The organism is Solwaraspora sp. WMMA2101, assembly GCF_049179175.1.
Taxonomy (GTDB): domain Bacteria; phylum Actinomycetota; class Actinomycetes; order Mycobacteriales; family Micromonosporaceae; genus Micromonospora_E.
Window position 1 is genome coordinate 5,551,122 of record NZ_JBMHMA010000006.1, and the last position, 922,746, is coordinate 6,473,867.

The following is a 922,746-nucleotide window of genomic DNA, read 5'->3' on the forward strand; positions in this document are numbered from 1 at the left end:
CACTGGGCCACCGAACGACCCTGGCTCGACGACCTCGCCGCCCACCTGCGTACCGACCTGGCGGTCGAGGCGACCGCATCCGACCTCGACACCGACCCGTGGACGCTGCACGTGCCGTCGGCCGGGCGCCCCGTCGTCGCGGCACACGCCGCCGCCACCCACCCATAAGGAGCACCGCCCGTGAAGGCAGACCCGCAAGCCCAGCGCCGCCTGCTCGACCTGCAGGCGATCGACACCGCGCTCGCCCAGCTCGCCCACCGCCGGCGGACCCTGCCCGAGCACGCCGAACTGGACGCCCTGGCCCGGGAACTGTCGGCCCTGGAGGACGAACGGGTCCGCGCCCAGGTCGCCGTCGACGACCTGGACCGTGACATCGCCCGCCTGGAACGCGACATCGAACAGGTCCGCAACCGCAAGGACAAGGACCAGGCCCGGCTCACCCTCGGCTCCGGCCCGGCCCGGGAACTGGAGGCACTGCAGCACGAGATGGCGTCGCTGACCCGCCGGCAGACCGAGCTGGAAGACGCCGAACTGGAGCTGATGGAGCAGCGGGAGACCGCCCAGGCGACCCTCGACGAGGTCACCGGCCGCCTCGACACCGCGCGGCAGCGGCGCGCCGACGTCGAACAGGCCCGGGAACGGGCCCTCGCCGAGATCGCCAGCGAGGAACAGTTCAAGACCTCGTCGCGGGCCCCGCTCGCCAACGACCTCCCCGCCGACCTGGTCACCCTCTACGACAAGATCCGCGAGAACTCCGGTGGGCTGGCCGCCGCCCTGCTGCGTGGCGGCCGCTGCGGCGGCTGCCGGATCGAGTTCTCCGCCACCGAACGGAGCCGGATCAAGTCCGCCGACCCCGCCGAGGTGGTCCGCTGCGAGGACTGCCGCCGGATCATGGTGCGGACCGCCGAGTCGGGCCTGTGAGCAGCGCGATGAAGGTCATCGTCGAGGCCGACGGCGGCGCCCGGGGCAATCCGGGACCCGCCGGGTACGGGGCCGTGGTGCTCGACGCCGGCAGCGGCGCGGTGCTCGCCGAACGGGGCGAGGCGATCGGTGTCGCCACCAACAACGTCGCCGAGTACCAGGGCCTGATCGCCGGGCTGCGCGCCGCCGCCGAACTCGGCGCGACCGCGGTCGACGTACGGATGGACTCGAAGCTGGTCGTCGAGCAGATGTGCGGCCGCTGGCAGATCAAGAACCCGGGGCTGCGTCCGCTCGCCGCGCAGGCCGCCACCCTGGTCCGCGAGTTCGACCTGGTCAGCTTCGGCTGGATTCCCCGGGAGAAGAACAAGCGGGCCGACGCGCTCGCCAACCAGGCGATGGACCGGGCCGCCGGGAAACCGACTCCGGCGACCGATGCTGGGCCGGTCCCGCCGGCCGCCGGTGCTGGTCCGGTCTTGGCGGCCGCCGACGCTGCTGGTCGGGTGTCGCCGGAGCCCGACGCCGCTCCGAAGTCGCCGGAGCTCGTCGGTGAGTCCATGTTCGACACCAGCGGCTCCGGCCCCACCCCGACCGCTTCCTGGGAGCCGCCGGCCACCGCCACCGCCACCCGGCTGATCCTGGTCCGCCACGGCGAGACCGGGCTGAACAAGCAGAGCCGCTACTCCGGGCGAGGCGACGTACCGCTGTCGGAGCAGGGCGTCGCGCAGGCCGCCGCCGCTGCCGCCCGGATCGCGGTGATCCGCTCCGCTGTCGACGTGATCGTCAGCTCGCCGCTGTCGCGCTGCGTCGCCACCGCCACGGCGATCGCCGCGCAGGTCGGCGACCCGCCGGTACGCCCCGACGACGACCTGATCGAATGCGACTTCGGCGAATGGGAGGGCCGCACCTTCGCCGAGGTCCGGGAACGCTGGCCGGCCGAGCTGACCGCGTGGCTGGGCTCCACCGCGCTGGCCCCGCCGGGCGGGGAGTCGTTCGTGCAGGTGACGGCGCGGGTACGTAAGGCGGTGCGGGGACTGCTCACCGCGTACCGGGGAAAGACCGTGGTGGTCGTTTCGCACGTCTCCCCGCTCAAGATCATGCTGCGGGACGCGCTGGGGGCCGGGGACGCGCTGCTGCACCGCCTCTACCTCGACCCAACCGGCATCTCGGTGATCGACACCTGGCCCGACGGCGGGGTAGCCGTGCGCACCGTCAACGACACCGCCCACCTCGCCGGCATCGCCACCCCCTGACCCCCTCTCTTTCCCGACGATCTTGCAGTTATCGCGAAGATTTTTCCGTTATGTCCTTCGATAACTGCAAGATCGTCGGGATCTTGGGCGGGTGCGGGTCACCATGATCCGCGGCGGCTAGGCTCCGACGGGTGGACATCGCCGAGCTGGCCCTGCTCGTCGGAGCAGGACTGGCGGCGGGCACCGTCAACGCGGCGGCCGGCGGCGGCTCGCTGATCACCTTCCCGGCGCTGATCGCGGTCGGGCTGCCCCCGGTCGCGGCGAACGTCACCAACGCGATCGCGGTCTGCCCCGGCTACGTCGCCAGCACCCTCGGCAGCCGCGACGACCTGCCGCGTCAGCGCAAGATCTGGCGCCTCGTGCCGACCGCCGTCGCCGGAGCGATCCTCGGCTGCGTCCTGCTGCTGGTCACCCCGCCCCGGGCCTTCGAGCTGATCGTGCCGTTCCTGGTGATCAGCGCGGCGGCGGTGCTCGGCTTCCAGAACCAGCTGCGGAGACTCGTCGGCGAACCCCACCACCTGCCGGCCGGGCTTGAGCAGTGGTCACTGCAGGCGATGACCTTCTTCTGCGCCGCGTACGGCGGATACTTCGGTGCGGCACTCGGGGTGATGCTGGTCGCCGGACTGGCCCTGGTGCTCGACGAAACCCTCAACGGTGTGGTCGCACTGAAGAACCTGCTCTCGGCGGCGGTCGGGGTCACCACCGTCGCCGTGTTCGCCATCTTCGGCCAGGTCGACTGGCTGGCAGCTGCCGTCGTCGCCCCCGCCACCATCGTCGGCGGATACGTCGGCGCGCGGGTGGTGCGCAAGCTTCCGCCGACCGTACTGCGCTTCGGCATCGTCATCTTCGGCGTCGGCATCGGTGTCCTGCTCCTGGCCCGCGCCCTACGCTGAGCCGCTGGCCCGTGCTCCGACGACGCCGGCCACCCACGATCATGGTCGGATGGCGCGAACGCTGGTGTATCTGGTCCGGCACGGCGAGCAGAGCAGCGACGGGACCGGGCCGGACCCTGGTCTGTCCGAGCTCGGTCGGCGGCAGGCGCGTCGACTCGGTGCCCGGTTGCGTGCGGTGCCGTTCGACGCTGTCCACCACGGACCGGCGGCGCGGGCAGCGCAGACCGCCGAGGAGCTCTCCGACTTCCTGCCGAAGGTCCCGGTGCACGAGTGCCGGTTCGCCGCCGACGTGACGCCGGTGCCGACACCCGGGCGTGCCGACCAGACGGTGCCACAGCGGTACGCCGATTTCCTCGACGCGGTCCCGGAACTGGAGCGCGACCCGGGCGCGGTGCGGGTCCAGGCAGCGGTGAACCGCTGGGGGCGGGTCGGTGACGTCGACCGGTACGAGTTGGTGGTGACGCACAACTTCGTGATCGGCTGGTTCGTCCGGCATGCGCTGGACGCGCCGTACTGGCGGTGGCTCGGGCTCAACCAGTTCAACTGCGGGTTGACCATCGTGCAGTGGCGTGCCGATGCTGCGCCGACTCTGGTGAGCTTCAACGACATCGGCCACCTGCCGCTGGACGAGCGCGGCCAGCCACCGGTGGAGCTGCTCAGCTGAGCAGCACCTGATTGTGGGCGAGCGTCGTGTGGTGGGTGAGTGTCGCGCCGTGGATCTAGAAGGATCTGGCCGGTATATCGACCACAATCCTTCTAGATCGCCGCTGGCCCAGGCCTCGGCCAGCCTGTCGTTCGGCGGTGATCGTGGGCTGCGTACGATTGGTCCTTGGACGGACGAGTCGACCGGGCGGCCGCGTCAGCGGGGGATACGTCCCCTGTTGCCGAGGAACGTCCGGACTCCACAGGGCAGGGTGGTTGTTAACGGCAACCCGGGGCGACCCGCGGGACAGTGCCACAGAAAACAGACCGCCGGGCGGTGAAACGCCAGGTAAGGGTGAAACGGTGGGGTAAGAGCCCACCAGCATCCCGGGTGACCGGGATGGCTCGGTAAACCCCACCCGGAGCAAGGCCAAAAGGGCCGGTGTCGCGAGACGCCGACCTGCGCAGGCGTTCGAGGGCTGCCCGCCCGAGCCTGCGGGTAGGCCGCTGGAGCCTGCCGGCGACGGTAGGCCGAGATGGATGGCCGCCCCCGCTGCGCGACCGGGCAACCGGCGCGTACGGGACAGAATCCGGCGTACAGGTCGACTCGTCCGTCCCACCCAAGTTCGGCATAGATCGCACCACATGCGCTTCGCCGGCTGCGTCAACAGGGCGGGGCATCGGCGTTCGTGCCAGAGCCCTATCGTCGGTGGGGTGTCCGACATCCTGCAGATCGGCTCCCTCGCCGTCCCCGTTGGTGCCCTCGTCGTCTACGCGGTCGGGTTCGTCGTCCTCTACTGGGTCATTCGCCTTGCTGTCCGGCACGCCATCCGAGACGCCGACCGGCGTCGGTCAGGCGACCGGCAGTAGCTCCGAGAGGCGGGTCGGTCGGCCGGGGCTGTTACCGAGTGGCTGGAACTGCTTGACGATCGACGTCGCCGCAGTTAATCTCCTTCATAGCTGAGCATCTATGTACTGTGTGTGATCTGTGCTCCGTCGAGGGCATCCGTCGGCCGGTGACCGGGCCGCCGTACCGACGGTTCACGGCTGTGTGCTCAGCGCGAACGGAACGGCATGCGGCCGACCGCTTCCGGCTGGCTTTCGGTGGCACAGGGCCGGGATCGCCAGCGCATCCGAACGGCATGGGCATTGCCGACGGATCTGTGTACCTCGGGAACAGTGTTCATCTGAGTCAGATTCCGCTGACTTCTGGCCGCTCCATCGCAGTAGAAACAGGAGGCACTTCGTGAAGAACGTTGGGACCAGCGTTTTCACAAGACGCCGTCCACCAGGTACGACGACCGTGCTTGGTGTGGCTGTCACCTTCGCCGCTGTCGGGGCACTCGCCGTGTCCGGCATGTCGGCTGCCGCTGTTCAGGCCCCGGCAGACGAACCAGCGGCATCAGTGTTGGCAAGTTGCGATGACCGGCTGTTCGGCTGGGCGTCAGTGTCGGCGAACGGTGTCGCCACGACGACCGGCGGCGGCAACGCCACCCCGCAGACGGTGACATCGCTTAGCGACCTTCGGCAGTACGCCAACGACTCGACTCCACGCGTGCTACGGATATCCGGTACGATCAGCACTGGGTCGTCGGCCGTGGAGGTCGGCAGCAACAAGACCCTGATCGGCGCAGACTCGAACGCGACGATCCGTGGTGGCATCAACATCAACGGCGGTAGCAACATCATCATCCGCAACTTGAACGTGCAGGGCGGCGGCCAGGGCAGCAGCCCGGCCGACACGATCGCCGCGCGTAACGCCCACCACCTATGGTTCGACCACCTGAACCTGTGGGACGCCAGCGACGGGTTGCTGGACCTCACCCGAGGCGTCGACTACATGACGGTGTCCTGGGTCAAGTTCTGGTACACCAACAGTTCCCACTCGCACAGGCTGGCCAGCCTGGTGGGTGGAGGCTCGACCCACGGCGACACCGACAGCGGAAAGCTGAACGCCACCTACCACCACAACTGGTTCGCTGATCTGGTTGACCAGCGTGGACCACGAATGCTGTTCGGCAAAGGCCACGTCTACAACAGCTACTACAATTCCCCCGGGAACGCGTACGCCATCGGCACCGGATCGTACGCCTCCGTACTCGTGGAGAACAACTACTTCAAGGACATACGGGACCCGCACCGGTTCCAGGACTCGAACCCCACGTACATCACCGCGCGGGGAAACGTCTACGACAACACCAGCGGTCGGCGTGACACAGGCGCCCAGGGTAGTGGCGTCACTCCGTTCACGAACCCGCCGTACAGCTATTCGCTCGACGCGGCAAACGACGTCCCCGGCATTGTCACCGCCTGCGCGGGCCCGAGACTGTCCGGGACGCCGCTGCCGCCCACCACAGCGCCGCCCACCACGGCACCACCGACGACGGCACCACCGACGACGGCGCCGCCGACGACGGCGCCGCCCACCACGCCACCAACGACGACCGCGCCACCAACCACAGGTGCCTGCAGCGCCTCTTACCAGACCGTCAGCTCGTGGCCCGGTGGCTTCCAGGGCGAGGTGGTCGTACGAGCAGGAAGCACAGCGATCAACGGCTGGACCGTCCGCTGGACCCTCGGCAGCGGGCAGACCATCAGTCAGCTATGGAACGGTAGCCTCAGCACCAGCGGTTCCAGCGTCACGGTACGCAATGTGGACTACAACGGCACGCTGCCGGCCGGTGGCACCGCGACCTTCGGGTTCCTCGGCTCCGGCTCACCGTCCTCGCCGTCTCTGACCTGTTCCAGCCCGTGAGATGCCGCTGGGCCAGGTGCCTTCGGCCCATGCCTCTGCCCGAGGCCCTGGCCCAGCAGCGCTCCGCCGGTCACGGACCGTTCGTCCGCGTCGCGTCAGGAGCCGTACGGGGCAGCAGGTGATCGAGTGCCGCGTTCGCGGAAGTACGCCGGACCCGCCGTCTCGAGGACGGCAACCGGGTCTGCTGAGGTCGAGCCGATCCGGACGGATGCCAGCTTCGATCAGTGCTGGTCAGTGCGGCATGAGGTGGCGGGTGAAGAACCGTACCGTGCTGTCCAGCTCGTGTTCCGGGAGCCGGTCGGCGTGCCGGCCCGGGTTGGCGTGCAGCGTCTTCTCGGTCGAGCCGAACGCGTCGAACAGGGCCAGGCTCTGCTCCCGGGGCACCCGTTCGTCGTCCCACTGGATCAGGAACTCGACCGGCACGGTGACGCGAGCCGCAGCTTCCAGCGTGGATGAGGCGGCGGCACCGCCGAGACCGAGGACCGCCGCCCGCACTCGCGGTTCGGTGGCGACGAACGGTACGCCGAGCCCGCAGCCCAGCGAGACTCCCCAGTAGCCGACCGGCCCGGCGTCGAGGTGGTCGAGGACGGCCTGCCACTCGGAAACGGTCTGCTCGGCGACCAGGGCGTGGAAGTCGGCGAGCAGCGCGGCCAGGTCGCTGCCGGAGCTGGCAGCGGCCTGGATCTCGGTGGCGATGCGCTGGTAGCGCTCGTCGGTCGGACGGTCGCCGTGGTTCGGAGCGTCCACGCAGACGGCCGCGAATCCGCTGGACACGAAACGGTGGGCGCGGTGCAGGACACCGGGAGCGGTCTTGTGCTGGCCGCCGCCGTGGCCGATGACGATCAGCGGCGGGCGGTCGGCGCCGCTGCCGGCTGAGGTCCAGAGCACAGCGAGTACGCCGTCGACGGCGAAGTGTTCTTCCTGGATGTTGTGCATGCGCGTACGCGCCTTTCGGGAGTCCCTGCGGGCGCTCCCTAGACCATGCGGGAGAGGGAGTCCCGACCTGTCACAGCGTTGATCGGACTCACCTCCTCGGGCAGCAGTCATGCACGGCGCAGCGATCGTACCGCAATCCACCCCGTCACCGGCGCTCCGCTTTCGGCCGAAGGCGTACCTGCACGTCAGCTCACGGCCTTCTTGACGAGGGCGGCGATGGTCTCTGCGGCCTGCTCGCTGAGCTGGGCGACGGCGAAGGACGTCGGCCACAGGCCGCTGTCGTCGGCGAGGTTGGCCGCAGCGGTGAAGCCGAAGGTGGAGTACGGCTCCTTGTCCGCGTGTCCGCTGCGGAAGAAGCACACGACCTTGCCCTTCCTCGCGTACGCCGGCTGGCCGTACCAGAGCTTCGGGGACAGGTCGGGGGCGTTGGTGGTGACGATGGCGTGGACCCGTTCGGCCAGTGCGCGGTCCGACGGTTCCATCTGAGCGATCTTCGACAGCATGTCGAGCTCCTCGGCGGCTGCCTTGCCACCACGACTGCGGGTCGTCTCCTTCTTGAGTTCTGCGGCGCGTTCCTTCATGGCGGCGCGCTCGCCCTCGGAGAAACCGTCAGTGCCTGCCCTGCTCATCGTGTCGCTCCTTGTCGTTGTCGGGTGTGACCGAGGGTCACGCTAGCCGCGCTGCGGCGGCTGGTGCTTCTCGCTTCCTGATCGGTACAGGCGGCCCGACGCCACGGGGCCCTGCCGGGCGGAAGCCGCCGTCAGCTGGACATTGAGGCGGTTAACCTCCGGTGGTGAGCTCCCCGCCGGACGATTACACAGCGACGTTGCCGCGCAAGCGGATGGGTGCGGCCGTGCTGCTGCGCGACCGTGACGGTCGGATCCTGCTCGTCGAGCCGACGTACAAGGACTACTGGGAACTACCAGGTGGCGTGGTGGAGGCCGACGAGTCGCCGTACGACGCGGCGGTCCGTGAGCTGGCCGAAGAACTCGGCCTGGCGGTCGCTCCCGGCCGGCTGCTGGTGGTCGACTGGGTGCCGCCTCGCGCCGGCCGCACCGAGGGAGTGATGTTCGTGTACGACGGCGGTGTCCTGGACGCATCGCAGACCGACGCGATCCGGCTGCCGCCGCAGGAGTTGCGCAGCTGGGCGTGGTCGACCCTGCCGCAGGCGCAGCAGCGGCTCTCGCCGCTGCTGGCCCGGCGGGCCGCCGCCGCTGTGGAAGCGGCGACGGACAGCGGGACTGTCTACCTTGAGGGCGGGAATCAGGTCGGGGGACCGTAGGGCGCGCGGAGCAACGTCGCGCAGCCCGATCGGTAGAGGCTGTCATGGACTACTCCTCACGGCGCAATCCGACACTCCGCAGGAGGTCCGCTACAGTCCTCGGCCACAGAGCCTCATCCGCGACCTGCTCGCCCCCGACACGCGGAACGCTCTGCCGGGCATCAGGGAAATCGCCACTCACGTCGGTGTGGTTCCCTGATAGGGCGGCGTCAGAGAGGCGATGGCCGCCACCGAGGGCCGAGCATTCCGACCCTCACGAACGATTTGTTGCTGAGGACATCGCTGTCATGCTGTCATGAAGGTGTCAGGAAACTTGCTCAAGTTGTGCCATTCACTTGTATTAATTAGACCCTTACCATCTGGGGTAAGGAATATCCTTCGTCAAGATTGAGGTGTGATGCGTAGGTTAAGTGTAGTTTCTGCTTTTACAATCATGTCGTTGCTCACCTTTCTGATTGCGCCAGCGCATGGCCAAGAGTTGAATCCTAGGGATCAATTTAGTCAGGAGATTAAGAATGATCAGTGCGCTGTCTCTGAGGATTTCAGAGAGGGGGCTTGGTTTTGCCCTTCTCCGGTTAGCTCTAGAGCGTTGAGGATGAAAGCGGAAGCTGGCAATGGTCTATCTGTTGCCAATGGGGTTTGTGCTGCGATTGGGTGCTGGTATATTGGTACCGCCACATATGCGTACTTTGTTGGAAGTGGATCATATGGGTATGGTGGAACGAAGCTCGGTGACACGGACTTCTATATCGAAGACCATTTGATAGGGGGCGGAAATACGCGATCAAGGCCGTTCAGATTCGAATCGACCCGCGCGGTTTACCGCGTTCTCGCAGAAGGTGAACGACTGTACTTCAGTTCGGCCCAGCCTCAGGGTGCTCCAGTAAGTGGAGGTACGTATAATCAGTGGGGATGGTCTGGACCGTATGCTGCGAATCAACTTGTCCAGTGCTTTGGTTCAGCTGGGTATACCGCGTATGAAGCTACTGTTGCCCATGGCGGTATTGTTCATCAGTACAACTGGTCCGATACACAGTACCCCGGCCGATACTACCTGTGGGTCAAAAGCCCTAAGTTCCATCGCCAGAGCAATGGTAACTATCGGTTCGACAGCACTCCGCAGATGGGGTTGAATTGGTATGCATCTGGCTGGAGTAGTTGATACGCTTGTCGTTGCTTCGGTCGTCATTGATCTGAATAATCGCGGCGTCCGTAATATCTACTCCGAGTGAAGGTGTCCAAGTGGCTTGACTTCTCGGTATATGTGTGAGATACCTGGTGCGTGGAGAAGAAGGTGCGAAGAGCGTTCGCTGACTATCTGCCGGAAGACCTGCGGGGGGTTGAGATTGATTCGGCGCTACCAGTTGGGCGACCACGTATTGGTCATGGAATCGTCTACGTCTATCCGCCGCAGCCGGGTAGCGAAGAAGTGGCCTGGCACGCAATGTGGTCGGATCAGTTTCTCGATCCTGACGGGACCGGCAACATCGTAGGGCAGTTGGCAATCGAAGGCGACAGGTTAGTGGTTATTGAATGGGCTCAATCACAACCGGCTGCCCAGAAGTTGGTCTTTTCGGTTGAAGATGGAGAATGGGTAGATTTGTAGAAACAGATTTTGCTGGGTCGCCACATATCGAGCCAGAATGTGGGGATTAGCGAGGTGGTCGAGCATGGCCTCCCAGCCGGATTTCGCTCGGTCTCCGGTGCCGGCCGGAGTATCGATGGGGCGGTACGGGTCCGAGATGTCCGGCGGCGAGCCGGGGCACACTGCGGCGTACAGGGCAGTGGCCATGGCTGGCGTTGGCGTGACCGCGCCGGATACCTGGCGCGGTCACGCATCCGCAACTCGGGCTGGTCTCACTCGCCCCGCAGCGACGTGGTGAAGGACGCCCAAGCGGTGGGGGAGAATGCGAGCACGGGGCCGGAACGGTCCTTGCTGTCCCGTACCGCGATGGCGGCTGCCAAGTTGTCGGCGACCTCAACGCAGTTCCCGTTGCCGCCGGAGCGGCTGCTCGTGCGCCACTCGGCCTTCTCCAGTTGCCAGTTCTTCATCGTCATCTTCCCTTCTCGTCCATGCGGTCGATGGACTTCTTGATCATCCTGACCGACCCTGCTGGGTCGACCGCTGCTGCGCGGAGGTACTCGAACAGCGAGCTGTAGCTGGCGATCTCAGACGGACTCTCCAGGAACATCGCGTTGACCCGGTTCTCGATGTAGACGAGCTCCGGATCATACGGGTCGGGGAAGTCCATCAGGGCGAACGCGCCGTGCATGCCAGCGTGGGCACCAACCTCGTACGGCAGCACCTGGAGGGTGATGTGGGGTTGCTTGGTCATGTCGGCGAGGTGGCGTAGCTGGCCGCGCATCACGTCGACCCCGCCGACCTGGCGATGGATCACGCCTTCGTCGATGATCGCCCAGAGCTTCAGCGGCGTGTCCTTGGTGATCGACTCCTGGCGTTTCATCCGAGCCTCGACGCGATGCGCCACGTCGGACTCGCTGCACTCGGGCAGCACTCCTGCGGTGACGGCTCGGGCGTACTCCTCGGTCTGCAGCAGGCCTGGCACGAACAGCGGCTCGTAGTTGCGGACGCTGCGGGCCTCGGCCTCGAAGCTGATGTAGGCGCTGTACTCGTCCGACAGGACTTCCTCGTACGCCTGGAGCCAGCCCAGCTGGTTCGAGTCCTTGAGCAGGTCCAGCAGCTCTGTGCGCTGTTGCCCGTCGCTGATGCCGTAGAGGTCGAGCAGGGCGAGGACGGTCCGCTTCTGCGGTCGCACCTTGCCGGTTTCGATCCGCCACAGGGTTGCGCTGTTCATGTGGGTCTTCTCGGCGGCGTCTTCGCGGGTGAGCCCTGCGTCGCTGCGCATCCCGCGCAGCTGGTATGCCAGGCGGCGCAGGCGAACAGTCGGCAGGTGCTTGCGCGCGGCCACGTCCATGCTCCCCTCACTCCCTCTCAGTGTGCGGGTCCCGTGTCGGCGGGACAACATCAGGGCATCCTCAAGACTCTTGAAAGCAAGTCTTGCATACGCGATTCATGCTGAGGCAGTATGACACTCGGTGGTCGCATCATGGAGTGTCGATCTACCGACCTGCAGCCAGTGCTCTGGAGATCCGAGCAGGGCTGGAGGGACGCACATCCCCACCCACCTGGGCGCCGGCCGGCGTCGCGGCAAGGAGGCCGGCCGGTGCCCCGACCTGAAGAGGGGGAAGGTCCTCGTGGAAATCGGTGCGCTGATCGGCGCGGTCCTGCTGGGATTCCTGGCTGGACTGTTCGCCTTCAAGGTGAAAGTCAGATGGTGTCCCTGGTGCGGCCGGACGACCTGGCCCGGACCGCCGCCACCGGAGGGAGAAGCACTGTGACCAGGTCATTCGGCCGGCACCGGCCGCCGGTGGTCAGCGTCAACGGCGAGACGTACGAGGGGGACGCCGCGCCGGTCCCGCTGACCGCCGAGCAGGTGGCCCGGGTGCGCTTCCGTACCCGCTGGCGGGGCCTCGACCCACGGCACGTCGCGGCGTACGTCGCCCAGGTCGCCGCCGAGCTACGCCGCCGCGACCAGAGCATCGCCCAACTCGTCGACGAGTTGTCGCTGCTCAAGTAGGCGCTGCGGGACTGGCAGAGCGATCAGGCTCGGCTGCCGTACGTCGGTGAACTCGACATCGACCCCGGCACCTGAGCCGGGTGACGTGCTGGCGATCGGGGCCGCCGCCAGCGTCCAGTTCGCCGGTGACCGGGGCTTCCGGTTCCGGGTCACCGCCGTCGACAAACGCTGGACCTACGCCGACTGGGTGTGGCTCACCGGCTACGTGCTCGACCGCGACGGCACAGCCGTCGACCGACGGGAGATCTTCGTGCAGCGGGACGGGCTGCGCCTACTCTACCGGCGGCAGCGGTGAGCGCCGGTCCGGGGCGACGACGGCCAGTCGTGTCGTCGCCCCGGATCGTTCAGTCGTCCTGGACCGTTCAGCGGGATCAGGGACTGGTGCAGGTCACTGTGGACGGCGTCGACGGCGATCCGGAGCCGAGGAAGCCGAAGGTCGCGGTGCCGGCGGCCGGCAGCGAGCCGTTGTACGACACGTTGCGTACCGTCACGGCGGAGCCGCTGGTGCTCAGCGTGCCGTTCCATATCTGGGTGATGCTCTGGCCGCTGCCGAGACTCCACCCGACGGTCCAGCCGTTGATCGCCGAGCTGCCGGCCCGGACGGTCACCTCACCCTGGAAACCACCCGGCCACGACCCGATGGTCTGGTAGGTGGCAGTGCAGGCACCCGACGGCGGGGCCGTCGTGGGTGGTGCAGTCGTCGGGGGAGCGGTGGTCGGTGGCGCCGTCGTCGGTGGCGCGGTCGTCGGCGGTGCGGTCGTCGGCGGTGCGGTGGTGGGGGACGGGGACGGCAGGCCCGGCGGGACGAGCGGGCAGGTGTTGCGGTACTGCAGCACCCCGGAGGAGTCCATCAGTGGGCAGAGGAACTGGGTGTACCGCAGGTCGTTGTCGAGGAAGATCTTGACCCAGGGGATCATCGTGCGCATCAGCAGCGTGTTCGGCCGGGTCGGGAAGCTGTGGTCCAGCCCGGCGGCCTCGATGTACGCACCTTCGGTCGTCGACGGCAGCCCGTTGTAGAGGTTGCTGACCGACGACGGGGTGGTGACCGTGTCGTATTGTCCGGAGTAGAGCAACGCCGGAACCTGCATGTTGGTCAGGTTCTGCGACGGGGAGAACGGCGTGAAGCCGACCGCGGCCTTCAGTGCTGGCCGCCGCAGCGCCGCGCTGAACGCGCCGCCGCCGCCCATCGAGTGACCCGCGACGGCGAGCCGGTTCGGGTCGACCCGGCTGCGCACCGAGCTCTGCCCGGTGAGGTAGTCCAGCGCGGCCAGCAGCTGGGTGCCCCGGGCGGTGTCGAAGTCGTTGCGGTCGTTGGTCTCGATGCCGATGACGACGAAGCCCTGCGAGGCGAGCCGGGGCCCCATCCAGGCGAGTTCGACGGAGAACAGCGCGGTGTACCCGGGGGAGATGGCGATCGCACCGAAGGTGCCCTGGCTGGTGTCGGTCGGGTAGTAGATCATGCCGCCGTTGAAGCCGTACCCCGGCGGGACGCTGACCTGCGCGGTGGCGAACGGTCCGTTCGGAGCGGCGACGCTCGCCGGGGTCGGGTCCGGACCCCGCTCGTACGGGTTGTCGGCGGCCACCGCCGCCGGGCTGGTCGCGACGATGCCGGCGGCCAGCCCGAGGACGGCCGCCGCTGCCGCGGCGAGCAGCGCGAACGGACGCCGCCGGGCCAGCCGCCGGCCGGTCGGTACCCGGCCGTCGGCAGGCGGTGGATGGGCGATGCCTTATCTGGACATCGGGTGTCTCCTTGACCGTGTGGGGTGCCATCGAAACGATAAACATCGATGTGAACGGTCACGTTACACAGCACGCGGGCTGGTCATCAATCGCCGATCGACTCCGGTCCAAAACAGACACTAGTCAGTACGAGGTCCTGCCGTCGAAAATCTGGCACAGAAATTTCTGCATCAGGACAGCCAGTTGCTCGCGGCCAGGGTGCCGAGCAGCCGCAGCGCTGAGGCGCTGCGATCATCCGCTGCGCGGTACACGATCAGCTGCTGACCAGGGGCTCCACGCACATCGAACGCGTGGTACGTCAACGTCAACTCACCGACCACACTGTGCCGGAACGTCTTCGCCTCATGGGTCTTGCCCCGTACGTCGTTGCGCTGCCACAGCCGGCGGAACTCCGCGCTGGCAGCGCCCACCTCCTCGACCAGGTCGTGGGCCCGCCGGCGGTGCGGGTCGTGACCGAGGGCGAGGCGCAGGTTCGCCACGCACGCCTCGGCGGAGCGGCGCCAGTCGACGAAGAAGGTCCGGCCGGCCCGGTCCAGGAACGTCATCCGCACCAAGTTGTCCGGCTCGGTGAAGTCGGCGTAGAACGCGTCGGCGAGCGCGTTGCCGGCCAACAGGTCGAGCCGACGGTCGACCACGATCGCCGGGGTGTCCGGCCAGGCGTCGAGCAGCTCCCGTAGACCTTGGTCTACCTGCGGGCGGGCCGGTGCCGGGTGTGACGTCGGCCAGCCGGAACAGGTGGTCGCGGGCGTCGGCGTCGAGATCGAGCGCCCTGGCCACGGCATCCAGCACCGACGCCGACGGGTGGCGTTCCCGGCCCTGCTCCAGTCGGGTGTAGTAGTCGACGCTCACCCCGGCCAGCACCGCGACCTCTTCGCGGCGCAGGCCGGCGACCCGCCTGGTGCCGCTGAAGGTCAACCCGACATCGCCCGGCGTGAGCCGGGCCCGTCGGGCCACCAGAAAGGCGCCGAGCGCGGTGGTGGGCATGCCACCCACGCTAACCAGCGCAAGCTCCGGCCATCCAGGGTGCACCACACCCTGGTTACGCCCGGCCTGGTTGGCCGTCGCACCGGCCCGCACGGTGGACAGGTCCCACCCTGCGACAAGGAGCGAACCATGACGTTGTTCAGCGGTGGCGCGGTCGTCACGATGGACCCGACGATCGGTGACCTTGCCTCCGGTGACGTGCTCATCAGCGGCGACCGGATCGTCGCCGTCGGCACGGACCTGCGGTCGCACCCGGAAGCGGCCGGCGCGACCGTCGTCGACACTACCGGCGGCATCGTCTGCCCCGGCTTCGTCGACACCCACCGGCACGCCTGGCAGGCGCAGCTGCGCCGCAGCATCCCCGACGTGGGCGACCTCGGCGAGTACGTGATGTCGACGCTGGCCGGCGTCGCACCCGCGTACACCCCGAACGACATGTACGTCGGCACCCGGCTCGCGGCGCTCACCGCCCTCGACGCCGGCATCACCACGATGCTCGACTTCTCGCACAACTCCCGCACTGCGGCTCACTCGGACGCGGCGGTGCAGGCGCTGGTCGACACCGGCATCCGGGGCGTGCACGCCTCGATGGGTCCACACTTCGGCGACTGGGACAAGCAGTGGCCCGCCGACCTGGTCCGGCTGCGGGAGAAGTTCCACGGCGCCAACGACGCTCTGGTGACCGTACGGCTGGCGGCGCTGGCCACCGACGAGATCGCCGGATCGGCGTTGGCGTACGGGCCGGAGCTGGCGGCACTTGCTCGCGATCTCGGCATCGGTGTCAGCATCGACGCCGTGTTCGGCGAATCCTCGTCGGCGGCGATCGAGAGCTGGGCGACCGCTGGTCTGCTTGGCCCGGACGTGACGCTGATCCACGCCACCGGGCTCACCGGGCGGGCCTGGCGGGCGATCGGCGACACCGGGACCACCGTGTCGCTGGCCCCGACGTCGGAGGCGCAGATCGGGCTGGAGACGGCGGTGCCGGCGATCGACGAGGCACTGGCCGTCGGCGTGCGACCCGGGCTCAGCATCGACGTCGAAGTGGCGCTGGCCAGCGACATGTTCACCCAGATGCGGGCGCTGCACGCGATCCAACGGATGCGCGCGGTGCACGCCGCGTACGGCACGGATCACCCCGTGGGGCAGCGGATCACCACCCGCGACGTGCTGGACTTCGCCACCGCGCAGGGCGCGCGGACCAACGGGCTCGGCGACGTCACCGGCTCGATCAGCCCCGGCAAGCAGGCGGACCTGCTGGTGGTCCGGGCCGACGACGTCAACACGATGCCGCTCAACGACGCGGTCGGCACGCTGGTGCTCGGCGCCGACGCCCGCAACATCGACACGGTCGTGGTCGGTGGCCGGGTCCGTAAGGCGGGCGGCCGGCTGGTCGACGTCGACGTCGACATCGACGAACTACGCCGTACGGTGACCGCCTCCCGCGACGCGATCCGCCGGAGGGTTGCCGGGTAGCGGCGACCTGAACTCGGTCTACCAGGCGACGACGCCCTGGGTGGACGGCTGGATCGAGCCGATCTGCACGTCGGCGATCGGCAACTCGCCGACTGCCTCTTCGCCGTCCAGGCCGACCGTCCGGGCGACCACCGTCGTGCTGTCACCGGGCGCGCCGACCCGTACCGTGGTCGCCACCGCGCAGTCGGTCGACGCTGGGTCGCAGGTGGCCCACTTGACGCCGGCGAACGCGGACTCGCCCGGATCCAGGTCGGTCGCCACCGGCGGCCCGGGCTGCTCAACCTGCTGCTGGGCGACGTCGACCGGGCTGCGGTCGGCGCGTTCGAAGGCCAGTGTCACCCAACCGTCGAGCTGACACGGTGCCGCTGAGTCGTTGGTCAGCGCCAGCATCGCCACCCCGGCCTTCTGGAAGATCACGTCGACGGCCAGGTCGGTGCTGGCGCAGGCGGCCGTACCGCCGTCACCCGGCGCGTCGGATCCGGTGCCGGACAAGTCGGCATCGGCGGTCGGCGCTGCGCTGGCGGTCGGTGACGTGTCGGTGGTCGGCTCCGCATCTGGCGCAGCGTCGCCGCAGGCGGCGAGGGTCAGCGCGGCGGGGATCAGACAGGCCACGGCGGCGGTACGGGCAACACGCATGGAGGGCTCATTCCTCTCGACAACGGGTGGCTGTCGGCGACAGTCACGTTGATCGGCATCGGACCGTACCGCCGGATGTGCCCCGCGACCATGTGCCAGAAACCGGTCACATGCCAGGAAAGCACCACGATGCCAGGTGTGCCAGGTCCTTCGCTCCGCCGGTGGACACCCGCTCCGGCGCGGGCCGATCGTCGACCGGCGCAGCGATGTCGCGGGCGATCCGGCGTACCCCGGTGGTGGCGTCCAACCGTGACGTCCACATCTGCCAGCGGTCCGACCCACGGCCGCGCAGCCGCCGGTCGGCCGTGGCGTCCACATCGGCGGCGGTCGGCTGGGCGGCGAACACCCCGTCGAGATACTCGACCAGGCCGTACCGTCGGCCGCCGCGATCGTCCACCCGATGGCAGTACGCCAGCACCCAGGCGTCCTCGCAGCAGCGTACGGCGTACAGGTCGCCGGCGCGGGCCTCGCCGCGCAGCGCCACCGGCAGCGGCGCCGACCGGGCACCACGCCGCGCCGACACTGAGGTCGGTGCCGGCGGCCGGTCGGCTGGCCGGGGCAGGTGCCCGAACAGCCGCCGCGCCAGCGACTCGGTCACCCCGTCGGCGGCCCGCCAGAACGACAGCGGCGCGTCCACCTCGACCCGGGCGTTCGGCCGCCGGTCCCGCTCACGGGCGGTGGTGAACGCGGTCAGCGTCCCCGGATGGTACGCCGTCTGCAGGACCCCGACGAAGGCGAGATCCTCCAACAGCGACCGGTACGTCCACTTGTCGGCACCGGGCAGCAGCCCGGCTGCCCGCAGCGCCTGCACCGTCCCGCCGGCCCTGGTCGTGGCCGGCAGCGAGCGGATCACGTCGAGGATGCCGTGCAGCACCCACACGTCGTACGGCTGCGGTGCCGGCAGCGGCGGGGTCGCCGACTCCAACGTCAGCAGGTAGCCGCACACGTCGCCGGGCAGCGGTGACCCGGACCGGGCCCGCTGCCACCAGGCGAGCGTGGTGTCGAGGGTCGTCTCGGCGGTCAGGAAGCAGACGTCGCAGCATCGGTCGCCGTTCGGACCCGGATGCGCCGGAATGGTGGTGCCGAGCGCCCACGCCGGCAGCACCGCCCGCCAGCTGCGCGACGCGCTGCCCAGCCCGGCGACGAAGGCGTCGGCGGCGACCCGTTCCGGTACGGCGGCAGCGAGCCGGCGCAGTCCGGTGACCGCGTCGTCGTGGCCGAACCGGCGGAACGTGTTGGGCGTCAGACCGTGTGCGCCGAGGGCGGCCAGCGCGTGCGCCGGGATCGTCGACGGTACGCGGTGGGCGTGGTGCCCGGCGTCGTCGACGTGGCTGTTGGCTGAGGCGTACACCCTGCTCAGCAGTCCCATGATCGCGTCGTCGTCCACGCGCCCCGAGGCTACCGCCGCCGCGCCACCGACTGGGCAGGTCCGCAGCCTGCCCGCCAGACGGGTATTGCGAATGATGAGTATTCCTCTGAGGAATGATTATTCCTCAGAGGTATGAGACTCAAGAACATACCTGCGGGCAGGACGGAGGGCACCGGCTCGCCGTCCCAGCCCGCCGCCCCAGCCAGGTCTGCCGACGGTGGCGGGACGGTCATCGCCGCCGGGGTCGGCGGCGGCCGCCGGGGTGCAGGGCGCGCAGCGCGTTGAGGATCACCGCGACGTCGATGCCTTCCTGGGTGAACGCGCCGGCCACCGGCGGCAGCAGGCCGAACGCGGCGACCACCATCGCCACCACGGCCAGGCCCATGCCGACGGCGGCGCTCTGCACGGCGATCCGCCGGGACCGGCGGGCGATGTCGACCGCGTCGGCCAGCCGGCCCAACTCGTCGACGGCGAGTACGGCGTCGGCGACTCCGGCCGCCGCGCTCGCCCCGGACCCGCCGACCGCCACTCCGACGTCGGCGGCGGCCAGCGCCGGTGCGTCGTTGACGCCGTCGCCGACCATCACGGTGACCGCGTGGGCGGACTCCTCGCGTACCCGGGTGGTCTTCTCCTGCGGCGAACAGCGTGCCACGACGTCGTCGACCCCGACCTGCGCGGCGACCTGCCGGGCGACCTCCGGCCGGTCGCCGGTGAGCATGACCAGCCGGGTGAAGCCGGCCTGCCGCAGCCGGGTGACCGTGGCGGCGGCGTCGGGCCGCACCGGGTCGCGCAGCAGGACCACCCCGGCGGGTACGTCGTCGACGGTGATCCACACCGTGGAGAGCCCGTCGGCTTCGGTCCGGTCCCGGACCGCGCCCGCCCAGTCCGGCAGCGGGTCGTCGGGCTGGCCGACCCGTACCGTCCGGCCGTCGACCCGACCCTGCACGCCCCGGCCGGGATCCTCGGTCACCTCGGTCGGGGCGACGAGCCGCAGGCCGCGTCCGCGTGCCGCCCGGACCACCGCGCCGGCCAGGACGTGCGGGGAGAGCTGCTCGACCGAGGCCGCCAGGCGCAGCAGTTCGGCCGGTTCACCGCCGTCGGGGCCGGTGACGACGTCGGCGGTCTCCGGCCGGCCGGTGGTCAACGTGCCGGTCTTGTCGACCAGCAGGGTACGGGCGTGGCCGAGCTGCTCCAGCGCGCCGCCGTCGCGGACCAGGACACCTCGGCGGGCGGCGCGCGACAGCCCGGCGACGACCGCGACCGGGGTGGCCAGCAGCAGCGGGCAGGGAGTGGCGACGACCAGCACCGCGACGGCGCGGACGAACTCGCCGGAGACGATCCAGCCGGCGCCGGCCAGCGCCAGGGTGAACGGGACGAAGGCAGCGGCGTACCGGTCGGCGAGGCGGACCGTGGCGGCCTTGCCGGCGCCGGCTTCGGCGGCCATCCGCACGATCCCGGCGTACGTGCTGGCCTGCGCCGTTTCGACGGCCCGCAGGCCGAACGCGGAGCCGGCGTTGACCACGCCGCTGGCGATCCGGTCCCCGGCGGCCCGGTGCACCGCCTGCGACTCGCCGGTCACCACCGATTCGTCGCAGGTGGCCGGATCCTCGGCGACGCCGTCGACCGGCACCACCTCGCCGGGGCCGACGACGAGCTGGTCGCCGGTGGCGACGTCGTCGACGTCGACGACGTCCACGGTGCCGTCGGCGGCCCGTCGGCGCGCGGTACGGGGTGCGTGCGCCACGAGCGCCTGCAGGTCCCGCTGGGCCCGCCGCCGCGCGTACGTCTCGAGGGTGTGTCCGGTGGCGAGCATCAGTGCCACCACCGCGCCGGCCAGTGGCTCGCCGGCCAGCAGCGCACCGATCAGCGCCAGTACGGCGATCACGTCGACGCCGACGCGTCGACGCCGTACCGACTGGACGGTCCAGCGCAGCGCGACCACCAGCGCGGCGAGCGTCGCCGCCGCCCAGGTGGCGTCGGCGACGGTACGGTGGCCGGTCAGCTGTACCAGCCCGCCGGCGAGCACCACGATGGTCAGTGCACCCAGCGGGATCCAGTCCCGCCAGCGGGCCCACCAGGAACCGCGCCCCGTCGGCCGGGACTCACACATCGCCACCTCGCACCGGGTCGGTCGTCGCCGTCATGGTGTCAACGACGCCCGGTGGTGTCGGGCAGCTGGGCGGGTGACCGGGGCCCCGTCCGGTCACCCGCCGCCTGAACGTATCCAGCCGACGCCACCGGTGGATGGTGGTGGCGCGGTCGTCGCCGCGACGTCGGATCGCGACGGTGGCACGGTTCGGCGGGTCGGCCGGTTACCGGGTGGAGCGCCTGGACCAGTACATCGCGGTGTCCTTCCCTGATCGTCGCGTACGGCCGGGACGGCCCGCGCGGACGCGACGGTGCGTGGGCGAGGACGTCCCTCTTGTACGGTGTCTGATCTGTTCTCCGTACAGGGTGCCCGGTTCCCGGCCGCTGTGGCCGTGATCTCGTTCATCTCCGTACATCGGCGTACATCGACTAACATCCGTTGTGGAGCGGGGGCCGTCAGGTCGCCGCCGTGACGTCGGGCCGGTGGAGGATCGTGCGAGTCGCGATGGTGCACGGTGTGGACACCCGACCACCGGACCGCCTGCTGCGTGACGCCGCCACTGCCCGTACCGTCGACGATCTTGCCGGCCTGCTGCGTGCCCTGCGGCGTCGGCACGCCCGCCGCGAAGGCCACCGGGTGTTGTCGTACCGGCTGCTGGCCGCCCGTGCCGGCTGGTCGCACACGGCCGTCGCCGAGTACCTCACCGGCAAGACGCTGCCGCCGACGGACCGCTTCGACGTCCTGGTCGGCCTGCTCGGCGCGAGCCCGATCGAGCGGGGTGCGTTGGCCAGCGCCCGGGACCGGGTCGACGAGCAGCGCCGGGGCGTCGAGGTGCCGCTGCCGGTCACGGTTGCGGCCGGTGCCGGCGCGGCCCCGCCGGCCGCCCCCGGCCCCGGCCCCGGCGGCGGTGACCCGGTGCCCCGGTCCGTGCCCCGGCAGTTGCCGCCGGCACTGGCCCGGTTCAGCGGTCGGCAGGCGGAGTTGACCCGGTTGACCGAGTTCGCCGACGCCACCGACGACGACCGGGGCGCCGGTGCGGTACGGGTGGTGGCGGTCAGCGGCACGGCGGGGGTGGGCAAGACCACCCTGGCCGTGCACTGGGCGCACCAGGTCGCGGACCGGTTCCCGGACGGCCAGCTCTACCTGAACCTGCGGGGGTTCGACCCGGACGGTGCGGTGACCGAGCCGGCGGCCGCGCTGCGGCTGCTGCTCGACGGGCTCGGGGTGCCACCGGCCCGGGTGCCGGCGCAGCTCGACGCCCAGACGGCGCTGCTGCGGACGACGCTGGCCGGGCGGCGGATGCTGATCGTGCTCGACAACGCGCGCGACAGCGGGCACGTGCGGATGCTGCTGCCCAGCGCGCCCCGGTGCCTGGTCGTGGTGACCAGCCGCAACCAGCTGACCGGGTTGGTGGCCGCGCACGGCGCGTTCCCGGTGACGCTGGACCTGCTCGACGGGTCGCAGGCGGCCGAACTGCTGCGGCACCGGGTCGGGGTGGCGCGCTGCGCCGCCGAACCGGACGCGGTCGACGAGATCGTGGCGCGGTGTGTCGGGCTGCCGCTGGCGTTGGCGGTCGTCGGCGCAAGGGCGGCGACCGCGCCGCAGATGCCGTTGGCGGCGCTCGCGGCCGAGCTGCGGACCGCTGGCGAACGTCTCGACGCGCTCGCCGCCGACGACCCGGAGCTCGGCGTACGGTCGGTCTTCTCCTGGTCGTACCAGGCGTTGAGCCCAGCGGCGGCGCAGCTGTTCCGACTGCTGGGCAACCATCCCGGTCCGACGATCTGCCTGCCGGCGGCGGCGAGCCTGGCCGGTAGGCCGGCGGTCGAGGTCCGGCGGGTGCTCGGTGAACTGGTCCGTTCGCACCTGCTCGACGAACTGGCCGACGGCCGGTACGGGCTGCACGACCTGTTGCGGGTGTACGCGGCCGAACAGGCCCGTCGGTCGGAGACCGCGGCGGACCGGGCGGCGGCGGTACGCCGACTGGTCGACCATTACACGCACAGCGCGTACCAGGCCGACCGGGCGCTGCAGTCGAACCCGGTGCCGTCGCCGCCGTCGTCGCCGGCGGTGTCCGGGGTCGGTGCCGAGCGGTTCGCCGACGCTGGCGCGGCGCTGGCCTGGTTCGCCGTCGAACAGCCGGTGCTGGTGGCGGTGTTCGACGTCGCGTTGGCGGCCGGACTGGACGCGGCGGCGGTGACGCTGTCCCAGGTGACCTACACCTTCCTGGACCGGCGGGGGCACTGGCGGGATCTGCTGGTCATGCAGCAGGCGGCGCTGGAGGTGGCGCGGCGGCTGGGGGACACGGCGGCGCAGGCGGCGGCGCACCGCAACATTGCCCGGGCGTACACCCGGACGAACTGTCACGCCGAGGCCGAGACCCATCTGCTGGCTGCGTTGACGGTGGAGCAGGGGCGCGGTGACCTGGCGCGGCAGGGACTCACCGAGATGGCCCTGGCCCTGCTGCGGGAGCGGCAGGAGCGCCACCGGGAGGCGTTGGCGCACGGGCGGACCGCGTGCGAGTTGTACGAGGCGGCCGGTGACCTGCGGGGGGCGGGCAAGGCGCTGAACGTGGTCGGCTGGCAGCACGCCCGGCTGGGCGAGTACGCCGAGACGCTCAGTTGGTGCGGTCGGGCGTTGGAGGTGCTGCAGGGGTTCGCCGACCGGCCGGGGCTGGCCAGCACCTGGCACAGCCTGGGGTACGCGTACCAGCATCTCGGGCATCCGGACGAGGCGGCCGCCTGCTACCAGGAGGCGCTGGCGTTGTTCCGGGGGCTGGGGGACCGGCACCTGGAGGCGCTGGTGCTGAGCAGCCTCGGGGAGATCGGCGCGCAGACCGGCGACGTGTCGGCCGCGCGGCGGTGGTGGTCGGCGGCGGTGGAGATCCTCGACGGCCTGCAGCATCCGGACGCGGAGCCGATCCGGGCGAGGTTGACGCGACTGCGGGGTTGACGGGGGGTTGACGGCGGTCGGCCCCGGTGCCACCATCAGGCCTCGATGTTTGCGCAAACATTACCGACGTGACCCGAGGTCGAACGCAATGGCAACCCCACCGACACCTCCCCGGACGGCCGCCGCCGCCGGTGGCGTCCGCCGCCGGCCCCGCCGGCGACGTCCCCTGGCCGGCTGGCAGTTCGTCGGTCCGTTCATGCTGGTCTTCGCGCTCGTGTTCATCGCGCCGATCGGCTACTCGATCTACCTGAGCCTGTACCGCCGGCAACTGATCGGCGGCAACTCCTTCGTCGGCCTGGACAACTACCAGCGGGCGCTGACCGACCCGCAGTTCTGGTCCGCGTTCGGCCGGGTCGGCCTCTTCCTCGTCGTCCAGGTGCCGATCATGCTGGCCATCGCGCTGCTCGTCGCGCTCGCCATCGACAGCGGCCGGCTGCACGGCAAGAGCTTCTTCCGGGTCTCGATCTTCCTGCCGTACGCCGTACCGGCCGTCGTCGCCACCCTGATGTGGGGCTTCATGTACGGCGACCGGTTCGGCCTGGTCGGCAACATCAACGACGCGTTCGGCACCGCGTTGCCCGACCCGCTGCGCCCCGACCTCGTCCTGATCGCCATCGGCAACATCGTCACCTGGGAGTTCGTCGGCTACAACATGGTGATCTTCTACTCGGCGCTGCGGGTCGTGCCGGCCACTCTCTATGAGGCCGCCGAGGTCGACGGCGCCAGTCAGCTGCGGGTCATCCGGTCGATCAAACTTCCGGCGATCCGGGGCGCCCTGGTCATCGCCACCATCTTCTCCATCATCGGCAGCTTCCAGCTGTTCAACGAACCGAGCATCCTGCAGCACCTGGCACCCAACGCGATCACCACCTACTTCACCCCCAACCTGTACGCCTACTCGCTGAGCTTCTCCGGCCAGCAGTACAACTACTCGGCCACCGTCGCGATCGTGATGGGCCTGATCACCATGGCCATCGCGTACGTCGTCCAGCTGCGCGGCATGCGGGAGGGACGCTGATGTCCGCCATCACCAGGGTGCGCCGGCCCGTCCGCAGTGTCACCCTGACCCTGCTCACCGGCATCGTGCTGGTGTACAGCCTGATCCCGCTGGCCTGGCTGCTGATCAACGCCACCAAGTCGCAGCAGGGCCTGTTCTCCTCGTTCGGGCTGTGGTTCGCCGACGACTTCGCCCTGTGGGACAACGTCGTCGACACGCTCACCTACGACGGCGGGATCTTTCTGCGCTGGCTGGGCAACACCATGCTGTACGTGGCCGCCGGCGCCGGCGGCGCGACCCTGCTCGCCACCCTCGGCGGGTACGGGCTGGCCAAGTTCGACTTCGTCGGCCGTAAGGCGGTCTTCGCGATCGTCATCGGCGCGGTCGCCGTACCCGGCACCGCGCTGGCCGTGCCGACGTTCCTGATGTTCAGTCAGCTCGGCCTGACCAACACCCCGTGGGCGGTGATCATTCCGTCGCTGATCACCCCGTTCGGTCTCTACCTGATGTGGACGTACGCGGCCGAGGCCATCCCGGACGAGCTGCTGGAGGCGGCCAGGATGGACGGGGCCGGCGAGTTCCGCACCCTGTTCCAGATCTGCCTGCCGATGCTGGCCCCCGGCATTGTCACCGTCGCGCTGTTCAGCATGGTCGCCACCTGGAACAACTACTTCCTGCCGCTGATCATGCTCAAGGACCCGGACTGGTACCCGCTGACGCTGGGCCTCAACGCCTGGAACGAACAGGCCGCCACCGCCGGTGGGCAGCCGGTGTTCCACCTCGTCATCACCGGGTCGCTACTGACCATCCTGCCGCTGTTGGCGGCGTTCCTGCTCCTGCAGCGCTACTGGCAGTCGGGTCTGGCCGCCGGCAGCGTCAAGGAGTGACCACCCTCCCATCACCTGTGAAAGGGACACTCATGAAAGGCACCACACTGCGGGCGGTCGCGGCCGCCGCAGCAGCAACCCTGGCCCTGGCCGGCTGCGGCTCCGGTGACGCCGACGAGGGCGACGGCGGCGACCAGGTCTCGGCCAGCGACGTCACCGCGGCCCTCGAAGCCGGCGGTGAGATCACCGTCTGGGCCTGGGAACCGACGCTGACCGAGGTCGTCACCGGTTTCGAGGCCAAGTACCCCAAGGTAAAGGTGAACCTGGTCAACGCCGGCACCGGCAACGACCAGTACACCGCGCTGCAGAACGCGATCGCCGCCGGTGACGGGTTGCCCGACGTCGCGCAGATCGAGTACTACGCGCTGCCGCAGTTCGCCCTCGCCGAGTCGGTCACCGACCTCACCGCGTACGGCGCCGACGGCCTTGCCGACACCTTCACCCCCGGGCCGTGGTCGTCGGTGAACACCGGCGGCGGCATCTTCGGCCTGCCGATGGACTCCGGCCCGATGGCGTTGTTCTACAACAAGGAGGTGTTCGACCGTCACGGCGTCGCCGTCCCCGCCACCTGGGACGAGTACGTCGACGCCGCCCGCAAGCTGCACCAGGCCGACCCGCAGGTCTACATCACCAACGACGTCGGTGACGCCGGCTTCACCACCAGCCTGATCTGGCAGTCCGGCGGCCAGCCGTTCCAGGTCGACGGCACGTCGGTGGGCATCGACTTCACCGACCCCGGCTCGGCCCGGTTCGCCGCCATCTGGCAGCAGCTGATCAGCGAGGACCTGCTCGCCCCGGTCAGCCCGTGGAGCGACCAGTGGTACCAGGGCCTGGCCAACGGCACCATCGCCAGCCTCGCCACCGGGGCCTGGATGCCGGCGAACCTGATCTCCGGCGTCGCCGACGGCTCCGGCAAATGGCAGGTCGCCCCGCTACCGCAGTGGGAGGCCGGTGGCACCGCCAGCGCGGAGAACGGCGGAAGCTCGCTGGCCATCCCGTCGGCGGCGACCAACAAGGCTCTCGCCTACGGCTTCATGGACTACGCCAACGCCGGTGACGGGGTGCAGATCCGGGTCGACGGCGGTGCCTTCCCGGCCACCACCGCGCAGCTGACCTCGCCGGAGTTCCTCGGCACCGAGTTCCCGTACTTCGGCGGGCAGAAGGCCAACGAGATCTTCGCCGAGTCGGCCGCCAACGTCGTCGAGGGCTGGTCCTACCTGCCGTTCCAGGTCTACGCCAACAGCGTGTTCAACGACACCGTCGGGCAGGCGTACGTGTCGGACACCCCGCTCGCCGAGGCGCTGACCGCCTGGCGTGACACCTGCGCCACGTACGGCACCGACCAGGGTTTCACCATCAGTTGATCCGTGCGGCCCGGCACCGCCGCGACGGCGGTGCCGGGCCTGCGGCGTTCCCACCCCGACCAACGAGGAGAAGTACGTGGCATTCGGCGTCGACTACCGCTGGCTGCGTTGGCCCGGCACCGGCGGCCCCCGGATCGGCTACGGCGCCGACTACAACCCGGAGCAGTGGCCCCGGCACGTGTGGGACGACGACGTCGCGGCGATGCGGGCCGCCGGCGTCAACATCGTCTCGCTGGCCATCTTCTCCTGGGCGCGGCTGCAGCCCGGCCCCGGCGAGTTCGACTTCGCCTGGCTCGACGACATCATGGACCTGCTGCACCGCAACGGCATCGCCGTCGACCTGGCCACCGCGACCGCGTCACCGCCGCCCTGGCTGACCGCCGCCCACCCGGAGATCCTGCCGGTCGACCGGCACGGCGCCACCGTCTGGCCGGGTGCCCGGCAACACTGGCGACCCACCTCACCGGTCTTCCGGACGTACGCGTTGGCGCTGGTCCGGGCCATCGCGCGGCGTTACCGCGACCATCCGGCGCTGACCGCCTGGCACGTCTCCAACGAACTCGGCTGCCACAACGTCTACGACTTCTCCGACGACGCCGCCGAGGCGTTCCGGGCGTGGCTGCGGGCCCGCTACGGCGACATCGACGCGCTCAACCACGCCTGGGGCACCGCCTTCTGGTCGCAGCGGTACACCGACTTCGCCCAGATCCTGCCGCCCCGGCAGGCCGCGTCGTACCCGAACCCGACCCAGCAGCTGGACTTCAAACGGTTCTCCTCCGACGCGCTGCGCGAGCACCTGCGCGCCGAACGCGACATCCTGCGGGCGGTCACCCCCGACGTGCCGGTCACCACCAACTTCATGGTGATGGGGGAGTCGTCCGGGATGAACTATGCCGACTGGGCGGGTGAGGTCGACTTCGTCGCCAACGACCACTACGTGCACCCCGGACCGCAGGCGCTCGACGAACTCTCCTTCTCCGCCAACCTGACCGGCAACCTGGCCGGCGGCCGTCCCTGGTTCCTGATGGAACACTCCACCAGCGCCGTCAACTGGCAGCCGGTCAACCTGGCCAAACGCGACGGTGAGCTGGCCCGCGACTCACTGACCCACGTCGCGCACGGCGCCGACGCGGTCTGCTTCTTCCAGTGGCGTCAGTCGGCGGCCGGTGCCGAGAAGTACCACTCGGCGATGCTGCCGCACGCCGGGCGCGACAGCGATCTGTTCCGGGCCGTGACCGCGCTCGGCCGTACGCTGTCCGACCTGTCCGGTGTCGCCGGCACGCCACGCACCCCGGCGCGGGCGGCGATCCTGTTCGACTGGGAGTCCTGGTGGGCCTGTGAGCAGGACTCCCACCCGACGTCGCGGCTGCGCTACAAACAGGAGGCGCTCGACTGGTACTCGGCGTTCCTCGCGCTCGGGATCCGGGTCGACGTGCTGCCGGCCGCCGCCGACTTCAGCGGCTACGACCTGGTGGTCGCCCCGATCCTGCACCTGATGCCGGCGGCGCTCGCCGAGCGGCTGCGCGGTTACGTCGACGCCGGGGGTCACCTGGTGACCACCTACTTCTCCGGCATCGTCGACGAGCACGACCACATCTGGCTCGGCGGCCACCCGGGGGCGCTGCGGGACCTGCTCGGTGTGCGGATCGAGGAGTTCGGTCCGCTGCCCGACGGTGAGCAGGTGCTGCTGGACACCGGCGCCTCCGCGACGCTGTGGACCGACCGGATCACGGTGACCGATCCGCAGGTCGAGGTGCTGGCGGCGTACCGCACCGGCGAGTACGCCGGCCGCCCGGCGATCACCCGCCGGCCGGTCGGGGCCGGCTCCGCCGGCTACGTCTCGACCCGGCTCGGTGCCGCCGGGCTGGTCGACGTCCTGGCCCGGTTCGCCGACGCCGCCGGGGTCGGCAGCGAACTGCCGGAGCACCTGCGGGGCCGGGTCGAGCTGGCCGTCCGGGGGGAGTACCGGTTCCTGATCAACCGCACCGACGAGCCGGTGGCGTTGACCGACCTGCCCGGCGAACCGGTGATCGGGCCGGCGGAGACGTTGCCGCCCCGGGCGGTCGCGGTACGGGCGGTGTCAGTGGCGCACTGACCGGGCGTGGGACCCGGTCAGCGCGCCGCCGGCACGGGTCGGGTGCGCCGCCGGCACGGGTCAGCGCGCCGCTGGTGGGGCGGCGGTGCTGGCCCGGACCACCAGATGGGTCGGCACCAACGTGGTGCCGGTCTGCGTGGTGCCGGTGCGGACCTGCAGCAGCGCCGCCTCGACGCAGTGCCGGCCGACCTCGGCGAAGTCCTGGTGGACGGTGGTCAGCGGCGGGATGAACGAGCCGGCTTCGGCGATGTCGTCGAAGCCGACCACACTGACGTCGCGCGGCACCACCCGGCCGCGCTCGTGCATCGCCCGCAGCACGCCGAGCGCCATCTGGTCGTTGGCGACGAAGACCGCCGTACAGTCCGGCTCGTCGGCCAGTTCCAGGCCGATGCGGTAACCGGTCCCGGCCGACCAGTCGCCCCGGCGCAGCGGCGGTACGTCCCGGCCGGCGTCGACCAGCGTGGCCCGCCAGGCGGCGGCACGGCGCTCGGCGGCGTACGACTCCGACGGGCCGGCGACGTGCCATACCGTACGGTGCCCGAGGTCGAGCAGGTGTCGGACGGCCTGCCGGGTGCCGTCGGCCTGGTTGGTGTCCACGACCCGGTAGCGCTGCCCGGCGTCGGAGTCGACGACCACGACGTGCACACCGGGCGGCAGCACGATGGTGCTGGCGTCGAGCAGGTGCACTTCCATGATCACGATGACGGCGTCGACCGCGAGCTCGCCCAACCGGGTGAAGGCGCCGAGGACCCGGTCCTGGGTGGGGGCGGCGACCGGGATCAGGGTGATCACGTACCCCTCGGCGGCGGCGTGGGTGGCGATCGCCTCGACGGTACGGCTGTTGCCGGTGGTGGAGAGCGTGAACGTGATGACGCCGATGGTGCGGAACTCGCCGTACTTGAGGGCGCGGGCGGCGCTGTTGGGCCGGTAACCGAGCTGGCGCATGGCGGCGATCACCTGCTCGCGGGTGCTGGCCACGACGCCCGGATGCCCGGTGGAGACCCGGGACACGGTCTGCGCGGAGACACCGGCCAGCCGGGCGACGTCCGCCATGGAGACCCGACGGCGTTGCACCCGGGGCCGGTCGTCACCGGCGGACCCGGCCGGTGGTTCGGTGTCGCCCCGTGACGGGTCGGGGCGGGAAGGGCTCATCGGATTCCTTCCGTTCCTTTCTCATTGGTCGTCGCCGGCGCCTGACGAACGATCGCCGTCGGCCGGTCGTGACGCCGGTGCCGGTAGTGGCGCTGACACTATCAGTGGAGACGATGTTTGCGTAAACATCCCTTCCTGTTCCAATACGTGCTGCCGGCACTGTGGCCGCGGGCCGGCAGTCGCGATGATTGCAGGATGCTGGCCACCCCCCACGCCCTGCTGCTCGACTTCGGTGGCGTCCTCGTCGACGCCCCGGCCCGATCCCCGCAGCCGACCGGACTCGCCGACCGACTACGGGAGCTGACCGGCGGCCGGATGACCGTCGAGGCCATCACCAGGTCGCTGACCGACGGGCGGCGCGCGTACGCCGCGTGGCGTGACCGGGTGGGCGAGCAGGACCGCCCACGGGAGTACGGCCACCGGCAGGTGTGGGAGGAGTTCCTCACCGTCGGCTGGCCGGCCGAAGCACGCGACGCCGTCCTGGATCAGGCGACCCCCTTGAGTTACCAGTGGACCCGGCGGCCGGACTGGGCGGTCCGCCCAGGGATCCGCGAGGCACTGGCCACCGCCGCAGAGGCTGGCCTGCCGCTGGCGATCGTCAGCAACACGCTGTGCGGTGCCGCGCACCGCGACTTCCTCGCCGAGGTCGGTCTCGGCGACCGGTTCGCCGTGCAGATCTACAGCGACGAAGCCGGGGTACGCAAGCCCAACCCGGAGGTCGCCTGGCTGGCGGCGCGGGCGATCGGCGTACCGGTCGAGCGCTGCTGGTTCGTCGGCGACAGCCCGGCCCGGGACGTTCCATGTGCCCGGCGCGCGGGGGCCGGTGCCGCCGTGCTGATGGTGTCGGAGCGCACCGCGCGGGAACGCGGGCTGCCCGACGGCGTACCGGACGTGACCGTCGAGGACGGACACGGCCTGCGCCGGCTGCTCGACCAGTCGAGGTGACCCGGCGAAGGGCCCGCCCGGTCCGGCGACGCGTGTCACCGGCGGTCGCCCCGGTGTGTCGTCGCGAATTGCAGTGCCCCCTGCTCGAGGTCGGCTGCAGCTGGCGGATGATCGGCGGAATCGCAACGAATCCCTTGTGTGGCAAGCATTATCCGTAGCATTGACCAGTGGTCATCGCGATTGAGCTGGGCTAATGCAATCGCTCTACCATGGAGGCATAGCACTTTTTTGGGCGAAACGGTGGCGCTTGGTTGATTTTCCGTGCACAGTGTTCTCATGAGCGACAGCGGACCTGATGGCGGGTACTTCTGGTGCCTGCGTCATCAGCGCGTGGAGTCCGGGGCGGATCTGTGTGCCGCCAAGTACCGGCTCGGTCCCTACGCCTCGAAGGCCGACGCTGAGCAGGCGCTGCAGCGGGTGTCGGAGCGCAACGAGGAGTGGGACGCCGAGAACGCCCGCTGGACTGGGGAGCAGGGCTAGGCCGGTCCGTCCCGATCGGGTCGGATCTGGAGACTCCGTTGTCTCCTAAGGAGACAAATCCACAGGAAGTCCGCAAGGAGGAGAAAGACATGGTTGTTGGCACCAAGGCCACGACCCGCCCCGCCACCCGGCGGGCGTCGAGCACCGGCACCTCGTCGAGAACGACGTCCGCGCGGTCGACCGGCACGGCCAAACGCACCACTGCGGCGCAGACCACGGCGACCGCGAAGAAAGCGACCGCGAAGAAAGCGACCGCGAAGAAGACAGCACCGAAGAAGACCACGGCGACCGTGAAGAAGACGGCGCCGAAGAAGACCACGGCGACCGCGAAGAAGACGGCGCCGAAGAAGACCACGGCGACCGCGAAGAAAGCGACCGTGAAGAAGACAGCGCCGACGAAGACCACGGCGACCGCGAAGAAGACGGCACCGAACAAGACCACGGCGACGAAGAGCGCGACCGCCCGCAAGACCGCTCCGGCGAAGAAGGCGACCGCCAGCGGCCCGACGACCAAGCGGGCCACCGCGAAGTCCACGACCGGCCGCAAGTCCACCGCGAAATCCGCCACGGCCAAGCGGTCGACGACCACGAAGGGCACGTCGACTCCGGCCAAGGGCACCACCGGCCGGGCCGGTAAGAAGGTCGCCGGGGCGGTGGCACGCACCGCCGGCCGGCTGCAGCAGGTCACCTCGCCGAAGAACGCCACCCCGGCGCAGCGGGGCACCGGCAAGAAGGCGGCGGCCAGCCGGACGACCGCGAAGAAGACCACCAGGAAGGCCGGTACGCAGACCGCCCGCAAGGCCGGTCGCTGACCGTCCCCGACCGCGTCACCATCGGTACGGGGCGCTGCCGTCGGGGCACCGCGGTAGCGCCGTACCACCGGTGGTGACGGCCTGCTAGGAATGGTCCGTGCCGCTCCCACGTCTGACCGCGCCCCGGATCGACTTCGGCGCGCTGCGCCGCGAGCTGGAACTGCCCACCGCGTTCCCGCCTGCGGCGCAGCGCGAGGCGGACGCGGCGGCGGCCCGCGTACCGTTGCCGGACACCGACCTGACCGACGTCCCGTTCGTCACCCTCGACCCGCCCGGGTCGCGTGACCTGGACCAGGCGATGTGCCTGGACCGCCGGCCCGGTGGCGGCTTCCGGATCCGGTACGCCATCGCCGACGTCACCCCGTTCGTCGCCGATGGCGGCCCGCTGCACGCCGAGACCTGGCGTCGTGGCCAGACCATCTACCTGCCCGACGGCACCATCCCACTGCACCCGGCCAGCCTGAGCGAAGGCGCCGCCAGCCTGCTGCCCGACGCCGTGCGGCCTGCCGTGGTGTGGACCCTCGACCTGGCCGCCGACGGTGATCTCGTGGCCGCCCGGCTGGAGCGGGCCCGGGTGCGCAGCCGGGCCCAGCTGGACTATCCGTCGGCGCATGCCGCGCTGGCCGCCGGTCGACTCGCCGACCTCGCCGCACCGATCGCGCTGTTGCCCGAGATCGGCGAACTGCTGACCGCGCGGGCGGTGGCCCGGGGCGCGGTGACCCTGCCGTTGCCCGATCAGGACGTCGAGTCCGACGGGGACGGCTGGCGCCTGGTCCTGCGACCACCCCTGCCGATCGAGGAACACAACGCGCAGATCTCGCTGCTGACCGGCATGGCCGCCGCCGGCATCATGCTGGAGGCCGGGACCGGACTGCTGCGTACCATGCCGGCACCGCAACCGGCGGCGGTGGCCCGGTTGCGAGCCGCCGCCCGCGCCCTCGGCGTCTGGTGGCCACCGGGCGCGGCCGTCGGTGACGTGACCGCCGGGGTCGACCCGGCCCAGCCACGCGGTGCCGCTTTCCTCGACCACGCCGCCGAGTTGCTGCGGGGCGCCCGGTACACGGCCTTCGCCGGTGAGCCGCCGGCCGAGACCGGCCACGGTGGCGTCGGGGCACCGTACGCGCACGTCACCGCGCCGCTGCGCCGGCTGGCTGACCGGTACGCCACCGAGGTGTGTCTGGCGGTGACCGCGGGACGGGAGGTTCCGACGGCGATCGTCGAGGCGTTGCCCCGGCTACCGGAGGTGATGGCCGGCACTGACCGGACCGCCGGGGCCGCCGCCCGCGCGGCGGTCGACCTGACCGAGGCGGTCCTGCTGCAGCACCGCCTCGGTGCCGAGTTCGACGTCGCGGTGCTGGACGCGGACCCGGGCAGCGCCACCCGCGCGCCGCGCGGCACCGTCGCCCTCGACGAACCGGCCGTCATCGCCCGGTGCGTCGGCGCACCGCCGGTGGGCGAGCGGGTCCGGGTCCGGCTGGTGACGGCCGACCCGGCGAGCCGGCAGGTGCTGTTCCGCTACCCGGCCGACGCACCCGCCGAGGGACCCGCCGGCGCACCCGCCGAGGGACCCGCCGGCGCACCCACCGAGGGACCCGCCGGCGCGCCGGCCGGCACCGCCTAGGCTACGCGCCGTCGCGATGCTGGTCAGCGTGGGTGGAACGCGTCACGGGAGCACCCACGACGTGCCCCGATGGGCAAGGATGGCCTGATGGGATACGACGCCAGCACACTGCCCGACGTCATGGGGCTGACGGTCGGCATCATCGGCGGCACCGGCGACCAGGGGCGCGGGTTGGCGTACCGGTTCGCCCGGGCCGGCCAGCGGGTGCGGATCGGCTCACGTGACGCGGCCCGCGCCGCCGCCGCCGCCACCGAGATCGCCGCCCTGCCCGGGGTGCCCGCCGACACCATCAGCGGGGGCGGCAACGACGAGGTCTGCGCCGACTCCGACGTGGTGATCATCGCGGTGCCCTGGGAAGGGCACGAGGCCACCCTCGTCGCGTTGCGCGAGCAGCTCGTCGGCAGGATCGTGGTCGACTGCGTGAACCCGCTCGGCTTCGACAAGCAGGGGCCGTACGCGCTGCCCGTCGAGCAGGGCAGCGCCGCGCAGCAGGCCGCCGCGTTGCTGCCGGACTCGCGGGTCTGCGCGGCGTTCCACCACGTCAGCGCACCGTTGCTGGCGGATCCGGCGATCGACCGGATCGACCTGGACGTGCTGATCTGCGCCGAGGACCGCGACGCCGTCGCGGTGGTGGCGGCGTTGGCCGCCCGGATTCCGGGGATGCGGGGCATCTACGCCGGCCGGCTGCGCAACGCCCACCAGATCGAGGCGTTCACCGCGAACCTGATCGCGATCAACCGACGGTACAAGACCCATTCCGGGGTACGGGTCACCGAGGTCTGAGACCGTGGCGGCGGGGCCGGCTCCCCGGCCCCGCCGCGACGGTCGGCGGTGGTCGGCGCGCCGTGCCCAAGCGGTCGGCGCACCGTGCCGCGACGGTCAGAAGGTGTGCTCGGCGGCGGGGAACCGGCCGCCTCGGACGTCGTCGGCGTACCTGCGGGTCGCGTCGGCCAGCACTCCGGCCAGGTCGGCGTAGGTCTTGACGAACCGCTGGGTCGGCCCGGAACGCATCCCCGCCATGTCCTGCCAGACCAGCACCTGCGCGTCGGTCTCCGGGCCGGCGCCGATGCCCACCGTCGGCACCGGCAGGTCGTGGGTGACCCGTTTGGCGACCTCGCCGGGGACCATCTCCAGCACCACGGCGAACGCGCCGGCCTCGGCCACCGCGTGCGCGTCGGCGACCACCTCGTCGGCGGCGTCGCCGCGCCCCTGTACCCGGTAGCCGCCGATGGTGTGTTCCCGCTGCGGGGTGAAGCCGATGTGCGCCATCACCGGGATACCGGCCCCGGTGAGCGCCGCGATCTGGTCGGCGACCCGCCGGCCGCCCTCGAGTTTGACCGCGCCGCAGCCGCCCTCCTTCATGAACCGCACTGCGGTCCGTAGCGCCTGGGTCGGCCCTTCCTCGTAGGAGCCGAAGGGCAGGTCGCCGACGACCAGCGCGCCCCGGGTTGCCCGGACCACGGCCCGGACCAGCGGCAGCAGTTCGTCGACGGTGACCGGCACGGTCGTCTCGTGGCCGAAGACGTTGTTCGCCGCGGAGTCGCCGACCAGCAACACCGGAATGCCGGCCTGGTCGAAGATCGCGGCGGTGTACTGGTCGTACGAGGTGAGCATGGCCCACCGCTCGCCGCGTTCCTTCGCGGCGATCAGGTCACGGGTGCGGACCCGGCGGCTGACCGGGCCGCCGTAGAGCGCGACCACCTCGGTGGGCTCGGCAGCCGGCAGCCCGGCACCTGGCGTCGATCGGGACATCGTCGTCTCCTCTCACCCTCGTGGCCGCGGTCGCGGTCCCCGGGGTACGCACCGATCGTGCCACCGCCCGCACCGACGCGGAGAGGCTTCAGTGCAGGAATTCACACCTCATCCGGGTGTCAGCCGTCACCGGGCTCACGCCACCGGTTGGTGATCGGCAGCCGGCGGTCCCGGCCGAACGCCTTGATGGAGATCTTGGCCCCGGGCGCGGACTGCCGGCGCTTGTACTCGGCCAGATCCACCAGCCGCAGCACCCGGTCCACCAGCTGCGGGTCGTGCCCGGCGGCGATCAGGTCGTCCCGGCCGGCGTCGCCGTCGATGTATCCGCTGAGCACCGCGTCGAGCACCGCGTAGTCGGGCAGCGAGTCGGTGTCGAGCTGCCCGGGGCGCAGCTCGGCGCTGGGCGGTTTGGCGATCGAGTTCTCCGGGACGGGTGGTTCCTCGCCGCGCCGGAGAGCGTCGTCGTTGCGCCACCGGGCCAGCCTCCACACCAGGGTCTTCCACACGTCCTTGATCGGGTTGAACCCGCCGACCGAGTCGCCGTACAAAGTGGAGTAGCCGACCGCGAGCTCGCTCTTGTTGCCGGTGGTCAGCACCAGGTGACCCTCCTGGTTGGACAGCGCCATCAGGATCACCCCGCGCACCCGGGCCTGCAGGTTCTCCACCGCCAGGCCGGACAGCGAGATGTTGGCCAGGAACGGGTCCACCATCGGCTGGATCGGCTCCACCCGGTAGTCCAGCCCGGTCCGCTTGGCCAGTTCGGCGGCGTCGGCGCGGGAATGCTCGGAGGAGAACTGGCTGGGCAGCGACACCCCGACGACCCGGTCCGCGCCGAGCGCGTCCACCGCGATCGTCGCCACCACCGCCGAGTCGATGCCGCCGGACAGCCCCAGTACCACCGAGGAGAAGCCGTTCTTGCGGACGTAGTCGCGCAGGCCCAGCACCAGCGCCGACCAGATCTCCGCCTCGGTCGGCAGCGGCGCGGCGATCCCACCACGGGCCGGGTTGCCGCCCGGGTCCGGCAGCGGGCCACCGATCGTCACCCGGTCGATGTCCATCCCGTCCTCGGCGGCGGCCTCCCCGGCGTCGGTCGTCGCGGTGGCGGCGTCGACGTCGCGCGCCGGGGCGTCGGCGGCCGGCAGGTCGAGGTCGTGCAGCAGCAGGTGCTCGACGAACTGGGGCGCACGGGCCAGCAGGGTGCCGTCCGCCGCGACGATCATCGAGTCGCCGTCGAAGACCAGTTCGTCCTGCCCGCCGACGAGATTGACGTACGCGACCGTTGCGCCGGCCTCGGCGGCGCGGCGACGTACCAGCGGCAGGCGGGCGTCGTCCTTGTCCAGCTCGTACGGTGATCCGTTGACCGTGACGACCAGGCCGACGCCGGCCCGCCGGGCGGCGGTGAACGGACCGCCGGCCTGCCACAGGTCCTCGCAGATGGTCAACGCCACGTCGACGCCGCCGACGCGGACGACGGTCAGCGCGGTGCCCGGCACGAAGTAGCGGTCCTCGTCGAAGACGCCGTAGTTGGGCAGGTGGTGCTTGAGGTAGGTGGCGACGACCGTACCGTGGTGCAGCACCGCGAGGGCGTTGCGCGGCCCGCGACCCGGGTCGGCCTCGGCGCTGATCGCCGCCGGTCCGTCGGCGTCGAGGTAGCCGACCAGCACCGGCACCTCGCCGAGGCCGTCGGCGGCCAGGTCGGCGGCGAGCCGCCCGATGGCGGTACGGGAGGCGGCGACGAACGACTCCCGGAACACGAGGTCCTCGACCGGGTAGCCGGTGAGCATCATCTCCGGGAAGACGACCAGTTGGCCGCCGGCCTCCACCGCCGTACGGGCGGTGTCGCGGACCAGCCGGGCGTTGCCCGACAGGTCGCCTACCGTCGGGTTGACCTGGGCGAGAGCGATGCGCAGCGTCGGCATGACGCTATCTTCCCCCACCGGTGCGGCAGTCAATCGCACCGGCGGCGGGCAGCGTCACCGGGGTCACGCCACCGCCGCAGGGGTCACCGGTGTACCGCAACGGTCACCCGGCGGTGTGCCGCAGCAGCGGGGCCGCCGGATCCACCTTGGCGGTGGCCCGGGTCAGCAGCGCGGCGGCGTCACCCGGTGCGACCGCGCCGACCGGGCCGAGGTGGCGCACGGTGGCGAGCAGGCCGTCGTCGTGGGCCAGCGCGAGGTAGCCGGTCTGCGGTCCGGGGCCGTCATCCGTACGGTCGGTGACGCTGATCAGCAGCGACCAGGCCGTGCCGACCGGCACCCGTTCCCGGCGGTGCACCCGGACCGTCACCGGGGTGCCGTCGTCGAGGTGGGCGGCGAAGCTGACGCAGCGGCTGGCGACGGTGTCCCAGTCGGCGGCGGCGGCGCCCGCCGCCACCGGATCCAGCAGGGTCAGCGACTGGCGCAGCGTCGCGCCGTCGGGGCCCTGGTACCGGGCCACCAGCTGATCAGTGGCGGGGCGGTCGCCGTCGGCCGCCGGCGACCAGGGGCGTTCGAAGAGCCGGCGGCAGCCGGTGTCGCCATCGTCGTCAGCGGTGGGGGTCGTGCCGCCCCCGCCATCGGTCGTGGTCGGGCCGGTCGCGGTGACGGGGCGGTAGCCGGTCGGCAGGTCGGCGGCGGCGAGCAGGACGGCACCGGGATCGGGCTGGGTGGCGACGACGCGCGACGGCGTGGTGACCGGATCGTCGCCGGGCGGTGCGGCAGGGGGTACGCCGACCATGGTGCCGACGGCCAGTCCGGCGGCGAGCCCGCCGCCGAGGGCGGAGCGGCTCATCGCGTAACGGGTCAGTGCCGACCAGTTGGTGACCGTACGGTGGTATCCCGGTACGCGGTGCGGCCGTTGCATTAATATCCCCTTTCGTGCCGATTGGGACTAACGCGCCGGAACGGTGTGGGTTGTGGGTCGGCCCCGGCACGTGCGTGACCGGAGTGGTCCCGTAACGTCGGCGTAACGAGGTCGGGAAAGACTGGGCTGCTCAGGTGGGAGCCGACAGCACCTGGTCCTGCGTTGGAGGGCACCAGCGCGGAGAATGGAACCGGTCCGGGCAGACCAGTGTCACGAGGGGTAGACGTGGACCGTCAGCAGGAGTTCGTGCTCCGTACTCTGGAAGAGCGCGACATCCGTTTCGTTCGGTTGTGGTTCACCGACGTGCTCGGCACGCTCAAGAGCGTCTCGGTCGCGCCGGCTGAGCTCGAGGCAGCATTCGAAGAAGGCATCGGCTTCGATGGCTCCGCCATCGAAGGTTTCGCCCGGGTCTTCGAGTCCGACATGGTCGCCATGCCGGATCCCACCACTTTTCAGGTGTTCCCCTTCGAGGGCGGCGTCAGTGGCGAGAGCGCCCGGATGTTCTGCGACATCCTGCTGCCCGACGGTACGCCGTCCTGGGCCGACCCCCGGCACGTGCTGCGCCGGGCCCTGTCGCGGGCGGCGGACAAGGGTTTCACCTTCTACACCCACCCCGAGATCGAGTTCTTCCTGCTGGAGAGCAGCCCGACCGACGGCTCCACCCCGGTACCGGTCGACTCCGGCGGCTACTTCGACCACACCACGCACGCGGTGGCCCGCGACTTCCGCCGCCAGGCGGTGCTGGCCCTCGAGCGGATCGGCATCTCGGTCGAGTACAGCCACCACGAGGTCGCCCCCGGCCAGCAGGAGATCGACCTGCGCTACGCCGACGCGCTGACCACCGCCGACAACATCATGACCTTCCGGCACGTGGTGAAGGAGGTCGCCCTGTCGCACGGCGTCGCGGCGACCTTCATGCCCAAGCCCTTCACCGACCAGCCCGGCAGCGGCATGCACACCCACCTGTCGCTGTTCGAGGGTGAGCGCAACGCCTTCCACGACGCCAGTGACCCGATGAAGATCTCCAAGGTCGCCAAGGCGTTCATCGCCGGCCTGCTGGTGCACGCCCCCGAGTACACCGCCGTCACCAACCAGTGGGTCAACTCCTACAAGCGGCTGTTCCCGCAGGCGCTGCCGGACCGGATCACCGAGTCCCCGGCGTACGTGTGCTGGGGGCACCTCAACCGCTCCGCCCTGGTGCGGGTGCCGGCGTACGGCAAACCGAACTCGGCCCGGGTCGAGGTCCGGTCGCTGGACTCGGCGACCAACCCGTACCTGGCCTTCGCGGTCATGCTCGGTGCCGGCCTGAAGGGCATCGAGGAGGGCTACGAGCTGCCGCCCGGCTCCGAGGACGACGTGTCGGCGCTGTCGGCGGCCGAGCGCAAGGCGATGGGGTACGAGTCGCTGCCGGAGAACCTCTCCGAGGCGATCGAGGTGATGTCCCGCTCGGAGCTGGTCGCCGAGGTGCTCGGCGAGCACGTCTTCGACTTCTTCCTGCGCAACAAGCGCTCCGAGTGGGAGCAGTACCGCCGCGAGGTCACCCCGTACGAGCGTCGACGCTACCTCGGGGCGCTCTGACCGTACGGCCGCCGGGCTGACGCCGGCCCCGCGCCAGGGCTGGCGCGGGGCCGCTATCGTCCCTCCCGACACTGCCGCCGCCCCGGCGGCGGAAGGGGAGGGACGTCGCGTGTGGGAGGACCTGCTCAGCGGAGCCTGGCAGAGCATCGTGTTCGGGGTGGTCGGCATCGCGCTGATGGCCGCCGGTTTCGTGGTGGTCGACTGGCTGACTCCTGGGAAACTGCGGGAGCTGATCTGGGTGCAGCGCAACGCCAACGCCGGACTGCTGCTGGCCGCCAACCAGCTCGGCGTGGCCGGGATCGTCTTCACCGCGATCCTCACCAGCTACCCGTCGTTCGTGAAGGGACTCGCCTCGACCATCCTGTTCGGGCTGATCGGTCTGGGCGTCATGGCGCTGGCCTTCGTCGTGCTGGACTGGCTGACCCCGGGCCGGCTCGGCGTGGTGATCTGCTCCGACGAACCGCACCCGGCCGCCCGGGTCAGCGCCGCCTCCCACCTCGGTGCAGCGCTGATCGTCTGCGCCTGCATCACCTGAGCTGAGCCGGCTGCCAGCGACGTCAGCTGAGCCGGCGGTGCGGTGCCGACGGCTCAGGCCGGCCGTACCGCCGGCTCGACCGTCAGCGTGCCGGCCACGGTGTCCAGCGTGGCCGGCACACCGAGGCCGACGGTGCGTGGTGTCTGTCCGTGCCCGAGTGGCAACCCGCCGAGCACCGGTACGCCGAGATCGCCCAGCCGTTCGCCCAGCACCTGCGCGACGTCGACCCCCTGCCGGTCGGCGCAGCCGGTGAACTGCCCGAGCGCGACCCCGGCCAGGCCGGCCAGCACGCCACTGCGGCGCAGCTGGGTCAGCATCCGGTCCACCCGGTACGGCGGCTCACCGATCTCCTCGACCAGCAGGATCGCGCCGGACAGGTCGGGCAGGTCCGCCGTGCCGACCGAGGTGGCCAGCAACGACAGGTTGCCGCCGAGCAACGTGCCGCTCGCCCGACCCGGTACGGCGACCGGTGCGCTCGCCTCCAGAGGCGAGCGGGCGACGACCGTCGGCGCGGCGCCCATCACCGCCGTTCGCAGCGACTCGGCGGACTCCGCCGGGCACCGCTGGTCGTCCCAGGCCACCACCGGGCCGTGCACGCCCGCCAGACGGGCCGTCCGCCACAGCGCCAGGTGCAGCGCGGTCACGTCGGAGTAGCCGCAGACGACCTTCGGATCCCGGCGTACCGCCGCCGGGTCGAGCCGGTCGGCGATCCGCTGGCTGCCGTAGCCGCCCCGGGTGCAGAAGACACCGCGCACCGCCGGATCGGCGAGCGCCTCGACGAGGTCGGCGGCCCGCTGCTCGTCGGTGCCGGCCAGGTAACCGTGGCGGCCCAGCGCGTGCCGGGCCAGCCGGGGCCGCAGCCCCCAACCGGCCAGGACCGCCATTCCCCGCTCGACCTGCTCCGCAGCCACCGGGCCGGCCGGCGCCACCACCCGGACCTCGTCACCGGGGCGCAGCGCCGGCGGGCGCAGCACCCCGCCCGTCGACAGCAGACCGGTCACCCGGTCAGGGTACGCGCCGGCGTCGGCGGGCGCGTACGAGTGGCGACCGGGGCGGCGCCGGGTACCACCTGCCGCCGTACCCGCCGCCGATTGGATAGCCTCGACCCGTGGGTAGCGCGCTGGTGATCGAGAACGACCCGACCGACGACCTGCGACGGCTGGGGGAGTGGCTCACCGAGGCCGGTCTGCCCGTCGAGGTGCACCGCCCGTACGCCGACGACCCGGTCCCCGCCGACCCGGCCGGGTACGCCGCCGTCGTGGTCCTGGGTGGTCGGCCCAGTGCGGTCGACCCCGGTCCGGACGCCGGCTGGCTGCCAGCGGTGGAGGGGCTGCTGCGCAAGGCCGTCCGCCAGCGGATCCCGACGTTGGCGATCGGGCTCGGTGCCCACCTGCTGGCCACCGCGCACGCCGGCACCGTCGAACGTAGCGCGGCCGGGCCGGAGATCGGGCCGGCCCTGGTCGGCAAGCGGGACGCCGCCGGCACCGACCCGCTGTTCCGGTACGTGCCACTCGCCCCCGACGTGCTGCAGTGGCACATCGACGAGATCACCGAGCTACCGCACGGCGCGGTGCTGCTGGCCGCCTCCACCCACTACCCGCACCAGGCGTTCCGCCTCGGCGACCGGGCCTGGGGGCTGCAGTTCCACATCGAATGCGACCGCGACATGATCAGCGCCTGGGCCGCCGGCTCCACCGTCCTGGCCGAGCTGCGGCTGCCCGCCGACGTCGTGGTGGACGCCTGCGTCGAGGTGCTCGGCGACATCGAGGACGTCTGGCAGCCGTTCGCCGCCCGGTTCGCCGCGCTCGCCCTCGGCCAGCTGCCGGGTGCCGACGTCCCCCGGACCCTGCCGCTGCTCGGCGGCCAGGGGCACCGATGAGCAGACCGACCAGCGCCGCCGGCAGACTCGCCCGGTACGGCTTCGACGTCACCGGCACCGGCACCGTGCGGGCCGACGACCTGCTCGGTCCGGACGGGCTGCGACTGTGGGACGCGACCGCCCAGCAGCCGGTGGACCCGCCGGCGGGTGAACTGCTCGCCGCGCTGTCGCGGGCCGCCGATCCGGACCTGGCGTTGCGGCAGCTGCACCGGCTCGTCGAGGCGGAGCAGCGGCACCGCGCCGACGACGCCGCTTCGCCCGTACTGGCCGCCCTGCACGCCGACGCCGGGCTGCGTCGGCGGCTGATCGCCGTGCTGGGGGCGTCGTCGAGCCTCGGTGACCATCTGGTCGCCAACCCGCAGCAGTGGCTGGAGCTGGCCACCGGCGGCAACGGCGTCGCCCCGTGCGCCGACGGCAGTCTCGACCTGGGGTCGGCATGGTTCGGCGAACCCACCGGCCCTCCGGCGATCGCCGGGCTGCGCCGGGCGTACCGGCTGGCCCTGCTGCGGATCGCCGCCGCCGACCTGACCGGCGGGCGTGGTCTGGAACAGACGATGGCCGCCCTCTCGGCGTTGGCCGACGCGACGCTCGGCGCCGCCTACGACATCGCCGTGGCCGAGCTGCCGGCCGGAACGCCGGTGCCGCGCCTGGCGGTGGTGGCGATGGGCAAGTGCGGCGGCGACGAGCTGAACTACGTCTCCGACGTGGACGTGATCTTCGTCGCCGCCGACGACGCCGACCTGACCGTGGCGACCACGCTGGCCACCCGGCTGATCCACATCTGCGGGCTGGTGGCCTGGCCGGTCGACGCCGCGCTGCGGCCCGAGGGCAACCGTGGGCCGCTGGTGCGGACCCTCACCAGTCACCTGGCGTACTACCAGCGGTGGGCCCGTACCTGGGAGTTCCAGGCGTTGCTCAAGGCGCGACCGGCGGCCGGGGACCGCGACCTCGCGCAGGAGTGGATCGGGCTGCTCGCGCCGCTGGTGTGGCACGCCGCCGAACGGCCCGAGGCGGTCGAGGACGTCCGGGCCATGCGGCGCAGGATCATCGACAACGTCCCACCCCGGGAGCTGGAACGGGAGATCAAACGCGGCCCCGGCGGCCTGCGCGACATCGAGTTCGCCGTCCAGCTGCTGCAGCTGGTGCACGGCCGGGTCGACGAGACGCTGCGTACCCCGGGCACCGTGCCGGCGCTGCGCGCCCTGGTCGCCGGCGGCTACGTCGGGCGGGCCGACGGGGAGGCGCTGCTGCGCGGCTACCGGTTCCTGCGCGGCGTCGAACACCGGCTGCAACTGCAAGGGCTACGGCGTACCCACACGGTGCCGGCGGACCCGGCCGCCCTACGGTGGCTGGCGCACGCCCTCGGCTACACCCCGACACCGGGGGCGTCCGCCGTCGAGGCGTTCCGGGCCGACTGGGTCAGCCACGCCACCGAGGTACGCCGGCTGCACGCCAAACTCCTGTACCGGCCGCTGCTGGAATCCGTCGCCCGGGTGCCGGCCGAGTCGCTGCGGATGACCCCGCAGGCGGCCCGCCGTCGCCTGGAGGTCCTCGGCTTCGCCGACCCGGCCGGGGCGCTGCGGCACCTGGAGGCGCTCACCGGCGGGGTCTCCCGGACCGCCGCGATCCAACGCACCCTGCTGCCGGTGCTGCTGCAGGAGTTCGCCGACGCCCCGGAACCCGACCGTGGCCTGCTCAGCTACCGCCAGGTCTCCGACAAACTCGGCAGCACCCCCTGGTACCTGCGGCTGCTGCGCGACGAAGGCCCGGTCGCCGGCCGGCTCGCCCGTACCCTCGGCCTGTCGCGGTACGTCGCCGACCTGCTCGCCCGCGAGCCGGAGGCGCTGCGGATGCTCGCCGTCGACGCCGAGTTGGCCCCGCAGAGCGCGGCGAAGCTCGCGGCGGGGTTCGCCGCCGTGGCCGCCCGACACCTCGGTACCGGCGGTGGGCAACCGGTTGACGGTGTGCCGGCCGTCCGCGCGGTGCGCGCCCTGCGCCGGCGGGAACTGCTCCGGCTGGCCTGTGCCGACGTACTGCGCAGCGCCGGGTCGTTGGCTCCGGACCGCGACGACGTGGGCCCGCTCGACATCGCCGCGATCGGTGCCGGGCTGTCGGCGGTCACCGACGGTACGCTCGCCGCCGCGCTGCAGGTGGCGACCGCGACCGTACCTCCGCCGGCCGGCCTGCGGTTCGCCGTCATCGGGATGGGCCGCCTCGGCGGGTACGAGATGAGCTACTCCTCCGACGCCGACGTGCTGTTCGTCTACGACCCGCCGGCCGGCCTGGCCGACGACAAGGCCAGCGCTGCGGCCCGCGCGGTCGCCGAGGAGCTGCGCCGGCTGCTCGGCATGCCCGCCCCCGACCCGCCGCTCGGCGTCGACGCCGATCTGCGTCCGGAGGGCCGCAACGGCCCGTTGGTGCGCAGCCTCGCCGCGTACGCGCAGTACTACGCCCGCTGGTCGAAGGTGTGGGAGGCACAGGCACTGCTGCGGGCCCGGTTCGTCTGCGGCGACACGTCGCTGGGCGCGGAGTTCCTCGCCGTCGCCGACCCGGTGCGCTATCCCGCTGGCGGGCTGAGCCGGGAGCAGATCGTGGAGATCCGCCGGATCAAGGCCCGGGTGGAGACCGAGCGGCTGCCCCGGGGTGCGGATCCCGCCACCCACACCAAACTGGGGCGCGGCGGGTTGGCCGACGTGGAGTGGGCGGTGCAGCTGACCCAGTTGCGCCACGCGCACGCGGTGCCGGCGCTGCGTGACACCCGTACCCTGGTCGCCCTGGCCGCCGCCCGCGAGGCCGGGCTGGTCGGCGCGGCCGACGCCGCCGCGCTACGGGCCGGCTGGACCCTCGCCGCCCGGGTCCGCGACGCCCTGATGCTGGTCCGGGGTCGGGCCAGCGACCAGCTGCCCCGGCACGGACCGGAGCTGGCCGGGGTGGTGCGGCTGCTCGGTGCCGCCGATGCCGGCCAGTTCCTCGACGGCTATCTGCGGACCGCCCGCCGCTGCCGGGCGGCGGCCGAACGGGTCCTTGGCGCCTGAGCGCGCCCCGGTCACCGGCGCGCGCTATCACCTCATCCGCTGGACGGGGCTGCTCGGCGCGCTCGGCTTGGCGTTGGCCGCCGTGCTCGGCGGGGCGTCGCCCGACCCGCCGGCCGCCGGCTGGGCGGTGTTCACCAGCGGTCGCGGAGTGCTCAGCGTGCTCGCCTGGGCCGCCGGCACCGCCGCGCTGGTCTGGGCGTGGTGGTCGGCCCGGCACGGGGTGCCGTCGGCGCGCTGGGCGCTGGTCACCGTCGGGCTGTGGGCGGTGCCGTTGCTGCTCGCTCCGCCGCTGGCCAGCCGGGACATCTACTCGTACGCCTGCCAGGGGTGGACGTACCACACCGGTGGGGATCCGTACGCCGGCGTCGCCGGGCAGGGCTGCCCCTGGCTCGACGCGGTCGCCCCGCTGTGGCGCGACACCCCGGCACCGTACGGTCCGGTATTCATCTGGCTGGCCGGACTCGCCGCCGCCGCAGGCGTGGGCCTGACCGGCACGGTGCTGATCCTGCGGGCGGCGGCCGTGGCCGGTCTGGCGCTGGTGGCGCTCACCCTGCCCGCGCTGGCTCGGCGCTGTGGTCTGCCGGGCGGGCGGGCGTTGTGGCTGACGCTGGGCTGCCCGGTGGTGCTGGTGCACCTGGTCTCCGGGGCGCACAACGACGCGTTGATGGTCGGTCTGCTGGTGGCCGGGCTGTGGCTGCTCGTCGCCCGGCCGGTACCACCGGACGCCGACGGTGACCGGCCCGCCGGCGGGGCGCTGGGGCGCGGTGCGGCGGCGCTGATGCCGGTGGCCGCCGGGGTGCTGCTGGGCCTCGCGGTGGCGGTGAAGGTGACCGCGCTGGTCGTGGTGCCGTTCGCGGTGGTGCTGGCGGTCAGCGGCGTGCGCCGCCCCGCCGCACTGGTGCGGGCCGGTGCGGCGGTGCTGTCCGGGGTCGTGGCGGCGGTCGTGGCGACGTCGCTGCTGGTCGGGTCGGGGTGGGGCTGGGTGGTCGGGCTGACCCGCAGCGGTGACTCTCGACAGTGGACATCTCCGCCGACCGCCGTCGGTCTGCTGATCGACTATCTTGCCCGTCCGGTCGGCGGCGCGCCGCAGGCGGTGGGCGTCGTACGGATGTCGGCGCTGGTGCTGCTCGCCGCGTTCCTGGTGGCCCTGTGGTGGTGGGTGTGGCGGGGCAGCGGACCGGTGGCCCGGTGGCGTGGTCCGGTCAGCCGTGTCCACGGACGGTATCTGCCGGTGGGTGACCGGGGGCAGGCGGTGTACGGGGCCGGAGTCGCGCTGGCCGCGACGGTGGTGGCCGCCCCGGTGTTCTACCCGTGGTATCTGGTGTGGCCGCTGGCGCTGCTCGCCGCCGCCGCGTACCGCACCCGGTGGTTCCTGCTGCCAGCGGCGGTGAGCTGTTTTCTGGTACTCCCCGACGGCTCCGGAGTCGCGGCGATGACCAAGGCCCCCGGTACGGTCGCGATGTGCGGGCTACTCGCCGTCCTTGTCGTCCGCACCGCCACCCGTTCCCCGACGATCTTGCGGTTATCGCGAAGATTTGTCGGGATTGTCCGTCGATAAGTGCAAGATCGTCGGGGAGGGGTCGCGGGGGAGGGGTGGCGGGGAAACGGCGGCGGGGCCGGGTGCGAGCGTCACGCTCGCACCCGGCCCCGCCGGCCGTTGCTGGGTGGATCAGCAGTCGTAGTACATGGCGAACTCGTGCGGGGTCGGCCGCAGGCGGACCGGGTCGACCTCGTTGGCGCGCTTCCAGTCGATCCAGGTGGAGATCAGGTCCGGCGTGAAGACGCCACCCTCCAGCAGGAAGTCGTGGTCGGCCTCCAGGGAGTCGAGCACGGCCGGCAGCGAGCCCGGCACCTGCTTGACGTCGCCCCACTCCTCCGGCGGCAGGTCGTACAGGTCCTTGTCGATCGGCGCCGGCGGCTCGATCTTGCTCTTGATGCCGTCCAGGCCGGCCATCAGCATGGCCGAGAACGCCAGGTAGACGTTGGCGGACGGGTCCGGCACGCGGAACTCGACCCGCTTGGCCTTGGCGTTGCTGCCGGTGACCGGGATCCGGGTGCAGGCGGAGCGGTTGCGCTGCGAGTACACCAGGTTGACCGGCGCCTCGAAGCCCGGCACCAGCCGACGGTACGAGTTGATCGTCGGGTTGGTGAAGGCCAGCAGCGACGGCGCGTGGTGCAGCAGACCGCCGATGTACCAGCGGGCGGTGTCCGACAGGCCGGCGTAGCCGGTCTCGTCGTAGAACAGCGGCTCACCGTTGAGCCAGAGGCTCTGGTGGGTGTGCATGCCCGAGCCGTTGTCGCCGAACAGCGGCTTCGGCATGAAGGTCGCGGTCTTGCCGGCGGCCCAGGCGGTGTTCTTCACGATGTACTTGAACAGCTGCAGCTGGTCACCGGCGTGCAGCAGGGTGGAGAACTTGTAGTTGATCTCGGCCTGACCGGCGGTGCCGACCTCGTGGTGCGAGCGCTCCACGGTGAAGCCGGTGTCGATCAGCTTGCGGACGATCTGGTCGCGCAGATCGGCGTAGTGGTCGACCGGCGGCACCGGGAAGTACCCACCCTTGTACGGGGTCTTGTAGCCGCGGTTGCCGCCCTCTTCCTCGCGGCCGGTGTTCCAGGCGCCCTCGATCGAGTCGATGTAGTAGTACGCCTGGTTCGCCGAGGTTTCGTGGCGGATCGAGTCGAAGATGTAGAACTCCGCCTCGGGGCCGAAGTAGGCGGTGTCGGCGATGCCGCTGGCCGCGAGGTACGACTCGGCCTTCTTCGCCACGTTGCGCGGGTCGCGGGAGTACGGCTCGCGGGTGAACGGGTCGTGGATGAAGAAGTTCAACGCCAGCGTCTTCTCGATCCGGAACGGGTCGATGAAGGCGGTGGCGACATCCGGCAGCAGCAGCATGTCCGACTCGTGGATCGCCTGGAAACCACGGATCGAAGACCCGTCGAAGGCGAGGCCGGTGGTGAAAAAGTCCTCGTCGACGGACTCGACCGGCAGATTGAAGTGCTGCATCACGCCGGGCAGGTCACAGAAGCGTACGTCGACGAATTTCACGCCCTCGTCTTTGAGGTACCGCAGTAGTTCCTCGGGATTGGCGAACACACGTCCTCCTGGCACGTCGCACTGATGGCTATGCTGGTCGCGACGCTATGGCCGTGGGGTTGCCCCACCATGTCTCTAATGTTTCCGCCGTGTTACGTCACGTGCGGAGCGTGATCCCGGCCAATCGTCCCCCGCAGGATACGGCAGATGGCCCCGACTACTCTGGCCGTTCGTGGGTATCGCGAGGGGGGACAGCGTGGCGGCAAGCGCAAACACGCCCGCCGGTGGGTCGGCCCGGGGTCCGGCTGCCGGCGACGGGCAGGTGCCCAGTCTGCTCCGGCGTACCGGGGCGCTGGTGATTGACTGGCTACTCTGTGTGCTCATCTCGGGACTCTTCGCCGACCCGGCCCGGTCCGGTTGGCCGCCCGTCGTGGTGCTGATCGCCGAGTACGGCATCTTCCTCGGCCTGTTCGCCCAGACGCCCGGAATGTGGCTGGCCCGGATCCGGTGCGTGTCCGACGCCGACGGCGGTCGGATCGGCGTACCCCGGGCTCTGCTACGCGGACTGCTACTCGCCCTGGTGGTCCCGCCGTTGATCATGGACGAGCGGCGGCGCGGCCTGCACGACCGCGCCGCCGGCTCCGTCGTCGTCACCGTCGCGGGCTGAGCCGGACCGGGCGCCCTGGTCCGCCGGTTGGCGGACCAGCACCCGGTCCTCGAAGCAGTACCACCAGTCCTCACCCGGCTCCAACGAGCGCATCAGCGGATGCCCGGTCTCGGCGAAGTGCGCCGTGCCGTGCTTGTTCACCGAATCGTCGCAGCAGCGGACCGCCCCACAGGTCAGGCACATCCGTAGCTGTACCCAGTCGTCGCCGGTCTCCGCGCAGTACGCACACTCGCGGGTGTCGGTCTCGGTCACCGCCACCCGGTCGAGGTGGCGGCAGGCGGTGCTCATCGTCTCCTCCCGCACGTACCGCCAGCGCGAGCGCAGCAGCCGGTCGGGGAACACCCGGGCCAGGTAGCGCGACTGCGCCGCCAGCAGCGGACTGAGCACCGCGAGCACCAGCACGTAGAGGGCGATGAACGGCCCGAGCCGGGCGTCCAGCCCGGCCGCCAGCGCCAGCGTGGCCAGGATCAGGGAGAACTCACCCCGGCCCAGTACGGTGAGCCCGACGTTGGCCGCGCCCCGGTGGTTGAACCCGAACAGTGCCGCCGTCACCAGCCCGGCCGTCACGTTCACGACCACCGTGATCAGTACGGCGACCGCCACCGGAACGGCCACCGCACCCAGCTCGCCGACGTCGATGCTCAGCCCGAACGCGACGAAGAAGACCGCGGCGAACAGGTCCCGTAGCGGCAGCGTCAGCCGCTCGACCCGCTCCCGTACGGTGGTCCGCGAAATGACCAGGCCGATCATCAGCGCGCCGATCGCGTCGGAGACCCCGACCTCGGCGGAGATCCCGGCGACCAGCAGCACCAGCCCGACGACCAGGATCACCAGGATCTCGTCCTCGTGGCTGCCGATCAGCCGGCCGATCAGCCGGGCCCCGAAACGGGCCACCGCGAACAACAGCAGCAGGTAGCCGAAGCTGACCGCGATGTCGACGACCAGCCCGGCGGCGGACCCCGACGGCGACAGCACCGGGGTGAGCAACGCCAGGTAGAAGGCGAGGAACAGGTCCTCGATGACGACGATGCCGAGGATCACCGGGGTCTCGGCGTTGGTCAGCCGGCGCAGCTCGATCAGCAGCTTGGTGGCGATCGCCGACGACGAGATGCCCAGCGCCCCGCCGATCACCAGGGCTTCGGCGGTGCCCCACCCCAGGGCGAAACCGAGCCCCAGGCCGGCACCGACGTTCATCCCGATGTAGCTGCCGGCGGCGATGAACAGCCGCCGGCCGCTGGCCAGGACCTGCTCGACGGGGAACTCGACACCCAGGCTGAACAGCAGCAGCACCAACCCGAGTGCGGCGAGCAGAGTCAGGTCCTCGGGATGCTCGATCAGCACCGGACCGGGCGTCGCGGGGCCGAGCAGGATCCCGGCGAGCATGAAGAAGGGGACGGTGGGCAGTCCGAGCCGGCGGCCACCCCGGGCGAGCAGCCCGGCGATGAGCACCAGGGCGCCCAGACCGATCAGGTCAGCGTGCATGAAGGTCCGGACTCACGCCTCGAAGAAGGTGCCGGCGAGCAACGCGCCGACCTTGCGGGCCTGCTCCTCGGTCAACTCCAGCACGGCCGTCGGCTCGTCCGAGCGGGAGGTGAAGACGTACAGGTCACGGGTGCCGTCGCGGCGGACGACCACCGACACCCGCTGACTGCTGGAACCGAGATCGACGTCGTAGCGCCGGCCGATACCCGGCAGCTCCTGCATGTGCACGCCCTGGCCCATCGGGATCCTCCCCTGATCAGGTGGTCAGCGCCCCCGGCTCTGCCGGAACGCCCCCTTGGGCGGGCGCATGTTCTTCGGAATGGCGCCCTTGGGCAGCTGCGGCCGGGCCGACAAGGCGGACAGCCGCTTGTCGAGCGCGTTGACGTCCCGGCCGGTGAGGTTGCGGGGCAGCCGGGCCAGCGTCATCCGCATCTTCCGGATGGACAACTCACCCTCGTCGGTGCCGATCACGTAGTCGTACAACGGGGCGCTGCCGATCACCTTCGCCAGCCGGCGCTTCTCCTGGCCGAGCAGGCCACGGACCCGCTGCGGGTTGCCCTCGGCGAGCAGGATCACCCCGGGACGGCCGATCACCAGGTGGACCATGTCCATCTGGGTGGTGGAGCTGACCGCCGGCGTCACCCGCCAGTCGCCCCGCATGTTCTCCAACAGCGAGGCAGCCGCACCCGGCTGCCCTTCGGCGACGTTCATCATCGCCGTGTTCGACCGCAGGTTGAGCACGATCAGCAGGGCGAGCAGGGCGAGCAGGATGCCGATCGGCAGCCACATCCAACCCCAGGCCAGCACCACCGGCACGGTGATCGCCAGCGGCAGCACGACGGCGGCCACCGCCAGCGGCATGAACCACTTGTCGCGCTTGGCGGTGAACGAGAACACCATGCCGATCTGCTTCAGCCGCTGGCCGAACGACACCTTCTCCTGGGGTTTCGCCATGCGAGGCAGTCTAGTTGCCGGACGCGAGTCGGTTCAGCCGGCGGTCGGCTGTGCCTCGCGTTGGCGCAACGCCTGTTGGTACAGCCGCCCCGCCCGGTACGACGAGCGCACCAGCGGGCCGCTCATCACCCCGGCGAAGCCGATCTGCTCGGCCTCGTCCCGCAGCTCGACGAACTCCTCCGGCTTGACCCACCGCACCACCGGGTGGTGGCGCGGGGTGGGGCGCAGGTACTGGGTGATGGTGATCAGCTCGCAGCCGGCGTCGTGCAGGTCCCGCAACGCCTGGGAGACCTCGTCGCGCTCCTCGCCGAGGCCGAGGATCAGGTTCGACTTGGTGACCAGGCCGGCGGCGCGGGCCCGGGTGAGCACGTCGAGGGACCGGTCGTAGCGGAAGCCGGGACGGATCCGTTTGAAGATCCGGGGCACCGTCTCGACGTTGTGGGCGAGCACCTGCGGCCGGGCGGCGAAAACCTCGTCGAGCTGCCGGTCGTCGCCGTTGAAGTCGGGGATCAGCAACTCGACGCCGCAGCCGGGCTGCAGGGCATGGATCTGTCGGACGGTCTCGGCGTACAGCCAGGCCCCGCCGTCGGGCAGGTCGTCGCGGGCGACCCCGGTCACCGTCGCGTACCGCAGCCCCATCGCCGCGACCGACTCGCCGACCCGGCGCGGCTCGTCGGCGTCGAACTCGGCGGGTTTACCGGTGTCGATCTGGCAGAAGTCGCAGCGGCGGGTGCACTGGTCGCCACCGATCAGGAAGGTGGCCTCGCGGTCCTCCCAACATTCGTAGATGTTGGGGCAGCCGGCCTCCTGACAGACGGTGTGCAGCCCTTCCCGCTGCACCAGCCCACGCAGCTGGGTGAACTCCGGCCCCATCGTCGCCTTGACCTTGATCCACGGTGGTTTCCGCTCGATCGGGGTCTCGGCGTTGCGGGCCTCCAGGCGCAGAAGACGTCGTCCCTCCGGAGCAATGGTCACCCTTGTCAGCCTACGCCGGCCGGGGTCGACCGGCGTGCGTGGGCGACCCCGCTCACGCCACCGTGGCGGTGAGCTCGCTCACCCGAGGGTCGGCAGGTGCCGCTCGACGACCGGCAGGACGTCGGCGACGGTGACCGGTCGACCCAGCTCGGCGGCGAGCGAGGTGACACCGACGTCGCGCAGGCCGCACGGCACGATCCGGTCGTACGCCGTGAGGTCCGGGTCGCAGTTGATGGCGAACCCGTGCTGGGTGACCCCCCGGGCGACCCGGATGCCGATCGCGGCGACCTTGCGGGCCGGACCGCGCTCGTCGGCGGGCACCCACACTCCACTGTGGTTCGGGCCGTCGAGTCGGGTGGCGGCGAGCCCGAACTCGGCACAGACGTCGATCAGCAGCTGCTCGACCCGGCGGACGTAGGCGACCACGTCGATCGGCTCGGGCAGCCGGACGATCGGGTAGCCGACCAGCTGACCGGGGCCGTGCCAGGTGATCTTGCCGCCCCGGTCGACGTCGACCACCGGGGTGCCGTCGACCGGGCGGTCCCACGGTTCGGTGCGCTTGCCGGCGGTGTACACGCTGGGGTGCTCCAGCAGCAGCACGGTGTCCGGCTCCTCGCCGGCCACCACTGCGGCGTGCAGCCGGCGCTGCTCCTGCCAGGCGGTGCCGTAGTCGACGACTCCGGCGCGGACACTTCGCAGACGGGACACGGTGCTGGTCACGTCGTCCAGCGTAGTGCGTTACCCGCCGGTCGCGCCGATCCGTGGCCCGGCTCACCAGACCGCCTTCGGCTCACCAGCCGCCGTCGGGTGCCGGCCAGAGCCAGACGTCGGCGACCCGCTGCGGCGGGCCGAGCAGTTCGGTGGTCGCGGTCAGCAGGGCGTCGGCGTCGACCGGGAACTTCGCCCCGTGCACCCGGTCGGCGAGCACCACCACCTCGGTGTTCCAGTAGCGCAGGTCGGCGCGGGCGGCGGCCCGGTCGGCGTCGGTGACCGGCGGCACCACGCCGGTGCGGGCGACCTCGTGCAGCAGCGCGTCGGTGGCGCGGGGGACCGGTCCGATCCGGCCCCGGCCGTCGGGTCCGCCGGGACCGAGGAAGAAGCCCGACGGGATGGCGAACTCACCCTGCCGATCGGCGAAGGCGTACGCCTGCCAGCGCTGCCCGTCGGGCAGCACGTCGAGGGTGAACGGGACCGGGGCGAGCACCCCACCGGGGCTGACGTGGTCGCGCCACTGGCCGCTGGTGATGAACTGCGGGATCGGCTCGCGTTCGACGGTGAGCAGGCTGACCGGCACCACCGGCAGCAGCGCCACGACGTACCCGGCGGTCCACAGCCGCCACCGGCGCGGGGTGCCCGCGCCCGCCGCCCGCCGCTGCCGGAGCAGGCTCAGCGCCAGGGCCAGCAGGATGCCGACGATCGGGGTGACGACCATCGCCAACCGGGCGGGCAGCGCGGCGTTGAACACCGGTGCGCCGGCCAACGGGGCGTACGGCAACGGGATGTCGGTGATCGTTCCGTCGATCTTCAAGCGGGGGCCGAGGGAGAGCAGGGCGAAGACGGCGGCGGTGCCGGCCAGGGCCCGCAGGGTGGCCCGGCGGCCGGGGTCGGCGGCCCGCCAGAGCAGCGCCAGGCAGGCGAGGGTCAACACCAGCAGCGGTACGCCGAAGAAGCTGTTCTCCTCGGTCTCGTTCGGGGCCAACGAGGTGCCCAGCCCGGCCACCCCGGCCAGCGACCGCTCCGGGAACGCCCCGTAGGCGAGGAGGTCCTCGCTGTGGATCCGGGCGTCGAAGCCGGTGCCGTGGAAGACCTGCGGCCCGAGGAAGTGCAGATACAGCGGGTACGCCAGCAGGCTGGTCGCCACCACGGCGGTGACCGCCAGGCCGCGCAGCAGCCGGGGGAGCGCGTCGCGGACCTCGGCGCTGCGGCTGCGGTCCAGCGCCCAGACACCGAGAAAGACTCCGCAGGCCAGGGCGGTGAAGAACAGGCCCTCGGCGGCGATGGAGAAGGCGGCGGCGACGCAGGCACCGAGGATCAGACCGTTGCGGGCCCAGCCGCCAGCGGCCAACGGTCGCGCCCCCGGGCGACCGCGCAGCGCGATCACCCGCCAGACGATGATCGGCACCAGCCAGCCCGCGGTCCAGTTGAGGTGGGCGTTGGCGTGCGACACCATCGCCGGGGCGAAGCCGCAGAACAGCCCACCGACGGCGGCGGCCAGCCGGGACGGCACGAACGGCGGACCGGTGTCGCCGGTGCCGGTGGCCTCAGCGCCGGTGGCCCCGGTGCCGTCGGGCCCGGTGCGCAGCCGCGACAGCAGCCAGTACCAGGCGACGGCGGTGCCGGCCAGGTTCAGGGTGAGGATCACCAGGAAGGTGGCCGGCGGCCCGATCAGGAACGTCAACGGGGCGAACAGCACCGCGTACACGGTGATCGAGGTGTTGACCGCGAGGTTGACCCCGTCCGGGGCGTTGAGCAGGTACGTGAACAGCGGGTTCTCGCCGTGGGTGAGCGCGTACGCGCCGTAGCCGAGTAGCCATTCGAACAGCGCCTGGTCGCTGGAGTTGACGGTGATCGCCCGGTCGTTCGGGTCGGCCCACAGGCCGCTGGTGACCCAGCCGGCCAGCGCCAGCGCGACCAGCACCACGGCCAGGTCGGCGCGTCGACCGGTCAGCCGGGGCAGCACCGGCCGGGCACGGCGGCCGGTCGCCGGCGGGTCGGACGCGGCGGTGTCGGGCAGCGGGGACGGGGCGGTCGGCACCGGCGGAGATTACCAATTTCGCCCGACACGCCCGTGCCGTACCTGGACTTGACGAAGTTATTGGAAATGACTTCCAATGTAAGCGTACCTGTTGAGATGTTTGGGAGACCTGCGGTGAAGATCTGTTTTGTCGGTAAGGGTGGCAGTGGCAAGACCACCCTCGCGGCGCTGTTCGCCCGCCACCTGGCGGCTACGGCGGTCGGGGTCGACGGCGGGCCGTCGCCGTTGCTGGCCATCGACGCCGACATCAACCAGCATCTCGCCGCCGCCCTCGGGGCCAGCGACGACGAGGCGGTGCTGCTGCCGGCGCTCGGCGACCACATGGCCGACATCAAGGAATACCTACGCGGGGACAATCCCCGGATCAGCTCGGCGGCCGCCATGGTCAAGACCACCCCGCCCGGACGCGGCTCCCGGCTGCTCACCGTGGTCGGGGCCAACCCGATCTACGACGCGCTGGTGCGCGAGGTCGCCGGCATCCGGCTGGCGGTCACCGGGCCGTTCGCCACCGACGACCTCGGGGTGGCCTGCTACCACTCCAAGGTCGGCGCGGTCGAACTGCTGCTCAACCACCTGGTCGACGGACCCGGCGAGTACGTGGTCGTGGACATGACCGCCGGTGCCGACTCCTTCGCCTCCGGGCTGTTCACCCGCTTCGACGCGACCTTCCTGGTCTGCGAACCGACCGTGCGCAGCGTCGGCGTCTACCGGCAGTACGTCGGCTACGCCCGCGACTACGGCGTGCGGGTGCACGTGGTCGGCAACAAGATCGACGACGAGTCGGACGTGGACTTCCTGCGCGAGCACGTCGGCGACGACCTGCTGACCTGGATCGGTCGGTCGGCGTTCGTCAAGGCGGCCGAACGCGGTCGGCACCAGCCGATCACCGCGATGGAGCCAACCAACCGTGACGCACTGGACACGATGCGTACGACCGTCGATGCTTGTGTGAAGGACTGGGCCAGCTACACCCGGCAGGCGGTGGAGTTCCACCTGCGCAACGCCACCGCCTGGGCCAACGACCGGGTCGGCGAGGACCTCGCCGGCCAGGTCGACCCGGAGTTCGTTCTCGGGCCAGACCTCCTGGTCCGCTGACCGCCTGCGTGAGGAGAAAGCATGTCCCTCGACGTACCCGCCGCTCTGCTGGAGCGGGCCGAAGCCGGCCAGATCGACGACGCCGAGTTCGTCGACTGCGTACGCCAGTCCCTGCCGTACGCCTGGTCGGTGGTGTCCGAGGTGGCCGCCCAGGCCCAGGGCACCACGGCCGAGTTCGCCGACCACGCGGTGCCGCCGCCCAGCGAGGCCGAACGTGGTCAGCTGCTGCGGGCCCTGGCCAGCGACGCGATCCGGGGCGGCCTGGAGCGGCACTTCGGCGTCAAACTGGCCTTCCAGAACTGCCACCGGGTCGCCGCCTTCAAGCTCTCCGCCGTCGGCGGCGAGACCTACCAGCGGTTCATCTCCCCGGTCGCGCAGATCCGCAACCAGTCACCCGAGCTGCGTGACTGCTGATCCGACCACCTCGCCGGTGGCCGGCGACCCGCGACCGCCCGCGGTGGACCTCTTCCTGCTGGCGGCCCACGGACTGCCGGCCACCGTCGGCTACGCCCGCGCCGCCGAGGCAGCCGGTCTCGGCGGCGTGTGGCTCGCCGAACACCACTTCCTGACCTACGGGCAGTGCCCGTCGGCGACCACCCTGGCCGGCTACCTGCTCGGCGCCACCAACCGGATCACGGTCGGCACCGCCGCCGCCGTACTGTCCAACCGGCACCCGGTCGCGCTGGCCGAGGAGGCGGCCCTGCTGGACACGGTCTCCGGCGGCCGGTTCCGGCTCGGTGTCGCCCGTGGCGGGCCCTGGGTCGACCTGGAGGTCTTCGGCACCGGGCTGGACCGCTACCAGCGGGGCTTCGAAACCTCCCTGGACCTGCTACGACGCTGGCTGTCCGGGGCGAGGACGGTCACCGCCGACGACGAGTTCTTCCGCTTCCGTACGGTGCCGGTGGTGCCCCGGCCGGCCCGGCCGGTCCCGATCTGGGTGGCCGCGACGTCACCGGCGACGGTCACCCTCGCCGCCGCCCGGGGGCTGCCCCTGCTGCTCGGCGTCCACGACGACGACACGGCCAAGGCCGCGCTGCTGGCCCGGTACGCCGACGTGGCCGCCGACCACGGCCACGACCCGGCGACGGTGCCGCACGCCTCGGTCCACCTGGTCGGGCTCGCCGACAACCGGGCGGCCGCGCTGCGTCAGCTGCGTCGGGAGCTGCCGCCGTGGCTGGCCACCACCCGGGAGTACGTGCGGATCGACGGCTCGCCGCCGACGCACCGCGACCTCGACGCCTACGTCGACCACCTGCTGCGGATCCACCCGATCGGCGACGCCGTCGACTGCGCGGCGACGCTGACCGCCAGCGCGGCGGCGACCGGCGTGCACCGGCAGTTGCTGATGGTCGAGGGCGTCGGGCCGGCCGCCACCGGCGAGCTGATCACCGCCATCGGCGACGACCTGCTGCCCGTACTGGCCGGCGGCCGATCAGTCGTCGTGCAGGGCGGCCTGTAGCGCCCCCGCCAGCTGCGGGTACCGGTAGGTGAAGCCCGCCCCGGTCAGCACCCCGGGCAGCACCCGGGTGCTGCGCAGCGCCTCGACCGCGAACTCGCCCAGCGCGATCTGCAGCGCGAACGCCGGGATCGGCATGATCGCCGGTCGGTGCACCGCCGCGCCGAGCGCGGTGCCGAACGCGGCGTTGGTCACCGGGTTCGGCCCGACCACGTTGACCGGTCCGGAGACGTCGTCACGCTCCAGCAGGAAGACGACCGCCGACAGCCAGTCCTGGATCGCGATCCACGGCACCCACTGCCGGCCACTACCCAGCTTCCCGCCGAGCCCGAGCCGGAACGGCAGCAACTGCGGCTTGAGTAGACCGCCGTCGCGGTGCAGCGGCAACCCGGTCCGCAGCCGCACCACCCGTACCCCGGCGTCCTCCGCCGGTCGGGTCGCCGCCTCCCAGACCCGGGCCACGTCGGACAGGAAACCCTCACCGGCCGGGGCGTCCTCCTCGACAGGCTGGTCGCCGGTGTCGCCGTACCAGCCGACAGCGGAGGAGTTCAGCAGCACCGCGGGCCGGTCGGTCGCCGGCAGCGCGGCGATGGCGGTGGCGAGCGTACCGGTGCTGTCCACCCGGCTGGACCGGATCAACGCCTTGTAGCTGTCGGTCCACCGCTTGTCGCCCACCCCGGCCCCGGCCAGGTTGACCACCGCTCGGACGCCGTCGAACGCCGCCGGGTCGAGCTGCCCCGACGACGGCGACCAGGTGACCTCCGCGGGGCCGCGCGCCGGCCGGCGTACCAGCTGGACGGTGTCGTGCCCGTCGGCACGCAGCCGGGCCGCGAGCCGGGTGCCGAGGAAGCCGGACGCGCCGGCCAAAAGGATGCGCATACCGACATCTTCGCCTACCGGGCCGGCGGCGGATGCGGGTAGGCGCGATCAGTCGCCGACCACCCCGCTTCCGACGTGGCCCGCAGCGGTACGGCGAGGCCCGCAGCGGTACGGCGGAGGGCGCCGGCCACACTGGCCGGCGCCCTCGCGCATGACGGTGGATCAGACGGTGCTCAGGACAGACCCAGCTCACCTTCGAACGCGCCGGACTCCAGCCGGTCCTTGACCGCCGTGAGGAAACGGGCGGCGTCCGCGCCGTCGACCAGCCGGTGGTCGTAGGACAGCGCCAGGAAGACCATCGACCGTGGTGCGATCACCTCACCGAGCTCCGGGTCGGTGACGACGGCGGCCCGCTTGACGACCGCCCCGGTGCCCAGGATCGCCGCCTGCGGCGACGGGACGATCGGGGTGTCGAACAGCGCGCCCCGGCTGCCGGTGTTGGTCAGGGTGAACGTCGCCCCGGACAGCTCGTCCGGGCCGATCTTGTTGGTCCGGGTCCGCTCGGCCACGTCGGCGATCCGCCGGGCCAGGCCACCGAGGTTGAGGTCCCCGGCGTCGCGGATCACCGGGACCAGCAGGCCACGGTCGGTGTCCACGGCGATACCCAGGTGCTCACCCTCCGGGTAGGTGATGGTGCCGGCCTGCATGTCGATCGAGGCGTTGACCACCGGGTAGGTGCGCAGGGCCTCCACCGCGGCGAGCGCGAAGAACGGCAGGAAGGACAGCTTCACGCCGTGCTTGGCCTGGAAGTCGGCCTTCACCTTGGCCCGCAGCCGGGCGATCTTGGTGACGTCGACCTCGACGACCGTGGTCAACTGGGCCGAGGTCTGCAGCGACTCGTACATCCGCTTGGCGATGACGGTCCGCGTGCGGGTCATCTTCTCGGTACGGCCACGCAGCGGGCTCGGTTCCGGCTTGGCCGCCGGCGCTGCGGCCGGCGCCGTCGGCTGTGCTGCGGCCGCCCGGGCCGCCTCGGCGGCGGCCAGCACGTCCTGTTTGCGGATCCGCCCACCGACGCCGGTGCCCCGTACGTCGGCCAGGTTCACGCCCTGCTCGGCGGCGAGCTTGCGCACCAGCGGGGTGACGTAACCGCCGCCGTCACCGTTGGCGCTGGCGTTCGCCGACTCGGCGGCGGGTGCCGGCGGGGTCTGCGGTGCCGGCGGGGCGGCGGTCTCGTTCGCCGGTGCCGGGCTGGCGTAGGAGGCACCTGCCTGGGCCGCCGGCTCGGGCGCGGCCTGGGCCGCTGGCGCGGCTGCCGGTGCCGGCTCGGGCGCGGACTGCGGCTGCGGTGCGGCGGGCGGCTGCTCGGCCGGCGCGGCGGGCGGCTGCTCGGCCGGCGCGGCGGCACCGGACGGGCTGCCGATCAGGGCGAGCTCGGCACCGACGTCGGCGGTGTCGTCCTCGGCCACCTTGATCTCCAGCAGGGTGCCGGCGACCGGGGAGGGGATCTCGGTGTCGACCTTGTCGGTGGAGACCTCCAGCAGCGGCTCGTCGACCTCCACCGGGTCGCCGACCTGCTTGAGCCAGCGGGTCACCGTACCTTCGGTGACGCTCTCACCCAGTGCCGGCATCTTGACCGGGGTGGCGTCGCCACCGCTGGCCGGTGCGGCGGGCGCCGACGCGGCCTGCGGCTCCGGCTGCGACGGCGCGGCCGGCGGTGCCGGCTCGGGCTCGGGCTCGGGCTCGGGCTCAGCCGCGGCCTGTGCGGCCGGCGCGGGCGCGCTCTGCCCGTCGCTCTCACCCTCCCCGGCGATGACCGCCAGTTCGCTGCCGACCTCGGCGGTCTCGTCCTCACTCACCACGATCCGGCTGAGCACACCGGCGGCGGGGGAGGGGATCTCGGTGTCGACCTTGTCGGTGGAGACCTCCAGCAGCGGCTCGTCGACCTCGACCCGGTCGCCTTCCTGCTTCAACCAGCGGGTGACGGTGCCCTCGGTGACGCTCTCGCCGAGCCGGGGCATGGTGACCGATACCGGCATATCTACAAGACTCCTCTAGTCAGGCGTGGGCGTGCAGCGGCTTGCCGGCCAGGGCCAGGTGGGCCTCGCCGAGAGCCTCGCCCTGGGTCGGGTGGGCGTGCACCAGTGGTGCGACGTCGGCCGGGTCGGCCTCCCAGTTGTAGATCAGCTGCGCCTCGCCGATCAGCTCGCCGACCCGGGCGCCCACCAGGTGCAGGCCGACGACAGGGCCGTCGACGACCCGGACCAGCTTGACGAAACCGGTGGTCTTGAGGATCTGGCTCTTGCCGTTGCCGCCGAGGTTGTAGTTGTACGTCTTGATCTTGTCAGCCCCGTACTGCTCCTTGGCCTTCGCCTCGGTCAGGCCGACCGACGCGAGCTCCGGGTCCGAGTAGGTGACCCGGGGAATGCCATTCTCGTCGATGACCGCCGGGTTGCGTCCGGCGATCTCCTCGGCGACGAAGATGCCCTGCTGGAACCCGCGGTGGGCGAGCTGCAGCCCTGGCACGATGTCACCGACGGCGTAGACGTTCGGCAGGTTGGTCCGCAGCCGCTCGTCGGTCGGCACGAAGCCACGGTCCATCTTCAGACCCTGCTGCTCGTACCCGAGGTCGGCCGTCACCGGGCCGCGACCGACCGCGACCAGCAGCAGCTCCGCCTCCAGGGTCTCGCCACCGGCGATGGTCACCCGGACCCCGGACTCGGTGCGTTCGACCTTCTCGAACGGCTTGCCGGTCTTGAAGGCGATGCCACGCTTGCGGAACGCCCGCTCCAGCGCCTTCGACGACTCCTCGTCCTCGGCCGCGACCAGCCGGGGGAGCGCCTCGACGATGGTCACGTCCACGCCGAAGGAGCGCCAGACGCTGGCGAACTCGACCCCGATCACCCCGCCGCCGAGCACGATCGCCGATGTCGGCACCCGGTCCAGCTCCAGGGCGTGCTCACTGGTGAGGATCCGCTCGCCGTCGACCTCGACGCCGGGCAGGGTACGGGAGTAGGAGCCGGTGGCCAGGATCACGTTGCGACCGGTGTACCGGGCCCCGTCGACCTCGACGGTGTCCGGCCCGACCAACCGGCCGGTGCCCGCCACGTAGGTGATCTTCGAAGACTTGATCATGCCCTGGAGGCCCTTGTACAGCCGCCCGACCACGCCGTCCTTGTAGCTGTTCACGCCGGCCATGTCGATGCCGACCAGGTCGGCCTTGACCCCGAACTGCTCCGACTCCCGCGCGGTGTCGGCCACCTCGGCGGCGTGCAGCAGCGCCTTCGTGGGAATGCAGCCACGGTGCAGGCAGGTGCCGCCGACCTTGTCCTTCTCGATCAGCGCTACGGACAGGTCGAGCTGTACGGCCCGCAGGGCCGCCGCGTAGCCGCCACTACCGCCGCCGAGGATGACCAGGTCGAAGGTCCCGCCGTTCGGCTCACTCACAGTTCACTCCCAGGTCGCGTCGCTGCACAGGAGGGCCGTCCCATTCGTCGTCCCATGGAACGGGCAGACTTTCCCCGGCCATCTTGTCACTTGTAGTGTCTGAACGCTCAACGAGGTGCCCAAGGACACGTGGCCGCAACGTAGGCTTGCCGTGTCGGTCGATGTGCACGATCGGTCGCCGACGGTGTCGCGGCACCTGACCCCGGGGCCGCACGACAGTTGGGGAGGCGATCACCGGTGGCGTGGTTCCGTCGGCGCAAGCAGTCGAGTCAGGCGCCGGGAGGACGGCCGGCGAACCGTGCCGACCTCGGCCATCTCGAGGAGTTCATCCGCAGCCGCCGGGGTGTGGAGGCGTTCATCGAGCCGCGTACCACGGTGACCGAGACGACCGTGATGCTCATCGCCCACGACGGCGAGTGGACCCGCCGCCGGGTCGACGGCCCCGAGGCCGCCCGCCGGTTCGCCCACAAGATGGCGATCCCGATCTACGACGTGGCGCTGGTCGGCTACCCGCAGCGGATGCGCGACTTCAACGAGCGGCGTAAACGCGCCGGGCGCGCCGACCGGGGTTGAGCGCGGCAGGCGGGGTTGAGCGCGGCAAGGCGCGGACCGACCCGCCGGTCCGCGCCCCGCCCGCCCTCAGCCGTTCGCCGCGATGTCCTCCACCACCTGCACCAGCGTCCGCACCGGTACACCGGTGCCACCCTTGCTCCAGTAACCGGTCGGCTCCCCGGAGTGGTACGCCGGCCCGGCCACGTCCAGGTGCGCCCAGGCCACCCCGTCGGTGACGAACTCCCGCAGGAACACCCCGCCCTGCAGCATGTGGCCGGCCCGGTCCATCGACGAGTTCACCTGGCAGATGTCGGCGACGTCCGACTCCATGCCCTTGCGGACGTCGTCGGGCAGCGGCATCGGCCACATCGGCTCACCGGTGACCTCACCGCCGGCCCGCACCCGCTCGCACAGCTCGGTGCTGCCCATCACCCCGGCGATCCGCTTGCCGAGCGCCACCACCTGACCGCCGGTCAGCGTCGACGTCTCCAGCAGGTAGTCGCAACCGTCGGCGCAGGCCCGGGCCATCGCGTCGGCGAGCACCATGCGGCCCTCGGCATCGGTGTTGAGCACCTCCACCCGCTTGCCGTCGAACATGGTGACCACGTCGCCGGGCCGGTACGCCGTACCCGAAGGCATGTTCTCCGCCATCGGCAGATAGGCGGTGACCGCGACCGAGGGCCGCAGCGCCGCGATCGCCAGCATCGCCGCACCGACCGCCGCCGCGCCGGCCATGTCCGACTTCATCTCCCACATGCCCTGGGCGGGTTTGATCGACACTCCACCGGTGTCGAAGGTGATGCCCTTGCCGACCAGCGCCACCCGGGGCGCGTCCGGCCCGGCACCGCCCGGCGGCGTGTAGGAGAGCACCACCAGCCGGGGCGCGGCGGCGGAACCACTACCGACGGCCAGGATGCCGCCGTACCCGCCGTCGGCCAGTGCCTGCTCGTCGAGGACCTCCACGGCGAGCCCGGCGGCGTCGGCCGCCGCCCGGACCGAATCGGCGAACTGCGGAGGCCGTAGCTCGTTGGGTGCGGCGTTGACCCAGTCCCGGCACGCGACCACGGCAGCCGTCACGGCCCTAGCCCGGGCCACCTCGGCCTGTGCCGCCGCGTCGCCGGCGTCCGTCACGTGCACCACCACCGACGCCACCGGGGCCCGCCTGCCCGGCTGCGGCCCCGTCTTGTAGCCGGCGAACCGGTAGCTGCCCAGCAGGGCACCCTCGGCGACCGCACGCAACGCCACCGGCCCGTCGGCGTCGTCGGGCACCGGCAGGGCCAGGGCCACCCGCGAGGTGCCGGCGAGCGCCCGGACCGCTGCCGCGGCCGCCCGCCGCAGCGTCTCGGCGGCCGGCGCCGCCCCGGCCGGCTCCGGACCGAGCCCGACCGCGACCAGTAGCGGCGGACCGACGGTGCCGAGCGTGGCGAGTTTGATCACTTCACCGGCCGCGCCGGTCGCCCCGAGCAGCGCGAGGGTCTGCGTCAGCCGGCCCTCGAAGGCGACGGCGATGCTCTCCGCCCCGGTCGCCAGCAGCAGGGCGGGGCCCGCCGCAGGATCGCCCTGGTCGGCGTCGGACCGGTCCTGACTGTGTACGCCGATGACGAGCGCGTCGACGGCCAGCTCGGCGGGATCGGTGTCGACCAGGTCCAGGGTGGTGGTGGATGATGTCACTCGGCGTCTCCGGCGGCAGGGCCGGCCGCTTTGTGAGCGGCCGGCGGGTCGGTCTCCGGCGCCACATGATCGCCGGACGGGGTGATGTCCCGCCGATGCTAACCACCGCCGGGGCCGCCGGTAAGTTGCGACCTATGACCGAGCTGACCTTGACTGGCGGCGGCACCCCGCGCCGGTCACCCCTGCATGACCGGCACGTCGCCCTCGGCGCGAAGTTCGCGGAGTTCGGCGGCTGGCAGATGCCACTGGAGTACGCCGGTGGTGGCGTGCTGCGGGAGCATGAGTCGGTCCGCGGCGCGGTCGGTCTGTTCGACGTGTCGCACCTCGGCAAGGCCCGGATCACCGGCCCGGACGCGGTCACCTTCGTCAACGCGTGCCTGAGCAACGACCTCGACCGGATCACGGCCGGGGCGGCCCAGTACACCCTCTGCTGCGACGAGGACACCGGCGGTGTCGTCGACGACATCATCGCCTACCGGTACGCCGACGACCACGTTTTCCTGATCCCCAACGCGGCGAACACCGCCACCGTGGTCGACCGGCTGCGGGCCGCCGCCCCCGGCGGGATCGCCGTCACCGACGAACACACCGACCACGCCGTTCTCGCGGTGCAGGGTCCAGCCAGTGCCGACCTGCTGGCCGGGCTGGGGTTGCCGACCGGGCACGCGTACATGAGTTTCGTCACCGGCCGGCTCGCCGGCGCCGAGGTGGTGGTCTGCCGGACCGGGTACACCGGTGAGCACGGCTACGAACTGGTGGTGCCGGTGGCGCAGGCCGGGCAGGTGTGGGACGCGGTACTGGCGGCCGACGCCCCGGTGCCGGTGCGTGCCTGCGGCCTGGCCGCCCGCGACACGCTGCGCACCGAGATGGGGTACGCCCTGCACGGCCAGGACCTGACCGTGGGGATCACCCCGGTCCAGGCGCGGCTGGGCTGGGCGGTCGGTTGGCGCAAGCCACAGTTCTGGGGCCGGGCGGCGCTGCTGGCGGAGAAGCAGGCCGGGCCGGCCCGGCTGCTGTGGGGCCTGCGCGCGACGCAGCGGGCGATCCCCCGGCCGGGAATGCCGGTGCTGCGCGACGACGTACCGATCGGTGAGGTGACCAGCGGCACGTTCTCCCCGACCGGCAAGGTCGGTATCGGGTTGGCGCTGCTGGACACGGCGGCGGTGAGCGCCGCCGGGGTCGAGGTCCAGGTCGACGTTCGTGGGCGGCGGGCACCGATGGAGGTGGTCACGCCGCCGTTCGTCACCTCGTCGGTACGCTGACCCGTCGCCCGTCAGGGTTGGGCCGGTCAGCGTCGGGCCGGTCAGCGTCGGCCGACGCCGCCGGTGCCGTCGCCGGAGTCCAGCACCGCCTCGGTCCAACCACCCTCGACCATCCGGGCGCCGTCGAGCAGCGCCCAGTCGACCACGTCGGCGGCGTCGACCTCGACCGGGCTGCCCACCCGTACCGACGGGTCGCTGACGGCGTCGACGGTGCTGGCGGCGACGATCCGACCAGGGCTGGGCCAGCCGGTGACGCCCGCCCAGACGTACTCGTGACCGTCGGCGGCGGCCAGCCCGTACTTGATCAGCAGCCGGCCCCCGGCGGGCAGGGCGTCGGCCAGGAACCGGGCGCGGATCTCGCCGAGCGAACGGCGGGCCGACGCGACCGCCCTGGCCATCGCGTCGCTGGGACGTGCGTAGTGGATCTCGGGCTGGCCGGCACCGAACAGCTCGCCGCAGATCCGGGCGAAGTAGGCTGCCGGGTCCTGCTCGTCGGCGTGCTGCGGCGGCCCGAGCGTGAGAAACGAGTCGGCGTCGGGATCGGTCGACGGATCCAGGGCGATCCGCAGCAGCGCCGAGCCCGCCGAATCGTGCCGGTCCTGGTTGCCGTACGCGACCGCGATGTCGTGTCCGGTCACCGGCAGGTGCACCGGCAACTGGACGAACGCCGGCGGCTCCGGCTCGCTGAGTGCCTCGGTCCAGATCCGCAGTAGCCGCCGGCCGACCCCGGTCATGATCGCGCCCCAGGCGCGGACGTACCGGGACGGCACCTGCTGCGCCTGCAACTCCAACAGACCGAACCGGCGCAACCCCTTGGTGGTGAACCAGAGTCCGCCCTCGTCCGGGGAGTAGGGGACCAGGACCCAGTCGACCAACCGGATCCGGCCGTCGGCGTCAGGCAGTGACCGCACCGCGTCCGCCGGGGTCAGAAACTGCAGGCCGAACAGGTCGATCAGGTCGACCTGGAGCGCGTCGGCCAGCGCTGCGGCGACCGCCCGCGCGCCCCACTCGTGCGCCGGCGGCCAGCCGGGCCGGAAACTGGCCTGCACCACGAGACACCGCTGTGCGTCGCGCAGCCGGGCCAGCTGCCCGCCGGTGGCACCGAACGCGGCCAGCAGCTCCGACGGCAGGTCGGGCAGCTCGTCGACGGCCCGGGACTGCACGCTCAGCAGCGGTCCGCCGAGCAGTTGCCGGGCGAGCTCGCCCACCGGTGGGGTCAGCCGGTCCCCGAGCCGGTCGAGGGCCGCCGGGGCCGGTGGTGCCGTCGCGCCCGGGGGCACCGGGACCAGGTAGGTGGCGGTGAGTGACTCCGGCACCGGGACCGGCAGCAACAGGTCGTCCGAGCTGGCCATCAACGCTCCCCGGGGTCGTACGTCGCTGGTGTGGTGCGGAACTGGACAGGTGAACGCTACTCCGCCGGGCCGCCGGCCACGGCCGGACTACCCACCGGTCACCATGCCCAGGTAGCCGACCGTGGTGGTGATCTCCACTCCGGCACCGAGCCCGTCACCGGTGATTCCGCCGAACCGGCGTACCAGGTGCCGCGTCAGCACCAGCCACACCAGCAGTGCCGCGAGTACCGCCAGCGGCCCCTGCCAGGGCCGGCCGGGTACGGCGAACGTGGCGACGGCCAGCACGAGCAGCGTCCCGGCCCCGACGGTCGGCCGTCCCTGGGTGCCGGCGACCAGCGCGCCGAGCCCGTCCGGCCGCGCCGCCGGCACCCCGTGCCGGCAGGCCCAGGTCACCGCGAGCCGGCCAGCCGCGACGGCGGTGGCGACGGTGGCCAGCACCGCCGGCCAGCCGCGGTCCACCGCGACGGCCGCGAGCACACCGGTCTGCGTCAGGAGCGTCACGACCAGCGCGACCACCCCGAAGGGGCCGATGTCCGGCCGGCGCATGATCTCCAACGCGCCGGCGGGTGGGCGGTGCGAGCCGAGCGCGTCGACCGTGTCGGCGAGTCCGTCCAGATGCAGGCCCCGGGTCGACGCGGCGGCGAGCCCGGTCACCACCGTGGCCGCGACCAGTGCCGGGAGCCCGGCGGCCGACAGCGCGACCAGGGCCAGCCCGAGACCTGCGCCCAGCCCGAGGCCGAGCACCGGCGCGACGGCCATCGCGACCGTGGCCGTCGGCCGGTCCACCGGTCCGGGCCGCATCGGCAACACGGTGAAGGTGGTCACAGCCAGCCGGACCCCGGCGGCCACCCGGTGCGGCACCCCGGCCGACCGGCCGTCGGTCACCGGGTCGGTACGCCGTCCGTCGGCCCCGGACCGGCCGGTTCCGGCTCCACGAACGGGGTGACCTCGAACGTGTCGTCGCCGCTGTCGCCATCCTCGTCGAGGTCGGCGTCGTCGTCACCGACCCCTGGATGCCCGCTGAGGTCACCGGCGAGGGTGAGCGCGTTGCGCAGTAGCGGCAGCGCGGCCAACGCTCCGGTGCCTTCGCCGAGATCGAGATGCAGGTCGACGACCGGGGTCAGCCCGAGAACGTCGGCGGCGTGCCGGACGGTCGGATGCCGGCCGTGGTCGGGCAGCAGACACCAGTGCCGCGCCTGACCGGCCAGGTCCCGGCTGACCAGCGCGGCGGCCACCCCGACCGGCCCGTCCAACAGGACCGGGATCCGGTGCGCGGTCGCGCCGAGCAGCAGCCCGGTGGCCAGGGCGATGTCGCCGCCGCCGTACTCGGCCAGCACGTCGTGGGCGCCCCGGGTGCCCCGGCGGGTGCGGTGCAGCGCGTCGCGGACCGCCGCGCACCGTGACATCCACGCGGCGTCGTCGATCCGGGCGCCGGGTCCGACGACCCGGCCCAGGACCGCCGCCGGTTCCGCCCCCGTCGTGGCGGCGAGCACGGCGGCGGCGGCACCGGCCGCGCCGGCACCGCAGGCGGCGAGCAGGATCGCCGACACTCCGGCGTCGGCGGCCTGCCGGGCCACGGTCCAGCCGGCGGTCAGCGCCGCCTCGACCTCGTCGGCGGTCAGCGCCGGGCCGGCCTCGATCGGACCGGCGACCGGCGCGTCCACCACCGTGACGTCGGCGCCGGCGGCGGCGGCCAGCCGGGCGAGTGCGCCGTCGCCGCTGCGGGCCTGGTCGGCGCGGCGGGCCGACTCCTGCGGGCTGTCACCGGCGGCGACCCCGCCGTCGTGGTCGCCGTGCACCAGCACCACGCGTACGGATTCCCACGGTCGGGGCGTCGGGGTGTCCTGGGTGGCGGCGGCGAAGCCGATCACCCGTGCCAGCCCGCCGAACCCGGCACCGGGCTGGTCCAGGGTGTCCAGGCGTTCGACAGCGGCGGTGCGGACCCGTTCGGCCGGCATCGGCAGCGTCATGCCCGGCGTGATCGGTGGCGGCGCGAGGGTGGCACGGGTGGCGGCGGGCTCGGCAGCGGCCGTGGCGGGCTCGGCTGGCCCGGGAGCGGCCGTGGCGGGCTCGGCTGGCCCGGCGACGACGGTGGCGGGCTCGGCGGGTGTGTCAGCGGGCCTCTCGACCGTCGCGGCGGGGACGGTCCCGGCAGGGACGACCCGCGCGGCCGACCGGATCCGCACCGGCTGGCCGGCGACGACCAGGACCACCGTGTCGCAGACCCCGGCCACCGCCTGGTTGGTCACCCCGAGCGCATCGGCGAAAGCCCGCCCCACCGGCGTCGCCGGCACCAACGCCAACCCGACCTCGGGGCTGACCAGCACCAGTCGCCCGGCGCTCGCCCGGACCGCAGCGGCCAGCTCGTCGATGGTGGCCCGATCGTCGGCCGGTTGATGTGCCGGGTCGAGCAACCCGGTGACCCAGCCGCCAAGGTCGTCGACGAGCAGTGTCTCGTCCGCCCGTGCCGCACCGATCACCTCGATCAGGCGGGCCGGGTGCCCGGCGACCTCGTCGGTGCTCCACCGCGACGGCCGGCGGTCCCGGTGCGCCTCGACCCGGGCGAGCCACTCGGGGTCGGCCGGGTCCACCGCACCGGTGGCCACGTACCGCACCGCCGGTGTGTCGGCGACCAGGGACTCGGCGTACCCGGACTTGCCGGACCGGATTCCACCGAGCACCAGCACGGACTTCCACCCGTCAACGGACATGCCCGTACCTTACGGCGCGCGCCCCTCACCGCGACCAGCCGGGCGGGTGGCGGCCGGGCGGTCACGGCGTGGGGCCACATCACCGGTACGGCCGCATGTCAGCGGTCGCGGCTAGGCTTACGGGCGTCCATCGCCGAGGGGAGCAGCGAGATGCCATGGAGTTGGCGGTACGAGGACGCGGACGGCCAGCCCGCGCAGGGACCTGCCGAGACGTTCGGCACCCAGGCCGACGCCGAGTCCTGGATCGGCCAGACCTGGCGGGAACTGGCGGCGGCGGGAGTCGCCTCCGTCGAGCTGCTGGAGGACGACCGGTCGGAGTACCGGATGAGCCTGCTGCCGGCCACCCAGTGACCTGACCCCGGGACTTCCTGCCCCGGTGGTCGACGTGGAGCGGGGCCGGGCCGGCCTGCTGGCCCGACCGGCCCCGCTCCACGTCACTGCCGTACCGTCACGGCCGACTGGCCGGGCTCACCGTCTTGCCCGGGTCCCGCTCGACGATCGGGTCCAGCACCTCGTCGATGGCCTTGAGTAGGCCGCTGTCCAGCTGGACGCCGCTGGCCTTGACGTTGTCCCGCACCTGCTCGGGGCGGGTCGCACCGATGATCGCCGACGAGACGTTCGGGTTCTGCAGCACCCAGGCGACGGCCAGCTGCGCCATCGTCAGGCCGGCCTGCTCGGCCAGCGGCTTGAGCCGCGCCACGGTGCTCAGCGTCTGGTCGGTCATGAACCGGGAGATGAACGTGGCACCGCCGGACTGGTCGGTGGCCCGGGAACCGGCCGGTGGCGGCTGCCCCGGCTGGTACTTGCCGGTCAGCACCCCCTGACCGAGCGGCGAGAAGACGATCTGCCCGAGGCCGAGCTCCTCGCTGGCCGGCACCACCTCCGCCTCGATCACCCGCCACAGCATCGAGTACTGCGGCTGGTTCGACACCAGCGGGATCTTCAGCTCGCGGGCCAGCGCGTGGCCCTGCCGGATCTGCGAGGCGTTCCACTCCGACACCCCGATGTAGTGCGCCTTGCCGGAGTGCACGACGTCGGCGAACGCCTCCATCGTCTCCTCCAACGGGGTGGCGTGGTCGAAGCGGTGCGCCTGGTAAAGGTCCACGTAGTCGGTCTGCAGCCGGCGCAGCGAGCCGTTGATCGACTCCATGATGTGCTTGCGGGACAGCCCCCGGTCGTTGGGGCCGGGGCCGGTCGGCCAGAAGACCTTGGTGAGGATCTCCAGGCCTTCGCGCCGCTCACCGCGCAGGGCCCGGCCGAGCACCTCCTCGGCCTTGGTGCCGGCGTACGTGTCCGCGGTGTCGAAGGTGGTGATGCCCACGTCCAGCGCGGCCCGTACGCAGGCGTGGGCGGCCTCTTCCTCCACCTGCGATCCGTGGGTGATCCAGTTTCCGTAGGAGATCTCGCTGACGAGCATGCCGGAGCGGCCTAGGTGTCGGAATTCCATGGCCCAACCCTAGTCGTCGGTTCGCGTTCCGGCTGCACGCTCTGCCTCGCGTACAGCGGTAAATCGATCTCGCGGTGCCGGCGGCGGACCGGTTGTCCGGTTACCGGGCGACGCACGTCACAGCACCGGTTTGGTGTCCGCCAACAGCCGGTCGATCTCGTCCATCACGGCCGTCCGGCTCGGATGCACCGGGTCGATGAGCGGCTCACCGCGCCGGTCCAACGCCCCCCACCGGCCGCTGGGCACCGCGACGAGGAACGCCACCGGATGGATCGCCATCGCCGGATGTACCGGCGGCACGATCACCCGTCCGGACCGGTCGACCACCCCCTTGCGCCCGCCGGCGTCGATGATCGCCAGGCCCTCGTCGGTGAATCCGTCGATGTACCGGCCGTCGGTCAAGGCGGTCGGGAATCCGCCGTACCGGGTGGGCAGCAGCAGCCGGCCGGTCTTGTCGACCGCGCCCCAGCCGCCCCGGCGGACCACCGCCACACCTCGACGGAACGGCCGCACGTCGTCGAACCCGGCCCCGATCACCACGGTGTTGTCCCGGTCGATCGCGATCCAGCTGCCGGTGCCGTCGGCGGTCACCCAGGCGAGCCCGTCGGAGTACGAGCCGACACTGATGTACCCGGCGGTCTGGGCGATCCGGACCGCTCCGGACTCGTCGATCAGCTCCCAGAACCGGGACTCGGGGCGGCGTACCCAGGCGACACCCTCGTGGAACGGCTGCACGTCGGCGAAGGCGGGGGCGATCACCAGCTGACCGTCGGCGTCGGCGTACCCCCAGCACTGGGCCTGGTCGCTGAAGGTCGGCCGGGGCGCCCGGTGCAGCTGGAGGATCTCGTCACGCTGGCGTGGATACGGCCCCCAGCCATTCTCGGCGACCTTGGCGAAGACCGCGTCCAACGCCAGTTCGGTGCGGGCGATGAGGTCCGGGTCCTCGACCTTGCGCAGCTCCAACGCCCGTTCGAAATGGTTGCACGCCTCCATGTAGCGGCCCTGGTCGTAGCAGGACCGGCCGGCGTGTTCGTGCATGGTGGCCCGCAACCGGTCGGGCAGTTCGGCCGAGTTGGCCTCCTCGAACAACCGGTCCGCCTCGGCGAAGTCGCCACGCCACTGCAGTACGTGCGCCAGCCGGGCCTGGGCGATCGCGATCCGCCGCAGTTCACCGGTGGCTTCCGCGTGGGCCAGCGCCAGCTTCGCGTCGGCCAGCGCCTTGCCGAGGTCGCCGAGGATGCGGGAGACCACCGCCCGCAGGCTCAGCAGCCGGGCCCGGGTGGCGTTGTCGGTCGCCGGGGCGATCTTCTCCGTCAGCCGGTCCCGGATCGCCCGCAGATCGTCGGGATTCTCCACCAGCTCCCGCAGGGTCTCGTGGTGGAATCGCCACCGGTACGCCGACAGCACCTGCTCCGGGTCGGCCGGGGCGGGTTCGGCCGGTGCCGGCGGGTCGGTGGGCGGTCGGGTCTGGTCGGTGGCATCGGCGGCGGCCGGTTCGTCCGGGCGCACCAGCGGTGCCAGCATGGTCGGCGCGCCGAGGGCGGTGGCGGCCCCGGCCGCCGTACCGGTGACCGGCAGGACCGTGTCCGGGCTCGCCGCCGGCGGCTCTCCCGGCGGTTGTTCGACCTCGACCTGTCGGTGTCCATCGACCGGCCGGTGTCCGTCGGCTCCGGCCGTGCCGGCGGCGTCGAGGTCGGCGTCGACCGGGTGTCGCGCCGGCTCGTGCCCGACCTGTTCGCGGTCGTCGGCGTCCGCGCCGCCATCCGCCGGTGCCCCCGACACCGGCACGGGCGGTGCCGGTTGCTCGGCCACGGGCGGTGCCGCCGACACCGGCGCGGGGGGTGCCGGGGACACGGGTACGGGTGCCTCGGCAGCGGGCGGGGCCGACGTCGGCGTGGCTGTCGGCGCGGTACGGCGTACCACCGCTGACGGTGGCACCTCGCGTTCCGGCTGGTCACGCACGATGTACGGCGGGGGAGCATGGCGGGGCTCGGGCTTGGCCCGTACGACGTAGGTGGCGTCCGCAGCCTGCTCCCGGCGTACCGGTCGGACCTGCGGATGCTCGCCGGTGGCCGTGCTGACCCGGAACTCCGGCGGCGGACCGGCCGGTGCGGAGACCGGGATGGGCAGCTGCTCCCCGGTCTGGTCCGGCGCCGTGGGCAGGGGGCGGGGCGGCGTCGTTCGGTGCGGCGGTGGCGGCGGTGTGGGGCGGCGTTCAGGACCGTCGACCCGCCCGGTCGGCGGGGCGGCCGCCCGTGCCGCCGGCGGCAGCTGATCGCGCGGCGGCACCGACGGTCGCTGCGGTGCGGTCTGGCGGGCGGGCGGTGGCGGGGTCGCCGGCATCGCCCGGTAGACCTCGGCCGACTGTGGGCGGGCCGGTTCAGGGCGCGCGGGCGGGCCGGCCGCCTCAGCGGGCCGGGTCGGCCACCAGGGTTGCTCGGCGCGGGGGTCCGGCTGGCTGCGGGTACGGTCGTCGCGCCGTGGGCTCTCCGCTGGACGTTCCCGTGGCCTTTCCCACTGCTGCGGCTGGCCGTCGGGGTGCGGCGGGCGCGCGGGCGGCTCGCGACCTGGCTGCGGCTCGGGGCGTCGGCCCGGCTCGGTGATCCGGCGGGCGGTGTACGGCTCCGCTGGCCCCCGTCGCTGCCCCTGGTCCGGCGGTGGTGCGCCACGGTCCGGCGGTGGTGCGCCACGGTCCGGCGGTGGTGCGCCACGGTACCGGTCCGGGGCCGGTCCGCGCTGATGGAAGACATCGTCGGGGTGCGGTCGCCGATGGAAGACGTCGTCGGAGTGCGGTCGCTGACGGAAAGCGTCGTCGGGGTGACGGCGGGTGGCTGGTTCCCGGCGTCGGTACTCCTCGGGCTGCTCCTCGGCACCCGGCCGACCACGGCCGGGGCCCGGCTGGTACACGGTCGCCCGGCCGACGCCGGCCGTCGGTGGTGGCGGCGGCGGGTCCTGGTCACGGCGCGGGCGGCGGCGCGACGACGGGTCGCCGGGGTAGCGCTGACCGGGCAGCGGAGCCCATTCGTTGGTGGGGTCGGTGACCCAGGTCGGCTCCTCGGGACGACGGTCCCGGGCCCGACGCATCGCCTCCCACCGGTCGTCGTCGTCCCAGGCGGCGACGGTCCGGTCCGCGCCGGCGCGATCAGCGTCGTCCGGGTTACCGTCGTCGTCCCAACGCCAGGACTGCCAGCGGCGGTCGAAGTAGCCTTCGGTCACGCCCGCACCCCGTCGAGAGCTGCGGTGGTCCGTACCGGTCGCCGGGCAGGCGGGAGCCCTGTGAACGGTTCACGTGGCTCGCTCACGGCGATGTCACCTCGTCGCAATACTCGCTCGGCAACCGTGGCAACCCGATTGAGTCCCCCGGCCCGGTGGCAGCATGGTTGCGGATGGAGGGTAGCCGCGCAGGCTCGGTCGACGCTACCGAACCGCCCGGACTGAATCGAAACAGTGTTCTCCGCTGTGGGATTTCCGGTCGTCGTCGGTCTACCGGTACTCCATGATCAGCACGGCGGAGGTTCCGGCCGTCATCGCCTGGTAGAGGTGTGGCTGGTCGGCGGTGAAGCTCACGTAGTCACCGACGTCGAGGTCGACCAGCTGGTCGACGGGGCCGGTACGCAGCCGTCCGGTCGCTACGACCAGATGCTCCACGCTGCCGGGCAGATGTGCGGTGGCGACCCTCGCGGTGCCGGGCTCGACACGGACCAGGTGCAGGTCACGTCGTACCGTGCCGGCCGCCGCCGAGAGCAGGGTGCTGACGAAGTCGGAGTGTTCGGAGCGTAGTCCTGGCCCGTCGCCGGCCCGGACGACCCGCACCGCCGGGCTGGGCGGCTCGATGAGCCGGCTGAACGGGATCCCGAGGGCGACCGCGAGCGACCAGACGGTCTCCACGCTGGGATTGCCACTGCCCGATTCGAGTTGCGACAGCGTCGACTTGGCGATGCCGGCCCGCCGGGCCAGTTCGGTCAGGGACAGACCGGCCCGGTCCCGTTCCCGGCGTACGGCGTGCGGGATCGCCGTCAGTGGGGAGGTCTCGGAGGACATGTACGCTCCATCGGTCGATAGCGTTCGGTTTGACGAACGGGTTGCGGTCTGTTCATCATCCCGAACATGAAGCCGGATCACTGAACGGTGGCGGGCCCGACCCGGCTCCGCGACATCGCCGCCGTGGCGGCTGCGGTGGGAGCCGTCGGAGCCTCGTTCGGCGCGATCGCCACCGCCGCCGGCCTGCCCGGCTGGCTGGCCGTGGCGATGTCGGTCCTGGTCTTCGCCGGCGGGGCGCAGTTCATGGCGGTCGGCCTGCTCGCCGCCGGCGCCCCAGTGGCGGCGGTCGCCGCCGGCCTGCTGCTCAACGCCAGGCACCTGCCGTTCGGTCTCGCGCTCGCCCCGGTCATCGGGGAGCGCTGGTGGCAGCGGCTGGTCGGCAGCCACCTGCTCACCGACGAGGCGGTCGCGTTCACGCTCGCCGAGCCCGACCCGGCCCGGCGACACCGCAGCTTCTGGCTGACCGCGCCAGCGATCTTTCTCTGTTGGAACGTCGGCACCGTACTCGGCGTCTGGCTCGGCACCACCGTCGCCGACCCGGCCGACCTGGGCCTGGATGCGGCATTCCCGGCCGGCCTGCTCGCCCTGCTGCTGCCGGCGCTGCGGGAACCGACCGTACGGCGGTGTGCGCTGGTCGGTGCCGGTGTCGCCGTACTCACCACCCCGGTGCTGCCCGCCGGCCTGCCGGTCCTGCTCGCCCTCGTCGGTCTGGTGACGCTCGCCCTACCCGGTCGCCGTCGCCGCCCGGCCCCACCGCAGGAGGTCCGATGACGGTGCTCGCCGTCGTGCTGGCGCTGGCCGTCGGCACGTACGCCTTCCGGGTGACCGGCGTCCTGCTGGCCGACCGGCTGACGCTGCCCGCCCCGCTGCGCCGGCTGCTGCCGATCGCGGCGGCGACCCTGCTGGCGGCGCTCGCCGCGACCGCCGCGCTGACCGAGTCCGCCGGATTCGCCGGTTACGCCCGCCCCGTCGGTGTGCTGGTCGGGGTGGTCCTGGCATGCCGACGCGCGCCGTTCATCCTGGTGGTGGTGGCTGCCGCCGCGACCACGGCGGTGCTGCGGCTGCTCGGCGTGCCGTGAGCCGGGCCGTGCCCGGCGGACCGGGTCGTCGTCAGATCTTGTCGCCGAGCTGCACCCGGGGCACCGGGGTGCGCATCCGGCGGAACGTCATCGCCCGCATGATGGCGTAGAAGTACAGGCCACCCATCCGCTCCGTCGACTTCGGGAACCGTTGCCGGACCAGCTTGCGGATCCGGCGGGAGATCAGCACCGAGTCGACGACGACGGCCAGCGCCAGGGTCACCCAGAGCAGGTTCGAGCCCAACTGCACCACCGGCGGCATGGTCGGTCCCGAACCGATCAGCACCAGCAGCGCGCCACCGAAGAACCAGGTGCCGACGGTACGGCGGGAATCGACCACGTCGCGGGCGAGTCCCCGTTCGGGGGCGCGGTCGCGGGGGCCACCCTCCCGCCGGAACTCCTCGGAGATCGCCGCCCGCCGGGCCCGCCGTTGCTCACGGGCCTCCTGCTTGGTCAGCGGCTTCGCGTCCCCGGCCGGCCGTCGGCCGGCGGCCGGACGCTTCGGGGTGACCACCCCGAGCTCCTTCTTGCTCGGCGTGTAGCCCCGGGGGCGGTCCGAGCCGGACTCCTCAGGCGTGGGGAGGTCGTCCTCCGGTCGGTCGGCTTCCACGACATCGGCGGCGGCTTTGCGGCGAAACAGCGACGGCACGCGTGAAGGGTAGCCAACCAGGGGCGTCAGCCGCACCTCGCACCCGTACGGCCGGCACCCTGCTCCGACGATCTTGCGCTTATCGAGAAGATTTGTCGTGAATGTCTCTCGATAAGCGCAAGATCGTTGGGGATTCAGGGGCGTTCGACGTGGGCGCCGAGATCGGCCAACTTCGCCTCGAAGTCCTCGTACCCGCGGTTGATCAGGTCGACGCCGTACACCCGCGAGGTGCCCTCGGCGGCGAGTGCGGCGATCAGATGGCTGAACCCGGCCCGCAGATCCGGGATGACCAGGTCCGCGGCGTGCAGCTTGCTCGGGCCGGCGATGACCGCCGAGTGCTTGAAGTTGCGCCGACCGAACCGGCACGGGGTACCGCCCAGGCACTCCCGGTAGACCTGGATCGTCGCGCCCATCGTGTTGAGCGCCTCGGTGTAGCCCAGCCGCTGCTCGTACACCGTCTCGTGGACGATCGACAGCCCCCGCGCCTGGGTCAGCGCGACGACCAGCGGCTGCTGCCAGTCGGTCATGAATCCGGGGTGCACGTCGGTCTCGAGGGCGACCGCCCGCAGCTCGTTGCCGGGGTGCCAGAAGCGGATGCCACCCTCCTGGCCGGTGCTGCCGACCCGGGGCGGCCGGGCGTCGGTGACCTCGTAGGCGCCGCCGACCGAGCGGAAGACGTTCAGGAAGGTCATCATGTCGGCCTGCTGGGCACCGAGCACGTTGACGTCGCCGCCGGTGGCCAGCGCCGCCGCCGCCCAGCTCGCCGCCTCGATCCGGTCCGGGATCGGCCGGTGCGAGTAGCCGCCGAGCCGGGGGACACCGTGGATCTCGATGACCCGGTCGGTGTGCACCTTGATGATCGCGCCCATCTTCTGCATGACGCAGATCAGGTCGATGATCTCCGGCTCGACGGCGGCGTTGCGCAGCTCGGTGACGCCGTCGGCGAGCACCGCGGTCAACAGCACCTGCTCGGTGGCGCCGACACTCGGGTACGGCAGCTCGAACTTGGTGCCGTGCAGCCCGTTCGGGGCGGTCAGGTGCAGCCCCTGCGGGGTCTTCTCGACGACCGCGCCGAACTCGCGCAGCGCCTGCATGTGGAAGTCGATCGGGCGCGGGCCGATGTGGCAGCCGCCGAGGTCCGGGATGAAGGCGTGGCCGAGCCGGTGCAGCAGCGGACCACAGAACAGGATCGGGATCCGGCTGGATCCGGCGTGCACGTTGATCTGGTCGAACGAGGCGCTCTCCACGTTTGCCGGGTCCAGCAGCAGTTCGCCGTCCTCGGCGCCGTCGCTGACCTTGACTCCGTGCAGTTCGAGCAGACCGCGCACGACCTCGACGTCGCGGATCCGCGGTACGTCGTACAGCCGGCTCGGCTCGTCACCGAGCAGGGCGGCCACCATCGCCTTGGAGACGAGATTCTTGGCACCTCGGACCCGGATCTGTCCGTGCAGCGGAGTGCCGCCATGCACGATCAGGACGTCGTCGGTCAACGAAACCTCCAGCGCGTCGATGCTGCCGTCGTATGGGGTGGAGCGGTTGCCCGGCGATGCGGGGAGAAATGTGTCCCGGCCGGCGGTGGGCGAAACCACGGGCATCGAAGATCCGCGTTGCCCGTTCGTCGCCTGGGGCAGCATAGCGCTCTGTGATGAGAGTGGGATCCCGCAAGCGCTGCGATTGGCACGAATTCGGGAACGACGGTACGTAAATGTAGGTTCTACATTACGTACGGTGACTGAATTGTGGTGTCGCGCATCCGATCAGGGCAGCGCCAACATCTGATCCAGGGCGACCCGGGCGAAGTGTGCCGTCCGCTCCTCGACCGTGATCTGGTTCGGCACCCGACCGGCGACGAGCTCTTCCAGTGCCCACACCAGGTGCGGCAGGTCGATCCGGTTCATCGTCGAGCAGTAGCAGACCGCCCGGTCCAGGAACATGATCTCCTTGTCCGGGTGGGCCAGCGCCAGCCGGCGGACCAGATTCAGCTCGGTGCCCACCGCCCACGCCGAACCGGCCGGTGCCGCCTCGATGGTCCGGATGATGTACTCCGTCGAGCCGACCTGATCGGCCGCGGTGACCACCTCGTAGCGGCACTCCGGGTGGACCAGCACGTTCACCCCGGGCACCCGCATCCGTACCTCGTCGACGCTGCTGCGGGTGAACCGACCGTGCACCGAGCAGTGCCCCCGCCACAGCACCATCTTCGCCTCGCGCAGCTGCTGCGCGGTCAGCCCACCGCCGGGCTTGTGCGGGTCGTAGAGCACACAGTCGTCGGCATCCAGGCCCATCTCCAGCACCGCCGTGTTGCGGCCCAGGTGCTGGTCCGGCAGGAACAGCACCCGCTGGCCACGCTCGAACGCCCAGGTCAGCGCCCGCTTGGCGTTGGACGAGGTGCAGACCACGCCGCCGTTGCGCCCGACGAACCCCTTGATGTCCGCCGAGGAGTTCATGTATGTCACCGGCACCGTCGAGGTCGCCGCACCCGCGTCGGCGAGCGCCTCCCAGGCGGTCTCCACCTGACCCAGCACCGCCATGTCCGCCATCGAACAGCCGGCGGCCAGGTCCGGCAGGACCACCCGCTGGGCGTCGCTGGTCAGGATGTCGGCGCTTTCGGCCATGAAGTGCACACCGCAGAACACGATGAACTCCGCCGACGGCCGGGCGGCGGCCTCCCGGGCCAGCTTGAACGAGTCGCCGGTCACGTCGGCGAACTGGATCACCTCGTCACGCTGGTAGTGGTGCCCGAGGACGAAGACCCGGTCACCCAGCGCCGCCTTGGCGGCGCTGGCCCGGGCGACCAGGCCCGGATCGCTCGGTGCCGGCAGGTCACCGGGACACTCCACGCCGCGCTCGGTCGCCGGATCGGCACCCCGGCCGAGCAGCAACAGGGCGGTCGCGGTGCTGGACGGCTCAACCCACGTCGAAGTCACGAGATCCATGCTCGCACAGGTCCGCCCGCCTGCGACCAGTCAGCGTGTGGCCTGCCACACTGCCAGACCATGCGGGTCCTGATCTGTCCGGACAAGTTCGCCGGCACCCTCACCGCTCCCGAGGTGGCGGCCGCCGTCGCCGCCGGCTGGCGGGACCGGGCACCTATCGACGAACTCGTGGAGCTGCCGCTGTCCGACGGGGGACCGGGCTTCGTCGACGCCCTGGCCGGGTCGACCGGCGGGCGGCGGGTCGCCGTACCCACCGTCGACCCGCTGGGCCGGCCGGTCGCCGGGGAGATCCTGCTGGTCGACGACCCGGCCGGGCGGACCGCGTACGTGGAGAGCGCCCAGGCGTGCGGCCTGCACCTGCTGACCCCGACCGAGCGTGACCCGAAACACACCACCTCGTACGGCCTCGGTGTGCTGGTGCTCGCGGCGGTCGAGCACGGGGCCCGCCGGATCGTCGTCGGGCTCGGTGGTTCGGCCACCAACGACGCCGGGGCCGGCATGCTCGCCGCGATCGGCGTCACCCCGCTGGACCCCGCCGGCTACGCCCTGCCGTACGGCGGTGCGGCGCTCGCCGCCGCCGAGTCCCTGGACGGCGTACCCCGGCTGCGGGGCGTCGAACTGGTCGCGGCGACCGACGTCGACAATCCGCTGACCGGGCTGCACGGGGCCAGCAACGTGTACGGGCCGCAGAAGGGCGCCGACCGGGCCGACGTACTGCTGCTCGACGCCGCGCTGGAACGCTTCGCCGGCGTCCTGGTCGCCGGCCTGCCCGGCTGCCCCCCGCAGCTGGCGGCGCTGCCCGGAGCCGGCGCCGCCGGTGGCCTCGGGGCCGCCCTGCTCGCCCTCGGCGGCCGCTGCGAATCCGGCATCGCGCTGGTCACCGGGCTGATCGGGCTGGACGCCGCGCTGGACGCGGCGGATCTGGTGGTCACCGGCGAAGGGTCGTTCGACCACCAGTCGCTGCGCGGCAAGGTGGTCGCGGGGGTGGCCGGTGCCGCCCGGGACCGGGGACTGCCCTGCGTGGTGCTGGCCGGCCAGGTTGCCACCGGCCGACGGGAGGCCGCCGCGGCCGGGGTCACCGAGACGTACGCCCTGGTCGACCACTTCGGGGGGGAGACGGGTGGCGGGCTGGAGCAGGCGCTGGCCCGCCCGGCCGAGGGGCTGCGCCGGATCGCCGCTCGGCTGGCCGGTCAGTGGAGCCGCTGACCGGCCGTCCGGTCATGAGGAGCGTGACACTGGTGGCTCGTCACGGACAGATTGTCGGTGCCGGATTGGGAATCGCCGCCGGGGCGGTTAGCGTTACCTGATACGGACGAATACGCACCGTCGCAGGGGAGACCAACTCGTGAGCACATCAGCCCAGTCCGAAACGGCCGAGACCGCCGCCTCGACCACCATCGTCCTCACCGACATGGCGGCCGAGAAGGTCAAGGCCCTGCTCGACCAGGAGGGCCGCGACGACCTGCGGCTGCGGGTCGCCGTCCAGCCGGGTGGCTGCTCGGGCCTGCGGTACCAGCTGTTCTTCGACGAGCGCTCGTTGGACGGGGACGTCGTCAGTGACTTCGGCGGCGTCGAGGTCGTGGTGGACCGGATGAGCGCCCCGTACCTTGCCGGCGCGAAGATCGACTTCGCCGACCGGATCGACGCCCAGGGCTTCACGATCGACAACCCGAACGCGCAGAACTCCTGCGCCTGCGGCGACTCCTTCCACTGATCCCGTCGGTCGCGTCACCGTCCGGGCCGGTCCGCCGGCACCGGACGGTCACGTGTGGGGAGATCGTGCTCAATTGAGACTGGTACGGGTTCTGATCGCCCCCGTGCCGGTAAGCTGGCCGACGCACGTTTTTCATACCCCCGACACACGAGGGCCCTCATGAAGATCGCCGTCACCGGCTCGATCGCCACCGACCACCTGATGCACTTCCCGGGCCGGTTCGCCGGTCAGCTGATCGCCGACCAGCTGGACAAGGTCTCCCTGTCGTTCCTCGTCGACGACCTCGTCGTCCGCCGGGGCGGGGTGGCGGCGAACATCTCCTTCGGGATGGCCCAGCTCGGCCTGCGGCCGGTCCTGCTCGGTGCGGTCGGTGCCGACTTCGCCGACTACCGCTCCTGGCTGGAACGCCACGGCGTCGACTGCGACTCGGTACACGTCAGCGAGTTGGCGCACACGGCCCGGTTCGTCTGCACCACCGACGACGACCTGTGCCAGATCGCCTCCTTCTACGCCGGCGCGATGAGCGAGGCCCGCAACATCGAGCTGGCTCCGGTCGCCGCCCGGGTCGGTGGGCTCGACCTGGTGCTGGTCAGCGCCAACGACCCGGCGGCGATGCTGCGCCACTCGGCCGAGTGCCGCGACCGGGGCTACCGGTTCGCCGCCGACCCGTCGCAGCAGCTGGCCCGGATGAGCGGCGAGGATGTCCGGCAGCTCATCGACGGAGCAGAATATCTGCTGACCAACGAGTACGAGCGGTCGCTGCTGGAGAGCAAGGTCGGCCTCAGCGGCGACCAGCTGCTCGACCTGGTGACGGTACGGGTCACCACGCTCGGCGCCGACGGGGTGGAGATCACCGGCCGGGGCATCGAGCGGATCCACGTACCGGTGGCCCGCGACGTCGTCGCCGACGACCCGACCGGTGTCGGTGACGGGTTCCGGGCCGGTTTCTTCGCCGCGCTCGGCTGGGGTCTCGGCCTGGAGCGGGCCGCGCAGGTCGGCTGCCTGGTCGCCGCGCTGGTGCTGGAGACCACCGGCCCGCAGGAGTACGACGTCAAGCCGGACATCTTCCTCAAGCGTCTCGCCGACTCCTACGGCGACGCCGCCGCCGAGGACGTCCGCCCCTTCCTGCCCGCCTGACGTACGTAGCAGCTCGGCCGTCGGCCCGTCGCGGGTCAGCGCCAAGATCAATGTGAGCGCCATGGGTCTCATCCACGCTGGTTGACACCCATAGCGCTCACATTGATCTTCAACCTGATCGGCCAGCTATCCCAGCCGGTTCAGCGCGGCGGTGAGGAAGGCGTCACGGCGGGCGTTGAGGGTCGCCGCCGACAGGTCGTCGCGGCCCTGGGCGTGGATCGTGGCGAGAGACAGCGCCAGATCGCTGGGCAGGTTCTGCGCTGCGACCGCGTCCCAGTAGGCGAGTGACTGCGGGCGTACGCCGGTGACGTCGGCCCAGCCGGCGAGAACCTGGTCTGCTGCGTTCCCGCCGAACATCAGCGCCGCGTCCAGCCGCAGCGCGGACAGGTCGATGCCGTTGTCGCCGACTCCGGCCATGTCCCAGTCGATCAGCCCGGCGACGGCGTCGCCGGTCCACATCAGGTTGCCCTGCCACAGGTCGCCGTGTACCAGTACCAGATCGCCGACCGGCACCGGGTGCCGCCGGATCCGCTCGTCGGCGTAGCGCAGCAGCGGGGTCGTACGGTCGGTGCCGGCGGCCCGCTCCCGGGCGAAGTCCCGCGCCGCGATCGGTCGGGTGCGTACCGGCAACTGCGGCGAAGGCTCGACGGCGATGGTGCGTAGGGCCCCTGCCACCGCGCCCATGGCCCGTAGCCGGGCGGCGGTCGGCTCGATCGGTATCGCACTACGACCAGGCACAACGGTCTGCAGGAGCGCGGCGCTCCCAGATCCTGTGTCGCCGGTGTCGTATCCGATGATCCTCGGTGCCGCTACGCCCTGTTCCTCAGCGAGCCGGAGTGCGGCGATCTCGGTGAACAGCCGGGCGGGACGCGCCGGGTCGACCGTCTTGAGCACCGCTTCGGTGGTACGGCCGCGCTGCGTGATCCGCAGCAGCCACGGATTGTCGCCTGCCCGCAGTCCGCGCACCACCCGGACAGTCGCGTCGCCGCCGATCATTCCAGCGACCCAGTCGAGCACAGCGTGATCGGGGACCGTCGCCATCACCGTCCTTTCAGGTCCCCGCAACCGCCCTTGGGGCCTGCTTACGCGGGCACTTCGGGCGTCGCGCAGGTCGGGGCGGTCGCTGTCGGGTCAGCCAACATGATCAGCAGCCAATCGAGTGACGAACGCGGTCCACTGGTCAGCGGAGAAGAGCAGCGTCGGCCCGGTGCGGTCCTTGCTGTCGCGGACCGCGACAGCGTCCGGCAGTACGGCGCACTCGACGCAGTCGCCGTTGTTGGCGCTGCGGCTGCTGGTGAACCAGCGGGCGGTGGTCAGGTCGGGGGTGGGCATGACAGCCTCCAGCGCTATGCCGCGTCGGCCAGCTCCCGGATCAGCGCGCGGGAATCGGCGGGCGAGAGAGCGGCCTGACGCAGGTTGTCCGCCACCATCGTATAAGTGCGGACACCGTCCGGGTCCTGGATGTACATGGCACCGTCGAGCAGTTCGGTGTAGGCGATCGGCCGGACCCGGTCGAAGTCCAGCACCACGAACTTGCCGAGCGGCGTAGCGGCATGCGGCCCGTCCTCGGGCCGGAGGATCTGGACGGTGACATGCGGCAGGCTGGCGAGGTCGGCCAGGTGCCGCAGTTGTGCGCGCCTGGTGTTGTCGCCGTTGACCCGCAACCGCAGCGCCGCCTCGCCGATCACCGCGTGCAGCGTCAGTGGCTCGTCGTCGGTGAGCCGGCGGGCTCTGGCCTGACGGAACGACACGAACCGTTCAGCGTGGTCGGGCCGGACGAACCCGGTGCCGAGGGTGAGCGCCTGGGCGTACTCCTCGGTCTGCAGCAGGCCGGGGAGCACCATCGACTCGAAGACGAACGCGCTGTCGGCCAGTCCTTCCAACCCGACGTAGGTCCGGAACCAGTCGGGCACGACGTTCGCCCAGGGAGCCCACCAGGTCTTGGCATCCGACCGGCCGGCCAGCGAGGTGAGCCGTTCGATCGTCGGCTGATCGGCGCCGCAGGTCCGCAGCACCTTGGCGATGTCGTCCGGGAACTGCTGGTAGCGGCCGGTCTCCATGTGCCCGAGCTTGGGTTTGCCGATCCCCGTCTCGGCGGACAGTTCACTCAGCGACATCGGCACGTCGCGCCGGTAGCGACTCAGCTCGGCGCCGATCAGCCAGCGCAGCGCCGAGGGGTCCATCCGTGTGCTCATCACTCCCGCCTTCCGCTAGCGATGCAGTCATCATTGCCTATTGCCAATCTCGAGGCAACTACTTACGCTAGACGTCTAGCCGCCGATGGAGGGGAGCGTGTAGTGGACGGGAACGAAGGGCCATGGTTGTCTGGGTTTGATGACGAGCAGCGCGGGCTGCTGGAAGACCTACACGGGGAGCCGCCGGCGCGCTTCGCTATCTGCGAGGAGACCGAGGGCAGCGAGGACAGTCGGGTGCTCGGATGGGGTCTGGCGTTTGACGACGAAGCCGTGGTCGTGCCCACCAACGGCGGTCTCCCCAATCCGTTCAGCGGCATCAAGGCAGCACTGCGGCTGTACGGGATGGTCCACCCCGTACAGCTGGTGTGGGTCGACCCGCCCGACGGTCGCCAGCTGACCTGAACCGCGGAGGTCAGGCCGGTCGCAGCACCGCGACCAGGAAATCGGAGTCGTCGCGGTACGGGCGCAGGTCCCAGGTCGCCAGCAGCAGATCCTCGACCAGATCGGCGGCGTGCATGTCGGCCAGGAAGTCGGTGACCGGGTAGCCCCGGTCGGTGCCGAACCCGACCACGATCCGGCCGCCGTCGCGCAGGTGCAGCCGCATCCGGCGCAGCACCTCCTGGCGGGTGTCCGGCGCCAGGAACGTCATGACGTTGCCGGCGCTGACGATCGCGTCGAAGCCGTCGGTGATGCCCTGTGCGGGCAGGTCCAGCTCGGCCAGGTCGCCGACCAGCCACCGCGGGCCGGGGTGGTCCTGCCGGGCGGCATCGATCAGCACCGGGTCCAGGTCGACGCCGACGACGTCGTGACCGGCGGCGGCCAGCGCCGCGCCGACCCGGCCGGGTCCGCAGCCGGCGTCCAGCACCCGCGCGGTACGCGGCAGCATCGCGTCGACCAGCCGTGCCTCACCGTCGAGGTCGACACCGTCGCGCGCCAGCGACCGGAACCGGTCGACGTACCACTGTGAGTGCCCTGGGTTGGACTCCAGCAGTTTGCTCCACCCGTTTTCTGCACTCACGCCCGCCATCCTCGCACGCATGACGCCGGCCCGGAGCAGCTGCCGCCGGTCCAGGCCAAGCGCGCCGATCCAAGGTCCAGCGCGCCGACCCGGGCCAGGCACGGATCCCAGCGGTATACCTGTGAGGAATAATTATTCCTCACAGGTATACCGACATGTCGCAGTAGGTGTCCCGGGCGTCGGTCGACCCGTGGCGTCGGCCAGTGAGTCCGGCGGAGGCCAATGGGTCCGGCGGAGGCCAATGGGTCCGGCGTTGGTCAGTGGGTGCGGCGGATGTCGAAGGCGGGGGAGCCGCCGACGGTCGAGGCGGCCACGAACTCCTGGCCGCGGATCCGGCACCAGGCCGGGATGTCCAGGGCGGCGGCCGGATCGTCGGCCAGCACCCGCACCACCGACCCGACCGGCAGCTGCGGCAGCCGCCGGGCCAGCGCGATCACCGGCAGCGGGCAGCGTTGACCGAGGCAGTCGATGGTCTCCACCGCCGCGTCACCTGAGGGCCGCAGCACCGCGTCGTCGTCGGTCACAGGCCGACCACTCCGGCCTCGGCCCGCAGGTCGGCCACCACCTGCGGCAGGTCGGCCAGGAACCGGTCCACGTCGGCCTCGGTGGTGTCGGAGTGCAGTGAGACCCGGACGTTGCCGTGCGACAGCACCCCCATCGCCTCCAGCACGTGCGACGGGCGCAGCGTCGACGCGGTACACGACGAACCGGAGGAGACGGCGTGCCCGCGCCGGTCCAGCGCGTGCAGCAGTGCCTCGCCGTCGACGTACAGGCAGGAGAAGGTGACCAGGTGCGGCAGCCGGTCGGTCGGGTCGCCGACCACCTCCACGTCCGGCACGGTCGCGGCGACCGTCGCGCGGATCCGGTCCACCAGCGCCGACAGTCGGGCGGCCTGCGCGTGGGCCTCGGCCGCCGCCGCGCGCAGGGCCGCCGCCGACGCCACCACCGCCGGCAGGTTCAGCACCCCGGGGGTACGGCCGGACTCGCGCTCGTCGGCCGGGTAGGGCGACTCCCAGCGGGTGCCCTTGCGGACCGCCAGCACCCCGACGCCCGGCAACCCGCCCCACTTGTGGGCGCTGGCCGACAGCACCGACCAGCCGTCGGGCACCGGCACCCGGCCCACCGACTGGGCTGCGTCGACGTACAACGGCACCCCGTGTGCGGCGCAGGCCCGCGCCGCCTCGGCGACCGGCTGAACGGTGCCGACCTCGTGGCTGGCGCTGATCAGGGCGGCGAACGCCACACCCGGCCGGGCCACCGCCGCCGACCACTCGGTCAGGTCGAGCCGGCCGAGCCGGTCCACCGGTACGGACACCGCCTCGCCGTCGGCGTCGGTGTGGCGCCGCGCGGCGTGCAGCACCGCCGAGTGTTCGATCGCCGAGTGCACCAGGGTCCGGCCGACCCGGCGCCGCCCGGCGAGACCGCCGAGTACGGCGGCGTGCGCGGCGACCGTACCGCTGGATGTGAACGAGATCTCGTCGGCGCGGACCCGCAGCGTCTCGGCGGTGGCCGCGCGGGCCGCGTCCAGCAGTTGACCTGCCCGGCGGGCCTGGGAGTAGAGCCGGGCCGGGTCGGCCCAGCCGTCGGCCAACGCCGCCGTCAGGGCCTCGCGGGCAACCGGGTGCAGCGGCGCGGCGGTCGCTGCGTCGAGATAGCTCACAGCCCTCGACGGTACGCCCCACCTCGACCACCGTCGGCAGTCGTGGCAGGTGACAATCAAGACCCCTCGCCGATCTCGGCGTGACTGGTCGAGTAATCTGCGACCGTCGGTGACGCCTTTGGTCGCTGATGTCGCCACACGTGCCCGGTGCTCGCGCGCCGGCGCGCAGGTGGCATCGGTGACGCCGTCAGGGAGGCAGGACCAGGTGGTCGCGAGGGATTCAGCAGCGCAGCGCACGGGCGTACGGCCCGACGCTGGTGATCGTGCGCGGGCCGGGCAGGGGCGCGGTCGGCGCAGCCGGCCGCAGCGGGTGGCCGGGCTGGGCCTCGGCGGTGCCGCACTGCTCACCCTGCTCACCGGCTGTGACGTCGGCGCGGCCTTCGACGGCTTCGGCTGGCCACAGGGCGGTATCACCCCGCAGGCCAACCAGATGTACGACCTGTGGATCGGGTCGGTCATCGCCGCGCTCGCCGTCGGTGTGTTCGTCTGGGGCCTGATCTTCTGGTGCATCATCCGCTACCGCAAGCGGGGCGACCAGCTGCCGGTGCAGACCCGGTTCAACATGCCGATGGAGTTCCTCTACACCATCGCCCCGATCCTGGTCGTGTCGGTGCTGTTCTACTACACGGCCGTGGTGCAGACCGACGTCGACCGGCTCAGCGAGGACCCGGACGTCACCGTCGAGGTCGTCGCCTTCAAGTGGAACTGGCAGTTCAACTATCGCGACGGGGTCGGCGAGGACGCCAATACGGTCGCGTCGACGGTCGGTTCGTCGGACATCATCCCGGTGCTGGTGGTCCCCTCCGAGCGGACCGTCCGGTTCGAGGAGACCAGCACCGACGTGATCCACTCGTTCTGGGTGCCGGAGCTGCTGTTCAAGCGGGACGTCTTCCCGGGCAGCATCCGCAACCAGTTCGAGGTGACCATCCAGCAGAACGGTGCCTACGTCGGCCGCTGCGCCGAGCTCTGCGGCACGTACCACTCGATGATGAACTTCGAACTGCGGGTGGTCAGCCCGGAGCAGTACGACCGGTTCCTCGACGAGAAGCAGGGTGGTGCCTCCACCCAGGATGCGCTGCGGGCGATCGGGGAGGAGCCGTACGCGGTCACCACCTTCCCGTTCGAGACCAAGCGGGACGCGCAGAACTTCGGCAACGCGAGCGCCCCCCAGGGCGCGGGGAACTGAGGAGCCGCAATGAAGACCGAGTGGCGGATCTTCGCCGTCGTCGCGGCGTTCCTGCTCGTCGTGTCCGGGGTCTACCCGGCCTGGACGTACGGGCAGTTGGGGCACGTCGAGTGGATCGGCACCGTGGCGCTGATCCTGTCGTTCCTGCTCTGCACGATGTGCGGCGGGTTCTTCTGGTTCGTGTCGCGCCGCATCGACCTGCGGCCCGAGGACCGGCCGGACGCCGAGGTCGCCGACGGTGCCGGTGAGGTCGGCTTCTTCAGCCCCGGCAGCTACTGGCCGTTCGGGGTGGCGCTGGCCGCCACGATCGCCGGGCTCGGCTTGGTCTTCTGGCAGTGGTGGCTGATCATCTTCGGTCTGGTGTCGGTGACGGCGGCAGCGGCCGGCCTGCTCTTCGAGTACTACACGGGCACCCGGCGTACCGCCGAGCACTGACACCGACACTGGTTCACCGGTCCCGGCGGCGACGCAGGGCGGCACCCCAGCGGGCGACGGTGACCAGCGCCGTACCGATGGCGAGGGAGAGCGCACCGATCAGCCCGAGGGCGGCGGCCGGCGCTCCGGTGACCGGAAGGTCCTGGCTGGCGGACATGTTTTCACCTCCTTCGAGGGGCGCGGTTCATGCGGTCGCGGGGGTGCCGATCCGCTCCGGTGAGGACCAGACACAGCGGTCGACGGTGGGTTGCCGTACCGCCTTGACCGCCGCGTGGACGAAGATCACCCGGTAGATCAGGTCGGCGACCATGATCAGCGGCAGCATGAGCAGCAGTTGCGGGTGGCGCAGCCGCCAGGCGACCAACGCCACCCAGATGCCCTGCCCGGCGGCGAGCAGCAGCAGGCCGGTGCCCAGGCCCGGTCCGGCGCTGGCCAGGACCCACAGCGTGACCGGGGCACCGAGCACGTACAGCGCCCAGTGCAGGATCAGCAGCACGTACGCGTAGTCGAAGGTGCTGACCCGCCGGCCCACCCGGTGACCGAGGATGCCCTGGAAGGTGCCCCAGAGCCACCGCAGGTTCTGCTTGTACCAGTCCCGTAGCGTGGTCGGGTCCTGCAGCAGCGCGGTGGCGCGGGGGGCGTAGACGACCCGGCCGAGCCCGCGACGGTGGGTCTCCAACACCCAGTACGTGTCGTCGACGATGTACGGCGGCTGCTGCGGCAGGACCCGGTCGAGCAGTTCCACCCGGTACAGGGAGTTGGAGCCGGAGATGCAGTTCATCACGTTGAAGTGGCTCTGGATCCGGCGCAGGAAGAGTTGATAGTTCCAGTAGCTGTAGGCCCGCTTGGCCAGCCACGGGTTCCACCGGTGCTCGCGTGGCCACCAGGTGACGTTGTGGCCGACCGCGATCGCGACCTGGTCGGTCATCGTCGCCAACGTCTCGGTGACGAAGTTCTCGGCGATGATCACGTCGTCGTCGAGGATCGCGACCGCCCGGAACCGCGTACCGAGCCGGAAGTGGCGGTAACCGGCGTGCAGCGCGGCCGGTTTGCCGACGTTCGTGGCCAGGTCGAGCACCTCGGCGCCGGCGTCGGCGGCCTGCCGGGCGGTGTCGTCGGTCGAGGCGTCGGAGACGACGAAGACCGGTGCCCCGGTACGGCGGGCGGCGGTGACCGCGGCGGCGATGGTACCGGCCCCGTTGCGGCAGGCGATCAGGACGGCGACCTGGTCGTGGCGTACCGGGCCGTAGCGGGGGTGGTCGGCGTCGGCGGTCCGGGCCCGGCGGCGGACCCGTTCGGGGCGGAGCAGGCCGTAGCCGAAGGCGACCAGCAGGGAAACGAGGAAGAGTGCGCCGAGGACGATCAGTGCGGTAAGGAAGATCCGCAGCATCGCTGACCTCAAGGGGGGAGGGAGCGGTGGACGCCGCGTCCTTGCGGTCAGCGACTACGCTACGTCACTGGATTGGTGGATAAAAGGGGCGTTACTGGGAATATCCACGTAACTTGCTGTGAAAATGTCGCTGGAGGCTCATCGGTCCCAGTGGTCCCGTGCGTGGTCAGTCCCCGCTGGCGTCGCGGGCGGCCCGGGCGACCTGCACCCAGCGGTCCAGCAACGCCGCTGCCGCCCCGTCGTCGATCGCCTTCGCGGCACGGTCCAGTTGGGCGCGCATCGTGGGCAGCAGCGTGTCGGCCGACGCCGCGCCGGTCTGTACGGCGTGCGCGGCGAGCGCGGCCGCCGCGTTGACCAGGACCGCGTCCCGGACCGGGCCGGTGTCGCCGGCGAGTAGCCGATGGGCCACCTCGGCGTTGAAGCGGACATCCCCGCCACGCAGGTCACCGGGGGCGCTGCGGGCCACCCCGAGGTCGTCGGCGGCATCCACGACCATCGCCTGCACCCGGCCGTCGGCGGCGAACCAGACCCGGGTCGGGGCGGCGGTGCTCAGCTCGTCGAGCCCGTCGTCGCCGCGCATCACCAGCGCGGTGTCGCCCCGGGCGGCGAACACCTCGGCCATCACCGGCGCCATCCGGGAGTCGAAGCAACCGATCGCACCGGACCTCGGCCGGGCCGGGTTGCTCAGCGGACCGAGGAAGTTGAACACGGTGGGCACACCGATCTCCCGCCGGGTCACGCCGGTGTGGCGCATCCCCGGGTGGAACCGGGCGGCGAAGCAGAACGCGATGCCGGCCTCGGCGACACACCGGGCGACCCCCTCGGGGCCCAGATCCAGTGGGATGCCGAAGTGCTCCAGCAGGTCGGCGGCGCCACAGGAGGAGGAGGCGGCCCGGTTACCGTGCTTGACCACCCGGGCGCCGGCGGCCGCCACCACGAGCGCGGCCATCGTGGAGATGTTCACCGTGTGTGCCCGGTCGCCGCCGGTGCCGACCACGTCAACCGCGTCGGCGCGCAGCGCGTCCGGCAGGCCGACCGGTACGGCGTTGGCGAGCATCGCCTCCACCAGCCCGACCAGTTCCGCCGGGGTCTCGCCCTTGGCGCGCAACGCGACGGCGAACCCGGCGATCTGGGCGGGGGTGGCGGAGCCCGCCATGATCTCGCCCATCGCCCAGTTGGTGTCGGCGGTGGCGAGTTGCTCGCCCGTGATCAGGGTGTGGAGCAGGTTCGGCCAGGACCGGTCACCCATGGGGGCCTCCCAGGTGCGATGGGGGTGGGTGGTGCGGCTCAGGCGGCCGGCAGCTTGCCGGCCCGCCGGCGGAGCAGGCCAGCGACGGTCTGCCCGGTGGTCACCGGGTCGAGCGGGTGCATCAGGGTGCCGTCGACCTCGGCGAAGGCGGCCAGCCAGCGGTCGGCGGCCCGGGCGATCACCACGCAGGTCGGCGGGGAGTCGGCGCGGTCGTCCTTGATCTGTCGGGCGATGCCGAGCCCGCCACCGGGGGTGGCCTCGCCGTCGAGCAGCAGCAGGTCGATCTCGTACTCGTCGACCAGCCGGATGCATTCGGCGTAGTTGGCGGCGTCGACGAACTCGACGGTCAGGTCGCTGGCGGGTCGGGTGCCGACGGCCAGGCGCATCCGGTCCCGCACCTGCGGGTCGTCGCTGTAGAGCAGGACGGTGTGCACGCGTTCGGTCATCTTCTCGCTCGACTCCCACCTCGTAGCTGCGCGCCGATCGTACCGCCCGGCACCGTCGCGGTCGGTACCGGTGGCCGGCCCGGCGGCCACCGTCGTCACTCGCTGGCGACCGTCTCCGGGGCCTGCGGCACTGCCCGGCCTTCGAGGTCACGGCTGAGTCGGGCCTCCTGGCGGTCGAGGTCGCGGTCGACGCGCCGGGCCTCCCGCTCGGACTGGCGCATCCACTGCACGACGAGCACGGCGAGCATGGTGACGCTGACGAACTCGCCACCGGCCCACAGGACGCCGCCGGCCACCTTCTGGTCCGCCCAGGGGTCGGCCCAGGTCAGGCCGAGGGACGGGTACCAGTCGCCGCCGAACAGGGTGGTGCTCTGCATGACGGTCAGTCCGAGCACGGTGTGGAACGGTACGGAGAGCACCATCAGCAGCGCCCGGGCCGGGTACGGCCAGCGGCCGGGTAGCGGGTCGAGCCCGACCAGCGGCCAGAAGAACAGGCAGCCGGTCATGATGAAGTGGGCGTGGACGAACTCGTGGGCGAGGGTGCTCTCCAGGGTCAACCGGTACAGATCAGTGAAATACAGCACAAACGGGTTGATGACGAACAGGCCGAACGCGACCAGCGGGAACGTGACCACCCGTACGTACCGGCTGTGCAGGACGGCGAGCAGCCGCCGTCGGGGTGCGCCGGTGAGCGTCCGTAGCGCCAGGGTGACCGGTGCGCCGAGGGCCAGGAAGATCGGCGCGATCATCGACAGCACCATGTGCTGGACCATGTGCACGGACAGCAGGGTGGTGTCGTACGCGCCCAGCCCACTGACCGTGACCGCCGCGATACCGCCCAGACCCGGGCCGATGAACAGCACGGTCCGCGACACCGGCCAGCGGTCCCCGCGCAGCCGCAGCCGGTGGACGCCGTAGAGGTACAGCCCGGCGGCGACCACGAGCCCGAGCGCCAGCCAGTTGTTCAACTGGACCTCGGTGAACAACGCGGAGACGGTGAACGGCTCCACGGCGACGATCAGCTCGGCCTCTGCCACGCCGTCGAGGCTATGTCAACGCAGCCGGTCGGCTTCATCCGGCCCGCTACCGGGTCGGGTTTGCCACCCCGCCGATCGTGGGCGCTGACCGGCAGCAATAATGACCGCGTGACTGCGGCCCCAGCGATTGACAAGAGCCGGATCCACTCGCTGACCCGACCGAACATGGTCAGCGTCGGGACGATCGTGTGGCTCTCCAGCGAACTCATGTTCTTCGCGGCGTTGTTCGCGATGTACTTCTCCATCCGCGCGGCGGACTACAGCATGTGGGAGAAGCACACCGTCTCGTTGAACATCCCGTACGCGACGGTGTTCACCGCGATCCTGGTGGCGTCCTCGGTCACCTGCCAGATCGGGGTGTTCGCGGCGGAGCGGGGTGACGTGCACGCGCTGCGCCGCTGGTTCACCATCACCTTCGTGATGGGCCTGATCTTCCTGCTGGGGCAGATCAACGAGTACCGCGAGCTGGTCCACCACGGCATCAAGATCAACGGCGACGGGTACGGCTCGGTGTTCTACCTCACCACCGGCTTCCACGGGCTGCACGTGGCCGGCGGGCTGGTCGCCTTCCTGATCTACATGATCCGCTCCACGATGGGCCGCTTCACCCCGGCGCAGGCCACCTCCGCGATCGTCGTGTCCTACTACTGGCACTTCGTCGACGTGGTCTGGATCGGCCTCTACCTCATGATCTACTGGCTGCAATGATCGACTTGCGGTCACGCTCCGTGCTGACGCCGTGTCGCAACCTTCAGACAGGTCGCAAAACCGTTAAGGACTACAGGCCATGACATCTGACACCCCCGCCGACCGGCGAGCCGACCGCTCCCGCGGTCTCCTCGCGCGGCTGCGCAGCGGGCGGGCCACGCCACGCGGCCGGGGCCGCCGCCGGGTGGGCACCGCGGTCCGGTTGCTCGTCGCGCTGTTCCTGGCCGGCGGTGTGTACACCGTGTTCGCGCCGGGCCTGCAGGCGCAGGACACCCCGCAGTTGTCCCGGGCCGCCGAGGACGGCAAGGCGCTGTTCGACCAGAGCTGCATCTCCTGCCACGGCCGCAACGCCCAGGGCGTCGAGGGGCGCGGACCCAGCCTGATCGGGGTCGGCTCGGCGTCGGTGGAGTTCCAGGTGGGCTCGGGCCGGATGCCGATGGCCCGCCAGGAGGCCCAGGCCGAGCGCAAGTCGGTGGTCTACACCGAGGAGGAGATCCGCCAGCTCGGCCAGTACATCCAGGAGCTGGGCGGCGGGCCGCAGTTGCCCGACGGCGAGATGCTGCGCAACGGCGGTGACATCGCCGTCGGCGGCCAGCTCTACCGGATCAACTGCTCCTCGTGTCACGCCTTCAGCGGCGGCGGCGGCGCCCTGTCGTCGGGCAAGTACGCCCCCAGCCTCGCCCCGTCGACCGACCGGCAGATCTACGCCGCGATGCTGACCGGCCCGCAGAACATGCCGGTCTTCGGCGACAACCAGCTGACCCCGGAGCAGAAGCGCGACATCATCGCCTTCGTCCAGGACGGGCTCAAGGCCGACCAGGACCCGGGTGGCCTGGCCACCCTCGGCCGGTACGGCCCGGTGACCGAGGGCATCGCCGTCTTCCTGGTCGGCATCACCGCGTTGGTCTTCGCGAGCCTGTGGATTGCGGGGAAGTCATGAGCATCGAGACCAGCACCGCGCACCGTGCGCAGCCCGAGCCGGTGAGCCTGGACGACCCTCGGCTGACCTCGTTCGACGTGCTCCGTGAGGGTGCCCGTCGCGACGACATCGAGATCGTGCACTACGAGCCGCCGTTCCCGGTGCCCGGCACCAGGGCGGAACGTCGGATCAGCCGCTTCGTCGCCGCGTTGTTCCTGTTCGCCGGGCTCGCCTCGACCGGCTTCCTGGTGGTCTACATCTGGTGGCCCTGGGAGTACGAGCTCGGCACCGGGATGAGCAAGTACTACACCCCGCTGCTCGGCATCAGCCTCGGGTTGACCCTGCTCGCCATCGGTGTCGGCATCCTCACCTGGGGCAAGAAGCTGCTGCCGCACGAGGTCGCGATCCAGGACCGCCACGACGGCCCGTCCAGCGCCGAGGATCGCAAGATCACCGGCAGCACGCTGACCTACATGGCCGACGAGCTCGGCGTGAAGCGTCGGCCGCTGCTCGGGGTGTCGTTGCTGGCCGGCCTGGCACCGGTCGCCGCAGTCGCAGCCGCGCCGCTGGTCGGCGGTCTGATCCGCAACCCGCACGAGAACAACCAGATGGCCACCACCGGGTGGGCGCCGGTCGAGACCGCCGGCGGCGGGACCGAACTGGTCCGGCTGACCCGGGAGGACGGCTCGCCGATCCGGCCCGAGGACGTCAGCGCCGGCGGCCAGATGACCGTCTTCCCCGGCATCCCCGGCGGGCACACCAACCGGTACGCCGACTCGCCGACCCTGCTGATCCACCTGCGGGCCGACGACGCGCAGACCGCCCGGGACAACAACGAGGCCGAGGGCAAGTCCGACTACATGTGGGGCAACTACCTCGCGTACTCGAAGATCTGCACCCACGCCGGTTGCCCGGCGAGCCTGTACGAGCAGCAGACCAACCGGCTGCTCTGCCCGTGCCACCAGTCGCAGTTCCTGATCACCGACAACGCCAAGCCGATCTTCGGACCGGCCAGTCGTCGGCTGCCGCAGCTGCCCATCACGGTCGACGACGAGGGCTTCTTCGTCGCCACCTCCGACTACACCGAGATCGTCGGGCCCGACTTCTGGGAGCGGCCATGAAACGCCGTAAGTTCGATGCCCGGGCGCTGCCCGGCAAGGCCGCCGGGCAGATCGACGACCGGTTCCAGGCGGCCACTCCGCTACGCAAGCTGCTGAACAAGGTCTTCCCGGACCACTGGTCGTTCCTGCTCGGTGAGATCGCGCTCTTCTCGTTCGTGGTCGTCCTGTTGACCGGCGTCTACCTGACCTTCTTCTTCGACCCGTCGATGGAGGAGGTCATCTACGACGGCAGCTACGCGCCGCTGCGTGGGGCGCACATGTCGGCCGCGTACGCCTCGACGCTGGACATCTCGTTCGACGTCCGGGGCGGTCTGATCATGCGGCAGATGCACCACTGGGGTGCGCTGCTGTTCATGGCCTCGATCGTGGTCCACATGCTGCGGGTCTTCTTCACCGGCGCGTTCCGCAAGCCGCGTGAGGCCAACTGGATCGTCGGCTCGCTGCTGTTCTGGGTCGGCTTCCTCGCCGGGTTCACCGGCTACTCGCTGCCCGACGACGGGCTGTCCGGCACCGGCCTGCGGATCGCCTCGGCGATCATGCTCTCCATCCCGGTGATCGGCTCCTGGGTGACCTCGTCGATCTTCGGTGGCGAGTTCCCCGGGACGATCATCATCAGCCGGTTCTACATCGCCCACGTGCTGCTCATCCCGGGCCTGCTGGTGGCGTTGATCAGCGTCCATCTCGGCCTGGTCTTCAAGCAGAAGCACACCCAGTGGCCCGGGCCGGGGCGGACCAACACCAACGTGGTGGGCGAGCGGATGTTCCCCCGCTACGCCATCAAGCAGGGCGGCTTCTTCATGATCGTCTTCGGGGTGGTCGCCCTGATGGCGGGTGTGTTCCAGATCAACCCGGTCTGGCTGTTCGGACCCTACGAGGCCGCCGTCGTGTCGGCGGCGAGCCAGCCCGACTGGTACGTCATGTTCCTCGACGGCAGCACCCGACTGATGCCGGCCTGGGAACTGACCATCCCGATCGGTGACGGGTACGTCATCCCGCCGCTGTTCTGGCCGACCGTGGTGCTCCCCGGCATCCTGGTCATGTTCTCCCTGGCGTACCCGTTCCTCGAAGCGCGCTACACCAAGGACAAGGCCAGCCACAACCTGCTGCAGCGGCCCCGGGACGTTCCGGCCCGGACCGCTGTCGGCGCCATGGCCGTCACCTTCTTCATCGTGCTGACCATCTCCGGCGGCAACGACGTCTTCGCCGACAAGTTCTACGTCAGCCTCAACGCGATGACCTGGGCCGGCCGGATCGGGTTGATCCTGCTGCCACCGCTGGCCTACTACGTCACCTACCGGATCTGCCTCGGTCTGCAGCAGCACGACCGGGAGGTCCTGGCGCACGGCGTGGAGACCGGCATCATCCGGCGGCTGCCGGACGGCCGGTTCGTCGAGGTGCACCAGCCGCTCGGCCCGACCGACGAGCACGGCCACGGCAAGCTGGACTACGTCGGCTGGGTGGTGCCGAAGAAGATGAACCGGCTCGGGGCACTCGGCCCGGCGGTCAAGGGCTTCTTCTTCCCGATCGAGAAGCCGGTGCAGGCGGCACCTCCGCCGCACGTGCCGCTCGACCCGGCCGAGGAGCCGGCTGGCGTCACCGCCGCCGCTCAGGACGACCGGGAAGAGATCAGCAGCGGCAGCCGCTGATCGATCGGGCCGACAGTACGACCCGCTACGCCCGCCGGATCAGTTTCCGGCGGGCGTAGCCCGTCACCGGGGCAGCCCGTCGGTGAACGCGGCGATCCGCCGGGCCAGCGGCACCGGGCTACGTACCCAGGTGAAGTGGTCCATCCGGCGACCCGTCTCGGCTGCCGTGACGTGTTCCCGCCGGACCGGGGCCGCGTCGAGGAACCCACAGAGGTGGTCGAGGGTCTGCGGCGGAGTGTGCCAGTCGTCCTCGATGCTCACCGCGAGCACCGGGGTCCGCATCTGCCGCAGTGCCGGTGCCGGGTCGACTCCGTCGATGTGCGGCAGCCGGCCGACGCGGGCGGTGTAGGCCCAGTCCCGGATCACTCCGCGGGCCTGCCGGCCGCCGAAGCCCCAGCCGGGCCAGACCCCCAGCAGTTCGGTGGCGAGCGCCACGGTCTGGGTCATCGGCAGCACCCCGTACCCGGTCCGGCCGGGGTAGACCCGCCAGTACGGCAGCCCGACCGCGACCAGCGCGACGCCGTCGACGGTGACGCCGTCGGTGAGCGCGGTGTGCAGCAGCGCGGCCTGACCGCCGAGGGAGTGGCCGAGCAGCACGCGGGTCCGGCCGTCGAGCCGGGACTTCAGCGACTCGAGGACCGCGCCGACGTCGGCGACGAGATCGGCGTACCGGTACCGGGAGGCGCGGCTGGCCGGCGGGGTGCTCGACCCGGTGCCGCGCAGGTCGACGACGACCACCGCGAGTCCGGCTTCCCGCAGCGCGCCCGCCAGTGGCCGGTAGTAGCGGGCCGGCACTCCCATGGCCGGGCAGATCACCACGGCCGGTGCGTCGGGCCGCCCGTCCGGCTCGGGGTAGAGGTGCAGGCCGAGGCGGTCGCTGCCGCGATCGAGATGGTCCTGCTGGTACGCGAGCGCCGGGCCGGATTCCGTCACCCGACCAGCGTACGAGAATATGTTACCGACGGGTAGGTCTGGGGGTGGTCAGGCGGTGGCCGCTGGCCGGCCCGGGGGGCGGGTCAGTCCGCGTCGGCCAGCCCGATCGCGAACGCCGACTCCAGGTCGTGCTGGGAGTAGGCCCGGAACGCCAGATGCGACTCGGTGTTCAGCACCCCGGGCACCTTGGAGATCCGACCGGCGATCACCTCGGCGACCTGGTCGAACTCGCGCACCCGCACGATGGCGATCAGGTCGACGTGCCCGGCCACCGAGTAGACCTCGCTCACCCCGGGCAGGTCAGCGAGCGTCTCGGCGACCTCGGGGATGGCATCCGTTGCGCAGTCGATCAGCACGATCGCGGTGATCACCGGGTCCTCCGTCCCTCAGCGGGCGACACCCGCCCTGCCGCTGATGCTAGTCGCCCACCCACCGGCCGGTCCCGAGCGGCGTCCCGCGCCCGGGCCGCACCGGGGGTCCGTACCGTTGTGCCGGCCGGGGCTGGGTCAGCCGGCGGGGACGGTCAGGTCGGCACCGAGCCGGATGACGTCGGTCAACTGTTCGTCGGCGGCCACCTGCGCGTCCGGCCACACGACCGACCGTACCGCCGAGCCGTGGACCATGGCGCCCGCGCCGATCACCGCCCGGTCCACCACGCCGGTGACCGTCGCCGTCGGATCGACCAAGCTGGCGCCCCCGGCCGCGTGCAGGTTGGCCGCCAGGTAGTCGCGCGGCGTCCCGGTGTCCAGGTACGTCCCCTCGAAGGTGACCACCTCCAGTTCGCCGGCCGCCTCCGCCGGCCGCCACACGGTGCGGACCAGGTTGCCGAACTCGGCGGACAACCGGCTGACGTACCGCCAGGGCAGCAGGGAGAAGCCGGCGAACCGGTGACCGGCGAACCCGCCTGTCTCGGTGGGATCGGTCAGCCGTTGACCGAGCAGCCGTACCGTGTCGCCGGCCCAGCCGTCGAGCAGCGCCGCGATGTCCGCTCCGGGCGGCGCGTCCGGACGGGCGAGGTACCCGTCGGCGTTGCCGACCAGGACGCCGCGGCCGTCGATCCAGCTCCGGAGCCGGCCGACGCCGCCGGAGGTGCCCAGCGGCGAACCGGGTTCGACGGACAGGTGGGCGCGGTCGCCGACGTGCGCCACGACCTGTTCGCCGAGGTAGCAGGCGTTCACCGCGACCCGGGCCGGGCCGACGAAACCGAGCGCCCCGACCCGCCGCAGTGCCCGGTCCAACAGCGGTACGTTACCGACCGGGCACAACGCCTTCGGTCGGACCGTGGTCAGCGGTCGCAGTCGCTGGCCCTCGCCAGCGGCCAGGATGAGCGCGCAGACCTGGCCCGGGTCGACCGCCGGCGACCCGGTCACCGCGACTCCGGGTCCACGGCCGGCTCGGCGAGCGGCCCCATGCCGTAGTAGGCCAACAGCCGGGCGGTCGCCGGGCTGAGCCGGGGCAGCGCGTCGAGCCGGTACCAGGCGGCCTCGTAGACCTCGGCGCCGTCGACGACGAGCTCGGTTTGCGACGCCGGCACGGCGACCTCGAAGACGACGTCCACCCATCCCTTGGCGTGCACCACCGCGTTCGGTGACGCCGGGCGCAGCTGCTGCGCCGGCAGTTCGATACCGGTCTCCTCGGCGAGCTCCCGGGCCGCGCCGACGATCGGCTCCTCCCGGCGACGCAGCAGACCGGCGGGCAGCGACCAGCTGCGCCCCGGTGGCTGGCGCAGCAGCAGCAGACGGCCCGCCCCGTGACCGGTCGCCTCGGAGTCGGTAACCAGGGTCACCGCGCCGACTATGTACTTGGGTACGGCCATCCGTACCAGGCGCCGACGGACCGGGTGCGGCAGGCGGTAGAACACGCCGTACAGCAGTGCGCGCGCGGGCGATCGACGGGTGATCATACGGACCAGGCTAGAGGTAGCCGGTAGCCGCCGCCGGGTCAGGTCAGCTCGGTTTGTCGACCATCTCGATCAGCTGGTCGACCACCGCCTCCGGCGCGATGCTCCGGTCCACGACGGCGACCAGCAGGGTCTCCATGTCCGGATAGTTCAGCCGCTCGGCGAGCTGGCGCAGCGGCTTGTCGTTGGACAGGGCCCGGTCGTGTTTGCGCAGGATCAGGCTTACCGTGGCGCGACCGAGCCGGACCTTGTCGGCGATGCTGATGCCCGGCTCGGAGTGCTCGGCGAACCACCGGTTGATCTGCATCTGGGCCTGCGGCGACTTGACGAAGCCCAGCCATTCCCGGCGTGGGCCGGGCGGGTCCGGCCGGGGCCCGGCCGTCGGGTCGTCGGTCTCGGTGAAGATCTCGACGACGTCACCGTCGGTCAGTTCCGAGGCGAGCGGTGCCAGTCGACCGTTGATCCGTACGGCGAGACAGTGCGCGCCCTTCGCCGGGTCCAACTCGTACGCCAGGTCCACCGGGGTCGACCCGGCCGGCAGCACGATCGGGCGGCCCTCGGCGAACACCTGGATCTGCGCGTCGACCAGATCGCAGCGTAACGAGTGGACGAACTGGTCGGCGTCGGTGGTCTTTTGTGACCAGTCCAGCGCCCGGCGCAGCCAGGCCAGTTCGTCGGCGCGGGTCGCGGCGCTGCTGCGGCCCGGGGTAGGGAAGTGGTACGGGGCGGCGATGCCGAACTCGGCGGAGCGGTGCATCGTCTCGGTCCGGATCAGCACCTCCACCGGGCGGTCGCCGGGGCCGATGACGGTGGTGTGCAGCGACCGGTAGAGGTTGTTCTTGGGGGAGGCGATGAAGTCCTTGAACCTGCCCGGCACCGGCCGCCACCGGCAGTGGACCGCGCCGAGGGCGGCGTAGCAGTCGGTGTCCGGGCCGGTCACCACGACCTCGATGCGGGGCAGGTCGAACGGTGCCTGGTGGCCGCCGGAGACGGTGTCCTTCCAGATCGAGTAGCGGTGCCGTGGGCGCGGGTCGACCTTCGCGGTCACCTTCTCCTGGCGCAGCGCCACCCGGGCCTGCCGGCAGACCTCGTCGAGGTACTCGGCCCAGCCCGGCCGGTTGGCCAGGTGTTCCTCGATGCGCTGGTACGCCTCCGGCTCGAGGTGGAACAGGACGATGTCGTCGAGTTCGCGTTTGAGCTTCTGGATACCGAGCCGGTCACACAGCGGCACCAGCACGTCCAGGGTGGCCTTGGCGATCCGGGCCCGGGAGGCAGGGGAGCGCACCCCCAGGGTCCGCATGTTGTGCAGCCGGTCGGCGAGCTTGATGACCAGGACCCGGACGTCCTTGGCCGCCGCGATGATCATCTTGCGGATGGTCTCGGCTTCGGCGGCCTTGCCGTAGAACGCCTTGTCGAACTTGGTGACCCCGTCGACCAGGTGGGCGACCTCGTCGCCGAAGTCCGCGGCGAGAGTGGGCAGGTCGTACGTGGTGTCCTCGACCGTGTCGTGCAGCAGGGCGGCGACCAGCGTGGTGGTGTCCATGCCCAGGCCGGCGCAGATCTCGGCGACCGCCAGTGGGTGCGTGATGTAGGGCTCGCCGCTCTTGCGGTACTGCCCGGCGTGCATGCTGTCGGCGATCTGGTAGCCGCGGCGCAGCACGGCCGCCTCGGCCGAGGGGTGGATCGACCGGTGGATGCGGATCAGCTCGGCGACCGGGTCAGGGGCGCCGGGTGACCAGGACAGCCAGGCGCGCAGTCGGGCCGACAGCGGTGTCGCGGTGGGCAGGAAACGTCCGATGGCGGCGCCGGGACCGGCGTCGACGTCCACGCGGAGACACCTCCTCACCCACCGCCCCCGGCCGGTCGCCCGGCCCGGGGCCGCACGCCACGAATCGGGCGTTGGCTGACAGGACTGCACTTCTCTAACAGCCTAAGCGAGCGGGCGTCGTACTATCGGCTACTTGCGGGTGGGCGATCGGTCGAGTCTTTGACCCGTCCGTCAACCGCCGGCTGCCGTGCCGTCAACCGCTGCCTGTCGTCCGCGCGGCCTCCTCGGCCTTGACCAGCAACTGGTGGAACCGGCCGGCACCGCGTACCGGCGAGGCCCACCCGCCGGTGACGCTGACCAGCCGGGTCTGCGGTGGTTCCAACCAGGACAGAATCCGTTCGGACTCCTCGGCGCTGGCCCGGGGGGTCGGCCCGTGCCCGGGTGGGACGGTCTCCGCGGTCGCCCGCAGCAGGTCGATGGTGTGCCGTGGGTGCTGCCGGGGTGGCGAGACTCCGGCAGCGGCGAGCCGGCCGTGCCGCACGATCGCCAGCTCCCAGCCACCGTCGGCGGCCCGTCGGGCCGCGACCAGCTCCGCGATCACGCTCAGCGCGGTCAACCGCTGCATCCGCAGGGTGGCCCGCAGCAGCGCGGTGAGTCGGCTACGGACCACCGCCGCCTCCTCGTACCGCTGCGCCGCCGAAAGGCCGTCGATCCGGGCGAGCAGGGTGTCCACCAGCGCCTGCGGGTCGGCGGTGATCGCCGCCCGCAGCGGATCGACGGCGGCCTCGGCGTACCCGTCCGGGTCGATCCGGTGCTCGCAGGGGGCCGGACAGCGGCCCAGCTCGGCCAGGGCGCAGGCCGGGAAACGGGTCCGGGTGGACAGCCGGTGGGTGCACTGGCGCAGCGGCAGCGCGTCGTGGATGCCGGCCGCCGCCAGCTCCGCCGCCCGCCGGGACGCGAACGGCCCGAGCGCGGTGTCCTGCGGCGACGTCGACCGTACGGTGGACAGCCGGGGGTAGGGCTCGTCGGTCAGCTTGAGCCAGACCGCCCGCTCCGGATACTTCGACCGACGGTTGTACGGCGGTGCGTGCGCCGCGATCAGCCGTAGCTCGCGGACCTCCGCCTCCAGCCGGTGCGCGCACTCGACCGCCTCCACCCGGGTCGCCGCCGCCAGCATCTCCGACATCCGGGCGCGCCGCTCGGCGGCGGTGAAGTAGCTGCGGACCCGGGTGGCGATGTCGCCGGAGGTGCCGACGTAGAGCGGCCGGTCGTCGGCGGCCCGGAAGATGTAGACACCGGGGCCGCGGGGCAGGCCGTCGGCGAGGTGCCGCTTGCGGCGCTGCACCTCGCTGACGGCCCGGCTGAACTCGACCGCGTCGCCGATCGTCGTCACCTGGTGGCCGCCGAGTCGGGCGATGAGTCCGTGCAGCACGTCGACGGTGGCACGGGCGTCGGCGAGGGCCCGGTGGGTGGGCTGGTGGGTGGCGCGGAAGTACCCGGCCAGGGTGCCGAGTTTGCGGTTGGGCACCTCGTCGCGGCTGAGTACCCGCCGGGCCAGCGCGGCGGTGTCCAGCACGGTCGGCGCCGGCCAGCGGTACCCGTGCCGGGCGCAGGCGGCCTTGAGGAACCCGACGTCGTACGGCGCGTTGTGCGCCACCAGCACGGCGTCGGCGAGGAACTCCAACAGGCTCGGCAGCACCTGCTCGATCGGCGGCGCGGGGACGAGCATCGCCTGGGTGATGCCGGTCAGCACGGTGATGAACGGGGGGATCGGCTGGCCGGGGTTGACCAGGGTGGCGAAGACCCCGAGCTCCTCGCCACCACGGACCTTGACCGCGCCGACCTCGGTGATCCCGCCGCCGTCCGGTGCGCCGCCGGTGGTCTCCAGGTCGAGCACCACGAACGTGGTGTCCCGCAGCGGTACCGCGTGCCGGTCACCCAGCAGGGCGTCCAGGGTGCCCTGGGTGTAACCGGGACGGGAAACGGGTTCGGGGGTCACCACGGCGCACACCGTAGGACGCGGGTACGACACACCGGCCCCATCCGTACCGTTGGTAACGATCCGATCGACCCAGAGAGATCATTCTTCCTGTCGGGCACGCGACGGGCCACCGGTGGGAGACTGGGGTGCATGGCCGCACCGGATCCGACCGACGCTCGTCCCGAGGGGGCGGCGCCGACGACCGGCGCCCAGAACTCGCCCACCACCGCAGCCTCGGACGGCGCCGTACCGCCTCCTGAGCCGGTCCTGCCGGAAGGGGTACGGAACCGGATCGTGGCCTTCGCCGCCGCCGCGTTGCCGGAGATCCCGGCCGACGAGCTGCCACCTCCGCTGCGCAAGGTCGCCAAGTTCGCGCCGCACCGGCGGGCCCGCTTCGGCGCGGGCCTGATCGCCGCCCAGCTCACCAACGATCCGTCGTTTCGCCAACGGGCCGCCGCCCGGGCCCTGGCCGACGCCGGTGAGCTCGGTGAGGCCATCGCCGCCGGGGTCACCCCGGGGGCGGCCGACCCGGTCGAGGTCGCGGCGCTGGCCTACCTGATGCGGCCCGCCGGCTGGCGGGACCTGGTCTCGGCGGCCGGAGCGGCGGTACGGGCGGAGGCCGACAGCGCCGCCGTGGCCGCGGCGATCCGCGAGGCCGAGGCGCGGGCCAACCGGGCCGAACACGACCGGACCGTCGCCCGGGTCGAGGCGGACAAGCTCCGCGACGAACTGGCCCGGGTACGCGAGGAGCTCGGCCAGCTACGCGAGGAGTCCCGGCTGCTGGCCCGCGCGTTACGGGAGAGTCAGACACAGCAGCGGCGGGCCACCGAACTGCTCGCCACCGAACGAGGCCGGGCGGCGCGCGCCGCCGCCGACCACGACGCCGAGCTGCGCCGGCTGCGGGCCAAGCTCGCCGACGCGGAGCTGTCGGCGGGCTCCGCCCGCCAGCTCGCCAAGGAGAACCGGGCGGTCGACGACGCCCGGCTGTGGCTGCTGCTGGAGACCATCGGCCAGGCCGCGCAGGGGCTGCGCCGGGAGCTGGCTCTCGATCCGGCCGACAAGCTGCCGGCGGACTACGTGGCGGACACCTTCACCGACCGGCCGGCGGCCGCCACGACCACCCGCGCCCGGGACACCGACGACCCGGCCCGCCTCGACGACCTGCTCGCGCTGCCCCGGGCGCACCTGATCGTCGACGGTTACAACGTGACCAAACGCGGGTTCGGTGAGATGCCGCTGGAGCAGCAGCGTAAGCGCCTGATCACCGGCCTGGGGGGGATCGCCGCCCAGACCGGTGACGAGGTGACCGTGGTCTTCGACGGCGCGGAGCGGATGCACGGACTGCCGCCGGCACCACGCGGGGTGCGGGTGCTGTTCTCCCGCAAGGGCGAGACCGCCGACGAGCTGATCCGTCGGCTGGTCCGGGCCGAACCGTCGGGGCGGGCGATCGTGGTGGTCTCCTCCGACCGGGAGGTGGCCGACGGGGTCCGCCGGCACGGTGCGTACCCGATGGGGGCCGACTCCCTGCTGCGCCGGCTGGCCCGCTCCTGACCGGAGCTGGTGGCCGACGCGTCGGTCAGCCCATCGTCTTCTGTCCGTCGATCGCCTCGCGGATGATGTCGGCGTGCCCGACGTGCTGCGCGGTCTCGGCGATCAGGTGCAGCACCACCCGCCGGACCGACCAGCTCGCCCCGGGCTCGAACCAGGGCGCCTGCGGCAGCGGATGCGCGGTGTCCAGGTCGGGCAGTTCGGCGATCAGCCCGTCGGTGTGCGCGGCGACGGCGGCGTACCGGTCGAGCAGACCGGCGAGGGTCTCGTCGGGCCGCATCCGGTGCTGGTCGAGCCAGTCGACCTGGTGACGTTCCATTTCGACCGCACCGCCGACGGCGAAGCCCATCCAGCTCCGCTCGGTGGCGGCGAGATGTTTGACGATGCCGCCGATGGTCAGCTCGCTGACCGTGCTGCGGGTCGCGGCGGCCGCGTCGTCGAGACCGTTGGTGGTGAACCGCACGAACGCCCGGTGCGCGCGGATCGTGGCGAGCAGATCGGCCCGTTCACCGGTGGGCGTGCTGGACATGGGAGCTCCTGTCCGACTGGATGGACGACGGCCGATCCGGCCGTACCGGCACAGGCTACGAGGGGGACCGACAACGTCGGCCGGGAAATGTCGTACCCGCTGCCTATCGTCGATGTCACTGGCGGTGGTCGGGTCACTGCGGTGGTCGGGTCGGCAGGTCGGCCTGACAGTTGGCGATCCGTGGCACGGGGGCCGGCCACCGCTGCCGACCGTCCACGTCCGTCGACACGAGAGGTCAACGATGATCATCGACTGCGGCAGCTGCACGGTGGCCCGTGGCGCAGCCTGTGACGGCTGCCTGGTCAGCGCACTGCTCGACACACCGGACGAGCTGGGTGCCCTCGACGCCGGCGAGCGCTACGCGATCGAGGCGCTGGCCCGCGCCGGTTTCGACGTCGAGGTGCTGGCCGTGGCGCCGAGGTCGGCCCGCGGCCGTCAGCAGCGGCCACGGCGGCGAAGACGGGCCGCCTGAGTGCGTCGCCACCGGCACCGCGACCCGCACGGCCTAGGATGACCGGCAAGCGGCTGCCGGGAGGTTGTGGACATGTCCCCTCGTTCCTGGGCGCTGCTCGCCTTCGTCCTGCTGCTGGTGGCCATCGCGGTGACCGCGGCGGTGCTGGTGCCCTGGCAGCAGCCGTCGGTGCCCCGGTCCGAGCAGTTGGCCGCGCTGCGGGACCTGCCCGCCGACCAGGTCGAGCGGGGCCGGGCGTTCCGTGCGGCCCTGCGTCACCCGCGCTACGCGGCACTGGTGACCGGCCTCGTCGTCGCGCTGCTGCTGGGGCTCACCCCGATCGGCGCCCGACTGGTCGAGCTCGCCGGCCGGCCCTTCGGCGGCCACTGGGTGGCCCAGGCACTGCTGGGCGGGCTGGCGGTGGTGCTGCTCGCCGACCTGCTGACCCTGCCGTTCGCCGCCTGGCGGCACCGGATCCTCACCGAGTACGGCCTCGCCACGCAGGGCTGGTCCGGCTGGGCCGTCGACCTGGTCAAGTCGTACGTCGTCGGCGCGGTGATCGCGGCCGTCGCGCTACTGGGCTTCTACACGATCACCCGGCTCGCGCCGCGCTGGTGGTGGGCGTTCGCCGCCGCCGGTGCCGCCGGGCTGGTGGTGCTCATGTCGTTCATCCTGCCGGTGCTGGTCGAACCGGTGTTCAACAAGTTCACCCCGATGCCGCCCGGCCCGTTGCGGGTCGAGCTGCTGGCTTTGGCCGAGCGCGACGGCGTACCGGTCCGGGACGTGCTGGTGGCCGACGCGTCCCGGCGGACCCGGGCGGTCAACGCCTACGTCTCCGGGTTCGGGCCGACCCGGCGGATCGTCGTCTACGACACCCTGCTGCGGGAGGCACCGCCGGTGGAGGTCGCGGCCGTGGTGGCGCACGAACTCGGCCACGCCAAGGACCGCGACGTGCTCACCGGCACCACACTCGGTGCCCTCGGCGCGGCCACGGCGGTGGTCGGGATCTATCTGCTGGGCGGCGTCGGCCCGCTGGTGCGGGCCGCCGGCGCGGCCAGCATCGCCGAGCCGCGTGCGGTCGCGTTGCTGCTGGCCCTGGTCACGGTCGCCGGACTGGTGGCCACACCCGCGCAGGCGCTGGTGTCGCGCCGCATCGAGCAGCGGGCCGACGCCCACGCATTGACGCTGCACGGCGATCCGGCGGCGTACGAGGCGGTGCACCGTCGGCTGTCGGCGGTCAACCTGGCGGATCCGGATCCGCCGCGTTGGGAGTACCTCTACTCGGCCACTCACCCGTCCACGGTGCAGCGGATGGCGGCAGCACGGGCGGCCGCCGCCGACGGGGCGGGCGGATGAACCGGGTCCTGCTGGTCACCAACGATTTCCCGCCCCGACCGGGCGGCATCCAGTCGTTCGTGCACAACCTGGCGTTGCGTCAGCCGGCGTCCAGTGTGGTCGTCTACGCGTCCAGTCACGCCGGGGCTGCCGAATTCGACGCCGAGCAGCCGTTCGAGGTGGTCCGCAATCCGACCGGCATGCTGCTGCCCACTCCGGCGGTGGCCTGGGAGACCGCCGCGCTGGCCCGGGCCCGGGGCTGTGACACCGTCTGGTTCGGCGCGGCGGCGCCGCTCGGGCTGCTCGGCGAGGGTCTGCGCCGACGCGGCGGGATCCACCGGGTGGTGGCTCTGACCCACGGTCACGAGGTGGGCTGGGCCGCGTTGCCCGGGGCCAGGTCCATGCTGCGCCGGATCGCCCGGGCCGCCGATGTGGTGACCTATCTGGGGGAGTACACCAGGGTCCGGCTCGACCGTGCGGTGGGCGGGCTGACCGAGCTGCGTCGGCTCGCGCCCGGCGTGGACACCGACGCCTACCATCCGGGGGTCGACGGTACGCCGGTGCGCCGCCGCCACCGGCTGTCGGACCGGCCGGTGGTCGTCTGCGTGTCCCGGCTCGTACCCCGCAAAGGGCAGGACGCCCTGATCCGGGCCTGGCCGTCGGTGCGCAGCCGGGTGCCGGGTGCGGCACTGCTGGTGGTCGGTGGTGGCCCGGACCGGGCCCGGCTGACGCGACTCGCCGCGCGGGCCGGGGTCGGCGACAACGTGGTCTTCACCGGCGCGGTGCCCTGGGCGGACCTGCCCGCCCACTACGCCGCCGGGGACGTCTACGCGATGCCGTGCCGCACCCGTCGGGGCGGCCTCGACGTGGAAGGGCTCGGCATCGTCTACCTGGAAGGGTCGGCCACCGGGCTGCCGGTGGTGGCCGGCGATTCCGGCGGTGCGCCGGACGCGGTCCGCGACGGCGAGACCGGGTACGTGGTGGACGGCCGCGATCCCGCCCAGCTCGCCGACCGGCTCACCGAGCTGCTGCGCGACCGGGACCTCGCCCGTCGGATGGGTGCCGCCGGCCGGGCCTGGGTGGAGCGTGAATGGCGCTGGGACACCCAGGCCGATCGGTTGGCCTCGCTCCTGGCCGGCTGACCGCGCCGCCCAGCCCCGGCCTCAGCCGAGCAGGTCGGTGATCCCGGTCGGCGGGCCGGGCCGGCCGAAGTGCCAGCCCTGCCCGGCGTCGCAGCCGATCGCCCGCAGACGTTCCGCCTGCCCGGCGGTCTCCACGCCCTCGGCGGTGACGGTCAGCTGCAGAGTGTGTGCCAGACGAACCAGGGTGAGCAGGATGCTCTCGTCGGTCTGGTTGCTGCTGGAGGGTACCCGTAGCCCTTCGACGAACTTGCCGGCCAGTTTCAGCTCCTGCACCGGCAGCGACCGCAGGTACGACAGGTTGGAGTACCCGGTGCCGAAGTCGTCGATGGCGATGCGGACTCCCAGGGAGGCCAGCTCCCGCAGGGTCCGTACCGGACCGTCGGCGGTGCTCATCAACGTGCTTTCGGTGATCTCCAACTGCAGTCGATCGGCGGGCAGCCGGGTGTCGGCCAGTACCGAGGTGACGTACTGCACCAGGTGCGGGTCGTTGACCTGCCGGACCGCCAGGTTGACGCTGACGAACGGGGCACCGGGGCTGTGATCCAGCCATCGGCGGGCCTCCCGGCAGGCCTGTGCCAGGACCCACGCGCCGAGTCGGATGATCAGCCCGGAGTCCTCGGCCAGCGCGATGAACTGGTCCGGCCCGAGCACTCCGAGCTCCGGGTGCCGCCAGCGGACCAGCGCTTCCACGCCGAGCAGCGCGCCGCCGGTCAGCGAGACCAGCGGCTGGTAGTCGAGGAAGAACTCGCCCCGGTCCAGGGCCGCCGGCATGGCCGCGGACAGGGCGTACCTGGCGAGTTGTTGCTCGTTTCGGACCGGGTCGAACAGCGCCCACCGACCCTTGCCGGCCGACTTGGCCCAGTGCAGCGTCACGTCTGCGGCGCGCATCACCTCGCTCGGGGTGGTGCCGGCCACTGGTCGCTCGACGATGCCGATGCTCGCGGTCACCCGCAACTCGTGCCCCTCGACGACGACCGGCTGGTTGATCGCGGCCAACGCCGCGTCGGCGACCTTGAGGGCGTCGTCGGTGCAGGTGGTGTCGGCCACCAGGATGACGAACTCGTCGCCGCCGATCCGCGCGACCAGATGGTCGCCGACGCCGCGGCGCAGCCGGTCGGCGACCGACGTCAGCAGCAGGTCGCCGATGTGGTGCCCGAGGGTGTCGTTGACGACCTTGAAGCCGTCCAGGTCGACGAAGCACACCCCGAGCCGGCGCGTCGCCGCGCCCGGCGCGGCGAAGACGGCGTCCAGCCGCTGGGTGAACAGGCTGCGGTTGGGCAGGTCGGTGAGCGGGTCGTGGGTGGCGCGGTGCCGGTAGCGGGCCTCGCTGTCGCGCAGTGCCGTCTCGGCCTGTGCCCGGGCGACCAGGGCAGCTCGGCGGATCGTCTCCTGCTCGTCGAGGGTGCGGTCGCGTAGCGCCCGGGCGTACCCGGTGGTGACGGCCCCGAGCAGCCGTGCCATCCGGTCGCGGCCGTCGGGGTGGTCGACGTCGAGGTCCCGCAGCAGCCGCAGGTCGAGCACCTCGACGGTACGACCGAGCCCTTCCGCCGAGGCGATGTGGGCGGCGACCAGTTCGACCCCGACCTGGTGACCGGGCCGGACGCTGAACGGCTCGGCGCGCAGTGCGGCCATGAGACGGCGGGTCAGACCGGCGAGGAACTCCTCCAGCTGCGCCTGCGTCATCGGCAGGTAACTGGTCCCCGTCACCGCCTTGGCCCAGGCACGGGCCACGGCGGTGACACCCGGCGGATCCGGCTGTTCAGCCACTGAGCCGGCCCACCCCGCCCATGAAGACGGCGCGCTCGGCGTCCTCGGCGGCGTCCGGCGTCTCCGGCCGCCACTGCGGCACCCACACGACACCGGGTTCGACCAGGTCGAATCCGGCGAACAGGCCGGTCAACGCTGCCCGGGAGCGGACGTTGAGCGGGTTGTCGGTGCGTCGGTAGATCTGGTCGGCCTCGCGTCGCTCGGCGTCGCTGCGGCCGTCGTCACTGGCCTGGGACAGGACCAGGTAGCTGCCGGGGGCGAGCGCGTCGCGCACTGTGTGCAGGATGCCGGCGGGGTCGTCGGAGTCCGGCACGAAGTGCAGTACGGCGACGACCATCACCGCGATCGGCTGGTCGAAGTCGAGCAGCTTGCGCACCTGTGGATCGTGCAGGATCCGTTCCGGGTTGCGCAGGTCCTCCTGCAGGATGGTGGTCTGATCGTTGCCGGCGAGGATTTCTCGACTGTGGGCGACCGCGATCGGGTCGACGTCGACGTAGGCCACCCGCGACTCGGGCGCCAGTCGCTGCGCGATCTCGTGGACGTTGCCGACGGTCGGGATCCCCGATCCGATGTCGAGGAACTGGCGGATGCCGGCGTCGACGAGGAACTGCACGGCCCGCCGGAGGAAGGCGCGGTTGGCCTGGGCCATCAGCGGCGCGTCCGGAACGGCGGCGATCATCGCCTGGGCGGCGGCCCGGTCGACGGCGAAATTGTGCGAACCACCGAGGTAGTAGTCGTACATCCGGGCGACGCTCGGTCGCTCGACGTCGATGTCCTCCGATACCCAGTGCGGGCGATCCATTTCTGCCCCTTTGTCCCTTGATCGGCGTTTGATGCCTGGCTGGCAGCGGTAGTAATTCTGCCCGCTGGATGCCGCGGTATCCAGACCGCCCGAACTGGGACGATCGTTGCTCGACCAAGTGCCCCTGGTGACGTGGGCCGGCCCACCCGTCGCCGGCACCACGTGACCGGGGTCAGAACTTCGGCGCGTCCGGGGCCTCCAACAGGCCCAGCCGCAGCGCGGTCATCAGCGCCTGGGCACGGTTGGCCGCCCCGAGCTTTTCGTACAGCTTGGAGATGTGCGTCTTCGCCGTCGACTCGCTGACGAACAGCTGCTTGGCGATGCCGGCGACGCTCATTCCGTCGGCGAGCAGCCGGAGCACCTGGCCCTCGCGGGGCGACAGTTGCGGACCCGACGGGGCGAGCCGGCGTTTCATCGCCTCGGCCAGGTCGGCGGCGGTGAACGCGCTGGGGGAGGAGGCCGCGTGCCGTGCCGCCGCGACGACCTCGTCCGCGGGCGCGGTCTTCGGCACGAACGCACTGGCACCTGCCTCCAGTGCCCCGAACAGCTGGTCGTCACCGGCGTACATGGTGAGCACCACGATGCCCATCGTGGAACTCGACTTGCGCAGCGCCCGTGTCGCTTCGAGTCCGCTGCCGTCCGGCAGTCGCAAATCCATGATCACGACATCGGGCTGGAGCGCGCCGGCCTGGCGCACGCCCTCCGCTGCCGTCGCGGCCTCACCGACGACCTCGAACTGCCGGTCCCGCTCGAATGCGTGCCGCAGGCCCTTGCGGATGAGGTCGTGATCATCGACAAGCAGGACCTTGGTCCGGGTGGTCGGTGTGGGGCTGGTGGTCATGCTCTGGCTACTCCCCTTCTGATGCTGTCACGCTATCGCGCACGCTATCGCGCCGGGGCGAGGTTCCGAGCACCACCGCCACGGTCGTTCCGCTCGGGTGTCGTGGCCTGATCTCCAACCGGCCCCGGATACGTTCCGCTCTCTCCGCCATGATCGCAAGACCGTAGCGGCCATCCGGACGCTGGTCAGCGATCCCCTGACCGTCATCCGACACTTCTATTTGCGCATAGGGGGGGTCTATGTCACAGGTGACCCAGAGATTCGCCGCGCCAGCGTGCTTGCGCGCATTGGTAATCGCCTCCTGGGCGATCCGCAGCAGTTCCGCCTCGGTCGCCGCCGGCAGCCGGGCGCCGGACTCGTCGAGCGACAGATGCACCCGTAGCCGGCCGGACGAGCCGACGGTGCGGGCGTACTCGGCGATCGCGGCGGCCAACCCGCCGTGCCGGTCGACCTCGCTGCGCAGCTCGAACAGGCTCAGCCGTAGTTCGGTGATCACCCGGGTGACCTCGCCGCGCAGCGTCCGCAGGTCATCGGCCGTCTCGTCGGCCCCGTCCGGCAGCGTGGCCAGCGCGTTGTCGATGCCGTAGCCGACCATGACCAGCTCCTGGGCGACCCCGTCGTGGATCTCCCGGGCCAGCCGCTGCCGCTCCTCGTTGGTGGCCAGCGAGCGGACCTCGTCGAACAGCAGGGCCGCCTCCAGCCGCAGCGCCGCCGGCCGGGTCAGTGCGGTGATCCGGGCCACCACCGGGGGCGGGTAGGCGTTGGCGCTGTCCGTCTCCAGGATCACCAGGCCGACCGTCCGCACCCCGGCCACCAGCGGGACCACCAGCGCCGAGACGTCCCCACCCGGGTGCGACCGGGCCTGCGAGCGGGCCGCCGTCTGCGGCAACTGGCTGGCCCAGGCGTCGGCGATGGCGGAGTCGGCGTCCAGCGTCGTCTCCCAGTCCACCCGCTCCAGCCCGGCCTGGGCCAGGACCACCAGCCGGCCGCCGCCACTGCCGGACAACACGGCGGTACGCCCGGTCGGCGCCACCGTGCGCAGCTCCTCGATCAGGTGCTCGGAGATGCTGCCCGGGTCGAGGGTGGCACCGGGCAGTTGGCGGGCGACGCTGCGCAGCTGGGTGAGCAGCCGGGTGGCCTCGGCGTACGGTGCCGGCTTGGTGTCACCGCGCGCCTGCATCACCTGTTGCAGGGTGCCGGCGGCCAGGATGCCGAGGCTGGCCAAGATCAACCACTGTGTGCTGACCGCCACGTAGCCCAGCTGGGTGATCTGCCGCTCACCGTCGATCACGGTGAACAGCCCGCAGACGGCCAGCGTGCCGGCGGCCACGGCGAGCAGCCCGGCGGCCTGGCGGGTCCGCCGCTGCAGCACTGCCACGGTCAACGGCACCGACAGGTACGGCAGCATCGCCGACGCGCCCAGCCCGGCACCGATCGCGCCACGGGCGTTCGCCGCCGCAGCCACCTCGCTGGTGGCCAGCCCGACGACGATCACCTCGGCGACCCGGCCGACCGGGGCGACGATCGGGTGCCGGGGTGCCACGACGGCCGGGACGCCGGCGACCGCCAACAACGCGACCCACCACAATTCGGCGGGATCCCGGGTGGTGATCAGAGTCAGTACCGCGACGAGCGCGAGCATGACCAGGCGGGCCACCACCGCGAGTGGATGCGGGCGGGGCACGTCGGACGTCGGTGCGGACACGTGACGGATGGTAGTCAGCTCCCGTAGATCTCGGTGATCGCGGCGTCGTGGTTGGTCAGCACGACGGCCCGTTTCACCTTCAGCGACGGGGTCAGCTCGCCGGTGGACTCGGTGAAGTCCTGGCTCAGGATGCGGAACTGTCGGATGGACTCGGCGGCGGAGACGGCCCGGTTGGCGTCGTCGACGGCCTGCTGGATCTCGGCCCGCAGCGCGGGGTCGTCGCACAGCTGCGCCACGGTACGCCCGGCCGGGTGGCCGTTGCGTTCCAGCCAACCCGGCCAGGCCTCCTCGTCGATGGTGATCAGCGCGGCGATGAACGGCCTGCGGTCACCGATCGCCACGCACTGACTGACCAGGGGGTGGGCCCGCACCCGGTCCTCCAGGACGGCGGGTGCGACGTTCTTGCCGCCGGCGGTGACGATCAGCTCCTTCTTGCGGCCGGTGATGCGCAGGAACCCGTCGCCGTCGAGTCCGCCGAGGTCGCCGCTGCGGAACCAGCCGTCCTCGGTGAGCACCTCGGCGGTCTGCTCCGGGTTGTTCCAGTAGCCCTGGAACACCAGGTCGCCGGAGATCAGCACCTCGCCGTCGTCGGCGATGCGCACACTCACCCCGGGCAGCGGCCGGCCCACCGTGCCGATCCGGATCGCGTGCTGCAGGTTCACCGAGACCGCCGGGGAGGTCTCGGTGAGGCCGTACCCCTCGTAGACGGTGACCCCGACGCCGCGGAAGAAGTGCGCCAGCCGGGTGCCCAGCGGCGCGCCACCGGAGATCGCGGTGCGGCACCGCCCGCCGAGGGCGGCCCGCAGCTTGCGGTAGACCAACCGGTCGAACAGGGCGTGCTGGGCCCGCAGCGCGAGCCCCGGCCCACCCGGGGCGTCCAGGGCCTCGCTGTAGGCGACCGCCACCCGGTCGGCCCGGTCGAAGATGGCTCCCTTGCCGTCGCCGTGGGCACGCTGCTTGGCGGCGTTGTAGACCTTCTCGAACACCCGTGGTACGGACAGTACGAAGGTGGGTCGGACCTGGGCCAGATCGGCGACCAGGTTCTTCGGGTCGGCGGCGTGGGTCATCGTGGCCCGGGCGTGCACCGCGCCGATCTGGATCAACCGGGCGAAGGAGTGGGCCAGCGGCAGGAACAGCAGGGTCGAGGCGCCCTCGTGGAACAGGTTCGGCAGACCGGGGATCGCGTTGGCGATGTCGGCGTACATGTTGCGGTGGGTCAGGACGCAACCCTTCGGCCGCCCGGTGGTCCCGCTGGTGTAGATGATCGTCGCGACGTCGCCGGCGTGCCGGGCCCGTCGACGCTGGTCGACCTGGGCGGCGTCGACCGTCGCGCCGCGCGCGACGATCTCGTCCACGCCGCCGGTGTCCAGTTGCCAGACCTCGCGCAGGGCGGGCAGCTGGTCGCGGACCGAGGCGAGGGTGATCGCGTGCGCGTTGGTCTCCAGTACGCAGGCCACCGCGCCGGAGTCGGCCAGGATCCAGGCGACCTGCTCGGCGCTGGACGTCTCGTAGATCGGTACGGTGACCGCCCCGATCGACCAGATCGCGTAGTCGGTCAGGGTCCACTCGTACCGGGTCTTGCTCATCAGCCCGACCCGGTCACCCGGCTGCACGCCGGCCCCGATCAGGCCGCAGGCCAGGGCGACCACCTCGTCGCGGAACTGTCGGCAGGTCACGTCGACGTACCCGGTCGGCCCGGGTCGGGTGAACTGCACCGCGTCCGGGGCCTGCTCGGCGTTGTCCCAGACCGGGTCGGTCAGGGTGGCGGCTTCACCGACGGTGACGACCGGTGGTACGGAGAACTCGCGCACCTGCACTCCCTTGCGCTGGGGGACTCGGGTGGGGCCGGACCTGCGGGCGCGGCGTCCGGCTACCCGCAACCTACCGGGCCGGCGGCCGACCTGCGCCGGCTGCCTGTCGCGTACCTCGCCGGCTGTCGTTGCCGGCCGCCGGCTTGATCTTGGCCCGGCACCGGGTAGCCTGCCCCACATGGCGGAGTCCTCCACCAAGTCGATCGTGATCACCGCGCCCGCGTCCCGGGTCACGGCGGTGATCTGCGACTTCGCGCGGTACCCGGAATGGACCGAGGCGCTGGAGCGGGTCGAGGTGCGCCAGGAGTACGAGGACGGCTACGCCCACGAGGTCTTCTTCGTGCTCGACGCCGGGGTGCTCGCCGACGAGTACACGTTGATCTACGAGTACGCCGAGGACATCTCCCGGATCGAATGGCGGTTGGCGCAGCCGTCGCGGATGCAGCGCCGCCAGGACGGCTCGTACGAGATCGAGGACAATGGTGACGGCACTACGACGGTGACCTACACCCTGGAGGTCGACCTCTCCGTCGGCATGCTGGGCATGTTCCGCCGCAAGGCCGAAAAGATGATCATGGACGCGGCGTTGACGCAGCTCAAGCGCCGGGTGGAGCAGCTCGGCGCGGCGGAAGCCGGGTAGGGGGCGGCAGATGGCGGGACCGGATCCCGGCTCGGCGCGCGCCGAGGCGGAACGCCTGGTGGCGACAGCCCTGGCGATGGCGCAACTGGCGGCACGTGGGCAGCGCCACGGCGCCGCCGGGCTCGGCATGCTCCGGGACCTGTTCGGCGGGGCCACCGGCCCGCTGGCCACCGGTGAGCCGGCCTGCTGCGTCTGCCCGATCTGCCGGGCGGTCAGCGCGTTGCGCGACCCGAGTCCGGAGCTGGCCGAGCGGCTCGCCACCGGCGCCGGTGACTTCGCCGCCGGGGTGGCCAGCCTGCTGCGCGCCTTCGCCCCCGCCCCGGAGCAGACCGCACCCGACCCGGAGCAGACCGCACCCGACCCGGAGCAGACCGCCCCCGACCCGGGCAGGGCTGCTCCCGACGCGCCCAAGGCCGGGACCGACGCCGGTCCGCAGCCGGGTCCGACCGCGCCGGCCGGCGTCGATCCGCAGGTCAGGAACACCCGTGGCGGCGCGCACGATCCCCCGTCCGGGCGGACGACCTCGGACGACGAGGTGTGGCGCCGGGCCACCCGCACCGGGAATGATTCGGACTCAGCGGGTGATCGGGACGTCTGGTCAGCCGCAACGAACGCCCCCGTCGACGTCGCCGGGGCGGACACACCACCGGTCGAGCGCCGCGGCGGCGGTGCCGACGTGGCGGCCCGGGACCCGCGCGCCGACGCGGCCGACGGGGACGGGTCGGGCCCCGCCGCGCCGGAGCACGGACTGCCGGGATAGGCCCACACCGACCACGGCCACCCGGGCCGGCCCCACCGGGCCGGCCGGGGCGCCGCGTCGACGGACCCGACCGGGTGCGACAACCGGCGCGCGAGGAACACAGCAGAGGGGAGCGGCAGCGGTGACGCTGACCATCGGAGTCGACATCGGCGGGACCAAGGTCGCCGGCGGCGTCGTCGATCCGGACGGTGAGGTCGTGGCGCAGACCCGGCACGACACACCGGCCGAGGACGTGGCCAAGACGCGGGACGTGATCGTCGAGGTGGTGCTGGAGCTGGCCGCGACGCACCCGGTCACCGCCGTCGGGATCGGTGCCGCCGGCTGGATCGACGCGCTGCGCTCCACGGTCCTGTTCGCCCCGAACATCGCCTGGCGCAACGAACCGCTGCGCGAGTACGTCAGCGCGGCGGTCGACCTGCCGGTCACCGTCGAGAACGACGCCAACGTCGCCGCCTGGGCCGAGTTCCGGTACGGCGCCGCCCGGCACGCCACCGACTCGATGGTCATGTTCACCGTCGGCACCGGCATCGGCGGCGGCATCGTCTACGGCGGCGAGCTGATCCGGGGCGCCCACGGCATCGCCGCCGAGCTGGGCCACATGCTCGCCGTACCCGACGGCCACCTGTGCGGCTGCGGGCGGCACGGCTGCATCGAGCAGTACGCCAGCGGCAACGCCCTGGTCCGGTTCGCCCGGGCCGGGGCCCGCCAGGAACCGGACCGGGCCGGCGCGCTGCTCGCCCTGGCCGGCGGCGACGCCGAAGCGGTGACCGGACCGATGGTGACGGCGGCGGCCCGCTCCGGCGACCCGGTCTCCTGCGAGGCGTTCGCCCAGATCGGCCGGTGGCTCGGCATCGGACTGGCCGACCTGGCGCAGATCCTCGACCCGGAGGTCATGGTCATCGGCGGTGGCGTGGTGGACGCCGGCGACCTGCTGCTCGGCCCGGCCCAGCGGGCGTACACCGAAGCCCTGGCCCAGCGGGTCCGGATCCCGGTCGCCGAGGTGCGGGCGGCCGAACTGGGCAACACGGCCGGTGTGGTGGGGGCCGCCGACCTGGCCCGCCGGTTGTGAGCGACGAGCTGCGGCTGCGGGTGTTGACGTACAACATCCACGGCCAACGTGACGACCGGGCCGCGCTGACCGACGTGGTCCGGTCGGTCGCACCCGACGTGGCGATCCTGCAGGAGGCACCACGGCGCCTGCGCTGGCGCGCCCGGAGCGCGGCGCTTGCCGACTCGTTCGCGATGGTGGTCGGTGCCGGTGGCCTGCCGGGGATGGGCAACCTGCTGCTGACCAGCCTGCGGGTCCGGGTGCTGGACAGCTGGACGGTGCGGTTCCCGCTGACCCCCGGCCGGCATCTGCGCGCGGCGGTGTTCGCCCGCTGCGCCGTCGGCCCGGTGCGGTTCGTGGTCGTCGGCTCCCACCTGTCCACCGATCCCGCCGAACGCCCCGGGCAGGCCCGCCTGCTGCGGCAGGCCTGCGCCGACGTCGACGACCCGATCATCCTGGGTCTGGACGTCAACGACACCCCACCGGCGGCCGGGGCGGACTCGCCGGTATGGCGCGAGGTCGCGGCCGGGTTGACCGACGCGGCGGCGATCGCCGGCGCCGGCGACGTCTGCACCTTCCCGTGCGCCGGACCCCGGCGGCGGATCGACGCGATCTTCGTCGACCCCCGGATCCGGGTCGCCGCCGCGACGGTGGTCGACACCCCGGCGGCCCGCCGGGCCAGCGACCATTTCCCGGTTGTCGCCGATCTGGTACTCACCGGACCGGGGACGGGGCTGGACAAGCGGGGCGGCTAACCGGCAGGATTTCGCAGCCGTACGAAGGAGACTGCCGGTGCCTGATTCCGCTGACCGCGCCCACCCCGTCGCCGGTGCCGCCGACTGGCGCGACGACCGTTCGATCTCCGAGCAGAGCGAGAACGTCTGTGTGATCGGCGCCGGCGCCAGCGGGCTGTGCGCGGTGAAGAATCTGCGGGAACTGGGGTTCGGGGTCGACTGCTACGAGCGGGAAACCGGCGTCGGCGGTGCGTGGAACTGGCGCCACGACCGCAGCCCGGTGTACGCCAGCACCCATTTGATCTCGTCAAAGCCGTTCAGCCAGTACCCCGACTTCCCGATGCCGGACGACTGGCCGGACTATCCGCACCACAGCCAGCTGCTGCACTACCTGCAGCGCTACACCGACCATTTCGACCTGCGCCGACACATCTGGTTCGGCACCGAGGTGGTCCGCATCACCCCGGCCGAGGGCGACCGGTGGGACGTGACCACCCGCAGCACCGGTGGCAGCGGCGCCAGCCGCACCCAGCGGTACGCGGCGGTGGTCGTCGCCAACGGGCACAACTGGGCCCCGCACGAACCCACCTACGATGGACTGTCCGACTTCACTGGTCAGGTGATCCACGCCGCGGCCTACCACGACGCCGCGCAACTGCGCGGCCGCCGGGTGCTGGTGGTCGGCGGCGGCAACACCGGTTGCGACATCGCGGTGGAGGCCGGCCAGCAGGGAGCGCGGTGCTGGCACTCCACCCGGCGCGGCTACTGGTACCTGCCCAAGTACGTCTCCGGCCGACCACTCGACCAACTGCACGCCCGGCTGTCGGCGCTGCCGCTACCGCGCTGGCTGCGGCAGTGGATCCGCCAACGGGTGCTGCGGCTGTCCGTGGGGGACCTGACCCGCTTCGGGTTGCCCGCACCGGACCACCAGGTCCTCGCCACCCATCCGATCGTCAACAGTCAGCTGGTGCACCACATCGGGCACGGCAGCGTCGCGCCGGTGCCGGACGTGGCCAGATTCCGCCGCCACACCGTCGAACTCGCCGACGGCAGTGAGATCGACCCCGACCTGGTCGTGCTCGCCACCGGCTACCGGCCGCGGTTCGACTTCCTCGACCCGGGGCTGCTCGGCGCCGGTCCGGACGGGCGGCCCCGGCTGCACCTGCACCTGTTCGCGCCCGAGCGGCCGACCCTGTCGGTGGTCGGCCTGCCGCAGCCGGACATCGGGATCTTCCCGCTGGTCCACTGGCAGACCGTACTGTTCGCCCGCTGGCTGCGGGCCCGGACGGCGGATCCGGCGGGTGCCGCCGCGCTGACCCAGCGGCTGTCGGCCGCCGGCGGCCGCGACTGGCACGACGTGGCGGTGCGCGACGACTCACCCCGGCACTGGTTCGAGGTCGGCCACCGCAGCTACCTGGGTGCCCTGCAATCGTCCCTGGACAGTCTGGAGGTGTCGGTCCGGTGAGCCCGCGTCCGCAGACCACCCGCATCCTGCGTACCCGGGAATGGGCCGACCCGGTCCCGGGTGTCCGCCGTGAGGTGCTGCACGGCGAAGTGCTGCGCGACGAGGGCCGGCCACCGCTGCTGTTCGTTCCCGGGTTCGGCCACGGCGCGTGGGTGTTCGCCGAACACTGGCTGGACCGGGTCGCCGAGCGGGGCTTCCCGGCCGCCGCGGTGAGCCTGCGGGGACACGGCGGCAGCGCCCCCGCACCCCGGGCGGACCTGCGGGCGTACGTTCACGACGTGGTGCAGGCGGCCGCCGGACTGCCCCGCCAGGCGGTGCTGGTCGGGCACGGCGCCGGGGCACTGGTGGTGGCCCACGCGCTGGCCCGTTACCCGGCGCGGGCGGCGGTGCTGGCCGCGCCGGTGCTCAGCGGTTGGCCGCTGCTCGGTACGGCGTTGCGGCGGCACCCGTTCGGCACCGTACCGGCGCTGTTCGGTGGCGGGCTGCGGCTGCGGGCCCGCCAGTTGTTCAGCCGGGAGTTGGCAGACGAGGTCGCCCGGTCGTACGTGGACCGACTGGGCTCCGCCTCGGCGCGCGCCCAGTGGCAGCTGCTGGTGCGGCAACGCTTCGAGCCCCCGGTCGGCGATCCGCCGGTGCTGGTGCTCGGCAGCCCGGACGACCAGGTGGTGCCGGTGGCCGCGCTGAACCGGGTGGCCCGGCGCTTCGGTGGGGCGCCGTTGCTCTTTCCCGGCATGGGACACGACCTGATGCTCGACGCCCGCTGGACCGAGCCGGTGGACGCGATCCTCGACTGGCTGGACGCCGGCACCGGCTGAGCCCACGCGGCTCAGCCGGTGACGTGCGGGCCCGCCCGGTGCCGTGCGATCTCAGGCGGTGAGCCGGGCGGCCAGCGAGCCGGTCCGGTCCAGCGAGGTCAGGTAGCCGTGGACCCAGGCCCGGATGTCGTGGTGACGCAGGTGCTCGCGCATCGACCGCATCCGGTCGGCGATGTCGGTCGGCGCGGCCTCCAACGCGTGCATCAGGGTCAACTTGAGACCGTCGAGGTCGTGCGGATTGACCAGGTACGCCTGCTGGAACTCGGCGGCGGCCCCGGCGAACTCGCTGAGCAGCAGGGCACCGTCGTCGTCGACCCGGGCGGCGACGTACTCCTTGGCCACCAGGTTCATCCCGTCGCGCAGCGGGGTGACCGCCATGATGTCGGCGACCCGGTACAGGGCCGCCAGGTCGGCCCGGCTGAACGACTGGTTGAGGTAGTGGATCGCCGGCTCGCCGACCCGGCCGAACTCGCCGTTGATCCGGCCTACCTCGCGTTCGACCCGGTCGCGCAGGATCCGGTACTGCTCGACGCGCTCCCGGCTGGGTACCGCGACCTGCACCATCACCGTGTCGCGGACCTTGATGTGCCCGTCGGCGATCAGTTCGCTGTACGCCTTGAGCCGCTGCTCGATGCCCTTGGTGTAGTCCATCCGGTCTACACTGAGGATCACGTGCTGCGGGTCACCGAGGTCGGCCCGCAGCTGCCGGGCACGTTCGACCACGTCGGGTCGGGCGGCGAGAGACTCCATCTCGGACATGTTGATCGAGACCGGGAAGGCGCCGATGCGCACCACCCGGTCGTCGATCGCGATCCGGCGGTCGGTGGCCGGCACCTTGAGTACCTTCGTCGCCAGTTGGGCGAAGTTGTGCGCGGCCTGGGCGCGCTGGAAGCCGACCAGGTCGGCGCCGAGCATGCCGAGCATCAACTCCGCTCGGCGCGGCAGCTGCATGAACAGCTCCGGTGGCGGGAACGGTACGTGCAGGAAGAAGCCGATCAGCAGGTCCGGGCGCAACGCCCGCAGCATCCCCGGCACCAGCTGAAGGTGGTAGTCCTGCACCCAGACGATCGCGCCCGGTTCGGCGGCGGCGGCCGCCGCGTCGGCGAACCGCTGGTTGACCCGTTGGTACGCCTCCCACCAGCGGCGGTGGTACGCCGGTTGCTCGACCGAGTCGTGGTAGAGCGGCCACAGGGTGGCGTTGGCGAAGCCCTCGTAGTGGTCCCGAATGTCCTCTGCGGACAGCGCGACGGTGTGCATCCGGACGCCGTCGATGTCCGGCAGACTCGGCGCGGGCCCGGTGCCACCGGCCCACCCGACCCAGGTGGCCGGGGTGTGCTGCAGGATCGGGTGCAGTGCGCTGACCAGTCCGCCGGGGCTTCGACGCCATTCGCACGCGCCGTCGCGTGCGACGCTGTCGTCCACCGGCAGCCGGTTGGCCACCACGACGAGGGAACTTTGACGCATGAGGGGACCTCGTTTCGCTGCGGCAGGGCCGCGCATGGCGAGTGATCGCGAACGTGTGAGGGGTCGGCTACCGGAATTATTCCTACTGAGACCAAGTTACGCGACTGTTACAGAGTGACCACAGTCGTCAATGAATCAGAATTTCCGCCATCCAGTGGTCAGGTTCAGACGACCGCACCGTCGTCGATGTCGTCATCCTCGTCGTGATCCGGGCGCAGCCGCCAGATCAACGTGACAAAGCCACCGACGACGCCAGCGAAACCGAGCAGGATGGCCAACCCACGGTCAACCGGAAGCACAGTCGGGAAGACGAACAGGATGAACCCCGCGACGATCGCGAGCACCCCGAGCACCGCTGCGGACGACAGCCGGGGCAGCGGCGGTGGCGGCGGCGGGGTGTAGCCCTCCTCCGGCTCGTCGGGCAGTCGGCTGCCGAACGTGTCCAACCCGTCCAGCAGGGACGGCTCGTCGCCCCGGCGGCCGATCGAGATGTTGGTGAAGCCGACCGCCCACGGCAGCGGATCGTCGGCACCCGCGCCCCGCGTCGGCCCGGTGTCCGCCGGTCCGGGACGCTCGGCCCCGGTGCGGCCCGCAGGGTCGGTGACGTCACCGGCGGTACGGTCGTCGCCGGCGCTACGGCCCGGGTCGGGGAGCTGCCCGGGGTACCGCTGCGGGGGTGTCGTGCCGGTGGCGTCGGTGCCGGAGCGGTCAGCCGGGGTCGCGTCGGCGGTGCCGTCGCCCACCGGCCCGGCTGCTGGCCCGCGTTGCCCGGTGGGAAGATTCTCGGCCGCCGGCCAGGGCGCGGGGCCCACGTCCGTCGGGGCGCTCCGATGGTAGTTGGCGATGATCCCGGCCCAGGCGGCCTCGACATCGGCATCCGGCGTCGCCCGCCGGTCGGGCGAACCGGTCGGGCCGGACCCGTCAGCGCCGAACGGCCCCGCTGCGCCGCCGGCTGCGCCGCCCGCTGCGGCCGTACCGCCCGACCCGTCAGCACCGGTGGACCCGGCGCCACCCGCCGGCCCGGTCGTCGCCCGGCCGCCCGGCGCGGCCGGGCCGTCCTCGGCGAGCTGCACCAGGTAGCCCCGGGCCGTGTCCAGGTGCACCCGGTCGACGAAGAGCCGGTCGATCGGCCGTGCTGGCACGGTCGTGGTCCGGGTCACCGGATTGACGTCCGACGACGGCTGCAGGTACGCGGCGATCCCACCGGCGGCGAGCACGTCGAGCAGGTGCTCGCCGACCCGTGGATCGACGTCGCCGGCCACCGCGTACTCGGATGCGTCGAGGCCGTTGTCCCGCCGCCCCCGGCGCGCGCCACCCGCAGACACCGAACCCTCTCCTCACCGGTCGCCGTCGCGCCCTGTCCCACCGGCGGCCCCGGCCGGGGCGTGCCGTGCCCTTGAATCGTGACACGCCGGGAGCCGGTTGCGGGAGTGCGTCGGGCGCGCCGTTCGCGCCCGGGGGCCCGCCGAAGGTCAGGAAGCGAGCGTCGGCGACCAGCCGTAGTCGTCGGCGCCCTGCTCACCCAGGCCCAGCAACCCGGGCGCCTTGTTGCGCAGCGCGAATCCCTGCACCTCGGGCAACGCCGGGATCGCCGCCTCCCGGTCCCCGGCCCGCCGGGCGGCACCGACGGCCAGCGCCAGCGCGATCATCCGGTCCGTGACGGCGTCGATCTCGCCGAACCCGGCCGCCGCCGCCGCGTACAACTCGTTGGCCCGGCGGTGGTCGCCGTCGGCGGCCGCCACCGCGGCGCTGACCGTGGCCAGCGCGGCCTGCGCCCACGGCGTACGGTGGCGCACCCGGTCGAGCATCGACCGCACCCGTACGGCGGCCGCCCGCCCGGCGGTCGCGGCGGCGAACGCGGCCGCGGCGATCCACTCGCCGCTGGCCAGGGCCGGCACCCTCGACCAGGAGTCGTCCAGCTCCGCCAGCAGGGCGGCCGCCTCGGCGTCGCGCCCCTGCAACGCCCGGCACAGCGCACCCAGGCCGAGACTGTTCCAGTACGGCCGGCGGAACCCGCTGTCGCGGGCCGCCCGGACCGCGTCGGCCACGTCGTCGACGTCACCGGCCTCGGCGCCGGGCACCGGCTCGCCGCGCAGCACCCGAAGGCAGCAGCGCAGCCCTCGGACCTGGATGTCCCACCGCCCGCTCGGGGTTTCGACGAAGGCGTCGGCGGCGGCCAGGAAGGCGGTGAAGTCGCCGGCGAAGTAGGCCCGCATCGCCTCGCCCGAGTACCCGGTGCTCTGCCCGGACCCGGTGGCGGCACCGGCCATCAGCTCCTGCGCGCCGGACCAGTCGCCCTCCTCGCACAACGCGTACGACAGGTTCTGCAGCGCCCGGGGCAGGGCCAGCAACTGCTGCTCGCGGCACATCGCGGTGGCCGCCCGCAGCTGGTCGAGGCCGTCGCGTTCGCCCGACTGGTAGCGGGCCATCGCGACCGTTATCCGCGCGTCGACCAGCGTCTCGGTCAGGCCGAGCCGCTCGGCGATCTCGGCGGCGGCCCCCGCCGCCGCGATCGCCGGATCCCGCTCGAGGTTGAGCATGTGCAACCGACCGAGCTCGGCGTACGCGTCGGCCTTCTGGTCGCTGTCGGGCAGCGCGTCGAACAGCTCCACCGCCCGGTCCAGGCACCGCAGCGCACCGGCGCGGTCGGTCCGTAGCCAGGCGGCCCGCCCCAACAGCGTCCACGCCCGCGCCGCGCAGCCCTGGTCCGCGACGGCGGACAGCGCGTCGGCCAGGGCCCGCAGCTGGTCGGCGCCACCGGCGGCGAGGAAGGCCGGGCCGTCGCGGAAGAAGGCGATCTCGGCGCCGAGCAGTTCCAGCTGCAGCCGGGGCCCCGCCTCGTCGGTGTCGGCGAGCCGGACCGCGTTCAGCGCCCGTTCGACGTGCCCGGCGGCGACGTCGAGAGCGTGCAGCGCGTAGGCCCGCCGGGCGGCCCGGTGCAGCGCGTCACGGGCCGGGCCGGCGTAGACACCGGTGTCCAGACCCAGCGTGTCGGCGATCTCGTGGGCGGCCCACCGGTGGTGCGCCAGGACCTCCGCCAGGTCGGTGTCGCGGTCGCCGGCGAGGGTGTCGAGCCAGTCGGCGGTACGGGCGTGCCGGGCCACCCGCTCGCTGCGCGGCAGCCGCTGGTAGCAGACGTCGCGGACGAGGACGTGCCGGAACCGGAACTCCGGCTGCTGCGCCATCGCCGAACTGGTCTGCTCGTGGACGAAGTCGCGGTGTTCCAGCCGACGCAGCGCCCGGTCGACCAGCTCCACCGACTGTCCCAGCGCGGCGGCCACGGCCCCCGGCCAGAACTGCACGCCGACCACTGCCGCGGCCAGCAGCACCGCCCGGTCGGCGGCGTCCAGCAGGTCGACCCGGTTGGCGATCACCCCGTGCACGCTGTCCGGGATCGCCAGGCCCGCGTCGTGGTCGAGCACCCAGCCGCGACCACTGCGCCGCAGCGACCCCTGTTCCATCAGCATCCGGACGTACTCGTGGGCGTACAGCGGGTTGCCGTCGGCCACCTCGACCAGCGGGCCGAGCAGGTCGGCGGAGAACGGTACGCCGCCGAACATGTGGGCGTACAGGGTGGCGACGCTGCTGTCGCGCAGCGGCGGCAGCGTGACGGTCAGCGCGCCGACGGTGCTCCCGGCCCAGGCCGGGTCCCGGCTGATCAGCTCGGGCCGGGCGGTGCACAGCAGCAGCAACGGCACCTGCCGGGCGGTGGCGCCGAGCAGTTCGACGAAGCGCAGCATCGCCTCGTCGGCCCAGTGCAGGTCCTCGAAGACCAGGACGGTGGGTTGGCGGGCGGCCAGCGCCAGCAGGAACCGTCGCCAGGCCGACTCGGTCTCCTCGGCCGGCAGGTTGCGGTGCGGGAGCCCGACGAGTGGGCGCAGCGCGTCGACCAGTCGGTCGGCCTCCGGCCCGACCAGGTCACCGACCGCCGTAGCGAGCCGCTGCGCGGCGACGGAGGCCAGGTCGGTGTCGAGGATGCCGGCCTCGGCCTTGACGATGTCGGCGAGCGCGGCGAACGTGACGTTCTCCCCGAACGGCGGGCAACGGCCGATCCGCCAGGTCACCGGTTGGTCGACCATCCGTTCGGTGTGCCGCAGCAGTTCCCGTACCAACCGGCTCTTGCCGATCCCCGCCTGACCGAGCACGGTCAGCACCTGGGGCCGCTGCTCCCGGATCGACCGGTAGAGGGCGTTGACGAGTAGACCGAGCTCGTGCTCCCGATCGATCAACGGGGTGGCGTCGGTCTGCCGGTCGACCGGTGGCGGACGCAGCGGAGCGAGCGCGAGCCACACCTCGGTCGGCGACGACCGGCCCCGCAGGGTCACCGTCGGCTGTGCGTCGTACCGGATCGCGTCCCTGGTCAGGGCGTGGGTCACGCCACAGACGAGCAGGCCGCCGGGCGGTGCTGCCGACTGCAGGCGGGAGGCGGTGACGACCACGTCACCGGCGACGAAGGCCTGGCCGCCGTCACGGGCGGCGGCGATGTCGACCAGCGCCTCACCGGTGGCCACGCCGATCCGGAACCGCAGCCCTTCGCCGGCGCCGTCGGTGAAGTCGTCGAGCGCGCGCCGCAGGTCGAGCCCGGTCCGGACACAGCGGACCGCGTCGTTCTCGGTGGCCACCGGGGCACCGAACAGGGCCATCACCGCGTCGCCGATGTACTTTTCGACCACGCCGCCGTACTGACCGACGACGCGGCGCACGACGGCGAAGTAGGCCGTCTGGGTCCGCCGGACCTGTTCCGGGTCGGCGCGTTCGGCGTACGGGGTGAAGTTGATCAGGTCGATGAACAGGACGCTGACCCGTCGACGGTCCTCGTGGCTCGGCTCGGTGACCGTTCGTCGGGCACCCTGTGGCTGTCCGCATGAGGTGCAGAAGTTCGCATCGGCCGGCAGCGGCCGGTCGCAGTGGGCGCAGATGGCGGTCAGCGGCGCACCGCAGCCGCCGCAGAAGCGGTCGGTGTCGGCTGCGGTTCGGCCGCACTTCTCGCAGGGAGCAGCGATGTCGGCCTCCTCGCGGATCGTCGAGTCGGGAGCCTACTGTCGCATCTGGCCGACCACCCTGGCCAGCGGCTCACGATTCGGGCGTGGCGGCGGGTGGTCCGGCACTGCGGGATGGTCCGCATCCGCAGCTCACCGCCGTGTTTCACGCCGAGTATCGCGGGTCCGGTCAACTGTCCATAACCGGGCTGTTGGCTAATGGACAGTCCATCGGTGGGTGGAACCGGGCTACATTCATTCCGCCAGTTCAGACCGAGCAGGGGAGTCCTGAGATGGTGTACGCGAGGTTGGAGAAGGACTGGACCGACCCGTCCGGCGTCGACCACTCCGCAGGGGAGATGGTCGATCTCGACGCCGGCACGTTGGCCAAGTTGGAGGAGGAAGGGGTCGTTTCCGAGTGGATCGGCCCGACCAGCGAGAAGGTCGGCACCAACTGGATCGGCCCGACCAGCACCCAACCCTGATCACGCAGGGGCAGGGCGGTACGCGTCAGCCGACGGGTACCGCCCTGCGGCCGGTCGGCGGTCGGCCGTACCGCGGCCGCGTGCCGGTCAGCGGTCGGCCATGCCGGCCCGACGACGCAACGCGGCGACGTCGGTGACCACGATCCGACGCCCCTCGGTACGCAGCCAGCCGCGGCTGCTGAACGAGCCGATGGCCTGGTTGACGCTCTGCCGGGAGCCGCCGGCCATCTCCGCGAGCTGACTCTGGTTCAACTCGATCGTGATCATCGGTGCGTGGCTCTCCCCGGCCAGCCGGACCAGGGTCTTGGCCACCCGGCCGGGCAGGTCGAGGAAGACGTGGTCGGCGTTCTGCTCGGTGAGCCGGCGGATCAGCGCGCCGAGCGAGCGCATCACCGCGTCGAGGATCCGTGGGTTGGAGTGGACCAGGTCCATGAACGCGCCGCGGGACAGGGCCAGCGCGGCACAGTCCTCGATGGCCTCGGCCGACGCCGAGCGGGTGGAGGCGTCCAGCAGTGACACCTCGCCGAGAACGTCGGGCGGGCGGATCACCGACAGCACCGCACGTTCGCCGGTGGGCGCGGTCCGGAAGACCGCGATCGCGCCTCGTTTGAGCACGATCAGCGAATCGCCGGGATCGTTCTCCACGAAGAGCAACTGCCCCTTACGGTAGGTGCGGGGCACGGCGGCGGCGATCACCCGCTGTCGGACCTCCGGTTCGAGGCCGGCGAACATGTCCACGCCGGTGAGCGCGTCACCCGGCTCCGGCAGGCGCATCTCCACGGTCCAACCCCTCCCCACCAAGGGCACCATCCCACCGAGGGCACCATCGCACCCGGCCGGGGATGCAGCACCGACGCGGGCGAACATGAAATTGATACCGTTCGGAGAACGGTGTCAACATCAGATCATGGCTGGCCTGTCGCGTGGTGTACACCCCCACAATCATTTCTGTGACAGTCCTGTGCCCGACAAACCGGCAGGCTGGTGGCCAGATCCACCGACGGGTGGGGGCCGACACGGGGGCCCGGTGGATCCGGCCGTGGGGAAGCGGTGCCGGCCGGGGTCCGTCCGTGGGGCGGTGTGGCCCCGGCCGGTACCCCGACGGGCCGCCGTCGACGCCGATCGGCGAGGATGACGGCGATGACGTACCGCTACTTCTACGACTGCGAGTTCATCGAGGACGGCCGGATCATCGACCTCGTCTCGATCGGCGTGGTCGACGAGCACGGCCGCGAGTTCTACGCGGTCTCCACCGAGTTCGACGCCGCCCGGGCGATCCCCTGGGTGCGCCGTAACGTGCTCGACAAGCTTCCGTCGCCGGCCGACCCGGCCTGGCGCTCCCGCGAACGGATCCGGGACGAGCTGTACGAGTTCCTGGTGGCACCGTTGCGCGCCGGTACGGCCGACGAGCTGGAGCTGTGGGCCTGGTACGCCGCGTACGACCACGTGGCCCTGGCGCAGCTGTGGGGCGCGATGCCGGCGCTGCCCCGCCCGGTGCCGCGGTTCACCAAGGATCTGCGGCAACGGTGGGACGACGCGGGCCGCCCGGCACTGCCGACGGCGGTCGCCGAGCGTCACGACGCGCTGGTCGACGCGCGGCACAACCTGGCCCGGTGGCAGGTGATCAGCCAGGCGTACCGCCGGTGACCGGGTCCGTCTCGACGGTGATCCTCGGGGTCTGGTCGCCTCGCCGCCGGGTGGGCCGATAAAGTGCGCACTGACGGCCCGCCCCGGGCCGGCAATGACGCCGACGGTCTGACCGGACTTCGTTCCTGGGGCTCGAGTGGGTCACAGATTCCTGGAGGATGAGCGGATCATGCGTATCGGCGTGCTCACCGGTGGTGGCGACTGCCCCGGCCTGAACGCCGTGATCAGGGCGGTGGTGCGCAAGGGCGTCGCCAGCTACGGTCACGAGTTCATCGGTTTCCGCGACGGCTGGCGCGGGCCGCTGGAGGGGCTGAGCAAGCCTCTCGGCATCGACGACGTACGGGGCATCCTGCCCCGTGGCGGCACCATCCTGGGGTCGTCCCGGACCAACCCGTTCAAGATCGACGGTGGGGTCGAGCGGATCAAGGAGAACCTGGCCGCCCAGGGTGTCGACGCCCTGGTCGCGATCGGCGGTGAGGACACCCTCGGTGTCGCCACCAAGCTGCACGAGCTCGGTGTCCAGGTGGTCGGCGTGCCGAAGACCATCGACAACGACCTCGGCGCCACCGACTACACCTTCGGCTTCGACACCGCGGTCAACATCGCGATGGAGGCCATCGACCGGCTGCACACCACCGCCGAGAGCCACCACCGCACCCTGGTGGTCGAGGTCATGGGCCGGCACGCCGGCTGGATCGCGCTGCACGCCGGCCTGGCCGGTGGCGCGAACGTGATCCTGCTGCCGGAGCGTGAGTTCGACGTCGAGCAGGTCGCGACCTACGTCGAGAAGCGCTTCCAGAAGCAGTACGCCCCGATCGTCGTGGTCGCCGAGGGCGCCCAGCCGATGGAGGGCCAGATGGTTCTGCAGAACCAGGAGCTCGACTCCTTCGGCCACGTCCGGCTCGGCGGCATCGGCCAGTGGCTCGCCGAGCAGCTGGAGGCCAAGACCGGCAAGGAGGCCCGGACCGTCGTGCTGGGCCACATTCAGCGCGGTGGCACCCCGACCGCGTTCGACCGGGTCCTCGCCACCCGGCTCGGCCTGCACGCCATCGACGCCGCCAACGACGGCGACTGGGGCAAGATGGTCGGGATCCGGGGCACCGACATCGTCCGGGTGCCGCTGGCCGAGGCGACCCGGGAGCTCAAGACCGTCCCGCTGGAGCGGTACACCGAGGCCGAGGTCTTTTTCGGCAGCTGACCGTCGTGGCGACGGGTGGGGGCGCGCGGCACACGTCCGCGCGTGCCCGTCCGTCGCCGGGCGTGTCGCATCAGCAGAGCGGAGTACGGATGCCTCCCGGCGCGCACAAGGTCGCGGTGATCGGTGCCGGCAAGATCGGTGAGCTGGTCCTGTCCGGACTGCTGCGCGCCGGTTGGCCGGCCGCACAGTTGCTGGCCACCACCCGGCGTCGGGAGCGGGCCGAGGACCTCGCCCTGCGGTACGGCGTTCCGGTGGTCGACAACCTCGTCGCGGTCACCGAGGCCGAGGTGCTGGCGGTGGCGGTCAAGCCGCAGGACGCCGCCGCTCTGCTGGACCAGATCGGCCCGAAGGTGCCGGCCGACAAGCTGGTCATCTCGTTGTGCGCCGGGCTGCCGACCGAGTTCTTCGCCCGGCGGCTGCCCGAGGGCACTCCGGTGATCCGGGTGATGACCAACACGCCGGCCCTGGTCGACCAGGCGATGACGGCGATCTCGCCGGGCCGGTACGCCACCGCCGCGCACCTGGCCCTGGCCGAGGAGATGTTCACGCCACTCGGCGCCACGCTGCGGGTGCCGGAGTCCCAGCAGGATGCGGTCACCGCGCTGTCCGGGTCCGGGCCGGCGTACTTCTACCTGCTCGTGGAAGCGATGATCGACGCCGGGATCCTGCTCGGGCTGCCCCGCCAGGTGGCCCACGAGTTGATCGTGCAGACGGCGATCGGCTCGGCCGTGATGCTGCGCGACTCCGGCGAGCACCCGGTCAAGCTGCGTGAGGCCGTCACCTCGCCGGCCGGCACCACGATCTCGGCCATCCGGGAGCTGGAGAACCACGGCGTACGGGCGGCCCTGCTCGCGGCGCTGGAGGCGGCCCGCGACCGGGCCCGTGAGCTGGCCGCGCAGCACACCTGAGGCATTCATTCACGTTCCAGGACTTCCGCCGAACGTGGCGATGTGGCTACCGTATGCAACAACGGTGGTTGTGGCGCCTGATCAGCGGAACCGGTTCGCGGCCGGGACCACCGTACCGACGTCGCATCGACACTTCCCCCTGCGGCGACGTCGTGGTGCCGGCCCTGGATGCCCCCCGGTGGCCGGCCGACCGGGGCGCGTTCCGCCGACGCGCCCTGTGCCGCCGCCGGCGCTCGGGCGTCCGGCGGCGGCCCGGGGGCAGCGGTGGTGGTGTCCGCCGGTCCGCTCGGTGGACCATACTGTCGGACGTGTTCACTCTCGCCCAGGCGCGGCACCTGATGGCAACCCTGCGACCCCGCATCGACGAGCTCGTGTCGCTGCGGGCGGACCTGGCCGAGTTGCGGGCCGACCTGGCCGCCGGAGTGCCGAGCCCGCACGGCGGGTTGGCCGAGGTCAAAGGGCTGGAAGCCCGGATCTACGGGATCATCGACGAGGTCAACGAGCAGGACATCCAGGTCAAGGGTGTCGCCCCGGTGCTGCTGGACTTCCCGGGCGAGCTCGACGGGCGCCCCGTGCTCTGGTGCTGGTTGGAAGGTGACGGCGAGATCCGCTGGTATCACCGGCTGGAGTGCGGCTTCTCTGGGCGTCGGCGCGTCTGAGCTGCGGCGCGGTCGCCCACCGCATCGAGATATCGACATCTTGACGAACGGTTGGACAGGTGAGTAGCGTCTCAGACACTTTATGGAAAGTTTCCTAACTAATAGGGAGACGCCTCATGAGAACATCCCTGCGCCGTGCCGTGTGGGCCGGCGCGCTGGCAGTGGTGACCGCTGCGGCGGCCGTGCCGGTCACCGCGGCGTTCGGCGCCGGCAGCATCTCCGCCAGCTTCGTCGCCACCTCCGACTGGGGCACCGGCCACGAGGTCAAGGTGACCGTCGCCAACGGCTCCGACGCCCCGGTGAGCACCTGGCGGATCGAGTTCGACCTGCCCGCCGGCACCACCATCAGCAGCTTCTGGGACGCCGACGTGACCCGCAGCGGCACCCGGTACACCGCGGTCAAGAAGAGCTGGGCCGGCAGCCTCGCCCCCGGTGCCTCGATCAGCTGGGGCTACATCGGCACCGGCGCCTTCCGGGCCCCGCAGAACTGCACGATCAACGGCGTCGCCTGCGGCGGCGGTCCGGCCCCGACGACCGCGCCGCCGACGAGCGTACCCCCGACCACCGCGCCCCCGACGACGCCACCACCGACCACCGCGCCGCCACCACCGCCGCCGCCCGGTCAGAAGGTCGTCGGCTACTTCACCCAGTGGGGCGTGTACGCCCGCAACTACCACGTGCGCAACATCCACACCAGCGGGTCCGCGGCGAAGATGACCCACATCCTGTACGCCTTCGGCAACACCACCGGCGGACGCTGCACGATCGGGGACAGCTTCGCCGACTACGAGAAGGCGTACACGGCGGCGGAGAGCGTCGACGGGGTGGCCGACACCTGGGACCAGCCGCTGCGCGGCAACTTCAACCAGCTGCGCAAGCTCAAGCAGATGTACCCGCACCTCAAGGTGATCTGGTCGTTCGGCGGCTGGACCTGGTCCGGCGGCTTCACCCAGGCGGCGCAGAACCCGGCCGCGTTCGCCGAATCCTGTCACAACCTGGTCGAGGACCCCCGCTGGGCGGACGTGTTCGACGGCATCGACATCGACTGGGAGTACCCCAACGCCTGCGGACTCACCTGTGACGCCAGCGGCCCGAACGCGTTCAAGAACGTGGTCTCGGCGCTGCGCACCCGGTTCGGGCCGTCGGCCCTGGTCACCGCCGCCATCACCGCGGACGGCAGCAGCGGTGGCAAGATCGACGCCACCGACTACGCGGGCGCGGCCGGCAACCTCGACTGGATCATGCCGATGACCTACGACTACTTCGGCGCCTTCAACGCGCAGGGGCCGACGGCACCACACTCGCCGCTGACCTCCTACCCGGGCATCCCGCAGCAGGGTTTCTGGTCCGACGCGGCGATCCAGAAACTCAAGAGCAAGGGAATCCCCGCCAGCAAGCTGCTGCTCGGCATCGGCTTCTACGGCCGGGGCTGGACCGGGGTCAGCCAGACCGCCCCGGGCGGCAGCGCCACCGGGCCGGCACCGGGCACCTACGAGCAGGGCATCGAGGACTACAAGGTGCTCAAGAACACCTGCCCGGCGACCGGCACGGTCGGTGGCACCGCGTACGCCAAGTGCGGCAGCAACTGGTGGAGCTACGACACCCCGGCCACCATCGGCGGCAAGATGAACTACGCCAGGGGCCAGGGTCTCGGCGGTGCCTTCTTCTGGGAGCTCTCCGGCGACACCGGCAACGGTGAACTGGTCACCGCGATCCGCAGCGGACTCGGCTGACCCGCAGACAGGGTCGGCGCCCGGTCTGTCGCAGGACCGTACGGTCCTGCGACAGACCGGGCGGCCTACTTGCGGTTGACGTGGTCCTGGTACGCCTTGACCACGTCGGCGCTCGGGCCGTCCATCCGGATCACCCCGGACTCCAGCCAGATGCTGCGCTCGCAGGTGTCCAGGATCGACTTGTTGGAGTGGCTGACCAGGAAGACCGTGCCGGCCTCGGCCCGCAGCTCGCGGACCCGTTCCTCACTGCGCTTCTGGAAGGCGGCGTCACCGGTGGCCAACGCCTCGTCGATCATGAGTACGTCGTGGCTCTTCGCGGCGGCGATGGAGAAGCGCAGCCGGGCGGCCATGCCCGACGAGTAGGTCCGCATCGGCAGCGACGCGAAGTCGTCCCGCTCGTTGATGCCGGAGAAGTCCACGATGCTGTCGTACCTGGCCCGTACCTCGGCCGGGCTCATCCCCATCGCCAGGCAGCCGAGCACCACGTTGCGCTCGCCGGTCAGGTCGTTCATCAGCGCGGCGTTCACCCCGAGCAGCGACGGCTGGCCCTGGGTGTAGACCTTGCCCCGGCGGGGCGGCAGCAGCCCCGCCACCGCCCGCAGCAGGGTCGACTTGCCGGAGCCGTTGCTGCCGATCAGCCCGATCGCCTCACCCCGGTACGCCACGAAGCTCACGCCCCGGATGGCGTGCACCTCGCGTACCGACGGGGCGGGCTGGCGGGTGACGATGCGCCGCAGCGCGGCGACCGGGCTGGTACGTCCGCCGCCACCCGCGGTGACGCGGTAGACGACGTGCAGGTTGTCGACGATCACCGTGGGCACCCGGGTGTCGGTGCCGGGTGCCGGTGCGACCAGCGGTTCAGCCACGGCCGTACTCCTCCTCCGCACGCCAGAAGTAGACGAAGCCGGCGACGATCATCACCAGCGCCCAGGCGGTGGCCGCCGGCCACAGGTAGCCGGGCGCGGTGCCCATCGAGTCCATCAGCGCGTACCGGACGATGTCGATGTAGACCGCCATCGGGTTGAACTGCAGCACCACCGCCACCCAGCCCGGCAGGTCGGCGGTGAAGCGGTCGATGTTGTAGAAGACGCCTGAGGCGTACAGCCAGGTCCGCATCACGAACGGCAGCAGTTGGGACAGGTCGCTGGTGCGCGACGCCCAGCGGGCCACCATCAGGGCGAGCCCGGTGCTGAACAGGATCTGCAGGATCAGGGCCGGGATCAGCAGCAGCCAGCTGAGGTCGATCCACTCGCCGGTGACCAGCATGATCACCACGAGGACGAGCATCGACGGGGCGAGCTGCTGCACCTGGACCAGGACCGAGGTGATCGGCAGGCTGGCCCGGGGGAAGTGCATCGCCCGGATCAGGTTCAGGTTGTCGGCGATCGACCGGGCCGCCGTGCTCACCGTCTGCTGGGTGAAGCTGAAGATGAAGATGCCGGTGCACAGGTAGGCGATGAAGTTGTCGATCCCGTGGTTGGTGCCGAGCAGCACCCCGAAGACCAGGAAGTAGACGCCGGCGTTGGCCAGCGGCGTGATCACCTGCCAGATCTGCCCCAGCCGGGCGTTGGTGTACGTGGCGATCAGCCGGGCGTTGGCGAACGTCCAGATGAAGTGTCGCCGGGACCACACCTGCCTGAGGTAGGTGCCCAGGCCGGGCCGGGCGCCGCTGACAGCCAGCCCGTGCCGCTCGGCCAGTTCGGCGAGCGTCGGCCCGCTCTCCGGTTCCAGCGTCACGGTCGTGCCGCTGGTTGGCTGCTGCATCCCGTCCGTCCTTCCCTCAGCCAGCGCTGCCACTCGCGCACCTCCGACCCCTTCCGTAGCTGCCCGTCCGATTTTTCACCTCGGGCGCCCGGTGGCACGGAACGATACCGTCGCGTCCTGACGGAAACGGTAGGGGAGCCAACGACGATACGCAACCGTATCGTCGTTCGGCTACACTCCGACGGATGCAGGGCGACGGCAAACGCGCACCCGCCGGAGCGGCGGTGCTCCGCGAGGACGTGACACAGGCGATCCGGGCTGCGGTCTTCCAGGAGCTGGCCGCCGTCGGATACGGCCGGATGTCGATCGAGGCGGTGGCCCGCCGGGCCGGCGTCGGCAAGACGGCCGTGTACCGGCGATGGGGTTCCAAACTCGAGATGGTGATCGAGATCATCTCCGAGGTGGCCGTCGGGGTGACCGGGGTGCCCGACACCGGCTCCCTGCGCGGCGACCTCGAAGTGGTGCTCGCCATCGCGGCCCGTGCCCTGCGCCATCCGCTGGCCGGGCAGATCGTGCCCGACCTGCTCGCCGAGGCGGCCCGCAACCCGGCGATCGCGCAGACCCTGCAGACCGCGCTACGCGACAGCCAGCGGGGCATCGGCAGCCTGGTGACCAGTCGCGCGGTGGCCCGGGGGGAGATCCCGGCGGAGACCGACCCCGATCTGCTCGTCGACCTGATGGTCGGTCCGCTCTACTGGCGTCTGGCGGTCGCCCGGACCCCGCTGCCCGCCCGGTACGTCAGCCAGGTCGCCGACGCGGTGGCCGCCGCGCTCACCGTCACCGGGTCGGTGCGGCCCGCCGCCGTAGACTCGTCCCGGCCCGGGTAGTCACAGAGGAGGACGCGGATGCGGTTCCAGACGGTACGGGTGGCGCTGCCGGCGTTCGTCGTACTCGTCCTGCCGATCTCCGGTTGCACCACCGACGCTCCCGCGCCGCAGACCCCCACACCGTCGGCCGCGCAGACGCCGACCGGGCAGGGCGAGTCCGAAGCGGTGGTGCACGCCTACCTGGACGCGATGCGCAGCAAGGACGTCGCTCAGGGCCGGGCCCAGTTCTGCCCCGCCACCCAGCCGATCTTCGAGGCCAGCGCGACCGGGCCTAACGGTGACTTCGCCGAGGAGTTCACCGTGCCGCAGGCGGAGATCGCCGGCACCCGGCAGACCACGGTCGGGTACGAGGTCACCACCCGCGTGACGGTCGTCACCGGCGGCACGACTGTGCCGGTCGAGCTGGTGTTCACCGTCACCCCGGCCGACGACGGCACCTGGTGCATCCACGACGAGACCAGCCGCGCGGCCGACCCCGACGTCCCGCAGACCGGCACCGACGACCCGCCGGTCGACCCCGACGACCCGCCGGTCGACTCTGACGACCCGGCCGACGACGTCGGCACCGTTTTCGACGACGCCGTCGGAGCGCCCCCGGCCGGCGACCTCACCGCCCCGGCCGGCGACCCCGGCGCCCCGACCGCAGACTAGTCTTTGGCGCATGGGCCAACAGTGGCATCAGCTGAGCTACCCGTCGGTCGGGCACCCCAGCCTGCAGACCAGCCGACCCGCCATCGACTCGGTCGAGGACGTGGCGCTCGGCCTGGACCGGTGGCGGGAGCTGCCCCGGGCGCAGACCCCGCCGTGGCCGGACCCGGCCGCGGTCGACGAGGTCTGCCAGGTGCTGGGCAACGTGCCGTCGGTCGTCGCCCCGTACGAGGTCGACCAGTTGCGGCAGCGTCTGGCCCTGGTCTGTGACGGCAAGGCCTTCCTGCTGCAGGGCGGCGACTGCGCCGAGACGTTCAGCGACAACACCGAGAGCCACCTGCTGGCCAACGCCCGGACCATCCTGCAGATGGCGGTGGTGCTCACGTACGGCGCGTCGCTGCCGGTGGTCAAGGTGGCCCGGGTGGCCGGCCAGTACACCAAGCCGCGTTCGGCGCCGACGGACGCGCTCGGGCTGCCGGCGTACCGCGGCGACATGATCAACTCGCTGGAGACGACGCCGCAGGCCCGGGTCGCCGACCCGCAGCGGATGATCCGGGCGTACGCCAACTCGGCCGCCGCGATGAACATGCTCCGCGCGTACCTCGCCGGCGGGCTGGCCGACCTGCACGCCGTGCACGACTGGAACAAGGGGTTCGTCAAGCGGTCCCCGGCGGGGGAGCGCTACGAGGCGATCGCCCGGGAGATCGACCGGGCGTTGGCGTTCATCCGGGCCTGTGGGATGACCGACGACGAGGCGCTGCGCACTGTCACGCTCTACTGTTCGCACGAGGCCCTGGCCCTGGAGTACGACCGCGCCCTGACCCGCATCTCCGACGACCGCGCCTACGGCCTGTCCGGGCACTTCCTCTGGGTCGGCGAGCGGACCCGGCAGATCGACGGCGCGCACATCGACTTCATTTCCCGCATCGCCAACCCGATCGGCGTCAAACTCGGCCCGGGGACCAGCCCGGAGCAGGCACTCGAGCTCTGCGAGAAGCTCAACCCCGACAACGTCCCCGGCCGGCTCACGCTGATCAGCCGGATGGGCAACCACAAGGTCCGTGACGCTCTGCCACCCATCGTGGAGAAGGTCACCGCCGCCGGTGCCCGGGTGGTGTGGCAGTGCGACCCGATGCACGGCAACACCCACGAGTCGTCCAACGGTTACAAGACCCGCCACTTCGACCGCATCGTCGACGAGGTGCTCGGCTACTTCGAGGTGCACCGGGGCCTGCAGACCCACCCCGGCGGCCTGCACGTCGAGTTGACCGGCGAGGACGTCACCGAATGCCTCGGCGGTGCCCAGGCGATCGAGGACATCCACCTGCCCGACCGGTACGAGACCGCGTGCGACCCGCGGCTGAACACCCAGCAGTCCCTCGAGCTGGCCTTCCTGGTCGCGGAGATGCTGCGTGGCTGACCCGGCCCGACCCGGTCCGTCGGCGGGAACCGTGGTGGACCTGCGGTCGGACACGGTCACCCGGCCGACACCGGGGATGCGCGCGGCGATGGCCGCCGCCGAGGTCGGCGACGACGTGTACGGCGAGGACCCGACGGTCAACGCGCTGGAGGCACAGGTCGCGTCGATGCTCGGGCACGAGGCCGGGCTGTTCGCCCCGACCGGTTCGATGGCCAACCAGCTCGCCCTGCAGACCCTGGTGCCGCCCGGCGGGGAACTGCTCTGCGACGCCGACGCCCACGTGGTCACCTACGAGGTCGGTGCGGCGGCGGCGTACGGCGGGATCTCCTCGCGGACCTGGCCCGCCGCCGGCGGTGCGCCGGACCCGGACCTGGTCGCGGCGATGCTGCGGCCGGCCGGGTACGGGGCGGTGCCGACCCGGGCGGTCGCCGTCGAGCAGACCCACAACCGCTCCGGCGGGCAGATCATCGGTACGCCGGTGCTGCGTCGCCTCCGCGAGCTGACCGCCACGGCCGGGGTGGCGCTGCACTGCGACGGGGCGCGGATCTGGCACGCCCACGTCGCCGACGGCGTGCCGTTGGCCAGCTACGGTGCGCTGTTCGACACCGTGTCGGTGTGCCTGTCCAAGGGACTCGGCGCACCGGTGGGCTCGGTGCTGGTCGGCAGCGCCGAGCGGGTCGCCGCCGCCCGGCAGCTGCGCAAGCGGATGGGCGGCGGGATGCGGCAGGCGGGGGTGCTCGCCGCCGCCGGGCGGTACGCGCTGGCGCACCACGTGCAGCGGCTGGCCGACGACCACGCGCGGGCCGCCCGGCTGGCACAGACGTTGGCGCCGTACGGCGTCGTCGACCCGGAGCAGGTCCGCAGCAACATCGTCGCGCTGGACCTGAGTGCGACGGCGCTGGGTGGGCCGGCGCTGGCCGAGGCGGCCGGTGCCGAGGGAGTGCTGGTCTCGGTGGTCGGGCCGGACACCGCCCGGCTGGTCACCCACCTGGACGTCGACGACGACGCGGTGGACCGGGCGGTCGCCGTCCTCACCGGCATTCTGCGGCGCTAGCGCTGGTCCTACCGCGTCAGCGTTCCAGTAGGCGCTCCAGGCCGTCGACGATCCGGTCCAGGCCGAAGCGGAAGGACCGCTGCGGGTCGCCGATGGAGCTGTACTCCTGGCCGGCGGCGGTGCCGACCCGTGACGAGATCGGGTACGCGCCCGGCGGCATCACCCGCTCCAGAACCGGTGCGTTGATCTCCCACCACTGGGCGTCGGTCATCGCCGACCGGTCGACGGCCTGACGCGCCTCGATGGACGCCTTGGCGGCGCTGGCGGTGAACCCGCTGATCAACGTGACGATCTGGTCCATCTCCAGGTCGGTGAAGCCGGCGCCCTCGACGGCGGTGAGCTGCCACTCGTAGCGGTCCGACCCGTTCGGTCCGATCCACGGCCGGCTGTTGTCGACCTGCAGCAGCCACGGGTGCCGGTGTGCCTCGTCCCACTGGTGCCGGGCGACGGTGTGCAGCCGTTGCCGCAGGTCACCGGTGAGTGCCGGCAGTTCCCGTTCGCCCAGCACCTCGTCGACCATCAGGCCGATCAGCTCGGAGCGGCCCGGCACGTAGGTGTAGAGCGACATCAGCTTCAGCCCGAGCCGGTCGGCGACCTTGCGCAGTGCGAATGCGGCCAGGCCGGCCTCGTCGGCGACCGCGATCGCCGCCGTCACCACGTCGTCCACGCTGACCCGCTGCTTCGGCCCCCGCGAGCCCTGCGGGGTGCCGAGAGTACGGCGCCAGAGCAGCGTCAGCGTGCGGTCGACGTCCTGATCAGCCATGTGCGCAGGATACGCCGTGTGGTGTACGGTGTTGCAGCGGTATATTCCGTAACCAATACGGAGTTAGGAGCGAGTGGCGATGGAACACGCCCTGACAGCCCACGGCCTGCGCAAGCGGTACGGCGACCGGGCCGCGCTCGACGGCATCGACCTGCAGGTCCCGGCCGGCACCATCCACGGCCTGCTCGGCCCCAACGGTGCCGGCAGGAGCACTGCGGTCAGGGCGCTGGCCACCCTGATCGACGTGGACGCCGGTGACGTACGGGTGGCCGGACTCGACGTCCGGACCCAGGCCCGGCAGGTGCGGAAACGGATCGGAGTGGTGGGTCAGCACGCCGCCGTCGACGAGATCCTCGGCGGCCGGCAGAACCTGGTCATGTTCGGCCGGCTGTACGGCCTGACCGCCGCCGACGCCCGGCGGCGGGCCGACGCGCTGCTCGACCAGTTCGACCTCACCGACGCCGCCGACCGGGCGGTCGCCACCTACTCCGGCGGGATGCGCCGCCGGTTGGACATCGCGGCCGGGATGATCGTGCGGCCCGCCGTACTGTTTCTCGACGAACCGACCACCGGGCTGGACCCCCGGGCCCGCGCCGAGGTCTGGCGCGGCGTCCGCGAAGTCGCGCAGCAGGGCACCACCGTGCTGCTGACCACCCAGTACCTCGACGAGGCGGACCAGCTCGCCACCGACATCACCGTGCTGCACCACGGTCGGGTCGCCGCCAGCGGTACCCCGGACACGTTGAAGCGCCGCATCGGCGGCGACCGGGTCAGCCTCACCCTGGCCGCCGGCGAACCGCTGGAGCCACTCGCCGATCGACTGTCCCGCGCGGTCGGCGCGCCCGCGACCGTCGACGCCGACGCCCGCCGGGTGACCGTCGAGGTCGACGCCGCCGTCACCGCGCTGGCCGCCGTCGTGCGCACCCTCGACGACCTCGGAATCACCCCGGAGGACCTGCAACTGCGCCGCCCGACCCTCGACGAGGTGTTCCTCGCGCTGACCGACAAGGAGGCCGGCCGGTGACCACCCTGCGCGCCGGATGGATCATCACTCAACGGGACCTGGCCCACTGGGTACGCCAACCGTGGACCCCGATCTTCAACCTGCTCTTCACGATCATGCTGCTGCTGATCTTCGGATTCCTGTTCGGCGGCGCCATCACCGTCCCCGGCGGCGGCGACTACCTGGCCTTCCTGCTCCCCGGGATGCTAGCCCTGACCATGATGTTCGGCGTCGAGGCGACCAGCATCGCGATGGCCCAGGACGCCCGCAAGGGGATCACCGACCGGTTCCGCTCGATGCCGATCGGTGGCGCGGCGGTCTCGCTCGGCCGGGTCGGTGCCGACATGGCCGCCTCGGCGGTCGAACTGCTCGTGCTGATCACCGGCGGGCTGGCCGTCGGTTGGCGCATCGACGCCGGCCCGGCGTCGGTCGCCCTGGCCGTCGGGCTGCTGCTGTGGCTGCGGTTCGCCGTGCTGTGGCTGGGCATCTACCTCGGCCTGCTGCTACGCGGCGAGGGCGCGACAATGGCCGTGCAGGTGCTGGTCTGGCCGGTCGGTTTCCTCTCCACCGCGATCGTGTCCGCCGAGACGATGCCCGGCTGGCTCGGCGCGATCGCCGCCTGGAATCCGCTGTCGGCCACCGCCACCGCCGTCCGCCAACTGTTCGGCAATCCGACGGGCGTCACCGACGGCCCGCTCGCCGACGGCGCGGTGTGGCTCGCCATCGGCTGGCCACTGCTGATCACCGCGATCTTCGCTCCGCTCGCCGGGCGGGCCTACCGCGGGCTCCGTACCTGATCCGCCGGGCGTTCGGTACCTGAGCTCCAGGTCAGTGCGTCGATGACGGGTGGCGGACGGTCGCCAGAGCGGCCGGGTCGTCCGCCAGCCGTCGCAGCGTGGCGATGTCGGCGGCGTGCCCGAGGTGCTTGTCGCTCGGGGTCTCCGCCACCACCGGCACCCCGGCCGTGGCCGGATGCCGCATCAGTTCGGCGAACGCCGCCTCACCGATCATGCCCTTGCCGATCGTCTCGTGCCGGTCCCGGGTGGATCCGCAACCGTCACGGGAGTCGTTGGCGTGCACCAGCCGCAGCCGGTCCGCGCCGACCGCAGCGACGAGCGCGTCCACCGTCGCCGTCATGCCACCCGGTGCGGCCACGTCGTGCCCGGCCGCCCAGGCGTGGCAGGTGTCGAAGCAGACCCCCATCCGGGGATGCCAGTCCACCGCGGCCAGGTACGGCTGCAGATGCTCGACCCGCGACGCCAACGAACGGCCGCCGCCGGCGCTCGGCTCCACCAGCAGCATCGGCTCACCGGCGGCCTCGGCGGCGTCCAGCAACGGCAGCAGCGCCGCACGTACCTGACGCATCGCGGTGTCGGCGTACCCGTCGTCGACGGCGCTGCCGGCGTGGAAGACGACCGCTTCGGCGCCGATCGCGCGACCCCGGCGCAGCGCGTGCGCCAGGGTCGCGGTGGAGCGTTCGACGGTGGCGGCGGTCGGCGAGCCGAGATTCACCAGCAACGAGGCGTGGATGTACGCGCGCAGCCCGCGCTCGGCGCAGCCGTCCCGGAACGCCGCGTCCTGCGCCGGGTCACCGTCGGGCATCGCCCAGCCGCGCGAGTTGCCGACGTAGACCTGCACCACCTCGGATCCGGCGGCGTCGGCGTAGGGCAGCGCGGCGCGCGCCAGCCCGCCCGAGGTCGGCGTGTGCGACCCGACCCACCGGTGACCGTCGGCGCCGTGCCCCGGCCGCACTACAGACACCCGATCACGACCTCGGTGCCCGGCGGCACCTGGGAGTTCTCACCCGGGCTCTGATAGCGGACCGTACCGTTGGGGTTGAAGTCGACCCGGACCGTGAAGCCCAGACCCTGCAGTTCGGCCTGCGCCTCCGGACACGGACGGTCGATCATCCGTGGCACCGTGACAGCGGGCGGACCCTCACTCACCCGCAGCTTGATCTCCGCGCCTTCCTCCACCCCGGCACCGTCCGCCGGCTCCTGCCCGATCACCTGGTCCTTCGGCTTGTCCGACTCCTCCGAGGCGACCAACGGCTCCAGCTTGAGATCCTCCAGGACCCGCCGCGCCTCGTTGACGTCGAGCCCGACCACGTTCGGCACGGTGATCGGCGCCCGACCCTTGCTGACCGTCACCGTCACCACGTCGCCGGCGGTGACCTCGGCGCCGACCGGCGGATCGACGGCGATCACCCTGCCGGCGGGCAGGTTGTCGTCGTACCGGTCGGGGCCCTGCTCCAGCACGAGCAGTGCCTTCTCCAGGTCGACCCGGGCCAGGTCGAGGGTCTTGCCGACCACGTCGGGCACCTGGTAGCGCTCCGGGCCGAGGGAGAGGGTGAGCACGATCTCGCCGCCACGTACGACCCGGCCGTTGCCCGGCGGATCCTGGGCGAGCACCAGATCGCGGGCCACCGTGTCGTCGTGGCGCGGGTCGGTGAACCGGACGGTCAGGCCCCGCTCGTTGGCCAGTGCCTGCGCCTGCGCCCGGTCGAGGCTGACCAGCTCGGGCGCGGCCGTGTACCGGCCGGCCCCGAACCACCAACCGCCGATGCCCACCAGCAGGACCAGCACCACCACGCCGGCGATCACCGCCAGCCGGTTCTGTGGGTCCCGCAGCCACCCGCCGCGTCCGGCGCCGGCACCGGCGTCACCGCTGCGGTACGTGCCGGCACCGGCGTCACCGCTGCGGTACGTGCCGGCACCGGCGTCACCGCTGCGGTAGGTGCCGGGGGTGTAGCTGTCGCCGGCGACCGCCGCCATCGGCGGTCCACCGGCCGCCGTCGACCGGACCACGGTGCTGGCCGAGGACCGGCGGCGTTGCCCTGGCCGGTCGCGCTTCTCCTTGGGCTCGGGCAGCCGGGCCCATGCCGGCCGGTCGGCCGGCTGCACGGGGCTGATCGCCATCGTGGGCTGGGCCACGTGGCGCAGCACCGCGGTGTTGGCGCTGGCGTTGCCGAGATCGTCGCGGACCGCCTGCACCTGGGTCAGCAACGCCCCGGCGTCGGTCGGTCGCTGCCCCGGGTCCCGGCGGGTGGCCCGCACGACCAGGTCGTCGACCATCGCGGGAATCCCGGGCACCGTCTGCGACGGCGGCGGTACGTCCTGGTCGACGTGCTGCCAGGCCACCACGGCCGGCTGGTCGCCGTCGTACGGGACCCGGCCGGTGAGCATCTCGAACAGCACGATCCCGGCCGAGTAGACATCGGTACGCGGATCCGCCCGACCCTCGGTGACCAGCTCCGGTGCCACGTACGCCACCGTCGCCATCAGCTGCCCGGCGCCCGCCTCGGAACTGGCCTCCACCGCCTGGGCCAGGCCGAAGTCGGCGACCTTGACCACGCTGTCGATCAGGTTGCCCGCGCCACCGGTCGGTGCCTCGGCGACCAGTACGTTCTCCGGTTTGACGTCGCGGTGCACCAGGCCGGCCCGGTGCGCGGCACCGATGGCCGCCAGCATCTGGTCGAGGATGGCCAGCGCCTCACCCGGGTTGAGCCGGCGACGTTCCGCCAGCACGTCACGCAGTGTCCGGCCCCGGACGTACTCCATCACCAGGTACGGCAGCCCCTCGTGCACGCCCTGGTCGTAGACGGCGACGACATTGGGGTGGGTGAGCCGGGCGATGGTCTTCGCCTCGTCGGTGAACCGGTCGAGGAAACCCGTGTCGCGGCTGCGGACCTCATCGAGCTGCGTCGAATGGATGATCTTCAGTGCGACGGTACGTTCGAGCCGTTCGTCCGTGGCGGTGTACACGGTCGCCATGCCGCCCCGGGCCACGAGGGCACGGATGCGGTAGCGCCCGCCTATCAACGAGCCCATCAGCGAATCGGCGACCTGTGTGTCCATCGGCAGGCAGTCTATGCGGCCGGGGGGTGGCGGCAGAACACTGATCGACCCGGGCGGACCGAACCGGGCCAAACCGTTACCTGCGGGGTACGTGGTGGCGTGCGTGTGCTGCGTGGCAGGGTAGTCATGTGACAGATCCCGCCACCGCCGCGTCCGCGACACCGACCCCCGGCGGTCCCACCGACTGGCTCACCTTGCCCGAGGTCGCCGAGCGGCTGGAGGTGACGATCAGCAAGGTCCATCAGATGATCCGGGACCGGGAGCTGCTGGCGGTACGCCGCGAAGGTGTCCGCCGGGTGCCGGCCGAACTGGTCGCCAACCGCACCGTCCGCAAGCACCTGCCCGGGGTGCTGACCGTGCTGCACGACGCCGGATTCTCCGACGAGGAGACCCTCGATTGGCTGTACCGCCCCGACGACACGCTGCCCGGCATCCCGGCGGCGGCGCTCGGCGGTGACCGGGCCCGCGAAGTGAAACGCCGGGCCCAGGCCGAAGGTTTCTGACGTCGATGGCCCGGCTCAGCTACCTGGCGGTGCTCGCCGGCTGCCTGCTCGCCGCGCTCTGGCTGGAACCGATCCTGCGGGTCAACGTACTGCGGCGGTGGCGCCGGCTGCTGCTGACCCTGCTGCCGGTGATCGTGGTCTTCGTCGCGTGGGACATCGCGGCGATCGCCGCCGGTCACTGGGACTTCGACCCGGCGCAGACCACCGGGATCCTGCTGCCCGGCCGGCTGCCCCTGGACGAGCTGCTGTTCTTCGTGGTCGTGCCGATCTGCACCGTGCTCGGATTCGAGGCGGTCCGGGCGGTGCGTACCCCGCCGGGCCGGCCCCGCCGGCCGGACGACCGGTGGTCGGCCGGCGACGAGGTCAGTGACGAGGCCCGCGAGCAGCGGCCGGTCACCCGATGAGCTACACCCTGGCGGCTGTGACCGGCGTACTGGCCGCCGTGCTGGTCGACCTGCTGGTGCTGCGGACCCGGCTGGTGCTGCGGGCGGTCTTCTGGGCGACCTACCCGATCATCGTCGGCTTCCAGCTGCTGTCCAACGGCATCCTGACCGGCCGCGAGATCGTCACCTACGACCCCGGGGCGATCATCGGCCTGCGGATCGCGTACGCGCCGGTGGAGGACCTGCTCTTCGGCTTCGCCATGGTGCTGTTCACCCTGTCGACGTGGGTGTGGCTCGGGCGTCGCGGGGTGGGGCGCACCCCGGCCGCCGGCACCGGCGACTGGCTGCTGACCTGGTTGCGCCAGCGCCGCCCGCCGACACAGCCGCCCGCCGGCTGACCGTCCACCGGCTGACCGCTCAGCGGTCGGTCGCGTGCCGTCAGCCGGTGCGGCTGGTCGCGGCGACCGCCAGGTCGACCAGTACCTGCCGCGCCTGTGGCTCGACGGCTGCCGGCTCCAGCGCCGCCAACGCCCGCGCGGTCAGCTCGGTGATGCGCGCCTCGGTGACCGCCAACGCGCCGCTGGCGACGATCAGCTCCCGCAACTGGTCGATGCCGTCGGGGGCCAGCGCCGGGTCGCCGAGCCGGGCGTCGAGCAGCTCCCGGCCCGCCGGCCCACTTGCCTGGTACGCCGAGGCCACCAGGAAGGTCCGCTTGCCCTCCCGCAGATCGTCACCGGCCGGTTTGCCGGTCCGGTCCGGGTCACCGAAGACCCCGAGCACGTCGTCGCGCAGCTGGAACGCCTCACCCAGCGGCAGGCCGTACGCCGAGTAGACCGCCGCCAGCGACGGTGGCGCGTCGGCCAGCGCCGCGCCGAGCAGCAGTGGTCGTTCGACCGTGTACTTCGCCGACTTGAGCTGGGCGATCTGGGTGGCCCGGCGCACCGAGGTGTCCCCGGTGAACTGGGTCACCACGTCCAGGTACTGCCCGACGGTGACCTCGGTACGCATCTCGTCGAAGACCGGCCGGGCCCGCCGCAGCATCGCGGCGGTCAACCCGCAGCCGTGCAGCAGCTCGTCCGACCACACCAGGCACAGGTCACCGAGCAGCACCGCCGCCGACGCGCCGAAGCCGTCCGCCGGGCCGCGCCAGCCGTGCCGGCGGTGCGCCGCGGCGAACCGTCGGTGCACCGACGGCTCGCCCCGACGGGTGTCCGAGCCGTCCATCAGATCGTCGTGGATCAGCGCGCTGGCCTGCACGAACTCCAACGCCGCCAGGGCGGTGACCACCTGTGCCGAGTCGGCGCCGCCCGCGCCCCGGTAGCCCCAGTAGCCGAACGCCGGCCGCAGCCGCTTGCCGCCACCGAGCACGAAGTCCTCGATCGCGTCGGCCACCGGGATCAAGGCCTCGTCGACGTCGCGCAACCAGCGCCGCCGCTCGCGCAGGAAGTCGGCCAGCGCGCGGTCGACCCGCTGACGCAGGTCGGCCCGGTCGGTCGGCGCGACCGCGATGCTCTCTGTCACGCCCTGACGCTATCGGCTGGCCGGTACGCATCTCACCCGCCACCCGGTACAGTCACATCCGTGGCTCTCGGTCTACCGTCCGTACTCCCCGGCTCCCAGCCGTCGATCGGCGACCTGATCCGCGCCGGTGCGCCGACCTTCTCGTTCGAGTTCTTCCCGCCGAAGACCCCGGCCGGCGAGCGGCTGCTCTGGCAGGCGATCCGCGAGCTGGAGCCGTTGCAGCCGTCGTTCGTGTCGATCACCTACGGCGCCGGCGGCACCACCCGCGACACCACGGTCGACCTCACCGAACGGATCGCCACCGAGACCACGCTGCTGCCGATGGCGCACCTCACGGCCGTCAACCACTCGGTCGCCGAGTTGCGCAACGTCATCGGCCGGCTGGCCGGTGTCGGCGTACGCAACGTGCTCGCGGTGCGCGGTGACCCGCCCGGTGACCCGACCGGCGAATGGATCCCGCACCCCGAGGGGGTGCACTACGCCGAGGACCTGGTCCGGCTGGTCCGCGAGTCGGGCGACTTCAGCGTCGGCGTCGCCGCGTTCCCGTACAAGCATCCCCGGTCGCCGGACATCGCCACCGACACCGCGTACTTCATCCGCAAGTGCCGCGCCGGTGCCGACTTCGCGATCACCCAGATGGTCTTCGACGCCGACGACTACCTGCGGCTGCGTGACCGGGTCGCGGCGGCCGGCTGCGACACGCCGATCCTGCCCGGGGTCATGCCGGTGACCAGGCTGGCCACCATCGAGCGTTCCGAGCAGCTGTCCGGTGCGCCGTTCCCGCCCGCGCTGGCCGCCCAGTTCGCCGAGGTCGCCGACGACGACGAAGCGGTCCGCCAGCTCGGCATCGAGCAGGCCAACCTGCTCTGCGGGCGGCTGATCGACGAGGGCGTGCCGGGCATCCACTTCATCACCATGAACAGGTCGACGGCCACCCGCGAGGTGTGGCTCAGCGTCGCCGCCGGCACCCGGGTGTGACCGCCGCCCCGCCACCGGTAGCGCCCGGCCACGGTTGAGCTGTCGTGGACACCCGGCTCAACTGGCAGGACTACGCCGTCACCTGGGCACGGCTGCACGGCGGGTTCGATCCGCGTACCGCCACCCCGGTGGTGCGCTACTGGCTGCGCGCCGCGCACACCGTCGCCGACCTGCTCGGCCGGGCCGGCGTCGGGCCGAACGCGGTCACCGTCGCCGGGCTGGTGCTCTGCGCCGCCACGCCGGTGGCCGCCGCCCGTGGCGGGTACGGGCTGCTGGCCGCCGCCGCACTGGTGCTGCTGGCCGCGGTCGCCGACACGGTCGACGGGGCCCTGGCGGTGGTCACCGGGCGCGCCACCCGGCTCGGCTACGTCTACGACTCGCTGGCCGACCGGGCCGGTGAGGCGTTCTGGCTGCTCGCCTTCTGGCTGGCCGGCGCGCCCGGCCCGCTGGTCGTCGCCGCCGGTGCGCTGTCCTGGCTGCACGAGTACCTGCGGGCCCGGGCGGCGGCGGCCGGGATGCGCGAGATCGGTGCGGTGACCATGGGGGAGCGGCCGACCCGGGTCAGTGCCGCCCTGGTCGGTCTGCTGCTGGCCGGGGCGGCCGCGCTGATCGCCCCGGATCTCGCCGCCGGGGTGCTCACCGTCGTCACGGCGGTGTGGGTGCTGCTGGCCCTGTTCGGGCTCAGCCAACTGCTCACCGCTGTCCGCCGTACCCTGAGCTGACGCCCGCATCGCCCGATGTCCGGGTCGACGCCACCCGGCACCGGTGTCAGCGCCCGGCCGGGCCGATCTGCTCGGCGACGATCTGCGCCGACAGGGTCACCATCGGCAGCCCGCCGCCGGGGTGCACCGACCCGCCGACCAGGAACAGTCCGGCCGCCGGCCCCCGGTTGGCCGGCCGCAGCAGACCACCGGCCGTGCCGTAGATCGACCCGCCCGGCGTACCGGTCATGCTGGCCAGGTCCGCCGGAGTGCGGACCTCGCGGAACAGCACCCGGTCCCGTACGTCGACGCCGCGCTCGGCCAGCACCCGCAGCACGTGGTCGGCGTACGCGTCGGCCAGACCCTCCCGGCGCCAGTCCACCCCGGCCAACGACAGGTCCTGGCGGGCCGCGTTGACCAGCACGAACCACGCCTCGTGGCCGTCCGGGCGGGCCGCCGGGTCGTCGGCCACCGTGACGAACACCGTCGGGTCGGCCGCCGGCCGGGCCGGGCGACCGCGCCCCGGGTCACCGAAGACCGCGTCGAACTCGGCGTCGTAGTCGCCCGGGAAGAAGACCGTGTGGTGTGCCAGCTGCTCGGTCCGGCCGCGTACCCCGAGCAGCAGCACGAACCCGCCGAGGCTGCGGTCGGTGAGCCGGGCCAGCCGTCCGGCGTGCGGCAGCAGTTCCCGGTAGACCCGCAGCGCGTCCACGTTGGCCACGACCACGTCGGCCGGCACCGGCCGGGACTCCCCGGCCACCCGTACCCCGTGCACCCGGCCGCCGGCGGCGTCGATCGCGGTGACCGTCGTCGCGGTCCGCACCACCACCCCCAGGTCCAGGCAGCGCGACAGCAGCGCGTCGGCGAGCGCACCGAGCCCGCCGCGCACGTACCAGCCGCCGAAGGTCAACTCGGCGTACGGCACGGCGAGCAGCGCCGCCGGGGCGCGGCGCGGATCCGCGCCGGTGTAGGTGGCGTACCGCTCCAGCAGGGTCCGCAGTCGCGGGTCGCGCACGTCGCGGCGCAGCACCCCGCGCAGGGTCCGGCCGGGTGCGATCGCCGCCAGGTCACCGAGGCGGTACGCCAGCCGCGCCATCGCCAGCGGCGAGCCGACCTCCCGGCGCAGCACGTCCCGCCAGGAGGCGTCCCAGATCCGCTGCGCCCGCCGCCACACCCGCTGCCAGTCGGCGGCCGCACCCTCGCCGAGGGCGGCGACGATCCGGTCGGTGAACCGGGCCGGGTCGGCGCACGAGTCGAGCCAGGTCGCGTCGGCGTCGCCGACACCGGGGAACCGGTGCCGCACGATCGGGTCGAGCGCGACCAGGTCCAGCACCTTCTCCAGCGGCTCACCGGTGGCGTCGAACAGGTCGGCGAAGACCTGCGGCAGGGTCAGCAGGCTCGGCCCGGTGTCGAAGGTGAACTCGCCGTCGGGGGTCTGCCGCGTCCAGCGGGCCAGTTTCCCGCCGACGGTGTCGGCCTGTTCGACGACGGTCACGTCGTGTCCGCCGTGCGCCAGCCGGATCGCGGCGGCGAGCCCGCCGACCCCGGCACCGATCACCACCACCCGGCTCAACGGTGTCCTCCTCGCAGCTGGTCAGGCACCGATCCGGCCGGCACCGGCCGGCCCACGGCGCTCAGGGCATGAGCACAGGGCGACCGCGCCAGGTGAGGCGCCGCCGCTTGCGCAGATAGTAGGACCGGATCACGAGCCAACCGAGCAGCGCGACCGAGACCGGATGTGCCAATCCGTCCGGGACGGGCCGGCCACCGGTGGCCCGCGCCGCCACCACCCGGCCGACGACCCCGAGCGCGTAGCCGGCCACCCCGGCCGTGGCCAGCCCGGCGGCCGCTGGCCCGGCACCGGCGACCAGCCCGACCAGGCCCGCCACGGCCAGCACCGGCGGTACGGCGTACAGGATCAGCAGCGTCGCCACGACGGCGGCCGCACCGACCGGCGACGGCAGCGACGCCCACAGCGACTTGGTGTAGCCGGCGGACAGTTCCCGCCACGACCCGTACATCCGGCAGGTCGCCAGCGCGGACCCGTCGGCCAGGGCGATCCGGTCGCCGGCCCGCTTGACCGCCCGGGCCAGCGCGATGTCCTCCAGCACCTGGTCACGCACTGCCGCGTGCCCGCCGGCCCGGTCGTACGCGGCCCGGTCGACCAGCAGGAACTGGCCACCGGCGGCGGCCAGCGAGGTACGCGGCGAGCGTTCCATCGCCCGCAGCGGCAGGAACGTCAGCCAGGTCCACTGCAGCAGCGGCTGCACCAGCCGTTCACCGGCCGAACCGGCGACGATCCGGGGGTACGGGCTGAGCAACTGGGCCGGCACGGCCCGCAGGGTGGCGACGGCGGCGGCCACCGCGTCCGGGGCGAGGACCACGTCGGCGTCGACGAAGACCAGTACGCCGGTCGGCGTGCCGGCGTCCGGCGTGCGGGCGTCCGGCGCGGCGGCGTCGGCCAGCTGCTGGCAGGCGTGCGGTTTGCCCAGCCAACCGGGCGGCAGGCCGGTGCCGGTCAGCAGCCGGACCCGGGGGTCGGCACCGGCGATCCCGGCGACCACCTCGGCGGTGCCGTCGGTCGAGCCGTCGTCGAGTACGACGATCCGCCAGTCGGTGAGCCACCGTTGGGCCAGCAGCGCCCGCAGGCACGGCGTGACCCGGTCGGCCTCGTCGCGCAGCGGCAGCAGGATCGACACCGGTTCGGTCACCGGGGCCGTCACCGCGACCGGGCGACGCAGCCAGCGCAGCGCGTTGACCAGGGTCAGCGCGGTCAGCGCCAGCAGCACCGCGACGATGGCGGTGGCGCCGCCGGCGGCCGCCGTCCACCCACTCATCGTCGGCGGGCGCGGATCAGCGCCACCGCGAACGGGACCGCGACCAGTCCCATCCCCAGCCCGCCCCAGCCGGCCGACGCCGGCAGCCCGAGGAACACCGCGTGGGCGAGCACGCTCGACGCGTACGTCCACAGGTACAGCGCGTACATCGGCTGGTCCGCCGCCGGCTCGGCCCTGCCTGCGGCACCGGTGAGCTGCAACAACGCCATCATCACCGCCGCCACGGCGAGCCAGCCCAGGTAGTTGCCGACCGGAATGTCCGCCACCCCGGGCAGCGCCGGCTCGGTGTCCAGCCAGGTCCAGTGGCCTTCGGCGACCATCTGCGGGTCGAGGAAGAGATCCCAGGCGGCCAGCGCGACCGCGCCGACGGCGACCCGGGCCGCCGCGCTGCGGACCGCCGCGCCGGCGACCAGCCGCGTCGCGACCAGCCAGGCCGGCCAGGCCATCCAGGTCCAGGCCAGCGGGATGATCACCGGTACGCCGAGCAGCTTCGGCCCGAGCGTGCCGGCGTAGTCGTAGCCGCCGAACGGGAACCCGGTCGCCACCCCGCAGGCCTCGACCGCCAGCCCGCCGCCGGTGGTGACCAGCACCAGCGCGGCGGCGCTGCGCGGCCCCCGGCTGAGCACGGCGTGGCCCACCGACAGGACGAAGCCGATCACCACGGTGGCGACGGTCAGCCCCGCCCGTACGCCGCCGCCGGTCAGCGGGTAGCCGATCTGGGCGGCCACCAGCAGCGCCAGGACCGCCCAGGGCAGCGTTCGCCGCAGGTTCATGAGCGTCGCGGGGTCGGGGCCGCGTCCGGGTGCGCGGCCGGCTGCGGCTGCGGCAACGGCAACGTACGGCCCAGCACGGCGAAGGCCCGCTCGTCGCCGGGAAAGTGGAAGTGGCGCAGCACGTCGACGAAGCCGAACCGGCGGTACAACCGCCAGGCCCGGGACCGCTGCTCGTCCGCCTCAGGGGTGGACAGCAGGGTCGTCGCACCGGCGGCCATGTGCAGCAGGGTACGCAGCTGGTGTGCGCCGAGCCCGTGGCCCTGCGCCTGCGGATGCACGTGCAGTTCGACGACCTCGAAGCAGTCGGCGAGCCAGGTCTGCCGCTGCGACCGGGGCAGCGCGCCGCGCACCTGGTCGTGCCACCACTGACCGGTGGCGGAGTGGTAACCGTAGCCGAACCCGGCCAGCGCGCCCTCGTCGGTGAGGGTGGCGACCGCCCGGAACCCGGGGCGTCGCACGTGGGTGGCGATGTAGCCGCGCCGGACCTCCAGCAACTCGGCCCGGTAGTTCATCGCCTCGCCGTAGACGGCGACCACGTCGTCGAGCCGGCGGAGCAGGTCGTCCGGCAGCCACGGCACCAGCCTCATCGGTGTCCGTCCCTCATCCGCCGCCAGCACCGCATGTCCTGTCCACGTCCTCTCCGAGCCAGCCCAGCACAGCCCGGTCACCGGCGACGCCGAGCACCTCGAACCGGGCGAACAGTTCCTCGGCGTACCACTGTTTCACCGGGGTCTGGGTGATGGCCGCCCGGTGCTGCGGGTGACGGTACGCGAACCGGGTGAGGTCCGCCGTACCGCGCCACACGCTGACCGTGCCCTGCCAGCCGAGTGGTGCCTCGCCGATGCCGAACCGGCAGTGCAACCCGTCGGCCTGCGCCAGGGCGGCGGCGACCGGCGGCACCGCCCGCCAGAAGGTGAGCGCCCGCGCCGGTCGGAGCCGGGCACGGGTCAACGCCAGCACCGGCCGCCCGGCGTCGGGCTGTCCGCCGCTCGGCGTACCGAACGGGGCGACACCCGACCAGCGTCCCCGGCTGTGCAGCGGCCGCAGGTCGACGCGGACGGCCGCGTCGGCGATCCGTCGCCAGGACCGGGCGACCGGACCGGTGTCGAATCCGGCCGCGGCGGCCGGGTCGGCCCACGCCACGAGCGCCGCCCACCGGGTCGGGTCGGCGTCGGTGGGGCCGAACCCGGTGCCGGTCCCGGTGCCGAGCAGCTTCGCGAACCGTACGCCGTCGACGCGCCGTAGCCGGCGGGCGTCGACGGCCATCCGGGCCAGGACACGCGGCAGCCGTCGGCGGGGCACCCGCCAGACGTGCAGGGTGACCAGTCCGGGCACCGGGCCCGGCGGGTCGCCCGGGTCGTTCACGCCACCTCGGCGGCGGTGCCGGCGGTGATCCGCAGCAGTTCGGCGTACGTCGTCGGGAACACCGCCCGGGGTACGCCGCCGGCGGCCCAGATCTGCGGATACTGCTCCAACGCGACGTCGACCAGGGTACGGACCGGTTTCGGGTGTCCGAGCGGGGCGACGCCGCCGATCGGCTGGCCGGTGTGCTCCCGGACGAACTCCGGGGTGGCCCGGCGCAGCTTGCCGATCCCGAGGTCGGCGGCGACCTTGACGGTGTCCACCCGGTGGGCGCCGGAGGTGAGCACCAGCAACGGCTCCCCGTCCGCGTCGAAGATCAACGAGTTGGCGATCTGGCCGACCTCGATGCCGAGCGCGGCCGCCGCAGCGGCGGCGGTGTGCACCGCGTCCGGCAACAGTTGGACCTGGCAGCCAGCGCCGGAGCCGTCCCGGGCGTCGGCGGTGTTCAGCGCGTCCTGCACCGCCTGCACGTTCGGATGTGTCTGCATGGCCTCTATCTTGCTCGCTGACCGTCTGCCGGCTGAGGCCGGGAGCAGGTCACCGTTATCGGATTGCGGGCGGCCCCGCCCGGCTGGGACACTGGCGGCGGTGTCCCGAGCCGGAAAGGAGGTGTCGTCGATGTATCCGACTTCGAGCGCGCCTCCCGTGCCGGCCTGATCGACAACCCGAACTGGCCCGGCGACCCCGTGTCGATCCTGGTCTCGCCCGACCGGCTGTTGGCGCTGGGGGCGGCGGTTACAGTGCCGGCATGGGGGAGTTGAGCACCGAACGGCTGCTGTTGCGGCACTGGCGGGAATCCGATCTGGAGCCCTGGGTGGCGATGAACGCCGACCCGCAGGTCCGCGAGTTCTTCCCCGGCCTGGCGACCCGTGAGCAGAGCGCCGCCACCATGCTGCGCTGCCAGGCTGGTCTGGAGCAGCGCGGCTGGGGTTGGTGGGCGGTCGAGGTGGTCGACACCGGCGAGTTCATCGGTATGACCGGGCTGGATCCGGTGGACGCCAACATGCCGTTCGACGGGGTGGAGATCGGCTGGCGGCTGCGCCGTGGCGCCTGGGGCCACGGGTACGCGAGCGAAGCGGCCCGCGCCTGCCTGGCGTACGGCTTCGATGAGCTGGCGCTGCCGGAGATCGTGGCCCTGACCGCTGTCGGCAATCTACGGTCGCAGGCGGTGATGCGGCGGATCGGGATGACCCGCGACCCGGCGGGCGACTTCGACCACCCGAACGTGCCCGACGGCCCGGTGCGCCGCCACACCTTGTTCCGCATCCAGGCACCGTCGCACCGACCCTGAGCACGGGTCGCCGACAACCTTCCCGGTCAGGTGCGCTCGCGACCTCGGTCGCCGGGCCGGCCCGCGCATGTACTGCGTCACGACGATATTCCTCTGAGGAATAATTATTCCTCAGAGGAATATCGTTCACGCGCGTAGTTGCTCCTCGGGTGGTGACGCTCCGTGACGCGCCGTGCCAGTGACATGCCGTGCCAGTGACGCGTCGGTCAGGCGGGGACACAGACGGTGATCGCGGCGGGAACCACCCGTACCTTCATCTTCCTGGCCTGGGCGCGGGCGCCGCCGTCGAGCTCGTAGGTCATCGGCTCGGCGAGCCGGACGGAGATCCGCTTCGCCCGGGTGACCCGTACGAACGGTGAGCGTTCGGACCGCCCGACCGCCATCCGGCCCAGCGTGCGCGCCCACTCCACCGCGCCCTGCGCCGTTGCCACCCCGACCTCCAGCCAGCCGTCGTCGGGCTGGGCGTCGTCGAAGGCGTGGATCCCGCCGGTGATCCTGCCGACGTTGCCGACCAGGACACAGCTGGCCGCTTCGTCGAACCAGGTCGTCCCGTCGACCTTGATCCGCACCGTGGGGGCGACGCCGCGGACGTGGCGCAGGCCGGTCCAGACGTACGCCAGTTTGCCGGCCCGGTCCTTGAGGTCGCGGTCGGCGTCGCGGATCAGCCGGCCGTCGAAGCCGGCCCCGGCCATCACCGCGAAGTGCTCGCCGTTGAGTTTGCCCAGGTCGAGCTGGCGTCGCCGGCCCTCGAAACCGATCCGGACCGCCTCGCCCAGGTCATCCGGGATGCCGAGGTTGCCGGCGAGCAGGTTCGCCGTACCGGCCGGAACGATCGCCACCGTGGCCCCGGAGCCGGCGAGGGCGTCCACGGTGCGCTGTACCATCCCGTCGCCGCCCCACACGAAGATCAGGTCGGCACCGCGTTCGACGGCCCGTCGGGCCTTCTTCGGTGCCTTGCGGCTCTTCGGCACCTCGTACCAGTCGATGTCCGCTGCGCCGTGTCCGGCGATCGCCGCCCGCAACTCGTCCAGGCCGCCACCGAGGGTCTTCTTGCGGTGGGCGACGACGGCGACGCGTTTCGGTGCACTCATGCCGGCGCTCTTACCCGCCGGACGGCCCCGTTACGCCGACCCGGGCGACCGGCGGCGGTGGTGGGGCGTCGGGCACCGGCGGGGTGGCCGGCGGACCACCGGGCCGGGCCGTCTCAGCCAGCACGACGCCGACGATCACCAGCGCGCCGCCGGCCAACTGGACCGGGGTCAACGCCTCGCCGGCGCCGAGGGCCAGCCAGGCGACCGCGGCGGCCAGCACCGGCTCGAGCATGGCGACGATGCCGACGCTGGTGGCCGGCAGGTGCCGCAGCGCGGCGGTGATCAGCAGATACGGCACGATCGAGCCGAGGACCACCACGTAGCAGCAGAGCAGTGCGACCGGTACGCCGCCGTCGGTGCGGGTGAGCAGCGGCTGCCAGCCGTCCAGCCCGGCGGTGGCCCCGCGCACGATCAGCCCGGCGACCGCCGACGCGCCGAACGCCAGGGTGGTCAGCGACAGCGCGTCGCGGTCGCGTACGCCACGGGCACCGATCAGGAAGTACGCGGCGAGCATCACCGCCGCCCCCAGCCCGGCGGCCACCCCGAGCGCATCCAGGGTGAGCCCGCCCCACACCTGCGCGACGCAGGCGAGCCCGACCAGGCTCAGGCCCAGCCCGGCCCAGATCCGCGACCGCACCTGCTGGCGCTGCACCGCCCACGCCCACAGCGCCACCATCAGCGGCGCGGTGTACTCGAACAGCAGGGCGATGCCGACCGGCAGCCGGGCGATCGCCACGAAATAGAGCATCGGCACCAGGAAGAACCCGGTCAGGCCGTACGCGACGAGCAGTGGCACCTCGCGGCGGCGTACCCGTAGCCGGCGTACCCCGGGCCGCAGCACCACGCTGAGCACCAGCAGCCCGGCGAACGCGCCGACCGCCCGCAGCACGGTCAGCTGCGGGGCGTCCAGCCCGGCGCGCAGCACGAGCTTCGATACGGTGCCGTTGATCGCGAACAGGGCGCTGGCCCCGATGACCAGGGCCAGGCCGAGCAGCGGCCGGCGCAGGTACGCAGTTGTCACGCCGGTGAGGCTACCGCCGCGCATGTCAGCGCCCTGACGGGTATGGCTCCTTACCGAGGGACGGAAAATCGTTGGGCGGCCGACGGGTCTCTACGGCACGATCCGCATATGGCCTTCATCGAAGCTGATGGGTTGACCAAACGGTTCCGCCGGCCGGTGAAGGACCCGGGTCTGCGCGGCGCGCTGAAACACCTGTTCACCCGACGGTTCTCCGACCACGCCGCCGTCGACGGCATCAACCTGCGGGTCGAGGCGGGCGAGGCGGTGGCGTACGTCGGCCCGAACGGCGCCGGCAAGTCGACCACAGTGAAGCTGCTCGCCGGCATCCTGGTGCCGACCGCCGGTGAGGTCCGGGTCGGCGGGGTCGTGCCGCACCGGCAGCGGGTCGCCAACGCCCGGCAGATCGGCGTGCTGTTCGGCCAACGTACCCAGTTGTGGTGGGACCTGCCGGTCCGCGAGTCCCTGGCCCTGCTGCGCGACCTGTACGACCTCGACGCCCGCACCTACCGCGAGCAGCTGGCGCGCTTCGACGACGTCCTCGGCCTCGGCGAGCTGCTGCCGGTGGTGGCCCGCAAGCTCTCCCTCGGCCAGCGGATGCGCGCTGACTTGGCCGCCGCGCTGCTGCACCGGCCCCGGGTGGTCTACCTCGACGAGCCGACCATCGGGCTGGACATCGCCGTCAAGGACCGGGTCCGGGCCTTCCTACGGGAGCTGCGCGCCGACGGCACCACGCTGATCCTGACCACCCACGACCTCGGCGACATCGAGGACGTCTGCCAGCGGATCGTGATCATCGACCAGGGGCGGATCATCTACGACGGGCCGCTGGCCGGGGTGAAGGACCAGTTCGCCCGGCACCGGTCGATGCACCTGCACCTGGCCGACCCGCTGCCGTACGGGGCGGTCGCCGCGACGCTGCCCGGCGTCGAGGTGACGGCGGGCCAGACGCCGGGGGAGTTCACCGTCCGGTTCGACCGGTTCGCGGTCACCGCCGGCCAGGTGATCGCGGCCGTGTCGGCGGTGTCCGAGGTACGCGACCTGCGCATCGACGAGCCGGCGATCGAGGACGTGGTCCGCAAGGTGTACGCCGGTGAGCTGCGCCTGGAGCCGGCCCCGTGACCACCGTCGCGGCCGGTACGCCGACCCGGCCGGCGGCGGTCCGTCCGTACCGGGCGTTGGCCCGGGTGGCGGCGCGCAGCACCCTGGCGTACCCGTTGAGTTTCGTCCTCGGCATGGCCGGGGTGCTGCTGCAACTGCTCGCCATGCTGTCGATCTGGGCGGTGCTGCTCGGCTCCGGGAGCAGCATCGGCGGGTTCACCTGGCCGCAGATGAAGGCGTACCTGCTGGTCGCCTACGTCACCGGGGCGTTGATGTCGTTCGGCGACTGGGACATGGCCGCCCGGATCCGCGACGGGATGGTCGCGGTCGATCTGACCCGGCCGGTCGACTACCAGCGGGCCCGGTTCGCCGAGACCGCCGGCGTGGCCGTCGTCGAGGTCGCCTTCTCGCTGCTGGTGTGCGCGGTGGTGCTGGCCATCACCGGGCCGGTCCCGGTGCCGCCGCCGGGGCAGGCGGCGCTGTTCGCGGTCAGCGTCGCGCTGGTGCTGCCGTTGCGGTTCACCACCGTCTACCTGACGGCGTTGCTCTGCTTCTGGACGCAGAACATCTTCGGGGTGTCGTTGGCCCGGCAGGCGATCACCAACCTGTTCTCCGGTTCCCTGGTGCCGTTGACGCTGCTGCCCGGCTGGCTGCAGGCGATCGCGGCGGTGCTGCCGTTCGCCGGGATGACCTTCACCCCGGCGACGATCTATCTCGGGCAGGCGACCGGGGCCGACGCGTGGCGGCTGATCGGCATCCAGGCGGTGTGGACGGTGGCGCTGTGGTGGGGTGCCCGGCTGGCCTGGCGGGCGGCGGTGCGCCAACTGACCGTACACGGGGGTTGATGATGCGAACGCGGACCGCCGCTGGCCCGCGCCGGAGCGGCCTGCGCCGGGGGGTGCGGCTCTACCGGCGCAGCCTCGGCGCCCACCTTCGGGCCACTCTGGAGTACGAGGCCGACTTCTGGATCCTGGTCGCCGGTTCGGCGTTGACCCAGCTGGTCGGCCTGGCGTTCCTCGGCGCGGTCTTCTCCCGGGTGCCGCAGGTCAACGGGTGGACCTTCGCCGAGGTGGTGCTGATCTACTCGGTGGTGGTGCTCTCCGACGCGGTCGGGCCGCTGCTGTTCGAGGGCATGTGGCGGTTGCCGTGGCTGGTCAACAAGGGGGAGCTGGACTACAAGCTGGTCCGGCCGTACCCGGTGGTGCTGCAGGTGCTCAGCGACGACGTCGGCATCAACGGCCTGGGCAACCTGGTCACCGGTGGGGCGATGTTCGGTTGGGCGTTGTGGCGCGTCGACGTCGCCTGGTCACCGGCGCTGGTGGCCGGCGGGCTGGGACTGTTCGTCAGCGGGATGGCGGTCAAGCTGTCGATCAACCTGGCCACCAACTCGTCGGCGTTCTGGTTGCAGAGTCCGCATTCGATCTTCGCGTACGCGGTGCACCAGATCGGCGACCTGGCCCGCTACCCGGTGTCGGTCTACACGTTCGGGGTACGGCTGGTGCTGGTCGTCGGGTTGCCGTTCGCGTTCGTCAGCTTCTTTCCGACCAGCGTGATCCTCGGTGGCGGGGGTGGTGGCGGCACCGGCGACCGGGTCGGGGTGGGCCCGGCCTGGCTGGGCTGGCTGACCCCGTTGGTCGCCGCCTACTGCGTGGCGGTGGCGGCGCTGGTCTTCCGGGCCGGGCTGCGCCGCTACGAGTCGGCCGGAAACTGATCTATATTTCCTGCCATGGTGTCTCCGGCCCGTTGGCGACGCGCCGTCGCCGGGCTCGCCGCGTCCCTGCTCGCCGCCATCGTCGCGGTCGTCGCCCTGCCCGCTCCGGCGTTCGCCGCCGACGCCAGCTACCGCACGCTGCGTACCGCCAGCAACCCGGACTGGCTGCGTCGGGTGCCCGACGGCACCAACCTGGCGGCGCTGTCGCTGCCCGGCACCCACCAGAGCCTGTCGATTCACGGCGGTGCCTGGACCCAGACCCAGGAGAACCACGGCAACAGCGCGGCCACCCTCACCGCCCAGCTCGACGCCGGCATCCGGGTGGTCGACATCCGGGTACGGATCAACACCGGCAACACTTTCACCGTCCATCATGGCGCCGTCTACCAGCAGGCCAACTTCGACGACGTGCTGCGGGTGCTCGGCGGGTTCCTCGCCCAGCGGCCGAGCGAGACCGTGATCATGCGGCTCAAGCACGAGTGCACCGGCGAGTTGGGCTCCTGCGCGGACGCGGGCGGCCAGCTCGCCTTCGCGGACATCTTCGACCGTTACCGGGATGCCCGTCCGGGGCTGTTCTGGGCGCCGTCGGTGAACCGGTCGACCGCCGCCGCCACCCCGACGCTGGGCGCGGTCCGCGGCAGGGTCGTCCTGGCCGTGGCGCACGGTCCGCGCGGCGGTCGGTACGGCCAGTACGGGCTCGCCCAGTTCGCCGACTGGGGGCACGGCTCGTCGACGTACGTGCAGGACGAGTACGACGTGCCGAACGTCGGGGCGATCGCCACCAAACGCGACCAGGTCCGCCGGCACCTCGACGCCACCAGCGCCGGTGACCCCACCAAGCTGTACGTCAACTTCGCCAGCGGCTCCAGTGTCTTCGCCACTCCGGCGGCGGTGGCCGGCGGCGCGCTCGGTGTGCAGGGCGTCGACCCGTTCCTGCTGATCTACCTCAACGAGGGCCCCGAGGTGCATCCGCCGGTACGCCGTACCGGGCTGCTGATGCTGGACTTCCCCGGTGGCGGGCTGATCGACCGGATCATCGCGGTCAACGGCAGTGGGGATCTCACCGCTTGAGGCGTACGGGTTTGTCCGGGCCGCTGCGGCGCACGAGCCAGGCTTCGGTGATGTGGGTGAACATCGCCGCGGCCGCGCCGTCCGGGTCGTGGGCGGCGATGCGTTCGTAGATCCGCCGGTGGCCGCGGTTGGAGGCCACGCAGAGCGACCGTTCGGTCCGGCCCATGTACCGGGCGGTGTTGACGACCTGGCTCTCCAACGCCCGGATCACGCCGCGGGCGATGCGGTTGCCGGACGCCTGCATGATCGTGTCGTGGAAGGCCCGGTCGTGGTCGTGGTAGGTGACGTGGTCGTCGACGAGTTCGTCCATCCGCTCGACCAGGGCGCGTAGCCGATCGACGGTGTCCTGGTCGGCCAGGCGGGCGGCGACGTTGGCCATGTCCGACTCCAGTACGCGTCGGGTGACGACGAGATCGTCGAGGATCGACAGGCTGTCGTCCTCGGCGATGGTCGCGGCGAGGACGTGTTCGTCGAGCATGTCCCACATCGACGTCGGGGTGACGATGGTGCCGCTGCCCTGGCGGATCTGCACCAGGCCCTTCTCCTGAAGGATCTTCACCGCTTCCCGTACGACGGTGCGGCTCACCGAGAAGGTTTCGCAGAGGACCGGTTCTGCGGGCAGTGTCGTGCCCGACGGGTGCACCCCACGAACGATGCGTTCCACCAGTTCGGCGGTGACCGCCGTGGCGAGATTGGCTGGTCGTCGCGTCCAGGCCGGGGGTGTCGACGCGTTCGGCGCGGTCTGCTGCGTTGCCGTCATGTTTTCCTCCGGGTGGTCGCCGTCCCACGACCTCCGTGGCCAGTGTACGTCCACCTCTTGACGTCACACGTCATACGAGTCACGTTCATGTGAATTGTCTCGCCCGAAGACCGGTTCGTCCCGGCCCCCTCTTCGAAAGTGAGTAGCGATGAAGTACCGAACTGTCGTGTCGGTCGCCCTCGTCGCGGGTCTGGCCCTGGCCGGCTGTGGGAGCGCCACGGGATCACGCTCCCCGTCCAGCGGGTCGGACGACACACTGGTGGTCTGGGACTGGAAATCCGGCGACCCGGCGTCCGCCGCCTACATCGACAAGGCGAAAGCCGACTTCGCCCGCACCCACCCGGACGTCACCGTCGAATTCGTGGCGCAGCCATTCGACCAGTACTACACCCTGCTCGGCGCGGCCATCCAGGCCGGCAAAGGGCCCGATGTCATCCTCTTCAACGGAGGCGGTCAGATCCGCGACCGCGTCGACGCGCTCCTGCCGCTCGACGAGTTCGTGACCGACGACCGGCAGCGCCTGGCGGGTTGGGAGGCGTTCACCAAGGACGACCGGACCTACGCCGCGCCGGTGACGTTGCAGGGCATCCGATCTACTACAACAAGGCGCTCTACGAGGCGGCCGGGCTCGACCCGACAGCGCCGGCCACGACCTGGGACCAGTTCGTCGACGACTGCGCGACGATCACCGGGGCGACCGGCGCGAAATGCATCGCCCTCGGCAACAAGGAAGGGTTCGGCATCCAGTTCTTCCTGTCCGGTCTCGCGTCGGGGATCCTCACCCCCGACGAGTACGACGCCTGGATCGACGAGAACGCGACTGGGATTCGCCCAACGTCAAACGGATCTTCCAGCTGTGGAAAGAGGCCGGCGACAAAGGGCTGAACAACGACGGCGCCAACTCGACCGCGATGTTCAACGACTCGTTCGCGCTGTTCCAGTCCGGTCAGGCCGCACGTGATCGGACTGATGTCCGACGTGGGGCACTGGAAGGACTTCAGCGAGTTCCTGGCACCCGACACCCTCGGCGTCATGGCGGCCCCGGTCGCCACCACCGGCGCCGTCGCGAGCCTGCCCTACGACGGCGGCATCGGCTACGCGGTCGCCAGGTGGACGGCCGACCCGCAGGTCGCGGCGGACCTGGTGCGCTCCCTGACCTCGACCGACGCGCTGACCGCCTTCTACCAGGAGGCCGGCGCGATCGCCTCGGACACCACGATCGACGTCTCCGGCAGCGGACCGGCCGTCGCCACGATCGTGCCGCAGCTCGACTCCGGGAAGGCCGCCCTGCACGTCGCGCTCTCCTCGAAGACCCTGGACCTGATGGGAAGACTCTCCCAGCAACTGCTCAGCGGCTCGGTCACCGTGGACGAGGCCGTACGGCAGTTGGCTGACTCCGACCGCGCGGGCTGAGCCGTGGCGATCACCGAGTCCCCGCCGGCGCTGCGGCGGCGACCCGACGACCGGCGCGTCGACCGGTGGCGGCCAGCCAGGTGGCGCTCCGGCGGCCGACGCGCCGAACGCCTCGCCCCGTACGTCCTGGTGGCCCCGGCGGTGCTCGTCATCGTCGTGCTGCGGCTGTGGCCGCTGCTGCTGGGGTCAACTCTTCCTTCACCGGCGACGGCGACCGCGACGGTACGGCGGTCGGCCTCGACAACTACCTCGAGTTGTTCGGTGACCCGCTGTTGCAGCGGGCACTGGGCAACGTGGGGCTGCTGGTGCTGCTCCTGCCGGTGGCCGTGGCGATCCCGGGCCTGATCGCGACCTTCATCTACCTGCGGGTTCCGGGACACCGCTGGTACCGCAGCGTCTACTTCTTCCCGGCCGTGCTCTCGCCGGTCATCGTCGGTGCGATCTTCAACCTGCTGCTCGCCTTCGACGGCCCGGTCAACGCCGCCCTGGCGACGGTGGGCCTGGGGCCGGTCGACTGGCTCGGCGACCCGGCGGTGGCCATGTTCGCGGTCGTCGGCGTGCACGTCTGGGCGACGTTCGGGATGGCGCTGGTGGTGTTCCTCGCCGGATTCGCCACTCTGGACGGTGCGCTGCTGGACGCCGCCCGGGTGGACGGGGCGTCGCTGCCGCAGACCATCCGGCACGTGATCGTCCCCAGCCTGATCCGGACGATCCAGTTCGTCTTCGTCACCACCATGATCGGGATGCTGACGTCCATGTCCGGGCTGCTGTACGTGATGACCAGCGGCGGCCCGGAGGGTTCGACGTACCTGCCGGAGTACTACATCTGGATTCAGCAGGGACAGATGAACCGTCCCGCCCTCGCGTCGGCCGCGTCGACGGTCCTGTTCGCCGTCATGCTCGTCGTGGGGCTGGCGCAGATCAGCCTGCTGCGGCGCGCGGGAAGGCAGGACTGATGGGCCGCCGGTGGGTCGTCGGGTGGGTGGTCGCCGTCCCGATGGCGCTGCTCGCGCTGGCGACGGTCTATCCGCTGTTCTTCACCGCGAACGTCGCGTCGAAGACCCGGCGCGAGTACGTCCTCGACCGGTTCTCCCTCGCGGACGCGGTGCGTTGGGAGAACCTCGGCACCGCGTGGAACTCCGTCGGGATGGGCCGCTACTTCGCCAACTCCCTGCTCGTCGTGACCTGTTCGGTGGTCCTGCTCCTGCTGATCGGGTCGATGGCGGGGTTCGCGCTGAGCCAGATCCGGTTCCGGGGATCGTCGGTGATCTTCCTGGGCTGCCTGGCGGCACTGTTCGTTCCCTTCCAGGTGATCATGGTGCCGATCGCCCGGACCATGGCCGACCTCGGCCTCGTCGACACCTACCCCGGGCTGGTGGCCGCCTACGTGGCCCAGTTCCTGCCGTTCACGGTGTTTCTCCTGACGAGCTACTACCGGACCATCCCGGCGGAGATCGTCGACGCGGCCCGGATCGACGGGAGCAGCGTGTACGGCGTGTACCGCCGGATCATGCTGCCGCTGGGCCGGCCGGCGTTGCTGTCGGTCGGCATCCTCGACGCCCTGTTCTGCTGGAACGACGTGCTCATCGCGCTGCTGCTGATGCCGTCGGCCGAGAACCGGACACTCATGGTGGGAGTGACCGCACTGCGCGGCCAGTACTCCGACGACATCCCCACCTTCGCCTCCGGAGTCCTGATCGCCGCGGCTCCCGTACTGGTGATCTATCTCTTTCTTCAGCGGCAGATCGCCGACGGCGTGGCCGCTGGCGCGACGAAGGGTTGACATGCGGATCACCGGCTATCGCACCCTGACGACGGTGCAGGAGTGGGGCCGACCGGTCGGCGACGCCAACGGCGTCTTCACCGACGGCGTCACCTCGGTGCCGATCGTCGTCGTGGAGACCGACGAGGGCATCTCCGGGGTCGGCATCGGGTCGCACGTCGAGATCGAACGGATCTTCCCGGCCATCGACGGCGAGGATCCGCGCGCCGTGACGGCACTCTACGACCGCATGCTGCGGCAGGCGTTCAAGGCCGGCCACACCGGGCCGGTGTTCGGCACCATCGGCGCGCTCGACACCGCGCTGTGGGACATCAAGGCGCAGGCGGCCGGCGAACCGCTCTGGCGACTGCTCGGTGGCCGCGACCGGCGGGTGCCGGCGTACGCCTCCGGCCTCGACATCGGGCTGACCGACGAGCGACTCGTCGCCGAGTACGAGGTCTACGCCTCGTACGGTCTGCGGGCCGCCAAGCTCAAGGGCGGCCTCGACATCGAGCGGGATCTGCGGCGGCTGTGTCTGGTCCGCGACGTGCTGACCGAGGCGGCGCACGGGCTGCGGCCCGGTCTGATGCTCGACGTGAACGAGGCGTGGACGCGCAAGCAGGCGGTCCGGCACGTCGGCGAGATCGAACGCACCCTCGATCTCATCTGGATCGAGGAGCCGGTGCGCCGCTGGGACGCCGAAGGGCTCGCGGTCGTCAGCCGGGGGATCCGGGCATCGGTCGCCACCGGCGAGAACCTTACCGGCCTCGAGCAGTTCCGGCCGTTGATCGCGGCCGGAGCGGTCGACGTGGTCCAGACGTCGGCGGCCTGGGGGGTCACCCACTTCCTCCGGGTCAGCGTCCTGGCCCACGCCAACGACCTGCCGGTGAGCCCGATCGGCAACAGCCCGGTCGGACTGTTGCACGCCGCGACCGCGGTGCCGAACCACCTGGTCAGCGAGTTGCAGGACCTGCACCCGCCGGTCGGGACCACCATCGACCTGTCCGTCGAGGGCGGCTGCTTCGTCCTCGGTGACAGCCCTGGCCTGGGCATCCGCCTCGACGAGGCGGCGATCGGCGCGGCGGCCGGCCGACCGCGCCCGCTGACCGCCGACGGTCCGCTGGTACGGCCGGAGCGCGCCGGCCGGCACCTGCTGGGCGAGCCCCACGGCGGGCCATTGCTGGGGGAGCCCGACGGCGGGCCAGCCGCCATCCGCAACGAGGTGTCCCCGACCACGGCGAGCTGAGTCGACGTACGGCGCCGGCGTGGCCGGTGCCCACCGAGACCGAGAGGCAGGTGCGATGAAAGCAGTGGTCTACCGTACCGCTGGAAACCTGGCGGTCGAGGACCGCGCCGGCCGGCCGCCGGGCGACGGCGAGCTGACCATCGCGGTGGCCTACACCGGCATCTGCGGCACGGACCTGCACATCTACCACGGCGGCATGGACGCCCGGGTCGGCGTACCCGCCGTGCTCGGGCACGAGATGTCCGGGCGGGTGGCCGCCGTCGGGGCAGGTGTGGCCGGCTGGACCGTCGGTCAGGCCGTCACGGTTATGCCGACCCGGTCGTGTGGTCGGTGCGTCGCCTGTCGGCGCGGCCGGTCGCACGTCTGCCACGCCATGGACTTCCTCGGCATCGACTCGCCGGGTGCCATGCAGTCGTCCTGGACGGTGCCGGCGGAGCTGGTCCTGCCACTGCCGGAGGGAGTCCCGCTCGACCACGCGGCGCTGGTCGAACCGCTCGCCGTCGCCGTGCACGACGTCCGGCGGGCGAGCGTGGCCGCCACGGACCACGTCGTCGTGGTCGGCGGCGGGCCGGTCGGTGTCCTCATCGCCGCCGTGGCGAAGCAGCGGGGCGCACCGGTCCTGCTGGTCGAGCCGGATCCGTTCCGGCGGGGCGTCGCCGGACGGATCGGGATCGAGACGATAGACCCGCAGACGGTCGACCCGGTGGCGGCGGTGACCGAGTGGACCGTCGGTGCGGGCGCGGACGTCGCGTTCGAGGTGTCCGGGTCGGCGCCGGGCGTCGCCACCGCCGTCGACGTCCTGACCACCCACGGACGGCTGGTGCTGGTGGCGATCCACACCCAGCCACGGGCCGTCGATCTGCACCGGTTCTTCTGGCGCGAACTGGAACTGCGCGGTGCCCGCCTTTACCAGCGCGACGACATGCTCGAAGCGATCCGGCTGGTGGCGTCGGGAGCGGTGCCGGTGGGTGCGCTCATCTCGCGGACCGTGCCCGTCGACGCCGTCACCGACGCCTTCGACGCGCTGGACCGGCGTGCCGGCGTGCTGAAGGTGCTGATCGACTGGCAGGCGCCGGCCCGATGAGCACACCCTTCGACCTGACCGGCCGGACCGCCGTCGTGACCGGTGCCCGACGGGGCATCGGCCTGGCCATGGCCGAGCAGCCCAACCAACAGTGGACCGTCGACGCCAGCGGCACCATCCGGGGCGTGCAGTCCGGGCTGTGCCTGGACGCCAACGGCGCCGCGACGGCCAACGGCACGAAGCTGATCCTCTGGGCCTGCCACACCGGCACCAACCAGCAGTGGACCCTGCGCGACTGATCGTCGCAGGTGCACCTCAGGACGGGCGGCCGCTCGGCGGCACCGGCGCTCCGGACGGCTGCCCGTCGCCGTCGAGCTGCCCGCCGGTCGGCGTCGTGTTCGTGTCGATGCCGACCGGCAGGGTCGCGGTGTAGCCGCTCGCGGTGTCACCGGTGACCGTGGCGAGCTGCAGCTCGGCCCGGTCGTCGCCGAAGACGTTGTCGGTGTCGAGGCTGAGCTGGGCCAGGTTGTCGATCGAGTCCTCGTAGCCAGGTTCGGCGTACACCGCGTCGCAGACGTCCTGTGGCAACGCGATCTGGGAGGTCGCGATCACCGCGCCGACGTCGGTGATGTCCGCCTCGCTCGGGTAGACCTCGAAGTGGATGTGTGGCCAGCGGCCGGTGTAGCAGCCGGGGAAGATGGTGGTGAAGCTGACCTTGCCGGCCTCGTCGGCGACCTGGACCCCGCGTAGGTAGTTCTGGTCGGTGATGCCTTCGGAGTACATCGAGTAGCGGCCCTCGCGGTCGCAGTGCCAGACGTAGACGGCGACACCGGCGAACGGCGTACCGCCGTCCGCGAGGTCGGTGATGGTCAGTTCCAACGTCAGCGGTACGCCTTCGGCGGTCGCGCTCGCCCCGTCGAAGCTGGAGCGGATGTCGCTGCGGACGACGCCGCTCTGTTCCAGGACGTCCGGGCCGTTGGAGCCGTCACCCGGGTACGGTCCGGCGGTCTCGTCCGGGATCTCGGTGGTGGCCGCTGCCGCCGACGGGGACGTGGTCGGCTCGGTGACCGTGTTGCGGGTGCAGGCGGCGAGCCCGACGGTGGCGGCGCCGAGGCCGAGCGCCCGCAGCACCTGCCGGCGGTCCAGCAGGGTGCGCAGGTCGAAACCGAGGCCCTGGTCGACGAGGTCCTCGTCCGGCCGTGGCAGTGGGCGGCCCTGGTAGGTGGTGTCCGTGCCGGGAAGCTGGTCGTGTCGCATACGTCCCTCCGTTCGTGACACACGGTAGTTTTCGCACCGTGGTCCCGGAGGGCCGTTCGGCAAATCCGTCCTCAGATGCGGGGTGGCGGATTCGGGAAGGTCGATTGATTGGCGGGATCCGGAAGCGTAGCATCGAAGTACATGAATAAACTTCGCTCCTTCTGGACCCGGGTCGGTGCGTTGACGGTCGCGCTGCTCGTCGGCACCGCCACGGTCGGATTCGCCCCCACCGCCGCCCACGCGGCGATCGCCCACTTCGCGAAAGAGGGCGAATGGTCGACCGGCTACGTCGGGAAGTTGACCGTCCACAACAACGCCCCGGTCCCGATCACCAGTTGGCGGGTCGACCTCGAACTGCCGGCCGGCACCAGCATCAGCAGCCACTGGAACGCCCAACTCACCCGGGTCGGGACCCGCTACGTCTTCCAGGATCTCGGCTGGAACGGCACCCTCGCCGCCGGCGCCACGACCAGCTTCGGCTGGATCGCATCCGGCGTCGGCAGCCCCGTGCACTGCCTGATCGACAACCAGCCGTGCGCCCCCGGCGACGACGACACCGGCCCTGACGTGCACCCACCGACGATCCCCGCGAACCCTCGGCACACCTTCGAGAACCAGCAGCTGAACCTGCGCTGGGACGCCTCGACCGACAACCGGGGAGTCGTCGGGTACGACATCTTCTCCCACAGCGGCCAGCTCGCCACCACGACCGGCACCAGCTATACGATGCCGCCCCCACCGCCGGGAGTCTTCGTCTTCGGAGTCCGCGCCGTCGACGCGGCCGGCAACTCGTCACCCCTCGCCATCATCACCATCGGCGACGTACCGGACGACGAACCACCGACCGCGCCGTCACGGCTGCGGCTCACCGGCCCACGCGACGGCCACTACCAGATCACCTGGGACCCGTCCGACGACAACGTCCTCGTCGCCGGCTACGAGATCCAGCAGTCGGGGACCGTCTCGGCGGTCACCCTGGTCGGCGACACCTTCGCGTACGGCGAGTCACGCGGCTACGGCACCTACCTGTTCCGGGTCCGGGCGTTCGACAGCGCCGGCAACTTCTCCACGCCCGCCACGGTCGGTATCGCCGTCGACCCGGTGCCGTCCATCCCACCGCCACCGCCGACTCCGTAACCCGCGCCGGCGGACACCCATCAGGCCGGAGCACCACTCGGCGGGGCCCCGCCGGGACCACCCGGGGCACCGCTGGGCGGCGTACCGCCCGGCCCGCCCTCGCCGCCACCCGCCGGACCACCGTCACCCGCCGGCCCGCCACCGCCTGACGGGGCGGAGCCGCTGCTCGGCGTGGTGGTCGTGTCGACCGCCACGGTGAGCGCGGCGGCGTAGCCGCCGGAGACGTCCCCGGTGACGGTGGCCAGCTGCAGGACGCCACCGTCGTCACCGAAGACGTTGTCCGACTCCAGAGTGATCTGGGCCAGGTTGCCGACCGAGGCGTCGTAGCCGGACTCGGCGTACACGGTGTCGCAGACGTCCTGCGGCAACGCGACCTGCGAGGTGGCGATGGCGTTGGCCGCGTCGGTGATGCTGGCCTCGTCGGGGTAGACCTCGAAGTGGATGTGCGGCCAACGGCCGGAGTAGCAGCCGGGGAAGATCGTGGTGAAGCTGACCTTGCCGGCGTCGTCGGTGATCTGTACGCCGCGCAGGTAGTTCTGGTCGGTGATGCCGTCGGAGTACATCGAGTAGCGGCCCTCGCGGTCGCAGTGCCAGACGTAGACGGCGGTGCCGGCGAAGGGCGTACCGCCGCCCGTCAGGTCGGTGATGGTCAACTCCAGGGTCAGCGGCACCCCTTCGGCCGTACCGTCGGCGTCGCCGAAGCTGGACCGGATGTCGCTGCGCACGACACCGCTCTGCTCCAGGACGTCGGGGCCGTTGGATCCGTCACCGGGGTACGGCCCGGCGGTCTCGTCCGGGATCTCACCGGCCGACGTCGCGGCGGCGGCCGCAGTCGAACCGCTGCTGCCGCTGCTGGCGGCGGTGCTGCCGCAGGCGGCGAGCCCGAGGGTCGCCGCGCCCAGGCCGAAGGCCCGCAGGATCTGCCGGCGGCCCATCAGGGTGCCGAGGTCGAAGCCGAGGCCCTGGTCGACGAGTTCCTCGTCCGGCCTGGGCAACGGCCGGCCTTCGTACCGTGCGGTGCCGTCCCGGCGGGGGTCGCGCTGCATCCGTTTTCTCCGTTCGTGACGACGACATGTCATCGGTGTCGTGCCTTGGCTGTGACCAACCCTGGCCGCCCGCCCCAGCAGCCCGCTGTGCCGTCCCTGTGGATCCGCTGTGCCCAGCTGCCGCCCGGTCGCGGTGCGACAGGATGGGGACCATGACGACGACAGCGGTGCGGGACCGGATCGAAGCGACGCTGCGCGCCTGGGACGGCTACGAACGGCGACGCGGCACCACCCCGGTGATCGACTACGACTGCTGTCCAGCACAGCCCGACCGGGCCGGGCCACCGCAGCCCGACCCTGCCGCGCCGCCGCCGGCCACCAGCCGGGTCGCCGTACTGGCCGAACTGACCGCCATCGCCGACGAGCCGGCCTGCCGGGCCGACACCCGGCTGCGGACCCGCGTCGCCGCCGACCGCGCCTACCTGGCCGCGATGCTGGGGGAGCGGCAGCCGCTGGCCGACTACGTACGGCGCACCCAGGGCTGCTCCGCCGCCGGCTGGACCGAGGACCACCTCGCGCAGGTCGGCGACCGGGCCCGCGCCTGCCTGGCCGACCTCGACGTCGACTGGGACGACCGGACCCTCACCCACCTCACCCGGGTCGAGGGTCGGCTGCGCGGCCAGGACGCCGCCGACGCCATCGAGCAGGCCGCGACCGACCTGGAACCACTGGTACGGGCGGCGACCGGCACCGACGCGCCCTACCAGTTGACGATCGAACAGGTCGAGGTCGACGCCTACTGGTCGTACTGGCTCGACGGCGCCGGCACGGCCGCCCGGCTGCGGCTCAACCGGCACCGCGCCGAGTTCACCGAGACCCAGGCGCGGGTGTTCGCGCTGCACGAAGTGCTCGGCCACGCCCTGCAGTCGGCCAGCTGGTACGCGCGGTGGACCGCCGTCGACGACGGCGCGGTACGCCTGCTGTCGGTGCACACCGACACCCAGGTGCTGCTGGAAGGGCTGGCACAGGCGTTACCGCTGTTCGTCATCGGCGACGACGCCCCGGCGGTGGCGCGGGTCCGGCTGGCGCACTACACCCAGCTGGTCCGGGCCGGTCTGCACCGGGCGGTCAACGACGGCGTGCCGGTGGCCGACTGTGTGCGGTGGGCGCAACAGCGGGTGCCGTTCTGGACCGACGAGGAGATCGGCAACGCGTTGGCCGACCGCAGCGTCGACCCGCAACTGCGGTCGTACCTGTGGGCGTACCCGGCGGGCATCGACTGGTTCGTCGCACTGGCCGACACCGGTGGTCCGGCCGCCCGTACGGCCGTGCTGCGGGCCGCGTACCGAGGGCCGCTGGCCCCCGCCGACCTGGCTGCACTGTGGCCGGCCGGGCCGACCATCGGTGGTGTCGGAGCACAGCGCTGACGGACAGGGTCCTTCGCCAGGGGAACCCGGTCCCAGGACTCGACACATCGTGCATTGAGGGCATTTGTGTGACCGGTCCCGGACAGACAGTAGGGGTCGGGTGGGATTCGGCATAGCGTTGGCCTGCGTCCATTCAGAGCCCGGAGGTCACCATGCAGCCTGCCCTCATGCCCGCAGTCGACAATCTGCCTTACAACAACGAGCCGATCATCATTGTCGGATGTGGGACCACCCATGTCGTCAACGTCGGTGGAAACCAGCTTCCCGGGCACCGGATTCCGCTCGGGAATCCGAACACTCACGCCGACATCTTCATTCCTGCACACCTGAGTTACACGATCGACGTCAATCACGCCCAGGGGCCGCACCGGGTCGGCGACTTCTGGGTCGCCGACCACACCGAGGACCTGCCGGGCGGCAGATTCTCCGTCATATTCTTCGAGAACCTGCCCGGCCCGCTGTTCGCCAACCGCGGCTGGTGCCTGACCGCAGTGCGAGCCGCGCACCGGCTGCTGCAGGCGGGTGGGCGGGTGGTCATCCGTGCGGGTCTGGGGACCATCAACCCGGGTGGGCACCTCGACCAGGCCCTCCAGGACGTATTCGGCCCCCACCAGGTGACACACAACGCAGACGGGTACGGCGTCATCCAGGACATCCGCGCGGTGAAATGACCTGCGGTACGGGTGCCTGCGCGACGAGGTGCGTAGGCACCCGCTGCCAACTTTGGTACACACCGGTGGTGAGGGAGCCGAGAGCGTCACCGACCGGGTGGATGTCGCCCTGCGCCACATCCTTCGCCAGGTTGATCAACGCCCCGGCACCGACCATGCAGGCCACCGCACCCACACCAGCAGTGACGGCCGTACACGCCAGCCCGGCCACCACCGCACCCGCGATCGCGGCGACCTCCAGGATCGTGTCCTTGTGCTCCACCACCCACTTCTTCGTGGCGTTCGCCGCGTCCTTCACCACGCTGACGGTCTTCTTCACCTTCGTCTTGACCGCAGCGGCCTTCGTGACGGTCTTCGCCTTCTGGTAGGCGGCGCTGCTGTAACTCGACACGCTCGACACCGCCCGGCGGGTCGCGCTCGACACCTTCGACGTCGCCTTCGACACCGCCTTCGCCGCCGCCTTGAACGGGTTCCCCCAGTGCCCCGTCGGGTCGATCGTCGTCAACGGCGTCCCGTCGCCGTACTGGTACCGGTTCGCCGCGATCGAGTCCGGCACCGGACCGTTGCTGGCCGTGTCACGGGTGTCGAACTGCCCGGTGTCGGTGTTGTACCAGCGGGCATGCATGTTCACCCGCGACGTCACCGCGTCGGTCCACTCCGACTGGAACCCCAGACTCCCGATCACCCCGGTACTCGCCACCACCTTCCCGAGCGGGTCGTACGTCGCCGCACCCGCCCAGGGTCGTGTCTCATCCGGCAGCAGTGCGGCGGAGCGGCGGTTGCCGACGGGTAGGGTGCGACCGTGCCGAAGCGTGTGGGCGGTCGAGACCGCCAGCCGACACCGGGTCGCCTGAGTGGACGGCGGGCCCGGATCGTACTACTCGCTGTCATTGCCGCGCTGGTCGTCGTCGTTCTGGCGGTGCTGGTGGCGGCGCTGTGGCCGGACGATCCGGCTGAGCCTCGGGCCCGCGAGTACCGGGACGTCACCGTATGCCTGCTCACCGGCTCGGCCGGGGTGACCGACCCGGCCGCCGCGCCGGTGTGGGCCGCAATGCAGGAGTCGTCGCTGCGGACGCTGGCCAGGGTGCAGTTCCTCGAAGTCGACGGCCCGCAGACCGCCGACAACGCGGCCGGCTATCTCGCCAGCCTCGCCAGCAGCGGGTGTGAACTGATTCTCGCGGTGGGCGAGGGGCCGGTGGCGGCGACGGTCCGCGACGCCGCCCGCTACCCGCAGGCCAGCTTCGTGTTGGTCGATGATGGATCGTCGGCGGTCGACGCCGGCAACGTGACCGTGGTGACCGAGACCGACGATGCGGTGCTGCAGCAGCGGATCCGGGAACTGGTGGACGCGGCAGTCGGTGACCCGGCCGAGGACTGAGCTGAGGACTCGGTCGGGGACCGGGCTGAGGACTCGGTCGGCGACCGGGCTATCGGCTGAGCCGGGGATTAAATCGCCGACGGCGATGTGTGGTCAACCCTCCGTACGGATGCTTGTGCGCTCCGCATGTGCCATCGGAGACTGTCCGACGTCGGCATGATCGATGTCGGACAGTTCTCGGTACACGGGGGAGGGCGGCCATGCGCCGTGCCATCGGTCGTGCGTCCCGTCGGATCGCCATCGTCACGCTGCTGCTGTTCGGGCTGACCGTCGCCGTGCCGGCCGGTGCCGTGCCGGCCGACAACTGGCCGGTCTCCTGGCTCTGGTCATGGACGGCGACCCGTCCGCTGTGGTCGGCTGCGGCGGCCGCGCTCGGTGCGCCGGCGATGGCCGGACCGGCACCGTTCACCGGTGACCATCACGTCCCGGCTGACGCGACCGACGCCGACGGCGGTGCCGGTCGGGCCGCCGACCAGGTGGCCGGCACGCTGCCGCCGTACCAGCCGCACGACCCGGCGGTCCCGACCACCCCGACCGGTGTCGCCGAGCCCGGCTTCGACGCGGCGACCAGCCGCCGGGACGCCAGCGAAGCCACCGCCCGGACCGACGTGTACGACAACGCCGACGGGTCGACCACGGTGCGCACCTACAGCCGGCCGGTCAACTACCGGGCCGGGGACGGCAGTTGGCGCCCGATCGACACGGGCCTGGTCAGGCGTGCCGACGGTCGGCTGCACATGCGGGCGAACAGCCTGCAGGTCAGCGTCGCCGACGCCACCGGGGACACCGACCTGGGTGTGCTGGCGCTGCCCGGCGGGCAACGCGTCGCCTACGAGCTGTCCGGCGCGGCCGACGTCGACGCCGAGGTCGACGGCAACACCGCCACCTACCGGGGCATCCTGCCGCACACCGACCTCGAGTTGATCACGTTCGACGCCGGGCTCAAGGAGACCCTGATCCTGCATTCACCGCAGGCCCAGTCGACCTGGACGTTCCCGCTGAACCTGACCGGCCTGACCCCTCGGCTCACCGCCGAAGGTTGGGTGGAGCTGGTCGACTCCGGAGGTACGCCACGCGCCTGGTTCCCGCGTGGCTTCATGGAGGACAGCAACGTCCACCCGCAGTCCGGCGCACCCGCGCAGTCACCCGACGTCGACTTCGCCATCGTCGAGCTGCCCGACGGCGGCCAGGCACTGCAGGTCACCGCCGACCGGGCCTGGCTCGACGACCCGGCCCGGGTCTACCCGGTCCGGGTGGACCCGACCGCCACCACCGGCACCACCGGCGACGTGTACGTCGACAGCGACACCCTCACCACCAACCACAACGGCGACAACCTGCCGGTCGGCACCTACGACGGTGGCGGGGTCAAGGCCCGCTCGTTCATCCACTTCGACGAGTTCGACGACGACGGCTTCCTCGGCAAGCGGATCACCGCCGCCAACCTGAAGCTCTACCTGACCTGGACCTACAGCTGCACGGAGCATCGGGCCTTCAACGTGCACCGGGTCAACCAGGCGTGGACGGTCGCGAACCTGTCCACGGCCAGCCACCCCGGGCCGGACATCTCCGCCCCGATCGGCTCGCTGACCGTCACCAACAACTACCCGTCCTGCCAGAACAGCGACGGTGTCCGCAGTATCGGCAAATGGGTGACGGTGCCGCTCAACGTCGCCACCTTCAACGACTGGTCCACCGGCGGCGTCAACGAAGGTCTGGCGCTGACCGCCTCGGAGACCGACTCGGACGGCTGGAAGCGGTTCACCTCCGCCAACTACGGCGGCGGCGCCTACAAGCCGTACGTCGAACTGACCTACACCAACAACGTCGCGCCGCAGGTCAACGTCCGCTACCCGGCGAACAACGCGGTCACCCCGACGCTCACCCCGGAACTGCTGGTGCGGGCCAAGGACCCGGACAACTGGCCGAACAAGGGGTTCACCTACAACTACGTCGTCTACGACGCCACCGGGACCACGACCGTGGCCAACTCCGGCTGGGTGGCCAGCCCGTCGTGGCGGGTGCCGACCGGCACCCTGGCCTGGAACAAGACCTACCTGTACACGGTCCGGGTCTACGACAAGGCCGGCTACAGCGCCGTCTACCCGGCGTACGCGTTCACGACCGGCGTACCGCAACCCACCCTGGCCAGCAACCTCAGCCAGAACGCCGGCAAGGGCTACGACCCGGGCATCGGCAACTACACCACCTCGGCGACCGACGCGACCGTCGCCACCGTCGGCCCGTCGCTGACCATCACCCGCAACTACAACAGCCTGGACACCCGGCGTACGTCGGCCTTCGGCACCGGCTGGTCGAGTCTGCTCGACGTACGCGCCACCGCCGTGCCCGACGCCGCCGGCAGCGTCCAGTCGGTGCTGGTCACCTACCCGACCGGGCAGGACATCGCGTTCGGCCGCAACGCCAACGGCACCTTCACCGCCCCGTCCGGCCGGTTCGCCACCTTCACCGAGACCCGCAGCGGCTCGACCCTGATCGGCTACACCCTGACCGACAAGGACGCCTCGGTCTACACGTTCGGGCAGTCCGCCGGCGGCGGAGTGTTCCGGCTGACCGCGGTGACCGACGCCAACGGTCGCACCCTGACCATCGAGTACACCAACGGACTGGCCAGCCGGATCGTCAGCGCCGCCGGCCGGTCGCTGTGGCTGACCTGGTCCACCCCGGCCGGCTCGGCCCACCCGCACGTCGCGACCGTCGCCACCGACCCGGCACAGCCGGGCATCCCGGCCAGCGCCGAGACCTGGCAGTACGGCTACGGGCCTGACGACACCCTGGTGCAGGTCTGTCCGCCGACCGGCCCGAGCGCCTGTCACGGCTATCAGCACACCAGCATCTCCGCGTACGCCAACACCGTGCTGGACACCGGACCGTACTCGTACTGGCCGCTGTCGGAGCCGTCCGGGGCGAGCGTGGCCCGCAGCGCCGTCCTCGCCAACGCCGGCATCGACAACGCCCGGTACGCCGCCGTCAACCTCGGCCAGCCGGCGACCCGCCCCGGTTCGACGGCCACCGTCGCCGCGTTCGACGGCACCTCGTCGTACCTGCAGTTGCCGGGTGACCTGGTCGCGGACGGCCAGTACCAGACGGTCAGCATGTGGTTCCGGACCACCGCCGTCAACGGGGTGCTGTTCGGTTACAGCGCGGCGCCGGTCACCGCCGGCACCACGCCCACCACCTACGTGCCGGCCCTGTACGTCGGCAGTGACGGCAAGCTGCGGGGACAGTTCTGGCAGGGCAACGCCGCCGCCGCGATCACCACCGCCGCGCCGGTCAACGACGGCAACTGGCACCACGTGGCGCTGGCCGGGGCCGGCAGCACCCAGACCCTGTACCTCGACGGCGTCGCCCAGGGCAGCCTCGGCGGCATCATCATGCAGTTGCCCGACAACGCCGACAACATCCACGTCGGTGCCGGCTTCATCGGCGGCAACTGGCCGGGCCACCAGAACAGCGGGGTCAGCCCGGCGGCGGCCAGCTACTTCTCCGGCTCGATCTCCGATGTGGCGTTCCACAACCAGGCGTTGCCGGCGGCGACCGTCGCCGCGCTGCACACCGCCGGCACCCGCACCCATCCGGTGCTGTCGCAGGTGACCCGGCCGTCCGGCGGTGTCACCGCACAGGTCACCTACCAGGGCAGCACCGGCCGGGTCGCCACCGTCACCGACGAGAACGGCGGTGTCTGGACGATGGGCACCCCGACGGTGGCCGGCAGCGCCGACGTGTACGCCGCGTCGGTGCTCGGTGCCAAACCGGCCGACTACTGGCGGTTCGGCGAGGTGTCGGCCACCGAGGCGGTCAACCAGGTCGACGGGGGCGTCGCCACCTTCAACCAGGTGACCCTCGGGGCGGCGGGTCCGTTCGCCGGTGCCACCGCCGCTTCCTTCAACGGCAGCGACTCGTACGTCGAGTTGCCGCCGGAACGCATCGTCGGCACCGGTCCGGCGTCGGTGTCGATGTGGTTCAAGATGCCCACGGCCAGCACCGCCGGCAGCATCCTCTACAGCTTCCAGACCAACTCGATCAGCAGCGGTGTCGCCGGCGGCGAACGGATTCCGGCGCTCTACGTCGGGGCCGACGGCAAACTGCGCGGCAAATGGTGCTGGTGTCTGGGCACCAACCCGCCGATCACCACCGCCGGCAGTGTCCGGGACGGCAGTTGGCACCACGTCGCGTTGACCCTGTCCGGCAGCACCCAGCGGATGTACCTCGACGGAGACCTCGTCGGCACACTGAACCTGGCCGGTCAGGCCACGACCGCAGCGCACGCCTACCTCGGCGCCGGGCTTACCCCGGGCACCTGGCCGTCGCTGTCGGGATCGGTCAGCTACTTCCCGGGGCAGATCGCCGAAGCGGCCTTCTTCACCAGCGAGCTCAGCCAGGCGCAGGTCACCGCCCACTACGCCGCGTCGCAGCAGACCGCGCCGGTCGCCATCACGATGATCTCCGGGGTGGCCACCGCGATCCCGATGCCGGTGTCGCAGATCGCGGTCACCGGACCCACCGGCGAAACGGTGTCCTACAGCTACGACCTGGTCAACGGCGGCCGGCCGGTGGCGCAGACCGACGCGCTCGGCAACGTCACCAAGTTCGGCTACGACGTCGGCGGCTACAGCAGTCTCGTCTACGACCCCCGTGGCGTGTGGTCGCAGACGTTCCAGGACGTCCGCGGCAACACCAAGCAGAGCGTCAGCTGTCAGGACCAGTCGGCGAACAAATGCTCGTCGGTGTACTACACCTACTATCCGGACGCGACGACCACGACGCTGACCCCGGACGCCCGCAACGACCTGCTGCTCACCGTCCGCGACGGCCGGTCGACCTCGGAGACCGACAACACGTACCGCACGTCGTACGCCTACGACACCCGGGGCAACCAGACGACCATCACCGACCCGCTGGGCCGGGTCACCACCACCGGCTACACCGACGGCACCAGCACCCCCGCGTACGGCGGTGGGATCGCCCCGGCGGGCCTGCCGACCCGGGTCACCACCCCGGGCGGCGCGGTGCAGACCGTCGAGTACTACGCCAACGGCGACCTCGCCCAGGTCACCGACCCGGGCGGCAAGGTCACCCGGTTCACGTACGACGGGTTGGGTCGCACCCTGACCGAGACGGAGCTCAGCGACACCTTCCCGGCCGGGCTGACCACGACCTACACCTACGACGCCGCCGGCCGGGTGGCGACCGAGACCGCCCCGGCGGTCACCAACCGGGTCACCGGCGCGGTGCACACCGCCCGCACCACCTACGGCTACGACGCCGACGGCAACGTCCTCACCGAGACCACCGCCGACCTGACCGGCGGCGACTCGCCCCGCACCGAGCAGCACACCTACAACCAGTACGGCCAGCAGGTCACCTCCACCACCCCCGGCGGCACGGTCACCACCCTCGGCTACGACGCGTACGGCCGGGTCGTCACCGAGACCGACCACGACGGCGGCGTCACCACCAATGAGTACGACGCCGAAGGCAACCTGCTGACCACGACGGTGGTCGGCTTCACCGGCGACCCGGACGACCCGCAGCCCGCCACCGACGTGCTGATCTCGGCGAAGTCGTACGACCCGGCCGGGCGGCTCGCGGCCGAGACCGACCCGATGGGCTGGACCACCGAGTACACGTACACCGACAACGGGCTGATCGCCGAGGTCGTCCGCACCGACGGCACCTCGTCGTTCGTGGTCGAGTCGAATGAGTACGACGCGGCCGGCAACCTGGTCCGTGAGGTCAGCGACGACGGCGCCACGGTCGTCACGCACACGTTCGACGCCGCCGGGCGGCAGACGTCGACCACCGTCGACCCGGACGGACTCAAGCGCACCACCCACTACGGCTACGACGCCGACGACAACGTGGTCACCGAGCGGCAGACCGACGCCGGTGGTGCCACGGTCGGCTTCTCCGAAACCCTGTACGACCCGGCCGGCGAGGTCATCGCCGACACCGAGTACCCGTCGACGGCGCTGACCCCGGTGGCCCGCTGGCGGCTCGACGAGACCACCGGCGGCCGGGCCGCCGACTCGGCCGGCAACAACCCCGGCACGGTCGCCGACGGCACCTGGACGACCGGCCACGGCGGTGCCGCCGGCTTCAACGGCACCAGCTCGGTCATCGAGACCGACAGCCCGGCGATCGACACCGGCCGCAGCTTCACCGTCACCGGCTGGCTGTACCTGGCCGACAACGGTGCACTCCGCAAGGCGATCTCCGCACCCGGTGACCAGCAGGACGCCTTCGACCTGACCTACGACCAGCCGACCAACCGGTGGCGGTTCCGCACCATCGGCGTCGACGTGACCAACCCGACCAGCACCACCGTACGGTCGACCAGCACGCCGGCGGTGAACACCTGGACCCACCTGGCCGGGGTGTACGACGCCGCCGCCGGCACCATGACCCTCTACGTCAACGGCACCGCGCAGGGCAGCTCCGCCGTGGCCCGGCCGTTCACCGCCCGTGGCCCGCTGGTCATCGGCGCCGGCAAGTGGAACGGTCTGCGCGACAACTACTGGCCCGGCGAGATCAGCGACGTGCAGGCGTACCAGAAGGCGTTGACGCCCGCCGAGGTCGCCGCCGTGCACGGCGGCACCGCGCCCGCCGCTGACGCCCACGTGGTCCGGGAAAGCTACCGGGTCGACGACAACGGCGAGGTCGTCGCGGTCACCGACGCGAACAGCCACACCACGTACGTCACCTACGACGAGGACGGCAACGCGGTCAAGACGACCGCGCCGGCGGCGTACGCCCAGTCGGTCGACAGCCCGTCACCGGTGCTGGCAAACGCGGTCTCCTGGGTCGGCTACAACACGTTCGGGGAGGTCACCGACACCCTCGACCCGTCCGGCAACTGGTCGGTGACCAGCTACGACGCCGACGGTCGGGCGGTCGGCGAGCAGCTGCCGGCGTACACCCCGCCGGGGTCGACCACCCCGATCACCCCGGAGATCACCCACAGCTACGACGCGTCGGGGCAGTTGGCCTCGGTGACCGACCCGTTCGGCGAGACCACCGAGTACACCTACGACCAGCTGGGCCGGCTGACCAAGGTGGTCACCCCGAACGACGGCACCACCCGCTACACGTACAACCTCGCCGGTGACCTGCTGTCCACCACCGACCCGACCGGCGCGGTCGCCACCTCCACCTACGACTACCTGGGCCGGCAGGTGACCAGCACCGACGTGGTCCGGCAGACCGGCACCAACCACACCACCACGTACAGCTACGGGCCGGGGGGCCGGCTCGCCCAGGTGACCGGCCCGACCGGGGTGACCACCGCCGCGACGTACAACGCCGTCGGGCAGCCGCTGGCCGTCACCGACGGGGCCGGCAACATCACCCGGTACGCCTACGACGGGGCCGGCCGGGCGGTGCGCACCACCCTGCCCGACGACACGTACACGACGACCAGCTACGACCTGACCGGCCGGGTCCTCGCCACCGCCGTCCACAACGCGGCCGGCACCCAGCTGTCGGTGGAGACCACCGGCTACGACCGGGCCGGCAACGTCGTCGCAGCCACCGACGCGCGCGGCACGACCGCCACCTTCGAGTACGATGCCACCGGCGCGTTGACCCGGCACACCCAGCCGATCTCCGGCTCCGACGAGATCGTCACCACCTTCGGCTACGACCTGTCCGGCAACCGGACCCGGTTCACCGACGGACGCGGCAACGTGTTCTGGACCGGCTACAACCCGTGGCATCTGCCGGAGAAGCAGATCGAGCCGTCCACCACGGCGCACCCGTCGGCGGCCGACCGCACGTTCAGCGTCGCCTACGACGCCGCCGGCCGACCGGTGACCCAGTACCTGCCCGGCGGGGTCACCATCAGCAGCGAGTACGACGAGATGGGCCAGCTGCTGCGCCAGGAAGGCGCTGGCGCGGAAGCGACCACCGTGGACCGGGTCTTCGACTACGACCTCGGTGGCCGGATGACCGAGTTCTCCGGTGGCGGCGGCACCAACACGATCAGCTACGACGACCGGGACCTGCCGCTGTCGATCAGCGGCCCGGTCGGCAACTCGTCGTTCACCTACAACGCCGCCGGGCAGCTGGCCAGCCGGCAGGACGCGGCCGGCACCACCAGCTACGGCTACGACACCGCCGGGCGGCTGGCCAGCCTGACCAACCCGACCGCCGGCGTGGCGATGGGGTACACGTACAACGCGTTGTCGCAGGTCTCGCAGATCACCTACGGCGGGACCGGCAACCGTCGCCAGTTCAGCTTCGACGCCCAGCACCGGCTCACCGGCGACACGCTGAAAACCTCCGGCGGTACGCAGATCGCGGCGATCGGCTACGGCTGGGACGCCAACGACAACCTGGTCTCGAAGACGACCACCGGATTCGGTGGTGCCGCCGTCACCAACACCTACAGCTACGACCTGGCGGACCGGTTGACGTCGTGGAACAACGGCTCGGCGACGGTGGTGTACGCGTACGACAAGTCCGGTAACCGGGTGCAGAACGGCAGCAAGCTGTTCAGCTACGACCAGCGGAACCGGTTGCTGACCGCCGACGGTACGGCGTACACGTACACGGCTCGTGGCACCCTCGCCGCCGCCGGCACCGTCGCCACGACCGCCGACGCGTTCGGTCAGGTGCACAGCCAGCAGGTGAGCGGTGGTGGGCCGGCCCGTACCTACGACTACGACGCGTTGGGTCGGGCGGTGCGGCCGGGGTTCGCGTACACCGGGGTCGGTAACGACCTGGCGGCCGACGACACGGCGACGTATGTGCGGGGGCCGTCGGGTGAAGTCGTCGCCGGTACGGCGGGTGGCACGCAGCGGCTGGTGTGGACGGATCTGCACACCGACGTGGTCGGCCAGTTCACGACGACCGGCACCACCCTCGCCGGAGCGACCACGTACGACCCGCTCGGCAAGGTCCTCGCCAGCACCGGAATCGTGGGGAGTCTGGGCTACCAGTCGGAGTGGACCGACGCGGCCACGTCGCGGGTGAACATGCACGCCCGCTGGTACAACACCGACACCGGCCAGTTCGACACCCGCGACACCGCCGCGAACAGCCCGCTGCCGGACTCGATCGCCGCGAACCGCTACCAGTACGGCGACGGCACCCCGTTGACGACGATCGACCCGACCGGGCACTGGGGCAACCCGTTGAAGGCGGCGGCGAAGCTGGCGTCGAAGGCGACGTCGAAGGTGTCCAGCGTCACCCGCCGGGCGGTGTCCAGCGTGTCGAGTTACGGCAGCGCCGCCTACCAGAAGGCGAAGAAGGTCACCAAGACCGCGGCGAGGAAGGTCACCACCGCCGCGAAGAAGAAGGTCAACCAGGTCAAAGCCAAGGCCGCCAAGGTCAAGAACAAGGTCAAGAAGACCTACGCCAAGGCGAAGAAGACGGTCAAGAAGAAAGTCAACCAGGCCAAGAAGTACGTGGCGAAAAAGGTCGCCAAGGCGAAACAGAAGGTGAAACAGAAAGTCGCCCAGGTCAAACAGGCGGCGAAGAAGGTCGCCGCGAAAGCGACCCGGGTGGTGAAGAAGACCGTCAGCGTGGTGAAGGACGCGGCGAACGCCACCAAGAAGTGGGTGGTGGAGCACAAGGACACCATCCTGGAGGTCGCCGCGATCGCCGGTGCGGTCGTGGCCGGGTTGGCGTGCACGGCGGTGACCGCCGGTGCGGGTGCGGTGGCGTGCATGGTGGGTGCGGGTGCGTTGATCAACCTGGCGAAGGATGTGGCGCAGGGCGACATCCACTCCGTCGGTGACGCGCTCGGTTCGCTCGGTACGGGGGCGATCATGGGCCTGGCCGGTGGTGCCGGTGGGGCGATCGCGGCGAAGGTCGGCACGGCGATCGCCGCCAAGGCCGGCTCCGGAGTGACCGCCCGGCTGGCCAGCGACGCGGTGGAGAACGGCATCTCCGACGTCATCTCCCAGGCCGCCACCACCGGACGCGTCGACCTCAAAGCCGCCGCCCTCGGGACGGTGCCGGGACTCAACCTGATCGGCCGCAAGGGCGGCGGTGCAGGCCCCGCGCGGGCTCCACCGGGACGCGGCGGCAGCACCGCCGGCGGTGGATCAGGTCCGGGATGCCGTACACACAGCTTCGCCCCCGACACCCGCGTCCTGATGGCCGACGGCACCACCCGCCCCATCACCGACATCAACATCGGCGACCAGGTCGTGGCCACCGACCCGGTGTCCGGCACATCGTCGCCGAAACCCGTCACCCAACTACACCGCAACACCGACCACGAACTCACCGACGTCCAGGTCCGCACCAGCGACGGCACCTCCACCGTGGTGGAGACGACACCGAACCACCCCTTCTGGGACGACAACCGGCAGACGTGGATCGACGCCGGCGACCTCAAGCCGGGTGCCAAGCTGCGGGTAGCCGGCCGCGGCGAGGCCACCGTCGTATCGGTCCAGACACGCCGCGACCAACGGGAGATGCGCGACCTGACAGTCGCCCACACCCACACGTACCATGTACTCGCCGGCGACCACCCGGTCCTCGTCCACAACAACAACGCGTCGTGTGATGTACCGACGCTCAAGGGCTATGCACAGCAGATTCGCGAAGCGGGTGACCATCCTGCAGCAGTCAACCAACGTGTGATCGCTGTGGGGCAGGACGAGGCAGGTAATCTGGTCGCTGGATCTAGCAATGGATTTGACGCTGGACAGGCTGCTGCGGCGGATGCGTTGGGTATTCGCCGTGTACCGAGTCGTCGAGGCAGGCATGCGGAGGAAAACTTGATCGCCGATAATGATGGATCAATGTGGCCCCTAAAGCGGGTGGGAACGGATGCCCGGACACCATGTGGTCCGGCTGAACATAACTGTGCTCGGCAACTGACGGATCGCGGGATCGAACACGGATGACAATCTTTAACGAAGGCGGCCTGCGCGCCGAGATCAAGTGCCTGGCCGATGAGGTCTCAACCTTGCCGTCACGTGGAAAGGCTACCGTCTTTGCGGTTTGTGGGAGGGGGCTGGCGCCCCTATTGGATCTCGTTGAAACACGTACATATGGCCAGTGGGTTTTCCCTGAGGCGCAAGCTGCGATCGCCAAGGTGGAGAATTACGTTCTGGGTCGATCGGCAGGTCAAGATCATGCGGCATTGAGGGGGCGGTTGATGGGATCAGTACCGCATGGACATGACCTTGACTCTCCGTGGAGCACGTATGCGCAAGCCGCACTAACATGTATTGACGCTGGCCTTGCTGCCTCCTCGGTTGTTGATTCATGCAAGGGTATATGGATCCAGTATTCACTTGATCCTCTGGTGGGCTCGTTGCAGTACCGAGATGAGGATATTCTGATTTCCCGAGGGGAAGGTGTCTGGGAACGGGAAATTCTGGCGGACCATTCAATAACAAGCGCTTTTAAATTTTTGCGTAAAGTTGTTCATAGTGTTCAGTGTGAAGTGCCTCTTCCTGAAGTTCGATATAGCGAGTTGACGGAAGAGGCGGTCGTGCTGATCCCGGCGATCCACTGATCCAAACCTGGTCGTTCTGTGTTAAGTAGTCCCAGGTTTTCTGGGTGAGCAATGGTAACGGTTCTTAATTGGTGTGGGTTGGGTGCGGGTCAGGTGACGCAGAACCCGGAACGCCGAGGTGCGGCGTCGATGGGGTAGTGCTGGATCGCGTAGGGGCAGGTTATTGGCACCCTTCCAGTCATGCAGTCGCCTTCTTTCGGCGCCGGGCATCAGATCGAGAGGTGCGCCATGAGCGCGACGGTAAGCGCTTACATTGTTGACTCGCCTGCGGGGCTCTCTGGGCGCGCGGTCCGTTTTCTTCGGACGTTGTCGCGACGGGTTGACTTTAAAAGAGGTTTGACCGGAGATGCTCTTCGGCGAGAAATTGGAAGATCTATGGTGACTCGAACGACGCGATAGTGGATCTGCTGGATCGCTTGCAGGCGCGGTATGGCGGCCTCTCCTATGCAAGTGGGTTTTTCCAGTCTGAGGTCATTTTTGCCCCATCTTGTGATCCTGAAGGCGTGGATGAGGAACTGGAGATATCGTACGCGGTAGAAACGGGAAGCCCGGTTGGTGCTTCCGTCAAGATCGATGGAGCGGTCGAGATTGGTTTGGATTGTTCTGGGGTGAAGGAGTTCGGCGGCCTTGACTGTCTGATCGAATGTGATGCGATGTTCTCGGTTGCTGATGCGCTAGGTCTCGAGGGTCAACTCTATTTGAATAGCGGAACTGCGCTGATGGCTATAGAGGTGCTCCGCGCCGAAGAAGGGCTGGGACTGGAGTTTGTGTCGGAGGCTTCCGGGCTTCATTCCTACTGGCTCGCTGGTGATTCGGCTATGGTCTACGCAGCAGATGTATGGAATCTATTGAACGGCGGAGTTCCTTCGTTTGTGAAATTTTGGACGACGGGCGAAGATGTTCGTGAAAGAATTGCGATCCTAATTGCTCAAGCTCGATAGATTGTGCCAGTGTCAGTTTGAGTCGGCGGCCGGGGTTCGTAAGGCTGGGCGGGGCGTTGGAAGCAGGCTCCGCTGACGCAGGTGGAGATGGTGCGGACGTGTCGGAATCCCTGTCGACGGTAGTAGTTGTGCAGTCGTGGGTTTGTGGTCCATGCGTCGAGGCGTAGCCAGGTGAGGCCGGCGTCGTATGCTCGGCCGGCGGCCCAATCGAGCAGCTCGGTGCCGATGCCGTCGCCGGCTCGTTCAAGCGGGAGCATCATCTTCGCGGCGTAGAGCGCGTCTGCGGGGTCGTCCTCGGGGTACCAGAGGGCTTCGGGGTCGCGGTCCGGTTTCCAGAGCCCGTCGACGTCGACGTAGGCGGTGAGGGTGATGGTTGCGGCCGGGGTTTTACCATCGGAGACCATCCAGGTTTGCCCGGCGGACACGGTCGCGGCGATGGCGGACCGGGGCAGTGGGATCGACCACTGGTCTTCTGCCCGGGCTGCGAGCCACGCTTCCCGTTCGCGTCGCCAGCTCATGATGACGTCGATGTCGCTGAGCTGTGCGCGGCGGATGATCATTGGCGACGCTGACACGTACGGGCTGGCCGGTGGTGCAGCTGGCTCGCCGGCACGGTGTCTGCCACTGCGGGTAGTTCGTCCGCAGGTCGCGGTCAGAGCTGGCGGAACTCGCCCTTTTCTGCGCCGTCGAGGAAGCAGTCCCACTCCTCGGGGGTGAAGATCAGGACCGGACCGTCCGGGTTCTTGGAGTCGCGGAGCGCGTACGCCTGACCCAGGTTGGCGACCTCGACGCAGCCACCGTTCGTGGATGACTTCCTGCTCTTGCGCCAGACGGCAGCGCTGAGGTCGAGGTCGGGGGTCACGTGCTGCTCCTCGTCGGTCAACCCGTGGCGCGGGTCAGGGCGGTGATCAGCTTGGCGCTCTCGGGCGGGCTGAGCGCGGCGGCTGTGATGTGGTTGTACGCCAGGTTACACCGACGCAGGTCCGCGTCACGTTCGAGATAGAGGCCGCCGGCCTGGCCTTCGACGTAGACGACGGGGGAGTGGATGTCCTCCTCGAAGTCGAAGATCGTGAACGCGCCGAGCTCACCGGGGTAGCTGCCGTGGCTGTACGGGACGACCTGGAGGGTGAGCCAACGGTTGGCCTTGACGGTGTCGAGGATGTGGGTGAGCTGGGCGCGCATGGCGTCGGTGCCGCCGACCCGGCGGTGCAGGACCGCTTCGTCGAGGATGATCCAGGTCTGCGGCGGGTCCGCGAAGATCCGCTCTTGGCGGGCGCGGCGGATCTGCACCTGCCGTTCGATCTCATCCGGCGTGAGTCCAGGCGTATGCGTCGAGACGATCGCGCGGGTGTAGTCCTCGGTCTGCAGGAGTCCGTGGACCATCAGCGGTTCGAAGACGCGGATGCTGGTCGCCGAGGACTCCAGGCTGAGAAAGGTCGCGAACTGCTGGGGCACCATGCCGAACTTGGACCACCAGCCGCGTTCCTTGCCTCGCTTCTGAAGCTCGATCATGTCGTTGCGGGCGGCCTCGTCGGTGACGCCGTACATGTCGAGCATGACCATGAGCTCGGCGCGGTTGGTGCCGACGTAGCCCGCCTCGACCTTCTTGATCTTCGACTCGGAGCAGCCGAGTTTGTCGGCGACGACTGCCTCGGTGAGGTTGGCGGCGCGGCGTAGGCGGGTGAGCTCCTCGCCGAGCTGCCAGCGCGGGATGGTTGGACCGACGACCTTGGGCACGTCTGCCTCCACAGTGGGTGAGGTGATTCCGCCATCTTGGACCATCCATGCCTGTCAGCGCAACCAGGCTAGCGCGATCCATCTTGATCATTAAGGCCGACCGATCGAGATGGTCGCAAGATTTTTCCATGGAAGAATTGACGGACCAGATTCGGCGTGCCACTGTCGATCCAAGCGAGTTACTGGATCGCGACGATCTGTGATCTTCAGTCCTCTGTGCCGGTGGCACCCGTTCCGTCGCCGGCCAACCTCGTGCACCCGTAGGAGTCCTTCGATGCCTTCGCTGCGCTCTGACCTGCCCGAAGACGGCCCACCGGTCGGGGAACCCGAGCGCGGCGACACGTCCGACCAGTGGCCGCTACGTGGGGTCCTGATGTGCGCGGCGTGTGGGCGGCGGCTGCAGCCGTTGCGGACCACTGACGGTGGGCGGGCGTACCGGGGACCGTGTGGTTGCCGGCTGGACCCGGTCGACGCGGGCCGGATCGAGCGGCTCGTCGGCCTGTCCCTCGCCCGCCGCCGCCCCGACCTGGCCGCTGTGTCGCCGCCGCGCACCGACGCCGACGTGATCGGCGAGGCCATCGATCAGGTGTACGTCGGTGCTGACGCCGACGACCTGCTGATCGTCTGGCGCACCTGAGCCGCCGCCCGTCGTCGCTGCCGAGGTGGGCGTGGCGGCGGGCGGCGTTCCACGCCCCTTGTCTGCGCACGTTGCCGAGGAGTCTGCCGAATGTCCACGTACCCGCTGGCCGACGACCTGTTCCGGATGGCCCACCACCGGCTGCACGGCCGACCGTTGCTGCACCCCCGCGCGCTCAGCCACGGCCTGGCCGCCGCGCTGCTGGCCGAACTGCTCTACCCGCAGCGGATCGCCGTGCGCCGCGGCCTGGTCGTCGTCGGCGCGACCGTCGCCCCGCCCGACGACCTGGTGCACGGCATCCTCGCCCAGATCAGCGCCGCGCCGACCCCGCAACCGGTGAAGACCTGGGTCGGTCTGCTCAGCGAGACCGCGGTCCGGCAGGTCGCCACCCGACTGGCCCGCGCCGGCCACGTACGTCGGGAAGTGACCCGCCGCCGCCTCGTCGGGCGCGGCGAACGGTGGGTGCCCACCGACATGAACACCGCCGGCTGGCCCGCCGTCCGGCTGGCCACCGCGCTGCGCGCCCGCCGCCGTCTCCACGTCACCGATCAGGGTCTGGCGGCGTTGACCTGGGCCTGTGGCCTCGACCGGCACATCCTCAACGGTGCGCCGCCGCACGCCTACGACGACCTGCGCACCCTCGTCGACCACGGCTGGCCGCCGATCGTCGACCTGGCCCGGCAGACCCGCGCGGCACTCGGCCGTACCGTCGCCGCCCACCGTGGCTGACCGGCGGCGGCTGATGATGGTCGACTACCCCGACCCGGCCGGATACCCACTGGCCGCACTGATCCGCTGTGCGGACTGCCGGACCCCGATGACCCCGGCCGTCCGTGCCGCCACCCGCGTCTACCGGTGCACCGGTGCGTGCCGCAACGAGATCGACGCCCTGCACGCCGAAACCCTGATGTGGGACCGGGCCGCCGCCCGGCAACCACAGCTGGCCCGACCGCACCTGCCGGCCGACCGGCGGCGCGAGGTCTTCGCATCCCTGCTGACCGAGGTGTACGCCCGAGGCCCGTCGAGCTGGCTGTCCCTGCGTGCCTCCTGGATCGACCGTCGGCGACGGGTTGCCGGCCCGACGCCGCCCCCGGCCCGGTGACCTGAGTCGTCGCCGCCGAGACGAAGTCATGTCTTGCCCGCCCTGGAGAGAAGGAACAGGTCATGGACGTCTGCGCGTTGACCAGCGCTGCGGTGCTCGGCTACCTGGCCGGGCTGTTCTCGTTCCGGGTCAAGAGCCGCTGGTGCCCCAAGTGCGGGGAACTGACCACCACCCCGCCACCGCCGAGCGTCTGAGCCCTGCGGTCAAGCTGGTCGGGTGGCACAACGACAGGGCAGGGAGAGGCGGTGGGCGAGCCGGCGGATACGGATTGCCATGCCGCGTAGTCTGCCGACGTGCCTGAGCTGATCACACCCACCATCGAGCTGTACGCGTCGTGGCTCGACGCCCGCGACGAGTGGGGACGCGGCACCCACCAGGACGGCAGCGGGCTGCGGCCGGCCGACGACGTCGACACCGCCGCCGGGTTCGCCACCTGGGTCGACCGGCTGCGCCGCCAGGGTGACGAGTCGCTGCCCGCCGACGAGGGGTGGGTGCACACCACCCACCGGTGGATCGTCGAGCAGGACGCCTACCTCGGGGCGATCTCGCTGCGGCACCGGCTCAACGACTTCCTGCGCCGCGCCGGCGGGCACATCGGCTACGGTGTACGGCCGTCGGCGCGTGGCCGTGGCATCGCGACCTGGGCCCTCGGCGCGATGCTGCCGCTGGCCGCCGCCCGTGGCCTGGACCGGCCGTTTCCGCCGGCCACGCGCGGGACGGGGAAGCGGTGACGGCGGCGACACCGCGTACCGAGCGGGAGGCCGTCGAGATCCAGCGCGAGCTGGCCCGCCGGGTACGGGTCGACCAGCCGATGGTCGATCCGCCGAGGTTCGTCGCCGGCGTCGACGTCGCGTACGAATCGGACTCGTCGGCGGCGGGCCGACTCGCCGGTGCCGTCGTCGTGCTCGACCTGGCGGACAACCTGCCCGTCGTGGCCAGCGCGACCGCGACCGGCGTCTGCGACTTCCCGTACGTTCCCGGCCTGCTCGCGTTCCGCGAGGTTCCGGTCCTGCTCACCGTCCTCGACCTGCTCACCGTCCGCCCGGACCTGCTGGTCTGCGACGGGTACGGCGTAGCGCATCCGCGTCGCTGCGGCCTGGCCAGCCACCTGGGCGTGGTCACCGGCATCCCGGCGTTCGGCGTGGCCAAGACGGCGTTCGTCAGCACCCACGGCGAGGTGCCGCCCGAGCGCGGCGGCTGGGCCGACCTGGTCGACGACGGTGAGGTGGTCGGCCGGGCGCTGCGCACCCGCACCGGCGTCAGACCGGTGTACGTGTCGGCCGGGCATCTCATCGACATCGCCCAGGCGACCGAGGTCACCCTGCGCCTGACGCCGCACTACCGGCTGCCGGAGACGACCCGCCTGGCCGACCGCGCCTGCCGGGGAGTTTCCCGGCACGGCTGATATCGGACGGCTTCTCATGTTAGTCAACCGGCTTCGTCGAAGAAAGGCATGGCGTTCTTGGAATCGAGTCTACTCGTCAGTCTGTGGGCATTAAGGTTCTTTCGGTAAGGGGACGACCTGATTGTCCCCGTGTCGGGGTCGTCGTGACCAGCGGGAGACCCCGGCCTTCATCAATGAGGCGGTCGGGCCTGAGGAGATCCGTGTTGAGTGCGCATGCGGCGATGTGTCGCGGTCTGCCGAGCCTTGCCGACCGGTACGTGCCGGACAGCAATTCGTTCGGGCTGATCCGCCTGGCCCTGGCCCTTGGTGTCCTCGTGGCGCATGCCTGGCCGCTGGGCTACGGCGCGGCGAGCCTTGGCTACGGAATATCGGCTGGGCAGAGCGAGCTCGGTTCGCTGTCGGTCCAGGGATTCTTCGTGGTTTCCGGATTCTTGATCACGGGAAGTGCGCTCAAGCACTCGGTCTTGCGGTATTCCTGGCATCGGGTGCTTCGGATTTTTCCCGGCTTCTGGGTGTGTCTACTGGTCACCGCATTTGTGGTGGCGCCGCTGGTCGCTCTGTACGAGAACGGTACGATGCGAGGGTTCTGGAGTCATCCTCAAGGTCCATTTTCCTACCTGGCGGTCAACTGGTTCACCGCTATGGAGCAGTACCCGATATCGGGACTGTTGTCGTCTACTCCGTTCGGTCAGATGATGGGTGGGCCGAGCGCGTTCGATGGATCACTGTGGAGCTTGCGGTACGAACTTGTGTGCTATGGCCTGGTCGCTGTCCTCAGTGTGACTTCGGTCCTGCGCCTGGCCCCGCGGGCATTGCTGGCAATCCTGATATTCGGCTATGCACTGATTATTCGTGACATTTCAATTGCTTCGACATGGGCATTCCGGCCAGCTCCCGTCGGGGCGGTCGGCCCGTTTCCGCTGATCGGCTCGTTCGCCTCTGACTGGCTACTGTATCTGACTTTCCTCTTTGTGCTGGGCGCCGTCGTCCGCTGCTATATGCATCGCATACCGATGGACGGCCGGCTGGCTGTGTTGGCGGCCGTCCTGCTCGCGGTCAGCCTACTGCGGGGCGGATTCGTCGTTGTCGGGCTGCCAGCCTACGCGTACCTGCTCATATATCTGGGTGTTGCGCTTCCGCGACGGCTCGGACGGGTCGGTCGTGGGCGGGACTACTCGTACGGAATTTACATCTATGCTTTCCCGGTGCAGCAAGTTCTGGCGCTGGTCGGCGTGGCCGAGTACGGCATGTCATCGTACATCCTGTTGTCGGTAATCGGCACGATGCTGTTGGCTGTACCGTCGTGGCATCTTGTCGAGAAGCCCGCGATGAGATTGCGGGCCCTCGACGTCGCCCGCCTGCCCCGGCCCGCTCGCCCTGCCCCGGTCAGGCCGGCGGCCGCAGGAGGTCCGGCGAGCGTACGGTCGTCCGTACTGCCACAAAGCCCCTACCAGGGCGGTCGCAATGCCTATTCGGCTGCGACGAACGGCACTGCGGCAGGTGATGGAGATGGTGGCCAGGTGCCAGCTCCGCGCGGCTGACGGACCGGTGCGGGGAAGGCTGCGCACGTGCGCCAGGTCGCCGCAAGTCCATGTGCATGGCTGAAACCGGGCGCCGCCGCCACACGTCTGGGGGTATGTCGGTCGAATCGAGAACATCGACCGGACCCAGCGGCGGTGGGCGGGTAGCCGTCGCTGCCGGGTCACCGACAGGCGGATGAGGGTGAGAACCGTGGTGACGAGCCAATGGATCACAGGTCTGGGAATCGCCGTGCTGGCCGGCGCGGTGGCGGCGTGCGGCACGACCGCACCGGCCGGTGACGCGACGCCGACGTCCGACCCGGACCCGACGACGGTGACCGGGACCCCGACCGCCAGCCTGGCACCGCCGCCGGAGCCGACGGCACCGACGGACGGCCTGCCGCAGGTGCTGTCCGGCACCCGGCAGGTCACCATCGTGCGGGCCGAGGCGTTCGAGTCCGGGCTGTCGATCACCGACGACGGATGGTTGGCCGAGGTCGACGGCGACGAGGGCCGCCAGTTGTTCGTGGCGGTCCCGCTGCAGGGGCGGCTGTTCCTGATCGAGTCATACCAGGGAACCGGCGGCGGCCCCGGCGCCGGTGACCCGGTCTGCTGGCGGGTGCGCAACCCGGGAGACGGGGGATCGCTGTCGGTCGAGGGTGCGGCCTGCGACGCCGGTGACCCCCGGCAGCGGTTCGCGATCGTCGCGGCCGACACCGGCGCCGACGACACCTTCATGATCAGCAACAGGTCGGCGTACCTGCGCACGTCGGCCCGCTCCGGGCTGATCCTGGAGGAGCAGGGCGACGGTTCGCCGACCCCGGACGGGTTCCGGTTCACCGACAACGGGCCGGCGCCGACCCGGTGACCGGTGCAGGAACGACCAGGTGACGGGTGGAGCACGACGGATGCGTGACGCCGACGAGTTCGACGCCTTCTACGCCGCGTCGGCCCAACGGGTGCTCGGACACCTGTCCGTGGTGCTCGGCAACCGGGCCGATGCCGAGGACGCGGTCGCGGAGGCGTACGCCCGCGCGTGGGACCGGTGGCGGTCCGTGCGCGACTGTGACAGCCCCGAAGCCTGGGTACGCACGGTCGCGTACCGGATCGCGGTGAGCTCCTGGCGTAAGGCGGTGAACCGACTGCGCGCCCACCGCCGCGACGCCAACGGCCACCAGGTCGACGAGGTGTCGGCCGACCACGTCGCGATCGTCGCCGCGTTGCGCCGGCTCGGTGTCGACCAGCGCCGGGCCGTCGTGCTGCACCACCTGGTCGGCCTGAGCGTCGCCGAGATCGCCGCGGAGACCGGCACCAGCCCGAACACGATCAAGACCTGGCTTGCCCGGGGCCGCAAGGCGCTGGCCGTACACCTGACCACCAGCGGCGACGAAGGGCGGAGCCGTGCCGTCTGACGACCGATTCCACGAGGCGCTACGCGACGTGGCCCGGCGGGCCGGGCGAACCGGCCGGCTCGCCCCGGCGGCGGACATCCGGCGGCGCGGCGAGACGCTGCGCCGACGCCGACGGGCCACCACCGCCGCGCTGGCGGTGACGCTGGTCGGAGCCGTCGGCGCGGGCGTCACTGCGATCCAGTTGGTGACCGCCGCACCGCAGCTGCCGGTCGGGCCCGCCGGCCCGACAATGAGCGTGCCGTCCGGATCGCCGACCGGGGCGCCGACCTCCGTCCGGGACGATCCGCTGCTGTCCGGGGACCGTCAGGTCGCGATCGTGCGTACCGACGCGTTCGAGTCGGCGGTGTCGCTGCTCGACGACGACCCGCTGGGCGAGGTCGACGGGACCGAGGGCCGGCGGCTGTTCGTCATCGAACCGGCCGGGGCGGAGACCTTCCGGATCCGCGCCGCCGAACCGAACCCGGACGGCTCCGACGCGTGCTGGCAGGTCAGGTCGTCGGGCTCGGACCCGTTGACCGTCGTCGCGGCGGACTGCGTGGCATCCGAGCCACGGCAGCACTTCTCGATCAGCGTCGTGGAACGGGCCGGTGGGGAACCGTCGTACGCGATCAGCAGCGCCTCGGCGTACCTGCAGCACTCCGCCACCCGGGGGCTGATCCTCGAAGAGCTGGGCGACGCGACGCTGACGACATACTTTCGGTTCGTCGACAATGGTCCTTCGCCGGGGTGAGCCGCCCGGCCCGGCGGTTTGCCGGTACGGCTGACTGTCGGTCTTGTACGTACCACTCTCACAGTCGGGCTTCGTCGAGTTCCTCGCCTTGCGGGTCGCGCAGGAACTGCTCAAACGGCTCACGGCGCGCACTCTGGGCAAGGCGGTGCCGATCGTCGGAGCGGTGGTCGGCGGAGGGCTGAACTTCGCATTCATCAAGGGCGTCGGCTCGACGCTGCTCGCGTTCGAGGACCAGATCTTCAACGATGTCGCCGAGCGACCGGCGATCGGCGGTTGATCTCCGGTTGATTGGCGGGACGGCGGAATGTCGGCCGCCCCGCTGCGGTTGTTACCCGGTGCGTCCCGTGGCGTACGCGTCGTTGTGATTTCCGCACGCGGGGCGTTCCGCGCGGTCGGGAATGGGCGTGGTATCAGCCCTGACCGCCGCGCTGGGCACCGACTGACCGATTGTCCCGTTCGCGGGGTCCGGGCCGCTGCCAGTCGATCAGTGCCCGGATCTTCCGCACCCTCCCGGAACGGAGATCCGCAGATGACCACCGTTCTTCACAGATCCGTACGGTCCGTCGCCGGTCTGCTGGTAGCCGGCGGTGTGGTGGCCGGTCAGGCTGCCGCAGCCCAGGCTGCCCCGGCCTCGGACACCACGAGCTTGACCACCACTGCCGCCAGTTCCGACCAGGGCGGGTGGTCCAGCGAGGGCCGGCTGCTGGACATCCGCTACGAGCGGCAGCCGAACTTCTACTACTGCGGTCCGGCCGCGACCCGGATCGCGCTGACCGCGCAGGGCCGCGAACTGTCGCAGGATGAGGTGGCCAGCAGGCTGGGCACCACGGTCGCCGGCACCGACTCGGCCGAGGACACCACCCGGGTGCTCAACGAGCTCACCGGCGACGACAAGTACTGGACCACCGCGATCGAGGCGTCCAAGGCGAGCCAGGCGCAGATCGACCAGTTGCGCGACGACGTGCGGGCGACCGTGGACGACGGCCGAGCCGTGGTGGCCAACATCATCGGTACGGTGAGCGACGTCGACGGCCGGACCCACTCGTACCCGGGCGGGCACTACGTGACCGTGGTCGGCTACGGCGAGGGCGGCGACGCTGTCAAGATCGCCGACCCGGCCTTCCTGGGCGCCGAACACTACTGGGTGAGCACCGAGACCCTGGCGCACTGGATCGCCACGCGCGGCTACTCGCACTGACGTCCTGACCTCGCCCTGACCATGTTGGCCGGGTCTGCCGCGTACGCGGCAGACCCGGCCAACGGTCGTCACCGGCTGGCCTTGATCCGCTGCGGTTCATCGACCCGACACGCCGTCGCCAGTCCAATGAACCGCAGCGGATCACTGCTGCGGTGGCGGGCTGAGTCTGCGCCGGACGTGGCCCATGCCCATCGCGGTCCGGTCACCGAAGCCGGCGTAGCTGGCGAACGCCGCCAGGGCGTCCACCGCCCGCCGCGCGTCGCCGGGCACCCCCGACGCCTCCGCCAACTGGAAGGTCACCGAGCCGACCGTGCCCCGGCGGAACCGGTGCTGCGGGTTACGCTGCCCCGGCTCCACCAGGTGCGTGACCATCCGCAGTTGGGCGTCGACCACCTCCAGATGGTCGACGACCGCCGGCTCCGCCGACGTCGGCAACGCCACCTCCCCGGCGAACGCGTCCCAGCGCCGGGTCAGGTTGGTGAACACCCGCTCCGCGTCCGGCCAGGGGCGCTGGCGGCGGGCACCGTCCCCGCGTCCGGTGGCGAACCCGACCGGGGTCAGCAGGTCGTACGCCCAGGTGGTGCCGGCCGGGTCGGCGCCGGTGGCCAGCTCGGCGTACGACACCGCGTGCACGGCGACGTCGACGGTGCGGTACCGGGTCTGTGCGATCTGATGCCCGGCGGCGTGGTGCAGCGCGGCGAGCACCGGGGCGGCGTACGCGTCGATCAGCAGGCCGGCCACGATCCGGCCCGGCTGCCCCGGTGCCGACGGTGGCCGGCCCTGCTCGTCGAGGACCGGGCTGAGGGTGAACGGCTTGTACCGGGGGCTGTCGTGCATGATCGCGGACAGCTCCGGGTCGACGGCGCGGACCGCTTTGAGGAACGCGGCGTAGACGGCCGGGCCGGTGTGCGGCGGCGGGACCGCCGTGGCGGCGGTCGGCACCAGGGAGACGACGATCTGGGTGGGCATCGGGCCGGCGTACCCTCTCGGTCTGGTGTGGTCGGTGAGTGCCCCCACTCAAGCAGACCGGCGCCAACGGGCCGGGGGATCCGCTGCCCGACCCGGTCGGGGTCGGGCAGCGGATCGGGTCCGGATTCGGTCCGAACTCGGGTTCGCTCAGGACGCGGTGCAGCTCAGATCGGTCGGCGTGGTGCCGGGACCGGAGCCGACGAAGCCGACCGTGGTGGCGGCGTCCGGCGCGAGGGGCCCGTTGTACGGCTCGTTGCGTACCGTGTTCACCCCGCCGGACGTGGTCAACCGGCCGTTCCACAGCGACCCGATCGACGTACCGCTCGGGCTGGTCCAGGTGAGCGTCCAGCCGGAGATCGCCGAGGTGCCGGTGTTACGCACCTCGATGCCGCCCTGGAAGCCGCCCTGCCAGCTGCTGGTCACCGTGTAGGTGGCGGTGCAGCCGCCGTCGCCGGGGCCGCCGTCGTCGGCTGCGGTGGTGACCGTTCGCGCCGGTGAGGCCGGCGAGACGTTGCCGGCGGCGTCGCGGGCCCGCACCGTGAACGTGTAGCTGGTCTCGGCGGTCAGGCCGGAGACGGTGTACGTGGTGCCGGAGACCGTGGCGACCAGGGTGGCCGGCGCACCGCCGGTCGACCGCAGCACCTGGTACGAGGTGACGCCGACGTTGTCGGTCGACGCCGCCCAGGTCAACGTCACCGAGTCGGCGGTGACGTCGCTGGCGGTCAGTTGGCCGGGCGCGGTCGGCGCGGTCACGTCGTCGTCCCCGCCGCCGTCGCTGTAGCGCTGCGCGAGGCTGATCCCGGTGGTGGAGCCGGCCCCGCCGAGCGGCACCTGGTGGTCGAGGCTGACGAACTTGCCGTCGTGCTGCCACAGTGCCGGCTTGAGCACCTGGTTGTACTTGACCTCGTCCCAGCTGGTCCAGTCGTCGAGCAGCAGGCCGCCGGTGTCACCGGAGTTGGGGTTCAGCGACCAGAACGTGTGGTGGATGCCGTAGTCGATCATCAGGTCGCGCAGGGCGTGCAGCCACTTGTCCTGCCGGGCGTCCTGGCCGTACCGGCCGCCCCATTCGCCGATCAGCAGCGGCGCGGTGTCGTCCTCGTGGATGTAGAGCCAGTTGGGCCGCCACACGTCCTCGGTCAGCGACGCCTTGTCGAACTCGCCCTGGAACCACGGCTGCTCGTATACCAGCGGGCCGTAGTCGTGCGGGGAGTAGACCAGCTGGTCCTGGTTGGCGCCCAGGTCGACCGGGTGCTCGGCGACGCCCCGCAGGTTGCCGCCCCACCAGTTGTAGAAGTAGTTCGGGCTGAGGTCCGGGTTGGTGTTGGGGGAGTCCCAGTCGGCGTGCGGGCGCGGGTAGACCTCGATGCCTTCGCAGAGGATCAGCAGGTCGGGGTTGATCGCCAGGATCCGTCGGCCGGCCGTCTCGCAGGCGTGCTTGAAGTTGTCCTGGTCGGTCGAGGAGTCCCACTTGGCCCGCTGCGGGTCGTTCGGCGTGCCGTGCGGCTCGTTCTTGACGTCCATCGCGACGATCGTGTCGTTGTCGCGGTAGCGCGCGGTCACCCACTCCCAGCCCTGGTAGAAGTCCTCGACGGTGATCGAGCCCTTCCACCAGACCGGGTAGAGGTGGCCGGAGTTGTCGGCTTCGGCGCTGTGCACGTCCAGCATGACCTTCAGGCCGTACTTTTCGCACAGGTCGAGCCAGTAGTCGAAGATCTGCAGGTTGTTCAGCCCGTCGAGCTCCGGGTTGACGTACGCGTTGATGTTGGGCCGGGCCAGCGGCTGGCCGGCCTTCCACTCCAGCAGCAGCTGGGTCGAGATCGGCACCCGGACGATGTTGACGCCACGCTGCGCCATCGCGCGGGTGACCGCCTCGATGTTGGCCGACCACAGGCCGTGGAAGACCCGTTCGGTGGCGTTGTAGCCGAACCAGTTGGCCCCGGTGAGCCACACCTGGTTGCCGGCCTCGTCGACGATCGTGTTCCCGTCGGTGTGCAGCCAGTCGTTCTCCGGCGCGGCCTGGGCGGCCGCGGCCGCGGCTGATGTGGTGGCTGTGGCTGATGTGGTGGCTGACGTGTCGGTGCGGGCAGCCGGTGGGGCGGCGGCTGCCGTGGCGGGGGTGGTCGGGACGGCGGCGACCGCTCCGAGCAGCAGGCCGGCCGCCATTGTGGCGGCCCACCGTGTCCGTATCGACGGCATGTAGAGGTTCTCCTGTCGTGGGTTGGGCGATCGTGGGAGCGCTTCCATCGACAGAGATTACGACGTACCAAGGTCGTAATGGAAGGACGTGGTCCCGGCGGGCGTACCGCTGGGCCCGTCCGGGCTGTTGCAGATCCATTGACTTCCATTTTGTGGCTCCCGTAGAGTTGCAACGACGGCCTTCGATAGCGACGCGGTGACTTGGAGCCGGTATCGTGTGTCGCCCCGGGCGAAGGCGAGCAGGGCCGCCCTGGCGAGCCCGCCCGTACGGCGACCTGGTCGGCGCGTACTTCTCCAGCCACCCCGCCAACCAGAACGCCACCGTACGGATCGAGGACAGCTCCCACCCGTCGACCGCCGGGCTGCCGACCGCGTGGAACCGGTACGACGAGTGGTACAACTACCGGACCAACCCCCGGGCACAGAACCGGATCCTGGCCACCGTCGACGAGAGCACCTACACCGGCGGCACCATGGGCAGCGACCACCCGATCGCGTGGTGTCGAAACTACGACGGCGGCCGATCCTGGTACACCGGCATGGGCCACACCAACGAGAGCTTCAGCGACGCCAACTTCCGCAGCCACGTGCTGGGCGGCATCCGCTACGCCGCGCAGGGCACCGGCAACTGCTCGACCAGCCAGACCCCGGCCGGCTACAGCCAGATCACCCTGGCCAAGGGGGTGGCCGAGGTCGGTGAACCGATGGGCATGACCGTGCTGCCCAACCGGGGCGTGCTGCACACCTCCCGCGAAGGCACCATCCGCTACACCGACGCCGCCGGCAACACCAAGGTGGCGCTGACCATCCCGGTCTACACCCACGACGAAGAAGGACTGCAGAGCATCGAGGTGGACCCGAACTTCGCCACCAACCGCTGGGTGTACGTGTACTACTCGCCGCCCCTGAACACCCCCGGCGGCGACGCACCGGCGACCGGGTCGGCGGCACAGTTCGCCCCGTTCAACGGCTACAACCGGCTGGCCCGCTTCACCGTCAACGCCGACCACACCCTTGACCGGGCGTCCGAGGTGACGATCCTGGAGGTCCCGACCAGCCGGGGCATGTGCTGCCACGTCGGCGGGGACATCGACTTCGACGCCGCCGGCAACCTCTACCTGTCGACCGGCGACGACACGAACCCGTTCGACTCCAGCGGCTACACCCCGATCGACGAGCGACCCAACCGCAACCCGGCGTACGACGCGCAGCGTACCGCCGGCAACAGCAACGACCTGCGGGGCAAGATCCTACGGATCCGGCCGGGCGCCAACGGCGGCTACACCATCCCGGCCGGCAACATGTTCCCCGCCGGCACGGCCAGGACCAGGCCCGAGATCTACGCGATGGGCTTCCGTAACCCGTTCAAGATGTCCGTCGACAAGGCGACCGGCATCGTCTACCTCGGCGAGTACGGCCCGGACGCCGGCACCGCCAACCCCAACCGGGGGCCGGCCAACCATGTCGCGTTCGAACGCATCGCCCAGCCCGGTTTCTACGGCTGGCCGTACTGCTCGAACTACAACACCCCGTACATCGACTTCACGTTCCCGTCCGGCCCCTCCGGTGCACCGTTCAACTGCTCCGGCGGCCCGGTGAACAACTCCCCGAACAACTCCGGTATCACCCAACTGCCCCCGTCCCAGCGGGCCTGGCTGCCGTACGGTGGCGAGCAGAACCCGCCGGAGCTGTGCTGCGGCAGCCTGTCTCCGATGGACGCCGTGGTCTACAACTACGACGCCTCGCTCGCCTCCGAAGTGAAGTTCCCGGCGTCGATGAACGGCAAGGTGTTCATCGGCGAGTTCGGCCGACGGTGGATCAAGACGGTCACGGTCACCGGCTCCGGCGGGGTCGGCGCGATCGAACCGTTCCCGGCCTACACCGGCACCCAGGTGATGGACATGGAGTTCGGGCCGGAAGGTGCACTCTACGTGCTCGACTACGGCACCGGCTGGGGCAGCGGCGACGCCAGCTCGGCGGTGTACCGCATCGAGTACAACTCCGGCGGCGGTCGGGCCCCGACCGTGCTCGCCACCGCCAACCCGACCACCGGCAACGCCCCGTTGACCGTACAGTTCAGCTCGGCCGGGACCAGCGACCCGGACGGCGACGCCATCACGTACGCGTGGGACTTCACCACGGACGGCAGCACCGACTCGACGCAGCCGAACCCGTCGCACACGTACACCAGCAACGGCGAGTTCACGGCGACGCTCACGGTGCGTGACAGCACCGGCCGCAGCGCCACCGCGAGCGTGGTGATCGGAGTGGGCCGGCCGACGGTCACCCTCGACCTACCGACCAACGGCCGGCTGTTCGACTTCGGTGACGCCATCCCGTTCCAGGTCACGGTCACCGACCCGAACGCGGCGACCATCGACTGCAGCCGGGTGAAGGTCAACTACCTGCTCGGGCACGACAGCCACGGCCACGGCATCACCAGCGCCACCGGCTGCTCCGGCACCCTGCAGACCACCGTCGACGGCGAACACGACCCGAACGCGAACATCTTCGGTGTCATGGTCGCCGAGTACACCCCGGTGGGCGCGACCATCCCGGTGACCTCGACGCAGACCGTCATGCAGCCCCGGACCCGCCAGGCCGAGCACTACGGCGGCCAGCAGGGCACCACCCTGGTGGAGAAGGCCTCCGCCAACGGTGGCAGCGCGGTCGGCTACATCGAGAACGGCGACTGGATCTCGTTCACCCCGTACAACCTGGCCGGGGCCACGTCGTTCACCGCCCGGGTCGCCTCCGCCGGATCCGGGGGCACCATCTCGCTGCGCACCGGCTCGGCGTCGGGGCCCGTCATCGGTACGGCGACCGTCGCCCCCACCGGAAGCTGGGAGACCTGGACCACCGTCACCGGCACGGTCACCCCACCAAGCGGTACGCACAACCTGTTCCTCGTCTTCACCGGAGGCTCCAGCTACCTGTTCGACGTCGACGAGTTCACCTTCCGCAGCAGCGGTACGACACCGCCGCCCACCACCGCCCCGCCGACCACCGCACCGCCGACCACCGCACCGCCCACGACCGCACCACCGACCACCGCGCCGCCGACCACGGCTCCGCCTACCACTGCGCCACCGACCACGCCGCCGCCCACCGGGCCGTCGTGTGCGGCGACGTACTCGGTGACGGGCCAATGGCAGGGTGGCTTCCAAGGTGAGGTACGGGTCACCGCCGGATCCACGTCGATCAGCGGCTGGACGGTCACCTGGACGTTCACCGGGGGACAGACCGTCACCCAGTCCTGGAGCGCCACCGTCACGTCGAGCGGCGCCAACGTGACCGCCCGCAACGTGTCCTACAACGGGTCGCTCGGCGCCAGCGCCAGTACGACGTTCGGCTTCATCGGCTCCGGCAACGGCGCGAACAGCGTGTCGTCGCTGAGCTGCACCGCCAGCTGATCAACGAGGGCTGCGCGGCACCTACCAGTCGGTGGGTGCCGCGCAGCTTTCGTTTCGGCGTAGAACGGTCCCACGGCCGCCGGTCGGGCGGCGTGGGACCGTCGCCGTACTCGTTGCGGTGTGCGCAGCCGGGTCGCCGGTAACGGTGCGTTCGGCCTATCGGGCGCAGCTACACCGCACCTGGTCGGGCACCGGCCGAGCCTGCTCAAGGCCGGCCGGGCCTCTGCCCGACAAGCCTGATCCACCCGACGTGCGGACTTTCTGATCGCCGATAGATAGTTGAACGCCGCAATCCGGCGCGGTTTTCATGTGCTTGGGGACCCGGCCAAGAAGCGCGAGTTCTTGGCGGTAGCGCTGGGGTTTCAATCCGGCGCGGTTTTCATGTGCTTGGGGACCGTGTCCGAAATATCGGGCGGTCTGACCTGCGGAAACAGGGGCTCCCGAGGGCAACCTCCTGTCGATCATGATCTTGGGAAGCGGCTAGATGATCTCAAGCGAGCATGTTTTCGCAGCTCGGGTTCGCTTTGGGATCTTTCCGCCAACCTACCCGGGATCCCGGGTAGGTTGGGGGTTGTCGCAACGGGCATTCCGGACCAATCACCTCCCTGGGTGGCCCTGGTGGGCCTGCCGGGCTCCAGTCTATTCGCTCGTCCACAGTGACGGAATAGGGGAGTGGGTGGGGCGGCGGTGGGGTTCCGTCGCCCCACCCACTCCCCGGATACCGGACTATCCGGGCGGTTCCGATAGGAGAGCATCCAGCCACTCGACACCGGCACCGGCGACGAGGACCGCGAGGATTTCCAGTCGCCGACGGGCTGTGCCGGACGGCAGTCGCAGTCGTCGCGCGCAGGACCTCTCCAGGTCGACGGCGGATCGTTCGAGCGCGACATCGCACATCTCGGCGAGCAGTTTCGGCAGCCCGCTGCGGCGTACGGCCGGGTTGGCCAGTAGCCGCAGCAGCACTTGGCGGCGGCGACGCCGTTGGGGAGTGTCGCCGGGGTCGGCGTACCGCTCGGCCGGGTCGCCCGGGGCGGTGCTGCGGATCGGCCGGGCACCCGGCAGGTCGTCGCAAGGGTCGAGCCGGTCGGCGCGACGGTGCAGTGCGGCGGCGACGTTCGCTTCGTAGAAACTCGGGTTGATCCGTCGGAGCTGGTCGACGGCCGCCGTCAGACGCAGGCGTACCTGCTGGTCGGTGAGTCCGTGCTTGGCCGCCGCGTGCGGGATCCGCCACGGGTCGGCGACCTGGTCGCGTAACCCGATCACGAAGCTGATCAGCAGGTCGAGGCCGACCGGGTCAGCAGCGAGCGGCGCTGCCCAGCGGGCAGTGGTCAGGTCGCGTTCGGGGCGGGCGTGCATGCCGCGCGCGGTCGCCGACCGGCGGCGCAGCTCGGCGATGGCCTGGCGTTGGTCCTGGTGCACGAACTGCCAGTAGATGGCGCGCAGCCAGGGGGCGATGTCGGCGTTGGCCCGGTCCGGGTGGTGGGCGTAGCGGAGCAGGTCCGCGCCGGCGGCGTCGGGGTCGACCGTCGACGCCTGTGGCCCGTAGAGGAAGGACACCACCTGGTTGATCTCCTCGATCCGGCTGGGGCCGCCGACGCCGGTGCGGGCGCTGCCGCTGGCGGTGCCGTGGTTGGTGGCGTTGCGCCGCAGCCGGTCGAACTGGCGGCGGATGTGCTCGTCGCGTACGTCGGCGCAGTTGGCGCACAGGTGCAGCCACCGGTTGGCGGCGCGCGGGCTGTCGACGCAGTGGCTGGTGCCGTGCACGGTACGGGCGATGACCATCCCCAGGTGGTGGGTCATGGCGCGGACGACGGCGAGGAAGAAGAAGGCGTACGTGTCTTGCGGGTCTTCCGGTGAGCGCAGTGCAGTGTCCATCGAGGTGCCTCCCGTTGCGAGGCAGGAGAACAGCGGGGTGGATGAGCAGGCGGGCTGGTGCCCGCCGGACGACACCGGTGTCGTGATGTGGTGGGGAGCGACCGCCCAGGGCGCCGGCATGGGCCGGTGACCGTCCACACACGTCCAGCTGGTGGACTGCGCTGCCACTTCGTCCATCTGTTCCAGGTAGGAGCAACCCCGGCAACCGGAGGACGACATGGGCAAGACGATCAGGATCAACGGGGTCGACGTACCGGTGATCGACGACATGCTGTCCGGCCGCGACATCAAGCGGGCGGCCGGCCTGCCGCAGGAACGGGTCCTGGTCCGCCAGGACGACGACCGCAACGTCATCGTCCCCGACGACCAGCGGATCCGCGTCGCCGATCAGCAGCAGTTCACCCACCACGCCCGGCACTCCAAGGCGATGACGACGCTCGACCCGAGGCGGCTGCGCATCCGCCACGAAGCAGCCCAGCTCGCGTACGCGTACCCGGGGCTGACCGTCGCCGACGACGAATCCTGGCTGCACATCCCCGAGTTCCGGCTCCCGCCGCACTGGGAGCCGGACCGCACCACCGTGCTGATCGTGCCGCCGGCCACCTACCCGGAGACCGCACCGGACGGCTTCTTCCTCGGCGACCACCTGCGCCGCCGCGACGGCCGCGCGCTCGTGCAACCGCCCCACTACTTCTCGGCCTACAAGAACCGATACGCCGAGCTGGGCTACCGCTGGTACTGCCTGGAAGACCCGGAACGCAACTGGGATCCGCGTTTCGACTCGCTGGTCAGCTACGTCGAGGCGATCCGCACCTACCTCGGCACGGTCGACTGATGTCCTGCGTGCTGCGGATCAGCCACGACACCTGGGACACCGTACGGCGGCATCTGCGCGACAGTGACGACGAACGCGGCGCCTACCTGCTGGCCCGCGCCGGCCGGTGGATCGACCCGTGGGGCGCCGGGGCCGTCACCGACTTGCTGGTCACCCGGGCCATCCCGATCCCGGACGACGCGCTGTCGGTGCAGAACGGCGTACGGATCGAAGTCGCCGCCTGGCTGACCCGGGAGGTGCTGATCGCCTGCTTCGAGACCGGCCTGTCCCTGGTCGACGTGCACAGTCATCCGTTCGCCGACGACACGGTCAGGTTCTCCGGCCTGGACGTGGAGAACATGCGCCAGACGCACACCGAGTTCCTCGACCGGATGCCGGCCGCGCCGCCGGTCGGTGTGGCGTCGGTGGTGCTCGGGCAGGCGTCGGTGGCCGGCGCGTACACCGACCCGGACGACGGGACGCTGCGGATGCTCGACCGGTTGGTGCTGCTCGGCGACGACGACCTGACCGAGGTGAAACTGTGCCGATTCTGACCACGCCGATCCTGACCGCACCGGCCGGTGGGCCGGACCCGCAGGCCGGTGCCACTGGGCCGACCCCGGCGGACCGCTACGACCGGCAGGTGCGGGCGTTCGGCCCGCACACGCAGCGCCGGCTCGCCGAGCTGACCGTCGCCGTGGTCGGCCTCGGCGGTGTCGGCAGCCAGGTCGTCCAGTCGCTGGCCCACCTGGGCGTGGGCGGCCTGCTGCTGGTCGACCCCGACACGGTCACCGCCACCAACCTGAACCGTCTGGTCGGCGCCAAGCCGGCCGACGTGGCGCGGGCGGCGACCAAGGTCACCGTCGCGGCACGCACGGTCCGGACCATCAACCCGCAGGTACGGGTACGCGGCATCGCCGGCAGCATCCTCGACCCGGTCGTCTGGCAGCAGGTGCGCCCGGCCGAGGTGATCGTCGGCGCGGTTGACGGGCACGCGCCACGCTGGGCGTTGAACCGGCTGGCCGTGCAGTACGCCCGCTGCTATCTCGACGTCGGGGTCGAGCTGGGGCCGGCACCCCGCCCGGAGCCGCCCGACGACCACAACCAAGAAACCAATTCCCGGGTACGGCTGGAAGCCGGCGGGCATCTGGCGGTGGTCCGCCCCGGTGGCCCGTGCCTGCTCTGCCTGTCCGGCTACGACCCGCGTCTGGTGGATGCCGAGCTTGATCCCGGGTTGGCCGCTGCACGCCGGGCGGCCGGCTACCGGGTCGACGATCCGGCCGAGCCGACGCCCAGCGTGGTTTTCCTCAACCAGATCATCGCCGGGTACGCAGTCGGCGAGCTGCTGAACTATGTCTCGCCGTGGCGGCCACCGGTGCGGTATCTGCTGGTGGACGCGGCGGCGAACGAAACGGCGGTGCTGGACGCCGACCGCGACCCGGAGTGCCTGGCCTGCGGGCCGGACTCACCACGCGGTCTCAGCGACGCCGCCGGCCCACCGTCGGTGGCCCGGACCACCGCGCCACCAGCGGCCCACGACGCTGCCGGAGCATCACCGAGCCCGAACACCCAGCCATCCCGATATCCGTCACCCGGCGAGCCAGGCCCCCGCAACGAGTCCCGCCACCACGACACCTGATCCCAGCCCGACTGACGCTGTCTCTCGATAGACCCGATGCGACTTCGCGTGATCCCGTCACGGGATTTTCTCCCCTGGACGGGATCACGCGCTGCGGTGCATCGGGATCAATGTTGCACCGTCGTGGCTTTGCCACTCGCGGACACCACGACGGGCATTTGCTTGCCCGAATCTGGCGCGATTCTCGTGTGTCCGGGGACACCTGTACCGTGGAGTGGCACTGTTCTTCGGTGGAGGGGTTTCAATCCGGCGCGGTTTTCATGTGTCCGGGGACCCTCGCGTAGAGTGGCGCTGTCCAAGTGCTCCTGCAGTTTCAATCCGGCGCGGTTTTCGTGTGTCTGGGGACTGCGCGAACTGCAGCTTGTGCTTCGCTCTGAGGGGAACAAGTTTCAATCCGGCGCGGTTTTCGTGTGTCTGGGGACCCCAGTTCCCCGACGCGAAGACGGCTTCGGCGGCGGTTTCAGTCCGGCGCGGTTTTCGTGTGTCTGGGGACCCCCCGTACATCGAGGCCAACGCGCAGTTCAAGGTTTCAGTCCGGCGCGGTTTTCGTGTGTCTGGGGACCTGATCTTGTTTGCAGGATCTATCAAAAAACCCCCCTGTTTCAATCCGGCGCGGTTTTCGTGTGTCTGGGGACCACCCGTACCGCCGTTCTCCAGATCAGACTGAAAGTGCTTCAATCCGGCGCGGTTTTCGTGTGTCCGGGGACCCGTTCTACAGGAAGGAAAGGAAATGGCTCTCGCTGGTTTCAATCCGGCGCGGTTTTCGTGTGTCCGGGGACCGTGTCCGAAATGTCGGGCGGTCTGAGCTGGGCAAACATGGTGCTCTGGGGGCAACCTCTTGTTGATCATGATCTTGGGGGAGCCTCAAGTGATCTCCATGGGGCACGTTTTTGCAGCTCGGGTTTACTTTGGGATCTTTCCGCCAACCTACCCGGGATCCCGGGCGTGTCGGGGGTTGTCGCAAAGGGCATTTCCGGACATAAGCTCCTGTTGATCTCGGCGGTGACGTCGATGCCTCCGATTCTATCGGAGTTCGTCCGTCCGATCTCGGCATGAATACCTCTCCTTCCCGGCTGTTGAGTCGGATGTCTGACCAGCCGACGTTGTGGGCCGCGTGGTCGCGGGTCGCCGCCGGCACCGCACTCGCCGGAGCGGACGGCGTGACCGTCGCCGAGTTCGCCCATCACCTCGGGCCACGGCTGGAGTCGCTGTCCGCGCTGCTGCGCAGCGGCGAATACACCCCGCAACCCCTTCGACTGATGACCGTCACCCGTGGTGGCGAGCGCCGCGACCGGGGCATTCCGACCGTCGCCGACCGGGTCGCCCAGCGCGCTTTCCTGCACGTCGCCGGCGACCGGTGGGAGACCCGCCGCGCCGAGGTCAGTTTCGCGTACCAGCGGGGTCGTTCCTGGGTGGACGCGTTGACGATGGCTCTCGCGTACCGGGACAAGGGGTTGCGTTATGTGGTCCGCGCGGACATCGCCGATTTCTTCGCCAGCGTCGACCACAAGCTCCTGCACGAGATGGTCAGCGGCAGTCTCGCCGACCCGGCGGTCAGCCGGATCGTACGCGGCTGGTTCACCGCGCCGATGCTGACCGCCGCCGGTCTGCGTACCCGGGGTCGGGGTGTTCCCGAAGGCGCGCCGATCAGCCCGACCCTGGCCAATCTCTACCTGCGCGAGTTCGACGCCCGGGTCGACGGCCGGCACGGCCGACTGGTGCGTTACGCCGACGACCTGGCGCTGTTCTGCCTCGACCTCGACGCGGCGATCAGCGGCGCCCGGCAGATCGGCGCCGAGCTGGCCGCGCTCAACCTGCGGCTGCACCCGGACAAGACGCAGATCACCACGTTCGACGCCGGGTTCAGCATGCTCGGCTGGGTGTTCGACGGCGAACACGGCCGGCCCGAGCAGCCCAACGCGGACTGGACCCACCCGCTGCTCAACACGCCGCAGCGGGGCAAGCTGCCGGCCAGCAACGGGAGCCGGCGATGATCGGCAAGGCGTTCCACGTGATCGGCCCGGACTGCGTCCTCGGCCGGCGCGACGGCCGGCTCGTCGTGCACCGCGACGGTGTGCTGCGCGCCTCCGCGCCACTGACCATGGTCGGCGAGGTCGTCACCACCGGCCGGGTGACCGTCACCCCGCACGCGATGCACAGCATGCTCGCCCACGACATCCCGCTGATCCTGCTCAGCCGCACCGGCCGACCGCTGGGCCGGCTCGAACCGCCCACCGCCGGGCACATCGCCGCCCGACTGCGCCAACTCGACCGGCACCGCGACCCGGCCGCCCGGCTCGACCTGGCCCGCGCCGTCATCCCCGCCAAGATCGCCAACCAGGCGACGCTGCTGCGCCGCCGCGCCAAACGCAGCGGCGACCCGGCGACCGTGTGGGCGGCGGTCACCCGACTCGCCGAGTTCGAGCAGGCCGCCAGCGCCGCGACCGACCTGGCGCAACTGATCGGCATCGAAGGCGCGGCGGCCGGGGCGTACTTCCGCGCGATCCGGGTGATGACCCCGGCCGAGTACGGCTTCGCCGCCCGCGACCGCAGCCGCCGCGACGTGATCAACGCACTGATCAACTACTGTTCGGCGCTGCTGCGGGAAACCGTGCACGGGGCGGTCCTCGCCGCCGGGCTCGACCCGTACCTGTCGTTCCTGCACACTCCGAGCCGGGGCCGGCCCACGCTCGCCTTCGACCTGATGGAGGAGTGGCGGCCGGCGCTGCTGGAGAGCACCGTGCTGGCGATGCTCGGTCTGCGTACCGTGACCGACGCCGACTTCGACGGCACCCACCTGACACCCGGCGCGACGTCCGCGCTGATCTCGCGGTATCAGGCCCGGCTGGCCATGCCGGCCCGCGAATGGCCGGCCCCCGCCGATCAGCCGACCTACCACCAGCTGGTACGCCGCCAGGCGCTGCGGCTGCGCGGCTGGCTGCTCGACGAGCAGGCGCAGTACCGGCCGTTCCGCTGGAGGTGACCGTCATGCAGCCCAGCTGGTGGACCGTCACCTTCGACCTGCCCGACGACCGCGACCGCCGGCAGCTGACGACGCTGCTGCGCCGCCACGGCGTACGGGTGCTGTACAGCGTCTTCACCATCCACATCGGTGACGCACACCTGGACCGGCTGCTCGCCGCCAGCGCCGAACGGTTCACCGGCGGCGGGCACCTGCTGGCCCTGCCGTCCTGCCCGGACTGCGAAACCGCCGGGTACGGCGTACCGCTGGAGGTCCTCCCCGAGCAGGGCTGGGCCGGCTGGTGAACCGGCCGGTGCTCGTCGTCTACGACATCGTGAACGACCGCCGCCGCGCCGAGGTACGCGCCCGGCTCGGCCCGATCGCCGACCGCTTCCAGTACAGCGGGTGGCTGGTGCCACCGGAGGTCAATCTGACCGCGGCCCGGGTCGTCGCCGACCTGGCCGCGGTCGCCGGCCCGGCGGACTGGATCCACGGCCACGCCCCGTGCCCCGGCTGCGCCCGCCGGGCCAGGTGGCTGCCGGTCCGCCAGCCACACCGCCTCACTCGCCAACCCGGCTGGACCGCCCACTGAACGTGGCCGCCGATTTACAGGGGTCGCCAACGTGGCTGGCAAGGCACCGGGCGGTACGGTGCCCGTGTGGAGCGGATCTCGCTGCAAGACCTCCGCGATGACGCGGGCAGGGCGCTGGAATCGGTCGGGCGCACCGGTGAGCCGGCCGTCATCACTCGGTACGAGCGGCCGGTGGCCGTACTGGTCGGGATCGACGAGTGGGAAGAGCTCGAAGCGTTCCGGGACAGCAAGGACGCTGCGGTGATCGCCCGCTCCCGTGCCGAGGGACAGTTCGTTCCGCTGTCGGCGGCGTTGGAATCGCTCGGGGTCGATCCTCGGGAAGTCGAAGCGTTGCTGGCCGACCGCACCGACGGCGACGACCTGATCATCCACGCGGTCGGCCACCGCAAGGATGTCTACTCCTGAATCAGCCTGACAGCGGGGACGCCGCCATCGGCCGCGACGGGGTCGGGACCGATGGCCGCTCGGGCGGGACCTGCTCCTGGCAGGTGCGGCCGAGTAACTTCCGGCTGTCTCGACCGCCGATCGCCGTACGGGCGCGGGCTGCTTCAGGCGTTGAACGCGTCGGTCTTGACCGCGTGGATGAAGGCGGTCCAGCCGGTGGTGGTGAAGGTGAGGACTGGGCCGGTGTGGTCTTTGCTGTCGCGGACTGCGGTGGTGGAGGACAGGCTGGCGACCTCGACGCAGGCGCCGCCGTTGTTGTCGCTGCGGCTGGACTTGCGCCAGGTGGGGTGGGGCGTGTTCATGATCAGCCTCCGGTGTCGTCAGCGATCCGTTGGATGAGGGTGCGGGACTCGACCGGGCCGAGTGCGGCGGCGGTGAGTCGTTCCCAGAGCCGAGTGTATGCCCGGACCGCGTCGGGGCCGTCGAGGTAATCGGCGTCGGCGAGGGTCTCCACGTTGAGGTTCCCGGGGTGTCGGCTGCCCGTGATTGCCGGTAGGTTCGCTCGTTGCCGAGTGGTGGAACATCGCTGGTAGGTGGAACGGATGGGGTGTGGGGTTGAGTAGTCCGTTGGTGCGTCGGCGTCGGTTGGCGAAGGAGCTGCGGCGGCTTCGGGAGGAGGCCGGGCTGACCGCCGACGAGTTGGCGCGGGCGGCAAGGATGTCGCGGCCGAAGCTGTCCCGGTTCGAGACGGCGGATCGGGTGCCGTCGGTGTCGGATGTGAGCGCGATCCTGGGCGCGTTGTCGGTCGATGGTGAGCGGTGGCACGAGCTGGTGCGGATGGCGAACGACGCCGCCGAGCGTGGTTGGTGGGAGTCGTACGGGTCGGGGATGGGCCGGCGTCAGGCGGTCTACGCGAACCTGGAGCACGGTGCGGTGAGCATCCGTGAGTACCAGTCGTTCGTGGTGCCGGGGTTGTTGCAGGTGCCGGCGTACACGCGGGCGCGGTCGGAGTTGGCGTTCAAGCAGGCCCGGTTGCCGTCGGCCGACCTGGATCGGACGGTGGAGGCGAAGATGATGCGGCAGCGGATGTTGGCGCGGCCGGACGGTCCTCGGTACGAGGTGGTGGTTGAGGAGGTCGCGGTGCGGCGGCCGGCGGCGCCGCCGGAGGTGATGCGGGAGCAGTTGCTGCACCTGGCGATGTTGGCCGAGGGGTCCGGGCGGGTGTCGGTGCGGGTGTTGCCGCAGGGCGCTGAGCTGCGGGACTACTGGCTGCCGAGGTCGCCGTTCACGGTGTATCGGTTCGGTGGTGGTGATCCGGACGCGGTCGCGGTGGACACCGAAACGGTCGACTTGGTCTATACCGAGCCGGATGAGGTGGCGCCCTATGCGGATCTGTTCGGTCGGGTGTGGGAGTCGGCGTTGCCTGCTGAGGAGAGCGCCAGGCTGCTCCGGGGTGTGGCGGGGGCGGGTCGGTGAGGAGAATCGAGAGCATGAGCAGCTTTCCAGCCACAGGTTGGCGCAAGTCCACGCGGTCCGGCGGCGACGACAACTGCGTGGAGGTGAACGTCACGGATGCTCGGGTGGGCGTCCGGGACAGCAAGGCGGGTCCGGCGGGTCCGGTCCTTGATTTCAGCCGTACGTCGTTTGCCTCATTGATCCACAGTCTGCGTGCCGGGCGGGGGTGAACTGCGCTAACGCAGCTGACTGAGGCCACACCGAGCGGTGTCCGGGTTCCCGGGCACCGCTTTCGTCTGTCCGGGTGGGGGAGACGGTGGTGGATGCCTCTTGCGTCGGGTGTCCGCCGGATGCATCCTGTAACGGTGTCGACGCTGGAACATTCCACAGATGCGACACAGTTTCGCGGTCTGCTGCCGTCTCGTCCGCGAGACGTGGTCGGTAGGTGGCGGTTGCGGTGACGGCGGAGAGCGGCGCGACAGCCGGGCAGGCCGAGTCGTGGCGGGTCAGGGCGGTCCGGTTCGGCCGGCGGTGGCGCGGGTTGGACCCGCAGGAGGTGTACGCGTACCTGCACCAGGTCGCCGATGAGCTGGATCGGCTGGCCGGATCCGTCGGTGGGCAGCGCCGGTCAAGGGCGCTACCCACCGAATCGGGGGCGGTGGTGAGCGTCGAATGCTGCCCCGTCTGGGTGCGCTTCGGCTCGCCCACGTCCCAGGTCCAGTTTGGAGGAGGCTCGGATGACTCTGCATCGTCCCGTACGTCCGACCTGGATGTGCGCTGGTTGCGGCTTGCCGTGGCCGTGTCAGACGTGGCGGCGGGAGCTGCTGGCCGAGTACGCGGGCACGGTGGTGTCGCTGTCGGTGTACATGGCGGCGTGCCTGCTGGACGCGATGGCGGACCTGCCCGACTACCGGTGCGGCTATTTGTACTCGCGGTTCATCGGGTGGTGGCGCTGATGTCGGTCATCCGGCCCGGGGACGAGGACATGCACTTCGAGGACGGCTCGCACCGCTGGTACCCGTTCGACCCGGACGACCAGGACCAGCAGGCGTGGGAGGAGCGGGTGCGCGAACACCAGCGGCAGCACCGTGAGGAGAACCCGCCCCGGCGGCGGTGGCGGCGACGGTCGATCTGATCGCCGGGCTGAGCGCCAATGCCCTTGTTGAGCTGGGGTCGGGCCGCTGGCGGCAACCACCGGTCCGACCCTACCCCCGCACTGCTACGAGAGAAGGCAGACGATCATGGACATCTGCGCGTTGACCAGCGCCGCGTTACTCGGTTTCCTGGCCGGGCTGTTCTCGTTCCGGGTCAAGAGCCGCTGGTGCCCCAAATGCGGCGAACTCACCACCACTCCACCGCCGCCGTACTGACGTCCTCGCACCGACTCCCTGCTGATGGCCAGTGCAGCGGGGGTCGTGGCTGCCTGGCTGGTGGCCGAGTGGGAGTCGACCTGACCGATCCACATAGGAAGTACGAAGAGGATTACTACACGCTTATCCAGGAGGGAAACGTGACCGGGAACCAAGGCCCCGCCAGCAGACACCATCTGCACCCGTACGTCAGGGTCAACTCGGGTCCGACGCCGGATCGGCCGCCGTTGCCGCGACGGACGCCGGGGCAGACGGACATCGAGCGTGATCCGCGCTTCCGGTTGATGGCCGATCGTGGGGTGGCGGCACCTGACGGTGACCCGCAGGGGACGCCCTTGGACGGTGTGGCGGCGGCCATGCGGAACCGGCCGGACGTCGATGTGTTGGACCGTGCGCGGGAGGCGGTCGCCGTGCACATGCCGAGTCGGTTGGCCGAGTGCCGGGTGTGTGACGTGGCGGCGTTCTGTCCGCCGTTCACCAGCGCGTTGGCGCTGCTGGATCGCTGGGATCAGGTCAAGGCGCGTCGGGTGCGGGCGGTGTTGCAGTACGCCGGGTTGTGGCCGGACGGGTACGTGCACGACGGGCGGGACGACTGATGATCGACCGCGATCTGATCCGGGTGGGCGACACGCTGCATCTCGGCAAGGCCGACTGGGTGTTCGGCGACCGGTCGATGACGGTCCGGGTCTCCGACATCCGGTACGGCCTGGACGACGCCGACTCCCCGGTGGTCGGGATCCTGGCGACGATCACGTTGGCGGGGAGGGACGGACGGATGGCCGCGATCGGCGTCTACAAGTCAGCGCTGACCCGCCCCGGTGTGGTGCAGCGCCGGCGGCCGCCCAACGGCGTCGACTTCCCGGCCACCGAGCAGCCGTAGACACCGGGGCGCGTAACCGCCGTAGCCCTGGTGGGCGATTGGGCACCGGGTACCCGACGGGCGGTGACGCCCCCCCCACGTCCGCCTCCGGGCACACGGACGACCGCTCGGCCCAGTGCCCTACCGCCGTCTACACGGTCACCCCACCGCCACCGCGCTGACACTCAGCTCTGAAGTCGATTCGGGTCCTCTCATCCCTGACGTTTTTGGCTGATTTCATTCAGGCGCGGTTTTCGTGTGTCCGGGGACACGAGGATCTCCGCAGCTTCGGCGGGGATGTGGACGACGTTTCAATCCGGCGCGGTTTTCGTGTGTCCGGGGACCAGGTTCGCCTCCGACGCGGGCTGGCGACAGGCCCATGGTTCAATCCGGCGCGGTTTTCGTGTGTCCGGGGACACTGGAAGGACGACGGCAAGCGTCCGCTCATCGAGGTTTCAATCCGGCGCGGTTTTCGTGTGTCCGGGGACACTATGAACACTCAGAACTAGTGAGGGTTCTGAGGGTTTCAATCCGGCGCGGTTTTCGTGTGTCCGGGGACAGCTATGCGCAGCCGTCGGGGGCTCCCTTGGCGGCTGTTTCAATCCGGCGCGGTTTTCGTGTGTCCGGGGACTTTCCATCACTAGTGGAGCTCCACCACCACCCAAAGTTTCAATCCGGCGCGGTTTTCGTGTGTCCGGGGACCAACAGGATATACGGCTACTACGCGGAGCTCTTGGAAGGTTTCAATCCGGCGCGGTTTTCGTGTGTCCGGGGACTTTTTTTGCTGGTCAGCCCCCCCTCGCCAGTTGTGGTTTCAATCCGGCGCGGTTTTCGTGTGTCCGGGGACTGAGAGAGGGAAGGAGGTGAAAAATGGCCGAGAGTTTCAATCCGGCGCGGTTTTCGTGTGTCCGGGGACTTATTTCGTGAACCCCCATGATCGGGCATGTTCTTCGTTTCAATCCGGCGCGGTTTTCGTGTGTCCGGGGACCGTGTCCGAAATGTCGGGCGGTCTGAGCTGGGCAAACAGGTGGCTCGGAGGGCAACCTCATGATCATCATGATCTTGGTGGTGGCTCGGATGATCTCTGTAAGGTGGGTTTCCGCAGCTCGGCCGCACTTTGGGATCTTTCCGCCAACCTCCCCGGATCCCGGGCGTGTCGGAGGTTGCCGCAATCGACATTTCGTCGCAACTCCGGCACCTAATCTTGCGTACATCGATGGCTTGTCCGTCCTCGATGGAGGCTGTTGTGCCCGGCGTGGCTGTCTCACCTCCCGTCCGGTAATCGCCGACAGGCCGATGTGGAAATTGTCGCTCACCGGGTTGGCTCCGGCAAGAGGAAACGACTCGTCCTCGGGCAGCGGATCGTAAACATTCACGTCTTGCTGGCGGGTTTGCTGTTGGGTAGCGTGACTCGCCGGGCCGAGCTGGGGGTGGTTGCCGTCTCGGACCGATCGTGATCTTGTGCCCGGGTGGTTGATCCGGAGGCGCTGTCGCGGGACGAGCTGATCGCGGTGGTCCGTGATCAGGCCGCTCAGTTGGCGGATCAGACGGCCGAGGTGGAACGGCTACGTGCGGAGTTGGAGCAGATCAAGCGGTTGATCTCGCGGAACAGCCGAAACTCCTCGATGCCGCCCTTGACCGATGATCTGCCTGGCCGGTCGGGTAGGAGCAAGCCCGCCGGCGGTGGGCGCTCGGGCGGGAAGAAGCCGGGGCGAGGTAGACAGCCCGGTGCGCCGGGATCGTATCTGCCCTGGTTGGACGAGGCCGACGTCCGGGTGGTTGACCAGCGTCCGTGCGGGCCGTGCGAGTGCGGGACGGACCTGGCGGGGGCTGTCGACGAGGGGGTGGTGTCGGCCAGTCAGGTCACCGACGTGCCGCTGGTCACCGCGTCGACGGTGGAGTACCGGCAGTACCGGGTCCGGTGCGGCTGCGGCCGGAAGCACGTCGCCGCCCCGCCGAAGCAGGCGGGGGTGGGTAACACCCGGGTGTACGGGGCGAACCTGCGCGCTCTCGCCGTGTACCTGCTGATCGTGCAGCACGTGCCGGTCGAGCGGTGCGTGCGGCTGATCGCCGATCTGGCCGGCACCCGCGTGTCGGCCGGGTTCGTCCACAAGGTCCTCGCCGCCGTCGCGGCGGCGGTGACCGACATCGTCACGATGATCAAGGCGTTGATCACCCTGGCCGAGGTGGTCCATTTCGACGAGACCACGATCCGGGCGGGTGCCGCGGGCCGCAACGGGTACGTATGGTCCGCGTCGACCGGCCGGTACACCCTGTACGCGCTGGCTGAGCGTCGCAGCGGCGAACAGTTCCGCACCATCGGGATCGGGCCGGCGTTCACCGGGGTCGCCGTGCACGACCGGTACACCGTCTACGACCAGGCCGGCAACTTCGCCGACGGGGTGCGGCACCAACTGTGCCGCGCACATCTGCTCCGCGATCTCGAAGACGCGGCCGAGACCTACCCCGACCACGTCTGGCCGGTCCAGTGCCAGCGGGCGCTACGCGGCCTGATCCACGCCGCGAACCTCGCCCGCGCCGCCGGACAGGCCGAGATCGACCCCGCCGTGCGTGACCCGCTGGTCCGCGAGTTCCGCGACGGCGTGATCGTCGGCCGTAAGGACGTCCCCCGCGTCGGCGGCCCCCGCGACAGGCAGCCGCCCGGCCGCAACCTACTCGAGGATCTCCACCACCGCCACGACGACGTCCTGCGGTTCTGCTACGACACCACCATTCCGCCGACGAACAACCTCGCCGAGCGTGACCTACGGCCGAACAAGACCCAGCAGAAGATCTCCGGCCGGCTCACCAGCGAGAAAGCCACCCGCGACCGGCTGACCATCCGCAGCTACCTATCCACTGCGGTCAAACACGGCGTCAACGCCATGACCGCACTCCGCGACGCCGTCACAGGGAACCCCTGGATGCCGCAGACCGCCCACATCCTCCAGGGCTGACCCCGCGCCCTCACAAGAGGTGAATGTTTACCATCGGGCGTGATCCGCGTTTCCGGTTGCTGGCCGCCCGTGGGGTGGCGGCGGCACCTGACAAAGACCCGCAGCGGACGCCCTTGGACGGTGTGGCGGCGGCGATGCGGAACCGGCCGGACGCGGATGTGCTGGCCCAGGCGCGGGAGACCGTTGCCGGGCACATGCCGAGTCGGTTGGCCGAGTGCCGAGCGTGTGACGTGCCGGCGCGCGCCGTCGACAGGTTACGACCTACATGGAAGGACGTAGATCAGTACATCGCCCGAGCCGGCCGGGTCCGCGCTGCCGACTCGGAGGGCGGAAAGGCTACTCGTCGGCGTCCGGGCGCGGCGGCCGGTTGTGCTTCGCCCACTCGGTGATCTCGGCAGCGAGGTACACCTTCATGCCGCGTAGCTCCTGGTAGGGCTTCGGAAAGCCGGGTCGGCGAGCGATCTGTTGGAACCGCTGTCGAGACACGCCGAGGTACTCGGCGATCTCGTACGGACCCATCAACTCGCCCGGTCCTCCGGTCATGAGCCGAACGGTAGGCATCTTCGGGTCTACCCAATCGGGCCTACCCTATTGACTACTCCTGCAAGTGTGGCTCATGATTCGCGTGTGCCAGCAGGGATCGGGAGACGCGGGATCGGGGTTGCGCAGTGTTCGAGGGCGTGAGGCATCAGGTCGAACCGCACCAGGTCAGGGCGGTCCGGTTCGGGTCGCGGTGGCGTGGGCTGGACCCCGACGAGGTGTACGTCTATCTGGGGCTTCTCGCCGACGAGCTGGATCGGCTGGTCCGACAGAGCGATGCCGCTCGGACCGAGTCCGAACGGCTCCGGGAAGGACTGCGGCAGTGGCGGCAACGGCACATCGGCTGCCGGTTTGACGACCCGCCGCCGGCATCGGGTGATCCGGAGCCCGGTCGGCAAGCCCGGAACGGGGGTCGGTGGTGAACGGCGGAGTTCGCTGGACGATCCGCGTACCCACCCCTGGCCAGACAAGGCGGCCCCGAGCGGCGCGGACACGCCAACCCGGGGCCTTGATCGGACACGGGAGGTCCGACCCGATGAACAGTTTCCCCGCCCCACCAGACGAACCCGCACCCGCCCGGCTGATGGCGCTCTACCCGCCCGGTAAGAGCCCTGTCATCGACCGCGTGGAGAACGCGCTCCGGGCGTTCGAGGCCATCGACCGACCCAGCGCCGAACGTCTGCTGTCCATGTGGGCACACACGCCGGAGCTGTCTCGCCGGGAGCGGGCCGCCGTGCTCGCCCGGTTCGATCCCACCGGTTCGAGTGGAGGGCGTACGTCGTGACGATCCTGGTGATCGGCCCGCGTGAGCTGCCGAAGACGGACACGGTGGAGGTGTGGTGTGACGCGGGTTCCGGCGGGACGGGGCAGCGCGTCATGGTCTCCGTGAAGCTGCTGACCCTCTCCGAGCGCGACCGTGGGGAGGGCCGGGCGGCGCTGTACGAGTACGAGTCGTACTACTGCCGGGAGTGACCGAACCCGGGTAATTCTGGCCGGGCGTTCCGCCGTCCGTGTGGGTGAGGTGGCCGGAACTGGTTCGGGCGGTTACGTCGTACGGCGCCCCGGCTTCATGGCCGGTCACTGGTGCCCAACGCCTACGCCGACGGGCGTCGTACGGCCGGGCGCGCTCCGGGCCTTCCATTCCGCTTGGGCGACCGGGCGGACCTCGGGGGTCGGGCCGGTGGCGGCAACCACCGACCCGATCCCACCATCCTCATCCGTAGAGAAGGCAGAGGATCATGGGCATCTGCGCGTTGACGAGCGCCGCGTTGCTCGGCTTCCTGGCCGGCCTGTTCTCTTTCCGGGTCAAGATCCGCTGGTGCCCCAAGTGTGGCGAGCTGACCACCACTCCACCACCGCCACGCTGATACCCAGCCTCAAATTCGACTTGGGGCTTCTCGGCCGTGACGTTTGAAACGGCTTTCAATTCGGCGCGGTTTTCGTGTGTCCGGGGACAACACCTCTGGGTGTTCTGGGGTGACACGGTCGCGGGGGCGTTTCAATCCGGTGCGGTTTTCGTGTGTCCGGGGACCGGAGCCTGGCAAGCGCCTGCACACCATCGCCTTGTTTCAATCCGGCGCGGTTTTCGTGTGTCCGGGGACGGGTAGATAGGCAGGTCAGCAAGTTTGTCGGACCGACGTTTCAATCCGGCGCGGTTTTCGTGTGTCCGGGGACGGTCACCGCAATCTGTGGGGACCGAACGGTCCCCCGGTTTCAATCCGGCGCGGTTTTCGTGTGTCCGGGGACCCGCTATCGGCGGCACTGTTGTCGGTAGAGGTACGGTTTCAATCCGGCGCGGTTTTCGTGTGTCCGGGGACCCGGACCCCTAAGGAGGGGCCATGCGTTACTACAGTTTCAATCCGGCGCGGTTTTCGTGTGTCCGGGGACGCTTTGCTGCGCCGTCGTACCGGCGATCTGGCTTGTTTCAATCCGGCGCGGTTTTCGTGTGTCCGGGGACCGTGTCCGAAATGTCGGGCGGTCTGAGCTGGGCAAACGTGCTGCTCCGAGGGCAACCTCATGATCGTCATGATCTCGGTGTCGGCTCAGATGATCTCTGTGAGGTGGGTTTGCGCAGCTCGGGCGTACTTTGGGATCTTTCCGCCAACCTCCCCCGGATCCCGGGCGTGTCGGAGGTTGTCGCAATCGACATTTCGCCGCAACTCCGGCACTTAATCTTGCGTACATCGATGGCTTGTCCGTCCTCGATGGATGCTGCAGTGCCCGGCGTGGCTGTCTCACCTCCCGTCCGGTAGTCGTCGACAGGCCGATGTGGAAATTGTCGCTCACCGGGTCGGCTCCGGCAAGGGAAACGGTTGGTACGAGTGGGTCTCCCGGTCGAACGAAAAGACCGTCCACCGCCCCGGATCCGGTGCCGCCAGGCGGGCACCCAACGCCAGCGAGATCGCCACCGAGCCGCTGAGGAACACCGCATACCGGCCGGTGCGGGCGGCACTCGGCAACGCGGCGGCCAGCCACTCCCGGCGGGCCTGCTCCACCACACCCGTATAAGTGGGCGCGTCCTCGGTCAGCAACGAACCCGCGCTGCGCAGCACCAGCAGGTGACCGATGCCGTGCTGTCGGCAGGTCTCCCGTACCGGATCGGCGAACTGGTGCCCGAAGCCTTGCAGATCCAGCGCGAGCGCCGCCCGCGACGGATCCCCGCCCGCCACGACCTCCAGGCTCGCCGACAGCGGAGCCGCCGTCGACTCGGTGGCCCGCAACGCCGTCGCCGCGAAATACGGGGGAGAGCCGTCGGCCTGGCGGACGGCGTGGACCCGCACCTCACGCGAATGGGTGTGACCCAGCCGGGCCCCGAACCAGAACGCCAGATGCAGCGGCATCGTCGGGATCAGATTGACCCGGGTCGCCTCCGGCGTCAGCCGCTGCGCCAGCATCAACGCGTTGAACGTCTCATCCGCCAGCTCCTCGACCCGAGACTTGTCCACCGCCGGATCGCCCGACAAGGTGACCGCCGTCGCCACCGTCACCGCACACGTCGACCGGCTGAACTCCTCGGCCTGCTGCTCGTACTGCCGGGCCCTGGCCAGCCCGCGCCCGACGTCGCGCGCGGTCACCACGATCCCCACCTGCACCTGCCGGTGCGCCCGCTCCCGCAGCCCGAACCCGGCCACCAGCAGCGCCACCCCGGCCACGCAGCCCACCACGAACCACCACCGGCCGGCCGCCTCACCGACCATCACCGACTTGGCCGCCTCGACACCGAACCCGCCGGCCAGCGCGCCGCCGACCGCCACCGCCGCCGTCCCGTCCGACAACGCCGCCCGCAGCCCGCCCGCCCAGCCGCCCCGGTCACCGCCCGACCCGCCACCGGCCCGGCCCGCCCGGCCGCCACCACCGGTGGCCGAGCCGAACACCGTCAACCGTGGCCCGTCCCAGCGATCGTCCGTCACGGTGCCATCTTCGGCGCAGAGTCTGCCACTGTGGAATCAGCTGCCGGGACACGCCGACGATCAGATTTCCGACACGGCGGGACGGGTCGCTGACTCGCTGGTAACGTCGGCCGGCTCGACGTCATCATCGGAAAGTGATCGGGATAGGACGGACCGTGTTCCCTCGCACTGTCTACCTGCTACACGCCGTCGGCCACGCTGACCTGGGCGTACCCCCGCCGGACAAGACCGGCGCCGCCGAGCTGCTCGCCCGGCTCGGCCACCTGTCACCCGAGGACGACCGCGCCGCGGAGATTCTGCTGCTGCGTCTCCCGGCGCAGACCACCGGCGACACCGCGCCGCTCGCCGCCGCGCTCGCCGCACTGGGGACCGACCCCAACGCGGTCGACCCGGGCACGGACATCGTCGCCGTACACCTGGTGCTGGTCAGCACCGCGCAGGTCCGCCCGATCGCCGCCGCGATCTCCGACGCCGTCGACCACCGGCCCGACCTGTACGGCGGTCACGTCGCCGCCGTCACGATCGCCGAAGCCGACAGCCTTGACGAAGTCGACGTCGCCGACGCCGTCGGCCGCGTTCTCGACACCCGCGCCGACACCGCCACCGACCGGGCGTACGTCGTCTGGGGCAGCGGCGCCACCCAGTCCGCCCTCGGCGCGCTCGACGCCGTGATCGTCTCCGGGATGCCCTGGTCGTTGATCCGCATCGGGCCGACCGCCGCGCCCCGGCACGCCGTCTACGACCCGACCGCCAATCTTCCCGTCGACCCGGTCGTGCCGCTGCTGCGCCGCTGGCGCTACCACGATTTGCTGCGCGACCTCGCCGATGCCGGCCAGCTCAGCCTCACCGCCGACCAGCGGCGGATCATCGACGTCGAAGCCGACCAGTACGGTCGGGCCCACACCGCGCCGACCGCCGACCGGGTCCGCGCAGCGATGGCCGCCGCGTTGATGCGCGGCGACGGCAGCAGCGGATTCGCCGTCCGGGTCTACGTCGTCTACCGCTACCAGGAGCTACGCGAGCACGACGGGAGCACTCTCGACCTGCTCGACTGGGCACGGCGGCGTAACGGGCGGCGGATCGCGACCCTCGGGCAGATGTTGCGGACCATTCGCGAGGAACAGCAGGACCCCGACGTGCTCGCCGCGAAAGCCGCCGCCAGCGGCCAGTGGCTCACCTCCCCGGTCGTGGAGCAGCTCAACGAGATGGGCAAAGCCAGCGCCCACGAACTCGCGCCGCCGCAGCCGGCGATGCTCGCCGCGCTGCGTGAGCATCTCGCCGCGTACGACGCCACCCGCCCCGACGCCCCGCCGGCCCCGCCCGGACTCGGACCGGTGACCCTGGCACCCGGCGACACCGTCTGCTACCTCACCGTCCTCGGTGACCCGCCCCGCGACGGCAGCCCGTTCATCGTCGAACAGGTCGCGGCGGCCGCCGTCGACCGCGACCGGCGCAACGACCTCGACCCGGCGGTCCGCACCTACCTGGGAGTGCCGGCCGGCCACCCGGTGCCGGTGCGCGCCATCGTGCTCGGCACCGCGTCACGCACCTACCCGTACGCAGAGGCGGTCGCCGGCCGGCTGCAGGCCGCCGGGCACCCCGCCGTCGCCGCCCCGGTCGCCGACGTGGGCACCGCCGCCGACGACCCGGCAGCCTTCACCGAACAGGCCGCCGCCGAGCTGCTGGCGCGGCACCTCGGCGAGGACATCGGGGCGATCGTGCTGATCCCCACCGGCCCGAAGGAACACGTGCTGACGGTGCTCGCCGCCGCGCAACGGGCCGCCGCCGCCCGGGGCATCCCGCTGTTCCTGCGGCAACTCGTCACCAGCGACCGGGACGTGCTCACCGCCGGCACCCACCGGCTGCCGCTGCGCTTCGGCACCGACCAGGCCATCCTCACCGCCGCCGGCCACGCGCTGGACATCGCCGAACTCGACACCGCCGCCCGGCTGCTCGGCACCCTCGCCGGGGGAGCGCCGCTGAGCGCCCGCGCGTTGGGTCTGTCCGACGCGCTGCGCTGCGCCAGGGCGCGGCTGCGCAGCTGGCCGGCGCAGATCCAGGCGACAGCCACCGCCACCGAGGACTGCACCATCCGGATGATCGCCGAACGGATCGACGTGTGGGCTGCGCTGCCCGGCGTCGACACCGACACCGCCACCGGGATGCGGGCCGTCGTCGGCGCCTGCGCCAGCTTCGAACACTCCCTGGACAACGATCAGCTCAAGGCCGGGGTCCGGCAGAAACTGCTGCGGCCGATGTTCGAGGTCCGCAACCGGCTGACGATCACCCACGGCGGTGGTCCGTTCGACAACCGCGCCCTGGCCGAGCTGGTGCGGCAGCGGACCGGCGGAACGCAGCACACCGTCAGCGGTCTGCTCACCGAGATGGCCGGCGCGGTCCGGGACGTCCTCGGTGACCGGCCCGGCGACGGCCCCCAGCTGGTCGACCTGCTCGACGGGCTGCGTGCCGACGTACGGCGGCTGCGCGACGCCGAACAGGCCCGCCGGTCGCGCGACGCCGCCCAGTCAGGACGGGCCGGGCTCCGGTAGCGGGACCTCCACCGGAGCCCGGCAGCCTGTGCGCCGGCTCCCGCTCAGCGACGTCGGTCGTCGCGACCGTTGCGCCGGCCGCCGTCATGGCGGCGGCCGTGCCTGTTGTGGCCGTTGGCTGGTCCACCCGGCTGGCGACCGCGTGGACCCGGCCGGTTGCCAGTCGGATCTCCTGGCCGTCGGTCGGTCGGGTCGTACGGCAGCGGTAGCGAACCTGGATCGGACAGCTCGCCCAGGGACAGCCGCCGGCCGTAGACCGACCCCGGCCGGTTGCCGACCTTGTCGTTGGCCACCCACCAGTCGTAGGTGGTGTTGCGAGGTGCGGCCGGCACGCCCGGCGGGGAGCGGTCCGCCATGCGCGGGTAGTGCACCGGGGCGCCGACGAACCCGTACGCGGCGTTGAGGAACTCCTCCCGCACCTGCGGCAGGTGCTCCCGCAGCAGGTCGTCGTATTCGACGACGAGCCGGCGGGCCGCAGTCAGGTCCGGGTCGGCCGTTGGGGGAGTCAGCGATAGGCTGCGGTAGCGGTCCAACAGCCGGTCGCCGGTGAACAACCGGGTGTCGTCCCAGTTGATCTCGACCCGTACCGCGCCGAACCCCAACGGTTTGCCCAGTCCCAGTTTGAGGCAGGCGCTGTCGGGCAGCGACAGTAGCCACAGCAGGGCCCCCAACTCGGTGTCGGTGAGATTGTCGACCTGGATGCTGAGGCAGAAGGTGGTCTGCGGCTTCACCCAGCTCGACACCGACGTGGTGATCTCGGCGTTGTCGTTCGCGTCGGCGTCCACCGGTGGGCGGACGTACTCCCGGAAGCGGGGCCGTCCGTCGACCGGCAGCGGTTCCGGCTGGCCGCCCGCGACCGGCGGTGTCCAGTACGGATGTGAAGCTGATTCGTTCTCCAGCACCTCGGCGTGGGTGAGGTAGACCTTGCGCCCCCGAACCCGCCGGATGCTTTCGCGGTCCGGGTAGCCGTGCTCGGCGCGCCTTGCTGGACCTTCCAACGGTGCGCCGTCGGCGTTACCCAGGTAGAACAGAAACTGAGCCGGTTTCGGCCCGTTCAAGGTGACCAGCTTCAGCGGTCTGGCCAACTGTTGGATCCGGTCTTCTCCGGGCACCCCGGTACCGTCCGGTGGCAGCACCCGCAGATGCCCCCGATGGGCGCCGGTAGCGGTGCCAGTGTCGTCGTCGCCTTGGCGGACCCAACCGAACACCCGGTCGGCGGGGGAGAGCGCGGTCCGCTTCACCGCTGGCCGGTGCTGGTCCGGAAGGCTGGCCGACGGCGCACCGGGGAACGGCACCCGACCGATCATCGCTGGATACAACCCGATCGGCGTACCCCGGTCCAGCTCGACGTAGAGCGTGTCACCGACATGCAGCGACCGCCACCGCTTCGCGTCCCACACGTAGCTGCCGTAGTTGCCTTCCAGGTTGCGCTCCGTCTCGTGGGCACGTTGGTAGGAGTCGATCACTGCCCGCCAGCCGTCGACCAGACCCTTGCTGACCGTCCGGGTCGTGGACCGGAGCGTGGCCGGGCCGGTGATGACCTTCGTGACCACGAACCGCTCGAACCTCTTGCGTCCGCCGCCCGCCGGAAAGGTGCTGCCGGTGGCGTGCAGCCGGCCCCGGACCCGCACCAGCGGATGGTCGGTGACGACCAGTCCGGTGTTGCGGCTGTTGCGCCCCCGCCTGGCCGCCTCTGCGGCTCGCTGTCTCGCCCTGTCGCGTTCGTCCCTGCGGTCCGCGTCGCGACGCAGCCGTGCCGTCGACTCGTCGCACAGTCGACCTGGTCGGGCGTACATCGCGACCCGCCATAGCGGAAAGACACCGAGCATGGCGAAGTAGATCCACGCCTCGAACTCGGGGCTGCGCGCCGATGCCTGTTCACCGGCGGCACCATGGCCGACGCGGCCGCTGCACCCGCCGGTGCACTCGCACGGCAGCTCCCGGGGCACCCACACGGCGGTCTGTACCGGTTTTTTCAGCTGTTCGCCCTGCCAGTCCCGGGGATCCAGGGAGGTGACCAGACGTACCTCGGCGCCGCCGTCGCTGTTGACCTTCGTCACCACAGCAGGCCGTGCCCGCAGCGCGTGATCGGTGGTCGCCCGGATCGCCAACTGCTGGTCGTGGCCGGTGAACACGCCGAACCGGGAGTTGGTGATCGCCTCGTACGCCGACCGCAGCGCACCCTTGACCGCCGAGCCGGCCAGCTGAGGGCGGCCGGCGTGGTCGACCCGTACCGGCAGCGGCGCGTCGGGGCGGTCGCCGTCGGCCGCGCGCCGCCCGTGGTCCGGGATCAACATCGGGGTACGGGTGGTGACCCGCATCCCGATCGTGCCGGTCCACCGGTCCAGGTCGTAGCGGTCGTGGCCGGCGGGCGGCGCGTCGGCCAACTCCGTCGGCAGGTTCTCGCGGTCCGGGATGGACACGAAGCCGTACGGATTGAGGAAGTGCCCATCCGTATCGTCCAACTTGATCGGACCGGCCGCGTCGATCGGCAGGTGCTGGTCACTCATCGGGCTTTTCCTCCTGGTCCGCGTTGGGGTGTGGGCTGGCGGTCAGCCCGACGAGTCGTTCGTCGACCACGGCGACGTTGCCGTGCCGGTCCTGTTCGACGTACTCGACGACCCGCAGCCACACGAGATGGCCGTCGGCGGGAGCCGGGCCGTCGACCGGGACGTGCAGCACCCCGATCCGGGCGTCGTGCAGCGCCACCCAGCCCGCCCCGGGAGCCGGGTCGACGACCGTGCCCCACAGCAGCCGCCGGTCTTCCGCCAGCCCGCCGCCGCCGACACCGGTCGCGGAGCCGGACCCGGCGGAGACGTGCCGCCAGCGCAGCTCCTCGGCGGCGGTGAACGCCCGCAGCTCGAACACCCCGGTCAGGTCCAGGGCCGCCCCGTCCGGGCCGGTCGGCACCCCGTCGACGCCGAACCGGAACCAGCGGACGTCGGCCGGCCGGTAGCAGAACCCGACACCCGCCGTACCGCCGCTGGCGAAGTCTCGCAGGGCCGGGCCGACCGGGCCGTGCCCCCGGTCGACGACGACCCGTCCAGTGGTGCTCATGCGTGCCCTCCTGCCGTCGCCAGCCGCGCCGCCGTCCGCCGCGCCGTGGCCTGCCATGCCGCCGTCAACGGCGCGGTCACCTCGTCGTCGGTCAGCACGTCGGCCAACGACCGGCCGTCCAGTGTGGTGCACCAGCCGGACCGTGGGCCGGCCCGCAACGTCACCGCGGCCGGGTCGACCCGGACCCCGCCCGCGCCACGGGTGGTGCCGTGGCCGAAGCCGATCCAGCCGTCGCAGAGGTCCCGCAGCACCAGCAGCAGCAACGCCAGCGCCGCCCGCCGGTCGTCGTCGGCGCTGGCGGTGGCGTGGGCGCTGGTCGTCGTCGGATCCTGGTCGAGCCGGTCCATCGCCAGGTCGAGCGTGATCGGCTGCCACGCGCCCGCGTCGGTGGCATGCGGCTGGACCGTCGCGAACAGCAACGACTCGGCCGCGCCGCCGGTCCAGCGGTCCACCGCCACGTGATGGGCGATGGTGAACCGGATTCCGTCGACGGAGTCGTTGAGTTCGTCGACCGCGCGTTGCAGCGTGCCCAACGCGGCCCGTACCTGATCGGCCGTGCGTCCCGGCCCGTCGCCGGGCGGCTCGGCCCCATCGTGGTCGACGGTGTCGGCGAGGCGTCGCTGCAGCAGGCGTACCGCCTCCCACTGTGCCGTCGGCAGGGCGGCGGTGCTGACACAGGTCGCGACCCGCAGGGCACCCCGGCGGCCGGCCGGCAGCGTCGGATCGTCGCCGTCGCGGGCGGCGGCGGTGCCGAACAGCGCCGCCACCGGCCCCAGCCCGTCGGCCCGCATCTGGTCGAGGAACTTCTCCGGGGTGCAGGCACCGGTCACGGTACGGGCGATCCGTTCGGCGTGGCTGCGCAGCACCCCCTTGATCGAGCTGCCCGGCAGCTCCAGCCGGGTGTGCTCACCGTCGTGTCCGGTCAGCGGAAACGCGCTGACCACGTCGCCGTCCGAGCTGACCTGCACCGCCAGCGGTCCGTGCGGACGCCACGGTACGACGATCCGCAGCACCCCGGGCGGCACCTCGTCCGGGTCGGCGGCCGGCAGGTCGACCGGCTCGCCGCCGGTACGCAGCGCGGCGAGCATCCCGGCCCGGCTGGCGAGGTCCGATTCCCGCAGTACGGCGTCGGTCAACCGGACCAGACCGAGCCCACGGGTGACGGCCGCGCCGACGCTGATCCCCGGACCGCGTAGCCGGGCCGCGACCGCGCCGACGAGGTCCTCCGCCGTGGCGGCGTCGGCGCCCTCCGGCGCGTCGACCACCATCCGGAACGCGAACCGGGTGCCGGCGGCCAGCACCTCGCGGCTGAACAGATGCCCCCGGGCGGCCACCCCGTGCACCCGGTCGATCGACACGTGGTCGCGCACCTCGACGTACGGCGTGCCGACGGCGCAGGCGTCGTCGACCCGTACCCAGGAGGCTTCTCCGCCGGTGCCGTCGCGCTCCGGCGGCAACCCCCACAACCGGTGGTCGGGTACGCCGTCGGCGCGCAGCGCGGACCGGATCACCCCGGCCAGCGCGGTGCCCGGCAGCAGCGGCCGGCCCGCGCCGTCGCGGGCCTGGACCAGCTGCGCCGGCCCGGCGTCCAGGCCGCCGATGTGCAGCGGCGCCTGCGCCACCAGGGAGCCGGTCAGCTCCCAGCGCCTGATCACCCGGCGACTCATGCCGGCACCTCCTCAGGGTGGTGGTTGGCGGCGGGACTGTCCTGCCCCCGGGTGCTGCGGCGCCGCTCGACAGCGGCCCGGACCACCTCGGCGAGCAGCCAGCCGGCCGCCGGTCGGTGCAGTTCGTCGGCGACACCGGTCGGCGGGCGGACCCCCAGATGCGACCAGAGCACCTCGTCGCCGGAGGCCAACCGGTCCAGCAGGTCGAGCCGATCGACGCCCCAGGACTCCCGGCGCGCCCGGTTGCGGCGGGTCGCCGCGATCCAGCCCCGCACCTGGGCCGGGTCGTCGCCTGCGGTGAGCCGGTCGGCGAGGGTACGCAGCGCGCCGAGCTGCGCCATCGACACGTCCGGCGGCACCAGCAGGTCGCGCAGCGCGTCGTCGGCCACCCGTACCGCTGCGGTCCGGTGCAGCTCCCGCCGCCAGCCCCGGCGGACCAGCTCGGTGACCAGCGCCGGCGTGGCACCAGTGCGCCCGGCGGGCGTCTGCGGGCCGGCGGACCGGGACACCGCTGCCGGCTCCGCTGCCGGCTCCGCTGCCGGCTCCGTCGCCACCGCGACGGTCGTCCGGTCGAGCAGTACGGGTTGCAGCGCCAACCGGCCGTAGCCCTCGGCCGTGCGATCCCCGATCCCGGTCGCCTCGACGCGGTGCAACGCCTCCTCGTCGGGGACACCGATCATGTCGAACCGGACGACGCTGCCGGCGGCCAGCCCGGTCAGCGACGGGCGCGGCATCGACCAGCGGCGCTGCCACGACTCGACCCGGCGGGTGGTGAGGAAACCCGCCGGCAGGCGGTCGGGGCTGTCGTCGGGCAACGTCAGGTCCACCCGCAGTGCTTCGGCGAGCGTGGCCGCCAGTGCCTGCGGGTCGGTCACCGGCTCACCGGCCGGCCCCCGCAGCAACAGGTCCGACAGCAGCCAGACGACCAGCTGCCGACTGTCGGTCACGGTGCCCCGCGCGGCCAGGGCGGGCGTGCCCGGGGCGAGTACGTCGACCCTGACCCGCCCGTAGTCGTCCTTGCGGGACCGCCCGATCGCGTGTTCCCCGTCCAGCCAGTCGGTGTCCAGGTCGGCGTCGGCCGGCAGCCACAACTCGCAGCGCAGCGCCGTGCCGGCGGCGATCGCCTCGTAGACGAACAGTCCGCCGGAGTCCTCGGTCGGCCGTTGCGGCCCGTCGTCGACGACGGCGTGCGCCTGCGTCACCAGGTCCACTTCGGCGATGCGGATGCCGCCGGCACCGTCGGCGACGCAGAAGCCGACCATCGGCCGCAACCGCTGGCTGTCGTCGGCGCGTGGGGTGAGCAGGTTGACCAGCTGCTGATCCTGGTCGGTGTCCTTGGGCCGGTGCAGGGCGCGCGGCAGCGGCAGCGACCGCTCGCCGGCGATCTCGACGGTGGCGTTGGTGACCACCGCCCGCCCGCCGGTGATCAGCTCGGTCGCCTGCTCACCGAGTGCCTTCGCCACCATCGGCAGCAGCGACGTGCCCGGCACGAACCGTTCGGTCAGCACCATGTTGCCGAGCACGCCCCGGGCCACCAGCAGCGGAGTCAGCGTGGTGATCCGCAGATCGTGCCGGTGCACCGGCGGGTCGGACATCCGGGCGCCCAGGGTCGCGCCAGCCGGGTCGGCGACAGCCGACGGCACCACCTCGGCCGGGGACCGGGCCTGGTCGACCCGCTCCAGCAGCGCCCCCAGCCGACGACCGACCTGCTCACCGGCTACGTCCGTACCAGCTGGTTCGGTGCCGGCTGCGTCGTCACGTGCTGCGTCTTCACCTGCCGCTTCGTCGCCGGCGATGGTCACCCGGCAGCGGCCGGCACCCCGGCGACGCTTGCCGCCGATCGCGTCGACCAGCCGGGCCGCGGCCCGCAACAGCAGCTCCGCCTCCCACGGCACCGGCGCGCCGACGGCGAGCCCAGGAAAGGTCAGCTGCCAGTCGGCGGTCACCGTCAACCCGACCGCCGCCCGCTCCTCGACGCGCAACGTGTCGTCGGCGGCGGTGTGCCGGTCGACGTCGATCTGCACCCCGGGGCGCAGCAGCACGGCCGCCTCCCGGGCCAGCACCCGGCTGCGTTCGTCGAGCGCGGCGATCGCCGCCCGGACCGGGCCGGGCAGGTGCAGCGGCCGGCCCTGCAGGGCCGCCGGGACCGGGCTGGTGCGTGGCTGCGGCCGGAACTGCCCGCCGGGGTCGAGGCGTTGTCGCGACGACGCGCCCGGCTGGCTGCCGAACACCGCCTCCACCCAGGCGTACCAGATGCCGTCGGCCGCGCCGTCGGCCAGGCCGACGGCGACGGTCTCGGCCGCGTCGCGCAGTACCGCCGTGAGTGCCTTGCCGCGCAGCATCGGCAACCCGTCGGCGTCGCGCTGCACCTCGCGGTCCACCGCGCCGTGCCGGGCCGTGCCGGTGCCGCACGCCCAGTCACTGAGGAACACCACCGTGACCGTGAACGGGCGGCCGTTGCGCAGACCGGCGCCGGTGTCGTTGATCGGGTCCGGGCCGCTCATCAGGCCGCCACCTCCTGCCGGGTCTGCGGCGAGCTGTTGCCGAGGCGGCCGGACTCCCGGCCGGCGTGCGGTGCGGTGCCGGCCGCCATGTCGATCAGGTCGACGGCGCCGAGGATCCGGCTGAACGAGACCGGGCGATCCGCCGACGGCTCCGCGACCAGCAGGTTTTCATCCAGAAAGGAGCGGGCTGCGGCCGGGTCGGCCGCCCAGACGCCGACCTGGTCGCTGGCCCGGACCGCTTCGGTACGGCCGGCGAGCAGCGCCTGGCGCAACCGGTGCAGGGCACCACGGGCCAGTACGGGCGGGTCGTCCTCGCCACCCAGCGCCTCGAGCACCTTCCGCAGCCGGGTGACGTCGTGCGCGTCAGCCCAGCCGCCGGGCTGCGGCGCACCGATCACCACCGGGCCGGGCCACAGCCGCGACTCAGCCACGCCGCCGTCGCCATCTGGCACGGTCAGCGGTGCCCGGATCCGGGCCAGACTCTGCCCGACCGAGTCGTGCAGCACATGGAAGTCCAGCGCGCCGCAGCGCTCGTCGACCCGCTTGATCTGCTTGGCGGAGCCGCACAACTGTTCAGCCAGACCGTACGCCTCGCTGAACGGGTAGTGCGGTTTGACGTACGCGATCCCGGCGCACGCGGTCAGCCCCGGGTGGCCGACGTCGGCCAGTACCCGGGAGATGGCCTCGTGCCCGGCGGCCGTCTCGGCGAACTTCGCCACGAAGGTCGCGGTCACCTCGAACGCCGGCCGGGCGTCCATCACCACGGTCACGTCGTCGCCGCCGACGACCAGCGGCAGCAGCCAGCCGGTCCGGTCGGTGACCTGCGCGACGGCGTACCGCAGGGCGGCGACCGTCACCTCGTCGAGCGCCCGGCTGAAGGCACCCAGGTTGGCCAGGAACTCCTCGCCGGCGTAGGAGTCGGCGATGCTGCGGAACACGCCGCCGATGCCGTTGCCGTCGGCGTGCATCACCGCCACCCAACCCGCGTGACTCACCCCGTCGGCCAGCTTGGTGGCGTCGACGACCGCCTCGTTGCCGAGCTTTCCGGCCATCCGGTCCCGGCCGGCGTCGCGTCGCCGCCAGGCCGCGTCCACACTGGCCGCCCTCGGGTACGGGGTGCCGCCCTCCTCGCCCATCGCGGTCGACGGCTGCCCCGAGTAGTGACAGGGCCGGGTGAACGGCAGCGTCGGGTGCCGCAGCAGCGGCGACGGTCGGCGGCTGCGCCACGCCGCCTGCCGCTGGTACGCCCGGGTCAGCGCCGGGCTCAGGTCGGCGTCGTCGGTGACCGGATCCGGGTCGACGGTGCCCCAGATTTCCAGGCCAGGTGCGTCATCGAGAGCCCGACGGGTGACCGCCTGCACGACCGCCCTGCCGGTGTGCGCGTCGGCGGCCAGCAGCAGCGCCTTGCCGGAGGCGGCCACAACTATCTCGACGACCGGTTCCGGACATCCTTCGTTGATCTTGTCGACGGCATCTTTCACCCACCCGGTGCCAGCCTGGAAGATCAATTCGCTGGCACCGACGTTCACCGCTTGTTTGTTGCTGGCGAACACGTACGCCTGATTGGCGCCGGTCTCTATCACCACCCAGTGCCGGCGCTTACCGCTCGCTGGAGACTGGCTGCTCATCGGTTCCCCTCTGTCGTCGCGGCGTCTGCATCAGACACCGGCGGACAGGTGAACCCGGTATACCGGTCCACCGCTGCGTCGAAGGGCAGCCGGCAAACATATCCGATGCGGCCGCCCGAGCGCAGTGGACCCTCAGCCGAATTTCGGACAGTCGTCCGGCGACGGCGATATCCAACCGGGGCCGGGATGCCAGTAGTGATCTACTTCGGCTGATCGACTCGACACGCCGAGCCGCCGTTCGAGAGCGCGAAGTGGATCACGACGCCGTCGATTCGGCGACGGCTGGTGACGGCACCGGCACCGGGATCGGTGCCCGGGCCGGATACGTTCCCCACGGTTCGACCAGGTACGGGGTGAGAAAGGCCAGCAGCAGACCGAGCGCGACCCCACCGGGCAGATAGCCGATCGGGTCGTAGCTCTGCTGGTACTCCAGCCAGGGAATCAGTTGGCCGACCCCGAGCGCGAAGACCACGCCGCAGATCAGGGCCACGTATCCGGCGGTCAACAGCACCACGCCGAGCCCAATGCCAGCGCCGACGCGGCGTGCTCTTGTGACACGGCCCGCCTTCGGCGTGCGACCTACTCGTGGGGCGCGGATCGCGACGATGGTCAGCGCGGCGGCCGGCACTGCCAGCGCCGGCGCCACGGCCAGCAGGACGTAGCTGACCGGCGACGCCGTCGTGGCGCCGCTGAACAGCGCCGTACTGAACACGGCCGCGCCGGCGCCGACGGTGAGCGACCAGGCCGCCGCGGTGGTCTCGGGCAGCGTCCTGATCGGGGTCCGCGCCGAGGACGCGGTCACCGCGGCACTGGCGACGACCGCCAGTACGGTCGACAGACCGACGGTCACGGTCAGCGCCACCACCGGGACCGGTGGCCCGTCGCTGAGAAAGACGCCGTAGAGGTAGTTTCCCGGGACCAGGAACGCGGCCAGCACGGCGAGCCGCGCGGTCAGCAGCCTGTCGCGTTCCGGGGTGCGTCGACGGGTGGGGGCGAGGCGATCGGTCGCCCACCACGCCGCGATCGTGAGCAGCAGCGCCCCGGCGGCCAGCCAGGGCAGCGCGACCGGGGTGTGCCAACCGGACCGGACCACCCCGACGGTGGCGGCGAGCAGCACGACCGGGCTGGCCAGCGCGGGCAGCAGCGAGGCGCGCCGGTACGCGGCGGCGGCCGCCAGACACACCGCGACGCAGCAGATGGCGTACATCTGCAGATCCTGCATCCAGACCCGGCCGGTCGAGGTGTCCCACTCGGCCCAGCCGGCCGGCGCCGCGTCGGTGTGCGGCCATGGCGTCTGCAGCCCGATGTTCGGGGCCAGGTAGGCGAGGGCCACCGCCCAGCCGATCGCCGCGCCCGCCGCGCCGCCCCAGGCGAGGATCTCCCGCCAGGACCGGCGCAGCGGGCCGGACTCCGGCTGACCGCGAACGACCTCCGGCCAGATCGGGTCGGGCCGGCTCGCCGGGATCCGGACGGCCACCCAGCGTGCCACGGCGAAACAGAACGCGTTCGTGGCGAGGGTGGCGACCGCGACGACCGGTGTGGGCAGCGTCGTCCACCAGCCGTACGGGGTGAACAGGTAGGCGACGATCAGTCCGCCACCGATGACCGGCACCGTCGCCACCAGCAGGCGTGGGGCCGGGGTCGGACGTGGTCGCGGCGGCGTCGGCGGTCGTGGCCGGACCGCCCGCACCGTGTACGCCAGGGACAGCGCGACGGTGCCGAGCAGGATTCCCGGCGGGATCGGCAACGGTGTCTGCGCTCCGGCCGGCCCGGCGACGAGCACGGTCGCGGTCAGTGTGATGGCGGCGGTGCCCGGTACGGCGGCGGCGAGCGCCCACCGGGTGGCGCGGCGGGCGAGGGTCGCCACCAGGATGGTCAACGGGATCAGCGTCCCGGCGATGACGGCGGGCCCGCGACGGTGCCTGCCGGACCGGTGACAGCGACAGTGAACGTCGGTCCGGTGACGGCGATCGCCAGGTGGCGTACGGCCGATTCGGCGACGACCAGCCCGGCCAGCACCGGGACCGTCGCGGCGACGCACACGGCCGGCTGACTGGTGCTCCCCGCCGTCGGCGCATCCGGTCGGCGAGCAGTACGCCGCAGCCGATCCCGGCGGCGACGTGCCCGGCGCGGTGGAGCAGGGTCAGGACCGACGGCAGGTCGTCGCCGGTGCTGGTGGCCATCCACAGTGGTCCGTTGGCGAGGATGGTCAGGATGGCCGCCGCCAGCGGGGCGAGGAACAGTGCGACGACGTGCAGCGCGGTCCGCTCGACTCGGTCGACCGGGACCGCGCTGACGGAGTCGATCCCGGATCGCCTGGCGCAGACGAGGCTGGCCGCGAACCGGACCTGCCGCCAGGCGCGCACCGGCACGGGAACTCCCGGTTCGTGACCGAGCATGTACGACTCGGCGAGCCATTCGCGGATCAGTTCGTCGCGGTCGGCGGCCGGCCAGCGGCGGGCCGCGACGACGAACGCCCGGTGGACCAGCCGGCTCAGCATGCTGGTCACGCGGGTTCGGGGGAGACGGTGCCGGGTCGGCCGGTGGCCGGGTCGGCGTGCCCGGGGGCGTGCGGGCGCAGCGCGGCGTAGAGCGCGGCCAACTCGGTGCGGGCGGCGACCAGGCCGTCCGGGGTGAGCTGGTAGTAGCGCCGGGCCGGGCGGCCTTCGGCCACTGGGTCGATCTGCTCCCACTGGGCGTGCACCCAGCCAGCGGCCAGCAGCCGGTTGAGGATCGGGTAGAGGGTGCCGCTGGGCTGCCCGGTGGTCCGCATCAGCTCCAGGCCGTAACGGCCGGTGCCGGGGTCGTCGAGCAGCGCCGCCAGCACCCGGGCCACCCCGGTGGTGATCTGGACCGGTCGCGTCATGTCGGCAGCATACTCGGACCTCTACATAGGGGCCAGGTCCCGCCGCCGACCGATGTGTCGCTGGCGGATATCCGGTTGCCGGCGGCTGAGACGCTATCCGGAGACAGAGACACCGTCGGCGGAAAAGGCCAGCCGCACCAGCAGCCAAGCGCCGACCGCCAGCGGAGCCAGCAACAGTGTGACGAGGATGGCGCCGTAGAGTGCTCGGACCGGCCGGCTGGCTACCGGCCTGGCGTCCGCTGGGTCGTCCTCGGGCATGGTGCGTCGCTTGCGGAGCGCACCGACCGCCGCAGCGAGCCCGGTCGCGAGCAGCGCGCCGACGCAGCCGAGCAGGATGGCCCACGGTGCCCCGAACATCGTGGTGACCATGATGCTTCGCCCGATGATCGGCAGACACTCGACCGACCGACCGGTACCGCAGATGCCCGCGATGATCGGCACCGCTGACAGGAGCACCCCGCCGGAGGTCGTCAGCGTCGCGGCCAGCAACGCCAGCGGGAACCGCCCGACGGATCCGACCACCAAGCCGGCGACCAGCGCGGTCACCGCAGCGGAGCCGGCGATCAGGTAGCCGGTGACCAGCTGCAGGTAGGTGCCGGCACCGACGATGTTCACCCCGTCCGCTGGGCCGCCTCGTGCCCGCACCAACAGGGCCAGCAGCGTCGCGGCGGCCAGGAACGCCGCCGTGCCGCCGATGCCGGTCCAGACGGCCCGTGCGAGCCGTGGCCGGCGTGGCCGCGCCGGCCGGGCACCCGAGGCACCCAGCCCGGCGGTCTGCCACCAGCGGGGCGTGTCGGCCGGCGGGCGCAGCAACGCCAGGACGGTGACCGCCACGCTCGGTGCCGCCAGCAGCAGCGCCGAACCCGGAATCGCCGCGATCGCCACCATCGGCAGGGACGCTCGCATCGCCCACGACCGTGCCGGCGGCGACCACTCGGCGGTCCAGGCCAGGTCGGGGTTGACAACTAGGAAATCGACGACGGTTGCCATCAGAGGGCTGTCGTGCATGCCGTACCACGACACGTGGTACGGGTAGAGCGCGATCGCCGCTACCAGCGTCGTCAGCAGCACTCCCCACCGTGGCGTCCAGTCGACCATGCCGGTGAACAGCTGCGCGGCCTGTCGTACCCACAGCACGACGACCAGCATCATGCCGACCAGCGCACCAGCCGAGATCCAGCGCGCCCATCCGGTGGCACCGACGGAGTCGAACAAACCCCAGCTGCCCACGCTGCCGTGGTAGATAGCGAACGGCTCCCCGGCCAGGACCCCGGCGGCCAACGCACCGGCCAGCACCGGCGGCGCCAGCCACGGTCGTCGGACTCCGGACAGCAGCTGCTGGCGCAGCACGGCATGCCAGCCGATCACGGCGGCGATCCCGGCTAGTAGCAACGCGCCTGTGAAGTGGGTGAGCAGACTCAGCGTCGGATAGGCCAGGAAGAACGCAGTGGAATCACCGGAGAACACGAGGGCGAGTTGCACCAGCATCTCGTTGTAGCTGGACTGCAGCAGCGCGACGGCGAAACTGACGCAGACGGCCACGACGAGGCCGGTGGCCGGCAGCCGGGTCGGATCCAGCAGCAACTGGGCCCGCTGCCGGGCGGGTGGATGGCTGCTCAGCCACCACCACCGGGACTGGCGCTGCTGCTCCTCCTCCATCAACTTTCGCAAGGGGGTCGGGTCGCCGATCGCGGCCGATGCAATGTCGGCGTGCGTCTCGCGTATCCGCAGGATCGACTGACTGCTCAGCATTATCACCATCAGTACAGCGATAGACAGGAATCGCTCTAGCAGTGGGGTGTCCGGATGCATGGGGGCCGGCCACCACCCGTCGGCGTCGCCGAATCCGAGCGGCAGCAGCCGGAACACCAGATACGGGGCGACGGCGAGCAGCAGGAACGACCACCAGGTGGTCTGGGTGAGGTAGGTGTAGCGGATGTCGCGGTTGCGCAGGTGCGCCAGCTCGTGCAGCACCACGGCGTCGAACCGGCCGCGTCGAGCCGGATCGGTGAAGTCCCCGACCACGGCCGGATGCAGCGCTATTCGGCAGTGTCGCTGGGTGCCGAACGCGTGTGCCTGATCCTGGGCGTACGGGTCGAGCCAGAAGGTCGGTGCCCGGGTCAGGCCGGTACGGGTGACCAGCGTGTCGAGGTGGGCGACGAGCCCTTCCGGTGCCTCGGGCCCGAGTGGACGCAGTCCGCGTCGTCGGATCCGCCACCGGGGCAGAGCCAGGTAGCCGGCGACGGCGGCGGCTGCTACGACGACGATCCCGACCATCGCCCAGCTCGACGCGGCGGCGGCGTCGTCACGCAGGCATCCGGCGATTCGTTCCATGATCGGCCGGTACGCCGGCAGCGGCTCCGCGATCTGCCAGACGTTGCCGAGCTGCGTCAACTCTGCTGAGCAACCCTGATACGGGCTGTCCGGACCGAGGCGGTCCAACCACAGTCTGGTGTAGATGATGCTGGTGGTGGCGAGCACCATGCCGGCCAGGACGGCGTAGCGGACCGACGTGTCCGAGGGCAGGAGCGTGGCGCCGCTGAGCAGGGCCCGCAGCCGTCGTCGGTCCGGATCGGCACCGTCCTGCGGCCCGGCCGACGGCGGCGCCGCCGTGATGCTCACGTGCCGGTCGCCTTGCGGTACGCGGCCTCGGTCGCCGTACCAGCCAGCTTCGCGTCACCCGGCATCGGTCCGGTGTGGAAGACGACGATGAGCAGGTCGGCGACGCGGATGGCGTAGTGGTGAAGGACGACGAGCGGTTGCTGGTTGAGGGACACGGTGAACTTCAGCCCCACCTGTTCGTCGCCGACCGGTGGTGGGTCGGCGGTGGTGACCGATACTTCTGTCGAGAGGCCGCCGTACTCGGCCGGGAAGGTGCCGCACACGGCCGGCACCTCGGCCAGCTCGGCCATCGCCGCTCGGGCGTCGTCCACAGTAAGCATCTGCTGGAGCGATTCGCTGACGAAGGTGCCGGACTCGCCGGCGAAGTCGGCCCGGGCCTCGGCGGCGGGCTCGGTGGATCCGCCCATCGCCTGGCAGCCGGTGTCCAGGCCGCCGCTGGCGTCGTCAAGATCGGTGGTCGGGTTGAGACCGTCCGGCAGGTCGGCTGTGGTGAGCAGCAACGACTGCAGTTGCGGATCGCCGGATCCGGCACCAGCGCTGGTGCCGGATCCGGGGGTCGGCCCGGTGTCCGGTGTCCGGTCCTGGTCGGCGGTGCAGCCGACGAGGAGGGCAAGCATGGTCGCGGTGGTGACGAGACATGCGGTGAGTCGGCTGCTGCCGGACGGCACCATCCGGCCGGTCATCTCGTCGGTGGCCCGGGTGATCACTGCTGTCCCTGCGGGGTGTGGGAGCCGGCCGGGTCGGCAGGCGTCGTCGGCGTGGTGTCCGTCGGTAGCGGGACGGTGAGCAGGGCGAGCACCATCGCGTCAGCGAGCCGCTCAGCCTTGTTCGCGTCGATCTTGGCCTGAGCGAGCCGGGCCAGCACGATTCGTCGGGCTTCGGCGGCGTCTGCCTGACGCAGGGCGAACGCCACTTCCCGGTCCGTACGGGTGTCGGTGAGCGTGGCGGTCCTGCGGCGGAAAAGCCGCCGCAGCCAGCTTCGGAACCGCTCGAATCCGCTGCTGGTGGCCTTCCCGATCAGCTCGCCGACCATCTTGTCGGCCACCCAGATCACGATGCCGATCATTAGAACGTCGTCGAGTGGTGGCATCCCGAAGCCGAGTGGGTCCTTCCGGCGTCGCCGCCGGGACATCACCCGCTGCGGATCGGAAAGGTAGACGTCTGCCAGCGAAGGGAACAGTTGTTCCTGTTCTGGTGCGACCTCGGCGATCGTGCGGCCGGCGAGGTAGCGGACCAGTTCGGGATGTGCGCTTCGGCGCTGCGGCGCTTGCGAACGGACCACCGCTATCGCGATGGCCACGGCTGCCATGGCGGCCAAGATGATCAATGCGCCAGTGACGATTTCGTCCATACGTCAACTGTATGCATGGCGCGTCAACCGACGAACGCGAACAGTTTTCGTCAGCACCCCGATCCGACGAGATGATGGAAATTCCACGGAGCTTGGTCGATGTCCAGGAGAAATACGGTTGCCGGCGGCTGGGACGATCATCCGGTGCCGCACCCCACCGCCGAACTGCTCGCAACCCTCGACCCGCTGACCCACCGGGCCCGGATGTCCGCACTGGCCGGGCACGCCCGCCGGCTGGCCGGCACCGGGAACCTGCCCGCCGTACTCGCCGAGCTGGCGCGCGGTGACGCCTACCAGCGGTTCCTCGGCCTCACCATGGCGGTGATCGTCGACGACCGGGCGGTGGTCCGGGCCGGGTTCGTCGACCCGGACCGCCGGCTGCGGGCGGTCGCGGTCACCGCGTACCTGCGCTCCAGCTGGGCCGACCCCGCCGAGGTGGCGGCGCTGCTGCACGATGCCCCGGCCGACCTGCGGCGCACCGCGTACCGGACGCTGCGGGCGGCCCGCCGCGCCGACCTCGCCGACGCGCTGATCGACCCGGTCCGCGCCCGGTACGGCGACGGCGAAGCCGCGGTCCTGCTGCCCGCCTGCGGCGCGGACACCGTCGCCCGGCTGCTGCCAGAGCTGTCGTACGCCATCGCCAACGGCACCGCGCTGGCCCGCCGGCACCCCACCGTGCTGCTCGACTTCGCGCAGACGCAACTCGCCGCCCGGTCCGGTGCCGCCCGCGACGACTGGTGGCACGACTGGGACGACGCCGTGCTGCACACCGCGCAGCGGCATCCGACGCGGGTGTTCGACCTGCTGGAGCGGTACGCCCCGACGACCAGCCTGCCCGGCGCGACGACCGCGTACGGCGTACTGGCCGGCGCGGATCCGGCCCGGACCCTGCGGCTGCTCACCGCCCCGGCGCGGGCCGGCTGGCTGCGCGGCCGGCCGTTGCCGTCCGGCCTGCTGTACCGGCTGCGCGACGCCGACCTGACCGACCTGGTGCCGCTCGGGGTACGGCTGCGCGGCACCGACCGTGCCTTCGCCCGGCTGCTCGCCGCGCTGGCCCCGGCCCGTCGGGGCGAGCTGTACGACGCGGTGACGGCCGATGTGGACACCGCCGACGTGCTGCTGTCGGAGCAACTGTTGACCGTGCTGCCCCGCCACTGGCAGCACCGGGAGGTCCGCCGGATACTCGACCTGGACCGGGTCCGGGCCAGCGAGGACTGGACGCTGACGTACACCGCGTTCCTGCCCTGGGCCGTGGCGGAGTCGGCGCTGGTCACGGCGGCCCGGCGCGCGGACGCCACCGCCCGGGGCACCGGCTACGCGCTGCTGCTGGACGCCGCCGGGCGCAGTGGCGACCCGGCGGCCGTCGTCGCCGCCGTCGAACAGCTGCGCCGGCTGCGCAACGACCAGGACCCGGTACGGGCCCGCGCGTTCACCGCGCTGTCGCAGGTCGTCGGCCTGCTCACCCCAGCAACGGTGCCGGCGCTGACCGACGTCGTCACCCAGGCGGTGGCTGCCCGGGACACCTCGTCGGCCAGCCTGACCGCGATCGGCGACGTGGCCGGGCAGGTGCTGCGCCGGCACGCGGCCGACCCGGCGCTGGTCGGCTGGGCGATGCAGACCTTCGACACGCTGTACGACGGCCGGCAACTGCCGTTCCTCGGCCGGCTCGACCAGGTGCTGCGCCGGGGCCAGGAGCACGACCTGTTCACCCGGATCGCACCGTGGATCGAGGGCGCGGCGGCCCGGGACCGGTACGAGCCGCTGTTCGCCGTCGCCTGGTCGCTCGGTCGGCGCGCCTGGCGGCTGCCGCACCTGCAGCGGCTGCTGCGCCGGGCGATCCACCCCGGCGTGGTGTCGTCGGTGTTCCGCCGGGCGGTGACGCTGTGGCTGGCCGACCCGGCGACCCGGGCCGACCGGGTCGGCGAGGTGCTCGCCGTCGATGCGTCCACGGTGGAGGTTCACGAGGTGTGGCAGGCGATCTGCACCCGCCGCACCGACCTGCTCGACGAGGTGTTCACCACGCCGCCCGGTAAGCGGACCGGCAAGTTCCTCTCCGCCGGTGCCCGCTGGGTGCCCGGCCCGGCGCACCGGGTCGCCCGGTGGCTGCCCCGCCACCAGCAGGCGTACGCCGACCTGCTGGCGTCGATCGCCGCCGACCGGAGCATGGCCAAACATCATCGGGTACGGGCGATCAGCTCCGCCGCCCCGGTGCCCGGTGCCGGCCGGGCGGTCGTCACCCGGTATCTCGACGCGGCGGACGTCACCCTCGCCGAGGCGGCGCTGGCCGCGCTGGCCTGGACCGACCGGCCGGACGAGGCGCTGCCGGTGCTGCTGCGGCACGTCGACGACGACCGGGCCCGGGTCGCCGTCTACGCGGCCGGCCATACCGCCCGGCTCGTGGCACCGTCGACGCTGGTCGCCACCCTGACCGACGTGGCCCTCGGCACCGGCAAGGTGACCAGCCGCAAGCAGGCGCTGCGGCTGCTCGCCCGGTACGGCCCGCCGGAGGCGTTCGACGTGGTCAGCGCGGCGTACCGGCGGGTGGACCAGCACCCCGACGTGCGGGCCGCCGCGGTCGCCGCCGCCCGGCAGCGGCCCGACGTGCCGGCCAGCTGGGCGATCCTGGCCGGGGCGGCTGGTGTCGGCCGGCCCGATTCGGCGGCGCCGTCGCGGGGCGAGGTGTCGGCACTGCTGGACGCGGCACCGTCGACGATCGCCGAGTCGGACCGTCCTCGGTACGCCGCCCTGGTCGTGGCCGCCACCGGCAACCCTGATCCGGAAGCGGCCCGGCTGGCCTGGGTGGCGTTGCCGGTCTGGGCCCGCTGGGCACCCGACCTGACCGGGTTGACCGTCACCGCCCTGACCGACCTGGACGACCCGTACCGGTGGGCGTCGGCGATGCAGGTGGTGATCCGGCTGCTCGACGGAGCGACAGCGGCAGCCGACGGATCACCGCAGGCGGGCGACCGGTCGCCGTTGGTGGTCGCGGTGGCCGCGCTGGCCCGGCTGGACCGCGTCGACGACCGACCGGGTGACCCGGCGGGGGACCGGCCGGCCCGGCGCCGCCTCGACCGGATCGTCGACGCGGCGGCGCGCTGGTGCCGCGACGCCGACCCGCAGACCGACCGGACGGCGGTGCGGGCCGCCGCGCGTACCCTCGCCGGTTTTGCTGATTTGACCCCGCAGGCGGCCCGGCTGCTCACCCACCTGGTGCCGCTGGCCGCACCGACCGCGACCCCGGTCGTCGCCGAGTTGGCCGCGCTCGCCGATCTGGTCGCCGACCGTCCGGTGCTCGCCGGCCGGCTCGCCGAGACGTTGACCGACCAGGTCCGCCGCGCCGAGGGCAGCTGGGAGCCGGCGGTGCTGACCGCCGTCGTCGGGGCGCTCGCCGACCGGGACGACCTGGCGGCCGGCCTGTTCGCGGTGGCGCTGGCCCGGGCCGGTGACCGGTACGGCTGGTCGCCGCCGTGGCGGTCGCCGCTGCACCGGCTGCGCCGCCATCCGGTGCCGGACGTCCGGTCGGCGGCCCTCGACATCGCGATGGCGGGCCGGTTGAGCTGACCGGACGACCGCTGGCCGCGCCCGACCGGGCGTTGACCTTGCGCGGCCACCTCACCATGATCAGCGAATCGGCAGGTCGGTGCCGGTGTGGTCGGAGAGGCGGTAGGTGCGCGTGCAGCGAACGGGACGATCGTGGCCGTACGGAGGTCTCGGGTCGGGCCGGTGGGTCCGGGCGGTGGCCGGGATCGTCGCGTCCGTCGTCACGGTGACCGCCGTCGCCGGCTGCGGCGACGACGAACGGTTGGCCGCCTTCGAGGAGGCGGTCATGCCGATCGTCGTCGAGATCGCCAAGGAGTCGGTGGCGGCGTTGCCGGCGCCGTACCGGATCGTCGCCGAGGTCGGCATCTACGCCACCGAGGAGGCGGCCCGCGAGCAGGCTGCCGACCAGGACGCCACCTATCTGATGATCAACCAGACGATCGACGGTACGCAGCGGGTGAGTGTCTTCCGGATCGACACCACCCGCAAGTTGCGGATCGACATGGACGGGCGGTTCGTCACCGAGATCGAACAGAACCGGATCACCATCACCGCCGACCCGACCGTCGACTCCACGCTCGTGATCACCGACGCGCTGGACAGCGAACCGGTGTACGCCGGTGACCGGCTCGTCTTCACCGGTGACGATCTGCACTACGACCTCGATACCGGGCGGTTCGGCGACCCGGAGCAGGATCCGGAGTTCGCTGCGGCGGTGGATCTGGTGGAGCCCCGGTTCGCCGGCACCTGGAGTTCGCTGACCGGCGGCCAGGCCGCGTTGCGTAACGGCGCACAGGCCGCAGACTGGAACGAAGGTACGCCCACCCTCGGCGGCTGCTCGTCGCTGCCCGATTCGGCCTGGAACGACGAGGAGGTCGTCCAGGGCATGTTCAGCGGCAACCGGTGGCGGCGGCTGTTTCCGGTCTACTGCATCCGGACCAGCGACGGCCGGTACGGCACCCTCACCCAGCGCACGTCGGTCGACGGTGAGCAGGGCCCGCTGCAGCTGGAGTACGTGCTGTGGAAGAAGCCGGGCGACTGACCGGGGTCCGGCGGGCGTCCGAGGCACCCGGGCTCGGGGGAACATCGGCCGGCCGGGCGGCGTTGGATCCCGGCGTTGGACCGAGTAGCGCACAACGATCGTCGTGCCCGGGCCGGCTTGCCCGTGCCGCCCACCCGCCCCGGCGGACCGGCACTTGCGGTCGAGCGGTATACCTGTGAGGAATAATCATTCCCGTGAGGTATATCGTCTGACGTGGTATTCCGTTCGCACTTCGTGACGGACGGTGACCATGTGGCGATGGTGGCCATGTGCCGGTGACCATGTGGTTGGTCGACGCTCCGGCCCGTCGGGTCCGGCGGGCGGGGAATGATCGGCCGGTCGACGCGGTTGTACATGGTCGCGCCGCGCAGAAGGCCGGTAGCCCGGTCGACGGCGTCGTTCTCTCGACTTTCTGGTACGTGTTCTGTTCTGTCCCGTTCGTGACCGTTCATCGCCCGCGTGGGATCGGTGTCCGGTTCATCCCCCTCGGAACGGAGATTCTGCCATGAACACGATCTTCCGTAAGTCTCTGCTGTCCGTTGCCGGTCTGCTGACCGCTGGTGGTGTCGTGGCCGCTCCCGCCGTTGCGGCGCAGGCTGCTGGCCCGGGTGCCGCCGACGGTGGTGCGCGTGAGGTGCGGGTGCAGTACGAGGCGCAGCCGAACTTCTACTACTGCGGCCCGGCGGCGACGCGGATCGCGTTGACCGCGCAGGGCAAGGCCCCGTCGCAGGACGAGGTGGCGGGCAAGCTGGGTACGACCGAGGCCGGCACCGACTCGGCCGAGGAGACGACCCGGGTGCTCAACGAGATGACCGGTGACGACGAGTACGAGACGACCGCGATCGGCGCGGACGCCGCCAAGCCGGAGCACGTGGAGAAGCTGCGGGCCGACGTGCGTGAGGCCGTGGACGACGACCGGGCCGTGGTCGCGAACATCATGGGTACGGCGACCGACGTCGACGGGGTGGCGCACTCGTACGAGGGTGGGCACTACCTGACGGTGACCGGTTATCGCGACGGTGGTGACACGGTGAAGATCGCCGACCCGTACTTCGAGGGCCAGGAGTACTGGATGGACCTCGACGCGCTGGCTGACTGGGTCGCCGCGCGTGGCTACTCCTCCTGATCGGTGACAGCGCGCTGGCCGGGTCCCCCGCGGGGGACCCGGCCAGCGGCGTGTCCGACGTTGCGTTTTTGTCGGCGGCAGGGTGTACTGTGAGAAGTGGTTAGAACGGGTGTTCGATAAACGGGTGTTCGGCAAAGGTGCTGCCGCTGGTCGGGTCCGCCGGTCCGCGACAGTCCCGCCCTCGGGCTCCCCGTCCTGACCAGCCGGGAGGAGCGATTCGCGGCGCGAGTCCCGGCAGTGCGGCGCCGCGAGCCGCACACCCCGGCACTGGACTTTCGCGGGTCCAGCGCCACAAGGCAGGACCGTTGCCCGCCGCCCCCGACCCCCGGGCGGCGGGCAACGGACCCCGCCAGCATCGCCGGTGCGGATGCGGTGTGGGGAAGCATCCGTATCCGCACCGGCGACGCCCCGTCCGACGTCTTCCTCCGTGGGCGGGCACCCGACAGGTGACACGCGTGGAGGAGTGACCCATGCCGACCAGCCCGAGCCCGCAGGCACCCATGGTGCCGGCGCACCTGCTGCCCAACCGCACCCCGGCTCAGCTGCTCGCTCTCGCCCGGCACGGGCTGACCGAGGCGGCCGCCACCCGCCCCGACGGGCTGCGCTACGCGGCGGCCCACCTGGCGGCGCTGCGGGCCGCAGCGGCGATGCTCGCCGCCCGCGCCCGGCCGGCGCCGACCCGCCGCCACCGGGTCACCAGTGTCTGGACCCTGCTGCTGATGGTCGCCCCCGAGCTGACCGAGTGGGCCACCTTCTTCGCCGCCGGCGCGAGCAAACGGGCCGCCGCCGAAGCCGGCATCCCCCGGGTGGTCACCGCCCGGGAAGCCGACGACCTGCTGCGCGCCGCCACGGAGTTCGTCTGTCTGGTCGAAGACACCCTCGGAGTGGCCAGCCAACCCGCCCTCGACGGGCTGGCCGCCTGACCTAACTGACGCGACACCCCGCCGCCGGCATCCGTGGTGCCGGCGGCGGACGACGCGCGCGTACCACGTACGGACGAGAACACGGGGGAGAGGCAGAGATGGCGGGGCGGATGGTGGCCGGGACGGCGGCGTTGGCGGCGGTCGCCGCCGGGCTGGTCCGTCCGGCGAGCGCCCTGGCCGGGGCGACCGTCGCGGCGTACCCCGCCGACACCGCGACAGCCCCCGGCACCGCGCTGGCACCCGGTAGCGCGGCAGCACCGGGCACCGGGCCGGCGTCAGACACCGGGCCGGCACCCGGCATCGACCGGGCGTTGCCGGTGCCGGCCCCGTTGACCGGCCTGCTCCCCGGGCGCGGCCTGCGCCGGGGCTCCACCGTCAACGTCCTGCCGCACCGGTCGGCCCGGCTCGGTGCCACCTCCCTGCTGCTGGCCCTGCTCGCCGAGGTGTCCCGGGCCGGCCTGTGGTGCGCCGTCGTCGGGGTGCCGGCGCTGGGCGCGGGCGCCGCCGCCGAGCTGGGCATCGCCCTGGACCGGCTGGCGCTGGTCCCGCACCCCGGCCCGGACTGGCCGACGGTGGTCGCCGCGCTGATCGACGGTGTGGACGTGGTGGTCGTCGCCGCCCCCGCCGCCGTGACGCCGCAGGTCACCGGCCGGCTCGCCGCCCGCGCCCGACAGCGGGGCTGCGTGCTGGTGCCCTGCGGCCGGTGGGACGCCGCCGACGTGACCCTGCAGGTGGTACGCGGCCGGTGGGAAGGGCTCGGCTCGGGTCGGGGGCGGCTGCGCCGCCGGGAGATGGTGATCGCCGCCCGGGGCCGGGGCGCGATGAGCCGACCCCGGCAGGTGCAGGTCTGGCTGCCCGGCACCGCCACCGCATCGCCGGTCCCGGCCGGTCCGCCGCGCCGGTCGGGGCGGCCGGAGCTGACCGTGGTACGGCGGGGATGAGCCGCCCCCGGGCCGACCGTGGTGCGGGTGGGACGAGCCGCACCGACGGGGCCGCCACCCGGGCCATGGTGCTCTGGTGCCCGGACTGGCCGGTGACCGCCGCCGAGATCGTCGACGGGGTGCCGGCCACCGCCCCGGTGGCGGTGCTGCACGCCAACCGGGTGATCGCCTGTTCGACCGCCGCCCGGGCCGACGGCGTACACCCGGGACTGCGCCGTCGGGAGGCGCAGAGCCGCTGCCCCGGCCTCACCGTGGTCGACCACGACCCGTCCCGCGACGCGCGGGCGTTCGAACCGGTCGTCACCGCCGTCGAGCAGATCGTGGCCGGTGTCGAGGTGCTCCGCGCCGGAGCATGCATGGTCGCCGCCCGTGGCCCGGCCCGCTACTTCGGCGGCGAGGACCGGGCGGCCGAGCAGATCGTCGAACACGTCGCGCAGAGCTGCGAGGTCGAATGCCAGGTGGGGGTCGCCGACGGCAGCTTCGCCGCCGGGCTGGCCGCCCGGGTCGGCCGGATCGTCGACCCCGGCGCCAGCGCGACGTTCCTGGCCGGCCTGCCGCTACGGGTACTCGGCCGACCCGACCTGGCCGACCTGCTGCGCCGGCTCGGCCTGCGTACCCTCGGCGACTTCGCCGCCCTGCCGGCCCGGGACGTACTCGCCCGGTTCGGTCCGGACGCGGCCCTGGCCCACCGGCTGGCCACCGGCCGTGACGAACAGCCGTTCACCCCTCGCCGACCGCCACCCGACCTGGCCGTCACCGCCGACTACGACGATCCGCTCGACCGGGTCGACGTGGCGGCGTTCGCCGCCCGTGCCCTGGCCGAACAGCTGCACGAGCGGCTCGCCGGGCACGGCCTGGCCTGCACCCGGCTCGGCATCGACGCGGTCACCGCGCACGGCCAGGAACTGCACCGGGTCTGGCGGCACGACGGTGTGCTCACCGCCGCCGCGATCGCCGACCGGCTGCGCTGGCAGCTCGACGGCTGGCTGACCGGTGGCACCGCCCGCCGGCCGGGTGCCGGCGACGCCGCGCTACCGCCGGCGCCGACCGCCGGGATCATCCGGCTGCGGCTGATCCCCGACGGGGTGCTCGCCCAGACCGCGCTGCAGCCCGGTCTGTGGGGTGGGACCGGCGAGGAACGGGCCCGCGCGCACCGGGCGCTCAGCCGGGTGCAGGGCCTGCTCGGCCCGGAGTCGGTGCTGACCGCCGTGCCCGGCGGCGGCCGGTCCCCGGTCGACCAGGTCCGCTTCGTCCCGTGGGGCGACGAACGGGTGCCGGCCCGCCCCGGCGAACCGCCCTGGCCGGGCCGGCTGCCGCCACCGGCCCCGGCGATCGTGCTGCCCGCCCCGCTGCCCGCCGAGGTGTACGACGCGACCGGTGCCCCGGTCACCGTCGACGCCCGGCTGACGCTCAGCGCCGTACCGGCCCGATTGGCCGTCGACTCCGCCGCCCCGGTCGACGTCACCGGCTGGGCCGGCCCGTGGCCGATCGACGAACGCTGGTGGGCGCCGGCCGAGGCCCGCCGGCGGGCCCGGTTCCAGGTCGCCCTGGCCGACGGCAGCGCCCTGCTGATCGCCCGCGCCGACGGGCGATGGGTGGTGGAGGCCATCTATGACTGACGACCCGATGGTGGTCGACCCGCTCGCGGTCGACGGCGACGGCGGCGACGCGCCCGGCTGGACCCGTAAACGGGCACCGTACGTGCCGCCACCGGTGCCACTCGTGCCGCCGGACGCCGTCGGGGCCGGGCCGGTCACGCCGTACGCCGAACTGCACTGCCACAGCAACTTCAGCTTTCTCGACGGGGCCAGCCACCCGGAGGAGCTGGTCGAAGAGGCGGTCCGGCTGGGGCTGACCGCGCTGGCCGTCACCGACCACGACGGCTTCTACGGGGTGGTCCGGTTCGCCGAGGCGGCCGCCGCCCACGGGCTGGCGACGGTGTTCGGCGCCGAGCTGTCCCTCACCGCCGGGGATCAGCAGAGCGACCGGCGGGCGGTGCCGCGTACCGGGGAGCCGGACCCGGCCGGCCGGCACCTGCTGGCGCTGGCCCGTGGCCCGGCCGGGTACGCCCGGCTGGCCCGCGTCATCTCCCGGGCGCAGCTGCGCGGCGGGGAGAAGGGCCGACCCGACTACGGCAGCCTGGAGCAGGTCGCCGCCGAGCTGCGGGACCACGTACTGGTGCTCACCGGGTGCCGCAAAGGGCCGGTGCCGGCGGCGCTGCGTACCGGTGGGGTGGCCGCCGCCGGCGCGGAGCTGGACCGGCTGGTGGCGCTTTTCGGCGCGGACGGCGTCGCGGTCGAGTTGACCGACCACGGCGACCCGTCCGACGGCGACCGCAACGACGCCCTCGCTGCGCTCGCCCACGGCCGGGGCCTGCCGACGGTGGCCAGCGGCAACGTGCACTACGCCGCGCCGGCGCGGCACCGGATGGCCGCCGTGCTGGCCGCGATCCGGGCCCGACGCGGCCTGGACGACATCGACGGCTGGCTGCCCGCCGCCGGCACCGCCCACCTGCGCTCCGGGGCGGAGATGGCGGCCCGGTTCGCCGGCTACCCGGGTGCGGTGGCGCGGGCCGCCGGCTACGGCGCCGAGCTCGCCTTCGACCTGCAGCTGGTCGCCCCCCGGCTGCCGGACCATCCGGTGCCGGCCGGGCACACCGAGATGAGCTGGCTGCGGGAGCTGACCTGGCGGGGCGCGCTGGAACGGTACGGCCCCCGCGAGGCCCACCCGGAGGCGTACCGGCAGCTCGACCACGAACTCGACATGATCGACAAGCTGGACTTCCCCGGCTACTTCCTGGTCGTGCACGACATCGTGGCGTTCTGCCGTGAGCAGGACATCTACTGCCAGGGGCGGGGGTCGGCGGCCAACTCGGCGGTCTGCTACGCGCTGCGGATCACCAACGTCGACGCGGTCCGCCACCGGCTGCTGTTCGAGCGGTTCCTCGCCCCGGAACGCGACGGCCCGCCGGACATCGACGTCGACATCGAGTCCGGTCGCCGCGAGGAGGTCATCCAGTACGTGTACCGCCGCTACGGCCGGGAACACACCGCCCAGGTGGCCAACGTGATCTCGTACCGGCCCCGGTCGGCGGTGCGTGACGTGGCCCGCGCGTTCGGGTTCTCACCCGGCCAGCAGGACGCCTGGAGCAAGCAGATCGACCACTACGGTGCGGTCGCGGCCGCCGGGCCGGACATTCCGGCGCAGGTGGTGGCGTACGCCGACGAGCTGCAGACCTTCCCCCGGCACCTGGGCGTGCACTCCGGCGGGATGGTGATCTGCGACCGGCCGGTGATCGAGGTCTGCCCGGTGGAGTGGGCCCGGATGCCGGGGCGCACCGTGCTGCAGTGGGACAAGGACGACTGCGCCAGCGTCGGCCTGGTCAAGTTCGACCTGCTCGGGCTCGGCATGCTCACCGCGCTGCACGACGCGCACGACCTGATCGGCTCCGAACTGGACCTGAGCGCCATGTCGCTGGACGACCCCGAGGTGTACGCGATGCTGTGCCGGGCCGACTCGGTCGGGGTGTTCCAGGTGGAGAGCCGCGCCCAGATGGCCACCCTGCCCCGGCTGAAACCGACCTGCTTCTACGACCTGGTCGTCGAGGTGGCGTTGATCCGGCCCGGCCCGATCCAGGGCGGCTCGGTGCACCCGTACATCCGTCGGCGCAACGGCCAGGACCCGGTGACCTACCCGCATCCGCTGATGCGCAACGCGTTGGAGAAGACCCTCGGGGTGCCGCTGTTCCAGGAGCAGCTGATGCAGTTGGCGATCGACCTGGCCGGCTTCGACGCCGCCGGCGCCGACCAGCTGCGCCGGGCGATGGGGTCGAAACGGTCGGCGTCTCGGATGGCCGCGATCCGCGACCGGCTGTACGCCGGGATGGCCGGCCGGGGCATCACCGGCGAGCTGGCCGACGACCTGTACGTGAAGCTGAGCGCGTTCGCCAGCTTCGGGTTCCCGGAGAGTCACGCGATGAGCTTCGCCTACCTGGTGTACGCCAGCGCCTGGCTCAAGCGCTACCACCCGGCCCCGTTCCTGGCCGCGCTGCTCAACGCCCAGCCGATGGGGTTCTACTCGCCGCAGACCCTGGTCGACGACGCCCGCCGGCACGGGGTGCGGGTGCACCGGCCGGACGTCAACGCCAGCGGCGCGGCGGCCACCCTGGTCGTCGACGCCCGCACCCGGTGGGGTGGCGCGCCGGGGGAGCCGCCGCACCAGTGGGGGGTCGGCGGCCCGCAGGTGCGCCTCGGCCTGTCGGCGGTACGCGGCATCGGTGACGACCTGGCGCAGCGGATCGAGGACGAGCGGGCCGCGCGTGGGCCGTACCAGGACATGTCGGACCTGGCCCGCCGGGTCGGGCTGACCGCCGCCCAGCTGGAGGCGCTGGCCACCGCCGACGCGTTCGCCTGTTTCGGGTTGACCCGCCGGCAGGCGCTGTGGGGGGCCGGGGCCGCCGCGCAGGAACGTGCCGACCGGCTGCCCGGCGTCGCCGTCGGCGTCGCCGCGCCGACCCTGCCCGGTCTGGACGAGGTCGACGCGTTGATGGCCGACGTGTGGGCCACCGGGCTGTCGCCGGACACCCACCCGGTGCGGTTCGTCCGGGACCGGCTGGCCGCCGCCGGGGCGGTGCCGATCGCCGAGCTGGGCCGGGTCGACGCCGGCACCCGGGTCCGGGTCGGCGGCATCGTCACCCACCGGCAGCGCCCGGCGACCGCCGGTGGGGTGACGTTCGTCAATCTGGAGGACGAGACCGGGATGCTCAACGTGACCTGCTCACCCGGGCTGTGGCTGCGCTACCGGACGGTGGCCCGCAGCAGTGCCGCGCTGCTGGTGCGGGGCCGGCTGGAGAAGGCCGAAGGGGTGCTCAACCTGGTCGCCGACCGGCTGGACGCGGTCACCACCCCGGTCAGTCCGGCGTCCCGGGACTTCCGCTGACCGTCGGGTCGGCCGCCGGCGCTGATGGCTCGGCGGCGGGCTCCGAGGGGTCGGGCGTCGGGGTCAGCGGGGTCAACGGAAGGTCGCTCGGCGCCATCCGCACCGGTGCCGACGGCGTCGGGGTGGAGGCAGGCAGTCTGAACGGTGCCAGCTCGGGGCAGAACGGGTAGACGTACTGCGGTTCGTACCTGGGCGCGGGGGGCGGGACGGGTTGCCCGTCCTGTGAGTAGAAGTCCAGGTCGCCGACGGATTCGACGCACCGGTACGGATCGCCGAGGGAGATCGGTTGGCCGTTCTCGTCGAACAGTCGGGCGCCTTCGACGAGCCGCCCCTGACCGTCGTAGACGTACACGTCCAGCATCTGCGGGTACGGATCGTGCTGGTAGTAGACCGGCCCGGGGGTGCTGCTGCGGGACCGGCCGTCGACCTCCGCCACGGTGACCGCACCGAAGATCAGCATGATGGCGGTCGCGGCGGTGAGCGTCCGGCGGGGCCACCGGGTCAACCCGGCCTGGCGGCGGCCGAGCCAGACCGAGCCGATCACGAAGCCGACGAGGGCCAGGAAACCGATGACGAGGCTGCCGCCCGGCCGGGGGAAGAGCCCGGGCGGGTTGCCGGAGGTGAGGTAGGCGAAGAGCATCGCGGCGAGGTAGCCGCGTAGCACCCACCAGGCGGGGCGCAAGAGTCGCAGGAATTCGCTGGCGGTGCCGTAGCCGAGCAGCGGCCCGACGCGGTGGTCGGCCCGGCCCAGCCGGCTGCGGGCGCTCTGCCAGGCGGCGGTTACCCGGTGGCCGAACCCCGGCGTCGTCGCAGGGGTGTCCAACGCGGCGCTGGCGCGCAGCTCCGCCGCGTACTCCGTCGGGTCGCCGAGTCGGTCGACGAGCGTGCCGTCGCCTTCGGCCAGCACCTCGGCCAGATGCTCGGGTAGATCTTCGAGCAGCTCGTCGCGGACCGTCGTCGGCAGGTCCGCCAGGGCGGCCCGGACCTGCTCGACGTAGCGCGTGATCTCCATCTGCGTCGTGGCGTTCACGCCGCCACCCCCCGATCGTCGAGCAGGTCGTCCATGGTCGCGGCGAAGTCGCGCCAGTTCTTACCCGAGCGGGTCAGCTGGTCGCGGCCGGCGGAGTTGAGTGAGTAGTACTTGCGGTGCGGCCCTTCCTCGGACGGGACCACGTAGGTGGTGAGCAGGCCGGCCTGGAACAGCCTGCGCAGCGTGCCGTAGACCGAGGCGTCACCGACCTCCGTCAATCCGGCGGTGCGCAGCCGGCGCAGGATGTCGTAGCCGTAGCCGTCGTCGTGCCGCAGCACGGCGAGGACGGCGAGGTCGAGCACCCCTTTGAGAAGCTGGGTGGTATCCACGGTGTGCAGACTACTGCGCAATCCGATATACCGTCAATCGCGCAGTACCGGCGGGCGGAATGAGCCGGCGACCGGAGTGGGTCGGCGGCGGACGGTCGACCGGCGGGCCGCGCCGGGCGCGCCGGCGGTGCCGGCCGATAGGCTCGCGCGGGTGGAGCGCACACACATCCCGAGCGGCCCGACAGTCAGCCCCCGGACCGCCGTCGTCTGGTCCGTGCTGCGGCAGGAGCTGGACCGCCACCGTGACCGCACCCTCACCGTCGTCGACGTCGGCGGCGGCACCGGCGGGTTCGCCGTACCGCTGGCCGAAGCCGGCCATCAGGTCACCGTCGTCGACGCCAGCCCGGACGCCCTGGCCGCCCTGACCCGCCGCGCCGCCGAGGCGGGCGTCGCCGAGCGGATCCGGGCCGTGCAGGGCGACGGTGACGCGCTCGGCGACCTGATCGCGCCGGCCAGCGCCGACCTGGTGCTGTGCCACGCCGTGCTTGAGGTGGTCGACGATCCGGCCCGGGTGGTCGAGTCCCTGGCCGCCGCGCTGCGCCCCGGCGGCGCGGCCAGCGTCCTGGTCGCCGGCCGGGCCGCCGCCGTGCTGGCCCGGGCGGTCAACGGTCACCTGGACCTCGCCGCCGCGCTGCTGACCGACCCGCAGGGCACCGCCGGCCCGCGCGACACCCTGCGCCGCCGCTACGACGCGGCCAGCGCCGTCGCGCTGCTCGTCGCCGCCGGGCTCCAGGTCGAACAGACCCATGGGGTACGCGTACTGGCCGATCTGCTGCCGGCTGCCGTCGCCGAGGGCGACCCGCAGGCGGTGCTCGACCTGGAACTCGCCGCCGCCGCCCACCCGCCCTACCAGGACCTCGCCACCCAGCTGCACCTGTTCGCCCGGCGCCCCACGGCATGAGCGACGCCGAGCCGCCGGCCACCCCGGCGCACCTGCTGCGCCCGGCCCGACCCGAGTACGGCGTGGCCAGCCTCGCCGAGGTGGTGCCCAGTGTGCTCGCCGTCCTCGGGGTGCCCGGTGCGGTCGACCAGCTGCGGCTGACCGACCCGCTGGCCGGCGTACGGCGGGTGGTCGTGCTGCTGATCGACGGCCTCGGCTGGCACCAGCTGCCGACCGCCGGTCGACACGCCCCGGCCCTGGCGCAGTTGGCCGCCGGCCGGTACGCCCGCCGCCTGACCACCGGTTTCCCGTCGACCACTCCGACCAGCCTGGTCAGCCTCGGCACCGGCACCCCACCCGGCCCGCACGGGATCCTCGGCTTCCGCAGCCTGGTGCCCGGCACCGGCCGGGTGCTGACCCACACCCACTGGACCGACGACCCGGACCCGACCTCGTGGCAGCCGCTGACCACCTGCTGGCAGCGGGCGGCGGCCGCCGGCATCGACGTCACCGTGGTGAGCCGGGGCGAGTTCGCCGGCAGCGGGTTGACCGTCGCGGCCAACCGGGGCGGCACCTTCCGAGGTGCCGACGGGGTCGACGATCTGGCGGCCGACCTGCTCGCTGCGGTCGCCGCCGCCGACGGGCCGGCACTGGTCTACGGATACCACCCGGACCTCGACCGGGCCGGCCACGTCTTCGGGGTCGACTCGCCGCAGTGGCAGGTGGCCGCTGCCGGGCTGGACCGGCTGATCGGCCGGGTGGTCGCCGGGCTGCCGTCGGACGCGGCGCTGCTGGTGACCGCCGACCATGGCCAGCTCAACGTGCCGGCCGGGCCGGCGTACCGGGTCGATCTGGACGCCGACCCCCGACTGCAGGCGGGGGTACGGGTGGTGGCCGGTGAGCCCCGGGTGCGCTACCTGCACACCCGACCGGGTGCCACGGCCGACGTGGTGGCCGCCTGGCGGGGGGTGCTGGGGCCGGCCGCCGAGGTGGCCGAACGTGACGCGCTGATCGAAGCGGGCTGGTTCGGCCCGGTGCCGTCGGCACACCGGGCCCGCATCGGGGACGTCGTGGTGACCTGCCAGGACCGGTTCGTGGTGCTGTCCACCGCGACCGAACCCGGTACGGCGGCGCTCGTCGGATTCCACGGCGGGGCGACCGAGGTGGAGCTGGCGATCCCACTGCTGGTCACCACCGGGTGACGGCAACGCGGTGGATCGCCCCGATCGCGGGAAGATCGGCTGGTTTGCTCGTGCTGGCCGAAGGGCGGACGGGACGTAGTGGGAACGGGCGGCTACGCTGTTACCAGGTGATGACGTCCACCGGACGGAAAATCAACCTAGGCGGTCCGTCGTCCGGCTTTCCGACCCGCGAACCCCCTCGTAGACTTGCGGGTAAGCAGCCGGTTGGCTGCCACGGTCTGTCGGTCCGACCGGGCCGACCAACGGTGACCGGGGAGGAGTGCCGTGCCGCTCTCGGAGCACGAGCAGCGGCTGTTCGAGCAGATCGAGCGGTCGCTTGCCGAGGACCCCAAATTCGCCTCGGCCGTGCGCGCCAGCGACCCGCGTTTCCACACGCGGCGTCGCCTGCTCGTCGCTGCCGGTGTGATCATCATTGGCCTTGCCCTGGTCGTTTACGGCACAGTGAGCAAAGTGCCGCTGCTGGGCGTGGCCGGTTTCGTGGTCATGCTCGGCGCTGCGGCGTTCGCCATGCAGTCCCAGCGCAAGTCCAGCGCACCCGATCTGCGGGTGGTCGGCGGGACGACGAGCCGCAGGACCCGCAGCGGACGACGGTCATCGCTGATCGACCGGCTGGAGGAGCGTTGGCGCCAGCGGCCGGAGGGCCACCGCTGACCTGACCGGCGGAGCTCTGCCGCCCGGGCCGGATCCGTCCCGGGCGGTGATGTCGTTCCCGCGACCAGGGTCAGCGCCGCCGTGCTGCCCAGCGTCGGCGTGCCCGGTGCCGTGCCGCCCAGCGTCGGCGTGCCCGGTGCCGTGCTGCCCAGCGCAGCCGAGCCCGGTGCCGGGCCGCCCCGGGCACTGGTCACGATCGGGCATGCCGCAGCAGCGCCCCGGATCGGAGCGCGCACTGTCCCGCCGGTCCCTAGACCGCGTCCGACGGATCGCCGCTGTGGCACGAGGGCGATTATGCCGGGCCGGCCGGCCGCAGGTTGCCGGATTCCCGAAAGTGGTCCGGCCCGGTCCGCCGGAGAACTAGCGACCCAGCCGGCTCGCCAACAGCCGGCGTGGGCTGAACCGGGCGACGGCGTCGCGCCACTGCCCGACCACCCCGACCACCCGCCCGTACGTGTCCGTGATCTGGGCGCGCCAGTGCAGCAGCACCGACGGCGGCAGCAGCCGGGCCAGCAGCCGGGTCCGACGGTTGGCACCCGCCGCCAACGCCGCCCGGGTCCGGTCGAGCGCCTCGACCAACGCCCCGCCCTGCATCGGCTGCCGGGCGTACCGTGCCCGCTCCTCGGCCCGGCCGAGCAGCCGTACCGCGTCGGTCGCCCCGCCGTCGCGGACCGCCCCGATCGCCGCGAGCCGTTCGGCGGTCGCCCGTGGGGTCTCCGACCGGTCCACCGGTACCCGCAGATCGACCATGGTGTCGATCAGTTCGTTCCAGGCGGCGTGCGCATGTTCCCGGGCCGCCCCCGCGTCCGCGCCGGTCACCGTCATGACCGGGCCGGCCGCGCCGCCGGGAGCCGACGCCGGGTCGGCGACGGCGCCGGGAGCAGCGCCCAGGGTGCTGCTGAGCCGTCGGCGACGTACGGTGGCCCGCCGCGCCGCCGGCACCGCCGCCAGCGCCAGCAGGACCGCCACCGCCGCCAACGTCCACAGCGGCCACGTCGGGCCGGTCGGCGTGGTCGACGTCCCGGCCAGGCCCTCGTCACCCGGGTCGACGTTGCCCGGATCGGTCTGCGGCAGCGGCGCCGCCGACGGACCGTCGGTCGGCCCGGCGGTCGGCCCGGCGGACGGACCGGCGTCGTCGGGGGCGTCCACGTCCGGCGCCCACTCGGAGCGCACCGACCCCGGCACGCTCGCCGCCGGCGTCGGATCGAACGGCACCCAGCCGAGCCCGTCGAAGTAGACCTCGGTCCAGGCGTGCAGGTTCAGGTTGGTCAACGTGTAGGTGTTCTCCACCTGCCGGGAGCCGTTGGTGAAGCCGAACGCCACCCGGGCCGGGATGTCCGCCGCCCGGACCAGCCAGGCCATCGCCGCCGCGTACTGCTGACAGAAACCGACCTTGTTGTCGAGGAAGTTGACGATGTCCTGGCTGGCCGTGCCGCCCTCGGTGGCCAGACTGTAGGTGAAGCCGTTGTCGCGGGAGAAATGGTCGTAGATGGCCCGGACCCGGTCGTAGTCGGTCCGCGCGCCTGCGGTCAGCTCCGCCACCAGGGCGGTGACCTGCGGGACCTGCGGCACCTCGGTGAGCCGTACCCGCAGGTCGTCGTCGGCCGGCAGCGGCTGCGACCGGCGCAGCGCGCCCGGCGTGTACGAGGAACGGACGTAGTCGAAGCCGTAGGTCATGCCCCGCGCCCGGGACCGGCCGGAGAAGACGACCTGTGCGGTCCGGTCGTACGCCCAACTGTCGTCCACGTCGCGCATCCGCACCGGCACCGGGTACGTCGGCAGCAACGCCATGTTGAAGCCCTGCGCGACCTCGACCGTCGCTTCGAACTCTTCCCGGGTCACCCCGGTGGTGAGCAGCCGGGGATCTTCGCGAGGGTCGCGCAGCGACAACGCCGACCCCGGCCGTCCGCCCGGCGACCGGTTGGCGAAGCCCTCCTGGCTGATCTCGTCGGCGATCCCGATCCGGAGGTACCCCGGATCCGGATCGTTCGTCGTCACCCGCAGCATCTCGGTGACCTCGCTCTGGTTGAGCTGGCCGCTCAACGCCGCGAACAGGTTCACCTGACCCGGTCCGGTGCCCAGGCCGGTGCCGCCCACCCCGGCACCGCTGAGATTGGTCAGCAGTCCCGAGGTCATCCCGGGGATCGCCACCGGGACCGCCACCGCGACGACCACACCGACCAGCGCCAGCCGACGGCCGGCGGCGGCCAGCGGTGACGGCTCCCACACGTCGACGTCGCGGCCGTCGCCGGTGAACCGTCGGCCGAACCGGCGTACCCGGTCGACGTTGTCGGCCATCAGCAGCCACAAATAGCCGACCGCGCCCACCACGAACGGCACCGCCGGGACACTGTCCACGTAGATCGCCACCGGCACCGAGTAGATGGCCAGCATCGGCAGACCGGCCAGCGCGGGCCGGCGCAACGTCACCGTCAGCACGTCGACGACGACGGCGACCGCGCCGATACCCAGGGCGGTGATGAACAGCAGGGCGTCGCCGTCGGGCACCGGTACGCCGTAGGCGTGCACGTCCTGCGCGGACTGGGCGAACAGTCCGCCGAAGTGGGCGAACGTCGCAGGGGAGGGCAGCACCACGAGGAACTCGTCGCCGCTGGGGAACAGCCAGGTCAGCCCGAGCAGCAGGGCACCCACCATGGCCACCGGGTGCAGCCAGGCCGGCCCGCCCAGCGTCCGGGCCAGCAGGCCGGCCCCGGACACCAGTGCGACGGTGATCGCACACTGCACCAACCAGGTCCAACTGGCGAAAATGGTCCCCATCGGGGCGGCGGCCATCAGGGTGGCCGCCGCGGCGACCAGACCCAGGTGTCTGCGGCCGGTCACTTGACACCTCCGGCTACCGTCTCGGCCAACGCCGCCCGCCAGGCGAAGCCCTGCGGCCCACGGGCCAGTTGCGGCCACAACGACGGCAACTGGTCGCCGTGGTTCACTCCGATCACCCGCCAGCCGCTCTGCAACAGCGACAGCGCCGCCGCCCCCTGCGTCCGGGCCACCTCGGCCCGCTCGGCCTCGCCCAGGTTCAGCCAGCTGTGGCTGTCGACCAGCAGCGCGATACAGGTCGACCGGTTGCCCCGCAGCCCGGCCAGCAACTCGGCCTCCGGCAGGGTCAACGCGCCGAGTACGGCCACCACCAGTGAACTGTCCGACCGGCGACGGATCTGCTCGACCAGGGTCGCGACGTCGCTGCGTTGACTGGCGGTGACGTCGGCCAGACAGTCCAGCAGCAGGCCGTCGCCGTCGGCCTCGGTGGCGTCGGTGTCGACGCCGAGGCCGGTGACCAGCCGCAGCCGGTAACCGCTGCCGCGCAGGTGTACGGCGACGCTCGCGGTCGCCGCCACCGCCCATTCGAAGCTGGCCGTCGGCCCGTCACCCTGGTGGGCGTACGCCCGGGTGTCGAGCACCACGGTGGCCCGGCTCTCCCAGGGCTGCTCCTCCCGGCGCACCATCAGCTCACCGGTGCGGGCGGTCGACTTCCAGTGCACCCGGCGCAGGTCGTCGCCGCGCCGGTACTCCCGGGTCGCCGAATCGTCCTCGCCGTGCACCGCCACCGACCGGGCCCGGCTGTCGCCCGAACCGGCGTACTCGCTGGCCAGCCGGACCGTCGGCAGCGCGGTGACCTGCGGGATCACGGTGAGTCGGTCGACGCTGGGGAACGCCCGCGTCAACTCGCACAACCCGAACGGGTCGGTCAGTCGGACCACCAGTGGTCCGACCTCGTAGCGGCCCCGGACGTCGGCGCGCACCGTGTACGCCACCGAACTCGCCTGCTGGGCACCGAGCCGTTCCAGCACCACCCGGGGGCGGGTCCCCAGGGCGTACGGCAGCCGGTCCTCCAGCAACAGGGTGCCGGTCGGCAACCGGGACAGGTTGTGCAGGCGCAGGACCACCCGGGCGTTGGCACCCACCGGCACCCGGTGCGGCTCCAACGAGCGGGTGCAGGCCAGCTTGTACCGGCTGCGGCCCACGTAGGCCGCGGCCAGCAGCGGGAGCAGGGCCAACAGGATGGCGACCCGCAGCAGGTCCTTCTCGCCGAGGATCAGCGCCGACACGACCGCCGCGGTGCCGGCCGCCAGGAACGACCGGCCGCGGGTGGTCAGGCCGCGCAGCGCCTCACGCATCGATCAGCGCCCCCGGGAATCGAACGGCACCGGTGCCACGCCCTCGGCACCGAAGGGCCGACCGTCGTACGCCGCTGCCGCCGGCCGCTGCCGCTCGTGCGGTAGCGGCAGCCGGTGGACCAGCTCCGCGATGATCGCGTCGGTGGTACGCCGGGCCAGTTGCGCCTCGGCGGTCGGGATGAGCCGGTGGGCGAGCACCGGTACGGCCAGTGCCTGCAGGTCGTCGGGGAGCACGTAGTCGCGGCCCTCCAGCGCGGCGACCGCGCGGGCGGTGCGCAGCAGCTGCAGGGTCGACCGGGGCGACGCGCCCAGCCGCAGCTCCGGGGACTCCCGGGTCGCGGTGACCAGGTCCACCGCGTACTGCTTGACCGGGTCGGCGACGTGCACCTCCCGGACGGTCGCGATCAGCTGCCGTACGCCGTTGGCGTCCGAGACCGGCCGCAGCTGGTGGATGGGGTCCACCGCGCCGTGCCCGTCGAGCATCGCCAACTCGGCGCTCGGATCCGGGTAGCCCATCGCGATCCGGGCGGTGAACCTGTCCCGCTGCGCCTCCGGCAGGGGATAGGTGCCCTCCATCTCGATCGGGTTCTGGGTGGCGATCACCATGAACGGGGTGCGCAGCTCGTAGGTCGTGCCGTCGACGGTGACCTGCCGCTCCTCCATGCACTCCAGCAACGCGGCCTGCGTCTTCGGCGACGCCCGGTTGATCTCGTCACCGACCACCAGGTTGGCGAAGACCGCTCCGGGCTTGAACTCGAAGTCGTGGTTGTCCTGGTTGTAGACGCTGACCCCGGTCACGTCACTGGGCAGCAGGTCGGGGGTGAACTGGATCCGGCGTACCGAACAGTCGATGGACCGCGCGAGCGTCTTGGCCAGCTTGGTCTTGCCGACGCCGGGAACGTCCTCGATCAGGAGGTGGCCTTCGGCGAGCAGGACGGCGAGCGCCAACCGGACCGTTGCGGTCTTCCCCTCGATGACCTGCTCGATGTTGGCCACGATCGCGTCGGTCACGGTGCGGAACTCGTCATGGGGCAACGGAGCACCCAGATCGTCCCAGGTGTCTTGGGTCACGACCCTCCTCCTCGTCGTGCGGCGTCGGCGTACCGGTCGGTCCGGTCGCCTCGCCGCCGGGTCACGTGGGGCACCGTCGCCACCCGCCGCAGGTACCCCACACGCCTCTCAGGCTATCCGTTCTCCTACCTGACGCCATCCACAGGATGACCCGGCCGCCCGCCGCCACGCCATCCACAGGATGACCCGGTCCGGCCCGGGCAGCCGGAACCCGCCTCCCGACTGGAGTACGTGACGGTGACCGCGCGGGTTCAACCGGTCCGACGACCCGCAGGACCAGGCCCTCGTCGGACATGAACCGGATCGGTCCGGGTAACCGTCCGTGATCATTGCCGACCTGAGGGTGCTAGTGGTGCGGTCGTTGCCGGCAGCGGGCTGAAGGGGACGTGACGGACAGCAGGGTTCACCGTGGCACGGACTGGGCAGTACCTCACGACATCCCACGCGGTCCAGGTCATCCGGTCCGCCGGACGCGGGTGCCGCCCCTGGCGGGCGGTACGGAGAGGAGTCGGATGTCCACGGCCGGGTACGTGGCGGTCGTCGTCGCGGTGTGGGTGCTCTCCGGAGTCACCGCGGTCGCGGTGTTCATGACCCGGCGGGGTCGCCGCGCCTGGTACTGGTACCTGCTCGGCGCCGTGCTCGGACTGCTGTTCGTCCCGATCGCGATGGAACGCGGCGCCACCGGCACCGCCCGGCTGGAGACCCGGGCCACGCCGGGGCGACCGGGCCGGCCCGGTCACCCCGGCACCGGCCCACGGGTGCTGGTCGGGGTGGACGGCTCCGCCGACGCCGACCGGGCGCTGCGCACCGCCCGGGAGGTGCTCGGCGACCGGGTCGGCGAGCTGATCCTGGCCACGGTCGTGGACCTGGCACCCCAGGTCGACCCGGACGAGCGGACCGACGAGGAGGACGAGGACCTCGCCCACGCCCGCGAAGTGCTGCGGGACCGGGCCGGCGCGGCGTCCGCCGGGGGCGGGGCCGGGGCGAGCCGTACGGAGATCCTCACCGGCACCCCGGCGCGGGCGCTGTTGGACACCGCTCGCAGCAACGACGTCGACCTGATCGTCATCGGGCGGCGCGGCAGCGGACTGTCCACCCGGCTGCTCGGTGGCGTCGCCGACCAGGTGCTGCGCCACGCCGACCGGCCGGTCCTGCTCGCCGCCACCGAGGACGCCTGAGATGGCGGGCGCCACTGCTACGGGCACCACGACCGGCTACGGGCACCGTCGCGCTGGCCGCGGTAGGGGAGTCCGGCGTTGACCATGGTCGCGGTGCTGGTCCTGCTGACCGGACTCGCCGCCACCGCACCACTGCTCACCCGCCTGCTCGGCCGCGACGCCGGATACCCGCTCGCCCTCGGCTATCTGGTCAGCTGCGGACTGCTCGCCTCGCGGATGCCGGTGATGCTCGACAACGGCGCGATCGCGGTCACCGCGCCGTGGCTGCCGTCACTGGAGGTGGCGTTCGCGCTACGTCTGGACGGCCTGTCGATGGTCTTCGGGCTGCTCGTGCTCGGCGTCGGCGCGCTGATCATGATGTACTGCCCGCGCTATCTCACCCCGGACAGCCGGTACACCAGCCTCTACACGCTGCTGACCCTGTTCACCGTCGCGATGCTCGGCCTGGTCTTCGCGTCCGACGTGGTGCTGCTGTTCCTGTTCTGGGAACTGACCACGCTCTGCTCGTTCTTCCTGATCGGCCTGGCCAGTCCGGCGGCGGCCCGGCCGGCGACCCGGGCCCTGCTGGTCACCGCCGGCGGCGGACTGGCGTTGCTGGCCGCCGTCGTGGTCCTGGCCGGCACTCTCGGGACCAGTGACCTCACCACGATTCTGGCTCACCCGGACCGGTTGCTCGCCTCCCCGGCGGCCTGGGCGGTCGGGGCGTTGCTGATCGTGGCGGCGTTCACCAAGTCGGCGCAGTTCCCGTTCCACTTCTGGCTGCCCAGCGCGATGGTGGCGATCACCCCGGTCAGCGCGTACCTGCACGCGGCTACGATGGTCAAGGCCGGCATCTACCTGCTGATCCGCTTCTCGCCGATCTACGCCGACCAGCCGGCCTGGACCATCACCCTGGTCCTCGGCGGGCTCGGGACCGCCGTGCTCGGTGCCTTCCTGGCGTTGCGTCAACACGACCTCAAGGCGATGCTGGCCTACTCGACGGTCAGCCAACTGGGCCTGCTGGTCGGGGTGATCGGGGTCGGCACCACGGCCGCCCTGGCCGCCGCCGTGCTGCACACGGTGGCCCACGCGCTGTTCAAGGCCACCCTGTTCATGCTCGTCGGCATCATCGACCGGGAGGCCGGCAGCCGCGACATCCGTCAGCTGTCCGGGCTGCGGCGGGTGATGCCGGTGACCGCGACGCTGACCGGGCTCGCGGCGATGTCGATGGCCGGGCTGGCCCCGCTGCTCGGCTTCGTCAGCAAGGAAGCGATCTTCGAAGCGTTGATCACGACCGGGGTGGAGCCCTGGCTGAGCCCGACCGCCGAGGTGCTGGCCGTGTCCGCGTCGGTGCTGACCTTCGCCTACGGCGCGCGGATCGTCTACGAGACCTTCGCCGGGCCCACCCGGCAACCCGACCTGTACGAGCCGGCGCTGACCTTCCTCGCCCCGGCCGGGGTGGCGGCGTTGCTCAGCCTGGTGCTCGGCCCGGCCGCCGCCCTGCTCGGCCCGCTGATCGACCGGGCCGCGCGCAACGCCGACCCGGGCGGGGAACCACCGTACGTGGCGTTCTGGCACGGGTTCACCCCGGCGCTGGGACTGTCGGTGCTGACCGTCGGGCTCGGCTTCGCGTTGTTCGCCGCCCGCGCCCGGGTCGACCGGATCGTGCACGCGGTGCCGTTGCCACCCGCCGGCGCGACCATGTTCGACCGCGGCTACGCGGCGCTGCTGCGGCTGGGCCATCTGGTCGGCCGGCCGGCCCGCTACGACTCGCCCGGTGCCCACCTGTTCCGACCGGTGCTGGTGCTGGTGCTGCTGGGCGCGGTCGGCAGTTGGGCGCTCGCGTCGTCGCCGCCGTCACCGTTGTGGCCGCCCACGGGCCCCGCCGTCGGCGACTGGCCACTGCTGGTGCTCGTGGCGGTGGCGACCGCCGGGATCGTGACGGTCCGTTCGGCACTGGCCGCGATCGCGCTGCTCGGCCTGGTCGGCCTGCTGGTCGCCACCTGGTTCCTGCTCGCCGGCGCGCCGGACGTCGCGCTGACGTTGATGCTGGTCGAAGTGCTGACCGCGGTGGTCGGGATGCTCGTGCTGCGGCGGTTGCCGGCCCGGCTGCCCGGGGCCGGGCGGCAACCGGTGAGCTTCTTCGCTGGCGCGCTCGCGGCCGCCGCCGGCATCGTCGCCGTCGTGGCCACGCTGGCCCTGACCGGCCGCCGGGAGTTGTCGACAGCCGGGGACTACTTCCTGCGTACCGCCGAGCCGCAGACCGGCGGCGAGAACGTGGTCAACGTGATCCTGGTCGACTTCCGGGCGTTCGACACCCTCGGCGAGGCCAGCGTCCTGGTCGCCGTGGCGCTCGGCCTGATCGGACTGTTCCGGGCCGGCCAGGTCGGCCGCGCCGGAGACGCCCCCGCAGGTACCGGCGCGACCAGCGCGGCTGGCGGCACCGGCGCGACCGACGGGTCCGGCGGCACCGGCGGTGGCGGCCCCGACCTGGTACTGCGGTTCGCGCACCGGCTGCTCACCCCGGTGATGCTCGTCGTCTCCGCGTACCTGTTCCTGCGTGGCCACGACGAACCCGGCGGTGGCTTCATCGCCGCGCTGGTCGCGGGGGCCGCGATCGGTCTCGGGCAGTTGGCCTACGGGGGCAGCCGGGCGACCGTGCGGCGCTGGCTACGGCCGGCTCCGCTGCTGGCCGTCGGGCTGCTGACCTGCCTGGCCGTGGGGCTGTCCGCGCTGCTGCTCGGCGAGCCGTTCCTCACTCCGCAGCACACCCCGTCGGTGTCGGCGCTCGGGTTGTCCGTCACCCCGGTGACGCTGTTCGACGTCGGCATCTACCTGATGGTGGTCGGACTGGTCACCGCGGCGGTGGACCGGCTGGGCGCGACCGACGTGCGGCCGGTCGTCGAGCCGCGACGATCCGCCACGGCTGCGGCGGCACCCACCGGGGCCACCCAGGAGGTGCCGACACGATGACCGTGGCGCTGATGGTCGGCATCCTGACCGCCGCCGGGGTGTACCTGATCCTGCACCGGGGCCTGATCCGGGTGATCATCGGATTCGTCCTGCTCGGGCACGCCGTCAACGCCCTGCTGCTGGCCGCCGGCGGGCTGTGGCGCAGGGAACCACCGCTGGGCGAGGTGGACCTTGCCACCACCGCCGACCCGTTGCCCCAGGCGTTCGCGTTGACCGCCATCGTCATCACCTTCGGGATCACCGTGTACCTGCTCGCCCTCACCCTGGCCAGCCCACCTGAGCGCGACCGGCCCGATCTCGAACTCGGTGAGCCGTCGCCGACTCCGGCAGCGCAGCGGCCGGCCCCGCCGGCCGGGCCGGCGGCCGGCGCGCCGGCCGAGCCGGTGCTGACCGAACCACGAGCGGTCACCGACGAACTTGCCCGGGATGACGCAACCGCCGGCACCGACCGGAAGCGGGAGGGCCGATGAACGGCACGGCGCTGGTGCTTCCGATCGTGCTGCCGCTGGTGGTCGCCGGGCTGCTGACCGCGCTGCCCGGGCGTGCGGTGCTGCACCGGGCCGGCTGGCTGGCGACCTCAGCGGTCGTGGTGGTCGTCGGCGTCGTCCTGCTCGCCGATGTTCGCGACGGCGACGTCGTCGCCGAACGGATCGGCGGCTGGCCGGCCGGCATCGCGATCAGCCTCGCGGCGGACACGCTCAGCGCCCTGCTGATCGTCACGGTGGCGGCGGTGCAACTGGCCTGCGGCGTGTTCGCCGCCGGATCCGGTGACGACCGGCGACCCTACTTCGTACCGCTGGTGCTGATCAGCAGCGCCGGCGCGTACGGGGCCTTACTCACCGCCGACCTGTTCAACCTCTTCGTCATGGTCGAGGTCATGCTGGTGCCCTCGTACGTGCTGCTGACCACCGGCGGCGGGCGGGAGCGGATCACCGCCGGGCGGGTCTACGTCACGGTCAATCTGCTGGCCTCGACGATCTTCCTGGCCGGGGTGGGGCTGGTCTACGCCGTTGCCGGCACCGTCGACCTCGGTGAACTGGCCGGTGCGGGCGCCAGCGGGTCGGGCGGACTGGCCATCGCCGGGGCGGTCGTGCTGCTGGCCCTGGCGGTCAAGGCCGCCGTGGTGCCGCTGCACGGTTGGCTGCCGCGCAGCTACCCGTACGCGCCCCCGGTGGTGACCGCGCTGTTCTCCGGGATCCTGACCAAGGTGGGCGTCTACGCGATCCTGCGGATCGTCGCGGTGGTCTACGACGGCGCCGTGCCGTACCAGTGGCTCATCGGGCTCGCCGCCTCGGTCACGATGGTGATCGGGGTGCTGGGCGCGCTCGGTGAGCACACCATGCGTACGGTGCTGGCCTTCCACATGGTCAGTCAGATCGGCTACCTGCTGATCGGGCTGGCGGTGTTCAGCCCGGCGGCGCTGACCGCCGCGATCTTCTTCCTGGTCCAGTACATCCTGGTCAAGGCGGCCCTGTTCCTGTGCGCGGGAGCGGTGACGGTGGGCTACGGCACCGACCGGTTGGACCGGCTCGGCGGTCTCGCGGCGGTGCACCGGCTGCTCGCACTCGCGTTCGTCGGCGCGGCCCTGTCGCTGGCCGGGATGCCGCCGTTCTCCGGATTCCTGGCCAAGTTCCTCCTGCTGCGGGCGGCGGCGGCCGACGGCGACTACCTGATCTTCACCGTCGCGGTGGTGGTCAGCCTGGGCACGCTCATCTCGATGATCAAAATCTGGGACCTGGTCTTCTGGGGCGAGCCGCCGTCGGGTCCGGCCGGCCCGGCCGGCGTCACCCGGGCACCCAACTCCGCAGGCTCGGCGGCGCGGCCCGAGCCGGACGCCCCGGCCGGTGTCCGTGCCCCGGTCAGCGCCGGTGAGCAGGTCGACGTCCGCGCCCCGGTCGATGCCGGTGAGCAGGCCGGGGTCCGTGCCCCGGTCGATGCCGGTGAGCAGGTCGGGGTCCGTGAGCAGGTCGGGGTTCGGCCGCCGGCGCGGATCGGGGCGGCCATGACCCTGCCGGCGCTGGCGCTGACGGTGGCCACCCTGCTGCTCGGTCCGGCCGCCGCGCCCCTGCTCGACCTGGCCGCCGTGGCCGCCGCCGGCCTGATCGACCCGCAGGCGTACGTCGAGGCGGTGACCGGGCGATGAGCGGGCGCGGCGGCACCGGCACCGGCTGGCGGGCGAGCCTGCCGGGGCGGTTCGCGCTGCGGGCCGTCCGGGTGTCACGGTTCATCGGCTACTTCGCCGTACGACTGGTGGTCGCCAACCTCGTCGTCGCCCGGGAGATCGTCACCCCGGGCAGCGGTCTGTCGCCGGGGATCGTGGAGATCCGGCTGCGGACCCGGACCCCGACCGAGGTCGTGCTGATGGCGTTGGCGGTGGGGCTCACCCCGGGGACGCTGACCGTGGCGATCCGCCAGGACCCGCCGACGTTGTTCGTCCACGGCATGCACGCGGAGGACCCGCAGACCTTCCGCGCCGAACTCGCCCGGCTGCAGGACCGCATGCTGCCCGCGGTCCGGCCGGTCCGCGACACCGGCGACCGGTCCGGTGAGCGCTCCGGCGACCACCCCGGCGACGTCGGCGACCAGGTACGACCGGAGGTGAACCCGTCGTGACCGGACTCGATCTCGTCCTCGGCGTACTCGCGGCGGCCATGCTGGCCGCGATCGTCCGGCTCGTCGTCGGGCCGACCGACGCCGACCGGGCCGCCGCGCTCGACTTCGGCTTCTTCGTCTTCATCGCCGCCGTCGCGGTCCTGGCCGCCCGGCTGCGGATCCCTGCCCTGCTGGACCTCGTGCTGACCGCGACCCTGGTCGGTTTCCTGGCGACCGTCGCGCTCGCCCGCCTGGTGGAACGGAGGAGCCGGTGAACGTCTCGACGATCCTCGCCACGGTGCTACTGGGCGCCGGCACCCTGCTGATCGGGATCACCGCGGTCGGGCTGCTGCGGCTACCGGACATCTACAACCGGATGAACGCCGTCGCCAAGGCGGCCAGCCTGGGCCTGACCCTGATCCTGCTCGGCGTGCTGACCCTGCTGCCGAGCCCGCGTACCGCTGTCGTGGTGACCGTGGCCATCCTTCTGCAGCTGCTCACCGCCCCGGTCGGCGGGTACGCGCTGGCCCGGGCCGCGTACCGGTCCGGTACGCCGATGTCGGCGCAGAGCCGGTTCGACGACCTCGCCGAGCCGGCGGCGCGGACCGGAACGGATCTGGACGACACCGCGACCCAGCCCGGTCGGGGCCGCGACTGAGCGAGCCCGCGACGGGTACGGCGGACCTCGGCAGGCCCGTCGATGTGAGTTGCGGGTACCGGTAGACTGCCGGTATGGCCGGTGCCTTCCTGCTCCTTCTCCGGCCGTGCTGACCCACCCGGAGGCCTGACCCACGACGGCCCCCGCCCGGTGGCGACAGCACGGCGACCCCTCCTGCGCGAGGGGTTTTTTCATGCCCGGGTACCCCCGGACCCGGGCCGACGCCCGGCCCCCGAACCGACAGATGACAGCCCACGACCGATACCTGAGGTGGCGACCGACGATGAGCGAGGCAGCCGAGACCGGAGCGGACATCCCCCCGTACCGGTACACCGCCGCGATGGCGGGCGAGATCGAACGGCGGTGGCAGCAGCGCTGGGAACAGGACGGTACGTTCCACGCGCCCAACCCGACCGGCCCGCTGGCCGACCCGGAGCATCCGCGTGCCGGCGCCGACAAGCTCTTCCTGCTGGACATGTTTCCGTACCCCTCCGGGGCCGGGCTGCACGTCGGTCACCCGCTGGGCTTCATCGGCACCGACTGCTACGGCCGCTACCAGCGGATGGCCGGGCGCAACGTGCTGCACGCGATGGGCTTCGACGCGTTCGGCCTGCCCGCCGAGCAGTACGCGGTGCAGACCGGTCAGCACCCCAGGACCACCACCGAGGCCAACATCGAGCGGTACCGGGCCCAGCTGCGCATGCTGGGGCTGGCCCACGACGACCGGCGGTCGGTGGCCACCACCGACGTCGAGTTCTACCGCTGGACTCAGTGGATCTTCCTGCAGGTCTTCAACTCCTGGTACGACGCCGACGCCGGCCGGGCCCGCCCGGTCAGCGAGCTGATCGCCGCGTACGAGTCCGGGCAGCGGGCCACCCCCGACGGGCGGGCCTGGTCGGAGCTGACCGACCGGGAGCAGCGCGAGGCGGTCGACGCACACCGGCTGGCGTACATCTCCGAGGCACCGGTCAACTGGTGTCCGGGCCTGGGCACCGTACTGGCCAACGAGGAGATCACCGCCGACGGCCGCTCCGAGCGTGGCAACTTCCCGGTCTTCAAGCGCAACCTGCGGCAGTGGATGATGCGGATCACCGCGTACGCCGACCGGCTGCTGGACGACCTGGAGCTGCTGGACTGGCCGGAGCCGATCAAGCTGATGCAGCGCAACTGGATCGGCCGGTCCACCGGTGCGCATATCACCTTCCCGACCGACGCCGCGCCGATCGAGGTCTTCACCACCCGCCCGGACACCGTCTTCGGTGCCACCTACATGGTGCTGGCTCCCGAGCACACCCTGGTCGATGCGCTGGTGCCGGTGGCCTGGCCGGAGGGCACCCGGCCGGCGTGGACCGGCGGGCACGCCACCCCGGCCGAGGCGGTCGAGGCGTACCGCAAGCAGGCCGCCGGCCGCACCGACGCCGAGCGGCAGGCCGAGAGCCGGGACAAGTCCGGGGTCTTCGTCGGTGCGTACGCCACGAACCCGGTCAACGGCGCACGACTGCCGATCTTCATCGCCGACTACGTGCTGGCCGGCTACGGCACCGGGGCGATCATGGCGGTGCCCGCCCAGGACGAGCGGGACTGGGACTTCGCCGAGGTGTTCGACCTGCCGATCGTGCGGACGGTGACGCCGCCGGAGGGCTTCACCGGCAAGGCGTACACCGGTGACGGGCCGGCGATGAACAGTGACTTCCTCGACGGCCTGGCGGTGACCGAGGCCAAGGAACGGATCATCGCCTGGCTGGAGGCGGGCGGCCACGGCCGGGGCGCGGTCACCTACCGGCTGCGGGACTGGCTGTTCAGCCGGCAACGCTACTGGGGCGAGCCGTTCCCGATCGTCTACGACGAAACCGGTCTGCCGATCCCGCTGCCGGAGAGCATGCTGCCGCTGGAGCTGCCCGAGGTCGACGACTTCTCGCCGCGTACCTTCGACCCCGACGACGCCGGGTCCGACCCGGAGACGCCGCTGTCGCGGGCCACCGAGTGGGTCGAGGTGGAGCTGGACCTGACCGGGGTGCCGGGGGCCCCCGCCGGCCGGCAGCGCTACCGCCGGGAGACCAACACGATGCCGCAGTGGGCCGGCTCCTGCTGGTACGAGATGCGCTACGCCGACCCGACCAACAGCGAAGCGTTCGTCGACCCGGCCAACGAGCGGTACTGGATGGGGCCGGCGTCGGCGACCGACTGCGGCGGCGTCGACCTGTACGTCGGCGGTGTCGAGCACGCCGTGCTGCACCTGCTGTACGCCCGGTTCTGGCACAAGGTGCTGTTCGACCTGGGGCACGTCTCCAGCGTCGAACCGTTCCGCCGGCTGTTCAACCAGGGCTACATCCAGGCGTACGCGTACACCGACGCGCGGGGCGCCTACGTCGACGCGGCCGAGGTGACCGAACGCGACGGCGGCTGGTTCCACGGCGACGTCGCGGTCGACCGCGAGTACGGCAAGATGGGCAAGAGCCTGCGCAACGTGGTCACCCCGGACGAGATGTGCGAGGCCTACGGCGCCGACACGTTCCGGGTGTACGAGATGTCGATGGGCCCGCTGGAGGTCTCCCGTCCCTGGGAGACCCGGGCGGTCGTCGGTTCGTACCGGTTCCTGCAGCGGGTGTGGCGGGCCCTGGTCGACGAGCACACCGGCGCGTCCCGGGTGACCGACGCGCCCGCCGCCGACGAGGTCCGCCGGCTGACGCACCGGATCGTCGACGGTGTCCGCGCCGACATGGACGGGCTGCGGTTCAACACGGCGATCGCGAAGCTGATCGAGCTGACCAACGCGCTGACCCGGCTGCCCGCGACGCCCCGGGAGGCGGCCGAGCCGCTGGTCCTGATGCTGGCGCCGTTCGCCCCGCACGTGGCGGAGGAGCTGTGGCAGCGGCTGGGCCACACCGGCTCGCTGGCGTACGCCGATTTCCCGGTGGCCGACCCGGCGCTGCTGCGGGCCGCGTCGGTGACCTACCCGGTGCAGGTGGCGGGGAAGGTCCGGGGGCGCGTGGAGGTGCCGGCCGAGGCCGCCGAGGAAGAGGTACGGACCGCCGCGCTGGCCGCCGTCGCCGAACACCTGGGCGGCCGTACGCCGCGCAAGGTGATCGTGGTCCCGGGCCGGATGGTCAGCGTGGTCCCCTGAGGCCAGGGCTCCTGGTGCCGGCGTGCCGGCCCGCAGCGTCAGCTGCGGGCCGGCCCGGGTTCAGCCGGCCGGGTGCTCGCCGGTGCGGTCGTCGTAGCGCTGGCGGGCGGCGGCGATGACCGGTCGGTGCGCGAGTGACCAGTCGGCCAGCGCCTTGACCAGGTGGGTCAGGCTGGCGCCGACGTCGGTCAGCCGGTAGTCGACCTGGGCGGGGACGGTCGGATAGACGGTACGGGTCACCAGCCCGTCCCGCTCCAGCCGGCGGACGGTGAGCGTGAGCATGCGCTGCGAGATGCCGTCGATCGACCGTTGCAGCTGGCGGAAGCGCCGGGGCCCGGCCGCCAACTCGACCACGACCAGGACCGACCACCGGTCGCCGAGCCGGTCCAGCACGTCGCGGATGCCGCAGTCGGGATGCTCGGCGCGCCCACACGGCTCCAGCTGTGCGGCCGGGGTGGTTACCACGGTGTGCGTGGGTGACATGAGAGTGCCTTCTTGTCGGTGCCGACAGGGGACGGGACGATCGCCGCAGGAAGCTACGGCGAGCAGGAGGACGTCCTCAATGATCCTTGTCACGGGTGCCACCGGACACCTCGGCGCGGCCATCGTCGACCGGCTGGGCCGCAGCGGGGCACCGGTCACCGGTGCCAGCCGGTCACCGCGCCCGGGTCTGCGGCACCTGGACTTCGACCGGCCGGCCGACCTCGATCTGCGCGGCGTCCGGACGCTGGTGCTGGTCTCCGCCGGCTACGCCGAGGACGACCAGGTGATCGCCCGCCACCGGGCGGTCGTCGACGCCGCCGTCCGCGACGGGGTCGACCAGGTGGTGTACACCAGCCTGACCACGGCGGGCGACCATCTCGGCTTCGCGCTGGCCCACCGGGTCACCGAACAGCTGCTGGCCGCCAGCGGCCTGGGCTGGACGGTACTGCGCAACGGGCTGTACGCCGAACTGTTCGGAGCGCTGCTCACCTGGGGCCCGCAGGGGCTGGAGTCGGCCTTCGGCACCGGGGCCCTGGCCGCTGTCGCCCGGGCCGACCTGGCCGAGGCAGCCGCGCTGGTCGCCGTCGCCGCGTCGGAGCATGCCGGCCGCCGCTATGACCTGGTCGGCCGGCCGGTGACCGCCGATGAGGTCGCGGCCCGGCTCGGCGTCGGACACCGCACCATCGGTCTGGGGGCGTACCGCGCCCGGCTGGCGGACACAGCGGGTCTGCTGCCGTTCCAACCGCCGATGCTGGTGTCGATCGCGAGCGCGGTGCGACACGGGATGCTCGGTGCCGGCGGCGACGATCTCGTCCGGCTGCTCGGTCGCGACCCGGCCGATCCACTCGACGTCGCGGCGGCCGTGGCGGCGTCGTCCCGGCCCGGTCCAGCTACGCCGGCGCGGTGACGTCGCCGTCGGGTCCGGCCCGGTCCCGCTACGCCGGCGCGGTGACGTCGTGGTCGGGGACGCGGGCGGCGGCGGCACTGGCGCGGACCGCGCGGCGCCACCGCACCAGCAGGACGACGGTGGCCGCCGCGCCCAGCCCGGCGGGCGCGGCGGCCAGCCAGTTGACCTCACCGGGAGCGACCACGGCCGCGCCGAGCACCGCGTAGCCGACGGCGGTCGGCGTCGAGGCGAGCACACTGCCGATCAGGAACGGGGTCAGCCGTACCCCGGTGGTGCCGTAGCCGAGGCTGACCATCCCGAAGCCGCTGACCGGCAGCAGCCGGACCGTCACCACGCCCAGCACGCTCTGAGTGGTGAACCACCGGTCCAGCTGGGCCAGCCGCAGCCGGACCCGACCGGTCCGGCCGGCCAGGCCGCCCGCCGGCGCCGCCGAGGTGCGGCTGGCGACGTACTCGCGGCCGAGCCAGCGGCCGACACCGAAGCCGATCAGCGCCGCCAGCGTCGCCGCGGCCAGGCTGTAGCCGGCCCCGGCCACCGGGCCGAACAGCGCACCCCAGGTCAGCGTGATGAAGGTCCGGGGCACCAGGACGGTCAGCAGCAGCGCGCCGCCGACCACGGCCAGCACCGGTGCGGCCATGCCGAGCCGGTCCGGCAGGCCGGACAGGGCCGCCAGGTCGGGCCGGGGGATCAGCAGGACCAGCAGTCCGCAGCCGGCGATCAGCGCGAGCAGGGCCGCGAACCGGGCCACCGCCGGTTCGCGCAGCGCCTGCCGCAGTCGCCTCATACCCGGATCGCGGCCATCCGTTCGGCCCGCAGCCGGTCGGCCCACATGTCGTTGAGCGGCGGCAGACTGGCGGCACCGATCGCCCAGCGCAGCAGCAGGTCGGCCAGCGCCGGGTTGCGGGCCAGCGCCGGGCCGTGCGCGTACGTGCCCAGAATGTTGCCGCGCCAGGCACCTTCGCTGGCACCGTCGTTGCCCACCCCGGCGGTGACCCGGGCCAGCGGCGACACGCCGGTGCCCAGGTGGGTGCGGCCACCGTGGTTCTCGAAGCCGCTCAGCGGCGGCAGACCGAGCCGGGGGTCGATGTCGCCGGCGAGTTCGCCGACCGCCCGGCTGGGGCCCCGGTCGGAGTGCAGGTCGAGCAGTTCCAGCCCGGTGCACCGGGTGCCCTTGGCGAAGAACGAGGTCCCCAGCAGTTGGTAGCCGGCGCAGACCGCGAAGATCACCGAACCCTGGCTGACCGCCCGGTGCAGCCCGCCGTCGGCGCGCAGCCGCTGCGCGGCGAGCGCCTGCGGGCCGTCCTCGCCGCCGCCCAGCAGGTAGATGTCGGCGGCCTGCGGCACCGCCTGGTCGGAGCGGATCTCGGTCAGCTCGACCGGGATCCCGCGCTGCTGTGCCCGCTTGGCCAGGATCAGCAGGTTGCCCCGGTCGCCGTAGGTGGACAGCAGGTCCGGGTAGATCCAGACCAGTCGCAGCACGCTGGGCCCGCCGATCGACGGGCCGATGGCCGGGAAGGACTCAGTTGACACGGTCCAGCTCCGCTCGGATGTCCTGGAATGCGGTGTAGTTGGCGATGACCTCCAGCCGCCCCGGCGGGACCGAGGCGATCGCCGCGTTCAGCGTCGCCACGTGCAGGAACGGTACGTCGTTGATCTCCAGCCGGACGGCCAGGTCGAACGCCCGGTCGCCGGTGATGAGCACCTGCCGGCCGCGCAGCGGCGAGAAGTCGACGTCGAACAACCAGGAGGTGTCGAGCCCGTCGGGATCCCGGGCGTTGATCGACAACAGGGTCGGTGCCTGCTCGGCCATGTCGAACGCCTCCAGCCAGCTGGCCGGGTTCTTGGCCAGCAGCAGCCGGATGTTACGTCCGTTGCGGACCACCTGGGCGTACCGGCCGGCGACCGAGGTCACCGCGGCCAGCCGGGTCACCGCGTCCACCGGCCGTACGCCGAACTCCGCCGCCACCGCCAGCGCGGTGGCCGCGTTGCCGATGTTGACCTGCCCGGGCAGTTGCAGCACCACCTTGTGCCAGGCGCCGGTCGGGTCGATGACGCCGTCCTCGTCGACCACCCACTCGGGATCCGGGCGCCGCAGCGGACAGCCGTTGCACCACCACTGGTTCTCGGCGCGTTGGATTGCCGAACCGCACTCCGGGCAGACCCAGGAGTCGTCGTGCCAGCGTTGGCCGGCACTGAACCAGGAGACGGCACCGGCGGTGGCGGCGGCCCACACCACCATCGGGTCGTCGGCGTTGGCGATGACCTTGACGTGTTGGTGCTCGGCCAGCGCCACCCGCCACAGTTGGGCCATCATCGCCACCTCCTTGGCCCGGTCGAGCTGGTCGCGGGAGAGGTTGAGCAGGGCGACCACCCGGGGGTTGGTGGCCTCCAGCACCTGGGCCAGGTAGTGCTCGTCGACTTCGAGCACGGCGTACGGCGTCACGCCGGCCTTGGCCAGCGCGGAGGTGTGGCCGGTGGGCATGTTGGCACCGAACGAGTTGGTGGCGACCCGGCCGAGGACGCCGACCGCCGCGGCCGCCAGCCGGGTGGTGGTCGTCTTGCCGTTGGTGCCGGAGACCAGCGCGATCGCCCGACCGGCGGCCAGGTGGGCCAGTAGCTCCGGGTCGATCTTGAGTCCGAGCCAGCCGCCGATCACCGAACCGTCGCCGCGTCCAGCGGCCCGCGACAACGCCGCAGCGGTGCGCGACACCGAACTTGCCACCTTCGCCCGCAGAGGCATCTTCGCGTCCGTCACGCGAGCGAGGTTACCGGACCCCACCCGGCGGCGATCGACGCACGCAGGCGGTTGGCCCGTGCGGGGTGCGGTGCGGCCCCTGCGGTGGTGCGTGCCCGGTGTCCGGACCCGCCCGTGCGGCACTCCACTTTCCTCCACCGCCGCCGCCCGCCGGGTGCGCGGGTGGGCGGAACGGGTGCGCGGGTGGGCGGAATTGGCCGTCCGGGGGGTGAATCCGTTCGGCAACGCCGTACCGGGCGGGAATTCGACGGTCCCTGTCGGAAAGTGGACCGGCGTCGCGTCGCCGTGCCCTCCACCTGGCACCACCCCGATTGACGTGCGGTTTTGTCGAGCAATTGGGCGTGTTCCGGCCGCGATTCTGGTTGCAGGTGGAGGGAAGTGGAGTAGAGTGGGGCGCAATGGCGGGGCCGGGAGGGCCCGCCGGCCCCGGGGGATGCGGCACCGCGAATGCCGTACAAGGGCAAGGGGGGTTGGGCCGTGTTTCTCGGCACCCATACTCCGCGCCTGGACGACAAGGGCCGGTTGATCCTTCCAGCCAAGTTCCGGGACGAGCTGGCGGGAGGTGTCGTGATCACCAAGGGACAGGAACGCTGCCTGTACGTGTTCCCGATGCCGGAGTTCCAGCGGATCGCCGACCAGTTGCGCACCCAGCCGATGACGCACAAGGCGGCCCGGGCGTACAGCCGGGTCTTCTTCGCCAGCGCGCACGACGAGGTGCCGGACAAGCAGGGCCGGGTGACCATCCCGGCGCATCTGCGCGAGTACGCCGGCCTCGCCCGTGACCTGGTGGTGATCGGTGCCAGCAGCCGCGTCGAGATCTGGGATCGGCAGGCCTGGGAGCACTACCTCTCCGAGAGCGAGGACGACTTCGCGGACATCGAGGAGGGGGTGCTGCCCGGCGGGCTGTAGGGCAACGGATGGTCGACACGCTGGCGGCGGCCGGCGGCGGTGGCTGACGCGAGAGCCACCAGTCGGCACCGGTCGCCCGACGTACTGCGAGATCTCCAGCCGCTCCCGCACCTGGCGCCACTTCCCCGGCGCCAGGCGCGTGTTTCCAGCAACGGTTCGCCGGTGGGCGGGAGTAGAGCGGATGGGGATCTGGCGGTACGACGGGCGGCGACACGGGCAACCGGGCGCGGACAAGACGGCAGGCAGGGTCACTGGGGGTCGACATGGGGGAGCTTCGCGGTACGCACGTACCGGTGCTGCTCGAGCGGTGTCTCGAGCTGCTCGCTCCCGCGCTCGGTCGCGGTGACCGGGCAGCCGTACACGTCGACGCCACCCTCGGGCTCGGCGGGCACGCCGAGGCGGTCCTGGCGGCCTTTCCTTCGGTGACCCTGGTCGGGCTCGACCGGGACCGGGAGGCGCTGGCGCACGCCCGGGACCGGCTCGGCGCCTACGCCGACCGGGTCCACCTGGTCCACGCGGTCTACGACGAGCTGCCCACGGTGCTCGACGAGCTCGAACTGTCCGGGGTGGACAGCGTGTTGTTCGATCTCGGGGTGTCGTCGCTGCAGCTCGACGCCGCCGACCGCGGTTTTTCCTACGCCCGGGACGTGGCGCTGGACATGCGGATGGACCAGAGCCGTGGCCGGACCGCCGAGGAGATCGTCAACGACTATCCCCCCGGCGACCTGGTGCGGGTGCTGCGCGAGTACGGCGAGGAGCGGTTCGCCAGCCGGATCGTTTCGGCGATCGTGCGGGAACGGACCCGGCGGCGGATCACCTCGTCGGCGCGGCTGGCGGAGCTGGTGGAGACCGCCATTCCGGCCGCTACCCGAAGAACTGGGGGAAACCCCGCGAAGAGAACGTTTCAGGCACTGCGGATCGAGGTAAACGAGGAGCTGGCAGTGCTCCGCAGAGCACTGCCAGCCGCGCTGGACGCGCTGCACGTCGGTGGCCGCCTGGTGGTCATGTCCTACCAGTCTCTGGAGGACCGGATCACCAAGCAGTCACTGGCGGGCAGGGTACGCAGCAGCGCACCGCTGGAGCTGCCGGTCGAACTGCCCGGCACCGGCCCGACGTTCCGGTTGCTGACCCGGGGCGCCGAGCTGGCCAGCGAGGCGGAGATCGCGGCCAACCCACGCGCGGCGTCGGTGCGGCTACGAGCGGCGGAGCGCATCGGACAGACGGCGGTGGCCGACGTGGGCACCGCCACCCGGGACAAGGGCGGGGCCGCCCGCGAACGGCCCCGCCCGGCACCCACGCACCACCGGCCCGGCGCGGCGGCGCCCGGGCGGACCACACCGGACGGAGCAACCGGCCGGCGGCGACGTCGCGATGGGGGTCGCGACGCGAAAGAACAGGGGGAGGGGAGATGAACGTAGACAAGCGCGACCGCTCGGGGCAGGTCGGTCAGCGCAGCGCCCGGGCAGGCGCACCGCGGTCGGGGGGCCGGACCGCGGCGCGGCGTACCACCTCGACGGGTGGCTACGCGACCCAGGGCAGCGCTGCGCTGCAGGAGCAGCCCATGACCGCGGACCAGGTCCGGGTCAGGGACACCACGGCACCGGCCGGGCCGCCGCAGCTGCGGGTGGCGCCGCCGGCACCGGTCGCGGTGCCCCGGGCACCGTTCATCGCGATGATCCTGGTGGTCGTCGTCGGTGGGGTGCTCGGCGTGCTGCTGGTGAACACGAAGATCAACGAGAACGCGATCCGGATCGGCACGCTGCAGCAGCAGCAGTCCAGCCTGGACGTGCAGGAGCAGCAGCTGAAGAAGGAGATCGCGCAGTACGAGGCACCGAACAACCTGGCGGCCCAGGCCCGCAAGCTCGGCCTGGTCGAGTCCGGTCCGCCGGCGTTCATCCGACTGCCGGACGGGCGGGTGATCGGCGTACCGCAGCCGGCCACCGGTGAGCCGGCGATCACCAGCCCACAGGGGGCAGGGGAGTAGGCCAGCGTGGCTGACCGTGCCGATCCGCCGCGCCGGGAACCGCAGGGTTCCCGGCGCGGCGGTTCCGCTACACCGGGAACCGGCACCGGCACCGGTGGTGGCACCCGGCGCGGCACCGGCCGGACCGGTGGCACCGGCCGGGAGGCCACCCCACGGGACGGCACCGCGCTCGGCGGCATCGCCGACGCCCGTGCCTACACCCCCCGTGGCCGGACCGTGCGGGAGTCGGCCGAACAGCGACGTACCGGGCGGGCCGCCGATCGCAGCCGCGACCCGTTCCGGCCGGCGCTGCAGGTGCTCGACGGCGGCCGGACCACCACCGGCGGCCCGAACCGGTCGGGCGCCACCGGCGGCACCCCGCGTGGCGGCGAGCCGGCCGGTCGCCGGGCGGAGCCGGCCGCCGGTCGGCGCACCGGGTCGGGCGACACCACCCGGCGGACCGGCGCGGGTGCTGCCCGCCGGGCCGGTGGCGCCGCGCCCCGGCCCGGCGCCCAGCGGCGCGTCACCGCGACCGCCTCCCGGGCCGGCGCGGCCCGCCGGGACGGCCCCGCTCGTCGTCGCCGGAGCCTGCCCCGGCTCGCCGACCCGCGTCGGCGGCTGCGGCTGGGCACCTTCCTGACCCTCACCATGTTCGCGGTGATCGGGATCCGGCTGGTCGTGCTCCAGGTAGTCGACGCGCCGGCCTACGCCGACGGCGGCGTACGGGACCGCATCGGCGCCCCGGTGGTGGTGCCGGCGCCACGCGGCAGCATCTACGACCGCACCGGCGCGGTCCTCGTGCACAGCGTCGCCGCCCGGCTCGTCTACTCCGATCCGGGTCTGGTCGAGGATCCACCGGCGGCCGCCGAGGCGCTCTCCCCGTTGCTCGGGATCCCCAGGTCGACGCTGCTGGAGCGGCTGGTGCCGCAGACCCGTCCGGACGGGCAGGAGTCGCGCTTCGAGTTCCTCGCGCGGGGCGTCGACGTCGAGGTGGCCGAGGCCGTGCTGGCACTTGAGCTGGACGGCATCGGTGTCGACTACGACGAGCGGCGCGAGGTGCCGGGCAACGACCTGGCCGCCAACCTGATCGGCTTCGTCGGCACGGACATGAACGGACTGGAAGGCCTCGAGGCACGCTACGACGAGGTGCTGCGCGGCGTGAACGGCCAGCGCGTCGCCGAACAGGGCAACCGGGAACTGCGGCTGGCCGAGATCCCGGGCGGCTACCGGCAGGAGACCGAGCCGCAGCCGGGCAGTTCCCTGGTGCTCACCATCGACCGGGACCTGCAGTTCGAGGTGCAGCGCATGCTCAGCTCCGCGATGTCGGCGTACGTCGACGGGGTGGGTGCCGCCGTGGTGCTCGACGCGCACACCGGTGAGGTGCTGGCCCAGGCCAGCCACCCCACGTACAACGCGGCCGACGCCTGGTCCAGCGACCCGGCCGACCGGCAGGACATCGCGACCACCTTCACCGTCGAGCCGGGTTCGGTGCACAAGGCGCTGGTCTTCGGCGCGGCCCTGGAGGAGGGCCTGATCGAGCCGGAGACCACCTTCGACCTCGGCCCGACGATCCGCAAGGGCGACACCACCTTCCGGGACACCCGACCGATCGAGGCCGGCGTGCAGACCAGCCTGGCCGGGATGTTGGCCTACTCGTCGAACGTCGGGACGATCAAGATCGCCGATCTGCTCGGTCCGGAGCGGCTGTACGCCTACCAGGAGGCGTTCGGGCTGGGCAGCCCGACCGGCGTCGGGTTGCCCGGCGAGGCGGGTGGCCGGGTGCTGCCGATCGACGAGTGGAGCGCGTCGTCGTACGGGTCGGTGCCGCTCGGGCACTCGGTGGACGCCACGCCGCTGCAGATGGCGGCGGCCTACGCCACCATCGCCAACGACGGCGTCTACGTCCAGCCACGGATCATCCGGGAGATCGTCGACGACGACGGCGAGCGCACGCCGGCCGCGCCGCCGACCACCCGACGGGTGCTCAGCGCGGACAATGCCGCCGCGCTCCGCACGATCATGGAGGGCGTCACCACCATCCCCGGTGCCACCGGCACCGCCGCGGCGGTCTCCGGCTACCGGGTGGCCGGCAAGACCGGCACCGGCCGGCTGATCGCCGAAGGCCGGGTGCAGCCGGGCGAGGTGGCCTCGTTCATCGGCATGGCCCCGGCCGACGACCCCCGGTACGTCATCGCCGTGGTGGCGCACGTACCCGGCGGTGGCGGCGGGGAGATCCCGGCACCGGCGTTTCGCGACATGATGCGCTTCACCCTGCTGCACTACCGGGTGCCGCCCAGCGGCACGGCGCCACCGGAGTTCGTGGTGCACCCGTGACGACCTGCACCGGAACTCATCCGTACGGGCGAAACGACGCGCGATGCGGTGCGACCGGTAAGCCGCTGCGCGGTCTGCGCCCGTGGACCGGGTAGGGTCTAGCGCCGTGCCCGGCAATCCACGACCCCGCACCAATCGTCCGGTTCCGCTCGCGGAACTCGCCGCCTCGGTGGCAGTGCCGCCACCGGTCGGCGACAACCCGCTGATCAGCGGAATCACCCACGCCAGCGGCGAGGTCCGCCCCGGCGACCTGTACGCGGCGCTGCCGGGAGCCCGGCGGCACGGCGCCGAGTTCGTCGCCGACGCCGTCGCGCGCGGGGCCCTCGCCGTGCTCACCGATCCGGCCGGTGCCGCGGCGGCGGCTGCCGCCACGGTGCCAGCCCTGGTGGTGGCCGACCCCCGGGCCGTCCTGGGGCCGGTCGCCGCGACGGTCTACGGCGCGCCCAGCCAGCGTCTGGCGATGATCGGGTTGACCGGGACCGCCGGCAAGACCAGCACCGCGTACCTGGTGGAGGCGGGGCTGCGGGCCGCTGGCCAGCGCACCGGCCTCATCGGCACCGTGGAGACCCGGCTCGGCGACCTGGTGGTCGCCAGTGCCCGGACCACGCCGGAGGCGACCGACCTGCACGCGATGCTGGCGGTGGCCGCAGAACGGGACGTGGCCAGCGTGGTGATGGAGGTGTCCAGCCACGCGCTGGCGCTGGACCGGGTCGGCGGGGTGCGGTTCGCCGTCGGCGGCTACACCAACTTCGGCTCGGACCATCTGGACTTCCACGCCGACGCCGCCGACTACTTCGCGGCGAAGGCCCGGCTGTTCGACGGCCGCTGCGCGGTCGAGGTGCTCAACCACGACGACCCGGCGTTGACGCCGCTGCGCCGCCCGCACACGGTCACCTACTCGGCCGCCGGGGACGCCGCCGCGACCTGGCGGGCCGCCGCGATCAGCGACGACGGCTACCGGCAGCACTTCATCGCCCTCGGTCCGCACGGGGTGTCGATCGAGGCCGGGGTGGGCCTGCCCGGGCGGCACAACGTGGCGAACGCCCTGCTGGCCATCGCCACCCTGGTCGCGCTGGGCGTCGACCCGGTGACCGCCGCCGCCGGGGTCGCCGCCTGCCCCGGCGTTCCGGGTCGTCTGGAGCAGGTCGACGCGCCCGGCCCGGTGCTCGGCGTGGTGGACTACGCCCACAAACCCGACGCGATCGTGGCCGTGCTGGCCGCGCTGCGCGGGCTGAGCCAGTCCCGGCGTGGCCGGTTGATCTGTGTCATCGGCGCCGGCGGTGACCGGGACCGGGGCAAGCGTCCGACGATGGGGCAGGCCGCCGCACGCGGTGCCGACCTGGTGATCGTCACCGATGACAATCCCCGTACCGAGGACCCGGCGGTGATCCGGGCGCAGCTGCGCCGAGGGGCGGACGAGGCCGTCGGTGCCGAGGTGGTGGAGGTCGCCGGCCGGCGTGCCGCGATCGACGAGGCGGTCCGACTGGCCGCGCCGGCCGACGTGATAGCCCTGCTGGGCAAGGGGCACGAGCAGGGCCAGGAGATCGACGGCCAGATCCTGCCGTTCGACGACCGGGTGGAGCTCTCGGCGGCGCTGACCGCCCGCTTCGGCGCGCTGGTGGGTCAGCCGTGATCCCGATGACGCTGGCCGAGGTGGCCGCAGCGGTCGGCGGGCGGTTGCACGCGGCCGACCCGGCGGTCCGCGTCACCGGTGGGGTGGAGTTCGACTCCCGCAAGATCGGTCCCGGTGGGCTGTTCGTCGCCTTCGCCGGGGAACGGGTCGACGGGCACGACTTCGCGGCGACCGCGATCGCCGCCGGTGCGGTCGCCGTGCTCGGCACCCGCCCGGTCGACGTGGCCGTCGACGGCCCGACCGACGACGCGGCGTCGACCGACGTCGCGGCGTCGGGCGGTGGCTCCGTGGTGACCCGGCCGGTGCCGATGGTGCTGGTCGACGATCCGCTCGTCGCCATGGCGGCGCTGGCCCGGGCCGTGCTGGACCGGCTGCCGCAGCTGACCGTGATCGGCATCACCGGGTCCTCCGGCAAGACCACCACCAAGGACCTGATCGCCCAGCTCGCCACGGCACTGGGGCCGACGGTGGCACCCGCCGGGTCGTTCAACAACGAACTCGGGCACCCGTACACGGTGTTGCGGGCCGACGCGCAGACCCGCTTCCTGGTGCTGGAGATGGGTGCCCGGGGAGTCGGGCACATCCGCCACCTCTGCGAGATCGCCCGACCCCGGATCGGAGTCGTGATCAACGTCGGGGTCGCGCACATCGGCGAGTTCGGCTCCGTCGACGCGATCGCCACGGCAAAGGGTGAGCTGGTCGAGGCGCTGCCGGCGGACGGCGTGGCGGTGCTCAACGCCGACGATCCCCGGGTGGCGGGCATGGCCGCCCGGACCGGTGCCCGGGTGGTGCTGGCCGGCGAGGATGCGGCGGCGACGGTCCGTGCCGAGCAGGTCACCGTCGACGACCGGGGTCGGGCCACGTACCAGCTGGTCACCCCGGGCGGTACGGCATCGGTGCGGCTCGCCGTCAGCGGCCGTCACCAGGTCGGCAACAGCCTGTTGGCGGCGGCCGTCGCGATCGAGCTCGGGATGACCGGGCCGGCCGAGCTCGCCGCCGCGATCGGCGGGCTGCGGCTGGTGTCGACCCGCCGGATGGACGTGTTCGACCGACCGGACGGCGTGACCGTGATCGACGATTCCTACAATGCCAATCCGGCTTCCACCGCGGCGGCGTTGCGCGCGTTGGCGGACCTCGGCCAGGGGCGGCGGACCTTCGCGGTCCTCGGCTACCTCGCCGAGTTGGGCGAGTACGAGCAGTCCGGTCATGCCGAGGTCGGGCGGCTCGCCGCCGAGCTCGGCGTGCACCGGCTGGTGGTGGTGGGTGAGCAGGCCGCGCCGATCCGACAGGGAGCGGCGTCGGTGCAGACGTGGGAAGGGGAGTCGGTGCTGGTCACCGATCAACAGGCAGCGATCGACCTGCTCGGGCAGGAACTGGCCGGCGGCGACGTGGTTCTGGTGAAAGGCTCGCGCTACCGCACCTGGGAGGTCGCCGACGCGCTGCGCGACGGTGCCGGGGAGGCGACGGCGTGAGGGCTGTCATCGTCGCGGCGGCCGTGGCGTTCCTGGTGTCACTGTTCGGTACGCCGGTGGCGATCAAGGTGTTCACCCGGCTCAAGGCCGGCCAACCGATCCGGGCCGAGGGCCCGGCCATGCACCAGGGCAAGAAGGGCACGCCGACGATGGGCGGTGTGGTCTTCATCGTCGCCACGGTGATCGCCTACGTTGCCGGGCACCTGGCCCTGACCACCCTGCCGGAGCAGCAGATCGCCCAGATCGGGCCGACCATCACCGCGTTGGTCCTGCTCGGCCTGCTGGTCTTCTCCGGCGCGGTCGGTTTCATCGACGACTTCCTCAAGGTCCGCAAGCGCAACAGCGCCGGGTTGAACAAGCGTGGCAAGCTGCTCGGCCAGATCCTGGTCGGCGCGGTCTTCGGCATCATCGCGCTCTACTTCCCGAGCACGATGGTGGACTCCACCGGCGACGCGACCAACACCGAGACGGTCGGCAGCACCACCATCTCGTTCATCAGGGACATCGACGCCCTCGACGTCGGCAAGGCCGTGTCGGTGGTCATCTTCATCTTCGTGGTGATGGCGACGACCAACGGGGTGAACCTGACCGACGGGCTCGACGGGCTGGCCACCGGAGCGTCGGTGATGGTCCTCGGCGCGTACGCGCTGATCGCGTTCTGGCAGTACCGACACTGGTGTGCCGACCCCAACTACACGGCCGAGTACTGCTACCAGGTGCGCGACCCGCTGGAGATCGCGCTGATCGCCGGGGCCGCCGCCGGTGCCTGTGTCGGCTTCCTGTGGTGGAACACCTCACCGGCGCGCATCTTCATGGGCGACACCGGAGCGCTCGGCCTGGGCGGGCTGATCGCCGGGATGGCGATGGCCACCCGGACCATGCTGCTGCTGCTGATCATCGGCGGGTTGTTCGTGATCATCACGATGTCGGTGGTGATCCAGATCATTTCGTTCCGGACCACCGGCAAGCGGGTGTTCCGGATGTCGCCGCTGCAGCACCACTTCGAGCTCGCGGGGTGGAGCGAGGTCAACATCGTCGTCCGGTTCTGGATCATCGCCGGGATCGGGGTGGCGATCGGGCTGGGCCTGTTCTACAGCGAGTTCCTCGCCGTGATGGGCTGACTCGCCGTGACGGGCCGACCGGACCGCCCGGCGGGTGCCGGCCGCCGCTGACCGACGGTCACCGGTGACGATCTGATCGTCACGACACGCCGGGGTCGGCCGTGATGCCGTGCCGGCACCGGCGGCACCGCCGATGATGGACCGATGCGCGGGACGAAGGGGCGGTCCGGATGAGCGGCGATCCGGACCAGCCTGCTGCCGGGACCACGGCGACCGCGACACCCCGGACCGGGGCGACCGGTCCGGGCCAGGGCTCGTCGACCCGGACCGGGGCGGGCCAGCGGCCGTCGGCCCCGTCCGGGCAGCCCGTGTCGTCGCCGACCGGCGGCGGAGGGTGGGACCTCGGCGGTGGGTTGGCCGCCCTGCGGGGGATGCTGGCCCGACCGCTCGCCTCGTACTATCTGCTGATTTTCAGCAGCGGTCTGCTGCTGATGATCGGCCTGACCATGGTCTTCTCCGCGACCAGCATCAAGGCCTACATCGACGACGGCAGCGCGTTCAGCGTCCTGAGCCGCCAGGCGACCTTCGCGGTGATCGGTCTGGTCGCCTTCTGGCTGTGTCAGCGACTGCCCGGACGTACGTTCCGGGCACTGGGCATCGTCATCCTCGGCGCCTCCGTCGCGTTGCTGCTGGTGCTCAACGGGATGCTGCTGCTCGCCTCGCTCGCCGGCTGGCCGCAGGCCCAGATCGGCCCGGTCCGTGCCCACCTGCTCTGGCTCTACTTCGGCTCGTTCCAGCTGCAGCCCTCCGAGCTGGCCAAGCTCGGGCTGGTGCTGTGGGGTGCCGACGTGATCGCCCGTAAGGGTGCCGACCTGGGCCAGTGGCGGCAACTGGCGATCCCGTTGTTTCCCGCCGTCGGCCTGCTGTTCCTCCTGGTCGGCTACAACGACCTGGGCACTATGCTCTGCATCCTGGCGCTGGTCGTCGGGCTGCTCTGGGCCGCCGGCGTCCCGCTGCGGATCTTCGCCACGCTGGGCGCGGTCGGCCTGGCCGGCATCGGCCTGCTGATCGCCGCCGCCTGGCAGGGTGCCGGCTCCGGTGCCCAGGACGCGGACAACTACCGGCTTGCCCGGCTCACGTCGTTCTTCACCCCGCCGGACCAGTGCGTCGACGACTGCTACCAGGCGCTACAGGCCCGGTACGCCATCGCCAACGGCGGCTGGTTCGGTGAAGGGCTCGGGTCCAGCCGGTTGAAGTGGGGCTACCTGCCGCAGGCCGAGGACGACTTCATCTTCGCCATCGTCGCCGAGGAGCTCGGTGTGGTCGGCTGCGTCGTGGTGCTGGCCCTGTTCGCGGTCCTGGCGTACACCGCGCTGCGCATCGCCAGGCGGGTCGACGACGCGTTCCGCCGGCTCGCTGCGGCCGCTGCGGCCAGCTGGCTGATCAGCCAGGCGGTGATCAACATCGGGGGAGTGGTCGGGTTGCTGCCGATCACCGGCATCCCGCTGCCGTTCATCTCGGCGGGTGGCAGCGCACTGGTGGTGACCCTGGCCGCGATCGGCATGCTGGCGTCGTTCGCCCGGGCCGAGCCGGACGCCGCGCGGGCGCTCAACGCCCGCCCACCGGCGCGCTGGGTCCGCCTGCTCTGGGCCCCGTTGCCGCCGTTGCCGCGTCGCCGGCACCCGGCGAAGCCCCGGATGACCGGCGTCGCGCCCGGCCAGTCACGCCAGCCCGGCCAGTCACGCCAGCCCGGGGTCGCGCCGCGCCCGCCGGGGCAGGCCGATCGCCAGGCGCGTTCCGGCAGCTCCGGCGGGTCGGCGACGCCCCGTGCGCCGAAGCGCCGGGACGGGCGTTAACGTACCCCCGCGAAAGGCGTGCCCGGGCCCGGCGGTCCGCACGTACCGTCGGTGGTGTCGCGCTCGCCGTCGGCGACACGCCGGCCGCCGTGTCCACCGGAGCGAGCGAGAGGAGATACTGATGGGTCCGCTGCGATCGGTGGTACTGGCGGGTGGAGGTACCGGCGGGCACATCTACCCGTTGCTCGCCTTCGCCGACTGCCTGCGCCGACACGATCCGAGCGTCCGGATCACCTGTCTCGGCACCCCCAAGGGGCTGGAGAACGAACTGATTCCGCCGCACGGCTACGATCTGCGGCTGATCCCCGCACATCAGCTGCCCCGGTCGGTCAACATGAACCTCGTGCGTACTCCGGACCGGATGTTCAAGGCCGCCCGCGCCGCCGGCAAGGTGATCGACGAGGTGCAGGCCGACGTCGTCGTCGGGTTCGGCGGCTACGTCTCGGTGCCCGCGTACCTGGCGGCCTGGCGGCGTGAGCTGCCGATCGTGGTGCACGAGGTGAACGTGCCACCGGGGGTGGCCAATCGGATGGGGATGCGGTTCACCAAGCACGTCGCGGTCGGGTTCCCGCACCAGCCGGTGCAGGCCGAGTCGCTGCGTCAGGCGCGGGTCGTCGGTGTGCCGCTGCGCCGGGGCATCGCCGGACTCGACCGGGCCGCCGCCCGGGCCGCCGCCCGCGCCCACTTCGGGCTGCGCCCCGACCTGCCGACCATTTTCGTCTCCGGCGGCTCGCAGGGGGCCCGGTCGATCAACCTGGCCGTCTCCGGCGCCGCCAAGGAGCTGGCCCGCGCGGGTGTGCAGGTGCTGCACGCGATCGGCGCGCGCAACGAGCCGATCTCCGTACCCAGCGATCTTCCGGCGCCGTACGTGACGTTGCCGTACCTGTCGGAGATGGAGCTGGGGTATGCCGCCGCCGACCTGATGGTGTGCCGGGGCGGGGCGATGACCTGCGCGGAGGTGGCCGCGATCGGGCTGCCGGCCGTCTACGTGCCGTACCCGCACAGCAACCAGGAACAGAAGCGCAACGCCCTGCCGGTGGTCGAGGCGGGCGGTGGGCTGCTGGTCGACGACGCCGAGCTGACCCCGGCCTGGATCGAGCAGGTCGTGGTGCCGCTGGCCCGGGATCCGCAGCGGCTGGCCGCGATGGGTGCGGCGGCGGCCGCGTACGGTCGTCGCGACGGCGACGAGGCACTGCTCGACTTCGTCTACGAGGCGGTGTCCCGATGACCCGCGATGGGAAGGTGACCACGTGAACACCACCGAGTTCGCCCCGGCCGGTACTCTCGCCGCCGAGGACCTGGGCACCGTACATCTCATCGGTGTCGGCGGGGTCGGCATGAGCGGCCTGGCCCGCCTGCTGCTCACCCGTGGCATCCCGGTGACCGGCAGCGAACTGCGGGACTGGCCGTCGCTGGCCGGGCTGCGCGCGCTCGGCGGCACCATCCACATGACCCACGACGCGGCGAACCTCGACGGCGTGGACACCGTCGTCTATTCGACCGCGATCCCGGCCGACCACGTCGAACTGGCCACCGCCCGGGCGCGCGGGCTGCGGGTGCTGCACCGTTCCGAGGCGCTGGCCGCCGCGATGACCGGCCGGCGGACCATCGCGGTGGCCGGCACCCACGGCAAGACCACCACGACCTCGATGGTCACCCTGATCCTGCAGCAGGCCGGCGAGGATCCGTCCTTCGTGATCGGCGGGGAGATCTCCGAGGTCGGATCCAACGCCCATCACGGTACGGGGGACTACTTCGTCGCCGAGGCCGACGAGAGCGACCGGTCCTTCCTGCTCTACCGGCCGTACGTGTCGATCGTCACGAACATCGACGCCGACCACCTGAACACCTACGGCGACCTGGCCGGCCTGGCCGCCGGGTTCGCCGAGTTCGCCCGGCTGACCGACCCGGACGGCTTCGTGGTGACCTGCGCCGACGACCCGGGCACCCGAGCGCTGACCGAGGCGCTGCGCGACGAGGGCCGCACCGTCCACACCTACGGGGAGTCCGCCGACGCGGACCTGCGGTTGTCGCAGATCGGGTCCGCCGCAGCCGGGGTGCGCTACCAGGCCACCCTGGACGGTGCTCCGCTCGGTGAGATCGTCCTGCCGGTGCCGGGGCGCCATCTGGGGCTCAACAGCGCGGCGGCGGTGCTCACCGCCCTGCGCCTGGGTGTGCCCATCGGCGCGGCGGTCGCCGCGCTCGGCGCGTTCCCCGGGGTCCGGCGCCGGTTCGAGCGCAAGGGCAGCACCGCCGGGGTGACGGTCTACGACGAGTACGCCTACCACCCGACCTCGATGACGGCGGCGTTGCGCACCATGCAGGAGGTCGCCGGTGACGGTCGGCTCGTCGTGGTGTTCCAGCCCTACCGGGTCTACCGCACCCGGGACCTGCAGGCCGAACTCGCCGAGGCGTTGTCGATCGCCGACGAGGTGATCGTGATGGAGGTGTTCGGCCCCGGTGAGCTCCGTGAACCTGGCGAGGGCGGGGTGTCGTTGACCGCGGCGGTGCCGCTGCCCGACGACCGCAAGGTCTTCGTGCCCTCCTGGGAGGACGTCCCGGGTGAGGTGGTCCGCCGGGCCCGTCCGGGTGACGTCGTCGTCACCATGGGTGCTCCGCCGATCTCCCTGCTCGGTGACGAACTGCTGGCCGCGCTGGCTGCGGCGGCCGACGCCGGATGACGCCCGCCGGCCGACCGGGCCGACCCGGCCTCGGTCGGGCGGCGGCCGGCCGACCGGGAGTACCCCGATCCGGTGCCGCCCGCCCGGGCGGGCGGTCGACCGGGTCTCCGAGCGGTGGTGTCTCCGGGGTGCGGACCGGCTCCGGTGGCGGCTCCGACGGCGAGTCACGCACCGGATCCCGGCCGGGCCGCCGGTGGCGGCTGGTCCGGGCGAGTCGGGAGGCGGTACCGCCGTCGGTCCGCCGGTTCATGCGTCGGGCCCGGCGCCGTCGGTTGCGGGCGGCGCTGCCCTGGGCGGTCGCGGGTGTGGTGCTGGTGCTTGCCCTGACCGGGTGGTGGGTGGTCGCGGCGACCTCGGTGTTCGGCGTGGACCGGGTGCAGGTCGCCGGGGCCGTGGTGACCACCGAGGACGCCGTACGGGCCGCCGCCGACGTGCCGGTCGGCACGCCGCTGGTCCGGGTGGACCTGACGGCGGTGGCCGACCGGGTCGCCGCCCTGGCGGCGGTGGAGCGTGCGGTGGCCAGCCGTGACTGGCCCGGCACGTTGGTGATCACCGTGGTGGAGCGGGTGCCGGCGGCCGTGGTGCCGCAGGGCGACGGGTACCTGGTCGTCGACGCCGCCGGGGTGGCGTTTCGGACCGTGGCCACCCGCCCGGACGGGCTGGCGGTGATCCGGTTGACGGCTGCGGAGTTCGACCAGGGGCTGGCGCGTGACGCGGTGAGCGTGCTCGGCGCGCTGACCGCCCCCCTGCGGGAGCTGCTCGTCGAGATCGAGGTGAGCGGTCCGGCCGGGATCCAGTTGCGCCTTGCCGACGACCGGGTGGTGATCTGGGGTGACGCCACCGACAATGAGGTCAAGGCGCAGGTGGCGGACGCGCTGTTGGAACGCGCGGACACCGTCATGGATGTCAGCGCACCGGATGTGGTGACGATCCGCTGACCCGGCGTGCCGTTCGCGTGATTTCAGGACGGCTCCGTGCAGAAGGTACATTACGGGGTGCCGGGTCGGACTCGGTGCGGTGCACCGGGCGACACGCCGTCGTGGTCCTTGGATCACGCCGTACGTGCGCTTACGTTGCCACGAGAGGCGCAGTGGTTGACATAGCCCTGAGCCTCTAGTAGAGGGTTAGGGTTCCGCCCGCGCTCTCGTGTACGACGGGTCTGTCCTCCGTGGTCCAACCGGGTCAGGCCGGCGCCCGCCAATCTCGAAGGGAAGGCACCCCGATGACACCTCCGCACAACTACCTGGCGGTCATCAAGGTCGTCGGCATCGGCGGAGGCGGCGTCAACGCCGTCAACCGGATGATCGAGGTTGGCCTCAAGGGCGTCGAGTTCATCGCGATCAACACCGACGCCCAGGCGTTGCTGATGAGCGACGCCGACGTCAAGCTCGACGTCGGCCGCGAGCTGACCCGGGGCCTCGGCGCGGGGGCCAACCCGGACGTCGGCAAGAACGCCGCCGAGGACCACCGTGACGAGATCGAGGAAGTGCTCAAGGGCGCCGACATGGTCTTCGTCACCTGCGGTGAGGGTGGCGGTACGGGTACCGGCGGCGCTCCGGTGGTCGCCAACATCGCCCGTAAGCTCGGCGCGCTGACGATCGGTGTGGTCACCCGGCCGTTCTCCTTCGAGGGCAAGCGCCGCCAGGTGCAGGCCGAGGCCGGCATCGAGGAGCTGCGCAACCAGTGCGACACGCTGATCGTCATCCCGAACGACCGGCTGCTGGCCCTCGGTGACCGGGGGATCAGCATGATGGACGCCTTCCGCCAGGCCGACCAGGTGTTGCTCTCCGGTGTCCAGGGGATCACCGACCTGATCACCACACCGGGTCTGATCAACCTGGACTTCGCCGACGTGAAGAGCGTGATGAGCGGGGCCGGCAGCGCACTGATGGGCATCGGTAGCGCCCGGGGCGAGAACCGGGCCGTCGAGGCCGCCGAGGCCGCCATCTCCAGCCCGCTGCTGGAACAGAGCATGGACGGTGCCCGGGGGGTGCTGCTGTCCATCGCCGGTGGCTCCGATCTCGGGCTGTTCGAGATCAACGACGCGGCCCAGCTGGTCACCGACGCCGCGCACGCCGACGCCAACATCATCTTCGGCGCGGTCATCGACGACGCCCTCGGCGACGAGGTGCGGGTGACCGTCATCGCCGCCGGGTTCGACGGCGGGGCACCGGCGTACAAGCCGGCCGAAGGTCCGCGCAAGGTGCCCGCGAGCCCGGTGTCGCCGGCCGCCCCGGCGGTGGCGCCGGCCCCCCAGCCGCCGACCCCGCAGACCCGCCGGGTGCTCTTCGACGACGTGGACGTGCCGGACTTCCTGAAGAACGGCTCGTGACCAGCCGCGACCGGCGTACCGACGGGGACCGGCGGGCCGAGCTGGCCGACGCGCTCGTTGCGGTCCGGGCCCGGGTCACCGCCGCCGCCGTGGCGGCCGGCCGCGACCCCGCCGAGGTGACGTTGATCGCGGTGACCAAGACCTGTCCCGCCAGCGACGTGCGGCTGCTCGCCGAACTCGGTGTCACCGACGTCGGGGAGAACCGCGACCAGGAGGCGGCGCCGAAGGCGGCGGCGCTCGCCGCCGATCCGTCGGTGCCGACACCGCGCTGGCACTTCATCGGTCAGCTGCAGCGCAACAAGTGCCGGTCGGTCGTCCGGTACGCCGACGTGGTGCAGTCGGTGGACCGGGTGGCGCTGGCCCGGGCGCTCGACGTCGCCGCTGCTGCCGAGTCCGCCGCCGGCCGGACGACGCCCCGGCTGCTCGACGTACTCGTGCAGGTCAGCCTGGACGGCGTCGCGGGACGTGGTGGGGTGCTGATCGATTCCACCGACTCCGACCACGGCTTCTGGCCGGTGGTCGATGCCGTCACGGCGCAGTCGCATCTGCGACTCGCCGGCCTGATGGCGGTGGCACCGCTGGGTCGGCCGCCCGAGCCGGCATTCGCCCGACTGGCCGAGCTGTCCGCCCAGCTCACGGCGGCGGTGCCGCAGGCACGGGTGATCTCGGCCGGGATGAGCGGGGACCTCGAAGCGGCGATCGCCGCCGGTGCGACACACGTCCGTGTCGGAAGTGCGTTGCTCGGAAACCGCCCAACGCTACGGTAGCCTGACGGCGGGTACCAAACTACATCAGTGTTGTTCGGGGCGGACCCCTCGTAGTCGGGGGTCGACGTCGGTGACCGGGTAAGAGGGACACCGACGGGGGGACGACTCGGACCGGTGGGCACGCAGCGGTGTTCACGCGCGACAGCGGCACGGCGGGGGCGCGTGCCGTACGGCGGACGGAGGGGCGCGGCATGGGTGCACTGCGCAAGGCGGGGGTCTGGCTAGGCCTGGTCGAGGAGGACGACGACCGGGGCTACGACGACGGCGGGTACGACAAGGCCAGTTACCGTGAGTCGCGATACCGCGACAGCAGGTACGCCGACGAGTTCGCTGACGACGAAGAGCCGGACGATCCGCCGCCGCGCGCCCGCCCGACGGTGGAGCGGCTGCGGCCGTCGGACCGGCTGCATGCCCGCGCCGCCGAGCGGGAGCACCGGTTGGCCGACCGGGACGCCCGGGGCGGCGAGCCGGAGCGGTCCGAACGGTCCGAACGGTCCAGTGTGCGTTCGATCACCCGGGGCGGTGCCGACCAGGCGTCGACCCCTACGTACCAGACCCGGGACAACCTGGCTCTCGCGCCACAGCCGGTGGTGCGCGAGCGGGTGGTCGTCGCCGAGGAGGAGCAGCGCTACCAGATCACCACGCTGCACCCCACGACCTACCGGGAGGCCCGCACGATCGGCGAGCACTTCCGCGACGGCACCCCGGTGATCATCAACCTCACCGAGATGGACGAGGCGGATGCCCGCCGACTGGTTGATTTCGCTGCCGGACTGGCCTTCGGTCTGCGCGGTACGATCGAGCGCGTCACCAACCGGGTGTTTCTGCTCTCACCGGCCAACGTCCAGGTCACCGCCGAGGACAAGGCCAAGATAGCCGAGGGTGGATTTTTCAGCTTGAGCTAACCCCAGACGAGGACCTGGCCTGCCGTGTTGTCGATCTTGTTCCAAGTCCTGTATCTGCTGCTGTACGTGTTTCTGCTGACCCTGTTGGCGAGGTTTGTCCTGAGTGCGGTGCTTCAGTACGGTCGGCGGTGGCAACCCGGGCGGGGGGCCGCCGCCGGAATGGAATCGGTGTGGAGCGTCACTGATCCCCCTCTCAAAGCGTTGAGGCGGGTGATCCCACCACTGCGAATTGGTACCGTGAGCTTCGACCTGGCCTCCCTTGTGCTCCTGGTTATCCTGTTCGTGCTGATCACGTTCGTGGTGGAGCCGCTGATCAGGGCAACCAACTGACCGGCGCGCTACGCGGCCGCAACTGACCCGAGGAGTTTCGATGCCGCTAACCCCGGCCGACGTCCACAACGTCGCCTTCAAAAAACCTCCGATCGGCAAGCGGGGGTACGACGAGGAGGAGGTCGACGCCTTCCTGGACGAGGTCGAGCGTGAGCTCGCCCGTCTGATCGAGGAGAACAACGAGCTGCGCGCCCAGGTGGAGCGGGGCGGGCGGGGCGGCCCGGCCGGTCCCGGCGGCGACCCGCGGCTCGCGGCGGAGCTGAACGACCTCAAGGCGCAGCTCGACCGCGTGCAGCGGGACAAGGCCGCCGCCGAGCAGGCCGCCCGCGCGATGCAGGCCGAGCTGGAGCAGGTCCGGTCGACCGGCGGCCCCGGCGGTGTCGGCGGCGACGGCGAGCAGCAGGCGCTGCGGGTGCTGATGATGGCCCAGCGGACCGCGGACGACCACGTCTCCGACGCGCGCCGGGAAGCCGACAAGCTGCTCACCGACGCCCGGACCAAGGCCGAGGAGGTCACCCGCGAGGCGCGGGCCAAGGCCGACGCGTTGGAGCGCGACGCGCGGCAGCGCCACCAGGAGGCGATGGGCGGGCTCGACGCCAAGCGGACCGCGCTGCAGAAGCACATCGAGGAGCTCAAGCAGTTCGAGCGCGAGTACCGGACCCGGCTCAAGGCGTACCTGGAGAGCCAGCTGCGCGATCTCGACGGTCGCGGCCAGGGCCTGGAGGCCGAGATGGGTCGGGTCGAGGGCGGTCGCTCCGCCGCTGGCTCCGGTGGTCTGGCCACCGCCGGGTTGGCCAGCTCCTACGGCGGTAGCCGGTCGAGCGCTCTTGAGGCCGGCCGCTGAGGCCGAGTCGGCTGCGGGGGATACGCCAGGGACAGTGCGGCGGGGGTGAGCCGTGATCGTTGCAAGCTTGCTGCTCATCCTCGTCGCCGTCACGCTGCTCGTGCTCGGCCTGGCGGGCGGTTCCAGCATGTTGCTGGTCGGTTCGATCGTGGCGAGCCTGCTCGCTGCGGTCGCCCTCGTCGTCGGTGCCCGCCAGGCGGCTGCGGCCCGCGCGGCCGACGCCGACGCGGCCGACGCCGAATTGAGCACGCCCGGTGCCGGCGGTTGGCCGGTCGGATACGACGAGCCGTACGTCGCCGATCCGCCGCCGGCGCGTTCCGGTTTCCCGCCGGCGGCCACCCCTGCGGGGGCGGCGCGAACGGTGCCGGACCCGGCGGTGACCTTCCCGCCGGCGTCGGCGACGGTGCTGGACGACACGGTGCCGGGCACTGCGGTGCCGGATGCCACGGCGACGGTGCCGGCCAGCCGGCAGCCGACCGGCGGTTCGCAGACGGGCGCGTCCCCGGGCACCGGGGCGGTGGGCGACGATCCGGCCGAGGTCGAGGTCGACCCGCCCGACGAACCTGCCGCCGAGCAGACGGCCGAGGCCGAGCGGGCCGTCCTGGCCCGGATCGAGGCCGAGGTGATCGTGGTCGACGGCCGGCCCCGGTACCACCTGTCCGACTGCGTGCACCTGGTGACCCGCCCAGGGGAGCCGCTGCCCGTACGGGAGGCGTTGGAGCTCGGCTTCACGCCGTGCAGTCTGTGCGGGCCGGACCGGGCGCTGCTGACCGAGGCCGGCCGGGTCTGACCGGTGCGGCCGCGTCGGGTCCATGCCGTCCCCGCCTGATCGTGGCGGTCGTCGTGCCGATCGCGCGTCGACCAGCCTGTCGGTCGCCGTACGGGTCAAGCCAGGGTCGTCGCGGTCCCGCGTCGGCGGGTCCCATCCGGGCCCGCGCGGTCCCGCGTTGGTGATAGCCGTGTCGGCACCGGCGGTGGACGGTCGCGCCACCGAGGCCGCCCGCCGCGCGCTCGCGGCCGCGCTCGACGTACCGGCCCGCCGGGTCACGGTGCAGACCGGTGCGACGAGCCGTGACAAGGTCTTCGCCGTCGCGGTGGCCGACGAGGCCGACCGGCTCACTGCCCGCGTCGCGCAACTACGGGACAGCTGACGGTCGGACCACTAGGGTGTGGAGCATCGATCACGATGTGCCCGCTTTGCTGATATCTGGTCGAGAAAAAACCTTTTGTACGGCAGGTAAAGCCATACAAAACGGGGCAAAGAAGGCGGCATTGTTGTCGGAAGCCTTCACGTTCCGTATCCTTGCGAATCTCCGGAGTGTGCAACGGACCTGTTGCGCACCCGACGGTGCTCCGCGGCCGGGCGTCGGCAGCGGCTCCGACGGTCCGCCGGAGCACTGCCGATTGCCGCCGGTGACGCGGCCGAGGGAGCGACGATGGCCAAGCCAGTCGACACGAAGACCGCCGCCCGCAGGCCGGCGGCCCGGCCGGCGCGCAGCGCGGCGGAGACCACCAAGATCCGTAGCGCCCTGCAGGCCCGACGGGACGAGTTGCGCACCGAGTATGATCAGACGTTGAGCGAGATCACCGAGCTGCAGCGGGAGCGGCTGACCGACTCGGCCGGCGACGACCAGGCCGACACCGGCACCAAGACGTTCGAGCGGGAGCAGGAGATTTCTCTCGCCAGGAACATCCTGGACCGCATCAACCAGGTGGAGCGGGCGCTGGAGCGGTTGGACGAGGGACACTACGGCTGGTGTGAGCGGTGCGGCACGGACATCCCGGTCGAACGGCTCGCGGCCTTCCCCTCGGCGACCCTCTGCGTGACCTGCAAGCAACTTGAGGAGCGGCGCTAGTCGGGCGGGTCGGTCGATCGACCCGAGGCCGCTCGGCGGACGCCGCCGACGTGACCGAGGGGGAGAGACAGCTGACCGCGGATCCGCAGCAGCGACCCGCTGTCGCTGAGACCCACGGCACCCGGCGTGCGGTGGGACTTCTCACAGCGGTGGCGGTCGTCGCCCTGCTCGTCGACCTCGGCAGCAAACAGTGGGCACTCAGCGCGCTCACCGGCCGCCAGCCGGTCGAGGTCGTCAGCGGTGTCCTCTACCTGACGCTCATCCGCAACCCCGGCGCGGCGTTCAGCCTCGGTGCCGACTACACCTGGATCTTCTCCCTGGTCACCGTCGTCGTGGTCGGCTGGATCGGCTGGTTGGCACGGGGGCTGCGGTCGACACCGTGGGCGGTGGCGCTCGGGCTGATCCTCGGTGGCGCACTCGGCAACTTCCTCGATCGGATGTTCCGCGCACCCGGTCCGTTCCTCGGCCACGTGGTCGACATGTTCAGCGTCTTCGACCCGCGTGGCCAGGTGTTTCCGATCTTCAACGTCGCCGACAGCGCCCTGGTGGTCGGGGTGGTCCTCGCCGTACTGCTGGAACTGACCGGTCGCCAACGCGACGGCCGACGACTGACGCGAGGGGCCTGACGATGACCATCTCCGCCCGACCCGGCGAGCGCCGGAGCCTGCCGGTGCCCGAGGGCCTCGACGGGTTCCGGCTGGACCAGGCCGTCTCCCGACTGTTCGGGCTCTCCCGGACGGCGGCGGCCGCCCTGGTGGAGTCGGGCGACGCGGCGCTGGACGGGGTGACCCGGCAGAAGGCCGACCGGGTGAGCGCCGGCGCCTGGTTGGAAGTGGTGCTACCGGCACCCGCCCTCGCGCCGACGGTCGTCGCGCAACCGGTGGACGGCCTGGCCGTGGTCCACGCCGACGAGGACATCGTCGTGGTGGACAAGCCGGTCGGGGTCGCGGCGCACCCGAGCCCGGGCTGGACCGGCCCGACAGTGCTCGCCGGGCTCGCGGCGGCCGGGCACACCATCGCCACCAGCGGTGCCGCTGAACGCCAGGGCATCGTGCACCGGCTCGACGTCGGCACCAGCGGGCTGATGGTGGTGGCCAAGAGCGAGCACGCCTACTCGGTGCTCAAACGCGCCTTCAAGGAACGCGAGGTGGACAAGCGCTACCACGCCGTCGTGCAGGGCCACCTCGATCCGCTGCGGGGCACGATCGATGCGCCGATCGACCGGCACCCCCACCACGACTACCGCTGGGCCGTCGTGTCCGGCGGCAAGCCCAGCGTCACCCACTACGAGACGATCGAGGCGTTTCCCGCGGCCAGCCTGGTCGGGATCCGGTTGGAGACCGGTCGTACCCACCAGATCCGGGTGCACTTCTCGGCCCTGCGGCATCCGTGCGTGGGTGACCTGACGTACGGTGCCGATCCGACACTCGCCGCCCGACTCGGACTGACCCGCCAGTGGCTGCATGCCCGTGCGCTCAGTTTCCTACACCCCCGTACGGCGGAGGAAGTTCGCTTTCACAGCGACTATCCTGACGACTTGAAGCGTGCTCTCGCCGTACTCGGCGAGTGAGTCTGCCCGCGCACGCGTCTGTCCACTGTCCATCCCACCATCGGGAGGGAGTCGTCCGTGCGTGCCGGCGACCTGTTGCGGGGGATCGACCGGAGGCTGCTGCCGGTGCTGGCGGAGGCCGTGGCCGGGCTGGCACACCGACCGGTACGGCCGCACCTGCTGGCCGGGGTGGCCGCGGCGTCGGTCAGCGTCGTGGCCGCCACGGCGCTGTGGGCGGTCGACCACGATCCGGGAGCGGCGGCGCTGCCGACCGTCGACGGCGTCGTCCAGGTCGGAGTGGCCGAGGGCGAGTCCATCACGGACTACCTGCAGGCGGCCCGCAGCGAACTCGCGACCATGGCCGCCGGTCCGGCACCGACGGCGACGCAGGGCGAAGGGTACGCGTTGGTCACCTTCAGTGAGTATCTCCCGCCGGGCCGGCTGGCATCGGTCCTGTCCGGAGTGTCGGTCGTGGAGGTGTATCTGCGGGTGCCGCTGGGGTCGGAACAGACCCAGGTCGTCCGGATGCCGGCGTACCGGCTGCCGGAGGACGTGCTGACCGGCATGGACCAGGTCGCGCAGCGCAAGACCCGGGAGGCCGCCGACTACCGGCGCCGGGTGGCCGAACTGGGTCGGGCAGCCGAGTTGGATCTGTGGAAGCTCTACGACACGGGTGCCCGGGTCGCCACCGCCGAGGCCGAGGCCTACCGACGGTACTGCGCGTGCGGGTACGCGGCGGTGGTCCGTGGCGGCCCGGACGTCCTGCGGGACCTGACCGGGCATGCGGAGGTACGGGCGGTCGATCCCGCGCCCGAGGTCCGGCGGCTGGAACGTACCGTGTTCCTGCCGCCGCTGCCCGAGCACGACGAGGTGGTGCCGGCCGAGACACCTGCCGGTGCGCGACCGGCCGGTGGGTGACCGTACGCTACCCCGGGGTGCCGCAGGGGCATCGCGGCCTGGTGATCGTGACGGACGGTCACCAGCGCCCAGTGGAGTTGGCGTGCCGAGGCACCAATAGCCTCCGGCGGTGTGGCCTTGACGGGATTTGGTTCGTAGCCTGTCAGGCGGGGACCGATAGCGCTGGGGAGGGTGAGCCGTGGAGGGCACCGAGAACGGCTGGGGCCGTCCTGCGGAACCACCGCCGCGCTGGCGGGCGCTGCTCGACCGCGCCCGCCTCGGTGGCCGGACCGGCGAGCACCCCGAGGTGGACGACCGCAACGGCACCGGCACCCGGCCACAGGACAACGGGCAGGCCGCAGCGCCGGCACCGCACGGCTCCGGTCCTGGCCGACGCCCCGACGGCGGGTCCGGCGGACCGGACCGACCGGCCGAGCCGGTCCGCCCGTCGGCTCCGAGCCTGTTCGAACCGGTCCCGCCGCCGGCCGGCGGCCGCCCCTACGACCCGGGTCCACCGCCGGTGGGCGGCTACCCGTACGACACCGGACCGCCGATGCCGGGGGCCGGCCGCTACGCAGCACTCGCGCCCGGCGGGGCGCAGGCCGGTTACGCGCCGGCCTATCCGGTGGTACCCGGCACCGTGCCGGACCGGGACGCCGTCCCGGTGCGGCCAGTTCGGCCCGCCCCGCCCGAACCCGGCCCGTCACCGGGCCAGGTCGGCCCTCGGCCCGGCCAGGTCGTCGGCCCACCACCGGGACGCCCGGGGCCGCCACCGGGTCCACCGTCGGGCCATCCGGGGCGGTCGCAGCCAGGGTTCACGCCCACCCCGCCCCCGCCGGTACGCGGTCGACCCGAGCCTGGGCCGCCCGGCGGTGCCGATGGCGGCTATCCGGCCCGGATCGAGTGGCGGGAGAGCCAGCCGGACGCCGAGGTCGACCGGGCGGCCAGCGTCCTGCGGCGTAACCTCGGGATGCCCCGGGTGCTGGCGTTCGCCAACCCCAAGGGCGGGGTGCACAAGACCACGGCGACGGTGCTGGCGGCGGCGACCATCGGCAGTGTGCGCGGGCGCGGCGTGCTCGCCTGGGACGACAACGAGTTGCGCGGCACGCTGGGGCTGCGTGCGGGCAGCGCCCGGCACGCCCGGACCATCCGGCACCTGATCACCGACCTGGTGGAGATCGAGTCCGCGCACGGCTACGAGTTGACCGACCGGCTCGACGACTACCTGCGGCACGCCTCCGACGGCTCGTACGACGTACTGGCCGGCGAGGAGAGCCCGCGGTTCGCGCAGCGGCTCGACCCGCAGACCGTGCGGCGGGTGCTGGAGCTGCTGCGCCGTACCCACGACGTGATCTGTGTGGACACCGGCAACAACGTGGAGAGCGCCAACTGGCAGACGGTGCTGCAGGCCGCCGACCAGCTGGTGGTCACCTGCGTGCCCCGCGAGGACGCGGCGTTCACCGCTGACTGGATGCTCGATCTGCTCCACGACGTCGGGATGGGTGACCTGGTGGAGAACGCGGTCACCCTGCTCTCCTGTCCCACCCCGGGGCCGGCGCCGCTGCTGGAGGATCTGCGGCGGCATTTCGCCACCCGGACCCGGGCGGTCGCGGTGGTGCCCTACGACCCGGCCCTGGAGACCGGGTCGTCGATCGAGTACCCGCAGTTGCAGCCGGAGACGCGGCAGGCCTGGCTGCAGGCCGCCTCGGTCATGCTGGAGCCCTTCGTACGCTGACCCGGCTCAGTCACTCGCCGGCCGTTCGCTCGCCGTGCCGCCGGTCGACGGTACGCAACCGTGCGCCACGCCCCAGCGGGAGCAGCGGCCGTCCGGATAGTTCTGCGTGTGGGCTGTCCAGGAGAAGAAGCCGGCATGGTCGGAGCGTTCGTCCGGCATGTAGCGGTCCACGGTGGCGGATCCGGCGGAGGCGAGCACGAACAGCAACGGCACCAGGAGCAACCCGACCGGTGCCGTCGACCGGCCGGCGTCGGGCCCGCCGGTGGTGGCGGTGCCGGTGGTGGCGCTACGTCGACGCCACTGCCGGACGGCGAGCAGCACTCCGAAGCCGGTGAGGATCAGCAGGCAGTAGAGCACCACGGCGGTGGTCCGTGGGTACAGCCGTACCGTCTGGGTCTGCCACTGCTCGCTGGCCAGCCACATCCGCATGAACCAGGCGCTGGCCGCGCAGGCACCGACAGCGACGACGACACTGCGTCGCCAGCCCAGCGCCAGTGCCAGCGCCAGGCCGGCGGCGAGCAGCAGGGTGAACAGGCCGACGCCGCCGAGTTCGCCGACCGGAGGCCAGACGGGTCCGACGTCGGCCGGGCGGTCGTTGCGCCACATCGCGATGTACGCGGGCTCGGTGTCGGTGTCGAAGTAGAAGTAGTTGTCGGAGGTTCCGCCGGTGGGGGCGAGCAGCCCTCGCAGATGCACCCAGGAGACGGCGACGAAGGCGACGACGGCGGTGCCGCCGAGGACGAGCACCGGGCGCCAGCCGTGCCGCCAGGGGGCCAGCAGGAGCACCGCCAGCAGCATGCCGCCGGCGCACCAGACGTACCAGCCGGAGTAGAGCAGAAAGAGCAGGCCGAAGCCGGCTCCGGCGAGCAGGCCGGTCAGCGCCGCCCGTCGCAGGCTCATGGTGTCGGCGCGGCGGACCGCCGACAGGAACGCGACCAGCACCGGGACGAGCATCACCAGGGTGATCTGTGGGTACGGCTTGACCGGCTCGATCAGTGGCAGCATGGCCAGCATGCCGATCGTCACCGCCGGGACCGGGCGTAGGACGAGTCGCCACGCCAGGTACGCGGCCGGGCCGAACAGTGCCGTGCCGGCGAGTTGCAGGTCCTGCAGGGCCAGCACGTGCGGCTGGCCGGTCATCCGGGCCCAGGCGCCGATCAACCAGAAGACCACGGGTGGGTAGTGGTCGGAGATGCCGCGTCCCGACCACAGGTCAGCGGTCCACGCGAGGATCCAGCTGTAGTCACCGCCGCCGGCCCACAGCGACATCTCGGTGCCGTTCAGCGCGACGGCGACGCCGCCGGCGACGAGGCCGGTGCCGAGCCCGGCCACGGCGGCGCAGCCGATCCGTACGGCGTACCCGTGGTGGGCGTGGGCCAGCAGCCGGTGCGCCACCACCATCGCCACGACCAGTAGTGCGGCCAGTACGGCGAACCGCAACTGCAGGGCGGCCAGGCCGGCTACCTGGCCCTTGCGATCCAGCGGGTCGACTTCTATGGTCCTGCTCCAGACCAGGAACCCGCCTGCGACGCCGAGGCTGACCAGCACCTCAGCACCGGTCGCCGCGACGCGGGAAAGCAGCGGTCTCCTCTGAGGGTAATCGCTCACACACAGACCGTAATGCCTGAGGTGTCGGTTCGGTGTCCGGTGTCCCCCGCGTTGCCCGGCCTGTCGCCATCTGAGGTCGCGGATCGCCGTCGTGACCGGCGGGTGCGGTGTGCCGTCGCCCCGGGTCGGGGGTGGTCGGGTAAGGTCGCGTGGTTGTCGCCGGGACGGGAGAAGGGGGCCGGTCGGTGTCCGATTCCTTCGTGCATCTGCATGTGCACACAGAGTATTCAATGCTCGACGGTGCGGCCCGGTTGAAAGAGTTGTTCGCCGAGGCGAATCGGCTGGAAATGCCGGCGTTGGCGATGACCGACCACGGGAACCTTTTCGGTGCGTACGATTTCTTCAAGCAGGCGACCGGCGCCGGAGTAAAGCCGATCATCGGCCTGGAGGCATACCTGACGCCGGGGACGGACCGGCGTGACCGGACCCGGGTGCGGTGGGCCGACGGCGGAGAGAACGACGTTTCCGGCGGTGGTGCGTACACGCACATGACGATGCTGGCGGCGGACGCCGACGGCCTGCGAAACCTGTTCCGCCTGGGCTCGCGGTCCAGCTTGGAGGGTTACTTCTACAAGCCTCGCGCGGACCGTGAGCTGCTGCACGAGTACGCCAAGGGGATCATCGCAACGACCGGGTGCCCCTCCGGCGAGGTGCAGACCTGGTTGCGGATCGGTGACTTCGAAAAGGCGTGCGCGTCGGCTGCGGAATTCCGTGACATTTTTGGTGCGGACAATTTCTATCTGGAGCTGATGGACCACGGTCTCGATATCGAGACCCGGATCCGGGAAGACCTCATCCGGCTCGGTAAGCGACTCAACCTCAAGCCGATCGCCACCAATGACCTGCACTACACGCATGAGCGGGACGCGGATGCGCACGAGGTGTTGCTGTGTGTCCAGTCCGGGTCGACCATGGCGGATCCGAAACGGTTCAAGTTCGACGCGCGTGACTTCTACCTCAAGTCGGCCGCGGAAATGCGGAAACTGTGGGACGCCGAGGTGCCCGGGGCGTGTGACAACACCCTGGAAGTCGCCGAAAAGATCGGCGACTATTCGGCGTTGTTCGCCTCGCGGGACCTGATGCCGCAGTTCCCCGTACCGGCGGGGGAGAACGAGGAGTCCTTCCTGCGGGCCGAGGTGCTGCGCGGACTGGAGCGCCGGTTCCCGGGCGGGGTGCCCGAGGGGCACCGCAAACAGGCCGAGTACGAGCTCGACGTGATCATCAAGATGGGGTTCCCGGGGTACTTCCTGGTCACCGCCGACCTGGTGGACTACGCCAAACGGGAGGGGATCCGGGTCGGCCCCGGTCGTGGGTCGGCGGCCGGGGCGCTGATCGCGTACGCCCTGGGCATCACCGAGCTGGACCCGATCCCGCACGGCCTGCTGTTCGAACGCTTCCTCAACCCGGACCGGGTGTCGATGCCGGACATCGACATGGACTTCGACGAGCGTCGCCGCGGCGACATGATCCGGTACGCGACCGAGCGGTACGGCGAGGAACGCGTCGCGCAGATCATCACCTACGGCACGATCAAGGCGAAGGCGGCGATCAAGGACGCGGCGCGGGTGCTCGGCTACCCGTTCGCGATGGGTGACCGCATCACCAAGGCCATGCCGCCGCCGGTGATGGGCAAGGACATCCCGTTGTCGGGGATCTTCGACCCGAAACACCCGCGCTACCCGGAGGCGGTCGAGTTCCGGTCGTTGTACGAGTCCGACGGCGAGGTCCGCAAGATCGTCGACACGGCCAAGGGGCTGGAAGGCCTCAAACGGCAGTGGGGCGTGCACGCCGCCGGGGTGATCCTGTCCCGCGACCCACTGGTGGACGTGCTGCCGATCCAGAAGCGGGAGCAGGACGGGGCGATCATCACCCAGTGGGACATGGGCGCGTGCGAGTCCATCGGCCTGCTGAAAATGGACTTCCTCGGCCTGCGCAACCTGACGGTGATGGACGACTGCCTGGCCGGGATCAAGGACAACCGGGGCCTGGACCTGGTGCTCGAGGAGCTGCCGCTGGACGACAAGCGCGCCTACGAGCTGCTGGCCCGGGGCGACACGCTGGGGGTGTTCCAGCTCGACGGCGGGCCGATGCGCGCGCTGCTGCGCTCGATGGTGCCGGACAACTTCGAGGACATCTCCGCCGTACTGGCGCTGTACCGGCCCGGTCCGATGGGTGCCAACGCGCACAACGAGTACGCCGACCGCAAGAACAACCGCAAGCCGGTGGTGCCGATCCACCCCGAGCTCGCCGAACCCCTCGCCGACATCCTGGGTGACACCTACGGCCTGATCGTGTACCAGGAACAGGTCATGGCGATCGCCCAGCAGCTGGCCGGCTACACCCTGGGCGCGGCCGACCTGCTGCGGCGGGCGATGGGCAAGAAGAAGAAGGAGATCCTGGACAAGGAGTACGTGCCGTTCTCCCAGGGCATGCGGGACAACGGCTACTCCGACGAGGCGATCAAGACGCTGTGGGACATCCTGGTCCCGTTCTCCGACTACGCGTTCAACAAGGCGCACACCGCCGGCTACGGGCTGGTCTCCTACTGGACCGCGTACCTGAAGGCCAACTACCCGGCCGAGTACATGGCCGCCCTGCTGACCAGCGTCGGTGACGACAAGGACAAGGCCGCCGTCTACCTGGCGGAGTGCCGTCGGATGAAGATCAAGGTGCTGCCGCCGGACGTCAACGCCTCCGGTGCCCGGTTCACCGCGGTCGGCTCCGACATCCGCTTCGGTCTGGCTGCCGTCCGCAACGTCGGCACGAACGTCGTCGACGCGATCGCCCGCGCCCGTAAGGAAAAGGGTGCCTACACCGACTTCTACGACTTCCTGCGCAAGGTCGACGCGGTGGCCTGCAACAAACGTACCGTCGAATCGCTGATCAAGGCCGGCGCGTTCGACTCCCTCGACCACCCCCGCAAAGCCCTGTTGACCGTGCACGCCGACGCGATCGACTCGTTCATGGACCTCAAGCGCAACGAGGCGGTGGGCCAGTACGACCTGTTCGGTGACGCCTTCGGGGCGGCGGATCCCGCCGCTGGCGGCGCGATGGTGGTCACCCCGCCGATCCCGGAGGGCGAGTGGGACAAGACCGACCTGCTCACCTTCGAACGCGAGATGCTCGGCCTCTACGTCTCCGACCACCCGCTGTTCGGGGTCGAACACGTCCTGGCCGCCGCGGCGGACATGTCCATCGCGGCCCTGGCCGAGGACGGCGCCGTCGCCGACGGCAGCGTGGTGAACCTGGCCGGCATCCTGTCCGGGGTGCAACGCCGGATCACCAAGCAGGGCCGGGCCTGGGCGTCGGCGACCCTGGAGGACCTCGGCGGCGCGGTCGAGGTGCTGTTCTTCCCCAACACCTACGAGGTCGTCGGCCAGTACATCGCCGAGGATGCCATCGTCGTGGTGAAGGGCCGGGTCGACCGGCGCGACGACCAGCCCCGGCTGATGGCGATGGACCTGTCCGTGCCGGAGATCACCGCCGCGGACGAGATCAAGCCCATCGTGATCGCGTTGTCACCGGCCCGCTGCACCCCGCCCCTGGTGGACAGCCTGCGCGACGTGCTCACCAGCCATCCCGGCTCGGCCGAGGTGCACGTCAAACTCGTCAACGGCAGCCGCGCCACCCTGCTGCGCCTCGGACCGCACCGGGTCGCCCCCACCACGGCGTTGATGGCCGACCTCAAGGCACTGCTCGGGCCCGCCGCCGTAGCCGGCTGAGACCTGAGAGGATCACCGGGTGAGTTCCCCGTCCGAACCCGGCCAGTCCGGTGAACCCGGCCAGTCCGTCGACCTGCCGACGCCGACGCCGACGGATCCCGGGGCCACGGTCGCGGCCACCCCCGGCCGAGCGGCACCGTGGCGGCGTCCGGCGGTCCTCGTCGTCGCGGCGATGGTGCTCGGCGGCGTACTGCTGGGGCTCGCCTGGTCGACGCTGACGCCCTGGGTGCCGGTGGTCAAGACCGAGCAGGGCGCGGCGGTACGGGGCGGCGACCCGGAGTACTTCGTTGCCGCCGACGGCTGGTTCGCGTTGCTCGGACTCGGGTTCGGCATCCTCGCCGGGATCTGTGCCTGGGCGCTGCCGCCACGTCGGCGCGGCCCGGCCGGGCTGCTGGCGGTGACCACCGGTGGGCTCGGCGCGGCGGCGGTCGCCTGGGCCCTCGGTCGGCAGATCGGCCTGGCCGGCTACCGGCAGGCGTTGGAGGCCGCCGAGGTCGGGGCGACGTTGAGCCGCCCCCCGGATCTGCACGCCGGCGACATCGAACTGTGGTTCGGGGTGCTGCCCGCACTCAACGGTGCCTTCTTCGCGCCGGCGTTCGGTGCCGCCCTGGTCTACACGATGCTGGCCGGCTGGTCCCGCTACCCGGACCTGCGCCCCGACGCACCGACGGCAGACCCGCCGACAGTCGAGGGCGGATCCGGTGCGCAGGCACCGCCGGTCAGTTCGGGCTCGCCGGCACCGCGAGCTCCGGCAGCGGAACCGGCACCGCCCGCACCCGGCGCAGCAGCGACACCTCCCGATTGAGCATCCGCAGCTCAGCCCCCAGCCGACGGGCGGTGTCCGGCTCCGCCAGCAACGCCTGCCGCTCCCCGATGGTCAACGCGGCAGTGGCCGCGACCAGGTGGGACAGGACCGTCGGCTGCTCCGGCAACTGCTCGGTGATCTCCGCGGAGTCGGTGCGCACCAGCTCCAGGTACTGCCGGAACAGCGACAGGACCTGCGGCGCCAGCCGGTCGGCCAGGATCTCCTGACCGGCCGGTTCCGGCAGCCACCGCACCGACGCGGTCAGGTACGGCGTACCCTCGTCGGCCAGTTCGGTGACCCGGAACCGCCGCCGGCCCACCGTGACGATGTCGTACCGGCCGTTCGGCAGCTCGGTGACCTGCCGCAACTCGGCGGTGCAGCCGACGTCGTGCAGGCTGACCGCCGTCGGGGTGGGCGCCCCCGGCGGCCCGGCTGTCGGTAGGACCTCCCAGCCGCGCCGGATCGCCACCACCCCGAACTCCCGGGTGACCCCCTCGGGCAGGCTGGTCAGATGGCGGACCAGCGCCCGGTAGCGCTCCTCGAAGACGTGCAGAGGCAGCACCAGCCCGGGGAAGAGCACCGTCCCGAGCGGAAAGATCGGTAGCCGCTGACCCACTGGTCGAGCGTAGCGTGGTGACACTCACCGTCCCGTCGGCTGGACGGCCAGCGTCCGATGGTTGGGAGGCGGCCTAGACTCGCAGGCGTGCTGAACCGGATCGACCTGCGCGGCGGGTCACGTGACCCGCGTGACCTGCTGCCCCGTGCCCAGCTCGACGTCTCCGTGGCGGTCGAGCGCATCCGCCCGCTGGTCGAGGCGGTCCGGGACCATGGTTACCCGGCGATCCGGGACGCGGCCCAGCGGTTCGACGGGGTCAGCCCGGCCCGGCTGCGGGTGCCGTCCGAGGCGCTGGCCGCCGCCGAACGCGACCTCGACGACGACGTGCGGGCCGCGCTGCTGGAGTGCATCGACCGGACCCGGCGGGTGCACGCCGACCAACGGCGTACCGAGGTCACCACCCAGGTGGTGCCCGGCGGCACCGTCACCGAGCGGTGGGTGCCGGTCGGCCGGGTCGGGCTGTACGTGCCCGGCGGCCTGGCGGTGTACCCGTCGACGGTCGTGATGAACGTGGTCCCCGCCCAGGTCGCCGGGGTGACCTCGCTGGTGGTGACGAGCCCGCCGCAGCGCGACAACGACGGGTTGCCCGACGCCCGGGTGCTCGCCGCCTGCGCCCTGCTCGGCGTCGACGAGGTGTACGCCGTCGGCGGCGCCCAGGCCGTCGCGATGCTCGGCTACGGTGCCGCCGTCGACCCGGACGGCACCGACGGGTGCGCCCCGGTTGACGTGATCACCGGGCCCGGCAACATCTGGGTCACCGCCGCGAAGCGGCTGCTGCGCGGGGTGGTCGGCATCGACGCCGAGGCCGGCCCGACGGAGATCGCGATCCTCGCCGACGACACCGCCGACCCGGTGCACGTCGCCGCCGACCTGATCAGCCAGGCCGAGCACGACCCGTTGGCCGCCAGCGTGCTGGTCACCCCGTCGGTGGAGCTGGCCGACGCGGTCGACCGGGAGTTGGCCCGGCAGGTGCCGGCGACCCGGCACACCGACCGGATCGCCACCGCGCTGGGCGGTACCCAGTCCGGGACGGTGCTCGTCGACGACCTCGACGCCGGACTGGCCGTGGTCGACGCGTACGCCGCCGAGCACCTGGAGATCCAGACCCGTGACGCCCGGCAGTGGGCGCTGCGGGTCCGCAACGCGGGGGCGATCTTCGTCGGGGCGTACTCGCCGGTCTCGCTCGGTGACTACTGCGCCGGCTCCAACCACGTGCTGCCGACCGGCGGCTGCGCCCGGCACTCCTCCGGGCTGAGCGTGCAGTCGTTCCTGCGGGGCGTGCACATCGTCGAGTACGACGCCGACGCGCTGCGGGACGTGGCCGGTCACGTGGTGACCCTGGCGCGGGCCGAGGACCTGCCGGCGCACGGCCAGGCGGTCCAGGCCCGGTTCACCGATCCGACGACGGCAGGGCAGGCCACGGCGGGCGCGGGGGCGTCGGGTACGGCCACCGTGGCCACGGCCGGCACCGCCGGCCCGGAGGGGTCGGCATGAGCGCCCCGGTCAGCCTCGACGATCTGCCGATCCGCGACGAGCTGCGCGGCCGCAGCCCGTACGGTGCCCCGCAGCTGGACGTACCGGTGCGGCTGAACACCAACGAGAACTCCTACCCGCTGCCGGACGTGGTGGTCGAGGCGATCAGCACGGCGGTCACGGCCCAGCTGCGGGAGCTGAACCGTTACCCGGACCGCGACGCGGTGGCGCTGCGCGGCGAGCTGGCCGACTACCTCGGCCACGGGGTGAGCGCCGCCGGGGTGTGGGCCGCCAACGGGTCCAACGAGATCCAGCAGCAGCTGCTGCAGGTGTTCGCCGGTGCCGGGCGGGTGGCGCTCGGGTTCACCCCGGCGTACTCGATGCACCCGTTGCTGGCGCTGGGCACCGGCACCCGGTGGGTCGACGGCCGGCGCGGCCCGGACTTCGGGCTGACTGCGGCCGACGCCGCCGCGCAGGTCGCCGCCCACCAGCCGGACCTGGTCTTCCTCTGCTCGCCGAACAACCCGACCGGCACCGCGCTGGACCCGGCGGTGGTGGACGCGGTGCTCGCGGCCGCGCCGGGCATGGTGGTGGTGGACGAGGCGTACGCCGAGTTCGCCCGACCCGGCACCCGCAGCGCCCTGGAGTTGCTGCCGGCGCACCCCCGGCTGGTGGTGACCCGGACGATGAGCAAGGCGTTCGGGTTCGCCGGTGGCCGGCTCGGCTACCTGGCGGCGCACCCGGCGGTGGTGGACGCCGTACAGCTGGTCCGGCTGCCGTACCACCTGTCGGCGCTGACCCAGGCGGCGGCGCGGGCGGCGCTGGCGCACCGGGACCTGCTGCTCGGCACCGTCGCGGCGATCAAGCAGGAGCGGGACCGGATCGTCACGCGGCTGCGTCAGCTCGGGTCGACCGTGGCCGACAGCGACGCCAACTTCGTGCTGTTCTCCGTCGGTGGTGACCAGCGTGACGCCTGGCAGGCGCTGCTGGAGCGGGGCGTGCTGGTGCGCGACGTCGGGCTGACCGGCTGGTTGCGGGTGACGGCGGGCACGCCGGCCGAGACCGACGCCTTCCTCACCGCGATGACCGATCTGGCCGCGACCACAGACCTGACAGCGGCGGGGGACCTGGCCGCGACCACAGACCTGACGGCGGCGGGGGACCTGGCCGCCACGACCGGGAACGGAGTGACCCGATGAGCCGCACCGCGCGGGTGGAACGCACCACGGCCGAGACGAAGGTACTGGTCGAGCTGGACCTGGACGGCACCGGTGCGGCCGACATCAGCACCGGGGTCGGCTTCTACGACCACATGCTGCACCAGATCGCCCGGCACGGCGGCTTCGACCTGACCGTGCAGACCGTCGGCGACCTGGAGATCGACGCGCACCACACGATGGAGGACACCGCCATCGCGCTGGGCACGGCGCTGCGTCAGGCGCTGGGCGACAAGGCCGGCATCCGCCGGTACGGCTCGGCCACCATCCCGATGGACGAGGTCCTGGTCCGCGCGGCGGTCGACCTGTCCGGCCGGCCGTACGTGGTGCACGACGAGCCGGTGCTGGCGCCGTACATCGGGCCGGTCTACCCGACCAGCATGACCCGGCACATCTGGGAGTCGCTGGGCCACTCCGCGCTGATCACCTTGCATGTGTCGGTGCTGCGGGCGGCCCGCGACGGCGGGCACCCGGACGCCCACCACGTCGTCGAGACGCAGTTCAAGGCGGTGTCCCGGGCGCTGCGCGAGGCCGTGTCGATCGACCCGCGTACCGCCGGGACGGTGCCCAGCACCAAGGGCGCGTTGTAACGTGGGCAGCTTCCTGCCGGTGGCGCTGTTCGCGCTCGCCGGGGTGCTCGTCGGTGGTGCCTGGTCGCTGCACCGCCAGGGCGCCGGCCGGGGTACTGTCGCCCTGGCGGCTGTCCTCGCCGTGCTGGCTGCCGCCGGCGGGGTGTTCTGGCTGCTTCCCGGAGGTGACTGATGTCCCCGCGTCCGCCGCGTGTCGTGGTGCTCGACTACGGCTCCGGTAACCTGCGCTCCGCCGAGCGGGCGTTGGCCGCCGCCGGAGCCGAGGTGACGGTGACGGCCGACCTGGCCGCCGCCGAGGCCGCCGACGGCCTGGTGGTGCCGGGAGTGGGCGCGTACGCCGCCTGCATGGCCGGCATCGACGACCTGGGGGCCGCCCCGGTGATCGCCCGGCGGGTCGCCGCCGGTCGGCCGGTGCTCGGCATCTGTGTGGGCATGCAGATCCTCTTCGAGTACGGGGAGGAGCACGGCGTGGTCACCAAGGGCCTCGGTCTGCTGCCGGGCGGGGTACGCCGGCTGCCTGCCCAGCGGGTGCCGCACATGGGTTGGAACACCGTGGCGGTGCCGGCCGGCAGCGTGCTGTTCGCCGGGTTGCCCGACGACGCCCGGTTCTACTTCGTGCACTCGTACGCGGCACTGGTCACCGACCCGCTCGACGCGGTGGGTGCCCTGTCCACCACGGCCGACCACGAGGGGCGGTTCGTGGCGGCGGTCGAGCGGGGCCCGCTGTCGGCGACCCAGTTCCACCCGGAGAAGTCCGCCGCGACCGGAGCCACCCTGCTGGGCAACTGGCTGGCCACGCTCACGTCGGTGCCGGCCGGCCCGTCCGGTGAGTACGGCCCACCCGGGGTGTCCGGTGAGTAAGGAACGGGCCCGCCGCCGCGAGCAGCGGCTGGCCGAGGCACAGCGGGAGCGGGCGGCGCAGGTCCGCCGTACCTCGCGTCGGCAGCGTCGCCGGGCGGCGCTGCAGCGGCTCACCCCGCGCCGGCCGGGTGGCCGTACCGGACGGTTGTTCATCCGGCGCAGCCGCGCCGAGCGGGCCGGGATCGCGGTGCTCACCGTGGCGGTGCTGGCCGTGATCTGGCTGGCCGTGCCGGACCTGGCGTTGCGTCTGCTGTTGATCGCCGTACTGCTGCTCGTCGCGCCGGCCGCCGTGGTGATCGCCCTCGGCCGGCGTACCTGATTCCATCATCATTCGAGGAGATCTCCGTGACGCTTGCCCTGCTTCCCGCCGTCGATGTCGCCGACGGCCAGGCGGTCCGCCTGGTCCAGGGCGCCGCCGGTAGTGAGACCTCCTACGGCGACCCGTTGGAGGCGGCGCTGGCCTGGCAGCGTGACGGGGCGCAGTGGATCCACCTGGTGGACCTGGACGCCGCGTTCGGTCGGGGCAGCAACGCCCACCTGCTGGCCGAGGTGGTCCGGCAGATCGACGTGGCGGTGGAGCTGTCCGGCGGGATCCGTGACGACGAGTCGCTGGCCGCCGCCCTGGGCACCGGCGCGGCGCGGGTCAACATCGGCACCGCCGCGCTGGAGGATCCGCTCTGGTGCGACCGGGTCGTCGCCGAGTACGGCGACCGGGTGGCGATCGGGCTGGACGTACGGGGCCGTACCCTCGCCGCCCGGGGCTGGACCCGCGACGGTGGCGACCTGTTCGAGGTCCTGGAGCGGTTGGACAAGGCGGGTGCCGCCCGGTACGTGGTCACCGACATCACCAAGGACGGCACCATGCGCGGACCGAACCTGGACCTGTTGCGGGAGGTGTGTGCCCGCACCGACGCGCCGGTGATCGCCTCCGGTGGCGTGTCGACCCTGGACGACCTGCGGGCGTTGGCGACGTTGGAACCGGTCGGGGTGGAAGGGGTGATCGCCGGCAAGGCGCTCTACGCCGGTGCGTTCACCGTCGCCGAGGCGCTCGCCACCCTGCGGGAAGCCGACGCCACGGGCAGCCGGTCGTGACCGTCGCCGTCCGGGTGATCCCCTGCCTCGACGTCGACGCCGGCCGGGTGGTCAAAGGGGTCAACTTCGTCGATCTGCGCGACGCCGGCGACCCGGTCGAGCTGGCGGCGGCCTACGACGCCGCCGGGGCCGACGAGTTGACCTTCCTCGACGTGACCGCCTCCTCCGACGACCGGGGGACCATGCTCGACGTGGTCCGCCGGACCGCCGAGTCGGTCTTCATCCCGCTCACTGTCGGCGGCGGCGTGCGGTCCGTGGCCAACGTGGACACGCTGCTGCGCGCGGGTGCGGACAAGGTGGGCGTCAACACGGCGGCGATCGCCCGACCGGAGCTGATCGCGGAGATCGCCGACCGGTTCGGTCGGCAGGTGCTGGTGTTGTCACTGGACGTGCGGCGCGCCGGCGCGACCACGGTGGCCAGCGGTGACACGCCCAGTGGCTTCGAGGTCACCACCCACGGCGGGCGGCGGGGCACTGCCATCGACGCGGTGGCCTGGGCGCGGCGGGGTGCCGAACTGGGCGCCGGGGAGATCCTGCTGAACTCGATGGACGCCGACGGCACCAAGAGCGGCTTCGACGTCGAGCTGATCGCCGCGGTCCGGGCGGTGGTCGACATCCCGGTGATCGCCAGCGGCGGGGCCGGCACGACCGGGCATTTCCCGCCGGCGGTCGCGGCCGGCGCCGACGCGGTCCTCGCCGCCAGCGTCTTCCACTTCGGTGAGCTGACCATCGGAGCCGTCAAGCAGGAGCTGCGCGCCGCCGGCCACCCGGTGCGCTGACTTCCCGGGCCGCCCGGCGCGCTGACGTTCCTGGGCCACCCGGCGCGCTGGCGGTTCCCTCGCCGGGTCAGCCTGGTCCGGGATGGACGGTGGCCGGGTTCTCCACCGACCGTCGGGGCGCGGGCGGCAGGAACCGCCCGGTGTACTCGACCATCGCTGCGGCGTGGTCCTGGTCGTCGAGGCGCCAGTCACCGTCGGTCGTGGGGTACCGGCGGTTCAGTACGCCGTGCACACTGTCCACCGTCGTGGTCAGCCCGCTGCGGGGCCGGTCGCGCCACAGGCGTTCGCCGGCGGCGGTGACCTGGAACCAGCCGTCGCGTACCGACACGAGATCCGCGCCGACCAGTCGCCGTACGCCGGTCTCGATCTCCTCGCGGGTGGGGATCGCCTGGTTGAGGTGCTCTGCGGTGGCCAGTATGTCGACCAGACGGACGCCCTCCGGCCGGCGGCTGTCCGGCGATCGCCGGTGCCGGCCGACCTTGCCCGCGATGACCAGCGAGACGAAGATCCACGCGTCGGACCACGCCCACCCCTCGTCCGTCATCCGACCATGATGCCGTGTCGGCCGCGCGGACGGTACTCCTGTGCTTGGCTGTGGACATGTTGTTGCCGCGTCCTACCCGGCTGGTCCGTTCGGCCGGAGACTTCACGCTCACCGCGTCGACCGGCGTACAGGCCCCCGACGGCATCGCTGACCTGCTGCGGGAGCTGATCACCCCGGCCACCGGTCTGCCGCTGCCGGACGGTCCGGCGGCCGGTGCCGGCGGGATGATCAGTATGCGGACGGTGGACGCCGCGCAGCTCGGCGCGGAAGGCTACCGGCTCACCGTCGACCCCTCCGGGGTACGGGCGGAGGCCGCCACCGAGGTCGGGCTCCGTTGGGCGGTGCAGACGCTGCGCCAGTTGCTGCCCGAGCAGGTGTACGCCGCCGCACCGGTACGCGGGGTGCCGTGGCGACTGCCGGCGGTCGAGATCGTCGACGTGCCGACGTACGCCTGGCGAGGCTCCCTGCTGGACGTTGCCCGCTGGTGCCATCCGTTGCCGTTCCTCTACCGCTACGTCGATCTGCTGGCGGCGCACAAGCTCAACACCCTGCACCTGCACCTGACCGACGACCAGGGCTGGCGGTTCGAGGTGCGTCGCTACCCCCGGCTGACCGAGGTCGGCGGGTACCGGGCCGCCTCACCGGCCGGCCACGCCCGCGACGGCCGCGCCGACGGGGTGCCGCACGGCGGCTGGTACCGGCAGGCCGACCTACGTGACCTGGTGGCGTACGCGCACCGGCGCGGTGTCCGGATCATGCCGGAGATCGACCTGCCCGGGCACGCCCAGGCGGCGATCGCCGCCTATCCCGAGTTCGGCAACGACCACACCCGCCAGCTGGCGGTCCGTACCACCTGGGGCATCTCCACCCACGTGCTCAACCTCGAACCGGCCACCCTGGCGGCCGTCTGCGACATCTTCGACGAGGTGGTCGACGTCTTTCCGTTCGAGTACGTGCACGTCGGCGGCGACGAGGTGCCCAGCGCGGAGTGGGCGGCCAGCCCGGCGGCGACCGCCCGGGCCGCCGCGCTGGGGCTGCCCCGGGTCGCCGACCTGCAGGGCTGGTGGACCGGGCAGCTCGCCGCGCACCTGGCCGGACACCGGCGGCGGATCGCGGTCTGGGACGAACTGCTCGACCGGGGTGCCCCGGCCGGGGCGACGGTCTTCGCCTGGCGGGGCACCGACCGCATCGACGCCGCCCGGGCGGCCGGGCTGCCGGTGGTCGCCGCGCCGTACACCCACACCTACTTCGACTGGGCCGAGTCCGACGGTCCGGCCGAGCCGCTGGCGATCGCGGGCACGGTGCCGCTGGAGACGGTGTACGGGTTCCAGCCGGGCGAGGTGCTCGGGGTGCAGGGGCAGTTGTGGAGCGAGTACCTGCCGACGCCGCAGCGGGTGCTGTGGCGGGCGTTTCCGCGGCTGGCGGCGCTGGCCGAGGTGGGCTGGTCCGGGCCGGTGGCGGTGGACGTCGACGGGGTGGTGCCGGCCGGTACGTGGGCGGAGTTCCGCGACCGGCTCACCGTCCACCTGCGCCGGCTCGATCAGCTCGGGGTGGGCTACCGGCCGCTGGACTGAGCGGCTCCGCCGCCGTCGGCGGGTCGTCGGCGGACGGCACCGACGGGGTCGGTGGGCCGTCGGCATCGCGCGGTGCCACCGTGCACAGCGGGAGGAACAGCTGCACCAGTGGTCCGATCGCGACGGCGTAGAGCACGGTGCCGAGCCCGACGGTGCCGCCCAGCAGCCAGCCGGCGCCGAGGACGGCGACCTCGATCACCGTACGGACCAGTCGGACCGAGTGCCCGGGGTGCCGGGCCACCCAGCCGGTCATCAGCCCGTCGCGGGGGCCGGGGCCGAGCCGCGAGCCGACGTACAGGCCGGTGGCCAGGCCGTTGAGCACGATGCCGCTGACCAGCAGTGGCACCCTCGCGGCGATCGCGGCCGGGCCGGGCAGCAGGGCCAGGCTGACGTCCACCGCGATCCCGATGACCAGTACGTTGCTGACGGTGCCGAGGCCGGGGCGTTGCCGCAGCGGGATCCACAGCAGCAGCACGACCGCCCCGGTGATCACGGTGACGGTGCCGAAGCTGAGCCCGGTCTGTCCGGCGAGGCCCTGGTGCAGGACGTCCCACGGGTTCAGTCCGAGTCGGGACTCGATCATCATCGCCATGCTGACGCCGTACAGGACCAGACCGAGGTAGAGCTGGCCGAGTCGGCGGGGGAGCCGACGGCCCGCGCCACGCCCATTGCCAATTTTCATCACGCATGCCACTCTGGTGGCCAATCCGGCGGATACCTAGGGCCAATCAGGAGTGGGTGGCTATGGCAGTGATCGTTCGGGGTAGCCAATTGGCGCGGCTGCTCGGGCACTGGCATGCGCTGCCGGGCCGGCGCCGCAATCCGGACTACGCCGCCCTGGCCGGCGCGGTCCGCGGTCTGCTCGCCGACGGGCGGCTCTCGCTCGGGGTGCGGCTGCCGGCCGAGCGGGAGCTCGCCGAAGCGCTGCGGGTCAGCCGGACCACGGTCACCGCCGCGTACCGCAGTCTGCGCGAGAGCGGGCACCTGACCAGCCGCCGGGGGGCCGGTAGCTGGACCACGCTGCCCAGCGGCCATCAGGTCGCCAGCACCGGGTTGTGGACCGCCGAGACCGACCTGGACATGATCGACCTGGGGTACGCGGCGTTGGCCGCGCCGCCCGAGCTGGTCCCGGCGGCCCGGGCCGCCGCCGAGGATCTGCCCCGCTACCTGCAGCACGCCGGCTACTTTCCGACCGGGCTCGCCGAGCTGCGGGCGGCGATCGCCCAGGGCTACACCCGGCGCGGCCTGCCCACCAGCGCCGAGCAGATCATGGTGACCGGTGGCACCCAGCACGCGCTCGACCTGGTGCTGCGCCTGCTGCTGCCGGCCGGTGCGCCGGCGCTGGTGGAGTCGCCGACGTACCCGAATGCGCTCGCCGCGTTGGCCGCCCGCCGGGCCCGGATCGCCACCCACGGGCTGGCCACCGGCCCGGACGGCGGCTGGGACGCCGACCTGCTGCTCGGCGCGATCCGGCAGGAACGCCCCCGGCTGGCCTACCTGATCCCGGAGTTCCAGAACCCGACCGGTCACCTGATGACGACCGAGCTGCGGGAGCGGGTGGTCGCGGCGGCCCACGCCAGCGGCACCGATCTGGTGGTGGACGAGTCGTTCGTAGACCTTCCGTTGGACGGCACCGTGGTCCCGCCGCCGACCGCGGTCTTCGACCGGCACTCCCGGGTGATCTCCATCGGTGGGATGAGCAAGCCGTACTGGGGCGGCCTGCGGATCGGGTGGGTGCGGGCCTCGGCGCCGCTGGTGCAGCGGCTCGCGGCCCTGCGGGTCGGGGTCGACATGGCCGGGCCGGTGCTCGACCAGCTGGTCGGGGTGCATCTGCTGGCCGCCGCCGACCAGATCGTGCCGGCCCGGCTGGCGCAACTGACCGCGCAGCGGGACGCGCTGCTGGCCGAGCTGGGCACGGCGCTGCCGGAGTGGCGGGTCACCGTGCCGCACGGCGGGGTGACCCTCTGGGCGGAGCTGGACGGTCCGATCTCCAGCGCCCTGGCGCGGGCCGCCGAGGAGGCCGGGGTCCGGCTGGCGCCGGGCCCCCGGTTCGGCATCGACGGCACCCTCGAGCGGTTCCTGCGGCTACCGTTCACCTTGCCGGTGCCGGTGCTGACCGACGCGGTCCGCCGGATCGCCGCGGTGCGTTACGACCTTGACCGCACCAGCCGCCGCCAGTGGCGGGAACCCGCCATGATCGCCTGACGGCGGCTGGTGCCCGACCCCACGGTCAGATCTCGGCGAGTTGACCGGCGTACATCCGGTCGATCTCCGCGGCGAAGTTGCTCTCCACGATCCGGCGTTTGATCTTGAGTGACGGCGTCATCTCGCCGTCCTCGATGGTCAGGTCCCGATTGAGGATAGTGAACTTCTTGATGGTTTCCCAGCGGTTCAGCTTGCTGTTGAGTTCGGCCACGTACCCCTCGACGAGCGCGTGCGCCTGCGGCGAGGCGACGATCTCGGCGTACGGCCGGCCGGCCAGCGGGCCACCGGCGGCCCAGCCGGCGATGGCGTCCGGGTCCAGGGTGACCAGCATGGTGCAGTAGTTGCGGGCCTGGCCGATCACCACCGCCTGCGAGGTGTACGGGCAGGTGGCCTTGAACAGCCCCTCGATGTGCGACGGCGCGACGTACTTGCCGCCGGAGGTCTTGACCAGGTCCTTCTTGCGGTCGGTGATGGTGAGGAAGCCGCCGTCGTCGAGCACGCCGATGTCGCCGGTGCGGAAGTAGCCGCCTTCGGTGAACGCCTCGGTCGTCTCCTGCGGCAGGTTGTGGTAGCCGCGCATCACCGGCGCGCCGCGTAGCAGGACCTCGCCATCGTCGTCGATGCGGCACTCCAGGTCACCGAGCGGCTGGCCGACCGTACCGATCTTGATCTGGACCGGTCGGTTGACGAAGTTCGCGGCGCTCGCCTCGGTCAACCCGTACCCTTCGCAGATCGGCAGGTTCGCGGCGGCGAAGAACTCGGCGATGTCCGGGCTCAGCGGCGCGGAGCCGGAGACCAGCACCCGGATGTGCCCGCCGAGGCGGGCCTGGAGCTTGCTGAACACCAGTTTCTCGGCGATCGCGTACTTGAGCTTCAGCCCGCCCGGCACCGGTGTGCCGGCCTGCTGCAGGGCGACCCGCTGCCGGCCGACGCCGACCGCCCAGTTGAAGATCCTGGCCTTGGCGCCGCCGGCGTCGTGGGCGGTGGTGACCGCCTTGTTGTAGACCTTCTCGAAGATCCGGGGGGCGGCGCACATCAGCGTGGGGCGGACCACCGCCAGCATCTCGACCAGCTTGTCCACCCGGCCGTCCACGTAGGTGGGAAGTCCGACGTGGATGATGCTGCAGAGCAGGGTCTTGCCGAACGAGTGCGACAGCGGCAGCCAGAGGTACTGCAGGTCGTCGGGGTTCATGATGCCCAGGTCGGCCTGGGCCACCGCCTCCCAGCACCAGCCCCGGTGCAGCAGTTCGACGCCCTTGGGGCGGCCGGTGGTGCCGGAGGTGTAGATCAGGGTGGCCAGGTGCTCCGGCTCGATCGTGGTGGCGATCCGCTCGATCAGCCCGGGTTCGTCGGCCAGCGCCCGGGCGCCGCGTTCCTCCAGCTGCGCCAGGGTCAGCTGGGGGACGGCCGCGGCCGGGTCGGGCTCGCCGTCCATCAGCACCACATGGGTCAGCGCGGGCAGCTCGGCACCGGTGATCTTGCCGGCCTGGGTGGGGTTCTCGGCGATGAGGACCTTGGATCCCGAGTCGCCGATGATGAAGGTGGCGTCGGCCGGTTCGGTGGTCGGGTAGACCGTGGTGGTCGCCCCGGCGGCGCACATGATCCCCAGGTCGGCGAGCACCCACTCGAGCCGGGTGCCGGCCAGGATGGCCACCCGGTCCTCGTTGCCGACACCGAGGCCGTACAGGCCTGCGGCGATCGCCTTGGTCCGCGCGGCGACCTGACTCCAGGTCAACCAGGTCAGACCCGAGTCGCCCGCAGCGGGCGAGGCAAATGCGTTCTTGTCGGGGGTCGCGGCGACCCGCTGCAGGAACATGTCGGGAATCGACCGATATGGTACGTGGAGAGCCATCGGGTGCGTCGCCTCCGCATATGTGATAGTGAGCGCCGTCACGTTAATTCCGTGTTACCGAACAGTAGTGCCACGGCGGCCCTTCGGCTAGTCCCGCTGGGCCGCACGCTGCGGTTCCCGCCCCGCCATCCACCGGTCGTGCCCGGGCATCGGCCGACCGGACGTCGACGGTATGGCCATAACGGTATAGAAGGCTGACCACTATCCCCGCATACGATCCCATCGATCGATATCCCGATCGTCCACCCGTGACCGACGGCCACAAGCCGACGCGGGTGTCCGGATTGAGGAAGGGACAGGGATGACCGTTCTCCGTACACACAGCCGACGGCTGCTGCTGACCGGCTGTGCCGCCGCGGTCGCCACCGCGCTGATCGGCAACCCGGCCGCCGCCGCGCCCGCTGGCGACATCCAGCTCGCCGGTGGCGCCACCGCGGTCGCGGACAGCTACATCGTGGTGCTCAAGGACTCCGCCGTCGCGGCGAAGGCGACCTCGGCACGCACCGCCGCCGTCGCCGACCGGGCCGGCAGCCTCGCCGGCCAGTACGGCGGATCCGTCGAGCGGGTGTTCGGTGCCGCCGTCAACGGCTTCGAGGCCACCCTCACCGCGTCGCAGGCCCGCCGACTGGCCGCCCACTCCTCGGTGGCGTACGTCGAGCAGAACCACGTCGTGTCGATCGCCGCCACCCAGACCAACCCGCCGTCCTGGGGTCTGGACCGCATCGACCAGCGCAACCGCCCGTTGAACAGCGCCTACACGTACCCCAGCACGGCCACCAACGTCACCGCGTACATCATCGACACCGGCATCCGGACCACCCACAACGACTTCGGTGGGCGGGCCAGCCGCGGCTACGACGCCTTCGGCGGCACCTCCGAGGACTGCAACGGCCACGGCACCCACGTCGCGGGCACCGTGGGCGGCAGCGCGTACGGCGTTGCCAAGGGCGTGCGCCTGGTCGCCGTCCGGGTGCTCAACTGCTCCGGCAGCGGCACCACCGCCGGCGTCATCGCCGGGGTCAACTGGGTCACCTCCAACGCCCGCAAGCCGGCCGTGGCCAACATGAGCCTCGGCGGCGGCGCCAGCAGCACGCTGGACAGCGCGGTGGCCAACTCGATCTCCTCCGGCGTCAGCTACGCGGTGGCGGCCGGCAACTCCAACCGCAACGCCTGCAGCTACTCGCCGGCCCGGGTCGCCAACGCGATCACCGTCGGCGCCACCACCAGCACCGACGCGCGCGCGTCCTACTCCAACTACGGCAGCTGCCTGGACATCTTCGCGCCGGGTTCGTCGATCACCGCGCCCTGGTACAACAGCAACAGCGCGACCAACACCATCAGCGGCACCTCGATGGCCGCGCCGCACGCGGCCGGCGCCGCCGCCCTGGTGCTCGCCGCCAACCCGTCCTACAGCCCGGCCCAGGTCACCAGCTCGCTGGTGAGCAACGCCACCACCGGTGTGGTGACCAGCGCGGGCAGCGGCTCTCCGAACCGCCTGCTCTTCGTGGTCAACTGACCTTCGTGACCAGTTCGACCGACCCGACGAACTGAGCAGAGCGCGCGGCCCCCGGGAACCCCCAGCGCCCGGGGGCCGCACCCTGTCCGGGCGCGCCGACCGGTCAGTCGTCGCGTCGGTCGTCCCGGTCACGCCGGTCGTCGTCGTCCCGGTCATCGTCATCGTCATCGTCGTCGCGGTCGACGTCGAGGATCTCGCCGGTCTCCCGGTCGATGTCCAGGTCCCACTCGACGCGCTCGGCCCTGACCTCGACCTCCCAGACCGGCCGGCCGTGCTCCCGGTCCCGCTCGATCTCGGTGACCCGGCCCTCCCCGACGTGCGCCAGCGCGATCCGCTTCGCCTGCTCGACCCCGACCACCTCGGTGGCGCCGGCGGCACCGGATGCGGTCGGGGCGGTCGGGGTGTCGGTGGCGGCCGGTTGCGGTGCCGTGGCCGGACCGGTGCCGCTGGTGGCGCTGACCGCGCGGGCCGAACCGGTCACGTTCTGGGCGGCCGCGCCGACCGCCGTACCGGCCACCGCCAGTGCGGCCACCGCACCCACTCCGGCCATTACGATCACTGACCTGCGAGCCATCTCGTACCTCCTGTTGTCGTCGTTGACAGCAAGGTTCGTCCACCGCCGGATAGCGTCGCGCTGTGCGAGCACTAAGGACGGGTTAAGACCATCGGCCCGCGCCGGTCAGGACCGTGGCCGGCCCAGTCGCAGCGTCACCACCGCGCCCGGCGACCCGTCCGCCACCGCCAGCCGGCCGCCGCTGGCCCGGGCCACCCGGGCGGCGATGTCCAGGCCCAGTCCGGTCGATCCGGCCTGCGACACCCCGCGCCGGGCCAGCCCCTCGGGCAGACCCGGGCCGGCGTCGGCGACGGTGAGCACCGCGCCGTCATCGGACACGGCCAGGGTGACCGCGAACCCCGTGCCGTCCGGGGTGTGCGCGAAGACGTTGCCGAGCAGGGCGTCCACCGCAGCGGCCAGCTCCTCCGCGTCGGCGGCGACCGGCAGCGGGCCGCTGGCCAGGTCGAGTCGGACGGTACGCCCGGTGTCCTCGGCCAGCACCGACCAGAACTCGACCCGGTCGCGGACCACCACGGCGGCGTCGGCGACCGCAGGCCGTCCGCCCGGCCCGGCCGGAGCGGCGCTGCGTCGGCGGGCCTGCTGGATCAGCCCGGTGACGGCCCGTTCGAGTGAGTCCACCGCGGCGGTGACCCGGGCCGCCTCCGCCGGGTCGGGCAGCGACTCGGCCTCCAACCGCAGCGCGGTCAGCGGCGTACGGAGCCGGTGCGACAGGTCGGCGACGCGTTCGCGTTCGTCGCGCAGCAGCTCCTGGATCCGCCCGGCCAGGTGGTTCAACGCCCCGGCCACCTCCCGTAGCTCGGGAGGGCCACCGGGCTGCGCCCGGGCCGACAGTTCGGCACCGGCCAACCGGTGCGACACGGCGGACAGCTCGGTGATCGGCGCGACCAACCGGCGGGCCAGCCGGTCGGCGACGAGGACCCCGACCAGGATCAGGCCCAGGCCGAGCCCGGCCAGCACGGCCCAGGCCCGGCCGACCCCCCGGTCCAGCTCGGCGGCGGAGACGAAGGTACGGATCACCGCCGTACCGTCGGGGCGGCCCTGCACCGCGACCAGGATCTCGCGGCCCTGGGCGTCGGCTGCGGTGAGGCTGCGGCCGGTGCCGGCCAGCCGGACCGCCGGCGTCGCCGGCACCTGGTCACCGAGGACCGTGCCGTCGGGCAGGTAGACGGTGACCGGCCGGTCGGCGGTGGCGGCCAGCTGCTCGACGGTCAGCCGCAGGGTGGCGACGTCGGCGGTGCCGACGAGCGAGACGATCGACTGCACGTCGGCGCTGGCGGCGATGATCGCCCGGTCCTGCGCCACGGTGCGCAGCAGCAGCGCCAGCGGCACCAGGAAGGCCACCAGCACCAGGGTCGTGGTGGCGGCGACCAGCAGGGTGAGCCGGCGTCTCACCCGACGCCGTCCGGGGCGTCCAGGCGTACCCCGACGCCGCGCACGGTGTGCAGGTAGCGGGGCGCGCCGGCGGTCTCACCGAGTTTGCGGCGCAGCCAGGACAGGTGGACGTCGACGGTCTTGTCGGCGCCGCCGTAGGGCACCTGCCAGACCTCGGTCATCAGCTCCCGCTTGGAGACCACCTGTCCGGCGCGGGCCGCCAGGTAGTGCAGCAGGTCGAATTCGCGCGGGGTCAGTTCCAGCGTCGCGCCGGCCAGGCTGGCCTGTCGGGACCGTACGTCGATGCGCAGCTCACCGACGTGCACCGCAGGTTCCTCCGACTCGCCGGCGCCCCGGCGCAGCACGGCCCGCACCCGGGCGTCGAGCTGGGCGGCGGTGAACGGCTTGACGACGTAGTCGTCGGCACCGGCGTCGAGCCCCCGGACGATCTCGGCCTCGTCGTCGCGGGCGGTGGCGATGATCACCGGGACCCGGCTGACGGCCCGCAGCATCCGCAGCATCTCCAACCCGTCCAGGTCGGGCAGGCCGAGGTCGAGCACGACCAGGTCGGGCCGGTCGTCGAGGGCGTGCGTCAGGCCGGCCATCGCGGTGTGCGCGGCCGCGACGGCGTGGCCGCGGTCGCGTAGGGCCCGGATCAGCGGGGTACGGATCGCCAGGTCGTCCTCGATCACCAGCAGCCGGGCCACGACAGGCACGCTACCTGGCGCCGGCGCTGGTGGCGGCACCCGTTAACGGTTCTTTAGGGTCCCCCGGCGCTGCCGTTAACCCACCGGCGGGCATAGTCAGCGAGGTGACCCGTCGTGTGCTGCTCGCCGTCGCCGGCTGGTGCCTCGCCGTCGGTGCGGCCACCATGATCGGACTGGCCGCGTTGCGGGTGGTCGGTGAGGGGCTGACCGGTGGCCCGGCCGGTGAGGTGCTCGATCAGCAGGAGATCGCCCGCCAGCTCGCGGCCGCCTCGCCGACGCCCTCGGCATCGGCCACCGTGCCGCCGACTCCGGCACCGACCGGCCCGCCGGCCGGTCCGGCGACCAGCCCTGACCCGCCGTCGCCGTCGCCGAGCGACACCGCCGAGGCGCAGGTCGCGGCGACCCCCGGCGGCACCGTGGTCGTCGCCTGCGACGGCGCGTTGGCCCGCCTGGTCTCCTGGGCGCCGGCACAGGGTTACACCGCGAGCGATGTGGACCGTGGTCCCGACGACGACGCCGAGGTGAGCTTCGTCGGCGCGGCCGGCGAGTACGAGGTGACCGTGGTCTGTGCCGCCGGTCGTCCGCAGGTCACCTGGGAACTGGACGACTGACGCCCGGCTCCCGGCGCGTCGCCGGCGCGTCCGGCCCGCGCCGCCGCGTCCGGCCCGCTCACCGGTAGCGGTGCGAGTTGACCGACCAGTCGTAGGTGCCCCGGATCCAGTGCCGCCGGGCGGCGACGAGGCGCTCCACCGCCGGCGGCGCGTCGATCAGCACCTCCGCCTCCAGCCGCAGATAGAGCGCCAGGCTGTCGGTGAACCGGGTGCTGGCCTCGGCCAGCCCCGCCGCCGCGCCCCGGCCGGTCTCGTGCGCGATGACGACAGCCAGGTTGTGTGGATCCTGGTGGTGCTCCTTGGCGTAGGAGAACAGGTCGTTGCACCAGCAGACCAGATCGGCCGCGACAGTGTTCAATTCCGCGAGCCGTGGGTCAACCCGGTGACGGGAATGCGGCAGTCCGTTTTCCGCGAGGTCGGTGAGCGCGAAACTGGGCAGTACGGCGCCGGTGTGCCGGCGCATCTGGATGTACTCGGCCACCGCCGGCACCCGACCCTGCTGGCGGTTGCTGGCTTCCCAGAGCAGTGCGAAGAGGTAGTGGTGCAGCGAAGCGGTGAAGCGCAACAGGGCCCCGGGCCGGCGCAGCCGGCGGACCCGGTGACACAGGTCGGCCAGCGCCGCCGCCAGCGGTTCCTGGTCAGTCGCCGACCCGGCGGCCGGTACGCCGTACCGCTCCAGCACCTGCATCAGTGGACTGATCAGGGGCGAGATCCGGCACGGGTCGGCACCGCCGCCGTCTTCGTCGCAGACGTCGTCCAGTGCGAACAGCCAGGTGATCAGGTCACTGAGCAGTTGGGCGTGAGTCAGCTCGGCACCGGGTGCGGCGCGGGCCGCCAGCTCGGCCGCGTTGGCCTGACCCAGCCGGGCCGCGATGGAGGCGTTGGCGGTCAGCGCGAACCGCTGGGCCCACTGGATCGACTGCGCGGCGAGGGTCGGCAGATGCGGGTTCGTCCGGGGACGGAACGGCGGCGCCACCACCGATGTCGGCGCGAACGCGGGCATGTGACCTCCGGCCGGGCGCCAAGGGGAGGGGTGGCGCACCAGCGTGATCATCATCGCGGTCCGCGCCCGTGGCGGCGAGTGCCGTCCTCAGAAGCCGAACCCGGCGTTACGCAATCGTTCTTCGAGCACCGCGGGGCAGTCGACCTGGACCCGGGCGACCCGTTGCCGACCGGTCAGGAACAGCACGAGCTCGCCGGGTGGGGCGCTGATCAGCACCGGCTCGCCACCGCCGCCGGTGCTCACCTCGCCGTAGCCGTCGGCGACGACCCGGACCGCCCCGGTGAACCGGCGCAGGTGCAGCCGGCTCAGCGCGGCGACCCGCTTCCACAGCGCTGCCTGCTCGCCGGGCGGGACGTCCCGGGGGGTCCAGTCGGGTACGGCGCGGCGGACGTCCTCGTGGTGGATGAAGAATTCCATGAGGTTGGCGAGTTCGTCGGTGAGCGGGTTGCTCAGTGGACTCCACACCGGCGGCTGCCGGACCAGCGCGACCAGCTCCGGGAAGGGCCGGCGGGCGTACTCGGTGCGGACCCGTTCGCTGTAGCTGCGCAGCACCGGCAGCCAGATCCCGGGCCCGGCGTCGGGCCGGCGCTCCCGCACCACCAGGTGTGCCGCGAGGTCGCGGGTGGTCCAGCCCTCGTTGATCGTCGGTGCGTCCGGACCGACGGTGAGGAACAGGTCGGCAAGGGCTTGACGTTCCATCTGTGCGAACCGGGCCATGAACCGATCCTAGGTGCAGCCGTGACCCGGTGGCGGGGGAGCCGGGTGATCCGCCCCGTCCGGCCGTCGCCGTTGCTGTGGCGGTCGCCACACTCGTCGCCGTCGGCTGGCATCGTCGGGTGGTAAGGACAAGATTTGATGTTCGGAACTTACCTGCGGGGGAAGTGTGGCCAATAGGACAAGCCGTGACGTGCTGCTGCGTGGGCTGTGGGTGCTCGGCCAGGGCATCCGCGAGCAGCCGGGGCTGTTCACCGTCGGGGTCGGCGGCAGTGTCGTGTTCGGGCTGCTCACCATCGCCAGTGCGTACGTCGTCGGGGCGATCGTCGGTGAGGTGGTCGTGCCCTCGATCGAGTCCGGGCGGGCCGAGACCGGTCTGCTCGCCGCCGGAGCGGCCGCCCTGCTGGCGGTGAGCGTCGTCAAGGTGGGCGGGATCTTCGGCCGCCGGCTCGGTGCCGGGTTCATGCAGTACCGCCTGCAGGCGTCGTACCGGCGTCGGGTCACCCGCCGGTACCTCGAACTGCCGATGGCGTGGCATCAGCGGCACCCGACCGGCACCCTGCTGTCGAACGCGAACTCCGATGTCGAGGCGACCTGGTTCCCGGTGGCACCGCTGCCGTTCGCCGTCGGCACGGTGGTGATGCTGGTGGCCGCGATCGGCGCCCTGTTCGTCACCGACTGGGTCCTGGCCCTGGTCGGCCTGGCGGTGTTCCCCGCGCTGTTCGCCCTCAACGTCGTCTACTCGCGCCGGATGGCCCCCCGGCAGGTCCGCGCCCAGCAGCTGCGGGCCGAGGTCAGCGCGATCGCGCACGAGAGCTTCGACGGCGCGCTGGTGGTCAAGACGATGGGCCGGGAGGGCCAGGAGACGGTCCGCTTCGCCGCCCGGGCCGCCGAGCTGCGCGACGCGCTGATCGCCGTCGGCCGGCTGCGGGGCATGTTCGACCCGTTGCTGGAGACGCTGCCCAGTCTCGGCACCCTGGCGGTGCTCCTGGTCGGCGCATACCGGCTGCAGCAGGGCGCGATCAGCGTCGCCGACCTGGTCAGCGTCGCGTTCCTGTTCACCGTGCTGGCGTTCCCGGTCCGGGCCATCGGCTGGGTGCTCGCCGAACTGCCGCGCAGCGTCGCCGGCTGGGACCGGGTGCACCGGGTGTTGACCGCGACCGGGCAGATGCCGTACGGCGCCGACGCGGTGCCGGCGGCCGCGACCGACGCGGCGAGCCTGGTCCTGGACCGGGTCCGGTTCAACTACGCCACCGGCGGACCGGACTCCCCGGACACACCGCCGGCCACCCCGGACACACCGCCGCGCGCCGCCGACGACGCGGCGTCCGGGCCCGCACCGCAGGTGCTGCACGACGTGTCGTTCACGGTGCCGGCCGGGCGCACCGTCGCCCTGGTCGGGCCGACCGGCTCCGGCAAGTCGACCATCGCGGCGCTCGCCGCCCGGCTGGTCGACCCGACCGCCGGTACGGTGACCGTCGACGGCGTCGACCTGCGGGAGTTGACCGCCGAATCGCTGGCCCGCACGATCTCCCTGGTCGCCCAGGTGCCGTTCGTCTTCGACGACACGGTCCGGGCCAACGTCGCACTGGACCGCGACGGCGTGACCGACGAGTCGGTGTGGGCGGCGCTGCGGCTGGCCGAGGCGGACGGGTTCATCGCGGCGCTGCCCGACGGGCTCGACACGATGGTCGGAGAACGGGGCACCACCCTGTCCGGCGGGCAGCGCCAGCGCCTCACCCTGGCCCGGGCCCTGGCCGGCCGCCCCCGGCTGCTGGTGCTCGACGACGCGACCAGCGCCGTCGACCCCCGGGTGGAGGCGGCGATCCTGGCCGCGCTGCGGACCTCGGAGATCGCCACGTCGATCCTGGTGGTCGCCTACCGCCGCGCCACGATCGCCCTCGCCGACGAGGTCGTCTTCCTCGACCAGGGCCGGGTCGTCGACACCGGTACGCACCAGCAGCTGCTCGCCCGCTGCCCCGGCTACGCCGACCTGGTCACCGCGTACGAGCAGGCCGAGGCGCAACGGGAACGGGACCGGGCCGGCGGCGTCGACCCGACCGGGCCGGCCGACGACGCGTCGCGCCCGGTGGAGGTGAACCGATGAGCGCCCCCACGGTGGACCAGGGCGGCCGACGACGCCCGCAGCCGGCGGTGCCGCCCGGCGCCGGTGCCGTACCGGCATCCGGCGGTGCCGGGGAGCCCCCGGCCGAGTCGACCTGGCGGACCCTGCGGCGCGGGCTGGCCCTGTCGCCGGAGTTGCGCACCGGGCTGGCCGGGACGCTCGCCCTGGCCCTGGCGTCGATGGTCGGCCGGGCCGCCATCCCGGTCGCCGTACAGCAGGCCATCGACAACGGCCTGCGTGCCCCGGGCGGTCCGGACATCGGCGTGGTCGGGCTGATCGTGGCGTTGACCGCCACGGTGCTGGCCGGGACGACCGTCGCCGGGTACTTCATGATGCGCCGGCTGTTCACCGTCAGCGAGACCGCGCTCGCCGCGGTGCGGACCAGGGCGTTCCGGCACGTGCACGACCTGTCGATGTTGCACCAGCAGTCGGAGCGGCGCGGCTCGCTGGTCAGCCGGGTCACCAGCGACGTCGACCAGATCACCCAGTTCCTGCAGTGGGGCGGGGTGATCCTGCTGATCAGCGGTGGGCAGGTGGTGGTCACCGCGACCGTGATGGCCGTGTACTCGTGGCAGCTCACCCTGGTGGTCCTGGCGGCCTTCATCCCGGCGTTGCTGATCATCCGGGCGTTCCAACGGCGACTCGCCGCCGCGTACGGCGTGGTCCGTCAACGGACCGGCGCCCTGCTGGCGGCGGTCGCCGAGAGCGTCGTCGGCGCGGCCGTGATCCGCGCGTACGGGGTGTCCGGCCGTACCGCGCGTCGACTCGACGAGGCGATCGAGGGGCAGCGGCGGGCCCAGCAGCGGGCGTTGCGGACCAGCGTGATCGGCTTCTCCGTCGGGGAGATCGCCGCCGGGCTGGCCCTGGCCGGGGTGGTGGTGGTCGGAGTACGGATGGGCGTCGACGGTGGCCTGACCGTCGGTCAGCTCACCGCGTTCCTGTTCCTGGTGACGCTGTTCATCCAGCCGGTCCAGATCGCCACCGAGGTGCTCAACGAGGCGCAGAACGCCATCGCCGGCTGGCGCCGGGTGCTCGACGTACTCGACATCGCGCCCGACGTGGCCGACCCCGGTCACGAGGGGGTGGATCTGCCCCGGGGCGCGCTGGACGTGCGGTTCGACGATGTCAGCTTCGCCTATCCGGGCGGCCCGACGGTGCTGGCCGACGTACGCCTGGAGATCGCGGCGAAGACACGGGTGGCGGTGGTCGGGGAGACGGGCAGTGGCAAGACGACCTTCGCGAAGCTGCTCACCCGGTTGATGGATCCGGCCACCGGCCGGGTGCTGCTGTCCGGGGTGCCGTTGGACCAGGTCCGGTTCGAGTCGTTGCGGTCCCGGGTGGTGATGGTGCCGCAGGACGGTTTCCTGTTCGACGCGACGGTGGCGCAGAACGTCCGGTTCGCCCGGCCGGAGCTGACCGACGAGCGGCTCGCCGCCGCCTTCGGGGAGCTGGGCCTGTCGGACTGGGTGGCCGGGTTGCCCGCCGGGCTGGACACGCCGGTCGGCGAGCGGGGCGAGGCGTTGAGCGTGGGGGAGCGTCAGCTGGTGGCGCTGGTCCGGGCCTACGTCGCCGACCCCGATCTGCTGGTGCTCGACGAGGCGACCAGCGCGGTCGACCCGGCGACCGAGGTCCGGCTGCAGCGCACGTTGGACGCGGTGACCCGGGGGCGGACCACGTTGACGATCGCCCACCGGCTGTCCACCGCGCAGGCCGCCGACGAGGTGATCGTCGTCGACCGGGGGCGGGTGGTGCAGCGGGGCCCGCACGAGCGGTTGCTCGCCGACGCCGATTCTGTCTACGCGCGGCTGTTCGCGTCCTGGTTGGAGCAGACCCGCTGACCACCCGTCCCGGTTGGTGCCCGTCAGGTGCCGAGGTTCAGCGGGAGTAGAACTCGACCACGAGCTGCTCGTCGCAGACGACCGGCACCTCACTGCGGGCCGGTTCGCGCAGCAGCGTGGCGGTCAGCTCGCTCAGGCTGACCGACAGGTACGGCGCGGTCGGACCGTCGCCGGTGTGGGCGCCGGCGGCGGCCAGCTGGAACGGCGGCTTGGTGCGGCTGCGTTCGCGGACCTCGACCACCTGGCCGGGGCGCAGCCGGTACGACGGCCGGTCCACCTTGACCCCGTCGACGCTGAAGTGGCCGTGCGCGACCAGCTGGCGGGCCTGGTAGACGGTGCGGGCCAGGCCGGCCCGGTGCACGACCGCGTCGAGGCGGCGTTCCAGCAGGCTGACCAGCGCCTCGCCGGTCTTGCCGGCACCCCGTACGGCGTCGTCGAAGGCGCGGCGCAGCTGGGTCTCGCTGACGTTGTACTGGTGGCGCAGCCGCTGCTTCTCCAGGAGCCGGACCTGGTAGTCGGAGGGCTTGCGTCGCGCCCGGCCGTGGACGCCGGGCGGGTATGGGCGGCGCTCGAAGTACTTGGTGCACTTGCGGGTCAGCGGGATGCCGAGGGCGCGGGAGATGCGCGCCTTGGGTCGTGGGTGGTTCACGTGGACGACTCCGGATCAGTAGGTTAGCCTGCCCTCACTAAGGTGAGCCTAACTGATCTCGGAGGTCCGTGTCATGCAGCCCAGCCCCGCAGAGATCGCCCGCACCCTGGCCGCGGGCCGGCTGCCCGGCACGGCGCACGTCGCCTGCCGGCCCGGCCCGATCGCCGTGCGGCACGCGACCGACCCGATGGGCCGGATCCTGCTGCTCAGCACCGGGTCCGACCCGATCGCCGGTGCCCTGCGACCGGTCGACGGAGCCGACGACGTCGCGGTCGTACTGGAGGCGACCGACGTACCGCCGGTGGCCGGTTCGCCCACCCACGGCCAGGTCTGGGTATCCGGCTGGGTCAGCCCGCTCGACGGCGCGGCCGCCCGGATGGCCGCACTGGACTTCGCCGACGTACACGCCTGCCCCGACCTGCTCGACGTCGGACACGGTGCCACCATGTTCCGGATGGAGGTGGCCGAGGTCCGGCTGCAGCGGGGCGGTGTCACCACCGAGGTGGACCCCGACGAGTACGCCGCCGCCGAACCCGACCCGCTCGGCGGCATCGAGTCGGACCTGCTCGTCGACCTCGCCGACCACCACCGGGCGGAGATGACCGCGTTCATCCGTCGGCAGCTGCGCGACGCCGGGCACCGGTCGCTGGCCGCAGAGCCACAGGTCGTCCGGATGGACCGGTACGGCTTCGTGGTCGCGCTCGGGCCGCAGGGCCCCCGCGCCCGGCTGGCCTTTCCCGCCCCGGTCCGCGACCGCGCCGAACTCGCCCGGCTGCTGCACCCGGTGCTCTGCCGCCGCTGCTGCGCCCCACCCACCGCCGCCTGACGCCCGGTGCACCCACCGCCGCGTGCACCCGGCGGTCAGCGGTCGGGCGGCGCCGCCGTGGTGACGGTGCCGGTGAGGTAGCGCTGGATCGTCGGCCCGACCGCTGCCGCCACCTCGTCGGCCGCCATGGTGGACAGCGGCGCCAGCCGGAGCACGTAGCGGGTCACGAGCAGGCCCGCCATCTGCGACACCACCAACGCGGTGCGCAGCGGCAGCTCCGCCGGGTCGAGGTCGAGCTGGCCCAGCACCCGGCGGACGATCTGGGTGGTGACGAACTCGCGCATCAGCCGGGCGGTCCAGTCGTTGCTCAACGCCGAGCGCAGCAGTGCCAGGGCGGCGACCCCGGCCGGCGAGTCCCAGACCCCCAGGACCAGCCGGACCAGCCGCTGCCCGACCTCCTCCCGGCCGCCGGCGAACGCCTGTGGCAGCAGTTCGGCCGGGTCCACCGGCGCGTTCATCGCGGCCAGGAACAGGTTGTCCTTGGTGCCGAAGTAGTGGTGCACCAGTGCCGGATCGACACCGGCGGCGGCCGCGATCGCCCGTACCGACGCCTGGTCGAAGCCTCGCTCACCGAAGGTCTGCCGGGCGGCGGTCAGGATCGCCTCGCGGGTGTCGGGGTTGCCCGGTCGCCGCCCGGTACGTCGTGCCATCGGTCCTGCCACTCCTGTCGCAGTCGCCGCGCCGCTGTGCCGTCAGCAGCCGCCGGTTCGTCCCTCGGCCGGTGCCGCCCTCAGCCGCTGCGCCGACGCAGGGTGGCGGCGGCGAGCACCAGCGCGGCAACCACCGCCCCGGCGACCACGCCCAGGTCACGCCAGAGCGTCGCGGTCGGCTCCGGGTGCGCCCCGACCTCCGTCAACGCCGACACGGCGTAGGACAACGGCAGGACGTTGCTGATCGCCTCCAGCCAGCCTGCCATCTGGTCGCGGGCGACGAACAACCCGCAGAGCAGCAGTTGCGGGATCACTACCACCGGCATGAACTGTACGGCCTGGAACTCGGTGCGGGCGAAAGCGCTGCACAGCAGGCCGAGCGCCACCCCGAGCAGCGCGTTGAGCACCGCGATGGTGATCACCAGGGCGGCGGATCCGGCGGTGGTCAGGCCGAACAGCCAGTACGCGGCAGCACTGGCCACGGTGGCCTGCACCGCCGCCGCGAGCCCGAACGCGATGCCGTAGCCGAACAGCAGGTCGAGCTTGCCCAGCGGGGTGGTGAGCAGTCGTTCCAGCGTGCCGCTGGTGCGTTCGCGCAGCATCGCGATGCTGGTCACCAGGAACATGATCACGAACGGGAAGACGCCGAGCATCACCAGTGCGACCCGGTTGAACAGCGCCGGCCCGCCGGTGGCCGGGTCCTGGTCGCCGTACATGTAGTAGAGCAGGGTCAGCAACAGCGCCGGCACGACGACCAGCAGGGCGACGGTACGCCGGTCGTGGCGCAGTTGACGCAGGACGCGGCCGACCGTGGCGGCCAGGATCGTCGGGTTCACCGGTCTGCTCCTCGGGTCGCGTCGGTCGACTGGTGCTGGCGGATGAGCCGCAGGAACGCCTCGTCCAGGTCGTCGGTGCCGGCGGCGGCGCGGACCGCCGCCGGGGTGTCGTCGGCGATCAGTTGGCCGTCACGGATCAGCAGCAGCCGGTCGCACCGGCCGGCCTCGTCCATCACGTGGCTGGAGACCAGCAGGGTGGTGCCGGCGGCGGCGAGGGCGTGGAACCGCGCCCACAGTTCGGCCCGCAGGACGGGGTCCTGACCGACCGTCGGCTCGTCGAGCACGACCAGGTCGGGGCGGCCGACCAGGGCGCAGGCCAGCGAGGCGCGGCTGCGCTGACCGCCGGAGAGGTCGGCCACCAGTTGTCCGGCGGCGGACGCCAGGCCGACGTCGGCGACGGCCCGGTCGGCGTCGGCCGCCGACAGGCCGTACAGCGCGGCGAAGTACCGGGCGTTCTCCCGGACGGTGAGGTCGGCGTAGACGCTGGGCGCCTGGGTGAGATACCCGACCGTACGCCGCAGCGCGGCTGCCCCGGCCGGTCGGCCGAAGACACGGACCTGCCCGGACCGGACGGTCTGTACGCCGACGACCGCCCGCATCAGGGTGCTCTTGCCGCTGCCGCTCGGGCCGAGCAGGCCGGTGACGCTGCCGCGCCCGACGGTGCACGAGATCCCGTGCAGCACGCGGCGGCGGCCCCGGTCGACCACGAGGTCGGTGACCTCGATGACGGGCTCCATGGTTGCCTCCAGTAATTCATCATGCGTTGAACTCAACGGTAGATGAATTACTGACCGTGACGCCAGTGGCTATTTCCGGCGGGGCCCGTGGCGCAGCTCACCGCCACCGCCCGGCATGGCCGTTGAGCTGCTGGTCGTTGGACTCGCTCAGGTCCATCACCAGCAGCTGGCGCGGATAGCGGCAAACGCCGTGTCCCGCCACATACCGCAGTTAGCTACGGAGGCGTGATGAAACCCCCTACCGACCGTGACCATGCCCGCCATCAGCATCGAGCCGGCGTACGGACCCGGCTGCGCCGGACCCTGCTCGGCCGGGTCGCACTGACCGCGACGATGGCTCTCGGCGGCGTGGCCGGCGCCGCCACCGCCGCACACGCGGCGGACACCGGCTGGGCGCACCCGATGCCCGGCGCTGAGACCACCTCCTGCTTCGGGCCGCGCTGGGGCACCCAGCACGCCGGCCTGGACCTCGCCGCCGACGAGGGCACCCCGGTGTACGCCGCCGGGGCCGGAACGGTCGTCGACAGCGGCTGGCTCTACTCCGGGTACGGGATCTCCGTGCTGATCGACCACGGCGACGGGCACCTGACGCACTACGCCCACCTGAGCGCGGCGTCAGTCTCCGCCGGTGACGTGGTGGCTGCCGGGCAACGCGTCGGCGACGAGGGTTCCACCGGTGACTCGACCGGTCCGCACCTGCACTTCGAGGTGCACGCCGGGCTGTGGAACCAGATCGACCCCGGCCCGTGGATGGCCGCCCGGGGCGTGGATCTCGGCTGCTGACCCGGCCGGTTGCCGACACCGTCGGCTGCCGGGCGGACCGCCGCCCGGCAGCCGACGGTCACCCATCGCCCAGCAGCTGCGTCAGCCGGTCCAGACCGTCCCGAATCAGCTGCCCGTACCCGTCGTCACCGAGCGCACCGATCCCGGCCCGGGCCTGCCGCAGGTGCTCCCGGGCCCGGTCGGGATCACCGAGCTTGCGGTAACACTCGCCGATGTTGAGGTGCAACGACGGATACAGGGCGGCCACCGACAGCGGCACCCCTGCCCGGGCGACCCGGTCGTCGGTGAGCCGGTCGGCAGCGGTCAGGGCCCGTTGGTCCCAGCGCAGTTCCTGACCGACGTCGTCCTGCACGTCGGCCATCGCGTGCGCGAGGACGCAGACGTGCAACGGATCGCCCCGCTCGCCGCCGATCTCGGCCCAGATCCGCGTGAACAGGTCGCGGGCGGCGGCCGGCTGGCCCTGCTGATGGTGCAACTGGACGCCCTCGTTGATTAGGGCGAGCATCTCGTCGGAGGTCACCGGGCCGGCACCAGAAAGTCCAGCCGTGGATCGGTCATGCCCGGTGCGATCTCCAGGATCTCGGCGTCCACGACCCGGTTGATGACGAACGGGTCCGCCGCCACCCGCTGCTGCAACTGCGGCAGCGTCACGTTGTGCGCCAGCACCGCGCCTCCGAGTCCAGGCTGGATCCCGCCGACCAGGAGGAACACCTGATCATCCAGGCCCTGCGTGATCCACTGCTGGTGCTCGGACAGGTACTCGCCGGCGGCGGCCTTGTTCCCGGCGAACCGGAGCAACACGATGAACATCGGCTCTCTCTCGTGACGGCAGGGTAAGGGGACCTGCCGGTGCGGTCAGGTGGTTCGGCTGCCGCAGGTGGCCAGCCAGGCTTCCATCCGGGCGACCTCGCGATGGACGAAGTCCTCGTCGCCGAAGGCATTCGTCAGGGTGGCGACGCCCTGGCTGAAGGCCAGCACATGGAGCGCCATCGCGTCCGAGCCCTCCCCGTGGCCGAGCGCCGCGAACTGCGCGGTCAGCCAGTCACGGAACACCGTGAACAGGGCGGTCGCCTCCGGCCGTGACGGGTGTCGCAGTTTTGTCAGCTCCGCGGTCAGGGTGCCGACCGGGCAGCCGAAGTCGCGGATGTCCGCCCGGTTGGTCTGCACGATGCGGATGAAGCGCCGGATCCGCTCCATGGGCTCGGCCGCCTCGTCCTCCCACTGCCGCAGCATCGCGCGGGTGGCGTCGATCCGGGACGCGATCACCGCCGCCAGGATCTCGTTCTTGGTCTTGAAGTGGTAGTAGAAGTTGCCTCGGGACAGTCCCACCACCTCGGCGATCGTCGTGAACGAGGTGTGTTCGAAACCCTGTTCGTAGAAGAGCCGGTCGGCCGCTGCGACGATCTGGGCGCGGGTCGCGCTCGCTGCCATCGACCGCATCCTCCCTCAGCTGGCCGGATCGCTAGGACGGATGTCCTACGAGGCACTTTAGGACAACCGTCCCAGCGGGTGTCAAGTGGTCACCGCCGGAAGGCTGCGTCCGGTGCACGGTGCTGCTGGCGTCCGCCTGCCACCCTGGGCGTCATGAACACATCGGCCGGCGACTCCCTGACCGTCGGCGCGGCCGCCGCGCGGGTCGGGCTCAGCCCGCACACCCTGCGGTGGTACGAGCAGGAAGGGCTGGTCGCCCCGGTCGGGCGGGACGCGGCGGGTCGCCGCCGCTACACCGAAACCGACATCGGCTGGCTGATCCTGCTGACCCGGTTGCGGCGCACCGGGATGTCGGTGCGTGACATGCGCCGGTACACCGAACTCGCCCGGCAGGGTGACGACACGCTGCCGCAACGTATCTACCTGTTCGAGCGGCACCGGGCACTTGTCCTCGCCCGGATCGGGCAGTTGCACGAGGATCTGGCCGTCCTCGATCACAAGATCGACGCTTACCGGAAACTCGTGGACGAGCGGTGAGGTGGGCGTGGCGGGTACCCGCCACGCCCACCTCACCACGTCAGATGGCCAACAGGCGGTCGAGGAACTCTCGGTACTGGCGCAATGCCACCCGCATCGACTCGGTGTCCGGCGTCGCGCTGTGCCGGTGGGGGTCGAGCTCGTTCTGCTCGGCGAGGAGACGTTCGGCCAGCGTCCGGACGGTGTGTCCGACCAGCGCCTGGGCCTGAGCCAGGGCGACGTCCGGTTCGTCGACGAACCGGGCCTTGATCTCGTGCCACTCGTCGCGCAGGTCGTCGGCGGCGGCCTCGGTCCAGATCGTGATCGGCGGCAACGACACGTCGCCCGGCCGCCGCGCCGACGTCACTTCCGGCTGCGTGTCATCCACTGCGGTCATCAAGTCAGCCGGCTCCTCGTCGTCATCGTCTTCGTCGTCGTCCTCGTCCTCGTCGTCCTCGGGCTCGTCGTCGTCCTCGTCCTCGTCGTCCTCGGGCTCGTCGTCGTCCTCGAGCTCGAGCTCGACGTCTTCGTCGTCGAGTTCGTCGTCGTCGAAGGAGAGATCACCGGCGTCGCCGTGCGCCGTCACGGCCTCGGGGTCGTCGTCATCGACCGGGTCGTCGGCGTCGTGCGGGTCGTCGTCGGCAGAGCCCGCCGGCTCCGCCTGCGCCGTCGGCTCGGGCTGCGCAACCGTCGCGTCGTCGCCCGTCTGCTCAGCGGCGGAGTCGTCGTCGGCGGAGCCGTCAGGTTCGGCGGGTGAACCGGGATCCGCAGGCAGGGTCGTGTCGGCGACGTTCGCCGCTGGTGTCACGTCGGTCGGCTGCTGATCGGTGGACTCCGGCGCGTCGTCCGTCGGCCCCTGCGGCCCCTGGGCGGTGGTCGACGGCGAATCGTCGGACTCCGGGTCGTCGGCCGGGGCGCCACCGAGCAACTGCGTGGCGATCGGGGGCAGCGGGCTCGGGTTCTGCCGGTCCGCCGACGGCGGCGCGATCACCGGCATCTCGGTCGTCGCTTCGTTGATCACATGTCCGGCGGACATCGGTCGTGGTGCCGGGATCGGTCTGCCGTGCACGGGAACAGGGGCGGGGGCGGCGTCCCCCGACTCCACCGCCCCCGAAGGCTGAGGGGTGGCCATGGGCTGCATCGAGATTCCTCCGTCCGCGTCGGCGGGTGCCCGGTCGGCGGTGCAACCGGGTCGTCACCCGCACGGGCGTGTGGCTGGGGTGGTGCGCCGACTCGCCGCACCGGACGGGGCCGACGGACCCGGCCGGACGTACGTCGACCGCCCGGGCAGACCCCGGGTGCAGTGCTGTCGACAGGTGCCGGAACCGGTGCGGGGCATGGGATCGGCCCGTAGACCTCGACCGTGGCGGCGCTTCGTCAAGGTACTCCTCCGGCCGCGGCGGCACAGCCCCCGAACCGTCGGATCCGGTCGTCCGGTGTCGGGCTTACGACACCTGGGACGGGACGCGGCACCACACCGGTCCGGCCGTACGGAACAATCGGGCACTGTGCCCGTACCCGATGAACCGCCAGCCGGACCCGCCACCACCGCGCAACGGCCCGACGACGGCGACCCGTCGCGGCCGTCCGCCCTGGATCCCGCCATCGCCGCCCGACTGCGCCGCACCGCCGACGGCCTGATCGCCGCCGTGGTGCAGCGGCACGGCACCGGTGAGGTGCTGATGATGGCCTGGATGGACGACGAGGCACTGCACCGCACACTGACCACCGGCCGGGCCACCTACTGGTCGCGCAGCCGCCAGGAATACTGGGTCAAAGGTGCCACCTCCGGGCACCACCAGTACGTGCGGTCGGTGCGGATCGACTGCGACGGCGACGCCGTCCTGGTCGCGGTGGAGCAGGTCGGTGCCGCCTGCCACACCGGTGCCCCGAACTGCTTCTTCGACGAACTGCCGGTGACCGGCACGATCACCCCCGCCGAGGAGGGCCGATGACGACCGGAACGGTCAGCCCGGACGCGCAGACCTTCACGACCCTGGCCCGGCAGCGTCGGGTGGTGCCGGTCACCCGCCGGCTGTTGGCCGACGGCGAGACCCCGGTCGGGGTGTACCGCAAACTCGCCGGCGGGCCCGGGACCTTCCTGCTGGAGTCCGCCGAGCAGGGCGCCGGCTCGGCCGGCACCGCCTGGTCGCGGTACTCGTTCGTCGGGGTGCGCAGCGCGGCGACGTTGACCGAGTCCGGCGGCACCGTCCGCTGGCTCGGCGATCCGCCGGACGGGCTGCCCGACGGCGGCGACCCGGTGGACGTCCTGCGGTCGACGGTCGCGGCGCTGACCGGCCCGCCGCCGGTGCCCGACGTCGCCGCCGGGCTGCCGCCGCTGACCGGCGGCCTGGTCGGCTACCTGAGCTACGACTTCGTCCGCCGGCTGGAGCGGCTGCCCGAGCTGACCGCCGACGAGCTGGGGCTGCCCGAGTTCGGACTGATGCTCGCCACCGACCTGGTGGTGCTCGACCACTACGACGGTACGGCGATCCTGGTCGCCAACGCGGTACTGCCGGAGGCGGCCGACGCCGCCACGGTCGCCGCCGCCTACCACCACGCGATCGGCCGGTTGGACGCGATGACCACCGCGCTGTCGCGGCCCAATCCGCCGATGGTGTCCGTGCTCGACACTCCGACCGGTGTCGGGGCGGTGCACAGCCGCACCTCGTCGGGGGAGTACCCGAAGGCGGTCGAGCAGGCCAAGGAGGCGATCCGGGCCGGCGAGTGCTTCCAGATCGTGCTGGCGCAGCGGTTCGAGCGGGACACCTCGGCCGACCCGGTGGACGTCTACCGGGTGCTGCGGGCCACCAACCCGAGCCCGTACATGTACCTGCTGCGGTTCGACGACTTCGACGTGGTCGGGTCGTCGCCGGAGGCGCATCTGAAGGTCACCGTCACCGAAGAGGGCACCCGGCGGGCGTTGCTGCACCCGATCGCCGGCACCCGGCGACGGGGGGCGACCCCGGAGGAGGATGCGGCGCTCGCCGCCGAACTGCTGGCCGACCCGAAGGAACGCGCCGAACACGTCATGCTGGTCGACCTGGGTCGTAACGACCTGGGCCGGGTCTGCCGTCCCGGCACCGTGGAGGTGCCGGAGTTCGCCACGGTCGAGCGGTACAGCCACGTCATGCACATCGTGTCGACGGTGGTGGGCGAGCTGCGTACGGACCGCACCGCGTTCGACGCGTTGGCGGCGAGCTTCCCGGCGGGCACCTTGTCCGGTGCGCCGAAGGTACGGGCGATGGAGATCATCGAGGAGTTGGAACCCACCCGTCGGGGCCTGTACGGCGGCACCGTCGGCTACTTCGGCTTCGGCGGCGACCTCGACATGGCGATCGCGATCCGGACCGCCGTGATCCGGGGCGGTCGTGCCTACGTGCAGGCGGGCGCGGGGATCGTCGCCGATTCCGACCCGGTGGCCGAGGAACGGGAGACCCAGAGCAAGGCGGCGGCGGTGCTGGTCGCGATCGCCGCCGCCGAGACCCTGCGTCCGGCCCGGTGACCGACGACGGGCCGGACGGCGTCGGACCTGCCGCTGGCGGATCGGGCCCGACGGCCGACGACGGGGCCGGCTCGCGGTCGCCCGGCGTCCGTCGGGAGCTGGCCGGTGCCGTCGGTGCCTGCCTGGTCGGTGCCGGCCTGACCTGGTACGCCGCCCGGCAGGCGTGGGCGGTCGAGGTGACCGTACGGCCGGAGCCGCTGCCCGCCGTGGAAGTGGTGCGCACCGGGGCCGACGTACTGCCGTGGTTGCCGGCGTTGGCCCTGGTCGGGCTGGCCGGTGCGGGGGCGGTGCTGGCCAGCCGGGGAGTGGTCAGGCGGCTGATCGGGGCGTTGCTCGCCGCCGTCGGCGTGGCGGTGCTGGCGGGCGCGGCGGCGGTGCTGGTCGGGGTGACCCCGGTGGCCCGGTCGGCGGCGGAGACGGCCTCGACCGCGCCGCACTGGCCGGTCCTGGCGATGGCGGGGGCGTTGCTGTCGGCCGCCGGCGGGCTGACGACGGTGCTGCGGTCGGGCGGCTGGCCGGCGATGGGGGCCCGGTACGAGCGGACGGCACCCGGGGCGACGGCACCCGGGGCGACGGCGACCCGCCCGGCGGTCGACCGGCCGGAGGCGTCGGTGCCGAAGTCGACGCTCGACACCTGGGCCGCGCTCGACCGGGGCGAGGACCCGACCATCGACGACGCCCCGCAGCGGCCGACCAGCGACGACGGGCCGCGTTGACCGAGGCCCCGTAGTGGCCGGTCACGCCGCCGCGCTGGTCTCCCTGCGGTCGGTGGCGGCCGGTGTCTCGGTCGGCCGGCCGCTGGCCAGCGTCGCGACCAGCCGGCGGATCTCGTCACGCTGGTGGGCGCGGGCCCGGTCGGCGCAGATGGCCTCCCATGCGTTGCCCTGCGCGGTACGCACCCGGTGGTCGCCCACCACGGCACGCTCCACCGAGTGCGCGACCTCGGCGGCCAGGGCGACGACGGCGCGGGGGATGGCGATCAGGTCGACGGTCGTGTCTCGTGACGTGGTGCTCATGGTGCTCCCCAGGGTGGTTGCACGGCCGGCGGCTACCGCCGACCAGTCTGCCCGAACTCCATGCTGACCGGGGCCTGTTTCGCGACGGTGACCCGCAGGTCAACTGTCGGCGGTGACGCCTGTGTCAACTATCGCCCCGGTGCACCGGTGACGTCCGTACCGCCGATGTTGATCTGTGCCACAGCGGGCCGTGACCGGCCGGCAGGCTAAGATCAATGTCGATGGAGTCGCGGAGATTCCGCAGGCATGGGCCGGTCGGGTCGGCGCGTGAGCACGGTGGGTGATGTCGTTGACACAAAAGGTTGGACATTATGCCCCAGTCCAATTCGTGAGGCGCGCCATACCCCCGGCTCTGGTTACCCTGCGCCGCCGCCTAGCATCGGGCGCATGACACCCGGAGAGGGGAGTCCGTTGGTGACTGCTGACCAGGAAGACAGCGCCGGACCGGCGGCGCCGGCACTCAGCGTTCTCGATGAGATCCTTGCTGGCGTACGGGCCGACCTGAAGCGTCGCGAGGAACTGGTGCCGCTGAGTCGGATCCGTGAGCTCGCCGCCGCCGCACCGCCGCCGATCGACGCGTGCGCGGCGCTGCGCAAGCCCGGGGTCGGGGTGATCGCCGAGGTCAAGCGGTCGTCGCCGTCGAAGGGTGCGCTGGCCGACATCCCGGATCCGGCGGACCTGGCGACCGAGTACGCCGCTGGCGGTGCCCGCTGCATCAGCGTGCTCACCGAGGGCCGGTGGTTCGGCGGCTCACTGGACGACCTGACCGCCGTGCGGGCCGCGGTCGACGTGCCGGTGCTGCGCAAGGACTTCATCGTCTCCAGCTACCAGGTGCACGAGGCCCGCGCGCACGGTGCCGACCTGGTCCTGCTGATGGTCGTCGCATTGGAGCAGAACGTCCTGGTCGGGCTGCTGGAGCGGATCGAGTCGCTGGGCATGACCGCGCTGGTCGAGGTGCACACCGAGGAAGAGGCCGACCGGGCCCTGGAGGCCGGTGCCCAGGTGATCGGGGTCAACGCCCGGGACCTGCGCACCCTGGAGGTCGACCGGTCGGTCTTCGAGCGGATCGCCCCCGGCCTGCCGAACAGCGTCGTCAAGATCGCCGAGTCGGGGGTGCGCGGGCCGCACGACCTGATCCGGTACGCGTCGGCCGGCGCCGACGCCGTCCTGGTCGGCGAGGGCCTGGTCACCCAGAAGAGCCCCCGGGACGCGGTCGCGGAACTGGTCAACGCGGGCAACCACCCGGCGACCCCACGGCCGGTCCGGTGAGCGCCCCGGCCGGCACCGCCGCCGGTGCCCACCCCGGCGAGCTGCCCGACGGGACGGGTCACTTCGGCCGCTACGGCGGCCGGTTCGTCCCGGAGGCGCTGATCGCCGCCCTCGACGAACTCGACGTCGCCTACCGGCAGGCGATGGCCGACGACGGGTTCCGGGCCGACTTCGCCCGGCTGCTGCGTGACTACGCCGGCACCCCGTCCCTGCTGTACCGGGCCGAGCGGCTCTCCGCCCAGGTCGGCGCGACGGTGCTGCTCAAGCGCGAGGACCTCAACCACACCGGCGCACACAAGGTGCGTAACGTGCTCGGTCAGGCGCTGCTGACCCGGCGGATGGGCAAGCCCCGGATCATCGCCGAGACCGGCGCCGGGCAGCACGGAGTGGCCAGTGCCACTGCCGCCGCCCTGCTGGACCTCGAATGCGTGGTCTACATGGGCGAGGTCGACACTGAACGGCAGGCGCTCAACGTCGCCCGGATGCGGATGCTCGGGGCCACCGTGGTGCCGGTCACCAACGGCTCGCGCACCCTCAAGGACGCGCTCAACGAGGCGCTGCGCGACTGGGTGGCCAGCGTCGACCACACCCACTACCTGATCGGTACCGCCGCCGGGCCGCACCCGTTCCCGGCGATGGTCCGTGACTTCGTGCGCGGCATCGGCGACGAGGCCCGCGCGCAGTGCCTGGAGACCCTCGGGGCACTGCCGGACGCGGTGGCGGCCTGCGTCGGCGGCGGCTCCAACGCGATCGGCATCTTCCACGCATTCGTCGGCGACGACCAGGTCCGGCTCTACGGGTTCGAGGCCGGTGGCGACGGGGTGGCCACCGGTCGGCACGCGGCCAGCATCACCGGCGGATCCTCCGGGGTGCTGCACGGCGCCCGTACCTACCTGCTGCAGGACGCCGACGGGCAGACCCTGGACTCGCATTCGATCTCGGCCGGGCTGGACTACCCGGCGGTCGGCCCGGAGCACGCCTGGCTGCACGACACCGGCCGGGCGCACTACCGGCCGGTTACCGACGCCGAGGCGATGGAGGCGTTCCAACTGCTCTGCCGTACCGAGGGGATCATCCCGGCGATCGAGAGCGCGCACGCCCTCGCCGGCATGATCAAGATCGTTCCCGAGCTGACGGCCGAGCTGGGCCGGACGCCGACGATCGTGGTCAACCTCTCCGGCCGGGGGGACAAGGACGTACACACCGCCGGGGCGTACTTCGGCATCCTCGACGGGCAGGACTGATGAGCATCACGGTCGCGTTCGACAAGGCCCGCGCCGAGGGCCGGGCGGTCCTGGTCGGCTGCATGCCGGCCGGCTTCCCGACGGTCGACGACAGCATCACGGCGATGCGGGCGATGGTCGACGCCGGAGTCGACGTCATCGAGGTCGAGCTGCCGTACTCCGATCCGGTGATGGACGGCCCGGTGATCCAGCGGGCCAGCGACATCGCCCTGGCCGGCGGGGTACGCATCACCGACGCGCTGCGGATCATCGAGGCGGTCGCCGCCACCGGTGCCCCGGTGGTCACGATGACCTACTGGAACCCGATCGAACGGTACGGGGTCGACACGTTCGCCCGGGACCTAGCCGCGGCCGGTGGGACCGGCCTGATCACCCCGGACCTGATCCCGGACGAGGCCGACGAGTGGCTGGCGGCGTCGGACACGTACGGCCTGGACCGGACCTTCCTGGTCTCGCCGTCGTCGACCGACGACCGGTTGGCGATGACGGTGCGCCACTGCCGGGGTTTCGTCTACGCCACCGCCCTGATGGGCGTCACCGGTGCCCGGGAGCAGTCCTCGGACGCGGCACCGACGCTGGTCCGCCGGCTGCGCGCGGTCACCGACCTGCCGGTCGGGGTCGGCCTCGGGGTCGGCAACGGTGCCCAGGCAGCGCAGGTCGGCTCCTTCGCCGACGGGGTGATCGTCGGCAGCGCGTTGATCCGCTGCCTGCTCGACGCCCCCGACCTGGCCGGTGGGCTGGCCGCGCTGTGTCGGCTCAGCGGTGAGCTCGCCGACGGGGTCCGCGCCGTCACCCGCTGATCCCCGGCCGGCACGCCGCTGAGCCGGGGCTGTCCACCGCCGACCCCCGGTCCGGCGGTGCCCGGGGTGAGACACGCGGGTTTTCCCACCCCGACCGGGGTGCCGGGTGGACAGGTCGCGACGGTAGCGTGTGCATCCGTGACTCTCGCCGCTATCCCCAGCCCGGCCACCGCGGTCTGGCAGCTTGGTCCGATACCCATCCGGGCGTACGCGCTCTGCATCGTCGCCGGCATCGTCGTGGCCTGCGCGGTCACCGAGTACCGGCTCCGCCAGCGCGGGGCCCGACCCTGGGCGGTGCTGGACATCGCCATCTGGGCGGTGCCGGCCGGCATCATCGGCGCCCGGCTCTACCACGTCGTCAGCTCGCCGCAGGAGTACTTTGGCGCCGACGGCAACCCGATCGAAGCCCTCTACATCTGGCAGGGCGGGCTCGGCATCTGGGGCGCGGTCGCCGGCGGCGCGGTGGGTGCGTGGCTCGCCGCCCGCCAGCTCGGTATCCCGCTGACCGTGGTGGCCGACGCGCTGGCGCCGGGGCTGCCGCTGGCCCAGGCGGTCGGGCGGGTCGGCAACTGGTTCAACAACGAGCTGTACGGCGGCCCGACCACGTTGCCGTGGGGGCTGCAGGTGCACCAGATGGACCGGGCCAACCCGGGCCAGGCGCTGCGGGATCCGGAGGGCAACCCGGTGCTGGAGCCGGGGCTGTACCACCCGACGTTCCTGTACGAGGCGATCTGGAACGTCGGTGTCGCCGGCCTGGTGATCCTGGCCGAGCGCCGGTGGAAGCTCGGCGCCGGGCGGGCGTTCGCGGTGTACGTGATGGGTTACACCGCCGGCCGGTTCTGGATCGAGATGATGCGGACCGACACCGCCAACGAGATTTTCGGGGTCCGGTTGAACGTGTGGACCTCGGTGCTGGTCTTCCTCGGCGCGCTGGCGTACCTGGTCCGGGTCCGTGGCCCGCAGCAGTTCCTGATCCCGCTGGACGCCGCCGGTGACCCGTTGCCGCCGCTGCCTGCCGCCGGCGCGGCGGGTACGCCGGGTGCGGCCGGCGGGTCGGCCGGGGCGGACACGTCCGGCTCCGGGCAGGCCGCCGGCTCCGGCACCTCCACCAGTGGTGGAGTGTCGCAGGTCGATGTCTCCGCCGCACCGGCGACCACCGAGGTCGTCGGCGGCTACCAGGTGGTCGACGAGGCGCAGTACGCCGAGTACCTGCGCACCGGCACCGCGCCGACCGGGGACGCGCCGGCACCGGCCGAGGAGCCGGCATCTGCGGATGAGCCGGCAGCGGAGCCGGCACCGGCGGATGCGTCTGCGGATGATTCGGCACCGGCCGCGGAGACCGTGGCCGTCACGGAGAAGAAGCCGGACACGTCCGGGCGCTGACCGGGCCACCGCATCGGGTGGCCCGACGATCGATCCGGGAAGGCGGGGCGGATGCGTACTGCCGTCGTGGTGGGGGCCGGTGTCGGTGGGCTGGCGGTCGCGGGCGCGCTGGCCCGGACGGGGTGGCGGGTCACGCTCCTGGAGCGGCAGGACCGGATCCGGTCGGCCGGCACCGCCCTGGTGCTCTGGCCGAACGGGATCCGCGCGTTGCAGGCGCTCGGCCTCGGCGGCGGGCTCGACGCGATCGCCACCGGGTTGTCGTACCACGGTGTCCGCCGGCCCGACGGGCAGTGGCTGGTGCAGCCGCGTCCGCAGGCCGGTGAGCGGATCCCGGTGGTGGTGCATCAGGAGGATCTGCACGACGCGTTGATCGCCGGACTCGGCGAGCAGGTGGAGATCCGTACCGGGGTGGCGGTGCGCGGCCTGCGTCCGGCCTCGACGGACCGGCCGGCGGTGACCACCGGCCGGGGCGTGGTCGAGGCCGACCTGGTGGTCGCGGCGGACGGCGCGCAGAGCACGCTGCGCCCGGCGCTGGCCCCGGCCAGTACGGTGATCAGCTCGGGGTGTGCCGCCTGGCGGGCGGTCGTCCCCTGGTACCGGGCTCCGCAGTTGCCGCCGGAGCGCATCTCGGGGGAGATCCTCGGTGCCGGGTACCGGTTCGTGTCGGCGTCGCTGGGCGAGCGGGGTTCGGCCGGCGGCTCCAGCCGGGGCGGCATCTACTGGGTGGCGACGGCGGCCGGCGCGTCCCGGCCGGAGCCGCCAGCGACCCAGTTGACGTTGCTGCGCCGCTGGTTCGCCGGTTGGCCGAGTCCGGTCGGGGAGCTGCTCGCCGCGACCGAACCGGCGGACCTGGTCCAGGCCGAGGTCCGTGAGTTGCGGCCACTGCCGCCCTCGTACGGGTTCCCGGCCGGTCCGGGCGGGGTGGTCCTGCTCGGCGACGCGGCGCACGCCATGTCGCACCACCTGGGCCAGGGCGCCTGCCTGGCGTTCGAGGACGCGGCGACGCTGTGCGCGGTGGTCCGCGACGCGGTGCCGGGCCCGCAGCTGACCGACGCGGTGGCCGCGTACAGCCGGCTGCGGCGGCCCCGGGCGGTGGCGATGGTGCGGCAGAGCCGGCGGATGGCGGCGGTGCTGCAGGCCCGGGGGCGATTGGCGTTGCGGGCCCGCGACGCCACGCTCGGCACGATCAGCCCTCGGCTGCTGGGCAACGTCGCGGCCACCGCCGACCGGTGGAGTCCACCACCGTCCTGACCGGTCCCCTCGGTCCCGACCGGTTGCTGTCGTTTCAGAGGTGGATGTCGGGTTGGCTGTTTCAGACGGTGGCTGTCGGGTTGGCGATGCAGGCGGTGCCGACGCGGCGGAACCCGAGCCGGTGGTAGAGCATCGCGACGTCGTCGCTGCCGGCGGCCAGGAAGACCAGTTCGACGCCGTCGGCGAGGGCCCGGCGGGCCAGGGCCACGGTAACGGCGGAGGCGAGGCCCTGCCGGCGTGCCGCCGGTAGGGTGCCGACCCCGACGATCTCGGCGACGTCGTCGACCCGGCTGACCGAGCCGACCGCGACCGGGTCGACCCGCCCCGGCAGGGTGGCCAGCGCGATCCGGAGGCGGCCGGAGCGAATCGCGTCGCCCTCGTGGCGGACCACCGCCGCCGGCAACAGGGCGGTGGCCGGTGTAGCCGGGCCGGCAGCCGGGCCGGCCTGCGCGGCCTGACCGGTTTGGGAAGTCGATGCGGGTGTGGCGCCGGACGCGGCGTCCGCTCCGGCGGTGGCGGTAGCGGGCGCGACGGCCGTCGCGCCGGTTGTCGACCACTGCGTACCCGATGCCCGATCACCACTGTCGACAGTGGGAAATGTCACTGTAACAATCTCGGGTGCATCCGTGCCGGTGGTCGGCAGCGGTCCGTCGGCGGCCGAGACGGGGTTGAAGGCGGCCTGGGTGACCGCGAACCAGGTGGCCAGATCGGTCTCGAAACTGGGCGAATCCGGGTCGAGCAGCCGTACGGCGGGCGGGTCTGCGGGGGTGTCGGCGGGCAGGGCCGCCGGGTCGAGCACCATCAGCGGGGCCTGGTGGACCCCCAGGCCGGCGGCGCGGGCCACGGCGAGCAGGTCGGGCCGGATCTCGTGGATCCATTCGAAGGACTCGGGAAGCCCCAGTTCGCGCTGTCGAGCGCGTACGGTGGTGATGTCGGCGGCGGCCGGCGGGGTGGCGACGCCCAGGCGCGGGCGGGCGTAGAACGGCCATCCGGCTTCCTCCCGCCGGACGAAAAGTACATAATCGCCCAGCTCTTCGGGGCGGGCGGCGGCACGCGGTACGGCATCGCAGAACCGGTCCAGCCGATCGAGGAGTCGGTCTTCCTGGTTGGCCACCTTGTGAGACTACACGTCCCATACTGTGGACGTGTGATCAATTCGCACTGGTGATGTCCGGTGGCCCCTCACGTAGACTCAATAAACTCTCCAGGGCCGACGTCGTCCCGAATCTGTTCATGCGCGAGTGACGACAGGAGGCCCGGTGGTTCTTCCGTACCCGCAGGGACCGCACCCTTGCCCGCCGCAGGCGTCCCGGCCGCAGGCCGCACCGCCGCCGGCGCAGGGTCTCTACGACCCGGCCCGCGAACACGACGCGTGCGGTGTCGCCTTCGTGGCCGACCTCAACGGTCGCCGCTCCCACGACGTCGTGGCCAAGGGCCTGGCCGCGTTGTGCCGGCTGGACCACCGGGGGGCCCGGGGCGCGGAGCAGAACACCGGCGACGGCGCCGGCATCATGATCCAGGTCCCCGACGAGTTCCTGCGGGCCGTCGTCGACTTCGCGCTGCCGCCGTCCGGCCAGTACGCCACCGGCCTGGTCTTCCTGCCGACCGACCCGGCCGACGAAGCCCGGGTCCGCCGCATCGTCGAGAAGTACGCCCTGGTCGAAGGCGCCGACGTGCTCGGCTGGCGGGACGTGCCGGTGCAGCCCGACGGGCTCGGCGAGACCGCCGACGCCGCCCGCCCCCGGATCAGCCAGCTCTTCCTCGCCGCGCACCGGCTCACCGACGCGCCCGCCGGCCCGGCCGGCACCCCGTTGACCGGGCTGGACCTGGACCGGGTGGCGTTCTGCGTCCGCAAGCAGGCCGAGCGGGAGAGCGCCGAGCGGGGCGTGCCGGCGTACTTCCCGTCACTGTCCGGCCGTACCATGGTCTACAAGGGCATGCTCACCCCCGACCAGCTGCCGGAGTTCTTCCCGGACCTGCGCGACGAGCGGGTGGCCAGCGCGATCGCCCTGGTGCACTCCCGGTTCTCCACCAACACCTTCCCGTCGTGGCCGCTGGCCCACCCGTACCGCTTCATCGCGCACAACGGCGAGATCAACACGATCCGGGGCAACAAGAACTGGATGAACGCCCGCGAGGCGCTGCTGGCCACGCCGAACATCCCGGGCAACATCCGCCGGCTCTTCCCGGTCTGCACCCCGCAGGCCTCCGACTCGGCCAACTTCGACGAGGTCCTCGAGCTGCTGCACCTGGCCGGGCGCAGCCTGCCGCACGCCGTACTGATGATGATCCCGGAGGCCTGGGAGAACGACCCCGGGATGGACCCGGCCAAGCGCGACTTCTACCGCTTCCACGCCAGCCTGATGGAACCGTGGGACGGCCCGGCGTCGGTCGCCTTCACCGACGGCGAGATCGTCGGCGCGGTGCTGGACCGCAACGGCCTGCGTCCCGGCCGCTGGTGGCGTACCAGCGACGGCCTGGTCGTGCTCGGCAGCGAGGCCGGGGTGCTCGACCTCGATCCGGCGACCGTGGTCGCCAAGGGCCGGCTGCGCCCCGGGCGGATGTTCCTGGTCGACACCGCCGCCGGGCGCATCGTGGAGGACGAGCAGGTCAAGGCCGAGCTGGCCGCCGCCGAGCCGTACGCGGACTGGCTGCACGCCGGGCTGATCGACCTGCACGACCTGCCCGAGCGCGACCACACCGTGTACACCCACGACTCGGTGCAGCGCCGCCAGCAGACCTTCGGCTACACCGAGGAGGAGCTCAAGATCCTGATCGCGCCGATGGCCCGCAAGGGCATCGAACCGATCGGGTCGATGGGCACCGACACCCCGATCGCGCCGCTGTCCACCCGGCCCCGGCTGCTGTTCGACTACTTCCACCAGCTGTTCGCCCAGGTCACCAACCCGCCGCTGGACGCCATCCGGGAGGAGATGGTGACCAGCCTGCAGTCGACCATCGGCCCGGAGGGCAACCTGCTCGACCCCGGGCCGGCGTCCTGCCGCCAGATCGTGCTGCCGTACCCGGTGATCGACAACGACGAGCTGGCCAAGCTCCTGTCGATCGACGAGGACGGCGACCTGCCCGGGTTCAAGGCGGTCCGGGTCTCCGGGCTCTACCCGCTGCGCGACGGCGCCGAGGGCATCAAGGCCCGACTGACCCAGATCTGCCGGCACGTCTCCGAGGCGATCGAGGACGGCGTACGGATCTTCGTGCTCTCCGACCGGGACTCCACGATCGATCTGGCCCCGATCCCGTCGCTGCTGCTCACCGCCGCCGTGCACCAGCACCTGGTCCGCGAGCAGACCCGCACCCAGGTGGCGCTGGTCGTCGAGAGCGGCGACTGCCGCGAGGTGCACCACGCCGCCGTGCTGATCGGCTACGGCGCGGCCGCGGTCAACCCGTACCTGGCCTTCGAGTCGGTCGAGGACCTGATCGCCACCGGCGCGCTGCCCGGCATCGAGTCCACCGTCGCGATCCGCAACTACGTCAAGGCGCTCGGCAAGGGCGTCCTGAAGATCATGTCGAAGATGGGTATCTCGACGGTCTCCTCGTACTGCGGGGCGCAGGTCTTCGAAGCCGTCGGCCTGGACCCGCTGGTCGTCGAGCGCTACTTCGCCGGCACCCCCGGCACGGTCGGCGGCGTCGGCCTGGCCGGCATCCACGCCGAGATCGCGGCCCGGCACGCCCGCGCCTACCCGGCCAACAGCGCCGAACGCTCGCACCGACGCCTCGACGTCGGCGGCGAGTACCAGTGGCGGCGCGAAGGCGAGATCCACCTGTTCAACCCGGAGACGGTGTTCCTACTGCAGCACGCCACCCGCTCCGGGCAGTACGACGTGTTCCGCCGCTACACCGCCACCGTCGACGAGCTGGCCGAACGCGCCGGCTCGCTGCGCGGGCTGTTCACCCTGCGGACCGGGGTACGTGAGCCGGTCCCGCTCGACGAGGTCGAGCCGGCCAGCGAGATCGTCAAGCGTTTCTCCACCGGCGCGATGAGCTACGGGTCGATCTCCACCGAGGCGCACGAGACCCTCGCCATCGCGATGAACCGCCTCGGCGGGCGGTCCAACACCGGCGAGGGCGGCGAGGACGTCGACCGGCTCTACGACCCGGCCCGCCGTTCGGCGGTCAAGCAGATCGCCTCCGGCCGGTTCGGCGTCACCAGCGAGTATCTGGTCAACGCCGACGACCTGCAGATCAAGATGGCCCAGGGCGCCAAGCCGGGCGAGGGCGGGCAACTGCCCGGCAACAAGGTGTGGCCGTGGATCGCCAAGACCCGCCACGCCACCCCCGGCGTCGGACTGATCTCGCCGCCACCGCACCACGACATCTACTCGATCGAGGACCTCGCCCAGCTGGTCCACGACCTCAAGTGCGTCAACCCGGCCGCCCGGGTGCACGTCAAACTGGTCAGCGAGATCGGTGTCGGCACCGTCGCCGCCGGCGTCGCCAAGCTCAAGGCCGACGTCATCCTGATCTCCGGCCACGACGGTGGCACCGGCGCGTCACCGCTGAACTCGCTCAAGCACGCCGGCACCCCGTGGGAGCTGGGCCTGGCCGAGGCGCAGCAGACGTTGCTGCTGAACAAGCTGCGCGACCGGGTCACCGTCCAGGTCGACGGGCAGCTCAAGACCGGCCGGGACGTGCTGATCGCGGCCCTGCTCGGCGCCGAGGAGTACGGCTTCGCCACCGCCCCGCTGATCGTCGAGGGCTGCGTGATGATGCGGGTCTGCCACCTCGACACCTGCCCGGTCGGTATCGCCACCCAGAACCCGGTGCTGCGGGAACGCTTCACCGGCAAGCCGGAGTTCGTGGAGAACTTCTTCCTGTTCCTCGCCGAGGAGGTCCGCGGCTACCTCGCCGAGCTGGGCTTCCGGTCGATCGACGAGGCGATCGGCCGGGCCGACCTGCTCGACACCGCCCCGGCGGTGGACCACTGGAAGGCCAAGGGGCTGGACCTGTCGGCGGTGCTGCACGTGCCGACCCTGCCGGCCGGTGCGTCGCTGCGCGGCATCCGCGCCCAGGACCACGGACTGGACAAGGCACTCGACAACGAGCTGATCGCGCTGGCCGGCCCGGCGCTGACCGACCGGACCCCGGTCCAGGCGGCGGTGGCGGTACGCAACGAGCACCGCAGCGTCGGCGCGATGCTCGGCGGTGAGGTGACCCGCCGGGTCGGCGGGGCCGGGCTGCCCGACGACACCATCGAGTTCACCCTCACCGGCACCGCCGGGCAGTCGTTCGGGGCGTTCCTGCCGCGTGGGGTGACGCTGCGGCTGCACGGCGACGCCAACGACTACGTCGGCAAGGGACTCTCCGGCGGCCGGCTGGTCGTCCGCCCGGACGCGGCGGCACCGTTCGCCGCCCCCGGCGGCGCCGGTGCCGAGGAGCAGATCATCGCCGGCAACACCATCCTGTACGGGGCCACCGCCGGTGAGCTGTTCCTGCGCGGGCGGGTCGGCGAACGGTTCGCGGTGCGCAACTCGGGCGCCGTCGCGGTCGTCGAGGGCGTCGGCGACCACGGCTGCGAATACATGACCGGCGGTACGGTCGTGGTGCTCGGCCCCACCGGGCGCAACTTCGCCGCCGGCATGTCCGGCGGTACGGCGTACCTGTGGCGGCTCGACGAGCGGCTGGTCAACCGGGAGCTGGTGGACCTGGAGCCGGTGTCGGCGCAGGCCGAGCCGATGCTGCGGGAGCTGGTCGAGCGGCATCTCGCCGAGACCGACTCGGCGGTGGCCGAGGCACTGCTCAAGCGCTGGCCGGAGGCGGTGGAGGAGTTCGCCGTCGTGGTGCCGCGTGACTACAAGCGGGTGTTGGAAGCGATGAGGGCCGCCGAAGCTGCCGGCCGTGACGTGGATGAGGCCGTCATGGAGGTGGCTCGTGCCTGACCCGACCGGATTCCTGCGGTTCGACCGGCGGCTGCCGCAGCGCCGCCCCGTACCGGTGCGGATCTCCGACTGGCGGGAGGTCTACCCGCCGGCCACCGACGAGCTGATCCGCGAGCAGGCGACCCGCTGCATGGACTGCGGGATCCCGTTCTGCCACGACGGCTGCCCGCTGGGCAACCGGATCCCGGACTGGAACGACCTGGTCCGCACCGGCGGCTGGGCGGCGGCGATCGAGTCGCTGCACGCCACCAACAACTTCCCGGAGTTCACCGGCCGGCTCTGCCCAGCACCGTGTGAGGCGGCCTGCGTACTGGGCATCGGCGGCGGGGCACCGGTGACCATCAAGCAGGTCGAGGTGGAGATCATCAACCGGGCGGTCGACGCCGGACTGATCACTCCGCAGGAGGTGCCGGCGCCGTCGGGCAGGCGGGTCGCCGTGGTCGGCTCCGGTCCGGCCGGGCTCGCCGCCGCGCAGCAGTTGGCGCGGGCCGGGCACGCGGTGACCGTCTTCGAACGCGACGACGCGATCGGTGGGCTGCTGCGCTACGGCATCCCCGACTTCAAGCTGGAGAAGCAGCACATCGACCTGCGCATGGCCCAGTTGGCGGCCGAGGGGGTGCAGTTCCGTACCGGGGTGAACATCGGGGTCGACGTCACCGCCGCACAGCTGCGGGCCGACCACGACGCGGTGCTGCTGGCCTGTGGCGCGCTCGCCGGCCGGGACACCCCGGCGACGCCGGGCCGGGCGCTGCGCGGGGTGCACCTGGCGATGGAGCATCTGGTCGAGTCGAACCGGGTGGTGGCCGCCGGGGCGGGGCAGCCGGCGGTCGACGCTGCCGGCAAGCATGTGGTGATCATCGGCGGCGGGGACACCGCCGCCGACTGTCTCGGGGTGGCGCACCGCCAGGGCGCGGCCGGTGTGTACCAGCTGGACCTGTACCCGGAGCCGCCGAGCGCCCGTGACGAGGCCCGGGACCCGTGGCCGACCTGGCCGTGGGTGCTGCGCGAGTACCCGGCGCACGAGGAGGGCGGCGAGCGGGTGTTCGCCGTCGCCGTGCAGGAGTTCGTCGACGACGGCACCGGCGCGGTGAAGGCGGTGCGGATCGCCGAGGTGACGGTGACGAAGGTCGACGGCGAGCGGATCCTGACGGTGGTCCCGGGATCGGAGCGGGAGCTGCCGGCGGACCTGGTGCTGCTGGCGATCGGCTTCGAGGGCACCGAACCCCAGCCGCTGTTGGAGCAGCTGCGGCTGGTCCGCAACCGGCGCGGTGCGGTCGACTCCGACGGGCAGTGGCAGACCGCAACGAAGGGCGTGTTCGTCGCCGGGGACATGCACCGGGGCGCGTCGCTGATCGTGTGGGCGATCGCCGAGGGGCGGGCGGCGGCGGCCGCGATCCACTCCTACCTCGGCGGGGTGGGGGACCTCCCCGCCCCGGTGACCCCCACCATGCAGCCCCTCGCGACCACTCCCCGCTGACCGCCTGACTCCGCGACGCCAACTCCGCGACGCCTGACTCCGCGACGATCTTGCACTTATCGAGAAGATTTCTCCGATTTGTCTATCGATAAGTGCAAGATCGTCGCGATCATGGGGGTGGAATCGCGATCATGGTGAGGTGAGGGCTCTTCCGGGAATGCAGATGTTTCGATAGCATTACCGGCTAGTAACAACAGTTGCTCCCCATGGCCACGCGCGCGGCCCCAAGGATCCCCCCGTCCTTCGTGAGGTCCGTCCATGACCCTTCGCCCCCTGGCCCGCGCCGCGCTCGCGCTGGCCGTCACCCTCGGTGCCGTCGGCGCCGGCACCCTCGCGGCCGGTGTACCCGCCCATGCCGCCCCCGCCGTGCACTACGCCGCCCTCGGCGACTCGTTCTCCTCCGGCGTCGGCGCCGCCCCCTACGAGACGACCTGCCTACGCAGCAACCGGTCGTACGCCCCACTGTGGGCGGCGGCCAACTCGCCGGCAAGTTTCCGCTTCGTCGCCTGCGGCGGCGCTGTCACCGCCGACGTGCTCGACAACCAACTGTCCGTACTGGATGCCAACACCACGATGGTCACCATCACCATCGGCGGCAACGACGCCGGGTTCGCCGATGTCGTGCTCAACTGCCGGCTCGGCAGCGAATCGTCCTGCGCCAGCGCCGTCAACCGGGCCCGCCAGTTCGCCACCAGCCAGCTGCCCGGCCGGCTCGACGCCACCTACGCCGCGATCAGACAGCGGGCCCCGAACGCCGAGCTGATCGTGCTCGGCTACCCGCGACTGTTCGAGGAGGTCCGCAACTGCGGGCTGTTCGCCGTCAGCCTGACCAAGCGCACCATCATCAACGACGCCGCCGACCTGCTCGCCGAGGTCACCGCCGACCGGGCCGCCGCCGCCGGTGCGACCTTCGTGGACACCCGGAGCCAGTTCGCCGGGCACGGGGTCTGCGGTGCCACCCCGTGGATCAACGATTTCTCCGCGCTGATCGCCGCGTACCACCCGAACGCCGCCGGCTACCGCGACGGCTATCTGGCCGCGCTCAACTCGGTCACCGGCTGACGGTACTGCTCGTACCTGGCGGTCCGGTCCCCGACCGCACCACGGGGACCGGCCCGCCGCAACTGGCGACCGGCGTCAGTCGCGCGATCAGGTCAGCCGGCACCGGCACCGGCACCGGCACCGGCACCGTCCCGGTCGTCGTTGTCGCCGCCGTCGGAGGTCGGCCGGTTGCTGAGGAAGTAGGCACCGAGCGCGCCGGCCAGGGTGCCGAAGACGACGACCGAGTACGCGGCCAGAATGAGCTCCAGAACCTGGGCGAACGGGTCCCGCGCGGCCATCCGCTGACCGGTGATCGTGGTGAGCGTGACGTCGTGCAGGGCCTGCGCATAGCTCGGGTAGGAGCCGGAGACGACGAGCAGTTGGCCGGCGGCGAGGATGAGGCTCACCGTGACCGCGACGAGCCAGGCGAGCCGGTCGGTGAGCAACCGGCCGGCGGAGCGCGAGCCCCGTACGGCGGCGGTGATCGCAGCGCCGGCGCGGGCCGTCCGCAGCGCCAGCGCCACCCGGGCGAACCGCAGCACGGGTACGGCGAGGAAGAGCAGCTGCCACCAGTTGCGTCGCCAGAACCGGCCGGGGTGGTGCCGGCCCAACCAGGCACGGAGCGCGAACTCGGCGACGAAGACCACCCACAGCACCCAGCTGGCGACGCCCAGCACGACGGCCGTCGGTGGGTGGGTGGTGACGAACTGCCCGATCACCAGGAGCAGGAACAGTACGCCGAGGACGCCGAGCGGCTTGTCGAGCCGGTCGGCGAACCGGCGCAACTTCTCGTCGCGGTCCGAATCCCCGCGGGCACCGTGTCCGGTCTCCTGGTCGTCGGTGCCGTCGTCGTCAGGTCGCATCGATCGCACTTTCGACGGTTGTCGGGACACTCCTATCACGGATACTAGGAGCACTTCGGGATCAGCGCGGCGCTACCGTCCACTCGGGGAATCGACCACGCTGGACCGGCATCCCGTCGACTCTGCGGCTATCAGCGCAGGTCAATGCATGTTGTGTATCGATCTTGTCGTCGATAAGATCGTTGCCGGGATCTGTGGTGCGGGCCGATGCCTGGCTGGGTGTCTGCTCAGTGAGGAGTGCCGTCTTGCGTATCCGTAATCTCCTGGCAGTGGTCGCGTCGGCACTCGTCGGTGCTGCCCTGACTCCATCGACAGCCGCCGCCGCACCGCAGCAGATCATCGGCGGCGACACGGTCTCGTCGGCACCCTGGGCGGCCGCTGTCTACAGCGACGGCTCGTTCAGATGCTCCGGCTCGATCATCGCTTCCCGCTGGGTGCTCACTGCCGAGCACTGCATCGGCGGCTCGATGTCGGTTCGGGTCGGCAGTGTCCATCACGCCACCGGCGGCCAGGTGAGCGCGGTCAGCGCGACCTACTCGCAAGACGGATACCTGTACGACATCGGGCTGCTGTATCTCAGCACACCGATCAGCACCACGTACGTCACGCTCGCCACCAGCGATCCGCCAGTCGGCTCGACGAACACCATCTACGGCTGGGGTCGCTCGTGCCTGAATTGCGACGTGTCGGCACAGCTGAAGACGGCCTCGGTGCAGGTCGTCTCGGTGCGGGGTCGGGACGCGTACGAAGGACCGGCAATCCGTAGCTCCCCGGCGACCGGAATCGCCTGGCAGGGCGACTCGGGTGGTCCGCAGTTCTACGCCGGACAACAGGTCGGTGTCTGTTCGAACTCCAACGGATCGACCTCGCAGAACTATGCCTCGATCGCCGCCAGCCGAGCTTGGATCGCAGCGGTCGCCGGCGTCTGACCCACACTGTGCCGATCGCCACCGTGGTAGTGGTCCGGTCCCCGCAGCACGAGGACCGGACCACTACGGGGTCCGCCGTCGACGACGAGACCCTGCGGGGTCAGGAGCCGGGTATCGTCCCTGGTGCTTCCGACGGATCGGGCGGAAGCATGGTCCTGGCCTTGTCCGCCAGGTCACTCAGGAATTCGTCCGCCGGTACCACCCGGTCTTCCTTCCCGACCGGCGACGGTTCCAGCGGAATGATCAGATCCCGTCGGGGCAGATGCAGCCACAGCGCCATAACGTACAGGGCGGGGACCCGTAGCAGGCGTAGCTCGTAGCGGCCGGTCTTGAGCGTGGCCAGTTTGAGTACGCCCTTCAGCGCCTTGTTGGTCGACGCGACGAACGGTCCCTCGGTGAACTGTGACATCTGTTCGGTGCCGTCCGGCGTGGAAGCGGTCTCGGCGCTGGCGATGGGTTGTCCGGCTTCCTCGATCAGGTAACGCCAGCCCACCGGTTGCGCGCTGTCCAACCCGTTACCGGCGATGATGTCGTCGAGCCCCAGCACGTAGACCTGGTGCGGCGTCGACAATTCGAGCTGATCTTTCCGGGCGTTGCGTAGAGCCTTGGTCGAGAACTTGGAGGCGTCCGCGAAAGTGCGCATCCTCGACCGGATTCGGTCGCGTACGCCGCTCGGCGGATCCGGCATTTCGAGTGGCATGTCGATCTCCTAGCACTGGGTCTTGTAACTGACGTTCCAGGTCCCGCTTCCCTGATACGCGTTGCGGAAGGTGTTGTACGACACGTCGGAGTCGCCGTACCACGGGTCTGCGACACTGACGTATTCTTCCCCGTCGAGGAAGAAACGTCCACGGATCGCCAGGATGTGCCCGCCGCCGCCCCGCCAGGAGGTGTTCAATCCGATCGGGGTCGAGCCAGCCATCTCGGCTCCGATCTCGGCAGGGGTCAGGGCGCGGTTCTCGCGTCGACGAAGGACGCCGACGCGCTGCAGCGCCGTGTCCGGCCACCGGCCCTGGTTGCCGGGTGACTCGAAACCTGCAGGTACGCAGCAGTCGTTCCGGTTGAGCTCCGCGTTGGCGAGGGTGCACTGGGTCCAGTGGGTGCTCGGGTCGTAGTAGGCCGCGAGGCTCACGGTGGCCGCCGACCAGCACCACATGCCCTGCTCCTGGCGCTGCATGGCGAATTCGAGTCGTTGATCGATCATCGAGATGACGAACTTCTCGTGGATCCCGCCGTTGGCGTTGAACTGGCAGTTGACGAGACCGCCGCCGTTGTCGGTGGCTGTGGTAACGCCGGTGCCGTTCATCCTGAGGAACACGTTCGACGTGAGGGTCGACTCGAAGGAGAACGCGTCGCCTGCGTGGGGGTGGAGCCGGAACTTCTCGGCGGGACCGCCGTTGGCGTTGAATCTGGCGTTGACGAGGCCGCCGCCGTTCGGGGTCTGCGCGGTGACCCCTCGGCTGTCCATGCGGAGCCATACGTTCGGGAAGACAGCCGATTCGAACGAGAACGTACCGTCGGCCTGTGGACGAATCTTGAACCTTTCGTACGGCCCGGGGGTGCCGGCGCTGAACTGGCAGTTCGCCAGTCCGCCGCCATTCTCGGTCTCGGATGTGACTCCTCGACCGTCGAGTCGGAGATAGACGTTCGAGAACGCTGTCGATCGTATCGTGATCGGAGTCTCTCCGATCACGGCAAGATCGGCCGCTGACAGGGGCATGGTCGTCTCCTATCCGTGTTGCAGGGCCGATGATCGTCATCGACGCAACTGATGGCAGGGCTTAATTACTGTAAATCATCAAGCGATTACAGCAAGTGTCTGGAGGGTGACTCATCCCGGGGGGTTGACAAATTGATTTTGAACAATTTCGCCAATGTTACATGTCTCTGCTTGATCGATTTACGGAGGTGAATCATGTGGCGCTGAACCCCACCTGAGTCGCGCAGGAGCGCATGCGGTGCGGGCCGGGTCAACAGGAGGAAGCGGACTCGGATAGTGTTCTGGTCACTACCCGACTGCAGGTGGGGGTGTGGGTGTACGGACTGCATGGGGTTCTGGGCTGTGACGCTGTCACCAGGTCCGGGCCGCCCCGGACTCCGGGTCCGGCCCGATGAGCTTCGGTGCCGCGTACCGTCGGGCAGTCGCCGCCCATCGGCAGGCCGTGACCCACCTGACCACCGCCCGCCGGGCGATCGACGACAGCTCCGCGCCGGCCGCACCGGACCTCGGCGACGTCACCGACCGGCTGCGCCGCGTCGGCGAGACTCTCACCACCGGGGCCACCAGCGCGACCCGCGACCTGGCCGCCGGCCCGGCCCCGGTGCGGGTCGGCATGGCCCGCCCGGTCGGACTGGCCGGCACGGGCGACCCGGTCGAGTTCCCGGCGCTGGTGCCGCTCGGCGCCGGCGCGCATCTGGCCATCGACGCCGACGCCCGGCAGCCGAAGGTCGCCGCGCTGCTGCGCAGCCTGGTGGTCCGGCTGCTCGCCGCCGCCCCACCCGGCACGGTACGGGTGACCGCGCTGGACACCACGTCGATGGGTGCCACGTTCCTGCCGTTGCGGCCCCTGGTCGAAGCCGGTGTGCTGGCGCCACCGGCCGCCACCGACGCCGAAGCCAAGGAACGCCTCGACGACGCCGACCAGCATGTCCGGGCCGCCCAGGCCCGCAGCGGCGACCGGGCCGGCTCCGCAGGCCAGGCAGCGGGGGAGTTGCTGGTGGTGGTCGCCGGGGCGTTGCCCGACGGCCGGGCGGAGCTGATGCGCCTCGCCGCGCTCACCCACGCCGGGGCGTCCGCCCGGGTCTGCGTGATCGTCGCCGGCTACCCGCCGGCCGGCACCGGGGTGGCGCCGCCGACACTCGGTGCCACCACCCCGGTCCGGCTGGACGGCAACCGGGCCTTCGTCGGCGACCCACCGGGGCAGCCGTTCAGCGCCGACGGCACCGGCCTGGCCGCGCCCGTCGCTCTCGACGGCGACCCGCCGGCCCGGGTGGTCGAAGCCCTCGCCGGCCGGCTCGGCGAGATCCACCGACGCGGCTCCACCCTGGACTTCGCCGACCTGCTGCCACCCCGGATCTGGACCGAGTCGGCCACCGCCGGCCTGCACACCATCGTCGGCCGGGCCGGCCGGGAACCGGCGATTCTCGCCTTCGACGACGTCACCCCGCACTGGCTCGTCGGTGGCCGCACCGGCTCCGGCAAGACCGTCTTCCTGCTCGACCTGCTCTACAGCCTCGCCGCCCGCTACGCACCCGACGAGCTGTCCCTCTACCTGCTCGACTTCAAGGAGGGCGTCAGCTTCACCGAGTTCGTGCCGACCGGCCGGGACCCGTCGTGGATCCCGCACGCCCGCGCCGTCGGCATCGAGTCCGACCGGGAGTACGGCGTCGCCGTGCTGCGGGAGCTGCGCCGCGAGCTGAACCGGCGGGCGGCGGCGATGAAACGCCACGGCGTGACGAAACTGGCCGACCTGCCCCGCGACGGCACCCCGACGCCGCGTACCGTCGCCGTGATCGACGAGTTCCACGTGCTGTTCGAAGGCAACGACTCGGTCGCCCGGGAGGCCGCCGCCCTGCTGGAGGAGCTGGCCCGCAAAGGCCGGTCGTACGGCGTACACCTGGTCCTGGCCAGCCAGAGCATGTCCGGCATCGAAGCCCTCTACGGCAAGACCGACTCGATCTTCGGCCAGTTCCCGCTGCGGGTGGCGCTGCCCGGCGGAAACGGGGTCCTCGACCCGCTCAACCAGGCCGCCGGTGGGCTGCCGGTCGGGCAGGCGATCGTCAACGTCTCGGCCGGCATCGCCGGTGCCAACACGGTCATCCGGTTCCCGGACGCGCACAGTGGAGCCCGGCGGATCGCCACCCTGCGCCACGAGCTGTGGCAGGCCCGCGCCGCCGGCTCCCGCCCACCGGCGATCTTCAAGGGGTACGAGGCGGCGCACCTCGACGGTGACCCCACGTACCGCTCACTGGCCCCCGGCGGACGGCGCCCCCTCGCCCTGGTCGGCCGGCAGGTCGACGTGGACCTCAGCTCGGCGGTGTTCCCGCTGGACGCCACTCCGGGTCGGCACATCGCCGTGGTCGGCACCACCGGCCACGCCGCCGACGTGCTGCACGCCGCCACCGTCAGCCTGGCCCGGCAGGAGCCGCCCGGCCACGCCCGGTTCCTGCTGGCCCCGCTGGTCGCCTCCGCCGACGAGGTCGCCGAGGAGACCGCCGACGCGCTGCACACCTTCGGACATTCGATCACCCGGCTGACCGCCGCCGAGCTGCGTGAGGAGCTGCGCCGACTGGCCACCCCGGACGGCACCGCCGCGCCCGCCGACGACGGTCGGACGTACCTGGTGGTGTTCGGGATGGACGCCGCAGCCGGGGTGCTCGGCGCAAAGGACGAGATGTACAAGTCCGGGCTGGACGACCTGCAGGTGGTGCTGCGCCAGGGGCCCGGTCACGGCGTCCATCTGCTGGGTTGGTGGCGTGGGCTACGGCGGCTCGCCGACGACCTGGGCGGCTCACACAACCGCGACGACCTGGCCTGCCTGGTGGCGATGAACGTCCCCGGCGGTGAGCTCGGCTCCTACCTGGGCACCCACGACCTGGCGTACCGGCCGCGGCCGAACCGGGCGCTGCTGATCGACCGGCACGACCAGCGGACCCGGCTGATCGTGCCGTTCGCGTTGCCCGGCCGCGAGCTGGACGAGGAAGGCTGAGCGCGGTGAGCAGCGACTTCGACGAGTACGCCGCCCTGGCCCGGCACCTGCACGAGCTGCACCGCACCGGTCAGGCCGGCTCGGCGCAGCATCAGACCCGTCGACAGCGGCTCACCGGCTACGCCGACCAGCTCGGTCAGCGGCTGTACGCCCAGTGGCAGCGGCTGGCGGCGATCGCCCAGGCCGCCGGCGAGCCGGCACCGCCCGCGCCGCCGCCGATCACGGCGAACCCGGCTGCCGACAACGCGGCGGGCCAGCAACGATCCGGCGGGTACGGTGCCTCGCCGGCCGGTGTCCCGTGGCCGCCACCGCCACCGCCACCGCCGGGCCGGGCGATGCCGGGTCAGGCGATGCCGGGGCCGGCCGGGCTGCCACCGCCGCGCCGGCCCGAGCTGGCCACCAGCGAACAGCCGGTGCCGATGTCCGCCGGGGCTTTCGGGCCGTCCGCGCAGGCCGGGCAGGTGCAGCCGTACGGCGTCGGAGCGGGCGCGGCCGGCCCGGTCTCGGCCGTGCCGGTCTCCGGTGACCCGGCGGCCGTCGGCGGTTTCCCGCCGGACGCGGAGCAGGAGCTGGAGGCGGCCCGCCGCCAGCTCGACGAGGCCGATGCCGCAGCGACCGAGGCGGAGCAGGCGGCGGCCCGCCCGCCGCTGCTGCCCGGCTTTTCACCGCTGGCCCGGGCGGTCACCGTCTACCTGGGGTTCGCCGCCGTCGTCGCCGCGCTGCAGTTCGCCATCTTCCTGAACCCGTTCGCGGCCCGCGTCGACGTCAGCACCAAGTTCATCTGGTCCTGCACCGGGTTCCCGGCGATGGGGTTCTTCTCCGCGTACTTCGTGATCAGCAAGTGGGGGCGGTCCCGGCTGGAGACCGACGGCGGCCCCCGGTTCCCGAAGCTGGGGTTTTTGATCAGCTTCGCCGGCGCTGCCGCCTCGATCCTCCTGCTGCTGGTCTTCCTCCAACTCGACGAGTTCTGAGTACGGCACTGCCGTTGTCCGGCCACAGTGTCTTCCCACTCGGGGCAAAGGTGTGCGTATAGTCTATTATCAGCAAGCATCGATACGAGTCTGTTTTGAGGCTATGGAAGACTGCCGTGCCCAAGGCGGCCGTGCCCAACGACCGGCAGGGTGTTCGTCCCGACGTCGAACAGGGGAGACAACGTGGCCGATCCGAAGGTCCTGGAAGCGCAGCAGTGGGTCAACGCGACGTACGGCGGGGTGCCCGGCTACGTACGCTGTCCCGAAGACGGCCGGACCGGCTGGTCGACGATGTATTCGCTGGTCATGGGTCTACAGCACGAGCTCGGGATCAGCCCGGTGGTGGCCAGCTTCGGTCCTACCACGACGTCCAGGTTCCAGGCGCTCGGTCCGATCGGCGCGGGTTGGGACCGTAACCGCAACATCGTCGCCATCCTGCAGCACGGCCTGTTCTGCAAAGGTTACTGGGGGGTCGAGCCGGCAAGCTACGGCTGGTACACCGGCGTCACCGTCGCCGCGGTCAAGAGTCTGCGGTCCAACATGGGGATTCCCGACGGCGACGGTACGGTCGACGCGACCATCGCCAAGTGCATCCTCAACATGGACGCCTACGTCGTGGTGGCGGGCGGCACCGACAAGATCCGGGACATCCAGCGCTGGTTGAACGGACGCTACTGGCAGCGGCCCGCCTACCTCATCGGCCCCTGTGACGGCATCTACTCCCGCGACGTGCAACGAGCTCTGCTGATCGCCATCCAGTACGAGCTCGGCTTGGACGCGAACGGCAACTTCGGGCCCGGCACCCAGGCCGGCCTACGCGCGAACCAGGTCCGGCAGGGCGACTCCGGCATCTTCGTCGAGCTGTTCTCCGCTGCCTGTGTGTTCAACGAGCCGATTGGCGACTACCGGACGAACCGGCGCACGACCTACGACGCGGCCCTCGCCGACTTCGTCCGGGCCTTCCAACGCTTTTCTCAGCTGACCGAGAACGGTGCCGGTGACTACCAGACCTGGTGCCAGCTGCTGGTGTCGATGGGGGATCCGGACCGGCCAGCGACCGGCTCCGACACCCGTTACGAGATCACCGCGTCCCGCGCCAGCTGGTTGTGGAACAACGGCTACCGGATCGTCGGTCGATACCTGTACGACCCGCCCGGGTCGACCCTGGACAAGGAGATCAAGCCCGGCGAACTGCAGACGATGTTCGCCGCCGGGCTGCGGGTCTTTCCCATCTACCAGGACGATGGGCGGCGGTTGTCCGACTTCAGCTACGGCATCGGCTACCAGCACGCCCTCAACGCCCACAGTCTGGCCGTCGGCTACGGTTTCAACAAGGGTACCGTCATCTACTTCGCCGTGGACTACGACGCCACACAGGCTGAGATCGACTCGGCGATCGTCCCGTACTTCCACGGAGTGGTCGCCGGCCTGGCCAGCCGTGGTAAGCGCTACATTCACGGCGTGTACGGATCCCGGAACGTCTGCTGGAACGTCACCAACCGCACTTTCGCCCGGTACTCGTTCGTCTCCGGCATGTCGTGGGGATTCTCCGGCAACCTCGGGTTCACGCTGCCACCGAACTGGTCGTTCAACCAGATCAAGGAGTTCGTCGTCGTCAACGGCAGCGACTCCTTCGACCTGGACCGCAACGTGTGGCGACACGGATCCGACCCTGGAACCAGCTCGGTCAACGACTCCGCCGGGCCTGCCGACACGTTCATCGACTACATCGAGCAGCTGTACGCTCTCGCCGTCTCCTATGGCGGCGACAGGTCACCCTCCCAGTTGGTGATGGAGTACGTCCGCCACGCCGAGTACGGCAGCCGGGACCCGCTCAACCAGTTGGGCTGGTGGTACCTCATCGGTGGCTACGACGAGGGATTCGTCAGCTACGCCAACGCGCGGGGAATGTCCGTCATGAAGTGGTTCACCGACCCGTTCACGGGCTACGATCTGGGCGCCGAGCACATGATGGCGACCGCGAACGGGCACCTGGTGACGCCGCAGGAGAGTAACCAGAAGGCCGCAAACGGCGGCGACGTCGCCGGGTGGGGCGGGGACCTCATGACGTTCTACGCGGACTGGCGCAACTCCGAGGAGCAGTACGCGTCGGGCCGGGCATTCTGCGAGGCCCGACTGGCCATCCCTGGCGTCGAGTCGTCCTTCGGGTTCAACGATCTGATCGAGGACGCAGATGGTTACCTCATCGCTCGCGCGGTCAGGTCCGGCCGGACCATCGTCCAGGCCGTCCGGGACCACTACAACGGCGGTGGTGGTCTGCGCCGGTTCAACAACTTCTTCGCGCAGCGCTGGACCACGGTGGAGAACTGCCGGTTCGCCGCACACAACGCGTTGACCGCGACCGACACCACGCTCGGCATCGCGCGTACGCAGCTCATCGCGACGGCGGGTGCCATGCTGCCGACCGTGCTGATCAATCTGCCCGGCGGTGGCGACAAGCTCGACGGCTTCCTGCAGGGCTTCGCCGACACGATGTTGACCAGGATCGGCACGGAGTCGCGGATGGAGTCCAACTACCGGGCAAATCACGAGAAGTACCTGACGCGGGCGTCGCAGCAGCTGGAAGAGCGCCGATGACGTTCGAATCAGCTGCGGCACTGCTTCCGTGCCTTCCGCTCCTCGCGATCCCCGCGTTCAGCGTCTGGCGGCTGATCCGAGGGCTGCGCGCGGGCACCTGGAAGCGGCCGGCCTGGTTCGGCCACGCTGCCTGGGCATCCTTCTTCCTGACGGTGCTCGTGTGGCTTCGTGGTTTCGTCTCGGGCGGGCTCAACAGCGAAGACACCTGCAGGTTCGTCCACCACCAGCCGTTCGACGCCGCCTACTGGGAAGCGCATCGGGACGACCGGTTCCGCGTCTTTCCGCTCAGCAACAAATGCAACGCAGCCTACGATCTGGTCCCGGTCTGGGTGAATCCGACGATCGTGGTGCTCTCCGTGCTCTTTGTGATCAGTATGGTCGGCCTTTGTTGGGTGATCGCACCCCGGCTGAAGCGGATATCGGAAAAGGAACGGAGGCACTGATGGGTAACTCCTTGTCGCGCCGTCAGCTACTCGGCGCTGCGGCGGTGACCGGAGCAGCCGTGGCCGCCGCCGGTGCCGCCCAGGCCGCGCCGACGACACCCGGGACCTGGGAGCGCGACCGCTCGGTGAACGGCTGGCCCGTGCTCAGGTCAGCCGGCTGGCACGACATCGAGGGCAGCGGCCATGTGGTCGCGCTCGCCGACGGACCCGCGGCGGTGATCCTGACGTACGTCGCCCGTCGCTTCCACTATGAGATCGACCAGCTCCGGGCCGGCGACGTCCACGGGCACAGCACGCGGACCAGCCTGAGGGCGGCCTACGAGTCGAACTACCTGTCCGGGTCGGCGTTGGCGATCCGACCGCTGGCGTACCCGGTGGGAGTCCGGGGCGGTCTGTACCCCCGGGAAATCGTCGTGGTCCGGGACATCCTCGCCGAGTTGGCTGGCGTGGTGGCCTGGGGTGGTGACTTCGATCTACCCAAGGAGTCGCACTTCGAGATCGCCTACCGTCCGCAGGACCAACGGGTGACCTGGGCCGCCAGGAGGATCAACGGTTGGGCGGCGAGTCCGGGCGGTCAGGGTCCCGGGGCGATCGATGCCTTCGACCCGGCCCGGCGAGCCAGGGCCAGGTCCTTCGCCGGTTCATAGGACCGGGACCATGCCCGAGCCCGAGCCTGCCTTCCGATGGAGCCAGGGTGAGTGTCTGCCGGCCTCGGGCTACCCGGTCGCCCCGCCCGTCAGCTGAGCGGATCGCCGTGGTCCGACCGGCCGACGGTGCCGTTCGGTAACGCCGTTGAAAACAACGGCCGGGACCATGGGTGGATGGCCGACGAGCCGGTGCGACTGGAGATCCGGACGCTGGGCGGGTGCCTGTTCGACTCGCCGCTGGCCCGACTGCTGCTCGGGCGCAACACCAGCTGGCACTACGTCGACGAGTCCGACCGGGTGCTGCTCGACGACACCGTCGGGATGCTCACCGGCCGGGGTCTGCCCATCGACGAGCTGCCGAGCCTGGAGCCGGGCGGACCGCGACAGAAGATCTTCTTCGAGCCAGCGCGAACCCGGGTCGGGATCGTCACCTGCGGTGGGCTCTGCCCCGGCCTGAACAATGTGATCCGGGCTCTGGTGCTGGAGTTGACCACCGGCTACGGGGTGCGGCAGATCGTCGGTTTCCGTAATGGCTATCAGGGGCTGGTCGCCCGGTACGGCCACGACCCCGTCCCGCTGACCCCGGCGGTCGTCGACCGGATCGACGAGTACGGCGGCACGATCCTCGGTACGTCGCGGGGCAACCAGGATCCGGAGGAGATCGCCGACACCCTCGACGAGCTCGGCATCGACATCCTGTTCGTGATCGGTGGCGACGGTTCGATGCGGGGCGCGTCGCGGATCACCGAGGTGCTCGCCCGGCGGGGCCGGCCGGTCGCCGTCGTCGGGGTGCCGAAGACGATCGACAACGACATCCCGTACATCGATCAGAGCTTTGGGTTTCAGACGGCGGTCGCGCGCGCCACCGAGGTGATCCGGGCAGCCCATGTGGAGGCCACCGCGTTTCCCGGCGGGATCGGGCTCGTACAGCTGATGGGCCGGCACTCGGGTTTCATCGCCTGCTACGCGGCGCTGGCCACCCACGACGCCGATTTCGTCCTGGTGCCTGAGGTGCCGTTCGCCCTGGACGGCCCGGGTGGTTTCCTGACGCACCTGCGTCGGCGGGTCGCCGACCGGGGGCACGCGACGGTCGTCGCCGCCGAGGGCGCCGGCCAGGAGCATCTGGCCGGCGAACCTGTCGGCCACGACGCCTCCGGCAATCTGCGGCTGCACGATTTCGGCCGGTACCTGCGGCAGCGGATCGTCGAGGACTTCGCCGGGGCCGGGCGCGAGGCGAGTGTGAAGTACATCGACCCGAGTTACACGATCCGTGGCGTGCCGGCGAACCCGTACGACAGTGTCTACTGTATTCGGTTGGCGCATGCGGCGGTGCACGCGGCGATGGCCGGTCGGACCGACCTGGTGGTGGGTCGGTGGCGGGGCAGGTTCGTGCACGTGCCGATGCCGTTGACGGTGAGCACCCGCAACCAGGTCGACCCGCACGGCGACCTGTGGCTGTCGGTCCTGGAGGCCACCGGTCAGCCGCCGCTGATTGCCTGATCGAGCGGCGGGAAGCCCGTGCCGGCGCACGCCGGGCCCCGGTGATTCGTCACTGATCTGTCATCGCTGTGATCACACTATGTGCGCATTGTCGTCGATTCTGGTTACGTACATGCGGGCAACGACGCACGTCAGGTGCGCCAGGGCGTTGAGTGGTTGGGGAAACATGCCTACCGGTCAGGTGCAGCATGACCAGTTCGGAGACCTGCTCAGAACCCTCCGCCTGGAGCGGAAGCTGACCCAGGAGGAACTTGCCGAGGCGGCGGGTTCCAGCGTCCGCAGCATCCGGGAAATGGAGCGCGGCCGGGTGCGCAGCCCGCAACGACGGACGGTGGTGCTGCTCGCCGATGCCCTGCGGCTGGCCGGGGCGGACCGCGACCGCTTCGTCGCCCTGGCCCGGGCCGAGCGGCAGCCGCGCGAGGGCGGCACGGTGCCGCACGACGGCCCGGCGGTGGTCGTACCCGGGGAACTGCCGTCCGCCGTCCCGGACCTGGCCGGCCGGGCGGAGATCCTGCAACGGCTGTCGACGCTGGCCGCCGAGGTCGCCGCCGGCCGGCCCGAGACCTCCTCGGTGGTGGTGCTGCACGGGCCGCCAGGGATCGGCAAGACCAGCCTCGCGGTCGCGGCCGGACATCGACTCAGTGGTGCCTTCGCCGGCGGACAGCTCTTCGTCGACCTGCAGGGCGCCTCGCCGGACGGACCGCTCGACCCGGCCGAGGCGCTGGCCGGGCTGCTGCGGTCGCTCGGGGTGCCGGACAGCAGGGTGCCGGTGTCGCCGGCCGAGCGGGGCGGCCTGTTCCGCACCCTGACCCGGGACCGGCCGCTGCTGGTGATCCTGGACAACGCCGCAGACGAGGCACAGGTACGTGCACTGTTGCCGGCCGGGCGGGGATGCCTCGTGCTGGTGACCTGTCGGCGTCCGCTGGCCGGCCTGGCCGGCGCGGTCCGCCAGCCGCTCGACCTGCTTGACCCGGCGGCCGGTCGAGCGCTGCTCGCGGCGATCGTCGGCGCCGACCGGATCGCCGCCGAGCCGGCCGCCGCCGACCAACTCGTCACCCTCTGCGGACAGCTGCCGCTGGCCGTGCGGATCGCCGGCAACCGGCTCGCCAGCCGACCACAATGGTCAGTAGCGTGGCTGGTGGACCTGCTCCGCGACGAACGTCGAAGGCTGACCGTCCTGACCGCCGGGGACCTGGGCGTGCGGTCGGCGTTCGAGGTCTCGTACCGGCAACTGGACCCGGTGATCGCGCGAGTGTTTCGGCGGGCCTCACTGATCCCCGGCACCGATTTCGCACCCGCGCTGGTCGCCGTCGTGGCCGGCATCGACGAGGAGACCGCGTCGACGGCCCTGGAGGAGCTGGTCGAGGCGGGTCTCCTCCTGACCCTCGGCGACCGGTACCAGTTCCACGACCTGGTCCGGCTCTACGCCAAGGAACGCCTCGACGCCGAGGAACCGCAGACCCGCCGGACGGCGGCGCACGAACGGATGATCGGCTGGCTGCTGCTGCGTACCCGGCAGGCCGGGGTGATGTTCGAACCGGACGCCGGTCGGGCCGACTCCCCGTTCGACGACGATCGGGCGGCGGCGTACTGGCTGAACCGGGAGTCCGGCAACTGGCTGGCGGCGCTGCGCTACGCCGCCCGGTGTGGCCGACACGCCGACGTGGTCGCGGTCGCCAGGGCGTTGCACTGGTACTCCGACGCCAACAGTCACCGGCACCCCTGGGAAGAGATCTTCGCGCTGGCGGTCGCCGCGGCCCGAGCCGTCGGCAGCCCTCGCGACGAGGCCGTACTGCTGAACTTCCTGGGTTGGGCCCAGTACTTCTGCCAGGACCGCAACCTCGACGGGCTGGCCACCCTGGACCGGGCGCTGGACCTGGCCCGGCGGATCGGGGACCGCCGGGAGCAGGCGTGGGCACTGACCTACACCGCCGCGGTCCTGGTCCGCACCGGCCGCGCCGAGTCGGCAGTCGACCACAGCCGCCGGGCGGTCGGGCTGTTTCGCGAGATCGGGTACGCCCTCGGCGAGCAGAGCGCGGCGAGTGCGCAGGCGGGGTCGCTGGCCGCGCTCGGCCGGTTCGCCGAAGCGGCCGAGTTGCACCGCGAGGTGCTGGCGTTCCACGGCCGGGGCACCGGGCTCAGCCGGACCGGCGCGGCGGTGGCCCGGGCCGGCGCGATGATGAGTCTCGGGGCGGATCTGGCCGGGATGGGCCGGCTGCGGGAGGCCGCCGACGAGTACGCCCGCGCCCGGCGGGTGTTCAACCGGTGCGGCGCGACGTTCAGCGAGGCCAGCGCCGTCCACCGGTACGGGCTCGTGCTCGCGGCGTTGGGTGAGGCAGACGCGGCGGCCGAGGCGCTGCGCGCAGCGCTGGCCCTCTACGCGGCACTGTCCTGCCCGTGGTGGGAGGCACAGACGCTGGACGCGCTCGCGGCGCTGGCCGGCGCGGCCTCGGACCGGGCCGCCGCCCGCCTGCTGCGCCAGCGGGCGCTCGACCGCTGTGGCGAACTGGACGCCCCGCAGGTGCGGGCCCTGCGCGCCACGCTGCGACTCGAACTGGCCGAGCCCTGATCTGCGGACGCGCACCGGGCCCCGCCGGTGATGCGGCAGGGCCCGGCGCCAGTGGGCAGGGTCAGTTGCAGGTAGTGCCGTTGAGAGTGAAGGGTGTCGGGGTGGCGGGGGAGCCGTCAGCGGTGTAGCCGAAGTTGACGGCACCGCCGGTCGGGATGGCGGCGTTGTGGCTCTCGTTGGTGACGGTCACCGCCGATCCGGTCTGCTGGAAGACGCCGTTCCAGTGACCCTGCAGGAGCTGCCCGCCGGGGAATGTCCAGCCCACCGACCAGCCGTTGACGGCCGGGCCGTCGTTGTAGACGGTGACGCTGGCGGTGTAGCCGGTGCCCCACGAGTCGGTGACGACGAAGGAGACCCGGCAGCTGCTGGCGATCGCCGTCGCCGGCACCAGGTTGCCGTAGTCGTCGCGGGCGGTGGCGAAGTCCTGGAACCCGAAGCCCGGTCCGGCCGACCGGGTGGTGGTGCCGGCGGCGAGCACGGTGCCGTCGGGGTTGACGAAGTAGACCGGGCCGCCGCTGTCGCCGCCCCGGGCGGAGTCGTGGCCGTCGAGCTGGGTGGCTTCGACGAGGTCCTCGATGTCGGTGTAGTGGTAGTCGACCCGCAGGTTGCAGATGGGTCCGCCGAGCACTCCCGCCGAGGTGTACCCGGACTGGCACAGCAGCTGACCGGGGAAGACCTCGGTCCAGCCGACCACTTCGGCGCGGACCTCGTCGTGCTGACCGCCGACGTAGATGTGGTCGCCGGGTGCCGACGTCGAGATGATCATCGTGTCGTGGTCGTCGTTGCTGTCGACCGCGTAGCCGATCAGCGTGCCGGTGCCGGTGGTGGTGTCCCAGCCGGTGTGCCAGACCGAGCCGATCGACCCGCAGTGCTCGGCGGTCAGGATGTAGCCGGCGGTGGTGTCCGCGTCACGTACGCCGAAGCCGGCGGTGCACCAGGGCCCGGCGGGCCCGATGCCGGCCCCGCCGTCGAACGGTGCGTCGTCGTCGGTCCGCGACCGTTCGACCATCTGGTCGCGTTCGACGAAGGTGGTACGGACACCGGTCTCCGGCAGGGTCGGCAGCTCGGTGCTCGAGCTGTAGTCGACGCCGATCTCGATGCCGGTGCCATCGGTACGCAGCCGGACCGAGTGGCTGGCGTCGGTCGGGTCGGCCTCCACTACCGGGGCGATCCGGGCGGCTGCCGTACGCAGTTCGGCGCGGGAGTAGGTGGCGTCGGCCACCTCGACCGGCGCGGTGCGGCGGGCGGCGGCGACGGCCGCGGCGATGTCGGCGGGCGGCTCTCCCTTCCACCACAGGGTGACCTGGTCGTCGACCAGGCCGATGCCGGCGTAGCCACGGCCCGGCGCACGGTCGACCGCGGTGCGGATCACGTTGGCCGCGTCGACCAGCGGAGCCTGGGCGACCATCCGGTCCAGGGTCGGTGCCGGGATGAGGTCGAGGATGGACTCGGTGGTCCCGGCCGGCTCCGGCTGGTGGGCCTCGGCGCTGGCGGAGGTGGGACCGGTGAGCGCGGTCGTGCCGACCATCGCTGCGACGACCACCGCAAGGGTGGTCACTGTTCGAACTGATGCCATGACGATCAGTCAAGCAACGTCTGATGTGGGGAGACAGGCAGGACGCCCGGCAGGAGTCATCCTGCCGGGCGTCCTGCCGGTAGTTACGTACCGGCACATGGCCGGGCCGAGGTCGGCTCACCACCACTGGCGTACGGTCACGGTCGCGGCTCCGCCGTTGTCACTGAGGTTGTTGTCGTTGATCGTGACCTGGAACCTGCCGCCTACCTGCCCGGCTGTTTCGTAGAGCAGGCACGGCGAGGTCGACGGGGTGCCGGTGTCCCGGGTGCCGACGATCGGGAACCAGCTGCCGGCCTCGTACCATCCGCGTCCGCTGATGAAGGTCGCGCCGGCCGTCACCGAGCCGATGAGCGAGTAGGGAGGCTCACCGGGCGCCGGGTAGCCGGGTACGGCGTGCTGCCAGGAGTACCCGTGCACCGGCTTGACGTTGCCCCAGAAGTCGGTCCTGATTTCCCCGGTCGCGTCGACGCGCAGGGCGTCGCCGTTCTCCAGGCCATGCTCCGCCAACCAGGGGGTCACGTGGTTGCCGGCGGCGGACCAGGGGTCGGACGTGTGGTTCGGCGTGGTCATGGGCGGCTGGCATCTCCGCAGGGTCGACGACTCCGGGGGCAGCAGGTAGCCGGTTTCGCGGCGGTACAGGCCCCAACCGGGCGCGGGCGAGCTGTAACCCGTGACCCGGTTCCACGTCGCCAGGGCGGCGTTGTCCTCGGTGGCCGGGTTCCAGTAGCTGTAGAAGGCCATCCCGCCGCCGACCGGTAGCGCGATCGGCACGTACCCCTCGATCCGGAACAGCGTGTACTCGTGGCCAGATGTCTTGCGGTCGCCGACGTTGCCGGCCCAGTTGGGGTCGGTGGTGAGGAAGTTGTCCGCTCGGTCGGGGCTCCACCAGTGGTAGAGCGGGGTGGTGCCGGCCGGCTGGGGGTTGTCGGGGTTGAAGACGTGCCCTTGGATGCCGACGCTGTGGTAGAGCGGGTCGGGCGCGCAGCCGGCGAGGCGGAAGTACTTGCAGGTCCACACCGACTGGCTGGTGGTGAAGTAGTCGCCCCGGGCGGGGCTGAAGAAGGTGACGAGCGGGACCAGGGTGGGGCCGCCGGCGGTGGCCGGCGGTGCCGCGAGGGTCACCGCACCCGCCGTCGCGATCACTCCGGTGACGATCCCGGCGGCCAGCAGGCTCCGGATTCGGGCTAACGCAGTGGTGAACATCGATCATCCTCGTGGGGCTGAAGGTGGCGAAACCAGGCACAGTCCAGCACCGGATCCCGGAGGTTGGCGTGAGTGGCGCGCCGCTCAAATCCGTGCGGCGGCTACTCACCCGGCGGTCGGCCGGGGATGTCCGCTGCCGGCCCACCCCCTTTCTTGTACGCTTGTACATGTACGTGTGTACAAGAACAGGAGACGATCATGGCGTACGTGTTCCTCGCTGCCGCGATCACCGCTGAGGTGATCGGGACGAGTCTGCTCAAGTCGACCCACGGGTTCACCCGGCTGTGGCCGACGCTCACCCTGGTCGCGGCGTACGTCACCGCGTTCGCCTGCCTCGCCCAGGCGGTGAAGACGATCCCGGTCGGTGTCGCGTACGCGCTGTGGGCCGGGCTCGGCACGGCGGCCATCGCCGCGATCGGCGCGACGTTCCTGGGTGAGCCGTTGACCCTGGCGAAGGTGACCGGGATCGGGCTGGTCATCGCCGGTGTGGTGGTGCTCAACCTGGGCGGTGCCCATTGACCGCCGACCCGGGTGGCGCGGCCAGCAGCCCGGCTCGCGGCTCGTCCGGCGGCCGGGACCGCCGTCCGGCGCGGCCCCGGGATCCGGAGGGTCGCCGCCGGGCGCTGGCCGCCGCCACCCTGGAGGTGGTCGCCGAGGTCGGCATCGGGCGGACCACGCACCGGGCGGTCGCCGCCCGCGCCGGTGTCCCGCTCGGGGCGACCACCTACTACTTTCCGACCCTGGCCGATCTGATCGTGGCCGGGCTGCGGCAGGCGCAGACGGACGTCGAGGCCGAGTTGCGCCGCTGGGCCGATCAGCTCGGCGACGGCACCGACCTGCCGGCCCGGCTCACCGGGCTGATCGGGGAGTACCTGGCCGACCGGGGCCGGGCGCTGACCGAGCTGGAGCTGTACCTGGCCGCAGCCCGCAGCCCCGAGCTGCGGCCACTGGCCCGCGCCTGGCGGGACCGTCTCTGCGAGATCCTGACGCCGCTGACCGGCGACCGTGCGGCGTACGCGGTCGCTGTCTTTGTCGACGGTGTCCTGCTGCAACACTTCGCCATCGGTGAGCCGCTGGACACCGCCGCCGTCGAATCGTCGATCGCCGCCCTGATCAGGTCGGATCAGCCGGCTGGTGCCCGTGGTCGTCGGGCTGCTGCTGGTCGGCCGGCTGCCCGTCCGGGGTGACCGCGGCCGGCCCGTCCGGGGTGACGGCGGCTGGCCGGTCGTCCGGCTCGGCGGCGATCATCGTGGTGGTGTCGTCGATCAGGTCGGCCAGGCCGGCCGGGCTGAGTCCTTCGTCGGTGACCAGGGCGACGACCAGCAGCGTCTGCGCGGTGATGGTCTCTGCGGTGGCGGGCAGGGTGTCGTGTTGGCCGAGGGCGGCGTACATCAGGGTTTCCGCCACGGTCGGGTCGATGGCGGTGCCGGCGGGGTCGAAGCGTTCCCGGACGCTGGCGACGAAGCGGATCACAGCGGCCGGTTCGCCGGGCCGGAAGCGTCGGTCGACGGTGAGCACGAACAGTCCGCTGAGCAGGTCGAGGTACTCCTGCCACTGGTCGTCGTCGAAGCGGGCGAGTTGGCGTTCGTGTGCGCCGGTCTGGCCGGCGACCAGGTAGGTCAGGGCGGCGGTGGGTGCGCTGGTCACCGGCTCCTCCAGGTGCGGAAGGCGTCTTCCCAGATGTGGTGGCGGACGAGCTGCCAGAAGGTGCGGAACCTGACGTGGTGCCGGCCGGCGGCGACCAGCGACGCGGCGGTACGGGCAGCGAGGCCGCGTACCTCGGTCGGTGGCTGATGCCCGGCGGAGTCGGCAGCGTCGCCGGGCGGATCGCCGTCGTCGGTGTCGGCGGTGGCGGGTGGGACGCTGGTGAGTGGGCGTCGTGCGGCCAGCCGGCGTAGCCGCTGCTGCGGCGGGTCGTAGCCGTTGGCGAGGGCGTTGAAGTAGCGGTCGAGGGCGCCGGTGCCGACGCCGAGGCTGCCGCCGAGCTGGTCGAGGCTGGCCAGGGCGGTGCGCAGCCGGGCGGCGGCGGCCTGGGCGTACGGGTCGTCGCTGCGGGCCAGGCGGTCGGCGGCGGCCAGCACCCGGGGTCGGGCGTCGCCGGTGGTGCCGGCGGCGTGGACGGCGTGCTCGCGGGCGGTCCGCAGACCGCGCATGATGGCGGCGACGCCGACCGGGCGGCTGCCCGGCAGCTGCGGCCGCGCGACGGTGACGGCGTCGAAGACTTCGCCGTACGCCTCCCACGCCTGGTGCAGGGCTTCCTCGTAGCGGTCGACGGCGAGCCGGGCGTCCGGGGCGAGCGTGTGGGCGTCGCCGAGCTGCTCGGTGACGTGGGTGACGGCGGTCTCCAGGGCCAGGCAGACCGCCCGCAGCGCGCCGATCGTGTCGGCGGCGACCTGCAGGGCTGCGGCGTCGGCGGCGTACTCCCGGGTGCTCATGCCGACCTGCTCAGCCAGGAGAAGCGGGGCCGGTCGGGGGTGTCGGCGACCCGGCCGGGGTCGAGCAGGGTCGCGCCGGGCCGGCGGAACGGCAGTCGGTGGTAGCGGTGCATCGTCGTTTCGGCTTCGGTCAGGTCCGCGCACGGTCCGGGCCGTCCACAGCCGAGACAACAGCCGGTGTACGCCGAGGTGGTGTGACTGTCGATGGTGCGTTGCGCCTCGACGACGCGGCTGCGGGCGTACCGGGTGTAGTAGGTCGCGGAGCGCTGGTCGCCGGCCGGGCGCAGCCGGGTGGGTGGTGGTGGGACGGTCGGGGTGGGGCGGGGGTCGGGTGTCACCGGACGTTGCCTCCCGTACGCGTGGAGATGGCACCCGCCGCTGATGCGACTGTTGTCGCAGGTGGCGGGCAGGTTGACGCACCCGGCCGACCGACAGGCGGCGCCGGCCGACCGGGCTTCTTGCGGCGCAACTGGCTCCGGGTTTGCAGACCTGGGAGCGGGTTGCTCGGTCATCGTATATAACAAGTGATGTACGAGCAAGTTCGCAGGTCATCACTTGCCATACCCACTGATTCATGGTCGAATGTGAGGTGCAGATCTGGGAGTAGACAATGCCCGCCAAACCGAAGTGGGCGCAGATTGCCGACGGCATCCGCGCCAAGATCGCCACCGGAGAGCTTGCTCCAGGCGACAAGCTGCCATCGACCAGCGAGCTTGGCCGTGAGCACGGCGTCTCGGCCATCGTCGTCCGACAAGCGATCAACACGCTGAAGGTCGAGCGCGTCGTCGAAGGCGTGCCAGGTGTCGGCGTCTTCGTCGCCGACCCGAACGAGACGCAGGTCTGACCCCTGCCGATCGATAAGGTGGGCTTCGGACTCTTGCGGCGGGCGGGGTATTGACGGTGGCCTGATGGGTCGGCCGCTACCGGCCCAGTTGGCGACAGCGCTGATCAGGGGAGGGCCGGCGATGCCGCCGAGCGCCAAGTGGGTAGGCCTCCTCGTCCACATCCGCAAGCAGATCGAGACCGGCGAGTTGTCGCCGGGCGCGAAGCTGCCGTCGACGTCGCAGCTCTGCGCCGAACACAACGTGTCGGCGATCGTCGTCCGCAACGCCATGATCGCGCTCAAGGCCGAAGGCCTGGTCGTCGGTGTACCCGGTGTCGGTGTCTTCGTCGTCGATGCCAACGAGGCCACCGGTGGGTCGTAGCTGGAAGCCTGCGTTTGTACCTGCGAACGGCTCGACTGGCCGTGGTCTTGGCTACGCTGGGTTCGTTGCCCAACTACTCGGGTGCTTGGAGTGGTGACCTCGGATCATGCCTTACGCTGTGCCCCTTTGGAAATCGATCCGTGATGACCTCCGTGCGCAGGTCAAAGCAGGGCTGTTGAAGCCGGGCGACCGGATTCCGACCACTCGGAAGCTGATGGAGCAACACTGAGGCTTATTCAGCAGGGCCTCGATAGCCCACAGTGGACCCCCTGATAAATGAGACGGCCCGCCCTCCCATAGGATGGAGTTACCACACAACAACCAAAGAAAAGCGGACCGCCGAACATGTATCATACCACCGGCTTCACGACCGATCAGATCCGCGACCTCTGCGTGCTGGTCCGCGCCGAATGCCGGAACCTGGGCATGGAACCGTGGCCACCGATCCTCGGCCTCTACCGCGCCCTCGTGGTCACGTTGACCTACATGCGGCGCAACCGCGTCCAAGCGGAGATCGCCGAGGCGCACGGCGTCTCCCAGTCGACGATCTCACGGGCGGTCACCGCCATCACCCCGGTCCTCGACCGCGTGCTGGCGGGGTTCGTGCCGACCGCCGACGAGCTCGACCCGACCGTCCAGTACATCGTCGACGGCACCCTGTTCCCCTGCTGGTCATGGCGCACGGACCGCTGTCTGTACTCCGGCAAGCACAAGACCACGGGCATGAGCGTCCAGGTCGCCTGCACCCTCGACGGCGCGCTCGTCTGGGTCTCCGATCCCGTCACCGGCAACCACCACGACTCGTACGCGATCAACGACACCGGTGTTCTCGTCAGCCTGAATCCTGCAGGCTGGATCGGCGACAAGGGATACGTCGGCAACGGCATGATCACCCCGTACAAGAAGCCCAAGGGCGGCGAGCTCACAGAGTGGCAGAAGGAATACAACAGGCAGGTCAACAAGATCCGCTGGGTCGTCGAACAGGTCATCGCGAATCTGAAGACCTGGAGAATCCTGCACACCGACTACCGCAGACCGCTCGCGACCTTCACAGAAACGATCTCCTGTGCCATCGGGCTGCACTTCTACAGGATCGCCTGTGAATAGACCTCACTCGACGTAACTAATCAGGTCGGCCGGTTCGGGCTGGTTTGATCTTGGTGGGGTTGTTGGGCAGGATGTCCGGGTGCCTGACGTGCCATCCATCGTGGAGCTGCTGGAGCGGCTCGTGGCGTTGGAGGAGGCCGTCGCGCAGCGGGATGCGCGGATCGCGGTTTTGGAGGCGGAGAACGCCGAGTTGCGGCGTCGGTTGGGTCAGACGCCGAGGAACTCGAATCTCCCGCCGTCGGCGCAGGGGTTGGACAAGCCCGCGCCGAGGTCGTTGCGGGGCCGGTCGGGACGCCGCGTGGGTGGTCAGGACGGTCACCGGGGGCAGACGTTGCGGCAGGTCGACGTGCCGGACGAGACGGTTGTCCATGAGCCGGTGGTGTGTGGCGGGTGTGGTGACGGCCTGGCTGGTGCGGCGGTTGTCGGGGTGACCCGGCGTCAGGTGTTCGAGATTCCGCTGGTCGCTGCCCGGGTGGTCGAGCATCGTCTCGTGGCGCGGCGGTGTAGGTGTGCGGCGGTGACCTGTGCGGACGCGCCCGTCGGGGTGGACGCGCCGGTGCAGTACGGTCCCCGGCTGGCGGCGGTCGTGGTGTATCTGCTGGTCGCGCAGTTCGGGGCGCAGAAACGTGTCGCGCGGGCGGTGGGTGATCTGTTCGGGGTGCCGGTCTCGCAGGGCAGTGTCGCGGCGTTGACCGCCCGGGCCGCGCGTCGTCTGGAGGGTGACTTCCTGGCCGTGGTGCGCCGGGCGTTGGCCCGGGCGCGGTTGGCGCACTTCGACGAGACCGGGTTCCGGGTCGCCGGTCGTCTGCACTGGGTCCATTCGGTGTCGACCGACAGGTTGAGCCTGCTGTACGTGCACCGCCGTCGTGGCCGGGAGGCGATGGACGGCGGTGGGGTGCTGCCGTCGTTCGCCGGGGTCGCCGTGCATGACGCGTGGGCGCCGTATGACTGCTACCCGGGCGTGACGCATGCGTTGTGCTGCGCGCATCTGCTGCGTGAGTTGGTGGCCGCTGGTGAGCTCGATCCGGACGCGACCTGGGCGGGGCAGGCGATCCGGGCGTTGCTGGACCTCAAGACCGCAGCCGAGGCCGCTCGCGCCGCCGGCCGGGACCGGGTGCCGGTGGACGTCCTCGCCGTCGGGGTCGCCTCGTTCCGCCACGCCGCGCTGGTCGGGGTCAAGCAGCACGCCGGTGCGCGGGCCCCGGTCGGGCGCAAACTCCACGCCCTGGCCCGGCGGATGCACGAGCGTATCGATGACTACCTGCGGTTCGCGTACGACCTGCGATGTCCGTTCGACAACAACGCGGCCGAGCGTGAGGTCCGCATGGTCAAGGTCCGACAGAAGATATCCGGCGCCATGCGCACCTTCACCGGCGCGGAACACTTCTGCCATCTGCGGTCCTACCTCGCCACCGCGGGCAAACACGGCGTCAATCTACTTGACGCACTCACGCAACTGACCTCCGGCCGACCATGGATCCCCGCCACCAACTGACCTGATTAGTTACCACTCGACGACCTCGGCAACCGTACGCCGTGCCGTCGACTCGATGATCGAGTCCGGCGAACTCGTCGGCAGGCAGGGCCTCGGCGTGTTCGTCGCCGATCGATCGGACAACGCCTGATCTTTGGCCTGCTATAAGCCTGTCGCTCCTGCTCCTGCCGAGGAAGGAGCGCGCACCCTGGGTCGGCCAAGTCCTCGACGCGGCCCGACACCAGGTTGTGCGTCCGGTACCTGAGCCGAGTTGGCGACAGTGCTGATTAGGGGGTATCGACGGTGCCGCCGAGCGCCAGGTGGGTCGAGCTTGTCGCCCACACCCGCAGGCTGATTGCGCCCGGCGACCTGCCGCCGAGCGCCGAGCTGCCGTCGACGTCGCAGCTCTGCCCTGAGCACAACGTATCGGCGAACGTCGTCCGCAACGCCATGATCGCGCTCAGGCCGGGGGCCTGGTCGTCGGCGTGCCCGGCGTTGTGTCTTCGTCACCGACCGGAACGAACGCTTCCTGCGTGGAGGTCTGCCACGAGTGAGCCGCCCGCTCCGAAAGCCGGTAGGCGATAGTCTTCAGTGCGTGACGGCTCGATTTCGCCAGGCGATGCGGTTGATGCGTCGTCGCGATCCGCAGGCTCGGGAAGAGGGCTTCCACCTTCTCCTGCAGCACGCTGCTGAGCATGTCGACGAGTTGATCGCTGAGTTTGTGGCCGAGCGGGATGATCATGGTTTGCGATGTTGGCTCTTGGAGCTTATAGGGCAGGCGCGATCGGCGAAGGCGTTGCCGATCCTGGTGGATCAGATGTATGGGGATGATCCTTCGCTGCGCTCCTGGGCGGTTCGCGGACTAGAGTCCTTGGATACCAAGGAAGCACGCCAGGAGCTCTGGAAAGCGCGCGCTAACGGACGTTTCAACTGAGATGTGTAGCAGGTTGGTCAGCGCATCCGCATCTGCTGTCCGTGCATAGCTCGGACGATACTCAAACGGGGTTGAGTATCGATGCGGCGGCAACCATCATCGACGGCCGCGCCACGCGGGCCACCTCCAATTGATTCCGGGTGGTGTCGAGTTTTCGAGCAGCGGTTTGAGCTCGCGGTACCGATGAAACCGGACGCCAAGATCGGGTTCTGAATCGGGGTCAGAGCGAAGGTCGGATTCACCGACAATCGGCACGACGAAGTAAATGCCATTGTCGGCTAGTGCCTCAATGAGCGATCTGAGGTAGAAATATCCCGGCATTAGACACGCGACGTGTCCCTCTTGTGTTGCAATGCCAATCAATTCGTCATAGTCGTAGACTGGATCGTAGGGTGCTGGGTAGAGGGCGCCGACGTGCCAGGGAATTCCTGCTTCGTCATGGCCGGGAGGCGTCCTTGCGAGAAGTCGATTGATACGTTGTCGATTGTGACATGCACCCATCACTGGCGCATTGGGAGCGGCGAGGAGGGATGGCAGTGTGAAGAGTGAGTCAGTGGATCGGCCAGATCGGATAACCGTCGCCGCGACCGACCACGAGATGGGTGGAGCGGCTACTCGTTGGAAGCGGGCGTGGGGCGGATCGACTGCTCGATACAGCGCTGGCTCGGTCATGGGGTATTGATCGCCTTCTAGGAAGACCGCAGTGTGCGGCGGATCGCCCCCCTCTACATACTCGGCAATGATTTCGATTGGCACTTGCGCCTCGGAGTCGGCCAAAAGGCCCATCGCCCTAACGATTTCCCATGGATTTTGATTGGCCAACTGCGAACCGTGTGGAGCGATGGTTGCTGGCGACGCTTGGGCGTACTCGTATACCCGAATGTGTTCTGCTGGTATTCCCGCTTCGATCCATTCTTTGCAGCGGGCGGGGGTTGGCATGGCGGTGCCGACTGTGCGGTTCATTCTCCTGAATTCGGCTGGCGATATGCCCAGCCCTTCCCATTCTGGGATCTCGTCCATTCTCACTAGGTTGGCTGCAACCAGTGCTGACCACTCTGGGGGATCATTTGAAGCCACATCGCGAGTTTACACACGCCTGAGATCGGCTGCCTCCACCTGGGGCTCCTCTCTGCTGATATTGCCATGAGTTGCCATAGATTTGCCGCGCTCGGAGCACTGCTCGGTCCAGCAAGTTACAGGTTGGACAGATATCCCTTCAGACTCTCCTTGGCCTGGTGAGTGAGGACGGCGGCGTCTTCGATGTTGGCGCGGGACAGCTCGGCCCACGTGTAGATCTCCTGCGTGCGGTCCTGCCGTCCGCCGGCAAGCAGTTGCGCTAGGCCGAGCTGGCTGGCCCGCATCGCGTTCGCAACGTTTGCCAGCTTGGCCTGCTGGGTCTCGATCTCGTCGAGGATCTGTCGGAGCCTCCCGATGTACCCGCCGGCCGACCCGGGCTCCGACCCGGCGCGAGGCTGGGTCAGCCGACGCGGCCGGTGTGGTGGTGCGCGTCGCGGCTCCTGTCTCGCCGGATCGACGGCTCGAAGGACCTGCTTCGGCTTACCCGTACCCAGGATCGGCGTTGGTGGCTTGCCGCCCGATGTCTCTTGCTTGCCCTCGTCGGCCTTCCGGCTCATCATGCGGTCGACGGCCGTACCAGCGGCGGACTTGCCCAGGATCCCGAGCATCGCGCCCGCGATCGCGCCACCGGTCGCTGCTGTCGACGGCGGCACGGGGAGACCGGCCTTCGTCGAGGCCAACCCCAGCAGCATGCCAACGGCTGCACCGCCAAGCTCGGCCAGCTTGCCAAGTGACTCCTTCGACAACTCCCGGCGGAACTGCTGGCCGAAGGTCTCGGCCTGCTGCTGGCCCTTGCGCTGCTTCCGGCCGTACCTCATGTCTGGACGACCGGGTCAAAGAAGGCGCATCCGGTGACGACCATCATCGGGAGGTTGATCGCCACGTCGCGGGCTACCCCCGCCGCCGTCAGGTCCATCAGCTTCTCGCCGGCGGCTTCCTCCTCCGACTGGTCGGCGTAGAAGGCGCACGCATCCCACAAGTTGGCGTGCAGGAAGGCGTACGACCATTGGGTGTAGACCTGGATGGGCACCGCGACCGCCGCCTTGTCGCCGACGCCGATGCGGTGCAGGTCGGGTTCCTCGGGCGTGGTGCCGAGGCCCTGGGCGAGGGGGAGCAGCTTGTGGCGGCTGAAGACCGGTTGCAGGTCGCCGTCGGGGTCGAACTCGACGAGCAGGCCACGGGCGATGAGGTCGTCGACGTAGCGTGCGGCGTGCGGCTCTGGCTTCGGGGCGGTTTCCAGCATGCGTACCAGGGAATCGCGGTTGACGGTGAGCTTCGCGTGCTGGTCCGGGTAGAGGAAGGCGGCGGCCCAGACGGCGGCCTCGGTTTCGGTCAGCTCCACGAGGTCGTCACCGAGATGCACCTCGTAGCACTCCGGCGTCGGGTCCGGCGGGCGGACGTACCGGTAGCGGGGACCCATGCTCAGCCCCGCGGGCACGATCACAGTCGACATCAGGTGATCCTCCCAGCCGGTCAGAAGCTCGCGGTGTAGCCACGGCTGGACTCGATCGCGCTCTGTGTCAGCGCCGCCGCCTCGGCCAGCTTCTGCTTCGCCTGCTCGACCTTGGCGATCGTCTCGGACACCTGCGAGTGGCTGGACCCGCTGGTGATGCCGCGCAGCGCCGCCGTACTGCGGTCGAGGGCTTCCGCGCTGGCCCGGATCGCGCCGACTTGCTGGCCGACCTCGTCACCGAACCGGGCGACCCCCGCCTTGACCTCTTCAACCGAACTCACGCCGACATCCTCCCCATCGGACCGTCTTGGCTACCCTGACCGTACAGCGAGTGAACAACGGGAGCCATGACCTCCGGTAGGCACCCGGTGCACGGACCATGGGACAGACTGCCGGGTGGGCTGCAGTGTCAGCGCTTGAAGACTGTGTCGGTGTGCCATTCGAGCAGGCCGTGGTCGGGGCGGCGGGCCTTCTGCTCGGGTACGGCGATCTGGGTGCCGGCGCGGGCGTAGAACTGTTCGCCGTTGCCGAAGTCGTCGCGCAGGCGTCGGCTGACGAGCAGTCGGTATTTCGGGTCGACGCCCAGGTAGCCCTGGTCGAAGAGGATGTGTACGTCGGCCCGCAGCAGCATGCCGTTGTCGATGCGGTGCTCGCCGCCGGCGGCCACCGGGCGGATGTGCGCGGCCTGCAGCGCCGGCCGCAGCTTGCTGTCGGTGATCGCGCAGCGCCGGGAGTATGTGTCGAGCACGACCGCCTTGAACGACTGCTGCCCGAGGCGCTGTGGCCGGAGCCGGGGGTCGCCGAACACCGGCCCCGGCCGGTGCCAGGCACCCTCCGGGTCGACGTGGACCTCCCCGCCGAGCAGCAGTTTCGTCAGGTGCTCGAAGTACTCGAAGTGCGTGCCCGACGACAGGTCGTACGTCTTGCCCTGGGTGAGGTTCGGCGAGAACTCCGGCGGCGGCTCCGGCTGCCGGCCCTCGGGGAAGAAGACCGTGTCGCGGATGAAGATGCAGCCGATGACCGGGTCCTCGCCAGGGCCGATCGGATCCTTGCGGTACTTGCCGATGTCGCGGGCCATGTCGGCGAGGGAGCCCGCGCCGTTGGCCTCGCCGAACAGTCCCCAGGCTTCCGAGAGCCGCAGCTTCGCGAACCCGCTGAAGAAGCCGCCGCCGACGATCCGGTTGTGCGGGTAGCGGCTCTTGAAGAAGAACGGCTCGCCGGGATTGAGGACCTTGAAACTGCCGCCGCCCGGCCGCCAGAAGTTGACCTCGTTGATCTGCGGCCGGGCGGCGAGGAAGCTGCGCCACTCGCCGTCGGTGACCCCCACGAACGCCTTCACCCGGCCATCTTGCTCGGCGGGCGGCGCGGCACGATATGGGCCGACCGGCTGACAGTCGAGAGTGCACCGATCGGGGTGCGGCTGGCGCTGCTCGCCGGACGGGTCGCCTCGACGTTCACCAGGGAGCTTGTCGTCGGGTCATCGGCTGACCTGCGCGCAAGCGTTACGGAGCCGGCCTAGTACGGCAGCCGCCATTTGCTAGTTGACCAGGGCGTATTCGCGGTTGAGGCGGGTGCGTTGGTGGAACCAGCGGGCGCGGGCCTGGTGTCGTCGTCGCCAGGTCAGCCAGTTGAGGGCGTGGTCGGGTGGTTGTGGGTGGTGGAGGACGTCGGCGAGAAGCCGTCCGATCTCGGGCACGGTCAGTGGGATCAGTCCGGGCTCGGCCGGTGGCGGCTGGTCGGGTGTGGCCGGTGGGGGTGCCTGGCTGTCGGTGCGGTGGCGTAACCGCGCGGCGGTGACCGCGCAGACGGCGAGAGCGGCCATGACCAGTACGGTGTGCCGGGCGATCGCGTCGTGGAGGCGGGCCTGGCACTGGTCCAGGCCGAAGTGGTCCTTGCCGAACTCGAAGCATTCCTCGACCGGCCACCGCAGCCCGGCGGCGCGGACCAGCCGCGACACGACCACCGGTTGCCCCTCGGGCACGAAGCAGTAGTGGAACGCCAGTTCGCCGGTGGCCAGGTGACTGCGCACGAGGAGGTGGTGGCGGGGTGAGGCGGTGGCGATCCATGCCCACGCGTACCAGCGGTGTCCCTTCGACCCGGCACCGGCCGAGCGGACCTGCCAGCCACGACCGCGCCTGCCGGCGAGTTCCGTAACGGCTTGCGCGCAGGTCAGCCTGTCACCGGACGGCGTCTGGATCACGCACGTCGAGGCGACCCGCAGCACGTACGCCTGCTGCGGCGGCTGGCAGTTCGGCTGTGAGCAGGGGGCTCGGTTCGTCTGCGGAGGCGTCGTACGGAAGAGTACGCTCACGGCGGGTCGTCGACACCCCTGGCCCGGCGGTTCCACCGATCAGCTGAGCGCGTCTCACAGAGGGATTCCTATGAGTACGTCGACACCGTTGTTGTTCCTGCACGGATACTGGCACGGCTCCTGGTGCTGGAGTGAAGTCACCGCCCGCGTCGCGGCGACCGGGCGGGCCAGTGTCGCGGTGGACATGGCCGGACACGGCCTGCGGGCCCGGCGGCCCCGTTCGGTCTACGCGCGCCCGTTCGACCCGCAGGCGATCGCCACCGAGGTCTCCCCGGTGGCCGCCGTCGACCTCGACCAGGCCGGGGACCTGCTCGTCGCGCAGCTCAAGCAGGTCGGCCGGGGCGGCCCGGTGACGGTGGTGGCGCACAGCATGGGCGGCACGGTGCTGACCCGGGTGGCCGAGCAGGCACCCGAGCTGGTCGCCCACGCCGTGTACCTGACGGCGTTCATGCCGGCGTCGGGCCTACCGGCGATCGCCTACATCGACATGCCGGAGAACGCCGGCGAACTCATCGGGCCGTCGCTGTGCGCGGACCCCGTCGCGGTCGGTGCGCTCAGGCTGGACGTCGGGTCCGTCGAGCCCGGCTACCGTCAGCAGCTTCGAAGCGTGTTCTTCGGCGACATCGATCCAGACTCTGCCGACGCGGCCATCGCACTGCTGACCCCCGACGCGCCGGCCGGTATCGCGCTCGGCGCCACCGCCCTGACCCGGTCCGGCTGGGGCTCCGTCCCCCGCACCTACGTCACCTGCGCCCAGGACATGGCGATCAGGCCCGCGCTCCAGCAGAAGTTCATCGTCGACGCGGACGCCGCGTTCCCCGACAACCCGACGTCCGTCGAGGCGCTCGACGCGTCCCACACGCCCTTCCTGTCCATGCCCCAGCAGGTCGCCGACATCGTCACCGCAGTGGGCTGATCGGAATCGGTCCGTTGGGTCAGCCGGTCACCCGGGACGCGAGGTGACCGGCGCGGACGGTTGACGGCGGTGGTTAGCGTCGGGGCCATGATCAGTGGGCTTCTCCGACGAATCGCGACCGTCCTCGGTGCTGCAGCGGTCGGCGCGGTCGCCACCGTCGCGGTGGCAGCGCCGGCTTCGGCGGCCGCAACCCCGGCCGTCACCGGCTACGTGTGGGTCAGCAGCCCCACCGTCGCCAGCTACACGGTGCCGACGTGGACCTCCGGCGGCCACACCTACTACTCGTACGCCAAGAATCCCGGCGGCGGGCCGATCACCGTCACCAGGTCCGGTGCCGGCGCCTACCAGGTGCGTTTCGGTGGGCTCGGCTCGCTGGTGACCGGCGGCGGGGGAGTGGTCCACGCCCAGGCGTACGGCGCGGCGGCCCGATTCTGCACCGTGGGCTCCTGGTATCCGTCCGGCGCCGATCTGCTGGTCAACGTCTACTGCTTCGGGGCCAGCGGCACCCGGCAGGACGCGTACTTCGTGGCGAACTTCGTCGAGGCCAGCGGCTCCACGCTCGCCGTCGACGGCGTGTCGTACCTCTGGTCCAACAATCCGACCTCGCCGATGTACACCCCGAGCGGCTGGTACCGCTACGACGCCGGCGGCGGCACCCCGTGGGTGGCGCGGGACGCGCCCGGCTCGTACGCGGTGGAGCTGCCCGCCTCGGCCGCCCAGACGCAGACCACGTTCTACCAGATCACCGCCTACACGTCGGCGGCCGTGAAGTGCAAGGTGGACTCGTACCTCGCCGACGGGATCGCCCGGGTGCGGTGCCGGGACGCCTCCGGAGCCTTTGTCGACTCCCGGTTCACCATCACCTGGACCGTGCACAACCTGCTGCAGCAGATCGCCCCGACGGCGCTGGCGACGGTCGACGACACGTACCCGTCGGGTGGGCCGGCACCGGCGATCACCTGGACCAACGACAGCTCGGTGAGCGGCGACTACGCCGTCACCCGCACCGGCACCGGACGGTACGAGATGGTCTTCCCGCAGATCATCGACTACTCCGGGCACGCCGTGGCGTACGCGCTCGGCTATCAGGACGCGCACTGCCACGTGCAGTACTGGCACCCGGTCGGCACCACCGACATGAACGTCGGCGTGACCTGCCTGAACAGCGCTGGCAGCCCGGTCAACACCCCGTTCACGGTCGGCTTCACCTGGTAGTGCGGACCTGGCAGGAGAGTTTGCCGTTCCGGTGGGATCTGGTCACACCGGACCAACTCGGAACGTTGCTCGACGGTGCCGCGCCGCCGGACCTGTGGTTCCTCGATGAGCTCGTCACCTGCACCGGGAAGGTGCTGGCCCGCAGCGGAAACGGTGACCTGTACTTCGTCGGCAGATCGTTGGACTCGATGTTCGACCTGCTCGGCGGAGTCCTCGCCGGACTCGTCGGCGTCCAGCGACTGCATCGGCTGCCGCTGTCGTTCCAGCGCCCGGCAGTGAGGTCCGGGAGCCGGTGGCGGCGGCGTCCGTTGACCCGCGCCGAGGTGGCCCAGGGGCGACGGTTCCTCGCCGCGGTCGGGCTGACGCCACACACGCTGGCCCGACGGGACCGGCCGGCGGTCCTGGTAGACGTCGTGCATCGGGGTGCGACGTTCACCGAACTGTTCACCCTGCTGCGCGACTGGATCGACGCCGAACGCGAGCCATGGCCGGTCATCCGCCGCAAGCTGCGCTTCGTCGGCGTCACCCGCCGGACCAGGACCAGCCCGAAGACGTACCGCTGGCAGCAGCACGCCGACTGGACCCGGACGCTGCCCGCCGCAGCCGTGACCAACGTGTCGCTGGATCCGTGGGTGTGGTCGTACTTCGGTGACCATCAGGTGAAGCTGACCCGCTCGCTGTACCCCGACCGGTGGCTGGCCGAAGACACCGGACCCGGCCGTGACGAGCGTACCCGGCAGGCCCTTGCCGAGGCCGCCGCGCTGGTGGCGTACGGCCGTAGTCGGGCGGGCCGCCACGCCGTCGCCCGCGCCGTGGGACGCGACCACGCACTCGCGCAGCCCTGGCTGCGCACCCTCGTCACGAACCTCACCAGGAGCTGACCGACTGCTACAGATCCTCGGCTAGGTTCCTGGGCATGGGTCACGATCGTCGGGTGGGCACGGTGCGGCAGCTGTCGCGCTATCCGGTCAAGTCGATGCTGGGAGAGAACCTGGACCGGGCGTACGTCAACGAGGCCGGCATCGCCGGTGACCGCGCGTTCGCCGTGCTCGACTGTGTCACCGGCAAGGTGGCCAGCGCCAAGAACCCGCGGCTGTGGCGGGACATGCTGACCGTACGGTCCACGCTGCTGCCTCCCGACGCCGCCGGCACCCCGGCGGTCCGGCTGATCATGGCGGACGGTACGACCGGGACCGTGACGGTGACCGGCCGCCCCGATCCGGCGCTGTCCACGCTGCTGGGCCGGGACGTGCGGCTGCTCGACCGGGCCGCGCCGGGCACGACCATCGAACGGATGGACCCGGACCAGGTACGCACCGACGACGACCTGTCGCACGCGCAGACCGCCAGCTCCGTGCTGGCCGCCGGCTCCCCACCCGGCACGTTCTTCGACTTCGCGCCTCTGCATCTGATTACGACCGCGACGCTGGCCGGCCTCGCGGCCCACTCGGGTCGGCCGGTCGACAGCCGGCGTTTCCGGCCCAACATCGTCGTCGAGGTGCCGGCTGCGCCTGGCGGGCGTCGGCGTTCTGCCGTGCGCCGGGGTGTACGCCCGCCCACTGGAGGCCGGCGTCATCCACTCCGGTGACCCGGTCGAGTTCTGCTGACCGTACCCGGTGATTCAGCGGGCGCGGCGATAGTGCAGGGCCACCGCGCCGTTGCGCAGCGGCTGCGCCGAGAGCAGTTCGAGCTGGCGGGTGCCGGGCAGCCCACCCTGGTACAGCGTCGGGCTGTGGCCGGCGATCCTGGGATGGACCAGCAGCTGGTACTCGTCGATCAGGTCCAGCCGGTCCAGTTCGGTCGCGAGCGTGCCGCTGCCGACGAGGACCCCGGCCGGAGTCGCGTCCTTGAGCTTCTGCACGCCCGCACGCAGATCGCCGGCGATGTGGTGGCTGTTGGTCCACGGGAAGTCGGTACGGGTGGACGACACCACGTACTTGGGTTTGGTCTCCAGCTTGACCGCCCACTCGCGCATGGCCGGCGGCGCGGCCTGGTCGCCGCGGGCGACGGCCGGCCAGTAGCCCTCCATCATCTCGTAGGTGACGCGACCCCACAGCATGGCTCCGCACTCGTCCATGAGACGGGTGAAGAGGGTGCGCGTCTCGTCGTCAGCGATCCCTTCCTGGTGGTCGACGCAACCGTCCAGGGTGACGTTGAAGCTGAAGGTGAGCAGGCCCATGGCCGGCGAGTCTAACGACCGGTCGACGGCCGGGCCTACGATCGGGGCCATGGCCCTGACGGGGGACGACGTCGACCGGTTCGAGGCGGCCCGGCCGCGCCTGGGGGCGATCGCCTACCGCCTGCTCGGCTCCGCCAGCGAGGCCGAGGACGCCGTACAGGAGACGTTCCTGCGCTGGCAGGCCGCCGACGTCGACCGGATCGACGTCCCCGAGGCCTGGCTGACGAAGGTCCTCACCAACCTGTGCCTCAACCAGTTGACCTCCGCGCGGGCCCGCCGCGAAACGTACGTCGGTCAGTGGCTGCCGGAGCCGCTGCTCGCCGGCGACCCGATGCTCGGCCCGGCCGACACCGTCGAACAGCGCGAATCCGTGTCGTACGCCGTCCTGGCCCTGATGGAGCGGTTGTCGCCGCACGAGCGGGCCGTGTACGTCCTGCGGGAGGCGTTCGACTACCCGCACCGCGACATCGCCGGCATCCTCGGCGTCTCCGAAGCCGCCAGCCAGCAGATCCTGCACCGGGCCCGGCGGCACCTCGCCGACGGCCGGGCCCGCACCGAGGTCGACCGGGCCGCGGCCCGGCGGGTCGTCGAAGAGTTCCTGGCCGCCGCCACCAGCGGCCGGGTCGAGCCGTTGGTTCAGTTGCTCACCGGCGACGCCGTCTCGATCGGTGACGGCGGCGGGCACGTCCCGGCCCGGGTCGCCCCGGTGGTCGGTGCCGTCGCGGTCGCGAAGTTCCTGCGTGGCCTGTTCACCCCGGGCCCGGCCAAACGCGCCCTGCTCGGCGGCACGCCCGAGCTGTACGCGTGGATCGCCAACGGTGACCCGGCTGTCGTGGTCGTCGTCGACGGCCGGGTCATCGGCGTCATCTGTCTGCAGGTCACCGCCGACGGTGTGGCCGCGATCCACAGCCAGGTCAACCCGGACAAGCTGCACCGGGCCAGCGCGTCCTGGGCGGCCGTCGACCACGGGGAACCGCTGTTCACCGCCTTCTGACACAGCGTGTGAGGTGCTTCACGCCGCTGCCGCGTCAGCAAACGCGGGGCTGCCCGGTTCAGGTGCTGTCACACCCCGTGCAGACAGACAGGAGCAGGACATGCGACACCGCATCATCGTCCTCGGCGCCGGCTACTCCGGAGCCGTTGCCGCCGGCCGCCTCGCCCGGCGGCTGCACCGCGACGACGTCGCCGTCACCGTCGTCAACGCCGAGCCCGACTTCGTCGAGCGGGTACGGATGCACCAGCTGGCGACCGGCCAGGACCTCAAGCTTCGGCCGTTGCGCGAGATGTTCGCCGGCACCGGCGTCGAGCTGCGCCTCGCCACGGTCACCGGCGTCGACGTCGACGCCAGAACCGTCACGGTCACCGACCACACCGGCACCGACGCGCTCGGCTACGACACGCTCGTCTACGCCCTCGGCAGCGGCTGGAACCCGGGAGCCGTCCCCGGCGTCGCCGAACACGCCGCCGAGATCGCCAGCCGGCCCGGCGCGCTGCGGCTGCGGCAGCGCTTGGCCGGCCTCGCCGCCGGGCAACCCGTCATCGTGGTCGGCGGCGGCCTGACCGGCCTGGAAGCCGCGACCGAGATCGCCGAGGCCCGCCCCGACCTCGACGTCGCCCTCGCCGTGCGCGACGGCCTCGGCGGCACCCTCTCGCCGAAGGGCCGCGCGCATCTGCGCAAGGTCCTCGCCGGGCTCGACATCACCGTGCACGAGCACACCGCCGTCGTCAGCGTCGAGGCCGACCGGGTCACCACCGCCGACGGCGGTGCCGTCCCGGCTGCGGTCACCGTCTGGACCGCCGGGTTCGCCGTCCACCCGATCGCCCGTACCACCGGACTGACGCTCGCCGACAGCGGCCAGATCGTCGTCGACGACATGATGCGGTCGGTGTCGCACCCGGACGTCTCCGCCGTCGGCGACGCCGCCTTCGTGATCGGCCCGGGTGGTAAGCCGCTGCGGATGTCGTGCGCCTCCGGCGTGCCGACCGCGTGGCAGGCCGCCGACGCCATCGCCGCCCGACTGACCGGCGGGAAGCTGCCGACCGTCCCGATCCGCTACTACAACCAGTGCGTCTCGCTGGGCCGCCGCGACGGCCTGATCCAGTACGTCACCGCCGACGACCGGGCCAGGCCGGCGGTGCTGACCGGCCGGCCCGCCGCAGCCTACAAGGAACTGGTCTGCCGGGGCGCCGCCTGGGGCGTGGCCAACCCGCTGCTCGGGCTGCCGACCCGCCACCGTCATGTCGACCCGGTCAGGGCTGGAGCAGGACTTTGATGGCGCGGCGTTCGTCCATCGCCCGGTAGCCGTCGGCGGCCCGCCGCAGCGGCAGCGTCAGGTCGAAGACCCTGCCCGGGTCGATCTCCCGGCGCAGGATCCGGTCGATCAGATCGGGCAGGAAGCGGCGCACCGGGGCGAGGCCGCCGTGCAGGTGTACGCCGGACTGGAACAGCTCCATCCCGGTCAGCCGCACGTCGTGGGCGACGCCGACGTAGCCGACGTGCCCACCGGCCCGGGCGGCGCGGATCGCCTGGATCAGCGACTCCCGGGTGCCGACGGCTTCGACGACCGAGTGCGCGCCGAGGCCGTCGGTCAGATCCTTGATCCGGGCGACACCGTCGTCGCCGCGTTCGGCGACGATGTCGGTCGCGCCGTACTCCAGGGCGAGTTTCTGCCGGTCCGGGTGCCGGCTCATCGCGATGATCCGGTCCGCGCCGAGCTGCCGGGCGGCCAGGACGCCGAGCAGGCCGACGGCGCCGTCACCGACGACGGCGACCGTCCGGCCCGGCCCGGCCTGGGCGGCTACCGCGCCGAACCAGCCGGTGCCCAGCACGTCGGAGGCGGCGAGCAGGCTCGGGAGCAGGTCGGGGTCCGGGGCGTCGGCGGTGGCGACGAGGGTGCCGTCGGCCAGCGGGATCCGCACGTACTGGGCCTGCGCGCCGGTCGGGGTGGCGAACTCCGACCGTACGCAGTGCGTCTGGTAGCCGGACCGGCAGATCTCGCAGGTGTTGTCGCTGGCGATGAACGAGCCGACGACGAACTGCCCCGGCGCGACGCCGCGCACCTCGGCGCCGACCTCCTCGACGACGCCGACGTACTCGTGGCCCATCGGCCGTGGCCTGGTGATCTTCTCGATTCCCCGGTACGGCCACAGGTCGGATCCGCAGACACAGGTGGCCGTCAGCCGCAGGATCGCGTCGGTGGGTGCGACGATCTGCGGATCCCTGCGCTGCTCCACCCGCACGTCACCGGGGGCATGGAGAACCGTTCCGAGCATGCCGCGTACGCTACCCGCCGCCGAGCGCCTGACGTAGCGCCTCCTCGCGGTCGGCGATCGTCGCCTCGGTCTGCGGTTGCAGCTCGTCGAGGATCGACTCCATCGGACCCTTGTCGAAGAACCCGGCGGCGTTGACCCACAGGATCTTGCCGGCCTCGACGGCGTTCGTCAGCTGGGTCGCGGCCTGTTCGGCGTCGGCGGGGAACTCGATGGCGGCCAGCGCCGTGCCGTACTCGTCGAACAGGTCGGCCAGGGCCCGGGCGTCCTGCTGCGCGGTCGCCAGTCCGGGGTCGAACATTCCGGCACCGGCCCGGTCCAGGTTGGTCTCGAGCTGGCGCGCCAACGGTTCGTAGCGGCTGTGGAACCGCTCGGCGGCCTGCTCGAACTCGTCGGCGGGTCCGCCGCCCCTGGTCACCGCCACCACCAGCACGACCGTGACCACGGCGAGTATCACGACCACTGCGCCGGCCACGAGGAGTGCCGTCACCGGCGAGCGGCGTTGTTCATTCGTGATCGTCAACTCAGGAGTCCACTCCGGCCTGGGCCCTGCTGCAGGCGGTGTCGGCCTGGCGCAGGGCGGTTTCGATCTTGCTCTCGTTGCCGGCCCGTGCGGCGTCGAACATCTCCTGCGCCCGTCGCATGCACGGCAGCAGCACGTCGCGTTCCTCGGTGACCCCGGCCAGGTTCTCCTTGGTGGTGTCGAGCTCGGTGGTCAGCTCGCCCACCCGCGCCTCGGTCTCAGCGATCTTCTCCTCCTGCTCGGTGACGATGTCGCGTTGTTCCTGCAGTTGGCTGGTCAGGTCGGACCGGGTGTCGCGCAGCTCACCGCGCTCGTCGACGTACAGGCCGAAGCCGACCGCGCCGAGGACGAGCAGCAGCACCGACACGACGGCCAGCGCGATGGTGGCGCGCCCCTTCGGGGCGGCCGGCGGTGGTGCCGGCGCGTACGACTGGGCCGGCGCGGCTGCCGGCGCGGCTGCCGGCGTGTACGGCGGCACCGGCGGCGAGACCGGCGCGTACGACGGCTGCACCGGGAAGGGCTGGGTTGGCGGGGCGGAGATCGGTGGGGCCGGGGCAGGGGCGGGGGCCGTCGGGGGACGGTACGGCGTGTCGTCCGGCCCGTACGGGTACGACATTGGTTCCTCCGATGAGATCGATCAGCAGACGTGGAAGGTCTCGCAGGCGGTCCGGATCGGTACGGCGAGCCCGATGCCCTCCGCGTCCCGCGCCTTCGCGTTGGCGATCCCCACGACCTCCTTGCGGGTGTTGATGACCGGACCGCCGGAGTTGCCGGGGTTGACCGGCGCGTCGAACTGGATCACCGACCCGGGGCCGTCGGTGCGGTCCCGGACGGCGCTGACCACGCCGGTCGTGATGGTCTGGGTGAGTCCGAGCGGTGCGCCGACGACCAGGACGCTCTCGCCGGGGCCGGGCGGACCGACGGCGGCGGGCAGACCGGCGTAGACGGCGTCGACCCTCAGCAGGGCGATGTCCTGTGACGGGTCCACGTCGGCGATCACCGCCGTGTACCGCTTGCCGTCCTGTTCCAGCTGTACCGACCTGTCGTCGGCCGTCCACACCGACTCGATCACGTGGAAGGCGGTCAGGACGTTGGTCCGGCCGGTGCCTCCGGACGCGCTCTCACCGGACGCTGCCTCCCCAGGTCGGGCGACGGCGAACGCGCTGCCGGAGAAGTCGTCGGCGATCACCTGGAAGACGCTGGGCAGCACGGCGGCCGCGACCGCCGGCGGGTCGAAGGCCTGCTGGTTGTCGTCCTCGACCGCGGCGAGCCGGCCGTCCAGGCTGTCCAGCCGCTCGTCGGTGCCGTCGGCGGACTCCTGTGCGGTCCGCTGCGCCCCGACAAGATCGTCCCGTAGCTGATCGATCTGCCCCGCCTGGACGGCGACGGTCACCGTGAGCGCGATCAGTACGACCGTGACTCCTGTCGCGGCCGCCCAGCGCAGCATCCCCGTTGCCATGACACCCCCATGAGACTACTCACCGTCCCGCCCGTGTCATTGAGAGTAGTTGTGCTGGTGGTGGGTCGGTGATGGTCGTTCGACCCCCGTCGGCGCTGCGGAGCGTGGCGCGGCGTCGATACGATCAGGGCCGTGCCGGGCGCGGTGGAACAGCGGCTTCTCCGTCACGGGCTGCGGTACGCGCTCGGTCTGCGTACCGTCGTGATCGGACTGTCCAGCGCGGTCTACCTGGCCCTCGGCACCGCGCCCGACCCGGCGGTGGCCGTGGCCGTGGTGCTGACGCTCAACGCCTGGAGCCTGGGCTACGCCGTCGCCCTGGCCCGCGGCTCCCGGCGGGCCCGTCGCTGGCTGCCGCTGGTCGACGTCGCGGTGGTCTGCGGCGCCTGCCTCACCCAGAGCTGGACCGTCGTGTCCGATCCGCGCGGCGGATCCACCTGGGTCCTCGTCGTCGTGAACCTGGTCGTCGTCACCTACCCGTGGCAGGTCGACTGGCCGCTGCTCGCCAGCGGCACCGCCGCGATCGTGGCCGCGTACTTCGTCGGCGCGACCCTGGCCGACCCCGGTGGCTGGCTCGCCGACCCGGCGATCGGGCCGTGGACGGCGGCGCAGGCGGCCCTGTCCTGGGGGCTGTACCGGTTCGTCCGGCGCGGTGCCCGCGCCGCCGACCGGGCCGTCGACCGCGCCGCGCAGCTGCGCCGGGCGGCGGCGATCGCGGCGGCCCGCCGCCGCGACGAACGGGAGTACCTCGCGGCGCTGCACGACACCGCCGCCGCGACCCTGCTGATGGTCGGCAACGGCGTACTGACCGGCAACTCGCCGTGGCTCGCCGCACAGGCCCACCGCGACCTGCGGGAACTGCGACGCTCGGCGGACGCCGCCCAGGGCGAGACCGAGCTGGTCCCGCTGCTGCACGACGCCGCCGCCACCGCCGCGGTGCAGGTCACCTGGCACACCCCCGACCGACTGTCGCTGCCGGCCGCCGACGCGGTGGCGCTCAGCCGCAGCGTCCGTGAGGCGCTGACCAACGTGGCCCGGCACGCCGGCACCGACCGGGCCGAGATCCGGATCGACCGCGACCCCGACCAGGTCACCGTGTCGATCGTCGACCGGGGCGTCGGCTTCGACCCGGCCCAGGTCCGCCCCGACCGGTACGGGGTGACCCGGTCCCTGGTCGAGCGGATGACCCGCGTCGGTGGTCAGGCCCGGATCGACGCCCGCCCCGGCCACGGCACCACCGTCACCCTGATCTGCCCCCGGGCCGTTCCCGACGTCACCGGCAGCGACCAGGGCGTCATCGCCGCCTCGTTCCAACGGGGGCTGCGCTGGGCCGTCGTCGTGCTGAGCCTGGCGATCCTGCTGCTGCTCGACCTGCCCCGGCTGCTGACCGGCCGGGAGGCGTACGTCTCGCTCTGGCCACAGCTGCTCACCTGGGCCGGCCTGACGGCGGTGACCCTGGTCGTGGGCGTCGCAACCTGGCGCGACCGCCCGCTCGGCCGGTGGCGGCTGCCGCTGCTCGCGCTGGTCTTCGGGCTGTCCGCGCTGGCGACCTCGTCGGTACACCCGGAGTACCTGCTCGGCCCGGCGCACTGGTCGGAGGGCGACGCCGGCTGGCAGGTCGTGCTGCTGATGATGGACACCCGGGTCGCCGCCTTCGCCGCCGTCCTCGCCGCCCAGTATCTGATGACGTTCGGGCAGGCCGTCGGAGCCGGCGAGGCTGCGCTGAGCGTCGCCGGCGCGGTCAGCGCCACCTGGGCGGTGCTCGCCTTCCAACTCGCGATCGCGATGATCGCCGCCGTGCTGCGCTCCATGGCGGGCTCGTCGGCGAAGGCGCTGGCCGCCGCCGAACGGGTACGCACCGCCGAGGCGGTCGCCCGGCACCTGCACGCCGACCGGGCCGACCGGATGGCGGCGCTGGCGACCACCGCCGTACCGCTGCTCGACGGCCTGGCCCGCGACGAGCTTGACCCCGGCGACGAGGCGGTCCGCCGGTCCTGCGCCGCCGAAGCCGCCCGGATGCGCCGGCTCATCGCCGAGGACATCGGCACGGCCGACTCCCTCGCCCACGAGCTGCGGGCCTGCATCGAACTGGCCGAACGCAACGGTGTCACGGTCACCTTCGCCGACCGGGGCACCCGGCCCGAGCTGCCGCCGCCGGTGCGCCGCCGACTCGTCGAACCGGCGATCGCCGCCCTCGCCACCGCCCGCAGCGGCACGGCGGCCCGGCTCACCGTGGCCAGCACCGGCCGGTCGGTGACCGTCAGCGTCGTCGCCGTTTGCCCGCCGCCGCCGCCCGCCGCCGACGGGCTGCAGCTGTCCACCATGGTCACCGGCGGTCGGTGCTGGATCCAGGCCACCTGGCAAGGAGAACAATGATCACAGCGGTAGTCGTGGACGACCACCCCGTCGTCGTCGCCGGGGTGCGTGCCTGGTGCGCACTGGCCGATCCGCCGATCGAGGTCGTCGACGCCGGCCCCACCGTCGCCGTCGCCTGGCTCGACCCCGGCGCGAGCGCCGACGTCGTCGTCCTCGACCTGCAGCTCGACGTCACTGGACCGGCGTACGGCGATCTGAAACGGCTCGTCGACGCCGGCCGTCAGGTCGTCGTCTACAGCATGCGCGACGACCGGGACAGCGCCCTGACCGCCCTCGACATCGGTGCGTTCACCTACCTCACCAAGGCCGAGGGCGCCGATCACCTGGTCGCCGCGATCACCGCCGCCGCGGCCGGTACGCCGTACACCCCACCGGCGCTGGCCGGCGCGTTCGGCACCGACGAACGCCCGCAACGTCCCCGGTTGTCGCCACGTGAACATCAGGTGCTGATCGAATGGTTCCACTCCGAGTCGAAGGAGATGGTCGCCCATCGGCTGCGTCTGACCGTGCACCGGGTCAACTCCTGCCTGGAACGGGTCCGCGTCAAGTACGCCAACGTCGGCCGCGAGGCACCGACCAAGGCCGCGCTGGTGGCCCGGGCCCTGCAGGACGGGCTGATCACCACCGACGAACTCTGACCGGAATCGATCGCCGCCGGCCGGTGTGACGTGACCGGCAGGTGCGCGCTGAACTGGATGACCCGACCGGGCGTTACTCGCAGGTAGGTAACTCCTATGTGTGAAGGAGCGTCGTGCGACTTTCCTCTGTAGTACCCCGGTCGACGGCCGCGAGAAGCATCGCCTCCGTGGCGGCGGTGTCCCTGGTCGCCGGGGTCGCGCTGATCGCCGCCGGGATCGGTGTTGGTGGCCCGACCGGTCCGGCGGTGCCCGACGCGGCACCGGCCCCCGTGACGGTGGCCCGGACCACCCCCGACAGCGGCGACGGCACGCCCGAGCAGACCAGCTACGCCAGCGCCGTGCAATTGACCGGCTACGACCCGGCAGCCGGCACCGCCGTACTCACCCCGGACGACCGGATCGAAGCGGCTCCGGTGGACATCCGACCCGGCGATGTGATCGCCAGCCCGCCGACGGCGGCGGCCCCGTACGGGGCGCTGTTCACAGTCGACGAGGTCGAGGAGGTCGACGAGCGGATCGAGGTGTCGTTCGGCGAGGCGACCCTCTCCGACGCGCTCGGCGTCGCCGAGGTCCGCGAGACCGTCGAGGCCGACGACATCGACATCACCGTCACACCCTTGGTCGCCGGGGTCGAATCGGCCACGGTCGTCGACGATCCGACCACCGGCGACAGCGGCGACCAGCCGTCGACGGACCCACCGGCGACGTCACCCGCGACGTCACAGGCACCGACCGACTCGGCACCGACCGGGCCGGCACCGACCGACGGGGCGCCCATCGGACCGGACCAGACACCCGGCGGCGACCCGGCCCCAGCCGACCCACCGGAGCCCAGCACACCCACACCCACACCCACATCCGGCCCGGTTGGCCCGGACCCCGCGACAGCCACCCCCGGGTCGGGGGAGGCGTCGCAACCGGACCCACCCGCCGGGCAGACCCCGCCGGCCCCACCCGTACCAGCGACCGATCAGAGCACGGACATCGTCGTCGACGTCCCGACCCTGCCACCCGGCCAGGTGTTCAGCCCGGTCCGCACCGAGGACGGCGGGCTGATGCTGGTGATGGACATCCCACTGCCCGGGGTGCCGGGCATCACCGGCGTCGACTCGGCGACTCCCGTACTCAAGGGCTGGGTCGGCTTCACCCCCGAGCTGATCTTCTCGTACGGCCGGAAGAACGTCGACGGACAGCGGCCCTACCAGGCCGAGGTCGGCGTCGGCGGCACCTACCGGTACGGCTGGCAGGTCCAGGCGAAGCTCGACGGGCTGACCGACACCGGCAAGCAGGCCCTGCGGCTGCCCTTCGCCGAGGTGCGGCTCAACCACACCCTGTGGATCGGGCCGGTGCCGGTCGTGCTGACGGTCGAGTTGACCTACTTCTACCGGCTGACCGCCGCCGGCGACCTGAGCATCGACGCCGTCCAGTCGACCGTGGGCGAGGTCGCGCTCGGCGCGGCCTACGACTCGCGGACCGGCTGGAAGACGTTGAACCGCCACGAATCCACGACCCAGGGCAACCTCGTGCCGGCCATCGCCGGCCGGGGCGACTTCCGGGCCACCATCGGCGCCGACCTCACCGTGCTGCTGTACGACGCCGCCGGCGTCACCGGACAGTTCGCCCCGTACCTGCGGGCGGCCGTCGACGCCACCGTGGCGCCACCACAGTGGGGCCTCTACGCCGGATTCGACCTGACCGGGGCGCTGTCGCTGCGCCTGAAGATCTTCGGCATCACGATCCTCAAGGCAGACCTGGCTCTGCCGCCGATCAACGGCGACTGGCGCATCGTCGGCAGTGACCCGCCGCCGACCGGGCCGGGCGACGCCGCGCAGCTCACCGGGTAGCCGTGCATCAGCCGTCGGGTCCGTGTCACCGTACGCCGGACTTGTCCGGCGGACCTGGTCCGCCGGACCCGGCGGCTGAGTCACCTCGGTGACGTCAGGCAGCCGGGATCCTGGTCCGGGTGAGCTGCTCCGAGACCTGCCACACCCGGGTGGCGTCCTCGGTGAGCAGCGGGGAGTAGGTCCGGTGCTCCACGGGCGGGCCGCCCAGGTTGCCCAGGCCGCTCGGCCCGTACAGCACACCGCCTTTCGCGGTGGGCGACGTCGCGGCGAGCAGCGCGGGCAGGGCCGCGGTCTCGACGGTGCCGAGCAGGATGCCCCGGGCCGACAGGGCACGGATCAGCCGTACCTGCGGGGTGTCCTTGGCGCGACCGACCTCCGGGCGGGCGGCGAGCAGGCTGGTCGGAGCCACCCCGGGGTGGGACAGGTTGCTGGTGATGCCCCAGCCCTCGGCCTGGCTGCGGCGGTCCAGCTCCAGCCCGAACAACCCGAACGCGATCTTGGATTGGCTGTAGGCGCGCTGCCCGTGGTAGGTGCGCTCCCAGTCCAGATCGTCCCAGTTGATCGTGCCGCTGCGGGCCGCGATGCTGACCTGCGAGGTCACCCGGGCCCGCCCCGCCCGCAGCAGCGGCAGCAGGTTGCCGACCAGCGCGAAGTGGCCGAGGTGGTTGCTGCCGAACTGCAGCTCGAACCCGTCCGCCGTCGTCTGCCGGTGCGGCGGGGTCATCACCCCGGCGTTGTTGATCATGATGTGGATCGGTCGGTCCTCCGCGAGCAGGGTCTCGCTGAGGGCGGTGACCGACGCCAGCGACGACAGGTCGAGGTCGCGCAGCGAGACGTCGGCGCGCGGGGCCGTCAACCGGATCACCGACATCGCCGCCTCACCCTTGCGGCGATTCCGCACCGGCATGATCACCTCTGCGCCGGCGGCGGCCAGCCGGGTGGCGATCACCAGACCCATCCCGTCACTCGCGCCGGTGACCAGCGCCCGCTTCCCGGACAGGTCGGGAATCGTGATGTCGATCGTTCGCCGTGCCATGGTGCGTCTCCTTCGTCGGGTACCCACCGATCCTCAGGCGTCGCCGGCACCGCAACCACGGCCTGCCGATCCCCGGCTCCGGCCGCCCCCCACCGGCCGGCGGCCCCCTGCCGCCGCTGTGTCGGCCGGCGGCCCGTCGGTCCCGCCGCAGGGGCGGATCGGCGATCCGTGGTTCCCGCCGGCCACGGACGGTAGAAACGAGGCAGAACAGCGAAGGAGGCACTCTGATGATCGACCGCGCCGGGCTGGCCGAGTTTCTCCGCAGTCGCCGCGAGGCGCTGCAACCGGAGGACGTCGGCCTGCCGCGCGGCCCCCGCCGACGCACCAGCGGGCTGCGGCGGGAGGAGGTCGCGGCCCTGTGTCACATGTCGACCGACTACTACTCCCGGCTGGAGCGCGAACGCGGGCCGCAGCCGTCGGGCCAGATGCTCGCCTCGATCGCCTAGGGTCTGCACCTGTCACTCGACGAACGGGACCACCTGTTCCGCCTCGCCGGACACCAACCACCGGCCCGTGGCGGCGGCGGGATCAACGAACACATCAGCCCCGGCCTGCTGCGGGTCCTCGACCGGCTGGCCGACACCCCGGCGGAGATCGTCACCGAGCTCGGCGAGACGCTGCGGCAGACCCCGCTGGGGGTCGCCCTCACCGGCGACACCACCCGGTTCACCGGTCCGGCCCGCAGCTCGGGCTACCGGTGGTTCACCGACCCGACCGCCCGGGACCGCTACGCGCCGGAGGAACACCCGTTCCTGACCCGGATGTACGCCTCGGGCCTGCGGCAGATCGTCACGCTGCGCGGCCCCGACTCCCAGGCCGCGCACCTGGCCGGGCTGCTCCTGGACAGCAACGAGGAGTTCCGCCAGGCATGGGACGCCTACGAGATCGGCGTCCGCCCGCACGACGTCAAACACTTCGTCCACCCGCAGGTCGGCGCACTGGAGTTGACCTGCCAGCGGCTGGTCGACCCCGGTCAGGCCCACTCGCTGATGGTCTACACCGCCATCCCCGGCAGCGAAAGCCACGACAAGCTGCACCTGCTGTCCGTCATCGGCGCCCAGTCGCTCAGCTGAGCGACCTGGCCGGCTGCGCCAGGCGGGTGCCGGCCGGGTCGTGGGCGGGTCGTGGGCGTCCGGCAGGATCGGGCCCTGGTGCGGGTCGGCAATCGGATTGCAGCGTCCGGGCTGTCGGATCGACGCAAGTGTCCCCAAGTTTCCGCTCGTCAATGAACGAGCTTTGTTGACTCATATAGTGTTAATTGTCGGCCGGAATAGAACTCCTGGGGGCGTCGCGTTGGCCGGTCACGCGAGTCCGTGACGGAAGGTGGGCGTGGTGGGTGCAATTCGTGCTGCCGCCAACAGGATTGTCGGAAACGATGACGAGGTCGCCAAAGAACGGGCGCTACTGGATGCGCTCGCATCGCTGGCTGAGGAGAAAGGGCGGGCCATGACCCAGCAGATCCTGGCGGATCTGCGTACGGCTGGCACCGCCGAGAATCGGACCGTGCCGATCGAATCGATCCTCGCCATCGCGGAGCAACATCATGCGTACGCCAAGGAGGGATTGGATGCCAACATCTCGGAAAATGTGTCGAGCGCGCTGCGCGGCTTCTGCTCCGGCAGTGCCGACAGCATCATCAACGGCGTGACATCCCTGATCTCCACTGCGCTCAGTGCTTTCCTGGGTGCGGGCGAGGCATCGGAGGACTCGCTGCACCAGTACTATCTGCTCACCGAGGGAATGTCGATCATCCGCATCGACCTGCGGTCGTGGCGCCGCAAAATCGCCGTTGCAGGATTGAAGAGCAACGTTGAGTCGGTGAGTGCGTTCTCTGCCGTCAAGTCGACAGTCGACCTCAGCAAGGTGCACCTGAACACCTTCCTGTACATGTACGAGCGACAGCTCGCCGCCGTGTTCGACACCAATAGCATGCCGTTCATTCAGCAGATCGAGACCACCAAGCAAATCTACATGAAGTTCGCGGAGACGCTCGGATCGCCGGCCTCGGCCTGAGCGAAAGAAAGGACGGAGAGGGCATGCAGGTGTATGTGCTAATAAACGCGCTTGCGGAAGATCGGAAAAGTATCTATCTGCTGGTGGTCAAGAAGAGGGACAAAGGATACTTTTTTGAAGGAAAACTGATTCCTGACGGTGCCAAGCTCAATGGGGCTGGACTGTATGCGCTGCCAGGTGGGTTGCGTGATGCCAGCGATAGCGGACAGGGTCTCGTGGCGGCGGGGATACGGGAATTCCGTGAGGAAACCGGTGTTGACTTGGAAAAGAGCGCTGATCAGTTTTTCGCGGAGAAGTACGGGAAGGTTCGAGCGTTTCTGACGTTGGAGGTGTCAGATCATGCGGAGCTGGAGCGGATGAGGGCAGAGATCGCCGAAAACCTGGGGCAGGCCGCCTCTGCTGTCGAAAAGGTCAAAAATCGTACCATCACCAGCTGGTCGGCGCTGGTCGCGACATACCCGAAGTGTCCATCGACCAACGAGCTGGCCTCGGTCGAGATCTGGAACAGCTCTGACCAGGCCGAGCTGATCAAATCGTGGAAGCAGGATAAGCAGACCGACTGGTTCTACGGTTTCTTCTGTCAACAGTACAAGCAGTTCGCGCCGGAGTAGTGGGCGGGTGGCCCGGAGATCGACCCTCCGAGCCGTACGCGCGTGGTGACTGGCTGAGCTTGCCATCCGCGCACCGCGACCGATGGGAATTCGGCGGCGTCTAAAGTCAATGCTGACCCGACGATCGCCTCGACTGGCAGTTCCCCTGCTGGTCGGGGCGAGGGTTGCGCTGAGTGCCTGCGGCTCGCCGGCCGAGTCCAGCGGCTGACGATCCGATCGGCGATCCTGGGCCCGCCCGAGATCCGAGCGGACCCAGGGTCGCCACCGGCGGACGGCAGCGCTGTCCGGACTCCCAGTCGGCCGTACGCCAGTTGGCGTCCCACGGCGTGGCGTGCGCGCTACGGGGCTGCCCAACGCCTCGCGCAACGCCTGTTCGCGTTCGGCTGTTGCGGCCTCGATCCTGGGCCGCAGATCGTCGAGGATGGACGCCATGGGGGCATCTCGTGAAATACCCGGCCGGTTCACCATCAGGTTCTTGCCGGCCCCGACGGCGTTCGCCAACTGTGTCGCGGCCTGCTCGGCCTCCGCCGGGAACTCGATGGCGGCCAGCGCCTCGCCTCAGCCGGGTGGTCAGGAACCCACGTACCACCTCGGCCGGCTCCGGTGCGGCGCGCCGGGCCGAGCTACTCCTGTGCCTCCAGCACCGGGAAGGTGCACTCGGTCGGCGGGTCGACCGAACCGGGTGCCGCCGGGCAGACCTTCCTGAGCTCGCTGTACCCGGACGCCGGGCTCACCTCGGTCCGTCTGTCGCTGACCGGTGTTCCCACCGACGGCCTGGCGATCCAGGCGATCTGCGCCTGACCCGACGGCCACGATGATCCGGCGGGCCCGGTGACTGCTCGAGCAAGTCACCGGGCCCGCCGGTGTGTGGCGTCCACCGCCTGCGGGCTGTTGACGGGGTGACCGACGGCCGCCAGCGGACTGCGGGGACCAACTTCGTCCCAGTCTTATCCTCCTGGAGGATCAAAACCCCACAGGAGGATCACGCCGGAACAGGATCAAGGGTCCGGAGGCCCCTTCGGCGCGACAGCACCGGCAGGACGGTCTCTGGCCGGTCCGCGCAGGACGGTCGCAGCAGAGTCGCCGGGTAGGCTGGCTGCCCGTGAGTCTTTTGCGCAAGCCGGGAGTCCTCGACCAGGATGTACCCATCGTCTCGGATGACCGTCCAGCGCCAGCGAAGCAGGACTCGGACCGGACCGGGTGGCTGCGGCGGCACCGACGCTGGTGGTATCCGCTGGTCGTGATCGCGCTACTGGGGCAGCTGGCGTTCGCGATGGTCACCACCGCGCTGGCCCAGACACCGACCGTTGACGAGCCGGTGTACGTGGGGGCGGCAGCGCTCTACCGCCACGGCGGCGGACTGCAGGTCAACCCGGAGCATCCACCGCTGGGCAAGCTGATCATGGCGGTCGGTCTGGCGGTCGCCGACCCCCGGATCGAGCCGACCTTCCGGGGCAACCAGTCGGATCTCGGCCGGCACGTGCTGTACGAGGCTGGGAACGACGCCGACCGGCTGATGCTGCTGGCCCGGCTGCCGATGATCCTGCTCACCCTCGGCTTCGGGCTGGTGGTCTTCGCGTTCGCCCGGGACCTGACCGGCCGGGCTGGTGCCCTGGTGGCCCTGGCGGTGTACGCCTTCACCCCCGACGTGATCGCGCACGGCTCCCTGGCCACCCTCGACGTGCCGGCCGCCGGGTTCCTGCTCACCTCGGCCTGGCTGCTGTGGCGGTCCCGGCGACGGCCCTGGGTGTATCTGCCAGCCGCCGGCCTGACACTCGGGGCGGCGCTGGCCACCAAGATGAGCGCGCTGGCGGCGGTGCCCGTACTCCTGGCTCTGGCCGCCTGGTCGGCCTGGCACGCCCGGCCGACGCTGCCCCGGGTCCGCCGGCTCGCCGACGCCGGCGCGGGCGCCGGCGGGACCGGGCTGCTCGCGGTGGCGACCGTGTGGGCCAGCTACCTGGTCGTCGACCCCCGGCTGCAGCGGCCAGCACCCGACACGCTGCCGACGGTGGACGGGTTACGTGCCACGGTCGTCGACTGGCTGCCGTTTCCCGGCTCGTTCCGCGACGGCATGCTGATCCAGTTCGGCTTCGAGGACTGGGCGTGGGGCGGCTATCTGTTTGGCGAGACGTACTCCGGCCACCTCTGGTACTACCTGCCGGCCGCGTTGCTGGTGAAGACGCCGCTCGCCGCGCTGGTGCTGTGGCTGGTCGGTGCGGCCGCGCTGCTGGCGGTGCCCCGGCTGCGCCCGGCAGCCGCGTACCTGCTGGTGCCGGCGGCCGTGCTGATGGCGGCCGCGATGACCGGCTCGCGCGACCTCGGTGTGCGGTACGCGATCTTCATCCCGGTCTTCCTGGCCGTCGCCGCTGCCGCCGTGACGGCCGTACGGTGGCCGACCGTCGCCGCCCGGGTCGCCCGGCCGGTGGCGGCGGTGCTGGTCGTGCTGGTCGCGGTCAGTTCGGTGCGTGCGTTCCCGTTCTATCTGCCCTACGCCAACGAGGCGTTCGGCGGCCCGGCCCGGACGTACCAGCACCTGCATGACTCGAATGTGGACTGGGGGCAGGACCTGGGCCGGCTGGCGGACCGGCTGCGCCAGCGCTACCCGGACGAGCAGGTGTGGCTGGCCTACAAGGGTGCCGGCGTGCCGGAGTACTACGGCATCACCGCATCCGATCCACGGGAGGCGGCACCCGATGAGGTACGCGGCCTGCTGGTGGTGTCGAACACCTGGGTGGCGACGGCCGGCGGGCAGCTGCGCGAGCTGATCGATAGCAGTGAGCCGATCGACCAGGTCGGTCACTCGATGACGATCTACCGCCGCTGACCCCGGAGCATCGTCGTGGCCGGTCCGCACCCGCGTGGTCAGGTCGTCGTGCAGGTGATGTTGGTCGGTGGGTTGTTCGTCCCGCTGACGCTGGCGAGGAAGCCGAAGGTGGCGGAGCCGCCGGCGGGCAGCGACCCGTTGTAGGACACGTTGGTGACCCGCACGTTCCCGCCGCTCTGGGTGTGGGTGCCGTTCCAGAGCTGGTTGATCGCCTGACCGTTGGTGAAGGTCCAGGTGACGGCCCAGCCCTGGATCGGTGCGGTCCCGGCGGTCACGGTGACCTCGCCCTGGAAGCCGCCGGGCCACGAGCCGGTGACCGCGTACGTCGCCCGCGCTCCGGACGACGGGGGAGAGCTGCTCGGACTCGGGGTCGGCGTCGGGGAGAGGGACGGGCTGGGCGAGACCGACGGGGACGGGCTGGGCGACAGGGTCGGCGTCGGTGACGGCGACGCGCCGGGGCGGGCGAGCCGGTAGGTGTGTCCGGCGCGGACGGCGAACGCGACCACGTCGGTCTCGGGCCGGGTGCTGCCCGGGGTGCTGCCGTCGTCGACGTCGGTGAGGGTGAAGCTGCCGGTGAACAGCCGGGCCCGCAGCCGTACGGTGCCGTCGCGGTCGGCGCGGACGTGAAACTCGTCGGCCTGGCCGGCGCGCCACGCCATCGCGACCGTGTAACCGCCCCGGCCCCGTAGCCCGGCCACCTGCCCGGTCGGCCAGGCGGTCGGCAGCGCCGGCAGCAGGTGCAGTTCGCCGTTGTGGCTCTGCAGCAGCATCTCGGCGATCCCGGAGGTCGCCCCGAAGTTCCCGTCGATCTGGAACGGCGGGTGCAGGTCGAACATGTTCGGCGCCAGCCGGTCGGTGCGGACCAGGTCACGCAGCAGCTTGTGGGACCGGGCGGCGTCGTCCAGCCGGGCCCAGAAGTTGATTTTCCAAGCCAGTGACCAGCCGGTGCCGTCGTCGCCCCGGATTTCCAGGGTCCGGCGGGCGGCCTCGAACAGCTGGGGCGTGCCCCGCCGGGTGATCTGGTTGCCGGGGTGCAGCCCGTAGAGGTGGGAGACGTGCCGGTGGTTGCGCTCCGGCTCGACCCAGTCGGCCAGCCACTCCTGAATGTTGCCCCGGGAGCCGATCCGCATCGGCGCCAGCCGGTCCCGGGCCGCCCGTACCTGGGTCCGCAACGTCGGGTCCACGCCGAGGACCTCGCTGGCCCGGGCGACCCCGTCGAACAGGTCCCGCAGGATCTGGTTGTCCATGGTGGGCCCGGCGCAGACGCTGGCGTCGCCGTGGTGGGCGATCTCGGGGGAGTTCGACGGGTTGGTGACCAGGTATCCCAGCGTCGGATGGGTGACCAGGGTGTCGAGGAAGAACTGGGCCGCGCCCTTCATCGCCGGGTAGTTGGTGCGCAGGAACGTGACGTCACCGGTGAACTGGTAGTGCTCCCAGACGAGGGTGGCCAGCCACGCGCCGCCGGTGGGCCACATGCCCCAGAACGCGCCGTCGACCACCGAGGAGCCCCGCCACCCGTCGGTGTTGTGGTGGGTCACCCAGCCGCCCGCGCCGTACTGCGCCTGCGCGGTCCGCGCGCCGCTGATCGCCAGGTCCCGGACCAGGTCGAAGACCGGCAGGAAACACTCGGACAGGTTCGTCGTGTCGGCCGGCCAGTAGTTCATCGGCAGGTTCGCGTTGATCGTGTACTTCGAGTCCCACGGCGGGGTCATCGAGTCGTTCCAGATGCCCTGCAGGTTGGCCGGCTGGGTGCCGGGCCGTGACGAGGAGATCAGCAGGTAGCGGCCGTACTGGAACAGCAGCGCGGAGAACTGCGGGTCGTCGACGCCCGCGTGCTGGGCGATCCGGACGTCGGTCGGCTGGTCGGCCGCCGCCGTACGGCCCAGGTCGATCGACACCCGGTTGAACAACGCCTGGTAGTCGGCCAGGTGCCGGCTGCGCAGCTGGTCGTGCCCGACGGTACGGGCGGCGGCCAGCCGGTTGCGGGCGCTGCCCTGGTAGTCGCCGTCGACGGTGCGGAAGTCGACGTAGCTGGAGCCGATCGACACCAGCACCGTGACGCTGGTGGCACCGGACACCCGCAGGGTGCCGCCGGAGCTGCTGACCGTGCCGCCGGTGGCGACGACGTTCGCCAGGGCGAGGAACCGCACCCTGCCGGTGACGCCCTCCATGGTGCCGGAGGTGCCGTCGAGCGCGATGGTGCTGGAGTCCGGGCTGGAGACGGTGGTCCGCTGTGGGCTGTCGAAGGTGGCGGTGAAGGTGATCGCGTTGGCCCGGTCGGCGGTGAGGCGGGCGACGATCACCTGGTCGGGGGCGCTGGCGAACACGTCCCGCTGGTACCGCACACCGTTCTGGACGTAGCTGGTGGTGACGACCGCCGTGGTGAGGTCGAGGGTGCGGTGGTACTGCGACACCCCGCTGGCGTTGCCGAAGGCGAGCCGCAGGTTGCCGACCGGCTGGTAGGCCAGCTGTCCGCCGGGGGTGCCCATCATGGTCTGGTTGATCAGGTTCTGTGCCTGGCTCCACTGGTCGGCGAAGACCAGCCGGCGGATCTCGGCCAGCGCGCCGGCACCGCGCGGGTTGGCCGAGTCGTACGGGCCGCCCGCCCAGATGGTGTCCTCGTTGAGCTGCAGCCGGTCGGTGTCGACGTTGCCGAACACCATCGCGCCGAGTCGGCCGTTGCCGACGGGCAACGCGCGCAGCCAGTCGGTGCCGGCGGGCTCGTCGTACCAGAGCGCCATGTCACCGGCGGCGAGCACCTGTGCCGGCGTCGCCGGATCGGCGCGGGCGAGGGCCGTCCATCCCGTCGGCAGCAGCATGGCCCCCGCGCCGGCCGCGCCGGCGGTGAGGAGTCTCCGTCGGGTGACGTCAGGCATCGTGGTCTCCAGGGGTGCGGGTGCCAAGGACGGTCAGACGGGCCGTCGCGGGCCCGCGCGAGGAGGCGGGCCCGCGACGACACCGGCCGGACAGCCCGTGTGCGCGCTCTCACCGACCGACCCCTGCCCGAGGCCGTACGGCGGAGACCGGGCCGACCGATCCCTCATTCCCCAATGAAGTCCGTCGTTGTTAACGCTAACGAAATAGATCGATGGGTGTCAACGGCTTCGGGTCAGATGGTGAGCCGCCAGCCGTCGATGTACGCCGGGCCCGACTCGCCCCAGTAGTGGTCGGCGACCCGCAACTTCCAGGTGCCGTTGGCGCTCGGGTACCCGGACAGATCAACCACGAAGGTCCGGAACATGTTCGGAATCCCCATCCCGTTGACACCCTGCAGCCCGAACACCTGCCCGTCCGGGCCGACCAGGTCGAAACTGAGATGCCGTGACCAGGGGTGCACCACGCGGACGTCCACGTAGCTGTTGCGGCTCGCGGCCCGGGAACATCCGGTCACCGTGATCGGGCTCTCGACGGTGCTGAGCTCCCCGATCGGCACGTCGGCGGTGGCCTGGCCGCCGCAGACCGGGACGGGCAGGTCGGCTCCGGCGAGGTCGAGCGTCCAGGAATCGAAGAACCCGGTGCCCATCGGGCCTCCGTCGATGACCCGCAGGATCCAGGTCCCGTTGGCGGTGGAGCCGGACAGGTCGTAGGTGAACGTGTGGTCCACGTCCGGACCTGTCCCCAGACCGGTGCGGGACAGCAGGAAGTGCCGGGTGCCGTCCGGGGCGTACAGGTCCACCTGCAGATCATGGATTCCGCTGTGCACGATCTTGACCGCGACGGTGCTGTTGTGGGCTGCGGTGCCGGCGCAGCCGGCGATGGTGATCGGCACGTCGACGGTCCCGCCGAACAACGGCAGCGGCATGTCGGTGTCGTTCGACCCGACGCAACCCGGGAGCGCCTCGACGGTGAGGGTGAACCTGACCATCCGGGTGGCGGTGGCGCCGGTGCCGAAGACCACGACCGGGTACGTGCCGGCGGCGGTGATGGCAGTCGTGGAGACGGTCAGCGTGGTGGTGCCGGTCGAGTCGATGGTGGACGGGGTGAAGGTGGCGGTGGCACCCCGAGGCAGCCCGGCGGCGCTCAGGGCGACAGGTTGCGCCGTGCCGGCGGTGACGGTCGCGGTGATGGTGGTGGCGGCGGTGCCGCCGGCGGTGACGGTGGCCTGGGCCGGGCCGGCGGCGAGGGTGAAGTCGTGGCCGGGGGTGGTGTCGTTGACGTAGAGGAGCCGGTCGGTCGTGCCGGCACCGGGGTTGCCGACCACGCCGGGGGTGGCGCGGTCGAGCAGCGCGGCGGTGACCTGGGCCGGGGTGTGGTCGGGGTGTTCGGCGAGGATCAGCGCGGCCGCGCCGGCGACGTGCGGAGCGGCCATCGAGGTGCCGCTGGCCGGACGGGCGGCGGTGTCGTCGGTGATGCCGGCGGAGACGATGTCGACACCGGGGGCGAAGATGTCGACGCAGCCGCCGATGTTGGAGAACGCCGCGCGGGTGTCGTCCGGGCCGGTGGCGGCGACGGTGATCGCCTGCGGGGCCCGGGCGGGGGAGTAGCCGCAGGCGTCGGCGCCGCTGTCGTTGCCGGCGGACACGACGTAGGTGACGCCGTCAGCGGTGGAGCGGGCGATCGCCTCGTCCATCGGGGCGTAGGCGGGCCCACCGAGGCTCATGTTCGCCACCGCCGGCTCACCCGGATCGTGATCGGCAGTGACCCAGTCGATGCCGGTGATCACGGTGGCGACGTTGCCGTTGCCGTTGCAGTCGAGCACCCGTACGGCGACCAGCTCCACGTTCTTGGCCACACCGTACGTCGTGCCGCCGACCGTACCGGCGACGTGCGTGCCGTGCCCGCGACAGTCGGTCGGGTCGTCGTCGTTGTCGATGGTGTCGCGCCCGGCCCGGACCCGGCCGGTGAACTCGGTGTGCGACATCCGGATCCCGGTGTCGATGACGTACGCCCGGACGACCGGCGCGACCCGTGGGTAGCTGAAGCTACCGTCGAGTGGCTGGCTGCGTTGGTCGATGCGGTCCAGCCCACAGGAGGGTGCGGGCGTCTGCACGTCGGCGGCGGTCACGGTGTGGTTCTGGGTGACCGAGTCGACACGGGGATCGGCGGCGAGCCGGCGGGCCTGGCGCGGCGTCAGGTGCGCTTCGAAGCCGTGCAGGGCGTGGCGCCAGGTGCGGGCGACGGTGCCGCCGTGCCGGTCGGCGACCGCCCGGGCGGTACGGTCCACCGTGCTGGTGGCGGCGGCCGTGTCGGCCAGGACGACGATGTAGGAGTTGGCGACCGCGGTCGGGCCGCCGACCGCGTGGACCGTCGCTTCGGGTACGGCGGCGACCGCCGGTACGGCCGGTGCCAGGGCCAGCAGCGTCGCCGCCACCAGCACCCCGGCTCGTTTCGACACCATTCGAGTTGCTCCTCCCCAGGATTCGATCCGTTCTGGACAGGAAAACATCGACGATCCACGATGAGAACGTTCCTCGCCGAACTTGGGGCGGTTGCCGGGTCACGCCAGCGATGTCGTGGCGGCCCGCCGTTTCCGGCGCTGGTCGCGGGTGAGCCGTCCGACGACCGTGGCGAGTGCCAGCCCGGCCGGCGGCGTCGCGTCCCGCCGCCACACCAGCTCCAGGTCCGGGGCGGCCACCTCGTCGGTCAACGGGAGGACCACGCCGTCCATGGTGGGCAGTGTGGCGAGGGACCGGGGTACCAGCGCGAAACTGTTCTCGTCGGCCAGCCCGACCCGCCGCCACCCCAGCTGTGCGCAGTCGGCGATCTCGACGACCACCCCGGCCCGGACGCAGGCGGCCAGGACGGCGGACCGGTATCCCGGTGCCAACTCCTCCGGGGGCAGACTGAGCCGACCGCCGGCCAGGTCGGCCAACCCGACGCCGTCCGGTCCGGTGTCGTCCGGTCCGGCATCTGTCCGCAGGGCGAGCCGATGCCCGGCGTCGACGACGGCGACCAACGGTTCCCGGCGTACGGTGCACCTGTCTACATCGGATCGAGCCGGTAGCCCCCGGGTCAGCACCAGGTCGAACCGGCCGGCCCGCAGCCCGGCATCCAGCTCGGCCGGCCACGCCTCCTGCGTCCGTACGGTGATCTGCGGATGCGTCACCCGCAGCGCCGCCAGCAGACGGGGCAGCACCTCGGCGGCGGCGCTGGCGACCACCCCGAGCCGTACCGTCCCGGTCTGCCCGCTGCCGGCGGCCCGGGTCACCCGTACCACCGACTCGGCGTCGTCGAGCACCCGGCGGGCGGACGCCACGAAGGCCGCGCCCGCGTCGGTGAGCCGGGTCGGCCGCCGGTCGAACAGCGGTACGCCGAGTTGCCGTTCCAGGTCGCGGATCTGCCGGCTCAACGGCGGCTGCGCCATGTGCAACCGCCGTGCCGCGCCCTCGAAGCTGCCCTCCTCGGCGACGGCGACGACGTAGCGCATGACCCGCAGATCGACCGACATACCAGCACGGTATCCCGCCATACCCAGGCGATCTTGTTGTGGGTGTTTCCGCCGGTGAGGCTCGAATCGACCGACAACCGGAAGGACCACAGTGCACACCACTCGACTGCTCGCCGCCGCCACCGCCGTCGCCGCGACGGCCGGCGTACTCGCCGCCGGGCCGACGACCCCGGCGGTGGCCGCACCGATCGCCGACGGCATCGCCTCGGCGGCATCCCACCACCAGCACCAGCACCACCGGCCCGGAAGCTACGTGCTGGCCGGCGACGACGCCTACCCCGAAGGTATCGCCCGCGACCCGCGTGGGCCGTACTTCTACGTCAGCAGCCTGACCGACGGCCGGATCTACCGGGGCGACGTCCGTTCGTCGCGGACCTCGGTCTGGCTGCCCGGCAACGCCGCCGACGGCCGCACCACGGCCGGCGGCATGAAGGTCGACGCCGCCGGGCGGCTCATCGTCGCCGGCGGTGGCACCGGCTACGTCTGGGTCTACGACACCCGCAGCGGCGCCCTGCTGCACCGCTTCGCCACCGGCACCGCGAACCCGATGCTCAACGACGTGGCGTTGGCCGCCAACGGCGACGTCTACGTCACCGACTCGTTCCAGCCCACCCTCTACCGGATCACCGCCCGGCAGTTGCGTGGCGGTGGCGGGATGACCGTACCGCTGCGGCCGTTCCTCGACCTGCGGGGCACCAGCATCGACTACGACGACGGGTTCAACCTCAACGGGCTGGTGGTCACCCCCGACCAGCGGTACCTGATCGTGGCCGACTACAACGACGGTGCGCTGCACCGCGTCGACCTGCGGCGACGTACCGTCTCCGCGATCGACCTTGGCGGCGCGGCGGTGCACGGCGACGGCCTGCTGATGCGCGGCGACCTGCTGTACGCGGTCAGCAACCTCGACGGCGACGGCAACACGGTCAACGTGCTGCGGCTGCACCCGTCCGCCGGTCGGGCGACGCTGCTGGCCCGGGTCACCGACCCCCGGCTGCACGGCCCGTCGACGGCGGCGTTCGACGGCCGGGACCTGCTGGTGGTCAACTTCCAGTACGGGGCGAGCGACCCGGTGCTGCCGTACACGGTGGTCCGGCTGACGATCCGCTGATCAGGCGGTCGCCGGCAGGGCTGATCAGGCGGTCGGCGGCAGCGCGGCGGCGATCCGCTCGGCGTACAACTGGGCCTCGGCGTCGTCGGCGTAGCGGCTGCGCGGCCAGAAGAAGCCGCGCAGCCCGTCGCCCTTGGTTCGCGGTACGACGTGGGTGTGCAGATGTGGCACCGACTGCGACACCCGGTTGTTGATCGCCACGAAGGTGCCGCCCGCGCCGAGACCGGCCTCGACCGCCGCCGCCACCCGCTGCACCAGCGCGAAGTAGTCCGGCAGCGCGGCCGGCGGCAGATCGGTCAGCGTGACCACGTGCGGACGCGGGCTGACCAGCACGTGTCCACGGAACACCGGACGGGTGTCCAGGAACGCCACGCCGGCGGCGGAGTCGACGACCCGCCAGGCGGGGGAGTCCCCGGCGACGATCCGGCAGAACACGCAGGTGGTCATCGTCGCAGGCTAGCCGGTCACTGCTCGATCAGCAGGTTCCACCGCACGTCGGGGCCGGCCTCGACCCGGATGCCGGTCGGCCCGCCGGGGTGGTCCTGATCGAGGTTGCGGGTCAGGTACACCTCGTCGCCGGGGCAGTCGATGTCCATCCGCGACCCCGACTCCAGGATCACCGCCAGTTGGCCGGGGTCGTCGTCGGCGACGCAGTCGAGACTGATCCACAGCTGCCCGGGGCGCAGGTCGACGGTGCCGAGCGTCGCCGGCCCCCGGGTGGCGGTGACGGCGACCACCGGCCGGCTGCTGGTGGCCGGGTCCGGCAGTGCGGCCAGCGTCGGTGCCGGGGCGGCGGTGACCGATGGCCGCACCGGCGGTGCCGGGACCGCCCCGGGCTCCGCTGCGCCGGTCGGCACCGACGTGCACGCGCCGAGCGCCAGCAGGCAGCCGAGGGCCAGCAGGGCGGGCCCGTGCGTCCCGGCAGCAGTGGACGGCGTCCCTCGACGTCGCCTTCTACTCTGAAGCCCGGCCACCGGGGAAGGACCAGGATGTCGCTCGTGGAGCATCTACCGACGATACTCGCGGTGGTCGTCGGCGGGGTGCTGACCTACGTCGGCACCGGGCTGACCGAGCGCAGCCGCTGGCAACGGGAGCAGGCCGTACGGTGGGACGAACGCCGACTCGCCGGCTACGTCGAGTTCGCCGCCACCGCCAAACGGATCGCGCTGCTCTCCTCCCGGGTGCTGGCCAGCCGGGGCGTGGTGACCGCCATCAGCCCGATCGGGCGGGACGAGGGTCTGGCCCTGCTCGGGCAGGCCGAGTCGGACCGTTCGGTGCAGTTCGAGTCGGTCCTGCTGCTCGCCGACGAACCGACGATCACCGCCGCGCAGACGCTGACCGAGACCCTGTGGCGGCTGGAGGCCTTCGCCACCGGTGACGAGCCCGTCGACGAGCAGGCCTGGCGGGAGGGCTTCGCCGACTACCGGCAGGCCCGTGCCGAGTTCTACCGGTGGGCGCGCCGCGACATGGGGGTGCGGCCGGCGCGGATCCCGACGTCGGCGATCGCGTCCCGCGACGTCCGGCCGCCGGGCTCGTTGGCGGCCACCGGCACCGACTGAGTCGGCGGCACCGACCGGCCCCCCGGCTGCCACGACACCGACCGCGTCGGGATCTATCACACCGGACGACCGAACGCCAAGCACCAGAGCTCCGTGACGTCGCGGATTACCCGCCTGCCGGATCGCTGCGAGCCTTCCACCGTCCACCCGCCCACCACCGGGCCGGGACGTCGAGAAGGGATGCTCACCATGAGACATCGGATCAGGCGGGCGGCCATCGGCCTGCTCGCCGCCGTCGCCGTGGCCGTCGGCATGGGAGTCGTCGCCGCGCCGGCCAACGCGGCGGCGCAGAGCTGGTACGCCTACAAGTCTTCAAGTCCGGGGCCCGCGGCTACGTCGTCACCGGCGGCACGGTCGACTTCCAGTCGAAGCGACTCGTCGTCGGCAACAACTGGGGCCAGGCACACTCCTACACCTGCAGCGGCACCAGCCCGGTGACGATCAGCAACATCCGGGTGTCCGTCTCCTGGCAGCTCACCGGCACGAGCCTCACCAGCTGCACCATCTCCTGGCCGCCCGGCTGCACGGTCAGCGGTGGTGTCATGAACGGCAAGGCTTACCACTCCGGTTCCGGGTCGGGCAGCTACCGCAGGGTGAGTCAGGCCGGCTGGATCTATGTCGGTTCCGGCAGCGACAAGTTCTACTACAACGCCGAGGCCCGGTTCATCAACGGCAACAACACCCGATACACCGTGGCGTACGCCAGCAAGTCGAGCTAGAAGTCCGCGCGCGGGTGCGGCCGGGGTGCGCGTCACCTCGGCCGTCGCCGATCGGTGAAGGGATCCCCATGTCGCGTACGTCCCGGGTGTCGGGCCGCCTGGCGTCGGCCCCACTGGTCGTCGCCCTGGCCGTGGCGGCGGCGCTGGTCGCCACGGCCGCCGTACTCACCGTCCACCACTCCGCCAGCGCGCCGGCGGCCCCGCCAGGCCCGCCTGACATCGCGCAGGCCTTCGAGGCACTGGTGGTCCGCCAGCCGGACACGGCGGAGGTCCTCTACCCGCAGGGCGGCCCACAGCTGCGGCACGTGATGACCGCCGCCGGGGCGCTGCAGCGCCGGGGCCAGCTCCATCCCGGTCTGCTCGCCCGGGTACGCGGCCTCACCACCGCCGACTGGGCCGCCTACCTGGACCGGTACCCCTCGGTCGCCAGCGACGAGAGCGCCGACTATCCGGCGTACTTCGCCATCTGGCAGTGGGACCGGCTCAACCGGGACCTGGCCGCCGCCGGTCACGAGCCGCTGCCGACCCCACCGCCGGTGGCGGCCAGGGTCGCGGCGCTGGCCCGGTCGCCGCAGCTGACCGGGGTGCACCGGCTGTGGGCGATGCGCCTCGGGCACCTGGCCGGTGACCGGACGCTGGCACCGCCGCGCGGCAGCTGCGCCGAACTGGCCGCGCGGCTGGCCGATCCCGTCCGGCTCGGCGAGGACACCACCTTCGGCTGGCTGCCGGCGACGCCGGCCCGGCCGTTGTGCCAGGGCGACCCAGGCCTGGTGACCGGCGCGGCCGACACCGCCGTCGGCAGCTACCTCGGTGCCATCCGCTCCCGAGGCGAGATCGGCGGCGGCGACCTGCGGACATTGGCGCTGCTCGTCGAGGTCGCGACGGTGGCCGACGCCGGTCACCGCCCGCCCGGCGACCTGACGGCGCTGCACCGGCGGGCGGTCGAAACACTGCAGCAGCAGGCCGACGCCGGTGCCCTGCGGCTCGACCCCGACGATCTGGCCTTCTTCGACCTGCTGCATCCCGCACCGCCGCGCTATCCGCCGGCACTGCTGCGACGGGTGCAGATGGCCCTGCTGACCGTCGGCCGGGTGCCGTACGCGGTGGACAGTGCCGGGCTCACCACGGTGCTCGCCCCGGCGACCGGCGCGCTGCTCGGTGTCGACCTGTCGGTGACGCCGCGACCGGCTCCGTCGGACGGACTCGCGGTCGACGCGGTGATCGAAGCGCTCGGGCTGCGTACCCCCGGTGCGGTGCCGCAGCTGTCGGCGCGGCTGCTCGACGACGTGACGTTCGACGGGCTGCACCACGCGGCGGTCACGATGCACGCCTACGCGGTGACCGGCGACTGTGCCCGGGCGCAGCGACGCGCGGAGCACCTGCGGGAGCTGACCGGCGGGGTCGTCGACGACCTCGCCGACGGGGTCGGCATCGACTACGCGGCGCTGCTGCACGTCGCGGCCGCCGCCTGCCAGGTGCCGACCGGACTGCCGCAGCCGGACCAGCTGATCGACGCGGCGCGGCGGGGCATCGCCACCGGTCGGGCCACCGAGGTCTGGCGCGGTGCCGAAGTCGTCTGCCTGCTCGATGACGCGGCGGGTACGGCACCGTCGACGGATCCGGTCCGGCGGCGGCTGGCCGCCGTCGCCGAATCCGCGCTCGCCGGCTACGCCAGCGGAGCCGCCTGGTCCGTGCCGGAGTACGGGCTCATCGACCTGTACGCGGGACTGCGACTACGGCAGATCGCCGCGACCGGCTGCGCCGGGGCCTGGTGGGACGGGGTGCGCGGGGCCGCGACGTGACAACCGGGCAACGGTACGGCATCGGCTGTTCACGGCAGGTGCTGCGGGCCGACCAGCCCCCACCGTAGCGCGGCGCTGACCAGGGCCTCCTTACGCCAGCTCCGGTGCGCACGCAGCCCGTCGTGGACACCGGCGAGTCCCAGCTTGCCGACCAGGTAGCAGATGTGCGCGTCGACGGCCCGGGCGCTGATCGGGCTGCCCCGGCCGGTGAGGGTCGCGGCGATCTCCGCCGAGGTGGCCAGGGGACGGTGGAACTCGCCACGCAGCCGGGGTTCGCACAGCACCCGCAACACCTCGAAGTAGCCGGTACCGGGGGTCAGGTCACCGGCGTCCCGCGCGCCATCGGACGGGCAGGCCGGCACCGTCGAGACGTCGACGGCCGCCGGTTCCGGCCCGAACACGGTCAGCAGTGCGACGGCACCGGCCCGTACCCGGCCCAGTTCGAAGGGGATGACCACGGCGGCCCGGCCGGCGACGACGGTGATCGTGTTGTGCGGCTGTTCCAGGTCCTCCACGAGGAAGCTGGTCGGGCCCGGGTTGTCGACCCGCCAGTGGTCCAGATGGGCGACGATGCGCCCCCGCAGTGCGGCCGGGCCCGGCACGTACACGGTCACCGTGCGACGGCAGCCGCCGCACCGGCAGGTGCCGAAGTCGAGTGTCTCGCCGTTGTCGAGGTCCCAGACCTCGTTGCTGCCCACGCCTGGTGCGACGGTCAGCACGCTGACCACGTGTGCCATCGAGGATCTCCTCTGCCGGCGGTTGCCAACGGCACGCGCGGTCCCGTCGGTCGTCCACTGCCTGGTCTACCGGTGCGCCGTGGCGCGGCTCAAGGAAATGACGTCGGTAGATCAGTCGAGGCCGAAACCTTCGTGATCGCGAAGGTGTCCGTTGCGGACGGACGCACCGTGCGTCGCCGGGTACCCTTCGGCATCGGGGGCCGGGCGCGCCGGGCACCACGGCCCGACTCGGTCACGGCGACGGTGCGCGCGGCGGTCGGGTCGCGGCCGGTATCCGCCGGGCTGCGGGATCCCGCAAGCTCCGGGCACGGTCAGGTCACGATCTTGTCGCCCTGACGATCTGCTGATTGCATGGTCAGGCACATGGGGGAGGTGGAAGACCATGCCGCAGTCACGCTGGCCCTCGGCGGTCGGGACCGCCGTACCGTCACTGACCTGTCGTGGGCGTTCCCCGGACGCCGACCTGATCTACCGGCACCTGCTCGGGTCCGGCCCGGCGCTGGTCTCCGAGGTGGCCGGCGAGCTCGGCATGGCGCGTCGCCGGGTCGGTGCCGCACTCGACGAACTCGCCGCGATCGGCGCGGTGGCCCGTCGGCCGTCCGCCACCTCGGCAGACCCGCGATGGGCGGCCAGGCCGCCGTCGGCGCTGGCCGAACCGGTGCGCCGACCGACGACGACCATCCCGCCCGGCCCGACACGTCCCGCGCCGGTCCGCCGGCTCGCCGACACCCTCGGGGTCGACGTGCACCAACTCGGCGACGGCGTACGACATCTGGCCAGCCGGGCGGCGACCCGGGCCCGGCTCGCCGAACTCGTCGCGGTGGCCCGCCACGAGCATGTCGCGATGCACCCGGAGCAGACGTTCGACGCCGAGGCGCTGCGCTCGGCCGCGCCGATGGACCGCACCCTGCTGGACCGGGGCGTGCGGATGCGGATCCTCGGGGTGCAGCCACCCGAGCCCGGACCGGTGGTGCGGCACCGGTCGGAGCCGGCCCAGTGCCTGCCCGAGTACCGCATGGCGGCGACGTTGCCGGTCAAGCTGCTCGTCGTCGACCGCAGGTACGCCTTCTTCCCCGTCGCGCCCGACGACGTCGAACGCGGCTACCTCGAGGTGGCGCAACCCCCGATCGTCGCCGCGCTCGTGGCGCTGTTCGAGCAGCACTGGAACGACGCCGAGAGCCTGCAGGAGTGCGCTGTGCCGCAGATCGACCTCAACCCCCGGGAGCGCGCGCTGGTCGCTTTGCTCGCGCAGGGGCACACCGACGTCACCGCCGCGCGGGAGCTGCGGATCAGCCCCCGGTCGGTGTCGAACGTGCTCCGGTCGCTGATGGAGCGGCTCGGCGTGACGAACCGGTTCCAACTCGGGCTGGCCCTGGGTGCGGCCCACACCGCGGCACCGCATCGCCGCACCGACACCGAGGAGAGTCCCCAATGACCCCGACTGTGGCCGATCGGCCCGGACCTCGCCGTACGGTCGGGCGCCGTACGGTCCGCGGCACCGCGTTCGCCGTCGTGCTGGCCGCGCTGCTGGCCTGCCTGCCGGGGATGCCGGCCGGCGCGAGCACGGTGACCTGGATCCCGGCGTCGTGCGCCACCGCCGCCTTCACCGGCCACGCCGTCGAGCCGGTCGGCGGACCGTTCCCGGTGAACCGGGTGCGGTTGACCGGGTGGATCGAGCCCTGCGCCGAGCTGCCGGCCGGTGCCCGGTTCGCCACTCTCACCTACACCGGTCGTCAGGCGACCTTCAACACGGTGAATCCGCCGCTGCGTGCCTACGGTGCCGCCACCGGGCCGACGTGGTTCACCACCACCGTCGACGTGCGAACCGACACCCTGTCGGAGTCCGACCATCCGCAGGCGCACTGCGTACTGCTCGACGGGCGGGTCCGGCTGGCCTGCGTCGGGCTCGACACGGCAGGGCTGCCCCGGGTGACCACGGTCGTCCCGATCGGCACCGACGACGTACGGGTCCGCGACAGCCCGGTGGTGATGGTCCCGACGCGTAACCACACGCCCGACCCGGTCTGCGGCACCTGCGTCTGACCTGGGCGGTCGGCCGCGCGTGCGCAGCGGCACGCGCGGCCCGGTCAGCGGCGCACCTGACCCGGTCAGCGGCGTACGTCGAGCCAGACCAGGCGGTGGTCCGAGGTGGGGAACCCGCCGGGCAGCGCCGGGTCGTAGTCGCCGACCAGCCGGAACAGCGGGTCGTCCGGTGTCGGCCAGAACACCCCGGCACCGCGTACCGGCAGGCCCCGGGCGGGCAGCAGGTAGTCGACCCGCAGGTTGCCCGGCGTGCCGTCGGCGAAGTCGGCGGTGTCGAAGCGTGGGTCGCCGACGTGGGTCAGGTTCGCGCCGCCCTGGCGCTGCGCCGCCGCCGGGCCGCCCGCGCTGGCCGGCGGCCGCCGGTCGTCGATGAGCGGGTGTCCGGTGAGCTGCCGGGCCGCGCCGGGCAGGCTGTCGCCGTCGTACGGGTCGGAGTTGAGGTCGCCGGCGATCACGAACCGGGCCCCCGGTCGGAGTCCGCCCCGGCGGCCCCGGTCGTCGTAGATGTAGCCGGACCGGGCCGGCCGGACGTAGTCGGCCCAGAACCGGATCTCGTCGTGGTTGCGGCGGCCGTTGCGGTCCTCCGGGCCGTCGAACACCGGCGGGGTGGGGTGGCTGGCCAGCAGGTGCACGGTCTGCCGGCCGACGCGCACCGGCACGTCCCAGTGGCTCTTCGACGACAGCCGCAGATCGGCCAGGGCGGCGGGGGAGTACCAGTCGCCCGGTTCGTCGGTGGCCGGGTCGTCGGGCAGCAGCGCGCCCGGCATGTCCCGCCAGCGGAACGTCTGGAAGGTGCGCACCGACCGCAGGTCGATCGGGTGCCGCGAGTACACCGCCATGCCGTACTGGCCGGGGAAGGCGCCGAAGCCGTACGCGTCGTCCGGGCCGCCGACCGTACCGTCGCGGTTGAGGTCGTGCCCGGAGGGCACGCCGGTGTTCGACGGTGCGCTGAACCGGTACGGGTAGTGGATCGGCGCGGCACCGCCCTGCCCCCGGGACAGGTAGTTGCGCTGGAACAGGTCCACGGCCCGGCCCTGCGGGTCGTGGTCGAACTCGTTGATCAGCAGGACGTCGGGGCGGACCCGCTGGATCACCTCGGCGACGTTGGCTGCCTGCCGGTCGCCGGGGGTGGACAGGTCGGCCACGAGGGCACCGGCGGCGGCCCGGTTGAGCGAGGCGTTGAAGGTGGCGAACCGGACGTCGTCCGGCCCGCCGGCACTGACCGGCCGGGGTGCCATGGTCGGCCGACCGGCGCTCGCCGGCCCAGGCGCCAGCCCGGTCGCAAGGACCGCGGCGAGCACCGCCGCCAGCCCGGTCACCGTCGGTGTGTGTCGCCGCTGAGTCACCGTGCCAGCCTTCCGGTCGAGGTGGCGACCAGTCAACCGGATCAATGTGACGGGGGCGAGAACGACCGTCGAACGGATGCCGCGTCGCCCGGCCGGGCGTACCGCGATGGTCAACAGGCGCGCTACCCTGATGACGCGGTCGTCGATGCCCGCCGGTCCACCGCTGCCGCCGCGCCCGTCCCAGTACGATGTCCCGCGGAGCGCCGGGCGCTGGTGGGCACTTTCGTTCGGACATCTGACAGGGTCGGCCGATCGGTCGATCAAGGGGAGAGACTAGCCTCATGGGCGTGACACGCCGCGCAAAGATCGTTTGTACGCTTGGCCCCGCGACTGCGTCCCCGGAGCGGATCCGTGGGCTGGTGGAAGCGGGCATGGACGTGGCCCGGCTGAATTTCAGCCACGGCAGCCACGACGACCACCAGCAGGTGTACCGCCTGGTCCGGGAGGCCGCCCAGGCCGCCGGTCGGGCCGTCGCCGTCCTCGCCGACCTGCAGGGGCCCAAGATCCGCCTCGGCCGGTTCGCCGACGGGCCGCACGAGTGGCGGACCGGTGACTCGGTCGTCATCACCAGCGACGACATCCTCGGTAGCCGGGAGCGGGTCTCCTGCACCTACCGCAAGCTGCCCCAGGAGGTCCGCCCCGGTGACCGGCTGCTGATCGACGACGGCAAGGTCGCCGTCGAGGTCAGCGCGGTCGACGGCCCCGACATCCGGGTGCTGGTCGTCGAGGGTGGGCCGGTCAGCAACAACAAGGGTGTCTCGCTGCCGAACGTCGCGGTCAGCGTGCCCGCTCTGTCGGACAAGGACGCCGCGGACCTGCGGTTCGCGCTCGGGCTGGGCGCCGACATGATCGCGTTGTCCTTCGTGCGCTCGCCGGAGGACATCAAGCTGGTCCACTCGATCATGGACGAGGAGGGCATCCGTCGCCCGGTCCTTGCCAAGGTCGAGAAGCCGGAGGCGGTCACCCACCTGGAGGCCATCGTCGACGCGTTCGACGGGGTCATGGTCGCCCGTGGCGACCTGGGCGTCGAGTTGCCGCTCGACGAGGTCCCGTTGGTGCAGAAGCGGGCCGTGCAGCTGTGCCGGGAGAACGCCAAGCCGGTCATCGTGGCCACCCAGATGCTCGACTCGATGATCGAGAACTCGCGGCCGACCCGGGCGGAGGCCTCTGACGTGGCCAACGCGGTGCTCGACGGCACCGACGCGGTGATGCTCTCCGGGGAGACCAGCGTCGGCAAGTACCCGGTGCTCACCGTCAGCACCATGGCCAAGATCGTCACGACGACGGAGAACGGCTCGATCTCGGTGCCCCGGCTGCAGCACGACCCCCGTACCCACGGGGGTGCGCTCACCTCGGCGGCGTCGCAGATCGCGCGGGCGATCGGCGCTCGGGCGATGGTCGCCTTCACCCAGACCGGTGACACGGTGCGTCGGCTGTCCCGGCTGCACTGCGAACTGCCGCTGCTGGCCTTCACGCCGGTCGCCGAGGTGCGCGACCAGCTCGCCCTCTCCTGGGGCGTGGAGACCTTCCTGATGCCGTTCGTGCAGCACACCGATGACATGTTCCGCCAGGTCGACCAGGCCATGCTCGGCCTGGGCCGGGCCAACCCCGGCGAGTACGTGGTGATCGTCGCCGGTAGTCCGGTCGGCACGCCCGGCTCGACGAACACGCTGCGGGTGCACCAGCTCGGCACCCTGGTCGACGCCGCGGCGGCCCGGGCGTTGCAGTGATCATGGGCGACCAGCCGGCCGGGCAGGTCCCGGCCGGCTCAGCTCCGCAGGTCCCGGCCGGCTCCGCACCGTCGGACGCGGGGCAGGTCGGCCCGGTCAGCGGTCAGGCGGCCGTCGACCACCTGCTCGAAGTGCTCGACCTGGCCCCGACCGGTCCGGCCACGTTCCGGGGGATCAGCCCGAAGGTCGGTCCGCAGCGGGTCTTCGGTGGGCAGGTCGCCGGGCAGGCGCTGGTCGCCGCCGGTCGCACCGTCGATCCGCAGCGGCTGGTCCACTCCTTGCACGGCTACTTCGTCCGTCCCGGCGACAGTTCCCAGCCGATCGACTACGAGGTGGAGAACATCCGCGACGGCCGATCGTTCTCGGTCCGCCGCTCGGTGGCCTACCAGCATGGCAAGCCGATCTTCTTCATGTCGGCGTCGTTCCACCATGTCGAGGAAGGGCTGGAGCACCAGGCGCCGCAGCCGCCGGACGTACCGCCGCCGGACGCGGTGCCGACCATGGCGGAGCGGCTCGCCCGCTACCCCGAACGGCTCGGTGTCTGGGCGGTGATCCCGCGTCCGATGGACGTGCGCTACGTCGGTGAGCCGGGGCTGGTCGCGCCCGGTGACCGTCCGGCCGACCCGTACCAGCGGGTCTGGATCCGGGTCGACGGCAAGCTGCCCGACGACCCGCTGCTGCACGCCTGCGTGCTCACCTACGCCTCCGACCTGACGCTGCTCGACTCGGTGCTGTCGGTGCACGGCGAGGTGTGGGGTCCGGGCGGGGTGGTCGGTGCCAGCCTGGACCACGCCCTGTGGTTCCACCGGTCGTTCCGTGCCGACGAGTGGTTCCTCTACGACTGCTGGAGCCCGTCGGCGGCGGGCGGGCGTGGCCTGGCCACCGGCCGGATGTTCACTCGCGACGGCCGGCACATCGCCACCGCCGTACAGGAAGGGTTGCTCCGCCGGGTCGGCGGGTGACGCCCCGCGTGCGCCGCTGCCCGGGTTGGGCCGCCCGGCGTGGGCCGTGATCCGGAAACAGTGCCGTAACCTGAGAGGTATGCGTCTCTCCGCCCGGGTCGACTACGCGTTGCGCGCCATCGCCGAGTTGGCGTTCGTCGCCGGCACCCCGACCCGGACGGTGCTCACCGCCGAGCAGGTGGCCCGGTCCCAGGGGATTCCCGCGAAGTTTCTCGAGAGCATCCTGCTGCAGCTGCGCCGGTCCGGTGTGGTGCAGGCGCAGCGCGGGCCCGACGGCGGGTACTGGCTGGCCCGGCCGGCCGAGGAGATCAGCCTCGCGGAGATCATCCGGGTGATCGACGGCCCGTTGGCCCACGTGCGGGGTCACCGGCCGGAGGATCTGGGCTACCAGGGCGCGGCCGCGGCGCTGCAGGAGGTCTGGATCGCGTTGCGGGCCAGCGAACGGGAGATCCTCGAATCGGTCTCGGTCGCCGACGTCGCCACCGGCACCCTGCCGGACCGGGTGCGTGACCTCGCCGCCGACCCGCGCGCCTGGATCTGACGGCTCACCTGCGGCCACCGCTGCCGCGCCCAAAGCCACCCCGGTCGCTGCGCGGCTGACCGTCGCGGGTCGGGCTGACCAGATATTGCCGGTTGACAGGAGCACGCCGTGGGGCGCATTCTCTACTAACTCGGTAGGTTTGATCGCTGAAGTAGGTGTGCCGTGCGTAAACTGCTGGTCCTCGCCCTGGTCGGACTCCTCGCGCAACTGGTCGATGGCGCGCTCGGGATGGCGTACGGGGTCACCTCCACCACGCTGCTACTGCTCGCCGGCATCGCACCGGCATCGGCCAGCGCCTCGGTGCACCTGGCCGAGATCGGCACCACCCTGGCCTCCGGTACCGCCCACTGGCGCTTCGGCAACGTCGACTGGCGGGTGGTGGCGCGGATCGCCGTACCCGGGGCGATCGGTGCCTTCGCCGGTGCCACCCTGCTCAGCTCGATCTCCACCGAGGCAGCCGGCCCGTGGATGGCCGGCATCCTGCTCGCCCTCGGTACGTACCTGCTTGTCCGCTTCGCCCGACCGGTCACCGCCCGCCGCGAACGCCCGCCGCTGCGCAGCCGGTTCCTCGCCCCACTCGGCCTGACCGCCGGCTTCATCGACGCCACCGGCGGCGGTGGCTGGGGGCCGGTGGCCACCCCGGCGCTGCTGGTCTCCGGCCGGATGGAGCCCCGCAAGGTGATCGGCTCGGTCGACACCTCCGAGTTCCTCGTCGCGGCGGCCGCCAGCATCGGCTTCCTGATCGGCCTCGGCTCGCAGGGTTTCGTCCTGCCGATCGTCGGCGCGCTGCTGGTCGGCGGCCTGATCGCCGCACCGATCGCCGCCTACCTGGTCCGGATCGTGCCCGCCCAACTGCTCGGCGCGGCGGTCGGCGGACTCATCGTGCTGACCAACTCGCGGACCCTGCTACGCGCGTTCGACGCCCCCGACGCCGTCCGCTACACCGTGTACGGTGCCGTCCTCGTCGCCTGGGTGGTCGCCATCCGGCTGGCTCTGCGGGTGCTACGACGCACCGACCAGGCCGTCGCCACGCACCCGGATCACGACGAGCCCGTACCGGTGCGCTGACTACCTCGCCTCGGCGGAATCGGAGATCAACTGCCAGGCGGTGGCGACGTGCCGGCGTTCGGTACGCGGCCCACCCACCGCCAACCGCAGGGTGAACCGGCCCGCCACCCGGGTGTGGGTCAGCAGCACCCGCCCGTCGGCGTTGACCCGCCGCAGCAGTGCCTCGGCGGCCTCGTCCGGCTGGTCCCGCAGCTGGAAGCAGACCAACCCGAACGGGCCGGCGGTCACCAGGTCGAACCGGTCGTCGGCCCGCACCTGGTCGGCGAACCAGGCGGCGTGGGCCACCCCGGCCCGCACATGCGCCCGCAGGCCCTCGGCGCCGTACCAGCGCAGCACGAACCACAGCTTGAGGGCCCGGAACCGGCGACCCAACGGCACCTGCCAGTCCCGGTAGTCGAGGACCGCTCCCGACTCGGTGAGCGCGTTGCGCAGATACTCCGGCATCACCGTCAACGCCTCGACCAGCCCGGCCCGGTCGGCCACCCAGAACGCGTCACAGTCGAAGCCGGTCAGCAGCCACTTGTGCGGATCGAAACAGTAGGAGTCGGCCCACTCCAGGCCGGCATGCGTCCAGCGCAGCTCCGGGCAGACCGCCGCCGCACCGGCGTAGGCGGCGTCCACGTGCAGCCAGACCCCGTACTCGGCGCAGATCCGCCCGATCTCCGTCACCGGGTCGATCGCGGTGGTCGAGGTGGTGCCGATGGTGGCGACCACGATCGCCGGCCGGTGGCCGGCGGCCAGATCGGCGGCAATCGCCGTACGCAGCGCGTCGGGGCGCATCGCCAGGGTCACCGGGTCGACGTCGACCAGCCGGACGCCCCGGTCGCCGACGCCGGCGATCCGGGCCGCCTTCTCGATCGAGGAGTGCCCCTGGGTCGAGGTGTAGACGGTGTAACCGCCGGTGCCGGGCGCGGTGCTGGTCGCGGTGCCGACGGCGCGCCAGTCGCCGCCGCTGGCCCGGTGCAGCGCGGCCAGGGTGGCCACCAGCGTCGCCGACGAGGCCGAGTCCTGGATGACCCCGCCGCCGGCGGAGTCCGACCGGAACCGCTGCGGCAGCTCCAGCAACTGCGCCAGCCAGTCCATGACCACCGTCTCCAACTCGGTGCAGGCGGGACTGGTCGCCCAGAGCATGCCCTGGACACCGAGCCCGGCGCTGACCAGGTCGCCGAGCACGCTCGGTGCGGAGGTGTTCGCCGGGAAGTAGCCGAAGAAGCCCGGATGCTGCCAGTGGGTCAGGCCGGGTACCACCACCCGGTCGAGGTCGGCGAGGATCGCGTCGAACCGCTCGCCCCGCTCCGGCGGGGCGGCCGGCAGCGCCCCGGCCACCGCACCGGGTGCGGCGGTCGACTGGACCGGGTGTCGCTCCACCGTCTGCCAGTAGTCGGCGATCCAGTCGACGACCGCGTGCCCGTACCGCCGGAAGTCGTCGGCGGCCATCTGCGGTGCCGTAGGGGTCGTCGGGTTCTCGGTGTCGTCCGCCACGACGTCGAGTCGATCAAGAATCGGCCCGGTAGACAAGCCGGTCCGCACAGATCGACCCGGTCGGCTCAGCCGGTGCCGGTGCCGGCACCAGCCGCCCGCCGGGTCGACGGGGCGCCCCGCCCCGGCCGGGCCGCCGGTCGGCGGGCCCCCGGCAGGGGCACCTCGGCCCGCGCCTCGACGGCCGGGCCGGTGCTGGCCCGTACGGTCAGCCGTGGGTCGAGCAGGGTGGCGGCGGGGACGGACTCGCCGTCGACCTTGCGCATCAGCAGGGCCACCGCCTGCCGACCGACCTCCTCGGCCGGCACCAGCACCGAGGTCAGCGCCGGACCGGAGCGCTCGGCCACCTCGTCTGGGCAGATCGCCACCACCGAGATGTCGTCCGGCACCTGCCGGCCCAACGTCGGCAACGCGGCCAGCACGTGGCCCACCGCCGCCTCGTTGTGCACCACCAGCGCGGTCAGCCCGGGGTTGCGGTGCAGCAGCCCGGCCAGCTCCCGGCGGACGGCGTCGTAGTTCTCCTCGCAGGGCTGGGCGACGGCGTCGACGCCGTACCGGGCGGCGCTCTCGGTGACCCCGGCCCGGGTCCGGTGGGCGAACCCGGTCTCCCGTTCGTAGACCACCGACGGGGCGCCGAGCAGGGCGATCCGCCGGTGACCGAGGGCGGCCAGGTGCCCGACGCACACCTCACCGGCCCGATAGAAGTCCAGGTCGACGCAGGTCAGACCCGACGCCTCGGCCGGGAAACCGATCAGCACGCTGGGTCGTTCCAGCTCGCGCAGCAACGGCACCCGGGGGTCGCGCATCTCGACGTCCATCACCACGATGCCGTCGACCATCGCGCTGGCCGCGATCCGCCGTAGGCCGGCCGGGCCCTCGTCGGCGGTGACCAGCAGTACGTCGTGGTCGAACTGCCGGGCGGTGGTGACCACGCTGGTGGCGAACTGCATCAGGACCGGTAGGTGCATGCCGGAGCGCAACGGCAGCACCAGGGCGATCACGTTGGCCCGTCGGCTGGCGAGCGCGCGGGCCCCGGCATGCGGGTGGTAGCCGAGCGCGTGGATGCTGGCCAGCACCCGTTCCCGGGTCGACGCCGAGATCGCCCGCTTGCCGCTGAGCACATAGGACACGGTGCTGACCGCGACCCCGGCGTGCCGGGCGACGTCGGCGATCGTCACCATGTCGGGCCGCTTGCCGGTGCCGGCCGGTCCACCGTCCGGTGGTAGTGACCGCGTGGACACTAAGCTCCCCCTTCGTCCCCGGCGCGGCCGCTGGGCGGGGCACCGACGAAGTTCAGGTAGCTCACCGTAGCGCCTGCCGTACTGAACAGCAGATACAGATCTCGAACTCCGGACACACCGTGCAGCGGCGTGTCGACGTCCGCCCAGTCGTGCCGGCCTCCCGTCACGGGTACCCGCAGCGTACCGGCGATCGGACCGGTCAGCGGGTCGTCCAGCCGCAACGTCACGGTCGAGGCGTCGACGGCCCGGCCGGTCGTGGCGTCGTCGGTGCCGCCGCGACAGAGCACGTTGCGCTGGGCCACCCGGGCCGTCACCGTGGTCGGGCCAGGTCCGAAGTCGACATCGGTGAAGGCGAGCCAGCCGCCGTCCTGTGTCGCGCTGACCGCCGCCCGGCCGTCGACCTGGTCGGTCGGTGCCACCGCGGCGTAGTCGTCGTTGTCCACCGCCCACAGCGGGCCGGCGAGCGGGTCGCGGGGGCCGATCCGCTCGCCCCGTACGGTCAGCGTCGCGGTGGCCATCAGGTCGGTGCAGGACCGGCCGACCGCCACCGTGTGCCGGGCCGACTCCACCACCCGTCGCCCCTGGGTGACGTCCCAGGTCGCCAGGTCGGCGGTGGCCAGCCGGAACCGTACCCGCTCCCGCTGGCCCGGCTCCAGCCGGACCTTGCGGAAGGCCCGCAGCTGGCGCAGCGGCTGCTTGACCCGCGAGGTGCGCTGCCGGGTGTAGAGCTGGACGACCTCGGTGCCGGTACGCCCGCCGGTGTTGGTGACGGTGACGGTCACCTCGACCTCCTCGGCGGGCCCCGCCTGCGCGGCGGACAGTCGCAGGTCGTCGTAGGCGAACGTGGTGTAGCTCAGGCCGTGGCCGAACGGGTACAGCGGTTCGCCCCGGAAGTACAGGTAGGTCGCGTCGGCGGCGATGATGTCGTAGTCGAGCAGGTCGGGCAGGTCCGCCGTGGCGCGGTACCAGGTCTGGGTGAGCCGGCCACCGGGATCGGCGTCGCCGCAGAGCACCTCGGCCAGCCCGGTGCCGTGCTCCTGCCCGCCGTGGGCCGACCAGACGATCGCCGCGACGTGCTGGTCGGCCCAGTCGACGGCGTACGGGTAGCTGCTGGTCAGCACCAGCACGGTCTGCGCGTTCGCGGCGTGCACCGCGCGCAGCAGTGCCGCCTGGGCGGTGGGCAGCGCCAGGTCGGTGCGGTCCTCGGTCTCCCGCCCGCAGACCATCGGATGGTTGCCCAGCACCACCACCGCCACGTCGCACTCGCGGGCCAGCGTCGCGGCCTCCCGGGCACCGTCGCTGATCAGCTCGACGGTGAACGCCGCCGCCGCGTCGGCACTGGTGGCGTCGGCCCGCAGCAACCCGTCCGGGTCGATCATCACGTACCGGTCGCGGGCCAGGTGATGCAGCGCCGTACGGCCGTCGTCGGTGCGGACCAGCCGGAACGTCTCGTTGACCACCCAGCCGCCGGGGCCGGTACGGTCGTCGACCAGGACCCCGTCGTCGTCTGCGGCCAGATAGCGGCCGTTGGCGACGCCGCGCAGCGCGATCACCCCGTCGCCCCAGTTGAACACGTCGAACCAGCTGTCCGGGACCGCCTCCGGCGCGGTGGCGGTGATCGGTCCCCCGTCGGCCCGGCCGCTGGCGCGCAGGTACGTGGTGCCGGCACCGACCCGCAGCGCGATCCGGTCGACCCCTTCGTGGTGGAGTACGGTCGCGCCGGCCAGCCGGGTGGCGAGCCCGGCGCGAGGCGTCACCGCGTACGGCAGCGTTCCCGAGTACCAGTCGGTCTGCACGGTGTCCGCCAGCGGCCCGATCACGGCGACCCGCCGGATCCGGTCGGCGTCGAGCGGCAGCAGCGGCTGCCCGGCCGGACCGACCGGGGCGTTGCGCAGCAGCACGACCGACTCGCGGACCGCGATCCGGGCGAACTCCTGGTGGGCCGGACAGTTGATCATGTCGGTGCCGGCGGCCGTGTACGGGTTCGCCTCCGCCGGGTCCAGGTCGCCGAGCCGGATCCGTACGGCGAGGACGCGCCGCGCGGCCCGGTCGATGTCGGCCTCGGTCAGCAGACCCTGCGCCAGCGCGGCGCTGATCCGCCCGATCGTCGGCGCGGCGTCGGTGTCGTCCTCGGTGAAACTGTCGATGCCGGCCCGCAGGGCGGCAGCGTAGCCGGCGACGTGGTCGGGGCGGAACCCCTGGACGCCGGCGATGTTGGTGGCGGCGCCGGCGTCGCCGACCACCAGCACGTCGTCGGCGCTCCAGCGGCGCAGCTCGCCGTCGATCAGTGGGCTCAGGTGCGCCGGAGCGCCGTTGACCAGGTTGTACGAGGCCATGACGGCCACTGCCGCGCCGGCGGCCAGCGGTGCCCGGAAGGCGGGCAGTTCGTACTCGTGCAGCACCCGGGGCGGCAGGTTGCTGCTGGTGGTGGCCCGGTCGGTCTCGTTGTTGTAGCCGAGGAAGTGCTTCAGGGTGGGCGCGGTCCGCAGGTAGCGGGGGTGGTCGCCGCGCAACCCCCGGGCGTACGCGGTGGCCAGTTCGCCGGTGAGCCAGGGGTCCTCGGCGTACCCTTCCTCGTTGCGCCCCCAGCGCGGGTCGCGCAGCGGGTTGACCACCGGGGCCCACACGTTCAGGCCGATACCGACGGGATCCTTGTGGTGCAGCGCGCGGACCTCCTCACCGACCGCTTCGCCGATCTCCCGCAGCAGGTCCGGATCCCAGGTCGCGCCGAGCCCGATCGCCTGCGGGAACACCGTCGCGGGGCCGAGCCAGGCCACGCCGTGCAGGGCCTCGGTGCCGGTCCGGAAGGCGGGCAGGCCGAGTCGGGGCACCGCCGCCTGGTGCTGGTGCAGCAGGGCGATCTTCTCGTCGAGGGTGAGCTGGCCGAGCAGATCGGTGACCCGGGCGGTGACCGGCAGTTCGGGGTCGCGGAACATGCTGTCGCTCATGGTGGAACGCCTTCCGGGATCGGCGAGGGCGCCCGCGTCGGGACGGAAGTGGTCCGGCGAACCGCTTCGTGGGCCCGGGGTGCGGGCAGGCGTCAGTACGAAGTAGAGGGTGGCCGCCTGCCCGGGAAGCGCTGGCTCGAAGCGCTTCGACGACCGTCCTGAAAAACGCCCCACCGCTGACCGCGTTTCGCACGTGTTAACCCGTGGAGCCCTTTGAGGTTGACATCCATCAGCGTCGGCGGTCAAGAGCCGGCCCGCCACGAATTGACGTCGGTGACGGGCCGCGGTCGACGGCCGATCAGCGGCGCTCCGCCGGCGAATGTGCTCCGCCGGCGGCTGTTCTTCGCCGGCTGAGCGGCGCCGACCCGGGCAGTCGCGGATCAGCCGGCGGACTTGCCCACCGGGGTCGGCATCCGGCCGTTGTCGATAGCCGCGATGGCCCGCGCCGCGCCACCGACGGCCGCCGCGCCACCGGCCAGCGTGGACGCCGCGAGCACGGTGCCCCCCGCCTGCGGCGCCACGGTACGCGCGGTGAGCTGCTCCTGCGCGGCCGGCAACAGCCACGGCGTGAGCGGCACGAAGTACCCACCGAGGAGTACCACCTCGGGGTTGATCAGGTTCGCCAGGATGGACACGCCGGTGCCGAGATGCCGGCCGATCTCGGCCAGCGCGGCCAGGGCCGGTGCCTGGCCGGCGCGGGCCGCCGCCCGGACCCGCTCGATCTCCGGCGCGAAGTCGGTGACCGGACCGTCGATCTCGGCGTCGGGCAGCACCCGACGGATCAGGGCGGGAATGCCGGCGAGCGCCTCCAGGCAGCCGTTCGCCCCGCAGCGGCAGGGCGGCCCGGTCGGGTCGAGCTGCAGGTGGCCGATCTCGCCGGTGAAGCCCCGGCCGCCGTGCAGCAGCCGGCCGTCGACCACCAGCCCGGCGCCGATACCGGCCCCGCCGGTCAGGTGCACCAGGTTCGCGGTGCCGGCGTACGGTCCGTGCCGGTGCTCGGCCAACGCGGCGAGCTGGGCGTCGTTGTCCACGATCACCTCGTACGTCGGCCCGCGCAGCGCCCGCACGAGGTCGGCGCGCAGGTCCACGTCGCGCCAGCCGAGCTCGGGGGAGAGGCAGACCCGGCCGTCGTGATCGACCAGACCGGGCACCCCGACGGTCAGCCCGAGCACCTGCCGGCCCTGCCGGGTGACCCGGGCGACAGCCCGGCCGGCCAGCGCGGCCACCGTGCTGGCCGCCCGACCCGGGGTGGCGGCCAGACCGGTGAAGGCCCGCCGCCAGGAGAGCACCTCGCCGCCGGCCAGGTCGAGTGCCACGGCGGTGAGGTGGTCGGCGTTGATCTCGATGCCGATCGCGGCGTACGCGTCGCCGTCGATCACCAGCATGGTCGCCGGCCGGCCGATCCGGTGCTCGGTCAGCCCGGTCTCGCGAACCAGCCGCCGGTCGATCAGGTCGGCCACCAGGCTGGAGACGGTGGCCTTGTTGAGCCCGGTGGCGCCGGCGATGTCCGCCCGGGAGCAGGGCGCGTGGGTGCGGACGTAGCGCAGCACGACGGCGAGGTTGGTGGCGCGTACGTCAGTGAGGTCCGCCGGCTGCGGGCCGCTCTGCATGGTGATCACGTTACGCCCCGGCCGCCACGGCAAGGCCGCTGCCCGTGCGGACGCGCCGAGGTGCCGCACGTCGGGCCGGGTGCCGGCGAGCGATCCGCCGGCCGCCGGGTCGGCGCCGAGGTGCCGGACGCGGGCCGGCGTCGGGTGCGCCGCCGTCGCTGCTTCCCGTCATGTCGGTCTCCCTTGTGGCACCTGTCACCGTCGGCTACTTTGTTTAGTCACCAGACGAACTAACTCTAGCGTGCGAATCGCACCCACACATCCCCCCACTCCGAGCGGAATCGTCCCTGTTTCTCGCGGGCGACCGTTCGCCCGATCACCGAAGGGAGCGCGCCGTGGATCCATCCCTCGCGGGCGCGGCCACCAATCGACGTCGATTCCTGGGCCTGCTCGGCCTGGGTGCCACCGCCGTCGCCGGCGGCGGATTGTTCACCGGTTGCAGCCGGCCGGCCGGCACCCAGGGCACGGCCACCAACGTCGACTCGATCAGCGCCGTACTGCCCAAGTACCAGCCGGTCGACCTGATCACCCCCGACATCGCCGGGGTCCGGCCGATCGCCGACGGCTACCTGACGTACCCCACGAACCTGGTCAAGGCGGTCACCGAGACGCCCGCCAGCAGCGGCCAGCAGCTCACCGCGATGACCCCCTGGTGGGGCCCGACCCCGCCCGGCCTGGACCGCAACGCGTACCTGCAGGCCGTCAACGCCCAACTCGGCGTGCCGATCGACTTCAGCGTCCAGGACGGCAACACGTACGCCGACAAACTCAGCGCCGCGCTCGGCGCCCGCGACGTACCGGACCTGCTCTGCGCCCCCAACTGGGAGATCGACAAGATCCCGCGCTTCTCCGACGTGGTGAGCGCGCTGTTCGAGGACCTCACCGAGCACCTCGCCGGGGACGCCGCGCTGGCGTACCCGCACCTGGCGAGCTTCCCCACCGGAGCCTGGCAGTACGCGGTCTGGGGCGGCCGGCTCGCGGCGGTGCCGTGGCCCACCGACGGCCCGTTCCCGTACGCACTGTTCTACCGCAAGGACCTCACCGACGCCGCCGGCGTGCAGGCCCCGAAAAGCATCGAGGAACTGTACGAGTTCGGCAAGGCGATGACCGACCCTGCGAAGGGCGTCTGGGCGTTCGGCTCGGTGTTCAACATGGTGCAGATGTTCTACGGCGTACCCGGCGCGCAGGGCGGCTGGCGGCGTACCGACGGCGGTGGCCTGGAGTTCAAGTACGAGACCGAGGAGTACCGCGAGGCGCTGGAGTTCACCACCCGGCTGTTCGCCGAGGGCCTGGTGCACCCGGACATCGTCGAGAGCCGTGGCTCCGCCGACGCCAAGCAGCTGTTCAACAGCGGCCGGATGATCTGCTACGAGGACGGTGTCGGCGCCTGGCGCGGCATGTACTCCGAGCAGCGGCAGATCACCCCCACGTTCGACATGCGGCCGGTGCCGATCTTCCACGCCGACGGCCAGAGCGACCCGGTCGCCTGGGGCGAGGAGAAGCCGGTCTTCTACACGTTCGTCAAGAAGGGCCTGGGCAAGGAACGGGTCGAGGAGATCCTGCGGGTGCTGAACTGGTGCGCCGCCCCGTTCGGCACCGAGGAGTACCACCTGCGCCAGTACGGCGTCGCCGGCCAGCACCACACCACCGGCGCCGACGGCAGCCCGGAGCTGACCGAGCTGGGCCGCCAGGAGATCGCCGACCAGTACACCTTCCTGGTCGGACGGTACCCGGCGATCGTGCAGACCGCCGACGTCCCTGGCTTCGTCGAGGCGCTGCTCGCGTACTCCAACGAGACGGTCAAGTGGCTCGAACCCAACCAGTGGGCGGGGATCAAGCTGGAGCTGCCGGCCAACTACTCCCGCGTCGGCCAGCCGACCGAGGACAAGATCCTCGACGTACTGCGGGGCCGGCGGCCGACCAGCGACCTCGAGCAGATCACCCAGGAGTGGCGCAGCGGCGGCGGTGACGAGGGGCGCGACTTCTTCCGCAAGGCGCTCGAAGACAATAATCGTTGACAATCCTCCCCGCCCTAACCGACGGGGATTCCCTGGGTCGCCCCAGGGGGTTCCTGCTTCGCCGACGACCGCCCCGTCCGAGAGGAGGACTCCCGGTGAGGTCTTACACCGCCTCCACAGGCAATCACGGAGAGCCCCTCCGCGAGGATGTTGCGGGCCGCGTTGACGTCCCGGTCGTGGGTCTGCCCGCATCGGCAGGTCCACGACCGGACGGTCAACGGCATCCGCTCGGCCAGTTCGCCGCAGGCGGAGCACAGCCGGGTCGACGGGAACCAGCGGTCGACTACCACCAGGTCCCGGCCGTACCAGTCGGCCTTGTAGGCCAGCATGGTGCGGAACTGCCGCCAGGCCGCGTCGGAGATGGCGCGGGCCAGACGGTGATTGGCCATCATGTTGCGGACGGTCAGGTCCTCGATCACGATCGTTTGGGTGTCACGAACGAGCCGAGTGGTGAGTTTGTGCAGGTGGTCGCGGCGGCGGTCGGCGATCCGGGCATGAATCCGGGCCACCTTCAGCCGTGCTCTGGCCCGGTTCGCCGAGCCTTTGACCTTACGGGCGAGGTTTCGCTGGGCGCGGGCCAGCCGATCGCGGTCGCGGCGTTCGTGCCTCGGGTTGGCGACCTTCTCCCCTGTGGAGAGAGTGAACAGGCTGTCGAGGCCGGCGTCGACCCCGACCGCGTCGGAGGAAGCCGGGGCCGGTTCGATCCGGTCGTCGCAGAGCAGGGAGACGAACCAGCGGCCCGCCGGGTCCTGCGACACCGTCACCGTCGACGGCGACACACCAGCGGGCAGGGGCCGGGACCACACAATGTCCAACGGTGCGGTCATCTTCGCCAGGGTCAGCCGGCCGTCCCGCCAGCGGAACGCGCTGGCGGTGTACTCCGCCGACCGCCGCGACCGCTTCCTCGACTTGAACGTCGGGTACCGGGCCCGTTTCGCCCAGAAGTTGGTGAACGCGGTCTGCAGGTGCCGCAGCGCCTGCTGCAACGGCACCGACGACACCTCGGCGAGGAACGCGAACTCGTCGGTCTTCTTCCACGACGTGAGCATCGCCGAGGTGGCGTGGTAGGTGACCCGTTCCCGGCGTTGAGTCCACGCCTGCGTGCGGGCGGCCAGGGCCTTGTTGTAGACCAGCCGGACACAGCCGAACGTCCGGGCGAGCTCGGTGGCCTGCTCCGGCGTGGGGTAGAAGCGGTACCTGAACGCCCGCTTCACGGTCCTGGACACAGTCCACAGTCTAGCGATTCGATCGGCGAGGCTTGGGGCGGCGGGTGGATGGACGCCGATCCGCCCCGGCAGCGGACCGGCGATCCCGGTCACGCTGCGCGGGAGTTCCGTTTCCTGCCCGGCCTGAAGACCGGAGTATCCACGGAAGGAATCCGATGACCTCGGTCGAGACGTCCGTGACCGCCGGCTCCGGTGACGACCGGAGCCGGCGGTCGCCGGACCAGCCCACCCCGGCCGGCGACCGTCGCTCCCGCCGTACCCCGAACAGCCGCCGCACCCGCCGACGGACGGTGCCGCTGCGGGCCCGGCTGCGCCGCGACTGGCCGCTGCTGGCGATGGCGGCCCCGGCCGCGCTGCTGCTCCTGGTCTTCCACTACCTGCCGACCCTCGGCAACGTCATCGCCTTCCAGGACTACAACCCCTGGGTCGGCGACAACGCCTTCGAGGCGTTCGTCTACAGCGAGTGGATCGGCTTCGGCAACTTCGAGACCCTGTTCCGGGACCCGGCGTTCTGGGACGCGGTGCGCAACACGCTGACCATCACCGCGTTCCAGTTGGTCTTCTTCTTCCCACTGCCGATCCTGCTGGCGATCCTGCTGCACAGCATCCTGTCGCGCCGCATCCGCGGCATCGTCCAGAGCGTCGTCTACCTGCCGCACTTCTTCAGCTGGGTGCTGGTGGTCACCTTCTTCATGCAGATGCTCGGCGGTGCCGGTCTGCTCGCCCAGCGGATGCGCGAGGCGGGCCTGCAGCCACTCAACATCATGAGCAACCCGGACACCTTCATCGTCCTGGTCACCGCCGAGTCGGTGTGGAAGGACGTCGGCTGGGGCGCGATCATCTTCCTCGCGGCGCTGAGCGCCATCGACCAGAACCTGTACGAGGCGGCGGCCGCCGACGGGGCCGGCCGCTGGCGTCGGCTGTGGCACATCACCCTGCCCGGCCTGCGGCCGGTCATCGTCCTGCTGCTGATCCTGCGGCTCGGTGACGCGCTCAGCGTCGGCTTCGAGCAGTTCATCCTGCAACGTGAGGCGGTCGGCCGGCAGGCCGCCGAGGTGCTCGACACCTACGTCTACTACCAGGCGATCATCCCGCAGCAGTGGGGGATGGGCGCGGCCGCCGGCCTGTTCAAGGGCGTCATCGGTCTGGTCCTGATCATCGCCGCGAACAAGTTCGCGCACCGCCTCGGCGAGCAGGGAGTGTATTCCAGGTGAGCATCGCCAACCAGTTGATCCGCGGCCGTCGGCCGGGACCCGACCCGGCCGGTACGCCGCCGGGGCGCCGCCGCCGGGGTGCCCCGGCCCGCCCGGTCTGGGAGGAACCGCCGAGCGTCGTCGGCCAGGGCGTCAAGGCTGTCGTGCTGACCGCCATGGTGCTGGCGGTGCTCTTTCCGATGTGGTCGGTCCTGGTGACCAGTCTCGCCTCCCGCGACACCATCAACGCCGCCGGCGGCATGGTGGTGGTGCCGCGCGAGATCGACCTGTCGGCGTACGTGAACATCTTCTCCGGCGGCCAGATCAGCCGGGCGGTCTGGGTCAGCACCCTGGTCACCGTCGTCGGCACGACCTTCAGCCTGGTGCTGACCGTGCTGGCGGCGTACGGGATGTCCCGCCGTGACTCCCTCGCGCACCGCCCGCTGCTGTTCCTGTTCCTCCTGACCTTCCTCATCTATCCCGGCATGGTGCCGAGTTACCTGGTGGTGACCGGTCTGGGGCTCAAGAACAGCCTCTGGGCGCTGATCCTGCCGACCGCCATCAGCGTGTTCAACCTGGTCGTCATCCGGGCGTTCTTCATGAACGTGCCGGGAGAGCTGATCGACGCGGCCCGCATCGACGGAGCCGGCGAGTTCCGCATCCTCTGGCAGATCATGCTGCCGCTGTCGAGGGCGGTGATCGCGGTGGTCGGCCTGTTCTACGCCGTCGGCTACTGGAACGCCTACTTCAACGCGGTGCTCTACATCGACGACAACGACAAGTGGCCGATCCAGCGGGTGCTGCAGAGCTACATCCTGGCCGGGCAGTCGCCCTCGGTGACCGGTGCGCCGGTGAACATCCCCGGGGTCAGCGCCTACCCGCCAACCCTGGCGGTCAAGATGGCGGTGGTGGTGATCACCGTACTGCCGGCGATCATCATCTTCCCGTTCGTGCAGCGGCACTTCACCAAGGGTGTCATCACCGGTGCCGTCAAAGGCTGACCGTCACCCCGCCCACCCCCTTCATGATCCCGACGATCTTGCAGTTATCGATGGACAACTCGGACAAATCCTCGCGATGAGCGCAAGATCGTCGGGATCATGGGGGTTGGCGTCGGGATCATGGGGGTCGGGGTCGGCGTCGGTCTCAGTCGGTGACGCCGTCGAGCACGATGGTGGTGGGTGCGTCGGTGCCGGCGACCGCGACGACCTCCACCCGGCGTACCGCCAACGGTCCGTCCACCGTGACCCGCAGCGTGTCGTCGTCGCGGACCGCCCGCACCGTCGTGTCGCCGTCGACGTCGCTGACCACCGTCTCGGCGTCGACGCCGCCCCAGCTGACCAGCGTCACGTCGGTGAACGGGCCGTCTCCGACCACGTCACCGACCTCGGTGGTGGCGATCAGCGCGCCTCGGCGCACGTACAGCGGAATCCGCTCCCGGGGCACCCGCACCGCCAGGTACCGCCCACCGGAGTGGGTCTCACCGGTCCAGTAGTCGACCCACTCGCCGGCCGGCAGGTACACCTGCCGCTGGCCGTCCGGGTTGATCATCGGGGCGACCAGCAGGTCGGTGCCGAGCCGGTACTCCAACTCGGCCCCCCACGCGGCCGGGTCGGCCGGCGTGTCGACCAGCAGGGCCCGCAGCATCGGCGCGCCGGTGCGCGACGCCGCGACCGCCGCCGAGTAGAGGTAGGGCATCAACCGGTACCGCAGCCGGATCGCCTCGACCGCCTCGTGCGCGGCGTCGTCGGGGAAGTCCCACGGCAGCCGGCTGGTGGTGCCGTGGAAGCGCACCAGCGGCGACAGCGCACCGAACTGCGCCCACCGTACGTACAGGTCCGGGGTCGGGGTGCCGTGGAAGCCGCCGGCGTCGTGGCTCCAGAACGGTACGCCGGACAACCCGTGCGACAACCCGCCGCGCAGCGTGCTGGCCATCCCCGGGTACGTGGCGTTGACGTCGCCGCTCCACTGCGCCGGGTGCCGTTGCCCGCCGAGGAACGACGAACGCGCCCAGACCATGCCGTGCCCGGCGACCTCCCGGGTGACCGCCGCGACCGCGTCGTTGAACAGCAGGGTGTAGACGTTGTGCAGCTCGACGCCGGTCATCCCGTTGTGCGCCAACGCGTCGGCCGGCACCCCTTCGGCGAAGTCGGTCTTGAACACCATCGCGCCCTGGCGCAGCAGGTCACGCAGCAGCCCGGTGAACCACTCGGTGGCCGCCGGGTTGGTGAAGTCCACGATCCCGCAGACCGGGTAGGAGCCGTGCCAGACGTCGGCGATGTAGGTCGACCCGTCGGCGCGGCGCAGGAAGTAGCCGGCCACGTCGGCCTGCGCGAAGACCGGGCTGCCGGTCATGATGTACGGGTTCATCCAGAGGCTGACCTTGAACCCCTGCTCGGCGAGGGTGGCCAGCATGCTGGCCGGGTCCGGGAAGTTCGTCGCGTCCCAGGCCAGGTCGGACCAGGCGCCGTCGGCCTGCCAGTAGCAGTCCAGGTGCAGCACGTCGCAGGGAATGCCGTCGGCGCGGATCCGACGGGCCCGCTCCAGGACCAGCTCCTGGGTGTCCACGTAGAACCCGGAGGAGATCCAGGTGCCGAACGCCCACTTGGGTGGCAGCACCGGTCGGCCGGTCAGCCCGTCGTAGCGGTCCAGGATCTGCGCGGGGGTGGGGCCGGCGATCACGTAGTAGTCGATCAGGTCGTCCGGCACCAGGATCTGTACGCAGCTGTGCGTCGACGCGCAGATGTCGAACTCGACCGGCATCCCGCTGTCGACCAGCACGCCGTAGCCCCGGTCGGACAGGTAGAGCGGAATGTTCTTGTGCGAGCGGTCCGACTCCGCGCCGAAGGCGTCGAAGTTCCACATCAGCGCCCGCTGGCCGCGCTTGTCCAGCCGGGTGAACTTCTCGCCGAGTCCGACGAAGCGTTCGTCGCCGGGGGCGTCGAAGCATTCGTGGTACGCCGCGACGGCCCCGTCCACCAGGGACCGCCCGAACGGCAGGGTACGCAACCGGCCGCTGATGTCGCGCTCGCCCCGGTTCTGGTTCAGCAGCACCCGGCCCTGCGGGTCGAGGAACCGCAGGTGCCAGGGGTCGAGCCGGATCTCGGCGACGACCGCGCCGGCGTCGACGCGGACCATGTCGTCGCTGGCGGTGATCGTCGCCGGGTGCGGTCGGGCGTCGACCAGTGGGATCGCCCGGGCGGAGCGGCTGCGGGCGTCGGGAGTGGCGCTGAGCCGGACCCGGACCACCCCGTCGCCGGCGGCGCTGACGGAGACCGTCACCGAGTCGCCGTCGGCGGTGGCGCCCTTGAAGGTGACCCCGCAGCCGTCGGTGCCGACCACCTCGGCGCGTACCAGCGCGGACAGGCCCTGCTCGCCGGGTGCGCGGACCGGCAGGTCGGGCGGGTCGGCGACGAAGGTCTCGTGGGGGACCAGAGGTGGACGGTACGGCATGCGGTCTCCTTTTCCGGCACCCGAGGGCGCTGCGAGCGCGCGACGCTCCCTGATGGAGCGGCCGGCAGCTGCGGCGGCTAAATTAGTTTCTTTGGTAACCCAACAAACTGTCAACGCCGGAGGGAGCGCCGATGCGCTGGCCGAATGGACTCGACGGACTCTGCTACGGCGGGGACTACAACCCGGAGCAGTGGCCGGAGTCCACCTGGGTCGAGGACGTGTCGCTGATGCGCAAGGCCCAGGTCAACCTGGTGACCGTCGGCGTGTTCGCCTGGTCCCGGCTGGAGCCACAGCCTGGCCGGTACGTCGTGGACTGGCTGGACCGGGTGCTGGACCTGCTGCACGACGGCGGCGTCAAGGTCGTGCTGGCCACCCCCACCGCCGCGCCGCCACCCTGGTTCTCCCTGGCCCACCCCGACGCGCTGCCGGTCACCGCCGAGGGCGTACGGCTGCACCACGGCAGCCGCGACACCTACTGCGCGGCGGCCCCGGCGTACCGGGACGCGGCCCGCGCCGTCGCGACGATGCTCGCCGAGCGCTACCGCGACCACCCGGCGTTGGCGATGTGGCACGTGCACAACGAGTACGGCACCATCTGCCACTGCCCGCACGCCGCCGCGGCGTTCCGGCGCTGGCTGCGGGAGCGCTACGGCGACCTCGACGGCCTCAACCAGGCGTGGACCGGCTCGTTCTGGAGCCAGAGCTACTCCGACTGGGCGCAGGTCGACGTACCCCGCGCCACCCAGTACCTGGCCAACCCCACCCAGGTGCTGGACTTCCGACGGTTCTGGTCCGACGAACTGCTCGCCGCCTACGTCGAGCAGCGTGACGTGCTGCGCCGGGCCACCCCGGACGTGCCGGTGACCACCAACTACGTCCTGGCCGACTGGGTGCCGGTGGACCACGCCCGATGGTCGAGCGAGGTCGACCTGGTCGCCATCGACCACTACCCGGGCGAGACCGACGGGCGCGCCGAGGAGCAGACCGCGTTCGCCGCCGACCTGGCCCGGTCCTGGGCCGGCCGCCGGCCGTGGCTGCTGATGGAGAGCGCCCCGAACCTGATCTACCGGTACGCCGAGGGCGTCTACGCCGGCAAGGAACCGGACCGGATGCTGCGGCACAGTCTCGCCCACGTCGCCCGGGGTTCCCGGGGCGCGATGTTCTTCCAGTGGCGGGCCCCGCGCGGCGGCGCGGAGGTGTTCCACTCGGCGATGGTCCCGCACGCCGGTGCCGACAGCCGGACCTTCCAGGCGACGACCCGCCTCGGCGAACTGCTGACCGGGCTGGCCGAGACCGACGCCGGCACCGTGGCGGCCCACGCCGCGATCAGCTGGGACGCCGCCAGCGGGTGGGCACTGCAGCATCCCGGCATGCCGTCGCGGCACATCTCGTACGCCGACGAGGTGGCCGCCGCGTACCGGGCCCTGTGGCGGTGCGGCGTCACCACCGACGTGGTCTGCCCGACGGCGGCCACCTTCGATCTGACCGGCTACCGGATGCTGGTGCTGCCCGCCCTGTACCTGATGAGCGACGCCGTCGCCGATGCCGTCGCCGCATGGGTGCACGACGGTGGACATCTGGTGGTGAGCTACCTGTCCGGGGTGGCCGATCCGGCGGCCCAGGTGCGCCTCGGCGGCTACCCCGGGGCGCTGCGTGACCTGCTCGGCGTACGGGCCGAACAGTTCCTGCCGTTGGAGCCTGCGGCGACGGTACGGCTGACCGGCGGACGGACCGGTCGGCTCTGGCAGGAACGGCTCACCGCGCCCGACGCCGACCCGGTGCTGCGCTACGCCGCCGGGGTGCTGGCCGGCCAGCCGGCGGTCACCCGCCGCCGGGTCGGTGCCGGGACGGCGTGGTACCTGTCCACCCGGTTGGACGACGACGGCTACCGCGACCTGCTCGCGGTGATCGCCGCCGAGGCGGGCGTGCTGCCGGTGCTGCCGGGCGCGCCGGCCGGGGTCGAAGCTGTCCGCAAGGTGGCCGGCGACGATCGCTGGCTGTTCGTGTTCAACCACGGCACCACTCCGGTCGAGGTCGACGTCTGGGGCGAGGACCTGGTCAGCGCGAGGGTGGTCAGCGGGGCGGTGCGCATCGCCGAAGGAGGGGTGATGGTGCTGCGGGAACAGCCGCCGCGACGTCGCCGACGCCGCGCGCACTGAACCGTTTCACAATGGTGGTCCGCTGTTCGGACCAGGTCATTGATCGAAGGAAAGCGATTGCCCTACGATGGCCGCACGGGAGCCGACCCTTCTCGACCGTCGCACCGGTCGACCCTGATCCAGCACGCGCCACCGGCGTACCCCGGCCGGGCAGCCGGGCCGTCCGTCAGACGGTGGCGCCCGTCCGCTCCCGGAGACCTCCATGCGTCGTGCCCGTCCGCCATCCCTGTCCCCTCCTGCCCGTGGATCATCGTCGAGCCGGTCGCTGTCGGCGGTGCTGACCGTGGCCGCGCTCACCGCCGGTGCCGGTGTCGCGACCACGGTCGTCGCCAGCTCGGCGGCTGCTGCCGCCGGCTGCGCCGTCGACTACCGGATCACCAGCCAGTGGCCGGGCGGCTTCGGCGCCAGCGTCGCCGTCACCAACCTCGGTGATCCGCTCACCTCCTGGCGGCTGACCTGGAGCTTCGGCGCCGGGCAGACCATCACCCAGGCATGGAACGCCACGGTCGTCGCCAACGGTGCCCAGATCACCGCGGACAACGTCAGCTACAACGGCAACCTGGCCACCAACGCCCGTACCGAATTCGGTTTCAACGGCTCCTGGACCACCAGCAATCCGGTCCCGACGGCGTTCGCACTCAACGGAACCGCCTGCACCGGCGGCGTCGCCCCGACCACCGGCGTCCCGCCGACGACCGTCCCGCCGACCACGGCACCCCCGACCACGGCACCGCCGCCCACCACGGCACCCCCGACCACCGCGCCACCGCCGACGACCCCGCCGCCGGTGCCGGGCCCGGGAGCCAAGCAGATGGAACGGCTCGACCGGGGCGTGATCAGCGTCCGGTCCGGCTCCGGCAACCTGGTCTCCTGGCGGCTGCTGGGCACCGAGCCGGCCAACCTCGGCTTCCACGTCTACCGGGGCGGCACCCGGATCACCTCGTCGCCGGTGACCGGCTCGACCAACCACTACGACCCCGGTGCCGCGTCGAACGCCAGCTACACGGTGCGCGCGGTGGTCGACGGCACCGAACAGGCCCCGTCGCCGGCCTCGCTGACCTTCGCCAACGGCTACCTCGACGTGCCGCTGCAGGTGCCACCGGGTGGTACCACGCCGTCGGGGGAATGGTACAGCTACTCGGCCAACGACGCCAGCGTCGGCGACCTCGACGGTGACGGGCAGTACGAGATCGTGCTCAAGTGGGATCCGTCCAACGCCAAGGACAACTCCCAGTCCGGCTACACCGGCAACGTCTACGTCGACGCGTACGAACTGACCGGCACCCGGCTGTGGCGCGTCGACCTGGGCCGCAACATCCGGGCCGGTGCCCACTACACCCAGTTCCAGGTCTACGACTACGACGGCGACGGCCGGGCCGAGGTGGCGATGAAGACCGCCGACGGCACCCGCGACGGCCGGGGCACGGTGATCGGCTCGGCCAGCGCCGACTACCGCAACTCGTCGGGCTACGTACTGTCCGGGCCGGAGTTCCTGACCATGTTCAACGGTCAGACCGGCGCGGCGATGTCCACCGTCAACTACGTACCGGCCCGGGGCACCGTGTCGTCGTGGGGCGACTCGTACGGCAACCGGGTGGACCGCTTCCTCGCCGGTACGGCGTACCTGGACGGCCAGCGCCCGTCGTTGATCATGTCGCGGGGCTACTACACCCGGACCGTCGTCGTCGCGTGGGACTTCCGTAACGGCAGCCTCACCCAGCGGTGGGTGTTCGACTCCAACACCTCCGGCAACGGCGGGTACGCCGGGCAGGGCAACCACTCGCTGTCCATCGCCGACGTCGACCGCGACGGCCGCGACGAAATCGTCTTCGGTGGTGCCACCATCGACGACAACGGTCGCGGCCTGTGGAACACCAGCCTCAACCACGGCGACGCCGGCCACGTCGGTGACCTCGACCCGGGCCGGGCCGGGCTGGAGTACTTCAAGGTCCAGGAGGACGGGGCGAAGCCGTCGTCGGCGCTGATCGACGCGCGTACCGGGCAGATCATCTGGCAGACCGCCACCGGCGGCGACAACGGTCGGGGCGTGTCGGCGGACATCTGGGCCGGTAGCGCCGGCGCCGAGTCCTGGTCGTCGGCGGTCAGCGAACTGCGGTCGCCGTCCGGTGCCAACGTCGGGCGCAAGCCGTCGTCGGCCAACTTCGTGATCTGGTGGGACGGCGACCCGGTCCGCGAGCTGCTGGACCAGACCCGGATCGACAAGTACGGCACCTCCGGCGACACCCGGCTGCTCACCGGTGCCGACGTGGCGTCGAACAACGGCACCAAGGCCACCCCGGCGCTGTCGGCGGACCTGTTCGGCGACTGGCGGGAAGAGGTGATCTGGCGGACGTCCGACTCCCGGGCGCTGCGGATCTACGCCACGCCGCACACCACCGACCGCCGCGTGCACACCTTGATGCACGACCCGCAGTACCGGGTCGCGGTCGCCTGGCAGAACACCGCCTACAACCAGCCGCCGCACCCGTCGTTCTTCATCGGCAACAACATGGCGACGCCGCCGGTGCCGAACGTCTACCTGCCGTGACCGGGTAGCGAGGGAACGGGAAGCGAGATGCGCCGCAGGGGGGACCGGAACCCGGACCCCCCTGCGGCGGACGCGACGACATCCACCCCACGCGTGATCTCGTGCGTCGAACCATCACCTGACTCAAAGAGTGCCAGGCGACCATCGCGCGGCGGTGACCAGCTGATGAAACTCCTGTTTCCAGCTATTGATCATCATTGTCGGCGTCGCGGTGCCCTGCGGCACCGACGCCCGTCCGCCCGACCGCCGCCATGACCAGCTCGAAGGAGCGCACCCGGTCGGCGATGTCGTAGACCAGGGTGGTCAGCATCAGCTCGTCCGCTCCGGTGCGCCCGCGCAGCTCGGTCAACGCCCGGGCGACGGTGTCCGGCGAACCGATCGCCTGACCGTCGCGGCGCTGCCGGACGAACTCACGCTCATGTTCGGTGTACGGGTAGGCGGCGGCCTCCGCCGGGCTGGCCAGCGGCTCCGGCCGGCCGGAGCGCAGCCGCAGGAACGACAGCCCGGCCGGGCCGGACAACCACTCGGCCTGCTCGTCGGTGTCGGCGCAGACCACGTTGACCGCGACCATCGCGTACGGCCGGTCCAACCACTGCGACGGGCGGAAATGCTGCCGGTACAGCGCCAGCGCCGCCAAGGTGTTGGCCGGGCTGAAATGGTGGGCGAAGGAGAACGGTAGACCGAGGGTGCCGGCCAGTTGGGCGCTGAAGCCGCTGGAGCCGAGCAGCCAGATCGCCGGCATCTGCCCCGCGCCCGGCGTGGCGGTGATCGGGCCGGGATCGCCCCGGAAGTAGCCGATCAGGGCGGCCAGCTCTTGCGGGAACGCCTCGGCGTTGAGCCCGGCCATCGTCCGCCGCAGCGCCAGGGCGGTGGCCTGGTCGGTGCCGGGTGCCCGGCCGATGCCCAGGTCGACGCGGCCAGGGTGCAGCGCCTCCAGGGTGCCGAACTGCTCGGCGACCACCAACGGTGGATGGTTGGGCAGCATCACCCCACCGGAGCCGACCCGGATCGTCGAGGTGGCGGCGGCCAGGTGGGCGAGCAGCACAGGTGGCGCGGCACTGGCGATGGCCGGCATGTTGTGGTGTTCAGCGACCCAGAACCGGCGGTAGCCGAGCTGTTCGACCCGGCGGGCCAGCTCGGTGGTGTGCCGCAGGGCTTCGCCGGCGGTGCCGCCGGCGGCGACCGGGGCCAGGTCGAGGACGGAGAGCGGTACGTCGATCACACTCCAGCCCAACCCGGCACCCGGCCGCGATCTTCCCGTACGCCCTGGTCAGTTGCGCCAGGTGTCGGTGAGAGTGACCGCCCCACCGGCGGGCGCGGTGGCGCTGCGGTTGGCTCCGCTCTCCCAGGTGACGGTGCCGTCCGGGTTCTTGCGCAGATACTTGTACGCGAACGTGGTGCCGGCCGGCAGGCTGACCGTGCCCTGCCAGACCGGGTAGCTGGCCGCCGACAGCGGCACCGCCCGCGCCGGGTCCCAGCCGCCGAGCGCGCTGAGGTCACCGACGACGAAGATGTTCTGCCCCCAGCTGGTGGTGGCGGTCACCGCGAACGCGGCCGTGCTGGTGCCGTTCGGCGGTGGCGTGCTGGTCGGGCTGCCGGTCGGGGTCGGGCTGCCGGTCGGGGTCGGGGTCGGCCCGGTGCCCGGCCCGGCCGGGGCGCCGACGTGGATCGCGAGCGCGTCGTTGGCCGGCACGCTGGCGGTGAACCGGCCGGCGGCGTCGACCGTCACGGTCGGCCCGGTGCAGCCGCCACCCGGGGTGGGGTCGCCGTGCTGCACGTCGCAGTAGGTGCCGGCCGGCATCGACGTCTGGAAGGTCCGGGTCAGCGTCGAGCCTTCCTTGTTGATCGCCACGTAGGCGCGGTTGCCCCGGCCGAAGGCGATCTGGTTGTTGCCGTTGTCCCACCAGTTGACGACACCGGTGCCGTGCGCGGCGGTGCGGAAGGCGACCATGTTGGCGATCTGCCGCCACTTGTGCTGGCAGCGCCAACCGTCGGCGTAGCAGGCGGTGACGGTGCCGCCGTTGGGCGGGCCGGCGTCGAAGTCGCTGAATTCGTAGCCGGAGTGCACGTGCGGCGACCCGTACGTCCAGGCCAGGGTGAAGACGCTGGCCAGGGTGTACGTGGAGCCGTCGCGGTAGCTGAGGGTGTCACCGCCGCGTTCGGTGTCGTGGTTGTCGACGAAGACGCCGGCCTGACCACTGGGCAGGTAACCCCAGGTGGGGCCGATGTCGCGCAGGTAGGCGAGGCGTTCGTTGAGGAAGATTCGGCGCAGGTCCCGGGCGTACCGGAATTCCTGCACGTCACCGCTGCCGAGGTACTCCTCGGGCTGCACCGCCTCACCCGCGCCGTGGATGACCTCCTGGACCCAGTAGGCGTTCGGGTCGCTCATCTTCGACCGGATGGCGGCCAGGTCGGCCGCTGCGATGTGCTTGGCGGCGTCGATGCGGAAGCCGTCCACGCCGAGAGAGAGCAGGTCCGACAGGTACGCGGCGATCCGGCCACGCACGTAGTCACTGCCGGTGTTCAGGTCGGACAGGCCGACGAGTTCGCACTCCTGCACGTCGTAGCGGTTGCGGTAGTCGGCGATTCGGCTGCGGCAGGAGTGGAAGTCCTGTTCCTGGTAGATGCCGGGGTAGGTGTACTTGCCGTACGCCGTACCGCCGGTGCCGGTGCCCGATCCGGCGCTCATGTGGTTGACGACGGCGTCGACGATCACCTTGACCCCGGCGGCGTGGCAGGTGTCCACCATCGACCTGAACGCGGCCCGGTCGCCGAGCCGACCGGCGATCGTGTAGCTGACCGGCTGGTACGCGGTCCACCACTGGCCGCCCTGGATGTGCTCCTGCGGCGGGGAGACCTGAACGTAGCCGTAGCCGAGTGGGCCGAGGGTGTCGCGGCACTCGCGGGCGATCGAGTCGAAGCGCCAGGAGAACAGCACCGCCGTGACGTCCCGGTCGCCCTGCGGGGCGGCGTCGGCGGTGGTGGTCCGGGTGGCGGCGCCGGCGGTGACGACGGCGGTGCTCACCAGCAGGGTGAGCGCGGCGAGTCCGACGAGTAGCCGTCGTCGGCGGGTGGTGTCGGTGGGCACGGGTTTCCTCCAGGCGGTGATGGTCCGCAAGCCCTTACTTCCATTGCTGCAAGAAGTCTGTAACTTGCTGGAAACTCTTGCAGGCCAACGTAGAGATAGATGAACGCCACGTCAAGAGTTCGGATAGCCTCTGCGGGCGGGCGAGCGGCAGCTGACGCCGTTGCCGACGCCGTCGCCGAGCGGAGGAGTCAGGCTGATGCGGATCGTCGATGCCCGGGTGATCGTGACCTGCCCGGGACGTAACTTCGTCACGTTGAAGATCGTCACCGACGACGGGGTGACCGGCGTCGGCGACGCCACCCTCAACGGCCGCGAACTGGCCGTCGCCAGCTACCTGCGCGACCACGTGGTGCCGACCCTGATCGGGCGCGACGCGGCCCGCATCGAGGACACCTGGCAGTACCTGTACCGGGGGGCGTACTGGCGGCGCGGTCCGGTCACGATGAGCGCGATTGCTGCCGTCGACACCGCACTGTGGGACATCAAGGGCAAGGTCGCCGGACTACCGGTCTACCAGTTGCTCGGCGGCCGCTGCCGCGACGGCGTCACCGTCTACGGCCACGCCAATGCCGAAACCGTCCCGGAGGTGCTCGCCGAGGTGGCCCGCTACGTCGACCTCGGCTACCGGGCCGTCCGGGTGCAGACCGCCGTACCCGGCCTGCCAGCGACGTACGGGGTCGGCAAGGACCGGATGTTCTACGAGCCCGCCGACGCGGCGATCCCCACCGAGACCACCTGGTCCACCGAACGCTACCTGGTGCACACCCCGCAGGTCTTCGCGGCGGTCCGCGACGAGTTCGGCCCGCACCTGAAACTGCTGCACGACGTCCACCACCGACTGACCCCGATCGAGGCCGCCCGCCTCGGTAAGGACCTGGAGCCGTACCGGCTGACCTGGCTGGAGGACCCGGTCCCCGCCGAGTTGCAGGAGGGCTTCCGGCTGATCCGTCAGCACACCACCACCCCGATCGCGGTCGGCGAGGTCTTCAACTCCATCTTCGACTGCCAGCAGCTGATCAAAGAACAGCTCATCGACTATGTACGGACCACGGTGGTGCGTGCCGGCGGGATCAGCCACCTGCGGCGGATCTTCGACCTGGCCGCGCTGCACCACGTCCGCAGCGGTTCGCACGGCGCCACCGACCTGTCGCCGGTCTGCATGTCCGCCGCGCTGCACGTCGACCTGAGCATCCCCAACTTCGGCCTGCAGGAGTACATGCGGCACACCGAGGCCACCGACGAGGTCTTCCCGCACTCGTACCACTACGCCGACGGCTACCTGCACCCCGGCGAGGAACCCGGGCTCGGCGTCGACATCGACGAGGAGGCGGCTGCGCGCTACCCGTACGCGCCGGCGTCGCTGCCGGTCAACCGCCTCACCGACGGGTCGATGCACAACTGGTGACGCCGCGCGCGACTGCCACAGACGGCGGCCGGTGGCCACGTCGAGCCCGATCACCCCAGGGGACCACCTGTCCCGCCCAGGTGTCGATGTGCCCTCGCCGTCCACCATCGAGGTGAGGCCTGTCCACGTCAATCCTGCCTCGTGACGTGGAGAGGCCTCACCTCGATGCGGTGTCGATGGACATGGTCAGCCGACGCGCAGTGCTGCGGCCATCGGCGGTTGGCCGACCGGGTCGCCGGAGCGGCGCATCGCCCACAACGGCGGCCCGCCCGCCGGCAGGTGCGCGACCCGTACGACGCGGTAGCCGTGGTGTTCGTAGAACGCCCGCTGCCGTACGCTGCTCGCCTCGACCACCGCCGGCATCCCGATCCGGTCGAGCCGGGCATGATGCGCGGCCAGCAGCGTCGACCCGATCCCTTGGCGTCTCAGCCAGGGTGCCGCCGCCAGGAACGCCAGGTGGTGGTGCGGGCCGGTCGGTTCGAGGCGGCCGGCGGTGAACGTGTAGTGCGCGTACGGTCCGTGCCGGTCACCGCAGGACCGCAACCGGCGCCGCTGATGCTCCGCACCCAGCAGCCGGTCCGCCGGGTGCGGATACCAGATCGCCACCCCGTCGCAGTGCCCGACCACATCGACGATCCCGTGCCGTACGCCGAACTCCAGCTCGGCGGTGAAGAACTGGTGCATCGTCAGATACCGCAGCGCGTGATCATTGATCAGCCACGCCACCACCGGATCCACCACACACGCCTGCGCCAACAACTCCCCCAACGGCTCCACATCGGCGGCCGTCGCGGCCCGTACGGTCAGCACGGCCGCCACGTCCACACCAGGAACCGGTCGAACAACTCCGCCGCCGTCACGTCGGGCAGGTCGAACGCCGCCTCGGTCATCCGCTCCACCGCGTACGTCGCCAACGCGACCGGCCCGAACACCCCCGCCAACTCGACCCGCGCCACCGCACACGGCCACGCCTCGCCGCAGCCGGCACACGACCACGACGGCCGCACCGCCACATGACCACCACCGCTGCTGTCGGCCGCCGGCTCCACACCGGTCACATCGCGGTACGCCGTACCGCCGACCGGGCCGACCCGAGGTCGCCCGTCGTGGCGGACGACCAGCACCCCACCACCGGCGGCGGCCAGGTCCCGCAACTGCTCTTTCACCGCGACCACCGCCGGCTCATCCGAGCACCACGTATCGACCCACGAAGCAGGCGTTTCCAAGGTCCAGCTGAAGCTTGTTCGTCGATTGCGTCGCTACTTCGCACAGTCAAGATCCTTTTGTATAGGCAACTTGTCGACACATCCACCCTGGACTCGGAATCCTGGTTGGCGGAACATGTCTGGTGACCCCGTGTGCGGCGGGACGCCGATGCCGCCAACGCATTGGTCATCACGAGGGAAGCCGAGGGAAGTGAAGGGCTTGTGAGCGGTAGCGAGTATCTGATATCGGAGCTACGTCGAGTGCGTGAGTCGATGGGCCTTACCCAGGAGTCGTGGGGCGAGCGGGTCCACTTCTCCGCAAAGCACGTCGGCTCGATCGAACGCGGCGAGCGACCTGCCCTGCCCAACTACCTGGGCATGGTGGACAAGGTGTTCGGCACCACGTTCATGAAGTTCTACCGAGAGTTCGTTGTCGGTGAACAGGACCCGGTCTGGTTTCGCGAGTTTGTGGACTATGAAGCTCGCGCCAGCATGATTCGGCTGTTCCAACCACTCGTGGTGCCGGGCCTGCTGCAGACGGAAGCGTACGCCCGAGCGTTGCTCGCCTCGTACGATGTCGTCGGTCCTCAACAGGATGCGGCTATCGCTACCCGGCTGGGCCGCCAGGAGATTCTCAACCGGGAGCCGGAGCCATGCCGCTTGGTGGCAGTGCTTGACGAGAACGTCCTGCACCGGGAGGTCGGCGATGCCGATGTGATGCGGGAGCAGCTGAACGCGCTTGCTGTGGCTGCGACCCGACCAAACGTGATCATCCATGTGGTGCCGACCGCCACCGGGGCCTACCCTGGTCTCGACGGCCCGTTCGCTATCGCCACTGTGGAAGCGAGAGGGGTCGGATACGCGGAGGGTCGGCTGGGAGGCAAGGTAGTCGAGTCACCAGACGACGTCGCGGAGCTTGATCGGGACTGGGAGTGCATCCGCGCGCATACTCATTCGAGCCGGCAAACCAGGGAACTAATCGTGAGGATGGCCGAGAAGTGGACATGAGCGGTGCCAACTGGCACAAGTCAACCCGATCCGACACCACGGCTTGCCTAGAGGTGGCGGACAACATCCCAGGCCGGGTGTACGTGCGGGACACGAAGGACCGCGATGGCGGCACCCTTGCCTTCACGCCGGCCGTCTGGCGGTCGTTCATCACCAACGTACCCACCAAACACTGAGCCAGCTGCAATAGGTGATCGGTTGTAGGTCTAAGGGAGTCCCGCCCATCGGTGACGGGCCGGGTGGGGCTCCCACCTAGGACACGCCATGTCCGGCGGTGAGTGGTGGTCAGGCCGGCACCGGCAGCGGGGGGAGCGGGCTGTGCAGGATCAGGCAGATCGTCCGTAGCAACTCGACCTCCGGCACGGTCATCACCCCGTCGTGGCCGATCACCGCGACCGCCGCCGCCACCAGCCGGGACTTCTCCGCCGGGCGCAGCTCGTCGAGGACCGGCCAGACCGATTCCAGCTCCAGTACGCCGCCCGCAGGCGGGGTGAACCGGGCGGATGCCTGGGGCAGGGCGTGCGCGGCACCGGCGGCGAAGGCCTGCTGCGCGGCGGCCGGATCCGGGTGCCCGGCCTGGGCGAGCACGCTGAGCAGCGTCTGCACGGCCGGTTGGCTGGCGCGCAGCGTACGGCGTCCGTGGCCCGACCGCGACGATGGCCGCAGCGATTCGCGCAGCTCGTCGCCGACGAGCCGGGACAGGCAGTATTCGAAGACGCTGATCCGCCCGTCGGCCCGGATCAGGGTGGCCATCGCGTCGGCGAGCGCGTCGCGGTCGGCCGGTGACCGCTGCGCCAGCGCGGGAAAGGCGATCTCCGCCAGCGGCAGCCGCAGCATCGGGTGCAGGCCGGCGGTGCGCGCACCGGCCTGCCAGGCGGCGTCGGCGAGCGCGGCGCCGTACCGCGCGGCGACGGCGGCGTGCTGGCCGGTGCGGACCTGCGGGTCGGCCGACATCAGCAGGCCGAGGATCAACGGCCCCACCGTGTCCGGGTGGCGGGCCTGCTCAGCCAGCTCCGGCGGGATCCGGGCGAGCAGGTCGGCGGCGTGCTGGTAGGCGCTCGCCGGCGGTGCGCCGATCCGGTCGACCACCTGGGCCGGGTCCATCGGCACCCGGGCGTCGTCGGCGGGCAACGCGGCACCGGCGGGGCCGTCGGGTGTGCCGCCGGGGCCGTTGGGTGCACCGCCGGGGGTGCCGTTGAGTGTGCCGCCGGTCAGCCCGAGCGCCCGGTCCTCGGCCAGCCCGGACGGCGGTGCGGCGGCCCAGCGCCGCGCCAACGCCGACAACTCGGCCGGGTCGAAGCTCGGCTCCAACGCCCGGATCCGGTCGACGATCGGCGGGTGGGTGGCGAACAGCGCCGACATCCGGGATCCGGAGCCGAAGAGCATGTGGCCGACCTCTTCGGACTTCGGGCTGGCCAGCGCCGACCCGGACGGCAGCCCGCCGATCTTCTTCAGCGCGCCGGCGAGCCCGGCGGTCTGCCGGGTGAACTGCACCGCCGAGGCGTCGGCGAGATACTCGCGCTGCCGCGACACCGACGCCTTGATCAGCCGGCCGACCAGCACACCGACGTACCCGGCGGCGACCATGGCGAGCCCGAGCAGCGGCAGCGGGTTGCCGCCCTTGTTGTCGCCGCGGGAGCGGCCGCCGCTGACGAATCCGGTGCGTAGCAGCCCGCGCCCGATCACCGCCAGGAACAGGATGCCGAACAGCAGCCCCATCAACCGGATGTTCAGCCGCATGTCGCCGTTGACCACGTGGCTGAACTCGTGGGCGATGACGCCCTGCAGTTCGTCGCGGTTGAGCCGTTCCAGGGTGCCCCGGGTGACCGCGATGGCCGCGTCGGAGGTCGACCAGCCGGCGGCGAACGCGTTGATCCCCTCCTCACGCGGCAGCAGGTAGATCTCCGGCACCGGCACGCTCGACGCGATGGCGATCTCCTCCACCACGTTGCGCAGGCGGCGCAGCTGCGGATCGGTGGTGTCCGGTGGCACCGGCACGCCGCCGAGTTCCCGGGCGACCCGCCCGCCGCCGCCGCGCAGCGTGACGGTGCGCACCAGCGCCGCCAGGCCGATCACCGCGACGGTCGCCAGGCTGGTCACGACCAGCAGGCCGGCGAGCTGGGCCGGTGGCATCGACGCGGCGTCGAAGACGAGCACCGCGGCCAGGTCGACCACGGCGACGATGCCCACCACAGCGACGATGAACAGTGCGACCAGCCGGGCGGAGACCCGGCGGACCTGGCGTTGGCGTTCGAAGAAGTTCATCCGGTCAGAAGTTCACCTGGGGAGCCTGCCGCTGCTGCGGGTCGTCGACCTCGAACAGGGCGGCCGGGCCGAAGGAGAACATGTTCGCCACGATGCTGCCGGGGAAGCGTTCCCGCTTGTTGTTGTACGTCATGACCGCGTCGTTGTACGCCTGCCGGGCGAAGGCGACCCGGTTCTCCGTGGAGGTCAGCTCCTCGGTCAACTGCATCATGTTCTGGTTGGCCTTGAGGTCGGGGTACGCCTCGGAGAGGGCGAAGAGCCGGCCCAGGCTCTGGGTCAGCATGTTCTCCGCGCCGGCGAGCTGCTGCATGGCGGCCGGATCGCCCGGTTTACCGGTGGCGGCGCCCTGCGCCTGGACCGCGCCGCTGCGGGCGGCGATCACCGCTTCGAGCGCCTCGCGTTCATGCTTCATGTACCCCTTGGCGACCTCGACCAGGTTGGGGATGAGGTCGTGGCGCCGGGTCAGCTGGACGTCGATCTGGGCGAACCCGTTGCGGTACGCGTTCCGCGCGGTGACCAGGCCGTTGTACACCATCACGGCGTATCCGCCGAAAGCCACCACGATGATGGAAATCAGGCAGAAAAGTCCGATGACAAGTTCCATGTCCTCCTGCTCCCGCCGCGCCGGCACTGCCGCTGCCGCACCTGCTGCTGTTGCCCGCGAGCCTACGTCACCTGCACGAACGGTGATTTCCGCTGGTCGACTCAGGTGCGGGTGCGGTTGCCGACGAATCCGAGAACCAGTGCCACCACCAGCGCCACCAGGCCGAGGACCAGCAGGAACCGCAGTGCCTCCAGCACCGCGCCGAGGACCAGCAGGACCACCGCGACGACCGCGACGGCGATGAGCAGAGAACGCATGGTGACCTCCGGGTAGCGGGACCGTCCGTCGGTCAACCTTCCCCATCCACGGCAGGTCGAATCCTCCCGGCAGCGGGCAGCCGGCCTCTTGGTACGGGGTCCGGGGCGGCCTCAGCCGACGGCCGCCGGCGAGCGGGCCAGCACCGTGAAGCCGTCCTCCCGCCAGCGTTGCGCGCTGGCCCGCCGCCGGACCTTGCCGCTGGTCGTCTTCGGGACCTGGCCCTTGCGGACCAGGCCGACCGTGGCGATGTCCAGGCCGAACTCCTCGGCCAGGGCCGCGCGGACCGAGGCCAGGATCGCCGGGTACGCCGGACCGCCGAGGTAGCGTTCCAACTCGCAGAGGACCACCACCGGGCCGCTGCCGTCCGGCTCGGTGCCGAACACGACCGTGCCGCCGGGGCGCAGCGCCGGATGGGCACACTCCGCCGCGTACTCCACATCCTGCGGGCAGTGGTTCACCCCACGCTGGATGATCATGTCCTTGACCCGGCCGACCAGGTACAACGTACTGTCGATCTTGACGCCGAGATCGCCGGTACGGACGAACCGTCGCCGGTCGTCCGCCGGCCCGGGGCGAAACGTCGCGGCCGAGCGCTCCGGCTGGCCCCAGTAACCGCCCGCCACCCCCGGCCCGGTGACCCAGACCTCGCCGACCGTCCCCGGCGGGCACGGCGTCAGCCGGTCAGGATCGACGATCACCGACTCGGTGTCGACCACGTCGGTCCCGCAGCCGACCAGCACGGTGACCGCATCATCGTCGCCCGGTGGCACCGCCACGCCGTCGCGCCGCAGCCGGTCGGCGCAGACCCGCAGCAGGCGCGGCGGCCGCCGATAGTCACCCACCGTCACCGACAGGGTCGCTTCGGCCAGGCCGTACCCGGGGACCACCGCCGACGGACGCAGCCCCCAGTCGCGCAACGCCGACGTGAACGCGGCGACGGTGCTGTGCCGCACCGGCTCGGCACCGTTGACCGCCAGCCGCAGGCTGGACAGGTCGAGCCGGCGGTCGCTGCGGCCACTGGCCCGCGCCGCCAGGTCGAAGGCGAAGTTCGGTGCCATCGTCAGGCAGGCCCGCGCCCGGTCGATCATCTCCAGCCAGAGCATCGGCCGGCGGACGAACGCCGCCGGGGTGGTCAGATGCAGCGTCATCCCGGCGTGCACCGCGCCGAACAGCATCCCGATCAGGCCCAGATCGTGAAACAGCGGCAGCCAGGACACCGCCGCCTCGCCCTCGGCCGCCGACGTCTTCGCCGCCAGCGCCCGGACGTTGGCGACCAGGTTGTCGTGGCTGAGCATCACCCCGCTGGGGGTCCGGGTCGAACCGGAGGTGTACTGCAGCACCGCCAGGTCCGCGCCGCCCGCGCGCACCGCCACCCCGGCCGGGTCCACCGCCGCCGGCAGCTCACCGGCCGTGATCAGCACCGGTCCGGACCCGTCGCGGTACGCCGGGGCCAGCGCGTCCGCCACGAACCCGGCCTGATCCTCGGCGAGCACCACGACATCGGGTGCGCAGTCGCGGTGGATCTCCTGCAGCCGTTGGCTGAACACCCGGGCCGTGCGGGCGGTCAGCACGCTCGGCGGATAGAACGGTACGGCGACCACCCCGGCCAGCAGGCACGCGTACACGCTGACCACGTAGTCCAGCCCGTTGGGCAGCATGATCAGCACGAACCGGGGCCGGTCGCCCGTACCCGCCGCCGGCAGCACCCGGGCCAGCGCGGCCGCCCGCCCGGCCAGCTCGGCGTAGGTCACCGTCGACCACCGGCCGTCACCAATGGTGAACTCGACGGCGTGCCGGGCACCGTGCCGGCGCGCCCGGTCCAGCAGGTCACCGGCCAGGGTGTGGGTCGGCCGCGCCTCGGCGACCACAGGTGTACGCACGGCGGATCTCCCTCGCACTCGACCGACGGGCCTGCATGCACCATCCCGGTCGGATCTCGAGGGCGGCGCGACGGCGACTGGTGGCGACGCCCGCAGCGGACTCGACCGGGCAGCCGTGCGGCACACCCCGAGCCGGACTGGACCGGCCCTGGGGCGTGGCCGGTTGCGATAGGGGCCACCGGCACCCAGGAGGCCCCGCCGTGACCACGACAGCCGCGGCCGACGCGTTCGGTCCGCTCCCGGCCCTGGTCGATCTCACCGACCCGGCATCGGTGGTACGGGTGTCCACCCCCACCGGCGATCAGGTCTGGGTGGTCACCGACCTGCGGCTCGGCCGGGCGGTGCTGGGCGACGCGAGGTTCAGCCGGGCCGCGGCGGCCGCCGCCGGCGCGCCCCGGGTCAACACCGCCAACCCGGCACCGAGCTCGATGATGAGCATGGACGGTGCCGCCCACGCCCGACTCCGCCGGCAGGTCAGCGCGGCCTTCGGGCCGCGCCGCGTCGACGCCGACGCCGTACGGGTGCGGCGGCTCACCGACGAACTGCTGGACGCCATGATCGCGGCCGGCCCGCCGGCCGACCTGATGGCGGCGGTGGCGGTGCCGCTGCCGGTCGCCGTCATCGGTGACCTGCTCGGCGTACCGGCCGCCGACCGGCCGCAGGTGCAGCAGTGGGCCGGTGTGCTGTTCGACGTGACCGCCACCGGCGCCCGGGACAAGGCCCGACGGGCGTTCACGCTGTACGCGTACATGTCACGGCTGATCGACAAGCGTCGGGCGCAACCCGGCGACGACCTGCTCACCGGGCTGATCACCGCCCACGACGCCGGGGCGCTGACCCGTACCGAACTGGTCGACCTCGCGTTGGCGGTGCTGACCGCCGGCTACGAGACCACCGTCGGGCAGTTCGGCCTCGGCGTGCTGGCCCACCTGCTGGATCCGGCGGCGCTCGGCACCGCCCCCGACGAGACCCGGGTGGCCACCGTCGTGGAGGAGCACCTGCGCCGACTGCCGGCCACCCCGATGACCTTCCCGCGCGTGGCGCTGGCCGACGTCGCGCTCGGGCCGGTCACGGTCCGCGCCGGTGAGGCCGTCGTGGTGTCCATCCTGCACGCCAACCGGGACACCGCCGGCGACGGCCCGCCCGCCGGTACGGGTGCCCGCGCGCATCTGACCTTCGGCCACGGTGCCCACTACTGCCTGGGCGCCGCCCTGGCCCGTACTCAGCTGCGGATCGCGCTGCACCGGCTGCTGCACCGGGTGCCCGGGCTGCGGCTGGCCGACGGTCCCGATCCGGTCCGCTGGTGGACCGGGCTGGCCACCCGGGGCCCGGCCCAGCTGCTGGTCACCTGGTGAGGCGCTGGCGGCCGGTCACCTGAGCAGGCTGCACCCGGTGAGGCCGGTCACCCGGTGGTGCCCAGCCGGGGGAACAGCCGCAGCGCGTTGTCCCGCTCGATCGCCGCGCGGGCCGCCGGATCCAGCGCCGCGAGTTGCCGGTCGATGGCCCGACCACCGGCGGCGACCACCGGCTCCGGTGCCGCCGACCAGTCGGTGCCGTACAGGATCCGGTCCGGCCCGACGGCGGCGAGCAGGCTGGGCAGGCCGGACGGGGCGGTCAGCGCCAGGTCGTAGTGGAACCGGCCGAGCGCCGAGCGCACCCGCGCGGCGGGTACGTCGTAGAACGCCTCGCCGAGCGCGGCGACCCGGCTCGCCGCGTACGGCAGGAAGCCGCCACCGTGGGCCAGGATGAAACTGATGTCGGGGTAGCGGTCCAGCGCCTCGGTCCAGATCAGACTGATCGCCGCCCGGGTGGTGTCGAGCAGGAAATCGGCCAGCACCGGCGGTACGCCGTCGACCGGTCCGCCGGGCAGCGTCATCGGGTGCACCAGGACCACCGCCCGGCGGCGGTTCAGCTCGGCCAGCACCGGGTCGTAGAGCGGCGCACCCAGGTAGGCGTCGCCGGCGTGCGCGATCAGCACCACCCCGTCGGCCCGCAACGTGTCGAAGGCGTACGCCACCTCGTCCAACGCCGCGTCGACGTACGGCATCGGCAGCGCGGCCAGCAGCCCGAACCGTCCCGGGTGCGCGGCGACGAACTCGGCGACCGCCTCGTTGGCGGCCCGGTTGAACCGCGCCGCCACCTGGACGTCACTGAACAATCCGGCCGGGATCGGGTTGGACACCAGCGCCACGTCGATCCGGTTGTCCGCCAGCACCTGCCAGGTCTGCGGCAGCGACCAGGGCAGGGTGAAGGTGGCACCGTGCTCGCGCATCAGCCGGGCGATGGCCGGCAGAATCGCGTGATGGTGCACGTCGACGCGCCCGGCGCTCATGACCGCGATCCCGACGTGGCGGCACCGGCTGTCGCCGATGCCGGGCTGGACCCGTCGAGCAGCACCGTGCCGGCGGATCCGTCGACCAGCACCACGTCGTCGTCGCGGAGCCGACCGGTGGCCGCGCCGGTGGCGACCACCGCCGGGATCCGGTACTCGCGGGCCAGGATCGCCGGATGCGACAGGATGCTGCCCCGGTCGGTGACCAGGGCACCGATCACGCAGAACAGCATCGACCACTGCGCGGTGGTCTCCGGGCAGACCAGCACGTCACCCGGCCGTACCTTGTCGAAGTCGGCCAGGGTGCGGACCACCCGGACTGGTCCCCGGTAGCGGCCGGTCGACGCGGCCAGGCCGGACAACCGGTCCGCCTGCGCCGCCGACGGGCGGTGCCCGACCAGCAGACCCATCGCGTATCCGGCGACCCGGGCGGCCCGCTGCCCCGCCGGCGACAGCGGTGGCGGCTCGTCGTCGCCGGTCCCGGTCGGGGGCGTGCCGTAGGCCGGCGGTCCCGGATTGGCCAGCGCCCAGGCGTGCTCGCCGCGTCGTCGCCGCACCATCGCCAACCAGTCCGCCGACGAGTCCGTCGCGCCGTCGGCGGTGCCGGTGGCCGCGCCGTCGGCGGTGCCGTCCGCCGCGCCGCCGCCGTGCGCCGACCGGATCTCGCGCAGGCGCAGAAAGAAGACGTCGTCGACCCGGTCCAGCGCGCCCCGCCGGACCAGGCGGCGGCCGAACTCCCGCACCGTGTAGCGCAGCAGCGCCCAGACCGAGGTGGCGTGGTACGCCTTCTCGTCGCGGACCGGGCCGCTGAGCACACTGGCGGCGTACGCCGCCTCGAACCGTTGCCGGTCGGCCGCCGACCGCCCGGCGAGCGCGGTCCGGGCCTGCGCGAGGGCGTCGGTCACCGTACGGTCGCCGGCCGCTCGCCGGGCCGCCAGGTCGTACGGGCGCTCCAGCTGGGCCCGCAGCATCGCCAGCAGCACCGCCGGCTGTTCGGCGATGGTCGGTTCGGTCAGGTCGAAGCCGAGGGTCCGGTGGGTGTACCGGTGCCGGTAGTCGGCCAGTGCGGCGGCGAACCGCGCGTCCGGCGGCCCCGGATCGGCGGTCGCACCCGGATCGGCGGTCGCACGCACCAGGGTCGGTCCGGCGTCGGCCAGCCACCGCCGGACCTCGGGGCTGTCGTCGGCCAGCCGGGCCAGTACGGTCAACGCCGTCGCCGCCGCCATGTGGTCGCCGGTGAGCCCGGCCCGCAGCCGCGCGGTCTGCAACGGCGACCAGCCGAGCAGGTCTGCGCAGACCGTGCCGAGTTCGGCGGCGACGGCGATCGCCGCACCGGTGAGCTGGAAGTAGCGTTCGTGCAGCTGGGTGAAGAGCGTGTGGACGGCGTCGAGGTGGGCGGTCAGCGCGTCGTCGTCGAGCGTCGCCAGGTCGACGTCGCGCAGCGTGGCGGTGCGCGCGGCGAACTCGTCCCGCCGGTGCCGCGCCCAGGCCCGGATCAGCGCCACCGGCCGACCGGCGGCGACGTCGGCGGCGACCCGCTCCCATCGCCGCGCCGTGGCGGCGGCGTCCTCGGCCGGGCCGGTCAGGTAGGTCCAGCCACCGATCAGGTGCACCTGCGGGGTGCTGCCGGTGGTGTAGCGGAAGAGGTCACCGACCCCGGTACGGAAGACCGGCAGGAGCACGTCGCGTTCGACCGGCGTCCACGGCCGGTCCATGCTGCGGTTGCGGGTCGAGAAACCGGGCGGCACCTCGACGGGGACCGGCACCAGGGGCACCGCCGACCCGGTGCTGACCGGCCGGGACTGCAGCAGCCACAGGGTGTCGCCGGCGAACGCCCACTCGATGTCCTGCGCGGTGCCGAGCCGCCGCGCGGCCCGCCGGGCCAACTCGGCCACGGCGTGGGCCTGCTCCGGCCGCAGCACGGCGGCACCACCGTCGGTCGCGCCGGCGCCACCGCCGGTGCCGGGACCGGGTCGGGCCGCGAGGCTGGCCGTCGGGCCGACGACCCGCCACTCCTCGGCGTCGACCTGCCCGGCGGCCAGCCGGTCGCCCAGGCCGCGTACCGCGCTGACCAGCGCGGTGCCGTCGTCGTCGGCGACCGGGTCGCGGCTGAACGCCACTCCGGCCGCTGTCGCCTCCACCATCGTCTGCACCAGGACCCCGATCCGGTCGGCCGGCCGACCGGCGTCGCCGGCGGTACCGGCCCGGCCGTCCTGATAGGCGCGGACCCGGGCCGACCGGGCCGACGCCCAGCAGTCGCGGATCGCCGACAGCACCGCGTCGAGGCCCCGCACACCCAGCACCGAGGTGTACTGGCCGGCGTAGGACAGGTCCGGGCCGTCCTCGGCCAGCCCGGACGAGCGCACCGCCACCGGCTGGTCACCGAGGCGCCGCAACGCCCCGACCAGCTCGTCGACGAACCCGTCCGGCAGGCCGTCGCCGTCGCGGACACCGGCACCGGCACGGCCGGTCGCCGCCGCTGTCGTCGCTGTCGCCGCCGTCGGCGCGGCGTCGGCGGTCACCGCGAACCCGGCCGGGACGGCGAACCCGTCGGCCAGCAGCCCGCCCAGCGTGGCGGCCTTGCGGCCGACCCGCCCGGCGTCGGCCGGCCCGATCTCCTCCAAGGCAACGACGTACCTGGTCACGGCGGCACTCCTCAGTCAACTGTGGACAGGTGTCGGGGTGGCGAGCGCGGCGAGGTCGGCGACGATCGCGGCCGGCGTCGGCATCGCCCACGACTCGTCGCGCAGCTGCCCGGCCCGCGCCCGGTACGCCGTACCGTCGAGCAGCTCGACCAGCGCGGCCCGGACCGCCGCGACGGTGACCGCCTCCGCCGGCAGGGCCAGCCCGGCCCCGGTGGCGACGAACCGGTCGGTGTGGAACCGCTGGTCCGGCAGGCGGGGCAGGACCAGCTGCGGCACCCGGTGCCAGACCCCGGTCAGCAGCGTGCCGTTGCCGCCCTGGTGCACCAGCGCCGCGCAGCTCGGCAGCACCAGATGCAGCGGCAGGTCGGGTGCCACCCGTACGTTGTCGGCGACGTCGCCGAGCGCCTCGGCGTCGCGGCGGGTCACCGCCACCACGACCTCGACGTCCAGCCCGGCGGCCGCCGCCAGCACGGTCGGCAGGGTGACCGTGTCCGGGCCGGTCAACCGGGTGGTGGAGGTGCCCCAGGTCAGGCAGATCCGGCGGCGGTGGGCCGGCGCGTGCAGCCAGTCCGGCAGCACCGCCGGGCCGTTGTACGGCAGGTAGCGCACCGGCAGCCGGCGCAGCGGATCCGGGATCTGCATCCGGGGCGGGCAGGGGTCGACGGTCACCGTACCGAGCGGGTCGACGTCGACCAGACCGAGCCGGTCGGCCAGCGCGGCGACGTACCCGCCGATCACGTCCCGCGCCTGGTAGGTGACGTCGACCCCGTGGATGTGCCGGACCGCCGGCACCCCCAGCGCCGCCGCGACCACCGGACCGGCGTACGTGGTGGGGTCGAAGACGACCAGGTCCGGCCGCCACCACCGGGCGTACGCGAGCAGGTCGTCGAGCATCGCCTCGGCGTACGCGTTGAACACGCCAAACACCCGGCGCACCCGGTCCTGCCGGGCCGGTGCCCAGTGGCGCATCGACTCACCGGCCGCCGGTGCCGCCGGCACGCCGGTCAGGGTCAGCCCGGCCATCACCCGCCGGTGCACCTCGGTGTGGTCCAGGTCCGGGCCGACGGCGACCGCGACCTGGCCCGAGTCGGTGATCACCGGGGCGAGCGCCGGCTGGCTGGCCACCCGTACGTCGTGCCCGGCGGCCCGCAGCGCCCAGCCCAGCGGCACCAGCGGCAGGTAGTGCGAGGACCAGGCCCACGAGGTCATCAGGACCCGCAGCGGCCGGTCCGGGATGTGGTGGCCGCTCACCAGGTCACCGGGATCGCGACGAAGCCTTCCAGCAGGGCACCGGGCTGGCGGGCGAGCTCGTCGACGGGCACCGCGAGCCGCAGCCCGGGAAACCGGTCCAGCAGCGCCCCGGTGGCGATCCGCAGCTGCGTACGGGCCAGCCCGGCGCCGATGCAGTGGTGCACCCCGAGGCTGAACGTGAGGTGCTCACCGGCGTTGCGTCGGGTGATGTCGAACGTGCCCGGGTCGGCGAAGACCGTCTCGTCCTGGTTGGCCGAGTCCGCCGCCGGGACGACGCTGGTGCCGGCCGGGATGGTGAACCCGTCGAGGGCGATGTCGGCGGTGGCGTAGCGCAGCATCGACACCGACGAGCCGACCAGTTTCCAGCGCAGCAGCTCCTCCACCGCACCCGGCAGCAGCGTCGGGTCGGCACGCAGCTTCGCCAGCTGGTCCGGGTGGCTCAGGAGCATCGCCACGCCCCCGCCGAGCTGGGTGGCGGTGGTCTCGTAGCCGACCAGCAGCAGCAGCCGGCACCACCAGCGCAGCTCGTACTCGGTCAACGCACCGTCGACCTCGTCGCGGACCCGGATCATCGCACTGATCAGGTCGGTGCCCGGCGCGCGCCGCTTGGCGGCGATCAGCTCGTCCATGTAGTCGGTCAGTTCGCGCATCGCCGCGCCGATCTGTGGGCCGGTCATCCCACTGACCGACAGGAACGCGTCGGTCCAGCCCCGGAACCGGGCCATGTCCTGCTCCGGTACTCCCAGCAGGTGGCAGATGACCCGGATCGGCAGCGGGAACGCGAACGCCTCGTTGAGGTCCACCGGGCCGCCCCGGGCGGCCATCGCGTCGAGCAGTTCGTCGACCACCCGGTGGATGAACGGTTCCAGGTCGGCGACCCGGGCCGGGGTGAACGCCTTCGTCACCAGCCGCCGTACCCGGGTGTGCTCCGGCGGGTCGGGGTCGATCCGGTCGTCCTGGAACATCCGGTTGTGCCGGCTGATCCGGGCGGCGTCCGGCCGGTTCAGGTTGCGGCTGAGCCGGGGGTCGACCAGCAGCGCCCGCACGTCGCGGTAGCGGGTCACCAGCGTCGCCGGATCCCCGCTGGGCAGGGTGACCGGCACCGCCGGCCGGCGGCGGGCGTCGGCCAACGCCTCGGGCACGCCCAGCGCCGACGGGCGGGGGAACGGGTACGGGCAGCCGTCGGGGATGTCCGGCATGGGTGGCCCCTCCTCGAAGTCGGTGACGGTCCAGGTGGCGCCGGCGGCGCCGGGCCGCCGGTGGTTCACCAGGTCACCGGTACGGCGGTGAAGCCCTGGGTGAACGGGTCCTCGCGGCGGCGCAGCCGGTCCACCGACACCGCCAGGCGCAGCGTGGGCAGTCGGGTCAGCAGCCCGGCCAGGCCGAGTTCCAGCTCGACCCGGGCCAGCGACGCCCCGACGCAGAAGTGCCGGCCGAAGCTGAACGTCAGCTGGGCCGGGCCGGCGCGGCGAAGGTCCAACGTGAGCGGGTCGGTGAAGACGGCCGGGTCGTGGTTGGCGCACTCCAGGGAGGGCACCACACTGGACCCTTTCGGCAGCGTCGTACCGCCGAGGTCGATGTCGTCGGTGACGTAGCGCAGCATCGACAGCGAGGTGCCGACCACCTGGTGGCGCAGCAGTTCCTCCACGGCCGTCGGCATCGCGGTCGGATCGGCGCGCAGCGTCGCCAGCTGGTCGGGATGCTCCAGCAGCAGCACCACCGCCGAGAGCAGCTGGTGGGCGGTGGTCTCGTAGCCGGCCAGCAGCAGCACCGTGCACCACCAGTGCAGCTCGGTGGGGCTGAGTCGGCCGTCGTCGGCGTCGCTGACCTCGATCAGGGCGCTGATCAGCCCGTCGTCGGGGTCGCTGCGGCGACGTTCGATCAGTTCGCCGAGGTAGTCCCACGGCGGGGCGTGCATGCCGGCCAGCGCCGCCCGGTCACCCTCCGGTACGCCGAGCAGGTCACAGATCACGTGCAGGCTCAGCGGGTGGGCGAACGCCGTACCCAGGTCGACCGGGCGTTGCCCGCCGGTCATGGCGTCGAGCAGGTCGTCGACCCGCTGGGCGACCCGGGGACGTAACCGGGCCATCTGGGCGCCGCTGAACGCCTTGGCGATCAGCCGGCGCATCCGGGTGTGGCCGGGCGGGTCCATCTGCACCTGACGGCCGAAGTGCTTCGGCGGTCCGTCGGCCGGTGGGGTCATCCGGGCCATGTCGGGCCGTTGCCGGTTCTTGCTGATCCTCGGGTCGGTCAGCAGCGCCCGTACCTCGTGGTAGCCGGTGACGAGCAATGCCCGGTCGCCGCTGGGCAGCCGGACCGGCAGCACCGGCTGACGGTGCAGGTCGGCGAACTCCCGCGGCTGGTCGGTCTGCGACGGCCACGGGAACGGGTAGTGCGGGCAACCGCCGGACATCGGCATCTCCTTGCCTGCTGCGGCCTGGGCGGATCGGGAGCAGAGCCTGACCGGTCGGGCTCGACCCTGAGTCCATTCCGGCTCGACGACCTCGGTCGATCGGTTCTTCAGCGCCGCTGGACCGGGCCGCCCGACGATGGCCCGCAGCAATCACCGGTGGGAGACGGAGGGACCATGCACCGGACCTTGATCGTCGCGCGGCTGCAGCCGGGGCACGCCGACCGGGTCGCCGAGGTGTTCGGCGAGTCGGACCGCACCGAACTGCCGCACCTGCTCGGGGTCCGCTCGCGCAGCCTGTTCACCTTCCACGACCTGTACTTCCACCTGATCGACTCCGATCAGGACCTGGGTCCGGGGCTGGCCCGGCACCGTGACCATCCACTGTTCACCGAGGTCAGCGACCGGCTGGCGGCGCACGTCAGCGCGTACGACCCGGGCTGGCGCGGCCCGGCGGACGCGATGGCCACCGAGTTCTACCGGTGGCGGCGGTGACCGCCGACGCGGCCCGGACCTCGGCGGGGACCGGCGACGCGCACCGGACCGCGGTCGTCACCGGGATCGGGGTGGTGGCGCCGGGCGGCATCGGCGTACCGGCCTTCTGGGATCTGCTCACCGCCGGCCGCAGCGCCACCGGCCCGATCACCCTGTTCGACCCGCAGGGATTCCGGTCCCGCATCGCCGCCGAGTGCGAGTTCGACCCGGTCGCCGCCGGGCTGAGCCCCGAACAGGCCCGGAGGCTGGACCGCACCACCCAGTTCGCGCTGGTCGCGGCGGCCGAGGCGATGCGTGACAGCGGACTCGACTTCGCCGCCGCCGACCCGTACCGGCTCGGCACCGTCATCGGCGGGGCGGTCGGCTGCACGATCCGGCTGGAGGAGCAGTACAAGGCGGTCAGCAACCACGGCCGGGACTGGCTGGTCGACCACACGGCGGCCGGCGCGGACCTGTACGACTACCTGGTCCCCAGCTCCATCGCCGCCGAGGTCGCCTGGCAGTGCGGCGCGCAGGGGCCGGTTTCGCTGATCTCCACCGGCTGCACCTCCGGTCTGGACGCCGTCGGGCACGCCGCCGCGCTGATCGTCGAGGGCAGCGCCGACGTGGTGGTGGCCGGCGCGTCCGACGCGCCGATCTCGCCGATCACCGTGGCCTGCTTCGACACCATCCGGGCCACCTCGGCCAACAACGCCGACCCCGGGCACGCCAGCCGCCCCTTCGACCGGCGACGCGACGGGTTCGTCCTCGGTGAAGGCGCGGCCGTGTTCGTCATCGAGGAGGCCGGCCACGCCCGCCGACGCGGTGCCGCCGGCTACTGCCGGGTCGCCGGGTTCGCCCGCCGGGCCAACGCGTACCACATGACCGGTCTGCGCCCCGACGGCCGGGAGATGGCCGACGCGATCCGCGTCGCGCTGGCCGGGGCCCGGCTCGACCCGACCGACATCGACTACGTCAACGCCCACGGCTCCGGTACGCGGCAGAACGACGTGCACGAGACGGCGGCCTTCAAACACAGTCTCGGCCAGCGGGCCTACCAGGTGCCGGTCAGTTCCATCAAGTCGATGGTGGGCCACTCCCTCGGCGCGATCGGCTCGATCGAGGTCGCGGCCTGTGCCCTGGCCCTGCGCCACCAGGTGGTGCCGCCGACGGCCAACCTGACCGAGCCCGACCCGGACTGCGACCTGGACTACGTGCCGGTCACCGCGCGCGACGCCCACCTCGACGCGGTGCTCAGTGTCGGCAGCGGATTCGGCGGTTTCCAGACCGCCGTGGTGCTCGACCGGACGGCGGCGCACCGGTGAGCGCCCCGACGCCCGGCGCCCTGACATCCGGCACCGCCGGCGGGCGGGCACTGGTGACCGGGATCGGCGTCGTCGCCCCCAACGGCACCGGGGTGCCGGCGTACTGGTCGGCCACCCTGGCCGGCAAGAGCGGCATCCGGCCGCTGCCGTCGGTGGGTGCCGACTATCCGCTGCGGGTCGGCGGCGTCGCCGAGGACTTCGTCGCCGGCGCGCACCTGCCGCCCCGGCTGACCGCGCAGACCGACCGGTGGACCGCGTTCGGGCTGGCCGCCGCGACCGAGGCGTTCGCCGACGCCGGCATCGACCCGACGACCCTGCCCGAGTACGAGTTCGGTGTGGTCACCGGCAGCTCGTCCGGCGGCAACGAGTTCGGCCAGCGGGAGATCGCCCGGCTCTGGTCGCAGGGGCCGCAGTTCGTCGGCGCCTACCAGTCGATCGCCTGGTTCTACGCGGCGACCACCGGACAGTTGTCCATCCGCTACGGCGCCCGGGGCCCGTGCGGGGTACTGGTCAGCGAACAGGCCGCCGGGCTGGACGCCCTCGCCGACGCCCGGCGGTTGCTGCGCGCCGGCAGCCGACTCGTGGTCTCCGGCGGGGCCGAGGCACCGCTGTCGCCGTACGCCATCGTCTGCCAGCTGGCCAGCGGCCGGCTGGCCACCGGCGACGACCCGCACCGCAGCTACCTGCCGTTCGCCGCCGACGCGGCCGGCTACGTGCCCGGTGAGGGCGGGGCGATCCTGCTGGTCGAACGGGAGGACTCGGCGCGTTCGCGCGGTGCCCGTGGGTACGCCGAGATCGCCGGCTGCGCCGCCACGTTCGACCCCCGGCCCGGCACCGGCGAGCCGGGCCTGCGCCGGGCGATCGAAGCGGCGCTGGCCGACGCCGGCCAGCGACCGACCGACGTCGACGTGGTCTTCGCCGACGGCGCCGGGGTCCGCGAGGCCGACCGGCAGGAGGCCGCGGCGATCGCCGCCGTGTTCGGTCCCGGCCGGGTGCCGGTGGCGGTGCCGAAGACCATGACCGGCCGGATGTACGCCGGTGGGGCCGCCCTCGACGTGGTGGCGGCGGTGCTGGCCATCCGGGACTCGGTCCTGCCGCCGGCGGTGGGGATCGGCGCGCCGGCCCCGGACTGTCCGCTCGACCTGGTCCTGGAGGTGCCCCGCCCGGCGCGGGTGCGGGTGGCGGTGGTGCTGGCCCGTGGCTACGGCGGGTTCAACGCCGCGCTGGTGGTCAGGGCGGTGTGACGACCCTCCGCCGGCCGGCGGAGGGCAGACGGAAGGGACGACCAGATGCCCACGTTCACAGTGGACGACCTTGGTGCGCTGCTCGGTGAGGTGGCGGGGGAGGGCGCCGGGCCCGGCCCGGCCGCCGCCGACACCAGCTACGCCGACCTCGGCTACGACTCGCTGGCGCTGCTGGAGGTCAGCGTCCGGGTCCGTCAGACGCTCGGCGTCGAGGTGCCGGAGGACGCCGTCGCGGTCACCGCCACCCCGGCGCAGACGGTCGCCCAGATCAACGAGATCCTCGCCAACCCGCCGGTGAGCACGGCATGAGCGGGCGTACCGACAACGCGATCAGGATCGCCGCGCCGATGGAGCTGGTCTGGTCGGTCACCAACGACGTCGCCGGCTGGCCACAGCTGTTCAGTGAGTACGCCGCCGCAGAGATCCTGCACACCGCGCCGAACTACGTACGGTTCCGGCTCACCACCCACCCCGAGGACGGGCGCAGCTGGAGCTGGGTCTCCGAGCGGGAACTCGACCCGGTCAACCGGGTGGTGACCGCCCGGCGGGTCGAACCCGGCCCGTTCGAGTACATGCGGCTGCGGTGGGAGTACCGCCAGGTCGGCGACGAGGTCGAACTGCGCTGGCAGCAGGAGTTCCAGATGCGTCCGGACGCCCCGGTCGACGACGCCGCGATGACCGAACGGATCAACCGAAACTCCCCGATCCAGCTGGCCCGGATCAAGCAGATCCTGGAAAGCGGCGGCCCGTCGCCGACACCGGAGCAGGAGTCGTCGCCGTCGCTGGAGCGGGCACCGGAGCAGGAGTCGTCGCCGTCGCTGGAGCGGGCGCCGTGAGCGCCCTCGCGCAGACCGCCGCCGGACTCGCCGCCGTCTGCAACGGCGTCGCCGCCGGGATCATGGTCTCCACCGTGGTCGGCATCGTGCCGATGATGGTCGCCCAGCCGTACCGGGGGTACGTCCGGACCGTCCAGTTTCTCTGGCCGCGCTACGACCCGCTGATGCCGATCCTCAACGGTACGGCCCTGGCGCTGGCGGTGGTCGCCGCGATCGCCGCGCCCACCGCGTCGGCGCGCACTGTCCTGGTCGTCGCCGCCGCGCTGCTGGCCACCGTGATGGCCATCTCGATCGTCAAGAACGTCCCGGTCAACCGGTACGTCAGCCGGCTCGACCCCGGCCGGCAACCCGACGACTGGGCCCGGCTCGACCCCCGCCTGCGCTGGCAGCGCTGGAACCGGATCCGTACCGCCGCGGCCGTGCTCGCCTTCATCGCGAACGTCGCCGCCACCGGGCTGCTGACCTGACCCCGGTGACACCGAACCCGAATCGTCTGTTGGAGGCATCCATGCCCACCTCACTGTCCGGCCGGGCGGCCCTGGTCACCGGGGGCACCCGGGGAATCGGCCGGGGCATCGTCACGGCCCTGGCCCACGCCGGTGCCGACGTCGTCGCCTGCTACCGCGCCGACGGCCCGCACGTCGACGACCTCGCCCGTACGCTCAAGGAGATCCCCGGCGACCACCACCTGGTCCGCGCCGACATCGGCGACCCCGGGCAGCTCACGGCCCTGGCCGACGAGTGCCGGCTGCGGTACGGCCGGCTCGACGTCGTGGTCAACAACGCCGGCGTGATCAGCCACCAGCCGATCGACCAGTTGGCCGTCGACGAGTGGCGGCGGGTGCTGGACACCAACCTCACCGGCGCGTTCCTGGTCGTGCGGGAGGTCCTGCCCCTGCTCGGCGCCGGGGCGTCGATCGTCAACGTCGGCTCCCGGGTCGCCACCGTCGGCATCCCGCTGCGTGCCCACTACACCGCCGCGAAGGCCGGCCTGATCGGGCTCACCCGGTCGTTGGCCAAGGAACTCGGGCCCCGGGGAATCCGGGTCAACCTGGTGGCACCCGGCGTGATCGCCACCGAGAAGGAGCTGCCCGCCGAGGTCCTGGCCCGTTACGAGCAGCTGACCGCGCTGCGCCGCCTCGGCACCCCGCAGGAGGTCGCCGCCGTGGTCTGCTTCCTCGCCAGCGAAGCGGCCGGCTACCTGACCGGCGCCACCGTCGACGTCGACGGTGGGATCTGACATGGCGGCCCCCCAGACGGCCCGGGCGCCCGAGGCGCCCGAGGCATCGCAGACCGATCAGTGGCCGGAGTCGGCCACCGCGTACCGGGTGCTGCTGCGGATGCAGGTCAAGGCCGGGCAGGACGACCAGTTCGTCCGGGCCTGGTGCTCCGGCGCGGCCACCATCGCCGCCGAGGCCGCGCAGCTCGGCCAGTCGCTGAGCCGCAGCGACACCGAACCCGGCGTGTACTACATCGTCAGCGACTGGACCGACGAGGCCAGCTTCCGCGACTACGAGCAAAGCGACCGGCACCAGGAACACCGGGCCCGGCTGCACCCGTACCGTGAGTCGGGGTCGATGTCGACGATGACCGTGGTCGCGGTCCGCCCCGCTGACGCGGCCGGCCCGCGCGCTGGCGACGGAGCCGGTCCGCCGGCCGCCGACGGAGCCGACCGGTGAGCGGCCCACGGGTCTGCGTACTGCTGTTCGCCGTGGCCCCGCCGGACGGGCCGGCCAGCGTCGTCGACGCCTACCACCAGGTGAGCCGGGAACTCGACGGCACCCCGGGACTGGTCCGCAACGCCCTGCTGGAACTGGTCGACCCGCCGGGGTCGATGGTGGTGCTCAGCGAGTGGGCCAGCATGGCGGCGTTCCACGCCTGGGAGCAGGGTGCGGCACACCGGCAGATCACCGCGCCGCTGCGGCCGTACCAGGACACCCGGATGAGTCCGCCGTTCGGCGTCTACCGCGTCGCGGCCTCCTACGGGTAGGGGCGGCGACGATGGACACCGTGGCGCCGGTGCGCGCCGCCCGGCCGGACACGTCGGCACCCGCCGTCGCGGTGGTCGGCTCGGACGGCTTCATCGGCCGGCGACTCAGCGGCTCACTGATCGCCCGGGGCACCGTGGTGCACGGCTACACCCGCCAGCGCGGACTGCACCAGCAGGCGGCCACCGGCGGCCCGGCGGTCATCTTCTACCTGGCCACCAGCGTCACCCCGGCGCTGGCGGAGCAGCATCCGGAGCTGGTCACCGCCGACCACGCCCGGTTCGCCGCGCTGGTGCGGATGCTGGCCCGGACCCCGGACCCACCGATGGTCGTGCTGACCAGCTCCGCCGGCACCGTCTACGACCCCGACCTGCCCGGACCGTACCGGGAGGACCTGCCGACCCGGGCCACCTCCCGCTACGGCGCGGCGAAGCTCGCGCTGGAACAGCTGCTGCTCGACCACTGCGACAGCATCCCCACCGTCATCCTGCGACTGTCCAACGTCTACGGGCCGGGGCAGCGGGTAGACCGCAGCCAGGGCGTGCTGGCCTACTGGCTGCGCGCCGCCGCCGCCGGGGAGCCGCTGACGTTGATCGGCGACCCGGACACCACCCGGGACTACGTGTACGTCGACGACGTCGTCGACTGCATGCTGCGGCTGCCCGCCCGGCTCGGCACCACCGCCGGAACGCCGCCGGTGATCCTCAACGTCGGCTCCGGGGTCAGCACCCCGCTGGCGGACCTGCTGACCGCGGTCCGCACGGTCGTCGGCGGCGACCTGCCGGTACGCCGGCTGCCGCCACGCCCGGTGGACCGCCGCGACGTGCTCCTCGACGTCGGCCGGGCCCGCCGGCTGCTCGGCTGGCGGTCGCGGACCACGTTGGCCGACGGGATCACCGCGATGTGGCGGGCCACCCCGAACCGCCGCCCGCCGCCGGACCCCGGCACCGTGACCGGCCGCACCGCCGTACCCCCGCCCCGTGCCTCCCACGACGACGAAAGGCAGACCGATGCTCGCTGAGTTCATGGCCCGTACCGGCAACAGCGTGATCCGCAACATCCCGCCGGACGGCCGCGCCTACTGGGCCGCCCGGTTCTGGGACCGCGACACCCACGAGCAGCACCCGGTGCTCGGCGAGGCGTTCCTGCAGCAGAAGGCGACCGTGGCCGAGCTGATCAGCCGGCACGCCGCCGACACCGGCCGGGTGCTGGAGTTCGCCTGCGGCACCGGCGAGTTCACCCGGTTGGCCGCCGAACGGACCAGGGCCCGCCAGATCACCGCGGTCGACATCTCGGCCGAAGGACTGCGTCGGGCCCGCGCCCGGGTCGACCACGACAACCTGGAGCTGATCCAGGGCGACTTCTGGGCCGACCACGGCGTGGGCACCTCCGAGCTGGTGATGTGCCTGGACGCCATCCACCATCTCGGCGACGTCCGGCAGGTGCTCACCCGGCTGCGGGGCTTCGTCGCCCCTGGCGGGACGTTCATCGGCAACCTGTGGACGGTCGACAACTTCCACCAGTTCCAGCGGCTGCGTTACGGCCGGGTCGCGCATCTGCGGCGTACCGCCGGTTTCCTCGGCACGGCGCTGATGATCCGCACCAGCGGCGGTCGACTGCGCACCGGGGCGTACCGCACCCAGCTGCTGCACAGCGACGCCGCCACCCGCATCCTGCGGGACGTGTTCGACGAGGTCGTCGAGGTCCGGGTCGAGGACTACTTCATGGCCTTCGCCTGCCGGGTCGCACCGGACGCCTCCGCCGGGCCGGACGCCGCCACGGGGCCGGCCCCCTCCGCCGGACCCCGCTGAGGAACCGGGGCGGAAGGGAGACGACGATGCGGATTCTGGTCACCGGAGGTGCCGGGTTCATCGGCCGGCGGGTGGTCACCGCCCTGGTCGACGCCGGTCACGAGGTACGCGTCGTCGACGCGCTGCTGCCCGAGGCCCACCCCGACGGCACGCCGCCGCCGATGCCCGACGGCGTCGAGTTCGTTCCCGGCGATCTGCGCGATCCCGCGACGGTGGAGACGGTGCTGCGCGGCGTCGACCTGGTCAGTCACCAGGCGGCGGTGGTCGGTCGGGGTCGGGAGATCCTCGACGCCCGCCGGCACGTCGGCTGCAACGACCTCGGCACCGCCACGCTGCTGGCGGCGATGGCCGAGGCCGACATCGGTCGGCTGGTCCTCGCCGGCAGCGTGGTGATCTACGGCGCCAGCCGCTACCGCTGCCCGGAGCACGGGCTGACCCGCCCGGCCGGGCGCGAACCGCACGATCTGGCGGCCGGCCGGTTCGCGCCGGTCTGCGGGCAGTGCCGCGGCGTCGTCGACGCCGAGCCGGTCACCGAGGACGACGTGCCGGACCCACCGCGCAACATGTACGCCGTCACCAAGCTCGCCCAGGAGCTGCTGGTCGACGCCTGGGCGGTGCAGACCGGCGGCAGCGCGATCTCGTTGCGCTACCACAACGTGTACGGCCCCGACATGCCCTACGCCAGCCCGTACTCCGGGGTGGCGGCCACCTTCCGCAGTGCGGTCGTCGCCGGGGTCGCACCCCGGGTGTACGAGGACGGCGCCCCCCGCCGGGACTTCGTCCACGTCGACGACATCGTGTCGGCCAACGTCGCCGCGCTGCGCCGCACCGACGCGGGCCTACGGACGTACAACGTCGCCTCCGGCGACCCCCGGACGATCCTGGAGGTGGCGACGGTGCTGGCGGCCGCCGGTGGCGGCCCGGCACCGGTGGTGACCGGCGAGTACCGGGTGGGCGACGTCCGGGAGATCGTCGCCTCCCCTCGGCGGATCATGACCGAGCTCGGCTGGACGCCGACGGTCGGGTTCGCCGACGGCATGGCGGCGTTCGCGGTGGCGCCGATGCGGGGCCGTACCCCGGCGGAGGACGCATGTCGGTGAGCGTGGTCATCCCGACCCTCGGCACCCGTACGTCACTGTGGTCCTCGGTGGAGGGTGCGGTCCGGGCGGCGTCCGCCACCGGCCCCGACGCCGAGGTGCTGGTCGTCGTCAACGGCGCGCGACGGCTGCCGGCCCTGCCCCGCTCGTCGCTGGTGCGGGTGCTGCGCCTGGAGCGGGCCAACGTGGCGCGGGCCCGCAACGCCGGGCTGGCGGCGGCCTGCAACGACATCGTGCTGTTCGGCGACGACGGTGCCGGCTATCCGCCGAGCTGGGGACGCGACCTGGCGGCGGCGCTGGCCGGCACCGACTGCCCGGTGGTGACCGCCCCGGTCCGGGTGCCGCAGCGGGGGCCGGTGACCGCCTTCTGCAACCATCAGCGGCTGTTCGACGCGCCACCGGTCGACGCCCGCTCGGCCCGCACCGTCACCGGCAACTGCGGGGTACGGCGTGACCTGCTGCCCGGCTGGTTGCGCTTCGACGAGAAGCTGCCGCTGGTCGGCGAGGACGTCGCGTTCGGTCATGCGGTACGGGCCGCCGGGCTGCCGATCCGGTGGCTGGCCGGCACAGCACCGGGTCTGCACCTGTTGCCGGAGCACGTCGACGAGATCACCGAACGGGCCCGGCGCTACGGTCGGGGTGCCGCGCTGGTCTGGCGCGGCGACGGCACCGGGGCCGATCCGGCCGGGATGCTCGCGCAGTTCCGGTTGCTCGCCTCGGCCGGCTACCGCCGGTACCGCCGCTTCCCGGAGGTGCGCTCCGATGGGCTGCGCGCCGCGTTCGCGCTGTACGGCTACCTGTTCGAGGCCGCGTTCGTCGCCGGCTACCTGGCCGAGGCGCTCGACGCCGGCGGTGCACCGGTGGCCGACGTCGACCTCGCCGGGCTGACCTCGGCGTGGCGGTCGGTCGCCGACCGGGCGGCTGCTGCCGTCGTGTCGCCCGCCACGGCGGCGGTCGGGCTGGACCTGACCCGGCTCGACGTCGGCACCACAGTCGACCTGCCACTGGTCGAGGCCGCCCGGCAGGCGCTGGCCGACCACGTCCGGCCGGGCACCGGCCCGGCCGCGCCGGTGTCCGCCGTGCTGCCCGCCCCGGCCGCGTCGGCCGCGTCGGTGTCTGGTCCGGTGTCCGGTACGGCCGGCCAGGCGGACCTGCACCGGGTGCTCGCCGTCTGGCGGGCGGTACGGGCCGACGGCGGCCCCACCGACCTGGACACCCTGGACGCGCGGCTGCGCACCGAGGGCCTGGTGCTGCGGGAGGCGTGCGCGGTCATCGAACGGGCCGCGATGTGGCGGGCCGGTCGGGCGACGGCGTCCGCCAGCTGACCGGGCCGCCGGCCCCGATCGTCGACCCGCCCGGCTCTGCACGCAGGCCGGGCGGGTCGACGGTGCCGGGGCGGGTTCACCGCCCCGGGCGCACCCAGATCGGGTTGCTGTAGAACCACAGGTCCGTCCACGGATCGGCGGAGCCCTCCAGGTCCATCGCCGGGCCGGCCGGGTCGACCGCCGCGCCCAGGTAGCCGGGTGCGCTGCGGTTGCCGTCGGTGCCGCGCACCCGCAGATAGCAGGGTTCGGTGACGTGCCCCAGGTCGTACCGGAAGGTCACCGTGCCGGTCGACGCGGTGACCTCGAACGACTCCACCACCGACGTCTGCGGGGCGGTACGGGTGTCCAGGTCGGCGGCCGGGCCGGTCACCGCGCCCCGGATCACGTCCACCCGGGCCAGCCGGGGGACGAACTGCGCCCAGTTCGCCTCCTGCGCCAGATCGACCGAGATGGTCAACTCGACCCGGCTGCCGGACCGGACGGTGAGGGTGTCACCGAGGGTCGCCCACCGTCGGCCGGCGACGGCCCGTACGTCGAGGGAGTCGATCAGACCGCCGTGGTCGACCCAGATCCGGCCGGCCCGCAGCCCGGCCATCACCGCCGCGTACGACCTGCGGTCCGCACCGACGTGGGTGCGGCTGTAGTAGCCGGGCCAGAAGTCGAACGTCCACGGGTTGATCGCGCCGCCGTACACCGGGTCGGCGTGCCGGCCGGTGCCGTGGAAGTCGCTGTCCGGGCCGGTGATCGCCGGATCGGCGTAGATCGAATGCGCGTCCGAACTCGCCGTGATCCACCACGGTCGGCCCTCGGCCAGCAGGCTGTCCCACACCCCGCCGACGGTGGCGGTCATCCAGTCGAACCCGCCCCAGGTGCGGTAGCTCTCCCGCGGGTAGCCGGCGAACGACTCGTCGGTCGCCGACAGGTAGTACAGCCCCCGGGCCATGCCCAGGCCGAACGGCGCGGCGATGCCCGCCGCCTGGTGACCCGGCGCCCCCTCGAAGCCGATGGCCACGTCCGGCCGGGTGTCGCGCCACCGTCGCAGCTCGTGCGGGGTGTTCAGGCCGCGCCGGGCCGGATGGTTGCCGATGAACAGGGCGTCGCGTACCCGCCGGCGGTCCACCGCCTCGCCGAGGAACCGCAGCCCGGCCAGGGCGAGATCCTCGTCGGGTGTCGCCGCGCCGGTGGCGTCCAGCACGTCGGCGTCGAACCGGGACTCGAATTCCCGCAGCACCGCCAGGTCGTCCGGCCCGGGGTGGACGAACACGGTGCCGTGTTCGGCTGCCGGGATGTTCCACTCCAGCCCCTGGAACACCAGCATGTCGCCGACCGCACGGCGCACGGCGGCGATGTCGGCGGCGGCCAGTTGCGCGCCGGCGCTGGCGTGGACGTCCCGGCCGTGATCGGCCAGCACGAGCCAGTCCAACCCGTACGCGCGGGCCTGCCGGACCAGGTCCCGTACCCGGTAGATCCCGTCCACGCTGAACTGGGAATGGACGTGGTGGTCGCCGGCGAGCCAGTGGTAGCCGGCCCGGGGCGGCCGGTCCCGTCCGGCCGCGCCGGTGCCGGCGGCTGCCGGTGCCGCCGTCAGCGCCTGACCTGCGGTCAGCGGGCCGGCGGCGGCCGCGCCCAGGCCGACCGCGCCGGCGCCGCGCAGGAACCCGCGCCGGGACACGTCGCCGGTGCCGGGGGTGTCGGGGTGGGGCTGCGGGTCCGGTGATACGACGTCAGCTGCCATGTGTCGCGCTCCTCGGGGATTCACCATGTGCTGGTCAGTGCGTGGCGGCGACGTCCGGACGTCGACCGGCCGAGGTGGCTCCGGCCAGGGCGACCAGGTCGTCGATGATCTCGTTCGGTGCCGGCTGGGCGAGCATCTCGGCCCGCAGCCGCTGGGCCGCCTGCCGGTACCCCGGGTCGTCCAGCAGCAGGTGGCCGTCGGTGAGCAACTGCGCGGCGCTCACCTCGGTCGCCCGGCGCAGCACCCCGGCACCGGCCTGGGCCAGCAGGTAACCGTTGACGCCCTCGTCGAGGATCTGCGGCAGCACGATCTGCGGCAGGCCGTGCCGCAGCGCGGTCAGCATGGTGCCGGCCCCGCCCTGGTGGATCAGTGCGTCGCAGCTCGGCAGCAACGCGTCCAGCGGGACCGACTCGACCACCGTGACGTTCGACGGCAGCGGCGGCAGCATCTTCCGCTGGTTGGCGGTGATCGCCAGCATCAGGTCGGCACCCCGGTCGGCGGCGAGCTTCGCGCAACCCGCCAGCACCTCGCCGGGCAGGAAACCGCGTTCGCCGAGCAGCCGGTGGATCGACGTACCCCAGGTCAGGCAGATGCGCGCCCGGTCGGGGCGGCGGTGCACCCAGCCCGGCACCTCGGACAGTCCGTTGTGCGCGATGTAGCGGGTCCGGATGCGCCGGGCCGGCGCGATCGCCTCGGACAGTTGCAGGCCGGGCGGGCAGGGGTCGATGGTGGCCGCGCCGAGCAGGTCGACCGAGTCCAGGCCGAAGCGGGCCAGCAGCGGATCGAGGCCGGTCACGTTGATGAAGTAGGTGGCGTCCGGGCCGAACAGGGTGCGCACCGCCGGCACACCGGTCAGCGCGGCGACGACCGGGCCGGCGTGGGTCAGCGGGTCGAACACGATCAGGTCGGGCCGCCACGACCGGGCGAGCGCCAGCAGGTCGTCGACCATCCGGTCGGCGACCTCGCCGTACAGGGAGGTCCGGGCCGGCGCGGTCTGCGCCCGCTCCACCCAGATCGCCCGGAACACCGCGTGCATCTCGTCCTCCAGGGCACGCAGCAGCCGGAACTCCGGGCCGAGCCGCGCGGGGTCGCCCTCGGGCGCGAGCCGGTCGGTGATCCGGTCGGTCCGGGCCCGTTGGCTCGCCGGCCGGCCGGCCGGCGCCCCGTCGAGGCGGATCCGTTCGGTCGCCCGGTGGAACACCCCCGCGATGTCCAGATCCCGGCCGACCCCGCTGGTGGGCAGACCGGACCGGTCCATCGACGGCAACAGTTCGGGCTGACTGGTCATCCGAACGTCGTGACCGGCGGCCCGCAACGCCCAGGCCAGCGGCACCATGGGGAAGTAGTGCGACGGCCAGGCCCAGGTGGTGAACAACACACGCATCGGTGGCTCCTCGGTGGGTTCTCGGTGGCGCCTCGGCGTGATCGTCGGCGGTGCCGGTGGTGAACCGGTCGAAGTGGGCTGGAAGCCGGTGTGCGGACCTGCGGGTGGAGCCGGGCTGGAGCCGGCCGCGACCGGCGGAGGCGATCGTGTCGTCGACGTGCCCAGCCCAGCGGGGAGGCCCTCGATGTCCACCGTCGAACCACCAGCCAGTCCACCGTCACCCCCTGTCGTGCACCGGCCGGTCGGTGCCGCCGACGTCACGGCGAACCGCCGGCGCGGCGGTGACCTGCGGGTACTGCTCGGTCCGGCGACCGTCGGCGCCACCGCCGGGTTCCTCGGTGTGGTCACCCTGGCCCCCGGCGAGTACGTCTCCGAGCACTACCACCCGTACTCGGAGGAGTTCCTGTACGTCGTCTCCGGGTCGGTGGTGGTCCGCCTCGACGGAACCGACGTGCCGGTCGACGCCGGGCAGGCGGTGTTCGTCCCGATCGGCGTACCGCACCGGGTCACCAACTCCAGCGACGCCCCGGCAGTCGCGACCTTCCAGCTCTGTCCGCTCGCGCCCCGACCCGAACTCGGCCATGTCGACACCGAACCGCAGCCGGGCGTCGGGCCGACCCTGCAGGTCGGGCCGAGTCTGCCGGCCGGACCCCGGTGACCGGGTCGGCCACGGCAGGCGTGGCAGCCGCCCTCGCCGGCGATGGTCCGTTGTCAGGGCGCGTCACGCTGCTCACCGGGGCGCGGACCACCCTTGGCGGGGCCGTCGCGGCAGGCCTGACCGCCGCCGGCGCCCAGGTGCGGGCCGTCGATCCGCATCCGGTCAGTGGCCTCGCCGACGCGGTCGCCCACTGTCGAGTCGACGATCGCGTTCCGCACCTGCTTGTCCACCTCGTCGAGGTACCAACCGTCGGCACCGGCACGGCGGACGACCGGGTGCTCGCCACCGCCCGACGGGTCGGCCGGCAGGTCGCGGCCGCCGCAGCCGGCTGCGGCGGTGGCGGTGGCGGTGGCGGTGGCGGCGTGGTGTTCGTCGCGGTGCCGCCGGCCGGGGCGGGGCCCGACGCCGTCACCGAGGCCGGGCTGACCGCGCTGGCCCGTACCCTCGCCACCGAATTCGGCCCGACCGGTGTCCGGGTCAACCAGGTCGCCGGTCCGGGCTGCGCCGACCGTCCCGACCAGGTCACCGCCGCCGTGCTCTTCCTGGCCAGCGACCGGGCCGCCGGCGTCACCGGGCAGACCCTGCGGCTCGGCGGTACGCCGTGACGCCGCCGACCGCCGTTCGCTGTGCGGTCGTCACCGGCGGCACCCGGGGGGTCGGGCGCGCCACCAGCCTGGCGTTGGCCGGTGCCGGCGTCGCCGTCGTCGCCGTCTACCGGGGTGACGACGACGCCGCCGAGCGGCTCGCCGCCGCACCGGGCTGGGACGCCCGCCGCTGCCGTACGATTCGCGCCGACCTGACCACCCCGGCCGGGCGCGAGGTGCTCTCCGCCGCCGTCCGCGACCAGCCGGGCGGGGTCGACCTGCTGGTGAACAACTTCGGCAGCTACCGGCCGGCTCCGTTGGCGGCCAGCGACGAGCAGGAGATCAGCGACGGGCTGCACACCAACCTCACCGCGCAGCTGCTCGTCACCCGCGCGCTGCTCGGGTTGCTCACCGACGGCGGCGCGGTGGTCAACGTCGGTGCCGGGATGGCCGACCGTGGCCGACCCGGGCACGTGGTGTTCACCGCGGCCAAGGCCGGGCTCGCCGGCTTCACCCGGGCCCTGGCCAAGGAGCTGGCCCCCCGGTCGATCCGGGTGAACACCGTCGCCCCCGGCGTCGTCGTCACCGAACGGGGTCTCGACCTGCCACCCCCGGTACGTGCCGCGCTGCTGGCGGCGATCCCGCTGCGCCGGTTCGTCACCGCCACCGACGTCGCCGAGGTCGTGTGCTTCCTCGGTGACGCCCGATGCGCCGGTGCGATCACCGGCAGCACCATCAACGTCGACGGTGGACTTTGACCCGGAGGGTGACCCATGCCGCGTAGCCGTACCGTATCCGCACCGCGCCGGCCGGGCGGCGGGTCGGGCGCCGACCCCGCCGCCGACCGGCCCGGCGCTCGGCCCGGCTGGGTCCGGCGGCTGCTGCCGATCGTGCGGCTGCGGCCGGGCAACCTGCTGATCGCCTTCGCCGCCACCATCGGCGCGGGTGTCGCCGCGGCGGCCCTGCTGCTGGTCCAACGCCAGGTGCTCGACCTGGCGGTGGCCGGCGACACCGGCGCGCTGCCGTGGCCGTTGGCGTCGCTGGTGGCGCTCGGCGCGGTGGCGTACGTCGCGCAGCGGATCGCCGCCTACCGGGAACTCAAGGGTGCCAACGACGCCCAGTTCCTGGTCTACGACGCGGTGCATCAGCGGATGCAGCGCATCGACCCGGACAGTCAGCCGCTGCCGCCAGGGCAGCTCGCCGCCCGGCTCAACCTGGACATCGACCGGATGTCGCGGGCCGTCGCCTCGCTGCCCCGGCTGCTCGGTGCGGTCGTCGTCGTGGCGACCGCCGGGGTCCTGATGCTGCTGCTGCACCCGGCGGTCGGCGTGACGGCGCTGCTGAGCGTGCCGCTGCTGCTCGCCGTCGCCTGGTGGATCCGACGCCGGGTCCGCCCGGCGGTCTGGGACGCGCAGCAGCGGGAGGCGGACGTCGCGCAGACGGCGAGTCTGGCCATCCACGGCGTACGGGTGGTCAAGGCGTTCGGTCAGGAGTCCCGCGAGACCGCACGGTTGGCGGCGGCGGCCGACCAGCTGTTCGGCTCCCGGATGCGCAGCGTCCGGTTGCAGGCCACCCACCAGCCGCTGCTGGACCTGGTGCCGCTGCTGACCCAGGTGGCGGTGGTCGTCCTCGGCGGCTGGCTGACCCTGCGCGGTGAGATCAGCCTCGGGACGTTTCTCGCGCTGAGCATCTTCGCCGGGCAACTGATCGGCAGCGTACGGTGGCTGGCCGACTCCGTGGTGGACCTGCAGGAGGCCGGCGTCTGCGCCGAGCGGGTGCTGGACCTGCTGGACCTGCCGCCGGCGGTGGTCGAGGACCCGGCGGCCGGTCCGCTGCCGCCGCTGCGCGGAGACGTGTCGATGGACCGGGTCCGGTTCGGCTATCCCGGCGGCGCGCCGGTGGTGGACGGACTGTCCCTGCGGGTGGCCGCCGGCGAGTCGGTCGCCCTGGTCGGGGTCGCCGGCTCCGGCAAGTCGACCCTGCTGAAGCTGCTGGCCCGGTTCCACGACCCGCAGTCCGGCGCGGTCCGGCTCGACGGGACCGACCTGCGTACGGTGACCCTGCGGTCGCTGCGTCGGCAGGTCGGGTCGGTGTTCGACGAACCGTTGCTGTTCACCGGCACCATCGGGGACAACATCCGGTACGGCCGACCCGACGCGACCGACGACGAGGTCGAGGCGGTGGCCCGGGTCGCCGGCGCCCACGACTTCGTCGCCGACCTGCCCGACGGGTACGCGACGGTCGTCGGCGACCGGGGTTCCACCCTGTCCGGCGGCCAGCGGCAGCGGATCGCCCTGGCCCGTACCCTGCTGACCGGGCCCCGGGTGCTGCTGCTCGACGACCCGACCGCCGGGGTCGACGCCAGCCTGGAGTGGGAGATCCACCGGCGGCTGCGCGACTGGGCGGTCGGTCGGACCGTGATCTACGTCGGCTACCGGGCCGCCACCATCGCCGTCGCCGACCGGATCGTCGTGCTCGACGCGGGTCGGATCGTCGACCAGGGCCGGCACGCGGAGCTGCTGGAGCGCTGTCCGGCGTACCGGCGGTTGGTGGACCCGCAGGCCGCCGCGGGCCCCGATGCCACGGCGCAGGACGGCCCCACAATGGACGCCGACCCGACGGCGGAGGCCGACCCGGCCCGGCCGGCGGCGTCCTCGGCCCGCCGGGGCGGACGGCGCGGCATCCGATCCGGCGGCGGCGACGAGCGGCTGCGCGCCGCCGCGGCCCGGCTCGCCCCGCCACGCGACTCCTACCCGGTCGGCGCGATCGACCTGGCCGGGCCGTTCTCCGTCGGTGCGCTGCTGCGGCCGCACCGCGCCGGGTTCGCCGTCGTCCTGGCGCTGCTGGCGGTGCAGACGGTCGCCGGCGTCCTCGGCCCGCTGTTCACCCGCTCGGCCGTCGACGACGGCATGCTCGCCCAGTCGATGGACGGGGTGCTCACCGCGGCGGCGGCGATCCTGGTGACCAGCCTGGTCGGCCTGCTGCTCGCCCCGGTCACCGCGATCGTCGCCGGCCGGGCCGGGCAACGGGTCGTCGCCATCCTCCGGATGATCGTCTGGACCCGGATGATCCGGCTGCCGGTCTCCTACTACGAACGGCAGCCGGCCGGCCGGCTGCTCACCCGGCTGATCCACGACGTACAGGGCTTCGCCCAGTTCGCCACCACCGGCCTGGTCGGGGCGGTCGTCGCCGCCCTCACCGTCGTCGGCGTCCTGGTGGCGATGCTGGTCGTCGACGTGGTGCTGGCGACGCTGGTCGCCGTGTCGGTGGTGCCCTTCATCCTGCTGCTGCGCTGGTTCAACGCCCGGCTCGGCGCGGCGTTCCTGGCCGCCCGCGAACAGATGGCCGACGCCAACGCGGCGCTGCAGGAGAACCTCGCCGGTGTACGCGAGGCCCAGGCCTTCGGCCAGCAGGAGCGCCAGCACGCCGAGTACCGTCGACTGATCCGGATCTACCTGGACCACCGACTCGCCGCCGAGAAGCTGATCGCCGCCAGCTATCCGGTGGTCACCTTCCTCAGCGGCATGGCGCTGACCATGGTGTTCGGGCTGGGTGCCGTGCTCCTGGCCCGTGGCGCGCTCACCGCCGGCGAGCTGATCGCCTTCGTCCTGTGGGTGGGTCTGTTCTTCCCTCCGATCGTGGAGCTGGGCACGTTCGTGACCTCCGACGTGCAGCGGGTCGGCGTCTCCACCGGCCGGATCCGGGAGCTGTTCGACGAGAAGCCCGGCCCGCCGCCGCCGACGTCCCCTGCACGGCCCGCGCGGATCCGCGGTGATCTGCGGCTGACCGGCGTCCGGTTCCGCTACCCGGGCACCCGCAGCGAGGTGCTGCACGACGTGGACCTGACGGTCCCGGCAGGGACGACACTGGCCCTGGTCGGGCCGACCGGCGCCGGCAAGTCGACAATCGTCAAGCTGCTGGCCCGGTTCTACGACCCGGATGCCGGACAGGTGCTCCTCGACGGCGTACCGCTGGCCGACCTCGACCCCGCCACGCTGCGGCGCACCGTCGGCTACCTGCCGCAGGAGCCGTACCTGTTCGCCGGCACCATCCGGGACAACATCGGCTACGGCCGGCCCGAGGCCACCGACGTCGAGATCGAGGCGGCCGCCCGCGCGGTCGGTGCCCACCAGGGCGTCACCGGGCTGCCACAGGGGTACGGGTCGGCGGTGGGCGAACGTGGCGACCTGCTCTCCGCCGGTCTGCGGCAGCTGGTCTGCCTGGCCCGTGCCTACCTGGTCGATCCGGCGGTGGTGCTGCTGGACGAGGCGACCGCCAAGCTCGACCTGTCGACCGAGGCCCGGGTGCTGGCGGCGGTCCGTGCCGTCGCCGAGGGCCGGACCACCGTGATGATCGCCCACCGGCTGCAGACCGCCCGGATGGCCGATCGGATCGCCGTCGTCGCCGACGGCCGGATCGTCGAGTTCGGCACCCACGCCCAGCTGGTGACGGCCGGCGGCCGATACCACCAACTGTGGACGGCGGCGGCGCTGCCCAGTGCCCCGGTGGACGCGTCAGCGGCATCCGCGCCGGTCTGACCGGGCGGGTCAGGGCGCGGCGGCTCCGGCCGGGATGCGTCGGGTCCGGTCCGACCCGGCGGGGTGTCGTCGGCTCCGGCCGGTCAGCGGCGGGTGACCCACTGCTCCAGGTCAGCCACCACGGCCGCCGGCGCGGGCCGTACGGCGATCCGGGCGGCCAGCCCGGTGGCGGCCCGCGCGTACGACGGATCAGCCAGGACCTCGGCGGCGAGCGCCGCCACCTCGGTCGCGTCGACCTGCTCGCCGCCGCCGACCCACCGCCCGGCACCGGTGCCGGCCAGCCGCTCGGCGTTGAACGTCTGGTCCGGCAGGCTCGGTACGGCTACCTGCGGCACCCCGTGCGCGGCGGCGGTCATCATCGTGCCCCCACCGCCCTGGTGCACCAGCAGGTCACAGCTGGGCAGCAGCAGGTCCAGCGGAATCCGCCCGATCATCCGCACGGTCGCCGGCACCGGGGCGAACAGGTCCCGCTGACTGTCCGGCACCGCCACGACCAGCTCGGCGTCGAGGGCACCGAGCGCCCGCAGGATCGCGGGCACGTGCCGCATCCGGTCCGGATCCAGTGCGTGCAGCGACGTACCCCAGGTCAGACAGACCCGGGGTCGGCGGGCCGGTGCGGTGAGCCAGTCGGGCATCCGGGCCGGTCCGTTGAACGGCAGGTACCGCACCGGCATCCGGGGCAGGTCGTCACTGATCTGCAGCTCGGGTGGACACGGGTCCAGGGTGCGGTCACCGGCGGGGTCGACACCGTCGATTCCGTACCGCTGCGCCAGTGGGCCGGTGATCCGTCGGGGGAAGCCGTTGACCGGCGAGGTGAAGTCGCAGCACCACAGCTGGCGTACCGCCGGGATCCCCAGCACGGTGGCGACCAGCGGGCCGACCAGCGCGGCCGGCTCGTAGACCACCAGGTCCGGGCGCCAGCCACGGCAGAACCGCAGCAGCTCGTCGGCGAGCAGACCGGCGACGACCTCGGCGGTGGCGACCATTCCGGTGAAATCGAGTCGGCCGGCGACCGGGGCCGGCCGGGGGCGGCGCAGCCGTTCCCGCCGCTGCTGACGCAGCAGCGCGAACATGTCGACCGGCGGCCCGATCGGCAGTGCCGGCAACCCGGCCCGCACCACCGGACCGGTCTCGGTGGGATGGCACGCGACCAGCACCTCGTGACCGGCGGCGCGCAGCGCCCAGCCGGTCGGAACGAGTGGGGCGAAATGACCGCCACCCGCCCACGACGCGAACAGCACCCGCACGACCAGCCTCCGATCCGTCGCTGACGTCGCGAGTCTGCGCGCCGGCACTGTGATCTGGTTCCAGTCGTGGTGTGGCCCGGCTGGAGGACCGTCGGCGTCTCGTGCCGGCCTCGCCCGGGATGCGAATCCGACCCGTCATGGTGGCGCCACCGGCAAGAGGGGAGTGACCATGCGGTTGGGAGTCTTCCTGTCCCGCGACAGCGGGCCACAGGTGGCCGAGGAGGCCGAGCGGCTCGGATACGAGACGGCCCTGGTTCCGGAGGGGTTCAAACAGGACGCGCCGAGCCTGCTCGGCGCGGTGGCCGCCCGTACCCGGCGGATCCGGCTGGCGTCCGGTGTGATGCAGATCCCGGCCCGTACGCCGGTGCTGACCGCGCTCACCGCGTCGACCCTGGACGCTCTCAGTGGCGGCCGGTTCGCCCTGGGGCTCGGGGTGTCCAACCCGGACGTGTCACTCGGCTGGTACGGCGTGCCGTACGACCGACCGTTGGCCCGCACCGAGGAGTACCTCGCGGTGGTCCGGATGGCGCTGTCCGGAGCGCCGGTACGCCACCAGGGCCGGTTCTACCAGTTGCCGCCGGAGGGCACCACCGAGGCGGCGCAGCTGCGGGCCGGGCCGCCCCGCCCGCAGCTGCCGATCTACCTGGCGGCGGTCGGACCGGCGAACCTGGAGCTGGCCGGCCGGGTCGCCGACGGGTGGATCGGGGTGTTCTGCTCGCCGCAGCGGCTGGCCGACTCGCTGCACCGGGTGCGGGCCGGCCGCCAGCAGGCCGGCCACCGGCTGGACGGGTTCGAGGTGCTGCCGTCGGTGCCGATCAGCGTGGGCCCGGACCCGGTGGCCGCCGCCGAAGCGGTCCGCGGCTACTTCGCGAACTTCATCGGCCTCGGCAGCCGCCACCGCAGCATCTACCACCGGTTGGTGACCGAACTCGGCCACGGCGCGGCGGCGGACGAGATCCGGGACCGTCAGCGCTCGGGTGACCGGGCCGGCGCGGCGGCCGCCGTACCGATGGCGTTGATGGACGACACGTCGCTGATCGGCCCGGCGCAGCGGATCGCGCCCCGACTCGCCGCGTACGCGGCCGCCGGGGTGACCACCCTGGGGCTCACCCCGCTGGCCGCCACCGCCGCCGGACAGATCGAGGCGCTACGGGTGGCCGCCGCCGCGCTGCGCCTCGCCGGCGGCTGACGCCGCCGACCGGCGCAGCCGGACCCAGCCGGTGACGTTGCGTTGCATGGTGCGGGCCATGCCCAGCGCACCGGCGGGCACGTCGTCGGTGATCACCGAGCCGGCGGCGGTCTCCGCGCCGTCGCCGACCTCGACCGGTGCCACCAGGATCGTGCCGGCGCCGATGGAGACGCCGTCACCGATGCGGACCCGGCTCTTGACGCCACCGTTGAAGTTCGCCGGCCCGGACATGCTCGCCAGGTTGCAGCCGCGTCCGACGTCGGCGCTGAACAGTCCGGCCAGGTGCGGGACGCTGGTGCCGGCGCCGACCGTCGAGTCGGCGATCTCCACGAACGCCCCGGCGCGGCAGTCGTCGCCGAGGCTGGCGCGGGAGCGCAGCCAGGCGTACGGCCCGACGTTGACCCGGTCACCGAGGTCGACGTCCTGACAGACCGCGTACCGGATCTCGCAGTCGGCACCGACCCGGCAGTCGTGCAGCGACACCCCGGGGCCGATCCGGCTGCCGGCGTCGACCGTGGTGTGGCCGGTCAGTCGGGTGCCGGCCAGTACGGTGACGCCGGGCGCGAGCTGGACCGTGGCGTCGATGGAGGTGGTCGCCGGGTCCTCCACGTACACGCCGCGTCGTAGCCAGCCGGCCACGATCCGGGCCTGGACGGCCCGGTGGGCCTCGGCCAGCTCCACCGGGTCGGTGGTGCGTAACGACTCGGTCGGGTGCAGGGTCACGTCGTCGACCCGCACCCCGGCGGCGACCAGCTGGTGGCGTACGGCGGCGCAGGGTGTCTCGGCGGCGAGGTGGCCGGCGAGCCGGGCGACAGAGAGAGGGACGGGCCCGGCGAGGACCAGGCCGGCCGGTGCGTCGGGCGTGGCCGGCGGGGTCGGATCCCACCACGGTGCGGGGCGTCGCGCCCGCAGCAGCACCACGCGGCCGCCGCCGGTGCCGCCGGTGTCGTCGGTGACCCGGTCCACCGCCCAGGCCAGGGTGCCGGCCCCGATCAGCGGCGTCGCCGTGCCGATCAGCAGTACCGGCCGGTCGCCGGGGCGCGGCGGTTTCGTGACCACCTCGGCGTCGAGACGGGCGAGGGTGTCCAGCAGCCAGTGGCCCGCCGGCCGCCCGGCCAGCACCGCCTGCTCCGGTCCGTCCGGCACCGCCTGCTCCGGTCCGTCCGGCACCGCCTGCTCCGGTCCGTCCGGCATTGCCTGGCTAGGCGCGCCGACGAGCACCGCGACCGGCCGGTGCCGGCCGCTCACCGGTGACCCGCCGGTGCCGACTGCGGTCCGCCGCCGCACGCCGCGCCGAGACCGGTGACGTCGAGGGCGGCCTTGACCAGCCGGAACGCCTCGCAGTAGCGGACCTCGGTGAGGTCGTGGGTGGCGGCCTGGCGGGCCCACCACGTCGCCCGGTCCCGGATCGCCTGCTCGGCGACGTACGGCTTGTCGCGTTCGGACTGGTACTTGGCCACCGCCGCGAGCTTGTCCGGCATCCGGGCGGTGACGTCGACGTAGACGTCCGGAGTGAACAGGTTGTTCATCAGGGGTGGTTCGGCCTGCAGAATGGTGCGGACGAACGGACTGCGGCCGGCCATCGTGGTCGCCGCCCGACCGGCGGTCTCGTGGTCCTGGTGGTCACCGGCGCCCACCAGGTGGGTGATCACCAGCGCCGGGCGGACCCGGTGCAGGTGGTCGGCGACGCAGGAGTACGTCTGCCGGTCGGCGGCGAGCGCGCCGTCGACGAGATTCTCGATGACGAGGTTGGCCCCGATCACCCCGGCGGACTGCTTCGCCTCGTCGGGGCGGGCCGCCGCGGCCGGTGAGGAACTCGCCGAGCCGTCGGTGAGCGCGAGGATGTGGACGTCGAAGCCGGCGGCGCCGAGCCCGGCGAGGGTGCCGAAGCAGCCGAGTTCGGCGTCGTCGGGGTGGGCGAAGACAGCCAGTACCGACGGATGGGCCACAGCGGTGTGCTCCTGTCTGCTCGGGCCGGGACGCCCCGTACCGTCGCGGTGCGGGTCGGCAACGACCGGACGCCGCCGCGCCACGGGCGCGACGCCGGTACCGGCGATGATGACCGGCACCGGCGATGATGGCGGGTACGGATCGAGGGGCCGTCGAACCGTCGTCGAGCCGTCGCGACGGATGGTCGGGCGGCCTGGCGCAACTACTGCACGGCGGGCCGCTGTGTCCCGTCGTACGGTGGCAGCAGCGCGGCGGCGATCGCCTTGTTGACCGCGTCGATGCGCGACACGGCACCCAGTTTGGCGAAGATGTTGCTCAGGTGGCGTTTGACGGTCGCCTCCGTCAGATACAACCGGGCGGCGATCTGGGCGTTGCTGAGTGCCTGCGCGGTCAGCGACAGCACGTCGATCTCCCGGGGGGAGAGCATCGCGGTCGATGTCGGCAGCTGGGCCAGGCTGCTGCGGGACACCGCGAGGGTGACGTGGTTGTCCTGGATGCAGGCGTTGTGGATCGCGGAGACGAGCTCCCGACGACTGACGCTCTTGAGCAGGTAGCCCCGGATGCCGAGGGAGAGCAGCCGCTGCAGCAACCGGGGTCCGTCGTACATGCTCAGGATGATGATCTCGGTTTCCGGGACGAGTTCACGCAACGCGATCACCGTGTCGGTGACGTCGCCACCGGGGATCTCCACGTCGAGCAGGACCACCCGGGGCCGTTGCTGGGCCACCAGGGCGATCGCGTCGGCGCTGTTGCCGGCCTCACCGACCACCACCAGCCCCGGCTGGCTCTCCAGGATCTCGCGGAGCCCTTCCCTCATCAGCGCGTGATCGTCCACCAGGACCACCGTGATCGGCTCTGGAGTCACCCGGTGTCTCCCTCCACTGGCAGCCGTAGCTCGATGTGCGTCCCGCCGCCGATCCGGCTGATCAGCGACAGCGAGCCGCCCAGCAGGCTGGCCCGTTCCTTCATCGACAGCAGCCCGGTGCCCCGGTGTCCGGCGGCCGGGTCGAAACCTTCCCCGTCGTCGACCACGCTGGCCTGCAACCGGTCGGGTGCGAGGTCGATGCGGACCATGACGAGCTGCGCCCGCGCGTGGGTCACGGTGTTGCGCAGTGCCTCACGGACGATCAGGAAGGTCTCCTCGATCAGCGTGGCCGGCACCCAGCTCTCGTCGCCGTTGACCTGGATGTCGTGGATCAGCTCGGGCGTCGCCGTGCTGTCCAGGAACAGCCGCAGCGCCTTCTCCAACCCGTGCACCGGCTCGACCAGTCGGAGCCCGGCGATCGTGTGCCGGACGGCCTCCAGGGTGCCGGTCAGCCCGTGCTGGGCGGCTCGTAGCCGGCTCAGTGCCCGGTCCTGGTCTGCGGCCCAGTAGATCTCGGACAGTTCGAGTTGGCGTTGCGCGACGCCGATGCCGTGTCCGATCCGGTCGTGCAGTTCGCGGCTGATGTGGCGACGTTCCTCGATCTGGGCGCGGTGGATCCGGTTGAGCAGCACGCCGACGTAGGCGTCCGCGGCCACCCGCAGGGTGTGGGTGAGGATCTCGTGCAGGGTGAGCGCGGTCAGGATGAGACGGTCGGTGGCGTCTGGGCCGTCCACCGTCGCGGCGACCCGTCGTACCACTGTGGCGAACAGCAGGTTCGCGGCCCGCAGCGACTCGGTGGGCGAGGTGTTGGTGGCGGCCCGGTCGGCGCCGATCTCCCGGGCCAGCCCCGGCTGGACGACGGGCGTCGGGTGGCCGCCGACCTGGGCCGCGGTGCGCGCCAGGATGTCCCGGGCATGGGTCAGCACCTGCTTACGGGACAGGTCGTCCAGCAGTAATGCGCTACCCGCCCTTTCTAATGCCACCTCGAAATCGCGCAGGATCGTGGGCGAGAGGGCCGTTATTTGGTCACTCAGGGTGGTCTGCGACGGCTCCTGGAGTGGCTCGCTCACAGTGTTCCTCCGGCATCCTCACTGGGGATCGAGGGTATCCGTAGAACGTGCCGTCCGTCTATCCGTCGGCCACGCATTTTCCGCTTTACGGACCTGGTCCACAGTGGCTGGCCGGATCGGGAACCGGACCCGGACCGATCCGTCATCGAGTGGTACGCCCGTTTTGTCGATCATCGGTGTCGGCGTGAAACGCGCTGGTAATGAGGTTCGCCGCATTACTGGTCATCAGTTGATGGATCAGCGCAGAAACGGCGCAGTACGCGGACCGGACGCCGTCAGGCGAACGCGATCCCGACCGGTACCGCCCCGTGAGCGACGTACTGGGTGGTCATGAAGATCCGGTACGGCTGCCGCGTCGGCCCGGCCGGTCGGCGCCGCCGGCAGGTCACCGCGATCGCCACGGCCCCGCCGGCCAGGGCCGCCGCCGGCCAGCGCAGCACCGGATCCACCCCGACCGCCGCCGCGCCGAACGCGACGGCCACCAGGAGCGCGTTGACCGACACCCGTCGCCCAGCGGCCGGCACACCACGCAGCACCGCCGAGGTCCGTCGCCCGGTCGCCGCGTCACCGGCGACGTCGGACAGGTCCTTGGCCAGCGCGCCGACGAGACCCATCCAACACGACATCGCGACGGCGAACACCAGCAGCGCGGGCGGCACGCCGCCGCCACCGGCCGCTACCGCCCCGGCGGTGAACGTCACCAGTCCGGCCAGTACCACGGTGGCCCCGGCGGCCACGCTCCACCGCTTCAGGCGAAGCGGCGGCGCGGAGTAGGCCCAGCCGAGCAGCAGCGCCAGGCCGACCAGGCCGAGCCAGGCCACACCGAGGACAGCGGCCCCGGCCACCGCAAGACCCGCCCAGGCCGTGGCCACCCCCGCCGCCACCGGCACCGGCAGTACGCCGCGGGCGATCGGCCGGCGGGAGCCGTTGACCCGGTCGCCGACCACATCGGTCACCCCGTCGAACAGGTAGACGCTGGCGGCGACGCAGAGCCAGGCGGCGAGCGCCACCGGCATCCGCCACCACGCGGCGGTGGTCTCCGGCGCGGCGACGGTGGCCAGCGCGCCGGCGACCAGGAAGCGCATCGTGTAGATCGCCAGTACGGCGGGCCTGGCCTCGATGACACACCAGCCCAGGTAGCGGCCCGTCATTCGCCAGCTTTGCCTGGACACTTCGACAGACGTCGTGGTCATGGGTCGAGGATATGGTGCCCTGATTGGCCCGCATCAGAGGTGTACATCGAAGGTCGTATCCAATTCTGCACCCTGCTGTCGGTGCTGGGTGTATCGGATCGGGGTGGGCGGGTCCCCAGGTGCAAACTCCACGCCGGCTCTTGTTGTTCGAGTTGTAGGCAGCCTACTTTCCAGATCCCGGCGAAGTTTCCGTCGGATTGCGCTGCACAACCGATCGAGAGGAACGCGATGCTGCATTTCCAGGTACTCGGCCCACTCGAGGCGTTCGACGACGACGGCACCGTCGTCACCCCGACCCCACCGAAGGTCGGCCGGGTCCTCGCCCTGCTTCTGCTGCGCGCCAACCAGGTGGTGTCGACCGACGCGATCATCGACGAGTTGTGGGGCGAGGATCCGCCGCCCAGCGCGGTCGGTACCGCCCAGACCTACATCTACCAGCTGCGCAAGTGCCTGGACCCCCGGATCCGTACCGGCGGGGAGTGGCTGCTCACCAAGCCGCCCGGCTATCTGATGCGGATCGCACCCAGCCAGCTGGACGCGACCACCTTCGAAGCCCTGTCCCGCCAGGGTCGGCAGATGCTGGAGCGGGGCCAACCGGAGCAGGCCGCGCCACTGTTGCGTCGCGCGCTCGAGCTGTGGCAGGGGCAGAGCCTGGCGAACCTGCGCCGGGGCGGACTACTGCAGGCACACGCCATCCGCCTCGAGGAGGACCGGATGCGCACCCTGGAACTGCGGATTCAGGCCGACGCCGAACTCGGCCTGCACCGGCAGCTGATCGGGGAGATCCGGTCCCTGGTGGCCACCAATCCGCTCAACGAGTGGCTGTACGGCCAGCTGATGGTGGCGCTGGCCCGGACCGGCCGCCGGGGTGAGGCGCTGCAGACGTACCAGGATCTGCGCCGCGTGCTCGACCACCAGCTCGGCCTCACCCCGCAGCCCGAGCTGCAGCGGCTGCACCGTGAGCTGCTCAGCCACGGCGAACCCGCGATGAGCAGCACCTGGCTGTACCGCAGTGTGCTCTCGGCGGCCTGACCGCCGTGGGTAGGCGCTACCTGGGCGGCGACTCGTGACCGCCCAGACGTGGCTCGGCGTCGTCGTACTGACCGGCAGTGGCCTCACCGCCGGGGTGCTGTACGCCGTCGCGCTCAGCGTGGTCCCGGCGTTCCGGGCCCTTTCCCCGCAGCGCTACGTCGAGACCCACAAGCTGATCGGCCGTCGGTTCGACCTGGTGATGCCGCCCACGGTGCTCACCTGGACGGTGGGCGACGTGGTCGCCGCCGTGCTCACCGGGCACCCCGTGGTACGGCTGCTGCTGCTCGTCGCCGCTGCGGCCGGCTGCGCGGTGGCGGTGGTGTCGCAGCTGGGCAACGTGCCGATCAACCGCCGGGTGAAGGCGCTGCCGGCCGGGGCGCTGCCGCCGCACTGGCCCGACCCGCGTGCCCACTGGCGCGCGTTCAATCTGCTCAGGACGGGTTTCGCGGTGCTGGGCCTGGTCGCCAACGCCGCCGCCGTGTCTCATCCGTCCTGGTGACCGAAAGGAGAAGCCGTGCCGTCGACCTCGACGCCGACCCTCGACCCCGCTGACATCAAACGTCTGGGCAACGCCTTCTGCCACGCGAAGCTGCTGCTCACCGCCACCGAGCTCGGACTTTTCGCCGACCTGTCGAGCAACGGCCGGTCGACCGCCGACGAGATCGCCGCCCGGCTGCACCTGGCCGGCCGTGGCGCGGGCGACTTTCTCGACGCGCTCACCGTGCTCGGCCTGCTCGATCGGACCGCCGCCGGCTACGACCTGGCCGACGCGGCACGCCGGCACCTGGTCCCCGGCGGACCGGCCTTCCTCGGCGGCTTCCTCGACCGGGCCAACCAGGTGCTCTACCCGGCCTGGGGCAAGCTGGCCACCGCGTTGCGGACCGGGCGACCGCAGACCCCGTCGGCGGGCGCGGGCGCGTTCGCGCAGATGCTCGCCGACCCGGTCCAGCGTGAGCGGTACCTGGGCATGATGGACGGGGCCAGCGGTCAACTCGCGCCCCATCTGGCCGCTGCCGTCGACTGGTCGGCGGTCTCCAGCGTGGTAGACGTCGGCGGTGCCCGGGGCAACCTGGCCGCGGCGTTGGTGACGGCGCATCCGCACCTGTCGGCGACCGTGTTCGACCTGCCGGCGATGGCGCCGTCGTTCGCGGACCACATGCGGTCGCTGCGTCCGCCGACCGAGGTCCGGTTCGTCGGTGGTGATTTCTTCGTCGACCCGCTACCGACCGCCGACGTGCTGATCATCGGCCATGTCCTGCACAACTGGTCGCCGCCGCAACGGCAGACCCTGATCGCCCGGGCGTACGCCGCGCTGCCCCCCGGTGGCCTGCTGCTGGTCTACGACGCGATGCTCGACGACGAGCCGGCCGACCTGGCCCGGCTGCTGGTCAGCCTCAACATGCTCCTGGTCACCTCCGACGGTGCGGAGTACCGGGCGGCGGACGGCGAACAGTGGCTGCGCGAGGCCGGGTTCGCCGTACAGCAGCGCCGGTCACTCGGGAGCAGCGACACTCTGTTGGTCGCCCGCAGGCCCACCGCCGGCAGCTGACCCGATCCGGGTGCCCGGCGTCGGCCGTTCCCCGGCGGGCGCGGGGTCGGTGCCATCGGCCCCGGCGGACAGGGCGCCGTCCCAGTCCGCCGGGGGACCGGGCACGACCAGGTGCAGGTGGCCAAGCAGCGGCAGCAGCCGGGCGAGCGGGCCGGGGGACACCGGCGTGGTGGTGTCGTCGACCGACGGTACGCCGTCGGCGGGGTGCGGCAGGCGGTCCATGGTCGTCAGTCTCCGGCCCGGTCCTGGCTGTCGGGTCCAGCGTCTCTGGTGTCGGGTCCAGCGTCTGCGCTGTCGGGTCCAGCGTCTGCGCTGTCGGGTCCAGCGTCTGCGCTGTCGGGCCGGCAGCGGCAGTCGGTCCCGACCGGCTGCGGGCAGACCGCGTCGCGCGGGTCGGACACCGTGGCCAGGCGGGCCCGCTCGGCCGCGTCGAGCCGGACCGCTGCGGCGGCCAGGTTCATCTCCAGGTGGGTCGGGTCCCGGGTGCCGGCCACCGGCAACACGTCGGGGCCCTGCGCCAGCAGCCAGGCCAGGGCGAGCCGACTCACCCCGACGTGCCGGCGGGTGGCCACCCGCTGCGCGGCGCCGACCATCCGCCGCGTACGGGCGAAGTTGTCCGGCCGGAACCGGGGGTCGGCGTGCTGGTATGCGTCGGGGGCCAGCTGGTCGGGGGAGTCCAGCCGCCCGGTGAGCAGACCGGCACCGAGCGGGCGGTACGCCGCGAACCCGATCCCCAGGGCCCGGGCGGCGGGTAGCAGTTCCGTCTCGGCGCAGCGGCCGAGCAGCGAGTACTCGGCGGCTACCAGCGCCAACGGGTGCACCGCGTGGGCACGCCGGAGCTGACCGACGCCGACGTGGGCGACGCCGAGGTGGCGTACCTTGCCGGCGGCCACCAGCGCGGCCATCGCCTGCACGCTCTCCTCGACCGGCACCCGGGGGTCGGCGCGGTCGAGGAGGTACAGGTCCAGGTAGTCGGTGCCGAGCCGGCGCAGGGTCGTGTGGCAGGACCGGGTCACCGTCTCGGGGCGGGCGTCGACGTCGACCAGCCGCCCGCTCCGGGTGTAGCGGCCGCCGCTGCGGCTGGCCAGCAGGACCGCCGTACGGCGGCCGCGCAGCGCCCGGCCGACGACGGTCTCGATGTCCCCGCCGGTGGTCAGGTCGGTGGCGTCGACCAGGCTGGTGCCGAACTCCCGTAGCTGGCCGATCATCCCGTCGGCGACGGCCCGGTCGACCGGGCCACCGCAGCCCGCGGTGAAACTCATCGCGTTCAGGGCGATGGGCGTGGCGACCAGGCCGGTGGCCCCACATCGGCGTGGCTGCACGGCGGGGCGGGTTCAGCCGGTCGGGCAGAGGTGCCGGGCGAGGTCGGCCAGGCTGTCGTGCTCGAACAACGCGGCGGCGGCGATCTCGATGCCGAGTTCCTCCTCCAGACCGGCGTGTACCTGCAACAGCTGCACCGAGTTGGCGGCGACGTCGGTGATGTGGCGCTCCGGTGGGATCGGTCCGGGGTCCGGTTCGCCGGCGTCCACCAGGATCCGGGCCAGCACCCGCTGCAGGGCCTGCAGGGTCTGCCGGTACCTGGCGCCGTCGGTCGCCGCCGGCTGGTCGTGGTCGTCGGCACGCATCGGTGTCCCTTCTGGTCGTTCACTGGTGGCGGTAGTAGCTCCACAGGTCGTGGTACGGGATCGTGGTGCCCTCCCGGCGGGCCCGCGCCCACTCGCCGGCCCAGTGCAGCATCAGGGTGGGTGCCGCCGGCTCGATGATCCGTCCGTTGTGCACGACGAAGGCCGGATCGCCGGCCCACCGCTCGGCCGGCAGGTCCCAGGCGCCGGTGGTCGCGGCGATCGTGTAGAGGCTGGTGTAGGGGGCACCGGAGGTGACGATCAGATAGTTGAGGAAGGGCTGCTCGGCGCAGGTGAGCTCCATGTGGGCGGCCAGCGCGAGCGCCTCGGGCAGGCGGGCGGTGGCGTGCGCCAGGGACAGGTTGCCCCGGCGGGAGGCGATGAAGCCCGTGTTGGCAGCGAAGGCGACCTGTTCGTCGGTCAGCACGCCGACGTCGTGGATGCTGTCGCGCCACACCCATCTGCGGATCTCCGGTTGGTGTGAGTGCGACGTGACGAACGAGTAGTCGTCGAGGTAGCGGTAGACGAAGTGGACGTTGTGCAGGACCACCGTGTCGCAGTCGATGTAGACGAACTCGTCGTACGGTCCATGCCAGATCGCGAGCTTGCGGTACTGGCCGCTGGCTGCGCCATGGAAGGCGTACCCGATCTCGTCGCACCGGTCCAACACCGCATAATCATCGAAGATCTCAAATTCATATTGATGGCGGAGTGCGCGGAGCGCGTCGATGTCGCCGGCGAAGGGGACCAGGCACAGCGGGGTCCAGGGATGATAGGTCCGGAAGCTGTTCAGAAATGCCAGCGCCTGCTCCAGCACGCCGTCGTTGGCCAGGAAATAGACACCCCTGCGCGCCCCGGTCACCGCTGCGCGCCCTGTCGGACGTCGACGGCGGAGGTCCGCCGCGGCGAGCGGGCGTCGGTGCCGTTGGCGGCGATCCGGTCCACCAGGGCGCAGTACTCGGCGGCGGCACCGGCCACCGCGAACGAGACCCCGACGGCCCGCATCCGTCGGTCGAACTCCGACGGCGGCACCGCCGGCTGGTCCGGGTCGGCGTCGCGGATCGGGTGCCACACCCGGCGGACCCGCTCCAACAGCGCCAGGTACTCGCCGGGCTGCTCGCCGCCGCGGGCCAGGATCTCCGCGGCGGGTCCGTCCGGCACCACCGGCACCGGGCGGGCATGGGTACGCAGTGCCTGTCGCACCTCGGCCAGCGCCGGCTGGCGTTCCGACGCGCCGGTGGCGATCCGTCGGTAGTCGACCGGCAACGCCGTCCAGTCGACGTCCCGGGTCGCCGCCTCGATCCGGGCGGCCAGGTCGCGCCAGGCCCGGCTCAGTGCCGTGCGGTCCAGCTCCACCAGCAGGCATCCGGTCAGTTCGCCGAGGCGTACCAGGTAGCCGAGCAACGCCGAACTGATCATCAGATACTCGTAGACGGCGAACGCGGCGCGCACCCGGGGGTCGGCGAACTCGGCGAACCGCCGGTAGGTGCGGAACTCGTCCCGGGTCCGCTCCCGGTACCAGTCCAGCGCGCGGTGGGTGACGACCCGGGCGCGGTTGCGCCGCAGCAGCAGTTCGGGTGCGCTGGCGCCGTAGCGCAGGTAGCGGTCGGTGATCTCGCCGATCTGCTCGGCGCAGCCGTGCATCACCGGCGGCGCGCCGGACAACCAGCCGATGCGGTGGCCGGCCTCGTGCAACGCGGCACCGAAGTCCGAGTCCTCGCCCGAGGTGTGCAGGTCCTCGCAGAAGCGCAGGTCCGGGCCGAGCCGGTCGCGCCGTACCCCGCAGTTGCCGGTGGTGAGCGTGTCGGCTTCGGTCTCGTCGACCGGGATCGCGTCGAACAGCCGCAGATAGTCGACGAAGGCGCTGACCGGTCCGGACACCACGGTACGGATCGGTGCGCAGAGCGCCGTCCGGTCCGGGCGGGCGAGCGCCCGCGACATGTCCACGCACCAGGACGGCGGCACCAGACAGTCGTCGTCGACGTACAGGACGGTGTCGTGGACCGCCGCGTCCAGTACGACGTTGCGGGCCGCCGCCACGTTGCGCCGTTCGCGGTAGTGCACCCGTAGCCGGCCACCGGCGATCCGGTCCAGTTCCGGCAGTCGTGACCGGCCGTTGACGACCACCAGGACCTCTGCGGTCTCCCCGGCGGTCCGGGCGGCCCGCAGCGCCGCCCGGACGGTCCGGACGAGCGCGGCGGGGTCGTCGCCCCTGGTGGGTATCCCTACCGAGACCGTCATCAGATTCCTTTCGTCGCGCGCTGTGCGCATCGACGATGGCCGGTTCCGCTCGGGTCCGGCTGGAGCCTGCGGCCAGCGGCGGGACGGCGGGGCACCCCCCCGGTCGCGGCCAGAGTGTGCGACGGCAGCGGGCGCGTCGGCGGAAGTCCGCCAGGGAAATGGACAGACCGGGCGATCTGGTCGCCCGGTCTGGTCGTGCACCGTGTCGCGGTGCCCCCGGTGGGATTCGAACCCACACTGTCGGAGGTTTGAGCTCCGTCTCTCTACCGGTTGGAGTACGGGGACGTTTGTCGGGTCTGGGGCCCGGCTTCGTCAAGCCTACCCACTACGCTGAAGGCGGCGACACCCAACCCGGTGGGTGTCGGGTCGCAAGTGTTGGGGGTAGGGGTTCGTGGCCGACACGCAGGCGGGTGCCGAGCGCAGGCGGGTACTGATCGCAGAGGACGAGGCGCTGATCCGACTCGATCTGGCGGAGATGCTCGTCGAGGAGGGCTACGACGTCGTCGGTGAGGCCGGCGACGGGGAGACCGCGGTGCGCCTCGCCGAGGAGCTCAAGCCCGATCTGGTGATCCTCGACATCAAGATGCCGATCATGGACGGGCTGGCGGCGGCCGAGCGGATCGCCGCGGGCCGGATCGCCCCGGTGGTGATCCTCACCGCGTTCAGCCAGCGCGACCTGGTGGAGCGGGCCCGTGCCGCTGGTGCGATGGCGTACCTGGTCAAGCCGTTCCAGAAGAGTGACCTGGTGCCGGCGATCGAGATCGCGCTGTCGCGCTACAGCGAGCTGGCCACCCTCGAGTCCGAGGTCGCCGGGTTGGCCGACCGGTTGGAGACCCGCAAGGTCGTCGAGCGGGCCAAGGGCATGCTGATGACCTCGTACGGGATGACCGAGCCCCAGGCCTTCAAGTGGATCCAGCGGATGGCGATGGACCACCGGATGACCATGCGCGACGTCGCGGAGCGGATCCTGGCCGAGACTCCGGGCGAGACCGCCGGTGAGACCACCCCTACGCAGCAGTGAGTGACCGTCGCGGGCCCCGGCCGGCCAGGTGCACGCGGGGCGTGTTACAGCTGGTCGGGCCATCAGGCCACGCTACGTAACGTTTTTGTCAACGGCCCTTCCTGGACCTTACGGCGTGCCCGGCAGGTGGGATAACGTCCCGCCCCAAGGCCGGGATAGCGGCCGGGTGCGTGCTTCCCGCAAGAGCCAATCGGCAGTGGGTGGTTCGGGCCAATTGGTATCGAGGAGGGGTTTCGAGCCTTGAAGCGTAATCTTGTACGCGTGCTCGGCGGCGTCGCCATGATGGCGCTCGTCGCCGGCGGTGCCGCCTGCAGCAGCGGGGACGGCGACAGCACGGAAGCTGGCGGCGAGGCGTGCGGCAACAAGATCGCCTTTTTTGGGGCGTTGACTGGCCCGTCGGCGGCGTTGGGCATCAACGAGAACAACGGTGTCGCGCTCGCGGTCGAGCAGTACAACGAGGCGAACCCGGACTGCACGGTCGAGCATGTCGGTCTCGACTCGCAGGGCAGCCCGGACCAGGCGCCCGGTCTGGCGCAGCGGGCCATCGACGACGAGAAGATGCTCGGCATCGTCGGCCCGGCGTACTCCGGTGAGTCCGAGGCGGCCGGCCCGCTGTTCGCCGAGGCCGGACTGGTCACCATCACCCCGTCGGCGACCCGGCCGAGCCTGGCCGACCAGGGCTGGCCGACCTTCTTCCGGGGCGTCGGCAACGACCTGAGCCAGGGCCCGGCCGCCGGCGTCTACATCCGCGACGTGCTGGGCGCGCAGCGGGTCTTCGTGATCGACGACCAGTCGGCGTACGGCGCGGGTCTGGCCGACGAGGTCAAGAAGGTCCTCGGTGACCTGGTCGTCGACTCCGACAAGGTCCAGGGCGAGGGCAAGCAGGTCGACTTCTCCGCCACCGTCACCAAGGTCCGCTCGGCCAACGTCGACGCGGTCTTCTACGGTGGGTACTACCAGGAGGCCGGCCTGATCCGGAAGCAGCTGACCGACGCGGGCATCGCCGCCACGATGGTCGCCGGTGACGGCGTCAACGACCCGGCGTACGTCACCTCCGCCGGTGCCGCCGCCGCCGAGGGCACCATCCTCACCTGCCCGTGCCAGCCGGCCACCGAGGCCCGGGGCAGCTTCGCCGCCGACTACGAGGCGCTGCACGGCTCCCCGCCGGGCACCTACAGCGACACCGCCTACGACGCGGCGAACATCCTGCTCGAGGGCATCAAGGAGGGCAACACCACCCGCGAGGCGCTGCTCGAGTGGGTGAAGAACTACGAGGGTGAAGGCGTCGCCGCCAGCTACAAGTTCGACGACAAGGGCGAGATGGAGGCCTCGCAGGTCGTCGTCTGGGCGTTCAAGGTCGTCAACGGTGAGGTCGTGCCGGACCAGGAGATCCCCAAGTCCTGATCCGTCCCCATCGGCAGGTCAGCTTTTCAGCGGGTGCGGCCGGGAGCTCGCTCCCGGCCGCACCCGATTTTTTTCCCCAGCCCTCAATGGAGCACCCTCCTTGAACGTCAATGGACTGCTCTCTAACTTCGGAGAGCTCACCACGACCGGCTTGACGCAGGGCGCCATCTATGCCCTGGTCGCGCTGGGCTACACGCTGGTCTACGGCGTGCTGCGTCTCATCAACTTCGCCCACTCCGAGGTGTTCATCGCCGGAGCGTTCGCCGCGCTCTGGACCTGGGGTGCCCTCGGACTCACCCAGAACTCGGTGGTCACCGGAACCGGGTCGATCATCTTCTACCTGCTGATCGCGCTGCTCGTCGCCGCGCTAGCCTCGGCGGCCACCGCCACCGTGGTGGAACGGGTGGCCTACCGACCGTTGCGTAAGCGTAACGCACCCCCGCTGGCTTTTCTGATCACCGCGATCGGCGCGTCGATCGTGATGGCCGAGGCCTTCGGCATCTACACCCGACGTCTGCCGCAGGGGCTGCCGACGATCGTCAGCAACAGCCCGCTGTTCGAGGTCGCCGGGGTGCCGATCACCACGGTGCAGCTGCTCACCGTCATCTCCGCCCTGGTGATGATGGTCGGCCTGGACTTCTTCATCAACCGCAGCCGGATCGGCCGGGGCGTGCGGGCCGTCGCCCAGGACCCGAACACCGCCGCGCTGATGGGGGTGAACAAGGACCGCATCATCATGACCATCTTCATCCTGGGTGGTCTGATGGCCGGTGTCGCCGGCGTCCTCTACAACATCCGCATCGGTGTGCTCACCTACAGCGTCGGCTTCCTGCTCGGCCTCAAGGCGTTCACCGCCGCGGTCCTCGGCGGGATCGGCAACCTGCGTGGCGCGCTGCTCGGCGGCTTCCTGCTCGGCGTGGTGGAGAACTACGCCTCCGGCCTGTTCGGTACGCAGTGGAAGGACTTCGTGGCCTTCGCCGTCCTGGTCGTGCTGCTGATGTTCCGCCCGACCGGTCTGCTAGGCGAGTCGTTGGGGAGGGCACGGGTATGACAAGCGTGCGAGGCAAGCTGCACGACGTGCGCGGTCAGATCTCCGATCGCTGGCACCACATGCCGAAGTGGGCCCGCTGGGCGTTGGTCGCCGCGGTGGTCGTCTTCTTCTACGCGTTGCCGAACAAGGAGTTCTACCAGTACCTCGGGCCGATCCCGACCACCGAGTCGAACTTCGCCCAGGTGCTGTTCACCGTCTCGATCTACGTTCTGCTGGCCGTCGGCCTCAACATCGTGGTCGGCTTCGCCGGCCTGCTCGACCTGGGCTACTTCGGCTTCTTCGCCGTCGGGGCCTACACGGTCGCGGTGCTGACCTCGCCCAGCAGCGACCTCAAGACCCTGTGGCCGTGGCTGGCGGCGCTGCCGTTGGCGATCGGCATCACGATGATCTCCGGCCTGATGCTCGGCACCCCGACCCTGCGACTGCGCGGTGACTACCTGGCGATCGTCACCCTCGGCTTCGCCGAGATGATCCGAATCGCGGCGGTCAGCTCCGAGTTCCTCAAGGGTCAGCGGGGTCTCAACCAGATCCCGCACCCGCCCGGCGAGTACGCCGACGGCAAGCCGGTCTTCGGTGTGCTGGACGCCCGCCCGTACTACTGGCTGGTGCTCACCGTGATCATCGTGGTGGTCATCCTGGTTACCAACCTCAGCAACAGTCGGGTCGGCCGGGCCTGGGTCTCCATCCGCGAGGACGAGGACGCCGCCCAGCTGATGGGCGTGCCGACGTTCAAGTTCAAGCTGTGGGCGTTCGCCATGGGCGCGGCGATCGGCGGGCTCGCCGGCGCGCTGTTCGCCGGCAAGCAGAACTTCGTCAGCTCGCAGAACTTCGAGCTGCTCAACTCGATCATCATCCTGGCGGCGGTGATCCTCGGCGGCTCCGGCAACATCGTCGGCGCGATCGTCGGCGGTGGCCTGGTGGCGTACCTGATCGAACGCTTCCGGGGTATCGAGCTGTTCGGGGTGGAGCTGTACGAGTACCGGTTCCTGGTCTTCGGGCTCACCCTCGTCGTCATGATGATCTTCCGGCCGCAGGGCCTGATCTCCAGCAAACGCCGGGCAGCCGAGTTCAAGGACCGGCGTAAGGAGGTGACCGTCGGTGGCTGACACCGCGACGACCGGGGCCGGTGCCACCGCCGCGACCCGCGAACCCCTGCTCGAGGTCGACCATGTCACGCTGCGCTTCGGCGGCGTGGTCGCGCTCAACGACGTGGACTTCACTCTCTACAAGGGGGAGATCCTCGGGCTGATCGGTCCGAACGGGGCCGGCAAGACGACCTGCTTCAACGCGATGACCGGCATCTACCGGCCCAGCGAGGGTGAGATCCGGTTCCGTGGCGAGCGGATCACCGGAAAGAAGCGTCACCAGATCACCAAGATGGGGATGGCGCGTACCTTCCAGAACATCCGGCTCTTCCCGGAGATGACCGCCCTGGAGAACGTCCAGGTCGGCGCGGACGCCCACCACAAGACCAGCGTGATCTCGGCGATGCTGCGGCTGCCCCGGCACTGGCGGGAGGAGCGCGACGGCCGGGAGAAGGCCCGCGAGCTGCTGGACTTCGTCGGAATCGGCAAGCGGATCAACGAGATGGCCCGCAACCTGTCGTACGGCGAACAGCGGCGCCTGGAGATCGCCCGCGCGTTGGCGACCGACCCGGTGCTGCTCTGCCTCGACGAACCGGCGGCCGGCTTCAACCCGGCGGAGAAGGAGGAGCTGCTCCAGCTGATCCGCCAGATCCGCGACCGGGGCGTCACCGTGCTGCTGATCGAGCACGACATGCGCCTGGTCATGGGGGTCACCGACCGGATCGTCGTGCTGGAGTTCGGAAAGAAGATCGCCGACGGACTCCCCGCCGAGGTGCGGGAGGACCACCGGGTGATCGCCGCCTACCTGGGAGTGCCCGACGATGCTGCTTGAGATCGAGGACGTCAGCCTGCTCTACGGGCGGATCCAGGCGCTGCACGGCATCAGCCTGACGGTCGACGAGGGCGAGATCGTGGCCCTGATCGGCGCCAACGGTGCCGGCAAGTCGACCACCATGCGGGCCATCTCGGGTATCCGGCCGATCGCCTCCGGCAAGATCACCTTCGACGGCGAGGACATCTCCAAGCTCCGTGCCGACCTGCGGGTGCGGCGCGGGCTCTGTCAGGCACCGGAGGGCCGGGGCATCTTCCCCGGCATGACGGTGCTGGAGAACCTCGACATGGGGGCGTACACCCGCCGGGACCGGGCCGGCATCGCCGCCGACCTGGACCGGGTGCTGGGGTTGTTCCCCCGGCTCGCCGAGCGGCGCAAGCAGGCCGGTGGCACGCTCTCCGGCGGTGAGCAGCAGATGCTCGCCGTCGGCCGGGCGCTGATGAGCCGGCCGAAGCTGCTGCTGCTCGACGAGCCGTCGATGGGGCTCGCGCCGATGCTGATCCAGCAGATCTTCGACATCATCGTGGAGATCAACCAGCAGGGCACCACGGTCCTGCTGGTGGAGCAGAACGCCCAGCAGGCGCTGTCGCGCGCCCACCGGGCGTACGTGCTGGAGACCGGCAGCATCGTCAAGTCCGGCACCGGCACCGACCTGCTGCACGACCCGGCCGTCAAGGAGGCGTACCTCGGTGTCGCCTGAGCCGTCCCCCCGGTACGCCCGACCCCTCGGAGGAAGCGTGACCACCAGATATCACCGGACCCGGCGGGCCGCCGTCGGCGTCGTCGGCGCGGTCGCCCTGATGTTGACCATGGCCGCCTGCGGCGAACAGGACAGCGTCGAACAGCCCGGTGCCGGCGCGCCGAGCGCCTCGGCCGACGACGACCTGGCGGCGCTGGTCCCGGACGAGATCAAGGCCGACGGCAAGATCCTGGTCGGGATCGACGCGACGTACGCCCCGGCGGAGTTCCTCGACACCGACGGTGCCACGGTCGTCGGCTTCGACGTCGACCTGTTCAACACCGTCGCCGGCAAGCTCGGCCTGACCACCGAGTACGTGCCCAGCCAGTTCGACGACATCATCCCCGGGGTGATGTCGGGCAAGTACGAGATCGGGGTGTCGTCGTTCACCATCAACGACGAGCGCAAGACCCAGGTCGACATGGTGTCGTACTTCTCGGCGGGCACCCAGTGGGCGGCGCGCGCCGGTGAGCCGGTCGACCCGGACGACGCCTGCGGCAAGCGGGTGGCGGTGCAGGCCGGCACCGTCCAGGTCGAGGACATCGAGGCCCGGTCGGCGGCCTGTACCGCCGCCGGCAACCCCGAGATCACCATCGAGCAGTTCCAAGGTCAGGACCAGGCTACCGCCTCGGTGGTCTCCGGCAAGAACGACGCGATGCTGGCCGACTCGCCGGTCTGCGCGTACGCGGTCCAGCAGACCAACGGTGAGCTGGAGCTGTCCGGCGACATCTACGACTCGGCCCCGTACGGCTACGTCGTGGCCCAGGAGCAGTCCGAGTTCGCCGAGGCGTTGGCGCAGGCGCTGGCGGCGGTCATCGCCGACGGCAGCTACGAGCAGGCGCTGAGCAACTGGGGCGTCGAGGCGGGCGGGATCACCGACCCGGCAGTCAACCCCTGAGCCGCGTCGACCGGCGATGTCGATGAACCCCTCGACCGGCCCGGACGGCACCCCGCCGTCCGGGCCGGACCCGGCAGGCGAGGTGCCGTCCGGGCCAGTCCGGGTCCGCCCCGATCCGATCAGAGCGGTGCCGGTACGGCGTCCGGGCCGCTGGGTGGCGATCGGCGTGCTCGCCGTACTCGCCGCGATGTTCGTCCACCTGCTGGTCACCAACGACCGCTTCCAGTGGGCGTTCATGGTCGACAACATGTTCCGGCCGCCGATCATCGAAGGCGTCCGGACCACCATCACGATGACGCTGCTCGCGATGCTGATCGGTGTCGCCGTCGGGGTCCTGGTCGCGGTGATGCGGCTGTCCGGCAATCCGATCCTGGCCGGGGTCGCCTGGCTCTACACCTGGTTCTTCCGGGCGGTGCCCCGGGTGGTGCTGCTGGTGCTCTTCGGCAACCTCGGCATCCTGTGGGAGCGGCTGGAGTTCGGCCTGCCGTTCGACCGGCAGCTCGGTGCGCTGTTCGGCGTGACCGACTTCGAGGCCCGGATCTGGGGCTTCGACGCCCGGACCGCGATCAGCGGGTTCGTGGCGGGTCTGCTCGGGCTGGCGCTGTCCGAGGCGGCCTACATGGCGGAGATCGTCCGGGCCGGGATCGGCTCGGTCGACCCCGGTCAGGCCGAGGCGTGCGCCGCGCTCGGCATGAGCCAGGGCCTGACCCTGCGCCGGGTGGTGCTGCCGCAGGCGATGCGGGTGATCGTGCCGCCGACGGGCAACGAGACGATAGCGATGCTCAAGGACACCTCGCTGCTGGCCTTCGTACCGGTGACCAACGAACTGTTCTTCCAGCTGTCGGCGGTCGGATCCCGGACCTTTCAGGTCTTTCCGATGCTGGTCGCCGCCTGCCTGTGGTACCTGGCGCTGACCAGCGTGCTGATGGTCGGCCAGTCCTTCGTCGAACGGCGGTTCTCCCGCGGTGTCGGCGCCGCCGCTGCGAAGGGGACCTGATGACCGCGTCGGCCGCCGCCGGGCCGGACACCCTGATGGTGTACGCCGAGAACGTGCACAAGTCGTTCGGGTCGCTCGACGTGCTCAACGGCGTGGACCTGGCGGTACGCCCCGGTGAGGTGTGCTGTGTGATCGGGCCGTCCGGCTCGGGCAAGTCGACCTTCCTGCGTTGCATCAACCACCTGGAGAAGATCGACGCCGGGCGGATCTGGGTGGACGGGGCGCTGGTCGGCTACCGGCAGCGGGGCGGCAAGCTGCACGAGTTGCCGGCCCGGGAGGTGGCCGCGCAGCGGCGCAGCATCGGCATGGTGTTCCAACGGTTCAACCTTTTCCCGCACATGAGCGCCCTGGCGAACGTGATGGAGGCGCCGCTGCGGGTCCGTGGGGAGCCGAAGGCGGCGGTCCGTGAGCGCGCGGTGGCGCTGCTGGACCGGGTCGGCCTTGCCGACCGGGCGCACGCGTACCCGGGTCAGCTCTCCGGTGGTCAGCAGCAGCGGGTGGCGATCGCCCGCGCGTTGGCGATGCGGCCGAAGGTGATGCTCTTCGACGAGCCGACCAGCGCGTTGGATCCGGAACTCGTCGGTGAGGTCCTGGACGTGATGCGGGACCTGGCCCGCGACGGGATGACGATGATCGTGGTGACCCACGAGATCGGCTTCGCCCGGGAGGTCGGCGACTCGCTGGTGTTCATGGACGGCGGGGTGGTGGTCGAGGCCGGCGTGCCCCGCGAGGTGCTCGCCGACCCACGGCACGAACGAACTCGGGCGTTCCTGAGCAAGGTCCTCTGAACTCGTGGGGTGTGGCGGGCCGTGAGCCGCCGGGCCCGGTGTCACACCCCACGACTAGAGTCGCTTGACGTGACCGACGACGCGCCCCGACTGCTGCTTCTCGACGGCCATTCGCTGGCCTACCGGGCGTTCTTCGCCCTGCCGGTGGAGAACTTCTCCACCAGCACCGGGCAGCCGACCAACGCGGTCTACGGCTTCACCTCGATGTTGATCAACGTGCTGCGCGACGAGCGGCCGACGCACATCGTGGTCGCCTTCGACATCTCCCGCCGGTCGTTCCGGACCGAGCGGTACGCCGAGTACAAGGCCGGCCGGTCGGAGAGCCCGGCCGACTTCGCCGGGCAGGTGAGCCTGGTGCAGGAGGTCCTCGACGCGCTGCGCATCCCGTTCGTCACCAAGGACAACTTCGAGGCCGACGACATCATCGCCACCCTGGCCTGCGCCGGCCGGGACGCCGGGATGGACGTGCTGATCTGCACCGGTGACCGGGACGCCTTCCAGCTGGTCGACGACCGGATCACCGTGCTCTACCCGCGTAAGGGCGTCTCCGACCTGGCCCGGATGGACCCGGCGGCGGTCACCGCCCGCTACGGCGTCGGGCCGCAGCACTACCGGGACCTGGCCGCCCTGGTCGGTGAGGCCAGCGACAACCTGCCCGGGGTGCCCGGTGTCGGCCCGAAGACCGCCGCCAAGTGGATCAGCCAGTACGGCGGACTGGACGGGGTGATAGCCCAGGCCGACCAGATCAAGGGCAAGGCGGGGGAGAGCCTGCGGGAGCGGCTCGCCGACGTGATCCGCAACTACGAGCTGAACTGTCTGGTGGCCGATCTGGAGCTGCCGGTCACCGTGGCGGACGCCAAGTGGACCGGCTGGGACCGGGAGGCCGTCCACCAGGTGTTCGACGCCCTGCAGTTCCGGATCCTGCGGGACCGGCTCTACCAGTACCTCGACGCGGTCGAGCCGGAGGCCGAGGCCGGGTTCGACCTGGCCGGGCAGGTCCTCGGTGCCGGCGCGGTCGCCCCCTGGCTGACCGCGCACGCACCGGTCGGCGTCAGCGTCGGCGTCGCGGTCGCCGGCAGCTTCGGCCGGGGCACCGGCACGGTGACGGCGGTCGCGGTGGCGACCGCCGACGGTGCCGCCGCCTGGTTCGACCCGGCCGCCCTGGACGCCACCGACGAGGCGGCCGTCGCCGACTGGCTCGCCGACGAGCGGCGTCGCAAGGTCCTGCATGACAGCAAACCGGCCCGGTTGGCGTTCGCCGCCCACGGCTGGTCGCTGGCCGGCATCGACCGGGACACCGCGCTCGCCGCCTACCTGGCCCGGCCCGACCAGCGTTCCTACGACCTGATCGACCTGGCCCTGCGCTACCTGCACCGGGAGCTGCGGGTCGACGCCCCCGACGACGGGCAGCTCACCCTCGACGGCCTCGGGCCGCAGGGCGAGGTCGAGCAGAACCTGATGCTGCGGGCGCGGGCCACCCTGGATCTGGCGGTGGCGATCGACGCCGAGCTGGCCCGCGACGGGGACGCCTCGACCCGGTTGCTCGCCGACGTCGAGCTGCCGCTGGTCGAGGTCCTCGCCGCGATGGAGCAGGCCGGCATCGCCGCCGACACCGAGTACCTGACCGAGCTGGAGGCGGTCTTCGCCGCCGAGGTCAAGGCGGCCGCGCAGGCGGCGTACGGGGTGATCGGCCGGGAGTTCAACCTCGGCTCGCCCAAGCAGCTGCAGGAAATCCTCTTCACCGACCTGGGGCTGCCCAAGACCAAGAAGATCAAGACCGGGTACACCACCGACGCCGACGCCCTGCAGTGGCTGTTCGCGCAGACGGAGCATCCGCTGCTGGCGCACCTGCTGCGCCACCGCGACGTGGCCCGGCTCAAGTCGACCGTCGACGGGCTGCTCAAGTCGATCTCCGACGACGGGCGGATCCACACCACCTTCCACCAGACGGTGGCCGCCACCGGCCGGCTCTCCTCGACCGACCCGAATCTGCAGAACATTCCGATCCGCACCGAGGAGGGCCGTCGGATCCGGCGAGCCTTCGTGGTCGGCGCCGGGTTCGAGTCGCTGCTGACCGCCGACTACAGCCAGATCGAGATGCGGATCATGGCGCACCTGTCCGCGGACGAGGCGCTGATCGAGGCGTTCAACTCCGGGGAGGACTTCCACGCGGTGACCGCGTCGTCGGTGTTCCAGGTGCCGCTGGAGTCGGTCAGCGCCGAGCAGCGCCGCCGGATCAAGGCGATGAACTACGGCCTGGCGTACGGGCTGAGCGCCTTCGGCCTGTCCCAGCAGCTCGGGATCGCCACCGACGAGGCCCGCGCCCTGATGGAGGAGTACTTCCGCCGGTTCGGCGGAGTCCGCGACTACCTGCAGGCGCTGGTCGCCCAGGCCCGCCAGGACGGTTACACCTCGACGATCCTGGGCCGGCGCCGGTACCTCCCCGACCTGGTCAGCGACAACCGGCAGCGCCGGGAGATGGCCGAACGGATGGCCCTCAACGCGCCCATCCAGGGCTCCGCCGCCGACCTGATCAAGGTGGCGATGCTGCACGTCGACACCGCGCTGCGGGCCTCGCCGCTGCGGTCGCGGATGCTGCTGCAGGTGCACGACGAGCTGGTGTTCGAGGTGGCACCGGGGGAGCGGGCAGACCTGGAGGAGCTGGTCCGTCGCGAGATGGGCGGGGCGTACCCGTTGTCGGTGCCGCTGGAGGTCTCCGTCGGCGTCGGCACCGACTGGCACAGCGCCGACCACTGAACCGGCCGGTGCCGCGCACGGCTGACCCGGTGCGGGTACCGGGTCAGCCGGGTGATCCGGTCAGTGGCCGACCTTGAGGCGCCCGGCGAGGGTGTCGTGGATGCGGGCGCTGGGCTGGTTGAGTTCGATGATCTCGACGGTCTTGCCGCGGCTGGCGTATTTGGTGGTGATGGCGTCGAGGGCGGCGACCGACGAGGCGTCCCAGACGTGGGCGTGGGCCATGTCGATGATCACCCGGTCGGGGTCGCCGGTGTAGTCGAACTGGTGCACGAGGTCGTTGCTGGAGGCGAAGAAGAGCTCGCCGTGCACCGAGTAGATCCGGGTGCTGCCGTCGGGGTCGAGCACGCTGGTGACCTCGACCAGGTGGGCGACCCGACGGGCGAAGATCACCATCGCGGTGAGGACGCCGATGATGACGCCGATGGCGAGGTTGTGGGTGACGAGCACGGCCGCGACGGTCGTGGTCATCACGATCAGTTCGCCCCACGGCATCCGCCTGACCGTCGCCGGAGCGACGCTGTGCCAGTCGAAGGTGGAGACGGCCACCACGATCATGACGGCGACGAGAGCGGCCATCGGGATCCGGGCGACGACGTCGCCGAGGGAGACGACCAGGATCAGCAGGAACACCCCGGACAGGAAGGTCGACAGCCGGGTCCGGGCACCGGAGACCTTGACGTTGATCATGGTCTGGCCGATCATCGCGCAGCCGCCCATGCCACCGAAGAAGCCGGTGACGATGTTCGCCACACCCTGACCCCACGACTCGCGGGTCTTGTTCGACCGGGTGTCGGTGATGTCGTCGACCAGCTTGGCGGTCATCAACGACTCCATCAGCCCGACCAGGGCGATCCCCAGAGCGTACGGGGCGATCAACTGCAGGGTGGCCCAGGTGTACGGGATCTCGGGAAGGGCGAGGAACGGCAGGCTGTCGGGCAGCGCGCCCTGATCGCCGACGGTCGGTACGGCGAACCCGGCGGCGACGGTGACCACGGTCAGCACGACGATCGCGACCAGCGGCGCCGGCACCGCCTTCGTCAGCCGGGGCAGGCCGACCATGATCGCCAGTGCGACGGCGACCATCGGGTAGACCAGCCACGGCACCCCGATCAGGTAGGGCACCTGGGCAGCGAAGATCAGGATCGCGAGGGCGTTGACGAAGCCGACCATGACGCTGCGGGGGATGAACCGCATCAGCCGGGCGACGCCGAGCACGGCGAGCAGCACCTGCAGGACCCCGCCGAGGATCACCGCCGCCAGCAGGTAGCCGAGGCCGTGGTCGCGTGCGAGGGGGGCGACGACGAGCGCGATCGCGCCGGTCGCGGCGGAGATCATCGCCGGCCGGCCACCGCAGATGGCGATGGTGACCGCCATGGTGAACGAGGCGAACAGTCCGACCCGGGGGTCGACCCCGGCGATGATCGAGAAGGAGATCGCCTCCGGGATCAGCGCGAGGGCGACGACCAGGCCGGCGAGGACCTCGGTCCGCAGGACCTTCGGTGAGATCCACGACGGGCGGGTGAACCGGGATCGGACAGCGGCGGGCGCAGAAGCGGACATGCAGCCTTTTTCGGATCAGACGCGGGCGGAGGCGCGTGAGAATGGTGCCGGTGGGGACCGGGCAGACTGGCCCGGCGACGCCCGAACTCTACTGTCTCGTTAGAGTCGAGTGCGCCACCTGGTGATGATCATCACGGGCACGTTCTGGGATATCCTGAGCTGATCAGCGCCGGTTCGCGGCGATGGGACGGGCGGCGACTCCGGGCGCGGTGCTGTCGGAGGCAGGTCGGCGACGACCGGGGAGGCGGGAACGCGACATGCCCCCGAGCGGACTCATGCAGATCGGCGAGGTGGCCGAGCGCACCGGCCTCAGCCTGCGGACCATCCGCTACTACGAGGAAGTCGGCATCGTCGTGCCGTCCGCCCGCAGCCAGGGCGGCTTCCGGCTGTACACCGAGGCGGACGTGGCCCGGCTGCTGGTGGTGAAGCGGATGAAGCCGCTGGAGTTCAGCCTGGAACAGACCAGGGACCTGCTCGACGTACTCGACCGGCTGGCCGCCGACGAGCCCGGCCTGGATCCCGAGCAGCGGCAGCGGCTGATCGGTGCGCTGCGGGACTTCCACGACGGGGTGCAGGCCCGGGCCGCGACGTTGGAGAGCCAGTTGCGTACCGCCCGGGAGTTCGCCACCGAACTGACCGCACACCTGGCCGCACTCGACCGGCCCGCCCCGCTGCGCCGCTGACCGAAGGGTCGCTCATCCGGCGTCGTGCGGCGCTGCGCTAGGGTTCCCAGGTGTCTGCGGCCCCGACGACGAGCACCGGCACCGCCAGCGACGTCACCGCGCAGGCGGCCCGGCGGCGTACCTTCGCGGTGATCTCCCATCCGGACGCCGGCAAGTCGACTATCACCGAGGCTCTCGCCCTGCACGCCCGGGCGATCACCTCGGCCGGCGCGGTGCACGGTAAGGGCGACCGGCGCGGCGTGGTGTCCGACTGGATGGCCCTGGAGCAGCAGCGCGGGATCTCGATCACCTCGGCGGCGCTGCAGTTCACCTACCGCGACGTGGTGGTCAACCTGCTCGACACCCCCGGGCACGCCGACTTCTCCGAGGACACCTACCGGGTGCTGACGGCGGTCGACTGCGCGGTGATGCTGCTCGACGCCGCCAAGGGCCTGGAACCGCAGACGTTGAAGCTGTTCGAGGTGTGCCGGCACCGCCGGGTGCCGGTGATCACCTTCATCAACAAGTGGGACCGCCCAGGGCTGGAGCCCCTCGAACTGCTCGACGAGATCGAACAGCGGATCGGCCTGCGCTGCACCCCGCTGACCTGGCCGGTCGGCGTCGCCGGGCAGTTCCACGGGGTCGCCGACCGGCGTACCGGCGACATGGTCGCATTCACCCGGACCCCGGGCGGGGCGACCGCCGTGATGGAGGAGCAGTTGCCCGCCGACGAGGCCGCCCGCCGCTACGGCGCCGACTGGACCCGGGCGATCGAGGAACTGGACCTGCTCGCCGCCACCGGCGCCGACCACGACCAGGCCGCGTTCGTCGCCGCGACCACCACCCCGGTGCTGTTCGGCGCGGCGGTCACCAACGCCGGGGTGCGCCAGCTGCTCGACGTACTGGTGGACAACGCCCCGGCCCCGGCGGCCCGGCCGGACACCGGCGGCAGCCACCGCGCGCTGGACGCACCGTTCTCCGGATTCGTGTTCAAGACCCAGGCCAACATGAACCCGGCGCACCGCGACCAGGTCGCGTTCGTCCGGGTCTGCTCCGGTCGGTTCGAACGCGGCATGGTGGTCACCCACGCCGGCACCGGCCGACCGTTTGCCACCAAGTACGCCCAGCAGGTCTTCGGCCGCGACCGGGACACCATCGACGAGGCCTTCCCCGGTGATGTGGTCGGCCTGGTCAACGCCACCGCGCTCGGCATCGGCGACAGCCTGTACGCCGGCCCGGCGGTGACGTTCCCGCCGTTGCCGTCGTTCGCCCCGGAACACTTCGTGGCGATCCGGGCCACCGACTCGTCGAAGTTCAAACGGTTCCGCCGGGGTATCGAACAGCTCGACGGCGAGGGCGTGGTCCAGGTGCTGCGCTCGGACCGCCGGGGCGAGCAGACCCCGGTGCTCGCGGCGGTCGGGCCGATGCAGTTCGAGGTTGCCACCCATCGGCTGGCCGCCGAGTTCGGGGTACCGACCGCGATCGACCACCTGCCGTACACCCTGGCCCGGCGCACCGACGCGGCCAGCGCGGCCGCACTCAACGCCGCGCCCGGCGTCGAGGTGATGACCCGGGTCCGCGACGGCGAACTGCTCGCCCTCTTCCCCGACAAGTGGCGACTGTCCACCGTCCGCAACCGCGACCCGGAGCTGGTGCTCGAACCGCTGCTTGCCGACGCCCAGTGACCCCTGCCCACACCGACCGGGAGGCGCGGATGCCGGCACGTTTCGCGGAACTGGACTGGCGCGAGACCCCGATGGGGGAGATCAGCCTGCGGCGCCGCCGGGATCCGACCGTCGACCAGGACGTGTACGAGGTGAAGCTCGGCGACGAGTTTCTGATGTCGAGCCTGTTCACCGTCGCCGAAGTGGAACTGGCCCGGCTCGCGCTCGACGCGGCGGGCAGCGGCACCCACGGCGGCCCTGACGGCGGTGCCGACAGTGGCACCGGACTCGACGTCGTCGTCGGCGGGCTCGGTCTGGGCTACACCGCGGTCACCGTACTCGAGGATCCGACGGTGCGGTCACTGGTCGTGGTCGACGCGTTGGACGCGGTCATCGACTGGCACCGGCGTGGTCTGGTGCCGCACGGTCTGCGGCTCGCCGCCGACCCCCGCTGCCAGCTGCACCACGGCGACTTCTTCGCCCTGGCTGGCGGGTCGACCGGGTTCGACCCGGACGCGCCGGGGCGACGCTGGCACGCGGTCGTCGTCGACATCGACCATTCGCCGACGCACCTGCTGCACCCCGGCCACGCGGACTTCTACCAGCCGGACGGGCTGCGTCGGCTGGCCGACCACCTGCACCCGGGCGGGGTCTTCGCGTTGTGGTCCAACGATCCACCGGACGACGCGTTCACCGCCCGGCTCGCCGAGGTGTACGCCACCGCCCGCGCCGAGGTGGTCACGTTCGCCAACCCGCTACAGGGCGGCACCTCGGCCAACACCGTCTACCTGGCGACCCGCGCCTGACCGGGGGCCGACGCTGCCCGATCGGGTCCCGGTCGCGGCCTGCGGTCACCCCTTGAGCGGGTCGTGGCCCCAGTTCATCAGCGAGTACCGCCAGCGGGTGTCGGTCACGTCACCGGTGGGGCGTTGGGCCAGGTGGCGGTGCACGTACCCGACGACCTTGCGCATGTGCGCGTAGTCGTCGTCGGACAGCGCCTCACGTTCGGACCGCAGCAGGTCGACGATCCGGCGGCCGGAGGCATGCCCGACCGACTCGCCACCGGCGGCCGAATGCTGACCGGCGTCCTTCGACTCCGGGGTACGCAGCCACCGCTCCAGCTCGCCGGGGCTCATGTTGACCGCCTCGACGAACGCCCGGTACGCCGCAGCGCCGTCAGCCGAACCGGGGCGGGCCGGCCGGGGTCCGGCGGTACCGGGTCCGGCGGTACGGGTGCGGTCACTCGGCACGGCGCAACGCCTCGGGCTTGTGCACCGCGTCGCGGCCGGACTTGTCGCTGCGGACCCGGTACTGCGGGTGCTCCGGGTCGGCGACCACCGTACGGCCGGCGGCCTCCCGACGGGAGGTGATCTCCTCCTCGACGGTGCCCGGCACGGTCACCCCGTGGCTGCGCCAGTTGACCCGGTCACCGGGCCGGGGGTGCTCGACCGGGCGGCCGGGCCGCTGCTCGGGACGGTCGCCCTCGCGGGGGCGTTTGTTCCTCGCCATGGCGGCCGGGTACCCACCGACCGGGCGGGCAATCCGTCCCGAACCGGGTCTACGGGGTGATCTCGGCGATCGGCAGCTTCACCGGGAACGGGGCGTCGAGTTCGAGCAGGTCGTCGGCCTCGGCGACGAGGGCGTACTCCCGCTCGCCGCTGGCACCGGGCCGGTCGCCGAGCCGGTAGGCGTAGATCCGCACCGGGTCCTGCTCGACCCGCCAGTAGTGGCCGATGCCGACGGCGGCGTAGCCGGCGGGTTTGTCGAACCGGTCCCGGCGACGGGTCGCGGGGGAGACGACCTCGACGACCAGCAGCACCTCGTCGGGGGTCAGGTAGTGCCGGTCGCGGCTGCCCTCGGCCCGGTGCAGCAGCACGTCGGGTTCGTAGGTGTTGCGTGGCCCGACCGCGACCCCGACCGCCTGGGTGGCCCGGTAGCCGTCCGGCGCGTGCCGGCGCAGCCACAACCACAGAAGGCTCGTGATGCTCTGGTGACCGAGAGTGGGGGAGGGAACCACGGTGAGGACTCCGTCGAGGAGTTCGACGCGGGGGGCGTCGGCGGGTAGGGCGAGGACGTCTTCGATGCTGTAGTCAGCCAGCTGCTGCCGGACCGGGTCCGGCTGCCACGGTGCGGTCCACGCCCCGCCGGACGCTGCGGCAGGATGGATCGGCTCGGCGCTCACCCGGTCAGCGTACCGCCGTGGCGGTGGTGGCGAGGGCCGCCGGCGCGGTGGCCCAGCCGGCGGTCGCTGGCTCAGCCGGCGGTGGCGGGTTTGTCCGCGACGAAGATCGCGGTGCCCGGGAAGAGCCGCCCGCGCAGCGGACTCCACTGCCCCCAGATCTGCTCGTGCCCGTCCGGCCAGGGTGGTTCGACGATGTCGCGCAGGGCGAAGCCGGCGGCGACGAGTTCGCGGACCCGGTCGCCGACCGTACGGTGCTGCTCGACGTAGCTGGGGGTGCCGTCGTCGTCGGTCTCCACGTACGGCCGTCGGTCGAAGTAGGAGTGCACCGCGACCAGGCCGCGCTCGCCCGGGTCGTCGAGGAAGATCCAGCGCATCGGGTGGGTGACGGCGAAGACCCAGCGCCCGCCGGGGCGCAGCACCCGGTGCACCTCGCGCATCACGGCGGCCGAGTCGGCGACGAACGGCACCGCGCCGAACGCGGTCCAGACGGTGTCGAAGGCGGCGTCGACGAAGGGCAGGGTCAGCGCGTCGGCCTGGACCAGCGGCACGGCGACACCGGTCCGGTCGGCGGCGGCGACGGCCTGGCGCAGCATGCCGGCCGACAGGTCGAGCCCGACGGCGTGCGCCCCCTGGCCGGCGAGCCAGCGGCTGCCGCCGGCGGCGCCGCAGCCCAGTTCGAGCACCCGCCGCCCGGCGACGGCGCCGAGCAGCCCGGCCTCGGCCTCCCGCAGCCCTTCCGGGCACCAGCGCAGGTCGGCGTCGCCGAGGAACTCGCCGTGCTCGGCCTGGTAGGCGTCGGCGTCGGCGTCCCACCAGCGGCGGTTGGCCTGGCGGGCCTGTGCGTCGGTGACCGGCCGTCTGGTCACTCTGGGTTCGTCCGGGGCGGTGTCAGAGTGGTCGGGGTCGGTCCCGGGCAGGTCCGTCGGGGCTGCGGCGTTCACCCCGCAGACGGTACGGCCCGCCGCAGTTGGGAGCGGTACCGGGCCGACGTGCTAATCTTGACGGCCCTCCGGTGGTCTGTGATCTCGATCACAGCGGGAGTCGGAAGTGGCGCGAATCTCCGCCTGTGGGTCCGATTTTTCCCAAGCCCCGAATGCGGCGGTCGGATAGCTCCCGGGAGGGCTTGCACGCTGTGGTAATGGAACCGGTAGGCTAGACGATGCGCTCGCGGATCGTGTGCCTCGGCAGGGAGCAGGTCCGCGGTCGGCGGTTACATCCGATGATGGCGGCGGCGGTCGATGATCCCCTCGGTCACGGTCGGTGACGAAGATGTCATCGTCGCGGTGTGCCCGCCGGCGGATCCGTGAGCCACGCCAGGTCACTGCGACGACACGCCAGCTGTGACACCCATCCGATCCGGAGCAACCGCCCACATGACGAGCAGCATCGAGGCCACCTCGAGCGCCCCCAAGGTCACTGTCGACGACCTCGGCAGCGAGGAAGCCTTCCTCGCCGCCATCGACGAGACCATCAAGTACTTCAACGACGGCGACATCGTGGAAGGTACCGTCGTCAAGGTCGACCGGGACGAGGTCCTGCTCGACATCGGCTACAAGACCGAGGGTGTCATCCCCTCGCGCGAGTTGTCGATCAAGCACGACGTGGACCCTGCCGACGTTGTCTCGGTGGGCGATCACATCGAAGCCCTTGTCCTGCAGAAGGAGGACAAGGAAGGCCGGCTGATCCTGTCGAAGAAGCGTGCGCAGTACGAGCGCGCGTGGGGCACGATCGAGAAGATCAAGGACGAGGACGGGGTCGTCCGCGGCTCGGTCATCGAGGTCGTCAAGGGTGGTCTCATCCTCGACATCGGGCTGCGTGGCTTCCTGCCGGCCTCCCTGGTCGAGATGCGCCGGGTCCGGGACCTGCAGCCGTACGTCGGCCGCGAACTCGAAGCCAAGATCATCGAGCTGGACAAGAACCGCAACAACGTGGTCCTGTCCCGCCGGGCGTGGCTGGAGCAGACGCAGTCCGAGGTGCGCACCGAGTTCCTCAACAAGCTGCAGAAGGGCCAGGTCCGCAAGGGCGTCGTCTCCTCGATCGTCAACTTCGGCGCATTCGTCGACCTTGGCGGGGTGGACGGCCTGGTGCACGTCTCCGAGCTGTCCTGGAAGCACATCGACCACCCGTCCGAGGTCGTCGAGGTCGGCCAGGAGGTCGAGGTCGAGGTGCTCGACGTCGACCTGGACCGCGAGCGGGTCTCGCTGTCGCTCAAGGCGACCCAGGAAGACCCGTGGCGCCAGTTCGCCCGGACCCACGCGATCCAGCAGATCGTGCCCGGCAAGGTGACCAAGCTGGTGCCGTTCGGTGCGTTCGTCCGCGTCGACGACGGCATCGAGGGCCTGGTGCACATCTCCGAGCTGGCCGAGCGGCACGTGGAGATCCCCGAGCAGGTCGTGCAGGTCGGCTCCGACGTCATGGTCAAGGTCATCGACATCGACCTGGAGCGTCGTCGGATCTCGCTGTCGCTCAAGCAGGCCAACGAGGGCTTCGTCGAGGGCGAGGAGCACTTCGACCCGACCCTCTACGGCATGGCCGCCACGTACGACAACGAGGGCAACTACATCTACCCGGAGGGCTTCGACCCGGAGACCGGGGAGTGGCTCGAGGGCTACGACAAGCAGCGGGAGACCTGGGAGACCCAGTACGCCGAGGCCCGTACCCGCTGGGAGGCGCACACCAAGCAGGTCCAGACGGCCCGTGCGGCCGACGCGGACGCCGCCGCCAACCCGACCCCGGCCCCGGTGGCCTCGGCCGGCGGCAGCGGTGGTGGTGCCACCTCGTCGTCCTCCTCGTCGTCCAGCTCCACCCCGTCGCGGTCCAACGAGGAGCCCTCGGGCACCCTCGCCACCGACGAGGCGCTCGCCGCCCTGCGCGAGAAGCTGGCCGGCGGCAAGAGCTGAGCTGACCGCCAGCAGGTGCTGAGCTGACCGGGCTGGCACCCGTCGGCCTGATCGGCTCCAGCGCGACACCCGGATGGTCCCGGTGGGAGTTCCCACCGGGACCATCCGCGTTCTTCGGCGTCGTCGCGCCCCGGTCGTCGCGCCCCGGTGAAGTCGCACCCGACCGGCAGATGCGCGCCCCGGTGCGATGACGTCGCACCGGATCCGGTTCACTGACTCCCATGCTGACAGTGGGCCTGACCGGCGGGATCGGTGCCGGCAAGAGCGCGGTCGCCAGCCGGCTGACCGACCACGGTGCGGTCGTCATCGACGCCGACCAGCTGGCCCGCGACGTCGTCGCCGTCGGCACCGACGGGCTGGCCGAGGTGGTCGCCGCCTTCGGCCGCGACGTACTCGCCGCGGACGGATCCCTGGACCGGCCGGCGCTCGGCGCACTGGTCTTCGCCGATCCGGCCGCCCGGTCCCGGCTCGAAGGCATCGTGCACCCCAGGGTCCGCCGACGTACCGCCGAGGCGACCGCCGCCGCGTCGGCCGACGCGATCGTGGTCAACGACGTACCGCTGCTGGTGGAGACCGGGCTGGCGGCCATGTACCACCTGGTGGTCGTGGTGTCCGCGGCCGAACAGGTCCGCGTCGAGCGGCTGACCCGCGACCGGGGCATGTCCCGCGACGCCGCGCTGTCGCGGATCCGGGCCCAGGCCGACGACGCGCGCCGGGCCGCCGCCGCCGACGTCCTGCTGTCCAACGACGGCAGCCGCGACGACCTGGCCGCCGCCGTCGACCGGCTCTGGCACGACCGCCTGGTGCCGTACGCGGCGAACCTGCACGCCGGCCGCCCGGCCGACCGCGACCCGGTGGCGGTCCTCGCGCCGCCGGATCCGACCTGGCCGGCCCAGTACGAGCGGATCGCCGCCCGGCTGCGGCACGCGCTCGGTGCCGACCGGCGGATCGACCATGTCGGCTCCACCTCGGTCCCCGGCCTGCCGGCCAAGGACATCATCGACGTCCAGCTCACCGTCGACTCCCTCGACGACGCCGACGGCTGCGCCCCGGCGCTGGCCGCCGCCGGGTTCCCCCGGCGGCCCGGTGACTGGTCGGACAGCCCGAAGCCGGACCCGGGCGGGGTGGTGTCCGCGCGGCGTTGGCCCAAGCGGCTGCACGCCAACGCCGACCCGGGCCGGCCGGTCAACCTGCACGTACGGGTCACCGGCTCACCCGGCTGGCGGTACGCCCTCGCGTTCCGTGACCACCTGCGGGCCGACGAGCGGGAGCGCGCCGACTACCTCGCCGTCAAGCAGCGGATCGCCGCGACCGCGCCGACGACCCGGGAGTACGCCGCAGCCAAGGAGCCCTGGTTCGAGGCGGCCTGGCCACGTCTGCGCCGGTGGATCGAGGAGACCGGCTGGCAGCCGTGACCGGAAGCAACTGCTGGGACGTGGGGCGCTCGCGGCGGCCGGGTCACGCGTGGCGTGACGACTACGGATGCGCTCGCCGACGCGCGCCGGGGCAGCTATCCGAACGTCCGGACTTCCGGCGCGCCGGTGTGGGCGCTGCCGATGGTCCGCGCGGCCGCCGCGAGCGGCCTACCCCGTCACGGTATCGCGGGTGAGGCGACCCACACAATGACAATATCGAAGCCGGTCGGCGACCGACCGCGAGATGTCGGACCCACGGCGTACGTTGGTGGGCATGGCGCTCGACATCCCGCGACTCGACGGCCGTTTCCAGGTCGTCAGCGACTACTCCCCGGCCGGCGACCAGCCGGCAGCCATCGACGAGCTTGAGCGTCGGGTGCGTCGCGGCGACCGCCACACCGTGCTGCTCGGGGCGACCGGCACCGGCAAGAGCGCCACCACCGCCTGGCTGGTCGAGCGGCTGCAGCGGCCCACCCTGGTGATGGCCCCCAACAAGACGCTCTGCGCCCAGTTGGCCAAGGAGTTCCGTGAGCTGATGCCGCACAACGCGGTGGAGTACTTCGTCTCCTACTACGACTACTACCAGCCAGAGGCGTACATCCCGCAGACCGACACCTACATCGAGAAGGACTCCTCGATCAACGAGGAGGTGGAGCGGCTGCGGCACTCGGCGACCATGTCGCTGCTGACCCGCCGCGACGTGATCGTGGTGGCGACCGTGTCGGCGATCTACGGCCTGGGCACCCCGCAGGAGTACCTGGAACGCGCGGTCAAGGTCGCCACCGGCGCCGAGCAGGACCGCGACTCGCTGCTGCGCCAACTCGTCGAGATCCAGTACGCCCGCAACGACCTGGCCTTCAACCGGGGCACCTTCCGGGTCCGCGGCGACACGCTGGAGATCATTCCGGCGTACGAGGAGCTGGCGGTCCGGATCGAGTTCTTCGGTGACGAGATCGAGCGCCTCTACTACCTGCACCCGTTGACCGGTGACGTGGTCCGCGAGGTCGACCAGCTGCTGATCTTCCCGGCGACGCACTACGCCGCCGGGCCGGCCCGGATGGAGCGGGCGATCCGCGACATCGAGGCCGAGCTGACCGACCGGCTCGCCGAGCTGGATCGCCAGGGCAAGCTCCTCGAAGCGCAGCGGCTGCGGATGCGCACCACCTACGACATCGAGATGATGCGCCAGGTCGGCTTCTGCTCCGGCATCGAGAACTACTCGATGCACATTGACGGGCGCGACTACGGCAGCCCGCCGCACACCCTGCTCGACTACTTCCCGGACGACTTCGTCACCGTCATCGACGAGTCGCACGTGACGATCCCGCAGATCGGCGGCATGTTCGAGGGCGACGCCTCCCGCAAGCGGATGCTGATCGACCACGGGTTCCGACTGCCCAGCGCCGCCGACAACCGGCCGCTGCGCTTCGACGAGTTCCTCGAACGGGTCGGCCAGATGGTGTTCCTGTCGGCCACCCCCGGCACCTGGGAGATGGAGCAGTCGGCCGGCGAGTTCGTCGAGCAGGTGATCCGCCCCACCGGCCTGGTCGACCCGCAGGTCAAGGTCAAGCCGACCAAGGGCCAGATCGACGACCTGATGCACGAGATCCGGCTGCGTACCGACCGCGACGAGCGGGTGCTGGTCACCACGTTGACCAAGAAGATGGCCGAGGACCTCACCGATTACCTGCTGGAGCACGGCATCCGGGTGCGCTATCTGCACTCCGAGGTCGACACGCTGCGCCGGGTCGAGCTGCTGCGCGAGCTGCGCAAGGGCGACTACGACGTACTGGTCGGCATCAACCTGCTCCGCGAGGGCCTGGACCTGCCCGAGGTGTCCCTGGTGGCGATCCTCGACGCCGACAAGGAGGGCTTCCTGCGTAGCGGCCGGTCGCTGATCCAGACCATCGGCCGGGCCGCCCGAAACGTCTCCGGCGAGGTCCACATGTACGCCGACAAGATGACCCCGTCGATGGCGGACGCGATCGACGAGACCAACCGGCGGCGGGCCAAGCAGGTGGCGTACAACGAGGCCAACGGCATCTCGCCGGAGCCGCTGCGCAAGAAGATCCACGACATCCTCGACGACATCTACCGGGAGGCCGACGACACCGACGGCACCCTCGCCGGCCGGTCGGTCGGCGGCTCCGGCCGGCAGATGTCGCGCGGCAAGGGCCCGGTGCCGGAGACCCGCAGCAGGGGCCGAGGCGCCACCACCCCGTCCAGCGCCGGGATGGCCCGCGCCGACCTGGCCCAACTGATTCAGGAGCTCAACGACCAGATGCTGGGCGCCGCCCGCGAGCTGCAGTTCGAGCTGGCCGCCCGGATCCGCGACGAGATCTCCGAGCTGAAGAAGGAGCTACGGGCGATGGACGTCGCCGGCGTCAGCTGAGCCGGTCGCCGGGGTAGAGCTGGGCCAGCTCGGCGCCGGGGCGCTGACTGGCCCGCCACAGCAGCCCCCACGTGTCGTCGAGTCCTGTCCCGTCGTGGCGCTGCTCCTCGGCGGGATCGTCGTTGGGAGCTGCCTGCCTGAGCGGTGGTGTGGGCTGGGCAGGCGTCGCCGGCCAGCCCGGCCAGCCCGGCTCGCCGGGGCGGACCAGCTCTAGCTCACCCCATTGCAGGTAGAAGTCCCAGGCGTCCTCGACCGTGCGGAAGACGCCGACCTCACGGATCTCCCGCTTCGGGTGCCGGAAGTAGACCAACGCCTCGTCCGCGTACTCCAGACCCCACCCGACGGCCGGAAACTCCGGCGCTCCGTCCGCCGGGTCGACCGGCTCGATCAGTAGGAACTGTACAGGAACTGAAGTATCGCTCACTGTTCCTCCAAGTTGTATCTCATGGGATTCCCATATTGATGTCGGTGAGCCAGATGTTCAAGCCCTTGAAGTTTGGCGATGTCTCGCTTACCCTCTGTCGCGGATGGGGGTGGACGGAAGTGGCGTTGCCTGCAAGTCCCACGATCAGACGCCAACGGCTCGGCGGCGAGCTGCGGCGGCTTCGCCGCGCGGCCGGAATGACGCTGGAGCAGGTCTGCGACCAGCTCGGCTGGGCGTCAACGTCGAAGCTGTCCCGGCTGGAGCTCGGCCAGAGCCGACCCGACCTGGCGGACATCCTGGACCTGCTCGACGTCTACCACGTCGTGCCGGCCGAACGGGAGAAGCTGGTCATCATCGCCCGCGACGCCGCCGCCACCCGAGGCTGGTGGAAGGCGCTCGGGTCGATGGGTCAACGCCAGCGCGGCTACACCGAGCTCGAAGCCAGCGCCGCCACGATCTTCCAATATCAGCAACTCTTGGTGCCTGGGCTGCTGCAGACCCCGGAGTACGCCCGGCTGCGGGTGCGCTCCGGCCGCGACGTCTACGGAGACCTCGACATCAGCGCCGACACTCTGGCCCGCGCAGCCCGGCAGGAAGTGCTGCGCCGCGAGCACCCGCCGCACTACGAGGCGGTCATCGACGAGAGCGCGCTGCTGCGGGCCAGCGTGCCGCCTGAGGCCCGGCGCGGCCAGCTGCGCCACCTGAGCGCGCTCGGCGAGCTGGATAACGTCACTATTCAGGTGCTGCCGCTCGATGCGGTCGTGCACGACTCGTTCGTGCCGCACACCAGCTTTTCGCTCTACTCGTTCCCCGATCCGGCTGACCCGCGCACGGTGGTGCTGGAGACGCTGACCAGCGACATCCACCTCACCGACGACGAAGACGTGGTCCTCTACGCCCGGATCGGCCGCTGGTTGCAGCAAGCCGCGCTGCCGGTCGATGAAAGCCGGGATCTGCTGGCTAAGCTGGTGACAGAGGGCTGAGCGAACCGTCTGCAGGAAGGAATCGCACCGTGGAGCGGACTCAGGTCGAGCTGCATTGGCGTAAGAGCAGCCGCAGTAACGCCAACGGGGACTGTGTCGAGGTCGCCCCGGCCGGCGGGTTGGTCGCGGTCCGCGACTCCACCGACCCGACTGGGCCACGGCTGGCCTTCCCCGCCACCGCCTGGCGCTCCTTCGTGGACGGCCTGCGCGGCTGACCGAATGGCTGCGGCACCGTGCGACCGTAGCGACAGTGCTTTCGATCAACATGCCTTCAGAGGCGTTGTTCACCAGGCAGGTGAAGAGCTACCCCAGATGTATGACCTGAGCGGAGCGGTGTGGCGCAAGTCCAGCCGCAGCAACGCGAACGGGGACTGTGTCGAGGTCGCCTCGGCCGGCGGGGTGGTTGCGGTCCGCGACTCCACCGACCCGACTGGGCCACGGCTGGCCTTCCCCGCCACCGCCTGGCGATCCTTCGTGGACGGCCTGCGCGGCTGACCGAACAGCTTCGGGGCCTAGCGATCGCCCAGTGCAGAGCCTGGAACAGCATGTCTCGACGGACCTGCGCAAAGGGCTGCGCGACGATCTGTGAGCGGTGCTACGTGGAGGCTCTCAGGGGATCGAGGGCGGCCAGGACGAGGTCGAGGCCGAAGATGAACTCCTCTGCCGGGTCGTAGCCGGCAGCGAGGAGCGCTGCGGCGGACTCGTTGAGATAGGGGAACTCGTCAGGAGGAAGCTGGGGCAGGTAGACGTCCTCGGCCATGTCCGCGAACTCATCGGCGGTGTCGAACGGCAGGCTGGCTTCCTGCAGGGCGAACCCGTAGACGTAGACGTCGAGCAACCAGTTGGCGTGCGTCGCCATCAGAACCGAGAAGCCGGCTTTCCGCAGGCAGGCGGTGACCGCCTCGCGGTGGCGCAGGTGCGCGGGCCCCGGCGATGTCCGTGACTCCATCAGGCCGATCGCCCACGGGTGGCGTGCCAGAACCTGGCGGGCGGACGCCGACCGCCGTCGCATCGCCGACTGCCAGTCCGTCCCCTCGGGCGGGAGCTCGATCTCCTCGAACACGACATCGATCATTGCGTCCAGTAACTCGTCCTTGCTCGCCACGTAGTAGTAGAGCGACATCGCGCCCGCGTCGAGCGCGCTAGCCAGCCGGCGCATGCTCAGCCCGTTGACCCCCTCGCGGTCGGCGATCCGGATCGCCTCGGCCACCACCCGCTGCTTGCTCAGCCCCGCGTCTGACGCGACCTGGCGTTGCTTCCTCACAGACCCGGGTCTCCTCGCTTCCTTGAACAGCTTGACTATCGTACAGCGTACGGCGATAGTACAGTGTACGAATCCTAGTACGGTGTACGACGTACGGTGTACGAGCCAGTGAAACCTCGAACGCGCTCGACGACCCGCCGGTCATCCGACCGTGATGAAGGAGTAAGAGATGAGGTCCCCGAAGGACACCGCCACCACGCCAGCCCGCAGTTTGTTCGTTCGAGGCCGGCTCGTCGGTGCCGCGGCGATCGTGTTCGCGGTGTTGGTGGTGATCGAGAACGTGTTGTTTGCGGTAACGGGCGCGCTGCCCTACGGCGCTCCGATCGAGGACGTGCTGACCTACTACGCGGCCAACCGTGACGCGGTCGCGATCGTGTCCGGTCTTGTAGCCGTCTATCTGCCGCTGCTGCTCGTGTTCGTGACGGGCCTGCACGGCCTGGTGGAGCGGCGGGGCGGAGCGGGCACCGACTGGGCGCGCCTCGCCGTGGCCGCTGGCGCGACGCTGTCGGCCATCTTCGTGCTCGTCAACGTCCTGCAGATCGGGCTCGTGCTCTCCGCCAGCGGGCTCGCCGAGCCGACGCCCGCGTTCGGGCTCGTCTGGCAGATTCACGCGGCGGCGTTCGCGCTGGCGCTGCCGATGCTCGGCACCACCTGCATCGGCTCGGCCCTCGCCGCGCACGCGAGCGGGCTGACTCCGGCTTGGCAGCGCCTGCTGGGCATGGTGGGCGGGACCCTGCTGCTCGCTGCGGGGCTGGGCAACCTCGCGATCGCCGACGGCTCGCCGCTGATCTTCGTCGGGCTTCTAGGGTTCGTCGCCTGGCTCGTCTGGCTGCTCGCGACCGGCGTGCGCCTCGTCCGGTCGTGACTGAGATGAGGGCTGTGCCGAGGTCACGCACGCGGGCGAGGACCCCGTGGAGGGCCGCCCGGGGATGGCAGCCACCGCCTCGAACTCGACCACCCGTGCGTACGCACGCCCAAACCTGCCGCCACTGCGGCGGAGGGACCGCTCCTCTCGAAAGAAGAACCGATGACCATCCGAACGAAAACCCCGAACCAGCTCGACAACCCGCCGATCCCGGTGCAGGCCAAGCTCGCCGCCGCATGGACCAGCTGCATGTTCCTCTACATCTACGTCGACTACTTCCACCTCTACAAGCCCGGCGCTATCGACGAAATCCGGGGTGGCGTCATCTTTGAGTTCGATATCAGCCCGACGTTGTTGACCATTTTCTTCACGTCCGTGGCGATCCCGGCCCTGATGGTGATTCTCTCCATGACGCTGCCCGCCCGGGCGAACCGCGCCACGAACCTCGTCATCGCATCGCTCTACATCCCCCTCACGGTGTTCAACGCGGCAGGGGAGTCCGGGGGCTGGGCCTTCTTCTACGGCCTCTCCATCGCACTCGAGGTGCTGCTTCTGGCCTTCATCCTGCGCTCCGCCTGGACATGGCCTCGAATCCCCGCCGTCCCAGCGGGTCCCGCGACGACCGACCTTCGACAGTAGGTCTCCGGGGAACCGCGGGTCAGGGCCGGCGCTACCCGGGCCTGGGGTGTCGACCGGGCAGTCGAACCGCACCCCTGGCGCTGGACGGGACTGTGCACTGCACAGTACTGTGTGGCACATGGTCGGCGACAGGCTGGAGCTTGAGCTGCGCCGGGGCGTGGTCGTCCTGGCGGTGCTGTCACAGCTGGGCGAGTTCCGCTACGGCTACGAGCTGCGCCAGTCGCTGTCCGACAACGGCCTGCCGATCGAGGAGGGGACGCTCTACCCGCTGCTGCGGCGGCTGGAGAGCCAGGGCGTCCTGGTCAGCCAGTGGCGTACCGAAGGGCAGCCACGCCGCTACTACCGCCGCGGCCCCGCCGGGGAAGAGCTGTACGCCCGGCTCCGGGACTCGTGGCATGGGATGAACGAGGCCATGGGCCAGCTGCTGAAGGGTGACAGGTAGATGCTGACCACTGAGGAACTGATCGACGCGTACGTGGCCGACGTGGCGCGGTTGCTGCCCCGCCGGCAGCGTAGGGACGTGGCTCTCGAACTGACGACGCTGCTGCGCGACGAACTGGCCGACAGCGACGATCCTGTGGCCCGGCTGCGGGCCTTCGGTCGCCCCGCCGAGGTGGCCGCCCGGTACGGGCAGCCGCCGATCGCCGTCGACCCGGCCGACACCCGCCGCTTCGTCCGGCTCAGCGTCGCCGGTGTGCTGGTGATCTGGCTGCTCGGCGTGGCCGCCGCGACCGACGTCGTCGACTGGTACTGGACGTACGGGCTACCGGCGTTCTGGTGGCCCGGGTTCCTCGTCGTGGGATTCGGCCTCGGCGGCTGGGCGCGGCGTCGGTGGCCGGACCACTTTGCCTGGCGGCCCCGCAGATCGGCCGCGGGCCGGGTCGTCCGGTCCGGTCGGATCGCCGCCTTCGCGTTCTACGTCGCCGGTACGGTCGTGCTGGTCAACGCGGCATGGCTGCTGGATCAGCTCGGGGCCGCGCCGCAGGCCGTGCAGGCCCTCACCTTCAACGACGAGTTCGCCCAGGTCCGTGGCCCACTCGTGCTCGCCCTGCTGATTGCCACCCTGGTGCATCATCTCGTGGTCACCGTCCACGGCCGGTGGCGGCCGGTCACCCGTACCGTCGGGATGCTTCTCGGAGCGGCCATCTGCGCCGTGCTGACCTGGGTGCTGTTCGCCGGGCCGGTCTACCTGAGCCCGGAAGCCGACCGTACCGCCAAGTTCTGGGTCGCCGTCATCGTCGCCGTGAGCCTCGTCGACCTGCTGATCGAGGCCGGGCGTCTGCTCCGGCAGCGGACGGCCGGCCCGATGGCGCCGCCGCTGGGCGCGGTCTGAGCGGGTGCACCAGGGCGCAACGACGCGGCGACGGGCAGCGCGACGTCGTACCGGATTGTTATCGTGCCGGGTCCGCAGCCCATGCCGTACCACGGAGCGCCGCCGATGACGATCAACGAACACATCACCCACTTCTCCGGCCTACCGGTCGTCGACTTCGACCCACAGACGGCGGCGGAGCACACCGGCACCCCGGTCGCCTGGCGGCTCAGTGCGTCGGAGGAGGACGAGGTCGAATTCGCGCAACTCTTCACCACCTGGCTGGACACCGTCGACCCGGCGAGCGTCGACGCGCTGGTCGTCGGCGACTGGGGCGAACCGTGGGACGTCGCGTTTCCGTTGGAGCTGCTGGTCGACGCCGCGCCCCGGCTGACCGGCCTGCGGGCCGTCTTCCTCGGTGAGATGACCTTCGACGAGTGCGAGATCTCCTGGATCCTGCAGCCCGACGTCACCCCGCTGCTGGCCGCCTACCCGGCGCTGGAAGTGCTGCGGGTACGCGGCGCCATGTCGCTGGAGTTGCAGGCCGTCCAGCACACCGGGTTGCGGGAGTTCGCCATCGAGTCCGGCGGGACACCAGCCGCCCTCACCCGCGCCGTCGCCGCCAGCGACCTGCCGAACTGCGCCCATCTGGAACTGTGGCTGGGCACCCCCGACTACGAGGGTGACACCTCAGTGGACGACCTTGCGCCGATCCTCGACGGCACCCGGCTGCCCACGCTGCGTACCCTCGGGTTGCGCAACGCCGAGATCGCCGACGCGGTCGCGGCGGCCCTGGCCAGCGCGGCGGTCGTGCCCAGACTGGACACTGTCGACCTGTCGTTGGGCACCCTCGGCGACGATGGTGCCACCGCGCTGCTCGCCGGCCAGCCGCTGACCCATCTGCGCCGGCTCGACCTGCACCGGCACTACCTGTCCGACGAGATGATGGCCCGGCTGCCGGCCGCGTTGCCCGGCGTCGACGTCGACGTCACCGATCAGCAGACCGAGGACAGGCACCGGGGCCGGTACGTATCCGTCGGCGAATGACCGGTTGTTAACCTCCCCGGATGAGCCACACCGCGCCCATGGTGGTGGTCGGCAACCCGGACAGCCGGCGGGTCGGGGCGTTCCGGGCCGCCGCGCACGCCGCTGGCCTGCCCGTACGGGTGCTGCCGTGGCGGGTGCTCGCGGCCGGTGACGTCGACCTGCCCGACGCGGCACAGGTGCGCGTCGACTCGCCCGGTGAGGACGCCGAGGTCGACCGGCTGCTGCGCGGCGCGGACCGGCCGCTGGCCCACGGGGAGATCGCCGGCGGCGCCGCCTGGTACGCCGGGCTGCGCGCCGCGCTGGACCGGCTCACCACGGCCGCACGTCGGACCGGCGCGACACTGCTCAACGATCCGACGGACATCGCCACGATGTTCGACAAACGGGCCTGCCAGCGGCGGCTGGCCGCCGCCAGGGTGGCGCAGCCGGCCGCGCTGGACGATGCGCCGGCCGACTGGGCGGCGCTGCGGTCGGCGTTGTCCGCCGCCGGCTGGGCCCGGGTCTTCGTCAAACCGGTGCACGGCTCGTCGGCGTCCGGGGTGATCGCCCTGCACGTCGGTGCCGCCCGGGTACAGGCGGTCACCTCGGTGGAGCTGGCCGGCGACGGTCGACTGTTCAACTCGCTGCGGGTACGGACCTACCGCACCGAACACGAAGTGGCATCCATCGTGGACCGCTTGGCGCCGGACGGGTTGCTGGTGCAGCGCTGGTTCCCCAAGGCCGGGCTGCACGGGCGGGTCTTCGACCTGCGGGTGCTGGTGATCGCCGGCGAACCGGGGCACGTGGTGGTGCGCAGCAGCGACGGGCCGCTGACCAACCTGCACCTGGGTAACCGGCGCGGCGACCCGGCGGCGGTCCGGGCGGTGCTCGGCCCGCAGCGCTGGTCGGCGGCGCTCGCCGAGTGCGTACGGGCGGCCCGCTGCTTCACCGGCAGCCCGCACGTCGGCGTCGACCTGATGATCGGCAGCGACTGGCGACGGCACGCCGTGGCGGAGGTGAACGCCTTCGGGGACCTGCTTCCCGGGGTGTACGACACCGCCGGGCGCGACAGCTACGCTGCCCAACTGCACGCGATGCGTACCGGCCGGGCCGCGCACTGGCGGGCCAGCGCCGGGCTGGGGAGGGCGGCATGAAGGATCTGATCGGCAGCCATGACCTGCTGTTCGTCACGCTCGACACGTTGCGCTACGACGTGGCGGCCGAGTTGCTGGCCGCCGGGCGGACACCGCAGCTGGCCCGCGCGCTGCCCGACGGGCAGTGGCAGCGCCGGCACAGCCCGGCCAGCTTCACCTACGCCGCGCACCAGGCGTTCTTCGCCGGATTCCTGCCGACACCGGCGCAGCCCGGCAGCCACCCCCGGCTGTACGCCGCCACCTTCCCGGGCGCGACCACCACCGACGAACAGACCTGGGTGTTCGACGCCCCGGATCTGGTGACCGCGCTGCGCAAGGAGGGCTACCACACGGTCTGCGTCGGCGGGGTCGGCTTCTTCAACCGGGCGTCCCCGCTCGGCGCGACGCTGCCCGGGTTGTTCGCCGAGGCGCACTGGGAGTCGAGCTTCGGGGTGACCGCGCCGGGCTGCTTCGAGGCGCAGCTGGACCGGATCGCCGAGATCGTGCCGGCGGTGCCGGCCGACCAGCCGCTGTTCCTGTTCGTCAACGTGGCCGCGATGCACCAGCCGAACCGGCACTACCTGCCGGGCACCGAACGCGACAACCGGGACAGCCACGCCGCCGCCCTGGAGTACGTCGACCGGCATATCGGCCGGCTGTTCGCACTGGCCAGCTCGCGGGGCCGGCCCTGCCTGACGATCATCTGCGCCGACCACGGCACGGCGTACGGTGAGGATGGCCACAGTGGACATCGGATCGGTCACGAGGTGGTGTGGACCGTCCCGTACGCCGACTTCGTGCTCGCCCCCGGCGCGTGGTCTGCCGCCGCCGACTCGCCGTGACCGGGCACGGGATCCGTGCGGACGGTGTCGGCGGGCTCGACGGTTCGCCGTACCAGGACTACCTGTACGGCTATCCGCACAAGACGGCGTACCGGCCGCTGCGGCCGCGCCCGGCGCTGCGTGAGGTCTGGGCCGGGCAGTCCCGCGACGCGCTCATGCTCTACCTGCACCTGCCGTTCTGCGAGATGCGCTGCGGCTTCTGCAACCTGTTCACCCGGTCGAATCCGCCCGCCGACCAGGTCCGCGCCTACCTCGACCAGGTGCACCGCCAGGCGGCCCGGGTGGCCGCCGCGCTCGGCGACGACGCCCGGTTCGCCCGGGTGGCCGTCGGCGGCGGCACCCCCACCTACCTGGACGCCGACGAGCTGTCGTCGATGTTCGACCTGATCGACCGGTTCCGCCCGGCCGGTACGCCGACCGCCGTGGAGACCTCACCGGCGACCGCCACCCCGGACCGGCTGGCGGTGCTGCGTGGCCGGGGCACCACCCGGATCAGCATCGGCGTGCAGAGCTTCCTCGACGTCGAGGCGCGGGCCGCCGGTCGGCCGCAGCGGCGTACCGAGGTGGAGCGGGCCCTGGCCGCGATCCGCGACCAGCCGTTCGACGAACTCAACATCGACCTGATCTACGGCATCCCCGGCCAGACCCGGCACACCTGGGAGCAGTCCCTGGCGGCGGCACTGCGCTGGACGCCGGAGGAGCTGTTCCTCTATCCGCTGTACGTCCGCCCGCTCACCGGCCTGTCCCGCCGCGCCCCGGCAGACCTGCCTGATCCACAGTGGGACGACCAGCGGCAGGCGCTGTACCGGCAGGGCGTCGACCGGCTACGGGCCGCCGGCTACCGGCAGCTGTCCATGCGGCATTTCCGCCGGGCCGACCTGCCGGTCGACGCCACCCCGGAGTACGCCTGCCAGTCCGACGGCATGGTCGGTCTCGGCTGCGGGGCCCGGTCCTACACCGCCGACCTGCACTACTCGTTCGACTACGCGGTAGGAGTCGGCCAGGTCCGGGCGATCATCGACGACTACCTGAGCCGCCCGGAGTCCGATTTCGACCACGCCGAGGTCGGGTACCGGCTCGACACCGACGAGCAGCGGCGACGCTGGTTGATCACGTCGCTGCTGCGGGCCGACGGCTGTGACCAGGCGGCGTACGGCGACCGGTTCGGCAGCCGCGCCGTCGAGGACTTCCCACAGTTGGCGGTGCTCGCCGACCGGGACTGGTTGACCGTGACGGCGGACCGGTTGGCGCTGACCGCCGCCGGCCTGGCCTACTCGGACGCGATCGGCCCGTGGCTGGTTTCCGGTCCGGTCCGGTCCGCGATGACCGCCCGGCCGGCCCGATGACCAGCCTGCCCGACCCGGTGATCAGGCCTGCCGACCTGGTGCTCAGGCCCAGCGGTCCGGCGGCCGGGCCACGGGAGCTGAGCATCCTCTACCGGGGGCCGCTGGCCAGCTGCAACTACGACTGCCCGTACTGCCCGTTCGCCAAGCGCCGCGACGACCCGGCGGCGTTGCGGGCGGACCGGGCGGCGCTGGAGCGGTTCGTCGACTGGGTGGTGCGCAACCCGCACGGCGACCGGATCTCGGTGCTGTTCACCCCGTGGGGCGAGGCGCTGACCCGGTCCTGGTACCGGCGGGCGCTGCTGCGGCTGGCCGGGCTGCCGCAGGTGGGCCGGGTGGCGATCCAGACCAACCTGGCCGCCCGGCTGGACTTCTTGGCCGACGCCGACGTCGACGCCGACCAGCGCCGTCGGCTGGCGTTCTGGGCCACCTACCATCCGGGTGAGGTGGACCAGGAGACCTTCCTGCGCCGCTGCGGTGTGCTGCGTACCCTCGGGGTGCGCTTCTCGGTCGGGGTCGTCGGCCTGCCGGCGCACCTGGCGGCGGCGCGGGCGCTGCGGGCCGCGCTGCCAGAGGACGTCTACCTGTGGGTCAACGCCGCCGACGGGCACCGCTACGACGCGGCGCAGGAGCAGGCGTGGACCGGGATCGACCCGCTGTTCGGTTACAGCGTCCGGCCGCACGACTCGGCCGGCCGGTCGTGCCGCACCGGCGAGTCGGTGGTCTCGGTGGACGGCGACGGTACGGTGCGCCGCTGTCACTTCGTCGCCGCGCCGCTGGGCAACCTCTACGACGGCAGTTACCGGGCGGCGCTTGGTCCGCGTCCGTGCCCGTTGGCGACCTGCGACTGCCACATCGGCTACGTGCATCTGCGGACCCTCCCGCTGTACGACGTCTTCGCCGGTGGTGTCCTCGAACGCATCCCCGCCCCCACTGACCTCCCGTCCACCCGCTCATGATCGCGACGATCTTGCAGTTATCGACATGGTATGCACGATTTGTCCGTCGATGAGTGCAAGATCGCGGCGATCTTGGGAGAGGTGTCAGGGGAGTGCGGCGAGCACTCTGGCGCTGCCGTCCTCGGCGGCGATCCGCTCGGCGAGCCGCCGGGCACGCTCGGCGTACTCCGGCTGGTCGAGCACGGTCCGCACGGCGGCAGCCAGCGCGCCGGCGGTCAGTCGCCGGCCGGGTAGCGGCGCGGCGCCGACGCCGAGCCGGGCCAGCCGCGCGGCCCAGAACGGCTGGTCGGCGATGAGCGGTACGGTGACCGCCGGTACGCCGGCGCGCAGCCCGGCGGCGGTGGTGCCGGCACCGGCGTGGTGTACGACGGCGGCCACCTGCGGCAGCAGCCAGTCGTGGGGCACCTCGCCGATGCCGAGCACGTCGTCGCCGTCGATGCGCAGGTCGCCCCAGCCGGCCTGGACGATCGCCCGGACGCCGGCCCGGCGCAGCGCCGCGCCGATGACGGTGCCGGCCTGCGGGTGCAGTGCCGCCATGCTGCCGAAGGTGACCAGCACCGGCGGGGGACCGTCGCGCAGGAACGCGGTCAGCTGCGGCGGGGCAGTCCAGTGCGGGTCGGTCGCCGGCCACCAGTAGCCGGCCATCTCCAGCCCGCGACGCCAGTCGGTGGGGCGGGGCAGCACACTGGGGCTGACGCCGACCAGCACCGGCCAATGTTCCGCTTCGGCCTGTGCCAGCAGCGCCGCGAGCGGCACCGGCGGCAGGCCGAGTCGGCGGCGCAACCGCCGGGAGGCGCCGTCGTAGACGCGGGCGCTGACCGCGCCGGCGGCCCGGCCGAGCGCCCGGTTGCCGGCCCGGCCGAAGGAGCGGTCGCCGAGCAGGACCGGTGGGAAGTCACCGGTGGCCGCCACCGGCTGCAGGAAGACCCCGACGCTGGGGATGCCGCGCCGCTGCGCCAGCGAGTATCCCAGCGGGGCGGTCGTGGTGGCCAGCAGCAGCACGTCGGCGTCGGTGCCGGCGTCGACCAGGCCGGCACCGAGGTCGTCGAGGTAGCGCCGACCCTGGCGGACGAACTCGGCGGTGCCGCGCAGCCCGCCGCCGAGCCGGTGCAGGCGTCGCCCGCCGGGGGTGAGCTGGGCGGCGTGCGGGTCGCCGGGCAGTTCCCGGAAGGTCAGACCGGCGTCGGTGACCAGGTCGGTGAAGTTGCGGTGGGTGGTCACGGTGACCTGGTGGCCGGCGGCGTGCAGCGTGCGACCCAGACCGGTGTACGGGGCGACGTCACCGCGGCTGCCGGCGGTGATGATCTCCACCCGCATCGGAGCCGCCGTGCTCAGGCGGGTACGTCGACGAAGTGTTCGACCACCGGCGCCGAGGCGAAGTAGGGGCCGATCAGGTCCCGCCAGCGGGGGAACCGGTCGCTGGCGCGGAAGTTCTCCTCGTGCGCGGCCACCGAGTCCCACTCGACGAGCAGGACGAACCGGGTCGGGGTCTCGATGCCCCGGGTCATCCGGACCGAGCGGCAGCCGGCGGTCGTGGCCAGCAGTTCGTGTCCGGCGGCGTACGCCGTGGCGAAGGCGTCCTCCTGGCCGGGCTGGACGTCGATGAGCGCGATCTCTAGCACCATGGCGTCAGCGTGGCACACCGCATCGCAGGCCCTCCGTGGTGGTCCGGTGCCGGTGACGGCCGCCAGTCCACCAAACAGCTAGCCTCCTAGGACGCGCTCAGACGACGTGCTTACGCTCACTCCGACCCCGGCCCGGTGTGTTCATTCGCCCCCCGGTAGGCAACAATGGCGCAAAAGGAGGGGAGTACTCCTTCGCGCTGGCGTCGTCAGCACGGTCGACCCGGTCCGCCGGTGCGACCCGGTGCCAGCGGTCGTCGCGTCCTCGGTCGATCAGGCCGGTACGCGGTGGCGGAAGAGACCTCCGTCAGTCACCGCTGCGTGCATCTCCACCGGTCCGGGCACCCATCGTCGGGCCGGCCATGGTGGTGCCGTGTGTCTGCCGGAGGTCCGAGTGAACATCCCTGCCTGGGTATGGCTGGTGAGCCTGGTCGTGCTGACCGCCGTACTCATCGCCGATCTGCTGATCATCGTCCGCCGTCCGCATGAACCGAGCATGCGGGAATCGGCGATCTGGACGACCTTCTACATCGTGCTCGCGGTCATCTTCGGTCTGGGCGTCTGGGCCACCGCCGGCGGGCGCTACGCCGGTGAGTTCTTCGCCGGGTACGTCACGGAGAAGAGTCTGTCGGTCGACAACCTCTTCGTCTTCGTGATCATCATGAGCCGCTTCGTGGTACCCCGGAAGTATCAGCAGAAGGTCCTGCTGGTCGGGGTCGTGCTGGCGCTGGTGCTGCGCGGCGGCTTCATCGCCGCCGGTGCCGTACTGATCTCGCAGTTCTCCTGGGTGTTCTACATCTTCGGCGCTTTCCTGATCTATACCGCCATCGGCCAGCTGCGGCACAACAGTCCGGCCGAGGAGTTCTCCGAGAACGCGCTGATCAAGTGGAGCCGGCGGGTGCTGCCGGTCTCCGGCGCCTACGACGGCGGCCGGTTGACCACGGTCACCGAGGCGGGGCGGCGGATGTTCACGCCGATGCTGATCGTGATGATCGCGATCGGCGTGACCGACCTGATCTTCGCGTTGGACTCGATCCCGGCGATCTTCGGCATCACCCAGGAGCCGTACCTGGTCTTCACCGCCAACGTGTTCGCCCTGATGGGGCTGCGGCAGCTCTACTTCCTGCTCGGCGGGCTGCTGGACCGGCTGGTCTACCTCAGCTTCGGCCTGGCGGCGGTGCTCGGCTTCATCGGCGTCAAGCTGGTGCTCGAGGCGTTGGCGGACAACTCGCTGTTCTTCCTCAACGGCGGCGAGCCGGTCGGCTGGGCACCGCACATCCCGATCTGGCTGTCGTTGAGCTTCATCTTCGTGACGCTGACCGTGACCACCGTGGCGTCGCTGGCGAAGTCGGCCCGCGACCGCAAGCGGGAGCTCGCCGACATCGTGAAGTAGTCGCCGACCGACGCGGAAAGCGGGGGCCGGCCAGGTGGCCGGCCCCCGCTTCTTCCGTACGGTGGGGGTAAGTCAGCTCTGGTGCTTACGCCGTGCGGCCGAGCGGGCCCGGGCGGTCTGGTCCAGGACGACCTTGCGCAGCCGGACCGCCTCCGGGGTCACCTCGACGCACTCGTCCTCGCGGCAGAACTCCAGCGCCTGCTCCAGCGACAGCTTGCGCGGCGGGACCAGACGCTCCAGCTCGTCGGCGGTCGACGACCGCATGTTGGTAAGCTTCTTTTCCTTGGTGATGTTGACGTCCATGTCGTCGGCGCGGGAGTTCTCGCCGACCAGCATGCCCTCGTAGACCGGGGTGCCCGGTTCGACGAACAGCGAGCCGCGCTCCTGCAGGTTGAACATGGCGAAGCTGGTCGCCACCCCGGTGCGGTCGGCGACCAGCGACCCGGTGGGCCGGGTCCGCAGCTCGCCGAACCACGGCTCGTAGGACTCGAAGACGTGGTGCAGGATGCCGGTGCCGCGGGTTTCGGTGAGGAACTCGGTCCGGAACCCGATCAGCCCGCGGGCGGGCACCAGCCACTCCATCCGGATCCAGCCGGTGCCGTGGTTGACCAGCTGCTCCATCCGGCCCTTGCGGGTGGCCAGCAGTTGGGTGATGGCGCCGAGGTACTCGTCGGGGGCGTCGATGGTCAGCCGCTCGACCGGCTCACAGACCCGTCCGTCGATCTCCCGGGTCACCACCTGCGGCTTGCCGACGGTCAGCTCGTACTGCTCGCGGCGCATCTGCTCGACCAGGATCGCCAGGGCGAGTTCACCACGACCCTGCACCTCCCAGGCGTCCGGGCGTTCGGTGGGCAGCACCCGCAGCGACACGTTGCCGATCAGCTCCCGGTCCAGTCGGTCCTTGACCAGCCGGGCGGTCACCTTCGACCCCTTGACCTTGCCGGCCAGCGGCGAGTTGTTGGTGCCGATCGTCATCGAGATCGCCGGCTCGTCGACGGTGATCAACGGCAGCGGACGGGGGTCGTCGGCGTCGGTGAGGGTCTCGCCGATCATGATGTCGGGGATGCCGGCGACCGCCATGATGTCGCCCGGTCCGGCTGCCTCGGCCGGCTTGCGTTCCAGCCCTTCGGTCATCAGCAGTTCGGAGATGCGGACCTTCTGCACGCTGCCGTCGGTGCGGCACCAGGCGACCGTCTGGCCCTTGCGGATGGTGCCCTGCCGGACCCGGCACAGCGCGAGCCGGCCGAGGAACGGCGAGGCGTCGAGGTTCGTCACGTGCGCCTGCAGCGGCGCGTCCGGGTCGAAGGCCGGTGCCGGGATCGTGCCGAGCAGGGTCCGGAACAGCGGCTCCAGGTTGTCGCTGTCGTCGGGCACCGACCCGTCGGCGGGCTGGGTGAGCGAGGCGATGCCGTCGCGGGCGCAGGCGTAGACGATCGGGAAGTCGATCTGCTCCTCGTCGGCGTCCAGGTCGAGGAAGAGTTCGTACGTGTCGTCGACGACCTCCTTGATCCGGGCGTCCGGCCGGTCGACCTTGTTGATCACCAGGATGATCGGCAGCCGGGCGCGCAGCGCCTTGCGCAGCACGAACCGGGTCTGCGGCAGCGGACCCTCGCTGGCGTCGACCAGCAGGACCACGCCGTCGACCATGGTCAGGCCGCGTTCCACCTCGCCGCCGAAGTCGGCGTGGCCGGGGGTGTCGATGATGTTGATGACCACGGGTTCGCCTTGGTCCGACACGTAGGTGATCGCGGTGTTCTTGGCCAGGATCGTGATGCCCTTCTCCCGTTCCAGGTCCATCGAGTCCATGGCCCGGTCGGCCAGCTCGGCCCGGCTGTGCAGCTGGCCGCCTTGGCGCAGCATCGCGTCAACCAGCGTGGTCTTACCGTGGTCGACATGCGCGATGATGGCCACGTTGCGGAGATCGGAGCGGGTCTGCATGACCCTATCCTCCGGTATCGGCGTGCCGGCCCGGCATTGGGTCGGCAGAGACGCTCGCCGCAGCGGGCTGCGCGCCGGTTCCGACGCTCGTCGACGCCGGCTCGGGGCCGGCTCCGCCGCCCGCCGCAGCGGGCTCCGGGTCGGGTCGGCGGGCCAGCGCGCTGGGCCACCAGAAGCGTCGGCCGAGCACCATGGCGATCGCGGGCACCAGCAGGGTCCGGACCAGCAGGGTGTCGAGCAGCACGCCGAACCCGACGATGATGCCGATCTCGGTGAGGGTGACCAGCGGCAGGACGCCGAGGACCGCGAAGACCGCCGCGAGCAGGATGCCGGCGCTGGTGATGACGCCGCCGGTGACGGCCAGGGCGGTCCGCATGCCCTGCCGGGTGCCCTCGACGGGGGCCTCCTCGCGGGCCCGGGTGGTCAGGAAGATGTTGTAGTCGACGCCGAGGGCGACCAGGAACAGGAAGGACAGCAGCGGGACGCTGGTGTCCAACGCCGGGTAGCCGAGGACCTGGGTGAACAGGGTGGTGGCGGCGCCGAGGGCGGCGAAGAAGGTGGCGACCACCGTACCGACCAGGATCAGCGGCGCGACGATGGAGCGCAGCAGCAGGATCAGCACCGCCAGGACCACCACCAGCACCAGGGGTACGACGACCCGCAGGTCGCGCAGGGCGGCGTCGCGGGTGTCGAGGTTCGTGGCGACGGAGCCGCCGACGAGGGCGTCGGCCTTCGGTACGGCGTCGAGCGCGGTCCGCAGTTCGGTGATCGCCTGGTAGCTCTCGGTGCTGTCCGGTTCTGCCTCCAGCACCACCTCGATGACGGCGAGGTCGTCGTCGCCGCCAGCGGGTCGGGCACTGGCGACCCCGTCGACCGATTCGACGGCGGCCAGCACCGCAGGGGTGCGGGCGGCGTCGGCGACGACGATCACCGGGTCGGCGGTGCCGGACGGGAACGACCGGGACAGGGTGGCCAGCCCGTCGATGGATTCGGCGCTGACCCGGAACTGTTCGGTCTTGCTCAGCCCGAGCCGGGCGTCGAGCAGGCCGGTGGCGAGGACGGCGAGCAGCAGCAGGGAGCCGGCGAGCACGGTGCGGGGGCGACGGCTGACCAGGTTGCCGGCGCGGGCCCACAGCCCGGTGCGGGTGGGGTCGGGCTGGCCGGGGCGGGGGATGAACGGCCAGAACAGGCCCCGGCCGCAGACCGACAGCGCGGCGGGTAGTACGACCAGGCCGTACACCATGGCGGTGGTGATGCCGACGGCGCCGGCGACGCCGATGGCGCGGTCGTTGGCCAGTACGGCGGCGAGCAGGGTGAGCAGGCTGAGCACGACGGTCATGGCGCTGGCGGTGATAGCTGGTCCGGCGGAGCTCAGCGCCCGGCGCAGCGCCTGCCGGCGGTCGGGTACGCGGCGTAGTTCCTCGCGGTAGCGGGCGATGAGCAGAAGGGCGTAGTTGGTGCCGGCGCCGAAGACGAGCACGTCGACGATGCCGGTGGTGGAGGCGTCGATCCGTAGGTCGATGGCGCGGCTGACGATGGCGATGAGTCCGTTGCTGACCACGTCGGCAGTGCCGACCACGGCGAGCGGGACCAGCCAGAGCCAGGGGCTGCGGTAGGTGATCAGCAGTAGGGCGGCGACGACGGCGACGGTGGCGGCGAGCAGGGTGAAGTTGGCGCCGTCGAAGGCGGCGGCGACGTCGGCGGTGAAGCCGGCCCCGCCGGTGAGTTGCGCGGTGGCCCCGGCGGGCAGGTCGGCGCGGGCCTGCGCGCGGAGCCGGTCGACGATGTCGCCGAGCGCCACGGGGTCGATCTCGGCCGGGAGTGGGACGGCGACCAGGGCGGCGGTGCGGTCCGGGGCGTACACCGGTGGGCTGATCTCACCGACGGCCTCGCGGGCGAAGGCCTCGCGGTCGGCGGCGATCGCCGCGTCGTCGGCGGCGGTCAGCGGTTGGCCGTCGCGGGAGTAGACGACGAGGGCGGGGTTTACCTGTCCGCCGGGCAACTGCCTGCGCAGTTCGGCGACCTGGGCCGACTCGGCGGTGTCGGGGAGCGCCCCGGTGGGGTCGTTGCCGGTACGGGGGTCGCCGGCGAAGCCGATCACCAGGGCGGAGAAGGCCGCCATGGTGAGCAGGACCAGCCATGCGCTCCATCTGCCGCAGATGATCGCGGTGAGCCTCGTGCCAACTGTGGTGCCCATCGGTGTCCTCGTCGCTCGCCGGGGTGGTCGGCTCCGCCGGGTGGGTGCGTCACCCGCTCGGGCAGAAAGCTCGACCATCGAATATCTCGTTGGTCGAGACTATAGCGGGTCTGGGATAGGGTTTCGACAACAGCGGAACGGAGGACGACGGTTGGACGCCGGCGTATGGGGACCCCGGCCGAGTGGCCGGCAGGCGGTGGTCGCGGAGATCGTCCGCCGGCTGCGGGGGTACACGGTCGAGGCGGGTCACGTCGGTCACGCCTTCGCGGCCCTGCACCACCTGCACGCCACCGATCTGCAGGCGCTGATCGCCGTGATGGACGCCGAGCAGTCCGGCGAGCCGATCACCCCGGGCGGGCTGGCGACCCAGTTGAACCTCACCTCCAGTTCGGTCACCGCCCTGGTCGACCGGCTGGAACGGGCCGGGCACCTGCACCGCGACCGGGACCCCGGCGACCGGCGCAAGGTCCGGCTCCGGTACGCCCCCGACGGCGCCCGGCTGGCCCGGGAGTTCTTCGCGCCGCTGGGCCGGCGTACCGACGCGGTGATGGCCGAGTTCACCGACGACGAGCTGGAGACGGTCCGCCGGTTCCTGGCCGCGATGGGCGAGTCGACCCGGGCGCACCGCGACGAGGTCCGTGCCGCCGCCCGGGCCGGTGACCGGCAGACCGACGGCGGCGACGGTGCCCGCTGACCGGCGATGGCCCGGCCGGGTCCGGGTGCGCCGTGACCTGTCGGTGCGGACCCGGGACGGGTTGCGGCTGCGGACCGACCACTACGTGCCACCCGGCGGCGGCGCGGCGGCCACCGTCCTGATCCGCACCCCGTACGGCCGGGGCGGGCCGATCCGGCTGCTCGGTCTGCTCTTCGCCCGCCGGGGCTGGCACTGCGTGGTGCAGTCGTGCCGGGGCACGTTCGGCTCCGACGGGGTGTTCGAGCCGTTGCTGCACGAGCGCGCCGACGGGCTCGACACCCTGGCCTGGCTGCGCTGCCAGCCCTGGTACGACGGGCGGCTGGGCACCTTCGGGATCAGCTACCAGGGCTTCGGGCAGTGGGCCACGGCCGCCCACTGCGGCGGGGACCTGCGGGCCATGGTCGCCGTCGTCACCGCCGCGCAGACCCGGGACTCCACCTACGCCGGCGGTGCGTTCTCGCTGGACACCGTGCTGACCTGGGCCGAGCTGCTGGCTGCCCAGCAGGTGCCGTGGCTGACCCGCCAGCGGGAGTTGCGCCGGGGTCAGCCCCGACTGGTCGCCGGTCTGGCGCACCTGCCGCTGGCCGAGGCGGACCGGGTCGCCACCGGTGCCACCGTGCCGTTCTTTCAGCAGTGGCTGGCCGAGCATCGGCCGGCCGCGCCGTACTGGCTGCCCCGGATGTTCGACCGGGAGATCGACCGGGTCGTCGCGCCGGTGTCGATGGTCACCGGCTGGCACGACATCTTCCTGCCCGCCCAGTTGGCTGACTACGCCACGTTGCGTGCCGCAGGCCGCCGGCCCCGGCTGGTGGTCGGCCCGTGGACGCACGGCAGCCCCGGCCTGTTCGTCACCGCCGCGCGCGAGGCGGTGCGGTTCTTCGGCGCCCACCTCGACGCCGGGCCGCCGGGCGATGAGCTGCCGGACCCTGAGCTGCCGGACGACGGGCCGCCGCCGGTGGCGGGCCTCCCGGTCCAGGTGCACGTCGCCGGTGCCGGCTGGCGCGAACTCGACGACTGGCCGCCGCCGGCCACCCCGACCCGGTGGTACCTGTGGCCGGGCGGCCGGCTGGACCGGGCGGTGCCACCGGCTTGCGAGCCGGACCAGCACCGGTACGACCCGGCCGATCCGACGCCGTCGCTCGGCGGTGCCCTGCTGGTCGCCCAGCGTGCCGGCGTACGGGACAACCGGGTGCTGGAGGCCCGGGCCGACGTGCTGACCTACACCAGTGCGGTGCTCGACCGGCCGGTCGAGGTGATCGGTCCGGTCACCGCCGAGGTGTACGTGCGCAGTTCGGTGCCGTACTTCGACGTCTTCGTGCGGTTGTGCCGGGTCGACCGGTGGGGTCGGTCGTTCAATGTCTGTGACGGACTGTCCAGAGTCGACCCGGATGTCGTCGGTCCTGACCTCGACGAGCGGCCGGTCGTCGTGACGCTGTGGCCGACCGCCTGCCGGTTCGCTCCTGGTGAGCGGCTGCGGCTGCAGGTCAGCGGTGGGGCGCATCCCCGGTGGGCGCGCAACCCCGGTACCGGTGAGCCGCTCGGCCGCGCCACCCGGCTGCGGGCCGGCCAGCGGTGGATCTTCCATGATCCGCAGCGTCCGTCGGCGGTCCGGCTTGCAATCACAGTGGACTGACGCGCAACTTCCACGACTGGGCGGACTCCTCGCCACGTGTTGCTTTGATTTGCATACTCTGAGTTATTTACGCTGGTCAGAAGCTTGTCGATCACGCTATTCTCGGAGCAGGGCACCGTACAACGGTCCCCGTCGCCGGGCCGACGGCGCTGGGGGATCAGGTGGACCGACCGCCGGACGGGGCCCGGTGCGAGGTGAGCCACCGACCCGGCCGGCCGGTGGTCACAGTGGATCAGGCTGCGGGTGCCGGTAACCCGGCGGAGCGCCCAGGATCCACCCGGCTGGCGGGTGCGAGTCGGTCCCACCTTCCCGCCGGTGTCGACCGGAGCGTCGATCCGGCACCAGACGATCCCATCCGCGCCGGACCGGTCGACCGGTCGTGTCCGGCCCTGTCCAGACAGCCGGGGAGCCGGGACCTGCGACTCCACCGACGTACCACCGGCTGGGAAAGGAGGCCTGCCACATGGGAATCTGGACCGATCTCGCGACCTGGCGGGGTCCCACCGTCAACAGCGGCAACGGCACCGGCGCGCTCGACGAGCCGCAGGACCGGCTCGACGAACACCATGGCATCGTCGTGCACATCGCCGCCGGCTACTTCGAGGGCACGATCGCGTGGCAACGCAATCCGGCGTCGCGGGTGTCGTCACACTTCGTGGTGGCCAAGGACGGGCGGGTCGCCCAGATGGTGGACACCGAGATCCGGGCGTGGACCCAGCGGGCCGGCAACCGCACCTGGCTCAGCATCGAGAACGAAGGGTTCCTACCGGACCGGCTGACCCCACAACAACTGGAGGCCAACGCCCAGTTGCTCGCCCGTTCGCACCGGGAACACGGCATCCCGGTCCGCAACGCGAACAGCCCGCGCGAGCGCGGACTCGGCCACCACAGCATGGGCGCCGAGCACGGATTCGACTGGGGGCACTCGCAGTGCCCCGGCCCGGCGATCGTGGCCCAGAAGCCGGCGATCGTCGCCCGGGCGGCGCAGATCATCACCGCGACCCGTCCACCGACGCCACCGCGTCCACGGTGGATTATCGACGACCTCGACGACCCGGGAGACAACGTCATGTATCTCGTGCAGTGCACCACCCAGACCCCGAACCCGATCTTCGTCGTCCACGACAGCGGCAAGGTGCGGCACATCGGTCCCGCCGAGCTCGCCTTCCTGCGCAGCCTCACCGGCGACGACGCCGTACCCACCATCACCGAGTCCGAGCCGAGCGCCTGCGCCCGACTGCTCGCCGAGGCGCGGGTGTCCCAGGGGTTCCTGCAGAACTGACCGGTGCGGTCCGGGCGGTCCGACCCACGACCGGGCCGGACCGCCCGACCAGGTGCCCGTCCCGTGCCGGTTCGTCGTTCCCCACTCTCGCGGACCCCGTTGCCCACGTGGACCCGCGTGGGCGGCGGATGCCCGTCACGACCGGTTCCAAACCTGCGCCGGGCCCGACGACGGCGCCCGCGCCCCGGCACCGCCCGGTTGGTTTCCGTTCCGGTCGCCCCGGGTAGGGCCTGCGGAGCGCACAGCTTCCCGTCGCCGACCCGAGGAGCGCGACCATGGGCGACAGCCAGCACACCCGCCAGGACCCCACCGAGCGGTACGGGCAACAGCAGGGCCAGCCGGTGCAGCAGCAGCGCCCGCCCGGCACCGGGGCGCAGATGGACCCGCCACCGGACCACGGCGAGCAGACCTACCAGGGCACCGGCAAGCTGACCGACCGGCGGGCGGTGATCACCGGCGGGGACTCGGGCATCGGCCGGGCGGTGGCGCTCGCGTTCGCCCGGGAAGGCGCCGACGTCGTCATCTCCTACCTGCCCCAGGAGGAACGCGACGCCCGGGAAACCGTCCGGCTGATCGAACAGGCCGGCCGGCGGGCGGTGCCGGTGCCCGGCGACATCACCGAGGAACAGCAGTGCGTGGATCTGGTGCGCCGGGCCGTCGAGGAACTCGGCGGCATCGACATCCTGGTCAACAACGCCGCCTACCAGATGGCGCAGGAGAAGGGCATCGCCGAGATCACCACCGAACAGTTCGACCGGGTGCTCAAGACCAACCTGTACGCGATGTTCTGGATCTGCAGGGCGGCGGTCCCGCACATGCCACCGGGCTCCAGCATCATCAACACCTCCTCGATCCAGGCGTTCGACCCCTCGCCGCCGCTGCTGGACTACGCCACCACCAAGGCGGGCATCGTCAACTTCACCAAGGGACTGGCGGCGAACCTGGTCGACCAGGGGATCCGGGTCAACTCGGTGGCGCCCGGTCCGGTCTGGACCCCACTGATCCCGGCGACCATGCCGCCGGAGGCGGTGGAGAAGTTCGGCACCCAGACGCCGATCGGCCGGCCGGCGCAGCCGGCGGAGCTCGCTCCGTCGTTCGTCTTCTTCGCCTCGGCCGAGTCCAGTTACACCACTGGCGAGGTGCTCGCCGTGACAGGTGGCCGCCGTACCGTGTGACATCGTCGGGCGTCGGCGACCGTACGGGTGTGCCGGCGTTCGATACCGCGAGCCGGTGACCGCAGCGCGTCAGGCCGGCATCGCCCGGGTGGGCATCGACTTCGGCACCTCCAGCCCACCGGGCGAGTCCTGGTCGGCCGGGACGCGTACCACACGGCGATGTCGATGCCGGAAGCCTTCGAGCCGTACCCGAAGCAGCGGGTCGACGACGAGTCGGTCCTGCTCGGCGGCACGGAGGTCGCGGTGTCGCGGCTGTACCGGGCGGTGCTGGAACGGGTGGTCGCCGACTGCGGCGGGCTGGACATCGACGCGGCCATCGTGCGGCACCTGACGGCGGCGGTCGGCGACAGCGACGTCTGGCAGCGGCTGGACCGGCCGGCGACCGCGACGGACCGCCGGGCCCGTCGACAGTTGTGGGAGAACGTCCGGGCCGGCAAGGAGATGCTGTCGCGGACCGTGACCACCCAGATTCACCTGCCGCTGCTCGAACTCGACGTACCGCTGGGGCGGGAGACGCTCGACGAGTTGGCCGCGCCGGTCATCGGCCGGACCGTCGAAACGGTCGGCCGGCTACTGCGTGACGCCGGGGTGGACGTCACCGACCTCGCAGCGATCCTGCTGGCCGGCGGTGCCAGCCGGATGCCGGTGGTGTCCACCGCACTGCACCGGGCGTTCGGCATCGTCGCCAGCACCGTCGACCAACCGGAACTTGCCGTGGCCGAGGGCAGCCTGCGGGTGCCGGTCGACCGCCCTGCGTCGGCGGTCGCACCACAGCCGCCACCAGCCCAGGCACCGGCATCAGCCCAGGCGCCGGCCGGGCAGGTCGGGTCACCGGCCCGGCCGGACCGCACCCGGGTCCGGCGGATCGGGCTGATCGGCCTGGCCACCGTGGTCGCCCTCGGGGTCCTCGCCGTCGGGGCCACCGCGCTGTCCGCCCGCGACGACAACACGTCAGGTACGGCCGAGCCGACAACACGTCAGGTACGGCCGAGCCGACTCCCACTCCCGACCTCGACTCCTCGCCGACGCCGAGTCCGTCGCCCAGCTACCCGCCCGGCGTCGACCCGTGCCTGCTGGGCACCTGGCGCATCGTCTACAACACCACGCACGGTCTCATCGACGGCGAACGGGTTCCGTACGTCGGAGGTGCCGACACCCTCCTCACCTATGCGGCGGACAACACCTACACCTTCGACTACGCCGAGACGAAACCGGTCGTCGCCACCTACGGCGGTGACACCTACGCCAGCCAGACCCGGGGGACCGCCACCCTGCGCTACGACGCCGACGGCACGGTGATGCTGCTGTCGATGGTGAGCGACAGGTCGACCGGCGAGCTGCGCCGCAACGGCACCGTGATCGACAGCCAGGACGCACCGTTCTTCCTGGAACCACAGGAGTACCGCTGCACCGCTGGGCGCCTGCTCGTCGCCAGCAGCCAGGGCAACTACACGTTCGAGGCGGTACGGATCACGGCGACGGCCGCGGCCGACTGACGTCCCGCCCGACGGTCCGGCCGCCGGGCGGGACACTCACCAGCCGCGGGCCCGCCAGGTCGGCAGCGCCGGGCGTTCGGCACCGAGAGTGGAATCCTTGCCGTGCCCGGGGTAGAACCAGGTGTCGTCGGGCAGCCGGTCGAACAGCTTGTGCTCGACGTCGTCGAGCAGGGCGGCGAAGTCGCGCTGGTCGCCACGGGTGTTGCCGACCCCGCCAGGGAACAAGGCATCACCGGTGAAAAGGTGCGGGACACCATCGGGATCGCGGTGCAGCAGGGCGATTGAGCCGGGGGTGTGCCCGACCAGGTGGACGACCTCCAACTCGCCGTCGCCGACGGTGATCCGGTCGCCGTCGGCGACGGTGGCGGTGACCAGCGGCAGGCCGTCGGCGTCGGCCGGGTGGGCCAGCGAGGCAGCGCCGGTCGCGGTGACCACTTCCTCCAGGGCCACCCAGTGGTCCATGTGCTGGTGCGTGGTGACCACGGTGGCGAGGCCCGCCGCGCCGGCCAGCTCCAGCAGCCGGGGTGCCTCGTTGGCCGCGTCGATCAGCAGCTGCTCGCCGGTCCGCCGGCAGCGAAGCAGGTACGCGTTGTTGTCCATCGGGCCGACCGCGACCTTGGTGATGGTCAGGGTGCTCAGCTCCCGGGTGTCCGGCGGTCCGCCGACGGTGACGTCTCCCGAGTAGGACACCGCAACCTCCTGCTGGTCGTGGCCCGGCGGAATTGGGTTTCCCGGGCTGCCGGGTGAAGGTTACCGTTGCTCCGACGCGTCAGGCAGAACTCGTGGGAAGGAGGTGATGGCGACCGTGCCCGTGCGCTGCGGTACGCCCGCCCGTCCTTTCCTCCGGTGCCGACCGGCCGTCCCGGCCGGCCGGTGCCCCTCGACCTGACAAGGGTTCCCCATGACGTTCGACCTCGCGTCCCTCGGTTGGGACGCCTCCTACGACCGTGCCCTGACCACTGTCGACGCCGGTGACCGCCCGGGCCGGGTCACCCGGGTGGACCGGGGCGTGTGCACCGTACTGACCGCTGACGGCCCGGTGCGCGCGAGCATCGCCGGTGCCGTCCTGACCGCGGCGGCCGCCGATCCGGTGGCGCTGCCCTGCGCCGGGGACTGGGTGACCGTGCGGCGGTGGCCGGACCAGCGGATCACCGCGCAACGGGTGCTGCCCCGGCGGACCACGCTGGTCCGGCGTACCGCCGGGAAGGACTCCTCCGGCCAGGTCCTGGCCGCCAACATCGACACCGCGGCGGTCGTCGAACCGATGCATCCGGCCCCCGACGTGGGCCGGGTCGAACGGTTTCTCGCCCTTGCCTGGGAGTCCGGCGCCGCACCGGTGGTGCTGCTCACCAAGTGCGACGCCGCCGCCGACCCGGCGGCGGTGGCCGGGTCGCTGGCCGCCGTGGCACCGGGGGTGCCGGTGATCGCGGTCAGCGCGCAACGCGGCGACGGGCTGGCGCAGGTCCGTCCGTACGTGGCCGCCGGGCGCACCCTCGGCCTGCTCGGCCCGTCCGGTGCCGGCAAGTCGACCCTGGTCAACGCGCTCGCCGGGGCCGAGGTGATGGGCACCCAGCAGATTCGTCGGGTCGACGGCAAGGGCCGGCACACCACCACGTACCGGGCGTTGATCCCGATTCCTGGCGGTGGCGCGGTGCTGGACACCCCGGGGGTGCGTGCGGTGGGCCTGCTGGACGCCGCCGACGGCCTGGACGAGGCCTTCGCCGACGTGGCGCAACTGGCGACGGAGTGCCGGTTCGCCGACTGCGGGCACGGCACCGAGCCGGGCTGCGCGGTGCGGGCCGCGTTGGACTCCGGCGAGCTGCCGGTACGTCGCTGGGAGAGCTGGCAGCGGCTGCAGCGGGAGGTGGCCTACGAGATGCGTCGCCGGGACGCCCGGTTGGCCGCCGCCGAACGGGCCAAGTGGAAGCGGATCACCAAGGAGCACCGGGGACGACACCGGCCGGCCTGAGCCACCCGGCCGGCCCGGGTCGCCGGGCCGGCAGTTCACCACCTGGTGAGCTGCCGGCCCGGCGGTCAGCCGCCGGTCGGGTGTTCGCGCAGCCAGTCGTCGACGGTGTCGGCACGGACCGCTGCGTACAGGGATGCGGCCACCTCGTCGTCGGGGAACACGACGCTCTGCCCGGCCCGCTGCCCGGTGCCCGACGACGGCGACGTGAGCATGGTCAGGTCGGCGCTGCGCAGCTGGCGTAGCGCCCAGATCGTGTCGAACACCGAGGTGGCCTCGTCCACGCTGACCGCGTCGGCGGTGGCCCGCAGGAAGTCGTTCAGTCGGCCGGGGTCGGTGAGCAGGCCACTGCCGCGTGCCTGGTCCAGTACCGCCGCGATGATCTCCTGCTGGTGGCGCATCCGGGTGAAGTCGCCGTCGGCGAACTGCTTGCGCTGGCGGGCGTAGTCCAGGGCCGTCTGCCCGTCCATGTGCTGCAGACCGGGGGTGAACTGCCGGTACGGCGGGTGGACCGAGGTGAACGGCTCGTCGACGGCGAGGTCGATGCCGCCGACCGCGTCGATGATCTCGGCGAAGCCGCCGAAGTCGATCAGCACGACGTGGTCGATGCGGACACCGGTGAACGCCTCCACGGTCTGCACCAGCAGCGGCGTGCCGCCGGTGGCGTACGCGGAATTGATCTTGTCTTCCCGGCCGTCGCCGGTGCCGTCGGGGTCCGGCACGGTGACCCAGGTGTCCCGGGGGATCGAGACCAGCTGCACGCTGTCGCGCTGCGCCGGCAGGTGGGCCAGGATGATGGTGTCGGTGCGGGAGCCGACCGTCTCCGGGTCACGGGAGTCACTGCCGACGATCAGGAAGTTGCGGGCCTGCTCCACGGCCTTCACCGGCCGCTGCGCCTCGGGCAGCGTGTCGAAGATCTCCACCTTGTCGACCCGTGACTCGACCGAGCGGGCGTAGAGCCAGCCGGCGGTCGCCGTACCGCCGATCACCAGCAGCAGCGACAGCCCGAGGATCAGCGCGGTCAGGCGCAGCCAGCGCAGCCCGCGCCGGGGTCGCGGCGGCGGGGCCGGTGCGGCGTCCGGGGCCGGTGCATCGGCGGCCGTGGGCGGCACGGCGGGCGGGTCGTCGCTGTTCGCGACCGGTGACGGCATGGAATCAGACGGTACGTCGCGATCGGTCCCGTCGACACTGTCGGCTCGGCTGATCCTTGCTGGTCCGCCCCGGTACGGGGGAGGGGCCGACCCGTCCCACCCCCCGATCGGACGGGCCGGCCCGCTGACGCGTGGAGGAACCCCCGACTCCACGCGAGGTCAAAGGTGACTTGACCAATATGTGGAGTATGCCGGTTGTTGCGGCCGGTGGGGCGGGATTCCGCCGACCAGCCGGGCCGTCCCCCGATCGGGGGACCAGGCGCGTCGGACGAACTTGTCGGACCCCGGGGCTACAGTTGCCGCTGGCGTGCGACGTGTCGACCGGGCCCCGGCGCCCCTGGAGCCCCGGCGATCCGCGCACCACCCGCTCAAGTAGAACCGCTCAGCACACCCTCGGTCGTGCTGCCGTGCACCGCACGGCACAGCCGGCCGGACCTGACACGAATACCTCTTCACAGGAGCAGGCGGACCGTGGCCGACCGATTGATCATCCGTGGCGCGCGCGAGCACAACCTTCGCGACGTCAGTCTCGACCTGCCCCGTGACGCGCTGATCGTGTTCACCGGCCTGTCCGGCTCGGGAAAGTCCAGCCTCGCCTTCGACACCATCTTCGCCGAAGGGCAGCGGCGGTACGTGGAGTCGCTGTCGTCGTACGCCCGGCAGTTCCTCGGTCAGATGGACAAACCGGACGTCGACTTCATCGAAGGGTTGTCGCCGGCGGTCTCGATCGACCAGAAGTCGACCTCCCGCAACCCCCGGTCGACCGTCGGCACGATCACCGAGGTCTACGACTACCTGCGGTTGCTCTTCGCCCGGGTCGGCGAGCCGCACTGCCCGGTCTGTGGCGAGCGGATCTCCCGGCAGACCCCGCAGCAGATCGTCGACCGGGTCCTGGCCATGCCCGAGGGCACCCGGTTCATGGTGCTCGCGCCGGTGGTGCGCGGCCGCAAGGGCGAGTACGTCGACCTCTTCGCCGACCTGCAGGCCAAGGGGTACGCCCGGGCCCGGGTCGACGGTGTGGTGCACCCGCTGACCGAGCCGCCGAAGTTGAAGAAGCAGGAGAAGCACACCATCGAGGTGGTCGTCGACCGGCTGACCGTCAAGCCGGGTGCCCGCCGCCGGCTGACCGACTCGGTGGAGTCGGCGCTGGGCCTGGCCGGCGGGATCGTGCTGCTCGACTTCGTCGACCTCGCCGAGGGTGACCCGGGCCGGGAACGCCGCTACTCGGAGCACCTGGCCTGCCCCAACGACCACCCGTTGGCGATCGAGGACCTGGAGCCACGGGTCTTCTCCTTCAACGCCCCGTACGGTGCCTGCCCGGAGTGCGTCGGGCTGGGCACCAAGAAGGAGGTCGACGCCGAGCTGGTCGTCCCGGACGAGGAGCGCACCCTGCGCGACGGCGCGATCGCGCCGTGGGCCGGCGGGCAGACCCAGGAGTACTTCGCCCGGTTGCTCGCCGCCCTCGGCGAGGCCGAGCACTTCGACCTGGACACCCCGTGGCGCAAGCTGCCCAGCAGGGTGCAGAAGACCATCCTGTACGGCTCCGAGGACCAGGTGCACGTGCGCTACCGCAACAAGTACGGACGGGAGCGCTCCTACTACACCGGCTTCGAGGGCGTGGTGCAGTGGATCGAGCGCCGGCACACCGACACCGAGTCGGAGTGGTCCCGGGACAAGTACGAGGGCTACATGCGCGACGTGCCCTGCGGTTCCTGCGGCGGGGCCCGGCTCAAGCCCGAGGTGCTGGCCGTCACCGTCGCCGGGCGCAACATCGCCGAGGTGACCGCGCTGTCGGTCGGTGACTGCGCCGACCTGCTGGCCGGGCTGACCCTGACCGACCGGCAGAAGCTGATCGCCGAGCGGGTCCTCAAGGAGATCAACGCCCGGCTGCGGTTCCTGGTCGACGTCGGCCTGGACTACCTGTCGCTGGACCGGGCCGCCGGCACCCTCTCCGGCGGCGAGGCACAGCGGATCCGGCTCGCCACCCAGATCGGCTCCGGCCTGGTCGGGGTGCTGTACGTGCTCGACGAGCCGTCGATCGGCCTGCACCAGCGGGACAACCACCGGCTGATCGAGACCCTGGTACGGCTGCGAGGGCTGGGCAACACGCTGATCGTCGTGGAGCACGACGAGGACACCATCCGCACCGCCGACTGGATCGTCGACATCGGGCCCGGCGCCGGTGAGCACGGCGGTCGGATCGTGCACAGCGGCCCGGTCGACGAGCTGCTGACCAGCGACGAGTCGCTGACCGGGGCGTACCTGTCAGGTCGCAGGGTCATCCCGGTGCCGGCCAGCCGGCGGCCGGTCACCGCCGGACGGGAGCTGGTGGTGCACGGCGCGCGGGAGCACAACCTGCGCAACCTGACCGTGCCGTTCCCGCTCGGCCAGCTCATCGCGGTGACCGGGGTCAGCGGCTCGGGCAAGTCGACCCTGGTCAACGACATCCTCTACACCGTGCTGGCCAACCAGATCAACAACGCCCGGCTGGTGCCGGGCCGGCACACCCGGATCAGCGGGCTCGAGCACGTGGACAAGGTTGTCGGGGTCGACCAGTCGCCGATCGGGCGCACCCCCCGGTCGAACCCGGCGACGTACACCGGGGTGTTCGACCACATCCGTCGACTGTTCGCCGAGACCACCGAGGCGAAGGTGCGCGGCTACGGGCCGGGGCGGTTCTCGTTCAACGTCAAGGGCGGCCGGTGCGAGTCCTGCTCCGGCGACGGCACCATCAAGATCGAGATGAACTTCCTGCCGGACGTCTACGTGCCGTGCGAGGTCTGCAAGGGCGACCGGTACAACCGGGAGACCCTCGAGGTGCACTACAAGGGCCGCACCATCGCCGAGATCCTGCAGATGCCGATCGAGGAGGCCGCGGAGTTCTTCGAGGCCATTCCGGCGATCCACCGGCACCTGAAGACCCTGGTCGACGTCGGGTTGGGCTACGTGCGGCTCGGCCAGCCGGCGCCGACGCTGTCCGGCGGTGAGGCCCAGCGGGTCAAGCTCGCCTCCGAGCTGCAGAAGCGGTCGACCGGGCGGACGGTCTACGTCCTCGACGAGCCGACCACCGGGCTGCACTTCGAGGACATCCGCAAGCTGCTGACGGTGCTGGCCGGCCTGGTCGACAAGGGCAACACCGTGGTCGTCATCGAGCACAACCTCGATGTGATCAAGACCGCGGACTGGCTGATCGACATGGGGCCGGAGGGCGGGCACCGGGGCGGCACCGTGGTCGCCACCGGCCGGCCGGAGGAGGTCGCCGAGGTGGCGGAGAGTCACACCGGGGCGTTCCTGCGCCCGGTCCTCGGGCTCACCGGTGCCGCCGGTGGGTCGGCCGCCGCCGCCGCCCGCGCCGCCAAGGCCAACGGTGCGACCGGTCGCGCGGCCGGCACGTCGACCAGGGCGAAGCGTGGCGCCGGGGCGCGGCGTGCGGTCGAAGCGGGTGTACAGCATTGACACAGCGTCCGTACAGCGGTGTCGACGTCTTTTCCTGAATCATGGCCCTACCGTCATATCGGGATGAACCGTTCGTGACGCGTCACCGTGTCTACTGGCGTGGCCGCGGACGACCAGCCGTGGCAACCAATGAGGAGGGCTATCCGCATGACTGAGCACCAGACGACGACCGCCGCCGCCCCGACCAGCCGTCGCGCGCTGCTGATCGGCGCCGGTGGGGTCGGCGCGACCGTCGCACTGGCCGCATGTGGCACCGGCGACGACGACACCCTGGGTAACGGCGCCACCAACGCTCCGGCCGGCGGCGACTCCACCAGCGGCACGGAGACCGGCGGTACGGAGACCGGCGGCACGGACACCGGTTCCGGCGGCGCGGGCCTGAGCACCAGCGAGGTCCCGGTCGGTGGCGGCGTGATCCTGGCCGATCAGGGCGCCGTGGTGACCCAGCCCGCCGAGGGCGAGTTCAAGGCGTTCAGCAACATCTGCACCCACCAGGGCTGCCCGGTGGCCAACCTCGACGGCGGCACCATCAACTGCACCTGCCACTTCAGCAGCTTCTCCATCGAGGACGGATCCGTCGTCTCCGGCCCGGCCCCCTCTCCGCTGGAGGAGAAGACGGTCACCGTCGACGGCGACAGCCTCACCGTGGCCTGACGCACCCGCCCGCGCGGCGACCACCGGGGCAGGCCCGGGTGGTCGCCGCGACCAACCCAGACGGCCCACGGTCGCCCGGTGCGTGCGGCACCGGGCGGTCGTGGGCGCTCCGTACTGTCACAGGTCTGGACTACCCTTCACGGCGATGCCAGATCCGTCCAGCTACCGTCCCGCCCCGGGCACGATCCCGGACGCCCCCGGGGTCTACCGGTTCCGCGACCCGACCGGCCGGGTGATCTACGTCGGCAAGGCCAAGAGCCTGCGCAGCCGGCTCAACTCCTACTTCGGCGACCTGTGGCAGCTGCATCAGCGCACTCAGCAGATGGTCACCACCGCGGCGTCGGTCGACTGGGTCACCGTCGGCAGCGAGGTCGAGGCACTCCAACTGGAGTACCTCTGGATCAAGGAGTACGACCCCCGGTTCAACGTCCGCTACCGCGACGACAAGTCCTACCCCTACCTGGCGGTGACGCTCGACGAGGAGTTCCCCCGGCTGCAGGTGATGCGCGGCGCCAAGCGCAAAGGGGTGCGCTACTTCGGCCCGTACTCGCACGCCTGGGCGATCCGCGAGACCCTCGACCTGCTGCTGCGGGTCTTTCCCGCCCGGACCTGCTCGGCCGGGGTCTTCAAACAGGCCGGCCACGTCGGGCGGCCCTGCCTGCTGGGTGACATCGGCAAGTGCGCGGCCCCGTGCGTCGGGCGGATCGACGCCGCCGGGCACCGGGCGATCGTCGAGGATTTCTGCGACTTCATGGCGGGCCGGACCGACACGATGGTGCGCCGGCTGGAACGCGAGATGCGTGACGCCTCCGACGCCCTGGAGTTCGAGCGGGCCGCCCGGCTGCGCGACGACGTCGCCGCGCTGCGCAAGGCCATGGAGAAACAGACCGTGGTGCTCGGTGACGGCACCGACGCCGACGTGGTGGCCTTCGCCGAGGATCCGCTCGAAGCCGCCGTTCAGGTGTTCCACGTCCGGGGCGGCCGGGTGCGCGGTCAGCGTGGCTGGGTGGTGGAGAAGGTCGAGGAGCTGACCACCGCCGACCTGGTGCACCACTTCTGCACCCAGGTGTACGGCCCGGAGCAGGGTGAGACCGACGTACCCCGGGAGCTGCTGGTGCCCGAGCTCCCGGCGGACGCCCCGGCGCTCGCCGACTGGTTGACCGCGCGCCGGGGCAGCCGGGTCACCCTGCGGGTGCCGCAACGCGGCGACAAGCGGGCGCTGATGGAGACCGTCGCCCGTAACGCGGGGGAGTCGCTGACCCGGCACAAGCTGCGTCGGGCCAGCGACCTGACCACCCGGGGCCAGGCGTTGGAGGAGATCGCCGAGGCGCTCGGGCTGGCCGCCGCGCCGCTGCGCATCGAGTGTTTCGACGTGTCGCAGATCCAGGGCACCGACGTCGTCGCCAGCCTGGTGGTCTTCGAGGACGGCCTGCCGCGCAAGGCGGAGTACCGCCGGTTCGCGGTCCGGGGCGCGACCGACGACCTGTCGGCGATGAGCGAGGTGCTGCGGCGCCGGTTCGCCCGCCACCGCGCCCCAGCGGAACAGGCGGCCGCCGGGCAGGAACAGGCGGACGGTACGCCGGACCCGGCGGAGACCGCGCTGGAGGCGACCGCCCCGGCGGTGGATCCGCAGACCGGCCGGCCGCGCCGGTTCGCGTACCCCCCGCAGTTGATCGTGGTCGACGGCGGCGCCCCACAGGTGCAGGCCGCCGCGACGGTCCTGGCCGACCTCGGCATCGACGACGTGGCGCTGTGCGGGCTGGCCAAACGCCTCGAGGAGGTGTGGCTGCCCGGCGACGACTACCCGGTGATCCTGCCCCGTACCTCCGAAGGGCTCTACCTGCTGCAACGCATCCGCGACGAGGCGCACCGGTTCGCGATCAGCTACCACCGGCAGCGGCGGTCCAAGCGGATGGTCGCCTCCGGCCTGGACCAGGTCCCCGGGCTCGGCGAGGTGCGCCGCAAGGCGCTGCTGCGCCACTTCGGGTCGGTACGGCGACTCGCGGCCGCGACCGTCGAGGAGATCACCGAAGTCCCCGGGATCGGCCGGCGGACCGCGGAGACGATCATCGCTGCGCTCGCCGGGTCGCCGGATAGCGGCGCGGATCGCCCGTAGAATCCCTATCCGTGGTGTCGACCGCCGCGCAGCTGGCGCGCGGCGCACCCGCAGGCAGGAGGACCGTGAGGCAGAACAGCCTGAGCCCGGGCGACGACCTGGCCGGCAGCGCCGTGCACGACGGCGAGCCGGCCGCACCGGGCGCCGAGCAGAACGAGGCCCGGCTGGTGGTGGTGACCGGGGTGTCCGGCGGCGGCCGGTCCACCGTCGCCCGTGCGCTGGAGAACGTCGGCTACTACGTGGTGGACAACCTGCCACAGGCTCTGCTGCTGGACATGGCCGAGCTGGCGATGCGCGCCGGTGGCGCGGCCCGGCGGACCGCCATGGTGCTCGACGTGCGCAGCCGGGCGTTCTCCACCGACCTCGCCGGGGCGATCCGGGCCCTGAAGGAGCGCGGCTACCAGCCCCGGGTGGTCTTCGTCGACGCAGCCGCCGACGTGCTGATCCGCCGGTTCGAAAGCGTCCGGCGGTCCCATCCGTTGCAGGGCGACGGGCGGCTGGCCGACGGGATCGCCGCCGAGCGGGAGCTGCTCGCCGAGGCACGCGACCAGGCCGACGTGATCATCGACACCTCGCACCTCAACGAGAACCAGCTGCGCCGGCGGGTCGAGGAGCTGTTCGCCGGCGAGGACGCCCGCCGGCTGCGGGTCACCGTGCTGTCCTTCGGGTTCAAGTACGGCCTGCCGCCGGACGCCGACTTCGTCATCGACGCGCGGTTCCTGCCCAACCCGTACTGGGTGCCGGAGCTGCGCGAGTACACCGGCCGGGAGGCCTCGGTCAGCGGGTACGTGCTCAGCCAGGCCGGTGCCGACGACTTCGTCCGCAACTACGCCGAGCTGATCAACGCCACCACCGCCGGGTTCGAACGCGAGGGCAAGCGGTACCTGACCGTCGCCGTCGGCTGCACCGGCGGCAAGCACCGCAGCGTGGCGATCGCCGAGGAACTCGCCGTACGGCTGCGTCAGGCCCGGCTGTCGGTCAACGCGCAACACCGCGACCTGGGGCGCGAGTGACCGCACTGCGGGTGGTGGCCTTCGGCGGCGGGCACGGGCTGGCCGCCTCGCTGCGTGGCCTGCGGCACGCCGCCGCCGGCCTGGACCTGGCCGTGACCGCTGTGGTGACCGTCGGTGACGACGGCGGATCCAGTGGCCGGCTCCGGGCCGACCGGGGGGCCCTGCCCCCCGGCGACCTGCGGCAGGCGCTGGCCGCCCTGGCGGGGCCGGACCCCGCCGAACAGTTGACCGCCGAGCTGTTCCAGCACCGGTTCGTGCCGGTGCCGGGCGAGTTCGTGCCGGTGCCGGGCGAGGCGCCGGGTGAGCGCGTCGATCCGCTCACCGGGCACGCCGTCGGCAACCTGGTGCTCTGCGGCCTGATGGAGCTGCTCGGCGACCCGGTTGCGGCCCTCGACCACGTCGGCCGGCTGCTCGGTGCCACCGGGCGGGTGCTGCCGATGTCCTGCGACCCGGTGGCGATCGAGGCCGACGTGCGCGGCGGTGATCCCCGCCGACCCACCGAGGTGGTCACCGTCCGGGGCCAGCACGCGGTGGCGGTGACCCGGGGCCGGGTGGAATCGGTGCGGCTGCTGCCCAAGACGCCGACCGCCTGCCGGCCGGCGATCGCGGCGGTCGAGGCCGCCGACTGGCTGATCTTCGGTCCGGGCAGCTGGTACACCAGCGTCATTCCGCACCTGCTGGTGCCGGATCTGGCGGCGGCGATCGTGGCCAGCCCGGCCCGTCGCCTGGTCACCCTGAACCTGGCCGCCGAGAAGGAGACCCTCGGGTTGTCGGTCGCCGACCACCTGGCGGCGCTCAGCTGGTACCTGCCACAGCTGCGGGTCGACACCGTCCTCGCCGACGGCGTGGCGGTGGGCGATCCCGACCCGGTGGCCCGTGCGGCAGAATCGCTGGGTGCGCGTTTGACGCTCGCCCCGCTGGCGGTCGCCGACGGCAGCCCCCGGCACGATCCGGTCGCGTTGGGTGCCGCCCTGGTGCCTGTCCTGGGCTCCGCTCGTTAAGCACGTACGTATCGGTACCCGCCGTCAACCCGGCCCCCGTGAGGTGAATGACTATGGCGATGACCGCTGCCGTCAAGGACGAGCTCAGCCGGGTCGACGTACCCAAGCCGTGTTGCCGCCGCGCCGAGATGGCGGCGCTGCTGCGGTTCTCCGGCGGGCTGCACATCGTCGCCGGCCGGGTCGTCGTCGAAGCCGAGCTGGACACCAACTCCGTCGCCCGCCGGCTGCGGCGCGAGGTGGCCGACGTGTACGGCTACCCGAGTGAGATCCACGTCCTGAGCCCCAGTGGGCTGCGCAAGGGCAACCACTACATCATCCGGGTGGTCAAGGACGGTGAGGCGTTGGCCCGCCAGACCGGGCTGCTCGACGTGCGGGGCCGCCCGGTCCGTGGCCTGCCGCCGCACCTGGTCTCGGCCAACGTCTGCTGTGCGGTGTCGGCCTGGCGGGGGGCGTTCATGTCGCACGGCTCGCTGACCGAGCCGGGCCGCTCCAGCGCCTTGGAGATCACCTGCCCGGGTCCGGAGTCGGCGTTGGCGCTGGTCGGCGCGGCCCGCCGGCTCGGCATCACCGCCAAGGCCCGCGAGGTGCGCGGGGTCGACCGGGTCGTGGTCAAGGACGGTGACGCGATCGCCGCGCTGCTCACCCGGGTCGGCGCGCACGCCAGCGTGCTGGCCTGGGAGGAGCGGCGGGTACGCCGGGAGGTGCGGGCCACCGCGAACCGGCTGGCCAACTTCGACGACGCCAACCTGCGCCGCTCGGCGCGGGCGGCGGTCGCCGCCGCCGCCCGGGTCACCCGGGCGTTGGAGATCCTCGCCGACGACGCGCCCCGGCACCTGACCTCGGCCGGGCGGCTGCGTCTGGAGCACCGCCAGGCGTCGCTGGAGGAGCTGGGGGCGCTGGCCGATCCGCCGCTGACCAAGGACGCGATCGCCGGGCGGATCCGGCGGCTGCTCGCCCTGGCCGACAAGCGGGCCCGCGACCTGGGCATTCCGGACACCGAGGATGCGGTGACGGCGGAGATGCTCGTCGGGTGAACACCTGTTGTGAAACCGGGTGACGGGACGCCCCGGCGCAACGCGGCACGGGCTTCTCGGATAGGGTCGCAGTGTACGGCGACGGGGCCGGCACCCGGCTCTCCCGCCGCGACCACCGCCTCGGGTGTCCCGCCCGAGCCGCGTACGGCTGCGGCGTGACCGGCCGGATCATCTGATCGGCGCCCGGCCCGCCACGCGGTCGGCGCACACCAATCCGTCCGGCTCCTGCCCGGACGGGCGAGAAGCAAGGAGATGGGACCTGTGACCATCCGGGTTGGCATCAACGGCTTCGGCCGTATCGGCCGTAACTTCACGCGGGCGGTCCTCGCCTCCGGCGCGGACATCCAGATCGTCGCCTTCAACGACCTGGGCGACACCGCGACCACCGCGCACCTGCTCAAGTACGACAGCATCCTGGGCCGGCTGCCGTACGAGGTGAAGGCCAGCGGTGACGAGATCACCGTCGGCGGCCACACCATCAAGGCGCTCGCCGAGCGGGACCCGGCCAAGCTGCCCTGGGGCGACCTCGGCGCCGACGTGGTGATCGAGTCCACCGGCTTCTTCACCGACGCCACCAAGGCCAAGGCGCACGTCGACGGCGGCGCCAAGAAGGTCATCATCTCGGCTCCGGCCAAGAACGAGGACTTCACCGTCGTGCTCGGCGTCAACGACGACCAGTACGACCCGGCCAAGCACACGATCATCTCGAACGCCTCCTGCACCACCAACTGCCTCGCCCCGATGGCCAAGGTGCTGCAGGACACGTTCGGCATCGAGCGTGGCCTGATGACCACGATCCACGCGTACACCCAGGACCAGAACCTGCAGGACGGCCCGCACTCCGACCTGCGTCGGGCCCGTGCCGCCGCGCTGAACATCGTGCCGACCTCGACCGGTGCGGCCAAGGCGATCGGCCTGGTGCTGCCGGAGCTCAAGGGCAAGCTGGACGGCTACGCGCTGCGGGTGCCGATCCCGACCGGCTCGGCCACCGACCTGACCGTCACCGTCGGCCGGGAGACCACCGTCGAAGAGGTCAACGCCGCGGTCAAGGCCGCCGCGCAGGGCCCCCTCGCCGGCATCCTCACCTACACCGAGGACCCGATCGTGTCGGCCGACATCGTCACCGACCCGGCGTCGTGCATCTTCGACTCCGGCCTGACCAAGGTGATCGGCGACCAGGTCAAGGTCGTCGGCTGGTACGACAACGAGTGGGGCTACTCCAACCGTCTGGTGGACCTGGTCAAGCTGGTGGGCGCGTCCCTGTGAGCCAGGTAGCCACTCTCGACGATCTTCTCGCCGAGGGTGTGTCGGGTCGGCGCGTGCTGCTGCGCGCCGACCTGAACGTCCCCTTCGAGAAGGACAACCCGGGGGTCATCGCCGACGACGGCCGGATCCGGGCGGTGCTGCCCACCCTGACCGCGCTGCGTGACGCCGGTGCGGCCGTGGTGGTCTGCTCCCACCTGGGTCGGCCCAAGGGTGCCCCGGACCCCAAGTACACCCTGGCGCCGGTCGCCGCCCGCCTCGGCGAGCTGCTCGGTACGCCGGTCGCGTTCGCCACCGACACCGTCGGCGACTCGGCGCAGGCCACCGTCGCCGGCCTGACCGGCGGCCAGGTCGCGCTGCTGGAGAACCTGCGGTTCAACCCGGGGGAGACCAGCAAGGACGCCGACGAGCGGGGTGCCTTCGCCGACCAGTTGGCGGCGTTCGCCGACGCGTACGTCGACGACGCGTTCGGCGCCGTGCACCGCAAGCACGCCAGCGTGTACGACGTACCGGCGCGGCTGCCGCACGTCGCCGGCCTGCTGGTGCACCGCGAGGTCGAGGTGCTCGGCAAGCTGACCGGCGCGCCGGAGCGGCCGTACGTGGTGGTGCTCGGCGGCTCGAAGGTCTCCGACAAGCTCGCCGTGATCGAGGCGCTGCTGCCGACCGTCGACAAGCTACTGGTCGGCGGTGGCATGTGCTTCACCTTCCTCAAGGCCCAGGGCCACGAGGTCGGTAGGTCGCTGCTGGAGACCGAGATGGTCGACACCTGCCGTGACCTGCTGGAGCGGGCCGCCGGCAAGATCGTGCTGCCGGTCGACGTGGTGGCCGCCACCGCGTTCGCCGCCGCCGCCGACCACGACGTGGTCGACGCCGCCGCGATCCCGGCCGACCGGCTCGGCCTGGACATCGGCCCGCGCAGCGTCGCCGCCTTCGCCGAAGCCCTGGCCGGGGCGCACACGGTCTTCTGGAACGGCCCGATGGGCGTGTTCGAGCTGGCACCGTTCGCCGCCGGTACCCGGGGTGTCGCCGAGGCGATCACCAAGGTCGACGGCTTCACCGTCGTCGGCGGCGGCGACTCGGCGGCCGCGGTGCGCACCCTCGGCCTCGACGAGTCCGCCTTCGGGCACATCTCGACCGGCGGGGGCGCCTCGCTGGAGTACCTGGAGGGCAAGACCCTTCCCGGCATCGCCGCCCTGGAGAAGTGAGAGCAGTGCCTGAGACCGTTGCCCGCCGGCCGCTGATGGCCGGCAACTGGAAGATGAACCTCAACCACCTGGAAGCCATCGCGCTGGTCCAGAAGCTGGCGTTCAGCCTGAACGAGCAGCAGCTGACCGACGTCGAGGTGGCGGTGCTGCCGCCGTTCACCGCGCTGCGCAGCGTGCAGACGCTGATCGACGGCGACAAGCTGGTGATCGGCTACGGCGCCCAGGACCTGTCGCCGTACGCCGGTGGTGCCTACACCGGTGACATCTCCGGGGCGATGCTGGCGAAGCTGGGCTGCCAGTACGTCACCGTCGGCCACTCGGAGCGGCGGGCCTACCACAACGAGGACGACGCGGTGGTCAAGGCCAAGGTGGCCGCCGCGCTGGCCAACGGGATCACCCCGATCCTGTGCGTCGGCGAAGGACTGGACGTGCGGGAGGCCGGCGGCCACGTCGCGCACTGCCGCGACCAGGTCGACGCCGCGCTGGCCGGGTTGACCGCCGAGCAGGTGGTCAAGGTCGTCATCGCGTACGAGCCGGTCTGGGCCATCGGCACCGGCAAGACCGCCACCCCGGCGGACGCCCAGGAGGTCTGCGGCGCGATCCGGGCCCGGCTGGCCGAGTCGTACGACCAGGCCACCGCCGACCAGACCCGGATCCTGTACGGCGGCTCGGTCAAGGCGGCGAACATCGCCGCGATCATGGCCGAGGTCGACGTCGACGGCGCACTGATCGGCGGAGCCAGCCTGGACGCCGAGGAGTTCGCCCAGATCGTCCGGTTTCCGGAGCACGTGAAGCGTTGACCGGTCGGCTCCGGGGCATGTCGGCCCCGGAGCCGGTCGGCACCCGGGTACGCGGCCCGCTATCCTTGGTGAGCCCGTGCTCCGCCGCCGCACGGGCTCGCCTGGTTCGTCCCCCGGGACCACGGCGACCGTCATGAGAGGACTGACCGCTACCATGCCGATCGAGTTCGCCTACGTATTGATCGTGTTGCTGGTGATCACGAGCGTGATGCTCACCATGCTGATCCTGCTGCACAAGGGCAAGGGCGGCGGCATGTCGAGCATGTTCGGCGGTGGCGTGAGTACCAGCCTCGCCGGGTCGTCGGTGGCCGAGAAGAACCTCGACCGGTACACCGTACTGGCCGGCATCGTGTGGTTCGCCTGCATCGTCGGCCTGGGCCTGTGGCTCAAGGTCGCGATGGCCACGGGTGTGTGATTCGTCGCTGCCCGTCGTAAGATTTCGCGCGGCCCGTTGATACGGGTCGCGCTTTCTTTGTCGCATCCGCTCCACCCCCCTTCCGACGACAGGAGCGACCTCATGGCGAGTGCCCACACGATCCGGGGCAGCCGGATCGGTGCCAGCCCGGCCCGGCCGACCGAGCGGGCCCAGCCCGCACCCCGGCGGCAGACGACCTACTGGTGCGCCAACGACCACGCGGTGCAGATCAGCCTTGCGGTGGACGCGGCCACCCCGGAGACCTGGGAGTGCCCGCGCTGCGGCCTGCCCGCCGGGCAGGACCAGCAGAACCCGCCGGCCCGGCCGCGAACCGAGCCGTACAAGTCGCACCTGGCGTACGTCAAGGAGCGCCGCAGCGAGGCCGACGGTGAGGCCATCCTCGCCGAGGCACTCGCGGCGGTCCGCGCCCGCCGGGGCGAACGCTGATCACGGTACGCTCCTGCTGAGTTTTCCTGCCTCGGCGCGGACCAGGGGACACCACGTTGATCAACCAGACCTTGACGTACGCCAAGCATCACACGCCCGATTCGGTGCGGGTGGCCGCGCGGTGGGCCATGCTGGAGACGCAGAACGCGAAAAGTCGTCTCACGGTCCCGGTGGCCGCCCGGTGCGAATACGACAACGTGTACCACTGCACGGTGCGCAAGACCGCCAGTCAGTGGGTGAAATCGCTGCTCAGCGACCCGGTGGTCTATCGCTATTCGGGATTGTTGCCGTTTGATCAGCGGGTCAGCCGACGGCGCTACCCGAACGCCGTTCCGACCGGCCGGATCGTTTCCTCGCTGTTCATCTCCCGCTACGGGTTCGACGACCTGCCCAAGCCGGAGAAGTACCGGGCGTTCTTCATCCTGCGGGACCCGCGTGACGTCGTCGTGTCGAGCTACTTCTCGCTGCGCAGCTCCCACACCCCGATGGGCGACGTCCTGCTGCACCGCAAGGTCCTGCAGGAGCTGCCCGCCAAGGAAGGCCTGCTGTACGTCATCGACCACCTGACGAAGGTGAACCTCTTCTCCGCCATGCGTTCGTGGGTGGTCGCGCCGAGCACGGAGACCGTTGCGCTGTTCCGCTACGAGGACCTCGTCGGCGAGCGGCAGGCGGACGAGTTCGATCAGCTGCTACGGCACTGCGGCATCACCATCCCCCCAGCCGCGTTGACCGCGCTGCTCGACCGGCACGGCTTCTCCCGGATGCGGAAGAAGCGCCGCGAGGCCGGCCCGACCGCCCACTACCGCAAGGGCAAAGCGGGGGACTGGCTCAACCACTTCGACGACGACATCCACGACGCCTTCGTCGCGGCCACCGGCGACCTTGTCGCGCGCTGTGGCTACCCGAGCCGGGAGGAGTCGCTTCGCGCGCTCGACGCGTCGCAGTGACAGCCGCAGGTTGACAGCCGCTGCTGGCCGTCGCCGGGTCGACGGCGGTCAGTCTGCGGCCGGCACCAGTACGGTCGTGCCGGACCAGCTGATGGGCGCGTTGCGGATGTGGTGCCACGGTTCGCCGTTGCTGTCGAGGCCGGTCAGCTCGGCGAGGTAGTGGCCGAAGCCGTACCCGCCGGCCCGCAGGGTGGCGACCGCCCACGGGTGGAGCTGGTCGGCGACGCGGTCGGGGTGGCGCTCGTCGTACGGCACCTCGATGACGCCGAGCAGGTCGTAACGTTCGTCGGCGCCACCGGGGTCGACCACCCGGCACAGCGAGAATCCGTACCGTTCGCGCTGCTCACCGTCCACCCACGCCAGTTGTCCGGCCACTGTGTCCTCCATGATCATTGTTCGGATGCTGCGGTGAACGAAGCATCGCGCTAAAACTTGCTTATATCAACCCCTTGTGTTGTTCATGATCGCCTGGTGTGATGTCGTGGTCACCATCCAATCGCGAGGGAGGCCACCGATGGCACGTGCACCGAGGACCCGCAAGGCACCCGCCAACCCCGCCATGTCGCCCACCGTGCAGGCCATGGAGCTCGGCATCCGGCTACGCGAGCGCCGCGAGGAGCTGGGCATGACCGCCGTCGGCGTCGGCCGCAGCAGCGGCATCACCCAGGCGTACGTCTCCGGAGTGGAGATCGGCAAGGTCAAACTCCCGGCTGACCGGCTCGCCCAGCTCGTCAAGATCTACGAGATCGACGACCAGGAGGCGACCGAGCTGGAAGCGCTGCGGGTCGGCGCGATGGCCCGCGCCTGGTGGCACACGTACAAGCAGCTCTTCCCGGCCGAGTTCCTGCGCTTCCTCGGCTACGAGGCCGGTGCCGACCACGTCCGCACCTACCAGAACGAGATCGTCCACGGCCTGTTGCAGACCGAGGCGTACGCCCGCGCGATCCTGCGCGGTGGCAACACCTACGTCCGGCTCACCGAGACCGAGCAGCGTGTCGAGGTGCGGATGGCCCGGCAACGCCGGCTCACTGAGGACCCACCGCTGCGCGTCACCGCGATCTTCGGCGAGAGCACCATCCGCCAGCAGGTCGGCGGCCCCGAAGTGATGCGTGCCCAGCTCGACCACCTGGCCGACCTGATGACCCGGCACCCGGAGCAGATCCGGGTGCACATCGTCCCGTTCTCGGCCGGTGCCTACCCGGCGCTCGGCGGGCCGTTCCAGATCCTGTCGTTCCCGTCGGCCCGGGTGCCGGACCTGGTCTGGCAGGAGGTGCTGACCTCCAGCGACATCATCGACCAGTCGAGCCGGGTCGCCGACTACACAATCACCTTCGGTGAGACGCTGGAACGGGCGCTAAACTCCGAGGAGTCCCTCGCCCTGATCCGCCAGGTCGCCCAGGAGATGGAATGACCGAGCACGCCCCGGCAGACGGCTGGTTCAAGTCCTCCCGCAGCTCCGACAACGCCGCCTGCGTCGAGGTCCGCCTCGGTGCCGACACCATCGGCGTACGCGACTCCAAGGACGTCAGCGGCCCGGCGCTCGCCTTCGACCCGGCCGCCTGGACCGGCTTCCTCACCACCCTCAAGACCGCCGCGCCGGGCTCGTAGCGTCTGCGGCTATCGCCAGAACATCAACCGCCGCCTGCGCCACGGAGTCGCGGTGTAGGCGGCCAGCCCGGCACCCAACAGCGCGGCGCTGAGCACGAGGCTGGGCACATCGTCGTACGGCCGGGCGCTGAACTCCCACCACCGGTACTGATCGTTGCCGCCGAACCCCCAGTACCACAGGACGACGGCGACGACCGAGGGCAGCGTCCAGGCCAGCCGCCAGCCGAGGACCGCTCCGGCGAGCAGCGCCAGGCCGAACCAGGCGATCCACCCCCGCGCCATGACCGCAACGACGGCCGGCGGCGTGGTCAGTGCGGAGATGCCCAGGAAAATCACTGCGGATCCGGTGCCCAACCCGGCGAGGTAGAACCGCTGCATGGACCGTAGCCGTCGGGTGGCTGCCAGCTCCAGGCCCGCGAGGGGACTAGCCAGCCCGATGACCGGCAGGACAGCGGCACCCATGACGAGCAGCCGCCACATTGGGACGAACGCCGTGTCGTGTTCGGCCGCCTGAGGTAGCGGTGCCTCGACCATGCCGAACCAGGTCACGAGCGCACCCAGCAGGACCATGCCGGCGAGGACGGTACGTGCCGGCCGAACCGAAAGAAACAGCCTGACCGGTACGGCGACTGTGGGTACCTCAACGTCCCGGCTGGCAGTAGTGCCCATGAATGTACTTCACCTCTTCGTCCGCCCATCGAAACTGATCGGACAGGGAGTCGCCGTTGGCGATTTCGCGTCCATCCGACCAGGCTTCCTGCCTGTCCGCAGGTGCGTTGGTCTGGTAGTCCGGGCTGCTCTCCCCGGCCAGATACGCCTCCAGCCAGGCTCCAAGCGCCTCGAATTGCCTCCGGTCGGGCGGGCTCAGATCGTTCCAGTCGCAGGAATCAAACTTGAAAGTCGAGGAAATTATCGCCGTACCGATGTCGCCTGAGAAGGACCACGAACTTCCCTCGAAAATGTAGAAAATCGGCGGTGCTCCATTGTAGCTGAGGTGCCACTGCCCGTCGGGCAAGCGAATCCAGGCTTTCTGTATACCGGCCTGATTGATGCGTGGCGGGCGGACGAAGCTTTCCGGCAGCAGATCGATCCGCGCGCTTACCTCCCGCAGCTGGGGAAGGTACTTCTCGTGCTCCGGCCAGATGCACAAGGTGGTCGTGCCTTCGACGCACGCCACGTCTTCTCCTGGTTGCTTCCGGTCGGTCACCGCATCTGTGGCGACCAGGGCCACGACGAGCGGTAACACCGCAGGGACCAGCAGCAGGGTCCTCCGCCGTCGCAGCGCATGGGAAGCCGGTAGGCAGAGCAGCATCAGCAGCAGGACGATGACCGACGCCAGCCGTAGGGTGAGTGCTCCCGGGTCGACCGTCATCTCCGGCCGGCCGGAGATGACGACGAATCCGAACCGGTCGAGAAACGCGGTCAGAAACAGGAATCCCAGTGCCGCCGTCAGCGCGGCGAACATCGAGCCGAGCAACTTCCCGCACGCCCAGCCCAGTGCGGTCGAGGCCAGAATCACGAAGATTCCCAGGAGGGCGTAGCCCAACCAAAGATGCACGCCGGGTGGAAACGTCCGAGCCGTGATCATGAAGGCGACGGCCTGACCGACCAGGTACGGAACCAACAGGACGACGACAGTAGCGCCCAGCCGGTTCGCCTCCAGCCGGGCCGGATGAAAGCGCGAGGCCGTCAGCTGCTCCACGATCCGGTGTCGCTTCGGCGCGCTCGCTGCCCACGCCGCCGCACCGGCACCGACCACACCGAGCAGGTACGCGGGAGCCAGCGCTGCCGCGCCGGTCTCCGGCCAGACGCCGATCCAGTGGCGGTTGCGGAGGAACAGCACCGCCAGTTCGATGGCGACGAACACTGGCAACGCCCACCGGACCGGAGAGTTCCGGACGTGCAACCACAGCCCGCTCACAGGATTCGCTCTCCTTCGGGCAGCAGATGCATGTACGCCCGCTCCAGCGGGGAGTGCCCAGGGAGCCCATCGTGGCCCAGCGCCGCCAACTCGGCCACCGAACCGTCGAACTGTGCCGATCCACCGTGCATCACGATCACCCGGTCGCAGACCGCCGCGACGTCGTCGATGAGGTGGGTGCTGAGCACTACCACCGTGTCCCGTAACTCTGCGATGATCTTGCGGAACTGGAGTCGCTGGCGTGGGTCCAGGCCGACGGTGGGCTCGTCGAGCAGCACCACCCGAGGACGTCCGACGATCGCCCAGGCGATGCCGGCGCGCTGGCGCATGCCGCCGGAGAGACTGCGCATCCTCGAGCGGCGTCGGTCAGCCAGGTCGACCATCTTCAACGTCTCGTCGACCGCTTGCCGCCACTGGCCCGCCGGCACCCCACGCATCCAGGCCGCGTAGGTCACAAAGTCGACGACCTTCATCAGCGGGTCGAACCCGAAGTCCTGCGGTAGATAGCCGATGCGGTCCCTGATCTTGCGGGCCGACCGCTCGTCGTCGATCTCGACGTCGTCGATGTGGATTCGGCCGTTGCGTGGTGGCATGACGGTTGCCAGCGTCCGCAGCAAGGTTGTCTTCCCCGCGCCGTTGGGGCCCAACAGCGCGGTGATCCCGGGCTGCAGTGTGACGCTGAGGTTGTCGATGATGGTCGACTTCCCATAGCCCTGGGTCAGCGCATCGAGCACGATCGTCACCTGGCGACTCGCAATCACAGGTCCGAGGATTGGCAGAGCAAATACTGGCTCCCTGGATTCGCGCCGAACCAGGCCGGGCTGTCGGACCGGCCACAGTAGGCACGTTGACCCTGGCAGGATAGACCCGTCGGGAGACAATCGTCTCGGTCAGGAGGCGACATGGCTGAATGTGACTTCGCGCGAGCTCGGTTCATGACTTCGGACAGCACAGGCGATGCCGGCGGATCGGCCTTCGTGGTCCCGGCGGAGCTGGCCGCATCCCACGGCACCTACTTCGGCGACGCCGGGCGGGCCTGGATCGCGGCGTTGCCGCACCTGGCGGCAGCCACCATGGACGGGTGGGGGCTGCGCCCTGACGGGCCGGCGAGCTGCGGCGCGATCGCCCTCGTGCTGCCCGTCGTACAGGCCGACGGGTCCCCGGCCATGCTGAAACTGCAGCCGATCGACGAGGAGACCGTCGGCGAGCCGGTGGCGCTGCGGACGTGGGACGGCGACGGCGCTGTCCGACTCCTACGGCACGACGCACGCTCCGGCACGATGCTGCTGGAACGCCTCGACGCCGGCCGTACCCTCGCCGCCGTACCCGATGATCTGACCGCGCTGCGGATCCTCAGCCAGCTCCTCGCCCGGCTGACCTCGATCGCCGCCCCGCCCGACGTACGTCGCCTCGCCGACGTCGCAGCCGGCATGCTCGACCGGGTGCCGCAGGCGCTGGCACGACTGTCCGCCGCCGACCATCCGCTGGTCCGGCGGTGCGCGGCGGCTGTCGAGGAGCTGCTGCCGGAGGCCGGTGACCGGCTGCTGCACTGGGATCTGCACTACGACAACGTCCTCGCGTCCCGGACCGACCCGTCCGGGTTCGGCTCGGCCTCGTCCGACAGTCGGGAGCCGTGGCTGGCGATCGACCCGAAACCACTCGCCGGCGACCCCTGCTTCGAGCTTCTCCCCGCCCTGCACAACCGCTGGGACGACGTGGCCGCCACCGGCGACGTGCCGCGTGCGGTCCTGCGACGCTTCGACCTGATGACCGAGATACTGGGTGTCGACCGGCAACGGGCGGTCGGTTGGACGTTGGGGCGCGTACTGCAGAACCTGCTCTGGGAGTCCGGAGCCGGCGGCCCGGCGTGGCACAGCGCGCCGGACCGCGCTATCGCCCACGCCCTACTGCACCAGGACTGAACTGCGGTCAGTCGATCGTGGCGATGAGACGGCGTAGCGCGGCGTGGGCGGGCGGACCCCACGTCTGCTTGCCGCCGGGCCGGCCGTGCAACCCGGCGTCGCCGATGAGGATTCCACTGAGCGCGCGGGCCATCGCCCAGCCACGAGCGCGGCGCTTCGTCGCGGCGTCCAGAATCGGCTGGTACGCCGCGTAGAGGTGGTCGATGCTGTCGTCCGGAAGCAGGATCCACCCGGCGGCGAGGTCGGACGCCGGGTCGCCCGCACAGAGGTCACCGAAGTCGATGACACCGCAGATGGTGCCGTCGGCTGTCAGGACGTTGGCCGGATGCAGGTCGGCGTGCAGCCACAGCGCTGGACCCGACCATTCGGGGGCGGCGACCGCGTCCCGCCAGACAGCCTGGACGGCCTCCGGGTCGTCGAGCAGCCCGCGCTCGGTGACCTCGGCGAGTCCACGGATGAACTGGTCGGTGTGGTCAGTCAACGACCCGCCCCGGCCGCTGCCGCTGCCCGTGGGTGCGCCGTCAGGAGCGGGTTGGTGCAGTGCGGTCAGGAACGCTGCCAGGGACTGGGCCGCGTCGCGGGCACGGGTGATCGGGGCAAGGTCGGCGGGGGCACCCGGGACCCAGGTGGTGACGAGCCAGGGCCGAGGGAAACGCTCAGATGGCTCGCCGAGCCGCTGCGGTACGGGAACCGGCAGCGGCAGGTACGGCGCCAGCGCGGGTAGCCAGGCGTACTCCTTGTACAGCAACATGTCGGCGGTGACGGTCGCCCAGGGCAACCGGACAGCGAGGTCGTCACCGAGGCGCCACATCTGGTTGTCCCAGCCGCGCGCGACCAGCCGAATCGGCCGGTCGGCGAGGTCGGGACACTGATCGCGGAGCAGGTCCCGGATCAGCTCCGCGGTGATCTTGACCTCGACGTGGTCCACGGGGAGTAACAGTAGTCGCATCGGTGGTCCGAGTTGGCGTCTAGTATGATTTACTTGATCTGTCTATCGGGCTAGGCTAGGCTGCGTGAAGCGGGTTGACCTAATTAAGAAGATCGGCACGGCGGCAGCTGAGGCCGGCAAGGAGTTCGAGCTGCTTCGTGAAGGCGGGAGTCACTCCATCTTTCGGTGTGGCGGTCAGAAGGTTGTGATACCCCGACATCGGGAAATCAACGAATACACGGCACGGGGCATCATGAGCGATCTCGACGATCAACTCGGGGAGGATTGGTGGAAGTGACGACCTACTCCGTGGTTTGCCGGCGGGTCGGCAACTGGTGGGCCATCAGCGTGCCTGAACTCAAGGGCGTGCACACCCAGGCGCGGCGACTCGACCAGGTCGCTGCGATGGCTCGAGAAGCGATCGCGTTGCTGCTGGACATCGACCCGGACAGGGTGGAAGTCGATGTCCGTCCTGAACTTCCCGGTATGGTTTCGGTAGCTTTGGACGCCAGGCGGGCAGCCCAGGACGCCGACGAGAAGGCTGAACGGGCGACCGCAACAGCGGTGCTGGCGCTTCTACGTGACGGCTATACCGTCCGGGATGCAGGCGCACTTCTCGGACTGTCACCCCAACGTATTTCGCAGATCGCCGCACGGAACACCACTACCCCTACGTCATCGGCGGCATAAGTTCGGTCGCCCGACTTGACGCAGGCGGGGGGTCGGTCCGTGTGGTCCATCGACGGTCGATGCTGCCGAGTAGCGCGTCCTGGTGATCGGCGAGGTGGGCTCGCAGGGGCAGCGGGACGAATCGGCAGGTAAACCGCAGCCTGCGGTCCGTCCCCATGCCGGTCACCGTGTGCTGCCAGGCATCGGGGGTGTAGTCCGGGGCCTGCAGGTGGAAGTAGGTGGTGTGGCGAGGTTGACCGGTCTCGGGATGCGGTTTGTGCTCGATTCCGATCTCTCGGACCACGGTTATGTCGGTCAGGCCGGTCTCCTCGGTGACTTCGCGAAGCACCGCGTCGTGTAGCTCCTCGCCGGGCTGCACACCGCCAGCGGGCACCTGAGTGCCGGCGTCGGGGAAGTCGATGTGGTCGAAGACCAGGAGTTGCGCACCGCTGCCGGTGGTCCGGACGACGTATCCAGCGACGCGGATCCGTGTGTAGGGCCTCATCGGTACATCGTGCACGGCCGTGAGGTATCACGACGGGTTGCCTTGGCGGTCACCCTTCACAAGGGCTGCGAGCGCAGAAAGCTATCGTCGCTGTACGTTTTCCACGTGCGTGCGCCGGTGAACGTGACGATCTGGGATGGTCCGGCTGCAGCGGCACCCGCGATTCTGATCCACGGCACGCTCAGCCGCAGCGGTCCAGGACGCGCGTGAATTCATGTCTGGTGCCCGCCGGTGGACCGCACAGCAGTATCTCGACTTGGTTTACCCGGCCGGGCAGCCGCGCCCTGAGCCGGCGGACTGGCTGGAACGGGCGGCCCGGACCGCCCTGAACGAACGTCCATGCTGGCTCGCGAATCTGGCGACCCAGCCGCTGGCGGATGCCGCATTCGCGAAGCTGGTGATCGTCGGCGACTGGGGTACGGTCCCCGGCGGCTACCGGCCCGGCATGGCGCAGGTGATGGAGAAGTAGCGGCGACGGTCGCTGACCGGATCGGAGCTCGCCTCGTCCGGGTCCGCGGTGCCGCGCACGAGCCCCACCGCGAGCAGCCCGACGCCGTCAACAAGGTGCTCGAACAGCTGTGGTCAACCGGATGAGGTGGTAGTCCGCTCCATCTGCCGGTGACCGATCGGATGCGCGTGAGCTGACATGCCGTCGGCGTGTCGTGTCGATGGCGCGTAGTGGATCACGGCTGGGCCGGCCGTCGCCCCGCCGAAGGCACCGCCCTGGACGGGTGCGCCGGTGGCGTGCCGGCGCACCCGGACCGAGGCGGGGGAGAGGCCCGGTCAGAACGGGCTGAGCACCACTCCGGCGGCGCGGGGGTCGCTGTCGTGGACGAGGGACTCGAAGGCGCCGACGTCGTCGAAGGCGAAGGCGTACGCCTTCCCGTCGCGCATGTTGGCGTGGATGATCCGGGCGTACTGGTTGGTCGGGTTGCTGCGGTAGAACTCGGCGGCGTTGGTGCTGGGTTGGGTGTGGATGGTGCCGAGGGTGCCACGGTTCAGCGCGGCGCACAGCGTACGGGAGATCGGCCCGACCACCTGGTCGTTGGGGGCGGGCAGGTCACCGTCGCAGCCCCACACGCTCGCCGACGAGGGCCGGTTGAACGAGGCGACGACCTGGCCGGCGCTGTTGGTGAAGGTCATCACCCGGCCCGAGGTCCGGCCGAAGTAGCGGACGTCGGGGCGGTCGCCGAACGGTACGACGGTCAGTGTCCGGCTGGTGTACGCGTTCCACGCCGAGGTGATGTAGGAGTCCAGGTAGGTGGTGCTGAACAGTCCGGCGCCGGCCGCCTTGCCCGGAGCGAGCACCCGCAGCACGGTGCCGTCGCCCCGGGTCTGCACCGTGTTGGCCCAGCCGGACTGGGCGCGGATTCCGTTGATGATCGCGTAGCGGCCGCCCGTGACGACGTCGCCGGTGCGCTTGGTGACGCCGTTGGCGCCGGTCACGGTGACCGCGTGCGGTACGGCGAACATGTCCACCTGGGAGCTGTTGAGCCACAGGCCGGCGTCGTTGTAGGTGAATTCGCTCCAGTCGAACAGGATGTCGCGGTTGGGGTCGCCGCCGGCCCAGGGGGCGGGCTGGACCAGGCCGGTCGGGGTGAGGAAGAACTTCAGTTTCTCCCCGAAGGAGAAGTAGACCCGGCCGGAGAAGCCACGCGGGAAGCGGATTGTCGCGCTGGTGCCGTTGGCCGGTCCGGCGATCGAGGCGTCCGGGGCGGGTGACGGTGGGATCTGCCCGCCGGACCAGGGGATGAACGTGCCGGCCTGGTTGACGTAGCCGAGGCGGCCGGAGGAGAGCTGTACGCCGATCACGTACAGGTGGACGGACCCGGCCCGGCCGGTGCTGTTGGTGACGGTGACCGGCAGCAGTGCCGGGCCGATCGCCTGGGCGGGGGTGGCGGCGACGAGGCCGGTCGGGACGGCGGTGAGCAGGGCGGCTGCGACGGCCAGCAGCTTTCTTCGGACAACCACGAGGGACTCCTCTGGTCGGAGGTCTGACGGGGTCGGACGGGCGAGAGAGCGCTCTCTGAGAAGAGTCTTACTGTTAACACTGTTTGTCAATAGATGTACGGCGATGTGGCGACCTGGGGGGGCAGGCATCGATATCCAGTTGCCGACCGGGTCGGGCGTCACCGACGATGGCCGTAATGGCGACGGGCGAACGGCCGATGGATGCCGCCCGTCGCCGTGAGCTTGCCCGCCGGGTGCTCGACGGCTACGCCAGCGGGCCCGACGCCCCGGTCCAGGCGACCGCCCGCGCTCTGACGAAGATCGACCGTGCCGTCGCCCTGGTGCTCGTCGAAGGCGTCAGCGACCAGATCGCGGTGGAGACGGCCGGGGCGGGCCTGGGTCGGGATCTCGACGCGGAACGGGTGGCGGTCGTGCCGATCGGCGGAGCACACGCGATCGGCCGATTCCTGGCCAGCCTCGGAGCACTCCACCCGCAGGCGCGGCTCGCCGGGCTGTGCGACCTGGCCGAGGTGGACATCGTCCGGCGGGGACTTGCCGCCGCCGGGGTCGGCGTACCCCTGACCCAGGCCGACCTCGCCGAGCTCGGGTTCTTCGTCTGCGTCGACGACCTGGAGGACGAACTCATCCGCGCCCTGGGCGTCGAGACGGTCAAAGCCGTCCTGGACTCCCAGGGCGACCTCGGGTCCTTTCGCACGTTGCAGGGCCAGCCCGCCTGGCGCGACCGGCGACCCGAAGCGCAGCTGCGGCGCTTCATGGGCAGCGGCTCGCGCCGAAAGTCACGTTACGCCCGGCTGCTCGTCGAGGCGGCCGTTGCCCGGGATGCCCTGCCCCGGCCCCTCGGCCGGCTGCTCGCCGTCGTCGGCACGCACTGAACCGTCACGGTGGCCACTGAGGCGACACCGCGAGCATCTTCCGCCAGTTGGGTGAGCGTTTACCGAATCCTGCTAGTTTCGGCCCGTGAGTGAGGCAGACGGATCACCCACCGTCCCACGTGTCGTCCGAAACGACTGGTCGTCGGTCGCCGCGCCCGATCTGGTGGATTGGCGACCCACCCTGACGGTGAGCGTCGTCATTCCGGCCTTCAACTGCCAGCCGACCCTCGATCTGACGCTGGCGTCGTTGAGTCGGCAGACGTACCCGCCCGAGCTGCTCGAGGTCGTCGTGGCCGACGACGGCTCGGACCCGCCGCTGACCCTGCCCCCGGTCCGGCCGGCGCGGACGAGGATCGTCCGGGTCGGTGCCGACGGCGTGGCCGGCTGGGGGCGGGCCGCCGCGCTGCGCTGCGGGGTCGCGCACAGCTCCGGTGAGATCCTGCACTGGCTGGACGCCGACATGATCGTCTACCCCGAGCATGTCGCGGCCCAGGTCCGCTGGCAGCACGTGCTGCCGTACGCGGTGACCCTCGGCTACAAGCGCTTCGTCGAGCCGGACGGCGACGGGCGGTGGCCGTCGGCCGAGACGGTCGCCGCGACACTCGACCGGGGCGCGGCGGCGGAACTGTTCGGTGACCGGGCCAGCGAGCCGCACAGCTACGTCGAGCGGTACATCAACCAGACCGACCAGCTCCGCATCGCCGACCACCACGTCTTCAAGATCCATGTCGGGGCGACCGCCGCGCTGCGCCGCGACCTGTACGAGCAGGCCGGCGGCTTCGACGCCGACCTGCGCCTCGGCGAGGACACCGAGTTCGGCTACCGCCTCGCCCAGGCAGGCGCGGTGTTCGTGCCGGAGCCGGCCGCGCGCAGCTGGCATCTCGGGCGTACCCATGTCATGCGGGCCCGCCAGGACGTCGCCCGCTGGAACCGCCCGTTCTTCGCCGACCGGGTCCCGTACCCCCGCACCTGGCGCAAGGTGGGCGGGACGTCCTGGTCCGTGCCGCTCGCCGAGGTGGTCATGGCCGTCGGTGACGAACCGCTGGAACGGGTACGGGCGGCGGTCGACTCGGTGCTGCGCGGCACCGAACACGACATCCGGATCACTCTCGTCGGCCCGTGGGACCGGCTCGACGACGCGCGCATGAGGGTCCTCACCGACCCGTCGCGAGACCTGCGGCTGATCGCCGCGACCTACCGGGGCGAACCACGGGTCCGACTGGCCACCGAGCCGCCCACCAGTGTCTTTCCTACCCCGTACCGGCTGGACCTGCCGGCCGCGTACGGCCTGGCGCCGGACGCGCTGCGGCGCCTGATCGACGTGGCCGACCGCTACCAGGTCGGGGTGGTCCGGGTCGATCCCGACGGCACCGCCGACGCTGTTGCGGAGGCCGGCGTCGCGCTGTGGCGGACCGCCGCGCTCGGCCGGGCCCGGTGGGTGCGCTGCGCCGACGAGCCGCTGTTCGACGTGGTGACATCGGTGTACGGGCACCGCGACGTCACCGCCGAGGCGGTCGGCGTCGTCGACCTGACCCGGTTCGACGCGGCCGACCTGGCGGGCGGCATGCCCCGGCTCACCGGTCGGGGCCGGGCACCCGCCCTGGTGCCGACGACGGTCGAGGTGGCGGGCGTGCGGTCGCTGGCCAGGGCCACCGTGGTGGTGGCGTGGATGGCAGGGCGGCGGGTACGGGCGACGCTGCGCGTACCCGCCCGCAGCGGCACCAGGATCGGCTAGGAAGCGACCGACCGATCGGCCGGGCGCGCCGGCTGCGCGGCGGCTGGTTGCGCTGGTTGCCCGGCGGCTGGTTGCCCGGCGGTCGGCTGCGCGGCGGCTGGTTGCCCGGCGCCCGGTTGCGCGGTCGGCGGCCGGTGACCCCGCTTGAGCACCATGTCCCGCACGGTACGGCGCAGATCCGGCGGGATCAGCCAGATCTGCGCGAACGTGAGGTAGTCCAGCAGGCCCGGCCGGCCATGCCGCCGCGCCTCGCGCAGCAGCGTCGTGAAGACCTTGCCGCTGCGGGTCGGTGCCGCCATCGAGCTGATCACGCTCATCGTGAGGGCGGCGTACGCGCGGGGGGTCATCAGCGGGCGACTGCGCTGCAGCCACTCGAACTGCGCCTGCCACGGCGAACGCAGGCTGATCCGCGGCCGGTTCTCGTCCTGGTGCCAGATGACCAGCGGCTCGTCGGCGAAGACGAGTGCGACGTCGTCGTGGCTCAGCGCCCGCAGCGACCAGTCGAGTTCCTGCATCCGGGGCACCGACGGATCGAACGGCACCCGGCGGAACAACTCGGTCGGGGCCATGATCGTCGACGTCTGGATGAACCCGTCACCGTGGAACAGCCCCCGTCGGACGGTGAAGTACTCACTGAGCGGCTCGTCCGGTCCGGGGAGCCGGCGGGGGATGACGAACTCGGCCCTGGGGGTCCGGTTGATCAGCCGGCTCGCGACGACCGGCAGCGGCGCGGACGCCGTACGGGCGACGTCGAGTTGGGCGGCGAGCTTGCCGGGCAGCCACTCGTCGTCGTCGTCGAGCAACGCCACCCAGGGCGCGTACGCGTGCCGTACCCCGGCGTTGCGGGCCGCCGGCGCGCCACCCCGTTCGGGTAGGCCGACCACCCGGATCCGGGGGTCGGCGATCGAGTCGAGGGCGACCCCGGTCGCCTCGTCGGGCCCGTCGACCACCACGATCACTTCGAGGTCCTCGACGGTTTGTGCCAGCGCACTGCGGACGGCGCGGGTGACGAGATCCGGACGACCGTGGGTCGGGATGACCACGCTGACGGTGGGCGTGTTGAGCATGCGTCGACCTGCCATGGGTGCGGTTGAGCAGCTACGGGCGATGGCGCAGGGCTGTCCTGTCGTACGGAACCTGGCCCGGGTGATCCTCGGGCGATGTTCGCCGCCGGGTACGTCCATCAGGTGAAGCCCAGACAGGCAACAGGCGTACAGACCGGGAAACACCCGGGTCTGTACGCCTGTCGAAGCGGTGCTCTGCGCCGGCGGAATCCGTCGCTCCGCGCTGCGGAACCCGTCCGCGAGCTGTCAGCCGTCCTGGTCCGCTGCCGTGGCGACCTCGGCGGCGGCCGCCTGGTCGAGCAGCCACCAGGTGCGCCGCACGCCGCGTACCCCGGACGCCGGGACCGCGACGGCGTCGGCGCCGCCGTACGCCTTGGCGACCGCCGTCGCCTTGTCCGCGCCGGCCGCGACCAGCCACACCTCGTCGGCGGTGTTGATCGTCGGCAGGGTCAACGTGATCCGGGTCGGCGGCGGCTTCGGGCTGTTGCGGACCGCCGCCACCGGGCGGGTTTCGCCGGTGACCGGATGGTCTGGGAAGACCGAGGCGACGTGCCCGTCCTCACCGACGCCGAGCATCAGCACGTCGAAACGGGGCAGCGGGGCCGTACCCGGGCCGGCGGCGACCCGGTCGAGGACGGCGGCGTACCGGGCGGCGGCGGCCTCCGGGTCGTCACCGTCGGGGCCGTCCGACGCCGGCATCGCGTGCACCCGCTGCGGGTCCAGCGGCAGTACGTCGAGCAGCGCCGCGCGGGCCTGGGTCTCGTTGCGGTCCGGGTCGCCGGCCGGCAGGAACCGTTCGTCGCCCCACCACAGGTCCACCCGGGACCAGTCGACCGCGTGCCGGGCCGGCAGTTCGCCGACGGCGCGCAGCACGGCCGCCGCGACCCGCCCGCCGGTGAGCACCACCGACGCCTCGCCCCGGTCGGCCTGGGCGTCGATCAGTGCGACGACGAGCCGGGACGCCACCGCGCTGGCCAGCACGGTGGCGTCCGGGTGGACCACGAGTCGGGAGCCACTCACGAGCCGCTCCGTGCCGGTTCGGCCGCGACATCCGCCGGCGGTGCGCCGGCGGCCGACTCCGTGGCCTTCGCCGGGTCCTTCCAGATGTGCACCCGCTTGGCGGGCCGGGCCGGCAGATCCGCCAACCCGGCGAGGGTGCCCAGCGCCTCCGAGTAGACCTGGTCGGCGTCGAGTCGCCGCAGCTCCTCGGCGAGTTCCTCACCCAACGGCCGGCGTACCAGCGGCATGTGCCGCTCCGGCTGACCGGTGCGGGTGAACAGCGCCGAACTGTCCTCGCGAACGATGCTCAGCCCGTCGCCGTTGGCGCAGCGCAGCTCCACCGAACGCATCCGGGGATGCGCCGTGGTCTCCTCCCACCGGGGGGTGATGCCGAGCCGGGCCGCCAGCCAGCTGATCATCAGCGCGGCGGTCGGGTCGGCCCGGGGCGCGGTCACCGTGGCGCCGGTGATCTGCGCCTCGGTGGTGTCGAACGCCCCGGCGACCAGGGTGCGCCACGGGGTGATCCGGGTCCAGGCCAGGTCGGTGTCGCCCGGTGCGTAGTCGACCGCCCGCTGCAGCAGCGCCTGCACCGGGTTCGGGGCCTGCGCCGAGTCGGTGATCCGCCGGTCGGCGACCACCCCGAGGTAGTCGTTGGCGATCTGCTCCGGCGGCTCGCCGTGCCACCAGGTCACCACCGGTACGTCCGGCACCAGCAGGGGCATCACCACCGACTCGGCGTGCAGCGCCAGCCGGCCGGAGGTCCGCATGACGACTGCCTCGCAGGGGCCGAGCCGGCCACCGACGACCACTTCGGCGTCGAGCCGGCTGCGTTTGCGGTCGATGTCGGCGCGGACCACCACGAGCAGCCGGCACGGGTGGGCGGCGGCGGCGATGGTGGCCGCCGCCTCCGCCTCACGTACCCGCTTCTCGTCGACCACGACGATCAGTGTCAGGGCCATCCCGCTGGCCACGCCGCCGGCGCTGCGCCGTTCGGCGGCCAGGGCCTTGACCACCTCGTTGCCGGTGGTGTCCCACAGGCTGATCATGCTCTCCTCCAGGACCGGCCCTCGCGGGCCAGCATCTCGTCGGCGGCCCGGGGGCCCCACTCGCCGGCCCGGTACTGCTCCGGCCGGGTGCCCTGCCAGGCTTCTTCGAGGGGGTCGATGACCCGCCAGCTCTGCTCCACCTCGGCGGCGTCCGGGAAGAGCGTGCGGTCACCGATCAGCACGTCGAGTACCAACCGCTCGTACGCCTCCGGGCTGGCCTCGGTGAACGCCTCGCCGTACTGGAAGTCCATGGCGATGTCGCGGACCTCCATTGTGGTGCCCGGCACCTTGGCGCCGAACTTGAGCACCACGCCTTCGTCCGGCTGCACCCGGATGACCAGCTGGTTGCTGCTGAGCATCTCCACGTCGGTGCGGTTGAACGGCAGGTGCGGTGCCGTCTTGAACATCACCGCCACCTCGGTCACCCGTCGGGGCAACCGCTTTCCGGCACGCAGGTAGAACGGCACCCCGGCCCACCGGCGGTTCTGGATGCCCAGCCGCATCGCCACGTACGTCTCGGTGGTCGAGTCGGCCGGCACGTTCGGCTCCTCCAGGTAGCCGCCCGCCCGCTGACCGGCCACCCAGCCGCGCAGGTACTGCCCCCGGACGGTGCCGGCCGCGACGTCGTCGGGCAGGCTGATCGCCCGCAGCACCTTCAGCTTCTCGGCCCGGATCTCGGCGGCGTCGAAGCTGGTCGGCTCCTCCATGGTGACCAGGGCGAGCAGTTGCAGCAGGTGGTTCTGCACCACGTCACGGGCCGCACCGGTGGCGTCGTAGAACCCGGCGCGGCTGCCGATGCCGACGTCCTCGGCCATGGTGATCTGCACCGAGTCGACGTACTTGGAGTTCCACAGCGGCTCGAACAGGTTGTTCGCGAACCGCAGCGCCATGATGTTCTGGACGGTCTCCTTGCCCAGGTAGTGGTCGATGCGGAACACGTCGTCGCGGGTGAAGACGTCGTCGACCAGGTCGTTGAGCGCCTTCGCCGACGGCAGGTCGTAGCCGAACGGCTTCTCCACCACCACCCGGCGCCAGCCGCCGCACCGCTCGTTGTCGGCCATGCCGGTACGCGCCAACTGCTTGAGCACCTGCGGGAACGCCGACGGCGGGATGGAGAAGTAGAACGCCGCGTTGCCGTGGATGCCGTGCGAGTGGCGCAACCCGTCCAGGCAGTCCGACAGCTTGTCGAACGCGGCGTCGTCGTCGAACGAGCCGCCGACGAACTTGATGTTGCCGGCCAGTCGGGACCAGACCTCCTCGCGCCAGGGGGTACGTGCGTACTCCTTGGCCGAGTCGTGCGCCAACGACTCGAAGTCGCCGTCGGTCCAGTCCCGCCGGGCGAACCCGAGCACCACGAAACCGGGTGGCAGCAGCCCTCGGTTGGCCAGGTCGTAGATGCCGGGGAGCAGTTTCTTGCGGGCCAGATCACCGGTGACGCCGAAGATCACCAGAGCGCAGGGCTCCGGGATGCGCGGCAGCCGCCGGTCCTGCGGGTCGCGCAGGGGGTTCACGTCGCCTCCTCAGTCCGTTCTCCGGACCAATTGTCAGCCGGGCAGGTTTCGAATCGTGTCCAGGAGTTGGGCGACGCCGGCGGCCCGATCGGTCAGGTGCAGCCGCAGCAGCGGCCGGTCCCGGCCGGCCAGGGCCTGACGGTCGCCGGCGGCCTGCGCCGCCTGCAGCTCACCGAAGCTGTACGGCCGACCCGGCACCGGCAGGTCGTCGGTGACCGCGCCGGTGATCTGCAGGAACGCGCCGACCTGCGGCCCGCCCTTGTGGTACTGCCCGGTGGAGTGCAGGAACCGGGGCCCCCAGCCGAAGGTGACCGGTCGGCCGCTGGCAGCGGCCAGCAGCGGGCGTACCCCGGCGGTGTCGGCGTCGCCGAACCGGTCCAGGTACGCCATCACCGCGAGGTAGCCGTCGGTGCCGATGCCGTCGAGCAACCAGCGCAGCGCACCGGCCAGCTCACCCGGTACGCCGTCGGACCCGTACACCTCGATCGCGCCCTCGACGAACGACGGCGCCTCGGTCGGTGGACCGGCCGACAGGATCCGGTTGGTGTTCTCCTTCGACTCGGTCACGTTCGGCTGGTTGAACGGGTCGATGCCGAGCACCCGGCCGGCGATCGCGGTGGCGTACTCCCAGACCAGGAACTGCGCGCCGAGCGGGCCGTTGACCGCCAGGTCGGGCCGGACCCCGCCGCCGGGCACTCCGCCGGGCTGGCCCGACCCGCCGTAGGTGACGGTCAGCACGTCCGGGCCGGCAGCACCGGGGGAGTCCGGGGCCTCGACGACCACCGGCAGGATGCCGATGCCGTCCTTGCCGGTCGACTCGGCGACCAGCTGCTCGATCCAGTCGCCGAGCCCTTCGATGCCGGTGCCGTCGGAGATCAGCGCGATCTTGTCCCGGCCGGTGGTGGCCGCCGCGCCCAGGGCGGCGCCGAGCGCCAGCCCCGGGTTGTCGCGGTCGCCGCCGAGCGCAGCGGACAGCTCCTGCGCCTGGTCGAGCAGTTCGACCACGTCGACGCCGGCCAGCGCCGACGGCACCAGACCGAACGCGGTCAGCGCCGAGTAGCGTCCGCCGACCTCCGGGTCGGCGAGCACCACGAACGCGCCCATCTCCTCGGCGATGCTGGCCAGCGGCGAGCCGGGGTCGGTGACGATCACGAACCGTCGGCCGGCCTCGGCCTCGCTCAGCCCGGCGTCGAGGAACGCCTGCCAGTACGCCCGGCGGTGGCTGTCGGTCTCCACCGTGCCGCCGGACTTGCTGGCGACCACCACGACCGTACGGTCCAGCCGGTCGCCGAGCGCCGCCCGCACCTGGTGCGGGTCGGTGGTGTCCAGCACCGTCACCGGCTTGCCCATGGTGCAGGAGATCACCTCGGGGGCCAGCGATGAACCACCCATCCCGGCGAGGACCACGTGGTCCAGGTCGCCCAGCTCGGCCCGCAGCTCGGCGAGCTGCGGCAGCAGGTCGCGGCTGCGGGTGAAGGTGTCCAGCCAGCCGAGCCGGATCTTCGCTTCGGCTTCGGCGTCGGGACCCCACAGGCTGGAGTCCTTGCCGACCAGCGAGGCGGGTACGCCGTCGGCGACCAGCGCGCCCCGGGTGGACGAGGCGGCCGAGGCGTCGACCGCCTCGGCGCCGTACACGCTCAGCCCGGCGGCGGCCTCCACCCCGCCGTCGAAGAAGTCGCTCATGCGTTGCCTCCGGCCCGCTTGGCGGCGGCCGCGTTGTCCTTCGCCGCCGCGTTGGGCTCCCCGGCACCGGCGGCCGCCGCGTCCAGCGACGAACGCACCCCGTCGAGCAGCTCCTGCCAGCTCGCCTCGAACTTCTGCACGCCCTCGGACTCCAGGACCTTGACCACGTCGTCGAGGTCGACGCCGACGGTGGTCAGGTCGTCGAGGACCTGCCGGGCCGCCGGGTACGAGCCGGTGACCGTGTCACCGCGGGTCTCGCCGTGGTCGGCGTAGGCGTGCACCACCGACTCCGGCATCGTGTTGACCGTGCCGGGGGCGATCAGCTCCTCGACGTAGATGACGTCGCGGTAGGCGGGGTTCTTCGTCGAGGTGGAGGCCCACAGCGGGCGCTGCGGGTGGGCCCCGGCGTCGGCCAGGGCCTGCCAGCGCGGCGAGGAGAAGATCTCGGCGTACCGCTCGTAGGCCAGCTGGGCGTTGGCGATGGCGGCCTTGCCCTTGAGTGCCTTGGCCTGCTCGCTGCCGATCTTGTCGAGCCGCTTGTCGACCTCGGAGTCCACCCGGGAGATGAAGAACGACGCGACCGAGCCGATGGTGGTCAGGTCGTGGCCGTTGGCCTTGGCCTGCTCCAGCCCGTCGAGGAACGCCTCCATCACCGCGACGTAGCGGTCCAGCGAGAAGATCAGCGTGACGTTGACGCTGATCCCCTCGGCCAGGGTGGCGGTGATCGCCGGCAGCCCGGCCTCGGTCGCCGGGATCTTGATGAACAGGTTCGGCCGGTCGACCAGCCACCACAGCGCCTTGGCCTCGGCGACGGTCTCGGCGGTGCGGTACGCCAGCCGGGGGTCGACCTCGATCGACACCCGGCCGTCGACGCCGCCGCTGGTCTCGTACGCCGGGCGCATCACGTCGCAGCCCCAGCGCACGTCGTAGGTGGTGAGCATCCGGACCGCCTCGTCGACGCTGACGCCCCGGGCGGCCAGGTCACGCAGCTGCCAGTTGTACTCGTCGGCGTTGGCCAGCGCGGCGGCGAAGATGGTCGGGTTGGTGGTCACGCCGGCGACGTGCTTCTCGCGGCGCAGCTGGTCCAGGTTGCCGGTGCTGAGCCGTTGCCGGGACAGGTCGTCGAGCCAGACCGCCACGCCTGCGGCGGTGAGCTCGCCCAATCGGTCCGTCATCTGGAGCCTCCTCAGTTTCCGGTGGTGGTGCCGGTGATGGCGCCGACCCGGGTCAGCGACGCGTGCGCCGCCGCGACCACGGCGTCGGCGGTGAAGCCGAACTGCTCGAACAGCACCTGGTACGGAGCGCTGGCCCCGTAGTGTTCAATGCTGACCGATTCGCCACAGTCGCCGACCAGGCCGCGCCAGGACATGCCGATGCCGGCCTCGACGCTGACCCGGGCCTTGACCCCGCGCGGCAGCACCGATTCGCGGTACGCCTCGTCCTGCTCGGCGAACCACTCCTGGCAGGGCATCGAGACGACCCGGGTGGCGGTCCCCTCGGCTTCGAGCCGCTCCCGGGCGGCGAGCAGCAGCTGCACCTCCGAGCCGGAGCCCATCAGGATCACCTGCGGCTGGGCGTTGCCGGCCTCGGCCAGTACGTAGCCGCCCTTGCGGACCCCTTCGGCGGAGGCGTAGACGTCCCGGTCGATCACCGGCACCGCCTGGCGGGTCAATGCCAGTGCGGTCGGCCGGTCGGTGTGTTCGAGGGCGACCCGCCACGCCCAGGCGGTCTCGTTGGCGTCGGCCGGACGGACCACGTCCAGGCCGGGGATGGCGCGCAGCGCCGAGAGGTGCTCGATCGGCTGGTGGGTGGGGCCGTCCTCGCCGAGACCGATCGAGTCGTGCGTCCAGACGTAGATCACCGGCAGCTTCATCAGCGCGGCCAGCCGTACGGCCGGGCGCATGTAGTCGCTGAACACCAGGAACGTGCCGCCGTACGGGCGGGTGCCGCCGTGCAGCGCGATGCCGTTGAGGATCGCGCCCATGGCGTGCTCGCGGATGCCGAAGTGCAGGGTGCGGCCGTACTCGTGGCCGGGGAACTCCTTGGTGGCGTACTCGGCCGGGACGAACGACGGCTCGCCTTTCATCGTGGTGTTGTTGCTCTCCGCCAGGTCGGCCGAGCCGCCCCACAGCTCGGGCAGTTCGGCGGCGAGGGCGCTGAGCACCTTGCCGGAGGCGGCCCGGGTGGCGACCCCCTTGGGGTCCGCCGGCCAGTCCGGCAGCGCGTCGGTCCAGCCGCCGGGCAGGGTACGGGTGGCGAGCCGGTCGTGCAGCGTCTTGCGCTCGGGGTTGGCCTGCGCCCAGGCGTTGTACGCCTCGGTCCACTTCGCGTGTGCCTGCCGGCCACGGTCGAGGACCTCGCGGATGTGGGTGAGCACCTTGTCGTCGACGGCGAAGTGCTGGGCCGGGTCGAAGCCGAGGAGCTCCTTGGTGGCGGCGACCTCGTCGGCGCCGAGCGCCGAGCCGTGGATCTTGCCGGTGTTGCGCTTCTTCGGTGCCGGCCAGCCGATGATGGTCCGCAGCGCGATGAACGACGGCCGGTCGGTCTCGGCGCGGGCGGCGGTCAGCGCGGCGTACAGCGCCTCGACGTCCTCGTGGTACTCGCCGTCACCGGCGGTACCGGCCCGCCAGTCGACGGTCTGCACGTGCCAGCCGTACGCGGCGTACCGGGCGGCGACGTCTTCGCTGAGCGCGATGCGGGTGTCGTCCTCGATGGAGATCTGGTTGTCGTCGTAGATGACGGTCAGGTTGCCGAGCTTCTGGTGCCCGGCCAGCGCGCTGGCCTCGTGGGTGATGCCCTCCTCGATGTCACCGTCGGAGGCGATCACCCAGATGTTGTGGTCGAAGACCGACTCGCCGGCAGCGGCGTCCGGGTCGAGCAGGCCGCGCTCGCGGCGGGCCGCCATCGCCATCCCGACGCCGTTGGCCAGGCCCTGGCCGAGTGGCCCGGTGGTGGTCTCGACGCCTCGGGTGTGACCGTGCTCCGGGTGCCCCGGGGTCAGCGAGCCCCACTGCCGCAACGCCTTGAGGTCGTCCAGGCTCAGCCCGTACCCGGAGAAGTAGAGCTGGATGTACAGGGTCAGGCTGGAGTGCCCGGCGGAGAGCACGAACCGGTCCCGGCCGGCCCAGTCCGGGTCGCTCGGGTCGTGCCGCATCACCCGGTTGAACAGCAGGTACGCCGCAGGGGCGAGGCTCATCGCGGTGCCGGGGTGGCCGTTGCCGGATTTCTCCACGGCGTCGGCGGCCAGCAGCCGGGCGGTGTCGACCGCGCGGCGGTCGAGGTCGGACCAGTTCAGGGGGGCATCGTTCGGTGTTGCAGCCACGGTGGGTGTGCTCCTCGTCCAGCAGGTAGGCGGAACCCTCGTCACGACCCTATCGAGCAGGGTTGAACGTGCGCCCGCCGATCTCGACAACCGGATGGTCACCGAGGGTCGTCGGCCGTCGGCGCGGCCGTCGGTCGACTGCCGGGGGATACGTGTCGTGCCCGGTAGAACGGCTGCCCGATGTGACGACGGGCACCGGTCATGGGTCGGCCGGGCAGGGAAAATACCTGCGCGTAGGCTGTCGGACGTGCGTCGGCCGGTAGGTCGGGCGCCAGTTGGAAGGTCACCCGCGCCGACGCCGGAAGGTGCAGCCCGTGAGCATGGTCACCGAGCGCCCCGCCTACGACCGGGCGCGGGGCACGTCCACCACCAGCGCCGAACTGGACCGGGTGCGCGGGGTCCAGCCGGTAGCCGGGGTGGACGCGGCGACCGGGGTGGACGCTTCAGCCGCCGCGGTGCCCGTCACCGGTGGCCGGGACCTGTTGGCGGTCCTCCGGGCGTACGTCTCGTTGACCAAGCCGCGGATCGTCGAGCTGCTGCTGGTCACGACCGTGCCGACGATGATGATCGCCGCCGGTGGCATGCCGCCGCTGTGGCTCGTCGCGGTGGTGCTGATCGGCGGTTCGTTGGCCGCCGGCGCGGCGAACGCGCTGAACTGCTTCATCGACCGTGACATCGACCAGTTGATGCGGCGGACCAAGCGTCGGCCGTTGCCGACGCACGTGGTCACCCCTCGGCACGCGCTGGCGTTCGGGCTGGCCCTCGCCGTGGTGTCGGTGACGCTGATGGCGGTCTTCACCAACTGGCTCGCGGCCGGTCTGACGTTGGCCGCGATCGTCTACTACGACCTGGTCTACACCATGTGGCTCAAGCGCAGCACGCCGCAGAACACCTTCTGGGGTGGTGCCTGCGGGGCGGCACCGGTGCTGATCGGCTGGGCCGCCGTGACCGGCGGGCTGTCCCCGGTGGCGTGGGGCCTGTTCGCCGTGGTCTTCTTCTGGCAACTGCCGCATTTCTACGCGTTGGCCATCAAGTACAAGGCGGACTACGCCCGGGCCGGTATCCCGATGCTGCCGGTGGTCGCCTCGGCCCGGCGGGTCAACACCGAGATCATCCTGTTCACCTGGTTGACGGTGGCCTCGTCGTTGGTGATCTGGCCGCTGGGCATGTCGCTGCTCTACGCGGTGCCAGCGGCCGTGGTCGGCGCGATCTTCCTGCTGGAGGCACACCGGCTGCAGCGGCGCTCGGTACGTGGCGAGCCGCTGCGGCCGATGCGGCTGTTCCACTGGTCGACCACGTACCTGACCGTCCTGTTCGTCGCGGTGGCGTTGGACGCGCTGGTCTGACCGAGCCCTCGCCCAAGATCGGCCCGGCGGCGTCCTCCAGAGCCTTTGTCGCTTTTCGTCCTCTTTGCTGCTCGCCGTTTGTCCTGTTTGATGGAATAAATCACCATCAACTGTCGGTGCGAGTTTCTAAACATGCGGGTAATTGGAGTCACAAAAAGCCGACATCCGATCGGCGAAACCGGTTCGCTCTGCTTACGCTTCCGCTATGGCAGATGGTTCCGATACGACGCTGGCGACCGAGTCCGTCCCTACGGACGCGCCCTCCGGCCTGGTCGCCGGCATCCGCTCCTTCGCCGCCGGCCACGGCGGTGCGAAGGCGGTCATCGAGTACGTCGGCAAGCGTGGCGCACGGATCGTGCTGGTAGGTGGGGACGGCGAGTGGGGTGACCACTTCGCCGACGGCACCGACGTGGCCCGCGCCGCCTGCCTCAAGGCGGGGGTCGAGGTGGAGAACGAGTGGGAGCGGGAGCTGATGGACCAGATGCGCCCGAGCAACGACCTGTGGCGGTCGATGGCCAAGCGCAGCCTCGCCCGCTGACCGCCGCCGAGGGCTGATGGCCGTACGTACCGTCCTGCACAACGACCGACGACCGGGAGCGTGACTGGCGAGCACCCGCCGAACGCGACCGGAGAATGACGAGAAGAGCGCGGCCCGGGCCATCGGCCCGGGCCGCGCTCGTGTCCCGCCGTGTCGGGCGGGTGGACCGCGCTCGTGTCCCGCCGTGTCGGCGGCGCTAGACGCTCGTCGGCAACCGGGCCGGCGGCAGCGACACCGGGACGGCCGTGGTGGCGCTGTCGGCACCCCAGCCGATCGCCTGGAACGCCTGCGGCCGGTGGGCCCGCAGCCACATCGCCCACCCGGTGCCGGCCAGCGCCGCCAGGGCGTACCCGGCGGGGAACCACCACCGCAGCGGCGACGTGTCCGGGAGGCCGAGCAGGTCCCCGAAGCTCGTCACCGTACCGATCAGGATCAACCCCAGGACCACGGTGGCCGTGCCCGGGGCCCACCAGCGTCGCCAGGCCGACTCGCCGCGCGGGTGCCCGAGGAAGTAGCCGATCACCGCCACCGAGGTGGCGGTCATCAGGATCAGCACCCCCAACCCGCCGGTGACGGTCAACCAGAAGAACAGGTGGGTGATCGGATCCAGTCCGGCGAGCGGGTAGGCGACGATCACCACCAGGGCCAGCCCGCTCTGGGTGAGCGAGCCCAGTTTGGGGGCACCGGTACGGCGGTTCGTCCGACCGAGGGCGGCCGGCAGCACCCGCTCGCGGCCGAGCGCGAACAGGTACCGGGCGACGGTGTTGTGGAACGCGAGCAGCGCGGCGAACAGACTGGTCAGGAAGAGCAACCGGCCGGCGTCGACGACAGCCTGTCCGACATGCGGGCCCACCAGGACGAACATCAGCTCGGTGCCGTGCTGGCGAGCCTGGTCGACGACCGCGTCCGCGCCGGCGGCGACCGACATGGCCCACGCCGAGCCGGCGTAGCAGGCACCGGTGATCGCCACCGCCAGGTACGTCGCCCGGGCCACCGTCCGGCGTGGGTCACGGGTCTCCTCGGCGAAGACGGTGCTCGCCTCGATGCCGACGAAGCCGGCGATCCCGCCGACCAGCATCGCCGCCACTCCGGGCGTGAGCAGTTGCCCGGGGGCGAGTGTCTGGGTGTCGACCACGCCGTCAGCGGGGTGAGCGACCATCACCAGGCCGTACCCGACGATGACCGCGAGCTCGGCCAGCAGCAGGCCGGCCAGCAGCCGCCCGTTGAGGTCGACCCGGGCCAGACCCAGTACGGCGACCAGGAGCCAACCGGCGAGGGCACCGGCCCACCACGGCACGGCGGCACCGGTGGCGACGGCGGCCACCTCGGCGGCGACCACGCCGAACGCTCCGTACAGACCGATCTGCATCGCGTTGTAAGCGACCAGCGCGACGAACGCGGCCGCGATGCCGGGGACGCGGCCGAGTCCGTGCGCGACGTAGCTGTACATCGCGCCGGCGTTGACCACGTGGCGGCTCATCGCCACGTAGCCCACCGCGAAGATGGCCATGACCACCGCGATGAGCAGGTACGCCATGGGCACCGCCGTGGTGCCGGTGACCGCGAAGCCGGTGCTGGCGCCGCCGGCGACCACGGTCAGCGGCGCGGCGGCGGCGAGAACGAAGAAGAGCACCTGGGGTACTCCGAGCCGGGACCGGGCCAGCGTGGCGGCGACGGTGCCCGGTTGACGGGAACGTAATTGGGACACGCGGGAACTCCGAGGGAGGATCGGCGTCGGGGAGGGCGCGCGGAAGGCGGAGGTTGCTCCGTGGCTCGCCGCGCGAGCAGAGCGGGCGGACCGGCGGGTGCGGATCGTCCCGCGGTCCGGCCACCCTCGCGCGAACCAGGGGCGCGGCAGCCACGGCACGGGGGAACCTCGGCTGCCGCACCCGGATCGTCGTGCCGGCGGCGATGCTCCGGCACCTGCGTAGCCTTACCGGTACTTTCCGCTATGAGGAGAGGTCAGCGGTATTCAGCCGTCTTCAGACCGATCCAGGCCCGGCGTCGTGGTGGCCGGTCACGGCCCTATGGCGGCCTGGTGGTCGGTCACGGCCTCGCTGCGGCCAGCGGGCGGGCGTCGTGGTCGGCGGCTGCGGCAGCTCCCGGCGTCGTCTCCGCGGCCCCACCGGCCTGCGCGGCCCGCCCACGGGTCGACCAGAGCGCCGCCAGGGTGGCCAGCCAGACCAGGCAGGCCCCGAGCATGTGGGCGCTGACCAGCGCCACCGGCAGGTTGGTGAGGTACTGCACCACACCGATCAGCCCCTGGGCCAGCTCGACGACGATCAGGACCACCGCCGCGCGTACCGCCGGGCGGCCGGCGCCGATCGCGCGCAGGGCGAACCACCAGGCGATCGAGAGCCCGACCAGCAGCGCCACCGAGTCGGCGTGCAGCTGCGACATGGCCTGCGGGTCCAGCCCGGTGCGCCCGGCGTCGGCGTCGCCGGCGTGTGGACCGCTGCCGGTCACCACGGTGCCGAGCACCAGGACCGCGAAGCTCACCGTGACGATCGCGAAGGCGAGGTGACGTAGTGGCCGGGGCACGGTGTCGGCGTCGGTGCGGCCACCGTCGCGGGCCCGTCGCCAGAGGGTGTACGCCACCGCCAGCGCCACCGTCGACAGCATGAAGTGCAGTGCGACGACCCACGGGTTGAGCTGCACCCGGACACTGATCCCGCCGATCACGCCCTGCAGGATCACCAGTCCCAGCACGCCGAGCGCCGGCCCGCGCAGGTCCGGCCGTCGGGGCCGGTCCACCAGCACCGCGACCAGGGTGGCGAGCGCGATCAGGCCGACCAGGATGCCGAGCACCCGGTTGCCGAACTCGATGACGCCGAGGATGCCCATCTCGGGGGTGGTGACGTACGAGTCCTCGGTGCAGCGGGGCCAGGTCGGGCAGCCGAGCCCGGAGCCGGTGAGCCGCACCCCACCGCCGGTCACCACGATCGCCACGTTGGCGATCAACGAGGCGAGGCTGAGCCTGCGTACCAGGACGGGTGAGGCGAACTGCCGGCGGGAGTCGGTCACGGTACGCAATCGTACGCATGTGGCCGACGCCACAGCGGTGCGGTGCGTGCGGTGACCTGGCCGGGTCGGCACCCGCGCGGCCCGTCGCCGCCTGCGGGACACGCCCGGGGCGGGCGTGGTCGCCGGCATCCGCCGTCCGGTCACTTCCGGTGGCGGTGCGGTGGATCACCGGCAGCCTGTTTGCGGGTGCCCCCGGAAATACGTAACGTTGGCGTAGTGAAAAACAGGGTGGGTCTGCCGGTGGGCGGGTCGACGACCGGTGCGGTCGTCGCCGGCCCGGACGGGCGTACCCGTGACCGGCTGGTCACCCTGCTGCTGGAGCGAGGTGCGGCCACCGCCGCGCAGCTCGGTGCGGAGCTGGGCCTGAGCCCGGCGGCGATCCGCCGGCACCTGGACGCCATGCTCGCCGACGGCGACGTGGTGGCCCGCGACGCTCCGGCCCGCAGCGACCGTCGTCGGGGCCGCCCGGCGAAGGTCTTCCGGCTCACTGACACCGCGCGCTCGCGCCACGGGCGCTACCGCTACGACAGCATGGCCGCCGCCGCACTGCGCTGGATCGCCGGCCACGGCGGCGACGCCGCCGTGGAGGAGTTCGCCGCCGCCCAGGTGGCAGGGCTGGAGGCCCGCTGCCGGGCGGCCATCGACCAGGCAGGTGACGATCCGCTGGCCCGCGCCGAGGCACTCGCCGAGGCGCTCAGCGCGGAGGGCTACGCTGCCAACGCGTCCACGATCGCGTCCGGGGGGCAGTTGTGTCAGCACCACTGCCCCGTGGCGCACGTGGCGGCCGAGTTCCCCCAGCTGTGCGAGGCCGAGACCGCAGTGATCTCGCGCCTCATCGGCACCCACGTGCAACGCCTGGCCACCATCGCCCACGGTGACGGAGTGTGCACCACGCACATTCCGGACCCACGCCGGGCGGAGGCCACCTCGACCGGTGTCGCCGCGACCCGTGGCACGCACCCGACCGATCCACCGACCAACCACGTCACCAGCACTGTGAGGACAGATAGATGACCGAGCAGACCGTCGCGCCCATCTCCCAGGAGGAGCACCTCGCGGCCCTCGGCCGGTACGAGTACGGCTGGGCCGACCGCGACGTGGCCGGTGCCGCCGCCACGCGAGGGCTCAACGAGGCGGTCGTGCGCGACATCTCCGCCAAGAAGAGCGAACCGCAGTGGATGCTCGACCTGCGGCTCAAGGGCCTGCGGCTGTTCGGCCGCAAGCCGATGCCGGCCTGGGGCGCCGACCTGACCGGAATCGACTTCGACAACATCAAGTACTTCGTGCGCTCCACCGAGAAGCAGGCCACCAGCTGGGAGGAACTGCCGGAGGAGATCAAGAACACCTACGACAAGCTGGGCATCCCGGAGGCCGAGAAGCAGCGGCTGATCGCCGGCGTCGCCGCCCAGTACGAGTCCGAGGTGGTCTACCACAAGATCCGGGAGGACCTGGAGGAGCAGGGGGTCGTCTTCCTCGACACCGACACCGCCCTCAAGGAGCACGAGGACCTCTTCAAGGAGTACTTCGGCACCGTCATCCCGGTGGGTGACAACAAGTTCGCCGCGCTGAACACCTCGGTCTGGTCCGGCGGATCGTTCATCTACGTGCCGAAGGGCGTGCACGTCGAGATCCCGCTGCAGGCCTACTTCCGGATCAACACCGAGAACATGGGCCAGTTCGAGCGGACGCTGATCATCGTCGACGAGGGTGCCTACGTGCACTACGTCGAGGGCTGCACCGCGCCGATCTACTCCTCCGACTCGCTGCACTCCGCCGTGGTCGAGATCATCGTGAAGAAGAACGCCCGCTGCCGTTACACGACCATCCAGAACTGGTCCAACAACGTCTACAACCTGGTCACCAAGCGGGCCGTCTGCCACGAAGGCGCCACCATGGAGTGGATCGACGGCAACATCGGTTCCAAGGTCACCATGAAGTACCCGGCGGTCTACATGACCGGTGCCCACGCCAAGGGCGAGGTGCTCTCGGTGGCGATGGCCGGCGAGGGGCAGCACCAGGACGCCGGCGCGAAGATGGTGCACGCGGCCCCGCACACCTCCTCGACGATCGTCTCCAAGTCCATCGCCCGGGGCGGCGGACGCACCTCCTACCGTGGCCTGGTCCAGGTCCTGGAGGGTTCGCAGCACAGCCGGTCCACGGTCAAGTGCGACGCCCTGCTGGTCGACGCGATCTCCCGGTCGGACACCTACCCGTACGTCGACATCCGTGAGGACGACGTGGCCATGGGGCACGAGGCGACCGTCTCCAAGGTCAGCGAGGACCAGCTGTTCTACCTGATGAGCCGGGGCCTGAGCGAGGACGAGGCGATGGCCATGATCGTGCGTGGCTTCATCGAGCCGATCGCCAAGGAACTCCCCATGGAGTACGCCCTGGAGCTCAACCGCCTCATCGAGCTGCAGATGGAGGGTGCGGTCGGCTGACCTGGCCCGACCCTGCCCGTACCCGTCGCCGGTGTGCACCGGCCGTCGAGAAACCGCCGAGAACAGGAAGAGATGACTATTCAGGCCTCCGCGCCGCCGAAGACCAAGTCCCAGGCGCTGCGCTCACACGACGTCGCCGACTTCCCGGCCATCACCGGCCTGGAGGAGGAGTGGCGGTTCACCCCGCTCAAGCGGTTGCGCGGGCTCGCCACCGGGACCCCGGCGGCCACCGGGTCGCTCACCCACCGGTACGCCGACCTGCCCGCCGGGGTGACGGCGCGCCGCGTCGACCGGTCCGATCCCCGGATCGGCAGCGTGCTGACCCCGATCGACCGGATCAGCGCGCTCGCCTACGGGCTGGCCGCCGACGCGCTGCTGGTCGAGGTGGCCCCCGAGGCCACCCCGACACAGGCCGCGGTGATCACGGTCAGCGGCGACGGCACGGACGCGATCGCGTACGGCCACACCCTGGTCGACGTCGGCCGGTTCGCCGAGGCGACCCTGGTCCTCGAGCAGGTCGGCGCGACCACGCTGGCAGACAACGTCGAGGTGATCGTCGGAGACGGTGCCGCGCTGACCCTGGTCACCGTCGCGGACTGGGCGTCCGACGCGGTGCAGGCGCAGCACGTGAAGTTCCGGCTCGGCCGCGACGCCCGGGTCGTCCACGTCCAGGTGACCCTCGGCGGGGACCTGGTCCGGCAGTTCACCAGCGTCGAGTACACCGGCCGGGGTGGCGACGCCGAACTGTTCGGCCTCTACTTCGCCGACGCCGGTCAGCACCTGGAGCACCGGCAGCTGGTGGACCACACGGTGCCCGACTGCCGTAGCAACGTCGGCTACCGGGGGGCGCTGCAGGGCGCCAGCGCACACACCGTCTGGGTCGGCGACGTGTTGATCCGGGCCGAGGCGACCGGCACCGACACGTACGAGATCAACCGGAACCTGCTGCTGACCGACGGCGCGCGCGCCGACTCGGTGCCCAACCTGGAGATCGAGACCGGTGAGGTGGCCGGGGCCGGGCACGCCAGCGCCACCGGCCGGTTCGACGACGAGCAGCTATTCTACCTGATGGCCCGGGGCATCCCGGAGGCCGAGGCCCGCAAACTGGTGGTCCGGGGCTTCTTCACCGAGCTGGTCAACAAGATCCCGGTCGCCGAGCTGCGTGACCGGCTCGGCGACGCCATCGAGCAGCGACTCGTGCGCGCCGAATCGGCCGTCGAAGCCGGTGCCGAGACCACCGGCGCCCCGACCGTGACCGGTGCCGGTGTGGCACCGACCGTACCGGGCCAGCCCGGGGTGGTCGCCGAGGAGATCCGCTGACCATGTCCGACCTGATCCGGGTCTGCGCCACCGCCGAGATCCCGTCCGGATCGGCGGTCAGCGCCGACATCGACGGCGTACCGGTCGCCGTCGTGCACACCGACGAGGGTGCCTTCCACGCGGTGCACGACCAGTGTTCGCACGCCGCGGTCGCCCTCTCCGAGGGCGAGGTCGACGGCTGCACCCTGGAGTGCTGGCTGCACGGCTCCCGGTTCGACCTGCGGACCGGGCAGCCCACCGGCCTGCCCGCCACTGAACCCGTCCCCGTCTTTCCCGTCGAGATCCGCGACGGCGACATCTACGTCAGTCTGACGCCGAGCAATGGAGTAGCCGTACCATGAGCGTTCTGGAGATCCGCGACCTGCAGGTGTCGGTCAAGCTGCCGGAAGGCGAGCTCAAGCCGATCCTGGCCGGGGTGACGTTGACCATCCGGTCGGGGGAGACGCACGCCATCATGGGCCCGAACGGCTCCGGCAAGTCGACGCTGGCGTACTCGATCGCCGGCCACCCCAAGTACGAGATCACCGGCGGTGAGGTGCTGCTCGACGGCGAAGACGTGCTCGCCATGTCGGTCGACGAGCGGGCCCGCGTCGGGCTGTTCCTCGCCATGCAGTACCCGGTCGAGGTGCCCGGGGTGTCGGTGGCGAACTTCCTGCGTACCGCCAAGACCGCGGTCGACGGCACGGCGCCGAAGCTGCGCACCTGGGCCGGTGAGCTGCGCGGTGCCATGGAGCGGCTGCAGATGGACCCGGCGTTCGCCCAGCGCAACGTCAACGAGGGCTTCTCCGGCGGTGAGAAGAAGCGGCACGAGATCGTGCAGCTGGAGCTGCTCAAGCCGAAGATGGCCATCCTCGACGAGACCGACTCCGGGCTCGACATCGACGCGCTGCGGGTGGTCAGCGAGGGGGTCAACCGGGTACGGGACGCGGGCCAGACCGGTCTGCTGCTGATCACCCACTACACCCGGATCCTGCGTTACATCAAGCCGGACTTCGTGCACGTCTTCGTCGGCGGTCGGATCGTCGAGGAGGGCGGCCCGGAGCTGGCGGAGAAGCTGGAAGCCGAAGGCTACGAGCGGTACGTCGCGGGTGCCGGCACGGCTGCGGCCTGACCGGGCGCCGGGACCACCTCACGATCCGTGCAGAAGGGCGGCGTCGAGCCGATGAGCACCATAGCCATCCCCCGGGACACGCCGGCCCCCGACGGTCCATCCATGTTGGACGTCGATGCGGTCCGGGCGGACTTCCCGATCCTCGGCCGGCAGGTCAACGGCCACCCGCTGGTGTATCTGGACAGCGCCAACACCTCCCAGAAACCCCGCCAGGTGCTCGACGCGCTGTCCGACTACTACCAGCAGCACAACGCCAACGTCGCCCGGTCGGTGCACACCCTGGGCACCGAGTCGACCGAGGCGTACGAGGGTGCCCGGGCCAAGCTGGCCGCGTTCATCGGCGCGGCCAGCCCGGACGAGGTGGTCTTCACCAAGAACTCCACCGAGGCGATCAACCTCGTCGCGTACGCCTTCGCCAACGCCTCGACCGGCGCTGGTGCCGGCGCCGACCCCCGGTTGCGGCTCGGCCCCGGTGACGAGGTGGTGATCTCCGAGATGGAGCACCACTCGAACATCGTCCCCTGGCAGCTGCTGTGCGAACGTACCGGCGCCACGCTGCGCTGGTTCGGGCTCACCTCCGACGGCCGACTCGACGAGTCGGACCTGACCGGGCTGATCACCGAGCGGACCAAACTGGTCTCCCTGGTACACATGTCGAACATCCTCGGCACGGTCAACGACCTGACCGCCATCACCCGCCGGGTCCGCGAGGTCGGCGCCCTGCTGCTGCTGGACTGCTCCCAGTCGGTGCCGCACCGGCCGGTGGACGTGGCGGCGCTGGACGCCGACTTCATCGCCTTCACCGGGCACAAGATGTGCGGTCCGACCGGGATCGGGGTGCTGTGGGGCCGGGCGGCGCTGCTCGACGTGATGCCACCGGTACTCGGCGGCGGCTCGATGATCGAGACGGTGTCGATGAGTGGTTCCACGTTCGCCCCGGCGCCGGCCCGGTTCGAGGCCGGGACGCCGCCGATCGCCCAGGCGGTCGGCCTCGGCGCCGCTGTCGACTACCTCACCGCACTGGGCATGCCTGCGGTCGCCGCGCACGAGGAGCAGGTCACCGCGTACGCCCTGGATGCCCTGGCCACCGTGCCGGGTCTGCGGATCGTCGGCCCGCCGACACCTGCCGGGCGCGGCGGTACGGTGTCGTTCGCGCTGGACGGGATCCACCCGCACGACGTGGGGCAGATCCTCGACGCCCAGGGCGTGCAGGTCCGGGTCGGCCACCACTGCGCCCGTCCGGTCTGCGTCCGCTACGGCGTCCCGGCGACCACCCGGGCGTCGTTCTACCTCTACACCACGACCGGCGAGGTGGACGCGCTGGTGCGCGGACTGGAACAGGCGCGGAAGGTCTTCGACTGATGGAGCTCGACCAGCTGTACCAGGAGATCATCCTGGACCACTACAAGCGTCCACAGGGGCGTGGCCTGCGGGAGCCCTACGCGGCGGAGGCGCACCACGTCAACCCGACCTGCGGCGACGAGATCACCGTACGGGTGAGTCTGGGCGACGACGACCGGCTCGGGGTGTCCCACGACGGCCAGGGCTGCTCGATCAGCCAGGCGTCGGCCAGCGTGCTGTACGAGTTGGTCGACGGACGGTCGGCCGACGAGGCGTTCGCGGTGCACGGCGCCTTCGTCGAACTGGTGTCCGGCCGTGGCCAGGTCGAGCCGGACGAGGATGTGCTGGGTGACGGGGTGGCGTTCGCCGGAGTGGCGCGCTACCCGGCCCGGGTGAAGTGTGCGCTGCTGCCGTGGATGGCGTTCAAGGACGCCGCGGCACGCGCCGGTGTGGGCGCGAGCCCGGAGGTGACGCTATGAGTGCCGAAGAGACCATGACCGAGGCGACGCCGGTGGCGGAGTCGACCGATGCTGCCGCCGGTACGTCTAACGGTGCCGGTACGGCGGCCGGGGCCACCCCGGCCGGTCGGCCGGCACTGGCCGACATCGAGGAGGCGATGAAGGACGTCGTCGACCCGGAGCTCGGCATCAACGTCGTCGACCTCGGCCTGGTGTACGGCCTGCACGTCGACGACGACAACGTCGCGACCATCGACATGACGTTGACCAGCGCGGCGTGCCCGCTGACCGACGTCATCGAGGATCAGGCCCGCCAGGCGTTGACCACCGGACCGGGCGGTGGCCTGGTCTCCGACATCCGGATCAACTGGGTCTGGCTGCCGCCGTGGGGGCCGGACAAGATCACCGACGAGGGCCGGGACCAGCTGCGGGCCCTCGGGTTCAACGTCTGACCCGACGACACGCGACGGCGGGGTGGGCGGTCCTGGCCGGACCGCCCACCCCGCCGTCGCGTCTGCTACCTGCCGTACACCTCGAGTTCGTAGAGCGAGTAGCCGTACTGGCTGCCCCGGGTGACGCCGACCAGCCGCAGGTACCGGGCCGTGGTCACCGGGAAGGCGGCGACGTCGGTGCCGCCGTCACCGACGGTGGTGGACCAGACGGTCCGCCAGGCGGTGCCGTCGTCGGAGACCTCGATCCGGTACGCCCGGCCGTAGGCCGCCTCCCAGTGCAGCACCGCCCGGCCGACCGGGCGGGCACCGCCCAGGTCGACGCGGAGCCACTGGTCGTCGGACCAGTCGCTGGCCCACCGGGTGCCCCGGTGGCCGTCGACCGCCCGGCCGACCGGGTTGCCCAGCTGGCTGCTGCTGGCGCTGACCGGCCGGCCGGCGGCCAGGTTGGTCACGTCGTCGCCCCGGCCGGCCGGGAAGGACACCACCTGCTGGTAGGTGGGGCGGTTCTGCCAGGCGATCAGCGCCTGGTTGATGCCACCCAGTGGGGAGTGCACGATCGCGTCGGCGCACCACTGGTCGCCGGCCGCGCAGTACGCGTCCCCCGGATAGGTGGTCGTCGCCGGTTCGGCCAGCGCCGCCCGCAGGCTGTCCAGCAGCACCTGCCGGCACGCCGCCGGTGACCCGCCGCCGCAGAAGGTGTCGCCCAGGCCGGCCGCGACCGGTTCGCCGAGGACGGCGCGCAGGTCCTTGTCGACGTAGCCCCACCAGCCGTACTGGAACGACGAGCCCTTGTGGGTCTGCGCCGAGTTGGCCGACGTGGGCAGTTGGGAGACGTCGCCGCGTTGCTGCCCGGACGGCGACTCGTTGATCATCAGAGCGTCGATCAGCGACCGGTAGAGCCCGTCGCCGAGTCCGGGCCGGAACTGTGCCCGGACCAGCAGCGGCCACCATGCGTCGAGCACCCGGATCGCCTCGGCGTGCCGGTAGACCTTGCTGCCGGCGGTGGTCTCCACCCGCAGCGCGCCGTCGGCGTGCCAGGCCCGTAGCGCCGCGATGGCGTCGGCCAGCGCCGAATCGGTGACCGGCTGGCTGTCGAGCACCCGCAGGATGGTGCCGAGCACCTCGGCGCCGCGCAGGTCGGTCAGTCCGGCCCGCTGCACCAGGGCGACCACGTCGGCGCGGTCGAGCGTGCGTCCGGCCGCCACGGCGGCCCGGACCGGTACGTCGAGCAGGTCGCCCCGGTGCACGGCACCGAAGCTGAAGTTGCCGTCGGCGGCACCGAAGTCCTTGGCCTGCTTGTTGTTCCAGCTGATGTAGTAGTCCTGGTCGATCGACTGCGGCTTCGACGACGCCGGGGCGTACCGGGCGGTGTTGGTGGCCGGGTCGTAGTCGAGCCATTCGTACGCCGGATCGGCCCGCATCGGCAGGTTCGGGTCGGCACCGGGGGCGCGGACCGGGTTGCGTCCGGAGGTGAACGTCGCGGACTCGGTCGAGTTGACGTAGAACCAGTTGAAGGCGAACTCGACGTTGTCGGCGGTGTCGATGAAGTCGGCCGCGGTGCCCATCACGGCCGGGTCGTTGAACATCTGGAACCCGATCGCCGAGTCGGCCTCGTGCCGGTAGGTGGACCGCAGCTGGGTGAAGGCGTGCGGCTGGCCGTCGACCAGCGCCCGCCAGCCGACCAGGCCGAGCCGGGTCCGCCAGGTGACCAGCCGGTACGACCCGGCCGGGGTGGGGTCGGCCACCGTGGGCGACCAGCGGTTGACGTGCGACAGCTCCTCCATCGCCAGGCACTGCCCCCGGTACCGGTAGTGGTTGCTGGCCAGCGTCGGGGCGGCACCGTCGGGGTTGCACAGCGGTACGGCGTACGTGTCGGTGATGTCGTGGATGGACGAGGTGGCGCTCCACGCGTAGTCGGCTCCCCGACCGAGCAGGACGTAGAGGTTGAGCCCGGCGAACGCGACACCCCGGGCGCTGATCCCCGGTCCCTGCAGCTCCTGGACCATCAGCAGTTGCGGGGCGAAGTAGCCGGTCTGCGGGCCGAAGACCGCGATCGGGTGTCCGGTGGCGGAGTGCTCGGCGCCGATCACGACCGCGTTGGACATGCCACGCGGGGCCGCGCCGATGGTGAGCCCGGCGAGGGCGGCGGCACCGGCGGTTGGCCCGTCGTCGGCCGCTGCCGCCGTCGGGACGGCCGAGCCGGTGGGGTCGGTGACCACCGGCTCGACCCGCGCGGTGCCGGCGTCGGGCAGCACCACACTGGTGGCGTCGGCCGGGCTGGCGCCGTACGGGAAGCTCTGCCCGTCGTGCAGGGTCAGCACCGTCTCCGGGTCGTTGGCGGCGCGGAACCCCTGCCATACCTGGTCACCGACGACCGGTCCGTAGCGGGCCTGGGCGGCCACCCGGACCAGCGCGGACTGCATCTCGGTGCCGCCTCCGCCGCCGAAGAGTCCGCCGATGACCCCGGCGATGGCGATCAGGTCGGTCAGCTGGAACGGCTTCGGCCCGCCGGCGTTGGTGATCGCGTCGAGGTGCCCGGTGAGGACGTACTCGCCGGGGCAGTTGCGGGCGGCCATGCAGTCGCGGATGTAGGCGTTGACGCCGGCCACGTAGGCGGTGACGTCCTGGTAGAGCAGCTCGCCCCGGTCGCCGCGCTGACGCAGCGCGGTGACCTGCGCGTCGAGGTCGGCCTGGGTGTACGGCGCGGTGCGCCACAGGCTCTGCTCCAGCTCCCGGTTACCCGGGGCGCCGCCGGCGAACGAGGTGAGAGTGCCGCGTCCGACGTGGCGCAGCAGGTCCATGGTGAACAGCCGGTCCTCGGCTCCGGCGTAGCCGGCACCGTACATGGTGCCGGCCCGGGTGGTCCCGGTGACGTGCGGTACGCCGGTGGCCCTGTCCCGTACGACGGTCACGTCGGCTCGGGGCTGGTAGCTGCGGGCGACCTGTCCGACGGGTACGCCGAAGGACGCGTCGGTGAAGAAGGTGTCGATCTGTTCGTCGGCCAGGCCGGCGTAGCCGTAGACCAGTCTGGCGTAGCGGTCGAGCTGGTCGCGGGCGTGCGGCGGGTAGGTGCCGAAGGCCTGGTGGCCGAGGATGTCGACGAGGGTGGCGTTGCCGTTCTGCCCGGGCGGCAGGATGTCGGCGCACTCGTCAAGGCAGTGGTCCACGGTGGTGGACGCGGTGGCGGGGGACTGGTCGAGGGTGGTCACCGGAGCTGGGGTGTCAGGTGGCGCGGCGGCCGTGGCCGGTACGGCGAGGGTCCCACCGCCGAGCGCGGCGGCGGTCAGGACGGCGACCACGGGTCTGGTGATTGCGGTGCGCAGGGGCATGTACGCCTCCATCGGTGGGCGGGGGTTGACCCCCGATGGCCAGAAGTGAAAAAAATTCAGTTACTGGATGGTAGCCAGGCGCCGTGCCGGTGCGGAAGATTTAGCTGGCTCGATTATTGTCGGGCATTTCCTGCCAGACTGAACAGAAGGGACAACCGATGCGCAGACCTCGACCGCTGGGGCGTCGCCGGACCATCGGCGGCCTCGTCGCGACACTCGCGATCACCGGCGGACTCGCCGCCGGACCGATGCCCGCCGCCGCGTCGGCCACCGCCACCGGCCCGACGGCGACCCCCGCCGACCCGGCGTCGGTCGCCGTGACCGCCGACCCGGCCGTCACGGGCACCGTCTCGGTGCTGACCTACAACGTCGCCGGCCTGCCGGCCTGGCTCTCCAGCGGCAACCCCGCCGTCAACACCCGACCGATCGGGCAGCGCATCGACGCCTACGACGTGGTCCACGTCCAGGAGGACTTCAACTACCACGCCGACCTGTACGCGGCCAACAACCATCCACACCGGACGCCCACGAGCGGCGGCGTGCCCTTCGGGGACGGCCTCAACACACTGTCGCACCATCCGTACTCCGACCTGACCCGGGTGCGCTGGAACACCTGCAACGGCACGGACTGCCTCACCCCGAAGGGCTTCACCCGCACCCGGATCCGACTGGCCGAGGGCGTCGGAATCGACTTCTACAACGCCCACCCCAACGCCGGCAGCACCGACGCCGACCTGGCCGCCCGCCGGGCCAACATCACCCAGCTGACCGAGTACATCCTGGCCAACTCAGCGGGCATCGCGGTGGTCGTCGCCGGTGACACCAACACCCGGTGGACCCGGGCCGGGGACAACATCCGCGACCTCGCCAGCGCCGCCGGGCTCACCGACGCCTGGGTCCAGGCCGAGCGTGGCGGTGTACCGCCGGCCGCCGGCAGCCCGGCCCTGGTCTGCGACCCGGCGCAGGTCACCTCCGCTTGCGAGGTGGTCGACAAGATCCTCTACCGGGGCAACCGGCTCATCGATCTGGACCTGGTGAGCTACGCCAACGACAACGCCGCGTTCCTCGACCCCGCCGGCCGGCCGCTGTCGGACCACTACCCGATCGCCGCCACCCTGCGCTGGAGTCTCGCCGCCGACCTGCGGATGAGCGACGACTGGGGCGGCCCGCACGGCACCCCGTTCACCGACGTGGACCAGGTCCGCCCCGGCGGCCAGGTCGGCCGGATCGCCGTACGCGGTGGAGCCAGGCTGGACCAGGTGTCGCTGACCCTGTCCGACGGGCCGACCCTTACCCACGGTGGTGCCGGCGGGAACCTGACCAGCCTGGACCTGGCCCCGGGGGAGTACCTCACCCAGGCGACCCTGACCCGGGGCCAGCGCGACGGCCGGACCCGGGTCTTCTCCGCGCGGTTCGTCACCAACCTGGGCCGGGTGCTGGCCGCCGGTACGCCGACCAGCGACACGGTCACCTACGTCGCCCCGGCCGGCTGGCAGATCGGCGGCTTCCACGGCCGCGCCGGCACCGAGGTCGACCGGCTCGGGATGATCTGGACCCCGGCACCGGCGTCCCGTTAGTGGACCAGACTGACCAGGGCCCGCTTGAGGTAGCCGTCGTGCCGGTTGTCCACCCAGCCGACCGCACTGATCGGCCGCCCCTGTTTGCGGGCCTCGTCGCAGTAGTCCAGCACGTCCGACGCGGGCTGGTAGTCGGTGACTGCCAGCGCCGCGTTGGCGCGTAGCCGGTACGCGGCGTCCTCGGCGTCCCGTACGGCGATCCGCCCGTCGTCGTCGCGGCGCGCCGCCACCGTGATCTGCCAGCCGAACAACTGCACCAGCACGATGCCGGGAAGAGCGTCGGCGGGGATGCTCACCTCGGCGTTCGCCCGGGCCAGCGCCTCGGCGACCTCCCGCTGGTAGGTACCCGCCCAGGCAGCCTGAGCCTGCTGCGGACGCATGACCGACAGCAGTTCGTTCTGCTGGTCGGTGGAGAGCGCGGTGAGCAGTGCGGCCATTGTCGGCTGCGGCAACCGGTCGGCGACCGCGCGGACCTGTTCGGCGGGGAGCCGGCTCAGCACCGCCACCGCTTCTGCGGTCGGCAGGCTGCGCGCGTAGTCGCCCAGCTGCTCGGTGCTCAGCAGCCTCATCAACTTGGCCCGCAGGTCGTCGCTGGCGGCGGGGAGGAGCCGGATCAGGTCGGACGTCGTCAGTTCCGCGACCGCGACCGGGATCCGGTCGGCGGGCATCGCCGCCAGCAACCCGACGGCCTGTCGCGGTGAGGTACTGCGAACCATCGCGATGAGCTGGGTTATGGGCATCATCCCACCGGGCAGCATGAGTGTCGTCTCCAGGGAGTCAGGTAATCGTTACGCGCGCCTGATGTGCCTAACATCCCTGGCCAGCACGTCGCATCAACCCGTCGGCGGAGTTGTGCGGCGTTCGGCCAGGTTTCGGTGGTCTCGCCCGGCGGCGTCGCGAGCGTCGCTTCGCTAACCTGCCGGGAATGATCCCCCGGCTGCCCCGCCTGTCCCACCCGTTCACCCGGCAGGGTGTCACGGTCGGCGTGGTGCTGGTGCTCTGGGCCGCGGTGACCGCAGGGGTCGCCGGACTGTTCCTCGGCAACCGGCAACCGCCGGAGGTGGCCGCGCGGACCGCCGCCGCGACCTTCGTCAGCCGCCTCGACCAGGCCGCTCCGGCGGCGGCCTACGACCTGCTCTGCGCGCCGGTCCGGGCGCGGCTCGCCCGGACCGACTTCACCCGGTGGACCCGGGGACTGCAGATCGCCGACCACTGGGTGGGTGCGGCACGACCGGGCCCGGACCCGACCTCGGCGGTGGCGGGGTCCGGCTGACCGGGCCGTCCGGCACCGCGCGGGTGGTGGAGTTCACCGTGGTGGCCGAGCGGGGCACCTGGCGGGTCTGTTCCGGCCCGTGGTGACCGGGCCGGGACACCGGTCGGACCGGGCCGGGACACCGCGTCGCGTCGGAGTCGGCCGGGTCGGCGGGCAGGCCACCGCGTGCCGACGGTAATCGGCTGGGAGCCGTGGCCGGCGCACCGGTAGTATGGGCCCGTGCTGCTCTGCGAAGGCTGAACCGCCCCGCGCCGACGGTCGACGACCTGTCGGCGCTTTGTCATGTCCGCGAGTCAGCCCTCGACATCAGGAGCGAGTCACCGATGATCACCGCAACCGGCCTGGAACTCCGCGCGGGGTCGCGAATCCTGCTCTCCGACACCACGCTGCGGGTGCAGCCCGGCGACCGGATCGGTCTGGTCGGCCGCAACGGCGCGGGCAAGACCACCACGCTCAAGGTCCTGGCGGGCGAGGGACTGCCGTACGCGGGGCAGATCGAGCGGCGCAGCGCCGTCGGCTACCTGCCGCAGGATCCGCGTACCGGCGACCTGAACGTGACCGCCCGCGACCGGGTCCTGTCGGCCCGGGGGTTGGACACCCTGATGTCGCAGATGGCCGAGCTGGAGGCCCGGCTGGCCGAGGGGGGCACCGACGAGCGGCTGGTCCGCCGGTACGGCACCCTCGAGGATCAGTTCGCGTCGCTCGGCGGGTACGCGGCCGAAGCCGAGGCGGCCCGGATCTGCGCGAACCTCGGGCTGCCCGACCGGGTCCTCGGGCAGACGATCGGCACTCTCTCCGGCGGTCAGCGGCGGCGGATCGAGCTGGCCCGGATCCTGTTCCGGGACGCGGCGGAGAACGGCGGGGGCATTCTGCTGCTCGACGAGCCGACCAACCATCTCGACGCCGACTCGATCAGCTGGCTGCGGGGCTTCCTCGGCGGGCACAAGGGCGGGCTGGTGGTGATCAGCCACGACGTGGATCTGCTGGACGCCGTCGTCAACAAGGTGTGGTTCCTCGACGCCACCCGCTCGGTGGTCGATCTGTACAACGTCGGCTGGACGGCGTACCAGCAGCAGCGGGAGACCGACGAACGGCGCCGCCGCCGGGAGCGCGCCAACGCGGAGAAGAAGGCCGGGGCGCTGATCGCCCAGGCGGACAAGATGCGGGCCAAGGCGACGAAGACGGTGGCCGCGCAGAACATGGCCCGGCGCGCCGAGAAGCTGCTGGCCGGCCTCGAGGACGAACGGGTCGCGGACAAGGTGGCCAAGGTCCGCTTCCCGAGCCCGGCGCCGTGCGGCAAGACGCCGCTGACGGCCGCAGGGCTGTCGAAGTCGTACGGCTCGTTGGAGATCTTCTCCGGGGTCGACGTGGCGGTCGACCGGGGGTCGCGGGTGGCGATCCTCGGGCTCAACGGCGCGGGCAAGACGACTCTGCTGCGGATTCTCGGGGGCCTGCTGGAGCCGGATTCCGGTGCGGTGCACCCCGGGCACGGGCTGCGGCTGGGCTACTACGCGCAGGAACACGAGACCCTGGACGTCGACCGGTCGGTGCTCGACCACATGCGCAGTGCGGCCGTGGAGCAGTCCGATACCGACCTGCGAAAGATTCTCGGCGCGTTCCTGTTCAGCGGTGAGGACGTGAACAAGCCGGCTAGAGTGCTCTCGGGTGGGGAGAAGACCCGGCTCGCCCTGGCGACGCTGGTCTGTTCCGGTGCGAACGTATTGCTGCTCGACGAACCGACGAACAACCTGGATCCGGTCAGCCGTGAACAGGTTCTGGACGCCATCGCCCGGTATCCCGGTGCCATCGTGCTCGTCACCCACGACCCGGGTGCGGTGTCGGCGCTCAAGCCTGACCGGGCGATTCTGTTGCCCGACGGCGACGAGGACACCTGGAGCGACGACCTGCTCGAACTCGTGGAACTTGCATGAACGGGCGGCTCTCGTCGCCCTCCTGTTGTATCGGTGAACGTCATTATCAGATAGCGCGAATTGTATGAACACGGCTGGTGTGGCGGCTGCCACCGGAACAACCGGGGCCGCCGGCGGGGATTCTCTCAGGGTGCCGTATCGGGTAACTGACACGGTCGTGCGTGTCGGTTGGCGAACAGTTGATATCTGGCGCATGATCGTTGGAGGCGGTCTAATAGGTGGGACCGCATCGAACCACACAGTCTGGGACGTGAGGAATCAACATGGCAGCCACCGGCACAGCCGCCACCACCGAGAAGGGTCGCCGGATCGTCGGAGCCGAGCGTCAGACCCTGGCCAAGGATCTCGTCAAGCGCTACACCTCCGGGGAGAGCATCCGCGCCCTGGCGGCCTCCACCGGCCGTTCCTACGGCTTCGTCCACCGGGTGCTCACCGAATCCGGCGTGCAACTGCGTCAGCGTGGCGGCGCTCGGCGTCGCAAGAAGGGATGACCGCACCTGCGTGTCGCGTCCTCCGTCACGACGGTCAGAGCCCCCGTTGACCGTGACCGACGGCGTACGCCTCGACTACGACGGGCCGGTTGCGACGGTGACGTTGGACCGGCCCGACGTGCTCAACGCCCAGACGCCCCACATGTGGCGTGCGCTGCGTGACATCGGCCGGGAGTTGCGCGGCGACACACGGGTGGTGGTGGTCCGTGGCGCGGGCCGGGCCTTCTCCGCCGGCCTCGACCGGCGAGCGATCGAGCAGCTCCGAACCGCGCTGGTCGACCTTCCCGCAGACCGGGCGGCCGAGCAGATCGCCGGCTTCCAGGAGGCCTTCACCTGGCTGGGGCGACCCGACCTGATCAGCGTGGCCGCGGTGCACGGCCCGGCGGTCGGCGCGGGATTTCAGCTCGCGCTCGCCTGCGACCTGCGGATCGTCACCGAGGAGGCCCGACTGCGGATGGCCGAGGTGACCCTCGGGCTGGTGCCCGACCTGGGCGGGACCCGTCGGCTCGTCGAAACGGTCGGCTACGCCCGTGCGGTGGAGATCTGTGTGACCGGCCGGTGGGTCGACGCCGCCGAGGCGCGGCGGCTCGGGCTGGCAAACCTGGTGGTGCCCGGCGCCGAACTGTCCGCAGCGGTGGCGGACCTGGCGGCCGCCGTACTCGCCGGTCCACGTGACGCCGTGGTCGAGATCAAGGCACTGCTCGCCGGGGCGACCGACCGTAGCCCGGCGGACCAGCTACGCGCCGAGCGCGACGCCCAGGTCCGCCGGCTCCAGGACCTGGCCGGCACTGGCGAATGACTCAACGACTCCCAGCGGTGGCCGGTCCGACCGGTAAGGTCCAATAGGGGAATACGGTAGTTACCTGCGATCGTTGTCGGAGGCATCGGGGACACTGGTGTCCTTGAGTCGGTTCGACCCGACCGGGGACACGTCCGCGACAGGGGCGACACGGAAGGTGGGGGTGGCCGGTTTCGATGGCTGGTGGTGGCGGTGGGATGGGCGGTCCGGGCGGCATGGGGGTCAGTTGGAGCATGCTGCGCGCGATGCGCGACGGTGACCAGGTGCGTGCCCACCGGGTCAGCCGGGGCACCACCCGACGCATCGTCGCCTTCGCCGGCCCGTACCGCCGGGACATCGTCGTCTTCCTGGTCACCGTGGTGCTGGCCGCCGGCATCGGGGTCGCCACCCCGGTCCTGGCCGGCAGCGTGGTCAACGCGATCACCGCCGGCGGGGCCGATGCCGGCACGACCGTGGTGCGCCTGGCGTTGTTCATCGCCGGGCTCGCCGTCGCCGACGCCCTGCTCTCCCTCGCCCAACGCTGGTACGCCGCCCGTATCGGGGAGGGCATCATCCTCGACCTGCGTACCCGGGTCTACGACCACGTCCAGCGGATGCCGGTGCAGTTCTTCACCCGCACCCAGACCGGCGCCCTGGTCAGCCGGCTGAACAACGACGTGATCGGTGCCCAGCGGGCCTTCACCTCCACCCTGTCCGGTGTGGTCAGCAACGTCATCCAGTTGGTGCTCACCGCCGCCGTGATGTTCACCCTCTCCTGGCAGATCACCGCCCTGTCGCTGGTGCTGCTGCCGATCTTCATCGTGCCGGCCCGCCGGGTCGGCCGCCGGTTGGCCGAGATCACCCGCGAGTCGTACGACCTCGACGCCAAGATGAACGCCACGATGACCGAGCGGTTCGGGGTCGCCGGGGCGCTGCTGGTCAAGCTCTTCGGCCAGCCCGACGTGGAAGCCAGACGGTTCGCAGAGCGGGCCGACCGGGTCCGCCAGATCGGTATCCAGTCCGCGATGTACTCTCGGACCTTCTTCGTGGCGATGCTCCTCGTCGCCTCCCTGGCCCAGGCCCTCACCTACGGCCTCGGCGGATGGCTGGCCGTCACCGGGGCGGTCAGCGCCGGCACCGTCGTGACCCTCGCCCTGCTGCTGACCCGGCTGTACGGCCCGCTCACCGCCCTGTCCAACGTCCGGGTCGACGTGATGAGCGCGCTGGTCTCCTTCGACCGGGTGTTCGAGGTGCTCGACCTCGCCCCGTCGATCAGCGAACGCCCCGACGCCGTCGCGGTGCCGCCCGGCGCCGGCCGGTTGGAGTTTCGCGACGTCCGGTTCCGTTACCCGAGCGCGGCCGAGGTGTCGCTCGCCTCGCTGGAGGACGTCGCGACGCTGGACCGTACCAACGCCGAACCGGTGCTGCGCGGGCTGTCGTTCACCGCCGAGCCGGGCCAGCTCGTCGCGCTGGTCGGGCCCTCCGGCGCAGGCAAGAGCACCACCGCGATGCTGGTGCCCCGGGTCTACGACGTCACCGACGGCCAGGTCCTGGTCGGCGGGGTGGACGTACGGGACGCGACCCTCGCCTCGCTGCGGGACACCATCGGCGTGGTCACCCAGGACTCCCACCTGTTCCACGAGACGATCGCCGAGAACCTGCGGTACGCCCGACCGGAGGCCACCGACGACGAACTCTGGGCGGCGTTGCGTGGCGCCCAGGTCGACGAGCTGGTCCGTGCCCTGCCGGACGGACTGGACACCGTCGTCGGCGAGCGCGGGTACCGCTTCTCCGGCGGCGAGAAGCAGCGCATCGCGATCGCCAGGCTGCTGCTCAAGGCACCGTCGATCGTCATCCTCGACGAGGCCACCGCCCACCTGGACTCCGAATCCGAGGCGGCCGTGCAGCGGGCGCTGTCCGTGGCGTTGACCGGCCGGACGGCGTTGGTGATCGCCCACCGGCTCTCCACGGTCCGCGACGCGGACCAGATCCTGGTGCTCGACGAGGGCCGGATCGTGGAGCGGGGCCGGCACACCGAGCTGATCGGTGCCGGCGGGCTCTACGCCGAGCTCTACCGCACCCAGTTCGCCGTCGCCGATTCACCGACGCCGTACACCGACGACACCGGCCCGGATCCGGTCTCGCTCGCCGGGGCGCGGCGCTTCCCGATCGATGCCGAACCGGGCGGCTGACTAGGCTGTCGGGATGCAACCCGAGGCACTCGCGGCGGCCCTGCGTGACTTCGCCGACCGGATCGCGCGCTGCGACCCTGGCCCGTCGGACGGGGTTCCGCCCGAGGTGCCGGTCGAGGTGCGGGTCGGCGCAGCCGACCCCGTCCGGTTGACCGGCTCCGCCGCCGAGGCACTGGTCGCCGCCCTGCGCGCCTATCACGACCCCCGCGACCGGGGCCGCTGCGACCAGTGCGGTGGACGCCGGCTCGACGAGGCGCTGCAGTGCCTCGACTGTGGTCAGCCCGGTGGGTTGTTCGGTCAGCTGGTCCGGGAACGCCTGCAGCGACACCACGGGTGAGCCGCCGGTCGTGGCTCACCCGCCGGTGACCGCGCGCCGCAGCTCGCCGAACGCGGCCGCCAGGTCGTCCAGTTGATAGTGGGCGTTGAGTCCGCTCGGATTCGGCAGCACCCACAGCTGGGCGCCGGCCACCGTCTCGGCCTGCCGGCCGATCACCGCCCGGGTGCGGCCGAACCCGGCGCGGTACGCGGTCACCCCGACCACCGCGATCCACCGGGGCCGCAGCTGCTCGACCAGCCGGGCCAGCCGCTGCGCGCCGGCGACGAACTCGTCGGGGCGCAGCTCGTCGGCGCGGGCGGTGGCCCGGGGCACCACGTTGGTCAGCCCGAGGCCGAGGGCGGGCAGGAGCCGGTCCTCGGTCGGGTGCAGTTGCCGGCCGGTGAACCCGGACCGGTGCAGCGCCGGCCAGAACCGGTTACCGGGCCGGGCGAAGTGGTGCCCGACCGCTGCCGAGTACAGGCTGGGGTTGATGCCGCTGAACAGCACGTCGAGATCCGGGCCGACGACGTCGGGCAGCAGCCGTCCGGCACCGCCGGCCGCGATCCGCGCGATCACGGGTACGGCAGCGCGCCACCGTCGACCGGGATGGTCAGCCCGGTCAGGTAGCTGGCCGCCGGGGACAGCACGAACGCGGCGACCCGGCCGAACTCCGCCGGGTCGCCGAGCCGGCCGAGGGGGATCGCGGCCTGCGCGTCGGCGCGGGCCTGCTGCGGATCCGGGGCGGCGGCGAAGAGCTCCGCGTTGCGGTCGGTCATGATCCGGCCGGGCAGCAGACTGACCACCCGTACGCCGCGTCGGGCGTACCGGTCGGCGAGTTCCTTGCCGACGGCGGCGAGCCCGGGGCGCAGCCCGTTGGAGACGCCCAGCCCCGGCACCGGCATCCGGACCGAGGTCGACAGCACCAGCGCCACCGCGCCGCCGGCCGGCAGCGCGTCGGCGACGGTCCGCACCATCCGTACGGTGCCGAGGAAGACGGTCTCGAAGGCGTCCCGCCACTGCTGGTCGTCGACGGTACCGGCGTCGCCGGCCGTCGGCCCGCCGACCGAGACCAGAGCACCGTCCAGCCGCCCGAAGCGGTCGGTCGCGGCATCCACCAGCCGCTGGGCGTCCTCGGGTGCCGCCAGGTCCGACGGGACCGCGACGGCGTGCTCCGGGCCGCCGAGCCGCCGCACCGCAGCCGCCAGCCGGTCGGGGTCACGTGCCCCGAGGACCACCCGGGCACCGTCGGCGACCAGACAGGCGGCGGTGGCGAACCCGAGCCCTCGGGACGCGCCGGTCAACACGTACACCCGTTCGGTGAGGCCCAGATCCATGACGGCGATCCTGCTACACACCGTCGGCATCGCCGTCGGCGGCCCTACCGTGCGGCGCGTCGCCGACGCAGCAGCCGTACCCGACGGGCGACCTGAACCACGACGCCGTCCGGCGTGCGGCGCAGCGCCGGCCACCGCCGCAGTCGGGGCCCGGACCGGCCGTCGTAGCGCCAGCGGACCTCGGCGACGGCGAGTTCCGCCCGGGCGGTCGCCGGAAGCTGTCCGGTCTCGGCCAGCTCGCGGGCCAGGTCCCAGCCGTCGCGCCAGCCGCCGACCGGCGTCCTGGCCCGCGCCCAGCTGACGAATACGGCGGGCCACCGGTCGGCGAGCGCACGGACCAGGCCCGGCCAGTGCCGGGCCAGCTCCCCGGCCCGCTTGTGCAGCAATGCCCGGCGGGCCGCCGCGAGCCGGTGCCGGTCGAAGCCGGCCGGGTCGGCCGCGCCCGTCACGAGTGCGGCGACCAGTGCCCGCTGGGCAGCGGCCAGCTCGCCGGCGCCGACGGTCGGGGGCAGCGAGTGGCTCACGTGACCGGCTCCAGCCCGGCCGCCACCGCGATAGCGTCCAGCTCGGCATGCAGCTGGGCCGCTGGTGGATAGTGGCCGTCGCGTTCCAGCAGCACCGCCGGGGGGCGGCGGCGGGCGGACAGGTCGGCGAGCAGCCCCAGCACCTCGGCGGGGACCGCGTCGGTGTGCGTGTCGTGGTAGATCCCGTCGTGGTCGACGGCACCGCCGGCCACGTGCAGGTAGGCGATCCGCTCCAGCGGCATCCGCTCCAGTACGGCGACCGGATCCTGCCCCCGGTTGCGGGCGTTGGCGTACACGTTGGCGACGTCGAGCAGCAGCAGCGCGTCACAGCGCTCGAGGATCTCGGTGACGAAGTCCGGCTCGTCGAACTCGTCGTCGGGCCAGTCGAAGAGCGCGGCGATCGGTTCGAGGGCCAGCGGCACCGGCAGGTCCGCGCGGGCGCGGGCCACGTTCGCCACCACCGCGTCGAGGGCGGCCCGGGTCCGTGGCAACGGCAGCAGATGACCGGCCTCGACGCCGCCGGCCCGGACGAACGCGATGTGCTCGCTGACCAGCGGGGCGTCCAGCAGCTGCGCGACCCGGGCCAGCCGGGTGACCCGGGCCGCCTCGACCGGCTCGGCGCCACCGAGGGAGAGCCGTACACCGTGCGCGACGACCGCCACGCCACGTGCGCGCAGCGCGGCCAGCTGCGGGTCGAGCGGCCGGTCCGGGTCGACCGACTCGGCGATCACCTCGGTGAACCGCAGCCCGGGCAGCGCCGCCACGACGCCAGCGATCTCGGTATGCCAGCCGATGCCGACGCCGTACGGACCGGTCATCCGCCGCACCCGCCGCAGCCGCCACCGTCGCCCCCACCACCGTCGCCACTGCCGCCGCCGTCGCCCCCACCGGAGTTGGTGGCGTTGCGCTCGATCTCGGCGGTCTGGGCGAAGTCCGGATCCATCGCCCACAGCGCTACCGCCCCGAACAGTGCGACCCCCATCGCGGCATCGGCCGCGCCGTAGGTGGCGTACGAAGGCCGGTTGCTGGGCGCGAGGTGCCGGTGCCGGCGGGCCAACTCCGCCAGGGCCCGCCGGCCGGCGGCGGTGACCGTGGGGACCTTGACGGTCAGGAAGAGTCCGATCGGGACGGTGAGGGCCAACAGCAGCATCAGGTAGCCGATCGGGCGGCCGGTCGACATTCCGGCGATCAGCCGCAGCACGCCGACGCCCGTCAGCGCCAGCATTGCGGCACCCAACCAACGGGCGGTGGTGCGGCGGGCCGGTGGGACCAGCAGATCCCGATCGGTCAGCCGGTCGTGCAGCCGGTCCAGGCTCTGCCGTACCCAGATGTTGTCCGGCAGGTCGCGGACCCGGCGCTGCTCGCGGGCGCAGCGGTGGACGGTCGCGGTGAGATCGTCGGCGCCGGCCGGGAGCGGCCCGGGGGCGCTCAGCCGACCGCCGGCAGCGACGTCGATCGCTCCGGCGGTCCGCAGGGCACCGAGCGCGGCCTGGACGGCCCGCGCGACGCCGCCGGCGAGGTAGGCGACCTCGGTGCCGGTGAGCTCGTCCGGCCGGGTCTGCTCCCGGCCGGCCAGCGCGAGCAGCCGGTAGGCCACGTTGACCACCAGCAGAATCGCTGCCGCGAATCCGAACAGGGCCAGGAAGGTGGGGCCGGGGATGCCCCAGGTGTCGCCGGACGTCATCACGCCTCCGAGGTTTGCGAGCGGTCCGTGTCCACGCGGCACCTCCGGGGTCTTGTCGGGCCGCGTGAATTCAGTGTGGGGCAGCCGCGCCAGTCACCGGAGCGCCTCAGCGCCGGGGCCGGCGGACCGCCTCTTCGACCAGGTCCAGCACGGCACCCAGGTCGCCGGCGGGTCGGCCCATCGCCAGTTGCAGCACCAGCCCGTCGTAGGCCAGCTCCAGGAACCGGGCCAGCACGTCGATCGGTACGTCGTCGCGCAGCACTCCGGCGTCGCGTTGCCGCCGCAGCCGGTCCCGGGTGGCCTCGGCGATCGCCGCCGACCGGGCCGTCCACCGGCGGGCGAAGTCGGGGTCGGTACGCAACCGTCGGGACACCTCCAGCTGGCTGCCCAGCCAGCCGGCGGTGTCCGGCGCGGTGGAGCGGTGCAGCAGATCCCGCATGACCTGGACGAGGCCGTTGCGGGCCACCGTCTCGACCATGGCGGCGGCGTCGTCCTCGGCGACGGCGAGGAACAGCGAGTCCTTGTCCCGGAAGTGGTGGAAGATGGCTCCCCGGGACAGGCCGGTCGCTTCCTCCAGCCGCCGCACGGTCGCGCCTTCGTACCCGTGTCGGGCGAAGCAGACCCGCGCCGCTGCGAGGATCTCCTGGCGGCGGGCGTCGAGTTGGACCTGGCTCACCCGGGGCATGATGTGATCGTGTCAGGTGGGCCGACCTGGTGCAATCCGTACGTACGGCTTGTTAAGTCTGCGGTTTAACACAGCAGGACTGTTCCGCGATACACGCTGTCGCGTAAGGTGCGCCCGTGCCACTCCTGCTCCTGGATCTGGACAACACCCTGCTCGACCGGGCAGGGGCGTTCCGCGTGTGGGGTCAGGAGTTCCTGAACTCGATCAGCGCCCCGTACGACGACATCGACTGGCTGATCTCCGTCGACGCCGACGGGTTGACCGACCGCTGGGACCTCGCCGACGCCATCCGCGACCGTTACCAGCTGCGGATGTCGGTGGTCGACCTGGTGGAGGAACTGCACGACGGGGTGGTGGCGCACAGCCGCCTCGATCCCTTGGTCGCCTGCTCGCTGCGCATCGCCAAGGACGCCGGGTGGGTCCCGGTGGTGGTCACCAACGGTGCGGTCCGCCAGCAGGAGGCGAAGATCCGCCGTACCGGGCTCGACCGTTACGTGGCGGACTGGGTGATCTCCGAGGCGGCCGGGGTCAGCAAGCCGAACCCGAGGATCTTCGCGCTGGCCGCGCAGAGCGTCCGGATGCGGCTGCGTGGAGCCTGGATGGTCGGCGACAGCCCCGAGGCTGACATCGGCGGTGCCGCAGCCACCGGGCTGCCCAGCGTCTGGCTGCACCGGGGCCGCAGCTGGCTCGACGACAGGTACGCCCCGACCCGTCAGGCGTCCGGCGTCATCCCGGCCGTCGCCGCCGTACTCGCCGGCTGAGAAGGTCGGCCGGCCGCTGCGGTCACTGCAGGTAGCTCTCCACCTCGCCGGTCGGGCGGGGCTGGACCGCGTCGGGGTCACCCCCGGACTCGCGGGCGGCCCGACGCCGCCGCAACAGGTCCCAGCACTGGTCGAGCGCCTCCTCCAGCGCGCCCAACCGGGCGTGCTCCTCGTCGGCGGACAGCTGCCCGGCGCTGTACCGGGTGCGCAGCTCGTGCTCCTCGTCGACCAGTTGGCGGATCCGGTCCAGCAGCGTCCTGTCGTCCATGCCCCGAGCTTGGCACATCACGACGGTGGGCGGTGACCGGAACCCCGGTCACCGCCCACCGTCACCGCGTCGTCGGCTCAGCTGGCGAGCATCTTGCGCAGCACGTACTGCAGGATGCCGCCGTGCCGGTAGTAGTCGGCCTCGCCCGGGGTGTCGATGCGGACCACGGCGTCGAACTCGACCCCGGTGTCGGTCCGCACCGTGACGGTACGCGGCGTGGTGCCGTCGTTGAGGGCGTCGACGCCGACGATGTCGATCGTCTCGGTCCCGGTGAGCCCGAGCGACGCCGCGTCCTGCCCGGCCGGGTACTGCAGCGGCAGCACCCCCATGCCGATCAGGTTGGAGCGGTGGATCCGCTCGTAGGACTCGGCGATGACCGCCCGCACGCCGAGCAGCATGGTGCCCTTGGCCGCCCAGTCCCGCGACGAACCGGATCCGTACTCCTTGCCGGCCAGCACCACCAGCGGTATGCCGGCCTGCGCGTACGCCACCGAGGCGTCGTAGATGCTGGTCTGCTCACCGGTCAGATGGTTCACGGTGAACCCGCCCTCCACGCCCGGCACCAACTGGTTGCGCAACCGGATGTTGGCGAAGGTGCCACGGATCATCACCTCGTGGTTGCCGCGCCGCGACCCGTAGGAGTTGAACTCGTGCCGGGGCACCCCGTGCTCGGTGAGGTACCGGCCGGCGGGGGAGTCGGGCTTGATCGCCCCGGCCGGCGAGATGTGGTCGGTGGTCACCGAGTCGCCGAGCCTGGCCAGCACCCGCGCGCCGGCGATGTCGGTCACCGGCTGCGGCGTCGGCGCCATGCCCTCGAAGTACGGGGGCTTACGGACGTAGGTGGACTCGTCGGCCCAGGTGAAGGTGTCCCCGGTCGGGGTGGGCAGCGACTGCCACCGTTCGTCACCGGCGAACACGTCGGCGTACGCGGCACCGAAGCCGGCCGCGCCGATCGCGCCGGCGCGGACCTGCTCGATCTCGGCGTTGCTGGGCCAGATGTCGCGCAGGAACACCGGCTGGCCGTCGGACCCGGTGCCCAGCGGCTCGTTGGCCAGGTCGATGTCCATCGTGCCGGCCAGGGCGTACGCCACGACCAGCGGCGGCGAGGCCAGGTAGTTCATCTTGACGTCCGGGTTGATCCGGCCCTCGAAGTTGCGGTTGCCGGAGAGCACCGACACCACCGTCAGGTCGTGCTCGTTGACGGCGGCGGAGATCTCCTCGGGCAGCGGGCCGGAGTTGCCGATGCAGGTGGTGCAGCCGTAGCCGACCAGGTGGAAGCCGAGCTTCTCCAGGTACGGGGTGAGCCCGGCCCGCTCGTAGTAGTCCATGACGACCTTGGAGCCCGGCGCCAGGGTGGTCTTCACCCACGGCTTGCGGGTCAGGCCGCGGTCGACGGCGTTGCGGGCCAGCAGCGCGGCGCCGAGCATCACCTGCGGGTTGGAGGTGTTGGTGCAGGAGGTGATCGCGGCGATCACGACCGCGCCGTGGTCGAGCTCGAACGAGGTGCCGTCGGCACCGGTGACCGTGACGGGCCTGCTGGCCCGTCCGCCGGCACCCAGCGAGGCGCTGATCAGCTCGTGCGGCTTGTCGGCCGGGTCGTCGGCACCGTCGGCGGCCGGCGGGTCACTGGCCGGGAACGACTCGACGCTGGCCTCGTCGGCGGGTCCGGCCACGGCCGGCGTCGGGTCGGTGGAGACGTAGTCGGTCAGCGCGGACCGGAACATCGTCTTGGCGCTGCCCAGCGGCACCCGGTCCTGCGGGCGCTTCGGCCCGGCCAGGGACGGCTCGATCGTCGACAGGTCGAGCTCGAGACGCTCCGAGTAGTGCGGCTCGGCGGCCGGGTCGTGCCACAGGCCCTGCTCCTTGGCGTACGCCTCGACCAGGGCGACCTGGGCGTCGTCACGCCCGGTGAGTCGCAGGTAGCTGATGGTCTCGGCGTCGATCGGGAAGATCGCGACGGTGGAGCCGTACTCGGGGGACATGTTGCCGATGGTGGCCCGGTTGGCCAGCGGGACGGCGCTCACACCGGGGCCGTAGAACTCGACGAACTTGCCGACCACGCCGTGCTGGCGCAGCATCTCGGTGATGGTGAGCACCAGGTCGGTGGCGGTGGTGCCGGCGGGTGCCTCGCCGGAGAGCTTGAAACCGACGACCCGGGGGATCAGCATGCTGACCGGCTGGCCGAGCATGGCGGCCTCCGCCTCGATGCCGCCGACGCCCCAGCCGAGCACCCCGAGGCCGTTGACCATCGTGGTGTGCGAGTCGGTGCCGACGACGGTGTCCGGGTAGGCCTGCCCGTTGCGCTCCATGATCGTACGGGCCAGGTACTCGATGTTGACCTGGTGCACGATGCCGGTACCGGGCGGTACGACCTTGAACTCGTTGAACGCGGTCTGGCCCCAGCGCAGGAACTGGTAACGCTCCTTGTTGCGGCCGTACTCCAGCTCGACGTTGCGGGCGAACGCGTCCTCGCGGCCGAACAGGTCGGCGATGACCGAGTGGTCGATGACCAGCTCGGCCGGGGCGAGCGGGTTGACCTTGGTCGGGTCGCCGCCGAGGTCGCGGACGGCCTCCCGCATGGTGGCGAGGTCGACCACGCAGGGGACGCCGGTGAAGTCCTGCATCAGGACCCGGGCCGGGGTGAACTGGATCTCCACGCTCGGTTCGGCATCCGGGTCCCAGGACCCGAGTGCCCGGATCTGCTCGGCGGTGACGTTGGCCCCGTCCTCGGTGCGGAGCAGGTTCTCCAACAGGATCTTCAGGCTGTACGGCAGGTGTTCGTGACCCGCCACGGTGTTGATCTTGAAAATCTCGTAGCTCGCGTCGGCGACGCGCAGCTGGCTCTTCGCACCGAAGGTGTCGAGGCTCGCCACGTCGGACTCCTTACCGCTGGTCCCTGGTCGTCCTGGCAGTCTTTCGTACGGATTACCGCATCGTTCGGGTGAGGTAACACTTACCCCGACTGCGGATCGCATTAAAACCGTACGTCCGTCTTGCTAGCGGCGCAACCCCGGTGCCCGACCGGCCGCCGGTGGGGTTTGCCGCGCGAGGTTTCTGGGCAGATGAGGCCGGGTGGACACCTCGACCGATCTGGACGCGCTGACCGACTTCTTCGACCGGTACGGGGCGGCCGTGACCGCTGGCGACATTCCCGAGTTGGCCGCCTGCTTCGCGTCGCCGGCGATGGTGGTCGCCGACACCTACAGCTTTTCCTTCTCGTCCCCGGCCGCGGTGGCGTTGTCGTTCATCGGCGCGGCCGCCGACTACCAGGTGCGCCGGATCGTTGCCGCGCATGCCCGCTTCCGTGACGTTCGGCAGGTCAGCGCCGCCCTGATCGCCGTCGAGGCCGAGTGGGAGTACCTCGACGCCGAGGGTAGGTCGGTGCCGGGGCGGCGATTCCACTACCTGTTGCGGGTCGGTCGCGATGGGGTGTGTATCTGTACTGTTACCCCACTCGACTAACTAATGAGTAACTAGCCCTTTTGCGTGCCGGGTCAGGATCGCTACTCTTCCGCGGGACGCTGTCGCGCTAAGGGGGTCAACGTGGACGGCAGGCACGCCTCTCGAGTCGCGTGGACGCCGTCGAACGTGATCGCAATGGCACCGTGGGTAGTTGTCCTGAGTGGACTGGCCGTCATGATGGTCATTTTCCTGGTGGCTGCCGGATGTGTACCGATGCAGACGCGGGCGATCGGGGAGGCTCCGCCGCCGGTGGACGACCGGCCGGCTCCCGAACCTGAACCCAGGGTGCCCGTCTCGCCGCCCGCCGTGAACACCGGTGGCCAGTTGGTCGCCGTCGCGCCGCCGCCGTCCGGCGAGGCGATCCTCGCCCCCGCGCCCCCCTCTCCGACGCCTCCTGTGCCGCCCACACCGGACATGATGCCGTCGCCCACCGGTCCGGCGATGGCCACCGTGCTGCCACCCGGCGTCACGACCGCGCCGGCGCGGACCACCCCGCCGGCGCCGCCGGCCAATCCCGAGGTGATCGGCCAGTACCGGGTGCTGCAGCAGTTCGGCGACGCCTTCATCGCCGAGGTGCTGGTGGTGAACACCTCGCGGCGGGATCGTGACTGGACGGTCACGCTGCGGTTCCCGGGCAACGTCGGCCGGCTCTACGCCGCCTGGGTAGAGGGCGCGCCGCAGGCGACGCTGCGCCAGTCCGGCCGTGACTACATCTTCACCAGCGGTGTTCCGGTCGCCGGGAACTCCTCGGTGCCGCTGCGGTTCCACTTCGAGCGTCGCGGCCACGGATCAGAGCCGCAGCGGTGCGCCGTCAACGGCGCGGCCTGCCGACTGCGCTGACCCCACCAACGGCCTGCCGCACTCCACCCACCGCACCGGTGTGATGCTCTGCCATCGCTTTGCAAGATATTGCAGAATCTTGCAGCAAGGGCTAGCGTGCGCTCATCGCCAACGGAAGGCTGTCGATGGAAGCCGCACCCTGTCGTCCACGCGCGTCCCGCCTGACGCCGTACGCCCTCGCCGCCGCCCTCGCTGGAACCCTGCTCGGCGTACCGTCGCCGGCCACCGCCACCGCCACCGCCACCGCCGGCCAGGCCGCCCCGCCGGCGGTCGACGCGCCACAATGGAGCACCGAACCGTCGTCGGCGGCCCTCGCCACAGCCACCGGCGACCGGGACCGTGCCGAACAGTTCTACTTCCTGCTGCCCGACCGGTTCGCCAACGGCGACCGGCGCAACGACCGCGGCGGCCTGCGCGGCGACCGGCTCGTCACCGGTCACGACCCCACCGACAAGGGCTTCTACCAGGGCGGTGACCTGCAGGGCGTGATCGACAACCTGGACTACATCCAGGGCCTGGGCACCACCGCGATCTGGCTGGCCCCGGTCTTCGCCAACCGGCCGGTGCAGGGCAGCGGCGACGACGTCTCGGCCGGCTACCACGGCTACTGGATCACCGACTTCACCCGGGTCGACCCGCACTTCGGCAGCACCGCCGACCTCAAGCGCCTGGTCGAACTCGCCCATGGCCGCGGCATCAAGATCTACCTGGACGTCATCGTCAACCACACCGCCGACGTCATCTCCTACGCCGAGGACAGCTACACCTACGTCGACAAGGCCACCGAGCCGTACCGCGACGCACAGGGGCGCCCGTTCGAGGACCGCCACTACGCCGACGGCGGCCGCACGTTCCCCACCGTCGATGCCGGCTCGTTCCCGTACACCCCGGTGGTCGACCCCGCCGACGCGCGGGTCAAGGTCCCCGCCTGGCTCAACGACCCGACGATGTACCACAACCGGGGTGACAGCACCTTCGCCGGCGAGAACAGCGAGTACGGCGACTTCTTCGGCCTCGACGACCTGTGGACCGAACGCCCCGAGGTCGTCCGGGGCATGACGAAGATCTTCGCCGACTGGATTCGCGACACCGGGGTCGACGGCTACCGACTCGACACCGTCAAGCACGTCAACCTCGACTTCTGGCCGCAGTTCAGCCGGGGCATCGACGACGCCGCCGCCCGCGCCGGCAAACCCGACTTCTTCATGTTCGGCGAGGTCTACTCCGCCGACGCCGACGTCACCTCGACCTACGTCCGTCGGGGTGGCCTGCCGGCGACCCTCGACTTCGGTTTCCAGGAGGCGGCCCGTGCGTACGTCGCCGACGGCGGCTCCGCGACCGCCCTGGCCGACCTGTACGCCGACGACCCGCTGTACGCCGCCCGCGACACCGACGCCGGCCGGCTGCCCACCTTCCTCGGCAACCACGACATGGGGCGCATCGGCACCTTCATCGCCGACGGCGGCACCGACCCGGCCAGCCACCTGCGTCGCGACCTGCTCGCCCACGAGCTGATGTTCCTCACCCGGGGGCAACCGGTGATCTACTCCGGCGACGAGCAGGGCTTCACCGGCGCCGGCGGCGACAAGGACTCCCGGCAGACCATGTTCGCCTCCCAGGTCGCCGACTACCTCGACGACGACCTGCTCGGCACCGACCGTACCCACGCCGACGACCAGTTCGACCGCCGCCACCCGCTGTACCGGGGCGTCGCCGCACTCGGCAAGCTCCGCGCCGCCCACCCGGCGCTGCGCGACGGCATCCAGGTCACCCGGTACGCCGCCGACGGCCCCGGCGTGTTCGCCTTCTCCCGCATCGACCCGGCCGACCGCGTCGAGTACGTCGTCACCGTCAACAACGCCACCACCGCCCAGCAGGTCACCGTCGACACCTGGTCACCCGGCACCACCTTCACCAGCGTCCACGGTCGACACCGGCCGGTACGCAGCGACGCCGACGGGCGGATCACGGTCACCGTACCGGCGCTGTCCGCGATCGTGCACCGCGCCGGCGCCCCGATCCCGGCGCCGGGCGGCGCCCCGACGATCTCGATCAGCGCGCCCGCCGACGGCACCGCCGTCGCCACCCGGGCCGCCGTCACCGCCGAGGTGACCGGCGACCCGCTCGCCGATGTGACCGGCGACCCGCTCGCCGATGTGACCGGCGACCCGCTCGCCGATGTGACCGGCGACCCGCTCGCCGAGGTCACCGTCGCCGCCCGGGTCGGCACCGGCCCGTGGACCCTGCTCGGCCGGGCGCGTAACGCCCCGTACCAGGTGCACCACGACCTCGCCGGGTTGGCAGCCGGCACTCGGATCGAGTACAAGGCGGTGGTGCGCGACAACAGACACCGGACCGCCACCGCCAGGACCACCGCGCTGGTCGGCACCCCGCCGCAGGCCGACGCCCGGGACTGGCTGGTCGTGCACTACCAGCGCACCGATGGCGACTACGCCGACTGGGGCCTGTACACCTGGGGCGACGTCGACCCGGACTGGCAGACCACCTGGCCGGCCGGCCACCCGTTCGTCGGGCAGGACAGCTACGGCCGGTTCGCCTGGGTGAAACTCGCCCCCGGCGCGAAGTCGGTCGGTTTCCTGGTCGTCGACGCCGACGGCACGAAGGACGTCGACGTCGACCGGACCGTCGACGTGGGCGCCACCGGCGAGGTGTGGGTCAAACAGGGCGACCCCGCGCTCTACCCGACCCGCCGCGACGCCACCGGCGACGCCGACCCGCCGGTCGACGACGGCGTCGCGGTGCTGCACTACCGCCGCGCCGACGGCGACTACACCGGCTGGGGGCTGCACGTCTGGGACGGCGCGGCCACCCCCACCGAGTGGGCCGATCCGCTGCCGCCGGCGTCGCGGGACGACTTCGGCATCACCTTCCGGGTGCCGCTGGCCGACGACGCGACCGGGCTCAGCTACATCATCCACCGGGGCGACGACAAGGACCTCCCCACCGACCAGCGGCTCGACTTCGCCGCCGCCGGTCGGGAAGTCTGGCTGCTCGCCGGCGACCCCCAGCGGCTACTGCCACCGGTCGCCACCACCGGACGTGACCTGGACCTGACGACACAGCGGGCGCACTGGATCGACCGGTCCACCATCGCCTGGGCCACCGGGCCGACCGACGGCAAACGCTACGACCTGGTCTGGGCCCCGGACGGCGGGCTGGCCGTCGACGGCGACGAGCTCACCGGCGACCACCGGTCGATCCCGCTGACCGTGCGACCCAACGGGCTCACCGAGGCGCAGCGGGCCAGGTTCCCGCACCTGTGGGCGTACCGCAGCTTCGGCATCGACGCGCGGCACCATGGCGCGGTCGCCACCGCGCTGCGCGGCCAGGTCGCGGTCACCGAACGCGACCACGAGGGCAACCTGTTGGCGGTCACCGGCGTACAACTGCCCGGCGTGCTCGACGACCGGTACGCCGCCGCCACGAAGACCCCACTCGGGGTCACCTTCGCTGGCCGGCGGCCGACCCTGTCGGTGTGGGCACCGACCGCCCGTACCGTCGCGCTGCAGCTGTACGACACCCCGACCGCCGCGCCCCGGACCGTGGCGATGCGCCGCGACGACCGCACCGGGGTCTGGTCGGTACGCGGCGAACTGTCCTGGTACGGCCGCTACTACCGCTACCAGGTCGACGCCTGGCAGCCGGCCGCCGGACGGATGGTCACCGCCTCGGTCACCGACCCGTACGCGGTGGCGCTGGCCGCCGACTCCACCCACGGGCTGATCGTCGACCTGGCCGACCCGGCGCTGGCACCGGCCGGCTGGGCGCGGCTGCGCAAACCGGCGGCGGTGCCGGCCACCCGTACCCAGATCCAGGAGGTGTCGGTCCGCGACTTCTCCATCGCCGACGACAGTGTTCCCGCCGAGCGGCGCGGCACGTACCTGGGGTTCACCGATCCGCGTACCGCCGGGATGCGGCACCTGACGTCGCTGGCCGACGCCGGCGTCACCCACCTGCACCTGCTGCCGACGTTCGACTTCGCCACCATCCCCGAACGTCGGGCCGACCAGGCCGTGCCGGACTGCGACCTGGCCGCCCTGCCACCCGACTCGCCCCGCCAGCAGGAGTGCGTCGCCGCGGTCGCCGACCGCGACGGCTACAACTGGGGTTACGACCCGCTGCACTACACCGTGCCCGAAGGCGGCTACGCCACCGACCCGGACGGTGCCGCCCGTAGCGTCGAGTTCCGGCAGATGGTCGCCGGGCTCAACGCCGCCGGGCTGCGGGTGGTGCTGGACGTGGTCTACAACCACACGTCGGCGGCCGGGGTGGACCGGCACTCGGTGCTCGACCAGATCGTGCCCGGCTACTACCACCGGCTGCTCGACGACGGCAGCGTCGCCACCTCCACCTGTTGCGCCAACACCGCGCCGGAACACGCCATGATGGACCGGCTGGTCGTCGACTCGGTGGTCACCTGGGCCAAGGCGTACAAAGTGGATGGCTTTCGGTTCGATCTGATGGGCCACCACCCCAAGGCCAACATCCTGGCGGTACGGGCGGCGCTGGACAAGCTGACACTGGCCCGCGACGGCGTCGACGGTCGCAACATCCTGCTCTACGGCGAAGGCTGGGACTTCGGCGAGGTCGCTGGCGACGCCCGGTTCGTTCAGGCCACCCAGCTCAACATGGCCGGCACCGGGATCGGCACCTTCACCGACCGGCTGCGCGACGCGGTCCGTGGCGGCGGGCCGTTCGACGCCAACCCCCGGGTGCAGGGCTTCGCCAGCGGACTGTTCACCGACCCGAACGGGGATCCGGTCAACGGCAGCCGCGCCGAGCAGGAGGCCCGGCTGCGCCAGCAGCAGGACGTCATCAAGGTCGGCCTGACCGGCAACCTGGCGGGTTACCGGTTCACCGGCGCGTCGGGGGACCAGGTGACCGGCGCGGACGTCGACTACAACGGCGCGCCGGCCGGGTACACGGCAGCGCCGGGGGAGGCGGTGACCTACGTCGACGCCCACGACAACGAGATCCTCTACGACGCGCTGGCGTTCAAGCTGCCAGCCGGCACCCCGGCCGCCGACCGCTCCCGCGCCCAGGTGCTCGCCCTTGCCACGGCCGTTCTCGCCCAGGGCGCCGGGTTCGTCACCGCCGGCAGTGAACGGTTGCGGTCCAAGTCGCTGGACCGCAACTCGTACAACTCGGGGGACTGGTTCAACCAGATCCGTTGGGACTGCGCCGACGGCAACGGCTTCGGCATCGGGCTGCCGCCAGCGGCCGACAACGCCGACAAGTGGCCGTACGCCGGCCCGCTGCTGGCCGACCCGGCACTGGTTCCGGACTGTGCCGCGATCGAGATGACCGCTGCCCGGTACGCCGAACTGCTGCGGATCCGTGCCTCGTCGCCGGTGTTCGCCCTGGAAACCGCGCGTGAAGTGCAGCAGCGGGTCAGTTTCCCGCTGGCCGGCCCTGCCGAGACACCCGGGGTGATCCTGATGCGGTTGCGCTCTGCCGGGCTGGACCAGCGGTGGCGGTCGGTGACGGTGGTCTTCAACGCGACGCCGCAGACCGCCCGGCAGCGATTGCCCGAGCTGCGTCGGACCAACATCGAGCTGCACCCGGTGCTGCGGGACTCGGCCGACCCGGTGAGCCGTCAGGCCGCCTTCGACTCCTCGACCGGCACCTTGACCGTGCCGCCGCGAACCGTCGCGGTCTTCGTCGAGCCGCGCTGACTGACCCCGCCCCCGCCCCGCTGACCCCGCCCCGCCCATGATCGCGACGATCTTGCGCTTATCGCGAAGATTTGTCGGATTCGTCCAACGATAACTGCAAGATCGCGGCGATCATGGGCGGCTGGGCGGGGTCGGGGCGGGGCGGGAGGTCAGGGGAGGCGGGGGCCGGCGTCGCGCTGGGCCAGCAACCAGGCTTCCACCTCGTCGGCCTGCCGCGGCAGCCCGGCGGACAGGTTCACCGCACCGGCGGCGGTGACCAACACGTCGTCCTCGATCCGGATCCCCATGCCGCGCAGCTCCTCGGGCACCAGATCGTCCTCCGGCTGGAAGTACAGGCCCGGCTCGACGGTCAACACGTACCCCTCGCCGAGCTCGCCGTCACGGTAGCGCTCCTTGCGGGCCCGGGAACAGTCGTGTACGTCGATCCCCAACATGTGCCCGAAGCCGTGCAGCGTCCACCGACGGTAGACGGTCGACTCCTTGTCCATCGCCTCGTCCACGCTCACCGGCAGCACGCCCAGCTCCGCCAGACCCTCGGCGAGCACCCGCATGCAGGTCTGGTGCACATCGCTGAACTTCACCCCCGGCTTGATGAAGTCCATCCCGGCCTGCTGGGAGGCGTACACGATGTCGTATACCTGCCGCTGCAGCGCGGTGAACCGCCCCGACACCGGCACCGTCCGGGTCACGTCGGCGGTGTAGAGGTGCTCGCCCTCGACGCCCATGTCCATCAGCAGCAGTTCACCCGGCCGGGTGACGCCGTCGTTGCGGACCCAGTGCAGGATCGTCGCGTGCGCGCCGGCGCCGACGATCGAGCCGTACCCGACGTCGTTGCCGTCGTGCCGGGCCCGCAGCGCGAAGATTCCCTCCAGCAGCCGTTCGGCGACCGGCCGGTCGGCCGGCAGCACCCTGGCCACGTCCTCGAAGCCGCGTACGGTGGCGTCGATCGCCGCCTGCAGTTGGGCGATCTCCCATTCGTCCTTGACCAGCTTCAACTCCGAGATCACCGTCGCCAGCTCGCGGTCGCGGGCCCCGGCGTCGTCACTGCTGTCGTACGGCAACACCGCCGCGTCCACCCGCGCGTCGAAGCCGCGCAGCACCCGGGTACGGCCCGGGGCGCAGCCGGCCAGCGCCGCCGGCAGCTCACTCAGCGGAGCCGTCGTCAGCCCCAGTTCGGTCGACTTCTCCGCCAGGGTGCGGCGCCGACCCACCCACAGTTCACCGTCGCGGCTGCGGAAGAACTCGTCGGTCTCCCGCGACGAACGCTGCCGGGTGTAGAGCACCGCGTCGTGACCGCCCCCGGTCGGGTGCAGCACCAGCACACTGTCCGGATCGTGGTCGCCGGTCAGGTACACGAAGTCGCTGCCCGGGCGGAACGGGTAGTCGGTGTCGTTGGCCCGGACCTTCTCCACCCCGGTCGGCACGACCACGGTCTCACCGGTGAACGCCGCCGACAGCGCCGCGCGGCGACGGGCATGGTGGGTGATCTCGGCGCGGGGCGTCAGCGACAACGCGTCGTCGCGCCAGCCGGTCCGCATGAACTGCAGCAGCTTCTCGGGAAAGTCCGGGTCGTGCGATTCGGTACGGGGCTGTTCGGCGATCACCTCGGCGGCCATCTCGGTCGGCGTACCCTCGACCGGGCCCATCACCGCGTCGGCGGCCGGGGTCGCCGCCGGGTCCTCGGCCGGGGTCGCCGTCGGGTCGGCGGTCTGGTCCTGTGTCATCTGACTCCTCCCACGGTTGGGCGTACTCGACGGTACCGCGTGAGCGTCGCGTGGAAAGATGTCTGCCATGTGCGGACTCCTGGCCTTTTTCAGCGCCCGCGGTGACGCCGGCGCGCACCGCGACGCGATCGCCCACGCGTTGGAATGCCTGCACCACCGTGGCCCGGACGAGACCGGGGTCGAAGTGATCGGCGACCCGACCGGCCAGTGGGCGGACGCGGTCTTCGCACACAAGCGGCTGGCCATCATCGACGTCGCGTCCAGCCAGGAGCCGCTGGCCTACGCCGACGGCCGCTACCTGCTGACCTTCAACGGTGAGATCTACAACTACATCGAGCTGCGCGAGCAGCTGATCCGCGAGTTCGGCGCCCAGTTCGCCACTGCCGGCGACGGTGAGGTGATCGTCGCCGGCTACCACTACTGGGGCGAGAAGGTGCTGCACAAGCTGCGCGGCATGTTCGCCTTCGTCATCTGGGACCGTCAGCAGCGTCGTGCCTTCGGCGCCCGGGACTACTTCGGCATCAAGCCGCTGCACTACCTGCAGACCCCGGACGGCATCTACCTGGCTTCGGAGAAGAAGGCGCTGCTGCCGTTCTCACCCGCCGCCAACGCTGGCGACGCCGGCGTCGACACCGCGAACCTGTCGCACTACCTGACCCTGCAGTACGTGCCGGAGCCGCGCACCCTGCATCAGGGGATCAGCCGGATCGGCTCGGGGGAGTGCCTGACCTGGTCGGCGCCGGCGCTGGACCCGTCGGGGGCGTTGCCGGGCCCGGCCGGTGGGGTGCAGATCCGCCGCTGGTACCAGCCGATCTTCCGCCCGGCGCCGGCGCCGGACCCGCAGCGGCTCTACGACGAGATCCGCGAAACCCTGCGGGAGAGCGTCCGGATGCACATGCGGGCCGACGTACCGGTCGGGGCGTTCCTGTCCAGCGGCATCGACTCGACCGCGGTGGTGGCGTTGTCGCGGGAGTTCAACCCGAACATCCTGACCTTCACCGTCGGCTACGACGTGCCGGGCTACTCGGAGATCGATGTGGCCCAGGATTCGGCGCAGCACCTCGGCGTGACCATCATGCCGACGAAGATCGGGCCGCAGGACATGATCGAGGCGTTGCCGCGCATCGTCTGGCACCTGGACGACCCGGTGGCCGACCCGGCGCTGGTGCCGCTGTACTTCGTCGCGAAGAAGGCCGCTGAGCACGTCACGGTGGTGCTGTCCGGGGAGGGCGCGGACGAGTTCTTCGGTGGCTACACCATCTACCGGGAGCCGTTGTCGCTGGGCGCGGTGCACGGCCTGCCGGATCCGATGCAGAAGGGCCTGCGGGCGGTCTCCAAGGTGATCCCGCAGGGGGTCAAGGGCAAGAGCTTCCTGGAACGTGGCACCACGCCGATCGAGGAGCGCTACTACGGCAACGCCCGGATGTTCACCGAGGAGGAGAAGCAGCACCTGCTGCGCCGCTACGACCCGTCGGTGCGCTACACCGACGTGACCGCGCCGATCTACGCCGAATGCGCCGAGCTCGACGACGTCACCAAGATGCAGTACGTCGACCTGTACACCTGGCTGCGTGGCGACATCCTGGTCAAGGCGGACCGGATCTCGATGGCGCACTCGCTGGAGGTGCGGGTGCCGTTCCTGGACAAGGAGGTCTTCGACGTCGCGGCGAAGATCCCGGTGGAGCTGCGGCTGCCACCGCGCTCGGACGCCACCAAGTACGCGATGCGTCAGGCGTTGGCAACCGTGGTGCCCCCGGCCATCGTCAACCGCCGCAAGCTCGGCTTCCCGACCCCGACCCGGGTCTGGCTGCGCGGCGAGATGTACGAGTGGGTCCGGCACATCTTCGCCACCTCCGGAGCCGGCGACCTGCTCGACCTGTCCTACGCGATGCGGCTGCTCGACGAGCACAAGCGGGAGGAGGCGGACCATTCCCGCAAGGTCTGGACCGTACTGATCTTCTGCATCTGGCATGCGATCTTCGTGGAGCGGTCGCTGGACCCGGGCATCCAGCGCAACCAGTCCGCCCTGCTGACCAAGCCGGTGGTCGGCTCGATGGTCGCCTGACCGACAGCGGCGCCGACCACGGCCGCTGGTGACACGCCGGGGCCCGGCTGCTGGAGGGCAGCCGGGCCCCGGTTCTTGCGGTGTCGGATCAGGACGCCGAACAGGTCACTGCCGGGGTGCCGGACGTGCCGCTGGCGGTGAAGCCGAACGTGGTGGAGGCGTTCGGGGCGAGCGTGCCGTTCCATGCCGCGTTGCGGACGGTGATGTTCGACCCGCTGACGGAGTGGGTGCCGCTCCAGACGCTGTTGATGGCGACCCCGCTGCCGAGGTTCCAGCTGGCGCTCCAGCCACCGATGCTGGAGGTGCCGGTGTTGCGGACGGTCACCTCACCCTGGAAGCCGCCGCCCCACGAGCTCACGGTCCGGTAGGTCGCCGAGCAGCCGCCGGACGGAGCCGGGGTGGTCGGGTTCGGGCCGGGGGTGGTCGGGTTCGGGCCGGGAGTGGTGGGGTTCGGGCCGGGGGTGGTGGGGTTCGGGCCCGGCGTGGCCGGGTTGCCCCGGATGCCGGTCACCTGGCCGTTGCCACCGTCGAAGACCACGTCCGAGCAGCCGTAGAAGTTCTCCTGGCTGTCCGAGCGCACCCAGTGCGAGTAGATGATGTGCTGGCCGCTCTTGTTGCTCGGCAGCCGGCCGCTGAAGTAGTAGTGGCCGTCGTTGGTGCCGACCGCGCCGCGCTGCGGCGGGTTGGTGACGGTCAGGAACGGGGTCTCCTCCAGGTCACTCCAGGCCAGCGCCCGGTTCGGGCTCCAGCTGTCCTTGGTGATGTAGAAGTAGAACGTGCCCGGGTGGTGCGCCCAGTTGCTGTACTTGAACTCCATGGTGGCGCCGGCGGTCAGGTGGGTCAGCGGCCAGTCGTTGCGGGCCAGGTTGTACCCCGAGAAGCCGGAGTTGCCACCGCTGCACAGCTGCCCGTCCGGGATGAACCCGGCCTTGCGGCCGGCCGCGTCCGAGCGCAGCACGCTGAACCAGTTGTACAGCGAGTTCGCGCCACTCTGGTTGACCGCGGCGGAACAGGCCTGGTTGGTGGGGCGGATCTGACCGGTCTGGTCGAGGCCGTCCACCCAGCACAGGTAGGTCCGGCTGCCCGGCGTCATGGCGGCACCGTGCGCGGATGCCGCGTTGGGGGTCACCACGGTCAGTAGACCGGCGGCGAGCGCGGATGCGGCGGCGACTACCGCCACTCTGCGAAGAGCTTTCACCGAGAACTCCTTTGTAAAACCAGTCCGCGAGGTGAAGGTGCACGCCTGCGGACACGGTGATGGGGTTCGACGTATGCCAAACGCCCGAACATGAGGTGCGCGGCATCAGGGTCGGCCGTGCCGGAGCACGGCAGGACTCCCATGCCGTCCGATGGACGTGTGCGCGCTCGCGTAGCTCCCGGCGAGTCCCGAACAACGGCGCGTCAGCCCCCACGCCGCTTCGGGTAATCGATATCCCATCACACATCGACGAGAAGCGCAATAGTTGCCCCTCGATGTCCGCCCACGCTGCAGGACACCGCCGGTGAGCTGGGACAATCCCTCACGGCAGTCGGCGACTGGAGGAGACTCATGCGGTACGCGGTGGTGCTCGGCGAGGCACTGATCGACCTGCTCGACGGCGAGTGCGACGGCGAGCCCGTCTACCGTCAGGTCATCGGTGGCGCGCCGCTGAACGTGGCGGTCGGCGTCGCCCGGCTCGGCGGGACCGTCGAGTTCGCCGGGGCGCTCGGCGACGACGCGCTCGCCGAGCGGATCCGCCGATTCCTGCGTACCGCCGGGGTCGGCGACCGTGCCCTGGACACCGTCGCCGCGCCGACCACCCTGGCGGTGGCCACCTTCACCGGCGCCGAACCGGACTTCCGCTTCTACGGCGACCCGCCGTCGTACGGTCTGCTCGACCCGGCCCATCTCGACGCGCACCTGATCGCCGACGCGACCGTGCTCTACTGCGGCTCCATCGCGCTGCTGACCGAGCCGACCCTGACCGCCGCCAGGCAGGCCTGGGCCGGCACCGGCGGGCTGCGGGTCTTCGACCCGAACGTCCGGCCCCGGTTGCTGCCCGACGCCGCGTCGCTGGCGGCGTACCGGCAGGTCGTGGCCGACTTCGCGGCAACCGCCGACCTGGTCAAGCTCAGCGCCGCCGATGCCGAGGCGCTCTACGACGGGGCGGATCCGGTGGCCGCCGCCGCCCTGCTGCACGAGCTTGGCGCCGCGACAGTGGTGGTGACCAGGGGCGCGGCGGGCGCGTTGGTCAGCGCCGGCGGTGACGTGGCGACCATCGACGCGCCGACGGTCGCCGCTGTCGACGCCACCGGAGCCGGTGACTCGGTGATGGGTGCCCTGATCGCCGACCTGCTCGACGCCGGGCTGCCGGCCGACACCGCCGGCTGGGCCGACCGGGTCGGCTTCGCCCTGCGGGTCGCCGGCCTGGTCTGCGAGTCCCGTGGCGGCGCGGTTGCCATGCCGACCCGGGCCGCCGTCACCGCCCGGTTCGGCTGACCCCCCTTCTCCGCGATCTTGCGGTTATCGAGAACATTTGTCCGGTTTGTCCAACGATAAGTGCAAGATCGCGGGGAGTCACCGGCTCAGACGCGGTTTGCCAGCTCCGCGTAGCCCCGGGTGACGGCGACGGTCGCGGTCGCCACGCCGAACGGTGCCTGGGTGGCCACCCGGTCGACCGGGGCGCCGTCGGCGTGGCCGTCGCGGATCAGCCACTCCAGCGCCACGAGTTCGGCGTGCTGGGCCCGGACGAACCCCGTGTCGACGCACGCCCCGTGCCCGGGCACCACCACGCTCGACGGCCCGAGTCGACGCGACACCGCCGCGAGGGTGTCCGGCCACTCCAACGGGTAGCCGTCGTCGAACGACGGCGGTGCCCCCTGCTCGACCAGGTCGCCGGCGACCAGCAGGTCCGCATCGGGGACCAGCACCACCAGGTCACCGATGGTGTGACCGCGCCCCGGATGCCACAGCTCGACCGCCCGGTCACCCAGGTCCAGCGTCACGCTGCGGGTCACCGTACGGTCCGGGGGACGGACCACGACGTCGCGCAGCCGCGCGGCGAACTGCGGGTCGTCGTCGGCCATTTCCCGGTACGCCTCGTCGCGGACCACCTCGACGGGGCGGTGCAGCAACCGGGCCGCCTCCTGGTGGGCCCACACCGGGGCGGGCGGGTCACCGGCGACCACCTGGTTGCCGAAGCAGTGGTCGAAGTGGTGGTGGGTGTTCACCACCGACCACGGCAGGGCGGTGACCCGGCGGGCCGCCGTGACCAGCGCGGCCGCCTCGGCCGGCGTACTGCCGGTGTCGACGATCACGGCGGCGGTGCCACCGACGATCAGCGTCGAGTTGACGTCGAGGCGTTCCCGGCGGAGCACGTACACCCGGTCGCCGACCTCGACGAGGTCACCGCCGCCGGTCACAGCGCACGGCCCCCGGTCGGGTCGTCTCCGGACCGGGGCGCCGGCGTCCGGTCGAACGCCCGCTCGACGAAGCGGTGCCGGTCCACCAGCATCCGCTCGATGCGGCCCTGGGCGACGGTCGTGCCGCCCTCGGTGACCACCACGTCGAAGACGAGCCGTCGGCCGTCGACCTCGGCGAGGCGGGCCATCGCGGCTACCGCCCGGCCGACCGGTGTCGGGGCGCGGTGGTCCAGCTCGACGCGGGTGCCGACGGTCGTCATCCCGGTCGGCAGCGCGGCGGCGGTGGCGGCGACCGTCGCCGCCTCGGCCAGCGCGAGCAGCCGGGGGGTGCCGAGGACCGGTACGTCGCCGGAGCCGACCGCCTGGGCGGTGTCGGAATCGGTCACGGTCAGCTCCACCCGGGCGGTCGCGCCCAACGTGAACCTGGTCTCCGGCGTCTGTTCCATGACTCCTCAGCCTAGGTCCTCCACCGGCGCCGGAGCATGCAGGTCGACGGTCGGGCCGGTCGCGTCGTCGCCGGCGGTGCTCTGTCGGACCACCATCGTGAACGGCGGCTGTACGTCGTACGGTGGGCGCACCGGCCGCTGCTCGATCCGGTCGACCAGCCGGCGTACCGCCAGTCGGGCGATCGCCGCCTTGTCCGGCGCGATGCTGGTCAGGCTGGGACTGGTGTACCGACCTTCCTCGATGTCGTCGATGCCGACCACCGCGATGTCGTGCGGGATGCGCCGACCGGCGTCCAGGGCGGCCCGCATCGCGCCGATCGCGATCAGGTCGTTGTAGGCGAAGACCGCGTCCGGTGGCTCGGCGTGGGCGAGCAGTGCCCGCATCGCGGCGTGACCGTCGGCCCGGCCGAACCGGTCGGTGACCGCGATCAGTTCCGGTCGGGCGGCCAGCCCGGCGGCGGCGAGCGCCTGGCGGTAGCCGTCCAGCCGCAGCTGCGCCGACTGCCGGTCGTCGTGGCCGTGGGCACCGATGAAGGCGATCCGGTGCCGGCCGAGCGCGATCAGGTGGGCCACCGCCTCCCGGCTGGCCGCGACGTTGTCGATGGCGATGTGGTCGTGCCGCACGTCGGTGACGCCTTCCCCGATGAGGACCAGCGGAAGGGCGCTGCGCCTGGCGAGCACCTCGGCGCGGCCGATGCGGACCGGGCTGAGGATCAACCCGTCGACCACGTTGCGGCGAGAACCGCCGAGCAGCGCCAACTCCGTGTCGCGAACGGCATCGGTGCTCTCCACGACCAGCGTGTAGCCGAGCGCGGCGGCCTCCCGGATCGCGATCTCGGCCAGTTCGGCGAAGTACGGGTTGGTCAGCTCGGGAATGGCCAGCGCGATCAGCCCGGTGCGGCCGCGCCGCAGGTGCCGGGCGCTGAGGTTCGGGGTGTAGCCGAGCTCGTCGATGGCCCGCTGCACCCGACGTCGGGTGGCCTCCGCGACGGGTCGGTAGCCGTTGACCACGTTGGAGACGGTGGCCAACGAGACGCCGGCATGTTCGGCGATGCTCCGCAGACTGACGCCCATCCAGTGATCCTGACATATATCGACGAGCGGGGATTGACGGGATCGGGACCGGATGTCTATAACGTTATAGAGATTCGATGTAGCTCGATGCGACTCTCGGCTCGATCCCGTCCCCGGCCCGTCCACCCGATGGAGACGACATGAGATCGCCCCGTAACCGTTGGACCGCCCTCGTCGCGGCGGCGGCCACCACCGCCGGCCTGCTCGTCACACCCGAGGCCGCCGGCGCGGTGCCCGCCCGCCCCGCGCCACTGACCACCCCGTGGACCGCCCAGGCACTCAACGGCACCCCGCTGCCCGAGTACCCCAGGCCGCAGATGACCCGCCCCGACTGGCGCAACCTCAACGGTGAATGGCAGCTGCGGCAGTCCACCACCGACGACCCTCCACAGTTTGGCGTCGACCTGCCCGAACGGGTCAACGTGCCGTTCCCGGTCGAGTCGGCGCTGTCCGGCATCGGCCGGGCCGCCGACGACGACCGGCACCACCTGACCTACCGGCGCACCTTCACCGTCCCGGCCGACTGGACCGGTCGGCGGGTGCAGCTGCACTTCGGCGCCGTCGACTGGCAGACCACCGTCTGGGTCAACGGCAGACGGGTCGGCGGCCACACCGGCGGCTACGACGCCTTCAGCTTCGACATCACCCCGCAATTGCGTCGCGGCCCGAACGAACTCATCGTGAAGGTCTGGGATCCGACCGACAGCCGCCAGCACGGCAGCCTGCCACCGATCGGCAAGCAGACCCGTACACCGGGCGGGATCTTCTACACCCCGGCCTCCGGCATCTGGCAGACCGTCTGGCTGGAACCCACCCCGACCACCTCGATCAGCGACGTCGAGCTGCGCCCGGACCTGGCCAGCGACACCATCCGGGTCCGGGTGGCACCCGGGGCAACGCGGCCGGTCACACCGTCCGCGCCGAAGCCCTCGCCGGCGGCACGGTCGTCGGCACCGCCACCGGCGGCTTCACTGAGTTCGCCGTACCAGTGCCGGACGCCCGCCGCTGGTCCCCGGACGACCCGTACCTCTACGACCTGCGGGTCACCCTGCGCGACCGGCGCGGCCGGATCGTCGACCGGACCACCCACTACTTCGGCATGCGGGAGATCGGCGTACGGATCATCGACGGGGTGCCGCGACCGACCCTCAACGGTGAGTTCGTCTTCCAACTCGGCACCCTCGACCAGGGCTACTGGCCCGACGGCGTCTACACCGCGCCGACCGACGAGGCACTCGCCTTCGACCTGCGCAAACACAAGGACCTCGGGTTCAACATGGTGCGCAAGCACATCAAGGTCGAACCGCAGCGCTGGTTCTACCACGCCGACCGGCTCGGCCTGCTGGTCTGGCAGGACATTCCGTCGATGACCGCCCAGGAGATCGACCCGACCGACGCCCAGCAGGCCCAGTTCGAGGCCGAGGCGCGCCAGATCGTCGCCGAACACCGCAACTCGCCGTCGGTGGTCGCCTACGTCGTCTACAACGAAGGCTGGGGGGAGCGGGCCCTCGCCGACACCATCCGGGTCGGCCAGGCCGTCAAGGGCCTCGACCCGACCCGGCTGGTGAACACCCACAGCGGGTACAACTGCTGCCAGTCGTTGGGCAACCCCGGCAACGGCGACATGGACGACTGGCACGTCTACGTCGGACCCGGCGCGCCGGTGCCGACCGGTGGGCGGATCTCGGTGCTCGGCGAGTTCGGCGGTCCCGGGCTGCGGGTGCCGGGCCACGAATACAGCCCCAACGGCAACTTCCAGGCGTACGAGTGGCAACCGACCCCGGCCGCGTTGACCGACCGCTACCTGGGCCTGATCCAGGGCACCACCAACCTGATGGTCGGTCGGGGCCTGAGCGCCGCCGTCTACACCGAGATCACCGACGTCGAGGGCGAGCTGAACGGCTTCCTCACGTACGACCGCCAGGTGGTCAAGATGGACCAGGCCCAGGTGCGGGCGGCCAACCTGGCGCTGATCGCCACCTCCCGGACCCTGCCGTCGCGGGCACCGGCCGCCCTGCCGCTGAACACACGGCTGTCGCTGCGGGTCACCACGCCCGGCTTCACCGACCGCTACCTTCGGCACCGTGACAGCCTCGCCTACACCGACGTGGTCACCGCCGACAGCCCGCAGCTGCTCAAGGCCGACGCGACGTACGTCGTGCGGCCCGGCCTGGCCGATCAGCAGTGCTACTCGTTCGAGTCGGCGAACTTCCCCGGCCAGTACCTGCGGCACGCCAACTCCCGGGTCCGCAACTCGCCCGATGACGGCACCGCGCTGCTGCGCGCCGACGCCACCTGGTGCGCCCGACGCGGGCTGACCGGCAGCGACGTCTCGCTGGAGTCGTTCAACTATCCGGGCTCGTTCCTGCGCCACTACGCGGCGGAGATCTGGCTCAGCGACGGTGCCGGCGGCCCCAGTTGGAACTCGCCGACCAGTTGGTCGGCGGACTCGACCTGGCAGGTCAGCACTGCCTGGTCTCCGTGACCGCGCGTTGACACCGAAGCTGAGGACCGCGCCGCGCGCAAGCAGGTCACAGCCGTCAGCCGGGTAGGCACAACCTGCACGGGTGGACCACCGCGCCCAGCCGCTCCAACACCAATTGTTCGAGGTCACGGCGGCGGCCACAGATCTTGCTGTAGTCCAAGGTCCAGTGGCTGCCGCCGGCCGGCGTGCCGCTGATCGTCCGGCAGGTGCTGCGGTGCAGCATCAGATAGCTGGCGGCCGGGTTGCGGTAGGTGTTGAGCACGAAGCCGTCCGGGTGCCGGTCGACCCAGGCGAGGTAGCCGGAGTCGTCATCGACAAACATTTCCACCCCCGGCGTCACGCCGAACGAACCACCGCGCTGATCGCTGCCGCCGGGTCGTGACCGACCCCCGACCCCGGTGGCCTCGGGGTCGGGTCCGTTGACTGCTCGTCCGCCGTCGACAGCGAGGACGACGCCGTTGACGAATCCGGCGGCGGGAGACAACAGGAAGGCGACGGCATCTGCCACCTCGCCTGGGGTGCCGACCCGGCCGAGCGGATGCAGCGTGGCCATCTCGGCGTCCACTTCGGGATGCCGGGCACGGTAGCCCTCGAACCGGTCGGTGGCGATGGAGCCGAGCGCGACAGCGTTCGTACGGATGCCGGCCGGCCCGTGGTCCACCGCCAGCGCCCGGGTGAGGCCCTCGACGGCAGCCTTCGCGGTCGCGTAGGGAAGTGCGCCACGAACCGGGCGCTGCGCCTGGTGAGAGGAGACGTTGACGATGGCCCCGCCGCGTCCGTGCGCCAGGAAGTGGTTGACCGCCGTGTGGCAGCCGGCGACCGCCAGCGCCAGGTTCGTGGAGATCAGGTCCAGGATCTGGGCCGCCGATGTCGCCCATCCCCGCGTCGTCGAAGACCGCGGCGTTGTTGACCCAGCCGAGCAGCGGACCGGCGGACTCGGCGGTGGCCGCCGCCCGCTGTGTCGTCTCGGTATCACCAGCGTCGCCGGTGATCAGCATGACGCGTTCGTGCTGCCAGCCGAGCGCACCGGTGACATCAACGACGACGACCTGGCCCTCGCGGGCGAGGCGTTCGGCGATCGCCCGGCCGATTCCCCGGGCACCTCCGGTGACCACATACGACGGCCGCGTAGCCATGATCAGATGCCTCCTGCGTATCCTCGGTCCTCGTGGACAGCGAGGGCCGGATTCGATGATGGTCCGACTCGGTCTCTTTCACGAGCCGGATTTCCGGCGGTTCTTCGGCGCGACCGTCGCCGGTCAACTCGCCGACCGGTTCGTCTACCTCGCGCTGCCGCTGGTGGCGATCCTCTGGCTGGACGCCGACGAGTTCGCGGTCGGGGTGCTGACCGCGATGACCACGGCCGGGTCGCTGCTGATCGGGCTGCCAGCGGGCGCCTGGGTCGACCGGTGGCGCAAGCGTCCAGTGCTGGTCAACACCGATCTGCTGCGGGCCGCGCTGCTGCTGACGGTACCGCTGGCCTGGTGGGCCGACACGCTGACGATCTGGCTGCTGTACGCGATCGCCCTCGGCCACGGACTGCTGACCGTACTGTTCGAGGTCGGCTACACCAGCTACATCCCGGCCCTCGTTGGCCGGGACAACCTGGTCGAAGCGAACAGCAAGATCGCTGCGGTGCGTTCCGCGGTCAGCATCAGTGGCCCCGGCCTGGCCGGCCCGCTGGTCGGCTGGCTCGGCGCACCGCTGACGCTGATCGTCAGCGCAGTCGGGATGCTGCTGTCCGCGCTCGGCGTACAGCGGATTCGCGCCGTCGAGACGGCGAACCCCGCTGCGGACCGGCGACATCTGATGAGGGAGGTTTCCGAAGGGCTGCGGTTCGTCCTCGGCCACCGGCTGCTGCGGCCGATGCTGATCACCGACGGCTTCTTCAGCCTGTCCCTGGTCGTCTACCAGACAATGCTGCTGGTCTTCCTGGCCCGGCAGCTGGAGCTGAGCACGCCCGGCATCGGCCTGGTGCTGTCGGTGATGGCCTCCGGCGGGTTCACCGGCGCGCTGCTGGCCCGCCGGCTGATCGCCAGGATCGGTCCGGGCCCGGCGATCTGGCTGGCGCCCCTGTGTACCGCACCGGCCGCCGCGCTGCTGCCGGCCACCGCAGCCGGCGCGCCCCGCTGGCTCGCCGTGGCCGGGTTGGCCCTGCTGTCCTTCGGCGGGGTGGTCCGACTGATCGCGCAGGCGGGCCTGCAGCAGCGGGTCACCCCGGACCGGCTGCTGGGCCGGATGAGCGCCACGGTCCGCTTCGTCCAGTGGGGCAGCATGCCGGTCGCGGCGCTGCTCGGCGGCACTCTCGGCGGCCTGTTCGGGCCATCCGTCGTGCTGTGGATCGGCGCGGCCGGTATGACTGCGGCCTTCCTGCCGGCCCTACTGTCGCCGCTGCGAACGACGTACCGCCTGCCGGCGAGCGCGAGCACCGCAGCCCAATAGAACCGTAGCCCAGCAGAAACGACCCAGCCTCGGCTCCAACCGCGAGAGCGGAGCCGGGGCTGGGTGATCCGAGCTACGGCTGATGTCGCGCTGTCCGATGGCTCAGGGCTTCAGGGTGGCGGCCGTCGATACGAGGGACTGCCACGCGGTCGGTCCGAAGGTCAGCATCGCGCCGTCGCGGTCCTTGGTGTCCCGCACCAAGACGCGCCCGGCGACGTTGTCGGCCACCTCGACGCAGGCGCCGGTGTCGGACTTGGTGCTCTTGCGCCAACGAGGCTTGGTCAGGTCCATGTCTCTCCCGCCTTCGTGATCAGTTCGAGCGACTGCGCGCAGGGTAGAGCGTACTGCCGGATCGACTCCCAGTCGCTCTCCAGGCTCGCGGTGCGGTCGGGCGACTCCACTACCCGGCCCTCCTGGTGGCCTTCGAGGAATCCGACTGTGCGACCGTCAACCGAGGCCAGGACGATCGGGCCGTACATCCCGACATACGCCGGGGTGGCCAGCGGCACTACGTGGATCTGCACGTTCGGCCGGTCGCCCACCTCCGCCAGCGCTTTGAGTTGCTCGCGCATCACTTCCGGCCCGCCAACAGTGCGCCGGATCGCCATTTCGTCGAGTATCACGACCAGCCGGCATGGGCTGGTGGTCCGGGTGATGATCTCTTGCCGGTCCAACCGTGCCGCGAGCGTCTGCTCGACATCCTCGGCTGGGACGTTCATCGCCGGTAGGAGAGCGCGTGCGTACGCCTCGATTTGCAGCAGTCCGGGGATCAGCGTCGGATGGTAGACCCGCAGCAGAGTTGCCCGACCTTCGTACTCGACGAACGGGCGGTACCACACGGGTGTCCAGTCGCCTCGGACGAACTCCCGGTAGAACCTGACCAGGGCGGTGCCGAACACCTTGTCGACGGCCTTCAGGTAGTCCGGCAGTGCTGGCCGTTCGCCGCGCTCGATGGCACCCACGTGCTTCGCCGAGAAGTGGATCCGGTCGGCCCAGGCTTCCTGAGTCGTGACTGGATAGGTGCGTGGGACCTTGGAATACCGCAAGCGCGCGAGGTGGGTCAGGCGGTTGTGGGAATCCAAGGGCTGCCGGCGGCGGCTCGGGTGAGTGCGTCGAGCATGTTGATGCCGTGTCGGGTGGCGGTGGCGGTGTAGCTGCGGATCGCGGCGAAGTGTTCGGCTCCGGTCATGGTGCGCATGCTGCCGGAGACCTTGATCCGGAGTTTCGGCATGCGGATGGTCCGCTCGGCCGGGTTGTTGTCGAACGGCACGGCCGGGTCGGTGACGAAGCGTAGGTAGTCGGCGCGTCGGTCCCGTAGTCGCACGAACAGGGCGTGGTACTTGCGGTGCAGCTTGTCGGTGCGGGTGGCGGTGGCTGCGGCGCCGAGCACGACGGCCGAGCGCGGCAGGTGGGTCTGTTCGGCGAGGTCGGCCGGGTCGGGTTCGCAGCCGTCGGCGCGGGCCGTGACCGTCAGGCGGTTCAGTCGCCGCAGGGCGTCGATGGCCTGGCCGGCGAGGTCGGCGACCTGCCCGGTGGCGGTGTCGACCACGTAGACCAGTTCGCGTAGGACGTGGGCGTTGCACAGGGCGTGGACCGCGTCGGTGTAGGTGTCGTACGGGGCCCACGCGTCGTGCACGGCGGTGCCGGTGTATCCGGGTAGCACGCCGGCGTCGTCCATTGCGGCGGTGCCGCGTCGGCGGTGCACGGTGAGGAGCACGTCGGTGGGTGTGGAGGCGGAGTGCGGCCAGGCGAGGCGGCCGTCGACGCGTATGCCGGTCTCGTCGAAGTGCGCGACCGGCGCGTTCTTGATGCGGTCGCGGATGACGGGGAGCACCGTGTCGATGACGCCGAGGGCGGTGCGGGTGACCCAGGCGGTGATGGTGGCTGGCGCGACGGGCAGGCCGAACAGGTCACGGATCGCGTCGGCGGTGCGGCCGATGGACAGGAACTGTCCGTGGAGCAGGTAGACGCCGATCGCGGCGATCCGTGGTCCGTAGACGGCGGGCGCGGTGGCCCCGGCGGGTGTCGCGGCGGTGGTGTGGTGCCCGCACGGGCAGGCGACGGTGACGATCTGGTGCTCGGTCACCACGACCCGGGGCTGGGGGATGTCGAACACCTGCCGGCGGGTGACCGTCACCTCGGCGGGGTCGGTCAGGCCGTCACCGCAGCCGCCACAGGTGTCCGGCACGTGCCGGACGATCACGTCCGGTTCGGCCACCTGGGACAGGGTGGTGCCCTCGCCCCCGGTGGGGCGGCCCGGCCGGCGACCCGAACGGCCCCGCAGCGACTTCGGCGCCGGTTTGGCCAGCCCGTCGCTCGACGGCGGTTTCGACGAGTTGCTCGACGACTGCTTCAACCGGGCCTCAAGCTCAGCGATCCGCGTCAGGGCCTGCTCCAGCCGTGCGGCCAGCCCGGCGTTCAACGCCAGCAGCTCGTCATACGACGGCGGCGGATCGGCGGGCATGGCTGGTCAACCTACCAGCCTCCACAGCAGACAGCACCACCGGGATCAGGAACCTATCCAGTCACCCTGAGTCAGCCCGAACGACTCGCGCAGCCGGCGTAGCTCCGATATCAGATAATCGCTTCCAGCCATAGACCTTCACGTCCCCCAGATCACTCGAATTTGTTGATCTTTTGCTGGCCTGGACATCGCGTATCACTCATCTGCCTAGTGCCCACTTCCATTGGGTACGGTCAGCGGTCCAGGGTGGAGCTCAGCAGAAGATACACCGCATTCGGAAACGAACCGAGGGGCAATGATGGTCAGAAACGATGGGATCGGCGGGACGCCCAGGCTGGCCCGGTACACCTCGATCGGTACACCACGAAAAGTCGACCCGACACCGGGCCGGCCGCCGCTGCCGAAGCGCAACCCGGGGGAGACGGACCCGGACCAGGACGACTGCTTCCAGCTCGCCGGGGGGCGCGGCGCCCCGCCGGCTCCCGCTGGCGCACTGGACGACTCGGCGCGAGGCGGTGACCCTACCTGGTCCCCGGAGCTGGCCAGAGCAGTCCACGACGCCAACTCCACCGCCCGGACCCACATCCCGAACCGCACCACCGGGGAGTGCCACCGGTGCGGGGGCGTCCCGGCGCCGTGCCGACCATTCCTGCGGGCGCTGGCCATCCTGGACCGGTGGGACGCGAGCTCTGCCCGGCGCATCCGCGCGGTGCTTCATCTGTCCGGGTTGATGCCGGCCGGCGAGCGGGACGACGGCGACGGGTGACCCGGTGAGCGGCACTCGCGGTCGACGCGGCTCGCCCGGCGGGATCTCAGCGGTCGACGCGGCAAACGGCAGCTACCGTCGGGGACATGTCCGACCGATCGAGCGTGGCACCTGTCGACGAGGTGGTGGGATGGCTGGCCGCCGCCCGGGACATCCTGGTCCTGACCGGGGCCGGCATCTCCACCGACTCCGGCATTCCCGACTTCCGGGGCCCCAACGGCGTCTGGACCCGGGACCCGCAGGCCGCCAAACTGTTCACCCTCGACGCGTACGTCGCCGACCCGGCGATCCGGCGGCTGGCCTGGCTCGGCCGCCGTGACCATCCGGCCTGGTCGGCGCAGCCGAACGCCGCCCACACGAGCCTGGTGGAGCTGGAACGGTCCGGCCGGCTGGCGGCGATCGTCACCCAGAACATCGACGGCCTGCACCAACGCGCCGGCAACAGTCCGGACAAGGTCATCGAGATCCACGGCACGATGTCCGAGGTCGAGTGCCTGAACTGCGACGATCGTACCGGCATGGACGAGGCGTTGGTCCGGGTCGCGGCCGGCGAGGACGATCCGGACTGCCGTCGGTGCGGCGGCATCCTCAAGGCCGCGACCATCTCGTTCGGGCAGTCGCTGCACGAGCCGACTCTGCGCCGGGCGGTGCGCGCCGCCCAGAGTTGCGACCTGCTGATCGCCGTCGGGACGTCGCTGACCGTGCAGCCGGCCGCCAGTCTGGTGGAGGTCGCCGCCACCGCCGGTGCCCGCGTGGTGATCGTCAACGCGGCGGCCACCCCGTACGACCCGATCGCCGACGCGGTGTTGCGCGAACCGATCGGTACGGTGCTGCCTGTTCTGCTCGGCGCGCCGAGCTGAGGGCGAGGTGTCTGGCCGGTCCTCAGGTCGCCATGGCGTCGCGGACCTTCGCGGTGTCGACGAACTGTTCGAAGCGAACGATCTGGCCGCCGCGGACGACGAAATGGTGCGCGACGCGGACGCCGATGTCCTTGCCGGTGGCCTTGTTGGTGGCCGTGTAGCGGGCGAGAACGACGACGTTCTCGCCGTCGACGACGTAGGTGTCGTCGTGGACGATCCAGCCGTCCCACTGCTCCGCAAGCCGTTGCATGACGTTGGTGGTGACCTCGGTCGGGGTGCGGTAGGTGCCGGCGAGCGGGAAGCCGGCCATCTCGGTCCATTCCACGTCCGGAGCGAGAGTGGCGCGCAGGGCTTCCAGGTCGCCGGCGGCGGAAGCGAGATACTGCCGGCGGACCACGTCGGCCGGGGCAGGGGAGGTGGTGAAGTCGTCCATCGCTCAGCCCCAGGTCATCCCGCCGGTGGCGACCTTGGCGCCGATCTGGGCGGCGATGAGCATGCCGTGTTCGGGGTATCGGGTGGTGAGGGCGTCGGTGAGTCCGGCAGACCCCGTTGCGCGGGCGAGTTCCACTTCGAAGGCAAGCAGGTATTCGCGGGTGGCGGCGATGGCGCTGGCGTCGGCGGGCGTGCCGGGCAGTCGGTGGCCGGGCACGACGAGCTGCGGGTCGAAGGCGGCCATCTCGTCCAGCTGAGCGATCCAGGCCGCCCGCTGTTCGGGCTTGGGAGTGTCCGCGACCCACACGTGCTCGTGCTGGAAGAGCAGGACACCGCCGAGGAGGGCCCGGTGCTCGGGCTGCCACAGGTAGTGCCGCCCCGGCAGGGCGGCCGGGCCACCGTGCAGTTCGAACCGGTGGTCTTCGAGGGTCAGGTCGCCGGTGTGCGCGGTGAGATCGACCAGGCGGGTGGGCAGGTTGGTGCCGAGGGCGGCCCAGGCCTTGAGCTTGCCCTGGTACGAGTGCTGGATGTGCGCGATGGTCTGCGGGGTGGCGAGGAAGGTCGCATCGGGGAAGGCGTCGGCGATCACCTCGGCGCCGAAGTAGAAGTCGGGGTCGCCGTGGCTGACGAAGACGGTCGTCAGCCGCTTCCCGGAGTCCAGGATCGCGGCGGCCAGCCGGTGTCCGTCGGCGCGGGTGAACCCGGCGTCGACCAACAGGGCGTCGGTGTCGCCGGTGATCAGGGTGGCGGTCTTGTTCCTGCTGCCGACCGGGAAATCCAGGTCGAAGACGGTGAAGTCGAGCCTGCTCGCGTTTCGCTCCTCGGGTGTTCAGACAGGTGGATGGTGTGCTCAGCGCGCCAGACCGGTGGCCACGGCGGCCAGGCGCCGGTCGACCTGGTCGGCGGTGGCGTGCCCGTGGGTCAGCGGGACGACTCGGTCACCGGCTGCCACCAGTAGCGTCGGGTACGAATCGACGCCGAGCTCGGCGGCGCGACGGAAATCTGCCTCGGCGGCGGCCCGGGTGGCGGGAGTGTGCAGCGCCCCGATGACCTGGTCGGCGTCGACCCCGGCGGCCTCGGCGACCTTGCGGTAGGTGTCCGGCGTGGAGAGGCTGTGCCCGTCGATGAAGAAGGCACGCTGCAGCGCCACGGCCAGCTCGGCCGCTCGGTCGGGTGCGGCCTGGCGTAGGGCGACCATCCCGCGGGCCGCGGCCTCGGAGTCCATGACGAACGAACCGTCGTCGATCAGCCGCTGGTATCCGTCGCCGAACTCGGCGCCGGTCATTTCGCTGATCTTGTCGTTGGCGCCCTTCACGTATCCAAGGGTGCGGATGGGTTGCCGGCGGACGCCGGTGAACAGGCCGCCGGACACCACGTCCACCGGCAGGTCCGGATGTCTGGCCACGATCTCGGCGAGGGTGCCAGAGAACCCGTGGGACCAGCCGCAGTAGGCGTCGAAGACGTAGACGAGCTTCATGCGGGCCTCTCGTGTCAGGTGCTCGCCATTCGCGAGCTTACCCTGACGCAACAGACTCTGACTCGTCAGGTATTCCGCCGTGAAGTCAGAGAATGGTGAGCTGGGTCACCGAGCACTCAGCGTAGTCGGGGCAGGACGTCCCGGGCGGCGTGACTGAGAATCCGCAGGTCCGCCATGAATTGCTCCCGATGGGCGGCGGGCAGCGGATCGAGGAAGTACCGCTTGATGTTGTCGAGGTGTACCTGGGCGGCCTGCACGAGCGTCTGCTCGCCCAGGGGTGTCAGCTGCACCAGCCGGCCGCGCCGGTCGCCGGGAGCGTCGCTGCGTCTCACCAGACCGGCGGTCTCCATTCGGTCGATCAGCCGGGTCGCGCCACCCGTGGTGAGCACCTGCTCGCGGCTGATCGCCCCCATGGCCAACCCGGGGTCGCCCGCCCTGCCCAGGATCAGCAGCACCTCGAACATCAGGTGACTGATGCCGCACTCCTGCTCGAGTGACCGCCCGAGGATGTACTCCAACCGGTTGGCCGCCCCCTGTAACCGACCGAAAGCCAGAATCAGTTCGTGGTCTGCGGCGTCCTTCGCCGTGGAAACACCGGAGTTCTTCTCCACGGCGGCACACCCTTCGCGTTCGGCACCCAGCTCATCCGATGATGCCGCATCTGCTGTGTACGCGGCGCTGACGGCCGGCAGTTCGACCGGGCGACTACGACGTCGGCTCGGTGCCCTCGGCGAGGGCCGTACGGGCGGCACGGGCCCGCTCGGTGAGCTGCGCCGCCAGCCACCAGGCCTCGGCCACGTCACGGTCCTTCGCATAGGCGCTCGGCCCGCCGGCGGTGTCGGCGTAGACCGTGGCCAACCCGAGCAGCCGCTGCACCGGACCCCGGAGCACCCGGACGCTCTGCATCCGCGCGTACGGCACGACCAGCATCTGCCGGGTCAACAGCCCACTGCGGACACTGAACACGTCGTCCGCGAGCCCTGCACCGAGCTTCGGCTGCGCCAACGGGTTGAGCCAGCGGGCCCGCCGGGGCGGCGGCGTCATCGGCAACGTGTCGAGCGCGATGCCGGGCAGCACGTCGACGAGGATGCGGTTCGCGGTGGCCAGATCACCGACCGGCAGCAACTGGTCGGACTGGTTGCTGGCGCCCTGGGTGTCCGGTGCGGCGTACCCGGCGACGTGCAACCGCATCCGCAGCCACTTCTTCCTACGCCACAACAGCGGCCAGGTCACCCCGATCGCCTGCAACCGGTGCAACGGCACCGTCTGCGACCGGGTCTCGGTCAACCCGTGGCGGACCCGCAGCCCGACCTCGTCGCGGGCCAGCCGGAAGTTCCAGTCGTTGAGCACCCGTCGGATCGGCTGCAGCAGTATGCCGGCGGTGGCGGTCAGGGTGCTGGCGACCGCGATGAACGACCAGGTGACGTCCATCGCGAACTGGGTGACGACGAAGGCGACCCCGAACGGCAGGAACATCGTCTGCGGGGTGAGCAGCTGACTGATCAGCAGGTCCCGGTTGGTGACGGTGTGCAGCAGCCGGCCGGGTGGGGGAGCCGACGGGTCGGGCAGGCTGGCCGGCGTACCGCCGTCGGTGGCCGTGTCCGGCACGGACCCGGCGGTGGCGCCGCGACCGGCGAGCGCGAGCAGCCGGGCCCGCAGCGCGGCGGCGTCCGCGACGGTGAGGTACGCCAGCGGTGCCTCGGTCTGACCGCCGCCGACGACCTCCAGACGCAGCTCGGCCAGGCCGGTCAACTGGGCGAGCAGCGGCCGGACCACCTCGACGGCCTGCAGCCGCTCCAACGGGATGGCCCGGGTCCGCCGCCACAGCAGCCCCTCGTGGATGCGCAGCTCCCTGCCGACCACGTGGTAACCGGTGTTGTACCAGCTGACCACCGCTATCGCCAGGTAACCGAGCAGGCAGAGGACGACCAGCAGCGCGAAGCGGCCGAAGCCGACCCGGCCGAGCGTCTGCCAGGAGAGTCCGGCGATGATCACCGCCAGGGCACGGCTGCCCTTGAGCACCGGGCTCAGCGGGTGCAGCCGCTGGCGTGGCTCCTCCGGCGGCACCGGCGGTGGAAAGACCTGCCCCGGCAGGGGATACGGCACCGGCCCGGTCGACGGAGGGTACGGCACCGGCCCGGTCGGCGGAGGGAACGGCACCTGGCCGGCCGGCGGTGGGCCCGGCGGCGGGTACGGCGGCTGGGTCACAGCCCCTCCGCCCGGACCTCGCCGAGTGCGGTCAGCCGGTCGCGTAGCCGGGACGCCTCCGCCGGGCGCAGCCCCGGCACCCGGGCGTCGCTGGCCGCCGCGGCCGTGTGCAACTGCACCGTGGCCAGGTCGAAGACCCGTTCCAGCGGGCCGGCGGAGACGTCGACGAACTGCATCCGGGCGTACGGCACGATCGACAACCGTCGCACCAGCAGCCCGTGGCGCACCAGCAGGTCGTCGTCGCGTTCGGCGTACCCCCAGGCGTGGACCGCCCGTACGGTCGTCACCACCCGCAGCACCGTCAACAGCACCGCTGCGGCGAACCCGACACCGATGAACCAGAACCCGGTCAACGCCCAACCGACCCCGAGACCGATCAGCAGGAAACTCATCCCGATCGCCAGCCGGATCAACTCGACCCAGATCAGGTCGCGGGAGACCGGCTGCCACTGCACCGTGTCGGGCCAGGGCTCCAGCGGGCTGATCGGGGCTGCCGGAGCAGCGGAGGGTTCACTCACCCTTACGAGCGTAGGCGATCAGCCAAGCGGTGCCACCTCGCGGAGGAATCCGCGCGCCCGCAGGAAGTCGCCGAGGTGGTCCTGATGCTGCGCGCAGGCCAGCCAGGTCTTGCGCCGGTCCGGGGTGTGCAGCCGGGGATTGTTCCACCGCAGCGCCCACGTCGCCGCCGCGCGACAGCCTTTGGCCGAGCAGATCAGTGGGTCGGCGGGCGCGTTGCCGGCAGGACCAGAAGCACTGTCGCCGGAATCGGAAACTGCGGTCACCCGCCGAGTGTAGAAAGCCTGATTGGCGTAAGCGCCGGGCGGCCACGGGGGAAGCCGCCCGGCGACGGCTGAATCGTACACACGCCGATCCCAGTTGTGTCTACCCACCTGACGGTGCTTTCTCGGCCCCTGCCCATAGGTTCGAGCCGGCGTGCGACGCTTAGGGCGGCACGACCCTTTCGACCGACGACGCCAGAACCACGCTGTGGAGGACCGGTGGCCCAGCCGACCACGCCCGAATCATCGACCCCGACCGGTGCCGGGGCGCAGCCCGGCGCGAGCCCGGCGGCCGACGCGACCCTGCTCGAACGGGCGATGTTCGAGGTCAAACGAGTGATCGTCGGGCAGGACCGGATGGTCGAGCGGATGTTCGTCGCGCTGCTGGCGCGTGGACACTGCCTGCTCGAAGGGGTTCCCGGTGTGGCGAAGACCCTCGCCGTGGAGACCCTCGCGACCGTCGTCGGCGGTTCCTTCGCCCGCGTGCAGTTCACCCCGGACCTGGTGCCGGCCGACCTGGTCGGCACCCGCATCTACCGGCAGTCGAGCGAGAAGTTCGACATCGAACTCGGGCCGGTCTTCGTCAACTTCCTGTTGGCTGACGAGATCAACCGGGCACCGGCCAAGGTGCAGTCGGCGTTGCTCGAGGTCATGAGTGAGCGGCAGGTCTCCCTGGGCGGACAGACCCACCCGGTGCCGGATCCGTTCCTGGTGATGGCCACCCAGAACCCGATCGAACAGGAAGGCGTCTATCCACTGCCGGAGGCACAGCGGGACCGGTTCCTGATGAAGATCGTCGTGGGCTACCCGACCGATGCCGAGGAACGTGAGATCGTCTACCGGATGGGCGTCGAGTCACCGCGGCCGAGTGTGGTGTTCTCTCCGACCGATCTGATCGACCTGCAGCGCAAGGCCGACAAGGTCTTCGTGCACAACGCCCTGGTCGACTACACGGTACGGCTGGTGCTGGCCACCCGGTCGCCGGCCGAGCACGGCATGCCCGACGTCGCCCAGCTCATCCAGTACGGCGCAAGTCCTCGTGCCTCGCTCGGCATCGTCCGGGCCACCCGCGCGCTGGCCATGCTGCGGGGCCGCGACTACGCGCTGCCGCAGGACGTGCAGGACATCGCGCCCGACATCCTGCGGCACCGGCTGGTGCTCAGCTACGACGCGCTCGCCGACGACGTGCCGGCCGACCACATCGTCGGACGGGTCATGTCCACGGTACCGTTGCCGACCGTCGCCCCCCGGCAGAACGCGGCCGTCCCGCCCGGGCCCGGGCAGCCGGGCGTCGCCGGGCAGCCGGGCATGCCGCTGCCGCCGAATGGTCCGGCCGCGCCGCAGGGCGTCGGCCCGTGGCCCGGGCAGCTGCCGTGACCGCACCCGCCGACCGGTCCGAGGCGGTGCTCTCCCGGCTCTACCTGACCGTCACCCGGCGGCTGGACGGGCTGTTGCAGGGCGACTACGTGGGTCTGCTGCCCGGGCCGGGCAGCGAAGCCGGCGAGTCCACCGAGTACCGCCCCGGCGACGACGTACGGCGGATGGACTGGCCGGTCACCGCGCGGACCACCGTGGCGCACGTCCGCCGTACCGTCGCCGACCGGGAGTTGGAAGCCTGGATCGCGGTCGACCTGTCGGCCAGCCTCGACTTCGGCACCGCCCGCTGCCTCAAGCGGGACCTGGTGGTCGCTGCGGCGGCCGCGATGGTGCACCTGAGCGCCCGGGGCGGCAACCGGGTCGGTGCGGTGCTCGGCACCGGTGCCCCGGCGCAGGGCGGGTCGACGCGTCGGCTGCCCGCGCGTACCGGCCGTAAGGAGGCGCACGGGCTGCTGCGGGCGATCGCGGGCACACCGTCGCGGCCCGGCCGCAGCGACCTCGGCGCCCTGATCGACATGCTCAACCGGCCACCGCGTCGCCGTGGCGTCGCGGTGGTCATCTCCGATTTCATGGCTCCGCCGCAGCAGTGGGGCCGGGCGGTCCGCAAACTCGCCGTCCGCCACGACGTGCTCGCCGTCGAAGTGCTCGACCCGGTCGAGTTGGCGTTGCCCGACGTCGGTGTGGTGGAGTTGACCGACCCCGAGACCGGTGTGCTGCACGAGGTGCAGACCGCCGACCCCCGGCTGCGTCGACGGTACGCCGAGGCCGCCGCCGCGCAGCGGGCCGAGATCGCCCAGACGTTGCGCGGTGCCGGTGCCGCGCACCTGCGGCTGCGTACCGATTCGGACTGGCTGCTGGACATCGTCCGGTTCGTCGCCGGGCAGCGGCACGCCCGTACCCGTGGCATCGCCCGCCCGGCCCCCGCCCCGCGCCCGGAAAGCGAAGCTCGATGATCCGTTTCCTGCAGCCGTGGTGGCTGCTCGCCCTCCTGCCGGTCCTCGCCGTCACCGGCCTGTACGTCTGGCGGCAGTTCCGCCGCAAGGCCTACGCGATGCGGTTCACCAACGTGGACCTGCTGCGTACCCTCGCCCCCAAGGGCCTCGGCTGGCGTCGATACCTGGCCGCCGGTGCCTTCCTGCTCAGCCTGCTGGTGCTGGCCTCGGCCCTGGCCCGGCCGTCGATCGACGCCGAGGAGTCGCTGGAGCGGGCCACCGTCATCCTCGCCATCGACGTCTCCCTGTCGATGGAGGCCGACGACGTCGCGCCCAGCCGGATCGAGGCGGCGCAGCAGGCGGCCAAGGAGTTCGTCGCGGAACTGCCGGAGGGCTACAACATCGGGTTGGTCGCGTTCGCGAAGTCGGCGAACGTCCTGGTCGCTCCGACCAAGGACCGGCCGGCGGTGACCCAGGCGATCGACGGGCTGGTGCTGGCCGAGGCGACGGCCACCGGCGAGGCGGTGTTCACCTCGCTGGAGGCGATCCGGATGGTGCCGACCGACGGAGCCCAGGGGCCGCCGCCGGCACGGATCGTGCTGCTCTCGGACGGCTACCGCACCTCGGGCCGCTCCGTCGAGGAGGCGGCGGCCTCGGCGGCCGCCGCCAACGTGCCGGTGTCGACGATCGCGTTCGGGACCGACGACGGCCAGGTGCGCATCGGCGGTCAGGTGCAGCGGGTGCCGGTGGACCGGTTCGCCCTGGCGGAGCTCGCCGAGGCGACCAGCGGCTACTTCTACGAGGCGGCGACCGCCACCGAACTCAGCCAGGTGTACGAGGACATGGGCTCGTCGATCGGGCAGCGGACCGTGCCCCGGGAGATCACCCAGTGGTACGCGGCCCTGGCGTTGCTGCTGGCGCTGGGCTCGGCGGCGCTGAGTCTGGTGTGGACTTCGCGGCTGCCGTGAATTGCGCCTGGCCCGGACGGGCCGGGACGGCTCGGGTGGCCTGCCGGTGACTCACCGGTCGGTTCCGGCCGGCCGGTGGGTCCACCACCGGCCGGCCGGACCTTACCGCCCTACCTGGCGCTGCTGGCCAGCACGAAGATGACGGCGATCCAGACGGCGGCCAGGGTGAATCCCAACGGGGCGACGTAACGGTTCATCGGGGGCGGGCTCCGGCGACGGGGCGGTCACCCCCGGACAGGGGCGACCGGCAGGCGGGCTGACGGGCGACACTGGTGGACCACACGGGTGCACCGGGAGCCGCGCTGCTGTCAGCGCGCTCGACCGGTGACCCGGCGGCGACTCGGAGGATCGCTATCTCGCACAGCGATCACCTCCACAGGTCGTCCGGGCGTTGAACCGGGCAAGAGCGTACACCCAGGCCGGCGTCGTGGCACAATCCGCAGCAGCACGATCAGTGCGACCGCGAGAATCGGCAGGTGGACGGCCCGGTCGGCGAGCCAGCCGGGATCGTCCGGCGGGGTGTGCAGACCGGCGACGGCGGTGCCGCCGGCGATCCACAGTGCGATGAACGTCGTCGCCAGCAGCACCGGTTGGTGCCACAGGTAGATGCCCATCGCGTGCCGGTTCACCGCCGCGACCGGCGTCCACCACCGGGCGGTGGTGTCGATCCGGCCCCGCAGGCACCTCAGGGCCAGCGCCGCCGCCCCGAGTTGCGCGCAGACCAGGGCCAGGGTCGCCAGCGACGGCGGGTCAAGGTTCGACCGGACCTGCCCCGGCAGGCCCACCGCACTGGTCGGGTACCCGCCGACCAGGGTCAGCGCGAGTAGCACCGCCACCCCGCCGACGAGCAGGCCGACGGCGTACCGGGCCGGCGGCGGACCGTACCCGGCCATCAGCCCGCCAGCGAGGTACGGCAGGACCCAGGCGGCGACGACGGCCAGCATCGGCGGCAGGTGACCGGCGTCGGCGGCGACGACGATGGTGACCGCCGCCGTCAGGGCTGGCGTGACCGTCACGAAGGCCCGCTCCGGGCTGCGCCGTATGCCGCGCAGCAGCGGGCCGCACAGCGCCCGCAGGAACAGCAGCACGACGAGGAACCACAACGGACTGACCGCCAGCTTCGCGACGGTCACCAGGCTGCCGGTGGGTGCACCGGCGAGGTAGCCGACGACCAGCGCGAGTGTCAGGCCGGCGGCGAACCCCAGCAACGGGCCGCGCAGCGTACGCAGCCATCCGCCGCTCGACCCGCCGCGCCCGCTCGACCCTTCGGGCCCGCCGGGTCGGTCCGCCCCGCCGGGGCGCGGTCCGCTGCTGCGGGCGGCGGCGAATCCGGCGGCGAAGAGCAGCAGCCCCAGGGTCTGCGGTAGCCAGGACAGCGGATGCAGCCAGGTCATGTCGATCAACGGACTGTCGACGCGCAGCAGTCCGTCGCCGGTGAGCACCAGGGCGGTCACCCACCAGTGGCCGGCGACGATCCCGATGATGGCGAGCGCTCGGACCAGATCGACGACCGGCTCCCGCAGTGGCCGCGCCGGGTCCGCTGGCACCGTCGTCGGCGCGGTGGCTTCCGGCGGTACCGTCAGCTTCATCGTCTGCGCCGTGCTCATCGGGCCACCGCCGTGAGCCGCGTGCCGGACCGGGTCGGGTCGTCGGCGAGCAGATCGGCGAGGGCGTCCAGGGTGCCGCTGCCGGGCCGCAGGTAGCCGTCGTGGCCGTCGACGCCGTCGGTCGGCAACGACCGGGCCCCGAACGTTAGGTCCGCCGGAGGCGTCCCGTGCCCGAATCCGGCCCACCGTACCGACGGCACCCGCCGGATCCAGTCGTCGACGGCGGTGGCGTGCCAGACCTCGGCGCGGGTGCCGAGATCGGCGACGTGCTCCCGGCCCATCCCGGGAGCTCCGAGCGCGACGAGGTCGGTGACGCAGCCGTCGAGCCGTGGCGCGGCCAACCCGGCCACGATCGCGCCGTAGCTGTGTCCGACCACCACGACGGTTGCTTCCGGTTGCCGCCGGCACAACTCGGCGACGAACCCGACCAGCGCGGCCGCGCCGGCCTCGGCGCGGTCGGAGCGCAGCGCCGCCGGTCCGAACCCCTCCGGCGGGTCGTAACCGAGCCAGGCGACGACGGCGGTACGCGTCTCGCGCTGCTGTGCCGCCCCGTACAGCACCCGGGCCTGCACCGTCGGCGCACGGTGGGTGACGCCGCCGAGGCCCCGGTCGAACGTGGCCAGGGTGTTGTCCGTTCCGGGAATCAGCACCGCGATCCGCCGGGCGGTCGACAGGTCGCCGACGGCCTCGACGGCTGTGCCGTCACCGGTGGTGTCGAACTCGAGGAACTGCCGTCCGGTGGTGTCCGGCCACAGGTCGGTCTGCCCGGCCGGCGCGGTGGCCAGCGCGGCACCGCACATCGTTGCGAGGGCGATCAGACGGATACGCATACCGATGAGCCTGCGGTCGGGGTGTGGTCACCCGCGTCGTGCCACGGAGCCAGCTTCGGCGTCGTACCCGAGGGCTATTCGCCGGCGGTGACCAGACCCGACTCGTAGGCGACGACGACCGCCTGTGCCCGGTCCCGGACGCCGAGTTTGCTGAGGATCCGTCCAACGTGGGTCTTGACCGTCTGCTCGGCCACGACCAGGTCGGCGGCGATCTCACCGTTGGACCGGCCCCGGGCGATCAACCGCAGCACCTCGGTCTCCCGGTCGGTCAGCGAGGTCAGCGACACCGGGCGGGGACGGTGCTGTCCGGGGCGCGTGGCGAACTCGGCGATCAGCCGGCGGGTGACCGACGGTGACAACAGCCCGTCGCCGGCGGCCACCACCCGTACGGCGTTGACCAGGTCGGCCGCCGGCGCGTCCTTGAGCAGGAAGCCGCTGGCCCCGGCCCGCAGTGCTTCGTAGACGTAGTCGTCGAGGTCGAACGTGGTGAGGATCAGCACCCGGGGCGGTTCCTCGCGGGACCGGCCGTCGAGCAGCTGGCGGGTGGCGGCGATCCCGTCCAGCACCGGCATCCGGACATCCATCAGGACCACGTCGGGGTCGAGGCGGCGGGCCGCGCTGACCGCGTCGGCGCCGTTGGCGGCGTCACCGACCACCACCAGGTCCGGTTGGGCACCGAGCAGAGCACCGAAACCCTGCCGGACCATCGCCTGGTCGTCGGCGATCAACACTTTGATCATGTCGTCCTTCGCTCGTCGCCAGCACGCTACCCGGTGGGCCGGTCCGGGTCGGCTCCGCCGTCGGCGTCAGCACCGGTGGCGCCGTTGACGGTGGTGTCGCCGGCTGCGGTGTCGGTCGGGCGGTACGGCAACCAGGCGGTGACCACGAAGCTGGACCGGCCGTCCGGACCGGCGGAGAATCTACCGCCCAGCAGCTCGGCCCGTTCCCGCATCCCGATCAGCCCGTGCCCCCCGGCAGAGCCTTCCTGGCCGGCGGCCAGCTGAGCGGGCCCGTTGCTGACCCGTACCACCAGACGCGCGACCGTGGTCCGCAGCTCGACCCGGACCTTCGCCCCGGGTGCGTGCCGGCCGGCGTTGGTCAACGCCTCCTGCACGATCCGGTAGGCCGCCAACCCGACCGGTTCGGCCACGGCGAGCGTGGCCAGGCGTGGGTCCGCCGCCAACTCGACGTCGAGCCCGGCCCGGCGGGCGGAGTCGACCATCTCGGCGACGTCGGCCAGCCCAGGCTGTGGGCTGCGCTGGGCCCGTTCCGTCTCGCTGCGCAGCACCCCGAGCAGCCGGCGCATGTCGGCGAGCGCGGCGCGGGCGGCACCGGCGATCGCGGTGAACTCGTCGTGGGTCGGCGCGGTCAGCCCGGCCAGCCGGTACGGCGCGGTCTCCGCCTGCACGGCGATCATCGACATGTGGTGGGCGACGACGTCGTGCATCTCCCGGGCGATCCGGGCCCGTTCCTCCAGCACCGCCCGCCGCTGCTGCTCCTGCTGAGTGACGACGGTCTGGCTGGCCAGCGCGTGCTGACTGACCCGCCGCCGGCGTACCTGGTCGGCGACCGCGATGACCAGCGCGATGAGTCCGACCAGCAGATAACTGCCGTCCGAGCCGGTGAACACGAGTACGGGCAGTGCGGTCACCGCCCCGGCCGTCGCCGAGACCCGCAGCTCGGCTCGCAGGCCCAGCACCGCCAGCACGCACAGCAGAGCCAGGAACTGGAACGGACTCCACGGGAATCCGAACGGATACCAGACCATCCCGGGGAACAGCAGCAGGAACGCGATCTGCCAGGCCCGCAACGGCCGGAGATAGGCGAGCGCTGCCGGTGCGACGCTGACGAAGCCGAGGATCGGCCCGAGCGGTTTGGGCAGGTGGTCGGCCTCGTACAGGTCGAGCGCCGCGATGGCGCCGAGCAGGAGGAACAGCGCGAACGCGAGCCGCCGGCCGACGACCCGCCACCGGCCGGGTGGGGTGGTGGCGGGCGCCGGCGGATAGTCCGGCCCGGAGATCAGCTGACGCCACGTCTGCCGGACCTGCCCGATCGCACTGCCGTTCACCGCTGTCACCACCGCGAGGCTACGACCGGACCGACCAGGTGTCATGACACCGTGGGGCTAGTACCCCCGGGTTACTGCTTACCCGGCGGTAGCACCTAGTCTCCAAGCCGGATCATCCATGACAAGGGGGGAACGTGGCGCGCACCGTACTGGTCACCGGCGGTAACCGGGGAATCGGCCTGGCCATCGCGCAGGCGTTCGCGAAGCAGGGCGACCGGGTCGCGGTCACCTACCGGTCGAGCTTCGACGAGCAGTCCGGCCTGTTCGGCGTCCGCTGCGACGTCACCGACGCCGACTCCGTCGACCAGGCGTTCAGTGCGGTCGAAGCCGAACTCGGCCCGGTCGAGGTGCTGGTCGCCAACGCCGGCGTCACCGACGACACGCTGCTGCTGCGGATGTCCGAGGAGCAGTTCACCTCGGTGCTGGACACCAATCTGACCGGTGCGTACCGGTGCGCCAAGCGGGCCTCGACGAAGATGCTGCGGGCCCGGTGGGGCCGGCTGATCTTCATCTCGTCGGTGGTCGGCCTGCTCGGCTCACCCGGGCAGGTCAACTACGCGGCCAGCAAGGCCGGACTGGTCGGCATGGCCCGGTCGATCACCCGGGAGCTGGGTGCCCGCAACATCACCGCCAACGTGGTCGCCCCGGGCTACGTGGAGACCGACATGACCGCCGCGTTGCCGGAGGACCGCAAGGCCGAGTACCGCAAGGCGATCCCGGCGGGCCGGTTCGCCACCGCCGACGAGGTGGCCGCGGCGGTGACGTGGCTCGCCGGCGACGGTGCCAGTTACATCTCCGGGGCGGTCATCCCGGTCGACGGTGGCCTCGGCATGGGCCACTGACGCCGCCGTCGGGCTGAGCCCGAACCTCGCCGGCTCCGCCCATCGCATTCCGGCTCCATCGGCTCCACCTTCCGGCTCCATCGAGCATCGACCATCGAACGGAGAACCCTGTGTCCGCACTGCTGGCCGGTAAGCGGCTGCTCGTCACCGGTGTCATCACCGACCAGTCGATCGCCTTCTCGGTGGCCAAACTGGCCCAGGAGAACGGCGCCACCGTCGTGCTGACCGGGTTCGGCCGGATGTCCCTGGTCGAACGGATCGCCAAGCGGCTGCCCGCCGAGGCCCCGGTGATCGAACTGGACGTGACCAGCGCCGACCATCTCGCCGCCCTGCCCGACCGGGTCCGCGAGCACGTCGACGGTCTCGACGGGGTGGTGCACTCGATCGGGTTCGCCCCGCAGAGCTGCCTCGGCGGTGGATTCCTCGACGCGCCCTGGGAGGACGTGGCGACCGCGCTGCACGTCTCCACCTACTCGTACAAGTCGTTGGCGATGGCGGCGCTGCCGCTGATGCGCCCGGGTGGCGCGGTCGTCGGGCTCACCTTCGACGCCACTCTGGCCTGGCCGGTGTACGACTGGATGGGCGTGGCCAAGGCCGGCCTGGAGTCCGCCTCCCGCTACCTGGCGCTGCACCTGGGGCCGAAGGGCATCCGCAGCAACCTGGTCTCCGCCGGGCCGCTGCGCACGATGGCGGCCAAGTCGATCCCTGGCTTCGAGGCCTTCGAACACGCCTGGACCGAGCGGGCGCCGTTGGGCTGGGAGTTGACCGACCAGGAGCCGGCCGCGCGGGCCTGCCTGGCGCTGCTGTCGGACTGGTTCCCGGCGACCACCGGCGAGATCGTGCACGTCGACGGAGGTTTCCACGCCGTCGGGGCGTGACCGGCGAGGCTGACCGGCGGAGCGATCCGGGGTGCGCCGCCGACGGCGCGCCTCGGACCAGGAACAATGGCGTCATGGCGTACGACGCGTTGGTCCTGCTGTCGTTCGGCGGCCCGGAAGGGCCCGACGACGTGCTGCCGTTTCTGCACAACGTCACCCGGGGGCGCAACGTACCGCCGGAGCGGCTCGCCGAAGTCGCCGAGCACTACCAGCACTTCGGCGGGGTGTCGCCGATCAACCAGCAGTGCCGGGACCTGCTCGCCGGGATCCGGGCCGACTTCGCCGCGCACGGGATCGACCTACCGGTCTACTGGGGCAACCGGAACTGGCATCCGATGCTGGCCGACACGGTGGCCCGGATGCGCGACGACGGGGTGCGACACGCGCTCGCCTTCGCCACCAGCGCCTACGGCGGCTACTCGTCGTGTCGGCAGTACTGGGAGGACATCGCGGCGGCCCGGGCGGCGGTCGGCCCGGACGCCCCGGTGATCGACAAGCTGCGTCAGTTCCACGACCACCCCGGGTTCGTCCTGCCGCACGCCGAAGCGGTCCGGGCCGCGCTGGCCACCCTCGACCCGGCGGTACGCGAGCGCGCCCGGCTGGTGTTCACCGCCCACTCGATTCCGACCTCGATGGCCGCGGCGGCAGGGCCGGACGGTGGGCGCTACCAGGCCCAGCTGGCCGAGACCGCCCGGCTGGTCGCCGCCGAGGCGGCCCCCGACCTGCCGTACGACCTGGTCTGGCAGAGCCGGTCCGGGCCACCGCAGGTGCCGTGGCTGGAGCCGGACGTCAACGACCACCTGCGGGACCTGGCCGGGCAGGGTGTCGCCGCCGTGGTGGTCAGCCCGGTCGGGTTCGTCTCCGACCATCTCGAAGTGGTCTGGGACCTGGACACCGAGGCGGCGGCGACCGCCAAGGAGCTCGGGTTGACGTACGTGCGGGCCGGCACGCCCGGGACCCATCCGGCGTTCGTGTCCATGGTGCGTGATCTGGTGCGCGAACGGCTGAGCCCGGACGGTACGGTGACCCGGCAGCGGCTGGGTACGCTGCCGGTCTGGGACACCTGCCCGGTGAACTGCTGCACTCCCGCGACCACCCCCCGGAGACCGTCGTGACCGACCGCAAACCCGTCGAGAGCTGGCTGACCGACATGGACGGCGTGCTGGTGCACGAAGGCCAGCCGGTCCCCGGCGCACCGGAGTTCATCAACCGGCTACGTGCCTCCGGCAAGCCGTTCCTGGTGTTGACGAACAACTCCATCTACACCCCGCGTGACCTGCAGGCCCGGCTCACCCGGATGGGTTTCGACGTGCCCGAGCAGGCGATCTGGACGGCGGCGTTGGCGACCGCGCAGTTCCTGGCCGACCAGCGGCCGGGCGGCACCGCGTACGTGATCGGCGAAGCCGGTCTGACCACGGCGATGCACGCGGTCGGTTACATCCTGAGTGACTACGCCCCGGACTACGTCGTACTCGGGGAGACCCGGACCTACAGCTTCGAGGCGATCACGAAGGCGGTCCGGCTGATCAACGACGGGGCCCGGTTCATCTGCACCAACCCGGATCCGACCGGGCCGTCGACCGAGGGCGCCCTGCCGGCGGCCGGTTCGGTTGCGGCGATGATCTCGAAGGCGACCGGGGTGGAGCCGTACTTCGTCGGCAAGCCGAACCCGATGATGATGCGGTCGGCGTTGAACACGATCGACGCGCACTCGGAGAGCACCGCGATGATCGGTGACCGGATGGACACCGACGTGCTCTGCGGGCTGGAGGCAGGTCTGCAGACGATCCTGGTGCTCACCGGCATCAGCAACCGGGCCGACATCGACCGGTACCCGTACCGTCCGTCGCGGATCGTCCCGTCGGTGGCCGACCTGATCGACGAGGTCTGAGCACCACCCGCCCTCACCTGATCGCGACGATCTTGCGCTTATCGTCGGACAAAGTGGACAAATCGTCTCGATAACTGCAAGATCGTCGCGGGGGTCAGGGGCGTCGCGGGGGTCAGGGGCGTAGCGGGGCGTTGCAGGCGGCGACCAGCGCCCGCCGGCAGGCGGCGGTGAGGGGTCGCAGCGCGGCATCCCGCTGCTGCGCCTCGTAGCCGTTGACCGCGCCGCCGGGAGCCGCGTGCTCGGCCAACGCCAGCACCCCGTCCAGCACACTGGCGCGGGCGAACAATCGGCGGGCCCGAGGGTCGAATCCAGGTGGCAGGTCCATGCCACCGTCGGGCCTGCGCAGCGCGGCCAACGCGCCGGCCAGCTCGGGTCGCCAGTGGGCGATGTCCAGCCGGGTCAACGCGGTGGTCGCCTCGGCGAGGGTGGCGGACAGGTCGGCCTCCGCCTCGGCCGGTCCCGGCTCCGTGCGCCCGCCGCCGGGCAACTCGTCGGGCAGCGGGTAGACCCGCCAGAGCACCGTCTCGAAGGTCACCCCCGACCCGGAGGTGTGGCTGCGGACCTCTGGGATGACACCCAGGCCCCGGGCCACCACGGCTTCACCGGCCAGCAGCGCCGCGCCGGTGAACGCGCCGGGGCCGGGCAGCCCGCGCGGGTCGCCAGGGGCCGGCAGGACCAACCGGATCTCGTCCGGTGCCAGCTTCGCGAAACAGGGCAGCGCGTCACGCAACGGCAGGTCGGTCCAGGCGCCGGGCGCGTCGGCGACCAGATGCTCCTCGTCGCCGGCTATCTCGTCGGCGATCTCGTCGTACGGCACCAGCCCGGCGCGCCACGCGCGGACCCAGGCCACGAATCGGCTGGACCGGCGCGCCCCGAGGGTGGCCGCGCCTACTGCGGGGGACATGCAGGCTAGGGTACGTGCCGTCGCCCCGGTTGTCTCGACTCCGCTGGTGCCGCACCCCGTGTGGCGTCGTCGTGCCTGGCGGCAGACCTTTGCGGCGCGTCGTCGTGCCCGGCCCGGTCCGGCGGGGTTAGCCTGCCGCGATGGGTGGCGACCGGCGGTACGGAGACGACGTCCTGGCGGGCAACTGGCGCCGGCGGCGCACCGTTCCCGTCCTCGACGCGGAGTTGGACCTGGTGGTCGAGGACGTCGACTCCGGCTTCTGCGGAGCGGTGGTGGGTTTCGAGTCCGGTGCGGTGACCCTGGAGGACCGGCACGGCCGGCGGCGGCACTTTCCGCTCGAGGCGGCGGCGTTCCTGCTCGACGGCCAGCCGGTGACGTTGCGCCGGCCGGACCGGCCCGCCGCCACGCCCCGGCAGCGCCAGCGCACCGCCTCCGGGTCGATCGCGGTCGGTCCCCGGCCGGCCCAGGTCGCGAAGGCCAGCCGGATCTGGGTCGAAGGGGTGCACGACGCGGCCCTGGTGGAGCGGATCTGGGGCGACGACCTGCGGATCGAAGGTGTGGTGGTCGAGCCGCTCGACGGCATCGACGCCCTCGCCACCGAGGTTGCGGCGTTCGCGCCGGGGCCGCAGCGGCGCCTCGGGGTCCTGGTCGACCATCTGGTGCCCGGTTCAAAGGAGAGCCGCCTGGTCGCGGCGGTCACCTCGCCGTACGTGCTGGTGACCGGGCATCCGTACGTGGACGTCTGGCAGGCGGTCAGACCAGACCGGGTCGGGTTGCGGCAGTGGCCGCAGATCCCGCCCGGCCAGCCGTGGAAGGAAGGTGTCTGCGCGGCGGTCGGGGTGGCCGAGCCGGCGCAGATGTGGCGGCGGATCCTCGGCGCGGTGCGCAGCTACCAGGACGTGGAGACACCGTTGATCAACGCGATGGAGCGGCTGATCGACTTCGTGACCGTACCGCCGCAGTGAGCCGTCCGCCCGTCGCGGTAGTGCGCCGTGGGCCGGTCAGCCGAGGTCGTCCGGGTCGCGGGTGAGAATGAAGGTGGCCAGGTCCAGCGCCGTCGGGGTGCCGGTCGGTCCACGCCGTACGGTGAGGATCTCGCCCTGCTGGGCACCGCTGCGGCCCTGCCAGCGGTCCACGCCCGCCGCGGCGAACCGTGACGTCACCGGCTGCACCGGCCCGAGCAGGGCGAGGACGAGTTCGGCGGCGTCAGCGTCCCAGGAGACCTGCATCTCCCGCCCCATCCACCACCACCGGCCGCAGATCGCGTCGATGTCCGGCGGCGGCAGGGTGCCCGGCCGCCACGGACGCGGCGCGGGCGGTTCCCGGTCGAGCACCCCGGCCAGCACCCGCAGCCCCAGCTCACGGATGGTGCCCTGGGCGAAACCGTACGAGTTGGCGAAGGCGATTACACCGGTGCCGGTGTCGCGGTCCACAGCGAGCAGCGCCACGTAGCCGGGCATCGAACCGCCGTGGCCGGCGAAGACCCGCTCCCCGACCCGGTACAGCTCGGGGCCGAGCCCGTGGCCGCCGGTCCACCGCTGCGGGTCGTTGATCGCGACCGGCAGGCACATCTCCGCCATCGTGGCGGGGTCGAGCACCGCCGGGTCCGGGTCGGCGAGGAACGCCGCCCACCGGCTCAGGTCGGCGACGGTGGACCAGAGTTGGCCGGCGGGGGCCATCGCCCCGGTGTCGGTACGGGGCTCCTCGCGCAGCGTGCCGTGCCACGGGTGCACCACGTAGCCGGCGGCGTACGGGGCGGTGGGATGGTAGGTGGTGCGGGTCATGCCGAGCGGGCCGAGAAGGTCGGTGGCGACCAGTTCGCTCCACGGCGTACCGGTGATCCGGTGCAGGGCGGCGCCGAGCAGCCCGTACGCCAGGTTCGAGTAGTGGTACGTGCGGTGCGGCGGAAAGGCCACCTTGTCCGGTCCGAGCCCGGCCAGCAGGGTGGCGACATCCGTGCCGGTGGTGCGTTCCCACCAGCCGTCGCTGTCCGGTTCGCGTTGCAGGCCGGCGGCGTGGCCGAGAAGTTGGCGCAGGGTGATCCGCTCGAACGGGGCGTCGGGCAGGTGGTCGCGGAGCCGGTCGTCGAGGTCGAGCCGGCCGGCGTCGCGCAGCCGCAGCACCAGGGTGGCGGTGAAGGTCTTGGTGATCGAGCCGATCCGGTACTGCAGGTCGGGGTGGGGTGAGGGGTGCTCACCGGCGGACGAGACATGCGCCAGTTGCCGGTCCCGGAGCACGCCGAGGGCGACGGAGGGCGCTCGGCCGTACGACTGGAGCTCGGCGACTGCGGTGTCGATCATGCTGATGGTGCCGGGGGAGAGGGACGCGGACACGCTCACAACACTCCTGTACGTGGTGACCTGACAGCGGTGCGTCGCCCCCGGGTGACCCTGCTCGAAATATGCCCGATATGTCGGTTCTGTGGTCGCCGCTGGTGCGCATACATGTCACGATCGGTATGTGGAACCCGTCCTGTGGATCGTATTGGGCGTCGTGCTCGCGATCGCGGAGTTGTTCACCGCGACGCTGTTCCTCGTCATGTTCGCCGCCGGCGCGTTCGCGGCGGCGGTCGCGGCGGCCCTGGGGGCACCGGTCGCCGTACAGGCCCTGGTCTTCGCCGCGGTCTCCGCGTTGACCGTGCTCGCCGTCCGGCCGGTCATCCAGCGGCACCGCACGGCGGCGCTGACCAGCGGCGAGGAACCGTTCGGGGTCGCGGCGATCGAGGGCGCCACCGCGCTGGTGCTGGAGCGCGTCGACGCCGACGGCGGCCAGGTCAAGATCGACGGAGAGCTGTGGAGCGCCCGGTCCTACGACGGGATCGGGGTCTTCACTCCCGGACAACGGGTACGGGTCATCGAGGTCAAGGGCGTCACCGCCCTGGTCTGGCGCGACGACGTCATCAGCGACGACGTCATCAGCGGCGACGTCGTCGGCGGTGACGCCACCGGCGACGACGTCACTGGCGGTGACCTGCGGTAGCGGAACCACCTCCACCGAAGAGGGTGAGCGACGATGGACATAGCGATCGCGGTACTGGTCGGGGCAATCGCCCTGATCACAGTTGTCACGCTGATCCGGGCCGTCCGGATCGTGCCACAACAGCGGATGGACGTGGTCGAACGCCTCGGGCGTTACCAACGCACCATGACACCCGGTCTGAACCTGCTGGTCCCGTTCGTCGACACGGTCCGCGCCAAGGTCGACATGCGCGAGCAGGTGGTCAGCTTCCCGCCGCAGCCGGTGATCACCTCCGACAACCTGGTGGTGTCGATCGACACTGTCCTGTACTTCAAGGTGGTCGAGCCGCGCGCCGCCACCTACGAGATCGCCAACTTCCTGCAGGCCATCGAGCAGCTCACCGTCACCACGTTGCGCAACGTGATCGGTTCGCTCGACCTGGAGCGGGCCCTGACGAGCCGGGAGGAGATCAACCGGCATCTGTCCGGGGTCCTCGACGAGACCACCGGCCGGTGGGGCATCAAGGTCACCCGGGTGGAGATCAAGGCGATCGAGCCGCCGCCGAGCATCCGCGACTCGATGGAGAAGCAGATGCGCGCCGAGCGGGACCGCCGCGCCGCGATTCTCACCGCCGAGGGACACAAGCAGTCGCAGATCCTCTCCGCAGAGGGCGAGAAGCAGGCCTCGGTGCTGCGCGCCGACGGTGACCGGCAGGCCCGGATCCTGCAGGCCGAGGGGCAGGCCAAGGCGATCCGTACCGTCTTCGACGCCATCCACCAGGCGAACCCGAGTCAGAAGGTGCTCGCCTACCAGTACCTGCAGGCGTTGCCGCAGATCGCCAACGGCCAGGCCAACAAGGTGTGGATCGTGCCGGCCGAGCTGACCAAGGCGCTCGAAGGCCTCGGTGGTGCGCTCGGCGGGCTCAGTCAGATGGTCGGCGACGCGCCGTCGCAGCAGGTCGACTCCTCCGCCGTGGAGCGGGAGGCCGCCGAGGCGGCCGAGGCGGCGGCCGCCGAGGCGCAGCGGGTCAACGACGAGGTCCGCGCCGCCGAGCAGGTCAGCAGCGGAGGCGCCGCCCGACCGGCCGGGCTGCCCGCGCCGGAGCCGGTGCCCGCGTCCGAACTGCTCGACCAGTTCGACGCCAGCCGCGCCCGGCCGGAGGCCGAACGCGGCTGAACTGGTGCGCGTCGACCGGTGGAAATCCGAACAACTCCCACATACATGACCGGCGTGGCTGACACGATCAGGCCGTCAGTGCCGATCATGCCGAGGCCCGCACGGGCCCCGGCAGCGCGGGAGGACGACGACACCATGACGCGCGCCGTCAGGAACACCCGACCACGGACCAGTGCCGCCGCGGCCAACCGGTCGGGACCGATGCGGGTCGTCTCCCGCAGCGACGCCGGGATCGCCGTGGTCGCGGCCGCCGCACCGGAGCACGCGCCCGCCGGGCCGGCCACCAACGCCGCCTGGGCCTGGTCGGTACGCCGGTTCACCCGGGTGGCCATCTGGGCGTTGCCGCTGTACGCCGTCGCCTTCGCGGTGAGCAGCCTCAGCGGCCTACGTGGCGGCAACCCGGCCCCGGACCTGGTCGACGGGCGACCCGCGTACCTGATCGCCTGGGTGGTGGCGAGCTGGCTCGGCCTGGTCGCGCTCGTCGCGATCGCCGGCATCCACGCCGCGGCCCGCAGCCGTGGCACGGCGGTGGCCGCGCTGCTGACCGGGCTGGCCGGCGCGGCGCTGATGGTCCCGTTCGCCGGACTGCCCGACGGCACCGTGGTCTACGGCACCTCGGCCCGGTCGCTGGCCCTGGTCGGCGCCGCGCTCTACAGCCTGGGCTGGTTCCTGGCCGGCGCCGCCGTACTACGGTCGGAGCTGTTCAACCGGCTCGACGGCTGGCTGCTGATCGTGGCGTCGCCGCTGCTCGGCTTCATCGGGCTGTTCTCCGGCCCGCTGCAGACCGTCGGAGCGGTCTTCGCGTTGACCGCCGGCATCGGCCTGGCCTGGTCGGCCGGGCGGATGGTGCCGAGCGTGCAGGCGGCCCCGAGCGCGCCGGCCCGGGACTGACCGCCCGGGGACCGGTCAGAGGAGTCGGTCAGGGCGGGTCGGTCAGGGCGGGTCGTCGCGGCACAGCTCCCAGAACGCCACTGCCGCCGCCGTGGCCACGTTGAGCGAGTCGACTCCGCGCCGCATCGGCACGGCCACCCGTACGTCGGCGGCCTGGATCGCCGCCGTACTCAGCCCCGGCCCTTCCGCGCCGAGCAGCAGGGCCGGGCGGGCCCGCGCGGCGGCGTCGAGCCGCTGCACCGCCACCGCGTCAGGTGCCGGCGTCATCGCGAGCAGGTGGAACCCGGCGGTACGGATGGTGACCAGAGCCGCCGGCCAGGCTGTCGCCCGGGCGTACGGCACCGCGAAGACCTCACCCATGCTGACCCGTACCGACCGCCGGTACAGCGGATCCGCGCAGGTCGGGGAGAGCACCACCGCGTCCATCCCGAGCGCCGCCGCGCTGCGGAACAGCGCGCCGAGGTTGGTGTGCGTGTTGATGCCTTCACAGACCACCAGCCGGCGGGCAGCGGCGAGCATCTCGTCGAGCGTGGGCAGCGGACGGCGGTGGAACGAGGCCAGCACCCCCCGGTGCACGTGGAAACCGGTGATCGACTCCAGCACCGCCGGGGTCGCCGCGTAGACCGGCGTCTCCTCCGGCAGTTCGGCCAGCTGGTCGAGGCGCTTGGCGTCGACCAGCACCGACCGTGGTCGGTATCCGGCCCGCAGGGCCCGCCCGATGACCAGTTCGCCTTCGGCGATGAACAGTCCGTTCGGCGGCTCCCACCGGGTCCGCAGCTCGACGTCGGTCAGCGCCCGGTAGTCGGCTATCCGGTCGTCGTCGGCGTCGGTGATCTCCGCTACTGGCACACCGGAGATTGTGCCCGGTGCCCCAGGTACCGTCATGCGGGTGTTCCCTACCGTCGGCGAGGTGCTGGCTCTGGAACCGGTCCGGCACGGCGGCCCCCGGGTGGTGGCGGCCGAGGAACGCCTGAACCGGCTGGTCCGCTGGGTGCACGTGACCGAGGTGCCGGACATCGCCAGCCTGTTGCGCGGTGGTGAGCTGGTGCTCACCACCGGTATCGGGTTGCCGGCCGACGACGCGGGGCTGCGCGCCTTCGTCGCCGAGCTGGCCGAGGTCGGCGTCGCCGGACTGGTGGTCGAGCTGGGGCGCCGCTACCACGGCGGGGTGCCCAAGGTGATGGTCGCCGCTGCCGCACGGCACGGGCTGCCGCTGGTCGAGCTGCGCCGGGCGACGCCGTTCGTGCTGATCACCGAGGCGGTGCACGCGCTGATCGTGGATGCCCAGTTGGCGCAGCTGCGGGCCACCGAGGAGATCCACCAGCGGTTCACCGAACTGTCGGTCGAGGGCGCGGAGGCCGCCGAGGTGGTCCGGCAGGCGGCGGAGCTGGCCGGTGCCCCGGTGGTGCTGGAGAACCTGGCCCGGCGGGTGCTGGCATACCACAGCGCGGGGGAGAACGCCCGGTTGCTGCTCGACGGCTGGGAGCAGCATTCGCGGCGGATCCAGCCGGCGGGGCGGACGGCGTACCACGCCGACACCGGCTGGCTGGTGACCATGGTCGGCGCGCGGGGTCAGGACTGGGGTCGGCTGCTGCTGCGCTGTCCCGGCACGGGCCCGGACGCAGCTGGCGGGCCGGACGGGGCAAGCTGGCCCGCCGGGGCTGGTGGGCCGCCGACGCGGCTGTCCATCCTGCTGGAGCGGGCGGCGTCGACGTTGGCGTTGGGGCGGCTGATCCGCCGCGACGCCGACGGTCTGGAGCGGCAGATCCACCGTACGTTGCTGACCGCCCTGCTGGACGGCTCGCAGCCGGCCGACGAGGTGGCCGTACGGGCCCGGGCGCTCGGCGTCGACCTGGACCGCCGTCACCTGGTCGGGCTGGTCGTCCGGTTCCGTGACCCCGACCCGGCCGCCGGGTCGGTCGCGGGCGCCGGGTCGGGGTCGGGGCTCGTCGCCAGACCGGCGTCGGTCGCCGCCGCCGAGGCGGTCCAGGCCCGGCTGCGTGACCTCGCCGAGTCGGTCGGCCTCGCGGTGCGCGAGGCCGGGCTGGCCGGGCTGACCAGCCCGTTGGACGACCACGCCGTCGGCGTGCTGCTGGCGGTACGCACGGCAGCGCTCGCCGACACCGCGCTGGACGACTTCCTGGGGGCGTTGCGCCGGTTGCGCCGTTCGGAGCCGGCGCCGGTGGTGGTGGCGGCCGGCAGCGGGGTCGACGGCATCCGGGAGGCCCGCCGTACGTTGGTGGAGGCCCGGCAGGTGGCCGAGGCGGGGCGGCGGGACCGGCGGGCCGACCAGGTGCTGCGGCTGCCGGACGTCGGCCTTGCCGGGCTGCTGCACCTGTTGCGGGAGGAACCCCGATTGCAGGTGTTCGTCGAGCGGGAGCTGGGTGCGCTGCTGGCGTACGAGGCGCGGCATCCTCGGGAGCAGCTGCTGGCGACGTTGCGCGCGTACCTGGAGCATGGCCGCAACAAGTCGGCGGCGGCTGCGGCGGTGCACCTGTCCCGGCCGGCCTTCTATGAACGGTTGACCCGGCTGGGGCGGATTCTCGACGCCGACCTGGAGTCGGTGCAGGTGTGCCTGTCGCTGCACGTGGCGTTGCTGGCGTGGGAGGCGGTCCAGGCGCGCCCGCTGGTCTGACCCTGGTCCGCCGGTCGGCCTGATCCGGGCCGAAGGTCCTACCCGTCCGGGACCCATGACTGGTCGACATATACCCCCGGGGGTATATGGTGGGGAGCGTAGCCCGCTCCGCTTCCGCGATCAGGAGGTCTCGATGTTCTTCGCCCAGTACTACCTGGACTGCCTGTCCCAGGCGTCCTACCTCATCGCCGACGAGTCGACGAAACGCGCTGTGGTGGTCGACCCCCGCCGCGACGTCAGCGAGTACCTGGCCGACGCGCAGGCGCACGGGTTCACCATCGAGGGCGTCGTCAACACCCACTTCCACGCCGACTTCATCGCCGGCCACCTGGAGCTCGCCGCGCGCACCGGCGCGTGGATCGGGTACGGCCAGCGAGCCGAGGCCGACTACCCGATCCGCAAGCTGGCCGACGGCGAACGGATCAGCCTGGGCGACGTGACCCTGGAGATCATGGAGACCCCGGGACACACTCCGGAGTCGATCAGCATCCTGGTCTACGAACACGCCACCGACCCGGTCGCGTACGGGGTGCTCACCGGCGACGCGCTGTTCATCGGCGACGTCGGTCGCCCGGACCTGCTCGCCTCCTTCGGCGTCACCGCCGAGGAGCTGGGCCGGATGCTCTACGACAGCGTTCAGCACAAGCTGATGGCCCTGCCGGACCCGGTGCGGGTCTTCCCGGCCCACGGCGCGGGGTCGGCCTGCGGCAAGAACCTGTCCACCGAGCGCTCGTCGACCATCGGCGAGCAGCGGGCCACCAACTACGCGTGCGCCCCGATGGACGCCGCGCGGTTCCTGGCGATCGTCACCGCCGGGCAGCCCGCCGCGCCAGCGTACTTCGGCTACGACGCCGTACTGAACCGCCAGGACCACGCCCTGTTCGACGTCACCGCCGCGCCCACGCCGCTGAGTCCGGCGGAGTTCGCCGCCGGCCAGGCCGCCGGCGCCGTCGTGGTCGACGCCCGCGACCCGCAGGAGTACGCCGCCGGCCACCTGCGGGGTGCGCTCAACGTCCCCGCCGACGGCCGGTTCGCCGAGACCGCCGGCAGTGTGCTCACCCCCGGTACGCAGATCCTGGTGGTCGCCCCGCAGGACCGGGAGGAGGAGATCGTCACCCGGCTGGCCCGGATCGGCTTCGACACCGTCGCCGGCTACCTGCGCGAGCCTGAGCAGGCGTTCCTGCAGATGATCGACCAGTTGACCCGGGCGAGCCGGCTGACCGTGGCGCAGCTGGCGGCCGCGCGCGCCGGCGCGCGTCCGCCGGTGGTGCTCGACGTGCGCAACGCCGGGGAGCGCTCCGCCGGGGTCGTCGACGGCGCGCTGCACATCCCGCTGGCCGAGCTGGCCCGGCGCATCGACGAGGTGCCGACCGACCGGCCGGTGGTGGTGCACTGCGCCGGCGGTTACCGCTCCTCGGTGGCGGCCAGTGTGCTGCGGGCCGCCGGTCACCCGGACGTCTCCGATCTGCTCGGCGGCTACCAGGCGTGGCAGGCGTCGCGTCAGCCGGTCGGTGCCGCCTGAGCACCCGATCCACACCCGACTCGCTGAAAGGATCATCATGACCACGGACACGACCAGCACCGCCGTACCGGAGCCGACCCGGCGGCTGCCGTTGATCGGCGACCAGGCGCCGGACTTCGCGGCGGAGAGCACCCACGGTCCGGTCCGGCTGGCCGACTACACCGGCCGTTGGCTGGTGCTGTTCAGCCATCCGGCCGACTTCACCCCGGTCTGCACCACCGAGTTCGTCGGCTTCGCCGAACTGGCCGACGAGTTCGCCGCCCGGAACGTGGCGCTGCTCGGCAACTCGGTGGACTCGGTCTTCAGCCACCTTGCCTGGACCCGGTCGATCCACGAGAAACTGGGCGTGCGGATCCCGTTTCCGATCATCGCCGACCTGGACATGGCGGTGTCCCACGCGTACGGGATGCTGCACCCGAACACCTCCGGTACGGCGGCGGTCCGGGCGGTCTTCGTCATCGACCCCGAGCAGGTGGTCCGGGCAGTGCTCTACTACCCGATGAACGCGGGTCGGATGATCCCGGAGATCCTGCGGCTGATCGACGCGCTGCAGACCTCGGACCGGGACGGTGTGTCCTGCCCGGCCAACTGGCGCCCCGGGGAGGACGTGTTGCTCGGTGCGCCACGGACCGAGTCCGACCTGGACGACCGGTTGGCCGACGACACGGTCAAGCTGACCGACTGGTATCTGGCCACCCGACCGGACCGGGGCGGATCCTGATCCCGCGCACCGGGGGCTCCGCCGGCCCGAACCTGGACCGGCGGAGCCCCCGGGGCCGCCCCACCTCGACACCTGCCGCACGCAGCCGTCCGGCCAGGCGGCAGAGAGCCGTCAGGCCAGGGAGAGGAACAGCTTCTCCATCTGTTCGAGGTTGGCCTTGCGGTCGGTCGCGTCGGCGTCGGGGTCCATGCACTGTTCGAGCCCGCTCGCGATGACCTTGAACCCCGCCCGGTCGAGCGCCCGGGAGACGGCGGCGAGCTGGGTGACCACCTCGGCGCAGTCGCGACCGGACTCCAGCATCGCGATGATGCCCCGGATCTGACCCTCGGCCCGCCGTAGCCGCTTGACGACCTCGACGGTCGTCTGCTCCTCGACCTGCATCGGCTGCTCCTCCCACTCAGGTTTCCAAGATACACCCAGGGGTATGCCTTGCGGTGGCCCGGTCATCCGAACATACTGGAGAAGCGATACCCCCAGGGGTATATGTCGAGAGCGTGAGGAGCGCCAAGTGGAACTCGTTTCTTTCCGTACCCCAGGCCTCGGCGACCAGTCCTACCTCCTGATCCACGAGGGCAAAGGGGTGCTGGTCGACCCGCAACGTGACATCGACCGGTTCCTCGACGCCGCGGCCGAACGCGACGTCGACCTCCGGTTCGTCCTGGAAACGCACCTGCACAACGACTACGTCTCCGGTGGCCCCCAGGTGGCCCGGCGCACCGGCGCCGAGCTGGTCCTGCCGGCCGGGGCCGCACCGATCTACCGGCACACCCCCGCCTTCCACCTCGAGGACATCAAGGCCGACAACCTCACCCTGCGCCCCGTACACACCCCCGGGCACACCCCGGAACACACCAGCTACGTGGTCCTGATCGACGACGAACCGGTCGCGGTCTTCTCCGGCGGCAGCCTGCTCGTCGCCGCCGCCGGGCGACCCGACCTGCTCGGCGCCGACCGGGCCCGCACCCTGGCCCGGCTGCAGCACGGATCCCTGCACCGACTGGCCGGCCTGCCCCGGGCCGTCGAACTGCTGCCGACCCACGGCGAAGGCTCGTTCTGCACCACCACCGGCGCCGGTCGGTTCACCTCCACCATCGGTGACGAGGTCGACACCAACCCGCTGCTCGGCATCGGCGACCCGGAGGCCTTCGCCGACCGGCTGCTCGCCGCACCGATGCCGATCCCGGCGTTCTACCAGTACATGGGGCCGGCCAACATCCGTGGCGGCGAGCCGATGCCGCCGGTCACCGTGCCCGAGATCGCCGCCACCGCGCTGCCGACCGGCGACGGCACCCAGCTGCTGGACATCCGGCCCCGTACGGCCCAGGCCGCCGGCCTGGTCCCCGGCTCGGTCGGGATCACCCTCGCCGACGACTTCGGCAGCTGGGCCGGCTGGCTGCTGCCGTACGGCACCCCGCTGGTCCTGATCGCCGCACCGGACCAGGACGTCACCGAGGCCGTCGTCCAGCTGGCCCGCATCGGGCTCGACACCGTGCGGGCCGTCCACCGGCCGGCCGCCGACGCCGACCTCGGCCCCGGGTACGAGCTGCTCGACATCGACACCTTCCGACAGCGGCTGACCGTGTCCGACGCCCAACTGCTCGACGTACGGATGCCGAACGAACGTGCGCAGGCCAGCTGGTCCGGTGCGGTCGAACGCTTCCTCGCCGACCTGGTCACCGACGGCATCCCCGCCGCCCTCGACCCGCAGCGGCCGGTCCTGGTCGCCTGCGGCACCGGCCGGCGGGCCGCCATCGCCGCCAGCCTGCTGGTCCGCGCCGGCTACCGCGTGGCGGTCCTCGACGGCGCCGGCGTCGCCGACCTCGTCGACGCCTGACGCGCGACCCGCGAAACCGACCGCAAAAGACCGACCCCGCACACCAGACCCGCACCGCACCTGATCCTGGCCGACCCCTTTCTGGAGACACCATGCCCCCCACCAATCCGACCATCGACGTCCCCGCCGCCCGGGCCCTGCTCGCCGACAACCCGGACACCCTCGTCGTCGACGTGCGGACCCCGGCCGAGTTCGAGACCGCCCACATCGACGGGGCGATCAACCTGCCGCTCGACCAGGTCGACGCCCACCTGAACCGGATCGTCGCCGACGCCGGCGGCCGGATCCTGCTGATCTGCCAGTCCGGCAACCGGGCCCACCAGGCCTGCGGCAAGCTCGCCGGTGCCGGCCTGGACTCCGCGACCGTGCTGACCGGCGGGATGGGTGCCTGGATCTCCGCCGGTGGACCGGTCAACCGGGGCCGGCAACGCTGGAGCCTGGAACGTCAGGTGCGGCTGGTCGCCGGCGCCATCGTGCTGGTCGCGGTGCTGGCCAGCATCTGGTATCCGCCGGCCCGCTACGTCGCCGGTGCCATCGGTGCCGGGCTGACCGTCGCCGCGCTGACCAACACCTGCGCGATGGGCATGCTGCTGGCCCGGCTGCCGTACAACCGGGGCGCCGGCTGTGACGTCGACGCGTCGCTGACCCGGCTGAGCCGGGCCGGCGCGGCGAGATGACCGGCGCGGCGTACCCGCGCCAGGCCCGCACCGGGCCGGCGCGGGCCCTGCCGATCCTCGGCTGGCGGCGCGGCTACGACCGGCAGGTGCTGCGCCACGACCTGATCGCCGGCCTGACCGTCGCCGTCATGCTGGTGCCGCAGAGCATGGCGTACGCCGCCCTCGCCGGCATGCCACCGGTCACCGGCCTCTACGCCGCCACCGTGCCGGTCCTGGTCTACGCCCTGCTCGGCACCTCCGGCTCGCTCGCCGTCGGCCCGGTCGCGATCACCGCGTTGATGACCGCCACCGCCCTGGCGCCCCTGGCCGACGGCGACCCCGGCCGGTTCGCTGCCCTCGCCGGCCTGCTCGCGCTGCTGGTCGGTGCCATCCAGGTGCTGATGGGTGTGCTGCGCCTCGGCGCGTTGGTCAACTTCATGTCCCACTCGGTGCTGTCCGGTTTCACCTCGGCCGCCGCGCTCGTCATCGCCGCCAGCCAGGTCAAGGACCTGCTCGGGCTGCGGGCCGAGCGCGCCGAGAACCTGCCCGGCATCCTGACCAGCCTCTGGCAGGCCGCGCCGACGGTGCACCTGCTGACCGTGGCGGTCGCCGGGGTCAGCATCGCCGGGCTGGTCCTGCTGCGCCGGTACGTACCGAAGCTGCCCGGCGCGCTGCTGGTCGTCGCCGCCGTCACCGCGGTCAGCGCCGTCCTGGCCCTCGGTGACCGTGGCGTGCCGATCCTCGCCGACGTGCCGAGCGGGCTGCCGGTGCCGGACCTGCCGTCGATCGCCCTGGCCGACGTACGGGCCCTGCTGCCGGCGGCGGTCGCGATCGCCCTGGTCGCCTACATGGAAGGCATCGCGGTGGCCAAGTCGCTGGCCGCCCGGTCCCGCCAGCACGTCGACCCGAACGCCGAACTCGTCGCCGTGGGCGCGGCGAACGTCGCAGCCGGCGCATTCCACGCCTTCCCGGTGGCCGGCGGATTCTCCCGCAGCGCCGTCAACTTCTCCGCCGGGGCCCGTACCCCGGTCGCGTCGGTGGTCACCGCCGCCGTCGTGGCGGCCACCGCGCTGCTGCTCACCCCGGCCTTCCACCACCTGCCCAAGGCGGTGCTCGGGGCGATCGTCGTGGTCGCCGTACTCGGTCTGGTCGACCACCGGGGCGCACGGACGGCCTGGCGGACCCGGCGGGCCGACGGGGTCACCCTCGCCCTGACGTTCCTGGTCACCCTGGTCGCCGGGGTCGAGGCAGGGCTGGCCGTCGGCGTCGGGTTCAGCCTCGTGGTGTTCCTGCACCGGTCGGCCCGGCCGCACACCGCCGAACTCGGCCGGGTCCCCGGCACCGGGACGTTCCGCAACGTCGCCCGCTACCAGGGGCTGGTCACCGACCCGCAGGTGGCGGTGCTGCGCATCGACGGCCCGTTGTACTTCGCCAACGCCGAGTACCTCGCCGACCAGTTGTCGGCACTTGCCGAGGACCGCCCGTCGCTGCACGCCGTGGTGCTCGACGCCAGCGCGATCAGCGACGCCGACACCGACGGGGCACACACCCTGGCGCAGGCCCGTGACCGGCTCGCCGGCCGGGGCGTGGCACTGCACCTGGCCACCGTGCGCGGCCCGGTCCGGGACCTGCTGACCCGCTCCGGCCTGTGGCCGGCGATGCGGGAGGCCGGGCAGCTGCATCCGGAGGTGGCCGACGCCGTCGACGCGGCCGCCGGTACGCCGGACGGCAGCGACCGGACACCACGCCTGCCGCAGGAGGTGTACTGACCGTGCCGGACCGGTTCGCCACCGTGGTGACCTGCATCGACGGGCGGATCCACGGCCCGCTCGGGCAGTGGATCCGCGACCGGCTCGACGTGGACCATCTCGACCTGATCACTGCGCCGGGCGCCGACCGGGTGCTGGCCACCGCCGACCCGGCGGAGCTGACCAGGCTGCTGGACGCGGTCGGCGTCTCCCGTACCGCGCACGGCAGCGGCACCCTGGTGCTGGCCGGGCACGCCGACTGCGCCGGCAACCCGGTCGACGACGCCGAACACCACGACCAGCTGCGCCGGGCCGCCGACCGGCTCGCCGCCGCCCTGCCCGAGCTGCGGATCCTGGCCGTGCACACCGGAAGCTGCGGCACCGGCTGCTGGCAGCCGCACCTGATCGACGAGCGGGCACCCAGCGGGCGTCCGTGACCGACTGACCGGCGGGGTCAGCGCAGCGCGGTGGGTCAGAGCAGCGCGGTGGGTCAGAGCAGCGCGGTGAGGACCTTCGCGTACGCCGCCGGCACGTGGTGCGGACCGCCCGGCAGCAGTACGTCGGAGGCGTCGACCGCCGGCCACGCCTGCTGCGGCACCGCCGCCATCAGCTCACCGACCAGCGGGGCGTCGCGCCACTGCGGCGAGGAGGCGAGCATCCGTAGCGCGACCAGGGACTCCTCGACCTCACCGACGCACTCGAACGGCTTGTGCCCGTCGACGCCGATCAGCTCCCGGAAGCCGGCCAGCTGGGCCGGGTCGGCCAGCAGGTCGACACCGAAGATGCCGACCAGCCGGTCGCGTTCCATGAACGGCGCGAACGCCAGGAACACGAACCGGCACTTCGGGCACGCCCCGCACCAGCGTTCGCTGCGGTCGCGCAGCTTGAACGCCGCGTTGCAGCTGGTCACCACCGGGTCGTAGCCGGTCGACGCCGCGAACAGCTTGGCGATGTGCAGCTCGGACAGGGTCCGCAGCAGCGAGAAGTACGGCTCGGTCAGCCCGGCGTGGCCCTGCAGCGCGGCCCGCAGCAGCCCTTCGGCCTCGACGCCCTTGGACCACTGGTGGTTGATCTCGTGACCGTTCCAGATCAGGTTCGGGTCGGACGCGGACCGTTCGTTGGACATCACCACCGGGCCGAGGCCGTGCAGCACCGCCGTACCGACCGCGATCAGCGAGTTGATCGCGGTCACCGGGATGTGCCCGTTGTACGCCCCGGACGCGTTGAGGTCGAACAGCCGCGGGTCCAACGTTCGGCGGGCGGCCAGCGCCGGCAACCCGGAGGCCGCGTTGACCGCCACGATCACCGGGTTCGGGTTGACCGAGAACGGCACCGGCTCGAAGCCGGCCCGGCGCAGCGCCTCCAGGGTGACGATCGAGTCCTTGCCGCCGCCGACCGCCGACAACGGCCGCCGGTCGGCGGTGTCCACCGGTGTCGGCGGGGTCGGCACCCCGTCCGGCACGACGGGGGCGAGGTCGAGCACGTGCGGCAGCTCGTTGCGGTACGCGTACTCGGCCAGGCCCGAGGTGTAGACGGCGGTGACCAGCGCGACCGCCTCGGCCCCCAGCGGCGCCGGCGCCACCAGCCGGGGCGGGGCCGCCGCCTTGTAGTAGCTGACCCCGGCGACCAGGTGCAGCAGCTCCAACACCCGGCGGAACGTCGACCCCGACCCGGTCGGCGGCGGGGTGCCGTCGGGCATCGGGAAGGTGATCCGCTCGACGAAGGTCGACGCCGCGCCGTCGTCACCGGTGAGCGCGTAACCCAGCTCGGCCACCCCGGTCACCGGGTCGAACTCCAGCGTGGGGAAGGTGAACGCGGTGAAACGTCCTAGCTCGTCACGGGTCACCCGTACCTCCTCCACTGATCACCGACCAGACATACTAGTCCCGGTTCGCGCCCCCGATCCGGCGCCTGATGACATGCTTCGCAGTGGAGGAGATGACCGGTGCGCCTGGCTGACCTGCGTGGCCGATCCGTCGCGGTGTGGGGCACCGGCCGCGAGGGACGGGCCGCGGTGACCGCGATCGCCGCCCAGTCCCCGGCCGGGCTGGTCGCCGTCGACGACAGTGCGACCGCCGCCCCGGCGGACTGGGACACCGGCACCGCGCCGCTGTACACCGGCGAGGACGGCTTCGCCCGGTTGGCCGCCGCCGACGTCGTGGTCCGCTCACCGGGCGTGCCGCAGACCCACCCCTGGGTGGTGCGGCTGCGCGAACGCGGGGTGCCGATCACCGGCGGTACCGCGCTGTGGACGGCCGACCACGCCGCCCGGACCGTCGGTGTCACCGGCAGCAAGGGCAAGTCCACCACGTCCAGCCTGATCAGCCACCTGCTGACCGCGCTGGGGCGGCCCAACGCGTTCGGCGGCAACATCGGCGTACCGCTGCTGGCAATGCCCGAGGCCGACCTGTACGTGCTGGAACTGTCGTCGTACCAGTGCAGCGACCTGACCGATTCGCCCCGGATCGCCGTGCTGACGTCGCTGTTCCCGGAGCACCTGGACTCGCACGGCAGCGAGGAACGCTACTACGCCGACAAGCTCAACATCATCGCGCACGGCCCGGAAACGATCATTTACAACGGTACGGATCCCCGGCTCGCCCGGCGGCTGCTCGGGGTCGAGGCGACCGCCGCCGGACTGCCCGACGGCTACCACGTGGCACCCGGCGCGGACGGCCGGCCGTACCTGCACCGGGGTGGCGAGCCGCTGTTCGCGCGGGCGGCGCTGCCGCTGGCCGGCCGGCACAACGAAGGCAACCTCTGCGTGGCGTTGACGGTGCTCGAAGCACTCGGCGTCGACTGCGTCGCGCAGCGCGACGTGATCGCCGACGCGGTCGCCGGTTTCGCCGGCCTGCCGCACCGGCTCGCCGAGATCGCCGACCCGTCGGGGCTGACCTTCGTCGACGACAGCATCTCGACCAGCCCCTATTCGGCGATGCACGCGATCGACGCGTACACCGGCCGCCCGTTGACCGTCATCGTCGGCGGCACCGACCGGGGGCTCGACTACACGCCGCTGCGTGAGCACCTCGCCGAGTCGGAGTTGACGGTGATCGGCGTACCGGACAGCGGGCCCCGGATCCTCGACACCCTGGCCGGGCTGCCCGGCGTGCGCACCGCGCAGGCCGCCGACGTCACGGCGGCCGTACGGTTGGCCCGCGAGCTCACCCCGGACGGTGGGGTGGTGCTGCTGTCCCCGGCCGCCCCCAGCTACGGGCATTTCCGCAACTTTGAACACCGCTCCGAGGTCTTCGCCGCCGCCGTCCGCGACACCGCTCCCGGGTCGCGGGTCGCCTGACTTTCCGGCTCTGCGGCCCTGACTGTGGGTGACTCCGCTGCGGACAGATGTCGTTCCTGCCGATATACCTGTGGGGAATGATTATTCCCCACAGGAATATCCACGGTTCGGAATATGTGCCTCCCGGCGTCGGGAGGCCGCCGACCGCGCGGACGCCCCCCGCCCCGTCCCGTCCCGGCCCCCCGCCCCGGCCGTGGTCCCGCCACCTGGGCGATACCGCAGTTCCGGGAGGTGCCGTGTCAGGATCGTCCGGCTCCGGTGCTATACACAGCGGCATGCTTCGCGACCGGATGATCGCCTGTCTACTGTTCGCCGTCGCCTTCTTCGGGCTGGTGATGCAGTGGATCTACCCGTTCAGTGACATCCCCGAGGTGGTGGGTATCGCCATCACCGTGGTCGCGGTGGTGAGCGCGCTGACCGGCGTACGGCTGTGGCTGCGCTCGTCGCGGCAACGCTCCGACGGTGACGACGTGGAGATGGAGTCGGACGGGGCCGCGGAGGTGGGCTCAGACGCGGGGGCGAGCGGCTCGGGCGACTGACGCCGGGCGACGAAGTGTCAGGTCGGGCCGGTCCAGTCGCTACACGATGGCGGTTGCCGACGCCGACCCACGGTGAGAGGGTGCACCCACCGACATACCCGGGGAAGGGTGGCGCCGCCAGATGACCGCCGACGACCTGCTGGCCCGGCACCGGGCCGTCATGCCCAGCTGGATGCCGATCTACTACGCCGAACCCCTGGAGATCGTCGCCGGCTCCGGCCGCCGGGTCACCGGCGCCGACGGCCGCAGCTACCTGGACTTCTTCGGCGGCGTGCTGACCAACATGATCGGCTACGACATCCCGGAGATCCGCGACGCGGTGCAGCGCCAGCTCGCCACCGGCATCGTGCACACCTCCACCCTGTACCTGATCCGCCACCAGGTCGAGCTGGCCGAACGGATCGCCGCGCTGTCCGGCATCGCCGACGCCCGGGTCTTCTTCACCAACTCCGGCACCGAAGCCAACGAGGCGGCGCTGCTGGCCGCCACCAACTACCGCCGGTCGCATCAGATCCTCGCCGTGCGCAACAGCTACCACGGCCGCTCGTACGCGACGATGGGCATCACCGGGCACCGCAGCTGGTCGGCCAGCGCGCTCAACCCGCTGCAGGTCGCCTGGCTGCACTCCGGTGACCGGCTGCGTGGCCTACTGGCCCGGCTCGGCCCCGACGCCCAGCTCGACGCCGCCGTCGAAGACCTGCGCGAAGTCCTCGCCACCCAGACCGCCGGCGACGTCGCCTGCCTGATCGCCGAACCGATTCAGGGCGTCGGCGGCTTCGTACACGGCCCCGACGGGCTGCTCGGCGAATGGAAGAAGGTCCTCGACGAGTCCGGCATCCTGCTGATCTCCGACGAGGTGCAGACCGGCTGGGGGCGTACCGGCGAACACTTCTGGGGCTACCAGGCGCACGGCGTCGTGCCGGACCTGCTGACCTTCGCCAAGGGCATCGGCAACGGCTTCGCCCTGGCCGGCGTCGTCGGCCGCGCCGACGTCATGGACGCCGTGCCGGCGATCTCGTTCTCCACGTTCGGCGGCAACCCGGTCAGCACCGCCGCCGGCGTCGCCGTCCTCGACTACCTGCGCGACCACGACCTACAGGCCAACGCCGCGCGCACCGGCGAGCTGCTGCGTACCGGGCTGACCGGGGCGGCCGCCGCCCATCCGATCGTCGGCGAGGTGCGGGGCAAGGGCCTGATGCTGGCCGTGGAGTTCGTCCGCCCCGGCACCAGCGAGCCGGACCCGGCCGCGACCACCGCCGTGTTCGAGGCCTGCCGGGCCGGCGGGCTGCTGGTCGGCAAGGGCGGCCTGTACGGCAACGTGCTACGGATGGGGCCACCGTTGACGCTCACCGAGGACGAGGCCCGCGAAGGGCTGGCGATCCTGGTCGACGCGATCGCGTCGGTCTCGGCCGCTGCCGTGCCGGCCATTGTGGAAGGGGCGACGGCGTGAACCGGATCCCGCATTTTGTCGACGGCTCCCGTACCACGATGATCGAAGCCGGCGGCGACGGTCGCCACGGTGAGGTGTTCGACCCGGCGACCGGGCAGGTCGCCGCGACCGTCGGGTTCGCCTCGGCCGCGCAGGTCGACGCGGTCGTGCAGGTCGCGGCGCGGGCCGCCCGCGACTGGCGCGACGTGTCGCTGTCGCGGCGCGCCAACGTGTTGTTCGCCTTCCGGGAGATCATCAACGCCCGGCGCGACGAACTCGCCGCCGCGATCACCGCCGAACACGGCAAGGTCCTCGCCGACGCCGCCGGCGAGGTGCAACGCGGCCTGGAGGTCGTCGAGTACGCCTGCGGCATCCCGACGCTGCTCACCGGCAACTTTAGCGAGAACGTCTCGACCGAGGTCGACTCGTACAGCCTGCGCCAGCCGCTCGGCGTGGTAGCGGTCATCTCGCCGTTCAACTTCCCGGCGATGGTGCCACTGTGGTTCGTGCCGATCGCCGTGGCCTGCGGCAACGCTGTCGTGGTCAAACCGTCCGAGAAGGACCCGTCGGCGGCGGTGCTGCTCGCGCAGTGGTTCACCGAGGCCGGCCTGCCACCCGGGGTCTGCAACGTGGTGCACGGCGACCGCGAAGCCGTCGACGCGCTGCTGGACCACCCGGGCGTACGGGCGGTGTCGTTCGTCGGCTCCACCCCGGTGGCCCGGCACGTCTACACCCGGGGCACCGCCGCCGGCAAACGCGTCCAGGCCCTCGGCGGGGCGAAGAACCACATGGTGGTGCTGCCCGACGCCGACCTCGACCTGGCCGCCGACGCGGCGGTCAACGCCGGCTTCGGCTCGGCGGGGGAGCGGTGCATGGCGATCTCCGCCCTGGTGGCGGTGGAGCCGGTCGGCGACGACCTGGTGGCCCGGATCGTCGAACGGCTCGGCAGGATCCGTACGGGTGACGGCCGCCGGCCCGGCTGCGACATGGGTCCGCTGATCACCGCCGCGCACCGCGACCGGGTCGCCGGTTACGTGGCCGCCGGTGCCGCTGACGGCGCGAAGATCGTCGTCGACGGCCGGGGCGTGCCGGTCGACGGCGACGACGCCGGTTTCTGGCTCGGCCCCACCCTGCTGGACCAGGTGACCCCGCAGATGTCGGTCTACACCGACGAGATCTTCGGCCCGGTGCTGTCGGTGCTGCGGGTCGACTCGTACGACGCGGCGTTGGAGCTGGTCAACGCCAACCCCTACGGCAACGGTACGGCGATCTTCACCAACGACGGCGGTGCCGCCCGGCGCTTCCAACACGAGGTGGAGGTCGGGATGGTCGGCATCAACGTGCCGATCCCGGTGCCGATGGCCTACTACTCGTTCGGCGGCTGGAAGGCGTCGCTGTTCGGCGACAGCCACGCCCACGGCCGCGACGGGGTGCACTTCTTCACCCGGGGCAAGGTGGTGACCAGCCGCTGGCTCGACCCCCGCCACGGCGGCGTGAACCTCGGCTTCCCGACCCAGACCTGAGCGTTCGTCCACTGTTCGTCGATGCTGTCCCGGACGCGACAGCGGCCGCCAATTGTCGGTTCGGTTCCAGTTTGTGGTGCCAGTTATGTCGACATTCCGGGCCCACGGACGTCTCGTCCGCCGATGATGCGGCGATCGATACTCATCGTATCGATATAAATGCATGACGCTCAGTCCTTGACTGAAGATCCTGCTGCGCTAACATCGGAACAGGCCAATTCGATCGCCTGATGTCACTTGTAGACACGGTTGGATCGGGTGTCATCGACGCGTTCCGCTGATTTGGCCAGATCGACGGTGGGTTTCGGGTCCGGCGGCATCAGCTTCGTACTGGTCACGTGGGGATGGCATGGCGTTCATTGAGTATCACGAGGCGCTGGGCGTTCTGCGGGACGGGCTGGTCCGTGCCTCAGCCGGGCGGGGTGGCACGATCCTCGTGGTCGGGGGACTCGCGAGCGGGAAAAGTGCCCTGCTGCAGGAGTTCTCCCAGCGCGCCACGGTCGAGGGGGCGCGGATCCTGCGGGCGTCAGGTGCCATGCCCGAGCGCGCGCTTCCGCTGGGTGTCGTGGAGCAACTGGTGCAGAGCGGGCGGTTGGGTGGGGCCGCTGACCGGCTGACACGGTTGATCGGCACATGCGAGAAATGCCAATGGGAATTGCAGGATCACGAAACGGGCGACTCGTGCCAATGCGCGCGACTGTCCAGGGATCTCGCGAAGGTGCTCCTGCATTCGGGCGGTGGCGGGTCCGGCGCGGATCGGCCGGTGGTCGTCTGCGTCGACGATGCGGAATTCACGGATCAGTGGTCGATGCGCGTGCTCGTCTCGCTCGACCGTCGACTCAGAAATGCGCACGGCATTCTGGTGCTCACTGCCCGTAGTCCCGCGCAGTCCGCGACCCCGCTGCTGGCGTCGGAAATCAGCCGCCCGGGTCGTCAGCGGATCGGTCTCGCGCCGATGTCGGTCCGAAGCGTGGAGAGCCTGTTCGCCAAGGCGTTCGACCCCGACGTCGCCGAACGGGCCGCCGCGCCGTGCCACCGGCTCACCGCCGGCAACCCGCTGCTCGTCAGCGCTCTGCTCGACGACCACCGGGACCGGGACCTGACGGGCCGGGCCGCCGCCGGCCATCCGGCGGACCAGCCTCACGTGAGCCGGGAACCGACCGTGGTCGGTCCCCGCTACCAGCAGGCGGTCGTCGAGAGCGTGCACCGGTGGGAACTCCAACTCCTCGGCGCCGCACGCGTGCTCGCCGTCCTCGACGACCACTGCCCGCCGTCGTTGCTCGGCCGGCTGCTCGGCCTCGGGACGATCACCGCGGCCGGGCTGCTACGGACAATGACCGTTGCCGGTCTGGTGGCGGACGGCCGGTTCCGCCATCCGGCGGCCACCGAGGCGATCCTGCACGACATGACGGTGCACCAGCGCGCCGAACTGCACCGCCGGGTCGCCGAGACGCTGTTCGAACGCGGCGCTTCCGCCGTCGACGTCGCCCGCCATCTGCTGTCCGCAGACGCGACGCACGAGGCATGGGCGGTACGGGTGCTGCGGGAAGCGGCCGAACACGCGCTTGCCACCGAGGACCCGGCGCACGCCGTACGGTGCCTGGAACTGGCGTTGGCCTGCGCGGACGACGCCGACGCCCGGCTCGGGGTGGCCAGCGTCCTGGCCCGTGCGTTGGAGCAGGTGAACCCGTCGGCGACCGCGGCCCACCTCGACCCCCTGTGGGCCGCGGTGCCACGGGGCGAACTGCGTGATCGTGACCTGCTGGCGATGGCGCGGCTGGCGCTCTGGCAGGGTGCCCAGGACCGGGTGCAGCAGATTCTGCACCCGACGACGCAGACACACCGGTTGCTGGAGACCAAGACCGAGGCCGAGCTGCGGATCGCGTACCAGTGGTTCCACGGTTCCCGGTGGGGCTGGCCGGCACGGGCCGCAGAGGAGCCCCATGATCCGTGGCTCGACCTCGCCAGATCCCTGGCGACCCTGTGGCAGGGTGGCGGGTCCGGCGCGGTCGCCGCAGCCCATCAGGTGCTGCAGAGCTACCGCCTCGGCGAGGTCGCCGTCGAGGTCGTGGCGACCGCGCTACTGGCCCTGGCCCACGGCGGTCACAGTGACCAGGCGGTGCACCGCTGCGACCTGCTGATCGCTCAGGCCGAGCGGCGGGGTGCGGTCACCTGGGAGGCCCTGCTGCGTGCGGTCCGGGCCGAGATCGCCCTGCTGCGGGGCGAGCCGGCGGTCGCCGTCGCCCTGGTCGAACTGGCCCTGCGTCGGCTGTCCGCGTCGCGGTGGGGCGTGCTGATCGCGTACCCGTTGGCCACCCTGGTCGCGGCGCACACCGCCCTCGGCGCGCACGAGGCCGCGGCTCAGGTGCTGGCGCAGCCGATCCCGGACGCGGCGGACGACACCATCTGGGGCCTGCGCTACCGCCACGCGCGCGGACGACTGAAACTGGCCACCGGCGCGGTCCTGGCCGCCGCCCACGACTTCCACAGCTGCGGTCGGCTGATGCGCCGGTGGGGCGTCGACGGTCCGGTCCTGGGGCTGTGGCGGATCGACCTGGCCGAGGCGCAGTTCCGCCTGGGCCGCTGCGACATCGCCCGGGACCTGCTCAAGCAACAGCTCGCCAGCCGCGACGGTGACCTTCGGGTGCGTGGGCTCGCGCTGCGGGTGCTCGCGGCCGCCGCCGCACCCGAGCAGCGGCCCGCGCTGCTGCGGGAGTCGAACGACTGCCTGCGGACCGCCGGTGACCGGCTGGGGATGATCGCCGCGTTGACCGACCTGCACCGGGTGCACGAGCAGCTCGGCAACGACGACGAGGCCCGGGCGCTGGCCGCTGCGGTCGCCACCCTCGCCGGCTCCACCGACCCGCCGACCGACCCGCCGACCGACCCGCCGACCGGACCGGTACCCGGGGCCGGGGCCCGTCAAGCGATCGGCGGCCGCCGGGCCGACACCTCGGACGTACCGGTGTTGTCGGTGCTGACCGACTCCGAACGCCGGGTCGCGGAACTGGCCCGGTTCGGGTACCCGAACCGGGAGATCGCCTGCCGCCTGTTCATCACGGTCAGCACCGTCGAGCAGCATCTGACCCGGATCTACCGCAAGCTCAAGGTGAAACGCAAGGCCGACCTGCGCGTCCTGCTCGCTCCCGCCGGTGGCACCGCGATGGTCGACCGCCCGCACATCATCGACAACTAGGAGTGCCGTACATGCCTGCGACGTCGACCTGCCGGGTCTGTGCCGGGCCGGTGGAGGAGTTCTTCGACTTCGGACGACAGCCGCTGTCCGACGCCTTCCTGGTGCCGGAGCAGACTGACCCGGAGTTCTTCTACCGCCTGGCCGTGGGAATCTGCCGTACCTGCACGATGGTGCAGCTCATGGAGGAGGTGCCGAGGGAGCGGATGTTCCACGCGGACTACCCGTACATCTCCCGAGGGTCGGCGGTCATGCGGGCGCACTTCGAGGCGCTCGCGCGCCGGTTCCTCGCCGAGGAACTCCACCGGCCGGACGCCTTCATCGTCGAGATCGGCTGCAACGACGGGACGATGCTCGGCACCGTCGCCGACGCCGGGGTCCGCCATCTCGGGGTGGAACCGTCCAGCGGCGTGGCCGCCATGGCGGCGCAGCGTGGGGTACGGGTGCGGACCGACTTCTTCGAGGCCTCCGTGGCCGCCGACATCGCCGTCAGCGACGGGCCGGCCACCGTCATCTACGCGGCCAACACCCTGTGCCACATCCCGTACATCGACTCCATCCTCAAGGGAGTGCGGGAGCTGCTCGCCCCGGACGGGGTCTTCGTGTTCGAGGATCCCTACTTCGCGGACATCGTCGAGCGAACCTCGTTCGACCAGATCTACGACGAGCACTTCTTCCTCTTCACCGGCGGATCGGTGCAGGCGATGGCGACGCGACACGGGCTGGAACTGGTGGACGTGCAGCGGCTGCCGGTCCACGGCGGCGAGGTCCGCTACACCCTGGCGCGGCCCGGTGCCCGGACGCCGACACGGGCGGTCGCCGACCTGCTGGCTCAGGAACGCCGGGCCGGCATCGCCGAGCCGGAGACGCTGCGGCGGTTCGGCGACCGGGTCGAGCGGATCCGCCGAGGACTGACCGCGTTCCTCGACGAGCGTCACGCCCGGGGCGAACGGGTGGTCGGCTACGGCGCCACGGCCAAGAGCGCCACCGTGCTGAACTTCTGCGGGATCGGTCCGGACCGGATCGAGTTCATCTGCGACACCACCCCCGCCAAGCAGGGCCGGCTGACGCCGGGCTCACACATCCCGGTACGGGGGCCGGAAGCGTTCACCGCCGCGTACCCGCCGTACGCGGTGCTGTTCGCCTGGAACCACGCCGACGAGATCATGGCGAAGGAGACCGCCTTCCGGGCGGCGGGTGGACGATGGCTGCTCTACGTCCCCGAGGTTCACGTTGTCTGACGGTGCGCCAGCCCCGCACGGTCGGGGTGACCACGGGCGTCCACCGCTGGTGGTGATCCTGGGCGCCAGCGGGTTCGTCGGCGCGGCGGTGTCGGCGCGGCTGAGCTGGCGGGACGTCCGGTTGCGACTGGTGTCCCGGCACCTGCCGGCGCCCCCGCCCGGTCCGGCCCCGGCGCAACGACTGGTGCGCGACCTGACCGACCCTCGGCAGGTCCGCGAATGCGTCGCCGACGCCGACGCGGTGCTCCCACTGGTGCTGTACGCCGGACGGGGCACCTGGCGGCTGACCGACGACGAGGCGACCGCGCGGGCGGTCAACGTCGGGGTGGTACGCAGTGCGCTCGCCGCGCTGGCGGAGCGGCCGCCCCGCCGGGTCGGGCCGCCGCCGGTGCTGGTGTTCCCGGGGTCGACCTCGCAGGTCGGCCCCGGGCCGACCCGCGTCGACGGTACCGAGCCGGACCGGCCCGCCACCGGGTACGACCGGCAGAAGCAGGTGGCGCAGTGGGCGGTCGAGGCGGCCACCGCCGACGGTGTCGTGTGTGGAACGACCCTGCGCCTGCCGACCGTCTTCGGGCCGGGACGGGCACCGGGGGTGATCGACAGGGGAGTGGTCAGCACGATGCTGCGGCGGGCGTTGGCCGGACAACCGCTCACCGTGTGGGCCGACGGTACGGCACAGCGTGACCTGCTGTTCGTCGACGACGTCGCGGACGCATTCGTCGGGGCCCTGCACCATCCGACGGCGCTGGCCGGCCGGCACTGGCCGATCGGCAGCGGGCAGGGCACCACGCTGCGCGAACTCTTCACGATGATCGCGGCCCTGGCCGCCGAACACACCGGTGGGCCGCCGGTGACGGTCGAGTCGGTGCCGCCACTGGCGAACGCCTCGGCGATGGACCTGCACAGCCTGGTGGTCGATCCGTCGGCGTTCCGGGCGGTAACCGGCTGGCGGGCACGTACGCCGCTGCCCGTGGCGTTGCGGCGCACCCTGGACGCGCTGGCACCTGCGCCGGCGGCCGGCTGAGCCGGTGTCTGTCCGCAGGGGGCCGACCCCTAACCTCGCCGGTGGCTCCCCCTATCGCATTGACCTGTTCCGTTGCCGTGTCGCATCCTGACTCGGCGATCACCCGGTGGCTTCATCGTCGGCACGGTGCGACGGCGCGACCCGCCGCGGTGTGATCGGCGGCAACGGACAAGTGTCGAATGCAGACGGGCGGTGGCGACCGATGGAATGCGAACCATGAAAGCGCAGCCCTTGGCCGTCGCGGGTGCCTACGTATTCACACCACAAATTCACCCGGACGAGCGTGGCGTGTTCGTCTCGCATTTTCAGGAGTCGGATTTCCGGGCAGCGCTCGGGCATTCGCTGTTCGCCGTCGCCCAGGTCAGCCACAGCCGTTCCGTGCAGGGCGTGGCCCGGGGGATCCACTACACCCGTACGCCGCCCGGTGCCGCCAAGTACGTGCACTGTCCGGCCGGTCGTGCGTACGATTTCGTGGTCGATCTGCGGGTCGGCTCGCCGACCTACGGGCGGTGGGACGGCGTACTGCTGGATCCCCTGCACCATCGCGCCGTCTATCTGCCGCCCGGGGTCGGCCATGCCTTCGTCGCGGTGGAATCCGACACGGTCATGACCTACCTGTTGTCCCGGGAGTACGACCCGGCCAACGAGTTGGCGGTGTCGATCCTGGATCCGGCGATCGCGCTCGACCTGCCTGCGGGCCTGACGCCGCTGCTGTCCCCGCGTGACCGGCAGGCCCGTACCCTGGCGCAGGCGCGGGCCGCCGGCCTGTTGCCCGAGTACGCGGCCTGCCAGGCGGTCGAGCAGCCCGCGCGGGCCCGGTGAGCGGAGTGTCGGCGACAACGCGTGGTGCCCTGCGCGCCGGGGCCGGTACGGCGCCCGAAGCCAGCCTCGTCGAGTCGATGCTGGCCACGAGTGGACGCTTCGCCGGGGACGCGGACTTCGACCGGTGGCTCGCCGGTATGCGCGAGAGGACGAGCATGTCCGTCGAACAGGTCGCGTTGGCGGACCTGCGTGACTGGACGCAGGATCCGGTCACCGGCAATCTGCGCCACCGCACCGGAAAGTTCTTCACCGTCGAGTCCCTCGCGGTGGATTACCCCGCCGGCCCGGTGACGAACTGGACGCAACCGATCATCCACCAGCCTGAGATCGGCATTCTCGGCATCCTGGTGAAGCGGATCGACGGCGTACTGCACTGTCTGATGCAGGCCAAACGGGAGCCAGGCAACCAGAACGGCGTCCAACTCGCCCCGACCGTGCAGGCGACCCGGAGCAACTACACGCGGGTGCACCAGGGGCGGCCGGTGCCGTACCTCGACTATTTCCTCAACCCGGTCGGGCACCGGGTGCTCACCGACGTCCGGCAGTCCGAGCAGGGCGCGTGGTTCTACCAGAAGCGCAACCGCAACATGGTCGTCGAGGTCGCCGCCGACGTGCCCGTACTCGACGGTTTCTGCTGGTTGACGATGGGACAGATCCACCGGTTGCTCCGGGTGCCGGATCTGGTCGGAATGGACGCCCGGACGGTCCTGGCCTGCCTGCCGCTCGGCGGACCCGGCTGGGGCACGATCCTGCCGTTCGACGACGACTTCGGCGCCGCCCTGGCGCACTCCTGCGATCCGCGAAGCGGCGCGGCGTGGTCCCTCACCGAGATCCTGAGCTGGGTCACCGGGATGCGGACCCGGACCGAGATCCGGGCCCGACTTGGCCCACTCGTCGCGGCCGAGGGCTGGCTGCACCGCGACGGGCGGATATCGCACGAGTCCGGCCGGTACTTCGACGTGATGGGTGTCCAGGTGCGGGCCGCCGGCCGCGAGGTGGGTCAGTGGACGCAGCCGATGATCCAGCCCCGCAGCGACGGCATCATCGCGTTCCTCGTCCGGCCGATCGACGGTGTCCTGCACATGCTGGTCTGCGCCCGCCCGGAACCGGGTTTCGCCGACGTGATCGAACTCGCGCCGACCGTGCAGTGCCTGCCGGGCAACTACGGGCACCTGCCGGCCGACCAGTGGCCACCGTTTCTGGCCGACGTGCTGGCGGCCGGACCGGAGCAGGTGCGCTTCGACGCCGTCCTGTCCGAGGAGGGCGGCCGTTTCTACCACGCCCGCAACCGTTACCTCATCGTGGAGACCGATGCGGTGCCCGCCGGCGACCGGGACGACTACCGGTGGCTGACCCTGGCGCAGTTGACCGAGCTGCTGGCGCACAGCTTTTATCTCAACGTCCAGGCCCGCAGCCTGGTCGCCTGCCTGCGGAGCCTGCTCACAGGTGCGCCAGCACGTCCCGGACCGACTCGATGATCTTGTCCTGCAGGCCGGTCGGCAGCGACGGGTACATCGGCAGGGAGAAGATCTCGCCGGCCAGCCGCTCGGTGACCGGCAACTGACCGGCGCGGTAGCCGAAGTGGGCGAAGCCGGTCATCGTGTGCACCGGCCACGGGTAGCTGACGTTGAGCCGGATGTCGAAGGCCGCCAGCCGCTCGATGATGTCGTCGCGGCGGGGATGCCGGACCACGTACAGGTAGTAGACGTGGTCGTTGCCGTCGGCCAGCGTGGGCAGCACCAGGTCGGTGTCACCGAGCCCGTCGGCGTAGCGCTGGGCCACGGCGCGCCGTCGGTCGATGTAGTCGTCGAGCCGGCCGAGCTTGCGGCGCAGGATCTCGGCCTGGACCTCGTCGAGCCGGCTGTTGTGTCCGGGCGTCTCGACGACGTAGTACGTCTGCGCCATGCCGTAGTAGCGCAATCGACGCAGCCGGTCTGCCACGGCCTCGACGTCGGTGATGACGGCGCCACCGTCGCCGTACGCCCCGAGGACCTTGGTCGGGTAGAAGGAGTACGCGGCCGCGTCGCCCATCGCACCGGCGACCTGACCGTGGTGGCGGGCACCGTGCGACTGGGCACAGTCCTCGAGGATCACCAGGTCGTGTGCCGCGGCGATCCGGCGCAGGGGTGCCATGTCGACGCACTGCCCGTACAGGTGGACCGGGAGCAGGCACCGGGTCCGGGTGGTGACCGCGGCCGCGACCTGGTCGACATCCATCAGGTACGTGTCCGGCCGGACGTCGACGAAGACCGGGGTGGCGCCGACCGCGTCGATCGCCACGACCGTCGGCGCGGCGGTGTTCGACACGGTGACGACCTCGTCGCCCGGTCCGACGTCCAGGGCCTGTAGCGCGAGCTTGAGCGCGTTGGTCCCGTTGTCCACCCCGACGCAGTGGCCGAGTCCGTGGTACGCGGCGAATTCCTGTTCGAAGGAGCGGACACTGTCCCCGAGTACCAGCCGGCCGGACCGGAACACCGACTCGACGGCGTCGAGAATGTCGTGCTTCTCGCTCTCGTACTCCAGCAGGTAGTCCCAGACCAGGGTGGCCATCGTGGATTCTCCGTAGGTCCGTAGGGGTGGGCACCCGGTCGATGGCGCGTGACCAGCCGGATCAACCCACGAGAACGTATGACCACACCGGACCAGCGCCCTGATCAACCGATCCCTCGGGCACCGTACCGCAGGGCACCGTGCAGCCAGAACCCCTAATCGATAGGGGTGGGTAAGGGGGTGCGCACGGGCTGGTGGGCTGTCTAACCTGCACCGACCGGGCCCGGTCAGCCGAGTCGTACCGGTCGGGCCCGGCTGCATGAGCGCGCAGTCGACAGCTTGAGGACGCCAGCAGATGTCTGAACACGTTCTTGTCATGAGCCACCCGGATCACGGCCACGTCATTCCCAACCTGGCGGTGGTGACCGAGCTGGTGGACCGGGGACATCGGGTCACCTATCTCACGGGTGCCCGGACGGCCTCGATCGCCGAGGCGGCGGGGGCGACCGTCGTGCAGTACGACTCGCGCTACAAACAGGCCGACTTCACCGGTGTGGCACACGATCCCCGGTATCTGCTGAACCTGTTGCTCGACGAGAGCACCGCGATGCTGCGGACCGCCGACGCCGAACTCGCGGTCGATCCGCCGAGCCTGACCCTGTACGACACGTCGATTCTCTACGCCGGGCGAATCCTGGCCCGCAAGTGGCAACTGCCCGCCGTCCAGCTGATTCCGATGTTCGCCTCGAACGAGTCCTTTTCCTACTTGAACGCCATCTACGGCGGCGAGGGTGCACCGCCCGCCGGTGGACCGCCGACGCCCCCGCCGTGGCTGGCCGAGTTCATGGGCCGCATCGGTGCGTTGTGCGCCGCCCACCAGGTGGCGGTGGCGCCGCAGGAACTGTGGTGGGGCGTACAGGATTTCAACCTCGTCACCATTCCCCGACAGTTCCAGTACGCGGGGGACTCCTTCGACGACCGGTTCGTGTTCGTGGGCCCGTGCGTCGGGCAGCGGGCCTTCCTCGGCGACTGGAAGCCGCCGACCAGTGAGCTACCGGTGGTCCTGGTTTCTCTCGGCGCGGTCTTCAACGGGCACCCGGACTTCTTCCGCACCTGTATCTCGGCTTTCACGCAGGCGCCGTGGCACGCCGTGCTGACGGTCGCGGACGCGATCGACCCCGAATCGCTGGGCCCGCTGCCGTCCAACGTCGAGGTGCACCGCTGGGTGCCGCACGTCACGGTGCTCGAGCACGCGTCTGCGGTGGTCACCCACGGCGGCATGGGTACGGTCATGGAGGCGCTGCTCACCGGCACCCCCATGGTCGTCGTACCGACCTCGGCCATCGACGCGGTGACCGCACGACGCCTGGACGAACTGGACCTGGGGCGCCCACTCGACCAGCAGGAGCTGACCGCGCCCCGGCTGCTGGAGCTGATCGGGCAGGTGACCGCGGACCCGGCGATCCAGGACGGCACCCGCCGGATGCGCCAGCACGTCCGCGCCGCCGGCGGCACCCGGCGCGCCGCGGACGAGTTGGAGAACTACCTCGCCCGGCAGCGGTCATGAGCGATTCGCTGGAGCTTCGGATCCTGGGGCCGCTGGTGGTCTGCAAGGGCGACGAGTCGGTCCGCATCGGTGGCCTGCGGGAACGGGCGGTGCTGGCCCGGCTCGCCCTCGACGCCAATCGGGTCGTGAGCGTCAGCAGACTGATCGCGGCGGTCTGGGCCGGTACGCCGCCGCGCAGCGCCCGGTCGCAGATCGCCATCTGCGTGTCCCGGCTCCGTGCCGCGTTGGGTGAACGGATCGGTGCCGCCGCCGCCGACGAACAGGCGATCGTGACGATGAGCCCGGGGTACCTGTTGCGGGTGGCACCCGAGCGGATCGATCTGCACCGGTTCACCGAGCTGACCGGCCGGGCCCGCGACTGCCCGGACCGTGAACTGGCCGCCGGGTTGCTGGTCCGCGCGCTGGCCCTGTGGCGGGGGACACCGTTCGAGGGGATGTGCGGGCTGCAGGCCGAGGCGGCGGCGCTGGAGGAGGCCCGCCTCGAGGCCGCCCATGCCCACGTCGATCTGGAACTCGAACTCGGTCACCACGACCGGGTCATCATGGACCTCATCCCGCTGGTGGCGGAGCATCCACTGCGGGAGCGCTCACGGGCCCAGTTGATGCTCGCGCAGTACCGGGCCGGGCGGCGGGCGGAGTCGCTGCGGACCTATCAGGAGGCGCGCCGTCACCTGGTCGAGCAGGTCGGCCTCGAGCCCGGACCGGAACTCAAACGCCTGCACGACCAGATCCTGCGCGACGCGCCGACGTTGATGCCGGCCGCCCGTGGGCTGCGGTCCCGGGCGTACGGGCAGCCCGGCGACCTGCTGGTGCGTGAGCACGCCAGTTGACCGGCAGGTGACCGCGCCCTGCGCCGTCCGTCACCGACCGGCGGGTCGGCACGCCCGGTGCCCCGTCACCGACTGGTGGATGTCCGGTCCAGGATCCGGTCGAGCGCGTCGACCACGGCGTCGCTCGACGGCGTGGCGTCGACGCACCGCCAGGCGACGTGCCCGTCCGGCCGGATCAGGACCGCGCCCCGGGGGGAGAGTCCGTACCGATCGGCCCAGTCGGGGCCCGACAACGTCGTCGAGTCGTCCGAGGAGACCTCCACCGCGCTGATCCCGACAGCCGCCCGGCCGCTCGCCTCCTTGGCGCACTGTGCCCAGCCGCTGCCGGCCGGGGTCATCAGGGTGAACTCCGGACCGATCAGGTCGAGGGTGGACACCCGGGTGCCGGCCGTGGACAGCCACACGTGGGGTGCCCGGTGTCCCGGTCGTGCCGTCGGCACATAGGTCCGGTACGGGTCGTCCGGCGCCGGCGGGTCGGTGCCGTCCGGGATGACGGCGGACGAGTCGTACCGGTAACCCAGGACCATGCCTTCGGCGCGGCGCCGGTCGGCCTGCCGCTGCCCGGCCTCCTGCATGGCCAGCCGCCCTTCCATCATCTCCACCGTGATCAGGGCGTTGTTCAGGCTCTCGTCGACGGTCCATTCGGCGACCGGCCGGCGTTCGTCCGGGTAGCTGTCGAGCAGCCGCGCGCCGGCAGCGTCGTGCAACGCGGCGGCGAGTTTCCAGCCCAGGTTGTGCGCGTCCTGGATGCCGCAGTTCATCCCGAAGCCGCCCTGCGGGGTGGCGACGTGCGCGGCGTCGCCGGCGAGGAAGATCGGGCCACGGCGGAACTCGTCGGCCACGATCGCCTGCTGCAGCCAGGGCATCGTACCGATGATCTCGACCGGCAGGTCCGGGATGCCGACCGCCGCCCGGACCAGGCCCAGGCAGACCTCCTCGGTGAAATCCTCGGCTCGCTGACCCAGCTCGGGCTCGTACGCGGTCTGGATGATCCAGCGACGCACGTTGTCCACCGCCTCCACCGCGCAGCCCACCTCGCCGCGGACGAAGTAGAGCGCGCCGAGCCGGTCGTGCAGCAGTTGCCGCAGGTCGGCGTCGAACATGACGCTGAGCATGTGGCCCAGGGGCGGTGGACCGGCCACCCCGATCCCCAGCGCGGCCCGGATGCCGCTGCGTCCGCCGTCGGCGGCGATCGCGTAGCGGGCCCGGACCAGTCGTCGGCCGTCGGCGGAGTCGACCACGGCCTCGACGCCGTCGGTGACGGTCCGCAGCCGGGTCATGGTCGTGGCGAAGCGCACCTGCGCGGTGTCGTGCCCGGTGGCGAGGGCCCGCAGGATCACCTCGAGCCGGTCCTGCGAGCAGATGTAGGTGTAGGTCGGGCTCTGAGGTGCGTCGTCGTGGATCGGTGCGACGGCCCGCTGGAAGTCCGCCGCCGTCAGCGCGGAGCCGATCCCCAGCGCGAGGCTGTCCGCGCGGGGCAGCCCGGCCTGCTCCACCGCGTCCTGAATCCCCCAGGACCGGAATATCTCCATGGTGCGCGTCGAGACGAGTCGTGCCTTGGGAAAAATGGAGGTGCCGGCGTGCTTCTCGACGAGGAGAGACGTCACTCCATGGCGCGACAGTTCGATCGAGGCGGACAGGCCGACCGGTCCTCCGCCCACAATGAGAACCTCGACGTCGACCGTATTCATGGGCCGTATCCTCCCATGGGCCTGAAGGCTCGTCAATGCGACGAAATCGCGATGATATTGACGCAATAACTTCCGGGGATACCGTGTCCTGGGTACCTGGGTCGGTGTGCGATTCGTATTACCGGCGGGGGCGGGACCTCGGTCAGGGGTCGCGCGCCGTCGTCGGTCACGACAGAGCGGGGGACAGTCGACATGCTCTTCGCCGATGGCTCGGTCGCGTTGGTCACCGGCGGCTCGCGCGGCATCGGCCGGGCCGTGGCGCTGGATCTGGCCCGCGAGGGCGTCCACGTGGTGGTCAACTACTCGCGGTCCGAGAGCGACGCCAAGGAACTGGTGAGCCAGATCAGCCAGGAGGGCGGCAGCGCGGCGGCCCTGCACGCCGACGTGACCGACGAGGTCAGCGTCCGGGACATGTTCCGTGCGCTGCGGTCCGAGCACGGCCGGCTGGACGTCCTGGTGACCAGCGCGGGCATCACCCGGGACCGGCACCTGGTGGCGATGAGCCTGGGCCAGTTCCAGGAGACCATGGACGTGAACGTGCAGGGCACCTTCCTCAGCTGCCGCGAGGCGATGCGCATCATGCAGCACCAACGTCGCGGGGCGATCGTCACGCTCTCCTCGGCGAGCGGGCTCGACGGAGGGTTCCCCGGTCAGACCAACTACGTCGCGTCCAAGGGCGCGATCATCGCCTTCACCAAGGCGTTGGCGTACGAGGCCGCGCCGCACGGGGTGCGGGCCAACGTCGTCGCGCCCGGATTCGTGGCCACCGACATGACCCGGGTACTGCCGAGTCAGATCCGCAAGCAGTACGAGTCCCGGATCCGGTTGGGGCGGATGGCCCGGCCCGAGGAGATAGCCGGTCTGGTCACGTTTCTGGCCTCGGAAAAGGCATCGTACGTGACCGGCGAGGTTCTGGTGGCCAATGGCGGCGGTCTCGGCTGAGGCCACCGCGTACCTGAAGAACAGGGAGGCTATGGATGACTCTGGACGACATTCGGGCGCGTGCCGCAGCACGTCGCGAGGCGTGCGCACAGATAAAGAAAATGATCGTCACCCGCCTGGACATTCCGATCGACCCTGACTGGATCACCGACGACCAGCCGTTGTTCGGTCGCGGACTGGAACTGGACAGCCTCGACGTCCTCGAACTCTACGTGGCGATCGAAGCGGAGTTCGGGGTGGCGCTCTACGACAGCGATCTGGCGATCTTCGGATCGGTGTCCCGGCTGGCGGAGACGATCAATCCGGATCTGCTGCCCGCTGCCGGGTCATGAGGGTCCGCACCCGGCCGGCGTCCGGAAACGGGCACACCACGGCCGCGCCGGCGCTGAGCAACGACCAGATCCGGGCGTTGATCCCGCACCGCTGGCCGATGCTGCTGCTCGACCGGATCGACAGCATCGAACCGGGCACCCACGGCGTGGCGATCAAGAACGTCGCCGCGACCGAGTTGTGGTTCCAGGGTCACTTCCCGGAGGAAGCGGTCCTGCCCGGCGTCGTGGTGATCGAGGCGATGGCACAGCTCGCCGGTGCCGTCTTCGCACTCGCCGGGGCCGGCCGGATCAGCTATCTGACCGGTGTGCGGTCCATGCGGTTCCGGCGCCGGATCGTTCCCGGTGACCAGATCGTGCTCTCCGCCGAGCGGACCGCCGGCGCGGGGGGCATCAGCGAGTACCGCGTCGTCGCACGGGTCGACGACCAGGTCGCGGCGGAGGGGCTGATCACCATCACCGACCCCGCCGCAGGAAAACCAGCTGGAGAGGCTTGACATGAAATCCGCACTCACCGACGTCCACCCCGACGGCACGGTCTTCGGCGAGATCGCCGACGCCGAGGTGCCGATGCGCTACTCCACCATGGAGACCGAGTACGCGGCCATCCGGGACAGGGCCGCCGTCATCGACCTCAGCCCGGCGAGCCTCATCGAGGTACGCGGCGACGCGGCGGTGGACTTCATCCAGCGGATCCTCGCCCGCGACGTGGAGTACCTGACCGCCGAGCGGTGCATGAGCAGTCTGGTGCTCGCCGCCGACGGTCGGATCGTCGACCAGGTGGTGGTCTGGGGCCGTGAGGACGGGATGATCCTGGAAAGCTCGTGCGGTACGGGCACCAGCCTGCTGGCGTACCTCGAGGCGCAGGAGCACGCCGGGGTCGAGATCGTCGACCGGTCGCAGGACCTCGCGATCATCGCCTTCGAGGGCCCGTACTGCTGGGGGGTCATCGGCCGGCTGATCGACGGGGAGCTCGCGGCGTTGCCGTTGGAGTCGGTGGCCGACACCACCTGGAACGGCGTGGACGTCGTCTTCGGTCGCACCGGCAGCACCGGCGAGTACGGATACAAGATCATCGTGCCGCGTACCGAGGCCGCGACGCTGTGGGGCCTGGCCGTCGAGCACGCCACCCCGGCCGGGCTCGAAGCCCTGGAACTGGCCATGTTGGAGGTCCGTCAGCCGGTGCTGCGGCACGAGGACGGTCACCGGGCCAGCGTCCTCGAGCTCGGCGCCAACTGGCTCGTCGACTTCACCAAGGAGTCCTTCGTCGGCAAGGACGCGCTGCTGCGGGAGTTCGAGGGCGCGCCGACGGTGCGGACGGTCGGGTTCCGCTGTGGCAGCGCGCTGCCCGCCGCCGGCGCCAGCGTGTCGGCCGCCGGTGAGCAGATCGGGCACGTGGTCTACGCCACCCACAGCATCGGCATCGGCGAGACCCTCGGCCTGGCCCGGGTGTCACCCGAGTTCGCCGCGGCGGGCCTGCACCTCACCGTCGGCGACGCCGAGGCGGTCACCCTCAGCAGCCCGTACGTGACGCCCAAGAGCTGGAGCGTCCCGGTCCTCTGAGCCAGCCGGACCGGATCGCTTGTGAGGAGAGGACGCCATGGCGCTTCCCACTGTCGTCATCACCGGCCTCGGGGTCATCTGCGCGATCGGCCGCGACCCCGACGAGTTCTGGCTGCGGCTCGCGTCGGGCACCGGGGGCATCAGCCTGATCACCGACCCCGCCTTCGCCGCGTTCGAGGCACGCCACGCCGGCCAGGTGCCCGACGAGTGGATCACGTCGCAGTTGCTCGCCGACGAAGCGGGCCTGGACCGGACGGCGCAGTTGGCGATGGTCGCGGCGCGCCAGGCGTTGCGGCAGGCCGGTCTGGAACTGCCCAGGACCGGTCTACCTTTGTCGGCGGCCGGCCCGGACCGGTTCGGGATGGTGTTGGGCAAGTGCCAGGCCACGCCGGATCCGGCGAACAGGTACCAGCCGATGCACCGTACCGCTGATGTGGTGGCCGACCGGCTCGGCGCCCACGGCCCACGGATCCTGGTCTCCACCGCCTGCGCGGCCGGCGGCAACGCGGTCGGCCTCGCCCGCGACAAGATCATCACGGGCGAGGCGGACCTGGTGCTCGCCGGCGGCGTCGACCCGTTGCTCTTCGGCACCTACGCCGGCTTCGCCGGCCTGCACGCGCTGAGCCCGGGAGCCTGCGCGCCGTACAGCAGATCCGACGGCCTCAACCTCGGCGAAGGCGCGGCGTTCGTCCTGGTCGAACCGTTGGAGCGGGCACTGGCCAGGGGTGTCGAACCGCTGGCGGAGGTCGCCGGCTACGGGCTGTCCGCCGACGCCTACCACGCGACCGCCCCCGACCCCGCCGGTCGGGGCGGTGCCAGCGCGGTCCGGCGGGCGCTGGCCGACGCCGGGGTGAGCGTCGACGACGTCGACTACGTCAACGGTCACGGCACCGGTACGCCCGCCAACGACAGCATGGAAGCCAAGGTCATGCGGGTCGTCTTCGGTGACCGGGCCGCGCGCGTGCCCACCAGTAGCATCAAGTCGTTCCTCGGGCACACCCTCGGCGCCGCCGGCGCGGTGGAGACGGTCGCCAGCGTGCTGGCGCTGCGCCACGACACCGCCCCGCCGACCATCGGCTTCGACGACGAGGCGGCGGCCCGTGAAGGGCTCGACTTCGTCCCCAACACGGCCCGACCGATGCCGATCGACGTCGTCGTCTGCAACAACTACGCCTTCGGCGGCAACAACGCCTCGCTGGTGCTGACCACCCCCGGCCGGGCCCGCGCCGAGCAGCCCGGATACGACGCCGCCGCCCCGGTGGTGATCAGCGGACTCGGCCCGGTAACCGGCCTCGGTGTGGGCATCGACGAGCTCAGCGAGGCGATCAGCACCGGCCGCAGCGCCGTCGGGCAGCCGCCGGACCTGACCAGCCGCTCGTACGCCCCCCGCCCGGTCTGGCGGCACATGAACCACCTGTCCCGGATGGCCATCGCCGCGTCCCGGCTGGCCTGGGAGGACGCGGCGCTGAAACTGCCCCGTAGCGCGCTCAACGACGTCGGCGTGGTCTTCGCCACCGCCGCCGGATCCGTGGAGAGCACCGACGACTTCGACCAGAGCGTGGCCGTCGACCCGGGCCGGGCGTCGGCGCTGAGCTTCTCCAACGTCGTCCTCAACGCCACCGGCGGGGCGGTCTGCCAGGCACTGGGCCTGCGTGGACCGACCACCACCATCTGCAACGGCGGTGCCTCGGCGTCGATCGCGCTCGACTGCGCGGTCGAGATGATCCGGTCCGGCAAGGCCGAGGTGGTGCTGGTCGTGGCCGCCGACGAAACCGCCCGGCCGGTGCCCGAGGGCAGCACGGTCTCGCCGTACGACATCGCCGGTGACACCCCGGCGCCGGGCTCGGCGGCGGCCGCCCTGGTGGTCGAGTCCGCCGCGCACTGCGCGGCGCGCGGCGGCCGGCCCTACGCCACCGTCGTACGGACCCGGCACGCGACCGCCGCCGGTGGCACCGAACGCGACGGCGTACGCAACAGCCTGACGACCGTGACCGCCGAGCCCGGCATCGGACTGGTGCTGGGCGCGGCGACCGGCGGAGCGCACGACGCCACCGAGGCGGCCGCGCTGCTCGACGCCCTGCCCGGGGCGCTGCTGACCACGTCCGTCGGGCAGACCGGCGACTGTCAGGCCGCGACCGGCGCGCTGAACATCGCCCTCGGCGCCCTGGCTCTACGTGACCGCGTCGCCCCCGCCGTGACCGGTCTGCGGCGTCCGGTGGCCGGTACCGTCGAGTCCTATCTGACCAAACCGGACATGCTGCCGGCGCTGGACCGGACCCTGGTGCTCACCGCCGCGCCCGGCTCGGTACGCGGCGCCGTCCTGCTGGGGCCGGCATGAGCGCCGACCCCTTCGACCCTGTCGGGGCCGGCGTGAGCGCCGACCCCTTCGACCTGGCCGAGACCGACCGGTTGCTGACCACCACCCGGGCGGTACGGCGTCGCCTGGACCTGGACCGGCCGGTGCCACGGCACCTGGTGGAGGAGGCACTGGAGATCGCCGTCCAGGCACCGACCGCCAACAACCACCAGAACTGGCGCTGGCTGGTCATCACCGATCCCGACGTCAAGCACCGGATCTCCGAGATCATCGCGCTGTCCTGGCAGTTCCACCGCGACGAGTCGTGGACCCGGTCCGGGCGGCAACGCAACACCGCGCAGGCGCGGCGCAACAACTCCTCCGCCGCCGCGCTGCAGGAGATCCTGCCCCGCGTACCGGTGATGATCCTGCCCTGCGTGCTCGGCCGACCGCCGGACACCGCCGCGATCGAGGCCGAGTGGGCCCGGTTCCGGGCCGGCAAACCGGCCGGTGACCCGGCGCACGACGTGCAGCTCGGACCGATGCGGCACAGCATCTACTACGGCTCGATCTTCCCGGCGATCTGGTCGCTGCAGCTCGCCCTGCGCAGCCGCGGGCTGGGCAGCACCATCACCTGCATGCATCTGCCGTACGAGCGGCAGGTGGGCGAGCTGCTCGGCATCCCGTCCGGGGTCACCCAGATCTGCCTGCTGCCGGTGGCCTACACGGTCGGCACCGACTTCCGGCCCGCCAAGCGGCGCCCGGCCAAGGAGCGCACCTTCTGGGAGAGGTGGGGAGCGTGACGGACCACAGCGCGGACGTCGTCATCGTCGGCGGCGGCATCGCCGGTGCCGCCGCCGCCTGCGACCTGTCCGCCCACGGCATGTCGGTGATGCTGCTGGAGAAGCAGACCCAGTACCGGGACCTGGTACGCGGTGAATGGCTCGCCCCCTGGGGCATCGCCGAGGCGCAGTGGCTCGGCGTCGACGACGCCTTCGTGCTGGGCGGTGCCTGGGAGATCCGGGAGTGGGTGCAGTGGGACGAGGTGGTGCACCCGGACGAGGCGCAGGCCGTCGACATGTGCAGCTTCATGCCGGGCGTCGGCGGACCGTACTCCTTCCCGCACCACCGGGTCTGTGAACTGATGGCCGAACAGGCGGCGGGCAACGGCGCCCGGGTGGTGATGGGCGCCTCCCGGATCGCGGTCACCGCCGGCACCGAACCGGTGGTCACCTACCGCGACGCCGACGGCGAGCACCGGATCACCACCCGGATGGTGCTGGGCGCGACGGGCCGGGCCTGCACGGTGGGCCGGCAGATCGGCGTCACGATGAGCAACGCCATCCACCACTGGGGAGCCGGCCTGATGGTGGACGGCCTCGACGACTGGCCGGCCGACGTCCAGGCGATGGGCACCGCCGGTGACGTGATGTTCATGGTCTTCCCGCAGGGCTACGGCCGGGCCCGGCTGTATCTCAACTTCGCCACCGGTCAGCAGACCCGCTACCGGGGGGCCGGCGGTGTCGAACGCTTCCTGGCCGCGTTCGCACTGGACTGCCTGCCCGACAAGGGCGCCGCCGTGGCCGCCGCCAGGGCCGACGGGCCGCTGGTCGCCTGGCCGTCGGTGTCGATCGTGCCGCAGCGCCCGCCGCTGGCGCAGGGCGTGGTGCTGATCGGCGACGAGGCCGGCAACGCCGACACGGTGCTCGGCACCGGACTGTCGTGCAGCCTGCGCGACGCCCGTACGGTCTGCGAACTGCTGCGCGGCACCGACGACTGGTCACCGGCGACGTTCGACCCGTACGTGGTCGAACGCGAAGCACGGATGAAGCGGCTGCACTTCGGCGCGAACGTGATGGCCAAGCTGCACGTCGAGTTCGGCGAGGCGGCGGTGCGCCGCCGCCGGCGGGCGCGGGAGCTGATGACCCGCAACGACGCCCTGCAGGTGACCGGGCTGCTGAACATGGTCCCGCCGGAGCAGGTGCCGGACTTCGGGTTCAGTGAGTTCTTCGTCGAACGGCTGCTGAGGGAGACAGTGTGATCAACAAGAAGGTGACGGTCAACGACGTCGAGATCGCCCTCGTCGACGAAGGCGCCGGCGACCCGGTCCTGCTGCTGCACGGCTTCCCCGACTCGTCCTACCTGTGGCGGCACCAGATCCCGGCCCTGGTCGACGCCGGATACCGGGTCGTCGCCCCGGACCTGCGTGGCTTCGGCGAGTCGAGCAAGCCGCAGGAGATCGAGGCGTACGAGATGCGTACCGTGCTCAACGATCTCGTCGGCGTCACCGCGCAGCTCGGCATCGGGCGCGCCCACGTCGTCGGCCACGACTGGGGCGCGGCGCTGGCCTGGATGTACGCCTTCCTCATGCCCCGGCGGGTCGACCACCTCGTGGTGCTCTCGGTCGGGCACCCCGGCGTGTTCGCCACGCCGAGCATCGAGCAGCGGCAGAAGTCGTGGTACATGCTCTACTACCAGTTCCCGGGGGTCACCGAGGAACTGCTGCGCCGCAACGGGTGGCGGCTGTTCAAACAGATCATGGGCCGGGAGGGCGACCACACCCGCTACCTGCGCGACCTGGCCCGCCCCGGTGCGCTCACCGCCGCGCTGAACTGGTACCGGGCCAACCGGTCCCCGGAAGCGGAGCTGCGCACGCAGACCAATTTCCCGCCGGTGCTCGCCCCGACGCTCGGCATCTGGTCCGACGGCGACAAGGCCATGGAGGAGGAGGGCATGGCCAACTCCGGCCGGTACGTCAAGGGACCGTGGCGCTACGAACGGATCGAAGGTGCCAGCCACTGGATCCCGCTCGACGCGCCGGACAAGACCAACGAGCTGATCCTCGGTTTCCTCGGCACCCACGAGGGCGCCGAACCGCAGCGGCGCCGCCGCCGGCTCTGAGGCGCTCAGTTCCGTCAGTTGGAGGAGTAGTGCTCGCGTACCTGTTTCCCGGGCAGGGGACCCTGCGGGTCGGCATGGGCGGCTGGTTGCGCCGCCACCCGGCGGCCGCATCCGTGCTCGACGAGGCCGACGCGGTGCTGCGGATGCCGATCAGCCAGCTCTGCGCGCGGGGGCCGATCGCCGACCTGGTGGCCACGGAGAACGCCCAGCCGGCGGTGACCGTCTGCAACCTGGCCGCGCTGGCGGTGCTGCGCGCCGAAGGCCACCGCCCGGGCATCGTCGCCGGGCACAGCGTCGGCGAACTCAGCGCCCTGTACGCCGCCGACGTACTGGATCTGGCCACGACGCTGCGGCTGGTGCGCGACCGGGCCCGGCTGATGGCCGCCGTCGATGGCACCGGCGCGATGGCCGCCGTGCTGGGCGTGCCGCTGCCGCAGGTCGAACAGGCGGTCGCTGCCGCCGGCACCGACACCGAACCGCTCGCCGTCGGCCTGGTCAACGCCGCCGACCATGTGGTGGTCTCCGGTGCCTTCCCCGCCATCGAGCGGTTTCGCCAACTCGTCGGCCCAGGCCGACGGATCGTGCCGCTGAAGGTCAGCAACGCGTTCCACTCGCCGCTGATGGCCGAAGCCCTCGACGAGTGGCGGCGGGTCGTACGCGAGCAGCCGATGCGCCCGCCGACCGTACCGGTGGTCCCCAACGTGACCGCGACCCCGACCACCGACGTCGAGGTCCTGCGGGAATCCCTGACCACCCAACTGGTCGCCCGGGTGCGCTGGGCGGAGACGATGCAGCGATTGCCGGCCGGTGCGACCTGCGTCGAGGTGGGCGACAGTCGGACGTTGACCGGGTTCGCCCGGGGCGCGGGTCTGCGCTGCCTGAGCCTGAGCGAGCCGGCCGGTCTCCGCCGCCTCGCGGTGGCGGTGACCGCGTGACGCGGTGGGGGTGCGGGGTGGTCCACTTCGGTGGGTTGTCCCGCCCACAGCAGCTGATCGACGGGATGGACCTGCACGGGGTCTACACCCGTGCGGAGCGGATCCGCTCCGGCGCCGGGCGCGGCCTGCGGCACTGGGCGGGGCGGCTCGCCGCCAAGCGGGCGGTCCTGGACCTGCTCGGTGTCGCCGCCGACGCCGCCGCGCTGGGTCGGGCCGAGGTGCTGCCCCGCCCGACGGCGCTCTGCGACCGGTCGGCCCGCTGCCAGCACGGCCACCCCCCGGCGGTACGGCTGCAGGGTGCGCTGGCCGACCGGGCCCGGCAGCGGGGGATCGGGCAGATCCGGCTCTCCGTGACCCACACCGCCGACACGGCCCTCGCGGTGGCGCTGATCGGGCCACGGCTCGCCGACGACGGCCAGCTGGTCGGGCCACGGCTCGCCGACGACGGCCAGCTGGTCGGGCCACGGCTAGCCGGCCACGACGCACCGGAGGAGCCATGACCACGAAGCTGGCGCAGATCGCCCGCGCCCATCTCGACGCCTGGCAGGCCGCCGACGCCGACGCCGTGGCCGGCACGGTCGACTCCTACCAGGACCCGGACACGGCCGGGGCGATCGGCGGGGACGACATCACCCGGCACGCCACCGAGTTTCTGCACCGGTTCCGCAACGCCCGGTTCGAGGTGCGCCACGCGGTCGCCGACGAGACGACCGTAGTCCTGGCCTGGACGATGTCCGCCGAGCACCGGGCGGCGTACCGTGGGGTGCCCGCGACCAACACGACGCTGTCGATCGACGGCGTGGACACGGTCGCCCGGCTCGGCGAGACGGTGCGGGTCACCCGACAGTTCGACCGGCTCGCGCTGCTGGAGGCGCTCGGCTACCAGAGCAGGTCGTTGCCGGCCGACGAGACCGACCGGTACTTCGGGACCAGCTCACGCATCCGGTCCGGGCGTACCGCCCGACCCGGCGCCCTCGTCCTCACCTCGCTGCAGATCCGCGACGACGCCGAGAGTGCCGAAGTGGACCTGCTGGTCAGCCCGATCGTGACGGCACTGCGGGCGGCACGTGGCTTCCTCGGCATGTCGACCTTCGACATCGGCGACCGCAAGTTCACCCTGTCCACCTTCGACACCCCGGAGGCGGTACGGGCGGTCCACGCCCGCCCGCACCAGCGGGCCGTCCGGCGGTTCTTTCAGGGCGGGCTGTGCCTGCGGTCGATGACCAGCGTCTGGCAGTCGACCTCCGTGCACGACTTCGCCCGCTGCCCGCGCTGCGCCGCCGTGGTGGCGGTGCACAAGGGACCAACCTGCGAGTGCGGCTGGTCCGCCCCCGACGATTCCCTCCTGTGATCGGAGCCAACGTGTCGTTCAGCTTCGACTACCAGCCCGGCGACGCCGCCCGACCCCCGGTGGTCTTCATGTCCGCGCTGTTCGCCGGCGGCTGGATCTGGGACCACCCGTACACGTCGTTGGCGAGCTCCGGCCGGGGTGTGCTGCGGACCCGCGAGGCGATCTGCGCCCTGGACAGCAAGATCGCCGGCTCGATCGAACGGCTCGGCGAGGAGCTGCTGGCCGCCGCCGACGCGGCGGGCATCGGCGCGTTCGTGCTCTGCGCGAACTCGCTCGGCGGACTGGTCGCCATCGACATGTCCAGCCGTTACCCGGACCGGATCGCGGGGATCGTCGTCAGCGGGGCACCCGGCCTCACCCCGGACCCGGACGTCGGTCTGAACATGGACCGGCGGGCCAGCGTGCGGCTCGCCGGCGACGAGTTCCGCGAGCGGATGCTGGACGCGCTGTTCCACCGGGGCCGGCACTTCACCGAGGAGCAGATCGAGCAGACCGCGCAGCTGCTGCGCCGGCCCGCCGCGATGGTCAGCATGGCCCGCAGCCTGAAGGCCACCCGGCGCTTCGACGTCACCGCAGCCGTCGACCGGACGTCGTGCCCGGCGCTGTACGTGTGGGGCCGGTACGACCGGATGACCCCGATCGACCCGTGGCTGGCACTGCTGTCGGACCGGCCCGACACCGAGTTCGTGGTGGTCGAGGAGTGTGGGCACATCCCGATGGCGGAACGCCCCGACGAGTACACGTCGGTGTTGGAGGGTTTCCTGAGCCGGCGCGCCGGACTACCCGTATGACGGTCCTGCCGGCGCTGGTCGGGGTGGACATGGCCGAGGTCCCCCGGGTTGCCCGGGCGGTCGCCGACCTCGGCGGCACCTACCTGCGGCACCTGCTGACCCCGGCGGAACGCCGCGCCGCCGGGGTCGACGCGGTCGCCGTGACGGCCAGCGTGGCCATGAAGGAATCACTGATCAAAGCGGTCGGTGGTCGGCCGGTCGGCTTCCGGTGGCACGACTTCGACGGCCCGCTCGGCCAGCCCGACGAGGCGGCGAGCCCGGTCACGGACCTGCTCGAGGAGGCTGCGGACCCGGTCATGGACCTGCTCGACGAGGCCGCCGCGCGGTTGCGTGCCGCCGCCGACCTGCCGTTGGACCATCAGGTCGTGCACCGGGTACGCGGAGCGAGCCGCGCCGCCGCGCTGGCCCGGCTGACCACGCAGGGCACGGCCACCACCCCGGCGACCACCCCGGTGGTCGGGGTCGCCCGGTGGGGCCGCCACGGTGACACGGTGGTCGCCCTGGCCATCCTGATTGTCGACAATGGAGGAGTACGGTGATGAACATGACCGACGAGGTGACCGTCGCCGCGGGAGAATCGGTGCAGCAGGTGCTCGACGCCGCCGGGCCGGGAGCGACCATCCGGCTCGCCGAGGGCCACTACCCGGGCAACCTGTGGATCCGGCACGGCGGCGTCACCCTGCTCGGCGCGGGCGCCGACGCCACCGTCATCACCCCCGGCGAGGCCCGGCCGGTACAGCTGCCGCCGCTGCACGACGCGCCGCCGAACGTGGTCAGCGGCATCGGCATCCACGGCGACGGCGTACGGGACGTGCGCGTCGAAGGACTGACCGTCCGCGGCTTCACCGGTGCCGGAATCTACGTCCACTCCGCGTCCGACGTGCACATCGAGGACGTCCACGCCGTGGGCAACGCCGTCTGGGGCATCTACCTGAGGGAAAGCGGCGGGCTGCAGGTGCTGCGTTGCAAGGCCTCGGGCAGCCAGTACGCCGGCATCGGGATCAGTTTCTGCCCGGCCGCCCAGGCCCACATCGACCAGTGCGAGACGTACGCCAACGCCTTCGGCGTCTTCGTCGACAACTCCTCCTTCGTCAAGGTGCTGCGCAGCGCCAGCCACGGCAACGCCGCCGGCGTCCTGCTGCTCAACCAGACCTACGCCGGCGAACTGCCCGGCGGCGTCAGCGACTGCCTCGTCGCCGACAACGACATCTACGCCAACACCCTGGCCAGCGGCGGAAACCCCGAGGGCCTCGGCGCGGCCGGCCCGCCGATCTCCGGCGTCGGCCTGTCGATGATCGGCACCACCCGGGTCACCGCCGTCGGCAACCGGATCCGTGGCCACCACCCCGGCGGACCCTCGGTGATGGGTGCCGCCGTCGTGGTGGGATCGTCGAAGGAGTGGGGCGGCGCCGACCCGTTCGACAACTACCTGCTCTGGAACGAGGTGCTGGACAACGCCCCGGTGGACATCGCCGTCGCCGACGGCATCCCGTCCCAGCATCTGGCCAACAACACGGCGGCGTCGACCGCACCGGAGAAGATCGACGGGTGCACCGCTCCGGAAGCCCCGTGACCGCCACGATCGTCTGCGAAGGGCTGACCAAACGGTACGGCGAGCACCTCGCCGCCGACGACATCAGCTTCTTCATCGAGCCGGGCGAGGCGTACGGCCTGCTCGGCCCGAACGGGGCCGGCAAGACGACCACCATCTCGATGCTCGTCGGCCTGCTGAAGATGGACGCCGGCACGGTCCGCATCGGTGACCACGACCTGGCCGCCGATCCGATCGCCGCCAAGTCGCTGGTCGGCTACGTACCGCAGGAGATCGCGCTCTACCCGGAGCTGACCGCACGGGAGAACCTGCGCTACTTCGGCCGCCTCTACGGCCTGCCCCGCCGCCCGCTGAACCGGCGCATGGACCAGGTTCTGGAGTTCGTCGGCCTCGCCGACCGCGCCGGCGACCGGGTCGAAACCTACTCCGGCGGCATGAAACGCCGGCTCAACATCGGCGTCGCCCTGCTGCACGAACCGAAGGTGCTGATCCTCGACGAGCCGACCGTCGGCGTCGACCCGCAGAGCCGCATCGCCATCCTCGACGGCGTCGAGCGGCTCGTCGCCGACGGTATGAGCCTGCTCTACACCTCGCACTACATGGAGGAGGTGGAACGGGTGTGCCGCCGGGTCGGCATCATCGACCACGGCCGGGTCGTCGCCGAAGGGACCCGCCGCGAACTGGTCTCCCGCGTCGGCGAATCCGACCGGATCGAACTCGTCCTCGACGGTGACGTCGACGCCGCGGCCGACAAGCTGCGTACCGTCGACGGGGTGACCGACGCCCTGGTCACCGGCGCGACCACCGTCCGGCTGCTCGCCACCGGCGGCCGGCACCTGCTGCCGGCGATCATCGCCGCTGTCGGCGACACCGCCACCGTCACCGGCGTGGAGGTGGCCGAACCCGACCTGGAAGCGGCGTTCCTGCACCTCACCGGTAACAAACTGCGGGACTGACGATGATCCGGGCCCTGCTGGTGATCGCCGGCCACGAACTACGTACCCGGCTGCGGGACGGCACCGCGATCCTGATCGCCTTCGTCGCGCCGGTCGCCCTCGCCTCGATGTTCGGCCTCGCCCTCGGCGGCGACGACCCGCCGCTGCGGGCCACCGTCGGCATCGTCGACCTCGACGGCGGCGAGTTCCCCGCCAGCGTACGACGCGAAGCCCTGGCGGCCGAGGAACTGCAAGGCATGCTGACCCTGCGGTCGTACGCCGAGGAAGCCGACGCCCGACGCGACCTCGACGACGGCGAGATCGGCGCGGCGATCGTCTTCCCCGCCGGGTTCAGCGACAGCGTCCGGGCCGGCGACGGCGGCGAGGTACGGGTGCTGCGTTCGCCCGAGGCACCACTGGCCGGGGTCGTCGCGGGCAGCATGGTCGACCGCATCTCCGCCCTGGTCGACGCCCGCACCCTGGCCGTGAAGGCATCGCTGGCGGCCGGCGTACCCGCCGACGAGGTGCAGCTGTTCGTCGAGGAGAACGGCGCCGACGGCCCGGCGTTGAGCCTCGCCGGCGACCCGGTCGCCGGCGGCACCGTCGACCTCGGCGTCTACTACGGCTCCGGCATGGCCGCGCTGTTCGTCTTCTTCGTCGTCGGCACCTGCGCGCGCAGTCTGCTCACCGACCGGCAACTCGGCACCCTCAGCCGTCTGCAGGCCGCGCCGATCCCGGCGTCGGCGATCGTCGTCGGCAAAGGTCTGGTCGGGTTCCTGCTCGCTTTGGCCAGCTTCTGCGCCACCTGGCTGTCATCGGTGCTGATCTTCGGCACCACCTGGGGCGACCCGGTCGGCGTCCTGGCCGTCGGTACCGCCCACGTGCTCGCCGCCACCGCCATCGTCATGCTGGTCGCCGCCGGAGCCCGCACCGACTCGCAGGCCGACGGCTTCGTCCTCGGCATCGCGTTCGTCTTCGCGCTGCTCGGCGGCAGCCTCGTGCCGCTCTACGACCTGCCGGAGCTGCTGCAGGGCCTGGCGATGATCACCCCCAACGGCTGGACCTCCACCGGGCTGGCCCGGCTGGCCGGCACCAGCGACGGTGTCACCGCCGTCGCGACCCCGGTCGCCGTCCTGGCCGGTATCGCGTCCGTCGCCGGGGCACTGGCCGTGCTCCGCTTCCGCAAAGGGCTCATCCGATGAGGTCAGGAGCCGTCAGGGTGCGGCCACGGGCGGTCCGGGCACTGGTCGTCGCCAACCTGCTGCGCCAGTCGCGGGACCGCGTCGGTCTGTTCTTCATGGTCGTCATGCCGTTCGTAACGATCGCCTTCGTCGGCCTGGCTCTCGGCGGCAGCGCCTCCGGTCAGGAGAAACTCCCCGTCGGCGTGGTCGCCCAGGACTCCGACCCGGTGGCCGCCGCCGTGCTGCGCGAGCTCACCGCCCGACCCGATCTGGAGGTACGGCGGGTCGCCGACGCCGCCCAGGTGCGCGCCGACGTACGGGAAGGTGCCCTCGCCGCCGGGCTGGTCGTCACCCCCGGCGAGTCCGAACTGGAGCTGGTGGTCACCCAGACCAACGGCAGCGGCATGGCCGCCCGCAGCGCGCTGGACGTCGCCGTCGGCAAGGTGTCGGCGGTCCGCGAAGCGGTCCGCGCCGCCGAAGCCGCCGGCGCCAGCCCGCAGGAGGCCGAAGCGCTGGTCCGGGCCGCGCAGGAGGAGTCCGCCTCAGTGGCCGTACGGAGCACCGACGACGGCGAGGCCACACCGCGCGGTTTCGCCTACACCGCGCCGGCCAACGTCCTGCTGTTCACCTTCGTCAACTCGATGGCGGTCGCGGCCGCGCTGGTGGAGAGCCGCCGACTCGGCATGGTCCGGCGCAGCCTCGGCGCACCGGTACGCCGCTCGGCGATCCTGCTCGGCGAGGCACTGAGCCGGTTCATCGTGGCGATCACCCAGGCGATCCTGATCATCGTCGTGAGCGCGCTCATGTTCGGCGTCTCCTGGGGCGACCCGCTGGCCGTCGCCGTCGTCGTGAGCGCGTTCGCCCTGGTCGCCACCGGCGCCGCCATGCTGGTCGGCAGCCTCGCCAGGTCGGGCGCGCAGGCCCCGGCGATCGGCCCACCGGTCGGCATCTTCCTCGGCATGCTCGGCGGCTGCCTCTGGCCCCGGGAAGTCGCGGGGGAGACCCTCCACCTGATCGGCTACGTCACCCCGCACGCCTGGGCGTTGGACGCCCTGCTGGCGGTGTCGATCCCCGGTCGCGGCCTTGCCGACGTGACGACCGAGGTCGCCGTACTGCTCGCCATGGCGGTCGGGCTGCTCGGCGCCTCGCTGGCGGTGTTCCACCGCCGCGCCCTGTCCACGACCTGAGCGCGCCGTACCGGAACCGGACGGGCCGGTTGGAACGGCGCGCTCGAGTACGTCGTGCACAAGGCCGGGCCGGCGCTGCACACCCAACCGAGCTGTGACGCTACAGCGTACGCCGGTTATGGCAGGCGCTGCCACTGGTGACAGTCGATGCGCCCTGATGCGAGGTCTGCTTGGTGGTCGCTGCCGGCTGATCGGCCTAATTGGGGCAAAAGGCATAGGGTGGGGGACTGTCCGCGTCGCTACGGTATCTTCGGGGTGCCAGCCGCGACTAGGAGGTGGGTATGACTGCCGAGATGGTCGCGCCGGCCTGGATGCATGAGCAGGTTACGGCCGAGCAGTACGCGACGTGGACGGAAGAACAGTGCGCGGGCATTGAGATCGTTGACGGGATGGTCCTTGTGAGCCCGAGCGCCTCAAAGCGACACAACCGCCTGGCCAGAATTCTGGCGAACGCCTTGGACGCTGCTGCGGGGCCGGACTGGAACGCTGACACCGATTTCGACGTCCGGCTTCAGGACGTACCGCTGAACAACCGTCGTCCGGATGTGACGGTCTACCGGGCCGATACCATCGACGTCACGCCGACCCGACCAGAGCATGTCCTTCTAGTCGTCGAGGTGGTCTCGCCTGGTTCGGAGACGACCGATCGGATCGTCAAGGCAAGCCAGTACGCGAGGTCCGGTATTCAGTTCTACTGGCGTGTAGAGCAGGCAGTCACTGGCGCTCCTATCGTCTACACGTACGTGCTCGACCCGGCAACGGGCCGCTACCGCGACGACGGGATCTTCACGGGCATCGTAAAGCTGACCGCGCCCTTTCCCATCGAGGTCGATCTCGGCGAGATGTGACCGGTCCGGGCCCGCCTGGCAACGGCGGCATTCTTCGGTCGTCGACGATCAGCCGAGGTCGTGCTCGTTAGGGCTTGTATTGAGCACCCAGGCAAGGGGCATCGTCGCGTGCACCGTGAAGTGATCGCCTGTCAGGCGATGCATTTCGACGGTCTGGGCCGGATCTTGGTCGACGATCCAGTATCGGGGGATGCCGGCAGCCGCGTACTCTTTGCGCTTGGTGATCAGGTCGGTGCCTTCTGCACCCGGCGACACGATCTCCACGACGAGCAGTACGTCCGCTACCGGCAGCCAGACGGCGTCGGACTGCGGCTTGCTCCACACGACCAGGTCGGGGATCCGGCCACCGACCGCACCGCCGCGACCAGGGATGCGGAGTCCAACCGCCTGGGCGATCCGCTCCGCTGGGACACCGGCGGTGGCGAGCCACACCGTGAGCCGGGTCGCGATGATCGCGTGCGCGTACCGAGGCGGCGGCGAGATCGAGAGCGCTCCGTCAGGGCTGATCTCATATCGATGAGATTCGTCCGCAGCCATCATCGCGGTGAGGTCGTCGAGCGTCACGACGGTGGGCATGTGCCTGCCGACAGCCTCCGAACTCGTGACTGCAAGGTATGCCGTCCGGGGCTGCTTGACGCGCACGACCAGCCACTGCGTAGCCAGCTGACGGCGGTCGAGGGGTAGTCCTGGCCCTGCGTCGATCGGTAGTGACGTCGGGCCGCGCGGGGACCTGCCTGGCGGCGACCGTGCGGCTGCTGGCCGCACTGATCGAGCATGATCAACCAGGGTACGGAATCCGTCTGGTCCGGCCACCCCGGTACGCTCCGTGGAAGCGCCAGCCGGTCTCGATGTGATCGGCGGCGGCTGCCGATCGTTGACCACGGACTGGCGATTCCGTAGACCAGCCGCGAAGGCTCCGTCGTGACGGCCGTGAGTGCGGACCCTTCGCGGACCTGTTTTCCCTGCTTGACGCCTGTTCTGTAGTGGACGAAGGCGGCCCTGGGCGCATCCTGAAGCTCTCCGTTGACGGACCCTTCGCGGACCGGTGGCTCCGCCGCAGGTCAGAAGGGGTAGAATTCCGACCCAGTCGCAGCTCCCTCGGGAGCTGCCCTTCATTGAGGCGTGACCACCCATCGTTGGCCTGCAGTGCGTTCCACGTCGCAGCTCCCTCGGGAGCTGCCCTTCATTGAGGTGACGATGAGGAGACGCGGATTCTCATCGCGTATGGTCGCAGCTCACACGGGAGCTGCCCTTCGTTGAAGTGCAGACAGGTGGGGGCGGGCACCTCGGGTACTGAGGTGCCCCCCACCGCCGTGGGCGTCGTGGGTTGGACTGTCAGTGGGGGAGGGCGCCGGTCTGTAGGGCGGTGGTGAAGGTGCCCCACTGGGCGGTGCTGAACGTCAGGGTGGGGCCGGTGCGGTCCTTGCTGTCGCGTACCTCGGCGCGGCCGGCGTGCCGGCGTGCCTCGACGCACTGACCGCCGTTGCCGCCGCTGCGGCTGGAGGTGAACCAGGGGGTGTCAGGCTTCATGCCAGGTGCTCCTCGATCGGGATCGACTGCTCGCGGACCTCTCGGAAAATCCGACGGTACTCGGCCAACTCCTCCGGCCGCTCCAGATAGCGGGAGCCGAGATGGGTTTCCACGTAAGCGATGTCGGGGTCGTCGGGGTCGGCGAAGTCGAGCAAGGTGAACGGGCTGACCATGGCGGCGTGGGCACCGGCGGACCACGGCAGGACGCGGATCTCCACCCGTACCCGTCGACCGACGCTGGCCAGGTGGGCGCGTTGCTCGGCCATCACCGCTGGGCCGCCGACCTCGCGGGCCAACGCGCCAGCTCCGAAGACCGCGACGATCCGGGCCGGCTCGGCCCGGTCGTAGTAGGAAATCTGCCGGTCCAGCCGCAGCGACACCAGGCGCTCGATCTGCCGCTCGGACGCCTGCCGGTCGGCGGCCCGGAACACCGCGCGCATGTAGTCCGGCGTCTGGAGTAGACCGTGGATCAGCTCCGCATCGTAAAGCTGGATCTCGGTGGCGGCGGCTTCGAGGCCGAGGTACAGGCGGAACCAGTCCGGTACGGCATCGCCGTGTGACTCCCACCAGCCCTGCTCGTCACACGCGGCGGCGAGCCGGGTCAGCGCGTCCGTCGTCTCCGCGTCTGCACCGTAGAACCAGCACAGACCTCGTACGGTGTTCATCTTGACTGGAAACTTGCCGTTCTCGATGCGCCACAACGTCGTACGCGAACAGACCTTGGCCCGCTCCACTTCCTGCTCGGTGCGGGCCGCCTCCTCACGCAGTCGGCGCAGTCGTCGCCCCAGAGGTCTATTCACAGGCGATCCTGTAGAAGTGCAGCCCGATGGCACAGGAGATCGTTTCTGTGAAGGTCGCGAGCGGTCTGCGGTAGTCGGTGTGCAGGATTCTCCAGGTCTTCAGATTCGCGATGACCTGTTCGACGACCCAGCGGATCTTGTTGACCTGCCTGTTGTATTCCTTCTGCCACTCTGTGAGCTCGCCGCCCTTGGGCTTCTTGTACGGGGTGATCATGCCGTTGCCGACGTATCCCTTGTCGCCGATCCAGCCTGCAGGATTCAGGCTGACGAGAACACCGGTGTCGTTGATCGCGTACGAGTCGTGGTGGTTGCCGGTGACGGGATCGGAGACCCAGACGAGCGCGCCGTCGAGGGTGCAGGCGACCTGGACGCTCATGCCCGTGGTCTTGTGCTTGCCGGAGTACAGACAGCGGTCCGTGCGCCATGACCAGCAGGGGAACAGGGTGCCGTCGACGATGTACTGGACGGTCGGGTCGAGCTCGTCGGCGGTCGGCACGAACCCCGCCAGCACGCGGTCGAGGACCGGGGTGATGGCGGTGACCGCCCGTGAGATCGTCGACTGGGAGACGCCGTGCGCCTCGGCGATCTCCGCTTGGACGCGGTTGCGCCGCATGTAGGTCAACGTGACCACGAGGGCGCGGTAGAGGCCGAGGATCGGTGGCCACGGTTCCATGCCCAGGTTCCGGCATTCGGCGCGGACCAGCACGCAGAGGTCGCGGATCTGATCGGTCGTGAAGCCGGTGGTATGATACATGTTCGGCGGTCCGCTTTTCTTTGGTTGTTGTGTGGTAACTCCATCCTATGGGAGGGCGGGCCGTCTCATTTATCAGGGGGTCCACTGTGGGCTATCGAGGCCCTGCTGAATAAGCCTCCCAGTTGACGGCGCACCACGGTCGGTCCGGTGACCGGCATCGCTTCACCTTCCTCTCATCCGACACACCCACCACCCATGCCGATGTTTCAAAATGAAACACCGGGCCGGGTTTGCCGCCGAATTCGCACGTCAGAGCCGTGACAGATCGGCGTCCACGATCGAGTGTGCCGTACGTGGGCGGAAAATGTGGTCCGCCACCGTGGTGAATTCGACGCGGCTTCGCAGACAAAGTTGATCAACGGTGTCCGGCGGTCACCAGCCGACCGCTCATCCGCACCGCTCATTCGAGCCTGCCGGTGGGCTGACGTGACGCCCCTTGATCAGCTGAAGGCTGGTGCCGGGTGGCGGCGATACACCGACGTTCGGCTGATTGCCGATGCGATCACCGCTTCGCCACGATGGGTGCCGACTTCTCACGTTAGGCGGGTCGTTGGTCCATTCGCTCTCGCAGATGCCGACTGGTCAGGTGGTGTGGATCAGGCATCTCAGCGTGAGCGACTGGGAACAGCAAATATTGGCATCGGCGGATGCTCCGGCGGTCGTCGTGCAGCGTACCGCCGGGTCGCCGAGCCAGCAGGCGACGGTCGCCGCCGTCCTCGACGAGCTGGAGACGACCGCCGGCCAGCTGTTCCCCGCCTGGCTGCCCGGGGCCGAAGGGATCACGGCGTCGGCCGGTGCCGCGCCGGTCGCCGTACGGCGGCTCGCTGTCGCCCACGCCGCAGCCACCGCCCAGTCCGGCCCGTTCCTCGCCGACCTGGCGGCCGCGGCCCTGACCGGGTTGACCGCGCACACCCGGCGGCATCCGCCGGAAGTCCGAGCGCGTGGGCTGGCCCGGGTCATCGCGGCCAGCTTCGGCCGCCCGTCGTGCGCACTGGTGCTGCGCCCACCAAATCACCTCGACGAGGAGGCAACGCTGGCGCTGGCCCAGGCGGCACAGTGGCTGGTCGACCATGGCCGGCTGACCGTGTGGATCGACAGCGACTCGCCGTACGGCATCGAAGGCTCGCCGCGAGTGACGGAGCCGCCGCGAGTGACGGGTCCTCCGCCGGTGGCCCGTCCGCGCCGTGAGCCGCGCGGCAGCACCCGACCGACGCCGAGTGTCATCGGCAAGCCGCACCCGAGCAGCCGCGCCGAAGTGGTGCTCGAAGCCGCCCTGGCCCGCCGGCCCTGGGCCGCCGGCCGCGCCTGGAACCACACCGTCCGGCCCGGCCCGCTGGTCAACCCCGTCCGGGTCGACCTGCTGTGGAAACGGGAACGGTGCGTCGTCGAGATCGACGGAGACGACCACCGTACGGCGGCGAAGTTCACCGAGGACCGGCACCGCGACGTGATGCTCCAGCTCAACGGGTACGCCGTCCTCCGTTTCACCAACACCCAGGTGCTCGACGACATCGACAACGTGCTCGTGCTCCTGCAGCAGTTCCTCGCCACCCGTCGCCGTACCAGAAAAGGCATATGACATGTCGGACGAAAAGTTGACCATGGTCGAGACGTCGGCGCTGCTGATCCTCCTGGCCGAGGCAGGCCCGGTCCCCAACGCCAGCCTCACCAATGATCATCGCTGTGAGCTGAAGAAGCCCTCCCGGGAAAAGCTGGCACGGTTGAAGCTGATCGAAGTCGGCGGTACGCCCCGCCGACTCGTGTTGACGTTGAGCGAAGCGGGCTGGCGGCGCTGCCGCACCGAGCTTGCCGCCGGATCGCCGCCACCCGGATCAGGTGCCATCGGCGGCGCGCTCTACGCCGTACTCCTGCGGTGGGATCGTTTCCTCACCGCGCAGGGACTCAGCCTCGGTGACTTCGTGACCGCCTCGAACGCGCCGGTCGCCGACGACCTGCCGGCCGTGCCCGCCGCGCCGGCGGCTGCCGAGCCGACAAGCGCCGAGCCTGCGTTGGACGAGCGGGCCGTCGAGGAACGCGTGCGGGCGGCGTACTGGAAAGTCGCGCCCCAGGCCGGCGACCTGGTCGACCTTGCCGACCTGCGCGACCTGGTCGACGACCTCGACCGGGCCGACGTCGACGCGGCGCTGCGCCGGCTGCACCGCCAACGCGGCGTCACGCTCGTCCCGGAAGCCAACCAGAAGAGTCTCGACCCACGGATCAAGGCCGCCGCCGTGGTCATCGGCGACCAGGCCAAGCACATGATCAGCATGGTGGCATCGTGACCGAGGCGGCGCTGAAAGCGCTCGCGCATCTGCAGTTCAACTACACGCCGGCGATGAGCGACGTCTGGCGGCCGGCGGCGTCCCACGTCGACGGGTTGCACACGGACGTGCTCCGGACCATCCTCGACGGACTGGCGCTGGCCAAGAAGAGCCCGGACACCAGCCCGATCGGCGTCGCCGTGCGGGGCCAACGGGGCGCGGGCAAGACCCACCTGCTCAGTCGGGTGCGTGAGCTGACCCAGCTCGACGGCGGCTACTTCTTCCTGATCAACCTGCTCGACGCCAGCGCGTTCTGGCGCAGCGCCGCCGTGTCGATGGTCGACGGCCTGCACCAGCCGGTGGACGACGACGGCACCACCCAGCTGCAGGCGTTCCTGCACCGACTCGCCGACGGCCTCGAACTGTCCGTGGTGACCCGGATGGCGGTGACCGGTCGGGCCCCGATGACCGTGGACCGGCTCAACGAGTTCGTCGCCGCCCTGACCTGGTCGCACCGCCGGATCGGGATCGGCTGCCGGGACACCGCCCGCGCGTTGACACTGCTCGCCGGCCTCGACCCGAGAGCCCAGGACGTCGCCAACTCGTACCTGCTCGGCAGCGAGGAGGCGGAGCCCGGTGAACGCCTCGCCTGGGGCATCCGGCCGGCCCGGCGGCTGCCGCAGGAGATCGTCTCCGACGTGTCGCGGCTGCTGGCGCTGACCGGGCCGTCGGTCATCGCCGTCGACCAGGTCGACGGCCTGATCGCGCAGGTCGCCAACCGCAGCCACGTCTCCGGGTCGCCCGGCACCGGGGCAGAGGAGGACGGCTGGCGGGCGGCGGTCTCGATCGACCAGGTCGCCAGCGGCCTGATGGAGCTGCGGGAGCTGACCTGCCGGACCCTGACCGTGCTGTCGCTGCTGCCCGTATCGTGGGCGTTGATCAAGAGCAACGCGGTCGACACCGCCCAGGACCGGTTCCGGGAAACCGCCCCGCTCGAATCGATCCCGGACGCCGACGTCGGCCGCACCCTGGTCGAACGCCGGCTCGCGGCACACTACGCCGACGTCGGGTTCGTGCCGCCGTACCCGAGCTGGCCGGTGCGGCCCGAAGCGTTCGCCGACGCCCCGGACTTCACCCCACGGCAACTGCTCATCAACGTCGAGAAACACATTCGCGCGTGCGTCCGCGACGGCCGGGTCACCGAGATGACCACGCTCACCACGCTCACCACCCCCAGCTCGGCCGCCGCCGAACAGCCGACCGCAGTGCCGCCGACCGCGAAACCGAAACGAACGCCGACGACACCGACCACGCCAGCGACGTCGGCCGGTGACGGCTCGTCGCTGGGCAGGCTCGATCAGCGGTACGCCGAACTGCGCGCGAACGCGCAGGTAGCCGGAGTGCTCGACCGGGCCAATGAGGACACCCAGGTGCCGCAGCTGCTCGCCGCCGGCCTGCGCGCGTGGACCTGGGAAAGCGCGGACACCGACTTCGAGCAGGACACCATCCCGGCCCGCCGGCCGGTGCTGCACGCCCGGCTGCGGCGCACCCTCGACGACACGACCGGCGACGAGGTCCACTGGGCGTTTCGTGCGATCGCCGCGCAGCACTACAACGGCGAGTTGTCCCGGCTGCGCAACGCCTGCGTCGCCGCCGGCCTGGCGCACGGGGTGGCCAACCGGCGACTGTTCATCCTGCGCAACGACGAGTGGCCGCGAACACCAGGCGTACGCAAGGCGGTGGACGATTTCGTCGCCGCCGGTGGGCGGACCCTGCCAGTCACCGACGACGACCTGCGCAGCCTGGTCGCGTTGCGGACACTCCTCGCCGAGGAACCGGACGGACTGCAGGCGTGGCTGGCCGACCGACGTCCCGCCTCGCGTACCGCGTTGTTGTCGACCGCGCTCGCCGACGCCGCCCGCGAACCGGCCGCCGCCACCGTCGCTGGACCCGCCCGCGAACCGGCCGCTGTCGACGGACCCGGTCCGTACCTGCGGGTCGGTGTCGACTTCGACCACGGCGACCCGGTACGGCTGGAGCTGGCAGCGCTGCGCAAGCACATCGCCGTCTACGCCGGCTCCGGATCCGGCAAGACCGTCCTGATCCGGCGACTCGTCGAAGAGTGCGCACTGCTCGGCGTATCCGCGATCGTCCTGGACCCCAACAACGACCTCGCCCGGCTCGGCGACCCGTGGCCGCAGCCGCCAGCGGCGTGGGGTGACGGCGACGCGCAGGCCGCCGCCGACTACCTTGACGCAACCGACGTCGTGGTGTGGACGCCGGGCCGCGAGGGTGGCCGACCGTTGACGTTCCAGCCGCTGCCGGACTTCTCCGGTGTCCGCGACGATCCGGACGAGTTCACCCAGGCGGTGGACAGCGCGGTCGACGCGTTGGCCCCGCGCGCCAAGGTGGCCGCCAACACCGCCAAGGCGATGCGTGGGCAGGCCGTACTGCGGCAGGTGCTGCGCCACTACGGCCGGCACGGTGCCACGTCGACCCTCACCGGGTTGATCGCGCTGCTCCGCGATCTGCCGGACGGGGTGAGCGAGCTGACCGCAGCGGCGGCGATCGCCGCCGACCTCGCCGAAAACCTGGAGGCGGCGCGGATCAACGACCCGATGTTCGGCGGTACGGGCGTGTCGGCCGATCCGGGCACGCTGCTGACCCCCGCTGCGGGCAAACGTGCCCGCGTCTCGGTGATCAGTTTCGTCGGACTGCCGGGGGAGGAGAAACGGCAGGGCTTCGTGAATCAGCTCCAGCTGGCCCTCTTCGCCTGGATCAAACGGAATCCGGCCGGTGACCGGCCGCTGGGTGGGCTGCTGGTGATGGACGAGGCGCAGACCCTCGCGCCGTCCGGGCCGATCACGCCCTGCACCCGCAGCACGCTGATGCTCGCCTCCCAGGCCCGCAAGTACGGCCTCGGCCTGGTATTCGCCACCCAGGCGCCGAAGGGCCTGCACAGTCAGATCCCCGGCAACGCGGCGACGCAGTTCTTCGGGCTGCTCAACGCGCCGGTGCACATCGAAGCGGCGCGTGAGATGGCCCGCTTCAAAGGCGGCGACGTGCCGGACATCTCCCAGCTGACCAGCGGACAGTTCTACGTCGCGGTCGAAGGACAGCCGTTCCGCAAGACCCGTACGCCGCTCTGCCTCAGCCACCACCCGGCCAGCCCGCTGACCGCCGAGGACGTCCTCACCCGCGCCCGACCGAAGAATGTCGCCACCGGGCGATAAGGTGACGCCCGCCGAGTAATGCCCTATCGGCGCTCCAGTACTACCGTCCTCAATGGACGCTGTCCGCGTCGACGCAAATACGAAAGGAATTCGGAGTGCGTTTGTTGGATCTTGATGTGTTGCTGGCTGCCGGATCGCCCGGTGGGTCGAGCTGTCTGACGTCGACGACCATGTTGGAGCCGGCTGGTGGCCGACACACCTCGGTCGCGCCAGCCAAGTTCGCCGAGCGAGGCAAGAAGGGTGGAGTGTTCGCGTACGAGCAGCGGTTCCTCGGTGACGAGAGCCGTTACGCCGCGATCATCGACAGCAAACAATCCCAGCTCAACCGGGCTGAGCAGGCCCTTGCCCAGGCCATCGAGGACCGACACCCGTTGCTGTCCCGGGTGCCGCACGTGCAGGTCACCTACGAGCGGGACGGCGCGGTCGAGCGCTACTACGACCTGACTCTGCCGCACCGGGTCTTCGACGGTCACATTCGCGCGGGCACGATCGACGGGGTGCCGACCACCCAGACTCCGGCGTACCGGGCGGTGCGCGACGCGAGCCCGGCCAACGCGCGGGCGCTGCTGGAAACCAGCCCGATCACACTGGTCTTCGGTGGCTGGGATTCGAGCCGACGCAGCCGGCAGGGCCGGTGGCGCAGCGCCCTGGTCGGCGAAATCGTCGGTTTCGTCGCGGCGAGCCGGGACGAGGCCGGTGTGTTGAGCGCACCACGGACCGCGTTGCGCGGTGGCGCGCGGGTCGACCCGGTCGGCATGCAGATCAACCTGACCAAGAAGTCGATGACCGAGACGGCGACCCGGCAGCAGGCCGAGCTGAGCTCCGGCACCTACGCCGATATCGTCAAGGCCGCCAACGGGATCAAGGCCGGCGAGTCCAAGTCGGCGTCCGCGCTCGGCCTCGGCGGCATCCCGCCGACCCTGGACCAACTGGCCGGCGTCGCCTGCGACACCATCATCCGTACGCACGTGTTGTCGTTCGCGACACTGCGGCAGATGCGCTTCGGGGCCGGCGTCGACGGCGACGCCGCCTGCCGGGCGCTACTGGCCGCGTTGGCGCTCAACGCCCTTGCCCGCTCCGACGCCGAGTTGTGCCTGCGGGCCAACTGCGACCTGGTCGAGGCCGAGCAGCCGAAGGTCCGGCTCGACCAGCGTGGCGGATCGTTCGCCGACGTCGAGCCGCTGAGCATCGACGCCGCCGACCTGCTGCTCGGCGAGGCCCTCGCACACGCCGAAAAGGTCGCCGACGTCACCTGGTCGGGTCTGGCGATGCGGGTCGACGGCAACCCGGACATCGTCTCCGGCGCGCTCGAAACGGGTGACGACCAGTGAGCTTTGCGATCGTCGCAGAGCCGGTCCTCGGCGTCTACAAGGGGCACGTCGGCAGCGGCGAGCTCGACCCGCTGCCGTCGCCGGCCCGGCTGCACGCCGCCCTGCTCTGCGCGGCCGCCCAAGGAGTGAGGGCGGTCCCCGACGGTGACGGGCTGCAGCCCTGCGACACCGACCGGGAGGCGCTGCGCTGGCTGGAGGCCAACCCGCCGGACGGCATCGCCGTGCCGCAGACGCTCCCCAACGGCGGCGGGGCGGCGACGGCGTACCGGCAGGAGGGTCTGATCGTCAAGGAAGGCCGCGGCCCGCTGGCGGAGAAGCTGGTCGGCAAGCCGGCGGTGACCGGTGTCGCGGTCACCGGACGGTACGCGTGGACGTGGGAGCAGCCGCCGCCGGAGCCGGTAGCCGCCGCACTGGCCGCGCTCTGCCCCGAGGTGCCCTACCTCGGCACGACCGAGTCACCGGTGCGGCTCGTCGTCGCCGACGCCGAGCCGACGCACCGCCTCGACCCCGACGCCGACCTGTTCACCGGCGACGGCCTCGACCTGGCGGTCGCCGTCGCCGGCAGGTCGGACGCCCTCGAAGCGGCGCACCGGGAGGCGACCGCCGTGCCGCCGGTGAAATCCGACGCGCACCGCTCCAGCGAGAAGACGGTAGCGCCGCCGACCGTGACCGCCGGCGTCGAACTCGGCCGCTACACCCGCACGGAGAAGTCGCCTCCGCTGACGCCGTGGACGTCGGTGCTGCTGTTTGGCATGGACCAGCCGGTCCCGGCGCAGCTGCGGGTGCGGTACGCGGTCGCCGTACACCGGGCCCTGGTCTCGCTCGTCGGCGACGGTGCGCCCGCGATCCTCACCGGCGCGTACGGCGAGAACGTGCCGCAGCCGGCGAACCGGTGCGCCATCCAGTTCGTCGGCCCGGACGCGCCGCACGTCGGCGGCACGGCGCTGGCGTTGCTGCTGCCCCGCGACGCCGACGACATCGACCTGACGCTGATCCGGATGGCCGCGCACCACCTGCGGCTCGTCAAGGTCGCCGCTGGCCCGTTCACGGTCAAGCCGCCGGTCGAAGTAGCGGCCGACGAGTTCTGGCCGGAGCCGGCCGCCGGCACCCAGCGCTGGTGGCAGACCGACCCGGTCGCGGTACCCGACAGCCGGCCGCCGCGCGCCCGCGTCCGCGACTGGTCGCTCGCTGACGCCGCCGCGTTGTCGGTCGCCCTGGTCTGGCGCGACGAGTTCGAGTCGGTGCCGGACCGGGGCGAGGCCCGCTACCAGGCGCTCGCGGCGGCGACCGCGCGCAGGGTCCGGGTCGAATCAGCGGTACGGGTGATGGACGGCGACGTCAGCCGGTACGTCCACAAGGTCCACGAGGGTACGACCATCCAGCCGTACCGGGCGGTGCTCAACCTTGGCAACCTGACCGGCCCTCGGACGATCGCCGCCATCGGGCAGAGCCGGCACCTCGGCGGCGGCCTGCTGGTGCCCCGGGACCTGCCGGAAGCCATCGCCCGCCGGCTGGCCCGATGAGCGTCGACCGCGCCGACTTCGGCGCCTTCTTCGCCGCCGTCCGGGGCGGGCAGCAGCCGTTCCGCTGGCAGGAACGGCTGCTCGACCACCTGCTGACCACCGGCCGCTGGCCGGACCAGCTGGTCGCGCCGACCGGGGCCGGTAAGACCAGCGTCATCGACGTACAGGTGTTTGCGGTGGCGCTGATGGCCGCCGGCCACCCGGTACGGGTGCCGCGCCGGCTCGCCCTCGTCGTCGACCGCCGGGCCCTCGTCGACGACCAGCACCACCACGCGACGGCGACCGCCGACCTGCTGGCCGCCGCCCGAGGCGACAGCCGGACCGTGCTGGCCCGGGTCGCCGCCGCCCTCGATTCACTGCGGACCGGGCAGGCCGATCCGACCGCGAGCCCGCTGTCGGTGGCGCTGCTGCGCGGCGGTGCCCCGCCGTCACGGTCCTGGCTGGACGAACCGACCGGCGCGGCGGTGCTCTGCGCTACCCCCGACATGTGGGGGTCGCGGCTGCTGCTCGCCGGCTACGGGTCGCGGGCGCAGGCCCGGCCGCGCGAAGCCGGGCTGCTCGCCTACGACACGGTCGCCGTCGTCGACGAGGCGCACCTGTCCCGGCAGCTGGTGACGACGGCCCGGCGGGTCGCCGAGCTGGCCGCCGTCGTTGATGAGCCGCTCGGCGTACCGGTGCTGCAGGTCGTCGAGACCACCGCCACGCCGCACGCCGACGCCGGGGTGGCGGTCGGCGTCGAAGCCGACGACCTGGCGGTGGACGCGCCGCTGCGGCAGCGGCTGACCACACCGAAGCCGGTCACCCTGGTGTCGGTCCCGACCTGGCCGATCCCGAAGACCGGCCCGACGTTCAAGGCGGGCGTCGCGGCGCTCGCCGACGAGGCGGCCCGGCTGCACAGGGCGTACGGCGCGACGGTCGGCTGTTTCGTCAACAGTGTCGCGGTCGCCGCCGCTGTCGACGCCGAACTACGTGCGCGTGATCTGAAAGTCGAGTTGATCTGTGGGCGGCTGCGGCCGTACGACGTGGACCGGCTGCGGCCGCCCGCGTCGACGCTGCTTACGCTCGGTGGTGATCCGACGGTCGATGTCCTGGTCAGCACGCAGAGTCTCGAAGTTGGGGTCGATCTTGACCTGGCGGCCGCCGTGACCGAGCTGGCCCCCGGGGGGGGGCGCTCGCCCAACGGGCCGGCCGAGTCAACCGGCTCGGCGTCCGTCCCGCCACGCAGGTCAGCGTGCTGGTGCCGGCCGGCGAGCTGCCCGACCCAGCCCAGTCCGGGCCGTACCAGCGGGACGACCTGGCGGCGGCGCGCGCCTGGCTGGCCGGGCGGGCAGTTGACCCTGCCGGCCTCGCCCCATGGGCGCTGCGCGACCCCCGGCCGCCGGCCCCGGCGCTGCGGCGCGACCTGCTGCAACGGCTGGAGCTGGCGCAGGCGTGGCACCTGGCGCGGACCAGCGACGACCTCGCCGCCGCCCCGGACGACCTCGACCTGTGGCTCTCCGACGATCTTGAACAGCCTGACCACGAGTTCGGCGTCGTGGTGCGGCGGGCGCTGCCGGCCGACATCTCAGACGCCGTACGGCTGATCGAAGCCCTGCCGCCCCGCCCGCACGAAGTCTTCCCGGTGTCGATCAGAATGGCGACCAGGATCCGAGACCGGCTGAAGGAATTGGCGAACTCTGCGGCCAAGGCCAGTCCGGACCCGGTGCCCGTACCGATGCTGGTCCGACCCACGGACCCCGCGCCGCGCCCGTTGACCGCCGACGACCGGATCTGCCCCGGTGACGTGCTCGTCCTCGACGACACCACCCCGCTGTTCACCTCCAAAGTCGTCGACCCGGACGGCACCGAACGGGCCGACGACGTGCTCGACGCCATCGGCGAGCCGAAACCCGGCCAGGTGGTGCTCCGGATCGAACAGGACACCGCCGCTCATCGTCGCTTCCTCGACGCCGTCGCCGCCACCATCGTCGACCAGGACGACCCGGAGAGCCACGGTGCCGTGGAACCCGACCCGGAGGAGGTCGCCCAGCTGCTGCGGGTGCATCGCGACGAGCTGATGCCGCGCCCGATGGTGATCGCGGCGGCTGCCCTGCTCGACCGGCCGGAGACCGAACGGGCCGCAGCCCAGGTGATCCCGCACTGGCAGGATTCCGCCGACGGCAAGCCGCAACTCGCCCGGCTGATCGTCGTCGACCTGCGCAAGGCCACCGTCGACGACGAGTTGCGCCCAGACCTGGACGCCGCGCCGCCGCAAGGTGCTGCTGCACCAGCACGCCGACGCCGTCGCCGAACGCGCCGAAACGGTCGGCGACCGGCTCGGCCTTCCCGTCGAGCTGGTGGCGGCGTTGCGCCTCGCTGGCCTGCACCACGACGACGGCAAGGCCGACAAACGGTTCCAGCAGTCATTGTGCGACGGGGAGCCACCGCCCGATCCACTGGCCAAGAGTGGAGTACGGGACCTGCGGACGATTCGGCGGCTGCGGCAGAAGTCCGGGCTGCCGACCGGTTGGCGCCACGAGCAGCTGTCAGCAGTCCTGGCGTGGTCGAGGCTGCACGCCCAGGATTCCACCGTCCAGGACGATGAGCATCGGGAGCTGATCGCCCGGCTGGTCGGCACCAGCCACGGGCACGGCCGGCACGGCTTCCCGCACACCGCTGGGCAGCTCGTCGGCGACACCGACGACACCGCCGTCGACCTGTTCGACGAGGGCCGGTGGGACGAACTGATCGAACACACCCATCGCCGGTGGGGGGTGTGGGGCTGCGCCTACCTGGAAGCGCTGCTCCGTGCCGCCGACGGGCAGGTATCCGCGGAGGGATCGTGACCGATTTCGTGTTGCCGCACGCCGACCCGTACACGATGTTGTCGCACATGGCGCTGTACGGGCTCGCCGCCATCGCCGAGGACGCCGGCCTCGACGACGTCCGACTCTCCTGGACACCCGGCATGAACCGCCGCCCGGTGCTCAGCGCACCGCAGGCCACTCCAGAGACGATCGGTGAGATCGTCCGCCGGCACGCCGCCCGCCACGACGACCCGGACGCCTGGCCCAGCCGGCAGCTGCGCGACGGCGAGCCCCGAGCCCTGATGAGCCCCCGGATCAGCGTCATCACCACCGGCGACGGCTGGCGGTCACTGCAGCAACGCCGGCATCAGGTGCACGACCAGCTCACTGCCGCGCGGGCACTGCTCGACCTGCGTCTGATCGCCGCACTCGGCGAACCGGCCTACTGGAGCCGCAACGGCAAAGGCGACCGGCTCCAGGACGACGGCGCGAGCCGACTGGAGTTGCAACCCCGCAACCAGGGCTCCGAGTTCGTCGGCAACCGGCTACGACCACTCGCCGCAGCGGTCGCCGCCCGTACCGCCGAGGAGGTCGCCGACGGGCTGACCGGCCGCCGGGTCCGCGACGAGATCGCCAAAGACAAACCCGACAGCCGTACGCCGACCGGCTTCGCCGCCCCCGGCCCGACCGACAACGCACTCGCCTGGTGCGCGCTCTGGGGCATCTCGCAGTTCCCGATCGCCCAGCGGGTCAACGCCACCGCCACCACCACCGGCCACCTCGGCCGGGCCACCGGCGGCTGGTTCTGCGTACCCGTGTGGACCGGGCGGTGGCGCACGGCCCGGCACCGGACGATCCTCGCCAGCGGACAGCTGACCCGGTTCGCAGCCGCCGGGCTGTCGCCCAAGGCGCTCGGTAAGCCGCCGGACAGCACACCGGTCGACGGCGAACCCGCCCGAGCGTGGCTGGCCGCCCGGGGCGTCACCGCCGTCATCCGCTTCCCGGTGCAGCGGTTTGGCAGCGACAGCGCCCCCGAACGCCGGGCCATGCGCGGCGAGCTACTCAAGACCGAGAAGCCACTCGTCGCGAGACGCTGACGATGACGACGCCGGAACTGCTTCCGATCAGCCTGGTGGCGCACCAGGCGTTCTGCCCACGCCGGGCCTGGCTGGAAGCAGCCGGCGAGTCGACCGACACCCAGCAGGTGCAGGTCGGCGTCCAGGCCCACACCCCGGCCGACGACCCGACCGGGTCGCGGTCCCGGCGCTACCGGGCTGTCGGCGTGGTCAGCCACGACCTCGGCGTGTACGGGCGCTGCGACACCGTCGAACTCGACGACGACGCCGCGATGACCGTCGTCGAACACAAGGCCACCCCGGTGCGCCGCCGGCCGGACGTCACCGAACCGATGCGGATCCAGGTGGCGTTGCTCGCTGGGGCGTTGGCGGACATGGGCTACCCGGTGGCCGGGCAGGCGGTCTACTTCACCAACCACCGGGTCCGGGTTGACATCACCCTGTCGCCGGGGGATGTCGCCGCCGCCCGGGAGATGGTGGCGGCAACCGTGCGTACGCTCGACGCCGCGCAGGCCCCGCCACCGCTGGAGAACGACCGGCGCTGCTCCCGCTGCTCACACATCAGCGTCTGCCTGCCCGACGAACGCCCGCTCGCGCCGGTGACCCGCCGGATCGTCGTCGCCGACCCGGACACCCAGGTGCTGCACCTGACCACGCCGGGCTCGCGGGCGTACGTCGAGCGTGGCCGGATCGAGGTCAGCAAGAGCGGCGAGAAGCTCGGGTCGTTCCCGATCGAACGGGTGCAGGGCCTGGTGGTGCACGGCAACGTCGACCTGTCCAGCGGCCTCATCCGGGAAATCCTGTGGCGCAGCCTGTCGGTGGTGTGGTGCACCAGCACCGGACGGGTCACCGGCTGGGCCCGGCCGGCGCAGGGACCCAACGGTGGCCCTCGACTGTTGCAGCACGTCGCCTCCCACAACGGGCGCATCGACCTGGCCCGCCAGTTCGTCACCGCGAAGATCGCCAACCAGGCGACGTTGCTGCGCCGCCACGGCAACGCCCCGGAGGTGGTGGCCCGGCTGCGTGAGCTGCAACGCGACGCTCTCGACGCGCCGTCGCTGACGGACCTGTTCGGCATCGAAGGTGAGGCCGCGGCCGGCTACTTCGCCCAGTTCCTGACCATGTTCCGGCCGAAGGTCGTCGAGGCCGAACAGCTGACGTTCTCCGTACGGACCCGACGCCCGGCCCGCGATCCGATCAACGCCGCGTTGAACCTCTGCTACGGCCTGCTGACCGCCGACACGCTCCGGGCGGTCGTCGCCTGCGGGCTCGACCCGCACGCCGGCTTTCTGCATAGCTCCGGCCGCAACAAGCCGGCGTTGGCTCTCGACCTGGTCGAGGAGTTCCGGGCAGCTGTCGCCGACTCGGTGGTCGTCACCGCCTTCAACAACGGCGAACTCCGCGCCCGCGACTTCACCACCGTGCTCGGCACCACCCGGATCAGCGCGAACGGGCGCAAGGCGCTCATCGCCGGTTACGAACGCCGGGTAACCGGCAGCTTCCGGCATCCGATCTTCGGCTACGAGGTGACGTGGCGGCGCGCGATGGAGATTCAGGCACGCCTGGTGCTCGGCGTGATCGACGGGACACAGCCGCGCTACGAGGGGATCAAGATCAGATGAGCCTCGACGACGTACGGCGCTACATCGTCGCGTACGACGTCTCGGACGACGTACGGCGCACGCGGGTGGCGAAGAAGCTCGAATCGTACGGCGACCGCGTCCAGTACAGCGTGTTCGTCGTCGATGCCCGCCCGGCGAAGATCCTGCGGCTGCGGGCCGCGCTGACCGAGATGATCAATCAGGGTACGGATTCCATCCTGTTCTGCGACCTGGGTACGCTGCGGGAGCGCGCCAGCCGGTCCCTTGACGTGATCGGCCAGGGCCGCCCGATCACCGGCCACGGCCCCGCGATTCTGTAGCCCCGCCGTCCGCCCTACCGCTGCCCGCCGCGAAGGGTCCGTCGTGACGGCCGTGAGCGCGGACCCTTAGCGGAGCTGTTTTTCCTGCTCAGAAAGCATTCGATAGTGGACGAAGGCGGCTGTTGGGGCGTTGCGAGGCCCTCCGTCGACGTACCCTTCGCGAACCCCTCGCTCCACCGCAGGTCGGGAGGGGTAAAATCTGGACCCAGTCGCAGCTCTCTCGGGAGCTGCCCTTCATTGAGGCATCGACCGGAGCGCGCCCATCGGGGAGACGCCCATCTGTCGCAGCTCTCTCGGGAGCTGCCCTTCATTGAGGCTCGTCGTACAGCACCGTGACGGCCGCCGGCCGCCGGGTCGCAGCTCTCTCGGGAGCTGCCCTTCATTGAGGCTCGTCCTGCCGCCCGGTCGGGGCGGACATCACTCGGTCGCAGCTCTCTCGGGAGCTGCCCTTCATTGAGGCGGACTCGACCCGCAAGCAGACCCCGTGGGTTGTCCGCTGGTCGCAGCTCTCTCGGGAGCTGCCCTTCATTGAGGCAAGACGCGCATGGCGTCGGCGTCCAGGGCGCGGCCGTCGCAGCTCTCTCGGGAGCTGCCCTTCATTGAGGCACCCCCGCGCTGACGCCGGCAGCGTCGCCCAACGTCGCAGCTCTCTCGGGAACTACCCTTCATTGAGGCCGGATACGGCTCTCCGGGTCCACGATCCAAGATGAGGTCGCAGCTCTCGGGAGCTGCCCTTCACAGGTGCGGCAGGGCGGTGGGGGCTGCCTCGGGTACCGAGGCAGCCCCCACCGCCGTGGGTTGGGTTGTCAGTGGGGGAGCGCGCCGGTCTGCAGAGCGGTGGTGAAGGTGCCCCACTGCGTCGCGTTGAAGGTGAGAGTGGGGCCGGTGCGGTCCTTGCTGTCGCGTACTTCAGCGTGGCCGGCGTGCCGGCGGGCTTCGACGCACTCGCCGCCGTTGCCGGCGCTGCGGCTGGAGGTGAACCAGGGGGTGTCGGGCTTCATTGTAGGTACTCCTCGATCGGGATCGACTGGTCGCGGATCAGCCGGAAAACTCGACGGTACTCCGCCAACTCCTCCGGACGCTCCATGTAGCGAGCGCCCATATGGGACTCGACGTAGACCACGTCCGGGTCGTCGGGGTCGGCGAAGTCCAGCACAGTGAAAGCGCCTGCGAACGCGGCGTGGGCACCAGCGGCCCCGGGCAGGACGCGCACTTCCACCCGTACCCGTCGACCCACGCTGGCCAGGTGGGCGCGCTGCTCGGCCATCACCGCCGGGCCGCCGACCTCGCGGGCCAGCGCTCCTTCGCCGAGGATCGCGACAATCCGGGCCGGTTCGGCGCGGTCGTAGTAGGAAATCTGCCGGTCGAGCCGCAGCGACACCAGCCGCTCGATCTGCTGCTCGGGCACCCTCGGATCGGCGGCCCGGAACACCGCCCGCATGTAGTCCGGCGTCTGCAACAGACCGTGGATCAAATCGGGATTGTAGTTGTGGATCTCCGTCGCGGCGGCTTCGAGGCCGATGTACAAGCGGAACCAGTCCGGTACGGCGTCGCCGTGTGACTCCCACCAGCCCTGCTCGTCGCACGCGGCGGCGAGCCGGGTCAGCGCGTCCGTCGTCTCCGCGTCGGCACCGTAGAACCAGCAGAGACCCCGTACCGTGTTCATCTTGACCGGGAACTTGCCGTTCTCGATGCGCCACAACGTCGTACGGGAACAGACTTTCGCCCGCTCCACCTCCTGCTCGGTGCGGGACGACTCCTCCCGCAGCCGGCGCAGCCGCCGCCCCAGCTGGCGGCGCACCACAGTCGGTCCGGTGACCGGCATCGCTTCACCTTCCTCTCATCCGAAACACCCGCCACCCGCGCCAATGTTTCAAAATGAAACACCGCGCCGGGTCGGTCGCCGGATCGCCACATCACTGTGGAGACATACCGGCGTACGCGATCGATTCTGCCTTATCGGGAAGGGAAATGCTGGCCGCGACAATGGTGAATTCAACGGAGGTCGTGATGGGATGGACGAGCCAGACGAGCTGCCGTGTGCTGCGGCAGGTCGAGTGTCGCAGGCTGCGGCAGGAGGGCACACGTAGGCTGCGTTCAGCGGTGGAAGCTAGGGCGACCGGAGGGCGGCAAGATGGATCTTCATGAAGACTTGTCGGCGGACTGCCTGTTCTGCCGGCGCGAGGACGAGCAGCTCAACCGCGTCTCGCACGAGAATGCGACCTGCTTTGCCCGGCTGGACAACTTCCCGGCGGCGGAGGGGCACACGGAGATCGTCCCGAAGCGTCACATCGAGTCGTTCTTCGACCTTACCCCGCAGGAGGTGCGGGACACGTACGAATTGATCTTGACGGTGCGCACCGATTTGACCGGGAGGCTGCGGCCGGATGGGTTCACGATCGGGGTCAACGAAGGTCGCGCGGCCGGGCGCAGCGTCGATCATCTGCACATCCATGTGATTCCGCGCTGGTTCGGTGACGTCGAGGACCCGGCCGGCGGCATCCGACAGATTCTGCCGAACTGCGATCCGCAGACCTGGGCGGCCGCGACGGCCGAAGCGCTCGGCCGGTCCGGTCCGCTGTCGCACTGACCGCCCACGCCTGGTCCCGATCAGACGTGGGCGAGGCCGTCGTCGCTGAGCAGTACGCAGAGTGAGTTGATCTCGTGCCACAGGTCGTCGCCGACCAGGGCCGCGAAGCCGCGGCTGCTGTCCACGCTGACGCAGCCGACGAACTCGCCTTCTCCGTCGCGGACGGGGCTGGCGAACACGGCACCCCGGTGGCGTACCCGGAGGAAGTCCGGCCAGGTGAGGTTCATGACGGCGTCGCCGCCGTGCGACGCGGCGTGCGCCTCGTACGCTGCCTGTGTCGCCAGTTTCACGGCGAGCGTCTCGACGTCGATGGCGACCTCCTCGTTGCGTTTCCAGCAGAGCCCGACGACTCCGACGCCGTACCCCGGCGCGAACGCCCTGGTGGCCGGTGTGCTGCCCAGTCGGTACGTGGCCACCCGGATCAGCCGGCGGTGCGGGCGGCGTAGCGACCAGGAGACCCGCCACACGTGCAGGCCGAGGTCGGCGGCGGGCAGCGGTGGCGCCGTCCGGGCGGCTATCGCCAGCAGCCGGCCGAGGTGGTGCAACACCTGCTGTCGTACGGCGGTGCGGCGGGCCACCTGGGACCGTTCCGCCCAGAGCTGGGCCGGGGTGAGCGCACCGAATGCTGCGATGGCGGTGACGGCAACCCCGACGATGTGGCCGCGACCGCCCGCGATTCCGTCCCAGAACGTCGCCGACGGCACCGAATTCTGTTCCGCAACCAGTACGCAAGTTGCGGTCAGCATGATGGTGCGATCAAGGAGCTTCGCCGTGAGCGGCCGCATGCCTCAACGGTAAGTCGTTATGTCACATCCGTAATGTCGATCAATTCGTGGGCAGTGACGTTCGTTGGATCTCTGATACCGTGAAGGTCTGCGCTTCACCATCCAGCGTGGAGGTCGGTATGACCGGGTCGTCGGCGTGTGATGGTGACGAGCTGTGCGACGAGTTCCGTCCGGGCGGCGGTGACACCTTCGCCGCCGTGTACCAGGGAGATCCGCCGAGCCGTACGATCGCTTCCGTGCCGGGTCTGCGGCTCGTCGCTGACCTGTCACCGCTGGTCGTGGGGCATCTTCTTCTCCTTCCGGAGCGCCACCATCTCAGTTTCGGTCACCTTGATGCCGAGCCGATCGCCCAGGTCCGAGCCGTCGTCGAGCGGCTGCGGCCACGCTATGTCGCCACCTTCGGCCAGATGGCCATCATGGAGCATGGATCTTCCACGACAACGCCATCCGGGTGTATCACCCACGCCCACTGGCATGTTCTGCCGGTCAATGGCTCACGGCTGGCAGAAATGATCACCCGCGACGGACTGTCGGCCATCCGACTACCCGATTGCACCGCGCTGCGGAGCTTCGCCGAGACCGATCGGCCGTACTACTACTGCGCCGACGGCGACAACCATGTCGCATTCGAGGCGCACCATCGCATCCGGTCCCAGTATCTGCGTTCGGTGGCCGGCACGCTGCTCGGCATCCCGGAACCAGAGTGGGACTGGTCGCTGGTGGTTCGCCGGCACCTGCTGCGGGCAACGATGACCGCCACCGCCGGATGGCATCAACAGCTCACCGACCAAGGTGGCGGCGTCGGGCCCGTCGCGTCCCTGCGTGCTGGCGTACGTGACCTACGGTGACGGCAGTCCCGCTACGACAGAAGGCCACCCCGCCGATGCGCAGAGAGTTCGCGATCTCCATTGACGGCCCTACCGCCAGCGGCAAGACCAGTCTCGCGTACGCGCTCGCGGCGCAGTTGGACATGCGCGTACTCGACACCGGGCTCACCTTCCGCGCCGTCGCCTACGCCGCCTCGCGCGGGCCGCTGCCGCCAGGCCGGCAATTGTTCGAGGTGCTGCGGCACGAGCCCGCCATGCCGGGGACGCGACCGGTCATCCCGACAGTCGTTTATCACCGGGAGAGCATCATCGACAATCTCTGGTCGTCGGAAGTAGAACAGCACCTACGGGCCGTGTCGGCCGACCCGGCATGGCGACACGACATCACCGAATACCACCGCACGATCGTCGACGGCCACGAGCGGATGATCGCGGTCGGCCGCGACTGCGCCACGACGGTCATGGCGGACGCCGACTGCCACATCTTCCTCACCGCCGCCGACGCGATCCGGCGGGAACGCCGCCGCGCCCAGCATCGGGCGCAGCCGCGCCGCGCCGTCCATGTCGGACCGCCTACCCGGCTCGACGACACTATCCGTGAACACGTCGCCTGCCGGCCGAACGGGCTGGTACTTGACACCACGTTTCTGCCGGCAGTCGCCGTGCTGCGGGCAGTCGTACACCATCTGGGAGCGCGCCGATGACCTCGCCCGCCAGCTACTCCGATGAACCGACCCGGGTCGCCGCGCTCGTCGGCGCATTCCTTTCCGGCCAGTCCGGCGCGGTCCTCGGCGACAGCCACGGCCCACACGCCACGCTCACCGCCGGGGCCGACACCCGCGACGACTGCGCGATCTACGACCTCGACGGGCCGGTCACCCTCGTCGTCGGATCCGACTACGTACGCGGCCCGAAGTTCGCCCTCTACGAGCAAGGTTTGCTGAACAACTTCGACATCGGCTACTACCTGGTCGCCGCCAACGTCAGCGACATCGCGGCGATGGGTGCCGCGCCGATCGGCGTACTGACCGTCGTGCGCTACCCCAACGACCTCGACGACACCGGATTCCTCGACGTCATGGCCGGCATCCACCAGGCCTGCACCGACTTCGGCACCCTCAACGTCGGCGGCGACATCGGCAACGCCGAACGCATCGTGCTCTCCGCGTCCGCGATCGGCGTCTGCCGTACGGGCACCGCCCTGACCCGCAGCGGCGCGCGACCCGGCGACCACCTCTGCGTCACCGGCCCCTGCGGGGTCCTCGGCGCCGCCGTCGCCTACTTCCCAAAACGTGCCGTCAACGGGTGGGCGCTGCCCGACAGCGTCGAAGCCGACCTGCTCGACAGTTGGCGGCGGCCCCGCGCCCGGGTCGCCGAAGGCCGGCTGCTCTCCACCGGCGGCTACGCCACCGCCTGCCAGGACACCTCGGACGGCCTGCGGGCCACGATCGAGCAGCTCGCCGCCGCCAGCGGGGTCGGCTTCACCGTCACCGCCGACGACATCGCCGTCCACCCCGCCGTCAGCGCCGTCGCCAAACTGACCGGCACCGACGACCTCACCCTCGCGATGAGCGCGTCAGCCGACTTCCAGCTCGCCTTCACGGTGCCCGACGACCGGCTCGACGCCTGCCGGGACGCCTTCGACCGCAACGGTCTCACCTTCGACGTCATCGGCCGCGCCACCCCACCCGAGGACGGTGTCAGCCTGCTTACCCGCGACGGCAGCAGGACTGCCCTGCCCGGCGTCGCCTGGAAACATCAGAGCACCGACATCAGCACGCTCGTCACCGGCGGCGGCGCCCCGGGCGCCCCGGCGCGGTGACCGCCGTGCCCGCCGTGACCGCCGGCTGGTCCGGCACCGCCCAGGTACGCCGCTCCTACGCCGCCCTGGTCGAGCACTACACGGCGATGACGGCCGACTATGGCCGGTTCCCCGGCCTGCGACAGGAGCTGACAGCCTTCCTTGCCGCGCTCGGGCCAGGGCCGGTGCTCGACCTCGGCTGCGGAGCCGGTCGCGACGCCAACCTGGTCGCCGGCACCGGCCGGACCGTCGTCCTCGCCGACGTCACCCCGGAGCTGCTGTGCGCGACCACCGTACGGATCGCCATCGACGCTGCCGTCTGCTGCGACGCGCTCGCCCTCCCGCTGCGATCCGCGACCTTTGCCGGTGTCATCGCCAGCGGGGTCCTGCTGCACCTGCCCCGGCAGCACACGGTCACCGCGCTCGACAACATCCGGCGGGTTCTGCTGCCCGGCGGCAAGGCGCTGATCAGCATGAAACACGGAGGTCGTGACGGGTGGCGCAGCACCGACGACTTCCCGGCCCCACGCTGGTTCACCTACTACGAGCCGGAGGATTTCGCCGCGCTGTGTCGCAAGGTGGGGCTGCGGGTCGCGCAGTTGGACGTCAGCAGCCGCAAGGACTGGTTCACCGCAACGGCCGAACGGCCCGAGCTGTAGGTTCCGCTGTGGATTACCGCAGCGAACGATCGGTGCCTGCCCTCAGCAGGGGCCAGAGTGGATGGGCGGTACCATCCACACCGTACGTCGACAGGCCGCTTATGGGACAGGTCTCACATCGCGAAAGCTCGGACAGGTAGGGACATAGACAGCTTCCGTCATTAATTGATCGACTGGTATTCTTATCTCCCAGATCGGCCAATGGAGGAGTCGATGAAGCTTCGCTTTCTGTCCACATCGAGCAACGCTGGATCTTGTCCGACGCTCTACGAGACCGATACCGGGGACATCGTCGTCCAAGGCTATGAGTTGACCGACCCGGAGGCGCTTTCCCAGCTCCGTGACGTGCTGCCGGGTGAGAATTTTGTCGTAGTGCCGCGTTCGCTCATGTCCTGGTTCGAGGGCCAGAGTAGCGAATGACGGTGATCGTCGACGACCCTGATGCTTTCCGGAAACTCTTTCTGGGCTTCGAGCATGTCGCCTTCAAGTTCGAGGTGCGAAGATCCTACGGGGTGCAGGCCGAGGATCTTCCATTCCAGGAATTTCTGGCCGGCCGGGACCCGGGCATCGAATGGCTCCGGGACTGGCTGGACTTGATGGCGTCGCAGACCTCGACCGGGAAGCGGGTGGAACGCGTCCGAGTCGTCGATGATCCACCGAGCGACTTCCTCCGTTTCGAAATTTCTATCACCCCGTACAACCTGGCTGTGGGCGAGGACATTCGATACATCGATCGCGACGTGGCCAACGCGTTGGACCTCCCGCACCATGACTTCTGGCTTTTCGACTCGCGCAAACTCGCGGTCCTGCACTTCGGCGACGACGACACGTTCCTCGGCTTCGAGGCGGTCGACGGGATCGACGACATACTCCAGCACTGCTACTGGCGCGACGTGGCATGGACCCGCGCGACCAGGTTCGCCGACTACCGGTCGTAATGACGCGATTCGCGGTGCCCATCTGCGAGTCCCGGTCTACGGCGAAGCGAGGGAGGTGCAGGCATGTCGAGCTCACTGTGGGTCGGTGACCTCGTCCGGTTACGGGCGATCGAACCCGATGACGACCGCTACTACCGGGCCTTCGCCGAGGACACCGAGGACGAGCGGTCCGTGTTCCGGGTCGAGCCGCCGCGCTCGACCGCGCAGCTCCGGCAGGAGATCGCCGCTGTCGGCACCTGGCAGCCCGGAAGTGACTGCTTCGCGCTCGCCGTCGAACGGGTCGACAATCCGGGAATGATCGGGGCGATCTCGACCCGCGACACGGACCCACGCAGCGGCAGCTTCAGCTACGGCCTCGCTATCGCGCGGGACCAACGGCGCCACGGCCATGCGACGGAAGCCGCACGGATCCTGCTGCGCTACATGTTCACACAACGGCGCTACCACAAGTGCCTTGTGGACATTCACGCTACCAACGTCGCTTCGCTGCGGCTGCACGAACGACTGGGATTCGTCGTCGAAGGGCTACTTCGCGAACAGGAGTACTTCGACGGCAGGTATCAGGATGTCGTACTGATGGGACTGCTGGGTCCCGATTTTCTTGCCACGCGTGGCGGAGCCGAGGTGCCATGAACCCGGCGCATGGCAACGCCGATGCCGACAACGACTTCGCCGGGGGTGCCGGTGCGGTTGTCCAGGCCGCGCAGATATCCGGTGGCGTGCACGTCCGGGTCACCGACGTCCCGCTTCCCCCGCCGCGCCAACTGCCACCCGCCACGAAAGGATTCATCGACCGGGAACTGCATATCCGGCAGCTCGACTCGCTACTCGACGAGACAGATCTACGGACCAGCGACGGCAGGCTCCCGGTCGTGACCATCTCGACCGTTTCGGGTAGCGCCGGGGTCGGCAAGACCGCGCTCGCGGTCCACTGGGCACACCGGGTGCGCGCCCGGTTCCCGGACGGGGACCTCTACATCAACCTGCGCGGCTACGATGCGGTGCCGCCGTTGACCCCGCAGGAGGCACTGGACGGGTTCCTTCGGGCGCTCAACGTACCGCCGGAGAAGATCCCGACGGACCTGCCCGGACGGACCGCGCTCTACCGGTCGCTGACCGACGGACGCCGCATGCTGGTGCTGCTGGACAACGCGTCGACCGCCGAGCAGGTGCGACCGCTGCTACCCGCCTCCCCGACCTGCATGGTGATCATCACCAGCCGCGACCGGCTTTCCGGTCTGGCGGTGCGTGACGGTGCGATCCGGGCGGTGCTCGACGTGTTGACCGACGACGACTCCATCCGACTGTTGCGCGAGACGACCAGCCCGGAACGCATCGACGCCGAGCCTGCGGCGGCCCTGCGGCTGGCGGAACTCTGCTCGCGGCTCCCACTCGCGCTCCGCATCGTGGCCGACCGCGCCGTCAGCGACCCGGACATGAGCCTGGCCGATCTGGTGACGGAGCTGGAGGAGGAGAACGGCCGGCTCGACGCACTGTCCGTGCCCGGTGACGAATTGTCCGCCGTCCGTACCGTCTTCTCGTGGACCTACCGGTCGCTCGACCCTCCGGTCGCGCGTACCTTCCGGTTGTTGGGGCTGCATCCGGGCGCGGATGTCTCGTTGTCGGCGGTGGCGGCACTGACCGGGCGGCCGGTGTCGGAGGCGCGGCGGCACCTGGACTCGTTGGTCGGGCTGCACCTGCTGACCCGGATCCCGGGGCACCGGTACCGGTTGCACGACCTGCTCCGGCTCTATGCGGCGGAACGGGCGCAAGCGGACGAGCCACCCGCCGAGGTCAAGGCCGGGCTGGCGCGGATGTTCGACTGGTACCTGGTCCGGGTGTACGACAGCTATCGCAAGATTCTCCCCCAGGGCCGACCGATCCCGGGCCTGACCGGCGTCACCGCTGACGGGCAGCCCCCGTTCGCGACGCTCGACGAGGCGCTGCGCTGGTCCGAGCAGGAGCGCCTGAACGTACTCGACGTCATCCGCCTGGCGCACGACACCGGGCACTGCGACGTCACCTGGAAACTCGCCGCCGCCTCGATGGCGTTCTTCGAACGACGCTCCTACTGGCGGGCCTGGATCGACAGTCATCTGCTGGCCCTCGACTGCACCCGCCACCTGGCGGACCGATCGGACGAAGGCTTCATGCTGCTGCTCCTCGGCGACGCCTGGTGGGACCGCGGCGACACCGACGAGGCACTGCGCTACTACTCGGCAGCGCGGGACGCGGCCCAGCAGGTCGGCGACAGCTGGACAGCCGGCTACGCGCTGCGCGGCTGCTGCCTCGCCTACGAGGACTCGGGGCGCTTCGACGAGGCGGTCGCGTGCGCCGAGGGTGCGTTGGAGATCTTCCGCGATGCCGGCGAGGACCGGGGCATCGGCCTGTCCTTGATGAGCCTCGGCAACGGCCACCGCAACATGCTCCGGTACGCCGAGGCGATCGCGTCGTACGAGCAGGCCATGGAGATCTTCCGGACTCTCGGAAACCGCTGGAGCGAGGCGCTGGTCGAATTGCAGCTCGGTCGCACCCTGACCGACGTGCCGGAGCCTGTCGCGGCGCTGGACCACCTTGCCCGCGCTCGCGAGTTGTTCGCGGCGGCCGGCGATCCCCGCCACGAGTGCATCACCCTGGTGTACGTGGGCGACGCGCACGCGGCGGACGGAGACCGGACCGCAGCGCGTCAGGCGTGGTCGGCGGCGCTGACGACGCTGATCGGGTTGGACGACCCGCTGGTCGTCGAGGTGCGGCGGCGGTTGGAGTCAGCTGAGGAAAGGACGTGAGCGATGATGGACGACCCGATCCTGACCGCTGTCGCGACGGCGCTGGCGACGGGCGCCGCCGCCGAGGTGACCGCTGGCGGCAAAGCCGCGTTCGCGGCACTGGTCCGGCTCGTCCGGCGGAAGGCTGCCGAGCAGCCCGCCACCGGGAACGCACTCGACGCAGCCCAACGTGAGCCATTGGACGGTCAGCGGATCGCGGAACTACGCGCCGCGCTGACCACAGCCACACTCAACGACCAGGTTTTCGCCGCCGAGCTGCACCGGCTCTGGGCCGAGGTCAGGGCCGCGCGAACAGCAGACGACCACAGCCGGGCCAGCAACACGATCTCCGGCCCGGTACGCGGCCCGGCGGTGCAGGCACGTGACATCCACGGCGGCGTGCACTTCGGCCCCGGAGGATGAGAAGCGGCAGTGGATGGTCAGCGGGTGGGCTGCGGCCGGCTGCGGATGCACGCGTCGACCTCGCCGTGGAGTTGGCGATGGCGGTGCAACAGGCTGTCGGCTTGACCTGCCTTGCCCAACCCGCCCAGGGCGGCGGCTGCATCGACGGATTCGCGTAGCAGCTCGGGCAGCGTGCGGGGGAGCAGTGCGGCGTCGGCCGTACTCAGCTTGCGCTTCTGGGCGTGCGCGTCGGCGGCCTCGGCGATGACCGCGTCCGCTGTGGTCGCGGTGCCGTGGGTGATCGGAGCACGATCACGGGCTCTGTTGAGCAGCAGAAGGATGTGCGCTTGCCAAGCGCTACGAACGGCTGTTCGTGGAGACCGCCGGCCGGGACGTGCCGATCACCGACGACCACAAACGCTACTGGCAGTCGGTGCTGCGGGCCTACGACCTGGCCCACGGATACAACGACCCCCAGGCCACCTACCGCCGCGATCCCGCGACAGCCAAGGGAATCGTCCGGTCCAAGCACGTGCCCAGCACCCGCGAGCTGCGGGAACTTCCGGCGGGCACCCTCGTCTACGTCAGGCACGACAAGTCCCGCGACGAGATCACCGAGGTCCACCCGGTCATGGTCGGCCGGCTTCCGTTCGCCGCCGCGCCCGACGACCTGCTGCCGCCCAGCCTTCGCCCCGCGCAGGACCGCGACCAGCTCTCCCCGGCGGACCGGCTGTTCGGGTGGGTGCCGTCCGGTGGCGGCGACGACGGTTCCGGGGCCAACGACGGTGCCTCGGGCTACCGTGGCCGGCTGCGCGTCCGGTCGGTCACCTGCGTCACCCCCGACTGGAAACCCACGGATTTCCCGCCGGACGGCGTCGTCCTCGCTCCGCTGAGCACCCCCAAACCCACCCAGTCCCGCTTCTACGCCGCGTCCGACAACGGCGGGACACCCCTGTACCGGATGTCGGAGACCCGGACCCGCATGGCGCGGTCGCCGTACACCCAGTCGGATTTTCCGAGGTGCAGGTTGTCGCCGACCCGCAGCAGTTCCTCAGGCATCGGTGCCGTCCTCGCGGGGCTGTTGCTGGCCCGGTGACCACAGGCCGGACAGGTGCAGCACGGCGCGTACCCGCTGGGCCTTGGCCGGGTCCCAGCGTTGGACGATGACCAGTGCCCGCAGGAACGGCTTGCAGGGCGAGGCGATGTCGCAGCGGCGACATTCGCCGAGCCGGCTCGGCAGGTGCACGTTGAGCGCGTCGAGGGCTCGGGTGAGGGCCCGCTGGGCGGCCGGGCTGCGGGGCGCGGTGGGCGCGTCGGCGAGCGCGCCCGTCGGGGCGGCGGTGACTCCGCGCGCGGCGGTCAGGCGGAAGCGGGCGTCCCGGTCGACGTCCGTCTGACCGGGGGTACGCCGGGGCAGCGGTGGCCGGTTCGGGGTGGGGTCGGAGTGCGGCGGCGTGCCGATCGAGGTGTACCGGGCGAGGCGCGGCGTACCGCCGATACCGTCGTTGCGCAACACAGTGGATCTCCCTTGCGGTGGAGATGTGCGATCCTTTCCTGATCCACCCTGGACTCCGCCGGGCGGTTGTGGAAGATTGACGGCGGGCAGCGAATCGGACGCTTCTTCATACCTGAGGGGAAGGATGAGGAAAGATGAGTGGCTACAACGCGTTGGCGCGGATCTTGAAGTTCGCTCGGAATCAGGCCGGGATGACGCAGGAACAGTTGGCGGCACGGATCAACGTCTCGTCGTCGTTGATCGCCAAGTTCGAGACGAGCCGCCTCATCCCGAAGCCGGACACGGCGCGACAGCTCGACGCGCTGTTCGACTCGGGCCACATGTTCCAGGAGCTGGCGGCGGAGGCCCGCGCCAGCTTCGGCCAGCCGGTCTGGGTCCGCTCGTGGCTGGAGCACGAACGCAACGCCACCATGATCCGGTCGTTTCAGCCGCTGATCGTGCCCGGTCTGCTGCAAACCGAGGAGTACGCGCGGGCGATCTTGACCGACGGAGGCAACCGCGTGACAGACATCGAGTCGACGGTGGCTGCGCGGTTGGCGCGGGCCGATGCGCTGCACCGCGCCGACACGCCGTGTCGATTGTTCGCGGTCCTCGATGAGACCTTGCTGCGCCGTCCGATCGGTGGGCCAGAGGTGATGCATGAGCAACTTCAGGCGATCATCAAAGCGTGCGCGGAGCCCAATGTCGAGGTGGCCGTGGTGCCTTCTTCGACTGGCACTTACCCCGGCCTGAACGGTCCGTTGGTGCTCGGCACGGTCGACGGCCGTACTGTTGCCATCCTCGACAGCCCGTTGGGCGGTCAGGTGACCGAGGACCCGGATGAAGTCGCGCTGTTGGAGGAACTTTGGGAGGCGATCCGGGGCTACGCTCTGCCGCGACAGGAGTCGCTCAATTTGATCATGGAGGTGGCAGAGTCATGGAACTGATTGACGCCCCCCGCTGGCGTAAGTCCAGCCGCAGCAACGGCCAGGGCGGTGACTGTGTGGAGGTGGCCGACAATCTGCCGGGTCGGGTGCTGGTGCGGGACTCGAAGGATCAGGCTGGGCCGGTGCTGACGTTCGGCCCGGCAGCCTGGCGGTCCTTCGTCGCCGGGGCGGCCGTGGCCGCTGGCGGAGGCTCCCAGTAGACCTCGACCCGGTGGCCGTCCGGGTCGAGGCACTTGAACGCGGCGTACGCGGGTTCGTCGTACTCCTCGATGATCTCGACCCCATCGGCGCGTAACCGGCCGCGCAGCGTGCGGACCGCGTCGGGTGCGGGCATGCGGAAGCCGAAGTGCAGGAACTCCGGTGACGCGCCGACGGCGTCGACGGCGTGCAGCGCCAGGTCGAAGCCGTCGGCGTCGCGGATGATGACCGTGCCGTCCGGGTAGCGCTGCGCCGTGGCCGGGTCGAAGCCGAAGTAGCGGCCGTAGAACTGGGTGCTGCGCTGCGGGTCGCGCACCGGCAGGCCGAGGTGGTTCAGTCGCACGAATCCACATGGTATCGCGGTCGGCGGCCGACTGAGACATTGACGTACGGCGTTCGACGGCCTACTTCGCATCTCACTGAAAGCGCTTTCCCGGTGTGGGGGTGGAGGTGTGATGCGACGGCGAGTGGTGCTCACGGCCGGTGCGGCGGCGATGATCCCGGGCCTCGGTGCCCTGGCGGGCCCGCAGCCGGTGTCGGCGGCCGCGTCGTCCCGGCGGCGGATCGTCGTCGCCGCCGACGGCCGGGGTGACGTGACGACCGTCCAGGCGGCGGTCGACGCGGTCCCGGCCGGCAACGCCGCGCCGTTCCGGATCGACGTCCGGCCCGGTGTCTACCACGGGCAGGTGATCGTCCCGTCGGACAAGCCGTACATCGTGCTGCGCGGGCTCGGGCGCGGTCCTACCGACGTCGTGGTCACCGACGACCGGGCCAACGGCACGCCGAAGCCGGGCGGCGGGACCTGGGGCACCTCGGGTAGCGCGTCGGTCACACTGGATGGTGCCGACTTCACGGCGGAGAACCTGACGCTGAGCAACTCCTTCGACGAGGCCGCCCATCCGGAGATCACCAACCGGCAGGCCGTCGCGGTGCTGACCCGCGCCGACCGGATCGCCTTCCGGGGCGTGCGGTTCGTCGGCAACCAGGACACGCTGTACGTCAACAGCCAGTCCGCCGCGACCGTCGCCCGGGTGGCGCTCGACGGCTGCTACGTCGAGGGCGACGTCGACTTCATCTTCGGCCGGGCCACCGCCGCCTTCACCCGGTGCCACATCCATTCGCTGGACCGGGGTTCGGACAGCAACAACGGGTTGGTGACCGCCGCGAGCACCGCGATCAGCAACCCGTACGGTCTGCTCTTCGACCGGTGCCGGTTCACCGGCGACGCCGCGCCGGGCACGGTGTTCCTCGGCCGGCCCTGGCACCCCAGCAACGATCCGGACGCGATCGGGCAGACGATCGTCCGCGACAGCGTGCTCGGTGCGCACATCAAGGCCGCGCCGTGGACCGACTTCGGCAGCTGGCCGTGGCGGGAGGCACGCTACTTCGAGTATCGCAGCCGTGGCCCCGGTGCCGGCGTCACCGACGACCGTCCGCAGCTGATCCGGGAGCAGGCCGCCGCGTACACGCCCGCCGCGTACCTCGCCGGAGCGGACGGCTGGCGGCCGTTCTGCTGACCGGGACCGGGGTCGCAGTCAGTCGGCGAGGAAGTCGTCGACGTGGCGGACCAGTTCGGCCCAGGCGGGTTCGGTCGCGGTGAACAGGTGATTGGTGCTGTCGAGCAGCACCAACCGGCTGTCGCCGATCAGCGCGGCGAGTTCCGTGGCGTCCGAGGCGGGGACCCGGGGGTCGCCCCGGGCGTGCAGGATCAGCGTGGGGCAGCGGACCCGCTCCACCAGCGGAAACACGTCCATGGTGGCGATCATGTGGAAGAAGTGGACCAGGTTCTCCAGCGACGTGGTCCGTCGGGTGAAGGCGATGTACGCGTCCAGCTCGGCCGGGGCGGCGTTGGGCAGAAACAGGGCGGCGTAGGCGCGCAGGAAGGCCGGGTCGGCGGACTGCCAGGCGACGGTGGCCAGGTCCAGGTCGACGTCGGCGACCCGGCGGTCCAGGTCGGTGTGGGCGCGGGCCTGCCGGCCCCGGGCGTGGCTGCTGATCAGGACCATCCGGGTGATCCGTTCCGGGCGCAGCGCCGCGTAGGCGATCGCGGTGGCGGCGGCCTGGGCCGTCCCGATGATCGCGAAGGTATCGTAGCCGGCGGCGTCGGCGACGGTGTCGAGGTCCTCGACCCACACCTGCGGTGACGGCGACGGCGGGCACCAGTCGGAGAGCCCGCAGCCCCGCTCGTCGTAGCGCAGCCCCCGCCGGGTCTCGCGCATCAGGTCCCGGTACCAGTGAATCCACATCGGATCACGGCGGTCGAGGCCGAGGTGGGTCAGCCAGTTGGCGGCAGAGATCAGCGGGGGACCGCTGCCGGTGACGGTGTACGCGAGTCGGGTGCCGTCCCTGGTCTGGCAGAACCGGACGGTGTCGTAGTCCCCGGGGTTGGCGGCCGGGGCGACGTCGGCGATGAACTGGTAGCCACGCCGGTGGATGGTGCGGATGATCTCCTGACTGCCTCCGGTGTCGCCGACGGCGTGGCGGGCGGCGCGCAGGGTGGCGGCGATCGCTGATTCGCTGACGGGGTGTCCCGACCAGACGGTGTCAAGGAGCTGCTGTCGGGTGACGACCCGGTCGCGGTGCGCGGCGAGGTGGCACAGCAGTTCGATGGCGCGGGGTTCAGCGCGGACCTGCTGGCCGTGGTGGCGTAGCTGCCGGCCGTCCAGGTCCAGCTCGTACGGGCCGAATCGGAGTCGCGCGTGTGCCACCGCCGGAGCATAGCGGCATCGATGTGTCGCTCCTGATCATGCTCTTGGGGCTGGCCGGGTGGTAGCGCTCCCACCCGGTCACAGTTTGAAAACTTCGCCCACGGTCTTGACAGGGAGGGGGTGTTAGTAAGAACTTTTACCACTAACAGTTAACAGTCTTTCCCGAAAGGTCGGTGCCGATGGCCGGGCATGAGGAGCAGAGCCTCGCGGGGACCGCGCTGGCCGACGCCCCCGGGCCGGCGGACTCGGTGCTGGCCCGCATCCGGCTCACCGACTTCGCCGGTGCCCTGCGCCGGGTCGCCGACCAGGTGCTGTCCGACCCGGCCGGGGCCGCCCGCGCCACCATAGTGGAGCTGGCCGAACGCAGCGGTACGTCGCCGGCGACGGTGACCCGCTTCTGCCGGGCACTCGGCTTCGACGGCTACGCCGACCTGCGACTCGGCATCGCCGCCGAGACCGGTCGGGCCCGTGCCGCCGGCTGGACCGTCGACATCGGACGCGAGATCCAGCCGGGTGACCCGCTCGACCGGGTGCTCGGCCAGATCATGGCCGCCGACACCCAGGCGATGAACGACACCGCGGCCCTGCTGGACCTCGCCGAGGTGGAGAAGGCCGCCAACGCCGTCGCCGCCGCCAGTCGGGTCAACATCTTCGGTGCCAGCGGCAGCGCCCTGGTCGGCGAGGAGATGCAGTTCAGTCTGCACCGCATCGGCGTACCGGCCTGGGCCTGGACCGACCTGCACAACGGTCTGGCCAGCGCGGCGCTGATGCGCGACGGCGATGTGGCCCTAGGGATCTCGCACACCGGCCAGACCCGCGAAACCATCGAGATGGTCGCGGAGGCCGGCAGCCACGGCGCGACCACCGTCGCGTTGACCAGCTTCCCCCGCTCCACCCTGGCCGAGCTGGCCGACATCGTCCTGCTCACCGCCACCCAGGCGACGACCTTCCGGCCGGACGCGCTGTCTGCCCGGCACCCGCAACTCGTCGTGCTCGACCTGCTGTACGTCGCCGTCGCACAACGGACCCACGACCGGGCGCACGCGGCGTTCCGCCGGACCGCCCGTGCCGTCGACGGCCACAAAGCTGTTGATGGTCACAAGGCTGCCGATGGCCATCGGGCCGTCGACGGCCACCAGGCCATGAACCCGATCATTCACCGCCCCGCCGAAACCCCCAGCTGAGGAGCGCAGATCATGTCCCTTATCCCCGACTCCGCCCGGATCCCGTCCGCGGTCGCCGGTGCCTCGGTGCGCCGCCGGACCCTGCTGCGCCGGGCCGCCGCCGCCGGCCTGCTCGCCGGCCCGGCCGCCGGCCTGCTCTCCGCCTGCGCCGGCAGTGACCCCGGCAGCGGCACGGAAACCGGTACCAAGAGCCCGGACAACCCGTTCGGCGTCGCCGACGACAGCAGCGTCGACGTCGTCGTGTTCAACGGCGGCCTCGGTGACGAGTACCCGGAGTTCGACAAGACGCTCTTCGTGGCCAAGCACGACAGCGTGACGGTCAACCTCAGCTCCACCCAGAAGATCAAGACCGAGCAGCAGCCGAAGTTCTCCACCACCCCGGCCGACCTGATCAACAACTCGGGCGCGGACCTTATGGCGATCGACACCCTGATCAACGAGGGGGCGCTGACCGAGCTGACCCCGCTGCTGGACGCGCCGAGCTGGGACGACCCGGACGTCAAGGTCCGCGACACGCTGCTGCCCGGCACCGTCGACGACGGTACGTTCGACGGCCAGTTCTTCCAGCTCAACTACGCGTACACGGTCTTCGGGCTGTGGATGGACCAGGCGTTGTTCGACCGCAACGGGTGGGCGGTGCCGACCAGCTTCGACGAGTTCTTCACCCTCGCCCCGAAGATCAAGGCAGCCGGGGTGGCGCCGTTCGCGTTCGCCGGCAAGTACCCGTACTACATGCGGTGGCCGATCATGACCTGGATCTGGCTGGCCGGTGGCCGTCAGGCCGTCGTCGACATCGACAACCTGAAGGAAGGCGCCTGGCAGACCGACGCGGTCACCGCCGCGATGAGCGCCGTCGAGAAGATGGTCAAGGATGGCTACACGCTGACCGGCAGCGACACGCTGACCCACACCGAGTCGCAGCAGGCCTGGCTGGACGGCAAGGCGGCGTTCCTGCCCTGCGGCACCTGGCTGGAGAACGAGATGCGCTCCACCATCCCGACCGGGTTCCAGATGAAGATCGTCCCGGTGTGGAGCGTCGGCGCGAACGACGCGGCCCCGTACGGCACCGTGCAGGCCGGCTCCGGCGAAGGCTGGATCGTGCCGAAGAAGGCCGCCAACGCCCCTGGCGGGATGGAGTTCCTGCGGGCCATGCTCTCCAAGGAGGGTGCCGGCAAGTTCGCCGAGCTGACCAGCTCGCTCGCCTCGGTCAAGGGCTCCGGCGACAACGTCACCAACTCGACGGCGCTGACCTCGGCCAACGAGCTGATGGCCAACGCCCCCGGTGACCTGGTGTCGTTCCGCCACCCCGACTGGTACGCCGACATCGACAAGGTGGAGCAGAACGCCATCGGTGAGCTGATGGCCGGCCGGATGACCGCCGCGCAGTTCCAGGCGGCGTTGCAGGAGGCGTCCGACGCGGTCGCCGCCGACGACGCGGTCAACAAGTTCACCCGGTCCTGACCCGGCCCTGAACCCGGTACGGCGGCCCGGTACGTCGGCCCAGGAAGGAAGCGACAGGTCATGCGGCACGGGAAGGCCCGGTTCGTCACCGGGTTTCTGGCACTGCCGGTAGCGCTGTACGTGTTCTACGTCGTCTGGCCGTACGCACAGGCGGTCGGCTACTCGATGACGAACTGGGGTGGTTACTCCGACACCCAGGAGTTCGTCGGGCTGGCCAACTACGTACGGCTCTTCGGTGACGAACTGATTCACAAGGCCTTCTGGCACAACGTGTTCTTCCTGGTCACGCTGCCGCTGTTCACCATCGCGCTGGCCCTGTTCCTGTCGTTCCTGCTCAACGTGGGCGGGCGCGGGGACAGGGCCGGCGTCCGGGGGGTACGCGGGTCCGGCATCTACAAGATCATCTTCTTCTTCCCGCAGGTGCTCTCCCTGGTGCTGATCGCCATCATGTGGGGCGCCATCTACCGGGGCGACAGCCAGGGACTGCTCAACGGCATCCTGATCCGGGTCGGGCTGGTCGACGCCGAGGCGCCGCTGAAGTTCGTCTCCGACCCGACACCGTTCCTCGGCGTACCGGCGGTGCTGTGGTGGCTGCTGCTGATCGCGGTCTGGGGCGGCGTCGGCTTCTACATGGTGCTCTTCTCCGCCGCCATGCAGTCCATCCCCAAGGACATCTTCGAAGCGGCGATGCTCGACGGCGCCAGCCGGGTCACCAGCTTCCTGCGGATCACCCTGCCGCTGCTGCGTGACAGCATCTCGGTGGCCTGGGTCTACCTCGGCTTCATCGCCCTGGACATGTACGCCCTGGTCTTCATGATGACCCCCAACCAGGGCGGCCCCGACCACGCCAGCGAGGTCTTCGCCTCGGTCATCAACTTCACCGCCTTCAACAAGGGCCAGTTCGGGTACGCCTGCGCCATCGGCGTCGCCCTGGCCATCTTCACGCTGCTGCTCGCCGCCGTGCAGCTACGCGTCACCCGCCGCGAGCGGATCGAATACTAGGGAGGGCCGCGCGATGAGCACTGTCACCAATCCACCGACCGGCGCGGCCACCCCGCCACCGCCCACCGTCACCGGCGGCCGCCGTACCGCCCGGCCGTTGCCGCCCCGGCGGGCCGGCGCCGCCTCCGACAGCTTCTTCAACGGCTTCTCCCACCTGTTCCTGCTGGTGTGGGGTGCCATGGTGGTGCTGCCGCTGCTGTGGGTGGTGATGTCGTCGTTCAAGGACGACGCGCAGATCATCCGCGACCCGCTGTCGCTGATCCCGGACCAGCTGCACTGGGACAACTTCGCCCGCGCCTGGGTCGACGGCGGCATCGGCGACTTCTTCCTCAACACCCTCGTCATCGTCGGCGGCGGCGTGTTCCTCACCATGCTGCTCGGCTCGATGGCCGCCTACGTGCTGGCCCGCTACGAGTTCCCCGGCAACCGGCTCATCTACTACATGTTCCTGTCCGGGCTGACCCTGCCGGTGTTCATGGCCGCAGTGCCGCTGTACAAGGGCGTCTACAACACCGGGGTCGTCCTGCCGCTGCTCGGCCCGAACAGCCACCTCATGCTGATCCTGGTCTACACCGCCTGGTCGCTGGCGTTCACCGTCTTCTTCATGCACTCGTTCTTCAAGACCCTGCCGGACACCGTCGCCGAAGCGGCGATGGTCGACGGCGCGTCGCACACGACGCTGTTCTTCCGGGTCATGCTGCCGATGGCCCGACCCGGCCTGATCAGCATCGGCATCTTCAACGTCATCGGCCAGTGGAACCAGTGGTACCTGCCGTACCTGCTGATGCAGCCCAGCGGCGGCGAGGCCAAGAATCAGGTGATCGCGCAGGGCCTCATCGACCTGTCGGTCAACCAGGGCTACAAGTCCGACTGGTCCGGCCTGTTCGCCGGCGTCACCATGGCCATGCTCCCGGTGCTGATCGTCTACCTCGTCTTCCAGCGGCAGGTGCAGGCCGGCCTCACCGGCAGCGTCTCGAAATAGCAGCTCGCAGTCCCGCCAGGAAGTCGGTTCGTCGGTGTGGCGACGGCACGTCAAAGGTAGCCGATGCCGCCACATCGGTCGCATTCGACAAATTCGTGAAAGTAGTCGCCATTGTTGCCGTATTCGTGAGTGACGTAGCCTCCCTTGGAGCCGCCGCACGACGGGCAGGGCGTTCTGTTGATGAAGCCGTGCAGGATCGCCTTGGTGACGGCCAATCCGGCGAGTGCGGCGGCAACGATCCATCCCCAGGCCAGGGTCCCGGTGAAGTACGCGATCAGGAAGCCGCCAGCGGTGCCGACCGTCAGCAGGGCTCGGACCGGAGATCCGTAAAGAATCCAGTGAATGCTCCGCAGGATCTGATATGCCACGATTGCCAGAAGAAATGGAAGAATCAATACGATCGCTATGGTGAGAATTCCCGGAATATTCGATGCGAGTTCATCGAAATCGACGGCAACAAGCGCGACCATCGGTCACTCCCACGTGTCAAGTCCTGAATATTCGGGTTGCGTGTAACGGTAGACAGGTGGGTAAGATCGTTTAAATCCTCCGCGCGGACGCAACGCGGGAGACATCCGCTCCGGTCAGTGCGCCGAGAAGTAGCGGACATCGGCGAAGTGTCCGGCGTGCCGCTGGTCCCGGCCTTGGCCGCCCACGACCAGAACCCCAGCTGGTTTGGTTGGCATCAGGATGTCACCGGTGCCGGTCAGAATGACCGGGTGCTGGTAGCGGTGACGGCGGGACCTGGCGGCGGCGGATCACTGCGCCCGCTGCGACCCGACGGGCAGCCGGCCGGCCCGGCCGAGCCGACCGCCGACCTGGCCGCCCGGATCACCGGTCACCCCGCCGGGCCCGGTGCGTCCGGGCCGGCCCGGTGGCTGTGGGCCGCGACGGGTGCGATCTACCCGGGCCTGCTGCGCGCCGGCGTACGGGTCGACCGTTGCCACGACGTCGAGTTGACCGAGGCGCTGCTGCTCGGCCACGCCGGCCGCTGGGGTGAGCCCCGGTCGCTCGCCGCCGCGTACGCCCGGCTCACCGGTGCGCCGGTGCCGCCCGACCCGCCGACGCACGCCGCCGAACCACCCGGGCACGGCCAGCCGGCCCTCTTCGACGACCTGCCGGCGGCGGCGAGAGTCGCCGATCCGCTCGACGCACTGTGCCGGGTCTACGCCGACCAGCAGCGCCGGGTCGCCGCCACCGAACGCCCCGACCGGTTCCGGCTGCTGGTCGCCGCCGAATCGGCCGGGGCGCTGGTCGCCGCCGAGATGGGCGCCACCGGGCTGCCCTGGCGGGCCGACCGGCACGACGCGCTGCTGACCGAGCTGCTCGGCCCGCCGTCGCCGGTCGGTGGTCAGCCCCGCCGGCTGGCCGAGCTGTCCGCGCGGATCGCCGCCGCGTTCGGCGTACGGCAGTTGCACGCCGACTCGCCGGCGGAGGTGCTGCGCGCCTTCGCCCGCGCCGGCATCAGCCTGCCCAACACCCGCGCCTGGGTGCTGCGCGGCGTCGACCATCCGGCCGTACCGCTGCTGATCGAGTACAAGGAACTGCACCGGATCTGGACCGCGCACGGCTGGGCGTGGCGCGACGCCTGGGTGCGCGACGGCCGGTTCCGACCCGAGTACGTCCCCGGCGGCGTCGTCTCCGGCCGCTGGGCGACCCGGGGCGGCGGCGCGCTGCAGATCCCCAAGGTGGTGCGGCGGGCCGCCGTCGCAGACCCGGGCTGGACGTTCGTCGTCGCCGACGCGGCCCAACTGGAGCCACGGGTGCTCGCCGCGATGTCCGGCGACCGGCGGCTGGCCACCGCCGCTGCCGCCGGTGACCTGTACGCCGCGTTGGCCCACGACGCGTTCGGCGGCGACCGGGACAAGGCCAAGGTGGCGCTGCTCGGCGCGATGTATGGCCAGACCGGTGGTGCCGCCGTGCCGGCGCTGGCGGTGCTGCGGCGCAACTACCCGGTCGCCTTCGAGTACGTGGAGGCCGCCGCCCGTACCGGTGAATCCGGCGGACTGGTCCGCTCCTGGCTGGGCCGGACCTGCCCGGCCGTCGGCACGGCCGGCCTGGCCGACCCCGGCGTGGGCGAGCCCGCCGGCGATCCGACGCCAGCGGAGCCGCCCGATGCCGGCGCGCGGGCCCGTGGCCGGTTCACCCGCAACTTCGTCATCCAGGCCACCGCCGCCGAGTGGGCGCTGATCCTGCTCGCCACCGTCCGTCAGGGCATCGCCGGCACCGCCGCCGAGCTGGTCTTCTTCCAGCACGACGAGGTGGTGGTGCACTGTCCGGTGGCGCAGGCCGACGAGGTGGTCGCGACGCTCGAGCAGTGCGCGCGGCGGGCCACCGCGATGCTGTTCGGCGACACCCCGGTCCGGGTGCCGTTGGACGTCGCGGTCGTCGACTGCTACGCCGACGCGGCGTGATCAGGCAGCGACCGCTACGTCGACGGGGGTGATCACGCGTCGGCTGCTACGCCGACGGGCGTGATCACGTCGGCGGGCGGCCGGCCGACACCTGATCGGGAACTGATCGTTGGGACCGTTGTGCGTTCCATCGAGCCGGTGGCGGCGAACCCGCCGTGACCGGCCCGCCCGGCAGAGCCTGTCGGGCAGCGTTGCGGGGGTGGCTCAGCTGAGTCGGATCGCGGGGATGATCATTGCAGCCGGTGGCGGCCGGCGCATCGGAGGACCGGAGGCCCTGCTGTACCGGGGCGACCAGTTGCTGGTCGAACGGGCGCTGGAGCTGGTCCGGGAGACCGGCTGTGACCCGGTCGTGGTGGTGCTCGGTGCCGCCGCCGAACAGGTCCGCGACACCGCCGACCTGACCGGTGCCACCGTCGTGGTGAACCGGGCCTGGGGGACCGGTCTCGGGTCGTCGCTGCGGGTCGGCCTGGGCGCGCTCAGCGACGCCGACGTCGAGGCGGTCGTGGTGTTCCCGGTGAACATGCCGGGGATCACCGCCGACGCGCTGCGCCGGGTCGCCGCGTTGCCGTACCCGGAGACCCTGGTCTGCGCCACCTACGCGGGAACCCGTAGCTACCCGATGGTGTTCGGCCGCCGGCACTGGGCGGCGATCGCCACCCTGGCCAACGCCGACGGGGGTGCCCGGCCGTACCTGCTGGCGCACAAAGGCGAGGTGATCGACATCTCCTGCGACGGAGTGGCCGAGGGCGGGCTGGTGGACACCCCCGAGTCGGTCGAGGCGTGGGGACTGGCGGTGCCGGTGCAGCGCACCCCGGCCTGAGGCGCGGCGATCTGGTCCGGTCAGCCGCCGGTGAAGCGTCGGGTGATGGTGGGGACGGCCAGGCCGACGATGGACAGCAGCGAGATGACGGTGAAGGCGGTACGCAGCACCACCACCTCGAACTTGCTGCCGGCCCGGATGGAGAAACGGTCCGAGGGGCCGATCATCTTCCACATCCGCCGGCCGATCGGAATCGGCCACAGGATCGGTACGCCGGCCCGGGTGACCAGGTCGCCGAGGATGTGCACGAAACAGCCCACGCCCATGGCGAAGCCGAGCATCGGATAGCCGCGGTCACCGGGCAGGTGCAGGTAGGTGAAGTACGCCGCACCGGCCGACACCAGCGTCACGATGACCCAGCCGGCCCGTTTCGCCCACTCGTCGAACAGGCCGCGCAACGCCAGGCCGATCATGAAGAACAGGATGCCGATCACCGCCCACTTGCCGTACGCGGCGCAGAGCGCGGTGGTGCCCCAGCCGACCAGCACGGTGAACGGGATCGTGTGGGTCAGGGTGCGGTGGCCGTTGTTGCGGTGCGGGTCCTTGCTGAGCTTCGTCGCGTGGTAGACGCCGAGGGAGATCTTCTCGATGACCTCGGCGGCGAACAGCGACACCACCCCGAAGGTCCGGGCGACCGTCGCGCCGCCCTGGTTGCGGGTGACCTTGCCGGACAGGTCCAGGTCCGGGAAGAGTGCGCCGCCGGCGCAGACGGCGGTGCCGACCGCGATCATCAGCGGCGACTGCTCGTAGCCGGCGAACTGGTCGAGCGCCCAGGAACCGGCGAGCCACACGGTGGCACCGGACAGCGCGTGGGACGGACCCATCATGGTCGAGCATCCTCCAAGGTCATCTTCTCAGCGGAGGTCACTCTGTCAGACGCTCGGAGGCCGGGGCAACGCGGCGTGCCACCTTGGATGGTGGAAAGTAGATGAGCCGACGTCAGACAGGTATCGATCCCGCTTGGCGCAGGTCCGCATCTGGCCGCTATCAGATTTTCATAAGCGGTGGTTTGATTTGGTTGAGGGTGCTTCAAAATAGTGAAACGTGTCGGTCGCACTGCTTAGTCTCGGGTTTCCTGAGTGCCTGACGTGTTCCGTCGATAAGGTGTACGGTGGGATTGGCGACTCGGAGGTCTCGATGAAACGCAATTGCATGCTTCCTGATTCTCGGACTAGCGGTGAGCGACTGATACGCGGACAAGCCTCCCGTGGCCCTGTGGCTCGGTGTGAGGTCAGTGGAAAAAGTGCCGAGATTCTTGGCGGAAATGACTCTGCGGAAGAGGTCCGTGCAAGTGTGCTCCGGGGGATAATTCTCGAATATTGCGGTGAAGGGCTCTCGTTCCTGAAGATCTGCGGTGCTCGCATCTCGGGCTCGCTTGATCTTGATTTTCTTGAGATAGACTGTGCAATTGAGTTTGAGAGATGCTATTTCGAGGAACGAGTCTGCGCGGGCTGTTCGAGGGTCTTCTCTCTCGGCTTTGATCGCTGCATCGTGGGGCGAGGATTTGATGGTAGGCAGATCTTCGTAGAGAGGAACCTGCGATTCTGTCGCTCCCGTGTGGATGAGGGGATCGTGGTAGAGTCAGCCCGCATCGGGGGGAAGCTGGACCTTTCTGGGACGACTGTCGTGTGCGGTGATGCGATCGCGCTTGATGCCTCTGGGATCTCGGCTGCGCAAGGAGTAATAATGCGCAGGTTCGTAGCCAACGGACAGATCAATCTTTCAGGCTCCAAGATCGGCGTCGGTTTGGACATGCGATCGGCAAAGATTTCGATGCCGGGTCGGGGAGCAAGGGCGGTTCTGGCGCGCCAGATGTCGATCGATGGCGACGGCAGAATGGCTGACGGTATGGAGGTCGACGGTGGTATTGATCTGACGGGCAGTCGGTTTGAAGGAGATCTGCTGCTCTGGGGATCTCGGTTTACTAAAGGTGGCTCAGGGATCGAGGCTGAGATTGCAGTGGATCTCACTCGTATCAAGGTCAATCAGAACCTGTGCATGACCGGCGGATTCCGCTCGGACGGTGCTGTGCACTTGACGGATGCAGAGGTTCTGGGCACTCTTCACAGTGCGGGAGGTCAGTTCGTTAATCCGGACGATACGGCGATTTTTGCCCCAGGTTTGAAGGTGCATCGAGATGTGAATTTCAATAAAGATGGAAGTGCGATCAGAGATGTGGAGTTTAGTTCTTTCTGTGCCGAAGGGAGGGTGATTCTGAATGGCGGGAAGATCGACGGTACCCTTGACCTGACCGGCGGGCAGTTTGTCAACCGGGACGACCAGGCGAAGGTCCTTGTCTGTCGATCAATGCGGATCGGAAAGCTGGCGATTGGTGAAGGATTCTATGCGCGCGGAGTGGTCGACCTGAGGCGGACCGCGGTAACCGGAAAAATCGAGGATCGCGACTGGAATCCGAAATCCAAATTCCTGGTAGAAGGGCTGTCCTACTCTGCCTTGTCGGATGAGGTGGCTGGCCGGGATATGTCGAAGGAGCGCCTCATTTGGCTTAAGCGTACCGGCCAAAGCTCTCCTCAGGTGTATAAACAGCTCGCGGACTACTACTTCTCCGAAGGGGACTCGGCTAACGCCCGGAAGGTCTTGTATCGAGGTCGAGATGCAAGGAGGCGTAAGCGCAACCGCGTGGTCCGTTTGCTGGAAGGGATCTTCTTGAGGTTCACTGTTGGCTACGGCTTCTATCCCTTCTGGGTCCTCTACTGGTTGGCGGCAATCGAGCTGGCTGGCTCGATATTTTTCCACTGGAGACGGGGTGATATCATCCTGAATCCGGGTTCCGCCGGTAATAGCGTCAATGCGCAAGGCGACATGGATGCGGATTTTTCTCCAGCATTCAACCCATTGATCTACACGGCGGACCTGTTGATGCCGGTCGTCAACCTCAATCAGCGGTCGATCTGGTTGGCTGAGGGTTCGGCTGAGGTAGTTTCGTCGCTGATTGTTGTAGCGGGTTGGGTGTTGCTTGGCGCGGTGATCACCGGGCTATCGGTAGCGATGAAACCGCGCAGCGGCGGCAAGGGGAACTGAGTGCCGTATCCGTCGCTGCGTATGCGACCGTCGATGCCGTAGCCATGGAACGTAGCGGAGCTGTCGGTCAGAGCACGCGGGTGACACCCTCGGTGCCGACACGTACGTCGAGCAGGTCCGGGTCCATGTTGACGCACAACACCACCGAGGCGCCGACCGTGAGCGGTGCCAGCAGCCAGAACAGCGGGTGCTCGTGCTGGTCGGCATCGACGAGCACCCGGTCACCGGCGGTGATGTCGTGCTGCTCGGCGATCCCCAGCGCGACCGTGCGCAACTGTGCGTAGCTGGTCCCGTCGACACTCGCCGGGTCACCGGGGCTGATCAGCGCGTACTGCGGGGCCAGGCCGGCGTACCGGGCCGCCTCGGCGAGGAAGTCCCGGTAGCCCTCCGGCGGTGGGGCGCCCGGCGTGGCCCGGGCACCGACGTCGAGCACGAACCGGTGCCGGGCCTCGGGTACGTCCTCCAACCAGTCGTCGACCCGGCCGCGCGCGGCGAACACCGCGTCCAGCGGCTCGTCCGCACCCGGCTCCAGCACCGGCAGGCCGGCGGTCGCGGCCAGCCGGATCGACACCGACACCCCGATCGACCAGGCGCCGAGCAGCACGGCGGCGCTCTGCCAGTGCGGTGGCAGCAGGATCGCCGCCCGGTCGCCGGCACCGAGGCGGCACCCGTCACGCAGCAGCGCCGCCGTCCGGGCCGACCACGCCCCGAGCGCCGTCGCCGACAACTCGGCGCGCTCCCCGGTCGCATCGTCGTAGCAGGTCAGCAGCGGTGCGCCGGCGTCAGCCGGCAGCCGGCGCCGACCCGGGGCACTGGCGAGAACGGATGCGTCCATCACAGACTCCACGGTCGGTGCGGGCTGGTCGCTGCCGACCCTACCGGGTAGAGGTGCCCGGCACCCGTAACCGCGAGGCTACGTGGCGCAGTAGCGGCCAGGTCGGCGTCACGGGCCGCTCCGGTACACCGACGACCCGGCGCAGCAGCCGGTCGGCCTCGTCGGCGTCGATCCGCCGACGCGGGTCGCGCCGGAGCAGCCCGGCCAGCACCGGCCGCAGCGGGCCGGCCCGGGGTGCCGGGTCGGGCGGGGCGGTGGCCAGCGCCGTCAGGGTCGCCATCGGAGTGGACCGGGCGTATGGGGCGTGGCCCTGCACGGCGGCGTACAGCGTCGCGCCGAGCGACCACAGGTCGGCGGCCACGCTCGACACGCCGTCGCGGGCCCGCTCCGGGGCGATGTACTGCGGTGAGCCGAGTACCAGCCCGGTGCGGGTGAGCGATCCTTCGTCGTCGAGGGTGGCCAGTCCGAAGTCGGTCAGCACCACCCGGCCGTCCTCGCCGATCAGCACGTTGTGCGGCTTGACGTCGCGGTGCAACACGCCGCCGGCGTGGGCGGCCCGCAGCGCGGCCAGCACCCGCCGGCCGATCGCCGCCACCCGTACCGGGGGTAGCGGGCCGTCCTCCGCGACGACCTGGTGCAGCGAGCGCGACCGGACGTACTCCATCACGATCAGCGGGCTGGCGCCGACGTTGCGGATGTCGTAGATGCGGACCACGTGCGGGTGGTTGAGCCGGGCGGCGCTGCGGGCCTCGCGCAGCGTACGGTGGCGCAACGCGTCGCGTTCGGCGTCGGTCAGCCCGGTCGGCGGGTGCAGCTCCTTCACCGCGACGTCCCGGTGCAGGGCCTCGTCGCGGGCCAGCCAGACGCGACCCATCCCGCCGCTACCGATCGGTCGGACCAGCCGGTAGCGGTCCGCGATCAGGTCCGGTCGCACGATCCGGTCTCCTAACGTCAACCCGCGACTACACAAGGTAGTCGCGGGTGTGACGTCGCTGTATCAGCTGGAAACCCGGCGAACTTCCACCGTTTCGCTCCGGCGGAATACCGTTTCGCTCACCCGGCCAGCCGGTTCGCGCAGGCCAGCGAGCTGATCGCGCGAACCGGCCACCGGACAGCGGTGCGGGCTACGACGCCGCCCCGGCGGCCGCGAGCAGGTTCCCCTCCGGCACGACGACCTTGCGGGCGTCCCCGGCCAGCTGGGCGGCGGCCCGCCGGGTGTTGAAGCCCGGTGCCTCCCGGACCGCGGTGGCGTACGTGGCGGCGGTCTGCGCGGCGATCGTCGACCAGCCGTACTTTCTGGTCACCTGCTGACGGGCGGACCGGGCCACCCGCCGGGCGAAGATCTCGTCGGACAGCAGCGCGTGCACCGCCTGCGCCAACCCGTGGGTGTCCTGTGGCCGGAACGTCGTACCGGTCACGCCCGGCTCGACGATCTCCGCCAGACCGCCGGTGGCCGACACCGCCAGCGGCGCGCCGGCCGACGCCGCCTCCAACGCCACCATGCCGAACGGTTCGTACAGGCTCGGTACGACCGTCGCGTCGGTGGCCCCCAGCAGCGCGGGCAGCTGCGACTCGGTCATGAAGCCGGCGAAGTCGATCAGGTCGGCGACGCCGAGCCGCTCGGCCTGCGCCTGCAGCTCACCCCGGTACGGGCCGTCGCCGGCGATCACCACCCGCATCCCGGGATGGCGTTGGCGCAGCCACGGCAGGGCGGCGATCAGGTGCTGCACGCCCTTCTCGTAGACCAGCCGACCGGCGAACCCGACCAGCGGCCCGTCCGCCGCGTACCGCTGCCGAGCCGCCGCGACCGCCCGCGCCGACGAACGCCACACCCGGTCGTTGACCCCGTTGGCGATCACGTCCACCCGCGACGCCGGCAGCTCCAGCAGGTGGCTGACCTCCCACCGCATGTACTCCGAGCAGGCGATCACCCGGCACGACTCGTGGCCCAGCCAGTGCTCGATGGAGTGGATTGACTTGTTCATCTCGTCGGGGAGCCAGCCCTGGTGGCGGCCGGCTTCGGTGGCGTGGATGGTGGCGACGAGGGGGATGTCGAGGTGTTCCTTGAGGGTGATGGCGGTGTGGGTGACGAGCCAGTCGTGGGCGTGGATGACGTCGTATTCGGCGGACTGGGTGGCGCGTAGGGCGGCGCGGGTGAGGGTGTGGTTGAAGGCCATGGTCCAGGCGAGGAGGCTGGGGGTGGCGAGGGGGAACAGGGGTGGGTCCTCGGCGGCGCGGATGATGCGGACGCCGTCGGCGTATTCCTCCAGGGGTGCGCCGGGGGCGTGGCGGGTGACGACGGTGACCTCGTGGCCGGCGTTGGCGAGGGCGACGGAGAGGGCGTGGACGTGTCGGCCGAGGCCGCCGACCAGTACCGGCGGGTACTCCCAGGACAGCATCAACACCCGCTGCGACCGTGGTGCACGGATGTCGATCACGTCGGCGGTAGGTGACATCGACAGACCCCCCTCAATATGGTCGGTGCCGGGCATGCGTGATCAAACACCATTAACGGGTGCTCACGCATCTTTGGGTTGCCGACAATCCTGCCGGCATCGGGATAACCAGGGAAGACATTCGCGTTGCGCTGATGTAACGACAGCGGATCAGTCGGGTCGCACCCGCAGGAGTTCGGCCACCGACCACGCCTGGAACGGGCAGCCCGTCGCGCCGTGCGGCGGATCCCCGTCAGCCGTTTCGCTGACCGAGCCCAGCCCGTACTCGCTCAGGTGCGCGGTCAACCCGGTGAACACGTCGGACACGTCCAACCCGGCCCGGCGGGCCGCCGACACGTACGGGCCGATCAGCCACGGCCAGACCGTCCCCTGGTGGTAGGCGCCGTCGCGGCGGGCCGGCCCACCCCGGTGCGCGCCCAGGTAGCCGGCCGAGTCCGGGGCCAGGCTGCGCAACCCCAGCGGCGTCAGCAGCGCCGCGCCGACCGCCCGCAGCGCCGCCGGATCCGGCTCCAACGGGGCGTACGGCAGCGACCAGGCGAGCAGCTGGTTGGGGCGCAACGCGTCGTCGTCGGCGTGCGAATCCCCGCCCAGCGGGTACTGCGCCGGAGTGTCCAGCACGTCGTAGAGCCACCCCGACGGGGCCGGATACCGGGACCGGAACGACTCGTACGCCTTCGGGTGGACGGTCGCCGCCGCCCCCGGGTCGCCCCCCACCAGCTGCGCCAGCTCCGCCACGACGGCCAGCCCGTTGACCCACAACGCGTTGACCTCGACCGGCTTGCCCTCCCGGGAGGTGATCGGCACCCCGTACACCCGGGCGTCCATCCAGGTCAACGCCTCACCGGCGGCACCGCCGGTGAGCAGCCCGTCGGAGTCGTCGACCCGGATGCCGTACCGGGTGCCGCGCAGGTGCGCCACCACCACCTCGCGCAGCGCCGGCAGCAGCTCGGCGGCCAGATCCAGGTCACTGGTCGCGGCGACGTGCCGGTCCACCGCGTGCAGGAACCACAGCGTGCCGTCGACGGTGTTGTACTCCACGTGCCCGGTGTCGGCGGTGTTCGCCAGCATCCCCTCCGACAGCGTCGCCGCGTAGCCGCGCAGCAGCTCACGGCCCTCGTCGGCGCGCCCGGTGGCCAGGAACAGCCCTTCGTAGGAGGTCATCGTGTCCCGCGACCAGGTGCCGAACCACGGGTAGCCGGCGACCACGTCCGGCCCGGTCGACGTGCGTACGACGAACGCGTCGGCGGCCAACGCCAGCGTGGCGTCCACCGCGTCGGCCGGCTTCGCCGCCGCCACCACCGCCCGGTGGCGGACCCGGGCGGCCTCGACGATCACCGCCGCCGGCTCCGGCCGTCGGTCCAGGTGCTCGGCCCAGGCGGTCACCTCGGCGGTGTCACCGGGGGAGTGCAGCGTGGCGGTGAAGCTGCCGGCGTACCACAGGTCCTCCTCGGCCAGCAGTCCGCGCGCCGCCTCCTCGCGGTGATGGACCCCGTCCCACCAGTTGCCCGCCGGCACCCAGTCCGGGCCGTGCAGCCGGAACGCCCCCTCGACGACCACCCCACCGTCGACGTTGTCCATCTTCGGCGGGGGAGCGTCGCCGTGCCGCTCGCCGTGCGCGTCCCGCCACGTGGTCACCGCCGACAGGGTCAACGTCACCGGGCCGCCGCTGACCAGCCGGTGGGTCACCGCCACACACGGCGAGCCGTGCGTCATCGCGACCTCGCGCTCGATCACCACGTCGCCGACCCGCCACCGCCAGCGCGGCACCCCGTCGGTCAGGTCGAACCGCTCCAACAGGGTGTGTCCGGGTGGGTCCACCACGCCGGAGGACCATTCGTGCACCCCGAGCCGGACCTGCGCGCCGGACGGCAACGTGACCGCCGGATCCAGGCTGACCAGCCCCACCCGCCGGGCCGCCGGAGTCGCCCCGGCCACCACCAGCAGACCGTGGTACCGCCGGGTCCGCAGCCCGTTGACCGTACCCATCGCGTAGCCGCCACGACCGTCGGTGACCAGCCACTCGCGGGCGGCCCCGGCGGTCAGATCGCCGCAGACCTGCGGTCCGAAGCTGATGTCGAGCAATTTTCCTCCAGGGCAGATCAACCGACGGACGGGGCTGTGGTGTCGGGCACCGACGCTGGTGCGCCGACAAGGTGACGGTCCGACAAGTGCCGGAAACACGTCCCAGGAAGAATGACCCTCATGGTCAACTCCAGGCGGACGTATCGTGATCCGGAGCGCACCCGATTGGCGGAAGCCGACGCGGGCGAGCAGCCGTGGCGGGCGTGGGGACCCTACGTGTCAGAACGGGCATGGGGCACGGTGCGGGAGGACTACAGCGAGCACGGTACGGCGTGGGACTACTTCCCGCATGATCATGCACGATCGCGGGCGTACCGCTGGAACGAGGATGGCATGGCCGGCGTCTGCGACGACCGGCAGACCTTCTGCTTTGGGCTGGCCCTGTGGAACGGGCAGGACCCGATCCTCAAGGAACGCATGTTCGGCCTCGGCGGCGACGGCGGCAACCACGGGGAGGACGCCAAGGACTACTGGTGGTACGAGGACTCCACCCCGACCCACTCCTGGATGCGCTGGCGCTACCACTACCCGCAGGCCGCCTTCCCCTACGATGACCTCGTCGCGGTCAACGGTATGCGCGGCCGCGACGAGACCGAGTATGAACTGGTCGACACCGGCGTGTTCGACGACGACCGGTACTGGGCGGTAACCGTCGACTACGCCAAGGCCGGACCGACCGACCTGTGCATCGAGATCACCGTCGCCAACCGGGGCGACACCGACGCCCGCCTGCACGTACTGCCCAGCCTGTGGTTCCGCAACACCTGGGCGTGGGGGCTGCCCGGCCGCGACCAGATCCCGGTGCTCACCGGCGAACGCGACCGGCTCGTCGGCCACCACTGGGTGCTCGGGCAGCTGGTGCTGCAGGGTGACGGCAACCCGACACCGCTGCTGTGCGACAACGACAGCAACGCCGAGCGGCTCTGGGGGCTGCCGTCGCGCACCCCGTACCCGAAGGACGGCATCAACGACCACGTCGTCGACGGCGCCGACACCGTCAACCCCGACCGGACCGGCACCAAGGGGGCGCTGTACTACGTCCTCGACGTACCCGCCGGCGGCGAGGACCGGATCCGGCTGCGGCTGACCCTGACCGCGCCCCCACCGGGCAACACCCCGCCGCCCCGGCTCAACCTCGGCGCCGGCCACGCCGCGACGCTGGCCGCCCGACAGGCCGAGGCCGACCGCTACTACGACACCGTGATCCCGGCCGCCGCCACCGACGACGAACGCCTCGTCGCCCGCCGGGCCCTGGCCGGCGTGCTCTGGGGCAAGCAGTTCTATCACTTCGACGTCGCCCAGTGGCTCGCCGGCGACCCGGCCAGCCCGCCGCCACCGGAAGGCCGCACCCACGGGCGCAACGCCGCCTGGTGGCACATGAACAGCTTCGACGTCATCTCCATGCCGGACCCGTGGGAATACCCCTGGTACGCCGCCTGGGACCTGGCGTTCCACTGCTCCACCCTGGCCCGGGTCGACCCCCAGTTCGCCAAGGACCAGCTGCTGTTGCTGCTGCGCGAGTGGTACATGCACCCCAACGGGCAGATCCCCGCGTACGAGTGGGCGTTCGCCGACGTCAACCCGCCGGTGCACGCCTGGGCCGCGCTGCGGGTGTTCGAGATCGACGGCCGGCGCGACTTCGAGTTCCTCGCCCGGATCATGCACAAGCTGCTGCTCAACTTCACCTGGTGGGTCAACCGCAAGGACATCAACGGCAACAACGTCTTCGAAGGCGGCTTCCTCGGGCTGGACAACGTCGGACCGTTCGACCGGTCGGCGGCGCTGCCGGTCGCCGGTGTCCTGGAACAGTCCGACGGCACCGGCTGGATGGCGACGTACGCGCTGAACATGCTCGACATGGCCCTCACCCTGGCCGTGCACGACCACACCTACACCGACATCGCCACCAAGTTCCTCGAACACTTCGCCTACATCGCGGCCGCCGCCTACGACCAGGGGCTGTGGGACGAGGAGGATTCGTTCTTCTACGACCAGCTGCGGCTGCCCGACGGTGACACCCTGCCGCTGAAGGTCCGTTCGGTCGTCGGCCTGCTGCCGCTGGCCGCCACCACCACCCTGCATTCGGGCACCATCGCCCGGCTCCCCGAGCTGGGCGCCCGGCTGCGCTGGTTCCTGACCAACAAGCCGGAGTACGCCGACGTGATCGGTGCCCGCCGGCTGGCCGGCGACGGCCGGCAGCACCGGCTGCTGTCGATGGTCGGCCCGGACCAGATCGTACGGATCCTCGCCCCGATGCTCGACGAGGAGGAGTTCCTCTCCCCGTACGGGCTGCGCACCCTGTCGCGGCGGCACCTCGACGAGCCGTTCACCGTCTCCCTCGGCGGGCAGGACTTCACCGTCGGCTACGAGCCGGCCGAGTCGGCCAGCGGCCTGTTCGGTGGCAACTCGAACTGGCGTGGCCCGATCTGGATGCCGACCAACTACCTGCTCGTCTGCGCGCTGCGCGACTTCGCCACGTTCTTCGGCGACGACCTGCTGATCGAGTACCCGACCCGGTCGGGCACCAAGCGCACCCTCAACGCCATCGCCGACGACCTGTCGCACCGGCTGATCTCGCTGTTCCTGCGCGACGGGTACGGCCGGCGGCCGATCTACGGGGCGGCGGAGAAGTTCCAGCAGCACCCCGACTGGCGGGACCTGATCGCCTTCCCGGAGTACTTCCACGGCGACAACGGTGCCGGACTGGGCGCCTGGCACCAGACCGGCTGGACGGCGCTGGTCGCCGACCTGATCCTCACCGTGCGCGCCGACCGCCCCGACGGCCCGCCCGACTGAGCCGACCGTCGGTCGGCGTCGGGCGATCCGGTGCCGGCCGACGCGGCCGTGGGCGTGGGCGACGGGTCAGGCGGATGTGGCCGGGCGGCGGGCGAAGGCCGGCGCGTGCTCGGGGCGCGGCCCGATGCCGATCAGGTAGGCCGGCAGCAGGGTCACCTGTGGCAGCCGGCGGGCCAGCGTGAGCACCGGTGCCGGTGGACCGGCCCGCCGACCGGCCAGGATCGGTTCCACCAGGTTGCGGTGCATCGCCCGCTGCACCGACTGGACAGCTGCCGTCGGCAGGGCCCGGCGGGCCCGGACCCGGTCCAGCTCGGCCGGGCTGACCCGACCCCGGCGCAGCGGCCCGGCCAGTCGGGTCGCCGCGGCGACCGCGTCGGCGACGGCCAGGTTGATCCCGACCCCACCGACCGGGCTCATCGCGTGTGCCGCGTCACCGATGCAGAGCAACCCGTCGAGGTGCCAGCGGCGCAGCCGGTTCACCCGTACGTCGAGGTGCTTGACGTCGTCCATGCCGGTCAGGGCGTCGACCCGGTGGGCGAGCCAGGGTGCGATCGCCGCCACGTCGCGCCGGAACGCCTCGACACCCCTGGCCCGCAGCTGCGCATCGACGCCCTTGCGGCCGACGTAGGCGATCTGCAGATGGCTGGTGCGGGGGATCACCACCAGGAACGCGCCCCGGCCGGCGGCCGGCAGCAGACCCGGCAGTTGCTCGCCGTCGTACCGGGGCAGCCGGAACCACCAGGCGTCGATCGGCACCGGAAACTCCCGTGGCCGCATCCCCGCCGCCCGTCGGACCGTCGACCACCGCCCGTCGCAGGCCACCGTCAACGCCGCGTGGATCTCGTCGGTACCGCCGTCGGCGGTCCGCACCCGCACCCCGGTGATCCGGTCGCCGTCACGCAGCACCCCGGTGACCTCGGTGCGCATCCGGATCGTGAACGTCGGCTCCTCGGTGGCGGCCTCGGTGAGCAGGTTGAGCAGGTCCCACTGCGGCACCATCGCGATGTACGGGTGCGGGGTCCGTAGGCGACGCAGGTCGCCGACGACGATCCGTCCACCGTCGCCGGTCGGGAAGGCGATCTGCTCGATCCGGCTCTGCGGCAGGGCTGCGAAGCGGGCGCCCAGGCCGAGCTCGTCGAGCAGCCGCAGGGTGGACGGGTGCACGGTGTCGCCCCGGAAGTCGCGGAGGAAGTCGGCGTGCTTCTCGCAGACGACGACCCGCACCCCGGCCCGGGCCAGCAGCAGCCCGAGCATCACCCCGGCGGGACCGCCGCCGGCGATGACACAGTCGGTGTCGTCCATGGACAGCCCTTCCGTCGATGCCGTCGACCGGGGCACTGGACCCGACGACCTGTCCATCGCATGTTTCCGCGTGCGGTCGGCGCGACGCAAGGGCGCGAAGTTGCGGCTGCGGGTAAGCGGGACCACTGGTGCCGGTAGCAGCTCAGGGTGCGCAGTGCGACCAGTGCTTCCCGATTCCTCCAATGGGCGAACTGGTGTTGTTCCAGTTACCTGGTGTTCTGCGAGATGTTCCCATCTTCCCAGGTCCGGGAGCCGGGCCGCCGTCACCACATCGGGAAGAAGAGGTATGACATGGCAAACAAGTTGCTCAACCGTGGCTTGGTGCTCGCGGGCCTCGCGGGCCTGGTCGGCGTGGCCGTGACCGTCACCACCACGCTCACGGCGGCGCCGGCCTTCTCCGACAGCGGAGCTGAGCCGCAGGTCGAGTCGGCGACCGGGCCTGACCGGTCCGGCTGCGCGGTGCAGCGAGGCGGCGCGGGCGGGGGTGCGAAGGACAGCGGTGGCAGGGACCACCACGGCAAGGACCACCACGGCAAGGGCGGGCTCATCTCGGTCGGGCTCACCGTCCACCAGAAACTGGTCATCTTCCATGTCGACGCCCCAGGAAAGGCACACGACATCGGCACGGTCGGCGGCGATCTTGAGGGTGACGACTACCTGCTCGGTATCGATTACCGGGTGCAGAACGGCGAACTGTACGGGGTCGGCAACGTCGGCGGCATCTACCTGCTGGACCTGTGCGCCGTCACCGCGGAGAAGGTGAGTCAGCTCAGCGTCGCACTGGAGGGCAAGTACTTCGGTGTCGACTTCAACCCGGCCGCGGACCGGCTGCGGGTCATCAGCGACGCGGGCCAGAACCTGCGCCACGACGTCAACCCGGGCGGCTCCACGGTTGTCGACGGCACTCTGACCTACCCGCCGGCGCCGGAGACCGCGACCGGACTGTCCGGTGCCGCGTACACCAACAACGATCTCGACCCGGCGACGGCCACGACCCTGTTCGACCTCGACACCAACCTCGACCAGATCGCGCTCCAGTCTCCGGCCAACTCGGGCCAGCTCGCCGCCACCGGCGCGCTCGGCGTCGAACCTCACCCGAACGCCGGCTTCGACATCTACAGCACGGTGCGGGACGGCCGTACGGTCGCCGTGCAGGGCTTCGCCGCCATGGACGCCAACGGTCACAGCAGCCTTTACAAGATCAACATTCTGACCGGTGCGGCCGAGAAAGCCGGCGACTTCCCGAAGAAGTACCACGTCACCGACCTGGCCCTGCCACTGAACCAGCTCTGACCTGCCAACTGACCCAGGTGCAGCCGCCCGGGTAGTCGCCAGCCGTGGCGGCCACCCGGGCACCCTGCTGCCTGGTGGCCGCAGCGGCGCGGCGGGATGCTGGTCAGCCCGCCAGCGTCCGGGCGGCGATCACCAGGTAGATCGCGCCGCCACCGGCCACGGCGAGGCCGGCGATCAACGGCATCCGGGCTACCAACGCCCGGACCGGAGCCCAACCACCGCCGCGTCCCGACAGTGTGGACCAGCCCCGGATGGTGAGCGCGCCGACCGCGGTCAGCGTGGCGGCCATCCCGACGCCGAAGGCGCCGACGAGCACGATCGCGTCGAACGCCCGCCCGGTGAGCAGGCCGCTGACCAGCACCAGGAACGCCGAGGGTGACGGGAGCAACCCGCCGGAGAGGCCGATGGCGACCAGCCCGCGTCGTGACCACGGATCGGTCAGGGCCACCTCGTCGTGGTGATGGTGGTGGTGCGCCACCGGCCGGGCCCGTACCGCCACCGACCCGGCGCCGTCGTGCCGGGTCTCCAGCGGATGATCGTGGTGACGGTGCGCGCCCCCGTGGTCGTGGTGGTGGTCGCCGTGGTCGTGGTCGTGGTCGTGGTCGCCATGCTGATGGTCGTGGTCGTGGTCGTGGCCGCGCAGCTGCCGGTACGCCAGGTGCAGGCCCACCCCGATCACCACCAGCCCGGCCAGCACCTGCATCCAGGCGGTGATCCGTTCGGTGCCCACGCTCGCGACGCCGCTCAGCCCGACCCAGCCGATCGCCAGAACCAGCACCGACACGGTGTGCATCAGCGCCACGATCACCCCCAGCCGCAGCGCGTCGCGGTACCGTCCCCGGGTGCCGACCAGGTACGCGGCGGTGATGCTCTTGCCGTGACCGGGCGCGACGGCGTGCGCGGCGCCGACGCCGAGGGCGACCAGCAGCGCCAGCCAGAAGACGGCACCGCTGTCGAACATCTCGATCAGCCGCGCCTCGAAACCACTGATCCCGGTCACCGGGTCCTCCTTCCGCGTAGCGTCCGCCACGCGATCAACACGGCCGTACCGCCGGCGGCGGCCAGGCCGGCGGCCACGGCCCACACCGTCGCCAGCGGGCCGGTGGTGCCACCGTCGGTCAGCGACACCCGGTGGGTGGTCCGCGTCGCGGTGAACAACGCCTGCGCCGGGACCATCGCGGTGTCGGCGGTGAGCACCGTCCGGTACGCGGTGTGCAGGTCGGTCAACGCGTCGAGGCGCACCTCTACGTCGGTCACCGGCAGCGGGCAGTCGAACCGCAGCCGGGCACCGTGGCGCAGCAGGTCCGCCAGCGGCAGGACGGTCGGCGCGCAGGGCTCACCGGCCTGCCGTACCGCGATCCGTTCGGTCAGGTAGTCCCGGACCTGCGCGGAACGGGCGAGCTTCTGTTCGCCGGTCAGCGTGGTGTCCACCGGACCCGTGGTCGGATCCTCGAACGCCCCCAGCGACTGACCCAACGCCACCCAGTCGTCCTCGGCGGCCTGCCAGGTGATCTCCACCTCGGTGCCGTCGACGTCGATGCGGGCGGTGGCCGGCGGGCCGAACGGGTGGGCGGCGGCCGGCGTCGTGGTGGCGGCCTGCGGCACCGGGACGAGCAGTGCGCTCGCCGCGACGGCCAGCAGGGTACGGCGGAGTTTCACGATCGACTCCCTGTCCCAGGTACGGTCCCGCCGGACGTTCGGCCGAGGCGGCCGGCCGGCGGCACCGTACCCGGGCGGTTGGCGGGTGGTGCCTACTTGGTGACGGTGATCAGCGGGCTGGTGATCTGCTGGTTCTCGCTGACCAGGTTGATGTGGTGGGTGCTGCCGTTCTTCGCCGTCGACGGGATCGCGAACCGCTGCTCGACGCGGCCGAGTTCGTCGGCGACCAGGTTCATCACGAAGACGCCGTTACGGCCGTCGGCGGCCTTGGTGTTGCGCAAGTAGACGGCGATCTTCTCGTCCGGGTCGTACCCGGCGGCCGAGATGGTGACCAGGCCCTCCATCGGCAGCGTGGTGCGGTCGACGCGGACCTGCTCGCCGGTGGTGTTCTCCGGCGTGCGGATCTCGTTGACGGTGCGCTCCCCGGCGGCGTTCTTGCGGATCAGGAACCCGTCGTGGTGCTCGCCGTTGGCGTACCGGGCCTCGAAGCGGATGCTGTCCGCCTCGACGTCGATCATCTGGTACAGCTGGGTGTTCTGCGAGCTGCTGACCACCTCGGCACCGTTGCCGGTCCAGTTGGTCCCGCCGTTGAGGGTGTACATCTTGCCGCCGGAGACGGACACGACGTAGACCACGCCGTTGTGCACGGCGGCGGACTCGCGCGCGGTGGCCACGTTGCCCCGGCCGTACGAGTGGTCGTGGCCCTGCAGCACCAGGTCCACGCCGTAGCGTTCCAGCAGCGGGCCCCACTGGGCGCGGACGTTGGGGTTGTTGCGGCTACCGGTGGTCGAGTAGACCGGGTGGTGGAAGGTGACGACCGTCCACTTGTGCGGGTTGCTGGACAGCACCTGCTCCAGCCACGCGGTCTGCGCGGCCATCAACGTGGCGTTGCTCTGGTGGTTGGTGTCCAGACCGATGAACCGCACACCCTGGTAGTCCAGGTAGTACGCGGTCTGCTTGAGCTCCTCGTTGCCCGGGCCGTTGTCCGGGTACGGGAACTGCGGCCGCCAGAACGTCGACAGGCCACCGCTGTACTCGTGGTTGCCGGGGATGGAGATGCTGGCGACCTGCTGGTTGATGAAGCCGTCGGCCTTGTGCCACTGGCCCCACTGCTCTTCGCTGTTGGCGTTGTCGATCAGGTCGCCGGCGTTGACGACCAACTTGGCCTCGGGACGGTCGGCGAACGCCTGGCGGAACACCCGCGGCACCGCGCTGTCGAGGTTGTTCTGCGCGTCGCCGTAGTAGATGAACGAGAACGGGTCGAAACCGTCGGCAGCGGTGGTGAAGTCGATCCACTCGCTCCAGTTGGTGCCGTCGCCGACCCGGTAGGTGTAGCGGGTGTCCGGCTTCAGCCCGGTGAACTCCACCTCGTGGTAGGTCGAGGCGTAGCCCAGGGTGGTGTTGACGGCGCTGGTGTTGCGCGCCATCACCCGGGTGACGGTGGCGTCGGCGGCCGGTACGCCGCCGACCAGGGCACGTGGGGCCTCGAGGATCTCGGCCTGCGCCCAGTCGGCGGGCGCGTCGGCCCGCCAGGTCACCTTCTGCGAGGTGGCCGGGGTGGTGGTGGGGATGAGCATGATCCGGTCCGGGACCGGGGTCGGCTTGTGGATCTCGGCGGCCGGGTAGCGGGCGGGCGGTGCGTCACCGATCGCCGGGCTGACCGCGAAGCCGCCGATCAGCGTGGCGGCCGCACCGGCAGCAACCAGCTGCGCGGTCCGGGACCGGCTGGTCAGGGCTCGTCTGACGGACACGAGTGAGGTCCCCCTCAGGATCTCGGCTGACCCGCCACCGGATGTGTGGCGGGACCACCGCATTGATTCGTGGCCCGGCGACCGGCGACCGACACGGCGGTGACCTGGGGATGAACTCATGATCGACTAGCTGGGGAGGTAACCGACGGGTCGCCCCGCAGCCACCCGCCCGACGGCCGCCGTTGGGCCACTGTCCGGTTCCCGCTGCCTACGATCTGTGCTGCCCGACCCGTCGAGCGAATCGCAGGTGACCAGCGAAGATGACGGCCCGCGCAACCCGCCGTACCGCATCGGCGACCAACCCTGGACGGTGGCCGCAGCCGACCCGCACGGCCGCCGTGGCCGTCGTCGCGATCGCCGCGTCGCTGAGCCTGACCACCGCGCAGCCCCACTCGGGCGCCCAGGTCAAGGACGACCGGTTCCTCACCGCACAGACACCCGGGGTGCTGCATATCGAGGCCGGCGAGTGTTTCAGCGATCCGTTCTGGTATCCCCGGGCCGGTGAGGTCGTCGTCATATACACGCCGTGTGACCAGCCGCCGGTGGACAACCAGGTGTACGGGTTCGTCGACGCGCCGGACGGACCGTGGGACGCCGACCGTCTCGCCGAGTTCGGTGACCGCCGCTGCGCCGAGGGCTTCGCCCACTACTGGCCCGACGACACCCGGCCCGACCTGGACCACTACCCGGTGCTGCCGACCGCGCAGACCTGGGCCGACGGCGACCGCACGGTGATGTGCGTGGTCTACGACCGCTCCGGCCCGATGGCCGGCTCCGCACTACCCCGGGCCCGGTGATCCTGGGCGCCGCGCCGCCGACGGTGCCGCTGGGCGTCAGCCGACGAGGACCGGGAGCAGGGTGAGCGAGTTGACCGCGCCGTGCACCGCGACGATCGCCCAGATGTTGCGGTACCGCGACCACAGGTAGCCGAGGAACAGGCCGAGTCCGCCGTTGAACATCAGCACCACGGCGACGGTGTCGCCCGCCGGCCCGTCCCCGAGCCGGTGGGTGTGCATCGCCGCGTACAGCAGCGCGGTCGCGGTGATCGCCGGCCAGTGGCCGTACAGCGCCTCCCACCGGGTCTGCAGCAGCAGCCGGTAGAAGACCTCCTCCAGCACGCTCGCGGTGAGGAAGGTCAGCACCATCGCCGTGACCAGCACCGCCGGGTCGTACGCGCGGTAGCCGGACAGGTCGGCCGGGCCGGCCAGCGGGCTGTAGTAGGCCAGCCACGCCCAGGCGGCGACCGCCGGCACCGGGCCCGGCCAGTACCAGCGCGCCGGTAGGGCCCGCCGGTGCTCCCGACCGCCCGGCGGCGGCGCCGGCCAGGCCCGCACCACCCACCACGCGCCGCCGAGCAGCAGCGCGACCTTCACCGGCCCGTACCAGACACTGCCGGGGCCGAGCAGCAGTGCCGCCACGGCGAACGCCACCGCGATCGCGGCCAGGCCGAGCGCCTGCCGGGCGATGGCCGCCCTCGCGTCGGCGGGTGCCGGCCGCATCGTCGGCAGCCGCGGCGGCACCAGCCTGGTCAGCGCGATCCCGACGGCCAGCGGCAGCAGCACCGCGAGGACCGGCACCGGTGAGGCCTCGGCGTCCGCCGAGGTCGTCACCTCGGTACGGCCGGTCGCCAGCAGCCACAGTGGTGCGCCGCCGATCACCGCCAGACCCAGCCCGGTCACCAGGTGGCGCGGGGTCACGGCGCGCAGCGTCATGGGCCCGAGGGTAGCCAGCGGGCGCACCCCGCCGTCTGCGGCAGGGTCCCGTCGTCCCGGCTGCGGCCGGCCCGCACGGGTAGGGTGACCGGCATGGCTGTCACCTCCGAAATGGTGCCGCTGGGCACCCCGGCCCCCGATTTCGCGCTCACCGACCTCGCCGGCCAGGTGGTCCGGCGCGACGACTTCGCCGAGGCGCCGGCCCTGCTCGTCGCGTTCGTCTGCAACCACTGCCCCTACGTGCAGCACATCGAGGCGGTGCTGGGCACGGTGCTCGCCGACTTCCCGTCGTTGGCCGTGGTCGGCATCTGCACCAACGACGCCGACGCCTATCCCGACGACGCCCCGGCGAAGCTCGCCGAGCAGGCCGGGCGGGCCGGTTGGCGGTTCCCGTACCTGGTGGACGCCACCCAGCAGGTCGGCCGCGCCTACCGGGCGGTGTGCACTCCGGACTTCTTCCTGTACGGCGCCGACCGGACCCTGGCCTACCGCGGTGCGTTCGACGATTCGACGCCGGGCAACGGCAAGCCGGTGACCGGTGCCGCGCTGCGGGCCGCGATCGAGGCGGTGCTCGCCGGCGCGGCGGTGCCCGAGCCGCACCAACCCAGCATGGGCTGCTCGATCAAGTGGCGGGCGGAGGCCGGGCACCGGTAAACCCCGGCCGCTCCCCGCGCGTCAACCGGCCATGAGCCGTCTGCGCGCACCGATGATTGTCTGTCTCGTCGCCGCCCTGTTGGCCCTCGCCGGCTGTGGTGGAGCCACCGGGCAGGAGGCCGCCGACCGGACCGGACCACCGCCGAGCTGGTCCTGGCAGGACAGTGGACCACCACGGGACGGCTCCCGGCCGCCGGACCGACCCGCCGGACCGGAGGTGGAGTTGACCAGTGCCGGTCCGGACAGTCCGAGTGCGACGACCACCGACGTCTATCGCACCCGGTACGGCTGGGCGGTGCCGACCGCGCCGGTCGTCGTCGGTCACGAGGTGCGGCCACCGGTGGCCCGGTGGCCGCAGCCGCCGTTGCCGTACCTGGTCGAGATCGACGCGGCGGCGCACCCGGCGGTCGACCCGGCCTTCAGCCGGGTGACCTTCGCCTTCCGGTCCGGCTTCCCGTCGTACGAGGTCGGATACGTGCCGACGGTCGTCCTCGACGGCAGCGGTGACCCGCTCGACCTGCCGGGCAACTGCTACCTGCAGGTCCGGTTCGTCACCGCCCAGGCCCACGACGAGCAGGGGCGGGTGTCGGTACGCCGGTCGCCCCGGCCGGAACTGGGGCTCGGTAGCCTACGGGGGTACGGATTCGCCGGTGACTTCGAGGGCCGGGTCACCTACGGTCTGGGTGTCCAGGTGGCTGGCGACTCCGACCACCCGCCGGCGGTACGGATCGCCGAACGCACCCGCGACGGTCTGTACGTCGTCGCGGTGGACGTCGCCCATGGCTGATCGGAAGGTGGGCAGGTGGCCGACGTGGTGGTGGTCGGTGCGGGGATCATCGGGCTGACCTGCGCGCTGCGGTTGCAGCAGCGCGGCCTGCGGGTCACCGTGGTGTACGCCGAACCGCCCGCCCGGACGGTCTCCGCGCTGGCCGCCGCCGTCTGGTACCCGACCCGCACCGACGCCGCACCGGCCGTGCTCGACCAGGCCGGCCGCACCTTCGAGGTGTTCGCCGGACAGGCCGGCGAGCGGGTGCCCGGTGTGACGATGCGACCCACCCGGATGCTGCTGCGGGCCGGGGTCGACGGACCGCCGTGGTGGTCGCCGGCCGTGCCGGACCTGCGGTACTGCGCCGTGGTGGCGGCGTCCGACCCGGCACCGGCGGCGCCTGACCCGGTGGCGCCGGCGCCACCGACCGGTGCTGGCCCGGTGGTCGCCGAGTGGCGCTGCACCGTGCCGGCGGTGGAGATGCGCCCGTACCTCGACTGGCTCGTCGATCGGCTCGTCGCCGGTGGGGCCGTGCTGCGGCAGCGTCGACTGGCGACGCTGGCGCAGGCGGCGCAGTTCGCGCCGGTCGTGGTGAACGCGTCCGGGCTGGCCGCCGGGGTCCTCACCGACGACCCGGCGGTGCACCCGGTACGGGGGCAGGTCGTGGTGGTCGCGAATCCGGGCGTCACCACGTCGGTACGCGACGAGGCGCACCCGGACGGGCCGACGTACGTCCACCCCCGCGCCCACGACGTGGTCCTCGGCGGCACTTTCGAGCCCGACGCGGACGCCGCGCCGCCCGATCCGGCGACCAGCCGGGCGATCCGCCAGCGGTGTGTCGCGTTGGTCCCGCAGCTGTCCGGTGCCCCGGTGCACGGCGAGTACGTCGGGCTGCGTCCGGCCCGCCGCGGTGGTGCCCGCGTCGGCGTCGATCCCGACCCGCCGCCCGGCGTCACCCGGCTGGTGCACTGCTACGGCCACGGCGGAGCCGGGATGACGTTGAGCTGGGGCTGCGCCGATCAGGTCGCCGCGCATGTCACCGGTCAGGTCGGCTGACCCCACCTGCGGTCAGGCCGGCTGGCCCTGCACGATCGCGGCGGCGAGCCGGCAGAACTGCGCCATGTCCGGTTGGAAGCTGACGGCGATGTCCGGATGCAGCGCGGCACGGGTCTCCTCGAGAAGCCACTGGCACACCTGCTGCTCCGGCTCACCGGCGTACCGCTCCCGGACCCGTTCGGAGGCCAGCTGGACCGCCGAGGTCAACTGCTTCTCCAACGGATCGTGCAGGTGCCGGGTAGGCGCCGGCAGACTGGCGGGGTCCAGCTTCACCTGCGGCTGGGGTACGACCCGAGACTCGGACATGGCGCTCCCTTCCGGCGTTGCGGTACCCGCGACACACCGGCCGGCAAACCTGCCTGCTAGTCGAGCGCGGCCACCTTGACCTGGTACGACGGCTCGTCGGCCGGCTCCTCCCGGTAGTTGATCTGCTGGATCTGCCGGTCGTCGACAAACAACGCCACGTCGACGAGGACCCCGAGGTGGGCGACCGAGCCGGGCGGCACCCGATGCTTGTCCTGCAGCACGTCGCCGATGCCGCAGAGGAAGTTCGTCGCCTCACCGAGGTGCTGCTCGGGCGGTCGCCGTACCACGACTCCCAGTGCGACCGGCGCGGTCAGCGGGGTCCAGCCGGTGCGCTGGGCGGCGTCGCATGCGGCGGTGAGCAGTGTCCGTACCCGGGTGGCCTGCCGGCTGCCGGCGGTGAAGATCGACAGGGCGGGGCTGCGCAGCGGTGGCAGGCCGGGGACCTCGAACGTCAACACGGGCGCCGCGGGGTCGCGCATGGCGTACCTCCTTGATGGACAGACGGTGCGGTCCGCGTCGGTCCGGCGGACAGCCGCCGGGCCGGCGTGTGTCGACGTCGCCGGCGACCAGGCTGTAACGAAAACTACCCACTTCGTTAACGCCTCGCCCAGGGTCCGTTCGTTCACAATCCCGGATCCAGAGTGGTGAGCAGTGGCGGCGGACGTTCGACGGCGGGAGCGCACCGTCGCCGGGCGACCGGCCTCAGCCGTCCACTGTCAGCGGTTGCCGTAGCCGAGCAGGCCGTCGACCAGCCCGGCCACGTCGGCGGCCCGGCGCACGTCCAGTCGAACGAACCGTCGTGTCGCGTGATGCCTCCGGACGGTGAGGTGGGCAGGTCCGACGTTTGCCACCGCGACAAACGGGTAGCGCGGTATCCGGGCAGCCCCGAGCCGAACCTAAGGAGTGACCCATGGAGGATCCGATCAAGCTGTCGGTGATCTACTACAGCGCGACCGGTACGACGCACAAGATGGCCCTGACGGCGGTCGAGGCCGCGGAGAAGGCCGGTGCCCAGGTTCGCCTGCGCAAGGTACGCGAACTGGCCCCGGAGGAGGCCGTCCGGTCCAACTCCGGCTGGCACGCCCACCGGATGGAGACCGAGGACGTCATGGAGGCCGAGATCGACGACCTGGCCTGGTCGGACGCGGTCATCTTCGGCACCCCCACCCGGTACGGTGTGATGGCCGCCCAGCTCAAGCAGTTCATCGACGGCAGCGGACCGCTGTGGGCCAAGGGTGCGCTGGTCAACAAGGTGTTCTCCGGGTTCTGCTCGACCGCGACCGCACACGGCGGGCAGGAGGCCACCCTGCTGTCGCTGTACACGGTCGTCTACCACTGGGGCGGGATCGTGGTCACCCCTGGCTACGTCGAGCCGAGCCAGTTCGTCGGCGGCAACCCGTACGGCGGCTCCCACACCAGCAACAACGGCGAGATCCCGCCGGACGACGCGGCGTTGACCGCGACCGCGCTGACCGCCCGACGGGTGGTCGAGATCGCCACGGCGGTCAAGCGGGGCCTGGCCGCGTCCTGACCCCACCTGACCGCTGTACGCCCTACCTCGCGGGCAGCCCCGTGGGGAGCAGCGCCACGAGCAGGTCCCGCAGGATCGCCAACCCGTCCGGGCTGAGCACCGACTCCGGATGGAACTGGACACCGGCGAATCCCGGCCCGACCAGCGCGTGCACGGCGCCGTCGGTGGCGTCGCGGCACAGCCGGACCGGACCGTGCCCGGTGACCAGCCGGTCGGCCGTCGCCGTAGCCGTGTAACTGGAGTAGAAGCCGACCCGTCGGCCCACGCCGAAGAAGTCGATCTCACGCTGCAGACCCTGGTACGGCGACGTCCGGCGGGTCACCGGCAGTCCCAGCCGGTCGGCCAGCACCTGGTGCCCCAGGCAGACGCCGAGCAGTGGCTGCCGGCGACCCAGCGCGGCGTCGACGATGTCGCGCAGTGCTGCCATCCTCGGCTGCGCCGGATCCCTCGGATCGCCCGGTCCGGGACCGGCCACCAGAATCTGGGCCGCGACCAGCGCGCCCGCGTCCACCCGGTCCCAGGCCGCCACCCGGACCCGCAGGCCCAACGCGCGCAGCAGATGGGCGAGCATCCCGGTGAAGCTGTCCTCGGCGTCGACCACGAGCACGTCCCGGTCACGCAGCCGGGGCTCGACCAGCGCCCCGGGAGCGCGCTGGTCGAGCCAGAAGCCGGCCAGCCGTGCGTTGCGGGCGGCCAGGGCGCGGACCACGTCCGGGTGTTCCGGCCGGGCGAGTGTGGCGAGCACCCCGGTGGCCGGGGACGCATCGGTGCCTGCTGCGTGACCGACCGGGCCGGCGGCGACGTCAGCCGGGTCGGCTGCTTCGGCGGCCGGGCCGGCCGGGTACCCGGCCGACGTCGGACCGACCACCGGCCCGGAGCGCAGACCGAGCGAGGCGAGCACCGCCGAGGCCTTGGCGTGGGTCTCGGCGACCTCGCCGGCCGGGGTCGAATGCCGTACCAGGGTCGCGCCGACCGGCACCCGCACCTCGCCGTCCATGGTGATCTCGGCCGCCCGGATCAGGATCGGCGCGTCCATGGTCTGCGCGCCGGTGTCGTCGTGGCCGAGCAGGGCCAGCACGCCCGCGTAGTAGCGCCGTCCACCGGGGGTGTAACGGGCGATGACCCGACAGGCGTTCTCGATCGGGCTGCCGGTGACGGTCGGCGCGAACATCGTCTGCCGCAGCACCTCGCGCACGTCGTGGCAGTTGCGGCCGGCGAGCAGATACTCGGTGTGGCTCAACCGGGACATCCGTTTGAGATACGGGCCGATGACCTGGCCGCCGTGCTTGGCCACCGTCGCCATCATCTTGAGCTCCTCGTCGAGGACCATGTAGAGCTCCTCGACCTCCTTGGGATCGTCGAGGAACGCCAACAACGTGGCGACGTCGGGTTCGCCGGACGGGTGCCGCAGCGTGCCACTGATCGGATTCATCATCGCCAGGCCGTCGCTGACGCTGACGTGGCGCTCCGGGGTGGCGCCGACGAGCACCCGGGCGCCGGTGTACACCAGGAACGTCCAGTAGGCGCCGCGTTCGTCGCACAGCAGCCGCCGCAACGCGCTGAACCCGGCGGCGATCGCTGCGGCGCGGCCGGGTCCGGCCAACGTGGCCCGGTAGGTGCGGTGCAGGACGAAGTTCGCACCGGCACCGTGGCCGATCTCGTCGCGCAGCACCCGGGCGACCAGATCGGCGTAGGCGTCGTCGTCGATGTCGAACCCGCCGACGGTGGTCGCGACCGGGGCGTCGGGCAGGGCGGCGACGACGTCGCGGACGGGCACCAGCTGACAGCCCGACACCTGGATGCACTCCAGCGGCACCCCGTCGTCGACATGGGCGAAGCCGCGTTCGGCGAGCTGCCGGTACGGGACCACCGCCAGGGTCGCCGGGCCAGTCGTCCCACCGGGATCGACCGGGATGTCCGCCAACCGGTCGACCTGCTGGGCGGTGCCGACCAGCACCTCCACCTGGTCGGCGTCGGCGCGGCGCAGCAGCGCGAACGGGCCGGGATCGGCGTCGGTGCGGGTAGCGGCCGGACCCGCGTCCGCGCCGGCGCCGACCGCGGCCAGCAGGCGGGACAGGTGATCGTTCATCGGGTTCCCCTCGGGGTGCGGGGCCGGCCCGACGAGAACGTGGACCCGGTGGGAATCCCGGACGGCCGCCTCGACGGGCGGCCGGATGGATGCGCGCTAGACGCGGGGCAGGGCCGCCTGATCGGCGGGCCACCAACGGCGAGTGAGCGCGAGCATGGCGAGAGCATACCGGTCGGGTGTCACGGCTGGGTACCGTAACCGACGATGAGCATCCTCGCCCTGGACCTCGGCACCTCTTCGGTGCGTGGCCTGATCCTGGACAATGCCGCCGTACCGCAGCCGGACGCGTTGGCCCGGCGCAGGGTCGCGCTCGCGGTCGACCGGGACGGAGCCGCCACCCTCGATCCGGCCGACTACCTCGCCGCTCTCATCGACTGTCTCGACGACCTCAACGCCGCAGGTCAGCTCGACGGCGTCGAGCTGGTCGCCACGGCCGCCCAATGGCATTCGGTGCTGCCGCTGGACGTCACCGGCGCGCCGATCGGTCCGCTGATGACCTGGCTCGACACCCGCCCGACCAGCCCACCCGGGTCGGTCGGGCCGGCCGACGCCGACGACTTCCACCAGCGCACCGGGGCCTGGTGGCACCGGTTCTACTGGACTGTCCGGCTGCCGTGGCTGCGCCGGCACTGGGGCGGCCGGCCGGCCCGGTTCGTCGGCCTGCCCGAGTACGTACTGGCCGGCCTGCTCGGCGCCGCCCCGATGTCGGTGTCGCAGGCGTCCGGCACCGGGATGCTCGACCTGGTCACCATGACCTGGGACGACGAGGCCGCCGAGTTGGCCGCCGTACGCCCCGGGGAGCTGCCGGAGCTCGCGCCGGCGCACTGGCGCGGGCAGCTGCGCGAGGAGTTCGCCCGCCGGTGGCCGGCCCTCGCCGGTGTGCCGTGGTCACCGCCGATCGGCGACGGCGCCGCCTCCAACATCGGCTCCGGCTGCCTCGACCCGACCCGGGCGGCGGTCACCGTCGGCACGTCGGCGGCGGTGCGGCTGGTCCAGCCCGCCGGGGCCGGCGTGCCGCTGCCGCCGCTACCCGACCAGTTGTGGCGCTACCGGGTCGACCACACCCGGATCGTCACCGGCCGGGCCTACTCCGCCGGCGGCAACCTGTTCGGCTGGGCCAACCGGGAACTGCGGCTGCCCCAGGGCGCGGAACTGGACCAGGCCCTCGATCTGATCGAACCCGGCGAAGGGGTGCCGGCCGATCCACGCTTCGGCGGTGACCGGCCGCCCGGACTTGCCCCCGCCGGGGTCGGCGAACTACGGGGACTCGGCTTCGGCACCACGGCGGTCGACATCCTCGCCGGCCTGATGGAAGGCGTCTGTCGGCAGGTCGCCGGTGACCTCGTCCAACTGGAGTCGATGGTGGACGCCCCGGTGGCGGAGGTGGTCCTCGGCGGGGGCGCGCTCGCCGCGTCCGGATGGTGGCGGCGGGCGTTCGGCACGGTTCTCGCTCCGCGGCAGGTCAGCTACATGCCAGAAGCGGAGGTCGGTGCGATCGGTGCCGCCCTCGTCGCTCTCGGTCGACATGACGGTCCGGGGCCGGCCCGCGACATCGGCCGGACGGACGATGGTGACTCGGCGAGTAAGCTACCCGCCAGTCAGCCGCTGTATCCTTCGTGAGTCTTCCCGCAGGTCGCCACGTTGACAGCGCAACCTGGCCTGGTTGGATGGACTCCGCTCCTCGGCCTGGCCGGTGCCGGGGAAACTGCGAGGAGGCGTGGTGGTTGCTCCCGGTGACCCGTCCGACAAAATGGTGTCCAGTCCACGCCGCCGTCCGCTCGACACCGACGGGGTGACCCCGCACCGTCGACGACTGCGCCTGCGACCCCGCGACTGGCGGATGGGGGCGAAACTCGCCGCCGTCCTGGTCGTCCCCTCGGTGGCGTTCCTCGTGGTCGCCTCGGTCCAGACCGGCTCCCTGGTGGGGCAGGCGACCGTGCTCAACGAGTTCGCCGACCAGGTCCGGGTCAGTGAGCAGGCCACCGCGTTGATCCACGAGTTGCAGCAGGAACGGGACCGGTCGGCCGGGGAACTCGCCGCCCGCGAAGGCGGCGCGTTGTTCGACCCGGCGGCCAGCAGCGAGGCGCTGCAGGAGCACTACGACGCCGTCGACCGGCGCATCGCCGACTTCCGTGCCGTCACCGATTCCCAGTCCGGCGGTGACGCCGCCTGGCAGGTGGCGTACAACGCGGTCCTGGAGTCGTTGACACAGCTGGTGCCGCTGCGGGCCTCGATCGCCAGCGGCGTGGTCGGCGCCGACACGGCCTTCGGCAACTACACCCGGGCCATCGAGGCGTTGCTGACCCTGATCGCCGAGCCGTCGCCGGGCCTGGAACGACCCGAACTGACCCAGGCCGTGCTGCGCAACGTACAGCTGTCCCGGGTCAAGGAGATGAGCTCGCGGATCCGGGCGGAGCTCTACGCCGCGGCCCGGGCCGGCGAATACAGCCCGGAGGCCCTGACCGGGTTGACCGACCTACGGGCCCAGCAACTGACCCTGCTGGCCGACTTCCGGATCACCGCCACGAGCAACCAGATCGCCCGCTACGAGCAGGTGACCGCCGACCCCCGGTTCGTCGCCGCCGTAGAGCTGGAGGAGACCACCATCGCCAGCGGCTCCGGCCCGGCGGCGGTGCTGGAGCCCAACGGATGGTGGACCGCCAGTCAGGACCGTCACCAGCTGCTGCGACAGATCGAAGCGACCGTGCTCGGCGACGCCATCCGGCTGGCCGACTCGCGCAGCGACCAGCAGCTGCAGCGCACCCTGCTGGTCGCCGGCGCGGTACTCAGCGTACTGTTCATCGCCCTGCTGACCTCGGTGGTGATCGGCCGGTCGATCGCCCGGTCGCTGCGGGCCCTGCGTGGCCAGGCGTTGCAGGTCGCCCAGCTGGACCTGCCGGAAGCCCTCGAACGGCTGCGTGCGGTGGACGCGGGGGTACCGCAGATCGACGTCGCGCCGGCGGCGGTCCGCACCCGCGACGAGGTCGGTGAGGTGGCCGAGGCGTTCGTCGCCGTGCACCGCAGCGCCGTCACCGTCGCGGTCGAGCAGGCGGTGATGCGTCGCAACGTCAACGCGATGTTCGTCAACCTGGCCCGCCGCAGTCAGGTGCTGGTGGAGCGGCAACTGGAGCTGCTCGACGAACTGGAGCGCGACGAGAGCGATCCGGACCAGCTGGAGTACCTGTTCAAGCTCGACCACCTGGCGGCCCGGATGCGCCGTAACGACGAGAGCCTGCTGGTGCTCGCCGGCACCGAGGCCAGCCGGCGGTGGGGCCGACCGGTGGCGTTGTCCGCCGTCACGCTGGCCGCCGCCGCCGAGATCGAGCAGTACCCGCGGATCCGCCACGACGTCGAGGAGCGGCTGCACATCGTCGGGCACGCGGTGGGCGACCTGGTCCACCTGCTCGCCGAACTGCTGGAGAACGCCACCGCCTTCTCCCCGCCGTACACCAACGTGCACGTCACTGGGCACGAGTACGCGCCCCAGGCGGTACTCATCGAGATCACCGACGAGGGCATGGGGATGTCCGCCGAGGCGATCGACCAGGCGAACGTGACGTTGGCCGAGCCGCCCGCCGCCGACGTCGCCGCCTCCGAGCGGATGGGTCTGTTCGTCGTCAGCCACCTGGCTGCCCGCCTCGGCGTGCGGGTGCGACTGCGGGCCGCCGCGCGGGGACTGGTGGCCAACGTCTGGCTGCCGGCGGCGGTCCTCGCCCCACCGCCCGAGCAGGACCTGCCGTACGCGGTGCCGGCGGGACGCAGGAACACCGACTATCCGACCCGGGAGATCCGTGCGGTCGGTGCGGCTGCCCGGGCCCTCCCGGACGAACCCGTCGCGGGTCGCCCGCCGGCCATCGTCGGCGCCGGCTTCGGCCCGGCGTTCGCCGCGCCGGCACCCCGCCAGCCCGGCGAGGCCGAGCCGGTGGTGGTGTCCGCTCCACCGGCGGTCGCCGGGCAGCGGCTCGCGGTGGCTCCCCAGCAGCGGGCGGCGTTGCCGGCCGGTCCGGTGGCGGCCACCGGTCGGACGGCACCGGTACGCCGGGCCGGCAAGCGCCCGACCTCGGCACGGGCCGAGGACATCCTCGCCTCGGCCGGCGGCGTCGCGGTGACCGGCACCGGCAGCGTCTGGTGGGAGCGGCAACGTGGGCCGATCGCCCCGCTGCCGCCGACCCCCGCGCCGCCGGTGGTGCCGGTCACCGCCGGGACCAGTGACAAGGGCCTGCCGGTACGGGTGCCGATGGCCTCGCTGCCGGTCGCGGCCGAACCCGTACCGCCTGCTCCGCAGGCACCCCGAGACGAACCGGACCCGGACGCGGTGAGCAGCATGCTGTCGAGCTTCTACGGCGGCGTGCGACGGGCCGAGTCCGAAGATCCCGGTGAGATGACCCTGGCGCCGGTCGGCCGCCGTGTTGAGGAGGAACGACAGTGAGAACGCTGAGCCAGGAGGCACGCGACCTCAGTTGGTTGGTGAGCGCGTTCGCCGAACGCGTGCCGGGAGTCGCCCACGCCATCGTGGTGTCGTCCGACGGGCTGCTCGTCGCGGTCTCGGACCACCTGCCACGTGACCACGCGGACAAGCTCGCCGCGGTCACCTCCGGGTTGATGAGCATCACCACCGGTGCCGCGCAGATGTTCGACAACGACGTGGTCAAGCAGACCGTGGTGGAGATGGGCCGTGGCTACTTTCTCATCATGAACATCCGGGACGGCTCGATCCTGGCCACCCTGGCGGCCAGTGACGCCGACATCGGCGTGGTCGGCTACGAGATGGCGCGGCTGGCCAAGCAGGCGGGGGAGATGCTGACCCCGGCGTTGCGCGCCGAACTCCAGCAGGCGCTGCCCCGCTGAACCGGCCGGCCATCGGGCCGGGTGGCGTGTCCGCCGGCCCGGTCACCGGCCCGGTGGCGTGCGCCGGTTCAGTCACCGGCCCGGGCCACCAGCGCGGCGAGCATCAGGTCCAGGCTGATCGCCACGTCGATGTCGACGGCGCCCGCCTGCCGGTGGTCGGCGAGCCGGGTCCGCAACTGACCCACCTGGCCGCGCAGGTGCTCGGTGGTGGTGCCGTCGGCGACCACGAGCCGCAGCTGGTCGACGGCGGTACGCAGGTCGACGGCCGCGTCGGCGCGGACCGATCCGGTCGCGGCGGCGTCGGCGACGGCCAGGTCGAACTGCTCGACGACCGACGCCGCCGCCACCAGCAGCTCGGGTGCGGCCAGCCCTGGCCCCACCGGTGTGGTGGACACCGGCGGGGTGCCCACCGCCGTCGGCGCCACCTGGCTGTCCTCGACCGGTGTCGGGGCGATCAGGAACGCGGCGGCGACGACCGTGGCCGCCATGAGCGCGGCCGCACCCGCGCCTGCCAGGCCGACCATGGCCAGTGCGGGCCGTCGACCGGGGCCGTCGGCGGTGCCGGCCGGCCCGGGGTCGGCTTCGACGACCGGTGACCGGGCCGAGACGGCCCGGGGTGGTCGGGCGGCGGCGACCCGGGCCGGGCCGGCCACTCCGGTGGCAGGAGTGCGTTCGACCAGGGTCCGGTCGCCGCGACGGGGCGCCCCGTCGACGACGCCGGGCCGAGCCGCCCTGCCGCTGGGGGCCGGGATCGGCAGGTCGACCTGCACACCGAGCAGAGCGTGCAACGCCGCCGCAGCCTCGGCGGCGCTCGGCCGGGCCGCCGGGTCGCGACGTAGGCAGGCCAGGCATAGGTCGGCCGCCGCCGGCGGCAGTCCGGGCGCGGCCGGCCGGACCGGGTCGGCCGCCCGCCGCAGCTGCTGCGCCGCTTCCGACCAGCTGCGCGCCGGTGACGGCGGCGAACCGGTCAGCATCTCGTAGTACAGGACGCCGAGGGCGTACACGTCGGCGGCCGGATGCGCCGGGCCGTGGCCGAGCAGCTCCGGAGCGGCGTACGTCGGGGTGCCGAGCAGCCAGCCGGCCTCCGGTGCGGGCGGGCCGTCCGGAGCCGGTGCACCGTCGACGACGGCGGCGATACCGAAGTCGAGGATCTTCGCCCCGGTGGCGGTCAGCATGACATTGCCGGGCTTGACGTCGCGGTGCACCACGCCGATGCGGTGGGCGGCGGCCAGCCCGCTGGCGACCTGCGCGGCGAGCCACCCGGCTGCTGGCCAGGGCAGCGGCCCGTCGGCGAGGCGTGCGGCCAGATTTTCCCCGTCCACCAGTTCGAGCACCAGGTACGGGACCACCTCGTCGCCGGCCAGACACGCCTCACCGTAGTCGTACACCTGGGTGACGTGCGGATGGGTGATCCGGGCCGCCGCACGGGCCTCCTGTCGACAGGCCGCGCGTACCGCTGGCGCGACCGGCGGCGTCAGGGCCTTGACCGCGACCGTCCGGTCGAGCAGTTCGTCGTCGGCCCGCCAGACCTGCGACATGCCGCCCAGCCCGATCAGGTCGGCGAGCACGTACCGGCGGTCCAACCGCAGACCGGGCGCGAACACCATGACCACAGTGTGTCGCCGCGCCGACGCGGTACGTGGGCGTTCCTCGCTTCCGGTCGCCGGGTTCCACCGGAGGGTGGACCTTGCGGGGGCGACAGGGCGGACCTTGCCGAGCCCGGCGACCGTGTCGAGCGGGTGGCCGCAGGTCAGACCGCGTGTTCGGTGATCACCCGCCGGTACCAGTGTGCGCTGCGCTTGAGGATCCGTCGTTGACTGGGATAGTCAACGTAGATCAGGCCCCAGCGCTGTTCGTACCCCTCGGCCCATTCGAAGTTGTCCATCAACGACCAGACGTGGTAGCTCTCCACCGGTACCCCGGTGCCGATCGCCCGGTGCACGGCCGCGAGGTGGTCGCGCAGGAACATGATCCGGCCCGGGTCGTCGACGGTGCCGTCGGCCCCGACGCGGTCCGGGGTCGGCAGCCCGTTCTCGGTGATCGTGATCGGCACCGCGCCGTAGTCGCGGTGCACCCTGGTCAACACGTCGAACATGCCGTCGGGGTAGATCTGCTGCCAGTCCGCCTCCGACGTGGTCCACCGGTTCACGGTGGTGCCGTCGGCGGTGACGTACAACGGGGTGTAGTACTGCACCGCGAGCAGATCCACCGGCGCCGCGATGATCTCCAGGTCACCGTCGCGGATGCCACGGGCCATCCGGCTGTCCGGGCCGAGGTCGGCCAGGACGTCGGCCGGGTAACTTGCCAGGAAGATGGAGTCGAGGTAGAGCCGGTTCTCGTACCCGTCGTAGAGGCGCGCCGCAGCGGCCGCGCCGGCGCTGTCGTCGGCGGGATAGCACGGATGCAGGTTCAGCGCGGGGCCGATCCGGCACGCCGTACGGCTGGCGCGCAGCGCCTGCACCGCCAGACCGTGCGCGAGTTGCAGGTGATGGGCGACCAGGTACGCGGCGTCCGGGTCGGGCAGGCCAGGCGCGTGGTGTCCGGTGAGGTACCCGTTCTGCACCACGGTCTTCGGCTCGTTGATCGTCAACCAGACCCCGACGGTGTCGCCGAGTGCCCGGAACAGGATCTCCGCGTACTCGGCGAACCGGTACGCCACGTCGCGCGACTCCCAGCCGCCGGTGTCCTGCAGGGCCTGGGGCAGGTCCCAGTGGAACAGCGTGGCCATCGGCGCGATGCCCCGGTCGAGCAGGCCGTCGACCAACCGGCGGTAGAAGTCCACGCCGCGCTGGTTCGGTGCGCCGGTGCCGTCCGGCTGGATCCGGGGCCAGGAGATGGAGAAGCGGTAGCTGTGCAGCCCGAGATCGCGCATCAGATCGAGGTCGGCGTCGTAGCGGTGGTAGTGGTCCGCGGCAAGGTCGCCGTTGTCGTCGCCACGGATGCGCCCGGGGGTGTGGCTGAAGGTGTCCCAGATCGATTCGCCGCGACCGTCCTCCTTGGCGCCACCCTCGATCTGGTACGCCGATGTCGCCGCGCCCCACTGGAAGCCGTCCGGGAAGTGCAGGCCCAGCGGTCGCTCCGGGGCGGGCCGCAGCTGCGGCGGCTCGGTGCCGGCGCCAGCCGGACCAGCGGCGGAGCGCTCTGCCCGGCGCTGCAGGTGCCGGTGGGAAAGTGCGGCCATCGGGACTCCTCGACAGTGGTATCCCTTCCACTGCTGATGCGGCACGGGCACGGTGTGCCGGACGGGGTCGCGTGAGTGGGGGATTCGGCTGACTGTGAACGGGCGAGGGAACGGCCTCGCCGCCGGGTGCGGTGGACCGGGAGGTGCCGTACGGGCGGGCACGTGACGGTCCGGACGTCGGCCGGACGGCGGCCCGGGTTGCCGGGTCGACCGATTCCCCGTGGTGATCAGAAAACTAGTGTGGGGACGGGGAGGGCAACCCCCGTCCCCACCATCAGTTGCTTCCACGCACGAGCGGTTTGGCGTCCAGGTCGTGCGTGACGCGCGGGAGCCGGGCCACGCTAGTGGCTCTGGATCCACCTCCTCTCCCGGGTGGTGTCCGCAACCGCCGACGGAGTCCGGGCTGGCCCGCCGGCGGTGGTGCGTCCGGTAGCGGCGCTCCGCCTCGGACGGCGGTGCACCGCAAGTACGGTGTAGCATCAACTACTGCCAAGTCTGTCGATGGAAGCGCTCCCATCGACGTTGGTTTTGGACTGTAGTCCCCGTCACGGGTTTGTGAAAGACCCAAAACGAGATCGAAACATGTCGGTAGGCGGTGTGGCGCGGGTCGCCGGTGCCCGCCCCGGGGTGAACGCCCAGCTCGGGCCGGTCAGATCCGCGTCCGAGGGCAAGGCCGTCGATGTTGCCACTTGATGCGGGAGCGCTCCCATGTAACACTGTCGACCATCGCGGTGGGAGCCAGCAGACCGCGCGACAGGGGTAGCCGAGGGCATCCGGCGTCACGCCGGTACGGCACCACGCACATGTTCCGGATTCGCCGGTTCAGGCGCTTCCGGCCGTACGCCAACCCCGGTCCGGGACGGGTTCCACCAACAAATCCGGCGCCTTGCGTCCCGCGCGCTGCTCCACGACATCGCCCACCGCGCATCAGGCGCCAAGCCGAGCCGTACCCCCACTGTCTCGGCCTGGTCCGCGAGGAGAACCCCGCACATGAGATTGACCGCTACGAGACGACGGTTGGCGATGCTCGCCGCCGGCGCGATGGTCGTCGGAGGTGTCGCCGTCGTCCCCGGCGTCGCCAACGCGGCCACCGCCTGCAACGTCGTCTATGCGACCAACGACTGGAACAACGGCTTCACCGCCAACGTGACGATCGAGAACCTTGGCGACCCGCTCACCGGCTGGACCCTGCGGTTCACCTTCCCCGGTAGCCAGCGGGTCACCCAGGGCTGGTCGGCCAACTGGACGCAGTCCGGCAACGTGGTGACCGCCACCAACGCCGGCTGGAACGGCAATCTCGCCACCGGCCAGTCGACCAGCATCGGCTTCAACGGAAGCCACACCGGGTCGAACCCCAAGCCCACCTCGTTCTCCATCAACGGCGTGACCTGCAACGGCGCCCAGCAGAACCAGCCACCGACAGTCGGCCTGACCGTCCCGTCGGGGCCCTTCACCGCCCCCGCCGACGTGCCGCTGACCGCCACCGCGAGCGACCCCGACGGCACCATCGACCGGGTCGAGTTCTACCGCAACGGGATGCTGGTCAACACCGACACCACCAGCCCGTACCAGTACGTCCTGGAGGACCTGCCCGCCGGCAGCTACACGGTCCAGGCCCGGGCGTACGACAACGCCGGTGCCACGGCGACGGCCGAACGGGCCTTCACCGTCGGCCGGGCCAACCCCGGTCCGACGTTGGTCGCGACCCCGTCGTCGGTCAGCGTCGACGAAGGCGGCAGCGCCACCTTCAACCTGCGGCTGAGTTCCGCGCCGACCGCGAACGTGCCGGTCACCCTGGCCATCGCCGGTGACAGCAGCATCACCCGGTCGCCGTCGTCGGTTACCCTCACCCCGAGCAACTGGAACACCGGGGCGACGGTCACCGTGTCGGCCGCCGAGGACGAGGACACCGTCAGCGGTGCGGCGACGATCACCGCGACGGCGACCGGTATCGCGCCGCTGTCCATCGTGGTGACCGAGATCGACAACGACTCGCCCGGTGGCGACAACGAGTACATCGAGCGCTTCCTGGAGCAGTACGGCAAGATCAAGAACTCCGGGTACTTCAGTCCCGAGGGTGTGCCGTACCACTCGATCGAGACGTTGATCGTCGAGGCCCCGGACCACGGCCACGAGACCACTTCGGAGGCGTTCAGCTTCTGGATCTGGCTGGAGGCCAGCTACGGCCGGGTCACCGAGAACTGGGCGCCGTTCAACAACGCCTGGACCGTGATGGAGCGCTACATCATCCCCGGTACGGCGGACCAGCCGACCGCAGGCGTCGCCGGCACCCCGCAGTACGCCGCCGAGTACCTGCAGCCGAACCAGTACCCGTCCCGGCTGAACCAGAACGTGCCGGTCGGCGTCGACCCGCTGCGCAACGAGCTGCAGTCGGCGTACGGCACCGGACAGATCTACGGCATGCACTGGCTGCTCGACGTCGACAACGTCTACGGGTTCGGTCGCTGCGGCGACGGCACCACCCGGCCGGCGTACATCAACACCTTCCAACGCGGCCCGCAGGAGTCGGTGTGGGAGACGGTTCCGCAGCCGTCCTGCGACACCAAGCGTCACGGCGGCCCTAACGGCTACCTCGACCTGTTCGTCGCCGAGGCCAACGCCCCGGCGTCACAGTGGAAGTACACCAACGCCCCCGACGCCGACGCCCGCGCGATCCAGGCCGCCTACTGGGCGCTGATCTGGGCCCGTGAGCAGGGCAAGCAGGCCGACGTCGCGGCGACCGTGGCCAAGGCCGCCCGGATGGGCGACTACCTGCGGTACGCGATGTTCGACAAGTACTTCAAGCGCATCGGCAACTGCGTCGGCGCGACCACCTGCCCGGCCGGTACCGGCAAGGACTCGGCGCACTACCTGATGTCCTGGTACTACGCCTGGGGTGGCGCCACCGACACCTCGGCGGCGTGGTCGTGGCGGATCGGTTCCAGCCACAACCACATGGGCTACCAGAACCCGTTCGCGGCCTGGGCGCTGACCAACGTTCCCGAGCTGCGTCCGCGCGGTGCCACGGCGAACCAGGACTGGACGCAGAGCTTCAACCGGCAGATGGAGTTCTACCAGTGGCTGCAGTCCGCCGACGGCGCGATCGCCGGTGGTGCCACCAACAGCTGGAACGGTTCCTACGCCCAGCCGCCGGCCGGCACCCCGACCTTCTACGGCATGTACTACACGGAGCACCCGGTCTACCACGACCCGGGCAGCAACGAGTGGTTCGGCATGCAGGTCTGGTCCCTGCAGCGGGTCGCTGAGGTCTACCACGTCACCGGCGACGCACGGGCCAAGCGGATCCTGGACAAGTGGGTCCCGTGGGCCATCTCGCACACCGAGATCGGCACCGGCGGGGAGTTCTCCATCCCGTCGACCATGCGGTGGAGCGGCGCGCCGGACACCTGGAACGCGACCAACCCCGGCGCCAACAGCAACCTGCGCGTCGAGGTCACCGGTTACGGCCAGGACGTCGGTGTCGCCTCCGCCTACGCCCGGACCCTGATGTGGTACGCGGCGCGATCGGGCAGCACCGCCGCCCGGGACACCGCCAAGGGTCTGCTGGACGCGTTGCACGCCAACGCCGGCCCGAAGGGTGTCACCACGGTGGAGACCCGGGGCGACTACCGCCGCTTCGACGACGTCTACAACGCCTCCACCGGACAGGGGCTCTACATCCCCAACGGCTGGCGGGGCACCATGCCCAACGGTGACGTCATCGAGCCGGGCAAGAGCTTCGTGGACATCCGATCCTTCTACAAGGACGACCCCGACTGGCCGAAGGTCGAGGCGTACCTCAACGGTGGACCGGAGCCGCAGTTCGAGTACCACCGGTTCTGGGCACAGTCGGACCTGGCGATGGCCTTCGCGGACTACGCCCTGCTGTTCCCGGGCAACTGATGGACCGGTGTCCGGGTGGGCGGCCGGCCCCGCCCACCCGGACACCTCGACACCCGCATCACCCACATACCAACCGCCCCACCCTCGCGAGTCGGGCACTCCGGTGACGGAGTGCCCGGACCGCCCGCAGACGGCCTGATTCCCACGGTCAGGCCCGCCCGTGGTGGGTCGGCCGGGATCGGCCAACGCAGCGATCCCGGTCGGCCCACCACACCTTCGGTTGGACGGTAGGCCGGCCGGCAGTTGCCGGAGCGGTCACGTCAGCGTCGGTAGCAGCGCCAGCTGAACGGATCCCGGCGGTCGCCGGCCTCGGCGTACGCCGGTTCCCCGTAGCGGGTGACGCAGGCCCGGCCGACGTCGAGATCGTGGTCGTCACTGGTCCACGGCCGGACACACTCCCAGTCGTTGCCGGACCCCGGCCAACTCCTGGGCCAGGCCATCCACGGGCCGCCGAAACGCTGCTTGCAGTAGTCGTCGAGCATCCGACGCAGGTCGTCGTCGGAGTCGGGGCCGAGCCGCACCGGAGCGGCCGCCGGAGGAGCCGCACTGGCCGGCGGCGGCGTGGGCACCGGAGTCGGCGCCACGGACGGGGCCGGCGACGACGGCGGCCGGGCGACGCCCTGCGGGTCACCCGCCGGTGCCGCCGGTTCGCCGTCGCGGCCCGCCCCAGCCGCCGGTGACACCTCGGTCGTCTGCGGGGTCGGCGGTGGTGCGGACTCGCTGACCGTCGGTGCCGGCGGCGACGGGGTCAGCGACGAGTCCGCCGGAGTCCAGGTCAGTCCGTTGCCGGACACGAACGGCGCCGAGCAGAGCAGCACCACCGTCGCGACCGCGCCCGCCGCCGCAACCCACCCGTACCGACGGACCACCGCGATGAACCGGTCCGGCTCGTCCGGTGGTGCCGTCGGCGTCGACCGGCTCGACGCACCCGCCGGGGTGGGGGTCGGGGCCGCTGCGGTCGCGACGTCCACCGGCTCCGGCTCCGGCTGTCGTGCCTGTGGCACCGGTTGTGGTGCCGGTTGTGGTGCCGATCGCGCCGGTTGTGGTGCCTGTGACGTGTGTGGTGCCGGTTGTGGTGCGCCGGCCGACGCGGCTGCGGGGGCCGGCGAGGCCGAACGGTTCGCCGCCGGCGCGGATCTGGGCCGGACGACCGGCTGCTCCACGGTCGGCTCGTCGAGTCCGTCGGCGGCGCGGTCCGCCGGACCAGCCTGCCGTTGCGGTGGACCGCCCGGTCGACGGACGATCGGTTGTTCGACCGTCGGCTCGTCGTAGCCTCCGGCGGCCACCCGGCCGCCGAGCACGTTCAGCTCGACCGTCGGTTGAGCGAGGGCACCTTCCGCAGCCGGGCCACCGCGTCCAGCGGCACCAGCAGGGTCAGCGGGTTTCTCGGCCACGAATCGCCGGCCTCCTCGGACAGGGACATTGGGACAGCGACGTCACTCTAGTCACACCCGAGGGGCGGTGGGTCAGGCGGCGAGCCCGTCGGCATCCGCAGATCGGCCGGACGGTCCTCGCCGGACGGTCCGTTGCCGGCGGCCGGGTGGCGAGGTGCCGGCAGCCGGCTGGCGCGGCCCCTGGCCCGGTCCGGGCGGCATCGTCAAAGCTGGCCGGGGGCGGCGTCAGGAGCCCGGTCGGGGCACACTGTCCGCGGTGTCGGTCACGCTGGCCGGCCGGGGTGCCGTGATCGGTGCCGTGGCCGGCGCCGGGTCAGCGGGGGACACCGTACTGGACCGGGGGTGACGTAAGCCAGGGTGCGTGGCCGGCAGTGACCGGCGGACGACCCACCAGCTCACCGCCAGGCAGGTGGCGACCAGTGGCCAGCTCAGCCCGGCCCGGGCGACCACCAGCGCCACGACCTGGTCGGCGTGGTACAGCGGGACGAAGACCGCGACCCGGACGACGTACTGACCGACCCACACCCAACTGCCGCGACCGTACGCCCGCAGCAGCTCCGGGTCACGCCGCCACCGGCCACGCTGGCCCAGCACCCCACCGACCACCACGCCCAGCAACGGCCAGCGCACCACGATGCTGACCATCCAGACCAACGCGCTCGCCGCGTTGGAAAGCAGTTGCAGCAGGAAGAAGTCGGTGGCCCGGCCGGTGTAGAGCGCGATGATCGCCGCCACACAGACCGCGAGCAGCCCGATCAGCACCGAGCGGGGCCGGTCGTCGCGGCGCAGCCGCAGCGCCGCGATCAGCACACCGGTGGCGACCGCCGCGATGACGCCGATCCAGATCGACTGCCCACCCAGCGCCCACCCGAGTCCGAACGCCACCGGTGGTGCGGTCGCGTCGACCGCGCCACGCCGACCGCCGAGCAGCTGTGCCAACGACTCTGTCCGGGTGTCCTCCGACGTTGCGGTCACCGTTCCGCCTCCCGTCCACCAACGCTTAGGTAAGCCTAACGTCAGTGGTGACCGCGCCGGTATGTCGGCGACCCTCGCCGGTGCCAGCGCAACGGCCCCGGATGCAGCGACCAGAGGATCCGTCGCCACCACGGGCGGCGCGAACGCAGCGCTGCCACGTACTCGGTGGCGTACGTCCCGGCCCTGGTCGCCTGCCCCTGGTCGGCCTGCCCGGGTGCGAACGTGGCGAGGTTCACCACCTCGGCGAGTGGTGCCAGGCTCGGCAGCGGCCCGCCCGGCAGCGACCCGCTGTGCCGGGTCACCTCACTGGCGGACAGATGTGCGCCGGCCGGATGACCAGCGAGCCGCAGGGCGTCGACCACCTCCAGCCAGGCCCCGGCGATCCGGTCCGCCGGTGCCCCGACTGCCAACCGGTGCCGCCGCTGCCGGCGGCGTAGGACCAGCACCGCGACGATTCCCCCGGCGAGGACGGCGACGATGGCGCCGCCGGCGGTGGAGATCAGCCACCCGTCGCCACGCGCGGGAGGCGACCCGCCTGCCGCCGCCGACGGGGGAGTGGGTGCCGCGTCGACCTCGGGCAGCGAGGTCGGCTCCACCGGCGGTGTCGACTCGACCGGCGCCGGCCGGAAATCCTCCTCGACCGGGCGGGGGGTGGAGTCCGGTCGAGGCAGTGGATCGAACGGTACCCAGCCGACACCGGCGAACAGCACCTCCGGCCAGGCGACCGCGTGCACGCCCTGCACCATCCCGCCACCGGGCGGCCCGACGAACCCGACGACGACCCGGGTCGGCAGGCCCATCAGCCGGCCGAGCAGGGCGTACGCGGTGGCGAACTGCTCGGAAGTGCCGCGTTGGCCGCCGGCATCGCGGGGGCCGAGCAGGAAGAAGCCCAGATTCGGGTACGCGTGCCCACTCGGCGCGTCGGCGACCAACCGGTAGTGCTCGGCGAGGAACTGTTCGGCGGCCAACGCACGCTGATACGGTGCACCGTTGTCCTCGGCGAGCTGCCGGGCCAGCCGGCTGATGTCGGCCGGTACGCCGTCGGCGACTCGCAGCACCCGCGCCACCGACTCGCCGGCCGGTACGTCGGCCGTGGTCAACGCGTTCAGCGCGGGCCGTGGCGGCACCGATTCGACCTGATAGCTCACCCCGGCGGTGAGCCCTTCCGGGTGCAGCAGGGTGCCGCTGGTCGCGTCGTAGGCGACCCGGACCCCGTCCACCCGCGACGGGGTCGGTATCGCGGGCAGCAGCCGACCGGTCAGCTGCGCGACGGTGATCCGCTGGCGGACCGGCCGACTCTCGGCGTGGGCCAGCGTGATCCCGTCCGACGGGGACTCCGGCAGGACCCGGCCGGCGTTGCGGTAGGTGCCGCCGACCCGCCAGGTCACTCCGTCGTAGTCGTGCAGCACCGCCAGCCGTAGCCGTGCCGGGCCGGCCTGTGCCGCCGGTCCGACCGGCGCTTCGTCGCTGCCGCCGGCGACGGCGGTGACCTGTACGTCGAACAACGGCTGGTCCGGGTTGAGCGCCCAACCGGAGATCCGACTCAACGGATTCTCGTCGAGACTGTCCACCTGCGGTGGGGTGACGTAGCGCCGGGGATCGACGCCGGTGGTGGCGATCCGGGCGACCAGCACCGGGGCGGTCAGCGCCACCACGAGAAGCACCGCACCGGCACCGGCGGCGGACAGCGCCGCCGAACGCAGCCGCAGCGCACCGACCCTCGTCGGCGTCGGCCGGCTCCCGCCCGACGCCGACGCGACACCCGCCTGCGGCGTCGCCGTCCCACCGGCGCGCGCCTCTGCGGTGAGAGCCAGACCGAGCGCCGTCGCCGCGATGAAACCGACCGCCGGCCAGTGTGCCGGCTCGGCGTTCGGGCCGACGACGAACACCGCGGCACCGAACAGCAGCACCGGCGGCAGGCAGCCGAGCAGCATCCGCCGGCCCCGGACCGCGAGCTCGGTCGCGGTGAAGCCGGCGAGCCAGCTGGCGACGACCGGCACCAGTACCGTGTCCGGCACCGGCTCCATCGGGATCATCGCGGTCAACAGCCGGGGTACACCGTTGACCGCGGCCTCGGCCAGCAGCACCGACACCGGACCAGGTAGCTCGGACCGACGCGCCGTCCACCACCCGGCGGCCAGCAGGTAGCCGGCCATCGACATCACCGACAGCGGAGCCACCTGCCAGTTCGGCAGCCGCCGGGCGACCGTGCCGACCACGACGGCGCTTCCGCCGGCACCGGCGACGAGCCAGGTGGCCACCGGCCCGTCATAGATCCGCCCGAGCAGGGCCGCCGCGCACCCGATCAGCACGATCAGCACCGCCGGCACCGCCAGCCGATCGACTCCGCTCCTGCGCCGGGTGCCGTTCACCGGGCACCCACCGCGTCCCAGCCGGCGGCGAACTCGGCACCGTCGGCGGCGTCGACGACCAGTACGCCGGCGAGCGGCACCGCGCCGGCCCCGGCTGCCGGGGCCGGCGTACCCGTGATCCGACCGACCAGCACCACCGGGAACACCGACTTCAGGGCACCGACGCGCGCGACGGCCTCGCTGTCGCCGGCACCGGTCAGGTAGACCAGCGTGTCGCCCGGCCGTTGCTGACGTAGCTGGTCGCAGACCTGCCGGACCGGGTCGGGTCCGGCGAGGCGCCCGGCCGGGGCCAACGTCACCGCGGCCAACCTGTCCAGCGGGTGGCCGTCGACGGGCGTCTGGTCCACCACCATCCGCAGCAGTACCGGCAGTTCCGCCCGGATCGCGGCGTCGACGACCGACGCGGCGGCCTCGCAGGCCGCCTCGAACGTGAGCGAACCGTCGCTGGTGCTGTCCGGGTGGGCGAGTATCCGGTTGTCCAGTAGCACCACCAGCCGGGGCAGGCTGGTGTCCACCTGCTCACGCACCATCAGCTGGCCGATCCGGGCGCTGGTGCGCCAGTGGACCCGACGGAGCTCGTCGCCGACGACGTACTCCCGCAGTAAGTCGAAGGTGATGCTGCCGTGCGGGACCCGGTCGATCTGCCCGTCGAGGCTGCGGGCGACCCCGGCCGGCACCGCCTGCAACGGGTGCACCTGCGGCCGGATCCAGACCTGGACCGGATCACCGTACCGGCGGGCCAGGGCGACCAGCCCGAACGGATCCCGGCGGGACACCTGCAGCGGGCCGACCGTCAGCACCGCGCGCCGGTCGGTCGGCACCGGGTAGCGCACTGTCGTCTGCGCCCCGGGTCGCAGTCTGACCAGCGGCACCGTGAGCCAGCGCGGTCCGCAGCGTTCCTCGGCGAGCAGACTCGCCGACCCCCAGCGGCGCTGGTTGTCGATCACCAGGGTCGCGACACACTCGTCGCCCCGGTTCACCCGGTCCGGCTGCACGCTGCGGCGTACCGCCAGACGAGGCTGCCAGGACACGGCGGCGGCGGCGTAGCCGATCACGACCAGCCCGGCGGCGCCGAGCAGCACCAGCTCGGCGTACCCGAGCACGGAGCCGACGACGGTGAGCAGCGCCGAAGCGACACCGAGGCCGAGACAGCGGGACGTGACGGTCATGGCGGCCGGCTCAGACCGGCGTCGGCGCGGGCTGGCCCGAGGGCAGCGGCACCGGCACCGCGCGGGTCGCCTCGGCGAGCACCTCGGCGGCGGTGACGCCCCGCAGTTGGGCGTCGGCGGTGAGCAGCAGCCGATGGGCGAACACCGGCTCCACCAGCGCCTTGAGATCCTCCGGCAGGACGAAGCCGCGCCCGTTGACGAGCGCGTACGCGCACGCGGCACGGGTCAACGCGATCACCCCCCGTGGACTGACCCCCACCCGGACCTGAGGATGTGACCGGGTGGCGGTGGCCAGCCGGACGGCGTACCCGTAGAGCGGGTCGGCGATGTGCACCCGCTGGGCCAACCGGATCAGCTCGCCGACGGTGGCGGTGTCGGTGACCGCTTCGAGTGCGTCCGGAGAGCGCAGCGTTGCGCCACGGAGCACCTCGATCTCGGTCTGTTCGTCGGGATAGCCCACCGACAACCGGACCAGGAAGCGGTCCAGTTGCGCCTCCGGCAGCCGGTACGTGCCGTCCATCTCGACCGGGTTCTGGGTGGCGACGACGAGGAACGGCCGGGGGACGGCGTGCCGCACCCCGTCGACGGTGACCGTCCGTTCCTCCATCACCTCCAGCAGCGCGGACTGGGTCTTCGGGGAGGCCCGGTTGATCTCGTCGGCGATGACGATGTTGGCGAACACCGGTCCCGGGTGGAACTCGAAACCCTGGGTCGACTGGTTGAAGATGGTCACCCCGGACACGTCGGCCGGCAGCAGATCGGGGGTGAACTGGATGCGCCGCCAGTGGCCGTGCACCGTGGCGGCGATCGCCCGGGCCAGCGTCGTCTTGCCCACCCCTGGTACGTCCTCCAGCAGCACGTGCCCCTGGGCGAACAGGGCCGTCAACGCGAGCCGGACCACCTCGGGTTTGCCCAGCACCACGGTGGCGATCCGGCTGGCAAGGCGGGTGGCGACCGAGGCGAAGCCGGCCACCTCGGACGGAGTCAAGGGTGCGGTCGCGGTCACGGGGTCGTTCTCCTTGCCGAGCGGATCGTGGCCGGTTGGGTGACCGGCCGGGCGTGCTGGGCCACGGCGGGCCGGGCTGACCACCCGGGCCGGGTGGTCAGCAGGTGGGCAGTGCGTTCAGGTTGTCGCCGCCGGCCAGGTTCAGCCAGGCCCACGGGATGTAGTTTTGGCCGGAGTACTCGACCCGGATCCACCAGGTGCTGGCCTTGTTCCCGTTGTAGATCCAGGCGTCGACGTGCTCACCGGACCGCCGGCACAGCGCGGTCAACCGGGTGCCGTTGGGCACCCAACCCACCTGACGGTCGTTGTCCTGCTCCGGTACGGCGAAGATCTCGTTGCCGTTGCGCCCCGGCACGTCGGAGTCGCAGTACGTCCGCTGTTCGCCGTCCGGTCCGTTCACGCAGGTGGCGGTCCCCTGGAGGGCGGCGGTCGCCCGGGTGTGGCCGGCCGTGCCGGTGCCGGCGGCGTTGCTGGCACGCACAGTGAGGGTGTACGACCGCCCCGGCCACAGCCCGGTCACCCGGATGCTGTCGCATCCGCCGGTGACGGTCGGCCCACCGTCGACCCCGGCACTGCAGCTCGGCTGCCCGCCACCGGCGTCGACGGTGAAGGCCAGAGTCACCGAGTTGGTGTCGGCGGTGGCCCCGGTGACGGTGACCTTCGGCGGTGCGACGGTCCGGGCGGTGGTGGTGACCGCCGGTCCGTCGCCGGCCTCGTTGACCGCGTGGACCGACACCGGGACGTCGGCACCGTCGCCGAGCCCGGTGACGGTGACCCCGGTGCCGTCGGCGACGTCGGTGCGTCGGTCACCGGCGACCACGACGTACCCGGTCACCGGACGGCCGTTGCCGGCAGCCGGCTGCCAGCCGACCCGGATCGCGCCGCGCTGGTCGGCCACGGTGCTGGCGGTCACCGACCCCGGCTCACCGGGAACCGTGAACGGCACGACCGTGTTGCTCAGCGGCGACGCCGTCGAGTGGGCACCCTGGTCACTGACGGCGACGACGGTGAACGCGTACTGCGTACCGTAGTCGAGGGTGCCGGGCGCGACGACCAGCTCGGTGCCGTCGGTGTCGCCAGCCGGCGCGTCGGACTGCGCAGACCCGGCCGTCACCACGTATCCGGTGACGGTGTTGCCCTGCCCGTCGGCGGCCGGCCAGCTGACCAGGACCGAACCGTCCGGGCGGGCCTCGGCTGTGACACTGGTCGGGGCGTCGGGAACCGCCGCGGTGGGCACGACCGGATTGGACTCCCGGCGCGGGCCGGCACCTTCGGCGTTCACCGCGTGTACGGAGAACCGGTAGGTGTCACCGTTGGTCAGCCCGGTGACGTCGAACGACCGTTGGTTGGCGCCGACCTCGACGGTGGTGCCGGCACCGGTGATCACGTACCGCAGGATGCTCGCGCCGTTGTCCGGTGCCGCACGCCAGGTGACCCGCGCCGTGGTGTCGCCGGCGGCGGCGGTGACGTTGCGTGGGGCGCCCGGCGGGCCGACCGTCGGTGCCGGCGGCGGAGGCGGTGGCGGGGGCGCCGGTGGCGGGTCACCGCCGAGGATGTCGTTGACGTACTTGTCGACCTCGTGCACCTCGTGCTGGTCGGTCACGACCCGGGCGGTGGCCGCGTCGGGTGCGTTGATGAACAGATGGTTCTCCCGGACCTCCAGCTCAAGGGGGCCGGATGCCTCGGGGATGCCGATCGTCGTCGGTGCCGCGCCGGAGGCGTCGAAGGCGTAGACCTCGCGGGCGCGTTCGTCGGCGCAGTAGATCCGGCCGGCCCAGGCGACCGCGGCGCGCAACGCCGTGCCCTCGCCGGGCACCGTCAACTCGCTGACCGCGCCGGCGGGATCGATCATCAGCACCCGACGTCGCTCCGGCACGGTCACCACGAGCTGATCGCCGGTGGACCGGGTCGGCATGATCCCCGGACCCCGCAGGTCCAGGCGGATCTCGCGGGTGGTGTCGCCACGCAGCACGGTCACCGTGCCGGCCGTGCGGTTGAGCACCGCGACCCCGTCGTCGAGTGCGGACAAGGCGAGCTCGTTGCGGGGCGGCGCGACGGCGACCGTCCGGACCAGGGTGGGCCCGGGCAGCCCGGCGGTGGCGTCCGGGGTCGTCGGCGTCGCAACGGGCAGGGAGGAGTCGAAGACCGTGTCCGGAGCACCCTGCGCGGGCGCCTCCGGCAACGGGGCGGCGGTGATCGCCGACACGGTACCTTCGCTCGGCACCCCGATCCACAACCGGCCGGCCCCGTCGAAGTACCCGCCGGTGATCCCCGGGGGGTAGCGCACCGGCTCACCGACCGGCTGCAGCGACCTCGGGTCGATCTGACGGACCACTCCCTGCACCGCGTCGACGATGAAGGCCGCGTCGTCATGCAGGGCGACGCTGACACCGAGGCCGGTGGTGCTGCGGGTCGTCGCGCTGATCTGCAGGGTGGCGAGATTGAGGGAGCTGATCTGACCGGTCGCGAGGTCCCGCAGAACGAGGAACTGGTCGGTCTGGACGATCTGCATCTGATGGCTGCGGGAGTCGGCGACCTCCACGCGGGTGTCGACCCGACCGGTCAGCCCGTTGACTCTGGCCAGCTCGCTGCGCGCGGAACTCCACAGCCAGGAACTCGCGTCGTAGCCGGCGACCGCGTGGTCGGCGGCACCGAGCCCCAGCACGGTCAGACCCATCCCGGCGACCAGGGCCGTCACCGTACCGATCGTGACCAGCGCGCCCCGGCCGCGCAACGGACGTCGGACCGCCGCCGCAGTGCCCTGCGTGATGCCTTTGCCGGTACGTGACACAGTCGCTCGCCTCCCGTGACGTCGCCGGATCGTCCGTTGTGCCTCATCGTCGTCCGCCGTTGCCGTGTCGCTGCTGCCGAACAGGTCGGACGGCGCGTACACCCAGGCTGACCGCAGGTCATCCTATGGGCCCTGCGGTCAATGCGTAAAACCCGTGCACCAGCCCTGTGGACAACTGTCGGACCCGGTCTGTCGAATGCGCGTGACATTCACATCTGTGCAGGCCAGCCGAGGGATCCGAATGTTCAGTCCGGATTCTGGCGACCGGTGCACACCTGATCGGACGGTAGGTACTCGTCGGCAGAGTAGACAGCCAGCACCGCGAAGCAGTAGTCGGCCTCGGGATTGAGACCGTTGACGGTAAACGTCGTCGTGCCGGGCGGGACCGTGGCCAACGCGCCGAGTTGCTGCCCGCTGCGGCCGCTGGCCACGATGAACGGCACCGTTCCCGCGGTCGGATCGGTCCAGTTGATCGTGATGGCGGTGCGGTCGTCGGTGAGCCGTACCCCGGTCGGTGGATCTGCCCCCGTGCCCGCCGGATCAGGCCGCTGGGGTGTCCCGGTCGGACTGGTCTGCCTGTCGAGCAGGACCGTCATTCCCACCATGACCACGACGACGGCGGCGATTACCGCGGCTGCGGCGGCGCCGATCGCCACCACGGCCGGTACACCGGACGTACCTCGGACGTTCGGTGCCGCCGGGACGACGACGGGGTCGGGCGGCGGCGCCAGCGACCGGCCCGGCGCAGCCGGCGCGGGGTCGTGGTCCGGCCGGGGCAGCGTCGTCGGTGGGTCCGACGGGACAGTTCCGGGCGGTGTGGCCTGTCCGGGCGGGACAGTTCCGGGCGGTGCGGCCGGTGCTGCCTGCGGCGACCACTGGCGCAGAAGGCGCACCGCCTCGGTCACCTGCCAGTGGTCGGCGCCGAGCACCGTCGCGCCGGCGTCGGCGACCCGTGTCATGTTGCGGCGGGCCTCGTGCCGGTTGCCGAGTTCGTCGGCGACCAGGCCCAGGTCGAACGCGATGGCGAGCATGGCGGGGTGGGTCTCGCCGAGACGGCGTTCGCCGGCGGCCAACGTCTCCTCGAGCACCCGGCGGGCCGCCGGCGGATCATCCTGGGCCCGGTACAGGTCGGCAAGCAGGTGGCCGGTGCGCAGCACCTCGGGGTCGTCGTCGCCGAAGGTGCCGCGTCCGGCGGTCAGCGCGCGGTGCAGATAGTCGACCGCGGTAGGCAGTTCGCCCGCGTCGCGCATCGCTCCCGCGCGTCGACGTACCTCGGTGAGTGGGGAAGGTTGTGCCACGCCGCCATGCTGCCGGTCGACCACCCCGCCGCGCCAGCGCCACGCGCCATGATCGAGGCGAACAAACATCGTCCTGACCGATGACACAGTGCTGACTCCGGTCGGACCGACGCGGAGGGGCGGGCGTCCGGAGCCGGTCGCGGTGGCGACCGGTCGGCACGTCCGGGTCGCAGATGATCCGACTGCCGCGCGCGGCTGCGCGGACAACCCCCAGCCGCGGTCGTCGCCCAGACGTTCCATGATGGACCGCCAATGTTCACTGGTCGGCGGGGTCGGTCAGCTCTCGGTCAGCTGGCTCGAAACTGACCGCGCAAGATCCAGTTTGTTGGTCGCGAAAGTTCACACCGCCGTAACTGAACGCCGCTAGGTTTCTCCGAGGAGTGACATCCAGGGATGGAAAATTTTCGCTCCAGGCTGCCGTGACGACACGATTCTCCGGCGGTCAGCACAGTATCCGCCGACCACTGCCCACCGAGCGGGAGTCTGATGAGTACTGCACTCGAGCCGCGCGAACTGGTGATCGCCTACGACCCGTGCGGCCACATCGAGTCGAGCCCACGCATCGCCGGTGCGGTGCGCCGGGGCGGCGGAATCGGCGTGCTCGACCTGGCTGACGGGTCGGCACGCTCCATGCGCGCGTTGGACCAGCTCGTCGCCTGGTCGGCGGAGCCGGTCGCCGTCCGGGTGCCGGCCAACTGCCTGGCCTCGCTCGACGACGTCGAGCAGGTCACCGGCGGCCGGATCGATCTGGTGGTGGTCACCGGCGAGCTGCCGTGGCGCCTCGACCACCTGGTCGCCCGCTACCGGGTGCTCGCCGAAGTGACCAGTCTCACGGCCGCCCGTACGGCGGTCGGAGCCGGCGTGCACGGCCTGATCGCCCGGGGCATGGAGTCCGGTGGCGAGGTCGGCGAGCTGAGCACCTTCATCCTGGTGCAACAGTTGGTGGCGGCCGACCTCGGCGTACCCGTCTGGGCCCTGGGCGGCATCGGCCCGCACACCGCCGCAGCCTGCGTGGCCGGCGGTGCGGCCGGCGTCGTGCTGGACACCCAGCTCGCGCTGATGCCCGAATCGGACCTGCCCACCGACGTGCTGGCCACGATCGGCCGGATGGACGGATCCGAAGCCGTCCTGGTCGACGGCTTCCGCGGCGTCGCCCGGACCCCCCGACGCCCCGGCACGACCGCGCCACCGCAACGCGCCGATCTGCTGCCCGTCGGTCAGGACGGCTGGCTCGCCGCCGAGTTCCGGCGACGGTGGGCCGACAGCGCCGCCGCCGTACGGGGCCTGCGGGCCGCCATCGTCGAGGCCGTGACCGACGGCACCGCCGCCGACGTACTGCGACCCGACGGCCCCCTGGCCCAGGCACTGGGGCTGCGGGTGCCGGTCGCCCAAGGACCGATGACCCGGGTCAGCGACGAGGCCGGCTTCGCCGCGGCGGTCGCCGCCGACGGAGCCCTGCCGTTCATCGCGCTGGCACTGGCCACCGCCGGGCGTACCGAGGAGATGCTCACCGCGACCGCCGCCCGCCTCGGTGACCGACCGTGGGGTGTCGGTGTGCTCGGCTTCGCCCCCGACGACATCCGCACCGCGCAACTGGAGGTGATCAGGCGGGTCCGCCCCGGGTTCGCGATCATCGCCGGCGGGCGGCCGCCTCAGGCCAAGGAGCTGGAACGGGAGGGGATCCGCACCTTCCTGCACGTGCCGTCGCCCGGCCTGCTGCGGCAGTTCCTGCGGTCCGGGGCACGGCGGTTCATCTTCGAAGGCGCCGAATGCGGCGGCCACGTCGGTCCACGGGCCAGCTTCCCGCTGTGGGAGGCGCAGCTGGCCGTCCTCGCCGACCATCTCGACACCGTCCCGGCCGAGCAGGCCGCCGACGTGCAGGTGTTCTTCGCCGGTGGCATCCACGACGACCGCTCGGCGGCGATGGTCGCCGCCATGGCGGCACCACTGACCCGACGCGGGGTGCAGATCGGGGTGCTGATGGGCACCGCCTACCTGTTCACCACCGAGGCGGTCGACCATGGTGCGATCCGTCCGGCGTTCTCCCGGATGGCCCGCTCGGCGACCCGCACCGCGCTGCTGGAGACCGCTCCCGGGCACGTGACCCGCTGCCTGCACAGCGACTTCGTCGATGACTTCCACGCCCTGCGGGTCGAGCTGGAGTCGGCCGGGCTGGCCAACCGGCAGATCTGGGAGCACCTCGAACTGCTCAACGTCGGGCGGCTGCGGATCGCCAGCAAGGGCAAGAAGCGCGACGGCGACGCTCTGGTCGAGGTCGACGAGGCCACCCAGCTCAGTGAAGGGCTGTTCATGGCCGGGCAGGTCGCGGTGCTGCGCGACAGCGAGACGACGGTGGCCGACCTGCACCGTACGGTCACCGACCAGGCGGCCGCCTTCCACCAGATCCGTGCCGGGACGCTGCGTGACGCCTGGGCCGCGCCGGTACCGGAACAGGACGCCGCGCCGCTGGACATCGCCGTCGTCGGGATGGCCTGCATGCTGCCGAACTCGCCGGATCTGGCGGCCTTCTGGCGGACGGTGCTCGACAGCGTCGACGCCGTCACCGAGGTCCCGCCCCACCGCTGGAATCCGGACATCTACTACGCGCCAGAGGTCGGCCCCGGCAAGACCGGCCGGATCAGCGTCTCCAAGTGGGGCGGCTTCCTCGCCGAGGTGCCCTTCGACGCGATCGCGTACGGGATCCCGCCCGCCGCGCTGGCCAGCATCGACCCGACCCAGCTGCTGGCCCTGGAGGTCTCGCAGCGGGCCCTGGTCGACGCCGGCTACACGCCCGGTCACGACGGGGTCGACCATTCCCGGACCGGTGTGATCTTCGGCGCCGAGGCCGGCAGCGACATGGGGCACGCACAGACGCTGCGGACGATGCTGCCGGCGTACCTGGCGGACGTCCCTGCGGAACTGGACGACCAGCTGCCGACGGTGACCGAGGACTCGTTCCCCGGCATCCTGGCCAACGTCATCGCCGGACGGGTCGCCAACCGGCTGGACCTCGGCGGACCCAACTACACGGTCGACGCCGCGTGCGCCTCGTCGCTGGCCGCCATGGACGCGGCCTGCAAGGAACTCGCCTCCGGCGGCAGCGACCTGATGATCTGCGGCGGTGCCGACCTGCACAACGGCATCAACGACTACCTGATGTTCACCTCGGCGCACGCCCTGTCGCCGACCGGTCGCTGCCGGTCCTTCGACAGCACCGGCGACGGCATCGCGCTCGGCGAGGGCGTCGCCGCCGTCGTGCTCAAGCGACTGTCCGACGCCGAGCGGGACGGGGACCGGATCTACGCGGTGATCAAGGGCCTCGGTGGCTCCAGCGACGGTCGGGCACTCGGCCTGACCGCGCCACGGGCGGACGGCCAGCGGCGCGCGTTGGACCGCGCGTACCGACAGGCCGGGGTCTCCCCGGCGCAGGTCGGCCTGATCGAGGCGCACGGCACCGGAACCGTCGTCGGCGACCGTACCGAGCTGGAGACGTTGACCACTGTGTTCAACGAGGCCGGCGCGACACCGGGCAGCTGCACCCTCGGCTCGGTGAAGTCGCAGATCGGCCACACCAAGTGCGTCGCCGGACTCGCCGGCCTGATCAAGGCCTCGCTGGCGCTGTACACCGGCGTACGGCCACCGACCCTGCACCTGACCCGGCCCAATCCAGCATGGCACCCCGACCACAGCCCGTTCGCCTTCTACACCCAGGCCCGGCCGTGGGCCACGCCGGCGGCCGAGCGGATCGCCGGGGTGAGCGCGTTCGGCTTCGGCGGCACCAACTTCCACGCGGTGCTCGCCGCGTACCCCAACGCCCCGGAGCCACGGCACGCCCGGGACGACTGGCCGGCCGAGCTGTTCTGCTTCCGCGCCGGGGACCGGGCCGGTGCCCACCAGGGCGTTCGGCAGCTGCTGGCCACCCTCGACACCCGCGACCGGATGGGTCGGCGCTGGCGGCTGCGCGACCTCGCCGCCGCCCAGTCCCGCGAGAGCGAGACCCGTTCCGGGCCGGTGCAGGTCGCCGTCGTCGCCAGTGACCTCGACGAACTCGCCGGCCTGCTGCGGCGGGCGCTCGACGGTGACCACGACCCGGCCGTCGGCCTGCACCAGCCGGCCGCTACCCAGACCGGCGGCAAGGTCGCCTTCCTGTTCCCGGGCCAGGGCAGTCAACGGCCCGGCGCGCTGGCCGACCTCTTCGTCGCCTTCCCGGAGCTACGCCGGTTCCTCGACCTCGGTCGTGATCTCGCCGGTCCGCTGTTCCCACCGGCCGCCTTCGACCCCGAGGGCGACCGTGGCCAGCAGGAGCGGGTCCGCGACACCCGGGTCGCGCAACCCGTACTGGGAATCGGCGGGCTGGCCATGCACCACCTGCTCGGCCGGGTCAACGTGCGTCCCGACCTGGCCGGCGGACACAGCTACGGCGAACTGGTCGCCCTCTGCGCCGCCGGCTCGTTCGACGACCGTACCCTGTTGACCTTGAGCCGGCAGCGGGCCGAGGCGATTCTCGCGGCGGCCGGCACCGACCCCGGCACCATGGCGGCGGTCGCCGCCACCGCGGACCGGATCAGCGAGATCCTGTCCGCAGCAAGACTGTCCGACGAGGTCGTCCTGGCCAACCACAACGGCCCGCAGCAGGTGGTGATCTCCGGACCCACGTCGGCGGTACGTCAGGCGGTGACCGCGCTCAAGGCGGGCGGTGTCTCAGCGCGGCCGATCCCGGTGGCCTGCGCGTTCCACAGCCCGGTGGTGGCCGGCGGTGTGTCGGCGTTCCGGTCCGTCCTGGCCGGCCACCGGGTGGCCGCGCCGGCCTTCCCGGTCTGGTCGAACCGCACGGCCGACAGCTATCCGACCAACCCCGAGGCGGTACGCGACGAGCTGGCCGGCCAGATCGCCGCACCGGTGCGGTTCGTCGACGAGATCGAGTCGATGTACGCCGCCGGGGCCCGGATCTTCGTCGAGGCCGGCCCAGGTCAGGTGCTCAGCCGGCTGGTCGACGCGGTACTCGGCGAGCGGCCGCATCTGGCCGTGTCCGTCGAAGGCCGGCGGGACGGCGGGCTACGCGGTTTCCTGTCCACCCTCGCCGAGCTGGCGTGCGCCGGTGTCCCGGTGCAGACCGGCTGGCTGTTCCGGGGCCGTCGGACCGCCGAGGTCACCGCATCGGCCTCGTCGACCCGGCCGATCTGGACGGTCGACGGGCAGTTGGTCCGCGATCAGCACGGCCGGCCGCTGCCCGGCGGCATGACGCCTCCCCGACAAATCAAGGAGCTGTCGATGACTGCATCCACCGAGGCCGGAAACGGCCATGGTCATGGCATCGTGTCCGGTGACGGTAACGGGGCCGGGCCGCTGGCCGGCAACGGCAACGGCAACGGTGTCGCGCACGTGGCCGGCAACGGCAACGGTGTCGCGCACCTGGCCGGCAACGGCAACGGTGTCCGGCCTGTCGCTGGTGCCGTGGCTGGCTACCGGGACGGGCGCGACGAACTGATCAGCGAGTTCCTGCGGACGAGTCGGGACCTGATCGCCTCCCAACGGGACGTGCTGCTGGCGTACTTCGGGGAGCGGCCGACAGCCGGCAACGGGTGGGTCGAACCTGCGGCGTACCAGTCGATGGTGGCCCAGCCGGCGATCGCCGCGCCGAGCCACTATCCCGAGGTGGTGGTGCCGCCCAGCGCGGCGACGGTGACGGACGCGCCAACCATCCCAGCGTCGCCTGCTGTCTCGTCGGCACCGCCGGCACCCGCCGTCCGCCCGGCTCCGCTGGCACCCGCCGTCCAGCCAGCTGCGTCGCCGCGTGCGGAGGTGGCCGAGGACCCGGCGGTCGCCGGTAGTGCCGTTCGGGCCGTGGCCGCCGCGCCGGTAGCGGCCCCTGCGGCCCCGGTCACAACGGCGACGGTGACCGCGACGGTCGCGGTACGGCCGTCGGTGGAGGTGGCGCAGTTCCAGGAGGCGATCCTGGCGGTGTTGAGTGAGCGGACCGGGTATCCGGTGGATCTGATCGAGTTGGATCTGGATCTTGAGGCGGATCTGAGTATTGATTCGATCAAGCGGGCTGAGGTTGCGGGTGAGGTGGCGACCCGGTTGCGGTTGTCGGTGGATGGTGACGAGTCGGAGTTGGAAGATCTGGTGCGGGCCCGGACGGTCCGGACCATGGTGGCGTGGCTGGCCGAGAGGATGGCGGCCAGTACGGTGAGCCAGCCCGTGGCGGTCCCGGCCGAGCCGGCCCCACTGACGAGCGCTGCCGTCGCCGCGCCGTCGCCGGCTGCGGTTCCGGTTCCGGCGTCGGCGCCGTCGGTGGAGGTGGCGCAGTTCCAGGAGGCGATCCTGGCGGTGTTGAGTGAGCGGACCGGGTATCCGGTGGATCTGATCGAGTTGGATCTGGATCTTGAGGCGGATCTGAGTATTGATTCGATCAAGCGGGCTGAGGTTGCGGGTGAGGTGGCGACCCGGTTGCGGTTGTCGGTGGATGGTGACGAGTCGGAGTTGGAGGATCTGGTGCGGGCCCGGACGGTCCGGACCATGGTGGCGTGGCTGGCCGAGAAGATGGCCGCCGCACCCACCCCCGTCGCACCGGCCGCACCGGTGACCGCACCGGACCCGGCACCTGCTGTCACGGCACCTGCTGTCACGGCGACCGCTGTCCCCACGCATGCTGCCGCTGCGCCGGCTGTCGCCGCGCCGTCGCCGGCTGCGGTTCCGGTTCCGGCGTCGGCGCCGTCGGTGGAGGTGGCGCAGTTCCAGGAGGCGATCCTGGCGGTGTTGAGTGAGCGGACCGGGTATCCGGTGGATCTGATCGAGTTGGATCTGGATCTTGAGGCGGATCTGAGTATTGATTCGATCAAGCGGGCTGAGGTTGCGGGTGAGGTGGCGACCCGGTTGCGGTTGTCGGTGGATGGTGACGAGTCGGAGTTGGAAGATCTGGTGCGGGCCCGGACGGTCCGGACCATGGTGGCGTGGCTGGCCGAGAAGATGGCCGCCGACCAGGCACCCGAGGCGGCTCCGGCGGCGGCCGCCCCGCCGACCGGGTCCGGCCCCGACCGCGCCGCGGCACCCCGTCGACTCGTCGCTCGGCCGGTGCCGGCCACCGGCGCGGTGGTCGCGCCCGAGGCGCTCGCCGGCACCCGCTTCCTGATCACCGGCGGGTCAGCGGCGCTGGCACCGCTGGCCGAGCAGCTCGCCCAGCGCGGCGCGGCAGGTGCCACCGGCTCGATCCACGCTGGCGGGACGGACCAGGTGGCCGGCTACGACGGCGTGATCATCCTGGACGGGCTGAGCGACAGCGGCGGACCGCTGCTGCCCGGCATCTTCCCGTTCATCAAGCAGGCCCTCGCCGGTGGGGTGCGGTGGCTGATCGCGGCCGGCACCGCCGGTCCGCGTACCGACGGTTTCGCCGGTCTGTTCCGCACCATCAGCCGGGAGTACCCGCAGGTCTCGGCGACCTACCTGGAAGTGCCAGCGGGTGCCGACCACAGCCGCCTTGCCACCGGTCTGGTCACCGAACTGCTCAGCGGCGGGCAGACCCCGATCGTCACCTGGTCGACAACCGGCCGGCAGACCGTCGACCTGGCCTCGGTCGATCTCGGCCCGCTCGCCGCAGGCGGTGCCGGCCCGGCCGGTGACGGCGCCGCCGAGGCCCAGGCGATCGGTCTGGACCAGGACTCGGTGGTGGTGCTCGTCGGCGGTGCCCGAGGCATCACCCCCTGGTTCGCCCGTACCCTGGCCGCCGCGAGCCGATGCCGCATCGAGCTGGTCGGCCGGACCCCGCTGCCGGAGGAGACGGAGCCCCCGGCGCTGGCCGCCGCCGCCGACAAGCCGGCGCTGCGAGCCGCGCTGGTGGCCCAGGGGATGCGGGCACCGGCGGAGATCGACCGCGCGGCGACGGCGATCCTGGCCGCCCGGGAGGTCCGCGCGACCCTGGACGAACTTCGGGAACTCGGCAGTCAGGTGCGCTACCACAGCCTCGACGTCACCGACGCCGACGCCACCCGGCAACTGCTCAAGGAGATCCAGGGCGAGCGCGGACGCATCGACGGTCTGGTCTACGCGGCCGGCCGGATCGAGGACAAGCTGATCGCCGAGAAGGACCCCGCGTCGTTCGACCGGGTGTTCCAGACGAAGGTGCAGGGCGCGATGACGGTGCTCGACGCACTGCGCGACGGTGCCGATCCACGCTTCGTGGTGCTGTTCGGCAGCATCGCAGCCGCGTACGGCAACCGGGGCCAGAGCGACTACGCCGCCGCCAACGACGCGCTCGACCGGATCGGCGGCCGCTGGGCGGCCGACACCGGGGTGCGCTGCCTGACCGTGCACTGGGGGCCGTGGGCTCCGGGCTCCGTACACGGCGGGATGGTCAGCGCCGAACTGAGCCGGGAGTACGCCCGCCGGGGCATCGACCTGATCGATCCCGAGGAGGGCGCGCTGAGTCTGCTGCGTGAGCTCGCCTGGGGCGACCCGGCGGTCACCTCCGTGGTCTACACCGCCTCGGGATGGTGAACCGGATGTCGGACCTGACTGACCCTCACCAGACCATCGCGATCGTCGGAATGGCGGCGCTGATGCCCGGTGCCCCCGACCTCGACGCCTACTGGCGCAACCTGGTCGACGGCGTCGACGCCATCACGGACGTGCCGCCGCACCGCTGGGACGACGAGTTCTACGATCCGGAGCAGGCCCACCGACCGGACCGGCTGTACTGCCGGCGGGGTGGCTTCGTCGACGACTTCGCCACCTTCGAGCCACTGCGGTTCGGCATCATGCCGACCTCGATCGGCGACATCGAACCGGACCAGCTGATCACCCTGCAGGTGGCGGCCGCTGCGATCGACGACGCCGGCGGCCAGGACCGTCTGCCGGACCGGGACCGGATCGGCGTACTGCTCGGCCGGGGCGGGATCCTGAGCCCGGCGCAGGCGCGGTACGCCCAGCGGGTCCGGATGTCCAGCCAGGTCATCGGCATCCTCAAGGAGCTGATCCCGGACCTGCCGCCGGAGAGCCTCGACCGGGTCCGGCGCAAGTTCGACGAGCGGCTCGGCCCGCAGCAACCCGAGGGCACGATCGGGCTGGTGCCCAACCTCGCCGCCTCCCGGGTGGCCAACCGGCTGAACCTGCGTGGTCCGTCGTACACCATCGACGCCGCCTGCGCCTCGTCACTGATCGCGGTCGACCAGGGCATGACCGAACTGCGGGCCGGCCGGTTGGACGCGGTGCTCGCCGGTGGGGTGCACCACGTGCACGACATCAGCTTCTGGTCGGTGTTCAGCCAGCTCCGGGCCCTGTCGCGGCAGGGTGAGATCCGTCCGTTCGACTCGTCGGCGGACGGCCTGCTGATCGGCGAGGGCACCGGCATCGTGGTGCTGAAGCGGCTGTCCGACGCGCTGGACGCCGGCGACCGGGTGTACGCGGTGATCCGCGGCAGCGGCGTCTCCAGCGACGGCCGGTCGGCGAGCATGTTCAACCCGGCGAGCAGCGGACAGTCGCTGGCCATCCGGCGGGCCTGGCAGGCCGCCGGGCTGGATCCGACCGCGCCGGACGCGCTGGGTCTGCTCGAGGCCCACGGCACCGGCACGCCGACCGGGGACGCCGCCGAACTGGTCACCGTCGCCGAGGTGTTCGGTGGATACCAGGGTGGGCCACGTCCGGTGATCGGCTCGGTCAAGTCCATGATCGGGCACACCATGCCGGCGGCCGGGATCGCCGGCCTGATCAAGGCGACCCTCGCCGTGCACCGCGGCGTCCTGCCGCCCACCCTGCACTGTGGGCAGCCACGGGACGAGATGGCCGCGACCCGGTTCGCGCCGATCGCCGCCGCACAGCCATGGGAGAGCGACGGACCGCGCCGGGCCGGGGTCAACGCGTTCGGCTTCGGTGGGATCAACGCCCACCTGATCGTCGAACAGCCGCCGTCCGCCCCGTCGGCCTGGGCGGCCGTGCCGAACGGCACGGCCGGGCAACCGGCCCGCTCGGCCGCCGTCGAGGTCGCCGAACCGGACCAGGTGCTGTGGTTGGCCGCCGCCGAACCGGCCGGCCTCGCCGCACTGCTGGACCGCGACGATTCGACGGTACGGCGTGACGGTGCCGCGTTCGCCGACGGTCCGCAGGCCCACGGCGCGCCACCGTGCCGGATCGGGGTGGTGGACCCGACCGACAAGCGGCTGGCCACCGCCCGCCGCGCGGTGAGTCGGGGAGAGCCCTGGCGTGGTGCCCGGGACATCTGGTTCACCACGGCTGGGCTGCTGACCGCCGGCGGGAAACTGGCGTTCGTGTTTCCTGGACTGGAGGCCGAGTTCACGCCGCGTACCAAGGATCTGGCCGCGCACTTCGGGCTGGCGGACCGGGAATGGTCCGCCGCCGACCTGGGCCGGCACGGTGCCGGTCTGATCGAGGTGGGCAAGTTCCTCGACGAGGTGCTCGGCCGGATCGGGATCCGCCCGGACGCGGTCGCCGGGCACAGCATCGGGGAGTGGTCCGCCGCAGCGGTGACCGGGCAGGTCAGTACCACCGACATGGACGGCTTTCTCAAGTTGTTCGACGCCGACTCGGTGGCGGTGTCCGGCTACGTCTTCGCCGCCGTGGGCGCCGGTGCCGACCAGGTGACGCCGGTGCTCGGCGACTTTCCGGGAGTGGTCCTGTCGCACGACAACGCGCCAGCGCAGTCGGTGGTCAACGGTCCCGAGGAGCAGGTCGACCGGCTGGTCAACGAACTGCGTCGGCGCAACGTGCTGTGTCAGAAGTTGCCGTTCCGGTCGGCCTTCCACACCCCGGCGTTCGCCGACGGGTTGCGGTCGATTGGGGCTGCCCTGCAGTCCTGGCGGGTACATCCGACGACGGTCCCGGTCTGGTCGGCGACCCTGACGGCGCCGTTCCCCACCGACGAACAGCAGGTCAACCAGATCTTCGTCCGGCACATGATGGAGCCGGTCTGGTTCCGGCAGCTGACCGCCGCGATGTACGACGCCGGTTTCCGGGTCTTTCTGCAGGTCGGCGCGGGACAGCTGGCGTCGTTGGTCAGCGACAACCTGCGGGGTCGGGAACATCTCGCCATGCCGGTCAACGTGGGCCACCGTACCGGTCTCGACCAGTTGCGCCGGGTCGCCACCGCGCTGTGGGTGGAGGGCGCGGCACCGGACCTACGGGCGCTGCGGCCACCCGCCGCCGCACCGGCCGCTCCGGCTCCGGCGCCACCGGCTGCTCCGGCGCGTCGAGGGCCGAAGATCCAGCTGGACCTGGGCGGTCCGCTGGTGCGCCTCGGACCGGGTGCCGACACCCTGCTCGGCCTGCCCGACCGGCCGGCGCCCCAGCCGTCCGGCCCGCCGTCGGGCCAGGCACTGCCGCCGGCCAGCACCGCTCAGGAACCACCTGTGCCACCGGCTGTGCCCCGCCCGTCGGTCGGGACCGAGCCGTCGGTCGAAGCCGAGCCGCCGGCTGCCGCGCGGCCGTCTGCTGTCGCCGAGCCGGCGGCCGGTTCGCTCAGCGCGTTGCACCGGCTCGCCGGCCGGTCCAAGGCCGCCGCGGAGCTTGCCGCGTTGCTACGGGACACGGCGGACGGCGCGGTGACCGTGCTGGACGCCGCCACCCGGCCAGCCGATCCGGTGCCGGCGCCCCCGGCCAGGTCGGCTGCCGTACCGGCGGCTGAGACCCGGTCGGCCACCGTACCGGCCGCCGCCGGGCCGGCACCGACGGCACCGACCACGACGGCACCGACCACGACGGCACCGACCACGACGGCAGCGGCACCGAAGGTCGGCCCGCCGCCCCGCACCGAGATCGCCCGGACCACCCTGCGGGTCTCCGTACAGACCATGCCCTACCTGCTCGACCACTGCTTCTTCGTGCAGCCGGCCGACTGGCCCAACCCCGAGGACCGGTGGCCGGTGGTACCGGCGACGACCGTCGTCACGCACATGATGGACGCGGTCGCGCAGGCCGTCCCCGGTCTGCGGGTGGTCGGTGTACGGGACGCCCGGTTCAACCGGTGGACCATCGCCGCACCGGCGCAGGACGTCGAGATCGTGGTCCGGGCAGCCGGTCCGGACTCGTACGCGGTGAACTTCGGCAGCTTTGCCCGGGCGACGGTCGACGTGGCCGCCGACTATCCGGCCCCGGTCAGCGCGCCGTGGACACACGACCCGGCCACCGAGACCGCTCCCCGGATCAGCGCCGAGGAGATGTACGCGGAGCGGCTGATGTTCCACGGTCCGCAGTTCCACGGGGTCACCACGGTGCACGCCCTCGGCGAGATGCACGTACGCGGCGTCGTCACCGCGCCCGTTCCGCCGGGCGCGCTGCTGGACAACGCCCTGCAGCTGATCGGAAACTGGCTCATCACCACCCAGCCGATGCGGACCGTGGCGCTACCGGTCGGGCTCGGCCACGTCCGGTTCTTCGGCCCACCGCCCGAGCCCGGTACGGCGTTTGAGTGCGTCGCCCGGGTCCGGTCGATCGACGACGCCCAACTGGTCGCGGACACCCAGCTCTCCGTCGGCGGCCGGGTCTGGGCGCAGATCGACGGCGCGGTCGACCGTCGGTTCGACAGCCATCCGCAGGCACGGCCAGCCGAACGTTTCCCGGAACGTTTCCCGATGTCGGTCCGTCAGCCGGAAGGGTGGACCGCCGTCTTCGACTGCTGGACCGATCTGGTGACCCAGTCGATGGCCGCGCGGGGCATCCTCGGCACCGCCGCGTCCGTCGACTACGAGCGGCAGCCGGGGAAGGCCCGTAAGCAGTGGCTGCTCGGGCGGATCGCGGCGAAGGACGCGGTGCGCTTCCGGCAGTGGGACGCCGGGCACACCGACGTCTACCCGATCGAGCTGACCATCGCCAACGATCCGAACGGCCGGCCGCGGGTGGACCTGCGCCCCGGTCGGGGACTACGGGACTGCGACCTTTCCCTGGCGCACTGTGCCGAGGCCGCCGTGGCGATCGCCGGCCCGGCCCGGTCGACGCCGGACGGCCCCGGGGTCGGTATCGACATCGTCGAGGTCACCGACCGGCCGGCCAGCACCATCGACTACGCCCTGTCCGGTACGGAGACCGCGTTGCTCGACCAGGTCTGCGCCGGCGGGGACCGGCAGTTCTGGTTCGCGTGCTTCTGGGCTGCCAAGGAAGCCGCCGGCAAGGCGGAGGGGACGGGACTGGACGCGGCGCCCCGCCGGCTGAGGGTGGTCGCCGTCGACACCGGCACCCTGCTGGTCGAGGTCCCTTCCGGCAGGTCCTACCGGGTCACCTGCCGGAGTCTGGAGAACCCGCCCGATCTGCCGCAGCGACGCTACGTCGTCGGTTGGACCTGGGGCCCGGAACCTGCCCGGCATGCCTGAACCAGGCCCTGATCGACGTGCCGACAAGCCGATCGACGTGCCGACAAGCTGATCGACGCCCTGACAAGCCGACCGACGTCCCGACAAGGAGACCCGCATCATGCCCGCCGACCACGACACCATCCTGACGGAGATCTCGCAGATGCTGCGCGCGGTGCTGCCCGGGATCGATCCGGACGAAGAGATCACGATGGACACCAGCTTCCGTGACGACCTGGAGATGGAGAGTATCGACGTCATCTCGCTGGCCGGGCGGCTGCAGGCCCGGTACGGCGACTCCGTCAACTTCGCCCAGTTCGTCGCGGGGCTCGACGTGGACTCGCTGCGCGCGCTGCGGGTCGGTGAGCTGGTCGGGCACATCTGCGCGGCGCTGGACGGACCGCCGGCGACGGTGGCGCAGGTGGCCGGCCAGTGACAATGGTCCAGGTCAACGGCCTGGTGACGCACGTCCAGGAGCTGCCGGCGGTGGTGGCCGATCCGCCGGCCGGCGGACCGGCCACCAACCCGGGTGGCGGTCCGGCTGCCGAAGCCGTCGCCGGCCGGCCGGTCGCGGTCCTGATTCACGGTATCGGGCCGGACAGCCTGGCCAGCTGGTATCTCAGCCTGGCGCACCCACTGTCCGACGCCGGATTCCGAGTGATCATGTACGACCTGCGGGGCCACGGACGGACCGAGCGGCCGCCGACCGGCTACCGGATGGACGACCTGGTCGACGACCTGGTCGGGCTGCTGGACCGGCTCGGCGTCGACGTACCCGTGCATCTGCTGGGCAACTCGCTGGGCGGTTCCATCGCTTTCGGATACGCGGCCCGGTACCCGGACCGGGTCGCCTCGGTGGTCGCGGTGGAGTCGGCACCGGCGACCGCCCAGTGGCTCGCCCGGGTGGGCCGGCAGCTGGTGCGGGCCGCGCAGCCGGACGGCGACGGCGGTCCGCTGGAGATGGCCGCCCGTGGCGGTGAGCGGGGTGCCCGCTACGCCGCGGCGGTCCGCCAGCTTGTCGTCGCCACCACCGCCGGTCGGGACCTGCCGGCCAGCACCCCCGCCGATCCGGCGGCGATACGGGCGATCACCTGCCCGGTGCTCGGCATCTTCGGTAGCGACTCGTCCGCCGCCGATCTGGCGCCGGCACTGGTCGAGCTACTGCCGCAGACCGAGCTGGTGATCGTCCCCGGGCACCGGCACGCGGTGCTGATCACCGCCCGCGACCAGGTCCGCAGCCAGGTGCTGCCCTGGCTCGCCCGGCAACTCGCCGACACCGGACGGCCCGCCCTGCGTGGTTGACGTCGTCGTTCTCACCCAGGAGGTTCCGATGCAGTTCGAGGCGCCCGGCCGGGCGATCATCATCAGCAGCGGGCGGTGTGGCTCCACGCTGCTGTCCGACCTGATCGTCGAGGAGCCGTCGACCCTGTCCGTCCAGGAGTTCTTCATGGCCACCCCGTCGTGGGCGAAGGCCACTGAGCCGATCACCGGGGCGGCGTACTGGCAGGTGCTGAGCAGCCCGAAGCCGGAACTTGCCACCCTGTTCGCCATCGGCCTGCCGCCGAAGGAGGTGCGCTATCCGGCGGACGGCCGGTGGGCCGGCAACCTGACCGAGTTGCCGCAGCTGCTGGCGATCACCCTGCCGAAGCTCACCGACGATCCGGACGGCCTGTTCGACCAGCTCGCCGGAGAGGTACCGGACTTCCCCGAGCAGCCCTTCGTCGACCACCACCGGATGTTCCTGGACCTGCTCGCCCGGTTGACCGGCCGGCGTCGCTGGGTGGAGCGCTCCGGCGGATCAAGCCAGATCGCCCCGTACCTGCTGCGGTCCTTCCCGGACACCCGGATCGTCTATCTGACCCGCAACTGGGCGGACACGGCGCGGTCGATGAGCAGGCATTCGTCGTTCCAGCTCATCCAGCTGCGGCTGGAGTTCGTCTCCCGGTGCGGCGTGGACCCCTTCCAGATGGGCCCGGACCAGCGGGTGCCGGCGGATCTCGAGCATCTGCTACCCGACCGGATCACCGCCGACCTGCTCCGCGAGCGGGGCGAGGACAGCACCCGTTACCTCGGGCTCTGCGCGTTCATGGCGGCGCAGGCGGAGCAGGCACTCGCCGACAACCCGCCGGCGCACCTGCTCACCATGACCTACGAGGACCTGGTCGCCGACCCGGAGCCGCAGTTGGCCCGGCTGGGTGAGTTCCTCGAGTTCGACGACCCGTCCGGCTGGGCCCGACAGGTCGCCGGCCGGGTGGGCAGGGGCGCGGTACGGCAGACCGCCGCCGTGTGACCCGCAGACATTCCGCACCAGCAAACCACAGTAGAGGGAGAGAGTGTGTGATGCGTAGGTTGCGTCCCTTCGCGGGTCGAGGCCGGCCGGTCGTCCAGCCGGGAGCCGCTGCTCGGCCGACAGCGGTGGTACTGCTCGTCGGACTGTTGCTGGCGGCCGGTCCGGCTGCGGCGGCACCGGTCGCCGGGCCCGACGCTGCGGGCGGCGGCCATGGCGGCCATGGCGGGCTCCGGCACGAGCGGACCCTGTTGGCGAAGGCCCCGGTCGACGAATGCTTCGTCGACATCGGCATCGACTATCCGGCCGGGCCGCCGTGCGAGACCGGGCAGGCCAAGGTCAACCAGTCGTACGTCTGGGGACTCACCCGCCACAAGCACCGGTTGTGGTTCGGCACCGGGGCCAACATCAACTGTATGACCAGCGGCAACAATCTGCGCAACACGACCCCGACCCGCAACGCCGACTGGGTCTGCGAGTACGGCCAGAGCGAGATCGCCCGCCGTAACCCGCAGCTGCCGCCGACTCTCGGCGACCACCGTACCCCCAGGCTCTACACGTACGACACGAAGAGCCGGCAGATGATCGAACGCACCGACGCGGTCCGCGCCGCCTCGCCGGACGACGCCAACCGGTTGACCACCACCGCCGGTATCCGGGCGGCGGGAAACCACCGCGGCGTGGTGTTGTTCGGCGGTCCCGCGCTCGGCGCGACGCTCAACCTGTTCGCGTTCGACGCCGACACCGGTGCTTTCCTGGGCTCGCGCAACTACACCGAGTACGGCAACATCCGGCACTTCCTCGTCGCCGACGGTGAGCTCTACACCGGTGTCGGGGTGGGACCCAACGGTGGTGAACGCGGCCTGGTGCTGCGCTGGACGGGCAGCAAGTCGGATCCGTTCAGCTTCACCGAGGTGGCGAACCTGCCGGCGCAGGCGGTGGACCTCGCCGCCCACCAGGGCCGGATCTACGTCACCACCTGGGTCGGTGCGGAGGCCGCGGTGGCCACCTCGGCCGGCCCGGTGTCACCCACGGCGGACATCGCCGACGCGCCGACGGCCGACGACCCGACCCCACCGAACGTCGCCGGGGTCTGGATGAGCCCGAAACTGTCCAACAACGGCCCAGGGCTGGACGAGCGGGACGCCGACGGGTGGACCCGGGTGTGGAGCGTGCTGGACTACGAGCCGGATCCGATCATCGCCCGGACCTACGGTCTGGGCGGCCTGGCCTCCTACAACGGCAAACTCTACTGGGGCACGATGCACGTGCCACTGAAGTCGACCACCGTACACCTCGCGGTCTACCCACCTACCGATGAGCAGGGGGTCCGCGACTCGGTTCGCAACACCCAACGGGCGATCGGCATCTTCCGGGGCAGCTTCCACGGCCATCACCAGCAGGTCGAGCTGCTGTACGGGGCGCCGCAGCTGCCTGCCTACGATCCGGCGGCGAACGACGGCGCGGGGCAGTGGGTCACCACCTCGACCGGGTACACCCCGCTGTACGGGCCGTCCGGGTTCGGTAATCCGTTCCTGAACTACACCTGGAAGATGGTGGTGGCCGGTGGCCGGCTCTACGTCGGCACCATGGACTGGGCCTACCTGGCCAAGGAGTTGCAGCAGCCGGAGGCTCCGCCGGCCGCTGCCGACGACGAGGAACCGGATTTCGGTGCGGACCTGTACGTCTTCGAGTCCACCCACAAGGCAGCCACCGCCGTGGACACCACCGGCCTCGGCAACTACCTCAACTACGGGGTCCGCAGCATGGTCGTCGACGGCACCACGGTATACATCGGAACGGCCAACCCGATGAATCTGCGGACTGACCTGACAGACGATGTCCCGGAAGGCGGTTGGGAGTTGCTCAAGTTGACCCCGAAACACGGTCCGAAGAAGTAGGTGGGCGATGTCGTGGTACCGGCGCAGGCTGGCCGTCCTTGTCGTGACAGGTGCACTGGTGGCACCGGTCGCGGGCTGTACGTCGGCGCCGGACCCGGCACCGCCACCGACCTCGGCGCCGTCGGGCGGCGTACCGACCGACCCGACCGGGCCGGGCGGGACGCCGCCTCCGGCCGGGTCGTCGGCGCAGGAGATCACGGTTGACGGCTACGCGCGGACCTACCGGGTGTACCGACCTGCCAACCTGCCGACCGACGGCCCGGTTCCGCTGGTGGTCATGTTGCACGGCCTGCTCGGCAGCGGGGAACAGGCCGAGTCCTGGTACGGCTGGAACTCCGCCGCCGACGCGGGAGGGTTCGTGGTGGCGTACCCGGACTCGCGCAACCGGGCGTGGGCGGTGTCGCCGGAGTGCTGTGGCGTGTCGGCGCGGGACGGAGTCGACGACACCGCGTTCGTGGCGGCGGTCGTGGAGTCACTGCGCGGCCGGTTGCCGGTGGACCCGCGTCGGACCTATGTCGCCGGCATCTCCAACGGCGGCATGCTCGCCTACCGGCTGGCCTGCGACACGTCGATCTTCGCTGCGGTCGTCGCGGTGTCGTCGACCATGCTGGGGGACTGCCCGGCACCCGAACCGATCTCGGTGCTGCACATCCACGGTACCGCCGACGAGACGATTCCGTACACCGGGGGACCGGGGCGATGGGACGGTGCCGGTCGCGACGGGGTACCGGGCACCGTCGACGGACCACCCGTACCCGATCTGGCGCAGCGCTGGCGGCAGATCGACCAGTGCGCTGCCCCCCGGACCAGCACCGAGGGGACCGTCACCACGGTGACGGCCAGCTGCCCCGAGGGCCGGGCGGTCACTCTGATCACCATCGCCGGTGCCGGCCACCAGTGGCCCGGTTCCCGGCAGCGGCCGGCGGGCCGGCTGCTCGGGCTCGACCGACCCGCCACGGAGCTGGACGCCACCGCCACCGGCTGGCAGTTCTTCGCCTCCCATCCCAGACCCGCCTGATCAGGAGAGGCCAGATGTCGAGTACCGGCACCCCACCGATGATCGACGAATCCACCACCGCGGCACCCGTGGCGCCGGCCCCGCGCCAGCACGGCGACACACCGGCGGTCGAGATCGTCGACCTGGTTAAGCGCTATCCCGGGCAGGAGGTGAACGCGGTCGACGGACTCTCCTTCACCGTACGGCCGGGGGAGGTTCTCGGGCTGCTCGGGCCGAACGGTGCCGGCAAGTCCACCACGGTCGGCATCCTCACCACGACGATCGGAGCGAGCTCAGGAACCGCCAGGGTGGACGGGGTGGACGTGTCCCGCCATCCGGTGGTCGCCCGGACCCGGTTCGCGGTCGTGCCCCAGTACAACAACCTCGACCGGTCGTTGACGCCCCGGCAGAACCTGCTCTACCACGCCGCCTACCACGGGGTACGGCGTAGCGAGCGGCTGCGCCGGGCGCAGCGGCTGTTGACCGAGTTCGGCCTGGAGCGGCAGGCCGATTCCCGGGTCGACTTCTTCTCCGGTGGGATGGCGCAGCGGCTGATGATCGCCCGCGCCCTGATGCACGACCCCCGGGTGGTCTTCCTCGACGAGCCGACCAACGGTTTGGAGCCGCAGGCCCGACTGCTGATCCGGACCCGCATCCGGCAGCTCCGCGAGCGCGGCGTCACGGTAGTGCTGACCAGCCACGAGATGGGCGAGGTTGCCGAGCTGGCGGACCGGGTGGCGATCGTCGATCATGGTCGGCTGCTGGCCCTGGACACACCCGCGAACCTGTTGCGCGGGCTCGCCGGGCGCACGGTGCTCGACCTGACCGTGCGACCTGGGCCGGGCGACGACGCAACCGCCCTCCTCGCCGCGCTCACCGCGCTGCACGGGGTGCGCACCGGGGAGGTCGGCGTGGCCGGGGAGCCGGCTGCCGGGCCGGGACCGGCCGGTGCCGGTCGTCCCGCACTGGCGGCGCTCGCCGCGGATCCGGCGATCGCGGCGAAGATCGCGGCCGCGAAAGCCGACCCCCGGATCGCGGCGAAGATCGCGGCGGCCAAGTCCGATCCGGCGATTGCGGCGAAGATCGCGGCGGCCCGTGGCAACCCGCGCCTCGCCGAGCTGCTCGGCGCGGCGGCGGCCGGTCCGGCGGCGGAGGTCCGGCTGCGGTTGCGGCTGGACGCCGAGGTGGCCGTGGTCCTCGGCCCGGCGTTGGCTGTGTTGGCGACGCGCGCCGCAACCCTGACCGACGTGCACATCGGCAAGCCGGGTCTGGAAGACCTGTTCCTCACCGTGACCGGCAAGGAGATCCGTTGAGCCTGATCGACGCCACGGCCGTACCGGTGGGGCCCGCCGCCGGATCCCCGCCGAGCTCGCCCGGCCGGCCGCCGGTGGCGCGGGCCTTCGGTGCCATCCTCCTGCGGGACCTGTTCGTGTCCGGCAAGGACATCTGGTTCGTCCTGGCCCAGGTCCTGCTCACCCCGCTGTTCATGTTGTTCATCTTCACCCGGGTGCTGACCATGCAGGGCATCGTCGGTGCCGGGTTCGCGGACATCCTGCTGCCCGGTACGGTCGCACTCGCCACGTTCACCGCCTCGCTGCAGAGCGTCGCGGTGCCACTGGTCAAGGAGTTCGGGTTCACCCGGGAGATCGAGGACCGGCTGCTGGCGCCGCTGCCGACGACGTTGGTGGCGGTCGGCAAACTGGTGGTCGCGACGCTGCGGGGGCTGTTCGCGGCGGCGGTGGTGTACCCGTTGGGTGCGCTGGTCGTCGGCGCTGCTCCGGGCAGTTGGTCGGCGCTGCCGTTGACGGTGCTGGTGGTGCTGCTCGCCGGCTGGGTGGGCGCGGCGCTGGGCATGATGCTGGCGACGGTGCTGCCGTTGCAGCGGATCCAGGCGACCTTCTCGCTGTTCGTGACCCCGATCATCTGGACCGGTTGTGTGCACTATCCGTGGCAGCGGTTGGCGGAGATGCCCTGGTTCCAGGTGGCGACCGCGGTCAACCCGATGACGTACGCCGCCGAGGCGCTGCGCGGGGCGCTGGCACCGCACGTCACCCACCTGCCGGTCGGGTTGTGCCTGCTGGTCCTGACGTTGGTGGCGGCCGCCGTCACCGGCGCCGCGCTGGCCACGTTCCTGCGGCGCGCGCGGCGCTGATCAGCCTCAGCCGAGCCGGTAGACCCGTCGGGCGGTGTCGGCGAAGACCGCCTGACGCTGCGCCGCCGGGAGTCCCGCGCAGGCCGTTCGGACGATGCCGAGCCAGCGGCGGTACCCGGTGGCGAGGGTGGCGACCGGCCAGTCACCGCCGAAAAGGCACCGGTCGGCGCCGAATCGGCGCAGCGCGTGCTCCAGGTACGGCAGCAGGTCCGCGCCGAGCCAGCCGGTCGCGGACTCGGTGGCCAGTCCGGAGAGCTTGCAGACCACGTTCGGCAGGTCGGCCAGGCGGGACAGGTCGTCACGCCACGAACTGGTCGGTCCGGCCGCGACCGGCGGTTTGCCGACATGGTCGAGTACGAAGGTGACCTGCGGTACCCGGGCCGCCAGCAACGTCACTTCGGCCAGCTGGTGGTGCCGGACGCAGAGGTCGAAGCAGAGCCCGTTGGCGGCGAGCAGCCGCACTCCGTCGACGAAATCGTCGCAGACGCTGAAGCCGGCAGCCTCGTCCTGGATGTTGCGGCGCACCCCGGTGACCAACCGGCGGCGGCTCAGCGCCGCGACCTGGGCGGCCGCCGCGTCGCCGCGTTCCAGCGGCGCGTGGGCCACGACGGCACGTAGCACGGGCCACTCGGCGGCGAGCTGCTCCACCCAGTCCACTTCGGCGTCGGCATGCCGGTCGGTGCGGCCCGCTTCGACGAAGACCGCACCCGCCAGCTGGAATCCGGTCTGGTCCAGACCGGTGGTGGCGACCAGCAGATCCGCCGGCAGGTAGCTGCGGTGCAGGCCGGGCACCTGGGCCAACCACGGATAGTCCAGCCGGTCGGGATCCCACAGGTGCAGATGCGAATCGACGACCTCGACAAGGTGGTCGGGGGTCCGGTGGTCGGTCGTCGTCGCGCTCATGCGGCTCCCGTCGCCGATCAGGGGGTCGGCAACGATCCTTCCGTACTGTCTCCGTGAGGTAAAGGGAACGACGGACAGCAAGCACCTAATCCGGATTTAGCTCATCTAAGGGCGGCTTATCAGGTTAATGTCAGGCAAGCGCCGGCGGGAGGGGCGGTCATGGCTGATCAGATCACGGCCGGTACGCGCCCGGCGGCGCGCATCCGTCCGACCACCCTGGGGTCGACCGGCGGTTCCCCCGGCCCGGTACGGCCGGTGGTCCCCGGCAACTCGCTGGCCCGGCTGCTACGCAGCACCGACGCCAAACAGATCGGGCTGCTCTACCTCGTCACCTCGTTCGGCTACTTCGTCGTGGGCGGGGTGATGGCCCTGCTGATGCGGGCGGAGCTGGCCCAGTCCGGGATGCAGCTGTTGTCGCCCGAGCAGTACAACCAGCTGTTCACCATGCACGGCACGATCATGATGCTGCTCTTCGCCACCCCGCTGGTCTTCGGCTTCGCCAACTACCTGGTGCCGTTGCAGATCGGTGCCCCGGACGTGTCGTTTCCCCGGCTCAACGCCCTGGCGTACTGGCTCTACCTGCTGGGTGGGCTGCTGGTCATGGGCGGCTTCCTGACTCCGGGTGGTGCCGCCGACTTCGGCTGGTTCGCGTACACCCCGTTGAGCCTGACCGAACACACCCCCGGCGTCGGCGCCAACATGTGGATCGTCGGGTTGGTGGTCTCCGGGCTCGGCACGATCCTCGGCTCGGTGAACCTGATCGCCACCATCCTGACGCTGCGGGCCCCCGGCATGACGATGTTCCGGATGCCGATCTTCACCTGGAACATTCTGATCACCGCGCTGCTGGTGATCCTGGTGTTCCCGTTGCTGGCCGCTGCCCTGCTGGCGCTGCTGGCCGATCGGCTGCTGGGCGCGCACGTCTACGCCCCGGCCACCGGCGGCCCACTGCTGTGGCAGCACCTGTTCTGGTTCTTCGGCCACCCCGAGGTCTACATCGTCGCGCTGCCGTTCTTCGGCATCATCAGCGAGATCATCCCGGTCTTCTCCCGCAAGCCAATCTTCGGCTACAAGGGCCTGGTCGCCGCGACGATCGCGATCGCCGCGCTGTCCATGAGCGTCTGGGCGCACCACATGTTCGGCACCGGTCAGGTGCTGCTGCCGTTCTTCTCGCTGCTCAGCTTCCTCATCGCCGTCCCCACCGGGATCAAGTTCTTCAACTGGATCGGGACCATGTGGAAGGGGCAGCTGACCTTCGACACCCCGATGCTGTTCGCCGTCGGCTTCCTGGTGACCTTCCTGCTCGGCGGGTTGACCGGCGTCCTGCTCGCCAGCCCGCCGGTGGACTTCCACGTCACCGACAGCTACTTCGTGGTAGCCCACTTCCACTACGTGCTGTTCGGCACGATCGTGTTCGCCGCCTTCGGTGGGGTCTACTTCTGGTTCCCGAAGATGACCGGCCGGTTGCTCGACGAGCGGCTCGGTAGAGCGCACTTCTGGACGATGTTCATCGGGTTCCATCTGACGTTCCTGGTGCAGCACTGGCTCGGCGGCGAGGGCATGCCCCGCCGGTACGCCGACTACCTGCCCAGCGACGGGTTCACCACCCTCAACATGATCTCCACAGTCGGTTCGTTCGTCCTCGGCGCGTCGACGTTGTTCTTCATCTGGAACGTCTGGAAGTCCTACCGGTTCGGCGAGGTCGTGACCGCACACGATCCGTGGGGTTTCGGCAACTCGCTCGAATGGGCTACCAGTTGCCCGCCGCCGCTGCGCAACTTCGACCGGCTGCCCCGGATCCGGTCCGAGCGGCCGGCGTTCGAGGTCAAGTACGGCACCCTCGTCGCCGACCTTGGCCGGGACCTGCCGCAGCGGGACACCGCGCCACCGCAGCACCTCGTCGACGAACTGCGCCGGGAACGGGTCACCGACCACGCGGTCCGCCCGGGGACGGCACCGGCGGCCGACCTGACCACGGTCCGGCCCGACCCGGTGACGGGTGCCCGCGCCATCGAGGTGCCCCGGCCGGAGCGACTGCGCCGGCCGAGTTTCGAGCACACCACCGAGCCGCGCAACGTACTCGGTGCCGAACGCGACCCGCACGACCAGCGACCGTCGTCGGCCACCGACGACGACCCTCCGGATCGGGCCTGACCCGGGACCGCCACGGCGGCGGACGGCCGCCGTGGCACCGCAGCACCGTGGGCCACCACGGGAGGAAGGACGACAATGGTCCGTACCAGCACCGCGACCGCTGACCAGACCACCGCCCGGCAACCGGTGCAGTCCGCTGCGGCCGCTGTCGGCGGGGTCTTCCTGCTGATCGGGGTCGCCGGCTTCATTCCGGGGATCACCACCGAGTACGGCGAGATGAGCTTTGCCGGGCACGACTCGCACGCCTACCTGTTCGGCCTGTTCCAGGTATCGGCGCTGCACAACATCGTGCACCTGCTGTTCGGCGTCGGCGGGTTGGCGTTGGCGCGCACCGTGTCCACCGCCCGTCTGTACCTGGTCGGTGGCGGCGCACTCTATCTCGTCCTGTGGCTGTACGGGCTGGCCATCGACCACGCCAGCGCGGCGAACTTCCTGCCGGTCAACCACCAGGACAACTGGCTGCATCTCGGTCTCGGGCTCGGGATGCTGGCCCTCGGCCTGTTGTTCAACCGGCGCCCGGTGATCGGCCGGTGATCGGCTGTGCCGCGCGCTGCCGGGTGGCCACTGCCAGCTGAGGCGGCCGTTGCGCTAGCCTCCGATCCCTGACCGTGCCGACAGGCGCGCAACGCCCGAGGAGACGCAGATGTTCGAGGAAGTCGCGGGGATCCCCGCCCATCCGTTGCTGGTGCACGCCGCAGTGGTCTTCGTCCCGCTGCTGGCACTGCTGGCGGTCGGGTACGCCCTGGTGCCGTTCATCCGGCCGCACACCCGGTGGGTGCTGGCCGCCCTGGCGGTCGTCGCGCCACTGGCCGCCCTGGTCACGAAGCTGTCCGGCGACGCGTTCTTCAACCGGATGGACGCCGCCGGCAGGATCACCGAGGGTTTCCTTCCGGTGATCCAGGAGCACGAGCAGCTGGGGAACCTGACGCTGGTCGCCGCGCTCGTGTTGGCTCTCGCTACCCTGGCCCTGGTGTATCTGGTGGGACCACGGGTCGCCGCCACGGCGCACGGTGCCGCGAGCTCCGGGGTACGGGGAAACCGGGTCCTGGTTCTCGTGGTCAAGGGTGTGGTGATCGTGGCGGCCGGGGTAAGCCTCTACTTCGTCGTGCGTGCCGGCGATTCGGGTGCCAAGGCGGTATGGACCGGCTACTGACAGTGGCGGTCCGCTGAACGCGTCGGACCTTCGGTCAGTTCCACCCGTCGGGGAGAAATCTTGCCCCTGCCGGTGAACTGTTCGTGCCGAATCGCCGTTGGTGGGGGTGTGGCACCGATGCGGGCGGCACCGGTGACCAGTCGGCGACGGAGGAACAGTGACGGTAGGCGTAGGGAACGAAACGGTCCGTTCGGTGCACGCGCCGAGCATCGGTCTGCTGGCGCAGATCGCGGTGCTGATGACCCTGGCGGCGACCAGCGGACTCGGGGTCGCCGGGTGGCTGGCAGGTCTGGCGTACGGTGCTGCGACCTGGGCGTTGCTGATCCGGGCGATGCAGCAGCCGGACGTGACCGGATGGGGCCCGGCGGACACCGTCACCCTGGCCCGGGGCACCCTGGTCGGTGGCGTCACCGCGTTGGTGGCCGACTCCTTCTTCCGCCCGGTGCCGCTGCTGGTGCTGGTCGCGTTGGCGGCGGTGGCGCTGGCGCTCGACGGCGTCGACGGTCAGGTCGCCCGGCGGACCGGCACCTGCTCACGGCTCGGTGCCCGCTTCGACATGGAGACCGATTCGGCGCTGGTCCTCGTGCTGAGCGTGTTCGTCGCGGCCACCCTGGGTTGGTGGGCACTGGCGATCGGGGTGTTCCGGTACGTCTTCGCCGCCGCCGCGTGGGTGGCACCCTGGTTGCGGGCGCCGCTGCCACCCCGGTTCAGCCGCAAGACGGTGGCCGCGACGCAGGGCACCGTCCTGGTGGTGGCCGCCGCCGGCGTCGCACCGACGCTGGTGACGGTCCTCGTGGCGATGGTTCTCGCCGCGTTGCTCTGGTCGTTCGGCCAGGACGTCCGCTGGTTGTGGCGGCACCGGAAACCACCGGTCGAGCCGGCCCACGCCGAGCAGCGGCAGATGGAACAGCGGCACGCCGACCATGTCCCGTTCGACCAGGCACCGTTCGAGCGGTCGCAGGTCGACCGGCTGCGGGCCGCGTTGTCACGCTGACCGTCGTGGACCCGGCCGGTCAGCCGGCAGCCGCCGGCAGCACCGCGTAGACGTCACCGGCGTTGGCCGTGTGCGGCAGGTCCTGCAGATGCCCGGCCATCTCCCCGGCGGACACCCAGCGGTCGAAGCTCAACCGCTGGGTTTCGCCGAGCGCGAGGTCGTAGCGGTAGTCGCCGAGCGCGGCGAGCCTGTGCAGGCAGCGCAGCGCACTGTCCCGCTGGATGGTGGTGAACTCGAAGGACAGCGCCGGCAAGGGCACGGTCAACCCGGCGAGGACGGCCTCCTCGAAACCCTCGACGTCGATCTTGACGAACCCGGGCCGGCCGTGTACGGCGATCAGCTGATCCAGCGTGGTGGTCGGTACGTCGAGTTCGGCGTCCCAGACCTGGTCGGTCCAGCCGCCGGCCCCGGCGGCGGCACCGACGAACGCCGCCGAGGCGGTGGAGACCGTCGGGTTGGCCGAGTTGATGAACATCCGGACCGATCCGACCGTCTCGCCGCAGGCGGACTCCAGCACGGTGACCGCCGGGTCGTCGGCGTAGACGACCCGTACGGCGCGGGCACACAACGGCTGCGGCTCCAGCGCCACCACCCGCGCCCCCAACCGCCGGAAGCTGCCCACCCGGTCCCCGACGTGCGCCCCGATGTCGAACACCAGGTCTCCGGGGCCGACGAAGCGCCGGTAGAGCTGGTCCATGGCGGCGTCGCGGTCAGGGTCGCCGTAGTAGAACTCCAACGAGCGGCGCAGCGCGGCCAGCTGCGGATCGGCGGCCAGGGCGCGGGCCGTCACGTCGGGTCCGGGCAGGTCGGCGGCGCTCATCGGGCCATGGTACGGGCCAGGAACGCCAGCTGGGCCTGCTTGTCCGCCAGATCCAGTCGCGCGTCGAAGACGAAACCGAGCCGCTTCCACCGGCGCAGCGCCGGCTCGTTGCGGACGTCCGGTTCGATGACGATCCGTTGGCGCCGGGGGTCGCTGAACAGGTATCCGATGAACGCGGCGGCCACGGCGTCGGTGAACCCGGGAATGCGACGCGGGGCCGGGGCGAGGAACAGGTGGATTCCGATGTCGCCGTCGCGGACCGGATAGTGCTCGCCGAGCGGGTCCTCGGCCGGCTCGTACGTCTGGAAGATGCCGACCGGTTCGTCGTCGACGCTCATCAGGTAGGCATGGTGGGAGTCGAGACTGTCGATGAACCGGTAGATGTCACCGACCTGCTGCCGGGTGTGCCGGGTCATGCCCCAGAACCGGGCGCGGGGCTCGGTGACCCACCCGTACACCAGGTCGAGGTGCAGGTCAGGGTCGAGCACCGTCAGGTCGAACCGGCCGATGCCCGGCAGTTGCCGGGAGTGGACGGTGGCCAGCATTCGCCGCGTACCGTCCGCGTCGCCGCCGACGAGGCCGTCGTCGTCGCCGAGGAGGCCGGCGCTGTCGACGCCGGTGCCGACGCCGGCCGGCGTCCACCGGACCCGGGCGACCGGGACCAGGTCGCCGGCCGACCAGCGGGGAAGCTGATCGGCGAAGTGCCGGTCGTCGGGCCGGCCCGCCGCGCCGAACGGCACCACCCACCGGCTGGCGTCCGGTTCGGCGAGGTCCCAGACGTAGCGGGCCACCGGCCCGCGCCAGCACAGATCGGAAACGCCCGGAACGCTGCCGGTGGCCAGCACACAGTCGGTGTCGCCGGCGAGCGGTACGGGTGAACCGAGAGCGCCGGTCGCCGGGTCGACCGCCGCCGGAAGTACCCGGACGGGGTGCAGCCGGTGCCGCTCGCCCCAGGCGCCGGGATCGGGGCCGGCAGCCACCTCGGTCAACGCCGCCATCGCGCAGTGGGCCGGGTCGCCGCCGAGGTCGGCAAGTCCGTCGATCACCCGTTCCAGGGCCAGTCCGATCCGCGCCACCGGGTCGGTCCATGGGGCGAAGAGCGGGTCGTAGCCGGTGTCGGCCCGCAGCGGCCGCAGACCCGGCTCGTCGGCCAGGTGCCGGGCCAGCGCCGCCCGCCAGGCCGCGAACGCCCCTGCCCCGGCGCTGTCGACTGCCATCCGGCCGTCCCAGTCGAGCAGCAGCGAGTGCAGATCGCGTACCGGCTCGGGGTGTCCGGTGAGGTCCAGACCGCGCAGCAGCCGACGCAGCCCGTCCGCCGGGGCCACCGGGTCGGTCTGCACCGCCTCGGGCGCGGCACCGGCATCGACCAGTTCCCGCATGCGTCGGGCCCGGTACGGCGGCGCGAAGTCCACTCCGAGGTGCGCGGTGTCGCCGACCCGCCGGTCGTTGGCGTTGACCGCGACCGTCTCGACGTCGGCCGCGGCCGACGTGACGTACCCGTCGCGCCAGGCGTACCGGGGGGCCCAGCCCGGTACCGGAACCAGCCGGCACCGGTCGTCGCGCACCGGCACCCGGCCGGCGACCAGCCGGCGTACGGTGCCGGACCGGTCGGCGACCAGCACGCTGTTGACCGGCTCCACCCAGTGCCGCAGCGCCTGTTCGACGTCGGCGGTCCGGCGGGCGCGCAGCAACGGCAGCAACGCCTCGAACCCGAGCGCCCCGTCGACCCGGCTCGGCGTGCGCAGGCTGATCGCCTCCCCGGTGTGCCGGTCGATGTCGATGACCGGTCCACGGGGGGTCTCGATCACCTCCACCTCCACCTCCACCGGCGCGCCGTCGCGCACCTCGACCAGCTCGGTGTGCGCCGGCACCGGCGTCCAGCCGTCGGCCTGGCGGACCAGGACCTGCCCGTCGACCCGGCGCAGCTGTTCGCGGTAGAGGTCCTGGTAGTCGGCCATCGCGTTGGTGATCGCCCAGGCGACCGTGCCGGCGTGGCCGAAGTGCGGCAGCCCGGGTACGCCGGGGAAGGCGAACCCGACGACGTCGAACTCCGGGCAGGTCAGCTGCACCTGCTGGTAGACGCCCGGCAGCTCCAGGATCCGGTGCGGATCCCCGGCGATCACCGGACCGGTCCCGCCGGGCCGCCCGGTGACCGCCCAGGCGTTGCTGCCCGACGACGCCGGTGGCTCCATGGCGAACAGGTCGACGGCGGCCGGGCCCAGGGTGGCGGCGATGTGCGCCCGCCACAGCTTGCTGGGGAAGGTGCCGAAGAGCACGTGCTGCACCAGGAACACCCCGAGCGGGGTCCACGGCTGCCAGGCACCGGCGGTGGTGCCGGTGGCGGCGAACTCGGGGGTCGCCGCCGATCCTTCGGTGAGTCCGGCGTTGACCCCGTCGACGTACGCGTCCACCCAGCGTCGGGTCGCCGGGTCCAGCCGCTGGTAGCACCGCTGCGCGGTGTCGTCGAGGCGGACCCGGCGGGCGAACCGGTCCCAGGCGACCTCGGCCGGGCCGAGCCGGGCGGCCAGCGTGCCTTCCGAGCGCCAGCGTTCGACCTCGATCTGCCAGGCCCGGTCGGTCGCGGCGGTTCGTCCCTGCAGGAACGCCAACTGGTCGACGTCGTCGGCCCACAGATGCGGTACGCCGTACCCGTCGCGGTGCACCCGGCCGACGGGGTCCGCAGGCGGTGCGCTCATCGGGTCGGCACCGCCACCGTGGCGAGCGGGTTGTCCTGCGTCCCGGCATAGATCAACGACCCGGCCTGGTCGGTCAGGTCCACCATCTGCAGGGTGTTGCGTAGCTGCAGCCGGTTGAGGCAGGAGTGCCGGAACGTCGGGGCGAAGAAGTCCAGCCGGTCGCGCAGCTGCGGATGGTCCACGCCGTGGGTACGGACACAGTCGGCGACCAGCCGCCAGAACTCGCCGGCCGGCAGGACCCCGTCGGCGTCCAGGATCGCGGCGAGGAACCGCAGGAAGCCGTCGAAGACGTCGGTGAAGATGGCCAGCACCCGGAACTCGTCGTCGACCGACATCCGGATCCGTTCGACGGCTGCCGGCAGTGGCCGGTCGTGCAGGGCGGCGACCTCCTCGCCGATGTCCTTCATGAACACCCGGACCGGCACGTGGTCCTGCAGCACGAGGATCAGGTTCTCCCCGTGTGGCATGAACGCCAGGTCGTAGCCGAGCAGGCAGTGCAGCAGCGGTCGCAGGTAGGCGCGCAGGTACCGGGTCAGCCAGTCGCTGGCCGTCAGCCCCGACGCCGTGATCATCGCTGTCGCCAGGTGCGCGCCGTCGCGGTCGCGGTGCAGCAGGCTGGCCATGGTGGCCAGCCGCTGCCCGGGGGCGATCCGGGGGACCGGGCTCTCCCGCCACAGCGCGGCGAGCATCCGCTGGTACGCCGAGACGGGTGCGCCGCTGCGGTGGTACGCGTCGCCGGTGTAGCCGACCGACGCCAGTTCCCGCAGCACCTCGAACCCGCAGTCGCGCAGCGTGTCGTCGGCGGCGACCAGGTCGGCGACCCAGTCGTTGATCGGCGGGGTGGCCCGCATGTACGCCGGGGACAGTCCGCGCATGAAGCCCATGTTCTGGATGGACAGCGCGGTCTTGACGTAGTGCCGCTGTGGCGCGTCGATGTTGAAGAAGGTGCGGATCGACTGCTGCGCCCGGTACCGGTCCGGGCTGGTGCCGACCGGGACGATGGCCCGGGCCGCCACGTCGGCGGCGAAGGTGATGCCGACCTTGTGTTCCCACTGCCACGGGTGCACCGGCAGGTACCGGTAGGCGTGTGGGTCGAGGCCGAGGTCGCGCAGCCGTTGCGCGAACCGGTACAGCGTGTCGGCACCCAACTCGGCCAGGTAGTGCGTCTGCTCGTCGACGCCCCGCCCGGCGGTGAAGGTGCTCAGGTCCCGACGGACCGCGAGCCAGACCAGCCGTACCGGGGCGCCTGCCTCTGGCGCGTAGGCCGCGTGGTCGGTCAGGCCGAACCCGATCCGCCCGTTGTTGGCGACGAACAACGGGTGGCCCTCGGTCATCGCCGACTCGATGGTCTGGAAGTCCGCGTGCACCAGGTCGGCGGCGCGTTCCCGCCGGTGGTGGTGTTTCCACGCGGCGCCGGCCAGGGTGGCGCTGATCTCCTCCAGGTAGGTGCCGAGCAGCTTCGGTGGGATGCCGAGGGTCTCCTGAAGTTCGATGATCAGGTCGAGGGCGTTCAGCTCCGCCGGGGTGCCGTCGACCTGGCGGGTCAGTGACGCGGCGTCGATCAGCCAGTGGTCGAGGGCGTACCGGCGGGCCCGGAACAGGTACGCGACCCGGTCGTCGGTCGTCAGCCGGTACCCGTCGCCGCCGGGGCCGGCCGGCACCGATCCGTCGGGTCGCGGCTGGATCAGCCGTTCGTGGCTGAACTCGGCGATCGCCTTGGCGACGAGGTGGCGGTGGGCGACCGCGATGGTGGCCGGGTCGAGGTGCGCAGGCAGGGTCACCGGTGACGCGGACCGGCCCTCGCCGAGCGGGCTGGCGGCGAACGCGGCCCGGGTGCAGAAGCTGAGTCGGGCCTGCTTGTCCGACAGCGTGATCAGCCGGTCGACGACGAATCCGGCTTCGGCGTTCTTGGCGGCGATCGCCTCGTTGCGGACGTCGGGTTCGACGACGACCCGGTGGTGTGCCGGGTCGGCGAAGATGAACGCCAGCACGGTACGCATCACCGCCGAGGTGAGTCCGTGCCGCTGCCCGCCGGCCGGTGGCGCGACCAGCACGTGCATTCCGACGTCGCCGGGCCGCACCGGGTAGTGGGTGGCGAGTTCGCTGTGTGCCGGCTCGTAGGTCTCGGCCAGGAACAGCGGCTCGCCGTCGAGGCGACCGAGCCAGGCGTGGTGGTGCGGGTCGGCGTCGATGCGCTCGTACTCGCGCCGGACCGCGTCGAGGTCGGCGTCGGGCATCCCCCAGTAGATGGACCGGGGGTGGGTGATCCAGGCGTGCAGGTGTCCGGCGTACGACGCGACGTCGAGTGGCTCGACGGTCATGGTGCCCAGGGAACCCGACAGTGCGAAGGTGCTCATGAGGTGAGTGCCTCCTGCCGCTCGGCCGGCGTCTGAGTGTCCCTGGCGTCGGGCGCCGTCGACGGTGCGTCGTCGGGCAGTGCGCCGAAGTGTTGGAAGGCGATCCGGTGTTCCACCGGGTAGACGTCGCGGCCGAGCATGTTCGCGATGATCACCGAGTTGCGGTACGGACCCATGCCCAGGTCGGGGGCGGTCAGGCTGTGGGTGTGCTCCTCGGCGTTCTGCACGAAGATCTCCCGGTCGCCGTGGTCGACGCTGTAGCCGACGGCCACGTCGAATCGGCCCCGCCCGTCCCACCGGATCCGGTCGCGGACCGGGTCGAGGATGGCCGGTACGGCCGGCCGGTAGCCGGTGGCCAGAACCAGCCCTTCGGTGTCCAACGTGAAGTGGCGGTCCTGTTCCTGATGGTGCAGGGCGAGTCGGTACCGGCCGGCGTCGGCGTCCCATTCGGCGCCGGTCAAGGCGGTCCCGGTCAGCAGGATGGTCGGCACCGGACCGGCCACGTCCTTGCGGTACAGGGTGTCGAAGATGGTGTTCACCAGGTCACCGCTGATGCCCTTGTAGAGGCTGCGCTGGTCCCGGTTCAGCCGGTCGCGGCTGGCCGGCGGCAACGCGTGGAAGTAGCGGACGTACTCCGGTGAGGTCATCTCCAGGGTCAGTTTGGTGTACTCCATCGGGAAGAACCGGGGCGAGCGGGTGATCCAGTTCAGTCGGTAGCCGCAGGTGTCGATCTCCTCCAGCAGGTCGAGGTAGATCTCCGCGGCGCTCTGTCCGCTGCCGACGACGGTGATCGACTCCATCTCCTGCAGCCGGGCCTTGTGTGGCAGGTAGTCGGCGCTGTGGATGGCCGGGCCGGGCAGGTCGCGCAGCACGGCCGGGCGGTACGGCACGGTGCCGATGCCGAGCACCAGCCGCCGGGTCCGCAGCGTCTCGACGGTCCCGGTGCCCGATTGCCGTACGCGCACCAGGTAGTCGCCGCTCGCCGCGTCGTGGGTGACCTGTTCGACCCGGTGGCCGAACCGGATGGCGGGCAGTTGCGCCGCCGCCCACCGGCAGTAGGCGTCGTACTCGGCGCGCAGTGGGTAGAAGTCCTCGCGGATGTAGAACCGGTAGAGCCGGCCGGTCTGCTTGAGGTAGTTGAGGAACGAGTACGGCGAGGTCGGGTCGGCCATGGTGACCAGGTCGGCCAGGAACGGCACCTGGATACTGACACCGTCGATCATCAACCCGGGGTGCCAGGCGAACTCGTCGCGTTGCTCCAGGAAAACCCCGTCGAGGTCGTCGAGCGGTGCGGTCAGGCAGGCCAGCCCGAGGTTGAACGGGCCGAGACCGATGGCGACGAAGTCATGCGTGCGCATTGGCGCCCACCTCCGTGGCGATGGCGGTCGGTGGGGCGGAGAGCAGGGCCGGGTCCCACTCGGCGTCGAGCAGTTCGGCGCCGGCCCGGCGGATCAGATCGATCACGGTACGGAGATCTTCCACTGTCGTGTTCGGGTTGAGCAGGGTGAACTTGAGCCAGTAGTGGCCGTCGATGGTGGTGCCGGCGATGATCGCGGCGCCGTCGCCGAACAGCCGGGCCCGCAGCCGGGGCAGCAGCCGGTCACAATCGGCCTCCGGGAGCCAACCCGGTCGGTAACGGAACAGCACGGTGCTGAGCACCGGTCGCATCGCGACCTCGAAGTCCTCCTGCGCGGTCAGCTCGTCGTACGCGACGGCGGCCAGGTCGACGACCCGGTCGAACATCTCGCCGAGCTGCTGGGCACCGATGGTGCGCAGGGTCAGCCACAGCTTCAACGCGTCGAAGCGGCGGGTGGTCTGCAGGCTCTTGTCGACCTGGTTGGGTACGGTCGCCGTACGCGGATTGAGGTAGTCGGCGTGGACGGCGATCCGCCGCATGGCCGCCGCCTCCCGGACCACGATGGCGCTGCAGCTGACCGGCTGGAAGAAGCTCTTGTGGAAGTCCACGGTCACCGAGTCGGCGCGTTCGATGCCGTCGAGCAGCGCCCGGCGTCGGCCGGAGACCAGCAGGCCACAGCCGTACGCGGCGTCGACGTGCAGCCACACGGCGTACTCGCGGCAGACCTGACTGATCGCGGCGAGGGGGTCGACGCAGCCCCGGTCGGTGGTGCCGGCGGTGGCGACCACCGCCATCGGGATCAACGCCTGGGCGCGGAGCAGGTCGATCGCCGCGCGTAGTGCGCCCGGGTCCATCCGGCCGGTGCCGTCGGTGGCGACCGGTGCGACGGCGTCGGCGGCCAGCCCGAGCAGTCGGGCGGATTTGCCGACGCTGAAGTGGCTCTCCCCGGTGGCCAGGATCCGCAGCCGGGGCAGCACCGCGTCGCGGCTGATCCCGGCGGCGGCGCCCCGGTCGCCGGGCGGATGCCCGCCGTCGGCGCTGCGGGCCAGCCGGTCTTCGCGGGCCAGCAGCAGCCCGTGCAGGTTGGACTGGGTGCCGCCGCTGGTGAAGACGCCGTCGGCGGTGGGGCCGAAGCCGATCCGCTGCGCGGTCCAGTCGACCATCCGGCGTTCGATGAGGGTGCCGCTGGTGCTCTGGTCCCAGGTGTCGACCGAGGAGTTGACGGCGGCGAGCAGCAGTTCGGCGCTGAGCGCGGGGATCGCCACCGGGCAGTTCAGGTGGGCGAGGTAGGTGGGTTCGTGGAACCAGACCGCGTGGTCGAGGTAGAGCGCGCCGATCTCGTCGAGCACGGCCCCGGTGGTGCCGAGCGGCGTGTCGAGGTCGACACGGTCGACCATGGCCTGCAACGTCGCGACACCGGCCCCGGAGTACGGCTGGCGGACCGTGCGGACGCGGTCGGCGAGCCGGGCTGCGGTCTGGTCGATGCTGGACACGTAGGCGTCCACCGTGTGCCGGCCGAAAAGATGTGGGTACATGGACCCCTCCAAGACCGCCTCCATAAGGGTAACCTAACCTAACTTAGGCGAGGCTACTGGGAGGGTCGGTGAAACGGAACTGGGCACGGCGCGTCGGCCCGACATTCAGCGCACGCCGCCGCCGGTCGACTCGTCCTGCCGACGGCCTCGCTGACGACCGCCACCTGCGGAAACGGGCCTGCGACAGGGCCCGACGGCACGGTTGTGACCTGCGTCCCATCGAACGGATTCGACACCAGGAGGCCACGTGAGCACGCTGGTCCAGCCGGGCGCGAGCGTCGAGCGCCCGATCCCGTCCGAGCCTGCCGGGCGGTTGCGGACGCTGACCGCGCTCTACGTCACCCAGTTTCTCGGCTTCGGGTTCATCACCATCGGTCTGACCAGCATCCTGCGGGCCGGCGGCACCTCACTGGAGACGCTCGCCCTGCTCAACCTGATCGGTCTGATCTGGCCGGTCAAGTTCCTCTGGGCACCGGTCATCGACCGGTACGGGCCCCGACGCGGCGGCCACTACCGGTCGTGGCTGCTGGTGCTGCAGTCCGGGATGGTGCTCACCCTGCTGGCGCTGCTCGCCGCCGACCCGGCCACCGGTCGGATCGGCCCGATCGTGGTGATCTGCGCGATGTTCGTGATCCTGTCGGCGACTCAGGACATCGCGGCGGACGCCCTCGCCGTCCGGCTGCTGCACCGCTGGGACCGGGGCGCCGGTAACGGAATCCAGGTGGCGGCGAGCTACGTCGGCAACATCCTCGGCGGCGGTGCCTGCGTCGTGGTCTACGACCGGTTCGGCTGGGCCGCCGCCGTCGGGCTGCTCGCCGGGCTCACCGCCGTCGGGCTGCTGGTGGTGTGGCGGTTCCGCGAGCCCGACCGGGTCGGCCGACCGGCCGGCACCCGGCAGGCGTACGGCGCGCTGCTGTCGGTGCTGCGCCAGCCCGGCTGCCGCAGCTGGGTGCTCGGTGTCGTGCCACTGCTCTACATCGGTGCGGGTGCCGCGTACGCGATGGTCTCTCCGGCCCTGGTCGACGCCGGCTGGCCGTTGCAGCGGATCGGCTTCGTCACCGGCATCGTCACCAGCGTGCCGGCGGTGATCGCCGGCCTGGTGGCCGGTGGCCTGATCAACCGGATCGGCCGATCCGGGGTGCTGCTGGTCGGCGGCGTCTCGCTCGCCGTCGGCACCGCGTCGCTGCTGCCGATGCTCACCGGGTGGGCGCCGACCGGGTTCACCACCGTGGCGCTGTGCTGCTTCATGGCGGCGTACACGGTGGCCAACGTCGCGCTGTACACCGTCAACATGGACTACTCGCGGCCGGCGTCCGGCGGCACCGACTTCACCGTACTGTCGTCGTTCGGTCTGATCTGCTCCTACCTCGCGGCGGCGGTCGGCCTGACGGTCGCCGCCCGGGTGGGCTACCCGCCCGTCGCCGCCACCGCCATCGCGCTGATGCTCGCCGGCGTCGTCATGGGGCTGCGCCACCAGCGGCGACACTCGCCGGTACGGGCCTCGGGCGACGCCGCGTAGCTGCACCTGCGCCGTGCCGGACGCGCCGGTGCCACGACGCCCGGGTCCGCCGCTTCCGCCTGGGTGGGCGGTACTGCCGCGGAGCGATATTCCACCGAGGAATATTCATACCTCACAGGAATATCGTCCGGACGGATGTCCCGACTGTCCTCCATCACGCAGGGTAACTCTCCTGCCGGGAGTGGCGTCACCAGGGTGACGGACGGACGAACATGGCGTGCTCGCGCCAGCCGGGGAACGGCACCAGGTCGCCGACGTGCTGCCAACCGAGCACCCGCATGGAGCGCAGCACCCGGCTGTTGGAGTCGGCCACGGCCAGTGACGCCCGCTCCTCGGTGCGGCTGGCCAGCAGTTGGGAGAAGAGTGGCACCCCGGCCTGCTGACGCTGGAACCGCGGCAGCACGAACGCCTCGCAGACGGCGAAGGTCCGCCCCGGCCACTCGCGTACCAGCTCAGGGTCGGTGTCCGAGCGCAACTCCCGCCACCACAGCGTCTCCGGCGGCAGCGGGCAACCCATCACGGTGCCGACGGGCTGACCGGCGGCGTAGGCGACGGTGGCTGCGAACCCGGGGGCCTGCGCCGTCCACTCCAGCCGCTGCTCCACCGACGGCTCGGTATGGTCGAGCAGGTGCAGGTCCCGGGCGTGCACCTGCCGGTAGACCGCAGCCAGTTCGGCGATGTCCACCTGGTCGGTGAGTACCACGCGGACCTCCGGCGAGCCGCCCGGCTCGCTCTCGTTGACGCTCATTTCCACTTCCTTAGAAGGTTAGGCTCACCTAATCTACGGAGCGATAGCGGCAAGATCAAGCGGCTGTGGCTCCGGCTGCGGAGCAACCGGCCGGCGGAGCAACCCGTAGGCGGCGATGCCGGTCGCGGCGAGCAGGACGACGTTGCGGGCGGCCAGCAGCGCGACCCCCGGCCAGCCCGGCTCACCGATCACGTCGCGTAGAACCACGGGAAGTACGCGCCGGTCAACGCGGTCGACACGACGATCAGCACGGCGGGGACCCGCTGGGTGGTGTCCCGCCTGGTCAGGCAGACCGCCGCCAGCCCGAGCAGCCAGAGCAGGTACTGCGGCGAGAGGACCCGACTGGTGACGACGGTCACCAGCACGACCAGCAGCGCCAGGTCGACGCCGGTGGTGACCGTCCAGTCCGTACGCCGGCGGCCGGTCGACCACCACCAGCTCAGCGCCCCGAGCGCCACCAGCGTCGTCCCGGTCAGCACCGTCGCGACGACCGACGCCACCGGGTGGAGGAACTCCATCGAACCGTACACGTAGGACACCGTGAGGTCCGGTCGGACCAGCCGGGCCACCGCGAACGCGGTCGCGGCCACCGACTCCACCTGCAGCCCCCGGCCGGCCTGGTTGCCGGTGAACCCGGACCACGCCCCGGTGTAGGCCAGGGTCAGGGCGGCCCCGAGGCCGACCAGCGCCACCACGAAGCCGACCGCCACCGGACGTAGCCCGCGCAGCGGCCGGGCGGCGATCAGCAGCATCGCCGGCCAGACCTTGACCAGCGCGCCGACGGCGAGCACCACGCCAGCGAGGACCGGCCGCCGCACCAGCAGGGCCAACGCGACCACCGCCGGGGCGGTGACGAAGATGTCGTACCGGGCGTAGGGCAGCAGCGTCAGCAACGGTACGGCGAACACCCAGTAGACGACCCCGTCGATCCGGCCACCCCGACGGGCAAGGCGGACCAGGGCGAGCGTCACCGCCAGGTCCGCGCAGAGCGCGAACAGGACGAAAACCGTGGTGTACGCCTGGACCGAGTCGCCAGCGAGGTGGCGGATCGCGACGAACAGCGCCGCCGCGCCGGGCGGGTACTGCCACATCGGGTCGTCGACCGGCACCTGCCCGGTGCGCAGGTCGTCGCTCCATCGTCGGTAGAGTTCGACGTCGGCGAACACGTCACCGGCGTCCAGCCCGGGGATCAACCCGGCGGGTACGGCGAGCAGGCTGGCGCGGCTGACCAGCCAGGCGATCGCGGCCGCGACGAGCAACCAGCGGCGTCGGGGGGACTCCACCGCCTTACCCGGCCACCGCAGCCGGCGGCGGGGTGTCCAGTCGTGGGCCTGGCCGGCCTCGCAGCACCCGCAGCGCGACGCCGGGTCGCGCCACCGCCGACAGCGGTTCCACCAGGTGGAACACGTCGGTGAGCACCTTCAGCACATACGGATCCCGGTTGGCCACGTCGGCGGCCCGGTCGAGATACCACCGCGACAACCGGCCGCCACGTGCCGGCTGGTCGCCGACGGTCGTCGGGTACCGCAGGTCCGCGCCGGTGGCGATCAGCCACGCCGCTTCGCTGCCGGCCGCCACCTTCACCTGCGCCGCGCGGCCGAGTCGACCCCCGCTGGTACGCAGCTGCTCGGCCAGGGTCACGCCGGCCCGGGCGGCGACGCTCATGCCCTGGCCGTAGACCGGATTGAACGTGCAGGCGGCATCGCCGACCACCACGAACCCGTCCGGCCAGCGGTCCATGGACTCGTAACGGCGACGGTGGTTGCCGGTGTTGCGGAAGCCGTGGATGGGCGAGTCGGGGGTGGCGTCCCTGATCGCCTCGTAGAGCACCGGGCTGCGTAGCCCTCGGGCGAACTCCAGGAAGCCGGCCTCGTCGGTGGGTGGGCAGTCCCCGCCGAGGCCGCCGAGGGTGACCATCCACCGGTCGTTCTCGATCGGATAGATCACCCCGCCCCGCCCGGTGTCCGGTGGCTGCGGCATCAGCACGATGTTCTTCCAATCGGCGGTCACCTCCGGGGCCAGCACATAGCGACGGCTGGCGTACCCGAGCCCTGACTCGACCTTGACCTCCTGCGGGCGCCCGTACCCCAGCCGGTCGAGCCACTGCGGGGAGTGTGAGCCGCGCCCGCTGGCGTCGACCACCAGATCGGCGTCGAGCCGCAGTACCTGCCCGCTGGTGCCACGCTGGCGCACCTCGACGCCGGTGACCGCGTCCCGGTCGGTCGCGCCGAGCAGCCCCACCGCCTCGTGGCCCGGCAGGAACCGCACCCTGGGGTCGGCGGCCAGCCGTTCGCGTACCGTCCAGTCGAGCCGTTCCCGGCTGATCCCGATCATCCGGTGGGTGGCCGGGAAGCGTTCCCGCCAACCGGTCGCGCTCAGATACATGACGTCGGTCGGGGCGGCCACCTCGACCGCGCCGGCCGCCCGTAACTCGTCCAGCAGCCCAGGGAAGAGCCGGTCCAGCGCCCGCTGCCCGGCGGTGATCAGCACGTGCAGGTGGTGCGCCTGCGGGACACCGGCGCGCACCTTCGGCTCGTCGGGGAACCGGTCCCGGTCGACGACGGTCACCCGGTCGACGTGGTCGACCAGCGCGCGGGCGGCGCACAGACCGGCGAGGCTGCCACCGATGACGACGGCATGGCGGGCGGCGACTGTGGATTGTGGCATCGCTCCATCGTCGCCGATCGACCGGCCGGCGGAACGACCGCCCGGCGACTGCGCTACTACCGGGCCGACCGCCCGGCGTGTCGGTCCTCAGCGGTGCAGCCGCCGGTACACCGGTGCCAGCCGCCGGTGCAGGTCACAGTAGATGTCGAAGATCTCGTCGTAGCGGCTGCGGTGCGCGGCGTTCGGGGTGAAGACCTGGTCGACGCGCAGCAGCCCCGGGATGTCGGCGAAGGTGAGCATCCCGGCGCCGACCGCGCCGATCCAGCCGGCACCGCGGGCGTTGACCGCCACCGGGGCCAGATCCCGGGCGATCTCGACGCCGAGCACGTCGGCGAAGATCTGGCACCACGCCGCCGACCGGGCGCCACCACCGGTGATCGTCAGGGAGCCGACCGGGGTGCCGAGGAACCGGTCGACGGCCCCGGACAGCCACCGGGTGTTCAACGCGACCCCCTCGAAAACCGCCCGGAGCAGATCGGAGCGGTTGGTGTCCAACGAGATGTTGAGGAACCCGGCGCGCAGGTTCGGGTCGTCGACCGGGGCGCGTTCGCCGTACAGCCACGGCATGTAGAGCACCCCGTTGGCGCCGGCTGGCACGGTCGGGATGATCGCGTCGAACGCGTCGAAGATGGTCGGCTCGTCGCGGCTGAGGTGGCCGGCGCCGACCAGCGGATCGTCGTACTCGACGATCTTGTCCTTGAGCCAGGTCAGGTTCGCCCCGGCGGTGGCCTGCAGCGCGGTCATCAGGTAGCGGTCGCCGATCGCGCAGGGCACCGAGGCGATCTGCGCGGCCACGTCGGTCTTCTTCCGGCGCACGTGCGCGGCGATCCACGACGAGGTGCCCAGGTACAGGTGCGGATCGTTGTCGGCGGTGGTGCCGGCGCCGATCGCCGCCGCGGTGTTGTCGATCGCCCCGGCCACCACCTGCACGCTCGCCGGCAGATTCAGCTGTGCGGCGGCGGCCGGGGCCAGGGTGCCGATCACCTCGGTGCAGGCCACGATCGGCGGCAGCTTGGCGGCGTCGATGCCGCAGTCGGCGACCAGCGCGGGGGAGTAGCGGATCCGGTCCGGCCGCCGGTTGTCGGTCACCCAGGAGGTGAGGATCGAGTCGACGGTGGCCACGGTGCGGCCGGTCAGCTTGAGGTTGATCCAGTCCAGCGCGTTGAGGAACGTCGCGGTCCGCGCGTACACCTGCGGCATGGTGTCGCGGACCAGCAGCATGTGCGCGGCCGGGTCCTTGCCGGTGGTCGAAGGCATCCGCCGGTCAGCCGCAGCCAGCGGACGATCCGCCGCAGCGACATCCCCTGGTACGCCGGGAAGCCGCCGAACTGGCGGCGCAGATGTGCCGCGCCGCGCATGTCCAGCCAGGTGATGCACTGCGTCAACGGCTCCCCGGCGGCGTCCACGGCGATGGTGCCCTCACCCTGGGTGGAGGAGCAGACCGTGGTGACCGCCCGCAGGTGCTCGGGGTGGGCGCGACCGAGCTCGGCGACGACCTCGATCAGCGCGGCCCACCACGCCTGCGGATCCTGTTCGGCGCCACCCCCGGGCAGCACCCGCAGCGGCACCGGGCGCTCGGCCCAGCCGGTCACCGTACCGTCGGCGGCGACCAGCGCGGCCTTCATCCCGGAGGTGCCCAGATCGATCGCCAGCACCTGCGGCGGGACGGCCGGCATCCCGCTCAGACCCCTTCTACCTGTGCGAACACCTGGTCGAAACGCTCCAGTGCGGTGTCGATCACCTCGTCGGTGTCGGCCATCGAGGTGTACATCCGGGAGCCGGCCAGGGTGATGATCCCGTGCGCGGTGTACGCCGCCCCCATCTGCTCCATCAGCCGCTTGCGGGCCTTGTTCTCCTTCAGCAGCTTGATCGGGTTGCGCATGTCCAGCAGCATCACGCCACTGCACTCCAGGTGCACGATCGACCCCTGGTTGTACGCCACGTACGGCAGCCCGTACCTGTCGATCAACCGTTGCAGTCCCCGGGTGAGCCGGTCGCCGGCCCGTCCGGCGATCACCGGGGCGTTCGTCCGGGCCATCTCGGCGATGGCGAAGTAGCCGGCCGCGCAGGACAGCGGATTCGCCGACAGGGTGCCACCGACCTGGATGTGCGCGCCGCTGCGCCCGTCGAGTCCGGAGCCGAAGACCGCCATCACGTCGGACCGGCCGCCGACGCCGCCGGCCATCGGGTAACCGCCGGAGACCGCCTTGCCGAACACGGTCAGATCGGGGGTGACACCGAAGTAGCCGGCCGCGCCGCCCAGGCCGGTCCGGAATCCGGTGACCACCTCGTCGAAGACGAGCAGCGCGCCGAACTCGTCGCACAGCGCGCGGACCTTGGCGTTGAAGTCGTGCGGCACCGGGCGGGTGCCGGACTCGGGGCCTAGCGGTTCGACGATCACCGCCGCCGTGCCGCCGCGTACCCGGTTCTCGATCAGTTTGCGGCGCAGTTGGCCGAGGTCGTGCGGGAACGCCTCGCGGGTGTTGGCGGTGGCGCCGAACGGGATGCCCTTGGCGTTCATCCGGTAGGTGCCCGGCACCCGCAGCCCGTACACCATCGTGTCGGACCAGCCGTGGTACGCGCCGCCGACCTTGATCACCATGTGCTTGCCGGTGAAGGCGCGGGCACCGCGGACCGCCGCCATCACCGCCTCGGTGCCCGAGCCGAGCGACCGGTACATCTCCACGTGCGGCATGTACCGGTGGATGATCTCGGCGAGCTTCAGCTCGTACTCGTGGAACAGCCCGGTGACCGGCCCCGACTCCTTCACCACCGCCGCGACCTGTTCGTTGACCGGGCCGTAGTTGCTGCCCAGGATCGTCGGGCCGCCGGCCTGCAGGAAGTCGATGTAGGTGTTGCCGTCGCGGTCGGTCAGGTAGGCGCCGTCGGCCACGTCGATCGCCAACGGGAACGGGTAGTTGAAGGCCAGGTTGTGCTGCACTCCGCCGGGGATCCGCTTCTTCGCCCGGTCGGTGATCTCCTTGCTGGCCCGGCAACGGTCGTTGAAGTAGCCGAGCACATCGAGCATCGCGTCGTGACGCAGCCCGCGCAGCGGTTGGGCGACCAGGGCCTTGAGCCGGCGCATCGTGTCGTCGACGTCGAGGTACTCGGTGATCGCGTAGCCGAGTCGCGCGGACTCGCTGCCCGGTGTCTCGACGGTGGTCGTGTCGGCGGCCGGCGGGCCGGCCGCGGCGATCTCGGCCGCGGCCGCGTCGGCGCTGGGTAGCTGCTCCTCGACCGGTACCCGCACCGGCGGCACCGACTCGGTGATCTGCGCGGCGATGCGCTTCTCGTCGCTGCGCAGCTTGGTGAAGGCGATCTCCCGGATCGCCGTCGGGATGGTGTAGACCTTGCCGGCTTCGCTGGTCAGCGCCAGCAGGTAGGCGATCGAGACCTTCTCCAGCAGTGCCATGTTGAACACCGCGCGGTCCGGGTCGGTGCCCAGCGCGACGACGCCGTGGTTGGCGATGATGAACGCGTTGTCGCCGGAGGCGACCTTCTTCTGCACGTTGCGGGCGAGGAAACCGGTGCCGGACGGGGCGTAGTCGACGATCGCCACCTCCCGGCCGAGGAAGCGGACCTGCTCGTCGGTGAGCGCCGGGATCGGTTTACGCAGGAAGGCCAGGGCCGAGGCGTACGGCTGGTGGGTGTGCACGATCGCGTTGACGTCCGGGCGCTGCCGGTAGATGTTGGCGTGCATCCCGGCCTCGATCGACGGCGCGAGGTCGCCGCCGGTGCCGTCGGGCACGTGCGTACCGTCGAAGTCGACCAGGCAGATGTCCTCCACCCGCATCCGGTCGTAGTCGTAGTTGCTCGGCGTGACCGCGTAGAGCCGGTGGCCGGGCACCCGCACCGACACGTTGCCCTCGGTGGCCTTCAGGTAGCCCCGGTCGAGCATGGTCCGGCACATGTCGACGACGTGTTGGCGGGAGGTGCGGTGCTGCGTCACGGTGGCCTCCGGGTTCGCGGTGTCGTCCTTCATCCTCGCCTGGAACCGGCGGCGGACCACCGTCGCGCCGGCAGCACGATCGGCCCGGCGTTTTGTCACTGTGTGACAATCAGTCGGGATCCGTCGGCCGGTTCGCGTCGGTCGGTACTGGCAACGCGCCCCGGCTGTTGTCACCGGATGACAGGATGACGGCGTGCAGGCAGCGGCAGTCACGGCGACGCCCTGGCGGCGGCTGCCGTCCGAGCTGTCCGGTGCGCTGTGGGCGCGACTACCGGTGCTGGCCACCACCGTCGCCGCGGCGGTCACCGACCTGACCCCGGGGTTCGCCGGTGCCACTGACGCCAAGTTCCGCGCCGACGTACGCACTGCCGTCGACGTGGCGCTGAATCACTTCCTCGACCTGATCGGCACCGCCGACCCGGCCCTGCCACCCGGGGTGCGGCAGGTCTTCGTCGCCCTCGGCGCGGCGGAGGCCCGCGAGCAGCGGGGCCCGGAATCCCTGCTCGCAGCCCTGCGGGTGGCGTCCCGGCTGCTGCTGCGCGAGCTCGGTACGGCCCTCGCCGAGGTGCGACCCCTCGACGTGGCGGCGCTGGTCGACGCCGCCGACGCGGTCACCGGGTACGTCGACGAACTGGCGGCGGCCAGCACCGAAGGGTTCGCCCGGCAGGTCCGCGAACAGTCCGGCGAAGGGGACCGGCTGCGCCGCCGGCTCGCCGACGTTCTGCTCGCCGGAGGTACGGCGCCGCCGGTGGTGACGGCCGCCGCGCACCGCGCCGGCTGGCCGGACCTCGACATCGTCGTCCCGGTCGTCCTGCCGGCCCGGCACGCCCGCGACGCGCGGTTCCGCTTCGGTGCCGACGGGATCGTGGTCGAACGCGGTCGGGATGCCGTGGTGCTGCTGCGCGCCGGTACCCGTACCGGGCGCCCGGAGCTGGCCGACACCCTGCGGGGGCGCGGGGCGGCCGTCGGCCCGGCGCTGCCGTGGCAACAGGTGCCGCAGGCGGTACGACTGGCCGAACTCGCCGCGACGGTCGCCGGCACCGATCCGGTGGACGTCGTGTTCGTCGAGGACCACCTCACCGCGCTGGCGATCGGCGGTCAGCCGGACGCGTTGACGGTGCTCACCGCCCGCCGGCTGGCACCGTTGGCGGCCCTGCCGGTCGACCAGCGCGCCGAGCTGCTGCGGACCCTGCACAGCTGGCTGCGGCACTGGGGCGCCCGCCGGGCCGTGGCCGCGGAGCTGTTCGTGCATCCGCAGACGGTCAGCTACCGGGTCAAGCGGTTACGGGAGCTGCTCGGCGACGACCTGGACGACCCGGACCGCCGGTTCGAGTGGCTGCTGGTGATGGCGGCCGGGGAGGTGGGCTGAGCCGCCGACACCGCCGGTGCCGGAGCGGGGACCCGGCCGTCACTGGTACCGCCGGCGACGCCAGGCGGACTCGCGTGCCTCGTGGGTCATCCGTTCGCACAGCGACGCCTCCCGTAGTTGTCGCCGGGAGCCGCGCAGCAGCACGAACTCCACACCGACCAGCGCGACGCAGACCGCGCCGAGCAGGCCCAGCCCCAGCAGGGCGGGGACCCGGACCGCGACCCCGACCACGGCACCCAGGGTGGCGATCGCGGCGACACGGGTGAGGGTCACCGTGCCCAGTGTCCGTAACTGGAAGCCGAGGTGCGCGAGGAGGAACACGGCGACCCCGCCGTAGGCCAGCGGCATCGCCGGGCCACCCAGTGGTGCGCCGAGGTCGACCTCGGCGGTGCCGAGGTGGTGCAGTACCTCCTCCAGCCCGAGTGCGGTCAGGATCAGCCCGGCGATCATCGGCAGGTGCAGGTAGACGTACGCGTCGCGGGCCAGGGCGGTACGGCTGCGGGACGCGGCGGCGTGGAACACCTGCAGCGCGGCCGGCGCCACCAGGTCGAAGTACGCCCACCACAGGGCGGCGGTGATCGCCACCGCGATGCCGGCACCGGCCACGGCCGGCCAGGTGACCGGCCGGTCGATCAGGTCACTGCCGACGCCGACCGAGATGATCAGCTCACCGAGCGCGATCATCAGGATCAGTTCGAACCGTTCCACCCAGTGGTTCGCCGACAGCACCGACCACCCGGAGCTCGCCAGGGTGTAGCCGGCGGGTACTCGACGCCCAGCGCGGCGATCCAGCAGCCGACCTGCCAACCGAACGTGACTCCTGCCGGCTGACCCAGGTACGGCACGAGACCCGCAGCGACCAGCAGGACCGTGGCGACCGCCGGCGGTACGGCCAGGGAGCTCAGCCGGGGGTGCCCGGCCGGTTCGGCGGCCGACGCCACCCGGTAGAGCGCCACGTGCAGTCCCCGGATCGCCAGGTAGCACCCGGCGATGAGCAGCGGTCCGGGCAGCCCACCGGGCTGGTCGCTGAACGCCTGGGGGAGGGTCAGCGCGGCGACGAAGACCGCCGCCATCGCCACGAACATCACCGGTGGTGCGACGCCTTCGCCGAGCCGGATCCGGTTCGCCAGCACCATGTGCGAGCACCAGGCCCACCACAGCAACGCGAGCAGGAGCATTCCCGCGACGAGACCGTGTCCGGTGAGCTCACCGGCGGTCACCCGGGTGATGTTGTAGAACGCGAAGACGAAGACGAGGTCGAAGAAGATCTCCAACCGGTCGACGCGGGCGCCCGGCCGGATCAGGTGCAGGCCGCCCCGTACCGTCTGGATCTGCTTCATGCCGCCTTCGTCGGCGTCCCCTACCGTCGCGACGGCAGGGGACGCCGACGGAGGCCCTGGTCGGTCTGGTCCGTGCGCGCCGAGCCTAGCCGGGTGCCCGGCCGATGACCGGGGGTTCGCCGTCGGTTCAGCCCAGTACGGCGACGGCGCTGGCGGCCAGGCCCACCGAGGCCACCAGCAGCGCTGCGGCCGGACCCCGGGCGTCGGGCGGTAGCGCGCCGAACAGCCGGGACAACCGACCCAGGATGGCCAGCGGCGCAGCGGCGAGCCACACGTCCCGTTCGACCTGACCGCCGGCGAACCGGACGACGCCGGGCAGGTGTCCGACGGCGCGCAGCAGGGGGCCGACCATCCGGTTGCCGTACGGCGTCGGTGGTTCCTCGCCGACGGCGACGGCGGCGAGCGCGGCACGCAGCCCCCGCTCGTCGTTGGCCCAGTGTGCCCGGTACCGGATCGTCGCGTCGGAGCGGATCAGGTAGGCCGAGTTCGGTTTGGGAGTGAGCGCCCGGTGCAGGGTGCCGTCGATGTCGTCCACCGCCACCTCGAACGGCAGCTCATGGTGGCGGCGCAGTTCCTCGGCGTGTGCCCACTTGACGTCGAAGGTCTGCGGCTGGGGGTACCGCTGTCCGGGATGGGCCTCCCTGGTGTTGACCAGGACGAAGCGCACCTGGGTACCGAACTCGGCGTGCAGCCGCCGTAGCGCCGGCCCGGCGCTCTCGGTGACCGGGCAGGTACGGGAGCCGAAGATCAGCAGGACCGGTCGGTCGCCGAGTGCGTCGCTGCGGAACCGGCCGCCGTCGAGCGTGGCCAGGTCGAAGTCGGGCAGCCGGTTGCCGGGCCCGGGCGCGGTACGGCCGAAGGTCAGGTCGTCGAGCAGCAGCGGCAGCCGGAACCGGTCGAAGCGGTACGCGGTGCCGTGGGCCGTCGCCGTGCGGTGCCGTGGGTCGGTGGTCGACACGGTGGTTCTCCTTGAGTAGTTGACTGATTGGTCAAATCGATGGGCACGGTGCTGCGCCGGCCGGGCCGGAGAGCGGACACCCCCGGCGGCCGTCCCGGTGCGGCTCAGGCTGGCGGGTCGAGCAGCATCCGCACCCCGGACCGCATCTGGTCCACCAGCCCTGGCCGGTCGTACGCCTTGGCCAGCAGGGCCACCCCCTGCAGGTAGGCCAGCACCCGCAGGGCGGCCTCGCCCGGATCCGTCGCCCGGGACAGGTCGCCGTGTCGGCGTGCCTCGTCGATGGCGGCGGTGAAGTACCGGGCCCAGGCATCGAGGATGCCGGTCAGCCGCTGCCCCGCCTCGCCGTGCCCGGCGAGCTCGGCGGCGAGATTGCCCAACGGGCAACCCGGCGTGGCGCCCATCTGCTCACGGGTCATCGCGAGCAGGCTGCCGAAAGCGTGTACGAACCGGTCGATGCGTGCCAGCGGGGCGACGTCGTCGCGGAAGGCCTCCGCCAGCATCGCGTCCATCAGCACCCAGTTGGCGTCCACGACGGCCAGGCCGAGTGCCTCCTTGGACGGGAAGAAGTGGTAGAGACTGCCCCGGTGCACGCCCGCCGTACTGCAGACGTCCTCGATGCTGACCGCCGCGTACGACGAGCGGTGCACCAGTTCGCGGGCCACCGTGACGAGCCGCTGCCGGGTGTCCGATGCCATCGCCGATCCTCTCGTCTTGACCTTCCGGTCAAGACAGTAGCGCGGAGTTGACCGAACGGTCAACAAGAGCGGATGTCGCCGCCGGACCGCGCACAGCTGATACACAGGGATCGGAAAGTGCCGGCACAGGCACCACCTGGATGATCGGAACCATGACGATGGCGAGAACGCAGGGCCGTACCGCCTTGCGGCGGGCCGACGGCAGCCCGGTGCGGGTGCTGGTGGTCGACGACGAGCCCACCCTGGCCGAGCTGCTGTCGATGGCCCTGCGGTACGAGGGCTGGGAGGTGCGCAGCGTCGGTGACGGCACCGGCGCGGTCCGGACCGCACGCGAGTTCCGCCCCGACGCCGTCGTACTCGACGTCATGCTGCCCGACATCGACGGCCTGGAAGTGCTGCGGCGGCTGCGCGCCGACGCCCCCGAGGTACCCGTGCTGTTCCTCACCGCCAAGGACGCCGTCGAGGACCGGATCACCGGGCTGACCGCCGGCGGCGACGACTACGTCACCAAACCGTTCAGCCTGGAGGAGGTCGTCGCCCGGCTGCGCGGCCTGCTGCGCCGTACCGCCGGGGTCGGGTCGCGGCCGGACGCCCTCCTCGCCGTCGGCGACCTCACCCTCGACGAGGACAGCCATGAGGTACGCCGGGCCGGCGAATCGATCACGCTGACCGCCACCGAGTTCGAGCTCCTGCGCTACCTGATGCGCAACCCACGCCGGGTGCTGAGCAAGGCCCAGATCCTCGACCGGGTGTGGAACTACGACTTCGGCGGCCAGGCCAACGTCGTCGAGCTGTACATCTCGTACCTGCGGAAGAAGATCGACGCAGGCCGTCCGCCGATGATCCACACCATGCGCGGCGCGGGCTATGTCCTCAAGCCCGCCGACTGACCCCCCGCCGACCGACCGCGCCGTGGCGGATCCGGCCCCGACCGGTCGGCGCCGGTGGTGGTCGGTGCGTCGCTGGTCGCTGCGCACCCGGCTGGTCGTCACCATGCTGACGTTGCTCGCGGTCGCCAGCCTGATCGTCGGGGTGACCACGGCGGTGACCCTGCGGCGCAGTGTGTACGGCAGCATCGACGAGCAGTTGAGCGCGGCCGCCAGTCGGGCACCGCGCGGGCTCGCCCCGCCCGGCGGACCGGACTATCCATCACCCCAGCAGCCCGATGACGCCACCGGGTGCGACCCGGACCGCGCCCCCGACTTCCCCGCCGGTCAGGTCATCGGCACCCTTGCCGCGCGACTCTGCGACGGGCAGACCAACGTCAGGATCCTGGTCGAGCAGGGCCAGGACCAGCCGGACCTGAGTGGCTACACGCAGGATCTGGGGGACGTGCCGGTCGACGGGCCAGCACAGACCATCTCCCTGGGTTCCTGGGGCGACTACCGGGTGCGCGCGCAGCGACTGCCCGACGGCGCGGTTCTGGTGACCGGACTGCCGCTGGCCGATGCACAGGCCACGATCTACCTCGTCGTCGGTACGGTCGCCGTGGTCACCGCAGCGGTGCTGCTGCTCGTCGGCGTCACCGGCACGCTCACCGTACGACGGTCGCTGCGCCCGCTGTCGCGGATGGCGGCCACCGCCGGCCGGGTGTCACGGCTGCGGTTGGACCGGGGCGAGGTGACGCTGCCGGACCGGGTCGACCCGGCCGACACCGACCCGCACACCGAGGTCGGGCAGGTCGGCGCGGCGCTCAACCGGATGCTGGACCACGTCGGCCAGGCGCTCGCCGTCCGGCACGCCAGCGAGACCCGGGTACGCCAGTTCGTCGCCGACGCCAGCCACGAACTGCGCACCCCACTGGCGGCGATCCGAGGGTACGCCGAGTTGAGCCGTCGCAGCGCCGAGGTGCCGCCACCGGAGACGGCCCACGTGCTGCGCCGGGTCGAGTCCGAGGCCCGCCGGATGACCCTGCTGGTGGAGGACCTGCTGCTGCTGGCCCGGCTCGACACCGGCCGGCCACTGGTCGCCGAACCGGTCGACCTGACCAGGCTGGTCGTCGACGCGGTCAGCGACGCGCACGCCACCAGCCCTGCCCACGACTGGCAGCTCGACCTGCCACCCGAGCCGGTGACCGTGACCGGCGACCCGGCCCGGTTGCAGCAGGTGCTGGTCAACCTGCTGGCCAACGCCCGTACCCACACCCCGGACGGCACCACGGTCACCGTGTCGGTCACCGGGCGGGACCCGGCGGGCGACCCTACCGGCCCGGCCATGGTGCTGCTGCGGGTGGTCGACACCGGACCGGGGATCCCGGACGCGCTGGCGCCGCACGTGTTCGAGCGCTTCGCCCGAGGGGACACGTCCCGGTCCCGGGCCGCCGGCAGCACCGGCCTCGGGCTGGCCATCGTGCACGCGGTGGTGACCGCCCACGGCGGCACCGTGGCGCTGACCAGCGCGCCCGGGCACACCGAGTTCACCGTCCGGCTGCCCACGGCCACGACCGGGCCGATCCACTAGACATCGTCGGGAACCAATATGGTCGCATCGACGACCAACTGGGTGGTGCGGCGGTCGTCGTGCCGCCGGCAGCGATGCGGCAACCGCCGACGTCGAGCCGGCGAGAGCCAGTGGAGAGTGGTCGCAGATGGACCGTCGAGAACTGCTGGGGGTGGCGGGCGCCGCCAGCGCCGGACTGCTCGCCGGAGTGGCCGTGCCGGGGGCGACGTCGGCGGCCGCCGCCCCGGCAGGCGCCGATCCTCGGCACACGCCGTCGCCGGAGCACCCGCTGCGGGTGCACGTCGTGATGTTCGACGGAGCCGAGGAGCAGGATTTCATCGGCCCGTACGAGGTCTTCTCCCTCGCGGGCGGGCTCAGCGGCGGTGCCGTCCAGACCCGGTACGTCCACGTCGACGGGCCGCGTACGGTGACGGCCGCGTTCGGCACCAGGGTCGTCGTCGAACACGGCTGGTCCCCTCGGTCCGCCGATGTCGTCGTCGTACCCGGTGGCGGCTTCCGCCGCCCGGACGGCCCGGGCATCTGGTCGGAGATCAACCGGGGAGTGCTGCCGCGCGCCCTCGCCGACGCCCGGCGACGTGGCCTGATCATCTCGTCGCTGTGCACCGGAGCGATCGTCCTGGCCGCCGCCGGGCTGACCGGCGGCCGGCCCTGCACCACCCACAACGGTGCCAAGGCGGAGCTGGCCGCCCGAGGGGGAGTGGTCAAGAACGCCCGGGTGGTCGACGACGGCGACCTGGTGACCGCAGCCGGGATCACCTCCGGATTGGAACTCGCCCTGCACCTGGTCCGACGTCGGGTCGGCGCCGATCTGGCAGTGCGCGCCGAGGAGGTGCTCGAGTACCAGGCGCGAGGTACGGTCTGGACCCCGTGACGTTCCGCGCCCGGGTGGGTCGCCCGCCGGTGGCCGCGGTGGCCCCTTAACGGTGGTTCGGTATGAGCGAAACGGTGTATCGCGCTGCCCTTGACCGGATACTTCGGACGATGCACTCTCATGTCCAAGAGTCGATGCCTTGGTGCGGGTTGGGCTGCCGGTCGTGACGCCGCGCCCCGGGCCGTCGGGTGTCGTCACCCCCGACAGCGGGAGGCCCCTGAATGCGTACCCGATGGACGACAGCGGCGATCACCCTCGCCATGGCCGGCGGATTGCTCGCCGGCCTCCCCGGCGCCTCGGTGGCGCACGACCCGGACACTCCCGCCGGCCGGTCGTCAGCCGTGGCCTTCATGGCCCAGCGGGAGCCGACCCAGGACCTCGCCGCGATGGCACAGGTCAGCTGCAGCAACGGTCAGGCCAGCGGATACCCCTGCCGCAACGTCGACCTGTTGTCCTTTCTGCCACTGAGCCAGATGGGCGGCAGCCAGGCCAATGACATCTGGGGCTGGACCGACCCGTCGACCGGCAAGGAGTACGCCATCGTCGGGCGCCGTAACGGCACCTCCTTCGTGGACATCTCCGACCCGGCGGCACCGGTGTACCTCGGCAACCTGCCGGCCTACCAGAACCGGAGCGCGGTCTGGCGCGACATCAAGGTCCACCGCGACCACGCATTCATCGTCGCCGACGTGCGTGGGCACGGCATGCAGGTTTTCGACCTGACCCGGCTGCGCAACCGCACCACCCCGCAGACCTTCACCGCCGACGCGCACTACAGCCGGTTCGGCAACTCGCACAACATCGCGATCAACGAACAGACCGGGTACGCGTACGCGGTCGGCTCGAACACCTGCAGCGGCGGCCTGCACATGGTCGACATCTCGACCCCGACCTCGCCCGCCTACGCCGGCTGCGTCAGCTCCGACGGCTACACCCATGACACCCAGTGTGTGGTCTACCGTGGACCGGACAGCGCCTACACCGGCCGGGAGATCTGCGTCAGCTCCAACGAGGACACCGTCACCATCGTCGACGTCACCAACAAGACCAGCCCTCGGCAGATCGTCCGGGCCGCCTACTCCGGCCGGCAGTACACCCATCAGGGCTGGCTCACCGACAACCACCGCTACTTCGTCCTCGACGACGAGCTCGACGAGAGCCGCGCCGGAGGAGGGACGAAGACCTTCGTCTTCGACCTGTACGACCTGGACGCGCCACGGCACATCGGCACCTACACCTCGTCGGCAGCCGCCACCGATCACAACCAGTACGTCAAGGGCAACTACAGCTACCAGGCCAACTACCGGGCCGGTCTGCGGATCCTCGACCTGCGCGGCATCGCCAGCGGCACGCTGACCGAAGCCGGCTATTTCGACATCTACCCGTCGAGCAACACCGCGTCGATGAACGGCGCGTGGAGCGTCTACCCGTACTTCGCCAGCGGCGTCGTCGTGGTCAGCGGCATCGAGCAGGGCCTGTTCGTCCTGCGGCCGAACCTGCCGTCGACGCTGGACGGGTCGGCGTCGTCGGACGCGGTACGCGTCACGACCGTCGACCGCCGGGTACCCGCCTGATGGTGGTGTCCCCCCTGCGGTACACCACCCCGCCGGCCGCCGCGCCGGCGGGGTCCGCCGCACCGCCCACCCGGACCCGCTCCGCTGGCCGGCTCACCCTGCTGATCACCCTGGCCGTGCTCGTCGCCGCCACCGGTTTCGTCGCCGGTCGAGCGACCACCACCGGCGGCGGGTCGGCAGCGCGTGCCGCGACCGGTACCGACCCGCACGCCGGACACGACGTCGGCGGACTCGGCGTCACCCAGGACGGTTACGCACTCACCCTGCTGTCCGCCCCGTCCGCCGCCGGCGTCACCGGTGAGCTGGCGTTCGCGATCCTCGGCCCGGACGGCGCGCCGGTCACCGCGTACCGGACCAACCACGAACGGGACCTGCACCTGGTGCTGGTCGGCCGCGACCTGCGCGGATACCAGCACCTGCACCCCGAGTCCGACGCCGACGGCACCTGGCGGGCCGCGGTGACCCTGCCCACCGCCGGCGCCTACCGGATGTTCGCCGACTTCGTGCCGGCCGCCGCGACCACACCGGTCACCCTCGGCACGGACCTGCTGGTGCCCGGAGACTGGGCACCCGGCCCGCCCACCCCGGTCGACGAGGCGACCGTCGTCGTCGACGGCTACACCGTCACCCTCGACGGCGGGCTGCGCCCGGGTCAGGCCAGTCAGGTACTGGTCTGGTTGGGGCGCGACGGCACACCCGTACTCGACCTGGAGCGTTACCTCGGTGCGTACGGCCACCTCGTCGCGTTGCGTCACGGCGACCTCGGTTACCTGCACGTGCACCCGGCACCGGCGGCCAGTCCCAGCTCCGTGGTGGCCTTCGCCGTGCAGGTCCCCTCGGCGGGCAGCTACGAACTGTTCTTCGAGTTCCAGCACGCGGGCACCGTCCGGACCGCCCAGTTCAGCCTCACCGCGTACTGACCGCGCCCGCCTGCATGGCGTGACAGCCAGGTCAACCGGCGGGCCGGCTGGCGCGTCACCTGTGGCATCCACCCTGAGCTGGAGGTCGCCATGACCGTCACACCCCGTCCGCACAGTTGCGAGCCGCTGTGGTCGGTCGGCGGTGTCACCGCCGCAGTCACCGCCGTGCTCGCCGTCGTCACCGCGTTCGGGCTGCCGCTCACCGATGCCCAGCAGGCCGCGATCCTCGGCCTGGTCGCCGTCGTCGCCCCGCTGGTCGTCGCTCTGATCGGTCGGACCCGGGTGTACGCGCCGGCCACCGTCGAACGGCTGGTCGGCGACACCGCGCCGGGCACCGACCGGTGAGCGGGCAGACCGGGGTCGCCGCCGGGGTGCCGCCACCACCCGCGCCGGTCACAAATAGACGCGGGTGACCGCCTCGGCCAGGCAGACCGGCTCGTCGCCGCCGTCACGTTCGACCGTGACCAGGTAACGCACCTGGACACCGCCGGTGACCTCGGCGACGTCGTTGATGTCGACCGACGCCCGGACCCGGGCCCCGGCCGGCACCGGTGCCGGGAACCGTACCCGGTCGAGCCCGTAGTTGACCGACATCCGCGCCCCGGACACCGAGACCCGTCCAGCGACCAGCGCCGGCAGCAACGACAGGACGAGCGAACCGTGGGCGATGCCGCCACCGGCAGGCCCACCGGCCGTCGGCGCGTCGGTGCGTGTCCACGGCCGGTCGCCGGTGGCGGCGGCGAACCGGTCGATCCGACCCTGGTCGACCTCGATCCAGCGACCCGGTCCAAGGCGGCTGCCGACCGCGTGGCGCAGGTCGTCGACGGAGTCGAAAGCCATGACGGTTTCCCTTCCTGCGGCGCAGTGCCGGCGGACGACCGGCCACAGCGGGCATGCTAGTGGCGGATCGTGGACAATTCGACGGTGGCCGTGGCGCGCGGAGGTGACGGGTGCGCATTCTGCTGGTCGACAACTACGACTCCTACACGTACAACCTCTTCCAGCTGATCGCGGCGGTCGCCGGCAGCGAACCGACCGTGCTGGCCAACGACGACCCCCGGCTCGCCGCCGTCGACCGGCTCGACGTGCGGTGCGTGGTGATCTCGCCCGGCCCCGGCCGACCGCACCGGGTCACCGACCTCGGTTGGGGCTGGGAACTGCTCGACCGCCGGCCTGAGCTGCCGGTGCTCGGGGTCTGCCTCGGTCACCAGGCGATCGCGTTGCACGCCGGCGCCCGGGTCGACCAGCGTCAGCCCCGGCACGGCCAGGTCGACCGGATCCGGCACACCGGCGACGGGCTGTTCACCGGCGTGCCGCAGGGGTTCGCGGCGGTCCGCTACCACTCGTTGCAGGTCAGCGAGCCGTTACCGGCGGACCTCGCCGCGACGGCCTGGGCCACCGATGGCACCGTCATGGCGCTGGCGCACCGGCGGCTGCCCCAGTGGGGCGTGCAGTTCCATCCCGAGTCGATCGGCACCGAGCACGGCGCCCGGCTGATCACCAACTTCCTGGCCATGGCCCGCCCGGCGGCCCCCACCGGCGGTCCGCCCACCCCGCCCACCCCGGCACCGCCGCCCACCCCGGCACCGCCGCCCACGCCGCCCACGCCGCCCACGCCGGCACCGCCGCCGAGTGCGCAGCCGGTGACCGCTGGCGGGCCGCGCTGGCGGCGCGACGTCACGGTCGTCGACGGCGAGATCGACACCGAGGCGGCTTTCCTGGAGTTGTACGCCGACGCCCGCTACGCGTACTGGCTCGACGGTGCCGACGTGGCCGCCGGACGGTCCCGGTTCTCGTTCCTCGGCGACGCCGGCGGCCCGCTCGCCGAGGTGCTGCGCTACCGGGTCGGCAGCGGCCGGGTCGAGGTGCACCGCACCGGCCGGCCGGTGCGCCAGGAGTCCGGCGGTCTGCTCGACCTGCTCGACCAGCGGTTGGCCCGGCGTCGGCTGCCCGCCGCTGACCTGCCGTTCGACTTCGCCGGCGGCTACGTCGGTTACCTCGGTTACGAGATGAAGGCCGACTGCGGACCCACCACCGCCCGCCCCGCAGACACCCCCGACGCCGTCTGGATCTTCGCCGACCGGTTGGTGGCCGTCGACCACCTGCGTCGGCGCACCTACCTGGTGGCGCTCAGCGTCGACGACGCCGGGCGTCGTGCCGCCAAGGACTGGTTGGCGGGTACGGCGACCCGGCTGCGACAGCTGACGCCGCCGGGCCCGCACCGTCGCGCGTCGGGTCCCGTCCCGCCCCACCCGCCGCCGGCGCCGGGCAGCGCGGCCGATCCGCAGCGCTGGGTGAGCCCGGCCCGCGAGCGCGACCGCTACCTCGCCGATGTCGCCACGGCCCTGAGCGAGCTGCGCCGTGGCGAGAGCTACGAGATCTGCCTGACCAACCAGTTGCGGCTGCCGCCGGTGCCCGACCCACTGGGGTACTTCCGGGCGCTGCGCCGGATCAACCCCGCTCCGTACGCCGCGTACCTGCGCCTCGACGACGTCGCCGTGGCCAGTACCTCCCCGGAACGGTTCCTGCGGATCCGGCCCGACGGCCGGGTCGACGCCAGCCCGGTCAAGGGCACCGCGGCGCGCGGCGACGACCCCGGCCACGACGAGCAGCTGCGCCGGGCGTTGACCACCTCGGCCAAGACCCGAGCCGAGAACCTGATGATCGTCGACCTGCTCCGCAACGACCTCGGCCGGGTCTGCGAGGTCGGCTCGGTGCACGTTCCCCGCTTCCTGGCCACCGAGACCTATCCCACCGTGCACCAGCTGGTCTCCACCGTCGAAGGACGGCTGCGCCCGTCGGCCAGCGTGATCGACTGTGTGCGGTCGTGTTTCCCCGGCGGATCGATGACCGGGGCCCCGAAGCTGCGCACCATGGAGATCATCGACGGACTGGAGCGGCAGGCCCGGGGGATCTACTCCGGTGCCCTCGGCTACCTCGGCGTCGACGGCGGCGCCGACCTGAGCATCGTGATCCGTACCGCCGTGCTGACCGGTGACGGGGTCACCATCGGCACCGGCGGCGCCGTCGTGCTCGACTCCGATCCGGCCGACGAGTACGACGAGACGATGCTGAAGGCCCGGGCGCTGCTCGTCGCCTACCAACTGGCGACCAGGTCGGTCCGGTGACCGGTCACCCGCGTGGGTGCAGGCATGACCGCCCGTGCGGCGGGTACGCGGGCCCGGTGGATCAGGCAACCGTGGTACGCGTACCCGCCGCCGACGTCGTCCTCGACGCGGACGTGGTGGTGCCCATCCGGACCCGCGCGGTGGTGTTCTTCGCCCACGGCAGCGGAAGTTCCCGTCTCAGCCCGCGCAACCGGGCGGTGGCCGGCCGGCTGCACGGTGCCGGTCTCGCGACCGTCCTGGCGGACCTGCTGACCAAGGAGGAGGAGCAGGTCGACGTAACCACCGCACAGCTGCGGTTCGACATCGCGTTGCTGAGCCGGCGGCTGACCGCGGTCGTCGACTGGGCCGTCGGGCAGCCGGAGCTGCACGGACTGCCGGTCGGGCTCTTCGGCGCCAGCACCGGCGCGGCGGCGGCCCTGTGCACCGCCGCGACCCGGCCCGACCAGGTCGGTGCCGTGGTGTCCCGGGGCGGCCGGCCCGACCTGGCCGGGGACCAGTTGGCCCAGGTACGGGCACCGACCCTGCTGCTCGTCGGGGAACTCGACCCGCAGGTCGCGCAGCTCAACGCGACGGCGGCGACGGCGCTGCGGGCACCGTACGAGCTGCGGATGGTGCCCGGTGCCGGGCATCTGTTCGCCGAGCCGGGCACCTTGGACCGGGTCGCCGACGAGGCCACCGGCTGGTTCGATATCCACCTGAGCTGACCGCGTCCCGGCGTGCCCCGGGCGGGGACCCGACGTCACCCCGGGAACAACCAGGCAAGGGCGGTCAGGGACGTGTCGACGTACCGGTCCCGCCCGGTGCGCACGCCGTACGCGAGGTCCTCGAAGACCCGGCAGCGGCCGTGGAACTCGGCCCGCCGGCGCAGCCCGGCACCGGCACCGGCACCGGCGGCACGGTAGCTGCCCATCGCGGCGTCGAGCGCCTCCGGCCCGAGGTCCCGGTAGATCAGCCCGAAGTCGGCCGCCGGATCGACCAGCGCGGCGTCACTCCAGTCGATGACCCCGGTGACCGCGCCGGTGTCCGGATCGACCAGGACATGTTCGATGCCGAGGTCGTTGTGGCTGAACACCAGCTGAGGCGGCCGAGACGGCGGCGTCGCCGCCAGGAATGCTCCGATCGCGGCGCGCCGGGCGGGCGGGAGCACCTCGGCCAGCGCATCGACGTACCCGGCGGCCTCCTGCCGCCACAGGTCGAGCGGCTGGTCGTCGGGCTCGGCCAGTCCGACCCAGATACGCGCCGGTGCCGTGTGCAGCCGGGCGAGCAGCGTGCCGAGGGCGGCGGCGACCGTGGTCGCGTGGCGGTGCCGTACCGGCCCCGGCAGGTCCGACAGCGCGGTCCCGGCGAGCCTGCGGTAGCCCAGCCAGCCGTCGCCGGTACGCAGCACCGGACGGGGTACCGGCACCGTAGCGAGCCCGGCGACGGCGTCGAGCAGGCGTGCCTCACGGTCGGTCGCCACCGGATCCGGCTGCTTCGGCACCCGCACGATCAGATCGCCGTCGACCTCGTAGCAGTCGTGGTCGAGTCCGTTGCCGATCAGGGTCACCGTCCGGACCGGCCGGCCGCCGAGGGCGGCGGTCACGGCGGCGCGGACGGCGTCGACCCGGTGGTCCGCCGTAGTCACCGACCCACCGTATTCGGTCCGCCGACGCTCCGGCACCACGGTCGCCACGGCGCACCGTGACGCCCTGGTCACCGGATTGATCTCCCGCAGGTGGGGGTGCACGCACTTGTTACGGTCGTCGACCGGTGGACCGACTGGAGGACGGCAGGATTGAACGGGACAGTGGCGTACCTGGTGACCGGGCTGGGATGTCTGATCGCAGTCGCCGGGATCGCGGCCGTGGCGGTCGGCGTCTGGCGGGCGAAGGTCCGCTCCGGCACTGCCGGTGCCGGAGCGGCCAAGGGTCGACCGGTCGACCCGTTCCACACCGGCGACACCGACGCGGTGCGCGGGGATCCCCGCCGGCTCGGGCCGGGCGACATCGTCGAGTTCCGGGGCCAGTCGTACGCCGTACGGGGCAGCGTGCACTTCACCGAGGGCAGCTGGACCTGGAGCGAACACTTCCTCGACGACGCGCGCGGCGACAAGCTGTGGCTGTCGGTGGAGTCGGATCCGGACCTGGAGCTGGTGCTCTGGCGGTCGGCCCCCGCGGACCTGGCGCCGACCCCGGGTGCCCGGTCGCTCGACGTGGCCGGTCGCCGCTACCGGCTCGACGAGTCCGGCCAGGCGAGGTTCACCAGCGTCGGGGCCACCGGGCTGGCACCGAGCGGGAGCGTGCGCTACCACGACTACGTCGCGCCGGACGACGCCCGGTTGTCCTTCGAGGGCTACGGCGACTCGCCCCGGTGGGAGATCGGGCTCGGTGAGGTGCTGCACCGCGCCGAGGTGATGATCTATCCCGCCGGCGGTCCGGGGTCGGCCGGTCGGACGGTGTGACGTGCTGGTCACCCTCGACACGCCGTACGTCGACACCACGGCCGCCGATCTGTGCTTCGCCCTCGGTCTGCCGGAGCAGCCCGCCCTGCACGTGCTCGACCTGCCGCTGCCGGCGAGCGTCGGCGGGCCCGCCACAGGTGTGCTGCGGCTGCGCCTGCTCGGCGCGTCCCACCAGGCCGTTCTGCGTACCGGTGACAGTGTGCTGGTCGAGACGGTGGCCTGCCTGCCCGGCCTGCCCCGTGACCTGCCGGCGGCGGTCGACGATGCCGACGGCTACCGGTTCGCCGCGCGGGTACGGCGGCTGTCGCCGGTCGATGTCGCCGCCGAGGTCGGCGGGCTGCGTCGCCGGCTGACCGACGATCCGCAGGCGTTGGTCGGCGTCTTTCCCGGCAGCCCCGACGCGCTCACCGCGCTGCGGGCCGACTTCGACGACCACCGGATCCGGTGGTCCACCTGGCACGCGTACCCACAGACAGGCGAGTTGGTCGAGACCGAGACGGTGGTGAGGTTACGGTGACTTCCCGTAAGTGGATCGTGGGCGGCGTGGTGCTCGCCCTGGTCGGCGTGATCGTGTCCTGCTGCGGCCTGGCGGCCGGGACCTTCTCGGCGCGCGGCTACGTCGAACGCACCTACGCCCGTTCGGTGAGCGACGACATCGGATCCTCCGCCAAGGGTTTCCGGTCCGAACGGCCGCCGGCGCAGGTCGCCGAGGAGTTGCGCCGCAGCTTCCGACCGGAGGACCAGCACCGCGACGGCGAGCGGTTCTACCTGCGCTACGGCGACGACTCGGTGGTGATCCTGCCGGCCGCCGTCGGCTCCCTGATCCTCGTCGAGCGGATGGTGACCGCCTATCCACGCTACCGCTCCACTGTGGGTAACTCGTGGAACTGGCAGCGTGGCAGCACCACCCGGGGCGGCGGCCCGGGTACCGGCAAGTAACCCCCTTTCCCCTCAGGAGTTCGCACATGTTCCGCACCCTTGTCGTCGATCTGCTGCTGACCCTCGCCTACGGCGGTGTCGGGCTGGCGCTGATGGCCCTCGGATACCTGCTGGTCGACGTGGTCACCCCGGGCAAGCTGCACCAGCTGATCTGGGTCGAGCGCAACCGCAACGCCACCATCCTGCTCGCGTCGAACCTGGTGGCGGTGGGCATCATCGTGGTCGCCGCCATCACCGCCGGGGAGAACAGCTTCGTCACCGGGCTGGTCGGCACCACTGCGTACGGCCTGCTCGGGCTGGCCGTCATGGCGGTCTCCTTCGTCCTGCTCGACGCCGTCACCCCGGGACGCCTCGGGGACATCCTGGTCGACCGTGAACCGCACCCAGCGGTCTGGGTCAGCGCCGTCGTGCACCTGGCCACCGGCGCCATCGTGGCGGCGGCGATCAGCTGATGAGCGCCGCCGCCACGGCGGCGGCACCGGACGACGCATCCGGGCCGCCGGTGGCCGCACCGGGGACCACCGGCACCGGCACCGGCCGCCGCTACGCCCGGATCGCCCGGCCGGCGGTGCTGGCTGCGGTCTTCGTCTGTGCGGCCTGCGGCCTGGTGTACGAACTCGCCCTGGTCGCGCTCGGCAGCTACCTGATCGGCGACACGGTCGGGCAGGCGTCGATCGTGCTGGGGGTGATGGTCTTCGCGATGGGCGTCGGCGCGCTGGCCGCGAAGCCGCTGCAGCGGTACGCCGTCGTCGCCTTCGCCGCCGTCGAACTGGTCCTGGCGCTGCTCGGTGGTCTGTCGGTGCTGCTGCTCTACGCAGCCTTCGCCTGGCTCGACCTGTACGCGCCGGCGCTGGTCGTCACCGCGTTCGTCCTCGGGCTGCTGATCGGGGCGGAGATTCCGCTGCTGATGGTGCTGCTGCAGCGGATCCGGGCGCAGTCGGCGGGCAGCGCGGTCGCCGACCTGTTCGCCGCCGACTACGTCGGTGCCCTGCTGGGTGGCCTGGCCTTCCCGTTCCTGCTGATCCCGTTCTTCGGTCAGCTCCGGGGGGCGCTGCTGGTCGGGGTGGTGAACGCCCTGGCCGGCGTCCTGCTGGTCGGCACCGTGTTCCGGGCCGATCTGGGCCGACGCGCCCGGGCGGCGGTGGCCGTCGCGGCGACGCTGGTCGGGGTCGTGCTCGTCGGTGCCTTCACGGTCGCCGAGGACTTCGAGGTCACGGCCCGCCAGCAGCTCTACCGGGATCCGGTGGTCCACGCCGAGCGCAGCCGGTACCAGGAGATCGTCCTCACCCGGGCGCTCTCACCGGTCGCCGGTGAGCCCGACCTGCGGCTCTTCCTCGACGGCGACCTGCAGTTCAGCTCGGTCGACGAGTACCGCTACCACGAGGCCCTGGTCCACCCGGCGATGGCCGGCCCACGGGGCACGGTGCTGCTGCTCGGCGGCGGTGACGGGCTCGGTCTGCGGGAGGTGCTGCGCTACCCGGACGTCACCTCGGTGACGGTCGTCGAGTTGGACCCGGCGGTGGTGGCACTGGCGCGCAGCGAGCCGCAGATCCGTACGCTCAACGCCGCGGCGTTCGACGACCCACGGGTACGCCTGGTGCACGCCGATGCGTTCGCCTGGCTGCGCACGGCGCCGGACCCTTTCGACGTGGTGATCGTCGACCTGCCCGATCCGGATCAGACCGCGACTGCCAAGTTGTACTCGGTGGAGTTCTACGGCCTGGTGCGCGGTGTGCTCGGCCCGGAGTCCAGGCTCGTCGTGCAGGCCGGTTCGCCGTACTTCGCCCAGTACGCGTACTGGTGCATCGAGACGTCGGTGCGCGCCGCCGGCCTGGTGACCCGCCCCTACCACGTGGACGTGCCGTCGTTCGGCGACTGGGGTTTCGTGCTGGCGGGTCTGCCGTCGCCGACCGTCACCGCACCGTCGTTGCGGGTGCCGGCCGACGCCCCGTCGCTGCGGTTCCTGCATCCGCAGGTCCTGGCGGCGGCGCAGGTGTTCCCACCGGACCGGGGTCCGGTGCAGGTGCCACCGTCGACGTTGCTGGAGCCCCGCGTGCTGGAGTACACCCGTCAGGCGTGGCGCGGCTACTGACCCGCCGCGCCCGAGTCAAGTGGGCACGATCACCGGTGCCGAGCGAGTGAGGCCATCCCCAACAAAGCAAGCGACCGGTATGGTCGGTGGCTGGTTGGCCAGCGCGAAGGGGTGCCCGATGACGACGGTGTCGGACTGGATGACGCCGGGGGCGCACCCGGTCGCGGACGGGGTGTACCGGATTCCGCTGCCGATGCCCGACGACGCGCTGCGGGCGGTCAACGTCTACGCGATCGAGGACGACGCCGGGCTGGTCCTCGTCGACGCCGGCTGGGCGGTGCCCGCCGCCCGTACGGCTCTCGAGGCCGCGCTCGGTGACCGTGGGCACGACCTCGCCGCGATCCGCCGGTTCCTGGTCACCCACATCCATCAGGACCACTATTCACAGGCGGTCGCGATCCGGCGGGAAACAGGGGTGCCGATCGCGCTCGGGGCGGGCGAGCGACCCAGCCTGGAGTTCATGGTGGCCGGCACCGACGAGCCGTACGCCGCCCCGCTGGCCAAGTTGCGCGACGCCGGGGCGGCCGACCTCGCCGACCGGGTGCAGCGGCTGACCGCCGACGCGGAGCAGCCGGAACTCGACTGGCAACCGCCGGACGAGTGGCTCTCCGGTGAGCGCGAGGTGGCGTTGTCCGGCCGCCGGCTGTGGGCATTGCCGACCCCGGGCCACACCGCCGGGCACTACGTCTTCCGTGACCCGCAGGCCGGGTTGCTCTTCGCCGGTGACCACGTGCTGCCGGGCATCACCCCGTCGGTCGGCTTCGAGGCGGTGGCGGCGCACCGCCCGCTGGGCCGGTATCTGGAGTCGCTGCGGGCGGTGCGCGCGTTGCCGGACGCGCTGCTGCTGCCGGCGCACGGGCCGGTGGGCGACAGCGTCCACCGACGGGTGGACGAACTGCTGGCCCACCACCGGGACCGGTTGGCCGAGATGGCGGCCGCGGTCGGTGCCGGCGCGCGGACCGCGTACCAGGTGGCGCGGACCCTGCCCTGGACCCGACGTCGCCGGGCGCTCGACGATCTGCCGCCGTACCACCGGATGCTGGCGGTCAACGAGACGGCACTGCATCTCGACCTGCTGGTCGAGCAGGGGCGGTTGGTGTCGCACCGGGCGGACGGCGTGACGGCGTTCCGGCCACCGGACTGACCACGGGTTTCGCAGCGGTGCGGGATGGGGTAGGGTCGATTACCAAGCAAGCGCTTGTGAGGTGATCGTGATGCTGTCAGCCGACCCGACACCGATCCCGGCCCCCGGCGGCCGTCGATGACGGTGATCGACCGACCGGCGGACCCGACCGGCCTGCTACGCCCCGGCATTCTGATCGACGGACAGTGGCGCGACACCGGCACCGGCGGTCGACGCGACCACGTCGACCCGGGCACCGGGCGTGTCCAGCAGAGCTTCGCCCTGGCCGGAGCCGCCGAGGTCGACGAGGCCGTCGCTGCCGCCGGGGCCGCGGCCCCCACTTGGCGGAGCTGGCCAGTCGACCGCCGTCGCCAGGTGCTGTCCCGCCTCGGCGACCTGATCCGGGCCAACGCCGCCGATCTCGCCGCGATCAACGCACTCGAGGTCGGCACCCCGGCGGCCCTGTCGTACGGCCGCTACACCACCGGCCAGACCTTCTTCGACTACTACGCCGGCTGGCTGGACAAGGCCGCCGGAGACGTGTTGCGGATGCCCGGCGCGATGGACCTGACCCTGCTGGAACCGGTCGGCGTGGTCGGCGCGATCCTCACCTGGAACCATCCGCTGGCCAACATCGGCACCACCGTCGCACCGGCGCTGGCCGCCGGGTGCACGGTCATCGTCAAGCCACCGGAGCAGGCGCCGTTCGCGGCGCTGCGGTTCGGTCGACTCTGCGCCGAGGCCGGACTGCCGCCCGGCGTGGTCAACGTCCTGCCCGGCGGCCCGGCGGTCGGCGACGCCCTGGTCCGCCACCCCGAGGTCGACAAGATCGGATTCGTCGGCGGTCCGGCGACGGCGACCCGGATCCAGGCGGCGGCCGCTCCCACGCTCAAGCCGCTGCTGCTGGAGCTCGGCGGCAAGAGCGCGTCGCTGGTCTTCCCGGACGCCGATCTCGACCGGGCCTGCCGGTTCGCGCTGCTGATCACCGCCAACAGCGGCCAGGGCTGCACCATCCCGACCCGGATGTTCGTCCACGACGACGTGTACGACGAGGTGCTCGGCCGGCTGCTCGACGGCCTGCGGGCGGTGACCGTCGGCGACCCGTTCGACCCGGCGGCCGGGATGGGACCGCTGATCGACGCGGCCGCCTGCGAGCGGGTCGTCGGGACCATCGACCGGGCCCGGGAGAACGACACCGGTCACCTCGTGCTCGGCGGGCACCGACTCGGCGGCGAACTGGCCGACGGCTACTACGTCGCCCCGACCGTCTTCTCCGACGTCGACCCGCACAGCGAACTCGCCACCGAGGAGATCTTCGGCCCGGTGCTGTCGGTCTGCCGGTTCGTTGGCGAAGCCGAGGCGGTCGAGGCGGCCAACGCCAGCCGGTACGGGCTCGCCGGCTACGTGCACACCCGCGACGTCGACCGGGCGATGCGGGTCGCCTCGGCGCTGGCCGTCGGCAACGTCGGGGTCAACGGGGCCGGTGCGCCCGCAGGGCCGTTCGCGCCGTTCGGCGGGGTGAAACAGAGCGGCTACGGCAAGGTCGGCGGGCTCGCCGGACTGCTGGAGTTCAGCCGGGTCAAGAACGTACTGCTGGCGATCGACGAATGAGCGCGCCCGGCGGACCGTCGGGTGGCGGGAAAGAGGGATCGGGATGACGACACTGGCGGGTGGAGCGGTGCTGGTAACCGGCGCCGGATCGGGGATCGGGGCGGCGACCGCCCGGCAGGTCGCGGCGGCCGGCGCGGCGGTCGCCGTCAACGACCTCGACCCGGCCGCCGCCCGGGCCGCCGCCGCCGCGATCGTCGCTGACGGCGGCACCGCCTACCCCGTCGCCGGGGACGTGGCCGACCCACGGGCCGCCGCGGCCGTCGTGGCCGCCGCCGTCGACCGGCTCGGCCGCCTCACCGGCCTGGTCAACAACGTCGGCGTGGTACGCGGCGGCGCACTGCGGTCGGTCGGCCCGGACGACTGGGACGCGATCATGCGGATCGACTGCGCCAGCGCGCTGTACTGCAGCCAGGCCGCCCTGCCCGCGATGACGTCGGGCGGCGCGATCGTCAACATCTCGTCGCTGTGTGGCATCCACGTCGCGCCCGGCGCCGGCGCCTACAACGCCGCCAAGGCAGCGGTGATCGCGCTGACCCGGCAGATGGCGCTGGAATGGGGTCCGGACGGCATCCGGGCGAACGCCGTCGCGCCGGGCATCGTCAGCGGCACCAACTTCTCGGCCAGCAGCCGCGACCCGCAGGCCGCGCAGCGCCGTGGTGCCGCCGTACCGCTGGGTCGCACCGGGTCCGCGACGGACATCGCCCCGGTCGTGGTCTTCCTGCTCGGCGACGCCGCACGCTACGTCACCGGCCAGGTGATCGCCGTCGACGGTGGGCTCGGCGTCGCGCTGCAGACCCTGCTGCCGACATGACCGGCGGGCCGGGCGGCGACCCGCTGGCCGCACCGCTGGCCGTCGGCCGGCACCGGCTGCGTAACCGGATGGTGATGACCCCGCACCTCGGCCGGCTGCCGCCCCGGCGGCTGCGGCGCTACGTGGCCGAGCGCGCGGCCGGCGGGGTGGCCATGATCGTGCTGCCGGCAGGCCAGGGGGTGTACGCCAACCCGGTCTACCCGCTGGATGCCTGCGCCGGTGACCCGGACGGCTACGCCGACCCCGACGCGGTCTCGTTCCACGTCCGTGACCCCCGGCACCGTCAGGTGCTGCTCGCGGCGGCCCACGAGCAACTGGCCGGACTGGCGGACGCGGCGCACGGTGGCGGGGCGCTCGCCGTCGGCCAGATCCACCACCCCGGCGCCGAACGCGGCTGGGACAACTTTCAACCGGCCCTCGCCCCGTCGCAGGTACGGGGCGACGACACCGGAGCCGTCCCGCACGCGCTCACCGCCGCCGAGATCGACGACCTGGTGACCGGCTACCTCGCCACCGCCACGGCGATCGTCGCCGCCGGGTTCGACGGCGTCGAACTGCACGCCGGCCACGGGTACCTGGTGAACCGGTTCCTGTCCCCGCACTACAACCGGCGCACCGACCGGTACGGCGGCTCGCCGGCCTACCGGCTGCGGCTGATCCGCCGGATCCTGCGCGCGGTGCGCGCCGAGCTGGGGGAGCGGTCGCTGCTCGGCGTCCGGCTCACCGCCGGCGAGGAGGTGCCGGGCGGCATCGACGCCGCCGGGGTGACCGGGATCGCCGCCGGCATCAGCGATCTCGTCGACTACGTCAACCTGTCGCTGGGCAACCACGACGGGCTGCGCGACGGCCGGCCGGCTACCGCGTACACCGGATCCTGGTTGGTGCCGCCGGCGCCGGCGGCGCAGATCGCCCGACAGGTCCGCGCCGTGGTCGACGTGCCGGTCCTGGTCTCCGGTCGGATCACCGACCCGGCGACCGCCCGTGGCCTGATCGCCGACGGCGCTGCCGACCTGGTGGGACTGGCCCGGGCGCTGATCGCGGACCCCACCTTCCCCCGGCGTGCGGTCCGCGGAGACGACGCCGGCATCGTGCGCTGCGTCGCCTGCAACGAATGCGTACGGGTGCCGTTCTCCTGCCCGGCGAACCCGGCCGCCGGCCGGGAAGCCGAGTTCGACCCGCTGCCCGCCGAACCACCAGCTGGGCCGGCTCTCGTCCGGCACCGGCGTGCCCGCCGACGGATCACCGTCGTCGGCGCCGGGCCCGCCGGGGTGGAGGTGGCGGTCGGTGCCGCAGCGGCCGGAGCCGAGGTGACCCTGGTAGAGGCCGCCGACGCGATCGGCGGGGCACTGCGTCACCTGGTCGCTACGCCACTGCTCGCAGACTGGGCGCCGCTGCTGCACCGGCTCGAACGCCGGCTGGCCCCGCTACTGGACTGGCCGTCTCCCGCCGGCGGGCGGGTGGTCCTGCGTACCGGCACCACCGCCACCGCAGACGATCCCGACCTGGTCGGCGCGGACCTGGTGGTGCTGGCCACCGGCGGCCGGCCAGGCCCGGCCGGCTTCCCCGTCGACCGACCGGTACTGACCACGATGGATCTGTTGGCCGGTCGCCGACCACCGCCGGGAGTGCCGGTGCTGGTGGTCGGCGGCGCCGAACGGCACCTCGAGCCGCTGCTCGCCGCCGACCTGCTGGCCGGGGAGGGCTGGCCGGTCCAGGTGTGCACCGAATGCGTCGACATCGGACCCGATCTGGATCAGCGGACCCGGCCGGCGGTGCTGCGTCGGCTGTACGGCCGGGCGGTGAGGTTCGCCCCGATGAGCAGGGTGCACCGGTGGTCCGGCGGAGCCGTCGAGGTGGAGCAGTTGTTCACCGGGCACCGGTCGATCCTCGACGCCGGTGCGGTGGTTCTCGCGCACGGCCGTACCGCCAACGACGGGCTGCGCGCCGCGCTGCCGGCGGACCTCGAATGTCAGGTGGTCGGCGACGCGTTGGCGCCACGTCGGCTGACACACGCCGTGCTGGAAGGAGCCCGGTTCGGCTACGCGCTGTCCGCCGCCGATCTCTGACGTCGGATCAGCCGGTGAGGTGACAGGCGGACCAGCCGCCGCCGGCCACCGGCGTCGGCTGTGGGGTCTCCGCTGCGCACAGCGGCATCGCGTGCGGGCAGCGGGTGCGGAACCGGCAACCCGACGGTGGGTCGATCGGGCTGGGGATCTCTCCGGTCGGGGTGCTCCGGTCGGCGAGCCCGTGACTGGCCGGGGTCAGCATCGAGGCCAGCAGTGCCTGGGTGTACGGGTGCGCGGGGTGGGAGTACACCCGACTGGCGGGACCGCTCTCCACCACCCGGCCCAGGTACATCACCGCCAGTTCGTGGCTGACATGGTGGACCAACGCGAGGTCGTGGGCGATGAACAGGAAGGCGATGCCCTCAGCCTCCTGGATGTCCTGGACCAGGTTGACGATCTGCGACCGGGTGGAGACGTCCAGCGCGCTCACCGGCTCGTCACAGATGATCAGTTGGGGTTCGAGTGCCAGCGCGCGGGCGAACGAGATCCGCTGGCGCTGACCGCCGGAGAGCGAGCGCGGCGACCGGCGGGCCAGCGACGGGTCCAGCCCGACCCGTTCCAGCAGCCGTCCGATCCGGGAGCGACGCTCGGCCGGAGTGAGCCGGGAGTGCACCACCAGCGGCTCGGCGATGCTCTGGCCGACCGTCATCGACGGGTCCAGCGAGGCGTACGGGTCCTGGAAGACCATCTGCATGCCGCGTCGGTGTGACCGCAGCTCGCCCCGGCTCATCGCGGCGAGGTCCCGACCGAGGAAGGAGACCTCCCCACTGCTGGGTTCGATCAACCGCAGGGCGAGCCGGCCGACGGTCGACTTGCCGGAGCCGCTCTCACCGACCAGGCCGAGCGTGCGGCCACGGGCCACCGTCAGGTCGACGCCGTCGACCGCGTGCACCACCACCCGGCGCAGGCCGAGCACCCCGCGTCGGAGCGGGAACTGTTTGCCGAGGCCGCGCAGTCGCAGCACCGCCCCGTCCCCGGCGTCTCCGGTGTCCCCGGCACCCGTCGGATCGCTGTCGTCGGTCGGACCGGCGGTGCCGGCATCCTCGACGGTCGCGTCGGCCACCGCCTCGGCCGCCGCCGGAGGGCCGGATTCGGTGGCGGGCGCCGGCCCGGCGCCGGGCAGTTCCAGTTCGGCCTGCCGGCCGCACCGGGTGCCCCGGTCACCGCCGTCCAGCACCGTCCACGGCGGGTCGGTCCGAGTCCACTGTGGCTGGGCGTGGGCGCACCGGTTGGCGAACCGGCAGCCGGCGGCGGGGAAGTGACCCGGGCGCGGCACCTGGCCGGGGATGACCGGCAGCCGGGTGGCCTTCTCGGCGACCTCCGCGCTGGACGAGATCAGCGCCGAGGTGTACGGATGCCGCGGCGCGGCGAACACGTCGCGGACCGGACCGGACTCGACGACCTGACCGGCGTACATGACGCTGAGCCGTTGCGCCATCGTGGCGATGACGCCGAGATCGTGCGACACCAGCAGCAACGACATGCCCAGCGCGTCACGCAGGTCGCCGAGCAGCTGCAGGATCTGCAGCTGGACCGTCACGTCCAGAGCGGTCGTCGGTTCGTCGGCGATCAGCAGCTCCGGTTCGCCGGCGATGGCCATCGCGATCAGCGCCCGTTGGGCCATCCCGCCGGAGAGTTCGTGCGGGTAGCTGGCCACCCGCTGCTGCGGATCCGGGATCCGGACCAGGTCGAGCAGTTCCACCGCGCGGGCCCGGGCCTGCCGGCGGTTCATGCCGGTGTGCCGCAGCAGGCTCTCGACGATCTGGTTGCCGACGGTGAACGCCGGGTTCAGGCTGCTCAACGCCTCCTGGAAGACCATGCCGACCCGGTTGCCCCGGAACCGGGTCAGTTCGGCGGGGGAGCGGCCGGTGAGTTCCTGCCCGGCGAAGCGGATCGAACCGCCGGTGATCCGGGCGCCGGGCGGCAGCAGCCCGGCCAGGGCGAGACAGGTGATGCTCTTGCCGGAGCCGCTCTCGCCGACCAGGCCGAGGGTCTCACCGGCGGCGACACTCAGGTCGACCTGTTCGACCAGATGCACGGTGTCGCGTCCGGACCCGACGCTGACGGTGAGGCCGTCGACCTCCAGCAGTGGTCGGGTCGTGGTGCTCGCGGCAGTCATCGGTTTCCCGCTTTCTGCTGGTGCCCGCCGGAGATGGCCTGGCTGAGTCCGTCGCCGAGCACCTGGAAGGCGACGACCGTCAGGGTGATGGTCAGGCCGGGGATGAAGATCAACCAGGGTGCCGAGGCAACCGACGAGAATGCCCGTTGCAGCAGGTTGCCCCAGCTCGCCTCCGGCGGCTGGATGCTCAGCCCGAGGTAACTCATCGCGCCCTCGGCGACGATCGCCACGGCCATCGTGATGAAGACCTGGACGACCAGGGGACCAGCAATGTTGGGCAGCACGTGCCGCAACACCGACCGCAGGTGGGAGACCCCGATCGACCGGGCCGCCTCGATGTAGGTCTCCTCGCGTACCGCCAGTGCCTGGATGCGGCTGAGCCGGGCGAAGATCGGCACGAAGATGACCGCGAGGGCGAACATGGCATTGCGCAGTCCGGGCCCGAGCACGCCGACGATGGACATCGCCAGCAGCAGGCCGGGGACGCTGAGCACGGCGTCGATCAGCGTCATCACCAGCCGGTCCACCCAGCCGCCGAAGTAGCCGGCGGTCACCCCGAGCAGCACCCCGCCGAGCAGGCCGAGGCCGACCGCCTGCAGGCAGGCCAGCAGCGAGGACCGGGAGGCGTACAGCAGCCGGCTGAGCATGTCCCGACCGAGGTCGTCGGTACCGAGCCAGTGCGCGGCCGACGGCGGGTCGAGGATCGCCCGGAAGTCGGTGGCGTACGGGTCGTACGGGCTGACCAGCGGCGCGGCGACCGCCAACAGACTGAGCAGCACCAGGTAACCGAGGGCGACCATGGTCATCGGCTGGCTGCGGACCCGGGCGACGAGGGTGTCACCGCGGTCGCGTCGGTCGAGCCCGCCCGGCTCCGGCCCGGCGGTGCCGTCGGGCCCGGTGGTCGATGCGGTGCCGTCGGTTCCCACTGGTCGGCTCATGCGATCCGCACCTTCGGGTTGAGGAGTCCGTAGGCGATGTCGACGAGCAGGTTCGCGGTGAGCACGACCACCGCGGAGACCAGGACGACGGCCTGTACGACGGTGAAGTCACGGTTGAGGATGGCGTCGATGGCGAACTTGCCGAGCCCCGGCATGCCGAAGATGGACTCGACGATCACCGCGCCGGACAGCAGGTGCCCGAGTCGGATGCCGAGCACGGTGATCGCCGGGGCCGCCGCGTTCTTCAGCGCGTGTTTGCCGATCACGGTGCGTGCCGGCAACCCCTTGGACCAGGCGGTCCGGATGTAGGGCTGGGAGTACGCGTGGAGGAAGCCGGTGCGCAGTTGGCGGGCCATCTCGGCGGCGGTGAACACGCCGAGGGTGATCGACGGCATGATGAGGTGCTGCGCCCAGGGCAGCACCCCCTCGCTGAGCGGGGTGTAGCCGGTGGCCGGCAACCAGCGCAGCTGCACCGCGAAGATGGTGATCAGCATGGTGGCAAGCCAGAAGTTCGGTACGGCCAGTCCGGCGGCGCTGCCGAGCAGGCCGAGCCGGTCGACGACGCGGCCGGCGTAGACGCCCTGCAGGATGCCGGTCGGTACGCCGATCAGCAGGACGACGACGAGGGTACCCAGGGCGATGCTGGCGGTCAGCGGTGCGCGCCGCAGGATCTCGTCGCTGATCGCCCGGCCGGTGACCAGCGAGTCGCCGAGGTCGCCCTGCGCGATGCCGCCGAGCCAGTGTGCGTAGCGGACCAGGAAGGGGTCGTCCAGACGCAGCTGCTGGCGTAGCGCGGCCAGCTGTTCCGGGGTGGCGTATTCGCCGGCGATCGCCGTCGCCTGGTCGCCGGGGAGCAGGGCGACCAGGGAGAACGCGCCCAGCGAGACGATCAGCAGGAGCGGGATCGCTGACAGGAGGCGCCGGAGGACGAGGGTGACCATTTGTGGGTGATCCTTTGGCCGCCGGAACGCTGGCTGACCAGCGTCTGACTGTCGGGGCAACGTACCTAACGAGCGCTTGTTCGTCAACGTGGGTCCGTGGCGCTGTGGGACCCGTCCAGCGGATCCCACAGCGCCGCTACCGCGTCCGCCCACAAGGGGCGGTCGCGGCGGTCAGTCGACCGGTACCCGGCCCTCGGTGATGTACAGCCCGTCGAAGATCATGTTCGACCGGGTGGAGCCGCGTTGCACCCCGCCGACGTGGGCCCCCATCGCGGTGTGACCGGCGACGAAGAACAGCGGCACTCCGGCGGCGGCCTCCTCGGACACCAGGGCGGCCGCCTGACGCAGCAGGTCGGCCCGCTCGTCGGGGTCGACGGCGGCGTCCGCCCGGACGACCAGGTCCCGCAGACCGGCGATGGTCTCGCCGGACGGGTTGTACCGGCCGTCCTCGAAGAACCGTTCCCGGAACCGGCTGGACGGCGACCGGGCCGGTGCCATGGCCAGCGGCGCGGCCGCGATCTGCGGCGGAGAGTCGGCGGTGCCGTACAGCCGGGCCAGCATCTGCGCCGGGTCGATCAGCTGCAGGTCCATGGTGAACCCGGCCTGCTCCAGCTGCGCCTGCACCAGCTCGCCCATCCGGACGTACGCGGTGAAGGTGCCGCCGATCTCGGCGGTGAAGGTCACCCCGTCCGGGTGGCCGGCCTCGGCGAGCAGCTCCCGGGCCCGTTGCGGGTCGTACGGGTAAGCGTCGGCGAGCTCGGGCGAGTAGGGCACCGAGCCCTCCGGGAACCACTGGGTGGCCGCCTCGGACCGGCCGTCGGTCAGCGCCTCGGTGATCGCCTCGCGGTCCAGGGCGTACCGCAGGGCCTGCCGGACCCGGACGTCGTCGAACGGCTCAATCGCCTGGTTGATCAGCAACGCGCGGATCTCATTGGTCGACGAGGAGATCACCCGCAGCCGGTCGTCGGCGCAGGCTGCGGCGACCTTGTCGTCCTCGATGTACTGCACGTCGAGGTCACCGGCCTGCAGCGCGCCGAGGCTGGCGTCGGTGGAGGTCTCGATGAAGTCGATGCCGCCGAGCAGTCGCTCCTGCGCGTTCCAGTAGCCGTCCCAGGCCCGGACGCTGACTCTTTCACGGGCGTACCAGGGGCCGTCGACGGTGTACGGACCGGCGCCGACCGGCGCGTCGCTGAACGCGGTGGAGGAGCCGGCGGCCCGCACCGCGGTGGGTGAGGCCATCAGCCCCGGCCGGTCGGACAGGACGATCGGGAAGGCGGCCGGGTTCGGCGGGTCCAGTTCGAACCGTACGGTGAGCTCGTCGACCACCTCGACGGCCCGGACGTTGGCCAGGTCGCCCTTGATGTTGGACTCTTCGTCGTTCATCGCCCGGTCGATGTTGAAGCGCACCGCCTCGGCGTCGAACGGGGTGCCGTCGGAGAAGACGACGCCGTCGCGGAGGGTGAACTCCATGACGCCGTCGTCGACGACGCTCCACTCGGTGGCCAGGCCGGGCACGGGTTGGTCGTCGGCGTCGAGCTTGACCAGTGGATCGAAGATCGTCTGCAGCACGGTGATCTCGTTCGCCTCGACCATCCGGATCGGGTCGAGTGAGCTGGCCGGCACGCTGCCGTACTTGAGGATCGCGGTCGGGTCGTGGGCCACCGTGCCGGACGGCGTCGCCGGCGGGCAGCCGGGCGCGGCGGTGGCGTCGTCGGTGGTGTCGGAGTCGGGGTCGGAACTGCTACTGCAAGCGGCGATCGGCAGCAGGGACAACGCCAGCAACGGCGCGAGTGTGCGGTGTACGGATCTCACTTTTCGGTCCCACCTTCGGTAGGCGGCAGTTGCTCTACCAGCGGTGCGGCACGGCACAGCGCCGGCGAGAGTAGGCGAGGAAGCTACCAACAAAGCGCTTGCTTCGTCAACGGCGTGTTGCGCCGATGTTGCAGCTTGGTGCCAGGGTCAGCTTCCGCCCAGCTCGGCGGCGATCAGGCCGGCGGCGGTCCGCAGCGCCGCCGCGACCTCGGGGATCCGGGTGTTCGGGCAGCGTGCGGTGGGCATCCCGGCGGCCAGCGCGCCACGCACCCGGCCCGTCGAGTCGCGCAGGCAGACCCCGATCCCGGTGATGCCGCGTTCGCTCTCCTCGCGGTTCACCGCGTAGCCGACGCGGCGTGCCGTGGTCAACTGGCGACGCAGGGTGGCCAGATCCTCTACCGCGGGCCCGTACACCGCGGGCAGCCCTCGAGGATAGAGCACCTCCAGCTCCGCCGGGCTGAGCTGGGCGAGCAGCACCTTGCCGCCGGACGTGCAGTGCGCCGGCATCGACATCCCGGCCCGGGAGCCGACGCGCAGGCCGTGGGTGGCCTCCACGCCGTCGAGGAACTTGACGGCGGTCCCCTGCAGGACCGCCAGATGCACGGTCTCCTGCAGTTCACCGCTGAGCCGCTCCAGATGCGGCCGGACCACGGTACGCAGATCCGGACCGGGCCGCCCGGCGGCCAGCCCCAGGTCGGCGAAGACCGGTCCGGGTAGGTACGCCCGACGGCCGTCCTGGACGGCGAAGCCGTGGTGCTTCAGCATGCCGAGCAGCCGATGGGCGGTGGACGGCGCCACCCCGAGGTGACGGGCGGCCTCGGCCACGCCGAGCCGGGACCGCTCCCGCAACAGCAGGATCAGCCGCAGGGCGTTGTCGACGGACTCGATGGGGTACGGCACAGCGTTCTGCACCAGAGAATTATGACCATGCGATCATTCCGTCGTAAAGAAGGTTCCTAACCTGGCGACATGGTTGACCTGGACTCCGAGGCCGCTGCCGGCACGGTGCAGGACCGCGCTCTGCAGCAGCTCTACACCGATTTCGACGCCGCTGGGCTCAAACCGCTGTGGACGGTGCGGGATGGTCTGATGCCCGTTGCCCCGGCACCCCGCGCGGTACCCCACGTCTGGCCGTGGGACCGGCTGCTGCCGCTCGCCGCCCGCGCCGGCGACCTCGTCCCGGTCGGGCGCGGTGGCGAACGTCGGGCCATCGCCCTGGCCAACCCCGGGCTGCCCGGCGACCCGTTCGCCACCGCCACCCTCTGGGCGGCGGTGCAGTACCTCGGGCCCCGCGAGGTCGCCCCGGCGCACCGGCACAGCCAGAACGCGTTCCGCTTCGTGCTCGACGGGGAGGGCGTCTGGACGGTGGTCGACGGCGACCCGGTGGCGATGCGCCGGGGTGACCTGCTGCTGACCCCGGGCTGGGCGTGGCACGAACACCACAACACCGCCGACACCGCGATGGTCTGGCTGGACGGACTCGACATCCCACTCAACTCCCAACTCGACGCCGGCTTCTTCGAGTTCGGGCCGGACGAACTCACCGACACGTCGACCCCGGTAGCCTCGCGGGGCGAGCGGCTCTGGGCCCACCCCGGACTGCGGCCACTCGCCGTCGACCGGGACACCGTCAACTCGCCGCTGCCGGCGTACCGGTGGGCGCACACCGACGCCGCGCTCGCCGCGCAGCTGGAGCTCGGCGACGAAGGCCATCCGGCGCTCGTCGAAGCCGGCCACGCCGCCGTGCGTTTCGTCAACCCGACCACCGGGCGGGACGCTCTGAGCACGCTGCGCCTGGAGATGCACCGGTTGGCCGAGGCGACCAGTACGGCGACCCGCCGGGAGGTCGGCTCGTCGGTGTGGCAGGTCTTCAGCGGGCAGGCCACCGTCGAGCTCGACGGCCGGGAGCATCAGGTCGGCACCGGCGACCTGTTCGCCGTACCGTCCTGGTGCCCGGTGCGGCTGCGGACGGCATCCGGTGCCGACCTGTTCCGGTTCAGCGACGCGCCCGTCTACCAGGCGTTGCACCTGCAGCACCAGCCGGCGGGTGATCCGGCATGAGACTGGCCACCATTCGTACCAGCGACGGGACCGCTGTGGTCCGGGTCGACGCCGACGCGGCGGTCGAGGTCGGCGCCGCCGACCTCGGCGAACTGCTCACCGACCCCGGCTGGGCGCAGCGCGCCACCACCGCCGACGGCACCCGGCACCCGGTAGACGGACTGGACCACGCGCCGCTGGTCAGCCGACCGGAGAAGATCATCTGTGTCGGGCTGAACTACCGCCGGCACATCCTGGAGATGGGCCGCCAGCTGCCGGAACATCCGACGATCTTCGCCAAGTATCCGCCGGCGCTGATCGGGGCCACCGACCCGGTCGTACTGCCGGCCGCCTCGGCCGCGATGGACTGGGAGGCCGAACTCGCGGTCGTCGTCGGCAGCACGGTCCGGCACGCCGACGCCGAGCAGGCCGCCGCCGCGATCGCCGGCTACACCGTGCTCAACGACGTCACCGCCCGGGACTGGCAGTACCGCACCCCGCAGTGGCTGGCCGGCAAGACCTTCGAGGCGACCACCCCGCTCGGACCCTGCCTGGTCACCCCGGACGAACTCGACCTTGACGCCGGGCTCAGCGTCGAGTGCCTGGTCAACGGCGAGGTGGTGCAGAGCTCCGACAGCACCGAGCTGGTCTTCGACCCGCCCGCACTGGTGGCGTACCTGTCCACCATCTGCACCCTGCGGCCCGGCGACGTGATCGCCACCGGGACACCCGGCGGAGTGGGCCACGCACGTAAACCACCCCGATACCTGGCCGACGGTGACGTGCTGGTCACCCGGATCGGCGGGGTCGGGGAGTGCCGCAACACCTGCCGGGCGGAGCGGCCGTGACCCGCGCGGAGGCCGCCGCCACCATGGGCTGGCTGACCGCCGGGGAACAGCGGTGCCGGGACCTGGTCGACCAGCTCAGCGACGCCGACGCGGCGGCACCGAGCCGGCTGCCCGGCTGGACCCGGGCGCACCTGGTCACCCACCTGGCCCGCAACGCCGACGCGCTGGTGAACCTGCTGACCTGGGCACGGACCGGGAGGGTCAGCCCGATGTACGCCAGCGCCGCCGAGCGTGGCGCGGACATCGACGCCGGCGCCGGACGCGGGGCCGACGAGCTGCGCGCGGACCTGGCCGGCGCGGCGGGTCGGCTCGCCGATGCGGTCCGGGCGATGCCCGACGACGCCTGGTCGGCCACCGTCCGTACCGGTCAGGGCCGCGAGGTGCCCGCCGATCAGGTGCTCTGGCTGCGGGTCCGGGAAGTCTGGGTGCACCAGGCCGACCTCGACCTCGGTGGAACCCTGGCCGACCTGCCCGGTCCACTCACCGACGCGCTGCTGAACGAGGTGACCGCCACCTACAGCCACCGTGGCACGGGCCCGGCCGTGCGGCTGCGGGCCACCGACCGGCGGCGGAGCTGGCGGGTGGTGACGGGGTCAGGGTCGCCCTCCGGTGCCGTCGGGGTCGGTGGTACCGGCCGCGACCGTTCGGTGGAGCTGTCCGGGACCGCCGGGGAGCTGCTCGGTTGGCTGATCGGCCGAGTGCCGGCCAGCCGTTTGACGGTGCGGCCGGTCGGGGCCGCAGTCGCGGCGCCGCCGCCGTGGATATGACCCGGTCCGCTCGACCGACCCCGCTGACCAGGGGCGATGACATGATCGACTTTCGGTGTCCGTCGATTACGGCGAGTCACCGGCGATAGGAGGAGGCACCGGTGGACGGCAACGTGATCGAATCCGACGTACTCGTCATCGGTGGGGGAATCGCCGGCTGTGTGGCGGCCGTCCGCGCCGCCGAGTCCGGGGCCTCGGTGGTCCTGGTCGACAAGACCAGATCGGTACGCCGCTCCGGCGACGCCGGCCGGGGACTGGCCTTCCTCACCACCTACCTTGATCTCGGCGAGCCCTGGGACACCCCGGAGGTCTTCGCCGAGTGGTACTGCGACATCGCCCTCGGGCTGGTTGACATGGCGGTGGCCCGACCGCTGGGCATCGAACCGTTGCCGGCCGTCTGCCGGTTCCTCGAAGAGTCCGGCGTGCCGCTGCGCAACGCCGACGGTGAATACGAGCGGGTCGGCCGGATGTGGACGCCCGGTCCGATCGTGCTCAAGTTCGACGGCGCCGACATCAAGCCCCGGCTCGCCGAGCGGGCGGCAGCCACCGACAGGGTCCGGATCATCGGCGGCGTGCACGCCACCAGCGTTCAGGTCGACGACACCGGCCGCGCGGTCGGCGCGACCGGCTTCGACATCCGGTCCTGCGAGTTCCTGACCTTCCGCGCCGGCGCGGTGATCGTCGCCACCGGCAACGCCGAACGGGTCATCTTCAACTCGCCCCGGCGCGACGCGTTCCACACCTACCACCGGCCGTACCACGCCACCACCGGGTTCGCGCTCGCCGCGCGGGCCGGTGCGGTGGCCGCCAACATCGAGTTCCTCGGGACCTTCCTCTTCCCGCGTGGCTTCGCGACCGGCGCGATGGGCAACCTGCTGGAGGCCGGTGGCCGGCTGGTCAACGGCAACGGGCAACTCATCGCCGACCTGCCGGACATCGAGGGGGAGCGGCGGTTCGGGTTCGGCATCGTCGGCAAGGCGGCCGGTGAGGTGCTCGCCGGCCGTGGCCCGGTGTACATCGACTGCACCCATCTGCCGCCCGCCGAGATCGCCGCGATCAGCGACTACATCTCCTATGACGCGCCGCTGTTCCTGGAGTTCCTGGAGCAGTCCGGCATCGACCTGTCCCGGCACCCGGTCGAGTTCGAGCTGTTCAACGGCGCCTGGTCGGCCACCGGGTCACCCAAGGGGGTGGTGGTCGGTGCGGACGGGCAGACCCGGGTCCCCGGCCTGTTCGCCGCCGGCGACCTGGCCACCCCGGCGTACGCCCTGGCCGGCTCGCTGGCCAGCGGGTACGTCATCGGCCGGACCGCCGCCGAGTTCGCCCGGTCCGCCGCTGCGCCGATACTGGACGCCTCGGCGGTGGCCGCCGAACGTCGGCGGACCCTGGCACCGCTGAACCGGACCAGCGGGATCGGCTGGCGCGACTACGAGCACCAGCTGCAGGACCTGATGACCACGTACGTCGGGATGGACCGCAACGAGATCGGGCTGCGGCAGGCCGCCGAGTACCTGCGTGGGTACGCGGCGGCGGCCGGCGAGGTCCACGCCGGCAACGGCCACGAGCTGATGCGCGCCCATGAGGCGTTCGACCTGCGGCTGTTCGACGAGATGATGACCGCCGTCGCGCTGGAGCGCGACGAGAGCCGGTTCAGCTTCCTGATGGGCCACTACCGCACCGACCGGCCCGGCCCCGACGACCAGCGGTGGCTCGGTGTGTCGATCCTGGCTGGACACGACGGCGAGCAGCCGGTCCTGGAGCACACCGTGCCGACCCCGTCCTGGCGTGCGGCGCAACTGGAGAACCGGTCGGTCGTGGAACTGGTCGGTGAGCGGGGAGCGCGGCTCGCCGGAAAGGTGGGATAGCCATGGCACCACGGATCAACGAGAACCTCTGTACGCTCTGCGGGATCTGCCAGGACGTCTGTCCGGGTGACATCCTGCACATCGACCGGGGTGTGGCGGAGATGGTCCGCTACCCGGACGAGTGCAGTTACTGCGACGTCTGCCGGGTGGAGTGTCCGGCCGGCGCGATCGACATCGAGTTCACCTGGAGTATGCGGCAGCAGCCGATCTCCATCCTGCCGGGCCGGCCCGACCATGATTGAGGCGAGCTACACCCTCGACATCGACGTCGGCGTCGACGAGGTGTGGTCGTTCGTCGAGGTGATCCCGAACTGGGCGCACTTCCTGGTCGGTTTCCAGAAGCTGGACCTGGTCGACGACCGGCGGTCGATCTGGACGCTGCGCGGTGACGTCGGGGTCCTCGCCCGTGAGGTGGACCTGCAAGCCGACATCACCGTCTGGGAACCGGGCCGGCGGGCGGAGTTCACCATCACCGGGCTGACCGAACGGATCACCGGGCAGGGCAGCTTCGACATCGTGCCGATCGACGAGCCGTCGGTGCCGGGCGACGCCACCGCGGCCGACCCGGGCGACGGTTCGTCGGCCTCGGCCGACGGTACCTCGGCCTCGGGAGAGCCGCGGCGGTCGGAGTCCGAGGAGCAGACGCGCCCCGGACTGCTGCGCCGGATCAGGTTCGCCCTGGCCGGCCGTCTGCTGCGCTGGTTGAACCGCCGCCGGGCGACCCATCCGCCGGCCGGGTCGGCGGCCGGCTCTCCGGCGGCGGCCGGCCAGGAGTCGACCACGCCCACACCGTCCGGGCCGCCCCGGACGGACCGGTCCCGGCTGCGCTTCCATCTGCAGCTCACCCCGCAGGGACCGATGGCCCCGATGGTCGAGCTGCTGATGGGACCGATGGTGGAGCCGACGGCCGAGGACTTCCTGCGCAACATCCGCCAGGCTCTCGAAGCCCGGCGGGCCAGCGCCTGACGAGGCAGGAGACGAGCCATGCACGAGTTGCCACGACGTACCGACGTGGTCGTGGTCGGCACCGGGGCCGCCGGGCTGACCGCGGCCCTGACCGCCGCGGCCGCCGGCCTGCGGGTCACCATCGTGGAGAAGGCCTCGGTGATCGGCGGCACCACCGTCGTCTCCGGCGGCTCCATCTGGGCACCGGCGAACCGTTGGCTGGCCGAGGCGGGGGTGCCGGACAGCCGCGACGACGCCGTGAGCTACCTGCGCAGGCTTGCCCTGGGCCGGGTTCCCGACCAGCTCATCGAGACCTTCGTCGATCAGGTCAACCCGATGCTGGACCTGGTGGTGGCGCACACCGGGCTGCGCTTCACCCCGAACCTGGAGCACCCCGACTACCAGCCGGACCTGCCCGGCGCACACCCCGGCGGACGCACCCTGCAGAGCGACCTGTTCGACGCGAATGTTCTCGGCGAGCTGCGCGGCAGGTTGCGCCCGACCCACTCGACCGTGCCGGTCACCAAGCTCGAACTGGACCAGTGGGGGATGGACACGCTCGACCGGTGGGACTGGGCGCTGATCGCCGAACGTACCGCGAAGGGTGTCGTCGGGATGGGTGCCGCGCTGGTCGGTGAGCTCCTGCACGGCTGTCTGCGGCTCGGTGCCACGGTGCACCCGCAGACCCGGGCGGTCCGGCTGCGGCGTACCGGCGATCAGGTCGACGGGATCACCGTGGCCACCGGTGACGGCGAGGTGGAGATCGCCGTGGAACGGGGCGTGGTCCTTGCCTCCGGTGGGTTCGAATGGGACCAGGAGATGGTCGGGCGCTTCCTCGGCGTACCGATGGACGCGCCGGCCAGCCCACCGGCGAACGCCGGGGACGGGCTGCGCATGGTGATGGAGGTCGGTGCCGCGCTCGGCAACATGAGCGAGGCATGGTGGGGTCCGATGGTGTACGCGGTCGGCGACACCTACGACGGGGCGCCGCTGTTCCGGCCCACCTCGGGTCTGCGGGCGCTACCGGGCGGGATCATCGTCAACCGGCAGGGCCGGCGCTTCTCGAACGAGGCGATGAACTACAACGACCTGGGTAAGGCGATGGCCACCTTCGACCCGATCCGCTACGAGTACGCCAACCTGCCCTGCTGGCTGGTGTTCGACGACCGGTTCCGGTCGTCGTACTCGGTGGCCACGGCGACCCCGGACGCGCCGACTCCTGGGTGGATGGCGACGGCACCGACGCTGGTCGAGCTGGCTGACGCGGTGGGCATCGACCCGGACGGACTGACCGCGCAGGTCGCCGAGTTCAACCGGCACGCCGAGCACGGACGGGATCCGCAGTTCGGTCGCGGTACGACCGTCTACGACCGGTACCGGGGCGACCCGACGGTGACGCCGCACCGCAACCTGCGTCCGCTCGGCACCGGCCCCTACTACGCGGTCCGGCTGCACCTGGGCTGCCTGGGTACCAAGGGTGGTCCGCTCTGCGACGGCAACGGGCAGGTGCGCGGCGTCGACGGAGACCTGATCGGCGGGCTGTACGCCTGCGGCAACGTCGCCGCGAGCCCGTTCGGGCCGGGTTATCCGGGTGCCGGGGCGACCCTGTCCGCCGGGATGACGTACGGCTATCTCAGTGGACGCTCGCTCGCGGCGAGACTCGCCGCAGGGTGAGCGGCTCCGGACCGGTCGTCGTCGGTCGGCCGGGCGGCGAGGCCGTCGAGGAAGATCGCGGTGCACTGGTCGGCGAGTCGGCTGGTGGGATACTCCGGGGTGGGGTGGAACCACCGGACCGAGAGCCAGACGGCGTCGCGGATGAAGCGGTAGAAGACCCGGGTGTCGATGTCGGCGCGGAACGCTCCGCTGCCGACGCCGGCGTCGATCACCCCGAGCCAGGCGCTCTGCACCTCGCGGGCGACGTCCTTGAGGTAGTGGAACCGGGCCAGACCGCGCAGGTAGTTGACGTCGTTCTGGTAGATCTCGGTGGCGTGCGGGTGCGCGGCGGCGGTGTCCAGCGAAGCGCGCACCAGCTCCCGCAGCCGGGTCGCGGGATCGTTCTCCCCGGCCAGCACCTCGGCGTACCGCCGGCGCAGGTCCTCCAGGTAGGGGCCGAGGATCGCCTCGACGATCGCTTCCTTCGAGTCGAAGTGGTGGTACAGGCTGCCGGACAGGATGCCGACCTCGTCGGCGATCTGCCGGACCGTGGTGGCGGCCACGCCACGACTGGCGAAGAAGGCCGCCGCGCAGGCGGTGATCTGCTGTCGTCGATCCAGCGACTCTGCCACGGTGCCTCTTTCGGGTCTGCGATGCGACGGGCGGGCGTCAGCATAGCAGTGTCAATCAAGCGCTTGGTGCGCCGCCCGGAGTACGGCGGCCTGGTCGGCCAGGTGGAGCTCGGGTAACAATATCCAAGCGAGCGCTTGATTGGTGGCCGGGACGCCGATAGTTTACATGTCATTCACAAAGCCTCGGGCTTCACGGCTACCAGGAGAAGCAGATGGCAACTGGTCGGAAACACAAGTGGAACGGGGCGTCCGCCCGCGTCGCGGTGGCCGGGCTGCTGCTCGCCGGCGTCGCCGCGTGCGGCGACGACAGCGATAGCAGCGAGACCGGCGGCATCCTCACCATGGCCACCTGGTCCGCCACCCAGTCACTCGACCCGGTCCAGGTCGCTGGCACCGGCAACTCCGGCGGCGCGGAACTCGCGGCGCTCTACGACACGATCATGCGGTACGACCCGGCCGGCGGCACCTTCGAGCCGCAGACCGCCGAGTCGCTGACCCCGAACGACGACTTCACCCAGTGGACGCTCACCCTGCGCTCCGGGATCACCTTCAGCGACGGCGCGCCGTACGACGCGGCGGCGGTCGTGGCGAACCTGCAGCGGCACACCGAGGCGCGCTCCAACGCCAGCTCGCTGGTCGCCCCGATCACCGACTACGCCACCCCGGACGACCGCACGGTGGTGTTCACCCTGGCCTTCCCGTGGAACAACTTTCCGTTCGCGCTCGCCGGAACGCCCGGCATGGTGGTCAACCCGGCGGCCGTGGCAGCCCAGGGCGACGCCTTCGGCACCGACCCGCAGGGCGGCGGCGCGGGCCCCTTCACCATCGACGAGTTTCGCCCCGGAGAGTCGCTCACCCTGACCCGCAACCCTGAGTACTGGGGCGGCGACGTCCCGCTCGACGGGCTACGGTTCATTCACGCGGGCGACGGACCGCAGACCTACGAGGCGTTCCGGGCGGGCACGGTCGACCTGGCCTTCCTGCGCGACGCCGGGGCGATCGCGGACGCCGAGGCCGACGGCGCCGACGGCATCCGCGTCCCGTACTCCGCCAACGACACGTTGATCATGAACAACGGGTTCCCGATCATCTGTCAGCAGGGCGAGCCGGCACCGCGCTGCGAAGGCCAGCCCGACGGTACGCAGTTGGAGTCCACCGCGCCGACCGCCGACAAGCGGGTCCGGCAGGCGGTCGCCGCGGCCATCGACCCCGAGACACTCAAACAACGGGTGTACGGCGGATCCGGCACCATGTCCACCGCGCTGATCTCCGCGGAGTCCCGCTGGTACAACGGCGTCGACGGACCCGCGTACGACATCGACCGGGCCCGCCAGTTGGTCGAGCAGGCCAAGGCCGACGGCTGGGACGGACGCATCCGGGTCAGCTGCCATACGGGTCTACCGACCTGGGGGACCGCCGTGCAGGGCATGTTGGAGGCGGCCGGCATGCAGGTCGAGCTCACCGACCAGCAGGAGATCGCCGCGAACACGTCGGCGGTCATCGTGCGCAAGGACTTCGACCTGGCCTGCTTCGGGTCGTCGATCTCCGACGCCGAGCCGTTCTTCGCCCTCAACCGGGACTTCAACTCGACCTACGTCACCGCCGGCGGCGGGAACTTCTCCGGCTACGTCAACCCCACCGTCGACGAGGCGATCGCCGCCGGCCGGGCGTCCGACAGCGAGGCCGAGATCAAGGCCGCGATCACCACGATCGCCCGGGCGTACGCCGAGGACGTGCCGTTCCTCGCGCTGACCGCTCAGCCGGAGGTGGTGCTGATCTCCGACGAGATCGGCGGCGTGCTGCAGAGCGTCAACACGGTGGTGCTGCTCGGTGAGGCGACGCGGGAATGACCGGCCGATCCGCGACCGACGCCGCTGACCCGTCGGCGCGGGTCGGCGGGCGGGGTGGTGCCGGCGGCGCCGGCACCACCCCGGCACCCCCGGTGGCCCTGATCACCGCGGCCGCCCACGGCATCGGGGCAGCCACCGCCCGGGTCTTCGCCGAGGCGGGACACCGGGTGGTCCTGGCCGACGTCGACGCCGACGGGCTGGCCGCGACCGCCGCCGACCTCGCCGGCAGCGGCCTGGACCCGTCGGCGACGGTCGCGGTGGTCGCCGACGCGACCACCGAGGCCGGGGCCACGGCGGCGGTCGACGCGGCCGTCACCCGGTACGGGCGGCTCGACACCCTGGTCAACGTGGTGGGCGGCAGCCGGCCCGGCCGGACCGTGCTCGACATCGACCTCGCCGAGTGGGACCGGTGGGTCGCGCTCAACCTCACCTCGGTCTTCCTGATGTGCCGGGCCGCGCTGCCGCAGTTGACGGCGGTCGGCGGGTCGATCGTCAACGTCTCGTCCGGTGCCGGCCTGCGGGGCATGCGGGCCAACCCGGCGTACTGCGCGGCCAAGGCCGGAGTCGTCGGACTGACCCGGGCACTGGCCATCGACCACGGTCCCGCCGGCGTCCGGGTCAACTGTGTCGCGCCCGGGCCGGTCCGGACCCCGTTGATGGAACGTAACCGTAGCGCGGCCGAGATCGACGCGATGGGGCGGATCGCGGTCCTCGGCCGGATCGGCGCGCCAGCCGAGATCGCCGCGGCGATCCGCTGGCTGGCCAGCGACGCCGCGTCCTACCTGACCGGTCAGACCATCGAGGTCGACGGCGGCCCGGCTCCGTTGGTGTGACCCGCGACAAGGGGAGGCAACGCTGATGTTGCGGACCGTGGCGATCAAGCTGGCCCTGCTCGTCCCGGTGTTGTTCCTGGTCAGCGTGGGCACGTTCGGGCTGCTCCAGTTGGGGCCGGGCGACCCCGCCGCCCAGGTGCTCGGCAACACCGGGACGGCCGCCGACTACCAGCGGATCCGTACCGAGATGGGGTTGGACCAGCCGCCGGTGCAGCGCTACCTCGACTGGCTCGGCGGCGTGCTGCGCGGCGATCTCGGGCAGAACCTCGTCCCGCCGATCGAGAACGTCTCCGACCGGCTGCTGCGCGCGTTCCCGGTGAACCTGCAACTCGCCGCCATGGCCATCGTGCTGGCCCTGCTGATCGCCGTCCCGCTGGCGATGTGGTCGGCCTACCGGGCCGGCGGGCTGGTCGACCGGTGGATCTCCGCCGGCACCATCGGCGTCATCTCGGTCCCACCGTTCCTGGTCGGTCTGCTCCTGCTGCTGGTGTTCGCCATCCAGCTCGGCTGGTTCCCGCTCGGGCAGTGGGCCCGGCCGTCCGACGCCGGCTGGGGGCAGAACCTGTGGCACGCGTTCCTGCCCGCGTTGACCCTGGCACTGGCCGAGGCGCCGGTCTTCGCCCGCCTGCTGCGCGGCGACCTGGTCGCCACCCTGCAGGAGGACTTCATCCTGGCGGCGAAGGCCAAGGGCATGCCCGGCTGGCACATCATGCTCCGGGAGGCGCTGCGCCCCTCGTCGTTCTCGTTGATCACCCTGGCCGGGGTCAGCGCCGGCCGACTGCTGGGCGGCACCATCATCGTCGAAGCGGTCTTCGTCCTGCCCGGGGTGGGCAACGTCATCATCAACGCCGCGCAGAACAACGACTACAAGCTGGTCCAGGGCGGTGTGCTGCTGATCGCGGTCATCTACCTGCTGCTGAATCTCGCCGTGGACGTCCTGTACGGCTACCTCGACCCACGGATCCGGAGACGGCATGCCTGAACTCAGCCGTACCCGACGGCGTCGGGCCGACCTCGCCTTCTGGCTCAGCGTCTGCTGGCTGGTCGCCCTCACCGGCTGCGCCCTGCTCGCCGATCTGCTGCCGCTGGGCAACGCCGACGACACCACCCTGACGATCGGCGTCGCCGGTTACGCGCGGCCGGACCTGTTCTCGGCCAACCCGCTCGGCACCAACGGGTTCGGGCTCGACCTGCTGGCCCGGTCCATCCACGGAGCGCGGGTGAGCCTGCTGACGGTCGGCTGCACCGTCGTGGTCAGCCTGCTGATCGGCGGTACGGTCGGGATGCTCGCCGGCTACTTCCGGGGCTGGGTCGACGTGGTCATCGGGATCTTCGCCGACGCCGCCCTGGTGATCCCCGCGCTCGTCCTGCTGATCGCCTTCGCCGCGGTGCTCGGCCCGCCCCGCACCGTGCCGGAGGCGGTCCTCAAGAGCGGCCTGGCCCTGGCCGTGGTCGGCATCCCGACGATGATCCGGCTGGCCCGCGCCAACACGTTGCTCTTCGCCCAGCGGGAGTTCGTCACCGCCAGCCGGGCGATGGGTGCCCGGCACCGCCGGATCCTGTTCCGGGAGCTGCTGCCGAACGTGGCCCTGCCGTTGGTCTCCTACGCCTTCATCGTCGCGGCGGTCCTGATCGTCGCGGAGGGCTCACTGGCCTTCCTCGGCCTCGGCCTGCAACAACCCGCACCGTCCTGGGGCAACATGATCGCCGAAGGCGGCCTGCGGGAGTTGCGCCGCCATCCGCACGTACCGCTGATTCCCGGCGTGTTCATGTTCCTCACCGTCTTCAGCCTGAACATCGTCGGAGAGCGTGCCCGGGCCCGGTGGGATCCCCGGGACTCCCAGGTCTGACCGCAGTGTCCGGGGTCGGCCCGTTCTCGACACCCTCGACCCGAGCAGCAGGAGGTACGTCATGCGGATGGACGAGTCGGCGTTCCGGCTGGACGGCCGCGTCGCCGCGGTCACCGGCGCCGGCAGCGGAATCGGGCAGGCGGTCGCCCAGACCCTGGCCCGGGTCGGTGCCGCCGTGGTGGTCGCCGATCTCGACGCCGAGCGTGGCGCGGCGACCGTCGCCGCCATCACCGACGCCGGCGGGCGGGCCAGCTTCCAGCACACCGACGTCACCCGGCGGGCCGACCTGGACGAGCTGGCCGCCGCCGCCGTCGGCCGGTACGGCGGCCTCGACGTGCAGTGCAACATCGCCGGCGTGCCGTCCCCGGTCCGCGAGCTGACCGAGGTCACCGGTGCGGACCTCGACGCCGAGTTCGCGATCAGCCTCAAGGGCGTGCTGTACGGCTGCCAGGCCGCCGCGACGGTGATGACCCGCCAGGGCCACGGAGCCATCGTGAACATCTCGTCGACTGCCGCCGACCTGCCCGCCGCCGGCTATGGGCTCTACCATCTCGGCAAGCTCGCCGTCGTCGGGATGACCCGCACCCTCGCCCTGGAGCTCGGACCGAAGGGCATCCGGGTCAACGCGATCGCGCCCGGTGCCACCCTGACCAACTTCAGCGCCCGCAACTTCACCGATCCGGACGGCACCGTCGACGCCGAGCGCAAGCGCCAGTGGCTGGCCGGCATGGCGGCCCGGTCACCGTTGAACATGGTCGGCGACCCGCAGGACCAGGCGCTGCTGGTCCTCTACCTGGTCTCCGACGCCGCCCGGTTCGTCACCGGGCAGCTGATCCGGGCCAACGGCGGATGGACCATGAGTTGACCACCCGTCCCGAGCTCGCCGCCCGTACCGTCGGGATGCGCCCGTCGAAGCTACGGGAGCTGGTCGCGGCAGCGGCCGCGCCGCACGCGGACGCCGCGTCCGGGCCCGAGCTGCTCTCGCTCGGCGGCGGGTTGCCGCCCGCCGAGGCGTTCCCGGCGCAGGCGCTCGCCCGGGCGGCCGAGCGGGTGCTGACCGGCGCGGCCACCACCGCCCTGCAGTACTCGGCCACCGACGGCGACCCGGACCTGCTCGACCTGGTCGGCGCCGACCTGGCCGGGCGGTTGCGGCTGCCCGAACCGGCCGGGCGGCTGCTGGTCACCACCGGTTCGCAGCAGGCCCTCGACCTGATCGCCAAGGTACTGCTGGACCCCGGCGACGTGGCGGTGGTCGAGTCGCCGGCCTACGTCGGTGCGCTGCGGGCGCTGGCCGGATACCAGCCGAGGATCGTCGAGGTGCCGGTCGACGGCGACGGGATGGACACCGAGGAACTGGCCAGGCTGCTGCGGACCGGACTGCGGCCGAAACTGTGCTATCTGGTGCCGAACTTCTCCAACCCGAGCGGACGTACCCTGACCACGCGGCGGCGCGTCCGACTGGCGGCTCTCGCCGCCCGGTACGGCTTCCTCATCGTCGAGGACGACCCGTACGGTCAGCTGCGCTTCGCCGGCACGCAGCTGCCACCGATCGCCGCCGACGACGCCGAGCAGGTGGTCTACCTCGGCAGTTTCTCGAAGCTGGTGGCACCCGGCCTGCGGGTCGGCTACCTGGCCGCGCCCCGGTGGCTGCACCGCACGCTGACGGTCGCCAAGCAGGCGACCGACCTGAACTCGGCCGCGTTGAGCCAACGGCTGCTCGTCGAGTTGCTGGCCGACCCGGACTGGTTCGCCGGTCACCTGGCCGGGCTGCGGGGGCTGTACCGCCGTCGGGCCGAGGCACTGACCGGCGCGGTGGCAGGTCGGCTGGCCGGCCGGCTGGTCACCCCGATGCCGGACGGCGGGATGTTCGTCTGGGCCGGCCTGCCGGCGGCGGGGCCCGACGCGCTGGAGCTGGCCCGCGCGGCGATGCGCCGCGCCGTGTCGGTGGTGCCGGGCAGCGAGTTCTCCCTGACCGACGCCTTTCCCCGGCACCTGCGCCTGTCGTTCAGCATGCTGGATCCGGCGCGTCTGGTGAGCGCCGTCGACCGCCTCGGGGACGCCTTCGACGACCTGACGGCGTCCGGGTGAGCCCGGCGAAGCCGGACCCACCCGGACCAGCCCGCGACGACAGGTCAGTCGGCCGGCTGAGCGGCCGTGGTGAATCGGGGTACCGGCCAGACGGTCGGCGAGCTGGTGCTCCAGAGCACCTGGTGTACCCGTTCGCGGATCCGCCAGCCGTTGTCGGTGCGGACCAGCCGGTCGGCGTAGTGCAGTCCCCGGTGCACCACCTCGTGGCCGTCGGTGACCGGGCGCACCAGATGGGCCACCGTGTACGAGCTGGCGACCGCCGAGTCGCCGTCGACCTCGACGGTGGCCGAGCCGACCACGTGCTGGCTGGCGGCCAGTCGAGCCAGCGGCGCCATGTGCGCGACGATGTGGCGCACTCCTGGCTCCAGCCGTCGACCGGAGTACTCCGCCCGGGCGTCGTCGGTGAAGCAGTCGCCGACCGCCTCGAACTCACGCCGGTCGCAGCACTGGGCGTACCGGTTCAGCAATTCGACGATGGCCGCACGGTCATCGGCGTATCCGGGCATCGTGCCCACCTTTCGACGGGGCGCCGCCACCACGGCGGCACCACTGCAGGGACGGGAGATCGGGTCATGGACACACACACCGCCGACCGGCTGGCCATCGCCGATGTGGTGAACCGGTACTTCATGGCGATCGACAGCCGGGACTGGGACCGGCTGCGCGGCTGCTTCACCGACGACGTGGAGGGGATCTACGAGGGGGTGCGGGTGGCCGGTGGGATCGAACAGATCATGGCGTTCTTCACCGGCCGCTCGCCGGTACGCTTCCCGCTGGAGATCGTCGACCTGCGGGCGTCGATGCACTTCATCGGCAACCACTACGCCGAGGTGACCGGCGACCGCGCGGTGGCACGGACCTATGCCCAGGCCCACCTGATCGACCGGCCGGCCACCGGCCCCCGGATGCGTACCCGGGGTCTGCGCTACCTCGACGAACTGGTCCGGGTCGACGGCCGCTGGCTGATCAGCCGTCGGGAACACCTGCTGGACTGGATGCGCCGCGACGAACTGCTGGTCGCGCCGGCGGCCGCGGACTGACCTGCCCGTCACGGCCGCGACCGGCCGGCGGTGGGTCCGTCGGCCGGCGCGTCCTGCGGGAAGTGGCAGGCGACGTACTGGTCCGGGCCGGTCCGGCGCAACTGCGGCTCGGTACGGGCACAGACGTCCGCCGCGCGCGGGCACCGGGTGCGGAACCGGCAGCCGCTCGGCGGATCGAGCGCCGACGGCAGTTCACCACTGGTGCGCTCCGGTGCCGGGGAGCCGTCGTCGAGCTCCGGGATCGAGCGCAGCAGCAGCGCCGTGTACGGGTGGGCGGGCCGGGCGAACAGCGCGTCCGGCGCGGCGACCTCGCAGATCTTGCCCAGGTACATCACCACGATCCGGTCGCTGACCCGCTTGACCACCGCCAGGTCGTGGGCGACGAACAGCAGGGTCAGGCCGTACCGGTGTTTCATCTCCTCCAGGAGGTTGAGGATCTGTGCCTGGACCGAGACGTCCAGCGCGCTGACCGGTTCGTCGCAGAGCAGCACAGCCGGTTCCAGCACCAGGGCACGCGCGATGCAGACCCGCTGGCACTGCCCACCGGACAGTTCGTGTGGTCGCCGGTCGCCGACCAGCCGGGGGTCCAGCCCGACGGCGTCGAGTACCTCGTCGACCCGCCGCCGGGCGGCGGCACCGCCGTCGCGGTGCCAGATCCGCAGACCTTCGGCGACGATGTCCCGGACGGTACGGCGTGGGTTGAGCGACGAGATCGGGTCCTGGAAGATCATCTGCAGTCGGGTACGGGTGCGGCGCAGCCGCTCGCCGCGCAGCGCGGTCAGCTCGGTGCCGTCGAAGCGGACCGATCCGCCCGTCGGTGGCGGCAGTTGCAGGATCGCCCGACCGGTGGTGGACTTTCCACAGCCCGACTCGCCGACCAGGCCGACGGTCTCCCGGACCCGGGCGTCGAGGCTGATTCCGGAGACCGCCTGGACGGTACGGCCCCGGCCGGCGGGGAACTCCACGGTCAGGTCCTCGACCCGCAGCACCACGTCGTCGATGTCACGCAGATGCGCCTTGCCGGTGCCGGCCATCAGCTCACCGCCTCGTCGAGGGCGGACCGGTCACCGGTGACCGTGGCGAGATCCAGTCCGGCGCCGGTCCGGCCGGCGGCGAGGTTCTCGGCGAAGGCCCGGTCGCCAGCCCCGGTGCCGACCGGGTAGAAGCAGGCGTACCGGTGCCCGGGGTCGTCGACCAGACGCGGGTCCTCCTGCTGGCACCGGGGCCGGGCATGCCGGCAGCGGGGGGCGAACCGGCAGCCGGGTGGTGGGTGCACCAGGTCGGGGGCGGTGCCGGCGATGACCTCCAGCGGGGTGTGGCTCGGCTGGTCGATCCGAGGGGTGGAGCGCAGCAGCGCGGCGGTGTACGGGTGCCGGGTGTGTCGGAACAGTTCCTCGGTGGGACCGATCTCAGCCACCCGGCCGGCGTACATCACCATGGTCCGGTCGGTGCGGCCGGAGACCACGGTCAGGTCGTGACTGATCAGGATCATCGCCATCCGCAGTTCGGCGCGCAGTCGGGCGAGCAGGTCGAGGATCTCCTTCTGCACCGTCACGTCGAGCGCGGTCGTGGGCTCGTCGGCGATGAGCAGCTTGGGGGAGCAGGAGAGAGCTATCGCGATCATGACCCGTTGCCGCATGCCGCCGGAGAGTTCGTGCGGGTACTGGGTCAACCGTCGAGTCGGTTCGTTGATGCCGACCTCGGCGAGCAGTTCGGCGGCGCGGGCGGCGGCGGCCCGTCGGTTGAGCCCGAGATGGTGACGCATCGGGTCGGTGAGTTGCCGGCCGATGGTGCGGACCGGGTTGAGCGAGGTCATCGGGTCCTGGAACACCATGGCGACCTCGGCGCCCCAGAAGTGCCGGGCGGCCGCGCCCCGACGGTCGCGTACCTCGTGGCCCTCGAACAGGATCCGACTGTCCGCCGCGACCTGCGCCTGCCGGGGCAGGATGTTCATGACGGTCCGGACCAGTACCGACTTGCCGGATCCGGATTCGCCGACGACGCCGAGTGCCTCGCTGGGCGCGAGGGTGAAGGAGATTCCGTCGACGGCACGCAGCACACCGCGCGGCGTCGAGAAGCTCGTGGCGAGGTTCTCGACGGCGAGCAACGGAGCCGGTTCATCGGATCGCACGTTGCCAGCCTAACAAGCGCTTGGTACTTTGAGCGAGCCCCCGTTACCTGCCTGAAACGTGGAGACCCGATGACTGACGACGAACTGGACGAACTGATCGCGGTGGTCCAACTGCCCGAGCGCACGCCGGACACGGTCGAGCAGCGGGTGGCCCTCGCCGAGGACCACCGTCGGATCGCCGACCTGGTGATGCTCTACGGCTGGCTGTGCGACCGCCGTCGATGGGACGACCTGCTGGAGTACTACACCGAGGACTTCGAACGGCAGCTGCGCGGCACCCTGAACGAGACCGTCAAGGGCAAGGAGAAGCTGCGCGAGCTGTACTTCCGCCCGGTCCTGCCCCGCTCCGGCGACGCCGACGGGCCACCGTCCGCCGACGTGATCAACACCTACGAACTGCGTCACCTCATCCACCCTCCGGTGATCCGGGTCGCCGACGACGGTCGGACCGCGTCGGTCGCCGCCGTCTACAGCCTGGTCGCGACCAGCGGCGACGGCCCGCAGTTTCGCCGAGGTGAGCACGAAGGTGCCTACCTGTTCGGCATGCGCCGGGAGCCCGACGTCGGCTGGCGCTTCGCCACCATGGTCGTGATCAGCGAAAACGCCCGCAACCCCCTGTTTCAGAAAGGCTGACCCGATGCCCGGAAGGTTCTCGGGGAAGGTCGCTCTGGTCACCGGTGCGGGCCGGGGGATCGGCCGGGCCACCGCGCTGCGGCTCGCCGCCGAGTCAGCGACGGTGGTCGTCAACGACATCAACCCTGACGGCATCACCGGGACGCTGGCGGCGGCCGACGGACTGGCCGGCCACGCCGTCGCCGGCCGGGCCGACGTCACCTCGGCCGAGCAGGTGAACGACCTGGTGGCCGAGGTCGCCGACCGGTACGGCCCGGTCGACATCCTGGTCAACAACGCCGGTGGCGCGCTGCCCGGCGCGGCCTGGGCGGCGGTCGCCGACGCCAGCCTCGACGACTGGTCCGGCTTTCTCGCGCTGAACCTCACCTCGGCCTTCCTCTGCGCCCGGGCCGTGCTGCCGGGGATGCTCGCCACCGGTAGGGGGCACATCGTCGGCGTCGGCTCGATCTCCGGTACCAACGGTCAGGTCAACGGCGCGGCGTACGCCGCCGCCAAGGCCGGGATGAGCGCGCTGGTCGCCTCGATCGCCAAGGAGTACGGGCCCCGGGGCGTCTCCTCGAACGGGATCGTCGTGGGCAACGCACCCTTTCCGAACCGGACCCCGGACCGCCAGCGGCATCTCGACCGGGCGGTCCACCTGGGCCGGGTCGGCGGGTACGACGAGTTCGCCGCGGCCATCGCCTTCCTGTGCGCGGAGGACTCGTCCTATCTGTCCGGGGCGATGATCCCGGTCGACGGTGGATTCCACCGGTCCAATCTGCTGTGACGAAGTCGACCGGTATCACCCGGGACGGGCCTCGCGACATCGACCGAACAGTCCACCAGGGACACCGAACGCTGGAGTGTCGGCCAGCGGGTCCATGATCCCGCGTCGTAGTCTGGCGGCATGGCCCCTGGACGCCACCGGCAGTGGCTGACCGCGCTGCGATCCTGGATGAGGGTCGGGGCGGATCAGCCGCTGCTGCCGGTGGTACGCCGAGCGTTCCTGGCCTTCCTGCTCGTCTGCCTGGTGATCATCGTCGCGCAGTGGGCGGCCGCACCGGTGGTGCCCGCTGGACGGTCGTGGCCGGTGCTGATCGCCGTCGTCGTGCTGGCGGTGCTCGCCGTACGGCTGTACCGGCGGGAACGGCCGACCATCGGCCACGACCTGCTCGCCGCTGTCGCCGTCGGTGTGGTGATCTGGTCGGTCGGGGCGCTGCCGGCCGGCGGAGTGCTGTTCGTGGGCACCGCCCTGCGGGCACTCTACGGTGGACTTCCCGGGGCGCTGCTGTCGGTCCTGTTCACCCTCACGGCGATGACCACGGGGGTGCTCGCCGCCGGTGGCTCGCCAGCCGACGTGCAGTTGGCCCAGTACGGTCCGGGCCTGCTGCTGTCGTCGTTGGCGTTGCGCCTGGTGCTGATGGCGGTGCGGCGGTACGAGGCCGGTACGGCGGCCCGGTTCGAGGCGGTCGTCCGGTCCTCGCGCGACGTGATCGTGCTGACCGACCGGGACACCACGGTCAGTTACCTGAGCCCGGCGGCGGCCGACGTCTTCGGCCTGCCCGCCGGCCTGCCCGGTGACCGGCTGCTGTCCTGGATCGTCGCGCCGGACCGGCCGGCCGCCGACGCGTGGCTGACCCGGCTGCTCGCCGAGCCCGGTGCCGCCGCCACCCTGCAGTGCCGGGTTCCCGGCCCGGGGGCCGACCCGCCGACCACGGTCGAGATCAGCGGGCAGAACCTGCTGCACGATCCGAACGTACGGGGGCTGTCGTTCGCCGTACGGGACGTCACCGAGCGGGTGCTGCTCACCGAGCGGCTGCGCCACCAGGCGTACCACGATCCGTTGACCGGGTTGGCCAACCGGGCCCTGCTCCGGGAGCGGGTGACCACGGCGCTCGGCGCGGGCAGCGACGTCGCGTTGCTGCTGCTCGACATCGACTCGTTCAAGGTGGTCAACGACGCGCTCGGCCACCATGCCGGGGACGCCCTGCTGGTCGAGGTCGCGCGACTGCTGACGGCGCGGCTGGCCGGGACCGACCTGCTCGCCAGCCTCGGCGGTGACGAGTTCGCCGTACTGCTGACGGCCGACCGGGCAGCCGCGCGCGACACCGAGCAGATCGCCGACGACCTGCTCGCGGTCTTCGACCGGCCGATCCAGGTCGCCGGCGAGCTGCGACTCGTCTCGGCCCGGGTCGGCATCGCGGTCAGTGTCGACAGCGCCGCCGACGTCGACCGACTGATGCGCGAGGCAGACATCGCGCTGCAGATCGCCAAGGGATCGGCGCGGACCCGGCGGGTACGCTACCGCTCCGAACTGCACCAGCACGCGGTCGACCGGATCCGGCTGCAGATGGAGGCGCAGGACGCGCTGTCGCGGCGCGAGTTCGTCCTCAACTACCAGCCGATCCACGCGTTGGCCGACGGTGCCGTGCGTGGGGTGGAGGCACTGGTCCGGTGGCGCCACCCACAGCGGGGCGTCGTGCGACCGGACCAGTTCATCCCGTTGGTCGAGGCCAGTGGACTGATCGTGCCGCTTGGTCGCTGGATCCTGAGCCAGGCGTGCGTCAGCGGAGCCGGTTGGCAACGGCTCACCGGCCGGGCGCTGCAGATCAACGTCAATGTCAGCGTCCGCCAGTTCATGCTGGGCGACGTGGTCGCCGACGTGCTGGCCGCGCTGGAACGCTCCGGCCTGCCGCCGACGACGCTGACCCTGGAGATGACCGAGAGCGTCCTGGCCACCGAGCACGACGCGATCGAGTCGCAGCTGTCCGCGCTGCGCCGCCTCGGCGTCCGGATCGCCCTCGACGACTTCGGTACGGGTTTCAGCTCCCTCGGCCACCTGCACCGGTACCCGATCGACGAGCTGAAGATCGACAAGATGTTCGTGGCCCGGATCGGTGCCGAGGACCCGACCTGCCTGCCGGTGGTCCGGGCGATCATGGCGATGAGTCACGGGCTGCGGTTGAGCACGGTGGCCGAGGGCATCGAGAACGACGACCAACGTAGCGAGTTGACCGCGATGGGGTGCGAGTTCGGTCAGGGCTTCGGCTTGTCCCGGCCGGTGGAGGAGCCTGCCCTACGGGCGCTGCTGCAGCGCCGCGCCGTCTCCTGAGCAGCCGTGTCCGGAGCCGGCCGGGTCCAGGGCGGTTCGACGGCGCGGCGGCGGGCTCAGACCAGTGTGTCGGCGAGGGTCTCCGGGGCGAACAGTTCCGTCGGCTCCAGCAGCCGCCGGGCAAGTCCCTGTTCGTGCGAGTACCGCAGGAAGGTCTCCAGCACCCCGTGGTTGGGCTCGACGCCGTACGGCCAGAAGTCGTGCCCCAGCAGCGCCGCCGCCTCCTCCGCGGCCGGGACCACCCACGGCAGGCTGATCTTCAATGCGGTCACCTCCCGTAGCTCGGCGTATACCCGGTCCCTCGCCTCCGCGAAGGCGTCCAGCAGCGCCCGGGCCAGCCACCGGTGCCGCTGGTAGACGTCGCGGCGCAGCACCACGGTGTGCATGATCGGGAAGATCCCGGTGGCCCGCAGGTACGCCCGTTCGGCGGCAGCCGGGTCGGAGAACAGCCGACGGACCCGGTCCGGGCCGCCCGCCGGATCGAAGGAGCGAGGTGCCCGCGCGGTGTACAGGGCGTCGATCGCGCCGGTGCGCAACAGCCCGTCGAGGGTCTCGTCGGACCTGATCGGCGTCACGTCGAACCGCTCTGGCAGGTCCAGGCGCAGCTTCTCCTGCCGGCCGGCGTGGTGCAGGCCGCCGGTGCGGTACCTGACCCCGTCCACCGGCAGCCCATGGTGTTCGGCCAGAACGCCGCGGATCCACACGGCGGCGGTCATCTGGTACTCCGGGATTCCGACGGTACGGCCGGCCAGCTCGGCCGGGTCGCGGACCGTCGACGACGGTGCCAGGTAGATCGAACCGTGCCGGAACACCCGCGACGGGAAGACCGGGATCGCCACGAACGGCGGCTCGTCGGCGAACAGCGACAGCACGTACGACGACAGGGACATCTCCGCGACGTCGAACTCCTGCCAGCGCAGCATCCGGAAGAAGGTCTCCTCCGGCGGCAGCGGCAGATAGGTCAGGTCCACGCCGGCGGGCCGGACGGTGCCCTCCCGCAGCGCCCGGGTGCGGTCGTAGTCCCAGCAGGCCAGGCTGATCGGCAGCCGGTATGCCATGGTGCCTCCGATCCTCGTACCGATTCGCGTACTCCTCAGTGGAATGCCGCACCGCCGTCGACGTTGACCGTCTGCCCGGTGATGAAATCGCTGTCCGGCCCGGCCAGGAAGGCGACGACGCCGACCAGATCGGCCGGCACCTGCCGCTGCTTGATCGCCTGGCCGGCGACGATCGCCGCCTCCTGCTCCGGGGTGACGGTGGCCCGTGGGATCTCGGTCCGGGTGGCGCCGGGGGTGATCGCGTTGACCCGTACGCCGGCCGGGCCCAGCTCGGTGGCCAGCGCCCGGGTCATCCCGATCAGCGCCGCCTTCGAGGTGACGTAGTGCAGGTAGTGCGGTCGGCCGATCCACACCGTGGCCGACGAGATGTTGACCACCTTGCCGTAGCCGGCCCGCCGCATCACCGGCGCGACCGCCCGGGTACACAGGAACGGTCCGCGCACGTTGACCGCCATCACCAGGTCCCACTCGGCCGGGTCGATCTGGTCGAACGGGCGCATCGCCAGGGTGGAGAAGATCGCCGCGTTGTTGACCAGGACGTCGATTCCGCCGAACACGTCGGTGCCGCGCCGGACCATCGCTGCGACGCTGTCCGGGTCGGCCACGTCGACCTCGACGGCGAGCGCGTCGGCACCGATCTCGGCGGCGACGGCGGTGGCCGCCTCGGTGTTGCGGTCGGCCACCACGACGCGCGCGCCGTCGGCGGCCAGCCGGTGCGCGAAGGCCCGACCGAGCCCCTGTCCGCCGCCGGTGACGATGGCCACCCGGCCGGCCAGCCGGTCAGCCATCGCCGAGCCGGGACAGTTCGGTACGGGCGTCCATCGGCTGCCACCACGGCTCGATGCCCAGGTCGCGGGCGATCACCCCGGCGGCGATGTACCCGGCGCCGCCGCTGATCGCCCCGTTGGGGTGGCAGGCCGAGCCGGCCAGGTAGAGGTTCGGCAGCGGGGTGCGGTAGCCGAAGTGGTTGTGCAGCACCTGATCGGCACTGAGTGCCCCCATGAAGATGTCGCCGTGCCGCATGTTGATCAGTTCCTGCGCGTACTCGTACGCGGTGTAGGTGTACGAGCCCAGCACGGTGGCGTCGGTCAGGTTGGGCGCGTACTCCCGCCACCTGTCCATGATCGATGCGGCCATGTCACCCTGCATGCGGCGCAGGTTCTCGTGGTCGCCGTCGGGTGCCCACGGGACCACGTGCCAGGCGTACGCGGTGTGTTTGCCCGGCGGTGCCTGGCTCGGGTCGAGCACGCTCAGCGCCCCGGCGCCGAACTGGACGTTGGTTGGCACCCGACCGTTGTCCACGTCGTCGTGTGCGGCCATCAGGCTGGCGATGGTCTCCGAACCGATGTTGTACTTCAGCGCCCCGTTCACGTGCGGGTCGAAGGCCGCCGAGGTGTACGCCGGGGCCTCGTCGAGCGCCAGGTGCAGGCCGAACAGCGTCCAGCCGGTGTAGTGGAACGTGTCGAGCCGGGCCAGGTAGTCGGCGGGCAGCTGGTCGCGGCCGATCAACGTCTCCAGGGTCTGGTGCAGGTCCAGGGTGCTGGCGACGAACTGCCGGGCCCGCATCGAGCGCCCGTCGGCGAGCTCGATGCCGGTGGCCCGGCCGCCCTCGACGACGATCCGCTCGACGTGCGCCTGGTTCACGAAGTGTCCACCGGCGGCGATGAACTCCTCCATCAGCCCGCGGGCCAGGTTCCAGCTGCCGCCGGCGCACAGCTCGTAGCCGGTGGTCAGGTCGAAGGCGCGGATCAGTGAGCCGAGCGGGCTGTGCGTGCCGAGCGTCTCGTGCAGCACCGTGCCGAACAGCGACAACTTGAACAGGAACAGCACCTTGACCCGTTCGTCGGTGAACAGCTCCTCGACCACCTCGCCGGGTTGCCGCCGGGTCAGCTCCAGGAAGTCACGGCCCAACGCGGTACGGCCGAGCAGCTCGTCGCGGTCGTCCGGGCTCAGTGGCTCACTGAACCGCTCGCGCAGGAAGATCCGCTGGGTCATCTCCTCCGCCTTGGCGTTCCACTCCCGGAACGTGTCGGCGTCGGCCTTGCTGAACCGGCCGATGCTGGCCAGCGTCTCGTCCAGGTCGCGGGAGAAGACCAGTGCGCTGCCGTCGCGGTGCGGTTGGGCGAACTCGTACCGTGGGGTCAGGTAGCGCACCCGGGCGGACAGCCCCAGGTCGCGGAACCACGGCGTCGAGGTGACGCTGAAGTGGTTGATCGAGTGCAGGTTGTGCTGGAAGCCGGGCAGGGTCCGCTCCTCGGTGCTCAGCCCACCGCCGTGGCGCAGCCGTCGCTCGACCAGGAGTACCCGCAATCCGGCCCGGGCCAGGTAGGTGCCGAGGATCAGGCCGTGCTGGCCCGCCCCGATGATGATGCCGTCGTAGGTGTCGGCCGGGTGGTCAGTGGTCGCCACGGTCGCCTCCTCGTGGATCGTTCGTCGGCCCCAGGTGGACGGTGACCGACTTTGGCTGGGTGAACGAGTGCAGTTCCTCGACGCTCTCCTCGCTGCCGAGGCCGGAGTCCTTGACCCCGCCGAACGGCAGGCCGGCGAAGTGCCGGGACGCGGTGTTGATCCACACGTAGCCGGCGTCGACCGCCCGGGCCCAGCGGTGCGCCCGACCGACGTCGCCGGTCCACACGCTGGCGGTCAGTCCGTACGGGGAGTCGTTGACCATCCGCAGTGCCTCCCGCTCGTCGTCGAACGGGGTGACGCAGAGCACCGGCCCGAAGATCTCCTCGCGGGCCAACGGGCTGTCCGGCGGCACGTCGACGAAGACGGTGGGTTCGACGTACGCGCCGGGACCGGGCGGCAGACCGCCGCCGGTGGCCAGGGTCAGCCCGGCGTCACGGCCCTGCCGCAGGAATCCGGCGATCCGGTCCCGGTGGGCGGCGGAGACCATGGTGCCCATCTCGGTTTCCGGGTCGAGTGGATCCCCGACCTGTACGGCGCGGGTGCCGGCCACCACCCGCTCGACCACCTCGTCGACGAGTGATCGGTGCACCAGCAGTCGGGAGGTGGAGCCGCACGACTGCCCGCCGGTCCAGTGGAAGTTCATCCCGGCGACCGCGCCGGCGCTGGCGGCGGCCACGTCGGCGTCGGCCAGGATCACCATCGGGTTCTTGCCGCCCAGCTCCAGCGACACCTGTTTGACGCCGTGCGCGGCAGCGGTGCGCAGCACCGCCTGGCCGGTGCCGGTGCTACCGGTGAACGCGATCCGCCGCACCAGCGGGTGGCCGACCAGTGCCGGTCCGACGGTGGCGCCGTCGCCGGTGAGCACCGCCAGCACCCCGGCCGGCAGCAGGTCGGCGACCAGTTCGCCGAAGCGCAACGCGGACAGCGGTGTCTGGTCGGGGGCCTTGAGCACCACGGCGTTGCCGGCCAGCAGCGGCGCCGCGACCCGGGAGGCGGCGAACATGACCGGATGGTTGTACGGCACGATCCGGGCGACCACGCCGTACGGCCGTCGGGTGGTGTAGTGCAGGTGGTCCTCGCCGCCGGGCAGGGTCCGGCCACCCAACTGATCGGCCCAGTCCGCGAAGCGCTCCAGCAGTTCGGCGGCGAGGTCGACGTCGGCGGTCATCGCGGTGACGGGGTTACCGCCGTCGGCCGCGTCGAGGTGACCGAGTTCGGCGCGGTGCGCGCGCAGTACGTCGGCCATCGCCCGCAGCACGGCGGCCCGCTGCCGGGGCGGGGTGGCCGCCCATTGTGGCTGCGCGGCGTGCCCGGCCCGTACGGCCCGGTCGACGTCGGCGACGGTGGCGGCGGGTGCCCGGCCGAGCACCGCGCCGGTGGCTGGTGACCGGGTCGGGGTCGTCCCGCCGTCGCCGGCACGGACGAACTGCCCGTCGATCAGCAGTCGCCAGTCGTGTCCGGGGTCGGGAATCATCGCGCCTCGTCTCGGCTCGTCGTCGGGGCGGCGGTCGGCGCGTCCGCCGCCGTGGCGGCGCTGGCGCGTGCGGCGGGGCTCGCGGCGGGGCTCGCAGCGGGGCTCGCGGTGTGGTTCGCGGTGGGGGAGGAGCCGCGCTGGGCGGCGGTGTGGCCGAAGAGCCAGTCGGTTGACCGGTAGTCGGTCGGTCCACGATGGGTCAGCGCGTCGTCGCGTAGCGCGGCGGCGACGCCGTCGGCGTGCCAGATGTCGCCCCAGGTCCGGGCGTTGCGCTGTACCCGGGCGGTGCGGGGTGCGCGTTCGCCGACGAACTCCCGCAGTGCGAGGTGGACCGGCGCGTCGGCTCCGATCGGCCCGGCGGGCAGGTGCCGGGTGACGGCGGCGGCGAGCGCGGCGGCGTCCTCCAGCGCCTGGCAGGCACCCTGGGCCAGGTACTGCAGCATCGGGTGGGCGGCGTCGCCGAGCAGGGTGACCCGGCCGCCGTGCACCCAGTTGTCGATCGGTGTCCGGTCGTACATCGGCCACCGCTGGTCGGTCCGGATCGCCTGGACGGCGGTCCGCACGTGCGGGCAGGCCCGGGAGAACGCCTCCTGCAGCTCGGCCGGGCCGCCCCAGTCGGGGTCACCCTGCCGGTGCCGCTCGCTGCGGAACACCGCGACCTGGTTGTAGTACCTGCCGCCGCGCAGGGCGTACTGCACGAAGTGCAGGCCGGGGCCGATGAAGGCGACCACGTCGGACAGGTCGGCGGTCCGGCTGGCCTGCTCGATCGGGATGGCCCCCCGGTAGGCGACGTAGCCGCTGCATTCCGGCTCGTCGGCGCTGACCAGGGCACGGAACCGGGAGTGCAGGCCGTCGGCGGCGACGACCGCCCGGGCCCGGTGGCGCTGCCCGCCGGCGCAGTCGATCTCGACGGCGTCCGGGCCCGGTCGGATCGCGGTCACCTCACGGCCGGGTTCGAGCACCGCGCCGGCCTCGGCTGCCCCGGCGAGCAACAGGTCGAGCAGGTCGCGGCGGTGCGCGACGACGTACGGGGCCAGGTAGCGCTCGGTGAACGGCCCGGTGAGGTCGAGCCGGTTCAGTTCCCGGCCGGTGCGGGCGTCGGCGAGCACCAGGTGTCGGGGCGCGAGCCCGGCGGCGATCAACCGGTCGAGCAGGCCCCACTCGCGCAGCAGCCGGGTGGCGTTGGGGGCGAGCTGGATGCCGGCACCGACCTCGCCGAAGGCGGCGGCCCGTTCCAACACCCGGACCTGCCGTCCGGTGCGGGCCAGGGCGAGTGCGGTGCCGAGCCCGCCGATGCCGCCACCGACCACGATGAACTCGTCGGTCTGCCCGTCGCTGGCCGTCAACGTGCCTCCTGGTGGGTGTGGGCCGGGCCGGTCTGCGGACGCGGGGCCGGCCGAGGTTGCCCGACGCTAACCCCGCTTCTGTCCAGAAGAATCTGAGTCGACCGGCGTTTCTGTTCAGCAGAACGACGGCCAGCGGCCGGGCTGCTGGTCGGCTGCGGCCATGGCGTACCAAGCGCTTGTTAGGGTACGCTGCCCGCCATGTCGCCCCGAGACTCCGCCACCACGCAGGCCGTGATCGTCGCCGCCGCCCGCTCGCCGATCGGTCGGGCGCGCAAGGGCTCGCTCGTCACGCTGCGCCCCGACGACCTCGCCGTGGAGATCACCCGGGCCGCGTTGGCGCAGGTGCCCGCCCTGGATCCGGCGCAGGTGCAGGACGTCCTGCTCGGGTGTGCCCAGCCGGCCGGTGAACACGGCCACAACCTGGCCCGCATGGTCGCCGTCGGGCTGGGTCTGGACGACACCCCCGGCACCACCGTCCACCGGTACTGCGCCTCGTCGGTGCAGACCACCCGGATGGCCTTCCACGCGATCCGGGCCGGGGAGGGCGACGTCTTCATCTCCGCCGGGGTGGAGATGGTCTCCCGGTACGACGCCGGTAAATCGGACAATTTGCCGGGCACCCGTAATCCGCGCTACGCCGCCGCTGGTGCCCGCAGCGCGGCGCGCGCCGCCGGCGACGGTGGGCCGTGGCAGGACCCACGCGAGTCCGGGTCGCCGCCGGACCCGTACGTCGCGATGGGGGAGACTGCCGAGAACGTCGCCCAGCGGTACGGGGTGAGCCGGGCCGACCAGGACGAGTTCGCGGTGCGCAGCCAGAATCTGGCGGAGAAGGCGATCGCCGACGGGTTCTACGCCCGCGACATCACCCCGGTGACGTTGCCCGACGGCACGGTCGTCGACCGTGACGACAGCCCACGTCCCGGCGTCCGGCTGACGTCGGTGGCCGCGCTCGATCCGGTGTTCCGCCCGGACGGCACGGTGACCGCCGGAAACTGCTGCCCGCTCAACGACGGTGCCGCCGCGTTGGTGGTGACGAGTGCCGCCCGTGCCGCCGAGTTGGATGTCACCCCGCTGGCCCGGATCGTGGCCACCGGGGTCTCCGCGCTCAGCCCGGAGATCATGGGGCTCGGCCCGGTGGAGGCGACACGGCAGGCGTTGCGCCATGCCGGGCTGAGCATCGACGACATCGACCTGGTGGAGATCAACGAAGCCTTCGCTGCCCAGGTGCTGCCCTGTGTACGGCTGCTCGGCCTCGACCTCGACCGGGTGAACGTCAACGGTGGGGCGATCGCGTTGGGCCATCCGTTCGGGATGACCGGTGCCCGGATCACCACCAGTCTGATCCGGGCGCTGCGCGAGCGCGACCGGCAGTTCGGGCTGGTCACCATGTGCGCGGCCGGAGGACAGGGGATGGCGATGGTGATCGAGCGGGCGAGCTGAACCCGGGCTGGCTAACCAATCAAGCGCTTGGTACATTGCGAAGGCGTCGGTTCCGGCGTACCCGAACCCGTGACCAGCAAGGATCGAGTAGGTGGCGATGACCGACAAACGGATGACCGCCGAGCAGGTCGTCGGCGAGCTGCGCTCCGGCATGACCATCGGCATCGGCGGCTGGGGTTCGCGCCGCAAGCCGATGTCCCTGGTCCGGGCGATTCTTCGGTCGGACCTCGAGGACCTGACCGTCGTTACCTACGGCGGCCCCGACGTCGGCCTGCTGCTCGCCGCCGGCAAGGTCCGTCGCCTGGTGTACGGCTTCGTCTCGCTCGACTCGATCCCGCTGGAGCCGCACTTCCGGGCCGCCCGCCAGGCAGGTGCTGTCGAGGCCGTCGAGTACGACGAGGGCATGCTCTACCTCGGCCTGTACGCCGCGGCCTGCCGCCTGCCGTTCCTGCCCACCCGGGTCGGACTCGGCTCCGACCTGATGCGCATCAACCCGGCCCTGCGGACCGTGCGGTCGCCCTACGACGACGAGGAACTGCTCGCCGTCCCGGCGCTGCGGCTCGACGCCGCCCTGGTCCACCTGCACCGGGCCGACATCCACGGCAACGCCCTCTGCCTGGGCCCCGACCCGTACTTCGACGACCTGTACTGCGCGGCCGCCGACCGCGCGTACGTCTCCTGCGAGCAGATCGTGCCGGCCGCGCAGCTCACCCCGGCCGCCTCGGTACTAATCCGCCGCCACCAGGTCCGCGGGGTGGTTCCGGCCACCAACGGTGCCCACTTCACCTCGTGCGACCCGGACTACCCCCGTGACGAGCGGTTCCAACGCGAGTACGCCGACGCGGCCGGCACCGACCGGTGGGCCGCGTTCCGCCAGCGCTACCTCGACACCGACGAGGCCGGCTACCAGCAGGCCGTCGCCGCCCGGGGCCCGCAGATGGAGGTGATCCGGTGACCGGCACCCCGCCGACGCGCGCCGAGGTGTGCGTCGTCGCCTGCGCCGAGGCATGGCGTGGCGACGGCGAGATCCTGGCCAGCCCGATCGGGCTGGTCCCGACGATCGGCGCCCGGCTGGCCCGGGCCACCTTCTCCCCGGAACTGCTGCTCACCGACGGCGAAGCCGCCCTCGGCGTCGGCACCTGGCCGGTCGGCGGATCCCCGGCGCAGACCGAGGGGGCGTTGCCGTTCCGGCAGATCTTCGAACTGATCTGGTCCGGCCGCCGGCACGTCATGATGGGGCCGGGCCAGATCGACCGGTACGGCAACGTGAACATCTCGGCGATCGGTGACTTCCACCGGCCGAAGGTGGCCCTGCTCGGAGTACGGGGCGCACCCGGCAACACGGTCAGCCACCCGTGCAGCTACTGGGTGCCCCGGCACAGCCGCCGGACCTTCGTCGCACAGGTCGACCTGGTCTGCGGCGTCGGCTACGACCGGGCGGCGGCGGCCGGGCCGTCCGCGTCGCGCTTCCACCAGCTGCGCCGGGTGGTGAGCGATCTCGGGGTCTTCGACTTCGCCGGTCCGGACCACCGGATGCGGCTGGTGTCGACACACCCCGGAGTCAGCGTCGACCAGATCCGCGAGGCGACCGGGTTCGACCTGCTGATCGGCGAGGACGTACCGCAGACCCGGCAGCCGACGGCGCAGGAGCTGACCCTCATCCGTACCGTCATCGACCCGGCCGGCCACCGCGACACGGAGGTACGGCGTTGACCGACCACCCGGCGCGGCCGGCCGCCGGCCCGCCGCCGACCCCGGTCCACCCGGCGCTGCGCACCCCGATCTGCGAGCTGTTCGGGGTGCGCTACCCGATCGTTCAGACCGGCATGGGCTTCGTCTCCGGCCCCCGGCTGGTCGCGGCCACCGCCGAGGCCGGCGGGTTGGGCATCCTCGCCGGTGCCACCCTCGACCTGCCCGACCTGGCTGCGGCGATAGCCGAGATCCGGCGGAACACGATGCGGCCGTTCGGGGTGAACGTGCGGGCCGACGCCGCCGACGCCGCGCAGCGAATCGATCTGCTGATCCGGGAAAACGTCCGGGTCGCCTCGTTCGCCCTGGCCCCGAAACCGGAGCTGATCGCCCGGCTCAAGCAGGCCGGCGTGCTGGTGGTGCCGTCGGTCGGTGCCCGTCGGCACGCCGAGAAGGTGGCCGCCTGGGGCGCCGACGCGGTCGTCGTGCAGGGCGCCGAGGGCGGCGGCCACACCGGTGCCGTCCCGACCAGTCTGCTGCTGCCGCAGGTGGTCGACGCCGTCGACATCCCGGTGATCGGCGCCGGCGGGTTCTTCGACGGCCGGGGTCTGGTCGCCGCCCTCGCCTACGGCGCCGCCGGGGTGGCGATGGGCACCCGGTTCCTGCTCACCAGCGACAGCACCGTCGATCCCCAGGTGCTGCGGCGCTACCTCGATGCCGGGCTGGACGGCACCGTGGTCACCCGGGCGCTCGACGGCGTACCGCAGCGGGTGTTGCGGACCGACTTCATCGACCGGCTGGAACGCGCCGGACCGCTTCGTCGGCTGGTCCGGTCGGCCAGCAGCGCCGCCCGGTTCCGGCGGCTCACCGGTACCCCGTGGCGGCACCTGCTCGCCGAGGGCCGGGCGATGCGCCGCAACCGGGAACTGACCTGGGGCCAGGTGCTGCTCGCCGCGAACACCCCGATGCTGCTGCGCGCCGCGATGGTCGACGGGCGCGTCGACCTCGGCGTGATGGCGACCGGACAGGTCACCGGGCTGATCGACGACCTGCCCAGCTGCGCCGAGCTGATCGACCGGATCGTCGCCGAGGCGACGGCGGTGCTGGACACCCTGCAGGAGGGACGACCCGATGGCGACCGCTGAACCGCCGGCCGGGCGCGCCACCCCCGCCGGGCCGCGCCCTCCCGGCGGGGCGGCCGGCCCGCAGCCGCCCGCCGGGCACGGCCTGCTCGCCGGCCGGGCCGTGCTGGTCACCGCTGCGGCCGGCACCGGCATCGGCGCGGCGACCGCCCGGCGCTGCGCCGAGGAAGGTGCCCGGGTGGCGATCAGCGACCGGCACGAAGCGCGCCTCCGGACGACCGCCGCCGAGCTCGCCGCCGCGACCGGTGTGGAACCTCTCACGATCGTCTGCGACGTCACCGTCGAGTCGCAGGTGCAGGCAATGATCGACCAGGTCGTCACCCGCTACGGCCAGCTCGACGTGCTGGTCAACAACGCCGGGCTGGGTGGCACCGCCCGGATCACCGAGATGACCGACGACCAGTGGCACCGGGTTCTGGACGTCACCCTCACCGGCACCTTCCGATGCACCCGCGCCGCGCTGCGGCACATGATGCCGCGCGGCAGCGGCGTGATCGTCAACAACGCCTCCGTGCTCGGCTGGCGGGCGCAGCAGGGCCAGGCGCACTACGCCGCCGCCAAGGCCGGGGTGATGGCGCTGACCCGGTGCAGCGCCGTCGAGGCCGCCGAGGCCGGGGTCCGGGTGAACGCGGTCGCGCCGAGCCTCGCGATGCACGCCAACCTGGCCAAGGTCACCGACGACGCCCTGCTGGCCGCGCTGGCCGACCGGGAGGCGTTCGGCCGGGCCGCCGAACCCTGGGAGGTGGCCAACGTGATCGTCTTCCTGGCCAGCGACTACGCCTCGTACCTGGTGGGCGAGGTGCTCTCGGTCAGCAGCCAACACCCGTGAGGAACCGACCATGACATCCACAGCGGACAGCACGATGGTCGTCGCGACCACCGGCGCCGACGGAGTGACCGAGATCGTGGTCGACCGGCCGCCGGTCAACGCCCTACCGGTCGCCGGCTGGTACCGCCTCGCCGAGGCGGTCACCGCCGCCGGTGCCGACCCGGCCACCCGGGTGGTGGTGCTGCGGGCGCAGGGCCGCGGCTTCAACGCCGGCGTCGACATCAAGCAGATCCAGGCCGACCCCGGCAACGACGCGCTGATCGGCGCCAACCGGGGCTGCTTCGCGGCGTTCGCTGCCGTCTACGACTGTCCGGTGCCGGTCGTCGCCGCCGTCCACGGCTTCTGCCTCGGCGGCGGCATCGGCCTGGTCGGCAACGCCGACATCATCGTGGCCAGCGACGACGCCACGTTCGGACTGCCCGAGGTGGACCGGGGCGCGCTCGGCGCCGCCACCCACCTGTCCCGGCTGGTCCCGCAGCACCGGGCCCGGGCGATGCTCTACACCTCCGCCACCGCCACCGCCGCCGAACTGCACGCCTACGGCTCGGTGCTGCGCGTGGTCCCCGCCGCCGAACTACGGGCCGCCGCCCTGGCGGTCGCCCGGCAGATCGCCGCCAAGGACCCGGCGGTGATCCGGGCGGCCAAGGAGTCGCTCAACGGCATCGACCCGTGGGACGTCAAACGCAGCTACCGCTACGAGCAGGGCTTCACCTTCGAGTTGAACCTCTCCGGTGTCGCCCACCGGGTCCGCGACGGCTTCGGTGACCAGGCCGCCCCCGGGCCGGCACAGCAACACGGTGCTGGCCGGGCCGCCGACTCGGGCCGGGAGGGCTGACCGATGGATCTACGTCCGGACCCCGCCGACGAACAGTTCCGCGCCGAGGCTCGCGACTGGCTGCGCGCCCACCGGCCGTCCCGCCCGCTGCCCTCCGGCGACACCCGCGCCGGGTTCGCCGCCCACCTGGAGTGGGAGCGCACACTGCACGACGGCGGCTGGTCGGTGGTCTCCTGGCCCCGCCGCTACGGCGGCCGGGACGCCTCCCTCTGGCAGTGGCTGATCTTCGAGGAGGAGTACGCCGCCGCCGGCGCACCGCAGCGGGTCACCCAGAACGGCATCTTCCTGCTCGCCCCGACGCTGTTCGAGTTCGGCACCGACGAGCAGCGCCACCGTATCCTCCCGGCGATGGCCGCCGCCGAGCAGCTGTGGTGTCAGGGCTGGTCCGAGCCGGGTGCCGGCAGCGACCTGGCCGCGTTGACCAGCCGGGCGGTCCGCGACGACGCGGCCGGCGGGTGGCGGCTGACCGGGCACAAGACATGGACCACCCGGGGCGCGTTCTGCACCCACCTGTTCGGCCTGTTCCGGACCGACCCGCAGCAGCAGCGGCACCGGGGCCTGACCTACTTTCTGGTGCCGCTGGACGCCCCCGGGGTGACCGTGCGGGGATTCGGCCGGTTCGACGGCGACGAGGGGTTCGCCGACGTCCACCTCGACGACGTGTTCGTCCCGGACACCGACGTGGTCGGCCAGGTCGGGGCCGGCTGGCGGGTGGCGATGGCCACCACCGGCTCCGAACGTGGCCTCACCCTGCGCCCGCCGGGCCGGTTCACCGCGGCCGCCGCCCGGCTGGTCGGGTTGGCCGGCGACCGGCCGGACCGGCTCACCGGCCGGCTGCGTGAGCAGGTGGTCCGCGCCTGGCTCGGTGCCCGTGCCTACCACCTGTTCACCCTGGCCCAGGTGACCCGGATGCTCGACGGCGATCCGCCGGGTGCGGCAGCCAGTCTCAACAAGATCCACTGGTCCGAGCTGGACATCGCGCTGCACCGTACCGCCCTCGAACTGCTCGGCCCGGACGCCGAGGTCGACACCGAGTGGACCCGTGGCTTCCAGTTCTCCCTGGCCGGCCCGATCTACGCCGGCACCAACGAGATCCAACGCGGCATCGTCGCCGAGCGGCTGCTCGGCCTGCCCCGACGCTGAGGAGGAGACGGAATGCGGTTCGCCCTCACCGACGAGCAGGCGACGCTCCGCGACGCGGTCGACGACCTGCTCGCCGCCGAATGCCCACCGTCGGCGGTCCGCGCCGCCTGGCCCGGTGGAGACCCGGCCCCGCTGGACCGGCTCTGGACCGCGCTCGCCGAGATGGGCGTGCTCGCCGCGGCGGTGCCCGAGTCCGCCGGTGGCCTCGGGCTGACCGAGGTGGACCTGGTGCCGTTGCTCACCGCCGCTGGGTACGCGGCGGTGCCGTTGCCGGTGGCCGAGACCGCCGTCGTCGCCGGACCGCTGCTGGCCGCCGCCGGCGACCCCGGTGGGCAGCTCGCCGCGCTCGTCGAGGGGCGCTGCCGGATCGCCGTCGCCGGGCCGGGCGGTCTCGTCCCGTACGGGCGGCGGGCCGACCTGCTGCTGCTCCTGACGCCGCCGGACGGACCCCGACTGGTCCGGCCGGACGAGGTCGCGACCACGCCGGTGTCGACCATGGACGGCAGCCGGGCCGCGCTGCGGCTCACCGGCGACCCCGCCGTCGGGCCGTCCGTCGGTATCCGGCTCGACGTGCCGGCCGACCTGCTGGCGCTGACCGCAGACCGGGCCACTCTGGCCGCCTCGGCCCAGCTCGTCGGGCTCGGCCGCCGGATGCTCGACCTCACCGTCGCGCACGTCGGCACCCGCCGCCAGTTCGGCGCCCCGGTCGGCAGCTTTCAGGCCGTCCAGCACCAGCTCGCCGACGCCCTGCTCGGGCTGGAACTCGCCGCCCCGGCGGTGCTCGCCGCCGGCTGGGCGGCCGCCACCGGTGCCGACAGCCGCCCGGCCGATGTCTCGGCCGGCTACCTGCTCGCCGCCGACGCCGCCGAACGGACCGCCCGCGCCGCACTGCAGTGCCACGGCGCGATCGGCTACACGATCGAGTACGACCTGCACCTGTACGCCAAGCGGGCGTGGGCGCTCGTGGCCGCGACCGCCGGCACCGACCACCACCTCGACCGGCTCGGCACCGCGATCGGACTGCCCGCCGCCACCGCCGAGCAAGGAGGACGACCGTGACCGACGCCGCCGCGAGCCCGCCACCCGCCGACGACCGGCCGGACCACGCCGCCGACGACGCTGCGGCCCACGACGACGAAGCGGTGGTCCGGTACGCCACCGACGGGCCGGTGGCGGTGGTCACCATGAACCGCCCCCGGTACGCCAACGCGCAGAACTCCGCGATGACCTACGCCCTCGACGACGCCTTCTCCCGCGCCGCCGCCGACGACGACGTACGGGTGGTGGTGCTCGCCGGCGCCGGTAGGCACTTCTCCGCTGGCCACGACATCGGCACCCCCGGGCGCGACGCCGACCGCAGCTTTCCGCGCCGGGCCGGGCTGTGGTGGGACCACGTCGGCAAGGCCGGCGCGGAGAGCCGGTTCGCCCGCGAGTCCGAGGTCTACCTCGGCATGTGCCGACGTTGGCGGGAGCTGCCCAAGCCGACCGTCGCCATGGTGCAGGGCGCCTGCATCGCTGGCGGGCTGATGCTCGCCTGGTGCTGCGACCTGATCGTCGCCGCCGACGACGCCCGGTTCGCCGACCCGGTGGTCCGGATGGGTATCCCCGGTGTCGAGTACTTCGCCCACCCGTGGGTGATGGGGCCCCGCTTCGCCAAGGAGTTCCTCTTCCTCGGCGAACGGGTCGACGCCGACCGGGCGCTGGCCCTCGGCATGGTCAACCGGGTGGTGCCCCGGGCCGAGCTGCAGCCGTACACGATGGAGCTGGCCGGCCGGATCGCCACCATGCCCCGGCTGGGCCTGGCCCTGACGAAGAAGGCGGTCAACCAGGCCGAGGACCTGATGGGTCTGCGGGCCGGGATGGATTCGGTGTTCGGCCTGCACCACGTGGCGCACGCGCACAACGCCGAGGTCGGCGACGATCCGCTGGCCGGACACGACGCCCGCAGCATGCGTGAGCCGGCAGAGGGTTCCGGCTGATGCGCGTCGACGTGCAGCTGTTCGGCCTGCCGGCCACCGAGTACGCGCCGCTGGTGGTGCACGCCGAGCGGCTCGGCTTCGACACGGTCTGGCTGGCCGACCACGTGATCACTCCGGCCCGGTACGCGCCGACCTACCCGTACCGGTCCTCCGGCGACCCCGGTATCCGGCCGGACACCCCACTGTCCGACGTGACGGTCACGCTCGGGCACCTGGCCGCCCGGACCAGCCGGATCCGGCTCGGCACCGGCGTGCTGATCGCCCCGCTGCGGGACCCGTTCCACCTCGCCCGCGCCTGGGCGAGTCTGCAGCAGCTCTCCGCCGGCCGGGCGGTGCTCGGCCTCGGGGTCGGCTGGATGGCAGAGGAGTTCGCCGCGCTCGGCGTCGACTTCGGCACCCGGGGTGCGCGCACCGACGAAATGCTGCGGATCCTCGACCTGCTCTGGTCCGGCGAGCCGGTGGCACACCAGGGCCGGTTCTTCGACTTTCCGACCGTACACTTCGGTCCCTCGCCGCAGCCGCCGGTGCCGGTGGTGGTCGGCGGCCACAGCCCGGCCGCGCTGCGTCGGGCCGCCCGGCACGGTGCCGGCTGGTTCGGACCCGACGTGGATCTGGCGACCTCGGCCCGGCTGTGCGGGCAGTTGGCTCAGCTGCGGGAGCAGGTCGGGCGTGCCGACGACGACTTCACCTGCCACGTCCGACTGCACGGTGCGATCAGCGTCGCCACGGTGCGGGCGTACCGCGACGCCGGGCTCGACCACCTGGTCGTCGCGCCGTTCACCCGACTGCCACCGGCGGCCACCCGGGCGGACCGGCTGGCCGCCCTGGACTCCGTCGCCGAGCGACTCGCGTCGCTGTGGCCCGACCCGGCATCGACCGGCCACCTCGCAGGAGAGACCCGATGACCGCTGCCAACCCACCGGCCGCCTTCGACCAGGAGACCATCGACGAGTACACCCGTGCCGGGTACTGGACCGGTGACACCATCGCGTCGATGGTGGCCGGGCACGCCGCCGCCCGGCCCGACGATCCGGCGTTGCTCGCCACCGACGCCACGCTGACCTGGTCGCAGTACGACACACTGAGCACCCGGCTGGCCGGTGGCTACGTCCTGGCCGGCCGGCAACCAGGGGAGCGGGTCGCCACCCTGCTCACCAACGGAGCGTTGGTGCACGTCGCGTACCTGGCCGCGCAGAAGGCCGGCCTGGTGACGGTCGGCATCGGTCCGCGTGCCGGAACGGCCGAGGTGCGGCACCTGATCCGGCGTACCGGGGCGAGTGCGCTGTTCACCCGGCCGGTGCATCGGGGCCGGGCCGCCGCCGAGCTGGCCGCCGACCTGTGGGCCGACGGCGTCGTCGATCCGTACCGCCAGGCCCGACCAGCCCCGGGCGGCCGGCCTGAGCACCTGACCGCGCAGCTCACCGCCTCCGGCGAGCTGCACCTGCTCCGTGACGGCAAGCCACTGGACCTGCCCGACCTGGCGACTGCGGCGGCCGCGATCGCCGGTCGCGGGCTCGGCGCCGACGACCTGTTCTTCCTCAACTCCACCTCGGGTACGACCGGGCTGCCCAAGTGCGTGATGCAGACGATGAACACCCGCAAGTACTTCGGGCCGCTCGCGGCCGAGGCGGCCCGGTTCGGGCCGGACGAGGTTTTCGCCAGCGTGCTGCCAGCTCCGTACGGCTTCGGCCAGTGGAGCGGTCACGTGGTGCCGGCCATGTACGGCTATCCGACGGTGCTGGCCGAGGAGTTCGACGCGGAACAGACCTGGCAACTGATCGAACGGCACCGGGTCACCGTGCTCGCCGCTGTGACCAGCCAGTTCGTGATGATGCTCAACGCCGAGGGGCGCGCCGCCCGGGACGTGTCGTCGCTGCGGGTGCTGTTCACCGGCGGGGAGCGGGTGCCGGGGGACCGGGCCGCCCGGTTCGAGGAGGAGACCGGCTGCGCCGTGCTGCAGTTCTACGGTTCCAACGAGGCGGGTCCGATCAGCGTGACCCGGGTCGACGACTCCCGGGAGCAGCGGCTGGGCACCGCCGGACGGGTGATCCCGCAGATGCGGGTACGGCTGTTCGACGCCGAGGGTGCCGACGTGACCGCCACCGGTGGCCCTGGTCAGTGCGCCGCGCGGGGGCCGGGACTGACCCCCGGCTACTACGACGACCCGCAGGCCAACCTGCAGCTGTTCCACCCGCAGGGCTGGATGCTCACCGGTGATCTGGTCCGGATCGACCCGGCCGGCTACCTCACGGTGACCGGCCGGGTGGCGGATTTCCTGATCCGGGGTGGGCACAACGTCAGCGTGTTGGCGGTCGAGGAAGCGGTCGGCGGCTGTGCGCGGGTCGCCCAGGTCGCGGTGGTACCGGCCGCCGACGAGGTGCTCGGGGAGCGGGCCTGCGCCTACGTGGTGACCACCGACGGGACCGACCTGACCCTCGACGAACTTCGGGCCGACCTGGCCGCGCGGGGGATCTCCAAGTACGAGTGGCCGGAGCGGCTGGTCACCCTGGCGGAGCTGCCGTTGAGTGCGGGCGGCAAGGCGGACAAGGCGTGGCTGCGGGCCGATGCCGCGACCCGGTTCGGTCAGCCGGCGCGGTGACCGGGGGCCGGGTCGTCGGTCGATCCGGCCCACACCGCGACGATCTGCTCGCTCGTGGTCCAGTCCTGCGGGGCGAGCAACGCCCGGAAAGCCGGTTCGCAGGCCGCGGTGAGCTCTGCGGTGTTGTTGGCGACGCAGTCGGCCGGTACGACGGTGAAGTAGTCCCGTTCGATCGCGTCGCGGACGGTGGACTCGACACATCCAGTGCCGGCGACTCCGGTCACGACCAGGCTGCGGATGTCCCTGCTGCGGAGCAGGTTCTCCAGCTGGGTGCCGACGAAGGCGCTGCGCCGCAGCTTCTCGAACACCACGTCCCCTGGCTGCGGGGTGAGCTCGTCCACGATCTCCCAGCCCCAGGTCCCCCGCATGCAGTGCATCGGCTCGAATCCGTGTCGGAGGTTGTCGGCCAGCCAGACCGGCGAGGCCAGCGAGCCGTCCGGATGCTGCACCACCCGGCAGTACAGCACCGCCGCGCCGGCGGCCCGCGCGGCGGCGGCGAGCCGACCGATCGGCGGGACCACGCCCTGGAAGCCGGCCACCATCGGCCTGCCGAACGACCTGGCGCAGTAGCCGTCGTCGTGTACGAAGTCGTTCTGCATGTCGACGATGAGCAGCGCCGTGCGGGCAGGATCGATCTTGAGGTCGAGGCGGTCGGGCAGGACGTGCCCGAGGTAGGTGCGGGGCATCGGGAACTCCCAGGGATCGACGGGGCGCGGCAGTGGGCGGTACGCGGATCCGACTGCCAATCAAATGCTTGGTTGACCTGCTGATCGTAGGCCGAACCGACCGGCCCGGCAATCCTGCCGCCGGTCGTCGGGCCGTGTCGGGTCCGCCCCGGGCCGTCTCGGCCTGCGTCGGGTCCGCCCCGGTCCGCGTCGGGTCCGCCGCACAGCGGTCGGGGGCGGTACGGCGACGCCGTACCGCCCCCGACCGGGGTCACGGTGCTAGTTGGTGGCGCAGTAGCCCACGCTGAACGTGCTGGCACCGGACTTCAACGTCCGGTTCCAGTCCACTCCGTTGATCCGGTACGTCTGACCGTCGATCTGCCGCCGCTCGAAGTTCCAGGCGGTGTAGATGTCACCGGCGAGATCCACCACCCCCGACCACTCGACCGGGGCGGCGGAAGAGTTGGTCGCGACGATCTCCGCGCAGTAGCCGCCGCCGCTGTCCGAGCCCCACGAGGTGAACCGGCGCACCGTAATGTCCACGTTGGAGTCGGCGACCAGTCGGCCGACACCCCAGCGGGCGGTCGTCTGGTAGCCGATGCCCTCCTGCTCGGCCCAGTTGCGGACCGCCGTACGGGCACCGTCGGAGGCGTCGTTGACCTGGAAGTCCAGGCCGTGGAACGTACCGAGCCCGCCGTACTCGAGCAGACTGATCGCCGCCTCGACGGTGTAGCCGCCGGCGGTGCGGGCCGTGGCGCTGCGGACCCGGGCCGCCTGGAAGCCCTCGTCGCCGGTGCCGAAGGACACGACGTTGTCGGCGTTGATCCGCACCTGCATGTCGTCGTAGCGGTAGGCGCCGTTCTTGACGTTGCCGGCGTCGACGTAGATCTCCACCGAGTCCTGTGTCCACGGATCGGAACCGGAGACGTCCACCACCGGATCGGCCACCTCGGCCAGCACGTACAGCGTCTGGTCCCGCCACAGCGTCCGTACGGTGGCGATCGCGCCGCCCGTACCGGAGACCTCCTTGTCGGTGGTGACCACCCCGGCCTCGGCCCAGCCGGCGTCCACCTCGCCGTCGACGACCGGGACCACCGCGGCCTGCTTCACCTCCAGATAGGACAGCTCCTCGACCAGGGTGAGCGTGCCCACCGCGCCCGGGGTGTTCCAGCCGGCGGTGGTGGATCCGTCGACACTGACCCGCACGTCGAGGGTGACGGTGTCGCCCTCGACGGCCGCGTCCAGTGGCAGTTGCGCGACGAGGTCGTAGCCGCCGACCCGTTCGGTCACCACGGCGGGCACGTCGCCCGAGCCGTCCCGGGCCACCCGGTACGTCTGGTCCGCCAGCACGAAGTCGACCCCGTCGCCGGTGTCGGCCGCGTCGTCGGTGATCGTCACGTACGCGGTCAACTGCTCGGCCGTCCACCGCAGCTGGAACCCGGCGACGTCCTCCACCCGGTGCAGCGGCAGCTTGCTCCACTCCAGCGCCGAGGCCACGCCGGGGGTCAGCTCGATCTCACCAGCGAAGACGTTCGCGGTCCGCAGCCGGGCCGGCAGGTCGGCGTCGACCGCGCCGTAGTACGCCGGCTTGGCCTGGAAGCCGTCGTTGAAGATCAGCGGTGCGCCGTTGCCGGACCGCCACGACCGCCCGTCGTTGAGCCCCCAGACCGTGACGACGAACAGATCCTCGGTGTACGCCCGGAAGATCCGGAACGCGTCGCGGTAGAAGTAGCCCTGGTCGATCAGCCGTGCCTCGGTCACCGGGGTGCCGGTGGTGACGTCGAGCTCGGTGACCGCCTGGGTCAGCGGCAGCTCGGCGAAGGTCGCCAACGCCGTCTCCAGGCTGGTGACCGGCGTGGCCAGCGACACGTGGAACTGGTGGCCCACCCCGTCGATCGGCACACCCCGGTCCAGCAGCCGCTGCACGAGTGCCTTGTACCGGGCCTGCTTGCCGCTCTGCTCGGTGTTGTAGTCGTTGATGAACAGGGTGACCGGGTCGGCACCGGGTACGGCGTACACGTCGTTGAACGCCTCCTCGGCGTACTGGAACGACAGGTCGATGAACTCCTCGCCGAGAATCCGGTACCACTCGCTGCGCCGCAGCCCGTCGGCGTACTCGCCGCTGTCGCTGACCACCTCGTTGACCACGTCGAAGGCGTTCATCGGGTTGGTGTCCGAGCCGAACGGCCCGTACCGGTCGTGCAGCGAACCGGCCACGTCGAAGATGTGCTGGCGCATCCGGTCGCGCAGCACCTGCTGGTCGGCTGCGGAGGTGGTCAGCGGCTCACCGGCGGCGTCCTGGAACATCCATGCCGGGGTCTGGCTGTGCCACACCAGGACGTGACCGTACACGCCGAGGTCGTTGGCGGCGGCGAAGTCCATCATGGCGATCGCCTGCTCGTGTGGCCGGAAGGTGCGCGCGTCGTCGTACCACGCCTCCGGCTTCATGTGGTTCTCCGGCGTGATGTTGTTGAAGTGCCGGGTCAGCAGCTGGGCGGCGACCCCGACGGTCTCCCGGCTGTCGATCGCGACACCCACCGGGAACTCGGCGGTCTGGTAGATGCCGGTCAGATCCTCGACCACCGGCGGATCCGGCACCCGGACCACGACGTCGTCGACGAGGAAGTCGCTGGTGTTGCCGGCGACGTCCGCGCCCTGCCAGCTCGTCTCGAAGTACAGGAACGCGGTGTCGAACGCCGGCGCGGTGAAGCTCGCGGTGACCTCGGTCCAGCCGCTGTTGGTGACCGACCCGAACTGGGCGAGGGTGCTGAACGACTCGCTGTCGCCGGAGGTGGTGGCCAGGCTCAACCAGATCTCGTCGGCCGGCTGACCCTCGGCGAAGCGCAGCCACGCGGAGATCTCGTAGCCGACGCCCGCCTCGAACTGCGCGGTGACGTCCCGGCCGATGCCGGCGCCCTGGTTGACCCGGTCGGTGACGAGTGCTGCCGCCGCGCCGCCGTGCGCGGTGTCGGTGAGTGCGACGGTCGGCGCCCCTGGACCGCCGTCACGTGGTTGCCAGCCGTCCAGCCCGTCCTCGAAGTCGGTGTCGATGACGATGGTGCCCGGCGGTGGACCGCCGGGGTCGGTGCGTGGTGCGGTGACGAGGATGTCGTCGACCAGGTAGGTCGCGGTGGCCTCGGCGGCCTCCAGATAGACCTGGTACGCGGCCGGGTCGGCGTCGGCAGGCACGGTGAACTCGCCGCGGACCGTGGTCCAGTCGTTGGCGCTGACGGTGGTGTCGCCGATCCAGGTGTAGTCCGGCTTCATCACGAACCGGAAGCCCGACGACTCCGGGCCGTCGGGGGCCAGCCGGGCCCGCGCCGAGAAGGTGTACGTGACACCGGCGGCGAAGATCCCGGTCGGGCTCTGCAGCCCGTCGAAGCCCTCGGTCCGGTCACTGACCCGCAGTGCCCGGCCCGGGTCGGCGTCCACCACGGTCAACGTGGGGCCGCCGCTGGCCGTCCAGGTGCCGGTGGTGCCGTCCTCGAAGTCGACGGCGCTGACCGTTACCACGTCCGGTTCCTCGTCGGGCCGGGTGACGACGATGTCGTCGACCAGGAACGGGGTGGTCCCGGCCGCCTCGATGTAGACGGTGGCGGCGCTCAGGTCCGCCGGCATCGTGTAGCTGCCACCGATACGCACCCATTCGTCGGCGGTGGCCTGTGCCTCGTCGCCGATCCAGGTGTACGTGTTGTCGCCACCGTCGGCCGGGGCGGCCTCGACGGTGAAGTGGACCCCGGCGGCGCCCTCGGTGCCCGCCGGCAGCTTCACCCAGGCGGTGACCGCGTACGGCACGCCCGGGGTGAACAGGGCGGCCGCGTCGGTCGACGGGCCCTGCCAGTCGGCGGTCCGGTCGGTCACCGACAGGCTGCTCGAGCTGTCGCGGCCCTCGTCGACGATCGCCAGGGTCACCTCGCCGCGTGGACTCCAGGGCGCGTACGACCCGGATTCGAAGTCGTTGGCCAGCACGGTGGTGTCCGCCGTGGCGGACGGGGCGAGCGCGACCGAGGCGGCGAGCGCGCTCGCGCAGACCGCCGCGAGAACGGCGGTACGCAAAGGTGGACGGAACGGATATCTGCGGCGCATGAAGGCTCCTGCACGGACGGATGTACGTGTGGTCGGTGCCTGGTGAATCGCGCCAGCAGATCCAGACGGCGGAAATGCTATCCGGGTATGGCGGGTACGTCGAGCCCCTCGCCGGCACGCGTCGGTGGCGACAGCGCGATCGGTGCGCGTGCGACACCTCGACTACGGCGGGACCGTCAGCAGTTGTTGCTGGTCGCCGTGACGGTGTACTCGAAGTCGTCGTGGGTGATGCCCGACGGCACGCCGTCGAAGTAGGCCTCCACCTTCTGCCAGCCCCGGCGCTGCTCGTAGTGCAGGTGCGGCGCGCCGGAATTGCCGGTGCTGCCCACCAGCCCGATCTGCTGCCCCTGGTCGACCCGGTCCCCGGCGGCGACCATGGGCGGTTCGAGCAGGT

Annotated in this window: 817 protein-coding genes, 1 tRNA gene, 1 other RNA gene, 14 pseudogenes and 3 CRISPR repeat arrays (2 of these 836 running past the window's edge); of the genes and pseudogenes, 503 read left to right on the top strand and 330 right to left on the bottom strand. The window is 71.7% G+C overall.

Annotated features, from left to right (window positions below; all coding sequences use genetic code 11):
- The 8 genes from ACN28F_RS26280 to ACN28F_RS26315 all read left to right on the top strand — a co-directional run.
- Positions 1–168: the 3' end of a Nif3-like dinuclear metal center hexameric protein gene (locus tag ACN28F_RS26280; protein WP_289210520.1), read on the top strand. Its footprint begins 744 nt before the window's first position; 168 of the gene's 912 nt are visible here — the last part of the coding sequence; its start codon lies off the left edge, out of view; the stop codon is at positions 166–168.
- Between the two features lie 12 nt (positions 169–180).
- Entirely contained in the window at positions 181–921 is a 741-nt protein-coding gene (locus ACN28F_RS26285) for a zinc ribbon domain-containing protein (RefSeq protein ID WP_289210521.1), read from the top strand.
- Between the two features lie 8 nt (positions 922–929).
- A complete protein-coding gene (locus tag ACN28F_RS26290; RefSeq protein ID WP_421361520.1) occupies positions 930–2,171 on the top strand; it encodes a bifunctional RNase H/acid phosphatase in 1,242 nt (413 codons plus the stop codon).
- 131 nt (positions 2,172–2,302) lie between these two features.
- Positions 2,303–3,064, top strand: a complete 762-nt coding sequence (locus ACN28F_RS26295; protein ID WP_289210522.1) for a sulfite exporter TauE/SafE family protein — start codon at positions 2,303–2,305, stop codon at positions 3,062–3,064.
- A 49-nt stretch (positions 3,065–3,113) separates the two neighbouring features.
- Complete coding sequence (locus tag ACN28F_RS26300) at positions 3,114–3,728, top strand: histidine phosphatase family protein (protein WP_289210523.1); 615 nt, start codon at positions 3,114–3,116, stop codon at positions 3,726–3,728.
- A 174-nt stretch (positions 3,729–3,902) separates the two neighbouring features.
- An RNA gene (gene rnpB / locus ACN28F_RS26305) (RNase P RNA component class A) lies at positions 3,903–4,320 on the top strand.
- Between the two features lie 100 nt (positions 4,321–4,420).
- Positions 4,421–4,576: a hypothetical protein gene (locus ACN28F_RS26310; protein WP_281550818.1), complete on the top strand. Its 156-nt coding sequence runs from the start codon at positions 4,421–4,423 to the stop codon at positions 4,574–4,576.
- Between the two features lie 727 nt (positions 4,577–5,303).
- Positions 5,304–6,461, top strand: a complete 1,158-nt coding sequence (locus tag ACN28F_RS26315; RefSeq protein ID WP_421360169.1) for a cellulose binding domain-containing protein — start codon at positions 5,304–5,306, stop codon at positions 6,459–6,461.
- A 231-nt stretch (positions 6,462–6,692) separates the two neighbouring features.
- Here ACN28F_RS26315 and ACN28F_RS26320 read toward each other — a convergent pair whose 3' ends face one another.
- Both ACN28F_RS26320 and ACN28F_RS26325 read right to left on the bottom strand, forming a co-directional pair.
- On the bottom strand, positions 6,693–7,397 hold the full coding sequence (locus tag ACN28F_RS26320) for an alpha/beta hydrolase family protein (protein ID WP_421360171.1): 705 nt from the start codon (positions 7,395–7,397) through the stop codon (positions 6,693–6,695).
- Positions 7,398–7,582: 185 nt separating this feature from the next.
- Positions 7,583–8,026, bottom strand: coding sequence for a DUF1801 domain-containing protein (locus tag ACN28F_RS26325; protein ID WP_289210526.1), 444 nt, complete (start codon positions 8,024–8,026; stop codon positions 7,583–7,585).
- Between the two features lie 164 nt (positions 8,027–8,190).
- On the opposite strand from ACN28F_RS26325, the gene ACN28F_RS26330 reads away from it, so the two are divergent.
- Positions 8,191–8,679, top strand: a complete 489-nt coding sequence (locus ACN28F_RS26330; protein WP_421360173.1) for an NUDIX domain-containing protein — start codon at positions 8,191–8,193, stop codon at positions 8,677–8,679.
- Between the two features lie 1,282 nt (positions 8,680–9,961).
- Positions 9,962–10,285 (top strand): hypothetical protein, encoded by a 324-nt coding sequence (locus ACN28F_RS26335; RefSeq protein WP_289210528.1) that lies wholly within the window; start codon positions 9,962–9,964, stop codon positions 10,283–10,285.
- Positions 10,286–10,536: 251 nt separating this feature from the next.
- Here ACN28F_RS26335 and ACN28F_RS26340 read toward each other — a convergent pair whose 3' ends face one another.
- Both ACN28F_RS26340 and ACN28F_RS26345 read right to left on the bottom strand, forming a co-directional pair.
- The gene (locus ACN28F_RS26340) at positions 10,537–10,737 is read right to left on the bottom strand and encodes a DUF397 domain-containing protein (RefSeq protein ID WP_282231627.1); all 201 of its coding nucleotides are present in this window, start codon (positions 10,735–10,737) and stop codon (positions 10,537–10,539) included.
- Positions 10,734–11,615 carry a helix-turn-helix domain-containing protein gene (locus ACN28F_RS26345; protein ID WP_282231626.1) on the bottom strand — a complete coding sequence of 294 codons (882 nt, stop codon included), beginning with the start codon at positions 11,613–11,615 and terminating at the stop codon, positions 10,734–10,736. Before ACN28F_RS26345 ends, ACN28F_RS26340 begins: the two co-directional genes overlap by 4 nt.
- A gap of 420 nt (positions 11,616–12,035) precedes the next feature.
- Here ACN28F_RS26345 and ACN28F_RS26350 point away from each other — a divergent pair, with 420 nt between their 5' ends.
- Together ACN28F_RS26350 and ACN28F_RS26355 are read left to right on the top strand one after the other, a co-directional pair.
- Positions 12,036–12,278, top strand: a complete 243-nt coding sequence (locus tag ACN28F_RS26350) for a DivIVA domain-containing protein (RefSeq protein ID WP_421360176.1) — start codon at positions 12,036–12,038, stop codon at positions 12,276–12,278.
- A gap of 46 nt (positions 12,279–12,324) precedes the next feature.
- Positions 12,325–12,573 carry a hypothetical protein gene (locus ACN28F_RS26355; RefSeq protein ID WP_421360177.1) on the top strand — a complete coding sequence of 83 codons (249 nt, stop codon included), beginning with the start codon at positions 12,325–12,327 and terminating at the stop codon, positions 12,571–12,573.
- A 76-nt stretch (positions 12,574–12,649) separates the two neighbouring features.
- On the opposite strand, the gene ACN28F_RS26360 is transcribed toward ACN28F_RS26355, so the two are convergent.
- From ACN28F_RS26360 to ACN28F_RS26370, 3 genes and pseudogenes are all read right to left on the bottom strand, one after another.
- The gene (locus ACN28F_RS26360; RefSeq protein ID WP_421361521.1) at positions 12,650–13,954 is read right to left on the bottom strand and encodes a cellulose binding domain-containing protein; all 1,305 of its coding nucleotides are present in this window, start codon (positions 13,952–13,954) and stop codon (positions 12,650–12,652) included.
- A gap of 234 nt (positions 13,955–14,188) precedes the next feature.
- Positions 14,189–14,800 carry a hypothetical protein gene (locus ACN28F_RS26365; RefSeq protein WP_348650061.1) on the bottom strand — a complete coding sequence of 204 codons (612 nt, stop codon included), beginning with the start codon at positions 14,798–14,800 and terminating at the stop codon, positions 14,189–14,191.
- 10 nt (positions 14,801–14,810) lie between these two features.
- Positions 14,811–15,002: pseudogene (locus ACN28F_RS26370) on the bottom strand (helix-turn-helix domain-containing protein); the annotation flags it as partial.
- Between the two features lie 129 nt (positions 15,003–15,131).
- Between ACN28F_RS26370 and ACN28F_RS26375 the strand changes: the two are divergent.
- On the top strand, positions 15,132–16,475 hold the full coding sequence (locus ACN28F_RS26375; protein WP_421360179.1) for an amidohydrolase family protein: 1,344 nt from the start codon (positions 15,132–15,134) through the stop codon (positions 16,473–16,475).
- An 18-nt stretch (positions 16,476–16,493) separates the two neighbouring features.
- Here the strand turns inward: ACN28F_RS26375 and ACN28F_RS26380 are convergent, their stop codons facing one another.
- The 3 genes from ACN28F_RS26380 to ACN28F_RS26390 form a co-directional block, all read right to left on the bottom strand.
- Positions 16,494–17,111, bottom strand: coding sequence for a DUF4232 domain-containing protein (locus ACN28F_RS26380; RefSeq protein WP_421360181.1), 618 nt, complete (start codon positions 17,109–17,111; stop codon positions 16,494–16,496).
- A gap of 106 nt (positions 17,112–17,217) precedes the next feature.
- Positions 17,218–18,498 carry a hypothetical protein gene (locus ACN28F_RS26385; protein ID WP_421360182.1) on the bottom strand — a complete coding sequence of 427 codons (1,281 nt, stop codon included), beginning with the start codon at positions 18,496–18,498 and terminating at the stop codon, positions 17,218–17,220.
- Positions 18,499–18,709: 211 nt separating this feature from the next.
- Entirely contained in the window at positions 18,710–20,590 is a 1,881-nt protein-coding gene (locus ACN28F_RS26390; protein WP_289210539.1) for a heavy metal translocating P-type ATPase, read from the bottom strand.
- 471 nt (positions 20,591–21,061) lie between these two features.
- On the opposite strand from ACN28F_RS26390, the gene ACN28F_RS26395 reads away from it, so the two are divergent.
- The 5 genes from ACN28F_RS26395 (at position 21,062) to ACN28F_RS26415 (ending at position 28,861) form a co-directional block, all read left to right on the top strand.
- Positions 21,062–23,518: an ATP-binding protein gene (locus ACN28F_RS26395; protein WP_289210540.1), complete on the top strand. Its 2,457-nt coding sequence runs from the start codon at positions 21,062–21,064 to the stop codon at positions 23,516–23,518.
- Between the two features lie 88 nt (positions 23,519–23,606).
- Entirely contained in the window at positions 23,607–24,536 is a 930-nt protein-coding gene (locus tag ACN28F_RS26400) for a carbohydrate ABC transporter permease (protein WP_353850541.1), read from the top strand.
- A complete protein-coding gene (locus ACN28F_RS26405; RefSeq protein WP_289210541.1) occupies positions 24,536–25,402 on the top strand; it encodes a carbohydrate ABC transporter permease in 867 nt (288 codons plus the stop codon). Before ACN28F_RS26400 ends, ACN28F_RS26405 begins: the two co-directional genes overlap by 1 nt.
- Before the next feature lie 32 nt (positions 25,403–25,434).
- Positions 25,435–26,766: an ABC transporter substrate-binding protein gene (locus ACN28F_RS26410; protein WP_289210542.1), complete on the top strand. Its 1,332-nt coding sequence runs from the start codon at positions 25,435–25,437 to the stop codon at positions 26,764–26,766.
- 76 nt (positions 26,767–26,842) lie between these two features.
- A complete protein-coding gene (locus ACN28F_RS26415) occupies positions 26,843–28,861 on the top strand; it encodes a beta-galactosidase (RefSeq protein WP_289210543.1) in 2,019 nt (672 codons plus the stop codon).
- Positions 28,862–28,921: 60 nt separating this feature from the next.
- On the opposite strand, the gene ACN28F_RS26420 is transcribed toward ACN28F_RS26415, so the two are convergent.
- Positions 28,922–30,013 (bottom strand): LacI family DNA-binding transcriptional regulator, encoded by a 1,092-nt coding sequence (locus tag ACN28F_RS26420; RefSeq protein WP_289210544.1) that lies wholly within the window; start codon positions 30,011–30,013, stop codon positions 28,922–28,924.
- 195 nt (positions 30,014–30,208) lie between these two features.
- Here ACN28F_RS26420 and ACN28F_RS26425 point away from each other — a divergent pair, with 195 nt between their 5' ends.
- From ACN28F_RS26425 to npdG, 5 genes are all read left to right on the top strand, one after another.
- Positions 30,209–30,958 carry an HAD family hydrolase gene (locus ACN28F_RS26425; RefSeq protein WP_289210545.1) on the top strand — a complete coding sequence of 250 codons (750 nt, stop codon included), beginning with the start codon at positions 30,209–30,211 and terminating at the stop codon, positions 30,956–30,958.
- 276 nt (positions 30,959–31,234) lie between these two features.
- The gene (locus ACN28F_RS26430) at positions 31,235–31,438 is read left to right on the top strand and encodes a hypothetical protein (protein ID WP_289210546.1); all 204 of its coding nucleotides are present in this window, start codon (positions 31,235–31,237) and stop codon (positions 31,436–31,438) included.
- Positions 31,439–31,527: 89 nt separating this feature from the next.
- Positions 31,528–32,250, top strand: coding sequence for a histone (locus ACN28F_RS26435; protein WP_421360185.1), 723 nt, complete (start codon positions 31,528–31,530; stop codon positions 32,248–32,250).
- Positions 32,251–32,347: 97 nt separating this feature from the next.
- Positions 32,348–33,871: an RNB domain-containing ribonuclease gene (locus ACN28F_RS26440; protein WP_421360187.1), complete on the top strand. Its 1,524-nt coding sequence runs from the start codon at positions 32,348–32,350 to the stop codon at positions 33,869–33,871.
- A gap of 87 nt (positions 33,872–33,958) precedes the next feature.
- Positions 33,959–34,654, top strand: coding sequence for an NADPH-dependent F420 reductase (gene npdG, locus ACN28F_RS26445; RefSeq protein ID WP_289210549.1), 696 nt, complete (start codon positions 33,959–33,961; stop codon positions 34,652–34,654).
- A gap of 96 nt (positions 34,655–34,750) precedes the next feature.
- On the opposite strand, the gene panB is transcribed toward npdG, so the two are convergent.
- The 3 genes from panB to ACN28F_RS26460 form a co-directional block, all read right to left on the bottom strand.
- Positions 34,751–35,623 (bottom strand): 3-methyl-2-oxobutanoate hydroxymethyltransferase, encoded by an 873-nt coding sequence (panB, locus tag ACN28F_RS26450; protein ID WP_421360189.1) that lies wholly within the window; start codon positions 35,621–35,623, stop codon positions 34,751–34,753.
- 119 nt (positions 35,624–35,742) lie between these two features.
- Complete coding sequence (locus ACN28F_RS26455) at positions 35,743–37,542, bottom strand: NAD+ synthase (protein ID WP_289210551.1); 1,800 nt, start codon at positions 37,540–37,542, stop codon at positions 35,743–35,745.
- Positions 37,543–37,645: 103 nt separating this feature from the next.
- Complete coding sequence (locus ACN28F_RS26460; RefSeq protein ID WP_421360191.1) at positions 37,646–38,464, bottom strand: hypothetical protein; 819 nt, start codon at positions 38,462–38,464, stop codon at positions 37,646–37,648.
- 225 nt (positions 38,465–38,689) lie between these two features.
- On the opposite strand from ACN28F_RS26460, the gene glnA (ACN28F_RS26465) reads away from it, so the two are divergent.
- Positions 38,690–40,042, top strand: coding sequence for a type I glutamate--ammonia ligase (gene glnA, locus ACN28F_RS26465; RefSeq protein WP_289210553.1), 1,353 nt, complete (start codon positions 38,690–38,692; stop codon positions 40,040–40,042).
- A 109-nt stretch (positions 40,043–40,151) separates the two neighbouring features.
- A complete protein-coding gene (locus tag ACN28F_RS26470; protein ID WP_289210554.1) occupies positions 40,152–40,577 on the top strand; it encodes a DUF350 domain-containing protein in 426 nt (141 codons plus the stop codon).
- 53 nt (positions 40,578–40,630) lie between these two features.
- On the opposite strand, the gene ACN28F_RS26475 is transcribed toward ACN28F_RS26470, so the two are convergent.
- Positions 40,631–41,566, bottom strand: a complete 936-nt coding sequence (locus tag ACN28F_RS26475; protein ID WP_421361523.1) for a S66 peptidase family protein — start codon at positions 41,564–41,566, stop codon at positions 40,631–40,633.
- Positions 41,567–41,685: 119 nt separating this feature from the next.
- Between ACN28F_RS26475 and ACN28F_RS26480 the strand changes: the two genes are divergently transcribed.
- The 3 genes from ACN28F_RS26480 to mptB are packed head-to-tail and all read left to right on the top strand — an operon-like array spanning position 41,686 to position 47,049.
- On the top strand, positions 41,686–42,456 hold the full coding sequence (locus ACN28F_RS26480) for a type 1 glutamine amidotransferase (protein WP_289210555.1): 771 nt from the start codon (positions 41,686–41,688) through the stop codon (positions 42,454–42,456).
- On the top strand, positions 42,453–45,491 hold the full coding sequence (locus ACN28F_RS26485; protein WP_289210556.1) for a bifunctional [glutamine synthetase] adenylyltransferase/[glutamine synthetase]-adenylyl-L-tyrosine phosphorylase: 3,039 nt from the start codon (positions 42,453–42,455) through the stop codon (positions 45,489–45,491). The genes ACN28F_RS26480 and ACN28F_RS26485 overlap by 4 nt, the downstream gene beginning before the upstream one ends.
- Positions 45,412–47,049: a polyprenol phosphomannose-dependent alpha 1,6 mannosyltransferase MptB gene (gene mptB, locus ACN28F_RS26490; protein ID WP_421360194.1), complete on the top strand. Its 1,638-nt coding sequence runs from the start codon at positions 45,412–45,414 to the stop codon at positions 47,047–47,049. Before ACN28F_RS26485 ends, mptB begins: the two co-directional genes overlap by 80 nt.
- Positions 47,050–47,160: 111 nt before the next feature.
- Here mptB and glnA (ACN28F_RS26495) read toward each other — a convergent pair whose 3' ends face one another.
- Positions 47,161–48,585, bottom strand: coding sequence for a type I glutamate--ammonia ligase (gene glnA / locus ACN28F_RS26495; protein ID WP_282228404.1), 1,425 nt, complete (start codon positions 48,583–48,585; stop codon positions 47,161–47,163).
- Positions 48,586–48,847: 262 nt separating this feature from the next.
- Here glnA (ACN28F_RS26495) and ACN28F_RS26500 point away from each other — a divergent pair, with 262 nt between their 5' ends.
- Complete coding sequence (locus tag ACN28F_RS26500; RefSeq protein ID WP_289210900.1) at positions 48,848–49,192, top strand: RDD family protein; 345 nt, start codon at positions 48,848–48,850, stop codon at positions 49,190–49,192.
- Here the strand turns inward: ACN28F_RS26500 and ACN28F_RS26505 are convergent.
- The 6 genes from ACN28F_RS26505 to ACN28F_RS26530 form a co-directional block, all read right to left on the bottom strand.
- A complete protein-coding gene (locus ACN28F_RS26505; protein ID WP_421360195.1) occupies positions 49,094–50,674 on the bottom strand; it encodes a cation:proton antiporter in 1,581 nt (526 codons plus the stop codon). The genes ACN28F_RS26500 and ACN28F_RS26505 overlap by 99 nt on opposite strands.
- Before the next feature lie 12 nt (positions 50,675–50,686).
- The gene (locus ACN28F_RS26510) at positions 50,687–50,914 is read right to left on the bottom strand and encodes a potassium transporter TrkA (protein WP_289210560.1); all 228 of its coding nucleotides are present in this window, start codon (positions 50,912–50,914) and stop codon (positions 50,687–50,689) included.
- A gap of 24 nt (positions 50,915–50,938) precedes the next feature.
- Positions 50,939–51,628, bottom strand: a complete 690-nt coding sequence (locus ACN28F_RS26515; protein WP_289210561.1) for a DUF4191 domain-containing protein — start codon at positions 51,626–51,628, stop codon at positions 50,939–50,941.
- A gap of 33 nt (positions 51,629–51,661) precedes the next feature.
- Positions 51,662–52,603 (bottom strand): lipoyl synthase, encoded by a 942-nt coding sequence (gene lipA, locus ACN28F_RS26520; protein WP_289210562.1) that lies wholly within the window; start codon positions 52,601–52,603, stop codon positions 51,662–51,664.
- A 78-nt stretch (positions 52,604–52,681) separates the two neighbouring features.
- Positions 52,682–53,323 (bottom strand): lipoyl(octanoyl) transferase LipB, encoded by a 642-nt coding sequence (lipB, locus tag ACN28F_RS26525; protein ID WP_289210563.1) that lies wholly within the window; start codon positions 53,321–53,323, stop codon positions 52,682–52,684.
- A gap of 70 nt (positions 53,324–53,393) precedes the next feature.
- Positions 53,394–55,358, bottom strand: a complete 1,965-nt coding sequence (locus tag ACN28F_RS26530) for a DUF2079 domain-containing protein (RefSeq protein WP_421360197.1) — start codon at positions 55,356–55,358, stop codon at positions 53,394–53,396.
- A 114-nt stretch (positions 55,359–55,472) separates the two neighbouring features.
- Between ACN28F_RS26530 and ACN28F_RS26535 the strand changes: the two genes are divergently transcribed.
- Genes ACN28F_RS26535 through ACN28F_RS26545 form a run of 3 tightly spaced genes read left to right on the top strand, consistent with a single transcriptional unit; the run spans position 55,473 to position 57,912 of the window.
- Complete coding sequence (locus ACN28F_RS26535; protein WP_289210564.1) at positions 55,473–56,453, top strand: ATP-binding protein; 981 nt, start codon at positions 55,473–55,475, stop codon at positions 56,451–56,453.
- A gap of 21 nt (positions 56,454–56,474) precedes the next feature.
- Entirely contained in the window at positions 56,475–56,867 is a 393-nt protein-coding gene (locus tag ACN28F_RS26540; protein WP_282228397.1) for an SCO5389 family protein, read from the top strand.
- Positions 56,857–57,912 carry an LLM class flavin-dependent oxidoreductase gene (locus ACN28F_RS26545; RefSeq protein ID WP_289210565.1) on the top strand — a complete coding sequence of 352 codons (1,056 nt, stop codon included), beginning with the start codon at positions 56,857–56,859 and terminating at the stop codon, positions 57,910–57,912. Before ACN28F_RS26540 ends, ACN28F_RS26545 begins: the two co-directional genes overlap by 11 nt.
- Here the strand turns inward: ACN28F_RS26545 and ACN28F_RS26550 are convergent.
- From ACN28F_RS26550 to lpdA, 3 genes are all read right to left on the bottom strand, one after another.
- Positions 57,886–58,788, bottom strand: coding sequence for a TIGR01777 family oxidoreductase (locus tag ACN28F_RS26550; protein WP_289210566.1), 903 nt, complete (start codon positions 58,786–58,788; stop codon positions 57,886–57,888). The genes ACN28F_RS26545 and ACN28F_RS26550 overlap by 27 nt on opposite strands.
- A gap of 173 nt (positions 58,789–58,961) precedes the next feature.
- Positions 58,962–60,767, bottom strand: coding sequence for a 2-oxoglutarate dehydrogenase, E2 component, dihydrolipoamide succinyltransferase (gene sucB / locus ACN28F_RS26555; protein WP_421360200.1), 1,806 nt, complete (start codon positions 60,765–60,767; stop codon positions 58,962–58,964).
- Positions 60,768–60,786: 19 nt separating this feature from the next.
- Positions 60,787–62,175 (bottom strand): dihydrolipoyl dehydrogenase, encoded by a 1,389-nt coding sequence (lpdA, locus tag ACN28F_RS26560; protein WP_289210568.1) that lies wholly within the window; start codon positions 62,173–62,175, stop codon positions 60,787–60,789.
- Between the two features lie 237 nt (positions 62,176–62,412).
- Between lpdA and ACN28F_RS26565 the strand changes: the two genes are divergently transcribed.
- Positions 62,413–62,748, top strand: a complete 336-nt coding sequence (locus ACN28F_RS26565) for a hypothetical protein (RefSeq protein ID WP_289210569.1) — start codon at positions 62,413–62,415, stop codon at positions 62,746–62,748.
- A 66-nt stretch (positions 62,749–62,814) separates the two neighbouring features.
- On the opposite strand, the gene ACN28F_RS26570 is transcribed toward ACN28F_RS26565, so the two are convergent.
- Positions 62,815–64,398, bottom strand: coding sequence for a leucyl aminopeptidase (locus tag ACN28F_RS26570; protein WP_421360202.1), 1,584 nt, complete (start codon positions 64,396–64,398; stop codon positions 62,815–62,817).
- Positions 64,399–64,532: 134 nt separating this feature from the next.
- On the opposite strand from ACN28F_RS26570, the gene gcvT reads away from it, so the two are divergent.
- A complete protein-coding gene (gcvT, locus tag ACN28F_RS26575) occupies positions 64,533–65,660 on the top strand; it encodes a glycine cleavage system aminomethyltransferase GcvT (RefSeq protein ID WP_289210571.1) in 1,128 nt (375 codons plus the stop codon).
- Between the two features lie 41 nt (positions 65,661–65,701).
- Here gcvT and ACN28F_RS26580 read toward each other — a convergent pair whose 3' ends face one another.
- The 3 genes from ACN28F_RS26580 to ACN28F_RS26590 all read right to left on the bottom strand — a co-directional run bounded on the left by ACN28F_RS26580 (position 65,702) and on the right by ACN28F_RS26590 (position 69,723).
- Positions 65,702–67,012, bottom strand: coding sequence for a DUF2314 domain-containing protein (locus ACN28F_RS26580; protein ID WP_289210572.1), 1,311 nt, complete (start codon positions 67,010–67,012; stop codon positions 65,702–65,704).
- A gap of 87 nt (positions 67,013–67,099) precedes the next feature.
- Complete coding sequence (locus ACN28F_RS26585; protein ID WP_421360205.1) at positions 67,100–67,897, bottom strand: adenosylcobinamide-GDP ribazoletransferase; 798 nt, start codon at positions 67,895–67,897, stop codon at positions 67,100–67,102.
- The gene (locus tag ACN28F_RS26590) at positions 67,894–69,723 is read right to left on the bottom strand and encodes a bifunctional adenosylcobinamide kinase/adenosylcobinamide-phosphate guanylyltransferase (RefSeq protein ID WP_421360206.1); all 1,830 of its coding nucleotides are present in this window, start codon (positions 69,721–69,723) and stop codon (positions 67,894–67,896) included. The genes ACN28F_RS26585 and ACN28F_RS26590 overlap by 4 nt, the downstream gene beginning before the upstream one ends.
- Before the next feature lie 150 nt (positions 69,724–69,873).
- Here ACN28F_RS26590 and ACN28F_RS26595 point away from each other — a divergent pair, with 150 nt between their 5' ends.
- Complete coding sequence (locus ACN28F_RS26595; RefSeq protein ID WP_282228386.1) at positions 69,874–70,074, top strand: hypothetical protein; 201 nt, start codon at positions 69,874–69,876, stop codon at positions 70,072–70,074.
- Between the two features lie 97 nt (positions 70,075–70,171).
- On the opposite strand, the gene ACN28F_RS26600 is transcribed toward ACN28F_RS26595, so the two are convergent.
- The 3 genes from ACN28F_RS26600 to ACN28F_RS26610 all read right to left on the bottom strand — a co-directional run bounded on the left by ACN28F_RS26600 (position 70,172) and on the right by ACN28F_RS26610 (position 75,211).
- A complete protein-coding gene (locus tag ACN28F_RS26600) occupies positions 70,172–71,170 on the bottom strand; it encodes an aldo/keto reductase family protein (RefSeq protein ID WP_282228385.1) in 999 nt (332 codons plus the stop codon).
- A 117-nt stretch (positions 71,171–71,287) separates the two neighbouring features.
- On the bottom strand, positions 71,288–74,386 hold the full coding sequence (locus tag ACN28F_RS26605) for a WG repeat-containing protein (RefSeq protein ID WP_421360208.1): 3,099 nt from the start codon (positions 74,384–74,386) through the stop codon (positions 71,288–71,290).
- 267 nt (positions 74,387–74,653) lie between these two features.
- On the bottom strand, positions 74,654–75,211 hold the full coding sequence (locus ACN28F_RS26610) for a helix-turn-helix domain-containing protein (protein WP_421360210.1): 558 nt from the start codon (positions 75,209–75,211) through the stop codon (positions 74,654–74,656).
- 87 nt (positions 75,212–75,298) lie between these two features.
- On the opposite strand from ACN28F_RS26610, the gene ACN28F_RS26615 reads away from it, so the two are divergent.
- Positions 75,299–75,982, top strand: coding sequence for an AzlC family ABC transporter permease (locus tag ACN28F_RS26615; protein WP_289210577.1), 684 nt, complete (start codon positions 75,299–75,301; stop codon positions 75,980–75,982).
- Positions 75,979–76,290, top strand: a complete 312-nt coding sequence (locus ACN28F_RS26620) for an AzlD domain-containing protein (protein WP_421360212.1) — start codon at positions 75,979–75,981, stop codon at positions 76,288–76,290. Before ACN28F_RS26615 ends, ACN28F_RS26620 begins: the two co-directional genes overlap by 4 nt.
- A gap of 31 nt (positions 76,291–76,321) precedes the next feature.
- Here the strand turns inward: ACN28F_RS26620 and ACN28F_RS26625 are convergent, their stop codons facing one another.
- The 3 genes from ACN28F_RS26625 to nadA all read right to left on the bottom strand — a co-directional run bounded on the left by ACN28F_RS26625 (position 76,322) and on the right by nadA (position 79,866).
- Complete coding sequence (locus tag ACN28F_RS26625; RefSeq protein ID WP_421361525.1) at positions 76,322–76,900, bottom strand: DUF3043 domain-containing protein; 579 nt, start codon at positions 76,898–76,900, stop codon at positions 76,322–76,324.
- A gap of 173 nt (positions 76,901–77,073) precedes the next feature.
- Positions 77,074–78,429, bottom strand: coding sequence for a UDP-N-acetylglucosamine 1-carboxyvinyltransferase (gene murA / locus ACN28F_RS26630; RefSeq protein ID WP_348775158.1), 1,356 nt, complete (start codon positions 78,427–78,429; stop codon positions 77,074–77,076).
- Positions 78,430–78,696: 267 nt separating this feature from the next.
- Positions 78,697–79,866, bottom strand: coding sequence for a quinolinate synthase NadA (gene nadA / locus ACN28F_RS26635; protein ID WP_421360213.1), 1,170 nt, complete (start codon positions 79,864–79,866; stop codon positions 78,697–78,699).
- A gap of 69 nt (positions 79,867–79,935) precedes the next feature.
- Between nadA and ACN28F_RS26640 the strand changes: the two genes are divergently transcribed.
- The 3 genes from ACN28F_RS26640 (at position 79,936) to ACN28F_RS26650 (ending at position 82,726) form a co-directional block, all read left to right on the top strand.
- Positions 79,936–81,081, top strand: coding sequence for a glycerate kinase (locus tag ACN28F_RS26640; RefSeq protein ID WP_421360215.1), 1,146 nt, complete (start codon positions 79,936–79,938; stop codon positions 81,079–81,081).
- Positions 81,082–81,220: 139 nt separating this feature from the next.
- The gene (gene erpA, locus ACN28F_RS26645; RefSeq protein ID WP_289210583.1) at positions 81,221–81,589 is read left to right on the top strand and encodes an iron-sulfur cluster insertion protein ErpA; all 369 of its coding nucleotides are present in this window, start codon (positions 81,221–81,223) and stop codon (positions 81,587–81,589) included.
- A 159-nt stretch (positions 81,590–81,748) separates the two neighbouring features.
- On the top strand, positions 81,749–82,726 hold the full coding sequence (locus ACN28F_RS26650) for a carbohydrate kinase family protein (RefSeq protein WP_289210584.1): 978 nt from the start codon (positions 81,749–81,751) through the stop codon (positions 82,724–82,726).
- Positions 82,727–82,852: 126 nt separating this feature from the next.
- Here ACN28F_RS26650 and ACN28F_RS26655 read toward each other — a convergent pair whose 3' ends face one another.
- The 3 genes from ACN28F_RS26655 to ACN28F_RS26665 all read right to left on the bottom strand — a co-directional run bounded on the left by ACN28F_RS26655 (position 82,853) and on the right by ACN28F_RS26665 (position 84,921).
- Complete coding sequence (locus ACN28F_RS26655; protein ID WP_289210585.1) at positions 82,853–83,767, bottom strand: aminoglycoside phosphotransferase family protein; 915 nt, start codon at positions 83,765–83,767, stop codon at positions 82,853–82,855.
- A gap of 90 nt (positions 83,768–83,857) precedes the next feature.
- The gene (locus tag ACN28F_RS26660; RefSeq protein ID WP_421360217.1) at positions 83,858–84,058 is read right to left on the bottom strand and encodes a DUF397 domain-containing protein; all 201 of its coding nucleotides are present in this window, start codon (positions 84,056–84,058) and stop codon (positions 83,858–83,860) included.
- A gap of 14 nt (positions 84,059–84,072) precedes the next feature.
- Positions 84,073–84,921 (bottom strand): helix-turn-helix domain-containing protein, encoded by an 849-nt coding sequence (locus ACN28F_RS26665; protein WP_281550756.1) that lies wholly within the window; start codon positions 84,919–84,921, stop codon positions 84,073–84,075.
- 102 nt (positions 84,922–85,023) lie between these two features.
- Between ACN28F_RS26665 and ACN28F_RS26670 the strand changes: the two genes are divergently transcribed.
- On the top strand, positions 85,024–85,323 hold the full coding sequence (locus ACN28F_RS26670; protein ID WP_421360219.1) for a hypothetical protein: 300 nt from the start codon (positions 85,024–85,026) through the stop codon (positions 85,321–85,323).
- A gap of 10 nt (positions 85,324–85,333) precedes the next feature.
- Here ACN28F_RS26670 and ACN28F_RS26675 read toward each other — a convergent pair whose 3' ends face one another.
- The 3 genes from ACN28F_RS26675 to ACN28F_RS26685 all read right to left on the bottom strand — a co-directional run bounded on the left by ACN28F_RS26675 (position 85,334) and on the right by ACN28F_RS26685 (position 87,599).
- Entirely contained in the window at positions 85,334–85,948 is a 615-nt protein-coding gene (locus ACN28F_RS26675; RefSeq protein WP_421360221.1) for a class I SAM-dependent methyltransferase, read from the bottom strand.
- A gap of 248 nt (positions 85,949–86,196) precedes the next feature.
- Positions 86,197–86,463, bottom strand: a complete 267-nt coding sequence (locus ACN28F_RS26680) for a sulfurtransferase TusA family protein (protein WP_421360222.1) — start codon at positions 86,461–86,463, stop codon at positions 86,197–86,199.
- A complete protein-coding gene (locus ACN28F_RS26685) occupies positions 86,460–87,599 on the bottom strand; it encodes a cysteine desulfurase family protein (protein ID WP_289210590.1) in 1,140 nt (379 codons plus the stop codon). Before ACN28F_RS26685 ends, ACN28F_RS26680 begins: the two co-directional genes overlap by 4 nt.
- A 205-nt stretch (positions 87,600–87,804) precedes the next feature.
- On the opposite strand from ACN28F_RS26685, the gene coxB reads away from it, so the two are divergent.
- Positions 87,805–88,785 carry a cytochrome c oxidase subunit II gene (gene coxB / locus ACN28F_RS26690; protein WP_289210591.1) on the top strand — a complete coding sequence of 327 codons (981 nt, stop codon included), beginning with the start codon at positions 87,805–87,807 and terminating at the stop codon, positions 88,783–88,785.
- Positions 88,786–88,794: 9 nt separating this feature from the next.
- Positions 88,795–89,220 (top strand): cytochrome c oxidase subunit 4, encoded by a 426-nt coding sequence (locus ACN28F_RS26695; protein ID WP_289210592.1) that lies wholly within the window; start codon positions 88,795–88,797, stop codon positions 89,218–89,220.
- A 13-nt stretch (positions 89,221–89,233) separates the two neighbouring features.
- Here ACN28F_RS26695 and ACN28F_RS26700 read toward each other — a convergent pair whose 3' ends face one another.
- The 5 genes from ACN28F_RS26700 to ACN28F_RS26720 form a co-directional block, all read right to left on the bottom strand.
- The gene (locus ACN28F_RS26700; RefSeq protein WP_282228368.1) at positions 89,234–89,377 is read right to left on the bottom strand and encodes a hypothetical protein; all 144 of its coding nucleotides are present in this window, start codon (positions 89,375–89,377) and stop codon (positions 89,234–89,236) included.
- 27 nt (positions 89,378–89,404) lie between these two features.
- Positions 89,405–90,610, bottom strand: a complete 1,206-nt coding sequence (locus ACN28F_RS26705) for a glycosyltransferase (protein WP_289210593.1) — start codon at positions 90,608–90,610, stop codon at positions 89,405–89,407.
- A gap of 166 nt (positions 90,611–90,776) precedes the next feature.
- Positions 90,777–91,859, bottom strand: a complete 1,083-nt coding sequence (gene trpD / locus ACN28F_RS26710; protein ID WP_421360225.1) for an anthranilate phosphoribosyltransferase — start codon at positions 91,857–91,859, stop codon at positions 90,777–90,779.
- Between the two features lie 38 nt (positions 91,860–91,897).
- Positions 91,898–92,305 carry a hypothetical protein gene (locus tag ACN28F_RS26715; RefSeq protein WP_289210595.1) on the bottom strand — a complete coding sequence of 136 codons (408 nt, stop codon included), beginning with the start codon at positions 92,303–92,305 and terminating at the stop codon, positions 91,898–91,900.
- 95 nt (positions 92,306–92,400) lie between these two features.
- Complete coding sequence (locus ACN28F_RS26720) at positions 92,401–93,342, bottom strand: cytochrome c oxidase assembly protein (RefSeq protein ID WP_289210596.1); 942 nt, start codon at positions 93,340–93,342, stop codon at positions 92,401–92,403.
- 108 nt (positions 93,343–93,450) lie between these two features.
- Here ACN28F_RS26720 and ACN28F_RS26725 point away from each other — a divergent pair, with 108 nt between their 5' ends.
- The 4 genes from ACN28F_RS26725 to ACN28F_RS26740 all read left to right on the top strand — a co-directional run bounded on the left by ACN28F_RS26725 (position 93,451) and on the right by ACN28F_RS26740 (position 97,736).
- A complete protein-coding gene (locus ACN28F_RS26725; protein WP_282228363.1) occupies positions 93,451–94,050 on the top strand; it encodes a cytochrome c oxidase subunit 3 in 600 nt (199 codons plus the stop codon).
- A 79-nt stretch (positions 94,051–94,129) separates the two neighbouring features.
- Positions 94,130–94,990 carry a cytochrome c gene (locus tag ACN28F_RS26730; RefSeq protein WP_421360228.1) on the top strand — a complete coding sequence of 287 codons (861 nt, stop codon included), beginning with the start codon at positions 94,130–94,132 and terminating at the stop codon, positions 94,988–94,990.
- A complete protein-coding gene (locus tag ACN28F_RS26735; RefSeq protein WP_289210598.1) occupies positions 94,987–96,090 on the top strand; it encodes a ubiquinol-cytochrome c reductase iron-sulfur subunit in 1,104 nt (367 codons plus the stop codon). The genes ACN28F_RS26730 and ACN28F_RS26735 overlap by 4 nt, the downstream gene beginning before the upstream one ends.
- Positions 96,087–97,736, top strand: a complete 1,650-nt coding sequence (locus tag ACN28F_RS26740; RefSeq protein WP_421360230.1) for a cytochrome b — start codon at positions 96,087–96,089, stop codon at positions 97,734–97,736. Before ACN28F_RS26735 ends, ACN28F_RS26740 begins: the two co-directional genes overlap by 4 nt.
- Before the next feature lie 63 nt (positions 97,737–97,799).
- Here ACN28F_RS26740 and ACN28F_RS26745 read toward each other — a convergent pair whose 3' ends face one another.
- The 6 genes from ACN28F_RS26745 to ACN28F_RS26770 form a co-directional block, all read right to left on the bottom strand.
- Entirely contained in the window at positions 97,800–98,669 is an 870-nt protein-coding gene (locus ACN28F_RS26745) for an alpha/beta fold hydrolase (protein ID WP_289210600.1), read from the bottom strand.
- 83 nt (positions 98,670–98,752) lie between these two features.
- On the bottom strand, positions 98,753–99,040 hold the full coding sequence (locus tag ACN28F_RS26750; RefSeq protein ID WP_289210601.1) for an Lrp/AsnC family transcriptional regulator: 288 nt from the start codon (positions 99,038–99,040) through the stop codon (positions 98,753–98,755).
- Positions 99,041–99,175: 135 nt separating this feature from the next.
- Positions 99,176–100,039: a nucleotidyltransferase family protein gene (locus tag ACN28F_RS26755; RefSeq protein WP_421360231.1), complete on the bottom strand. Its 864-nt coding sequence runs from the start codon at positions 100,037–100,039 to the stop codon at positions 99,176–99,178.
- Positions 100,036–100,572 carry an NUDIX hydrolase gene (locus ACN28F_RS26760; RefSeq protein WP_421360233.1) on the bottom strand — a complete coding sequence of 179 codons (537 nt, stop codon included), beginning with the start codon at positions 100,570–100,572 and terminating at the stop codon, positions 100,036–100,038. Before ACN28F_RS26760 ends, ACN28F_RS26755 begins: the two co-directional genes overlap by 4 nt.
- Positions 100,573–100,615: 43 nt before the next feature.
- Positions 100,616–102,397: a RelA/SpoT family protein gene (locus ACN28F_RS26765; protein WP_289210604.1), complete on the bottom strand. Its 1,782-nt coding sequence runs from the start codon at positions 102,395–102,397 to the stop codon at positions 100,616–100,618.
- Between the two features lie 193 nt (positions 102,398–102,590).
- Positions 102,591–104,291, bottom strand: a complete 1,701-nt coding sequence (locus ACN28F_RS26770) for a DEDD exonuclease domain-containing protein (protein ID WP_421361527.1) — start codon at positions 104,289–104,291, stop codon at positions 102,591–102,593.
- Between the two features lie 177 nt (positions 104,292–104,468).
- Here ACN28F_RS26770 and ACN28F_RS26775 point away from each other — a divergent pair, with 177 nt between their 5' ends.
- A complete protein-coding gene (locus ACN28F_RS26775; protein WP_421360235.1) occupies positions 104,469–105,869 on the top strand; it encodes an NYN domain-containing protein in 1,401 nt (466 codons plus the stop codon).
- A gap of 25 nt (positions 105,870–105,894) precedes the next feature.
- Here the strand turns inward: ACN28F_RS26775 and ACN28F_RS26780 are convergent, their stop codons facing one another.
- A complete protein-coding gene (locus ACN28F_RS26780) occupies positions 105,895–106,395 on the bottom strand; it encodes a DinB family protein (RefSeq protein ID WP_421360237.1) in 501 nt (166 codons plus the stop codon).
- 241 nt (positions 106,396–106,636) lie between these two features.
- On the opposite strand from ACN28F_RS26780, the gene ACN28F_RS26785 reads away from it, so the two are divergent.
- The 3 genes from ACN28F_RS26785 (at position 106,637) to ACN28F_RS26795 (ending at position 109,323) form a co-directional block, all read left to right on the top strand.
- Complete coding sequence (locus tag ACN28F_RS26785; protein ID WP_289210607.1) at positions 106,637–106,867, top strand: hypothetical protein; 231 nt, start codon at positions 106,637–106,639, stop codon at positions 106,865–106,867.
- A 72-nt stretch (positions 106,868–106,939) separates the two neighbouring features.
- Positions 106,940–108,202: a M48 family metallopeptidase gene (locus ACN28F_RS26790; RefSeq protein ID WP_289210608.1), complete on the top strand. Its 1,263-nt coding sequence runs from the start codon at positions 106,940–106,942 to the stop codon at positions 108,200–108,202.
- Positions 108,199–109,323, top strand: coding sequence for a glycosyltransferase family 4 protein (locus ACN28F_RS26795; protein WP_421360240.1), 1,125 nt, complete (start codon positions 108,199–108,201; stop codon positions 109,321–109,323). Before ACN28F_RS26790 ends, ACN28F_RS26795 begins: the two co-directional genes overlap by 4 nt.
- A gap of 21 nt (positions 109,324–109,344) precedes the next feature.
- Here the strand turns inward: ACN28F_RS26795 and ACN28F_RS26800 are convergent, their stop codons facing one another.
- From ACN28F_RS26800 to ACN28F_RS26820, 5 genes are all read right to left on the bottom strand, one after another.
- Positions 109,345–111,006 carry a putative bifunctional diguanylate cyclase/phosphodiesterase gene (locus tag ACN28F_RS26800; RefSeq protein WP_289210905.1) on the bottom strand — a complete coding sequence of 554 codons (1,662 nt, stop codon included), beginning with the start codon at positions 111,004–111,006 and terminating at the stop codon, positions 109,345–109,347.
- Between the two features lie 76 nt (positions 111,007–111,082).
- Complete coding sequence (locus ACN28F_RS26805) at positions 111,083–111,892, bottom strand: SAM-dependent methyltransferase (protein WP_289210610.1); 810 nt, start codon at positions 111,890–111,892, stop codon at positions 111,083–111,085.
- A 172-nt stretch (positions 111,893–112,064) separates the two neighbouring features.
- Positions 112,065–112,733, bottom strand: coding sequence for a response regulator transcription factor (locus ACN28F_RS26810; protein ID WP_123602728.1), 669 nt, complete (start codon positions 112,731–112,733; stop codon positions 112,065–112,067).
- 7 nt (positions 112,734–112,740) lie between these two features.
- Complete coding sequence (locus ACN28F_RS26815) at positions 112,741–114,381, bottom strand: GAF domain-containing sensor histidine kinase (RefSeq protein WP_289210906.1); 1,641 nt, start codon at positions 114,379–114,381, stop codon at positions 112,741–112,743.
- A 71-nt stretch (positions 114,382–114,452) separates the two neighbouring features.
- Positions 114,453–116,249: an AMP-dependent synthetase/ligase gene (locus ACN28F_RS26820; RefSeq protein ID WP_289210611.1), complete on the bottom strand. Its 1,797-nt coding sequence runs from the start codon at positions 116,247–116,249 to the stop codon at positions 114,453–114,455.
- A gap of 178 nt (positions 116,250–116,427) precedes the next feature.
- On the opposite strand from ACN28F_RS26820, the gene ACN28F_RS26825 reads away from it, so the two are divergent.
- The 6 genes from ACN28F_RS26825 to ACN28F_RS26850 all read left to right on the top strand — a co-directional run bounded on the left by ACN28F_RS26825 (position 116,428) and on the right by ACN28F_RS26850 (position 121,711).
- Positions 116,428–116,889: an SRPBCC family protein gene (locus ACN28F_RS26825; protein ID WP_289210612.1), complete on the top strand. Its 462-nt coding sequence runs from the start codon at positions 116,428–116,430 to the stop codon at positions 116,887–116,889.
- A gap of 10 nt (positions 116,890–116,899) precedes the next feature.
- Positions 116,900–117,649, top strand: a complete 750-nt coding sequence (locus ACN28F_RS26830; protein ID WP_421360243.1) for a hypothetical protein — start codon at positions 116,900–116,902, stop codon at positions 117,647–117,649.
- A 121-nt stretch (positions 117,650–117,770) separates the two neighbouring features.
- Positions 117,771–118,718, top strand: coding sequence for an ROK family glucokinase (locus tag ACN28F_RS26835; protein ID WP_289210614.1), 948 nt, complete (start codon positions 117,771–117,773; stop codon positions 118,716–118,718).
- Positions 118,715–119,452, top strand: a complete 738-nt coding sequence (locus ACN28F_RS26840; RefSeq protein WP_289210615.1) for an endonuclease/exonuclease/phosphatase family protein — start codon at positions 118,715–118,717, stop codon at positions 119,450–119,452. Before ACN28F_RS26835 ends, ACN28F_RS26840 begins: the two co-directional genes overlap by 4 nt.
- Positions 119,453–119,489: 37 nt before the next feature.
- Positions 119,490–120,896: a flavin-containing monooxygenase gene (locus ACN28F_RS26845; protein ID WP_289210616.1), complete on the top strand. Its 1,407-nt coding sequence runs from the start codon at positions 119,490–119,492 to the stop codon at positions 120,894–120,896.
- Positions 120,893–121,711 carry an alpha/beta hydrolase gene (locus ACN28F_RS26850; protein ID WP_289210617.1) on the top strand — a complete coding sequence of 273 codons (819 nt, stop codon included), beginning with the start codon at positions 120,893–120,895 and terminating at the stop codon, positions 121,709–121,711. The genes ACN28F_RS26845 and ACN28F_RS26850 overlap by 4 nt, the downstream gene beginning before the upstream one ends.
- A 51-nt stretch (positions 121,712–121,762) precedes the next feature.
- Here the strand turns inward: ACN28F_RS26850 and ACN28F_RS26855 are convergent, their stop codons facing one another.
- The 3 genes and pseudogenes from ACN28F_RS26855 to ACN28F_RS26865 form a co-directional block, all read right to left on the bottom strand.
- On the bottom strand, positions 121,763–123,175 hold the full coding sequence (locus ACN28F_RS26855) for an alpha,alpha-trehalose-phosphate synthase (UDP-forming) (protein WP_421360246.1): 1,413 nt from the start codon (positions 123,173–123,175) through the stop codon (positions 121,763–121,765).
- A 1,055-nt stretch (positions 123,176–124,230) separates the two neighbouring features.
- Positions 124,231–124,500 (bottom strand): annotated as a pseudogene (locus ACN28F_RS26860) (DUF308 domain-containing protein); the annotation flags it as partial.
- Positions 124,501–124,647: 147 nt separating this feature from the next.
- The gene (locus ACN28F_RS26865; protein WP_353850567.1) at positions 124,648–128,196 is read right to left on the bottom strand and encodes an ATP-binding protein; all 3,549 of its coding nucleotides are present in this window, start codon (positions 128,194–128,196) and stop codon (positions 124,648–124,650) included.
- 251 nt (positions 128,197–128,447) lie between these two features.
- On the opposite strand from ACN28F_RS26865, the gene ACN28F_RS26870 reads away from it, so the two are divergent.
- Complete coding sequence (locus tag ACN28F_RS26870) at positions 128,448–128,639, top strand: hypothetical protein (protein ID WP_282228340.1); 192 nt, start codon at positions 128,448–128,450, stop codon at positions 128,637–128,639.
- Positions 128,640–128,726: 87 nt separating this feature from the next.
- Here ACN28F_RS26870 and ACN28F_RS26875 read toward each other — a convergent pair whose 3' ends face one another.
- Complete coding sequence (locus ACN28F_RS26875) at positions 128,727–129,419, bottom strand: Crp/Fnr family transcriptional regulator (protein WP_282228339.1); 693 nt, start codon at positions 129,417–129,419, stop codon at positions 128,727–128,729.
- A gap of 360 nt (positions 129,420–129,779) precedes the next feature.
- On the opposite strand from ACN28F_RS26875, the gene ACN28F_RS26880 reads away from it, so the two are divergent.
- The 5 genes from ACN28F_RS26880 (at position 129,780) to ACN28F_RS26900 (ending at position 134,784) form a co-directional block, all read left to right on the top strand.
- Positions 129,780–130,286, top strand: coding sequence for a polyadenylate-specific 3'-exoribonuclease AS (locus ACN28F_RS26880; protein WP_289210620.1), 507 nt, complete (start codon positions 129,780–129,782; stop codon positions 130,284–130,286).
- A gap of 169 nt (positions 130,287–130,455) precedes the next feature.
- The gene (locus ACN28F_RS26885; protein ID WP_289210621.1) at positions 130,456–131,484 is read left to right on the top strand and encodes a 6-phosphofructokinase; all 1,029 of its coding nucleotides are present in this window, start codon (positions 130,456–130,458) and stop codon (positions 131,482–131,484) included.
- Between the two features lie 89 nt (positions 131,485–131,573).
- Complete coding sequence (gene proC / locus ACN28F_RS26890; protein ID WP_289210622.1) at positions 131,574–132,392, top strand: pyrroline-5-carboxylate reductase; 819 nt, start codon at positions 131,574–131,576, stop codon at positions 132,390–132,392.
- Positions 132,393–132,700: 308 nt separating this feature from the next.
- Positions 132,701–133,051: a DUF2203 domain-containing protein gene (locus ACN28F_RS26895; RefSeq protein ID WP_289210623.1), complete on the top strand. Its 351-nt coding sequence runs from the start codon at positions 132,701–132,703 to the stop codon at positions 133,049–133,051.
- Positions 133,052–133,167: 116 nt separating this feature from the next.
- Positions 133,168–134,784, top strand: a complete 1,617-nt coding sequence (locus tag ACN28F_RS26900) for a glycosyl hydrolase family 18 protein (protein ID WP_289210624.1) — start codon at positions 133,168–133,170, stop codon at positions 134,782–134,784.
- 65 nt (positions 134,785–134,849) lie between these two features.
- Here the strand turns inward: ACN28F_RS26900 and ACN28F_RS26905 are convergent, their stop codons facing one another.
- Both ACN28F_RS26905 and ACN28F_RS26910 read right to left on the bottom strand, forming a co-directional pair.
- On the bottom strand, positions 134,850–135,650 hold the full coding sequence (locus tag ACN28F_RS26905) for an ABC transporter ATP-binding protein (RefSeq protein WP_282228333.1): 801 nt from the start codon (positions 135,648–135,650) through the stop codon (positions 134,850–134,852).
- Positions 135,643–136,548, bottom strand: coding sequence for an ABC transporter permease (locus ACN28F_RS26910; RefSeq protein ID WP_421360251.1), 906 nt, complete (start codon positions 136,546–136,548; stop codon positions 135,643–135,645). Before ACN28F_RS26910 ends, ACN28F_RS26905 begins: the two co-directional genes overlap by 8 nt.
- A 185-nt stretch (positions 136,549–136,733) precedes the next feature.
- Here ACN28F_RS26910 and ACN28F_RS26915 point away from each other — a divergent pair, with 185 nt between their 5' ends.
- From ACN28F_RS26915 to ACN28F_RS26930, 4 genes are read left to right on the top strand one after another with little or no spacing between them, the layout of a single operon-like run.
- Positions 136,734–137,375, top strand: coding sequence for a TetR/AcrR family transcriptional regulator (locus tag ACN28F_RS26915; protein ID WP_421360253.1), 642 nt, complete (start codon positions 136,734–136,736; stop codon positions 137,373–137,375).
- Between the two features lie 18 nt (positions 137,376–137,393).
- Positions 137,394–138,026: a nuclear transport factor 2 family protein gene (locus ACN28F_RS26920; protein ID WP_421360255.1), complete on the top strand. Its 633-nt coding sequence runs from the start codon at positions 137,394–137,396 to the stop codon at positions 138,024–138,026.
- 10 nt (positions 138,027–138,036) lie between these two features.
- Positions 138,037–139,443 (top strand): class II 3-deoxy-7-phosphoheptulonate synthase, encoded by a 1,407-nt coding sequence (locus tag ACN28F_RS26925; protein WP_289210628.1) that lies wholly within the window; start codon positions 138,037–138,039, stop codon positions 139,441–139,443.
- 31 nt (positions 139,444–139,474) lie between these two features.
- On the top strand, positions 139,475–140,497 hold the full coding sequence (locus ACN28F_RS26930) for a threonine aldolase family protein (RefSeq protein WP_421361530.1): 1,023 nt from the start codon (positions 139,475–139,477) through the stop codon (positions 140,495–140,497).
- A gap of 16 nt (positions 140,498–140,513) precedes the next feature.
- Here ACN28F_RS26930 and ACN28F_RS26935 read toward each other — a convergent pair whose 3' ends face one another.
- Positions 140,514–141,260 (bottom strand): TetR/AcrR family transcriptional regulator, encoded by a 747-nt coding sequence (locus ACN28F_RS26935; protein WP_289210629.1) that lies wholly within the window; start codon positions 141,258–141,260, stop codon positions 140,514–140,516.
- 79 nt (positions 141,261–141,339) lie between these two features.
- Here ACN28F_RS26935 and ACN28F_RS26940 point away from each other — a divergent pair, with 79 nt between their 5' ends.
- Both ACN28F_RS26940 and ACN28F_RS26945 read left to right on the top strand, forming a co-directional pair.
- A complete protein-coding gene (locus ACN28F_RS26940; protein WP_421360257.1) occupies positions 141,340–142,284 on the top strand; it encodes an ATP-binding cassette domain-containing protein in 945 nt (314 codons plus the stop codon).
- Complete coding sequence (locus ACN28F_RS26945) at positions 142,281–143,060, top strand: ABC transporter permease (RefSeq protein WP_421360259.1); 780 nt, start codon at positions 142,281–142,283, stop codon at positions 143,058–143,060. Before ACN28F_RS26940 ends, ACN28F_RS26945 begins: the two co-directional genes overlap by 4 nt.
- A 31-nt stretch (positions 143,061–143,091) precedes the next feature.
- Here the strand turns inward: ACN28F_RS26945 and ACN28F_RS26950 are convergent, their stop codons facing one another.
- A complete protein-coding gene (locus ACN28F_RS26950; RefSeq protein ID WP_421361532.1) occupies positions 143,092–144,015 on the bottom strand; it encodes a deoxyribonuclease IV in 924 nt (307 codons plus the stop codon).
- Positions 144,015–146,120: a protein kinase domain-containing protein gene (locus ACN28F_RS26955; RefSeq protein WP_421360261.1), complete on the bottom strand. Its 2,106-nt coding sequence runs from the start codon at positions 146,118–146,120 to the stop codon at positions 144,015–144,017. The genes ACN28F_RS26950 and ACN28F_RS26955 overlap by 1 nt, the downstream gene beginning before the upstream one ends.
- A 128-nt stretch (positions 146,121–146,248) precedes the next feature.
- Between ACN28F_RS26955 and ACN28F_RS26960 the strand changes: the two genes are divergently transcribed.
- From ACN28F_RS26960 to ACN28F_RS26970, 3 genes are read left to right on the top strand one after another with little or no spacing between them, the layout of a single operon-like run.
- Entirely contained in the window at positions 146,249–146,623 is a 375-nt protein-coding gene (locus ACN28F_RS26960; protein WP_289210633.1) for an Rv2175c family DNA-binding protein, read from the top strand.
- Between the two features lie 5 nt (positions 146,624–146,628).
- A complete protein-coding gene (locus tag ACN28F_RS26965) occupies positions 146,629–147,027 on the top strand; it encodes a lycopene cyclase domain-containing protein (protein WP_289210634.1) in 399 nt (132 codons plus the stop codon).
- The gene (locus tag ACN28F_RS26970; protein ID WP_289210635.1) at positions 147,024–147,404 is read left to right on the top strand and encodes a lycopene cyclase domain-containing protein; all 381 of its coding nucleotides are present in this window, start codon (positions 147,024–147,026) and stop codon (positions 147,402–147,404) included. Before ACN28F_RS26965 ends, ACN28F_RS26970 begins: the two co-directional genes overlap by 4 nt.
- 40 nt (positions 147,405–147,444) lie before the next feature.
- Here ACN28F_RS26970 and ACN28F_RS26975 read toward each other — a convergent pair whose 3' ends face one another.
- Positions 147,445–148,527 carry a polyprenyl synthetase family protein gene (locus ACN28F_RS26975; protein WP_289210636.1) on the bottom strand — a complete coding sequence of 361 codons (1,083 nt, stop codon included), beginning with the start codon at positions 148,525–148,527 and terminating at the stop codon, positions 147,445–147,447.
- Between the two features lie 60 nt (positions 148,528–148,587).
- On the opposite strand from ACN28F_RS26975, the gene metF reads away from it, so the two are divergent.
- Together metF and ACN28F_RS26985 are read left to right on the top strand one after the other, a co-directional pair.
- Positions 148,588–149,505 (top strand): methylenetetrahydrofolate reductase [NAD(P)H], encoded by a 918-nt coding sequence (gene metF / locus ACN28F_RS26980; protein ID WP_289210637.1) that lies wholly within the window; start codon positions 148,588–148,590, stop codon positions 149,503–149,505.
- Positions 149,506–149,549: 44 nt separating this feature from the next.
- Positions 149,550–150,227 (top strand): CDP-alcohol phosphatidyltransferase family protein, encoded by a 678-nt coding sequence (locus ACN28F_RS26985; protein ID WP_289210638.1) that lies wholly within the window; start codon positions 149,550–149,552, stop codon positions 150,225–150,227.
- Between the two features lie 46 nt (positions 150,228–150,273).
- On the opposite strand, the gene ACN28F_RS26990 is transcribed toward ACN28F_RS26985, so the two are convergent.
- The 6 genes from ACN28F_RS26990 to ACN28F_RS27015 all read right to left on the bottom strand — a co-directional run bounded on the left by ACN28F_RS26990 (position 150,274) and on the right by ACN28F_RS27015 (position 155,666).
- Positions 150,274–151,779 carry a phytoene desaturase family protein gene (locus ACN28F_RS26990; protein ID WP_421360265.1) on the bottom strand — a complete coding sequence of 502 codons (1,506 nt, stop codon included), beginning with the start codon at positions 151,777–151,779 and terminating at the stop codon, positions 150,274–150,276.
- 61 nt (positions 151,780–151,840) lie between these two features.
- Positions 151,841–153,043 (bottom strand): glycosyltransferase, encoded by a 1,203-nt coding sequence (locus ACN28F_RS26995; protein WP_289210640.1) that lies wholly within the window; start codon positions 153,041–153,043, stop codon positions 151,841–151,843.
- The gene (locus tag ACN28F_RS27000; RefSeq protein WP_289210641.1) at positions 153,040–153,816 is read right to left on the bottom strand and encodes a carotenoid biosynthesis protein; all 777 of its coding nucleotides are present in this window, start codon (positions 153,814–153,816) and stop codon (positions 153,040–153,042) included. Before ACN28F_RS27000 ends, ACN28F_RS26995 begins: the two co-directional genes overlap by 4 nt.
- Positions 153,813–154,403 (bottom strand): GNAT family N-acetyltransferase, encoded by a 591-nt coding sequence (locus ACN28F_RS27005; RefSeq protein WP_289210642.1) that lies wholly within the window; start codon positions 154,401–154,403, stop codon positions 153,813–153,815. Before ACN28F_RS27005 ends, ACN28F_RS27000 begins: the two co-directional genes overlap by 4 nt.
- A 13-nt stretch (positions 154,404–154,416) precedes the next feature.
- Positions 154,417–155,181: a monooxygenase gene (locus ACN28F_RS27010; RefSeq protein WP_421360268.1), complete on the bottom strand. Its 765-nt coding sequence runs from the start codon at positions 155,179–155,181 to the stop codon at positions 154,417–154,419.
- Complete coding sequence (locus ACN28F_RS27015) at positions 155,178–155,666, bottom strand: YbaK/EbsC family protein (RefSeq protein WP_421360270.1); 489 nt, start codon at positions 155,664–155,666, stop codon at positions 155,178–155,180. The genes ACN28F_RS27010 and ACN28F_RS27015 overlap by 4 nt, the downstream gene beginning before the upstream one ends.
- A gap of 260 nt (positions 155,667–155,926) precedes the next feature.
- Between ACN28F_RS27015 and ACN28F_RS27020 the strand changes: the two genes are divergently transcribed.
- Positions 155,927–156,469, top strand: coding sequence for a GNAT family N-acetyltransferase (locus ACN28F_RS27020; RefSeq protein ID WP_289210645.1), 543 nt, complete (start codon positions 155,927–155,929; stop codon positions 156,467–156,469).
- Positions 156,470–156,675: 206 nt separating this feature from the next.
- Here ACN28F_RS27020 and ACN28F_RS27025 read toward each other — a convergent pair whose 3' ends face one another.
- Positions 156,676–157,560, bottom strand: a complete 885-nt coding sequence (locus ACN28F_RS27025; protein ID WP_289210646.1) for a diacylglycerol/lipid kinase family protein — start codon at positions 157,558–157,560, stop codon at positions 156,676–156,678.
- A gap of 10 nt (positions 157,561–157,570) precedes the next feature.
- The gene (locus tag ACN28F_RS27030; protein ID WP_421360273.1) at positions 157,571–158,581 is read right to left on the bottom strand and encodes an EamA family transporter; all 1,011 of its coding nucleotides are present in this window, start codon (positions 158,579–158,581) and stop codon (positions 157,571–157,573) included.
- A 108-nt stretch (positions 158,582–158,689) separates the two neighbouring features.
- On the opposite strand from ACN28F_RS27030, the gene ACN28F_RS27035 reads away from it, so the two are divergent.
- Genes ACN28F_RS27035 through ACN28F_RS27050 form a run of 4 tightly spaced genes read left to right on the top strand, consistent with a single transcriptional unit; the run spans position 158,690 to position 162,461 of the window.
- A complete protein-coding gene (locus ACN28F_RS27035) occupies positions 158,690–159,700 on the top strand; it encodes an ABC transporter ATP-binding protein (RefSeq protein WP_421360275.1) in 1,011 nt (336 codons plus the stop codon).
- Positions 159,697–160,524: an ABC transporter permease gene (locus ACN28F_RS27040; RefSeq protein WP_421360277.1), complete on the top strand. Its 828-nt coding sequence runs from the start codon at positions 159,697–159,699 to the stop codon at positions 160,522–160,524. The genes ACN28F_RS27035 and ACN28F_RS27040 overlap by 4 nt, the downstream gene beginning before the upstream one ends.
- Before the next feature lie 2 nt (positions 160,525–160,526).
- Complete coding sequence (locus ACN28F_RS27045) at positions 160,527–161,390, top strand: ABC transporter permease (protein ID WP_421360279.1); 864 nt, start codon at positions 160,527–160,529, stop codon at positions 161,388–161,390.
- A gap of 15 nt (positions 161,391–161,405) precedes the next feature.
- On the top strand, positions 161,406–162,461 hold the full coding sequence (locus ACN28F_RS27050; RefSeq protein ID WP_289210651.1) for a phosphatidylinositol-specific phospholipase C: 1,056 nt from the start codon (positions 161,406–161,408) through the stop codon (positions 162,459–162,461).
- On the opposite strand, the gene ACN28F_RS27055 is transcribed toward ACN28F_RS27050, so the two are convergent.
- Positions 162,451–163,221, bottom strand: coding sequence for a FadR/GntR family transcriptional regulator (locus ACN28F_RS27055; RefSeq protein WP_289210652.1), 771 nt, complete (start codon positions 163,219–163,221; stop codon positions 162,451–162,453). The two genes, ACN28F_RS27050 and ACN28F_RS27055, sit on opposite strands and share 11 nt — an antisense overlap.
- Before the next feature lie 148 nt (positions 163,222–163,369).
- On the opposite strand from ACN28F_RS27055, the pseudogene ACN28F_RS27060 reads away from it, so the two are divergent.
- From ACN28F_RS27060 to ACN28F_RS27095, 8 genes and pseudogenes are all read left to right on the top strand, one after another.
- Positions 163,370–163,741, top strand: a pseudogene (locus ACN28F_RS27060) (ABC transporter substrate-binding protein); the annotation flags it as partial.
- Positions 163,742–163,749: 8 nt separating this feature from the next.
- Positions 163,750–164,106 carry an extracellular solute-binding protein gene (locus ACN28F_RS27065; RefSeq protein ID WP_421360282.1) on the top strand — a complete coding sequence of 119 codons (357 nt, stop codon included), beginning with the start codon at positions 163,750–163,752 and terminating at the stop codon, positions 164,104–164,106.
- A gap of 84 nt (positions 164,107–164,190) precedes the next feature.
- Complete coding sequence (locus tag ACN28F_RS27070; protein WP_289210654.1) at positions 164,191–164,634, top strand: hypothetical protein; 444 nt, start codon at positions 164,191–164,193, stop codon at positions 164,632–164,634.
- Between the two features lie 167 nt (positions 164,635–164,801).
- Entirely contained in the window at positions 164,802–165,590 is a 789-nt protein-coding gene (locus ACN28F_RS27075; protein WP_421360284.1) for a carbohydrate ABC transporter permease, read from the top strand.
- Entirely contained in the window at positions 165,590–166,417 is an 828-nt protein-coding gene (locus tag ACN28F_RS27080; RefSeq protein ID WP_289210656.1) for a carbohydrate ABC transporter permease, read from the top strand. Before ACN28F_RS27075 ends, ACN28F_RS27080 begins: the two co-directional genes overlap by 1 nt.
- Before the next feature lies 1 nt (position 166,418).
- The gene (locus ACN28F_RS27085) at positions 166,419–167,642 is read left to right on the top strand and encodes a mandelate racemase/muconate lactonizing enzyme family protein (protein ID WP_421360286.1); all 1,224 of its coding nucleotides are present in this window, start codon (positions 166,419–166,421) and stop codon (positions 167,640–167,642) included.
- Between the two features lie 55 nt (positions 167,643–167,697).
- Positions 167,698–168,726, top strand: a complete 1,029-nt coding sequence (locus tag ACN28F_RS27090; protein ID WP_421360288.1) for a zinc-dependent alcohol dehydrogenase — start codon at positions 167,698–167,700, stop codon at positions 168,724–168,726.
- Positions 168,723–168,965, top strand: coding sequence for a ricin-type beta-trefoil lectin domain protein (locus ACN28F_RS27095; RefSeq protein WP_353850544.1), 243 nt, complete (start codon positions 168,723–168,725; stop codon positions 168,963–168,965). Before ACN28F_RS27090 ends, ACN28F_RS27095 begins: the two co-directional genes overlap by 4 nt.
- Before the next feature lie 16 nt (positions 168,966–168,981).
- Here ACN28F_RS27095 and ACN28F_RS27100 read toward each other — a convergent pair whose 3' ends face one another.
- A complete protein-coding gene (locus tag ACN28F_RS27100; protein ID WP_289210659.1) occupies positions 168,982–169,923 on the bottom strand; it encodes an intradiol ring-cleavage dioxygenase in 942 nt (313 codons plus the stop codon).
- A gap of 141 nt (positions 169,924–170,064) precedes the next feature.
- Here ACN28F_RS27100 and ACN28F_RS27105 point away from each other — a divergent pair, with 141 nt between their 5' ends.
- Entirely contained in the window at positions 170,065–171,060 is a 996-nt protein-coding gene (locus ACN28F_RS27105; protein ID WP_421360291.1) for a cellulose binding domain-containing protein, read from the top strand.
- A gap of 20 nt (positions 171,061–171,080) precedes the next feature.
- Here the strand turns inward: ACN28F_RS27105 and ACN28F_RS27110 are convergent, their stop codons facing one another.
- A complete protein-coding gene (locus ACN28F_RS27110) occupies positions 171,081–172,106 on the bottom strand; it encodes an intradiol ring-cleavage dioxygenase (protein ID WP_421360294.1) in 1,026 nt (341 codons plus the stop codon).
- A gap of 152 nt (positions 172,107–172,258) precedes the next feature.
- Between ACN28F_RS27110 and ACN28F_RS27115 the strand changes: the two genes are divergently transcribed.
- Both ACN28F_RS27115 and ACN28F_RS27120 read left to right on the top strand, forming a co-directional pair.
- Positions 172,259–173,473 (top strand): hypothetical protein, encoded by a 1,215-nt coding sequence (locus ACN28F_RS27115; RefSeq protein WP_289210664.1) that lies wholly within the window; start codon positions 172,259–172,261, stop codon positions 173,471–173,473.
- Positions 173,474–173,640: 167 nt separating this feature from the next.
- Positions 173,641–174,144 (top strand): hypothetical protein, encoded by a 504-nt coding sequence (locus ACN28F_RS27120; protein ID WP_289210665.1) that lies wholly within the window; start codon positions 173,641–173,643, stop codon positions 174,142–174,144.
- Here the strand turns inward: ACN28F_RS27120 and ACN28F_RS27125 are convergent.
- On the bottom strand, positions 174,116–174,979 hold the full coding sequence (locus tag ACN28F_RS27125) for an RHS repeat-associated core domain-containing protein (protein ID WP_353850568.1): 864 nt from the start codon (positions 174,977–174,979) through the stop codon (positions 174,116–174,118). The two genes, ACN28F_RS27120 and ACN28F_RS27125, sit on opposite strands and share 29 nt — an antisense overlap.
- Between ACN28F_RS27125 and ACN28F_RS27130 the strand changes: the two genes are divergently transcribed.
- The 4 genes from ACN28F_RS27130 (at position 174,947) to ACN28F_RS27145 (ending at position 187,960) form a co-directional block, all read left to right on the top strand.
- On the top strand, positions 174,947–175,522 hold the full coding sequence (locus tag ACN28F_RS27130; RefSeq protein WP_289210666.1) for a hypothetical protein: 576 nt from the start codon (positions 174,947–174,949) through the stop codon (positions 175,520–175,522). The two genes, ACN28F_RS27125 and ACN28F_RS27130, sit on opposite strands and share 33 nt — an antisense overlap.
- Before the next feature lie 200 nt (positions 175,523–175,722).
- Positions 175,723–186,402, top strand: coding sequence for a LamG-like jellyroll fold domain-containing protein (locus tag ACN28F_RS27135; RefSeq protein WP_421360297.1), 10,680 nt, complete (start codon positions 175,723–175,725; stop codon positions 186,400–186,402).
- Entirely contained in the window at positions 186,399–187,019 is a 621-nt protein-coding gene (locus ACN28F_RS27140) for a hypothetical protein (RefSeq protein WP_421360299.1), read from the top strand. Before ACN28F_RS27135 ends, ACN28F_RS27140 begins: the two co-directional genes overlap by 4 nt.
- 398 nt (positions 187,020–187,417) lie before the next feature.
- The gene (locus ACN28F_RS27145; protein WP_421360301.1) at positions 187,418–187,960 is read left to right on the top strand and encodes a hypothetical protein; all 543 of its coding nucleotides are present in this window, start codon (positions 187,418–187,420) and stop codon (positions 187,958–187,960) included.
- Here ACN28F_RS27145 and ACN28F_RS27150 read toward each other — a convergent pair.
- The 3 genes from ACN28F_RS27150 to ACN28F_RS27160 form a co-directional block, all read right to left on the bottom strand.
- Positions 187,948–188,520, bottom strand: a complete 573-nt coding sequence (locus ACN28F_RS27150; RefSeq protein WP_421360303.1) for a GNAT family N-acetyltransferase — start codon at positions 188,518–188,520, stop codon at positions 187,948–187,950. The genes ACN28F_RS27145 and ACN28F_RS27150 overlap by 13 nt on opposite strands.
- A 92-nt stretch (positions 188,521–188,612) precedes the next feature.
- Entirely contained in the window at positions 188,613–188,822 is a 210-nt protein-coding gene (locus ACN28F_RS27155; RefSeq protein ID WP_282231513.1) for a DUF397 domain-containing protein, read from the bottom strand.
- A 17-nt stretch (positions 188,823–188,839) separates the two neighbouring features.
- Positions 188,840–189,697: a helix-turn-helix domain-containing protein gene (locus ACN28F_RS27160; RefSeq protein ID WP_421360305.1), complete on the bottom strand. Its 858-nt coding sequence runs from the start codon at positions 189,695–189,697 to the stop codon at positions 188,840–188,842.
- A 274-nt stretch (positions 189,698–189,971) separates the two neighbouring features.
- Between ACN28F_RS27160 and ACN28F_RS27165 the strand changes: the two genes are divergently transcribed.
- The 12 genes from ACN28F_RS27165 (at position 189,972) to ACN28F_RS27220 (ending at position 197,701) form a co-directional block, all read left to right on the top strand.
- Positions 189,972–190,334 (top strand): zinc ribbon domain-containing protein, encoded by a 363-nt coding sequence (locus tag ACN28F_RS27165; RefSeq protein ID WP_421360307.1) that lies wholly within the window; start codon positions 189,972–189,974, stop codon positions 190,332–190,334.
- 90 nt (positions 190,335–190,424) lie between these two features.
- Positions 190,425–191,063, top strand: coding sequence for a GOLPH3/VPS74 family protein (locus ACN28F_RS27170; RefSeq protein ID WP_278170261.1), 639 nt, complete (start codon positions 190,425–190,427; stop codon positions 191,061–191,063).
- Complete coding sequence (locus ACN28F_RS27175; protein ID WP_421360309.1) at positions 191,056–191,436, top strand: hypothetical protein; 381 nt, start codon at positions 191,056–191,058, stop codon at positions 191,434–191,436. Before ACN28F_RS27170 ends, ACN28F_RS27175 begins: the two co-directional genes overlap by 8 nt.
- Before the next feature lie 62 nt (positions 191,437–191,498).
- A complete protein-coding gene (locus ACN28F_RS27180) occupies positions 191,499–191,630 on the top strand; it encodes a hypothetical protein (protein WP_278170260.1) in 132 nt (43 codons plus the stop codon).
- A gap of 99 nt (positions 191,631–191,729) precedes the next feature.
- Positions 191,730–192,167 carry a GNAT family N-acetyltransferase gene (locus ACN28F_RS27185; RefSeq protein WP_421360311.1) on the top strand — a complete coding sequence of 146 codons (438 nt, stop codon included), beginning with the start codon at positions 191,730–191,732 and terminating at the stop codon, positions 192,165–192,167.
- Positions 192,164–192,841 carry an endonuclease V gene (locus tag ACN28F_RS27190; RefSeq protein ID WP_421360313.1) on the top strand — a complete coding sequence of 226 codons (678 nt, stop codon included), beginning with the start codon at positions 192,164–192,166 and terminating at the stop codon, positions 192,839–192,841. Before ACN28F_RS27185 ends, ACN28F_RS27190 begins: the two co-directional genes overlap by 4 nt.
- Before the next feature lie 200 nt (positions 192,842–193,041).
- The gene (locus tag ACN28F_RS27195; RefSeq protein ID WP_421360315.1) at positions 193,042–194,382 is read left to right on the top strand and encodes an acyltransferase family protein; all 1,341 of its coding nucleotides are present in this window, start codon (positions 193,042–193,044) and stop codon (positions 194,380–194,382) included.
- A gap of 190 nt (positions 194,383–194,572) precedes the next feature.
- Entirely contained in the window at positions 194,573–195,229 is a 657-nt protein-coding gene (locus ACN28F_RS27200; protein ID WP_421360317.1) for a hypothetical protein, read from the top strand.
- A 40-nt stretch (positions 195,230–195,269) separates the two neighbouring features.
- On the top strand, positions 195,270–195,773 hold the full coding sequence (locus ACN28F_RS27205; protein WP_282231504.1) for a sigma-70 family RNA polymerase sigma factor: 504 nt from the start codon (positions 195,270–195,272) through the stop codon (positions 195,771–195,773).
- Complete coding sequence (locus tag ACN28F_RS27210; RefSeq protein WP_421360319.1) at positions 195,763–196,503, top strand: hypothetical protein; 741 nt, start codon at positions 195,763–195,765, stop codon at positions 196,501–196,503. The genes ACN28F_RS27205 and ACN28F_RS27210 overlap by 11 nt, the downstream gene beginning before the upstream one ends.
- A 43-nt stretch (positions 196,504–196,546) precedes the next feature.
- Complete coding sequence (locus ACN28F_RS27215) at positions 196,547–196,780, top strand: hypothetical protein (protein ID WP_421360321.1); 234 nt, start codon at positions 196,547–196,549, stop codon at positions 196,778–196,780.
- 252 nt (positions 196,781–197,032) lie between these two features.
- Positions 197,033–197,701, top strand: a complete 669-nt coding sequence (locus tag ACN28F_RS27220) for a C39 family peptidase (RefSeq protein WP_421360323.1) — start codon at positions 197,033–197,035, stop codon at positions 197,699–197,701.
- Between the two features lie 141 nt (positions 197,702–197,842).
- On the opposite strand, the gene cas6 is transcribed toward ACN28F_RS27220, so the two are convergent.
- Positions 197,843–198,670, bottom strand: a complete 828-nt coding sequence (gene cas6, locus ACN28F_RS27225; RefSeq protein ID WP_289210700.1) for a CRISPR system precrRNA processing endoribonuclease RAMP protein Cas6 — start codon at positions 198,668–198,670, stop codon at positions 197,843–197,845.
- Between the two features lie 147 nt (positions 198,671–198,817).
- Positions 198,818–200,833 carry a cellulase family glycosylhydrolase gene (locus ACN28F_RS27230; protein ID WP_421360325.1) on the bottom strand — a complete coding sequence of 672 codons (2,016 nt, stop codon included), beginning with the start codon at positions 200,831–200,833 and terminating at the stop codon, positions 198,818–198,820.
- Positions 200,834–201,081: 248 nt separating this feature from the next.
- Between ACN28F_RS27230 and ACN28F_RS27235 the strand changes: the two genes are divergently transcribed.
- Entirely contained in the window at positions 201,082–204,279 is a 3,198-nt protein-coding gene (locus ACN28F_RS27235; RefSeq protein WP_421360327.1) for a ThuA domain-containing protein, read from the top strand.
- A gap of 726 nt (positions 204,280–205,005) precedes the next feature.
- Here ACN28F_RS27235 and ACN28F_RS27240 read toward each other — a convergent pair.
- Positions 205,006–206,154 carry a hypothetical protein gene (locus ACN28F_RS27240; RefSeq protein ID WP_421360329.1) on the bottom strand — a complete coding sequence of 383 codons (1,149 nt, stop codon included), beginning with the start codon at positions 206,152–206,154 and terminating at the stop codon, positions 205,006–205,008.
- A gap of 217 nt (positions 206,155–206,371) precedes the next feature.
- On the opposite strand from ACN28F_RS27240, the gene ACN28F_RS27245 reads away from it, so the two are divergent.
- From ACN28F_RS27245 to ACN28F_RS27280, 8 genes are all read left to right on the top strand, one after another.
- Positions 206,372–206,989 carry an E2/UBC family protein gene (locus ACN28F_RS27245; RefSeq protein WP_289213210.1) on the top strand — a complete coding sequence of 206 codons (618 nt, stop codon included), beginning with the start codon at positions 206,372–206,374 and terminating at the stop codon, positions 206,987–206,989.
- Positions 206,989–207,522: a hypothetical protein gene (locus tag ACN28F_RS27250; RefSeq protein ID WP_421360331.1), complete on the top strand. Its 534-nt coding sequence runs from the start codon at positions 206,989–206,991 to the stop codon at positions 207,520–207,522. Before ACN28F_RS27245 ends, ACN28F_RS27250 begins: the two co-directional genes overlap by 1 nt.
- Entirely contained in the window at positions 207,510–208,607 is a 1,098-nt protein-coding gene (locus ACN28F_RS27255) for a HesA/MoeB/ThiF family protein (protein WP_289213208.1), read from the top strand. Before ACN28F_RS27250 ends, ACN28F_RS27255 begins: the two co-directional genes overlap by 13 nt.
- 1,085 nt (positions 208,608–209,692) lie before the next feature.
- The gene (locus ACN28F_RS27260) at positions 209,693–210,601 is read left to right on the top strand and encodes a reverse transcriptase domain-containing protein (protein WP_421360333.1); all 909 of its coding nucleotides are present in this window, start codon (positions 209,693–209,695) and stop codon (positions 210,599–210,601) included.
- Complete coding sequence (gene cas1, locus ACN28F_RS27265; RefSeq protein ID WP_421360335.1) at positions 210,598–211,590, top strand: CRISPR-associated endonuclease Cas1; 993 nt, start codon at positions 210,598–210,600, stop codon at positions 211,588–211,590. Before ACN28F_RS27260 ends, cas1 (ACN28F_RS27265) begins: the two co-directional genes overlap by 4 nt.
- A 5-nt stretch (positions 211,591–211,595) precedes the next feature.
- Complete coding sequence (locus ACN28F_RS27270) at positions 211,596–211,874, top strand: CRISPR-associated endonuclease Cas2 (RefSeq protein ID WP_281550647.1); 279 nt, start codon at positions 211,596–211,598, stop codon at positions 211,872–211,874.
- Positions 211,871–212,161: a hypothetical protein gene (locus ACN28F_RS27275; RefSeq protein ID WP_421360337.1), complete on the top strand. Its 291-nt coding sequence runs from the start codon at positions 211,871–211,873 to the stop codon at positions 212,159–212,161. The genes ACN28F_RS27270 and ACN28F_RS27275 overlap by 4 nt, the downstream gene beginning before the upstream one ends.
- 66 nt (positions 212,162–212,227) lie before the next feature.
- Positions 212,228–212,566, top strand: a complete 339-nt coding sequence (locus tag ACN28F_RS27280; protein WP_421360339.1) for a type II toxin-antitoxin system Phd/YefM family antitoxin — start codon at positions 212,228–212,230, stop codon at positions 212,564–212,566.
- A gap of 143 nt (positions 212,567–212,709) precedes the next feature.
- Here ACN28F_RS27280 and ACN28F_RS27285 read toward each other — a convergent pair whose 3' ends face one another.
- A complete protein-coding gene (locus ACN28F_RS27285) occupies positions 212,710–212,907 on the bottom strand; it encodes a DUF397 domain-containing protein (RefSeq protein WP_289210715.1) in 198 nt (65 codons plus the stop codon).
- 2 nt (positions 212,908–212,909) lie between these two features.
- On the bottom strand, positions 212,910–213,059 hold the full coding sequence (locus tag ACN28F_RS27290; protein ID WP_353850547.1) for a Scr1 family TA system antitoxin-like transcriptional regulator: 150 nt from the start codon (positions 213,057–213,059) through the stop codon (positions 212,910–212,912).
- A 101-nt stretch (positions 213,060–213,160) separates the two neighbouring features.
- On the opposite strand from ACN28F_RS27290, the gene ACN28F_RS27295 reads away from it, so the two are divergent.
- From ACN28F_RS27295 to tnpC (ACN28F_RS27335), 9 genes and pseudogenes are all read left to right on the top strand, one after another.
- Positions 213,161–214,021, top strand: coding sequence for a helix-turn-helix domain-containing protein (locus ACN28F_RS27295; RefSeq protein WP_289210717.1), 861 nt, complete (start codon positions 213,161–213,163; stop codon positions 214,019–214,021).
- Positions 214,022–214,035: 14 nt separating this feature from the next.
- Positions 214,036–214,230: a DUF397 domain-containing protein gene (locus tag ACN28F_RS27300; protein ID WP_281550643.1), complete on the top strand. Its 195-nt coding sequence runs from the start codon at positions 214,036–214,038 to the stop codon at positions 214,228–214,230.
- Positions 214,231–214,445: 215 nt separating this feature from the next.
- Positions 214,446–214,601 (top strand): annotated as a pseudogene (locus ACN28F_RS27305) (DivIVA domain-containing protein); the annotation flags it as partial.
- Positions 214,602–214,737: 136 nt separating this feature from the next.
- Positions 214,738–214,956: a hypothetical protein gene (locus tag ACN28F_RS27310; protein WP_289210718.1), complete on the top strand. Its 219-nt coding sequence runs from the start codon at positions 214,738–214,740 to the stop codon at positions 214,954–214,956.
- Positions 214,956–215,135, top strand: a complete 180-nt coding sequence (locus ACN28F_RS27315; RefSeq protein WP_289210916.1) for a hypothetical protein — start codon at positions 214,956–214,958, stop codon at positions 215,133–215,135. The genes ACN28F_RS27310 and ACN28F_RS27315 overlap by 1 nt, the downstream gene beginning before the upstream one ends.
- A gap of 106 nt (positions 215,136–215,241) precedes the next feature.
- Entirely contained in the window at positions 215,242–215,370 is a 129-nt protein-coding gene (locus ACN28F_RS27320) for a hypothetical protein (RefSeq protein WP_289210719.1), read from the top strand.
- A gap of 356 nt (positions 215,371–215,726) precedes the next feature.
- Positions 215,727–215,966 (top strand): hypothetical protein, encoded by a 240-nt coding sequence (locus tag ACN28F_RS27325; RefSeq protein WP_289210720.1) that lies wholly within the window; start codon positions 215,727–215,729, stop codon positions 215,964–215,966.
- A complete protein-coding gene (locus ACN28F_RS27330) occupies positions 215,966–216,250 on the top strand; it encodes a hypothetical protein (RefSeq protein WP_289210721.1) in 285 nt (94 codons plus the stop codon). The genes ACN28F_RS27325 and ACN28F_RS27330 overlap by 1 nt, the downstream gene beginning before the upstream one ends.
- Positions 216,251–216,463: 213 nt before the next feature.
- A CRISPR array of direct repeats spans positions 216,464–217,217; the repeat unit is 36 nt; unit sequence GTTTCAATCCGGCGCGGTTTTCGTGTGTCCGGGGAC.
- 481 nt (positions 217,218–217,698) lie between these two features.
- Positions 217,699–219,186 carry an IS66 family transposase gene (tnpC, locus tag ACN28F_RS27335; protein WP_289210722.1) on the top strand — a complete coding sequence of 496 codons (1,488 nt, stop codon included), beginning with the start codon at positions 217,699–217,701 and terminating at the stop codon, positions 219,184–219,186.
- A 336-nt stretch (positions 219,187–219,522) separates the two neighbouring features.
- On the opposite strand, the gene ACN28F_RS27340 is transcribed toward tnpC (ACN28F_RS27335), so the two are convergent.
- Entirely contained in the window at positions 219,523–219,729 is a 207-nt protein-coding gene (locus ACN28F_RS27340; RefSeq protein ID WP_233605958.1) for a helix-turn-helix transcriptional regulator, read from the bottom strand.
- A 137-nt stretch (positions 219,730–219,866) separates the two neighbouring features.
- Between ACN28F_RS27340 and ACN28F_RS27345 the strand changes: the two genes are divergently transcribed.
- The 4 genes from ACN28F_RS27345 to ACN28F_RS27360 all read left to right on the top strand — a co-directional run bounded on the left by ACN28F_RS27345 (position 219,867) and on the right by ACN28F_RS27360 (position 221,093).
- Positions 219,867–220,148 (top strand): DivIVA domain-containing protein, encoded by a 282-nt coding sequence (locus ACN28F_RS27345; RefSeq protein ID WP_233605957.1) that lies wholly within the window; start codon positions 219,867–219,869, stop codon positions 220,146–220,148.
- Positions 220,149–220,261: 113 nt separating this feature from the next.
- The gene (locus ACN28F_RS27350; protein ID WP_289210723.1) at positions 220,262–220,510 is read left to right on the top strand and encodes a hypothetical protein; all 249 of its coding nucleotides are present in this window, start codon (positions 220,262–220,264) and stop codon (positions 220,508–220,510) included.
- Positions 220,507–220,698: a hypothetical protein gene (locus ACN28F_RS27355; protein WP_289210724.1), complete on the top strand. Its 192-nt coding sequence runs from the start codon at positions 220,507–220,509 to the stop codon at positions 220,696–220,698. Before ACN28F_RS27350 ends, ACN28F_RS27355 begins: the two co-directional genes overlap by 4 nt.
- A 266-nt stretch (positions 220,699–220,964) precedes the next feature.
- The gene (locus ACN28F_RS27360; RefSeq protein WP_289210725.1) at positions 220,965–221,093 is read left to right on the top strand and encodes a hypothetical protein; all 129 of its coding nucleotides are present in this window, start codon (positions 220,965–220,967) and stop codon (positions 221,091–221,093) included.
- Between the two features lie 52 nt (positions 221,094–221,145).
- Positions 221,146–221,683: direct repeats of the CRISPR family, unit length 36 nt; unit sequence GTTTCAATCCGGCGCGGTTTTCGTGTGTCCGGGGAC.
- A gap of 325 nt (positions 221,684–222,008) precedes the next feature.
- On the opposite strand, the gene ACN28F_RS27365 is transcribed toward ACN28F_RS27360, so the two are convergent.
- Positions 222,009–223,136 carry an SAVED domain-containing protein gene (locus ACN28F_RS27365; RefSeq protein WP_289210726.1) on the bottom strand — a complete coding sequence of 376 codons (1,128 nt, stop codon included), beginning with the start codon at positions 223,134–223,136 and terminating at the stop codon, positions 222,009–222,011.
- Positions 223,137–223,291: 155 nt separating this feature from the next.
- On the opposite strand from ACN28F_RS27365, the gene ACN28F_RS27370 reads away from it, so the two are divergent.
- Complete coding sequence (locus ACN28F_RS27370) at positions 223,292–225,685, top strand: hypothetical protein (RefSeq protein ID WP_421360344.1); 2,394 nt, start codon at positions 223,292–223,294, stop codon at positions 225,683–225,685.
- 44 nt (positions 225,686–225,729) lie between these two features.
- Here the strand turns inward: ACN28F_RS27370 and ACN28F_RS27375 are convergent, their stop codons facing one another.
- From ACN28F_RS27375 to ACN28F_RS27420, 10 genes are all read right to left on the bottom strand, one after another.
- Positions 225,730–228,195: a TIGR03986 family type III CRISPR-associated RAMP protein gene (locus ACN28F_RS27375; protein ID WP_421360346.1), complete on the bottom strand. Its 2,466-nt coding sequence runs from the start codon at positions 228,193–228,195 to the stop codon at positions 225,730–225,732.
- The gene (gene csx19, locus ACN28F_RS27380) at positions 228,188–228,742 is read right to left on the bottom strand and encodes a type III-D CRISPR-associated protein Csx19 (RefSeq protein WP_421360347.1); all 555 of its coding nucleotides are present in this window, start codon (positions 228,740–228,742) and stop codon (positions 228,188–228,190) included. Before csx19 ends, ACN28F_RS27375 begins: the two co-directional genes overlap by 8 nt.
- Positions 228,739–230,409, bottom strand: a complete 1,671-nt coding sequence (locus ACN28F_RS27385) for an RAMP superfamily CRISPR-associated protein (RefSeq protein ID WP_421360349.1) — start codon at positions 230,407–230,409, stop codon at positions 228,739–228,741. Before ACN28F_RS27385 ends, csx19 begins: the two co-directional genes overlap by 4 nt.
- Complete coding sequence (locus ACN28F_RS27390; protein WP_421360351.1) at positions 230,406–232,913, bottom strand: RAMP superfamily CRISPR-associated protein; 2,508 nt, start codon at positions 232,911–232,913, stop codon at positions 230,406–230,408. The genes ACN28F_RS27385 and ACN28F_RS27390 overlap by 4 nt, the downstream gene beginning before the upstream one ends.
- A complete protein-coding gene (locus tag ACN28F_RS27395; RefSeq protein WP_421360353.1) occupies positions 232,913–234,541 on the bottom strand; it encodes a Cas10/Cmr2 second palm domain-containing protein in 1,629 nt (542 codons plus the stop codon). Before ACN28F_RS27395 ends, ACN28F_RS27390 begins: the two co-directional genes overlap by 1 nt.
- Positions 234,542–234,797: 256 nt before the next feature.
- Positions 234,798–236,420 (bottom strand): hypothetical protein, encoded by a 1,623-nt coding sequence (locus tag ACN28F_RS27400; RefSeq protein ID WP_421360354.1) that lies wholly within the window; start codon positions 236,418–236,420, stop codon positions 234,798–234,800.
- Positions 236,421–237,047: 627 nt separating this feature from the next.
- Positions 237,048–237,407 (bottom strand): PadR family transcriptional regulator, encoded by a 360-nt coding sequence (locus ACN28F_RS27405; RefSeq protein WP_421360355.1) that lies wholly within the window; start codon positions 237,405–237,407, stop codon positions 237,048–237,050.
- Positions 237,408–237,500: 93 nt separating this feature from the next.
- Positions 237,501–240,029 (bottom strand): M48 family metalloprotease, encoded by a 2,529-nt coding sequence (locus ACN28F_RS27410; protein ID WP_421360357.1) that lies wholly within the window; start codon positions 240,027–240,029, stop codon positions 237,501–237,503.
- Positions 240,026–240,736 (bottom strand): hypothetical protein, encoded by a 711-nt coding sequence (locus ACN28F_RS27415; protein WP_289213186.1) that lies wholly within the window; start codon positions 240,734–240,736, stop codon positions 240,026–240,028. The genes ACN28F_RS27410 and ACN28F_RS27415 overlap by 4 nt, the downstream gene beginning before the upstream one ends.
- The gene (locus ACN28F_RS27420) at positions 240,733–241,338 is read right to left on the bottom strand and encodes a hypothetical protein (protein ID WP_421360359.1); all 606 of its coding nucleotides are present in this window, start codon (positions 241,336–241,338) and stop codon (positions 240,733–240,735) included. Before ACN28F_RS27420 ends, ACN28F_RS27415 begins: the two co-directional genes overlap by 4 nt.
- 141 nt (positions 241,339–241,479) lie before the next feature.
- Between ACN28F_RS27420 and ACN28F_RS27425 the strand changes: the two genes are divergently transcribed.
- The 7 genes from ACN28F_RS27425 (at position 241,480) to ACN28F_RS27455 (ending at position 253,890) form a co-directional block, all read left to right on the top strand.
- Positions 241,480–244,941, top strand: coding sequence for a hypothetical protein (locus ACN28F_RS27425; RefSeq protein WP_421360361.1), 3,462 nt, complete (start codon positions 241,480–241,482; stop codon positions 244,939–244,941).
- Between the two features lie 175 nt (positions 244,942–245,116).
- Positions 245,117–245,962 carry a hypothetical protein gene (locus tag ACN28F_RS27430; protein WP_289205345.1) on the top strand — a complete coding sequence of 282 codons (846 nt, stop codon included), beginning with the start codon at positions 245,117–245,119 and terminating at the stop codon, positions 245,960–245,962.
- Between the two features lie 505 nt (positions 245,963–246,467).
- Positions 246,468–247,088, top strand: coding sequence for a C39 family peptidase (locus tag ACN28F_RS27435; protein ID WP_289205346.1), 621 nt, complete (start codon positions 246,468–246,470; stop codon positions 247,086–247,088).
- Between the two features lie 470 nt (positions 247,089–247,558).
- A complete protein-coding gene (locus ACN28F_RS27440) occupies positions 247,559–248,011 on the top strand; it encodes an SAV_6107 family HEPN domain-containing protein (RefSeq protein WP_289205347.1) in 453 nt (150 codons plus the stop codon).
- Positions 248,012–248,244: 233 nt separating this feature from the next.
- Complete coding sequence (locus tag ACN28F_RS27445; protein ID WP_353850570.1) at positions 248,245–248,952, top strand: hypothetical protein; 708 nt, start codon at positions 248,245–248,247, stop codon at positions 248,950–248,952.
- Between the two features lie 65 nt (positions 248,953–249,017).
- The gene (locus ACN28F_RS27450; RefSeq protein WP_421361535.1) at positions 249,018–250,571 is read left to right on the top strand and encodes a DNA polymerase Y family protein; all 1,554 of its coding nucleotides are present in this window, start codon (positions 249,018–249,020) and stop codon (positions 250,569–250,571) included.
- Positions 250,564–253,890 carry an error-prone DNA polymerase gene (locus ACN28F_RS27455; protein WP_421360364.1) on the top strand — a complete coding sequence of 1,109 codons (3,327 nt, stop codon included), beginning with the start codon at positions 250,564–250,566 and terminating at the stop codon, positions 253,888–253,890. The genes ACN28F_RS27450 and ACN28F_RS27455 overlap by 8 nt, the downstream gene beginning before the upstream one ends.
- Here the strand turns inward: ACN28F_RS27455 and ACN28F_RS27460 are convergent.
- Together ACN28F_RS27460 and ACN28F_RS27465 are read right to left on the bottom strand one after the other, a co-directional pair.
- On the bottom strand, positions 253,862–254,920 hold the full coding sequence (locus ACN28F_RS27460; protein ID WP_421360366.1) for a DUF1700 domain-containing protein: 1,059 nt from the start codon (positions 254,918–254,920) through the stop codon (positions 253,862–253,864). The two genes, ACN28F_RS27455 and ACN28F_RS27460, sit on opposite strands and share 29 nt — an antisense overlap.
- Positions 254,917–255,249, bottom strand: coding sequence for a PadR family transcriptional regulator (locus ACN28F_RS27465; RefSeq protein WP_282228259.1), 333 nt, complete (start codon positions 255,247–255,249; stop codon positions 254,917–254,919). Before ACN28F_RS27465 ends, ACN28F_RS27460 begins: the two co-directional genes overlap by 4 nt.
- Before the next feature lie 151 nt (positions 255,250–255,400).
- Between ACN28F_RS27465 and ACN28F_RS27470 the strand changes: the two genes are divergently transcribed.
- From ACN28F_RS27470 to ACN28F_RS27480, 3 genes are all read left to right on the top strand, one after another.
- Positions 255,401–256,150, top strand: coding sequence for a methyltransferase domain-containing protein (locus ACN28F_RS27470; protein ID WP_289205350.1), 750 nt, complete (start codon positions 255,401–255,403; stop codon positions 256,148–256,150).
- Entirely contained in the window at positions 256,147–257,331 is a 1,185-nt protein-coding gene (locus ACN28F_RS27475; RefSeq protein WP_421360368.1) for an alkaline phosphatase family protein, read from the top strand. Before ACN28F_RS27470 ends, ACN28F_RS27475 begins: the two co-directional genes overlap by 4 nt.
- A gap of 264 nt (positions 257,332–257,595) precedes the next feature.
- The gene (locus ACN28F_RS27480) at positions 257,596–257,982 is read left to right on the top strand and encodes a DUF3040 domain-containing protein (RefSeq protein WP_289205352.1); all 387 of its coding nucleotides are present in this window, start codon (positions 257,596–257,598) and stop codon (positions 257,980–257,982) included.
- 360 nt (positions 257,983–258,342) lie between these two features.
- Here the strand turns inward: ACN28F_RS27480 and ACN28F_RS27485 are convergent, their stop codons facing one another.
- From ACN28F_RS27485 to ACN28F_RS27495, 3 genes are read right to left on the bottom strand one after another with little or no spacing between them, the layout of a single operon-like run.
- Positions 258,343–260,823, bottom strand: a complete 2,481-nt coding sequence (locus tag ACN28F_RS27485; protein WP_421360370.1) for a transglutaminase TgpA family protein — start codon at positions 260,821–260,823, stop codon at positions 258,343–258,345.
- Positions 260,820–262,118 (bottom strand): DUF58 domain-containing protein, encoded by a 1,299-nt coding sequence (locus tag ACN28F_RS27490; protein WP_289205354.1) that lies wholly within the window; start codon positions 262,116–262,118, stop codon positions 260,820–260,822. The genes ACN28F_RS27485 and ACN28F_RS27490 overlap by 4 nt, the downstream gene beginning before the upstream one ends.
- A gap of 3 nt (positions 262,119–262,121) precedes the next feature.
- Positions 262,122–263,189, bottom strand: coding sequence for an AAA family ATPase (locus ACN28F_RS27495; protein ID WP_289205355.1), 1,068 nt, complete (start codon positions 263,187–263,189; stop codon positions 262,122–262,124).
- Positions 263,190–263,701: 512 nt separating this feature from the next.
- Between ACN28F_RS27495 and ACN28F_RS27500 the strand changes: the two genes are divergently transcribed.
- From ACN28F_RS27500 to leuS, 8 genes are all read left to right on the top strand, one after another.
- Positions 263,702–264,367 carry a universal stress protein gene (locus ACN28F_RS27500; protein WP_421360372.1) on the top strand — a complete coding sequence of 222 codons (666 nt, stop codon included), beginning with the start codon at positions 263,702–263,704 and terminating at the stop codon, positions 264,365–264,367.
- A 78-nt stretch (positions 264,368–264,445) separates the two neighbouring features.
- Positions 264,446–267,319: a hydrogen gas-evolving membrane-bound hydrogenase subunit E gene (mbhE, locus tag ACN28F_RS27505; protein ID WP_421360374.1), complete on the top strand. Its 2,874-nt coding sequence runs from the start codon at positions 264,446–264,448 to the stop codon at positions 267,317–267,319.
- On the top strand, positions 267,316–267,789 hold the full coding sequence (locus ACN28F_RS27510) for a sodium:proton antiporter (protein ID WP_421360376.1): 474 nt from the start codon (positions 267,316–267,318) through the stop codon (positions 267,787–267,789). Before mbhE ends, ACN28F_RS27510 begins: the two co-directional genes overlap by 4 nt.
- Complete coding sequence (locus ACN28F_RS27515; RefSeq protein WP_421360378.1) at positions 267,786–269,462, top strand: monovalent cation/H+ antiporter subunit D family protein; 1,677 nt, start codon at positions 267,786–267,788, stop codon at positions 269,460–269,462. Before ACN28F_RS27510 ends, ACN28F_RS27515 begins: the two co-directional genes overlap by 4 nt.
- Positions 269,459–269,932, top strand: a complete 474-nt coding sequence (locus tag ACN28F_RS27520; RefSeq protein WP_289205359.1) for a Na+/H+ antiporter subunit E — start codon at positions 269,459–269,461, stop codon at positions 269,930–269,932. The genes ACN28F_RS27515 and ACN28F_RS27520 overlap by 4 nt, the downstream gene beginning before the upstream one ends.
- A 38-nt stretch (positions 269,933–269,970) precedes the next feature.
- Positions 269,971–270,186 (top strand): monovalent cation/H+ antiporter complex subunit F, encoded by a 216-nt coding sequence (locus ACN28F_RS27525; protein WP_421361537.1) that lies wholly within the window; start codon positions 269,971–269,973, stop codon positions 270,184–270,186.
- Complete coding sequence (gene mnhG / locus ACN28F_RS27530; RefSeq protein WP_289205360.1) at positions 270,183–270,569, top strand: monovalent cation/H(+) antiporter subunit G; 387 nt, start codon at positions 270,183–270,185, stop codon at positions 270,567–270,569. The genes ACN28F_RS27525 and mnhG overlap by 4 nt, the downstream gene beginning before the upstream one ends.
- A 283-nt stretch (positions 270,570–270,852) precedes the next feature.
- Entirely contained in the window at positions 270,853–273,693 is a 2,841-nt protein-coding gene (gene leuS / locus ACN28F_RS27535; RefSeq protein WP_289205361.1) for a leucine--tRNA ligase, read from the top strand.
- A gap of 60 nt (positions 273,694–273,753) precedes the next feature.
- On the opposite strand, the gene ACN28F_RS27540 is transcribed toward leuS, so the two are convergent.
- Positions 273,754–274,176, bottom strand: a complete 423-nt coding sequence (locus ACN28F_RS27540; RefSeq protein ID WP_421360381.1) for a winged helix-turn-helix transcriptional regulator — start codon at positions 274,174–274,176, stop codon at positions 273,754–273,756.
- 79 nt (positions 274,177–274,255) lie between these two features.
- Here ACN28F_RS27540 and ACN28F_RS27545 point away from each other — a divergent pair, with 79 nt between their 5' ends.
- Complete coding sequence (locus ACN28F_RS27545; RefSeq protein ID WP_421360383.1) at positions 274,256–275,083, top strand: NAD-dependent epimerase/dehydratase family protein; 828 nt, start codon at positions 274,256–274,258, stop codon at positions 275,081–275,083.
- A gap of 28 nt (positions 275,084–275,111) precedes the next feature.
- Here the strand turns inward: ACN28F_RS27545 and ACN28F_RS27550 are convergent, their stop codons facing one another.
- The 3 genes from ACN28F_RS27550 to ACN28F_RS27560 are packed head-to-tail and all read right to left on the bottom strand — an operon-like array spanning position 275,112 to position 277,823.
- On the bottom strand, positions 275,112–275,867 hold the full coding sequence (locus ACN28F_RS27550; protein ID WP_289205364.1) for a TVP38/TMEM64 family protein: 756 nt from the start codon (positions 275,865–275,867) through the stop codon (positions 275,112–275,114).
- On the bottom strand, positions 275,864–276,562 hold the full coding sequence (locus tag ACN28F_RS27555) for a type 1 glutamine amidotransferase (protein WP_421361539.1): 699 nt from the start codon (positions 276,560–276,562) through the stop codon (positions 275,864–275,866). The genes ACN28F_RS27550 and ACN28F_RS27555 overlap by 4 nt, the downstream gene beginning before the upstream one ends.
- Before the next feature lie 40 nt (positions 276,563–276,602).
- Complete coding sequence (locus ACN28F_RS27560; protein WP_289210919.1) at positions 276,603–277,823, bottom strand: Mur ligase family protein; 1,221 nt, start codon at positions 277,821–277,823, stop codon at positions 276,603–276,605.
- Between the two features lie 492 nt (positions 277,824–278,315).
- On the opposite strand from ACN28F_RS27560, the gene mraZ reads away from it, so the two are divergent.
- The 23 genes from mraZ (at position 278,316) to ACN28F_RS27675 (ending at position 302,962) form a co-directional block, all read left to right on the top strand.
- A complete protein-coding gene (mraZ, locus tag ACN28F_RS27565) occupies positions 278,316–278,747 on the top strand; it encodes a division/cell wall cluster transcriptional repressor MraZ (protein WP_289205365.1) in 432 nt (143 codons plus the stop codon).
- A 263-nt stretch (positions 278,748–279,010) separates the two neighbouring features.
- Positions 279,011–280,159, top strand: a complete 1,149-nt coding sequence (rsmH, locus tag ACN28F_RS27570; RefSeq protein WP_421360386.1) for a 16S rRNA (cytosine(1402)-N(4))-methyltransferase RsmH — start codon at positions 279,011–279,013, stop codon at positions 280,157–280,159.
- Positions 280,156–280,731 (top strand): hypothetical protein, encoded by a 576-nt coding sequence (locus ACN28F_RS27575; protein WP_289205366.1) that lies wholly within the window; start codon positions 280,156–280,158, stop codon positions 280,729–280,731. The genes rsmH and ACN28F_RS27575 overlap by 4 nt, the downstream gene beginning before the upstream one ends.
- 6 nt (positions 280,732–280,737) lie before the next feature.
- A complete protein-coding gene (locus tag ACN28F_RS27580) occupies positions 280,738–283,044 on the top strand; it encodes a peptidoglycan D,D-transpeptidase FtsI family protein (RefSeq protein WP_421360388.1) in 2,307 nt (768 codons plus the stop codon).
- A gap of 106 nt (positions 283,045–283,150) precedes the next feature.
- Complete coding sequence (locus ACN28F_RS27585; protein WP_421360390.1) at positions 283,151–284,677, top strand: UDP-N-acetylmuramoyl-L-alanyl-D-glutamate--2,6-diaminopimelate ligase; 1,527 nt, start codon at positions 283,151–283,153, stop codon at positions 284,675–284,677.
- Positions 284,674–286,149, top strand: a complete 1,476-nt coding sequence (locus ACN28F_RS27590) for a UDP-N-acetylmuramoyl-tripeptide--D-alanyl-D-alanine ligase (protein WP_289205369.1) — start codon at positions 284,674–284,676, stop codon at positions 286,147–286,149. The genes ACN28F_RS27585 and ACN28F_RS27590 overlap by 4 nt, the downstream gene beginning before the upstream one ends.
- Positions 286,146–287,270: a phospho-N-acetylmuramoyl-pentapeptide-transferase gene (gene mraY, locus ACN28F_RS27595; protein WP_289205370.1), complete on the top strand. Its 1,125-nt coding sequence runs from the start codon at positions 286,146–286,148 to the stop codon at positions 287,268–287,270. Before ACN28F_RS27590 ends, mraY begins: the two co-directional genes overlap by 4 nt.
- Positions 287,271–287,623: 353 nt before the next feature.
- Positions 287,624–289,066 carry an FtsW/RodA/SpoVE family cell cycle protein gene (locus ACN28F_RS27600; protein ID WP_421361541.1) on the top strand — a complete coding sequence of 481 codons (1,443 nt, stop codon included), beginning with the start codon at positions 287,624–287,626 and terminating at the stop codon, positions 289,064–289,066.
- A gap of 121 nt (positions 289,067–289,187) precedes the next feature.
- The gene (gene murG, locus ACN28F_RS27605) at positions 289,188–290,294 is read left to right on the top strand and encodes an undecaprenyldiphospho-muramoylpentapeptide beta-N-acetylglucosaminyltransferase (protein WP_289205371.1); all 1,107 of its coding nucleotides are present in this window, start codon (positions 289,188–289,190) and stop codon (positions 290,292–290,294) included.
- A 22-nt stretch (positions 290,295–290,316) separates the two neighbouring features.
- Positions 290,317–291,747 (top strand): UDP-N-acetylmuramate--L-alanine ligase, encoded by a 1,431-nt coding sequence (murC, locus tag ACN28F_RS27610; RefSeq protein WP_289205372.1) that lies wholly within the window; start codon positions 290,317–290,319, stop codon positions 291,745–291,747.
- A gap of 128 nt (positions 291,748–291,875) precedes the next feature.
- On the top strand, positions 291,876–292,685 hold the full coding sequence (locus tag ACN28F_RS27615; protein ID WP_289205373.1) for a cell division protein FtsQ/DivIB: 810 nt from the start codon (positions 291,876–291,878) through the stop codon (positions 292,683–292,685).
- Between the two features lie 284 nt (positions 292,686–292,969).
- The gene (ftsZ, locus tag ACN28F_RS27620; RefSeq protein ID WP_282228232.1) at positions 292,970–294,079 is read left to right on the top strand and encodes a cell division protein FtsZ; all 1,110 of its coding nucleotides are present in this window, start codon (positions 292,970–292,972) and stop codon (positions 294,077–294,079) included.
- Positions 294,076–294,846: a YggS family pyridoxal phosphate-dependent enzyme gene (locus ACN28F_RS27625; RefSeq protein WP_289205374.1), complete on the top strand. Its 771-nt coding sequence runs from the start codon at positions 294,076–294,078 to the stop codon at positions 294,844–294,846. The genes ftsZ and ACN28F_RS27625 overlap by 4 nt, the downstream gene beginning before the upstream one ends.
- A gap of 191 nt (positions 294,847–295,037) precedes the next feature.
- Entirely contained in the window at positions 295,038–295,751 is a 714-nt protein-coding gene (locus tag ACN28F_RS27630) for a cell division protein SepF (RefSeq protein WP_289205375.1), read from the top strand.
- Between the two features lie 24 nt (positions 295,752–295,775).
- The gene (locus ACN28F_RS27635) at positions 295,776–296,081 is read left to right on the top strand and encodes a YggT family protein (protein ID WP_282228229.1); all 306 of its coding nucleotides are present in this window, start codon (positions 295,776–295,778) and stop codon (positions 296,079–296,081) included.
- A 40-nt stretch (positions 296,082–296,121) separates the two neighbouring features.
- On the top strand, positions 296,122–296,925 hold the full coding sequence (locus ACN28F_RS27640) for a DivIVA domain-containing protein (protein ID WP_289205376.1): 804 nt from the start codon (positions 296,122–296,124) through the stop codon (positions 296,923–296,925).
- A gap of 52 nt (positions 296,926–296,977) precedes the next feature.
- Positions 296,978–297,715: a hypothetical protein gene (locus ACN28F_RS27645; RefSeq protein WP_421360394.1), complete on the top strand. Its 738-nt coding sequence runs from the start codon at positions 296,978–296,980 to the stop codon at positions 297,713–297,715.
- Positions 297,716–297,737: 22 nt separating this feature from the next.
- On the top strand, positions 297,738–298,076 hold the full coding sequence (locus ACN28F_RS27650; RefSeq protein ID WP_289205378.1) for a DUF167 domain-containing protein: 339 nt from the start codon (positions 297,738–297,740) through the stop codon (positions 298,074–298,076).
- A 285-nt stretch (positions 298,077–298,361) separates the two neighbouring features.
- Positions 298,362–298,781 (top strand): TraR/DksA family transcriptional regulator, encoded by a 420-nt coding sequence (locus ACN28F_RS27655; protein WP_289205379.1) that lies wholly within the window; start codon positions 298,362–298,364, stop codon positions 298,779–298,781.
- A gap of 71 nt (positions 298,782–298,852) precedes the next feature.
- On the top strand, positions 298,853–299,407 hold the full coding sequence (gene lspA, locus ACN28F_RS27660; protein WP_289210921.1) for a signal peptidase II: 555 nt from the start codon (positions 298,853–298,855) through the stop codon (positions 299,405–299,407).
- A gap of 2 nt (positions 299,408–299,409) precedes the next feature.
- Positions 299,410–300,351 carry an RluA family pseudouridine synthase gene (locus ACN28F_RS27665; RefSeq protein ID WP_289205380.1) on the top strand — a complete coding sequence of 314 codons (942 nt, stop codon included), beginning with the start codon at positions 299,410–299,412 and terminating at the stop codon, positions 300,349–300,351.
- Positions 300,352–300,408: 57 nt separating this feature from the next.
- Positions 300,409–301,248 (top strand): hypothetical protein, encoded by an 840-nt coding sequence (locus ACN28F_RS27670; protein WP_289205381.1) that lies wholly within the window; start codon positions 300,409–300,411, stop codon positions 301,246–301,248.
- 178 nt (positions 301,249–301,426) lie between these two features.
- On the top strand, positions 301,427–302,962 hold the full coding sequence (locus ACN28F_RS27675) for a MinD/ParA family ATP-binding protein (protein WP_289205382.1): 1,536 nt from the start codon (positions 301,427–301,429) through the stop codon (positions 302,960–302,962).
- A gap of 6 nt (positions 302,963–302,968) precedes the next feature.
- Here the strand turns inward: ACN28F_RS27675 and ACN28F_RS27680 are convergent, their stop codons facing one another.
- Entirely contained in the window at positions 302,969–304,570 is a 1,602-nt protein-coding gene (locus tag ACN28F_RS27680; RefSeq protein WP_289205383.1) for a hypothetical protein, read from the bottom strand.
- A 185-nt stretch (positions 304,571–304,755) separates the two neighbouring features.
- On the opposite strand from ACN28F_RS27680, the gene dnaE reads away from it, so the two are divergent.
- Both dnaE and ACN28F_RS27690 read left to right on the top strand, forming a co-directional pair.
- A complete protein-coding gene (gene dnaE / locus ACN28F_RS27685; protein ID WP_421360398.1) occupies positions 304,756–308,292 on the top strand; it encodes a DNA polymerase III subunit alpha in 3,537 nt (1,178 codons plus the stop codon).
- Positions 308,293–308,311: 19 nt separating this feature from the next.
- Complete coding sequence (locus ACN28F_RS27690) at positions 308,312–309,097, top strand: DUF2567 domain-containing protein (protein WP_421360400.1); 786 nt, start codon at positions 308,312–308,314, stop codon at positions 309,095–309,097.
- On the opposite strand, the gene ACN28F_RS27695 is transcribed toward ACN28F_RS27690, so the two are convergent.
- The gene (locus tag ACN28F_RS27695; RefSeq protein ID WP_421360402.1) at positions 309,012–309,713 is read right to left on the bottom strand and encodes an LON peptidase substrate-binding domain-containing protein; all 702 of its coding nucleotides are present in this window, start codon (positions 309,711–309,713) and stop codon (positions 309,012–309,014) included. The two genes, ACN28F_RS27690 and ACN28F_RS27695, sit on opposite strands and share 86 nt — an antisense overlap.
- Before the next feature lie 87 nt (positions 309,714–309,800).
- Between ACN28F_RS27695 and hisD the strand changes: the two are divergent.
- The 8 genes and pseudogenes from hisD to hisF all read left to right on the top strand — a co-directional run.
- A pseudogene (hisD, locus tag ACN28F_RS27700) lies at positions 309,801–311,105 on the top strand (histidinol dehydrogenase); the annotation flags it as partial.
- A gap of 98 nt (positions 311,106–311,203) precedes the next feature.
- Positions 311,204–312,286 (top strand): annotated as a pseudogene (locus ACN28F_RS27705) (histidinol-phosphate transaminase); the annotation flags it as partial.
- A 95-nt stretch (positions 312,287–312,381) separates the two neighbouring features.
- Positions 312,382–312,993, top strand: coding sequence for an imidazoleglycerol-phosphate dehydratase HisB (hisB, locus tag ACN28F_RS27710; protein WP_289205387.1), 612 nt, complete (start codon positions 312,382–312,384; stop codon positions 312,991–312,993).
- A 1-nt stretch (position 312,994) separates the two neighbouring features.
- Positions 312,995–313,165, top strand: a complete 171-nt coding sequence (locus ACN28F_RS27715) for a hypothetical protein (protein WP_289205388.1) — start codon at positions 312,995–312,997, stop codon at positions 313,163–313,165.
- Positions 313,165–313,854, top strand: coding sequence for an imidazole glycerol phosphate synthase subunit HisH (hisH, locus tag ACN28F_RS27720; RefSeq protein WP_289205389.1), 690 nt, complete (start codon positions 313,165–313,167; stop codon positions 313,852–313,854). Before ACN28F_RS27715 ends, hisH begins: the two co-directional genes overlap by 1 nt.
- On the top strand, positions 313,847–314,173 hold the full coding sequence (locus ACN28F_RS27725; protein ID WP_289205390.1) for a hypothetical protein: 327 nt from the start codon (positions 313,847–313,849) through the stop codon (positions 314,171–314,173). Before hisH ends, ACN28F_RS27725 begins: the two co-directional genes overlap by 8 nt.
- 26 nt (positions 314,174–314,199) lie before the next feature.
- Complete coding sequence (gene priA, locus ACN28F_RS27730) at positions 314,200–314,946, top strand: bifunctional 1-(5-phosphoribosyl)-5-((5-phosphoribosylamino)methylideneamino)imidazole-4-carboxamide isomerase/phosphoribosylanthranilate isomerase PriA (protein ID WP_421360405.1); 747 nt, start codon at positions 314,200–314,202, stop codon at positions 314,944–314,946.
- Entirely contained in the window at positions 314,943–315,725 is a 783-nt protein-coding gene (gene hisF / locus ACN28F_RS27735; protein WP_421360407.1) for an imidazole glycerol phosphate synthase subunit HisF, read from the top strand. Before priA ends, hisF begins: the two co-directional genes overlap by 4 nt.
- 67 nt (positions 315,726–315,792) lie before the next feature.
- On the opposite strand, the gene ACN28F_RS27740 is transcribed toward hisF, so the two are convergent.
- On the bottom strand, positions 315,793–316,269 hold the full coding sequence (locus ACN28F_RS27740; protein ID WP_289205393.1) for a hypothetical protein: 477 nt from the start codon (positions 316,267–316,269) through the stop codon (positions 315,793–315,795).
- 56 nt (positions 316,270–316,325) lie between these two features.
- Between ACN28F_RS27740 and ACN28F_RS27745 the strand changes: the two genes are divergently transcribed.
- Complete coding sequence (locus ACN28F_RS27745) at positions 316,326–317,843, top strand: beta-N-acetylhexosaminidase (protein ID WP_421360409.1); 1,518 nt, start codon at positions 316,326–316,328, stop codon at positions 317,841–317,843.
- Here the strand turns inward: ACN28F_RS27745 and ACN28F_RS27750 are convergent.
- Positions 317,785–318,528, bottom strand: a complete 744-nt coding sequence (locus ACN28F_RS27750) for a YczE/YyaS/YitT family protein (protein ID WP_421360411.1) — start codon at positions 318,526–318,528, stop codon at positions 317,785–317,787. The two genes, ACN28F_RS27745 and ACN28F_RS27750, sit on opposite strands and share 59 nt — an antisense overlap.
- Before the next feature lie 59 nt (positions 318,529–318,587).
- Between ACN28F_RS27750 and ACN28F_RS27755 the strand changes: the two genes are divergently transcribed.
- On the top strand, positions 318,588–320,048 hold the full coding sequence (locus tag ACN28F_RS27755) for a PLP-dependent aminotransferase family protein (protein ID WP_289205396.1): 1,461 nt from the start codon (positions 318,588–318,590) through the stop codon (positions 320,046–320,048).
- A gap of 25 nt (positions 320,049–320,073) precedes the next feature.
- On the opposite strand, the gene ACN28F_RS27760 is transcribed toward ACN28F_RS27755, so the two are convergent.
- The gene (locus tag ACN28F_RS27760) at positions 320,074–321,900 is read right to left on the bottom strand and encodes an AMP-dependent synthetase/ligase (RefSeq protein WP_421360413.1); all 1,827 of its coding nucleotides are present in this window, start codon (positions 321,898–321,900) and stop codon (positions 320,074–320,076) included.
- Positions 321,901–322,201: 301 nt separating this feature from the next.
- Here ACN28F_RS27760 and ACN28F_RS27765 point away from each other — a divergent pair, with 301 nt between their 5' ends.
- Entirely contained in the window at positions 322,202–323,416 is a 1,215-nt protein-coding gene (locus ACN28F_RS27765; protein ID WP_289205398.1) for a S8 family peptidase, read from the top strand.
- Between the two features lie 103 nt (positions 323,417–323,519).
- On the opposite strand, the gene ACN28F_RS27770 is transcribed toward ACN28F_RS27765, so the two are convergent.
- From ACN28F_RS27770 to ACN28F_RS27780, 3 genes are all read right to left on the bottom strand, one after another.
- On the bottom strand, positions 323,520–323,948 hold the full coding sequence (locus ACN28F_RS27770; protein WP_289205399.1) for a PepSY domain-containing protein: 429 nt from the start codon (positions 323,946–323,948) through the stop codon (positions 323,520–323,522).
- A 147-nt stretch (positions 323,949–324,095) separates the two neighbouring features.
- Positions 324,096–325,382, bottom strand: a complete 1,287-nt coding sequence (locus tag ACN28F_RS27775; protein ID WP_289205400.1) for a sensor histidine kinase — start codon at positions 325,380–325,382, stop codon at positions 324,096–324,098.
- Positions 325,379–326,068 (bottom strand): response regulator transcription factor, encoded by a 690-nt coding sequence (locus tag ACN28F_RS27780; protein WP_289205401.1) that lies wholly within the window; start codon positions 326,066–326,068, stop codon positions 325,379–325,381. The genes ACN28F_RS27775 and ACN28F_RS27780 overlap by 4 nt, the downstream gene beginning before the upstream one ends.
- A 104-nt stretch (positions 326,069–326,172) precedes the next feature.
- Between ACN28F_RS27780 and ACN28F_RS27785 the strand changes: the two genes are divergently transcribed.
- The gene (locus ACN28F_RS27785; RefSeq protein WP_289205402.1) at positions 326,173–326,679 is read left to right on the top strand and encodes a septum formation initiator; all 507 of its coding nucleotides are present in this window, start codon (positions 326,173–326,175) and stop codon (positions 326,677–326,679) included.
- Positions 326,680–326,737: 58 nt separating this feature from the next.
- Here the strand turns inward: ACN28F_RS27785 and ACN28F_RS27790 are convergent, their stop codons facing one another.
- Positions 326,738–327,682: a bifunctional terpene synthase/polyprenyl synthetase family protein gene (locus ACN28F_RS27790; protein ID WP_289205403.1), complete on the bottom strand. Its 945-nt coding sequence runs from the start codon at positions 327,680–327,682 to the stop codon at positions 326,738–326,740.
- 87 nt (positions 327,683–327,769) lie between these two features.
- On the bottom strand, positions 327,770–328,399 hold the full coding sequence (locus ACN28F_RS27795) for a TIGR03085 family metal-binding protein (protein ID WP_289205404.1): 630 nt from the start codon (positions 328,397–328,399) through the stop codon (positions 327,770–327,772).
- Positions 328,400–328,565: 166 nt separating this feature from the next.
- On the opposite strand from ACN28F_RS27795, the gene ACN28F_RS27800 reads away from it, so the two are divergent.
- A complete protein-coding gene (locus ACN28F_RS27800) occupies positions 328,566–330,503 on the top strand; it encodes an ABC transporter ATP-binding protein (protein ID WP_421360416.1) in 1,938 nt (645 codons plus the stop codon).
- Positions 330,500–332,359, top strand: a complete 1,860-nt coding sequence (locus ACN28F_RS27805; protein WP_421360418.1) for an ABC transporter ATP-binding protein — start codon at positions 330,500–330,502, stop codon at positions 332,357–332,359. Before ACN28F_RS27800 ends, ACN28F_RS27805 begins: the two co-directional genes overlap by 4 nt.
- Before the next feature lie 37 nt (positions 332,360–332,396).
- On the opposite strand, the gene rpsD is transcribed toward ACN28F_RS27805, so the two are convergent.
- Positions 332,397–333,008, bottom strand: a complete 612-nt coding sequence (gene rpsD, locus ACN28F_RS27810; protein WP_289205407.1) for a 30S ribosomal protein S4 — start codon at positions 333,006–333,008, stop codon at positions 332,397–332,399.
- Positions 333,009–333,081: 73 nt separating this feature from the next.
- Between rpsD and ACN28F_RS27815 the strand changes: the two genes are divergently transcribed.
- Complete coding sequence (locus ACN28F_RS27815) at positions 333,082–333,834, top strand: DUF2470 domain-containing protein (protein ID WP_289205408.1); 753 nt, start codon at positions 333,082–333,084, stop codon at positions 333,832–333,834.
- A gap of 35 nt (positions 333,835–333,869) precedes the next feature.
- Here the strand turns inward: ACN28F_RS27815 and ACN28F_RS27820 are convergent, their stop codons facing one another.
- From ACN28F_RS27820 to ACN28F_RS27830, 3 genes are all read right to left on the bottom strand, one after another.
- Entirely contained in the window at positions 333,870–334,484 is a 615-nt protein-coding gene (locus ACN28F_RS27820) for a TetR family transcriptional regulator (protein ID WP_289205409.1), read from the bottom strand.
- An 80-nt stretch (positions 334,485–334,564) separates the two neighbouring features.
- A complete protein-coding gene (locus tag ACN28F_RS27825) occupies positions 334,565–335,320 on the bottom strand; it encodes an ABC transporter permease (RefSeq protein ID WP_289205410.1) in 756 nt (251 codons plus the stop codon).
- On the bottom strand, positions 335,317–336,057 hold the full coding sequence (locus ACN28F_RS27830) for an ABC transporter ATP-binding protein (protein ID WP_289205411.1): 741 nt from the start codon (positions 336,055–336,057) through the stop codon (positions 335,317–335,319). Before ACN28F_RS27830 ends, ACN28F_RS27825 begins: the two co-directional genes overlap by 4 nt.
- A gap of 363 nt (positions 336,058–336,420) precedes the next feature.
- Here ACN28F_RS27830 and ACN28F_RS27835 point away from each other — a divergent pair.
- Positions 336,421–336,840 (top strand): annotated as a pseudogene (locus ACN28F_RS27835) (M23 family metallopeptidase); the annotation flags it as partial.
- A 58-nt stretch (positions 336,841–336,898) separates the two neighbouring features.
- Here the strand turns inward: ACN28F_RS27835 and ACN28F_RS27840 are convergent.
- The 3 genes from ACN28F_RS27840 to ACN28F_RS27850 are packed head-to-tail and all read right to left on the bottom strand — an operon-like array spanning position 336,899 to position 338,271.
- Positions 336,899–337,360, bottom strand: coding sequence for a tetratricopeptide repeat protein (locus ACN28F_RS27840; RefSeq protein WP_289205412.1), 462 nt, complete (start codon positions 337,358–337,360; stop codon positions 336,899–336,901).
- Positions 337,357–337,650 carry a YciI family protein gene (locus ACN28F_RS27845; protein WP_289205413.1) on the bottom strand — a complete coding sequence of 98 codons (294 nt, stop codon included), beginning with the start codon at positions 337,648–337,650 and terminating at the stop codon, positions 337,357–337,359. Before ACN28F_RS27845 ends, ACN28F_RS27840 begins: the two co-directional genes overlap by 4 nt.
- A gap of 45 nt (positions 337,651–337,695) precedes the next feature.
- Positions 337,696–338,271, bottom strand: coding sequence for a TetR/AcrR family transcriptional regulator (locus ACN28F_RS27850; protein ID WP_289205414.1), 576 nt, complete (start codon positions 338,269–338,271; stop codon positions 337,696–337,698).
- Positions 338,272–338,424: 153 nt separating this feature from the next.
- Here ACN28F_RS27850 and ACN28F_RS27855 point away from each other — a divergent pair, with 153 nt between their 5' ends.
- The gene (locus ACN28F_RS27855; protein WP_289205415.1) at positions 338,425–338,808 is read left to right on the top strand and encodes a MerR family transcriptional regulator; all 384 of its coding nucleotides are present in this window, start codon (positions 338,425–338,427) and stop codon (positions 338,806–338,808) included.
- Positions 338,809–338,848: 40 nt separating this feature from the next.
- Here the strand turns inward: ACN28F_RS27855 and ACN28F_RS27860 are convergent, their stop codons facing one another.
- On the bottom strand, positions 338,849–339,823 hold the full coding sequence (locus ACN28F_RS27860; protein ID WP_421360422.1) for a hypothetical protein: 975 nt from the start codon (positions 339,821–339,823) through the stop codon (positions 338,849–338,851).
- Positions 339,824–340,295: 472 nt separating this feature from the next.
- Here ACN28F_RS27860 and hisI point away from each other — a divergent pair, with 472 nt between their 5' ends.
- From hisI to ACN28F_RS27875, 3 genes are read left to right on the top strand one after another with little or no spacing between them, the layout of a single operon-like run.
- On the top strand, positions 340,296–340,742 hold the full coding sequence (hisI, locus tag ACN28F_RS27865) for a phosphoribosyl-AMP cyclohydrolase (RefSeq protein ID WP_289205417.1): 447 nt from the start codon (positions 340,296–340,298) through the stop codon (positions 340,740–340,742).
- The gene (locus tag ACN28F_RS27870; RefSeq protein ID WP_289205418.1) at positions 340,739–342,292 is read left to right on the top strand and encodes an anthranilate synthase component I; all 1,554 of its coding nucleotides are present in this window, start codon (positions 340,739–340,741) and stop codon (positions 342,290–342,292) included. The genes hisI and ACN28F_RS27870 overlap by 4 nt, the downstream gene beginning before the upstream one ends.
- Positions 342,289–343,008 (top strand): Trp biosynthesis-associated membrane protein, encoded by a 720-nt coding sequence (locus tag ACN28F_RS27875; RefSeq protein WP_421360424.1) that lies wholly within the window; start codon positions 342,289–342,291, stop codon positions 343,006–343,008. Before ACN28F_RS27870 ends, ACN28F_RS27875 begins: the two co-directional genes overlap by 4 nt.
- Positions 343,009–343,029: 21 nt before the next feature.
- Here ACN28F_RS27875 and ACN28F_RS27880 read toward each other — a convergent pair whose 3' ends face one another.
- Positions 343,030–343,308 (bottom strand): hypothetical protein, encoded by a 279-nt coding sequence (locus ACN28F_RS27880; RefSeq protein ID WP_421360426.1) that lies wholly within the window; start codon positions 343,306–343,308, stop codon positions 343,030–343,032.
- Between the two features lie 387 nt (positions 343,309–343,695).
- On the opposite strand from ACN28F_RS27880, the gene trpC reads away from it, so the two are divergent.
- The 5 genes from trpC to ACN28F_RS27905 all read left to right on the top strand — a co-directional run bounded on the left by trpC (position 343,696) and on the right by ACN28F_RS27905 (position 349,255).
- Positions 343,696–344,577 (top strand): indole-3-glycerol phosphate synthase TrpC, encoded by an 882-nt coding sequence (gene trpC, locus ACN28F_RS27885; RefSeq protein ID WP_282228184.1) that lies wholly within the window; start codon positions 343,696–343,698, stop codon positions 344,575–344,577.
- On the top strand, positions 344,574–345,821 hold the full coding sequence (trpB, locus tag ACN28F_RS27890) for a tryptophan synthase subunit beta (RefSeq protein ID WP_289205420.1): 1,248 nt from the start codon (positions 344,574–344,576) through the stop codon (positions 345,819–345,821). The genes trpC and trpB overlap by 4 nt, the downstream gene beginning before the upstream one ends.
- Positions 345,818–346,621, top strand: coding sequence for a tryptophan synthase subunit alpha (trpA, locus tag ACN28F_RS27895; protein ID WP_421361543.1), 804 nt, complete (start codon positions 345,818–345,820; stop codon positions 346,619–346,621). Before trpB ends, trpA begins: the two co-directional genes overlap by 4 nt.
- A gap of 138 nt (positions 346,622–346,759) precedes the next feature.
- On the top strand, positions 346,760–348,004 hold the full coding sequence (lgt, locus tag ACN28F_RS27900; protein ID WP_421360429.1) for a prolipoprotein diacylglyceryl transferase: 1,245 nt from the start codon (positions 346,760–346,762) through the stop codon (positions 348,002–348,004).
- 51 nt (positions 348,005–348,055) lie between these two features.
- Positions 348,056–349,255 (top strand): FAD-dependent oxidoreductase, encoded by a 1,200-nt coding sequence (locus ACN28F_RS27905; protein WP_289205421.1) that lies wholly within the window; start codon positions 348,056–348,058, stop codon positions 349,253–349,255.
- 61 nt (positions 349,256–349,316) lie between these two features.
- Here the strand turns inward: ACN28F_RS27905 and ACN28F_RS27910 are convergent, their stop codons facing one another.
- Positions 349,317–350,369 carry a GNAT family N-acetyltransferase gene (locus tag ACN28F_RS27910; protein ID WP_421360431.1) on the bottom strand — a complete coding sequence of 351 codons (1,053 nt, stop codon included), beginning with the start codon at positions 350,367–350,369 and terminating at the stop codon, positions 349,317–349,319.
- A gap of 145 nt (positions 350,370–350,514) precedes the next feature.
- On the opposite strand from ACN28F_RS27910, the gene gltB reads away from it, so the two are divergent.
- From gltB to ACN28F_RS27925, 3 genes are all read left to right on the top strand, one after another.
- Entirely contained in the window at positions 350,515–355,149 is a 4,635-nt protein-coding gene (gene gltB, locus ACN28F_RS27915) for a glutamate synthase large subunit (protein WP_421360433.1), read from the top strand.
- On the top strand, positions 355,142–356,626 hold the full coding sequence (locus tag ACN28F_RS27920; RefSeq protein WP_289205424.1) for a glutamate synthase subunit beta: 1,485 nt from the start codon (positions 355,142–355,144) through the stop codon (positions 356,624–356,626). The genes gltB and ACN28F_RS27920 overlap by 8 nt, the downstream gene beginning before the upstream one ends.
- 258 nt (positions 356,627–356,884) lie before the next feature.
- The gene (locus ACN28F_RS27925) at positions 356,885–357,688 is read left to right on the top strand and encodes an SGNH/GDSL hydrolase family protein (RefSeq protein WP_289205425.1); all 804 of its coding nucleotides are present in this window, start codon (positions 356,885–356,887) and stop codon (positions 357,686–357,688) included.
- A gap of 92 nt (positions 357,689–357,780) precedes the next feature.
- Here the strand turns inward: ACN28F_RS27925 and ACN28F_RS27930 are convergent, their stop codons facing one another.
- Positions 357,781–358,530 (bottom strand): hypothetical protein, encoded by a 750-nt coding sequence (locus tag ACN28F_RS27930; RefSeq protein WP_421360435.1) that lies wholly within the window; start codon positions 358,528–358,530, stop codon positions 357,781–357,783.
- 245 nt (positions 358,531–358,775) lie between these two features.
- Here ACN28F_RS27930 and ACN28F_RS27935 point away from each other — a divergent pair, with 245 nt between their 5' ends.
- Positions 358,776–359,459: a S1 family peptidase gene (locus ACN28F_RS27935; RefSeq protein WP_421360437.1), complete on the top strand. Its 684-nt coding sequence runs from the start codon at positions 358,776–358,778 to the stop codon at positions 359,457–359,459.
- 100 nt (positions 359,460–359,559) lie between these two features.
- Here the strand turns inward: ACN28F_RS27935 and ACN28F_RS27940 are convergent, their stop codons facing one another.
- Entirely contained in the window at positions 359,560–360,147 is a 588-nt protein-coding gene (locus ACN28F_RS27940) for a hypothetical protein (RefSeq protein WP_421360439.1), read from the bottom strand.
- Between the two features lie 21 nt (positions 360,148–360,168).
- On the bottom strand, positions 360,169–360,927 hold the full coding sequence (locus tag ACN28F_RS27945; protein WP_421360441.1) for a papain-like cysteine protease family protein: 759 nt from the start codon (positions 360,925–360,927) through the stop codon (positions 360,169–360,171).
- 643 nt (positions 360,928–361,570) lie between these two features.
- On the opposite strand from ACN28F_RS27945, the gene ACN28F_RS27950 reads away from it, so the two are divergent.
- The 7 genes from ACN28F_RS27950 to ACN28F_RS27980 all read left to right on the top strand — a co-directional run bounded on the left by ACN28F_RS27950 (position 361,571) and on the right by ACN28F_RS27980 (position 372,896).
- The gene (locus ACN28F_RS27950) at positions 361,571–364,168 is read left to right on the top strand and encodes an FtsK/SpoIIIE domain-containing protein (protein WP_421360443.1); all 2,598 of its coding nucleotides are present in this window, start codon (positions 361,571–361,573) and stop codon (positions 364,166–364,168) included.
- 5 nt (positions 364,169–364,173) lie between these two features.
- A complete protein-coding gene (locus ACN28F_RS27955) occupies positions 364,174–365,139 on the top strand; it encodes a hypothetical protein (RefSeq protein WP_421360444.1) in 966 nt (321 codons plus the stop codon).
- Positions 365,140–365,322: 183 nt separating this feature from the next.
- Entirely contained in the window at positions 365,323–367,737 is a 2,415-nt protein-coding gene (locus tag ACN28F_RS27960; RefSeq protein WP_421360446.1) for a glycoside hydrolase domain-containing protein, read from the top strand.
- Complete coding sequence (locus ACN28F_RS27965; protein WP_281550544.1) at positions 367,734–368,180, top strand: hypothetical protein; 447 nt, start codon at positions 367,734–367,736, stop codon at positions 368,178–368,180. The genes ACN28F_RS27960 and ACN28F_RS27965 overlap by 4 nt, the downstream gene beginning before the upstream one ends.
- Positions 368,180–368,827, top strand: coding sequence for a twin-arginine translocation signal domain-containing protein (locus ACN28F_RS27970; RefSeq protein WP_281550543.1), 648 nt, complete (start codon positions 368,180–368,182; stop codon positions 368,825–368,827). Before ACN28F_RS27965 ends, ACN28F_RS27970 begins: the two co-directional genes overlap by 1 nt.
- A gap of 174 nt (positions 368,828–369,001) precedes the next feature.
- Entirely contained in the window at positions 369,002–370,327 is a 1,326-nt protein-coding gene (locus tag ACN28F_RS27975; protein ID WP_281550542.1) for an ATP-dependent 6-phosphofructokinase, read from the top strand.
- Between the two features lie 166 nt (positions 370,328–370,493).
- On the top strand, positions 370,494–372,896 hold the full coding sequence (locus tag ACN28F_RS27980; RefSeq protein ID WP_421360448.1) for an ATP-binding protein: 2,403 nt from the start codon (positions 370,494–370,496) through the stop codon (positions 372,894–372,896).
- A 61-nt stretch (positions 372,897–372,957) separates the two neighbouring features.
- Here ACN28F_RS27980 and ACN28F_RS27985 read toward each other — a convergent pair whose 3' ends face one another.
- Both ACN28F_RS27985 and ACN28F_RS27990 read right to left on the bottom strand, forming a co-directional pair.
- Positions 372,958–374,454, bottom strand: a complete 1,497-nt coding sequence (locus ACN28F_RS27985) for a cellulose binding domain-containing protein (protein ID WP_289205436.1) — start codon at positions 374,452–374,454, stop codon at positions 372,958–372,960.
- A 135-nt stretch (positions 374,455–374,589) separates the two neighbouring features.
- Positions 374,590–375,675 (bottom strand): hypothetical protein, encoded by a 1,086-nt coding sequence (locus ACN28F_RS27990; protein ID WP_421360451.1) that lies wholly within the window; start codon positions 375,673–375,675, stop codon positions 374,590–374,592.
- Positions 375,676–375,870: 195 nt separating this feature from the next.
- Here ACN28F_RS27990 and ACN28F_RS27995 point away from each other — a divergent pair, with 195 nt between their 5' ends.
- The gene (locus ACN28F_RS27995) at positions 375,871–376,194 is read left to right on the top strand and encodes a DMT family transporter (RefSeq protein ID WP_421361545.1); all 324 of its coding nucleotides are present in this window, start codon (positions 375,871–375,873) and stop codon (positions 376,192–376,194) included.
- The gene (locus ACN28F_RS28000; protein WP_421360452.1) at positions 376,191–376,862 is read left to right on the top strand and encodes a TetR/AcrR family transcriptional regulator; all 672 of its coding nucleotides are present in this window, start codon (positions 376,191–376,193) and stop codon (positions 376,860–376,862) included. Before ACN28F_RS27995 ends, ACN28F_RS28000 begins: the two co-directional genes overlap by 4 nt.
- Here the strand turns inward: ACN28F_RS28000 and ACN28F_RS28005 are convergent.
- Genes ACN28F_RS28005 through ACN28F_RS28015 form a run of 3 tightly spaced genes read right to left on the bottom strand, consistent with a single transcriptional unit; the run spans position 376,789 to position 378,448 of the window.
- On the bottom strand, positions 376,789–377,322 hold the full coding sequence (locus ACN28F_RS28005) for a hypothetical protein (RefSeq protein WP_421360453.1): 534 nt from the start codon (positions 377,320–377,322) through the stop codon (positions 376,789–376,791). The genes ACN28F_RS28000 and ACN28F_RS28005 overlap by 74 nt on opposite strands.
- Positions 377,319–378,110, bottom strand: coding sequence for a hypothetical protein (locus ACN28F_RS28010; RefSeq protein WP_421360455.1), 792 nt, complete (start codon positions 378,108–378,110; stop codon positions 377,319–377,321). The genes ACN28F_RS28005 and ACN28F_RS28010 overlap by 4 nt, the downstream gene beginning before the upstream one ends.
- A complete protein-coding gene (locus tag ACN28F_RS28015) occupies positions 378,107–378,448 on the bottom strand; it encodes a hypothetical protein (protein ID WP_289205442.1) in 342 nt (113 codons plus the stop codon). The genes ACN28F_RS28010 and ACN28F_RS28015 overlap by 4 nt, the downstream gene beginning before the upstream one ends.
- A 272-nt stretch (positions 378,449–378,720) precedes the next feature.
- Between ACN28F_RS28015 and ACN28F_RS28020 the strand changes: the two genes are divergently transcribed.
- From ACN28F_RS28020 to tnpC (ACN28F_RS28035), 4 genes are all read left to right on the top strand, one after another.
- Entirely contained in the window at positions 378,721–378,954 is a 234-nt protein-coding gene (locus ACN28F_RS28020) for a winged helix-turn-helix domain-containing protein (RefSeq protein ID WP_289205443.1), read from the top strand.
- Between the two features lie 64 nt (positions 378,955–379,018).
- The gene (locus tag ACN28F_RS28025) at positions 379,019–379,315 is read left to right on the top strand and encodes a winged helix-turn-helix domain-containing protein (RefSeq protein WP_416631669.1); all 297 of its coding nucleotides are present in this window, start codon (positions 379,019–379,021) and stop codon (positions 379,313–379,315) included.
- A gap of 345 nt (positions 379,316–379,660) precedes the next feature.
- Positions 379,661–380,422, top strand: a complete 762-nt coding sequence (locus ACN28F_RS28030) for a transposase family protein (RefSeq protein ID WP_289205445.1) — start codon at positions 379,661–379,663, stop codon at positions 380,420–380,422.
- A gap of 79 nt (positions 380,423–380,501) precedes the next feature.
- Complete coding sequence (gene tnpC / locus ACN28F_RS28035) at positions 380,502–381,917, top strand: IS66 family transposase (RefSeq protein WP_289205446.1); 1,416 nt, start codon at positions 380,502–380,504, stop codon at positions 381,915–381,917.
- A gap of 439 nt (positions 381,918–382,356) precedes the next feature.
- On the opposite strand, the gene ACN28F_RS28040 is transcribed toward tnpC (ACN28F_RS28035), so the two are convergent.
- The 7 genes and pseudogenes from ACN28F_RS28040 to ACN28F_RS28070 form a co-directional block, all read right to left on the bottom strand.
- On the bottom strand, positions 382,357–382,638 hold the full coding sequence (locus ACN28F_RS28040) for a hypothetical protein (RefSeq protein WP_353850443.1): 282 nt from the start codon (positions 382,636–382,638) through the stop codon (positions 382,357–382,359).
- A gap of 288 nt (positions 382,639–382,926) precedes the next feature.
- A complete protein-coding gene (locus tag ACN28F_RS28045; RefSeq protein ID WP_289205448.1) occupies positions 382,927–383,850 on the bottom strand; it encodes a hypothetical protein in 924 nt (307 codons plus the stop codon).
- A gap of 173 nt (positions 383,851–384,023) precedes the next feature.
- Positions 384,024–384,725: a hypothetical protein gene (locus tag ACN28F_RS28050; protein WP_289205449.1), complete on the bottom strand. Its 702-nt coding sequence runs from the start codon at positions 384,723–384,725 to the stop codon at positions 384,024–384,026.
- Complete coding sequence (locus tag ACN28F_RS28055; RefSeq protein WP_289205450.1) at positions 384,722–385,360, bottom strand: hypothetical protein; 639 nt, start codon at positions 385,358–385,360, stop codon at positions 384,722–384,724. The genes ACN28F_RS28050 and ACN28F_RS28055 overlap by 4 nt, the downstream gene beginning before the upstream one ends.
- 20 nt (positions 385,361–385,380) lie before the next feature.
- Entirely contained in the window at positions 385,381–385,641 is a 261-nt protein-coding gene (locus tag ACN28F_RS28060) for a hypothetical protein (RefSeq protein ID WP_289205451.1), read from the bottom strand.
- Positions 385,642–385,769: 128 nt separating this feature from the next.
- Complete coding sequence (locus ACN28F_RS28065) at positions 385,770–386,699, bottom strand: HNH endonuclease (RefSeq protein WP_289205452.1); 930 nt, start codon at positions 386,697–386,699, stop codon at positions 385,770–385,772.
- Positions 386,700–386,897: 198 nt separating this feature from the next.
- Positions 386,898–387,593 (bottom strand): annotated as a pseudogene (locus ACN28F_RS28070) (IS701 family transposase); the annotation flags it as partial.
- A 148-nt stretch (positions 387,594–387,741) separates the two neighbouring features.
- On the opposite strand from ACN28F_RS28070, the gene ACN28F_RS28075 reads away from it, so the two are divergent.
- The 4 genes from ACN28F_RS28075 to ACN28F_RS28090 all read left to right on the top strand — a co-directional run bounded on the left by ACN28F_RS28075 (position 387,742) and on the right by ACN28F_RS28090 (position 391,390).
- Complete coding sequence (locus ACN28F_RS28075; protein WP_289205454.1) at positions 387,742–388,587, top strand: alpha/beta fold hydrolase; 846 nt, start codon at positions 387,742–387,744, stop codon at positions 388,585–388,587.
- Between the two features lie 87 nt (positions 388,588–388,674).
- The gene (locus ACN28F_RS28080) at positions 388,675–389,802 is read left to right on the top strand and encodes a hypothetical protein (RefSeq protein ID WP_289205455.1); all 1,128 of its coding nucleotides are present in this window, start codon (positions 388,675–388,677) and stop codon (positions 389,800–389,802) included.
- Positions 389,803–389,822: 20 nt separating this feature from the next.
- Positions 389,823–390,683, top strand: a complete 861-nt coding sequence (locus ACN28F_RS28085; RefSeq protein WP_421360459.1) for a hypothetical protein — start codon at positions 389,823–389,825, stop codon at positions 390,681–390,683.
- Positions 390,684–390,718: 35 nt separating this feature from the next.
- Positions 390,719–391,390, top strand: a complete 672-nt coding sequence (locus ACN28F_RS28090) for an MOSC N-terminal beta barrel domain-containing protein (RefSeq protein ID WP_421360461.1) — start codon at positions 390,719–390,721, stop codon at positions 391,388–391,390.
- 33 nt (positions 391,391–391,423) lie between these two features.
- Here the strand turns inward: ACN28F_RS28090 and ACN28F_RS28095 are convergent, their stop codons facing one another.
- On the bottom strand, positions 391,424–391,981 hold the full coding sequence (locus ACN28F_RS28095) for a dihydrofolate reductase family protein (RefSeq protein WP_289210926.1): 558 nt from the start codon (positions 391,979–391,981) through the stop codon (positions 391,424–391,426).
- 49 nt (positions 391,982–392,030) lie between these two features.
- Here ACN28F_RS28095 and ACN28F_RS28100 point away from each other — a divergent pair, with 49 nt between their 5' ends.
- Complete coding sequence (locus ACN28F_RS28100) at positions 392,031–392,975, top strand: RNA polymerase sigma-70 factor (RefSeq protein WP_421360463.1); 945 nt, start codon at positions 392,031–392,033, stop codon at positions 392,973–392,975.
- Between the two features lie 100 nt (positions 392,976–393,075).
- On the top strand, positions 393,076–394,254 hold the full coding sequence (locus ACN28F_RS28105; protein WP_421360465.1) for an NAD(P)/FAD-dependent oxidoreductase: 1,179 nt from the start codon (positions 393,076–393,078) through the stop codon (positions 394,252–394,254).
- On the opposite strand, the gene ACN28F_RS28110 is transcribed toward ACN28F_RS28105, so the two are convergent.
- From ACN28F_RS28110 to ACN28F_RS28125, 4 genes are read right to left on the bottom strand one after another with little or no spacing between them, the layout of a single operon-like run.
- Positions 394,232–395,254 carry a zinc-dependent alcohol dehydrogenase family protein gene (locus ACN28F_RS28110; protein ID WP_421360467.1) on the bottom strand — a complete coding sequence of 341 codons (1,023 nt, stop codon included), beginning with the start codon at positions 395,252–395,254 and terminating at the stop codon, positions 394,232–394,234. The two genes, ACN28F_RS28105 and ACN28F_RS28110, sit on opposite strands and share 23 nt — an antisense overlap.
- Positions 395,255–395,264: 10 nt before the next feature.
- A complete protein-coding gene (locus tag ACN28F_RS28115) occupies positions 395,265–395,741 on the bottom strand; it encodes a hypothetical protein (RefSeq protein ID WP_421360469.1) in 477 nt (158 codons plus the stop codon).
- A 34-nt stretch (positions 395,742–395,775) separates the two neighbouring features.
- Positions 395,776–396,390 carry a hypothetical protein gene (locus ACN28F_RS28120; protein ID WP_289205462.1) on the bottom strand — a complete coding sequence of 205 codons (615 nt, stop codon included), beginning with the start codon at positions 396,388–396,390 and terminating at the stop codon, positions 395,776–395,778.
- Between the two features lie 21 nt (positions 396,391–396,411).
- Positions 396,412–397,233 carry a S1C family serine protease gene (locus ACN28F_RS28125; RefSeq protein ID WP_289205463.1) on the bottom strand — a complete coding sequence of 274 codons (822 nt, stop codon included), beginning with the start codon at positions 397,231–397,233 and terminating at the stop codon, positions 396,412–396,414.
- 132 nt (positions 397,234–397,365) lie between these two features.
- Here ACN28F_RS28125 and ACN28F_RS28130 point away from each other — a divergent pair, with 132 nt between their 5' ends.
- The 3 genes from ACN28F_RS28130 to ACN28F_RS28140 all read left to right on the top strand — a co-directional run bounded on the left by ACN28F_RS28130 (position 397,366) and on the right by ACN28F_RS28140 (position 402,088).
- Positions 397,366–399,606, top strand: a complete 2,241-nt coding sequence (locus tag ACN28F_RS28130) for an ATP-binding protein (RefSeq protein WP_421360471.1) — start codon at positions 397,366–397,368, stop codon at positions 399,604–399,606.
- The gene (locus ACN28F_RS28135; protein ID WP_289205465.1) at positions 399,603–400,244 is read left to right on the top strand and encodes a response regulator; all 642 of its coding nucleotides are present in this window, start codon (positions 399,603–399,605) and stop codon (positions 400,242–400,244) included. The genes ACN28F_RS28130 and ACN28F_RS28135 overlap by 4 nt, the downstream gene beginning before the upstream one ends.
- 167 nt (positions 400,245–400,411) lie before the next feature.
- Positions 400,412–402,088 carry a hypothetical protein gene (locus ACN28F_RS28140; protein ID WP_421360474.1) on the top strand — a complete coding sequence of 559 codons (1,677 nt, stop codon included), beginning with the start codon at positions 400,412–400,414 and terminating at the stop codon, positions 402,086–402,088.
- Positions 402,089–402,182: 94 nt separating this feature from the next.
- Here ACN28F_RS28140 and ACN28F_RS28145 read toward each other — a convergent pair whose 3' ends face one another.
- Positions 402,183–403,124: an SDR family oxidoreductase gene (locus ACN28F_RS28145; RefSeq protein WP_289205467.1), complete on the bottom strand. Its 942-nt coding sequence runs from the start codon at positions 403,122–403,124 to the stop codon at positions 402,183–402,185.
- 227 nt (positions 403,125–403,351) lie between these two features.
- Here ACN28F_RS28145 and ACN28F_RS28150 point away from each other — a divergent pair, with 227 nt between their 5' ends.
- The 6 genes from ACN28F_RS28150 (at position 403,352) to ACN28F_RS28175 (ending at position 408,572) form a co-directional block, all read left to right on the top strand.
- A complete protein-coding gene (locus tag ACN28F_RS28150) occupies positions 403,352–403,570 on the top strand; it encodes a helix-turn-helix domain-containing protein (RefSeq protein ID WP_421360476.1) in 219 nt (72 codons plus the stop codon).
- 147 nt (positions 403,571–403,717) lie between these two features.
- A complete protein-coding gene (locus ACN28F_RS28155) occupies positions 403,718–404,197 on the top strand; it encodes a hypothetical protein (protein ID WP_421361547.1) in 480 nt (159 codons plus the stop codon).
- A 259-nt stretch (positions 404,198–404,456) separates the two neighbouring features.
- Positions 404,457–405,137 carry a hypothetical protein gene (locus ACN28F_RS28160; protein WP_289205469.1) on the top strand — a complete coding sequence of 227 codons (681 nt, stop codon included), beginning with the start codon at positions 404,457–404,459 and terminating at the stop codon, positions 405,135–405,137.
- Between the two features lie 23 nt (positions 405,138–405,160).
- Positions 405,161–405,748 (top strand): hypothetical protein, encoded by a 588-nt coding sequence (locus ACN28F_RS28165; RefSeq protein WP_289205470.1) that lies wholly within the window; start codon positions 405,161–405,163, stop codon positions 405,746–405,748.
- 603 nt (positions 405,749–406,351) lie between these two features.
- Positions 406,352–406,549 carry a hypothetical protein gene (locus ACN28F_RS28170; protein WP_289205471.1) on the top strand — a complete coding sequence of 66 codons (198 nt, stop codon included), beginning with the start codon at positions 406,352–406,354 and terminating at the stop codon, positions 406,547–406,549.
- 439 nt (positions 406,550–406,988) lie between these two features.
- Positions 406,989–408,572 carry an ArnT family glycosyltransferase gene (locus ACN28F_RS28175; RefSeq protein ID WP_421360479.1) on the top strand — a complete coding sequence of 528 codons (1,584 nt, stop codon included), beginning with the start codon at positions 406,989–406,991 and terminating at the stop codon, positions 408,570–408,572.
- 38 nt (positions 408,573–408,610) lie between these two features.
- Here the strand turns inward: ACN28F_RS28175 and ACN28F_RS28180 are convergent, their stop codons facing one another.
- The 3 genes from ACN28F_RS28180 to ACN28F_RS28190 form a co-directional block, all read right to left on the bottom strand.
- The gene (locus ACN28F_RS28180; protein ID WP_421360481.1) at positions 408,611–411,448 is read right to left on the bottom strand and encodes a glycosyl hydrolase family 95 catalytic domain-containing protein; all 2,838 of its coding nucleotides are present in this window, start codon (positions 411,446–411,448) and stop codon (positions 408,611–408,613) included.
- 233 nt (positions 411,449–411,681) lie between these two features.
- Entirely contained in the window at positions 411,682–413,910 is a 2,229-nt protein-coding gene (locus ACN28F_RS28185; protein WP_421360483.1) for a S8 family serine peptidase, read from the bottom strand.
- Positions 413,911–414,009: 99 nt separating this feature from the next.
- Positions 414,010–414,960, bottom strand: a complete 951-nt coding sequence (locus ACN28F_RS28190; protein ID WP_289205476.1) for a LysR family transcriptional regulator — start codon at positions 414,958–414,960, stop codon at positions 414,010–414,012.
- A gap of 91 nt (positions 414,961–415,051) precedes the next feature.
- Between ACN28F_RS28190 and ACN28F_RS28195 the strand changes: the two genes are divergently transcribed.
- Positions 415,052–416,071 (top strand): SMP-30/gluconolactonase/LRE family protein, encoded by a 1,020-nt coding sequence (locus ACN28F_RS28195; RefSeq protein ID WP_421360485.1) that lies wholly within the window; start codon positions 415,052–415,054, stop codon positions 416,069–416,071.
- A 24-nt stretch (positions 416,072–416,095) separates the two neighbouring features.
- On the opposite strand, the gene ACN28F_RS28200 is transcribed toward ACN28F_RS28195, so the two are convergent.
- Together ACN28F_RS28200 and ACN28F_RS28205 are read right to left on the bottom strand one after the other, a co-directional pair.
- A complete protein-coding gene (locus ACN28F_RS28200; RefSeq protein ID WP_289205478.1) occupies positions 416,096–416,518 on the bottom strand; it encodes an HIT family protein in 423 nt (140 codons plus the stop codon).
- A gap of 17 nt (positions 416,519–416,535) precedes the next feature.
- Positions 416,536–417,045, bottom strand: coding sequence for a hypothetical protein (locus ACN28F_RS28205; protein WP_421360487.1), 510 nt, complete (start codon positions 417,043–417,045; stop codon positions 416,536–416,538).
- A gap of 24 nt (positions 417,046–417,069) precedes the next feature.
- Here ACN28F_RS28205 and ACN28F_RS28210 point away from each other — a divergent pair, with 24 nt between their 5' ends.
- Positions 417,070–417,630 (top strand): hypothetical protein, encoded by a 561-nt coding sequence (locus ACN28F_RS28210; protein WP_289205480.1) that lies wholly within the window; start codon positions 417,070–417,072, stop codon positions 417,628–417,630.
- 409 nt (positions 417,631–418,039) lie between these two features.
- On the opposite strand, the gene ACN28F_RS28215 is transcribed toward ACN28F_RS28210, so the two are convergent.
- Positions 418,040–418,174, bottom strand: a complete 135-nt coding sequence (locus ACN28F_RS28215) for a hypothetical protein (protein ID WP_421360491.1) — start codon at positions 418,172–418,174, stop codon at positions 418,040–418,042.
- On the opposite strand from ACN28F_RS28215, the gene ACN28F_RS28220 reads away from it, so the two are divergent.
- Positions 418,173–418,349: a hypothetical protein gene (locus tag ACN28F_RS28220; RefSeq protein WP_289205482.1), complete on the top strand. Its 177-nt coding sequence runs from the start codon at positions 418,173–418,175 to the stop codon at positions 418,347–418,349. The genes ACN28F_RS28215 and ACN28F_RS28220 overlap by 2 nt on opposite strands.
- Before the next feature lie 68 nt (positions 418,350–418,417).
- Positions 418,418–420,151: a hypothetical protein gene (locus ACN28F_RS28225; protein WP_289205483.1), complete on the top strand. Its 1,734-nt coding sequence runs from the start codon at positions 418,418–418,420 to the stop codon at positions 420,149–420,151.
- Between the two features lie 29 nt (positions 420,152–420,180).
- On the opposite strand, the gene ACN28F_RS28230 is transcribed toward ACN28F_RS28225, so the two are convergent.
- Positions 420,181–420,888, bottom strand: a complete 708-nt coding sequence (locus tag ACN28F_RS28230) for a hypothetical protein (RefSeq protein WP_289205484.1) — start codon at positions 420,886–420,888, stop codon at positions 420,181–420,183.
- Positions 420,889–421,270: 382 nt separating this feature from the next.
- Between ACN28F_RS28230 and ACN28F_RS28235 the strand changes: the two genes are divergently transcribed.
- Both ACN28F_RS28235 and ACN28F_RS28240 read left to right on the top strand, forming a co-directional pair.
- A complete protein-coding gene (locus ACN28F_RS28235) occupies positions 421,271–422,323 on the top strand; it encodes a helix-turn-helix domain-containing protein (RefSeq protein ID WP_289205485.1) in 1,053 nt (350 codons plus the stop codon).
- Positions 422,320–422,931, top strand: coding sequence for a hypothetical protein (locus ACN28F_RS28240; protein ID WP_421360494.1), 612 nt, complete (start codon positions 422,320–422,322; stop codon positions 422,929–422,931). Before ACN28F_RS28235 ends, ACN28F_RS28240 begins: the two co-directional genes overlap by 4 nt.
- 65 nt (positions 422,932–422,996) lie before the next feature.
- Here the strand turns inward: ACN28F_RS28240 and ACN28F_RS28245 are convergent, their stop codons facing one another.
- The gene (locus tag ACN28F_RS28245) at positions 422,997–424,277 is read right to left on the bottom strand and encodes an endonuclease/exonuclease/phosphatase family protein (protein ID WP_289205487.1); all 1,281 of its coding nucleotides are present in this window, start codon (positions 424,275–424,277) and stop codon (positions 422,997–422,999) included.
- 281 nt (positions 424,278–424,558) lie between these two features.
- On the opposite strand from ACN28F_RS28245, the gene pyk reads away from it, so the two are divergent.
- The 4 genes from pyk to ACN28F_RS28265 all read left to right on the top strand — a co-directional run bounded on the left by pyk (position 424,559) and on the right by ACN28F_RS28265 (position 428,578).
- Complete coding sequence (pyk, locus tag ACN28F_RS28250; RefSeq protein ID WP_289205488.1) at positions 424,559–426,007, top strand: pyruvate kinase; 1,449 nt, start codon at positions 424,559–424,561, stop codon at positions 426,005–426,007.
- A gap of 2 nt (positions 426,008–426,009) precedes the next feature.
- On the top strand, positions 426,010–426,969 hold the full coding sequence (locus tag ACN28F_RS28255) for an acyl-CoA thioesterase (protein ID WP_289205489.1): 960 nt from the start codon (positions 426,010–426,012) through the stop codon (positions 426,967–426,969).
- A gap of 79 nt (positions 426,970–427,048) precedes the next feature.
- The gene (locus ACN28F_RS28260; protein WP_289205490.1) at positions 427,049–427,510 is read left to right on the top strand and encodes an RrF2 family transcriptional regulator; all 462 of its coding nucleotides are present in this window, start codon (positions 427,049–427,051) and stop codon (positions 427,508–427,510) included.
- A gap of 162 nt (positions 427,511–427,672) precedes the next feature.
- Positions 427,673–428,578 (top strand): sulfite exporter TauE/SafE family protein, encoded by a 906-nt coding sequence (locus ACN28F_RS28265; protein ID WP_289205491.1) that lies wholly within the window; start codon positions 427,673–427,675, stop codon positions 428,576–428,578.
- Here the strand turns inward: ACN28F_RS28265 and ACN28F_RS28270 are convergent, their stop codons facing one another.
- The 4 genes from ACN28F_RS28270 to ACN28F_RS28285 form a co-directional block, all read right to left on the bottom strand.
- The gene (locus ACN28F_RS28270; protein ID WP_289205492.1) at positions 428,579–430,060 is read right to left on the bottom strand and encodes a pyridoxal-dependent decarboxylase; all 1,482 of its coding nucleotides are present in this window, start codon (positions 430,058–430,060) and stop codon (positions 428,579–428,581) included.
- Between the two features lie 65 nt (positions 430,061–430,125).
- Positions 430,126–431,238 (bottom strand): LacI family DNA-binding transcriptional regulator, encoded by a 1,113-nt coding sequence (locus tag ACN28F_RS28275; protein ID WP_421361549.1) that lies wholly within the window; start codon positions 431,236–431,238, stop codon positions 430,126–430,128.
- 59 nt (positions 431,239–431,297) lie between these two features.
- On the bottom strand, positions 431,298–434,246 hold the full coding sequence (locus ACN28F_RS28280) for a glycoside hydrolase family 3 C-terminal domain-containing protein (protein ID WP_421360499.1): 2,949 nt from the start codon (positions 434,244–434,246) through the stop codon (positions 431,298–431,300).
- A 380-nt stretch (positions 434,247–434,626) separates the two neighbouring features.
- Complete coding sequence (locus tag ACN28F_RS28285; RefSeq protein WP_289205495.1) at positions 434,627–435,856, bottom strand: ROK family transcriptional regulator; 1,230 nt, start codon at positions 435,854–435,856, stop codon at positions 434,627–434,629.
- A gap of 335 nt (positions 435,857–436,191) precedes the next feature.
- Between ACN28F_RS28285 and ACN28F_RS28290 the strand changes: the two genes are divergently transcribed.
- Entirely contained in the window at positions 436,192–437,874 is a 1,683-nt protein-coding gene (locus ACN28F_RS28290) for an extracellular solute-binding protein (protein WP_421360502.1), read from the top strand.
- A 14-nt stretch (positions 437,875–437,888) separates the two neighbouring features.
- Here ACN28F_RS28290 and ACN28F_RS28295 read toward each other — a convergent pair whose 3' ends face one another.
- Positions 437,889–439,100 (bottom strand): RNA-guided endonuclease InsQ/TnpB family protein, encoded by a 1,212-nt coding sequence (locus ACN28F_RS28295; protein ID WP_421360504.1) that lies wholly within the window; start codon positions 439,098–439,100, stop codon positions 437,889–437,891.
- Positions 439,101–439,255: 155 nt separating this feature from the next.
- On the opposite strand from ACN28F_RS28295, the gene ACN28F_RS28300 reads away from it, so the two are divergent.
- Both ACN28F_RS28300 and ACN28F_RS28305 read left to right on the top strand, forming a co-directional pair.
- Positions 439,256–440,314: an ABC transporter permease gene (locus ACN28F_RS28300; protein ID WP_289205498.1), complete on the top strand. Its 1,059-nt coding sequence runs from the start codon at positions 439,256–439,258 to the stop codon at positions 440,312–440,314.
- Positions 440,311–441,294, top strand: coding sequence for a carbohydrate ABC transporter permease (locus tag ACN28F_RS28305; RefSeq protein ID WP_289205499.1), 984 nt, complete (start codon positions 440,311–440,313; stop codon positions 441,292–441,294). The genes ACN28F_RS28300 and ACN28F_RS28305 overlap by 4 nt, the downstream gene beginning before the upstream one ends.
- 145 nt (positions 441,295–441,439) lie before the next feature.
- Here ACN28F_RS28305 and ACN28F_RS28310 read toward each other — a convergent pair whose 3' ends face one another.
- Entirely contained in the window at positions 441,440–443,746 is a 2,307-nt protein-coding gene (locus ACN28F_RS28310; protein WP_421360507.1) for a TIM-barrel domain-containing protein, read from the bottom strand.
- A gap of 131 nt (positions 443,747–443,877) precedes the next feature.
- Between ACN28F_RS28310 and ACN28F_RS28315 the strand changes: the two genes are divergently transcribed.
- Both ACN28F_RS28315 and ACN28F_RS28320 read left to right on the top strand, forming a co-directional pair.
- On the top strand, positions 443,878–445,905 hold the full coding sequence (locus ACN28F_RS28315; protein ID WP_421360509.1) for a beta-galactosidase: 2,028 nt from the start codon (positions 443,878–443,880) through the stop codon (positions 445,903–445,905).
- Between the two features lie 202 nt (positions 445,906–446,107).
- Positions 446,108–448,453, top strand: a complete 2,346-nt coding sequence (locus tag ACN28F_RS28320; RefSeq protein WP_421360511.1) for a cellulose binding domain-containing protein — start codon at positions 446,108–446,110, stop codon at positions 448,451–448,453.
- Positions 448,454–448,637: 184 nt separating this feature from the next.
- Here the strand turns inward: ACN28F_RS28320 and ACN28F_RS28325 are convergent, their stop codons facing one another.
- Entirely contained in the window at positions 448,638–449,687 is a 1,050-nt protein-coding gene (locus ACN28F_RS28325; RefSeq protein ID WP_289205503.1) for an LLM class flavin-dependent oxidoreductase, read from the bottom strand.
- Between the two features lie 36 nt (positions 449,688–449,723).
- Entirely contained in the window at positions 449,724–451,541 is a 1,818-nt protein-coding gene (locus ACN28F_RS28330) for a carbohydrate-binding module family 20 domain-containing protein (RefSeq protein WP_289205504.1), read from the bottom strand.
- Positions 451,542–451,737: 196 nt separating this feature from the next.
- Between ACN28F_RS28330 and manD the strand changes: the two genes are divergently transcribed.
- Positions 451,738–452,946 carry a D-mannonate dehydratase ManD gene (gene manD / locus ACN28F_RS28335; RefSeq protein ID WP_289205505.1) on the top strand — a complete coding sequence of 403 codons (1,209 nt, stop codon included), beginning with the start codon at positions 451,738–451,740 and terminating at the stop codon, positions 452,944–452,946.
- Between the two features lie 186 nt (positions 452,947–453,132).
- On the opposite strand, the gene ACN28F_RS28340 is transcribed toward manD, so the two are convergent.
- Positions 453,133–453,765, bottom strand: coding sequence for a GNAT family N-acetyltransferase (locus tag ACN28F_RS28340; protein ID WP_289205506.1), 633 nt, complete (start codon positions 453,763–453,765; stop codon positions 453,133–453,135).
- Complete coding sequence (locus ACN28F_RS28345) at positions 453,750–454,121, bottom strand: hypothetical protein (RefSeq protein WP_421360515.1); 372 nt, start codon at positions 454,119–454,121, stop codon at positions 453,750–453,752. Before ACN28F_RS28345 ends, ACN28F_RS28340 begins: the two co-directional genes overlap by 16 nt.
- Positions 454,122–454,304: 183 nt before the next feature.
- Between ACN28F_RS28345 and ACN28F_RS28350 the strand changes: the two genes are divergently transcribed.
- Positions 454,305–455,159 (top strand): helix-turn-helix domain-containing protein, encoded by an 855-nt coding sequence (locus ACN28F_RS28350; RefSeq protein ID WP_289205508.1) that lies wholly within the window; start codon positions 454,305–454,307, stop codon positions 455,157–455,159.
- Positions 455,156–455,335, top strand: a complete 180-nt coding sequence (locus tag ACN28F_RS28355; RefSeq protein ID WP_289205509.1) for a DUF397 domain-containing protein — start codon at positions 455,156–455,158, stop codon at positions 455,333–455,335. Before ACN28F_RS28350 ends, ACN28F_RS28355 begins: the two co-directional genes overlap by 4 nt.
- Positions 455,336–455,444: 109 nt before the next feature.
- Here the strand turns inward: ACN28F_RS28355 and ACN28F_RS28360 are convergent, their stop codons facing one another.
- The 4 genes from ACN28F_RS28360 to ACN28F_RS28375 all read right to left on the bottom strand — a co-directional run bounded on the left by ACN28F_RS28360 (position 455,445) and on the right by ACN28F_RS28375 (position 460,166).
- Entirely contained in the window at positions 455,445–457,424 is a 1,980-nt protein-coding gene (locus ACN28F_RS28360) for a M48 family metallopeptidase (RefSeq protein WP_289205510.1), read from the bottom strand.
- A gap of 4 nt (positions 457,425–457,428) precedes the next feature.
- Positions 457,429–458,028, bottom strand: coding sequence for a LemA family protein (locus ACN28F_RS28365; RefSeq protein WP_289205511.1), 600 nt, complete (start codon positions 458,026–458,028; stop codon positions 457,429–457,431).
- Positions 458,029–458,129: 101 nt separating this feature from the next.
- Complete coding sequence (locus ACN28F_RS28370) at positions 458,130–458,285, bottom strand: hypothetical protein (RefSeq protein WP_282228083.1); 156 nt, start codon at positions 458,283–458,285, stop codon at positions 458,130–458,132.
- A gap of 111 nt (positions 458,286–458,396) precedes the next feature.
- A complete protein-coding gene (locus ACN28F_RS28375) occupies positions 458,397–460,166 on the bottom strand; it encodes a fatty acyl-AMP ligase (protein WP_421360519.1) in 1,770 nt (589 codons plus the stop codon).
- 200 nt (positions 460,167–460,366) lie between these two features.
- Between ACN28F_RS28375 and ACN28F_RS28380 the strand changes: the two genes are divergently transcribed.
- A complete protein-coding gene (locus ACN28F_RS28380; RefSeq protein WP_421360521.1) occupies positions 460,367–461,521 on the top strand; it encodes a cytochrome P450 in 1,155 nt (384 codons plus the stop codon).
- Positions 461,522–461,568: 47 nt separating this feature from the next.
- On the opposite strand, the gene ACN28F_RS28385 is transcribed toward ACN28F_RS28380, so the two are convergent.
- From ACN28F_RS28385 to ACN28F_RS28405, 5 genes are read right to left on the bottom strand one after another with little or no spacing between them, the layout of a single operon-like run.
- The gene (locus tag ACN28F_RS28385) at positions 461,569–462,498 is read right to left on the bottom strand and encodes an amidohydrolase family protein (RefSeq protein ID WP_289205515.1); all 930 of its coding nucleotides are present in this window, start codon (positions 462,496–462,498) and stop codon (positions 461,569–461,571) included.
- Positions 462,495–465,143, bottom strand: coding sequence for a PEP/pyruvate-binding domain-containing protein (locus ACN28F_RS28390; RefSeq protein ID WP_421360523.1), 2,649 nt, complete (start codon positions 465,141–465,143; stop codon positions 462,495–462,497). Before ACN28F_RS28390 ends, ACN28F_RS28385 begins: the two co-directional genes overlap by 4 nt.
- A 15-nt stretch (positions 465,144–465,158) precedes the next feature.
- Positions 465,159–466,394 carry a nucleotide disphospho-sugar-binding domain-containing protein gene (locus ACN28F_RS28395; protein ID WP_421360525.1) on the bottom strand — a complete coding sequence of 412 codons (1,236 nt, stop codon included), beginning with the start codon at positions 466,392–466,394 and terminating at the stop codon, positions 465,159–465,161.
- The gene (locus ACN28F_RS28400; RefSeq protein ID WP_289205518.1) at positions 466,391–467,662 is read right to left on the bottom strand and encodes a cytochrome P450; all 1,272 of its coding nucleotides are present in this window, start codon (positions 467,660–467,662) and stop codon (positions 466,391–466,393) included. The genes ACN28F_RS28395 and ACN28F_RS28400 overlap by 4 nt, the downstream gene beginning before the upstream one ends.
- Positions 467,659–468,807, bottom strand: coding sequence for a cytochrome P450 (locus ACN28F_RS28405; protein ID WP_421360527.1), 1,149 nt, complete (start codon positions 468,805–468,807; stop codon positions 467,659–467,661). The genes ACN28F_RS28400 and ACN28F_RS28405 overlap by 4 nt, the downstream gene beginning before the upstream one ends.
- 174 nt (positions 468,808–468,981) lie before the next feature.
- Here ACN28F_RS28405 and ACN28F_RS28410 point away from each other — a divergent pair, with 174 nt between their 5' ends.
- From ACN28F_RS28410 to ACN28F_RS28470, 13 genes are read left to right on the top strand one after another with little or no spacing between them, the layout of a single operon-like run.
- Positions 468,982–469,299 (top strand): TcmI family type II polyketide cyclase, encoded by a 318-nt coding sequence (locus ACN28F_RS28410; RefSeq protein WP_289205520.1) that lies wholly within the window; start codon positions 468,982–468,984, stop codon positions 469,297–469,299.
- Positions 469,296–470,603, top strand: coding sequence for a beta-ketoacyl-[acyl-carrier-protein] synthase family protein (locus ACN28F_RS28415; protein WP_421360529.1), 1,308 nt, complete (start codon positions 469,296–469,298; stop codon positions 470,601–470,603). Before ACN28F_RS28410 ends, ACN28F_RS28415 begins: the two co-directional genes overlap by 4 nt.
- Positions 470,600–471,847, top strand: coding sequence for a ketosynthase chain-length factor (locus ACN28F_RS28420; RefSeq protein WP_421360531.1), 1,248 nt, complete (start codon positions 470,600–470,602; stop codon positions 471,845–471,847). Before ACN28F_RS28415 ends, ACN28F_RS28420 begins: the two co-directional genes overlap by 4 nt.
- 45 nt (positions 471,848–471,892) lie before the next feature.
- Complete coding sequence (locus ACN28F_RS28425; RefSeq protein ID WP_289205523.1) at positions 471,893–472,156, top strand: acyl carrier protein; 264 nt, start codon at positions 471,893–471,895, stop codon at positions 472,154–472,156.
- The gene (locus ACN28F_RS28430) at positions 472,153–472,683 is read left to right on the top strand and encodes an SRPBCC family protein (protein WP_289205524.1); all 531 of its coding nucleotides are present in this window, start codon (positions 472,153–472,155) and stop codon (positions 472,681–472,683) included. Before ACN28F_RS28425 ends, ACN28F_RS28430 begins: the two co-directional genes overlap by 4 nt.
- Positions 472,680–473,150, top strand: coding sequence for a DUF1772 domain-containing protein (locus tag ACN28F_RS28435; RefSeq protein WP_289205525.1), 471 nt, complete (start codon positions 472,680–472,682; stop codon positions 473,148–473,150). The genes ACN28F_RS28430 and ACN28F_RS28435 overlap by 4 nt, the downstream gene beginning before the upstream one ends.
- A 41-nt stretch (positions 473,151–473,191) precedes the next feature.
- Positions 473,192–473,923 (top strand): SDR family NAD(P)-dependent oxidoreductase, encoded by a 732-nt coding sequence (locus ACN28F_RS28440; protein ID WP_289205526.1) that lies wholly within the window; start codon positions 473,192–473,194, stop codon positions 473,921–473,923.
- Between the two features lies 1 nt (position 473,924).
- Positions 473,925–474,362 (top strand): antibiotic biosynthesis monooxygenase family protein, encoded by a 438-nt coding sequence (locus ACN28F_RS28445; RefSeq protein ID WP_289205527.1) that lies wholly within the window; start codon positions 473,925–473,927, stop codon positions 474,360–474,362.
- A complete protein-coding gene (locus ACN28F_RS28450; protein WP_289205528.1) occupies positions 474,359–474,673 on the top strand; it encodes an antibiotic biosynthesis monooxygenase family protein in 315 nt (104 codons plus the stop codon). The genes ACN28F_RS28445 and ACN28F_RS28450 overlap by 4 nt, the downstream gene beginning before the upstream one ends.
- Before the next feature lie 11 nt (positions 474,674–474,684).
- A complete protein-coding gene (locus ACN28F_RS28455; protein ID WP_289205529.1) occupies positions 474,685–475,692 on the top strand; it encodes an NAD-dependent epimerase/dehydratase family protein in 1,008 nt (335 codons plus the stop codon).
- The gene (locus ACN28F_RS28460; protein ID WP_289205530.1) at positions 475,682–476,482 is read left to right on the top strand and encodes a class I SAM-dependent methyltransferase; all 801 of its coding nucleotides are present in this window, start codon (positions 475,682–475,684) and stop codon (positions 476,480–476,482) included. Before ACN28F_RS28455 ends, ACN28F_RS28460 begins: the two co-directional genes overlap by 11 nt.
- Positions 476,483–476,508: 26 nt before the next feature.
- The gene (locus ACN28F_RS28465; RefSeq protein WP_289205531.1) at positions 476,509–477,582 is read left to right on the top strand and encodes an NAD-dependent epimerase/dehydratase family protein; all 1,074 of its coding nucleotides are present in this window, start codon (positions 476,509–476,511) and stop codon (positions 477,580–477,582) included.
- Positions 477,579–478,904 carry a glycosyltransferase gene (locus ACN28F_RS28470; protein WP_289205532.1) on the top strand — a complete coding sequence of 442 codons (1,326 nt, stop codon included), beginning with the start codon at positions 477,579–477,581 and terminating at the stop codon, positions 478,902–478,904. The genes ACN28F_RS28465 and ACN28F_RS28470 overlap by 4 nt, the downstream gene beginning before the upstream one ends.
- A 76-nt stretch (positions 478,905–478,980) precedes the next feature.
- On the opposite strand, the gene ACN28F_RS28475 is transcribed toward ACN28F_RS28470, so the two are convergent.
- Together ACN28F_RS28475 and ACN28F_RS28480 are read right to left on the bottom strand one after the other, a co-directional pair.
- Entirely contained in the window at positions 478,981–480,639 is a 1,659-nt protein-coding gene (locus tag ACN28F_RS28475) for a PHP domain-containing protein (protein ID WP_289205533.1), read from the bottom strand.
- 34 nt (positions 480,640–480,673) lie between these two features.
- The gene (locus ACN28F_RS28480; protein WP_289205534.1) at positions 480,674–482,023 is read right to left on the bottom strand and encodes a nucleotide disphospho-sugar-binding domain-containing protein; all 1,350 of its coding nucleotides are present in this window, start codon (positions 482,021–482,023) and stop codon (positions 480,674–480,676) included.
- 184 nt (positions 482,024–482,207) lie between these two features.
- Between ACN28F_RS28480 and ACN28F_RS28485 the strand changes: the two genes are divergently transcribed.
- From ACN28F_RS28485 to ACN28F_RS28500, 4 genes are read left to right on the top strand one after another with little or no spacing between them, the layout of a single operon-like run.
- The gene (locus tag ACN28F_RS28485; RefSeq protein ID WP_421360537.1) at positions 482,208–482,681 is read left to right on the top strand and encodes a cupin domain-containing protein; all 474 of its coding nucleotides are present in this window, start codon (positions 482,208–482,210) and stop codon (positions 482,679–482,681) included.
- A gap of 50 nt (positions 482,682–482,731) precedes the next feature.
- On the top strand, positions 482,732–483,286 hold the full coding sequence (locus ACN28F_RS28490; protein ID WP_421360540.1) for a Rossmann fold domain-containing protein: 555 nt from the start codon (positions 482,732–482,734) through the stop codon (positions 483,284–483,286).
- On the top strand, positions 483,283–484,023 hold the full coding sequence (locus ACN28F_RS28495; RefSeq protein ID WP_421360542.1) for an SDR family NAD(P)-dependent oxidoreductase: 741 nt from the start codon (positions 483,283–483,285) through the stop codon (positions 484,021–484,023). Before ACN28F_RS28490 ends, ACN28F_RS28495 begins: the two co-directional genes overlap by 4 nt.
- A 15-nt stretch (positions 484,024–484,038) precedes the next feature.
- Positions 484,039–487,803, top strand: a complete 3,765-nt coding sequence (locus ACN28F_RS28500; RefSeq protein ID WP_421360545.1) for an ABC transporter ATP-binding protein — start codon at positions 484,039–484,041, stop codon at positions 487,801–487,803.
- Positions 487,804–487,886: 83 nt separating this feature from the next.
- Here ACN28F_RS28500 and ACN28F_RS28505 read toward each other — a convergent pair whose 3' ends face one another.
- Positions 487,887–489,050, bottom strand: coding sequence for a nucleotide disphospho-sugar-binding domain-containing protein (locus ACN28F_RS28505; protein WP_289205539.1), 1,164 nt, complete (start codon positions 489,048–489,050; stop codon positions 487,887–487,889).
- A 169-nt stretch (positions 489,051–489,219) separates the two neighbouring features.
- Between ACN28F_RS28505 and ACN28F_RS28510 the strand changes: the two genes are divergently transcribed.
- Positions 489,220–490,239 (top strand): LLM class flavin-dependent oxidoreductase, encoded by a 1,020-nt coding sequence (locus ACN28F_RS28510; protein ID WP_289205540.1) that lies wholly within the window; start codon positions 489,220–489,222, stop codon positions 490,237–490,239.
- Here ACN28F_RS28510 and ACN28F_RS28515 read toward each other — a convergent pair.
- The 5 genes from ACN28F_RS28515 to ACN28F_RS28535 form a co-directional block, all read right to left on the bottom strand.
- Positions 490,198–491,487: a hypothetical protein gene (locus ACN28F_RS28515; RefSeq protein ID WP_421360548.1), complete on the bottom strand. Its 1,290-nt coding sequence runs from the start codon at positions 491,485–491,487 to the stop codon at positions 490,198–490,200. The two genes, ACN28F_RS28510 and ACN28F_RS28515, sit on opposite strands and share 42 nt — an antisense overlap.
- Entirely contained in the window at positions 491,484–492,188 is a 705-nt protein-coding gene (locus ACN28F_RS28520; protein ID WP_289205542.1) for a PIG-L deacetylase family protein, read from the bottom strand. Before ACN28F_RS28520 ends, ACN28F_RS28515 begins: the two co-directional genes overlap by 4 nt.
- Positions 492,189–492,391: 203 nt before the next feature.
- A complete protein-coding gene (locus tag ACN28F_RS28525) occupies positions 492,392–493,054 on the bottom strand; it encodes a response regulator (RefSeq protein ID WP_289205543.1) in 663 nt (220 codons plus the stop codon).
- Positions 493,051–494,124, bottom strand: coding sequence for a sensor histidine kinase (locus ACN28F_RS28530; protein ID WP_289205544.1), 1,074 nt, complete (start codon positions 494,122–494,124; stop codon positions 493,051–493,053). Before ACN28F_RS28530 ends, ACN28F_RS28525 begins: the two co-directional genes overlap by 4 nt.
- A gap of 275 nt (positions 494,125–494,399) precedes the next feature.
- Positions 494,400–495,317 carry a UbiA family prenyltransferase gene (locus tag ACN28F_RS28535; RefSeq protein ID WP_289205545.1) on the bottom strand — a complete coding sequence of 306 codons (918 nt, stop codon included), beginning with the start codon at positions 495,315–495,317 and terminating at the stop codon, positions 494,400–494,402.
- Between the two features lie 228 nt (positions 495,318–495,545).
- On the opposite strand from ACN28F_RS28535, the gene ACN28F_RS28540 reads away from it, so the two are divergent.
- From ACN28F_RS28540 to ACN28F_RS28550, 3 genes are read left to right on the top strand one after another with little or no spacing between them, the layout of a single operon-like run.
- Positions 495,546–496,349: an AfsR/SARP family transcriptional regulator gene (locus tag ACN28F_RS28540; RefSeq protein WP_421360552.1), complete on the top strand. Its 804-nt coding sequence runs from the start codon at positions 495,546–495,548 to the stop codon at positions 496,347–496,349.
- A 34-nt stretch (positions 496,350–496,383) separates the two neighbouring features.
- Positions 496,384–496,848 carry an anthrone oxygenase family protein gene (locus ACN28F_RS28545; protein ID WP_289205547.1) on the top strand — a complete coding sequence of 155 codons (465 nt, stop codon included), beginning with the start codon at positions 496,384–496,386 and terminating at the stop codon, positions 496,846–496,848.
- A 15-nt stretch (positions 496,849–496,863) separates the two neighbouring features.
- Complete coding sequence (locus ACN28F_RS28550; RefSeq protein WP_289205548.1) at positions 496,864–497,898, top strand: methyltransferase; 1,035 nt, start codon at positions 496,864–496,866, stop codon at positions 497,896–497,898.
- Here ACN28F_RS28550 and ACN28F_RS28555 read toward each other — a convergent pair.
- The 6 genes from ACN28F_RS28555 to ACN28F_RS28580 form a co-directional block, all read right to left on the bottom strand.
- Positions 497,842–498,120 (bottom strand): hypothetical protein, encoded by a 279-nt coding sequence (locus ACN28F_RS28555; RefSeq protein ID WP_289205549.1) that lies wholly within the window; start codon positions 498,118–498,120, stop codon positions 497,842–497,844. The genes ACN28F_RS28550 and ACN28F_RS28555 overlap by 57 nt on opposite strands.
- Before the next feature lie 5 nt (positions 498,121–498,125).
- Entirely contained in the window at positions 498,126–499,160 is a 1,035-nt protein-coding gene (locus ACN28F_RS28560) for an aldo/keto reductase (protein WP_421360555.1), read from the bottom strand.
- Positions 499,161–499,232: 72 nt separating this feature from the next.
- Positions 499,233–499,523: an acyl carrier protein gene (locus ACN28F_RS28565; protein ID WP_421360558.1), complete on the bottom strand. Its 291-nt coding sequence runs from the start codon at positions 499,521–499,523 to the stop codon at positions 499,233–499,235.
- A gap of 19 nt (positions 499,524–499,542) precedes the next feature.
- Positions 499,543–500,382 (bottom strand): hypothetical protein, encoded by an 840-nt coding sequence (locus tag ACN28F_RS28570; protein ID WP_289205552.1) that lies wholly within the window; start codon positions 500,380–500,382, stop codon positions 499,543–499,545.
- Positions 500,379–501,761 (bottom strand): glycosyltransferase, encoded by a 1,383-nt coding sequence (locus tag ACN28F_RS28575; protein ID WP_421360561.1) that lies wholly within the window; start codon positions 501,759–501,761, stop codon positions 500,379–500,381. Before ACN28F_RS28575 ends, ACN28F_RS28570 begins: the two co-directional genes overlap by 4 nt.
- 211 nt (positions 501,762–501,972) lie before the next feature.
- Positions 501,973–502,046, bottom strand: a tRNA-Leu gene (locus ACN28F_RS28580).
- 106 nt (positions 502,047–502,152) lie between these two features.
- Here ACN28F_RS28580 and ACN28F_RS28585 point away from each other — a divergent pair.
- The 10 genes from ACN28F_RS28585 (at position 502,153) to polA (ending at position 513,333) form a co-directional block, all read left to right on the top strand.
- On the top strand, positions 502,153–502,782 hold the full coding sequence (locus tag ACN28F_RS28585; protein ID WP_289205554.1) for an ANTAR domain-containing response regulator: 630 nt from the start codon (positions 502,153–502,155) through the stop codon (positions 502,780–502,782).
- Between the two features lie 279 nt (positions 502,783–503,061).
- A complete protein-coding gene (locus ACN28F_RS28590; RefSeq protein WP_421361550.1) occupies positions 503,062–504,186 on the top strand; it encodes a branched-chain amino acid ABC transporter substrate-binding protein in 1,125 nt (374 codons plus the stop codon).
- 100 nt (positions 504,187–504,286) lie between these two features.
- Positions 504,287–505,237 (top strand): branched-chain amino acid ABC transporter permease, encoded by a 951-nt coding sequence (locus ACN28F_RS28595; protein ID WP_289205556.1) that lies wholly within the window; start codon positions 504,287–504,289, stop codon positions 505,235–505,237.
- On the top strand, positions 505,234–506,343 hold the full coding sequence (locus ACN28F_RS28600; RefSeq protein ID WP_421360566.1) for a branched-chain amino acid ABC transporter permease: 1,110 nt from the start codon (positions 505,234–505,236) through the stop codon (positions 506,341–506,343). The genes ACN28F_RS28595 and ACN28F_RS28600 overlap by 4 nt, the downstream gene beginning before the upstream one ends.
- Positions 506,336–507,154 (top strand): ABC transporter ATP-binding protein, encoded by an 819-nt coding sequence (locus ACN28F_RS28605; protein ID WP_289205558.1) that lies wholly within the window; start codon positions 506,336–506,338, stop codon positions 507,152–507,154. Before ACN28F_RS28600 ends, ACN28F_RS28605 begins: the two co-directional genes overlap by 8 nt.
- Positions 507,144–507,854, top strand: coding sequence for an ABC transporter ATP-binding protein (locus tag ACN28F_RS28610; RefSeq protein ID WP_289205559.1), 711 nt, complete (start codon positions 507,144–507,146; stop codon positions 507,852–507,854). The genes ACN28F_RS28605 and ACN28F_RS28610 overlap by 11 nt, the downstream gene beginning before the upstream one ends.
- Positions 507,855–507,954: 100 nt before the next feature.
- Positions 507,955–508,791 carry an ABC transporter substrate-binding protein gene (locus tag ACN28F_RS28615; RefSeq protein ID WP_421361552.1) on the top strand — a complete coding sequence of 279 codons (837 nt, stop codon included), beginning with the start codon at positions 507,955–507,957 and terminating at the stop codon, positions 508,789–508,791.
- Positions 508,792–508,813: 22 nt separating this feature from the next.
- A complete protein-coding gene (locus ACN28F_RS28620; protein ID WP_289205560.1) occupies positions 508,814–509,788 on the top strand; it encodes an amino acid ABC transporter permease in 975 nt (324 codons plus the stop codon).
- On the top strand, positions 509,788–510,576 hold the full coding sequence (locus tag ACN28F_RS28625; protein WP_289205561.1) for an amino acid ABC transporter ATP-binding protein: 789 nt from the start codon (positions 509,788–509,790) through the stop codon (positions 510,574–510,576). Before ACN28F_RS28620 ends, ACN28F_RS28625 begins: the two co-directional genes overlap by 1 nt.
- 69 nt (positions 510,577–510,645) lie before the next feature.
- Positions 510,646–513,333: a DNA polymerase I gene (polA, locus tag ACN28F_RS28630; protein ID WP_421360571.1), complete on the top strand. Its 2,688-nt coding sequence runs from the start codon at positions 510,646–510,648 to the stop codon at positions 513,331–513,333.
- Between the two features lie 60 nt (positions 513,334–513,393).
- Here the strand turns inward: polA and ACN28F_RS28635 are convergent, their stop codons facing one another.
- Positions 513,394–514,893: a SulP family inorganic anion transporter gene (locus ACN28F_RS28635; protein ID WP_289205563.1), complete on the bottom strand. Its 1,500-nt coding sequence runs from the start codon at positions 514,891–514,893 to the stop codon at positions 513,394–513,396.
- A gap of 257 nt (positions 514,894–515,150) precedes the next feature.
- Here ACN28F_RS28635 and ACN28F_RS28640 point away from each other — a divergent pair, with 257 nt between their 5' ends.
- The 3 genes from ACN28F_RS28640 to ACN28F_RS28650 are packed head-to-tail and all read left to right on the top strand — an operon-like array spanning position 515,151 to position 518,025.
- Positions 515,151–515,576: a MerR family transcriptional regulator gene (locus ACN28F_RS28640; protein ID WP_289205564.1), complete on the top strand. Its 426-nt coding sequence runs from the start codon at positions 515,151–515,153 to the stop codon at positions 515,574–515,576.
- A 50-nt stretch (positions 515,577–515,626) separates the two neighbouring features.
- On the top strand, positions 515,627–517,240 hold the full coding sequence (locus tag ACN28F_RS28645; RefSeq protein WP_289205565.1) for a peptide chain release factor 3: 1,614 nt from the start codon (positions 515,627–515,629) through the stop codon (positions 517,238–517,240).
- 29 nt (positions 517,241–517,269) lie between these two features.
- Positions 517,270–518,025 (top strand): spermidine synthase, encoded by a 756-nt coding sequence (locus ACN28F_RS28650; RefSeq protein ID WP_289205566.1) that lies wholly within the window; start codon positions 517,270–517,272, stop codon positions 518,023–518,025.
- Between the two features lie 48 nt (positions 518,026–518,073).
- Here ACN28F_RS28650 and ACN28F_RS28655 read toward each other — a convergent pair.
- The 4 genes and pseudogenes from ACN28F_RS28655 to ACN28F_RS28670 form a co-directional block, all read right to left on the bottom strand.
- Positions 518,074–518,355 (bottom strand): annotated as a pseudogene (locus ACN28F_RS28655) (DUF3140 domain-containing protein); the annotation flags it as partial.
- A 103-nt stretch (positions 518,356–518,458) separates the two neighbouring features.
- Positions 518,459–518,728 carry a DUF2945 domain-containing protein gene (locus tag ACN28F_RS28660; protein ID WP_282228029.1) on the bottom strand — a complete coding sequence of 90 codons (270 nt, stop codon included), beginning with the start codon at positions 518,726–518,728 and terminating at the stop codon, positions 518,459–518,461.
- Between the two features lie 49 nt (positions 518,729–518,777).
- Positions 518,778–519,401, bottom strand: a complete 624-nt coding sequence (locus ACN28F_RS28665) for a Uma2 family endonuclease (protein WP_289205568.1) — start codon at positions 519,399–519,401, stop codon at positions 518,778–518,780.
- A 71-nt stretch (positions 519,402–519,472) separates the two neighbouring features.
- Complete coding sequence (locus ACN28F_RS28670; protein WP_289210928.1) at positions 519,473–520,318, bottom strand: class I SAM-dependent methyltransferase; 846 nt, start codon at positions 520,316–520,318, stop codon at positions 519,473–519,475.
- A 456-nt stretch (positions 520,319–520,774) separates the two neighbouring features.
- On the opposite strand from ACN28F_RS28670, the gene rpsA reads away from it, so the two are divergent.
- The 3 genes from rpsA to uvrB all read left to right on the top strand — a co-directional run bounded on the left by rpsA (position 520,775) and on the right by uvrB (position 526,108).
- Positions 520,775–522,301, top strand: coding sequence for a 30S ribosomal protein S1 (rpsA, locus tag ACN28F_RS28675; protein WP_421360577.1), 1,527 nt, complete (start codon positions 520,775–520,777; stop codon positions 522,299–522,301).
- 221 nt (positions 522,302–522,522) lie between these two features.
- Positions 522,523–523,716, top strand: a complete 1,194-nt coding sequence (gene coaE / locus ACN28F_RS28680; protein ID WP_421360580.1) for a dephospho-CoA kinase — start codon at positions 522,523–522,525, stop codon at positions 523,714–523,716.
- 274 nt (positions 523,717–523,990) lie between these two features.
- Positions 523,991–526,108, top strand: a complete 2,118-nt coding sequence (gene uvrB, locus ACN28F_RS28685; protein WP_289205571.1) for an excinuclease ABC subunit UvrB — start codon at positions 523,991–523,993, stop codon at positions 526,106–526,108.
- Here the strand turns inward: uvrB and ACN28F_RS28690 are convergent.
- Complete coding sequence (locus ACN28F_RS28690) at positions 526,101–526,532, bottom strand: hypothetical protein (protein ID WP_421360583.1); 432 nt, start codon at positions 526,530–526,532, stop codon at positions 526,101–526,103. The genes uvrB and ACN28F_RS28690 overlap by 8 nt on opposite strands.
- Positions 526,533–526,651: 119 nt before the next feature.
- Here ACN28F_RS28690 and ACN28F_RS28695 point away from each other — a divergent pair, with 119 nt between their 5' ends.
- The 3 genes from ACN28F_RS28695 (at position 526,652) to ACN28F_RS28705 (ending at position 528,010) form a co-directional block, all read left to right on the top strand.
- On the top strand, positions 526,652–527,515 hold the full coding sequence (locus tag ACN28F_RS28695) for a helix-turn-helix domain-containing protein (protein WP_421361554.1): 864 nt from the start codon (positions 526,652–526,654) through the stop codon (positions 527,513–527,515).
- Positions 527,516–527,544: 29 nt separating this feature from the next.
- On the top strand, positions 527,545–527,730 hold the full coding sequence (locus ACN28F_RS28700) for a DUF397 domain-containing protein (RefSeq protein WP_289205573.1): 186 nt from the start codon (positions 527,545–527,547) through the stop codon (positions 527,728–527,730).
- 97 nt (positions 527,731–527,827) lie between these two features.
- Entirely contained in the window at positions 527,828–528,010 is a 183-nt protein-coding gene (locus ACN28F_RS28705) for a DUF397 domain-containing protein (RefSeq protein WP_421360586.1), read from the top strand.
- Between the two features lie 100 nt (positions 528,011–528,110).
- On the opposite strand, the gene ACN28F_RS28710 is transcribed toward ACN28F_RS28705, so the two are convergent.
- A complete protein-coding gene (locus tag ACN28F_RS28710; protein WP_289205575.1) occupies positions 528,111–528,779 on the bottom strand; it encodes a TetR/AcrR family transcriptional regulator C-terminal domain-containing protein in 669 nt (222 codons plus the stop codon).
- Between the two features lie 169 nt (positions 528,780–528,948).
- Between ACN28F_RS28710 and ACN28F_RS28715 the strand changes: the two genes are divergently transcribed.
- The 9 genes from ACN28F_RS28715 to ACN28F_RS28755 all read left to right on the top strand — a co-directional run bounded on the left by ACN28F_RS28715 (position 528,949) and on the right by ACN28F_RS28755 (position 536,898).
- Positions 528,949–529,644 (top strand): hypothetical protein, encoded by a 696-nt coding sequence (locus ACN28F_RS28715; protein ID WP_289205576.1) that lies wholly within the window; start codon positions 528,949–528,951, stop codon positions 529,642–529,644.
- 162 nt (positions 529,645–529,806) lie between these two features.
- Positions 529,807–530,283 carry a DUF6326 family protein gene (locus ACN28F_RS28720; protein WP_421360591.1) on the top strand — a complete coding sequence of 159 codons (477 nt, stop codon included), beginning with the start codon at positions 529,807–529,809 and terminating at the stop codon, positions 530,281–530,283.
- Positions 530,284–530,401: 118 nt separating this feature from the next.
- Positions 530,402–530,725, top strand: coding sequence for a PadR family transcriptional regulator (locus ACN28F_RS28725; protein ID WP_421360594.1), 324 nt, complete (start codon positions 530,402–530,404; stop codon positions 530,723–530,725).
- The gene (locus ACN28F_RS28730) at positions 530,726–531,616 is read left to right on the top strand and encodes a hypothetical protein (protein ID WP_421360597.1); all 891 of its coding nucleotides are present in this window, start codon (positions 530,726–530,728) and stop codon (positions 531,614–531,616) included. It begins immediately after the preceding gene.
- A 105-nt stretch (positions 531,617–531,721) separates the two neighbouring features.
- Positions 531,722–532,642 (top strand): STM4015 family protein, encoded by a 921-nt coding sequence (locus tag ACN28F_RS28735; protein WP_289205580.1) that lies wholly within the window; start codon positions 531,722–531,724, stop codon positions 532,640–532,642.
- Positions 532,643–532,662: 20 nt separating this feature from the next.
- A complete protein-coding gene (locus ACN28F_RS28740; RefSeq protein ID WP_421360600.1) occupies positions 532,663–533,775 on the top strand; it encodes an STM4014 family protein in 1,113 nt (370 codons plus the stop codon).
- A complete protein-coding gene (locus ACN28F_RS28745) occupies positions 533,772–534,596 on the top strand; it encodes an STM4013/SEN3800 family hydrolase (protein ID WP_421360603.1) in 825 nt (274 codons plus the stop codon). Before ACN28F_RS28740 ends, ACN28F_RS28745 begins: the two co-directional genes overlap by 4 nt.
- Positions 534,593–535,942 carry an STM4012 family radical SAM protein gene (locus tag ACN28F_RS28750; protein ID WP_421360606.1) on the top strand — a complete coding sequence of 450 codons (1,350 nt, stop codon included), beginning with the start codon at positions 534,593–534,595 and terminating at the stop codon, positions 535,940–535,942. The genes ACN28F_RS28745 and ACN28F_RS28750 overlap by 4 nt, the downstream gene beginning before the upstream one ends.
- Positions 535,939–536,898 carry an STM4011 family radical SAM protein gene (locus ACN28F_RS28755; protein ID WP_421360608.1) on the top strand — a complete coding sequence of 320 codons (960 nt, stop codon included), beginning with the start codon at positions 535,939–535,941 and terminating at the stop codon, positions 536,896–536,898. Before ACN28F_RS28750 ends, ACN28F_RS28755 begins: the two co-directional genes overlap by 4 nt.
- An 84-nt stretch (positions 536,899–536,982) precedes the next feature.
- On the opposite strand, the gene ACN28F_RS28760 is transcribed toward ACN28F_RS28755, so the two are convergent.
- Entirely contained in the window at positions 536,983–538,215 is a 1,233-nt protein-coding gene (locus ACN28F_RS28760) for a glycosyltransferase (protein ID WP_421360611.1), read from the bottom strand.
- Between the two features lie 14 nt (positions 538,216–538,229).
- Positions 538,230–538,523 (bottom strand): antibiotic biosynthesis monooxygenase family protein, encoded by a 294-nt coding sequence (locus ACN28F_RS28765; RefSeq protein WP_289205586.1) that lies wholly within the window; start codon positions 538,521–538,523, stop codon positions 538,230–538,232.
- A gap of 391 nt (positions 538,524–538,914) precedes the next feature.
- Here ACN28F_RS28765 and ACN28F_RS28770 point away from each other — a divergent pair, with 391 nt between their 5' ends.
- The gene (locus tag ACN28F_RS28770; RefSeq protein WP_421360614.1) at positions 538,915–539,913 is read left to right on the top strand and encodes a TerC family protein; all 999 of its coding nucleotides are present in this window, start codon (positions 538,915–538,917) and stop codon (positions 539,911–539,913) included.
- 72 nt (positions 539,914–539,985) lie between these two features.
- Here the strand turns inward: ACN28F_RS28770 and typA are convergent, their stop codons facing one another.
- Positions 539,986–541,851, bottom strand: coding sequence for a translational GTPase TypA (typA, locus tag ACN28F_RS28775; protein WP_289205588.1), 1,866 nt, complete (start codon positions 541,849–541,851; stop codon positions 539,986–539,988).
- Positions 541,852–541,855: 4 nt separating this feature from the next.
- The gene (locus ACN28F_RS28780) at positions 541,856–544,048 is read right to left on the bottom strand and encodes an MMPL family transporter (protein WP_421360617.1); all 2,193 of its coding nucleotides are present in this window, start codon (positions 544,046–544,048) and stop codon (positions 541,856–541,858) included.
- A 151-nt stretch (positions 544,049–544,199) separates the two neighbouring features.
- Between ACN28F_RS28780 and ACN28F_RS28785 the strand changes: the two genes are divergently transcribed.
- The 6 genes from ACN28F_RS28785 (at position 544,200) to ACN28F_RS28810 (ending at position 550,328) form a co-directional block, all read left to right on the top strand.
- On the top strand, positions 544,200–544,742 hold the full coding sequence (locus ACN28F_RS28785; protein WP_289205590.1) for a MarR family winged helix-turn-helix transcriptional regulator: 543 nt from the start codon (positions 544,200–544,202) through the stop codon (positions 544,740–544,742).
- Positions 544,732–546,375, top strand: a complete 1,644-nt coding sequence (locus ACN28F_RS28790; RefSeq protein WP_421360620.1) for a CocE/NonD family hydrolase — start codon at positions 544,732–544,734, stop codon at positions 546,373–546,375. The genes ACN28F_RS28785 and ACN28F_RS28790 overlap by 11 nt, the downstream gene beginning before the upstream one ends.
- Before the next feature lie 463 nt (positions 546,376–546,838).
- The gene (locus ACN28F_RS28795; RefSeq protein ID WP_289205592.1) at positions 546,839–547,657 is read left to right on the top strand and encodes a peptidoglycan recognition protein family protein; all 819 of its coding nucleotides are present in this window, start codon (positions 546,839–546,841) and stop codon (positions 547,655–547,657) included.
- A 275-nt stretch (positions 547,658–547,932) separates the two neighbouring features.
- On the top strand, positions 547,933–548,832 hold the full coding sequence (locus ACN28F_RS28800) for an SDR family oxidoreductase (protein WP_289205593.1): 900 nt from the start codon (positions 547,933–547,935) through the stop codon (positions 548,830–548,832).
- 159 nt (positions 548,833–548,991) lie between these two features.
- Positions 548,992–550,131 (top strand): Hsp70 family protein, encoded by a 1,140-nt coding sequence (locus tag ACN28F_RS28805; protein ID WP_421360624.1) that lies wholly within the window; start codon positions 548,992–548,994, stop codon positions 550,129–550,131.
- Positions 550,132–550,142: 11 nt separating this feature from the next.
- Positions 550,143–550,328, top strand: a complete 186-nt coding sequence (locus ACN28F_RS28810; RefSeq protein WP_421360626.1) for a hypothetical protein — start codon at positions 550,143–550,145, stop codon at positions 550,326–550,328.
- Between the two features lie 36 nt (positions 550,329–550,364).
- Here the strand turns inward: ACN28F_RS28810 and ACN28F_RS28815 are convergent, their stop codons facing one another.
- Complete coding sequence (locus ACN28F_RS28815; RefSeq protein WP_289205595.1) at positions 550,365–551,018, bottom strand: MBL fold metallo-hydrolase; 654 nt, start codon at positions 551,016–551,018, stop codon at positions 550,365–550,367.
- A gap of 211 nt (positions 551,019–551,229) precedes the next feature.
- Here ACN28F_RS28815 and rsgA point away from each other — a divergent pair, with 211 nt between their 5' ends.
- On the top strand, positions 551,230–552,297 hold the full coding sequence (gene rsgA / locus ACN28F_RS28820) for a ribosome small subunit-dependent GTPase A (RefSeq protein WP_421360629.1): 1,068 nt from the start codon (positions 551,230–551,232) through the stop codon (positions 552,295–552,297).
- Positions 552,298–552,362: 65 nt separating this feature from the next.
- Here rsgA and ACN28F_RS28825 read toward each other — a convergent pair whose 3' ends face one another.
- A complete protein-coding gene (locus ACN28F_RS28825; RefSeq protein ID WP_289205597.1) occupies positions 552,363–553,445 on the bottom strand; it encodes an LCP family protein in 1,083 nt (360 codons plus the stop codon).
- Between the two features lie 471 nt (positions 553,446–553,916).
- Between ACN28F_RS28825 and uvrA the strand changes: the two genes are divergently transcribed.
- The 12 genes from uvrA (at position 553,917) to ACN28F_RS28885 (ending at position 567,796) form a co-directional block, all read left to right on the top strand.
- On the top strand, positions 553,917–556,901 hold the full coding sequence (uvrA, locus tag ACN28F_RS28830; RefSeq protein WP_421360632.1) for an excinuclease ABC subunit UvrA: 2,985 nt from the start codon (positions 553,917–553,919) through the stop codon (positions 556,899–556,901).
- 147 nt (positions 556,902–557,048) lie between these two features.
- Positions 557,049–557,555, top strand: a complete 507-nt coding sequence (locus tag ACN28F_RS28835) for a Rieske (2Fe-2S) protein (RefSeq protein ID WP_289205599.1) — start codon at positions 557,049–557,051, stop codon at positions 557,553–557,555.
- Between the two features lie 145 nt (positions 557,556–557,700).
- Complete coding sequence (gene uvrC / locus ACN28F_RS28840; RefSeq protein WP_421360636.1) at positions 557,701–559,671, top strand: excinuclease ABC subunit UvrC; 1,971 nt, start codon at positions 557,701–557,703, stop codon at positions 559,669–559,671.
- Positions 559,672–559,784: 113 nt separating this feature from the next.
- Entirely contained in the window at positions 559,785–560,684 is a 900-nt protein-coding gene (rapZ, locus tag ACN28F_RS28845; protein ID WP_289210930.1) for an RNase adapter RapZ, read from the top strand.
- On the top strand, positions 560,681–561,685 hold the full coding sequence (locus ACN28F_RS28850) for a gluconeogenesis factor YvcK family protein (protein ID WP_289205601.1): 1,005 nt from the start codon (positions 560,681–560,683) through the stop codon (positions 561,683–561,685). Before rapZ ends, ACN28F_RS28850 begins: the two co-directional genes overlap by 4 nt.
- Positions 561,686–561,738: 53 nt before the next feature.
- Positions 561,739–562,719: a DNA-binding protein WhiA gene (whiA, locus tag ACN28F_RS28855; protein WP_289205602.1), complete on the top strand. Its 981-nt coding sequence runs from the start codon at positions 561,739–561,741 to the stop codon at positions 562,717–562,719.
- 261 nt (positions 562,720–562,980) lie between these two features.
- Entirely contained in the window at positions 562,981–563,985 is a 1,005-nt protein-coding gene (gap, locus tag ACN28F_RS28860; RefSeq protein WP_289205603.1) for a type I glyceraldehyde-3-phosphate dehydrogenase, read from the top strand.
- Complete coding sequence (locus ACN28F_RS28865) at positions 563,982–565,187, top strand: phosphoglycerate kinase (RefSeq protein WP_289205604.1); 1,206 nt, start codon at positions 563,982–563,984, stop codon at positions 565,185–565,187. Before gap ends, ACN28F_RS28865 begins: the two co-directional genes overlap by 4 nt.
- Positions 565,188–565,222: 35 nt before the next feature.
- A complete protein-coding gene (gene tpiA / locus ACN28F_RS28870; protein WP_289210931.1) occupies positions 565,223–565,987 on the top strand; it encodes a triose-phosphate isomerase in 765 nt (254 codons plus the stop codon).
- A gap of 154 nt (positions 565,988–566,141) precedes the next feature.
- Positions 566,142–566,402, top strand: coding sequence for a preprotein translocase subunit SecG (gene secG, locus ACN28F_RS28875; RefSeq protein ID WP_289210932.1), 261 nt, complete (start codon positions 566,142–566,144; stop codon positions 566,400–566,402).
- 102 nt (positions 566,403–566,504) lie between these two features.
- Positions 566,505–566,849, top strand: a complete 345-nt coding sequence (locus ACN28F_RS28880; RefSeq protein WP_289205605.1) for an RNA polymerase-binding protein RbpA — start codon at positions 566,505–566,507, stop codon at positions 566,847–566,849.
- 56 nt (positions 566,850–566,905) lie between these two features.
- Positions 566,906–567,796, top strand: a complete 891-nt coding sequence (locus tag ACN28F_RS28885) for a sulfotransferase domain-containing protein (RefSeq protein WP_421360641.1) — start codon at positions 566,906–566,908, stop codon at positions 567,794–567,796.
- A gap of 48 nt (positions 567,797–567,844) precedes the next feature.
- Here ACN28F_RS28885 and ACN28F_RS28890 read toward each other — a convergent pair whose 3' ends face one another.
- Complete coding sequence (locus tag ACN28F_RS28890; protein WP_289205607.1) at positions 567,845–568,189, bottom strand: hypothetical protein; 345 nt, start codon at positions 568,187–568,189, stop codon at positions 567,845–567,847.
- A 121-nt stretch (positions 568,190–568,310) separates the two neighbouring features.
- On the opposite strand from ACN28F_RS28890, the gene ACN28F_RS28895 reads away from it, so the two are divergent.
- On the top strand, positions 568,311–569,207 hold the full coding sequence (locus ACN28F_RS28895; protein WP_289205608.1) for a helix-turn-helix domain-containing protein: 897 nt from the start codon (positions 568,311–568,313) through the stop codon (positions 569,205–569,207).
- The gene (locus ACN28F_RS28900) at positions 569,204–569,404 is read left to right on the top strand and encodes a DUF397 domain-containing protein (RefSeq protein WP_289205609.1); all 201 of its coding nucleotides are present in this window, start codon (positions 569,204–569,206) and stop codon (positions 569,402–569,404) included. The genes ACN28F_RS28895 and ACN28F_RS28900 overlap by 4 nt, the downstream gene beginning before the upstream one ends.
- A gap of 9 nt (positions 569,405–569,413) precedes the next feature.
- On the opposite strand, the gene ACN28F_RS28905 is transcribed toward ACN28F_RS28900, so the two are convergent.
- The 3 genes from ACN28F_RS28905 to ACN28F_RS28915 all read right to left on the bottom strand — a co-directional run bounded on the left by ACN28F_RS28905 (position 569,414) and on the right by ACN28F_RS28915 (position 572,059).
- Positions 569,414–569,974, bottom strand: coding sequence for a hypothetical protein (locus tag ACN28F_RS28905; RefSeq protein WP_289205610.1), 561 nt, complete (start codon positions 569,972–569,974; stop codon positions 569,414–569,416).
- Positions 569,975–570,044: 70 nt separating this feature from the next.
- The gene (locus ACN28F_RS28910; protein WP_421360646.1) at positions 570,045–571,271 is read right to left on the bottom strand and encodes a hypothetical protein; all 1,227 of its coding nucleotides are present in this window, start codon (positions 571,269–571,271) and stop codon (positions 570,045–570,047) included.
- 50 nt (positions 571,272–571,321) lie between these two features.
- Positions 571,322–572,059, bottom strand: a complete 738-nt coding sequence (locus ACN28F_RS28915; RefSeq protein ID WP_421360649.1) for an ATP-binding cassette domain-containing protein — start codon at positions 572,057–572,059, stop codon at positions 571,322–571,324.
- Positions 572,060–572,260: 201 nt separating this feature from the next.
- Between ACN28F_RS28915 and ACN28F_RS28920 the strand changes: the two genes are divergently transcribed.
- Entirely contained in the window at positions 572,261–573,247 is a 987-nt protein-coding gene (locus ACN28F_RS28920) for an aminoglycoside phosphotransferase family protein (protein ID WP_421360651.1), read from the top strand.
- Positions 573,248–573,254: 7 nt separating this feature from the next.
- Here the strand turns inward: ACN28F_RS28920 and ACN28F_RS28925 are convergent, their stop codons facing one another.
- Positions 573,255–574,175 (bottom strand): aminoglycoside phosphotransferase family protein, encoded by a 921-nt coding sequence (locus ACN28F_RS28925; RefSeq protein ID WP_421360654.1) that lies wholly within the window; start codon positions 574,173–574,175, stop codon positions 573,255–573,257.
- Between the two features lie 85 nt (positions 574,176–574,260).
- On the opposite strand from ACN28F_RS28925, the gene ACN28F_RS28930 reads away from it, so the two are divergent.
- Both ACN28F_RS28930 and ACN28F_RS28935 read left to right on the top strand, forming a co-directional pair.
- On the top strand, positions 574,261–574,473 hold the full coding sequence (locus ACN28F_RS28930) for a type II toxin-antitoxin system HicA family toxin (protein WP_416630021.1): 213 nt from the start codon (positions 574,261–574,263) through the stop codon (positions 574,471–574,473).
- Positions 574,464–574,865: a type II toxin-antitoxin system HicB family antitoxin gene (locus tag ACN28F_RS28935; RefSeq protein ID WP_421360657.1), complete on the top strand. Its 402-nt coding sequence runs from the start codon at positions 574,464–574,466 to the stop codon at positions 574,863–574,865. The genes ACN28F_RS28930 and ACN28F_RS28935 overlap by 10 nt, the downstream gene beginning before the upstream one ends.
- On the opposite strand, the gene ACN28F_RS28940 is transcribed toward ACN28F_RS28935, so the two are convergent.
- Positions 574,846–575,349: an NUDIX hydrolase gene (locus ACN28F_RS28940; RefSeq protein WP_421360660.1), complete on the bottom strand. Its 504-nt coding sequence runs from the start codon at positions 575,347–575,349 to the stop codon at positions 574,846–574,848. The two genes, ACN28F_RS28935 and ACN28F_RS28940, sit on opposite strands and share 20 nt — an antisense overlap.
- 256 nt (positions 575,350–575,605) lie before the next feature.
- Here ACN28F_RS28940 and ACN28F_RS28945 point away from each other — a divergent pair, with 256 nt between their 5' ends.
- A complete protein-coding gene (locus ACN28F_RS28945; protein ID WP_421360663.1) occupies positions 575,606–575,818 on the top strand; it encodes a hypothetical protein in 213 nt (70 codons plus the stop codon).
- A gap of 314 nt (positions 575,819–576,132) precedes the next feature.
- Here ACN28F_RS28945 and ACN28F_RS28950 read toward each other — a convergent pair whose 3' ends face one another.
- Positions 576,133–577,320, bottom strand: a complete 1,188-nt coding sequence (locus ACN28F_RS28950; RefSeq protein ID WP_421360666.1) for a beta-1,3-glucanase family protein — start codon at positions 577,318–577,320, stop codon at positions 576,133–576,135.
- Between the two features lie 176 nt (positions 577,321–577,496).
- Between ACN28F_RS28950 and ACN28F_RS28955 the strand changes: the two genes are divergently transcribed.
- Both ACN28F_RS28955 and ACN28F_RS28960 read left to right on the top strand, forming a co-directional pair.
- Complete coding sequence (locus tag ACN28F_RS28955) at positions 577,497–578,192, top strand: TOPRIM nucleotidyl transferase/hydrolase domain-containing protein (RefSeq protein WP_421360668.1); 696 nt, start codon at positions 577,497–577,499, stop codon at positions 578,190–578,192.
- A gap of 187 nt (positions 578,193–578,379) precedes the next feature.
- Positions 578,380–579,927 carry a glycosyltransferase gene (locus ACN28F_RS28960; protein ID WP_421360672.1) on the top strand — a complete coding sequence of 516 codons (1,548 nt, stop codon included), beginning with the start codon at positions 578,380–578,382 and terminating at the stop codon, positions 579,925–579,927.
- Here the strand turns inward: ACN28F_RS28960 and ACN28F_RS28965 are convergent.
- From ACN28F_RS28965 to tkt, 7 genes are all read right to left on the bottom strand, one after another.
- The gene (locus ACN28F_RS28965; protein WP_289205618.1) at positions 579,924–580,994 is read right to left on the bottom strand and encodes a glycosyltransferase family 2 protein; all 1,071 of its coding nucleotides are present in this window, start codon (positions 580,992–580,994) and stop codon (positions 579,924–579,926) included. The two genes, ACN28F_RS28960 and ACN28F_RS28965, sit on opposite strands and share 4 nt — an antisense overlap.
- 243 nt (positions 580,995–581,237) lie before the next feature.
- Complete coding sequence (gene pgl / locus ACN28F_RS28970; protein WP_421360675.1) at positions 581,238–582,011, bottom strand: 6-phosphogluconolactonase; 774 nt, start codon at positions 582,009–582,011, stop codon at positions 581,238–581,240.
- Positions 582,008–583,036: a glucose-6-phosphate dehydrogenase assembly protein OpcA gene (locus ACN28F_RS28975; protein ID WP_289205620.1), complete on the bottom strand. Its 1,029-nt coding sequence runs from the start codon at positions 583,034–583,036 to the stop codon at positions 582,008–582,010. Before ACN28F_RS28975 ends, pgl begins: the two co-directional genes overlap by 4 nt.
- Positions 583,033–584,547, bottom strand: coding sequence for a glucose-6-phosphate dehydrogenase (gene zwf / locus ACN28F_RS28980; protein WP_289205621.1), 1,515 nt, complete (start codon positions 584,545–584,547; stop codon positions 583,033–583,035). The genes ACN28F_RS28975 and zwf overlap by 4 nt, the downstream gene beginning before the upstream one ends.
- 33 nt (positions 584,548–584,580) lie before the next feature.
- Positions 584,581–586,230, bottom strand: coding sequence for a glucose-6-phosphate isomerase (locus ACN28F_RS28985; RefSeq protein WP_289205622.1), 1,650 nt, complete (start codon positions 586,228–586,230; stop codon positions 584,581–584,583).
- Positions 586,227–587,405, bottom strand: a complete 1,179-nt coding sequence (gene tal / locus ACN28F_RS28990; RefSeq protein WP_289205623.1) for a transaldolase — start codon at positions 587,403–587,405, stop codon at positions 586,227–586,229. Before tal ends, ACN28F_RS28985 begins: the two co-directional genes overlap by 4 nt.
- A gap of 11 nt (positions 587,406–587,416) precedes the next feature.
- Positions 587,417–589,552, bottom strand: coding sequence for a transketolase (gene tkt / locus ACN28F_RS28995; protein ID WP_289205624.1), 2,136 nt, complete (start codon positions 589,550–589,552; stop codon positions 587,417–587,419).
- 314 nt (positions 589,553–589,866) lie between these two features.
- Between tkt and ACN28F_RS29000 the strand changes: the two genes are divergently transcribed.
- Complete coding sequence (locus tag ACN28F_RS29000; protein WP_421360678.1) at positions 589,867–590,898, top strand: heme o synthase; 1,032 nt, start codon at positions 589,867–589,869, stop codon at positions 590,896–590,898.
- A gap of 205 nt (positions 590,899–591,103) precedes the next feature.
- The gene (locus tag ACN28F_RS29005) at positions 591,104–591,436 is read left to right on the top strand and encodes a hypothetical protein (protein WP_282226749.1); all 333 of its coding nucleotides are present in this window, start codon (positions 591,104–591,106) and stop codon (positions 591,434–591,436) included.
- Positions 591,437–591,632: 196 nt separating this feature from the next.
- On the opposite strand, the gene ACN28F_RS29010 is transcribed toward ACN28F_RS29005, so the two are convergent.
- On the bottom strand, positions 591,633–593,144 hold the full coding sequence (locus ACN28F_RS29010; protein ID WP_289205625.1) for an APC family permease: 1,512 nt from the start codon (positions 593,142–593,144) through the stop codon (positions 591,633–591,635).
- A gap of 338 nt (positions 593,145–593,482) precedes the next feature.
- Positions 593,483–594,460, bottom strand: coding sequence for a COX15/CtaA family protein (locus tag ACN28F_RS29015; RefSeq protein WP_421360680.1), 978 nt, complete (start codon positions 594,458–594,460; stop codon positions 593,483–593,485).
- 216 nt (positions 594,461–594,676) lie between these two features.
- Between ACN28F_RS29015 and ACN28F_RS29020 the strand changes: the two genes are divergently transcribed.
- The 8 genes from ACN28F_RS29020 (at position 594,677) to ACN28F_RS29055 (ending at position 601,583) form a co-directional block, all read left to right on the top strand.
- Positions 594,677–595,474: a helix-turn-helix transcriptional regulator gene (locus ACN28F_RS29020; protein WP_421360681.1), complete on the top strand. Its 798-nt coding sequence runs from the start codon at positions 594,677–594,679 to the stop codon at positions 595,472–595,474.
- Positions 595,471–596,901: a Fe-S cluster assembly protein SufB gene (gene sufB, locus ACN28F_RS29025; protein ID WP_282226752.1), complete on the top strand. Its 1,431-nt coding sequence runs from the start codon at positions 595,471–595,473 to the stop codon at positions 596,899–596,901. The genes ACN28F_RS29020 and sufB overlap by 4 nt, the downstream gene beginning before the upstream one ends.
- A 72-nt stretch (positions 596,902–596,973) precedes the next feature.
- A complete protein-coding gene (sufD, locus tag ACN28F_RS29030) occupies positions 596,974–598,221 on the top strand; it encodes a Fe-S cluster assembly protein SufD (protein ID WP_289205627.1) in 1,248 nt (415 codons plus the stop codon).
- Positions 598,222–598,232: 11 nt separating this feature from the next.
- Positions 598,233–598,562, top strand: coding sequence for a non-heme iron oxygenase ferredoxin subunit (locus ACN28F_RS29035; protein WP_282229693.1), 330 nt, complete (start codon positions 598,233–598,235; stop codon positions 598,560–598,562).
- The gene (sufC, locus tag ACN28F_RS29040) at positions 598,559–599,332 is read left to right on the top strand and encodes a Fe-S cluster assembly ATPase SufC (RefSeq protein ID WP_289205628.1); all 774 of its coding nucleotides are present in this window, start codon (positions 598,559–598,561) and stop codon (positions 599,330–599,332) included. Before ACN28F_RS29035 ends, sufC begins: the two co-directional genes overlap by 4 nt.
- Positions 599,333–599,383: 51 nt before the next feature.
- Positions 599,384–600,694: a cysteine desulfurase gene (locus ACN28F_RS29045; RefSeq protein WP_289205629.1), complete on the top strand. Its 1,311-nt coding sequence runs from the start codon at positions 599,384–599,386 to the stop codon at positions 600,692–600,694.
- The gene (gene sufU / locus ACN28F_RS29050) at positions 600,694–601,152 is read left to right on the top strand and encodes a Fe-S cluster assembly sulfur transfer protein SufU (protein ID WP_289205630.1); all 459 of its coding nucleotides are present in this window, start codon (positions 600,694–600,696) and stop codon (positions 601,150–601,152) included. The genes ACN28F_RS29045 and sufU overlap by 1 nt, the downstream gene beginning before the upstream one ends.
- 14 nt (positions 601,153–601,166) lie before the next feature.
- Positions 601,167–601,583 carry a metal-sulfur cluster assembly factor gene (locus tag ACN28F_RS29055; RefSeq protein WP_421361557.1) on the top strand — a complete coding sequence of 139 codons (417 nt, stop codon included), beginning with the start codon at positions 601,167–601,169 and terminating at the stop codon, positions 601,581–601,583.
- A 65-nt stretch (positions 601,584–601,648) separates the two neighbouring features.
- Here the strand turns inward: ACN28F_RS29055 and ACN28F_RS29060 are convergent, their stop codons facing one another.
- Positions 601,649–604,912: a penicillin acylase family protein gene (locus ACN28F_RS29060; protein WP_289205632.1), complete on the bottom strand. Its 3,264-nt coding sequence runs from the start codon at positions 604,910–604,912 to the stop codon at positions 601,649–601,651.
- Between the two features lie 158 nt (positions 604,913–605,070).
- Here ACN28F_RS29060 and ACN28F_RS29065 point away from each other — a divergent pair, with 158 nt between their 5' ends.
- The gene (locus ACN28F_RS29065) at positions 605,071–606,489 is read left to right on the top strand and encodes a jacalin-like lectin (protein WP_289205633.1); all 1,419 of its coding nucleotides are present in this window, start codon (positions 605,071–605,073) and stop codon (positions 606,487–606,489) included.
- Here ACN28F_RS29065 and ACN28F_RS29070 read toward each other — a convergent pair.
- Positions 606,486–607,205 carry a magnesium transporter MgtE N-terminal domain-containing protein gene (locus ACN28F_RS29070; RefSeq protein WP_289205634.1) on the bottom strand — a complete coding sequence of 240 codons (720 nt, stop codon included), beginning with the start codon at positions 607,203–607,205 and terminating at the stop codon, positions 606,486–606,488. The genes ACN28F_RS29065 and ACN28F_RS29070 overlap by 4 nt on opposite strands.
- A gap of 209 nt (positions 607,206–607,414) precedes the next feature.
- Between ACN28F_RS29070 and ACN28F_RS29075 the strand changes: the two genes are divergently transcribed.
- From ACN28F_RS29075 to ACN28F_RS29100, 6 genes are all read left to right on the top strand, one after another.
- A complete protein-coding gene (locus ACN28F_RS29075; RefSeq protein ID WP_289205635.1) occupies positions 607,415–607,762 on the top strand; it encodes a hypothetical protein in 348 nt (115 codons plus the stop codon).
- 323 nt (positions 607,763–608,085) lie between these two features.
- Positions 608,086–609,693 carry an ABC-F family ATP-binding cassette domain-containing protein gene (locus ACN28F_RS29080; RefSeq protein WP_421360686.1) on the top strand — a complete coding sequence of 536 codons (1,608 nt, stop codon included), beginning with the start codon at positions 608,086–608,088 and terminating at the stop codon, positions 609,691–609,693.
- A gap of 263 nt (positions 609,694–609,956) precedes the next feature.
- Positions 609,957–610,184 carry a helix-turn-helix domain-containing protein gene (locus ACN28F_RS29085; RefSeq protein WP_123602399.1) on the top strand — a complete coding sequence of 76 codons (228 nt, stop codon included), beginning with the start codon at positions 609,957–609,959 and terminating at the stop codon, positions 610,182–610,184.
- Between the two features lie 46 nt (positions 610,185–610,230).
- Complete coding sequence (locus ACN28F_RS29090) at positions 610,231–610,983, top strand: enoyl-CoA hydratase/isomerase family protein (RefSeq protein WP_289205637.1); 753 nt, start codon at positions 610,231–610,233, stop codon at positions 610,981–610,983.
- Between the two features lie 176 nt (positions 610,984–611,159).
- Positions 611,160–613,154: an ABC transporter ATP-binding protein gene (locus ACN28F_RS29095; protein ID WP_421360688.1), complete on the top strand. Its 1,995-nt coding sequence runs from the start codon at positions 611,160–611,162 to the stop codon at positions 613,152–613,154.
- A 13-nt stretch (positions 613,155–613,167) separates the two neighbouring features.
- Positions 613,168–613,491, top strand: a complete 324-nt coding sequence (locus ACN28F_RS29100; protein WP_289205638.1) for a hypothetical protein — start codon at positions 613,168–613,170, stop codon at positions 613,489–613,491.
- Between the two features lie 15 nt (positions 613,492–613,506).
- On the opposite strand, the gene mug is transcribed toward ACN28F_RS29100, so the two are convergent.
- From mug to ACN28F_RS29130, 6 genes are all read right to left on the bottom strand, one after another.
- A complete protein-coding gene (gene mug / locus ACN28F_RS29105) occupies positions 613,507–614,046 on the bottom strand; it encodes a G/U mismatch-specific DNA glycosylase (protein WP_289205639.1) in 540 nt (179 codons plus the stop codon).
- Positions 614,043–614,804, bottom strand: a complete 762-nt coding sequence (locus ACN28F_RS29110; protein ID WP_289205640.1) for an SDR family oxidoreductase — start codon at positions 614,802–614,804, stop codon at positions 614,043–614,045. Before ACN28F_RS29110 ends, mug begins: the two co-directional genes overlap by 4 nt.
- 44 nt (positions 614,805–614,848) lie before the next feature.
- Entirely contained in the window at positions 614,849–615,328 is a 480-nt protein-coding gene (locus tag ACN28F_RS29115) for a hypothetical protein (protein WP_289205641.1), read from the bottom strand.
- Positions 615,325–616,146: a DUF692 domain-containing protein gene (locus ACN28F_RS29120; protein ID WP_289205642.1), complete on the bottom strand. Its 822-nt coding sequence runs from the start codon at positions 616,144–616,146 to the stop codon at positions 615,325–615,327. Before ACN28F_RS29120 ends, ACN28F_RS29115 begins: the two co-directional genes overlap by 4 nt.
- Positions 616,143–617,012: a TIGR04222 domain-containing membrane protein gene (locus ACN28F_RS29125; RefSeq protein WP_289205643.1), complete on the bottom strand. Its 870-nt coding sequence runs from the start codon at positions 617,010–617,012 to the stop codon at positions 616,143–616,145. Before ACN28F_RS29125 ends, ACN28F_RS29120 begins: the two co-directional genes overlap by 4 nt.
- A 106-nt stretch (positions 617,013–617,118) precedes the next feature.
- Complete coding sequence (locus ACN28F_RS29130) at positions 617,119–617,697, bottom strand: TetR/AcrR family transcriptional regulator (RefSeq protein ID WP_289205644.1); 579 nt, start codon at positions 617,695–617,697, stop codon at positions 617,119–617,121.
- A 116-nt stretch (positions 617,698–617,813) separates the two neighbouring features.
- Here ACN28F_RS29130 and ACN28F_RS29135 point away from each other — a divergent pair, with 116 nt between their 5' ends.
- Positions 617,814–618,458 carry an HAD family hydrolase gene (locus ACN28F_RS29135; RefSeq protein WP_421360690.1) on the top strand — a complete coding sequence of 215 codons (645 nt, stop codon included), beginning with the start codon at positions 617,814–617,816 and terminating at the stop codon, positions 618,456–618,458.
- Between the two features lie 22 nt (positions 618,459–618,480).
- On the opposite strand, the gene ACN28F_RS29140 is transcribed toward ACN28F_RS29135, so the two are convergent.
- Positions 618,481–618,726: a DUF2630 family protein gene (locus ACN28F_RS29140; protein ID WP_289205646.1), complete on the bottom strand. Its 246-nt coding sequence runs from the start codon at positions 618,724–618,726 to the stop codon at positions 618,481–618,483.
- Positions 618,727–618,803: 77 nt separating this feature from the next.
- Positions 618,804–621,599: an aconitate hydratase gene (locus ACN28F_RS29145; RefSeq protein ID WP_289205647.1), complete on the bottom strand. Its 2,796-nt coding sequence runs from the start codon at positions 621,597–621,599 to the stop codon at positions 618,804–618,806.
- Positions 621,600–621,798: 199 nt separating this feature from the next.
- On the opposite strand from ACN28F_RS29145, the gene ACN28F_RS29150 reads away from it, so the two are divergent.
- The 3 genes from ACN28F_RS29150 (at position 621,799) to pulA (ending at position 628,724) form a co-directional block, all read left to right on the top strand.
- Positions 621,799–622,188, top strand: a complete 390-nt coding sequence (locus tag ACN28F_RS29150) for a hypothetical protein (RefSeq protein WP_289205648.1) — start codon at positions 621,799–621,801, stop codon at positions 622,186–622,188.
- 213 nt (positions 622,189–622,401) lie between these two features.
- Positions 622,402–623,028 carry a cellulose binding domain-containing protein gene (locus ACN28F_RS29155; protein ID WP_289205649.1) on the top strand — a complete coding sequence of 209 codons (627 nt, stop codon included), beginning with the start codon at positions 622,402–622,404 and terminating at the stop codon, positions 623,026–623,028.
- A 125-nt stretch (positions 623,029–623,153) separates the two neighbouring features.
- Positions 623,154–628,724 carry a pullulanase-type alpha-1,6-glucosidase gene (gene pulA / locus ACN28F_RS29160; protein ID WP_421360693.1) on the top strand — a complete coding sequence of 1,857 codons (5,571 nt, stop codon included), beginning with the start codon at positions 623,154–623,156 and terminating at the stop codon, positions 628,722–628,724.
- Between the two features lie 149 nt (positions 628,725–628,873).
- Here the strand turns inward: pulA and ACN28F_RS29165 are convergent, their stop codons facing one another.
- Complete coding sequence (locus ACN28F_RS29165; RefSeq protein ID WP_421361559.1) at positions 628,874–630,340, bottom strand: aminopeptidase P family protein; 1,467 nt, start codon at positions 630,338–630,340, stop codon at positions 628,874–628,876.
- A gap of 175 nt (positions 630,341–630,515) precedes the next feature.
- Between ACN28F_RS29165 and asnB the strand changes: the two genes are divergently transcribed.
- Entirely contained in the window at positions 630,516–632,513 is a 1,998-nt protein-coding gene (asnB, locus tag ACN28F_RS29170; RefSeq protein WP_289205651.1) for an asparagine synthase (glutamine-hydrolyzing), read from the top strand.
- An 88-nt stretch (positions 632,514–632,601) separates the two neighbouring features.
- On the opposite strand, the gene ACN28F_RS29175 is transcribed toward asnB, so the two are convergent.
- Positions 632,602–633,711 carry a lytic polysaccharide monooxygenase auxiliary activity family 9 protein gene (locus tag ACN28F_RS29175; protein ID WP_421360696.1) on the bottom strand — a complete coding sequence of 370 codons (1,110 nt, stop codon included), beginning with the start codon at positions 633,709–633,711 and terminating at the stop codon, positions 632,602–632,604.
- A 351-nt stretch (positions 633,712–634,062) separates the two neighbouring features.
- Between ACN28F_RS29175 and ACN28F_RS29180 the strand changes: the two genes are divergently transcribed.
- Complete coding sequence (locus ACN28F_RS29180) at positions 634,063–634,992, top strand: carbohydrate kinase family protein (RefSeq protein WP_289205652.1); 930 nt, start codon at positions 634,063–634,065, stop codon at positions 634,990–634,992.
- An 86-nt stretch (positions 634,993–635,078) separates the two neighbouring features.
- On the opposite strand, the gene ACN28F_RS29185 is transcribed toward ACN28F_RS29180, so the two are convergent.
- Genes ACN28F_RS29185 through ACN28F_RS29195 form a run of 3 tightly spaced genes read right to left on the bottom strand, consistent with a single transcriptional unit; the run spans position 635,079 to position 637,435 of the window.
- Positions 635,079–635,915, bottom strand: coding sequence for an MBL fold metallo-hydrolase (locus ACN28F_RS29185; protein ID WP_289205653.1), 837 nt, complete (start codon positions 635,913–635,915; stop codon positions 635,079–635,081).
- Positions 635,912–636,361, bottom strand: a complete 450-nt coding sequence (locus ACN28F_RS29190; RefSeq protein WP_289205654.1) for a thioesterase family protein — start codon at positions 636,359–636,361, stop codon at positions 635,912–635,914. The genes ACN28F_RS29185 and ACN28F_RS29190 overlap by 4 nt, the downstream gene beginning before the upstream one ends.
- Positions 636,362–636,367: 6 nt before the next feature.
- Complete coding sequence (locus tag ACN28F_RS29195; protein ID WP_421360699.1) at positions 636,368–637,435, bottom strand: LacI family DNA-binding transcriptional regulator; 1,068 nt, start codon at positions 637,433–637,435, stop codon at positions 636,368–636,370.
- A 317-nt stretch (positions 637,436–637,752) separates the two neighbouring features.
- Here ACN28F_RS29195 and ACN28F_RS29200 point away from each other — a divergent pair.
- Positions 637,753–638,181: pseudogene (locus tag ACN28F_RS29200) on the top strand (sugar-binding domain-containing protein); the annotation flags it as partial.
- Between the two features lie 20 nt (positions 638,182–638,201).
- Here ACN28F_RS29200 and ACN28F_RS29205 read toward each other — a convergent pair.
- Positions 638,202–638,345 carry a hypothetical protein gene (locus ACN28F_RS29205; RefSeq protein ID WP_421361591.1) on the bottom strand — a complete coding sequence of 48 codons (144 nt, stop codon included), beginning with the start codon at positions 638,343–638,345 and terminating at the stop codon, positions 638,202–638,204.
- Positions 638,346–638,423: 78 nt separating this feature from the next.
- On the opposite strand from ACN28F_RS29205, the gene ACN28F_RS29210 reads away from it, so the two are divergent.
- Positions 638,424–639,920 carry an AbfB domain-containing protein gene (locus ACN28F_RS29210; protein ID WP_421360701.1) on the top strand — a complete coding sequence of 499 codons (1,497 nt, stop codon included), beginning with the start codon at positions 638,424–638,426 and terminating at the stop codon, positions 639,918–639,920.
- 403 nt (positions 639,921–640,323) lie between these two features.
- Here ACN28F_RS29210 and ACN28F_RS29215 read toward each other — a convergent pair.
- A pseudogene (locus ACN28F_RS29215) lies at positions 640,324–641,056 on the bottom strand (SDR family NAD(P)-dependent oxidoreductase); the annotation flags it as partial.
- A gap of 58 nt (positions 641,057–641,114) precedes the next feature.
- Here ACN28F_RS29215 and ACN28F_RS29220 point away from each other — a divergent pair.
- Positions 641,115–642,362 (top strand): MFS transporter, encoded by a 1,248-nt coding sequence (locus ACN28F_RS29220; protein WP_421360703.1) that lies wholly within the window; start codon positions 641,115–641,117, stop codon positions 642,360–642,362.
- 102 nt (positions 642,363–642,464) lie between these two features.
- On the opposite strand, the gene ACN28F_RS29225 is transcribed toward ACN28F_RS29220, so the two are convergent.
- From ACN28F_RS29225 to tnpC (ACN28F_RS29235), 3 genes are all read right to left on the bottom strand, one after another.
- On the bottom strand, positions 642,465–642,653 hold the full coding sequence (locus tag ACN28F_RS29225; protein ID WP_421360705.1) for a DUF397 domain-containing protein: 189 nt from the start codon (positions 642,651–642,653) through the stop codon (positions 642,465–642,467).
- The gene (locus tag ACN28F_RS29230) at positions 642,644–643,324 is read right to left on the bottom strand and encodes a DUF5753 domain-containing protein (RefSeq protein ID WP_421360707.1); all 681 of its coding nucleotides are present in this window, start codon (positions 643,322–643,324) and stop codon (positions 642,644–642,646) included. The genes ACN28F_RS29225 and ACN28F_RS29230 overlap by 10 nt, the downstream gene beginning before the upstream one ends.
- 98 nt (positions 643,325–643,422) lie before the next feature.
- Entirely contained in the window at positions 643,423–644,826 is a 1,404-nt protein-coding gene (gene tnpC, locus ACN28F_RS29235; RefSeq protein ID WP_421360709.1) for an IS66 family transposase, read from the bottom strand.
- 298 nt (positions 644,827–645,124) lie between these two features.
- Between tnpC (ACN28F_RS29235) and ACN28F_RS29240 the strand changes: the two genes are divergently transcribed.
- Together ACN28F_RS29240 and ACN28F_RS29245 are read left to right on the top strand one after the other, a co-directional pair.
- Positions 645,125–645,592 (top strand): hypothetical protein, encoded by a 468-nt coding sequence (locus ACN28F_RS29240; protein WP_421360711.1) that lies wholly within the window; start codon positions 645,125–645,127, stop codon positions 645,590–645,592.
- Between the two features lie 86 nt (positions 645,593–645,678).
- Positions 645,679–646,452: an SIR2 family NAD-dependent protein deacylase gene (locus ACN28F_RS29245; RefSeq protein ID WP_421360712.1), complete on the top strand. Its 774-nt coding sequence runs from the start codon at positions 645,679–645,681 to the stop codon at positions 646,450–646,452.
- Between the two features lie 22 nt (positions 646,453–646,474).
- On the opposite strand, the gene ACN28F_RS29250 is transcribed toward ACN28F_RS29245, so the two are convergent.
- From ACN28F_RS29250 to ACN28F_RS29280, 7 genes are all read right to left on the bottom strand, one after another.
- Positions 646,475–646,885 (bottom strand): nuclear transport factor 2 family protein, encoded by a 411-nt coding sequence (locus ACN28F_RS29250; protein ID WP_421360714.1) that lies wholly within the window; start codon positions 646,883–646,885, stop codon positions 646,475–646,477.
- 3 nt (positions 646,886–646,888) lie between these two features.
- Positions 646,889–647,665, bottom strand: a complete 777-nt coding sequence (locus ACN28F_RS29255) for an MBL fold metallo-hydrolase (RefSeq protein WP_421361561.1) — start codon at positions 647,663–647,665, stop codon at positions 646,889–646,891.
- Positions 647,666–647,734: 69 nt separating this feature from the next.
- Positions 647,735–648,361: a DsbA family protein gene (locus ACN28F_RS29260; RefSeq protein WP_421360716.1), complete on the bottom strand. Its 627-nt coding sequence runs from the start codon at positions 648,359–648,361 to the stop codon at positions 647,735–647,737.
- 116 nt (positions 648,362–648,477) lie between these two features.
- Positions 648,478–648,972 carry a MarR family winged helix-turn-helix transcriptional regulator gene (locus ACN28F_RS29265; RefSeq protein WP_421360717.1) on the bottom strand — a complete coding sequence of 165 codons (495 nt, stop codon included), beginning with the start codon at positions 648,970–648,972 and terminating at the stop codon, positions 648,478–648,480.
- Between the two features lie 94 nt (positions 648,973–649,066).
- On the bottom strand, positions 649,067–650,467 hold the full coding sequence (locus ACN28F_RS29270; RefSeq protein ID WP_421361563.1) for a PH domain-containing protein: 1,401 nt from the start codon (positions 650,465–650,467) through the stop codon (positions 649,067–649,069).
- A 98-nt stretch (positions 650,468–650,565) separates the two neighbouring features.
- Entirely contained in the window at positions 650,566–651,087 is a 522-nt protein-coding gene (locus ACN28F_RS29275) for a PH domain-containing protein (RefSeq protein ID WP_289205665.1), read from the bottom strand.
- A gap of 18 nt (positions 651,088–651,105) precedes the next feature.
- Positions 651,106–651,351 (bottom strand): hypothetical protein, encoded by a 246-nt coding sequence (locus ACN28F_RS29280; RefSeq protein ID WP_421360718.1) that lies wholly within the window; start codon positions 651,349–651,351, stop codon positions 651,106–651,108.
- A 216-nt stretch (positions 651,352–651,567) separates the two neighbouring features.
- Between ACN28F_RS29280 and ACN28F_RS29285 the strand changes: the two genes are divergently transcribed.
- The 3 genes from ACN28F_RS29285 to ACN28F_RS29295 are packed head-to-tail and all read left to right on the top strand — an operon-like array spanning position 651,568 to position 654,625.
- Positions 651,568–652,725 (top strand): AAA family ATPase, encoded by a 1,158-nt coding sequence (locus tag ACN28F_RS29285; protein WP_289205667.1) that lies wholly within the window; start codon positions 651,568–651,570, stop codon positions 652,723–652,725.
- Positions 652,704–653,678, top strand: coding sequence for a DUF58 domain-containing protein (locus ACN28F_RS29290; protein ID WP_289205668.1), 975 nt, complete (start codon positions 652,704–652,706; stop codon positions 653,676–653,678). The genes ACN28F_RS29285 and ACN28F_RS29290 overlap by 22 nt, the downstream gene beginning before the upstream one ends.
- Complete coding sequence (locus ACN28F_RS29295) at positions 653,675–654,625, top strand: VWA domain-containing protein (RefSeq protein ID WP_289205669.1); 951 nt, start codon at positions 653,675–653,677, stop codon at positions 654,623–654,625. Before ACN28F_RS29290 ends, ACN28F_RS29295 begins: the two co-directional genes overlap by 4 nt.
- 308 nt (positions 654,626–654,933) lie before the next feature.
- Here the strand turns inward: ACN28F_RS29295 and ACN28F_RS29300 are convergent, their stop codons facing one another.
- From ACN28F_RS29300 to ACN28F_RS29315, 4 genes are all read right to left on the bottom strand, one after another.
- Positions 654,934–656,232 (bottom strand): acyltransferase family protein, encoded by a 1,299-nt coding sequence (locus ACN28F_RS29300; protein ID WP_421360721.1) that lies wholly within the window; start codon positions 656,230–656,232, stop codon positions 654,934–654,936.
- Positions 656,229–657,062 (bottom strand): alpha/beta hydrolase, encoded by an 834-nt coding sequence (locus ACN28F_RS29305; protein ID WP_421360723.1) that lies wholly within the window; start codon positions 657,060–657,062, stop codon positions 656,229–656,231. Before ACN28F_RS29305 ends, ACN28F_RS29300 begins: the two co-directional genes overlap by 4 nt.
- Positions 657,063–657,136: 74 nt before the next feature.
- On the bottom strand, positions 657,137–657,802 hold the full coding sequence (locus ACN28F_RS29310; RefSeq protein ID WP_289205672.1) for a response regulator: 666 nt from the start codon (positions 657,800–657,802) through the stop codon (positions 657,137–657,139).
- 26 nt (positions 657,803–657,828) lie between these two features.
- Positions 657,829–659,139, bottom strand: coding sequence for a sensor histidine kinase (locus ACN28F_RS29315; RefSeq protein ID WP_421360725.1), 1,311 nt, complete (start codon positions 659,137–659,139; stop codon positions 657,829–657,831).
- A 125-nt stretch (positions 659,140–659,264) separates the two neighbouring features.
- On the opposite strand from ACN28F_RS29315, the gene ACN28F_RS29320 reads away from it, so the two are divergent.
- The 4 genes from ACN28F_RS29320 (at position 659,265) to ACN28F_RS29335 (ending at position 662,741) form a co-directional block, all read left to right on the top strand.
- Positions 659,265–659,972, top strand: a complete 708-nt coding sequence (locus tag ACN28F_RS29320; protein WP_289205674.1) for a beta-ketoacyl-ACP reductase — start codon at positions 659,265–659,267, stop codon at positions 659,970–659,972.
- Between the two features lie 110 nt (positions 659,973–660,082).
- Positions 660,083–660,850, top strand: coding sequence for an enoyl-ACP reductase FabI (fabI, locus tag ACN28F_RS29325; protein WP_289205675.1), 768 nt, complete (start codon positions 660,083–660,085; stop codon positions 660,848–660,850).
- Between the two features lie 74 nt (positions 660,851–660,924).
- Positions 660,925–661,965 (top strand): ferrochelatase, encoded by a 1,041-nt coding sequence (locus ACN28F_RS29330; protein ID WP_421360727.1) that lies wholly within the window; start codon positions 660,925–660,927, stop codon positions 661,963–661,965.
- Positions 661,905–662,741, top strand: coding sequence for an HAD-IIA family hydrolase (locus ACN28F_RS29335; RefSeq protein WP_421361565.1), 837 nt, complete (start codon positions 661,905–661,907; stop codon positions 662,739–662,741). The genes ACN28F_RS29330 and ACN28F_RS29335 overlap by 61 nt, the downstream gene beginning before the upstream one ends.
- Before the next feature lie 112 nt (positions 662,742–662,853).
- Here the strand turns inward: ACN28F_RS29335 and ACN28F_RS29340 are convergent, their stop codons facing one another.
- Positions 662,854–663,645 carry a hypothetical protein gene (locus ACN28F_RS29340; RefSeq protein ID WP_289205677.1) on the bottom strand — a complete coding sequence of 264 codons (792 nt, stop codon included), beginning with the start codon at positions 663,643–663,645 and terminating at the stop codon, positions 662,854–662,856.
- A gap of 140 nt (positions 663,646–663,785) precedes the next feature.
- Here ACN28F_RS29340 and ACN28F_RS29345 point away from each other — a divergent pair, with 140 nt between their 5' ends.
- Positions 663,786–664,610 (top strand): DUF3097 domain-containing protein, encoded by an 825-nt coding sequence (locus ACN28F_RS29345; RefSeq protein WP_289205678.1) that lies wholly within the window; start codon positions 663,786–663,788, stop codon positions 664,608–664,610.
- Between the two features lie 36 nt (positions 664,611–664,646).
- On the opposite strand, the gene ACN28F_RS29350 is transcribed toward ACN28F_RS29345, so the two are convergent.
- Complete coding sequence (locus ACN28F_RS29350; RefSeq protein ID WP_289210941.1) at positions 664,647–665,945, bottom strand: serine hydrolase domain-containing protein; 1,299 nt, start codon at positions 665,943–665,945, stop codon at positions 664,647–664,649.
- 160 nt (positions 665,946–666,105) lie between these two features.
- On the opposite strand from ACN28F_RS29350, the gene ACN28F_RS29355 reads away from it, so the two are divergent.
- The 3 genes from ACN28F_RS29355 to ACN28F_RS29365 all read left to right on the top strand — a co-directional run bounded on the left by ACN28F_RS29355 (position 666,106) and on the right by ACN28F_RS29365 (position 668,670).
- Positions 666,106–666,624: an NfeD family protein gene (locus tag ACN28F_RS29355; protein WP_289205679.1), complete on the top strand. Its 519-nt coding sequence runs from the start codon at positions 666,106–666,108 to the stop codon at positions 666,622–666,624.
- Between the two features lie 33 nt (positions 666,625–666,657).
- The gene (locus ACN28F_RS29360; protein WP_421360730.1) at positions 666,658–667,779 is read left to right on the top strand and encodes an SPFH domain-containing protein; all 1,122 of its coding nucleotides are present in this window, start codon (positions 666,658–666,660) and stop codon (positions 667,777–667,779) included.
- A 135-nt stretch (positions 667,780–667,914) separates the two neighbouring features.
- Positions 667,915–668,670 carry a hypothetical protein gene (locus tag ACN28F_RS29365; protein WP_289205681.1) on the top strand — a complete coding sequence of 252 codons (756 nt, stop codon included), beginning with the start codon at positions 667,915–667,917 and terminating at the stop codon, positions 668,668–668,670.
- A gap of 42 nt (positions 668,671–668,712) precedes the next feature.
- Here ACN28F_RS29365 and ACN28F_RS29370 read toward each other — a convergent pair whose 3' ends face one another.
- Entirely contained in the window at positions 668,713–669,519 is an 807-nt protein-coding gene (locus ACN28F_RS29370; RefSeq protein WP_421360732.1) for a TrmH family RNA methyltransferase, read from the bottom strand.
- A 34-nt stretch (positions 669,520–669,553) separates the two neighbouring features.
- On the opposite strand from ACN28F_RS29370, the gene ACN28F_RS29375 reads away from it, so the two are divergent.
- The 3 genes from ACN28F_RS29375 (at position 669,554) to ACN28F_RS29385 (ending at position 673,548) form a co-directional block, all read left to right on the top strand.
- Positions 669,554–671,305, top strand: coding sequence for a PucR family transcriptional regulator (locus tag ACN28F_RS29375; protein WP_421360734.1), 1,752 nt, complete (start codon positions 669,554–669,556; stop codon positions 671,303–671,305).
- Between the two features lie 133 nt (positions 671,306–671,438).
- Positions 671,439–672,827, top strand: a complete 1,389-nt coding sequence (locus tag ACN28F_RS29380) for an MBL fold metallo-hydrolase (RefSeq protein WP_289205684.1) — start codon at positions 671,439–671,441, stop codon at positions 672,825–672,827.
- Positions 672,828–672,864: 37 nt separating this feature from the next.
- Positions 672,865–673,548, top strand: a complete 684-nt coding sequence (locus ACN28F_RS29385; protein ID WP_421360736.1) for a peroxiredoxin — start codon at positions 672,865–672,867, stop codon at positions 673,546–673,548.
- A 111-nt stretch (positions 673,549–673,659) separates the two neighbouring features.
- Here ACN28F_RS29385 and ACN28F_RS29390 read toward each other — a convergent pair whose 3' ends face one another.
- Positions 673,660–673,929, bottom strand: a complete 270-nt coding sequence (locus ACN28F_RS29390; protein WP_289205686.1) for a metal-sensitive transcriptional regulator — start codon at positions 673,927–673,929, stop codon at positions 673,660–673,662.
- Between the two features lie 127 nt (positions 673,930–674,056).
- Between ACN28F_RS29390 and ACN28F_RS29395 the strand changes: the two genes are divergently transcribed.
- From ACN28F_RS29395 to ACN28F_RS29410, 4 genes are all read left to right on the top strand, one after another.
- Complete coding sequence (locus ACN28F_RS29395; RefSeq protein ID WP_289205687.1) at positions 674,057–675,382, top strand: MBL fold metallo-hydrolase; 1,326 nt, start codon at positions 674,057–674,059, stop codon at positions 675,380–675,382.
- Between the two features lie 92 nt (positions 675,383–675,474).
- Positions 675,475–676,059 (top strand): rhodanese-like domain-containing protein, encoded by a 585-nt coding sequence (locus ACN28F_RS29400; RefSeq protein ID WP_289205688.1) that lies wholly within the window; start codon positions 675,475–675,477, stop codon positions 676,057–676,059.
- Positions 676,056–677,807 carry a SulP family inorganic anion transporter gene (locus ACN28F_RS29405; protein WP_421360739.1) on the top strand — a complete coding sequence of 584 codons (1,752 nt, stop codon included), beginning with the start codon at positions 676,056–676,058 and terminating at the stop codon, positions 677,805–677,807. Before ACN28F_RS29400 ends, ACN28F_RS29405 begins: the two co-directional genes overlap by 4 nt.
- A gap of 2 nt (positions 677,808–677,809) precedes the next feature.
- Positions 677,810–678,223 (top strand): carbonic anhydrase, encoded by a 414-nt coding sequence (locus ACN28F_RS29410; protein WP_289205690.1) that lies wholly within the window; start codon positions 677,810–677,812, stop codon positions 678,221–678,223.
- A gap of 53 nt (positions 678,224–678,276) precedes the next feature.
- Here ACN28F_RS29410 and ACN28F_RS29415 read toward each other — a convergent pair whose 3' ends face one another.
- Positions 678,277–679,632, bottom strand: coding sequence for a hypothetical protein (locus tag ACN28F_RS29415; protein ID WP_289205691.1), 1,356 nt, complete (start codon positions 679,630–679,632; stop codon positions 678,277–678,279).
- A gap of 99 nt (positions 679,633–679,731) precedes the next feature.
- Here ACN28F_RS29415 and murD point away from each other — a divergent pair, with 99 nt between their 5' ends.
- The 4 genes from murD to ACN28F_RS29435 all read left to right on the top strand — a co-directional run bounded on the left by murD (position 679,732) and on the right by ACN28F_RS29435 (position 684,575).
- Positions 679,732–681,084 (top strand): UDP-N-acetylmuramoyl-L-alanine--D-glutamate ligase, encoded by a 1,353-nt coding sequence (gene murD, locus ACN28F_RS29420; RefSeq protein ID WP_421360742.1) that lies wholly within the window; start codon positions 679,732–679,734, stop codon positions 681,082–681,084.
- Between the two features lie 275 nt (positions 681,085–681,359).
- Entirely contained in the window at positions 681,360–681,623 is a 264-nt protein-coding gene (locus tag ACN28F_RS29425) for a hypothetical protein (RefSeq protein WP_289205693.1), read from the top strand.
- A 121-nt stretch (positions 681,624–681,744) separates the two neighbouring features.
- Positions 681,745–683,073, top strand: a complete 1,329-nt coding sequence (locus ACN28F_RS29430) for an aspartate aminotransferase family protein (RefSeq protein ID WP_421360744.1) — start codon at positions 681,745–681,747, stop codon at positions 683,071–683,073.
- Entirely contained in the window at positions 683,070–684,575 is a 1,506-nt protein-coding gene (locus ACN28F_RS29435; protein ID WP_421360745.1) for a CoA-acylating methylmalonate-semialdehyde dehydrogenase, read from the top strand. Before ACN28F_RS29430 ends, ACN28F_RS29435 begins: the two co-directional genes overlap by 4 nt.
- Before the next feature lie 526 nt (positions 684,576–685,101).
- On the opposite strand, the gene ACN28F_RS29440 is transcribed toward ACN28F_RS29435, so the two are convergent.
- The gene (locus ACN28F_RS29440) at positions 685,102–685,428 is read right to left on the bottom strand and encodes a hypothetical protein (RefSeq protein ID WP_289205695.1); all 327 of its coding nucleotides are present in this window, start codon (positions 685,426–685,428) and stop codon (positions 685,102–685,104) included.
- Positions 685,429–685,530: 102 nt separating this feature from the next.
- Here ACN28F_RS29440 and ACN28F_RS29445 point away from each other — a divergent pair, with 102 nt between their 5' ends.
- From ACN28F_RS29445 to ACN28F_RS29465, 5 genes are all read left to right on the top strand, one after another.
- Complete coding sequence (locus ACN28F_RS29445) at positions 685,531–687,771, top strand: LuxR C-terminal-related transcriptional regulator (protein WP_421360747.1); 2,241 nt, start codon at positions 685,531–685,533, stop codon at positions 687,769–687,771.
- A gap of 11 nt (positions 687,772–687,782) precedes the next feature.
- Complete coding sequence (locus ACN28F_RS29450; protein WP_289205697.1) at positions 687,783–689,009, top strand: class I SAM-dependent methyltransferase; 1,227 nt, start codon at positions 687,783–687,785, stop codon at positions 689,007–689,009.
- On the top strand, positions 689,002–690,033 hold the full coding sequence (locus ACN28F_RS29455; RefSeq protein WP_421360749.1) for an NAD-dependent epimerase/dehydratase family protein: 1,032 nt from the start codon (positions 689,002–689,004) through the stop codon (positions 690,031–690,033). The genes ACN28F_RS29450 and ACN28F_RS29455 overlap by 8 nt, the downstream gene beginning before the upstream one ends.
- A 216-nt stretch (positions 690,034–690,249) precedes the next feature.
- The gene (locus tag ACN28F_RS29460) at positions 690,250–690,855 is read left to right on the top strand and encodes a dTDP-4-dehydrorhamnose 3,5-epimerase family protein (protein WP_289205699.1); all 606 of its coding nucleotides are present in this window, start codon (positions 690,250–690,252) and stop codon (positions 690,853–690,855) included.
- Positions 690,852–692,333: an NDP-hexose 2,3-dehydratase family protein gene (locus tag ACN28F_RS29465; protein WP_421360752.1), complete on the top strand. Its 1,482-nt coding sequence runs from the start codon at positions 690,852–690,854 to the stop codon at positions 692,331–692,333. The genes ACN28F_RS29460 and ACN28F_RS29465 overlap by 4 nt, the downstream gene beginning before the upstream one ends.
- Here the strand turns inward: ACN28F_RS29465 and ACN28F_RS29470 are convergent.
- Entirely contained in the window at positions 692,296–693,405 is a 1,110-nt protein-coding gene (locus ACN28F_RS29470; protein ID WP_289205701.1) for a DegT/DnrJ/EryC1/StrS family aminotransferase, read from the bottom strand. The two genes, ACN28F_RS29465 and ACN28F_RS29470, sit on opposite strands and share 38 nt — an antisense overlap.
- Before the next feature lie 316 nt (positions 693,406–693,721).
- Here ACN28F_RS29470 and ACN28F_RS29475 point away from each other — a divergent pair, with 316 nt between their 5' ends.
- Positions 693,722–694,912, top strand: a complete 1,191-nt coding sequence (locus ACN28F_RS29475; protein ID WP_421360754.1) for a macrolide family glycosyltransferase — start codon at positions 693,722–693,724, stop codon at positions 694,910–694,912.
- Positions 694,909–695,742 (top strand): AfsR/SARP family transcriptional regulator, encoded by an 834-nt coding sequence (locus tag ACN28F_RS29480; RefSeq protein WP_289205703.1) that lies wholly within the window; start codon positions 694,909–694,911, stop codon positions 695,740–695,742. The genes ACN28F_RS29475 and ACN28F_RS29480 overlap by 4 nt, the downstream gene beginning before the upstream one ends.
- A 65-nt stretch (positions 695,743–695,807) precedes the next feature.
- Here ACN28F_RS29480 and ACN28F_RS29485 read toward each other — a convergent pair whose 3' ends face one another.
- The gene (locus tag ACN28F_RS29485; protein WP_289205704.1) at positions 695,808–697,433 is read right to left on the bottom strand and encodes an FAD-dependent monooxygenase; all 1,626 of its coding nucleotides are present in this window, start codon (positions 697,431–697,433) and stop codon (positions 695,808–695,810) included.
- A gap of 192 nt (positions 697,434–697,625) precedes the next feature.
- Between ACN28F_RS29485 and fabG the strand changes: the two genes are divergently transcribed.
- The 18 genes from fabG (at position 697,626) to ACN28F_RS29575 (ending at position 714,244) form a co-directional block, all read left to right on the top strand.
- Positions 697,626–698,375 (top strand): 3-oxoacyl-ACP reductase FabG, encoded by a 750-nt coding sequence (gene fabG / locus ACN28F_RS29490; RefSeq protein ID WP_289205705.1) that lies wholly within the window; start codon positions 697,626–697,628, stop codon positions 698,373–698,375.
- A gap of 35 nt (positions 698,376–698,410) precedes the next feature.
- Positions 698,411–698,707, top strand: a complete 297-nt coding sequence (locus ACN28F_RS29495; protein WP_289205706.1) for an acyl carrier protein — start codon at positions 698,411–698,413, stop codon at positions 698,705–698,707.
- A complete protein-coding gene (gene fabZ / locus ACN28F_RS29500; RefSeq protein ID WP_289205707.1) occupies positions 698,704–699,201 on the top strand; it encodes a 3-hydroxyacyl-ACP dehydratase FabZ in 498 nt (165 codons plus the stop codon). The genes ACN28F_RS29495 and fabZ overlap by 4 nt, the downstream gene beginning before the upstream one ends.
- Position 699,202: 1 nt before the next feature.
- Positions 699,203–700,267 (top strand): glycine cleavage T C-terminal barrel domain-containing protein, encoded by a 1,065-nt coding sequence (locus tag ACN28F_RS29505; protein ID WP_289205708.1) that lies wholly within the window; start codon positions 699,203–699,205, stop codon positions 700,265–700,267.
- Positions 700,268–700,304: 37 nt separating this feature from the next.
- Positions 700,305–702,605, top strand: a complete 2,301-nt coding sequence (locus ACN28F_RS29510) for a beta-ketoacyl-[acyl-carrier-protein] synthase family protein (RefSeq protein WP_289205709.1) — start codon at positions 700,305–700,307, stop codon at positions 702,603–702,605.
- A complete protein-coding gene (locus ACN28F_RS29515; RefSeq protein ID WP_289205710.1) occupies positions 702,602–703,366 on the top strand; it encodes a nitroreductase family protein in 765 nt (254 codons plus the stop codon). Before ACN28F_RS29510 ends, ACN28F_RS29515 begins: the two co-directional genes overlap by 4 nt.
- Positions 703,363–704,604 (top strand): NAD(P)/FAD-dependent oxidoreductase, encoded by a 1,242-nt coding sequence (locus tag ACN28F_RS29520; protein WP_421360758.1) that lies wholly within the window; start codon positions 703,363–703,365, stop codon positions 704,602–704,604. Before ACN28F_RS29515 ends, ACN28F_RS29520 begins: the two co-directional genes overlap by 4 nt.
- The gene (locus tag ACN28F_RS29525) at positions 704,601–705,464 is read left to right on the top strand and encodes an alpha/beta fold hydrolase (RefSeq protein WP_289205712.1); all 864 of its coding nucleotides are present in this window, start codon (positions 704,601–704,603) and stop codon (positions 705,462–705,464) included. Before ACN28F_RS29520 ends, ACN28F_RS29525 begins: the two co-directional genes overlap by 4 nt.
- 29 nt (positions 705,465–705,493) lie before the next feature.
- A complete protein-coding gene (locus ACN28F_RS29530) occupies positions 705,494–706,399 on the top strand; it encodes an ACP S-malonyltransferase (RefSeq protein ID WP_421360760.1) in 906 nt (301 codons plus the stop codon).
- The gene (locus ACN28F_RS29535) at positions 706,396–706,899 is read left to right on the top strand and encodes a hypothetical protein (protein ID WP_421360762.1); all 504 of its coding nucleotides are present in this window, start codon (positions 706,396–706,398) and stop codon (positions 706,897–706,899) included. The genes ACN28F_RS29530 and ACN28F_RS29535 overlap by 4 nt, the downstream gene beginning before the upstream one ends.
- A complete protein-coding gene (locus ACN28F_RS29540; protein ID WP_421360763.1) occupies positions 706,896–707,750 on the top strand; it encodes an ester cyclase in 855 nt (284 codons plus the stop codon). The genes ACN28F_RS29535 and ACN28F_RS29540 overlap by 4 nt, the downstream gene beginning before the upstream one ends.
- Complete coding sequence (locus tag ACN28F_RS29545) at positions 707,747–708,541, top strand: alpha/beta fold hydrolase (RefSeq protein WP_421360765.1); 795 nt, start codon at positions 707,747–707,749, stop codon at positions 708,539–708,541. Before ACN28F_RS29540 ends, ACN28F_RS29545 begins: the two co-directional genes overlap by 4 nt.
- On the top strand, positions 708,538–709,080 hold the full coding sequence (locus ACN28F_RS29550) for a hypothetical protein (protein ID WP_421360766.1): 543 nt from the start codon (positions 708,538–708,540) through the stop codon (positions 709,078–709,080). Before ACN28F_RS29545 ends, ACN28F_RS29550 begins: the two co-directional genes overlap by 4 nt.
- Positions 709,081–709,085: 5 nt before the next feature.
- Positions 709,086–710,114, top strand: a complete 1,029-nt coding sequence (locus ACN28F_RS29555; RefSeq protein WP_421360768.1) for a right-handed parallel beta-helix repeat-containing protein — start codon at positions 709,086–709,088, stop codon at positions 710,112–710,114.
- Positions 710,111–711,049 carry an ABC transporter ATP-binding protein gene (locus ACN28F_RS29560; RefSeq protein ID WP_421360770.1) on the top strand — a complete coding sequence of 313 codons (939 nt, stop codon included), beginning with the start codon at positions 710,111–710,113 and terminating at the stop codon, positions 711,047–711,049. The genes ACN28F_RS29555 and ACN28F_RS29560 overlap by 4 nt, the downstream gene beginning before the upstream one ends.
- Before the next feature lie 2 nt (positions 711,050–711,051).
- Positions 711,052–712,230, top strand: a complete 1,179-nt coding sequence (locus ACN28F_RS29565) for an ABC transporter permease (RefSeq protein ID WP_421360772.1) — start codon at positions 711,052–711,054, stop codon at positions 712,228–712,230.
- Positions 712,231–712,247: 17 nt separating this feature from the next.
- A complete protein-coding gene (locus ACN28F_RS29570; RefSeq protein WP_289205721.1) occupies positions 712,248–713,396 on the top strand; it encodes an ABC transporter permease in 1,149 nt (382 codons plus the stop codon).
- A gap of 281 nt (positions 713,397–713,677) precedes the next feature.
- Positions 713,678–714,244, top strand: coding sequence for a Uma2 family endonuclease (locus tag ACN28F_RS29575; RefSeq protein ID WP_289205722.1), 567 nt, complete (start codon positions 713,678–713,680; stop codon positions 714,242–714,244).
- Between the two features lie 48 nt (positions 714,245–714,292).
- Here the strand turns inward: ACN28F_RS29575 and ACN28F_RS29580 are convergent, their stop codons facing one another.
- From ACN28F_RS29580 to ACN28F_RS29595, 4 genes are all read right to left on the bottom strand, one after another.
- The gene (locus tag ACN28F_RS29580; RefSeq protein ID WP_289205723.1) at positions 714,293–714,808 is read right to left on the bottom strand and encodes a Uma2 family endonuclease; all 516 of its coding nucleotides are present in this window, start codon (positions 714,806–714,808) and stop codon (positions 714,293–714,295) included.
- A gap of 771 nt (positions 714,809–715,579) precedes the next feature.
- Positions 715,580–715,774 carry a DUF397 domain-containing protein gene (locus ACN28F_RS29585; RefSeq protein WP_289205724.1) on the bottom strand — a complete coding sequence of 65 codons (195 nt, stop codon included), beginning with the start codon at positions 715,772–715,774 and terminating at the stop codon, positions 715,580–715,582.
- Entirely contained in the window at positions 715,771–716,574 is an 804-nt protein-coding gene (locus tag ACN28F_RS29590; protein WP_421360775.1) for a DUF5753 domain-containing protein, read from the bottom strand. The genes ACN28F_RS29585 and ACN28F_RS29590 overlap by 4 nt, the downstream gene beginning before the upstream one ends.
- Entirely contained in the window at positions 716,567–717,328 is a 762-nt protein-coding gene (locus ACN28F_RS29595) for a transposase family protein (protein ID WP_289205445.1), read from the bottom strand. Before ACN28F_RS29595 ends, ACN28F_RS29590 begins: the two co-directional genes overlap by 8 nt.
- A 610-nt stretch (positions 717,329–717,938) precedes the next feature.
- Between ACN28F_RS29595 and ACN28F_RS29600 the strand changes: the two genes are divergently transcribed.
- From ACN28F_RS29600 to ACN28F_RS29625, 6 genes are all read left to right on the top strand, one after another.
- A complete protein-coding gene (locus tag ACN28F_RS29600) occupies positions 717,939–718,907 on the top strand; it encodes an endonuclease domain-containing protein (protein WP_421360777.1) in 969 nt (322 codons plus the stop codon).
- A 1-nt stretch (position 718,908) separates the two neighbouring features.
- Complete coding sequence (locus ACN28F_RS29605) at positions 718,909–719,610, top strand: hypothetical protein (RefSeq protein ID WP_421360779.1); 702 nt, start codon at positions 718,909–718,911, stop codon at positions 719,608–719,610.
- A complete protein-coding gene (locus ACN28F_RS29610) occupies positions 719,607–722,822 on the top strand; it encodes an ATP-binding protein (RefSeq protein ID WP_421360781.1) in 3,216 nt (1,071 codons plus the stop codon). The genes ACN28F_RS29605 and ACN28F_RS29610 overlap by 4 nt, the downstream gene beginning before the upstream one ends.
- A 95-nt stretch (positions 722,823–722,917) precedes the next feature.
- Positions 722,918–724,153, top strand: coding sequence for a type I-G CRISPR-associated RAMP protein Csb1/Cas7g (cas7g, locus tag ACN28F_RS29615; RefSeq protein WP_421360783.1), 1,236 nt, complete (start codon positions 722,918–722,920; stop codon positions 724,151–724,153).
- Positions 724,150–725,676, top strand: a complete 1,527-nt coding sequence (gene csb2 / locus ACN28F_RS29620) for a type I-G CRISPR-associated protein Csb2 (RefSeq protein ID WP_421360785.1) — start codon at positions 724,150–724,152, stop codon at positions 725,674–725,676. Before cas7g ends, csb2 begins: the two co-directional genes overlap by 4 nt.
- Positions 725,673–727,259, top strand: coding sequence for a hypothetical protein (locus ACN28F_RS29625; protein WP_421360786.1), 1,587 nt, complete (start codon positions 725,673–725,675; stop codon positions 727,257–727,259). The genes csb2 and ACN28F_RS29625 overlap by 4 nt, the downstream gene beginning before the upstream one ends.
- Here ACN28F_RS29625 and ACN28F_RS29630 read toward each other — a convergent pair.
- Positions 727,241–727,930 (bottom strand): hypothetical protein, encoded by a 690-nt coding sequence (locus ACN28F_RS29630; RefSeq protein WP_421360788.1) that lies wholly within the window; start codon positions 727,928–727,930, stop codon positions 727,241–727,243. The two genes, ACN28F_RS29625 and ACN28F_RS29630, sit on opposite strands and share 19 nt — an antisense overlap.
- A gap of 1 nt (position 727,931) precedes the next feature.
- Here ACN28F_RS29630 and ACN28F_RS29635 point away from each other — a divergent pair, with 1 nt between their 5' ends.
- From ACN28F_RS29635 to cas2, 4 genes are read left to right on the top strand one after another with little or no spacing between them, the layout of a single operon-like run.
- Positions 727,932–728,501, top strand: a complete 570-nt coding sequence (locus tag ACN28F_RS29635; RefSeq protein ID WP_421360790.1) for a CRISPR-associated endonuclease Cas3'' — start codon at positions 727,932–727,934, stop codon at positions 728,499–728,501.
- The gene (locus tag ACN28F_RS29640; protein WP_421360792.1) at positions 728,498–729,559 is read left to right on the top strand and encodes a hypothetical protein; all 1,062 of its coding nucleotides are present in this window, start codon (positions 728,498–728,500) and stop codon (positions 729,557–729,559) included. The genes ACN28F_RS29635 and ACN28F_RS29640 overlap by 4 nt, the downstream gene beginning before the upstream one ends.
- A 2-nt stretch (positions 729,560–729,561) precedes the next feature.
- On the top strand, positions 729,562–731,160 hold the full coding sequence (gene cas1 / locus ACN28F_RS29645; RefSeq protein WP_421360794.1) for a CRISPR-associated endonuclease Cas1: 1,599 nt from the start codon (positions 729,562–729,564) through the stop codon (positions 731,158–731,160).
- The gene (cas2, locus tag ACN28F_RS29650) at positions 731,157–731,459 is read left to right on the top strand and encodes a CRISPR-associated endonuclease Cas2 (RefSeq protein WP_421360796.1); all 303 of its coding nucleotides are present in this window, start codon (positions 731,157–731,159) and stop codon (positions 731,457–731,459) included. The genes cas1 (ACN28F_RS29645) and cas2 overlap by 4 nt, the downstream gene beginning before the upstream one ends.
- 207 nt (positions 731,460–731,666) lie before the next feature.
- Positions 731,667–732,134: direct repeats of the CRISPR family, unit length 37 nt; unit sequence GGTCGCAGCTCTCTCGGGAGCTGCCCTTCATTGAGGC.
- A 131-nt stretch (positions 732,135–732,265) separates the two neighbouring features.
- Here the strand turns inward: cas2 and ACN28F_RS29655 are convergent.
- Both ACN28F_RS29655 and ACN28F_RS29660 read right to left on the bottom strand, forming a co-directional pair.
- Entirely contained in the window at positions 732,266–732,460 is a 195-nt protein-coding gene (locus tag ACN28F_RS29655) for a DUF397 domain-containing protein (RefSeq protein ID WP_421360798.1), read from the bottom strand.
- Entirely contained in the window at positions 732,457–733,284 is an 828-nt protein-coding gene (locus ACN28F_RS29660; RefSeq protein WP_421360800.1) for a DUF5753 domain-containing protein, read from the bottom strand. The genes ACN28F_RS29655 and ACN28F_RS29660 overlap by 4 nt, the downstream gene beginning before the upstream one ends.
- Positions 733,285–733,593: 309 nt before the next feature.
- Here ACN28F_RS29660 and ACN28F_RS29665 point away from each other — a divergent pair, with 309 nt between their 5' ends.
- The gene (locus ACN28F_RS29665) at positions 733,594–734,049 is read left to right on the top strand and encodes an HIT family protein (protein ID WP_421360801.1); all 456 of its coding nucleotides are present in this window, start codon (positions 733,594–733,596) and stop codon (positions 734,047–734,049) included.
- A 20-nt stretch (positions 734,050–734,069) separates the two neighbouring features.
- On the opposite strand, the gene ACN28F_RS29670 is transcribed toward ACN28F_RS29665, so the two are convergent.
- Positions 734,070–734,834 (bottom strand): hypothetical protein, encoded by a 765-nt coding sequence (locus ACN28F_RS29670; protein WP_421360803.1) that lies wholly within the window; start codon positions 734,832–734,834, stop codon positions 734,070–734,072.
- Between the two features lie 119 nt (positions 734,835–734,953).
- Between ACN28F_RS29670 and ACN28F_RS29675 the strand changes: the two genes are divergently transcribed.
- The 10 genes from ACN28F_RS29675 to ACN28F_RS29720 all read left to right on the top strand — a co-directional run bounded on the left by ACN28F_RS29675 (position 734,954) and on the right by ACN28F_RS29720 (position 743,322).
- Positions 734,954–735,682 (top strand): HIT domain-containing protein, encoded by a 729-nt coding sequence (locus ACN28F_RS29675; RefSeq protein WP_421360805.1) that lies wholly within the window; start codon positions 734,954–734,956, stop codon positions 735,680–735,682.
- Positions 735,679–736,365 (top strand): (d)CMP kinase, encoded by a 687-nt coding sequence (locus tag ACN28F_RS29680; protein ID WP_421360807.1) that lies wholly within the window; start codon positions 735,679–735,681, stop codon positions 736,363–736,365. The genes ACN28F_RS29675 and ACN28F_RS29680 overlap by 4 nt, the downstream gene beginning before the upstream one ends.
- The gene (thiL, locus tag ACN28F_RS29685) at positions 736,362–737,483 is read left to right on the top strand and encodes a thiamine-phosphate kinase (RefSeq protein ID WP_421360809.1); all 1,122 of its coding nucleotides are present in this window, start codon (positions 736,362–736,364) and stop codon (positions 737,481–737,483) included. The genes ACN28F_RS29680 and thiL overlap by 4 nt, the downstream gene beginning before the upstream one ends.
- 5 nt (positions 737,484–737,488) lie before the next feature.
- Positions 737,489–738,121 (top strand): class I SAM-dependent methyltransferase, encoded by a 633-nt coding sequence (locus ACN28F_RS29690; protein WP_289205738.1) that lies wholly within the window; start codon positions 737,489–737,491, stop codon positions 738,119–738,121.
- Positions 738,122–738,334: 213 nt separating this feature from the next.
- Positions 738,335–738,541 carry a hypothetical protein gene (locus tag ACN28F_RS29695; RefSeq protein ID WP_282226833.1) on the top strand — a complete coding sequence of 69 codons (207 nt, stop codon included), beginning with the start codon at positions 738,335–738,337 and terminating at the stop codon, positions 738,539–738,541.
- A gap of 2 nt (positions 738,542–738,543) precedes the next feature.
- Complete coding sequence (locus tag ACN28F_RS29700) at positions 738,544–739,059, top strand: DUF6879 family protein (RefSeq protein ID WP_289205739.1); 516 nt, start codon at positions 738,544–738,546, stop codon at positions 739,057–739,059.
- A 63-nt stretch (positions 739,060–739,122) separates the two neighbouring features.
- On the top strand, positions 739,123–739,692 hold the full coding sequence (locus tag ACN28F_RS29705; protein WP_289205740.1) for a GNAT family N-acetyltransferase: 570 nt from the start codon (positions 739,123–739,125) through the stop codon (positions 739,690–739,692).
- On the top strand, positions 739,689–741,845 hold the full coding sequence (locus tag ACN28F_RS29710; RefSeq protein WP_421360812.1) for an ATP-binding protein: 2,157 nt from the start codon (positions 739,689–739,691) through the stop codon (positions 741,843–741,845). Before ACN28F_RS29705 ends, ACN28F_RS29710 begins: the two co-directional genes overlap by 4 nt.
- Before the next feature lie 6 nt (positions 741,846–741,851).
- Entirely contained in the window at positions 741,852–742,247 is a 396-nt protein-coding gene (locus tag ACN28F_RS29715; RefSeq protein WP_421360814.1) for a hypothetical protein, read from the top strand.
- 352 nt (positions 742,248–742,599) lie between these two features.
- Positions 742,600–743,322: a hypothetical protein gene (locus ACN28F_RS29720; RefSeq protein WP_421360816.1), complete on the top strand. Its 723-nt coding sequence runs from the start codon at positions 742,600–742,602 to the stop codon at positions 743,320–743,322.
- Here the strand turns inward: ACN28F_RS29720 and ACN28F_RS29725 are convergent.
- On the bottom strand, positions 743,278–743,742 hold the full coding sequence (locus ACN28F_RS29725; RefSeq protein ID WP_421360818.1) for a hypothetical protein: 465 nt from the start codon (positions 743,740–743,742) through the stop codon (positions 743,278–743,280). The two genes, ACN28F_RS29720 and ACN28F_RS29725, sit on opposite strands and share 45 nt — an antisense overlap.
- Before the next feature lie 134 nt (positions 743,743–743,876).
- Between ACN28F_RS29725 and ACN28F_RS29730 the strand changes: the two genes are divergently transcribed.
- A complete protein-coding gene (locus tag ACN28F_RS29730; RefSeq protein WP_421360820.1) occupies positions 743,877–744,668 on the top strand; it encodes a helix-turn-helix domain-containing protein in 792 nt (263 codons plus the stop codon).
- Positions 744,659–744,868, top strand: a complete 210-nt coding sequence (locus tag ACN28F_RS29735; RefSeq protein ID WP_421360822.1) for a DUF397 domain-containing protein — start codon at positions 744,659–744,661, stop codon at positions 744,866–744,868. Before ACN28F_RS29730 ends, ACN28F_RS29735 begins: the two co-directional genes overlap by 10 nt.
- Here ACN28F_RS29735 and ACN28F_RS29740 read toward each other — a convergent pair.
- Complete coding sequence (locus ACN28F_RS29740; protein WP_421360823.1) at positions 744,778–745,209, bottom strand: VOC family protein; 432 nt, start codon at positions 745,207–745,209, stop codon at positions 744,778–744,780. The genes ACN28F_RS29735 and ACN28F_RS29740 overlap by 91 nt on opposite strands.
- 112 nt (positions 745,210–745,321) lie before the next feature.
- Here ACN28F_RS29740 and ACN28F_RS29745 point away from each other — a divergent pair, with 112 nt between their 5' ends.
- Positions 745,322–746,383 (top strand): pectinesterase family protein, encoded by a 1,062-nt coding sequence (locus ACN28F_RS29745; protein WP_421360825.1) that lies wholly within the window; start codon positions 745,322–745,324, stop codon positions 746,381–746,383.
- 18 nt (positions 746,384–746,401) lie between these two features.
- On the opposite strand, the gene ACN28F_RS29750 is transcribed toward ACN28F_RS29745, so the two are convergent.
- The gene (locus ACN28F_RS29750; RefSeq protein WP_289205751.1) at positions 746,402–747,574 is read right to left on the bottom strand and encodes an alpha/beta fold hydrolase; all 1,173 of its coding nucleotides are present in this window, start codon (positions 747,572–747,574) and stop codon (positions 746,402–746,404) included.
- A 179-nt stretch (positions 747,575–747,753) separates the two neighbouring features.
- On the opposite strand from ACN28F_RS29750, the pseudogene ACN28F_RS29755 reads away from it, so the two are divergent.
- The 4 genes and pseudogenes from ACN28F_RS29755 to ACN28F_RS29770 all read left to right on the top strand — a co-directional run.
- Positions 747,754–748,671, top strand: a pseudogene (locus tag ACN28F_RS29755) (MurR/RpiR family transcriptional regulator); the annotation flags it as partial.
- Positions 748,672–748,770: 99 nt separating this feature from the next.
- Positions 748,771–750,219 (top strand): N-acetylglucosamine/diacetylchitobiose ABC transporter substrate-binding protein, encoded by a 1,449-nt coding sequence (gene ngcE, locus ACN28F_RS29760; protein ID WP_289205752.1) that lies wholly within the window; start codon positions 748,771–748,773, stop codon positions 750,217–750,219.
- A 60-nt stretch (positions 750,220–750,279) separates the two neighbouring features.
- Entirely contained in the window at positions 750,280–751,221 is a 942-nt protein-coding gene (locus ACN28F_RS29765) for a carbohydrate ABC transporter permease (RefSeq protein ID WP_421360827.1), read from the top strand.
- Between the two features lie 13 nt (positions 751,222–751,234).
- Positions 751,235–752,203: a carbohydrate ABC transporter permease gene (locus tag ACN28F_RS29770; protein ID WP_421360829.1), complete on the top strand. Its 969-nt coding sequence runs from the start codon at positions 751,235–751,237 to the stop codon at positions 752,201–752,203.
- 50 nt (positions 752,204–752,253) lie between these two features.
- On the opposite strand, the gene ACN28F_RS29775 is transcribed toward ACN28F_RS29770, so the two are convergent.
- Positions 752,254–752,673, bottom strand: a complete 420-nt coding sequence (locus tag ACN28F_RS29775; RefSeq protein ID WP_421360831.1) for a hypothetical protein — start codon at positions 752,671–752,673, stop codon at positions 752,254–752,256.
- Between the two features lie 249 nt (positions 752,674–752,922).
- Here ACN28F_RS29775 and ACN28F_RS29780 point away from each other — a divergent pair, with 249 nt between their 5' ends.
- Together ACN28F_RS29780 and ACN28F_RS29785 are read left to right on the top strand one after the other, a co-directional pair.
- A complete protein-coding gene (locus ACN28F_RS29780) occupies positions 752,923–754,617 on the top strand; it encodes a bifunctional 3'-5' exonuclease/DNA polymerase (protein WP_421360833.1) in 1,695 nt (564 codons plus the stop codon).
- 226 nt (positions 754,618–754,843) lie between these two features.
- Positions 754,844–755,437 (top strand): nucleotidyltransferase family protein, encoded by a 594-nt coding sequence (locus ACN28F_RS29785; RefSeq protein WP_421360835.1) that lies wholly within the window; start codon positions 754,844–754,846, stop codon positions 755,435–755,437.
- A 20-nt stretch (positions 755,438–755,457) separates the two neighbouring features.
- On the opposite strand, the gene ACN28F_RS29790 is transcribed toward ACN28F_RS29785, so the two are convergent.
- The gene (locus ACN28F_RS29790; RefSeq protein WP_289205757.1) at positions 755,458–756,264 is read right to left on the bottom strand and encodes a metal-dependent hydrolase; all 807 of its coding nucleotides are present in this window, start codon (positions 756,262–756,264) and stop codon (positions 755,458–755,460) included.
- 859 nt (positions 756,265–757,123) lie between these two features.
- On the opposite strand from ACN28F_RS29790, the gene ACN28F_RS29795 reads away from it, so the two are divergent.
- Positions 757,124–758,479 (top strand): hypothetical protein, encoded by a 1,356-nt coding sequence (locus ACN28F_RS29795; RefSeq protein ID WP_421360837.1) that lies wholly within the window; start codon positions 757,124–757,126, stop codon positions 758,477–758,479.
- A gap of 67 nt (positions 758,480–758,546) precedes the next feature.
- Here the strand turns inward: ACN28F_RS29795 and ACN28F_RS29800 are convergent, their stop codons facing one another.
- The 4 genes and pseudogenes from ACN28F_RS29800 to ACN28F_RS29815 all read right to left on the bottom strand — a co-directional run bounded on the left by ACN28F_RS29800 (position 758,547) and on the right by ACN28F_RS29815 (position 763,852).
- Positions 758,547–759,314, bottom strand: coding sequence for a TIGR03089 family protein (locus ACN28F_RS29800; protein ID WP_421360839.1), 768 nt, complete (start codon positions 759,312–759,314; stop codon positions 758,547–758,549).
- A gap of 127 nt (positions 759,315–759,441) precedes the next feature.
- Positions 759,442–760,188: pseudogene (locus tag ACN28F_RS29805) on the bottom strand (serine/threonine-protein kinase); the annotation flags it as partial.
- 250 nt (positions 760,189–760,438) lie between these two features.
- Entirely contained in the window at positions 760,439–761,770 is a 1,332-nt protein-coding gene (locus ACN28F_RS29810) for a glycosyltransferase family 4 protein (RefSeq protein WP_289205759.1), read from the bottom strand.
- A 150-nt stretch (positions 761,771–761,920) separates the two neighbouring features.
- Positions 761,921–763,852 (bottom strand): amylo-alpha-1,6-glucosidase, encoded by a 1,932-nt coding sequence (locus ACN28F_RS29815; RefSeq protein WP_421360841.1) that lies wholly within the window; start codon positions 763,850–763,852, stop codon positions 761,921–761,923.
- A gap of 120 nt (positions 763,853–763,972) precedes the next feature.
- Between ACN28F_RS29815 and ACN28F_RS29820 the strand changes: the two genes are divergently transcribed.
- Positions 763,973–766,648: an MGH1-like glycoside hydrolase domain-containing protein gene (locus ACN28F_RS29820; protein WP_289205761.1), complete on the top strand. Its 2,676-nt coding sequence runs from the start codon at positions 763,973–763,975 to the stop codon at positions 766,646–766,648.
- A 66-nt stretch (positions 766,649–766,714) separates the two neighbouring features.
- Here ACN28F_RS29820 and ACN28F_RS29825 read toward each other — a convergent pair whose 3' ends face one another.
- Entirely contained in the window at positions 766,715–767,950 is a 1,236-nt protein-coding gene (locus tag ACN28F_RS29825) for an FAD-dependent oxidoreductase (RefSeq protein WP_421360844.1), read from the bottom strand.
- A gap of 291 nt (positions 767,951–768,241) precedes the next feature.
- Here ACN28F_RS29825 and ACN28F_RS29830 point away from each other — a divergent pair, with 291 nt between their 5' ends.
- On the top strand, positions 768,242–769,243 hold the full coding sequence (locus ACN28F_RS29830) for a DUF4394 domain-containing protein (protein WP_289205763.1): 1,002 nt from the start codon (positions 768,242–768,244) through the stop codon (positions 769,241–769,243).
- A gap of 103 nt (positions 769,244–769,346) precedes the next feature.
- Here the strand turns inward: ACN28F_RS29830 and ACN28F_RS29835 are convergent, their stop codons facing one another.
- The 3 genes from ACN28F_RS29835 to ACN28F_RS29845 all read right to left on the bottom strand — a co-directional run bounded on the left by ACN28F_RS29835 (position 769,347) and on the right by ACN28F_RS29845 (position 772,653).
- The gene (locus tag ACN28F_RS29835; protein WP_421360846.1) at positions 769,347–770,243 is read right to left on the bottom strand and encodes a nickel/cobalt transporter; all 897 of its coding nucleotides are present in this window, start codon (positions 770,241–770,243) and stop codon (positions 769,347–769,349) included.
- On the bottom strand, positions 770,240–770,902 hold the full coding sequence (locus tag ACN28F_RS29840) for a hypothetical protein (protein WP_289205765.1): 663 nt from the start codon (positions 770,900–770,902) through the stop codon (positions 770,240–770,242). The genes ACN28F_RS29835 and ACN28F_RS29840 overlap by 4 nt, the downstream gene beginning before the upstream one ends.
- Positions 770,903–770,994: 92 nt before the next feature.
- The gene (locus ACN28F_RS29845; protein WP_421360848.1) at positions 770,995–772,653 is read right to left on the bottom strand and encodes a fibronectin type III domain-containing protein; all 1,659 of its coding nucleotides are present in this window, start codon (positions 772,651–772,653) and stop codon (positions 770,995–770,997) included.
- Between the two features lie 260 nt (positions 772,654–772,913).
- Here ACN28F_RS29845 and ACN28F_RS29850 point away from each other — a divergent pair, with 260 nt between their 5' ends.
- Positions 772,914–773,450, top strand: a complete 537-nt coding sequence (locus ACN28F_RS29850; RefSeq protein WP_421360850.1) for a hypothetical protein — start codon at positions 772,914–772,916, stop codon at positions 773,448–773,450.
- A 36-nt stretch (positions 773,451–773,486) separates the two neighbouring features.
- Here ACN28F_RS29850 and ACN28F_RS29855 read toward each other — a convergent pair whose 3' ends face one another.
- A complete protein-coding gene (locus ACN28F_RS29855; protein WP_289205768.1) occupies positions 773,487–774,365 on the bottom strand; it encodes a CPBP family intramembrane glutamic endopeptidase in 879 nt (292 codons plus the stop codon).
- 93 nt (positions 774,366–774,458) lie between these two features.
- Between ACN28F_RS29855 and ACN28F_RS29860 the strand changes: the two genes are divergently transcribed.
- The 3 genes from ACN28F_RS29860 to ACN28F_RS29870 are packed head-to-tail and all read left to right on the top strand — an operon-like array spanning position 774,459 to position 776,841.
- The gene (locus ACN28F_RS29860) at positions 774,459–775,019 is read left to right on the top strand and encodes a thioredoxin family protein (protein WP_289205769.1); all 561 of its coding nucleotides are present in this window, start codon (positions 774,459–774,461) and stop codon (positions 775,017–775,019) included.
- A gap of 31 nt (positions 775,020–775,050) precedes the next feature.
- Positions 775,051–775,806: an AMIN-like domain-containing (lipo)protein gene (locus ACN28F_RS29865; RefSeq protein WP_289205770.1), complete on the top strand. Its 756-nt coding sequence runs from the start codon at positions 775,051–775,053 to the stop codon at positions 775,804–775,806.
- A 15-nt stretch (positions 775,807–775,821) separates the two neighbouring features.
- Positions 775,822–776,841: an FAD-dependent oxidoreductase gene (locus ACN28F_RS29870; protein ID WP_289205771.1), complete on the top strand. Its 1,020-nt coding sequence runs from the start codon at positions 775,822–775,824 to the stop codon at positions 776,839–776,841.
- Between the two features lie 12 nt (positions 776,842–776,853).
- On the opposite strand, the gene ACN28F_RS29875 is transcribed toward ACN28F_RS29870, so the two are convergent.
- Both ACN28F_RS29875 and ACN28F_RS29880 read right to left on the bottom strand, forming a co-directional pair.
- Positions 776,854–777,147 carry a hypothetical protein gene (locus ACN28F_RS29875; RefSeq protein ID WP_289205772.1) on the bottom strand — a complete coding sequence of 98 codons (294 nt, stop codon included), beginning with the start codon at positions 777,145–777,147 and terminating at the stop codon, positions 776,854–776,856.
- 56 nt (positions 777,148–777,203) lie between these two features.
- Positions 777,204–777,626, bottom strand: coding sequence for a hypothetical protein (locus ACN28F_RS29880; RefSeq protein WP_289205773.1), 423 nt, complete (start codon positions 777,624–777,626; stop codon positions 777,204–777,206).
- 431 nt (positions 777,627–778,057) lie between these two features.
- On the opposite strand from ACN28F_RS29880, the gene wrbA reads away from it, so the two are divergent.
- Positions 778,058–778,678 (top strand): NAD(P)H:quinone oxidoreductase, encoded by a 621-nt coding sequence (gene wrbA, locus ACN28F_RS29885; RefSeq protein WP_289205774.1) that lies wholly within the window; start codon positions 778,058–778,060, stop codon positions 778,676–778,678.
- 22 nt (positions 778,679–778,700) lie between these two features.
- On the opposite strand, the gene ACN28F_RS29890 is transcribed toward wrbA, so the two are convergent.
- Entirely contained in the window at positions 778,701–780,767 is a 2,067-nt protein-coding gene (locus ACN28F_RS29890) for an anthranilate synthase family protein (protein ID WP_289205775.1), read from the bottom strand.
- Between the two features lie 204 nt (positions 780,768–780,971).
- Between ACN28F_RS29890 and ACN28F_RS29895 the strand changes: the two genes are divergently transcribed.
- The 3 genes from ACN28F_RS29895 to ACN28F_RS29905 all read left to right on the top strand — a co-directional run bounded on the left by ACN28F_RS29895 (position 780,972) and on the right by ACN28F_RS29905 (position 785,615).
- The gene (locus ACN28F_RS29895) at positions 780,972–782,387 is read left to right on the top strand and encodes an FGGY family carbohydrate kinase (RefSeq protein ID WP_421360853.1); all 1,416 of its coding nucleotides are present in this window, start codon (positions 780,972–780,974) and stop codon (positions 782,385–782,387) included.
- 100 nt (positions 782,388–782,487) lie between these two features.
- Positions 782,488–785,196, top strand: coding sequence for a nitrate- and nitrite sensing domain-containing protein (locus ACN28F_RS29900; RefSeq protein WP_421360854.1), 2,709 nt, complete (start codon positions 782,488–782,490; stop codon positions 785,194–785,196).
- A gap of 5 nt (positions 785,197–785,201) precedes the next feature.
- A complete protein-coding gene (locus ACN28F_RS29905; protein WP_348775148.1) occupies positions 785,202–785,615 on the top strand; it encodes a roadblock/LC7 domain-containing protein in 414 nt (137 codons plus the stop codon).
- A 68-nt stretch (positions 785,616–785,683) separates the two neighbouring features.
- Here the strand turns inward: ACN28F_RS29905 and ACN28F_RS29910 are convergent, their stop codons facing one another.
- Both ACN28F_RS29910 and ACN28F_RS29915 read right to left on the bottom strand, forming a co-directional pair.
- Positions 785,684–787,222, bottom strand: a complete 1,539-nt coding sequence (locus tag ACN28F_RS29910; RefSeq protein WP_289205778.1) for a serine/threonine protein kinase — start codon at positions 787,220–787,222, stop codon at positions 785,684–785,686.
- A 143-nt stretch (positions 787,223–787,365) separates the two neighbouring features.
- The gene (locus ACN28F_RS29915) at positions 787,366–788,796 is read right to left on the bottom strand and encodes a GH1 family beta-glucosidase (protein ID WP_289205779.1); all 1,431 of its coding nucleotides are present in this window, start codon (positions 788,794–788,796) and stop codon (positions 787,366–787,368) included.
- A 990-nt stretch (positions 788,797–789,786) separates the two neighbouring features.
- Between ACN28F_RS29915 and ACN28F_RS29920 the strand changes: the two genes are divergently transcribed.
- Entirely contained in the window at positions 789,787–792,699 is a 2,913-nt protein-coding gene (locus ACN28F_RS29920) for a glycoside hydrolase family 48 protein (protein WP_421360857.1), read from the top strand.
- Between the two features lie 260 nt (positions 792,700–792,959).
- Here the strand turns inward: ACN28F_RS29920 and ACN28F_RS29925 are convergent, their stop codons facing one another.
- The 7 genes from ACN28F_RS29925 to ACN28F_RS29955 form a co-directional block, all read right to left on the bottom strand.
- Positions 792,960–794,093 (bottom strand): hypothetical protein, encoded by a 1,134-nt coding sequence (locus tag ACN28F_RS29925; RefSeq protein ID WP_289205781.1) that lies wholly within the window; start codon positions 794,091–794,093, stop codon positions 792,960–792,962.
- Positions 794,094–794,318: 225 nt separating this feature from the next.
- Positions 794,319–795,068, bottom strand: coding sequence for a DUF3159 domain-containing protein (locus ACN28F_RS29930; RefSeq protein WP_289205782.1), 750 nt, complete (start codon positions 795,066–795,068; stop codon positions 794,319–794,321).
- A 41-nt stretch (positions 795,069–795,109) separates the two neighbouring features.
- Positions 795,110–797,440, bottom strand: coding sequence for a transglutaminaseTgpA domain-containing protein (locus ACN28F_RS29935; RefSeq protein WP_421360859.1), 2,331 nt, complete (start codon positions 797,438–797,440; stop codon positions 795,110–795,112).
- Positions 797,437–798,609, bottom strand: coding sequence for a DUF58 domain-containing protein (locus tag ACN28F_RS29940; protein ID WP_289205784.1), 1,173 nt, complete (start codon positions 798,607–798,609; stop codon positions 797,437–797,439). The genes ACN28F_RS29935 and ACN28F_RS29940 overlap by 4 nt, the downstream gene beginning before the upstream one ends.
- Before the next feature lie 10 nt (positions 798,610–798,619).
- A complete protein-coding gene (locus ACN28F_RS29945) occupies positions 798,620–799,615 on the bottom strand; it encodes an AAA family ATPase (protein ID WP_289205785.1) in 996 nt (331 codons plus the stop codon).
- Positions 799,616–799,712: 97 nt separating this feature from the next.
- Positions 799,713–802,406 carry a fibronectin type III domain-containing protein gene (locus ACN28F_RS29950; RefSeq protein WP_421360861.1) on the bottom strand — a complete coding sequence of 898 codons (2,694 nt, stop codon included), beginning with the start codon at positions 802,404–802,406 and terminating at the stop codon, positions 799,713–799,715.
- Positions 802,407–802,651: 245 nt separating this feature from the next.
- Positions 802,652–803,704 carry a tetratricopeptide repeat protein gene (locus ACN28F_RS29955; protein WP_421360863.1) on the bottom strand — a complete coding sequence of 351 codons (1,053 nt, stop codon included), beginning with the start codon at positions 803,702–803,704 and terminating at the stop codon, positions 802,652–802,654.
- A 486-nt stretch (positions 803,705–804,190) separates the two neighbouring features.
- Between ACN28F_RS29955 and ACN28F_RS29960 the strand changes: the two genes are divergently transcribed.
- From ACN28F_RS29960 to ACN28F_RS30000, 9 genes are all read left to right on the top strand, one after another.
- Entirely contained in the window at positions 804,191–812,197 is an 8,007-nt protein-coding gene (locus ACN28F_RS29960; RefSeq protein WP_421360865.1) for an SDR family NAD(P)-dependent oxidoreductase, read from the top strand.
- A gap of 5 nt (positions 812,198–812,202) precedes the next feature.
- Entirely contained in the window at positions 812,203–817,017 is a 4,815-nt protein-coding gene (locus ACN28F_RS29965; RefSeq protein ID WP_421360867.1) for a beta-ketoacyl synthase N-terminal-like domain-containing protein, read from the top strand.
- A 100-nt stretch (positions 817,018–817,117) separates the two neighbouring features.
- Entirely contained in the window at positions 817,118–817,432 is a 315-nt protein-coding gene (locus ACN28F_RS29970) for an acyl carrier protein (protein WP_289205789.1), read from the top strand.
- A 2-nt stretch (positions 817,433–817,434) separates the two neighbouring features.
- Positions 817,435–818,298 (top strand): alpha/beta fold hydrolase, encoded by an 864-nt coding sequence (locus tag ACN28F_RS29975; RefSeq protein WP_289210946.1) that lies wholly within the window; start codon positions 817,435–817,437, stop codon positions 818,296–818,298.
- A 28-nt stretch (positions 818,299–818,326) separates the two neighbouring features.
- Positions 818,327–819,286: a sulfotransferase domain-containing protein gene (locus ACN28F_RS29980; RefSeq protein WP_289205790.1), complete on the top strand. Its 960-nt coding sequence runs from the start codon at positions 818,327–818,329 to the stop codon at positions 819,284–819,286.
- A 50-nt stretch (positions 819,287–819,336) separates the two neighbouring features.
- Complete coding sequence (locus tag ACN28F_RS29985; RefSeq protein WP_289205791.1) at positions 819,337–821,184, top strand: hypothetical protein; 1,848 nt, start codon at positions 819,337–819,339, stop codon at positions 821,182–821,184.
- Positions 821,185–821,242: 58 nt separating this feature from the next.
- Positions 821,243–822,202: an alpha/beta hydrolase family esterase gene (locus ACN28F_RS29990; RefSeq protein WP_289205792.1), complete on the top strand. Its 960-nt coding sequence runs from the start codon at positions 821,243–821,245 to the stop codon at positions 822,200–822,202.
- A 14-nt stretch (positions 822,203–822,216) separates the two neighbouring features.
- Entirely contained in the window at positions 822,217–823,494 is a 1,278-nt protein-coding gene (locus ACN28F_RS29995) for an ABC transporter ATP-binding protein (RefSeq protein WP_421360870.1), read from the top strand.
- Positions 823,491–824,333, top strand: a complete 843-nt coding sequence (locus ACN28F_RS30000; RefSeq protein WP_289205794.1) for an ABC transporter permease — start codon at positions 823,491–823,493, stop codon at positions 824,331–824,333. Before ACN28F_RS29995 ends, ACN28F_RS30000 begins: the two co-directional genes overlap by 4 nt.
- Positions 824,334–824,339: 6 nt before the next feature.
- On the opposite strand, the gene ACN28F_RS30005 is transcribed toward ACN28F_RS30000, so the two are convergent.
- Positions 824,340–825,236, bottom strand: coding sequence for an amidohydrolase family protein (locus tag ACN28F_RS30005; RefSeq protein ID WP_289205795.1), 897 nt, complete (start codon positions 825,234–825,236; stop codon positions 824,340–824,342).
- Between the two features lie 159 nt (positions 825,237–825,395).
- On the opposite strand from ACN28F_RS30005, the gene ctaD reads away from it, so the two are divergent.
- From ctaD to ACN28F_RS30025, 4 genes are all read left to right on the top strand, one after another.
- Positions 825,396–827,390 (top strand): cytochrome c oxidase subunit I, encoded by a 1,995-nt coding sequence (gene ctaD, locus ACN28F_RS30010; protein ID WP_421360872.1) that lies wholly within the window; start codon positions 825,396–825,398, stop codon positions 827,388–827,390.
- A 75-nt stretch (positions 827,391–827,465) separates the two neighbouring features.
- The gene (locus ACN28F_RS30015) at positions 827,466–827,924 is read left to right on the top strand and encodes a DUF4383 domain-containing protein (protein ID WP_289205797.1); all 459 of its coding nucleotides are present in this window, start codon (positions 827,466–827,468) and stop codon (positions 827,922–827,924) included.
- A 109-nt stretch (positions 827,925–828,033) separates the two neighbouring features.
- On the top strand, positions 828,034–828,543 hold the full coding sequence (locus tag ACN28F_RS30020) for a hypothetical protein (RefSeq protein WP_289205798.1): 510 nt from the start codon (positions 828,034–828,036) through the stop codon (positions 828,541–828,543).
- A 193-nt stretch (positions 828,544–828,736) separates the two neighbouring features.
- Positions 828,737–829,537: a CDP-alcohol phosphatidyltransferase family protein gene (locus ACN28F_RS30025; RefSeq protein WP_289205799.1), complete on the top strand. Its 801-nt coding sequence runs from the start codon at positions 828,737–828,739 to the stop codon at positions 829,535–829,537.
- 19 nt (positions 829,538–829,556) lie between these two features.
- On the opposite strand, the gene ACN28F_RS30030 is transcribed toward ACN28F_RS30025, so the two are convergent.
- The 6 genes and pseudogenes from ACN28F_RS30030 to ACN28F_RS30055 form a co-directional block, all read right to left on the bottom strand.
- Positions 829,557–830,357, bottom strand: coding sequence for an FkbM family methyltransferase (locus tag ACN28F_RS30030; protein ID WP_289205800.1), 801 nt, complete (start codon positions 830,355–830,357; stop codon positions 829,557–829,559).
- Entirely contained in the window at positions 830,354–830,902 is a 549-nt protein-coding gene (locus tag ACN28F_RS30035; RefSeq protein WP_421361567.1) for a GNAT family N-acetyltransferase, read from the bottom strand. Before ACN28F_RS30035 ends, ACN28F_RS30030 begins: the two co-directional genes overlap by 4 nt.
- A 108-nt stretch (positions 830,903–831,010) precedes the next feature.
- Positions 831,011–833,053: pseudogene (locus tag ACN28F_RS30040) on the bottom strand (penicillin acylase family protein); the annotation flags it as partial.
- Complete coding sequence (locus tag ACN28F_RS30045; protein ID WP_421360874.1) at positions 833,050–835,410, bottom strand: GNAT family N-acetyltransferase; 2,361 nt, start codon at positions 835,408–835,410, stop codon at positions 833,050–833,052. The pseudogene ACN28F_RS30040 and the gene ACN28F_RS30045, both read right to left, overlap by 4 nt.
- Positions 835,407–836,768, bottom strand: coding sequence for a lysine N(6)-hydroxylase/L-ornithine N(5)-oxygenase family protein (locus ACN28F_RS30050; protein ID WP_289205802.1), 1,362 nt, complete (start codon positions 836,766–836,768; stop codon positions 835,407–835,409). The genes ACN28F_RS30045 and ACN28F_RS30050 overlap by 4 nt, the downstream gene beginning before the upstream one ends.
- Positions 836,755–838,302 carry a pyridoxal phosphate-dependent decarboxylase family protein gene (locus ACN28F_RS30055; protein ID WP_421360876.1) on the bottom strand — a complete coding sequence of 516 codons (1,548 nt, stop codon included), beginning with the start codon at positions 838,300–838,302 and terminating at the stop codon, positions 836,755–836,757. The genes ACN28F_RS30050 and ACN28F_RS30055 overlap by 14 nt, the downstream gene beginning before the upstream one ends.
- A 247-nt stretch (positions 838,303–838,549) precedes the next feature.
- Here ACN28F_RS30055 and ACN28F_RS30060 point away from each other — a divergent pair, with 247 nt between their 5' ends.
- A complete protein-coding gene (locus tag ACN28F_RS30060; protein WP_289205804.1) occupies positions 838,550–839,821 on the top strand; it encodes an MFS transporter in 1,272 nt (423 codons plus the stop codon).
- A gap of 187 nt (positions 839,822–840,008) precedes the next feature.
- Here ACN28F_RS30060 and ACN28F_RS30065 read toward each other — a convergent pair whose 3' ends face one another.
- From ACN28F_RS30065 to ACN28F_RS30095, 7 genes are all read right to left on the bottom strand, one after another.
- A complete protein-coding gene (locus ACN28F_RS30065; protein ID WP_289205805.1) occupies positions 840,009–840,569 on the bottom strand; it encodes a GNAT family N-acetyltransferase in 561 nt (186 codons plus the stop codon).
- 33 nt (positions 840,570–840,602) lie between these two features.
- Entirely contained in the window at positions 840,603–840,776 is a 174-nt protein-coding gene (locus tag ACN28F_RS30070; protein WP_289205806.1) for a hypothetical protein, read from the bottom strand.
- Positions 840,758–841,852, bottom strand: coding sequence for a glycosyltransferase 87 family protein (locus ACN28F_RS30075; protein WP_421360878.1), 1,095 nt, complete (start codon positions 841,850–841,852; stop codon positions 840,758–840,760). The genes ACN28F_RS30070 and ACN28F_RS30075 overlap by 19 nt, the downstream gene beginning before the upstream one ends.
- A 4-nt stretch (positions 841,853–841,856) precedes the next feature.
- A complete protein-coding gene (locus ACN28F_RS30080; RefSeq protein ID WP_289205808.1) occupies positions 841,857–843,236 on the bottom strand; it encodes an NAD(P)/FAD-dependent oxidoreductase in 1,380 nt (459 codons plus the stop codon).
- 87 nt (positions 843,237–843,323) lie between these two features.
- Complete coding sequence (locus ACN28F_RS30085; protein ID WP_421361569.1) at positions 843,324–844,457, bottom strand: xylulokinase; 1,134 nt, start codon at positions 844,455–844,457, stop codon at positions 843,324–843,326.
- Positions 844,370–844,912: an FGGY family carbohydrate kinase gene (locus ACN28F_RS30090; protein WP_421360880.1), complete on the bottom strand. Its 543-nt coding sequence runs from the start codon at positions 844,910–844,912 to the stop codon at positions 844,370–844,372. Before ACN28F_RS30090 ends, ACN28F_RS30085 begins: the two co-directional genes overlap by 88 nt.
- A 5-nt stretch (positions 844,913–844,917) precedes the next feature.
- The gene (locus ACN28F_RS30095) at positions 844,918–847,218 is read right to left on the bottom strand and encodes an aminotransferase class III-fold pyridoxal phosphate-dependent enzyme (RefSeq protein ID WP_421361570.1); all 2,301 of its coding nucleotides are present in this window, start codon (positions 847,216–847,218) and stop codon (positions 844,918–844,920) included.
- Positions 847,219–847,378: 160 nt separating this feature from the next.
- On the opposite strand from ACN28F_RS30095, the gene ACN28F_RS30100 reads away from it, so the two are divergent.
- Positions 847,379–848,554 (top strand): helix-turn-helix domain-containing protein, encoded by a 1,176-nt coding sequence (locus ACN28F_RS30100; RefSeq protein WP_289205811.1) that lies wholly within the window; start codon positions 847,379–847,381, stop codon positions 848,552–848,554.
- 39 nt (positions 848,555–848,593) lie between these two features.
- On the opposite strand, the gene ACN28F_RS30105 is transcribed toward ACN28F_RS30100, so the two are convergent.
- The 4 genes from ACN28F_RS30105 to ACN28F_RS30120 all read right to left on the bottom strand — a co-directional run bounded on the left by ACN28F_RS30105 (position 848,594) and on the right by ACN28F_RS30120 (position 851,547).
- On the bottom strand, positions 848,594–849,262 hold the full coding sequence (locus ACN28F_RS30105) for a low temperature requirement protein A (RefSeq protein WP_421360882.1): 669 nt from the start codon (positions 849,260–849,262) through the stop codon (positions 848,594–848,596).
- Positions 849,244–849,894, bottom strand: coding sequence for a low temperature requirement protein A (locus ACN28F_RS30110; protein WP_421360884.1), 651 nt, complete (start codon positions 849,892–849,894; stop codon positions 849,244–849,246). The genes ACN28F_RS30105 and ACN28F_RS30110 overlap by 19 nt, the downstream gene beginning before the upstream one ends.
- Before the next feature lie 127 nt (positions 849,895–850,021).
- Positions 850,022–850,852, bottom strand: coding sequence for a redoxin domain-containing protein (locus tag ACN28F_RS30115; protein ID WP_289205814.1), 831 nt, complete (start codon positions 850,850–850,852; stop codon positions 850,022–850,024).
- A gap of 104 nt (positions 850,853–850,956) precedes the next feature.
- Entirely contained in the window at positions 850,957–851,547 is a 591-nt protein-coding gene (locus tag ACN28F_RS30120) for a TetR/AcrR family transcriptional regulator (RefSeq protein WP_289205815.1), read from the bottom strand.
- A gap of 152 nt (positions 851,548–851,699) precedes the next feature.
- On the opposite strand from ACN28F_RS30120, the gene ACN28F_RS30125 reads away from it, so the two are divergent.
- From ACN28F_RS30125 to ACN28F_RS30150, 6 genes are all read left to right on the top strand, one after another.
- Positions 851,700–852,437: a response regulator transcription factor gene (locus ACN28F_RS30125; protein WP_289205816.1), complete on the top strand. Its 738-nt coding sequence runs from the start codon at positions 851,700–851,702 to the stop codon at positions 852,435–852,437.
- The gene (locus ACN28F_RS30130; RefSeq protein WP_421360887.1) at positions 852,415–854,007 is read left to right on the top strand and encodes a sensor histidine kinase; all 1,593 of its coding nucleotides are present in this window, start codon (positions 852,415–852,417) and stop codon (positions 854,005–854,007) included. The genes ACN28F_RS30125 and ACN28F_RS30130 overlap by 23 nt, the downstream gene beginning before the upstream one ends.
- 127 nt (positions 854,008–854,134) lie before the next feature.
- On the top strand, positions 854,135–854,878 hold the full coding sequence (locus ACN28F_RS30135; protein ID WP_289205818.1) for a DJ-1/PfpI family protein: 744 nt from the start codon (positions 854,135–854,137) through the stop codon (positions 854,876–854,878).
- A gap of 221 nt (positions 854,879–855,099) precedes the next feature.
- Positions 855,100–856,452 carry a choice-of-anchor B family protein gene (locus tag ACN28F_RS30140; protein ID WP_289205819.1) on the top strand — a complete coding sequence of 451 codons (1,353 nt, stop codon included), beginning with the start codon at positions 855,100–855,102 and terminating at the stop codon, positions 856,450–856,452.
- A complete protein-coding gene (locus ACN28F_RS30145) occupies positions 856,452–857,372 on the top strand; it encodes a hypothetical protein (RefSeq protein ID WP_421360890.1) in 921 nt (306 codons plus the stop codon). The genes ACN28F_RS30140 and ACN28F_RS30145 overlap by 1 nt, the downstream gene beginning before the upstream one ends.
- Before the next feature lie 90 nt (positions 857,373–857,462).
- Positions 857,463–857,717, top strand: coding sequence for a hypothetical protein (locus ACN28F_RS30150; protein WP_289205821.1), 255 nt, complete (start codon positions 857,463–857,465; stop codon positions 857,715–857,717).
- Between the two features lie 48 nt (positions 857,718–857,765).
- Here the strand turns inward: ACN28F_RS30150 and ACN28F_RS30155 are convergent, their stop codons facing one another.
- Positions 857,766–858,212, bottom strand: a complete 447-nt coding sequence (locus ACN28F_RS30155) for a MaoC family dehydratase (RefSeq protein WP_289205822.1) — start codon at positions 858,210–858,212, stop codon at positions 857,766–857,768.
- 110 nt (positions 858,213–858,322) lie between these two features.
- On the opposite strand from ACN28F_RS30155, the gene pabB reads away from it, so the two are divergent.
- Positions 858,323–860,500 carry an aminodeoxychorismate synthase component I gene (gene pabB, locus ACN28F_RS30160; protein WP_421360892.1) on the top strand — a complete coding sequence of 726 codons (2,178 nt, stop codon included), beginning with the start codon at positions 858,323–858,325 and terminating at the stop codon, positions 860,498–860,500.
- Between the two features lie 56 nt (positions 860,501–860,556).
- A complete protein-coding gene (locus ACN28F_RS30165; RefSeq protein ID WP_421360894.1) occupies positions 860,557–861,204 on the top strand; it encodes a dienelactone hydrolase family protein in 648 nt (215 codons plus the stop codon).
- A 35-nt stretch (positions 861,205–861,239) separates the two neighbouring features.
- Here ACN28F_RS30165 and ACN28F_RS30170 read toward each other — a convergent pair whose 3' ends face one another.
- Entirely contained in the window at positions 861,240–862,124 is an 885-nt protein-coding gene (locus ACN28F_RS30170) for a phosphotransferase family protein (protein WP_289205825.1), read from the bottom strand.
- A 150-nt stretch (positions 862,125–862,274) separates the two neighbouring features.
- Between ACN28F_RS30170 and ACN28F_RS30175 the strand changes: the two genes are divergently transcribed.
- The 9 genes from ACN28F_RS30175 (at position 862,275) to ACN28F_RS30215 (ending at position 871,582) form a co-directional block, all read left to right on the top strand.
- Entirely contained in the window at positions 862,275–862,940 is a 666-nt protein-coding gene (locus ACN28F_RS30175; protein WP_421360896.1) for a DUF4178 domain-containing protein, read from the top strand.
- 1 nt (position 862,941) lies between these two features.
- A complete protein-coding gene (locus tag ACN28F_RS30180) occupies positions 862,942–863,457 on the top strand; it encodes a DUF2617 family protein (RefSeq protein WP_289205827.1) in 516 nt (171 codons plus the stop codon).
- Complete coding sequence (locus tag ACN28F_RS30185; protein WP_289205828.1) at positions 863,454–863,879, top strand: DUF4247 domain-containing protein; 426 nt, start codon at positions 863,454–863,456, stop codon at positions 863,877–863,879. The genes ACN28F_RS30180 and ACN28F_RS30185 overlap by 4 nt, the downstream gene beginning before the upstream one ends.
- Positions 863,880–863,905: 26 nt before the next feature.
- A complete protein-coding gene (locus ACN28F_RS30190) occupies positions 863,906–864,331 on the top strand; it encodes a DUF350 domain-containing protein (protein WP_289205829.1) in 426 nt (141 codons plus the stop codon).
- Positions 864,331–865,971 carry a polyamine aminopropyltransferase gene (locus tag ACN28F_RS30195; protein WP_289205830.1) on the top strand — a complete coding sequence of 547 codons (1,641 nt, stop codon included), beginning with the start codon at positions 864,331–864,333 and terminating at the stop codon, positions 865,969–865,971. Before ACN28F_RS30190 ends, ACN28F_RS30195 begins: the two co-directional genes overlap by 1 nt.
- Positions 865,972–866,089: 118 nt before the next feature.
- Positions 866,090–867,115, top strand: coding sequence for an MBL fold metallo-hydrolase (locus ACN28F_RS30200; protein ID WP_421360899.1), 1,026 nt, complete (start codon positions 866,090–866,092; stop codon positions 867,113–867,115).
- A gap of 117 nt (positions 867,116–867,232) precedes the next feature.
- Complete coding sequence (locus tag ACN28F_RS30205) at positions 867,233–868,705, top strand: aldehyde dehydrogenase family protein (protein ID WP_421360901.1); 1,473 nt, start codon at positions 867,233–867,235, stop codon at positions 868,703–868,705.
- Between the two features lie 43 nt (positions 868,706–868,748).
- Positions 868,749–869,516: an SDR family NAD(P)-dependent oxidoreductase gene (locus tag ACN28F_RS30210; RefSeq protein ID WP_289205833.1), complete on the top strand. Its 768-nt coding sequence runs from the start codon at positions 868,749–868,751 to the stop codon at positions 869,514–869,516.
- Positions 869,513–871,582 carry an FAD-dependent oxidoreductase gene (locus ACN28F_RS30215; RefSeq protein WP_421360904.1) on the top strand — a complete coding sequence of 690 codons (2,070 nt, stop codon included), beginning with the start codon at positions 869,513–869,515 and terminating at the stop codon, positions 871,580–871,582. The genes ACN28F_RS30210 and ACN28F_RS30215 overlap by 4 nt, the downstream gene beginning before the upstream one ends.
- A 7-nt stretch (positions 871,583–871,589) precedes the next feature.
- Here the strand turns inward: ACN28F_RS30215 and ACN28F_RS30220 are convergent, their stop codons facing one another.
- From ACN28F_RS30220 to ACN28F_RS30240, 5 genes are all read right to left on the bottom strand, one after another.
- Positions 871,590–873,701, bottom strand: coding sequence for an ABC transporter ATP-binding protein (locus ACN28F_RS30220; protein ID WP_289205835.1), 2,112 nt, complete (start codon positions 873,699–873,701; stop codon positions 871,590–871,592).
- On the bottom strand, positions 873,698–874,639 hold the full coding sequence (locus tag ACN28F_RS30225; protein WP_289205836.1) for an ABC transporter permease: 942 nt from the start codon (positions 874,637–874,639) through the stop codon (positions 873,698–873,700). The genes ACN28F_RS30220 and ACN28F_RS30225 overlap by 4 nt, the downstream gene beginning before the upstream one ends.
- A complete protein-coding gene (locus ACN28F_RS30230; protein WP_289205837.1) occupies positions 874,636–875,580 on the bottom strand; it encodes an ABC transporter permease in 945 nt (314 codons plus the stop codon). The genes ACN28F_RS30225 and ACN28F_RS30230 overlap by 4 nt, the downstream gene beginning before the upstream one ends.
- A 171-nt stretch (positions 875,581–875,751) precedes the next feature.
- Positions 875,752–877,392, bottom strand: a complete 1,641-nt coding sequence (locus ACN28F_RS30235) for an ABC transporter substrate-binding protein (RefSeq protein ID WP_421360906.1) — start codon at positions 877,390–877,392, stop codon at positions 875,752–875,754.
- A gap of 147 nt (positions 877,393–877,539) precedes the next feature.
- Positions 877,540–878,304, bottom strand: coding sequence for an IclR family transcriptional regulator (locus tag ACN28F_RS30240; RefSeq protein ID WP_289205839.1), 765 nt, complete (start codon positions 878,302–878,304; stop codon positions 877,540–877,542).
- A 57-nt stretch (positions 878,305–878,361) separates the two neighbouring features.
- On the opposite strand from ACN28F_RS30240, the gene ACN28F_RS30245 reads away from it, so the two are divergent.
- The 7 genes from ACN28F_RS30245 (at position 878,362) to ACN28F_RS30275 (ending at position 885,531) form a co-directional block, all read left to right on the top strand.
- Positions 878,362–879,453, top strand: coding sequence for a cupin domain-containing protein (locus ACN28F_RS30245; protein WP_289205840.1), 1,092 nt, complete (start codon positions 878,362–878,364; stop codon positions 879,451–879,453).
- Complete coding sequence (locus ACN28F_RS30250) at positions 879,450–880,280, top strand: fumarylacetoacetate hydrolase family protein (RefSeq protein WP_289205841.1); 831 nt, start codon at positions 879,450–879,452, stop codon at positions 880,278–880,280. The genes ACN28F_RS30245 and ACN28F_RS30250 overlap by 4 nt, the downstream gene beginning before the upstream one ends.
- A complete protein-coding gene (locus ACN28F_RS30255) occupies positions 880,277–881,047 on the top strand; it encodes a maleylpyruvate isomerase N-terminal domain-containing protein (RefSeq protein WP_289205842.1) in 771 nt (256 codons plus the stop codon). The genes ACN28F_RS30250 and ACN28F_RS30255 overlap by 4 nt, the downstream gene beginning before the upstream one ends.
- 101 nt (positions 881,048–881,148) lie before the next feature.
- A complete protein-coding gene (locus ACN28F_RS30260; protein ID WP_289205843.1) occupies positions 881,149–882,912 on the top strand; it encodes an FAD-dependent oxidoreductase in 1,764 nt (587 codons plus the stop codon).
- A 2-nt stretch (positions 882,913–882,914) separates the two neighbouring features.
- A complete protein-coding gene (locus ACN28F_RS30265) occupies positions 882,915–883,154 on the top strand; it encodes a 4Fe-4S dicluster domain-containing protein (protein ID WP_123602230.1) in 240 nt (79 codons plus the stop codon).
- A complete protein-coding gene (locus ACN28F_RS30270; protein ID WP_421360909.1) occupies positions 883,147–883,878 on the top strand; it encodes a hypothetical protein in 732 nt (243 codons plus the stop codon). The genes ACN28F_RS30265 and ACN28F_RS30270 overlap by 8 nt, the downstream gene beginning before the upstream one ends.
- 18 nt (positions 883,879–883,896) lie before the next feature.
- Entirely contained in the window at positions 883,897–885,531 is a 1,635-nt protein-coding gene (locus ACN28F_RS30275) for an FAD-dependent oxidoreductase (RefSeq protein WP_289205845.1), read from the top strand.
- Here ACN28F_RS30275 and ACN28F_RS30280 read toward each other — a convergent pair.
- The gene (locus ACN28F_RS30280; protein ID WP_289205846.1) at positions 885,486–886,142 is read right to left on the bottom strand and encodes a TetR/AcrR family transcriptional regulator; all 657 of its coding nucleotides are present in this window, start codon (positions 886,140–886,142) and stop codon (positions 885,486–885,488) included. The genes ACN28F_RS30275 and ACN28F_RS30280 overlap by 46 nt on opposite strands.
- A gap of 212 nt (positions 886,143–886,354) precedes the next feature.
- Between ACN28F_RS30280 and ACN28F_RS30285 the strand changes: the two genes are divergently transcribed.
- The 6 genes from ACN28F_RS30285 (at position 886,355) to ACN28F_RS30310 (ending at position 892,763) form a co-directional block, all read left to right on the top strand.
- On the top strand, positions 886,355–887,992 hold the full coding sequence (locus ACN28F_RS30285; RefSeq protein ID WP_289205847.1) for an ABC transporter substrate-binding protein: 1,638 nt from the start codon (positions 886,355–886,357) through the stop codon (positions 887,990–887,992).
- Entirely contained in the window at positions 887,989–888,825 is an 837-nt protein-coding gene (locus tag ACN28F_RS30290) for an SDR family NAD(P)-dependent oxidoreductase (RefSeq protein WP_421360912.1), read from the top strand. Before ACN28F_RS30285 ends, ACN28F_RS30290 begins: the two co-directional genes overlap by 4 nt.
- Before the next feature lie 25 nt (positions 888,826–888,850).
- The gene (locus ACN28F_RS30295) at positions 888,851–889,807 is read left to right on the top strand and encodes an ABC transporter permease (protein ID WP_289205849.1); all 957 of its coding nucleotides are present in this window, start codon (positions 888,851–888,853) and stop codon (positions 889,805–889,807) included.
- Positions 889,800–890,675, top strand: a complete 876-nt coding sequence (locus ACN28F_RS30300) for an ABC transporter permease (protein ID WP_289205850.1) — start codon at positions 889,800–889,802, stop codon at positions 890,673–890,675. Before ACN28F_RS30295 ends, ACN28F_RS30300 begins: the two co-directional genes overlap by 8 nt.
- Positions 890,676–890,736: 61 nt before the next feature.
- The gene (locus ACN28F_RS30305) at positions 890,737–891,540 is read left to right on the top strand and encodes an SDR family NAD(P)-dependent oxidoreductase (protein ID WP_289205851.1); all 804 of its coding nucleotides are present in this window, start codon (positions 890,737–890,739) and stop codon (positions 891,538–891,540) included.
- Positions 891,537–892,763: a PLP-dependent aminotransferase family protein gene (locus tag ACN28F_RS30310; RefSeq protein ID WP_289205852.1), complete on the top strand. Its 1,227-nt coding sequence runs from the start codon at positions 891,537–891,539 to the stop codon at positions 892,761–892,763. Before ACN28F_RS30305 ends, ACN28F_RS30310 begins: the two co-directional genes overlap by 4 nt.
- 44 nt (positions 892,764–892,807) lie before the next feature.
- Here ACN28F_RS30310 and ACN28F_RS30315 read toward each other — a convergent pair whose 3' ends face one another.
- On the bottom strand, positions 892,808–893,269 hold the full coding sequence (locus tag ACN28F_RS30315; RefSeq protein ID WP_289205853.1) for a nuclear transport factor 2 family protein: 462 nt from the start codon (positions 893,267–893,269) through the stop codon (positions 892,808–892,810).
- 66 nt (positions 893,270–893,335) lie between these two features.
- On the opposite strand from ACN28F_RS30315, the gene ACN28F_RS30320 reads away from it, so the two are divergent.
- Positions 893,336–893,803 carry a nuclear transport factor 2 family protein gene (locus ACN28F_RS30320; protein ID WP_289205854.1) on the top strand — a complete coding sequence of 156 codons (468 nt, stop codon included), beginning with the start codon at positions 893,336–893,338 and terminating at the stop codon, positions 893,801–893,803.
- Between the two features lie 8 nt (positions 893,804–893,811).
- Here the strand turns inward: ACN28F_RS30320 and ACN28F_RS30325 are convergent, their stop codons facing one another.
- Both ACN28F_RS30325 and ACN28F_RS30330 read right to left on the bottom strand, forming a co-directional pair.
- Positions 893,812–894,837: an ABC transporter ATP-binding protein gene (locus tag ACN28F_RS30325; RefSeq protein ID WP_289205855.1), complete on the bottom strand. Its 1,026-nt coding sequence runs from the start codon at positions 894,835–894,837 to the stop codon at positions 893,812–893,814.
- Positions 894,837–895,934 carry an ABC transporter ATP-binding protein gene (locus tag ACN28F_RS30330; RefSeq protein WP_289205856.1) on the bottom strand — a complete coding sequence of 366 codons (1,098 nt, stop codon included), beginning with the start codon at positions 895,932–895,934 and terminating at the stop codon, positions 894,837–894,839. Before ACN28F_RS30330 ends, ACN28F_RS30325 begins: the two co-directional genes overlap by 1 nt.
- Before the next feature lie 69 nt (positions 895,935–896,003).
- On the opposite strand from ACN28F_RS30330, the gene ACN28F_RS30335 reads away from it, so the two are divergent.
- The 3 genes from ACN28F_RS30335 (at position 896,004) to ACN28F_RS30345 (ending at position 899,658) form a co-directional block, all read left to right on the top strand.
- On the top strand, positions 896,004–896,567 hold the full coding sequence (locus tag ACN28F_RS30335) for a nuclear transport factor 2 family protein (RefSeq protein WP_289205857.1): 564 nt from the start codon (positions 896,004–896,006) through the stop codon (positions 896,565–896,567).
- Between the two features lie 4 nt (positions 896,568–896,571).
- Positions 896,572–897,333, top strand: a complete 762-nt coding sequence (locus ACN28F_RS30340) for an SDR family NAD(P)-dependent oxidoreductase (RefSeq protein ID WP_289205858.1) — start codon at positions 896,572–896,574, stop codon at positions 897,331–897,333.
- Between the two features lie 120 nt (positions 897,334–897,453).
- On the top strand, positions 897,454–899,658 hold the full coding sequence (locus ACN28F_RS30345) for a putative bifunctional diguanylate cyclase/phosphodiesterase (protein ID WP_289205859.1): 2,205 nt from the start codon (positions 897,454–897,456) through the stop codon (positions 899,656–899,658).
- Between the two features lie 56 nt (positions 899,659–899,714).
- On the opposite strand, the gene ACN28F_RS30350 is transcribed toward ACN28F_RS30345, so the two are convergent.
- Genes ACN28F_RS30350 through ACN28F_RS30370 form a run of 5 tightly spaced genes read right to left on the bottom strand, consistent with a single transcriptional unit; the run spans position 899,715 to position 905,945 of the window.
- Positions 899,715–900,716, bottom strand: a complete 1,002-nt coding sequence (locus ACN28F_RS30350) for an ABC transporter substrate-binding protein (protein WP_421360917.1) — start codon at positions 900,714–900,716, stop codon at positions 899,715–899,717.
- A gap of 35 nt (positions 900,717–900,751) precedes the next feature.
- Positions 900,752–901,504 carry an SDR family NAD(P)-dependent oxidoreductase gene (locus ACN28F_RS30355; RefSeq protein ID WP_289205861.1) on the bottom strand — a complete coding sequence of 251 codons (753 nt, stop codon included), beginning with the start codon at positions 901,502–901,504 and terminating at the stop codon, positions 900,752–900,754.
- Positions 901,497–903,125 carry a phytoene desaturase family protein gene (locus ACN28F_RS30360; RefSeq protein ID WP_421360919.1) on the bottom strand — a complete coding sequence of 543 codons (1,629 nt, stop codon included), beginning with the start codon at positions 903,123–903,125 and terminating at the stop codon, positions 901,497–901,499. The genes ACN28F_RS30355 and ACN28F_RS30360 overlap by 8 nt, the downstream gene beginning before the upstream one ends.
- Positions 903,112–904,599 carry an aldehyde dehydrogenase family protein gene (locus ACN28F_RS30365; protein ID WP_289205863.1) on the bottom strand — a complete coding sequence of 496 codons (1,488 nt, stop codon included), beginning with the start codon at positions 904,597–904,599 and terminating at the stop codon, positions 903,112–903,114. Before ACN28F_RS30365 ends, ACN28F_RS30360 begins: the two co-directional genes overlap by 14 nt.
- On the bottom strand, positions 904,596–905,945 hold the full coding sequence (locus ACN28F_RS30370) for an FAD-dependent monooxygenase (protein ID WP_421360921.1): 1,350 nt from the start codon (positions 905,943–905,945) through the stop codon (positions 904,596–904,598). Before ACN28F_RS30370 ends, ACN28F_RS30365 begins: the two co-directional genes overlap by 4 nt.
- 189 nt (positions 905,946–906,134) lie before the next feature.
- Between ACN28F_RS30370 and ACN28F_RS30375 the strand changes: the two genes are divergently transcribed.
- The 11 genes from ACN28F_RS30375 (at position 906,135) to ACN28F_RS30425 (ending at position 917,601) form a co-directional block, all read left to right on the top strand.
- Complete coding sequence (locus ACN28F_RS30375) at positions 906,135–907,385, top strand: acetyl-CoA C-acetyltransferase (protein ID WP_421361572.1); 1,251 nt, start codon at positions 906,135–906,137, stop codon at positions 907,383–907,385.
- 97 nt (positions 907,386–907,482) lie between these two features.
- The gene (locus tag ACN28F_RS30380; RefSeq protein WP_289210948.1) at positions 907,483–908,340 is read left to right on the top strand and encodes a CoA transferase subunit A; all 858 of its coding nucleotides are present in this window, start codon (positions 907,483–907,485) and stop codon (positions 908,338–908,340) included.
- Entirely contained in the window at positions 908,337–909,098 is a 762-nt protein-coding gene (locus ACN28F_RS30385; RefSeq protein ID WP_289205866.1) for a CoA-transferase subunit beta, read from the top strand. Before ACN28F_RS30380 ends, ACN28F_RS30385 begins: the two co-directional genes overlap by 4 nt.
- Positions 909,095–910,219 carry an NAD(P)H-dependent flavin oxidoreductase gene (locus ACN28F_RS30390; protein WP_289205867.1) on the top strand — a complete coding sequence of 375 codons (1,125 nt, stop codon included), beginning with the start codon at positions 909,095–909,097 and terminating at the stop codon, positions 910,217–910,219. The genes ACN28F_RS30385 and ACN28F_RS30390 overlap by 4 nt, the downstream gene beginning before the upstream one ends.
- Positions 910,206–911,045, top strand: coding sequence for an SDR family oxidoreductase (locus ACN28F_RS30395; protein ID WP_421360923.1), 840 nt, complete (start codon positions 910,206–910,208; stop codon positions 911,043–911,045). Before ACN28F_RS30390 ends, ACN28F_RS30395 begins: the two co-directional genes overlap by 14 nt.
- 34 nt (positions 911,046–911,079) lie before the next feature.
- Positions 911,080–911,880 (top strand): enoyl-CoA hydratase family protein, encoded by an 801-nt coding sequence (locus ACN28F_RS30400; RefSeq protein ID WP_421361574.1) that lies wholly within the window; start codon positions 911,080–911,082, stop codon positions 911,878–911,880.
- A gap of 3 nt (positions 911,881–911,883) precedes the next feature.
- Positions 911,884–913,023, top strand: coding sequence for an acyl-CoA dehydrogenase family protein (locus ACN28F_RS30405; protein ID WP_421360925.1), 1,140 nt, complete (start codon positions 911,884–911,886; stop codon positions 913,021–913,023).
- Positions 913,024–913,035: 12 nt separating this feature from the next.
- A complete protein-coding gene (locus ACN28F_RS30410) occupies positions 913,036–914,082 on the top strand; it encodes an acyl-CoA dehydrogenase family protein (protein WP_421360927.1) in 1,047 nt (348 codons plus the stop codon).
- Positions 914,079–915,002, top strand: coding sequence for an enoyl-CoA hydratase (locus ACN28F_RS30415; protein WP_421360929.1), 924 nt, complete (start codon positions 914,079–914,081; stop codon positions 915,000–915,002). The genes ACN28F_RS30410 and ACN28F_RS30415 overlap by 4 nt, the downstream gene beginning before the upstream one ends.
- Positions 915,002–915,907, top strand: a complete 906-nt coding sequence (locus ACN28F_RS30420) for a TIGR03619 family F420-dependent LLM class oxidoreductase (protein WP_421360931.1) — start codon at positions 915,002–915,004, stop codon at positions 915,905–915,907. The genes ACN28F_RS30415 and ACN28F_RS30420 overlap by 1 nt, the downstream gene beginning before the upstream one ends.
- A complete protein-coding gene (locus tag ACN28F_RS30425; RefSeq protein WP_421360933.1) occupies positions 915,904–917,601 on the top strand; it encodes a class I adenylate-forming enzyme family protein in 1,698 nt (565 codons plus the stop codon). Before ACN28F_RS30420 ends, ACN28F_RS30425 begins: the two co-directional genes overlap by 4 nt.
- On the opposite strand, the gene ACN28F_RS30430 is transcribed toward ACN28F_RS30425, so the two are convergent.
- The 3 genes from ACN28F_RS30430 to ACN28F_RS30440 form a co-directional block, all read right to left on the bottom strand.
- Positions 917,586–918,287: a cysteine hydrolase family protein gene (locus ACN28F_RS30430; protein WP_289205874.1), complete on the bottom strand. Its 702-nt coding sequence runs from the start codon at positions 918,285–918,287 to the stop codon at positions 917,586–917,588. The genes ACN28F_RS30425 and ACN28F_RS30430 overlap by 16 nt on opposite strands.
- Positions 918,288–918,545: 258 nt before the next feature.
- Positions 918,546–922,352: an endo-1,4-beta-xylanase gene (locus ACN28F_RS30435; RefSeq protein ID WP_421360934.1), complete on the bottom strand. Its 3,807-nt coding sequence runs from the start codon at positions 922,350–922,352 to the stop codon at positions 918,546–918,548.
- A 176-nt stretch (positions 922,353–922,528) separates the two neighbouring features.
- Positions 922,529–922,746 carry the end of a M23 family metallopeptidase gene (locus ACN28F_RS30440; RefSeq protein WP_353850449.1) on the bottom strand. Its footprint extends 418 nt past the window's final position, so only the last 218 of its 636 coding nucleotides appear in the window; the start codon falls outside the window, past its right edge; it ends in the stop codon at positions 922,529–922,531.

Excerpts from the sequence above, each read along its gene's own strand:
- ACN28F_RS26970 (WP_289210635.1), top strand. The coding sequence starts at position 147,024 with ATGAGCTACACCCTGGCGGCTGTGACCGGCGTACTGGCCGCCGTGCTG.
- ACN28F_RS26300 (WP_289210523.1), top strand. The coding sequence starts at position 3,114 with ATGGCGCGAACGCTGGTGTATCTGGTCCGGCACGGCGAGCAGAGCAGC.
- ACN28F_RS29120 (WP_289205642.1), bottom strand. The coding sequence starts at position 616,146 with ATGACCGGTCCGTACGGCGTCGGCATCGGCTGGCATACCGAGATCGCT.
- ACN28F_RS27975 (WP_281550542.1), top strand. The coding sequence starts at position 369,002 with ATGGCCGACGAGCCGGTGCGACTGGAGATCCGGACGCTGGGCGGGTGC.
- ACN28F_RS29675 (WP_421360805.1), top strand. The coding sequence starts at position 734,954 with ATGACCGGGTCGTCGGCGTGTGATGGTGACGAGCTGTGCGACGAGTTC.
- ACN28F_RS29345 (WP_289205678.1), top strand. The coding sequence starts at position 663,786 with ATGGGTGGCGACCGGCGGTACGGAGACGACGTCCTGGCGGGCAACTGG.
- ACN28F_RS28715 (WP_289205576.1), top strand. The coding sequence starts at position 528,949 with ATGAGGTCCCCGAAGGACACCGCCACCACGCCAGCCCGCAGTTTGTTC.
- ACN28F_RS26715 (WP_289210595.1), bottom strand. The coding sequence starts at position 92,305 with ATGACCGAACGCGTGCACACCGTCCTGCTCTACAGCGACGACCCGCAG.
- ACN28F_RS29385 (WP_421360736.1), top strand. The coding sequence starts at position 672,865 with ATGACCACGGACACGACCAGCACCGCCGTACCGGAGCCGACCCGGCGG.
- ACN28F_RS27745 (WP_421360409.1), top strand. The coding sequence starts at position 316,326 with ATGTTGTTGCCGCGTCCTACCCGGCTGGTCCGTTCGGCCGGAGACTTC.
- ACN28F_RS28100 (WP_421360463.1), top strand. The coding sequence starts at position 392,031 with ATGGCCCTGACGGGGGACGACGTCGACCGGTTCGAGGCGGCCCGGCCG.
- ACN28F_RS28755 (WP_421360608.1), top strand. The coding sequence starts at position 535,939 with ATGACCAGCCTGCCCGACCCGGTGATCAGGCCTGCCGACCTGGTGCTC.
- ACN28F_RS27765 (WP_289205398.1), top strand. The coding sequence starts at position 322,202 with ATGACCGTTCTCCGTACACACAGCCGACGGCTGCTGCTGACCGGCTGT.
- ACN28F_RS29575 (WP_289205722.1), top strand. The coding sequence starts at position 713,678 with ATGACTGCCGAGATGGTCGCGCCGGCCTGGATGCATGAGCAGGTTACG.
- ACN28F_RS27880 (WP_421360426.1), bottom strand. The coding sequence starts at position 343,308 with ATGAGCACCACGTCACGAGACACGACCGTCGACCTGATCGCCATCCCC.
- ACN28F_RS30355 (WP_289205861.1), bottom strand. The coding sequence starts at position 901,504 with ATGGCTGACCGGCTGGCCGGCCGGGTGGCCATCGTCACCGGCGGCGGA.
- ACN28F_RS28260 (WP_289205490.1), top strand. The coding sequence starts at position 427,049 with ATGCGTCTCTCCGCCCGGGTCGACTACGCGTTGCGCGCCATCGCCGAG.
- ACN28F_RS26885 (WP_289210621.1), top strand. The coding sequence starts at position 130,456 with ATGCGTATCGGCGTGCTCACCGGTGGTGGCGACTGCCCCGGCCTGAAC.
- ACN28F_RS28095 (WP_289210926.1), bottom strand. The coding sequence starts at position 391,981 with ATGGGCCTGCTCACCTTCAGCTTCAACGTCACCCTGGACGGTTGCGTC.
- ACN28F_RS26695 (WP_289210592.1), top strand. The coding sequence starts at position 88,795 with ATGAAGACCGAGTGGCGGATCTTCGCCGTCGTCGCGGCGTTCCTGCTC.
- ACN28F_RS30405 (WP_421360925.1), top strand. The coding sequence starts at position 911,884 with ATGGATCTACGTCCGGACCCCGCCGACGAACAGTTCCGCGCCGAGGCT.
- ACN28F_RS28445 (WP_289205527.1), top strand. The coding sequence starts at position 473,925 with ATGGCGGCCCCCCAGACGGCCCGGGCGCCCGAGGCGCCCGAGGCATCG.
- ACN28F_RS29310 (WP_289205672.1), bottom strand. The coding sequence starts at position 657,802 with ATGATCAAAGTGTTGATCGCCGACGACCAGGCGATGGTCCGGCAGGGT.
- ACN28F_RS28045 (WP_289205448.1), bottom strand. The coding sequence starts at position 383,850 with ATGGACGAGATCCCAGAATGGGAAGGGCTGGGCATATCGCCAGCCGAA.
- ACN28F_RS27860 (WP_421360422.1), bottom strand. The coding sequence starts at position 339,823 with ATGTCCGCCGGACATGTGATCAACGAAGCGACGACCGAGATGCCGGTG.
- ACN28F_RS29515 (WP_289205710.1), top strand. The coding sequence starts at position 702,602 with ATGAGCGCCGACCCCTTCGACCCTGTCGGGGCCGGCGTGAGCGCCGAC.
- ACN28F_RS30425 (WP_421360933.1), top strand. The coding sequence starts at position 915,904 with ATGACCGCTGCCAACCCACCGGCCGCCTTCGACCAGGAGACCATCGAC.
- ACN28F_RS28975 (WP_289205620.1), bottom strand. The coding sequence starts at position 583,036 with ATGATCAGCCTGTGGGACACCACCGGCAACGAGGTGGTCAAGGCCCTG.
- ACN28F_RS28055 (WP_289205450.1), bottom strand. The coding sequence starts at position 385,360 with ATGTCGACTGTGATCGTGCCCGCGGGGCTGAGCATGGGTCCCCGCTAC.
- ACN28F_RS28795 (WP_289205592.1), top strand. The coding sequence starts at position 546,839 with ATGGGAATCTGGACCGATCTCGCGACCTGGCGGGGTCCCACCGTCAAC.
- ACN28F_RS29765 (WP_421360827.1), top strand. The coding sequence starts at position 750,280 with ATGCGGCACGGGAAGGCCCGGTTCGTCACCGGGTTTCTGGCACTGCCG.
- ACN28F_RS29770 (WP_421360829.1), top strand. The coding sequence starts at position 751,235 with ATGAGCACTGTCACCAATCCACCGACCGGCGCGGCCACCCCGCCACCG.
- ACN28F_RS29190 (WP_289205654.1), bottom strand. The coding sequence starts at position 636,361 with ATGGAACAGACGCCGGAGACCAGGTTCACGTTGGGCGCGACCGCCCGG.
- ACN28F_RS29350 (WP_289210941.1), bottom strand. The coding sequence starts at position 665,945 with ATGATCGACACCGCAGTCGCCGAGCTCCAGTCGTACGGCCGAGCGCCC.
- cas6 (WP_289210700.1), bottom strand. The coding sequence starts at position 198,670 with ATGCCCACCCAGATCGTCGTCTCCCTGGTGCCGACCGCCGCCACGGCG.
- ACN28F_RS26795 (WP_421360240.1), top strand. The coding sequence starts at position 108,199 with ATGAACCGGGTCCTGCTGGTCACCAACGATTTCCCGCCCCGACCGGGC.
- ACN28F_RS27805 (WP_421360418.1), top strand. The coding sequence starts at position 330,500 with ATGAGCGCCCCCACGGTGGACCAGGGCGGCCGACGACGCCCGCAGCCG.
- ACN28F_RS28920 (WP_421360651.1), top strand. The coding sequence starts at position 572,261 with ATGACTTCGGACAGCACAGGCGATGCCGGCGGATCGGCCTTCGTGGTC.
- ACN28F_RS28410 (WP_289205520.1), top strand. The coding sequence starts at position 468,982 with ATGCACCGGACCTTGATCGTCGCGCGGCTGCAGCCGGGGCACGCCGAC.
- ACN28F_RS26655 (WP_289210585.1), bottom strand. The coding sequence starts at position 83,767 with ATGGCGACGGTCCCCGATCACGCTGTGCTCGACTGGGTCGCTGGAATG.
- ACN28F_RS30225 (WP_289205836.1), bottom strand. The coding sequence starts at position 874,639 with ATGAGCCGACCAGTGGGAACCGACGGCACCGCATCGACCACCGGGCCC.
- ACN28F_RS29260 (WP_421360716.1), bottom strand. The coding sequence starts at position 648,361 with ATGAAGCTCGTCTACGTCTTCGACGCCTACTGCGGCTGGTCCCACGGG.
- ACN28F_RS26775 (WP_421360235.1), top strand. The coding sequence starts at position 104,469 with ATGGCCGCACCGGATCCGACCGACGCTCGTCCCGAGGGGGCGGCGCCG.
- ACN28F_RS27270 (WP_281550647.1), top strand. The coding sequence starts at position 211,596 with ATGCAGCCCAGCTGGTGGACCGTCACCTTCGACCTGCCCGACGACCGC.
- ACN28F_RS29825 (WP_421360844.1), bottom strand. The coding sequence starts at position 767,950 with ATGGACGACACCGACTGTGTCATCGCCGGCGGCGGTCCCGCCGGGGTG.
- ACN28F_RS27140 (WP_421360299.1), top strand. The coding sequence starts at position 186,399 with ATGACAATCTTTAACGAAGGCGGCCTGCGCGCCGAGATCAAGTGCCTG.
- ACN28F_RS26825 (WP_289210612.1), top strand. The coding sequence starts at position 116,428 with ATGGCGGAGTCCTCCACCAAGTCGATCGTGATCACCGCGCCCGCGTCC.
- ACN28F_RS29730 (WP_421360820.1), top strand. The coding sequence starts at position 743,877 with ATGAGTGGCTACAACGCGTTGGCGCGGATCTTGAAGTTCGCTCGGAAT.
- ACN28F_RS29295 (WP_289205669.1), top strand. The coding sequence starts at position 653,675 with ATGATCCGTTTCCTGCAGCCGTGGTGGCTGCTCGCCCTCCTGCCGGTC.
- ACN28F_RS27455 (WP_421360364.1), top strand. The coding sequence starts at position 250,564 with ATGACTGACGACCCGATGGTGGTCGACCCGCTCGCGGTCGACGGCGAC.
- ACN28F_RS26430 (WP_289210546.1), top strand. The coding sequence starts at position 31,235 with ATGAGCGACAGCGGACCTGATGGCGGGTACTTCTGGTGCCTGCGTCAT.
- uvrB (WP_289205571.1), top strand. The coding sequence starts at position 523,991 with ATGGCGCTCGACATCCCGCGACTCGACGGCCGTTTCCAGGTCGTCAGC.
- ACN28F_RS26340 (WP_282231627.1), bottom strand. The coding sequence starts at position 10,737 with ATGACGATGAAGAACTGGCAACTGGAGAAGGCCGAGTGGCGCACGAGC.
- ACN28F_RS26455 (WP_289210551.1), bottom strand. The coding sequence starts at position 37,542 with ATGCCGACGCTGCGCATCGCTCTCGCCCAGGTCAACCCGACGGTAGGC.
- ACN28F_RS27940 (WP_421360439.1), bottom strand. The coding sequence starts at position 360,147 with ATGCCGGATCCGCCGAGCGGCGTACGCGACCGAATCCGGTCGAGGATG.
- ACN28F_RS27815 (WP_289205408.1), top strand. The coding sequence starts at position 333,082 with ATGCAGCCCAGCCCCGCAGAGATCGCCCGCACCCTGGCCGCGGGCCGG.
- ACN28F_RS28355 (WP_289205509.1), top strand. The coding sequence starts at position 455,156 with ATGAGCGGTGCCAACTGGCACAAGTCAACCCGATCCGACACCACGGCT.
- ACN28F_RS27820 (WP_289205409.1), bottom strand. The coding sequence starts at position 334,484 with ATGGCACGACGTACCGGGCGGCGACCGGGCAACCCCGACACCCGCGAG.
- ACN28F_RS27115 (WP_289210664.1), top strand. The coding sequence starts at position 172,259 with ATGACGACGACAGCGGTGCGGGACCGGATCGAAGCGACGCTGCGCGCC.
- ACN28F_RS28440 (WP_289205526.1), top strand. The coding sequence starts at position 473,192 with ATGCCCACCTCACTGTCCGGCCGGGCGGCCCTGGTCACCGGGGGCACC.
- ACN28F_RS29715 (WP_421360814.1), top strand. The coding sequence starts at position 741,852 with ATGGACGACCCGATCCTGACCGCTGTCGCGACGGCGCTGGCGACGGGC.
- ACN28F_RS30020 (WP_289205798.1), top strand. The coding sequence starts at position 828,034 with ATGTTCGAGGAAGTCGCGGGGATCCCCGCCCATCCGTTGCTGGTGCAC.
- ACN28F_RS26515 (WP_289210561.1), bottom strand. The coding sequence starts at position 51,628 with ATGGCGAAACCCCAGGAGAAGGTGTCGTTCGGCCAGCGGCTGAAGCAG.
- ACN28F_RS28220 (WP_289205482.1), top strand. The coding sequence starts at position 418,173 with ATGAACGGCAAGGCTTACCACTCCGGTTCCGGGTCGGGCAGCTACCGC.
- ACN28F_RS27315 (WP_289210916.1), top strand. The coding sequence starts at position 214,956 with ATGTCGGTCATCCGGCCCGGGGACGAGGACATGCACTTCGAGGACGGC.
- ACN28F_RS29390 (WP_289205686.1), bottom strand. The coding sequence starts at position 673,929 with ATGCAGGTCGAGGAGCAGACGACCGTCGAGGTCGTCAAGCGGCTACGG.
- ACN28F_RS26380 (WP_421360181.1), bottom strand. The coding sequence starts at position 17,111 with ATGCGTGTTGCCCGTACCGCCGCCGTGGCCTGTCTGATCCCCGCCGCG.
- ACN28F_RS29555 (WP_421360768.1), top strand. The coding sequence starts at position 709,086 with ATGACCGACGAGGTGACCGTCGCCGCGGGAGAATCGGTGCAGCAGGTG.
- ACN28F_RS29855 (WP_289205768.1), bottom strand. The coding sequence starts at position 774,365 with ATGACGCTGCGCGCCGTGACCCCGCGCCACCTGGTGACCGGGCTGGGT.
- ACN28F_RS27795 (WP_289205404.1), bottom strand. The coding sequence starts at position 328,399 with ATGGCCCGGTTCGCACAGATGGAACGTCAAGCCCTTGCCGACCTGTTC.
- ACN28F_RS26925 (WP_289210628.1), top strand. The coding sequence starts at position 138,037 with ATGGGCCAACAGTGGCATCAGCTGAGCTACCCGTCGGTCGGGCACCCC.
- proC (WP_289210622.1), top strand. The coding sequence starts at position 131,574 with ATGCCTCCCGGCGCGCACAAGGTCGCGGTGATCGGTGCCGGCAAGATC.
- ACN28F_RS28620 (WP_289205560.1), top strand. The coding sequence starts at position 508,814 with ATGAACCCCTCGACCGGCCCGGACGGCACCCCGCCGTCCGGGCCGGAC.
- ACN28F_RS29495 (WP_289205706.1), top strand. The coding sequence starts at position 698,411 with ATGACTCTGGACGACATTCGGGCGCGTGCCGCAGCACGTCGCGAGGCG.
- ACN28F_RS29220 (WP_421360703.1), top strand. The coding sequence starts at position 641,115 with ATGGTCCGACTCGGTCTCTTTCACGAGCCGGATTTCCGGCGGTTCTTC.
- ACN28F_RS27760 (WP_421360413.1), bottom strand. The coding sequence starts at position 321,900 with ATGGCTCTCCACGTACCATATCGGTCGATTCCCGACATGTTCCTGCAG.
- ACN28F_RS28370 (WP_282228083.1), bottom strand. The coding sequence starts at position 458,285 with ATGCGTTCTCTGCTCATCGCCGTCGCGGTCGTCGCGGTGGTCCTGCTG.
- ACN28F_RS26405 (WP_289210541.1), top strand. The coding sequence starts at position 24,536 with ATGTCCGCCATCACCAGGGTGCGCCGGCCCGTCCGCAGTGTCACCCTG.
- ACN28F_RS30155 (WP_289205822.1), bottom strand. The coding sequence starts at position 858,212 with ATGGCTTTCGACTCCGTCGACGACCTGCGCCACGCGGTCGGCAGCCGC.
- ACN28F_RS28765 (WP_289205586.1), bottom strand. The coding sequence starts at position 538,523 with ATGGTGCTAGAGATCGCGCTCATCGACGTCCAGCCCGGCCAGGAGGAC.
- tnpC (WP_421360709.1), bottom strand. The coding sequence starts at position 644,826 with ATGCCCGCCGATCCGCCGCCGTCGTATGACGAGCTGCTGGCGTTGAAC.
- ACN28F_RS27630 (WP_289205375.1), top strand. The coding sequence starts at position 295,038 with ATGGGTGCACTGCGCAAGGCGGGGGTCTGGCTAGGCCTGGTCGAGGAG.
- ACN28F_RS30400 (WP_421361574.1), top strand. The coding sequence starts at position 911,080 with ATGGTCGTCGCGACCACCGGCGCCGACGGAGTGACCGAGATCGTGGTC.
- ACN28F_RS29985 (WP_289205791.1), top strand. The coding sequence starts at position 819,337 with ATGCGTAGGTTGCGTCCCTTCGCGGGTCGAGGCCGGCCGGTCGTCCAG.
- ACN28F_RS29705 (WP_289205740.1), top strand. The coding sequence starts at position 739,123 with ATGTCGAGCTCACTGTGGGTCGGTGACCTCGTCCGGTTACGGGCGATC.
- ACN28F_RS29155 (WP_289205649.1), top strand. The coding sequence starts at position 622,402 with ATGCAGACGCGGGCGATCGGGGAGGCTCCGCCGCCGGTGGACGACCGG.
- ACN28F_RS28660 (WP_282228029.1), bottom strand. The coding sequence starts at position 518,728 with ATGGCGAGGAACAAACGCCCCCGCGAGGGCGACCGTCCCGAGCAGCGG.
- ACN28F_RS29860 (WP_289205769.1), top strand. The coding sequence starts at position 774,459 with ATGGCTGTCACCTCCGAAATGGTGCCGCTGGGCACCCCGGCCCCCGAT.
- ACN28F_RS30135 (WP_289205818.1), top strand. The coding sequence starts at position 854,135 with ATGGACCGTCGAGAACTGCTGGGGGTGGCGGGCGCCGCCAGCGCCGGA.
- ACN28F_RS27500 (WP_421360372.1), top strand. The coding sequence starts at position 263,702 with ATGTCCACGGCCGGGTACGTGGCGGTCGTCGTCGCGGTGTGGGTGCTC.
- sucB (WP_421360200.1), bottom strand. The coding sequence starts at position 60,767 with ATGCCGGTATCGGTCACCATGCCCCGGCTCGGCGAGAGCGTCACCGAG.
- ACN28F_RS28225 (WP_289205483.1), top strand. The coding sequence starts at position 418,418 with ATGTCGCGTACGTCCCGGGTGTCGGGCCGCCTGGCGTCGGCCCCACTG.
- ACN28F_RS26325 (WP_289210526.1), bottom strand. The coding sequence starts at position 8,026 with ATGAGCAGGGCAGGCACTGACGGTTTCTCCGAGGGCGAGCGCGCCGCC.
- ACN28F_RS29300 (WP_421360721.1), bottom strand. The coding sequence starts at position 656,232 with ATGAGCACGGCGCAGACGATGAAGCTGACGGTACCGCCGGAAGCCACC.
- ACN28F_RS27980 (WP_421360448.1), top strand. The coding sequence starts at position 370,494 with ATGCCTACCGGTCAGGTGCAGCATGACCAGTTCGGAGACCTGCTCAGA.
- ACN28F_RS28460 (WP_289205530.1), top strand. The coding sequence starts at position 475,682 with ATGCTCGCTGAGTTCATGGCCCGTACCGGCAACAGCGTGATCCGCAAC.
- ACN28F_RS26665 (WP_281550756.1), bottom strand. The coding sequence starts at position 84,921 with ATGAGCACACGGATGGACCCCTCGGCGCTGCGCTGGCTGATCGGCGCC.
- ACN28F_RS28600 (WP_421360566.1), top strand. The coding sequence starts at position 505,234 with ATGACAAGCGTGCGAGGCAAGCTGCACGACGTGCGCGGTCAGATCTCC.
- ACN28F_RS29960 (WP_421360865.1), top strand. The coding sequence starts at position 804,191 with ATGAGTACTGCACTCGAGCCGCGCGAACTGGTGATCGCCTACGACCCG.
- ACN28F_RS30275 (WP_289205845.1), top strand. The coding sequence starts at position 883,897 with ATGCACGAGTTGCCACGACGTACCGACGTGGTCGTGGTCGGCACCGGG.
- ACN28F_RS26580 (WP_289210572.1), bottom strand. The coding sequence starts at position 67,012 with ATGGCCAGCTCGGACGACCTGTTGCTGCCGGTCCCGGTGCCGGAGTCA.
- ACN28F_RS28090 (WP_421360461.1), top strand. The coding sequence starts at position 390,719 with ATGGGTCACGATCGTCGGGTGGGCACGGTGCGGCAGCTGTCGCGCTAT.
- coaE (WP_421360580.1), top strand. The coding sequence starts at position 522,523 with ATGCTGACAGTGGGCCTGACCGGCGGGATCGGTGCCGGCAAGAGCGCG.
- ACN28F_RS29045 (WP_289205629.1), top strand. The coding sequence starts at position 599,384 with ATGAGCACCATAGCCATCCCCCGGGACACGCCGGCCCCCGACGGTCCA.
- ACN28F_RS27015 (WP_421360270.1), bottom strand. The coding sequence starts at position 155,666 with ATGCAGACACATCCGAACGTGCAGGCGGTGCAGGACGCGCTGAACACC.
- ACN28F_RS29795 (WP_421360837.1), top strand. The coding sequence starts at position 757,124 with ATGCGCAGGTTCGTAGCCAACGGACAGATCAATCTTTCAGGCTCCAAG.
- ACN28F_RS30380 (WP_289210948.1), top strand. The coding sequence starts at position 907,483 with ATGACCGACAAACGGATGACCGCCGAGCAGGTCGTCGGCGAGCTGCGC.
- ACN28F_RS30210 (WP_289205833.1), top strand. The coding sequence starts at position 868,749 with ATGACGACACTGGCGGGTGGAGCGGTGCTGGTAACCGGCGCCGGATCG.
- ACN28F_RS26320 (WP_421360171.1), bottom strand. The coding sequence starts at position 7,397 with ATGCACAACATCCAGGAAGAACACTTCGCCGTCGACGGCGTACTCGCT.
- ACN28F_RS28890 (WP_289205607.1), bottom strand. The coding sequence starts at position 568,189 with ATGATCATGGAGGACACAGTGGCCGGACAACTGGCGTGGGTGGACGGT.
- ACN28F_RS29710 (WP_421360812.1), top strand. The coding sequence starts at position 739,689 with ATGAACCCGGCGCATGGCAACGCCGATGCCGACAACGACTTCGCCGGG.
- ACN28F_RS29505 (WP_289205708.1), top strand. The coding sequence starts at position 699,203 with ATGAAATCCGCACTCACCGACGTCCACCCCGACGGCACGGTCTTCGGC.
- ACN28F_RS28810 (WP_421360626.1), top strand. The coding sequence starts at position 550,143 with ATGGTGAGCGACAGGTCGACCGGCGAGCTGCGCCGCAACGGCACCGTG.
- ACN28F_RS30295 (WP_289205849.1), top strand. The coding sequence starts at position 888,851 with ATGTTGCGGACCGTGGCGATCAAGCTGGCCCTGCTCGTCCCGGTGTTG.
- ACN28F_RS28040 (WP_353850443.1), bottom strand. The coding sequence starts at position 382,638 with ATGATCATCCCGCTCGGCCACAAACTCAGCGATCAACTCGTCGACATG.
- ACN28F_RS27850 (WP_289205414.1), bottom strand. The coding sequence starts at position 338,271 with ATGGCAGCGAGCGCGACCCGCGCCCAGATCGTCGCAGCGGCCGACCGG.
- ftsZ (WP_282228232.1), top strand. The coding sequence starts at position 292,970 with ATGACACCTCCGCACAACTACCTGGCGGTCATCAAGGTCGTCGGCATC.
- ACN28F_RS29800 (WP_421360839.1), bottom strand. The coding sequence starts at position 759,314 with ATGGACGCATCCGTTCTCGCCAGTGCCCCGGGTCGGCGCCGGCTGCCG.
- ACN28F_RS29910 (WP_289205778.1), bottom strand. The coding sequence starts at position 787,222 with ATGGTGTTCGCGCCCGGTCTGCGGTTGGACCGCCGGTACGTGCTCGCC.
- ACN28F_RS29585 (WP_289205724.1), bottom strand. The coding sequence starts at position 715,774 with ATGAAGCCTGACACCCCCTGGTTCACCTCCAGCCGCAGCGGCGGCAAC.
- ACN28F_RS30285 (WP_289205847.1), top strand. The coding sequence starts at position 886,355 with ATGGCAACTGGTCGGAAACACAAGTGGAACGGGGCGTCCGCCCGCGTC.
- ACN28F_RS28385 (WP_289205515.1), bottom strand. The coding sequence starts at position 462,498 with ATGAGCGCCGGGCGCGTCGACGTGCACCATCACGCGATTCTGCCGGCC.
- ACN28F_RS29775 (WP_421360831.1), bottom strand. The coding sequence starts at position 752,673 with ATGGTCGCGCTTGTTGCCGTCGATTTCGATGAACTCGCATCGAATATT.
- ACN28F_RS27080 (WP_289210656.1), top strand. The coding sequence starts at position 165,590 with ATGGGCCGCCGGTGGGTCGTCGGGTGGGTGGTCGCCGTCCCGATGGCG.
- ACN28F_RS30195 (WP_289205830.1), top strand. The coding sequence starts at position 864,331 with ATGAGCGCCGCCGCCACGGCGGCGGCACCGGACGACGCATCCGGGCCG.
- ACN28F_RS30245 (WP_289205840.1), top strand. The coding sequence starts at position 878,362 with ATGGTTGACCTGGACTCCGAGGCCGCTGCCGGCACGGTGCAGGACCGC.
- ACN28F_RS28725 (WP_421360594.1), top strand. The coding sequence starts at position 530,402 with ATGGTCGGCGACAGGCTGGAGCTTGAGCTGCGCCGGGGCGTGGTCGTC.
- ACN28F_RS26965 (WP_289210634.1), top strand. The coding sequence starts at position 146,629 with ATGGCCCGGCTCAGCTACCTGGCGGTGCTCGCCGGCTGCCTGCTCGCC.
- ACN28F_RS29485 (WP_289205704.1), bottom strand. The coding sequence starts at position 697,433 with ATGAATACGGTCGACGTCGAGGTTCTCATTGTGGGCGGAGGACCGGTC.
- ACN28F_RS28465 (WP_289205531.1), top strand. The coding sequence starts at position 476,509 with ATGCGGATTCTGGTCACCGGAGGTGCCGGGTTCATCGGCCGGCGGGTG.
- ACN28F_RS28985 (WP_289205622.1), bottom strand. The coding sequence starts at position 586,230 with ATGAGCGACTTCTTCGACGGCGGGGTGGAGGCCGCCGCCGGGCTGAGC.
- ACN28F_RS26935 (WP_289210629.1), bottom strand. The coding sequence starts at position 141,260 with ATGGCTGATCAGGACGTCGACCGCACGCTGACGCTGCTCTGGCGCCGT.
- typA (WP_289205588.1), bottom strand. The coding sequence starts at position 541,851 with ATGCAGACCCGCTCCGATCTCCGCAACGTGGCCATCATCGCGCATGTC.
- rpsA (WP_421360577.1), top strand. The coding sequence starts at position 520,775 with ATGACGAGCAGCATCGAGGCCACCTCGAGCGCCCCCAAGGTCACTGTC.
- ACN28F_RS27250 (WP_421360331.1), top strand. The coding sequence starts at position 206,989 with ATGTCCTGCGTGCTGCGGATCAGCCACGACACCTGGGACACCGTACGG.
- ACN28F_RS28745 (WP_421360603.1), top strand. The coding sequence starts at position 533,772 with ATGAAGGATCTGATCGGCAGCCATGACCTGCTGTTCGTCACGCTCGAC.
- ACN28F_RS28900 (WP_289205609.1), top strand. The coding sequence starts at position 569,204 with ATGACCGAGCACGCCCCGGCAGACGGCTGGTTCAAGTCCTCCCGCAGC.
- ACN28F_RS26830 (WP_421360243.1), top strand. The coding sequence starts at position 116,900 with ATGGCGGGACCGGATCCCGGCTCGGCGCGCGCCGAGGCGGAACGCCTG.
- ACN28F_RS28150 (WP_421360476.1), top strand. The coding sequence starts at position 403,352 with ATGATCGACCGCGCCGGGCTGGCCGAGTTTCTCCGCAGTCGCCGCGAG.
- ACN28F_RS30120 (WP_289205815.1), bottom strand. The coding sequence starts at position 851,547 with ATGGCATCGGACACCCGGCAGCGGCTCGTCACGGTGGCCCGCGAACTG.
- ACN28F_RS27545 (WP_421360383.1), top strand. The coding sequence starts at position 274,256 with ATGATCCTTGTCACGGGTGCCACCGGACACCTCGGCGCGGCCATCGTC.
- ACN28F_RS30300 (WP_289205850.1), top strand. The coding sequence starts at position 889,800 with ATGCCTGAACTCAGCCGTACCCGACGGCGTCGGGCCGACCTCGCCTTC.
- ACN28F_RS29080 (WP_421360686.1), top strand. The coding sequence starts at position 608,086 with ATGATCACCGCAACCGGCCTGGAACTCCGCGCGGGGTCGCGAATCCTG.
- ACN28F_RS28895 (WP_289205608.1), top strand. The coding sequence starts at position 568,311 with ATGGCACGTGCACCGAGGACCCGCAAGGCACCCGCCAACCCCGCCATG.
- ACN28F_RS28275 (WP_421361549.1), bottom strand. The coding sequence starts at position 431,238 with ATGGTGACGATCGCCGACGTCGCCCGGCACGCCGGGGTCGCGGTCAGC.
- ACN28F_RS30270 (WP_421360909.1), top strand. The coding sequence starts at position 883,147 with ATGATTGAGGCGAGCTACACCCTCGACATCGACGTCGGCGTCGACGAG.
- ACN28F_RS28560 (WP_421360555.1), bottom strand. The coding sequence starts at position 499,160 with ATGAGTTTCACCGCGGGCTGCGGTGGCCCGGTCGACCGGGCCGTCGCC.
- ACN28F_RS26595 (WP_282228386.1), top strand. The coding sequence starts at position 69,874 with ATGCCATGGAGTTGGCGGTACGAGGACGCGGACGGCCAGCCCGCGCAG.
- ACN28F_RS30410 (WP_421360927.1), top strand. The coding sequence starts at position 913,036 with ATGCGGTTCGCCCTCACCGACGAGCAGGCGACGCTCCGCGACGCGGTC.
- ACN28F_RS26390 (WP_289210539.1), bottom strand. The coding sequence starts at position 20,590 with ATGTGTGAGTCCCGGCCGACGGGGCGCGGTTCCTGGTGGGCCCGCTGG.
- cas1 (WP_421360335.1), top strand. The coding sequence starts at position 210,598 with ATGATCGGCAAGGCGTTCCACGTGATCGGCCCGGACTGCGTCCTCGGC.
- rsmH (WP_421360386.1), top strand. The coding sequence starts at position 279,011 with ATGGGGGAGCTTCGCGGTACGCACGTACCGGTGCTGCTCGAGCGGTGT.
- ACN28F_RS30095 (WP_421361570.1), bottom strand. The coding sequence starts at position 847,218 with ATGAAGGACGACACCGCGAACCCGGAGGCCACCGTGACGCAGCACCGC.
- ACN28F_RS30130 (WP_421360887.1), top strand. The coding sequence starts at position 852,415 with ATGTCCTCAAGCCCGCCGACTGACCCCCCGCCGACCGACCGCGCCGTG.
- ACN28F_RS26955 (WP_421360261.1), bottom strand. The coding sequence starts at position 146,120 with ATGGACACACAGGTCGCCGATTCGCTGATGGGCTCGTTGATAGGCGGG.
- ACN28F_RS30215 (WP_421360904.1), top strand. The coding sequence starts at position 869,513 with ATGACCGGCGGGCCGGGCGGCGACCCGCTGGCCGCACCGCTGGCCGTC.
- ACN28F_RS28805 (WP_421360624.1), top strand. The coding sequence starts at position 548,992 with ATGTCGATGCCGGAAGCCTTCGAGCCGTACCCGAAGCAGCGGGTCGAC.
- ACN28F_RS26915 (WP_421360253.1), top strand. The coding sequence starts at position 136,734 with ATGCAGGGCGACGGCAAACGCGCACCCGCCGGAGCGGCGGTGCTCCGC.
- hisB (WP_289205387.1), top strand. The coding sequence starts at position 312,382 with ATGAGCCGCACCGCGCGGGTGGAACGCACCACGGCCGAGACGAAGGTA.
- ACN28F_RS26800 (WP_289210905.1), bottom strand. The coding sequence starts at position 111,006 with ATGACGCAGGCGCAGCTGGAGGAGTTCCTCGCCGGTCTGACCCGCCGT.
- ACN28F_RS30435 (WP_421360934.1), bottom strand. The coding sequence starts at position 922,352 with ATGCGCCGCAGATATCCGTTCCGTCCACCTTTGCGTACCGCCGTTCTC.
- ACN28F_RS29140 (WP_289205646.1), bottom strand. The coding sequence starts at position 618,726 with ATGGACGACAGGACGCTGCTGGACCGGATCCGCCAACTGGTCGACGAG.
- cas2 (WP_421360796.1), top strand. The coding sequence starts at position 731,157 with ATGAGCCTCGACGACGTACGGCGCTACATCGTCGCGTACGACGTCTCG.
- ACN28F_RS30005 (WP_289205795.1), bottom strand. The coding sequence starts at position 825,236 with ATGAGCGCGACGACGACCGACCACCGGACCCCCGACCACCTTGTCGAG.
- ACN28F_RS29565 (WP_421360772.1), top strand. The coding sequence starts at position 711,052 with ATGATCCGGGCCCTGCTGGTGATCGCCGGCCACGAACTACGTACCCGG.
- ACN28F_RS29625 (WP_421360786.1), top strand. The coding sequence starts at position 725,673 with ATGAGCGTCGACCGCGCCGACTTCGGCGCCTTCTTCGCCGCCGTCCGG.
- tpiA (WP_289210931.1), top strand. The coding sequence starts at position 565,223 with ATGGCCGGCAACTGGAAGATGAACCTCAACCACCTGGAAGCCATCGCG.
- ACN28F_RS27005 (WP_289210642.1), bottom strand. The coding sequence starts at position 154,403 with ATGAGGCTGGTGCCGTGGCTGCCGGACGACCTGCTCCGCCGGCTCGAC.
- ACN28F_RS27515 (WP_421360378.1), top strand. The coding sequence starts at position 267,786 with ATGAACGGCACGGCGCTGGTGCTTCCGATCGTGCTGCCGCTGGTGGTC.
- ACN28F_RS26760 (WP_421360233.1), bottom strand. The coding sequence starts at position 100,572 with ATGATCACCCGTCGATCGCCCGCGCGCGCACTGCTGTACGGCGTGTTC.
- ACN28F_RS26510 (WP_289210560.1), bottom strand. The coding sequence starts at position 50,914 with ATGGGCCAGGGCGTGCACATGCAGGAGCTGCCGGGTATCGGCCGGCGC.
- ACN28F_RS28625 (WP_289205561.1), top strand. The coding sequence starts at position 509,788 with ATGACCGCGTCGGCCGCCGCCGGGCCGGACACCCTGATGGTGTACGCC.
- ACN28F_RS30190 (WP_289205829.1), top strand. The coding sequence starts at position 863,906 with ATGTTCCGCACCCTTGTCGTCGATCTGCTGCTGACCCTCGCCTACGGC.
- ACN28F_RS28800 (WP_289205593.1), top strand. The coding sequence starts at position 547,933 with ATGGGCGACAGCCAGCACACCCGCCAGGACCCCACCGAGCGGTACGGG.
- hisH (WP_289205389.1), top strand. The coding sequence starts at position 313,165 with ATGTCCCCGCGTCCGCCGCGTGTCGTGGTGCTCGACTACGGCTCCGGT.
- ACN28F_RS30065 (WP_289205805.1), bottom strand. The coding sequence starts at position 840,569 with ATGAGCGTCAACGAGAGCGAGCCGGGCGGCTCGCCGGAGGTCCGCGTG.
- ACN28F_RS27665 (WP_289205380.1), top strand. The coding sequence starts at position 299,410 with ATGACCATCTCCGCCCGACCCGGCGAGCGCCGGAGCCTGCCGGTGCCC.
- ACN28F_RS27440 (WP_289205347.1), top strand. The coding sequence starts at position 247,559 with ATGCCGACCAGCCCGAGCCCGCAGGCACCCATGGTGCCGGCGCACCTG.
- ACN28F_RS28535 (WP_289205545.1), bottom strand. The coding sequence starts at position 495,317 with ATGACCACGACGTCTGTCGAAGTGTCCAGGCAAAGCTGGCGAATGACG.
- ACN28F_RS26610 (WP_421360210.1), bottom strand. The coding sequence starts at position 75,211 with ATGTCCTCCGAGACCTCCCCACTGACGGCGATCCCGCACGCCGTACGC.
- ACN28F_RS28880 (WP_289205605.1), top strand. The coding sequence starts at position 566,505 with ATGGCGAGTGCCCACACGATCCGGGGCAGCCGGATCGGTGCCAGCCCG.
- ACN28F_RS26650 (WP_289210584.1), top strand. The coding sequence starts at position 81,749 with ATGAAGATCGCCGTCACCGGCTCGATCGCCACCGACCACCTGATGCAC.
- ACN28F_RS29510 (WP_289205709.1), top strand. The coding sequence starts at position 700,305 with ATGGCGCTTCCCACTGTCGTCATCACCGGCCTCGGGGTCATCTGCGCG.
- ACN28F_RS29305 (WP_421360723.1), bottom strand. The coding sequence starts at position 657,062 with ATGCGTATCCGTCTGATCGCCCTCGCAACGATGTGCGGTGCCGCGCTG.
- ACN28F_RS28255 (WP_289205489.1), top strand. The coding sequence starts at position 426,010 with ATGGGCGACCAGCCGGCCGGGCAGGTCCCGGCCGGCTCAGCTCCGCAG.
- ACN28F_RS29100 (WP_289205638.1), top strand. The coding sequence starts at position 613,168 with ATGCAACCCGAGGCACTCGCGGCGGCCCTGCGTGACTTCGCCGACCGG.
- ACN28F_RS26660 (WP_421360217.1), bottom strand. The coding sequence starts at position 84,058 with ATGCCCACCCCCGACCTGACCACCGCCCGCTGGTTCACCAGCAGCCGC.
- trpD (WP_421360225.1), bottom strand. The coding sequence starts at position 91,859 with ATGGGTGACCGGTCCTGGCCGAACCTGCTCCACACCCTGATCACGGGC.
- ACN28F_RS26700 (WP_282228368.1), bottom strand. The coding sequence starts at position 89,377 with ATGTCCGCCAGCCAGGACCTTCCGGTCACCGGAGCGCCGGCCGCCGCC.
- ACN28F_RS29430 (WP_421360744.1), top strand. The coding sequence starts at position 681,745 with ATGACCGCCGACGACCTGCTGGCCCGGCACCGGGCCGTCATGCCCAGC.
- ACN28F_RS28125 (WP_289205463.1), bottom strand. The coding sequence starts at position 397,233 with ATGGCAACGGGGATGCTGCGCTGGGCGGCCGCGACAGGAGTCACGGTC.
- ACN28F_RS29075 (WP_289205635.1), top strand. The coding sequence starts at position 607,415 with ATGATCCCCCGGCTGCCCCGCCTGTCCCACCCGTTCACCCGGCAGGGT.
- ACN28F_RS26675 (WP_421360221.1), bottom strand. The coding sequence starts at position 85,948 with ATGGCGGGCGTGAGTGCAGAAAACGGGTGGAGCAAACTGCTGGAGTCC.
- ACN28F_RS29250 (WP_421360714.1), bottom strand. The coding sequence starts at position 646,885 with ATGGACGACTTCACCACCTCCCCTGCCCCGGCCGACGTGGTCCGCCGG.
- ACN28F_RS27650 (WP_289205378.1), top strand. The coding sequence starts at position 297,738 with ATGCCGTCCCCGCCTGATCGTGGCGGTCGTCGTGCCGATCGCGCGTCG.
- ACN28F_RS29865 (WP_289205770.1), top strand. The coding sequence starts at position 775,051 with ATGAGCCGTCTGCGCGCACCGATGATTGTCTGTCTCGTCGCCGCCCTG.
- ACN28F_RS29790 (WP_289205757.1), bottom strand. The coding sequence starts at position 756,264 with ATGATGGGTCCGTCCCACGCGCTGTCCGGTGCCACCGTGTGGCTCGCC.
- ACN28F_RS28780 (WP_421360617.1), bottom strand. The coding sequence starts at position 544,048 with ATGGGCACCACAGTTGGCACGAGGCTCACCGCGATCATCTGCGGCAGA.
- ACN28F_RS27165 (WP_421360307.1), top strand. The coding sequence starts at position 189,972 with ATGCCTTCGCTGCGCTCTGACCTGCCCGAAGACGGCCCACCGGTCGGG.
- ACN28F_RS30035 (WP_421361567.1), bottom strand. The coding sequence starts at position 830,902 with ATGCTGGCCACCGTCCACTCCCGGCAACTGCCGGGCATCGGCCGGTTC.
- ACN28F_RS26730 (WP_421360228.1), top strand. The coding sequence starts at position 94,130 with ATGACATCTGACACCCCCGCCGACCGGCGAGCCGACCGCTCCCGCGGT.
- ACN28F_RS26855 (WP_421360246.1), bottom strand. The coding sequence starts at position 123,175 with ATGCGTCAAAGTTCCCTCGTCGTGGTGGCCAACCGGCTGCCGGTGGAC.
- ACN28F_RS26810 (WP_123602728.1), bottom strand. The coding sequence starts at position 112,733 with ATGACCACCAGCCCCACACCGACCACCCGGACCAAGGTCCTGCTTGTC.
- ACN28F_RS27020 (WP_289210645.1), top strand. The coding sequence starts at position 155,927 with ATGGGGGAGTTGAGCACCGAACGGCTGCTGTTGCGGCACTGGCGGGAA.
- ACN28F_RS26620 (WP_421360212.1), top strand. The coding sequence starts at position 75,979 with ATGACGGTGCTCGCCGTCGTGCTGGCGCTGGCCGTCGGCACGTACGCC.
- ACN28F_RS27950 (WP_421360443.1), top strand. The coding sequence starts at position 361,571 with ATGAGCTTCGGTGCCGCGTACCGTCGGGCAGTCGCCGCCCATCGGCAG.
- ACN28F_RS30145 (WP_421360890.1), top strand. The coding sequence starts at position 856,452 with ATGGTGGTGTCCCCCCTGCGGTACACCACCCCGCCGGCCGCCGCGCCG.
- leuS (WP_289205361.1), top strand. The coding sequence starts at position 270,853 with ATGAGCGAGGCAGCCGAGACCGGAGCGGACATCCCCCCGTACCGGTAC.
- ACN28F_RS29670 (WP_421360803.1), bottom strand. The coding sequence starts at position 734,834 with ATGCGGCCGCTCACGGCGAAGCTCCTTGATCGCACCATCATGCTGACC.
- ACN28F_RS27285 (WP_289210715.1), bottom strand. The coding sequence starts at position 212,907 with ATGAACACGCCCCACCCCACCTGGCGCAAGTCCAGCCGCAGCGACAAC.
- ACN28F_RS30320 (WP_289205854.1), top strand. The coding sequence starts at position 893,336 with ATGGACACACACACCGCCGACCGGCTGGCCATCGCCGATGTGGTGAAC.
- ACN28F_RS28555 (WP_289205549.1), bottom strand. The coding sequence starts at position 498,120 with ATGGACCGCCTGCCGCACCCCGCCGACGGCGTACCGTCGGTCGACGAC.
- ACN28F_RS28760 (WP_421360611.1), bottom strand. The coding sequence starts at position 538,215 with ATGCGGGTGGAGATCATCACCGCCGGCAGCCGCGGTGACGTCGCCCCG.
- ACN28F_RS27930 (WP_421360435.1), bottom strand. The coding sequence starts at position 358,530 with ATGCGACCTGACGACGACGGCACCGACGACCAGGAGACCGGACACGGT.
- ACN28F_RS27965 (WP_281550544.1), top strand. The coding sequence starts at position 367,734 with ATGACGTTCGAATCAGCTGCGGCACTGCTTCCGTGCCTTCCGCTCCTC.
- ACN28F_RS29425 (WP_289205693.1), top strand. The coding sequence starts at position 681,360 with ATGCTTCGCGACCGGATGATCGCCTGTCTACTGTTCGCCGTCGCCTTC.
- ACN28F_RS28235 (WP_289205485.1), top strand. The coding sequence starts at position 421,271 with ATGCCGCAGTCACGCTGGCCCTCGGCGGTCGGGACCGCCGTACCGTCA.
- manD (WP_289205505.1), top strand. The coding sequence starts at position 451,738 with ATGCGGATCGTCGATGCCCGGGTGATCGTGACCTGCCCGGGACGTAAC.
- ACN28F_RS29605 (WP_421360779.1), top strand. The coding sequence starts at position 718,909 with ATGTCGGACGAAAAGTTGACCATGGTCGAGACGTCGGCGCTGCTGATC.
- ACN28F_RS26435 (WP_421360185.1), top strand. The coding sequence starts at position 31,528 with ATGGTTGTTGGCACCAAGGCCACGACCCGCCCCGCCACCCGGCGGGCG.
- ACN28F_RS27330 (WP_289210721.1), top strand. The coding sequence starts at position 215,966 with ATGATCGACCGCGATCTGATCCGGGTGGGCGACACGCTGCATCTCGGC.
- ACN28F_RS27435 (WP_289205346.1), top strand. The coding sequence starts at position 246,468 with ATGAACACGATCTTCCGTAAGTCTCTGCTGTCCGTTGCCGGTCTGCTG.
- ACN28F_RS28455 (WP_289205529.1), top strand. The coding sequence starts at position 474,685 with ATGGACACCGTGGCGCCGGTGCGCGCCGCCCGGCCGGACACGTCGGCA.
- ACN28F_RS27420 (WP_421360359.1), bottom strand. The coding sequence starts at position 241,338 with ATGGCAGCCGTGGCCATCGCGATAGCGGTGGTCCGTTCGCAAGCGCCG.
- ACN28F_RS28590 (WP_421361550.1), top strand. The coding sequence starts at position 503,062 with ATGATGGCGCTCGTCGCCGGCGGTGCCGCCTGCAGCAGCGGGGACGGC.
- ACN28F_RS26375 (WP_421360179.1), top strand. The coding sequence starts at position 15,132 with ATGACGTTGTTCAGCGGTGGCGCGGTCGTCACGATGGACCCGACGATC.
- ACN28F_RS26590 (WP_421360206.1), bottom strand. The coding sequence starts at position 69,723 with ATGTCCGTTGACGGGTGGAAGTCCGTGCTGGTGCTCGGTGGAATCCGG.
- ACN28F_RS29375 (WP_421360734.1), top strand. The coding sequence starts at position 669,554 with ATGCGGGTGTTCCCTACCGTCGGCGAGGTGCTGGCTCTGGAACCGGTC.
- ACN28F_RS27100 (WP_289210659.1), bottom strand. The coding sequence starts at position 169,923 with ATGCGACACGACCAGCTTCCCGGCACGGACACCACCTACCAGGGCCGC.
- ACN28F_RS28315 (WP_421360509.1), top strand. The coding sequence starts at position 443,878 with ATGCGCTGGCCGAATGGACTCGACGGACTCTGCTACGGCGGGGACTAC.
- ACN28F_RS30085 (WP_421361569.1), bottom strand. The coding sequence starts at position 844,457 with ATGCTGCTGGTCCGCGACACCATGCCGCAGGTGTACGCGCGGACCGCG.
- ACN28F_RS27740 (WP_289205393.1), bottom strand. The coding sequence starts at position 316,269 with ATGACGGACGAGGGGTGGGCGTGGTCCGACGCGTGGATCTTCGTCTCG.
- ACN28F_RS30080 (WP_289205808.1), bottom strand. The coding sequence starts at position 843,236 with ATGCCACAATCCACAGTCGCCGCCCGCCATGCCGTCGTCATCGGTGGC.
- ACN28F_RS27090 (WP_421360288.1), top strand. The coding sequence starts at position 167,698 with ATGAAAGCAGTGGTCTACCGTACCGCTGGAAACCTGGCGGTCGAGGAC.
- ACN28F_RS30315 (WP_289205853.1), bottom strand. The coding sequence starts at position 893,269 with ATGCCCGGATACGCCGATGACCGTGCGGCCATCGTCGAATTGCTGAAC.
- ACN28F_RS27170 (WP_278170261.1), top strand. The coding sequence starts at position 190,425 with ATGTCCACGTACCCGCTGGCCGACGACCTGTTCCGGATGGCCCACCAC.
- ACN28F_RS30350 (WP_421360917.1), bottom strand. The coding sequence starts at position 900,716 with ATGGCATACCGGCTGCCGATCAGCCTGGCCTGCTGGGACTACGACCGC.
- secG (WP_289210932.1), top strand. The coding sequence starts at position 566,142 with ATGCCGATCGAGTTCGCCTACGTATTGATCGTGTTGCTGGTGATCACG.
- ACN28F_RS30200 (WP_421360899.1), top strand. The coding sequence starts at position 866,090 with ATGACGACGGTGTCGGACTGGATGACGCCGGGGGCGCACCCGGTCGCG.
- ACN28F_RS29655 (WP_421360798.1), bottom strand. The coding sequence starts at position 732,460 with ATGAAGCCCGACACCCCCTGGTTCACCTCCAGCCGCAGCGCCGGCAAC.
- ACN28F_RS26600 (WP_282228385.1), bottom strand. The coding sequence starts at position 71,170 with ATGGAATTCCGACACCTAGGCCGCTCCGGCATGCTCGTCAGCGAGATC.
- ACN28F_RS28565 (WP_421360558.1), bottom strand. The coding sequence starts at position 499,523 with ATGCGTGCCGACGACCACGACCAGCCGGCGGCGACCGACGGCGCCAGG.
- ACN28F_RS29940 (WP_289205784.1), bottom strand. The coding sequence starts at position 798,609 with ATGACCGTCACGTCCCGCTGTCTCGGCCTCGGTGTCGCTTCGGCGCTG.
- ACN28F_RS26790 (WP_289210608.1), top strand. The coding sequence starts at position 106,940 with ATGTCCCCTCGTTCCTGGGCGCTGCTCGCCTTCGTCCTGCTGCTGGTG.
- ACN28F_RS27325 (WP_289210720.1), top strand. The coding sequence starts at position 215,727 with ATGCGGAACCGGCCGGACGTCGATGTGTTGGACCGTGCGCGGGAGGCG.
- ACN28F_RS28105 (WP_421360465.1), top strand. The coding sequence starts at position 393,076 with ATGCGACACCGCATCATCGTCCTCGGCGCCGGCTACTCCGGAGCCGTT.
- ACN28F_RS30015 (WP_289205797.1), top strand. The coding sequence starts at position 827,466 with ATGGTCCGTACCAGCACCGCGACCGCTGACCAGACCACCGCCCGGCAA.
- ACN28F_RS30305 (WP_289205851.1), top strand. The coding sequence starts at position 890,737 with ATGCGGATGGACGAGTCGGCGTTCCGGCTGGACGGCCGCGTCGCCGCG.
- ACN28F_RS29920 (WP_421360857.1), top strand. The coding sequence starts at position 789,787 with ATGAGATTGACCGCTACGAGACGACGGTTGGCGATGCTCGCCGCCGGC.
- ACN28F_RS29330 (WP_421360727.1), top strand. The coding sequence starts at position 660,925 with ATGGCGTACGACGCGTTGGTCCTGCTGTCGTTCGGCGGCCCGGAAGGG.
- ACN28F_RS28730 (WP_421360597.1), top strand. The coding sequence starts at position 530,726 with ATGCTGACCACTGAGGAACTGATCGACGCGTACGTGGCCGACGTGGCG.
- ACN28F_RS29880 (WP_289205773.1), bottom strand. The coding sequence starts at position 777,626 with ATGCGCGACCCCGCGGCGCCCGTGTTGACGTTCGAGGTCCCCGGCCTG.
- ctaD (WP_421360872.1), top strand. The coding sequence starts at position 825,396 with ATGGCTGATCAGATCACGGCCGGTACGCGCCCGGCGGCGCGCATCCGT.
- ACN28F_RS28240 (WP_421360494.1), top strand. The coding sequence starts at position 422,320 with ATGACCCCGACTGTGGCCGATCGGCCCGGACCTCGCCGTACGGTCGGG.
- ACN28F_RS27855 (WP_289205415.1), top strand. The coding sequence starts at position 338,425 with ATGAACACATCGGCCGGCGACTCCCTGACCGTCGGCGCGGCCGCCGCG.
- ACN28F_RS30230 (WP_289205837.1), bottom strand. The coding sequence starts at position 875,580 with ATGGTCACCCTCGTCCTCCGGCGCCTCCTGTCAGCGATCCCGCTCCTG.
- ACN28F_RS30125 (WP_289205816.1), top strand. The coding sequence starts at position 851,700 with ATGACGATGGCGAGAACGCAGGGCCGTACCGCCTTGCGGCGGGCCGAC.
- ACN28F_RS27870 (WP_289205418.1), top strand. The coding sequence starts at position 340,739 with ATGACGACCGGAACGGTCAGCCCGGACGCGCAGACCTTCACGACCCTG.
- ACN28F_RS26920 (WP_421360255.1), top strand. The coding sequence starts at position 137,394 with ATGCGGTTCCAGACGGTACGGGTGGCGCTGCCGGCGTTCGTCGTACTC.
- sufB (WP_282226752.1), top strand. The coding sequence starts at position 595,471 with ATGACCGAGCAGACCGTCGCGCCCATCTCCCAGGAGGAGCACCTCGCG.
- ACN28F_RS26505 (WP_421360195.1), bottom strand. The coding sequence starts at position 50,674 with ATGCACGCTGACCTGATCGGTCTGGGCGCCCTGGTGCTCATCGCCGGG.
- ACN28F_RS28110 (WP_421360467.1), bottom strand. The coding sequence starts at position 395,254 with ATGCTCGGAACGGTTCTCCATGCCCCCGGTGACGTGCGGGTGGAGCAG.
- ACN28F_RS27490 (WP_289205354.1), bottom strand. The coding sequence starts at position 262,118 with ATGCGTGAGGCGCTGCGCGGCCTGACCACCCGCGGCCGGTCGTTCCTG.
- ACN28F_RS27240 (WP_421360329.1), bottom strand. The coding sequence starts at position 206,154 with ATGGACACTGCACTGCGCTCACCGGAAGACCCGCAAGACACGTACGCC.
- ACN28F_RS27205 (WP_282231504.1), top strand. The coding sequence starts at position 195,270 with ATGCGTGACGCCGACGAGTTCGACGCCTTCTACGCCGCGTCGGCCCAA.
- ACN28F_RS30430 (WP_289205874.1), bottom strand. The coding sequence starts at position 918,287 with ATGCCCCGCACCTACCTCGGGCACGTCCTGCCCGACCGCCTCGACCTC.
- ACN28F_RS28180 (WP_421360481.1), bottom strand. The coding sequence starts at position 411,448 with ATGCCTGACGTCACCCGACGGAGACTCCTCACCGCCGGCGCGGCCGGC.
- ACN28F_RS27990 (WP_421360451.1), bottom strand. The coding sequence starts at position 375,675 with ATGTTCACCACTGCGTTAGCCCGAATCCGGAGCCTGCTGGCCGCCGGG.
- asnB (WP_289205651.1), top strand. The coding sequence starts at position 630,516 with ATGTGCGGACTCCTGGCCTTTTTCAGCGCCCGCGGTGACGCCGGCGCG.
- ACN28F_RS27540 (WP_421360381.1), bottom strand. The coding sequence starts at position 274,176 with ATGTCACCCACGCACACCGTGGTAACCACCCCGGCCGCACAGCTGGAG.
- sufD (WP_289205627.1), top strand. The coding sequence starts at position 596,974 with ATGACTATTCAGGCCTCCGCGCCGCCGAAGACCAAGTCCCAGGCGCTG.
- ACN28F_RS29450 (WP_289205697.1), top strand. The coding sequence starts at position 687,783 with ATGCCTGCGACGTCGACCTGCCGGGTCTGTGCCGGGCCGGTGGAGGAG.
- ACN28F_RS30110 (WP_421360884.1), bottom strand. The coding sequence starts at position 849,894 with ATGAAGCAGATCCAGACGGTACGGGGCGGCCTGCACCTGATCCGGCCG.
- ACN28F_RS28940 (WP_421360660.1), bottom strand. The coding sequence starts at position 575,349 with ATGAGGCCCTACACACGGATCCGCGTCGCTGGATACGTCGTCCGGACC.
- ACN28F_RS28705 (WP_421360586.1), top strand. The coding sequence starts at position 527,828 with ATGTATGACCTGAGCGGAGCGGTGTGGCGCAAGTCCAGCCGCAGCAAC.
- ACN28F_RS29400 (WP_289205688.1), top strand. The coding sequence starts at position 675,475 with ATGCCCCCCACCAATCCGACCATCGACGTCCCCGCCGCCCGGGCCCTG.
- ACN28F_RS27180 (WP_278170260.1), top strand. The coding sequence starts at position 191,499 with ATGGACGTCTGCGCGTTGACCAGCGCTGCGGTGCTCGGCTACCTGGCC.
- ACN28F_RS28230 (WP_289205484.1), bottom strand. The coding sequence starts at position 420,888 with ATGGCACACGTGGTCAGCGTGCTGACCGTCGCACCAGGCGTGGGCAGC.
- ACN28F_RS27350 (WP_289210723.1), top strand. The coding sequence starts at position 220,262 with ATGAACAGTTTCCCCGCCCCACCAGACGAACCCGCACCCGCCCGGCTG.
- ACN28F_RS27025 (WP_289210646.1), bottom strand. The coding sequence starts at position 157,560 with ATGAGTGCACCGAAACGCGTCGCCGTCGTCGCCCACCGCAAGAAGACC.
- ACN28F_RS27640 (WP_289205376.1), top strand. The coding sequence starts at position 296,122 with ATGCCGCTAACCCCGGCCGACGTCCACAACGTCGCCTTCAAAAAACCT.
- ACN28F_RS27475 (WP_421360368.1), top strand. The coding sequence starts at position 256,147 with ATGAGCGACGCCGAGCCGCCGGCCACCCCGGCGCACCTGCTGCGCCCG.
- ACN28F_RS27905 (WP_289205421.1), top strand. The coding sequence starts at position 348,056 with ATGCGTACTGCCGTCGTGGTGGGGGCCGGTGTCGGTGGGCTGGCGGTC.
- ACN28F_RS29460 (WP_289205699.1), top strand. The coding sequence starts at position 690,250 with ATGAAAGCGCAGCCCTTGGCCGTCGCGGGTGCCTACGTATTCACACCA.
- ACN28F_RS30335 (WP_289205857.1), top strand. The coding sequence starts at position 896,004 with ATGACTGACGACGAACTGGACGAACTGATCGCGGTGGTCCAACTGCCC.
- ACN28F_RS28475 (WP_289205533.1), bottom strand. The coding sequence starts at position 480,639 with ATGGCAGCTGACGTCGTATCACCGGACCCGCAGCCCCACCCCGACACC.
- ACN28F_RS29065 (WP_289205633.1), top strand. The coding sequence starts at position 605,071 with ATGCGCAGACCTCGACCGCTGGGGCGTCGCCGGACCATCGGCGGCCTC.
- ACN28F_RS29550 (WP_421360766.1), top strand. The coding sequence starts at position 708,538 with ATGACGGTCCTGCCGGCGCTGGTCGGGGTGGACATGGCCGAGGTCCCC.
- thiL (WP_421360809.1), top strand. The coding sequence starts at position 736,362 with ATGACCTCGCCCGCCAGCTACTCCGATGAACCGACCCGGGTCGCCGCG.
- ACN28F_RS27925 (WP_289205425.1), top strand. The coding sequence starts at position 356,885 with ATGACCCTTCGCCCCCTGGCCCGCGCCGCGCTCGCGCTGGCCGTCACC.
- ACN28F_RS26460 (WP_421360191.1), bottom strand. The coding sequence starts at position 38,464 with ATGCAACGGCCGCACCGCGTACCGGGATACCACCGTACGGTCACCAAC.
- ACN28F_RS27220 (WP_421360323.1), top strand. The coding sequence starts at position 197,033 with ATGACCACCGTTCTTCACAGATCCGTACGGTCCGTCGCCGGTCTGCTG.
- ACN28F_RS28480 (WP_289205534.1), bottom strand. The coding sequence starts at position 482,023 with ATGCGTGTGTTGTTCACCACCTGGGCCTGGCCGTCGCACTACTTCCCC.
- cas1 (WP_421360794.1), top strand. The coding sequence starts at position 729,562 with ATGACGACGCCGGAACTGCTTCCGATCAGCCTGGTGGCGCACCAGGCG.
- ACN28F_RS29225 (WP_421360705.1), bottom strand. The coding sequence starts at position 642,653 with ATGGACCTGACCAAGCCTCGTTGGCGCAAGAGCACCAAGTCCGACACC.
- ACN28F_RS28735 (WP_289205580.1), top strand. The coding sequence starts at position 531,722 with ATGACGATCAACGAACACATCACCCACTTCTCCGGCCTACCGGTCGTC.
- ACN28F_RS28075 (WP_289205454.1), top strand. The coding sequence starts at position 387,742 with ATGAGTACGTCGACACCGTTGTTGTTCCTGCACGGATACTGGCACGGC.
- ACN28F_RS30250 (WP_289205841.1), top strand. The coding sequence starts at position 879,450 with ATGAGACTGGCCACCATTCGTACCAGCGACGGGACCGCTGTGGTCCGG.
- ACN28F_RS29340 (WP_289205677.1), bottom strand. The coding sequence starts at position 663,645 with ATGTCCCCCGCAGTAGGCGCGGCCACCCTCGGGGCGCGCCGGTCCAGC.
- ACN28F_RS27000 (WP_289210641.1), bottom strand. The coding sequence starts at position 153,816 with ATGAACCTGCGGCGAACGCTGCCCTGGGCGGTCCTGGCGCTGCTGGTG.
- ACN28F_RS26485 (WP_289210556.1), top strand. The coding sequence starts at position 42,453 with ATGAGCAGACCGACCAGCGCCGCCGGCAGACTCGCCCGGTACGGCTTC.
- pyk (WP_289205488.1), top strand. The coding sequence starts at position 424,559 with ATGGGCGTGACACGCCGCGCAAAGATCGTTTGTACGCTTGGCCCCGCG.
- ACN28F_RS28165 (WP_289205470.1), top strand. The coding sequence starts at position 405,161 with ATGCAGGTGTATGTGCTAATAAACGCGCTTGCGGAAGATCGGAAAAGT.
- ACN28F_RS26785 (WP_289210607.1), top strand. The coding sequence starts at position 106,637 with ATGATCATCGACTGCGGCAGCTGCACGGTGGCCCGTGGCGCAGCCTGT.
- ACN28F_RS29165 (WP_421361559.1), bottom strand. The coding sequence starts at position 630,340 with ATGGCCGCCGAGGTGATCGCCGAACAGCCCCGTACCGAATCGCACGAC.
- ACN28F_RS29975 (WP_289210946.1), top strand. The coding sequence starts at position 817,435 with ATGGTCCAGGTCAACGGCCTGGTGACGCACGTCCAGGAGCTGCCGGCG.
- whiA (WP_289205602.1), top strand. The coding sequence starts at position 561,739 with ATGGCGATGACCGCTGCCGTCAAGGACGAGCTCAGCCGGGTCGACGTA.
- ACN28F_RS26740 (WP_421360230.1), top strand. The coding sequence starts at position 96,087 with ATGAAACGCCGTAAGTTCGATGCCCGGGCGCTGCCCGGCAAGGCCGCC.
- ACN28F_RS27055 (WP_289210652.1), bottom strand. The coding sequence starts at position 163,221 with ATGACGGCAACGCAGCAGACCGCGCCGAACGCGTCGACACCCCCGGCC.
- ACN28F_RS26410 (WP_289210542.1), top strand. The coding sequence starts at position 25,435 with ATGAAAGGCACCACACTGCGGGCGGTCGCGGCCGCCGCAGCAGCAACC.
- ACN28F_RS28905 (WP_289205610.1), bottom strand. The coding sequence starts at position 569,974 with ATGGTCCTGCTGGGTGCGCTCGTGACCTGGTTCGGCATGGTCGAGGCA.
- ACN28F_RS27045 (WP_421360279.1), top strand. The coding sequence starts at position 160,527 with ATGCGAACGCGGACCGCCGCTGGCCCGCGCCGGAGCGGCCTGCGCCGG.
- ngcE (WP_289205752.1), top strand. The coding sequence starts at position 748,771 with ATGTCCCTTATCCCCGACTCCGCCCGGATCCCGTCCGCGGTCGCCGGT.
- ACN28F_RS26345 (WP_282231626.1), bottom strand. The coding sequence starts at position 11,615 with ATGGACGTGGCCGCGCGCAAGCACCTGCCGACTGTTCGCCTGCGCCGC.
- ACN28F_RS27035 (WP_421360275.1), top strand. The coding sequence starts at position 158,690 with ATGGCCTTCATCGAAGCTGATGGGTTGACCAAACGGTTCCGCCGGCCG.
- ACN28F_RS27510 (WP_421360376.1), top strand. The coding sequence starts at position 267,316 with ATGACCGTGGCGCTGATGGTCGGCATCCTGACCGCCGCCGGGGTGTAC.
- ACN28F_RS26400 (WP_353850541.1), top strand. The coding sequence starts at position 23,607 with ATGGCAACCCCACCGACACCTCCCCGGACGGCCGCCGCCGCCGGTGGC.
- pulA (WP_421360693.1), top strand. The coding sequence starts at position 623,154 with ATGGAAGCCGCACCCTGTCGTCCACGCGCGTCCCGCCTGACGCCGTAC.
- ACN28F_RS27830 (WP_289205411.1), bottom strand. The coding sequence starts at position 336,057 with ATGGAGCCCGTCATCGAGGTCACCGACCTCGTGGTCGACCGGGGCCGC.
- ACN28F_RS30325 (WP_289205855.1), bottom strand. The coding sequence starts at position 894,837 with ATGGCCGGCACCGGCAAGGCGCATCTGCGTGACATCGACGACGTGGTG.
- ACN28F_RS29005 (WP_282226749.1), top strand. The coding sequence starts at position 591,104 with ATGGCAGATGGTTCCGATACGACGCTGGCGACCGAGTCCGTCCCTACG.
- ACN28F_RS27105 (WP_421360291.1), top strand. The coding sequence starts at position 170,065 with ATGAATAAACTTCGCTCCTTCTGGACCCGGGTCGGTGCGTTGACGGTC.
- ACN28F_RS26900 (WP_289210624.1), top strand. The coding sequence starts at position 133,168 with ATGAGAACATCCCTGCGCCGTGCCGTGTGGGCCGGCGCGCTGGCAGTG.
- ACN28F_RS28835 (WP_289205599.1), top strand. The coding sequence starts at position 557,049 with ATGACTGAGCACCAGACGACGACCGCCGCCGCCCCGACCAGCCGTCGC.
- ACN28F_RS29665 (WP_421360801.1), top strand. The coding sequence starts at position 733,594 with ATGGATCTTCATGAAGACTTGTCGGCGGACTGCCTGTTCTGCCGGCGC.
- ACN28F_RS27230 (WP_421360325.1), bottom strand. The coding sequence starts at position 200,833 with ATGGCGGCCGGCCTGCTGCTCGGAGCGGTCGCCGCCGTCCCGACCACC.
- ACN28F_RS28540 (WP_421360552.1), top strand. The coding sequence starts at position 495,546 with ATGCTGCATTTCCAGGTACTCGGCCCACTCGAGGCGTTCGACGACGAC.
- ACN28F_RS28365 (WP_289205511.1), bottom strand. The coding sequence starts at position 458,028 with ATGGAACTTGTCATCGGACTTTTCTGCCTGATTTCCATCATCGTGGTG.
- ACN28F_RS27390 (WP_421360351.1), bottom strand. The coding sequence starts at position 232,913 with ATGAGCGGCCCGGACCCGATCAACGACACCGGCGCCGGTCTGCGCAAC.
- ACN28F_RS29540 (WP_421360763.1), top strand. The coding sequence starts at position 706,896 with ATGACCACGAAGCTGGCGCAGATCGCCCGCGCCCATCTCGACGCCTGG.
- ACN28F_RS29595 (WP_289205445.1), bottom strand. The coding sequence starts at position 717,328 with ATGTATCATACCACCGGCTTCACGACCGATCAGATCCGCGACCTCTGC.
- ACN28F_RS28025 (WP_416631669.1), top strand. The coding sequence starts at position 379,019 with ATGGGTCGGCCGCTACCGGCCCAGTTGGCGACAGCGCTGATCAGGGGA.
- ACN28F_RS30265 (WP_123602230.1), top strand. The coding sequence starts at position 882,915 with ATGGCACCACGGATCAACGAGAACCTCTGTACGCTCTGCGGGATCTGC.
- ACN28F_RS27845 (WP_289205413.1), bottom strand. The coding sequence starts at position 337,650 with ATGTTCATCGTGTTGCTCCGGTTCGCCGGGAACAAGGCCGCCGCCGGC.
- ACN28F_RS28405 (WP_421360527.1), bottom strand. The coding sequence starts at position 468,807 with ATGTCCGGCGGTTGCCCGCACTACCCGTTCCCGTGGCCGTCGCAGACC.
- ACN28F_RS29915 (WP_289205779.1), bottom strand. The coding sequence starts at position 788,796 with ATGGCCGCACTTTCCCACCGGCACCTGCAGCGCCGGGCAGAGCGCTCC.
- ACN28F_RS29965 (WP_421360867.1), top strand. The coding sequence starts at position 812,203 with ATGTCGGACCTGACTGACCCTCACCAGACCATCGCGATCGTCGGAATG.
- ACN28F_RS27575 (WP_289205366.1), top strand. The coding sequence starts at position 280,156 with ATGAACGTAGACAAGCGCGACCGCTCGGGGCAGGTCGGTCAGCGCAGC.
- ACN28F_RS29360 (WP_421360730.1), top strand. The coding sequence starts at position 666,658 with ATGGACATAGCGATCGCGGTACTGGTCGGGGCAATCGCCCTGATCACA.
- ACN28F_RS30055 (WP_421360876.1), bottom strand. The coding sequence starts at position 838,302 with ATGTACCCACATCTTTTCGGCCGGCACACGGTGGACGCCTACGTGTCC.
- ACN28F_RS30290 (WP_421360912.1), top strand. The coding sequence starts at position 887,989 with ATGACCGGCCGATCCGCGACCGACGCCGCTGACCCGTCGGCGCGGGTC.
- ACN28F_RS29470 (WP_289205701.1), bottom strand. The coding sequence starts at position 693,405 with ATGGCCACCCTGGTCTGGGACTACCTGCTGGAGTACGAGAGCGAGAAG.
- ACN28F_RS29405 (WP_421360739.1), top strand. The coding sequence starts at position 676,056 with ATGACCGGCGCGGCGTACCCGCGCCAGGCCCGCACCGGGCCGGCGCGG.
- ACN28F_RS27945 (WP_421360441.1), bottom strand. The coding sequence starts at position 360,927 with ATGGACAGCCGAGGGGTCACCGCGCAGACCCCGAACGGCGGCGGCCTC.
- ACN28F_RS29095 (WP_421360688.1), top strand. The coding sequence starts at position 611,160 with ATGGCTGGTGGTGGCGGTGGGATGGGCGGTCCGGGCGGCATGGGGGTC.
- ACN28F_RS27110 (WP_421360294.1), bottom strand. The coding sequence starts at position 172,106 with ATGCAGCGCGACCCCCGCCGGGACGGCACCGCACGGTACGAAGGCCGG.
- ACN28F_RS29810 (WP_289205759.1), bottom strand. The coding sequence starts at position 761,770 with ATGTCACCTACCGCCGACGTGATCGACATCCGTGCACCACGGTCGCAG.
- ACN28F_RS26735 (WP_289210598.1), top strand. The coding sequence starts at position 94,987 with ATGAGCATCGAGACCAGCACCGCGCACCGTGCGCAGCCCGAGCCGGTG.
- ACN28F_RS27450 (WP_421361535.1), top strand. The coding sequence starts at position 249,018 with ATGGTGCTCTGGTGCCCGGACTGGCCGGTGACCGCCGCCGAGATCGTC.
- ACN28F_RS27385 (WP_421360349.1), bottom strand. The coding sequence starts at position 230,409 with ATGAGTCGCCGGGTGATCAGGCGCTGGGAGCTGACCGGCTCCCTGGTG.
- ACN28F_RS27120 (WP_289210665.1), top strand. The coding sequence starts at position 173,641 with ATGCCCGCAGTCGACAATCTGCCTTACAACAACGAGCCGATCATCATT.
- ACN28F_RS27245 (WP_289213210.1), top strand. The coding sequence starts at position 206,372 with ATGGGCAAGACGATCAGGATCAACGGGGTCGACGTACCGGTGATCGAC.
- ACN28F_RS29970 (WP_289205789.1), top strand. The coding sequence starts at position 817,118 with ATGCCCGCCGACCACGACACCATCCTGACGGAGATCTCGCAGATGCTG.
- wrbA (WP_289205774.1), top strand. The coding sequence starts at position 778,058 with ATGGAGGATCCGATCAAGCTGTCGGTGATCTACTACAGCGCGACCGGT.
- ACN28F_RS28485 (WP_421360537.1), top strand. The coding sequence starts at position 482,208 with ATGTCCACCGTCGAACCACCAGCCAGTCCACCGTCACCCCCTGTCGTG.
- ACN28F_RS30340 (WP_289205858.1), top strand. The coding sequence starts at position 896,572 with ATGCCCGGAAGGTTCTCGGGGAAGGTCGCTCTGGTCACCGGTGCGGGC.
- ACN28F_RS27360 (WP_289210725.1), top strand. The coding sequence starts at position 220,965 with ATGGGCATCTGCGCGTTGACGAGCGCCGCGTTGCTCGGCTTCCTGGCC.
- ACN28F_RS29875 (WP_289205772.1), bottom strand. The coding sequence starts at position 777,147 with ATGTCCGAGTCTCGGGTCGTACCCCAGCCGCAGGTGAAGCTGGACCCC.
- gcvT (WP_289210571.1), top strand. The coding sequence starts at position 64,533 with ATGACCGAGCTGACCTTGACTGGCGGCGGCACCCCGCGCCGGTCACCC.
- ACN28F_RS28720 (WP_421360591.1), top strand. The coding sequence starts at position 529,807 with ATGACCATCCGAACGAAAACCCCGAACCAGCTCGACAACCCGCCGATC.
- ACN28F_RS30420 (WP_421360931.1), top strand. The coding sequence starts at position 915,002 with ATGCGCGTCGACGTGCAGCTGTTCGGCCTGCCGGCCACCGAGTACGCG.
- ACN28F_RS27070 (WP_289210654.1), top strand. The coding sequence starts at position 164,191 with ATGTCCGACGTGGGGCACTGGAAGGACTTCAGCGAGTTCCTGGCACCC.
- ACN28F_RS28635 (WP_289205563.1), bottom strand. The coding sequence starts at position 514,893 with ATGTCCGCTTCTGCGCCCGCCGCTGTCCGATCCCGGTTCACCCGCCCG.
- ACN28F_RS30150 (WP_289205821.1), top strand. The coding sequence starts at position 857,463 with ATGACCGTCACACCCCGTCCGCACAGTTGCGAGCCGCTGTGGTCGGTC.
- ACN28F_RS28640 (WP_289205564.1), top strand. The coding sequence starts at position 515,151 with ATGCCCCCGAGCGGACTCATGCAGATCGGCGAGGTGGCCGAGCGCACC.
- ACN28F_RS26870 (WP_282228340.1), top strand. The coding sequence starts at position 128,448 with ATGGTGTACGCGAGGTTGGAGAAGGACTGGACCGACCCGTCCGGCGTC.
- ACN28F_RS26880 (WP_289210620.1), top strand. The coding sequence starts at position 129,780 with ATGACGTACCGCTACTTCTACGACTGCGAGTTCATCGAGGACGGCCGG.
- trpC (WP_282228184.1), top strand. The coding sequence starts at position 343,696 with ATGACACCCGGAGAGGGGAGTCCGTTGGTGACTGCTGACCAGGAAGAC.
- ACN28F_RS27755 (WP_289205396.1), top strand. The coding sequence starts at position 318,588 with ATGGCAGTGATCGTTCGGGGTAGCCAATTGGCGCGGCTGCTCGGGCAC.
- ACN28F_RS26365 (WP_348650061.1), bottom strand. The coding sequence starts at position 14,800 with ATGCCGTGGCCAGGGCGCTCGATCTCGACGCCGACGCCCGCGACCACC.
- ACN28F_RS30365 (WP_289205863.1), bottom strand. The coding sequence starts at position 904,599 with ATGATTCCCGACCCCGGACACGACTGGCGACTGCTGATCGACGGGCAG.
- fabG (WP_289205705.1), top strand. The coding sequence starts at position 697,626 with ATGCTCTTCGCCGATGGCTCGGTCGCGTTGGTCACCGGCGGCTCGCGC.
- ACN28F_RS28510 (WP_289205540.1), top strand. The coding sequence starts at position 489,220 with ATGCGGTTGGGAGTCTTCCTGTCCCGCGACAGCGGGCCACAGGTGGCC.
- ACN28F_RS29125 (WP_289205643.1), bottom strand. The coding sequence starts at position 617,012 with ATGACGTCCGGCGACACCTGGGGCATCCCCGGCCCCACCTTCCTGGCC.
- sufU (WP_289205630.1), top strand. The coding sequence starts at position 600,694 with ATGGAGCTCGACCAGCTGTACCAGGAGATCATCCTGGACCACTACAAG.
- ACN28F_RS29060 (WP_289205632.1), bottom strand. The coding sequence starts at position 604,912 with ATGCCCCTGCGCACCGCAATCACCAGACCCGTGGTCGCCGTCCTGACC.
- murG (WP_289205371.1), top strand. The coding sequence starts at position 289,188 with ATGGGTCCGCTGCGATCGGTGGTACTGGCGGGTGGAGGTACCGGCGGG.
- ACN28F_RS29180 (WP_289205652.1), top strand. The coding sequence starts at position 634,063 with ATGCGGTACGCGGTGGTGCTCGGCGAGGCACTGATCGACCTGCTCGAC.
- npdG (WP_289210549.1), top strand. The coding sequence starts at position 33,959 with ATGGGATACGACGCCAGCACACTGCCCGACGTCATGGGGCTGACGGTC.
- sufC (WP_289205628.1), top strand. The coding sequence starts at position 598,559 with ATGAGCGTTCTGGAGATCCGCGACCTGCAGGTGTCGGTCAAGCTGCCG.
- ACN28F_RS26995 (WP_289210640.1), bottom strand. The coding sequence starts at position 153,043 with ATGAGTGGGTGGACGGCGGCCGCCGGCGGCGCCACCGCCATCGTCGCG.
- ACN28F_RS30205 (WP_421360901.1), top strand. The coding sequence starts at position 867,233 with ATGACGGTGATCGACCGACCGGCGGACCCGACCGGCCTGCTACGCCCC.
- ACN28F_RS27260 (WP_421360333.1), top strand. The coding sequence starts at position 209,693 with ATGTCTGACCAGCCGACGTTGTGGGCCGCGTGGTCGCGGGTCGCCGCC.
- ACN28F_RS28050 (WP_289205449.1), bottom strand. The coding sequence starts at position 384,725 with ATGAGGTACGGCCGGAAGCAGCGCAAGGGCCAGCAGCAGGCCGAGACC.
- uvrC (WP_421360636.1), top strand. The coding sequence starts at position 557,701 with ATGCCAGATCCGTCCAGCTACCGTCCCGCCCCGGGCACGATCCCGGAC.
- ACN28F_RS29380 (WP_289205684.1), top strand. The coding sequence starts at position 671,439 with ATGTTCTTCGCCCAGTACTACCTGGACTGCCTGTCCCAGGCGTCCTAC.
- ACN28F_RS28145 (WP_289205467.1), bottom strand. The coding sequence starts at position 403,124 with ATGGCACGGCGAACGATCGACATCACGATTCCCGACCTGTCCGGGAAG.
- ACN28F_RS26290 (WP_421361520.1), top strand. The coding sequence starts at position 930 with ATGAAGGTCATCGTCGAGGCCGACGGCGGCGCCCGGGGCAATCCGGGA.
- ACN28F_RS29695 (WP_282226833.1), top strand. The coding sequence starts at position 738,335 with ATGAAGCTTCGCTTTCTGTCCACATCGAGCAACGCTGGATCTTGTCCG.
- ACN28F_RS29070 (WP_289205634.1), bottom strand. The coding sequence starts at position 607,205 with ATGGTTCGCAGTACCTCACCGCGACAGGCCGTCGGGTTGCTGGCGGCG.
- ACN28F_RS27320 (WP_289210719.1), top strand. The coding sequence starts at position 215,242 with ATGGACATCTGCGCGTTGACCAGCGCCGCGTTACTCGGTTTCCTGGCC.
- ACN28F_RS28360 (WP_289205510.1), bottom strand. The coding sequence starts at position 457,424 with ATGAACTTCTTCGAACGCCAACGCCAGGTCCGCCGGGTCTCCGCCCGG.
- ACN28F_RS27300 (WP_281550643.1), top strand. The coding sequence starts at position 214,036 with ATGAGCAGCTTTCCAGCCACAGGTTGGCGCAAGTCCACGCGGTCCGGC.
- ACN28F_RS27550 (WP_289205364.1), bottom strand. The coding sequence starts at position 275,867 with ATGAGGCGACTGCGGCAGGCGCTGCGCGAACCGGCGGTGGCCCGGTTC.
- ACN28F_RS29785 (WP_421360835.1), top strand. The coding sequence starts at position 754,844 with ATGATCATTGCAGCCGGTGGCGGCCGGCGCATCGGAGGACCGGAGGCC.
- ACN28F_RS26540 (WP_282228397.1), top strand. The coding sequence starts at position 56,475 with ATGTCCCTCGACGTACCCGCCGCTCTGCTGGAGCGGGCCGAAGCCGGC.
- ACN28F_RS26910 (WP_421360251.1), bottom strand. The coding sequence starts at position 136,548 with ATGCAGCAGCCAACCAGCGGCACGACCGTGACGCTGGAACCGGAGAGC.
- ACN28F_RS28280 (WP_421360499.1), bottom strand. The coding sequence starts at position 434,246 with ATGAGCGACAGCATGTTCCGCGACCCCGAACTGCCGGTCACCGCCCGG.
- ACN28F_RS29820 (WP_289205761.1), top strand. The coding sequence starts at position 763,973 with ATGGTCAACTCCAGGCGGACGTATCGTGATCCGGAGCGCACCCGATTG.
- ACN28F_RS27340 (WP_233605958.1), bottom strand. The coding sequence starts at position 219,729 with ATGACCGGAGGACCGGGCGAGTTGATGGGTCCGTACGAGATCGCCGAG.
- ACN28F_RS29660 (WP_421360800.1), bottom strand. The coding sequence starts at position 733,284 with ATGCCGGTCACCGGACCGACTGTGGTGCGCCGCCAGCTGGGGCGGCGG.
- ACN28F_RS29980 (WP_289205790.1), top strand. The coding sequence starts at position 818,327 with ATGCAGTTCGAGGCGCCCGGCCGGGCGATCATCATCAGCAGCGGGCGG.
- ACN28F_RS30030 (WP_289205800.1), bottom strand. The coding sequence starts at position 830,357 with ATGAGCGCCGCCGACCTGCCCGGACCCGACGTGACGGCCCGCGCCCTG.
- ACN28F_RS27150 (WP_421360303.1), bottom strand. The coding sequence starts at position 188,520 with ATGATCATCCGCCGCGCACAGCTCAGCGACATCGACGTCATCATGAGC.
- ACN28F_RS29195 (WP_421360699.1), bottom strand. The coding sequence starts at position 637,435 with ATGGGCGTCAGTCTGCGGAGCATCGCCGAACATGCCGGCGTCTCGTTG.
- ACN28F_RS26420 (WP_289210544.1), bottom strand. The coding sequence starts at position 30,013 with ATGAGCCCTTCCCGCCCCGACCCGTCACGGGGCGACACCGAACCACCG.
- ACN28F_RS28200 (WP_289205478.1), bottom strand. The coding sequence starts at position 416,518 with ATGACCACCTGCGTGTTCTGCCGGATCGTCGCCGGGGACTCCCCCGCC.
- ACN28F_RS26550 (WP_289210566.1), bottom strand. The coding sequence starts at position 58,788 with ATGCGCATCCTTTTGGCCGGCGCGTCCGGCTTCCTCGGCACCCGGCTC.
- ACN28F_RS29110 (WP_289205640.1), bottom strand. The coding sequence starts at position 614,804 with ATGGATCTGGGCCTCACCGAACGGGTGTACGTGTTGACCGGCGCGTCC.
- ACN28F_RS28120 (WP_289205462.1), bottom strand. The coding sequence starts at position 396,390 with ATGTCGTACCCGTACGGGCCGGACGACACGCCGTACCGTCCCCCGACG.
- ACN28F_RS29480 (WP_289205703.1), top strand. The coding sequence starts at position 694,909 with ATGAGCGATTCGCTGGAGCTTCGGATCCTGGGGCCGCTGGTGGTCTGC.
- rsgA (WP_421360629.1), top strand. The coding sequence starts at position 551,230 with ATGACGTTCGACCTCGCGTCCCTCGGTTGGGACGCCTCCTACGACCGT.
- ACN28F_RS28010 (WP_421360455.1), bottom strand. The coding sequence starts at position 378,110 with ATGAGCACCCGGGAGTACGCCGCCGACGCCGCAGCCCTGCAGGTCGCC.
- ACN28F_RS28425 (WP_289205523.1), top strand. The coding sequence starts at position 471,893 with ATGCCCACGTTCACAGTGGACGACCTTGGTGCGCTGCTCGGTGAGGTG.
- ACN28F_RS28135 (WP_289205465.1), top strand. The coding sequence starts at position 399,603 with ATGATCACAGCGGTAGTCGTGGACGACCACCCCGTCGTCGTCGCCGGG.
- ACN28F_RS29130 (WP_289205644.1), bottom strand. The coding sequence starts at position 617,697 with ATGCCCCGGGTGAGCCAGGTCCAACTCGACGCCCGCCGCCAGGAGATC.
- ACN28F_RS30345 (WP_289205859.1), top strand. The coding sequence starts at position 897,454 with ATGGCCCCTGGACGCCACCGGCAGTGGCTGACCGCGCTGCGATCCTGG.
- ACN28F_RS28575 (WP_421360561.1), bottom strand. The coding sequence starts at position 501,761 with ATGACGGTCTCGGTAGGGATACCCACCAGGGGCGACGACCCCGCCGCG.
- ACN28F_RS29850 (WP_421360850.1), top strand. The coding sequence starts at position 772,914 with ATGACGGCCCGCGCAACCCGCCGTACCGCATCGGCGACCAACCCTGGA.
- tal (WP_289205623.1), bottom strand. The coding sequence starts at position 587,405 with ATGACGGACCGATTGGGCGAGCTCACCGCCGCAGGCGTGGCGGTCTGG.
- ACN28F_RS27655 (WP_289205379.1), top strand. The coding sequence starts at position 298,362 with ATGGCCAAGCCAGTCGACACGAAGACCGCCGCCCGCAGGCCGGCGGCC.
- ACN28F_RS26780 (WP_421360237.1), bottom strand. The coding sequence starts at position 106,395 with ATGTCCAGCACGCCCACCGGTGAACGGGCCGATCTGCTCGCCACGATC.
- ACN28F_RS26425 (WP_289210545.1), top strand. The coding sequence starts at position 30,209 with ATGCTGGCCACCCCCCACGCCCTGCTGCTCGACTTCGGTGGCGTCCTC.
- ACN28F_RS28740 (WP_421360600.1), top strand. The coding sequence starts at position 532,663 with ATGAGCCACACCGCGCCCATGGTGGTGGTCGGCAACCCGGACAGCCGG.
- ACN28F_RS27405 (WP_421360355.1), bottom strand. The coding sequence starts at position 237,407 with ATGACGCGACCGGTCCAGATCACCACCGGGGTGGCCCGGGTGCTGGCG.
- ACN28F_RS30090 (WP_421360880.1), bottom strand. The coding sequence starts at position 844,912 with ATGCCGGCCGTCCCGCCGCAGGTGCTGGCGATCGATCTGGGCACCTCC.
- ACN28F_RS28320 (WP_421360511.1), top strand. The coding sequence starts at position 446,108 with ATGCGTCGTGCCCGTCCGCCATCCCTGTCCCCTCCTGCCCGTGGATCA.
- ACN28F_RS28615 (WP_421361552.1), top strand. The coding sequence starts at position 507,955 with ATGTTGACCATGGCCGCCTGCGGCGAACAGGACAGCGTCGAACAGCCC.
- ACN28F_RS27095 (WP_353850544.1), top strand. The coding sequence starts at position 168,723 with ATGAGCACACCCTTCGACCTGACCGGCCGGACCGCCGTCGTGACCGGT.
- ACN28F_RS29475 (WP_421360754.1), top strand. The coding sequence starts at position 693,722 with ATGAGCCACCCGGATCACGGCCACGTCATTCCCAACCTGGCGGTGGTG.
- ACN28F_RS29055 (WP_421361557.1), top strand. The coding sequence starts at position 601,167 with ATGACCGAGGCGACGCCGGTGGCGGAGTCGACCGATGCTGCCGCCGGT.
- ACN28F_RS29830 (WP_289205763.1), top strand. The coding sequence starts at position 768,242 with ATGGCAAACAAGTTGCTCAACCGTGGCTTGGTGCTCGCGGGCCTCGCG.
- ACN28F_RS28650 (WP_289205566.1), top strand. The coding sequence starts at position 517,270 with ATGCCGGCACGTTTCGCGGAACTGGACTGGCGCGAGACCCCGATGGGG.
- ACN28F_RS29445 (WP_421360747.1), top strand. The coding sequence starts at position 685,531 with ATGTCGGTCCGAAGCGTGGAGAGCCTGTTCGCCAAGGCGTTCGACCCC.
- ACN28F_RS29085 (WP_123602399.1), top strand. The coding sequence starts at position 609,957 with ATGGCAGCCACCGGCACAGCCGCCACCACCGAGAAGGGTCGCCGGATC.
- ACN28F_RS29735 (WP_421360822.1), top strand. The coding sequence starts at position 744,659 with ATGGAACTGATTGACGCCCCCCGCTGGCGTAAGTCCAGCCGCAGCAAC.
- ACN28F_RS27310 (WP_289210718.1), top strand. The coding sequence starts at position 214,738 with ATGACTCTGCATCGTCCCGTACGTCCGACCTGGATGTGCGCTGGTTGC.
- ACN28F_RS27085 (WP_421360286.1), top strand. The coding sequence starts at position 166,419 with ATGCGGATCACCGGCTATCGCACCCTGACGACGGTGCAGGAGTGGGGC.
- ACN28F_RS27560 (WP_289210919.1), bottom strand. The coding sequence starts at position 277,823 with ATGCCTCTGCGGGCGAAGGTGGCAAGTTCGGTGTCGCGCACCGCTGCG.
- ACN28F_RS28300 (WP_289205498.1), top strand. The coding sequence starts at position 439,256 with ATGACCTCGGTCGAGACGTCCGTGACCGCCGGCTCCGGTGACGACCGG.
- ACN28F_RS30050 (WP_289205802.1), bottom strand. The coding sequence starts at position 836,768 with ATGCGCACGCATGACTTCGTCGCCATCGGTCTCGGCCCGTTCAACCTC.
- ACN28F_RS30045 (WP_421360874.1), bottom strand. The coding sequence starts at position 835,410 with ATGAGCACCTTCGCACTGTCGGGTTCCCTGGGCACCATGACCGTCGAG.
- ACN28F_RS27395 (WP_421360353.1), bottom strand. The coding sequence starts at position 234,541 with ATGAGCAGCCAGTCTCCAGCGAGCGGTAAGCGCCGGCACTGGGTGGTG.
- ACN28F_RS26640 (WP_421360215.1), top strand. The coding sequence starts at position 79,936 with ATGCGGGTCCTGATCTGTCCGGACAAGTTCGCCGGCACCCTCACCGCT.
- ACN28F_RS29245 (WP_421360712.1), top strand. The coding sequence starts at position 645,679 with ATGTCCGACCGATCGAGCGTGGCACCTGTCGACGAGGTGGTGGGATGG.
- ACN28F_RS28030 (WP_289205445.1), top strand. The coding sequence starts at position 379,661 with ATGTATCATACCACCGGCTTCACGACCGATCAGATCCGCGACCTCTGC.
- ACN28F_RS28965 (WP_289205618.1), bottom strand. The coding sequence starts at position 580,994 with ATGCTCAACACGCCCACCGTCAGCGTGGTCATCCCGACCCACGGTCGT.
- ACN28F_RS27520 (WP_289205359.1), top strand. The coding sequence starts at position 269,459 with ATGAGCGGGCGCGGCGGCACCGGCACCGGCTGGCGGGCGAGCCTGCCG.
- ACN28F_RS30220 (WP_289205835.1), bottom strand. The coding sequence starts at position 873,701 with ATGACTGCCGCGAGCACCACGACCCGACCACTGCTGGAGGTCGACGGC.
- ACN28F_RS28955 (WP_421360668.1), top strand. The coding sequence starts at position 577,497 with ATGGCGACGGGCGAACGGCCGATGGATGCCGCCCGTCGCCGTGAGCTT.
- csx19 (WP_421360347.1), bottom strand. The coding sequence starts at position 228,742 with ATGAGCACCACTGGACGGGTCGTCGTCGACCGGGGGCACGGCCCGGTC.
- panB (WP_421360189.1), bottom strand. The coding sequence starts at position 35,623 with ATGTCCCGATCGACGCCAGGTGCCGGGCTGCCGGCTGCCGAGCCCACC.
- ACN28F_RS26705 (WP_289210593.1), bottom strand. The coding sequence starts at position 90,610 with ATGCTGCGGATCTTCCTTACCGCACTGATCGTCCTCGGCGCACTCTTC.
- fabZ (WP_289205707.1), top strand. The coding sequence starts at position 698,704 with ATGAGGGTCCGCACCCGGCCGGCGTCCGGAAACGGGCACACCACGGCC.
- ACN28F_RS28285 (WP_289205495.1), bottom strand. The coding sequence starts at position 435,856 with ATGCAGAGCGGCCCGCAGCCGGCGGACCTCACTGACGTACGCGCCACC.
- ACN28F_RS28310 (WP_421360507.1), bottom strand. The coding sequence starts at position 443,746 with ATGCCGTACCGTCCACCTCTGGTCCCCCACGAGACCTTCGTCGCCGAC.
- ACN28F_RS28215 (WP_421360491.1), bottom strand. The coding sequence starts at position 418,174 with ATGACACCACCGCTGACCGTGCAGCCGGGCGGCCAGGAGATGGTGCAG.
- ACN28F_RS29365 (WP_289205681.1), top strand. The coding sequence starts at position 667,915 with ATGACGCGCGCCGTCAGGAACACCCGACCACGGACCAGTGCCGCCGCG.
- ACN28F_RS29995 (WP_421360870.1), top strand. The coding sequence starts at position 822,217 with ATGTCGAGTACCGGCACCCCACCGATGATCGACGAATCCACCACCGCG.
- ACN28F_RS28610 (WP_289205559.1), top strand. The coding sequence starts at position 507,144 with ATGCTGCTTGAGATCGAGGACGTCAGCCTGCTCTACGGGCGGATCCAG.
- ACN28F_RS27050 (WP_289210651.1), top strand. The coding sequence starts at position 161,406 with ATGGTGTCTCCGGCCCGTTGGCGACGCGCCGTCGCCGGGCTCGCCGCG.
- ACN28F_RS29745 (WP_421360825.1), top strand. The coding sequence starts at position 745,322 with ATGCGACGGCGAGTGGTGCTCACGGCCGGTGCGGCGGCGATGATCCCG.
- ACN28F_RS27135 (WP_421360297.1), top strand. The coding sequence starts at position 175,723 with ATGCGCCGTGCCATCGGTCGTGCGTCCCGTCGGATCGCCATCGTCACG.
- ACN28F_RS28020 (WP_289205443.1), top strand. The coding sequence starts at position 378,721 with ATGCCCGCCAAACCGAAGTGGGCGCAGATTGCCGACGGCATCCGCGCC.
- ACN28F_RS27425 (WP_421360361.1), top strand. The coding sequence starts at position 241,480 with ATGTCCAGGAGAAATACGGTTGCCGGCGGCTGGGACGATCATCCGGTG.
- ACN28F_RS28825 (WP_289205597.1), bottom strand. The coding sequence starts at position 553,445 with ATGCCGTCACCGGTCGCGAACAGCGACGACCCGCCCGCCGTGCCGCCC.
- ACN28F_RS27790 (WP_289205403.1), bottom strand. The coding sequence starts at position 327,682 with ATGCCCGCGTTCGCGCCGACATCGGTGGTGGCGCCGCCGTTCCGTCCC.
- ACN28F_RS27970 (WP_281550543.1), top strand. The coding sequence starts at position 368,180 with ATGGGTAACTCCTTGTCGCGCCGTCAGCTACTCGGCGCTGCGGCGGTG.
- ACN28F_RS26805 (WP_289210610.1), bottom strand. The coding sequence starts at position 111,892 with ATGGATCGCCCGCACTGGGTATCGGAGGACATCGACGTCGAGCGACCG.
- ACN28F_RS27375 (WP_421360346.1), bottom strand. The coding sequence starts at position 228,195 with ATGAGTGACCAGCACCTGCCGATCGACGCGGCCGGTCCGATCAAGTTG.
- ACN28F_RS29890 (WP_289205775.1), bottom strand. The coding sequence starts at position 780,767 with ATGAACGATCACCTGTCCCGCCTGCTGGCCGCGGTCGGCGCCGGCGCG.
- ACN28F_RS28190 (WP_289205476.1), bottom strand. The coding sequence starts at position 414,960 with ATGTCGGTCGATCTGCGGGTCATGCGCTACGTCGTCGCCGTCGCCGAG.
- ACN28F_RS26940 (WP_421360257.1), top strand. The coding sequence starts at position 141,340 with ATGGAACACGCCCTGACAGCCCACGGCCTGCGCAAGCGGTACGGCGAC.
- ACN28F_RS30395 (WP_421360923.1), top strand. The coding sequence starts at position 910,206 with ATGGCGACCGCTGAACCGCCGGCCGGGCGCGCCACCCCCGCCGGGCCG.
- ACN28F_RS28185 (WP_421360483.1), bottom strand. The coding sequence starts at position 413,910 with ATGGTGTCGAAACGAGCCGGGGTGCTGGTGGCGGCGACGCTGCTGGCC.
- ACN28F_RS30140 (WP_289205819.1), top strand. The coding sequence starts at position 855,100 with ATGCGTACCCGATGGACGACAGCGGCGATCACCCTCGCCATGGCCGGC.
- ACN28F_RS28430 (WP_289205524.1), top strand. The coding sequence starts at position 472,153 with ATGAGCGGGCGTACCGACAACGCGATCAGGATCGCCGCGCCGATGGAG.
- mptB (WP_421360194.1), top strand. The coding sequence starts at position 45,412 with ATGCCGGCCAGTTCCTCGACGGCTATCTGCGGACCGCCCGCCGCTGCC.
- ACN28F_RS28080 (WP_289205455.1), top strand. The coding sequence starts at position 388,675 with ATGATCAGTGGGCTTCTCCGACGAATCGCGACCGTCCTCGGTGCTGCA.
- ACN28F_RS29240 (WP_421360711.1), top strand. The coding sequence starts at position 645,125 with ATGGTCAGAAACGATGGGATCGGCGGGACGCCCAGGCTGGCCCGGTAC.
- ACN28F_RS28500 (WP_421360545.1), top strand. The coding sequence starts at position 484,039 with ATGCCGCGTAGCCGTACCGTATCCGCACCGCGCCGGCCGGGCGGCGGG.
- ACN28F_RS27525 (WP_421361537.1), top strand. The coding sequence starts at position 269,971 with ATGCTGGCCGCGATCGTCCGGCTCGTCGTCGGGCCGACCGACGCCGAC.
- ACN28F_RS29895 (WP_421360853.1), top strand. The coding sequence starts at position 780,972 with ATGAGCATCCTCGCCCTGGACCTCGGCACCTCTTCGGTGCGTGGCCTG.